Raw genomic sequence first — 922746 nt, 5'->3', positions numbered from 1 at the left:
GCTCAGTTGCGCAGCTGTAGCGTGTGCCTGCCGTAGATGAGCTGCTGCGCCATCGGCCGGCCGATGAAGCGCTCCGGGAAGATCGGCGACAGGCCGCTGACCTGATCCAGCCGCGCCAACTGGTCGTCGCTGAACACGATCTCCAGCGCGCCGAAGTTGTCCTCGGCCTGCTGCAGCGTGCGTGCGCCCATCACCGGCGAGACCACCGCCGGGTTGCGCAAGGTCCAGGCCAGCGCAACTTGCGCGCGCGAGGCGCCCAGTTCCTCGGCGACCGCACCGACCACATCGGCGATCTCCAGCGAGCGTGCGTTGAGATGCCCGGTCGAGGCGATCACGCCCTTGCGGCTGGTCGAGACCTCTGCCGCGTTGTCGTCGGAGAGATCGGCGCGGCTGTATTTGCCGGTCAGGATGCCGCCGCCCAGCGGCGACCAGGGCAATACGCCCAGGCCCAGTTCGCGTGCCATCGGCAGCAATTCGTGTTCGACGCTGCGTTCGACCAGGCTGTATTCGATCTGCAGCGCCACCAGCGGCGACCAGCCACGCAGATCGGCCAATGTCTGCAACTGCGCCACGCGCCAGGCCGGGGTGTTGCAGATGCCGAGGTAGAGCACCTTGCCCGACTGCACCAGATGCTCCAGCCCGCGCATCACTTCCTCCGGCGAGGTGGTGAAATCCCAGGCGTGCAGATACAGCAGGTCGATGCGGTCGGTGTCGAGCTGGCGCAGGCTGGTCTCGACCGAGCGGATCAGGTTGAGGCGATGATTTCCGCCGGAATTGATGTTGTCCGCATCGCGCGCCATGGTGAACTTGGTCGCCAGCACGAAGCGCTCGCGGCGGTCCTTGATCAGCGTGCCGAGGATGCGCTCGGCGCCGCCGTTGGTGTAGTTGACCGCGGTGTCGATGAAATTGCCGCCGCGGTCTGCATAGGCATCGAAGATGCGCCTGGCTTCGCCCGCATCCGCGCCCCAGCCCCAGGCTTCGCCGAAGGTCATGGTGCCCAGCGACAGCGGCGAGACGCGCAGCCCGGAGCGGCCAAGCAGGCGATAGTGGTCCAGCGACAGTGTCTGACTCATGCGGTGTGTCTCCCGATAGTGGCGTTTGTGCGTCGTGCAATGCACTGTGCCGCGGGCCGCCGGGTCGGCGTGAGCCCGGTGATCCGGCATCCTTGCCCGATCCTCCGGATCGTCAACGCAGCATCGTCACGCAGCCGCAGCCGCAGCCGCAGGCATGCATCGCAGCGTTCGATGCGATGTGCGTGGGGCGCTGCCGCGTCGATCGCAGGGCGCCAACGAACACGCACGTAGCGGGCGCAGATGCGCCTTTCCGGGGTGGCGATTGAGCGACCAAGATGCTGATATCCGCGACTGCGCTGCAGGGCCCTTGCCCGCCCACCCTCGCGGGACACGCCGCAAGTACGTCCGTGTAGGCTCTGGCGCGGCATCCATGCCGCTCAAGGTCCCGCGACGGTGAGCGGGCAAGGACCAGTCGAGATGGTCGGTGCGTATGGTTTTTTAAGCAAAGCAACCGACTAACTTTCTGTTGCGATGTCCTTGCCGGTTGCGGGACCGTGTGGCGGCATGGATGCCGCCACCGAGCCTCCATGGATGGATTCACGGCGTGTCCCGCAACCGTTGAGGGCACCGCGCCCTCGACGCTGTCAGTTGGCTGCAGGGCCCTTGCCCGCCCACCATCGCGGGACACGCCGCAAGTACGTCCCTGTAGGCTCCGGCGCGGCATCCATGCCGCTCAGGGTCCCGCGACGGTGAGCGGGCAAGGACCAGTCGAGATGGTCGGTGTGCATGGTTTTCAATAAAGCAGCCAGCAACCTATCTGGTGCGGCGTCCTCGCCGGTCGCGGACCGTGTGGCGGCATGGATGCCGCCACCGAGCCTCCATGGATGGATTCACGGCGTGTCACGCAACCGTTGAGGGCACCGCGCACTCGACTAACGTGGCTGCTGACTGCATCTAAACGGCGCTACGACTCGACATCCAGGCGCAGCAGCACGCTTGCGCGGGCGTATCGGTCGCGCGCTGCTGGCAATTACGCCACGCCATCAGAAATCCAGCGAATACCCCAGCGTAATGGTGCGGCCACGCCCGGCGAAGTAGCGCAGCGGTTCGACCAGGGCCGCTTGCGAGTAGTAGGTGATGTACTGCTTGTCGAACAGGTTGGACACGCCCATGCGCACTGCGCCACGCGGCAACGCGTAATTGAACGTCGCATCCACCAGCGTGTAGCCGCTGAAGCGCTTGTCGGCCTCGTCGAAGGACTGGCTGAAGGCATGCTGGGCCTGCACGAACGAGGAGAGCCTCGGCGTCCACTGCGCCGACCACGAGGCAATCACGCGGTTGGGCGCCACGTTGAGCCCGTCCAGGCGTGCGTCCAGCTGCCCGTCGTTGTCGCTGTCGTAGCGGCCACGGGTGTAGGCGTAGGACAGGCGCAGCCGATGCGCCGCATCCAGGCGATAGCCCAGGCTGGCGTCCACGCCCTGCACGCGGGTCTTTTCGCGGCTCATCATGAAGGCGCCGTTGATCGGCACCACGCGCGTGCCCAGGTCCGAGTTGGACTGGAAGTAGCTCAGGTCCGCATCGAAGGCGCCACGCGTGAGGCGGGTGCCCGCTTCCACGCTCTTGGTCAGGATCGGCTCCAGCGTGCTCAGGCTGGCAACGCGTGTGCCCGGCGTGTTGATCGCGCGCAGCACGCGGCCCACGTCCGGCATGCCGAAACCTTCGGAATAGCTGGTGAAAAAGCTCACACCCTCGACCGGCGTGTAGACCAGGCCGGCGTTGTAGAGGGTCTGGTTGAAGTCGAGCGTGCCGCCTTCGACAGCGACGCGGTTGTAGCGCCACAGCGTCTGGTAGCTGTCGATCTTCAACTCGGCTTCTTCGCGGCGCACGCCGGCATGCAGAGTCAGCTCGGGCAGCAGTTTGTATTCGCCCTGCACAAACAGCGACAGGTTGCGGTAGTCCGATTCGGGCACATAGGTACGCCCGGTGCCGTAGAGATCCTGCTTGCCGGTGTCGGCCAGCAGGTCGACGCCGCCGGTGAGCTTGAGCCGGTTGTCGAGCAGGTCGTCCCTGGTCAGGCTGATCTTGCTGCCCCACTTGGAAGCGACCGAACGCGATTGGTCGTACAAGCTGCCGACCGGTGCAATGCGCGGGTCCTGGAACGTGGACGAGTTGTCGGCGCCGAACAGCCCTTCGAACTCCTGGTTGAACACCATCGCGCTCAGCTGCATGCCGGCCAGATCGTCGTGGGTGTACGACAGGCTGGACGTCAGCACATCGTTCCAGGGCGCGGTGCCTTGCGGGGTGCCGCGCACCGAGGTGGTGGGCAGGCCCTGCGCACGGTTGCCGGCGATGCCGATGTAGTCGTTGTCGTTCTTGATGCGGTAGCGGTTGACGCTGACGCTCAGGCGCTGCGCATCGGTGAGCGCGTAGCCGAGCTTGGCCAGCACGTCGTAGCTCTTGGACGTCATCAGGTCGCCCTGGGTGTTGTCGGCGCCGATCGGCCGGCCCTGTCCGTCCACATACAGGCCCTGGTCGCTGTAGCTGGCCGAGAACAGGTAATCGAGCTTGTCCGCGCGGCCATCCACACGGTAACGCGTCTCGCCGCTGGTGGTTTCCGCACGCGTCTCGGACGTGGGCGCGGTGGCCTGCACGTCGATGTGCTGATTCAGCGAGCCGTCCTGCGGGCGCCGGGTGATGATGTTGATGGTGCCGCCGGTGGCACCCAGCCCGTTGATGGCATTGGCGCCCTGGATGACTTCGATGCGCTCGACCATCGCATAGTCGATGGTGTGCGCTTCGCGCCCGGTGGGGCGGATCGGATTGGACTGCGGCACGCCGTCGATCAGGATCAACGGCGTGCGCCCGCGCAGGGTTTCGCCGCTGCCGTTCATCTTGCCGCGGCTGGGCGTGTACGAGGGAATCAGGTTGGCGAGCACATCGGACGAATTGCTGGAGATCGTCAACTGCTGCTGGATCTGCGCCTTGTCGATGATCAGCACCGTCTGCGGCGACTCGGCCACGGTCATGTTGGAGCGCGAGGCGGCCACCACCACGGTGTCGAGCGTGTCGGTGACGTCCGATTGGGCCGAAGCGGTGGCGGAGGCGAACAGGCAGAGGGTGGCAACGAACGGCATGCCGGCCGATCCATGGGCGGAAAGCTTCATCGAGTAAGAACTCCAGGGCGCTGACGGAGCACGCGGCATGCTCCGCTAGGCAAAGTCAAATGGGAATCGTTCTCGATAGTGTAGCAGGTGCAGTCGCCCGGGTGCCGGGCACGCTACCGGCGGGTGCGCGAGTGCCGGCGTCGCGCCGACCTCCATGCGATGCTCAGCGGCGATCGTGCAGATCCGCACGCTGCGTTGGCATCGCACGTTTACCCAGTGCGTGCTGCAGCGGGAGATGGGCGCCCACGCCCACCGACATGGTGTGGCGCCGGCAATGCACTAGCGGAGCGGATCGAGACGATGCTTGCCGCCGGACTGGCGGTTGCCCGCATCGCGACCGGGATCAGGGCCTGGCCCTGTAGACGACGATGCCCTGCGTGCGGGCGACGTACTCCATGAACGGCGAGTCCACGACCTTTTCGTTTTCCGGGCGCGATGAGGCATTGCGCAACACCGGGCCCCGGTCGGTCATGACGAAGATGCCGACATGGCTGACATCCAGCCCGGGCGCCGGCGAGTACCTGCCCACATAGTCGCCGGTGCGCAGTTGCCGGACCACCGTGCTGTCCACATCGGCGGCGGGGATGTAGGTGATGGACCGCTGCACCAGCGGCAATCCGGGCAGATAGTTGCTGCCGTCGGCCTTGAGGTTGAGTGTCTTGTCCACGCGCACGGCCCTGGGGCTGAGCGTTGCGGTGATGTCGTCGGCAAGTGGGTAGGAACGTGCGACCCAGTCCGAAAAGAAGTGCTTGCGCGAGGTGAAGCCGATGACGCCATCGACGTAGCGGGTGAGGACCACGCGATCGACGAAATCCTGCTGCGAATGGGCGTGGCGCGCCGCTTCGACATAGTCCAGGTAGGTGAAGCAATCCAGGCCCCTGAAGTCGATGATCAGCCGCTCCGGCACGGTGGCCGAGCCCTGCAGCATGTTGGCCTGATACGGCGTGCCGAGAAATTCCGCCGAGAGCAGCTTGATCAGATGCCCCGGACTCAGGCCGCGATGCGTGGATGCCTGGTGCAGCACGCGGTCCAGGGTCTGCAAGGTGTACGGGTCCATGTCAGCGCGCACCGGGCCGGAGGGCGGCACGGTCGCCGATGGCGTGGACGCCTGCACGGGCATATCCGCCGCGCAACCTGCGGCGAGCAACGCGGTCAACATCACGGAGGCAGGCCTGAACATGAGGGCTCCACAAGTTTCCGGGGGAGAAACATCGGCAGGTGAGCTGTGCACGATGCAGACGTGGGCAGCAATGGACACACGCACTGTAGCGCCATCGCCAACGCGCGCTTGAGGCAGCACGCACTTCGGTACGCTGAAACGATCCGGCGAAACTCGCCAGACCGCGCAGGGCCAGGAAATCGCCGCATGGGACGCGTGCAGCACGGCGCGCCATCATTCGGCCTTTCGCGGCAAGCAGGCCGGAAGCGTCGCGACACGCCCAACGCAGCCCGTTGTTGCCTGTCGATGCTGCGCGACGGCGCAGCTCACCCGCGCCGCAACAGCATCTGCGTCATCAGGGCACGCAGCGCCGGCGGCCGCACCGGCTTGGCCAGGAACCCCCAGTCCAGGTCGAGCGCATGTTCACGCAGCGCCGGGTCGGGTTCGGCGGTGACCAGGATGACGCGCGGTTCGCGTTGCCAGCGCGCCACCAATTGCGGCAGCAATATCGGGCCGTAGTGCTCGCCCATGCGCACGTCCAGCAACAGCAGCTCCGGCACCTCGTCGGCGTTGGCGGCGGCCAATGCCTCGTCGGGGCCGCCGGCAAAGTCCACGCGGCATTCCCAGCGTTGCAGCAGCGCGCGGCTGGCCTCGCACACGCGCGGGTCATCGTCCACGCACCACACGCGGCAGCCGTGCAGGATCGGGTCATTGGCGGTTTCAGCGCTGGCGATGGGCGGTGGCAACTGCCTGGCGATGGAGGCGCGCTCGCCCAGCGGCACGGTCACCGAAAACACACTGCCGCTGCCCAGGGTGGAACGCAGGCTGATGCGGTGGCCGAGCAGGCGGCCGATGCGCTCGACGATCGCCAGGCCCAGACCGGCGCCGCGGTCGTTGGCCACGCCGTCGTCCAGGCGCCGGAATTCTTCGAAGATCTCGTCCTGCAAGGCCTCGGGAATGCCGGGCCCCTGGTCATGCACTTCGATGCGCAGCCAGCCGCCGCGACGACGGCAGCCGATCAGCACGCGCCCACGCGGCGTGTAGCGGATGGCGTTGGACAGGAAGTTCTGCAGGATGCGCCGCAGCAGGTTCTCGTCGCTCAACACCACCGCCGAGGTGGGCACCCAGTCCAGCACCAGGCCGCGGTCTTCGGCAAGGATGCCGAACTCGCGGGCCAGGGTTTCCAGCAGCGGGGCGATGGCGAAGTCGCGCACCCGGGTCTTCAGGCTGCCGGCCTCCAGCCGCGAGATGTCCAGCAGGCTGTTGAGGATGGCGTCCTGCGCGGCGAGCGCGCCTTCGATGTTGTCGACCACGCGCGCGCTGCCGGCCTCGCGCACCTGCCCGCGCAGCACCGAGACGAACATGCGTGCGGCGTTGAGCGGTTGCAGCAGGTCGTGCACGGCCGAGGCGACGAAGCGGGTCTTGTAGCGGTTGGCGCTCTCGGCCTCGCGCTTGGCCGCGGCCAGGTCGCGGGTCCGTTCGGCCACGCGGTGTTCCAGCGCATCGGCCAGCGAGCGCAGTTCGCGCGCGGCGTTCTTGTAGCTGGTGATGTCGGCATAGCTGGTGACGAATCCGCCATCGGGCAGCGGATTGCCGCGGATTTCCAGCACCGTGCCGTCTTCCTTCTCGCTCTCGCGCATATGCGGCTTGCCGCTGCGCAAATGGTTCAGGCGGCGCTCGATCGCCGCTTCGATCGGCCCCGGTCCGAGCAGGCCGCGGCGTGCGTTGAAGCGGAACAGGTCTTCGATCGGGCGGCCGATCTTGAGCAGTTCCGGCGGGAAGCGGAACAGTTCCACATAGCGCGAATTCCACGCCACCAGCTTGAGCGCCTCGTCGATCACCACCACGCCCTGCGGCAGGTGTTCCAGGCTGCGGCTCAGGCCGGCATTGGCCTGTTGCGCGGCGGTGACCACGCCATCCTGCGCGGTCCGCAGCTCTTCGGCATGTTGTTGCAGCAGCGTTTCCAGCTCGTGCCGGCTGCGCTGGCGCAGGGCGGACAGGCGCCGCCGCTGCTGCACGAACAACCACAGCAAGGCCAGCGCCAACCATGCACCGGCGGCGGCGATCGCAGCGGCGCGACCGGCCGCCGCGCTGGCGCGGGTATCGTGCAGCAGATGCAGGCGCCAGCCGCTTTCGGGCACCTCCAGGGTCTGCCACAGCACCGGGCCGGCGAGCGGTGGGTCGCTGACCTCGGCCAGCACGCCACCGTTGCCGGTCTGCTCGATCAGCCGGCGCCGCAGCGGCAGCAGGCCCTGATCGGCGTATTGGCGGGTGCTGCGCAATTCGCTGCGGTCGCGCAGGCTCAGCGGCGCCAGCATGCGGTAGCGCCACTGCGGGCGGCTGGCCAGGAACACCACCTGGTGCGCGTCGGAGGCCAGCACGATGTCCGGGGTCTGCAGCCACTCGCGTTCCAGCGCGGCCAGCGCGATCTTGATCACCACCACGCCCTGCACCTGGCCGCCGGCGTCGACGATGGCCTGCGACAGGAAGTAACCCGGCTCGCTGGTGGTCATGCCGATGCCGTAGAAACTGCCGCTGCCGTTGGACAATGCCTGCTGGTAATACGGGCGGAAGGCGTAGTCCACGCCCACGTTGCTGCGCGCCCCGCGCCAGTTGCTGGCAGCCAGTGCCAGGCCGTCGCGGTTGATGAGCGTCAGCGTGGAGGACTGGGTGACGTTGTTGGCGCGCTCGAGTTTGCGATTGAGCCGTTCCACCTGCGCGGCTGATAACGGCCCGGAGACGGCCGCGCGCAGTTCCGGGTCCAGCGCCAGGATCTGCGGCAGGGTGCGATAGCGATCGACGCGTTGCTGCAGGGCCTGCGCATACAGGCGCAGCTGACGCCGCACGGTGGCGCTTTCCTCGTGCAGGGCGTTCTGTTCGACAAAGTGCCCGGCCGCCAGCATGGCCACCAGCATGCCGCCCAGCACGATGGTCAGGGTGAGCAGCAGACGGCGGCGTTGCGAGGCGTACATGCCGACAAGTATGGCGGTGCGCCGCTGCATCGTGCAGCTATCGGCACCGGGCCTGCGCCAGGCGCCGACACCGCCGCAGCCAAACGCATGCGGCCGCATCCCCGAAAGGAGGCGGCCGCAGGGGCACGTGCGCTGGTGTGGGTTGCCGCCTTGGCGCGTCGAAGCGAAGGCAGCGCGCGGCCGACCAGGCCCGGGTTAGCTGTGCGCCATCACGCTCAGAACTGCACCTGCGCGCGCAGCTCCATCACGTGCGGGGTTTCATGCACGCCGTTGCGCGTGGCATCCACCCAGCTGTAGTTGGCCTGGAACTTGAAGTGGCTGGTGAGGTACCAGTTGGCGCCGATGGTGGTGTCGTGCTGGCGGCCGCCGCTGACGCGGTTGTCTTCCAGGTCCAGGCGGCTGTAGCGGGCGGTCAGCTCGACCGCGCCGTAGTCGTGCGCCGGCTTGATGTTGCCCGGTACGCCGCCGGCATAGCTGCGCGACTCGCCGGTCAGCGTCCAGGTGCCATAGAGGTACTGGCCCTGCGCGATGTAATGCGGCTGGTTGTCGTTACGTGCCACCTCGGCGCGCAGAGCTTCGCTCTGCAGCGAGAACGGGCCGTGGATCCACACCGCTTCCACGCCGGCGCGGATCACATGGTCCACGTCGAGAATGGTGCCGGTGTCGATCAGGCGCACGTCGGTCAGGCCGGCTTCCGGGCGGGCACGCAGGCGCACGCGCGGGCTGAACGACACGCCGCGGCCGTCGCTGAAGCCACGCGGGTTTTCCACCGAGCCGGCCAGGCCCAGGTGCAGCACATTGCCTTCGGCCTTGAACGGGGTCCAGGCGGCATGCACGGCCTGGGTGGTGCCCGGGTTGTCGCCCTGCAGATCCTTGCCGCCGTACGCGCCGGCCTGCAGCAGATACTGCTGGCGCTCCAGCGTCCATTCCACGCCGGTACGACGGCCCTGGAACACCGCCTGGACCGGCAGGCCCAGTTCCATGAAGCTGCCCGCACGCGAGCTCTGCACCGCTTCCAGGCCCACCGGCACCTTCATGTAGCCCAGCCGCACGCGACCGTAATCCTGGCCGAACACGGCCTTGGTCTCGACGCGGAAGAACACGTCCAGCCACAGCTTGGCTTCGAAGTCGAAATACACCATGGCGTCGTAGACGCCCTTCTTCTTGAGGGTGGCGCCGAACTCCTTGCGGCGGAAGTCGGTGCGGTCTTCCAGGCGATCGTCGCCGGAGAAGTTGTTGTCGTCGTAGGCGTAGTTGCCGGTCAGGCCGAGCTCGGTGCCATCACCGAAGGTGTACTTGGTGGGCCAGTTTTCCAGCGAGGTGGCCGCATTGGCGGCTGCGGGCGCGGCGGCGATGGCCAACGCGAGAACGAGCGGATTGAGGCGCATAGGTGTGGTCTTCGGCAAGGAGAAAGGGCCGGGCGTCCTGCCATGGCGGTCGCACTGAACAGCTTCAGCAAGCGCGCAGGTTCCGGACGGCCAACGACACAACAATCGGTGTCTGCGTTAAATGGGATTAACGGCCGGTGGCGACGCCGCTGAAGTGTAAGGCGACGTTCAGCCCGGCGACAGTGCGTAGTACCAATGGGCTATCGGCCCGGGCTGCGACGTACGGCCAGAATGCCCGCACCGGGTGCCTGCTCAGGCCCCCTCTATGTTCCCTCGGAGTGGTGTCATGCACATCAGCAAGCCTGCCGGCCCCTTGCCGGCGCCCGTCCCCTTTTACCGTCAGCTGTATTTCCAGGTGGTGGTGGCGATCGTCCTGGGTGCCCTGCTGGGCCACTTCGAGCCGGCCTTCGCCGAAAGCCTCAAGCCGCTGGGTGATGCCTTCATCAAGCTGGTGAAGATGATCATCGCCCCGGTGATCTTCCTGACCATCGTCACCGGCATCGCCGGTATGACCCACCTCAAGACGGTGGGCCGGGTCTTCGCCAAGTCGATGACCTACTTCCTGTTCTTCTCTACGTTGGCGTTGATCGTGGGCATGATCGTGGCGCACGTGGTGCAGCCCGGCGCCGGCATGAACATCAATCCGGCCGAGCTGGACCAGAGCGCGGTCAACACCTACGTGCAGAAGTCCCACGAGCTGAGCCTGGTCGGCTTCCTGATGGACATCATCCCGGCCACGCTGGTCAGCGCGTTCGTCGATGGCAACATCCTGCAGGTGCTGTTCGTGGCGGTGCTGTTCGGGATCGCGCTGGCCCTGGTCGGCGAGCGTGGCCAGCCGGTGCTGAGCTTCCTGGAAGCGCTGACCGCGCCGGTGTTCCGCCTGGTGCACATGCTGATGAAGGCCGCGCCGATCGGTGCATTCGGTGCGATCGCCTTCACCATCGGCAAGTACGGGGTGGAATCGCTGGTCAACCTGGCCTGGCTGGTGGGCTCGTTTTACCTGACCTCGCTGTTCTTCGTGCTGGTGATCCTGGGCATCGTCTGCCGTCTGTGCGGCTTTTCGGTGCTCAAGCTGATCCGCTATCTCAAGGCCGAGTTGCTGCTGGTGCTGGGCACCTCTTCATCGGAGTCGGCGCTGCCATCGCTGATGGAGAAGATGGAAAAGGCCGGCTGCGAGAAGTCGGTGGTGGGCCTGGTGGTGCCGACCGGCTACTCGTTCAATCTGGATGGCACCAACATCTACATGACCCTGGCCGCCTTGTTCATCGCCCAGGCCACCAACGTGGACCTGACCCTGGGCCAGCAGATCACCCTGCTGGCGGTGGCGATGCTCAGCTCCAAGGGTGCGGCCGGCGTGACCGGCGCCGGCTTCATCACCCTGGCCGCCACGCTGTCGGTGGTGCCGGACGTGCCGGTGGCCGGCATGGCGCTGATCCTGGGCGTGGACCGCTTCATGAGCGAGTGCCGCTCGCTGACCAACTTCATCGGCAACGCGGTCGCCACGGTGGTGGTGTCGCGCTGGGAAAATGCGCTGGACCGCGATCAGCTCAAGCTGGTGCTGGATGGCGGCTCGCCGCCGCTGCAGGCACCGGTGGCCTCGACCGACGTCGTCGCCCCGATCAGCGCGCGCTGATGCTTCCTACGGCCCTGCATTCCGTCGGCGCTGCCGGCGGGATGCAGGGCCGTTTCCACATCCAGCCAGCACTGGCCGCAATGCATGCCGCGTTGTGGCATGCGATCTTCCTGCCGCCGCGACAGCTGCGCGACAGGCCCATGTTCAGGCAGGGGGGTAGAATTCAGCCCTCCTGCGCCTTCGAGACCCACAACGCCGATGTCCAACGACGACTTCAAACAGGCCGCCCTCGACTACCACCGCCAGCAGCCGGCCGGCAAGATCAAGGTCACCGCGACCAAGCCGATGCTGACCCAGCGCGACCTGTCGCTGGCGTATTCGCCGGGCGTGGCCTTCGCCTGCGAGGCGATCGTCGAAGAACCCACCCAGGCCAGCGAGCTGACCGCGCGCGGCAATCTGGTGGCGGTGATCACCAACGGCACCGCGGTGCTGGGCCTGGGCAACATCGGCCCGCTGGCGTCCAAGCCGGTGATGGAAGGCAAGGGCGTGCTGTTCCAGAAGTTCGCCGGCATCGACGTGTTCGACATCGAGATCAACGAGAACGACCCGGACAAGCTGGTCGACATCATCGCCAGTCTGGAGCCGACCTTCGGCGGCATCAACCTGGAAGACATCAAGGCGCCGGAGTGCTTCATCGTCGAGCGCAAGCTGCGCGAGCGCATGAACATCCCGGTGTTCCATGACGACCAGCACGGCACCGCGATCATCGTCGGCGCCGCCGTGCTCAACGCGCTGGTAGTCACCGGCAAGAAGATCGAAGAGGTCAAGCTGGCCACCACCGGCATGGGCGCGGCCGGCATCTCCTGCGTCAACATGCTGGTCTCTCTGGGCCTGAAGCCGGAGAACATCCTGGCGCTGGACCGCGATGGCGTGATCCACACCGGCCGCACCGACCTGGACCCGGACAAGCAGCGCTACGCGCGCGACACCGACAAGCGCACCCTGGCCGAGATCGTCGAGGGCGCGGACATCTTCCTGGGCCTGTCGGCGGCCGGCATCCTCAAGCCGGAAATGGTCGCCACGATGGCGCGCCAGCCGGTGATCTTCGCGCTGGCCAATCCCAACCCGGAAATCACCCCGGAAGCGGCCAAGGCGGTGCGCCCGGACTGCATCATCGGCACCGGCCGCTCGGACTACCCGAACCAGATCAATAACGTGCTGTGCTTCCCGTACCTGTTCCGCGGTGCGCTGGACGTGGGCGCCACCGGCATCAACGAAGAAATGAAGATCGCCTGCGTCAAGGCGATCGCGGCGATGGCACGGCGCGAGGCCTCCGACCTGGGCGCGGCCTACGGCGGCGAAACCCCGAGTTTCGGCCCGGAATACCTGATTCCGCGTCCGCTGGACCCGCGCCTGCTGGTGGAGCTGTCGTCCGCCGTTGCGCAGGCGGCGATGGATTCGGGCGTGGCCACGCGCCCGATCGCCGACATGGAGGCCTACCGCGACAAGCTCGGCCAGTTCGTCTACCGCACCAGCCTGATGATGAAGCCGGTCTACGACCGTGCGCGCGCCGACAAGCAGCGCGTGGTGTATGCCGAAGGCGAAGAGGAAGTGGTGCTGCGCGCGGTGCAGAACGTGGTCGACGAAGGCCTGGCCTTCCCGATCCTGATCGGCCGCCCGGACGTGATCGAAGCGCGTATCGAACGCATGGGCCTGCGCCTGACCGCCGGTGTGGATTTCGAGATCACCAACATCCTCGACGATCCCCGCTTCAACGAATACTGGCAGTACTACCACGCGCTCACCGAGCGTCGCGGCGTGACCGTCACTGCCGCCAAGGAGCTGATGCGCTCGCGTCCGACCCTGATCGCCGCGGTGATGGTGGCGCGTGGCGAAGCCGATGCGATGCTGTCCGGCGTGGTCGGCCGCTTCCACAAGAAGCTGGGCTACGCACGCAGCGTTATTCCGCTGGAACCGCGGGTGAGCTCCACCTCGGCGATGACCGGCGTGATCAACCAGCTGGGCGTGTTCTTCTTCCTGGACACGCATGTGCAGGAAGACCCGACCGTGGAGCAGGTGGTCGAAGCGACGCTGCAGGCCGCGTACCGCCTGAAGCTGTTCGGCATCGAACCCAACATCGCGCTGCTGTCGCACTCCAACTTCGGCAGCCACGACTCGCGCGATGCGCTGAAGATGCGCCAGGTGCGCGAGGCCCTGCTCAAGCGCAAGCCCGAGCTCAACATCGATGGCGAAATGCAGGGCGACACCGCCTGGGACGAAGCACTGCGCAAGCAGATCATGCCCAACAGCACGCTCAAGGGCCGCGCCAACCTGTTCGTGCTGCCGAACCTGGAAGCGGCCAACATCGCCTACAACCTGGTGCGCGTGTTCACCGACGGCGTGGCGATCGGCCCGATCCTGATGGGCATCTCCAAGCCGGTGCACATCCTCACCACCAGCGCCACTTCGCGCCGGGTGATGAACATGACCGCGATCGCGGCGGTGGATGCGCAGATCCGCCGGCAGCGCGATGCCGAGAAGAACGCCAGCGAAAAAAGTAGCGGTTGAGATCCCCCCACCGGGAAGACATCAAAGACCGATCCGCGAGCGGCACCAGACGCACCGCGCCAAGCCCCTCTCCTCCCGGGGCGACAAGGCACTGCTTGCGCGCCACTGGCACGCGTGCCTTGAAGCGCCCGCGCCGCAAGCGCGGGCCGGGGCGCGGAGCGGGGGTTGGGGCGAGGGTACGGCTCACCAGCGCTGCTGACATCGCGGTGGGACCTCGCTCCGGCAGCACCCGTGCGAATCCGTCGATTGCGTGAGCGGGTGCCTGCATCCTGCAGTCGCCTGCCTGCAGAAAGCAGCATAATCAGCGCTGCGAGACCGGCGCCTCAACGCACCGCAGGTTCCGCCCCCAGCAACTCGATCTCCGCCAGCTGCACTTTCGCGGGCGCACTGAATCGCAGCCGATACTCGGTATACGCACCAGGTGTGGCAATACGAAACGGCCGCGTCTGCAACGGCCAGTCGAACGCTTCCTCAAGGCGCTGATCGACCACCGTCCACGCACCATCGGCCGTACGCGCTTCCAACGTCCAGCCACTGGCCGCAATGGCCGCGTTGCCGTTGGTCAGTGTGTAGAGCGTGGGCGTGCCGCGCGCCATGCCACTGAGCGTCAGCGTCGATGTCGATGCAACTGCAGCGACGGTTCCCGCATCGTCGTCATGCAGGGCAGCGACCTCGCCACCATCGGCCAGCGTGATGCGCGCCGTGTCTCCGAGCACATCACGTAACGGGGCAGGGCGCTTGCCCGCAGGGGTCAGCGACGGTGGCGCATCGTTCGGCCCGGTGCCCCAGCGCGAGGGCGCAGGCCCCATCACGAAGTCCAGCGTCGCCCCCCTGGCGATGTCCGCATGCGGCAACCATGTCTTGCGCCAGGGCTTTCCGTTGACCTTGAGCGATTGCACGTACACGTTCTGCGGCGAATTCTGCGGTGCATTGACCGTCAGCGTCCCGCCATCGGGCAACCGCACGCTGGCATGCTTGAACAGCGGTGAGCCGATCACGTATTCCGGCGCACCCATGCGCAACGGATACAGGCCCAGTGCCGCGAACAGATACCACGCCGACATTTCGCCGTTGTCCTCATCACCGGGATAGCCCTGGCCGATCTCGCTGCCCAGGTACAGGCGTGCCAGGATCTGGCGGGTAATGCGTTGCGTCTTCCACGGCTGCCCGGCGTACAGATACATCCACGGGATATGGTGGGCGGTCTGGTTGCTGTGCGCATACATGCCCATCCGCACATCGCGCGCTTCGGTCATCTCGTGAATGGTGTTGCCGTAGGAGCCGGCGAACCTGGCCTCGGCGGTCTCGGGGGTGGCAAAGAACGTATCCAGTTTCGCTGCCAGGCCCACGCGTCCTCCATACAACGCCGCCAGGCCTTCACCGTCGTGCGGTGCGGTGAATGCAAACGTCCAGCCGCTGGACTCGGTGTAATCGTGGCCCCACACGCGCGGGTCGTACCGTGCCGCGTCCACGCGCCAGTGGCCGTTCGGTGTGCGGCCCTGGAAAAAACCGATCGCCGGATCGAACAACGCCGAATAGCCCGCCGCGCGCTGACGAAAATAAAGTGCCTCGGTCGTGTAACGCTCGCGCGCCGTGGCCGTCTTTGCCTGTCCGGCCAGCGCATCGGCCATGTTGGCGATACCGAAATCGTTGAGCGCGCCCTCCATCGACCACGACATGCCTTCGTGCGTATCGGTATCGGCATAACCGCGAAAGGTCGAACGCGCCATGCCCTTGCGGCCGACGTGCCTGTCGGGCGCCACCACGGTGGCGTTCTTGCGCGCGGCAACGTATGCCTCGGCCGGATCGAAGCCCTGCACGCCCTTGCGCCAGGCATCGGCAAACGCCACGTCGGAACTGGTGCCGACCATCAGATCGGCATAGCCGGGCGACGACCAGCGCGCCACCCAGCCGCCCGCGCGCGACTGCTCCAGAAAGCCTTGCACCAGCGCGCCGGCAGCGTCGGGGGCGAACAAGGCATACGCCGGCCACGCAGTGCGGAAGGTGTCCCACAAGCCGTTGTTGACGTAGACCCGGCCATCGCGGATCGGCGCGAAACTGCGCACCGCGCTGCCGTCGATGTTGTCGTCCGACCAGCTGCTCTGGCTGGCGTAACGCCAGTCCGGGGCACTGGCGCTGCCGACATTCTCATGGCCGGAGTTGGGATACAGGTGCAGCCGGTACAGGTTGGAATACAGCGTGGTCTTCTGCTCGGCGGTGGCGTCGGGCACCTCCAGGCGCCCCAGCAACGCATCCCAGGCGTCCTGCGCCCGCGCGGCGACTTGCTCGAATGTTGTCTGTGGTGCGATTTCCAGTGCCAGGTTGTGCCTGGCCTGCTCGAGCGAGATCAGCGAGGTGGCGATGCGCATCTGCACTTGCCGGGTGCTGCCGGCAGCGAACTTGATCCAGCCGGTGGGCCGGCCGGTGTCGCTCAGGCCGCTGGTTTCCCACGGCGTATCGAAGCTGGCATGGACATACATGCGCGTGGCGCCGGTCGACAGCCCGCTACGCACATCGGTGTAGCCGGAGAGTGTCTGTGTCGCCGCATCCAGCCGCAGCCCGCCGCGCGCGTCCACATTGTCGAACACCAGATTGGCATCGCCCTGCGCCGGGAAGCGAAAGCGGAACAACGCGGCATGGTCGGTCGGCGCAATCTCGGCCTGGATCCCGTTGTCCAGCTGCACCGCGTAGCGATAAGGGCGCGCAGTTTCATTGGTGTGCGAAAACGCCAGCGCACGCTGTCGGCGATCGGCTGGCGGCACGCCGGCCGCCAGCGACGGCATCACCTGAAAGGTCTGGCGGTCGCCCATCCACGGGCTGGGCTGATGGCTGAGCGACAACGCCTGCAGGCGCGGGCGATTGTCCGCATCGTTGTGTTCGTTCCAGCGATACAGCCAGGTCAGCGTGCCCGCATCGGTCACCGGCGTCCAGAAGTTGAAGCCATGCGGCACCGCGGTTGCCGGGAAATTGTTGCCGCGCGAGAACGTGCCATTGGACTGCGTGCCGCGCGTGGTCAGCACCCAATCCGACGGACGCGTTGCCGGCGTGAGCGGTACCACGGCAATGGCGATATCGTCGATCCAGCCGGCACCGGGCGCGCCTGCCGGCGGTGCAACTTCCAGCTCGATCGCACGCACATGGCGCCCACGCAGACCGGCCACGTCACCCAGCCGCACCGCCTTGCGCGCCCATTGCTGCGGATACAGCGTCTTCGACTCGCCTTGCGCCCGCGCACCGAGCGCGACGCCATGTTGATCCCGCGCAGCACTGGCCGACACGCGTGTGCCGTCGTCCAGCAGCAGGTCCAGCGACACATAGGTCGATGCCACATGCTCGCCACCCAGGCTCTCGGGCAATACCAGCCAGGACAGCGTGGTATCGGCACCGATCGGGATATCGCCGGTCAACAAGGTGCGCCGCCCACCTGCGCCACGACTGTCGTACCGCAGGGCATGCGCACCGCTGTAGCCGGCGTTCGGCTTGGCCGCATACGGCGCGGCCGGACCGGTGCCGATGGCAATCTGCACATCGCCCGCCGCCGCGCTCACCGGCAACGGCTGGCCGGCTTCGAACGAGGTCGACAACCCGGTCGCCGCACTCACCGATAACGGCGCAGCGACGCCCAGGGCAACGACCAGCCGGAACCACAGGTCACGCGGATGCAGCAACACAACAGACGAGGTCACGTGGCGATGTCTCCTTGGGTGCGATGCTGCAGGGCAGGTCCGGCCTGCCGAGGCAGGCGAGCCGGGCACGCGCACGCCGGGGCGGTGCGCCATTGTCCGGCGATGATAAGCGCGATGTCCGGGTGTGGCTGCCTGGCGCTGCCGGCCCAGCAAGGGCCAGGCCAGCCGGGGCTGCCGCATCGCTCCCCGACGCTGGCGGCGCCCGGGCGGCTGTTGAGAGCATCACCACCCGAACCGGTATGGCCGGTCAATGGGCCGATCACCACGCAGGCTGCTAGAATCCGCGCTCTGCCTTGTCTCTACGATCGTGCCGCCATGAGCCAGACCGCCACCGCGCCCGCCAATGCCGAATCGCGCTACACCGTGCATCGCGGCGATCTGCCGCTGAGCTGCCCGACGCCGCAGATGGCGTTGTGGAACTCGCATCCGCGCGTGTATCTGCCGATCGAAGACGAGCCCAACTGCGAAGCCAAGTGCCCGTATTGCGGCGCGCTGTTCGTGCTCGCCGACTGATCCTGGCCGGATGCACCGCCTGACCGTGGTGCAACTGCTGCCGGCGCTGCAGTCCGGCGGCGTCGAGCGCTCCACCCTGGAAATCGCCGCTGCGCTGGTGCGCGCCGGCCACCGCGCGGTGGTGGTCTCGGCCGGCGGCCGCCTGGTCCAGCCGCTGCTGGAGGCGGGCGGCGAACATCTCACCCTGGATATCGGACGCAAGTCGTTGCTGACCTTGCGTCACGTGGTCGGCCTGCGCCGGCTGTTCGCCGAACTGGGGGCCGACATCGTGCATGCACGTTCGCGCCTGCCGGCCTGGCTGGGCTGGTACGCGTTGCGCGGCATGCCGCAGGCCACCCGGCCGCGCTTCGTCACCACCGTGCACGGGCTCAACTCGCCCAGCCGCTACAGCGCGGTGATGACCTATGGCGAGCGGGTGATCTGCGTCTCGCAGACGGTGCGCGAGTACGTGTGCACGCACTATCCGCAGACCGACACCGCGCGCCTGCGCACGATCCCGCGCGGCGTCGATATCGCCCAGTTTCCGCGTCGCCCGCAGCCGGACCGCCGCGCGCGCAGCTGGGCACAGACCGTGCTGCCCGGCTTGCCGGCCGATGCACCACTGCTGCTGCTGCCCGGGCGCGGCACGCGCCTGAAAGGGCACGCCGACGGCCTGCAATTGCTCGCCGACGTGCGCGCTGCCGGCGTGCCGGCCTGGTTGTGGCTGCCGGGTGCACGCGAGCCGGGCCGTGATGCCTATCTGCGCGAGCTGGAAGCAGAGGCCGCCAGACTGGGCGTGGCCGATGCGGTCGCCTTCACCGAACCCACCGCACGCATCGCCGAGGCCTATGCCGCCAGCGATCTGGTGCTGCAGCTGTCGCGCAAGCCCGAGGCCTTCGGCCGCACCGTGGTGGAGGCCCTGTCGGTGGGCCGGCCAGTGCTGGGTTGGGCGCACGGCGGCGTCGGCGAGCTGCTGGCCGAGTTGCAACCCGGCGGCGCTGTGCCGGCCTTCGATGCCCATGCCTTGCGCACCCAGGCGCTGCAGTTGCTACGGCAGGCGCCGACACCGCCCGCCGTGCTCCCCTATACGTTGCAGGCCATGCAAGCGGCCACCCTGAAGGTCTATGACGAACTCCGCCGCTGAGGCCATCCCACCCGCGTCCGCGCTGACCCCCGACGCCGGTCGCTGGGCGCCGCTGTGGGTGCTCCTGTTCGTGGCGCTATGGCCCACGCCCGGGCTGGCCGAGACGGTGTTGTCGCTGGGCGCGCTGTTTGCGGCCTACCGCCTGCTGCATGCGCGGTTCCGTGGCGGCACCCGGCTGCTCAGTGGTGCGGCCTGGGCGCTGACCAGCGTGCTGTTCTTCGCGTACTGGTTGCCGCAGATGCTGTCGGCGTTCGATGCGGTGGACGTGGGGCGCGCGCTGCGCAAGTCGGCCACCGATCTGCGCTATCTGCCGTTCATGTGGTTGTGCGCGATCGCGGTGGCCAATGCGCAGCGGCGTCGGCGCACCTTCACCGGCCTGGCGGTGATCGGCGGGGTGTGGACACTGGATGCGCTGCTGCAGGCCGTGTTCGGCAGCAGCCCGTTGTTCTTCGGCCTGGATCAGATCAAACAGCTGATCAGCGGGCATGGTCTGTGCACGCCGCAGGAGCTGGCCCTGGTCGACCGCCTCAGCGGCGTGCTGGGGCCGTGCAATCTCAAGTTCGGTCAGACGCTTGCGAGCCTGTCGCCCTTCCTGCTGCTGGCACTGGGGCGGCGCAATGCCTGGGCCTGGGCGGGCGCTGCGGCGGCGGTCGGCGTGGTGCTGGTGCTGGCGGGGTCGCGGGCCTCGTGGATCACCTACGGCGTGATCGTGCTGCTGTCCGGCTGGCAGTTGCTGGGTGGCCGCCGCCTGCTTGCGGTGGCGGTGGTTGGCGCGCTGCTGGCGGCCGGCGTGGTAGCGGTGGCGCCGCAGGCGCGCGAGCGGATCCAGCGCACCGCGCTGGCCTTCAGCGATGACCAGCAGGGCGTCGACCAGGCCTTGTCCGGGCGTGCGCAGATCTGGGGCGCAGCGCTGTGCATGATCCACGCGCATCCACTCAATGGGGTGGGCGCCCGCGGCTTCCGGCAGGCGTATCCGGCCTGCAATCCGGCACCCGCGCAGGCGCCGGCCTGGGGCGATGGGCCGGCCTTCCATGCGCACCAGATCGTGCTGGAAATCCTGGCCGAAACCGGGGTGATCGGGTTGCTGCTGTGGCTGGCCGGTGCGGCGCAGGCCTGGCGCGCGTGGCGCTATTCCAGCCTGGCCGCGCGCGAGCAGGCACGCCCGGCGATGATCGCACTGGTGGCCACGGTGTTCCCGCTCAACACGCATCTGGCGTTCTATTCCAGCTTCTGGGGCGGGCTGAGCCTGATGCTGGCCGGCCTGTATGCCGGTGCCTTGCTCAACGACGACGCAGATCAGCCGCCGCCGCGCTGATTCTCCCTGCATCTTGCGGTGCTGCGGCGGCAGGCGCCGCCTGCATCCAGATACGCGATATCAACGATAAAAATCGCTGCGCCCACCCGGTTGGCGTTTGAAGCGCCGATGGATCCACAGGTACTGGTCCGGCGCCTCGCGCACCATGTCCTCGATCGCCGCATTGACCTGCGTGGTATCGGCGATCACATCGTCGGAAGGGATGTCTGCCAGCGGCGGTGCGATCTTGAGGAGGTAGCGGCCCCCTTCGCGCCGGTGGAAGTACGGCACCACCGCGCAACCGGTCAGCCGCGCCAGCTGGTGGGTGGCGGTGATGGTGGAGGCCGGATGCCCGAAGAACGGCACGAACACGGTGTCCTTGCCGCGCATGTCCTGATCCGGCGCGTACCACAGGAAACCGCCGCGCTTGAGGTGCTTGATGGTGGCGCGCAGATCCTCGTTGGCGAACATGTGCGTGGCATAGCGCAGTCGCCCGCGCTTGACCGCCCACTCGAACACCGGGTTGCGATGCCTGCGGTACATGCCGGCCAGCGGCACGTAATCGCATAGCAGCCGCCCGCACATCTCCAGCGTCATGAAGTGGCCGGACACCAGCAACACGCCGCGTTTTTGTTCCTGCAGGCGCTGCAGGTGTTCCAGCCCTTCGACCTGCACGCCCGGGCGGATCGCATCGATGCTGCCCCACCAGGCGCGCGCGAATTCGAACAGGCCCACGCCCAGCGCATCGAAACTGTCGCGCAACAGCCGCGCCCGCCAGGCATCGTCCTGTTCGGGAAAACACAGCTTGAGGTTGACCTCGGCAGCGCGCCGACGCGTGCCGGCCAGGCGCATCGCGATCCAGCCCACGCCACGCCCCAGCGCACGCTGCAGCATCCAGGGCAGGCGTCCGGCGATCACCATGACGGCAAGGGCCAGGTACATCGGCCAGTGCCTGGGATTGCGCAGGGAAGGGCGGACAGCGACGTTGGCGGGCTCGGACATGGGCCAATTCTAAGGGATCATGCGCGCGCGGCAGCGTGTACATGCGCACGCCGCAACGCTCCCGTATCCTGCACCGATGCGGAAAGACCCGATCGAATGGCTGTTGCGCGGACTGTACTCGGCGCTGTTGTACCTGTTGCTGCCGGTGACGGTGTACCACCTGGTGTGGCGCGGTTTTCGCGTCCGCGAATACTTCAACCGCTGGAACGAGCGCTATGCCTCCTACACGCACGCCTGCGGTCGCCCGCGCGTGTGGGTGCATGCGGTGTCGGTGGGCGAGGTCAATGCCGCCGCGCCGCTGGTCAACGCCTTGCGTGCGCAGCGCCCGGATATCCGTTGGGTCATCACCACCATCACCCCCACCGGCTCCGAGCGCGTGCGCGCGGTCTGGGGCGATGCGGTGGACCACGTGTATCTGCCCTACGACGTGCCCGGCAGCGTCGGTCGCTTCCTGGAGCATTTCCGCCCGCGCCTGGCGTTGATCCTGGAAACCGAGCTGTGGCCGAACATGTTGTTCGGCTGCCGCGACCGCGGGATTCCGGTGTACATCCTCAACGCGCGGCTGTCGGCGCGCTCGCTGCGTGGCTATCGCCTGCTGGCACCGTTGATCAGCCGCGCGCTGCGCACCGTCACTTGCGTAGCGGCACAGTCGCACGACGATGCCGAACGCTTCGTCACGCTGGGTGCGCGGCCCGACCAGGTGATCGCGCTGGGCAATCTCAAATTCGATATCGCCGCGCCTGCGCAGCTGCAGGCCCTGGTCACGCAGTTCCACACGCACGTGCCGGCCTCGCGGCCGGTGTGGATTGCCGCCAGCACGCACGAAGGCGAGGAGGCGGCCGTGGCTGACATCCATGCGCGCCTGCTGCTGCAGTTTCCGGATCTGCTGATGTTATGGGCGCCGCGCCACCCCGAGCGCTTTCCCAAGGTCGAGGCCGTGGCGCGCGAGCGTGGCTGGGCCGTGTCCACGCGTAAAAGCCAGCAATGGCCGCAGGCGCGCGACAAGGTGTTTGTCATCGATACCCTGGGCGAGCTGATGAGTTTCTACGCCTGTGCACAGGTCGCCTTCGTCGGCGGCAGTCTGCAGCCGATCGGCGGGCACAACCTGCTCGAGCCGGCGGCAGTCGGCACGCCGGCCGTCACCGGCCCGCATCTGCACAATTTCTCGGAGATTTCGCGGCGCATGCGCGAGGCCGAGGCGGTGACCATCTGCGAAGATGCCGACAGCGTGTACCACGATCTGGCGCGCCTGCTCGGCGACCCTGTCCAGCGTGAAGCGATGGCCGCGGCAGGGCTGGCACTGGTCGCCAACGGCAAGGGCGCGGTGGCGAGGACGCTGGTGCAGATCGCGCCGCACCTGCCGCCGGTGGTGAGCGAGGGTGCCGTGTCCTGAGAATGTGGTTATACGATATCAGCCTGGCTGGCAGCAACTGCCGGTGCAACATCCACAGAGTAAACGAAGCAAATAGGGGCAGCATTTCCGCGTTGTTCTGGGCTAGGCCGTGATTGCGGACCTTGGCGTAGCTCAACTGGCGCTTTGATCACTCGAAATGGGTGCTCCGCCATCGCGCGAACGTGACTTTGAGTTTTTCAAGCGCTGTTCTCGAGCACGCTCACTCTTGTTGTCGATGTTTGAATCGTCGATTCTGGCGACGATGAAGAATGCAGCCCAGCAGTCCTACCGTTTTTCGTATTTTACGCACCCGTGTGTAGTCGCTTTCGCTGAACACTGGTCTCTTTGCCATGCATCACCATGGCATCGGTAACATCAGTAGCTGGGCAACGGACGTGGTGCACCGCCCCGGACGACTCCTCCATGCCGATAGACCGCTTCCCAAGCGAAAATTCTTGGAAGCAATCGCTGCAGTCGCCGGCGCATGCGATCCAGTGTAGTGCATTGAATGCCGCGCGTAGTGCTTGCTCGGGCTGCGGTACCTGTGCATCCATTAGTGTTAAAAAGAGCCGCAAGGAATAAATTTCAGTCAGAGATATCTGTCGGATATGATCATGGATGCTTTGTCCAGATAGGTTGGTCTGACAGTAGTGAAGTTAGTATATTGCTTTATGGTGTTGTTGTGACATTTCCCGGGCAGCGTTTACCTTGTCACTACCGAGTGCGTTTTTTAGGTGGCGGAGGTTCGGTATTCTGGGCCGGTGTGCTCAAGCAGAACGCGGGTTGATCAGACATCATTTTCCCGCGTTCTGCCGTTCGTGGCACGTAGGTTATGGGGACGCGCAGATTGTGTAGATATTTATGATCGTCGGTCCGTTTACATAACCGTAGGTGCGCCAACCATTGCCGTTCGGGTAGCTTCCTACCGGTGAAAACCGACCCGCATTCATGACCACCTGTCTGGTGTTTATGTTGTTGTTCTCTGGCAATCCTCCAACAAATTGGACGCTGTTCGGATCGCCAGTATTCCACCCACCAGAGATGGGGGTGAAACCACCAGGGCACTGTGGAGTGGCATCGACGGTCTGGGCGCCTGATGAGCTCGTATGTGCTTCCACTACAGTCTGGTAAGTAGCGGCTTGGACAGATGAAACGGCTAGCAATGAGACTGCAGCAAAAAACGGCAAAAGCAGGGTCTTCATAACAGCTCCATATTATCGGGAGATGCCGGGATGATATTACTCAGAGTTCCGCAGGTAAGCGGCCCTCTTCACCACGTCCGGTAGATGTAGGCTCGCACTTAAATGGAATGTTCTATGTAGGTTTGTGCCGAGGTGTGGTGTCAGATTTCCCCTAGGTGTTGATTGGTGCTAGCTATTTCGGGGGGGGGTATATAAAGATTAAGTGAAAAATTCGTTTTATGCTAAAAAATATATTTCGATTGCGAACAATTGCATGTTCCGATGAGTGACCGGAAGGCTAGTAGCTCCTGACCATTCTATAATCGTAATTTTCTACCTATGGTCTCTCACAATAACTAGACATACATGGAAGTCAGTTTTCGTCAGACTACGCTTTGGGACAGGTATCGAGAATTTCGCGCATAAAAAAGGCGGGCTTGCGCCCGCCTTTTCAGTCACATGTCGGCTTGCGTTACTGCAGCGAGCCACTGCCCTGCAGCTTGGACTCGGCATCCTGCGACAGCAGCCGGTTCACATCCTGCAGGTCGGTGATGTTGAGCTTGCCGATCGCCTGGCCCAGCAGCAGGCGGTTCTGCAGGAAGGTGTAGCGCGACTGTGCATAGTTCAGCTGCGCCTGGAACAGGGTGCGCTGGTTCTGTACCACGTCCAGCACGGTGCGCGTGCCGACTTCCAGGCCGACCTGCGAGGCGTCGTATGCGGCCTGGGCGGAGACCACGGCCAAGCGACGGGCTTCCACTTCGCTGATGCCGGCAACCACGGTCTGGTAGGCATTGCGCGTATTGCGGTCCAGCGCGCGCTTCTGCTGCTCGTAGGTGTCCTGCTGGATATCGCGGCGTGACAACGCCTGGCGCACGGCCGACTGGGTGGCACCGCCGGCAAAGATCGGAATCGACAGCGTAAGGCCGATCGAATCGGTGTCGATATCGCGACCCTGCGTGGTGAAGTTGCCCGCGGCCTGGTCAGCCGCCGCCTGGCCGCCCCAGCTATTGCTGCGGCCGACATTGGCGCCGAGGTTCAAGGTCGGGTAATGGCCCGCACGTGCGGCATTGACCTGCGCCTCGGCCGCGCTGACCTGCAACTGCTGCGACTTCAGCGCCGGGTTGTCGGCGATGGCAGTGGCCACCAACTGATCGACATTGCTGTACGCCGCCGGGACTTCGGGGCGGAAGTCTTCGGGAAGTGCGCGCAAGGACGTGACCGGCTGGCCGGTGAGTTCGGTCAAGGCCTGGTAGTAATCCTTCAAGGTGTTGCGCGCATTGATCGTGTCGGCACGCGCCTGGTCGTACTGGGCGCGCGCTTCATGCACGTCGGTGATCGGGGCCAAGCCCACTTCCAGCCGCTTGTCGGCGTAATCGAACTGCTTCTTGGCGGCCGCTTCGTTGGTCTCTGCCGCCGCCAGCGATTCGATGCCGACCAGGACCTGGAAATATGCCGCCGAGGTGCGGGTGATCAGGTCGTTGTTGGCCGATTCCAATGTGAAGTCGGCTGCCTTTGCCACTTCGCGCTGCGCACGCAGATTGGCGAACTGCGCCCAGTTGAAGATGGTCTGGCTGCCCTGGATCGAATACTGGCGCTGCTTGGTGGTCGAGCGCCCCTCGTTGAGGTTGTCGATGGTATCCAGCTTGCGATGTGCCTGGGTGTACCCGGCGGTGCCGTCCAACTGCGGCAACAACGCCGCACGCGCCTGCACTTCGCCCTCCCGATTGACCAGGCGGGTGGACTCGGCCACTGCCAGCTGCGGATCGCCGTTGCGGGCCATTTCGTAGACCTGCAGCAGATCGGTGGCGTTCGCGGCCATCGGAGACAGGGCGGCGGCCAGCGCCAGGACGAGGGATCGGCGGATCATCGGGGAAGCTTCCTTGGGAATCAGAATTGGAATCGGGGCGTCGGTGCGGCGCCCTGGAGATGGGCGAGGTCGGTTTCGAACAACGATTCGATGCGCGGAGCGTTGACGTCGCCACGGACCAGGACCGCTTCCATCACCGGTTCGTGACCGCGGACCACGAACAGGCGCCCGTTCGGCCGCAGCCATTGCAGCCATTGCGTCGGCAGCGTATCGACCGCGCCGGTCACGCAGATGGCATCGAAGCGGCGCTCGCTCTGCCAGCCGAACACGTCGGCGGTTTCGATCCGCACGTTGCTGCCCAGGCCGCTGCTGTCCAGATTGGCGCGGGCAGCGGCGGCCAGGGCCGGATCGATCTCCAGGCTCAGCACTTCGCGGGCCAGCGCGGCCAGGCAGGCGGTGGAAAACCCGCTGCCGGTGCCGATTTCCAGCACGTCTTCGCCCGGCTGCAGGTCCAGTGCCTGCAACATGCGGCCTTCCACTACCGGCTTCATCATCTTGTGGCCGGCCGACAGCGGGATTTCCACATCGACATAGGCCAGGGTCTTGTAGGCCTCGGGCACGAAGGCCTCGCGCGGCAGGCGCGCCAGCACGTCGAGCACACGCAGGTCCAGCACGTCCCACGGCCGGATCTGCTGTTCGACCATCTTTTCGCGGGCCTGGGAGAAATCGATCGTCATGGTGCGGTTATCCAACGCGGTGGGGCAGGCATTTTACCGGTGCACGGGGCAACTGGCGCATCTAGCATCGCTGCGCGCCGGCAAACGACGCAGTGCCGGAAGTCATCGCCACCAAAGGCCGGGGGCGGTCAGCGCGGCGCATACGCCCTCAAGAAGAAATCCACACTGGCCTGCAAGTGCTCGTCCACCTGCGCGCGGGTGGGCTGGCCGTGCAGGCCGCACATCATCAGCGCATACAGCTCGCCCTTGAGCAGGCAGAAGAACTGGGACGCGGCGCGTGCCACATCGTCGATCTTCAGCTGCCCGTCGGCCACGCGTGCGGACAGGAAATCGGCCAGCGCCCGTTGGGTTCGCTTGGGGCCGGCATCCCAGAACATCTCGCGTACATGCACGTCGCCCGTACCGGGCGCCATCATCATGCGGTGGGTGGCAATGGCCGACTCGGTGCTGACCATGGCGAAGAAGGCATCGGCGATTTCGATCAGCTGATCGCGCAGCGCGCCCTCGGGAGCATGATCGAACAGGTCGTCCGGCATCATATGCTGGCATTGCGCACGGATCGCCTCGGAAAACAGGCTCTCCTTGTCGCCAAAATGGCTATAGACGGTGAGCTTGGACACGCCCGCCTGGGCGGCGATGCCATCCATGCTGACCCCGGCATACCCCTGCTCCATGAACATGGTGCGGGCAGCGCCAAGAATGGCGGCGCGTTTCCCAAGATCCTTGGGCCGTCCGGGGCCGTTGCTCCTGGCCTTGGACTTGAGGGGGGGCGAGCTGGACATGCTGCCAATACTAGACCATCGGGTTCTATATTTATACTCGCTGCCGGTGGAATGCAGGCAAGCGCTCAGGAACGGCCGCGCCCAGGCGTTAGCTGCGCACCAGCTTGGTTATGGCCGGTAATTGTTTCGGCTGAATGCCTCCCGGTGTCATGGTGCATCCCATCGGTGTGGGGAATCCACCTAGCGCGTTGAAAAACCCCCGGTGATAGATTGGCTAACGGTCTGTCGGCGCACGTCGGCAGCCCCTTTGGCCAGCACAACGAGGGGATGGGGAGCGTGGACAGGGTCGGGGCGCATGCGCAGACGGGCTGCGTCCGCAGCACATGCGTGCGGCGGACCGGGCTGCTGTGGCGATGGGCATTGCTGGCCTGCGTGCTGTTCGGCGTCTGGCCGGCCGGCGCCCAGCCGCCGACCCATACCGCGTACCACACCGTCACGCGCTGGAGCATGGACGACGGCCTGCCGCACAATCTGGTGCATGCAGTGGCGCAGGGCGCCGATGGCCTGATCTGGCTGGGCACCTGGGAAGGTGTGGCGCGCTTCAACGGCCGCGACTTCACCGTGTATGACCGTCAGAACACACCGGGCGTCGAGCTGGGGGGCGTGTTCGTGGTGACACGCGACAGCGCTGGCGGGATGTTGTTCGGCACCGCCTTCGATGGGGTCTACCACTACCAGGATGGCCACTGGCAGCAGCTGGGCGATGCTTCGGCGCGGCACCTGGCAGTCAGTGCACTGCTGCGCTGCGCCGATGGCGCATTGTGGGTGGGCACGCCGCAGACGCTATACCGCATCGAGCCGGACGGGCGGGTGGTGGACGTCGGGCGCCAGGCCGGCCTGCCGCGCGCGCGCATCACCGCGCTGGCGGCCGATGCCGATGGCGATTTATGGGTAGGCACCGAAGTCGGGCTCTATCGTCTGCCCCGCGATGGCATTGTGGCCGAGGCCTGGGGCAAGGCACATGGCATGCGCGCCGCACCGGTGCGACGGCTGGCCAGCGATCGTCAGGGCGGCCTGCTGGTCGCTGGCGACGACGGCGTGTGGTGGTGGAGCCGCGGTGGCGGACTGCAGCGTTTCCGGCAAGGCCAGCGGGTGGATGCATTGCTGCTGGATCGGCGCGGGCATCTGTGGATGAGCCTGCCATCGGGCACGCTGGTGGTGCATGGCGGCGCGGGTACGCCGGACGAACAGATCGCCATTTCGGGCGTCGCCAGCCCGGCGTTGCTGGAAGACGCCGAGGGCCTGATCTGGGTCGGCAGCACGCACGGCCTGTTCCGCATCGCCGAAGGCGCCGCGCATGGCGTCACCCACGAAGACGGCCTGGCCTCGGACTACGTGCGCACGGTGTTGCAGACCGGCAACGGCACCGTGTGGGTGGGCAGCGCGGTGGGCCTGGACCGCTGGCACAACAACCGGATCAGCCGCGTGTCGGTGGTGCCGAACGAGGGCGGCCGCGTGCTGGAGCAATCGGTGCTGGCCCTGGCCGATGCCGGCGATGGCGGCGTCTGGGCCGGCACGTACAGCCAGGGTGTGGTGCGCCTGGATGCGCAAGGGCGCGTGCTGGCACGCATTGGTGCGGCCGACGGCCTGCCGTCGCTGTCGGTACGCGCGGTGTTGCCCGATGGCCAGACGCTGTGGATCGGCACCACCGCCGGGCTGGTGCGCTGGCGCGATGGCAAGGCACGCCGCTTCACCGCCGCCGACGGCGTACCCGATGGCTCGGTGCAGGTGCTGTATCGCGATACGCAGGGCAATGTGTGGATCGGCACCGATCGCGGCATGACCGCGCTGTCGGCAAATGGCAGTACGCGCGCATGGCTGGGCGAGCAGGATTTCCCCGGGCAGAACGCGTTCGACTTCCTGCGCGATACCAATGGCGACCTGTGGATCGCCAGCGATCGCGGCCTGCTGCGCCTGAGTGGAGAGACCTTCCGCGTCTACGACCACCGGGTCGGGCTGCCGCGCGACAAGGTGTTCCGGGTGATCGACGACGGCCGGGGTTATTTCTGGTTGTCGAGCAACCACGGTGTGTTCCGCATCGCGCGCAGCGACTTCGACCAGCTCGATGCCGGCACGCGCGAGCAGTTGAGTGTGGAGGTGGTGGATCGCAGCGACGGCATGCCCGGCAATCAGGGCAATGGCAGCAGCGCGCCGGCCGGCTGGATGACCCAGTCCGGGCAGTTGCTGTTTCCTACCGCTGCGGGCCTGGGCGTGATCGATCCGGCGCGCGTGGGCACCCTGCAAGGCCATCGCGTGCCGATCGTGTTCGAGCGGCTGCTGGTCGACGGCACGGTGCAGCCGCTCAATGGCTTGCATCGCTTCGGCGCAGAGACCCGGCGCATCGCCATTGTCTATGCGGGGCTGAATTATCGTGGCCCGGACAAGGTGCGCTACCGCTACCGGCTGGAAGGCTTCGACCCGGACTGGGTGGACGCCGACAGCGCCAGCGAAGCGGTCTACACCAATCTGCCGCCGGGCCGTTTCCGTTTCCGCGTCCAGGCGATGTCGCTGCCGGTGGACTGGCGGCAGACCGCGCTGGTGGGCGAATCCAGCCTGGTGATCGCACTGGCGCCGCCGTGGTGGCGGCGTGGCGAAGTGATCGCCCTGGGCATCCTCGGACTGGGCAGCCTGATCTACGGGCTCTATCTGTGGCGCACCGCCAGCTACCGCCGTCGTCAGCGCCAACTCAATACGGTGATCGACGCACGCACCCGTGAGTTGAGCGACAAGAACCTCGCGCTGCAGCAGGCCAGCCAGGAGCGCGAAGCCCTGATGCGCCAGCTCGAATACCGCGCCAGCCACGACGTGCTGACCGCCTTGCCGAATCGGCGCGAGGCCGAGCGCGTCCTGCAGCAATGGTTCGATGATGCGCGCGCCGGTGGCCCTTCATTGGCTTTGGTGCTGATGGATATCGACCATTTCAAGCGCATCAACGACGAGTACGGCCATGAGGTCGGCGATGCGGTGCTGCGCGCGATCGGCGAAGCATTCAATGAGCAGGATCAGGCGCAGTGCTTCGCCGCGCGCCACGGTGGCGAAGAGTTTCTGCTCGCGGCAGTGGGGGTGGACGTTGCACAGGCACGCGCGCTGTTCGAGCGCATGCGCCAGCGGCTGGCGGCGATCGGCATCGAGACGCAGGGCACGACGGTGCGCTGCACCGCCAGCATGGGCATGGCGATGAGCGATGAAGCACCGAGCCGCCGCGAACTGCTGGCACTGGCAGACCGCCGCCTGTACCAGGCCAAGCGGCTGGGGCGCGACCGCTTGGTGGATCAGTAAGCCTGTCGCGTTGCCAGGGGCATGGCGCTGCCGCGCTTACTCCTGCAACTGGTCCGCCTGCGCGTTCAACAAGGCAACAAACGCCTGCGCGGCGCGCGACAAGGTGCGCCCGCCATGGGTCACGCAGCCCAGCTTGCGTGACAGCATCACGTCGGCCAGCGGCAGCGCCACGATCTGGTGATCGATCATGCGTTCCGGCAATACGCTCCACGCAAGGCCGACCGACACCAGCATCTTGATCGTCTCCAGATAGTTGGTGGTCATGCGCAGGCTCGGCACCAGCCCATGCCCAGCGAACAGACCGGCGACGATGCGATGGGTGAACGTGCCCGGATCCGGCAGCACCGCCGGATGCGCCACCACATCCTCCAGCGACACCGCGCGCAATGCGGCAAGCGGGTGATCGGGCGCCACCACGAACTGCAGGCGGTCATGCCAGATCGGTTGCGCGCGCAGCGGCGCACGCGTGTCCGGTGCCAGCGTGGTGACCGCCAGCTCCACCTCGCCGCGCAGCACCGCGGCATAGGCCAGCTCCGAATCCAGGAACTGGATGTCCAGCGCTGCGTGAGGATGCTCCGCGGCGAAACGGCGCAGCAGGGCGGGCAGGCGATGCAGGCCGACATGATGGCTGGTGGCCAGGCTCAGCCGCCCGCCGACCGCCGCGCCAAGATGCTCCAGCACGCGGCGGGTGTCCTGCAGCTCGGCCAGGATGCGTTGCGCACGCGGCAGCAAGGCCTGGCCGGCCTCGGTCAGCACCACCTGGCGGCCCAGGCGGTCGAACAATCGCGCCGACAACTGCCCTTCCAACAAGGCGATGCGTTTGCTCACCGCCGGCTGGGTGAGGTGCAGGGCCTCGCCGGCGGCTGAAAAGCTGCCGCTTTCGGCAATCGCCACGAAGGCGCTGAGGCTTGCCAGGTCCATTGCCATTCCCAAATTTCATTTGTTGAATAAACAATATGAATTTGCGTTATCGAAGGCAAGCTCCTAGCATCGAACGCAGCCAGGTGGGCACTCCCACCATCCGCCAACCGGATCGCCGCAATGACTGCCAAGACGCTGTACGACAAGCTGTGGGACCTGCACGAGGTCACGCGCCGCGACGATGGTTCGTCGCTGATCTACATCGATCGCCACATCCTGCATGAAGTGACCTCGCCGCAAGCGTTCGAAGGCCTGCGCCTGGCCGGGCGCAAGCCGTGGCGCATCGACGCCAACATCGCCACGCCCGACCACAACGTGCCGACCACCCGTGCCGAGCGCCAGGGCGGGCTGGAGTCGATCTCCGACGAAGTCTCGCGGCTGCAGGTGCAGACGCTGGACGAGAACTGCGACGATTTCGGCATCCTCGAGTTCAAGATGAACGATGCGCGCCAGGGCATCGTGCATGTGGTCGGCCCCGAGCAGGGCGCCACCCTGCCGGGCATGACCGTGGTCTGCGGCGATTCGCACACCTCCACGCATGGCGCGTTCGGCGCGCTGGCGCACGGCATCGGCACTTCCGAGGTCGAGCATGTGCTGGCCACGCAATGCCTGATCGCCAAGAAGATGAAGAACATGCAGGTGCGGGTGGAGGGTACGCTGCCGTTCGGGGTGACTGCCAAGGACATCGTGCTGGCGGTGATCGGCAGGATCGGCACCGCCGGCGGCAATGGCCATGCGCTGGAATTTGCCGGCAGCGCGATCCGCGCCCTGTCGATGGAAGGGCGCATGACCATCTGCAACATGTCCATCGAAGCCGGTGCGCGCGTGGGCATGGTGGCGGTGGACGAAAAGACCATTGCCTACGTGCAGGGCCGCCCGTTCGCGCCCAGGGGCGCCGACTGGGAGGCGGCGGTCGCGCTGTGGCGCACGCTGGTTTCCGATGCGGACGCGCACTTCGACACCGTGGTGGAGCTGCGTGCCGAAGACATCAAGCCGCAGGTCAGCTGGGGCACCTCGCCGGAAATGGTGCTGGCGGTCGACCAGCAGGTGCCGGACCCGGCAACCGAACAGGATCCGACCCGGCGCGACTCGATCGAGCGCGCGCTGAAATACATGGGCTTGCGGGCAAACCAGCCGATCACCGAGATCCGCCTGGATCGCGTGTTCATCGGCTCGTGCACCAACTCACGCATCGAGGATCTGCGCGCGGCCGCTGCGGTGGCCCGGGGGCGCAAGGTCGCTGCCACCATCAAGCAGGCGTTGGTGGTCCCGGGCTCGGGCCTGGTCAAGGCACAGGCCGAAGCCGAAGGCCTGGACAAGGTGTTCCTGGACGCCGGCTTCGAATGGCGCGAGCCGGGGTGCTCGATGTGCCTGGCGATGAACCCGGACAAGCTGGGCAGCGGCGAACACTGCGCCTCCACCTCCAACCGCAACTTCGAAGGCCGCCAGGGCGCCGGCGGCCGCACCCACTTGGTCAGCCCGGCCATGGCCGCAGCAGCGGCGGTCAGCGGGCATTTTGTTGATGTGCGTGCGTTGCAGGGAATCGAGAATCGGGAATAGAGAATCGCAACGTCCGTCCCGTCTCCGCTCTGCCAATTCCCCATTCTCTACTCCCAATTCCCGGCCTTTCAATGACCCCTTTCACCCAACACACCGGACTGGTGGCGCCGCTGGATCGCGCCAACGTCGATACCGACCAGATCATTCCCAAGCAATTCCTCAAGTCGATCAAGCGCACCGGCTTCGGGCCGAACCTGTTCGACGAATGGCGCTACCTGGACGTCGGCGAGCCTGGCCGCGACAACAGCCAGCGCCCGCTCAACCCGGAGTTCGTGCTCAATTTCCCGCGCTACCAGGGCGCCAGCGTCCTGCTGGCACGCGAGAACTTCGGCTGCGGTTCCTCGCGCGAACACGCGCCGTGGGCGCTGGACGAATACGGCTTCCGCGCGGTGATCGCGCCCAGCTTTGCCGACATCTTCTTCAACAACAGTTTCAAGAACGGCCTGCTGCCGATCGTGCTGGCCGAAGCAGAAGTGGACGCCCTGTTCGCGCAATGCCTGGCCACCGAGGGCTACCGACTCACCGTGGATCTGGCCGCACAGCGCGTGCGCCGCCCCGATGGCGTGGAATACGGCTTCGAGATCGATGCGTTCCGCAAGCACTGCCTGCTCAACGGGCTGGACGACATCGGTCTGACCCTGCAGGACGCCGATGCGATCGGCCGCTTCGAGCAAGGGCATCGCGCGCGTCAACCGTGGCTGTTCGGCGCGCTGCAGTAATTCCGCCGGCACGTACCGACGACCCGGTTGCGTCAGTACGTGCTGCGCTGTGTTTGATTTCACTGACGAGGATTGCATGAGCAAGCAGATTCTGATTCTTCCCGGCGACGGCATTGGCCCGGAGATCATGGCCGAAGCGGTCAAGGTGCTGACGCGCATCGATGCGCAGCATGGGCTGGGTGTCAGCCTGGTATATGACGAACTGGGCGGTGCGGCCTACGACAAGTACGGCAGCCCGCTGGCCGACGAAACGCTGGAGCGCGCACGCGCCGCCGACGCGGTGCTGCTGGGTGCGGTCGGTGGGCCGCAATGGGACACCATCGATCCATCGCTGCGCCCGGAGCGCGGCCTGCTCAAGATCCGCTCGCAGCTCGGGTTGTTCGCCAACCTGCGTCCGGCGCTGCTGTATCCGCAGCTGGCCGATGCCTCCACGCTCAAGCCTGAGGTAGTGTCGGGGCTGGATCTGTTGATCCTGCGCGAGCTCACCGGCGGCATCTATTTCGGTCAGCCGCGTGGCACGCGCACGCTGGAAAATGGCGAGCGTCAGGCCTACGACACGCTGCCCTACAGCGAAAGCGAGATCCGCCGCATCGCCAAGGCCGGCTTCGAGATGGCACGCCTGCGCGGCAAGAAGCTGTGCTCGGTCGACAAGGCCAACGTCCTGGCATCGAGCCAGCTGTGGCGCGCGGTCGTCGAAGAGGTGGCCAAGGACTATCCGGACATTGCGCTGTCGCACATGTACGTGGACAACGCGGCGATGCAGTTGGTGCGTGCGCCCAAGCAGTTCGATGTGATCGTGACCGACAACATGTTCGGCGACATCCTGTCCGATCAGGCGTCGATGCTCACCGGCTCGATCGGCATGCTGCCTTCGGCCTCGCTGGATGCCAACAACAAGGGCATGTACGAGCCATGTCATGGCTCCGCGCCGGACATCGCAGGCAAGGGCATTGCCAATCCGTTGGCCACCATCCTGTCGGTGGCAATGATGTTGCGCTACACCTTCACGCAATCGGCTGCGGCGGATGCCATCGAGGAAGCGGTCGGCAAGGTGCTCGACCAGGGCCTGCGCACCGCCGATATCTGGTCGGAAGGCACGACCAAGGTCGGCACCGTGGCAATGGGGGACGCAGTGGTGGCCGCGCTGTAACAGCGCCCGCATTCCTGAAGCGTTGTGGTGCGCAGGAGTGGCCGGCATGCGGGTGTTGGTCAGTAGCGCGATGCCGCATCCCGGTCCTCAGCTGGCGACAGCAATTGGTGGTGCTTGCGCGCGTGCCGGCGTGGGACCTTGAGCGGCATGGATGCCGCGCCAGAGCCTACAAGGACGTACTTGCGGCGTGTCCCACGCCGGTACGTGTGCAAGCGCCCGCAGGAGACCGGAGCACTCGCATGGAACGCCAGATGTCATACACAATGCCGGTCGGTGTGCGGAGTTGGTCGGCGGCGCGGCGCCGCATCCAGTGTCGGGACACGCCGTGAATCCATCCCTGGAGGCTCGGTGGCGGCATCCATGCCGCCACACGGTCCCGCCCCCGGACGCGACACCACGCTCCCAATATTGCCGCCTCTGATCGGCAAGCAATGCTTTTAAGTTCGCGTGGAACGCCAGATGTCGTGCGCAAGATTGATCGGTAAGCGGAGTTGGTCGGCGGCGCGGCGCCGCATCCGGTGTCGGGACACGCCGTAAATCCGTCCCTGGAGGCTCGGTGGCGGCATCCATGCCGCCACACGGTCCCGCCCCCGGAAGCGACACCACGCTTGCACCATTGCTATCGCTGATCGGCAAGCAATGCTTCAAGCACGTGTTGATGCCTGCAGACTTCCCAGCCGATGTAATCGGCAAGCCATCTATCTGCTCACGTCGCCAGGATGGACGCTCCGAAGGACCTCCAGCTCAACATGCCCTCTGCATTTCTTTCCGCAACCGATAGCAATTGGTGGTGCTTGCGCGGGTGCCGGTGTGGGACCTTGAGCGGCATGGATGCCGCGCCAGAGCCTACATGGACGTACTTGCGGCGTGTCCCACGCCGGTACACGTGCAAGCGCCCGCAGCAGACCGAAGCATTCGCACAAAACCGGCAGATCTCGTGTGCGAGGTTGTTCTGTGTCGGTACGAGTGCACGCGCCCGCAGCAGCCCGACGCACTTGCAAGAAAGTTGGAACACCAAAACCAAAACGGCCAGCAGATCACGCTGCCGGCCGTCAGGTCTTCATCGTCTAGCAAACTACCGTTATTACGCCACCGCAGCCGTCTTGCCCGCGACCACGCCGCGCTCGCGCTGACGCAACAGGCGGTTGGCCACATCCAGCCAGGCCAGTGCGCTGGCTTCGATGATGTCCTTGCTGGTGCCGGTGCCTTCGTATTCCACGCCGTCGTGGCGCACGCTCAGGCTGGCTTCGCCACGTGCGTCCGCGCCGATGCCCACGCTGTGCACCTGGTAGCTGTCCAGCTCCAGCTTCACACCGGTGGCCGAGGCCAACGCGCCGAATAGCGCGTCCACCGGACCATTGCCCTGCGCGGTTTCGGCCACGCGGTTGCCTTCCGGATCGGACAATTCCACCAGCGCATTGGCACGGCTGCCGACATCGCTGATGGTCATCGACGCCAGCCGGTACCCTTCCTGCACGGTGGCGTCCTGCATCAATGCCTGCAGGTCCGCGTCGGTGACCACGCGCTGCTTTTCGCACAGTGCCTTGAACTGCTCGAAGACCAGTTTGACCTCTTCTTCCTCCAGCAGATATCCCAGGGCACGCAGGCGCTGCTCCACTGCCGCGCGGCCGCTGTGGCGGCCCAGCACCATCTGCGAGGACTCCCAGCCCACGTCTTCCGGGCGCATGATTTCGTAGGTGCCGCGATGGCGCAGCATGCCGTGCTGGTGGATGCCCGACTCGTGCGCGAACGCATTGCCGCCCACCACCGCCTTATTGCGCTGCACCGGCATGCCGACCAGGCGTTGCAGCAACTGCGAGGTGGAGACGATGCGTGGCGTGTTGATGTCGGTATCGATGTTGTAGAACGCACCGCGCACCTTCAGTGCCATGGTGATTTCTTCCAGCGCACAATTGCCGGCGCGCTCGCCGATGCCGTTGATGGTGCATTCGACCTGGCGTGCACCGCCTTCGATCGCCGCCAGCGAATTGGCCACCGCCAGGCCCAGATCGTTGTGGCAGTGCGCACTGAAGATGACCCTGTCGGCACCTTCCACGCTGGCGATCAGGCGCGAGAACATGCCGCGGATTTCTTCCGGCGTGGTAAAGCCCACGGTGTCCGGCAGATTGATCGTGGTGGCACCGGCGGCGATCGCCACGCGCGCGACCTCGGCCAGGAAATCCTCCTCGGTGCGGGTGGCGTCCTCGGCGGAGAACTCGACATCGTCGATATAGCCGCGCGCCAGCGTCACATGCCTGTGCACCGATTCCAGCACCTGCTCGCGGCTCATGCGCAGCTTGTGCTCGCGATGCAGCGGGCTGGTGGACAGGAAGACATGCAGGCGCGGATTGGCGGCCGCTTCCAGTGCACGTGCGGAAGTTTCGATATCGGCCTGCAGGCAGCGCGACAGCACCGCCAGTGTGGGGCGACGCAACTCGCGGCCGATCATCGCCACCGCCTCGCGGTCGGAATGCGAACTGGCCGGGAAACCGGTTTCGATGATGTCCACGCCGAGCTCGTCCAGCGCGCGCGCCATCACCAGCTTTTGCTGGGGCGTCATGCTGCAGCCGGGGGATTGCTCGCCGTCGCGCAGGGTGGTGTCGAAAATTCGGATACGCGGGGTCTGGTTGGATACGGTCGTGTTCACCAGGATGACTCCTCTACGGCGATGGCGGTGACAGGCGTTGAAGCGACTGCGGATGGGCGGGAAAGGACGGATGTTTCGGGAAGTGACTTGGCGCTGCGTTCGTTGCGCAGCCGCTCGGTATTGCGACGACGCGGCTTGCGTGGCGGCCGCGGCCGCACCTCGGACAAGAGTGTGGCCAGAACAGTTGCGTCGATATTACCGCCAGAGACCACCGCGCACTTGCGTTTGCCTGAAACGCGACGACCGGCGGCCAGTGCCAGCGCGCCAGCGCCCTCGGCGATGACGTGTTCCTCCAGCGCCAGGCGCACCAGGGTCTCGCGCAATTCGGCCTCGCGCACGATCACCACATCGTCAAGCAGGCTCGAGCACAGACGGCGGGTCAGAAAGCCGGGAATCTTGACCTTCACGCCATCGGCCAGCGTGGGGACCGGAGTGATTTCGCGGAAGTCGCCGCGCACGGCACGGGCCATCGAATCGACGCCCTCCACCTGCGCGCCGACGATGCGCACGCCTTGGGATTTCAGTGCCAGAGCCACCCCGGAGGCCAGCCCGCCGCCGCCAATCGGCACGATCACCACGTCAGGGGCATGCGCAGCCAGTTCGATGCCGACCGTGCCTTGCCCGGCGATCACGTCCGGGTCGTCGAAGGCGGACAGAAAGCGATAGCCGTTCTGCTCGGCCAGCTCACGCGCGAACGCAAACGCTTCGTCGTAGCTGTTGCCATGCTGGCGGACGGTGGCGCCCCAGTGGGCGACGCCGGCAATCTTGGTCTGCGGCGCGCCGTAGGGCATCACCGTGATGGCCTGCACGCCCAGCCGGTACGCCGACCAAGCCACGCCCTGCGCATGGTTGCCGGCCGATGCGCAGATCACCGGGCGCTCGTCGCCGCGTTCCAGGCCCGCCAGCAACGCGTTCAATGCGCCGCGCACCTTGTAGGAGCCGGTGCGCTGCAGGTTTTCCAGCTTCAACCACACACCGAAGCGCTCGGCGTAATGCAGCGGCGTGGGCGATAGGTACTTGCGCAGACGTGCCTGTGCGGCCAACACGTCGGCTACGCTGACGGCCACGTCGCCTACGTCTGGCTCCTGCGAGGAGGGGCGGCCGGAATCAGGCATTGCGGCACGCGCACGGCCGATCCGGAAGAAGACACCTCCGGATGGCGATTTGCTGGTCGCGCGAGGTCTGGGCGTTCATGCCGCAACCTCGACCGAGTCCAGCGCGGTGATCACCACCGACTCGCAGTCGTACACTTTTTCCAGCTGCAGGCGCAGCGTCTCCGGCGGGCGCGTGCTGTCCACGTCCAGTTGCAGATGCCAGCGGCCGGCATCGTCCGGTGCGCAGGCGCCCTGGATGGCGCAGGGGCGAAAGCCGCGTCGCTCGGTCATGCCGAGCACGCGCACCAGGGCGCCTTCGGCCGGCGTCAGCACCAGATCAAGCCGGTAACGCATGCGATGTCTCCTTGGCCGCGTGTGCGGGATTGCTGTCCAGCATGGTGCTGTTGGCGTTGTTGGGCGGCACCAGTGGCCACACGTTGGCGCGTGCGTCGATGGCCACGTGCAGCAGGCCGGGGCCGGGTTGTGCCAGCAGCTCGGCCAGCGCCGCGTCCACGTCGCCGCGCGCGATGATGCGCTTGGCGGGGATGCCGAAGACCTGCGCCAACGCCGCAAAATCCGGATTGTCGGACAGGTCGATTTCGCTGTAGCGCTCGGCAAAGAAAAGCTCCTGCCACTGCCGCACCATGCCCAGCGAACTGTTGTCCAGCAGCACGATCTTCACCGGCAGCTTGCAGCGCGCGATCGTCACCAGCTCCTGCACGTTCATCATGAAGCTGCCGTCACCGGATACCAGCACCACGGTGCGGTCGGGGCAGGCGAACTGCGCGCCCATCGCCGCAGGCAGGCCGAAGCCCATCGTGCCGAGCGCGCCGCTGGTGAGGTGGTTGCGCGGATCGTTGAAGCGGCAATGCTGGGCCACCCACATCTGATGCTGGCCCACGTCGCAGGCGATGATGGTGTCGGCCGGGGCCACTTCGCTCAGGCGCTTGAGCAACGCCGGCGCGTAGATATCGGTACCGGGCGCGTCGTAGCGCGCGCCGAATTTCTCGCGGTTGGCAAAGCAGCGCGTGCGCCACGCCTGGCAATTGCCGCGTGCCGCGCTCAGCGCTTTCAGGCTGGTCGCCACATCGCCGGGCACGGCGATGTCGGCCGTGCGCAGCTTGGAAATTTCATAGGCGTCGGCATCCAGGTGGATGACGCGTGCGAAGGGTGCGAATTCGCTCAGCTTGCCAGTGGCACGGTCGTCGAAGCGCGCGCCGACAACGACCAGCAGATCGCATTCCTGGATCGCCATATTGGCCGCGCGCGTGCCATGCATGCCCAGCATGCCCAGATAGTCCGGATGCGCATGCGGCAACGCGCCCAGGCCGCGCAAGGTCAGCGCGGTGGGGATGCCGGTGGCTTCGACAAAGCGCCGGAACGCCTCCACCGCGCCGGCCAGCGCGATCCCGCCACCGCCGTACACCACCGGGCGTTCGGCGCTCGCGATGGCCGCCAGCGCTTCGGCCAATTTCGCATCTTCCGGGGCCAGAGGCGGCAGCACTGCCGCCGGCACATGATCGGGCAGATGCGATGCATCGGCGATCTGCACGTCCTTGGGCAGGTCGATCAGCACCGGCCCGGGACGCCCCTCGCGCGCGATGCGGAACGCTTCGCGCACCATGCCCGGAAGATCCTCCACGCGCCGCACCAGGAAGCTGTGCTTGACGATCGGCATGGTCATGCCGAACACATCCAGTTCCTGGAACGCATCGGTGCCCAGCAGCGGCGTGGCGACCTGGCCGGTCAGGCACACCATCGGGACCGAATCGAGCATCGCATCGGCGATGCCGGTGACCAGATTGGACGCGCCCGGGCCGGAGGTGGCCACGCACACGCCGACCCGGCCGCTGGCACGGGCGTAGCCGTTGGCGGCCAGGGCGGCGCCCTGTTCGTGACGGACCAGGATGTGCTTGAGCCTGGAATCCACCAGGGCGTCGTAGAACGGCATGATGGTGCCGCCCGGATAACCGAACAGCGTTTCCACGCCTTCGGCTTCCAGGGCCTGCGTCAGCCAGCGCGCGCCGTTGCGGGGCGTGCTGTGTGCGGAGGTGTTCATGCGTTGCGGACCTTCGGTGTTAGCGGTGGGGGTGCGGCGGCATTACGCCGCTTGTTGATTCGCGGGTGCGGCGGCGGCTTGTTGCTGCCCGTTGAGCCACACCATCTTGGCGCGCAGCTTCTTGCCCACTTCCTCGATCGGGTGCTCCAGATCGGCCTGCTTGAACTTGGTGTAGTTCGGCAGGCCCGCTTCGTATTCGGCCACCCAGTTCTTGGTGAAGGTGCCGTTCTGGATGTCGGTCAGCACGTCCTTCATGCGCGCCTTGGTGCTGGCGTCGATCACGCGCGGGCCGCTGACATAGTCACCGTATTGCGCCGTTTCGGACACGAATTCCAGCATGCGGGTGATGCCGCCTTCGTAAAACAGGTCCACGATCAACTTCAGTTCGTGCAGCACTTCGTAATACGCGATCTCCGGCTGGTAACCGGCTTCCACCAATACTTCGAAACCGGCCTGCACCAGCGACGAGGCGCCGCCGCACAGCACTGCCTGCTCGCCGAACAGATCGGTCTCGGTCTCTTCCTTGAAGGTGGTCTTGATGATGTTGGCACGCGCCCCGCCCAGGCCGCCGGCATAGGTCAGCGCGAACTGCTCGGCCTTGCCGCTGGTGTCCTGGTAGACCGCGTAGATGCACGGCACGCCGCGACCGATTTCATACTCGCGACGTACCAGCGCACCCGGGCCCTTCGGCGCGACCAGCACCACGTCCAGGTCGGCGCGCGGGGTGATCATGTCGAAATGCACGTTCAGGCCATGCGCGAACAGCAGGCAGGCGCCCTGTTTCATGTTCGGGGCGATGACCTCCTCGTAGAGCTTCTTCTGCACCATGTCCGGGGTCAGGATCGCGACCAGGTCGGCACTCTTCACCGCCTCGGCTGGCGCCACCACGGTGAAGCCGTCGGCCTGGGCCTTGGATTCGGTCGGCCCACCTGCACGCAGGCCGACAGTGACGTCGAAGCCGGAATCGCGCAAGTTCAGCGCATGTGCGCGGCCCTGGCTGCCGTAGCCGATGATCGCGATTTTCGGTTGGGTGTCGTTGCTCATGGAGTAGTCCTTGCGGGGTTTGGCAGTGGGAAAGAAATCAGCCGGCAGTGCAGACACTGGCCGGCCAGGCAAAATGGGGATGGACGATGGCACTGCGCATGCACGCGCAAGCACCAGCGCGCCGGTGGGCACGCGTGATGGGCATTGCGGCGATGGTAGTGATGTCGTTCATGTCATTCGAAACTTTTGGTGGTCCCTGAAACGCGAAACCCCGCGCCGTTGCCGGTGCGGGGTCTGATCGAAGCCTTGTGTGTCTGTTGCCTACACGAAGTCCCGTCCCGCACCGGTTGGCGAGGTAATAAGTACGAGCACGAGAAGCGACGCTGCCGACGCGCCGATGGGCGTGGACACTGGGGCGTTCGAGGTGGTGTGGCGGTGCGGCATGAGACCGAGATAACCATCGCTGCTGGTGGGGTGTCAACCCTTGCGCGTGAAACGGCCGCGTCAATGGGCGCTGTGTCGCGCAAAACCGCGTGGCAGCAGCATGGTTGCTGTTGAAACCGGATCGGTACGGGCCAGCGGCAGGCGCTACGCGTCACCAAATGCGCGGCATTTGTGCTGACAGGCAGTGCGTGCCGAACGATGTGGCCCCACCCGCTGGTATGGTTGACCGCTCACATGTGGTGTTTCGGGGATCGTCTGTCATGCGTCGCGTACCTGTGTTGTTGGTGTCTGCCTTGGCGCTGCTTGCGCCACCTCTGAGTGCTGCCGACCGGATCACCGGGCAGCCGTTTGCCACCCGCTCGGAAGTCATCGCCCCGCACGCAATGGCGGCGACCTCGCAGCCGTTGGCCACCCAGATCGCGCTAGATGTGATGAAGGGCGGCGGCTCGGCGGTGGATGCGGCGATCGCCGCCAATGCCGCGCTGGGGCTGATGGAGCCGACCGGCAACGGCGTGGGCGGGGATCTGTTCGCCATCGTCTGGGACCCCAGGACCAGCAAGCTCTACGGCTACAACGGCTCGGGCCGCTCGCCGAAGTCGCTGACCCTGGCCGAGTTCCAGCGCCGTGGGTTGAAGGACATTCCGCCGACCGGCCCGTTGCCGGTGTCGGTGCCGGGCGCGGTGGATGGCTGGTTCGCGTTGAATGAGCGCTTCGGGCGCAAGCCGATGGCGCAGAACCTGGCCCCGGCCATCCGTTATGCCCGCGAAGGCCATCCGGTGGCCGAAACCATCGCCTATTACTGGGACCGCTCGGTGCCGCGCCTGTCGCAGTACCCCGGCTTCAAGGAGCAGTTCACCATCGACGGCCATGCCCCGCGCAAGGGCGAGCTGTGGAAGAATCCCAACCTGGCCAACACCTTGCAGCAGATCGCCGACGGCGGCCGCGATGCGTTCTACAAGGGCGATATCGCCCGCACCATCGGCGCCTATTTCAAGGCCAATGGCGGCTACCTGAGCTACGAGGATCTGGCCATCCACACCGGCGAGTGGGTGGAGCCGGTGTCCACCAACTACCGTGGCGTTGATGTCTGGGAGTTGCCGCCCAACAGCCAGGGCATTGCCGCGCTGCAGATGCTCAACATCCTGGAGGGCTACGACTTCTCCAAGATCCCGTACGGCTCGGCCGAGCACGTGCACCTGTTCACCGAAGCCAAGAAGCTGGCCTTCGCCGACCGCGCGCGTTTCTATGCCGACCCGGCGTTCCAGCCGGCGCCGCTGGCCAGGTTGATCTCCAAGGATTACGCCGCGCAGCGTCGCGCGCTGATCTCCATGGACAAGGCGCTCAAGGAGGTGCAGCCGGGCACGCCCAAGCAGCTGGAAGAAGGCGACACCATCTACATGACCGTGGCCGATGCCGACGGCATGATGGTGTCGTTGATCCAGTCCAATTACCGCGGCATGGGCAGCGGCATGGCCCCGCCGGGGCTGGGCTTCATCCTGCAGGACCGTGGCGAGATGTTCGTGCTGAAGAAGGATCACCCCAACGGCTACGCGCCGGGCAAGCGGCCGTTCCAGACCATCATTCCCGCCTTCGTCACCAAGGACGGCAAGCCGTGGCTGAGCTTCGGGGTGATGGGCGGGGCGATGCAGCCGCAGGGCCACGTGCAGATCGTGATGAACCTGGTGGACTTCCACATGAATCTGCAGGAAGCCGGTGACGCGCCGCGCATCCAGCACGAAGGCTCCACCGAGCCGACCGGCCAGGCCACCGCGATGAGCGATGGCGGTGAGGTCAATCTGGAAACCGGCTTCTCCTACGACACCATTCGCGCGCTGATGCGCAAGGGCCACCGGGTGATCTTTGCCGATGGCCCGTATGGCGGATATCAGGCGATCGCGCGTGATCCGGCCAGCGGGGTGTATTACGGCGCCTCGGAAAGCCGCAAGGACGGGCAAGCCGCCGGTTACTGAGCAGGCGCCTGCGGATGCATGGCGCCGCTCAATTGCAGCTGCGGCGCGCCGCTAATGATGGTGATGGATTAGGAACGCCCATGAGCTCGATGCAAAAGCCCGGTCCGCCGTCGCAAACGCAGGCGGCGCTGCTCCCCGATGCACCGGTCGCGCTGCTGCGGCTATCGGCCGAGGCCTGCGTAGTGGCCTGCAACCGCGCAGGCCTGGACGTCCTGGGCAAGACCGCCAGCGAGCTGCAGGGCGCGCCGGTGTCGGTGGTGTGGGGATTGAGTGCAGCCGATCTGGCCGGCGAAGACGGCGTATGGGCCGCCCCCGGCGACGACCCGGCCCGGCGCGTGCGCTATGTGCGCGACCGCGAGCACGGGGGCTGGATGCTGTCGCTGCCGCATGTGGAAACCGCGATCCTGCTGCGCGAAGCCACCCGCCTGGCCGAAGACAGCCGGCCGGTGCCGATCTCGCCGCTGCTGCAGCCATTGGTGGCGCGCCTGCAGGCCGAACATGAAGACCGCACCGTACTCGAGCGCACCGCCCAGGCACTGGCCGGGTGCGAGCTGGAGCTGTTGCTGCCGCCCGGTCTGTCCGAGACCGACATGGGGCGCCGGCTGCAGGCCGGCTTCGGCAATCTGGCCGAAGCGATCCGCCAGGCAGTGGCGTTGTCGGTGCAGATCGCTGCCGAAGTGCCGCCGCTGGTGGCCGAAAACGACGAGATGGTACGTCAGTCGCAGGCGCAGACCGACGCGCTGGATGGCGCGCGCACCGCGGTGGAGCGCCTTGCTGCGAGCCTGCAGGACGTCAATGCCGATCTGGCGCAGGTGATTGCGCTGGCCGCCAGCGCCGACGACAGCGCACGTCAGGGCGTCGCTGCCGCACATGCGCTGGGCCAGGCCATGCACGAGGTGGAACGTCGCGCGGCGCGTGCCGGCGAGGTCATCGAAGTCATCGACTCGGTGGCGTTCCAGACCAATATCCTGTCGATCAACGCCAGCATCGAAGCGGCGCACGCCGGCGATGCCGGGCGCGGCTTTGCGGTGGTCGCCACCGAGATCCGCCGCCTGGCCGAACGGGCCGCAGCTGCAGCGCGCGACGTGCGCGCGATCCTGGCCGAAACCAGCGCCGCGGTGGGCGAGGGCGCGGCCTCGGCGCGCGGCACCGAAGCGGTGCTCGATGGCATCACCCGCGTGCTCGGCCAGGCCAGCAGCGCGATGACCACGGTGGCCGGGCGGATCCAGGCGCAGGACGGCGAGATTCGCGGCATCGAACGTGCCGTCGATGGCGTGGTGGCGCTGGGGCGCAGCAACCTGCAGCATGCCGCGCATGTGGCCGAACGCAGCGAGGCGCTGGAGCGCGGCACCGAGACGCTGCGCGACTGCGTGGGCCTGTTCCGTCTGCCGGCCGATCCGCTGGCAGTTCCCCGCCACGCGCGCGTCAAGGAACTCGCCGTGGCCGCCGCCGCTCGCATCGGCACCGCCCTGGCGCAGGCCATCGCACGCGGCCAGATCGACGAAGCGGCGCTGTTCGCACGCACCTACACGCCGATTGCCGGCGTGGAGCCCGCCAAGTTCAGCACCGACTTCGATGCGCTTTGCGACGCGGTGTTGCCTGCCTTGCAGGAGCCGCTGCTGGATGCGCATCCCTGGATCGTGTTCGCGATCTGCGCCAATCCCGATGGTTATGTGCCCACGCACAACCTTCGCTTCACCCAGCCGCTGACCGGCGATCCCAAGCGCGATCTGGTCGGCAACCGCACCAAGCGCAAGTTCACCGACCGTGTCGGCCGCAGCGTGGGCGCGCACACCGACCCGTACCGCCTGCAGGTCTACCGCCGCGACACCGGCCAGATCATGTTCGACCTGTCGGTGCCGATCTACGTCGGCCGCAGGCACTGGGGCGGTTTGCGGGTGGGCTATACGCTGGACTAGCGCGCCGCGTCACTGCGGCGCGGCGGATACGGCACTGGACGTCGCCGTCGCAGTGTCGCCACCCAACTGCTCGGCAAGAAAACGTTCCAGGGTGCGATAGAACGTGATCTGGTTGGCCTCCTTGTAGAAACCGTGTCCCTCCTTGGGAACGGACATCCATTGCGGCGCGTTGCCGCTGCGCGTCAATGCCGCGCGCAGGCTCTTGGCCTGTGCGAAGGGAGCTCGCTCGTCCTCTTCGCCGTGCACGAGCAGCACCGGCACCTTGATGCGATCAGCCAGCATCACCGGGGAGTGCGCCGCCAGTTCAGCCGTATCACGGCCAATGGCGCGCTCCAGATAATTCAGCCCGTAGTCGCTGCGATTGATGTCGCCCTTGCTGTACATCATCTGCAGGTCGTAGATGCCGGCCACGCCCACCGCGCAGCGGAACAACTCCGGCGCCTTGACCTGCACCATCATGGCGGCATACGCGCCGAAGCTGGCGCCATAGCTGCAGATACGCGTCTGATCGGCGAGTCCCTGGCCCACTGCCCAGCGAACGCCGTCGACCAGATCGTCCTGGATACGCTCGCCCCATTGGCGATACCCGGCGCGCTCGAACCGGTTGCCACGCCCCAGGCCGCCGCGGTAATTGACCTGCAGCACCAGATAGCCGCGGCTGGCCAGGAACTGGGCGTCGGTATCGAAGGCCCAGCCATCGCCATCTGCATGCGGGCCACCGTGCGGCAGCAGGATCATCGGCAGCCGTTCACCGCGTGCGGCGGTGCCGGGGACGGTGAGCACGCCGTCCAGGATCAACCCGTCGCTGGCCTGAAACGTCACCATGCGCCGCTCGTTCATCTGCGCCGCCGGCAATGCACTGCGTGCCTTGATGACAAGTTTCAGCGTGTTGCTCGGCCGGTCGAAGATGTACCAGGCACCTGCATCGCGGTCGCTATAGGCCCGTAGCAGCAGGCCGCTGCCGTCCTCGGTGAAATTGACGAAGTCCACGTACTGGCCGGCCAGGGTCTGGCTCAGGCTCCGGTGCAGTTGCGCTTCGGCAGTGTCCTGCTCGAAATAGCGCAGCGTCGGCCGCCCTGGTCCAAGTCGTGCAGCAAATGGCGTCTGCGGCGCCGGACCCCACTGCAGATCGTCCACGCTGTAGAACGGGTCCGACGCGAGCACGCTGCGCTGCTGGCCGTCGGGATCGCTGGCCACCAGGACTGCAGGGCCACCGGCCTCGCTATACCAGCCGTAGACGCGGCCAGGCTGCCGTGCAAATGCGATCGGTCGCCAGTTGGCCTGGACCTGGGACATCGGCGACCAGCCATTACCCGATCGGCGGAACAGCAACGGGTTATCGTTGTCGTCGGTGCCGTACGCGTATTGCGCCACACCATCGTGGTCGAGCACGAAGCGCAGATCGGGGACGTCGACGTCTGCCATCAGGCGATGGGTAGTGGTGCTGGCGTCGACGTCGTAGAGCATCGAGTGGCGCGAGTCCAGCGACAGGCGTCGCATGTAGAAGTGCCCGTTGCGGCGACTCGGCAGGCCCTCGATATAGCCGAACCCGCGCTCCAGCCCCGCGTTGCGGGTGCTTTGCAGGTAGCCGTACACATAGCGCTGATTGCTGCCATCCAGATCGGTGGCGATGATTTCGCCCATCGGCATGGGCTCTTCCAGCGAGCCGAGTTTGCGCCCCTTGCCGATCACCAGCCGGCGGTCGCTGACCCAGGCAATGCGCACCGGCAATTCATAGCGCGGCAGGCGCAGCATCGTGGTGGACTGCATGCCGGCAATGCGGTAGACCACCAGCGCGTAGTTGCCATCGCCCAGATCCGCGCTGACCGCCAGATGCTTCCCATCGGGCGACATCGCCGGCGAGGAGATCGGGCCGGATTCGACGAAGGCCTCTACAGGCGGCGGGGACGCGGCCTGCGCAGTCCCTGAAAAAAAACCCATCAGCAGCATCGCTGCCCAGCCAAACCGGTGCATCCCTTGCATCTGCGTCGTCCATTCCCCTGTTTCACAGAAAGATAACGAACCGGCGATAGCTGTGGCAAGTGGATAAAAAAAAGCCGCCGAAGATCGGCGGCAGGGAGAGAGAGCAGGTTTCTTGTTGTGGTGACTGCAGGCTAGCGGTGTGATGTGCCGTGGAAATGTCCGTGCATGGCACCACCGCGCTGCTGCGTGCCAGGTCGCCGGTGACGTGGCAGTCCTGGCACGTGGACAACGACTTCCCCAAAGTGGTCGTTGTGACAACCGGCGTGTCCAGGCAGCGGACCGGCGGGTCATGGGTGCGATCAGAAGCGCTGGGCGTCTACGTGTGGCTGCAGCATCCCGGGATGGCCCAGGCCGAATCGAACGCGTTGGCAGACGCGCCGTTCGCGAGTGCGCGTCCTGTTGCAGTGCGAGGTGTGCAGCGCGAGGAAGCTCCTGCAGTGCTTCAGTGCCGCTGCGCGTGTGCTGCCGACCTGCGCTGCCATACACGGACAGGCTGTCGCTGCCGAAGGTGACAACGCAGCGTTGGTCATCGCCAGGCGAGCGCGGCCGCTGCACGCAACGGCCTACACCAGGCGTGCATCTCATCGCCGAGCGCGGTGCCGACAGCTGGCGACATTTTTTAGCCGCGCAGGGTGCGATGTGGTTTAATCGCCGCCGAAGTGGGGGTACCGCAGTGCGCTGCGGTTGAGATAGTCCCTTCGAACCTGATCCGGCTGATACCGGCGTAGGGAAGCTTCGTTAGATGCGATGGTCCGTGCCGTGCACGGGCGCATCGCCATTGAGCGCCGCCGCTTCGTCCGCCTGCGACTCCTTCGCAGAGCCAGCGCCGTGGGTGCTGGTTTTCCAGCACACAGGACGAACGCCATGAATGCCGCGCCTACCGTTTTGCAGCAACAAGCCCAGTCGCTGTCCGAGGCTGTGACCCAGCCGATTCCAGGGTCCCGCAAGATCTTCGTGCAGGGCTCGCGCGCCGATCTGCAGGTGCCGATGCGCGAGATCGCATTGACCCGCACCCCCACCTTGTTCGGCGGTGAGGACAATGCGCCGCTCAGTGTCTATGACACCTCCGGGCCATATACCGACCCGCACGCGGCGATCGATCTTGCCGCCGGTCTGGCGCCGCTGCGCGCGCGCTGGATTGCCGAGCGCGACGATACCGTGGCGCTGGACGGCCTGAGTTCCAGCTTCGGCCGCGGCCGCGAGCACGATGCGCGCCTGGATGCCGTGCGTTTTCCTGCGCGGCGCCTGCCGTGCGTGGCACGCGATGGTGCCAATGTCACCCAGATGCATTACGCGCGGCGCGGCATCATCACCCCGGAAATGGAGTTCGTGGCGATTCGCGAAAACCAGCGCCTGGAGGCGGTGACCGACGCGATCCTGTGCAAGCAGCATCCGGGCGAGGCCTTCGGCGCTGCGATCCAGCACCGCATCACGCCGGAATTCGTCCGCGAGGAAATCGCCCGCGGCCGCGCAATCCTGCCCAACAACATCAATCACCCGGAAAGCGAGCCGATGATCATCGGTCGCAATTTCCTGACCAAGATCAACGCCAACATCGGCAACAGCGCGGTGTCGTCCGGTATTGCAGAAGAGGTCGAAAAGCTGGTGTGGTCGATCCGCTGGGGCGGCGACACGGTGATGGACCTGTCCACCGGCAAGCACATCCACGAGACCCGCGAATGGATCATCCGCAACTCGCCGGTGCCGATCGGCACGGTGCCGATCTATCAGGCGCTGGAAAAGGTCGACGGGCGCGCAGAAGAGCTGACCTGGGAGATCTTCCGCGACACCCTGATCGAACAGGCCGAGCAGGGCGTGGACTACTTCACCATTCATGCCGGTGTGCTGCTGCGCTATGTGCCGCTGACTGCCAAGCGGGTCACCGGCATCGTCTCGCGCGGCGGGTCGATCCTGGCCAAGTGGTGCCTGGCCCACCACAAGGAAAACTTTCTCTACACGCATTTCGAAGACATCTGCCAGATCATGAAGGCCTATGACGTGGCGTTTTCGCTGGGCGATGGCTTACGCCCGGGCTGCATTGCCGATGCCAACGACGCAGCACAGTTCGGCGAGCTGGAAACGCTGGGCGAGCTGACCAGGATCGCCTGGAAGCACGATGTGCAGACCATGATCGAAGGCCCGGGGCATGTGCCGATGCAGTTGATCAAGGAAAACATGGACAAGCAGCTGCGCGAATGCGGCGAGGCGCCGTTCTACACGCTGGGGCCGCTGACCACCGATATCGCGCCCGGCTACGACCACATCACCAGCGCGATCGGCGCGGCGATGATTGGCTGGTTCGGCACCGCGATGCTTTGCTATGTCACGCCCAAGGAGCATCTGGGCCTGCCCAACCGGCAGGACGTACGCGACGGCATCATGGCCTACAAGATCGCCGCGCATGCCGCGGACCTGGCCAAGGGCCATCCCGGTGCGCAGGTGCGCGACAACGCCTTGAGCAAGGCGCGTTTCGAATTCCGTTGGGATGACCAGTTCCATCTCGGGCTGGATCCGGAAAAGGCCAAGGAGTTCCACGACGAAACCCTGCCCAAGGACGCGCACAAGCTGGCGCACTTCTGCTCGATGTGCGGGCCGCATTTCTGCTCGATGAAGATCACCCAGGACGTGCGCGATTACGCAGCCGAGCACGGTATGGGCGAAGCGCATGCCTTGTCGGCGGGAATGGAGGAAAAGTCGGCGCAGTTCCTGGCGCAGGGTGCGCAGGTGTATCGCGCCACCTGACACGCGCCAGCGATGTTGCGTTGCAGCGGGCCGGTAGTTCGCTTAAGAAAAATTCAGCTTCGGCTTAGGCAGATCGCAGCGTGGTGCGCAAGTGCCGCGCTGCGACTGCATTGCAAGCGGTTACAGCCGGCAAGCATTTCAGCGCATTTTTCTGAATCGCAGATAAAAAAATCGCGCCAGAGGCGCGAAGGGGACATCGTAATTATTTGAATTCGTCGGCGAGAGAGAGAGAGCCTGACGTCGCCACCTGTCGTAGGGAAGCAACGGGGCATAGAGTAAAATTTGCACCAAATGGATGCATGACACAGTTGGTTGTGGTCCTTTGCTGAATTTGGCGCTTCGCGCGAAGTGTGTGATGCGTTCTTTGTGGTCCTTGCATGCCGGTGCGTGTTCTTGCCGATGAGTGTTCCTCCCGCTAATGCGATGCCATCGGGCCGGTTGCGTGTCGGCCAGTGCGTGGTCGATGTTGCCTCGCGCGAAGTGCATGCGCCCGGCGCCAGGCGCGCCGCGCGTCTGGCGCCGAAATCCCTGGCGGTGTTGCTGACGCTGGCGCGGCAGCCGGGCCAGGTGGTGACTCGCGAGCAGTTGTTGGCCGAGGTCTGGCCCGACACCTTGCCGACCAACGACGTGGTGACCCAGGCGGTCACGCAATTGCGCAAGGCGTTGGCCAGCAATGGCAGCCAGCGCTTCGAGCATATCGAGACCATCGCCAAGACCGGCTATCGCCTGCTGGCGCCGGTGGCGTGGGAGCAACGCTCGGACAGCTCCGCCGATACCGTCGCGGGCCCATCGGTGGCAACGGTATCGAGCACGGCACTTGAGGATCGCGATCCCACGGCCGACGTCGCGGCCGCTGCCGCCCTGGAGCGTGACGCGGCAAACCGGCAGCCGCTGCCGTTGGTTCGGCCCCCACCGGCGGCCGCGCAGCGGCGCCGCTGGATGGCACTGGCGGTGGCCGGCGTGACCTTGCTGGTGGTGCTGGGGCTGGCGGCACGGACGCTGTGGATGCGTGCGCCAGCCAGCGATACCGCCGCGGCCTCGGCAGTGCTGGGCAGCCCCAAGCGCCCGTATCAGATCATCACTGCAGGCGGCGGTTTCGATCTCACGCCCAGCCTGTCGCCGGACGGGGCGATGGTGGCCTACGCCTCGCTGACCAGCGATCGCGCAGGCACCTCGATCCTGGTCAAGACCACCAACAACGCCTATCCGCGCGTGCTCGATACGCCGACGGCCGGCATCTCCGATCGGCTGCCGGCCTGGTCGCCGGACGGGCGCGAGATCGCCTTCTCGCGGCAGGCGCCCGATGGCGGCTGCCGCGTCATGATTGCCGCCGCCAGCGGCCCGGCTGCCGCACGCGAGGTGGCGCGCTGCGACGGCGCGGACATGCTGAGTTTCAGTTGGTCGCCAGACGGCCGTGCGTTGCTGTTCGGCAGCATGACCGGCGCGCACGGGGCGCCGCACATGCGGCGGCTGGATCTGGAAACCGGTCAATGGCAGCCGCTGAGCTACAGCGCGCAGCCGAGCGACTTCGACTACACGCCGCGCTATTCGCCGGACGGCCACTGGATCGTGTTTCTGCGCAATCCGCAGCTTGGCGACCTGTGGCGCATTCCGGCAAGCGGCGGAACCGCCGAACGGCTGACCCATGACAACGCGGATGTCCGCGGCTGGAGCTGGTTGCCCGACGGCAGCGGCCTGATCTTCGGGCGTCGGGTGGACAGCGAGGCGCGGCTCTACCGGCTCGATCTGGTCGACCGCAGCCTGCATGACCTTGGTGTGGACGATGCGCAGGCGCCGGATGTGGCGCATGGCCATCTGGTGTTCGTGCAGCGTAAACCGCAATTTGGCGTGTATCAGGTCATTCACGACCCCATGAATGGCGGCTACATCCGCCGCCGGCTGTTTCCCTCGAGCGGGCGCGACGACCAGCCGATGATCGCGCCGGACGGGCACCAGCTGATCTTTGCCTCCAACCGCTCCGGTGCGTACGGCCTGTGGTGGGGCGATGTCGGCAAACCTGGCTCGGTGCGCCTGATCGAAGGCCTGCGGCCGGATGCGCGGCAGGCCGCCGACTGGTCGGCCGATTCGCAACGCGTGCTGGTTAGCGGCAGCGATGCGCAAGGGCATGCGGCCTTGTTCGAAGTGACCCCAGGCACGGGCAGGGTGCTGCGGCTGCCGGTGCCGCAGGCGCGACCGTTGCAGGCGATCCATCTTCCCGATCCCGACCGGTTGCTGGTCGTGGCTGCAGCGGATGACGGGCGCACCTTTGCCACGCTTTACGACAGACGCAGCTCTCCCTGGCGCGCGCTGGCGTCGCTGCAGGACGTTTCGCAGTTGCGGCTGGATCGCGTCAGTGGCCAGGTATTGCTGACGCGCCTGACCGGCGGCGGGTTATGGCAGGTCGCCCCGTCGCTGGCGGCCGACACCTTGCAGCAAGTCGATCCGCAGCAGCCATCGCGCTGGCGTTACCGCAGCTGGGCGCCCGGTGCGCGAGGCCAGTTGCATTACCTGTCGTCCACCGACACCTGTGCCACCCACGACAGCGACCTGCGCGCCGGTGCCGGGCGGTGCCTGGATGCGGCCAAGTACACCACCATCAACGGCTTCAGCGTGGATCAGCGCAGCGGCGCGCTGTATGTGGCATTGGCGGAAGAAGACGGCAGTTCGATCGCCTTCATGCCGTTGCCGGAACGCCTGGCGACGCCCCTGGGCGTGGTATCCAACCTGTTGATCGTGCTGAGAAAAATCGCCTCGTAAGTTCTTCGGAAAGACTTCGTCGCAATTTCGGCAGACCTTCGTCGGAACTTCCTGACTCACGCCAGATTCGGCAAAACACTACGCCCTCTTTTGTACAGGGGGCTGCCACCATGCAACAGGTCATCACCGCAGATCGCGGGCTCGCACTCTCACTGGACGGCACCAGCGAGCCGACGTCGACGACCTGTCTGGCCGTCTCGCGCCTGGGCAGTATCCGTACTGCCGCCGCCACCTTCACGCTGTGGGTGCAGTTGCGCGGCCGCGCCTGGGTGGAGTCCAAGGAAGGGCGTTTCCGTCTGCGCGCCGGCGACTGGATCGCCTTCGACAAGGAATCGCATCCCACCGTGCAGGCCGACCGCAGCGCGCTCTGTGTCGGCGTCAGCCTCGATGGCGACAGCCTGCAATCCCTGGCCGAACTGACCGACGCCACGTTGTATCCGGGGCGCAGCCAGCTGTCACGCGGCGATCTGCGGATTGCACTGCGCTTGTGGCGCAACGCGGCCGCACAAAGCGGCAGTGCCTCGGCACGCCCCTTGTTGCTGCATCTGGCCGCGATGCAGCGCGACTTCATCGCGCAGGAGCAGCGCTGCCCGGGCCGTTCGCGCAGCCGTCGCCGTCAGGTGTTCGGTCGCATGCAACGCGCCCGTCTGTATCTGGAAGGCAACAGTGACCGCGTGGTGCGCATCGCCGAGCTGGCGCAGCTGACCAACTTCTCCAGCTGGTATGTGTCCAAGACGTTCCAGAGCCTGTACGAGGAAAGCCCGCAGGCCCTGTCGGCACGTCTGCGCCTGGAGCGCGCCTCCGATCTGCTGCGCGATACCTCGATGATGATCGGTGAGGTTGCGGCCGCAAGCGGCTTCGACAATTGCTGCAGCTTCGCGCGTGCGTTTCGTGCGCGTTTCGGAGTCTCCGCATCGCATTACCGGGACCAAACGACAAATCCGCCAGATTCGGCAAAGCCACGGAACGTGACGCGCAAAGCGACGATGTTCACGCAATCGTAATTTGCACAGGGGCGCTTAACGCGCCACTAACGAACCCTGGAGAGATTGATGAACCTTCGCACCTCCGCAGTGCGGCTGGGCCTGTTGCCCGCCGGTATTGCGATCGCGTTGACGCCGGCTTTTGCCGCCAATGCACAAGAGCAGTCCGCCCCGTCGACCACGACGCTGGACCGCATCGAAATCACCGGCTCGCGCATCCGCTCGGTCGACGTCGAAACCGCACAGCCGGTGTTCACCGTCTCCCAGCAGGACATCCAGAAGTCGGGCCTGGTCAGCGTTGGTGACATCCTGCAGAACCTGTCGATTGCCGGTACGCAGTCCTACAGCAAGGCTGCAGTGCTGACGTCCGATTCGGAGCAGGGCGGACAGTACGTCAATCTGTACAACCTGAATGAAAACCGCACCCTGGTATTGGTGAACGGCAAGCGTTGGACCAGCAGCCTGAACGGCCTGACCGACATGTCCACCATTCCCAGCTCGCTGATCGAGCGCATCGAAGTCCTCAAGGACGGCGCCTCGGCGATCTACGGCTCAGACGCCGTGGCCGGTGTGGTCAACATCATCCTGCGCCAGAACTACGACGGTGCCGAAGCGTCGGCCTACTTCGGCCAGAACGGCCGTGGCGACGGTTCCAAGGAGCAGTACTCCTTCACCGCCGGCACCACCACCGACCGCTCCTCCCTGGTGTTCGGTGCCAACTACACCAACGAAGATCCGGTGTGGGCCAAGGATCGCGCGCTGACCCGTTACTCGGCCGGCCCGAACCATATCGAAGACAGCCTGAGCGCGACCGGTCCGTGGGGCCGCTTCACCGCCAATGGCGACACCTACATCCTCAACCACACCGGTTCGTTCGACGGCCGTGGCGTGGGCGCCGATTCGCGCAACATCGCCAACTACCACAACGACATCACCACCGACGATTACTACAACTCCGTCGACCAGATGATGTTGCAGCAGTCCAGCCGCAACAAGTCGATCTTCACCACCGGCAGCTACAACATCACCGACAGCATCACCTTCAAGTCGACGGCGATGTACTCCGAGCGCGACTCGAACCGTCAGATTGCCGGCTACCCGCTGCAGGCTTCTTCGCAGCCGCAGTTCCCGGTAGCGATCAGCGGTGCCAGCTACTACAACCCGATCGGCCAGGACATCAACAGCTGGTTCCGTCGTACGGTTGAACTGCCCCGCACCACCGAAAGCAACGTCAAGACCCTGCACTTCGATGCGGCGCTGGAAGGCGTGTTCGACGTTGGCAGCCACGGCTGGAACTGGGACGTGGGCTTCAACTACAACAAGTACGATGTGACGCAGGTTTCGCGCGGCAACATCAACCTGCTGGCGCTGCAGAAGGCACTGGGCCCGTCGTTCCTCAATGCGCAGGGTCAGGTGCAGTGCGGTACCGCAGCGGCCCCGATCGCGCTGGGTACCAGCAATGCGCTGGGCCAGTGCACCCCGTTCAACATCCTGGGCGGCCCGTCGGCCTCCACTCCCAACGCGCTGCAGTACATCAATGCGCTGGGTCAGTCCACGCAGCAGAGCCTGAGCAAGCAGTGGACCGCCAACGTCACCGGCGGCCTGTTCGACCTGCCGGCTGGTGAACTGGGCTTCGCCGCAGGCGTCGAACACCGCGAAATCAGCGGTTACGACTATCCGGATCAGCTGTCCAGCGCCGGTTACACCACCGACCTGGCTGCACAGGCAACCGAAGGTCGCTACCAGACCAACGAAGCCTACCTGGAGCTGTTGATCCCGGTGTTGAAGGATCTGCCGGGCGCCAAGGAACTGTCGTTCGACGTGGCCGCGCGTTACAGCAACTACAGCCGCTTCGGCGACACCACCAACAGCAAGTTCAGCTTCACCTGGAAGCCGATCGACGACCTGCTGGTGCGTGGTACCTACGGCACCGGTTTCCGTGCGCCGACGCTGTCGGACACCTTCGGCGGCGGTTCGCAGACGTTCGATACCTTCACCGATCCGTGCGATGCGACCTTTGGCTCGCTGGGCAATGCAGGCGTGGCAGCACGCTGCGCCGGGGAAGGCCTGCCGGCAGGTTTCCGTCAGACCGATACCGCGGGCAACCCGGTGACGCGTCGCGATGTGCAGGGCAACGCGCCGTTCAACTCGGGCGTGGGTAACGACGAGCTCGAGCCGGAATACAGCATCACCCGCACCGTGGGCATGGTGTACAGCCCGCATTGGGTGCAGGGCCTGGACTTCTCGCTGGACTGGTACCGCATTTCGATCTCCAACATCATTACGTCGCTGACGGCCAATGATGTGTTGAACAACTGCTACCTCAACAGCCTGGCCAGCTACTGTGCCGACTACGGCCGCGATGCGGTCACCGGCCAGGTCACCACGCTGAGCCGCGGCAACGTCAACCTGGGTCGTCTGGAAACCGAAGGCTACAACTTCGGCGTGCGTTACCGCATGCCCGAAACCGCCTACGGCAAGTTCGCCGTCAACCTGGACACCAACTACCTGGCGACCTACAAGTCGCAGGCCGAAGCAGGCGCCGAATGGGCCAACTCGGCTGGCTACTGGAACTTCCCGCGCGTGCGTGCCACCTTGGGTCTGGACTGGTCGCTGGGTGCATTGTCGGCCAACTGGAACCTGCGCTACTACGGCGGTTTCCGTGATTACTGCTGGGATGCAGCCGCAGGCATCGAGTGCAACAACCCGAACTACCAGACGCCGAATCCGGGCTGGGCCGGTGGCACCGGTTCCAACAAGAAGGGCTCGATCTCCTACCAGGACGTCTCGGTTACCTGGCAGGCTCCGTGGGATGGCAGCGTGACCGTTGGTGCCCGCAACATCTGGAACAAGCAGCCGCCGATCACCTACTCGATCACCAACAGCAGCACCGCTGCGATCGATCCGATGCTCGACTACGACCGCTTCCTGTTTGTGCAGTACAACCAGCGCTTCTGATCATCGAAGTGTCGTAAAGAAAAAACGGGCCGAAAGGCCCGTTTTTTTTGTTTCCGGAGATCGAGTAAGGAACAAGGCCTGGCAAACATTATTGCTGTCATGTGCGTTGTGTCCCTGCTTGCCTGATCAGCTGCTGCGCGCGCTGGGATGACAAGCGTGCTTGATGGTTTGCTGCACGTCGCCGCGCGCGTCATGTTGCGATATCTGTGCAGATCGCAAGCGCCGCGATGCGTGCGCAGACAAATCGCATTGCGCCATGTCTGCGTGGGCGTTTCGCAAACGCCAAAGAAAAAGGCGCGACCACGTCGCGCCTTTCCTGTTGCATCAACCTGGTGCTGCTCTCAGGCCTCGGCAAGCCCCAGCAAGGTATCGGCCTGTTCGCGCCAGGCCGGCAGGCGGGTGAGCACGCCGACCTTGGACAGGTACTCTTCGTCCACGGTTTCGCCGCTGGCCAATGCGGTCGCCACATGCACCGCGCCGGTCACCCAGAAACTGCGCAGGCTGGAGCGCTGCGGGTGGCGATGGAAGGCCACCGCTTCGATGATCGGCATCGGCAGGCCCCACAGGCCGAGCAGGTACGCGCCGGCCTCGGTGTGGCCCAGGCGATCGTCACCGCCTTCCAGCGCCGGTTCGCGCTCGTCGCGCACACCGGGCAGCAGTAGGCCGATGTCAGCCAGCAGCGCGGCGGTGGAGCCGAGTTCTGCGCTGGTCGGCGGCAACACCTTGGCCGCCAGGCGCGAAGAGAGCAGGGCGCGGCGCTGCATCGCGTTGCGCTCGGCCGGGGTCAGGGTCTGCACCGAGAACACTTCGCTGGCCAGGACCAGGTCGCGCAGCGTGGCCACGCCCAGGCGGGTCACTGCCGTGCGCAGATCGGTGATGCTGCGGCCGCCGGAGAAGAAGGCCGAATTGCACAGCTGCAGTACCTTGGCCGCAATCGCCGGATCGCCGGCGATCAGCTTGGCGATATCGGCCGCATCGGTGCCTTCGTCCTCTTCCAGGGCATGCATCAGGCTCAGATACAGGTGCGGTGGCGACGGCAGTTTTTCGATCCGGCCGATCGCAGCGCGCAGACGCGGATTGCTGAGCAGATCGCGCAGTTCTTCCAGGCTGGTGATGGCTTCAAGCAGGACTTCCGGGGCCAGCGGCATCGGCAGGAAGCGGTGCGCCACGCCAATGATGCGCGCCGGCGGCGTGCGCTGGCCATCCCGGGCATCGATCAAGGCGATGCGGATGGTGTCCGGCCGCAGTGTACGGATCTGCCCCAGCAGCGTGGCGGAAGTAAGATCGGGCAAGACGGGGGCGACGATGACCGCATCGAACGGCGACAACGCAGCCGCTTCAATGGCCGAATTACCATCGGCCACCTGCTGCACCTGCCATTGATCACCCAGATCAGCGACGTAGTCGCTCAGTTCGGACGGAAGACTGGCTTCGTCCCCAACAAACAGAATACGCAAGACACTTCCCCAAGAGTCACCGGTGGCAGACACCGGCCAAACGCTGTCGGCAATGTACCCAATCTGCCGCTGGCGGTCACCGGGATCACGCCAAAAGCGTGATCCCGATCGCCCCGCGGTTGCGGGGCTGCATCACGGTCGTTGAATCAGGGTGCGTCGGAATTATAGCGTTCCACCGACTCCACCAGGATGCGCTTGGCCTCGGCCGCGCCGCCCCAACCATCCAGCTTGACCCACTTGCCCTTCTCCAAGTCCTTGTAATGCTCGAAGAAATGACCGATGCGCTCCATCCAGTGGCTGGACACCTGGTCGATATCCTCGATATGCGCGTAGCCGGAGAAGATCTTCTCGATCGGCACCGCCAGGATCTTCTCGTCGCTACCGGCCTCATCGCTCATGCGCAGCACGCCGACCGGACGGCAACGCACCACCGAGCCGGGCACCAACGGCAGCGGCAGCACCACCAGCACGTCGGCCGGGTCGCCGTCGCCACACAGGGTGTTGGGCACATAGCCGTAGTTGCAGGGGTAACGCATCGGGGTGGACAGGATGCGGTCGACGAAGATCGCGCCGCTGGCCTTGTCCACTTCGTACTTGACCGGCTCCGAATCCTTTGGAATTTCGATGACGACGTTGATTTCTTCCGGCAGATTCTTGCCGGAGGTGACCAGTTCAAGACCCATGCGCGTAACTCCCGAGACGTCATCTAGTGTGTGGAGCGCGATTCTACGCGTTCGGCTGTTGCGGTGCAGCGACACTGAATGGGCAATGTTCTGACCGCCACATGCGGCATAGCCCGCATTCATCCCGGGGAGCTCTCCGATCCACGCGGCGCGCGGCGCGGCGCACGCTGCAGGCTCCTCCACTGCTCGGGAACTGCCATGTTCAAGCTCGTGCGTTTGCTTGTTGTGCTGCTGCTCTGCGGTGCCGCCCAGCTCGCTGGTGCGGCGACGCCTGCGTCACCGCCGGTCTTCGTCGACGCGGTTGACTGGCCCGCCAACGGCGAGGGCTGGGAGGCCTTTGTCGATCTGGAACAGCGCCTGGAGCACGACTTCGACCAGATCTGCGGCGATACCTTTTGCGGCGGCGAATTCAGCGACTACCAGCCGCTGCGCTTCCGTTGCTCGGTGCATCGGGTGAGCGGGGTGGTGCGCAGCTGCATCTGGACCTTCGGCGCCAGCGAGGTCAGCGTCGACCCCCAAAGCGGGTATCTGCGCTCGGACAGCCGGGTCTGGCGCTGCACGGCGCCACTGAAGGCCGGGACGCGCCTGGACGAGATGTATCGCACCCTGTCGGTGAATAATCCGCTGTTCGAGCCACTGCCCGGCGGCGCGCCGCCGATCTATGACGGCCTGATCGGTTGCCTTTGAGTACATGCCGCACCGCAGGCTGTTGCGCTGCGGGCTGCCTGGTGCAGTGACTGCGTCCGGGCAGCACCGGGGCAGGCGCGGCTTTGGCGATCGAGCTATGCAGCACGCCAACATCGCACGCGGCAGGCCAATGGGCTTGTCCGCGGTGGTCAGGTAAGCACCGCAGGCAGTCGTCGGGCCTGGCGTGGCGTAGGGACCCGGGGCGTGCGTTGGCACGTTCCGGGTCCCGCCCCGTCACCTTCGGTCAGCCCGCGGCTTGCGGCACGTCGCCCTCAAAGCAGCGGTACCAGCAGCAAGGCCACGATGTTGATGATCTTGATCAGCGGATTGATCGCCGGCCCGGCGGTGTCCTTGTACGGGTCGCCTACCGTGTCGCCGGTGATGGCGGCCTTGTGCGCCTCGCTGCCCTTGCCGCCGAAGTGGCCGTCTTCGATGTACTTTTTGGCGTTGTCCCAGGCTCCGCCGCCGGTGGTCATCGAAATCGCCAGGAACAGGCCGGTCACGATCGTGCCAATCAACAATCCGCCCAGTGCCCGTGGCCCCAGCAGTAGCCCGACCACCACCGGTACCACCACCGGCAGTAGCGAGGGCAGGATCATTTCGCGGATCGCCGAGCGGGTCAGCATGTCGACCGCGCGGTCGTATTGGGGCCTGGCGGTGCCGGCCATGATCCCGGGGATCTCGCGGAACTGGCGACGCACTTCTTCCACCACCGCGCCTGCCGCGCGTCCCACTGCTTCCATCGCCATCGCACCGAACAGATACGGGATCAAGCCGCCGATCAACAAACCGATGATCACGGTGTGGTCGGACAGGTCGAAGGCGAATACCTGGCCGGGATTGGCCGCCTGCAGGTTGTGCGTGTAGTCGGCAAACAGCACCAGCGCGGCCAGCGCGGCCGAGCCGATCGCATAGCCCTTGGTGACCGCCTTGGTGGTGTTTCCCACCGCATCCAGCGGATCGGTGATGTTGCGTACTTCCGGCGGCAACTCGGCCATTTCGGCGATGCCGCCGGCGTTGTCGGTAATCGGCCCGTACGCATCCAGCGCCACGATCATGCCGGCCATCGACAGCATTGCAGTCGCTGCGGTCGCGATGCCGTACAAGCCGCCAAAATGAAACGCGCCCCAGATTGCCGCGCACACCGCAATGACCGGCAACGCAGTGGATTTCATCGAGACGCCAAGCCCGGCAATGATGTTGGTGCCGTGGCCGGTGGTGCTTGCTGCGGCAACGTGCTGCACCGGCTTGTACTGGGTGCCGGTGTAGTACTCGGTGATCCAGACGATCAGGCCGGTGAGCACCAGGCCGATCAAGGCGCACGCATACAACGCGGTGGCGCCATGCGTGTTGTCGCGCATCAGCGACTGGGTGATCGGCCAGTAGGCCAGTGCGGCCAGCACGCCGGAGACGATCACGCCCTTGTAGAGCGCGCCCATGATCGAGCCGCCTGCTTTGACCTTGACGAGCGAGGCGCCCACGATCGAAGCGATGATGGAGACACCACCCAGCACCAGCGGGTACAGCACCGCCTGCGGCCCTGTTTCGGCCAGCGTCAGGCTGCCCAGCAGCATCGTGGCGATCACGGTGACTGCATAGGTTTCGAACAGATCCGCCGCCATGCCGGCGCAGTCGCCGACATTGTCGCCCACGTTGTCGGCGATCACCGCCGGGTTGCGTGGATCGTCCTCGGGGATACCGGCTTCCACCTTGCCCACCAGGTCCGCGCCCACGTCCGCACCCTTGGTGAAAATACCGCCACCCAGGCGCGCGAAGATCGAAATCAGCGACGAGCCGAATGCCAGCCCCACCAGCGCATGCAGGTTGCGCTCCAGCGGCAGTCCCACCGCTTGCAACAGCGCGTAGTAACCGGCGACACCGAGCAATCCCAGGCCGACCACCAGCATGCCGGTGATGGCACCGCCACGGAACGCCACATCCATCGCAGGGCCGATGCCATGCCGCGCGGCCTCGGCCGTACGGACGTTGGCACGGACCGACACGTTCATGCCGATATAGCCGGCCAGCCCCGACAGCACCGCGCCGATCGCAAACCCGACGGCGGTGGACCAGCTTAGAAACAGCCCGACCAGGACGAACAGCACGCCGCCGGCAATCGAAATGGTGAGGTATTGCCGATTGAGATACGCGCGTGCGCCTTCCTGGATTGCGGCGGCGATCTCCTGCATGCGTGCATTGCCGCTCGGCTGCGCGATCACCCAGCGTGCCGACATACCGCCATAGACGATTGCCAGGACTGCACAGCCCAGCGCAAGTAGTAACCCGTAGTGTTCCAGCATGACCCCTCCCAGAGAATGGATGTCGTCCGGTCGGACGAACCAAGGGCGATGCACGCAGCGAGTGGAGTGGCGAATACGGACTCGACGGCCATGGGGACCGTAATGCGCGTCGCGATGTTCAGGTGGCCGGATTGCGGGCGAGTATGCGCCGCGGCTTGCGCCGCTGCCACCACTGCGGCTTTGGCGCGTCGTTCAGTTGCGGCATGACAGCCTGCGGCCAACGTGATCGAGCCGATCCAGGAGTGACGATGTCGAACCATGCCGCAAAATATGCCGTGACGATCGCTGCAGTCTTGCTCAGCGCCCAAGCGCTCGCTGCCGAACCGACGCCGGAATTGAAGCAGCGTCCAGCCGGCACCGCGCAAGCGGTCGGCGCCGTGCACACCCTGCGCCAGATTCCCGAGGCCTGCGCGCGCCTGGAAGGCGTGTTCACCGGCAATGCCGCGCAGCCGTATACGTTGTCGGTGGTGCGCAGCAGTCCCACCTGCCAGCCGCGTGCACGCTTCGTGGATTTCGCCAAGGCCGCGCCCAGCGTCGCGTCTGGCTGGATCTTCAACGATGTGATCCGCGTCCCCAGCGCAGCCTGCCCCGCGCAGCAGGCGGTGGTGCGCGTCTGGCGCAAGCCGGTGGAGGCCAAGCCGCAGCTCGATGGCCAAGGCCAGTCGCGCATCTACCTGGAGGATGCGAAGCAACAGGCCGCTGCAGGAAAGATCCCGCAGGTGCCGATGTTTGCTGCGCAGCAGACGATGGAAGGCAAGGCCTGTCAATAGGCGCTGCGAGGAGGCCTGCTTCACAGCCGTCAGGTGGATGCGGCTGGTGTTCGCGAGTCGCAGACATAACTTGCATGCCCAGTACCCGCCATACGCATTCACCTGGCAGATGCCTGTCGCTTTTGTCAGCCGCTTACAATTAATAGGTGCCGCTGACGCCGCAGGCGTGCGCACCTGTCATCTGCTGCGACATCCGGGAAACGGGGTTTTCGTTTCCCAAGGCCTGACGCACGGATGAAATTAATGTAAATATTACCTTACTATTTAAGAATATGCGCAAAGGCCAATTTCTTTGTAAACTGGTTCAGAGTAGGCTGTATAAACAGTTTTACATTCTGCTTCTGGTGTGAATTTTCATGGTGCGTCCTTTCTGGCTAACAAAGTCACCTTGAACAACTGCTTGCGCAAATCTTCCTTGAATTGACTTGGGTCTGAGTGGCCCGAGTCGGGGTAGTTGCTCATCTCATCTTCGGGATACCCACCTGACCAGAAATAGGTCGTAGCCGGAATGCCGCTCCATAATTTATCTTTGTATAAGCCTGGCTGAAACCTGGTTTCTTCGTGTTTCCCGGTAGCCTTTAACGAAACATCTATGCTGGTGAGTTCCCATCGGCAGACTCCCTTGACATAGTAGTCCGCATCATCCATGCCATCGGCGTAGATCGTCGTGACGTATGTGGATGCATAGCGCTTCTCAAGGTGGATGGGGATGCCATCCTCATCAGGCTTGCTCCCCACACCAGCGATGGGCTCGATTGGCGTGCATTGCTTGTGGTTGGTCATCTGGTAAAGCCGTACCCGAGATCCAGTCAAGCGGCCCTGGCGCATCTTCATTTTCAAAGTGATGCGATACGCCTGCGTCGGATGCGGGGTTTTTCGGTAGACCGGATCGCTGGTCGTCGCGTCAGTTTTTGACGATGCACACATTGCGCGATAGAAGATACGCAGCTTTGACACGCATTTGGGGGCGCTACTTTTGACGCTACGCTAGCTCGATAACACGAGTTTGGAAGTTCGTAAGAGTTCAAGAGCCGGATTATCGGTTAAACTGCCAAGCTGAAACCAACGCTGACGCGCGATTGCCCGGTGGCGATGCGGTAGTCCAGAATCAGGATCCAGAGCGTGGTTACCGTCAGCGCAATCGTGCTGACCCATTTCATGGCACGGCTCATCAACTCCAGGCCGCCTGTCTCAGAGCTGGCGCAGGGATTAAAGCCAGTACCTGCAGTGGTTGCTTGCATACGCATCGTGCGCTCTGCTGCAAGGACAATAGTTCTCAGAGTACACGCGCAGGCGAGAGCTGGGAAATCTCCTGCGATCGCTGCGTATCCAAAGCCTGTGACTGGCGCAAACTTTCCTGCACAGGTGGTACTTCGGCTGCCAGATCGATCTTGGCCCGGAAGCCCGGCGTGTTACCGACGATCCAGGCATTGCCGTCTTGCACCGTCACGCTGCGCAGCTGGTCGACGTTGACGATGCCTGCGCGCTTGGCTTCCACAGTGGCATGCAGGGCTACGGCGTCGGACGTGCCTTGTGGCAACTTGCTGTGGATGGAACGGTACAACGGATCATTGGACAGAGCCGGCGCGCCCGGATCTACGCAGCGCTCGGGAGTAGTGCCGAGCGGCAGCTTCCAGCCAGGGGCTACATAGACTGGCTTGTCTTCGCGCTCCATGCGCTGCTGCGTTTCCCTCCAACGCTCGGCTGCCATCTCCGCTGCACCGGCACCGGGGGCCAGCGTGCCGCGCAGGTGATTGATGCCATCGACCACGCTCATGGACTGCAGGTGGCGCGATGCCAGAGTCAGGCCGCTCCGCAGCAGTGCCACATCAGCACGGTACTTGTCGATCATCGGCGCATATTGCTGCGCCAACTGCAGAGATTTGGGATCTTCCAGCACCGAGCGATCCGGATTGCCTTTGCAATCCACCGGGAGGAAGTTATGGATGCGGTGTGAGTCACCGAGCGGGATGGCTACAGCTGGATTTCGCGCATCCAACACGCCATGGGTATTTTCGTAGCCAGCCTTTTCCAGCAAGGCGATCTCTCGGGACGAGGCATAGACCCTCACCTGACCGTAGTGCTTGCTTGCAGCACTGACTGCATCGCCAGCCATCACATGATTGAATACATCGGTGCCGCCTTCGGGGATGCGCCGGTCTAGGCTGACGGCGCCGTAGGCGTTGAAGGTCTCGCCCTTTAGGCCGTAGTGATGTGCCGTGACCTGCGCCAAGTCGCCGCCAAGCGAGTGGCCGGTGACGGTGACTGCCGGGGCCGCTCCATCCTTGCCTATTTTTTGCGCATAAGCGAACGCGTGTTGTGTCAGTTCAAGCGCATCCTCCACCTGGCGGTTATGACGTGCTGCAACCATGCCACCATCCGCGTGGGCACCATCTTGTTTTGGTTGACGCTCGAATTCTGTTCCTCGATGAGCAACGATGATTTCGTTTGTGTCGATCCGTTGATAAATGATGCCCTGGTAGCCGGATGCGCTATCGGCATACTCCAGGCGGCGATAAGAAATTCCGCCAATATCTACTGGGCTGCTGTTTGCTCCGACTTCCTTGGGGCGGTCGTAAACATCCTTCGAAAGCGCTGCATATTGCTGGCTTGTGAGGCTCATAACTGAACCCTCTCTGCAGTCAAGGTGACTTTGAAGATGTTGTTTCGCGCGTCATCATTGAATTGATCGACAGAAAGTCGACCGCCATCCGGGAAGTTTTCCATATCTTCCTTGGGGTAACGACCTTTCCAGAAATAGGTGATCTTGGGTGCTGAGCTATGAATCTCGCTCTTAAAGAGGACTGGCTGAAATCGTGTTTCCTCTTTCTTTCCAGTGGCTTTCAATGAGATGCCAACTCCATTGAGTTCAAATACGCACATGCCCTTGCCGTAGTAGTCTGCATCGACCATGCCATCGGCATAGATCGTCGCCACATAGGTGGATGCATCACGCTTCTCGAAGTGTATGGGAATTGCATCCTCTTTTTGCTTTGTCGACATGCCCAGCGAACGATCAAAAGGCGTGCAGGCATCGCGGTTGGTCATTTCGTAAAACGCCGTGCCTGAGATCCAGTCAAAGGGCCCTGGCGCATCTTCAATCATCATGGTGATGCGATACGCCTGCACTGGATGCGGGTTCTTCTGATAGACCGGATCGGTGTCGACGTTGTAGGGAGACGAAGGTTCGCCGGGGGCATTCATGGGCTTGCATCCTGCAAAAAAGAAGGGCACGAGGAGGAAAGCAAAGCGGCCGATAATTTTGGGGGTCATGGAGATGCTTCTGCTGCATGCGGACATTGCGCAATGAAGATACGCAGTTTAGACGCGAATTCGGAGATCCGCGCCAATGCTGGCATCGCGCCAGCGCGCCAATCCGATGTGACAGGGTCAGCAGAGGCTCAAAAGCCAAGCCGTCGATCAACGCATTACAGACGAACTGGTCATGCCTTGCAAAGCGACAAAGCCATGGATACACCAGTCACCAATTATTATGCAGTAAGCGGTTGGTTTCTTCGGGTGGCTTGCTGGCCGTACATACATCAGTGCATGGCGACTGGAAGCCAATAATAGATTTATACTCCCGCATGCAAAAGGTGCAACAATCGTTGTTGCAGTATGGGCCACTCATAACGAGCGCCATACATTTGGACTCAGAAGTGAGTGGTTGCGAAATGGTGCAAAAATTTTCCTAATAGTTATGTTTTAATTGCAATTATTTATTGTAGCGTCCTGTAATCAATATTGTTTGAAAATAGGCTCCGAACATTCTTTGTAGATGACCTTGCAATCATCACCGGAATTTCTTTTTTGGCAGAGACTTAGCGCATCTCTGCTCGCTATCTCGATGGATGGCCCGTTTGAAGAAGCTCGTTCAATGCGGCCTAGTCTGCTTGGTTCAGCAACCGCTGCGCATTGGTTTTTATAGGAGTGAATTATATAACATTTATTATTGCTGGTGTTTTGGCAATTTCCGATTGCTTCTTGCTCTGCTTCTGATTTTTTTAGTCGCCCTGTAGACACACCCAAATCGTCTGCTCCGTCGCTTGCAATTGCCCCCCATGTCTTTATCCATTTCCCGCTAGGACGTGCTTCCTGCTGAACTGAATTTCCTTGCATCGGTGCGCACCCAACAGCACCTTGTCCGCCGATTTGATATTGCCCTGGAGGACAACCCTGAGCAATAGCGATTGTTGGAAGAAATAAGAGGAAAAAAATAGCGGAAAAAGAAATCTCATGGCAATGTCGCCTGTAAGTATTAAAAAAAGCCATTTTTTATGTCGAGATTCGATCAGGTACTCAGATCATCATTCCTGACCAGCTTGTCCGCGTGATCCGGCTGGTTGCGTCAGTTGGGCTGGTGCCGTCTGGGTTACTCTGGTCGCCTGAGAGTGGAGCGATGAATTAGTCGCTGCTGACCTTTCTTCGCTCTTCGCTACCTGCTGTGGTATATACGACCCAGCCGGCTGCCCCTGGGGGCCTGGCGCTGCTGTGTTGTTGAACGCGGAGTAGGCCATGAACGTGCCCATATTGCCCTGCCATAGGGCGGCGGCGATGGTGGGGACGGTGACGATGAGCATGGTCATGATCAGGCCGATGCCGCCTTGCTGCAGGGCCTGGCTGGACAAGCCTTCGGCATCGCCGAATTTTATGAACTTGACCGCCCAGTAGGCCGCGGCCACCTTCGCGGTGAACTTAAGCACCATGGCCGTGACCACCGACAGCATAGCCATCGAGAACAAGGTGCCGATGAGGTAGAACAGCCACTTCTTGAACAGGTCCTTGGTCTGGTCGAAGACCAGCGCCAGGATGAAGATCGGCCCGACGCCGATCAAGAAGGCCATGGTGAACTTGAACAGCAGCAGCATCGCGCCAGCGGCCATCGGTGGGCTAGCGGTGCCGAAGCCCGCCAGCATCACGGCCCTGCCTTTTTTCTCCAGCATCTCCGGCTCGCTGGCATCCACCCGGACGGCATCCAGCGCCGCCAAGGCGATCTGGGTGTAGACCAGGTTGTCGTCGATGGCATCCTCAGCGGTGCTGTCGTCGTCACCGGTGAACAGACCGTGGATTTCCTTGTCCAGGTTCTGGGTCATCGTCTGGTGCAGCATGGCCCCGTTGGCCCCGACCACCGAGGCCACGCTGATGATGATGGCGACCTTGGCCGCCTTGATCATGATGGCCATCGCACTCTCGCGCGATTGCCCGGTGGCGATGCGGTAGCCCAGAATCAGGATCCAGAGCGTGGTTACCGTCAGCGCGATCGTGCTGACCCACTTCATCGCCCGCCCCATCAGCTCAAGGCTGCACTTTTCAGATCTAGAGCCGGACGAAAAGCAGGCTAGTGCGGTGACGGCTTGCATACGCATCGCGCTCCCTGCTGCAAGGACAATGGTTCTCAGAGTACACGTGCAGGCGAGGGCTGGGCCATCTCCTGGGATCGCTGGCTGTCTAGCGCCTGTGACTGGCGCAGACTTTCCTGCACGGGCGGTACCTCGGCTGCCAGATCGACCTTGGCCCGGAAGCCCGGCGTGTTGCCAACGATCCAGGCATTGCCGTCTTGCACCGTCACGCTGCGCAGCTGGTTAACGTCGACGATGCCAGCGCGTTTGGCTTCCACGGTGGCATGCATGGCCACGGCATCGGAGGTGCCTTGGGGCAGTTTGCTGTGGATGGACCGGTAGAGCGAATCGTTCGACATGGAGTCCGCGCCCGGTTCAGCGCAATGCTTGGGAGTGGCACCTACGGGCAACTTCCAGCCAGGCGGCACATAGACCGGCGCGTCTTCGCGCTGCATGCGCTGTTGGGTTTCCTTCCAGCGCTCCGCTGCCATCTCTGCCGCGCCGCACCGGGAGCCAGCGTGCCGCGCACGTAGTCGATGCCGTCAACAAGGTGCATCGACTGCATGGTGCGTGCGCCCAGGGTCAGGCTTGTGCGCATCAGTGCCACATCGCCGCGGTACTTGTCGATCATCGGCCCGTATTGCTGCGCCAGCTGCTGCGATTAGGGATCTTCCAGCACCGAGCGATCCGACTTGCCGTCGCCATCGACGGGGAGGAAGTTATGCATCCTATGCGAGTCGCCAAGCGGTTTGGCGACCGCCGGATTGCGGTCATCCAACAGGCTGCGGTCATTGGCGTAACCGGCCTTCTGCAAGGTAGCGACTTCTTGTGGCGTGGCGTAGATCTTGACCTGACCATAATGCTTGCTGGCAGCACTGACTGCATCGCCAGCCATCACGTGGTTGATCACATCATGGCCGCCCTCTGGGATACGGCGATCAAGGCTGACCGCGCCATAGGCGTTAAAGGTCTCGCCCTTGAGGTCATAGTGATGAGCGGTAACTTGGGCCAAGTCGCCACCAAGGGAGTGGCCGGTGACGGTGACGTCAACCACCTCGCCGTCCTTATCGAGTTTTTGTGCATAGACCAATGCATGCTTGGTCAACTCAAGTGCTTCGGCTGCCTGGCGGTTGTGACGGATGGCGACCATGCCGCCATCGGTGTGGACACCATCTTGCTTGAGCTCCCGCTCAGTCTCGGTGCCGCGGTGAGCGACAATTATTTCGTTTGTATCAACGCGCTGATAAATGATGCCTTGGTAACCCGAGGGGCTATCGAAGTATTCCATACGGCGATAAGAAATGCCACCAATATTTTCAGGTGTGCTGTTAGGCCCCGTCTCCCTTGGTGGCTTATAGACATCGTCCGAGAGCGCTGCATACTGCTGGCTTGTTATGCTCATGGCGTTGCCTTTCTCGTGCTCAATGTCACCCTAAAGATGTTTTTTCTTGCGCTATCATTAAATTGATCTTCTGCAAGACGCCCACCATCGGGAAAGTTGTCAACATCTTCTTTGGGGTAACGGCCTTTCCAGAAATAAGTAATCTTGGGGGTTGAACTGTAAATTTCGTTCTTGAGTAAAACTGGCTGAAACCGTGTTTCCTCGTTTTTCCCGGTCGCCTTTAGCGAGATGCCAACCCCATTTAGCTCAAATGTGCACACGCCTTTGCCATAATAGTCCGCATCAACCATGCCATCGGCATATATCACCCCAGTATATGTGGATGCATCTAGCTTCTCAAAGTGAATAGGTATTCCATCCTCATCAGACTTGCTCCACACACCAGCAATGGGCTCGATAGGCGTGCATTGCTTGTGGTTGGTCATTTGGTAGAAAGCTGTGCCCGAGATCCACTCGAACGGCCCTGCCGCATCTTCGATCGTCAAAGTAATGCGATATGCCTGAGTAGGATGCGGATTCTTCTGATAGATCGGATCGGAGCGACTGCGCGTTGTGTCAGCTTGTGGGGATGGGGCATCCATGGGCTTGCATCCTGCAAAGAAGAATAGCAGGAGGAAGAAAGCAAAACGGCCGACGATCTTGGGAGTCATTGAAGATGCTTCTGCTGACTGCAGGCATTGCGTGCTAGAAGATGCATGGCTTTGACGCGCAAGGGATGCTTCTGACGCTGCGCTGACTCGATAACACGATTTTGGAGGATCCGCAGCAGTCGAGAACTGGCTTATCAGTTCATAGGAGATAGGTTTAATAAGATTTAAATATTGGCTCTGAGCAAGCTGTGTAAATTACTTTGCATTGGCTTGCTGGATTTCTTCTTTCACATGCGTTTTGCGCCGAAGCTGAGGCTTGCTCGATCGTCTGGTCGGTAAAGAATTGTACATTCCCGACTAAGTTTGGTTTGCCGTTAATCTGTGGCTCCCCAATAGCTATACATTGGTTTCTGTACGTCAGTCCAATTTTGCAATCTTTTTCGCCGTGCTTTGCGCAGCGAGCTAGAGCATCGCTTTCAGCTTCCTTCTTGGATAATTTTCCAGTGGTTACGCCGAGATTTCTTTCTAAGCCAAGTGACCCTATTGCAACGGACCCCCAAGTCTTTATCCACTTGCCAAGCGGGCGGGGCTCGGTTGTGTTTTGAGTATTCCCTCCGGGGATAGGCGCGCACGCAGCAACGCCTTGTCCACCGATAGGGTATTGGCCAGGAGGGCAGCCTTGCTCTGCTTGAGCAGTCGCGGAAAAAAGAAATGATAAAAAAACTAGAAAGATCGAAATTCTCATAGTCTGTTAGACCCGTGCTAGTCAGCTAACATTAGTATCTTTGGTGCCTGCTAAACCGCGGTATCCAACCTGTGGAGAAGGTGTATTCTGTTCTGGAATTCGCGCAGCATTTGCATTAGTTCCGTTCGCGCCATTGAACTCGCTGGATTGCCTAGTGCTATCTCTGCCAACTTGCTGCGGCATATACGACCCAGCGGGCTGGCCCTGAGGTCCCGGGGCTGCTGTGTTGTTGAATGCAGTGTAGGACAGGAGCGTGCCCATATTGCCCTGCCATAGCGCGGCGGCGATGGTGGGGACGGTGATGATGAGCATGGTCATGATCAGGCCGATGCCGCCCTGCTGCAGGGCCTGGCTGGAGAGGCCTTCGGCACTGGCCAGAGGAATGAACTTGACCACCCAGTAGGCGGCGGCGACCTTGGCGGTGAACTTAAGCACCATGGCCGTCACGACCGACAGCATTGACATTGAGAACAACGTACCGATGACGTAGAACAGCCACTTCTTGAACAGGTCCTTGGTCTGGTCGAAGATCAGCGCCAGGATGAAGATCGGTCCGATGCCGATCAAGAAAGCCATGGTGAACTTGAACAGCAACAACATCGCGCCGGCGGCCATCGGTGGGCTGGCGGTGCCGAAGCCTGCCATCAGCATGGCGCGACCTTTTTTCTCGAGCACTTCCGGCTGGGCCGGATCTACGCGCACCGCATCCAGTGTGGCCATTGCGACCTGCGTGTACGCCAAGTTCTCGTCGATGGCATCGGCGGCAGTGCCCTCATCGCCGGTGAACAGGCGGTGGATTTCCTTGTCCAGGTTCTGGGTCATGGTCTGGTGCAGCATGGCGCCGTTGACCCCGAGGGCCGAGGCAATGCTGATGATGACCGCGACCTTGGCGGCTTTGACCATGGTGGCCATCGCACTCTCGCGCGACTGCCCGGTGGCGATGCGGTAACCCAGAATCAGGATCCACAGCGTGGTCACTGTCAGCGCGATCGTGCTGACCCACTTCATGGCCCGTTTCATCAGTTCAAGGCCGAAATCCTGGATTTCCCGGTTGAAGTAATCGTTGACCAGTTTGAAGAAGACGAAGTCGCCGAGCGTGGCGTCCACCAGGGGCTGCAACCAGCGCGTCCCACGCGGCGCGCACCGAGCTGCCGTAACAGTCGGCAACTGGGCAGTCATCGGTGTGATCCGCTCGATCATGGCCTTACATTACACGTGCAGGCGATTGCTGAGTCATGTCCGCCTGCGATCGCTGCGCGTCCAGTGCGCGCGAGTTTTGCAGGCTCTCCTGCAGCGGCGGCACGTCAGCCGACAGGTCCACTTTGGCCCGGAATCCCGGCGTGTTGCCGATGATCCAGGCATTGCCGTCCTGCACGGTGACGCTACGCAGCTGGCCGACGTCGAGGATGCCAGCGCGTTTGGCCTCGACGGTGGCGTACATGGCCTCTGCCGGCGAAGTGCCGGCGGGGAGCTTGCTGTGGATGGCTTGGTAAAGAGGATCGTTGGGTATCGATGCGGGCGTGGGCTCAACGCAGCGCTCAGGCGACCTGCCTAACAGCATCTTCCAACCTGGCGGGAAATACATCGGTGCGTGCTCGGTTTGCATCCGCTCTTGCAGCTCCTTCCAACGCGCCGCTGCTATCTCCGTATGTCCGGCGCCCGGTGCCAGCGTGCCGCGCATGTAATTAATGCCATCGGCCAGGGTCATCGCCTGCATGCTACGTGCACCGAGAGTGGCGCCAAGTCGCATCGACCCAACATCGTCGCGATACTTGTCGATCAAAGGTGCATATTGCTGGGCCAACTGCTGCGCTTCGGGGTGTTCTAGTACCGATCGATCCGGCTTACCATCACCATCGACCGGCAGGAAATTGTGGATGCGGTGCGATTCGCCGAGCGGAATGGCCACAAGAGGATTACGCGCGTCCAGCACGCTGCGGGTGTTGTTGTAACCGGCCTGTTCCAGCAAAGCGATCTCCTGCGGCGTGGCATAGAGCTTCACTTGGCCGTAATGTCTGCTGGCGGCACTGACCGCATCGCCGGCCATCACGTGATTGATGACATCGGTGCCGCCTTCGGGAATGCGCCGGTCCAAGCTGACCGCGCCGTAGGCGTTGAAAGTCTCGCCCTTGATGCCGAAGTGGTGTGCGCTCACCTGCGCAAGGTTGCCGCCGAGGGAGTGGCCAGTAACGGTGACTACCGGTGTATGCTCGTCACGCTTGCCTCGCCGCTCAGCTATCTCCATTGCATGTCGGGTGAGTTCAATTGCATCAGCAGCTTGGTTATTGTGACGAGTTGCAACCATGCCACCATCTGCGTAGGCGCCATCTTGTTTGGGTTGACGATCAAATTCGGTGCCGCGATGGGCGACGACAATTTCACCTGTATCTAGCCGCTGATAGATGGTTCCCTGATAGCCGGACGGAGTATCAACGTATTCGAGCCGCTTATAGGGAACGCCGCCGATATTTGCGGTTCGACTATTTTCGCCCGTTTCATCTGGCTTTTTATAAACATCACTTGCCAGCGCAGCATATTGTTGTGCGGTCAGAGTCATAGTGCGTCCTTTCTGGCTATCAAAGTCACTTTGAACAACTGCTTGCGCAAATCTTCCTTGAATTGACTTGGGTCTGAGTGGCCGGAGTCGGGGTAGTCGCTCATCTCATCTTCGGGATACCCACCTGACCAGAAATAGGTCGTAGCCGGAATGCCGCTCCATAATTTATCTTTGTATAAGCCTGGCTGAAACCTGGTTTCTTCGTGTCTCCCGGTAGCCTTTAACGAAACATCTATGCTAGTGAGTTCCCATCGGCAGACTCCCTTGGCATAGTAGTCTGCATCAATCATGCCATCGGCATAGATCGTCGCGACGTAAATGGAGGCATCGCGCTTCTCAAAGTGAATGGGGATGCCATCTTCATCAGGCTTGTTCCACACCCCGGCAATGGGCTCAATTGGAGTACATTGCTTGTGGTTAGTCATCTGGTAGAAGGCCGTACCTGAGATCCATTCAAACGGCCCCGGCGCATCCTCGATGGTCATCGTTATTCGGTACGCTTGCGTCGGATTCGGATTCTTGCGATAGACAGGTTCGCCGTCGACGGGCGTCGCGTCGGTTTCGTGTTTCTCAGAAGCAGCGTTCATGGGATTGCACCCTGCCAGGAACGTGAGGAAAAGGTAGCCCAAAATCTTGATCTTCAGATAGCTGTTCATGTCACCATTGTGCACCGTGCAGACCGCTCGGCAACGGTGATCCCATCACCCAGCTGACGAGCACTACGGTTGATGTTAGGGCTGCGCAATACCCTGCAATGTGTAGGAAGCCGAAAATCAGCCCGAACTCCGGGAGTTGCATCACTAGATGGCATCGCCAAGGGGTGTATGCCGCGCCAACGGTTAATAGGAGCATCAACGCGTTGTTGAAACTTGTATTGTGCAACTGTCGTAATTCCGCAGTCTGTTTATCCTGATTTGCGAAGGTTTTGTGCAATCTACGCCGTCAGCAGTAGTGCAACGGCAATGTGCATCGCCGCCCCCCACTCTGGCTCCAGAGTGTGCGAGCACAAGAAAGTGGGTAAACGTTGTGCGTGAGCTAAGGCAAGAAGGCTGGCAGTGAGCGTGAGCGTTAAGACAACGACGATTGGGAGATTGCGCAGGCTCTCGGCTGACCGATACCAAATCAGCATTATGGAGGAAGAGTGTTCTACCACTGCATCGCTCCTATGAAGTGCGAGTTATCTGCTGCGCGGCACCTAAAGCATCCTGCGGCACAACCACGGTGGCATGCGATAAGGCGACCCGTGCAAAAATCTATGCGAATGCTGCATTGAATAAAGTAGGGTTTTGTGAAGCTAGGGGCAGCCAATAACGAGTCGGAGCATAAAGACGCAGAGCGTAAACGGATCATTGTTGTAGCAAGAAATGATCTCATGGTGACCGCCGGTCTATGCTGGAGACTGGGGCGTTAAGGCCCGCAGTAATGGATTTATAATTAATCTAAAGTTCTTTGGGGTCGCCTACTATCAACTCCTTTAGATTGTAATCCTTGCTTCGAAATCAGAAAGATGGCGTCAGTTTGCTTGATAAATTTAGTGTGATATAGCTAATATTTTTTAAAGACCGGTTCTGAGCATTCCTGATAAATAACCTTGCACTGCATGCCAGGATTCCTTTTTTCGCACTGATGTAAAGCATCTTCGGATGCTTTTGCTTTAGTTGATCTTCCTATAAATTGAACTAACCCATCAGGATTTGGTTTTCCATCAAGTTGTGGTTCACTTATAGCTGCACATTGATTCTGATAAGTTAGCGTGACACGGCAGTTTTTTGCCCCAAGCTTCGCGCAACGTTCTAAAGACTGTTGTTTGGCTTCCGACTCTGATAACGCCCCTGTCGGCACTCCATAATAGGGAGTGGAATCAATAGTGCCAAGAGCAATCGCTCCCCAAGTTTTAATCCACTTACCAAGCGGGCGTGGTTCCTGAGGCATGGCGGAGCCTGATTGCGGCATGGGTGCGCATGCGACGGCTCCTTGGCCGCCAATTGGATATTGTCCAGCCGGACAGCCTTGCGCCCGGGAAGTTATGGGGAAAAATAAAATCAGGAAAGCCAATAGGGCGAAAATCCTCATGACCGCCTTGCCCGTAAATTTTGATGAAAAAATTTAGATGTGCAATGTGTCAATGAATGCTCTGAGCGACACTTCGTCCCGTTTGTCCGAGTGAGTCGGCCGGTGAGGATACTTGAGGCGGCATCCCGCCCATGTTGCGCTTAAAAGCTCTCAAAAACTGGTTCGGTACACGCTGTATATATTGTCTTGCACTGGCTGCCGGAATTTGATTTTTTGCAAAACGAAATCGCATTTTTACTTGCGACCTCAATTGATGGGCCGGCTGCAAAGCCCCTTATAATAGATCCCCGAAGCTCGGGTTCAGCGATTGCTGCACACCGGTTTTCATAAACATAAAGGACGTTGCATTTTTTCTTGCTTGCTTCTTCGCACTTTTCCAGCGCATCTTGTTGAGCTTCAGATTTTTTGAAATTTCCAGTAGATACGCCTAAGTTCTCATTGCCGTCACCGGCAATTGCACCCCAAGTTTTGATCCATTTGCCGCTAGGACGTGGGTCCCGTTGAATTGGGGCTCCTTGAGGGATAGGTGCGCATGCGACAGCCCCTTGGCCTCCAATTTGATATTGCCCAACTGGACAGCCTTGGGCAAGTACGTCACCGGAAACAAAAAAAAATGAAAAAATAAGAATGGCCGCGGGGTTTCTGGTCATTGTGGCCGTCACAACAGGTGAGTTTTTGATCTTGCAAAAAAGACTAAGCATCTTGCTGCCCAGCTTGTCCGCGTGAGCCGGTTGGCTGTGATAATTGCATAGGTGTTGCACCAGTAATTTTAGATGTCGCATGCGAGGTGTTGCCTGCGCCTCCGCTTTGCGGTTGCTCGCTGCCCTTAGCCACCTGCTGCGGCATATACGACCCAGCCGGCTGTCCCTGCGGTCCAGGGCTTGCTGCAGTCCCAAACGCCGAGTAGGCCATGAACGTGCCCATATTGCCCTGCCATAGCGCGGCGGCGATGGTGGGGACGGTGATGATGAGCATGGTCATGATCAGGCCGATGCCGCCTTGCTGCAGGGCCTGGCTGGACAAGCCTTCGGCATCGCCGAATTTAATGAACTTGACAGCCCAGTAGGCCGCGGCCACCTTGGCGGTGAACTTGAGCACCATGGCCGTGACCACCGACAGCATAGCCATCGAAAACAAGGTGCCGATGAGGTAGAACAGCCACTTCTTGAACAGGTCCTTGGTCTGGTCGAAAACCAACGCCAGGATAAAGATCGGCCCGACGCCGATCAAGAAGGCCATGGTGAACTTGAACAGCAACAACATCGCGCCGGCGGCCATCGGTGGGCTGGCGGTGCCAAAGCCCGCCAACATCACGGCCCTGCCTTTTTTCTCCAGCATCTCCGGCTCGCTGGCATCTACCCGGACTGCATCCAGCGCCGCCAAGGCGAGCTGGGTGTAGGCCAGGTTATCGTCGATAGCGTCCTCAGCGGTGCTGTCGTCGTCACCGGTGAACAGACCGTGGATTTCCTTGTCCAAGTTTTGGGTCATGGTCTTGTGCAGCATGGCTCCATTGGCCCCGACTGCCGAGGCCACGCTGATGATGATGGCGACCTTGGCGGCCTTGACCATGGTGGCCATCGCACTCTCGCGCGATTGCCCGGTGGCGATGCGGTAGCCCAGAATCAGGATCCAGAGCGTGGTTACCGTCAGCGCGATCGTGCTGACCCACTTCATGGTCTCCTTCATCAAATCGAGGCCGAAGGTCTGGATTTCCTGGTTGAAATAATCGCTGACCAGTTTGAAGAAAACGAAGTCGCCAAGGTTGGCGTCCGCCAGCGGCTGCAACCAGTTCATCCCGCCCTGAAAAAAAACGTCCATTGCTGTCTGCCTATGTACCGTGATGAGGCTTTGGTTGCCTGCTAATTCATTTACTTGGACAGCGCAATCTTTAACGCAGCTGCCTGGATGACCTGCCCGAGGATGTCGTTCTTGTCACCTTCCAGCGCGCGCTTGGCCAGCAGGCTCTGGTCATCCTTGAGGCCTGCAATGTAGATGTCATAGGCCTTCATCCTGGCTTCCCAGTGGGTGAGCTCCATCGCGTTGCGTGCCGCATAACGCCGAATTTCGTTGTCGTTCGCAGCGAGCGCACCCTCCTTGTCTCCCACCTTATCGCGCTGGCGTTGCACACGTTCGAAGTCTCTGGAACGTTCCACCAGGCGCTGGATCATCAAAATCGCCTCGTTGTACTGCGAGTTTTGTGCTACCACAATTTGCTTGCAAATTTCGTTTTGCGTTTTCTGCAAATTGTTGCCAGTAAGCGAATCCAGTGAAATCGGTGCCATTTTTTCAAAAAGACCGGCAATGCCGGAAGCTCCGGGACAATAGGCGTCCAGCCCATGATTCAAATTGCGCGTGACAAATTTGTTTTCCAGTCCAGGCTCATTGAACTGCAGACGCTGCCACTTGATGAGCTGCTGCTGATAATGCTGCAGCTGTTGTTGATACTGCTTGGCCGTGTCGGTCCATCGCTTGGCCTGTTCCGCATATTCCGCGATATCCTTCGACTCTCCCGTCGGGTTAATGACGACTACTTGCGCGTTGGCGGGCCCTACGCACAGCCCAATGGTTAGCAGCAGGCCGGCGGCAAGGCGGGAAATCGGATGGCGGGGGCGGCGGGAACGTGCGGTCATGGCGAGTCTCGTCGATCTTTACGGTATAGATAGTTGGCAGGAGCAGTGCAGCGGGGACAAAAGTGAAGGCCGCTTGCTTGGTCAGCCAGCAGCGCTGGCGTTATAAATCATCGGCTCGTCGCGACTGAGTGAGGCCGCTTCTTTCGGCGCGCAGGCACCTGCGACAGGGGCTGCCGCCTCGGGGTGTTGGAGAGGATTGCCTGCTGAAGCCATTATCCCTATGCGCGATGAGGCAGGTTTGGTGCGAACTGTGGCACACACTTAACCAAAATTCTACTAATGAGGTCAGGCTGTACTCCTGGGGGGAGCCGTCCGGGCGCGGCCCGGCTTGCTCTGCCCGTTTGTGTAGGAAAATCCCTACAGTCGATCGCGGCATTTGCCTGCGTGGCCCTTTCCTTTGCCAGCCCCGGTCAGTAGGCAGCGGGTGCGGCACGGACTCAGCCGGATCGGACGGCAAGCCACACACGCCCTTGGCTTCAACAGCCGGAGTCGGTTGCACCCCTGCGCCGCCGAAGCGCCAGCGGTGCCGCGGGCGCCCGGGCTGGAGGCTATGCTCCCCCTGTCAGCCCTCCCACACCGGCAATTTCTTCGCCACCGCCACATTCTTCAGCGCCACATACTTCGGCAGGCCGTCGCTGCCGTAGGCCAGCGGCGCCTCGCCCTTGATCAGCGGGGCGAAGTAGCGGCGCGCCTTATCGGTGATGCCGAAGCCGTCCTTGCGCAGGAAGCTGGGCGGCATCTTCTTTTCGTGGTTGGCCACCTTGTGCAGCGGGGCGGGCACGATCTTCCAGCGGTACGGCGTGTCGCTGACGCGTTCGATCACCGGGATCACCGCGTTCATGCCCTTGAGGGCGTATTGCACCGCCGCCTTGCCCACGGCCTGGGCCTGTTCCCAGTCGGTCTTTGACGCCAGGTGGCGTGCGGAACGCTGCAGGTAATCGGGCAGCGTCCAGTGCACCTTGTAGCCGAGTTCCTGCTTGACCTGCGCTGCCAGGAACGAGGCCACGCCGCCGAGTTGCGCATGGCCGAACGAGTCGGTCGCGCCGCCGGCATCGGCGACGAAACGGCCCTGCGCGTCCTGGATGCCTTCGCTGGCCACGACCACGCACCAGCCGACTTTTTCCACTACCTGCTTGACCTTGGCCAGAAACACCGCCTGGTCGTAGGCACGCTCGGGCAGCAGGATGATCTGCGGTGCATCGTCCGGGCCCTGGCCGGCCAGGCCTGCGGCAGCAGCGAGCCAGCCGGCGTGGCGGCCCATCGCCTCATAGATGAAGACCTTGGTGGAGGTGTCGGCCATGGCGGCGACATCCAGTGCGGCCTCGCGGACCGACACCGCGGTGTACTTGGCCGCCGAGCCGAAGCCGGGGCAGGTGTCGGTCACCGCCAGATCGTTGTCGATGGTCTTGGGCACGCCGATGCAGTGCAGCGGGTAACCATAGGCCTTGGCCAGCTGCGAGACCTTCCACGCGGTGTCGGCCGAGTCGTTGCCGCCGTTGTAGAGGAACCAGCGCACGTCGTGCGCGCGCAGCACCTCGAGCAGGCGCTCGTATTTGGCACTGTCTTCTTCCAGCGACTTGAGCTTGTAGCGGCACGAGCCGAACGCGCCGCCCGGAGTCTGCGCCAGTGCGGCGATCGTGGCGGCGGACTCCTTCGAGGTGTCGATCAGCTCCTCGCGCAAGGCGCCCAGGATGCCGTTGCGTGCGGCCAGTACCTTGACCTTGCGTGCGCGCGCCTCGGTGATCACACCGGCGGCGGTGGCGTTGATGACGGCAGTGACGCCGCCGGATTGGGCGTACAGCAAGTTGCCAGTGGACATAGGGGACGGGCTCCTTACATGGGCGATGGCGCAGGGGACAGTGCCGGGACATTCCCCGGATGCGGTAAGCTGCACGACCATACGGTCAGCGCTGGCGAAGACCTGAGTCTAACGCCGCCAACCGCAACGCGTTTTTATTCGAAAGTGGAGTCCACTGATGCGATTGGTTCTGTTGGGACCGCCCGGTTCGGGCAAGGGCACCCAGGCGACACGTCTCAAAGACAAGTTTGGGATCCCGCATATTTCCACCGGCGATCTGCTGCGTGCCGAAGTGGCCGCCGGCTCACCGCTGGGCCTGAAGGCCAAGGAAGTGATGGCACGCGGCGATCTGGTTTCCGACGAGATCCTGCTCGGCATGCTGGAGGCGCGGCTTGGTCAGGCCGATGTCGCCAAGGGCTTCATTCTCGACGGCTATCCGCGCAACGTGGCGCAGGCCAATGCGCTGGACGACCTGCTCGGCAAGATCGGTCAGCCGCTGGATGCGGTGGTGCAGCTGGATGTGGCCAGCGAATTGCTGGTCGAGCGCATTGCCGGCCGCGCCAAGGCCGAGGGCCGCGAGGACGACAATCCCGAGTCGGTGCGCAAGCGCCTGCAGGTCTATACCGATTCCACGGCGCCGGTGATCGGTTTCTACGAACAGCGCGGCAAGCTGGCACGCGTGGACGGGGTGGGCACGCTGGATGAAGTGCTGGAGCGTATCGGCACCGCGCTCGGTCGCTGAGCCGGGGTGGATGGGCCGGGCAGTACGCCTGGCCCGCACAGATGCGCTGGCGGCCGGCGTGGCGTCACAACCCATTGATTGCGCAAAAGAAAAACCCCGGGCGTACAAGACGACCGGGGCAGAATAACGCCAGTAATGAGCTTGCTCAGAGCCCCACAGCATGAGCTCCCTGGGGATTTGGCCTCTTGGGGAGTAGGACCAAAGGGGTGCTGCGACTGGCGTTCAGCATAGTGATGGATGTGACGCAGTTCTCATATCGGGAAATTCCTGACAGTGCGGTAGGGGTTTCCTGACAACACGGTCGGCGGTTGCGTGGAATGTCCCGCAACTCCGGCGATCGGCGACAATGCGGCCCATGACCAAACTCCACATCCTCGGCATTGCCGGGACCTTCATGGGCGGTGTCGCCGCCCTTGCGCGCGAACTGGGCTGGCAGGTAGAGGGCAGTGACCAGGCCATCTATCCGCCGATGTCCACCCAGCTGGAAACCCTTGGCATCGCGCTGGCACAAGGCTACGCGCCGTCCAATATCTCGGCAGATGCAAGCGATGTCGTCATCGGCAATGCCTTGTCGCGCGGCAACCCGGCAGTGGAAGCGGTGCTCGACGCGGGCCGTCGCTATAGCTCCGGTGCGCAGTGGCTGGCCGAGCAGGTGTTGCCGGGCCGCGACACCCTGGCCGTTGCCGGCACCCACGGCAAGACCACCACCACCACCATCCTGAGCTATCTGCTGGACGCCGCCGGGCGCGCACCGGGTTTTCTGATCGGTGGCGTGGCCGAAGACTTCGGCGTATCGGCGCGGCTGGGCCAGGGGCGCGAGTTCGTGGTGGAAGCCGACGAATACGACACCGCCTTCTTCGACAAGCGCAGCAAGTTCGTGCACTACCGGCCGCTGGTGGCGATCCTCAACAACCTCGAGTACGACCACGCCGATATCTTTCCGGACGTGGCCGCGATCCAGCGCCAGTTCCATCATCTGGTGCGCACGGTGCCGGCGCGCGGGCGGCTGATCGTCAACGGCGAGGATGCGCGCCTGGCCGAGGTGCTGGCGATGGGCTGCTGGACGCCGGTGGAACGCTTCGGTTTCGATGCGGCGCTCGACTGGAGCGCACGCTTGATCGCCGCCGACGGCAGCGCGTTCGCGGTGCTGCAGCGTGGGGTGGAGATCGGCCAGGTGCAGTGGCCGCTGGTCGGGCGGCATAACGTGCTCAATGGGTTGGCAGCACTGGCGGCCGTGCATGCGGTGGGCGTGGATCCGGCAACGGTGATGCCGGCGCTGGCGCGCTTTCAGAGCGTCAAGCGGCGGTTGGAGCTGCTGGGGCAGGCAGGCGACATCACCGTATACGACGACTTCGCCCATCACCCCACCGCGATTGCGACCACCTTGCAGGGCCTGCGTGCGAAGGTCGGCGCGGCGCGCGTGCTGGTGGCGATGGAGCCGCGCAGTAATTCGATGCGGGCGGGCGCGCATGCGCAGGCGTTGGCGCCGTCGTTGCGCGATGCCGATGCGGTGGTGTTCCTGCATCGGCCCGAACTGGCCTGGGATGCCGCACCGATCATCGCGCAGGTGCGCGGTGATGCGCATGTGGCGCATGACGTGGAAGCACTGCTGCAGACCCTGGGCGAGATTGCGCAGCCGGGCGACCATGTGGTGTTCATGTCCAATGGCGGTTTCGATGGCGCGCCGCGTCGCTTTCTGGCGCAATTGTCCCGATGACCGACCTCACGACCACCGCCGACACCAGCGCCCTGCCATTGTTTCCGTTGCACAGCGTGCTGTTGCCGGGTGCGGCGATGGGCCTGCGCGTGTTCGAGCGCCGCTACCTGGATCTGGTGCGCGAGAGCGGCCGCACGGGCAGCAGCTTCGGTGTGTGCCTGATCCTGGATGGCACCGAGGTCGGCGTGCCGGCAACGCCGGCTGCATTCGGCACCGAAGTGCGTATCGAGGATTTCGATGTCGGCGCCGACGGCGTGCTGGTGTTGCGCCTGCGCGGCACGCGTCGCTTTCACGTACGGCGTTCGCGCATCCGCGACAATGGGTTGGTGGTCGGCGAGGTGAGCTGGTGCGAACCCGACAGCGACGACGAATTGCGCCCCGAGCATGGCCTGCTGGCAACCGTGCTCGAGCGCCTGCTCGAACAGGTCGGTGGCGAATTTGCCTCCGCCGGGCCTGAGCTGCTGGACCAGGCGGCATGGGTCGGCTGGCGGCTGGCCGAACTGCTGCCATTGACCGAGCAGAAGCGTCTGTCGCTGTTGCAGCAGGACGATCCGCACCGGCGCCTGGACCAGTTGCTCGCCTGGATGCCGTGACACTAAGACAACGGCGCGCGTGACCCATCACCGCGCTTGCACCCTTGCAACGGCACACTCGCCACGCTTGAGTGCGCTCCCGATGGCATCCCTGCAGTGGATGCGCGCATTGGCGTCACTCGTTATCGATCCACGGAGTGTGCCTTGATCATCGATGTCAAACCGCGTGTGGCGGATGTATTCAGTCAGGTCTGGCGGACCCTGGCGGTGTTGTTCGTATGGGACGTGTTGATCACGATCATCTACTACGTGCTGCCGTTCCGCGCGCCTGCATTGCCGTTGACCATCTTCGGTTCGGCCCTGGCGTTGTTCCTGGGCTTTCGTGCCAACTCGACCTATCAGCGCTGGTGGGAAGGGCGGGTGCTGTGGGGCCAGATGATCAATGCATCGCGCAATCTGGTGCGTTTGAGCATCAGCATCCTGTCCGCGCCGGAAGCGGCAGCGCTGGGCCGCAGCATTGCGTTGCGCCAGATCGCCTACGTCAATGCGTTGCGGTGCCAGCTACGGCGGCTCCCGGTGGCGATGGCGCTGGAGCCGCGCCTGCAGGCCGACGAAGTGGCCGCGGTGATCACGCGCACCAATGTCGCCAACGGCCTGCTCGACGCCACCGGACGCAACGTCGAGCAGGCACGTCGCGATGGCTGGATCGACAGCATTCAACAAGCCAGTGTCGAGCGCATCCTGGTGGATATCGCCAACGCGCAGGGCGGCATGGAGCGCCTGAAGAATACGCCGTTGCCGTATCAATACCGGTTCTATCCGAACCTGTTTACCCGGCTGTTCTGCGTCCTGCTGCCGATCGGCCTGGTGGAGACGCTGCAATACGCAACGCCGGTGGGGTCGACCGTGGCCGGCCTGATGTTCCTGGCGGTGCTCAAGATCGGCGACGAACTGGTCGACCCGTTCGCCAATACCATCCACGATCTGCCGCTGGACAGCATGTGCCGCACGGTGGAAATCGACGCGTTGCAGGCAATCGGCGAACAGGCGCCGGAACCGATGCAGCCGGTGGATGGCGTGTTGTGGTGAGTGCATCGCGCCTCGACCAATGCGGCTTGTGCGTATCCAAGCGGCGCTGAAGCGCACGCTTTCAGGTAATCGAACGGTGCGGATGCGTCGGTTGTAGAGCGGCTGACCTGCGGCTTGGCTGCAGGGGCCCTTTGCCCGCCTACCAGCGCGGGACATGCTGCAAGTAGCTCTTGTCTACAGTACTGCAGCGCGGTCGCTGGCCGATCGCGGCTGTAGCCCGATCGATCAACGGCGCTGGTGTGACGACGCCGATGCCGCCGGGTCGGATGCGGTGGTTTCCGGCTGCGGTGCAGCGTTGTCCTTGTCCTCCGGCCGCAACGCATTTCCCGACCTGCTGTCGATCAGGATCACGGGCACCTGCGAGCGTCGACGTTGTTCCAGGCGATGCGGCAGGGGGGCCAGTGCCTGGCGCAACGCGCTCAGTGCCGGGTCGACCCCGCGCAGCGGATACCACAGGCCGATCAGGCTGAAGTGCCGGCTGTAGCGCAGGGTCTGGGTGCTGCCCACCCACAAGGGTTGGGCGCCGGGCTGCAGGCGCGCGGCCGCCGGCCACAGGCGCAACACATGCACATGGCCGGGCGCCGCGTGGCGCACCATCAGCAGGGCTTCGACCTGCGTGTCCAGCGTGGCCGGCAGAATCGGCACCTCGTCCGGGCGGCCGCTGACATCCAGCAGGTGCAGCGCCTGTTCCCAGCCGGCCTGCGGTTGCACCCGCCAGCCGCGTGCTTCCAGCTGGCGCTGCAGCGGTGCCAGCGGGCCGGCTAGCTGCACGTCCAGCGGCCAGCGCTGGTCGTCGTCGAATTCATTGCGGCGTGCGGGCAGCAGGCGCCACTGGCCGTTCCACCAGTCATTGGCGGGCAATTCCATCAGCAACGGCGGCGGCGGTTCGAACTTGGCCAGTTTGGTGTCCAGATTGCGCGGCGCGAACACGATCGCGCAGGTCAGGAACACACCGTAGAAGATCCACGAGACCGGCTTGACCCAGAACGCGCGGGTGGCTCGGCGGCGATAGGCGATGCCCAGCACCAGCAGCCAGAAGATGCCGAACAGCATGCCGCCGACCACGTCGCTGAGCCAGTGTGCGCCCAGGTACAGGCGCGCAAACCCGATCAGCGACACCATTGCGCCACTGACCAGATACGGCCACACCCGGCGCCGGCCCGGCAGCTCGCGCGCGATCAGCAGCGCGAAGAAACCAAAGCCGATCGTGGCCATGGTGACCGCCACCGACGGAAACCCGAAACCGCTGCTGGCCGCCGGCGGGCGCACCACCTGCACGGTGGCGCCCAGCAACTGGGTCAACGCCAGGCCGAAGGCCAGCGCGATCACCCAATGCGTCACCGCCATCCAGCGGCGCCGCCAGGCCAGGTAGCCCATCGCCGCCGCGATCGCCGGCAGCAGCACCTGCCAGTCGCCCAGCGAGGCCAGCGCCACCATCGGGTAGTCGGCCAGCGGGTTGCGCAGCGCCAGCATCAGATCGTGCACGGCCAGGTCCACGCGCAGCGGCTCGCCATGCGCCAGCACCACCATCAGCAACACGAACCAGCCCCAGCCCAGCAGCAACAGCATCAACGCCATCATCGCCAGCGGCACCGACTCGCGGCGGCGCGGGTCGAACACGCTCACCGACCAGTTGCCCAGGACCGGATGCCGATGCGACCACTCCAGCAGCCGCGCCAGCAGGGCATCCAGATGGCCGGCCGACCAGCGGTAGGAGTACAGCACCATCGCCCAGGCCAGGCCGATCACTGCAGCCAGCAAGGTGACCACCACGAACAGGCGGCCGGCCACCGCGGCCACCGCGTCGTAGGCAGTGCCCAGCACCCAGCCGGGCACCAGGAACAGCAGCGCCCACGAGATGCAGGCCAGGCCGCTGGCGACCAGATAGCGCTTGAACGGCATGTGCGACATGCCGGCGATGGCCGGCACGAACGGCCGCACCGCGCCCACGTAACGGGCGATCAGGATGCTCTTGAAGGCATTGCGCCGAAACAGCAGCTCGCCACGCTCCAGCAACTGCGGATAGCGGCGGAACGGCCAGTAGGTGTGCAACTGGTGACCCCACCGGTGGCCGACCCAGAAGCTCAGCGTATCGCCGGCGAAGGCGCCAAGGGCGGCGCAGGCCACCGCATACGGCCCGTTGATCTGGCCCAGCCCGATCAGCACGCCGATGGCGAACAGCAACGGCAGCGCCGGCACGATGGCGCCGAGCACGATCACCGCATCGGAAAATGCGATGGCAAAGATCGCCACGCCAGCCAGGGTGGGGTGGTGTCCGATCCACTCCAGCGTGGCGTCGATCCATGAATTCATCCCACGATTATAGGTGGGCATGGCGACGAGGTGACTTCGCCGTCATCACATCGGCCCGGCCGCTTCACCTCAGGTTGCGAGCGGGCAAGACCGCAGGGGCAACGCGCGCTGTGGCGGTGCGGGCGCCCCGCCTACAATGGGGGATGAGTGACGATCCCGCCGCCAATCTGCCGCTGAAGTCCGATACCTTCGGGCGCATCCTGTTGATCCGCGAGGCCGACCGCCTGTTCGTGCGGCGCGACCTGAGCGTGGCGCCGTGGCTGTTGCGCGGAGTGGCCTGGTGGCTGGCGCGGCGCGAAGCGTTGGCCCTGCGCCAGCTGGATGGCTTGCCACGCACGCCGCGGCTGTTGCGCTGGGACGGGCGCCATCTGGATCGCAGCTATCTGGCCGGCGATGCGATGTACCGGCGCCCGCCGCGTGGCGATCTGGCCTACTTCCGCTGCGCGCGCAGGTTGTTGCAGCAGTTGCATCGGCGCGGCGTGGCGCATAACGATCTGGCCAAGGAGGCAAACTGGCTGGTGCAGGACGACGGCAGCCCGGCGGTGATCGATTTCCAGCTGGCGGTACGCGGCAATCCCCGTGCGCGCTGGATGCGCCTGCTTGCCCGCGAAGACCTGCGCCACCTGCTCAAGCACAAGCGCATGTATTGCCCGGCCGCGATCACCCCGGTGGAACGCCGCGTGCTCAAGCGCACCTCCTGGGTACGCAAGCTGTGGTTTGCCACCGGCAAACCGATCTATCGCTTCGTGACCCGCCGCGTGCTGCACTGGGAAGACAACGAGGGGCAGGGGCCGAAGCCCTGAAGTGCCGGGACTCGGGAATCGGGAGTAGGGAATCGGTAGGGCGCATCGCGGCAGCTGATCGTGCGTCGGCTGCTGGACGTACAAGGCGCTAAGATTTTGCGATCCCCCATTCTCGACTCCCGATTCCCATGACCCTAAACGGCAAAACCCTCTTCATCACCGGTGCCTCGCGCGGGATTGGCTTGGCGATTGCGTTGCGGGCGGCGCGGGATGGGGCCAATGTGGCGATTGCGGCCAAATCGGCGGTGGCCAATCCCAAGTTGCCCGGCACCATCCATAGCGCGGCCGCGGCGGTGACGGCGGCCGGTGGGCAGGCGCTGGCACTCAAATGCGATATCCGCGACGACGACCAGGTGCGTGCGGCCGTGGCCGCCACGGTCGATGCCTTCGGCGGTATCGACATCCTGGTCAACAATGCCAGTGCGATCTGGTTGCGTGGTGCGTTGGACACGCCGATGAAGCGCTTCGATCTGATGCAGCAGGTCAACGCACGCGGCAGTTTTCTGTGCGCACAGGCGTGCCTGCCGCATCTGTTGCAGGCGCCCAATCCGCACATCCTCACGCTGGCGCCGCCGCCGTCCTTGAACCCGGCGTGGTGGGGCGCGCATACCGGCTACACCCTGGCAAAGATGGGCATGAGCCTGGTGACCCTGGGGCTGGCAGCCGAGTTCGGCCCGCAAGGCGTGGCGATCAATGCGCTGTGGCCGCGCACCGTGATCGCCACCGATGCGATCAACATGATCGACGGCGTGGACGCGGCCGCGTGTCGCCGGCCGGAGATCATGGCCGACGCGGCGCATGCAGTGCTGACGCGCAAGGCGGCTGGATTCCATGGCCAGTTCCTGATCGACGACGATGTCCTGGCCCAGGCCGGCATCACCGACCTGAGTGGTTATGCGGTCGACCCGTCGCGTGCGCTGTTGCCGGATCTGTTTCTCGACTGAGCGCGGCCAACATCGCGGCCCGCGCTCGTAGGCGGGAGACGGAGCGCGACCGGGCCTCGACGCGCGCAGCTGCCGCGCTTCAAGGCGTGGGTGCGGCCCACCAGCAGTCGCGCCGTGGAGGCCTGGCTGCGGCCGGACCTGGGGCGAGCACACCCAGTTCACAGTCGGGTTTGCTATCGTGTGTAGTTGAAAACGTTTCCAACAAGGATGTACCGCGCGTGTCTCCGAAGTTTCGTGTGCTTGTTCTGGCGGTCTGCGTGTCCGCCCTGGTGGCCGCCTGTGGCGGCAAGTCGCAGCAGCCTGCAACCGGTGCCGACAGTGCCGATACCAAAACGACGGGAAGACAGCTGGATTCCCTGCAAGGCGTGACCGCCAAGCTCGGCGCCTATATCGACTGCTTCAACCGCGTCAACGCGAAGGTGCACGCCGGCGCCAGGTACTACACCGGCTGGATGCAGGACCCGTTCGCCGGCCCGACCGGTGACGAATCCGGCATGACCGGCCCGTACGATATCGACGATGGCGACATGCAGCAGTGCGACGCACCGGTCAGCGCGGCCGCTGCGGCGAAGCCAGCGCTGCCGGCGCTGGACAAGGCAGCAGGCGACTATCGCGCGGCATTGAAGGCACTGCAGCCGATCAGTCACGCAGTGGCCGATTACTACACCCGCCAGGATTACGAGGACGATCAGTTTGCCAAGGGCAAGCAGCTGCACCCGCAGCTGATGGAGGCACTGTCCACCTACGCCGATGCCAGCACCGCCTTCAGCGCCGAACTGGACGTGCAAAACGACGCGGCGCAACGCGAAAAACTCAAGACGCTGGAGCAGGGCGAAGGCCGCACACGCGAGTACTACCGGCTGGCGATGATGCTCGACGCCAAGCAGATCGCCGATGCACTGGAAGAGGAGCAGTTCGACGTGGCGCGTGCCAACGCGCTGCTGGACGGCTTCAACCGTCTCTCCGATGAAGCGCACGCCAAGGTGGCCGACCAGGAGCCGGGCAAGCTGGACTGGAACAGCTTTGAAACCGCTGCAGAAACCTTCCGCAGACAAGCCAAGGCGCGGGTGAAGCGCGTGGTCGAAAAAACGCCTTACAGCAAGATGGAGCAGGGCTGGCTGGATAGCCCCTCGCTGGCGCCCGAAGGCTCGCCGCGCAAGTTACTCAACACCTACAACGCGCTGGTGTTCCAAAGCAATCGTCAGTAATCACTGCTGTTTCCAGCCATCGCGCGCGTGCCGGGCGACCGGCTGCGCCGGATGCCTTTCGGCCGCACGCTGCGGCGCCACCTTCTTCAACCTATCAATGGAACGCCAGATGACCCATCAACTTCGTTATGCGCCGCTCGCCGCGGCGATCGCGTTCGCCGCACTGCTTGCCGGTTGCCAGAAAAACGCGCCCGCCGCCGCAGTGGAAGGCGCCGACAAGATCAATGCCTACATCACGTGCTTCAACGGTGTCGAGCAGCCGATCCATGAGAGCTACCAGCAATACATCGGCTGGATGCAGGACCCCGAGGCCGGCCCGACCGGCAAGGAGAGCGATATCCATGCACCGGGCACGGTGCTGTCGCATCACGTGGACGAATGCGGGGCGCCGATGACCGCGGCACTGGCGCAAACGCCCGCCAACCCCCAGCTCGATCCGGTGGCCAAGACCTATCAGGAACGCTTCACCACGCTCAACGAGCGTATCGGCGAAGCGGTGCGCTACTACGACCGCGAGGATTATCTGCGCGATGACGGCAAGGGCATGAAGGCGCTGCACGCGCCGTTGATGCAGGCCTATCACGCGTTCTTCGAGGCCGGCGAAGCCATGAATGCCGCACTCGAACGCAACGAAGACATGCGTCGCCAGGCGCAGATCGATGCGATCGAAAAGGAAGAGGGCCGCAGTGCCTCCTGGTATCACCTGAAGATCATCGGCGAAGGCAAGCAGCTGGTGCAGGTGCTCGACAGCGACACGCCGGATCTTGCCGCAGCGCAATCCCAGCTCGCACGCTACCAGGGCATTCTGGAAGAGGCACAGAAGGCCAAGGTCGGCCAGGGCGATGCGATGTGGGGCCACATGGAACGTTCTGCCGACAAGCTGGCGCGCGAGTCGGGACGACTGGTCGAGCGTATCCGCACCAAGACACCATTGAACAAGAGCGAGCAGATGCTGCTGGAAAGTGGCTCGCTCCCACCGGGCGGCACGCGCCAGGCCGTGCTGGCCAGCTACAACGATCTGATCGACATGAGCAATCGCATGTCGCATTGATGCTGCGCATTCATCTGTGGCGCGTTGCGTAAGCGCATCGAGCAGATGATTGTGCAAGCCTCAAAGATGCTGAAATCCTGACCTTCAGCGTTGTTAGATGGTCTCAAGCAAAAATGGTCGAGGGCGCGGTGCCCTCACCGCCTGCGGGACACGCCGTGAACCCGTCCCTGGGGCTCGGTGGCGGCATCCATGCCGCCACACGGTCCCGCAACCGGCGAGGACACTGCACCTGGAAGTTTCAAGGTTGCTTCATTGAAAGCCTGCTCATTGCTCGGCTTGTCTTGGATTACTAATTAGGCGTGCTCTTATGGAAGCGCGCACGTCATGCTCTGCTTGCACCCGCACACCGATCGTCTCGACCGGTCCTTGCCCGCTCACCGTCGCGGGACCCTGAGCGGCAGGGATGCCGCGCCAGAGCCTCCATGGACGTACTTGCGGCGTGTCCCGCGATGGTGGGCGGGCAAGGGCCTGCAGCAAAGTCGCAGATCATCGGCGCTACAGCTGATCTACAAGGCTGTCTATCAGCTGCTCTATCCGCGGCCACTGATCGGTGGCCGCAGTGGTCGCGTCAAGTCCGCAGCACCGCGTCAGCCGTTGGAACTCTCCGGTAGCGGCTCCGCACATTGCCGGCAATAACGTGCATCCGGCGCGTGGCCTTCCAGCCCGCACCGCGGGCAGTTGCGGGTATCGCGCTTGCCGGCGTGGCCGCCTTCGCGCAGCGTGCTGGCCAGTTCGGCGGTGTAGATGCCGGTGGGCACGGCGATGATGCTGTAGCCGATCAGGATCAGGGCCGAGGTGACGAAGCGGCCCAGCGTGGTCTGCGGCACCAGGTCGCCGAAGCCCACCGTGGCCATGGTCACGATGGCCCAGTACATGCTGGTCGGAATGCTGGTGAACCCATGTTGCGGGCCTTCGATCACATACATCGTGGCGCCGGCAATCACGGTGATGGTGAGCACGCTGAACAGGAACACCAGCACCTTGCGCCGGCTGCGCCAGAGCGCGTCCACCAGTTGCCCGCTTTCCTCGATGTAGCGGGTGAGCTTGAGGATGCGGAACAGGCGCAGGATGCGCAGCACGCGTACCACCAGCAGCGTCTGCGCACCCGGCACGAAGAACGACAGATAGCTGGGCAGGATCGACAGCAGATCGATCACGCCCCACACGCTGAGCGCGTAATGCAGCGGGCGCCGCACCACCGCCAGGCGCAACCCGTATTCGACCGTGAACAGGACCGTGAACGCCCATTCCAGCGGCACCAGCCAGTGCGCCGAATGCGAATGGATGCGCGGCACGCTGTCGATCATGATCACCATCACGCTGGTGAGGATCGCCACCACCAGCATCAGGTCGAAATTGCGCGACGGACGGGTGTCGTGCCGGTAGATGATGTCGAACCATTGCCGGCGCCAGCCGTGGTCGGTGGCGGGAGTGAGCTGGGGATCGGAGAAAGGGCGCATCCGCGCATTGTGCCGCAGGCCGGCGAATGCGCGAGAATGCGCGTTCTCCCTCCGCTTCTGCGACCCACCATCATGAGCACCGCTGCCGATTCGCCCCTGTCCCTCGCGCATTACTACCTGCCGGTGTACCGCCCGCGCCAGGTGGTGCTGGAGCGTGGCCAGGGCAGTCGCGTGTGGGACGACCAGGGCCGCGAGTATGTGGATCTGTCCGCCGGCATCGCGGTCAACGGGCTGGGGCACAACGATCCGGATCTGATGGCCGCGCTGACCGAACAGGCCGGCAAGCTGTGGCACACCAGCAACGTGTTCTTCAGCGCACCGCCGCTGCAGCTGGCCGAAGAGCTGGTGACCGCTTCGCGCTTCGCGCACAAGGTGTTCCTGTGCAACTCGGGGACCGAGGCCAACGAGGCGGCGATCAAGCTGGTACGCAAGTGGGCCAGCAGTCACGGCCGCGCGGCCGACAAGCGCGTCATCGTGACCTTCCGCGGCAGCTTCCACGGGCGCACCCTGGCTGCGGTCACCGCGACCGCGCAGCCCAAGTACCAGGAAGGCTACGAGCCGCTGCCCGGCGGGTTTCGCTATGTGGACTTCAACGACGTGGCGGCGCTGGAGGCGGCCATGGCCTCGGGCGATGTGGCCGCGGTGATGGTCGAGCCGATCCAGGGCGAGGGTGGGGTGATGCCGGCCGCGCCGGGTTTCCTGAGCCGCGTGCGCGCGCTGTGCGACCAGCACGATGCGCTGCTGGTGCTGGACGAGATCCAGTGCGGCATGGGCCGTACCGGCACGCTGTTCGCGCATTGGCAGGAGCAGGTGACGCCGGACATCGTGACGCTGGCCAAGGCGCTGGGTGGCGGCTTCCCGATCGGCGCAATGCTGGCCGGCCCGAAGGTGGCCGAGATCATGCAGTTCGGCGCGCATGGCACCACCTTCGGCGGTAATCCGCTGGCCGCGGCGGTGGCGCGGGTTGCGCTGCGCAAGCTGGCTTCGCCGCAGATCGCCGAGAATGTGGAGCGTCAGTCGGCGGCGCTGCGTGCCGGCCTGGAGGCGCTCAACGCCGAGTTCGGCCTGTTCACGCAGATCCGCGGACGCGGCCTGATGCTGGGCGCGGTACTTGCGCCGGCGCATGCCGGGCAGGCCGGCGCGATCCTGGATTTCGCCGCCAACCATGGCGTGTTGCTGTTGCAGGCGGGGCCGGATGTGCTGCGCTTCGTGCCGGCACTGAATCTGACCGATGCCGAGTTGGCCGATGGCCTGGCGCGCCTGCGCCTGGCCGTTGCCGAGTACGCCGCGCAGAAGTGATCGACCTCTGCGCTTCCTTGCGCCATCGCGACCGGCGCTGTGCCGGCGAGCGCGGTTGGGGAGGAGGCGCAGGTCGTTGTGTTTCCCGATTTGCGCCAGGCCCTGTCAGGGCACGTGGCGTTGTTGCCGCAGGTACCTGCGCGGCTGTTGCAGGATCTGCATGAAGACCGCGTTGCGTAGCTGATGCGGATTGCGTAGCGCGCGATGCAGCCCTCTTGCGGCAGCGATTGGATAACGGCGGGGGGCATGGAGGTTTGGGTTTTATCGCTCTACCGTACCCTCACCCCAACCCCTCTCCCGACGGGAGAGGGGCTCGCTTCTGCGTTCGCCGTTAACCCGACACCGACTCAAGGCGCCAACGCTGTCCCTGACCGTGGACGCCGACGCGTTCAATGCTGCGAGCAGCGTCTTGCGTCACCCCGAGAGAGTGACAGGTGTTCCGCGATGCTCAACGATTCCCCAATCCCCAATCCCCAATCCCCAATCCCCAATCCCCAATCCCCGATTCCCGATTCCCGATTCCCGATTCCCCAATCCCGGCCCTTCACCCCAGCCCATACCGCTTCAACACCCGCCGCAAGCCGCGCGCATCGCGCACCGTGTCCGCATGCAGGCCGGCGGCACGCGCGCCGCGCACGTTGACGAACAGGTCGTCGACAAACAACGTGCGTGACGCGGCCGCATCGAGCCGGGCGAGCGCGCGCTGATACACCGGCAGCTCCGGCTTGCGGCCGCCGAGGGCGCCGCTGCACAGCACGCGGTCCTGCAATAGCGGAAACAGCGCTGGCACGATCCGCTTGATCGCTTCCGCCATCAACGGCCCGTTGTTGGTGAGCACCGCCACCGCGGTCGTTGCCGACACCGCCAGTACCTGCGCCACTACCGCCGGCTCGGCGCGGCATGCCGCCACGCGCGCATCGATCCAGGTGGCGCGATCGATCACGCAGCCAAGCCCCTCGCCGAGCTGCGCCAGATAGGCCGACGTGTCGATCACGCCGGCATCGTAGGCGCGCTCCAGGCCCTGCTCGAACAAGACCTGTTGCACACGTTGCGGCGTGCATCCCGCCGCACTGGCAAGCGCAGCCAGACGACGCGGCCGCGAATAGCTGGCCAGCACGCCGTCGAAATCGAGCAGTAACAGGGACGGTGCGGCAGGCGGCATGGGTGGACTCGGGATGCGGCTGCGCAGCGTTGTCGATTCGGCGCGGCATGGCAAGTGCGCAAGACCTGGTATGTCCGGATGCCGGCAGGTGGGTGGGGACAGTCCCTATTCAGATCGTTGAATCCGGCAGCTACCTACCCACCCGCGCCGCCCCTACCCTCCGGGCGGCGCGTACAGCGGAACTGTGCTGGGTATGGTCGATGCATGCCGCATCCGCGGTGTCAGCCGGTCTTGGGGAGCGGGCCCGGTCACTCAGCACGTCACACCATCCAGGGGGTCGATTGCATGCGCAAGCGCTTGAACACCGATCAACTGGCGGCGTCGGTTGCCGCCATTCTCACCACTGCCACGCGTGGTCGCACGCTGGCTTCGATGACCTTGGTGCTGGCAGGCGCCCACAGCCTGCCGGTCCTGGCACAGGAAGCACGCACGCTGGACGCGGTCAGCGTGGTCGGCACCGGCTCCACGCGCACCACCGCCTCCATCTCCGTCGACGACATCCAGGCACAGGTGCCCGGCGTGGCACCGCAGCAGCTACTGGCGAGCCTGCCGGGCGTGAATGTCCAGACCACCGTTCCGTTCGGGCTGTACGAGTTCGGCGACTCGATGACCATCCGCGGCTTTTCCGCCAACCAGATTGGCGTGACCCTGGACGGCATCCCGATCGAAACCTTCGACACCCGCGAAGGCGGCCCGATCACCCGTTACGTGTCCAGCGAGAACCTGCTCGACGTCACCGTGTCGGCCGGCTCCGGCGATGTCACCCAGCCTTCGTACCACGCACTGGGCGGCGCGATCCGTTACACCAGCCTGCCACCGAAGGGCGGCGACAGCTGGAGCGGCAACCTCACCCAGACCATCGGCTCGGACGATTTGGTGCGCAGCTTCGTGCGCCTGGATACGCCGGATTGGTGGGACGGCGGCCCCAGCGCGTATCTGTCTGCCTCGCGCACGCAGGGCGGGGTGTGGGACATGGAGCCGGCCACGCAGAAGAGCGATCACTTCGAAGCCAAGATCCGCCAGGCCTGGGACGTGGGCAGCCTGACCCTGGGCTGGATCTACAACAACCGCAAGGACTACGACGTGCAGTCGTACAAATCCGACGGGTCGGTGTCGTGGGATCTGCATGAACGCATCACCGGCAATCCGGAAGTGGATGCCGAGCATTACAGTGAATGGCAGAACGGCCGCCGCGATTCGCTGCTCAGCCTGCACGGTGATTTCCTGTTCAACGATGCGATCGGTGTCACCTTCACCGGCTACTACGAAAACAAGCATGGTTATGGCGTCGGCGGCACGCCACCGAGCACGGCCACCGGCCTGTACAACGACGCCATCGCCGGCACGCCGGGTCGCACCGATATCGCCATCAACGACCCGCAGATCGTCGATGCCAACGGCAATGTCATCCGCGTCGGTGCGATGACCCGGCGCGAGGAAATCATGGGCGGGGATCGCTACGGCGTAACCAGTGCAGTGTCATGGGAGACCGAGCACAACAAGCTCGAAGTCGGCGCGTGGTACGAAAACTACGATTTCGATCAGGTGCGCCCGCTGTACAACCTGGACCCGGCCACCGGCGCGCTGCTGAAGGGCTCGCTGCCGATCGTGGTCTATTACGACAATCACTTCTCCACCGAGGTGAAGCAGCTTTACATCAAGGACACGCTGCGCCTGCTCGATGACCGGCTCACCATGGAATTCGGCGCCAAGGGGCTGGATGTCAAACGCGATTACAACGGCATCGCCAATCTCGATGATTTCAATGTCAGCGTGCGCCGCGACGTCACCATCAAGAACAGCGACTGGTTCCAGCCCCAGGTCGGCGCCAGCTTCCAGCTTGCCGAGGGCGTGCAGGTGTTCGCCAACTACGCGGAAAACTTCAGCTCGGCACCACGGCTGGCGCTGACCTCGGGGGCATTCAATCCGGATATCGCCCCGGAGGAATCCACCAATATCGATATCGGCATCCGCGCCGAATCCAGCCAGTGGAGCGGCTACATCGCCGCCTACAAGATCGATTACGAGAACCGCATCATCGCGCTGACCGACCCGGACCCGCTGGTGGTTGCGCCCACCGTCTACGCCAACGTCGGCGACGTGCAGACCTACGGGGCGGAAGTGTCCGGCATGTGGAAGCCGGCACCGGGATGGCGATTGGGGGCATCGCTGACCTGGAACAAGTCCGAGTTCCAGGACAACTATTTCGGCCCGGTCAGCGGCAGCCTGGTGCAGGTGGAAGGCAACGACGTGCCGGACTCGCCCAAGGTGATGTTCAGCCTCAACGGCGGTTGGGAGGGCGAGCATTTCTTCGCCAACCTCGACACCAAATATACCGGCAAGCGCTACGGCGACACGCTCAATACCGACCAGGTCGATGCCACCTTCATCGTCAACGGCAGCGTCGGCTATCAGGGCGAGGATGCCGGGTTTCTGGCCGGTGGGCGGCTGCAGTTGTCGGTCTACAACCTGTTCGACAAGGACGATGCGATCGGCGCGGTGTTCCCGAACGAAAGTTCCGGTTCGTACCAGTTGATCGCACCGCGCCAGCTGTTCGCCAGCCTGGCCTACAAATTCTGAGGCAGTGATGCGGCCGGCAGCGTTGCCGGCCGCGCCATCGGTGGTGTCCGTCGGACTCGATCCATGACATGCAAGGACTAAGCGTTGATGCAAGGCAATCATTCTGGGGCGATGACACGGCGGCAACTGCTGGCGCGCATCGGCATGACCGCTGGCGGCGCGATGATGTATCAGGCGATGAGCAGCCTGGGCATGGCGGCCGAATCCGATTTCAAGGGACCGTTGCAGCTGGATGGCGACCCGAAGGGCGCCTCGGTGCTGATCCTGGGGGCGGGGCTGGCCGGCATGGCGGCGGCCTTCGAACTGCGCAAGGCGGGGTACCGCGTGCAGTTGCTGGAATACAACGACCGCCCCGGCGGGCGTAACTGGACGCTGCGCGGCGGCGACCGCTACACCGAACTCGGCGGGGCGATGCAACATTGCCAGTTCGACGACGGGCTGTACCTCAATCCGGGGCCGTGGCGCATTCCGCATCACCACAAGGCGGTGCTGGGTTACTGCAAGCAATTCGGTGTGGCCCTGGAGGCATTCAACCAGGTCAACTACAACGCGCTGTTGCACAGCCAGCATGGCTTCGGCGGCAAACCGCAGCGCTTTCGCGCCATCGATGCCGATTACAAGGGGCACGTGTCCGAGTTGCTGGCCAAGTGCACCCAGCAGCAGGCGCTGGACACCACCGTGAGCCGCGAAGACCAGGAAGTGCTGCTGGAATCCCTGCGTACCTGGGGCGCGCTCGACCACAAGTTCGGCTACGTCAAGGGCAAGGACAGCAGCGAGCGGCGCGGTTTTGCGCGTTATCCCGGTGGCGGCCTGTCGGGCAAGCCCGAGTTCTCCGATCCCTTCAGCGTGCAGGACGTGCTGCACTCGCGTCTGTGGACCACGCTGGCGGCCGGCAACAACTACGAAATGCAGACCACCATGTTCCAGCCGGTGGGCGGCATGGACCAGATCGGCAAGGCATTCGCGTCCCGGCTCGGCGATGCCATCACCTACAACGCCAAGGTCACCAGGATCGATCAGGATGGCAACGGTGTGCGCGTGTCCTGGCAGGACGCCGCGCACGGCGGCGAAGAACGCATCGCCAGCGCCGATTGGTGTATCTGCACGATTCCGTTGTCGGTGCTCAGCCGCATTCCGGTCACCGCCAGTGACGCGATGACCACCGCGATCGGCCAGGTGCCGTATGCGGCATCGGTGAAAGTGGGCCTGCAATTCAAGCGCCGCTTCTGGGAAGAGGACGAGGCCATCTACGGCGGCATCAGCTACACCGATCTGCCGATCACCCTGATCAGCTATCCCAGCACCAACTATCACAGCCCCGGCAAGGGCGTGCTGCTCGGTGCGTATGTGTGGGGACTGGATGCTTACCAGTTCACCTCGATGTCCCCGGAGCAGCGCGTGCGCAAGACGGTCGAATACGGCACGCAGCTGCATCCGCAGTATCCGCGCGAGTTCGAGAACGGCATTTCGGTCGGCTGGCACCGCGTGCCGTTCACGCACGGCTGCTTCGGCATGTGGAGCGAGCAGGCGCGTGCCGAACACTACACGCCGCTGTGCCAGATCGACGGGCGCCTGGCGCTGGCCGGTGAACACGTCTCCTATATCCCGGCCTGGCAGGAAGGCGCGATCTTGTCCGCGCACGACGTCGTGGGCCGTCTGCATCGCAAAGTGCTGGCCGGAGGAGGTCGCGCATGAGCCTGTTATCACGGTTGGCCGCGGCCAGCTTTGTCGTTGCGATGGCTGCGTTGCTGGTGCCGCCAGGCACATACGACGCGCGGGCGCAGAGCTCCGATGCCACTCAGCTGTTTCCGCAGCAGGGCTTTGCCAAGGCATCCGGCCAGGACGTCTATCAGGCGATCTGCCAGGGCTGCCACATGCCGGGCGGGCGCGGTGCGCAGGGCGCGGGCGAATATCCCGCGCTTGCCGGCAACCCCAAGCTGGCCGCCGGCCCCTACGTCACCATGATGGTGCTCGACGGCCATGCGGGCATGCCCGGCTTCGGCGCGATGCTCAACGACCGCCAGGTGGCCGAGGTGGTGAGTTATGTGCGCACGCACTTCGGCAACGATCACGCCGAGCGCGTCACCGTCGACGACGTCAAATTGCTGCGCCACTGATTCTCCCTTTCTTTCTCATGCAAGGAGTTGCCATGTTCCGTCCAGTGACCACCGTTCTCACTGCTGCCCTGCTGTGGTCTGCAGGCCTCGCCGCTGCGCATGCGGCCGACGTGGTCCGCCACAAGATACCCAACAGCGATTTTCCCATTGCTGCTGCCGTGGAGATTCCCGCCGGCAAGGCCACCGTCTACGTCAGTGGCAAGGTGCCGGCGGTGGTGGATGCCAGTGCGCCCAAGGACTCGATCGCCGCCTATGGCGACACCAAGGCGCAGACGGTGAGCGTGTTGAACCAGATCAAGCAGCAACTCGCGGCGCTCGGCCTGGGCATGGGCGATGTGGTGAAGATGCAGGTGTTTCTGGTCGGTGATCCGGCCATGGGCGGCAAGATGGATTTCAACGGTTTCATGGAAGGTTACCGCCAGTTCTTCGGCACCAAGGAGCAGCCCAATCTGCCGGCGCGCTCGGCCTTCCAGATCGCCGCGCTCGGCAATCCGTTATATCGGGTGGAAATCGAAGTGGTCGCCGTTCGTCCTTGAATCCGTGCTGTCGTCCTGCTGGAGGTTGTCATGAAAACTGCTCTTTCGCGCCGCATGTTTCTCCGCGACTCCGCGCTGTTTGCCGGCGCCGCCGGTGCGAGTGCGCTGCCGCTGCTGGCCGGTGCCGCCGAACGCTCCGCCGCGATCGCGCCAACAGCGGCCGGTGCGTTGTCGCCGGTGATGATCGGCTCCAACGAGTTTCCCGATGGCCCGTCGGCGGCCGCGGTCAAGGCCATCGCGCAGATCGCACCGCAAGGCGGACGCTACCTGCGCGATGTGCAGATGGAGCTGATGGATACCCTGGCCGCCGAGCTCAAGCTGCCGGTCAACCACCTGATGGCCTACGCCGGTTCCACCGAACCGCTGGACTACACGATGCTGGCGTTCACCTCGCCCAGCGCCGCGCTCGTCACCGCCGATCCCACCTACGAATCCGGTTGGCGCGCCGCTACCCGCAACGGCGCAAAACTGATCAAGGTGCCGTTGCGCAAGGACTTCTCGCACGATGTGCAGGCGATGTGCGCCGCCGACGCCAGCCCCGGCGTGATCTACATCTGCAATCCCAACAACCCCACCGGCTCGGTCACCGCGCGCAAGGACCTGGACTATGCACTGGCGCACAAGCCCAAGGGCAGCGTGCTGGTGGTCGACGAGGCCTATATCCACTTTGCGCAGAGCACCAGCAGCGTGGTCGACATGGCTGCCGCGGGCGAAGACGTGGTGGTGCTGCGCACCTTCTCCAAACTCTACGGCATGGCCGGCATCCGCCTGGGCTACGCGGCCGCACGCCCGGACCTGCTGGCCAAGCTGATGTTCTACAGCGTCAACAGCCTGCCGGTGACCGCGGCTGCCGCAGGCCTGGCCAGCCTGCGCGATCCCGCACTGGTGCCGCAGCGGCGCGCACGCACCGCGGCCACACGCAAGGACGTAATGGCGTTTCTCGCCAAGCAGGGCTATGCCTGCACCACCTCGGAGAGCAACTGCTTCATGGTCGACGTGAAGCGGCCGGCCGCCGGCTTCAAGGACGACATGGCCACCCATGGCGTGTTCATCGGACGCAGCTGGCCGGTGTGGCCGACCTGGTCGCGGATCACTGTCGGCACCGATGCGGAGATGGCGCGCTTCAAGCAGGCCTTCGTGCAGGTGATTGCCGGCAAGCGCGGCCCGCTGCCGCTGCCGGAGGCCACGGCCGATGTACATGATCCGATGGATGCTTTTTTCCGCTACGCATGAGGCGTTACTCTGGCAACATCGGCGCATGCAGATGCGCTGGTGTGACCAGGCGCGCTGGGCGTCGCGCATCCCTTATTGCAGGAGTGTTCCTTTGAAAGTGTTTTCGACAGTTGCCGTGATTGGATTGGTGCTGCTGGCACCGTCGGCATGGGCGCGCACCTGCGCCGTCACCATCACCGGCAACGACCAGATGAAGTTCGACCAGAGCGCGATCAAGCTGGCACCCGACTGCACGCAGGTGGACCTGACGCTCAAGCACTCCGGCAAGATGGCCGCCACGGTGATGGGCCACAACTGGGTGCTGACCAAGTCCGCCGACTTCCAGGCAGTGGCCAATGCCGGCGTGCGCTCCACCATCGCCGACAGTTATCTGCCCAAGTCCGACGCGCGCGTGATCGCACACACCAAGGTCATCGGCGGCGGCGAGAGCACCACGGTGAGCTTTGCTACCAGCAAGTTGAGCAAGGGCGGCGACTACACCTTCTTCTGCTCGTTCCCCGGCCACTGGGCGATGATGAAGGGCACGCTGAGTTTCGGGTGAGGCATCAGCTGCCGCAGGCGCGTGGCCGCGGCAGGAGCGATAGGCGAGGGAGCTGGCACGCGGTCACGCCGCGTGCTCCAAGCAATCGTGAGCGGAGCGGACGGCAGCGCCAGCGACCGTCGTAGACGGTGCGCGGAGAACTGCGCGTAAAGGAAGGCGCGCTGTTGTGGCAGGCTCCATGTGTTGTCGTGACCGGGCCGTTTCTGGATGCCGAGATAGACCAGCTTGCCGCCGCGTGCAGGTGTCATCACCGCCTCCGGCCGCCCGAAGTGGCGTCTTGCCGCGCGTCAGCGCCGTAGCTGGAGGTCAGCCCGGCACCGTTTCCGAATTGCCTGGTGGATCGGCTGCGCGCAACAACCCGCGTTGCAAGGCCTGCGCCAACGCGCTTTCGCGGCTGCGTGCATCCAGCTTGCGATAGAGATTCTTCAAATGGAACTTGACGGTGTTTTCCGACAGATGCAAACAACGTGCGATCTGCTTGTTGGAATACCCGCGTGCCAGTTGCGCAAGCACTTCCAGCTCGCGTTCGCTGAAGATGTCGCCGGCCGGGTCTTCGTCGCCGCTGAGGCGTTCGAGCAGGGCCTGGATGGTGAGTGCGCGGGTGGTGCCGCCGACGGTATGCGGGTCGTGCTGGCGCAGCGAGCGCAGCATCGCCTTGGCCGGCAGTCCAAGTTCGACGATCGCCTGCCAGCTTTGCGTCAGTGCCACATGGTCGAGCGCGCTATACAGGTGCGGTAGCGCCGCGACCAGTTCGCCGCGTTGCTGCAGCACCAGGGCGATACGCGCGCGGGTGCGCGCGAGGTGGCACAGGTTGTCGTTGGCCAGACAGGCCTGTTCGATCTGGCCCAGGATGGTCAGCGCGGCGCTGCTGCGTCCGGCCAGCCGATGCCAGCGTGCCAGCGCAAAGCCCATCGCCGCGCGGTCGCGCCAGCGGTGGGGCGATCGCAGCGTATGCGCCAATCCGGATTCGCCGCCGGTGCGTGCGATCAGCACATCGATGGCGGCATTGCCCGGATGCTCCAGCAACAGCATCAAACGCCATGCTGCAGCTAGTTCCGACAGGCGCGTCAGCTTGCGCCCGTGCGCGATCTGCTCGACGTGTTCGAGCAGCGCCAAGGCACTACGCCCGCTGTGGTCGCGCACACGCTCCAATCCCAGCGCGGTGTCGTAGGCGGCGGCCAGCACGTCCATGCCGCCATCGTGCTGTTCCAGCAATTCCAGTGCCGGATGCAGCAGGTCGGCCGCGTCGTCGTGGTGGCCGCGTTCGTAATGCAGTTGTGCGAGCAGGCACTGGCCGGCGGCCTCCAGCACGCGATCCAGCTGCGGGGAGCGGGCGCACCAGTTCAGGGCCTGCCGGTAACAGGCTTCGGCGTCACCGAGCTGTCCGCGATAGAAAAAACTCTGGCCCAGCGCCAGCAGCGCCTGGCCCGCGCCTGGTTCGCTGCCGCCGCGCTGCATCGCATCGCGTGCGTTCAGTGCGTAGCGTTCGGCAGTTGCAAAGGCACCCTGCGCAATGGCGGTGGTGGCACAGATGCACAGCAGCATGCCGCGGCCCAGGTGGTCGTCCTCGTCCAGCGCGGAGGCTTGCGCGGCGATCTGGGTCAGACCATGCGGATTGCCGCAGATCTCGTCGAGGCGATCGCGCAACAGCGCCACCACCACCGTGTAGTCGCGTTGCAGGGGCTCGCGCAGCGCAGCCGGAAAGTCGCGGAAGCGTTCCAGCAGCAGGCGCGCATGGCTGAATTCGCCGAGCTTCGCGTGCAGATGTGCCTGGGTGAGATTCAGCGCCGGGGTGTCGCGGATGGTGCGGTGTTCGAAATGCCGCAGCAGTGCGCGTACCGCGTGCGTGCCGTGGGTCAGCACTAGTTGCCAGGTACCGGCGCGCGCGATGTAGCTGGCGGCCAGGTCGCCGCAATCGGCACGCGATGCGTGCCGCACCGCTTCGGCCAGGTACCGATGATCGCCAAACCAGCGTGCGGCCCGTTGATGCAGTTGCGTGGCCTGGCCAGGATGTTCGCGATCGAGCAGTTGCTGCAGGAAGTCGGCAAACAAGGGGTGATAGCGGAACCACTCGCGCTCGCCATCCATGGGCACCAGCAGGCCGTGGAAATGTTCCAGGCGCGCCAGCAGCCGGCCGCTGTCGTCGCACTGACGCACCGCATCGGCCAGCGCTGCGTTGACGCGCTCCAGGGGGCTGGTCCGCAACAGCAGGTCGCGCGTGTCGGCATCCAGGTCGTTGACCACCTGTTCGGCCAGATACGCGGCAATCTGCGCGCTGCGGCCGGAGAAGCGCGCGGCCACCTCCTGTTGACGCTGCGCGCCGCCTTCCAGCCACAAGCGCGCCAGATGCAGCGCCACCGGCCAGCCTTCGGTGTAGCGCAGCAATTCGTCCACGACCGGCGCCGGCACCTGGGGGCCCAGCAACGCCTGCGCTTCGGGCTCATCCAGTGCCAGCTGCGCGCTGCCGAGACGGCTGAGCTGCGCCTGCAGATCCAGCCGCGCCAGCGGCAGTGCCGGTACGCGCCGGGTCGCCAGCAACAGGTGCAGACGTCCGCCGCCGTGTTCGACCAGGCGCAGCACCAGCTCGTCGACGATGCCGCTGCCGAGCCGGTCGTAATCGTCGAGGATCATGCTGATGCGCCGGGGCGCCGTGCGTAGCGCGCGGAGCAGCACCGTCACCGCCTCGCGTGGATCCTGGTCGCGGTTGTGCAGCACCGCCGCACACAGTGCCGGATCGGCGCCTGCGTGCTGGAGCGCCAACGCCAGGTGGCCAAGGAAGCGCGCGGCATCGGTGTCCTCTTCGTCCAGCGACAGCCAGGCCACGGCGTGGTCGCGCGCGCGCAGCTGCGCATGCCACTGCGCCAGCAGTGTGGTCTTGCCGAATCCGGGCGGCGCCAGCAGCAGGGTGAGCGGCCGGGCTTGCGCCTGATCCAGCGCCGCCAGCAAGGTGCTGCGCACCACCGCTCCGGGACGCGGCAGCGGCGGCTCCAGCTTGCTGGCGAGCAGCCAATCGGGAACAGCGGAATCGCGCGGCGGTGAGGGGCGCGGCGTGAGCAACGCAACAGGCTTGAGCATGAGGCGAGGGCGGCCCTGGCAAGCGTCGGCAGCGCGCCGGCTCGACACGCTGCAGATCGTGATGAAACAGCGGCGATGCACAGGCGTCACCGTGACCGGCGACAACGTCCATCGGCTGCTTCGAGGGTCCCCACCCATGCCCGTCCATGGACACCTTTCAGAAAGGTATGACAGCCACAAGACAAAAGCAAAGCCTGTCGCTACGCCGCCGCCTGAATGGAGCCTGCGGTGGCGCAGGGTGTGCGCCACCGCTAGGAACGGCCGGGCCCGTCTGGACGCCATCGAGCCGGCTGCAGCGCCGGCGCCGCGCCTGTTCAGCGTCGGCGGGGGCCTAAAGAGCGTCTCAGGCCCGCACCGATGCCCGGCGTCTTGCGCGGCCAGCGTCACCAGCAGCCACCGCGACGCAGGCGATGACACCTCACTTTCAACGCACCACAAAGGTCAGCGTTGCCGGGCCCGTCGCCGGCAACGCAACGCCTGGATGCCTCAGTGCGCCACTTCCGCAAACGCCTCGCGCGCGGCGGCCAGCGTGGCATCGATCACCGCCGCATCGTGCGCGCTGGACATGAAGCCGGCCTCGTACGCCGACGGCGCCAGATACACGCCCCGCTGCAGCATCGCGTGGAAGAAACGGTTGAAGGTGGTGATGTCGCAGGCGGTGGCTTGCGCGTAGCTCTCCACGATGTCGTCGGTGAAGAACAAGCCGAACATGCCGCCGACCTGGTTGGTGGTGACGGCAACGCCGGCGGCGCGCGCGGCATCTTCCAGTCCCTCGCACAACACGCTGGTGGCCTCGCTCAGGCGGGCGTGGAAGCCCGGCTCCTGCACCAGCTCCAGCATCGCCAGGCCGGCCGCCATCGCCACCGGGTTACCCGACAAGGTGCCGGCCTGGTAGATCGGGCCGGCCGGCGCGATCTGCTCCATCAAGTCGCGCCGGCCACCGTAGGCGCCCACCGGCATGCCGCCGCCGATGATCTTGCCGAAGGTGCTCAGGTCCGGGGTCACTCCGTAGTGCGCCTGCGCACCGCCCAGCGCGACGCGGAAACCGGTCATCACCTCGTCGAAGATCAGCAGCGCGCCGTGCCGCGTGCACAGCGTGCGCAGGTGCTGCAGGTAACCGGCCTGCGGCGGAATGCAGTTGGCGTTGCCGACCACCGGCTCGATGATCACCGCGGCCACGTCGGCGCCGATCTCGTCGAACATGGCGGTGGCGCCTTCGAAGTCGTTGAAGGAGAGGGTGGCGGTCAGCTCGCTCAGGCCGGGTGGCACGCCCGGCGAGGTCGGTACGCCCAGGGTCAGCATGCCGCTGCCGGCCTTGACCAGGAACGAGTCGCCATGGCCGTGATAACAGCCTTCGAACTTGATGATGCGGCTGCGCCCGGTGGCGCCGCGTGCCAGGCGCACCGCCGACAGCGTGGCTTCGGTGCCGGAATTGACCATGCGCACCATCTCGCAGGACGGCACCAGCCGATGGATCGTCTCGGCCATGGTGACCTCGGCCGCACACGGCGCGCCGAACGACAGGCCATCGCGGATCGCGCGCTCCACCGCTTCGCGCACCGCGGGGTGATTGTGGCCGGCAATCATCGGCCCCCACGAGCCCACGTAATCGATATAGCGGTTGTCGTCCACGTCATACAGATACGGGCCATCGGCGCGTGCCACGAAGAACGGCTCGCCGCCGACCGACTTGAATGCACGCACCGGTGAGTTGACGCCGCCGGGCAGCAGCGTCTGCGCCTGGGCGAACAGGGCGTGGGAGCGGGTGTGGTTCATGCGCGCAGATCCTTGAGTGGTACCGATTGGGGGCGGCGCTGCCCGACTGCGGGCGGCGCACCCGCCATTGTCAGGCTTGCGGCCCCCGTCCGCCTACCCACCAGATGCCTGCCTACCCGTCGGAGCGCACGGGTAGGGCGATCCGGCTGCCTATGATCGAACGCAAGGGTATCGACGGTTTGGCATGAGCAAATGACCGGTGGTCATTGGTCTGCTGCGGCAGATGTTCAGAGAGTGTGATTCCGGTAGCCATTGGCGCCGTTCATTTTTGTCGCGTTGCCGACAGTTCCAGACTTGGGGAGAAAACATGAACCGTAGTATCCAGAAGCGTGCCTTGGCGTTGGCGCTGGTCGTGGCCATGGGGAGCGTCCACGCGCAGTCCACCAGCGGCAGCATCGTCGGCAGTGTGGGACAGAGCAGCGGCACCAGCGTGCTGGTGGAAAACAACAGCGGTTTTAGCCGCGAAGTGCCGGTGGATGCACGCGGCCGGTACACCGCCGGCAATCTGCCGCTGGGCACCTACAAGGTCACGGTCAAGCGCGATGGCGCGGTGGTGGAAACCCGCGAAAACGTCGCGATCACCGTCGGCGCCAACACCGACGTCTCGTTCGCTGCCGCTTCGGGGAGCGGCATGCAGACCCTGGACAGCGTCACCGTCACCGCCGCGGGCCTGACCACCATCGACGTCAGCAGCGTGGACACCCGCACCGTGGTCACCGCCGAGCAGCTGCAGCAGCTGCCGCTGGGCCGCACTGCCGAGGCAATCGCGCTGCTGGCACCGGGCGTGGTGGTCAACAGCGGCGGCTTCGACAATGGCCCGCTCGGTGGCTCGCTGCCCAGCTTCGGCGGCTCGGCCGCCAGCGAAAACGCCTATTACCTCAATGGTTTCAACACCACCACCATCAGCAACAACCTGGGTGGTCTGACCCTGCCGTACGGCGCCATCGACCAGCAGGAAATCTTCACCGGCGGCTATGGCGCGCAGTACGGCCGCGCCAATGGCGGCGTGATCAACCAGATCGGCAAGCGCGGCACCAACGAGTGGAAATTTGGCGCGGCGGTGATCTGGGAACCCAATGGCCTGCGTGCCAATCAGCGCGATATCTACTGGCGCCCGGACAGCCAGGGCAGCGCGATCAACAACGCCGCCTACCGCTATGCGCGCGCGGCCAATGGCCTGTACCAGCCGGCCAGCGAGGCCGAAGCCAATCAGACCACCTACAGCGCCTATGTCGGCGGGCCGATCATCCAGGACAAGCTGTTCTTCTTCCTGGCTGCCGAGCAGGTGGATTCGGACGGCGTACGCGTCGGCACCAATCGCGACACCGACAACGGACGCACCGGCGGCCTCACCGATTACGACTACAAGCAGAAACGCTGGTACGCCAAGGTGGACTGGAACATCACCGACAACCACCTGATCGAGGTGACCGGCGCCAGCGACGAGGCGGAGACCAACGGGTCGATCTACCGCTACGACTATGTCAATCGCCAGCGCGGCAGCTATTTCACCGACGAATCCACCTGGAAGACCGGCCCGACCTTGTTCACCGGCAAGTACACCGGCTATCTCAGCGACAACCTCACCGTGACCGCGCTGTACGGCAAGATGAAGACGCCCGACGAGCTGACGCCCTTCAACTACGACGCGGCCGGCGGCCCGGTCATCAACAGCGCTGCGTTGCAGAATCCGGCCTACACCGGCGGCACCCCGCGCATCGGCAATCAGCTGGTCACCTCGGTCAGTTCACCGGACCGCGAATACAAGAAAGACAATCAGCGCCTGAATCTGGAATGGCGTATCGGCCACCACACGCTCAACTTCGGTATCGACAACCAGAAGTCCGAAGGTATCGATGTGGGTTCGGTGCTGTCCGGCCCCGGCTTTGCGTGGACCTACGGCCAGACCAACGATCCCAATGGCGTGCGGACGGGCGGACTGGTCAGTCAGTCGGCCAACGAAGCCGGCGGCATCGGCGCGCCGAGCCCGGGCCTGGTCGATCCGGTCAATGGGTCCAGCGGCTACTACGTGGTGCGCAACATCAACACCAGCCTGTACTCCTACGAGGCCAAGCAGCGCGCCTACTACATCGAAGACAAGTGGCAGGTCACCGACAACCTGTTGTTGAGCATCGGCCTGCGCAAGGACGAATTCACCAACTACACCCCGTTCGGCGACCCGTACATCGAAGTGGATAACGCCTGGGCGCCACGCCTGGGCTTCAGCTGGGACGTCAACGGCGATTCCAGCCTGAAGGTGTTCGGCAACCTCGGCCGCTATTACCTTGGCCTGCCGCTGTCGGCAGTAAGCCTGTTCACCCCGGCCACCACCACCGATACCTACTTCACCTACAGCGGCATCAATGCCGATGGCACGCCGGTTCTGGCGCAGCAGCTGGGGTCGGCGGTGTCGGCCAACTCGCGCTTCGGCCGCATCGCCGATGTGCGCACTGCAGTGGTCAAGGACATCGAGGGCGAGAACCAGGACGAAGTCATCCTCGGTTTCACCAAGCAGCTGGAGACCGGCTGGGTGCTGGGCGTGCGCGGCACGCATCGCCGCCTCAATGCGGGTATCGACGATCAGAACTACGACGTCTCCAATACCGCATTGATCGCCGCTGCGGCCGCGCAGGGCGTGACCATCGATTTCTCGCAGGTTGCCGGCGCATCGCTGATCAATCCCGGCCAGACCAATACCTGGGGCGTGATCGGCACCGATGGCCAGTTCCATGAGGTATCGGTGAGCCGCGAAGCGGCGGGTTTCCCGAAGTTCAAGCGCAACTACTCGGCAGTCGAGTTCAACCTGGAACGTCCGTTCGACGGCAAGTGGTACGCCAAGGTCAACTACGTCTGGTCGCATAGCTACGGCACCACCGAGGGCCAGGTGCGTTCGGACCTGTGGCGCACCGGTGGCGCCTTGGGCAGCTACCAGGGCCAGGCCTCGGTCTCCACCACGCAGAGCTGGGACCACGCGGCGCTGATGGAACACTTCAACGGCGATCAGTCCAACGATCACCGCCATCAGCTCAAGTTGTTCGGCTTCTACCAGTTCACTCCGCAATGGGGTGCGTCGGCCAACTTCAGCCTGATCTCCGGCGCACCGCACAATTGCCTGGGCAACTACTACGGCGACAACTACACCGGCACCGATCCGGCCGGCTATGGCGGCAGCGCGATCACCGGCGGTCCTTACCACTACTGCTACAACCCGGAAACCGGCACCGGCGTGGCTTCGCCTCCCGGCTCGCAGGGACGGCTGGGCTGGATCGCGCAGCTCGACATGGGCGTGACCTACAAGCCGGCATTCGCCGCCGGCAAGCTGGCACTGCGTTTCGACGTGTTCAACATCACCAACGAGCAGACCGCAACCAACATCTATCCGTTCTCGCAGTTGCCCGACAACACCACCAACCCGCTCTGGGACCAGGTCGTGGCCTATCAGGCACCGCGCTCGGGCCGGGTGACATTGAGCTACGACTTCTGATCGAGGCAGGTAATAAGGTTAGCGCCGGCAGCGACGCGTGATGGCACGCGTCGCTGCCTTGTTTTTGGTGTTTGGGTGCTGGCGCTCAAGCCGCTTCAGTCATCTGACGTACGACGCGCGGCAGGTGTAGAGCGGTTGATCTGCGGCTTGGCTGCAGGGGCCTTGCCCGCCCACCGTCGCGGGACACGCTGCAAGTACGTCCCTGTAAGCTCTTACGCGGCATCCATGCCGCGTAAGGTCCCGCGACGGTGGGCGGGCAAGGACCTGTCGAGATGGTCGGTGTGCGTGGTCAAGAGCGGAGCATGACGTGCGCTGGTCGTATCACGTTGCCTCAGGAAATCCCGCATCGCAGTTCCAGCGGCATGCAGGCTTTCCACAAGCGCACTCCGAGTTTCTCACTCAACGCAGGTCTCGCAACACCCAGGGGTTGCCTGACCACCGACCAATTGCCTGGTGCGGTGTCCTCGCCGATTGCGGAACTCTGGCGGCCTGGATGCCGCCACGCAGCCTCCAGGGACGGATGCACGGCGCGTCCCGCGAGCGGTGAGGGCACCGCGAACACGACGCTGCGAGTTGGCTGCACGGCCCTTGCCCGCCCACCATCGCGGGACGCGCCGCAAGTACGTCCATGTAGGCTCCGGCGCGGCATCCATGCCGCTCAGGGTCCCGCGACGGTGAGCGGGCAAGGACCAATCGAGATGGTCGGTGTGCACGGTAAGAGCGGTGCTGGATGCGCCTCGTTGGATCGTGGAGCAACGGCTTCACGTCTTAATGCATACCGCACGAGAGACAGCTTTTCACAAGAGCGCCGACCAACTGTCTGGTGCGGTGTCCTCACCGATTGCGGGACTCTTGGCGGCATGGATGCCGCCATGGAGCCTCCAGGGACGGATGCACGGCGTGTCCCGCGAGCGGTGAGGGCGCCGCGCACTCGACGCACTCAGCTTGTGACTGCATCTGATAAACGACGCTTCGACTCGAATCTCGGTTTCTGGTGTCTTCGCGTGCGCGTGTCGCCGGTAACCTCTGTTATCTGTTGTCTGTTACCTGCCAGCCGCGCTACCGTGCAAACCCGGCCCGATAGGCCTGTACTGCCGCGAGCGGATCCGGCGCGGCATAGACGCCGCTGACCACCGCAATCAACTCGGCGCCCGCAGCCACCAACGCGGGCACCTGCGCAGCCGCGATGCCGCCAATCGCCACCCGTGGCACTCCCAGCGCTCCAGCTTGCTGTAGCAACGCAGGCGTTGCGCGACGTGTGGTCACCTTGGTGGTGGTGGGGAAGAACGCACCGAAGGCCACGTAGCTGGCACCGGCCGCGACCGCTGCGTACGCACGCGCGATCTCGTCATAGCACGACACTCCGATGATGGCCTGTTCGCCCAACAGCGCACGCGCGGCCGCCACCTCGCCATCGTCTTCACCCAGGTGCACGCCCTGCGCGCCCACCTGCAATGCCAGCTGCGCATCGTCGTTGATGATCAACGGCACGGCGTGCGCGGCGCAGGCCTCGTGCAGCGCACTGGCCTGCTCCAGGCGCAGCGCCGCGGTGGCCTGCTTGTTGCGGTACTGCAGCCAGGCGACAGCGGGCAGCAGCGGCAAAGTGCGCGCGATCAGGCGCGCAGTGTCGGGCTCGTCGGGTGTGATGAGGTAGACGCCGCGGGCGTTGTGCAGGTCGGGCATGGAAGCGCTTCCGGAAGCGGTGGGTGGGATGGGACAATGCAGTCCCACCGTTGCGTGACCGCGATTATCCGATGAGCGAGACATCCACGACCACCTACCGCACCTGGATGTGCGTCGTCTGCGGGTTTCTTTACCACGAGGCCGACGGCATCCCCGAAGAAGGCATCGCCCCGGGCACCGCCTGGCAGGACGTTCCCGACACCTGGACCTGCCCCGATTGCGGCGTGACCAAGGACGATTTCGAGATGGTCGAGATCGACTGAGGCGCTGCCCGTTCGGCTGGATTGGTGCGTTTTGCGCGCCACAACATCGCCTGCTTCCATTCGGGCGGGCGCTGATGACGACGCGGCAAGCTGTGGTTTCAGTGCGCGCGCGCGCGCTGACTGCTCAGTTCGACCAGGTGCTCATGCAGATTGGTCGCATCCTGCGCGCCGGGATTGAGCTGCAGGTAGCGCGACAGATCGTGGCGTGCGCCGTTGCGGTGGCCCAGATGCAGATAGGCCATGCCGCGATCGCGTAACGCCTCGGGCTGGTCCGGCACCAGCTTCAGGATGCGGTCGGCGCTGCGCGCGGCGCGGTCCCAGTGCTCGGCATCGGCGTAGACGCCGTGCAGATTGCGCAGGATGCGGATCAGGATCGCACGGTGCGGCGCGGGGTCGAGGATCTGCGCCAGGGCGCGGTCGTCGGGAATCTCGCCCCCCAGATGTGGGCGCGCACGCTCGCGCAGCTCGTCCACGCCCAGCGGGCGGCCGCCGTTGAACGGGTCCATGACCAGCACGCCGTCGTCCACCGGCAAACGCACCAGGAAATGCCCGGGAAACGACACGCCCGCCAGCGGAATGCCCAACCGGCGCGCGACTTCGATCTGCACCATCGCCAGCGAGATCGGGTTGCCCAGGCGGCGCTCGAAGACCTGGTTGAGGTAGCTGTTGCGCGGGTCGTAGTACTCGTCGTGATTGCCCGAATAGCCCAGCTCGTCGAACAGATAACGATTGACCGCGGCCATCTTCAACGGCCATAGGTCGATCGCCTCCACCTCGCGGCGCAGATGCTCGACGTGGCTTTGCACCAGCGTGTCGTACAGCTCGGCGTCCAGCTGCGGATACTCGTCGCGCGCGATCAGCAGCGCGGTGGACATCAACGGCACTGCGTCGTCGTCCAGGCTGGCGAGTGCGGTCCAATGGGGAAGTGGGAGCATGTCGACCATGCTGCCAAGAGTGTCGGCAACTGGCGCGTGGTTCAAGTCCGGTACTTCCTGACAGCAAGGGCCTGCGGTGTGAGATTTACTTGAGCTTTGGGATGTCCGGGCTCAGGGTCAATGTGGCGCCGTCCTGCAGGTTGATCCTGGCGGCCTGGCCGGCGTTGAGTTCCAGCACGTAACGGGCCGGGCGCTTGCTGGGGTAGGGCGGGCAGGCATCGCCGGCCGAGCAGGGCGGCACGTCGCGCTGCTGCGAGACCAGCCGGCGCTCATCGTCGAAATACAGGATGTCCAGCGCGATCTTGGTGTTCTTCATCCAGTACGCCAGCGGTTCTTGGCGGTCGTGGACGAACAGCATGCCGTGATCGTCCGCCATCGCATCGCGAAACATCAGGCCCTTGGCGCGATCGGCATCGTTCTGCGCCAGCTCCACCTGGTAGCGGGTACCGGCCAATTCCACCCAGCTGCCGCCGCTGCTGGCGCAGCCGCCGAGCAGGATCAAGGACGCAAGGGCGAGGAGGCGAAGACGGCGCATACGGCATACCAGCGGGCGGGGATGCCGCACCATCTGCCAAGCGGGCGCGTGCGTCAAGCGGCTGTGGCGCGTTGAGCGGATCATTGCGTGCAATCAGGGCCCGCTCGCCATTACTTCGCAATTCGGGCCGGAAATGCGTGTGCGCGTGGCCGTGTGCGATCGCTCAGATCACCCGTGGCGGCTCGCCGCCGACGATCACCACATCGGCCGGGCGACGCGCGAACAGGCCCACGCAGACCACGCCGGGGATCTGGTTCACGCTACGCTCCAGCGCCACCGGGTCGGTGATCTGCAGGTTGTGCACGTCCAGCACCACGTTGCCGTTATCGGTGACCACGCCATCGCGCCATACCGGCTGGCCGCCGGTGAGCGCCAGGATCTGCCGGGCCACCAGGCTGCGTGCCATCGGAATCACTTCCACCGGCAGCGGAAACTTGCCCAGCACCGGCACCTGCTTGCTCGGGTCGACGATGCAGATGAAGCGTTCGCTGGCCTCGGCGATGATCTTCTCGCGCGTCAACGCAGCGCCGCCGCCCTTGATCAGGCAGCGGTTCGGGTCGCACTCGTCGGCGCCATCCACATACAGCGACAGATTGCCGGTGTGGTTGAGGTCCAGCACCTCGATGCCATGGCGCCGGAGTTGCGCGCTGCTCTGCTCGGAGCTGGACACCGCACCCTTGATGCGATGGCTGATGCGGCCCAGGGCATCGATGAAGTAGGCCACCGTCGAGCCGGTACCGACGCCGACGATCATGCCGTCTTCCACGTAATCGATCGCTTTTTCGGCGGCCAGGCGTTTTGCTTCGGACATGGGTAAGAGCTCGGGATTAGTGATTGGGGATTCGGGATTCGTCAAAGCGGTGCAACGCGGGCGGGCAGTGGGCCAATCCCAATCCCCGAATCCCGGCTATTCCATCGCCAGCAGCAATTTCCACTGCGCGGCGGTCACCGGCAGGATCGACAGGCGGTTGCCGCGGGCGATCAGCGGGAAGCCTTCACCCAGCGCATCGGCCTGCTGCTTGATCTCGTCCAGTGCGATCGTGCGCTTGAGTTTGCGTTCGAAGGCCACGTCCACCAGCATCCAGCGCGGATCTTCGCGGGTGGCCTTGGGGTCGTGGTAGTCGGACTTGGGATCGAACTGGGCCTCGTCCGGATACGCGTCGCTGGAGACCTTGGCGATGCCCACGATGCCCGGCACCTTGCAGTTGGAGTGGTAGAAGAACACTCCGTCGCCGACATGCATGCCGTCGCGCATGAAGTTGCGTGCCTGGTAATTGCGCACGCCGTTCCACGGCTCGGTGCCGACACGCTCCAGATCATCGATGGAAAACGTGTCCGGCTCGGACTTCATCAACCAGTAGCGCTTGCGGGCAGTCATACGGAAACGGCGTCGTCCTTCAGGAAGGTGGCGTGTTCGGTGCAGATCGCATCCACTGCCACGTCCCAGGATTCGGTGGGCAAGGTGGGCAACTGCTGCGCGGCGAAGCCGGCGCCGACCAGCCAGGGCGGCGGCGTCTGGCGATGCCGGAACGCGAAGCTGCGATCATACCAGCTGCCCCCCATGCCCAGCCGCCTGCACTGCGCATCGAAACCGGTCAACGGCGTGACCACCAGCGCCATTTCCTCGGCTGCCAGCAGGTCGGCGCGTTCCACGTCCGGTTCGGGGATGCCGTAGCGATTGCTGACCAGGCCCTGGCCCGGCCGCCACGGCGCAAAGCGCAACACGCGCCCGTCCAGCACCGGCAGGCAGTAACGCACGCCGGCCGGCAGACTCAGTTGCCAACGGTGCAGCGCGATTTCGCCATCCATCGCCCAGTACCCGGCCACCGCACCGGTCTGCGGCGCAAACGGCAGCGCCAGCAGGCGCTCGGCCAGCGCATCGGCGGCTGCCAGTCGCTGCGTCGCCGGCAGGCTGCGGCGCAGCGCGCGCAACTGCTGGCGCAAGGCGTCTCGGTCGTCGGTCATGGTGTCTCGCAGCGATAGGCGGGCCGGTATTGTCGATGGCGTGGCTGCGCCTGCCTAGTGCGTGTGTATCGGCGGATTTCCAGCTCCTGCACGGCTCTGGCCTGTCGCTGAGCGCATGCGCGTGAAGCGGTGGCCGGGTTGCGCGTCGCGCATGCGCGCATCATGTCCGGGCGCAGTGATCGCAGCAGTGGCGCAGCCACGCTGCGTGCACATGCCGGATGTTTCAGGCACACAAAAAGAAACGGCGCCCGAAGGCGCCGTTTCAGATTTGCATTCTCCGCCGTGAACGATGCGGGCGAAACGACCTTGAACCCGGGGTTCAAGTGGGGACGTTGTGAGGCCATCGGGCTTCCCGCTACAAGGCGGACTTGCACTCCCGGCTTCGTCGCGCCCCCGTGGTCGTAATTAAGGGACAAGGCGAATGTTTTGCACGCTGTCGTTTACAGCAGAGAACGCAGGTGAAGTATAGACCTCTGCTGCGCGATGGCTAGCCCATTCGTCGGCCGGCGCAATTGAAAGTTCATATTTGCGACGACAGTGCGAACCGCACCTCAACGCGGTGTGTCGGAGACACTGTCCAGGCGGCGATTCAAGCTGTCCAGCGTATTGGCCAATTCACGGTCGTAGAGCGCTTGCTGATCGCGCAGCTGTTGCAATTCGTGCGCCAGATTGAGTGCGGCCAACACCGCCACACGATCTACCGCCGCCATGCGATTGCTGCCACGAATCTCGCGCATGCGCAGATCCAGCAGGCGCGCCGCGGCGGTGAGGCTCTCGCGTTCCTCGGCAGTGACGCCAACCGTGTATTCACGATCCAGGATGTGCACGCTGACCGGCTCGTTGGTGCTCACGTGTGCTGCTCCAGGGATTTCAGGCGGACGATCATGGCTTCCACGCGCGAGCGCGCCTGCTCGTTCTTGGTCAGCAGCTGCGCGCGCTCGCCGATCAGCTGTTCCTGCTGATGGCGCAGGCTGCGGTTCTCGTCGGTCAACCGCTGGCTACGCTCGACCAGGGCCTCCACACGGGCGGCAAGTGCGCGGATCTGGGCGAGGGCAGCGGCGTTGTCCATCTGCTCACGATAGGGGCGCGCGCGCGCGCCGGTCAAGCGCCCGGTTGCCGCCCGCTCACCTGCCGTCGGGCCAATCCCGACAAGGGCTGCCATGGGCCTCGCCCCAGCCGGCGTCATGTGCGTGGAACGCTACATGGAACGTACCGCTGGCGGCCGATGCAGGGTGCCTTGATACACTGGGGAGTCACATCGCCGGCGCCCGTGCCGGTACCTTCCGTTCTCAGCCTGGATGACCCGATGGATCTGCCCGATGTAACCGCCGTGCAAAACGAAAGTCGCCAGCTGGAGCTGGCTTCCTCCGCAGCGGAGTTGCATGGTGGATTGTGCGGGTGGCTTTCCGGCGGGGGTGCCGACAGCGGCGACTGGCTGGCGCGCATCCTGGCCGACACCGCGCAGGTGGCGCCCAGGCAGGGCGGGGCGCTGGACCAGATGCGTCAGGCCACGGTGGCGCAGCTGGAAGACCGCGACTTCGCCTTCGAGCTGCTGTTGATCGACGACGGCGCACCGCTGGCGGCGCGCACCGATGCCTTGTTCGACTGGTGTCGCGCCTTTCTGGGCGGCTTCGGCCTGGCGGCGCAGCAGCGCCCGGCACTGACCGAAGAGGGGGAGGAGGCGCTGCAGGACCTGGCGCGGCTGGCGCAGGCGTCCAGCGACGATTTCGATGCGGCCGATGAGGACGACACCGCCCTGGCCGAGATCGAAGAGTTCGTGCGCGTGGCGGTGCTGTTGCTGCATGGCGACTGCGTGATGGGGCCGCGCTTCCGCCAACGGTTGAACTGACCGCGTCTGCGCCATGAAGAAGCTCACCGGGATCGGCGCGGCCGAGTACGCGCGTCGGCGCAAGCAGCTGATGCAGATGGCCGGCGATCAGGCCATCTTGATCCTGCCGGCCGCACCCGAGCGGGTGCGCAGCCACGACACCCACTACCCGTACCGGCAGGATTCGGATTTCTGGTACCTGAGCGGCTTTCCCGAGCCGGAGGCGGTGCTGGTGCTGGTGCCGGGCCGCAAGCATGGCGAGGCGATCCTGTTCTGCCGCGAGCGCGATGCCGAGCGCGAAGCCTGGGATGGCCCGCGCGAGGGCCAGGAAGGCGCGGTGGAGCGCTACGGCATGGACGATGCGTATCCCATCGACGATGTCGACGAGATCCTGCCGGGCCTGCTGGAGGGGCGCAGCCGCGTCTATTACCACTTCGGGCGCGACGTGGATTTCGATCTCAAGCTGATCGGCTGGCTCAAGCGCGTGCGCGAGCAGGTGCGCCACGGCGCGCAGCCGCCGCACGAATTCCTCGAGCTCGGGCATCTGCTGCACGAGCAGCGGCTGTTCAAGTCGCGCGACGAGATCGCGTTGATGCAACACGCTGCCGACATCAGCGTGCGCGCCCATCGCGCCGCCATGCGGATGGCGCGGCCGGGCATGCATGAGTACGAACTGCAGGCCGAGGTGGAGCGCGCGTTTCGCGCCGCCGATGCGTGGCCGGCGTATGGCAGCATCGTCGGCACCGGCAGCAATGCCTGCGTGCTGCATTACCGCGCCAACAATGCGCGCAGCCGCGATGGCGAGCTGGTGCTGATCGATGCCGGTGCCGAATACCGCGGCTACGCGGCCGATATCACCCGCACCTTCCCGGTCAACGGCCGTTTCACCCCCGCGCAACGCGCGCTGCATGATCTGGTCGGCGCGGCGCAGGCTGCCGCACTTGCACAGGCGCGCCCCGGCGTGGCCTACGAAGCCGGGCATCTGGCCGCGGTGCAGACCCTGACCGAAGGACTGCTGCAGCTGGGCCTGCTCAAGGGCAAGCTGGAGCGCAACATCGCCGATGGCCATTACAAACGCTTCTATCGCCACAAGACCGGCCACTGGCTGGGGCTGGATGTGCACGATGTGGGTGACTACCGGCTGGCCGGCGACTCGCGTCTGCTCGAGCCCGGCATGGTGTTCACCATCGAGCCGGGCCTCTATATCTCCGCCGACGACACCACGGTGGAGGCCAGGTGGCGCGGCATCGGCATCCGCACCGAAGACAATGTACTGATCACCGCCGAGGGTCATCGGGTGCTGACCGATGCCTTGGCACGCAGCGCCGAGGAGATCGAAGCGGAGATGGCGGATCGCGACGCGTTGGGCGCAGGGCGCGGCAACGCCGATGGTGAGCGGACCTGACGCGCATCGTTGCATTGCGCTGCAATGCAACGCGCGCACTACAGGTGGTGTTCCGATTGCCCGGCGCGTGCGATTGCGCCGGCGTTGTTGTCGCTCAAGTCACGCTCTGCCCGGCGCCGCACAGGCATGCTGCGCCGGGCCGTCTGTTGCAAGGCCGTGCTATTGACTGAGCTGCGGCGTCTGGGTGCGCTCGGGCTGCTGGACCTGCTCGCTCGATGCGGAAAGCTGCTGCGCGCGCGCGAACGACTGTTCTTCCGGCGTGCGCAATGCCTGCTCGGTCTTCATGTGCGCGCGCAGATGCGCCGGGTTGGCCGGATCGCCCTGCACCACGAAGACGTTTTCGCCGCCGTGCACGCCGCGGTGGTTGGCCTCGCTCATCAGCACGTGGTCCACGCGCGACAGGCCGCCTTCCTTGGCCAGCGGCAGCAGCGCTGCGCTGAGCCGGTCACTGGTCTGGTCGGGTGCGCGTCCATGTGCCGCATCGATTGCATGCACGCCGCGCTGGATCTGCTGGTACATCGGGTGGTCGGGATGCGAGGGTTGACGTGGATCGTGCATGGCAATGCTCCGTGCTGTGCAAAATGACTCAGGGGGCGGCAAACACCGGGCGGGTCAGGTTTTCAGCGGCGCCATCGGTGCATACCACCTCGTCTTCGATGCGGATGCCGCCGTAGGGTGTGAACTGCGCAACGCGTGCCCAGTCGATGCTGGCGGCGTGGCCGTTTTTCTTCACTTCGTCCAGCAGCATGTCGATGAAGTACACGCCCGGTTCGATGGTGACCACCATGCCCGGTTCCAGCACGCGGGTCAGGCGCAGATACGGGTGGCCGTCCGGGCGTTCGATGCGCCCACCGCGGTCACTGGCCGCAAAACCGGCCACGTCATGCACCTGCAGGCCGATCAGATGGCCCAGGCCGTGCGGGAAGAACGCGGCGCTGACGCCGGTGGCGAGCGCAGCTTCCGGCGACACGGTGAGGATGCCGAAGTCCTTGAGGATGCCCATCAAAGCCAGGTGCGCATCCACATGCAGTTGCCTGTAATCCACCCCGGCGCGCACGTTCTGGCCCATACGGATCTGCGCGGCATCGACCGCATCGATCAGCGCCTGGAATTCGCTGCCGGGGTCGGCGGCATAGGTGCGGGTGATGTCGCTGGCATAGCCGTAGGCCGACGCGCCGGCATCGATCAGGAAGCTGCGCAGCGGCTGCGGCGGCTGCTGGCCGAGCTCGGTGTAGTGCAGCACTGCACCGTGTTCGTTGAGCGCGATGATGTTGCCGTACGGCAGCTCGGTGGCGTCCTGGCCGACGGCGGCGCAATAGGCCATGTGGATGCCGAATTCGCTTTGGCCGGCGCGGAAGGCCGCTTCGGCCGCGCGATGGCCGCGTACCGCCAGTTGCTGGGCGATGCGCAGCAAGGCCAGTTCGTAGGGCGTCTTGAAGGCGCGCTGGTAGTCCAGGTAATCGAGCACCGGCTGCGGATTGTTCGGCACATAGGCACCGAGCGCGCTCTGCGCCTCGCCCAGGATGGCGCAACGTTCGATCTGCCTGGGCAGCAGCGCCACTGCCTGGTCCGGGGTGCGGATGATGTGGATGTCGCAATGTTCGACCCACCAGCCACTGGGGGCGTCGGGCACCACATGCCAATAGTCCAATGGCTGGCAGAAGATCAGCGTCGGGCGCTTGCCCGGGGTGTAGACCAGCCAGCTGTCGGGCACCCGCGTCAGCGGCACCCAGGCCTTGAACTGCGGATTGACCGCGTACGGGTAATCGCGGTCGTCGAACACCTGGTAATGCAGGCTGCCGCTGGGCACGACCAGGTGGTCGAAGCCGCCGCGTTGCAGCGCCTCGTCGGCGCGCGCGGTCAGCGTGCGCAGGTGGTCGGAATACAGGTGGCTCAAGGACGGCTGGGGCATGCGGGACTCGATCGGCAATGCAAAGACAGGGCGCGATTTTGCCGTAATCGTGGTGATGCTGTCCTTCAGCCCAGCATGTGTTCTTCGGCGATCCAGGCGCGCAGGCGTTGGCGATGCGGCTCGGACACGGTCAGGAAGCGGAAGCCGGCCCAGGCCTGTCCGGGTGCGTGCGCGGCTTCGGTCCACAACAGGTGCACGCCGACGTCGATCTCGGTGGCGCGGCCGATGCGCTCGGGCAGGCTGAAGCGCAACTGATACAGGGCATCGTCCTGCAGCGGAACCGAGGCCAGCAGCAGCATGCCGGTCTCCGAGACATTGCCCACCCGGCCGATCTGCGCCTCGCTGAGCATGTCGGTCACCGGTACCAGGTCGGACGGCTGGCGGCGCGGTGCGCGGCGGGTGTCCTGGATCATCGGGTGGCCTCGGCAGCGGGCGCCTGGCCGGCCAGGCTGCGCAGCGTGCGCACGGTGGCGTGCCAGGCGCGGTCGATCAGGCGCGATTTCTCTTCGACCAGCAGGCGTGCCTGGCCACCAGCCATCAGCCGCGACAGGCCATCGAGCGAGTGCTCGCCGACCTTCTGTCCGCGCTGATTGACGAACAGCGCGTTGTCGGTCATCGGGCTATACCAGGACAGCCGTTGCCGGCGCAGGTCGCCCTGCTGGTTGATGACGAATTCGAACCAGCTGCCGAACGGCAGGCTGCGCAGCTGCACGTAGCACGCCTCCTCGGCTGGCGAACGCGCGGTGGCGATATCCCTGCGCGGCGCACTGTCGCCCTGGTCACCCAGCCGCGTGCGCGTCTTGAGCCTGGCGGTGAGTTCGGTGCGCGAGGTCATCTCGTCCTCGCCACCGGGCGTGGACAGGCGCCGCGCGATCGCCGCCGCTTCATCGTGGTGGTAGCCGACCTGCAGCAGCGCGGTGTCGATCTCGGTGCCGAGCGCGATGTCGGCGGGTTGCCCCTTGCTGCGGCAGGTGACTTCGGCAATGCGGGCGGTCAGCGCCTGACGCTCGTCCCATTCGGGCGACTGCTCGCCCTGGCGCAGCAGCGTCAGCGTCAGCACGTCCGACCAGGCCTGACGCAGCAGCGCCTGCACGAAGCGCGGCGGGGCGCTCTGCTCGCACAGTTGCTCGATGCGCGCCTCGGCCTGCTGCTTGGCCGACTCCAGCCGCTCCTTGCCGCGCGCCGCATCCACATGGCGCCGCTCGGCGACCTCGGCCTTGCGGGCCAGCGTGCGCAGATGCGTCTGGATCTCGTCGTTGGCCGCGGCGAACACGGCCTCGTCGCCCTGATAGTCGGTGACGATCCTGTCCACCGCACTGCCCAGCTTGTGCAGCAGCTGCGGGTCGACATCGTCCTCGCCCAGCCAGACCGCGCCGGACTCGGCCACGGTGTTGAGCAATTCGCGCACCGGGTGCTGGTCGCGCACGAAGAAATGCGTATCGGCCAACGCCGCGCGCACCACCGGGACCTGCAATTTGGCGAGCAGGGCCTGCGCCGGGGTCTGCGGGCGGACCTCGCGTTGCATCTGCGCGTAGAGCAGGCCGAGCAGATCGAAGGTGTCGGTGTCCTGCGGCGACAGCGCAGCCTCGGGGCCGTGTTGGGCCCGCAGCAACGCCAGCACCTGGCGCTGCACCGCATCGATGCCGGCAGGCTGCGGCGATGCCGCTGCCTGGGCCGCCAGCGCGCCCTGCAGGCTGGCCAGTGCGTCGCCGAGGGCGGCTTTGGGCACGGCCGAGGAGGCACGCTGGGCCGATGCTTTCTCAGGTGTTGCCTGCGTGCCTGTCGCAGGTGCTGCGCCGTTCTGTGCAGCGTCTTGAGTCGCCGCTGCGCCGACCTCGCCGGCCGCCTGCGACTGCCGCGCCGACGCCATCAGGCCGCCCAGCGCCAGCACTGCATCGCTCAGTGCAGGTGTCGCCTGCTCACCGTAGGTGGCCGTTGCCAGTGTCATCGGAACAGCGGGCGGATCCAGCAAGGCGCTCTGCCACGGCGTCGGTGCGGACTGCCCGCTCCAGCCGGTTGCAGGTCGCCCGCTGCGCGGCGGCATCGCGCGCCCACTGGTGGCCGCAGCATCCTTCGCTGCGCTGGCTGATGCAGGCGCGGCGCGCCGGGTCTGCACCTGGGTGGGTTTGACCAGATACGGGTGATAGATCAGTCCCGGCAGGATGCCTTCCTGCGCCAGTGCGCCGTTGGCACGCTCGTACAGATCGTTCAAACGCTCGATCACCTGACGCTCGAACACGCGGTAGAGCGTCAGCTGCCCATCCAGGCTCAATCCCAACGTTTGGCCGCACTGGCGCAGCACGCGGCACACGGCGTACGGGCCCAGCGGCACGGCTTCCAGTTCGAATTCGGGCACCGCGCCGATTACTGCCAATCGCTGTGCCAGCAATTGCAGCGCATCGGTGCGGCGGGAGGTCTCGCGGCGGGCAATCTCGCTGAGCACGATATCGCGGTCGATATCGGTGTCTTCCACCAGGGTGAGCATCTGCGGATGCGCTTGCGCTGATGCGTCGGCTGCCGGCGTCAGCGACGGGCGATCGCGCAGCGTGGCCAGGTCCTGCGCCAGCTGCTGCAGGAACGCCTGCGGAAACAGATCGATGTGATCGCGCAGGCCGCGCATCTGCGCATAGGCTTCGGCCTGGATCTGGCTGCTGCGTGCATGCTCGGCCTGATGCAGCAGCTCACGTTCCAGCTCCACGACGGTCAGCCGCAGCGGCCCGCTGAGCGCCTGCACGCAGTGCGCGTGCAGCGCGGCAAGCAGGTGCCGCCCGCGCACGGAAACCGGCGCATCGGCGATCGGGCCGCTGGGCGTGTGCTGCAGGGAAAAGGCGGGAGTGGACATCCGTGAAGGCGGGCTCGGTGCGAGGCGTGCGTTATGTAGCATGTTTTCCCATCGGTCAGCGACCGCGCGGCCGCGAGACGTGCCTGGCAAGATCCGGTCGCCACTCTGACGCGGACGGCGCGCATGGCACGACTCGCTGGATCTGCGCGCCAGTGCCGTCGCGTGCGCTACCGATCATGGCGCGGCGTGCTGACTGCTGTGCCGCGCCGCGATCGCCGCGATCAGGCAAGAAACAGCTCGACCACGTCATTGGTGAAGCGGCGGCCCAGCTCGGTCGGCACCACGCGTCCGTCCTGCGCGGTCATCCAGCCTTGCGCAATCGCGCGCGCCACCGGCAGCTCGATGACCGACGCCGCCAGCCCGGTGGAGACTTCGAAGTCGCGCAGCGCGAAGCCCTCGTGCAGGCGCAACAGGTTGAGCATGTATTCGAACGGCAGCCGCTCGCGCGGCACGATCTCGTCGCCGCCAATCGATGCCGTGCTGCCGGCGCTGGCCAGGTAACTCTGCGGGTGCTTGTGCTTCCAGCGTCGCAACACATGCTGTTCGGCACCGGAGCTGATCTTGCCGTGCGCGCCGGCGCCGATGCCCAGATAATCGCCGAAGCGCCAGTAATTGAGGTTGTGCGCGCACTGCCGCCCGGGCCTGGCGTAGGCGCTCACCTCATACTGCGCATAGCCGGCCTCGGCCAGCAGGCGCTGGCAATGTTCCTGGATATCCCAGGCCGCATCGTCGTCGGGAATGCCCTTGGGCGGCCGCGCGAAGAACACCGTGTTCGGCTCCAGCGTGAGCTGGTAATGCGACAGATGGGTGGGCTGCAACGCGAACGCGCGTTCGAGATCGCGCTCGGCCTGCGCCAGGGTCTGCTCGGGCAATGCATACATCAGGTCGATGTTGAAATTGTCGTAGCCGGCATCCTGCGCCAGCGTGATTGCACGCTCGGCCTGGGCACTGTCGTGGATGCGGCCGAGCCGCTGCAGCGCCACGTCGTCGAAGGTCTGCACACCGAAGCTCAGGCGGTTCACCCCGGCGGCCCGATAGCCATCGAAGCGGCCATGCTCGGCGGTGCCTGGATTGGTTTCCAGGGTGATTTCCAGATTCGGTGCAAAGCGCAGCCGCGCGGCGGCGGCCTGCAGGAAGCGGTCGATCGCCTCGGGCGGGAACAGGCTCGGGGTGCCGCCGCCGAAGAACACCGAATGCACCACGCGCCCCCACACCAGCGGCAGGTCCGCATCCAGGTCGCGGATCAACGCATCCACATAGTCTTCGAACGGCAGCACGCCCTTGGCCGCATGCGAATTGAAGTCGCAGTACGGGCACTTGCGCACGCACCAGGGCAGGTGCACGTACAGCGACAGCGGCGGTGGAATCAGGTCGGGCACTGCATCAGGCCATGGTTCACAGCGACAGGGCGTGCAGCTTGTGCTGCAACGTGGCCAATGCCACCGCACGGTGACTCAGCCGGTTCTTCAACGCGGTATCCATTTCCGCAGCGGTCAGGCCATGCACCGGATCCAGAAACACCGGGTTGTAGCCGAAGCCGCCCGTGCCGCGCGGTTCGGTGGTGATCACCCCTTCCCAGCTGCCTTCGGCGATCAGCGGTTGCGGATCTTCCGGGTGACGCAGCAGCACGATCACCGCGTAGAACCGCGCGCTGCGGCGCTCGGCCGGCACCTCACGCAGGGCATCGAGCAACTTGGCGTTGTTGGCCTGTGCATCGGTCGGGCTGCCGGCGTAGCGCGCGCTGTACAGGCCGGGTGCGCCGCCGAGCGCATCGACGATCAGGCCGGAGTCGTCGGCCAGGGCGGGCAGGCCGGTGACCACGCTGGCATGGCGCGCCTTGATCAAGGCGTTCTCGACGAAGGTCAGGCCGGTTTCCGGCACGTCCTCCACACCGAGCTCGCCTTGCGCCACGATGCGCAGCGGCAGGTCGGCGAGCATGGCGCGCAGTTCTTCCAGCTTGCCGGCGTTGCCGCTGGCCAGGACCAGGTGTTTCATTGCTTGGGCTCCAGCAGGTCCCACTTGGTGCCGTACAGGTCGCGGAATACCACGACCGTGCCGTACGGTTCCTCGCGCGGGGTTTCCAGGAATTCCACGCCGAACGCCTGCATTGCCGCGTGGTCGCGCCAGAAGTCGTCGGTGTAGAGAAAATGATCCACCCGCCCACCGGTCTGGTCGCCGATGCGCGCGCGCTGGGCGTCGTCGCCCGGCCGCGCGAGCAGCAGCGCGGCCTCCTGTGCGCCGCCCGGGCCGATCACCACCCAGCGCTTGCCATCGTCCAGCGGGCGGTCCTGCAGCACCTGGAAACCCAGCGCGCCGGTGTACCAGGCGATGGCCGCATCGTAGTCGGCGACCAGCAAGGTGGTCAGGGCAATGCGTCGACTCATCCGGCCAGCGCAGCGCGTTGCAGGGCGAACAGCTCGCTCATGCCTTGTTCGGCGAGGGCGAGCAGCGCGTTGAGTTCGTCGCGGCGGAAGGCGTGGCCTTCGGCGGTGCCCTGCAGCTCGATGAAGCCGCCGCCGTCGTTCATCACCACATTCATGTCGGTGTCGCAGTCGCTGTCTTCGGGGTAATCCAGATCCAGCACCGGCTCGCCCCGATAGATGCCCACCGACACCGCGGCCACGGCGCCGATCAGCGGATGCTTCTTGATGTCGCCGCGCTTGAGCAGCAGGTTCACCGCATCGGCCAGCGCCACGTAGGCGCCGGTGATCGCGGCGGTGCGGGTGCCGCCATCGGCCTGCAGCACGTCGCAGTCCAGGGTGATGGTGCGTTCGCCCAGGGCATTGCGATCCACGCAGGCGCGCAGTGCGCGGCCGATCAGGCGCTGGATTTCCAGCGTGCGCCCGCCCTGCTTGCCGCGCGCGGCTTCGCGATCGGACCGGGTGTGGGTGGAGCGCGGCAGCATGCCGTATTCGGCGGTCACCCAGCCTTCGCCCTTGCCGCGCAGGAACCCCGGCACGCGGTTTTCCACGCTGGCGGTGCACAGCACGCGGGTGTCGCCGAAGCTGACCAGCACCGAGCCTTCGGCGTGACGGGTGAAGGCGCGTTCGATGCGCACCGGGCGCAGCTGGTCGGCCGTGCGGCCGCTGGGACGGGAAAAGGTCATGCGATGAGTCCGGAAGTCGGGAGGTGGGTCTGGGGCGGCGCGTGGCGGGGCGGTCAGCCAGCGCGGGCCGCTAGGGTACCATTCGCGCTTTGAAGGTACGGGACTGACGATGATTCGAAGCATGACCGCGTTTGCGGGTGGCGAACGCATCACGCCCTGGGGCACGCTCGGTTGCGAGCTGCGCTCGGTCAACCATCGGTTTCTGGAAGTGGGCGTGCGCCTGCCCGAAGAACTGCGTGCGCTGGAGCCGCTGCTGCGCGAGCGCGTGGCGGCGAAAAACAGCCGCGGCAAACTGGATCTTGCGCTGCGCCTGCGCGCGCCGGACAACGCGCAGACCCTGGCCGTCAACGAATCGCTGCTGCAGGAGCTGGGCGCCCTGGCCACCCGCCTTGACGGGATGTTCCCCAAGCTGCAGGTGGGTTTCACCGATCTGCTGCAGCTGCCCGGCGTGCTGCAGGTGCAGGACGTGGACGCACCGGCGTTGCAGGCCCAGGCCCTGGCATTGCTGGACGAGGTGGTGGACAGTTTCGTGGCCGCGCGCGAGCGCGAAGGCGGCAAGCTGGCCGATGCGATCAGCGAGCGGGTCGATGCGATCGAACGCATCGCCGCCGAGGTACGCACGCTGATTCCCGTCATCCGCGAAGGTCAGCGCGCCAAGCTGGCCGCACGCCTGGCCGATCTGCCGCATCCGGTGGACCCGGGCCGCGCCGAACAGGAACTGGTGCTGTGGCTGCAGAAGCTGGACGTGGACGAAGAGCTCGACCGCCTGTCCAGCCACATCGCCGAGATCCGCCGCGTGCTCCGGCAGCGCGAGCCGGTCGGCCGCCGCCTGGATTTCCTGCTGCAGGAATTCAACCGCGAAGCCAATACGCTCGGCTCCAAGTCGGTGGACAGCCGCACCTCCAACGCCGCCGTGGATCTGAAGGTGCTGATCGACCAGATCCGCGAGCAGGTGCAGAACATCGAGTAGCCGGGAGTGGTGATTGGGGATTCGGGATTGGTCGAGGGCCATCCCGGGTTTCAGCGGGGCGCGGCCAATACCGGTAGCATATCGACCCCGGTGGTACCGGTCCGCAGCCCGTTTGCGAATCCCGACTCCCCAAGCCCGAATCCCTGACCCTATGCGCGGCACTCTCTATATCGTTGCGGCCCCTTCCGGCGCCGGCAAGAGCAGCATCGTCAACGCCACCCTGGCGCGTGATCCCAAGATCGCCTTGTCGATCTCGTTCACCTCGCGCGCGCCGCGGCCGGGCGAGCGGCATGCCGAGCACTACCATTTCGTCTCCGCCGACGAGTTCCAGGGCATGATCGAGGCGGGCGACTTCTTCGAGTATGCGCTGGTGCACGGCGACTGGAAGGGCACCGCGCGCCAATCGGTGGAGCCCCAGCTGGCCGCCGGGCACGACGTGCTGCTGGAGATCGACTGGCAGGGCGCGCGCCAGGTGCGCCAGAAGGTGCCCGACGCGGTCAGCGTGTTCATCCTGCCGCCATCGCGCCAGGCGCTGGACGAGCGCATGCGCAAGCGCGGCCAGGACAGCGAGGACGTGATGGCGCAGCGCCTGGCTGCCGCCCGCGAAGAGATGCTGCACTTCGAGGAATTCGATTACGTCATCATCAACGAGACGTTCGAGACGGCTGTCTCGGAGATGTGTGCGATCTTCACCGCCAGCCGGCTGCGCCGGCAGGCGCAGCAACAGCGGCATGCGGAGCTGATCCGGGCCCTGCTGGACTGAGCGGCTCAAACCCCTGATTCCAAAGGAAACTGAATAGGCCCAGGTTGCCGTGACGGCGGCCGGGGCGTACACTCCGCCCCCTTTCCCTCATTCGATGCGCGGCCGTTGCTGGTCGCCGGGAGCCCGCATGGCCCGCATTACCGTAGAAGATTGCCTGGAAGTCGTGAACAACCGTTTCGAACTGGTCATGATGGCGTCCAAGCGCGCCCGTCAGCTCGCCAACGGCGTGCAGCCGTTGATTGAAAATGCCGACGCCAGCGACAAGCCCACCGTGATGGCACTGCGCGAAATCGCCGCACGCCGGATCGACAACGCACTGATCGACGAGGTCGAGAAGGCCGAGCGCGAGCGTGCCGAGCGCGAAGCGCTGGAATGGGCCGCTGCCGAAGTCGTCGCCGACGAAGACATGTCCAAGAACGACGATTGATCGTCCGCATCGCTGCGATCGATCTGAACAGCCCGCCACGTGCGGGCTGTTTCCGTTTCAGGCCCGCGTTGCAGCGTGCAGCGTGCAAACGTTTGCCGTGACTGCGTTGCTGGCATAGTCTTCCGGCATGAACCCAGGCCCCACTGCCCAGGCGACCGTCGTGACGTCTCCGTCTTCCGACCAGGCCATCCCCGACTACGTCCTGCACCTCGAACGCGCGGCCAGCTACCTTCCCAAGGAGCAGCTGCCGATCCTGCGCCGTGCCTGGGAAGTGGGCGCCAGCGCGCATGCCGGCCAGACCCGCAAGTCGGGCGAGCCCTACATCACCCATCCGGTCGCGGTGGCCGGCGTGCTCGCCGAGCTCGGCCTGGACATGGAATCGCTGATCGCCGCGATCCTGCACGACACCATCGAAGACACCCCGCTGACCCGCGAAGAGCTGGCCTCGGAATTCGGCGAGGCGGTGGCCGAGCTGGTCGATGGCGTCACCAAGCTGGACAAGCTCAAGTTCCGCGACCGCCAGGAAGCGGCGGCGGAAAGCTTCCGCAAGATGCTGCTGGCGATGTCGCGCGACCTGCGCGTGATCATGATCAAGCTGGCCGACCGTCTGCACAACATGCGCACCCTGGGCGCGCAGAGCAGCGAAGCGCGCGGCCGCATCGCGCGCGAAACGCTGGAGATCTACGCGCCGATCGCCCAGCGCCTGGGCATGAGCCTGATCAAGTCCGAGCTGCAGAACCTGGGCTTCCGCGCGCTGTATCCGTGGCGTCACGCCATCATCGAAAAACATATCCGCAGCCAGCCGGTGGTGCGGCGCGAATCGATGGCGCAGGTGGAGGTGCAGCTGTCGCAGCGGCTGGCCAAGGAAGGGCTGGAACATCGCCTGGTCAGCCGCATCAAGACGCCCTGGAGCATCTATTCCAAGATGCACGAAGAGAACAAGTCCTTCGACCAGGTGATGGATGTGTTCGGCTTCCGCCTGGTGGTGCGCTCGGTGGCCGACTGCTATCACGCGCTGGGCGCGGTGCATGCCACCTTCAAGCCGCTGGACGGGCGCTTCCGCGATTTCATTGCCATTCCCAAGGCCAACGGCTATCAGTCGCTGCACACCGTGTTGTTCGGCCCGTATGGCTCGCCGATCGAGGTGCAGATCCGCACCGAGGAGATGGACCTGATTGCCGAACGCGGCGTGGCCGCGCACTGGACCTACAAGGTCGGCTCGGCCTCGCCCAACAGCGCGCAGAGCCGTGCGCACGACTGGATCGTGGAGCTGATCGATTCGCAGCGCGCGGCAGGCTCGTCGCTGGAGTTCCTGGATAACGTCAAGGTCGACCTGTTCCCGGACGAGGTCTACCTGTTCACGCCCAAGGGCAAGATCCTGGCGTTGCCGCGCAACTCCACCGCGCTGGATTTCGCCTATGCGGTGCACACCGACGTGGGCAACCGCGCGGTCGCCTCGCGGGTGGACAAGAAACTGGTGCCGCTGCGTACCAAGTTGGTCAGCGGCCAGGCGGTGGAGATCATCACCGCGCGCTCGGCCACGCCCAAGCCGCAGTGGCTGGAGTTCGTGGTCAGCAGCAAGGCGCGTACCGCGATCCGCCACCAGCTCAAGCAACTCGAACACGAAGATGCCGTGCAGCTCGGCCACCGCATGCTCGATCGCGCGCTGGAAGCGATGGACAGCTCGCTGGAACGCTTGCCCAAGGGGCGCCTGGATGCCTTCCTTACCGAGCATCGCTATCCACGTCTGGAAGCGCTGCTGGCCGATGTGGCGCTGGGCAACTGGATGCCGACCCAGGCCGCGCAGGCGCTGATGGCCTACGCCGAATTGCGCGGTGGCGGCCACTCCAAGCATTCGCACGAAAAGATCCTGATCGACGGCAGCGAGCGTGGCGTGATCAGCTTCGCCAACTGTTGCCAGCCGATTCCCGGCGACGAAATCATGGGCTACCACACCGCCGGCAAGGGCATCGTGGTGCACCGCCTGGATTGCCCGAACCTGGCCGAGCTGCGCAAGTCGCCCGAGCGCTGGGTGCCGATCGACTGGGATTCCAGCGTCAGTGGCGACTACGACACCGCCCTGATCGTCGAGGTGGAAAACCGCACCGGCGTGCTGGCCCAGCTGGCCGCGGCGATCGCGCAAAGCCAGTCCAATATCGAGCGGGTGGATTACCTGGACCGCGACTTCAACGCCGCGGTGCTGCGCTTCAACATCCAGGTGCGCGACCGCCGCCATCTGGCCGAGGTGATGCGCCGGCTGCGGCGGCTGCATGTGGTGCAGAGCGTGGGGCGGCAGTAAGGATTCCATATCCTGCCGACAGGCAACACCGAGGCCGCGCCAGGGAAGGGCGTGCGTTGAGAGTCGACCCCCTCACGTCTGGTGCGACAGCACGTCGCATGCGTCGTACGCGTGCATGGTCCAGCTCCACGCCGCCATTGCCGCGCAATCTGTCTGACACGGCAGCACGGTGTCCAGCGAGCTTTGCAAGACGCGTCGCAACAAGATCGTGCGCAACAGTCGAGCAAATCCGCACAAACGCCTAAACTGCTGCACACACCTTTGCAGTGGAGTTCCCATGTCCCAGATCATCCATACCGATCAGGCGCCTGCCGCCATCGGTCCGTATTCCCAGGCCGTGCGCGCCGGCAACACCGTGTATTTCTCCGGCCAGATCCCGCTGGACCCGGCCACCGGCGAGATCGTGCCCGGCGACATCGGCGCGCAGGCACGCCGCGCGTTCGACAACCTCAAGGCGGTTGCGGAAGCGGCCGGTGGCTCGCTCGACAGGATCGTGCGACTGGGCCTGTACCTCACCGATCTGGGCCAGTTCGCCGCCGTCAATGCGGTGATGCAGGAGTATTTCCAGGCGCCGTTCCCCGCGCGTTCGACCATCGAGGTCTCCGGCCTGCCCAAGGGCGCCGCCTTCGAGGTCGATGCGGTGATGGTGCTCGACTGATCCAGCTCGGCTGACCCGAGCGCCCTGCCGTGCCGCGCGCAGCGACCCTCACCCCGCGCCTGGCCGTCGCAGGCCAGGCCTCGCTTGCCAGCCTGCCCGGCGTCGGCCCGAAAGTGGCCGAGAAATTTGCTGCGCGCGGCATCTTGACGCTGCAGGATCTGTGGCTGCATCTGCCCTTGCGCTACGAGGACCGCACGCGGCTGACCACGATCGCGCAGTTGCAGAGCGGTGTGCCGGCGCAGATCGAGGGGCGCGTGGACGCGGTGGAGCGCGGCTTCCGCTTTCGCCCGGTGTTGCGCGTGGCGGTCTCGGACGAGTCGCACGGCAGCGTGGTGCTGCGCTTCTTCCATTTCCGCGCCGCGCAGGTGGCGCAGTTCGCACCGGGCACGCGGTTGCGGGTGTTCGGCACGCCCAAGCCGGGACAGAATGGCTGGGAAATCGTGCATCCCAGCTACCGTGTGCTGGCACCTGGCGAGGATGCCGTGCTGGGTGACAGCCTGGACCCGGTCTATCCGGTCCTGGAAGGCGTGGGCCCGGCCACGCTGCGCAAGCTCATCGGCCAGGCGCTGGAGCGGTTGCCGGAAGAGGCCGCGCTGGAACTGCTGCCGCCGCACTGGTTGCAGGACCAACAACTGCCCTCGCTGCGCGCCGCGCTGCTGACCATGCATCGCCCGCCGGTGAACACCGACCCGCAGCAACTGCTCGCCGGTGGGCATCCGGCCCAGCAGCGTCTGGCGATCGAAGAACTGCTGGCGCATCAGCTCAGCCTGCGCCGCCAGCGCATCGCCCTGCAACGCTTCCGCGCGCCGCTGCTGCCGGGCAACGGCACCCTGGTGCAGCAACTGCGTGCGGCATTGCCGTTCCAGCTCACCGGCGCGCAGCAGCGCGTGTTCGCACAGATTGCCCGCGACCTGGCCAAGCCATCGCCGATGCTGCGGCTGGTGCAGGGCGATGTCGGCAGCGGCAAGACCGTGGTTGCGGCATTGGCGGCGATGCTGGCGGTGGAGCAGGGCAAGCAGGTCGCACTGGCCGCGCCGACCGAGCTGCTGGCCGAGCAGCACCTCACCAATCTGCGTGGCTGGCTGGAACCGCTGGGCGTGCGCATCGTCTGGCTGGCCGGCAAGGTCACCGGCAAGGCGCGCGCCGCGGCGATGGCCGAGGTGGCCTCCGGCCAGGCGCAGGTGGTGGTCGGCACGCATGCGCTGATGCAGGAGGCGGTGGTCTTCCACGATCTGGCGTTGGCCATCATCGACGAGCAGCACCGCTTCGGCGTGCATCAGCGCCTGGCCTTGCGCGACAAGGGGGCCGCTGCCGGCAGCGTGCCGCATCAGTTGGTGATGACCGCCACGCCGATTCCGCGCACCCTGGCGATGTCCACCTATGCGGACCTGGATGTTTCGGCGATCGACGAACTCCCGCCCGGGCGCACGCCGGTGCAGACCATCGTGCTCAGTGCCGAGCGTCGGCCGGAGCTGGTCGAGCGCATCCGCGCCGCCTGCGCCGAAGGGCGTCAGGCCTACTGGGTCTGCACCCTGATCGAAGAAAGCGAGGAGCCCGGCAAGGGCGCGCCCAGCGGCCCGCCAAGGATCGAAGCGCAGGCGGCTGAGGTCACCTTCCAAGCCCTGTCCGCGCAATTGCCCGGGGTGCGTGTGGCGCTGGTGCACGGGCGCATGAAAGCGGCCGAAAAACAGAAAGCCATGCTGGATTTCAAGCAGGGCCGCACCGACCTGCTGGTCGCCACCACGGTGATCGAGGTCGGCGTGGACGTGCCCAACGCCTCGCTGATGATCATCGAAAACGCCGAGCGCCTGGGCCTGGCGCAGTTGCACCAGTTGCGCGGCCGGGTCGGGCGCGGCGCGGCCGCGTCCAGTTGTGTGCTGCTGTATCAGGCGCCGCTATCGATGATGGCGCGGCAACGCCTGGAAACCATGCGCCAGACCAACGACGGCTTCGTGATCGCGGAAAAGGATCTGGAGCTGCGCGGCCCCGGCGAATTGCTGGGCACCCGCCAGACCGGCCTGGCCAGCTTCCGCATCGCCGATCTCACCCGCGATGCCGGGTTGCTGCCGCGCGTGCAGGTGCTTGCCGAGCGGCTGCTGGCCGACGCGCCGGAGATTGCCGACCGTGTGGTCGCGCGCTGGATCGGCAGCGCGGTGCGCTACGCCGCGGCTTGAGCGGCGGGGATTGGGGAATCGGGAATCGGGAATCGTAAAGGCAAGGCTGCTGCCGCCTTGGCGTCCCGGTGATTCGCGCGCCTCGCTGATCCTTGCGAAGATGCGGCGACGAATCCCGAATCCCGAATCCCGAATCCCGAATCTCCAATCCCATGACCAAAAAGATACCGCTGCTGATCGACACCGACCCGGGCGTGGACGACGCGCTGGCCTTGCTGATGGCCTTCAACGACCCCCGGCATGAGGTCGTTGGCCTGACCATCGCCGCCGCCAACGTCGGCCTGGAGCACACCGTGCGCAATGCCTTGAAGGTCTGCGAGATTGCCGGGCGTGAGGATGTGCCGGTCTACGCAGGCTGCCCGCAGCCGCTGCTGCACCCGTCGGTGGACGCGGCGCATGTGCATGGCATCGACGGTTTCGGCGATGTCGGCCTGGCGCCGGCCAGGCGTACTGCCGAGACCGAGCACGCCGCGCTGGCCATCCTGCGCCTGTCGCACGAATACGCTGGCGAGCTGCTGCTGGTGGCACTCGGTCCGCTGACCAATCTGGCGCTGGCGCTGACGCTGGATCCGACCCTGCCGCAGCGGGTGGCGCGGCTGGTGGTGATGGGCGGGGCGCTGACCGGGCACGGCAACATCACCGCGGCGGCCGAATTCAACATCGGCTTCGACCCGGAAGCGGCGCACATCGTGTTCCGCGGCTTTCCACAGTTCGACGTGGCCGACTGGGAAGCCACCATCGCCCACGGCCTGCTGCATCGCGATGTCGAGCAATGGCTGGCGGCCGACTCGGCGCAGGCGCGGTTCTACGAGGAAATCTCGCGCAAGACCCGCCTGTGGTCCGAAGACAGCCGCGGCGAGTACTGGTACGCCGCCGATGCACTGGCGATGGCGTTCGCGCTGCACCCGGAAGGCGCCCAGCGGCTGGAGCAGCGTCCGGTCCATATCGAGTTGACCGGTACGCATACCCGCGGGATGACCCTGGTGGACTGGAACCGGCAGGGTGGCGCGCCCGACAATGCCAACCTGCTGCTGGAGTACGACCGCCGGCAGTTCTACGGTCTGGTCGGGGCGGCGCTGGCGGCGGGTTAGGGTGATCTTGCGCCGGGCGTCTGGAGGCCGCTATAATGCCCGGCTTATCCAGGCAGCCCGGCGCCAAGTCCATGAAAGATAACGTTCATCCCAGCTACAACGACGTCGTCTTCCACGACGTGACGTCCGATTTCAAGATTCTGACCCGTTCCACCATGAGCTCGAAAGAGACCGTGAAGTGGGAAGACGGCCAGGAATACCCGCTGATCAAGGTGGATATCTCCTCGGCATCGCACCCGTTCTATACCGGCAAGCACAAGGTGATCGACACCGGCGGCCGGATCGACAAGTTCCAGAAGCGCTACGCGCGCTGAGCTTGCAGGACGGGCTGTACCGGCAGCGGCCGCGCATTGCGCGGCCGTTGTTTTTTGGGGCCTTGGCAACTTCGTTTTCACGCCTTCGGGAGGGGCGTCTACGACTTCTGTCCAAGCGACGGCCAAAATGCTGCTGTGCGATAATGACGTGATCCGGGGCGATGCCCTGGACTTCCATCACGTGCCTGCCCATCCGGTGACAGGCGCCTTCCACTGAAGGAGCGTACACAGTGTCCGATCTTGATCAGGTCACGCTCAACGCCGGCGACAAGTCGGTCGTTCTGCCGGTTCTCAAGCCCACGCTTGGCAATGATTGCGTCGATATCTCAAAGCTGACCAAAGAAACCGGTCTGTTCACCTACGACTCGGGCTTCACCGCCACCGCCAGCTGCAAGTCGGCCATCACCTACATCGATGGCGACAACGGCGTGTTGCTGTATCGCGGCTACCCGATCGAACAGTTGGCCGAGAAGTCCAGCTTCCTCGAAGTCTCGTACCTGCTGATGAACGGCGAGCTGCCGACCGCGGACGAGTTCAAGAAGTTCGACCACGAAGTGACGCATCACACGATGATGCACGAGTCGCTGAAGAACTTCCTCGGTGGTTTCCGCCATGACGCCCATCCGATGGCCATGCTGGCCGGTTCGGTCGCCTCGTTGTCGGCGTTCTATCACGACACCCTGGACCTCAACGATCCGGAGCAGCGCCGTCAGGCCGCCATCCGTCTGATCGCCAAGGTGCCGACCCTGGCTGCTGCCGCGTACCGCTATTCGATCGGCTGGCCGATCCGCTACCCGCGCAACAACCTCAACTACGTCGACCGCTTCCTGCACATGATGTTCGAAGTGCCGAGCGAGCCGCTGGAGATCAATCCGGTGGTGGCCAAGGCGCTGGATCTGCTGTTCATCCTGCATGCCGATCACGAGCAGAACGCCTCGACCTCGACCGTGCGCCTGGTTGGTTCGACCGGTGCCAATCCGTACGCCTCGGTCGCAGCGGGCATCACCGCGCTGTGGGGCCCGGCACACGGCGGCGCCAACGAAGCCGTGCTGAAGATGCTGGAAGAGATCGGCACCGCCGACAACGTCGAGTCCGCCGTGGCCAAGGCCAAGGACAAGAATTCCTCGTTCCGTCTGATGGGCTTCGGTCACCGCGTCTACAAGAACTTCGACCCGCGCGCCAAGATCATCCGCGAGATGACCCACAAGGTGCTGGGCGAGCTGGGCGTCAACGATCCGCTGCTGGAAGTGGCGTTGAAGCTGGAAGAAGCCGCGCTGAAGGACGACTATTTCGTGCAGCGCAAGCTGTACCCGAACGTCGACTTCTATTCCGGCCTGATCTACAAGGCGCTGAATATTCCGGTGGAGATGTTCACCGTGATGTTCGCCATTGCACGCACCGCCGGCTGGGTGTCGCATTGGCTGGAGCAGCAGGTCGACCCGGAAATGAAGATCGGCCGTCCGCGCCAGATCTACACCGGCTACGACAAGCGCGATTACACCGACAGCGCCAAGCGCTAAACGCTTGCGGTTGTCTGCTTGAACGAACGCCCCGCATTGCGGGGCGTTTGCTTTTTACTGGGCGGGCGTCATGCCCACGGTCGCGCGTAATGGCGTATGGCGATCAGCGCGCGTGTTGCGGGGCGTGGCCACCGTCGTCTTCTGCCAACAGCTGACGCAGCTGGGCGGCCGAGGCGCGCTGCATCGGCTTTTCGTCCAGCTGCGACAATGGCGCCTGGCGCAGGGCGTCGTACGGCAGCACCGTCAGGTCGAAGGTCAGTTCCTCGGCACTGAACAACCAGACCGGAAACTCGCCAGTCCGCTCGCGGTCCAGGCGCAGCCGGCGCGTCCGCAATTCGGCAGGAATGCGGTGTTCTTCCAGAAACCGCTGCACGGCATCGGCATCGTCGCTGTGCAGCTGCAACTGCACCGGCGCATTGGCGTCGGCCGTGCCATCGAGCACCGGGCCGGCCAGGCGCGGCTGGAACGGGCCGAGAAACTCCAGCGCGCGCAAGGCCGCTTCGCGGCGCTGGCGCAAGCGCAGCCCGTGCTCCGGTCCGGCGAACAGGCGTTGGTGCTCGCGCAGGGCGTCTTCGATCTCGCGATTGCGCGGCAGCGATGCGTCGTCGTGGATGCCCAGCCGGCTGGCCGCCTTGAGCTTGGCCTGATGAAAATCGCGGATGCCGCCTTCGGCCATCAACCGGGCTGCTTCGTGCGCCAGGCGGTGGCGCCGTTCTCGGGTTCGCGTATCGGCGTGTTCGCGCGCGTGATGCATGACCGGGCTCCCCTCATGAACCTGGTTCGACTCTACAACAGCGGCATGACGGTGTGGCGAAGGTCACAGGGCGCAGGCCCGATGGACCGTGCTCGATGACCGCAAGCACGCGCTGGCATGCGTTGCACCATCGCTGCCGCTACGTGCCGAGCCCGGGGAATCGGCCGGCCTGCGCCGTTCCGATTCCCCATTCCCGAATCCCGAATCCCGGCACTCAGAAAATATCGAACGCCTTCTCGTCCTGCTGCTCCTGCAGGCCGTAGTCGTAATCCTGCAGGCGATCCAGGTCCTCGTTCTTCACCCATTCCACCGCGCCATTGATGGTGGCCTGGGTCATGCCGTCGGGCGGGTCGTTGGCGGCGATCGGCTTGTCCTTCAGGGCCACGCGCATGTACTCGATCCAGATCGGCAATGCAGCCTTGCCGCCGTATTCGCGATAGCCGAGCGAGCGGAAGTCGTCGCGGCCCACCCACACCGTGGTGGCATAGGGACCGCCGAAGCCTGAGAACCAGGCATCACGGTGATCGTTGGTCGAGCCGGTCTTGCCGCCGACGTCCTCGCGCCCCAGCACCTTGGCCGCGGTACCGGTGCCGCGCTGGACCACGTCGCGCATCATCGACACCAGCTGGTAGGCAGTACGTTCGTCGATGGCGCGCGGTGCGATCTTGGTTTCGGCAGTGGCTGCCGGGGCGGCCTCCGCCGGCGTGGCCGTGGTCGGCTCGATCGACTTGGGCAGCGCAGGGGCGCCGAAGTTGAAACCGTCCACCACCTGGCTCACCGGTGCGACATTGCCGCCCTGCAACGCGCAGGTACGGCAGGCCACCGCCGGCACTTCCTTGAAGACGACATTGCCGTCGCGGTCCTTGACCTCGTCCACGATCCAGGTGTCCACGCGCGAGCCGCCGTTGGCGAACACCGCATAGCCACGCGCGACCGACAATGGCGTCAGCGACGCGGTACCCAGTGACATCGACAGGTTGGGCGGCAGCTCGGCCTCCTGGAAGCCGAACTGGCTGATGTATTTACGTGCGAAATCGACGCTGATCGCGTCCAGCAGGCGTACCGACACCAGGTTGCGCGATTGCACCAACGCCTCGCGCAGCCGCATCGGGCCGCGGAAACCGCCGCCGTCGTTCTGCGGCGACCAGGTCTTGCCGCGGCGGTCGCGGAACACCACCGGGGCATCGAGCACGATCGAGGCGGGGTTGAAGCCCTTTTCGAACGCAGCCGCATAGACGAACGGCTTGAAGCTGGAGCCCGGCTGGCGGCGTGCCTGGGTGGCACGGTTGAACTTGTTGCCGGCGAAGCTGAAACCGCCGACCAGCGCGCGCAGCGCGCCGCTGTTGGCATCCAGCGACACCAGCGCGGCCTGGCCGCGCGGCAATTGGTCGATGATCCATTCGCCGTCTTTTTCGCCGGCGCGGATGCGGGTCAGGTCGCCGCGCGTCAGCAACTTGGCCGGGGTCTTGTTGGTCCAGCGGCTGGCGCTGGCCGGCAGGGTCAGCTCGGTCTTGTCACTCTGCACGACGGTCACGCCGCCGTCGGCATTGGTGCGCGCCACGATCACCGCGCGCAGGCCGCCCTGGGTGAACACGCCGGACAGATGCTTGGCCAGGGCCGCTGCATCCGCGTCGGCGGGGACATCGAAATGCTGCTCCACGCCATGCCAGCCATGCCGGTGGTCGTACAGGCGCAGGCCATCGGCAACCGCTGCATCGGCGCCGGTCTGCAGCGTGGCATCGATGGTGGTGGTGACGTGGTAACCCTTGTTGAGCACATCGCCGCCGTACTTGGCGATCATTTCCTGGCGCACCAGCTCGGCCACATACGGGGCGTAGACCTCGACCGGCGGCTCATGCGGCTTGGCGTGCATCGGCACCGCCTTGGCCGCATCGGCTTCGGCCTGGCTGACAAAGCCCAGGTCGGCCATGCGTTGCAGCACGTAGTAATCGCGACGTTCCTGGGCACGCTCCGGATTGCTGATCGGGTTGCCGCTGGACGGGAACTTGGGGATGCCGGCCAGCGAGGCCATCTCGTCCAGGCTCAGTTCGCTCATCTTCTTGCCGTAGTAGTACTCGGCCGCAGCACCCACGCCGTAGGCGCGGTTGCCGAAGAAACTCTTGTTGAGATACAGCTCGAAAATCTCGTCCTTGCTCAGCTCACTTTCGATCTTGCGTGCCAGCAGGATCTCGGCCAGCTTGCGGGTGTAGCTGTACTCGGAACTGAGGAAGAATTGCCGCGCCACCTGCTGGGTGATGGTCGAACCACCCGGCACCCGCTTGGCGTCGGTGCTGGCCAGCAGCCACACCGCGCGGGCGATGCCCTTGTAATCCACGCCGCCGTGCTCGTAGAAGCGCGCATCCTCGGTGGCCAGGAAGGCCTGCTTCAGGCGCAGCGGCACGTCCTTCATCTGGATGGGATAGCGCCGGGTCTCGCCATAGACGGCCATCAGGCGGCCATCGCTGGAGTAGACATACATCGGCTCCTGCAGTTCGACCTGCTTGAGCGACTGCACGTCCGGCAGCTTGGAGGAAACGGCGTAATACAGGCCGCCGGCAGCAATAGCGCCAAGCAGGGCGAGCACCACGAACGCGGCCAGGATCCAGCCCAGCCAACGACGAATACGGGGCATGTTGAGAGAGATTCCGATTGCAGATTTCTTGGTCACAGAGTATAGATGACGCCGGGTTTGGCTGGGGCCGAACTCTGGGGATCGCAGCAGACAGCACTGGGGTCACGGTCGCGGGGCCATTGCCTCGCGCGTGAAGGGCTTGTCTACTGTTAAAATTTGATTATTAATACGAGGGCGCAGACTGCGTCCAAGTGCCCATCGGCAGGGGAGTTTCCGTGGGGCTTCTACCCAAGAGTCAGTCGCCACTTATTGGTGTCGATATCAGTTCCACTGCGGTCAAGCTCCTGCAGCTGTCGCGCAGCGGGAATCGTTTCCGCGTGGAACATTACGCCGTAGAGCCGTTGCCGCCGAATGCGGTCGTGGAAAAGAACATCGTCGAAGTCGAGGCGGTGGGCGAGGCCATCCGCCGCGCCATCAACCGTTCCGGCAGCAAGGCCAAGAATGCAGCAGCCGCGGTGGCCGGGTCGGCGGTGATCACCAAGCTGATCCCGATGCCGGCCGATCTGGATGACAGCGATCTGGAAGCGCAGGTCGAACTGGAAGCCACCAATTACATCCCGTACCCGATCGAGGAAGTGAATCTCGACTTCGAGGTGCTCGGCCCGATGCCCAACAGCCCGGACATGGTCCAGGTGCTGCTGGCGGCCTCGCGTTCGGAGAACGTGGAACTGCGCCAGTCTGCGCTGGAACTGGGTGGCCTGACCGCCAAGGTCATGGACGTGGAGGCCTTCGCGGTCGAGAACGCCTTTGCCCTGGTCGCCAGCGAGCTGCCGGTGGCTGCCGATGCGGTGGTGGCGCTGGTGGACATCGGCGCGACCATGACCACGTTGAGCGTGCTGCGCGCCGGTCGCAGCCTGTATAGCCGCGAGCAGGTCTTCGGCGGCAAGCAGCTCACCGACGAGGTGATGCGCCGGTACGGGCTGACCTACGAAGAAGCCGGTCTGGCCAAGCGTCAGGGCGGTTTGCCGGAAAGCTACGAGGTCGAAGTGCTGGAGCCGTTCAAGGAGGCGACGGTGCAGCAGATCAGCCGTTTGCTGCAGTTCTTCTACGCAGGCAGCGAATTCAATCGCGTCGACTGCATCGTGCTGGCCGGTGGTTGCGCGGCGCTGTCGCGCCTGCCGGAAATGGTGGAAGAGCAGCTCGGCGTGACCACCGTGGTCGCCAACCCGCTTGCGCAGATGACGCTGGGCCCAAAGGTCCAGGCCCATGCGCTGGCGCTGGATGCACCTGCATTGATGATTGCCACCGGCCTGGCCCTGAGGAGCTTTGACTGATGGCAAGAATCAATCTATTGCCCTGGCGCGCCGAGCGCCGGAAGGCGCGCGAGCGCGAGTTCTATTCGATGCTGGGCTTCGCCGCGCTGGGCGGAGTGCTGCTGTCTGCACTGATCTGGTTCTACTACGACGCGCAGATCAGCGGCCAGACCGAGCGCAATGCGTTCCTGACCACCGAAATCGACAAGGTTAAGGCGCAGAACGAAGAGATCAAGGAGCTCGACAAGAAGAAGGACCGTCTGCTCGCCCGCAAGAAGGTGATCGAGGAACTGCAGGCCAATCGCTCGCAGATGGTGCACCTGTTCGACTCGCTGGTGCGCACCATTCCCGATGGCGTGGCCTTGACCAACATCAAGCAGGACGGCGACATCCTCACCCTGGAAGGTCGCTCGCAGTCCAATGCGCGCGTCAGTGCCTACATGCGCAACCTGGAAGGCTCGGGCTGGATGACCAATCCGGACCTGTCGATCATCGAGGCCAAGAGCCAGGACAAGACCGGGCAGCCTGCCGCATCTGCGGCGGACACCACGGCGCTGCCATACGTATTCACGCTCAAGGTCAAGCTGGCCAATCCGAACGAGGCTGACAAGAACGGCACCGCACCGGTCGACGCGCAAGCGCCGGGCGCAACGCCGGCCGTGACCGCACCTGCGGGCGCGCCCGCGGCGACACCTGCAGCGCCTGCACCTGCCACGCCGCCGGCCGCTGCGCCTGTGCAGCCAGCGCCGGTGCCAGCCAATCGGCCGCAGGAGGGGGCGGCGTCATGAGTAAGAAAGCATTCAAGCTCAGCGATCTGGATTTCAACAACATCGGCGGCTGGCCGCAGCAGGCACGCATCGTGTTCTGCGTGGTGGTCGGCCTGTTCATCATGGTGCTGGCCTGGTTCCTGCTGATCAGCGGCAAGCGCGATGAACTCGAAAGCCTGGAAGGCACCGAAACGCAGCTGCGCACCGAGTTCGAGACCCAGCAGGGCCGTGCGGTGAATCTGGAGCCGCTCAAGCAGCAGCTCGCGCAGATGGAGCAGGTGCTGCAGCAGATGCTGCGCCAGCTGCCCAGCAAGACCGAAATGCCGGATCTGATCATCGACATCTCGCAGACCGCGTTGTCCAGCGGCCTGTCCAACGAGTTGTTCCAGCCGGGCCCGGAGTCGCCGAAGGAGTTCTACGCCGAAAAGCCGATCGCCTTGCGCATGGTGGGCAGTTACCACCAGTTCGGTGCCTTCGTCAGCGGCGTGGCGTCGCTGCCGCGCGTGGTGATCCTGACCATGCACGACATCAACCTCAAGCCGAAGGATCCCAAGGCCGGCATCACGCCGCGCGGGGCGCTGGAACTGTCCGGCACGGTCAAGACCTATCGTTATCTGGACGATGAGGAAATGGCCGAGCAGGAGAAGGCGGCGGCCGACGCTGCGAAGAAGGGCGGCCAATGACCATGAGACTGCTCAAGATCCTGTCCTGCGTGGCGCTAATGGCTGTATTGCCGGCGTGTACGCGCGGTGTGACCAGCACCCCGGGCGATGCGCCGAATCTGGAAGCCTGGGTTGCCGAGGTGCGCGCACGTCCGGCGCCGCCGTTGGAGCCATTGCCGGTGATGCAGCAGTTCGAGACGTTCGAATATGCGGCCCAGTCGATGCGCGACCCGTTCAGCGATGCCTGGGTCAGTGCCGAAGGCGGCAATGGCACGCGTCCGGATCCGAACCGGCGCAAGGAGCCGCTGGAAGCCTATCCGCTCGACGCCCTCGACATGGTGGGGACCATTGGTGGCGGCGCGGGCCTGGTCGCCCTGGTCATGGCACCGGACAAGGTGACCTACCGGGTACGGCCGGGTGTGTATCTGGGACAGAGCGATGGCCGGGTCACCGGGGTCTACGAAGACCGCATCGAGCTGATTGAACTTGTGCCGGACGGTGCGGGTGGATGGCTTGAACGGCCGGCCGCGCTCGCGCTGGATGATCAATAAAGTGATAGGGGATAGCACGATGACGTTTTCCAATGCCCAGCGGCTGCGTCCGGTTCGACGCCACGTGGCACTTCGGGCCTGCGCGTTGGGGTTCGCGCTGGCGCTGGCGAGTGGTGGCGCGGTCGCGGCGGCGGCACTGAAGCAGCCCGCGCAGGATCCGGCCAAGACCGCTCCGGCGAGCCTGGCGGTGTCCAAGATCGATTTCAAACGGGGCGAGGATGGCACGGGTCGTCTGATCCTGCAGTTCGACGGCCAGGGCGCCAGCCCGGACCTGCGTACGCAGGGCGACAACGTGCTGGTCGACATCAGCAACGCGCGGTTGCCCGCCGAACTGCAGCGCCCGCTCAACGTCACCGACTTCGCAACGCCGGTGCAACGTGTCGAGGTCAAGCCGTCCGGCTCAGGTTCGCAGCTGGTGCTGTCGACCAAAGGCGCGTTCGATTCGCTGGCCTACCAGACCGGCAACGAATACGTGGTCGAAATCACTCCGCGCAAGGGCCAGCCCGCGGTCGGTGGCGTCAGCGCCGCAGCCGTCACCCAGGCAGCGGCGCAGATCGCCGCGCGCGGTTACAGCGGCCGCCCGGTGACGTTCAACTTCCAGGACGTGCCGGTACGCACCGTGCTGCAGCTGATCGCCGAGGAGTCCAACCTCAACATCGTCGCCTCCGACACCGTGCAGGGCAATGTCACCCTGCGGCTGATGAACGTGCCGTGGGACCAGGCGCTGGACATCGTGCTGCGCGCCAAGGGCCTGGACAAGCGCCGCGACGGCGGCGTGGTGTGGGTCGCCCCGCAGCCGGAGCTGGCCAAGTTCGAGCAGGACAAGGAAGACGCCCGCATCGCGATCGAGAATCGCGAGGATCTGATCACCGATTACGTGCAGATCAACTATCACAACGCAGCGGTGATCTTCAAGGCGCTGACGGAGGCCAAGGGGATTGGTGGCGGTGGTGGCGGTCAGGGCGGTGGTCAAGGTGGGCAAGGTGGCCAGCAGGACAACGGATTCCTGTCGCCTCGCGGTCGCCTGGTTGCCGATGAGCGCACCAACACGTTGATGATCAGCGATATTCCGAAGAAGGTCGCGCAGATGCGCGAGCTGATCTCGCATATCGATCGCCCCGTGGATCAGGTATTGATCGAAAGCCGCATCGTGATCGCGACCGATACATTTGCCCGTGACTTGGGGGCGCGCTTTGGTGTCTCCGGAGCAACTAGTCGGGGTATATTGAGTGGCTCGCTCGAGAGTAATGTCAATTACAGCAATACATTAAATCAACGTAATAATGAGCTTAATAATTCCCGGACGCCCGCTACGCCCAACGGTACGAGTAGCACGCTGCCAACTTTCTTGTTCCCGTCGGGGCTGAATATCGATCTTGGAGCTGGCGGCTTTACGAACAGTGGTGCGGCTGGGCTCGCCTATACCCTGCTTGGTTCCAACTTCAACCTGGATATCGAGCTGTCGGCGATGCAGGAAGAAGGCCGGGGCGAAGTCGTTTCCAATCCGCGCATCGTGACTGCCAATCAGCGTGAAGGCGTCATCAAGCAGGGCCGCGAGATCGGTTACGTCACAATCAGCGGCGCGGGTGTTGCAGGCGGTGGGTCACAGGCTAACGTCCAGTTCAAGGAGGTCTTGCTCGAGCTGAAAGTGACGCCGACCATTACCAACGACAATCGTGTCTTCCTCAATATGAACGTCAAGAAGGACGAAGTCGCCCGTTTCATTACCTTGCCGCAGTACGGCACCGTGCCGGAAATCAATCGTCGTGAAGTCAATACGGCGGTTCTGGTGGCAGATGGTGAAACGGTGGTGATCGGTGGCGTGTACGAATTTACTGATCGGGAAAGCGTTTCGAAGGTGCCGTTCCTGGGAGACATCCCGTTCCTGGGCAATCTGTTCAAGAAGCGCGGGCGTAGCAAGGAGAAAGCCGAGCTACTGGTCTTCGTAACTCCCAAGGTATTGCGGGTTGCAAACGCAGCGCGGTAAACGGGCTCGATACGATGGAGACAAGGGAGGCCGCGAAAGCGGCCTTCTTCCTTTTATCATGCGTGCTCCGGATCAAATGGGTGGAGAAACCCCGTCCCTCCCCAAATGGAAGGCTTGCGGAGTGCCGCAGGAGCCGGCCATCTGCGGTGTGCCCGGCAGCATGACCCTGGTCACTCACTGAACATCTTCCTGGCCTGCAGTGAACCAATCGCGCTCGAATCGGTCACACTGGGCCTATGAACGCACCGCCGCTCTTGCCCCCCGAAGCCGCTGCCGCGCCCGCCGAGGACCGGTTGCATCGTCAATTCACCTTGCTGCGCGAGTCGCTGACGCAGCGCATCGTGGGCCAGTCTGCGCTGGTCGAGCGCTTGCTGATCGCCTTGCTGGCCGATGGCCATTTGCTGGTCGAGGGCGCACCGGGTCTGGCCAAGACCACCGCGATCCGTGCGCTGGCCTCGCGGCTGGAAGCCGATTTTGCGCGGGTGCAGTTCACCCCAGATCTGCTGCCTTCTGATCTGACCGGCACCGAGATCTGGCGGCCGCAGGATAGCCGGTTCGAGTTCATGCCCGGGCCGATCTTCCATCCCATCCTGCTGGCCGACGAGATCAATCGAGCACCGGCCAAGGTGCAGTCGGCGCTGCTGGAAGCGATGGGCGAGCGCCAGGTTACCGTCGGGCGGCACACCTATGCGCTGCCGCAGCTGTTCCTGGTGATGGCAACGCAGAACCCGATCGAGCAGGAGGGCACCTTCCCGTTGCCCGAGGCGCAGCTGGATCGCTTCCTGATGCATGTCCGTATCGGCTATCCACAGGCCGATGCCGAGGCCGAGATCCTGCGTCTGGCACGTGAAGCCGCACGCGATACCCTGGAAAAGCACGAAACGGTGCCCGACAAGATCCCGCTGGAAGATGTCTTTGCCGCGCGGCGTGTCGTGCTGGACGTGCATCTGGCTCCGCAGCTGGAGCGCTACCTGATCGAGATCGTGCTCGCGTCGCGCGATGCCCAGCGCTACGACCCGGCATTGGCGCGGCGGATCGCCTGGGGCGCGAGCCCGCGTGGGTCGATCGCGCTGGAGCGCTGCGCACGTGCGCGTGCATGGCTGGCCGGGCGCGACTACGTGACCCCGGACGATATCCGCGCAATCGCCCCGGACGTGCTGCGTCATCGCGTGCTGCCCAGCTACGAGGCCACTGCCGAAGGCTGGGATGGCGAACGCCTGGTCGCCGCCCTGCTGGAAAAGATTCCGCTGCCCTGATCGGGTAGCGTGTCGCTGAGGTATGCCGTCCTCTGACCAGAATCCGATGTCTTCGATGCCGTCTTCTTCCCCTGTCACCGCGCCGTCGTCGATCGCCGGCGATGGACTGCGGCCGACGCTGGCGGAGTTGATCGCGCTGCGCGGCACCACGATCCATCGCGGGCAGCCAGGGCGTGGCCGCCATGGACTGGTCGGGCCGGTGCCCGCGGCAACGCGCGGGCGCGGGATGGAATACGCCGAGTCGCGCGAGTACGTGGCGGGTGACGATGCGCGGCATATCGACTGGCGCGTCACTGCGCGTACCGGGCGTGCGCATACGAAATTGTTTCAGGCCGAGCGCGAACGCTTGAGTCTGATTGTGGCCGATACCTCGCCGGCACTCTTCTTCGGCACGCGGGTGCGCTACAAATCGGTGCAGGCCGCACGTGCCGGTGCGGTTGCGGCGTGGCTGGCGCAGCGGCAGGGCGACCGCATCGCCGTCCTGCGCGGCACTGCCAGCGAGGCGCCGATTGCGCCGCGCTCGGGGCAACGCGGCGTATTGCCGGTACTGGATGCCTTGGCGCGCTGGTATGCGCAGCCGCCGTCCGGCGACGCGGGCCTGGAGGTGGCACTGGACCACGCCGCGCGGCTACTGCGCCCGGGCGCGCGGCTGACCGTGCTGGCCGATGCGCGCAGCGCCAGCAGGATTTCTGCCACGCGCTGGTCGGGGCTGGCCCTGCATCACGAGGTGGTGGTGATCGTGCTGGTCGACCCCCTGGAGCTGGCGCCACCGGCCCGCGCACTGAGCTTCGATGTGCGCGGCGAGCGTATTGCGATCGATCTGTCCTCGCAGGCCGGACGGGCGCGTTGGCAGGCCGAATTCGTGGCGCCGCTGGAGCAGTTGACCTCGGTCTTGCAGGCACGCGGCGTGCGCCTGCATCGCCTGTCCACCGACGATGCCAGCGATGCCTGGCTGGGCGGCGGCGCTGCCGCGCGGAGCCTGTGACGATGGCACCGCAATCGCTGCCGCTGCGCGATGTCCATCTGCCGCCGTCACCGTCGTGGTGGCCGCTGGCGCCGGGCTGGTGGCTGGTGATTACGGCGGTGGTGCTGGTGCTGGTGCTTGGCACGGTCGGCTGGTGGTGGTGGCGCCGCCGTCAGCGGCAGCGTCTGTGGCTGGCGGCATTCGATGCCGAACTGCAGCGCGCAACAACTCCCGCACAGCGCCTGGCAGCGTTGTCGATATTGCTGCGTCGCGCAGCGCGCAGCGTCGATGCGCAGGCAGACCGCCTGCAGGGCGAGGCATGGCTGCAGTTTCTGGATGGGCGCAAAAGTAAGACGCGGGCCTTTTCGCAGGGACCGGGTCGCGCGCTGCTGGACGGTGGTTTTCAACGTACGCCGACGGTGATCGATCTGGATACGGTGCAGGCACTGGCACGGCAGCGCTTTCTGGGTTTGATGCGAGGCCGGCGATGAACTGGCTGCAGTGGTCGCAATGGCAGGATGCGCTGGCGCACTGCGCATGGCCGTGGGCATGGTGGTTGATGCCGCTGCCGTTGCTGATGTGGTTCTGGCCGCAGCGCCGCGCCGATACGGCGGCACTGCGCGTGCCTTACGCCGACCAATTGCAGGCGGTTGCGCAGGCTAAGAGTGCACCGGTGCTGCGGGTGCCGCGCTGGCTGGCGTGGCTGGGCTGGTTCTTCCTGTGCGCTGCGCTGGCGCGCCCGCAACAATTGGGCGATGTGATCCAGCCGCCGCGCGAGGCACGCCAGATGATGCTGGCGGTGGATCTGTCCGGCAGCATGAGCGAGCCGGACATGGTGCTCGGCGGCAAGGTGGTGGACCGCCTGACCGCCGCCAAGGCGGTGTTGTCGGACTTTCTGGATCGTCGCGATGGCGACCGGGTCGGTCTGCTGGTATTTGGTCAGCGGGCGTACGCGTTGACGCCGTTGACCGCCGACCTGACCTCCGTGCGCGACCAGCTGGCCGACAGCGTGGTGGGATTGGCCGGGCGCGAAACGGCGATCGGCGATGCGATCGCGTTGTCGGTCAAACGGCTGCGCGAGCAGAAGCAGGGCCAGCGCGTGGTGGTGTTGCTCACCGATGGTGTCAACACCGCAGGCGTGCTCAATCCGCTCAAGGCCGCCGAGCTTGCCAAGGCCCAGGGCGTGCGGGTGCACACGATTGCCTTTGGCGGCAATGGCGGCTATTCGTTGTTCGGTGTGCCGATTCCCGCCACGGGCAACGACGATATCGACGAAGACGGCTTGCGTAAGATCGCCGCGCAAACCGGTGGGCGCTTCTTCCGTGCGCGCGATACCGAAGAGCTGGCCGGCATCTATGCCGAGCTGGATCGGCTGGAACCGGTCAAGGCGCTCGGCCCGTCGGTGCAGCCGCGTGTGGAACGTTACTACTGGCCGTTGGGCGCTGCGATCGTGATCGCGCTGCTGGCCTACGTGTTGCCGCGGAGATGGCGATGAACGCGCTGACCGAACTGGCTGGCTGGCTGCAGTCGCTGCATCTGTTGCGCCCGCGTCTGCTCTGGGCGCTGCTGGCGATCGTGCCGGCGGCGGTGCTGTGGCAGCTGCGTCGACGCGATGCCGATGTCTGGCGGCAAAGTGTGGATGCACACCTGCTGCCGACCCTGCTGGTGTCCGGCAGCCGGCGTGGATGGCTGGGATTCGTGCTGGCTGCGCTGACCTATACGCTGGCGGTGCTGGCGATGACCGGGCCGAGCTGGCGGCAGACCGAGCGGCCGGTGTATCACTCCAGCATGCCGTTGGTGGTGGCGCTGGACCTGTCGTCCAGCATCACTGCCAACGATCTGCCGCCCTCACGCCTGCTGCAGGCGCGTGCCAAGTTGGCCACGTTGTTGCGCAAGCGGGCCGGTGGCGAAGTCGCACTGCTGGTCTATGCGGGCGAGAGCTTCACCGTTGCACCGTTGACCGATGACACGGCCAACGTGGCGTTGTTCCTGGATGCGCTGTCGCCATCGGTGATGCCGGTGGACGGCAAGCGCGCCGATGCGGCGATCGATGCGGCCACGCAGTTGCTGCTGCAGGCCGGCTTCAAGCAAGGCGAGATCCTGCTGGTCAGCGACAGTGCCGACCGTGCGGCCTCGAGTTCTGCGCGGCTGGCGCGCTCGCGTGGATTCAGCGTGTCTGCGCTCGGCGTGGGGAGCGAGCGCGGCGCCGCCTATCGCACCATCACGGGTGAGATTGCGCAGACACGGCTGGATGAGGGCAGCCTGCGCGACCTTGCCGGGCAGGGCGGTGGTCGCTATGCGCGTATCACTACCGACGATGCGGACCTGCGTGCGCTGGGCGTGCTCGATCCGGCGCAACAGCCGCTGGCCGATGAAACCGCCGAATCCACTGGCGGCAAGACCTGGCTGGATGAAGGTTACTGGCTGCTGCTGCCGGTGATGCTGCTGACACTGCTGGCGTTCCGGCGGCGTGCGGTTGTGGCGGTCCTGGCCCTGGTGTGCGTGTTGCCGCTGGCCCAGCCCGCACATGCTGCCGACGGCACCTTGTGGCAGCGCGCCGACCAGGTGCAGCAGCAACGCCTGGATGCCGGCGTGCAGGCCTATCGCAAGGGCGATTTCGCCGCGGCACAAAAAGCCTTCGAAAATGTGCCCACCGATGAGGGGCTGTACAACCTCGGCAATGCGCTGGCCAGGCAGGGCCAGTACGACGAAGCGATTGCGGCTTACGATCGCGCGCTCAAGCAACACCCAGATCAGCCCGACGCCATCGCCAATCGTGCGGCGGTGGATGCGGCGCGCAAGCGTCAGCAGCAGAACAACAAGGATGGGAAAGACCAGGACGGCAAGGGCCAGTCCAAGGACCAGAAGCAGGCTGACAAGAACAGCGCCGGCCAGAATCAGTCCGGGAAGAACGCGCAGGACGACTCGACGCCTGGCCAGGACGGTCAAGGCAAGCAGGATTCGCAAGGCAAGCAGGATGGCAAGGAGCAGCCGTCTGCGCAGACGCCGCAGGACGCAGCCTCGCAGAACCAGCAGTCCAAAAACGGCCAGGGCGAGCAGAGCAAGCAGGACGCAGCGCCACAATCGGCCGACTCCAAGGCGCAGCAGCAGGCCGACGCCGCGCAGCGGCAAAAGATGCAGCAGGCGATGGCGCAGGCCGGTGACAAGAGCGCCGATGCGGACGGCAAGCAGGCCGCCGCAGCGGCGGCGGACGAGACGCCGGAGCAACGCGAACAGCGCCAGGCGGTGGATGCCTGGCTGCGGCGGGTGCCGGATGATCCGGGCAGTTTGTTGCGCACCAAATTCAGGCTGGAACACGAACGCAGGCAACGGGACGGACGATGATCGGCACACACCATTTGCGCCGCGCGGCGATCGGCATGTTGACCGGCGTGATGCTGCTCACCTGTGCACCGGTGGGCGCCGTCACGCGCGCGTGGCTGGACCGCGACAGCGCCAATGCCGGCGACGTGGTGATGTTGAACATCGAAACCGATCAACGCGGTGTCGATCCGGATTACACGCCCTTGCGCAACGAGTTCACCCTGGGGGCCAAGAGCGCCAACCAGCAGATGCAGGTGACCAACGGGTCGGTGACGGTGCGCGCACTGTTCGGTGTGGTGCTGACGCCGCGCAAGAGCGGCGAGCTGATCGTGCCGGCGATCCGCGTCGGTAACGAGCGCACCGAACCGTTGCGGTTGCAGGTGGGCGCTTCGGCAAGCGATGCCGGCAGCAGCGCGCCCGGCGCAGCAGCTGCGGCGCAAGGCAATGAGGATGCGTTTGTCCAGACGCAGGTGGACGATCCGCAGCCCTATGTGCAGCAAAGTGTGGGCGTGGTGGTGCGGCTCTATTTCGCCACGCAGCTGGCGTCCGGCGAGCTGGATCTGGAAGCGCCCGATGGTGCATCGCTGCAGCGCATCGGCGATGACGTCAGTTCGGTCAAGGTGCTCAATAATCGTCAATACAACGTGGTCGAACGACGTTACCTGCTGGTGCCCGAGCGCAGCGGCCGCCTGGTGTTGCCGTCGGCGCGCTTCAACGGTCGTTCGGTCGGGGGCTTCTTCGACGATTACTTCGGTCGCGGCAATGGCGAGCTGAGCGCGCGTAGCGCCAGCATCCCGCTGCAGGTCCGTGCACAACCGGCCAATGCGCCGCAGCCGTGGTTGCCGTTGCGCAGCCTGCAGCTGCGGTATACGACCACGCCGCAGCGCGCCACCGCCGGCGAAGCGGCGCAGATCGTGGTGGAGGCCAGCGCGCGCGGCGCCACCCAGGCGCAGTTCCCCGATTTGCCGACCCCGAGCGTGCCCGACGCGCAGGTGTTTGCCGAGCCGGCGCAGTACGAAGAACGCTTCGTGGATGGCTCGCCGCAGCTGCGGCTGACCCGTCGCTATTCGATCGTGCCCAACCGCGCCGGTCCGCTGATGGTGCCCGGCTTGCAGGTAGCATGGTGGGATGTGGGCGCGGCGGCGGCCAAGACGGCCTCGCTGCCAGATCTGACGCTGGATGTAGCGGCTGGTACCGGTGCGTTTGCGGCGCCGGCACCCGCGCCGGCAGCCAGTCCGTCACCGGGTAACCCGGCGACCACGCCTGCGGCCAGCACGCTGAGTCTGCAGCAACCGGCGGCCACGCAACGGCCGTGGGGCTGGATCGCTGCGGCGATGGGCTTTGCGCTGCTGTGGATTGCCACCCTGGTGTGGGCCTTGTCACGGCGTCGCGGCGGTTCGCACGGGGTGCCGGTGCTCAATGCCGGCGATGCAGCCGCGCCCGGCCGGCGTGTGACCCACGGTGTGGCCGAATTGCGACGCGCGCTCGACACCGGCGGCATGGACGATGTGGCCGCGGTGCTATGTGGCATGGCCGGCGTTGCCGACATCGACAGCGTGCTGGCCGCATTGAGCGACCCGGCGCAGCGCGCGGCGGTGGCGCAGATGCAGCGCGCCCGCTGGGGCGGCGATGGTGACGTGGGCAGTGCACGTTCGGCATTGCGTGAGGCCTTCGCCAAGGGGCCGCGTTGGCGGCACGCCACGGCTGCGGAGCCGGAGGTATTGGCGCCGCTGTATCCGCCTGCGCCTTGATCGGTGTCGCTGCATCGGCAGCGGTGGACAGGTCCTGGATAGCCGGCGTGCTGCGCCTCGTTTTGACGCGCTGACTGCGGGTGCTGCTGGTTCTTTAAGCTGTGCTACTTAAAGAAAGGCGTTTTTCAAGGCAAGGCGTTTGGTCTGCGGCGTGGTGCAGGGGCCCTTGCCCGCCCACCATCGCGGGACACGCCGCAAGTACGTCCTTGTAAGCTCTTACGCGGCATCCATGCCGCGTAAGGTCCCGCGACGGTGGGCGGGCAAGGACCTGTCGAGTTGGTCGGTGTGCATGGAAGAGCGGTGCTGGATGCACCTCGTTCGACATGAAGCGTCGACACCACGTCCGATGCTTGCCGCACGACAGACAGCTTTTTAGATGAGCCCCGACCAATTGTCTGGTGAGGGCACCGCGCCCTCGACGCTGCGAGTTGGCTGCGGGGCCCTTGCCCGCCCACCATCGCGGGACACGCTGCTAGTACGTCCATGTAGGCTCTTACGCGGCATCCATGCCGCGTAAGGTCCCGCGACGGTGGGCGGGCAAGGACCAATCGAGATGGTCGGTGTGCGCAGTTACAAGCAAGGCATGGCTTTCGCTGTTCGAATCACGTTGCGTCCGACCAGTTCCCCGCGCAAGCCGAGCAACAGGCAGGCTTTCGACAAGAGATATGGAAATGTCTCGTCTGCCGCTGCAAGCCGAGCGAAACGCTTTCAATAAAGCAGCCGACTAACGTCCTGGTGCGGTGTCCTCGCCGGTTGCGGGACCGTGTAGCGGCATGGATGCCGCCACCGAGCCCCCAGGGACGGGTTCACGGCGTGTCACGCAAGCGGTGAGGGCACCGCGCCCTCGACTCACCGGGCTTTTGATTCACGCATCCGGTCGCGACTAGATGACGGCCTGGGTCGATGGATTCGTTGCTTTACGCGTCGTATCCCGATGAGGCCTGGGCACTGCGGATAGAGCACTTGCAGCGCGGCTGATCCGCGGGCTGGTCGCAGGGGCCTCGCCCGCTCCAACGGCTGCATCACCGGATGTCGTGAGGAATACCTACCCTCGGGCGGGCGCATGGCGGCCGGCCGGGTAGGTGGCCGCGTCGATGGCGTTTGTTAAGCTCCGGGGCTTGTGTCCAGATCAAGGCCCGACCAGATGACTGCATCCCCCGCCGCACGCCGCCCGGGCCTGCCCCTGCATTGGAAGATGGGCATTGGCTTCGCCGTCGGTCTGCTGCTGGGTCTGGCTGTCTACTACCTGGCCGGCAGCGATGCCGACTGGGTGCGCGTGGTCACCAAATACGTCACCACGCCGTTCTCGCAGATCTTCCTCAATCTGATCTTCATGCTGATCGTGCCGCTGCTGTTCTCGGCATTGGTGATGGGCATTTCCGAAATGGGTGACATCCGTGCGCTCGGGCGTGTGGGTTGGCGCACCCTGGGCTACACCGTCGTGCTGTCCGGCGTGGCGGTGTTGCTGGGGCTGGTGCTGGTGAATGTGCTCAAGCCTGGTGCCGGCGTGGACCCGCAGCTGGCCAACCAGTTGATCCAGCAGAACGCCGAGCGTACCCGCGAGATCATCTCCAGCTCCGGCACCCAGCCGCAGGGCATGGACATGCTGTTGTCGATCGTGCCCAGCAACGTCATCGCGGCAGCGTCCAGCAACGGTGCGATCCTGTCGCTGATGTTCTTTGCGGTGATGTTCGGCGTGGGCATGGTGCTGACCGCCGACGAAAAGGTGGCCACGCTCAAGCGCGGCATCGAGGGCATCTTCGAAATCTCGATGACCCTGATCGGCCTGGTGATCCGGCTGGCGCCGTATGCGGTGGCCTGTTTCATGTTCAATCTGGCCGCGCTGTTCGGCTTCGATCTGCTGATCCGCCTGGGCGCTTATGTAGGCGTGGTGGTGCTGGCGCTGGGCCTGCACATGGTGGTGAGTTACGGGCTGGCGGTGAAGTTTGCCGGGCGTTCGCCGATCGGCTTCTTCAGGCAGACCCAGGAGGCAACGATGATGGCCTTCTCCACCGCCTCCAGCAACGCCACCCTGCCGACCGCCCTGCGTGTGGCCGACGAGATGGGCCTGCCGCCGCGGGTGTCGCGTTTCGTGCTGACCGTGGGCGCCACCGCCAACCAGAACGGCACCGCCTTGTTCGAAGGGGTGACGGTGATCTTCCTGGCGCAGTTCTTCAACGTGGACCTGAGCATCGGCCAGCAGTTCATGGTGATGCTGGTCTGCATCCTGGGTGGCATCGGCACCGCCGGCGTGCCGTCCGGCTCGCTGCCGGTAGTGGCGCTGATCTGCGCGATGGTCGGGGTCAACCCGGTCGGCATCGGCATGATCCTGGGCGTCAATCATTTCCTGGACATGTGCCGGACGGCGCTGAACGTGACCGGCGATCTGGCGCTGACGACCCTGGTTGCCAAGGGCGAGGAATAGGGAATTGGGAATCGGGAATGGGTAAAGCGGGCTGTTGCGATCGGTACGTGCAATGGGGTGGTCATGCAGCACCGGGGCAGGGATTGCGGTGTTGGCATCAGCAGCAAACCTGCAGCGCTGCATCCCATTCCCCATTCCCGACTCCCCATTCCCCTAACGCGCTCTGTGGGAGAATAAGTGTCTCCGCTTCCAGCGGTGTTCCCCTCCGCTTCCATAGACGCCCATGACCCAGCCCACCCGCCGCCAGCTGGCCAACGCCATCCGTTTTCTCGCCGCCGATGCGGTCGAAGCCGCCAAATCCGGCCATCCCGGCATGCCGATGGGCATGGCCGATATTGCCGAAGTGCTGTGGAACGATTTCTTCCGGCACAACCCGAACAACCCGCAGTGGTTCAACCGCGACCGTTTCGTGCTGTCCAACGGCCACGGCTCGATGCTGCAGTACGCGCTGCTGCACCTGTCCGGCTACGACCTGCCGATCGAGCAGCTCAAGCAGTTCCGCCAGCTGCACAGCAAAACCGCCGGCCATCCCGAGCGCAGCGAAACCCCCGGGGTGGAGACCACCACCGGTCCGCTCGGGCAGGGCTTTGCCAATGCGGTCGGGTTCGCGCTGGCCGAAAAGTTGCTGGCGCAGCGCTACAACCGCCCGGAGCTGGAAATCGTCGACCACCGCACCTGGGTGTTCATGGGCGATGGCTGCATGATGGAAGGCATTTCCCACGAAGCCGCCTCGCTGGCCGGCACCTGGGGCCTGGGCAAGCTGGTCGCGTTCTGGGACAACAACCAGATCTCCATCGACGGCAACACCGCCGGCTGGTTCAGCGACAATACCCCGGAGCGTTTCGAGGCCTATGGCTGGCATGTGATCCGCGATGTGGACGGACATGACGCCGAGAAGATCAAGGCCGCCATCGAGACTGCGCTGGACAATACCGACAAGCCCACGCTGATCTGCTGCCGCACCAAGATCGGCTTCGGCGCGCCGAGCAAGGCCGGCAAGGAATCCTCGCATGGCGCACCGCTGGGCAAGGAAGAACTCGAGGGTGCACGCAAGGCGCTGGAATGGCCGTACGGCCCGTTCGAGATTCCCGAGGAGATCTATGCTGGCTGGCGTGCCAACGGCACCGGCACGCTGCGTCAGGCCGAGTGGGAGCAGCTGTTCGACAAGTACGGCAAGCAGTATGCGGCCGAAGCTGCCGAGCTGACCCGCCGCTCGCATGGCGAGCTGCCGGCCGACTTCATTGCCCAGGCCGATGCCTATATCGCCAAGGCGCAGCAGGACGGCCAGACCATCGCCTCGCGCAAGGCCTCGCAGCTGGCGATCGAAGCGTTCGCGCCGTTGCTGCCGGAACTGATCGGCGGCTCGGCCGATCTCGCGCATTCCAACCTGACCTTGTGGAAGGCCAGCAAGTCGGTGGCCACCGATGACCCGAATGCCAACTACGTCTACTACGGCGTGCGCGAGTTCGGCATGACCGCCATCGCCAACGGCCTGGCGCTGCACGGCGGCTTCATTCCGTTCGACGCCACCTTCCTGGTGTTCAGCGATTACGCCCGCAACGGCGTGCGCATGAGTGCGCTGAATCCGGCCCACGCCATCCATGTGTACACGCACGACTCGATCGGCCTGGGCGAAGACGGCCCGACCCATCAGCCGGTGGAACACCTGGCCTCGCTGCGCTACATCCCCAACAACGATGTGTGGCGCCCGGGCGATGCGGTGGAGTCGGCGGTGAGCTGGAAGGCCGCCATCACCCGCAAGGACGGCCCGAGCTGCCTGGTGTTCAGCCGCCAGAACCTGCAGCACCAGCCGCGCAGCGACGAGCAGCTCAAGCTGATCGAACGCGGTGGCTATGTGCTGGCCGAGGCCGAAGGCGGCGTGCCGGACGTGATCCTGATCGCCACCGGGTCGGAAGTCGGGTTGGCGGTGGAAGCCAAGCAGACCCTGGACGCGGCCGGCCTGAAGACGCGCGTGGTGTCGATGCCGTCGACCGATGTGTTCGATCGCCAGGATGCGGCCTATCGCGAGTCGGTGCTGCCGAATGCGGTGCGCAAGCGCGTGGCGGTGGAAGCGGGCGTGACCGGCTTCTGGCGCAAGTACGTGGGCCTGGATGGCGACGTGGTCGGCATCGATACCTTCGGCGCCTCGGCGCCGGCGGACCAGCTGTACGCGTACTTCAAGATCACCGCCGAGCATGTGGTTGCGGCGGCCAAGGCGCTGTAAGGCCTTGCGTGTTGCCTGAAAAAAGCCGGCGAAAGCCGGCTTTTTTTGTTGGGCTCGTGCGCGAAGGGGGGCATCGTGCAGCGGACCATTGCACGCGTCAGTGCGTCGTTGGCCAGCGCTGATGCGCGGATCCTTGTCAGCGCCTGTAACTGCGCATCCCGCATCGGCGGATCGGATCGTGCCCGGTGCGTGGTAGCGCGGGGTTGCCTGCTGGGCAGACAGTCCATCGAAACGGGCCGTGCTGCTCTCCTTGGGACGGCCGGATCGGGTCCGCGCTGGTGGATCGCTATGGCGATGGCGGACGGCGGGGATGCAGATCGATCTGCGGGCCCCACAGCCAGGTAGCGCTCGCTTGTGTCAAGCGGATGCTAAAAAAATGTCAATCCGGCTGTTTAAAATGTGAATCATTCCCATTAAAATGGCGCGCTGCCGGAGGTCCGGCACAGCGTTCCTCCCCCCCTATTGCCGGCGCGGCGTCTTCGCAGCGCGTGGTCTGACCCGTCTGTGTTGGAGTCCCCGATGATCCGTAGTACCGAATTGCGTCTTGCTTCCGTGGGCGCGCGTCGCCATGTCCTGCCGCGCGCGCTGCTGGCCGCGCTGTGCACCATGGCCGCCGGCCAGGTGCTGGCCGAGACGCCTGCTGCCGCACCCGATGCCGAGGTCACCACGCTGGACCGGCTGATCGTGCAGGGGGAACAGGCCAAGGGCTACACGGTGGAGAAAACCACCGCCGGCACGCGCATGGACCTGTCGTTGCGGGAGATTCCGCAGTCGGTGACCGTGATCACCCGCGACCGCATGGACGACCAGAACCTGCAGAGCATCACCGACGTGCTCAACAACGTCACCGGCATCTCGGTGGCGCAGAGCGACAGCGAGCGGCTGGAGTTCTACGCACGCGGCTTCTACATCGACAACTACCAGTTCGACGGCATCCCGGCCTACATGGAGCAGGCCTGGAGCTACGGTGACTCGGCGCTGGACGTGGCGCTGTACGACCGCGTCGAAGTGGTGCGTGGCGCCACCGGCCTGCTCACCGGCTCGGGCAATCCGTCGGCCTCGATCAACCTGGTGCGCAAGCATGCGCTCAGCCGCGACTTCACGGGCACCGTGTCGGTGGGTGGCGGCGATTTCAACAAGACCCGTAGCGTGGCCGATGTCACCGTTCCGCTCAGCCCCAGCGGCAACGTGCGCGCACGGGTGATCGGCGTGTACCAGGACGGCGAGTCGGACATGGACCGCTACAACCTGCGCAAGAAGATCGGCTCGGCCATCATCGACGCCGACCTCACCGACAGCACCTTGCTGAGCGTGGGTTACGAGTACCAGAAAAAGGAATCGGACGATGTCACCTGGGGCGGCTTCCCGCTGTTCTACAGCGATGGCACCCGCACGAGCTACGATCGTTCGTTCAACCCGGCAGCCGACTGGACGTTCTGGGACACGCGCCTGCAGCGCACCTTCGCCAGCCTGCAGCAGAGCTTCGACAACGGTTGGACCCTCAAGGCCAATCTGAGCCACGAGAACACCGAAGCGGCCAATCACCTGTTCTATCCGTTCTATACGATCTTCGGGTTCGACCGTGCCACCGGCGGCGGCGTGGTGCCGTACTCGGGCAACTACCTGACCGAGCGCAAGGCCGATGGTGCCGATGTCTATGCCGAAGGCCCGTTCCAGCTGTTCGGCCGCGAGCATCAGCTGGTCGCCGGCGCCAGCTACAACCGCCGCGAGTACGTCAATAACGGCACCTTCGATTTCCCGGCGGCACTTGACAGCTACTTCGGCTGGACCGGCGCGTACCCGGAACCCAACTGGAGCCCACGCACGGTGCAGAGCGACGGCACCATCAAGCAGAAGGCCGCCTATGTGGCTGCACGCTTCTCGCTGGCCGATCCGCTGACGCTGCTGGTGGGTGCGCGCTATACCGATTGGCAGATCGATGGCCGCAACTTCGATTCGACCACGCAACGCCTTGTGCCGTTCTCCGACACCCAGACTGAAGTCACCCCGTACGCCGGCCTGGTCTACGATATCAACGACGTGTGGTCGACCTACGTCAGCTACACCGAAATCTTCAACCCGCAGACGCTGCGCGATGCCAATGGCGGCTACCTGGATCCGTTGAGCGGCAAGGGCTACGAGGCCGGCGTCAAGGCCGCGTGGTTCGACGACAGGCTCAATGCCTCGCTGGCGATGTTCCGCATCGAGCAGGACAACCTGGGCGTGGCCACCGGCGGCTTCGTGCCCGGTAGCAGTGAATCGGCGTACCAGGCCGCCAACGGCGTGGTCAGCGAAGGCTTCGATTTCGAGGTGTCCGGGCGGGTGACCGAGAGCTGGAACACCACCTTCGGCGCCTCGCACTACACCGCACGCGATGACAACGGCACCTCGATCAACACGCATCTGCCGCGCACCACCCTCAAGCTGTTCAACAGCTACACCCCGCAGGGTGCGTGGAGCGATCTGACCGTGGGCGGCGGCGTCAACTGGCAGAACCGCTCGTACTACGTGGACCCGGCCTATGGCACCTTCCAGCAAGGCGCCTACGCACTGGTCAGCGCCTTCGCGCGCTACCGGCTGTCGCCGCAGTTCTCGGTGCAGCTCAACGTCGACAACCTGCTCGACAAGCGCTACTACGCGCAGTTCAACGGTGGCTATGGCGCATGGGGCGCATCGCGCAACGGCATGCTGACCTTCAACTACACGTTCTGACCGCTGACCAGGCCGGGCGCGCTTTCAGCGCCTGGCCTGCCACTGCAACGATGCAGGCACCTCGCAACAGGTGCCTGTTTTCTTGTCTGTAGCCTGCGGGCCGATCCTAGGTCTGTTGCGCGTATTGCACTGCTTGCGCTGCATGCCGGAACTGGTGTGCTTCAGTGGAATCGATCTGGTGCACAAGGCGCTGATGGCCTGTCCCGCCAGCGTTGGCGTGCTGCAGGGCCGCTTCCGCACGCGCATGCGCGCCGACGTGCCGGCAATCGCATCCACGGCGGGCTAGGGCTGCAACGGCTCCAGATGCGGCGCCATCACCTCTGCAACCCAGTCCATGAACGCACGCACGCGTTGCGGCAGGTGGCGACGCTGCGCGTAGAGCAGCGTGACCGGCATCGGTTCCGGTGCAAGGTCGGCAAGCACTTCGATCAGTGCGCCGCTGTCCAGATACGGACGCAGCGGGCTGGCCGGCGCCTGGATGATGCCCAGGCCCGCCAATGCCGCAGCGAGATAGGCATCGCCGTTGTTGACCGTGACCGGCCCGCGCATCGGCAGCAGCTGGTAGGCGTGTCCGTCGTGGTACTCGAAGCCGGGCGAGCGCTGGCCCAGTGTCGGCACATAATGCACCAGGTCGTGGTGTGCCAGATCGTCCAGGCGCTGCGGCATGCCCCGTTGTGCGAGATAGCCGGCACTGGCGCAGCTAATGATGCGAAACGCACCGAGCGGCCGCGCGACCAGGTTGGTGTCTTCGAGCGTGCCTACGCGCACCACGCAATCGAAGCCTTCGCGCACCACATCCACGCGCCGGTCGGTGCCGCTGATTTCCACTTCCAGCTGCGGGTGCTGCGCCAGGAACCCGGGCAATGCGGGAATCACGAATGTGCGCGCGATGCCGGAGGACATATCCACCCGCAAGCGCCCACGCAGCTGGCTGCGTTCGCGCTGAAACATGCTCTGCAACTCGTCCATGTCGTCGAGCAGGTCGCGGCTGCGCTGGTAGAACGCGGTGCCGTCGCCGGTGAGTTGCACGCGGCGCGTCGTGCGATGCAGGAGTTGCGTGCCGAGCGAGGCTTCGAGCCGCTGTATGGCGGTGGAGACGCTGGCTTTGGGTAGCCCCAGCGTGTCGGCGGCACGCGTAAAGCTGCCGAGCTCAGCCACGCGCAGGAAGGCGCGCAGCGACTCCAGGGTGTCCATCGATTGGTCGAGGTTCTTGAACGGTGCAATCAGGTTGGACCGATTTATGCGGTGCGGCAAGCGCAATAGTCTTGGCACGGTCAGGCAGTGTCACGCCCGTCTCGCGGTCACGGCTGGTGTGTTGATCGCTCCACATCGCATGCAACACGCACCGGAGTCCATCCATGTCGACCACCACACCGATCACCCTGATTACCGGCGGCAGCCGCGGCCTGGGCCGCAATGCCGCGCTTGCGCTCGCTGCAGACGGCAGCGATATCGTGCTGACCTACCGCAGCCAGGCAGATGAGGCGGCTGCGGTGGTCGCGCAGATCCACCAGCTCGGCCGCCGCGCGCAGGCATTGCCGCTGGATGTTGCCGACACTGCGTCGTTTGCGGCATTCGCCGCGCAGTTGAAGCAGGTGCTGGCCGGTTGGGACCGCACGCAGTTCGATGCGCTGGTCAACAACGCGGGCGCCGGGTTGCATGCGGCCATCGCCGACACCACGCAGGCGCAGTTCGACGCACTGGTCAACCTCCATCTCAAGGGGCCGTATTTCCTGACCCAGGCGCTGTTGCCGCTGATCGCCGATGGCGGACGCATCCTCAATGTGTCCAGTGGCCTGGCACGCTTCGCGCTGCCCGGTGCATCGGCTTACGCGATGATGAAAGGCGGCGTGGAAGTGTTCACCCGTTATCTGGCCAAGGAACTGGGGGCGCGTGGCATTCGTGCCAATACGCTGGCGCCGGGCGCGATCGAAACGGACTTCAACGGCGGGACCGTGCGCGATAACGCCCAGGTCAACGCGATGGTGTCGTCGGTCACGGCGCTGGGACGGCCAGGACTGCCGGACGATATCGGGCCGGTGGTTGCTGCGTTACTTGCGCCGGGGACGGGGTGGATCAATGCGCAGCGCATCGAGGTATCGGGCGGGATGTTGATCTAAATGCGAAGGCCTGCGCATCACGCGCAGGCCTGTGTCTGCATCGCCACGTCGTGCGTCACTGCAGGGGTTGATCGCCATGCAACACGGGATAGGGATTCAAGACCTCTCCCTTCCACCATTGTTTTTCCGGTCCCAGGCGATGGATCTCGAAGTGCAGATGCGGCGCGGCGGGATCGGCATTGCCGGTGCTGCCGACGTAGCCGATGATCTGGCCGCGCTTGATCGACTGCTTTTCTGCCAGGCCGTCGGCATAGCGCTCCAGGTGCGCATAGTAGTAGCAGTACGTCCCGGCCGGGTCGAATTGATAAATGGTCAGGCCGCCGCGTTCGCTGTTGAACAGCTTCTCGACCGTACCGTCTGCCACCGCAATCACCGGCGTGCCGGTCGGCGCAAGAATGTCGATGGCATCGTGCACGCGGCCTTCGCTGCGTGCGTCAGTAAACGTATTCTGCAGTTGGCCGCTGCTGATGCCTTGCACCGGAATCAGCAGGCCACTGCCTGCACTTGCAGCGTCAGGCGAGGGTGCGGATGCCGCCACGGTTGGTGCGTCTGCAGCACCTGCCGTTCCGGTGGAGGGCGACGCGGCAACGGCGGGAGCAGCGGCAGCCGGAGCAGCAGCGGAGGATGCCGCCGGCCCGGCGCCTGCCGTTTGGGCCTGCGCTGCCACCGCAGACGCAGTGGCAGAAGTGGGTGCCACCGCCGCCTGCGGGGCCTCGCGTTCCAGCCACCAATAACCGGCCGCACCGAGCAAGACGCCCACCACCAGCATCATCAGCAGTTTCATGCTTACTCCTGCATCACCACCGGCATGGACGGGCCAACCACGCTGGCCAGGTTGACCACGTCCCAGTTGGTCAGGCGCACGCAGCCATGCGATTCGGTCTTGCCGACATGGCCCGGTTCCGGCGTGCCATGCAGGCCGTAATGCGGTTTGGACAGATCGATCCACACGCGGCCGACCGGATTGTTCGGGCCGGACGGCAGGGTAGCCTTCTGGTCCCCCTTCTTCGCGTCCCAGAACAGCTTGGGGTTGTACTTGAACACCGGATCGCGCGCGACGCCCAGCACCTTCCAGCGGCCGATCGGCAGCGGATCGTGCTTGCTGCCGGAAGACACCGGGAACTGCGCATACACCTTGCCGTCGGCATCGAACAGGCGCAGCGTCGATTCGGACTTGTCGACCACCAGCTTGGCCGGCTTGGCCAACGGCGGGACACCGTCGATGTTCGGCACCTGGATCACGCCGCCGGCCTTGTTCAAGTCCACGCCGGGGTTGAGTTGGCGCAGCAGCTCCGGCGCGGCATGGAACCGTTCGCCCAGCGCCTCGTCCACAGAGGTATAGCCCAGTGACGTCAGCTTGGCCTGTTCGGCCGGTCCCTTCGGAATCGGCTGGAACGGCCCGGCCACATCGGCATCGGTGAGCGTGTATTGCACCAGCGCCGGCGTGCTGTCGGCCTGCAAGGCCTGCCAGGTGGCGTCATCCAGCTCGCCGGTCACCTTGATCTTGTGCGCAGCCTGAAATCCCGACACGGCGCGCTGTTGATTGGAGCCACGCTCGCCATCGATCTGTCCCGGCGAGAAATGCGCACGATCCAGCAACACCTGCGCATGCAGGTCCGAGCGCGGACCAGTCGGCACGACGGTCGCAGCGGGCGTTGCTGCCGCAGCAGGTGCGGCGGCGGGCTGCGGCGCTTGCGCCAGTGCGGACAGGGAGGTGCCCAGAGCAAGGGCGAGCAAGCAGGCGCGAGCGTGGATGCGTGGTGGCATGAGCAGGTCCGAAAGAGGCATGTGCGCACCTTGCCCGAGCCGCCTGCGTGGTCTGTGTGAAATGGCTGCACCGGGACTGACTGACGACGCGGTCTCGATGCGAATCGTGCGTGGATATCTGTGATTTCTCTTCCGCGCAGCTGTCGATGCGATGTGTCCGCCTGGCTGGGTTTCTCCCCGGCGATGGCGTGCGTCGTGCACGATGCAGCAATCGATCGCCCGGGTGTCAGTCAGGCGATCGATTCGAGAGCAAGTGCAAACCCGGTCCCTGCAGCGGCAGACATCGCGCCGCAGCTGCCTGCCGATCCGCCGTCAGTAGGTGTAGCCCAAGGTCAGCATGTACACCCGCCCGGTCTGCACATAGGCGCCGTCGGCACCGGGGTCATAGGCCATGTAGCGCTTGGACCTGCCCTGGGTTTCGTAGAACGTGGCGGCATTGAGCAGGTTCTTGGCCGACACCCCCACATCGACGTGGTGCGGCAGATGATAGGTCGCAGTGAAGTCCAGCGATTTGACCGGTTGCAGGTAATAGTTGAGCCGGTCGCTGGTCAGCCCAAGCAATTGCAGGCCGGTGTAGTTGTAGCTCAGGTCGGTGCGCAGATGCGTATCGTCGTAGAACAGATCCAGGTTGTAGATGCGCTCGGGTGCACGCGGCAGCCAGGTCTTTTCCGGTTGATCGCTGCGTTTGCTGTCCGCCTGGCTGTGCTGCAGCGTGAGGTTGGCGCTGACGCCAACGTTGCTCCACAGTCCCGGCAAATCCTGCAAGCGTTTGTTCGCTGCCAGCTCCAGTCCGTAGATGGTTGCGGTGCCGCCGTTCTGCGGCATGGTCACCGGCACGCCGTTTTCGAAGGTGGTGCCGGTCGGTACCAGCCCGCCCAGCGTGTTGTCGTTGCTGGTGGCCGATTGCGAGGTGTAGATGAAGCCAGTGATGCGCTTGTAATAGGTCGATGCGCTGAGCACACCGCCGCTGTGGTCGTAGAATTCGGCAGAGAGATCGGCGTTGTCGGCCTTGCTCGGATGCAGGTCGGGATTGGGCTTGGAGATGCCCACCACCTGCTGGGTGTCGTCGATGGTGTACACCGTTTCGCCGGAAATCAGGCCGAATGCCGGGCGGCTGAAACTGCGGCGCAACGAGGCGCGGTAGACGGTGAGATCATCCGGGCGATAGTTGACGCTGATGCCCGGCAACACCTGTCCGTAGGTGCTGCCGGTGCCGACGAAGCTGCCGGTGCTGCCGTCGCCGCTGGACTGCCACGATTGTGCCGAATAGCGTGTCAGCTCGTAGCGCACGCCGGGCAGCACGCTCACCGAGCCAATATGCAGCGCGGCCATCGCATAACCGGAATAGATCGCCTCGGTGCTGGAGGTGGTGTTGGCGTTGTAGTCGTTGGCGGTATAGACACCGGCGCCGTTGGGATCGTTGACGTATTTGTAGGGCAGTGCCTGCGCGAGCATCCAGTTGCGGTCCAGCAGCTTGAACGGGCCGGCGTAGCGGCCATCGAAGGCGTTGTAGGTGACGCGGCCCGGGATCGCGCTCAGCGCTGGCCCGCCGGCGGTGGGGAAGGCGTAGTTGGGACCACCAAAGTAAGGCCCGTTGGTGACGAAGTTGCCGTCCTTGTGGAAGAACGGGTGATCGTAGGCGCCGCGATCGGAGTGGTCGGCAGACAGGCCGAGCTTGACGCTGTCCAGCACATCGCCATCGACCTGGTAGGTGATATCGGTGTGCGCGTTGATGCGGTTGTCGTGGCTGCCGGCGTCATGCCCCTGCACCTTCCACAACAACGAGGAATCCAGGTTGTAGAAGAAGTCCTGCAGGGCGGGCGTGCTCGGCGCGATGTTGGGATAGCGCGGGTTACTGAGATCGAAGGCGAAGCTGCCGGGCGTAAAGCCATACAGGCTGGCCGACACGTAGTCCGGGCGGCTGCGGGTGCCGCGACCGACCGAGCTGCCGTAGTCGAAGCGCAAGCGCTCCAGCGTGGTCTGGCCTCCCAGCTGCAGCGTCGCCAGTTTTTCGTCGATATCGTGCGTGTTGAAATAGCCGCCGCGCACCGCGGTGGGCTGGTTGCGATAGGTTTCCAGGCGCGCGCTGGATTGGTCCTGTTGTCCGGTGACGCCGTAGCTGCCGTAGACGGCACGCGCATACAGCGCGCTGTTGTCGCCTTGCCAATCCAGCGAGAGGTTGCTGCCGTAGCGCTCGATCTGGCTGGTGTAGAGGCTGTACTTGTAGCGGGTGCTGATCAACGGCCCGACATCGCGCAGGTCGGTTGCAGTGGCCAATGCGGGATCGGCCGGCACGTATTTGCTGTTGGGCGCCGGCGCCTGCGCCATGTTGTTGTTCTTGCCGTAATACGCCGATGCGTAGAGGCCGAAGGCATGGCCATCGCCGAATTTCCAGGCCAGCTCCTGCTGGAAGGTGCCGCCGGTGTGCTTGCCGCCCAGCTTCGAAGCCAGCGCGTTGAACTGGCCCTGCGCGGTGCCCTTGGCGTAGAGATCCTGGCCGAAGTCGAAGGCATTGGGCGTGCGCATGTCGATCGCGCCGCCGATCGAATCGCCGGGCATGTCGGGCGTGGGGGATTTGGACACCTGCACCGACTGGATGCCGAACGGCGCCAGCATGTTCAAGGAGATCGCACGGGTCGACGAATCGGTTTCCGGCATGCCGAAGCCGTTGAGCGTGTAGGCGTTGTAGCTGGCGTCCATGCCGCGAATGCTGACGTAGGCGTTTTCGCCGGTGGTGGCCTGGCCCAGATGCATGTCGCTGTATGCCGACAGGCCCGGCATGTGCGAGACCACATCGGCGATGCCGCCCGAGGGGATCGCATCGATCTGCTGCTTGCTCATCACGCTGTTGACGCTGCTGGACAGGCGCTGTTCGTTGAGCGATCCCGGTGTGGCGGCGTGCTTGGCCTGCACGTTCACCGAATCCAGCGTAGTGGTGGCAGGCTCCGGCGTCTCGGCAAACGCAGGGGCGGACAGCGCCAGCGCGATGGCGCAGGTCAGGCGATGGATGGTGCGGGGGGGCTGCATGCAGTTGGCTCGCGTGGTTGGAGAACGTGGGGTGCCCGGCCCTCGTGACGCGGGTACGGGCGTGCGTCGCCGACGCCTTCCTTTGCGACAGCGCTGTGCTTGGGGCCGGGATTGCGACGACGATCGCGATCGCGACTCAATGCCTGAGGTCGACGCCCGTGCAGTGCGCCTGCGCCAGCTGCGGATTGCAGCGTGCGACGGCATCGCCGTCGAAACGCACCACATAACCGTTGCCGGCCGGCTCGTGTGCGGGGAAGTCGGTGCTGAGCAACTGCGCGCCACTGGCCAGCATGCGGTCGCGGCGGGTGGTGTCGTGTCGCAGCGCTTCCTTCAGGTCTGCGTCGGTCCGCGTGCGTACCAGATAGCCGGCTTTCACCAGCTGGGTGATCGTCTCGGCGGGGCCGTCGTTGAGTTCGGTGAACGCGGCATCGTCTTGGCCAGGCACGGCATTGGTGAAGCACACACGCCCGCGCAGCGACGGGTGCCCGGGCAGGTAGCTGGCACCGGCCGCACGTTGATCCAGCAGGAACACCACCTTGCCGCGCGCCTGGTCCAACGCCGGCCAGCCGTGCGCACGCACCGCGGCGTCGAGCGTGGCTGCGCTGCCACGCACCTGATCGGGGCTGAGGTACTCGCCGGGTCGAAACACCGAACGCAGTTCGGCATCCAATGCATCCATCGCCGCCGCATCGAACGGCTCCGGCTGCACGGTCGGAAAGGCCAGTTGCATCGGCGCCTGCTTGGTTTCCAGCAGGATGAAGATCGGCACATGCCCGGGATGCTGCGTCGACCACGCGCGCACTTCCTGCAGGCAGGCGATCAAGGGCTGGCAGGTACTGCGCTGGTCCACATCCTGCACATGCATGACCTTGAAGCCCGGTTTGTCCATGACCCCGGCGGGTGCGCTTGGCGCTGCGGGCGGCAAGCCGGCCTTGGCAACCTGCGCGACGATGGCCGGGTGCGCGTAGCGGCCGCCGTTGGCGTCGGCGAAGACATCCAGTTCGAGTTGCCGGACGCCATCGTCCAGTTGTTGGGTCAGCGGCGGATGGCGGTAATCCAGCGCCGCGAACAGCTCCGGACTCAGTTGTTGCAGCAGCGTCGCCTCGCTGGGGGCGAAGCCGGCGTGGTAGCTGTTATGGCTGCCGATATATTGCAGGTCGGTAAGGCGGGGAGCGGCATGCGCGGCCACGCCGGCCATCAGCAGCAGGCCAAGGCATGCTGCGCTGCGTGTGCTGCTTCGCTTCGCGCGCGATGGCTTCGTTCTGCGGTCATTGCGTGGATTCAACGCCGAAACAGCGGGGAGCAAGCGCATGCAGCCAGGCCGGAAAGAAGGTATCCGCCATCATCGCGGCCAAATCTGACGCAAGGCTTTCCGCCGTGTTGCCGTCGTGCGTCATATTGCGGAAAACGCGCCATGGCCTCGCGTCTCGCGACACGGACGGCTCAGTGCACTGCGGTTTTCCGCAAGGCATATGCCAGCAGCCGTGCCTGCACGCGCTCGGCACTGCTGCGTGGTGCATCCAGTGCCATCCGCTGCAGAGCGGCGGCACCGCTTGCATCGCCGGTATCGCGTGACAGCAGTGCGCGGCAGAGGGTCATCAGCTTGGCGCTGTTGCCGGCCGTTGCGCGTTTGAGCCAGGTCAGGGCGCGCAGCACGCGCTGCTCGACCTCGCTGAAGTCGCTGCCGAGCGGGTAGTCGGGCAGGCTGCCATCGCGACGGAACGGCGCCAGCGCCTGTTCCAGCGCCTGCGGTGTGTTGCGTCGTGCACGCGCAGGCAATGCAGGGTCGCCACGTAGCTTGCGCGATGCCTTGGCGCTCGCCAGCAATGCGTCCTGAAAGCGTGCATCGCAGATGCCGGCCATCGCCAGTACGCAGTCCTGGTCGGTCTGGTGGCGCAGGTCGGCGATGCCGTACTCGGTGATGTACAGGTCGCGCAGATGGCGCGGGATGGTGGTGTGCCCGTAGTTCCAGCGCACATTGCTCGCTGCGTGCGCACCGGCATCGCGCGTGGCCCGCAGCATCAACGCGCTGCGCGCCTGCGGCAACGCATGCGCCATCGCCACGAAGTTGTATTGGCCGCCGACACCGGAGACCACACGGCCATCTTCCAGCCCGTCGGACACCGCCGCGCCGAGCGCGGTGGCCATCATGCAGGAGTTGAAGAAGCGCGCATCGCGGCGTTGCAGGCGCTCCAGCGTTTCATTGCCGCCATACAGCTGGTTGATCTGGCTGATGCGGCGCATGCCGATGGCATCGCGCGTGTCCGCATCCAGATCGCGCAGCCAGCGGTAGAAATCCGGCGAGCCGAGATAGAACGCGCCGTGCAGAAACTCGCCTTCGCGTGCCAGGCGCGCGTGATCGGCCGCGTCGGCGCCACCGTCGGCGATGCGCTGCATCAGCGGCAGATCATCGTGCACCTTGCGGCGGATCACGCCGCAGTCCACCAGCTGCTTGAAACCTTCATTCAGCATTTCGCTGCAGCCATACAGGCCGGTCTCGAACGGCGCCAGGCCACCGCTGGCGCGCACGGCAGGGTGTTGTTCCAGTTCCGGGTCCAGCGCATGCAGCACACGCCGATAGGTGGCGTTGTCGGTGTGTCGCAAGACCAAGGCATGGCTCAGCGCATCGGCCAGGGTGCCGATGCCGATCTGCAAGGTGCCGCCATCGCGGACCAGCGTGCTGGCATACAGACCGATGGCGTAATCGACGCTGTTCACCGGTTGCCTGGGCAGGCCGAACAGGCGCGGCGACGGACCGGGCAGGTCGATGACCAGGTCGAAGAAGGCCTCCTCCACCGCCGCGGTGCCACCGATCCACGGCAGTTGCGTGTCCACTTCCGCCACCAGCATGGGGCGCGGCAGGCCAAGTGCCTGCACCGCATCCAGCGTGTCCTGGGTGATGTCGTTGTTGCACGACAACGACAGCCGCGTGCCGCCCGGTTCGCGCGCCACTTTCTGCACGATCAGGTTCGGTGCGCGCTGCGCCACTGCGGCAGCAGCGTGGGTGTAGTTGAGACTGGTGTAGTCGGCCTGCGCCTGGGTGGAGTGCAGCAGCCCGCCGGACTGCATGTAGAACTCTTCCACCTGCACATGCGCCGGCAGTGCATCGCGCAGCATGTCATCGACATAGGCAAGACGCGGGAAATCCTCGCCGAAATGGCGCGCGATGAACGGGGCCGCAAAGCGCGCCTCCAGCCCCGTGCCCGGCTTGGGCGGGTTGAGCGACAACGCGGTATACAGCGCCAGTGGCCGCGTGGGTGTGTGCTTGAGCTGCGCATATAGCGCGTTCAATAGCCGGTGCGGCTTGCCGATGCCCAGCGGCGCGCCGACACGCAGCGGGCCGTCGAGGCGTTGCAGGATGTGCGCAACAGCGCTGGGCAGGTCGGTCAGGTGGTCAGTCATCGGTGCAGGGTAGCCGAGGCGATGGCGGGGTGGTTACCCGGGCTGCCGACAAGACCGGGTTGATGCACCCGTTGCCGCAACGCTGTTGGGACGGGCTTGACAGGTCAAAGTTTTACATGCGTAATCGATAAAAATTACGGATGTAATCGCATGCCAATCAGCGAAGCCGAAGCAATTGTGATGCAGGTGCTCTGGGATGCGGCGCCGCGCAGCGCCGACGACGTGGTCGCCGCGCTGGCTGCCCACAGCAACTGGGCCGAGCCGACGGTGAAAACCCTGCTCAACCGCCTGCTTGGCAAGGGCGCCATCCGCGCGGTGAAAGAAGGGCGGCGCTATCTCTACTCGCCGGTGCTGGCGCGCGAGCAGTGGGTGCAGCAACAGAGCGAGGGGTTGCTGCAACGCCTGTTCGGTGGGCGGGTGGCGCCACTGGTGGCGCATTTCAGCGAGCGCGGAAAACTCAGCGCGTCCGATATCGCGGAGCTGAAACAACTGATCAAGGAGCTGGACGATGAACCCTGAGGCCTGGGTCCTGGTGTCGCGCGCAACGCTGTACATCACCGTCGCGCTGCTGGTCTGCCTGTTCCTGCGTCGCCCGCTGCGCAAGCTGTCGGGTGCCACCGCGGCGTATGCGATCTGGTCCTGCGTCCCGCTGGCCCTGGTGGCGGCCGTGTTGCCAGGCCCGTCTCTCGGCGTGGCGGTGCCGAGGTTACCGGCGCTGACTGCCCTGCCGGCGCTCTCCAGCGTGCAGGGCCAAGGCCAGGCGTGGGCAAGCTGGCTGGCGGCAGCGTGGCTGGGCGGCGCGGTGGTGATGGCGTTCGGAGTGTGGACGCGGCAACGGCGCTTCCTGCGCCGCCTGGGTCCGTTGCACCGGCTCGACCACCGGCTCTGGTCGGCCACGCACGATGTCGGCCTTCCTGCATCGCTGGGACTCTGGCGTCCGCGCATCGTGGTACCGGCGGATTTCAGCGTGCGCTACAACGCCGATGAGCGTGCGCTGATCCTGGCGCATGAGCGCATGCATCTGCGGCGCGGCGATCTGCATGCGAATCTGCTGGCAGCGCTGATGCTCTGCATCGGCTGGTTCAACCCGCTGATGCATCTGGCCTGGCGTGCGTTCCGGCTGGACCAGGAGCTGGCCTGCGATGCGGCCGTGCTGGCGCAACATCCGGGCAAGCGCCGCAGTTACGCCACCGCCATGCTCAAGACCCAGCTTGATGCCGGTTGCACGCAACTGGCCTGTCATTGGGCTGCGTCGCCTCCGTTGGCGCAACGGATCGCGGCACTGCGCGGTTTACCCGCAGCTGCCGGGCATGCGCACTGGCGCGTGGTGATGGTGCTGCTGCTGGCGGCGACGATCAGCACCGCTGCCTGGGCCGTGCAGCCGGCGCGCATTGCGTTGCCGGCACAGCCGGCGCTGGCGGCGGGCAACGCGGTGGATTTTTCCACGATGCAACCGCCGAGGTATCCGGCAGCCGCGGTCGACAAGGGCATCGAAGGTTTTGTCGAACTGCAGATCCAGGTCAGCCCGGGCGGCATACCGGAGCAGATTGCCGTCGTGCAGAGCAGCCCGGCCGGCGTGTTCGATCAAGCGGTGCTGGAGGCAGCGCGTCATTGGCGGCTGACACCTGCGTCTGCACATGGCAGGGCGATTGCTTCCACGGTGCGCGTGCCGGTGAAGTTCGAACTGGATGCGCCGGAGCAAACGTCCACGGCTGCCGATGCCGGCGCAGCGCGCCCGGATGCACCAGCGTCCAGCCGTCTTGCCGGTTGTGCCTCGGCAGGCTGCGCAATGCAGGAGAAGCCGTGATGCGATTTACTCCGATATGCACTGCAGCCCTGGCGCTGTCGCTCGGCGCATGTGCAACGCAGGGCGTGCAGGAACAGCAGCGCAGCCAGCGCGAAGATTCGGTGGACCAGCGCATGCTGAGCGCGCAGTCGGGCGGTGAAGGCGGTGGCTCCATCCGGTCTTACACACTGGCGCCGGCACAGCGTTTCCGGATGCCGCGCGCACTGCGCAGCGATGCGCCGGTGCTGCCGGCCGACTCGCCACGGCAGACACTGCCGCCGACCACCGTATGCGCGCATGTGATCCTGGCCGCCGACGGCGCGGTGCAGCGCGTCGATCCCATGTCCGATCGCGACGAATGCGCGGCCGGTCTGCTGCCGGACAACGCCGATTTGCTGCAGGCGGTGCGTACCACGGTGCAGCAGTGGCGGTTCGTGCCGGCCGCACTGTGCACGTTTGCCGCAGGCGTGGCGCAGCCGGCGGCGCTGGACGACTGCAGCGGCGCGATCAGCGAGGAACCGGTACCGGTGACGCTGTCGTTCGCGTTCACCTTCGAAGTACGGCAGGGCAAGGTCAGCGTGCGGCAGGGCAAGGTGGCGCAATGAGCATGCGCATCGCTGTCATCAGAGCATTTCAGGTGCGAACAGGCGCCGCCGCGAGACTTCTTTGCCGGACAGCATGAAGCGGCCATCGCCGCGGTAATGCACCGTCCTGGGCAGCGCGGGCCGCCTGGCCACCTGCGCGCTCACCACTTCCCAGACGAAGAGGGCGTGGCGGTTGATCTGCCGCCCGTCGTGCAGGCGGCATTCGAAACTGGCGTAGCACTCGGCGATGGCTGGCGCCGCGACCTGTTGGCCGGGGACGGCAGTCAGCCCGAAGTGGTCGAACTTGTCGATCTGGGCACCGCTGCTGTTGCCAATGCCGATCACGGTGTCGAGCAGCTCGGCGGTCGGCAGATTGATCACGCATTGTTTGCTGCGCCGGACCAGTTCGAAACTGTGGTTGCCGGGAGCGATGCAGCAGGCAATCAGCGAGGGCGAAAACTCCAGCACCATATGCCAGCCCATGGTCATGATGTCGCGTTGGCCCTTGTGGGCCGAGCTCACCAGCACCACCGGCCCGGGTTCGAGGAAGCGGCGCACCTGCTCCACCGGGAATGCATGTTTCCGATACTGTTTCATGGACACACCAGCTGATTGGATGTGGCGATCGACGGTGCCGATGCGCTCATTCCAGCACATGCACGCTATCGGCGATGCGCTGCACTTCATCGGGATTGTGGCTGACGTACAACATCGGCAGGCGGATCTCGTCGCGCACGCGCTGCAGGTAGGGAATCAGTTCTTCGCGGCGCGCCTGATCCAGCGCCGACAAGGGCTCGTCGAACAGCAGGATCGCCGGTTGCGACAACAAGGCGCGGCCGATCGCCACACGCTGCGCTTCGCCCCCGGAGAGGTTGCGCGGCCGGCGTTGCAGCAAGGGCGCGATACCCAGCAGTGCCACCACGTCGTCGAAGCCGAATGGCGCCGCGCCTCGGGCGTGCCGGCCATAACGCAGGTTGCGGCGCACATCCAGATGCGGAAACAGCCGCGCATCCTGAAACACGTAGCCGATCCTGCGCTTGTGCGTGGGCAGGTCCACGCCTTGCCGGGCGTCGTACAGGCAGCGCCCGTCGATGCGGATATGCCCGGCCTGCGGCCGCACCAGCCCGGCGATTGCGTTGAGCACCGTGCTCTTGCCCGCGCCGGAGGGGCCGACCAGGGCCACCACACGGGCCTGGTCCTGGATGTGGACATGCCGTTGGAAATTGCCGCGCTGCAGGTGCAGGTCGATATCGAGCATCAGCCGTCCTCGCGTGGATGCGGTCTGCGCACCAGCCACTCGGACAGCAGCAGCGCCGCCAGCGAGATCGCCAACGCAACGCCGGCCAGCCGCCACACGCCCGATTCCATGCCCGGCACCTGCATCAGCCCGTAGATGGCCGACGACAAGGTCTGGGTTTCGCCAGGAATATTGGACACGAAGGTGATGGTCGCGCCGAATTCGCCCAAGGCCTTGGCGAACGCCAGCACCGTGCCGGCCACCAGGCCAGGCCAGGCCAGCGGCAAGGTGATGCTGAAGAACACCCGCCACGGGCCCGCGCCGAGCGTGGCGGCGGCCGCTTCCAGGCGACGATCGGTCGCTTCGATGGACAAGCGGATCGCGCGCACCATCAACGGGAACCCCATCACCGCGCATGCCAGCGCCGCACCGGTCCAGCGGAATGCGAACTGGATGCCGAGGTGCTCCAGCAGCCAGCTGCCGACCGGCCCCTGCGTGCCCAGCACCACCAGCAGCGCGTAACCGGTCACCACCGGTGGCATCACCAGCGGCAAATGCAGCAGGGCATCCAGCAGCGCCTTGCCCGGGAAGCGCCGCCGCGCCAGCAGCCAGCCACAGGCGATGCCTGGCGGCAGGCTGGCGATGGCTGCAACGATGGCGACCTTGAGACTCAGGCCGATCGCGGTCAGCTCCTGCGGGGTGAACATCGACAACGGCGCGCCTCAATCCTGCAACGAAAAACCACGGCGCACGAAGATCGCCCCGGCCGGCTTGCTGCCCAGCCACTGCACGAACGCGGCGGTGCCGGCATTGCTGCTGTTCTTCAACGCGGCAACCGGATACACGATGGCCTCGTGGCTATCGTCGGGGAAGGTGGCAACCACGCGGACCTTGGGGTCGGCGCGTGCATCCGAGCCGTACACGATGCCCAGCGGCGCCTCCCCGCGCGAGACCAGCATCAACGCGGCGCGCACGCTTTCCGACTCGGCCAGGCGATTGCTCACGCCGTCCCAGTGGCCGAGCTTGCGCAGCGCTGCGGCGGCATACTTGCCCGCCGGCACGCTGTTGGTCTGGCCCACCGCCAGCCGACCGCGCTCGCCGAGCGCCCTGGCAATTGCGCCCGGCTGGCGCGGATCCACGCGCAGCCTGCTGCTGGCCGGGGCGATCAACACCAGGGTATTGCCGAGCAGGTTGTGACGCTGCGCCGGCAGCACCAGGCCGCGCTGCTGCAGATAGTCCATCCATTCCAGGTCGGCCGAAAAGAACACGTCTGCCGGTGCGCCTTGCTCGATCTGGCGTGCCAGTGCAGAGCTGGCGGCGTAGGAGACGCGCACGGGCGTGCCGGTCGCCTTCTGGTAGGCGGCCGCGGCCTCGTCCATGGATTCCTTCAGGCTTGCCGCAGCAAACACCGTCACCGGCGCGGTCTGCGCCGTGGCCAGGACGGGCAGGGCAAGCATCAGCACGCAGAACGCGCGCTGCCAAAAACCGATCGTGCGCATGGGGGGCTCCAGCAGGGTCAGGCACCGATCATAGCGGCTGCGCGCGATGCGCCGCGTGGCGGCCACGCTGACGCGTCAGCGAACCACCCCGTCACAGCGGCCGGCCTGTAGATTGGTCTGCAATGCCGGCCGGATCAGCCTGGGCTCGGGCAGCGTGGCATCGCGTGCCTGGCGCTGCGCCACGAACGCATCGACCTCCACGCCATCGCGCACATGGATATTGCTGCGCCGCTGTTCGCCGATGCTGGTCTGGTAGGCCACGTCGCGGCCGCCCGGGCCGTAGTCATGGCAGACGAACACGCGCGTGTCCTCCGGCAGCGCGTACATGCGCTGGATCGAGGCAAACAGTTGCCGTGCATCGCCACCGGGGAAATCGCAGCGCGCGGTGCCGGCGTCGGGCATGAACAACGAATCGCCGGGGAACAGCGCATCGCCGATCAGATACGCGATGCTGTCGCTGGTATGCCCGGGCACCGCGATGACACGCACCTGCAGCCTGCCCAGGGCGAAGCGCTCGTCATCGGCGAACAGGTGATCGAACTGCGAGCCATCGGCACGGAAGTCCTCCGGCAGCGCATAGCGTGGCGCGAGCGTCTGCTGCACGTCCCGGATGCCGTCGCCGATGCCGATGCGTGCCTGCGGCCAGTGCTGTTTCAGCCACTGCGCGGCAGACAGGTGATCGGCATGCGCATGGGTTTCCAGCAGCCACTGCACCTGCCAGCCACGGTGGGCGATGGCATCGACGATCGCCTGCGCGGCGCGCGTGCCGACCGCGCCGCTGTCGGCCGCATAGTCCAGCGCCGGGTCGATCACCGCTGCCGCCCCGGTCGCCGCGTCGGCGGCCACATAGGTGAAGGTGTTGCTGTCGGCGTGGAAGAACGCAAGCACCTCGGGCTGCATCGGCGTCTCCATCTCAGGGCGCGGCCAGCGCCGCATTGAGCACGGCGGCCAGTCGGTCGCCAGCCTCGCGCAATTGGGTCTCGGCAAGCGGACGATAGGTCGCGATGTAGTCGTCCGGCAACACGTGCTTGTCCGGATAGACGCCGGGCGTGATCGCGATCCTGCAGGAGGCCTGCGCCCAGGCCGCGGCCGGGGGTGGCAGCACCGGCGATGTTGCCGCGGTCGCCGGCAACGCCAGCAGGCGTTGCAGATACGCGTCGTCATCAAGCTGGCGGTCGTTGAGCATGCCGCTGTCCCACAGCGCATGCAGGTTGCTGCCCTTGCCAGCGACCTGCAGCTGGAATGCATTGCCGCCCTTGTCGTGCGCGTAGCCGGCATGCATCGGCTGGTGGATGTCGCCGACAAAATGCACCACGAACTTCAGGGCCTGCCGACGCACGTCCAGGGGCTGGCTGCGATCGGCAAGCAGCGCGGTCTGCCGATCCAGCGCGGCGATCACGCAGTTGCCGTCCGGGCAGTCGCGCGGCGGCTCGTACGTACAGTCGTGCTCGCCGAGATTGACGTAATGCCACGGGCCGGAGCGCTTGCCCAGGTCCGGATCGTGCTCGCGCAATTCGTCGGCCCAGGTGGCGACACCGGCCAGTGTCGGATTGGCGTCGCCTTTCAGCAATTGCGCCACTTGTGCCCGCGCCTGCGGGCTCAGTTCGGTCTCGGCAATGCGCGCCACCAGGCGGTGGCCCTGCGGCCCCCAGGCGAAGGCGCTGATGGGCTGGAGGGCCGCGACAACGGTTGCGGCAAGAAGGAGGAGGCGAGGGGAGAAGGTCTTCATCCGGCAATTGTACGCATCGGTCCGGGACGGTTTGATGGCCGTCCCGGTCCGACCACAGCCACGGCTCAGCGCGGCGTCTGCGGCAGGCTTAGAAATAGACCAGGTACGACACGCCATAGGTCAGCGGATCGATCCGCGCCTTGCCCAGCCGGCTGCCATTGAAATCGACATTGCTGCGCGAATCGGTCCAGCGCGCATCCACCCGCAGGCCGCTGCGCTCGTTGAAGATGTAGTCCACACCGATATGTGCAGTGGCGCCCACCGAGTCGTCGAAGCGCAGATCGCCGTTGCCGAAGGCGTCATCGACGTCCTCGCCGACAAACGTGGTGTAGTTGATGCCGACACCCACGAACGGAGACACCGTGCCGTAGCCGTTGATGTGGTACTGCAACAGCACGCTCGGTGGTACCGACCAATAGCTGCCCACCTTGCCGACGCCCTCAAGCTCCAGATCGTGCTTACCCGCCACCGCGGCATGCACCTCGATACCGAGATTGTTGCGCAGGAAGTATTCGTAGGTGAACGACAGCGTCGGGGCGCCCTTGATCTCGGCACGCGTGCCGCCGAAGCTGCCGCTGTCGGACTTGGGCGAGACATAGCCGGCGCCGTAGCCCGTGGTCCAGTGGCCGGCCGATTGTGCAAGGGCGGGTGCGGCCGAGGCGGCCAGTGCGATGGCGAGGGCGGTACGGATCAGCATGCTCATGGAATCCCCGGATAGGTCGGACAGGCGGTCGACGTGGCCAACCTGTCCGCAACTCCGGCGGTGGATTCACGTCCCTGGACGCCAAGTGTGCCAGAGATGCATCACGCACGCTGCCGGGCTCAGAAGCGGTGCACGTAGGCCAGGCCGTAGACCAGCGGGTCGATGTTGACCGTGCCGATGCGGCTGCCGTCGAGGCGCGCTTCGGTATCGATGTCGATCCAGCGCAGGTTCACCCGCAGCGCGCCGCGCTCGCTGAGCTTGTAGTCCACGCCTGCGTGCAGGGCCAGGCCCCAGGAGTCGTCCAGTTCCAGCTCGCTGCCGGCCAGCGCGCCACGCGTGTCGGTGCTGAAGAAACGGGTGTAGTTGATGCCCGCGCCAACGAACGGCGAGAGCTTGCCCTGGCTGTTGAAGTGGTACTGCAGCGAAATCACCGGCGGCAGATGCTTGGTGCTGGCGACACGTCCCAGACCGCGCAGCGCGATGTCGTGCTCGAACGGCAGCGCAGCCAGTACTTCGATGCCCAGGTTGTCGGCAATGAAGTATTCCGCAGTGAAGGTGGGCTTGATGTCCTTGCCGACGTCCGCTTCGAGCGTACCGCCGACCAGGCGGCCGTTATCGGATTTGGGCGCGACCTGGTGGGCACCGACGGCAACGGTCCAGTCGCCTTTGGATTGAGCCAGTGCGGGGACGCTGGCGAAGGCGGCGGCCAGGCCGGCGAGCAGAAGGGTAGAGCGCATGCGCATGGAAATTCCCGTTGTGTGCAGAGGATGGAAGAAGTCTTGGGGCTTTGCCCGATGGATGCCTTGATCCTGATCAATCGCTGCGCGCGCTGCCGCGACAGGTCATGCGCGGAGGTGAGCAGGGACCGGCACCGGCAGCAGCGATCTGCGCCGTGCCGGTGATCGCACCGGCGCATCGCTTCTGCGCTGCGATGCCAGGCGCCTGACGCCAGCGGCGGCGGGGAAGGAACTCCGACGCCTGCATGCGCGGGGGAGCCGGCAGCGAGCGGATGGCGGCAGGGATCGCGCACTTATCTGGCCTTGGCGAGCTTGGGCGCATCCACTTCCGGCATCGCCGAGCTGTGGTGGTTGATGATCAGCCACTTGTCGTCGCGCTTTTCGTACACGAAGGTGTAACGCGCCTGCACCTTGCTCTTCTTGCCGTCCTTGTCGGTCAGCGTGAAGGTATAGACGCCGGCATCCACTGCGCTGTCGTCATCGAGCACGCGCACGGTGCGGTAGTTGACGACGCCCTGCGGCTTCTTGGTCAGGAACATCGCGAAGTATTTTTCGATCTGCGCACGCGAGGCGCGCACCTCGTTGGAGACGGTCGGCAACAACACACCGTCTGGCGCGTACAGATCGGCCACTTTGTGCGGGTTGCCGGTGGCCAGTGCCGCGTTCCAGGTGTCGAACAGCGCAGCGACTTCGCGCGCTTCGCCATCGGTGGGCAAGGTGGCCTTGTCGGTGTAGTGCATCACGCCGCCAGCCAGCGCCGGGGTGGCGGCCAGTGCCAGGACCAGGGAGAGAAAGGTGCGACGCATGGGGGAATCTCCGTTGTGATGGATGGCTGCCTCAGCAGGCACGGCCAGTATCGAAATCCACGGAGCGCCGAAATGCTGCTGTTCGGCATATGCATCGATACGCCTTTCAGCGTATCGACGTAGAACTTAAGTAATTGAAATAATTTGGATATATCGAAAATAAGGCGTGTTTTCGATTGCCGCGTCCGTGCCGCACCTCAGATCGTCGCGGGCCCTCAAGTCAGGCAGGCGTCAGCCCATGCCGCATCGTGCTTGCAGCGCCGAACTCATCACCTTGTCGATTGACGGCACCCGCACAGCGTGCCCACCTTTCGATTCCCGATTCCCGATTCCCGATTCCCGATTCCCCAATCCCCAATCCCCACCCCGCATGCACCACGGCACAACGCCCTGGCGCCACATGCCGCAGCGCTGGCTGCAGCACGGCTGCGCGAGTGCGACGCTGCTAGAATGGCGGTCCCTTTCCATCCGCCGCGCCATCGCGGCCGCAGGAGCTAGTGAACATGGCAATCAAGGTTGGCATCAACGGATTCGGTCGCATCGGCCGCAACGTGCTGCGCTCTGCGGTGCAGAACTTCGCCAATGACATCGAGATCGTGGCCATCAATGACCTGCTCGAGCCCGATTACCTCGCCTACATGCTGCAGTACGACTCGGTGCATGGCCGCTTCAAGGCCGATGTGTCGGTCGACGGCAACACGCTGATCGTCAACGGCAACAAGATCCGCCTGACGCAGGAGCGCGACCCGGCCAACCTCAAGTGGGATGCGGTCGGTGCCGACGTGGTGATCGAGTCCACCGGCCTGTTCCTGACCAAGGAAACCGCGCAGAAGCACATCGACGCCGGCGCCAAGAAGGTGATCCTGTCGGCACCGTCCAAGGACGACACGCCGATGTTCGTGTTCGGCGTCAACGACAAGACCTACAACGGCGAAGCGATCGTCTCCAACGCCTCGTGCACCACCAACTGCCTGGCGCCGCTGGCCAAGGTGATCAACGACAAGTGGGGCATCAAGCGCGGCCTGATGACCACCGTGCACGCGGCCACCGCGACGCAGAAGACCGTGGACGGCCCGTCGAACAAGGATTGGCGCGGCGGGCGCGGCATCCTGGAGAACATCATTCCGTCCTCCACCGGTGCCGCCAAGGCCGTGGGCGTGGTGATTCCCGAGCTCAACAAGAAGCTGACCGGCATGAGCTTCCGCGTGCCGACCTCGGACGTGTCGGTGGTCGACCTCACCGTCGAGCTGGAAAAGCCGGCCACCTACGCCGAGATCTGTGCCGAAGTGAAGGCGCAGAGCGAAGGCGCCTTGAAGGGCGTGCTGGGTTACACCGAAGACAAGGTCGTGGCCACCGACTTCCGCGGCGAAACCTGCACCTCGGTGTTCGACGCCGACGCCGGCATCGCGCTGGATTCGACCTTCGTCAAGCTGGTGTCCTGGTACGACAACGAGTGGGGCTATTCCAACAAGTGCCTGGAAATGGTGCGGGTTGTCGCGAAGTAATCCTTGCGCCTAGGCGACGAGTGAAGGCCCCGGCATGCCGGGGCCTTTCGTTTTGTATGTGCCGGAACGTGACGTGTGCTGATGCCGTCACCGCGTCGTCGGCAGTACGAGAAGTGGACTTTGCGAGGCCCACGTGCGCTAATTTGCGGGCACGGCGGTCGTTCCCGTGTCGTGTACGAAGGATCGGGGAACTCCATGGATCGAGAGAACAAAACTCATGAGTAAATTTCTGGCGGGCGTATTGGCGCTCGGTGTGGTGATTGCGGTGTCGGCTCCGTCGACCACTTGGGCCGCGAAAAAGCAGACCGGTACGCCGGCCTGGATGAATGCCGATGGCGAGGTGATCAAGTCGGCCGATGTCGAGGCGGGCTATGGCGAAACGGTCAAGGGCATCAACGATTACGAAGGCGAGATCACCGGCAAGCCGGCGCCTGACAGCAAGTTCACCCAGCTGAAGATCGGCATGCCGATGAAGCAGGTCACCGACCTGATTGGTCAGCCCAACGATCAGGGTTCCTACGTGACCGGCAAGGCGTTCATCCCGTTCTTCTTCGGCGGCGACCGCTACCGGTATGAGATGGCCTACAAGGGCCAGGGGCGTCTGGTGTTCGCTGGCAAGTCGATGGACACCGGCGGCAACCTGATCTGGATCATCCATAACAAGAACGACAGCGGCTACCGCGAATGATGTTCAAACGCCCGGTTCTACCGGGCGTTTTTCTTGGGGGCATGTCCATGCATGTAGCCATTGCGTGCCGGTGCCCCTGGCGGCATCACGTCGCTGCGCTTCAGCCAGTGATTGGCTGCCCAGACGCGCCCTGAGCCTGTATGGTTCGCGCATTCGGCCGGATGCCGACTCAGGGGTTATGCGTTGGAAACGATGATCGTGTCGGTGGTGCTGTTGCTGCTTGCGGTGCCGGTAGGGTTGGTGATCGCCCTGGTGTGGATCGCCGGCCTGCGGCGGCGCGTGGATGCGCTGGAACAGCGGCTTGCGCAATGGCAGGCCAGCGGCGCAGGCGGCGCGGACGCGGCGGCGGTGCACAGCCCAATGCAGTCGCCAGTCGGTACATGGGGGGCGCGGGAGGCGTCCGACCTCGGCCTGTCTGGGTCTGGCGCCCCTGAGCGGCCTGCCGCCGCAGATGTGCATGCTGCGCCGTCGCCGGTCGCGCCGATGCCGAGACCGATGCCGCCATCATTGCCCGCACAGGTGCCCGCATCTGCTACGGCGCGCAGCGCAGTCCAAGCACCGCCCCTGGCCGCTGCACCTGCGGAATTCGAGCAGCAAGCGTACGACGTCCCGTCCGGACCAGGCCCGCTGGCGCGCGCGGCCAGCGCGGTGAAGCGCTGGTTCACCGAAGGCAACGTGCCGGTCAAGGTCGGCATGCTGGTGTTGCTGGCCGGCGTGGCGTCGCTGTTGAAGTACGCCAGCGACCAGGGCTGGATGCGCATGCCGATCGAGCTGCGGCTGGCCGGCATCAGTGTGCTGGCGCTCGCCGGCCTGGTGCTGGGCTGGAAGCAGCGGCTGCAGCGGCCCGGCTTTGCGTTGGCGTTGCAGGGCGGGGCCATCGGCGGCTTGCTGCTGACGGTGTTTGCCGCGTTCAAGTTGTACGGGCTGCTCGGCGCAGGCCTGGCGATGGGCATCAGCGTGGTGCTGATTGCGGGCATGTGCGTGCTGGCGGTGGTGCAGGATTCGCGCACGCTGGCGGTGCTGGGGGTGCTGGCCGGCTTCCTTGCGCCGATCTGGCTGTCCACCGGCAGCGGCAATCATGTCGCGCTGTTTGCGTATTACGCGGTGCTCAACGCCGGCATCGTGGCGATCGCCTGGACGCGTCCGTGGCGGGTGCTGAACCTGCTCGGATTCGCCTTCACCTTCGGCATCGGCACGCTGTGGGGCGCGCTGCAATACACCCCGGCGAAATTTGCCACCACCGAGCCGTTCCTGCTGCTGTTCTTCGCCATGTATGTGGCAATCCCGTTCCTGCATGCGCGGCGTGGCGATGGCAGTGCGGGCAAGCTGATCGACGGCAGCCTGTTGTTCGGCACCCCGCTGGTGGCCTTCGCGTTGCAGGCACGCCTGCTGGATGGTGAACGCCTGCCGTTGGCGCTGTGCGCGTTGGCGGTGGCTGCGCTGTACGCGGGTCTGGCCCGCTGGTTGCTGCGGCGTGCCTCCACGCGTCTGCTGGGCCAGGCGCACGCGATGCTGGCGGTCGGTTTTGCCACCCTGGCCGTGCCGCTGGCACTGTCGGCGCGTGCCACCGCCAGCGTCTTTGCGCTGGAGGGTGTCGGTCTGCTGTGGCTGGGGCTGCGGCAACGGCGTCGGATCTCGCAGTTCAGCGGGGTGGCATTGCAGTTGCTGGCAGCGGTGGGTGTCGCCTTCGGTGTGGATGCCTGGCGTTACGACGCGGTGGCGGTGGCCAACGCCACCTGCATGAGCACTCTGCTGCTTGCACTGGCTGGCTGGGCCAGTGCCTGGTTCCTGCGCGATGCAGGGCAGCCGCGCCGCGCGCTGGTGGCGTATCTGTGGGGGCTGGGCTGGTGGACGCTGTGCGGCGTGCACGAGATCCTGCGCTTTGCCGGCGATCTGCGCAGCGAGCCGGATCTGCTGCTGGGTTTTGTCGCGCTCACCGTGTGGCTGGCCGCCGAGGTGCATCGGCGTCGCCCGGCAACGGCGCTGGTGTGGACGGCGATGGCCGGGCTGGCGCTGGCTGCGCCGTTGGCGCTGTGGCAATGCCATGCGCATACGCAACCGTTCGCGCATTGGGGGGCGCTGGCCTGGCTGGCGTTTGCCGTGGCAGGCACGCGCGCGCTGTGGTGCCTACGCAGGCAGCACGGCGCAGGCGCCGTGGCCGCGCAGTTCATCTGGTGGCTGCTGTGGCCGTTGGTGGTGTCGCTGGGCGTGGCCTGGCTGGCCGACACCTTCATGCTCGCACATGGCTGGCGTTGCGCCTTGCTGGCCGCGCCTTGGCTGATCGTGGCGGCAGTGGGGCTGTTGCGCTGGCCGTGGCTGGCGTGGCCGCAGGGTGCCGGTTTCGATCGGGCACGCAATGCCTTGCTGGGCTGTGTGTTCGCGGTGCTGGGCATCGGCTGGTTGATCGTGCTGCTGGACCCGGTGAGCGCGGCGCCATTGCCGTGGCTGCCCTTGCTCAATCCGGCCGAGCTGGCGCAACTGGCGGTGCTGGCCCTGCTGGCGCGGTGGGCGTGGTCTGCGCAGGCGCCGTTGGTCGTGCAACGGTGGCGGGTGACCGCGCTGGGTGTCCTGGGCTGGGCCCTGGTCACCGGCAGCACCCTGCACAGCGTGCATCACTGGGGTGGCGTGGCATGGGACGCCGGGTTGATCGGCGCGACCCTGTCGCAGACCAGCCTGACCATCGTGTGGAGCGTGCTGGGCGTGCTGGGCTGGGTGATCGGCTCGCGGCGCGGTCAGCGTGGGCTGTGGCTGGGCGGTGCGTTGTTGATGGGCCTGGTGCTGGCCAAGCTGGTGCTGGTCGACCGCCAGCATCTGGGCAATCTGCTTGGCATCGGCTCGTTCATGGCCTATGGCCTGTTGTGCACCGTGGTGGGCTACCTGGCACCGGCGCCGCCGCGCCAGCCGGTGGCCGACGCGCAGGCCGTCGGAGACGATGGCGTCGACAAGGAACAGGCATGAAATCGAGGCAATGGGGATGGCTGTTGCTGGTGCCGCTGATGGCGCAGGCGGCCGATGTGCGCCAGGACTATCGGCAACAGTGGCCGCTGCAGGTGGCCGGCTCGGACGCCGGCCTGTATCAGCTGCGCTTGAACGCAGCGATCTATCGCAGCGCACAGGACGCAGGGCTGCGCGATGTCACGGTGATCGATGCGCGTGGCGAGGAGATGCCGGCCGCGCTCTTGCCGGTGGATGCCGCGCCGGCTGCCGCGCCGCGTCGACAACGCCTGCCCGTGTTTGCGCTGCCGGCCGGTGCAGCACCTGCCAACGGCGATCTGCAGCTGATCGCCGAACGCGATGCCAGTGGCGCGGTGCGGCGGCTGGAAGGCCGTTTTGCCACCGGCGCCGCTGCAGGTGCCGGTGGCAGCTGGTTGATCGATGCCAGCGCATTGGGTGATCGTCCGCGTGCGCTGTGGCTGTACTGGGACGGCAACACGCCGGTGCAGGCGCGGCTGCGTGTGGAAGGCAGCGACGATCTGCGCGACTGGCACCTGCTCGCCGCAGATGCCACCGTGATGGCGCTGGACAACCAGGCGCAGCGTCTGCAGCAGCGCCGCATCGCGTTGGACGCGGGCGCGCGCTATCTGCGCATCGTGCCGGTGTCCGGCGAGTTGCCGGCCTTGCGCGCGGTCGATGCGGAACTGGACGGCGTCGCTGCGCCGCTGCAATCGCAGTGGCTGGAGTTGCCGGGCACCGCACAGGACAAGGCGGTGCTGTATGCCTTGCCCGGGCGCTTTCCGGTCACCCAGGTCGATGTCAGCGGCGGTCAGGCCGAGGCGGTCGAATGGATCGCGGAAAGCCGTGATGCCGATGACGCGCCGTGGCTGCGCCGCGCCGGGCCGTGGTTGGCGTATCGACTCGGTGCCGGCAACGCCGCCGCGTCCCCGCCGCAACAGCTGTCGGCCCCGGTGCGTGATCGCCAATGGCGCTTGCTCGCCGCACAAGGCCGCAGCACCGCGAGGCCGACGCTACGCGTGGGCTACCAGCCGGAGCGGATGATGTTCCTCGCCCAGGGGCAGCCGCCGTATGCCGTGGTCGCGGGCAGCGCGCGCGTGCAACGCGGAGACGCGCCACTGGCCTCGATGCTGCAGGCGCTGCGTCGCGAACGCGGCGCGCAGTGGCAACCGGCGCCTGCCAGCATCGCCGCGCAGGCGCAGCCGCTGGCCGGCGATGCCGCACTGCAGCCGGCCGCCACGCCGCGCGACTGGAAGCGTTGGTTGCTATGGGGGCTGCTGATCGGCGGCGCCGTGCTGGTCGGTGGTTTCGCCGTGAGTCTGCTGCGCAGCCCGGCGGCCAATCGCAGCCCCTGACGACCCGCGCGCCGCACGGCGGTTTGCCGCTGCGGCGCGAAGGTCCGACAATGGGCATCCCCCGTCGCCAAGGCAGCCGCATTGCCCGTCGTCCTCGACCGACCATCCCCCGCATCGCCAGCCGTATGGGCGGCGATATGCGCGGCAGGCAAGCTGAAATCTCCGCGACCTGCACGCGGGCGCAACGCCAGCGTGCAACGGCTGCCCCACGCCATCCATCCGCGCAGCGCCCAGACATCGGCGCCACGTGTACCGGCTGCTTTTTCGATTCCCGAATCCCGATTTCCGAATCCCCATTCCCCAGACCTAGCGAGCTGACCCCATGTCCATCGTCCGCATGACCGACCTCGATCTCTCCGGCAAGCGCGTGCTGATCCGCCAGGATCTCAACGTGCCGATCGACAACGGCCAGATCACCTCCGAGCAGCGCATCACCGCGTCGGTGCCCACCATCCAGCTGGCGCTGGAAAAGGGCGCCGCGGTGATGGTCACCTCGCACCTGGGCCGCCCCAAGGAAGGCAGCTGGACCGAGGAGGATTCGCTGGCGCCGGTGGCCGCGCGCCTGACCGCGCTGCTGGGCGTGGACGTGCCGCTGGTGCGCGACTGGGTCGATGGCGTGGAGGTGGCGCCGGGCCAGGTGGTGCTGCTGGAAAACTGCCGCATGAACGTCGGCGAGGGCAAGGACGACGAAACCCTGGCGCGCAAGTACGCCGCGCTGTGCGATGTGTTCGTCATGGACGCCTTCGGCACCGCGCATCGCGCACAGGCCTCCACCCATGGCGTGATCCGCTTCGCGCCGGTGGCTGCCGGTGGGCCGCTGTTGATGGCCGAACTCGATGCGCTGGCCAAGGCACTGGACAATCCGGCCAAGCCGCTGCTGGCGATCGTGGCCGGCAGCAAGGTGTCCACCAAGCTGGAGTTGCTGTCCAACCTGGTCAACAAGGTCGACCAGCTGATCGTCGGCGGCGGCATCGCCAACACCTTCATCGCCGCGGCCGGGCATGCGGTGGGCAAGTCCCTGAGCGAGCCGGACCTGATTCCCACCGCCAACCAGATCGTCGCCGATGCCAAGCTGCGCGGCGCGGAGATTCCGTTGCCCACCGACGTGGTCGTCGCCAAGCAGTTCCTGCCCGATGCCGAGGCGACGGTGAAGGCGCTCGATGCGGTGGAGGCCGACGATCTGATCCTGGACATCGGCCCGCAGACCGCCACGCGCTACGCCGAGCTGATCGCCAGTGCCGGCACCGTGGTGTGGAACGGGCCGGTCGGCGTGTTCGAGTTCGAGCCCTTCAGCCACGGCACCGAAACCCTGGCGCGTGCGATCGCCAGCTCCAAGGCGTTCTCGATCGCCGGTGGCGGCGACACCCTGGCCGCGGTGGACAAGTACGACATCGCCAAGGACGTCACCTACATCTCCACCGGCGGCGGCGCGTTCCTGGAATTCCTGGAAGGCAAGACCCTGCCGGCGGTGGCGGCACTCGAGGCGCGCGGCAAGTGAGTGCAGCCACGCTGTTCTTCGATCTGGACGGCACCCTGGTCGATTCGGAGCCGGGCATCGTCGCCAGCATCGTGCATGCCTTCGACGCGGTGGGCCAGCCGCGACCCTCGCCGCAAACCCTGCGCGCGTGGATCGGCCCGCCGCTGCGCGACAGCTTCACCGACTGTTTTCCCGATGACCCGGCGCTGGTGCAGCGCACACTGGCAGCGTATCGCCAGCGTTACGACGCGGTGGGCTGGACCGAACTGAGCGTGTTCGACGGTATCGGTGCAGTCGTCATGGACCTGCAGCGCGCCGGTCATCGCCTGGCGGTGGTGACCTCGAAGAACGAGCGTTACGCGCGCCGCATCGTCGAGCATCTGCCGTTCGGTGCGTGCTTCGAGAACGTGATCGGGGCCAGCGAAGACGGCGAGCGCCGTTTCAAGCCGGACCTGATTGCCGAAGCCTTGCGACGCCTGGACATTGCCAAGACCGGCTGCGTGATGATCGGCGACCGCCGGATGGATATCGATGGCGCCAACCATCACGGCATCCATAGCATCGGCGTGTTGTGGGGCTTCGGCGACGAAGCCGAGCTGCGGGGCGCAGGTGCGGGCGCGATCGCACACACCCCTGCCGAGTTGCGCGCCCTGATCGATGGACAGGACTGACGGACCACGCAGCCGCGCACATTGCCAGGCGAGCGCGGCCGGCGCTCGCCTGGGCGTGGCCGCATGCGCAGGCGGCGAGGGGCGCGCAGCGTCGGCGCCCCGGCGTCCGCTCGCTGTCGTCTGCTGACCGCTGCGAACCGTGGGACCTTCACCGCTGCCGCGTTAGGGTGGCAGCCCACAGCAACAACCCGCCGCGCGCCCAGCGCGCTGCGGAAAGCGTACGTACTGTCCCGCACTGTCTACAGGACATGCCGGAATGCGAGGGTGGCTATGCCGCAATGCCATCCTCGGTAGGTGACGCGTGTGTTAAGTTTCGCGGCTTTTACAGGGAGGCCATCATGAAAGAACGTCAACGCCGCACCAAGATCCTTGCCACGCTCGGACCGGCGACGGATCCGCCCGGTGTGCTGGAGGCCTTGTTCAAGGCCGGCGTCAACGTGGTGCGCCTCAACTTCAGCCACGGCGACCCGTCCGGCCAGGCCAAGCGCGCTGCCGAAGTGCGCGCCGCGGCCGTCCGCGTCGGTGCCGAAGTCGGCATCCTGGCCGACCTGCCGGGCCCGAAGATCCGCGTCGAACGTTTTGCCGAAGGCAAGATCAAGCTGGCCACCGGCGAGCGTTTCGACCTGGTGGCCGACCCCAATGCGCCCGCGGGCGACCAGCACCAGGTTGGCGTCAGCTACCTCGGCCTGCCGCAGGACGTGGCCGCCGGCGACGTCCTGCTGCTGGACGATGGCCTGGTGCAGCTGCAGGTGACCGAGGTGCAGGGTCAGCGCATCGTCACCACCGTGCTCAACGATGGCGTGCTGTCCGATCGCAAGGGCCTGAACAAGCAGGGCGGCGGCCTGTCGCTGGGCGCGCTGACCGAGCGCGACAAGGAACTGATCGGCATCGTCGCCAAGATCGGCGTGGACTTCATCGCGGTGTCGTTCTGCCGCAACGCCGAGGACATGAACGATGCGCGCCGTATCGCGCGTCAGCATGGCTGCGATGCCGCGCTGGTGTCCAAGATCGAGCGCACCGAAGCGATCGAGAACCTGGTCGAGATCGTCGAAGCCTCCGACGTGGTGATGGTGGCGCGTGGCGATCTGGGCGTGGAAATCGGCGATGCCGAATTGCCGGGCCTGCAGAAGAAGATCATCCGCGAATCGCTGGCGCAGAACAAAGTGGTGATCACCGCCACGCAGATGCTGCAGTCGATGGTGGAAAGCCCGATCCCGACCCGCGCCGAAGTGCTCGACGTGGCCAATGCGGTCATCGACGGCACCGACGCGGTGATGCTCTCGGCCGAGACCGCAGCCGGCGCCTACCCGGTGCGTGCGGTGGAAGCGATGGCACGCATCTGTCTGGGTGCCGAGCGCCAGTTCGAGTTCGACACCGACTTCGAAGCGGCGCAACGCAACCTGCAGCGCGCCGACCAGGCGATCGCAATGGCGACCATGTTCCTGTCCGAGCACATCGGTCTGGCCGGCGTGGTTGCGTTGACCGAGTCCGGCGGCACGCCGCGTTACCTGTCGCGCTTCCGTTCCAACATGCCGATCTACGCCTTCACCCGTCACGATGGCGCACGCCGCCACATGGCGATGATGCGTGGCGTGTTCCCGATCAGCTTCGACAGCCGCGGCCTGACCCCGCGCGAAGCCGCACGTGCGGCGATCCGCCTGCTGGTGGAGAACGAGCGCATGGGACCGGGCGACCGCGTGGTGTTCACCAGCGGCGAGCACATGGAAACCCATGGCGCCACCAACACGCTGCGCCTGCTGGAAGTGGGCGAGGACGGCCGCGCCAGCGGCCTGGGCGAGCTGTAACGCCTGGCCTGAGCCGCGCGTGCGTCGCAGGTCGATGCACGCGCTGGCCCACCATCGTTGCCTGCAAATACAGCGGCGGCCTGCGGGTCGCCGTTGTGCTGTGCGGGACATGGTCTGCGGTGCGTGATGCGCCTGCAGGCGCGCTTAGCGCGAGGCACGCGCGTCACGCTGCGAGCAGCGGCACACATCCTGTCATGCAGCACATGTGTAATCGGTTGCAGACATTCCGTGAAGGAATGTATACGACTTTCGTCGCTATACTTTCCTTCTCCCCCGCAGCTGCCACAGGAACTACATGAGCATCGAACAGCTTGCCGAAACCGCCCAGGCCATGGTCGCCCCGGGCAAGGGCATCATCGCCATCGACGAATCGACCAGCACGATCGCCAAGCGTTTTGCCAGCGTCGGCATCGAGAACATCGAAGAAAACCGTCGCGCCTATCGCGAACTGCTGCTGACCACGCCCAAGCTGAGCGACTACATCTCCGGCGCCATCCTGTTCGACGAGACCATCCGTCAGAAGACCAAGGACGGCGTGCCGTTCGCCGAGTACATGACCGCCCATGGCATCATCCCGGGCATCAAGGTCGACAAGGGTGCGCAGCCGCTGGCCGGCATGCCGGGCGAGCTGGTCACCGAAGGCCTGGACGGCCTGCGCGCGCGTCTGGAGGAGTACTACACGCTGGGCGCACGCTTCGCCAAGTGGCGTGCGGTCATCAACATCGGCGAAGACATCCCCTCCGGCACCTGCATCGAGGCCAACTCGCATGCGCTGGCGCGTTACGCCGCGCTGTGCCAGGAGCAGGGCCTGGTGCCGATGGTCGAGCCGGAAGTGATCATGGACGGCAACCACGACATCGAGACCTGCTACGAAGTCACCGAAGCCACGCTGCGTTCGCTGTTCGGCGCACTGTATGAGCAGAATGTCGTGCTCGAAGGCACCATCCTGAAGGCCTCGATGGTCATCTCCGGCAAGGGCTGCGAAGAGCAGGCCAGCGTGGAGGAAGTGGCCGAGTCCACCGTGATGTGCCTGAAGTCGACCGTGCCGGCGATCCTGCCGGGCATCGTGTTCCTGTCCGGCGGCCAGACCGACGAGCAGTCCACCGCCCACCTCAACGAGATGCACCAGCTCGGCAACCTGCCGTGGCCGCTGAGCTTCTCGTATGGCCGTGCGATGCAGCAGGCTGCGCTGAAGCTGTGGGCCAAGGACATGACCGGCAACGTTGCCAAGGCGCAGCAGATCATCTATGAGCGCGCCAAGGAAAACGGCCTGGCCGCACTGGGCAAGTGGAAGGGTTGATCGCCGTGTCGGCCGCCTTGCGGCCGGATCGAACGTAGCAAAGAGAACGCCGGCAGCGATGCCGGCGTTTTCGTTTGCGTGGACCGCGCTGCGCCTGCGTACCTGCCCAAATGCAACGAGCGCCTCGCGGCGCTCGTCATCCCTACCTTCTGCATCCCGAGCGTCAGGCGGCAGCGGTTTCCTGCGCGGCCAGGGCTTGCTGGTAGGCCTTGAACGTCGCTTCGTTATAGGCCACCAGCACGATGTGCTTGGGCACCTTGTGCGAGCGCTGCCAGTCGCGGGTTTCGGTCACGGCGATGCGTGCGGCCTGGTACAGCGGATAGCCGTAGATCCCGCAGCTGATGGCCGGGAACGCGATCGAGTGCAGCATCATCTGCTCGGCCAGTTTCAACGATTGCCAGTAGCAGTTGGCCAGTTGTTCCGGTTCGTTGTGCTTGCCATCGCGCCAGACCGGGCCGACGGTATGAAAGACATGCCGCGCCTTGAGGTCGAACCCGTCGGTGATGCGGATTTCGCCGGTGGGGCAGCGCACGCCCGGACGCACCTGCGGCAACGCTTCGCAGGCCTGCAGCAGGCGCGGGCCGGCTGCGCGATGGATGGCGCCATCCACGCCGCCACCGCCCAGCAATGATTCGTTGGCGGCGTTGACGATGACGTCAACGTCGAGTTCGGTGATGTCGCCTTGCCAGACTTCGATCTTCATAGCGCGATAATTATGGGATTTGCATGAGGAACGCGTGATGGGGCGCGCGTTGCGGAACGGGCACGCTATCGCCCATTCATCTCACCTGCTGCGATTGCCGGAAACGGCTGTGGCGGTTGCGCTAACGGAGGCTTGAGAACACCCCGATGCGATCGATCGGCTCAATCGCCGGCCAGCCGTATCACCGACGCTCGGGCACCTACGGCCTGCGCCGCACGCGCGCACAACAGGCGCTGTAGTGGCGGCTGAATTCGTCACCCAGACGCGCTTCTTCAACGGAATCGCATACCGCAGAAGGTCAGGGGCGATGCCCGGGTGGACCCACAAGCAAACAGGCCGCGCTATGGGCGCGGCCTGTGCGTGCAAATCGACGACGTGATCGATCAAGGCAGACCGGCCAGCCAATCGTCGTCGGAACCTTCGTTGATGTCGGCAAACAGCGGCGTGGAGAAATAGCGCTCGCCGGTATCGGGCAGCATCGCCAGCACCACTGCGCCGGGCGCCGCGCCTTCGGCCACGCGCAATGCGGTGGCGACAGTGGCGCCGCCGGAGATGCCGGTGAAGATGCCTTCTTCGGCGGCCAGGCGGCGCGCCACGGTGATCGCGTCGGTGTCTTCCACGCTCAGCACGTCGTGGGCGACCTCGCGGTTGAGCACTTCCGGCACGAAGTCCGGGGTCCAGCCCTGGATCTTGTGCGGCTTCCAGTCCTGGCCCTGCAACAGCGCAGCGCCAGCCGGCTCGGTGGCGGTGATGCGTACTTCCGGGCGGGCCACGCGCAGCACTTCGCCCACGCCGGTGAGCGTGCCACCGGTGCCCCAGCCGGTGACGAAATGGTCCAGCCGGAGCCCGGCGAAGTCGCGCAGGATTTCCGCGGCGGTGGTGTTGCGGTGGTAGGCCGGATTGGCCGGGTTGGCGAACTGGCTGGCCAGGAACCAGCCATGCTGCTCGGCCAGTTCCCTGGCCTTGCGCACCATGCCGCTGCCGCGCTCGGCCGCCGGGGTCAGGATCACCTTGGCGCCATAGGCGCGCATCAGCTTGCGGCGTTCGATGGAGAAGGTTTCCACCATCGTGGCGACGAACTTGTAGCCGCGCGCGGCGGCCACCATCGCCAGCGCCACGCCGGTATTGCCGGAGGTGGCCTCGACGATGGTGTCGCCGGGCTTGAGCAGGCCGCGCTGTTCGGCATCGAGGATGATCGCCAGCGCCAGGCGGTCCTTGACCGAGCCGCCCGGATTGAACGACTCGACCTTGACGTACAAGGTCACGTGTTCCGGAGCGAGGCGATGGAGTTTGACCACCGGGGTACGGCCGATGGTGTCGAGGATGTTGTCGTACAGGGCCATGGGGTCTCCGTCGGAATCAGGCTGCGTGGGCGAGTGTGGGCGCGTCGGGCGTTGCGATGGGTGAGTGCGGGGACGGGGGCGCGCTCAACGGCGCGGCGCCGAACCAGTGCAGGCTGGCGGCCAGCCCGGCGACCTCGCCCAGGATCAGCAGGGCTGGCGCACGCACCGCGTGCTGCTGCGCGGTGGCGGCCAGGCCGGCGAGCGTGCCGGTGATCACGCGTTGCTGCGGGCGCGAGCCGTTTTCCACCAGCGCGAACGGAGTGGTCGGCGCGCGACCTGCCTGCAGCAGGCGCTGCTGGATGCTCTCCAGGCCGGCCACGCCCATGTAGAAGGCCAGGGTCTGGCGTTCCTGGCCAAGCGCCTGCCAGTCCAGTGTGTCGAGCGAATCCTTGCAGTGCGCGGTGATCAGCCGCAGCGATTGGGCATGGTCGCGATGGGTGAGCGGAATGCCGGCGTAGGCGGCGCAGGCGACCGCGGCGGTGATGCCGGGGATGACCTGGAAGCCGATGCCGTGCGCGCGCAGGAATTCCAGCTCTTCGCCGCCGCGGCCGAACACGAACGGGTCCCCGCCCTTCAGCCGCACCACGCGGCGCCCGGCGCGCGCGTGCTCGCGCATCAGTGCATGGATCTGTTCCTGGCGCGTGCTGTGGCCCTGGGCGGCCTTGCCGACTTCCACGCGCAGGGCGTCGCGCCGGGCCAGTTGCAGGATCTGTGGGCTGACCAGGCGATCGTAGAGCAGCACATCGGCCTGGCGCAGCGCACGCAGGGCATGCCGGGTGAGCAGGCCGGGGTCGCCGGGGCCGGCACCGACCAGGGTCACGCTGCCGGGGGAAAGCTGGCCGACCCTGGTGCGGGGCGCCGGCGACCGCGCAGGTTGGGCGTCCGAAGCGGCGGGTGCGGCGTCGTGGGTGAGCAGGCGCCGCGCGCTGGCCGCGGCGCGCAGCGCGTCGTTGAGGTCGGGCGCAGTGCTGGCGGCGATGGTGAGCCAGACCGGTTGATCGGGCAGGTCCAGCCAGGCCGGCTCGAACCGTCCCACCAGCCAGCGCAGCCGCCCGGCCTGCGCCCAGGCGCGCAGCTGCGGGCTGAGTTCCGGTGCGCCCACCAGCGGCAGTGCGCCGGCCTGCAGCAACGCGGCGGTGGCGTGCTCGGCCTCGGCGCCGCCGCCGATCACCAGGACGGCACGGCCACGCAGGTCGGCAAGAAGCGGGAACACAGAGGGCACGGACAGCGCATCGAGAGGGGAGGGCCAGACCGTAACGCCGGCATATAGCCGTCGGAAATGACTTCATACACCCTGAAAATAGCGTTCGGTTATAAGCTGGCCTGCAGAACTCCTCTACAGTCGAGTTCCTCGTGGCGCCTCGCGCTTTTTTGGATATAAGCCCATGACGCTGACCCAACTTCGTTATCTGGTCGCCATCGCCGATGCCGAGCTCAACATCACGCTCGCGGCCGCGCGCGTGCATGCGACCCAGCCCGGTCTGTCCAAGCAGCTCAAGCAGCTGGAGGACGAGCTGGGCTTTCTGCTGTTCGTGCGCAAGGGGCGTAGCCTGGATGCGGTGACACCGGCCGGCGTGGAAGTGATCGAGCGCGCGCGCTCGGTGCTGTCGGAAGCCAACAACATCCGCACCTATGCGGCCAACCAGCGCCGCGAGAGCCAGGGCCAGCTGACCCTGACCACCACCCATACCCAGGCGCGCTTCGTGCTGCCGCCGGCGGTGGCGCAGATCAAGCACGCCTATCCGCAGGTCAGCGTGCATCTGCAGCAGGCCGCCGAAAGCGCGGCGCTGGACCTGCTCAGCCAGGGCGATGCGGATATCGCGGTGGTCAGCACCGCCGGTGGCGAACCGAGCGCCGGCATCGCGGTGCCGCTGTATCGCTGGCGTCGGCTGGTGATCGTGCCGCGCGGCCATCCACTGGACCAGGCACGTGCCGCGCCGGACATGCAGGCCCTGTCTCAGCACCCGTTGATCAGCTACGAATCCTCCACGCGGCCCGGCTCCTCGCTGCAGCGCGCGTTCGCGCAGGTCGGGCTGGAGCCGAGCATCGCGCTGACCGCGCTGGATGCGGACCTGATCAAGACCTATGTGCGCGCCGGCCTCGGCGTTGGCCTGGTGGCGGAGATGGCGGTCAGCGCCAGCGACGAGGACCTGCGCGCCTGGCCGGCACCGGCGCCGATCGCCGAGTGCATCGCCTGGGCGGTGCTGCCGCGCGACCGCGTGCTGCGCGACTACGCGTTGGACCTGGTGCATGTGCTGGCGCCGCAGATCGACAAGCGCGACCTGCGCCGCGTGCTGGACGGCAACCAGGCCCCGGCCTGGCCATTGCCGCCGACCTGGGAATCCCTGACCCAGACCATTACCAGCTGAAACGCCTGTCGAAGATTGCAGCGCGCATCGACCACGCTTGCTCACGACGTCTGCGGGGTTTGCGAGAGGGCTTCGTCACTGAGGGGCGCTTGCGCGCGTACCGGCATGGGACACGCCGCAAGTACGTCCATGTAGGCTCTGGCGCGGCATCCATGCCGCTCAAGGTCCCACACCGGCACGCGCGCAAGCACCACCGATTGGTGTCGGTGGCTGCAGGAGAAGCGAAAGCATTGCTTGCCTATCAGCGGACGTGAGGAGTGAAGGTGCCGCGCTCGGCCATTCCCGCACCCACCTCTGCACGGTCTTGTGCGAATACTTCGGTCACTGAAAGGCGCTTGCGCGCGTACCGGCATGGGACACGCCGCAAGTACGTCCATGTAGGCTCTGGCGCGGCATCCATGCCGCTCAAGGTCCCACACCGGCACGCGCGCAAGCACCACCGGGTGTTGTCGATGGCTGCAGGTAAAGCAGGGGCATTGCCTGCCAGTCAGCTGCGGTGACGAGTTGAGGCGTGATGCCGCGTCCGGTTGCGCCACCGCGCATCGATCGCCCCCGCAGGCGATGGCTGCCGGTGTTGGTTGCGGGCGCTTGCGCGCGTACTGGCATGGGACACGCCGCAAGTACGTCCATGTAGCAACTGTGCAACTGCGTCACGCTGGCTGTCAGTGTTCGGAATCGATGGCGACAGTTCGTACACTGCGGTCTGCATGCAGGGTGTACCGACCCGGTTCACTGCACGTGCTCCCCGTTCGCCACTGTGAGGCGCTGAAACCGATGACCGAGCCCCTGCGTCCACCACTGAGCCGGCTGTGGTTACCCGATCAGGATGGCGGCATGGCGTTGCAGCTGTCGGCAAGCATCGAGGGACGCGAGCATGCGGTACTGACGGTATTGGCTGATGCCCGGGACGAGTCGCTCTGGGTGGCAGTGCAGGCCGATGGCACCCAGGTGCAGATTCCGCTGGCGGTGTTGCGCCAGTTGCTGGAGGTTGCGGCAGACGAGGTGCATTCGGCGGACTGGTTCGCACGCCAGGATGCGGCCGATTCGGAGGATTGAGACGGTCGACGGTAATCGGCGAAAGCCATCGCAATGCTGCGCCGCAGCGCCCGCTTTCCGGAAAAACCATCGTGTTATCAATGGCCTGGCCAATCACCTGCGCTGACTGGAATGCATGCTGTCAGTGATTCTCCCTACAGGTGTCAGGGTGGCCGCGGCGGTGTGGTCTGGCCGCATCAAGTTGGACGCTGCGCTGTCGTAAATCCTTGTAGCAACCATGACGCGACACGCTCGAACGTCTAGGGGTGGACGGCGCAGGACCGGCGATGCGGGACATCGCATGGCCGGTCTGTTTGTCGGTGTCGTCAAGCGGTTGCCAGCGCTGTCGCAACACCGTTGCGCGAGGCTGCGCACGGGAACGACCGGCGCACCCGGGTCCCTGGGGAGAGACCTGGCGTGCTTGGCGGCGGAGTCGGGTCGGGAGCCCGGGTCCGCCTTTTTTTTGCGCTATCGACCGGAGCGTGCCGGTCTGCGCAGCGCTGGCAAGCCAGCGCTATCTGCTGCGCGGTGGCGGCGGTCTGGCGCGGCGCTGCCGAGCGCCGTTGTCAGGCCAGCGGGATGCGCACCGAAAAGCAGGTGCCGCCGCTTGGGCGGGGGCGCACATCCACTTCGCAGCCCAGGGTTTCGGCGGTGCGGTGCACGATCCACAGGCCGATGCCCAGCCCGTCGCTGCGCGGGTCGGCCTGGCGGAAGGCCTGGAACACCTGTTCGGGGTGGTCCAGGTTCAGGCCGATGCCGCTGTCGATGATTTCCACCACCGCATGGCCGGGGCGCCGCCGGACGCCGACCAGCACGCGCCCGCGTTCGGTGTACTTGACCGCATTGCCGATCAGGTTGCCGAGCAAGGTGGTCAGCAGCGTGGGATGGCTGCGCACGCGTAGCGAGGTGGGTACATGGCGCAAGGCCAGGCACTTGTCGATCGCCGGTTGCCGCCACACGCCCAGCACCGCATGCAGTACATCTTCCAGTGCCAGCGGCTGCAGATCCGGCGAGGCGGTCTCGCTGGCGGCGGCCAGGGTGGCCAGCTCGTCGAGGTTGCGTGCCACCAGATTGATCGCATCGCGCGCGGTGACCAGGGTCGGGATGGAATCGACGTTGGCATGCCGGCGCATCTTGTCGATGGCATAGGCGGCGGTACGCAGCGGGGTCTTCAGGTCGTGCCCGGCGATGGCCATCAGGCGACTGCGGTAGCGGTCGGACTCTTCGGCCACCTGCAGCGCGCGGCGCAGCTCCAGCTGCGCCATGGTCTGGCGCGCCAGTGCGCGCAGCGCATCGACCTGTTCGTCGCTGAGTTGGCGCGGCTGCCGGTCGAGCACGCAGACCGTGCCCAGCGGGAGGCCTTCGCTGGTCTTGAGCACGGCACCGGCATAGAAATGCAGCGGTGCCTCGCCGGTCACCAGCGGATTGCGTGCGAAGCGCACATCCTGGCGAGTGTCCGGCACCACCAGCACGTCGCTGTCGAGCAACGCATGCGCACACATCGACTTGAACAGCGGTGTTTCGCGCTCGCCCATGCCGATTTCGCTCTTGAACCACTGCCGGTCGGCATCCACCAGGCTGATCAGCGCGATCGGGGTCTGGCAGATGATCGAGGCCAGCCTGGTGATGTCTTCGAACGCGGCCTCGCGCGGCGTGTCGAGAATGCCGTAGCTGCGCAGCGCCTGCAGGCGCAATGCCTCGCTCGGCGGCTTGGCAGCGCAGGGAAGGGGCTCGGCCGCTTGATCGGACAGGACGGTGCTCATGCGCGCGCAGGATGACTGGAGTGATGTACAAGCATAGGGCATGCCAGGGCCGGCCACGTAGGCGCTGTCATGTCCACTGCCGGAACTGTGACTACCGGCCTCGACAACCGCCGTGCATGGTCTTCCACGGTTGCCCCTGTGTGTCGGCGCGGTTCGGGGGCGGACGTGGACTCCGCCACCGGCCCTTGTGGTGGGCAGGGTGAGCGGTGCCGACGGGTGCGACATGCGGTCGCGCACCGGCCGCCACCATCGCCCCCGCGGCATGTGGCGGCTTACACTCGCGCAATGCCCTCGCTCCGTCGCCACCCCTGCCTGCATCTGCTTGCCTGTCTGGCAGTGCTGCTGATGCTGGTGGCGCCGCTGATCAGCCGCTGGAGCCAGGCGCCGTCGGTCGAGCCGATGTGCATGAGCGGGCCGGTGCTGGACGCGGGCGGTTCGCTGCATGCGGATCATCAGGCCCTGCCGGCACAGGCAGCCGCGCATCAGCATCCCACCGCTGCATCGCCAGACAAGCCGCACACCGGCGAACACGCCACCACCCACGGCGAAGCCTGCGATTACTGCGTGCTGGCCGCGCGCCTGCTGCCGTGGCTGGCGCTGTTGGTGTTGTCCCTGCTGCACCGGCTGCCGGCGCCAGCGCCGGTGCACCGGCAGGCACGCCCGGCAACGATGGTGCGTTGGGCCGCACTCGGGGCACGTGGGCCGCCGTTGCACGCGTGAGTCTGGCCCCATTGCGGGCGTCCGCTGCGGTGGATCGATTGCGTGCCCGATCGTCTGGCACGCCTGCACGCAGCTGCACGGACGCCCCGTCTTCCTGAAGTGATGCCTGTGCCCGCCGTCATGCCGCGGCGCACGGCAGTGTTGCCGTGCCGGCACGGCAAAGGGGTGGTCATGTGGTTGCGATTATTGAAAACGCTGTGGTGCGCGCCATCGCTGGCGCTGGTGTGTGGGTCTGCCTGCGATGCGCAGGCGCAGGATGCGGCATTGACCCTGGGCAAGGTGCAGGTGAACGCGCAGCCGCAGCGCAGCCCGAGCGCGGCACGCGTGCTGAGTTCGGTGGATGTGATCGGAGGCGAGCTGCTGCATGATCAACACGTCGACTACAGCTGGGAGCTGCTGATGCGTGCGCCCGGCGTGCAGGTCACCCAGTTCCGCATGGGCACCGACGCGGGGCGGTTCTCGTTCCGCGGCTTCAATGGCGAGGGGCGGATCAATGCGGTGAAGCTGCTGATCGACGGCATCCCCAGCAACGACAACGCCGGCGGCATGCCGTATCTGGATGCCGTATTCCCGCAGGACATCAGCGCGATCGAGATCGTGCGCGGTACCAACGATGCGCGCTACGGTCTGCATGCGATCGCCGGCAGTGTGGATGTGCTGACCCGTACCGGCGGCAACGATGGCCGGCTGAGCGTGACGGCCGGCAGTTTCGGTGCGCGCGAGGTGCAGCTGGGCAAGGGTTTCGAACAGGGCGCGTGGAGCCAGAACTATGTGCTGGCCTGGCGCGACTCCGATGGCTATCGCGAGCATGCCGACGCGCGCAAACGCAGCGTGGCCGGCAAGTGGTTCTATACCGACCCCGGTGGCGCATTCCGTGCCGGGCTCACCACGCGGTACTACGACAATCATGCGCTGGAGGCGGGTTATCTGGATGCAGCCACTGCGCGTGCGGCGCCACGCAGTTCGCCGGGCTATGCGCAGGACGATCGCAGCGAACGCCAGCTGCGGCAGACCGCGTTGCATGCGGACGGCACACTGGGTGCCGCTGCGCAGTGGAGCGCCAAGGCCTACCAGAACGACTACCGCAATCGGCGTTGGGTGCGCTTTTCCGCCGCCGGCCTGCAGCAGGAACGCGATACCGACGAAACCCACCGCGGCCTGCTGTTGCGCGGCAACTGGCAGCCGGATTGGGGCGCGCTGGCGGCCAATCTCGAAGCCGGCGTGGACGCGCAATGGCAGGACAATCAGTCGCAGCGTTACCGCACCGTGGCACGGGTGCGGGGTGCGCAACTGCGTGACTGGGAGTACACCCTGCGCACGCGCGGCGCCTATGTGCAGGCGGTGCTGACGCCGATCGAGCGGCTGCAGCTGGTGCCCGGCTATCGCATCGACCGCGTCGCTGGGCAGCTGCACGATGTGCGTGCCGGTATTTACGCACCGACCTACGACTACGGCACCATCAAACAGCCCAAGTTCAGTGCCAGCTACCGGTTGGCCGGGCAGAGCAGCGCGTACGCCAACTGGGGGCGGACGTTCCAGATCGGCAGCGGCGATGGTGCGTACCGGCGCCAGCCCGGCAATCTGGGCCCGTCGATCAACGACGGTTGGGAAGCCGGCTTCAAGTTCGCGCCATCGGCGGTGATGGACGGCCGCCTGGCGTATTGGGAGCAACGCGCCTCCGGCGAAGTGGCCACCATTCTGGGTGTCAATGGCGTGGCCGGTGCCGGCGATGTGGCCAATGTCGGGCGCACGCTGCGCCGCGGCTGGGATGCGCAACTGAACCTGCAGCCGGCCGAACACTGGCGGGCCTGGATGTCGTATGCGCGGCAAAAGGCCAGCATCGCCACGCCCGACCCGAGTGCGCCGGCCACGCGCGGCAAGGAGATCGAGAACGTGCCGCACTGGCTGGCCACCGCCGGGCTGGAGTGGCAGCTCACTGCGGCCCTGCAGCTGAGCGCCTGGGGCACTGCGCAGGGCGATTATTATCTGGAGCGCAGCAATACGCTGGGCCGCACCGGTGGTTACGCCCTGCTCAATCTGGGCGCGCGCTGGAATGTGGATGCGCACAATGCGCTCAGCCTGCAGTTGCGCAATGTCACCGATCGCGCCTACGTCTACGCGTGGTACGACACAGGCAGTTCCGGCTATTCGCCTGGCGATGGACGTGCGCTGTCGCTGTCGTGGGACTGGAGCTTCTGATGCGCGCGATCATGGTCGATGACAGCGTCACCGAACCGCGCCGGGATGGCCGCTGGCGCTTCTATCGCGCGGTGTGGCGCTGGCATTTCTATGCCGGCTTGCTGGTGTTGCCCTTCATCGTCTGGCTGGCGCTGACCGGTGCGGCGTTTCTGTACCAGGATGCGATCGACCGCAGCGTGCACCACGGCTTGAAGGTCGTGCCGGTAGGCGAGGCGCGGGTGCCTGCGCAACGCCTGGTCGATGTGGCGCAGCGCAGGTATGGCGGCACCCTGTTTCGTTACACCACGCCCAGCCGCGCCGATGCCAGCGCCGAGATCGGACTGGTCGATACGCACGGTGCGCGGCAGGTGGTGTATGTCGACCCCTACCGCGCACGCGTGCTTGGCACGCTGCCCGAGCATGGCACGCTGGGCTGGACGATTCGCCGGCTGCACAGTCTCGCCCTGGTCGGGCCGTCCGCGCGCGGGTTGATCGAAATGGCGGCCGGCTGGGCGATCGTGCTGGTGCTCACCGGCGTGTATCTGTGGTGGCCGCGTGGGCGCCGCGGTGGGGTGGTCAGCGTACGCGGCAAGCCCGCGCAACGGCTGTTCTGGCGCGATCTGCATGCGGTCACCGGCGCGGGCGTCGGTGCTGTGTTGCTGTTCCTGGCACTGACCGGGATGCCATGGTCGTGGCTGTGGGGCGCGCAGGTCAATCGCTGGGTCAACGGGCAGGACTTCGGCTACCCGGCCGGTCTGCGGGTGCAGCAGCCGATGTCGCAACAGCGCTTGTCCGAGACGACCGATCCGGCGTGGTCGTTGCGGCAGGCGCGCGTGCCGGAATCTGTGGTGCCTGGGCGTGGAGCCGTGGGGGTGGATGAGGGTCTGCATGACGGGCGGGCGGGTGTGACGCTGGCGGATGCGGAACACACGGAACACACGGAACAGCCAAGCCCGTCAGAACACGCGGTGCAGTCGGAACATGCCGCCCACGGCGGCACCGGTCATGTCGCAGCGCCGGGGGACGGTGCAATCGGGCTGGATGCGGCGATGGCGAGCTTCGACGCACTCGGCATCGTGCCGGGCTACAGCGTCTCGCCGCCACATGGTGCCGCCGGCGTGTACACCGCTTCGGTGTATCCGGCCGACCTGCAGCATCAGCGCGTGATCCATCTGGATCAGTACAGCGGCGCGGTGCTGCTGGACATGCGCTATCGCGATTACGGGCCGGTCGGACGCGCGCTGGAATGGGGCATCAACGTGCATCTGGGTCAGCAATACGGCACGGCCAATCAGCTGATCCTGTTGCTGGCGTGCGCGGCCATCGTGCTGCTGTGCGTGAGCGCGGCGGTGATGTGGTGGAAACGTCGCCCGGTCGGCGGCCTGGGCGTGCCGCCGTTGCCGGCAGATCCGCGCACGCTGCGCGGTCTGCTGGTGCTGCTGGCGATCTGCGGGCTGATCTTCCCGCTGGTCGGGGCGTCGTTGGTGCTGATGTGGTTGCTGGATCGCTACTGGATGCAGCGCAACCAGGCGCGTGTTCCCGTGCCATGAGCACGTGTGCGTCACCTCGATGCGCTGTGGACTCGCCGAGGCAGGGACGCGCTCGGCGGTGGGTGCATCGGCAAACTCGACGCATGGTGGTGCATGCAAGCTTCGTAACGAGCGCGCGATGCGTGGTGCTCAGATGTCCTCGTGGATGCCGCACTCGCGCTTCAGCCCGAAGAAGCGCGTGTCTTCTTCGCGCATGCCCGGTTCCCAGCGGCGCGTGGTGTGGAAGTCGCCGATGGACACGTAGCCTTGTTCCCACAGCGGGTGATACGGCAGGTCGTGCGCCTGCAGGTACTGCCACACGTCGCGGTCGGTCCAGTCGGCAATCGGGCTGACCTTGTAGCGCTCGCCACGCTTTTGCACGATCGGCGTCTGTGCACGTCCGCCGGACTGGCTGCGGCGCAGGCCGGTGAACCAGGTGCCCACGTTGAGCTCGTCCAAGGCGCGGCGCATCGGCTCGACCTTGCGCAGGTTGTTGTACTGATCGATGCCGACCATGCCCTGTTCCCACAGGCGGCCGTGGCGCGCCTCCATCCAGGCACGGCTGACCAGCGGGCGATAGACCTTGAGGTTGAGGTTGAGCCGGTCGGCCAGCGCGTCGGCAAACCGGTAGGTTTCCGGGAACAGGTAGCCGGTATCGACCAGGATCACCGGAATGTCCGGGCGCTGCCGGGTGAGCAGGTGCAAGGTGACCGCCGACTGGGCGCCAAAACTGGACGACAGCGCGGCCTCCTGCGGGCCGTGCTGCAGTGCCCAGGCCACGCGCTCGTCGGCGTGCAGGCCCTCCAGCTGCGCGTTGAGCGCGTCCAGGTCGTCCAGCGCGGATGCAGTGATCGATGCAGCGGGCAGCGCGGTCATGCGAGCAGTTCCAGGTCGAGGTGACGGTGTGTGGGGTAGGGCGGCAGCGCGATTAGGCCGCTGCGGTGCAGGAAGTCGCCAAAGCCTTCGTCACCGGCCTGGTCGCGTTCGGTTGCATAACGCGCCAGCAGCGGCTCGAGCGCGGCGAGGATGTCCGCTTCGGTGATGTTTTCGCGGTACAGCGTGTTCAGGCGCTGGCCGCGGCGATCGCCGCCCAGCATCAGGTTGTAGCGGCCCGGTGCCTTTCCCACCAGCGCGATCTCGGCCAGATACGGGCGCGAGCAGCCATTCGGGCAGCCGGACAGGCGCAGCACGATCGGGGTGTCGGCCAGTCCGTGCTGTTCCAGCACCGGCTGCAACGCCGCGCTGAAGTCGGGCAGGTAACGTTCGGCCTCGGCCATCGCCAGGCCGCAGGTCGGCAGCGCCACGCAGGCCATTGCGCCACGTGCCAGCGCGGTGGGCGCGCGATTGCCGGCATCCAGGCCGTATTGGGCGACCAGGGCATCGATGCGTGCGCGCTCGCTGGCCAGCACCCCGGCGATGACCAGGTTCTGGTTGGGCGTCATGCGGAACTGGCCGACGTTCAATTGCGCAATCGCCCGCAGGCCGCTCAGATGTGCGGCGGTGTCGGTATCGGCGATGCGCCCGGCCGGCAAAGCCAGGGTCAGATGCGACAGGCCGTCGTCGCCCTCGACCCAGCCGTAGCGGTCACCGTTGTGCTCGAACGCGAACGGCCTGGCAGCTTGCAGCGCAACGCCGGCACGGCGTTCGATCTCGGCCACGATGATGTCCAGGCCATGATCGTCGATGGTGTACTTGAAGCGCGCGCGCTTGCGCACCGCACGGTTGCCGAAGTCGCGCTGGGTGGTGACCACGGCGGTGGCCACCTCCAGCAACTGGTCGCGGGTGACAAACCCGATGACATTGGCCACGCGCGGCCAGGTTTCCGCATCGCCGTGGCTGGCGCCCATGCCGCCGCCGATGCTGACGTTGTAGCCGAGCAACTCGCCCTCGCGCAGGATCGCGATGAAGCCCAGATCGTTGGCGAACACGTCCACATCGTTGAGCGGCGGCGCGGCGAAACCGATCTTGAACTTGCGCGGCAGATAACGGTCGCCGTAGATCGGCTCTTCTTCGCTGCCGGAGCCGGACACGCGCTCTTCGTCCAGCCAGATCTCGTAATACGCCCGGGTATTGGGCAACAGATGCTCGGACACCCGCGCGGCATCGGCATACAGCGTGGCATGCGCCTGCGACAGCAGTGGATTGGCGGCGACCTGCACGTTGCGATTGACATCGCCGCAGGCGGCCAGCGTGTCGATCAAGGTGGCATTGATCGCCTGCATGGTCGCCTTGAGTTCGCGCTTGATCACACCATGGAACTGGAATGCCTGGCGCGTGGTGATGCGCAGCGAATGATTGGCGTACCGCGTGGCGATGTCATCCAGCGCCAGCCATTGCGTGGGCGAGATCACCCCGCCCGGCGTACGCGTGCGGATCATGAACTGATACGCCGGTTCGAGCTTTTGCCGACGCCGCTCATCGCGGATATCGCGATCGTCCTGCTGGTAGCTGCCGTGGTACTTGATCAGGGTCTGATCGTCCTCGCGCAACGCCCCGGTCACCGCATCGGCCAGGCTCTGTTCCAGCGACCCGCGCAGACGGCGACTTTCGGATTTGATGTCTTCGACGGAGTGAGTCATGGGAATCGGGAGTCGGGAATGGGGAATCGTAAGAAGCGGCTTGGCATGCCGGGAGAATTCAGTTGCGGGCTGTACCGATTCCCGATTCCCCACTCCCGATTCCCGGCCCTAATAGACATCACGCGCATACCGCCCCTCCACCTGCAGCTGGGTGAGATACGCCGCGGCGGCTTCCGCATCCAGGGCGCCGTGGGTGGCGACGATGTCGAGCAGGGCGGCGTGCACATCCTTGCCCATGCCGATGGCGCCGCAGACGTACAGGTGCGCGCCGCCCTGCAGCCAGGCATAGACCTCGGCGCCGCGCGCGCGCAGGCGATGCTGCACGTAGATCTTTTCCGCCTGGTCGCGCGAGAACGCGACTTCCAGCGCGTGCAGTTCGCCGCGCTGCAAGGCCTGCTGCCATTCGGCCTGATAGAGGAAATCGGTATTGAAATGCTGGGCGCCGAAGAACAGCCAGTTGCGGCCCTTGGCGCCGGTTTCGGCGCGTTCCTGCACGAAGCCACGGAACGGCGCCACGCCGGTGCCCGGGCCGATCATCAGGATGTCGCGATCGGTATCGGCCGGCACCCGGAAGCGCGCGTTCGGCTCGATATAGACCGGCGCGGTGTCGCCTTCGCGCAGTGCGGCAAGAAAGCCGCTGGCCGAGCCCAGGTGCGCATGCCCGTGCGCCTGGTAGGTGAGTTCGTCCACCACCAGGTGCACTTCCTCGCCCACGCGCTTGCGGCTGGAGGCGATCGAGTACAGGCGCGGGGTGAGCGGACGCAGCGCGGCCAGTAGGCCGGCATGGTCCCAATCCGCCGGCCAGCGTCGCAGCACGTCGATCAGCTGGTGATCGGCGAGTAGTGACGCCAGGCCGGCGGTCTGGGTCGGGGTGAGCAGCGCCTGCAGCTCGTCGGCGCGTGCACGCTCGGCATGGGCGGCCAGCAGCGGCCGCGACAGCTTGGTCAGTTCGCGCCGGGTGGCCAGCCACTCGTGCAGGGCCAGCGTCTCTTCGCCGACGGTGACCGCGGCATGACCATCCAGGCGCAGCGTCTGCAGCACCGCATCCACCAGCGCGGGCGGATTGCGATGGCGGATGCCCAGCGCATCGCCGGGCTCGTAGCTCAGCCCGCTGCCTTCCAGCGAAAATTCCAGATGGCGCACGCGCTTGCTCGGCACGGCATAGACGCGGAACTGCGGGCCCTTGAAGTCGCGCCCGCTGATGATCTGGTTGGCCAGCAATTCGGCAGGGAAGGGTTGCTGATGCGACCACACCGGCGCGGCCGCGCTGCTGCGCAACGGCGTGATGGTGGCCGACGGCGGGCCGCTCTTGAGCTGTTCGCGTGCGTGCTTGAGCGCTTGTGCGCGCCAGGGCGCAGCGACGCTGTCGATATCCAGATCGGCTTCGCCGCGTGGCTGCACGCGGCTGCCGCCAAGTTCGGCCAGACGGTCGTCGATGCGGCGGGCGATGCCGCAGAATTCCGCGTAACTGGAATCGCCCAAGCCCAGCACCGCGTACCTGAGCTCGGGCAGCTTGGGCGCGCGGCGGCTGGCCAGGAATTCCACCAGCCCGATCGCATCGTCCGGCGGGTCGCCCTCGCCCTGGGTGCTGATGACCACGTAGAGCAGCCGTTCGCTGGCCAGCTCGCGGGTGGGGTACTGGTCGGCGCGCAGCAGGCGCACGCTCAGGCCGGCGGCCTCGGCCTCGGCTACCAGCTGCTCGGCTTCCCGGCGGGCATTGCCTGTCTGGCTGCCGTACAGCACGGTCAGGCGCTGGCTCTCCTGCGCCGGCGCATGCGGCTGGCCGCCCGGCAGCACCGCCAGCGAGCGCGGCGGCTGGCCCTGCGCCAGCCCGGCGGTATAGCCGGACAGCCACCACAGCGACGCGGCATCCAGGCCGTCGACCAACCGTTCCAGCAGCGCCTTGCGCTCGTCGGGCAAGGGGCTGGGCGGTAGCGCGGAACTGGCGGCGGTCATTCGGATCCAGGGCGGTTGATGAGACCAGCGATGTTAGGGATGCGTTGCCGCGGCCAGAAAGGATGAGCCGTTATCGCGTTATGCCGGCCGCTTATTTGGGTGCGGGCGGCCGGCGCCACACACTGCGGCGCCTTGCCCTACCATCGGCTGGTCTGCCCCGCCGACGCCCACGACACCCCGATGACCCTGTTGCCCCTGTCACACCTGGATCGGCTCGAGGCCGAAAGCATCCATATCCTGCGCGAGGTCGCCGCCGAATTCCGGGCCCCGGTGATGCTGTATTCGGTGGGCAAGGACAGCTCGGTGCTGCTGCACCTGCTGCTCAAGGCCTTCGCGCCGTCGCCGCCACCGATCCCGCTGCTGCATGTGGACACGCGCTGGAAGTTCGGCGAGATGATCGCTTTCCGCGACCGCCGCGCGGCCGAGACCGGCGTGGACCTGCGCGTGCACATCAATCCCGACGGTATCGCCCAGGACGTCGGCCCGATCAGCCACGGTGCGGCGGTACATACCGACATCATGAAGACCCAGGGCCTGAAGCAGGCGCTGGAGCAGGGCGGTTTCGATGCGGCGATCGGCGGGGCGCGCCGCGACGAGGAGAAATCGCGCGCCAAGGAGCGCGTGTTCTCGTTCCGCAATACGCGGCATCGCTGGGACCCCAAGAATCAGCGCCCGGAGCTATGGAACCTGTACAACGCGCGCACCAGGCCCGGCGAAAGCGTGCGCGTGTTTCCGCTGTCCAACTGGACCGAGCTGGATATCTGGCTGTACATCTATCGCGAGGCGATCCCGGTGGTGCCGCTGTACTTCGCCGCGCCGCGCCCGGTGGTGGAGCGCGACGGCGCCTGGATCATGGTCGACGACGACCGCCTGCCGTTGCACCCGGGCGAGACGCCGCAACTGCGCTCGGTGCGTTTCCGTACGCTGGGCTGCTATCCGCTGACCGGCGCGATCGAATCGACCGCAGACACGCTGGAAGCGGTAATCGCCGAAATGCTGGTCAGCACCAGCTCCGAACGCCAGGGCCGCATGATCGACCATGCGCCAGGTGCGTCGATGGAGCAGAAGAAGCTTGAGGGGTATTTTTGATGGGCAGGGAATCGGGATTGGGGAATGGGGATTCGCAACAGCAGTTTGCTGCAGACGTTACGACGGAGGAGGACGCCTTTGCGATTCCCGATTCCCGAATCCCGATTCCCGGCGCCATCGGCGCCTACCTGCATCAACACGAATCCAAGCCGCTGCTGCGCTTCATCACCTGCGGCAGCGTGGACGATGGCAAGAGCACGCTGATCGGGCGGTTGCTGTACGACAGCAAGCGCCTGTTCGACGATCAGCTTGCCGCGCTGCAGAGCGATAGCCGCCGGCATGGCACGCAGGGCGAGGGTATCGACTATGCGTTGTTGATGGACGGGCTGGCCGCCGAGCGCGAGCAGGGCATCACCATCGACGTGGCGTATCGCTATTTCGATACCGACCGGCGCAAGTTCATCGTCGCCGACTGCCCCGGGCACGAGCAGTACACGCGCAACATGGCCACCGGTGCCTCCACCGCCGATGTGGCGGTGGTGCTGGTGGATGCGCGCAAGGGGCTGCTGGCGCAGACGCGCCGGCACAGCTACATCGTGTCGTTGCTGGGCATCGGCCACGTGGTGCTGGCGGTCAACAAGATGGACCTGGTGGACTACGACGCGCAGGTGTTTGCCGACATTGCCGAGGGCTATCGCGCGCTGGCCGCACAGTTGGGCATTGCCGATGTGCAATGCATTCCGTTGTCGGCACTGGCTGGCGACAACCTGTCCAGCCCATCGACGCGGATGCCCTGGTACCGCGGTCCGCATCTGCTGCAGCATCTCGACACCGTGCACGTGCAGACGCCGGAAGCCGGCAGCGGCTTCCGGCTGCCGGTGCAGTGGGTCAATCGTCCCCACCAGCACTTTCGTGGCTATGCCGGCACCATCGCGGCCGGGCAGGTGCGCGTGGGCGATGCCGTGGTGGTGGTGCCGTCCGGGCGCCGCACGCAGGTGGCTTCGGTGCTGGATGCCAACGGCGAGGTGGCCAGCGCACGCGCCGGCCAGGCGGTCACGTTGACCTTGCGCGAGGAGATCGACATCAGCCGCGGCGACATCATCGCCGCCGTCGACGACCCGCCGGAAGTAGCCGACCAGTTCGCCGCGCATCTGCTGTGGATGGACGATGCCGCCTTGCTGCCGGGCCGCCCGTACTGGCTCAAGATCGGCACGCGTAACGTCACCGCGAGCATCAGCGAGATCAAGCACAAGGTCGATGTGAACACGCAGGAGCGGCTGGCCGCCAAGCGGCTGGAGCTCAATGAAGTGGGCTACTGCAATCTGGCCCTGGACGAGCCGATCGCGTTCTCGCCGTATGCGCGCAACCGCGTGCTGGGCGGCTTCATCCTGATCGACCGGCAGAGCAATGCCACCGTGGCCGCCGGCACGCTGGAGTTCGCGCTGCGCCGCGCCGGCAACGTGCACTGGCAGCATCTGGACGTGGATCGCGCCGCGCGTGCGCGCATCAAGGGCCAGGCGCCGCGCGTGCTGTGGTTCACCGGCTTGTCGGGCGCGGGCAAATCCACGGTCGCCAACCTGGTCGACAAGCGCCTGCATGCGCTGGGCTATCACACCTTCATCCTGGACGGCGACAACGTGCGCCACGGGCTCAACCGCGACCTGGGCTTCACCGACGAAGACCGGGTGGAAAACATCCGCCGCGTGGCCGAGGTGGCGCGGCTGATGGCCGATGCCGGCCTGATCGTGCTGGTGAGCTTCATCTCGCCGTTCCGTGCCGAGCGGCAACTGGCGCGCGAGCGGTTCGACGACGGGGAATTTGTCGAAGTGTTCGTGGACGTGCCGCTGGCGGTCGCCGAGGCGCGCGATGTGAAGGGGCTGTACCGCAAGGCACGGGCCGGGCAGATTCCCAACTTCACCGGCATCGATTCGCCCTACGAGGCACCGGAGGCGCCGGAGATCCATCTTCACGCCGATGGTGAGAACGTGGAGGCGCTGGCGCGCCATGTGCTCGAGTTCCTCGACTTGGAACGCTGACCAGCGCATCGCGCCGACGACAGCAAGGGTCTTTGGTCATGGTGCAAAGCACGCCCTTTCTGTCAACTCCATGGCGGCTAGGTCGTTAAACTTTCGACGTACCCCGCCAGGATGTTCTGATGCTTGTTCGACCCAGCGCGCGTTTCGGCGCAGCGCTCTTGTTGGCCGTCACGCTGGCCGGTTGCAGCCGTCAGGCCGCCGCGCCGGCCGCCGCCAAACCCATCCCGGTCTCTGTGCAGGCGGTGACCACCCAGCCCTGGAACTCGACCGTGCAGTCGATCGCCACCGTGCGTGCGCGCGAATCGGTGGCGCTGACCGCCGCAGTGAGCGATGTGGTGGAGCAGGTCAACTTCGACAGTGGCGACGAGGTCAAGGCCGGGCAGCTGCTGCTGCGGCTGCGCGGCAACTCGCAGCAGGCGGCGCTGACCGCGGCCCAGGCCACCTTCGAGGAAACCGACCAGCTGTACCGGCGCCAGTTGAGCCTGGTTGGCCAGCAGCTGGTGGCCAAGTCCACTGTCGATACGCAACGCGCGCTGCGCGATGCCGCGCAGGCGCGCGTGCAGCAGATGCGCGCGGAGATCACCGACCGCGAGGTGCGTGCGCCGTTCTCCGGCGTGCTCGGCATCCGCCAGATCAGCCCGGGCTCGTTGATCACCTCCAGCACGGTGATCGCCACGCTGGACGATGTGGCGCGCATGTACGTGGACTTCCAGGTACCGGAATCGCAGTTCGGGCTGGTGCAGCTCGGCAATACCGTCAACGGCACCGCGGCGGCGTACCCGGGCGAGCAGTTCGAAGGCGTGGTGGCGGCGATCGATTCGCGTATCGACGAGACCACCCGTTCGGTGACGGTGCGGGCGGATTTCCCCAACGGCGATCGCCGGCTGCGCCCGGGCATGTTGCTGGATGTGCGGCTGTTCCAGCCGGCGCGGCAGGCGGTGGTGATCCCGGAGATCGCGGTGGTGCAGGTGGGGCGCGAGTCCTACGTGTTCCGGGTCAAGCCCGACAGCAGCGTGGAGCGCGCCGACGTGCGCCTGGGCGAGCGCCGCGACGGCAAGGTGGAAATTCTCGACGGGGTCAAGGCCGGTGAGCGCATCGTGGTGGACGGCACCGGCAAGCTGCGTCCGGGGCTGAAGGTGGTCGACCAGGCCGCACCCGTGCCCGCATCGACACCGGCAGCGGCGCGCCCGCAGGCAGCCCGATGAAGCTCTCCGACCTGTCCATTACCCGCCCGGTGATGGCGGTGGTGATGAGCCTGCTGCTGATCGTGCTGGGGGTGATGTCCTTCACCCGGCTCACCTTGCGCGAGTTGCCGGCGATCGACCCGCCGATCGTGTCGGTGGATGTGGAATACACCGGCGCGTCGGCGGCGGTGGTGGAAAGCCGCATCACCCAGGTGCTGGAAGACGCGCTGGCCGGCATCGAAGGCATCGAGACCATCGAGGCGCGCAGCCGCAATGGCTCGTCCGACATCAGTATCGAATTCGTGCAGTCGCGCGATGTGGAAGCGGCCGCCAACGACGTGCGCGATGCGGTCAGCCGCGTCTCCGATCGCATGCCCGACCAGGCGCGCCCGCCGGAGATTTCCAAGGTCGAGGCCGACGCCGACCCCATCCTGTGGCTCAACATGAGCTCCAGCACGATGGACACGCTGCAGCTGTCCGACTACGCCGAGCGCTACGTAGTGGACCGTTTCTCCAGCCTGGACGGCGTGGCGCAGGTGCGTATCGGCGGGCGCCAGCGCTATGCGATGCGGATCTGGCTGGACCGCGATCAACTGGCCGCGCGCGAACTCACCGTGGCCGATGTGGAAGCGGCGCTGCAGAACGAGAACGTGGAGCTGCCGGCCGGCAGCATCGAATCGGCGCAGCGCGATTTCACCCTGCGCGTGGAGCGCAGTTATCTCAAGCCCGAGGACTTTGCCAAGCTGCCGCTCGGCAAGGGCGAGGGCGGCTATGTGGTGCGCCTGGGCGACGTGGCCAGGGTGGAGCTGACCTCGGCCGAGCGCCGCGCCTACTTCCAGAGCAACGGCGTGCCCAATGTGGGCCTGGGCATCGTGCGCAACTCCACCGCCAACGCGCTGGACGTTGCACGCGAGGCACGCGCGCAGGCCGACGAGGTACAGAAGTCGCTGCCGCAGGGCACCAACATCTTTGTCGCCTTCGACACCACGACGTTTATCGACGCGGCGGTGGAGCGCGTGTACCACACGCTGATCGAAGCGGTGGTGCTGGTGCTGGTGGTGATCTGGGTGTTCCTCGGCAGCGCACGTGCGGCGCTGATTCCGGCGGTGACGGTGCCGGTGTGTCTGATCGCCGCGTTCATCGCGCTGTACGCGTTCGATTTTTCGATCAACCTGCTGACCTTGCTCGCGCTGGTGCTGTGTATCGGCCTGGTGGTGGACGATGCGATCGTGGTGGTGGAAAACATCCAGCGCCGCATCGACCTGGGCGAGCCGCCGCTGGTGGCCGCCAGGCGCGGTACCGGGCAGGTTGCCTTCGCGGTGATTGCCACCACCGCGGTGCTGGTGGCGGTGTTCCTGCCGGTGGGCTTTCTGGAAGGCAATACCGGGCGCCTGTTCCGCGAGCTGGCGGTGGCATTGGCAGCGGCGGTGGCGATCTCGGCCTTCGTGGCGCTGACGCTGACGCCGATGATGTCGTCCAAGCTGTTGCGCTCGCATGGGCAGGCCAAACCCAATCGCTTCCATCGCTGGTTCGATGGCCGCATGCAGGCGGTGTCCGGCGCGTACGGGCGCTCGCTGGAGCGGCATGTGCATCGCACCTGGATCTTCGCGCTGCTGATGCTGTTGGCGCTGGGGGCCAGCGCGTGGTTGATGGGGAGGATTCCTTCCGAGCTGGCACCGGCCGAGGATCGCGGCAACTTCCAGATCATGATCGACGGGCCCGAGGGCGCGGGCTTCGATTACACCGTGGGGCAGATGCATCAGGTCGAGGCGATCCTCGGCCCCTACGTGGGGCCGGACAAGCCGATCGTGCGCGCCAATCCGCGCGTGCCCGGCGGCTTTGGCAGCAGCGAGGAGATGCACACCGGCCGGGTCAGCGTGTTCCTGCAGGACTGGGAAAAACGCACGCGCCCGACCACCGAAGTGGCCGACGAACTGCAGCAGAAACTCAATGTGCTCAGCGGCGTGCGCGCACGCACGCAGGTCAGCGGCGGCCTGGTGCGCAGCCGCGGGCAGCCGTTCCAGCTGGTGCTGGGCGGGCCGGATTATGCGGAGATCGCGCAGTGGCGCGACCGCATCCTGCAGCGCATGGAAGCCAATCCCGGCTTGGTCGGCCCGGACTCGGACTACAAGGAAACCCGCCCGCAGATGCGCGTGAACATCGACCGCCTGCGTGCAGCCGACCTGGGCGTGCCGGTGACCGCGATCGGTGGCGCGCTGGAAGCGATGATGGGCTCGCGCCGCGTCACCACGTTCGTGGACAACGGCGAGGAGTACGACGTGATGCTGCAGGCCGGGCGCGAGGGCCGCATGGCGCCGGAAGACCTCACCGCCATCCGCGTGCGCTCCACGCGTGGCGAGCTGATTCCGCTGTCCAACCTGGTCACGCTCAGCGAAGTGGCCGAGGCCGGTACCCTCAATCGCTTCAACCGCCTGCGTGCGATCACCATCAGTGCCGGCCTGGCGCCGGGCTACCCGCTCGGCGAGGCGATTGCCTGGGCGCAGCAGGCCGCGCGCGAGGAACTGCCCGAGTATGCGCAGGTGGACTGGAAGGGCGAATCGCGCGAGTACCAGCAATCCGGCAGCGCGGTATTGCTGACCTTCGGCATGGCCCTGCTGGTGGTGTACCTGGTGCTGGCCGCGCAGTTCGAGAGCTTCGCCCATCCGCTGGTGATCATGCTCACCGTGCCGCTGGCGGTGCTCGGCGCGCTGGTCGGCCTGTGGCTCACCGGCGGCACGCTCAACCTGTTCAGCCAGATCGGCATCGTGATGCTGGTGGGCCTGGCGGCCAAGAACGGCATCCTGATCGTGGAATTCGCCAATCAGTTGCGCGACGAAGGCCGCAGCGTGCACGCGGCGATCGTGGAATCGGCATCGGTGCGCCTGCGTCCGATCCTGATGACCTCGATCGCCACCGTGGTCGGCGCGATTCCGCTGGTGGTGGCCGGCGGGCCTGGCTCGGCCAGCCGCGCCACGATCGGCGTGGTGGTGATCTTCGGCGTGTCGCTGTCCACGTTGCTGTCGCTGTACGTGGTGCCGGCGTTCTACAGCCTGATCGCGCCATTCACCAAGTCGCCCGAAGCGGTGGCGCGCGAGCTGGAAACCCTGGAGGCGCAGACGCCGTCTGTAGGCGGGCACGCCTGAGCACGGCAGGCTGCTGACGGGCCGCAGTGCCATGCCCGTGCCTGCCGTGTGGGTGTCTGCGCAGCCGCCGCGTCGTTGCGCAATGACTAAGGTCACATGACAGTCATGCCCGGCTATGGTCGACTCCTGCGGTTATCCTGATCGGAATCGCCAATGCGTCGTCTTGCCTGCCTGCTTGCTCCCTCTCTCCTTGCGCTGTGCTGCGGCACCGTGCTGGCGCAGTCCTCCGGCGAGCCGGTCCCCAATGGCCGCCTGCCGACCTGGGCGGTGCCCGAGCGCTACAGCCTGGCGTTCAAGATCGACCCGGACCAAGCCGAGTTCAGCGGCCGCACCAGCATCCGCGTGCAGCTCAAGCAGGCCTCCGACCATCTCTGGCTGCACGGCAAGGAGTTGAAGGTCAGCAAGGCCACGGTCCAGCCGGCCAAGGGCAAGGCGCTGACCGCACGTTACGTGCAAGCCGATGCGCAGACCGGCGTGGTGCGCCTGGATTTCGGCCGCACGCTGCAGCCGCAGACGCTTACCGTGGACATCGTCTACAGCGCGCCGCTCAACCAGCAGCTGCAGGGCCTGTATCAGGTGAAGTACCAGGGCCAGGCCTATGCGATGACGCAGATGGAGCCGATCAGCGCGCGCTATGCGTTCCCCGGTTTCGACGAGCCGGCGTTCAAGACCCCGTTCGACCTCAGCCTGACCGTGCCCACCGACGACCAGGCGCTGGCCAACACCATCGCCACCTCGACCAAGCCGGCCGGCAAAGGCTGGAAGACGGTGAGCTTCGCCCCGACCGTGCCGCTGCCGACCTACCTGGTCGCCTACGCCGCCGGCCCGTGGGACGTGGTGGACGTGCCGGCCATGCCGGCCACCCCGCAGCGCCCCAATCCGACCCCGTTGCGCGGCATTGCCGCCAAGGGCCAGGGTCCGCGCATCACCTCGGCGCTGGACCAGACCCCGGCGATCATCGCCGCGCTGGAGGACTACTATGCCTTCGGGTATCCGTTCGACAAGCTCGATCTGGTCGCCGCCCCGGACTTCAGCGCCGGTGCGATGGAAAACCCCGGGTTTGTCACCTTCCGCGACTGGCTGCTGCTGCTGGACAAGGACTCGCCGGCAGAGAACGTGCAGCGCTCCTTCAACACCAATGCCCATGAGCTGGCCCACCAGTGGACCGGCGACGCCGTCACCATGGAATGGTGGGACGACCTGTGGTTGAACGAGGCGTTCGCCACCTGGATGCAGCAGAAGATCACCATGCAGCTGCACCCGGAATACCGCGCCAATCTGGACCGCATCGCCGGCGCCCAGCATGCGATGGACAACGACAGCCTGGTCAGCGCGCGCAAGATCCGCCAGCCGATCACCGGCAACGGCGATATCGAAACCGCCTTCGACGGCATCACCTACCAGAAGGGTGCGGCGGTGCTGGCGATGTTCGAAGCCTTCGTCGGCGAAGATGTGTTCCGCGAAGGCATGCGCGCCTACATCGCCAAGCATAAATTCGGCAACGCCACCGCCGACGATCTGGTCGATGCGATCGCCGCCGCCGCCGGCAAGGGCGAAGAGTTCAAGGCCGCATTCCGCAGCTTCCTCAATCAGCCGGGCGTGCCGTATCTGCAGACCCAGCTCGCCAGCGAAGGCGGCAAGACCGTGGTCAGGCTGCAGCAGCAACGCTACCTGCCGCTGGGCTCCACCGGCGCGGCCGCGCAGCAATGGGGCGTGCCGGTGTGCATCAAGTACGGCAAGGGCAAGGACCAGGTCGGTACCGCCTGCCAGATGCTCGACGGCGCCAGCGGCAGCATCGTGCTGGACGGCGCCGGCAAGAACACCTGGGTGTTCCCGAATGCGCGTGGCGCCGGCTATTACCGCTTCAGCCTGCCCAAGAAGCAGCTGGCCGCACTGGGCAAGCAGGTCGGCCAGCTCGACGACAACGAACAGCTGGCCTATGCCGATGCGATCGATGCGGCCTACCGCCATGGCGATGCCGACAGCGACGCGGTGCTGGCAGCGCTCAAGCAATTGGCGCCGTCCGCGTCGGCCGATGTGTCCACCGCGCTGCTGAACCGCTTCGTGTGGATCTGGCGCTACCAGGCCACCAGCGAGGCCCAGCGCGGCGCATTGCGCAAGGTGGCCGAACAGGCCTATCTGCCGCGTCTGCGCCAGCTGGGTTACACGCGGCGTAGCGGTGAATCGATCGACGACACCAGCTTGCGTTCGGCGTTGGCCGGCCTGTTCGCGCTGCGCCTGCAGAACGCGGAGGTGCGCCAGGCACTGCTCGCGCAGGGCGATGCGGTACTGGCTGGCGGCAACGGCGCACTGGACTTCTCCAAGGCCAATCCGGATCTGCTCGGTACCGCGCTGGCAGTGACCGCGCAGGAGCGCGGCGCACCGGCGGTACAGAGCCTGATCGATGCGCTGCGCACGCACGCCGACCCGGCGCAGCGCAACGCCATGATCGCCGCCCTGGGCGCGGTGCAGGACCCGGCGCTACTCACCCAGGTGCGTGATTTCGCGCTGACCGATGCGATCAAGGTGGGCGAGATGAAGAGCCTGCTGACGCGCGGCCACAGTTACCAGACCTCGCACGATTCGATGTGGCCGTGGTTCACCGCCAACTTCGACCGCATCGTGCAGCGCAGCGGCTCGTTCGATGGCGGCGGGTTGCCGGCGCTGGGCGCGTCCGGTGGCTGCAGCGTGGAAGAAGCCGACCGCCTGGATGCGTTCTTCAAACCGCGCCTGGCCACGCTCAGCGGTGCCGACCGTGGCATGGCCCAGACCGGCGAGACCATCCGCCTGTGCGCCGCGCTCAAGCAGGCGCAGACCGCCAGGCGCTGAGTCGCCGGCTTGCGGCCGGGGTGCGCAGTATCGACGGTGTCGATGCTGCGCGATCCGGAGCGGAAAACGAAACGACTGCGCTCATCGTCAGGCGCGCAGCCGGTGCCTGGAATCGGCATGTGCCACGCGTACACTCCGGTTCCGGGCGCGCCTTCCGTATCCACCTGGCGACTGCCCGTTACGTTTTGTCAGCCACTCCAGGGACGAAGCGATGGACGAATCATTGATGCTGCACGGAGAGGGCTTCGTGCTGCGCCGCTGGCGCCAGGACGACCTGGGCGCCTTGTTGCTGCACGCCAACGACCCCTTGGTGCCGCGCGGATTGAGTGATCGGTTTCCGCATCCGTATACGCGCGCCGACGGCGAGGCGTTCCTGGCCGGACGCGTGGTCGATCTGCAACACCCGGTGCTGGCCATCGAGATCGACGGCCAGGCCTGCGGCACGATCGCGCTGCGTCCAGGGCAGGGCGAGCGGCGCTTTTCGGCCGAGCTGGGCTACTGGATCGGCAGCGCGTACTGGGGCCGTGGCTGGATGACGCGCATCGTGGCCACTTATGTGGCCTGGGCGATGCAGGCCCTGCCGCTACATCGCGTCCAGGCCACCGTGCTCGACACCAATCCGGCATCGGCCAGGGTGCTGCTGCGCAACGGCTTTGTCGAAGAAGGCGTCAGCCGCTGCGCGATCATGAAGCCGGATGGATTGCACGATTTGCGCGTGTTCGCGCGGGTGGGGCGGCCGGCCGCGCTGGTGTGAGCCGCGTCTGCGTGCCACGGCGAACGCATCGGCCGAGCGGGTCTGCGCGCTGCTGATTCGCGCAGATCCATCACCGACAGTGGTGCCGATCCCGGGCGTGTTCTGCACGGCGTCGAGGTCACCCTGCCTCGCGCCTTGCGGGGCCTCGAACGCCATGCTTCCGCTGCCGCGTGTACGGCTGGCTATGCCAGTGGCTTACCATCGTCGCCATGCGTTTGCACCGCCGGCTGCATCGGCGTGCAGATGACCAACACCGCTGGGTGGTGGAAGGGCGATACGGTGCCTGCAGACCCGGCAAGCAACACGAACCTTGGATACGACGATGACACAGCATGATGGACGGGGCGCACGACCGCCGCGCGATGGCGGCAGCTCCGGTGCCGCGCACAATCCCTGGGGCCGCGCCGCGCCGCGCACACCTGCAGGCCGCCCGCCGGCACAGCAGGCAGCAGCGGCCGACACGCCTGCCGTCACTGCGTCGTCCGGTAGCAATGCGCGCGAGCTGCGGCTGTACGGCATCAACGCCGTGCAGGCGGTGTTCAAGGCGCGCCCGGAGGCGGTGCGCAAGCTGTATCTGAGCCAGGCGCGCATTCCGCAGTTTAAGGCCTTGCTGGCCTGGTGCGTGTCCCAGCGCATCGGCTACCGCGTGGTCGAGGAGGCCGATCTCAGCAAGCTCGCCGCCAGCACGCACCACGAAGGCGTGGTGGCCGATGTGCTGCGCGTCGCCCCGCAGCCGTTGCAGGACTGGCTGGCTGCATTGCCGGCCGGGCCGGTGCTGGCACTGTGGCTGGATGGCGTGGGCAACCCGCACAACTTCGGCGCGATTTTGCGCTCGTCCGCGCACTTCGGGGTGGCCGGCCTGTTGCTGCCTGCCGGCGCCACGCTGGGGCTGTCCGGTGCAGCCGCGCGCGTGGCCGAAGGTGGCGCCGAGGCGGTGCCGCTGGTGCAGCTGCCCGAGACGGCAACGGCGATGGCGCAGCTGCGTCAGGCCGGTTTTGCGGTGGCCGCCACGCTGGTGGAAGGCGGCCAGGACGTGTTCGCCGCTGCGCTGCCGCAGCGGCTGGTGTATGTGATGGGCGCGGAGAGCGAGGGCATGGACCGTCAGTTCGCGCGCGATTGCGACCTGCAGTTGTCGATCCGCGGCAGCGGCAAGGTCGAAAGCCTCAACGTGGCCTCGGCCACCGCGGTGTTCCAGGCCGCCTGGCGTGCCCGTGCGATGGGCGGAACGCCGTGATGCGCCTGTCTGCCTGGCTGCTTGCCACCGCCTGCGCAGCGAGCGCCGGCGCTCACGCCGCCGCCGCGTCCACGCCTGCCACGCCGCCACAGGTGCGTACCGATCACGGTGTGGTGCGCGGGCAATGGCAGGACGACGGCAGTGCGGTGTTTCGCGCGATTCCGTTTGCCGCCCCGCCATTGGGCGCATTGCGCTGGCAGCCGCCGCAACCGGCGGCGGCCTGGTCGGAGGTGCGCGATGCCACCCAGGCCGCCACCCCATGCGTGCAACCGGCGCTGGGCTGGAACAATGCGATGGCCAGGCGCGGCAGCGAAGACTGTCTCTACGTCGAGGTGCAGACGCCAACGCTGCAGCCGGCCAAGCCGCTGCCGGTGTTCGTGTGGATTCACGGCGGCGCCAATGTGGCCGGCGGCGCCGACGGCCACCTGCCGACCAACCTGGTCGCGCAGGGCATGCTGGTGGTGACGCTGCAGTACCGGCTCGGCGCGCTCGGCTTCCTGTCGCTGCCGGAACTGCGCGATGGCGATAACCAAGCCGCCGGCAACTACGCCCTGCTCGATCAGATCGCCGCACTGCAGTGGGTGCGCGACAACATCGCGCAATTCGGTGGCGATCCTGCGCGGGTCACCATCGCCGGGCAGTCGGCCGGCGGCCAGGACGTGGGCTTACTGATGCTCAGCCCGCTGGCACGTGGCCTGTTCTCGGCGGCGATCGAGCAGAGCGGCACTGCCGGGTTCGGATTGCCGGCACGTTCGCTGGAGGACAATCGCGCGCTGGGCGTGGAGATCGCCAGGCGCGCAGGCATCGAGGATGCTGCGACACGCCTGGCACAGTTGCGTGCGTTGCCGGTGGAGCAGGTGATCAAGGCCGGGCAGGGCGTCGACGTGCCGGCACTGGATGACGATGGCTACATCTGGCTGCAGGCGGTCGTCGATGGACGCGTGCTGCCACGTGCGCCGGCCGCGTTGCTGGCGGAGGGCGCACAGGCCAGGGTGCCGCTGTTGATCGGCTACGTGGTGCAGGAGCTGGAATACGGTGGCAAACAGGGCGCGCAGGCGCGGCTGCGGCGCGACTATCCGGCGCAGGCCGATGCGGTGCTGCAGGCGCAGCGCACGCATGCGGCGCAGCGTGCGGCGCGTCAGGGCGATGCGGCGATGCAGCTGTCCACCGACCTGACCTTCCGTTGCCCGGCGGTGACCGTTGCCCAGCATCAGGCCGCACTCGGCGTGCCGGTGTGGCATTACGTGTTCGATACCGCCGCACCGGGCGGGCAGGTCACGCACAGCGCCGAGCTGCCGTTCCTGTTCAAGGACCTGCCGATCGGCCAGCCGCCGGTGAGCCTGCAACGCTATTGGGCCGCGTTCGTGCAGCGTGGCAATCCGAATGCCACGGGCTTGCCGGCCTGGCCTGCGTTCGCACCCGGGCATGCGGCGTTGCAGTTCGACGCCAGTGGCGTGCACGCGCTCAAGGACGCGCGCCCGGACGTGTGCGCAGGCGTGGACCTGCCGTAATCGATCGCGCGTACCGAAGCGGTACGCGCGATCGACTCAAGCCAACTCAACTCAGCTCAACGTGCGCTGCCCGGACCGCAGAAGTAGAAACCGCCGTTGCGCATTTCCGCCGACAGGCCGGTGCGGGTGACGCCGGAGTCAATGCATACGGATACCCGTAACCGGCCATCGCCAACGTATGGCAGCACGGCTGCGCCACGCTCACCGACGACAGCCGCTGCACGGGATGGAGTAACCATGCCTCACCGACGCCGCGACCGGGTGGCATCCGCCTGCCTTGGGGCGATCAGCATGGCTGTTCTTACTTTTTCTGCAGTCGCACGGCAGCCCCGCCGTTTGCAGCCAATGGCAGCTGCAGGCTGTCGGTGGAGGTGAGCTGGCGCGTGTCGATGCGTACGTCCGTCGGGGCCTGGCCATCGGCGTAGATGGTGGCGGTCCAGCGGCCCTTGCCCAGGAACGTCAACGGCAACGTCAGCATGCGCGCCTGCTCGTTGGTCATCGCACCTACGTACCAGTCCTTGCCGCTGCGCCGCGCCAGTGCAATGTGCTCGCCGATGGCGCCGTCGAGTGCGCGTGTCTCATCCCAGCTTGCCGGCACATCGCGCAGGAACTGCGCGGCCGGCACGTTTTCGTACTGCTCCGGGCTGTCGGCGACCACCGCAAATGGGCTTTCGTAGACCACATACATCGCCAGTTGCTGCGCGCGGGTGGTCATCACCTGCGGCGCGATGTGCTGCATCCTGAATTCGGCCGGGCGCACATTGCGGAAGCCGCCCGGGGTGTAATCCATCGGGCCGAGCAACATGCGCGTAAACGGCAGCGTGAGGTTGTGGGTCGCGGTGATGCGCGTGGTCCACTTGTTGTACTCGGCGCCGAGCACGCCTTCCTGCGTGAGGTAATTGGGGTAGGTGCGGGTCAGGCCGGTCGGGTGATAGGCGCCATGCAGGTCCACCAGCAGTTTGTGTTCGGCAGCCTTGGCTAGCAGGCGATGGTAGAAGTCCACCATCTGCTGGTCGTCGCGGTCCATGAAGTCGACCTTGATACCCTTGATGCCGAGCTGCTGATACCAGGCGAGTGCCTCGTCCATGTGCGCATCGAGCGCGCGCCAATGCGCCCATAGCCACAGCCCGACATCGCGCTGCCGTGCGTAAGCCACCAGGCCCGGCAGGTCGAGCTGCTCCACCGGCCGGCGGATATCGGCATCGACGTTGTACTGGCCATCGCCGGTGCTGCCGACATACCAGCCGTCGTCGATCAGCATGTACTGCAGCTTCAATTGCTGCGCGTGATCGATATAGCGCTCGATCGTGGCGGTATTCATGCCCGGCTGCGCCACGCCGCCGGCCAGCCCGCCGGACCACCAGTCCCATGCCGATTTGCCCGCGCGCACCCAGCTCGCATCGAAGGCAGGCGGCGGGTTCAGCGCGGAAATCAGGGTGGACTCGATCAGGCTGGCCGGGCTGTCGCCGAGCATGATCACCCGCCATGGCGTGGCGAAATCCTGGCCTTTGGCATCGACGCTGACCGCCAGCGTGGGGTCGTCCAGGCGTGGCGATAATTTCGCCGCTACGCCCAGGCTGCCGTCCTCGCGGCCGGTGAGATACAGGCCGGCATAGTCGCGCAGGTTTGCCTCGGCAATCGCCAGCGTGGTGCCGCCGGCATCGGTCTGGCAGACCAGCGGCAACTCGAGCAGATTGTGCGGGCGCAATCTGGATGCGGCGATCGCATCGTATTCGCCCTCGTGGCTTGTTCCAAAGCGCCCCAGGTTCAAGGTCCAGCATGCGTAATCGCTGGGGAATGCAAAGCCGGTGAGTTCGTTGCGAATCCGCACCTCACCGGCGTCGGGCAGCACATAACGCAGCGCAACGCCGTCGTCGTAGGCACGCAATTCCACCGTCAGGCGTCGCTGTTTGGGGTCTGACAACTGCACGCGCAATTGACGATAGTGATCGCGCGCCTGACGTGTCTTGCCCACGGGCAATTCGAATCGGCTGTCATGCGTTTCGGTCGTGCTGCCCTGCAGCGTCATCGCCTTGCCGAGGGTGTTGGCCCGGCCCAGGTCCAGCCCGAGCGGCGCGTCGTCGAGCACAACTTTGTTGCGATACAGCACGCGATAGCTCGGCACGCCGCCCTCGCGTAGCGTGAATTCCACCTGCGTACGTGCGTCGGGCGATTGCACCTGCAGGCGCTGCGCGGATGCAGGCAACGCGATCGAATACAGCAACGCGCACGCCGCCGGTACTGCGGACTGGATCAGGTTTCGCATGAGTCCCTCCTCCTGGGAGCGCCAACCCTAACGCAGAACGGTTGTCGTCGATATCCAGCTGGGGTAACGTTACCTCGCACCATGGCCGCTGAAACAGGGGCGGCAGCCACGGGCGGCATCACGGCAGAGGCAATGGCAAAGCGGCTACGCGTCGTTTTGGCAGTTGCGTTGTCGCGATGTGTACCGTTGCTTGGCAGTAGAGCTTGGGAGAGGCCTCTAATGCTGATGGTTCGCAAGGCGTTCCGCCGTGGAGCGCTGTGGGTGGTATGTGGTTGCATGGCTTGGGCTGCAGTGGAGGCTGCGCCCGTCGATGTGCGATCGACCGGTCCCTACGATGTCCGCGTACTGGCGGGCGGGATGGGGTTGTCCAAGAAGCTTGCCGCCGATGCGCCGTTGCTGGCTGCCGACGCAGACTGGAGCGTGTCCGGCTGGGTGCGTCCCTCGCGCGCGAATGCAGGCCCGGCATTGATCGCCGGTCTGGGCGATGCGAAATCGGCCGGGCGTTACTTCGCAATCGACAACGGCAGGCTCGCCTTCGTGCAGGGCGCAGATACGGTGTTGCGCAGCAAGCAGGCGCTGCCTGCGGGGACCTGGACGCAGGTGGCTGCGGTGGCGAAAGCGGGGCGGTTGACGCTGTACGCCAATGGCCGTCAGGTCGCCAGCGGTGCGGTACGCCAGAGCGCGGTCGCGCCCGTGCTGATGTTTGGTCCGCGCGAGCAGCCCGCCGCCTATACGCAGCACTTCGGTGGCGAGATTGCCGGTTTCCTCGCGCACGCCGCTGCACTGGAGGCGCCGGCCATCGCGCAGCTTGCGGCCAGGGCGCCGGATCAGGCCTTGCAGCGTTTCGAAGACGCCTCGCCGGCCTGGCAGGTCCAGGTCAGGCAGATGGCTGGCCAGGTCGCACCGCAGCCGCCGGCAACGCTGCCGCGCAGTGCGGCAGCCTTCTCTGCGCCGGTCGCCAAGCCGGTACAACCGACGCCCGCGTTGCAGCCGCTGGATGCGGCGGCATGGCGGGTCGGTGCGTGGGAACTGGCTGCTGCGCCGGAGCTGGGGCAGGCCACGGGCGCCAGCCTGTCGCGCGGTGATGACAGCGGCGGTGCCGCGGCCTGGCACGCGGCCACCGTGCCGGGCACGGTGCTCACCACGCTGGTCGATCGGGGCGTGTATCCGGATCCGGATATCGGTCTCAACAACATGGCCATTCCCGAATTGCTGAGCCGGCAGGACTGGTGGTACCGCAGCCGATTCGATCTGCCTGCTGCAGCCCAGGGCAAGCGGCTGGAACTGCTGTTCAACGGCATCAACTATGCGGGCGAGGTCTGGGTCAACGGTACGCGGGTCGGGCGTACGCGCGGTGCGTTCGCACGCGGGCGCTTCGATGTCAGCAAGCAGCTCAAGGCTGGCCGCAACATCATCGCAGTGCGTGTCTCGCCGCCGCCGCATCCTGGCATCGCGCACGAGCAATCGATGACCGCAGGCGTGGGCGAGAATGGCGGTGTGCAGGCGCTGGATGGGCCGACCTTCATCGCCAGCGAAGGCTGGGACTGGATTCCGGCGGTACGCGATCGCAATGCCGGGCTGTGGCAGGACGTGCAGTTGCACGCCACCGGGCCGCTGGCGCTTGGCGACACCCGGGTGGTGACGACGCGGCTGGCCCCGGATCACCGGCGTGCCGAGCTTGAAATCAGCGTGCCATTGCGCAACGACAGTGCCGCGGCGGTGCAGGGCACCCTGCAACTGGCCATCGGCGATGTGCGCATCCAGCGGCAGGTCAACGTGCCGGCCGGTGGTACCACGCTCACGCTCAGCGCCGCCGATACGCCGCAGCTGGTCATCGCCAATCCGCGCCTGTGGTGGCCCAACGGTTATGGCGAGCCTGCGTTGTATACCCTGCAGGCCAGCGTCGAGGTGGCCGGTACACCGTCGGATACGCAGCAGCTGCGCTTTGGTATTCGCGAAGTTGGTTACGAACTGTCGCTGTTTGACCAGGACGGCGCGCTGCGCCGCGTGCTGGTTGATTTCAACAAGGCACGTCAGCGTGGTGAACGCATTGTCGATGCCCGCCACAGTGCGATCCGCCCCGTGCCCGGAGGCGATGCGCAATCGTTCTATCCCGGCGCGCAGGCATCGCCGGCGGTCACGCCGCTGAGTGACGATGCGCTGGCACCTTACCTGGCCATCCGCATCAATGGCGTACGCATTGCCGTCAAGGGCGGCAACTGGGGCATGGACGACTGGCGCAAGCGCGTCTCGCGCGAGCGGCTGGAGCCGTACTTCCGCCTGCAGCGCGATGCGCATTTCAATGTGGTGCGCAACTGGGTGGGGCAGAACACCGAAGCCAGCTTCTTCGAGCTGGCCGACGAATACGGCATGCTGGTGCTCAACGACTTCTGGCAGTCCACCCAGAACTACAACATGGAGCCGGCCGATGCGGCGCTGTTCCTGGACAATGCCGCCGAGGTGATCAAGCGCTTCCGCAACCATCCGTCCATCGTGTTGTGGTTCGGCCGCAACGAAGGCGTGCCCGCACCCATCCTCAACGAAGGCCTGGATGCGCTGGTGGCCGAGCTCGATGGCACGCGCTGGTACACCGGCAGTTCCAACCAGGTCAATCTGCAGGGCAGCGGCCCGTACAACTACCGGGAGCCGGTGGGGTACTTCAACGCCTTGGCACAGGGCTTTTCGGTGGAAGTGGGCACGCCGTCGTTCTCCACCCTGGAGTCGTTCAAGGCCTCCGTCCCGGCGGCGCAGGACCAGTGGCCGATCAGCGATGCCTGGGCCTATCACGACTGGCACCAGTCCGGTAACGGCGACACCGCCAGCTTCATGCGTTCGCTCACCGACAAGCTTGGTGCGCCCACCAGCCTGGAAGATTTTGAGCGCAAGGCGCAATTGCTCAACTACGACACCCATCGCGCCATCTTCGAAGGCTTCAACGCGCAGCTGTGGACCAAGAACAGCGGGCGCCTGCTGTGGATGAGCCATCCGGCCTGGCCCAGCAACATGTGGCAGATCTACAGCCACGACTACGACACCCATGCGGCCTATTACGGTGTGCGCAATGCGGCAGAGATGCTGCATGTGCAGATGAACCTGCCCGGCCACGACGTGGTGGTGGTCAACAATGCCAGCGACCCGGTGCGCGGCCTGCGCGTGCGTGCAGAGGTCTACAGCAGCGATGGCGCATTGCTGCAGCAGCGCGAACAGGCCGTGGACGCCGCGCCCGTTGCGGTCTCGGCACCGGTGCTGCAACTGGCGCCGTTGCTCAAGGACACCAACGGGCTGGGCTTTGTGCGGCTGCAATTGCTCGATCGCGATGCGGTCGTGCGTTCGCGCAATTTCTACTGGGTGGCGCGCGATGCGGCAGCCATGCGTGGCCTGGATGCGCTGGCGGCAGTGCCGGTGCAGCTCAGCACGCAACTGCAGGAGGGTGCCGAGCCGGTGCTGCGCGCCACCGTGCGCAATGCTTCGCAGCAGGTTGCGCTCAACACCAAGCTGACCCTGGTGGACGCGCAGGGCCAACGCATCCTGCCGGCGTACTACAGCGACAACTACCTCAGCCTGGTGCCGGGCGAGCAGCGCGAGGTCGAGATTCGCGGCCCGTCCGCGGCGAGCCTGCGCAATGCCACGCTGCAGGTGCGCGGCTGGAATGTCGAACCATCAACAGGCGTCGCCAGCGGGCTTCCGTAGCGGCGCCGACAGGTTGCCACGCCGTGTCCGCACGGCGGTCGCACTGATGCGCCGATCGCGCGTCAGCCAATACCGCATTGCCGTTGCTGCAATGCCATTCGAAACGGTCGTGGATTGTCGTCATCCCTGGGAGGGGACCATGAACAAGCTGCATGCGAACACCCGCCACACCCCATTGGTCGCCGCACTGGCGGCTGCACTCACCCTGCTGGCCGGCAGCGCAAACGCACAGGACGCCAGCGCTGCCGCCGGGGTCACCGACCTGGACAAGGTCATGGTCAAGGGCGTGCGCGGCGCGCAGGCCGAGGCCATCGAGAACAAGCGCACCGCCGCGCAAATCATCGACTCGATCTCTGCAGAGGACATCGGCAAATTGCCCGATGTCACCATCACCGATTCGCTGCAACGCGTGCCCGGCGTGCAGATCCGGCGTTCGGCCGGCGAGGGCTCGCAGCTCAATATCCGCGGCATGCCGCAGGTGCAGACCACCATGAACGGCGAGTTGTACCTGAGCGCCGGTGGCGGCGACCAGTACGGCCAACCGAACATCGGCCGCGCGCAGCCGGATTTCGTCGACATCCCGCCGACGCTGTTCAGCGGCGTGGACGTGATCAAATCGCCGACCGCCGCGGACCTGGATGGTGGCATCAGCGGTACGGTCTCGCTCAAGACACGGCGCCCGTTCGACCTGCCCGAAGGCTGGACCTTCAGCGGCCAGGCCGAAGGCTCCTACGGCGACCGCGTGCAGGAACTCAACGAGCTGTACTCGGGCCTGGCCAGTTTCCGCACCGAGCGTTGGGGCGCGTTGCTGGCGGTGTCGTACTCCGATGCCACGCTGGAAAACAAGCATCCCAGCGTGTATTCCAATGGCGCGCAGAAATCCACCGAGCAGAACGTGGGCTTCGATTTCAACGGCGACGGGCGCATCGGCAGCAATACCGATCCGTCCAACCTGCCGCGCGACTACTTCTACAACTGGGTCGCCACCGAGCTGGACAACCGCAGCACCGACCGCCAGCGCACCGGCATCAACGGCTCGTTCCAGTTCAACATCAACGATTCGTGGACGGTGCTGGCCGATGCGGCCTACACCAAGCTCGAAGACCAGGACACCTCGGTCGCCGCGCAGCTGCACACCGGTTGGGCCACCAACCAGTTGCAGCCCGGATCGGTGGTCGATTCCAATGGCGTGCTGGAATACGGCCAGTTCCGCTACAACCGCTTCCAGGCCCACTCGATGGCCGGCGTTGCCGACTCGGACGCGCTCAACACCAATCTGGAACTGCGCTTCGACGATGGTGGCCCCTTCCGTGCCTCGTTCCGCTGGGTGCATGGCGATGCGCAGCGCACCTACGACGAAGCGCGTGCCGATGCGGTGGTGACGCGTGGCGACCAGATCACCCGCGCCGGCGGGGTGACGCAATGGGCCAACGCCAATGGCCTGCCGACGGTGGATGCCTCGGTGGATTTCCGTGGCACCTATCCGGCGGTCAACCTCGGCACCGATGTGTCCAACCCGGACAACTGGCAGCTGATGTCGACCTGGGCGCAGGGCAACAAGATCGAAGCGACGATGGACGCGTTCCGCGCCGATGGCACCTTCGAGTTCGACGAGGGTGTGGTGCGCGGCTTCCAGTTCGGCATCCGTTACGGTGAGCGCGAGGTCAAGCTGGACACCTATCGCTACCTGTCGCCGGTGTCGACCAGCTGTGCCGATCCGAACCGCTCGCTGTACTACTTCAAGGATCCGCTGATCGTGGACACCTGCAGCGGCGTCTCCGAAGCGCGCCTGCTGCCGTTCAATTCGATCCCCGGTTACTGGGCCTACTTCAACGACTTCGATCCGCTCAGGGTCACCGGCCTGGGCAGCCAGGGCCTGCCGGCGATCAACCCGCAGGTCATGAAGGACCCGGTGGGCTACCTCAACAGCCTGTACCCGGGCAACGTGGCCTACCAGCAGGCCGCCGATTCCTACAAGGTCACCGAAAAGAGCACCGCGGCGTACTTCCTGGCAAACCTGGAAGGCGGCACCGGCAGCGCGGTGCCGTGGACGGCCAACATCGGCGCGCGCATCGTGCAGACCAAGCTGGCGATCGACCAGTACCTGAGCAGCGGCAACGTGTTCATCGGCAACGTTGAATGGAACGGTGTCAGCCCGGCGATCGGCACCAATCGCCTGAACCGTCAGTACACCGACGTGCTGCCCACCGCCAACCTGTCGCTGGACATCACCGACGCGCAGAAGCTGCGCTTTGCCTACAACAAGGCGGTGGCGCGCCAGGACCTGCCCGATCTCGGGCGCGGGCTGGTGAGCTTCTACGCGGTCAATGGCACGCCGCCGCGCAATCCTGCGTTGCCCTCGGATGCGGTGCTGTTCCTCAATGGCCGCTCCGGTAACCCGGATCTCGATCCGTATCGCGCCACCAACTACAACGCCTCGTGGGAATGGTATTTCTCCGACGCGTCGCTGGTCAGCGTGGGTGCGTTCCTGATCGACGTGAAGTCGTTCCCCACCACGGTGACCAACATCGAATTGTTGCCCGACGCCGATGGCGTGGCGCGGCTGGGTGGCCCGGTGGAGCGCATCGTCAATGGCGGCGGCGGCAAGATCAAGGGCTTTGAAGTCGGCTATCAACAGGCCTTCGACTTCCTGCCCGGCTGGTTGAGTGGCTTCGGTACCAACATCAACTACACCTTCTCCGATGCCGACACCGACAACACCGATATCCAAGGCAATACGTTGCCGATCGGCGACAATTCCAAGCACCAGGCCAACGCGGTGCTGTGGTACCAGAAGGACAAGTTGCAGGCACGCGTAGCCTACAACTGGCGCAGCAAGCGTTTCAGCCAGGTCAACAGCGGTGCGTGGGGCGACGAGCTGGCGATCTGGAACGACGACGTCGGCTATCTCGATGCGTCCTTCAGCTACGACGTCAACGACCACCTGACCCTGTACGCCCAGGCGACCAACCTGACCGGCGAAAGCGAGCGGCGCTACGCGCAGTGGACCAACCACTACTACGACCAGAACATCTTCGAGCGTCGTTACTACGCCGGCCTGCGTCTGCGCTTCTGATCCGGCTGTGCGTTGTGCGACATGGCGCACCCCCACGCCGTGTCGCACATGTTTCGCTGTTGTCACTCCCCAAGCGGTCATTGCGCTTTCTTCCCGTCGCCGTTGATTGCGGCGCTGCAGTACGCCTGACGGCAACGTCAGGCACCCTCCCATTCGGCCGCATCGTCGGGAAGCGATGTGGCCGTTTTTTGTGTGTGATGGCGCAGGCGTTACACGATGCCGATCGATGCAGCACTTACCGCGCCGGCGGCCCGGCCGTCGAGCCGCGCTTGACCACGGTGTACTTCATCACCTGGTGCACGCCCGCTGCGGTTTGGCCCTTGCGTCGCTGGCGGATCGCATCGGCCAGCAACGACACCGCGGCGCGGCCCATCGCAGTGACCGGTTGATGCACGGTGGTGAGTTCGGGCCAGATGGTGGTGGCCACCGGGGTGTCGTCGAAGCCGGCGACCGAGACATCTTCGGGTACGCGCAAGCCCAGGCCGTGCGCGACCGCAACGGCCGCAGCCGCCATATCGTCGTTGCTGCAGAAGATGGCGGTGGGCGGTTGCGCCTGCGCGAGCAGGCTGCGCGCGGCGAGCAGGCCGGAGCGATAGGTGAACAGACCCTCTGCCATCAATTCCTCGGCCACGGGCAGGCCAGCGGCCTGCAGGCTGTCGAGATAGCCATTGGCACGCAACGCGCTTGGCGTGTGCTTGGGGTCGCCCTTGATCAATGCGATGCGGCGATGGCCCAGTTCAACCAGGTGGTCGACGATGGCGCGCGCGGCCTGGTAATCGTCGATGCGCACCGAGCTGATCTGCGCCATCGGTGCGCCGCTCGCCACCGCCACGACCGGGATGCCGCGTGCATCGAGTTCGGCGATGGTCTGGCGCGAATCGCATAACGGGGGCGGCAGGATCACGCCGTCCACGCCGGCTGCCAGCAAGCGTTCGGTGGCGGCACGCTGGCTGCGGATGGCACCGCATTTTTCCACCAGCACCTGGCTGCCATTGAGGCTGCTTTGCTCGAGCAGGCCGAGCATGAATTGATTGAGGTAGGCCGCGCTGGGATTGCTGTACAGCACGCCGATGCGCAACAGGCCGCTGGTGCGCAACGAACGGCCTGCCAGATTGGGCCGGTACCCCAATGCCTGCACCGAGGCTTCCACGCGCACGCGCATGTCCTCGCCGACATGCGGGTGACGGTTGATGACGCGCGAGGCCGTCATCGGCGAGACCCCGGCGTGCTTGGCGACATCCAGCAAGGTTGCTGCGTTGTTGGCACTGCGTTGGCGCTTGGCCGCCATTGTGTGTGCTCGTCCTGGAGTGGAAGCGAAGGGGCAGCAGGTAGCGCGAGGCCTGCAGCAACCGCGAGTGCCTGGCCGCTGGCACCCGCTGTCGATGGAGGTATCGGCACAGGCAACGGGCAGCATGCGCGTCATCCGTGCCGCTCGCCCTCACCAAAGACACCTGCGACGTCTTCCGTCGCAGTTACTCGCTCGGCGGTTGCACGCTTTTCGCGCGACTGCCGAAATCGCCATCGGCCTCGGCCGCCAGGTATGCAAATACCGTGTAGGCCGCCACGTTCTGCGCCAGCGCCTTGGGGTCGATCTTGTCCAGGGTGTCGTCGGCGGTGTGGTGCAGGTCGAAGTAGTCGGTGCCGTCCTGCGCCAGCCATGCCCATGCGCCGCCCTTGGCGGAAATCGGCCCGACATCCGGGCCGGGGCCGCCCTTGTCCGGCACATACGCGATGCCCAACGGCGCGAGCACCTCGGCAATCTGTTTGGTCGCGGCGCGCGAGTCTTCCGGTGCCGCCGAGCCGGTGTTGAACGCATAGATGCGCCCGGCACCGAAGTCGCTCTCTGCGCCGATCTGGTGCAGCGCCATGTCCTTGGCATCCTTGCCGTGCGCGGCCGCATACGCCTTGCCGCCGTACAGGCCCTGCTCCTCGTTGGCGAAGGCCACCACGCGAATCGTGCGCTTGGGCGCCTGCTTGAGTTGGCCGATCAGGTGGCCCGCGGCCATGGTGATCGCCACGCCGGCGCCATCGTCGATCGCGCCGGTGCCCAGATCCCAGGAATCCAGGTGCCCGCCGATCACCACCACTTCCTTGGGCTTGCTGCGTCCGGTGATTTCGCCGATCACGTTGTACGAAGTCGCCGTGCCATCCCAGCCGCAATCCAGTGCCAGCCGCACACGCGTGCTGCCCAGCGCGGCCAGGCGCGCGAGCTGGTTGGCATCGGGCACCGACAACGCCGCTGCCGGTACCGGAGTCAGGCCTTCGTCGAAGCGGGTGATGCCGGTATGCGGCACACGGTGCGAGTCGGTGCCGGCCGAGCGCATCACGAAGCCGATCGCGCCCTTGCGGATCGCCTCCGACGGGCCCTTGCTGCGCACCGCGCCGCCATTGCCGTAATCCTTGCCGTCGCGCGCCTTGGTCATCTGGTAATCGACGAATGCGATCTTGCCGGCCAGCGAGCCGGCCGGTGCGGCCTGCAGTGCGGCCAGGTTGTCGAAGCGCACCACCTCGCCCTCGACGGTGCCACCCGGGCTGCCGCCCAGGGCGGTGATGTGCAGGGGCTGCGCATGCGCGCCGATCACCGCGGCCTGTTCGCTGCGCCGCTGCCACTTGGGAAAGCGCACCGGCTCGGTCCACACCTTGTCGAAGCCCAGTGACTGGAACTTGGCCTTGGCCCAGGCCACCGCGCGCGGATCGGCCTCGCCACCGGCAATGCGCGGGCCCACTTCGGTGGTCAACGATTCCACCACCGCAAAGCCGGTGTCGTCGGCCAAGGCCTGCTCGCGCAGCTGCGCGGCGGTGCGCAGTGCGCTATCGGCGATGGTGGTCTGTGCGGCGAGCGCGGGTGCGCAAGCGAGTAGGGCAGAGATGGCAACAGCGAGGCGACGCATGCAGGGCGGCTCCAACGACAAGGGGGACCCCGAGCTTATCAGCGCGAGGTCCCCCGTCTGCGTGCGAAAGGTCATCCTCCTGCGCGACGTTGCGCAATGGATGTGCCCGCTTACGGCACGCCTGGTGTCTTCAGCGTGTCGTTCTTCAACGAATCGCGGATCTCGCGCAGCAACAGCACTTCTTCGCTCGGGCCCTTGGGGGCGTCCGGCTTGCGGTGGGTCAGGCGGTTGATCAACTTGACCACCATGAAGATCGCGAAGGCGATGATCACGAACTGCACGACGGTGTTGATGAAATCGCCGTAGCCGATGGCCACCGCCGGAATTTCCTTGCCGGTGGCGTCGACGCCGGCAGGCTTGAGCACCCAGGCCAGGCGTGAGAAATCCACGTTGCCGATGGCCCAGCCGATCGGCGGCATGATGATCTTTTCCACCAGCGCGGTGACGATCTTGCCGAACGCTGCACCGATAACCACACCGACCGCCAGGTCGATGACATTGCCACGCATCGCGAATTGCTTGAATTCGCTGACCATTCCCATAGCGCACTCCAGATGCGGTCGCGGACCAACTGCCGCGGCGTGATCGTAGCGGGCGGCGTGTCAGCCCGCGATGATGCCGTGGCGCTCGGCGACGTTTTCCAGGCGTGCACTGAACTGATCGCCCGGCAGCAGCGGGCCGACACCGGCCGGCGTGCCCATGAAGATCAGATCGCCCGCGCGCAACGCATAGAGTTTGGAGAGCTCATGCAGGATTTCCGGCACGTTCCAGATCATCTGGTCCAGCAACGACTGCTGACGCACCTGGCCGTTGACCTCCAGCGACAGGTTCAAGGCCTCCAGCGCACCCACTTCGCCGGCATGTACCAGCTCGCTGATCGGCGCGGAGTGATCGAAGCCCTTGGCGATGTCCCACGGCAGGCCCTTGGCCTTGGCGGCGGCCTGCAGATCGCGTCGGGTCAGGTCCAGGCCCACGCCGTAGCCATAGATCAGCGCCTCTGCCTGATCCACCGGCAACTCGCCGGCCGGCGCATCGCTGCCCAGCGCCACCACCAGCTCCACTTCGTGGTGCAGTTCTTTGGTGCCGGGTGGGTACGGAATGTGGTCGCCATGGCCGACCACGATTGCATCGGCAGGCTTCATGAAAAAGGTCGGCTGGCCACGCTCGGCCTTGGACGCAGGCGCAGTGGCACCCATCTCGCGCGCGTGATCGGCGAAGTTGCGGCCGACGCAGTAGATGCGGTGCACCGGAAAGTTGCCGCCACCAACCACCGGAATGCGCGGGACGTCGGCGGCGGGAATCACATCGTGGGTCATGCACGCATCCTTGGGGAACGGGCAGCTGAGTCTAGCCGTTTGGCCGTGCATGACGGAACCGCCGTGCTGCGCGTTGAGTGCATCGCGCCGCCTGGCCGGCAGTGCGTGCGATCACGGTCTGCGTCGGCGCAGGCAAAAGCACGCATGCCGGTCAGGCCATGCGCGCAGTGATATCAGGATTCAATGCCCACCGCGCCGGATGGCGGTGGCGTGGTGCTTCAGTGCGACAACGGCAGTGCGGGCTTGCGCACCACGCGGTACTCGGCTTCGACCACGCGTGTCTGTTGCGGCGCGCGACGGTTCGACTTGCTCAGCAGCTTCCAGGCGATGCCGCCCAGGATCATCGCCGCGCCCACGAACACGCTGAAGAAGATCAGCACGGCAAGGATGACCAGACCGGCCAGGCCGGCGGCAACGCGCACCAGCGGGTGACGTGGCTTGCGCGGGGCAAACAGGTGGTGGAGGTTGCCGAATTGGAAGAGACGTGCAGGCATGGCGGTGGGCTGCCGGGCAGGAAACAGGCCCGCAGTATCGTTGCGGTTTCATGTCATTGAGTGAAAACTTCGTTAAACAATGGCCTGTTTTGTTAAGTCCATCACATCCAGTGGGCTAGATGCAGGGGCGTCCGGTCGGCAGGAATGCGCATTCGTGAGCGCAGTAGACGCATGCGTGGCGGCATCGCATGGCGTCGGCGCGATGCAGGCGCGTGCCACAATCGCAGTCCGTTCTCCCACAGCAGACCGCATGTCTTCGCCATCGCCCACCACGCTTGCCGACCTGGCGCAGATTCCCGATGCCGGATTTCTGGAAGTCGAAGCGGTGTGGGACGGCGGCGCGGAGTCGCTGGTGCTGTATCGCGATGGTGCACAGGTACGCGCCTGGTTGAACGTCTGCCCGCATGCCGGCAGGCGGCTGGATTGGGCACCCGGCCAGTTCCTCAAGACCAAGGAAGGCCACCTGGTCTGCGCGGCACACGGCGCGGCGTTCGAGCTCAGTGGCGGCGAATGCATCAGCGGGCCGTGCCGCGGTCAATCGCTGCTGGCGGTGCCGGTACGCATCGAGGGGACGCAGGTGGTCCTTGGCTAGGTTGCCGCTCTAAGGCCGCGTCACACGATCCAGCACAACGTCCGCGTGCCGAGGCTGGAGCAAAGCGCGGCTGGCAGGACATCGCCAGCAGTCGTCGGCCAGCTTCAAGCAGCAGGTGGCGCCGTCGCCGCGTCTCGTGTCTGGCGATCGGGCGTGCAATGCGCCTGACGGCGCACCATCGATGATCGATCCATCTGCGCGCATATCTGCAGCGATCGCCGTCGCCGGCCACGACGCCGATTCAGCGCGCTGCCCACCAGAACATCAGGTTGATCATCGAGACCATGACCACGACGTAGATCAGCGACAGCGGTGCGCCCACGCGCCACAGCTCGCGTGGCTGATAGTTGGCCGGGCCGGCCACCATCGAGATCACCGGGTTGGAGGCGGTCATCAGATTGTTGGACGCCGACAACGCCACGATCAGCGCAAACGCGGTCGGGTTGCCGTTGGCCGCCAGTGCCAGATTGACCGCGATCGGCACCATCACGATGGTGGCGCCGACATGGCTGATCACCAGTGAAAACGCGGTGGTCAGCAGCGCCAGGCTGATTTCCAGCGCCCACACCGGAATGCCCTCGGGCAGGCGGTCGATGGTGTGGCCGGCCACCCAGGCCGCGGTGCCGCTGCTGTCCATTGCCCAGCCCAGTGGAATCAGGCCGGCCATCATGAAGATGGTCTTCCAGTTGATCGAGGCGTAGGCCTCGTCCATGCGCAACACGCCGCTCACCAGCATGCAGGCCACGCCGGTCATCAAGGTCAGCGCCACCGGCAGCCGCGAGGTCAGCGCGATCAGGATGGTGAAGGCAAAGATCGCCATGGCGATCTTGAACTTGTGCGGGCGCTGCTCGCCTTTGGGGAAGTCGGTCACCGGCACGAAGTCGCGGCTTTCCGCCGCCTGCGCCAGGTCCTGCCAGATGCTGTGGAACACCAGCATGTCGCCGCCACGCAGCGGCACGTTGCGTACGTCCTCGCGGATCACCTGCTTGTCGCGGTTGATCGCCAGCAGGCTGATGCCGCTCTGCTTGCGCAGGCGCAACTCGGCGGCGGTCTTGCCGATCAGCCGCGAGTTGGGCGGAATCAATGCTTCGGAAATGCCGGCCAGGCTGGGATTGAACAGATCGCCCAGGTTGCGCAGGCGCGAGGACATGCGCAGGAAGTGGTTCTGCGCAAAGTCGGTCACTTCCTGGCGCGGCCCCATCGCCCCGAGCACGCTGCCGACCCAGATGCGCATGTCCGCCGGCGGCGCCAGGCGGGTGTCGTTGCCGGTCTTCAAGGCGAGCAGCAAGGGCGCGTCGTGCAGCGCCTCGGCCTCGCCCAGGGTCATGCCGACCAGCGGGCTTTCGGCGCTGACGGTGAGCTCGAACACGTCGCCGTCGATGCCGTAGGTCTTGGCGAAATAGCTCTCGGTGCGCGAGGGCGTGACGCCTTCGTTGATCAGGCGTTCTTCCTCGATCAGCTTGCGGTCGCCGTAGAAACGGAAGTACAGCAATGCGGCGATCAGCAAGGCCACGCCGATCGGCAGCGGCGCGAACATCGTCAACGGCTCGATGCTGGCCATGCCCGAGGGCAGGTTGTTGTTGGCCGACACCAGCAGGTCGTTGAGCAGGATCAGCGGCGAATTACCCACCATGGTCAGCGCGCCGCCCATCACGATGGCCGCGGCGATCGGTAGCAGCATGCGTTGCAGGGTCAGCCCGGTGCGCGCGGCCAGCCGCGAGGCGACCGGCAGGTACAAGGCCATCACCGACGGGTTCTGCATGAAGGACGAGTTCAGGCCGGAGATGGCCAGCGTCATCATCATCAGACGTTGTTCGCTGCCGTGCGAGCGCCGCAGCAACCAGGTCGCCAGGCGATTCAACGCACCGGTGCGCTCCAGCCCCGCACCGAGGATGGTGGTGGCGATGATGCTCATCACCGCGTTACCGGAAAAACCACCAAACAGTTCTTCCGGCGCCACCAGCCCGGTGACGCCCAGCACCACCAGCACGATCAACGCCACCACATCGGCGCGAATGCGCTCGAACAGGAACATCGCCATCGTGAAACCGACCAGCCCGAGGACGAGCTTCATATCGTTGGTCAGTGTCAGCGCGGTATCCATTAGGGGCCGGGAATGGGGAGTCGGGAATAGGGAATTGGCAGAGCGGGAAAGCGCTGACGCTGTGAGTTATCCGGGGGGCATCGCCGTTTGCTCCTGCGATTCCCGATTCCCGATTTCCGAATCCCGGTCATACAGCAAATCCCACACGCCGTGGCCGAGCTTCTGGCCGCGGGTTTCGAAGTGGGTCTGCGGGCGCCAGGCGGGGCGTTCGACGTGGCCGCGCGGGCCGGCGCGATTGACCAGGCCCGGTGTGGCGTCGAGCACGTCCCACATCTGTTCGGCGTAATCGGCCCAGTCGGTGGCCGCGTGCAGGCGGCCACCATGGCGCAGCTTGCGCACCACCAGCGCCGCGAACGCCGGCTGGATCAGGCGGCGCTTGTTGTGGCGCTTCTTGTGCCATGGGTCGGGGAAGTAGATGCGCACCTCGTCCAGCGCGCCATCGGCGATCTCGTGCTCGAGCACTTCCACCGCATCGTGGTGGTACAGGCGCACATGCGTGCTGCCGTCATCGTCCAGCGCATTGAGCAGGCGACCGACGCCAGGCGCATGCACCTCGATGCCGATGTAGTCGCGGCTGGGGTCCTGCTGGGCGGCAAAGCGCAATGCCGCCCCGTTGCCAAACCCGATCTCCAGCACCTTGGGCGCGGGACGGCCGAACGCCGCATCCAGATCACGCGGCGTGCCGCTGTAGTCCAGGCCGAAGCGTGGCCACAGCTCGTCGAACGCGCGCTGCTGCGCCGGGGTAAAGCGGCCCTGGCGCAGCACGAAGCTGCGCACCTGCCGGCGGCCCTCTTCGATGGTGAAGGGCTTGGGCGGCATCTTGGCGCCGTCGCTGGTGAAAGGATCAGTCATGAATTAGATCACATCAGAAAACAAAGCCCCTCTCCCTTTGGGAAAGGGGTTGGGGTGAGGTAAGGGCGTGAGGGGGCACTCGCAGCAATGCGCGATCTGGCAACGGCCACATCCGGCACCTCACACCGCCAAGCATTGCGCATCGACTGCAATGTCAACGCAGCACACCCACTCATCCAATCACGCCATCCACCGGGCTGGACGCCGAGGCATACCGCTTGCGCGGAATTCGCCCGGCCAGGAAGGCCTCGCGTCCGGCCTCGATCGCCTTGCGCATCGCGCTGGCCATCAGGATCGGATCACGCGCACCGGCGATGGCGGTATTCATCAATACACCGTCGCAGCCCAGCTCCATCGCGATCGCCGCATCCGATGCCGTGCCCACGCCGGCGTCGACGACGATCGGCACCTTGGCGTTTTCGATGATTTCCAGCAGGTTGTACTTGTTCTGGATGCCCAGCCCGGAGCCGATCGGCGCGGCCAGCGGCATCACCGCCACGCAGCCGATCTCCTCCAGGCGCTTGGCCAGGATCGGATCGTCGGAGGTATAGACCATGACGTCGAAGCCGTCGGCGACCAGCTGCTCGGCGGCCTTGAGCGTCTGCACCACGTCCGGATACAGCGTGCGCTCGTCGCCGAGCACCTCCAGCTTGGTCAGGTTGTGGCCGTCCAGCAGTTCGCGCGCCAGCCGGCAGGTGCGGACCGCATCTTCAGCGGTGTAGCAGCCGGCGGTGTTGGGCAGCAGCGTGTAGCGGTCCGGCGGCAGCACATCGAGCAGGCTGGGCGCGTTCGGGTCCTGGCCGATGTTCACCCGGCGAATCGCCACGGTGACGATCTGCGCGGCGGCCGCTTCGGTGGCCAGGCGGGTTTCGTCCAGATTCTTGAACTTGCCGGTGCCGGTCAGCAGGCGCGAACGGTAGGGCTTGCCGGCGATGATCAGCGCATCAGAGGGGGCGGTATTGGTCATCAGGCAATTATCACCGATCGCGCGCAGCTGCGCCGGCCTGCGCGCCGCATCAGCCGCCGCCCAATGCGTGCACGATCTCCACCACATCGCCGGCACGCAAACGGTGCGTGGCATGCCGCCCGCGCGACACGATTTCGCCATTGACCTCCACCGCCACGCGCCGCTGTGCAAGACCTTCCTGCTCCAGCAGGGTTGCCAGCAGCAAGTCGTCGGGAATGTCGCGCGGGGTGCCGTTGAGTTGAATGTTCATGTCATCATTGTGGCATCGCGTGCCGTCAGGGCGCGCGTTTTTGCGTTATGCGGCAATGCAGCGTGAGCGCGGGCGGCGAGGGTGAAACCATGAGCCATGCGCCGGCGTACGTCAGCAGGTCCGGTCCAGTTCCACACTACCTTGAGCAGGCACTTCCATGGCTTCAACTCTTCGCCCGATCCGTTCCCTGATGGCCGTGGCCATCGCCATTGCGGCCACCCCGGCCATGGCCGCGTCTGCCTTCGACCAGACCGTGTTCTTCGGTGACAGCCTCACCGACAGCGGCTACTACAACCCGTTGCTGCCGGCCGCCTCGCGCGCAGTCACCGGCAAGTTCACCACCAACCCGGGCTGGGTCTGGGCCGAATACGTCGCCGACCATTACGGCACCAATGCAGCGCCCAACGGCAACGGCCAGACCGGCGACAACTACGCTGCCGGCGGCGCGCGCATCCAGGCCAATTCGACCAGCGTGCTCGGCGCCGCGCCGTCGGTGACCAGCCAGGTCAACACCTACCTGAGCGCCAACGGCGGCCAGGCCAATCCGAACGCGCTCTACACCGTGTGGGGCGGTGCCAACGATCTGCTCGCCGCTGCAGCCGCGCCGGCCCAGGCGCAGGCCATCATCGGCAATGCGGTCACCGCGCAGGTCGGGGCGGTCGGCGCCTTGCAGGCGGCCGGCGCGCGCTACGTGATGGTGCCGACCATTCCGGACGTGGGCATCACCCCGCGCTTCCGCGCCGGCGGTGCCGCCGCGATGGCGCAGGGCACTGCGGCGGCAACCGCCTACAACACCGCGCTGTTCAATGGCCTGCGCTCGGCCGGCCTGCGCGTGATCCCGGTCGATACCTTCCACATCCTGCAGGAAGTGGTCGCCGATCCGGGCACCTACGGCTTCAGCAACGTCACCAGCACCGCCTGCAACCCGGCCGTGCCGCTGCCGGCGTGCAACCCGACCAGCCTGGTCGCCGCCAACGCGCCCAACACCTATGTGTTCGCCGATGGCATCCATCCGACCACCGCCACCCACCAGATCCTGGGCCAGTACGCCATTTCGCTGCTGGAAGCGCCGCGCCTGCAGCAGGTGCTGACGCATTCGGCGCAGGCGGTCGGCCGCGCGCGCGCCGACCAGGTGGCCTGGCATCTGGACGGCAAGCCGGACGCCGATGGCCTGCGTTGGTGGGGCAGTGTGCGTGGCGACATGCAGCGCTACGACCACGCCGATCTGTACGACGGCGTGGCCCCGGCCGGCCTGTTCGGCGTGGACTGGACTGCCGGCGATCTCGTGTTCGGCGGCTTTGCCGGCTTCGGCAGCATGGATGCCGACTTCGGCAACCGCAACGGCAGCTTCAAGCAGGACGACACCACGCTGGGCGGCTTCTTCGGCTGGTACACCGGCCCGGTCTGGGTCAATGCCCAGGTCAGCTACAGCTGGCTCAGCTACGACGTCGACCGCGAAGTGCAGCTCGGGCCAGCCACGCGCGTGCACAGCGGCTCGCCGGACGGCAGCAACCTCACCGCCGCGGTCAACGCCGGCTATTCGCTGGGCGAAGGCAACGTCAAGTACGGCCCGGTAGTCGGCCTGACCTGGCAGAAGCTCAAGCTCGACGGCTACACCGAGGGCAACGCAAGCTCCACCGCATTGGGCTACGCCGATCAGGACATCGATTCGATGGTCGGCCGCATCGGCTTCCAGGTGCGCCTGGACGGTGCAATGGTCAAGCCGTACCTGCAGGCAACCTACGACCACGAGTTCAAGGACGGCACCGACGCCAGCGCCTGGCTGCAGTCGATGCCGGAAGTGGGCATGTACACCGTCCCGGGCCAGAACTTCGACCGCAACTATGCGACCGTCGTGCTGGGCGCCCGCACCGGCCTGTGGGGCCTGCAGAGCAATATCGGCCTGAGCACCACCACCGCACAGCGCAGCGCCCGCGATGCGACGCTGTTCGTGAACTTCAGCGGCAATTTCTGATCCGCGCCGCACAGCTGTAGCTGTCCACGCGGTGGATCTGCAAGACACGAGGGCCGGGCAACCGGCCCTCGTCACGTCTGCGCATTGCGCCCGACACCCGCACCCGCCTACACTCTCGCAACGCCACGCGGGCGTAGCTCAATGGTAGAGCTGTAGCTTCCCAAGCTACTGACGTGGGTTCGATTCCCATCGCCCGCTCCAGAGCTTCCGCCAGGTCTCTAAGTGTCTGACTTGGCTGGATATTTCGGCCGATTGATGATTCCGAGCGATGCCCCCTTGAGGTATCAATAGAGGGATCAATCCTGCCCACGCCGCTGATGATGTCGCGCTCGGTCGGCCCGCATGCCATCTATCCAGCATCGGTTGCGGTGTGCCACGCGGCATGCAGGCAAGCGTCCTGACGTTTTCTTGGCGGCCTTTCTGTCGCAGGTCGTGCGGGATACGCAGGTGCTGCTCCACGCTGCGCGATGAGTTGGCCGTTGCCAGGTGGCGTGTCAGGCGCTGTGTTCCTGGCTGCTCATGGGACGATCAAAGATCTACCAGAAGCCAAGGACTTTCCACCAGGTGCTGCCGACGAGAGCGAAGATGAGAAGCTCAAGCAGGCACATGATCAGTCCGATCCTCCACCAGGCGCCCAGGCTGACGTAGCCGCTGCCGAAAATGATGGGTGAGGTTCCCGTGGCATAGTGCGTCAGTGTCATCATGATCGCCGAAGACGCGGTCATCATGAGCATGAAGGGGATGACGTAATCCGGCGGTATGAGCAGTGCACCCACGCCCAGGAACGCAAGCAGCATCGCACTGATGTGGGCGGTGGTGCTCGCGAACAGATAATGGGAAAAGACAAAGGCCAGGACGAGCACGCAGGCGATGGCTTTCCATCCCATTCCACTCGCGATGATGGCGCCCTTCATGGCCTCGGTGAACCAGCCAACCACGCCCAGCTTGTTGAGCTGTTCGGCCATCATCACCAGCGCGCCAAACCACACCAGCGTGTCCCACGCACTTTTCTCGGAAAGCACGTCGTCCCAGTCCAGCGTGCCGGTGATGATCAGCGTAAACAAGCCAACGAATGCCACGACTGTGGGATCCAGGGTCCATGAGGGGCCGAGAATCATGGCGGGCACGTTCGCCCAAAGGACCAACAGCAAACCAAAGGTCCCGATCATCACTTTTTCTTTCGCCGTCAGCGGCCCCATCGCCTTCAATTCGGTCTTGGCGAAATCAACCGCGTTAGGGGTGGCCTTCAACTCCGGAGGAGACAGCAGATAGATGGCCAGAGGCATGACGATCAAACAGGCCAGCCCCGGTAGAAGCATGCAGAGCGCCCAGGTCGTCCAGGACAGGTGCAGCTGTTGGTTCGTCGCTTTGGCCACATAATCGACCACCAGCGGATTGGGTGCTGTGGCGGTGAGGAACATTGCCGATGTGATGGGATTGGCGTGGTAGTTCACCAATGCCAGGTAGGTCCCGACCTTGCCTTGCGTGCCTTTGGCCGGGTCGGAATCGAACGAGTTGGCAATAGACCTCATGATGGGGTGAACAATGCCCCCGCCACGCGCGGTATTGCTGGGGGTGAAGGGGGCGAGCAGGAGCTCGCAGATCGTCAGGCCGTAGCCGATGCCCAGCGTCCGTTTGCCCAGGAGCGCGATGAACACCATGCCGATACGGTTCCCCAGGCCCGTCTTCTTCAGGCCACGGGAAATCAGGATCGCAACCACGATCAGCCAGATGAGCGGGCTCGAGAAGCTGCTGAGCGCATCAGTGATCGCACCCTTGGAGCTGGTTGACGTGACTTGGGAAAGCGCGACGATGACGATGGCCATCATCGCCATCACCCCGATGGGCATGACCTTGAGGATGATCGCGATGATGGTGGTCAGGAAGATGGCGACCAGCCCCCAGGCCTTGGGCGTCAGGCCTTCAGGACACGGGAGCAAGAGCAATGCGATAAGCACGGCCGTTGTCACCAGGGCCTGAGGCAGTTTGAACGGCACGGCTTGATTGAAATACTTGAATGCTGCTTTGACGCGACCTGACATGCGGGGCCCTCTTTTATGACTGTTCAACAAGCGGAGAACGCTTGAGGCGATTTGCCGCGGTTCCAGTCATCAAGGCTTGGCGCGTGGGCTTTCCCCAAAGTGATGCATGAGCTCGGCGTGCGTTTGCGCATAGGCAGCGTCCGTGAGAGACGTTGCCATGGGCGAATTCGCGGCAGTTTTCGCAACTTCGGCCTTCGCCCTGTCCTGGTCTTCGCTTCGCAGCGCCAGGTCAGCCAAAACGGCGACGTGAGTTGGCTGGACCTCGACGAAGCCGCCCGACACATAGAGCTGGAAAGGCGGCTCGCCCGTTTCCGGATAAATGAGGATCATGCCTTCGCGCAGCGTGCTCAGCATTGGTGTATGTCGTGCCATCACGCCAAATCGGCCCCGTTCTCCAGGAAGACTGACCTCCCGAGCGCGTCCCTCCCACTGGGCTCCCGTGAGGCTCACGACAGTCAGCCCGAAGGTCTGCTGCGCATTGGCGATGAAGTCGGGTCTGGGATGGGCAGACGTGTGTGCGTGCATGTCGTATCCGCCTGAAGCCTTGCTCGAAGAAGCCTCACTGCGTTGCGCAGCGCCGGTAACGACTGCTGATTTTTCACCAGGCCTCATGTCCACACTCCTTGAAAAATATGACGCTGTTGCCCCCACAACAGCTTTTCTTTCTCGCCATCACGGCGCGACTTCGGCACCGAAAAGCAACGCCAGCCGGTGCCACCTCGGGTCTCATGATGCATTGCACCATACACGCCTGCCTTGATTTCGATCAACTCGGATCGAACGGCCTCTGGGGCAAGCTGGGATGCTGGTATGTGCCGGAGCAAACCGAATTGATTCGGGCATCGTCACGCAAAAAATGTCAGTCAAGGATGCGGAGAGCTGATGCTTATTTACCGGTCGTTTCTGACGTTGGGTCCTGGGCATCCAGGTGCATGGCGTGCAGCCTGCTGAAAAGCGCTCGCGCCACGGAAAAATTGATTGAACTCAAAAGGGGCTTTGAGGTGACGGCGTTTGGATTCACTCCAACGCTTGCCTTCTAAGAAGTCGTTCAGATCGCTCCCCTTCTTGGCGCAGGTGTGACGGTCTACAAGGGGCTCAAAATGACCGACACCAAGCCTGGAGACTGGATCGTCATCTCTCCGGCATCGGCGGGCTGGGTCATATGGCCGTGCAATACGCCAAGGCGATGTGACTCACTGTGGCAGCGGTCGATGTGGACGACGCCAAGCTGGATCTCGCCGGGCGACCGGGCGCCACTGTGGCGGTCAATGCGAAGAAGGAGGGCTCAACGGCGTGACCGTGCGGGGATTGATCGTCGGCAGTCGTTTGGGTCTGCAAGAGTCGCTGAACTTCGCAGGGCAAGGCAAGGTGGCCGCGACGGTCCAGACCGACCGGCTCGAAAACATCAACGAGGTGTTTACCCGCATGCACCAAGGCGCCATCGAAGGTCGCGTGGTGTTGAGTTTCGCGGATTGAGCAAGCTGTGGGGGCGTCGCCCTAGGATGAGGGCACGCACAGCTGGGCCGTTTTTGGGGATGCAACGCGTTGCATAGCAGCAGCGCGGTTCGTTTTACTCGCATTCGTCCCCTGCGCCAGACCGTGCTGCCCACGACGAGTTGACCGGGCGCTTCGCGGTTTGACCGCTGCCGACGCCGAACCTGCCGCTGAGCCCGCTGTGGTCAGCCGGCGCAGCGACGCAGCGGCATTGTGGTGGTCTGAGCCTTGCACGTCGTGCGGGTGCGTTAGCGCGATGGGTTGTGGGTGTCGTTGCCCCTGCCTGCAGAAATCAATGCACGCGCACGATCCGAAAGAGGGCAGCCACGCTGGTGGAGCAAGTGGATGGCCTCCCTGGTCCGTCGCAGCAGCCCTGTGTTCGCAATGAAGGTGGTCTTCGATCCGTGGAACGCAAGCACGATGTTCTCGGTTCCTTGGGTCTTCCGGTAGTCGACCAAGGCAACATCTGCGTAAGGCCGAGTACGGGTCCGCAAGACGCGGTACTCCACACGCTCTGCATGAAGAATCAACGTGGGGTTGAGGCTGTTGTGCGCCCACGCAATCCAGGGCAGGAATGTGAACCCCGCAAACGCGGCCTCCAATGTGACGACGACAGATGTCTCCACCGAAATCTCCTTGCGCAGGACTACCTGTCTGACCCCGATCGTCGTCATTGTGACCTGTACCGACTGTGCTTGCGTCAACCGGCCCGGCGTCTAATTCACTCGGGCCATGGCCATGGGCCGTGAGCAAGGTGACGCAGGCGTTTCCTTGCTGTTCCCATCACGCATCCCGTGCAAAAAGATCGTGTCGGCTGCCGATCCACCAGGCAGTCCTTGAGAGCACCTTATCCACGCATCGGGAGAGCCATATGCGCCGTATCCTGTCCGCAGCACTGCTCGGATTGTTGGTAGGTCACGCACACGCGCAGCAAGGGGACGGTACCGACGTGCCGGCGCAGGTGCACACATTCAAGCCGGACAAGGTGGACGCCAGTCCTGGTCAGATGGCTGGGTTGAAAGTTCCGGCAGGCTTTCAGATCAAGCCGCTCGCAACCGGGCTGAAGAATGCCCGCATCATCGCCGTGGCGCCGGGCGGCAACATCTACGTGTCCCGGCGTGATCAGGGCGACGTCCTGCTGCTGAAAGACGCCAACGACGATGGCAAGCTCGACGCACCTGCCAAGGTGGTGGCCAACCGATCCGGAGCGCATGGCCTGGCGGTTCGCGATGGCCAGCTCTACCTGGTCACGGTCAAGGAGCTGTTCGTCGCCCCGATTCTGAAAGACGGAACCCTGGGACCACTCAGGTTGCTGGTGGGCGATCTACCGGACGGTGGGCAGCACCCGAACCGTACGATGGCATTCGGCCCGGACGGCATGCTGTATCTGAGCGTCGGCTCGACCTGCAATGCGTGCAACGAGACCAACCCCGAGCACGCGACGATGCTGCGCGTGTCGCCCGATGGGAAGTCACGCACCATCTTTGCCAGTGGCCTGCGCAACACCATCGGCTTCGATTGGGACCCTGCGACCGGCGAGTTCTGGGGCATGGACCAGGGCATGGATTTCCTGGGCGATGAGGTCCAGCCGGAGGAGCTCAACCACATCGTCAAGGGCAAGCTTTATGGCTGGCCCCACATCTGGGGCAAGGACGGGGTCAACCCGCAGAGCACGCCGCAGGGCGAGATGACCAAGCAGCAGTGGGCCGCGATCAGCGAACCGATGGTCCTGGGCTACACGGCTCACGCCGCGGCCATGCAGTTCCACTTCTACCGGGGCGCATCCTTCCCGGCCGATTACAAGGGCGATGCCTTCATCACCTTCCGTGGGTCGTGGAATCGCAAGCCGGCGTCCGGCTACGAAGTGGTGCGGCTGAAGTTCGAAAACGGCAAGCCAGTCGCTTTCGAGCCATTCGTGACCGGTTTCCTGACCGAGGGCGGCACGAAACACTTTGCGCGGCCCGTGGGCCTGGCGGAGACGGCCAACGGCGCGCTTTTGGTCTCGGACGATGCCAATGGCGTCATCTACCGCATCTCCGCCACGGGCGCACCGGCCCGCGCTGCGGCAGCAGGGCAACCCAGCGCAGCACCAGCGGCATCGCTCGAGAAACAGGTCAACCAGGGCAATGGGGTGCCGCTCGCCCTGGCTCGTCCCGAGACCAACGGCAAGGGAACGCTCACTGTGACTGCGCCCGCGTTTGCCAGCGGCACTACGATGGACAAGCGCTTCAGCGATTACGCCGATGGCGTCTCGCCGGCGCTGTCATGGAAAGCGGTTGCCAAGGCCACCTCCTACGTCGTGATCATGGAAGACCCCGATGCCAGGCCCATCACGCCATTCGTCCATTGGGTGGCCTGGAACATTCCCGCCAAGGTCACCCAGCTGCCCGAGGGCGTGCAGGAGCAGATGCGTCTGACTGAGCCCGACGGCGTGCTGCAGGGGGCAACGAGCCGTGGTTCGGTTGGCTACTACGGGCCGCACCCGCCGGTGGGCGATCCGCCGCATCACTATCACTTCCAGGTCCTGGCGCTGGACACCATGCTGGACGTCAAGCCGGGTGCGACCCGGGACGAGGTGCTTGCCGCTGCGTCGGGCCATGTTCTGGCGAAAGGCGAAACGTTGGGGACCTACGCCCAGACCGTCGCCCCGCCGAAGTAATCGCGCCGGAAACCGCGAGTTGATCGCATTGCCATCCCTGTCGTAGATGGGGCTTTCCATTCTTCGATTCGCGGACGTAGCGGGCGCTGGAGGCGCCCGCACGGCTGGAGATCGTGATCTTTCAACAGAGATCGGTGTTTGCCACCTGCGTTTGCTTTGCAGCGACACTGCCGGGGGTGTCGGCATTTGTTGTATCCAATACACCGACCCGGCTGCGGGACCGCCTGACCTTTGTCGCGCCAAGCCATGCCCGCCTATGGGCCAGCAGCTAGTGCTGGACGTGGCCCGTTGAGCGCGCAGACTTCCGCATTCTCCTGGGCGGCTGGACTGGTGGCCAAGCGCTTGGGTCACCCCTGCTCCGTCAGGGAGGGGTAGTGACCTTCGTGGCATGTGCGCCGAAAACGCCAACATGCGGTGCCAAGACCAGGCTCAAGCGCCGCCGACATTCTCGAAAGGCAAGTGCGGACGCAGGCATGTCGCATGAATCAAAAATTTTTGCTTGCGCATCCCAAGCTGCCAGCAGCACTTCCAGGTCATTTATCAGTGTTTGCATTTATGCCCTTTGATGCACAGACGGTAGCCCCGCACCTCATCTGACCCTGAGGAGCGAGCCTACCTGGCCACTATGTCGGTGCTGTTAAGCCCGCTTAGGGGCAACTTATAGCGGACTCGGAAATGCAGGACAAGCGTTTGCCACCGTCTGCTGCTGTGCAATGCCGGGGCGAATCAGAACCCCGGTGGGCCCAGAAAATCTGGGCCCACCTAGATTGACTCAGAACTCCTGCCAGCCTGCGCCGTCAGTGGAGCTGATGGCTTCCAGTTTGCGCGGTGCACGGTGCGGGACAATTTTTGCGGGTGTCTTCACAGGCGTTGGCGTCCTGTTGCTGTCTGAGCCAGCAATGGCTGACGAGGCAGGAGCCGCGCGGACCGCAACGTTGTCCTTGTCGATCTTGAACACCGCCACGGCGTCGGTCAGCTGCGTGGCCTGTTCTTCCATCGCGCGGGCTGCAGCGGTCGCCTCCTCGACCAGTGTGGCGTTCTGCTGGGTCGCTTCATCCATCTGCGTCACGGTGGTGTTGACCTGCTCGATGCCGGCCGACTGTTCCTGCGAGGCTGCAGAGATTTCGCCCATGATGTCGGTCACGCGCTGCACGCTGGCGACCACTTCGGTCATCGTGGTTCCGGCGCTGCGCACCAGGGCCGAGCCTTCCACGACGCGCTGCACCGAGTCGTCGATCAGGTCCTTGATCTCCTTGGCTGCGCCAGATGAGCGCTGGGCCAGGGTGCGCACTTCCGAGGCCACCACCGCGAAGCCGCGGCCTTGCTCGCCGGCCCGCGCCGCTTCCACGGCGGCATTCAATGCCAGGATGTTGGTCTGGAACGCGATACCGTCGATGACCGAGATGATGTCGGCGATCTTCTTGGACGACGCCTCGATACCACTCATGGTTGCGACCACCTGGCCGACGACTTCGCCGCCCTGGGATGCCACGCCTGCGGCGCCAATCGCCAGCTGGTTGGCCTGGCGCGCATGTTCGGCGTTCTGGCGCACGGTGGAGGTGAGTTCTTCCATCGAGGCAGCGGTTTCTTCCAGGTTGGCCGCCTGTTGTTCGGTGCGCTGGGACAGGTCCTGGTTGCCTGCCGCAATCTCGCTGGCTGCCGAATTGATGGACACCGCCGACTGCTGGATGCGTCCGACAATCTCTGCAAGCTGTGCAGCAGTGGTATTGGCATCGTCGCGCATCTGCGCGAAGACGCCCTTGAACTCACCGGTCATGCGGGCTGTTAGGTCGCCTGCGGCGATGGACTGCAGCAGCGAGGACAGGGATTGCAGGTTGCTGTCCGCGGTGGCCATGAGCAGGTTGAGGCTCTCGACCATGATGCGGAAGTCGTACTGGAACCGTTCCGCATCGCCGCGTGCGGTGAAGTCGCCATTGGCAGCAGCTTGTGCCAACTGCTTGATTTCCAGGTTCATGGCAGACAGGTTGGTCTTGACCTCATTCATGGTCTGCGTCAGCACGGCTTTTTCGCCAGGCAACTGCTCCATGTCTTCACTCAGGTCGCCAATGGCATAGCGGCCCATGATGCGTGCGAGGTTGGACTGCACGCGGAGGTGGGAGGCAACCAGGGCGTTGGTGTCCTCGGCCATCCGGCCGTAGTCGCCGGGCAGTGCGCTGGCATCCATCAGAAAGCTGATCTGGCCTTCGTCATGGCGCCTGGCCATGTCTGACTGGGCCGCCATCAGGCTGCGGATTTGCGTTTGCATGACCTGCATTGCCTGAAGCAAACGCCCTGGTTCGTCCCGAGCCTTGGTTTGCGCGTTGCTGGTCAGATCCCCTTGCGCAATGGCATTGGCGACCTGTGTTGCACGGGCCAGGGGCGTGGTGAGGCTGCGGGTAATGATCCAGCCCAGCAAAGCGCTTGCGATCAGGACAACGGCGCCACCGGTAATGAGCATGGCCCGTCCGCCTGCAATGGCGGCCAGTGCTTCCGCGTACGCATCCTTGGTGTTGTTGTTCTGGCGTGACACCAACTCCCGCAGTGTTTTCTGCCAGAGCAGGACGGCGGGTCTTCCCTTCTCGCTCAGCAGGGTTTGTGCTCCCATGCGGTCCCCTTCGGCGCACAGGGCCATCACCTGATCAGTGAAGCTGCGAGCGATGGTGCGGCGTTCGTCCAGGGCGACTCTGACGCGGCGGCCGCCTTCAGACAAGGAAAGGCTGTCCAGGGCTCTGAGCTTTTCGCGTAGCCCGTTGTAGCGGGCCCGTTCGTCACTGATGGTCTTGACAGCCTCTTTGTTGAGCGCATCGCTGGTGACCATTGCATAGGTCCCGAGCGCTACCAGGATCGATGAGTTGGCGTCCAGCATTTCATTGGCGACCTGGATCTTCGCCATCCGGTCTTGAACGATCGAGTCCAACTGGTGTTTGGAAACCGACATCGTCCACAGGCCTGCTGCAACAAGCATGGCAGAAAGAAGAATCAGGACGCCGAATGCGGCGCCCAGGCGCTTACCAACGCCGTGCCTTTGAAGAAATTCCATCTCGTAAACCTTCGGAGCTGTGCAAAAGCGCACACACACTTAGCGGCCTCTACCGCAAGGAATGAAGAAAAGGCATACATGTATATTCAAGCTCTACACAAACGGCATGCTTTTTGCGGCACTTGTCACCTTATGCCGTCGGAGCTTGCCGCAATCCCCGTGAGGTCATTTCGGGGCGGATGTGGGTGAGTTACTTACACAGCGTAGGGGGCGCCGAGCATGGGGGCGACAGGCCGGGGTCGGTACCTGCTTCGCCATTTCCTTCCCCATGGTCAGGACGCTCCTGATTGAGCGGGGGCGCGGCGATGGGCATAGTGCCTGGCACGTCGAGCGAGCACCATGACCACCACGCACCCTCAACTTATAGGCGCACTTCTCAAGGGCATCCGACGCGCCGAATCCGCGCGCGCAGCCTCTATTGCGTATTGCGCCGGATTGGCCGGGCAGATGCGCTTTGACTACGGCACGCCGGACGATGCGGGCAAGGTGCTGGAGATGTTCGCGCTGGATTCCGAGCAGATCCGCGAGCTGGGGCTGGTGGGCGTGGAAGAACTGGGCGAGGCGGTCTGCCATGCGTGGTCCATCAACGCCGGCGAGCTGGATCGGGTGGTTCAGTGGTTTTCGGCGCCCAGGGTCGAGTTCGTCGGCAAGCACTGCCGCGAGCTGATCCGGGCCGGGCGCATCGGGCCGGTGCTGACCATGGCCCGCGAGCACGCCTTGCTGCGCCATCGCTGAGCGCCGCCAGACTCGGGCGCGCCCGGCCGCTTTACGCTAGCCGGCGCAACAGCAATACTCGCTGACCCTTCCAACCTCAGTTTTGCCAATGCGCCAGGTTCCGCCCGCTTCATCCGCCGCCGCCGCCAAAGCCCAATTGCTGGAAGAGCTGCGCAAGCTCGAGCAGGAAGAAGCCCAGCTTAAGTACGCCCAGACGCTGGAAGCCTTCGACCAGGTGGTCGAGGTGCTGACCCAGTTCGGCAGCCGCTTCAATGCCAAGCAGAAGTCCCAGATCGCGTCGCTGGCAATGACCGGCAAGTCCAAGGGGCCGTTGTCGTCCATGGGCGAGGTCGTCGCCAAGTACTGGATTCCGCATTCCGGCGAGACCTGGTCCGGGCGTGGCCGCACACCGCGCGCGTTCAAGGCATGGGAAGGCACCAGCTCCTACAAGGAATGGAAGGCCAACCATCCGGACAAGCGATTCCCGTTGTATCCGGGCTGAGTTCTTGAAGAGTCAAGGGCTGGCCGCACGCGCGCGTGTCGCCTGGCGATTACGGCCTTCCTGCACCTTGGTTTTATCGCTGTAAGTGCCGCGCTGCATTGCAGGCGTTGCCGGATCGTGCAATCCAGGCTGGCAGTGATCACGCTTGCCGATGTCGCCGTGATCCAGGCCATAGGTGTCATCGATACCGCCTTAAAGAGCGCTTTCGCCAGCAAAGCAATCGGAGCTTGATCTGCGATCGCGCCGTCGTCAGGCGCGCTGCTGTTTGCCCCGCGCTTGACGCGCAGCTGGGTGTCAGCGGCAGAGTGGTAACCGCACACGAAAACAGCAGCGGTGGTTACCGACCGGCAGTGCAGATCCGGTTCAAACCGGAGCATCCATTTCCTGTGTCGACGCAATAAAAAACGCGCGGCCTGCCGGAGTTCCGGCAGACCGCGCGTATGGTTTATCGCATCAGGGTTACTGGTCGTTCTTGCACTCGAATACCGACACGCTGCGCGGCGGGGCCAGGAATTCGCTGGCGCCTGCCGGCATCATGTCCACTTCCAGGGCTTCGTCGGTCGAGAGCACCAGCTTCCAATGCACCGGTTCGTCGGTCGAGGGCAGGGTGAAGGTGACGCCTTCGTGGTAGGCATTGATGACGATCAGCAAGGTGGCGTCGTTGGCCAGTTCCTTGACGCCGGAGGTCTGTGCCTTGCCTTCAAGCAGCAGTCCCACCGAGCGCGCGCCGGCGTCGGTCCAGTGCGCGTCGTCCATCTCGGTCCCGCCCGGATTGAGCCAGGTGAGATCGCGCAGGCCCGCTTCTTCGTTGTACTGGCCGTTGAGGAAGCGGCCGCGCGACAGGATCGGATAGCGCTTGCGCAACTGCGTCAGCGCCTTGACGAAGTCGGTCAGGCGGCCATCGGTCGGGTCGTTTTCCCAGTCCAGCCAGGTGATCTCGTTGTCTTGGCAATAGGTATTGTTGTTGCCGCCCTGCGACTGCGCACGCTCGTCGCCGGCGAGCATCATCGGCGTGCCTTGCGAAAGCAGCAGCGTGGCGAGCAGGTTCTTCATCTGCCGCTCGCGGATCTGCAGCACGTCCGCATTCTCGGTGTCGCCTTCCTCCCCGTAGTTGCAGGAGCCATCGTTGGACGAGCCGTCGCGGTTGTCCTCGCCGTTGGCCATGTTGTGCTTTTCGTTGTAGCTCACCAGGTCACGCAGGGTGAATCCATCGTGCGCGGTGATGAAGTTGACCGACGCCCACGGGCGGCGACCGCGACGATCGAACAGGTCTGCCGAGCCGGTGAAGCGGGTGGCGAACTCGGCCAGCTTGCCGTCCTCGCCCTTCCAGAACTCGCGCGCATTGTCGCGGAACTTGTCGTTCCATTCCGACCAGCCCGGCGGGAAGTGACCGACCTGGTAGCCACCGGGGCCGCAGTCCCAGGGCTCGGCGATCAACTTGACCTCCGACAGCAGCGGGTCCTGGTTGCATGCATCCAGGAAGCCGCCGCGCTGGTCGAAGCCGCTGGGCTCGCGTCCCAGGATCGTGGCCAGATCGAAGCGGAAGCCGTCCACGTGCATCTCGCTGGCCCAGTAGCGCAGCGAATCGTTGACGAACTGGATCACCCGCGAGTTGCTCAGATTGAGCGTATTACCGGTGCCGGTGTCGTTGATGTAGTAACGCTTGTCTTCAGCAAGGCGATAGTAGCTGGCGTTGTCGATGCCCTTGAACGACAGCGTCGGACCCAGCTCGCTGCCTTCGGCGGTGTGGTTGTAGACCACGTCCAGGATCACTTCCAGGCCCTGCTTGTGCATGGCCTTGACCATGTCGCGGAATTCATCGCGATGCCCGCTGGACAGGTAACGCGACTTCAGCGCGAAGAAGCCGATGGTGTTGTAGCCCCAGTAATTGCGCAGGTCCTTGTCCAGCAGATGCTGGTCGTCCAGATACGCATGCACCGGCAACAGTTCGACCGCGGTGATGCCCAGGTCCTTGATGTATTGCAGGACCTGCGGCTGTGCCAGGCCGGCAAAGGTGCCACGCACGGCTTCCGGTACCTGCGGGTTGCGCATGGTGTAACCACGCACGTGGGTCTCGTAGATCACCGTCTCGTTCCACGGCGTCAGCAGGCGCGCGTCGTCTTCCCAGTCGTAGGTGTCTTCGACCACCACGCACTTGGGCATGAACGGCGCACTATCGCGCTCGTCGAAGCTCAGGTCGCCGTCCGGGTGGCCCACGGTGTAACCGTAGAGTTCGTCCGCCCAGATCAGGTCGCCATCCATCTCGCGTGCGTACGGGTCCATCAACAGCTTGTTGTGGTTGAAGCGGTGGCCTTCGGTGGGTTCATACGGGCCATGCACGCGGTAGCCGTAGCGCTGTCCGGGTTTGACGTCGGGCAGGTAGCCGTGCCAGATCTCGTTGGTGTATTCCGGAAGGTCCACCCGCACTTCGGTGCCCTGTTCGTCGAACAGGCACAATTCCACGCGGGTGGCATGCGCGGAAAACAGTGCAAAATTGGTGCCCTTGCCATCGAAGACGGCGCCGCGCGGAAACGGGCGTCCTTGGCGGATGCGGGAGGGGTTGGCGTAAGCCGCGCTTGCTGGACGTCGCATTGAGAGTCTCGGGTGCGCCGGCATGCCGGCATTGAGGGGACTCAAGCATTGCGTGGGCAGCTGTGCAAACTGCGTCACGACGGCAGGGGGGCGGCGTGAGGGCGGTTGTCGCGGGGCGTTGCCGCCGATTATTTTCTGACCGCAGTGACGGAAAAACAGGGCGCACGGCCGCGGGGATCTGACATGTACGCATCGCGCGGGTCGGCTGCGTTGTCTATGCGGCTGTCGCCAGACAAACCCTCTCTGTGCATCACCGGTGTCATGCGCGCGCGCTTGAGCGCCGCGCAGCCGCCCTGCTAGCATCCAGGCCGTCGGAGTCATGCAACGCATGCAGTGTGACAGCTGCCTTGCTGCGTCGCTTCCGCCTCCCATTCTCGGGGCCGTCGCACACCCGTCGAACGCAGCATGCAGGGCAGGGACGCTGCCCGCCCGTGCAATCGACCGGCAGACCTGCGGACTTGGGTCACTCCGTCATCAGACTCCGACCATGTCCAGGCCGCGCCGTACCCCTGCTGCGATGAAAATCGCCATCCTTTCCCGCAACAGCAAGCTGTACTCGACCCGGCGGCTCATCGAGGCCGGGCGCAAGCGTGGCCACACCGTGCGCATCCTCGACCCGCTGCGCTGCTACATGCGCATCGCCGCCGACGGCTTCAGCCTGCACTACAAGGGCAAGCCGATCACCGGGTTCGACGCGGTGATCCCGCGCATCGGCGCCTCGGTCACCCGCTATGCCACCGCGGTGTTGCGCCAGCTTGAATTCATGGGCACCTATACGCCCAACCCCTCCGATGCCATCCTGCGCTCACGCGACAAGCTGCGCGCGCATCAGTTGCTGGCCGCGCAAGGCATCGACATGCCGGTGACCGTGTTCGGCGACAACCCCGACGACACCCAGGACCTGCTGTCGATGCTCGGCCCGCCGCCGCATGTGGTGAAGTTGAACGAGGGCGCACAGGGCGCCGGGGTGATCCTCACCGAGAAGGCCAGCGCCTCGCGTGGCGTGGTCGAGGCGCTGCGCGGGCTCTACGCCAATTTCATCGTGCAGGAGTTCATCGGCGAGGCCGAGGGCGCGGACCTGCGCTGCTTCGTGGTCGGTGACCGGGTCGTTGCCGCCATGCGCCGGCAGGCGGCCGAGGGCGACTTCCGTTCCAACCTGCATCTGGGCGGCAGCGCCGCGGTGGCCCAGGCCACCGAGCAGGAACAGGAAGTCGCGGTACGCTCGGCGCGCGCGCTGGGCCTGGCCGTGGCGGGCGTGGACCTGATCCGTTCCACGCGCGGGCCGCTGGTGCTCGAGGTTAATTCGACCCCCGGACTGGAGGGCGTGGAAGGGGTCTGCGAGGTGGACGTGGCGGCGGCGATCATCCAGCACCTGGAGCAGTCGATCCGCTGATCGGGCTACCCGCGTCGTTATCGAAAATTTAACGAAAATCTAATCCTTTCCTCGCTAGCCTCACCCGACCGTAGCTCCGCTCTCGGCAGTGACGGTGATCGGGATGAACTTTTGGCCCAAGTGCGTTGTCGCACTTGGGCCTTTTTATGTGGCGGCTTGCTGCCCCCAGGCTTCGCGTCTACATTCGCTGATGTTAAATCGCTCAGGCACACAAGGAGGCGTCGGCATGGCAAGGCAACGCGGCATTGGAAGGCTGCTCATCGTGATCGGTCTGCTGACCGGCCCTGCCTGCGCAGTGGCGGCCGATATCGACATGCCGTCCAGGCCGCCGGTGCAGCAGGTGCCTAGCGATCTGCATAAGGGCCAGACGCACTCCGGGATCAGTCAGGATGAGCACGTTAAGGTGACAGCGGCACCCGAGCGCATCGCGGCCGCGTCTGAGGCACAGCCGGGTGTCATCGCGCTGCTGCCCGAGCAGCGCGCAGGCTCGCATAACGACCAGGAGCTCATCACCCAGATTTTGACCATGGCAGGCGAAGATGGTCGGCCAACCGCCGGCGCGCGCGTGCACTTGGTTCGCAGATCAGTACCGGGCAGTGTCTGACCGCCGCCGAGTGCGGCCATCAAACGACTATAAGCCAACACGAAATTTCTCGGCGCCAGCGCTAAAAACAGTTTAACGAATGAGGTTCCAGTGCGAATTCTAGTAATCGAAGACAACAGCGATATCGCCGCCAATCTGGGCGACTATCTCGAAGACCGCGGCCACACGGTGGATTTTGCTGCCGATGGCGTGACCGGGCTGCATCTGGCCGTGGTGCATGAGTTCGACGCCATCGTGCTCGATCTCAACCTGCCCGGCATGGATGGCATCGAAGTGTGCCGCAAGCTGCGCAACGAAGCGCGCAAGCAGACCCCGGTGCTGATGCTCACCGCGCGCGATTCGCTGGACAACAAGCTGGCTGGTTTCGACTCCGGTGCAGACGACTACCTGATCAAGCCGTTTGCATTGCAGGAAGTGGAAGTGCGGCTCAATGCGCTGTCGCGTCGCGGCAAGGGCGTGCACACCCGCGTGCTGGAAACCGGCGACCTGGAATACAACCTGGATACGCTGGAAGTGCGTCGCCGCGGCAAGCTGCTGCAGCTCAACCCCACCGCGTTGAAGATCCTGCAGTCGCTGATGGAGGCCTCGCCGGCCGTGGTCACCCGCCAGGAGCTGGAAACCCGCGTCTGGGGCGAGGAGCTGCCGGATTCGGATTCGCTGCGCGTGCATATCCACGGCCTGCGCGCGGTGGTCGACAAGCCGTTCGACGTACCGATGATCCAGACCCGTCACGGCATCGGCTACCGCATCGCCTCGCCCGATGCCTGAAAGCAATAACGGCGCGCGGCCGGCGCGCAAGCGCGGCCGTTACCGGCGGCGTCTGCGCAGCCGCATCATCCTGTCGTTCGTGTTGTTGGGCTTCTGCCTGACCACGCTGTTCGCTTTCGCCACCAACTGGGCACGTTCGCGCGTGGAAAACCAGTTGGTCGAAGACGTGATGAACCGCAACATCGACGCCTTCGCGCAGCGCTTCTACTCAGACCCGCTGCGCAACCCCGATCTGCCGGTGCAGCAGATGCGCGGGCGCGTGGTCAAGAGCGACAAGTTCGACGCGCTGCGGCTGGAACAGCCGGAGTGGTATCAGCTGCCCGACGGCATCCACACCATCTCCGGCGTGGACGACAGCGGCAACGCGTATTCGTACAAGCTGGCGGTGCGCAAGACGCCGAGCGAGTGGTTCTTCCTCGCCTACGACATGACCCAGACGCTCAAGGGCGAGATCCAGCTCAAGCGCACGCTGATGCTCTCGGTGCTGGTGTTCAGCGGCTTTTCGCTGTTGATCGGCTGGTGGTCTGCATCCAAGGTGATGCGCCCGGTGTCGGACCTGGCCGCGCGCCTGCGTGCCTACCGCGGCGGCACCAGCGAGCCCAAGCCGCTGGCCGCGCACTTCCCGGACGACGAAGTGGGCCAGCTGGCCGAAGCGCTGGACGATTACTCGGCCCGCCTCACCGAAGTGGTACAGCGCGACCGCGAATTCAACGCCGATGTCAGCCACGAACTGCGCACCCCGCTGGCGGTGATTCGCGGCGCCACCGAACTGCTGCTCACCAAGCCCAATCTCGACGAGAAGATGCTGCAGCGCCTGCAACGCATCCAGCGCGCCGAACTGCAGTGCAGCGATTTGATCGGCTCGTTGCTGCTGCTCTCGCGCAACGAACGCGGGCAGGGCAGCAGCAATGTCGCCAAGGTGGCCGAACAACTGATCGACGCGCACCGCGCCCAGCTCGGCGGCAAACCGCTGGAGCTGCTGCTGGAAGGTGAGCGTGACCTGGTCATCGACGCGCCCGAATCCGCTCTGTCGGTGGCGCTGGGCAACCTGATCGGCAATGCGGTCAAGTACACCCAGGACGGCCAGGTGCGCGTGCGCGTGCTCGCCGATGCGGTGGAAGTGATCGACTCCGGCCCCGGCCTGAGCGAGGAAGACGCAGCCAAGCTGTTCCAGCGCGGCTACCGCGGCACCCACGCCGGCCATTCGCAAGGCGGCGGCATCGGCCTGTCGATCGTCAGCCGCCTCTGTGACCTTTACGGCTGGCGCGTCAGCGTGCGCCCAGGCCAGCAGCGCGGCGTCATCGCAACACTCGCCTTCCACCGCTAACTACCCCCCCGCACCTCCGTAGGAGCGCACCCGGGCGCGACGGCCTTACCCATAGCGCCCTCCCACTGCAGCGCCTCCAGCTAACAGCCGCAGCCCCAAAACCCCTCAGCGCTCCACCACCGTCACCACCAACTCGCCCGCACGCGCAGTGATCTGCAGCTTGCACCCAACCGCAAACCCCAACTGCTCCAGCCACAGCCCGCGTAGGCGTACGCTCGGGATGCGCTGGCTATGTGGCCGGCCCGGCTCCGCATCGTAGAACGCATAGCCTACCGTGCAGCGCGTGGGCATGCGTGCCTTGCGCGGTGGCCGCGGCGGCAGATCGTCCACGCGGGGCCTGTGGCGACGGTCAAAGGCGAGGTTGTCCACGTCGAGCGTGGGCGAGGGCACCAGCCGCATGGGCTGCGTGTCCTTTACCGGCGTGGCTGCTCGCTTGGCGGAAGCGGTGCACTTGACGTTCGGTTTGGACCGCATGGAGCTTGGAGAATTCGTTCGGCTCATCTCCTCACCTCCGCCAGCATCACGGAGCGACGACGCCCATCAACCTGCGAGATCGATACATTTGCCATGACAACGCCTCCTTCGAAGAACAGGCACCGTCGCCGGCCGGCGACGGGATGTCGGGAGGTTAGAAACCGTGCATAGTCGGCGGGCGTATTCCTCCCGAAGGAGTGTTGTATTAGCCGCCCTCCCGACGCAGGCATCGCGTCGGCTTGTACCTGCAGGCAGGCACAAAAAACCCACCGGTTTGACGGAGGTGGGTACCGCTATGCACGGAGTTTCTACGCTCCTTGAGGCGGAGATTGCTACTGGTTGTTTGCAATGTCAATGCAGCAACTAAATGCGGTCGGTGTCAGGGCGTTGATTGGCTTCGACTGCGTCAAGCTGCCTGGGAGACATGCCACGCATGCCGGAGGAGCGGTGCGCGGAGGAAACGAACGCCATGCAGCGTGTGCCAATGAAATCGCCGCCGATCATGGCAGCCGGCTGACCGTGGGAGCATCGTGGGTGCCTGGCCGTGGACGTCAGCGCCCGATGCGATGCGTTTGTGGCATTGCCCTGTAGGTCGCATCCAGCCGTTGCGCTTGTTGCGCCAACTCGTCTGTGTTGCCTTCGTTGCTGACGATGTCATCGGCAATCGCCAAGCGTTGTGCGCGGGATGCCTGCGCGGCAATCATCTGATCGGCAAGTGTTGCGGTAATCCCGTCGCGTTGCATCAGGCGAGCATGCTGAAGCGACACCGGCACATCGACGACAACAATGCGGTCCAGCCAGGCATAGGTCGCTCGTCCGCCCGCTTCGGTCAGCAGGGGGATGGCGACGACCGTATAAGGGCCCAAGGCTGCCAGCGCGGCGCGCTGCAGTTCTGCGCGAATGGCCGGATGGGTGATCGCTTCCAGCGCCTTCCGTTGGGCCGGATCGGCGAAGACGATCTTGCGCAGCGCTTGGCGGTCCATTGTTCCATCCGGTAACAGAATCTCGCGGCCGAACTGCTCTGTAATGGCGTCGAGAATGGGGCCAGGCGCCACGACCTGGCGCGCAACGAAATCCGCATCAATGACCGGCACACCCAGCTTCTCGAACTCGGCGGCCAGGGCACTCTTGCCGGAGGCGATGCCACCGGTGAGGCCGACGATGAAGTCGCTCATCGCCGTGCCCGGGTCAACGCAGGCCTGCGAAGTGCAGGTAGCCGTCTACCAGATCGTTGCCCCAGAAGAACACCACCCAGCCGGCGATGGCCAGGTAGGGGCCGAACGGGATCGGCGTGGCGCGGTCGCGGCCCTTGGCCACCAGCCAGATCGAACCGAGGATGGCGCCGACCAGCGAGGAGATCAGGATGATCGGCAGGATGCCTTTCAGCCCGCACCACGCGCCGAGCGCAGCCAGCAACTTGAAGTCGCCGTGGCCCATGCCTTCCTTGCCGGTGAGCTGCTTGAACAGCCACCACACCGTCCACAGCGAGACATAGCCCACCGCCGCGCCCAGCAGGGCGGGCTTGGCCGGCATGTAGAGGTTGTCCATCGAGCCGACCAGGCCCAGCCACATCAGCGGCAGGGTCAGCTGATCCGGCAGCAGCTTGTGGCGCAGGTCGATGCCGGACATCGCCACCAGGAAGCAGCTCAGCACGATCGCGCCGAAGCCCTGCCAGCCGAAGCCGAAGCGCCAGACGCTGGCCACGCACAGGATCGAGGTCAGCAACTCCACCAGCGGGTACTGGAGGGAGATCGGCTTGCCGCTGTAACGCGACTTGCCGCGCAGCATCAGCCAGCTGAAGAGCGGGATGTTCTCCCACCACTTGAGCTTGTCGCCGGTGACCGGGTCGTGCGAGGGCTCCACCACGATCCCCGGCGGCGGCGGCTCGTAGATGTCCGGCAGCTCCAGGATCTCGCGCGCATCGCGCCGCCACTGCCACTCCATACGCTTGGGCAAGCGCAGGATCACCACGTTCAGGAAGCTGCCGATCAGCAGTCCCAGTCCGGCCGCGGCAGGAAAGCCGAGACCAGGATGCTGGTCGAGAAATGCCATTACGTCTTAACCCACCACTGCGCCAAGTTTGAAGATCGGAAGATACATGCCGATGACCATGCCGCCTACGATGGTGCCGATGAACACCATGATCAGCGGCTCCAACAGGCTGCTGAGCGCGTCCACGGCGTTGTTGACTTCCTGCTCGAAGTAGTCGGCCACCTTGAACAGCATGGTATCCAGGGCGCCTGCCTCTTCGCCGATCGCGGTCATCTGCACCACCATGTGAGGAAACAGATTCACTTGTTTCATCGCCATGTTGACCGGGTAGCCGACTGACACATCGTCCCGCATCCTGAAAACGGCCTCTTCATACACCTTGTTGCCAGTGGCGCCAGCTACGATCCCGAGTGCCTCCACCAGAGGAACGCCTGCCTTGAATGTCACTGCAGTCGTCCGTGCAAAGCGCGCAATTGCACTGTTGTGCATGATCTGTCCAATCACGGGGACCTTGAGGATCAATCGATCGAGTCCATGCTGCATCCGTGGAGAACGTTTGTAAGCGAAGATGAATCCGACGATAGATCCAACTGTCACCAACAACATCAACCACCAATAGCTGACCATGAAGCGCGAGGCGTTGACGAGGAGCTGAGTGAATGCCGGTAGTTCAGCACCGAAATTCTTGAATACCTCTTCGAACTGAGGGACCACGAAAATAAGCAAAATCGCACTCACAATGACTGCCACGGCAACCACCATGGCAGGGTAGAACATTGCCTTTTTGATCTTGCCCTTGAGGGCTTCGATGTTTTCTTTGTACGTGGCGACCGTATCTAGGACAGTCTCCAGCACACCGGCACCTTCACCCGCGCGGACAAGGTTGCGGTAGAGCTCGTCAAACTGGACGGGGTGTTTGCTGATGGACTCGTAGAGCGAGGATCCCCCCTCGATGTCTGTCCTGACCTGGCCGACCATCTTCTTCATGCGTGGGTTCTTGTGTCCCTCGCCGATGATCTCCAGAGAACTGACGATAGGTACGCCCGACTTCATCATCGTCGCCATCTGGCGGCTGAAGAACGCGATGTCTTTGGCGGTAATCTTCTTGCCTGCCGCTCCAAACAGGGGCTTCGGCTTTTGCTTCACCATGCTGGGCACTATGCCCTGACGGCGCAACTCTGCTCGCAACATATTGGCGTTGCGGGCTGTCTGCTCTCCCTTCATCTTCACGCCACGCTTGTCAGCCCCTTCCCAAACAAAGGTCTGCAGCATGCTGGTGTTCCGGTCGACCGGTTGCTTCTTGATGGCGCTACGCGCGACTGACATGTTGAGCTCCCCATCCAGCCATCCCCAGGCCGGCCTTTGCATTGATGTTAGCGTGTTTGGCTGATGAGGACATCCTGTGATTTACTGGACGCTCATTGACCTATGGGGGGGCGCTTGGTGGTCGAAATGTGACCTGCCGCGTCACATGGCCTGCTCCGTCGCAGTTGCAAAAAAGTGTGCTTCCATCTGTGGAAGTGCCTGGCATCATCTGGTCCGGGGAACGAAACGAGCTGGTCATTGATGGTTGGCATACAACCTGCATGTATCAATTCGCACAACACGCCCTGCCTGGATGCGCTGAGTGTCCAGGCCGGAGATTTCGGCAATTTCATAAACCTCTAGGGGATGTACTCATGAAGAAGCAGCAAGGTTTTACCCTTATCGAACTGATGATCGTAGTCGCGATCATTGCCATCCTGGCAGCCATTGCTCTGCCGGCGTATCAGGACTACCTGGTCAAGTCGCGTGTGTCGGAAGTCGTGCTAGCTGCCTCGTCGGCTCGCACCACTGTCTCCGAGGCTGCCGCTTCTGACACCGGCGCAAACATGCCGGCGACTGTTAATATCGAGTCGCAGTCCTCCAAATACGTATCGGGCGTTGCGTATGCACAGAGCGGCGCTAGTGGCGTGATCACCGCAACTGCAAAGGATTTGGGCGGTAGCACTCCCACTGGCACGATTACGCTTACCGGCACCAAGGGTGCTAACGGCCAGGTCAGTTGGGTGTGCAGCGGCTCCATCGCCGCCAAGTACCGCCCATCTACCTGCCAGTAATTCGGCCGGCGTGATACGCCAAGTCTTGTAGTCGAGCCCCGCTTCTGCGGGGCTCGCTTTTTCTGGATATGGAATCGGTACATGCTGACGTTGCGCAGGATTGCGCCCTGGTGCTTTGCACTGATTTTGATCGTCTATCTCAGACCGTACACCGGAATCCGCCACGATGCTACGCTCTATCTGGCACAAGCTTTGCGCCTGATAGAGCCGGATATCTTCAACCGTGACCTATTCTTTGTCGCGGGTAGCCAAGCCAGCTTCACCCTATTTCCACAGCTGCTGGCGCTGCTGTTGGCCCATCTAGAGCCGGGCGAGGTCTTCCTGGCGCTGACCTTTGTCAGTCGCTTGCTCTTCTACGCTGCCAGCGCCTGGTGTGTCCATGTGTTGTTCCCGGTGCGCTGGCGCTGGCCCGCACTGTTGGCGTTGATCGTCATGCCCACCGGCTATGGTGCATTCAGCATGTTTTCGTATGCGGAGCCTTTCCTGACCGCGCGGCCTGTTGCCGAAGCCCTATGCCTGCTGGCCATTGCGGCGTTGGTGCGCAATCGGATGGCTTGGGCAGTTGCCTTGTTCGCTGTTGCGGGGTTGCTGCATCCCCTGCCGGCCATCGTTGCTGTGCTGGTCGCTTGGTGTTGGCTCGTTTTGGGCGACCGCCGCTGGCTGTGGTCATTGCTGCTGGTAGTGCCTGTGCTGGTCCTGGCAGCATTGAAGGTCGGGCCCCTGGCTGGCGTGTTGCTGGTGATGGACACGCAATGGCGCAGCATGATCGATGATGTGGGCGACCAGGTGTTTCTGGGCGCCTGGACGCCGCGCGACTGGTGCATCGTGCTGGCGGATGTCTATTTGCTGAGCCTGCTGGCCCAGTGGAGCGGCCCTAACACGATATTGGGCAGGCTGGCCAAGGCAGTACTGCTCGCCACCGTACTCGGCTTGGGCCTGAGCTTCCTGCTGGCTGATGTGTTGAGGTTGATCCTGCCCATCGGCCTCCAGCTATGGCGCGTGCTGTGGATCGTGCATTGGTTGGCGGCGGCGTCTATCCCGTTCCTGGTCTGGGATCAGTGGCAGCGGGGTGGACGCCTCTGGATTGCTCCTTTGCTGGTGGTCACCATTGCCGTAATCGGTGCCAGCGTGCCACGCAGCACGCTGCCATGGGCGGTGCTGGGACTGATCCCGCTGCATATGGTCTGGCCGCATGTGGCTGATCGGGTGAGCCCTCCTATTTGCCGCCTACTGCTGGCAGGATTGAGTGTGGCGATGGTCGTGGCCACAGCGCGCTACCAGTTGCAGATGTGGACGGTGTACGAAATGACCGGGCGCAATCCGGAAGTGGTCCGCCAGGACGTGATGATCTTCGCCTACCCGCTGATCTGCGGCGGGTTGGTCGCGTTGGCCGTCTGGGGTTACCGCAGCAGCGGGCCGAAGGGGCAGGCGCTGATCGGTGTGCTCTCATTAGCTGCCTTGGTAGGTGCGTTGAGCGTGTGGGATTCGCGCAGCCCGTGGACCCGGGTCCAGGAGTCCGCTTATGGCACAACGGTGTTCAGTGAAAACATCCCGCGTAATGCCAGCGTGTTCTGGGTCGCCAACGATGCCTCCCCGCGTGCGGCTTGGCTGGTATTGCGGCGTGCCAATTACTACAGCCCACAGCAGCTGTCCGGGCAGATGTTCAACCGGCAGACGGCACTGCTGGGTAGACAGTTGAGCGCCCAAGTAGAACCGGTGACGCTGCAGGCTGCAATCTGCGAGGTGATGGCGAACGTGCAGGTGGACGCCGAACCTTGCAGGATCAGCGAGGTGGGTCTGGAGCAAATGTGCACGCACCATGGTGACCTGGTGCCGCCTGATTACTTCGTGTTGCCGTTCGACCAGGAAAAGCATGTGCGCAGCAGGTGGCAGGTGCGTCACCCGGGGACAGGAGAAACGATTACTACCGAGTACCTGTACAAGTGCTCAGACTGGGTGCCGCCGCCGGCGAGGGGCGCACAAGCATGAACGAACCATCTGCAGTGGAAGTCGCCGCACCCTCCACGGCCCGGCGCGACTGGGCCTCAGAAGGCGGAGGCTATCTGCTGGCTTCGGCCGTGGCGTTGCTGGTTGATCTGGGTACTTTTGGCCTGTTCGCCAGATGGGGGTGGGGCTGGTACGGTGCTGCCACCGCTGGCTTCCTGGTAGGTAGCGTGGTGGCCTACGTAATCAGCGTGCGTTGGGTGTTCGCTACGCGCAGCCTCCATTCGCGCTCAGCAGAACTGGCAGCTTTTGTGCTTATCGGTTGTTCCGGCTTGCTTGTGGTTCAGGGGATAATGTGGCTGAGCATTGAATGGCTTGGTATGCCGGGGAGCATTGCCAGGTTGATTGCGGTGGGTTTTTCATTCACCTCCAACTTTGTACTGCGGAAATTGATTCTGTTCCGGCCGCGCGCGCGTGGCCGGTCCATTGGGGAAGGGAAGTAGCATGAGTAAGCATGTAGTGATCATCGGCGCCGGGCCCGCAGGGCTGACGGCAGCGCTGGAACTGGTGGGACAGCCTGGCGTGCAGGTGACGGTGCTGGAGGCCGATGACTGTGTCGGCGGAATTTCACGAACGGTCAACCACAACGGCAACCGCATCGACATCGGCGGGCACCGTTTCTTCTCTAAATCGGACTGGGTGATGCAGTGGTGGGCCAATCTGATGCCCATCGAACACTCGGGTGATGTTCCTTTGAATCTACGTTACCAGGGCCAGGCGCGCGATGGCCTGCCGGACGGTGCCGCCGTGGCCGATGGGGCCAAGCCGACTGCCATGCTGGTACGCAACCGCCTGTCACGAATCTACTTCAACCGACGGCTCTTTTCGTATCCGTTGAAGTTGAACGTGGACAGCTTCCGCAAGCTGGGCGTAGGCAAGTCCGTGTTGTTTGGCTTCAGCTACTTGCGTGCGCAGGTCAGCAAAATCGAGCCTGAGGTGAGTTTGGAGGATTTCCTGGTCAACCGCTTCGGCCAGCGCCTATACGGCCAGTTTTTCAAGGAATACACCGAGAAGGTATGGGGTGTGCCTTGCAATCATATCAGCGCCGAATGGGGCGCGCAGCGCATCAAGAGCTTGTCGGTCACCAAGGCGGTGTTGCATGCACTGAGAGGCATGTTGGGCCTGAATGGAAAGGTGGCGCAGACTTCGCTGATCGAAAATTTTTTATACCCCAAGCATGGACCCGGTGAAATGTGGGAGACCGCTGCGCAGTTGTTCAAAGCGCGAGGTGGCACCCTGCTGATGAAGCACGAGGCTGTGGGCCTTGCCGTGGATGCTGGGCAAGTGCGCAACGTGACAGTGCAAAACGAGGCGGGTGAGGCCTTCAAATTGGATTGCAGCCACGTGGTGTCGACGATGCCTATGCGTGACTTGGTGGCTGCCTCGCGGCAGAGCTGGGGCGAGGACATTATAGCCATCGCGGACAACCTGCAGTACCGCGACTTCATCACCGTTGGCCTGCTATATCGGGCCAGCGAGTTGCCGCGTGCGTTGGGTGACAACTGGATATACATCCAGGAGCCAGGCGTTAACGTGGGGCGCGTACAGATTTTCAATAACTGGAGTCCGCACATGGTCAAGGACGCGTCCATGGTGTGGATGGGCTTAGAGTTCTTCTGTCGCGAGACCGACGATCTCTGGAAGATGCCAGATGCCGACCTGCAGCAGTTGGCGCAGCGCGAGATGCTGCAGATCGGGCTGGTTTCCGCCGCTGCTGCGCAGGATGCGGTAGTGATTCGGGTGCCCAAAGCCTACCCAGGTTACTTCGGCGAATCATATGCACGCTTCGACCAATTGCGTACGGCGTTGGACGCGGTGTCCAACCTGTTTCTGGTGGGGCGCAACGGCATGCATCGCTATAACAACCAGGACCATTCGATGCTGACGGCCAAAGAAGCGGCCGAGCAGATCCTGACCGGCAATGTGGATAAGAGCCGCCTGTGGTCGATCAACGTGGACGATGAGTACCACGAAGAAGCCAAGGCCTGAGCATGCCCCAGCCCTGAGCTTGTCCACGCTTTGTGCCTGGGATGGTGGGGAGCGCCGGAGTGTTGTGATGTTTGATCGGACGTGGAGTCAGTTAAATGTGGAACATCCTTGTCTGTGGAGGGGCGGGGTATATCGGCAGCCATATGTCGCAGTGGCTGGCCGAACAAGGACATGCGGTGACGGTGCTGGACAATCTGTCCACCGGCCACCGCCAAGCAGTGAAATGGGGTGAGTTCTTCCAGGCAGACTTGCTGGATGAAGTGTCTCTAGCGCGTGCCTTCGACAAGCGCCGCTATGACGTGGTGATGCATTTTGCGGCGACCTCGCTGGTAGCCGCATCGGTGGGTGATCCGTTTCCTACCTATCAGAACAACGTGACTGGCACGCTAAACCTGTTGGCGCAGATGCGCCGCCGAGGCGTGGAAAAATTGGTGTTCTCTTCCACTGCGGCGGTGTTCGGGCAGTCGCCGGTGGCGCTGATCGATGAGCACCAACCAATGCACCCGATCACCCCTTATGGTGCCAGCAAGCTGATGGTCGAACGTATCCTGGTAGATGCGTGGGCGGCCTATGGCTTGTCTTCGGTAGTACTTCGCTACTTCAATGCTGCTGGTGCCCTTGCGGAACATGGCATTGGCGAGGCGCATGCGTGCGAAACCCACCTGATTCCGAATGCGCTGAGGGCGGCGGCCGGGCAAGCGCCCCCGCTAAAAGTGTATGGCGCAGACTATCCCACGGCCGACGGCACCTGCATCCGCGATTATGTCCACGTGCAGGATCTCGCAAAAGCTCACGCGCTGGCTGTTTCTTTACTGGAATGCAGTCCAGGGGCACACGACTTCAACCTAGGCAGTGAACAGGGTTATTCGGTCATGGACGTCGTCGCTGCTGCGGAACAGGTGGTCGGTCGGTCCGTGCCTTTCAAACTGGTTGGGAGGCGTCCGGGAGACCCGGCACGTTTGGTGGCCTCCAGTACCAAGGCACGGCAAGTGCTGGGTTGGGAGCGGAGCTGGCAAGATATGTCCGCGATCATTGATAGTGCCTGGCGCTGGCACCGGACGCAGCCGTTTTGAAAGCAGTGAACGGTTTACCAAAGCATGCGTTCACTTGAGTTGCGCAGTTAGTATGTCGAATCGAAATTACAACACGGCGGCCGCCTTGGGCGATACGTCGGGCTCAATAGGGGAACCGCATGAACGCCGTTAACACAGCTAACCTCGTCGGCATTACCGGCCTTGCCCGTCGCCTAGTCCAGGACGGCGCGCTGGATGAAGCTGCAGCCCGCGATGCCATGGCAAAAGCGGCTGCAGCCAGGCAGCCACTGCCAATCTGGCTTACTCAGAACAAGGTCGTCGGTGCTGCGCAACTGGCTGCCGCTAACGCAGTCGAGTTCGGCATGCCATTGATGGACGTGTCGGTATTCGACGCCAGCCAGAGCGCCGTCAAGCTGGTCAGCGAGGAATTGCTTCAGAAGTACCAGGTGCTGCCATTGTTCAGGCGCGGTAACCGGTTGTTCGTTGGGGTGAGTGACCCGACTCAGACACGTCCGTTGGACGACATCAAGTTCCATACCAATCTGGTGGTCGAGCCTATCCTGGTCGACGAGGACCAGATTCGTCGCACCTTGGAGCAGTGGCAGGCCAGCAATGCGTCGCTTGGCTCATCGCTCGGTGACGACGATGACGACATGGGGGATTTGGACGTGTCGGCCGGGGACGAGGACATGGGCGCCGGCGGGGATGCCGGGGTCGATGCCAAGGGCGACGACACGCCGGTGGTGAAATTCGTCAACAAGGTGCTGGTGGATGCGATCCGGCGGGGAGCCTCCGACATCCATTTCGAGCCCTATGAAGACGACTATCGGGTGCGCTTGCGCATCGACGGCCTGCTGAAGAATGTGGCCAAGGCGCCGGTGAAGCTGAGCCAGCGCATCGCGGCGCGCCTGAAGGTGATGTCGCAGCTGGATATCGCCGAAAAGCGGGTGCCGCAGGACGGGCGCATCAAGCTCAACCTGTCCAAGACCAAGCAGATCGACTTCCGTGTCAGCACCTTGCCGACCCTGTTCGGCGAGAAGGTGGTGCTGCGTATCCTGGACGGCAGCGCGGCCAAGCTGGGTATCGAGAAGCTGGGCTACGAGGCGGACCAGCAGAAGCTGTTCCTGGAGGCGATCCACAAGCCCTACGGCATGGTGCTGGTGACCGGGCCGACCGGTTCGGGCAAGACGGTGTCGCTGTACACGGCGCTGGGCATCCTCAACGACGAGACGCGCAACATCTCCACTGCCGAGGACCCGGTCGAAATCCGCCTGCCTGGCGTCAACCAGGTGCAGCAGAACAACAAGCGCGGCATGACGTTTGCGGCGGCGTTGCGCTCGTTCCTGCGCCAGGACCCTGACATCATCATGGTCGGCGAAATCCGCGACCTGGAAACGGCCGAGATTGCGATCAAGGCCGCGCAGACCGGTCACATGGTGCTGTCCACGCTGCACACCAACGATGCGCCGCAGACCATCGCGCGTTTGATGAACATGGGTATTGCGCCGTACAACATCACCTCATCGGTGACGTTGGTGATTGCGCAGCGTCTGGCGCGACGGTTGTGCAACAACTGCAAGCGCAGATCGAGCCTGCCCGAGCATGCATTGCTGGCGGAGGGGTTCACTGCAGAGCAGCTCGCTGCCGGTATCGAGCTGTACGAGGCAGTCGGTTGCGACGAGTGCACCGAAGGCTACAAGGGCCGTACCGGTATCTACCAGGTGATGCCGATGACCGACGAGATTGGCGCGATCGTGCTGGAAGGCGGCAACGCGATGCAGATCGCCGAGGCCGCGCAGAAGATCGGCATCCGCGACCTGCGCCAGTCTGCGCTGGTCAAGGCCGCGCACGGGGTGACCAGCCTGGCCGAGATCAATCGGGTAACCAAGGACTGAGGGTCGGGAATCGGGAATCGGGATTGGGGAATCGGAGAAGCTGGTTACAGCGGTAATCCTTTTCCCCCCCAAGCTTTTGCTCGACGGTTTTGAGACTGGGCAAAGTTGCGAAGGCCAAAAAAACGGCGCTTCCTCGTAAGAGGAGCGCCGTTTTTTATTGTGAGAACAGCATCAAGCCATGAATGCCGTCTTCAATGCTCAAGAAGACATAGAGGTCAGAACGGAGCATTCAGGACGAGCGAACGCAGCGAACTCGCTTTTACGATTCCCCAATCCCGATTCCCCAATCCCGGCTTCTCTACTCCATCCCCAACTTCTTCAACTTGTAGCGCAACGCCCGAAACGTGATGCCCAGCTGCGCGGCGGTCTTGGTCTTGTTCCAGCGGTTTTCTTCCAGCGCCTTCTGGATCGCGGCGCGTTCCAGTTGCTCGATGTAGGAGGGCAGGGCGGCCGAGGCGGGGTCGATGTCGACCACGGCTTCGCGCGGTTCTACCGCGGCGCTGCCGGGGGTGGCGGCCAGGCGATGGCCGCCGTGGGCGGGCAGGCGCAGGTCGGTGGCGCTGATCTGGTCGTCTTCGGCCAGGGCCAGGGCGCGTTCGAGGATGTTTTCCAGCTCGCGCACGTTGCCCGGGAAGCCGTACCGGTCCAGCGCATCGAGCGCGGACTGGGTCAGTAGCGGTATCGGGCGGCCATGGCTGTGCGCCAGGCGCGCGATGATCGCCGCGGCCAGCTGCGGCAGGTCGCCGCCGCGTTCGCGCAGCGGCGGCACGCGCAGTTCGATCACGTTGATGCGGTAGTACAGGTCGTGGCGGAAACGGCCGTCGGAGACCAGGTCGCCCAGGTTCTTGTGCGTGGCCGAGAGGATGCGCACGTCCACCAGCGACTCGCTGGAGGCACCGACCGGGCGCACCGATTTTTCCTGGATTGCACGCAGCAGCTTGACCTGCATCTGCAGCGGCAGCTCGGCTACTTCGTCCAGGAACAGCGTGCCGCCATGCGCGGCCTGGAACAGGCCGGGCTTGTCGGCATGCGCGCCGGTGAAGCTGCCCTTCTTGTGGCCGAAGAACTCGCTTTCCATCAGTTCGGCGGGGATGGCGCCGCAGTTGACCGGCACGAACGGACCGGCCGCGCGGGCGCCCTGTTCGTGGATGGTGCGGGCGACCAGCTCCTTGCCCACGCCCGATTCGCCGACGATGTAGACCGGCGCCTGGCTACGCGCCACCTTGCCGATGGTGGCGCGCAAGCTTTCCATCGCGCTGGAATCGCCGAGCAGGCGGCTGGCCTGTTCCGGCGGCGGCGCCGGCGGAGCGGGGCGGTCGCGGTTGTTCAATTCCAGTGCGTGCTTGACCAGGCCACGCAGCACGCTGATGTCCACCGGCTTGCTGACGAAGTCGAAGGCGCCGGCCTTCAAGGCCTCCACCGCCAGGTCCATGCTTCCGAACGCGGTGATCATCGCCACCGGGGTCTGCGGATAGTGCTTGGCGATTTCGGTGACCAGTTCGATGCCGTTGCCGTCGGGCAACCGCATGTCGGTCAGGCACAGGTCGTAGGGATTGTTGGCCAGCAGCTCGCGCGCTTCGGCCAGGTTGGCGGCGGTGCTGATGCGCAGGCCCATCCGGCCCAGGGTGAGAACAAGCAGTTCGCGAATGTCACGCTCGTCATCGACAACCAGGGCACTTTTCGGTTCGTTCATGTGGCGCACGATAGCCCAGGGCGATGACAGTCGACAATTGCCGGCCGAGTGCGGGCCTAACGATTCACATGATCAAACAACGGGCGCGGCGGGACGCACGAAGCGTAGCGGCTGGCCGCAGATACACGAATGCAGCGCCGTTGCAGGCAGATGCGCCATGGGCTTGCTGCAGGCGTGACGCAACGATCCCGCTCATTTCCCGAGCAGGCTGTTGGGCCCCTGCAACAGGATCCGGAAACAGGCGCCGCCACCCGGCACCGACACATAGTCCAGTTGCGCCTGGTTGGCGCGGCACAGCTCCTGGGCGATGTACAGGCCGAGCCCGGTACCGTGCTCGGAGGTGGTGTAGAACGGGCGGAACAGCTGTGCGGCCACCGTCTCCGGGATGCCCGGGCCGCGGTCGATGACGTCGATCACCGCCATGCGCTCCAGGCGTTCGACGCGCAGCTTCACCCGCGCCGGCTCGTCCATCACCCGGCCGTACTTGAGTGCGTTGTGGACCAGCGCGGTCAGGATCTGGTGCAAATGCTTGGGGTCGACCAGGGCATGCACGGACGCGCCTTGAATGCTCGCTTCCAGGATGTCGGTTTCCATCGACAGAGTCTGCCGGTACTCGATCACGAAGCGGCGCACGAACGCGGCCAAGTCCAGGTTGTCGGGGTTGGCGCGTTCGCGGCGGGCCAGCGCAAGCACGCTTTCGACGATGCCGTTGGTGCGCTGGCATTGCTGGTGGATGATCTGCAGCAGGCGGCGGTCGGCATCGCCGATGTCCGGGGATTCTTCCAGCAATTGCGAGGCGTAGCTGATCGCCGCCAGCGGGTTGCGGATCTCGTGCGCCAGGCTGGCCGAAAAGCGCCCCATCGCCGACAGGGTGAGCGATTCGGCGCGCCGCGACACCACGCTGGCATCGTCCAGGAACACCAGCACCAGGTCGCTGTCGGCGAGCAGGCGCACAAAGCGCGGCTGGACTTCCGGGCGGTCGGCGCCCAGTTGCAGCGGGGCTTCTTCCTGGCGCCAGCCGCTGCGCCAGCGCTGCAGGCGGCGCGCCAGCTCCGGGGTGAGCGCGGCCAGCGACAGGTCGACCGGGGCGTTGCGCTGGTCGCCATCGCCGAGCAGCGCCAGCGCCGCCTCGTTGGCCAGGGTGATGCGGTTGTGCGTATCGACCACCAGCACGCCGGTGCGCATGCGGCGGATGATCAGCTCGTTGATTTCGTAGAGATTGGCGACCTGCGCACCGCGCTCCTCGGCCAGCACCTGATTGCGGCGCGCCCGCGAGGCGATCTGTTCGCAGATGAAGGCGACTGCGACATAGCTGGTGGCGAACATCGCCAGTTCGGCGATCGGGCGGGTGGCGCCGCCGCCTTCCAGCACGGTCCACAGGTATTCCAACACGGTGGCGGCGCTGGCGAGCACGGCAATGCTCATGCCATAGCGCAGGCGCAGCAGGATCGAGGCGGCGGCGACATTGAACAGCAGCATCATCGCGATGCCGGCGCTGGCGCCGGGCAGCGCATGCGTGGCAAGGGTCGCGGCGAGGATGTCGGCGATCACCGCGCACAGCACGGTGGCGGTCAGGCGGCGCTCGTTGCGTCCCCGGAACAGCAGCGGGATGGCCATCGCCAGGTAGCCGATCGCCACACCGGCCGCCAGGCGCGGGTAGCGGGGCTCGGGGATCGCGTCGGACAGGGGGCTGAACACCAGTGCGGCGATCAGCCCGGCCACCAGCACCCGGTACAGCGAAAAGAAGTACAGCTCGCGCTGTGGCGCGGACTGGATCCGGTCGATAAGCGATGGGCTGGATGGCAAACCGATTCCCCGCGGGCGCAAGCGGCGAGTATAGGCAGGTGCGCGGCCCACGCAGCGCTTGCGCACAGTGCCGGGCTGGACGCAAGCGGCGGGGCACTCGGGCCGACTTTTGCGCCGCACGGCGTGGTCGGCCACAATAGGCGGCCCGTTCGCGTCTCTTGACGTGCCGCCCTGGCGGTCTGCGTTGCACGCAGCGGTCGTTTCCTTTTCCCACGGTGACGCATGAATTTCCACGAATACCAGTCAAAACAGCTGCTTGCCGAGTACGGCATCCCCGTTCCGGCCGGCAAGGTCGCGGCGACCCCGGACGAAGCGGTTGAAGTCGCCAATTCCCTGGGCAAGGGCCCCTGGATGGTGAAGGCGCAGATCCACGCGGGCGGTCGCGGTAAGGCTGGCGGCGTCAAGTTCTGCAAGACCACCGACGACGTGAAGGCCGCAGCGGCCAAGATGCTCGGCACCAAGATGTCCACCTACCAGACCGCCGGCGTCGAGCTGCCGATCAACTTGGTGCTGGTGACCACCGCCGGCGAGATCGTCAAGGAGCTGTACCTGTCGATCCTGGTCGACCGCGGCACCAAGACCATCACCTACATCGCCTCCAGCGAGGGTGGCGTGGAGATCGAGCAGGTCGCCGCCGAGACGCCGGAGCTGATCCACTCGCTCAACGTCGATTTTGTCGAAGGCGTGCAGGGCTACCACGGCCGCGATTTCGGCTTCAAGCTCGGCCTGACCGCCAAGCAGGCCGGCCAGTTCGCCAGCATCATGGTGAACCTGTATCGCCTGTTCAACGAAAAGGACCTGGCGCTGGTTGAAATCAACCCGCTGGCCATCCTGGACGATGGCAACCTGTACGCGCTGGACGGCAAGTTCGACAGCGACGACAACGCCGCGTTCCGTCAGAAGCAGCTGGTCGCCATGCGCGACAAGACGCAGGAAGACGAGACCGAAGTGACTGCGTCGGAGCTGGACATCAACTACGTCACCATGGACGGCAACATCGGTTGCATGGTCAACGGCGCCGGCCTGGCCATGGCCACCATGGACGTGATCAAGCTCAACGGCGGCGAGCCGGCGAACTTCCTGGACGTGGGCGGCGGTGCCAACAAGCAGCGCGTCATCGAGGCATTCAAGCTGATCCTGTCCTCGGACAAGGTCGAAGGCATCTTCGTCAACATCTTCGGCGGCATCGTCCGCTGCGACATGATTGCCGAGGGCATCATCGCGGCGGTCAAGGAAGTGGGCGTCAAGGTTCCGGTCGTGGTGCGCCTGGAAGGCACCAACGTGGAAGAAGGCAAGCAGCTGCTGCGCGACAGCGGCATGGCCATCATCCCGGCCGACAACATCAACGACGGTGCCAAGAAGGTCGTCGAAGCTGTCAAGAACGCCGCCTGATTCACGACACCGAAGGAACTATCCATGTCCGTTTTGATTAACAAGAACACCAAGGTGATCGTGCAGGGCTTCACCGGCCAGCAGGGCACCTTCCACGCCACTCAGATGATCGAGTACGGCACCCAGGTCGTCGGCGGCGTGACGCCGGGCAAGGGCGGCACCACGCATATCGACCTGCCGGTGTTCAACACCGTGGCCGACGCCGTCAAGGCCACCGGCGCAGACGCGTCGGTGATCTACGTGCCGCCGCCGTACGCGGCCGATGCGATCCTGGAAGCGGCTGCGGCCGGCATCAAGGTCATCGTCTGCATCACCGAAGGCATCCCGGTGCTGGACATGCTGCGCGTCAAGAACGTGCTGACCCGCTCGCATCCGGACACCGTGCTGATCGGGCCGAACTGCCCCGGCGTGATCACCCCGGGCGAGTGCAAGATCGGCATCATGCCGGGCCACATCCACAAGCCCGGCAAGATCGGCATCGTGTCGCGTTCGGGCACGCTGACCTATGAAGCGGTCAAGCAGACCACCGAAGTGGGCCTGGGCCAGAGCACCTGTATCGGTATCGGTGGTGATCCGATCAACGGCCTGAACTTCGTCGACTGCCTCAAGCTGTTCAACGAAGACCCGCAGACCGAAGGCATCATCATGGTCGGCGAAATCGGTGGCGACGCCGAGGAAGCTGGCGCCGAGTACATCAAGCAGTTCGTGAAGAAGCCGGTCGTCGGCTTCATCGCCGGTGCCTCGGCTCCGGCCGGCAAGCGCATGGGCCACGCCGGTGCGATCGCATCGGGCGGCAAGGGCACTGCCGAAGGCAAGTTCGCGGCGATGGAAGCCGCTGGCGTCAAGACCGTCCGTTCGCCGGGCGATCTGGGTGCGGCGATTGCTGCGCTGGTGAAGTAAGCACGCCGCGCGCGCAAGCGTGTGAGCGTCAGAGAGGCCGCCTTCGGGCGGCCTTTTTTGTGGGTGTTTGGAAGCATGCCCTCATCCGCCCTTCGGGCACCTTCTCCCGCAGGCGGGAGAAGGGAGCAACAGCAACAGCAAGAGCAACAGCAACAGCAGGAGCAAGAGCAGGAGTAAGAGCAGGAGTAAGAGCAGGAGCAGGAGTAAGAGCAGGAGCAAGAGCAGGAGCAAGAGCAAGAGCAGGAGCAAGAGCAAGAGCAAGAGCAAGAGCAAGAGCAAGAGCAGGAGCAGGAGCAGGAGCAAGAGCAGGAGCAAGAGCAGGAGCAAGAGCAGGAGCAGGAGCAGGAGCAGGAGCAGGAGCAGGAGCAGGAGCAAGAGCCCGATCATGTTCTCAAGCACGCTAGGTGTGTCGTTCTCCGGCAAATCGACGGAGCACACCGAGGTCAGGCAAATGCCGCTGCCCAAGCCCCCGCCGGCAGCGACATCCCCTCTCCCGCCTGCGGGAGAGGGGTAGGGGTGAGGGCGCTTCCCGCGCGGCGATCTCCCACGCCAAAGCGCCATCGACACCGATGGCGCCACCCGGGCGGAACCGGTCACCGTGGCCATCCTCCTTCCGAGAATGTCGATGCACCACGCCGCCAAGACCGGATTCGCCAAGCGCCTGCGTCGTGAGATGACCGCCGCCGAGCGCGCGCTTTGGTATCGGTTGCGAGATCGGCGTCTGCTCGGCTTCAAATTCCGGCGTCAGGTCCCCATCGGGCCCTACATCGTCGATTTCGTCTGCCTCGCCCGGGCGTTGATCGTCGAAATCGACGGTAGCCAGCACCTGCTGCCGGGTGCGGATGCCACGCGCGATGCTTTCCTGCGCCGCGAGGGCTTCCAGGTGCTGCGCTTCTGGAATAATGCGGTGCTGGCGAGTGGCGACGACGTCTGCGAGATGATCGCGCGAGGTCTGCTTGCGGCTCGTTCTCCCTTTCCGCTTCCGTGCTTCGGAAAACACACGCACAAGGCCGTTGACATGTCCCAGACGCTCCGCATTGCCATGGCGCAGTTCGACTTTCCGGTCGGTGCCGTGGCGCGCAATACCGATCGCATCATCGACTTCATCGCGGCAGCGCGCGATGAGTTCGATGCGGACATCGTGCTGTTTCCCGAGCTGGCGATCAGCGGTTACCCGCCGGAAGATCTGCTGCTGCGGCCCGGTTTTCTGGCCCATTGCGAGGAAGCGCTGGCGCGCATCGCCGCCAGCACGCGCGGGGTCGTGGCGGTGGTCGGCTGGCCGCAGAGTGCCGGCAGCGTGGTCTACAACGCCGCCAGCGTGTTGCGCGACGGGCGCATCGAAGCGACGTACCGCAAGCGCGAGCTGCCCAATTACGCGGTATTCGACGAGCGCCGCTATTTCGACGTGGACCCGGATGGCGATAACTGCGTGGTCACGGTCAAGGGCGTGCAGGTGGGCGTGGTGATCTGCGAGGACCTGTGGTTTGTCGAGCCGTTGGCCAGGACCGTGCAGGCCGGCGCCGAGCTGGTGCTGGTGCCCAACGCCTCGCCCTACGAGCGCGGCAAGCATGCGCAGCGCGATGCCTTGCTGGCCGAGCGCACCCGCGAGAGCGGGGCGGCGATTGCCTATCTCAACGTGGTCGGCGGGCAGGATGCGCTGGTGTTCGACGGCGCCTCGGTGGTGGCCGATGGCGACGGCACCGTGCATCCGGCCGCCGCCGCGTTCGTCGATCAGTGGCTGGTGGTGGACTACGCCGCCGGCGAGCGCAGCTTCACTCCGGTGGTGTGGGTGGACGACGGCGACGAAAGCATGGATGCGCTGGCTTGGCGCGCCGTGGTGCGCGGGCTGCAGGACTACTGCCGCAAGAACGGTTTCAGCAAGGTGTGGCTGGGCCTGTCCGGCGGCATCGATTCGGCGCTGGTGCTGGCGATGGCGGTCGACGCGCTGGGCGGCGACAACGTCACCGCGGTGCGGCTGCCGTCGCGCTACACGGCCAATCTGTCCAACGACCTGGCCGACGAGCAATGCCGCGCGCTGGGCGTCAAGCTGGAAACCATCGCGATCGAGCCGGCGTTTGAAGGCCTGCTCGCCGCGCTGGGGCCGATGTTCGAAGGCACCCAGCCGGACATCACCGAAGAGAACCTGCAGTCGCGCAGCCGCGGGGTGATCCTGATGGCGCTGTCCAACAAGTTCGGCGGGCTGTTGCTGACCACCGGCAACAAGAGCGAATACGCGGTGGGGTACGCCACCATCTACGGCGACATGTGCGGCGGCTACGCCCCGCTCAAGGACCTGTACAAGACAGAAGTGTTCGGCCTGGCCAAGTGGCGCAATACCGTGGGCGGGGCGCCGGTGATTCCGCCGGCAGTGATTTCGCGCCCGCCCTCGGCCGAGTTGCGCGACAACCAGACCGACCAGGATTCGCTGCCGCCCTACGATGTGCTGGACGGGATCCTGTATCGCTACGTCGACCAGGAACAGTCGCGCGACGACATCGTCGCGGCCGGCTACGCCGCCGATACGGTGGAACACGTGCTGCGGCTGGTACGGCTCAACGAATGGAAGCGCCACCAGGCCGCGCCCGGGCCGAAGGTGTCGCGGCGCGCGTTCGGTCGCGAGCGGCGTTACCCGATCACCAATGGGTATTCTGGCCAGTAGCCCGATTGGCTATTGCGGTCGGTCGTCCGGCGCATTGGCCACCGCTGCGGCGGCCGGCGCCTGGGCGAAGCGGGTGAGCAGGTCCAGGGTCGGCTTGGGCCGCGTCAGGTCGTACATCAGGCCGAAATGGCCTTCGGCGCCCTCGATGCTGGTCTGGTCCAGCAATTCGTAGACGTTCACCTCGGACACCACGTCGGCGTAGTTGTCGCGCACGTTGCGCAGCAGGTGCGCCAGGCTGTCGTAGCAGCCGCGGTCGCCTTCCGCACCGCCGGTGGTGTTGCCGGTGTAGATCTCCGCACAGTTCAGCTCGTTGAAGAACACCGGCGTCTTGTAGGTCTGCGCGGCGGTGCGCAGCTGGCCCAGATACAACGTGCTCCAGTAGCCGGCGTCCTGGTGGAAGGCGTAGTAGTGGAAGCTGATGTGGTCGAAGTTGAAGCCGGCCGCCTTGGCCTTGGCCAGGAACCACAGCGAGCCATTGCGGTCACCCGGGCAGCGTGCGTTGGCGCTGCGGTCGTCGCTGTTGCAGGCGGTGATGTTGATGGTGAAGCGCAGGCCGGCGCCCAGTTCGTTGGAAGCCTGGCGCATGCCCAGGTACATCGTGGTCATCGCCGCGATGCGGGCATCGGCCTCGGCGCGCACCAGATCCTGTTCGTTGCCGATCTCCCAGACCTTGATGTCGGCCGCATAGCGACGCGCCAGCTGGTAACCGATCTCGCGCGACATCGGGTACACCATCGGGCGCAGCGTGATGCCGTACTTGCGCGCCAGCGGGACCAGCGCATCCAGCGTGGCGTAATCGCGCGGGTCCACATCGAAGCGGTAGCTGCGCAGATTGCGCGCGGCCAGCAGCTTGAAGCGGGCCTCGGCCTGGGCGATCGGGTAGGCGGAGCGGCTGTCGTGGGCGTTGACGCCGTAGACGATGGGAGCCGCGCTGGCGGTGGTGGTCATTGCCGCCAGCAGCAGGCCAAGCATGAACGGGACGATGCAGCGGGACATGCGGCCTCCTGGCGGGCGTCAGCGGGAATGATCTTGCCGAGGCCGAGTATAGGCAGCGCGCAGGCGCGGTTCGGTGACCTGGTGCCAGGTCTGGCGAGGTGAACGCAAGCGCGCTCGGCGGCGCGAGGACGCGTGGTGTGCAAGCGTGCACGTCCGTAGTGCGGGACGATCGATCTGTCGCTTGATCGGGCCTGGCTGTCGTCAGGCACGGCAGGCGCCTGCAACACTCAGTCGCGCCGCTGCCACCGGCATTGCGGCAGCGGCATTGCCGCAATAAGAAAAGGGGCCTTGCGGCCCCTTCTCATCACACCGGCGGCTGATCGCTCAGTCGCGGCTCATCTGTGCATTGCGCTGACCGGTGGCGGCGGACTTCTCGCCGGCGAACGGGTTGAGCTTGCGGATGGCCCACGGGTACTTCGGCCAATTGCCGGTCAGCCACGGATGCTGCGGGCTGTTGAGCTCCAGCACGCGGCGGGCATCGGCGGCCAGGGTCTTGTTGCCCAGGTGGGTGTAGGCCTCGGCCAGCACCGCCACCGCGTCGTATTGATAGGCGCTCTGCGGATAGGTTTCCAGCAGGTAGTTGGCGCGACCGGCCGCCGACACCCAGGCATTGCGACGCAGGTAGTACAGCGCGTTGTCCAGTTCGTGCTGGGCGAACACGTCGCGCAGCTCGATCATGCGCTTGCGCGCATCCGGCGCGTAGCGGCTGTTCGGGTAGCGGTCGGTCACGGTGTTGAAGTCGTTGTAGGCCTGCTGCGGCGAGGACAGGTCGCGGCGGCTCGGGTCCAGCGACCAGACGCGGCGCAGGAACACCGTGTCGCGGTTGCTGTTGGCCAGCCCGCGCAGGTAATAAAGGTACGAGATGTTGCGATGGGTCGGGTAGGTCCGGATGAAGCGGTCGACGCTGGACACGGTGTCGTCGTGCTTGCCGGCCTTGTACTGGGCGTAGGCGGTTTCGATCATCGCCTGCTCGGTGTACGGGCCGTACGGGTACTGGGCGATCAGGCGCTTGTAGCTGGCTTCGGCGCCGGCCCAGTTGCCTTTCTCCATCAGGTCGTGGCCCTTGCCATAGAGCTGCTCGACCGGCATGCCCTCGTCGGGATTCTTGTCCTTGGCGCCGCGGTGGCAGCCGGTGACGACGAACGCCATGACCAGCATGAGGGCAATCAGGCGCGCAGGCGCGGAAAACGTGGACCGTCGGATCATGGGTCTGGGCAGGACGCATCAGGAAAACGAGAGCGCGATGATAGCCTAGTGGCCTGTCCGGCGACTGACTCCCGCCGCCCGGACCCCCAAATTTCCGCTTTTGCCTGAGTGCCTGTGTCCATGTCCGACTCATCTGCCGACCCCCTCGACCCGTCCATCCGCCAGGCCATCGTGCCCGACAACGCCGCAGGACGCCGTTTCGACGCGGTGCTGGCCGAGCTGTTTCCCGAATTCTCGCGTTCGCGCCTGTCGGAGTGGATCAAGTCCGGCGATGCGCTGCTGAACGGGGAAATGGCGCGCCCGCGCGACACCTTGCGCGGCGGCGAGAGCGTGCAGGTGCAGGTGGTGCTGGAAACCCAGACCCATGCCGCGCCGCAGGACATCCCGCTGAGCGTGCTGTACGAAGACGAGCAGGTGCTGGTGATCGACAAGCCGGCCGGGCTGGTGGTCCACCCGGGTGCCGGCAACCCGGACGGCACCCTGGTCAACGCCTTGCTGTTCCGCGACCCGGCGCTGGCGGCGGTGCCGCGCGCCGGCGTGGTGCACCGGCTGGACAAGGACACCAGCGGGGTGATGGTGGTGGCGCGCACCGTGCAGGCGCAGACCGCGCTGGTGGAACAGCTGTCCGCACGCGATGTGCACCGCCAGTACCTGGCGGTGGTGGTGGGCGCGCTGGTCTCCGGCGGCACCGCCAATGCGCCGATCGACCGCCATCCGCGCGATCGGCTGAAGATGGCGGTACGCGACGACGGCCGCGATGCGGTCACCCACTACCGCCTGCGCGAGCGCTTCCGCGCGCATACCGCGCTGGAATGCCGGCTGGAAACCGGGCGCACCCACCAGATCCGCGTGCACATGGCGCACCTGAAGTCGCCGATCGTCGGCGACCCGCTGTACGGCGGCGCGCTGAAGCTGCCCAAGGGCGCCAGCGACGAACTGGTGCACGAGCTGCGTACCTTCAAGCGCCAGGCATTGCATGCCGAAACCCTGGAGTTCCTGCACCCGGTCAGCGGCGAGCCGGTGCGCGCCAGCGCGCCGGTGCCGGCGGACCTGCAGCGGCTGATGACCGCGCTGCGCGAAGACAGCGCACGCGCCGCCGAGCTGGCACGCCGCTGAGATGGCCGCCGCCGCGCCCTTCGTGCTGCCGGCCGACTGGCCGGCGCCGCCGCGCATCCATGCGCTGACCACGCTGCGCTACGGCCTGGGCGGCTCGCTGACGCCGTTCGACACGCTTAACCTCGGCAACCGCAACAGTGCCGAGGGCGACGTGCCGGAGCAGGTGGAACGCAACCGGGCGCTGCTGGTCGAGGCGTTGGCACTGCCCGGCACCCCGCAGTGGCTGCGTCAGGTGCATGGGGTGGAGGTGCTGCGCGTCGATGCGCCCGCGCCTGCGCCCGGCGAGTGGGTGCGTGCCGCAGGCACTGTCGCCCCAACAGCGCAGGAACCGGTTGCCGACGCAGCGGTGACCGCGGTGCCCGGCGTGGTGCTTGCGATCCTCACCGCCGACTGCCTGCCGGTCGTGCTCGCGGCCAGGGATGGCAGCGAAGTGGCCGCCGCGCATGCCGGCTGGCGCGGCCTGGCCGACGGCATGCTGGAGCGCAGCGTGGCGGCGATGCGCACGCCGCCACAGCAGGTGAGGGCCTGGCTGGGGCCGGCAGCGGGGCCGCAGGTGTATGAAATCGGCGAAGACGTGTTCAACGCCTTCGTCGCGCACGATGCGCAGGCACGCGCCGCGTTCGTCGCGACCCGCCCGGGGCATTGGCGGGTGGATCTGTATGCATTGGCGCGTCAGCGCCTGCAGCGTGTCGGTGTGCCGGCCAGCGCCATCCACGGCGGCGGGCTGTGCACCATTTCCGAGCCGCAACGCTTCTTCTCGCATCGTCGCGACCGCCGTAGCGGACGCATGGCCACGCTGGCCTGGATCGCGCCCTGAGCATGCCGTTGTTCGTGCTGGGGCCGGACGCGTTCGTGCAGCTGCCTGCGCCGGAGCAGCACGCGCGGTTTCTGGACTAGCGCCGCAGCCCGATGTGGGGGCGCACATGGGCGCGATGGGCTTACTGGTAATGCTTCGTCGCGCCCGGGTGCGCTCCTACGACTGCGCGCTGATTTCTATGATGGCTTGTTGATACGGAGGGTTGTTCGGCCGCGTGCGTTGGATCTGTGGTGGCGGACAGGCATGCCTGCTCGGTGTAGGAGCGCACCTGGGCGCGATGGGGCGTTACCGGGAAAGCCTTATCGCGCCCAGGTGCGCTCCTACGGTGATTCCGTGCCGGCGGCTTACGCTGCGGCGTTTCCGAAATCTGCGCGCACTACCTTCGGGTTGCCGCCGTGCGCAGGCTGCAGGCGGAAGATCGACACCGCATCGGCCAGGTCCACGGCCTGTTCTTCCAGACTGCGCGCGGCGGCGGTGGCTTCTTCCACCAATGCCGCGTTGCGCTGTGTGACTTCGTCCAGTTGCGCGACGGTGCGGTTGACCTGTTCGATGCCGCTGGATTGCTCGGCGCTGGCGGCGGTGATCTCGCTCATGATGTCGGTGACGTGTTTGACCGAGCCGACGATCTCGCGCATGGTCGCACCGGCGCGGTGCACCAGGCCCGAGCCGAGTTCGACCTTGTCGGTGGAGTCGGCAATCAGCGTCTTGATCTCCTTGGCCGCATCGGCCGAGCGCCGCGCCAGGGCGCGCACCTCCGAGGCGACCACCGCGAAGCCGCGGCCCTGCTCGCCAGCGCGTGCGGCTTCCACCGCGGCGTTGAGCGCCAGGATATTGGTCTGGAAGGCGATGCCGTCGATGACGCCGATGATCTCGCCGATCTTGCGCGAGGCGGTGCTGATCTGGCCCATGGTGGACACCACAGCGTCCATCACCTGGCCGCCGTTCTGCGCCACTTCGCCGGTGCCCACCACCAGCCGGTTGGCCTGCAGCGCGCTGTCGGCGTTCTGCTTCACGGTGGAAGTGAGTTCCTCCATGGAGCTGGCGGTTTCTTCCAGATTGGCGGCCTGCTGCTCGGTGCGCTCGGACAGGTCGGTGTTGCCGGCGGCGATTTCCATCGCCGCGCGGCGGATCGTGTCCGATGCGATCTGGATACCGCCGATGATCTCGGTCAGCCGGGTCACGGTCTGGTTGGTGTCGTCGCGCAGGCGCGCAAAGATGCCGTGCGCATCGCCGTCCACGCGCTGGGTGAGGTCGCCGTCGGCCAGGGCACCGATCACGCGCGCCAACGCGGCCAGGTGGGTTTCCACCGAGTCGTAGATGCGGTTGATGCCCTGGGCCAGCGACAGCAGCACGCCGTCCATGCCGTCGATCTGCATGCGCCGGCTGAAATCGCCGGCGGCGGCGGCATCGATGATCTGGATCAGCGTCTGCTCGGCGTTGACCTGCGCGGTGACGTCCACCCACTGTGCGATGGTGCCCAGCCTGGCGCCGTCGGCGGCGATGATCGGGCTGTAGACGAAGTCGATCTGGCGGCCGAAGAACGGCGCGCGCACCGCCTTGGAGGCGGTCAATGCGCGCATGCGGTCGATCGCGGCCTGGCTGTCCGGATAGATGTCGCCGATGCTGCCGCCGACGAACCCTTCGGCATGGAAGCCGGGGCGGAAGCTCTGCACATCCGGCTCGATCAGCTTGAGCATCGCCAGCAGCTTGCGGTTGGCAAACAGCACCTGGCCATCGTCGTCGGCGATGCGGATCATGGTGTCCAGGTCGTCCAGCGCCTTGATCACGAACTGGCCGTGGCGCAGGCCCTGTTCCATCACATCCAGGCGGATGGCCAGCTTGTCCTGGGTCGCCTGCAGCGCATGCAGCAACGGCGCGAGCTCGCCGGCGGCGTTGCGCAGATCCAGGCGCTGGAAGTGCCCGTCACCGATGGCCGTCACCGTGCCGACGGCCTGTTGCAGTTGCGCGACGTTGCGGCGGCGCGACCACCACCACAGCCCCGCACTTGCCGCGCCCAGCACCAGCAGCGCCGGCAGCAGGCGCGTCAACCCGGCCCAGGCGCCGCCGGGCAACAACATGGCCGCATGGAGCGTGAGCAGGGCCAGCAGCCCGAACTGTGCAGCCGCAGGCAGCCATGTGGCCCTGGTGAGACGCGCAAGGCTCCGGCCGGAAGGCGGGCGGGAGACGGCAGTGGCATCGAATGAGGGCGACATAGGCTGAGTCCAACGGAGTGATTCGGAGTGGGGAGCGCTGTCCTGCACTGCATGGGCTGCTATGGGGTATCGGCGGCCGAGCCCGAATCATGACGGCGTGAAATTGCCGTTCGTCGGAATCTGTCGGCCGTACCCCTGAAAACCCCGATGTGGTTGATTTGGAAGCGGTTTCAGTGCCGCCCGGTACACCGCAGAGCCGTGAGGTGTCACTAGACACCTGCCTCCAAATTGTAAATTCCACGTGAAATATTGATGGCTGCCGTCAACACTTCGTAGACCCGGCCTCCACGCCATTTGATCGCGTGCCTGTGACCAAGACTGGCCGCAGCGCCACGCCACGAATACACATCAAGGCGCGGGAATCGGGAATCGGGAATGGAGAATCGGGAATCGGGAATCGGGAATCGGGAATCGGGAAATAGGGAGTCGGATGCCCTACAGACCCAGATCAGCGAAACGCCACGAATAGACATCGAAGAGCGGGAATGGAGAATCGGGGAATCAGGCGACCCACAGGCCCAGCCCAGCCCAAACAGCGACAGGAAGACGCTTTTCCCGATTCCCGATTCCCGATTCCCGATTCCCGATTCCCCAATCCCCAAAAAAAAACCGGCCATCTCACGATGGCCGGTCTATCGATACCTAACTAGCTGACGCTACACCGGCTTACTTCGCCGGCTTGGCGCCTGCCTCGTCCGGCAGCGCCCAGGCGATCACGCTGTCGCCCGACTTGGTTTCCATGCGGTCGTGTCCGCCCACCGCGGCCACGATGTACTGCTTGCCGTCGATGGTGTAGCTCAGCGGCGCGGCCTGCGGGCCAGCCGGCACGCGGGTCTCCCAGACCTGCTTGCCGGTGCGGGTGTCGAAGCCGCGCATGAAATCATCCAGGGATGCGCCGATGAAGGTCACGCCGCCAGCGGTGGCCAGCGAGCCGCTGTTGTTGGGCGTGCCGATCTCGAACTTTGTCTTGGACGGGATGCCCATCGGGCCCTGGTCGTAACCGGTGCCCAGCGGACGGCGCCAGATCACCTGCTGGGTGCGCAGGTCCACGCCGGAGATGTAGCCCCACGGCGGTGCCACGCACGGCGTGTTGAGCGGCGACATCCACGGCTCCTTGCGGGCGCCGTAGGCCAGACCCTTCTGCGCCATGTAGCCGGGCGTCTTGCTCTTGCCGTCGAACACCGATACCACGCCCAGCTCATTCATCTTTTCGCGGGTGTAGACCTGCAGGGTGTAGGGCAGGCGATTGCTGTTCATCACCATGATGCCGCGCTGCAGATCGACCGAGACGCCGCCCCAGTTGATGCCGCCGTGGTTGCCGGTGAAGGCCAGCGAGCCTTGCAGGGTCGGCGGGGTGAACATGCCTTCGTAGCGCAGCTGCTTGAACTGGATGCGGCAGGCCAGCTGGTCGAACGGGGTCATGCCCCAGGCATCGGATTCGATAATGGTCTCGTAGTCACGGCTCGGCGCGCCCACGGTATTGGGCATGCCCGGCGAGATCGGCTGCGTGGCCGCGGTCCAGTCGCCGTGATCGGTGCCCTGCGGCACGGCGATCTGCTTGACCGGCATGAGCGGTGCACCGGTGGCGCGGTCCAGCACGAACACCTGGCCGGACTTGGTGGCCTGGATCACCGCCGGGCGGGTACCGCCACCGGCCACCGGCCAATCGACCAGGTTCGGCTGCGGGCCGATGTCGTAATCCCACAGGTCGTGGTTGACGGTGCGGAAGTGCCAACGCTCCTTGCCGGTGGCCGCATCCACCGCAACCAGCGAAGCGGTGTATTCCTCATCCTGCGGGGTGCGGCCCTTGCCGAAGAAATCACCCGAGGCATTGCCGGTCGGCAGATACACCAGGCCCAGCTCGTCGTCGGCGGACATCAGCGACCACACGTTCGGGGTCGAACGGGTGTAGGTCTGCCCGGCCGGCGGCTCGGCGGTAATCGCCGGGTTGCCCAGGTCCCAGGCCCAGCGCAGCTGGCCGGTGAGCGCATCGAAGCCGCGCACCACGCCCGACGGCGCATCGCCTTCCTGGCCGTCGCGGACCTGGCCGGTGGGCTGGATCACCACGCCGCGCATCACCACCGGCGGCGAGGTCGGGCCGACGAAGCCCGGCTTGGTGTTGCCGGTGCCGGCGTTGAGATCGACAAAGCCGTTGGTGCCGAAGCTGGTGCACAGCTTGCCGGTCTGCGCGTCCAGCGCGCCGAGGCGGCCATCGACCATCGGCCAGAAGATCCGCGTCGGGCACTCGGCGGTGCCTTGCGGCGCCTGGTAGTACGACACGCCGCGGCAGGTGGTGGCGGCAACGCCGGCCATCGCCTTCGGATTGGTCTGCGGGTCGAAGCGCCAGCGCTCCTTGCCGTTGGCCGCCTCCACCGCGATCACCTTTTGGGTCGGGGTGCAGATGTAGAGCAGGTCGCCGACCTTGAGCGGGGTGTTCTGGAAGGCGTAGCCCAGCTTGGAGCCGGCCGGCTTCAGGTCGCCGGTATGGAACTCCCAGGCCACCTTCAGATCCTTGGCGTTTTCCGGGGTGATCTGCGCGCCGGGGGTGTAATGGTTGGACAGGTTGGAGCCGGCATACGCGGTCCAGTTGCTGGCATCGTGATTGGCCGCGACGTTGCCGTCCGGGCTGGGCACGTTGCCGCGGCTGAAGGGCGTTGCGTTCTCGGCCGGCAGCGTGGAGGCATCGGCCAGTTCGACATTGCGCGGTGCCAGCAACGGCCACAGGATCAGCGTCGCACCCAGGATCGGCAGCACGCCGGTCACCAGCACATAGCCAAGCCCCGACAACGGCTGCATGCGGCGACGGGCCACGCCCCAGAACGGCAGCAGCACCAGCCCCAGCACCGATAGCCAGGCCAGACGCGGGACCAGACCCCAGCCATCCAGGCCCACTTCCCACAGCGCCCAGGCGATGGTGGCCGCCAGGGTTGCACCAAACAGCCACAGGCCGGCACGCTTGCCCAGTGCCAGCAACACGCCGGCCAGGAACAGGCCGATGCCCGCCAGCAGGTAATACCAGGAACCACCGACGGCGACCAGGCGGCCGCCCTCGTAGGCAAGCACCGCACCGAGCACGGCGATCACCACGGCATAGACCACCAGCAACCAGGTGCCTAGTCCACGTTTTGAGGATTGATCAGTCATTTTGAGATGTCAGGAAGGACCCAGGCACCGGCAGGCGATGGCGAGTCGTGGAGGGAGAAAGATCACAGGCTGGCGAAGGGCGGCCCGTGTTCTAACTAAAACGTCCTAAACAAGAACGTCCGGATATGAACGCGCAGCCCCTCCCAGGTTCTCAGCGCTACTCATGTGAATATTTTAGACCGCAACGACGCTCGTGTCCGTGACGGAATGGGAACCAGTGTTCAGACCGTGCATCGCAGCGCGGGAAGTGCTTAAAACCGCAGGGATGGAGAGTGCCGGTGATCTCAGGCGGTTCTGGTGGCATTGGCGCGTGGCGACAAAATGCGTCATCCGGCTGTAACTCTAATTTGTTATTGACGCAAACGATGAGGCGGGATTCGGCATTCGGGAATGGCGAGTCGTGCATGCCGGGATTTTCGACTCAGGAATCTTCCACTTGCACCGGCAGACGTATTCTCATCACCCTTCAGGCACTTTCTCCCGATGCAAGAAAAAAGGCGCCGGCAGTGCGCGGCGCCTGAGTGTGCTGGTCGCGGTGTGCGCGGGTCGCGTGTTGCTGGTAACGCGCAAATCCCGAGTCAGATATCGGCCAGCGCCTGCAAATACCGCTGGCGCCAGTGGTTGATGTTGTTCTTGCGCAGATGATCCATCATCGCCCGCCAGCGCTCGATGCGCGTTGCCAACGGCATGCTTGCGGCGGTGGCGATCGCATCGGCCACGCCGTCGAGATCGTGCGGATTGACCAGCAACGCTTCCTTCATTTCATCGGCGGCACCGGCCAGCAACGAAAGCACCAGCACGCCGGGATCCTGCGGATCCTGCGCTGCGACAAATTCCTTGGCGACCAGATTCATGCCATCGCGCAGCGGCGTGACCAGACCGACCGAGGCGGCGCGATAGAAACCGGTCAAGGTCGCATGGCTGAAGTTCTGATTGACGTAGCGTAGCGGCGTCCAATCCGGCTCGGCATGCCCGCCGTTGATATGGCCTGCGATCTGCTCCAGTTGCCCGCGCAACCGGCGATATTCGTTGACATCGCCGCGCGACACCGGCGCGATCTGCAGGTAGGTCAGGCTGCCGGACTGCTCCGGGTAGCGCTCCAGATAGCGTTCGAACCCCTGGAAGCGTTCCGGCAGGCCTTTGGAATAATCCAGCCGGTCCACGCCGATCGCCAGTTGCCGGCCGCGCAGGCTTTCGCGCAGGTCGCGCACGGCCTGCTTGCCGACCGAGGCCTTGGCCTGGTTGGCGATCAACTCAGTATCGATCCCGATCGGGAAGGCCGCGGCACTGAAGCGACGCCCGCCCGGGCCCTCGACGATGTCGCCGTCCAGGATGCGGCCGCCGCCGAACAGGCGCACATAGGCCTTGAAGCGCTCGGCGTCGCGCTGGGTCTGGAAGCCGACCAGATCGTAGGCGTAGAACGTGCTGAACAGGCGCGCGTGATCGGGCATCGCCTGCATCAGGTCGGCCGAGGGCATCGGCACGTGCAGGAAGAAGCCCATCTTGCAGCCCACCCCCAGCTCGCGCAGCATCGCGCCCAGCGGGATCATGTGGTAATCGTGGATCCACAAGGTGTCGCTGTCCTTCAACAACGGCGCCAGCTTTTCGGCGAACAGCCGATTGACCCGCATATAGCCTTCGCGGGTGGCGCGGTCGTAGTCGACCAGGTCCAGGCGGAAGTGCAGCAGCGGCCACAGCGTGCGATTGGCAAAGCCGTTGTAGTACGAATCGATGTCACGCTTGTTGAGGTCCATGGTGACGAACTTGATGTCGCCCTCGGTCTGCTCGTGCATGCCGCCGCTGTCGCCGCGCACGGTCTTGCCGCTCCAGCCGAACCACACGCCGCCGCGCTCCTTGAGCGCCGCCAACAAGCCCACCGCCAGGCCGCCGGCACGGTTTTCGCCGGGCACCGCGACGCGGTTGGATACCACCACCAAACGACTCATGACGCCTCCTGCCAGCTGCGCGACAAGCGCATCGCTGCGATGATCAAGCCCACATGCGAATAGGTCTGGGGGAAATTCCCCCAGGCTTCGCCGTCTTCGAACGATAGATCCTCGGACAGCAAGCCGAGGTGATTGCGGCGCGAGAGGATGCGCTCGAACAATTCACGCGCCTCCTCCTTGCGACCGATTGCGGCCAGCGCGTCGATGTACCAGAACGTGCAGATGGTGAAGCTGGTTTCCGGCTCACCGAAGTCATCCGGTGCGATGTAGCGGTACAACGCATCGCCATGCTTGAGTACGCGTCCGACGGCTTCGACCGTGCGCACGAAGCGGCTGTCGTCGTTGGCGACGATGCCGATATCGGCCAGCAGCAACAGCGATGCATCCAGGCGATGACCGCCCAGCGTATCGGTGAAATGACCGCGTTCCTCGCTCCACGCCTCGCTCAGCACGCGTGCGCGGATGGTGTCGGCGCGCTCGCGCCAGTACACGCTGCGCTCGGGCAGCACCAGCCGGTCGGCGATCTTGGACAGCCGGTCGCAGGCAGCCCAGCACATCGCAGCGGTGTAGGTATGCACTTCGGCGCGGCCGCGGAATTCCCACAGGCCGGCGTCGGGTACGTCATGCAGCGCGAACGCGCGCTCACCCAGCGGCTCCAGGCGGCGGAAGGTATCCGCATCGCCCTGATCCTTCAGGCGCAGATCGAAGAACAGCTGCGTGGATGCCAGCACCACGCTGCCATAGACGTCGTGCTGCTGCTGGATCCAGGCCAGGTTGCCGCGCCGTACCGGGCCCATGCCGCGATAGCCGTCCATCGTCTCGACTTCGTGCTCTTCCAGCTGCGATTCGAAACCGACGCCGTACAGCGGCTGCAGCGTGCCGTCGGCGGTGGCGATGTTGAAGATGTAACCGATGAACTGCTCCATCGTGCGCGTGGCGCCCAAGCGATTGAGGGCACGCACCACGAACGCAGCATCGCGCAGCCAGCAGTAACGGTAATCCCAGTTGCGCGGGGTGTTGGGCGCTTCCGGGATCGAGGTGGTCATCGCCGCGATGATCGCGCCGCTGTCCTCGTACTGGCACAGCTTGAGCGTGATCGCACTGCGGATCACCGCTTCCTGCCAGTCCAGGGGAATCGACAGGTAGCGCACCCATTCGCGCCAGTATTCCTCGGTGCGTTCCTGCGCTTCCTGCACATAACCGGTGAGCGAGCGGGTCAGCGATTCGTCCACGCCCAGCACCAGGTTGACCGGGTGGCTGAGCACGAACGGCAGGCCGTCGCGCACGAAGCGGACCGGCACATCGGTGGTCAGGCGCAGGGTGAACTCGGGAAGCACCCAGCGGATGTGGTTGCTGCCCCAGGTGGTCTCCGGGCTGCGGCCACCCCAGTCGGCCAGCGGGCGTGCGCGCACGATGATGCGCGGGTTGCCGGCCAGCGGGCGGATCTGCCGGATGATGCTGACGGGCCGATAGAAGCGCCCGTTGTTGCGCCAGCGCGGCGCGAAGTCGATGACTTCCACTTCGCCGCCGTGGCTGTCGCGCAGCACGGTGCGCAGCACGGCGGTATTGGGCAGGTAATGCTGCTCACTGCTGGCGAAATCTTCCAGCTCCACCGCGAAGTCGCCGCCTTCGCCCTTGGGCGAGAGCAGCGAACAGAATGCCGGGTCGCCGTCGAAGGCTGGCAGGCAACTCCACACCACACGTGCCTGCCGATCGACCAATGCCCCAAAGCTGCAGTTGCCGATGACGCCCAGATCCAGGTTTGGCTCGGTCATGGAGTGCGAACGATCCTTTTGAAGAGAAGAGGGAAGCGCGCCGCGCTCACGCCTGGCGCGCGTTGCGTTGCAGCCACGCATGCACGTCGGCGGTACCGTCGACGCGGAAGCGCGCGCTGGTCTGGGCGCGATCGCCGACCAGCACGCTCCAGCCGCCGAGACGATTGGCCGCTTCGAAGCCGAATTCGTCGGTGAGGTCATCGCCGACGAACACCGGCGTGCGGCCGGCAAATGCGCCGTGCTGCATCAGCTGTTCGACCGCCAGCCCCTTGTTGCTGCCTTCGGGCACGAATTCGACCACATGGTCGCCCGGTTGCAGGCGATAGCCGGAAAGCTGGGCGATTTCCTGCTGCGCGAAGGCGAGCACCTCGGGGCCGGCGAGCGGTTGCGCGCGCCAATGCAGCGCGACGCTGACGCCCTTGTCTTCGACCAGCACACCAGGGTGCCGGTGCGTGAGTGCGGCGGCGCGTTGGTGCAGGCCATGCAGCCACTCGGAGGTGTCCTGCGGCATTGCCGCGCGCGCAGCGATGTCGCTGCGAAGTTCGTGTCCGTGCAGGCCGGCGGCCGGGAGCAGCAGCGGCGCGAACAAGGCGTCCAGCTGCGACAGCGGTCGTCCGCTGACCAGTGCCACTGCGCCATGCAGGCGCTCGCTCAGCTGGCCGATGGCCGCGCGGACCTCGGGCAGGAGCCGCACAGCCTCGGGGCTGTCGGCAAAGTCGATGAGGGTACCGTCCACGTCCAGAAACAATGCACAGGCATCGTCCAGCAATGGCGGCGACGGAAGGGGGGAGTGCACGTCTGCCATCGCGCTAGTGTGCGCAAAGCGATGTGATATTCAGGTTATGCAACAGCGGGGATTGGGGATTCGGGAGTGGGGATTGGCGCCTAGTCGCCCTTGCCAATCCCCCAATCCCGGCGTCAGAAGGTGTAGCGCACCCGTCCATACCAGTACGCGCCATTGCTGCCGATCGGCGAGAGCACGTCGTAGGGCAGGTTGCCGAAGTAGGCGATGTCGTCGATGGAACGGTCCGAGTAATTGTCGAGGATGTTCTGGCCACCGATCGCCAGCGTCCATTGCGCGCCCAGGTGGTACTCGGCTTCCAGGTCCAGCTGCCACTCCGCGCCGTAGGTCTGGCGTGGCACGAAGCCGCCGCCGAAGTCGAACACGCGCGTCGCACTGCCGTAGCGGTTGACGCGGGTCTGCAGGTTCCAGTGCTCGTTGTTCCAGTTGGCGGCCAGCGCGGCGCGTGTGCGCGGCGCCGCATCGGTGAGCGTGTTGCTCTCTTCGATGCCGAACAGCACGTAGTCCGGGTCCAGCGCGAGCAGCTGCGCCGGGGTGCCGATGACGTTCTTCAACTCGGTCTTGGCGTAGCTGTAGGTACCGGTCAGCAGCAGGTCGCCGCCGAAGGCGTACTGGCGCCAGTTGCCGACCAGCTCGGCGCCGCGGGTGCGGGTGTCGGCGGCGTTGAGGAAGTAGCTGGCGCTCTGCACACCGCTGACGCCGAAGTTCTGCTGCACGAAGTCCGTCAGCGCAGTGCCGGTGATGTCTTCGGACAGCGCGATGCGGTCGTCGATGTCGATCTGGAAGAAGTCCAGCGACAGGTCGAAGTGATCGCCCAGCTGGCTGGTGAAGCCCAGGCTGTAGTTGAGCGATTTTTCCGGCTTCAGGTCGGTGGCGCCGAGCGCGCGGGCGATCGGGTTGTAGACCGACAGCAGGCGGCCCTGGGTCAGGCGACCGGCCGCGTCATAACCGGTGGACGTGGCTTCGTAGCCGATCTGGCTGAGCGAGGGTGCACGCACGTTGTTGGAGACCGCCCCGCGCAGCGCGAATGCCGGGGCGAACGCATAACGCGCGGCCAGCTTGCCGGTCCACTGGCTGCCGAAATCCTGGTAATGCTCGTAGCGGCCGGCCAGGTCGGTGGAGAACTTGTCGCCGAACTGGCTGGACACGTTGGCATAGGCGCTGGCCACGTTGCGCGACAGGTCGGCCTCGTCCTGCGGGCTCAGGCCGCCGCCGGCCTGCGAGCCGGTGGGGCGATCGGTGAACGGGCCGGCCGCATAGCTGGCCGGGTCGCCGGCGTGGGTGCGGTATTGCTCGCGGCGGAACTCGGCGCCGGTGCCGAAGGTATGGGTGGCGCCGGCCGCATCGAACACCCGGGTCAGATCCAGGTTGGCCACGGTCTGCGCAAAGGCGAAATCGCCGGTCTTGAAGCGCGTGGTGCTGCCGGGGCCGAGCGAGGCGTTGAGCGAATTGCGCAGCCGGTAGGTGAAGTCGTTGCGGCCGTAGTTGACGCTGGCGTCGTAGTCCCAGTCGCCGAGCTGCCCACGGGCGCCGGCGACGATCTGCAGATCGCGATTCTCGCCTTCGGAAATCGGACGGTAGCCGTTGGGGTAGATCTCGCGCCAGTTGGCGCTGCCATCCGGGTAACGGAAGTAGTTGGCGCCTTCGGTGTCGCGCTGGTTGTAGGTGCCGAAGGCGTAGAACTCGCCGTTGGCGCTGAAGGGGACCTTGGTGTTGAGCCAGGCGTTCAGGCCCTTGGTGGCGCCATCGCCGAGCACGTAGTTGCGCCGGCCAGCCAGGGCCAGGTTGGCCGGGGTCTGTTCTTCGAACGGTGGAATCTGGTCGAAGCCGGCGCGATTGGTCGCTTCGCGATTCTTCAGCTCCAGGCCGACCTTGAAGAAGCCGCCGTCATCGCCGAGCAGCGTGCCGACCTTGGCGCTGGCGTAGCTGGTCTGGCCATCGGTGACACGGCGGTTGATCGGCTCCACATCGGTGTTGTAGGCGCCGAAGCTGGCTTCCAGCTCGCCGCGCTCGGGGTTGTCGTCCAGGATCACGTTGATGACGCCGGCGATGGCGTCAGAGCCGTATTGCGCGCCGGCACCGTCGCGCAGCACTTCGATGCGCTTGATCGCATTGATCGGGATGGAATTGAAATCCACCGGCGTGGTGCCCTTGCCGATCTTGCTGTCGGTATTGACCAGCGCCGAGGTATGCCGGCGCTTGCCGTTGACCAGCACCAGCACCTGGTCGGGCGAGAGGCCGCGCAGCTGCGCGGCGCGGATATGGTCGGCGCCGCCGGAGTTGGACTGGCGCGGGAAGTTGAACGAGGGCAGCAATGCCTGCAGCGCGCTACCGAGCTCGCCATTGACCACGCCGGCCTTGCGGATGTCCTCGGCCGTGAGCACGTCCACCGGGACGGTCGATTCCAGCACGGTGCGGTCGCTGGCGCGGGTGCCGGTGACGATCACGGTGTCCAGCGTGGTGGCGCCGGGGGCGGCCTGCTGGGCCTGTGCATTGGCGCTCAACGCGGCCGCGACGGCCAGGCCGATGGCCGAAAGGGTGGGGCGGGTCATGTCTCTCTCCTGCAACAGCAACTGCGAACGCGCCGCGCGGTCGGCATCCGGCCGGGCAGGGCGCAAAGGGGTTCGGATCGTCCACATTCATCCGGATAGAGAGATATTATCGCGTTGTTCAGGCGCGTGCGAGATGGCACAGTGCGCGCACGCCGGCATCAGCTGATGCCGGCCCTGCATGAGCCTGCCCCCGATCCGTCGTAACCGTACCCGTTGTGGAGAAGTCGATGAAGTTGCTGCCGTCCTGCCTGCTTGCCGCCACGCTGGCGCTGTCCGCCTGCGCCACCACCCCCGGCGGCGCGCCGGGGTCGACCACTGCCAGCCTGCAAGGCGATGCGGCGCGGCCGGCGACGGCGCACGGTTGGGTGCGCAGCGAGCTGTACTTCGGTGTGGGCGAGGAGACCGGCCCGGCCGATCGCCCGCAGACCCGCACCATCGACGACACGCAATGGCGCGCGTTCCTGGACAAGGAAGTGACCCCGCGCTTCCCGGACGGGCTGACCGTGTTCGATGCCTACGGCCAGTGGCTGTTTCGCGGTGCCAAGGAGCCGAACCGGCTGGGCACCAAGGTGCTGGTGATCCTGCACGAGGACACCCCGCAGCGGCGCAACGACATCGAGGCGATCCGCCTGGCCTGGAAGCAGGCCACCGGGCACCAGTCGGTGCTGTGGTCGCGGCAGGCGGTGGAGGTGTCGTTCTGAGTGGCGCCGCTTGGCGCGGCCGCCGTACCTGCGGTGCGACCGCGGCGTGGGCAGCGGCACCGGCGAGTGCTGCGCGTGCGGTGCAATGATGCGCCGCATCCGTGCCTTTACAGCGGGCAGGTTCGTGCTGGGCGAGCTGCCAGACCGGGTGACCATGCGCCTTGAGGATCTGCGCCGGCTGCGTGTGCGCGCTGCCGACGTGTGGCTGTCGACGGCGCTCTTCGGCCTGTCGTTCGCGGCGATGGCACGCGACACCAGCGTGCAGGTGACGATCGATGCGTACACGCATGCCACCGCCACGCTGGTCGGCGAAGGCCTGCATGTGGTGTTCACTCCGGGCGGCAAGGAGCAATGGCTCGACGCGAATGTGGACGACGGCGAAGGCGGTGCCGGCGTGGACAGCGACGACTACAACTTCGACGGACACCCGGATCTTGCGGTGTCGGCGATGCTCGGCCAGGTCAACGAAGCGGTGCTGGTATTTGTATTCGATCCGGCGCAACGGCGCTTTCGTGCGCTGACCGCGCCCACGCGCCCGGCGGTGCAGTGCGAAGGCTTCTTCAACCTGACGCCCGACAAGTCGGACCGCAGCGTGACCAGCTCCTGCCGCAGCGGGCCGATGTGGTATGCCGACGTGTATCGCTACGCGGCCGATGGGCGCCTGTATGTGGCCACGACGCAGCAGCCGATCGCCTCGCCCGACATCCAGACCTTGCTGGATCCAGGCAGCGACGATGGCATGCCGCTGTCGGTATGGCCGCGCTATGACGCGCGTGGCGTGCGGGTGTCCAGCGCAATCGGCACCACGCTGGACGCGCCGATGCCGGTGCAGTTGCACGTGCAGGTGGCGCGGCTGCCGCTGTACGCCACACCTTCGGCGACCAGCACCAAGCGCTATCTGGTGCAGGGCGATCGGGCCGATGCGCTGGATGTCAGCGCCGACGCCACGCGTGTGCAGGTGCGCTATCGCAGTGCCAACCGCGGCGATATCGTTGGCTGGATCGAGGTCGAGGCGGCGATGAAGTAGCGTGTGTCGCTACCTCAAGGCCGCCGCGCACAGGGCTGGCAGGCGCAGTCGCGGCGACACGCTCTGATCCACCGTGGCGCTGTCGCGCGCGATGAGCAGCGGCTACCATCGGCCGATCCCCACGCTTCCTGGCTCCCATGTCGGCCCCTTCCTCGCGTACTGCGGCATCGCCGCGCTGGTTCGTCGCCGGCGACCTCAATGGCTTCTTCGGCCTGGTCGTCGACAATCTCTCCATCCTCGGTTTCATTGCGATGGCACTGGTCGGGATGTTCCAGTTCCCGGCCGAGGTGGTGTTCGGGCGCATGTTTCCCGGCACCGCGTTTGGCGTGCTGGTGGGCAACCTGCTCTACACCTTGATGGCGCGGCGGCTGGCCGCACGCAGCGGGCGCGACGATGTCACTGCAATGCCGCTGGGCCTGGATGCGCCGACCAGCATCGGCATGGCGCTGTTGGTGCTGGGCCCGGCGTTCGTCGGCTTCAAGGCGCAGGGGCTGGACCCGCAGGCGGCCGCCATCGCCACCTGGAAACTCGGCATGGCCTCGCTGGTGGTGATGGGCCTGCTCAAGCTGGTGCTGTCGTTCGTCGGCGAGGCGGTCACGCGCGCGCTGCCGCGTGCGGCCTTGCTCGGTTCGATCGCCGGCATCGCGCTGGTGCTGATGGGCCTGTTGCCGCTGCTGGAAACCCTGCGTTCGCCGGTGGCCGGCTTCGTCACCCTGGGCCTGCTGTTGTACGTGCTGCTGGCCAAGGGCCGGCTGCCGACCAAGTTGCCCGGCGTGCTGGTGGCGTTCGTGATCGGCACTGCGTTGTATTACGGGCTGGGCCTGGCAGGCCTGGGTGCGCCGGGCTTTGCCGTGCCTGCGTTCACGCCGCCGAAGATCGTGTTGCCGTTACCGAACCTGGGCTTCATCGACGGCCTGCCGGCCACCGTGGCGTATCTGCCGTTGCTGCTGCCGTTCGGCCTGTTGATGGTGGTGGGCGGCATCAATGTCAGCGAGAGCGCACGCGCCGCAGGCGATGACTACCGCACCCGCGACATCCTGCTGGTGGAAGCCTTGGCCACGCTGGTCGCCGGCGTCTGCGGCGGGGTGGCGCAGACCACGCCGTACATCGGCCAGCCGGCCTACAAGCACATGGGCGCGCGCTCCGGTTACACGCTGCTGACCGGCCTGTTCGTCGGCATCGGCGGCATGCTCGGTGTGATCTCCGGGTTGGTGCAGTGGCTGCCCTTGGCGGTGCTGGCACCGATCATCGTGTACGTGTCGATCGACATCACCACGCAGGCGTTCCAGGCCACGCCCAGGCAACATGCCGGCGCGATGGTGCTTGGCTTTCTGCCGTCGGTGGCGTACCTGCTGACCATCAAGGCGCCGGGCTGGATCCCGCCGGAGCAGCTGGTCGCACTCACCACCAAGCTCGATGGGCACGGCCTGCCGGAGCTGGCGGTGATCTTCGCGCTGGGTAACGGCTTCATCATCACCGCAATGCTGTGGATCGCCACGGTGGTGGCGATGATCGATGGCCGGCTGCGCCGCGGCGCGGTGTTCCTGCTGGTGGCCGCCGGGCTGACGCTGTTCGGCCTGATCCATTCGGTGGACCCGCGCGGCGGCATCTATCTGCCATGGTCGCTGCACGGCCTGGCGCGCGCGATCAGCTGGCAGTTCGTCGGTGCCTATGTCGCGCTGGCGGTGACCCTGCTGCTGCTCTCGTTGTTGCCTGCACGCAAGGACACGGTGCAATGATGTCCCGCTCAGGTGTATTGCGCGTGCTCATCGGTGGCGCCCTGTTGCTTGGCACCGGCGGCGCCTGGGCGACGTCGTTCGATTGCAAGCAGGCAGGTACAGCGGTCGAGAAACGGCTGTGCGCGGTGCCGGCGCTGGGCACGCTGGACGATCAGATCGACGCGTCCTATCGGGCGCTGGTGGACACCACGCCGCGGCACGCGGTCGCTGGCGTGCGGGATCAGCAGCGCGCCTGGTTGCGGCAGCGCAATGCCTGCGCGCAGGACGCCAAGCTGGACGGCTGCCTGCAACGCACATTGAAGGCCAGGGCCGATGCGTTGGCCAAGGCGCTCGTTGCGCAGCAGCAGGCACTGGACCGCATCATCGCCGCGATTCCTGCCGCGCCTGCCGACGCCACGCGCCAGTTGCAGGGCTACGACACGCCGCTGGCCTCGGCGTGGCTGGCCTATCTGCATCAGTTCGTTCCGGCCGCGGGGGTGGATGCGGCGCTGGCGGATGCGCGGTTTGAAAGCGCACGCAAGGCGCTGCGCAAGGTCGACGACTTTGCCGCATCCCTGCTCGACGACGTGGAGGGCGTGCCTGCCATGCAGCCGCAGGAACGTATCCTGACGTTGTTGCGGATGTGGATCGAGCGCGACGACCGCGATCAGCGCCCGTACGTGCATTGCTTCATCTTCGCTACAGTGGGGGAGCCAGCATATGAGGCGTTCGGCTCGCTGTATGGCTCCACCCGCGACGGGTTCGCGCCCATCTGCGAGCCGCCGGGCGGCCTGTTTGCATTGGCCAGCTGGAAGCAGCTGGATGCCGGCTTCGACGGGTTGATCCAGGCCCTGGGCAAGGACGCAGGCACCATTCGCTACGCCAGTTACGCGGAGTGGAAAATCATCGCGCTACGCGCGTCGGTGTCGCCGTTGCTATACCTGACCCCGGCACTGCGCAAGCGCTACGGCGACGATCCGGACAAGGCGATTGCCGCCTGGACCGGGGAAGACAGCGATTGGCCGGCGGCACAGCGCAAGGCTGTGCGCGCGTTGCTACCGAAGGTGCGCGCCGACACTGCCGCATGGCTGGTGCGCGAGAAGCGCCTGCCTGCGAAGCAGGCCGAGCAGGCGGCCGCCGCAATCGTGGCGGCCTGGGTGAATGCGCGGCTGGATTTCGGAGGCTGAGAGCGGTGCGCACGCCTGCTCGCGGATTTCAGGCGGGCGGTGGCGTCGCTTGATGCGGCAACGCCGGTCGTCCTGGGCCGAGACCAGGCGATGTGAATGAGCCAGAGCCAAGCTAACGCCAAAGGCAAAGCATGCGATCTGGGGCTTGGCTGCAGGGCCCTTGCCCGCCCACCATCGCGGGACACGCCGCAAGTACGTCCTTGTAGGCTCCGGCGCGGCATCCATGCCGCTCAGGGTCCCGCGACGGTGAGCGGGCAAGGACCAGTCGAGAGGGTCGGTGTGCATGGAAGAGCAGTGCTGGATGCGTCTTGTTCGATCATGAAGCGTCGGCTCCACGTCCAATGCGCGCCGCACGACAGACAGCTTTCAGATGAGCGCCGACCAACTGTCTGGTGCGGTGTCCTTGCCGGTTGCGGGACCGTGTGGCGGCATGGATGCCGCCACTGAGCCCCCACCGCCAGGGACGGATTCACGGCGTGCCCTGCAAGCGGTGACGGCGCCGCGCCCTCGATTCAGTGCTTGATCGCAGCATCGCTGCACATCGATGGAACCACCGCGATCTGGCATGGTCACACCCTGGATGGTGTCGATGTAAGGAGTTCCATGATGCAATCCAAGTCTTCGCGTTGGCCGTGGCTGCTGGCGGTGCCGGTGGTGGCCGGCGCTGCCTGGTGGCTGTTCAGCGGGTCACCCACTGCGCCGGGCGCCTTGCCAGCGCCGATCAGCCAGACCGCCAGCGCCGTGGCAGCGGCGGTGACCCCGTCGCCGCCGGTGCCGGCGGGGCCGCGCCATCCGGTGCAGCAGCCCTCGGCCGATGCCGCCGACGCGGCGATCCCTGCGCTGGGTCAGAGCGATGCGGCAGCGTGGGAGGCCTTGCTGGCGTTGGTGCAGGACGACGGTGCATTGTCGATCGTGTTGCGCAAGCACTTGATCGAACGGATTGTGGTGATGATCGACAATCTCACCCAGCCCAGCATCAGCCGTCGCGCCTCGGTGCTGCAGCCGGTGGCAGGTGAATTTTTGGTGTCCGATGCCACCGGAAGTGAGGTGATCGACCAGGCCAATGCGGCGCGTTATGCGCCGTACGTTGCGGCGTTCACCCAGGTGGATGCGCAGGCGCTGGTGCGCAGTTATGTACGTTTCTATCCGTTGTTGCAGCAGGCGTATGCCGACCTGGGCGCGCCGGACCGTTACTTCAACGATCGCGTGATCGACGTGATCGATCATTTGCTGCGCACGCCCGACCCGGCACAGCCGATCAGGGTGCAACGCGACGAGCGTGGCCGTTATCGGTTTGTCGATCCGGCGTTGGAGTCGCTGTCGGTCGGTCAAAAGGCGCTGCTGCGGCTGGGGCCGGCGCAGGCGGCTGCCGTGAAGGCGCAGTTGCAGCGGATCCGCACGGCGTTGCTGCAGGGACGTTGAAGCAGCGTGTGGTGGCGCGAGGATAAGGCCGCCCGGTGCGGCCTTGCATGCATGGTTGCAGCTTCGCGCCACATTCCGGCATGAAGCAACGCAGGTGGGCGGCACGCGCTACGCCACGTGCCGCCACTGCTTACGCCGCATCCAGTTCCGGATAGTGGCGGAAGATGCCATTGGTATTGAACGCCACGCGTCGGTCGGATGCGAGATAGGCCGCGATGCGCGGGCGCGCGGCCACGCGTTGCTGCAAGGCCTTCAGGCCGGGAAGATCGGCCGATAGTGTCTTCATGCGCTTGGGGAACATGTACTCCAGTCCGCTGACCAACTGGAACAGCGACAGGTCCACGTACGAGTGCGTGCCCAGCACATGGGTGCCGCCGGCCTGTTGCAGCACCTGCTCGAAATAGCCCAGGAACTTGGGCAGGCGGTTGTCGCGCAGGTCCTTGGCGCGCTTGGCCGCCTCGGCTTTCTGATCTTCGTAATACAGGCCGGTGGCGATCGGATGATGGCTGTCGTGCACCTCGGCCACCAGATCGGCGATGGTCAGCTGCAACTGCAATGCCTGGATGCGCTGCGCGTCCGAGTCGGGTACCAGCTGCAGTTGTGGCCCGATGACATGCAGGATGGCCGCGACCTGCGCAACCACCGTATCGCCAGCCTTGAGGAAGGGCGGCGCAAACGGCTGCGCGCCGGCCTGGTTGCCTTCCAAAAAGGCATTCATCACCTCATCGCCTTCCACGCGCGCCACGTCGGTATAGTCGGCACCGGCATCTTCCAGTGCGAGGCGGACGAATTCGCCGCGGCCCTGCAGGCCGGTCCAGTAGTAGAGCTGGTAGTGCATGTGCTGCTCCGCGATTGACAACGCTACACCATAGAAACCGCGCGGCTAGGCGGGCGTGAGCGAGGCGTCAGCGGGCTGTGACCCGATATCATCGTGCGGTTGTGCCAGCAGCCAGGCCAGCTTGCGCGCGCGCGGTTGTTGCTTGAGCTGCCACTCCGCGCGCGAGGCGGCGGCGCGGTCCGCATATGGATGGCTGGCAAGCAGTTCCAGCGGCGGATGTGCACGTGTATAGCGCGCGCCGGTGCCACGCAGGTGTGCCTGAAAGCGCCGCTCCAGATCATTGGTGATGCCGGCGTAATAACTGCCGTTGCGGCACAGCAGCAGGTAGAGGTGCCAGGGCTTGGGTGCATCCATGTGCCCATTATCGCCATTGGCCGGGTGTCGTGCAGCGAGGGTCTTGGCGCGCGCCGGGCATGGATGACCGGCACGCTGCGACGCGTGAGTGAATAACCATCTGAACATTGGTTATTTGACGCTTGAGCCAGCTGCAAACAGCATGCGCTACCGCATTGCAGCGCCGTTTTGGCTTGCGCTGCGCAAGGGTCGCCGTGCACAGCGCTCGCCGACTCGCAGTTCCCCACGCTGCTGCAAGACAGCCGACGCCACGAAAGGACGTACATGCCCGCGCGACACCGGACCCCTGCAAGGATCCTCGCTGCTTCGAGATGGTTGGCCAGGCCGCAGGTGTTGGCGTGGAGTCTGGCGTGGGCGGTTACGCCGGTGCTGGCCGATGAAGTGGGCGAGGCTGCCGCAACGCCGGAGCGCGCCGCGCAGACACTGGGTGCGGTCACCGTGACCGCCACGCGCCGCGAAACCACCCTGCAGCAGGTGCCGGTGGCGGTATCGGTGGTCCAGGGCGAGACGCTTGAGCGCGAAAACCGCAACAGCGTGGCCGACCTGCCGGCGCTGGTGCCCAGCCTGACCTTCCGCACTGGTGCCTCCAACAAGGACACCTCGTTGTTCCTGCGTGGCGTGGGCACCATTTCCACCTCGCCGGGCGTCGAGCCCAGCGTGGCCACGGTGATCGACGGGGTGGTGCTGGGGCGTCCAGGCCAGGCCACGCTGGACCTGCTCGATGTCGAGCGCATCGAAGTCCTGCGCGGGCCGCAGGGCACCTTGTTCGGCAAGAACGCCTCGGCCGGCGTGCTCAATATCGTCAGCAAGCCGGCGCCGGAACTGTTCGGCGGCTATGTCGATTATTCGCACTTCGGTGGCGGCGACGAAGACCGCGTGCGTGCCAGTGTTGGCGGCACGCTGGTGCCGGAGCTGCTCAAGGCCAGCGTGTCGGCGTTGTGGGCCGAGTACGGCGGCAATGTGCGCAACGCGGCCAACGGCCAGACCGTCAACGGCTACCGACGCTCCGGCGCGCGGCTGCGGCTGGACCTGACCCCGACCCCCGGCTTGAACGCGACGCTGCTCGCCGACTACCTGCAATCGCACAGCGATGCGCCCAGCGGGGTGGTGGTTGCCAGTACGCGTGCGGACTTCGCCGCAGCGCTGGCACCGGTCATCGCCAGCGCCGACAACCGGCAGATCAACAGCGATTACCGCACGTCTCTGGACGACATCAACAAGGGCGCCTCGCTGCAGCTGGACCAGCAACTCGGCGATGCGCTGCTGACCTCGATCAGCGCGTGGCGGCAATGGGACAACACCCAGTTCCAGGATGGCGATCGCACCGCGCAACGCAGCGCGGCGTTTCCGTCCTCGCACGACCGTGGTGACCTGGGCTACACGCAGTATTCGCAGGAAGTGCGCATCCAGACCCCGCGCGATCGTGCGGTGGAGGCGGTCGCCGGGCTGTATTACCTGCATGCGCGCGATGACGAAACCTACCGCCGCACGGTGACGACGCCCACCGCCAGCAACGTGGGCGTGGCCGATTACGCCACCCGCGCGGAAACCTATGCCGCCTTCGGCGAGGCCACCTGGCATTGGCGCCCGGATCTGCGTGCGCTATTGGGCGCGCGCTTCACCCGCGACACGCTCGACTACCGGCATCAGCGCGTGTCCAGCTCGGCAACCGCAGTCACCGGCATCCAGCCGTCCACCGCAAGCAGCGGCAGCACCGCGGAAAACGGGGTGTCGGGCCGTACCGGCCTGCAATACGACGTCGATGCGCGGACCACCGGCTACCTCACCTATTCGCGCGGCTACAAGGGCCCGGCCTACAACGTGTTCTTCAACATGCAGCCGCGCGATACGCCGGCGCTCAAGCCGGAGACCTCCAACGCCTGGGAACTCGGCCTGAAGGCGCGTGCGTTGGACGATCGCCTCAGTGCGAACGTCGCGCTGTTCCATACCGAATACGCCAACTACCAGGCCAACTTCTTCGATACCGTGGCCGGGCAGGTGGTGACGCGCCTGATCAACGCCGGGCAGGTGCGCACGCGGGGTCTGGAGCTGGATCTGGAGTATCGGCCCACCGAGCGGCTCAGCCTGGCCGGCTCGCTGGCCTACACGCAGGCGCGCATCCAGCGCTTCGCCTGTCCCGCCGCCGCCGCGGCCAACTGCAATGTCGACGGCCGGCCGTTGCCGTTTTCGCCTGACTGGAAGGGCAATCTGCGCGCCGGCTACCGGGTGCCGCTGCGCGGCAGCCTGGCGTTGGAAGTCAACGGCGACGTGAGCTGGCAGGACAGCGTGCAGTACGACCTCAGCCAGACCCCGCAGACCGTCCAGGGCCCGTATGCGATCTGGAACGCCAGCATCGCGCTGGCCGACGATGCGCATGGCTGGCGGGTGGCGGTGCTCGGCCGCAATCTCGGCGACCGCACGTACGCGCCATTGTTGGCCAATGCCACCGGCAACGTGTACCGGCTGGTGCCGCGTGACGACCAGCGTTATGTCGGGCTGCAATTGCACAAGGATTTTTGACGATGTTTGTGATGTGTTTCGAGAGTGATCCGAGCCATGCAGGCGCGACGCACGGTGGACTGCGATGAGCGCCGCACGACAGCTCTCGCTCGGGGCGTTCCTGATGGCCACCGGCCATCACGTGGCCGCGTGGCGGCACCCGCAGGCCAGTGCCGATCCGCTGGTGTTCGATCACTATCGTGAGATGGTGCGCATCGCCGAGGCCGCCCGGTTCGATGCGGTGTTCGTCGCCGACAGCCTGGCTGCGGCCGGTGGGCCGGTGGCATCGCGGATGGCGCGCTCCAGCCTGTTCGAGCCGCTCACGCTGCTGAGCGCGTTGGCGGTGGTGAGCGAGCGTATCGGCCTGATTGCCACCATGACCACCAGCTACAACGAGCCGTACCACGTGGCGCGCAAGTTCGCCTCGCTGGACCATCTGTCCGGTGGGCGTGCCGGCTGGAACCTGGTTACTTCCGATGCCGCCGACGAAGCATTGAACTTCAACCGCGACGCGCATTATGTGCATGCCGAGCGCTATGCGCGGGCGCGCGAATTCCAGCAGGTGGTCGCGGGGCTGTGGGACAGCTGGGACGACGATGCCTTCATCGCCGATACCGCCGCCGGCGTGCACTACGATCCGGCGCGGCTGCATGTGCTGGATCATCGCGGCACGCACTTCCAGGTCCGCGGCCCGCTCAACATCGCGCGTGCGCCCCAGGGGCATCCGGTGCTGGTGCAGGCCGGCTCGTCCGAGCCCGGGCGCGCGCTGGCGGCGGAAACGGCCGAGGTAGTGTTCACCGCGCAATCGTCGCTGGCCAAGGCGCAGGCGTTCTATGCCAACATCAAGGGGCGGCTGGAACAGTTCGGGCGTTCGCGCGATGCGTTGAAGGTGATGCCGGGTGTGTTCATCGTGGTCGGGCAGAGCCAGGCCGAGGCGCAGGAAAAATTCGAGCAGTTCCAGGCGCTGGTGGAGCCGGAGGTCGGCATCGCGCTGCTGTCGCGCATGCTGGGCAATTTCGACCTGTCCGGCTATCCGCCCGATGGCCCGTTGCCGGAGTTGCCGCTCACCGAAACCGGGCAACGCAGTCGCCAGCAGTTGTTCACCGAGCTGGCCGGACAGGAGCAACTGAGCATTGCCCAGCTCGGCCGGCGCATCGCAGGCGGGCGCGGGCATTACAGCCTGATCGGCACGCCCACGCAGATTGCCGACGAGCTGCAGGCCTGGTTCGAGCAGGGCGCCGCCGACGGCTTCAACGTGCTGGTACCCCATCTGCCCGGCGGCCTGGCCGATGTGGCCACGCACGTGGTGCCCGAGCTGCAGCGGCGTGGACTGTTCCGGCGTGAATATGCCGGGCGCACCTTGCGCGATCATCTGGGGCTGGCACGCCCCGTCAATCGCTTCAGCGCACGCTGACTCACCGGATACCCTGATGACCTATCTCGCACATCCCGATCGTTACGACCGTATCGCCTACCGCCGTGTCGGCCGCAGCGGTCTTGTCCTGCCTGCGCTGTCGCTGGGCCTGTGGCACAACTTCGGCGACAGCACGCCGATCGACACGCAGCGCGCATTGCTGCGTACCGCCTTCGACCTGGGCATTACCCATTTCGATCTGGCCAACAACTACGGCCCGCCGTATGGCAGCGCGGAAATCAACTTTGGCCGCCTGCTGCGTGAGGACTTCAGGCCGTATCGCGATGAATTGATCCTCTCCACCAAGGCCGGCTGGGACATGTGGCCGGGCCCGTACGGGCAGGGCGGCAGTTCGCGCAAGTACCTGCTGTCCAGCCTGGACCAGAGCCTGCAACGCCTGGGCGTGGACTACGTGGACATCTTCTACTCGCACCGCTTCGATGCGGACACGCCGCTGGAAGAGACCGCCGGTGCACTGGCCAGCGCGGTGCAGCAGGGCAAGGCGCTGTATGTGGGCGTGTCGTCGTATTCGGCGGCGCGCACGCGCGAAATCGCCGCGTTGTTGCGCGAGTGGAAGGTGCCGTTGTTGATCCATCAGCCGGCCTACAACCTGTTCAATCGCTGGGCCGAGCACGAATTGTTCGACGCAACCGAGGAGGTCGGCGCCGGGGTGATCGCCTTCACGCCGCTGGCGCAGGGCCTGTTGACCGGCAAGTACCTCAATGGCGTCCCCGGCGATGCGCGGGTGAACCGGCCTGGTGGCGACTCGCTGCGGCCGGAACATCTGTCCGAGGACAACCTGCGACGCGCACGCGGGCTGGAGGCGATCGCGCAGCGGCGTGGACAGAGTCTGGCGCAGCTGGCCTTGGCCTGGGTGCTGCGCGACCGGCGGGTGAGCTCGGCATTGCTGGGTGTCAGCCGACCGGAGCAGTTGATCGAAAACGTCGCGGCCTTGCAGACGCCCGAGTTCAGTGCGGAAGAGCTGGCCGAGATCGATCGCTTTGCGGTCGAGGGGGGCGTGAACCTCTGGGAAAAACCGTCCACCGACTGGCAATGAGGAACACGCCGATGCGCTACCGTTTTTTGTTTGCTGCGTTGCTGTTGTGCGGCATCGCGTGGCTGCAACCCGCAACGGCCGCCGAGCCGGCGCAGCTGCGTATCGGCTATCAGAAAGCGGTATCCAGCCTGGTGCTGGCCAAACAGCATCGGTTGCTGGAGCAGCGCTTCCCGCGCACCAAAATCAGCTGGGTGGAGTTCCCGGCCGGCCCGCAGCTGCTGGAAGCCTTGAACGTGGGCAGCATCGACCTGGGCGGTGCGGGTGACATTCCGCCGCTGTTCGCGCAGGCCGCCGGTGCCGACCTGCTGTACGTGGGCTGGGTGCCGCCCACGCCCAAGGCCGAGACCATCCTGGTGCCGGCCAGCAGCTCGCTGCGGCGGGTGGCCGACCTCAAGGGCAAGCGGGTTGCCTTCCAGAAGGGCTCCAGCGCGCACAACCTGCTGCTGCGCCTGTTGGCCAAGTCCGGCCTGGGCATGCGCGACATCACGCCGTTGTATCTGTCGCCGGCCAATGCACGTGCGGCGTTCGCCGCCGGGCAGGTGGATGCCTGGGCGATCTGGGACCCGTGGTATTCGGCACTGACGCTGGAGGGCAGCGCACGCCTGCTCGCCAACGGCGAAGGGCTGGGGCTGACCGGCGGGTTCTTCCTGTCCTCGCGCCGTTACGCCACCGCCTGGGGCCCGTTCGTGCAGCAGGTGATGGTGCAGCTCAACCAGGCCGATGGCTTGCTGGAGCGCGACCGCGCCGGCAGCATCAAGGTGCTGGCGCAGGTCAGCGGGCTGTCGCCCGCGGTGGTCGAGCGCACGCTGACGCACCGCCCGCCGGCCAGCGTGCAGCCGCTCAGCGCCGAGGTCGTCAAGGCGCAGCAGGCCACAGCCGATCTGTTCTACGCGCAGCGCCTGTTGCCCAAACGCGTGCTGGTGGCGCCGGCGGTATGGCGTGCGCCCGCGGCGGCGGCCGCGCAAACGGCGGGCAAGCCGGCGGGGGGCAAGTGATGCGCGCAAGCCGCAGCACACGCGCAGGTGCGGACGCGTGCCGGACATCGGCAACGGGCAGATGCGCGCCGTCGCGTCGAGGCCCTGCCACCACACCACGGTTGCGCGATGCGTAGCCGCCTGCAGCGTCTGGGCAATGCACTGGTGCCCTGGGTGTTGCCGCTGGCCTTGCTGGTGGCCTGGCAGGTCGCGGCCTCCGGCGGCTGGTTGCCGCAGCGCATCCTGCCTGCGCCGGACGCGGTGCTGCGCGCGGCAGTCACCTTGGTGCGCAGTGGCGAGTTGTGGCAACACCTGGCGATCAGCAGCTGGCGGGCGGCCGTGGGCCTGGCCATCGGCGGCGGCATCGGCTTTGCGCTGGGCCTGCTGACCGGCGTGTCGCGGGTGGCCGAGCGCCTGCTCGACAGCAGCCTGCAGATGCTGCGCAACGTGCCGCATCTGGCGCTGATTCCGCTGGTGATCCTGTGGTTCGGCATCGACGAGGGCGCCAAGCTGTTCCTGGTGGCATTGGGCACGTTCTTCCCGATCTACCTCAACACCTACCACGGCATCCGCAGCGTGGACCCGGCCTTGATCGAGATGGCGCGCAATTACGGCTTGCGCGGGCCGCAGCTGTTCGTCGATGTGTTGTTGCCCGGCGCATTGCCGTCGATCCTGGTCGGCTTGCGCTTTGCGTTGGGGCTGATGTGGCTGACGCTGATCGTGGCCGAAACCATTTCCGCAAGTTCCGGTATCGGCTATCTGGCGACCAACGCGCGCGAGTTTCTGCAGACCGACATCGTGGTGGTCGCCATCGTGTTGTATGCACTGCTCGGCAAGCTGGCCGATCTGGCCGCACGCGGACTGGAAGCCTGGTGGCTGGGCTGGCATCCGGCGCAGCAACAACGTGCGGAGCTGCGCCGATGAGCGCGACCGAGACCGGCCTGCCGCTGCACTTGCGCGGCATCGGCAAGCGCTACGGCGACAGCGCCGTGTTGCGCGACATCGACCTGGACGTCGCACCTGGCGCATGTGTGGCGGTGGTCGGGCGCAGCGGCTGCGGCAAGAGCACCTTGCTGCGGGTGATCGCCGGGCTGGAGACGGCCGAGACCGGCACCGTCGACAGCGGTCATGCCGCGCTGGCGGCGCAGCGCGACGCGGTGCGGCTGATGTTCCAGGACGCGCGGCTGCTGCCGTGGAAGCGCGTGATCGACAACGTGGCGCTGGGCCTGGGGCGTGCCGGGCGTGCGCAGGCACAGGTGGCGCTGGACGCGGTGGGGCTGGGCTCGCGTGGCGGCGACTGGCCGGCGACGCTGTCCGGCGGCCAGCGCCAGCGCGTGGCCCTGGCGCGTGCGCTGGTGCATCGGCCGCGGCTGTTGTTGCTGGACGAACCGCTGGGCGCGCTGGATGCGTTGACGCGCATCGAGATGCAGCAGCTGATCGTACAGTTGTGGCGGCAGCATGGCTTCACCCTGGTGCTGGTGACCCACGACGTGGCCGAGGCCAGTGCGCTGGCCGATCGCATCGTGCTGATCGAACACGGCCAGGTCGGCCTGGATCTGCCGGTGCCGGTCCCGCATCCGCGTGCACCCGGCGCGCCGGCCCTGGCGGCAATCCAGGCGCAGGTGCTGGCGCGCCTGCTGCGGACGCCGGACGTGGTGGCGCCAGCGGGCGCGGAGACTCCTGCTGTGGAGCGGGAGGGTGCCATGCCTGCACCTTTGTCTCTCCGGCGGATCATCTGACGGTTTGCCGGTGGGCCTGGGTCGCTCAGGCCACTGTGCGAGCCCGTAGCGCGCAGCCCATCCCATGGATATGAGCCGGTCCTGGTGCCCGCATCGGCGCCTGCGCAGCCGCCACACCTTGAAACCCCGCACAGCAGCCGCATCTGCACGGTATCGTCGGCGTTGCCGGCCACCAGTTCAGAGGATTCTCCCCATGCGGATGGACAAGCTCACCTCGCGGTTCCAGCAGGCGCTGGCCGACGCGCAGTCGCTGGCCGTGGGCCGCGACCACAACATCATCGAGCCGGTGCACGTGCTGGCCGCCCTGCTCGACCAGAGCGGCGGCAGCACGCGCCCGCTGCTGTCGCAGGCCGGCGTCAACGTGCCGCTGCTGCGGGAGCGGCTGGGCGAGGCGCTGGACACGCTGCCCAAGGTCTCCGGGCAGGAAGGCAACCTGTCGATCGGCAACGATCTCAACCGCCTGCTCAACCAGACCGACAAGCTGTCCCAGCAACATGGCGATGCGTTCATCGCCAGCGAGTGGTTCGTGCTGGCCGCCGCCGACGATGCCAGCCCGCTGGGCGTGGCGCTGCGCGCGGCCGGTGGCGACAAGAAGAAGATCGAAGCGGCCATCGACAAGCTGCGCGGCGGCGAAACCGTGCAGTCGGAAAACGCCGAGGAACAACGCCAGGCGCTGGAAAAATACACCATCGACCTGACTGCGCGTGCGGAGAGCGGCAAGCTCGATCCGGTGATCGGCCGCGACGAAGAGATCCGCCGCACCATCCAGGTGTTGCAGCGGCGCACCAAGAACAACCCGGTGCTGATCGGCGAACCGGGCGTGGGCAAGACCGCCATTGTCGAGGGCCTGGCCCAGCGCATCATCAACGGCGAAGTGCCCGAAGGCCTGCGCGGCAAGCGCGTGCTGTCGCTGGACATGGGCGCGTTGATTGCCGGCGCCAAGTTCCGCGGCGAGTTCGAAGAACGCCTGAAGGCGGTGCTCAGCGATCTGTCCAAGAACGAGGGCCAGATCATCCTGTTCATCGACGAGCTGCACACCATGGTCGGCGCCGGCAAGGCCGATGGCGCGATGGACGCCGGCAACATGCTCAAGCCGGCGCTGGCGCGTGGCGAGCTGCACTGCATCGGTGCCACCACGCTGGACGAATACCGCAAGTACATCGAGAAGGACGCCGCGCTGGAGCGACGCTTCCAGAAGGTGTTCGTGGGCGAGCCGACGGTGGAGGACACCATCGCGATCCTGCGCGGCTTGAAGGAACGCTACGCGGTGCATCACGGCGTGGAAATCACCGACCCGGCCATCGTCGCCGCCGCCACCCTGTCCAACCGCTACATCACCGACCGCCAGTTGCCGGACAAGGCCATCGACCTGATGGACGAGGCGGCTTCGCGTATCCGCATGGAGATCGACTCCAAGCCGGAAGAACTCGACCGCCTGGAGCGCCGCCTGATCCAGCTCAAGATCCAGCGCGAGATGCTGAAGAAGGAAAAGGACGACGCCTCGCGTCAGCGCCTGGCCGATCTGGAAACCGACATCGACAAGCTCGAGCGCGAGTTCTACGACCTCAACGAGTTGTGGAAGTCGGAAAAGGCCGCGTTGCAGGGCACCACCAAGGTCAAGGAGCAGATCGAGCACGCCAAGCTGGAACTGGAAGCGGCGCAACGGCGCCAGGACTACGCCAAGATGAGCGAGATCCAGTACGGCGTGCTGCCGCAGCTGGAAAAGCAGATGGCGCTGGCCAACGAGGTCGAACACCACGACTTCAAGCTGGTGCAGGACCGCGTCACCGCCGAGGAAATCGCCGAGGTGGTGTCGCGCTGGACCGGGATCCCGGTCAACAAGATGCTCGAAGGCGAGCGCGACAAACTGCTGCGCATGGAAGAGGAACTGCACCAGCGCGTGGTCGGGCAGAACGAGGCGATCAAGGTCGTCTCCGACGCGGTGCGGCGTTCGCGCGCCGGCCTGTCCGATCCCAACCGCCCGAGCGGCTCGTTCCTGTTCCTGGGCCCGACCGGCGTGGGCAAGACCGAGTTGTGCAAGGCGCTGGCGGACTTCCTGTTCGACAGCACCGAGGCAATGATCCGCATCGACATGAGCGAGTTCATGGAGAAGCATTCGGTGTCGCGCTTGATCGGTGCGCCCCCGGGCTACGTGGGCTACGAGGAAGGCGGCTACCTCACCGAGGCGGTGCGTCGGCGTCCGTATTCGCTGATCCTGCTGGACGAGGTGGAAAAGGCGCATGCCGATGTCTTCAACATCCTGCTGCAGGTGCTCGACGACGGCCGCCTCACCGATGGCCAGGGCCGCACGGTGGACTTCCGCAACACCGTCATCGTGATGACCTCCAACCTGGGCTCGCACCAGATCCAGGAACTGTCCGGCGACGGCAGCGCCGAGGCCTACACGCAGATGAAGGCGGCGGTGATGGGCGTGGTGCAGGCGCATTTCCGCCCGGAGTTCATCAACCGGCTGGACGACATCGTGGTGTTCCATCCGCTGGACAAGGCGCAGATCAAGTCGATCGCGCGCATCCAGTTGCATGGGCTGGAAAAACGCCTGTCCGAGCGCGGCCTCAAGCTGGACCTGGACGATGCGGCGCTGGAATTGCTGGGCAATGTCGGTTTCGACCCGGTGTATGGCGCCCGCCCGCTCAAGCGCGCGATCCAGTCGCAGGTGGAAAACCCGCTGGCGCAGCAGATCCTGTCGGGCCAGTACCTCGGTGGCGACACCGTGCAAGTGCGCGCTGAAGGCGGGCGGCTGGCTTTTACCAAGGGCTGAGGCGCAGCACCGGTTATGCGCGCGCACGCGCAGGGCAGGCATCTGGAGTTCGGTAAGGCTTGATTGGAGGGCGAGTCGTCCCGCAGGATGCGGGGGCGGCTCGCCTGCGGCATGCGGGTCGCTTTGGCGCCTAGTGAATAGCCGCGCTCTGCTCCCGTCGAACACCTCATCTGGCAAGGAACTTCAGATGCGTCTTGCGTATGTTTCGATCTATGTCGGCGTCGCCTTGGGATTAACAGGTGCCCTGCACGCAGCGGAAGTGCCGGATATTTTCGCCGCGCTCAAGGCTTACGAGGCGGAGGACTACGCGGGTTGTGCCCAGGTGATGGCCGCACTGCAGCGCTCCTCCGGCGAACTGCCGCAAAATGGCGAACTCCTGCGCGCGGAGTGTCTGGCGGCAGCGAAACAGACCGACGAGGCGATACGCTATCTCGAGGAGGAAATTCCACGGGGGCGAATCTCCATCGAGGATCTGCGCAGCAAGGACCGGCCGGGCCTGAATCGGCTGCGAAAGACGGATGGGTGGCCTGCGCTGCTGGCTAAGGCCGAACGCATCAGTGCGCAGCAGCAGACGGCGTTGAATCCGCAATTGCGGCAGGAACTGCTTGCGCGCGTAGAGAAGGATCAGCATGCGCAAAATGCAGCAATCACCGCTGGAGGCAAGCCAGCCGACTGGGCATCGATCGTGCCGGTGATGCGCGAAAACACCGAATGGCTCAAGCAGGTCGTCGCGACGCAGGGATGGCCAGGACGGCGCCTGGTGGGCGAAGACGGCGCAAATGCAGCATGGACCCTGATACAGCATGCCGACGCCGATCCGGCGTTTCAGGCGCAGGCTCTGGCCCTGATGGAAGCGGCGCTTGCCAGGCACGATGTGGCGCCCGACGATGTTGCGCTGCTCACCGATCGTGTCCTGCGTGCGCAAGGGAAGCCTCAGCGCTACGGCACCCAATTCGTGACCGATCCCGATGGCAGTAAGTCGTTGGCGCCTACCGAGGACCTGGCAGGTCTGGATGCGCGGCGTCGCCGCATGGGGTTACCTCCAATGGACCAGTACAAGCGGATGTTGGAAGACGTCTACCATCGGCCGGTGCACTGATTGTTGGTGGTGAGAGCGGCGTCGCCTGCGTGCGCGGCATGCAGGCGGGTTTGCTGAAGGACCTGACCGCTGGCGATGTCGTCATAGCCGGCTGTCATGAGGTGCGGGTCGGCGGCCGGGTATCGTCGGGCTCCTTGTCCAGCAGCGAGCCGCGCCATGACCGATCCGCAGTGGAAGCCCGAAACCATCGCCGTGCACGGCGGCTATACGCCCGATCCCACCACGCGGGCGGTGGCGGTGCCGATCTACCAGACCGTCGCCTACGCATTCGACGATACCCAGCATGGCGCGGACCTGTTCGACCTCAAGGTGCAGGGCAATATCTATAGCCGCATCATGAATCCGACCAACGACGTGCTGGAGCAGCGCGTGGCTGCGCTGGAAGGCGGCATTGGCGCGTTGGCACTGGCGTCGGGGCAGGCCGCGGTGACCTATGCGATCCAGACCATTGCCGAGGCCGGCGACAACATCGTCTCTTCCAGTGCGTTGTATGGCGGCACCTACAATCTGTTCGCGCATACCTTGCCGCAGTTCGGCATCGGCACGCGCTTTGCCGACTATCGCGATCCGCAGGCGTTTGCCGGCTTGATCGACGAACGCACCAAGGCGGTGTTCGTCGAGTCGATCGGCAACCCGCGCGGCAACATCACCGATATCGAGGCGGTGGCGGCAGTGGCGCACGCGCACGGCGTGCCGCTGATCGTGGACAACACCGTGGCCACGCCGTCGCTGCTGCGCCCGATCGAGTTCGGTGCCGACATCGTGGTGCATTCGCTGACCAAGTATCTGGGCGGCCATGGCAACAGCATCGGCGGGGCGATCGTGGACAGCGGGCGCTTTCCGTGGGCGGAGCACAAGCAGCGGTTTCCACGCCTCAACGAGCCGGACGTGAGCTATCACGGCGTGGTGTACACCGAAGCGCTGGGCGATGCCGCCTACATCGGCCGTGCGCGCGTGGTGCCGCTGCGCAATACCGGCGCGGCGTTGTCGCCGTTCAATGCGTTCCTGATCCTGCAAGGCATCGAAACGCTGCCGCTACGGATGGAGCGCATCAACGCCAACACGCTGGCAATAGCAACCTATCTGCAGCAGCACGCGCGGGTTGCCTGGGTCAATTACGCCGCGCTGCCGGATCATCCGGAGCATGCATTGGCGCAGAAGTATCTGGGCGGGCATGGCTCGGGCGTGCTGACCTTCGGCCTGCCCGGTGGGCGCGCGGCAGGCGCGCGTTTTCTGGATGCGCTGCAGTTGTTCACGCGGCTGGTGAACATCGGCGATGCGAAGTCGCTGGCCACGCATCCGGCATCGACCACGCACCGTCAGCTGGGCCCGGCCGAACTTGAGCATGCCGGGGTCAGCGAAGACACGGTGCGGTTATCGATCGGGATCGAGCATATCGACGATCTGCTGGCCGATCTGGAGCAGGCGCTGCAGGGGGCGTGAGGTTGATAGCCGTTACCTGAGCAGGAGTGCGCGAAGGAACGAGCTAGCCGGAGACGGCTAGCCCCCGCTCCCGTCGGGGGCGAGGAGGCATAGCTGGCGCGCCATGGGCGCGCGTGCCTTGGAGCGCCCGCGCCGCAAGCGCGGGCCGGGGCGCGCTTGCGGGGGTTGGGGTGAGGTACGGGTTCTCCGGGCACCGCCAAGCACGCTGTCTTTCTCGGGCTTCGGTAGGGGCGGCAGCGCGGCCGGGGACTGGCTCCTCGGCTCGGTCAGACATCCTGTCTGACTCGCCGCCGCGGCACATCCGTGTGCCGCTCTCCGCCAATCCCCGGCCACGCTGCCGCCTCGGCACGTCGCTTCCATGCCCTGGAAACCTTGAACAAGCCGGCAACGCGTGATTTGAAGCTCCCGTTACTGTTGGGCACCAATGCACGGGTTGCGCGCCAGCTTCACCTGCGCTTTGGTGCGCCCGCGCTGCCGCCTCGGCGCGTTGCTTCCATGCCCTGGGGAATTCCAGCACCCCACCGACGCGTGGCTGGATTTGGGGCGTGCCGACGCGCGGCGCCTGGCCGGTTGCCAGAGCGCGCCGGTGCCCCTGGCCAATCCTGCTACCATGCGCGCCCCTGAGGTGACTGCCGCGGTTGCGGTTGTTTAAACGGGAATCCGGTGCGTAGATCGCCTTGGCGAGCTGCAATGCCGGAGCTGCCCCCGCAACGGTGGGCGAGGTCATATGCCGCAACACGCCACTGTGCAGTCGCATGGGAAGGCGCGGCATCGGAGGCGCAGGCTTCCACTCGCGAGCCCGGAGACCGGCCTGAGGGATTGAACCGGCACGCGGTGGGCGTGGCCTTGCTCGTCTGGCGCTGCGCGTTGGACGCTTGGCCCGTTGCTGCCTGCCGCCCCATTGCCCCCGCGCGGGTAGGCGCGGTTCCAGGAGCAGCAGTCGATGTCCGTTTCTTCCGTTTTGGCGCGTCGTGCGGTGCTGGCCGCAGGGCTGTCGCTGTGCGTGGCCCACCTGGCCCACGCCGAGGCTGCCATCGATCTCGACCAGGTCGTGGTCACCGCCTCGCGCACTGCGCAGACCCAGGACCAGACGCTGGCGCCGGTCACGGTGATCGACCGCGCGCAGATCGAGCGTCGCCAGGTCAATTCACTGCAGGACCTGCTGCGTGGCGAGGCCGGCGTGGCGCTGGCCAACAACGGCGGCCCGGGCAAGCCGACCTCGCTGTTCCTGCGCGGCACCGAATCCGACCAGGTGGTGGTGTTGATCGATGGCGTGCGCATCGGCTCGGCCACCTCGGGCGGCGCGGCGTTGCAGGACGTGCCGATCGAGCAGATCGAGCGCATCGAAATCGTGCGCGGCCCGTTCTCCAGCCTGTACGGTTCCGAGGCGCTGGGCGGGGTGATCCAGATCTTTACCCGCCGCCCGCAAGGCCGCTTCGTGCCGACCTTCAGCGCGGCGGCCGGCAGCGACAACGCGCGCCGCTACAGCGCGGGCGTGGCCGGGCGCAGTGAAGGCGATCTGAGCGAAAGCGGTGGCTGGTACTCGGCCAACGCGGTGCATGACGAAACCGATGGCATCAACGCGTATCTGGACACCAGCTCCAGCGACTACGATCCGGATCGCGATGGCTACCGCAACGATTCGTTGAGCGTGCAGGGCGGCTGGCGCTTCAATCGCCAGTGGGATGCCGACGTGCACGGCCTGCGCGCGCAGAGCCGCAACGAATACGACGGCTCGGCCTTCGGCGGCAACCTGTCCAAGGGCGTGCAGCAGGCGGTCGGTGGCCGCGTGCGTTACGCGCCTACCGATGCGGTCAAGCTCACCGCCAGCGTCGGCAGCAGTTCCGACTTCAGCGATGCGTATTACGACGGTGCGTATGTGTCCACCTATGACACCAGCCGCAAGCAGGGCGCGTTGCAGGCCGATATCGCTGCCGGTGCGGGCCTGTTCACGGTCGGCTTCGATTGGCAGCGCGATGCCATCGCCAGCAGCGACACGTACAATGCTGACAGCCGCATCGACCGCGCCGCATTCGCGCAGTGGCAGCAAAGTTTCGGTGCGCAGTCGGTGCAGGCCAGCCTGCGTCGCAACGACAACAGCCAGTTCGGCGGCAAGACCACCGGCAGCCTGCTGTGGGGCTGGGATGTTGCCGAGCATCTGCGCCTGACCGCCAGCTACGGCACCGCGTTCAAGGCGCCGACCTTCAACGAGTTGTACTACCCCGATTTCGGCAATCCGTTGCTGGGGCCGGAAACCTCCCGAAGCGCCGAGCTCGGCCTGCGCGGCAGCTACGACTGGGGCACCTGGACGCTGCGCGCGTTCCAGACCCGCATCGACGACCTGATCGCCTACGACGCGGCGCTGGTGGATGCGGCGCATCCGTTCGGGCAGCCGAACAACATCGACCGGGCGCGCATCCGCGGCGTGGAAGCCGGCTACGACACCGAGCTGGCCGGCTGGACCGTGCGCAGCGCCTTGACCTGGCTGCAGCCGGAAGCCGATGGCGGCATCAATCAAGGCAACTGGCTGCCGCGGCGTGCGCGGCAGAGCGGGCGCATCGATGCGGACCGCAGCGTCGGGGCATTCGGCGTCGGCGCGAGCCTGTTCGGCTCCGGCAAGCGGTTCGACGATCTGGCCAACACCGAGCGCCTGGCCGGTTACGGCTTGCTGGATCTGCGCGTGAGCTATGCAGTGACTGCCGACTGGAAGGTCTCGCTCACTGCCAACAATGTGTTCGACCGCCAGTACGAAACCGCACGCTGGTATGCGCAGCCGGGGCGCAATTATCTGCTGACCCTGCGGTATCAAGCCGCGCAGTAAGCGCGGCTGGTGCACCGGCGATGGCCGCTGAGCGGCCTCGCGCGCCGGGCACCGACGCGGGTCCTGGAAGACACGCAGTGGCAGATTCGGGCGCAGGCGCGAGCCCTGCTCGCCACCCTGCCGCAACTGTCGTGGCAGCTCATGCCGGTCAGCAACCGGGTGGGGCAGGGCAGCGTGCCGGTGGGCGAACTGACGCGTCGATTTGTCGATCAGGCCGGCCGGCTGCACCAGGCATTGGCGCTACAGTGCGAGCCTGTGGTGCTGGTGGTGGCAGGTTGCCGATGGTTCTGAAGGGAGAGGTGGTGTGACAAGCGATTGGATCCATGGTGCCTGCGCGGTGCCGGACGCGCGCGTGCGCGCGGCTGCGCTGGCGCGGCAGGAACAACTGACCAAGCCGCCCGGCGCGCTGGGCCGGCTGGAACAGCTGGCGGTGCAACTGGCGGCCTGGCAGCGCAACGAACACCCCACCGTGCAGCGGGTCTGGATCGCGGTATATGCCGCCGACCACGGGGTCGCCGCAGAAGGCGTGTCTGCGTTTCCGCAGGCGGTCACCGGCGAGATGGTGCGTAATTTCGCCCGGGGTGGCGCCGCCATCGCGGTGCTGGCGCGCGAACTCGGTGCACGCCTGGAAGTGGTGAACCTGGGCGTGGTCAACGACCCGGGCGAGTTGCCGCGGGTGCGGCGTGCCTGGATCGCGCCAGCCAGCGCCAACATCTGCGAGCAGCCGGCGATGACCTCCACCCAGTTGCGCGATGCACTGGCCGCAGGCGCCGAAAGCGTTGCGCAGGCAAGAAGTTGCGACACGCAGCTGTTTGTCGGTGGCGAAATGGGCATCGGCAACACCACCTCGGCCGCGGCACTGGGCTGCGCGCTGCTGTCGCAGTTTCCGCAGGCGATGGCCGGTGCCGGTACCGGGCTGGATGCCGAGGGCATCGCCCACAAGGCCACCGTGATCACCCGTGCGCTGGCCCTGCATGCCGATGCCTCCACCGCGCTGGAGCGGCTGCGCCGGTTGGGCGGCTTCGAGATCGCCGCGTTGGTCGGCGCCTACATCGCCGCGGCGCAGGCCGGGATTCCGGTGCTGGTGGATGGCTTCATCAGCACCGCCGCAGCGCTGGTCGCCACCCATCTCAATGGCGGCGTGCGCGAATGGCTGCTGTTCGGGCATCGCTCGCAGGAGCGCGGCCATGCCGCCTTGCTGCGCGCACTCGACGCCGAACCGCTGCTGCAGCTGGATCTACGCCTGGGCGAGGCCAGCGGCGCAGCGGTGGCGATTCCGCTGTTGCGCCATGCCTGCGCCTTGCACAACGGCATGGCGACCTTTGCCGAAGCCGGCGTGTCCGACGCATGAGTGCGTAGATCGGCGTGCTGCGCGACGGCGACACCGGTCAGCGCAGCGACCGTGGCCAGCTCGACGACCCGCTCGCTGCACCGGGCTGGCAGCAGCTGCGCGCGGCCACCGCCGACCGCGCATGGGGCGCGGTGGTCGCCTCGACGCTGCAGCGCTGTGCCTTGTTCGTCATCGAGTTGGCAACTGCGCGTGCGCTGCCGCTGCATCAGGATCCGCGGTTGCGCGGATACCCCTCAGCCGTTGGCAGGGCGTGCCGGTGGCCGAGATTGACCGCGCCGACAGCGCCACGCTGGGGCGCTTCCGGGCCCTGGCGCCGTAAGCGAGCTGAGCATACGGGGTGTTCCTGGCGGGGCCGCACCGCCTATCGACGGTGACGTGCATCCGGCGCACGCGCCGCAGCCAGGCCGTTCAACGTGGACGCCTGCGGCGCGTTGTCTGCGCCCGGGGCGCCACCGCCACTGCGCAAGATCGGGACCGCAGGCGGTGCCGATCTGCGCGATGCTGGGGCCGCCCATCAGGAACCGCCCATGCCAGCAGCCACCTCGGTCGTCTTCAACCGCCAGCGCAGCGTCGAGCGCGTCGTCGCCCATCTGCAGGCCAGCATCCGCGCCGGCGAACCGCTGCCGGACCTGGCCGCACTGGCGGCAGTGGCGCAGCAATCGCCGCATCATTTTCATCGGGTCTATCGCGCACTGGCCGGCGAAACCCTGGGGCAGACCATCGCGCGGCTGCGCCTGAGTCATGCGCTGCATCTGCTGGGCGAGCAGGCGACATCGGTCACCGAGGTGGCGCTGGCGGTGGGCTATCACACCCCGCAGGCGCTGGCACGCGCGTTTCGCACCGTGCTGCAGGCCAGCCCGAGCAGCTTGCGCAACGCGCCCGCCGTGCGCGCGCAGAAACTGCAGCAGCTGGCCAGGCCCTCGGTGCCGCCGCAGGTGTCCGGCGCGCCCCTGCAGGTGCTGGTGCAGGTGCTCGATCCGCTGGAAGTGGTGGTGCTGCGCCAGCGTGGCGCCTTCGACGAGCTGGACCGTGGCTTCGGCCGCATCGCGGCCTGGGCCGAGCGCGCCGGTGCGATCGCGCAACTGCAGTCCTTGATCGGCCTGCCGCTGAGCGACCACCGCGACATGCCGGCGCATCGGCACCTGTTCGAATGCGGCATGGCCTTCGACGCCGCCCTGGCACCGCCCGCGCCGCTGCAACTGCGCCGGCTCGACGGCGGCACGCATGCGGTGTTGCGACACATCGGTGCGTATGCCGGTATCGAAGACGCACTGGACCTTCTGCTCGCGCAATGGTTACCACACAGCGGCTACGTCCTGCGCGCCGCGCCGCTGCATTACCTCTACCTTGACGACCCGGAAGCAGTGGCAGAGGCAGCGTTGCGTGCAGATATCCGCGTGCCGGTCCAGCCTTCGACCGACGCCGTTGCCGCCGCCTGAGCCGCCACCGGCAGGAACACCATCTGCGGCGGCGGATGCATCAGGAACTGCTGGTGCGAAATATTCCAGGCATATGCGCCGGCCAGCGGGAAGGCCAGGCAGTCGCCCGGTGCCAGCGCGGCGACGTGCTGGTTGCGCGCCAGCACGTCCTTCGGCGTGCACAGCTGCCCGACCAGGGTGACCGGGGTGTCGCGCAGCACCGGGGCATGCGCGCCACGCAGCACACGGAACGGGTGATCGTGCCCCTGCGCGGCCGGGGTGCGGAAGTGATGGGTGCCGCCGCGGGCGATCGCAAACCATGCTCCGTGGCTGCGCTTGAGGTCCAGCACGTCCATCAGGTACCAGCCGCAGCTGGCGCTGACATAGCGGCCGGGCTCCAACCGCAGGCGCAGCGCCTGGGCGTGTTCACGCAGCAAGCCAGGCAGGCCGGCGCAGAAGCCGGCCCAGTCGAACGACGATTCCGGCGCCAGATAATCCACCCCGAAGCCGCCGCCGGCATTCACCCGCAACGGGCCGAGCCCATAGCGTTGCCGCCACTGCTGCACGGTGCGCAGGTAGGCGGCGATCAGATGCAGCTGCGCGCCGGCGTCGCGCTGGTGCGACATCAGGTGGAAATGGAAGCCCTCCAGCCGCAGCGAGGGGCTGGCCCGCAGGCGTTGCATCGCCGCATCCAGATCGTCCGGGTCCAGGCCAAACGGCGAGGGCTGCCCGCCCATCATCAGGCGCGTGCTCTGCGCACCGGGCACGGCGATGTTCATGCGCAGGAATACCGGCACGCAGCGGCCGGCCTGCGCCGCGATCGCGGCCAGGCGTTCCAGTTCGCCCAGGCTTTCCACATGCACGGTGCAGTCGGGCAGTGCGGCGGCCTGGGCCAGTTCGGCATCGAGCTTGCCCGGGCCGCCGAACAACAACGCAGCCCTGGGCTGTTGCCGATGCAGCCAGGCCAGTTCGCCGCCGGAGGCCGCCTCGAAGCCATCCACGTGCGGGGCGAGCGTTTGCAGGATTGGTGGCTCTGCATTGGCCTTGGCCGCGTAGAACAGCTCGCACGCTTCGGGCAGCTGCGCGCGCATCCACGCCGCATGCGCATCCAGAGCGCCCAGGTCGTAGACGTAGGCGCACAGCGGGCCATCGCTTTGGTCGCGGATGCCCGGCAATGCCTGCATCACTGCGTCACCATCGATGCGCAGGCTCATGCCGCCACCCGCCGTGTCGCCGCGCTGCGTGGAATCGGGTTGGGCAGCGCGGTGTAGTCGGATTGGCGGTCGGCGCGTTGCCACAGCCGCGTGCCCAGGTTGTTCTTGCCGGGCAGCGGCGCGCCCTCGAGCAGGCCCTGTAGTGCGGCCTGCGCGCCATGGCGCTGCTGCCAGCGCGCGGCGAGCTCGCCCACGCACTGCCACAGGCGCGCGTCCAGCACGGCATCGCCTTCGCTCAGGTGGAAGATCGCCTCGGCCAGATTGTTGACCAGCGCGCAGTACGCCACGCGATTCCAGCCCTGTTCCGGCGTGTAGTACAGCGATTGCCGCGCGCGTTCGCCCACGCCCTGCAAGCGCGTGGCGGGCCAGTGGTGCGCGAGCAGCTTGGTGCCTTCGAGGTCGCGGATCCACACCCGCGTCGGCCAGCCGTCGGCAAACCCGATCACGGTGTTCTGCAGATGCGGTTCCAGCGCAATGCCGTGCTGGAACAGCGCGCTCCATACGCCATCCAGCAGCAGGCCGGCATAGGCGCGGAACCACAGCAGCGTGGCGGTGTGGCGATCCAGCTGCGCGCCACCCAATGCCTGCAGCCTGGACGCACACACGCTGTTGCCCTGCGCATCGCAGGTGAACAAGGCTGCGGCCACCTGCGGCTGCCACCGCGCCCGCTGCGCGGCAGTCAGGGTCTGCCGATACAGGATGCCGAAGCTCTCTGACAGGCCACGCGCCGCCAACGGGTCGGCATCGTGCAGGGCGGGATCGATCTGGGCGATCTCCAGCGAGGTCGCCGCAGGCTCCAGCATCACGTCGAAGCCCGGCACCTGCGCTGCCAACGCACGCCAGCTCGGCGCCAGCAGCTCGGTCAGCGCGACCGCACTTTCCAGCTCGTACCAGGCGTTCTTGCGCACGCAGTTGGTCAAGCGCACATGCACCGAGCATTTGAGGAAATAGTCCAGCTCCGGGTGATACAGCGTGCGCACCGACGAGGTGGGCCGCAGGGCATCGCCCAGCGCACCGACCGGCGTGATCAGGCCGCGCCCCTGCAGGGTGCGCAGCAACGGATCGTCGAGCAGGCGCTGCGCTTCCCACGGGTGGCAGGGATACAGGTCGTCGTCGCCGGAGAGCTGGCGCAGGCTCGCACGCACATCGCGGCCCTGCATGCGCAGCAGCCGTGGGTCGATGCGGAACCAGAACAGCTGGAACGCGGCGCGCGCTTCCGGCGCGCAGGCCAGCACCTGCGCCAGGTCGACGCCTTCGCGGCTCTTGGGCGTGGGATGCAGGGCATGCCCCCACAGCATCGATTGTTCGGCGTCGATCATCGCCTCGCCGGTCGGCGCGGTGCGGTGCGCCTGTCTCAATAACGCAGCGGTGACCGCCACGCTGTTGGCGCTTTGCGCGAGCAGTTCCGGATTGACCGCCTGCGCGCTGCCCAGCGCCTGCAGCAGGCAGCGCGCCAGGGCATGCGCGTCCAGGCTCTGCCATGGTTGGCCGGCGCCCTTGAGGAACGGCGTGGAGGCAAAGCGGCAGCGGCCCAGGCGATCGGCGTAGGCAATGCGCACGCACAGCACACCGGCATCGCCCAGATCGATCCGCAGCCAGCGCTGCTCGGCCACGCGCGGGCCGGGCCGATCCAGGCCGCGGTAATCGAAGTCCACGACGCGTTGCGGAATCGCGAACTCGCGCAGGTAGCAGTTCAACCAGCAACTGCAGGCCTGCGCGTCGGCCATGCTGTCGTACCAGGGGTCATGCATCGTGTGCGGCGACATCGGTCGATCTCCTCGAAGGGAAGCGCACCAGGACGGTGAGCGCAGCGGCCGCCGCAGCCAGCGCGGCAGCCAGGAAGGGGGTGGCGGGGCCGGCCGCCTGGGTCAGCGCGCCGGCAGCGGCACCGGCAAACACGCCGGCCCATTTGCCGCAGGCGTCGAAGCGGCCGAACAGGCGCCCGGCGCCATGCCCGCTGGCGACCTGCGCCAGGCGGCGGTTGAGCCCGCGCAGGCCGAACAACATGCCCAGGCCGAACAACAGCCGCGCCGCTGCCAATGCGACGGCGTCGTGCAACAGCGCCTGCCACAGGCAGGCCACCGCAAACAGCACCAGGCCGGGCACCAGCCAGGCGTCGCCATCGCCGCGCCGCCACCACGGCAGCACCACCAGGTAGACCAGGTGCGGCAGGCTGTAGAGCAGGCCGGCCAGCGCGTCGTGGCCGGCGCCGCGCGCCAGCGCATACGGGATGAAGTAGGGGAAGGTCACCACCATCGCGAAGCAGAACAGGAACTGCGCGACCAGCAACGCAGGCCACAGGGCGCTGGCCGTCGTGGCGGTCCGTGCTGACGCCGACAGCGACGCTGCAGCGTCTGCGGAACGCGTGGACTGCGCAGTGGACGCTGCCGGCCGCGCCGCAGGCCGGTCGGCCGGCAGGCGCCAGGTCAGCGCGAACGCCAGCAGCGGCAGCAGCGCAAGCGCGCGATACAGCGACTGCGCCGGGCCAAGCGCCACTGCCAGGCCCAGCAACGCCGGCGCGCTGACCATCGCCAGGCGTGCCGAGTACTGCGTCCAGTCGAGCGCGCGCGCCAGCGGGCCGGCCTGCGGCTGGCTGGCCAGGTACGCATTGGCCGCCGCCAGCGAGCCGCCGCAGGTGCCTTGCACGATCAGGCCGATCACCAGCCAGCTCAGCGACGGCGCGAAGCCGGCGATCGCAAAGCCCAGCGCCAGGCCCAGCTGCGCACGCAGCAACGAACGCTTGCGTCCATAGCGGTCGGCCAGGCGCCCCCAGGTGCCGGCCGTCAACGCAGTGCACAGCGTCGGCAACACGTACAGCACGCCGCTCCAGCCAACCGCCGCCGAAGGCGCCAGCTCGGCCAGCACCTGCGGCAGAAACAGCGGCATGCCCAATGCGGTGAAGGCGGCCAGGTAATGCGCCGCCAGCACCGGGCCCAGGATGCGCTTCATCGCTGGGCACCCGCCTGCCGACGCGGCCTCTGCTGCGCGCCAGCGAAGGCGTCGCCGAAGGGGTTGGGCGCGCTATCGCCGTAGAACTTGTTGATGTCGCTCGCACCGGTGAGCTGTTTGCTGAGCAGGCTGCCGGCGCTGAGCAGGTACTTTACCGGCAGCCGCGGTGCGGCCAGCATGCGGCGTGCGGGGCCGGTGTCGATGCCGTCGCGGTCCAGCTGCGCCAGCGTCGCTGCGAACTGCGTCTGCAGCTGCGCATACAGCGGCGCGCGCAACGCGGGCTGCCATTCGGCCAGACCTTCCAGCACCGCCTGCAGGTCCAGTTGCAGCACGATGGTGCAGAACATCTGCGCCAGGGCGTGCGGGTCGTCTACCGCGATGCGCGCATCGTGCAGCGCGCCCAACGTATCCAGATCCGGCAGCTGTGTGCGCAACTGCGGCAGCGCGATGCGGGCGGCGTCGTTGTCCTTCATCAGCAGCCGCGTCGCCTGGCCATCGGCGTAGACCAGCACGCTGTTCTGCTGATTGGCTTCCAGCGCGATGCCGTAGCGCAGCCACAGGCGCAGATGCACCGCCAGCATCAGCTCGGTGTACTCGCGCCACCAGCCGAGCACATCGCCCTGTGCAAAGCGCTCGGCCAGATGGATCGCCATCGGCCGGCCATCGGGCAACCGCGCGCACAGCGCGGCCACCGGTACCAACGTAGTGGCGTCCAGCGGTGGGTAACGCCGCAGCAGATAGGCCAGATGACGGGTCTGTCCCACGTGCCCGCCATGCGATTCGTCCACGAACACGCAGCGGCCGCGCAACGCCGGATCCCGCGCATCGATGCGGCGCAGTGCGCGCTCCAGCCAGTGGCCGTCGTACAGCGTGGAGGGTTTGATCAGGCGCAGATTGAGCGCGCCCAGCGTGCGCATCGGAATCGGCAGCTTGAGATGCAGCTGCGGATGCTGCAGCGGCACCAGCGTGCGGACCGACAGGGTGGGGCGTACCTCCAGCCATGCCTGCGGCGCCCGCAACGTGCCTGGCGGCAGTGCAAACCCGTCCTGCTCCAGCCGCGCCCACACCAGCGGATGCACCGGCCAGGCAACGTGCGTGTCGGCCAGCGCGGGCGGCAGGCCCAACGTGGCGAAGTCCGGCCACAACTCGGCCGGCGCGGCGCCGGTGCAGCTGACCTGCGCCCGCGGAATCGCCAGCCAGCGCAGCGCGAAGCTGGGCGCGAACTCGGGCGCGTAATCGCGCAGTTCCGAGGCCTCCAGCCCGGCCTTGGCACGTGCGGTCGGATAGAACGGATGGTCGCGGTAGCTGGCCAGTTGATCGCAGCGATACGCACGCTCGGCTGCATCCGGATGCTGCAATGCGTTGAGCAACGCAGGTGCCTGGGCATCGAAGGCCTGGCGCGCCAGGCCCAGGTGGGCGGCGGCGCACTCGGCTTCTTCGGCATAGGCGCGATGCAGCTGTTGCGTCTCCACGTCCAGTTGCGCGCTGATGCGCTGCAGCCAGGCCTGCGCACCGCGTTCGACATGCGCGCCATCGGCGCCCTGCACGATCCAGCTGTCGCCGCAGGCACCGATGTCCTGCAGATAGCCCTGCCGATGGATCGGCAACCACAGCGTGCCAGCGGGCAGGTGTGCGATGCGCCACCAGCCCTCCACCGGGCTGGGGTCGGTCCATGCCGCCAGCACGCTTGCCTCGGGTGTGGCGGCGCTGCCGCGCGAGGCGATCCCGCGCAGGTCCTCGCGCAGGCAGGCATCGATGATGCGGGTGGCGATGTAGCGCTGGTCGGCGGCGCTGCTCATGCGCGCAGCTCCGCGCCATCGATCCGCCACTGCAGTCCCGCTTCGGCATGCACCACCGCCTGTTGCAGCGCCTGTGCATCGCTGGCCACGGCGCTCAGCACACCCAGGTAATCCTTGTTGGAATGGCTCAGGCGGATGCGCTCGCCGGGCGCACGCATGCGCCGGTAGTGCACGTCGCTGTGCGCATCGTGGTGGCGGCGGTCTTCGCTGGCGGTCACCAGCTCGCCGTCCTGCTCGGCCACGTAGTAACGCAACAAGGCATGGGCGCGATCGCAGCGCAGCTGCGGCAGCGGCAGGCCCAGATGCGGCGCCAGCGCGGCGGTGAACCACTGCCTGCCGAACATGTCGTCGAGCAGGAACTCGCGGCGGTCGCCGATGCTGCGGTAGTTGATCTCCACCAGCACCGGGCCGTCATTGGTGAGGATGAATTCGCTATGGCACAACCCGAAGCCGACCCCGAAGCTGCGCAGCTGTTGCAGCGCCTGCGCAATCACCGGCGTGTCCACGCGGGCATCCCACTGCGCCTCGCATTCCACGAAATGCGGCGGCGGCGACAGCCGCACCTGGAAGCCGCCCAGCGCCTGCAGGGTGCGGCCGTCGCCCAGCGTTTCCAGCGTGAACAGCGCCCCTTCCAGCATGCCTTCCAGCAGCACGGTGCGCTGCGGATGGCGCTGCCACACATCGTCCAGATAGGCCTGCAACTGTGCGGCGTCTGCGCAGTGGCGCACATCCACACTGGCCACGCCCTCGCGCGGCTTGGCCACCACCGGCCACGGAATGCCGGCCGGCAACGCCGTACCCGGCGCCAGCGTGCAGAACCACGGTGATGGCAGTCCATGCGCGCGCAGGCGCTGACGCATCGCCGCCTTGTTCTTGGCCGCGTAACAGACCTGCCAGTCCTTGCCGGGCAGGCCAAGACCCGCTGCGACCAGCGCCGTGCTGGTCTGCAGATGATCGCTGTTGCTGAACACTGCGCGCGGTGACACATCGGCGTCGTGCAACGCATCCAGCACGCCGAGCGGGTTGAACACATCGCATTCGATCACCCGCTGCGGCGCATGCGCGGGGTGCTCGCGGAAATGGCTCAGGTGATCGAGCCGGTGGTCGGTCAGCAGCCAGACCGGCAGGCCGAGCGCGTGCGCGGCCGGCAGGAAGCCTTCGGTGATGGCCGGATGGCAGACATGGGTGAGGATCACCAACGGTGCAGCGGATGTCGCAGTCATGGCAGCTCTCGTTCAACAGGACGGTGGAAAAACCGGTACTGAAACGGGCTGCCTGGCGCCGCGATGGCGGTGGGTGGCCTGCGATACGGCGATCGCATGCCGCATGCTGCGGCAGGGAGACGTGCCTCATGCACGCCGTGTTGTCTGCGGCGCGCGCCAGCGCGAGCGCCGTTGCCGTCAGCCGACCGACGCCCCTGTACGTCGGTCGCGACGGCATGTGCCGGGTCGAAGGCCTAAAACGTGTATTCCAGCCCGGCGGTGACGGTGCGCGACGGTGCGGCCTGGCGGCCCCACGGGCTGGTATCCACACCGCGGAACCAGTACTGCCGATCGAACAGGTTGTTGATCGCCAGCGACGCGCTGAATTTCTGTCCATCGCGTTCGAACAGGGTATGGCTCACCTGCGTGTTCCATACCCAGTACGAGGGCAGCTCGCCGACCGAGGCGATGGCGTTCTCCTGCACGGTGTTGGCGGCATCGCTGTAGGCCTTGCTGAAGTAGTAGCTCGACAGTGCGACAGTGGTGTGACCGAGCGTGTAGTTGCCGCCCAGGGTGATCTGGTTGCGCGAGGTATAGGGCACGCGCAGCCCGCGGAACGCGCCCGACTCCTGGCTGGCATCCAGATACGCATAACCGGCGTTGAGGGTGAGCGCACGCAGGTTTTGCGGGCTCCATTGCAGTTCCAGCTCGCCGCCCTGATGGCGGGTCTTGCCGAGGTTGCGGAACACGCGCGTGGTGTTGTCCAGCTGGATCTGCTGATCGAAGTCGATCAGATACGCACCGAGCTGGATGCGGGTGCGGTCGTTGGGCTGATAGCGCGTGCCGGCTTCGTAGTTCCACGCCAGTTCGGCATCCAGGTTGTTGCCGAAGATGATCTGGGTGACCTGCGGCGCGCGCAGCGAACGTTGCCCGTCCGCATAGAAGAACCACTGTGCGTTGGCCTGGAAACCCAGCGTCAGACCTGGCAGGACATCGCGGGTCTGGTTGCGCGTGCGCAGGCCGGTGGCGCGATTGAAGTAGCGCGAATCCAGCCGCTCATAGCGCAGGCCCGGGGTGATGGTCAGGCGTTCGTCGGGCAGGGTGATCGCGTTGCTGACGTAGGCGGCCAGGGCGCGGTCTTCGAACTGCCAGTCACGCACGCTGGTGAACAGGCCATCGCGCAGGCGCAGATTGCCGACCAAAAAATCGATGTCCTCGTGCACCGCACGCACGCCGGCAGTCCATTGCTGGCGCACGCCACCGGCCTCGCCCATGGTCCAGCTCAGGCGCGGCTCGCTGCCGGCCACGCGGAAGTCGCGCGGTGCGGTCTGGCGCAGTTGCGGCGGCAGGTCCGAACGCCAGGTTTCGGTGGCGGCCTGGCGCATGCCGACAATGAAGTTGCGACTGCTGCGCGCGCTGAAGTTGGTCCAGGACAACCGCACATCCTGCAGCGGCCCCCAGTCTCCAAGCAGCTGCTCATAGCTCAGCGACGCACGCGTGGTACGCCCGTTGAAGCTGTCCAATGGGCGCGTGGACTGGCGCGGATCGCGCCGGTAATCGTCCGGGCTGAGTGCGCCGGCCAGGTCCATGTCCACCAGATAGCGCTGCACGCTGGCCTTGAGCAACTTGGTGTCGTCCAGCCACCACTCCGCGCGCACGCGCAGATTGCTGATGTCGGTATCGCTGTGTGCGCGCCAGTACTCGCCGTAGGTGCGATTGGCATCGACCTGCAGGCCGAAATTGTCGCTGAGGTAGCCGCCGCTGCTGAGCGCGCTGTCCTGCAGGAACTGGCCCTGGCCGCCGGCGGTGACCTTGTGCGCCAGCGTGGTGCTCCACTGGCTGGGGATCTCCTTGCTGACCAGGTTGATCACGCCGCCCACGTTGTTCGGCCCGTACTGCACGGCCGCGCCACCGCGCACGATATCGATGCGGTCGATCTGATTCAGCCCCACCGGGAACAACGACAGGCTGGTCTGCCCGTACGGCGCCAGTGCCAGCGGAATGCCGTCTTCCAGCACCTGCACACGCCCGCTGCGGCTCTCGTACAGGCCGCGCAGCATCAGCTGCGGCAACGCGCCGGTGCCGGTCTCGTCGAAGATCTTGATGCCCGGCACGCGCTGCAGTGCATCGTCCAGCGAGCGGTTGCCGCCATTGCGCAGTTGTTCGCGGTCGATCACCTGCCGGCTGCCAGCATAGCGCTGCACGTCGTCGGGCCTGGAGCGCCCGAGCAGGCTGCCTTGCACCTGGATCGTGTCCAGCGCGCGGAGCGGCGGTTGCGCATCGGTGGCCGCCGCATCCGGCGACTCGACGGCAACTGCCAACTGCGGCAGGGGCAACGTGGCTGCAGCGATGGCGATGGTCAGTGCGTGGAAACGGAACGTCGACATCTACGGCGTACTCCTGCGGGCGGGTGGTGGAGTGGGTGCGGCGAAGGTGGCCAGGTGAGTGCGCAGGGCGCGTTGAACCAGCGCGCGGTCTTCGCCGGCAAGCAGCCAGCGCAGGTCCGGTTGTTGCAGCCAGTGCGCGCGCTGCGCATCGGTGCGCGGATTGGGGCAGAACGGCACGTCGGCCGCAACGCAGTGCGCATGCAGTTGCAGCAGCAGCGCCCACACCCGTGGATGGGTCGGCTGCGGGCCCAGGCCCAGATCCAGCGCAAGATCCAGTGCGCCCTCCATCACCACTGCCACGCCGGGCACGGCCAGCATCTCCGGTAGCGCCGCAATGCCGGCGGCACTTTCGATCATCGGCACGATGCGGATGCCGTCATTGGCCTGCGCGATGTAGGTGGGCAGGTCGACAGTGCCGAAGCCGGTGACACGCCCGCCGGTGATGCCGCGCCGGCCCAGCGGCGGAAACCGCGCCGCGGCGATGGCATCAGCCAGTTGCGTGGCCGATTCGGCGCGCGGAATCACGATTCCGCGCGCGCCGGCATCCAGCACCCGGCCGATCAGTTTTTCGTCCACTTCCGGCACCCGCACCCAGGCCTCGCAGCCGGACAGCTCGCAGGCGCGGATGGCGTGTTCCAGGTCGTCCGGCGCGCGCAGCACGTGCTCCAGATCGAGCACCACAAAGCCGTAGCCGATGCGGCCCAGCAGCTCGCACAACTGCACGCTCGGCACTGCGTTGAGAACGCCAACCGCAAACGTCATGGATGAGGCCGCCAATGGAACGGGCGCTCATCCTGCTCCGGATGGGAATGATTATCAAGTGGATTTGAGGGGCAGTTTTCGGTGCCCTGGTCGCAGTTTTATCAATGCAGGCGTGCGAGCCGTTCCGCACTGAAGCACCTGCACGCCACAAGAAAAGACCCGCAGGCGCTGCCGGCGGGTCTTCGTTTTCGTGCGGCGCTGCGTGGTCCCGCGCGCGATTACGAGGCCGGCACCCGCAATGCCCGATACGGCGGGGTGGACATCACCATCTCGGCCAGCGAGTAGGCCAGTTCGCGTTCGGCCAGCACGGCGCCGTCGGCGCCATGTTCGAGCAGGTGCTTGACCTCGGTATCGCTGTGCGCGCGTGCCAGCAGCGTCAGCGACGGGTTGATCGCGCGCAGTTTGGCCAGCGCCTCGCCGGCTTCCAGCGGCTGCGGAATCGCCAGAATCGCGATCTTGGCATGCTCCGGGCGGGCTTCGGCCAGCACGCGGTCGGCCGCCGCACTGCCGCGGATGCCGGGAATGCCGGCCGCATGCGCCTTGGCCACGTGATCGCCGTTGTCGTCGATCACCAGCACCGGCACGCCGCGGCTGCGCAGCAACTGCGCCAGCGCACTGCCCACGCGCCCATAGCCGATGACGATCGCATGGCCGTCCAGCGGCAGCGGCGGGCCGGGCGGCAGCTCCGGCTCTACCTTGGCCGGGGCGTCCTGCGCCTGCCTGGCCTGCCAGCGGTCCAGCCACGAGAACAGGAACGGGTTGGCGATGATCGACAGCAGCGCACCGGCCAGGATCAGGTCGCGCCCGGTTTCCGGCAGGATGGCCAACTGCACGCCCAGCCCGGCCAGGATGAAGGAGAACTCGCCGATCTGCGCCAGGCTGGTGGAAATGGTCAGCGCCGTCCCGGTGGGATGGCCGAACGCACGCACGATCACGAACGCGGCCAGCGACTTGCCCAGGGTCACGGTCAGGAACGTGGCCAGCACCTGCCACGGATGCTCCACCAGGATCATCGGGTCGAACAGCATGCCCACCGAGACGAAGAACAACACCGCGAATGCATCGCGCAACGGCAGCGAATCGCTGGCGGCCTTGTGGCTGAGCTCGGATTCCTTCAGCAACATGCCGGCGAAGAACGCGCCCAGCGCGAACGACACCCCGAACAGCGTGGCCGACAGGAACGCCACGCCGAGCGCGATGCCGAGCACGGCCAGGGTGAACAACTCGCGCGAGCCGGTGGCGGCGACCTTTTCCAGCGACCACGGAATCACCCGGCGGCCGACCACCAGCATCACCGCCACGAACGCCACCATCTTGAACAGCGTCAGGCCGAGCGCGGCCAGCAGCGAGGTGGATTCGCCGTCATGCGCCGCTGCCGGCGCGCCGCCGCCCAGCACCTCGGCCAGGGCCGGCAACATCACCAGCGCGATCACCATCACCAGGTCTTCGACGATCAGCCAGCCCACCGCAATGCGGCCGCGCTGGGTTTCCAGCAGGCGGCGTTCTTCCAGTGCGCGCAGCAGCACCACGGTACTGGCCACCGACAGCGCCAGGCCGAACACCAGGCCATGCATCAACGGCCAGCCCATGCTCCAGGCCAGTGCCCAGCCGAGTAGCGTGGCGACCACGATCTGCGCCAACGCGCCCGGAATCGCGATCCATTTCACTTCCATCAGGTCGTCGAGCGAGAAGTGCAGGCCCACACCGAACATCAGCAGCATCACGCCCAGCTCGGACAGCTGGTTGGCCATCGTCTGGTCGGCCACGAAGCCGGGCGTGAATGGCCCGACGCAGACGCCGGCCAGCAGATAGCCGACCAGCGGCGAGAGTTTCACTTTCTGTGCGAGCGTGCCCAGCACGAAAGCGACCGCGAGGCCGACGGCGATGATGTCGATGAGGCTGGTGTCGTGATGCATTCCAATCCGTTGTGAGAGTGTCCGAGAGAGCGTCGCGGGCGCGACCAGCCAACGGCACTGCGCCGGGCACCGCCTGCGGGCATTGCGTGGTCATGGCTGGAGTCCGGCGCGGGGGAACAGGACCGCGTTGCTGGTCCGGTTGGCCGGACGCCCATAGTACACAGCGCTTGATTAACGTGATGCGACACGCAGCGCATGCACGCACGCGGACGCATGCATCGGACCTCCGCGCGCATGGCGCCCTGCGCGCGCTGGCGCAGGCTGCGATGCACGGCGCATGCCCGGCACGCCGATTCAACATAGACGACACCGCTTCGCCCCTGCGCAAGGCCGCTGCGCGGTGGCGGCCGACAATCGGAGCCCCCAGTGGAGTGCCTGCGTTGTCCGGCAGGCCCACGCCCTCATCGCCCCTGTTGCGGGCGATGCCCTACGAGCCAGGCCATGCATCTCAGCGATTTCGCAACACCCCAATTCCGGCACGATCCCTATCCGACCTACGCACGGCTGCGTGACGAAGGGCCGCTGGTGCAGGTGGCGGACGGGCGGCTGATGTCCGGCCGCTACGCGGTGGTCGATCGGCTGCTCGGCGATCGCCGGCTCGGCCGCGATTACCTGCAAAGCATTCGGTTGCGTTACGGCGGGGCGGCGGTGCACCTGCCGCTGTTTCAGGGCATGAGCCGCATGTTCCTGCTGCTCAACCCGCCGCTGCACACCCAGTTGCGTGGATTGATGACACAGGCCTTCGGTGCGCGGCAGATGGAGTCCATGCGCCAGGTGGCCGGCGATATCGCCGCCGGGTTGATCGACGCTTTCCAGGCAAACGGCCACTGCGATCTGCTGACCGAGTTCGCGTTCCCGCTGCCGATCGCCATCATCTGCCGGATGCTGGACATCGATGCGGCCGATGCCACCGCGCTGAGTCATGCGACCAGTGCCCTGGCAAAGGTCTTCGATCCGATGATGACGGCCGAAGAACTGCAGGCGACCAGTGTTGCCTACGACCAGCTGGCAGCGTATTTCCACGACGTGATCGCGCAACGCCGCAGCGATGGCGGCGACGATCTGATCACGCGCTTCATCCAGGCCGAGGACAACGGCCGCCGCCTGAGCGATGAGGAGATCGTCTCCAACGTGATCCTGCTGTTCTTTGCCGGCCACGAAACCACCTCCAACATGATCTGCAATGCGCTGGTCGCCCTGCATCGGCACCCGCAGCAATTGCGCCTGCTGCAGGACACCCCGAGCCTGCTGCCCAATGCAGTGCTCGAGTGCATGCGTTACGACAGCTCGGTGCAGATCGCAACGCGCACGGCCTTGCAGGAGTTCGAGATCGAGGGCGTGGCGGTTCCGCAAGGCGCCATGCTCTACCTGATGCTGGGCGCGGCCAATCACGACAGCCTGCAGTTCACCGACCCGCAGGTGCTGGATATCCGCCGGCAGCAGGGCCGCGCGCTGTCCTTCGGCGGCGGCATCCACCATTGCCTGGGCAACCGGCTGGCCCTGATCGAGATGGAGGCCGCGCTGGCCTGCCTGCTGGACCGTCTGCCGGCGCTGCGGCTGGAGCAGCGCGACACGCTGAGCTGGAACGACCGCGCCAACCTGCGCGGTGTCGACGCGCTGCTCGCCTCCTGGTGAGGTCACCGGCCCACAGCAGCCAACAAACCCTCCCACACGCTGCACGGATGGCGGCAACGCGTTGACCACGCCCGCCGACGCACGGTGGGCCATCACTATGGCGTTCAACGGGACAGACACCATTGCGGTAGATGGCACAGCCGCTGCACGCATGTTGCGATGGCCACAACGACAAACACCGCCGAGCGATCGGCGGTGTTTGCGTGAGAGATGCGCTGATCGAAACGTTCGATCAGCACGTTGCGATCGAGCGTGGCGACCTAGAACCGATAGGTGACCCGGCCGTACCAGTAACGCCCGTTGAAACCGAACGGTGACAGCGACGAATACTGCAGGCCGCCGGCGCGGTCGTCGTAGCCGGTGGTCAGCTGCGCCTTGGTCGGGTACTGGTTGGTGAGGTTGTCCGCGCCCACGGTGAAGGTGAACGCGTTCCAGGTCTGGCTGGCGGCCAGGTTCAACAGCCAGCGCGCATCGTAGGTCTGGTCCTGGCTGCCATCGGCCGGGTCGCTGATGCGCTTGATCGATCCGTAGCGGGTGGCGTTGAAGTTCAGCGCAAAGCCGCCCAGCGTCCAGTCTGCCGCGGCCATGTACTTGGTACGCGGGGTGGCATCGGTGAGCAGGCCCTGGCTGGCCCGCCCGAAGTTGGGGTTGGACAGTTCCAGGATCGTGGTCTTGTTGTAGTTGGCACTGGCACTGAGGTTGAGCTTGCCGTAGCTGCCCAGGTCGGCGAGATAGCTGTTGATCCAGTCCACGCCACGGGTGCGGCTGGTGGCGCCGTTGACGAAGAACTGCACCGCGGCCACCTGGCCGATCGGCTGCGCCAGCTGCAGCTGGTCCGAGTACAGGATCTGGTCCCAGATGCGGATCTGGTAGACGTCCAGGCTGGAGGTGAAGTTGGCCGTCGGCTGCCACACGCCGCCCAGGCCGTAGTTGGTGGACTTCTCCGGGCTCAGCGGGCCGGCGCCCAGCGCCACCGCGACCGGGTCGGAGGTGCGGTAGGTGCCGACCTGCACCAGCTCGCCGTTCTGGATCAAGGTCACCACCGAGGCATAGTTCTGCTGGGCCAGCGACGGCGCGCGGAAGCCGTTGGAGATGGTGCCGCGCAGCGAGAAGGTATCGCTGAAGGCGTAGCGCGCCGATAGCTTGCCCGAGCGCGTGGAGCCGGCGTCGCTGTAGTTTTCGTAACGCCCGGCGATGCCGCCGGACAGCTTGTCGGTGATGTCCGCTTCCAGGTTGGCGTAGACCGCGTTGCTGTGGCGGCCGAACTTGCCGGCCACCGACGGCTCAAGCCCGGAGAACACCTGGGCGCCGCCCGGATATGGGGCACCGTCGTCGGGATTGATGGTGTTGGGATCGAAGAAGTACGACGCCGGCGAGCCGGCGGTGATCTGGTAGCGGTCCTGGCGATGCTCGGCGCCGAAGGCCACATTGACCGGATACGCCAGGCCCCAGTCGAAGGACTTGTTGACGTCCAGGTTGATCGTGCCCTGTTCGGTTTCGAAGCCGCCGGAATTGAAGTTGGTCGGCGAGCTGCCGGTGGTGTAGTACAGGTTGGTATTGATGCTGTTGAGGATGTTGAAGTTCATGTCGTTCTTGCCGTAGGTGGCCGACATGTCCCAATTCCAGTCGCTCTCGGTGCTGCCCTTCAGGCCCAGCACCGCCGAGCGGTCATTGGTGGGATTGTAGATCTGCGGCAGGAAGCCGTTCGGGTAGATCGCCTGCACGTTGCGCGCGGTGTTTTCAGCTGCGCGGTAGTAACCGTTGGAGGTGACTTCGCGCCGGCTCATGCTGAGGTGGCCGTACAGCTCCAGGTTCGGCGAGAACGCATAGCCGAAGGCGGCCAGCCCCTGGTAGAACGTGGAGGCCGGGTCGCCGTGGCGCTGGTAGGGCACACCGCCCGGGTTGGGCGTGCCCGGCACGGTGGTGGCGCGGTTGGTGTTTTCGCCGCGGTTGGTGCTCATGGTGTTCTGGTAGTTCCAGGACAGCCGCACCCAGCCCGGAGCGGTATCGCCGCCGCTGCCGCCGAAGGGCAGGCCGACCGAGCCGTCGATGCCGTTCTGCTCGCCATCGCCCTTGTCCATGATGCCGCCATTGATCGACACGCTATTGCTGCCGGTATCGGCGCCATGCTTGAGCACGATATTGACCACGCCGGCGATGGCATCGGAGCCGTACTGGGCCGAGGCGCCGTCGCGCAGCACCTCGATGCGCGCGATGGCCGACATCGGCAGCGAGTTCAGATCGGCCGGCGCCGAACCGCGCCCGACGTAGGGGTTGTAGTTGATCAGCGAGGAGGTGTGATAGCGCTTGCCGTCGACCAGCACCAGCACCGCATCCGGCGACAGCCCGCGCAGCGTGGCCGGCCGCGCGGCATCGTTGCCGTCGGAGATCGCCGGGCGCGGGAAGTTCAGCGAGGGCAGCAGCTTGCCCAGCGCGGTGGCGATGTCGGTCGCGCCGGTGGCCTGCAGCGACTGCTCGGTGATGATGTCGATCGGCGATTCGGATTCGGCCACGGTGCGGTCGCTGACGCGCGTGCCGGTGACGATCAGCGTATCCAGGGTTTTCTGCGGCTGGGCAGGCTGCGATTGCGCACTGGCGGCAAACGTACAGACGGTGAGCGCGACCGAGATCGCAAGCGAGAGTGCGTTGGAGGTGTGCATGGGAATGGAGACTCAAGGGGGATGATGGACGCAGCACTGCGCTGCGTGTGGTGCGGGGGAAGAGGACGGCGGACTGCGTGATCCGTGTCGCCTGCACGCAGCGCGTGTGCGCTGGCGGGATGGCGGGCACGGCAAGGACAACGGACTGCGACGCAGCGTCTGCTGCGTGGCGCATCCTTGCGAAATGAGGGGGAACTCGCCCTGTCGCGACAATCGGAAAGGGCGAGCGATGCTGCGGGCGTGCCGCCTGGTCTCAGCGACGTGGGGCGCGGCGATCGAGGTGCCGGTCGTTGCCGACCGGAACGTGGCGATTTACCACTTGTAGCTCACGTTGGCATACACCAGCGCGCCGTTGAAACCGAACGGCGAGGCGCTGCTGTACGGCAGGTAGGTGCGCGTGCCCAGGCCGGCTTCCTGGCGGTCGGGATATTCGTTGAGCACGTTGTCGCCGCCGATGGTGAAGTTCCAGTCGTTCAACTTGTAGGACGCGGCCAGGTCCAGCGTCCACTTGGCCGCATAGGTCTGGTCGCTGCCGGCGTTGGTGCCGAAGGTGCTGAACTCGCCCCAGCGCGTGGCGGTGCCGGTGAACGACCAGTTGCCCGGCGACCAGGTGCCGCCCAGGAAGAACTTGTCGCGCGGCGTGCCTTCGGTGATGCGGCCCAGTTCGGCGCGGCCGATGCGCACCGCGCCCGGATCGATCGCTTCCAGCGCTGCCGGGTTGTCGGCGATCCGTTCCACGTCGGTCTTGTTGTAGTTGTAGCCGGAGGTCAGCTCCGCGCTGCCGCCGTCCAGGTTCCAGCGATAGGTGCCGACCGCATCCACGCCCTGGGTCTTGGTGTCCACCGCGTTGGTGAAGTAGCGCCCGCCACCGATGCCCGGGAAGCCATTGGCCTGCAGGTAGTTGCGCGCCGCATTGGAGGTGAGGTTTTCCGACAGCACGATGCGGTCATCGATCTCGATGCGATACGCATCGACCGTGATGTACAGGTTTTCGATCGGCTGCAGCACCACGCCAAGCCCGTAGTTCTTGGATTCCTCGGCCTTCAACGGCTCGGCGCCCAGTGCAATGGCGGCCGGGTTGTCGGTACGGAAGGTGCCGATCTCGAACGGGATCGCGGTGACCGTGCCGTTGGGCTGGGCCACGTTGAGGAACTGGGTGGCGATCGACTGGAAGTTCTGTTGCTGCAACGACGGCGCGCGGAAACCGGTGGAGGCGGTGGCACGCACTGCGATCTTGTCGGTGAACGCATAGCGCAGCGACAGCTTGCCGGTGGCGGTATCGCCGAAGTCGCTGTACTTCTCGTAGCGCCCGGCCAGACCGGCGGAGAACTTGTCGGTCAGATCCGCTTCCAGGTCCACATAGGCCGAGTGGCTGTTGCGGTTGTAGTAGCCGGCGTCGGAGAGCTTGAAGCCCGGGAACACCTGTGCGCCCGGGATCAACGCGCCATTGGCCGAGGGAATGCCACCGTTGGCCGAGGACGCCGCATCGCCGGGCGACTGGTTGAACTTCTCGCCGCGCCATTCCGCACCGAAGGCCAGGGTGACCGGATACGCCAGGCCCCAGTCCAGGGTCTTGGTGAAGTCGGCATTGAGCACGTTCTGGGTCACTTCCAGCGTGCCGGCATGGAAGTTGGTCGGGCTGGCCAGCCCCAGGCTGTTGTTCAAGCTGTTGCGTACATCGAAGGTGAGATTGTTCTGGCCGTAGTTGTAGCTCAGATCGATGTTCAGGCCGCCTTCGGTGGAGGTCTTCAAGCCACCGACCCACGACACGTCCTTGCTGACGTTGTAGATCTGCGGCAGGAAGCCGTCCGGGTAGATTTCCGGGCGGTTGCGGTTGTCGCCGGCAAAGCGGAAGTAGCCGTTGGACAGCACCTCGCGGCGGCTGACCATGCCGAACGAGTAGAAGGTCAGGTAATCGGTGGGGCTGTATTCGCCATTGAACGAGATGGCGCCCTGGTCGATGTCCGGGTCGCCGTAACGCTGCTCCACGCGGCCCTGGAAGGGCAGTGCGCGGTTGGTCTGGTCCGAGTGCCCGGCCTGCGCGGCCAGGTGCACCTTGCCGGTGCCGGCGAAGCTGAAACCGGCATCGCCGGACAATTGATACTGCTCGCCGTCGCCGGCGCTGTACTTGCCGTAGCGGCCATTGACGCTGCCGCCTTCGCCGCTGCCCTTGAGCACGATGTTGATCACGCCGGCGATGGCGTCGGAGCCGTACTGCGCCGACGCGCCGTCGCGCAGCACTTCGATGCGCTCCACCGCAGCGATCGGAATGGTATTGAGGTCGGCCGGCGACGAACCACGGCCCTGGGTGTCGTTGAGGTTGATCAACGCGGTGCTGTGGTAGCGCTTGCCGTTGACCAGCACCAGCACCTGGTCGGGTGACAGGCCGCGCAGCTGCGCCGGGCGCACTGCATCCGAGCCGTCGGAGATGGCCGGGCGGGGGAAATTCAACGAGGGGATCGCGCGTGACAGCGCGGTCGCCAGCTCGGTGGTGCCGGTCGATTCCAGCGCCTGCGGCGAGATGATGTCGATCGGCGATGCCGATTCGGCCACTGTGCGATCGGCCACGCGCGTGCCGGTCACGATCAGGGTATCGAGGGTTTTCTGGGTGGGAGCTTGTGACTGCGCGACTGCGCTTGAAGCGGAAAACGACAGTGCAAGAACAACGGCAACTGCGAGTGGACTGGTCTTGCAATTCATGCGGTGACAACTCCGAGTGGGGAACGGATGCATCGCAGGGGCCCCCTTCCCGGGCCGCGTCCGTTGCGGCAGCTGCGGTGCGTTTCCAACCATTGACCACGCATAATCGCATGTCAAATTTTGGTTATGTTGCGCTTGCAACCGTCATCGCAAATATGCTTATGAAAACGTTGCCAGCTTGCACCAGAGTGATGCGTCGCTTGCACCCGACCTGCTGCTGCACGGGTTTTTTTGCACCATCATGGACATCGATAGCAGTTATGAAACTTCTGCATCAGAACGTGATTTGCACCGCATCGGCGCTGCGTTGCGCAGGACCATGGAACACCGCTTCGATGTTGTTGCCATCTGGATCCAGGGCAAACGCTGCGTAATAACTCGGGTGATACGGGCGCACGCCTGGTGCGCCGTTGTCGCGGCCGCCGTGGGCGAGGGCGGCCTGATGGAACGCATGCACCATGGCGACATCGTGCGCCTGGAAGGCCAGATGGTGGCGGCCGGTGAGTACGCCTTGCGCCACCGTGTGGCGATCGGACACGAACAGCTCGTCGGCCCAGAAAAATCCCTCGCCTTCGCCACCGATCGGAATGCCCAGCACATCGAGCACGGCCTGGTAGAAACGTCGGCTCGCCGCCAGGTCGTGGACGACCAGATGCAGGTGGTCGATCAGACGGCCGCGTGAGAGTTGCGCTGCGTCCATGGCGGGTACTCCATCAAGGTGAAGCGCGTTGATACCACTGCGGCCGCCGGTGGTTCTTCACGGCGCATCGATGCCCGCATGCGGATGGCATGCATCAGGAACGCCGCAAGCACACCGGGCAAAAACGCACACGCCCCGGGCAAGCCGGGGCGTGTGGTCGAGCGTCAGGATGCAATCGTGCAGCGCGCCTGGGCACTAAATGCCGGGCAACACCGCAGGCTAGGCCGCCAGGTTACCAGCGATAGTTGATGCGGCCGTACACGTAGGCACCATTGAAGCCGAACGGCGACAGATTGCTGTACGGGAACTGCCCGCTGGTGGAGTTGGCGAAATTGTTCTCGTCCGGGTATTCGTCCAGCAGGTTGTCCGCACCCAGGGTCAGCGTCCAGCGATCGATCTTGTAGCTGGCCGAGGCATCCACCACCCACTTGGCGCCGAAGGTCTGGTCGTTGATCGCCGCTGCCGGACGCGTGCTGTACTTGCCATAGCGCGTGGCACCCAGTGCCAGCGTCCAGTGCTCCAGGTTCCAACTGCCGTTGACCAGGAACTTGTCGCGCGGGAAGCCTTCTTCGATGCGGCCGCGTTCGGTGCGGTCGATGCGCTCCAGGCTCAGCCCGTTGGCCGACAACGCGGCCGGATTGGCCGCGACACTGCGCACCTCGGTCTCCGAATAGTTGTAGCCGGCGGTCAGGTCCACGCTGCTGGCGGCCAGCTGCCAGCGGTAGCTGCCGACCACGTCCACACCGCGCGTGCGCGTGTCCACCGCGTTGGTGAAGTAGCGCCCGCCGTTGATGCCGAAGATGCCCTGCGCTTCGAGCAGGTTGCGCACGCCGGTGCCGGTGAGGTTGGACGACAGCACGATGCGGTCGTCCACGTCGATCTGGTACGCATCCACGGTGAGGTAGAGCGCATCGGTCGGCTGCAGCACCAGGCCCAGGCTGTAGGACAGCGAGGTCTCGGCATCCAGCGGCTCGGACCCCAGCGCACGCGCGACGGTGCTGTCGGCCGGGAAGGTGCGGATCTCGAACGGGTTCGGATTGCCGGCCAGGAAGGTGGTGCTGGTGGACTGGAAATACTGCTGCGCCAGCGACGGCGCGCGGAAGCCCGACGCCACCGTGCCGCGCAGCGCGACCCTGTCGGTGAACGCATAGCGGCCGGACAACTTGCCCGAGGCCTGGCTGCCGAAATCGTTGAAGTCTTCGTAGCGGCCGGCCAGGCCGGCGGAGAACTTGTCGGTGAAATCGGCTTCCAGATCCGCATACAGCGCGTAGCTGTCACGCGAATACTGCCCGGACACGCTCGGCGCAAACCCGCCGAAACCCTGCGCGCCACCGGCCAGCGTGCCGGCCTGGAAATACGAGCCCACTTCGCCCGGCGACTGGTTCCACTTCTCGTTGCGGTATTCGGCGCCGAAGGCCACCGTCACCGGATACGCCAGGCCCCAGTCGAAGCCGCGCTTGACGTCCAGGTTGACGATGTTCTGCGTGGTCTCCAGCGCGCCATCGTAGAAGGAGGTGGGCGAGGTCGGCCCCAGGCTCACGTTGAGCGTGTTGCGGGTGTGGAAATCGATCTTGTTGTAGCCGTAGTTGTAGCTGGCATCCCAGTCCCAACCGCTGGCCGTGGACCCGCGTACGCCGGCCACCAGCGAGCGGTCCTTGGCGTAGGTCTGGATTTCCGGCAGGAAGCCCTGCGGATAGACCGACAGGATGTTCTGGGTGCTGCCCGGCGCGCGGAAGAACGCGAACGAGGTGATGTCGCGGTTGCTGGCGGTGGCAAAGGCGTAACCGGTGATGCTGTCGCTGAAGGCGAACTCGGTATTGGCCGACACCGCCTGCGCGTTGACGTCCGGGTCGCCGATCTTGAACGCCTTCTGGCCCACCGCCGGCTGCGAGGCGCTGGGGGCGCCGGCATAGCCGCGCGCACGGTCGGTGGGGTCCTGCTGGTTGAGCTGGGCGGCCACATGCAGCCAGCCGCGCTCGTTGCCGTACGCCACGCCGGTGTCGCCGGACAGCTCGTAGTTGCTGCCGTCGCCGGCCGAGTACTGGCCGAAGCCGGCCTGCAGGCTGCCGCCCTTCTCCGCGCCCTTGAGCACGATGTTGACCACACCGGCAATGGCATCGGAGCCGTATTGTGCTGAGGCGCCGTCGCGCAGCACTTCCACGCGCGCGATCGCCGCCACCGGAATGGTGTTCAGATCCACCGCCGCGGCGCCACGGCCGATGGTGCCGTTGAGGTTGAGCAGCGAGGAGGTGTGGCGGCGCTTGCCGTTGACCAGCACCAGCACCTGGTCCGGCGACAGGCCGCGCAGCTGTGCGGGGCGGATCGCGCTGGTGCCGTCGCTCAGCGCCGGGCGCGGAAAGTTCAGCGACGGCAGCGCGCGGGCCAGTGCGGTGGCCAGCTCCGAGGTGCCGGTGGCCTGCAGCGACTCGGCGCTGATGATGTCGATCGGCGATTGCGACTCGGCCACGGTCCGGTCGGACACCCGGGTACCGGTGACGATGACGGTGTCCAGCGTGTTGGCGGGCGCGCTGGCCGGCGTGGCGCTCTGGGCAAAGGCGGGGGAGGCGAGCAGCGCCGCAACCACGGCGGTTGCGAGCGAGGACAGCGGGTAATTCATGACAACTCCGAACGGGGGTCCAGGCAGGACCAGCAAGGCTGGGCGGGGTCTGGTCGCGGCGACGCGAAGGAACGACGGCCAGCCCGAAGGCGCTAATTATTCGTTAACGCTAGAATGGCGTCGCAGGAGTGCTGCTCATCTGCTCATTCCTTTTCGTTCTATCGGACTGTCCATCAATGATTTCCCTGCGCAACTTCTCCATGCGACGCGGCGAGCGTCTGCTGTTGTCCAACGTCGACCTGACCATGCATGCCGGCTACCGCGTCGGTGTGGTGGGCCGTAATGGCACCGGCAAGTCGAGCCTGTTCGCCGCGGTCAAGGGCGAGCTGGAGGCGGACAAGGGCGATGTCGACCTGCCCGGCAAGGTGCGCACCGCCAGCGTCTCGCAGGAAACCCCGTCGCTGCCCGATCCGGCGCTGTCGTTCGTGCTGGGCGGCGACATCGAGGTCTCCGCGATCCTGCAGGAAGAGGCCGCGGCCACCGCGCGCGAGGACTGGGAAGCGGTGGCCAATGCGCACCAGAAGATGGCCGAACTCGGCGCCTACGATGCCGAGGCGCGCGCCGGCAAGCTGCTGCACGGCCTGGGCTTCCCGGCCGACACCCATCACCGCGCGGTGTCCTCGTTCTCCGGCGGCTGGCGCGTGCGCCTGAACCTGGCGCGCGCGCTGATGATGCCCAGCGACCTGCTGCTGCTGGACGAACCGACCAACCACCTGGACATGGACGCGGTGCTGTGGCTGGAGCAATGGCTGCTCAAGTACCCGGGCACCTTGCTGCTGATTTCGCATGACCGCGAGTTTCTCGACAACGTGGCCACCCACACCCTGCACCTGCACGGCGGCACCGCCAAGCTGTACGTCGGCGGCTACACCGATTTCGAGCGCCAGCGCATCGAGCACCTGCGCCAGCAGCAGATCGCCCACGACAAGGAACAGGCCGAGCGCGCGCATCTGCAGAGTTTCATCGACCGCTTCAAGGCGCAGGCCAGCAAGGCCACCCAGGCGCAGAGCCGCATGAAGCGCCTGGCCAAGATGGCCGGCACCGAAGCGGTCCGCGCCGAGCGCGAGTTCCGCATCCAGTTCGCCCAGCCCAATCGGCTGCCGTTTTCGCTGATCCGGTTGAATCATGCGGCTTGCGGGTATGCGGCTGCGCCGCGGGAGCCGGGAATCGGGAATGGGGAATCGCAAAAGCTGGGGTCCAGCGATGCGATTACCGTGTTGCACGATGTCGGGTTCGGGCTGGAGGCGGGTGACCGGATCGGGTTGCTGGGGCCCAATGGTGCGGGTAAGTCCACGCTGGTGAAGACGTTGGTGGGCGAGCTTGCGCCGCTGTCGGGCGAGCGCAGTGCGCATCCGGACCTGCGGATCGGCTACTTCGCCCAGCACACGGTGGAGTCGCTGCACGAGGGGCAGTCGCCGATGGATCACTTCCGCGAGCTGTCGCCGGATGGCGCCAACCAGGCATTTCGCGACTTCCTGGGCAAATGGAATTTCGCCGGCGACCGCGCCTTCGAAGTGGTGGATGGGTTCTCCGGCGGCGAGCGCGCGCGTCTGGCGCTGGCGCTGATCGCCTGGCAGCAGCCGAACGTGCTGCTGCTGGACGAACCGACCAACCATCTGGACCTGGAAATGCGCGAAGCGCTGGCCGAAGCGCTGAGCGACTTCGAAGGCGCCATCGTGATGGTCTCGCATGACCGCCATCTGATCGGCCTGGTCTGCGACAGTTTCTGGCGCGTGGCCGATGGCGTGGTCGAACCGTTCGCTGGCGATCTGGACGAATACGCCGCCTGGCTGCGCAGCCGCCCGGCCGCCCAGGGCACCAAGCAGAAGATGGCCGAAGTGGCGCCGACACCGCCACCGCCGACCAAGCCGCTGCCGCCGAAGAAGGCCGTCAACCCGCACAAGCTGGCCAGCGCCGAAAAGCGCGTCGGCGAACTGGAAGCGGCGTTGGCGGCGCTGGACCGCGAGCTCGCCAACCCGGGCAACTATGCCGACAGCGAGAAGATGGCGGTGCTGGGCCGCGACCGCGAGGCCACCGCACAGCAACTGGTGGCTGCGGAAGCGGCGTGGATGGAGCTGATCGAGGGGGTGTAGCAGCGGTCGCGGTGATGGTGCCTGTTGATCGCTGGTGCATGGAGGGCGAAGGTGATGGAAGTAGGCTTCGCGCCCGTGCCCTCATCCGGCGCTACGCACCACCTTCTCCCAGCGGAAGAAGGGAGCAAGCCGCCGCTCTGGTGATTAAGCCCCTCTCCCTGCGGGAGAGGGGTTGGGGTGAGGGTACGACACGACGGAAGACAGCCATCTCGATGGAAGGGCTGGGTGAGGTGCGGCGCAGCCATCTCACGAGAAAGGCTGTGTCGCGTGCACGCAGGCCATCACCACGGGGGTGCATCCAACCTCACCCCGGCGTTTGCTCCACCAACAACCACGCAAGAAACCTCCGCCCAGCCTCGCTCTCCGCCCGCGAGCGCAGCCGCGTCAGCCAATAACGTCCAGCGTCGATCTGGATCGGAAACGGGCACACCAGGCGCCCGGCATCCAGGTCCTGGCGAAACATCGGCAGCGGCAGTAACGCCACGCCGATACCGGCCGCCGCGGCGCTGGCCAGGGTCAACGAGGAATCGAACATCGCCCCGCGTGCGGCGACTTCGGCCACACCCGCGGCACGAAACCACTGCGGCCACTCATCCAGACGGTACGATCGCAATAACGGCAGCTGCACCAGATCTGTCGGCGTGCGCAACCCACGTGCCATGGTCGGCGCACACACCGGCGCGAACGGCGCCTCCATCAACGCCTCGGCAATCTGCCCCTGCCAGTCGCCATCACCAAACCGGATCGCCAGATCCAGGCCTTCGCCGGCCAGGTCGACGCGGTTGTTGTGAGTCGACAGGCGCAGCTCGATCTCCGGATGCGCCGCATGAAAGGCATCCACGCGCGGCAGCAGCCAGCCAGTGGCGAAGGTGCCCACCACGCCGACGCTGAGCACCTCGCGATAGCGGCCATCGGCAAAGCGCTCCAGGGTGGCGGCAATGCGATCGAAGGCCTCGGCCAGCACCGGCGCCAGCGCCGCGCCCTCGTCGGTGAGTGCCACCCCGCGCGGTAGCCGATGGAACAGGCTGCTGCCCAGCTGTTGCTCCAGCGCCTTGATCTGGTGGCTGAGTGCGGCCTGGCTGACGCACAGCTCGCTCGCCGCACGGGTCAGGTTCTGGTGGCGTGCGGCGGCCTCGAAGGCGCGCAAGGCGTTGAGCGGGAGGCGAGGGCGAGGCATGCGCAGAGATTAGTTCAATTCATGCCAGGGATCGAAACATCGCGATACTCCGGCGGCCGCGCCGGGCCGATACTGCGGGCTCTGATCGGGAGGCTGGTCCATGTTGAAGCGTCGACAATTCCTGTGCGCAACCGGCGCGGGTGTGCTGCTTGCAGCGTCCAGGCCCCTACGGGCCGTCAGTCTGGTGGCGTCTGCGGCGGTTGAGTTGCGAGAGGCATGGGCCGGGATCGAACGCAGGAGCGGCGGCCGCCTGGGCATCTGCCTGCTCGACAGCGCCACCGGCAGGCGCATCGGCCAGCGTGAGGACGAGCGCTTCCCGCTGTGCAGCACCTTCAAATTTGTATTGGCTGCGGCGGTGCTGCAGCGGGTGGACAAGGGCGAGCTGACCCTGGCGAAACGGGTGAAGATCCGCGCCGCCGACATGCTTGAACATGCCCCGGTCACCGAGCGCCATGTCGGCGGGTCGCTGAGCGTGGCCGAGCTGTGTCGGGCCACGATGATCCATAGCGACAACCCGGCCGCCAACCTGCTGTTTCCGCTGGTGGGCGAGCCGGCCGGACTGACCGCCTTCCTGCGTGGCATCGGCGATGCGCACACGCGCAGCGACCGCCACGAGCCGGAGATGAACCGGTTCGCCCCGGGCGACCCGCGCGACACCACCACCCCGGCGGCAATGGCCGCCACCTTGCGCACCCTGCTGCTGGGCAACGCGCTGCAGCCGGCCTCGCGCAAGCAGTTGACCGACTGGATGATCGACAACCGCACCGGCGATACCTGCCTGCGCGCCGGCCTGCCGCGCGGCTGGAGGATCGGCGACAAGACCGGCAGCAACGGCAGCGACACCCGCAACGACATCGCCATCCTGTGGCAGCCAGGACGCCAGGCGCCGCTGCTGCTGACCGCCTATCTCAATGGCGCAACGGTCGATGCTGCCGCACGCGATGCAGCGCTCAAGGCTGTTGCGGCCGCGGTCGCGATGACGGGCGCGGGGTTCACCGACGACGCGTTCCAGCGCGAGTGGCGCGCGCTGACAGAGGTCGCGCCGCGCTGAGTTTTCTCAGCCCGGCGCGCCGATCACCAGCGGCTCGTCCTGCTGCAGCCGCGCCGGCCCGCCCATGGCCGGGTCGCTGACGCTGTCTGCGCCGGTTTCGATGCGCCCGGCAAGCCGCTGCGCTGCGCCGTCGTGCGTCACCCACAGGTCGTACCAGCCGCCGGTTGCTGCTGCCTGCCAGCGGCGTTGTTCGGTTGCGCCGGGTGCAATGCGCAGGCGTTCGTGCGGTTGCGCGGCTGCATACGCGCCCGGCTGCAGCTCCACCTGCACCGCAGTGCTTCCGGCATTGCGCAGCGATAAGGACACGGCCGCGCGATCGTTCGCATCCTGGGTGATCTCGGCCACCAGTAACGGTGCGCCCGGATCTCCGCAATAGTGACGATGGAAGCCATTGGGGCCGATCAACCACAGGTCGTAACGGCCATCGCCGGTGGCCCACGTGCCATCCACTGCCGCGCCGTTCCCCACCGTATAACGACGCGGAATTGCGGCAAGATCGAGGCGGTCGTAGACGTGCAGGACCACCGCTGCGCCAGCATTGGACATGCGCAGCTTCACCTCGCCACGCTCAGGCAGATAAGCCAGTTCCACGCTGGGGCGATACGGCAGCGCCCGCGAACGGCGGGTACCGAACGGCTGCTGCGGCGATTGCAACGTGGCCGGCAACGGCGGCAGTGCGTGTTCGCGCAGGGCTGCCGCGCGCGCTGCGGTAGCGCTGACATCGGGCAACGCCGCGACGAAGGGGCGCGCATCGGCATTGCGGAAGTCGAATGCACCGGTGAGGTCACCACACACTGCGCGCCGCCAGGGTGTGATCTCCGGTGCGGGCACGCCGAAGCGGCGTTCCAGCAGCCGCAATACCGAGGTGTGGTCGTACACCTGCGAATCCACCCAGCCGCCGCGGCTCCACGGCGAGATCACGTACAGCGGCACGCGCGGGCCCAGGCCATAGGGACGGCCGCGCAGCTCGGGCAGATCCACTTTCTGTTCGCCCGGTGCCGGGTGGCGATGGTAGTCGTCGTCGGTGGCGATGCTCGATGCGCCGGCAAGGCCGCCGGCCGCGCGCGGGTCCGGCGACGGTGGCGCCGGCGGCGGCATGTGATCGAAGAAGCCGTCGTTCTCGTCGAACATCAACAGCAGTGCGGTGCGGCTCCACACCTGCGGATCGGCGGTCAGCGCATCCAGCACACGCGCGGTATAGGCCGCGCCCTGCGCAGGACTTGACGGATCCGGATGCTCGCTGCCGGCTGCATCGGCGATGACGAAACTCACCGATGGCAGACGCCCGCCCAGCACGTCGGCGCGCAGCTGCTCGACACCGCGTGTGCTGACGCCACGCGCGCGCAACTGCGCATCGTGCCCGGGTGCAGCAGTGAAGGCCTGCCGGAACGGCGCAAAGCCGGCCAGCGGGTTGTCGGTGAAGTTGTCGCGCATGTCCTGATAGATCTGCCAGGACACACCCGCTTTCTGAAGATGTTCAACGTAGGTCGTCCAGCGATACGGCTCGGCGAAGCCACCCAGTTCCGGGAAATTGTCGTGCGAGTTGCCGATCACTGGCCCGCCGGCGCGCGCCTGCGGGTCGTTGCCGCCGCTCCACAGGAACACGCGATTGGAATTGGTGCCGGTCTGGATCGAGGCGTGGTACGCATCGCAAATGGTGAAGGCGTCGGCGAGCGCGTACTGGAACGGAATATCCGCGCGCCGGTAATAGCCCAGCGCGTGGTCGTGCTTGGCCGCGGCCCAGTGCCCGAGCCGGCCGTGATCCCAGGCGCGTTGCGCATCCACCCAGCTATGCGGCGTGCCTTGCACGCGCATGAAGCCGAATTGCGCTGCGGTATCCAGCGCAAACGGCGTCAGCCATTGGCGGCCGTCTTCGCTGGGTTGCAGCCACACCGTGCGCGCGGGCGCGCCCGGCAGCGGCGGCGCGGGAATGGGGAAACGATCGCCGAACCCGCGCACGCCGGGCAGGGCGCCGAAGTAATGATCGAAGGCGCGGTTTTCCTGCATCAGGATCACCACATGCTGCAGATCTTCCAGCGTGCCGGTGCGGCGATCCGGCGCGATGGCGGCGGCCCGCGCGATGCTGGGCGGCAGCAGCGCGGCGGCGGCGCCGGCAAGCCCGGTCTGCAGAACGCGGCGGCGGGGAAGGTCGATCATCGTGTCACCTTGTTGGCGCGCCAATCCTGTCGGCGCTGGAGCGGGCCGAGCGTACCCAACGCGTCAGCGCGTGTGTTGGCGCGTGCGTGCACTACCGCCAATGCCGTCCCCTTTGCAGTTGCGCAGGAGGCAATGCAGGGAGCGGATCGGGTGGCGTGCCTGTGACCCGATCCGCTCCCCATCACTGGAAATCCTATCGCCTGCCGGGCAGCGGTGCGCCCTCTACGCTAGAGATCCAGCGTCACGGTCAGCCCGACCGTGCGCGGCGCGCCGATGAACGCGCTGTCGCTGCCGTCCACGCCTTCTAGGTAGCGCTTGTCGGTGAGGTTGCTGACGTTGAGCGCCAGCTGCAGGCCCTTGAGCTGCGACGACAGCTGCGACAGCTCTACGCCCAGGTTGGCATCGAAGGTGGTCACGCCATCGAGTGCTGCGCGGTTGGAGGCGTCCAGGTAGCGCTTGCCCAGGTAGCGCCCGGACACACCGAAGCGCCACGCCTGGCCGCGCCAGTCCGCCGACACCACCAAGGTGTTGCGCGGTTGGCCGATCACCTGCGCACCGGGGGTGATCTCCAGCGCGGTGTCGCGCGCGGCATCGCCGCTGCCCAGGTAATCGGCCTTGTTGTAGGTATAGGCACCGTTGATGCGCCAGCCGTTGTCCCAGCCATAGCCGAGCGCCGCTTCCACGCCGCGCGCATGCACGCCGCCAAAGTTCTCGTACACGCCATCGGTTTCGCCCAGGTAGTCGATGCCGGTGACGAAGTTGGCCGGCACATAGACGATGCGGTTGTCGAAGCGGATGTCGTACAGCGTAACGCTGCCGGTCAACGGCCAGCGGCTCAGGCGCAGGCCGAGTTCGACGTTGTCGGCGGTTTCCGGTTGCACCCGGCTCAGCGCGACCGGGTCGGTTTCGCCCAGCACGCCGGAGGGAATCGCGGCGAAGTTCTGCGAATACCCGGCAAAGGCTTCCAGGCCCGGCACCGGGGTGGTCCAGGTCAGGCCGGCCGACAGCAGCGGGTCCGAATGCGAATCCGACTCCACATGCTGCGCATCGCCGATGCGGCGGTCGCGGGTCTGGTCGACGAAGAACTGCTTGACGCCCACACGCCAGGCAAAGGCGCCGTAGCGCATCACGTCCTCGACGTAATACATCTGCTCGTCGGTCTGGTAGTCATCCTTGAACTGCACCCAGTACGGCTGATGATCGAAGCCGATGTTGGTGCCGACGTTGAGCAGGCGATGCCAGTCGCGGGTGACGCTACGGTCGTAACGTTCCAGCCACGCACCGGCGCGCACGGTGTTGTCGATGGCGCCCAGATCCGCGCGCCATTCCACGTCGGCCATCGCGCCGGCGCGGTGGTTGTCGTAGTGGCTGTGGCGATACGACTGCACCGGCACCGAACCGGCCGGATAGCAGGCCGGGTTGGATTCGGCCGGCAGCGCATCGCTGCCGGCGCAACCGGCCAGCATCGTCGCGGCCGCGCCGCCGGGCGTGAGGTAATACAGCTTGCCCAGGTCGCTGCCGGCATACACGGTGTTGCCGCCACGCGCTTCGGATTCCGCTGCGCCGGCGCCGTCGTTGGTGACATCCACCAGATACGGCGGAATCCAGTCGCCACGGCCCTGCATGCGGTGCGCGTAGCCGGTCAGCGTGGTCTTGAAGCCATTGCCGCCATCGAAGGCGCCGCGCAGATAGCCAAAGGTGTTCTTGCGCAACGCGCGCGAGCCGGAGCGATAGTTCTGGTCCAGGTACGGAATGCCGGTGAGCGTGCCGGTCAGCAGGTCGTGCTCGGGGTCGCGCGCGAACTGTTCGGGCGTCACGCTGGTGTATTCGGATTCGTCGGCATCGTCGTAGGACGCATAGCCGCTGAGCGTCCACTTGTCCAACACGCTGACGAACTTGCCGGCCAGGTGGTCGCGGCGGGTGTGGCCGCTGCCGTCGATCCAGTCGTCGTTGCGTGCCGACGAGCCGCTGACCCAGGCGCGCGTGTTGCCGCCGAGCAGGCCGCTGTCGTAGCGCGCGTAATACTTGCGCGCCTGGTTGTCGCCGATGCCGCCGATCACGCGCACGCGCTGCTCTTCCAGCGGATCGCCAGTGAGGTAGTTCAAGGTGCCGCCCAGCGCTTCGTTGGAGCGCGAGGCGATATCGGCGGTGCCCTGGCTGACTTCCACCGTTTCCAGGTCCGGCAGGTCGATGAAGCGGTTGGCCTTGGAGCCGCCGCCATAGGCCGAACCGCCGTTGGGCACGCCATCGATGGTGGTGCCGATCTGCTGGGTATCGCGATTGCTGACGAAGCCGCGCATGCTGATCTGGGTGCCCCAATCCGACGAGCCGAAGGCATCGGCCTCGGTCACCACCACGCCGGGCAGTTCGTTGAGCGCATCGTTGACGCTGCCCAGCACGAACTGGCGGTCCAGCATTTCCTTGCTGACATCGGTCTTGGAATACGTCATCGCCTGGCCGACCACCTGCACCTGATCCAGCGTGGACACCTGCTCGCCAGCGCTGCCCGGTTCGGCCGCGGACGGGCCAGTCGCTGCGCCATCGGGGGCTTGCTGTGCGTAGGCGGGCAGGGTGAGCGGAACCAGCAACAAGGCGAGCGTGGCCGGACGGCGCACGCGCGAGGAGGACGTCGAATCCATTGCAATCCAACAAGCGGGGAGGTCCGCAAAGACTGCCGCGCTTGCATTGCGTGATGATGACCGCGCAAAAGGTGCGGTCGGGATCACTTGATGGTTCTACTACGCCCTGCCGCAAGAACGATTGCGGGCTAGCGCCGTCTGCCTACTTTCGCGTTGGGTCGTTGAACGTTACCTCCGGAGCTGCGTGTCATACCGTGGGCTACTCATTCCAAGACAGGCGATGCGAGTCCTCGCGTCGTTGGAGGGTTGGTCAAGTGCTTGGGTCAAAAGCTCAGATCGTCGAGGGCGCGGCGCCCTCACCGCTTGCGGGACACGCCGTGAACCCATCCCTGGGGGCTCGGTGGCGGCATCCATGCCGCCACACGGTCCCGCAACCGGCAAGGACGCCGCACCAGACAGTTGGTCGGCGCTCATTGGAAAGCCGTCTGTCGTGCGATGTGCATCAGACCTGGAACCGCTGCTACGTGATTCAACAAGGCACACCCAGCACTGCTCTTCCCATGCACACCGACCATCTCGATAGGTCCTTGCCCGCTCACCGTCGCGGGACCTTACGCGGCATGGATGCCGCGTAAGAGCCTCCATGGATGGATTCACGGCGTGTCCCGCGATGGTGGGCGGGCAAGGACCCTGCAGCCAAGCCGCAGATCATCGGCTCTACAGCAGATCTACACGGCCTTCTATCAGCTGCTCTGTCGTGCGGCGTGTCCCGCGACCGTGGGCGGGCAAGGGCCCCGCGGCCAAGCCGCAGACCATCGGCTCTACAGATGATCTACACGGCCTTCTATCAGCTGCTCTGTCTTGCGGCGTGTCCCGCGACCGTGGGCGGGCAAGGACCCCGCAGCCAAGCCGCAGATCATCGGCTCTGCGACCGATACCCGCGAAACAGGGGCGTTAGCCGCTCCTGGTGTGCGGCGGTGCTTCGGCCTGCTGCGTCTCCGGCATCAACTCCAACGCCGATGGGGTGGTGCGCAGCATCGGGCGGAAGGAGATTGGGTGGATGCGGCGGCGCGTGAAGCGCAGCAGGCGTGCCAGGGTAAATCCGGCCAGTGCCAGCAGCATCACCGCGAAATAGACCGGGAGTGCGGCAGGGCCGAATTTCTGCATCGCGCCACCGGCCAGGGCCGGACCGATCGCCGCGCCCACGCCATGTACCAACAGCAGGCTGCTGCAGCCGGAGAGCAGATCTTCGCGCGGCAGGTAATCGAGCATGTGTGCCACCGCGAACGGATACAGCGAGAACGCCAACCCGCCGTACACGAAGAACAGCACGAACAACAGTTGCGTCTGTGCCTGCACCATCGGCACTGCGGCGGCGATCGCGATGCCGGCCGCCAGCATGCTGATCGTGACCAGGCCGATGCGCCGGTCATGGCCATCGCTGATGCGCCCGATCGGCCACTGCAGCACTGCACCGCCGATGATGGCGGTGAGCATGAACATTGCCACGCCGTCGGCATCCAGCCCGATGCGGTCGGCGTACACCGGCAACAAGCCCCAGAACGCCCCCATCGCCAGGCCCGACAATCCCGCGCCGATGGTCGCCACCGGGGCCAACGCGTACAGCGTCTTGAGGCGCAGGCGCGACACGTGCGGCACCTCGGGCGGAATCAGGCGCGTGGTCATCACCGGCATCACTGCCGCGCAGATCAGGATCGCCGTCAGCGTGAACATCGCCGGTGCGCCCGCATCGCCTGCGGTGAGCAGGATCTGGCCCAGCGCCAATGCCGACAGATTGATCGCCATGTACACCGAAAACACCCGGCTGCGCCGGCGCGCGTCCGGCTCGGCGTTGAGCCAGCTCTCGATCACCGTGTACAGGCCGACCAGCGCCGCGCCGGTGACCAGCCGCAGCAATCCCCAACCCCAGGCGTTCAACCAGATCGGATGCAGCAGCACCGCGATCGCCGCCAGCGCTGCGTAGAACGCGAATGCGCGGATATGCCCGATGCGCCGAATCAGCGGCGGTGCGAAGAAGGTGCCGAGAAAGAAGCCGGCGAAATACCCTGACATGATCAGGCCGAGCGCACGCGCATCGAAACCGGCCTGGCCACCGCGCACGGCAAGCAGGGTGCCGAGCAGCCCGCTGCCGGTCAGCAGCAGGGCAACGCCCAGCAGTAAGGCAGTCAGCCGCAACATGGATGCGGTCCTCGTGGGGGAAGAGGCGCGTCGATCACCTCTTGGAGTGTAGCAGCCCGTGTCGCGCGGCTTGACCGAAGCCAGCTGGCTTTCGGCGTTCGATACCAAGTGGTTGGCTGTAGTTCGGCGCGAAGCCTGGATGGTTGACGTTCCGGATGACGGCCCCACCTGCCTGCGCAGTTCGCACGGTCACGCCGCCCCATCACTCGGTGCCCAGGCCGGTGACCGTCGGCATGCGCGCGCACGCCTTGCAGTCTGCCGACGGAGCCGCGATGCCGGGCGCCCATCGGGCGCACGGGCGGGCGCGCAGCGATCACCGGTCGATGTCTCTCGCCGGCAACGCGTGCGCGTATGGTCAAGCGCAGATGCACCACTGCACCTGCCTGCCCGCATCCGTCTAGAATCTGCGCCCCTGCATCGTCTTCAGCTGATCCTGCCATGCCCATCTACGGTTTCCAGTGCACCACCTGCGGCCACGCCTTCGACCGCCTGCAGAAGATGGCCGACCCCGATCCGCAGACCTGTCCGGCCTGCGCGGCGGCCACGATCAAGCGCCAGATCACCGCGCCGTCGTTCCGGCTGTCCGGTAGCGGCTGGTACGAGACCGATTTCAAGTCGGCGGGCGAGAAGAAGAAAAACCTCAGCGAGAGCAGTAGCGCCGGTGGCGATGCCAAGCCGGCCGCCGCCGCCGAGAGCAAGCCCGCGGCAAAGTCCGCGGCCGACCCTGCCTGAGCCGGGTCAGCGCGCCGCAACGACGGGCGGTGCCGGGCAGCGGCTGGCAGTGCTGAAGCCGCACCCCCCTGTCCCGACCCGTAAGCGGCGCGCGTACCTGCTGCCTCAACGTGCCTCGAAGCGCGCCCGGCAGCCATCGTTGACCCACAGCGTCGCGCGGCGGTCGTCGTACCCCCAACTGCGGCCTTCTTCACAACGGGTGTCGGACAGCTGGCGGGTCAGCACCGGGCGGCCATAGCGGCCATCCCAGCCGCAGGTGCGCAGGCGGCGGTCGTCACTGGCGCAGGTGATGGCGTAATCGTTGCGCGGGCGGTCGTCGCGGCCACCGTCGCCGCCGTCACCCCGGTCCCAGCCGCCACCGCGGGCCTGCGCAAACTCGCCCCGGCAGCCGTCGTCCACCCAGATCCGGCCCCCGTCCTGGCGCCAGTTGCGGCCTTCCACGCAGGGCGTGTTGGACAGTTGGCGCACCAGCATCGCGCGGCGCCAGCCGGTGTCGCAGATCTTCTGGCGCTGGTCGTTGCTCTCGCAGCGCACCGTACCGGCGACCCCGCCACCGCCGGGGCCAGTGTTGCCGCCCCAGCCGCCGCCGCCGTTGCGACCATCGACAAAGCGCCCACGGCAGCCATTGTCGACCCAGACCCGGCCGCGGTCGCTGCCCCAGTTGCGGCCTTCGATGCAGCGGGTGCCGGAGATGTTTTCGACCAGCACCGCGCGGCCGCGGAACGGCGTATCGCACTCACGGCGACGGTTGTCGTTGCTGGAGCAGGTGATGCTGGGGCCGTTCCAGCCACGGTCCTGCGCGGCGACAGGCGCGCTGGTCAGCAGGCCGGTCAGGGTGATCAGGCCGAAGCCGGAGAGCAGCAGGGCGGTGCGCAGCATCGTGTCGTCCTTGGTGCGGAAGGGTCTGGCGCCTATTCAGCCGGGCGCTGACTTAAGCGGCCATGAGCGCCTGCGCATTTGCTCCTGTCGCCCGCCGGCCCCAGAATATCCGGCTCTCCGGCGCCGTCCTGCGTCGGGTTTTCAGCGGAGCTTTCGATGCGTACCCACTTCTGCGGCCTGGTCGATGAGACCTTGATCGGCCAAACCGTCACTCTCGCCGGCTGGACCGACGTGGCCCGCAACCTGGGCGGGGTGTGCTTCATCGACCTGCGTGACCACGAAGGCATCGTGCAGGTGACGGTGGAGCCGGTGGCCGGCGACGACGCCAGCGCCGAGCTGTTCAAGGTGGCCGCCAGCCTCGGTTACGAGGACGTGCTGCAGGTCGAAGGCGTGGTGCGTGCGCGTCATGCGGTCAACGACAAGCTGCGCACCGGCAAGGTGGAAGTGATCGCCACCCGCATCAGCATCCTCAACAAGGCTGCGCCGCTGCCGTTCCATGCGCATGAAAACCCGGGCGAGGAAACCCGCCTGAAGTACCGTTACCTGGATTTGCGCCGTCCGGAAATGCAGCGCATGCAGCGCACCCGCATCAAGCTGGTGCAGGCGCTGCGCCGGCACCTGGACGCACGCGATTTCCAGGACATCGAAACCCCGATCCTGACCAAGGCCACCCCGGAAGGCGCACGCGACTTCCTGGTGCCGGCGCGCATGCATCCAGGCGAGTTCTATGCGTTGCCGCAGAGCCCGCAGCTGTTCAAGCAGATCCTGATGGTGGCCGGCTTCGACCGCTACTACCAGATCGCACGCTGCTTCCGCGACGAAGCGCTGCGCGCCGACCGGCAGCTGGAATTCACCCAGCTGGACATGGAATTTGCCTTCGTGCGCGAGCGCGACGTGCAGGATTTCGTCGAAGACATGATCCGCGCCATCTTCGCCGAAGTGGTGGAGGTCGAGCTGGCCGCGCAGTTCCCGCGCATGACCTGGGCCGAGGCGATGCGTCGCTATGGTTCGGACAAGCCGGACCTGCGCATCGGGCTGGAGCTGGTCGACGTGGCCGAGCTGGTCAAGGCCAGCGAGTTCCCGGTGTTCACCGCCGCCGCCAATGACGCCGACGGCCGCGTGGCCGCGCTGCGCATCCCCGGTGGCGCCACGCTGAGTCGCAAGCAGATCGACGACTACGCCGCGCACGCCGCCAAGTACGGCGCCAAGGGCCTGGCCTACATCAAGCTGTCGGAGACCGGCGAGGTCAGCTCGCCGATCGCCAAGTTCTTCGGCGAAGAGGCCTTCGCTGCGCTGCTCAAGCACGTCGGTGCGGCCAATGGCGACATCGTGTTCTTCGGTGCCGGCCGCTACAACACCGTGTCCGACTTCATGGGCGCACTGCGCCTGAAGGCCGGCAAGGAGTTCAATCTGGTCGCCGATGGCTGGGCGCCGCTGTGGGTCACCGATTTCCCGATGTTCGAATGGGACGAGGAGGCGCAGCGCTACGTGGCCCTGCATCACCCCTTCACCGCGCCGGCGGTGGACGACATCGCCGACCTGCGCGCCAACGCCCGCACCGCGGTCTCGCGTGGTTACGACATGGTGCTCAACGGCAACGAGATCGGCGGCGGTTCGATCCGTATCCACCGCCCGGACATGCAGAGCGCGGTGTTCGAGCTGCTCGGCATCGGCGCCGAGGAGGCGCGTGCCAAATTCGGCTTCCTGCTCGATGCGCTGAACTACGGCGCCCCGCCACACGGCGGCATCGCCTTCGGCATCGACCGCATCGCTGCATTGATGGCCGGCACCGACTCGATCCGCGACGTCATCCCGTTCCCCAAGACCACCGGCGCGCAGGACCTGATGACCGACGCCCCGTCGCCGATCGCCGCCGATCAGCTGGCCGAAGTGCACGTGCAGGTACGCCCCAAGCAGGCCTGACCTGCACCACACGGCCACGCCAGCGCGTGGCCGTGCAGCTGATACGCCGCGCCCCCAGCGTGTCGCATGCGTAGATGCGGTGGCGCGCTGCACATCTGCCGAACTGGCGGTGTCCTCAGCCGAGGCGCGCCCTGCCGCAACCGCGACGCAGGGCCGCGCTCCTCGCGCGCCCTCGACAATCCACTGCGAGCGGTCCGCACACGCGCGCCCCGGAAACGCGGATCCCGGATGCTTTCCCGCTTCCCGCTTCCCGCTTCCCGCTTCCCGCTTCCTGCTTCCCGCTTCCCCATTCCCCATTCCCCATTCCCCATTCCCCGCTTGCGGCAACGAAGCCGCATGCGCGAAGCTGCCACGTCCCCCCGGCATGAGACGCCCGCATGACCCGCATCCGCCGCGCCACACCGGACGATGCCGAAGCCTTGTCGCTGCTGGCCGCGCAGACCTTCACCGAAACCTTCGGGCATCTGTACCCGCCAGAGGATCTGCACGGCTTTCTGCAGGAGACCTACGCGGTCGAGCGCGCACGCATCGTGCTGGCGCATCCGGACTATGCGATCTGGCTGCTGGAGATGGACAACCTGCTGGTCGGCCACGCCGCCGCCGGCCCCTGTGGGCTGCCGCACCAGGACGTGCGTCCCGGCGACGGTGAGCTCAAGCGGCTGTATCTGTTGAAGGACTACCAGAACAGTGGCTGGGGCAGCCGCCTGTTCGAGACCACGCTGGAATGGCTGGAGCGCGACGGCCCGCGCACGCTGTGGATCGGCGTGTGGTCGGAGAATTTCGGCGCACAACGCTTCTACGCCCGCTACGGTTTCGAAAAGGTGGGCGAGTACGATTTCCCGGTCGGCAAGATCCTCGACCGCGAATTCATCCTGCGCCGCAATCCGCGCATTGCGGCCGACTGAGCGGCACGCCGATGCCAGCGGGTGCGCGACGTGCGACCGCAACCGCCGACGTGCTGCTGGTGCACGGCGTCTGGAATACCGCGCATTGGCTGTTGCCGCTCGCGCGTCGGCTGCGTGCCGAGGGCCTGGCGCCGGCGCTGTTCGGCTACGCCAGCGTGCTCGGCGGTCCGGCGCAGGCGGTGCCGCGGCTGATCGAACGCCTGCAGGCGACCGGCGCGCAGTGGCTGGTCTGTCACAGCCTGGGCGGGCTGGTGGCGCTGCAGGCGCTGCGCGCCGCGCCCGCATTGCCGGTGCGCCGGGTGGTCTGCCTGGGCTCGCCGTTGTGCGGCAGCGCCGCCGCGCGCGGCCTGGCCCGGCGCGGCGGGCGCTGGGCGCTGGGGCGCAGCGCGGCCTTGCTGCAGCACGGTGTCGCGCACTGGGAGGGCGAGGCGGAGATCGGCCAGGTCGCCGGCACCGTCGCGCGCGGGGTGGGGCGCTGGCTGGCGCCGCTGGACGGCGGCTCGGACGGCACCGTGGCGCTGGCTGAAACCCGCCTGCCGGGGCTGCGCGACCATTGCGTGGTGCAGGCCAGCCACAGCGGTCTGTTGCGCTCGCCCGAGGCCGCGCAGCAGGTGCTGCGCTTCCTGCGCCACGGCCGGTTCGGCCACTGAACGCCGCCGCCCCGGTGCGGGCGAGCAATCAGGTAAAATTCGCGCCCTGTCATTCAAGCCAGTCTGGAACCACCCATGGGTAGAGGCCCCTCCATCGAAGGCCGCAAGAACGCCTCCGACGCCAAACGCGGCAAGATGTTCACCAAGATCATTCGCGAGATCAGCGTCGCCGCGCGCGGCGGCGGTGGCGACCCGTCCAACAATCCGCGCCTGCGCGTGGCGGTGGACAAGGGTCTGTCGGCGAACATGTCCAAGGACGTGATCGAGCGCGCCATCAAGAAAGCCACCGGCGAGCTGGAAGGCGTGGAATACGAGGAAGTGCGCTACGAGGGCTACGCCCCCGGCGGCGTGGCGGTGATCGTGGACTGCCTGACCGACAACCGCGTGCGCGCGGTGGCCGACGTGCGCCATGCCTTCAGCAAGTGCGGCGGCAACATGGGCACCGACGGCTCGGTGGCCTTCATGTTCAAGCGCCTGGGCGTGCTGAGCTTTGCCGCCGGCACCGACGAAGACACCCTCACCGACGCGGCCATCGAAGCCGGCGCCGACGACGTGGTGGTCTATCCGGAAGACGGCGCCATCGACGTACTGACCGCCCCGGAGGCCTTCGCCCAGGTCAAGCAGGCGCTGACCGCCGCCGGCCTGGAGCCGGCCCACGCCGAAATCACCTTCCGCGCCGAAAACGACATCGCCGTCGACGGCGACACCGCCGTGCAGGTCCGCAAGCTGCTCGACATGCTCGAAGACCTGGACGACGTCCAGGACGTGTATTCGAACGTCGATCAGTCGAGTCTCGGCGCTTGAAGCGCCGGGAATCGGGAATGGAGAATCGGGAGTTGAAACAGCTGCATCCTGCATTGCCCGGCAGCGTCGGGCATGCCAGGAGGCTGCTTTACCCATTCCCGATTCCCGACTCCCCATTCCCGGCCGCGCGATGACCCGCATCCTGGGCATCGACCCCGGCTCGCAGCGGACCGGGCTCGGCATCATCGACGTCGATGAGAGCGGTCGCAGCCGGCATGTCTATCATGCGCCGCTGGTGCTGCTGGGCGAGGGCGACTTCGCCCAGCGGCTCAAGCGCCTGCTGCACGGGCTGGGCGAGGTGATCGAGACCTACCGGCCGCAGGAAGTGGCGATCGAGAAGGTGTTCATGGGCAAGAGTGCCGATTCCGCGCTCAAGCTCGGCCACGCGCGCGGGGCGGCGATCTGCGCGGTGGTGCTGCGCGACCTGCCGGTGCACGAGTACGCTGCCACCGAGATCAAGCTGGCGCTGGTCGGCAAGGGCGGGGCGGACAAGGTGCAGGTCCAGCACATGGTCGGCATCATGCTCAACCTGAAAGGCAAGCTGCAGGCCGACGCCGCCGACGCACTGGCGGTCGCCATCACCCACGCCCATGTGCGCGCCACCGCGCAGCGCCTGGGCGTCAATACCCAACAGGCCTGGAGCCGCAAGAAATGAGAATCGGGATTCGGGAGTCGGGAATCGGGAATTGCAACAGCAGAGTCCAGAGCAGCGCGCGCTCTTACGATTCTCCATTCCCGATTCCCCAATCCCGGCACCGCCAAGGCGGTGCCCAATGATCGGCCGCCTGCGCGGGATCCTGGCCTACAAGCAGCCGCCGTGGCTGGTGATCGACGTGGGCGGGGTGGGCTACGAGCTGGAGGCGCCGATGAGCACCTTCTACGACCTGCCCGATGTCGGCCGCGACGTGATCCTGTTCACCCACTACGCGCAGAAGGAAGACAGCGTGTCGCTGTACGGATTCCTGCGCGAAGGCGAGCGCAGGCTGTTCCGCGACGTGCAGAAGGTCACCGGCATCGGCGCCAAGATCGCGCTGGCGGTGCTGTCCGGGGTCAGCGTGGACGAGTTCGCCCGCCTGATCACCAGCGGCGACATCACCGCGCTGACGCGCATCCCCGGCATCGGCAAGAAGACCGCCGAGCGTATGGTGGTGGAGCTGCGCGACCGCGCCGCCGACTTCAGCAGCGGTGCGCCGATCACCGGCCAGCTCGGCCCGGATGCGGTGTCCGAAGCCACGGTGGCGTTGCAGCAACTGGGTTACAAGCCGGCCGAGGCCGCACGCATGGCACGCGAGGCCGGGGCAGAAGGCGACGAAGTCGCCACGGTCATTCGCAAGGCCCTCCAGGCTGCGCTCCGCTAGGCTGCGCTGTCTTCCTCTCCTTCACGCCACTTGGCGATACCCTGCCCACTTCATGTCCCAGACCCCCACTTCCGCAGCTGGCCACGGCCATGCGCCTGCCAATAGCCATATGGCCTTGGTCATCGGCGCCATCGGCGTCGTCTTCGGCGATATCGGCACCAGTCCGCTGTACACCCTCAAGGAGGCGTTCTCGCCGCACTACGGGCTGACCAGCGATCACGACACCGTGCTGGGCGTGCTGTCACTGGCGTTCTGGGCGCTGATGGTCACGGTGACGCTCAAGTACGTGACCATCATCATGCGCGCCGACAACGAGGGCGAGGGCGGCATCATGGCCTTGATGGCGCTGACCCAGCGCACCATGCGCAACGGCTCGCGCTCGGCGTACGTGGTCGGCATCCTCGGCATCTTCGGCGCCTCGCTGTTCTTCGGCGATGGCGTGATCACCCCGGCCATCTCGGTGATGGGCGCGGTGGAAGGCCTGGAAATCGCCGCGCCCAGCCTGCATCCCTTCATCGTGCCGATCACCGTGATCGTGCTGCTGGTGGTGTTCATGGTGCAGCGCTTCGGCACCGAAAAGGTCGGCAAGGTGTTCGGGCCGATCACCTGCCTGTGGTTCCTGTCGCTGGGGGCGATCGGCGCCTGGAACATCATCGATGCGCCGGAAGTGCTGAAGGCCTTCAATCCGTGGTGGGCGATCCGCTTCTTCATGGAGCATGGCTGGCACGGGGTGTTCATTCTCGGCGCGGTGGTGCTGGCGGTGACCGGCGGCGAGGCGCTGTACGCGGACATGGGCCACTTCGGTGCCAAGCCGATCCGCCACGGCTGGTATTTCTTCGTGCTGCCGATGCTGCTGCTCAATTACCTGGGGCAGGGCGCGCTGGTGCTCAATCACCCCTCCGCGCTGAAGAACCCGTTCTTCGAAGCGGTGCCGGGCTGGGCGCTGTATCCGATGATCATCCTGGCCACGCTGGCGGCGGTGATCGCGTCGCAGGCGGTCATCACCGGCGCCTATTCGGTGGCGCGCCAGGCGATGCAGCTGGGCTACATCCCGCGCATGCTGATCAAGCACACCTCGCGCACCACCATCGGCCAGATCTACGTGCCCGGCATCAACTGGCTGTTGATGGTGATGGTGATCGCGCTGGTGCTGATCTTCCGCAGTTCCACCAATCTGGCGGTGGCCTACGGCATCTCGGTGTCGATGACCATGCTGATCGACACCCTGCTGCTGGCGCTGGTAGCGCGCTCGCTGTGGCCGCGCTGGCGCAACTGGGTGCTGCCGCTGTGCGTGGTGTTCTTCTTCATCGAGCTGGCCTTCGTCATCGCCAATGGTGCCAAGCTGTTGCAGGGTGCCTGGTTCCCGCTGGCGCTGGGGATTGTGGTGTTCACCCTGATGCGCACCTGGCGCCGCGGCCGCGCGTTGCTGCGCGAGGAAATCCGCAAGGACGGCATCCGCATCGACAGCTTCCTGCCGGGCCTGATGCTGGCCCCGCCGGCGCGCGTGCCGGGCATGGCGGTGTTCCTCACCGCCGACCCGATGGTCGTGCCGCATGCGCTGATGCACAACCTCAAGCACAACAAGGTGCTGCACGAGCGCAACATCTTCCTCAACGTCGATACCTTGCCGATCCCGTACGCGCCGGCCGACAAGCGCCTGCAGATCGAATCGATCGGCGACGAGTTCTACCGCGTCTATGTGCGCTTCGGCTTCATGGAGACGCCGGACGTGCCGCTGGCACTGATGCGCTCCTGCGACCAGGGCGGCATCCATTTCGACCCGATGGACACCACCTTCTTCGCCAGCCGCGAGACCATCGTGGCCAGCGCCAACCGCGGCATGCCGATCTGGCGCGACAAGCTGTTCGCGCTGATGCATCGCAACGCCGCCCCGGCCACCGGCTTCTTCCGCATCCCCGGCAACCGCCTGGTCGAGCTGGGCGCCCAGGTCGAGATCTGAGGCCGCGACCGCGTCGCGGCCTTTGGAATCGGGAGAGGGGAATGGGTAATAGGAAGAGCAACGGCCTGCGCCGGCCCGAGACACTCGGCGGCGGCTGAAAAGGGCACCAGCGGTGCCGGTAACCGCTACTATTGTCCGCTCAATTCCCCATTCTCGATTCCCCATTCCCGGCTTTTCAATGGACCGCATCATCGCCAGCAGTGCCACCCGCGAAGACGATGCCGCCGATGCGAGCATCCGGCCCAAGCGCCTGGCCGACTATCTCGGCCAGCAGCCGGTGCGCGAGCAGATGGAGATCTACATCGAAGCGGCCAGGGCGCGCGGCGAGGCGATGGACCATGTGCTGATCTTCGGCCCGCCCGGCCTGGGCAAGACCACGCTCAGCCATGTCATCGCCAACGAGCTGGGCGTGAACCTGCGCTCGACCTCCGGCCCGGTGATCGAAAAGGCCGGCGACCTGGCCGCGCTGCTGACCAATCTGCAGCCGCACGACGTGCTGTTCATCGACGAGATCCATCGCCTCTCGCCGGTGGTGGAAGAAGTGCTGTACCCGGCGATGGAAGATTTCCAGATCGACATCATGATCGGCGACGGCCCGGCCGCGCGCTCGATCAAGATCGACCTGCCGCCGTTCACCCTGATCGGCGCCACCACCCGTGCCGGCCTGCTGACCGCGCCGCTGCGCGACCGCTTCGGCATCGTGCAGCGGCTGGAGTTCTATTCGCCGCAGGAACTGACCCGAATCGTGATTCGCTCGGCGGCGATCCTGGGCATCGACTGCACGCCCGAAGGCGCGGCCGAGATCGCCCGCCGCGCGCGCGGCACCCCGCGTATCGCCAACCGGCTGCTGCGGCGGGTGCGCGACTTTGCCCAGGTCAAGGCCGCCGGGCATATCGATCTGCCGGTGGCGCAGGCGGCGATGCAGATGCTCAAGGTCGACCCGGAAGGCTTCGACGAGCTCGACCGGCGCATGCTGCGGGTGATCGTCGAACACTTCGACGGCGGTCCGGTCGGCGTGGAATCGCTGGCCGCCTCGCTGTCGGAGGAGCGCGGCACGCTGGAAGACGTGATCGAGCCCTATCTGATCCAGCAGGGCTTTCTGATCCGCACCGCGCGCGGCCGCATGGTCACCACCAAGGCCTATCTGCACCTGGGCCTGAAGCCGCCGCGCGATCGCGCCCCGGGCATCGGCGAGCCGGGAGAGCTGTTCTGATGGTGCTCCGTTTGTCGCTCGCCCGGCCCGTCTCGACCAACCCTCCGTGCCCATGACCGCCGACGCCCGATTCCCGTCTCCCGATTTTCCGCCAGTATTCAGTTGGCCGACACGCGTGTACTGGGAAGATACCGACGCCGGCGGGGTGGTCTACCATGCGCGCTACGTCGCCTTCATGGAGCGTGCGCGCACCGAATGGATGCGCGCGGCCGGTTACGGGCAGGAACGCCTGCGCCAGCAGCACGAGCTGGTGTTTGCGGTTCGCTCGATGCAACTGGATTTCCTCAAGCCGGCCCGGCTCGACGATGCGCTGTCAGTGTCGGCAGTGTTGCTGCGATGCAGGCGGGCCAGCCTGCTGTTTGCGCAGTCGGTACGTCGCGAGGGCGAAGTGCTGCTGACCGCCGAGGTGCGCATTGCCGCACTCGGCACCAGCGACTTCCGCCCGCGCGGGATGGACGATGCGCTGTATGACGTGTTGAAAGCTCTAGAAACCCCAGAATCCGATTACTGAGGAACAAACGGATGTCGATTGCATTGCTCCTGGCCCTGCAGGACACGGTAGTGGAAGCACTACCGCAGGACGTTGCCGCCGCTGCGGCACAGACCGCCAGCGTGGCGCACAACAGCAGCATCAACTATGTCGATCTGATCCTGCGGGCGAGTATCCCGGTCAAGATCATCGTGCTGCTGCTGCTGATCGGCTCGTTCATCAGCTGGGTGATCATCTTCCGCAAGGCGCGCGCCTTCAAGCAGGCCAACCGCGAGGCGGACGAGTTCGAAAACCGCTTCTGGTCCGGCGCCGATCTGGCCAAGCTCTACGCATCTGCCACCGACCGCAACCGCACCGTCGGCGGCCTGGAGTCGATGTTCGAGAGCGGCTTCCGCGAGTTCTCGCGGCTGCGTGACCGCCGCCGGCTGGATGGGCGGGTGCAGCTGGAAGGCGCGCAGCGTGCCATGCGCACCGCCTTCACCCGCGAAGTCGACCAGCTCGAGCGCAATCTCGAATTGCTGGCCAACATCGGCTCCACCGCGCCGTACGTCGGCCTGGTCGGTACCGTGTTCGGCATCATGGTGACCATGCACGACATGGTCAGCAGCGGCGAGCAGGCCGGTATCGCGGCCGTGGCGCCGGGTATTTCCGAAGCCCTGTTCGCCACCGCCATTGGCCTGTTCGTGGCAATTCCCGCGGTGTGGGCCTACAACCGCTTCACCACCCGCGTGGAACGGCTGTCGGTGCGCTACGAGACCTTCGCCGACGAGTTCAGCTCGATCCTGCAGCGCCAGGCCGGCGCGGACGAGTGATGCGCGCGCCCTGCGACAGCCGGCAGGTAGGCCAATCCCCTGCCATGGCCCGCACACCCCGGTGCGCGGACGTGGCCGGTGTGGCAGCCGCTCATGCCCGATTCCCGCTGCGCAGGGAGTGGGCAGGCCAGCCACGCGCGACAGCTCGCACCCGCGTGTGCGAGGGATTGGATGGGCGAGTCCGCCGCAAGAGCCCGCACATCCATGTGCGGGGGATCAATAGGAACGTTCCGCGATGATTTCCGGTATTTCCCGCCGTAAGAAGCGCAAGCTCAAATCCGACATCAACGTCGTGCCGTACATCGACGTGATGCTGGTGCTGCTGATCATCTTCATGGTGACCGCACCGCTGCTGACCCTGAGCACCGACGTGAACCTGCCGAGCTCGCGCGCCAAGGCGCTGGAGAGCAAGCAGGATCCGGTCGTGGTGGTGGTCGCTGCCGACGGCCAGCTTGCCCTGCAGCTGCCCAAGGGCAAGCCGCAGGCCATGGACGTGGCCGCGCTGCAGGCGCAGTTGGCTGCCATCGTGGCGCAGGACAAGGACGCGCGCGTCGTGGTGGCCGGCGATCGCGCCGCGCCATATCAAAAGATCATGGACGCCATCGACGTGCTCAAGCAGGCCAAGGTCGAGAAGGTCGGCCTGATCTCCGACTCCGGCGGCACTGCAGGCAGCGATGCACGCTGACGCACTCCCCACCCAGACCGCACGCGAGGATGGCTGGCTGCGACCGGTCATGCTTGCCCTGGTCGTGCACGTGCTGGTCGCGCTGGTGTTCATTGCCGGCTGGCTGTGGTCGCCCGAACGCTCGGTCGAGCCGGCGGCGGGCGATCCCAGCATGGAAGCCTCGCTGGACGTGTCCGCGGCCGAAGCACGCGTCGCGCGCCAGGCGCTGAAGGCCACGCCGGTGGAGGCACCGCCACCGCCCGCGCCGCTGCCCGAGCCCGCGCCGGAAGATACCGTGCCGCCGCCGCAGCCGATTCCCGAGCCGCGTCCGCAGGATGCGCCCACGCCGCAACAGGCGCAGGCACAGGAGCGCGTGGCGCAACCCGACAAGGTCGACCAGGACCGTGTCGATGCGCTGGCACTGTCGGCGGAAAAGGCCAAGCAGGAGCAGGAAGCCAAGCGCCGCCAGGAGCAGATCGACCTGACCGAGCGCAAGCGACAGGAAGAGGCCGAGCAGAAACTGCGCCTGGCCAAGCAGCAGGAAGAAGCCGACGCCAAGAAGAAGCAGGCCGCCGCGCAACAGGCTGCCGCCGATGCCGAGCGCGAGAAGAAGATCGCCGAGATCCGCCGCCAGCGCGAGCAGGCCACCAAGGAGGCCGCGCTGGCCGAGCAGAAGCTGCGCCAGGTCGCCGCCGCGCGCGCGCAGCAGGCCTCGTCGGCTGCCGCCGCCAGCGCGCAACCGACCGCAGGGCAGGGCGGCACCAGCACCGATCTATCGGCCAAGTACGCCGCGGCGATCCAGCAGAAGGTGCTGGCTCAGTGGGTGCGCCCGCCGTCGGTGCCGCCGGGCCAGAAGTGCACCATCAACATCCGCCAGTTGCCCGGCGGCAGCGTGATGGAAGCCAAGGTGGCGCCCGGCTGCCCGTACGACGAGGCCGGCCAGCGCTCGATCGAGGCCGCGGTGCTGAGCGCCCAGCCATTGCCGTATCGCGGATTCGAGTCGGTCTTCCAGCGCAACCTGACGTTTGTGTTCACCGCCCAGGACCAGTAAGCACAGGTCACGGGTGGCCGGGGCGCGGCAGCACTGCCTGCGCTGCGCCTCGGCGGGGAAGCGGTAGCGATCCACTGCCTGGTGCAGGTCTGCCGGGCAACCGAGCGGGGCGCGCCGCCGCAAGCCCGCTCGCTCTAGACTCACGCAAGCGCCTGCTGGTGGACCACTCGCTCCGTTTTCACGCTGTCTCGTTCACGATTGCGAGTATGTTCACTCGCTGATTGGTATCCCTTGCACACTTTTCCTGCCCGATCCGAGCCGTCCATGAAAAAACCGCTGCGTTGGCTAGCTGCCTTGACCGCCCTGTTGTTGCCGCTGAGCGCACTTGCGCAACAGCAAGGGCTCACCATCGATATCGTGGGCGGTAGCGCCTCGGCGACACCGATCACCGTCGTGCCCATGCCGTACCAAGGTTCCGGTACTGCGCCACAGACCGATGTGTCTGCCGTCGTCGGCGCCGATCTGGACCGCTCCGGCCAGTTCCGCACGCTGCCGGTTGCGCAGATCGTCGAAAAGCCGACCCGTGGCACCGAGGTGCAGTTCCAGACCTGGCGCACGCTCAAGCAGAACTACATCGTGGTCGGCCGCGTCATGGACGCCGGCGAAGGCGCCTACCGCGTGGAGTACGAACTGTTCGACGTGGCCAAGGGCGAGCGCCTGCTTGGCCTGGCGATGACTGCGCGCGCCAACGCGATGCGCGATGTCTCGCACCAGATGGCCGATGCGATCTACGAGAAGATCACCGGCGTGCGCGGCGCGTTCTGGACCCGGATTGCCTACGTGACCGCCAGCGGCAAGGGTGGCGCGATGCGCTATGCATTGATGGTGGCCGATTCGGATGGCTACAACCCGCAGACCATCGTGCGTTCGGCCGAGCCGCTGCTGTCGCCGAACTGGAGCCCGGACGGCAAGAAGCTGGCCTATGTGAGCTTCGAGCGCGGCAATTCCTCGATCTACCTGCAGGACATCGCCACCGGCGCGCGTGAACTGGTGTCCAGCTTCCGCGGCATCAACGGTGCGCCGTCGTTCTCGCCGGACGGGCGTCGCCTGGCGCTGGCACTGTCGCGCAGCGGCAACCCGGAAATCTACGTGATGGACCTGGGCAGCAAGCAGCTGACCCAGCTGACCAACCACTTCGGCATCGACACCGAGCCGACCTGGGCGCCGGATGGTGGCAGCATCTACTTCACCTCCGATCGCGGCGGTCGTCCGCAGATCTATCAGGTCTCTGCCAGCGGCGGCAGCGCCAACCGCGTGACCTTCCAGGGCAACTACAACGCCACCGCCAGCGTGTCCTTCGATGGCAAGAAGATCGCCGTGGCGCAGGGCAGCGGCAATAGCTACCGCATCGCCATGATGGATCGCAGCCTGGGTTCGCCGAGCTGGAGCACGCTGTCGCCGGGGTCGCTGGACGAGTCGCCGAGCTTCGCGCCGAACGCCAGCATGGTGCTGTACGCCGCACGTGAGGGTGGTCGTGGCGTGCTCTACGCCGTCTCCGCCGACGCTCGCGTCCGCCAGCGTCTGGTCCTGGCCGATGGCGATGTGAGAGAACCCGCATGGGGGCCTTACCGAACCGCGCATTAATGTTAATATTTCGCTGCGTTAAACCACTCATTGGCCCAGAGCCTCCATAGGTATCCCATGAACAAGTCCACCCGCGTCTTGCTTGTCTCCCTGTTGTCCGTTGCCGTGCTGGCCGGTTGTTCGAAGAAGGTGAAGGAAACTCCGCCTCCTGCGACTGACACCACCGCTGGTTCCTCCGTTCCCACCGGCCCGTCCACCTCTGGCCTGTATGGCCCGGGCGACCTGGATACCGATGCCTGCCTGCGCCAGCGCGTTGTCTACTTCGATCTGGATCAGGACTCCCTGAAGCCGGAATTCCAGGCCATCATGGCGTGCCACGCCAAGTACCTGCGTGACCGTCCGTCCTCGCGCATCACCCTGCAGGGCAATGCCGACGAGCGCGGTTCGCGCGAGTACAACATGGGTCTGGGCGAGCGTCGCGGCAATGCCGTGTCGTCCTCGTTGCAGGCTGCCGGCGGTTCCGCCAGCCAGCTGACCGTGGTCAGCTACGGCGAAGAGCGTCCGGTCTGCACCGAAACCAGCGAAAGCTGCTGGTCGCAGAACCGTCGCGTTGAAATCGTGTACACGGCTCAGTAAGAAGCGATGCGCTTTCGAGTGACATCCCTGTTCGTCGCGGCGGCCCTTGTGGTCGCCGCGCCGGCGCACGCGCAGCGAGCCAGTCTCGCTGATCGTGTTGCCGTGCTTGAGCAGCAGCAGGCCAACAGCCAGGCCAACAACGATCTTCTCAATCAGCTGCAGCAGGCGCGTTCGGACCTGCAGGGCTTGCGAGCGACCGTGGAGCAGCTGCAGCACGACAACGAACAACTCAAGCAGCAGTCCAAGGACCAGTATCTGGATCTGGACGGACGCCTGAACCGGCTGGAAGGGGCAGGTGGCGCAACGCCGCCATTGCCATCGCCCACCGGCAGCGTCACACCGGCCCCGGCTCCTGCCGCGCGGCCTGCAGCGGCGGCAACTTCCGAGAAGCCGCCCAGCGTGCATGGCGACCCAGGCACGATGGCCGTCAGCAACGACGAACGCACTGCCTACAATGTCGCCTTCGATGCATTGAAGAACGGCAAGTACGACGATGCCTCGCAGTTGTTTTTGAGCTTTCTCGAGCTCTATCCCAATGGCGTCTACACCCCCAATGCCTTGTACTGGTTGGGCGAAAGCTATTACGCCACCCGAAATTTCCAGCTGGCCGAGGCGCAGTTCCGCGATCTGGTCAGCCGCTATCCCACGCATGACAAGGCCTCTGGCGGCCTGTTGAAGCTTGGCCTGTCGCAGTATGGCGAAGGCAAGAACGACGAAGCCCAGCAGACCTTGCAGCAGGTCGCAACGCAGTATCCCGGCTCCGACGCAGCGCGCGTGGCCCAGGAGCGTCTGCAGTCCATCCGTCTCGGCCAGCAACTGCGCTGAGCCCCCGCGTTTGCGCCTTCGGGCGTGGCGCATACTTTGCCCATGAACGCCGCCGCCGTCCCCAGCGAGATCGTCCAGTCGCCGTTGCCGCGATTGAAGATCACCGAAATCTTCCTGTCCCTGCAAGGCGAAGCCGAGGCCGCCGGCTGGCCGACTGTGTTCGTGCGTCTGACCGGTTGCCCGCTACGCTGCCACTACTGCGATACCGCCTACGCCTTCCACGGCGGTGAATGGCACGACATCGACGCGATCGTCGCCGAAGTTGCCGGCCATGGCGTGCGCCATGTCTGCGTGACCGGTGGCGAGCCGCTGGCGCAGAAGCGCTGCCTGGTGCTGCTGCAGAAACTGTGCGATGCCGGCTTCGATGTCTCGCTGGAGACGTCCGGCGCGCTGGACGTGTCGGCGGTCGATCCGCGTGTCTCGCGCGTGGTCGACATCAAGACCCCTGCGTCCGGCGAGCAAGCGCGCAATCGCTGGGAAAATCTGCCGCTGCTGACCGCACGCGACCAGATCAAGTTCGTGATCTGCAGCCGCGCCGATTACGAATGGGCGCGCGAGATCGTCGCGACCCATGCGCTGGACCGCCGCTGCACGGTGTGGTTTTCGCCCAGCAAGAGCGAAGTGACGCCGCGGCAGCTGGCCGACTGGATCGTGGCCGATCGTCTGCCGGTGCGCTTCCAGATGCAGCTGCACAAGCTGCTGTGGAACGACGAACCCGGGCGCTAGGCCCGAGCGCTAAGCTGAGCGATAGAGCGACTGCGCTCACCCAAAAAAGGGCGGGCGCGGCCGGGTGCCTGCAATCGGCATGTGCCAGGCATCCACTGCGGTTGCTGGCATGCCGTCCGCACCCGCCTGCCGACCACCCGCGACGCTTCGTTGGCCGCGCCCGGTCCCGGGTGCAAGGCGCTGCCTGCCAGGAGGCAGCCCCTGCGTCTACGCAGCGATCCTGTTCAATTCTTCGACGGCATCGGCCGGCAGTTTCAGTTCCGCTGCGAACAGATTGGCGCGCAGGTGCGCCACCGACGAGGTTCCCGGAATCAGCAGGATGTTGGGCGAGCGCTGCAGCAACCAGGCCAGCGCCACCTGCATCGGGGTTGCGGCCAGGCGCCCGGCAACAGCGGCGAGCGTGGACGATTGCAACGGCGAGAAGCCGCCGAGCGGGAAGAACGGCACGTAGGCGATGCCGTCGCGCGCGAGCGCGTCGATGAGGGCGTCGTCGTGCCGATGCGCGATGTTGTACATGTTCTGCACGCAGACGATGTCGGTCATGGCGCGTGCCTCGGCCACCTGCGTTGCGGTGACGTTGCTGATGCCGATGTGCCGCACCAGGCCATCGCGCTGCAGCGCGATCAAGGTCTCCAGCTGTTCGGCAATCGAGCCTTCCGCCGGTTCCTGCGTCTTGAACATCACGCGCAGGTTGACCACCTCCAGCGTTTCCAGCCCCAGATTACGCAGATTGTCGTGCACCGCCTCGACCAGTTGCTGTGGCGAGAAGGCCGGCAGCCAGGAACCATCCGCGCCGCGGGCGGCGCCGATCTTGGTGACGAGGGTCAGCGCCTGCGGGTAGGGATGCAGTGCCTCGCGGATCAGTTGATTGGTGGTGTGCGGCCCGTAGAAATCGCTGGTGTCGATATGGTTGACGCCGTGCGCCATCGCGTCGCGCAGCACCGCCAACGCGCCTTCGCGATCCTTGGGCGGGCCGAACACGCCGGGCCCCGCGAGCTGCATCGCGCCGTAGCCGATGCGGGTGACGCTGCGATCTCCAAGAAGAAACGTGCCGGCTTTTTCGATGTTGCTCATGGCGGTGCGCTCGCGTGTCGTTGAGCCAACAACGATAGGAAACGTGGCGCGGCATGTGAATTCGCATTTGCTGCGGCGCCGGTTCGCTCCCGCCGAGGCGTGTGACATATGGGCGCAGCTGCATCGGCCCAGCCGATCGTCCAGCGGGATGTGCCGAAGTTTCAGCTTTTGCTGGCGCGGCGGGCAGTGCTTTCGCCGCGTTGCGTCGCAACCGTCGCGTCGTCGCGGCGGTGTGTCTTTGCGTTGACAGGCGCCAAGCGGCGGAGCGAGTATTCCAGCGTCGCCGCCCATTCGGCGACCGGGATTGGCGTCCCGAACCAAAAGGCGCACCAGCGCCCATCGATCGATGCACGGCGCTTTTTTACCGCCCGCATCACTGTGGGCGCATGCCGGCCAGCTCTATGGCGGGCGGTGCGCGGGGGCCGCAAGGCCCACCGGTTCCTTTTGGCCGGCACGCCAACCGCGTACCGTCCGCCACCCCGATTGGCGTCTGGGTGGCGGATTCCAAAACACAAAAGGAATCCAGCATGTCTTACGACACCCATGAAATGCCCGCATCTGCTGCGCGCCAGATCGTCCACCATTTCGATCCGGCCGCCAACGCATTCGAATGGAACCGTGCAGCCTCTTTCAACCTGACGCCGCGCGGCGAAGGCCCCAGCACACCCGTTCACCCGCTTACGTCGGCCTATCGTCATCTGGTTGCGGTGATCGTTGGCGTCGATGGCCCCTCGGAGATGCAGCGATGAGCGCCAACAGGCAATTCCGCGTCTGTGAGGGTGTGGTTCTCAGCGTCGAGGCGATGCAGGGCTATGTGCTGGCGATGCTGCATTCCGACGCGCGGCCCGATGCGTCGCCTGTCCTGATCGCCTGCGAAGCCACTGGCTTTGATGAGGTCTTGCCGGGCAGCGATGCGCAGAGCGTCGTGCTGGGCCGCCTGCATGTCTGCATGCGTGTGGACGCGGCGGTGGACGTGCTCACGTGGCTGCGCAAGCAGGCGCGCGCCGTCGGGGCCGCGCGACGAACGCGGCGCGTGCAATCGCGTGTCCAGAAGACGCGAGCCAGGTGATCAGCGGGAGCGACACGGCCGCCAGCGCCGGGCCCGGGACCTGACGGCCGGCGCAGCGTGATCGGGCGGGAGGTGCCGGCTTGGGCGCCGCCGCGCGCGCTGCGATAGGCGCTGCACCCCATCCAACCGCGTGGCCGTGCAGCACGTTCCATGGCTGCGCAGTTGCCGGTGGATTGTCCGCAGGCACAAAAAAAGCGCCCTGGGCGCCCTTCACGTCGTTGATCTGATTGGTGGGCCGTGATGGATTCGAACCATCGACCAAAAGATTAAAAGTCTTCTGCTCTACCGACTGAGCTAACGGCCCACTGTCCCGGCAGCGCGCCGGGGTGCGCATTCTACCCTACACCGGCGTCAAGGCGAAATGGCGTAGTGGGTGGGGTCCGGGACGCCGGCGTCGGCGAAACCGGCCGCGCGCAGGCGGCAGGCGTCGCAGTGGCCGCAGGCGCCTCCGTCGGCGTCGGCGCGGTAGCAGGACACGGTCAGGCCGAAGTCCACGCCCAGGCGCACGCCTTCACGCACGATGTCGGCCTTGCTGAGAAACTGCAGCGGTGCATGCACGCGCAGGCCGGCGCCTTCCACGCCGGCCTTGGTGGCCAGGTTGGCCAGCACTTCGAAGGCGCGCACGAATTCGGGCCGGCAGTCCGGGTAACCGGAATAATCGACCGCGTTGACGCCGCAGAACAGGTCGTTGGCGCCGATTACCTCGGCCCAGCCCAGCGCCAGCGACAGCATGATGGTGTTGCGCGCCGGCACGTAGGTGACCGGAATGCCGTCGCCACCGGCGTCAGGCACGTCGATGTCGTCGGTGAGCGCCGAGCCGCCGATGCTGCGCAGGTCCACGTCCACCACCTTGTGCGCGATCACCCCCTGCGCCGCGGCCACGCGCGCGGCGGCGTCCAGCTCGGAGGTATGGCGCTGGCCGTAGCGCACGCTCAGGGCATGCACGGCAAACCCCTGCTCCTGCGCAAGCGCGATGACGGCAGCGGAATCCATGCCCCCGGACAACAGAACAACGGCTTTTTTCATGACGGATCGGCAATCACAACGGAATAGGCGGAAAGGCTAGCAGGCTCGGCGTGGCACGGCGACCCGGTCGTCGCTGCGGCGGCAGCGCGATGCCGGGCAACGCGGCTGTGCCAAGCGCGCGCGGGCAGGGTAGCGACCGTATCTGCACGTCAATTTGGTGCGACATCCTGCCAGCAGTTGCGCGCCTCGGGCTTCGGAGGTGCCTGCCCGCTTTGCGTGCGGCACGGCCGGTCTCAGCGCAGGCTCGCGGCCGCCGCCTTGCGCAAGGCCTGGCCAAGTTGCTGCAGGGCGCGCGAGCGCACTGCCGCGCACTGCCAGTACAGCGGCACATCGAGCCAACGTGTCGGGTCGATGATGACTACCTGCCTGTCGCGCACGGCGGGGGTGACCATCGATTCCGGCGCCAGGCACCAGCCGAGTCCGCGTGCGGCAGCTTCGACAAAGCCGGTCGAGGTTGGCAGGTAGTGGATCGGCGGCGCCATCTGGACGCGGGTGATGCGGCGGACGAAGCGGGTTTGCAGCGTGTCCTTTCGGTTGAACACCAGCATCGGGGCGCGCGCGAGAGCCGCTGCACTCAAGCCCTGCGTGAAGTGCGTCGCAACGAATGCGGCCGATGCGATGGCGTGATAACGCATCACTCCCAGCGCTTGCACGTTGCAGCCCTGCAACGGCTTGCGCTCGGCAGTGACGGCGCCGAGCACCGCGCCCGATCGCAACAACTCCAGGGTGTGGTCCTGGTCGTCCATCTGCACATCGAACAGAAAACCATGTGCGCGATGCAGCGCCGACAAGGCCGCCAGGAACCAGGTCTGCAGCGAGTCGTCATTGACGGCGATGGCCAGCGTGCGCGGATGCCCGGCGCTGCTGTCGCCGGGAAGGAAATCGGCAATCGCTTCGGACTCCAGTACTTGCATCGGCTTCACGCGGCGCAGCAGGCGCTCGCCGGCCGGAGTAGGGCGGCAGGGAGCCTTGCGGATCACCAGTACCTGGCCGAGCCGGTCTTCCAATGCCTTGACCCGCTGCGAAATTGCCGACGGCGTCACCGACAGCCGCCGCGCAGCGGCGTCGAAGCTGCCTTCCTCGAGAACGGCAGCGAATGCAGCCAGTTGCGGGTGCAGCAGATCCATGACGTTCGGCGGGATTAGAAGTTCTAAGCAGGATACAGAAAATTTAGTTTTCCTAATTGCAGCGGAACGCCCAGCATTGGCGCCTGTGATCCGGGAGGTGTTCGTGTTACTTCAAGCCGCAATCTCTGGCTTCATCGCCAGCGCAGGTCTCATCATTGCAATCGGTGCGCAGAATGCATTTGTGCTGCGGCAGGGACTGCAGCGCCAGCATGTCGGTCTGGTGGTGGCGATCTGCGCGTTCGGTGACATCGCGCTGATCGTGCTGGGCGTGGCCGGGATCGGCGTGCTGGTAACGCAATGGCCGGAGTTGTTGCAGGGACTTCGCTATGCGGGAGCTGCATTTCTCGCGGCATATGGCGCGCTGGCTGCACGCAGGGCCTGGCGTGGCACCAGCGCACTGGCGCCGGCGCAGACCGGCGCGCAACGCTGGCAGCGCGCCATGCTGGCGTGCCTGGCCTTTACCTTTCTCAACCCGCACGTCTATCTGGACACGATGCTGCTGCTCGGCAGTCTGGCCGCGCGTTACCCGGTTCCGTTGCGCTGGGCGTTCGCGTCGGGCGCGTGCCTGGCCAGCATCACGTGGTTTTCCGGGCTGGGCTATGGCGCGCGTCTGTTGCAGCCGGCCTTTCGCGATCCGCGCGCATGGCGTGTGCTGGATGCGGCGATCGCGGGATTCATGCTGGTGCTGTGTGGATTGTTGCTGCTGCCCTCGCAGGCGCTACCCTGAGGCCTCACCGTCCCGGAGCTAGTGTCATGTCGCCGCTGCATGTCTCCACCGATCCATCCGCGCTCGATATCGCGCTGATCCATCGCTACCTGGCGCAGCACACCAGCTGGGCCAGGGACATCCCGCTTGCGGTGGTACAGCGCTCCATCGCCAATTCGCTGTGTTTTGGCGGGTTCTGGGAGGGCAGGCAGGTCGCCTTTGCGCGCGTGGTTTCCGACTACGCAACCGTTGCGTACCTGGGCGATGTGTTCGTGTTGCCCGAGCACCGGGGCAAGGGCTATAGCAAACAATTGATGGACGCGGTCATGGCGCACCCCGATCTGCAGGGGCTGCGCCGTTTCAGCCTGGCAACCAGCGATGCGCACGGCCTTTATGCACGCTACGGCTTCACCCCGCCGCTGTCTCCGCAGTCGCTGATGGAGCGCTATTTTCCCGGGCTCTATACGCGCTAGCGTTGTCGTGCCTTCTGCCGCGCGCCGCACCGGCATGGTGCGGCGCGCGGCAGAAGGGCGCCTCAAGGTGCTACCGCGTTGCGTGAGGCGAGCCGCGCAATGCGACCGACCTCGCCATGGTGCAGTGCCGACTGCCGGCTCAGGCGTGGCGGGCCTTGCTCAGCAGCTGTGCGACCGGTGCCGCTGCGTGCTGCCGCGTCTGCCGTGCGTCGATCTTGAAGATCGCCACCGCATCGGTGAGCTGCACCGCCTGCTCTTCCATCGCACGCGCGGCAGCAGTGGCTTCTTCCACCAGTGCGGCGTTCTGCTGCGTGGTTTCGTCCATATGCGTGATGGTCTGGTTGACCTGCTCGATGCCGGCCGACTGCTCCTGGGAGGCTGCAGAAATCTCGCCCATGATGTCGGTGACACGTTGCACGCTGGCCACTACCTCGCCCATGGTCTCGCCGGCGCTGTGCACCAATGCCGAGCCCTCGGCCACGCGTTGCACCGAGTCGTCGATGAGGTCCTTGATCTCCTTGGCGGCGCCGGAGGAACGCTGCGCGAGCGTGCGTACCTCCGAGGCCACCACGGCAAAGCCGCGCCCCTGTTCGCCGGCACGTGCGGCTTCCACTGCCGCGTTCAAGGCCAGGATATTGGTCTGGAAGGCGATGCCGTCGATGACGCTGATGATGTCGGCGATCTTCCTGGACGAGGCCTCGATACCGCTCATGGTGTCCACGACCTTGCCGACCACTTCGCCCCCTTGCGAGGCAACGCGTGCGGCGCCGATCGCCAGCTGATTGGCCTGGCGTGCGCTTTCGGCATTCTGCCTGACGGTGGAGGTGAGTTCTTCCATCGATGCTGCGGTTTCTTCGAGATTGGCCGCCTGCTGTTCGGTCCGTTGCGACAGGTCCTGGTTGCCGGCGGCGATTTCGCTGGCCGCGGAGTTGATCGACACGGCCGATTGCTGGATGTTGCCGACGATCTGCGCCAGCTGGTTGGCCGTGGCGTTGGCGTCATCGCGCATCTGTGCGAAGACACCGCGGAATTCACCACTCATGCGTGCGGTGAGGTCACCTGCGGCGATGGACTGCAGCAACGACGACAGCGACTGCAGGTTGCCGTCGGCCGTGGACATCAGGTGGTTGAGGCTTTCGACCATGATGCGGAAGTCGAACTGGAAATGCTCGGCATCGCCGCGCGCGCTGAAGTCGCCATTGGCCGCGGCCTGGGCGAGATGCTTGATCTGGTGATTCATCGCCGACAGGTTGAGCTTGACCTGCGACATGGTGTCGCTGAAAACGGCCTTTTCGCCGGGCAGCGGCTGCATGTCTTCGGAGAGTTCGCCAACGGCATACCGCCCCATGATGCGTGCCAGATCGGTCTGCACTGCCACGTGCGAGGCAACCAGCAGGTTGGTGTCGTTGGCCATGCGCCCGTAGTCGCCCGGGAAGGCCGCCGCATCGATGCGGAAGCTGATCTGGCCGTTGTCGTGATGCCTGGCCATGTCGGTTTGCGCGGTGATCAGGTTACGCAGCTGCAGCTGCATCTTGTCCATGGCCTTTAGCAGGCGGCCGGTTTCGTCGTTGGCGCTGGTGTGCACATCGTTGTGCAGGTTGCCGGCTGCAATGGCCTCTGCAGTGCGTGTGGCCTGGCTGAGCGGCTGGGTCAGGCTGCGGGTGATCAACCAGGCCAGCAGTGCACTGATGGCCAGCGCGGTGATGCCGCCACTGGCCAGGATGACCTTGCCACGATGCATCGAGGCAACGGCGGTTTGATAGGCTTCCTTGCTGAGCCGGCGCTCCAGCTCGGCATTGGCGCGGATGGCCGCCTGCTGTGCGTCCATCGCCACGGCGGCGTCGCCCTGCAGCAAATCCTGCGCTTGCTGGTTCTGGTCGTGAATGCCGTACTGGAGAATCTGGTTGTTGAACTTCACCGACACGTCGCGCTTTTCCTGCAGCAGCTGGAGCGCGTTCTTTTCAGGGGCGCTGCTCGGCAAGGCCGTCAGTGCGTCATGCGCCTCCTTGTAGCGTGCACGGTTTTTTTCGATCATCTCCATGCTGCGGCGGTTGGCGGCATCGCCGGACACCATCACGATGTCGCGCAGGCCGATCGCCACATTGGTATTGGCGTCGAGCATTTCCGAGGACAGCTGGATCTTCTCCATGTTGCTGTTGACGATGGTATCCAGCTCGAAACGGGCGTTGGACATGGTGACCAGGCCGGTCGCAACAAGCAGGCCCGACAATAGGATCAAGATGCCAAAGGCCATGCCCAGGCGACGGCCGACATTGAGGCGTTGCAGATATGTATTCATTACCGCATCCAGGTAGTGCAGCTGAGGGGCTCGATGAATGGGTCATCCACCAGAGCGTCTTGCCCAGCTAACGGCCGAATCGCGACGAGCTAAAGGTACGTATCTGAAATGACTTAGATTGAATTCATCGTGCGGAAGAAATTTCCCGACAGCCGTCCGCAGCGGCCTGACACCCGTGCATGCACTGCGTGTTTGTGGCGTCTATCGCTGGATCGAAGCATGCCAACCGCAGAACGATTTTCCGACGTTTCGCCGACATGTGGCGACCCCCTGGAGCGCAGCGGATGCTTTGACAGGATCGCATCCGCTATGCATCGCAATACCTGCAATCCGCTTGTCTTTGGTAAGCGCCGGTGCTCGTGCAGCGGCGTGTTCCGGCGATGCGATCTACTCTGATGCCATGCGACACGGGCCTTGCCACGTGCACCTTGCAAGCCGGCATGGCCGGCTGCTGAATCGGCGCCGCGCATCGCGCGCGTGGCGTCGCGCGCATGGCGGCACTGTGGCTCTTGCGCTCAACCTTCCAGCGCAGCGAGTACCTCGGCATGAAGCTGCTCGGCGCCGCTTTCGGTATTGAAGCGTGCAAAGATTTCCTCGCCGGAGAGCAGGCCGACCCGGACCGAGTGGCAATACGATCCGAAGTTTTCGCCTGCGTTGAAGGGATCGCTGATGACGGAGATGTGGTTGAGGCGGACCCGGGTGCTGCCAAACTTGATGAACATCTGCAATCTCCTGTGTGAGCGCCCAGTTTCCCACTTTGTCGGGCAGCGCAGAAGCCGGCCTCACGCATCCGTCGACCCAGCACGTACACTGCCGTCCCCTGAAGCCGAGCCCGCCCGATGTCCGATCCGATCCGTCTCGATAAATGCGTGGCCGCGCGGTTTGGCTGCTCGCGTGGAGAGGCGCAGCAGTACATCGAAGGTGGCTGGGTCAGTGTGGACGGGGCCGTGGTCGAAGAGCCGCAAGCCTTGGCGACCGCGGCGCAGGTGACGCTGGCGGAAAACGCCGTGCTCGAACCTGCCGAGCCTGCCACGCTGCTGCTGCACAAACCGGCAGGCATGTGCGCCGAGGCGGCGCTGGCACTGGCCACCGTGGAAACGCGCAGCGCCCTGGACCAGCTCGAGATGCGTGTGCTCAAGCGGCACTTCCTGCGTCTGCAGGCGCCGCTGCCGTTGGAGGAAGCGGCGAGCGGTTTGCTGGTACTGAGCCAGGATGGCCGCGTCCTGCGCAGGCTCAGCGCCGACGCCACCTCCATCGAACAGGAATTCCTGGTGGAGGTGCGCGGGGAGCTGCGCCCATATGGCATGGCGCGGCTTGCGCATGGCTTGGTGTATCAGCAGCGCAGCCTGTCGCCGTGCAAGGTGAGCTGGCAGAACGAGGAGCGTCTGCGCTTTGCGATCAAGCACGTGCAACCCGGCCAGCTGCGTTACATGTGCGGTGAGGTCGGGCTGGAGGTGGTCAGCATCCGGCGCCTGCGCGTGGGCCGCGTGTCGCTGGGCAAGCTGGCCATCGGCCAATGGCGCTATCTGCCGACAGGCGAGCGTTTCTGACGGGCAGCACGTGTTGGATGCGCGTGGCTGCCATGCGGCGGCATGCCGCTGCTGCCGACATGTATGCAGCAAGCATTGCGTAACCGCACCATGGCGGTGTCACTGCCCGGCGCTGTTATTCAGGCCATTGCGGCATTGATGCGCTGTCAGGCCCGCACGTAAACGTAGCGACCGTGCCGGGCAATAGCGACGCGCGTCGGCCGAATCTTGCGCGCTCGGCAATGCACTGCGATTGCGCGGTGAGCGCAAGCTGCGTTGCGCATCCCGATGCCGGGGTCGCCTGGTTCGTGGCTTACTTCTTGTTGCGTTTTTTCTTGGCGCGCGTCACCAGCCAGAACACAACGGCAATCACGCCGACGACCAGAATGATGAAGGCCGGTGACAGAAACGAATTGTCGCCCATGGGGATTTCCTGAAATCTTCGCAGCCGAGTGCTGCACTGACGTCAGCCTAGCGAGCGGCCTGCTTGATGGCGTGAAATACGCTGCAGCGGCCGCGCGCAACCGCGCCGCGTCGCCTGGCCCCGCAAGCGCGCGACGGCTGCAAGCGCGTTCGCGTGTACCTGCGTGCCGACACAGCGGCTGCAATACAGGCGCGACCGAGCACGTGTTCGCCTGCCGGCGGCAAGCTGACAGGCTGCAGCCGGAAGCGCAGGAACAGCAGCGACCAGCCACCTGCTAGGGAGAGGCTGGCAACCAATGCATCCGACGGCGTCGCGCAAGCTCTGCCAAGGCGGATATCGGCACGGATCCAGCTGCAGGTTCGGGAATCTCGTAACGTCCGCTGGAGCGCAGGCGCAGTGGTCGCATGCCTATCAGATGGTTCGACGGCGCACTCGAGCGAGCCGCTGTGCGTGCGCACGACTGACTTCTTCGTCTGAAAGGCGCGCGCATCCACGCTGGTGGACGACCAACCACGACCCAGGCGCGTCACGCGATGCCGGCGATGTTCCGGCGGGGGGCGTGCTCAGCGCCTCGCGAGTTGAACGGCCCAACAGGCCTCGCGTCCGGTGGCTGCAGTTTAAATGGGGCGTGCGGCACGTAAATCGGGACTGCGCCGACAGCGTGTCGGGTCATCCCCGACGATCGTCAAGCCGTCGGGCTGCGCTCGTCCCCGAGCGCAGCCATGTCAGGTCAGGGGAAGGTTGCGCTGCAGCGGAAGCCGGCGCAGTCGATCTGCACCGTACTGCCGCCACTGCAGGCGGCGGTGAAACGCGTGGCGCTGTGTGCCTGCACCGTGCCGCAATTCAGGCCGCTGCTGATGCCCTGGGCGCGTGTGCTGGCCGATTCGGTGGACATCGCCGGGCCTGCGGGCGCAACCGTGGCTGCGGCCTTGCTGGCCGGTGCTGCTGTGCCTGCCTGCACAGGCGGGGCGACCTCGCCTGCCAGCGGCAGCGTGACGGCTTCGCCGGGTCCACTTTCGGTGCCGGAGGCGGTTGCCGCGACGTGTGCGTTGTCGCCCTGTAACGGCTGGCCGCGGTCCTCGCGGTGGCGGTCGAAGCTCAGCGTCTGTCCGAATACCAGCTGGATCCAGCTCGGGTAGGTGTAGCCGGTGCCCTTGCTGTGATCGACAATGGCGCCGATCGCGCCGCCGATCAGGATGTTGCCCCAGATCCCGATGTTGGCGCGCGAGATGGAGCGACCGGCGGCATTGCGCTGACCGGGCAGCACGCAGCTGACTTCCAGGTCGCGCGAGGACCGGCGTACCTGCACGGTCTGCCCGGACTTCAGGGTGAAGCGTCCCTTGTCGTTGCTGAGGGCGCAGTCGGCGCCAGCGATGAGGTGCCCATCGGCGGTCTTGGTATCCACTCGGATGGGCTGGGTCGCGTCGTTCATGACCGTCGCGCAACCGCTCAACGCAGCCATGGCCATGGCTGCGGTCACTAGGTGTTTCATGTTGTCCCCTGGCGTAAGGCATGGTCGGGCCAGGCGGGCATGGCGCCGCGTCCCTGGCACAACCGTGTCGTGATCAATCCCCGTTGCCGACGCATCGCGTCGGCCGCCACTTCATACCGGGATTGTGGGTCGCCGTCCAGTCGCGACCCTCTACGTCAGGCGACCGGAGTGGGAAGTATCCGGTGCTTGGCCATCACGCTGCGGATCGCGCTCAGCAATTGCTCGGGGGTATAGGGTTTCTCGAGGAAGGCCACGCCGTCCGGCAGGATCTCTTCCACATACTCCACCGCCAGCCCGGAGGTGAGCAGCACGGGCAGGTTGTAGGGGGCGTGCGCAGTCTTGAGCGCCAGATCCACGCCGGTCAGGCCACCCGGAAAATGGATGTCGGAAAACAGCACATCGACGCGCGGGTCGCTTTCGATCAGGGCCAGGGCCTCTTCGACCGAGCCGGCGCTGCGGCAGGTAAAACCATAGCTTTCCAGCACAAGGCAGCTGAGTTGTCGGGTGCCATCGCCGTCTTCGACGACGAATACAACTGGCCGTTCCTTGTTCTGTGACATGAGCACGTCTCGTAAGGCAGGCCACATTCTCAGCGATGCGGCAGTGAACCCTCTGTCAACGCAGACGGAGCCGTACGGTTACCAGCCGAACGGGCCAGGACCATAGCCGCCGGGGCCGTAGCGCGGCCCGAACAGCGGGCCTTCGCCGCGCCCGACACTGATGCTGACGCCGATCTGATGCGCTTTGCCGTCATCGTCGTAATAGGTCTTGCAGGAGTTCAGGTTGACCGCCTGCCAGTTGCTGTTGCCGCCGCGGTTGGAGTAGCCCATGCCGGTTTCGACCGCGCCATGCAGCTTGCCCTGGCATTGTTCGGCGCGTTCGGCCGCAAGCGAGGCCGCGCTGGGGCGGGTCAGCGCGGGCTTGGGGCCGCTCTTGTCGCCGTAGAAGGTGCCCGGCGGGTCGGTGCTGTACGCGGGGTCGGAGCGGTACTGCACCGGGGCTTGCGGAACGCTCAGGTCCAGCGACTGCGCCGCCCCCGGCTCGGCGCTGCGCTCGCCGGCCTGGGCGAGCGCGCTGCCGGCGGCAAACAGAGTGGCCAGGAGAAGCAGGCTGCGTTTCATCGGATGGACTCTACCAAGAGGGACTGACAGCGCGTGCCAGATCGCCTTGTGAAACTAGCAACGGCTGATTGAATGCGCGCTGTCGATTGCGCGGATTTTTATGCCGGCCCGTCACCGCGATGGCACACGCTGCTGCATCAGCCCTGCTCGCGCACGATCTCGATCAGCTGCGCCCCATAGCGGGCGAGTTTGCCGCCGCCGATACCGCCGACACGCGAGAGTGCGTCGATGCTGGTGGGCCGCTGTTCGGCGATATTGCGCAGCGTGCTGTCGTGGAAGATCACGAAGGCCGGCACGTTCTGCTCCTTGGCCAGCTCCGCGCGCAGGCCGCGCAGGGCGTTGAACAGCACCAGGTCCTGCGGCTGCACCGGCAGGCCGGTGCGTTGCGCGCTGCGCTCGCGCCCGGCAGCCGGGTTCTCGCGGCGCATCATCACCTGGCGCTCGCCCTTGAGCACCTGGCGGCTGGCGTCGGTCAGGCGCAGGCCACCATGGCCCTCGCTGTCGACCTCCAGCAGGCTGGCCGCCACCAGCTGGCGGAACACCCCGCGCCAGGTGCGCTCGTCCAGGTCGCGGCCGATGCCGTAGGTGCTCAGCTGGTCGTGGCCGAGCTGCTTGATGCGCTCGTTCTCGCTGCCGCGCAGGATGTCGATCAGGTGGCCGACACCGAAGCGTTGCCCGCTGCGGTACACGCAGCTGAGCGCCTTCTGCGAGGCCACCGTGGCGTCCCACGCGGCGGCGGGCGTCAGGCAGTTGTCGCAGTTGCCACAGGGCTTGGGATAGGTCTCGCCGAAGCCGGCCAGCAACACCTGGCGGCGGCATTGCATCGATTCGCAGTAGCCGAGCAGGTGATCGAGCTTGGCGCGCTCCAGCCGCTTGCGCTCCTCGGCTGCTTCGCCCTGTTCGATCATCTGCTTGAGCAGCACCACATCGCCCAGGCCGTAGCAGAGCCAGGCCTCGGCCGGGTCGCCATCGCGGCCGGCGCGGCCGGTTTCCTGGTAATAGCCTTCCAGCGACTTGGGCAGATCCACATGCGCCACGAAGCGCACGTCGGGCTTGTCGATGCCCATGCCGAAGGCGATCGTGGCGGCCATGATGATGCCGTCCTCGCGCAGGAAGCGGCGCTGGTTTTCCGCACGCACCTCGGCCGGCAGGCCGGCGTGGTAGGGCAGGGCGTTGAAGCCTTGCGAGCACAGATACTGCGCGGTCTCTTCGACCTTGCGCCGCGACATCGCATAGACGATGCCGGCCGAGCCGCGGTGACGGCCCAGGAACTCCTGCAGCTGCTTGCGCGCGTTGTCCTTCTGCACCACGGTGTAGCGGATATTGGGGCGGTCGAAGGAGCTGACGAAGTGGCGCGCGTCGACCAGATCCAGGCGTTCGGCGATCTCGCGCTGGGTCGGCGGGTCGGCGGTGGCGGTCAAGGCCATGCGCGGGATATGCGGCCAGCGTTCGTGCAAGACGGTGAGCTGGCGGTACTCGGGGCGGAAGTCGTGGCCCCATTGCGAAACGCAATGCGCCTCGTCGATGGCAAACAGCGCGATGCGGCTGCGTTCCAGCAGGGACAGGAAGCGCTGGGTCAGCAGGCGCTCCGGCGCGACGTAGAGCAGGTCAAGGTCGCCGGACAGCAACGCACGTTCGACCCGCTGGGCGTTTTCCGCGTCCAGCGTGGAATTGAGGAATTCGGCGCGCACGCCGAGCTGGCGCAAGGCCTCGACCTGGTCCTGCATCAGTGCGATCAGCGGCGAGACCACAATGCCGATACCGTCGCGCAGCAGCGCCGGCACCTGGTAGCACAGCGACTTGCCGCCGCCGGTGGGCATCAGCACCAGGGCATCGTTGCCTGCCGCGACGTGTTCGACAATGGCTTGCTGTGGGCCGCGGAAGTCGTCGTAACCGAAGACGCGGCTGAGCAGTTCGTGGGCGGGGGAAGACATCGGCCTAGGATACCGCGCGGGTCAAGCCCTGGCCGGTGTCAGGCGGGCGGTGTTGCGCGACGGTGCGTCGGGGATTGCCGCGATGTGAATGCCGGGGGACATGTTTCGCGACGCGGAGAGGGCCGCAACCCGCCGAGTCAGGGCGCGCCGAAGGCGCGGGGTGTGGCCGGCGATGGAGCAGGGGCCCAAGGTTCCGGCGCAGCGAAACCTTGGGCACACCCGCAGGGGCGAGGCCCAGGGGTTACTGCAGCAGCGAGCGCAGCATCCAGGCGTACTTCTCGTGGGTCTGCAGGCGCTGGGTCAGCAGGTCCACGGTCGGGTCGTCGCCGGCGTCGTCGGCGGTGCCCAGCACCTTGCGCGCGGTGCGGCAGACCGCTTCGTTGCCGCTGACCAGCTGGCGCACCATTTCACGCCAGTCGGCACTGTCGCTCAGCCCCTGTTCTTCCGGGATCGAGGTCAGGGCGACGAACTCGCTGTAGGAGCCCGGTGCGTTGTAGCCCAGGGCTCGGATGCGCTCGGCCACTTCGTCCAGCGCCGCCCACTGCTCGGTGTACTGGGTCTCGAACATGGTGTGCAGCGAGTTGAACATCGACCCGGTGACATTCCAGTGGAAGTTGTGGGTCTTCAGGTACAGGGTGAAGGCGTCAGCCATGTAGCGGGCCAGACCGTCGGAGATCTGCTTGCGATCACCGTCCTTGATCCCGATATCGATGTGTGGTGCCGATGCTGCGGCGACCGGCAGTGCGTCCAATGCTTCATTGATGACGACGGGCTTGTTGGCGTTCTTTTTCTTGGACATGGGAATGGTCCTCCTGAGGAAACAGATATCGGGTCACAATAGACAGGCTAAAGGATCCGCTGTCATTCAATCTTTCACATTTTTCGATCAATGAGCGCTATCGACACCGACCTTGCCAACACCTTGCGTGAGCGCCGCCGCGCCGTCGATGGCGCGATGAGCCGCGACCGTGGCCGGTTGCTCGGTCTATGGTCGCGCTGGCAGGGCAAGCCCGGCAACCCGCAGGTGCGCGAGGCCTTCGAGCAGGCGCTGGCAGCGTCGCAGGCGCAACGCCAGGCGCGTGCCGAGCAGCAGCCGGCCATCACGTTGGACGAGCAACTGCCGATCGCGCGCGAGGCCGAGCGCATCATCGCGCTGATCCGCGACCATCAGGTCGTCGTCATCGCCGGCGAGACCGGCTCGGGCAAGACCACCCAGCTGCCCAAGCTGTGTCTGGCGGCCGGGCGCGGCGCGGCCGGCATGATCGGCTGCACCCAGCCACGCCGGATCGCCGCGCGGGCGGTGGCCGCGCGCGTGGCCGAGGAGCTGAAGACGCCGCTGGGCACCACGGTGGGTTTCCAGGTGCGCTTTACCGACCGGGTCGGCGAGCAGTCGCGGATCAAGTTCATGACCGACGGCATCCTGCTGGCCGAGATCGCCAGCGACCGCTGGTTGTCGGCCTACGACACCATCATCGTGGACGAGGCGCACGAGCGCAGCCTCAACATCGATTTCCTGCTCGGCTATCTCAAGCAGTTGCTGCACAAGCGCTCCGATCTGAAGTTGATCGTCACCTCGGCCACCATCGACACCGAGCGCTTCGCCCGGCATTTCGACAACGCGCCGGTGATCGACGTGGAAGGCCGGACCTTCCCGGTCGAGGTGCGCTACCGGCCGCTCGAGGGCGAGGCCGACGACGGCGGCGACGGCGAGCGTGGCAATGGCCGCGATGGCGAGCGCACCGTCAACGATGCGATCGTGGCGGCGATCGACGAGATCACCCGCATCGATCCGCGTGGCGACGTGCTGATGTTCCTGCCCGGCGAGCGCGAGATCCGCGATGCGCACCAGGCGCTGGAACGGCGCAAGTACCGCGAAACTGAAGTGGTGCCGCTGTACGCGCGGCTGTCGGCGGCCGACCAGGACCGCGTGTTCAACCCGGGGCCGCGCCGGCGCCTGGTGCTGGCCACCAACGTGGCCGAAACCTCGCTGACGGTGCCGCGCATCCGGTATGTGGTGGATCCGGGCTTTGCGCGGATCAAGCGCTACAGCCCGCGCCAGAAGCTGGACCGCCTGCATATCGAGCCGATCTCGCAGGCCAGCGCCAACCAGCGCATGGGCCGCTGCGGCCGCATTGCCGAAGGCATCTGCTACCGCCTGTATGCCGAAGCGGATTTTGCCGCGCGGCCGGCATTCACCGACCCGGAAATCCGCCGCTCGTCCTTGTCGGGCGTGATCCTGCGCATGCTGCAACTGGGGCTGGGGCGGATCGAGGAGTTCCCGTTCCTGGAAGCGCCGGACGAACGCGCAGTCGCCGACGGCTGGCAGCAGTTGCTGGAGCTGGGCGCGATCGATGCCAATCGGCGCCCCACCGCCATCGGCCGGCAGATGGCGCGCCTGCCGGTGGACGTCAAGCTGGCGCGCATGCTGGTGGCTGCGCAACAGCACGGCTGCCTGCGCGAGATGATCATCATCGCCGCGTTCCTGGGTATCCAGGATCCGCGCGAGCGCCCGCCCGAAGCACGCGAGGCGGCCGACCACGCGCACGCGCTGTTTGCCGATGCACGCTCTGAATTCGTCGGCATCCTGCGGTTGTGGGAGGCGTACCGACAGGTGCACGAGGACCTCACCCAGTCCAAGTTGCGCGATTGGTGCAACCGGCATTTCCTCGGGTTCCTGCGCATGCGCGAATGGCGTGAGCTGCATCGGCAGCTGCGCCTGTTGTGCGAAGAGCTGGGGTGGAGCGAGGAGCCGGCCGCTGCGATGTTGGCGCCATTGCTGGCAGGTGCCAGCGCGCCTGCGCGCGAGGACGGGCACAACGCCAACCGGCCGACGCGCGGGCAGTTGCATCGCGCTGCGCGGCTGGCGCGTGAAGGCAAGCCGGATCCGAATGCGCCACCTGCGCAAGCCACGTCCGCCGCAGCCGGCAAGCAGGCCGACCTTGCCGAGGCCTCGGCGCGCATCAGCGAGCGCGAACGCGCGGCGGCGTATCAGGCCCTGCATCGTGCGCTGTTGGCCGGCCTGCCCACGCAGATCGGCCATCGCACCGAAAAAGGCGATTTTCTCGCCGCGCGGCAGCGCCGGTTCGTGCCGTTTCCCGGCTCGGCACTGGCACGCAAGCCGCCGCCGTGGATGCTGGCCGCCACGCTGCTGGATACGCAAAAAGTCTGGGGCATGACCAATGCCGCGATCGAGCCGGACTGGGCGATCGCCGAGCTGGGGCATCTGCTGGCACGCAAGCATTTCGACCCGCATTGGTCGCGTGCGCAGGGGCAGGTGGTGGCATCCGAGCAGATCAGCCTGTTCGGCCTGGTGCTGGCGCCGAAAAAGCCGGTCCATTTCGGCAAGATCGATCCGGCCGGCGCACACGACCTGTTCGTGCGCCAGGGCCTGGTCACCGGCGAGATCAATACGCGTGCGGCGTTCATCGCCGACAACCTCAAGGTGCTGGAGCAGGCGCGCGAGGAAGAAGCCAAGCTGCGCCGGGCCGGCATCGTCGCCGACGAAGACTGGCAGGCGCGCTGGTACCTGGATCGCATCCCGGCCGAGCTGCACTCGGCCAGCGGGCTGGATGCATGGTGGAAGACCTTGCCGCCGGACAAGCGCCGCAGCCTGCACTGGACGTTGAACGACCTGTTGCCCGGCGAAGGCAGCGAGGCCGACCGGTTTCCCAAGTATTTCCCGCTGGGCGATGCGCGGCTGCCCTTGCATTACCGCTTCGAGCCGGGCGCCATCGATGACGGGGTGACGCTGGATGTGCCGCTGCACCTGCTCAATGCGCTGGATCCGGCGCGGCTGTCGTGGCTGGCGCCGGGCTTCGTTGCCGACAAGGCATCGGCCTTGATCCGCAGCCTGCCCAAGGCGCAACGGCGCAACTATGTGCCGGCGCCGGATTTCGGGCGCGCGTTCTACGAGGCCTACAGCATTGCCTCGGCCGACGCTATCCGTGGCGAGCTGGCGCGCTTCCTGACCAAGGCCACCGGCACGCAGGTGGCGGCGCTGGATTTCGACGAAGAGTCGCTGGACACGCATCTGCTGATGAACCTGCGCCTGCGCGATGACGACGGCAAGGTACTGGCCGAGTCACGCGACCTGGACGGATTGCGCGCACGCTTTGGCGAGCGTGCCGGCCAGGCCTTCGCCGCACGTGCGGGGCGCGCGCTGGCGGCCGAGGGCTTGCGCGATTTTCCGTCCACGCCGATTCCCGAGCAGGTGGCCGGCGAGGCCGGCGTGCCGGCGTATCCGGCGCTGGTGGACCAGGGCGAAGACGCGGCGCTGCGCATTTTCGCCGACCGCAACGAAGCGGCGCAGGCGCATCCGCGCGGCGTGCGCCGGCTGCTGGAAATCGCGCTGGCCGACAAGATCAAGCAGGCGCGCAAGCAATTGCCGGTGTCGCCCAAGACCGGCCTGCTGTACGCGGCGATCGAATCGCAGGAGCGGCTGCGCGGCGATCTGGTCGATGCCGCGCTCAACGCGGTGCTGGCCGATGGCCTGGGCGCGATACGCGACCCCGGTGCCTTTGCGCAGCGCCGCGACGAGGCCGGCAAGCGCCTGTTCGGCGAGGCGATGGAACGGCTGACGCTGGCCGAAAGCATCCTTGGCGCCGTGGCCGAACTCAAGCCGCTGCTGGAGGCGCCGTTGATGGGCTGGGCGCGCGGCAACCTGGACGATATGGAGCAACAGCTGCGCGCGCTGGTGCATGCCGGCTTCCTGCGCGAAACACCGGCCGAGGCACTGGCCAGTTATCCGCGCTATCTCAAGGCGATGATCCTGCGGACCGAGCGTGCCAAACGCGATCCGGCCCGCGACCAGGCGCGCATGCTCGAACTCAAGCCGTTCGTGGATGCATTGGACCAGGCGGCCGCGCGTGGGTTGCAGCAACGCGATGAATGGCAGTCGCTACGCTGGGACCTGGAGGAATTGCGTGTGTCGGTCTTTGCGCAGGAGCTGGGCGCCAGGTCGGGCGTATCGGCGAAGAAGTTGTCGCAGCGGGTGGCGGCGTTGCGCAGTTGAGTGGTGCTGGATGCACTGGTGACGACGGCTTGCCGTCCTCACCGGCGCGCTGCATCAGCGCAGGTCCTGCCATCAACGGGTTGCTCATGCCGCGCGCTGCGCTTGAAGCCACTAACGAAACATAGCGGCCAGTGGTCGGCTGGGCGTGGACGGCGCGCCCGGAACCGGCCTGCACGAGGTGTACGTGCCGATTCTGAGCACGGGCCGCGCCCGCATGGCGGTGAGCGCAGCCGTTTTGCCAGCCGCTGCTAGAACTTCATGTGCAGGCTCGCCATATAGCGGCGCCCGCTTCTGTAGCGACCGGCCAGGTGGTCGGTGTCGCCGAGATACTGCAGGTATTGCTCGTCCAGCAGGTTCTGCGCGTCGATCTGCAACGACCAGTTCGGACTGAACGCATAGCCGATGCTCGCGCCGAGTTCGGCATAGTCGTCCACGCTTGCCGGCGCGGCGCCGGCCACGTAACCGCCGGCCAGGTAGCTGTCGCGCCAGTTGTAGGTCAGCCGCGCGTTGAGCGGGCCCTTTTCGTAGTACGGGCTGACTGCCACGCTGTTGCGCGACTGGTAGGGCAGCGCGTCGCCGGTGTTGTTCTGCCCATTGGCGTAGGTGTAGTTGGCGGTCAGGCCAAAGCCGCTGTCGCCGAACGGCTGCTGGAATGCGATGTTGAAGCCCTTGACCTTGCCATCGCCGGCGTTGCGTGGCCGCTGGATGCTGTAATCGCAGTAGCCATCGGCGGTGCAACCGTTGCTGCCGAGCAACTGCGCCCAGCTTTGCGGCGCGGTATCGCGTAGCGCGTTGTACTGGCGTTCCACGCTGGCGCTGGTATCGATGTAGTTGTCGATCTTCTTGTAGAACAGCGACCACGCCACCACCGACTGCTGGGCAAAGTAATACTCGGCCGACAGGTTGAAGTTCCAGGATTCGTACGGAGACAGCTCGGCATTGCCGCCGCTGCCGGTCAACGTGGTGTCGTTGAGGAAGGTGTTGTTGACCATCTGGTTGTACGGCGCCCAGGCGATCACCTTGGCCGCGGCAAACCGGAACACCCAATCGTCGGCGGCCTCGTAGGCCAGCGTGAGCGAGGGCAGCAGGAAATCCTCCTTGCGCGTGCGGGTCTGCCACAGGCTGTCGGCGTTCTGCAGGGTGGGCGTGCCGCTGTAGACGAAGCCGCTGCCCTCGGTTTTCGAATCGACATAACGCAGCCCGAGATTGCCGCGCAGGCCGCCGCCGGAGAAATTCAGCTGGGCATAGGCGGCGTTGTTGGTCTGCTGCAGCGCCCAGGTGTTGTTGAGGTAGCTGGCCGGGTCTGGCGCGCCGTAGTCGACCGGGCTGTTGCGGATCCAGTCCAGCACGTTGTTGCGGCCTGCCTGCACATGCCGGCCGTGGTCGGGATGGAACTCCTGCAGGTCGGTGAGCCCGATGGTGCCCACATCGGCCAGCGTGCCCGGCGTCACGCCGCCATAGACGTTGAGCTCGAAGCGCTCCTCGTGCTTGCCATGACGCACGCCCAGCAGCAGTTGATTGAACACGCTGTCGAACTGCAGATTCAGGTCGAGCTGGCCGTAGGTGTCCTTGCTTTCGGTGGAAAAGATGCCGTTATTGCCGAACCAGCCGCCGGCCGAGCCCCAGTTGGCCGGATCGCGCGCGCGCGCCGGGTCGTCGAAGCGGATGCCGCGCCGCGTGTCCCAGCTGAAGCCGCCGTTGTAGAACGGCTCGATGAAGTACTGCGACAGGTCCTTGTTCTCGGATCTGCTTTGGCCCAGCTGCCCATTCACTCCCCAGCCATCACCGCGGAATGCGCCGCGCAGGTCCAGGCCCTTGGTGGTGACTTCCGATTCGCGCACGTTGTTGTCGTAGATCACGGTGCCGCCGAGCGGGTCGGCATTGGCACCGGAATGCCCGCTGGTCACCACGCCGTTGCGCAGGCCGCCGAGTTGATCCACTGCCGCCACGGTGCCGGCATTCCAGGTCAGGAAGCTGTACATCGACTGGTTGTAGTTGTCGAAGTTCTCGTTGATGTACAGGCCGCTGAGGTTGAATTCCAAGGCCTCGCTGGGCTTGAGCTGCAGGTTGACCACGGCGCTGTCGCGCTCGCGATCCTGCTGGAACCAGGCCGCGTTGATCGAGTTGGGCACGTCCGCATCGGCGGGCACGCCGGCTGCGGCATTGGCAAATGTGCTGGCCGGCGCATAGCCGAACACTTCCATGCCGCGGCGATCGACGCGCTCTTCGTAATGCTGCGCCGATACCGCGATGCCAAAGGTGTCGGCCGCGTTTTTCCAGCTATACAGCAGCGCGGCATTCGGTTTTCCTTCGCTGGCCTGTGCGCTGTAGCTGTAGCCGATGGATGCGGCCACCTCGTTGACGTCCAGGTCCAGCGGTTGCCGGGTGTGCATCAACACGGTGCCGCCCAGGCTGCCTTCGGTCAGGCGCGCTTCGGAGGATTTAAGGATTTCCGCGCGGCCCAGGATCTGCGGCGCCAGCAAGGTGTAGTCGAATCCGCGGCTGGGTTGCTCGCCGTAGAGCCAGATCGCCTGTGCCACCGGGTGGCCGTCCAGGAAGGACAGATTGAGGCTTGGGTCGGTGCCGTCGATGCTGACGCGCTCGCCCTGGCCAAAGCGCCGGTCCAGGGTGACGCCGGGAATCTGCGACAGCGCCTCGGCCACGTTGGTGCTTGGAAACTTGCCGATGTCTTCGGCGGTGATCGCTTCGGAAATGCCGGCGTTGTTGCGTTTGGTGTCGAGCGACTTTTCCAGGCTGGCACGGATGCCGACCACCTGCACGGCGTCCAGGTCGGTGGCCTGGCGGTCGAGCGCGTCCTGGGCTTGCGCAGCGAATGCCAGCGACAACGCGATCGCGCTGGACAGCAGGGTGATGCTGTATTTCATGATGTCTCTCCTCATCACGCACAGGGAAGGACGGCGGGCTGCTGCTCGCCGGATGCGGGGTCTTGCAGACGCGCGCTCGGGACCGAGCGCGTGGTGGATCGCTTACGACAGGTCAGCGTGCTGTTGCAGATACCAGTTGGCCGCGCCAAGCACGCCCAGTTGCCCGTGCTCGACCAGCTTGACCGGGATGCGTTCGAGCACCGCGCGCATGCGGCCCTTGGCCAGAAAACGTTCGCGGAAAGCGCTGTTCTGCAGGAACGGCCCGATCGTCGGCAAGAAGCCGCCGGCCAGATAGATGCCGCCGGCCGCGCCGTAGGCCAGCGCCATGTCGCCGACCGCGCTACCCAGCACGGCGCAGAAGATCTGCAGGCACTCGCGTGCCAGCGCATCGTCTTCGTGCAGCGCGGCATGCGTGATCGCGGCCGGCAGCCGATGGCGCGGGGTGGCGCCATGCAGTTCGCACGCGGCGTTGTACAGGTGCAGCAGGCCGGGCCCGGACAGCACATGTTCGAGTGGCAGATAGCGCTCGCCACGCAGCAGGATCCGCAGCACCTGCAGTTCCATCTCGTCGTTGCTGGCCAGGGCGACCTGGCCGGCTTCGGTGGCGAGCACGATCGCCCGCGGCCTGGCATCGATCCAGACCGCCGCACCCAGCCCGGTGCCGGGGCCGACCACCAGGATCGGGCCGGTGGCGCGCGCATGCCGCGGGGTCGGCCCGCTCAGTTGCAGCGCGGCGCGTTGCTCCATCAAAGGGGCGGCGTAGGCCACCGCTTCGAAATCGTTGACCAGGTGCACGCGGGGCACGGCGAGCGCGGCACGCATGCGGCCAGGCGAAATCGTCCACGGCAGGTTGTTGCTGATGAAGCTGCCATCGTCCAGTGCGACCCCGGCACTGGCGATCACCACGGCTTCGACGTCGCGTCGTTGCTGAAGGAAGTCGGCAAGGATGGCGTCCAGACTGGCGTGTTCGGCGCAGCGGTAGGTGCGGTAATGCGCCAGCTCGGCTGCAGCGTTGTCCGCCTGCGCGATGTGGCCGACCCGCACATGCGTACCACCGACGTCGGCCGCGATGAAGCCGGTGGCAACCGGTGCGGTGGGCAGGCCGGTAGCGAGAGCAGAACGCGAAGTCGCAGCCACGTGCAGTCCTTTGGGTTCGTCCGGTCGGCCAATGCGATCGGCGAGTAGCGGCCTGTGTAGAAGTTGGTGACAACGATGTCAATGGTTCAGTCGGGTTGGATCGATCTTGTTGGCAGGCTCAAGTGCAGGATCGCCCGATTCAGCGCTGTCTGCGCGGAGGTGATTGCGCAGTGCGGAAGGCGCGCATCGGCCACTGCTGGCCTGCGACGGTGGCGCTTGTCGCCATCCGGGGACTGGACCATCGTGACATCGACATCGACATCGACATCGACATCGACATTCGATACCGACAGCCTGGTTGTCAGCTGTCGGCGGAGTCGCCCAGTCGGCGCGCGGCTGCCGTAGAGGCAGCGCCCGGCAAGGTGCTGCAGGCCGCGCCGTCGGTGGGTGGTGCCTGCGTCGGGTACTGCTGCTTGCCGAGCACATAGGTCTGGCTGGTGGCGACGAAGCCGTCCGCGTAGGTGGCCTCGACGAAGTACGCGCTCCAGCCGGCTTCGGGCATCCGTACCGGTACCGACACGGTGTTGCCGCGTGCCGGCGTGATCGGCGTGGCGCTGTAGCGAATGCCGCAGGCATGGCGGAAGTCGCGCGCCACCGGGTTGCTCGCCTGCCACAGGCGCAACTGCACAGGGCGCTCGGAGGAGTGGAAGCGGAGCTGCGGGTGTTCGCCTGCGCGCAGCGAATCGCGCACCTTTGGCAGCGCGCGTTGCTGCTGCAGCCGGGTCACGAAGGGCACCAGGCTGTCGACGATGAAGGCGCGGATGCCGTTATGCGCGCTGTTGGGCACCATGCGCAGCGCCTTGCTGCCGGGCAGCGCGTTGTAGAAGAACTGCGTGTTGTCCGGCAGGAAAAAATCGTCGCCACTGGCATTGACGATGTACTTGGGCACGGCCAGGCGTTTGCGCTGCGGCGTGTGCAGATAATGCAGCGGGTCCTGCAGTTGCACCAGTTGCGCAAAGGCCGGCGTGTGCAGCTGCGAGGTGATGCCCTGCCTGGCGTAGGCATTGAATGCGATCGGCCAGTTGCCGCCATAGCTCCGGTACATGTGCTCGAGCACTGCCGGCATGTTGAGGATGTCGATCACCAGCGGCACCACGGCCTCCACGCGCGCGTCGGCGATGGTGGCATGCCAGCTCGCCCAGCCACGCTTGGAGGCGCCGGCGAGGATGAAGCGATGAATCTGCAACGGCGCCAACTCGCGTTCGGCCAGGCTCATGGTGCGCGCGATGGCGGCGGCCATCGGCACATGCAGCGGCAGGGTCTTGCGTTGCTGCGGCGATGCCAGGAACAGCGACCAGCTGTAGGCGACGCTGTCGTCCTCGCGGCGCGGCGTGCCGTCGTTGCGATAGGTCAGCGCCTGGCTGGGGATATCGCCGAGCGCGATCACCACGGTGCGGCTGCGCTTTGCCAGCGCCGCCAGGGCCTCGGGCGACAATTCGCTGGGCGGCTGCGGCGCGCCGCCATCGGCTGGATGACGGGTGCCATTGGTGGAGAGCAACAGTGCACGCGTCGGCAGCGCATCCGTGGGGACATAGATCGCGACATCGTGTTGCCAGCTGGCCGGCTGCACCAGGGCCTCGGGCGACCATTGCTGCGAGGTCAGCAGGTAATCGCGCCGCTCGACGCCGGCCACCGTGCTGGTGGCCACACGCCGGTAGACCAGCGGCTGGCGTTCGATGGCATCGTGATAGCACACCAGCGCCTGGTCGATGCCGACCTCGGGCGCGTCGGCGCACTGCTGCGCTGACAGGGCGGCTGCAGTGGCCGCGCCTGCAGGCGCAGCACCTGCGAACCAGCCCAGCGACGCCAGCAACACCAGGCTGCAACGTGTCATCGACCGCATGCATGTTCTCCCAGTGGCGTGGGTGCGCCAGTCCCGCTGGCGGGCTGCGCGGTGCCCGGTTGGGCTTACTTGATCCGGCGGACCTTGGCCTGGGTGTTGTAGCCCTCGATCTGCAGATACCACACGCCGACCAGACCCGGCTTGATCTTGACCTTGGGCGCGGTCTTGCGCACGCCCGACAACGTGGCGGCGTCGGTCTGCTCCCAGTCCTGGCCATTGGCGAGCGTGTAGACGCGCCCGGTCGAAAAACCCTTGAACTCGCCAACGATGTTGCTCTCGATCGGCTCCTTGCTGCCGAAATCGAAGAAGCCGCGGTTCTTGACGATCACTTCCTGGCGGCCGGCTTCCTTGGCCTGTTCGACCACGACCGCAGCTTCCTTGGCGACCTTGCCCTGCAGCCAGTCGTTGAGCGCGGCCAGTTCGCCGGCATCGAGCTTGTCCAGGCCGGCGGCCTTGAACTGTTCGGCGCTCATCTGCGACTGCAGGTCGCCCTGCACCGCGCGCTGTGCCAGGGCCGGGGTGGCGTTCAGGGCAAGGGTCAGGCAGACCAGCAAGGGAATGCGGCGCGCGAGCGACATGGAAGCCATCCAGAAGACGAAGAGGCCGCTAGTGTAGACGCTGGAGCGCAGCGTGCAGCCTGAGACCACAGGTGCTGATGTGTGCGGGACAGCCCCGAGCCGCCTCGCACAGCGTGGAGACACCACCAGGGTGTGGGGCGCTCCGCCACCGGCGACGTAAGGTCTACGCGGGCACTTTCGCACGCTCGGGACGGCGGTAAACAAACTCCGGTGCCGGCGCTGCAGCTTCGCGTTCGGCGGTGGCGCGCACCTCGGCATGCCGCGGCGAGCGTTCGCAGACCGGGTCCAGCGTGGCGGCATCGCCACTGAGCGCCAGCGCCTGGCAGCGGCAGCCGCCCCAGTCGATCTCGCGCTTGGGGCAGCCCTGGCAGACCTCGGGCATCCACGCGGTGCCGCGGAAGCGCACGAAGGCCTCGCCGTTGTTCCAGATGTCGGCCAGCGAACGCTCGCGCAGGTTGTCAAAGCGCATGCCGTCGATGGTTTCGGCTGCGTGGCAGGGCAGCACGTCGCCGCGCGGGGAGATGTTGACGAAGCGCTGGCCCCAGCCGCCCATGCACGGCTTGGGCTGGCGGGCGTAGTAATCGGGGGTGACGAAGTCGATCGCCAGGCGGTCGCCGAGCTCGCGGCGGGCGGTTTCCACCGCATCAATCGTGGCCATCAGCTGCGCGCGGCTGGGCATCAGCGCGGCGCGATTGCGCAGGCCCCAGCCGTAGTACTGGGTGTGCGCCACTTCGATGCGTTCGGCCTGCCACTCCAGCGCCAGCGCGATCATGCCGGGCACGCGCTCGGCGTTATGGCGATGCAAGACCGCATTGAGCGTCAGCGGCAGGCCGCGCGCACGTACGGCGGCGGCAAACGCGCGCTTCTTCGCCAGGCTGTTGCGATAGCCGGCGATACGGTCGGCACCGGCCGGGTCGACATCCTGCACGCTCAGCTGCACATGCTCCAGTCCGGCCGCCTGCAGCTGGTCCAGCATCGGCTCGCCGCCGGCTACGCCGGAGGTGATCAGGTTGCTGTACAGCCCGAGCGCGCGTGCGTGCGCCACCAGCTCGGGCAAGTCCTTGCGCAGCATCGGTTCGCCACCGGAAAAATGCGCCTGCAGCACGCCCATGTCGGCAGCCTGCTGCAGCAGCGAGCGCCAGCCGGCAGTATCCATTTCCTCGCGCAGCGCCGCCAATGCGATCGGGTTGGAGCAATACGGGCAGGCCAACGGGCAGCGATGGGTCAGCTCCAGCAGCACCGACAGGGGTGGCGGGGCGATGGTCATAGCCGCAGCAGACGCTTTTGATGCAGCGTGTTGGTGAGTTCGATCACATCGACTTCGATATCGGCCGCGTCGGCGTCGAATTCGCCCGCCAGTTCCTGCGCGATCTGCGCCAGCGAGCGCGCACCGTCGTAGCGCTGCGCCACCACCAGTGCGATCTCGTCCAGCTCGACCACCCGTTCCGGCGCCAGCAGCACCCATTGGTCGCGCGCGCGGTCGTGCTGCAGGCGCACGCCTGCGCGCAGGGCCGGCTGGCTGTCGCGGGTGATGCTGCTCACGCCGCTGCCCGGCTGGCGTCGCGGTCGGGCACGAATGCATCCGGCCACACGATGCCCGGGGCGACGTAGGCCACGTGCAATGCGTCCAGCTGCGCCCACAGCACCGAGCACTTGAAGTGCAGCGCGGCCTTGACCAGCTCCTGTTTCTCGACGGTATCGGCGTGCTGCTTGACGTAGTCCAGCGCAAAATCCGAATCGCGTGGCGCCTCGGTCAGGCGATGCTCGAAATAGGCCAGCGCTTCGGGCGAAACGAAGTCGTAATGCTTGAGCATGCCGGCCACGCGCCGGCCGATGATGTTGGGAGCGAACAGCTCGGTCAGCGAGGAGGCGATTGCCTCGAGCAGGCTTTTTTCGCGCACGAACTGCAGATAGGCCTGCACCGCGAACCGGGTGCCGGGCAGCAGCGCACGGCCGGATTCCACCAGCGTGCGGTCCAGGCCGAGCGCGTCGGTCAGGTGCAGCCAACGGGCAATGCCGCCATCGCCGGGGCTGTTGCCGTCGTGATCGAGGATGCGTTGTCGCCAGATCCGCCGCAACGCCGGGTCCTCCATGCGCGCCAGGATCGCGGCGTCCTTCAATGGAATGCAGCGCTGGTATTCGAAGCGGTTCAGCGCCCAGGCCTGGACCTGGCCGCGATCGAGCTTGCCCTCGTGCAGCAGCGCGTGGAAAGGATGCTGGTCGTGATACAGGCGGGCGCCGATGGCGCGCAGGTCCGCCTCCAGCTGGTCCGGGGTGAGCAGGGTGGTCACAGGGTGATCTCCAGGCCGTCGTAGGCGACGTCCCAGCCGCTGGCACGCGCACTGGCGTACTCCGGCGAGTGGATGTCGAGCACGGGATTGGTGGTGTTGAGATGGATGAAGATCTTGCGCGCCACCTCCAGCGGGGCAAACGCGGCAATGGTGCCGTCGGGGCCGTCGATGCTCATGTGGCCCATGCGCTGGCCGGTCTTCTGGCTGATGCCCAGTTGCACCATCTCGTCGTCGCGCCACAGCGTGCCGTCGAAAAACACCAGCTCGGCGCCTTGCAGGCGCACGCGCAAGGCATCGGTCATCGCCGCGCAGCCGGGGATGTAGTGCACGCGGTGCTGGCCATCGTCGATGGTCAGCCCGAGGGTTTCTTCATTGGAGCCGGCCAGGTCGCCGCCGCTGCGCGATTCCATGAACAACGGCACCTTGCCGGGCACCGAGAAGGGCGTCAGCTGCAGGCCCAGCAGCGATAGTGGCGTCTCCAGCGCAAACGGCTGGCGCTGCACGTAAGCCGGATTGACTGCATCGAAGATGGGGTTCTGCGACAGCAGGTCCAGCACGCGGCGGCTGGCATGCAGCGAGAACGCCTGGCTCTCGCGCATCGACAGCAGCCCGGCGATATGGTCGATCTCGCCGCTGGTCAGCAACACCGCTTCGATCGGTGAATGCCGCAGACCGCGTTGCGGCCAGAGCGCGGGCGTTGCGAGGAGTTGTTGACGGAAATCGGGTGAGGCGTTGATCAGGACCCAACGTTGGCCATCGGCGCTGACGGCGATGCTGGCCTGGGTACGACGTTGGGCACCGTCGGCTTGTTGCCATGCCCGCCGGCTGGCGGGTGTGTGGCAATTCCACTGCGGGTGCCCACCGCCGGCCGCCGATCCCAGAACGATGATGCGCATGGAGAACTGTTACCTATCTGCCGGCAATCGCCGGTCATGCATCGGGAGGAAGGGCGGCAGGTGCGCTCAGAATTCGCCGGAGACGTAGCAGTTGATCTCGGCGCCACAGTTGACTTCACGAACGACAGGCTTCTTCCAGGTCTTCATCGGCTACCTCGCAGTTGGTTGGAATGACGTGGCCGCGGCAGGACGCAGCGGCAACGCCAATGGAGGATAGGCAGGCGGTCTGGGCGAGTTGTAAAAAGCATGTAAAAAGCCGATTGACCGTGCTGATCGGCTTGCGGCGCTGCAGCAATCCCGGCCCGCAGCGGTTGCGAATCAAGACCTTGGCGGGTGAACCGACCATAAGCGCAGGCGCGTGCCGTTGCGCCGACCACGGCGCACTGCGCGTTGTGGAGAAGGTGACGCGCACGTTACCGTAGCTGTCAGCCCCTTGTTGTTGCCGATCGCCGTGTCCACCGCTGTGACCAGTTCCTCTTTCGAGCGCCTGCATGCCTTGCTGCAGCGTCCTGCCCTCGCATCGATCGCGCCAGACCTGCGTGACGCGCTGGCGCAGGCCTGGCAGCAGCTGCCAGCGCCGAGCGAGGACGTGCCCTGGGCGCTGCTCGCCGACACGCTGGACGCGTTGGGGTTGCTGGCGGCCGACGAGGCGACCCTGATTGCGGCACTGTTGTTCGACCTGCCGGCGCTACGCGGCGCGATCGCCGGCCTGCCGTGGCAACCGGCCGAGCGCCGTGTGGCGGTGGAAGGACTGCTGGACGGGCTGGATGCGGCCGACCAGGTCTGGGCCCTGCACGCCGGTCGCGAGGCCGGGCGCAACAGCGAAGGCCTGCGGCGGCTGTTGCTGTCCATCATCCACGACCTGCGGGTGGTGCCGATCCTGCTGGCACGGCAGTTGGCGCGCATGCGCGTGGCCGACCGCCTGAGCGAAGAGCAGCGCCGTGCACTGGCCCAGCTCACCCGTGACATCCATGCGCCGCTGGCCAACCGGCTGGGCATCTGGCAGGTGAAATGGGAGCTGGAGGACCTGGCGTTCCGGCACCTGGAGCCGGACACCTACCGCCGCATCGCCCGCGAAGTGGACGAAACCCGCGTGGCGCGCGAGCGCTATCTGGATGCGGTCAAGCGCACCTTGTCGACGACGCTGGCGCAGCAGGGCCTGCGCGCGGACGTGAGCGGGCGGCCGAAGCACATCTACAGCATCTGGCGGAAAATGCAGAAAAAGCGGCTGTCCTTCGACCAGCTGTACGACATCCGCGCGGTCCGGGTGATGGTCGACGACGTGGCCGCCTGCTATGCCGCCCTGGGGGCGGTGCACTCGCTGTGGGCACCGGTGCCGAGCGAGTTCGACGATTACATCGCCCGGCCCAAGGCCAACGACTACCGCTCGCTGCATACCGCGGTGGTCGGCCCGGAAGGGCGCACCATCGAAGTCCAGATCCGCACCCACGAGATGCACGCGCAGGCCGAGCTTGGCGTGGCCGCGCACTGGAAATACAAGGAAGGCGGCAAGGGCGGCGAAAAAGCCTTCGACCGCAAGATCCTGTGGATGCGCCAGTTGCTGGAGCAGGTGCAGGAAGGCGACCACGGCGAACTGGCCGGTGCGCTGGACGCCGAGCTGATCGAAGACCGCGTGTATGCACTGACCCCCAAGGGCGAGGTCATCGACCTGCCGCAAGGCGCCACGCCGCTGGATTTCGCCTATCACGTGCACACCATGGTCGGGCATCGCTGCCGCGGCGCGCGCGTCAACGACCGCATCGTGCCGCTGACCTACCGGCTGCGCAGCGGCGACCGGGTGGAGATCATGACCGCCAAGGAGGCCGACCCACGCCGCGACTGGTTGCTGGCGTCCAATGGCTTTCTGGCCAGCGGGCGCTCGCGCGACAAGGTGCGCGCGTGGTTCCACAAGCTCGACCGCGCGCGCAACGTACAGGCCGGCAAGGACCTGCTCGATCGCGAGCTCAAGCGGCTGGGCCTGCAGCATGCCGACCTGGGCGTGGCCACGCGCAAGTTCCACGCCGAGAATGTCGACGATCTGTACATCCAGGTGGCGCTGGGCGATACCGGGCCCAACCAGGTCAGCCGCGCCCTGCTGGAGGCCGAACGGGCCGCCTCGCAGCCCGCGGTCCCGGCGCCACCGCGGCCCACCGCGCGCCGCGAGGGCTTGGGTAAATCCAAGTTCACCGTGCAGGGCGTGGGCAATCTGCTGGTGCAGCTGGCGCGCTGCTGCCAGCCGGTGGCGGGCGAGCCGATCGCCGGCTATCTGACCCGCGGCCGCGGCATCACCGTGCACCGCACCGATTGCGCGGCACTGTCGCGTCTGGCCGCGGCGCATCCGCAGCGGGTGTTACCGGTGGAGTGGGGCCAGGCCGGCAGCGGCTACGAGGTGGATGTACAGGTGCGCGCGGTCGACCGCCGCTGGCTGCTCAAGGACATCACCAACCTGATCGCGCAAGAGGACGCGCACGTGCTGGAAATCAACAGCGACAACGTGCGCGACACCGGCAGGGCGCAACTGCGCCTGCGCCTGAAGGTCAGCGACTACGACCAGCTGTCCAGCTTGCTTGGCAAGCTGGACGCGCTGCCCGGCGTCAACGAGGTGCGGCGACTCGGTTGAGTGCGCCGTCGCTCGCCGGCGCCAATCGCTTTGGAACAGACCGCACCCACAGCAAGCGAGGTGTGCCTGCCTGACGATTCCCGATTCCCGATTCCCGATTCCCGATTCCCCCAAGCCCACATCGTCTTCGCAGCAGACAGCTACCATGACCCGGTGAACGCGTCCCCCTCAGGTCGCGCCAAGGACGGACGCCACCGCATGTTCCCGCTTCCGCGCTGGGCCCGATCGCCCCGCCTCTGGGCGCCATTGCGCAGCCGCGCGCTATGGCGCGTGGTGCTGGTGCTGTGCGCCTGCCTGTTGCTGGCCACGGTCGTGCTGCGCAAGCCGCTGGCCGATTGGCTATGGCCGGACACGCGCATCCAGCAACTGCTGCAGCGCGGCGATGCGGCGCTGTCACGCGGCCACCTCAGTGCGGCCGACGGCAACGGCGCGCGTGAATTGTTCGCGGCCGCGCTTGCCCTGGACAGCGACCGTGGCGAGGCCCGCGCCGGCCTGGCGCGCACCGGTGCCGCCGCCGTGGTGCAGGCACGTGCGGCGGTCGCAGCCGGGGACGCCGCCGCTGCACAACGTGCGTTGACGCTGGCGAACGCGCTGGAGGTGCCGCAGGCGCAGACCGCCCCGGTCGCGCTGCGCCTGCGCGCGCTGCAGGCGCGTCGGGCCGGCCTGGATGCCTTGTTCGCCCAGGCGGTGTCCGCGCAACAACAAGGGCGCCTGGATGGCAGCCCGGACAGCGCGCTGCCGTTGTACCAGCGCATCCTGACCCTGGCGCCGGACCGTACCGATGCGCTGGAAGGGCGCGAGGACGCATTGACCGATCTGCTGGCGCAGGCCCGCCACGCCCTGACGCGCGATGCGCTCGGCGATGCGGCGCTGTTGCTGGCCGCCGCCAAGCGCTATGACCCCGGGCATGCCGATGTCCCGCTGACCGAGGGCCACTACCACCGCGTGCTGGAACAGCGCCGTCAGCGCGCCGAGGGCCTGTTGCGGCGTGGTCGCCTGGCACCGGCCGCACGCGATTTCAACGCAGTGCTGGCGGCCGAGCCGGAGGATGCGGCCGCCCGGCGTGGGCTTGAGCGGGTGGCCGGCGAATATGCCGCGCAAGCCGGCCGGCAGGCGGCGGACTTCCAGTTCGACGCGGCGCTGAAGTCGCTGCAGGAAGCGAAAGCCTTGCTGCAGGGCGCTGCGTCGATCGCCCAGGCCGAGCAGGCCATTGCGCGTGCACGCGATGCACAGCGCAGCCCCGAAACCGGGTTGTCGCGCGGTACCCGCGAGCGCCGCCTGCGCGCGCTGCTGCAGCGGGTCACGGATGCCGAAGCGCGACAGCAGTGGATGACGCCTCCCGGCGCCAGTGCCTACGACGCGGTGCGTGCGGCGCAGGCGCTGGCACCGCGCGATCCACGCGTGCTGCTGGCCGCCGCTCGTGTGGTGCCGGCCAGTCAGCGCTGCTTCGAGGACGAGCTGCGCAACAACCGCCTGCGTGCCGCGCGCGGCTGTCTGGATGCCTGGCAGGCGCTGATGCCCGGTGACGATGCGCTGGCCGGCGCGCGTCGCCGGCTTGCGCAGCGCTGGGTCGCGGTGGGCAGCGAACGCCTGGGACAGGAGGACGCTGCCTTCGCACGGCGCGCGCAGGACGAGGCGCACCAGCTGGATCCGGAGCTGCCGGAATTGGCCGAGTTCACACGCCGGGTCAAGGCGGTGGCGGAGCAGCGCTGACGCCGCGGCGGCCTGCGGCGGCGCCCTGCACGCCCTGCCCGACCCCCCGGCGGGCACTCACCCGGCAATAAACAGCTCGCGCACCGTGCCGCGTGCCGCGTCCAGCGAAAAATGCCGGGCCACGTTATGCAAGCCGTTGTCGGCCAGGCGCTGCCACAGCGCCGCATCGCGATACAGGCGCACGATTGCATCGGCGAACGCGTCGGCGTCGTCGGCCACGCAGACGTCCTGGCCGTCGCGCAGATGCATGCCTTCCACCGCGCAGGTGGTGCCGACCACCGGCTGCCCATGCGCCATGCTCAGATTGATCTTGCCCTTGACGCCGGCGCCGAAGCGCAGCGGCGCCACCGCGATGCGTGCGGTCTCCATGAACGGCAGCAGATCCGGCACATGCCCGTGCAATTGCACGCCGGGGCATTCGTCGGCCAGCAGTCTCAATGCCTCCGGCATGTCCGCGCCGATGCAATGGAAGATCACCTCCGGCAGCTGCGCGCGCACCTGCGGAAAGATCGCGCTGATGAACCACTGCACCGCATCCACATTCGGGGAATGCCGGAAGCCGCCGACGAACACCAGGTCGCGGCGTTGCTCGAAGCGGTGACCGCTGCCGGCCACCTCATGCAGATTGGAGAGCAGGGCGGTGCGGATCTGCGGTGCGTCCGCCTGCAGTTGCGCCTGTTCGGCCGCCGAGACCAGCAGCGTGACGTCGGTGGCGGCCATGATCTCCAGTTCGCGCCGGCGGGTGCGTTCTGCCGCGCGCAACAGGTTGGCATCGCCGGCCAGCTCGGCCCCGCGGCGCTCGCGCAGGTAATGCAGGTCGACGGTGTCGAACAGCGTGCGCGCCTGCGGGGCATAGCGTCTGAGCAGCGGCAGGCAGGCGTGCGCAACGTGGTGACGCACCAGCAGCACCACGGCAAACCGCGCGCCGTGCGTGCGCAGCCAGCTGCCGATGCCCTCGAGAAACGGCGCGTACCAGACTTCCACGCCCAGTTGCTGCAGTGCCTGCGTGTGCCGTCCGGCGTGTTCGCGGCGGGTCGGCACGAACACCACGTGCGCGCCTTCTTCGCACAGCAGGCGGATCAGATTGAACTGCCGCAACGAGCCGGAGTCGCGATCCGGCTGCGGCACGCATTCGTCCAGGATCAGCACCTGGCGCTGACCACGATGCAGCAGCGCAGGTCCGGGAACCGTGCCGACCGGCAACTGCGTTGCCAGCGCCTGCTGCCACTTGTCGGCGAACACGCCTTGATTGCGCACCTGATACGCCTTCACCCCGGTACGGGTGTCGGTGCCATTGCTGGTGCCCTCGTCATGCACCACCACGCTGGCCGGCTGCACCAGCACCCGGTAGCCGGCCGCACGCACCGCAAAGGCCAGGTCGGTGTCCTCGTAGTACGCCGGCATGTAGCGGCGATCCAGCCCGCCCAGCGTCTGCAACAACGCGCGTGGCAACGCGATCGCCGCACCGGAGCAATAGTCCATCGCACGCACATAGGCGTAGCGCGGGTCGTCGGCCGATTCGAAACGGCCATAACTCCACGCGCTGCCATCGGCGAAAACCACGCCGCCGGATTCCTGCAGGCGTCCATCCGGGTACACCAGCTGCGCGCCGACCAGGCCGGCGGTGGGGTGCTGGGCAAAGGTGTCGATCAGCCGATCCAGCCAGCCGGGCTGCGGGATGGTGTCGTTGTTGAGCAGCACCACGTAGTCACCGCGTGCCAGTGCGATGCCGTCGTTGCAGGAGGCAATGAAACCGCCATTGCTGACGCGCCGGTGGTAATGCAGGCCTTGCACCTGCGGCAGCTGCGTCTGCGTGGCATCGCTGCTGCCGTCGTCCACGACGATGATCTCCACCTCCAGCAACGGCGGATGCGCCGCCAGTGCGCGCAGGCACGCCAGCGTGTGGGCGATGTGGTTGTAGACCGGAATCACCAGCGTCACGCGCGGGACGGCGCTGTGCGGAACGGCAAACGCGGCAAATGGCGCAGCGTCCGGCAACCACAACGGCGTGCCGAGCGCCGCCGGCGGCGCCTGCGTATGCACGCGAATGCGCTGCCAGGTGGCGCGCCAGCCGCGCGTGCGCATGCTTGCCACGCTGCGGTGGATCAGCCCGAGCACGCGATTGAACAGATAGCGTGCATCGGCCAGGGACATCGACATTCCGTTGGAACTCCAGACATGGCGTGACGAAGAAAACCCGGCGGGCAGTCGTCGGTGGGCAAGGACCGCGCTAGGCAGGCGCAGGGTACGAAGGGTAACCGCAGATGCAAAGCACGGTCCGTGTCCGCCTGTCGGCAGGCGTCGCAGGTTTTGTTAGCCGCTCTTAAGTCAAAGGGTCCGGCTGACCACAACCACGACAGCGCTGCGCTAGACTCGCCGGACTCTACATTCTCGCATCCCTGTGCCCCGACGCCACGACAACGACGCTCCCGACGATTTCGAGGACGATTCCACCGAGCAAGGCTCCCGCTGGCAACGCAGGCTGATTGTCTGGGCCTTTGCGGCATTCGCGCTGGCGCTCGGTTTCCTGATTCCCTATACGGTGTATCTGAACAAGCAGGTCACCCAGCGTTTCGGCGAGCTGCGCTGGCAGATTCCGACCCGCGTGTACGGGCGGCCGTTGGTGCTGGCGCCAGGCAATGCGCTGGATGCGGCCACCCTGAAGACCGAGCTGGACGCAGCCTCCTACCGCGACGACGGGCAGGCCAAGCTGGCCGGCACCTACCAGCAGGACGGCAGCCGCTTCACCATCGCCAGCCGCGGCTATGTCGATGTGGACGGGCGCGTGCCTGCGCGGCGGGTTGAGGTCAGCCTCTCCGGTGGGCGCGTGGCCAGCCTACGCGACGCCGGCGACCGCAAGGCGCTCAAGAGTGCGCGGCTGGATCCGGCGCGCATCGCCACGCTGTACGGGCAGAAGCAGGAAGAACGCCGCCTGGTGCGCATGGAAGAAGTGCCCGAGCTGCTGGTCACCGGCCTGCAGGCGGTCGAGGACCGCGACTTCAACAGCCACCACGGCATCGACCTGAGCGGCATGGTGCGCGCGGCCTGGATCATGGCGCGCTCCGGCGGCCAGGTCCGCCAGGGCGCCAGCACCCTGACCCAGCAGCTGGCACGCAGCGGCCTGCTCGGCATCGGCAAGGAACAGACCCTCACCCGCAAGTTCAACGAGATCCTGTACGCGGTGATCATGGAGGCGCGTTACGACAAGCGCACCATCCTGGAGGCCTATCTCAACCAGGTCTACCTGGGCCAGCGCGGCGGGCAGGCGATCCACGGCGTGTCCTCGGGCGCGGAGCTGTGGTTCGGCCGCGAGCTCAATTCGATGACCACCGAGCAGATCGCCTTGCTGATCGGGCTGGTCAAGGGGCCGTCCTACTACGACCCGCGGCGTAACCCGGAGCGGGCGCTGGATCGGCGCAATTTCGTGCTGGGCAAGCTGCACGAAAACAACCTGATCGACGCGGCCGAATACAAGCGCGCACTGGCCGCGCCGCTGGGCGTGCCCACCGAGCCCGGCCTGGTCGCGGCCAATCGCTTCCCGGCCTATGTGGACCTGGTGCGGCGCCAGCTGGCGCACGACTACCCGGAAGGCGTGCTGCAGGGCGCCGGCATGAGCGTGCTGACCGGCATGTCGCCGTCCGCGCAGGCGTATGCCGAAGGCGCGGTGACCGGCACCATCAAGCGGCTGGACAACAAGAAGCGCCCACCGCTGCAGGCCGGCCTGGTGCTGACCGACGTGCATAACGGCGATGTGCTGGCGGTGGTCGGCAGCCGCGATGTGGCCAAGCCGGGCTTCAACCGCGCGGTCGAAGCGCAGCGGCAGGTCGGCTCGTTGCTCAAGCCGTTCGTGTACCTGCTGGCGCTGGCCTCGCCGGACCGCTGGGCGCTGTCCAGCTGGGTCGACGATGCGCCGGTGACGGTGCAGCTCAGCCGCGGCAAGACCTGGTCGCCGGGCAATTCCGACAACCGCAGCCACGGCACGGTGCGGTTGATCGATGCGCTGGCCCATTCCTACAACCAGGCCACGGTGCGCGTGGGCATGCAGGTCGGCCCGGAGCGCATCGCCCAGCTGATCCAGGTCCTGGCCGGCATCAAGGCCGATACCAATCCGTCGTTGATCCTCGGTGCGACCGACCAGAGCCCGTACGGCATGGCGCAGCTGTACCAGTTCCTGGCTGCCGGCGGCGAGATCCAGCCACTGCATGCGGTGCGCGGCGTGCTCGATCCGCAGGGCAAGCTGCTCAAGCGCTACGACAAGACCCCGGCGCCGGCGCAGGAGGGCGATTCGGTGGCGGCCAACCTGATCAGCATCGCGCTGCAGCAGGTGGTCAGCGGCGGCACCGCACGGCAGTTGCTGGGCGATGGCCTGGGGCGGCTGTCGCCGGCCGGCAAGACCGGTACCTCCAACGACGGCCGCGACAGCTGGTACGCCGGCTACACCGGCGACCACCTGGCGGTGATCTGGATGGGCAATGACCAGAACGAGCAGACCGGCCTGTACGGCGCCACCGGCGCGATGCGGGTGTGGTCGAGCATCTTCGCGCGGCTGCCGAGTGCGCCGTTGAAGGTCAGCGGGAAGGGCCTGGACTGGCAGTGGGTGGATGCGGCCGGCACCGGCGTCACCGATGCTGGCTGCCCGGGCGCGCGCCAGTTCCCGTTCGTGGTCGGCTTCACGCCGGCCTACGCCCCCTGTGCCGGCAATGCACCGTCGATCGAAGGCGTGCCCGGCGACGCAGCCGCGCCGGCCGAGCAATCCAGCGGTGGTGGCTGGCGTCGCTTCTTCGGTCTGGAAAAGAAGCCGGAAGACCCCGCGCCGGCGCCCGCCGCGGCTCCACCTGCACATTGACTGGAGTGACCTGATGAACCGACTGCACCGTTTGCTTGCCCTTGCTGGCGTGTCTGCCGCACTGACCGCCTGCGTCAGCGCGCCGCCGCCGCCGCCGCCGACCCCGGTGGACCCGACCACGCCGACACAGCGGCTGTTGCTGATCGAACGCGAGGCCGGCGTCGACGACACCGAACTGTCGGTGCAGCCATTGCGCGACCCGCAGGTGGACGATCTGCGCGAGACCGCCAAGAGCAAGCGTCAGTCCGGTGATCTGGCCGGCGCGGCGGCGGCGCTGGATCAGGCCGTGGGCCTGGTCTCCGGTGATCCGGCCATCCTGCAGGAGCGTGCCGAAGTGGCGGTGCTGCAGGCCGATTGGCCCGCCGCCGAGCGGTTTGCCAAGCAGGCCATCGAGCTGGGCTCCAAGACCGGGCCGCTGTGCCGTCGGCATTGGGCCACCATCGAACAGTCGCGGCTTGCGCGCGGCGAGAAGGAAAACGCCGCCTCGGCCAAGTCGCAGATTGCCGGCTGCACGGTGCCAGGCGTGAAGCGCTACTAAGCACGCAGCGATGCCGGTTGCGCTTGCCGCAAGGCGAGCGCGGCGGCGTGTGCTGCAGCCGGTGTCGCGCGCGCAGCCGTGCGACGCGCCATTGTCGCCTGCACCGCCGCCAGCGGCGTCGTGCAGTGCGGCGTGCGGCATATGCCAGCTGCGGGGGGGCGGTTGCCGTCGCCGGCCCGCAGGCGCAACCCACCCGGCATCACCGCGCACGCGCTAGGCTGTCGCGCTTGCCCCAGCTTTTGGTCCCATGTCCCAACTTGCCACTGCCAGCATCGAGGCGCTCAGCGAGGGCGGGGCGCTTGCGCGTCAGCTCGATGCGTTCGCGCCGCGTGCTGCGCAATTACGCCTGACCGGCGCCATTGCCGAGGCGTTCGAGGCGCGCGATGTGCTGTTGGCCGAGGCCGGCACCGGCACCGGCAAGACCTACGCCTATCTGGTGCCGGCGCTGCTGTCGGGGCTGAAGACCATCGTGTCGACAGGCACGCGCGCGCTGCAGGACCAGTTGTTCCATCGCGACCTGCCACGCGTGCGCGCCGCGCTCGGCATCGGCCTGCGCAGCGCGCTGCTGAAGGGCCGCGCGAACTACCTGTGCAAGTACCGCACCCAGCAGGCGCGCGGCGAACCGCGCTTTGCCACGCCCGAGCAGGTCTCGCAGTTCCAGCGCATCGTGGCCTGGAGCGGGCGCACCCAGTTCGGCGACATGGCAGAGCTGGAAGCCTTGCCGGACGACTCGCCACTGCTGCCGCTGGTGACCTCCACCGTCGACAACTGCCTGGGCACCGAATGCCCGTTCTACGGTGAATGCTTCGTGGTGCAGGCGCGCCAGCGCGCGCAGGCGGCCGATCTGGTGGTGGTCAACCACCATCTGCTGCTGGCCGATCTGGCGCTCAAGCAGGAAGGCTTCGGCGAGATCCTGCCCGGCGCGCAGGCCTTCGTCATCGACGAGGCGCACCAGCTGCCGGAACTGGCGGCGAACTTCTTCGGCGAAAGTTTCGGCATGCGGCCGTGGCAGGAGCTGGCGCGCGATTGCATGGTCGAAGCGCGCCTGGTTGCCGGTGCGCAGGCCAGCCTGCAGGAACCGATCCTGGCCCTGGACGAGGCCTTGCGCGGCCTGCGTGCGGGCATGGAAGGCCTGCCCTCGCGCGGCACGCAATGGCGCGCGCTGGCCAGGCCGCAGGTGCGCGAAGGCTTCGATGCGGTGCTGTCGTCGCTGGCGCGCCTGGGCGAGGCCTTGCTGCCGCTGCGCGAGGCCTCGCCCGGCTTCGATGGCTGTTCTGCGCGCGCGCAGGAAGCGCTGGCACGGCTGTCGCGTTGGCTGGGCGAAGACGCGCCGGTGCCGGATTTCGACCAGGAGCTGCCGGACACCATCGACAACGACGTGCTGTGGTACGAACTCAGCCCGCGCGGGTTCCGCTGCCAGCGCACGCCGCTGGACGTGTCCGGCCCGCTGCGCGAGCACCGCGAGAAATCCCATGCGGCCTGGGTATTCACCTCAGCCACGCTGGCGGTGGGCGGCGAGTTCGACCACATCGCGCAGCGCCTGGGCCTGAGCGATCCGGTGACCTTGTTGCAGCCCAGTCCCTTCGACTGGGCGCGCCAGGCGTTGTGCTATCTGCCGCCGAACCTGCCCGATCCGGCAGCACGTGGATTCGGCACCGCGCTGATCGCGGCGCTGACACCGGTGCTGGAGGCCTCCAACGGCCGCGCCTTCCTGTTGTTCGCCTCGCACCGCGCGCTGCGCGAAGCGGCCGAGGCCTTGCGCGGTGCACCGTGGCCACTGTTCGTGCAGGGCGAAGCGCCGCGTGCCACCTTGCTGCAGCGTTTCCGCACGTCCGGCAACGGCGTGCTGCTGGGGTCGGCCAGCTTCCGCGAGGGCGTGGATGTGGTTGGCGATGCCCTGAGTGTGGTGGTGATCGACAAGCTGCCGTTCGCCGCGCCCGACGACCCGGTGTTCGAAGCGCGCCTGGATGCGATCCGCCGCGACGGCGGCAACCCGTTCCGCGACGAACAGCTGCCGCAGGCGGTGATCGCGCTCAAGCAGGGCGTGGGCCGGCTGATCCGCAGCGAGACCGATCGCGGCGTGCTGGTGCTGTGCGACCCACGGCTGGTGAACAAGGGCTACGGCCGCACCTTCATGACGTCGCTGCCGCCGTTTGCGCGCACCCGCGAGATCGGCGATGTGCGCGCGTTCTTTGGCGTCGCCGAGCCGGTGGGCGACAATGGCGTGCTCGCGCTGCCGTTCGGCGACGCCTGAGCGTCCCCTTCCTGCCTGCGGTCCTGCCATGAAAGTCCTCGCGTTCGAGACCTCCACCGAAGCCTGTTCCGTCGCGCTGCACATCGACGGCCGCGTGCTCGAACGCTTCGAACTGGCGCCGCGTCGGCATGCCGAACTGGCGCTGCCGTGGGCCGAACACCTGCTCGCCGAGGCCGGGATCACGCGCCGCCAGCTCGATGCGATCGCGGTCGGCCGTGGCCCGGGCGCGTTCACCGGCGTGCGCCTGGCCATCGGCATCGCGCAAGGCATCGCGCTGGGCCTGGACCTGCCGGTGCTGGCGGTGTCCACGCTGCAGGTACTGGCCTTGCGCGCGCCCGCCGAGGCGAGGCAGGTGCTGGCCTGCATCGATGCGCGCATGGGCGAGGTGTATGCCGGCGTCTTCGCGCGCGATGGCGACACACTGCAGGAGCTGGCAGCGGAAGTGGTGTGCGCACCGCAGGCCTGCGTCGTGCCGGACACGCTGCACCGCTTTGCCGGTGTCGGCAGCGGGTTCGCCGCTGCCGATGCAGTGCTGCAACAGCGGTTCGCAACGCAGCTGACCAGCATTGATGCCGCCGCGTTGCCGCATGCGGCCGACCTGCTCACGCTGGCCGTGCCGGCGCTGCTGCGCGGCGAAGGCGTGGCGCCGGAGCGGGTGGAACCGGCGTACCTGCGCGACAACGTGGCGCTGACCCTGCTCGAGCAGCAGGCCGCACGCGCAGCCAAGGCCGCTGGCGCCGCGCCATGACCGACGCGTTGCAGCGTGCACGTTTCCGCGGTTGCCTGCTGGGCCTGGCGGTGGGCGATGCGCTCGGCACCACGCTGGAATTCTGCGCGCCGGGCAGCTTCACGCCGATCGACGACATGCGCGGCGGCGGCCCGTTCGCACTGCGCGCCGGGCAGTGGACCGACGACACCTCGATGGCCCTGTGCCTGGCGCACAGCCTGCTGTATCGGCAAGGCTTCGACGCCGCCGACCAGATGAACCGCTATTGCAACTGGTACCAGCACGGTTACCTCAGCAGTACCGGCGCCTGCTTCGATATCGGCGCGACCGTGCGGCAGGCGCTGGAGCGCTATCTCGATGGCGGGCCGGCCTTCAGCGGCAGCACCGATCCGCGCTCGGCCGGCAATGGCTCGCTGATGCGGCTGGCGCCGGTGGCGATGTATTACGCGCACCGCCCCGCCGAGCTGGGCGAGCGCGCCGCCGACAGCTCGCGCACCACGCATGCCGCTGACGAAGCGCTGGATGCCTGCCGGCTGTTCGCCTTCCAGTTGCGTGCCGCGCTGCTCGGCAGCCAACGCCAGCAGGTGTTGCAGGCCCGCTGCGAAGGGCTGTCGACACCGGCGCTGCGTGCGTTGTCGGTGCGCGACCATCGGGCGGTTCCCGCCGCCGGGATCCGCGGCACCGGCTACGTGGTCGATGCGCTGTCGGCGGCGCTCTGGTGCTTCGCCACCACCGACACGTTCGCCGATGCGGTGCTGCGTGCGGCCAACCTGGGCGACGATGCCGACACCACCGCGGCCATCTGCGGTCAGCTGGCCGGTGCGTTCCATGGCATCGAGGCAATTCCCGCCGCCTGGCGCGCGCGCGTGCAGGATGCCGACGCCATCATCGACCTGGCCGATCAGCTCTACGCAGCGGCGCAGGTCACCTGAGCTGCACGCACCGCACGCGTCAACGCCGTCTGCCGGGCAGGCATGCCGCAGAAGGACGCGTCCTGGTCGGACGCGCGACAGCTCAACGATCGTCGTGCAGCTCGCCGCCAGGCAGGAACAGCCAGGTGCGGGTGACCTGCAGGATATCCACGTCGTCCTTGGTCCTGGGCAACGGCGGGAACGGCTGTGCCAGCTGCACCACCCGCAGCGCTGCCGCATCCAGGGTCGGGGTGCCGCTGGAGATCAGCACGCGGCTGCTTTCCACGCTGCCGTCGCGGCGCACGCCCACGCTGATCACCACCTTGCCGCCGAGCCGGCGCCGGCGCGCCTCGTCCGGATAGTTGAGGTTGCCGACGCGCTCGGCGCGATCCACCCAGGCACGCAGGTAGTTGGCGTAGGCGTATTCGCGGGTACTGGCCGAGACGAACTTGCGGTTGGGGCGCTTGGCGTATTGCTCCGAGCGCAGATGCACCTCGGCGGCGAGCCGGGCCATTTCCGCGTCGCGTTGCACGCGTTGCGCATCGGTGGGCGAGAGCGGGTCGGTCTGCGGGTTCGGCTGCGCGGTGGGCACGGTCTGCTCGCCGCGGCGACTGGTGACCACGCGGGTCTGGGTCGGGTCCGGCGCCTGCACCGTGGTCGCGCGCTGCGCCTGCGGTGCCAGCCCGCTGCGGTCCTGCGGCACCACGCCGGGCTGGCTGTCGCGCGGGCGTTGCGCGGTGGCGTGATCGCCGCCGCCCTGCTGGTTGGCCTGGGCCAGGAAATCGGCCTGCCTGGGTGTCAGCGGGGTGCTGGTCTGGCTGAAGATCACATCCAGCGTCGGCACCAATGGTGCGTCCTCGCTGACCGCAAACCCCACGCCCAGGATCAGCGCGCCGTGCAGCAGCAGCGAGATCACCAGCGTCGCGGTCAGCCGGCGACGCTCGTCCACGGCAGCCGGCTGTGCCGCGGCCGCGCTCATTGCGCCGCGCCGGCCTCGATCGCGTCGAACAGCAGCCCGGCGATGTTCAGGCCGAACTGCGCATCCAGCTCGCGCACGCAGGTGGGGCTGGTGACGTTGACTTCGGTCAGGTAATCGCCGATCACGTCCAGGCCGACGAAGCGCATGCCGCGGCGGCGCATTTCCGGGCCCACCTGCGCGGCGATCCAGCGGTCGCGCTCGGACAGCGGCCGGCCTTCGCCGCGCCCGCCGGCGGCCAGGTTGCCGCGGAATTCGTCGCCTTGCGGAATGCGGGCCAGGCAGTAGTCCACCGGCTCGCCATCGACCAGCAGGATGCGCTTGTCGCCGGCGGTGATGTCGGGGATGAAGCGCTGCGCCAGGGTCAGCTTGCGATTGCCGTCGGTCAGCGTTTCCAGGATCACGTTGAGATTGGGGTCGCCGGTACCGCTACGGAAGATCGAGCGCCCGCCCATGCCGTCCAGCGGCTTGAGCACGGCCTGGCCGTGTTCGAGCACGAAGGCCTTCAATGCCGCCGCATCGCGGCTGACCAGGGTCGGCGGGCAGCACTGCGGAAACAGCAGCGCGGCCAGCTTCTCGTTGTAGTCGCGCAGGCCCTGCGGGTCGTTGACCACCTGCGCGCCGGCGCGCTGGGCCACGCTCAGTACCTGGGTGTCGTAGATGAACTCCGCATCCACCGGCGGGTCCTTGCGCATCAGCACCACCTGGCCGGGACCGAATGCCAGCTCGGCGAACTCGCCCAGGGTGAACCAGCCGGTCGTGTCCTCGCGCACGCTCAGCGGCGCGACCTGCGCCACCGCGCGTCCCTCGCGCAAGCTGAGTCCGCCGGGGCGCACATACTGCAGGCGGTGACCACGCCGCTGCGCTTCCAGCAACATGGCGAAGGTGGTGTCTTTGGCGATCTTGATGGAGGCGATGGGATCCATCACCACGACGACGTCGAGCGACATGGGCAGCTAAACCTTTAGAACAGGCTGCCGATGGTAACTTCAAGCGGTGGGCGATGGCGCGCCCGGCCGGTCGTGGATGCGCGACTTGCCGGCCGACCCGCAGCCGTCCACAGTCGGAACGTCCGCCTGGCGGGCCCCCGGCAACGCACCCTTGACAGTCAATGCGGGTCTTGGGATATACATGTCGTTTCGCAGCGACGCCGGAAGGGAAGAAGCGTCGCGCGTCCGGGGATATTTGCATGACTGAAAACATGGCTGCGGGTGGGGAACTCGCAGGACTGAAGGTGATGGTGATCGATGATTCGAAGACCATTCGCCGCACCGCCGAAACGCTGCTGAAGCGGGAAGGCTGTGAAGTAGTGACGGCGACCGATGGTTTCGAGGCACTGGCCAAGATTGCCGACCAGCAACCTCAGATCATTTTTGTCGACATCATGATGCCGCGCCTGGATGGGTACCAGACGTGCGCGTTGATCAAGGGCAACCAGCTCTTCAAGTCGACGCCGGTGATCATGCTGTCGTCCAAGGACGGCCTGTTCGACAAGGCACGCGGCCGCATCGTCGGCTCCGAGCAATATCTGACCAAGCCGTTCACACGTGAAGAACTACTGAGCGCGATTCGCACGTACGTCCACGCCTGACCAGGGGGAAAGGCAACATGGCTCGAATTATATTGATCGAGGACTCGCCCACCGACAGGGCAGTCTTCAGTCAATGGCTGGAAAAAGCAGGCCATACGGTCGTCGCCACCGACAATGCCGAGGAGGGACTTGCGCTGATTCGCAGCCAGGCGCCCGATCTGGTGCTGATGGACGTGGTGCTGCCCGGCATGAGTGGCTTCCAGGCAACGCGTGCATTGGCGCGCGACCAGGCCACCAAGGACATCCCGGTGCTGCTGGTCAGCACCAAGGGCATGGAAACCGACAAGGCCTGGGGGTTGCGACAAGGTGCCAGCGACTACATCGTCAAGCCGCCGCGCGAAGACGACCTGATCGCCCGCATCAAACAACTGGTGCGTTGATGCGTTCTCCATTCGACATTCTCGAAGACTACGAGCGTCGTAGCCTTGCGCACGCCACGCCGCTGCCGGAACGCCAGTTCTCGGCCGATATCTGGCGCGGCGTCGGTTATCGCGTCGGTACCCGGCGGCTGGTCTCGGATTTCCGCGAAGTCGCGGAAATCGTGCCGATGCCGCCGGTCACGCCGGTGCCGGGCGCCCAGCCCTGGCTGCTGGGCGTGGGCAACCTGCGCGGCAACCTGTTCCCGGTGATCGATCTGAAGCAGTTCCTGGAGGGCCGGCGGACGGTGCTGCAGGAAGGCCAGCGCGTGCTGATCATGCGCCAGAGCGGCGGCGACGTCGCGCTGACCATCGACGAGCTGTACGGCCAGCGCAGCTTCGAGCAGGCCCAGGCGGTCGAACCCGGCGAGCTGGCACAAGGCCGCTACGCCCACTTCATCGACCGTGCCTTCCGCAACGAGACGCAGGACTGGGGTGTGTTCTCCCTGGCGTTGCTGTCGCGCACCCCTGAATTCCGGCAGGCCGCGGCCTAAGCCGCGACCCCGCCACGTCATACAGATCGAGGTCGAACCATGAGTACCGCCCCGGACGCCCGCAAGACCAACAAGCTCGGCAGCGTCAGCACCAGCTTCTGGCTTGGTTTGCTGGTGTTGTCGATGATCGTGTTCGGCGCCAATACCGGTGTCGCCACCTGGCAGGGCAGTCGCCTGGCCGGTGCCGGTACCGGTGCGGCCGATCTGCAGGTGCTGTCGCAGCAGCTGGCCAACCAGGGCCGCGAAGCGGTGTCCGGCGACCCGAAGGCGTTTGCCGCGTTCAAGGAGACCAAGGGCCGCATCGACAGCACGGTCAGCGAACTGGATGGCCGCTACGGCAAGGAAGGCTCGGTCGCCAGCGCGATGGCCCAGCTCAAGGCGACCTGGGTGCCGCTGAGCAAGAACGCCGACCAGATCATCGCCAGCGAACCGGCGGTGCTCGGCCTGTCCGGCAACGCCGAACGCTTCTCCGGCAGCGTGCCGCAGTTGCAGGCGCAGTTGAACGAAGTGGTGCGCGCGATGACGGTCAGCGGCGCGCCCGCGGCACAGATCTACAACACGCTGCAGCAGGTCGTGGTCGCCGGCACCATGGCGCGCCGGGTGACCGAAATGCGCGCCGGTGGCGCCAATGCCGCCGCCTCCGGCGATGCGCTGGCGCGCGACGCGGTGGTGTTCACGCAGATGCTCGAAGGCCTGCGCGCAGGCAACGACGAGCTGGGCATCGCCGCGGTGCGCAACCCGGCCGCGCTGTCGGCGCTGGAGCAGTCGCAGGCGCAGTGGGCGACGATGAAGAAGGACGTCGACGCCATCCTGGCCAGCTCGCGTAACCTGTTCGCCGCGCAGTCCTCGGCCGCCGCGCTGACCGCCGGCTCGAACAAGATGCTCGACGACAGCAAGAAGCTGTTCGATGCGTTCTCGGCATTCGGCTCGGTGCGCGACACGCGCCTGTTTCCGAACTTCTGGCTGGGCGTGGTGTCCGGCCTGCTGGCGTTGCTGGCCATCATCGGTTTCGTCTGGAGCTCGGTGCGGGTGCGCTCGCGCGAGCAGGACGTGCGTTACCAGGCGCAGGTGGAATTCAACAGCCGCAACCAGCAGGCGATCATGCGGCTGCTGGACGAAATCAGCTCGCTCGGTGAGGGCGACCTGACGGTCAAGGCCTCGGTGACCGAGGACATGACCGGCGCGATTGCAGACGCCATCAACTACGCCGTGGACGAGTTGCGCCACCTGGTGACCACCATCAACGACACCTCGGCCAAGGTCGCCGTGTCGACCCAGGAAACCCAGGCCACGGCGATGCAGCTGGCCGACGCGGCGGGACAGCAGGCCAACCAGATCACCACCGCCTCCGAGCGCATCAGCGAAATCGCCGCCAGCATCGAACAGGTCTCGCGCAACTCCACCGAGTCGGCCGAAGTGGCGCAGCGCTCTGTGGTGATCGCCGCCGAGGGTGCCGGGGTGGTGCGCGAGACGATCCAGGGCATGGACCAGATCCGCGACCAGATCCAGGAAACCTCCAAGCGCATCAAGCGCCTGGGCGAATCCTCGCAGGAGATCGGCTCGATCGTGGAACTGATCAACGACATTTCCGAGCAGACCAACATCCTGGCGCTCAACGCCGCGGTGCAGGCCGCCTCGGCGGGCGAGGCCGGCCGCGGTTTCGCGGTGGTGGCCGACGAAGTGCAGCGCCTGGCCGAACGCACCTCCGGCGCGACCCGGCGGATCGAAGGCCTGGTGCAGACCATTCAGGCCGATACCAACGAGGCGGTCAGCTCGATGGAGCAGACCACCTCCGAAGTGGTGTCCGGTGCACGCCTGGCCGAAGACGCCGGCACCGCGCTGACCGAAATCGAGCGCGTGTCCAACGCCTTGAACAACCTGATCAAGAACATCTCCATCGCCGCGCACCAGCAGTCGGCCGCAGCGACGGACATCACGCAGACCATGGGCGTGATCCGTCAGATCACCAGCCAGACGTCGCAGGGTGCGGAACAGACGGCCGAGTCGATCGGCAACCTGGCTCAGCTCGCTGCCGATCTGCGCCGTTCGGTCGCCGACTTCAAACTGCCGGCGTGAGCACGACGCGGAACGGGAAAGGATCAGCAGATGGCGCGTAGTCGCATGACGTCGATGCAGGAACAGACCGGTGGCCGCCCTGGCGGTACCCCGGCCGTAGGCAGGGGGCTGCAATGAGTGCGCTTCGCGATGCGATGAGTCACGCCGCGCTGGGCTGGGTCAAGCCGGAGCTGGACGAAACCTTGCGCCAGGCGCGCAACGAGATCGAGTACTTTGCCGAAGAACCGTCCGACACCAGTCGGATGCGCTTCTGCGCCGGCTATCTGCACCAGGTGCAGGGCACCTTGCGCATGGTCGAGTTGTACGCCCCGGCGATGGTGGCCGAAGAGCTGGAGCTGCTGGCCCAGGCCGTGCAGGTCGGCGAGGTGGCCGACCGCGACGAAGCCTGCGCCATGCTGATGCGCGGCACCGTGCTGCTGCCCGATTACCTGGAGCGCCTGCAGAACGGTCACCGCGATATCCCGATCGTGCTGCTGCCGCTGCTCAACGAGATCCGCGCCACCCGTGGCGAGCCGGGCCTCAGCGAGAGCGTGCTGTTTGCCTTCGATCCGCAGGCCGGCGTCGCCACCGAGGCCGAGCTGGACCATGCCCGCGGCAGTCTGAGCGGACGCAATCGCGAGTTGCTCGACACCGTCGGCAACGCGGTCAAGGAGGAATTGCTGCGCGTCAAGGATGCGCTGGACTTGCACCTGCGCACCGGCGGCGAGATCGCCGAACTGCAGACCCAGGTCAAGGATCTGGGCAGCGTCGCCGACACGCTGGGCATGATGGGCCTGGGCGTGGCGCGCAACGTGGTCGTGCAGCAGCGCGATGCGCTGGCGCGCGTGGTCGACGGCCAGGTGCAGATGGACGAAGGCGTGCTGCTGGACATCGCCGGCGCGCTGCTCTATGTCGATGCCTCGCTGGATGACCAGGTCGCCAGCCTCGGCGCCGATGTGGGCGACGGCAACGAAGCCAGCAACAGCGCCACGTCGTCGGAAGTGCGGCGCACGGTGGACGTGCTGGCGCAGGAGGCGATCGCCAATTTCGGTGCGGCGCGCGAGCATTTCGTCGCCTTCATCGAGACCAACTGGGACCACGCGCGCCTGACCGATGTGCCGCATCTGCTCGGCGAAGTCGGCGGTGCCCTGCGCATCCTCGAACTGCCACAGGCGGCCGACTATCTGGAAGGCGTGCGCCGCTATGTCGACCTGGAACTGATCGGCAAGCAGCGCGTGCCCAGCGGTCGCCAGCTGGACACCCTGGCCGACGCGATGGCCAGCCTGGAGTACTACCTGGAAGCCCTGCGCGAGCGCCGTCCCGGCCGCGAAGAGATCCTGGACATCACCCGCAACAGCCTGGAGACGCTGCGCTACTGGCCGCTGCCCTCGGGCCAGCCGTCCGACCTGCCGGTCGGTGCCGACCAGCCGGGCCACGTGGCCGAGCCGCAGCCACCGGCCGCATCGCTCGCACAGCAAGCCGGTGCCCCGGCGGCGGCCAACGACGCCGCACCGACGCCGTCGCTGGAATGGGCCAACGAAACCGTGGTCGAGGCGCCGTTTGCCGCCAGCGTGGTGCACGACACCGGCGCTGCCGCCACCGATACGGTGTTCTCGTTCGACCCGGTCGCCGCCGAGGAAACCGTCTCCGGCCAGGCGCACGTGCCGTTTACGGTGGCACCGCTGGACCTGTCCGACGATGGCGCGCAGGCGCCCGGCGACTGGCAGCTGGAAACCACCGAGCAGGCCGCACCGATCGCCACGTCCGTGTTCGACCCGGTGTCGGCCGAGCAGGACGGCAGCGTGTCGGCCGATGCCGCGCAGGTCAGCTACACCGTGGACCTGAGTGCGCTGGAGCAGGACGACAGCGCCACGCCGGCGGTAGCCGAACCGGCGCCGCTGCAGATCGAGCAGATCGCGTTGCCGGGCGATGCCGACCAGACCGAGGCACCGCTGGATTTCATCGCGCAGGCCGGAAACGGCCGCGCGCAGACCAGCATCGACGATGCGTTCTCGCCGCCACCGTTTCCGCCCGTCGCGCCGCAGGAGCCGGCCGACCCGTTCGTCGAATCCGTGCCCGAACCGCAGCCGGCCCCGGCCGACGACGCCGCCGGGCAGGGCACCGCGCGCGTGCAGCAGGCGGTTGTCAGCGAGTTCGAACTGGACGCCGCATCGACGGCGTTCCTGGCCCAGCTCGACGCAGCCGCCGCGCAGTTCGAGGTGGAGCGTCCGCAGGCAGCGCAGGCGCCCGATGCCGACGCCCAGGCTGCGAAGGCAGCGCCCGGGCCGGCCATGAGCGAACCGCTCCAGGCCGGTGCTGGTGCCGAGGCCGGCATCTTCGGCGGCTTTGGCGACAGCGATATCGACGACGATATCCGCGACGTGTTCCTGGAGGAATTCGACGAAGAACTGGTCAACCTTGGCCAACTGCTACCGGTATGGCGTGCCGCGCCGCATAGCCAGGACAACCTGCGCCCGATCCGCCGCGTCTTCCACACCTTGAAGGGCAGCGGCCGTCTGGTTGGTGCGCACGTGCTCGGCGAGTTCAGCTGGAAGATCGAGAGCATGCTCAATCGCGTGCTCGACAATTCGCGGCCGGCCAGCCCGGCGGTGGTGGCGATGGTCGAGCTGGCCTACGAGGTGCTGCCGCAGTTCAACGCCGCCTTGCGCGACCAGGGCCGCATCAGCGCCGACCTGCCGGCCATCCAGGCAGTTGCCGAGCGCGTGGCCGCAGGCGAAGAGGCCTATTACGTGGCCGCACCGGCGATGCCGGTGGCGGCGGAGCTCGCCTTCGTTCCGGCAGCGGCGGGCATGTTCGCTGCGAGCGGCGGCACACCGGCGTCGGTGGACAGCGTGCTGCGCGAGATCCTGGAAGCCGAAGTCGCCACCCATCTGGACACCGTCAACGCGTGGCTGCAGGCTTGCCAGGCCGAGCCGCAGTTGGCGAGCGAAGAATTGCTGCGCGCCGTGCACACCATGAGTGGCGCGTTTGCGATGACCGACGTGCCGGAAATCACGCTGGTGACCACGCCGGCGGAGAGCTATGTCAAGCGTCTGCTCGCCGCCTCGCTCACCCCGTCGCAGGAGGGCATCGACGCCATTGCCGCAACGGCGGCGGCAATCGCCACCACCGTGACCGCCCTGCGCGCCGATGCGCCGTTGATTCCGTCGTTTGCGCCGTTGACCGAGCGCCTGCGCGCGCTGGTGGAGACGCTGCCGGAAGCGCAGTGGCCACCGCAGGCGTTCCTGGACGAGCTGGAGGATCTGGAGGCGCCGGGCGAGACGGCCGTCGGCAGCGAATCGGCGGTCGAGCTGACCGGTGCGCAGGACCTGTCGCCGTATCTGGACGCCAGTGCACTGCCGTCGGATGCGACCGATACCGGCGCGCCCGTGCATGCCGCCGATGACGCGGCGCAGGATGCCGCAGCGCCCGCCGACGCCGACGCAGCGATTGCGGTGGACGAACTGGCCGAGGCCGAGGCCGAAGACACCTCGGCGCTTGCGCTGGAAGCACCGGCACCACACGACGAGGCGCAAGCGGCTGACGTTGCTGCGCCGGAGCAGGAGCAGGGCGCCGATTCGCTCGAGGCCGCGCAGGCGGCGGCCGCGGATGCGCGCACATCCGAGGCGGTCACCGGGCAGGCCGTCGACGCGTTGCACGGCGATGCTGTCCAGCACCAGCACACAGGCGACGCCGAAGCCGCGTCGCCTGGCACCGATGCGCACGACACGCCGGCCGATGAGCCGGTAGTCGACGCCGATGCCTGGGATGCGACCGGACTGCAGCAGGCCGGCGGTGTCGATGCGGTGTCGCACGAGCCAGCAGGCGACGTGCCCGGAGCAAGCGAGCACGTGGCCGTGGACGAGCTGTCCGACGCGGAAGCCGCATTGGGTGAGACGCAGACGCTCGCCACGCCGGACGCCGGGCAGGTCGATGCCGAGCGCGCAGACGCCGGGCAGCAGTGGCCGGGCGAGCACGCGGCCGTGCACGACCAGCAGGATCAGTACGACGGCAACGTCACCGCACATGCCGAGGCAGGGGCGGGTGATGGCGTAGCGTCCACCGACGACGCGCCTGTCGAGACCATCGAAGCATTGGAAGCGGTGCGCGCGCAGGCCCCGTTGGCCGACCAGACGCATGCGGAGACGAACGAAGACTGGACGCCGGACACCGCGGCGCCGGATGGCGGATCGACCGAGCAGGGCGACCATGCTTCCGCGCCGCACGAGGATGACGCCGCCGCGCAGGCCCAACACGCGCAGCTGCCTGTCGACGAGGCAGCGCAGCACGACGCTGCCGTGTTGCCGCACGCTGCCGACGCGCACGTTGGCGGACAGCAGCAGGTGGAAGACACTGCGCGGTCGGGCGAGCAGGCGTCTGCCGGACAGCACGCCCCGTTGGACGAGCCGGTGTACCTGCAGGAACCTGCGCATGCGTACGAGCCGGCGCAGTCGGAAGCGCACGTCGATTCGGGTGAGCAGGAGCGCGTGGACGGACAAGCGCATGCGCATGCCGATGAAATCGAGCACGTTGCAGAAGAGGATGACGCTGCGGCAGCGCAGCAGACGGCAGAGGCAGAGCAGACTGCAGAAGCAGAACAGTCCGCAGACGCAGACCACGCTGCAGACGTACAGCAGGCTGCCGAAGCGCTACCCGAACACACCATCGAGTCGGTGCAGGCCTTCGAGATGGCGCAGGTCGCCGACCAGGTCGAAGAGACCGGCGATCCGCAATCGGAAACTGCACCGGAGCTGCAGTCGGACCTCGTTGCTGATGCGGATGCGGATGCGCAAGCCGATGCCGATGCGGAGGTCCACGCGCAGCATCCAGACGCAGACGCAGACGCAGACGCAGACGCAACACTCGGCGCGACTACCGCAACCGATCCTGCCGAGCATCACGAACACGTCGAGCAAGTTGAAGGCGTTGGGCAAACCGAACACGTCGAATACGTCGAGCATCTGGAGCCCGGCGAACCCGGCGACTCCCCAAGCGAACCCGAAGACGCCGCAGCCGTGGCCTTCAGCGCGCCGGTGGAAGACGCCGCGGCGGCCGAGACCACCGCCAACGCTGTGGGCGCAGCCTTCGATACCGGCCCGCTCAACTTCGACCAGCTCGATGGCGAACTGGTCGACATCTTCGTCGAGGAAGGCCGCGACCTGCTGGACCATTGCGATGGTCTGATCGCCCGCATGCGCGAAGTGCCGGAAGACCGCGAGGTCCTCAACGGACTGCAGCGCGACCTGCACACGCTCAAGGGCGGCGCGCGCATGGCCGGCATCAATGCCATCGGCGATCTCGGCCATGCGATCGAGTCGCTGCTCGAAGCAGTGGCGGCCAACCGGACCGACATCGACCGCGACGACGTGCGCCTGTTCGAGCGCGGCTTCGATCGCCTGCATCAGCTGTTGACCCGCACCGGCATGCACCGCGCCGTGGCGATGCCGACTGATCTGGTGGACGCCTTCGAAACCCGCACCCGTGGCCGCAATGCCGCAGAGCCCAGCGACGCCGATGTGCGCGCGATCGCCAGGGCATCGGTGGAGCCGGCACCGCTGTCGGCGCCGGTGCCGGTCGAGGGCCAGAGCGAGGACGACTTCCTGCCGCGCGTGCAGCAGGAGCAGGTGCGCGTGCGTGCCGACCTGCTCGACCGCCTGGTCAACCACGCCGGCGAAGTGGCGATCTACCGTTCGCGGCTGGAACAGCAGATGGGCGCCTTCCGCGGCGCCATGGGCGAACTGGATCGCACCAACGCCCGTCTGCGCGACCAGCTGCGGCGTCTGGATCTGGAAACCGAAGCACAGATCGTGGCGCGCTATCAGCGTGAGCAGGACCAGGGCGACCGCACCTTCGATCCGCTGGAACTGGACCGCTTCTCCACCCTGCAGCAGCTCAGCCGCGCGCTGAACGAATCGGCCGCAGACTTGGGCGGTCTGCAGGGCGTGCTGGAAGATCTCTCGCGTCAATACGACGGCCTGCTGCAACAGCAGTCGCGCGTCAGCTCCGAGCTGCAGGACGGCCTGATGCGCGCGCGCATGGTGCCGTTCGACGGTCTGGTGCCGCGCCTGCGTCGGGTGGTCCGCCAGGCCGCGACCGATACCGGCAAGCAGGTGCATCTGCTGCTGGAAGGCACCCAGGGCGAACTGGATCGCAACGTGCTCGATCGCATGGTCGCGCCGCTGGAACACATGCTGCGCAACTCGGTGGCGCATGGCCTGGAAGCGCCGGAGCAACGGCGCGACGCAGGCAAGCCGGAAGAGGGCAGCATCGCGATCCGCCTGCGCCGCGAAGGCTCGGAAATCGTGCTGGAAGTGGCCGACGACGGCGCCGGGCTGGATCGCGAGGCGATCCGTCGCCGCGGCGAGCAGCGCGGCCTGATCGAACCCGGCCAGGAGCTCAGCGAGGCCGAGCTGGACGGGCTGATCTTCGCCTCCGGCTTCAGCACCTCCGAGCAGGTCAGCCAGCTGGCCGGCCGTGGCGTGGGCATGGACGTGGTGCGCAACGAAGTGCGTCAGCTCGGCGGCTCGGTGGACATCCACTCGGTGCGCGGCCAGGGCGTGACCTTCACCTTGCGCCTGCCGCAGACGCTGGCGGTCACCCAGGCGGTGTTCGTGCGCATCGGCGACACCACCTTTGCGGTGCCGGTGGGGTCGGTCAGCGGTATCGGCCGCATCTCGCGCAGCCGTTACGAGTCGGGCGAGGGTGGCTACCACTACGCCGGCGAAGAGTACGTGCTGCACGATCTCGGCTCGCTGGTCGGCCAGGCCGCCGCGCGTGCTGATGGCCAGGCGCAGGTGCCGTTGCTGCTGGTGCGCGCGGGCGACCTGCGTGCGGCGGTGGCGATCGACCAGGTACTGGGCAACCGCGAAATCGTGGTCAAGCCGGTGGGCCTGCAGATCGCCTCGGTACCGGGCATCTACGGTGCCACCATCACCGGCGATGGCCGCGTGGTGGTGATCCTGGACGTGGCCCCGCTGGTGCGTCGCTATCTCAGCCAGCCGGCGCGTCCGGCGCCGGAAACCCCGGCCGAATCGCAGCGCCAGGTGCCGTTGGTGATGGTGGTGGACGATTCGCTGACCATGCGCAAGGTCACCAGCCGCGTGCTGGAACGCCACAATCTGGATGTGACCACCGCACGCGATGGTGTCGAGGCACTGGAACTGCTCCAGGAGCGCGTGCCCGACCTGATGCTGCTGGACATCGAAATGCCGCGCATGGACGGCTACGAGCTGGCGACCGCGATGCGGGCCGACCCGCGCTTCAAGGCGGTGCCGATCGTGATGATCACCTCGCGCAGCGGCGAGAAGCATCGCCAGCGCGCCTTCGAGATCGGCGTGCAGCGTTACCTGGGCAAGCCTTACCAGGAGTTGGATCTGATGCGAAACGTGTATGACCTGCTGGGGATCGCCCGTGTCCGAGACTAATGGCGCAATGGGAACTCCGGTCGCCCTGCTGGGCCGGCCCGGGCAGGCGCGCGAGCGCCTGCGTGAAGCGCTCGGCCTGGCCGGCGCCCACGTAGTGCTGGAAGACGAGCCGGCGGCGGTGGACGTACAAATGCTGCGCGATGCCGAGCCGGTGGCGGTGCTGGTTGCGCTGGAGCCGTCGATCGAAGACGCGCTCGAAGCCCTGGAGCCGGCCTTCAACATGCCCGGCGTCACGGTGATCTTCGACGAGGCCGAGCTGACCGTGCGCCGCGAGGGCTGGGAAGCGCAGCGCTGGGTGCGCCATCTGGCCGCCAAGCTGCATGGCCATGCCGACGTATTGCCGCCAGGCACCGAGAGCGAGCCGTCGCTGCATCCGGAACCGGGCCTGGAACTGGCGCCGCGGCAGCACTCGGACCTGCAGCTGGACCAACACCTGCAGGCAGCTGCGCACGCGTTCGACAGCGTGCCCGGCGATGCCTTGTTCGCGCGTGGCGCGGGCACGTCCGAGGCCGCAGCGGCGGCGGACAAACCGGCCCTGACGCTGGGCGATTCCAGCACCTGGGGCCTGGTCGACGAGGTCGCGGTGGTGGTGCGCCCGCGCGCCGAATTGAACATAGATGCGCTGTCGACCGGCGGGCTGTCGCTGGTGGAGCTGGATCAGGTCGGTACGACCACCGGTGCGGTGCTGGTGCTGGCCGGCATCGGCGGCCCGGATGCGATCCGCCGCCTGCTGTCCGCGCTGCCGCCGGAGTTTCCGCGCGCCGTGCTGGTGCGCATGACCCTGGATGGCGGCCAGTACGGCAACCTGGTGCGGCAGATGGGACGCGTGTCGGCGTTGCCGGTCGACCTGGGCGAAGCCGGCCAGGTGATTACGCCGGGCAGGGTCTATGTGCTGTCCGACGATATCGGCGTGCAGCACCATGACGGCGCGCTGGCATTCGTCGCGCAGGCCGATCCGGCCGGACTGGTGGCCGCGTTGCCGCCGGCCGACAGTGCGGTGCTGATGCTCAGCGGCGCCAACGAGGCGCTGGTCGAGCCAGCGCTGGCGCTGGCCGAGCAGGGCGGCTGGCTGGCGGGTCAATCCGCCGACGGCTGCTACGACCCGGCCGCGGCGGCACGTCTGGCGCGCCAGGGCATTCTGACCGGCGACCCTGCGCAGTTGGCGCGGGCGTTGGCACAGCGCTGGCCGGCGTAAGCCGGGCGCTTCCTCTCAAGATCGGAACAGGTGCGATGAGCTACGCCAACAATGACGAAATCCGCGGCGTCCTGATCCAGGCCGGTAGCGAGCGCGTGCTGCTGCCCAACGCCACGGTGGCCGAGGTGATGTCGCGGGTGGCGGTCGAGCCGATGGCGGAGATGCCGCGCTGGGTGGTCGGGCGCATCGACTGGTATGGCTGGAAGGTGCCGCTGCTGTCGTTCGCGCGTCTGAGCGGCATGGGCGACGAGCCGACCGCGGTCAACAACAAGGTGATCGTGCTCAAGGCCTTGGGCGGCAATCCGGCGCTGCCGTACTTCGCCTTGCTCACCGCTTCGTTCCCGCAGCTGATCTCGGTGCCGCGCGATGGCCTGCTGGCCGATGCGTCCGAAGATGCGCTGCCCGACGGCGTGCACATGCGCGTGCTGCTGGGCGAGCAGAGCGCATTGCTGCCGAACCTGGACGCGATCGAAGCGCAGCTTGCGCAGGCGCTGGCGGCGCTTGCCGCGTAACACGCCGCTACCGGACGACGACACTGCCGGCTTGCCGGCGATGTCGCGATGAAGGGCGGGATGGGCGCAGCAACGGCCAGGCGGGCATTGCCGTTGCTGGGTGCAATGGGTGCCGGCATGGCCGATGCCTGAGATCTCTTGCTGCCTGTGGGCGGCCGTTAGCGGGGGCGTGATCTGTATGCGTCAGCCTGATCCACACAGCACGCATGCCGCGCGCACGGCGCGACCGCGGCCGTGACGAGCCTTCCCGTCTTCGCACCCGTCCAGCACGCCGACGGTGTGATGCTGTGCGATCTGGCCGTCGTCGATCCGGCGGCGATGGCCGACTACCACAGCCGTAATCGCGCGCATCTGGCCGCTGCGATGCCGCTGCGGCCGCCGGCCTTCTACACCACCGACGGCTGGCGTCGGCTGAGCATCGCCTACCGCACCGCAGTGCCCGGCGAGCGCGAATTGCAACTGGTGTTGCTGCGCGAGGCGCAGGTGATCGGCACGGTCGGCCTCACCCAGATCCAGCGCGGTGCCTTCCAGGGCTGTCATCTGGGTTACGGCCTGGATGCGCAGCAGCAGGGGCGCGGCTTGATCCAGTGGGCGGCCACGCAGGGCATCGCATTTGCGTTCGGCCCGCTTGGCCTGCACCGGGTGATGGCGCAATACGTCCCCGACAATCTGCGCAGTGCGCGCGTGCTGCAACGGCTGGGCTTTCAGATCGAAGGCTATGCGCGCCGTTATCTGCAATTGAACGGCGTCTGGCGCGACCATGTGTTGACCAGCAGGTTGCGCGATGACGCTGACGCCTGTGGCGGGTGAGTCTTTTCGCCCCTGATCGTGGGGGCGGCCCGGCTGCGGCGCGCATGCAGCAGGCCCGACGCAGCGCTGGTTGTGCGCGGATCCGCAGCCGACAGCGCCGCAAGGCGGTTTATCCGCGCGCGGCGCTGCCGCATGATGCAAGGCTGTCGCCGCGCAGTGCGGCTGCCTGTTTTCTTCCTGCATGGAGTTCGCCCGGATGATCCAACGTCGTCACTTCCTCAAGAGCGCCACGCTTGGTGCGATCGCTTCCGGCCTGGCCGGGTGGGGCGCGCGTGCGCAGGCGGCCGTCGGTGCCGGCACGGGCGGACGCGTTGCCGCGCTGCCGCCCGGCGCGGCGCGGGTGATTTCCACCTGGGATTTCGGCATTGCCGCCAACCAGGCAGCCTGGAACATCCTCGGCAATGGCGGTATCGCACTGGATGCGGTGGAAGCGGGCGTGCGCGTGCCCGAAGCGGACCCGAGCAATCCCACGGTCGGCCTGGGCGGCTATCCGGACCGCGACGGGCGGGTGACGCTGGACGCCTGCATCATGGATCACCTGGGCAATTGCGGCGCGGTGGCATCGCTGGAAGACGTGGTGCACGCGATCTCGGTGGCACGCGCGGTGATGGAAAAGACCCCGCATGTGATGCTGGTTGGCGATGGCGCGCGGCAGTTCGCGCTGGAACAGGGCTTTCCGCAGACCAAGCTGCTCACGCCCAGCTCCGAAGCGGCGTGGAAAGAGTGGTTGAAGACCTCCAAGTATTCGCCGGAAGCCAATATCGAAAACCGCGCCTGGCGTGATGCCAAGCTTCCGGGCGGCAAGGACAACCACGACACCATCGGCATGCTGGCGCTGGATGCGCACGGCAACCTGTCCGGCGCGTGCACCACCAGCGGCATGGCGTGGAAGATGCACGGCCGGGTCGGCGACAGCCCGATCATCGGTGCAGGCCTGTACGTGGACAACGAGGTGGGCGGCGCGACCTCGACCGGCGTCGGCGAAGAGGTGATCCGCAATGTCGGCAGTTTCGCAGTGGTGGAAATGATGCGCCAGGGCAAGTCGCCGGCCGATGCCTGCCGCGAGGTGGTGATGCGGCTGATCCGGCGCAAGCCCGAACTCACCCGCACCTTGCAGGTCGGATTTCTGGCGATGAACAAGCGCGGCGAGGTGGGGGCGTTCGCGATCCAGAAGGGTTTCAGTTATGCGGTCTGCGATGCGCAGCGGCAGGACCTGCTGGTGCCCGGCGAAAGCCACTACACCACCGAGCCTGCGGCATGAGCGTGTCGGGGCTGGAGGTGGCCGCCGATTCGGTGGGTTCGGCATTGGCGGCGCAGGAAGGTGGTGCGATGCGGGTCGAGCTCTGCGGCGGCCTGGACGGCGGCGGGCTGACGCCCTCGTTCGGCACGCTGGCGGTGGTGCGTGAGCGGTTGCAGATTCCGCTGTATGTGTTGATCCGTCCGCGCGTGGGCGATTTCGTCTTCGATGCGGCGGAGGTCGAGGTGATGCGGCGCGATGTGGAGCAGTGCGTGCGGCTGGGCTGCGATGGCGTGGTGTTGGGCGCGCTGGATCCGCATGGGCAGGTCGACATGGGCACGATGCGGGTGTTGATCGCTGCGGCCGGGTCGCTGGGTGTGACCTTCCACCGTGCGATCGACGTCAGCGCCGATCCGGCGCGTGCGCTGGAAGATGCGATCGCGCTGGGGTGCGAGCGCGTGCTGACCTCCGGTGCGCGTGCGAGCGCGCTGGAAGGGATCGACACCATCGCAGCGCTGGTGCAGCAGGCGGGCGACCGTATCAGCATCATGCCGGGTGCGGGCGTGTCCGAAAGCAACGTGCTTGCGCTCCGTAACGGCACGGGAGCGCGCGAGTTCCATGCCTCCTCACGCGGGCCGGTTGCGGCGCAGGTGCATGCGCCGCATGCGTACATCTCCGACCTGGGTGGCGATTACCAGCGTACCGATGTGGCGCGCGTGCGGCGGATTGTGGGGTTGTTGCAGGAGCTGTGAGGCGCTGTGTCCCGATGGTGGAGCATGTGATCCGCGACCTCTTTGCACGCTGTGGCTGGCAATTCCAGGTGAAGTGAAGACGTGGCATGGGATCTGTAGTTTGGCTGCCAGGTCCTCGACCAATCAGGCTTTGTTGCGTTGAAACGGCGGCAACGCTCAGGAGCATGTTGTGTTGAGCTCAGACGGGGCACTGTGGAAGAAGCGAACGCAACGCGTTTGATCTGCTGCTTCGTTGCAGGGCCCTCGCCCGCCCACCATCGCGGGACACGCCGCAAGTACGTCCATGTAGGCTCCGGCGCGGCATCCATGCCGCTCAGGGTCCCGCGACGGTGAGCGGGCAAGGACCGGTCGGAATGGTCGGTGTGCGTGGACAAGCGCAGGAGCGGCGGTCGGCGAGTTGCTTGTGCAGTTCCATCAGTGCACGACCAACGTAGGAGGCGCGATGTCCTTGCCGGTTCCGGGACCCTTGGCGGCATGGATGCCGCCGCAGAGCCTCCAGGGACGGATTCACGGCGTGTCCCGTATGTGATGAGGGCGCCGTGCCCTCGACCGTTCGATCTACTGCGCACTTTCCGGCAATGACTGCGGCGATCTCGTGTCATCTGCCTCGTTGCCAAGGCGTGTCGGATCCAGGACGACATGCTTGATGCGTTGGCGCTTCCAGGTGTAGCTGATATGGACCAGCCCATCGCGGGTCTGGATCACCGCCGGATAGGAGAACTCGTCCTTTGCGCTGTGTTCCAGCGTGAGGGCGCGTTGCCAGTGCACGCCATCGGCTGATAGCGCCACCGCAAGCGTGCCGCGACCGTCCCACCAGTGCTTGCCGGCGATGCCGGGGTTGTAGACCAGCAGGGCGCGGCCGTCGCGCAGCATCACCGCGTCGGTGCCGGCGTTGGGATTCTCCACGGCCAGCAACTGCATCGGTTGCCAGTGCAGGCTGCCGTCATTGGAGAACGTACTGAACACCTTGTCCTGCTGGCTGCGCCCGAGCACCTGTACGCGCCCGTCCGCATGTAGCAGGACGCTGGGCTGGATCGCGCCGATCACCGCCGGATCATTGAGCGGCATGCCGCGTTGCCAATGCGCGCCGTCGTCGTCGCTCCATTCCAGATGCGCGCGCCAGCCACGGTCTTCGCTGCTGCTGGGCGAAAGGATGCGTCCGTTCGGTAATTGCACCGGCTTGTTCTTGATCGGGCCGAGGATGCCGTCGGGCAGGCGCTGCGGTGGCGACCAGTGCGCACCGTCATCATCCGAGGTAATGCGCAGGCCCCACCACTGCCGTGGATTGGGGCCGAGCTTGTAGTACAGCTGCACCGGGCCGGCGCTGGACTGGAACAGCACCGGATTCCAGGCCGGCAGTGCGGCGCCATCCGCGCCGGCATGCGCGCCGTCGGCGAGGCGTCGCGGCGGCTGCCATTGCCGCACGCCGCGCTGCGCGAGCCAGACACCGACATCGGCCGCTCCCTCGTGCGTGCCGCCGAACCAGGCGGCCAGCAGCGTGCCGGCGCGGGTTTCCAGAAGCGTGGAGGCGTGCGCCTGTGACGTCGGTGCGGGGTCGGCGATGAACTCGCTGAGCACAATGGGCGAGGGCGGCGGCATGCGCGGTTCGGCGTGGACGGCGAAGGCGGCAAGGCTTGCGACCAGGCAGGTCGACAGACGTGACGGATGCATCGTGGTCCAGTCCTGTGCGGATTTTAAAGATACCTATTTATCATCTATTAAATACCATATGCTCTGGTCATCCCAGGCGGCCGTGGTCGCCGACCACTGCGAGGACCCGCGATGTCATCACACCCGCTCTCCCCGTTGCGCTGGCTGGCCGCCCTCGGCCTGACCGCGCTGACCCTGCCCACCGCCATCGCGCAGAACTTTGCCGAGGTCAAACCTTCGCCGCAGCAGGTGGCCTGGCAGGATCTGGAATTCGGCGTGATCGTGCACTTCAATCCCAATACCTGGCTGGACCAGGAGTGGGGTGACGGGACCGCCAGCGCAAAGACCTTCAACCCGACCAATGTAGACCCAGGGCAATGGGCGCGCGCGGCCAAGTCGGCCGGTGCGAAGTACGTGATCCTGGTGGCCAAGCACCACGACGGGTTTGCGCTGTGGCCCACCGCCGAGAGCAACTATTCGGTCAAGAACAGTCCGTGGATGGGCGGCAAGGGCGACCTGGTCAAGCTCACCAGCGATGCGGTGCGCAAGGAAGGCATGGGCTTTGGCGTGTACCTGTCACCGTGGGATCGCCACGAGCCCAAATATGCCGATTCCAAGGCCTACGACAAGTTCTACGCTGCGCAGTTGGTGGAGCTGGCCTCGCATTACGGCCCGATCACCGAATGGTGGCTGGACGGCGCCGGCAGCGCCGGTCATGTGTACAACTTCGACAAGTACATGGAAGAACTGCGCACCTACCAGGCCAACGCGATGGTGTTTGCCGACACCGCCTTGTTCGAGTACGGCGACGTGCGCTGGGTGGGCAACGAGGCCGGCTTCATCGAAGGCGAAAACTGGAACGTGATTGATCGCCACGGCTACCTGCGCTGGCGCCCGGTGGAAGTGGATACGCCGCTGCACAAGCTGCAGTGGTTCTGGCATCCCAACAGCGACCAGACACTCAAGAGTGTCGATGAGCTGGTGGAGATCTGGGAAAAGAGCGTCGGCCTGGGCGGTCAGCTGGTGCTGGGTCTCGCGCCGGACAAGCGCGGCCTGTTGCCGGAAGCCGATGTTGCACGCCTGCAGGAACTTGGCCAGGCGCTGCAGGCGCGCTACGGCGCAGACAGGAATCTGGTGGCCGGCAACATCAGGAAGACCGACGGCATCGACGCGGCAGTGGACGGCGATCGCGAGACGTTCTGGAGTGCGCCGGCCGGTTCGCATAGCGCGGTGCTGGAGCTGCAGTTCAAGCAGCCGGTGACCTTCGACAGTGCGCTGAGCATGGAGTGGATCAACGACGGCCAGCTGGTGCAGAAATACGCGGTGGAAGCCTGGCAGGACGGCAAGTGGGTGCCGCTGGCGAAGGCGCAGGCGATCGGGCGGATGAAGATCGATCACTTCGCGCCGGTGACCGCATCGCGGGTGCGCCTGAATATCCAGTCCAGTGCGGATGCGGTGCATATCCGCGAGTTCCAGTTGTTCAATACCGGCAAGGGTGCGGCGACGCGCTGAGCGCGGTTGATCAGGTTGTAGGCGCTGGGCAAAACGTGCCGATGGCCCGGACCGGCTCCCGACCGGGAGCCGGTTGGCGATGCGTTGACAGGTGGCATCGCACAGCGGTTGCGCGCAGCCACGGTGCGCCGGCGACGCAGATTGCGCACTGGTGTCGCAAGGACTCAGTCGTACGCGCGCAGGCGGTTATCGAGATGACACGCTGTGCAGTGTCTGCATGGGCGACGTGCAGCGCTCGATGCATTCACGTGATCCGGGCAGCTGGCAACGCAGACACGCTGTCGCCGGCGCGCGGCTGGGCTCAGGCGGCGCTGTCGTCGCGTTCCTGTGGCGGCAGCAGGATCTGCGGCTGCCTGGCCGAGTGGGTCTGGCTCAGGAAGGTCATCAGGTGCGCCGCTTCGGTGCTGCCGATCGGCTGGCCGGGGGCGGGCTTGCTGTGGACGTGTTCGGCAAAGGCGTGCTGGGTCTGCTCCGGAACCGCGGAGACAGGGTCTTGCGTAACGGTGGACGACGACATGAAACGCTCCTGGAACTCACGAACTGACCGTCGCCCGATGGAACGACGGGAATGCGCCACTGCCTTCCACAACGGCGTGAGCCGGTGATCTTGCCTGGAATGCGATCAGTCCGATACCGCACAGGTAGCAGACCCTATGCGGGCAGTTGACCTCCAGATAGCGGCGGGCGCGCGGTAGTCTGAAGGCCGGCCAGCCCCAGGAGCGCCAGGCGGGTTGCCTGGCGGTTGGTTTGGCCCATCGGCGGACACGCACAGGCGGCTTGCGGTTGCCAAGCCGGCGGGTGCGCGAGCGTCAGCCGCCGGCCATCCGTCTGCCCCCTACTCCTTCGGCGTGATCCACACCTGCTGCTGCAGGCCGCGCACGCCGGGCTTGGCGGTGCTGTCCAGGTCGAACACCACCACGGTGTTGTCGCCCTTGCGCTGGAACGGGGCCGGGAAATACAACGCCCGCTGCGGGCCGATGGCCCAGTGGCGGCCCAGGTTGACGCCGTTGGCCCAGGTCACGCCCTTGCCGAAGGCGCGCATGTCCAGGTAGGTGTCGGCCGGTGTGCCGATGCGCAGCGTGCCGCGATGGAAGGCGGGGCCTGCGACGGCGGTGCGGGTCCAGCCGCGGATGCTGTCGGGCGAGCGCATCGGCAACGGGAAGGCCTGCCAGCCGGTGAGCTGCCGGTTGTCCAGCAGCACCGGGTCGACCAGCCCGGCGCGGCCGTCGGCCATGCGCGGGCCGTAGTTGATGCGGCCGCTGTTTTCGACCAGGACATCCAGTGTGTGCTGGCCTGCAGGAATATCCACATCGGTGGAGACCTGCTGCAGCCGGCGTTCGACACTGCCGACCGGCTTCTGATCGACGTACACCCGCGCGACATCGCGCACCTCGCCCAGGTACAGCGGCCCCTTGCGCGGGCCGGTGACGGTGGTGCGGTAGAGGATGTAGCCGTAGTCCTGGCCGAAGTGCTCCATCGGCTGCGGGGTGTCGATGGCGATCGGTGCGGGCAGGTTGTCCCACAGCGAGGCGGATTCGCGCAGCGGCGTTTCCGGCAGGGCCGCCGTGTCGATCGGTGCCGGCAGCGCCGGCGGCTGCACGCCGGTGACCCGGGCGATGGCATCGCGCATCAGCGCGAACTTGGGCGTGGGATGACCGGCTTCGTCCAGGATGGCGTCGTAGTCGTAGCTGGTGGTCTGCGGGGCGTAATGGTCGCTGGGGTTGCCCTGGAAATTGGCACCATTCATGAAGCCGAAACTGGTGCCGCCGATGAACATGTAGAGATTGGCCGAGTGGCCCTGGCGCAGGATCCACTCCAGCTCTTCGGTCTGTTGCTTGGCATCGGTGCTGGCGTGCGGCTTGCCCCAATGGTCGAACCAGCCGGCCCAGTATTCGCCGACCATGCGCGGTTGCCCGGGGCGGAACTTGATCAGCTTGTCGAACGCACTCTTGGCCTCGCCGGGGGCGAAGTTCACCACCGCCAGGGTGTCCGGCAAGGTGCCGTTGGCGAGCATGTCAGCGCCATCGGAGGTGAACAGCAAGGCGTCGTCGAAGCCGGCCTTGACGTACATGGCGCGGTTGTCGGCCATGTAGGCATGGTCGTCGTCGTAGGAGCCGTACTCGTTCTCGACCTGCACGGCGATGATCGGCCCACCGTTGTGGTTGAGCAACGGACGCACCTGTTGGGACACCGCATCCAGGTAGGCCTGGCTGGCGGCCAGAAAACGCGGGTCGCGGCTGCGCACGCGGATGTTGTCCTTGCCGAACAACCAGGCCGGGTAGCCGCCGGCTTCCCACTCGGCACAGGTGTAGGGGCCGGGACGCAGGATCACGTTGAGGCCTTGTGCGGCCGCTTCGCGCACGAACGCGGCCACGTCGTTGTTGCCGGAAAAATCGAACCGGCCTTGCTGCGGTTCGACCAGGTTCCAGAACACGTAGGTCTCCACCGTGTTCAGGCCCAGGGCGCGCGCCTTCTGCAGGCGGTCCTTCCAGTAGGCGCGCGGGATGCGCTGGAAATGGATGGCGCCGGAGAGCAGTTGATACGGCTTGCCGTCGCGCACGAACTGCGTGCCTTGCGTGCCGAAGCTGGGCCAGGTGTCGGCGTGGGTGTCTGCGGCATTGGCGGCGGCGGGAAGTGCCAGAGCGAGGGCGAGGACGAGGGGGCTGAGGGTGCTACGCAACATGGGCGATTCCCGGCGGTGACGAGTGACTGGTGACGATGGGGGTGGATTGGTTTTTGCGTGAGGCCGCTTGCGTGTTGGCCCTCATCCGCCCTTCGGGCACCTTCTCCCGCTTGCGGGAGAAGGAAAAGGCAAGCCTCCCGCTTGCGGGAGAAGGAAAAGCAAGCCTCCCGCTCGCGGGAGAAGGAAAGGCAAGCCTCTCGCTTGCGGGAGAAGGAAAAGGCAAGCCTCCCGCTTGCGGGAGAAGGAAAAAGCAAGCTTCCCGCTTGCGGGAGAAGGAAATACAAACCTCCCGCTGCGGGAAAGGGAAGGGCGGCCTCCCATTGCGATTGGCGCGATGCCGGGCACGTACGCTATGCGAACGACGGCGGTAGATCCTCCTTGTTCGCGCCGAAGGCTGGATTCGGCTTGGCGCCCATCGTGAATTCCAGCGTGCCGCCGGCGGCCAGATCGGCATGCCGCATCCAGCTGCGGTTGATCGGTTTGCCGTTCCAGGTCAGCGACTGCACATAGACGTTCTGCGCGCTGTTGTTGTTGGCCACGATGCGCAGCGTGCGGCCGTTGCCGACATCCAGTTCTGCGCGCTTGAACAGCGGGCTGCCGAGGACGTAGTTGCCGCTGACCGGGTCCACCGCGTACAGCCCGAGCGCGCTGAGCACGAACCAGGCGCTCATCTGCCCGCAATCCTCGTTGCCGGACAGGCCATTGCGCGCATCGTGGTACTGCTCGCGCAGCAGCCGGCGCACCATGGCCTGGGTCTTGTACGGCTGGCCCGCGTAGGCGAACAGATAGGCCACGTGATGGCTGGGCTCATTGCCGTGCGCGTACTGGCCGACCAGGCCGTCGATATCCGGTGGCGCATCGGCCGGCAGCTCGGAGCTGGTGGAAAACAGTTCGTCGAGCTTGGCCACGAAGCCGTCGCGGCCACCGTACAGGTCCATGTAACCGTACAGGTCGTGCTGGTTGAGGAAGGTGGCCTGCCAGGCGTTGGACTCGGTGAAGTCGCGCCATTTGCTGATGTGGCCCATGCCGCGCGGGTCGAACGGGGTGGCCCAGCTGCCGTCTTCCAGCCGCGCCTGCACGAAGCCGCTGTCGCGATTGAACACGTTGCGGTAGTTGCGCGAGCGCTCGCGCAGTGCGCGTGCATCGTCAATGGCACCAGCGGCCTGTGCCAGGTGCGCGCAGGCCCAGTCGTCATAGGCGTATTCCAGCGTGCGGCTGACCGCTTCGTCCACCTTGTCGGCGGGGATGTAACCGAGTTTGCGGTAGTCCGCCAGGCCGTGGGTGGTGTCGTCCATCGCGCGCTTGCGGTACGCCGGCCAGGCGGCTGTGTAGTCGATGCCGGTGAAGCCCTTGGCATGCGCTTCGGCCAGCACCACTGCGGAGTGGTAGCCGATCATGCAGCCGGTTTCCACGCCCTGCAGCGGCCAGATGCCCACGCCGTCCGGGCATTCGTTGGCGCCGCGCACCAGGCATTGCACCAGGTCCGGCACGCGCTCGGGTTGCACCAGGGTGAGCAGCGGGTGCGCGGCGCGGTAGGTGTCCCACAGCGAATAGGTGCTGTAGTTGTGATAGCCCTTGGGGGCGGTGTGGATCTGCAGGTCCATGCCGCGGTAACGGCCATCCACATCGCTGAAGAGGGTGGGGGCGAGCAGGCTGTGATACAGGCCGGTGTAGAAGATGCGGCGTTGCGCATCGTCATCGCTGTCGATGCGCACGCGTGCCAGTTCCTTCTCCCAGGCGGCCACGGCCTGCGCATGCACGCGGGCGAAGTCGAAATCGGGCAGCTCGGCATCCAGGTTGGCCAGCGCATTGTCGGCGCTGACGGCGGAGATGCCGACCTTGACCAGCAGCGGTGCGTCGGATGCATCGGGAAAGTGCAACGCGGCCTTGAGGTGGCTACCGTCGCGGCTGCGCGTGCCGGCAGGCAGCGCTTGATCTTCGTCGTACAGCTGCACGCTGGCGAACGGCCGCGACAGCCGCAGGGCAAAGTAGATGTAGCGCCCCTTGGCCCACTGGTGGACGCGGCGCCCGCCTGTGATGGTCTGTGCATCGACCACGCGCAGCTGCGCATCGCTCACGCGGGTGGGGATGCCGGGCTTGTCCTGCATGCCGTGGCACAGGTCCAGCAGCACGTGCGCCGGCTTGCCCTTGGGGAAGTGGTAACGGTGCAGGCCGGCGCGCGTGGTGGCGGTGAGCTCGGCATGCACGCCGCTGTCCTTGAGCCGCACGCGGTAGTAGCCGGGCGAGGCGGCTTCATCGCTGTGGTCGTAGCGCGAGCGGTAGCCGCTGTCCGGCGCATCGAGTGTGCCCGGCACCAGCTTGACCTCGCCGGTGGCCGGCACCAGCAGGACGTCCAGCATGTCGCCGATGCCGGTGCCGGACAGATGCGTGTGCGAAAAGCCCATGATCGAGCCGTCGGACTCGTGGTAGCCGGAGCACGAATCCCAGACCGCGTTGTAGGTGTCCGGGCTCAGCTGCACCATGCCGAACGGCAGCGTCGCACCGGGAAAGGTGTGGCCATGGCCGCCGGTGCCGATGAACACATCGACATGGCGCGTGAGCTCGGCGCGGGCGCGCGCATCGGCCGGCAGTGCGTAGTTGCCGGCGCGTGCGCGGGCAAGCCCGGGCAGGCCGGTGCTGCCGAACAGGGCTGCTGCGATGGCGCCTTGAAGAAAACCGCGTCGTGTTGCCATGGTGTGGTCTCTGAATTTGCGGGCCGATGCCGGGGCACCCTCATCCGCCCGTCGGGCACCTTCTCCCGGCGGGAAAAGGGAACATCAAGCGCTGCGCCGTTTGCCCGGGATGGCAGCTCGCGCGCTTCGAACCATCAGCTGCTGCGCAGCAGCTGGGGTTTGCGTCGGTGCAGGTCGATGATCAGTTCGCCGAACAAGGTGTTGGCCCAGGCGAACCAGTCGCGGGTGAAGGTGCTCGGGTTGTCCTTGTCGAAGGCTTCGTGCATGAAGCCGGTGCCGGCATGGGTGGTCTTCAGCCACTGCAGGCATTGGCGCAACTGTGCATCGTCGTCGCTGACCAGCGCGTACTGGATGATCGACATCGGCCAGATCGTGCCCATGCCGCTGTGCGGGCTACCGACGCCTTCGGCCGCACGGCCGCGCGAGAAGTACGGATTGCGTTCGCTCCAGGCCAGCTGGCGGGTGCGCAGGAACACCGGGTCGGCGCGGTCGCAGCAGCCCAGGTAGGCCAGGCTGAGCAGGCCGGGGGCGTTGGCGTCGTCGATGAACAACTGGTTGCCGTAACCGTCCACTTCGAACGCCCAGTACGCCTGGCCGTCGCTGTCGCGCAGTTGGCCGAACTGGCGCGTTGCCGTTTCCACTTCATCGGCCAGCGCGGTGCAGTCGGCGGCGAACGCGGCATCGCGGTGCAAGGCCGTGCTCATCGTGGCCAGCTGCCGCAGCGAGGCCACCGCGAACAGATTGGCCGGCACGAACAGCGGATACACGCAGGCATCGTCGGAGGGGCGGAACATCGAGTGGATCATGCCGTTGGGCCGGGTCGGCTGGCCGTAGCCTTCCAGCACCAGCGTCTCGGTCGCCAGCGGCGAGGGCCGCTGGAACACGTACGGGCCGCGGTTGTCCTTGCGCTGCTGCTCGCGGAAGGTCCTGACCACCACGTGCATTGCCGCGCGCCAGTCGTCGTCGAACGGGGCGGCATCGCCGGTGGCGCGCCAGTATTCGTGCGCGATGCGGATCGGGTAGCACAGCGAATCGACTTCCCACTTGCGCTCGCCCACGCCGGGCTTCATCTCGGTGATGTCGTTGAGCGACCACTTCAGGCGTTGGGTCTGGCCATCGGGCAGGAAGGCGTTGGCATACGGGTCGAGCCGGATGCAGGCGGCCTGGCGCTGGATCAGGCCATGGAACATGCGCCGCAACGCAGGATCGCGCCTGGCCAGCGGCACGTACGGATGCACCTGGGCGGAGGAGTCGCGCAGCCACATCGCGTGGATGTCGCCGGTGATGACGAAGGTGTCCGGCTTGCCGTTGCGGGTGCCGGTTTCCACCGTGGTGTCCAGCGTGTTGGGGTAGCAGTTCTCGAACAGCCAGGCCAGCTCGGGATCGGCAATGCGCGCCTTGATCTGCACGATCTGCTGCTCGACCGCCTTGCTGACGAAGCGACGCTGCGCCTTGGGTGGGCGCTTGCTGACGAAGGTGCCGGCGGCCGTGGAGGTGCCGGCGGCGAAGGCGGGCAGTGCGCCGGCCAGCAAGCCGGCGCCCGCGCTGGCGCCGAGCAGCTGAAGGATGTCGCGGCGGGTGTGCATGAGCTGGAACTCCCTGGATTTCAGCAAGCGGTCGACGCAGCGGACATCGTTCCATCGGCGGCATCACGTGCCCGGCCGATGATGAGACCTATGCATGACCAATTCCCGATGACCATACAACGTGTGCGCCGAATGTGCATAGTGCGTCCGCACAATCCGGCGCCGTATGCCTGGCCTGCGGCAATGGTGGTGGTGGCTGGTCCACGTCCATTGCGGTCGTACGACATCGCCTGGCTGCCGTGCAACCACGGTCATCGCGGTGGAAACGTGCGGCGGGATCGGCAGGCCGGCACGGCGCCGACCGGCCTGGTAGCGGAGCCGGCGCGTGCCGCCTCGCCTGATCTCGGGCAATGTCGCCGACCGCAACGTCCTTCCGCTGCCCCATGCAACAGGCGCCGGCCTTCACAGCCGACGCCGTTGCCTGCCGCACCCCCACCGCTCATTTCGGCAATGGCGAACGCCCCGAGATCGAAAACGCTGCCGCCTCGCCGACCGCGCCGGTACCGGGTTGGCCGCCGCCGACAAACAGCGTGTAATCGCCGGCTTCCACCGCACGCTGCCCGCTGCGATCCACATCGCTCAGGGCGCGCGCATCGAGGGTGAAGGTGAGCGTGCGCTGCTCACCCGGCTGCAGGTGCACACGCTGGAAGCCGACCAGGCTTCGCAACGGCGACTGCGGGCCCTGCGGATATTGCAGATACACCTGCGCCACCTCATCGCCGGCGCGCGTGCCGGTGTTGCGCACGGTGGTGGTCACCTGCAACGGACTGCCAGCTTGCAGGGTTGCAGTGGACAGCTGCGGCGCGCTGTAGGCAAAGCTGGTGTAGCTCAAGCCATAGCCGAACGGAAACAGCGGCTCGCCCTTGAAGTAGCGGTAGGTGCGGCCCTTCATGGCGTAGCTGACGTAGGGCGGCAGGTCCTTGGTGGAGCGATAGAAGGTCACCGGCAGGCGCCCGCCGGGGGTGTCGTCGCCGGCCAGCATGCGTGCGATCGCGGTGCCGCCGGACTGGCCCGGGTACCACGCCGCCACGATCGCATCGGCATGGGCCTTGGCCCAGTTCAATGCCACCGCGCTGCCGCTCATCAGCACCACCACCAGCGGCTTGCCGGAGGCCTTGGCGCGTTCGAGCAGCGCCTGCTGCGGGGCGGGCAAGGCGATGTCGTTGCGGTCGCCGCCATCGAAGCCAGGCACGTCGATGCGCAGTTCCTCGCCTTCCACATCCGGCGACAGGCCGACGAAAGCCACTACCGCATCGGCCTGCGCCACCGCCTGCTCGGCTTCGGCCAGTTGCGCCGCCGCCGGTGCCAGCCACTCCAGGCGCAGGCCCTGGTCCTGGCCGCGGTGCTCCATTTCCAGACGGATCCTGCGCGGGCGGGTGTCGTCGAAGTGCAGCACGGTTTCCACACTGCGGCCATCGGCGTTGTGCATGCCGGCCGGCACGTGCTTGTCTTCGGCATTGCCGGCGACCACCAGCTTGTCGTCGATGTACAGCCGCACCGGATCGTGGCCGGCGCAATCGAAGCAGCGCGCCACCCGCACCGCCAGCGTGTAGTCGCCCGCGCTCGGCGGCAGCAGCTCGCCGCTCCAGCGCACCGCATAGCGATCGGCCGGCACGCCCTTGGCGGGTGTGACCTGGTCCCAGTTGAAACTCACCACACGGTCCTGCCGCACCACGCGCGCAGCACCGGTCATCTCGACGTTGTCGAAATATTCGCCACGCAATCCCGGCTTGCCGTCGCTGCGCAGCGCGGTTTCCGGAATCATGCCCGGCACGCCGGCGGCCAACGGTGCACCTTGCGCATAGCTCACCTGCTGCGTGCCGAAGCGCTGGCGCAGGCCGAGCAAGGGCGTCACCGGCTCGGAGGAGGTGCCCTGATAGTTGGCTTCCAGCGCCGCCAGGGCATCGGCGTTCGGGCCGATCACCGCCAGCCGCGTGCCGGGTTTCAGCGGCAGCGTGCCGGCATCGTTCTTGAGCAATACGATCGATTCGGCGGCAGCCTGCAGCGCCAACGCGCGGTTGGTCGCGTTGTCGATGTCCTTGGCGCCGAGCCTGGTATACGGATCCTTGCGCGGCGCTTCCAGTTCGCCCAGGCGATAGCGCGCCGCGAACAGGCGCACCAATGACTGGTCGAGCAGGGCTTCGTCCACTTCGCCACGTGCGATGGCCGTGCCCAGGGCGCGATACGCGTAGCCGCAGTTGAGATCATGCCCGGCCTTGAGCGATGCGGCCGAGGAGCCGGCATTGTCCGGGCGGAAGTAATGGAACTGGGTCATGTCGTCCACCGCATCGCAGTCGGACACCACGAAGCCCTTGAAGCCCCAGTCACCACGTACGCGGCCGTTGAGCAGCCAGTCGGCGGCGCAGGCCGGCGTGCCGTGTAGCGAGTTGTATGCGCACATCACCGAGCCGGCCTGGCCGTCGATCAAGGCGGCGCGGAAGGCGGGCGTGTAGGTCGCCTCCACATCGCGCGGCGACACGTCCACGTCGAAGCTGTGCCGGCCCGGCTCCGGGCCGCTGTGCACGGCGATGTGCTTGGGCGTGGCGATGGTGCGCGGGTGATTGAGGTCCTCGCCCTGCAACCCGCGAATGAAGCCCACCGCCAGTTGCCCGGTGAGGAAGGGATCCTCGCCGTAGGTTTCCATGCCACGGCCCCAGCGCGGGTCGCGGAAGATATTGATGTTGGGCGACCAGATGGTCAGGCCCGCGTAGCGCTTGTGGTCCTTGCCCGGGCCGCCGGCCTGGTTGAACTTGGCGCGCGCCTCGGTCGACACCACCGTGCCCACCTGCTGCATCAACGCGGTATTCCAGCTGGCGGCCAGGCCGATCGCCTGCGGAAACACCGTGGCGTAGCCATTGCGCGCGATGCCGTGCAGGCCTTCGCTCCACCATTCGTAGGCGGGGATGCCCAGGCGCGGAATCGCCGGCGCGTCGTTCATCGCCTGCGCGACCTTTTCCTCGCGGCTCATCTGCGCCACCAGCGCGGCGGCGCGCTGCTCCGGCGTGCTGCTGCGGTCGGCGGGCGCGGCGTGCGCGATGCAGGGCAGGCCCAGGCTCAGCCCCAGTGCCATGGCAAGACGCGATACAAACACGGATGACATCGATTCACTCCTGCGCAGCGGCGAGATTCGCCCGGCGTCGTTCTGGTGTTGCCGCAGGGGCTGCGGCGGGTTGAGGATCTGGCGTGGCGGCGTCATGCGCGCCATCGCCCGTGGTGGATGTTGCTGTTACCGCGGCGGGCCCTCATCCGCCCCTGCGGGGCACCTTCTCCCGCCTGCGGGAGAAGGACAGCCAACGCGGGACGAGGCCGGGCGAGGAAGGAGATGGACGCGCCTTGTGGGAGGGCACGCACGGCAGGAGATCACGTCGTTTTCCTAAGCTGGATGCGATGCAAGGGTGCGAAGAGTGCGTATGACAGGAAACCAAATCTGCAAGAGACGCCATGCGCGCGAAACGCATTCGCGGAACAAGCGCATGCATGGGCGGAGATCGCGTCCTTCTCCCGCCTGGCGGGGAGACGCCATGCGCGCGAAACGCATGCGCGGAACAAGCGCATGCATGAGCGGACAGCGAGTCCCTCTCCCGCCGGGCGGGAGACGCCATACGCGCGAAACGCATGCGCGGAACAAGCGCATGCACGAGCGGACAGCCAGTCCTTCTTCCGCCGGGCGGGGGGCGCCCTACGCGTGAGATGCAGACGCGGACCAAGCGCATGCATGGACGGAGGTCGCGTCCTTCTCCCGCCTGGCGGGAGAAGGTGCCCGAAGGGCGGATGAGGGCCAGCTCGCCGCTCATTTCGCCGCCGCTGCCTCCGGCGGTTCCGGCGGCGCGCCTGCCAGCGTCGATGCCAGGTCGCGCACCTGCAACGCAGACTGCACCTGCGCCATCGGCAGCTTGCTGGACACGTGCAGCGTCAGCGGTTCGCCCGGCAGCAGGTCGAAGGCATTATCGGCCACACTGACGTCCAGGTCGCCGAACGACAGCCACACCTCGCGCGCCAGCGTGTCGCTGGACAGCGTCAACGCATAGCCATCGCCATCGGCGCGCCACTGGCTGTCGATCTTCGCGGTCGGCAAGGCCAGCTGCTTGGCCGGCGCGAAGAACACCACTTCGCGCGACAGCAGCTTGGCGCCATCGAACAATTCGAACACCGCGTAAGTGCGCTTGGGATCGGCACTGCCCAGCAATTGCTTGTCGCTGAAGTTGCCCACCTGCAGGCTGCTGAGCGGCTTGACGGTGGCCTTTTCCTCGCGCTTGCTCAGCAGCTTGCCGTCCATGCCCATTACCCGCATGCGCCAGCGGGCCGCCAGCGGAGTGGTGCGGTCGGACACCAGCGACACCTCGGTCTGGCCCTTGTCGTTACGCAATGCGGCGATCAGCTCCGGCGCATAGAAGCGGCGGGCGTGGTACTGCAGCGCCTTCCAGCGGCCGTAGTAGTCCACGCTGGACCACGACGCACCCGGCCACACATCGTTGAGCTGCCAGTACAACGAGCCCATCGACTGCGGGCGCGCGGCGCGCAGATGCGAGGCGGCCAGGTTGATGCCCTCGGCCTGCATCAGCTGGCTCAGGTAGACGAAGCTCTCGAAATCCTTGGGCTCGCCGAATTCGCGACGGATGTACAGCATCAGCCGCTTGTTGCCGTTGCCCTTGTCGAACTTCTGATGCACGCGCATCACCGGCGATTCCGGGTCCATGTCGCCGGGTTCGGCGAAGGCACGCACGGTGCGCATGTCCGGGAACGACTGCAGGCCGTACTCGGACATGAAACGCGGGGTGACATTGAGATATTCGGTCACCGGCAGCGCGGGGCCGCCCCAGACCTTCCAGTAATGCATGTCGCCATCGGTGGCCTGGTCGGCGGCGCCATCGAAGTTGGTGCCCGGCGAGGTGGACCAGTACGGCACGTCGCTGTCGTAGGTGGCCACCACCTCGCGGAACACGGTGCCGAACAAGGTGGTCATGCCGCGCTCGATGCGGCTGCGTTCTTCCGGGTCCACCGACTGCTTGAACTTGACCCGGTCGCCCCAGTTTTCCCAGCCGGTCTGCACTTCGTTGTTGCCGCACCACAGTACGATGCTGGGATGGTCGCGCAGGCGCTTGACCTGTTCAATTGCTTCTTGCCGGGTGTTCTCGCGGAACTCCACGTCGTACGGCGGCACTGCGCCGCCGAACATGAAGTCCTGCCAGATCATGATGCCCAGTTCGTCGGCCACCTCGTAGAAACGGTCGTCCTGGTAATGCCCGCCGCCCCACATGCGCAGCATGTTCATGTTGGCATCGCGCGCATCCTGCAAGGTGCTGCGCATGCGCTCGGCAGTAACGCGCGCGGGGAAGGCATCCAGCGGGATCAGGTTGGCGCCCTTGGCGAAGATCGGGATGCCGTTGATCACGATCTCCATGCTCTTGCCCCAGGTGTCCTTTTCGCGGCGCAGCTCCACCGAGCGCAGGCCGGTGACGCGCTTGATCTGCTGGCTGTCGCCATCGGCGTCGCGCACGCTGGCCACGAAGGTGTAGCGGTCCTGCGCGCCGTAGCCGGCCGGAAACCAGCGCTTGGGCTTGGCGATACGCACCGGCAGATCGATGCGGTTCTGGCCCGGGTCGACCACCGCGTCCTGGGTGAACTGGCCGACCTTCTGGCCATCCGGTCCCAGCACGTCCAGCGTCACCTGCACCGGCCCGCTGCGGCCGGCCTGCAGTTCCAGCTGCGCCTGCAATTGCGCGCTGTCGGCGTCGACGCGTTGCTGGGCGATATGCAGCCCGTCCACGCGCACCGCATCCCAGGCTTCCACGCGCACATCCTTCCAGATGCCGGCGTTGACCATGCGCGGGCCCCAGTCCCAGCCGTAGCTATACGGCGCCTTGCGCACGTAGGTGGAGCTGTGGCGCGATTCGGGCTCGTCGCCGAAGGCGGAATCGTAGGCGCCCGGCAGCGCGTACGGCTGCTTGGCCAGCCACGGCTGGATCTTCTTGATCGGCGAGAACAGCTTGACCTCGAGCACGTTGTCGCCGCGCTTGAGCAGGGGTTTGGCATCCACGCGCCACTGCCGGAACATGTTGTCGGCGCTGAGCAGCGGCTTGCCGTTGAGGGTGACCTCGGCAAAGGTGTCCAGGCCGTCGAACACCAGCTCGACATGCGCGCGCTTGAGCGTAGCCGCATCCACGTTGAAGCGGGTCTGGTATTGCCAGTCGCTCAGGCCCGCCCACTGGATCTTGCCCTCGTTGTCGCGATAGAACGGGTCCGGCACGATCTTGGCGGCGATCAGATCGGTCTGCACCGCGCCCGGCACCTGCGCAGGCAGCCAGGCCGCCGCTTTCGGATACGTCCTGGCCTGTTCCTGGCCCGGCACCAACCGCACCTGCCAGCCGCTGTCCAGGGGCGTTGCCGTGGGCGGAGCCGCCCAGGCCTGCGAGATGGCAAAGGCCAGGGCTAGCCCGAGGCGGGCGGGGGCAGGAATGCAACGATGGCGGGACAGGGGCATGGGTGACTCTCCTTGGATGGATCAGCGCGTGGCGGCGGGGGGCGCCTGCGCGGTGGTTTCAATCAACTGGACGGCGCCGATGGCATACAACGGGCCGCGAATCGGCGCGGTGAAGCGCAGGCACAGATCGTGGATGCCGGCGCGTGCAGGCAGTGCGGTTTCCAGCGTGAACTGTTCGCCCAGCGCGGCGCTGTTGGGCAATTGCACGCTGGCGACCAGCTCGCCCTCGCAGCCCAGGCGCACTTCCAGCTCGCCGCGGCGCGTCTTGGCTGGGTACTGCACCACCTTGGATTGCTCGTGGGCCAGGCCGAAGTTGTTCGGCAGGCGTGCAGCCTCGATGCGGATCGCGCCGATGCCATCCAGGCGCGCCTGCGGATAGAGACGGCAGGCATGGAACAGGTCGACGTTGTAGACCGGCGTGTCGGCGCCGGTCATCTCCGGCAACAACGGCAGGCGCAGGCCGAGCGCACCGGTGTCCACGCAATCGCGCAGGCCCTGGGTGTCCACGCGCAACAGACCGGCACGCTCGAACGTGCGGCTGCGCGTGGCCGCCAGCGCGGTGCCGCCGGCATCGAAGGCGGTGGCCTTGACCGTGGTCGGCAGCTGGATCGTGAACGGCGCCTCGTAGCGCGGCGATGCCGGCGTGGGATCGCTGCCGTCGGTGGTGTAGTGCAGCGTGCCCGCACCGGCCTGGGTGCCGAGTGCCACCTTGGCCGGGCCACCGGCCAGCACCGGGTTGGGGCCGCCTTCCAATGCGATATCGGCGGCGAAGGCGCCGTCGCTGTAGTCGATGCCCAACGCTTTATAGCGCTGCAGCTGGGCCGGCATGCGCGCCAGGAAATCCTTCCAGTTGCGCGCAGCCGCAGGCGACCAGGTGACGTCGGCCACCGCGGACAGCCGCGGGAACAGCGCATGGTCGATATGCCACCTGGATGGAATGTATTCGGACCACAATGCGCCCTGCGCGCCGAGGACATGCGTGGCCTGCTCGGCAGTCAGTGTGCTCGGCACCGGGTCGAAGGCGTAGACCTTGGACAACGGCAGCACGGTCAGGCGGCCGTTGGGCTCGTCGCTGCGGGTGGTCTGCAGGTTGTCCAGATACAGCCAGTCGCCCGGCGCAAGCACCACGTCGTGGCCTTGCTTGGCCGCAGTGACCGCACCCTCGATGCCACGCCACGACATCACCGACGCACTCGCCGGCACGCCGCCTTCCAGAATTTCATCCCAGCCGATCATGCGCCGGCCGTGACTGGTGAGGTAAGCCGCAAGCTGTTCGTTGAACCAGCCCTGCATCGCATGCGCGTCCCTGACCCCCAGCTTGCGCATCTGCGCGCGTACCGCAGGCGAGGCTTCCCATTGATCCTTGACCGCCTCGTCGCCACCGATGTGGATATACGCCGACGGGAACAGGGTTAGCACCTCGTCCAGCACGTTGGTGATGAAGCGCAGGCTGCGTTCGCTGGTGTTGAACAGGTACGGATTGACGCCCCAGTCCACGCCGACCTGGGTGCGCTGGCCGGGCACGCCGACGTCTTCCGGATACGCTGCCACCGCCGCCTGCGCGTGTCCTGGCATGTCCAGCTCCGGCAGCACGGTGATGTGCAGGCGTGCCGCGTAGGCGACGATCTCGCTGATCTGCTGCTGCGTATAGAAACCGCCATAGCGCTCCGGCGTGCCGTGCCGGCCGGCGCCGGGCGGGGTGCGCCAGGCGCCCACCTCGGTGAGCTTGGGATAGCGCTTGATCTCGATGCGCCAGCCCTGGTCGTCGGTGAGGTGCCAGTGCAGCACATTGAGCTTGTGCGCGGCCATTGCATCGAGCACATGCTTGACCGTGGCTACGTCGTGGAAGTGGCGGGCCACATCCAGATGCTGGCCGCGCCAGCCGAAACGCGGCCAGTCGCGGATCGCCACCGCCGGCACGGCGACATCGCCCTTGCGCGCGTCCGGCGTCATCAGTTGCCAGGCGCTGATCGCGCCATAGAACAGGCCCGCGCCATCGCGCGCGGCGATGCGGATGCCGTTGCCATCCACGTCCAGGCTATAGCCTTCCTTGTGCGCCACCGGCGCCTGCGGTGTGCGCTCCAGACGGATGCTGTGTGGCGACGCCGTGGTTTCGGTGCGTACTTCCAGGGTCAGGCCACGGGTGCGTTGCAACAGGCTGGCCAGTGACTCGGCGCTGCGGCGCACCTCGGCATTGCCGGTGGGGATGGAGATCACCGTGCCGGTGCCGACGCGGAAGCTGCCATTGCCGCGCCTGGCTTCGGCCGGGGCGGGAATCAGCGGCAGCGGTGCGGTGGTCGCAGGCAATGTCGAGGTGGTGCGGGGATGGTCCGCAGCGGGCGCGGTCGCCGTCTGGCGCTGGCCACACCCTGCCAACAGCATCGCCGCAAACGTCACTGCAAGCAGGCGCCAGGAACGTGGCCGCGCTGACAGCGGGCGCGACGACACGCCGCCCGGCAACGGCCGCTTGGAGAATGGTGAGCGCAGGTTCGGTGCGGCGTTCGACATCATGCAATCACATCCCGGTGTGGCGGGGGAGACACGGCAGCCACGCACAGTAGCAAAGCCATGCCGGATGACGCAGGGACTGGCGCACGCTTCGTCGGGGTGCGTGCGCTGTTTTGCAGGAACCACGCATCGGTGTGGTTCGCTGCAGGACGGGCGCGGGGAGTATGCACATCGGCTTGCCGTGGACGCATTCCGATGCGGACACCGCCCGCGCCCGCCAGGCACTGCAGCAGTGCGATGGCGCGTTTAGCGCTGCGCAGTCGGCAACTCGTCCCACACCTTCGGGTCTTCGGCGCCCAGCACCCAGCAGCTGAAACCTTCCAGGCCGTACTGCTTGACTAGGTCGTAGCGTGCCTTGAAGCTGCGTGCGTCCGGGCGGAACACCCACTCGCGCATGTCGTCGCGGTAGAAGTAGAACCACGATTCCTGCTCGACCGGATCCCACTGCACGGTGGCGTTCTGTTCGATCGCCAGCGGGAAGGATTCGTCGGCATCGATATACGTGGCCGAAATATTCGACGCTTCGGTGCCGTCTTCCTTGACCGGATTACCGGTGTACCAGCGGTAGCCGTAGGTGGCGATGCCAAGCGAGAGCTTGTCCTTCGGCACCTGGGTGATGGCGTAGTCCAGATGCTTCTTCATCCACACCATGCCGTCGACCGGGCCCGGCGTGGTCCAGCGGGTGTGCTGGTCGTAGGTCATGATGCTGACCAGATCCGCGGCCTGGCCCAGCGCCTTCAGGTCGTATGCGCCGCGCCAGTATTCCCACATCCACTTGGAGAACTGGCCACCTTCGGCATGGCCCGGTGCGTTGGGCACCACCGCCACCGACATCTTGAAGCCGGCCTTGTGCAGTGCATCGGCGGTCTGCTTGACCATCAGCGTATAGGCGTCGCGGTCGGTCCAGGCGATGTTCTCGAAGTCGAACTGGAAGCCGTAGTACTTGTGCTGCTTGCCGTGGATCAGCAGCGATTCGATCATGCGCTTCTTGGCGGCTTCGTCGTGCATCAGCTTGTGGAAGCCGTCGCGGCCGGTGGTCATCGACAGGATCGGCATCACCCGCAGATTCTTCTGCTTGGCGATGTCGTACAGGTACATGTTGGGCGTGCCGTTGACTAGGCCGTTCTGGTCCACGCCATACCAGGTCGGTACCACCACATCGATCTTGTCGACATTGGCCAGGAACGAGTTGGTCGATTTCTGCGTGTTCATCAGATAGAACAACGCGGTGGGGGTTTTCGCCAAGGCCGGCGCGCAGACCAGCGCCAGCGCCAGCAGGATCCAGGTCAATCGCTTGCTCATGAAAACAGCATCCGTCAGGGAGTGGAGGAAGAAGAAAGATCGATGCGGAACACGTACGCGCTCTCGCCGACCGGCTTGGCCGGCAATTTCAAATGCAGGCCGTCGGCGCGTTGTTCGAACGGTATCTTTTTGCCGTTGGCCAGCAGCGTCACGCCGCGCACGCCATCGGCCGGAGTGAGCGAGCGGATCACCGCCTGACCACCGGCCGGCCAGCCGAGCTCGATCGCATACAGCGCGCCATCACGTGTGGTGAAGCGGAAATCTTCGGCGGTGTAGGGCTTGGTCTTGACGTCCTGGAAGGTGCCGCCAACCACTTCGGTCGGGCCTTCGCCGTACACGCGCCAAGGCTTGCTGTCGTAGATCGCGCCGCCGTTGGTCTTGAGCCACTTGCCGATCGCCAGCAGGATGCCGCGCTCGGTATCGGGGATCGAGCCATCGGCCCGCGGGCCGATGTTGAGCATCAGGTTGCCGTTCTTGGCCACCACGTCGGCCAGCATGTGGATGATGAAGGTCGGCGACTTGTAGGTGTCGTTCTCGATGTAGCCCCACGACGCATTGCTGACCGAGGTATCGGTCTGCCAGTGGGTGGGATGGATGCCGGTGAGCTGGCCGCGCTCGATGTCCAGTGTGCCGGCGCCTTCCGGGAAGGCGCCGAGCTTGTAGTTCACCACCACGCCGCGATCGGCCTCGGTGCGTGCCGCGCCCTGGTTGTAGTAATAGGCCAGCATGGTCGGCAGGCTGCTGCGGAAGGTGGGGTGGGCAATCCACCAGTCGAAATAGATCAGGTCCGGCTGATAGGTATCGATCAGCTCGGTGGTGCGCGCCAGCCAGTCATCCAGCCAGGCCTGCGACACCGGCGTCCAGTCGTTGGCCACATCGGCATCGTCCTTGCCCGGCAGGCGCACCTGCGCCGGGCCGTACAGCGCGGCATAGCGCGGGTCGTTGACGTCCGAGTCGAAGGTGCGCCCGCCGTCGAAGAACCAGTTGTGCTCGGCGCGGTGCGAGGACAGGCCGAAGTGCAGCCCCTGCGCGCGGATCGACCTGGACAACTCGCCCAGCAGATCGCGTTTTGGCCCCATCTTGACCGCGGTCCAGTCCGACAACTTGGAGTCGTACAGTGCAAAGCCGTCATGGTGCTCGGCCACCGGCACCACATAGCGGGCGCCGGAGTCACGGAACAGCTTGGCCCAGCCATTGGGGTCGAACTTGGGCGCGGTGAACTTTGGAATCAGATCCTTGTAGCCGGAGCTCGCCTGCGGCCCGTAGGTCGCCACGTGATGGGCGAACTCCTTGGAGCCTTGCAGATACATGTTGCGCGAATACCACTCGCTGCCGAACGCCGGCACCGAGAACACGCCCCAGTGGATGAAGATGCCGAACTTGGCGTTGTCGTACCACGCCGGCGACTGATAGGCCTTCAGTGCCGCCCAGTCGGGGCGAAAGGGCCCCTTGCGCGCGCCCTGTTCGGCTTCGCGTACCAGCCGTTCGCGCTCGGGTGCGTACTTGGCGGTGGCATTGAGCCACTGCTGGTCGATCTGTTCCGGGCTGAGCGTGGTGGCGGTCGGCGCGGTGGGCGATTGCGCGTGCAACGACAGCACCGGGCAGGCCACCAGCAGAGCGAGCGCGAGCGCACGACTCCTGGGTACAGCTCCGGCGTGGCGGCGGGATGGAGCCGCAAACACGCGGCTATCGGTCGTCATGGGAACTGCACTCCTGTTGAGCAAGACGCGCCGGCAGTGCTGCAGCCGTGCGTGGATGGCAAAAGCGGGACTGGCCATGCTCCCTCAGCGGCGAAGGGGCGTGGCCAGTACCACTATTTGGTGCATGCAACGACCTGCCGCTGCAGCGCGCAGGGCAAGTCCAAAAAAAGCGCGCCACCGTGGAGGGGCGGTGGCGCGCCGGTGCTACATCAGAACTTGAAGTTCAGCTGGGCCTGATAACCGCGGCCGTTCTTGTAGAACGCCGTGGGGGTATCGCGGGTGTTGCTGAAGAGACGGTAGGTAGAGTCGAGCAGGTTGGTGGCGCCGAAAGTGATGCCCATATAGTCGGTGATCTGGTACGAGGCGGTCAGGTCCAGCTGCTTGTAGGCATCTGCAAAATCTTCCGACGACAAGCGTCCGATCTGGGTGAAGTACTTGGAGCGGTAGCTGTAGTTCACGCGTACCGTCCAATCGCCATGTTCCCAGTACGGGATCACGTTGTAGGTGTCGCGTGACAGGTAGGGCAGGTTCAAGCCCGAGCTGGAATCGGATTCGGCGAACGTGTAGTTGGCCTGCAAGCCAAAGCCCAGACCGAAGGTCTGCTGATAATTGACCGCCACACCCTTGACCTTGGCGTCGGAGACGTTGATCGGCGAGGTCACCAGATACAGCCCGGACTCACCGCTGACCGGGTCGGTGAGCTGGCGCACGCTGGTGGTGTTGACAATGTAAGAGCTGATGTCGCGATAGAACACTTCGCCGGACAGCATGCTGGACGGTGCGAAATACCATTCGGCCGCCAGGTCATAGTTGGTGGATTCGTACGGCTTCAGATCCGGATTGCCGCCACCAGCGGTCAGGTTGCCATTGTTGCTGTTGATGCTGAACGTACCGGCCAGGTCACCATAGCGAGGACGTGCAATGACCTTGGCTGCGGAGAAGCGAAGTACAGCGTCGTCGGTGATGTCGTATGCCAAGTTAAAGCTCGGCAGCGCCTTGCGATAATCGTTGGTTTCGGCCACACGGTCGTAGTTCGTGCCACCATCGGCGGTCTGCCAGTACAGCGATTTGTCGGTGGTATCGACCAAGCGGACGCCTACGTTACCGCGCCATTTGCCGGTTTCGTAGTTCAACTGGGTGTAGAAATTCTGCGTGATCTCCTTCACGTCGAAGGACGAGCCGAAGTCGGTGCGGAACGGTCCTTGCGGCTGTGAAAGCAGATAGCTGCGCACAGCGCCCAGATTCGCAGTGGACCAAGTTGTCAGGTCACCACTGGCACCCAGTCCGTCATACAGGCTGCTCGGCGTGCTGCCAGGGCTGAATTGCGTCAGCGAGACCGGATCGGTCGTATTGATGCGATTGCTGCGTGCTGCCACGCCATTGTTGTGATTGATGTACTTGTAGCCGAACTGCAGCTTGGTGAACGGGCCCCATTCCAGATCGCGCGCAGCGTCCCACTGGAAATATTTTTCTTCGTCTGTGCTCTGTTGATACAGGATGCCGCCGGCCTGTACTGCGTTGCCATCCTGCGAGCCCGCAGGAAGCCCGGCCGGCGAGCCAGCCAGTGTCCAGTTCGCAACCCCTCCGTTCTCGTAGTTGACGGCCGTACTGTTGCCATTGTAGGCAAAGTTGTAGCCCCCCTCCTGTAGCAGGAACTTCATCAGGTATTCGGGGTTCTTGCCGCCGGTCGCCTTGGTGTCGCCGACCTGGGTGGTGAACACCCACTTTTCACCCGACCAGTCGTGGCGCAGGTTCAAGCTCTTGGTAGTAACGGTGCTTTCGCGGTAGTTTGCGTCCAACTGTGCATACGGCTGGGCGAGCCCGCCATCGGATACGGTTGCCGAGGTGATGACGCCGTTCTGGACATTGGCCTGCGTCACCAGCCTCAGGTTGTTGATGCTCTCTCCGGAGCCATCAGCAGCAGGCGATCCGCATGCCGGACACATGTAGCGTGACTGGCTGAAGTTGTTGTACTTGCCCTTGATGTACAGGCCGGTCAGGTTGAATTCGTTCTGTTCGTTGGGCTTCCACTGCAACGCACCCTGCAGGCCGCTGCGCTCGCGGGTCTGCTGGAAGAACGCGCTGTTGATGCCGGCGGGCACGCGGGCGGTAGCCACATCGCTGCCGTCGCCGGTGATGGTGGCGCTGGCCGGAATGCCTTCGCCGGTGGTGTAGCCGAAGTATTCGATACCGGCACGCGCCAGGTCCTGCTTGTCATGCGTGGCGGAGATCAACGCGCCGAAGGTCTCGTCGTCGTTCTTCCAGCTCCACAGCGCCGAGCCGCGCGGATTGCCTTCTTCCGAACGGTCGTTGTAGTTGTAGCCGACCGAGCCGCGGATGGTGTTCTTGGGCAGGTCCAGCGGCTTGCGGGTGTGCACGATCACGGTGCCGCCGATCGAGCCTTCGTCGATGCGCGCTTCCGGGGTCTTGTAGACCTCCATCAGGCCGATGATTTCCGGCGACAGCAGGGTGTAGTTGAAGGTACGGCCGCTGGTGTCGGTCGGGTTGCCGCCCCAGTCGCCCGAGGCGATGGTCTGGCCATTGAGCAGCACGCGGTTCAAGGCCGGGTCGGTGCCGTTGATGCTGACCTTCTCGCCTTCGCCGAACTGGCGATCGACGCTGATGCCCGGCAGGTGCGACAGCGATTCGGCGGCGTTGATGTCCGGGAACTTGCCGATGTCTTCGGCGCTGATCGCATCGACGATCGAGTTGGCCGAGCGCTTGACCGACTGGCTCTTCTCCAGCGATGCGCGGTAGCCGGTGACGGTGATGGTGTCCAGCTCAGTGGTCGCCGACGGTGTGGCGGCAGGAGCCTGTTGGTCTTGTCCGGCAGCCATTGCAGAGCCGGAGCAGTACAGAGCGGCGGTGATACAGAGTGCTAACGTCGTGGTGCGGCTGTGCATGGCTAAACCTCGTTGGTTAGTGCTGTGAGCGCGCCGCCTCTGGAAGGCGTCACGCGCTCGGCGTGGCCGGCAAAACAACACGCCCTGACCGATCGCGGTGACCGCACTGGCGCGCACCATGAGAGGCGGGTCCAGGTGATTCGCGTGGTAGAGGAGGTGTCCCCCGTGTGGTGAAGCGGTGGAGCGGATGCGACTTCAGCGAGCGAACATCGGGTGATGTCCCACTCACGAATCTGGAATGCGCCGACGAGGGAGTCGCCCGTTCTTGAGTACCGAACAGTCCATGGCCCCTCCTGCCAGAACCCCGATTTGGATCGAGTCTCGCGTAGCGTTGACAGCGTTGTCAACACATCGTCACAGATCTCTGAAGCTGCTGCGATTGCGCTGCAATGCAGCATTTCCCGGCGATGCCGCGCAGGGTGCCGCCGCGACCGCGCAGCGCAGCAATGCTGTGCCTGCGGCGCGATCGGCTGTTTCTATGGGGATTGGCGCATAGCCCGATACGTTGTCTCGATTTGTGCTGAAATCGTTGCCCGGGGTGCGGATTTTCAGTGGATGATGAAATTGGCGGCATCCTGTTCAAATCGTGATCGCCACGGTTGCGTTACAAGGCGATTACTGACAACGTTGTCTATCTGTGACCGTTCGTCGGATAACGGAAGATGACGCCAGCCCGCGACCACTTATCAGGAGAATGCGTGAGCGCAAGCAGTCCAATGGAAGCGGTGGCCTTTCCACGCCCCGAAACCTTCGTTGCCGCAGACGTTGGCGGGACGCATGTACGCCTGGCGCTGGTGTGCGAAGGCGTCGATCCACGCCAACCGGTCACGGTGCTGGACTATCGCAAGTACCGATGCGCCGATTATCCGGGCCTGGCCGAGATCATGGCCGCGTTCTTTGCGGAGCTGGGCTGCGCACCGGTGATGCGCGGCGTCATCGCCAGTGCCGGTTATGCGCTGGAAGACGGCAGCGTGATCACCGCCAATTTGCCGTGGGTACTGTCGCCGGAGCAGATCCGTCGCCAGCTCGGCATGCAGGCGTTGCATCTGGTCAACGATTTCGAAGCGGTGGCGCATGCGGCCAACTACATGACCGGCAATCAGGTCATGCAGTTGTCCGGCCCGCCGCAGGGCGCGCCGGGTCCGGCGCTGATACTCGGCCCCGGCACCGGCCTGGGCGCGGCGTTGTGGATTCCCAATGGCGCCAACCCGGTGGTGTTGCCGACCGAGGCCGGCCACGCCGCGCTTGCGGCAGCCAGCGATCTGGAAGTGGCCCTGCTGCAGGAGCTGCGTCGCACGCGCACGCACGTGGCCACCGAGCATCTGCTGTCCGGCCCGGGCCTGTTGAATCTCTACACCGCCCTGGCCGCGCTGCGTGGCGTGCCGGTGGTGCACGCCAGCCCGGCCGACGTCACCGCCGCGGCACTGGCTGGCGAGGACATGCTGGCACGCGACGCGCTACAGGCGTTTTGCGGCTTCATGGGAAGCGTGGTCGGCGACATGATGTTGCTCTACGGCGTGCGCAGCGGCGTCTATCTGGCGGGTGGCTTCCTGCCGCAGATCGCCGCGTTCGTGGCCGCAAGCGATTTCGTCGCACGTCTGCTCGACAAGGGCCCATTGCGTCCGGCGCTGGAGCAGGTGCCGGTCAGCATCGTCGAGCACGGCCAGCTCGGTGTGATCGGTGCGGCCAGCTGGTTCCTGCAGCACGGCCGCTGAGTCCTGCGCATCGCCAGGTGCAGCAAGCCGGCTGCACCGAACCGATCAACTCCGCATTCCCGTAGGAGCGCACCCGGGCGCGACGAGGCATGCCCGATAACGCCCCATCGCGCCCGGGTGCGCTGCTACGAGTCAACGGGGGTGCCGGACCGGCACGCGGTGGACGGGGCCTTCAAGACAAGCACGCAGTGGAGGCGGCAATGTCGATCAACTCAGCATTCCCGTAGGAGCGCACCCGGGCGCGACGAGGCATTCCCGATAACGCCCCGTCGCGCCCAGGTGCGCTCCTACGAGTCAACGGGGTGACCGGACCGGCACGCGGTGGACGGGCCTTCAAGACAAGCACGCGGTGGAGGCGGCAATGTCGATCAACTCCGCATTCCCGTAGGAGCGCACCCGGGCGCGACGAAGCGTGCCCGATAACGCCCGGTCGCGCCCAGGTGCGCTCCTACGACGACACCGCGCTATAGATCCCCGAACCGCGACTGCAGCGCCGCAATCGCCGCCAGCCCCGCGGTTTCGGTGCGCAAGATGCGCGGTCCCAGTTGCAGGCCGCTGAAACCGGCCTCGGCGAGGGTCGTGCGATCGCGCGGCGACCAGCCGCCTTCCGGGCCGATCGCCACGATCACATGCGGTTGCGCACCCAGCGCCAGGCTGCCCAGGCGATGCTCGCCGTGCGGGTCCAGCGTCAGCCGTAGCGCCTGCGGGTCGCTGGCTCGGGCCGCCTCCTGCAGGCCGTGCGGCGCCGCGATCGTGGGAACGCGTGCACGCCCGGATTGTTCGCAGGCCGACACCACCACGCTGCGCCAATGCGCCAGGCGTTTTTCCATGCGCGCCGGGTCCAGCTTGACCTCGGTGCGCTCGGCGTTGACCGGCACCACCGCCGTCACCCCCAGCTCGGTGGCCTTCTGCAGGATCAGGTCCATCTTCTCGCCGCGCGCGATGCCCTGGATCAGGGTGATCGACAACGGCGATTCGTTGCACAGCGGCTCGACCCGGTCCACCACTGCGCGCGCCTCGCGTTTGCCGGCCAGGGTGATGCGCGCGTGGTAGTCGCTGCCGTCGCCGTTGAACAGGACGCAGGCATCGCCCTCGCGCAGCCGCAGCACGCGCAGCAGGTGATTGGCCGAGGCTTCCGGCAGCGTCAGCTCCTGGTCGCAGTGCAGCGGCAGTGCCACATGGGAACGGGTCAGGCGCATGCAACGGCCTCCTCGATGGCGTGGCGGGTGGTCGCCGCCAACAGCGCAAGTTGCGCGTCGTCCACGCAGTACGGCGGCATCCAGTACAGCACGTCGCCGAGTGGGCGCAGCACCACGCCCTTGTCCAGTGCGGCGCGATAGGCCTTCAGGCCTACCCGTGCCGCAGACGGGAACGGCATGCGCTTGTCGCCGCCCTGCGTGAGCTCGAAGGCCACGATCATGCCGGCCTGGCGCACGTCCGCCACCGCCGGGTGTTCGCCGATCTGCGCCGCAAGCGCGCTCATGTGCGCGGCGGTGCGCTGGTTGCGTGCAATCACGTCGTCGTCTGCAAAGATCTGCAGGGTCGCCAACGCGGCCGCGCACGCCAGCGGATTGCCGGTGTAGCTATGCGAATGCAGGAACGCGCGCTCGCGCGAGTCGTCCAGGAATGCGTCGTACAACTGCTGCGTGGCCAGTACCGCCGACAACGGCAGGAATCCGCCGGTCAGTCCCTTGGACAGGCACAACAGGTCGGGCATGACCCCGGCCTGTTCGCAGGCGAACAGGCTGCCGGTGCGGCCGAAGCCGGTGGCGATCTCGTCGGCGATCAGGAACGCGCCATGCGCATCGCACAGTTCGCGCGCACGGCGCAGGTAGGCCGGGTGATACATGCGCATGCCGCCTGCGCACTGCACGCGCGGCTCCAGGATCAGTGCGCAGATTTCCTCGGGCGATCGTTCGAACACCGCCTGCAGTGCGTCGGCTGCCTGCAGTGCGTAGTCCTCCGCGCTCCGCCCAGGTTCGGCCAGGTAGGCATCGGGCGAGGGCGCAAAGATCGATTCCAGCAGCAACGGCGCATACACGCGCCGATACAACGGAATGTCGCCGACCGACAGCGCGCCGATGGTCTCGCCGTGGTAGCCGTTTTCCAGCGCGACGAAACGCGTGCGGCGATGCTCGCCGCGGTTGTGGAAATAATGGAAGGCCATCTTCAAGGCCACTTCCACGCCGGCCGAGCCGTTGTCGGCATAGAACACCTTGGACAGCGGCGCGCGGCCGGCCTGGCGCGGCGCGATCGCCAGCAGGCGCTCGGCCAGCTGCACGGCGGGCGCATGGGTGAAGCCCGCCAGCATCACCTGCTCCAGTTCGCCAGCCTGGCGCGCGATGGCCGCGCCGATGCGCGGCTCGCTATGGCCGAACAGGTTGGTCCACCAACTGCTGACCGCGTCCAGGTAGTGGCGACCGTCGTGGCCGATCAGCCACGCACCATCGCCACGCGCGATCGGCACCAGTGGCAGTGTGTGCGGGTGTTCGCGCATCTGCGTGCAGGGGTGCCACAGCACCTGAAGATCGCGTTGTCGCCAATGTTCGTCAGCTTGGGAGGCTGCCGGGTCTGCTAGGATTTCGGGTTCATGAACATGTCGATGCATACGCCTATTCTATCGGTCGGCTTCGCCGCTGCGTGCTGCGCATGAGCCCGCGCCTGCCGACCATCCACAAGATCACCGATCTGGGTGACGGGCCGTTCCGTCGCCAGCAGCTGGATCTGGAGTTTTCCAACGGCGAGCGTCGCCTCTACGAGCGCCAACTCAGCCAGGGCCATGGCGCGGTGGTGGTGGTGCCGATGCTGGATGCGCAGACCGTGTTGCTGGTGCGCGAGTACGCCGCCGGCGTGCATCGCTACGAGCTGGGCCTGGTCAAGGGCCGCATCGATGCCGGCGAAACGCCGGAGCAGGCCGCCGACCGCGAACTCAAGGAAGAAGCCGGCTATGGCGCGCGCCAGGTGCAGGTGTTGCGCGCAATGACGCTCGCTCCTACTTATATGAGTCACCAATCCTGGTTGGTGCTGGCGCGCGACCTCTATCCCGAGCGCCTGGTCGGCGACGAGCCGGAAGAGATGGAAGTGGTGCCCTGGCCGATCGCCCGTCTGGACGACTTGATGCTGCGCGACGATTTTTCCGAAGGCCGCTCGCTGGCCGCCTTGTTCATTGCGCGCGAGTGGCTGGAGCGCAACCCATGATCCGCATCCCGATGGAACTGCGCGAAACCGTGATCGCCATTGCCCGCGAGGCGGGGGCGGCGATCATGGATGTCTATGCGCAGGATTTCGCGGTGGAGCTCAAGGACGACGCCAGCCCGTTGACCCAGGCCGACCTGGCCGCCAATCGTGTCATCGTCGACGGCTTGCGCCGGGTCACCCCGGATGTGCCGGTGCTGTCGGAAGAATCCGCGCACGTGGCCTGGGAAGACCGGCAGTTCTGGACCAGCTACTGGCTGGTCGATCCGCTCGACGGGACCCGCGAGTTCGTCAAGCGCAACGGCGAGTTCAGTGTCAACATCGCACTGATCCACATGGGCGCGCCGGTGCTCGGCGTGGTGCAGGCGCCGGTCGATGGCCGTGTCTGGTATGCCGCCCGGGGCGAGAACGCCTACCGCCGCGATGGCGATCGCGACGAGATGCTGCATACGCGCACGCCGGCGGCCACGCCGCTGCGGGTCGCCGCCAGTCGCTCGCATCGCGACGCGCGCACCGCCGCCGCGCTGGAGCGCATGGGCCAGATCGACGTGGTCGCGCAAGGGTCGTCGTTGAAGTTCTGCCGCATCGCCGAGGGCGACCTGGACGTGTATCCGCGCTTCGGCCCCACCTCCGAGTGGGACACCGCGGCCGGCCAGTGCGTGCTGCATGCCGCCGGCGGTGTGCTGCTGGCCGGCGGCACCGGCAAACCGTTCCGTTACAACCGCCGCGACACCTTGCTCAATGGCGATTTCATCGCGCTGGGCGATCCCAATCTGCCGTGGCGCAGCTGGCTGGTGTGAGCAGCGCTGGCGGCCTGCGCGCTCGCCGGATGGCTCCGGTGGCGGCGCGTAGTGCCGACGCCGTCATGTCCAGCGCAGTGCTTCCCCATCGCCTGCCATCAGCTGCTACGGCACGTGCCGGCGGCATCGCCTTGGCACGCCACTCAGCTGCACCACACCTATCAGGAAGACACCATGTCCGAGTCCCCGCCGACCGGCGACATCCAGCGCCTGCTGCAACTGATGGCGCGTCTGCGCGATCCTGAGCATGGCTGCCCGTGGGATGTGGAGCAGACCTTCGCCAGCATCGCCCCGTACACCATCGAGGAAGCCTACGAAGTCGCCGACGCCATCGACCGTAACGACCTTGCGGGTCTGCGCGACGAGTTGGGCGACCTGCTGCTGCAAGTAGTCTTCCATTCGCAGATGGCCGCCGAGCAGGGCGCATTCGGATTCGCCGAGGTGGTCGCCACGCTCAGCGACAAGCTGGTGCGCCGCCATCCGCATGTCTTCGCCGAGCAGCGCGCCGACGACGCGCAGGCGGTGAGCGCCAACTGGGAGCAGATCAAGCGTGCCGAACGTCGCGCAGCGGGCCATCAGGACGACTCCGCACTCGCCGGCATCGCACGCGGCCTGCCGGAGTGGCAGCGCTCCACCAAGCTGCAATCGCGCGCGGCGCGGGTCGGCTTCGATTGGCCCGATCCGGCACCGGTGCTGGAAAAATTGCAGGAAGAAATCGAAGAGCTGCGCGTGGAGTTTGCCCGTGGTCCGGTCGCCGACAACCAGGCACGGCTGGAAGACGAACTCGGCGATGTGTTGTTCGTCTGCGCCAACCTGGCGCGCCATGCCAAGGTCGACGTGGGGGCGGCGCTGCGGCATGCCAATCTCAAGTTCGAGCGCCGCTTCCGCGCCATGGAGGCGCAGGCACAGGCGGATGGCACCGCGCTGGCCGCGCTATCGCTGCACGAGCAGGAAGCGCTGTGGCAACAGGTCAAGCGCGGCGAGCGCGGCAGCGCTCCATCCACTCCCGACCAACCGGGCGCCGGGCCGCCTGTCACTGCCACGCCGGTGCGCAGCGGTCGGGCACCCGACCTCTCGGCGCAGCAACAGGCCGATGTCGACACGCAAGGCCTGGACAGGTCAGGCCGCGCGTGAATTTCTCACCGACCACGCTGGTGCTGTTTGCCGCCACCGCGGTGGCGGAGCTGGTCGGTTGCTACCTTCCTTATCTGTGGCTGCGCAAAGGCGGCAGCATCTGGTTGCTGCTGCCGACGGCGTTGAGCCTGGCCATCTTCGTCTGGTTGTTGAGCCTGCATCCCGATGCCAGTGGGCGGGTGTACGCCGCCTATGGCGGGGTCTATATCGCCAGCGCACTGCTGTGGCTGTGGTGGGTGGACGGAGTGACGCCGACGCGTTGGGATCTGCTGGGCGCCGCCTGCTGCCTGCTTGGCATGGCGATCATCATGTTCTCGCCGCGCAGCGCCTGAGCGCGCACGCGCGCCGGCGTCTGCGCGGCGCAAACCACGGCTGCCTGCTCGGTGCGGTGGGACGCAATGAAGACCAGGTGCCCGGGGCGGCGAGCCACCGCGGCACTTGCGTGGCCGCGACCGTAGACGCCGACGGTCGCGCGCGACGGACAGGCAGGCAGGCGGACAACTGCTTCATCGCACGCAATAGGTGGAGGCGTTCAAGGCGTTGGCCACCGCGGCCAACCGACAGGGCGCGGCCGCGTACTGTCGCGCGCTGCGCCGTTCCCCCAAGCGCGGCCGGGCGGCGATAATGGACCTCTTTCCCTTGGACCGGTGCGCATGACCCAGAAGACCATCCTCAACGACACCCATCGTGCGCTTGGCGCCAAGATGGTCGACTTCGGCGGTTGGGACATGCCGATCCACTACGGCTCGCAGCTGGACGAGCATCACCAGGTGCGTCGCGACGCCGGCATGTTCGACGTCAGCCACATGACCGTGGTCGACCTGCACGGTCCACGCGTGCGCGCGTTCCTGCGCTACCTGCTCGCCAACTCGGTGGACAAGCTCAAGGTCTCCGGCAAGGCGCTGTACACCTGCATGCTCAATCCGCAGGGCGGGGTGATCGACGACCTGATCGTCTACTTCCTGCGCGAGGACTTCTTCCGCCTGGTGGTCAACGCCGCCACCCGCGAAAAGGACCTGCAATGGATCGGCGAGCAGGCTGCCCGCTTCGAGGTGCGTGTGGAAGAGCGCGGCGACTTTGCGATGATCGCCGTGCAAGGCCCCAACGCGCGCGCCAAGGTGATCGAACTGGTGGATCCGGCCGATACCGCAGCGGCCAGCAAGCTCGGCCGTTTCGCAGCGCTGCAGACGCGCTCGCGCGAGGGCGTGGAGCTGTTCCTGGCGCGTACCGGCTACACCGGCGAAGACGGTTTCGAAATCGTGTTGCCGCAGGAGGCCGCGGTGGGGTTCTGGAACGCCCTGCTTGCACAGGGCGTCAAGCCGGCCGGCCTGGGCGCGCGCGATACCTTGCGCCTGGAAGCCGGCATGAATCTCTACGGCCAGGACATGGACGACACGGTCAGTCCATACGAGGCAGCGCTGGCCTGGACGATCGCCCTGGACGAAGGCCGCGACTTCGTCGGTCGCGCCGTGCTCGAGTCGCAGAAAGCGCAGGGCGCACCGCGTCAGCTGATCGGTGTGGTGATGGATGAGAAGGGCGTGCTGCGGCATGGCCAGACCGTGCTCAGTGCCAGCGGCGAGGGCGAGATCCTGTCCGGCACGTTCTCGCCCACCCTCGGCAAGGCGATCGCATTCGCGCGCGTGCCGGCCGGCAGCATCGACGACTTGCGTGTGGACATCCGTGGCAAGCAGGTGCCGTTGCGCGCGGTGAAGTTTCCGTTCGTGCGCGACGGCCAGGCGCAGCCCGGCGTCCTTGGCGAGTGAGTCAAACGCTGCCGGGCAGGTCAACGTCCGGCAGCGTGCAGCATCCATCGCCGCCAATCGGCCGGCACGCGCGTGCACCTGTGTTGTCGTGCGGTCTAAACTAGCCACCTGTCCCCAACCCATCAGTTTCCCCGGAGCACACCCATGAGCGAGATCCCTGGCGACCTCAAGTTCCTCAAATCCCACGAGTGGGCCCGCGTCGAAAGCAGCGGCCGCGTGACTGTCGGCATCTCCGACCATGCGCAGGGCTTGCTGGGCGACTTGGTCTACGTCGAACTTCCGGGCGTCGGCGACACCGTGCAGGTCGGCAACGGCGCGGCGGTGGTGGAGTCGGTCAAGGCCGCCTCGGACGTCTACAGCCCGGTCAGCGGTACCGTCGTCGAGGTCAACAGCGCACTCACCGACAAGCCGGAAACCATCAACGAGGACGCCTACGGCGATGGCTGGATCTTCGTGGTCGAACTCGACGACAAGGAAGAGCTCAACGATCTGCTGTCGCCGGACGACTACGCCGAGCTGCTGGAAGACGACGCGCACTGACCTCGCTTCGCACGTCGCACCAAAAAATCCGGATGGCCGCTCGTTGGAGCGGCCATTTTTTTTGCCTGCGCGGCGGTGGCAGCACGCCGTCCCCGCCTGGCGATGGCGTGCGCGTTGCCGATCGGCGTGCAACCGGCCAGCGACGGCCGTCGATCGCAGTCCAGGTGTTTGTCGATGTTCGACAACGACGACCTCGCCGGGAACATGCGCACGCCACATCGTCGAGCACGACGCGACTGTCGCGGTGTCGGATTTCTGGCGTGAGCCAGTCGTGAGGAGAGGGCGTGCAGCCGGTGAAAAACGGTTGCCGCATCGCGTGCATCCAACCTCGGACACGGTGTGCAACGCATGCCGTTGGCAGCGCATGCCGATGCACATACGGGGCGAGAACTGCGCAAGAAGTTTGCGCATTTCTGCTTGTGCGACGCCTTGAGCAAGGTTGGCGGATAAAAAATTTTCAGCTGGCGGACAGGCGGCGCACGCTGCGGCGACCACGCCTGCGCCGCGACGTCGGTGCAGTGGGGAGCATCGCGCTTGTTTGCCTCGCTAAAAAAAAACAGCACAAAAGAAGTGCTTTTTTGAAAACGTTGTTGCACCACTGCATGCGAAGGGCAGCTGCGCGTGCCATCGCGCGGCGTCTTGGGACCACCTCCACAGGACACATCGCCACCAGGTGTCGAAAAAAAAATGCAAAAGAGTGTTGACAGTAAAAAAAAGCGTGATTAGGTTTCGCCCAGCAGACGTTGCTGCGAAAGAGAGTGAGCAGAATCGACATCAAGCCGACACGCTTGTTCCCGATGTCCACCAAAGCGTTATCCACGGTGGAGTTGGGTCCGCTTCTCTCCAAGAAAGCAGCAGTCGCTCCGATCACGCACCCGCGTCGCTGTCTGATGCGGGTGTTTCTGTATCCGTCCCGTCGCGCATTACCTGCGGACGGTTCCCGACGACGGCGTGCCGTTGCGGGGTTTGCTTCAACTGGGCGTTTCACCTCCATAGTTCACTGACGAGGAGCCAATTACATGGCCACTGCAAAAGCTGCGAAGAAGAAACCCACTGCCAAGAAGGCAGTGAAGAAGACTGCCGCCAAGAAGGCAGTCAAGAAGGTCGCCAAAAAGGCAACCGCCAAGAAGGCAGTGAAGAAGACTGCTGCCAAGAAGGCCGTCAAGAAGACTGCAAAGAAGGCAACCGCCAAGAAGGCAGTGAAGAAGACTGCAAAGAAGGCAACCAAGAAGACTGCCGCCAAGAAGGCAGTGAAGAAGACTGCAAAGAAGGCGACCAAGAAGACCGCCGCCAAGAAGGCCGTCAAGAAGACCGCCAAGAAGGCAGTCAAGAAGACCGCGAAGAAGGCAGTTGCCAAGAAGGCGACCAAGAAGTCCGCCACCAAGAAGACTGCCGCCAAGAAGCCTGCTGTGAAGAAGGTCGCCAAGAAGAAGCCGGCCGTTCGCAAGAAGAAGGCCGCTCCGGTCGCGCTGCCCGCAACCCCGGCGCCGCTGATCTGATCTGCAGTACCCGATCGCCGTAGACATCGAGCTCTCTCCCCGACGCCCAGCGGGGAGGGAGCTTTTTTATTGGCTCGCCCACGGCGGCCATGATCCGGTGAATGCCGATCGCGCGCAGACAGTCGCAGTCCATCGCCATCCGGTACCAGGGTGACCTACTCGGGCCGCGTGGCACGACATAACGCCAGCAGGCCTGGACAACCGTCGCGCGGTGGCGCAAACGCATTGCGATCGCCACCCAGCGCATCGCGCGCTGCTTGGCGGGATGTCAGGCCGGGTAACTGTGCCTATCGCCGCACCGGCGCCAATGGCCGTTCGCCACTCGCCACTCGCTTTCCCGGGTCCAGTGCTGCTGGTGGACTCGGCTGCTGCGCCGCCCACGCAACGGGCCATCGTCTGTCCCGACCGGTAGTGCCGCCATCGCTTGGTGTCGCGCTGATGTGTCGGTCAGTGCGAAGCGGGAGAGATGCACTCGGTCGCATCGCGCGGAAGGTGAGTTGTCCGCTCGCTTCTTGGCTAGCTCCTTTGCGCGCACGCGACAAGGTTGTCCAGGCATGCGTTGGCCATGACCGGTAGCGCATGGCGATGGAGCGATGTCCAGCCTGCCGGCCACTGATGTCGAAACACTCGACCCGGTCCCGCTGCGGGCCAGAAACAACACAGGCGGCCGAAGCCGCCTGTGTGCGAGAGCGCAGCAAGCTCCGCTTAGCGCGGCGATGCCACCGACTTGCCGGACGAGGCACCCTTGCCGGCAGGATCGGGACGCTCGGCCAGCATGTTCTCGCTACCGAAGTCGCCATCCACGTCGATGTCCAGCCAACGCTTGGCAGGTAGGCCCAGCGCACGGTCCAGGATGGTCGGCAACATGCCGGAGGGCAGGCCGCTCTCGCCGTTCCACATGATCGCGATGCCGAGATCGCGCTCGGGCAGCAGCGCGACCAGGCCGCGATAGCCCTGCACCGCGCCGGCATGGAAGACGACCTGGTGGCCGGCGTAGTCGAACACGCGCCAGCCCAGCGCGTAGCTGGCAGCGTCCACACGCTCGTGGCGCCAACCCGAGCGCATCTCCCCTGGCGTGGAGATCAGCGGCGCGTGCAGCGTCGCTAGCAGCGGCGCAGGCAGCACGTCGGTGCGGTGGCCGGTGTGCGCGAGCAGCCACTGCGCCATATCGCTGGCGCTGGCATTGACGCCGGCAGCGGGAGCAAGACGGTAGTAGGTCGGCTTGGGCGTCAGCGACACCCAGCCGTTGCGGCTGCGCACGTGCGGGCGCGCCCAGCGCGGGCTGGCCTGGATACCGGCCAGTCCCATGCTCGCATCGTTCATGCCCAGCGGCTTGAAGATGCGGCGCTCCACCGACTGCTCGTAGAAGCTGCCCGATGCAGCGAACACCACATCCCCGACCAGGCTGAAGGCCACGTTCTGGTATGCATAGCAATCGCCCGGGGCGCAGCGCAGCGGCGCGGCGGCCAGCTTGTGGCTGAGCGAGTAGTAGTCGACGTTGGATTCGATATCGTTGTCGTAGGCATTGCGGGTCAGGCCGACGCGGTGGCTGAGCACCTCGGCGACAGTGAGTTGCCGGGTGGCGACGTTATTGCTGAGCTGGAAGCCGGGCACGTAGTCCACCACCTTGCTGTCCCAACGCAGCACGCCGTCGTTGACCAGCAACCCGGCCATGGTGCCGGCAAACGCCTTGGACAGCGACGCAAGACGGAACACGGTGTGGGCATCGACCGGCTGCGGGTGATTGACGTCGGTGACGCCGTAGCCGCGCGCGCTGAGCACCTTGCCGCCCTGCACGATGGCCATCGCCATGCCGGGCAGGCGATTGCCGTAGGTCAACTGGTTGGCCATCGATTCGAACGCGGCCACGTCGAAACCGGCCGCCGGGGCAAGCACCTGGCTGGCCGGGAGCGATGCACGGTATTGCAGCGGAGCGGTGGGCGACTGCACGATGGCGGCCGGCTGCAGCGCAGAGGCAGCGGGCGCGGGTGTCTGTGCGGTGGAAGAGAGAGCCAGAGGCAATAACGCCCCGAGCAGCCCGATGGCCAACGGTCGGAACCGTCGGCGCCTGCGCATTTGAGTCATGGTTGTCCCGCCTGTTCCGCTGCCTCCGATGATTCTAGCGCCGCGCTTCGCAATAGCACAAACTGCCGGAAGATGAATGGGCATCATATTGATCCTATTGACGATTTTAGGTTCATAAATCGGCCTGCGCGGCGCCTTTCCAGCGCCACTGGGAGCCCGTGCGGAAGCAAATGCAAGCAGCGTGCCTGCTCCAGCCGCGATCGATTTGCTGCGTCCTGCCCGCTGCCGCTGGTGATGCAGCGCGGCATCGGCTAACTTGCGCGCTTGTTTCGCGGGGTGCTGCCGCTGCCATGTCCTTGCTGTCGCGCCCGTTGATGCGAGCGAGCTTCACTCTATGACCAGCCCATCTTCGCCGCGCTCGGCGGCTGGCCGTTTGAACGCGGCGCTGCGCAGCTCGCCGCCGCTGGCATGGTCGTTCCTGTACTTCTTCTGCCTGCTCAGCGGCTACTACGTGCTGCGCCCGGTGCGCGAGGCGATGAGCGCGTCGGCGGATGTGGAAGCGATCTTCCCCACCGGCATGATCGCCTTCTTCGCCGCGCACGGCATGCCGCTCAAGGACTTCACCCTGCAGGTGCTGTTCACCTGCACCTTCCTGATCATGGTGCTGCTGCAGCCGGTCTACGGCGCGCTGGTCAGCCGCTATCCGCGCCGGGTGTTCCTGCCGGCGGTCTATGGCTTCTTCATCGCGACCCTGCTGCTGTTCTATGTGTTGTTCGACAGTGGCGTGCCCGGGCGCGGCATGGCGTTCTTCTTGTGGGTGACCGTCTTCAACCTGTTTGCGGTGGCGGTGTTCTGGAGCTTCATGGCCGACGTCTTCAGCAATGCCGAAGCGCGCAGCTACTACGGTTATATCGGTGCGGCCGGCACACTGGGTGCGTTTCTCGGGCCGATCCTCACCCGCACCCTGGTCGAACGCATCGGCATCGCGCATCTGATGCTGGTGTCGGCCGGCTTTCTGGCGGTGTGCGTGGTCTGCGTGCTGCGCCTGCGCTTGTGGGCGGTTGCGCGCGAGCAGCAGCGACAGCTGGGCTCCGGCGAAGTGCCCATGGGCGGCGATGTGCTGGGCGGGCTCAAGTTGATCGTGCGCGAGCCGTTGCTGCGCTGGCTGGCCTTCATGGTGTTGTTCGGTGTGGGCGTCGGCACCTTGCTCTACAACGAGCAGGCGGCGCTGGTACGGCGGCTTTACAGCGACGCGGCGGCGGCCACCGCCTATTACGCGAGCATCGACCTGGCAATCAATGCGCTTACCCTGGTGCTGCAGCTGTTGGTGACGCGCGCGCTGTTGTCGCGTTTCGGCATCGCGCCGGCACTGCTGATTCCGGGCGTGGCGATCACGCTGGGCTATGCCGTGCTGACGGCCTCGCCGTTGCCGATGATGCTTGCGATCGTGCAGGTGATCACCCGCTCCAGCGAGTTTGCCCTCGCCAAGCCGGCGCGCGAGACCTTGTACACGCGGGTGGATCGGCAGTGGCGCTACAAGGCCGGTGCGGCGATCGACACCGTGATCTACCGCGGTGGCGATCTCACCTTCGTCTGGGTGCACAAGCTGGTGTCGGCCTTCGGCTCCAGCGCAGTGTTCGGTGTCGGCCTGCTGGTGGCCTCGTGCATGACCCTGGGCGCGTTCGGCCTGCTGCGCGAGGCGCGCAAACTGCCCGCAGAGCGCGATGCGGAGACTGGCAATCAGGTCTCCGACTAGGAGCGGTCAACACGCGGCCTGGCTGCGGGGCCCTTGCCCGCCCACCCTCGCGGGACACGCCGCAAGTACGTCCTTGTAGGCTCTTACGCGGCATCCATGCCGCGTAAGGTCCCGCGACGGTGGGCGGGCAAGGACCGGTCGAGATGGTCGGTGCGCACAGGCAAGCAGGGCATGAACGGCGTGTCCCGCAACCGGAGAGGGCACTGCGTGCTCGGCTGACTGAGCTTTTGACCTTGGCGGTGGGCTGCACCTAAGCGATGCCGCTGTTTGGAACTAGCCGCGTTTGTCTTTGGGCGAGCGTGGCGAGCAGATAGATCAGGTGTAGAGCGCTTGATCTGCACCTTGGCTGCAGCACTTGTGCCCGCGCAACAACCATCGCAGGACACGCCGCCGATGTCCGCAGTCGCGACGCTCGGATCATGCATGCAGGTCCTGCACATCCCCCGTCTCTTGCCGGCGCGTCGGGTTCCGCCGCCTGTTCCGAGTAGCAGGGCCGCAAACGCAGCTATGCTGGCCGCCACATCCACCATGCCGGTCTGCCATGTCCCTGTTCGCCATCGTCGCTGGTCTGTGTGTCGCTCTGCTGCACGTCTACATCATGGTGTTGGAGATGGTGCTGTGGACGCGGCCGCTGGGCCTGAAGACCTTTCGTAATACCTTCGAGAAGGCACAGGCCACGCGCGTGCTGGCAGCCAACCAGGGGCTGTACAACGGCTTCCTGGCTGCGGGACTGTTCTGGGGTGCGTTGCAGGCCCGGGCCGATGTGCTTGGCTTCTTTCTGGGCTGTGTCGTCGTGGCAGGCTGCTACGGCGCCTACAGCGTCAACCGTCGCATCTTCGTCGTGCAGGCGTTGCCCGCGCTGATTGCCCTGGCCTTGCTGTGGTTGCCGCGCTGAGGCGGCGTCCCCGCCTTCTGTAGGAGCGGACCTGGCCGCGATGAGGCATTACCGGTGACGCCCCGTCGCGGCCAGGTCCGCTCCTACCTTAGCGGCAGGCTGGCATTGCAGCTGCGGTGAAATCGCCGAAGACCACGGCGACAGGCAGGCAGCCGCGAGATGGTCGGTCTCCACACCAGCCGGTCTCCACACACGACGACGGCGGGCCGAAGCCCGCCGTTGTCTGCTGTCACCTTGCCCTGCGCCTTACGCTGCTTCGCGCGGTTGCTGGGCCTGCGGCTTGTCGTAGTAGCTGGCCGCCCGCAACTCGTGCGGCTCGAAGTCGTCCACGGTAATGGTGTCCATCATCATCTCGCGCAACTCTTCCAGCTGCCTGCGCTCGTCGCCGGTGATCACGCCTTCGGCCACCGCCTCGTCCAGCTGTGCGGTGAAACCCAGCGCTTCGATGCCCTTGGTCTTGAGCGCCTTGAGGAACTTGCGCTCCACCGGCTCGGCCAGCACGGCCTTGGCCAGATAGCTGGCGATACGCCCGCCCGGATTGTTGGCACAGGGGGTCAGGAACACGCCCTGGGCCAGGCGGTCGCGCGCTTCGTTCGGCGTCATCAGGATCGATGCCACGCGGTGCCCCAGGCGGTCGCCCGGCGCTTCGGCACGACGGCCCAGCGGGAAGATCAGCAGCCACATCAACCAGCCCACCGGCCGGATCGGGAAGTTGCGCAGCGCCGCCGACAGCGCGGTTTCGATCTTGTGCACGCTGTCATGGAACGCCCATGCCAGCAGCGGCTGATCGGTCGCCGGCGCGCCTTCGTCGTGATAGCGCTTGAGCATCGCGCTGGTCAGGTAGATGTGGCTCAGCACATCGCCCAGCCGGCCGGACAGCGATTCCTTAAACTTGAGCTTGCCGCCGAGCATCAGCATCGACACGTCGGCCATCAACGCCAGGTTGGCGGAATAACGATCCAGCTTGCGGAAGAAGCGACGCGTGTACGCATCGCCCGGCGCTGCACCGATGCGTGCGCCGGTCAGCCCGAACCAGAACGAACGCACCGCGTTGGAGATACCGAAGCGGATATGCCCGAACAGGCTCTGGTCGAACGCTTCCAGGCCACGGCGCGTATCCGGGTCCTGCGCCGCCTGCATTTCCTTCATCACCCACGGATGGCACAGGATCGCGCCCTGGCCGAAGATCAGCAGGCTGCGGGTCATGATGTTGGCGCCTTCCACGGTCACGCCGATCGGCGCCGCCTGCCAGGCACGGCCGGCGAAGTTGCGCGGCCCCAGGATGATGCCCTTGCCGCCGATCACATCCATCATGTCGCTGACCACTTCGCGGCCCATGGTGGTGCAGTGGTACTTGGCGATCGCCGACGGCACCGACGGCACATCGCCACGGTCCACCGCCGCGGCAGTGGCCTGCGACAACGCACTGATCGCATACGCCTTGCCACCGATCCGTGCGAGCGCTTCTTCCACGCCCTCGAAGCGGCCGATCGACAGACCGAACTGCTTGCGAATGCGCGCATACGCACCGGTGACCACCGCGGCGTACTTGCCGCCACCGCTGGCCGTTGAGGGCAGGGTGATCGAGCGGCCCACTGCCAGGCACTCGTTGAGCATGTTCCAGCCCTTGCCGACCATTTCCACGCCGCCAATCAACTGGCTCAGCGGGATGAACACTTCCTCGCCATGGATCGGGCCGTTCTGGAACGGCGAATTGAGCGGGAAATGGCGACGGCCGATTTCCACGCCAGGGGTCTCGCGCGGCAGCAGCGCCAGGGTGATGCCGATGTCCTTCTTGTCGCCGATCAGGCCATCCGGATCGTAGGCGCGGAACGCCAGGCCGATCAGCGAGGCGACCGGCGCCAGGGTGATGTAGCGCTTGTCGAAGGTGAGCTTGACGCCGAGCACGTTGGCGCCGTTCCACTCGCCCTTGCAGACGATGCCGTAGTCGGGGATCGAGGTCGCATCGGAGCCGGCGAACGGGCCGGTCAGGCCGAAGCACGGCACCTCGGCACCTACCGCCAGACGCGGCAGGTAATAGTCCTTCTGTTCCGGCGTGCCGTAATGCAGCAGCAGCTCACCCGGCCCGAGCGAGTTGGGCACGCCGACGGTGGAGCTGACCACGCTGGAGATCGAGGACAGCTTCTGGATCACCTTGTGATGCGCCAGCGCACTGAAGCCCAGGCCGCCGTACTGCTTGGGAATGATCATGCCGAAGAACTTGTTCTTCTTGATGTACTCCCACAGCTCCGGCGGTAGGTCGGCGTGGACATGGGTGATCTCCCAGTCGTTGACCATCTTGCACAGCTCTTCGACCGGGCCGTCCAGGAATGCCTGCTCTTCGGCGGTCAATTGCGGCTTGGGGTAGTTGAGCAGCTTCTGCCAATCCGGGTCGCCGGTGAACAGCTCGCCTTCAAAGCCCACCGAGCCGGTTTCCAGTGCGATGCGTTCGGTCTGCGACAACGGCGGCAGTACCTTGCGGAAGAAGCCCATCAGCGGCGTGGTCAGCAGCGGCTTGCGCAGGAACGGCAACAGCACCGGCGCGGAGACCAGCACCACCAGCACGGCAGCGACGATGGTCGCGGTGAGATTGGCTCCCAGCAACCAGCAGGCCACCAGCACACAGGCGCTCAACGCAACCCAGGTGGCAAGGCGCATGCGGTGATAGGCAGCGATGCCCGCCGCCAGGATGACGAAGAGAAACGGTGCAACGATGCTCATGGTCTTGCTCCAGTGACATGCTCGGTAATGTTGGACGCTGCGATGGTGCCAACCGGGGGCAGTGCGTCCAGATAATGCAACACGGTTGCGGTAAACGTGGTGTTGTCGTCGCCGGCCAGCATGTGCGTGGCATCGGGCAAATGCACGTGCTGCGCATGCGGCGCGATCGACAGGAATTCGCTGATGGTGTCCGGCGTGACCAGATCGCTGCGCCCGCCGCTGATCAGCAAGAGCGGGCAACGCACCTGCGCGGCGGCGTCCAGCAAGGTCTGCTGCTGTGCGTGCGGGTCCTGACCTGCCAGCTCATCGACCAGCCGCGGATCCCAATGCCAGTGCCACCTGTTGTCCGCCCGCTGCCTCAGCAAGGCCTGCAGCTGCTCGGCCGTCTTGCGCGGGCGTTGCGGCAGATACGCGGCAATTGCGTCGGCAGCGGCATCCAGCGATGCGAAACCCTCCGGATGCGCGGTCATGAAACGCAGGATGCGCTCCACGCCTGCGGTATCCCAGCGCGGCGTGATGTCGACCAAGACGATCGCGCGAAACAGGCCGGGCCAGCGCGCCTCCGCAAGTAGGCCGAACAGGCCGCCCATCGATGCGGCGACCAGCACCGGCGGCGCGGCCTGCTCGCCCGCCAGCACAATCAAGTCGTCGGTAAATTGCGTTGCCGAGTAGGGCAGGCCCACGCCGTTGAAGCCGGAGTCGCCATGACCGCGCGCGTCGTAGGCCAGCGCCCGGTAGCCAGCGTCGGCCAGTCGAGCCGCAGTGCTTTCCCAGGCGTACCGGGTCTGTCCAAACCCATGTGCCAGCAGCACCGTCGCTGCATTGCCCGCGCCTCGCTCCGACACCGCAAGCGAGGTATCGCCAGCATTGATGCGAATGCTGGACGTACTATGGGCAAGGCTAGAAGGAGAGGAAACCATACCTCATGGTATGGACCTGCCCAGGCTACTGTCAATACTGCCTAGTATGGACGGTTAAGCCATTGAATCGTGGCAGTTGTGTGTCCGTTATGTGATGCATACTGCAACTGACGCAAGCGTATGGTTAAATCGCGTCAATGAATGACATCCCCGACCCGAGCCTCACCACGCCCCGCGCCACGTCCGGTCGCGGCAACCGCCTCAGTGCGGACGATTGGGCGCAGGCCGCACTGGACCTGATCGCCGAACAAGGCGTGGGCGCCGTCGCAGTGGAGCCGCTGGCACGCCGTCTCGGCGTGACCAAGGGCAGCTTCTATTGGCACTTCCCCTCCCGCGATGCCTTGCTGCAGGCGGCGCTCGAACGCTGGGAGATCTTCGAACAGAAGGAGGTGTTCGGCAGCCTGGAAGACGTGCCGGACCCCAGCGCACGCTTGCGCGCGCTGTTCCAGCTGGTCGCGCACGAAGTCAAACCGCATGTCATCTACAGCGAACTGCTCAAGGCACTCGACCACCCGGCCGTGCGTCCGGTCATCGACCGCGTCTCGCAGCGCCGTCTCGACTACCTGATCGCCTCGTTCCGCCAAGCCGGCCTGAGCCGCACCGACGCCCAACACCGTGCGCGCCTGGCCTACGCCGCCTACGTCGGTTTCCTGCAACTCTCGCTGCAGTTGCAGCAGCCCAAGCAAGCCCGCGAAGACTTCGAAGCCTACGTCGAGCATGTGATCCAGACGTTGATTCCGGGCTAGGTTTCAGGCGTCAGGCATACGTCGATGTCTGATCGTTGAGCAAAGAAAAACCGCGACTCTTTCGAGCCGCGGTTTTTGGTTACGCATTACATGAGCAGCCGATTATCAGAACTTCTGGGTGTAACGCATGTAGTAGAAGCGACCCGGGATTTCGTACTGCGAGTCAAAGCTGTTGGCAAATGCCGTTGCCGACTGCGGCGGATCACGATCAAAGGCATTGTTCACACCCACAGTGACGCGGGCATTCCAGGGTGCTTTCCAGTAGGCGCTGATGTCTGTATAGGTGACACTCGGCACATGGTTACGCGGAGCAGCTCCCGCACTGGTAACGCGATCGGCATCAGAGCAGAGCAGGCCGATATTGGTCGGGTTGGCCAAGTTGGCACCAGTACAGTTTTCGACCTGCGAGCTGTAATAACGCATTGCAACCGAGCTGCCGACGTCGCCCAATTCCCAATTGGCCATCAGGTTAGAACGCAAGCGCCAATTGTTGTCTCGCGCCGAGCCACCGCGATACAAACCCACACGCTCTTCGGGGTCCTGCAAAGGCTTGTCAACGGTGAACTTGGTCAAATAGGTTGAGTCCCAAACAAAGCTGAAGCTTCCCCACGCGGTTTCCGGCAAGCGATAGCCGAACGTGAAGTCAAAACCTTCGGCTTCGATGCTGGCAATGTTGCGAGGAACGGCAAGCATGTTCGAAATTTCACCGGTGCTTTCGCGGGTGATCAACGCACAGGTCGACTGGATGCCAGCGACATAGCAGCTGTCCAGCAATTCCTGGGCAGTCTGGGTATCGATCGCATTTTCAATCTTGACGGTCCACCAGTCGACTGCGATGTCCAGACCCGTCACGAAGCCTGGGCTGTAAACGAAGCCGAGCGTTTTGGATGTGGAGGTCTCAGGTCCGAGGGCCTCGCTGCCGCCTACGGTGGTGCGGATCTGCGAATTTGCCTGAGCATAAGGGGTTACACCTGCGCAGGAGCCCGGAATTGCACCGTTGACGCTACCATCGGTGTACGAGCCGGCGCACGGATCGCGAACGTCTTCAAAGGTGTCACTCACGCCCGAGAACAGTTCGCTGATGGACGGCGCCCGGAACCCTTCCGACCAGTTACCACGGATCATCAAGTCAGTGATGGGCTTCCAGCGAAAACCAAACTTGCTGTTGGTCGTATCGCCGAAGTTGCTGTACTTGGAGTAACGCGTAGCCAGACTGAAATCGAGCAGCTGGGCGCCCGGCAAATCTGCCAACAGCGGCACTGCCAACTCGAGATAAGCTTCGTCCAAGTCGTACCCGCCACTGGTTGCGGTACGGGCATTGCCGGTTGTGTCACCGGAGTTGATCAACGCATCCGGATCGTCAAAACCGGATTCTTCCCGATGTTCAACGCCCAGCGAGAAGGCGAACGCACCTCCCTGCATATCGAACAGCTCGCCACCGATGCTGCCGTAGTAGCTCTTCTGCTCATAGCCGTAGACGTCATGTGCCTTGAAGCCAGCATAGTCAATCATCTCAGGCGTCATCGAACCGGCGCCGCCCAGCAGATTCAGCGGGACGCAGCCATCAATCGTCGAGGCAGCCGTACCGCAACGGGCCACACCGGTTGCATCGACAAAGGACGGACCCAGCGCACTCCGCAGAGCAGAAATGTTGAAGAAGCCAGTCGTGATGTCGGTCTGGTCATTCTTGCCGTAAAACATGCCCGCTTCCCAATTGAAGAAGCGGCTGCCAACTTCGAAGTCACCTTCGAAAGCGCCGTTAAAACCGTACGTTTTGACGTTCTGCGAGTAGATGCGGCCACCGGTCTCGTTTGCACGATACTGGATGTAGTCGATGTCACGGCCGAAGTTGTTATAGATGTTGTCGGCATCGATGACGATGTTGGCACCGTTGGTACCTGGGGCAGCGCGACCCAGCACGATCGGCATTGCCGCCAGGACCTGGGACGACTCGCGTTCGTTGTAGGTAACTGTCGTCTTGAAGCGCACGTTATCGGTGATGCTCAAACCTGCATCAGCGAAAACGGACTTACGCTCCTGAGGAGTTACCAGGTAGTTGGTCGGAGCGAAGTTGTAGCTGTCCGCTGCCGTATACGGCCGGGTAGTGGTACCACCGTTGCCAGTCACAAAGTAGCCAGGCGCGCCATTCAGCCGCGTCGCACCATTGCTGGTGGCGCCGGTGGGGCCAAACACTGCAAAGCGACCGCTTGGAGTGGTTGAGCTGTTGCCGGTACCAGGAACAGCACCAAACACTGGAACGGCAGAGATTTCGCGGTCACCCGCCCAAACGGGCTCTTCCTTTACATAACCCACGCCCAAGGTCGCGTGCCAACGATCGCCAGCCGAGCCAATTGTAAAATCATAGGACTCGCGGCTGCCGTCGCCTTTGTCGTACTGACCGTAGTAGGCGTTCGCTTCCGCGCCATCGAAGTTCTGACGCAGAATGATATTGACCACACCGGCGATAGCATCAGAGCCGTAGATCGTGGAAGCGCCATCCTTCAGGACTTCGATGCGCTCGACGGCAGCAGTCGGAATCGTGTTGAGATCGACCGCGCCGCCCAGGCCGGTGCCGCCGACCCAGCGACGACCGTTGACCAGCACCAGGGTGCGGTTGGAGCCGAGGTTACGCAGGTTGACGCGGGTCTCACCGTTACCACCATTGTTGACGTTGGTGTTGAGTGCCGAGCCATTGGTGCTGATGTTCTGAATCACATCGCCGATCGAGGTCAAACCCTGCGATTCGATCTGCTGACGGCTCATGCTGAAGACCGGCTGCGATGTTTCCACGTCGGCGCGCTTGATGCGCGAACCGGTGACCTCGATCTTGTCGAGGTTGGTGGTGCCGCCGGCTTCCTGGGCGATGGCGGTACCGGTACCGCCGACGCCCACGACAAGCGCGAGGACGACTGCATCGCGCAGCTTGTTGGACTTGCAATTCATTAGCTCTCTCTCCAAGTGATCTTGGGTACTGCCAAGGGTTGTTTGCCTGTCGGGGGGTCCGAAGAAGCGGATCCAAAACGTCAGGGTGAACCGATGGTATATGCGTTATGCGAGAAATTAAAGTCCCGTTAACGAAAAAGAAGAAAGGCGTGAAAGGCGGCGTGGGGCCCATGGCCAGAACGAAAAACGCCACCGGCTGCGGGCCGATGGCGTCACTTTAAATCATTTAAAATCAATGGCTTAGAGGTCTTGCTCGTACCGAACGTACGGAATCGTACCGTCGCTGTTGCTTTCGTTGCTCGGCGCAAACGGGTTCTTGCCACGGGAAATCACGTTCTCGGCGCCGACCGTCAACTGGCCGCTCCAGGGGGTACGCCAGGTCAGGCCCAGGCCCAGACCTTCCCACTTTTCCGGCTGGCCGGGAACATCGACGACGCGGCCGATGACGTTGGCGCTGAAGGCGCCGTAGCCGCCACCGACGCTCAGGGTCTTGCTGTCCCACTGGTCGGCGATCGCCGGCGAAACGTCGGCCAGCGGCACCAGGCGCGCGCGCGCATAGGTCCCGCCGATCGAGACGAAGCCTTCGCGGCCAATGTTCTTCTGCCCGAATACGGTCAGGTCGTTCTGTTCGACGCGGGTCAGCGGTGCCTTGCCGGCGCCGATCAACCAGGCCGGCAGGGTGTCGCGGCCAGTGCCGGCGGTGACGCCGGCGCGGGCGCCAGCGCGGTTGAAGCCCAGCGTGGCCGAGACGCGGCGCGATGCTGCGGCGCTGTCTTCCTCGTCGTCGCCGATGCCTGCAAGCAGACAGTGGCTGGCGAGTCCGTTGATGTTGGTGCCGCGGCTGCTGTTGCAGATCAGGCCCAGCGAATCGCCGGAGGTCAGGCCGAAGGCCGCGTCCAGCGAGTTGCGACCGAAGTGCCAGCGTGCGCCAGCCTTCTGCTCGCCAGTGGGCTCCAGGTACAGAAAGGCTTCGACCTTTCCGCTCCCCTTGTTCCACACCGGCAGGATGGTGCTCTCGCGCAACTGCTGGGATGCCGACTGCGCGTGCGCACCCGTGGCTGCCGCGAGGGCAACCAGCAAAGCGAGCGGAAGGCGAAGAAGGTGTCGCATACCAGAGTTCAGACCCAGGGGCAGTTGTTAAGTTCCCGAGAGCGGGCAATCAGAATCCTAGGGCGTTTATGATTATTTAACAAGTAGCCGCGTTCCCCGGAATGCAGCACCAACGCTATCTATTGCAACCTTTCCGGCGCGTCCAATGACGGCTGCGCCCCGCTGAAAAGTACGTCCAGCGCGGTCAACGGAAAGTGATACTCACGCCCGCAGAACTCGCAGCGGACCTCGACCTCGCCGGTCGCCTCGGCAGCGGCACGCGCCTCGTCTTCGCCCAGCGATTGCAGCATCGAGGCGACCCGCTCGCGCGAGCAGGAGCAGCCGAAGCTGAGTGGCTTGCTGCCCAGCAACTGGGTGTCTTCCTCGTGGAACAACCGGTGCAGCAGGTCCTCGCTGGCGACCGAGAGCAGTTCCGGTGCGCCCAGGGTGTCGAACAGGGCGCCGATGCGGGTCCAGCCATCGTTGTCGCCTTCGTCGCCAGGCAACTTTTGCAGCAACAGGCCGGCGGCCTGGTCCGGGCCTGCGGCCAGCAGCAACCGGGTCGGCAGCTGCTCGGACTGATGGAAATAGGTTTCGAAGGCTTCGGCCAGGTCCGGCGCCTGCATGCCGACCAGGCTCTGGTAGCGCTGTGGTTCACGCGGGTCCAGGCCGGGGTTCTCGATGGTGATCGCCAGCAGCGCGGCCTCGCCCAGTTCGCGCAGGTCGGCGGGCGCATCCGCACCGTCGGCCAGCTGCACGATGCCGCGCAAGGTGCCGGCTGCAGTGCATTCGGCGAACAGGGTGCGCAGGGTCTGGTTGCCGCGCAGTTGCACCGACAGGCGCCCGTCGACCTTGGTGTGTCCGGTGAACAAGGCTGAGGCCACCGCTGCCTCGCCGAGCAACTGGCGGGCGGCGGGCGGGTAGTCGGCCGCCCCCTGGATGTCGTGCCAGGCCTGGGTCAGGCGCACATGGACGCCGCGCACGCCAGCGGCAGGCAGCAGGAAACGGGAAAGCTGATCGTGATCGGTCATGGGGACATCGGACGTAAGGGACGCCGGTTGCCGGATAATGCAACGAGCATCGGAATGAAAGGTCGTAGCGAACAATGGGGACGGATGCATTGGATGGCAAGCAGGTGGCGCCAGCGCGGCGCGCGGGGCGCTGGCTGCGTTGGCTGTTGGCGGCCCCGCTGCTGTTCGCTGCCGCGAGCGTGCTGCAGGTGCTGGTGCTGCGGGTGATCGATCCGCCGGTCAGCAGCATGATGGTGGGGCGCTATCTGGAAGCCTGGGGCGAGGGCGACTGGCGTTTTTCGCTGCACCAGCAATGGCGCGACTACGACAGGATCGCCGCCAGCCTGCCGATTTCGGTGGTGGCTGCGGAGGATCAGCAGTTTCCGCTGCATCACGGCTTCGATCTGCAGGCGATCGAAAAGGCGCGCGACCACAATGCGCGCGGCGGACGCGTGCGCGGGGCCAGCACGATCAGCCAGCAGGTCGCCAAGAACGTGTTCCTGTGGCAGGGCCGCAGTTGGCTGCGCAAGGGCCTGGAGGCCTGGTACACGGTGCTGATCGAGTTGTTGTGGCCGAAGCAGCGCATTCTGGAGATGTATCTCAACGTGGCCGAGTTCGGCGACGGGGTGTACGGCGCGCAGGCCGCTGCCCGGCAGTTCTGGGGCAAGGATGCGGCGGGGCTGTCGCCGGGCGAATCGGCGCGTCTGGCAGCGGTCCTGCCTTCGCCACGCCGCTATGACGCACGTCGTCCCGGCGCCTATGTGCAACGGCGGACGGCGTGGATCCAGCGGCAGGCGCGCCAGCTGGGCGGCCCCGCGTATCTGCAGGCGCCATGAGCATGCAGACGTCCGGCCCCGCCCAGCTGCCGTTGGCAGCAGACCGCCTGACGGTGGTGATTGCGGCCTATAACGAGGAGACCAGCATTCCGCAGCTGCACCCGCGCCTGTGCGCAGTGCTGGCGGGCTTGCACGGCGTGCAGACGCATGTGCTGTATGTCGATGATGGCAGCAGCGACGGCACCTGGAGCGTGTTGCAGGGGCTTGCCGATGCCGACCCGCAGGTGAGCGCGGTGCGGCTGTCGCGTAATTTCGGCAAGGAAGTGGCCATTTCTGCCGGCCTGGACCATGTGTTGCCCGGTGCGGTGGTGCTGCTCGATGCCGATGGACAGGACCCGCCGGAGCTGATTCCCGAATTCGTCGCGCTGTGGCGCGCCGGTTACGACAACATCTTCGGCACGCGGATTTTTCGCGAGGGCGAGAGCTGGTTGAAGCGCAGCGCGGCGCATGCGTTCTATCGGGTGATCCGGCAGTTGTCGCGCACGCCGATTCCCGCCGATACCGGGGATTTCAGACTGCTGTCGCCGCGGGTGGTGGAGGCCTTACAGCAGCTGCGCGAGCGCCACCGTTTCATGAAGGGGCTGTTTGGCTGGGTCGGGTTTCGCCAGGTGGCGCTGCCGTATCGGCGTGCGCCGCGGCTGTCGGGGCGCAGCAAGTTCACGGTGTGGCGGCTGTGGAACTTCGCGCTGGATGGCATCACCAGTTTTTCCACCGTGCCACTGCGCGCGGCGACCTATCTGGGCTTGCTTACCGCGCTGGTGGCATTCCTGTTTGGCGGCTGGGTGGTGATCAAGGCGGCGCTGATGGGCGACCCGGTGGCCGGCTGGCCGACCATGATGTCGGTGATCCTGTTCCTTGGCGGCATCCAGCTGATTGCCCTGGGCCTGATCGGCGAATACCTGGGCCGGTTGTATGACGAGGCCAAGCAGCGTCCGCTGTACCTGGTCGATACCCACCGCGGCGTGGTGGGAGTAGTCTGCGACCACCAGACCAAGCGCGGAGCGGGCCATGCAGACCGTACGACAGCTATTGGGGACCAAACAGGTTGAGGTATTCGCCGTGGCGGCAGACGCTGCAGTGATCGAGGCGATCCGGATGATGGCCGAGAAAGGCATCGGCGCGGTATTGGTGATGGACGGACCACGGCTGGTCGGCATCGTGTCCGAGCGCGATTACGCGCGCAAGGTGGTGTTGCGCGACCGCGCTTCATCGACCACCAGCGTTGCCGAGATCATGAGCACCCAGGTGGTGACGGTGTCGCCGTCGGACACGGTGGAGCGCTGCATGCAGTTGATGACCGACGGACGCTTTCGGCATCTGCCGGTGCTGGACGGGGGGCGCGTGCAGGGCGTGATTTCCATCGGCGATCTGGTCAAGGCGGTGATTGAGCGCCAGCAGCACGATATCGATCAATTGCAGCGTTACATCGCCAGCTAGAGCCGTGCCGGCTGGGTCCCCTGCGTCTTGCCTTGGACAACTGCTGCCCGACATCCCTTGAGGAGTGTGGCGGGCAAAAAGATCGGCTTTAGGGCGCTTGATGTGCAGCCTGCTGCAGGGCCCTTGCCCGCCCACCATCGCAGGACACGCCGCAAGTACGTCCTTGTAGGCTCTTACGCGGCATCCATGCCGCGTAAGGTCCCGCGACGGTGAGCGGGCAAGGACCTATCGAGATGGTCGGTGCGCATGGGTAAGAGCAGTGCGGGATGGACCCTGTTCGCTCATGACGTATCGGCTCCACGTCTGATGCACACCGCACTACAGACAGCTTTTCACAAGAGCGCCGACCAACTGTCTGGTGCGGTGTCCTTGCCGGTTGCAGGACCGTATAGCGGCAGGGATGCCGCCACCGAGCTTCCAAGGACGAATTCACGGCGCGTCCTGCGAGCGGTGAGGTGCCGCGCACGACTCACCGAGCGTTTGCCTGAGCATCCTGACTGCAAGAACCGATGACGCTGTTCGCCATCGCTGCGTGTGTCTGTTGTGAAGTGCACCCGTCAAAGAAAGTGCATACGCTCAACACGTAGCCACCATCGCTGCAGCGTTTGGCAGATTTGCTGGTCGCCCAAGGTCTTGCCGCGAGCTTACTTCGCGAACTTGCCACCGCAGTCGCTGTCCTTGCCGGGACCCGGTTCGAAGGTCGCGAGCAAGGCGGCGGGCGGGGCGATCATGCCCAGGCCGACTGCAAGCGCGCCACGCAGGCCCAACGCCTTGAAGTCGGGACGGAAGGTCGGGTCCTTGAAGCTGCCGCCGATCCGCAACGGCGAGCGCAGGCTCAGGATGCTGCGGTCTTTCGGGCGCGGGCGCAGCAGCAGGTCCAGCGTCTCGTCCTTCAAGCTGATGCTGCCTTCGCCAACGATGATGGTGTCGGTGCTGTCGAAGGCCAGCGCACGCGATTGCATCAGGCCGTCCTGCACCCCGAAGTCGCCGAAGATGCAGCGCACCGGAATCTGACGGTCCTTGGTGACCAGATATTTCAGCGACTCGGCGATATCCAGCCCGGCCAGTTCCATGATCAGGTTGCCGACATGCCCACGGCCCATGCCGACGCCGATTGTGCCGTCGGCGGTACCGAGCATCGCGCCGATCGAGTTGCCGCGGCCACGCAGATCGAACTCGCCGCCGATGGCACCCGAGGCCTGCTTGGCAAGCGTCGTGTCGGGGAACAGCTGATCCAGCCGGATGCCGCGAAGGCCGGCCTTGAGCTGCGTGGTGATCACCTCGTTGCGCGCATCCATGCGGATGGTGGAGCGGATGTCGCCGCCCGCAACGCCGAAGTTGAGCGGATCCAGCTGCAGCAGACCGTCCTTCAAGGTCAGTGAGGCGTCCATGTCGTCCAGCGGCCACGACGGCGCATTGATGCGCTGCGCGCGCCAGCGCACCTGCGCATCCATCGCACGCAGCTTGGACAGGTCATAAGGCGTGCTGGGCAGCACGCGGGCGCTGGCTGCGAGTTGTGCGGCCTGCTTTTTCTGTTCGGCGTTTGCCGACTCGTTCGCGCCGGTCTTCGGCGGTGCGCCGACAAAGCCTGCCAGGTCGTCGAAATCCAGGCGTTTGGACGCCAGATCCGCACGCAGGAACGGACGCTTGTTGCGCAGGTCCACTTCCGCGGCACCTGACAGATCGCTATCGCCGGCGGTGCCGGTGAACTTTTCGTAGCGCCAGAGCTGGCCGTTGCGGCGCAGATGACCATCGAGCTTGTACGGCGGCGTCGACGGCATGGCTACGCCGGTCAGCGGATACAGATCCTGCATGTCCTGACCGCTGAGTGCCATTTGCAGATCGAAGACCTGGAACTGGAACGGGTTGGTCAAGGTGCCGCGCACGTGCGTGCGGGTGGCGCCGGCGCTGCCGCGCAGATCGATACGGAACGGATGCTCGCTCTGACTCAGCTCCAGCGGCGAGGCGGTGTTGCCCTTGAGCGTGAAGGGATAGCCCTTCCAGCGGCCCTTGCCATCGATGCCGATGGGCGCCGCACGCTGGTCGCTGCTCGGCGGGGCGAGGCTGTTGATTGCCACGTCCACATCCGAGCGATTGGCTGCATCGATGTATTGCAGGCGCCCGTTGTTCACCAGCAGGCGGCCAAGGCGCGGCATGGTGCCATCGCCATCGTCCTGATCGAAGACCCAGTTGCCGGGATGGGTGTCGTCGCCGGCTTCCAGCAGGACGGCCGGGTGATCCAGACGGATTTCCGGCAGACGCAGCTTGCCGCGCAGCAGCGGCCACAACTCGACATCGATCTCGGCCGAGTTGAGCTCGGCCATCGGCCCGCGCTTTGACCATGCCGCATTGGCCAGGCTAAGCCGATTGCCGCGCACCGTGGTCGTGCGGCCCAGCTTCACATCCAGATAGCCGAGGTGGAATTCGCGACCGGTCTTGGCACTGACCAGGCGCTCGACCGGGCCACGCAGCCAGTTCCACTGGAACAGCAGCACGAAGACCACCACGATGGCGGCGACGATGGCGAACCCGGCCAGCCAGCGTCGACGACGTGGCGTGGCGGAAGGAGATGCAGCTGAGGTGTCGGTCACGTTGTTCACGCGGGCCATGGTTGGCGATGGCTCGTGCACGGCGCGCGAACGCGCCGCAGATGGTGCCTCACATGACCTGCGCAATCACCGCAACGAAGTGGCAAGCGCTGCCGGCCAGCACGAACAGGTGCCAGATTGCATGGAAATAGCGCTGGGTGTCGCGCTGGTAGAAATACGTGCCCAGCGTATAGAAGAGTCCGCCGGCCAGCAGCCAGCACAGAGACCAGGTATCGACCGAGCGCAGTAAGGGCTGGATTGCCACGACGATCAGCCAGCCCATCGCCAGATACAGCACCGTCGACAACAGGCGGAAACGACCGGTGAAGAACAGCTTGAAGATCACCCCGGCGGCGGCAATCGTCCAGATCGCGGCAAACAATCCCCAGCCCCAGGAGTCACGCAGATTGATCAGCGTGAACGGGGTATAGGTCCCGGCGATCAACAGATAGATCGCGCAGTGATCGAGCACCTGCAGGCGGGCCTTGGCGCCCGGATGCGGAATGGCATGAAAGAGCGTGGAGGCGACGTACAGCAGTACCAGGGTGGCGCTGAAGACGATGGAGGTGGCCAGTTGCCAGCCATCGCCATAGATGGCGGCCAGCGTGATCAGCACCGAGCCGCCAGCCAATGCAGCAATGGCACCCAGGCCGTGGGTCACGGCGCTGGCTATCTCGTCGCGCAGGTCGGTCGAGGGGGAGGCGTCTGCGTTCATGCCAAAAAGGTACCGCAATTGCGAGCAATTCGCATCGCCGGCAGGTGCGGTTGCGCGCCTTGGTTCAAGCCGCGGTCAATCGATCGCCCTGGCATGCGCATGCTCGCGCGTGGCAGAGAAACGTACGTCCGGCGCGCGTTCCTGCGCCAGCTGCAGGTTCACCCGCGTCGGGGCGAGATAGACCAGCTGGCCGGCGGCGTCGATGCCCAGATTGCCGGCATTTTTCTCGCGGAACTCTTCCAGCTTCCTGGCGTTGTCGCAATGCACCCAGCGCGCGGTGGTGACGCTCACCGGTTCGAAGATCGCATCCACGCCGTATTCGTCCTTGAGCCGGTAGGCCACCACGTCGAACTGCAGCACACCCACTGCGCCCAGGATCAGGTCGTTGCTCATCAACGGGCGGAAGAACTGCGTGGCGCCTTCTTCGGACAGCTGCGCCAGGCCCTTTTGCAACTGCTTGAGCTTGAGCGGGTCGCGCAGGCGTGCACGCCGGAACAGTTCCGGTGCGAAGTTGGGAATGCCGGTGAACGACAGCGATTCGCCTTCGGTGAACGTGTCGCCGATGGAGATGGTGCCGTGGTTGTGGATGCCGATGACATCGCCCGGCCAGGCTTCGGCGGCGATCTCGCGGTCGGAGGCCATGAAGGTCAGCGCATTGGCCAGCTTGACGTCCTTGCCGCTGCGCACGTGCAATGCCTTCATGCCGGCGGTGAACTTGCCCGAGCACACGCGCATGAAGGCCACGCGGTCGCGATGCTGCGGGTCCATGTTGGCCTGGATCTTGAAGACGAAGCCGCTGAGCTTGGCCTCGGTCGCCTCGACCCGGCGGCCGGTGGTGTCGCGTGCCTGCGGTGGCGGTGCGTGCTCGACGAAGAAATCCAGCAGTGGTTGCACGCCGAAGTTGTTGACGCCCGAGCCGAAGAACACCGGCGTCTGCTGGCCGGCGCGGTACGCCTGCAGGTCGAACGGATTGCTGGCGCCTTGCACCAGTTCCAGTTCGTCGCGCAGTTCGGCCAGCATCTGTGCGCCGATCTTTTCGGCCAGGCCCGGGGCATCCAGCGACGGGAAGATGGTCGAATCCTGGCGGGTGAAGTTGCGGCCCTGTTCGTACAGGTGCACCTCGCCGGTGATCAGGTGCACCACGCCCTTCAGGCGCTGGCCCATGCCGATCGGCCAGGTGACCGGGGCGCACTGGATGCCGAGCACGGTTTCGACTTCATCCAGCAGGTCGATCGGGTTCTTGCCCTCGCGATCGAGCTTGTTGATGAAGGTCATGATGGGGGTGTCACGCAGGCGGCAGACTTCCATCAGCTTGATGGTGCGTTCTTCCACGCCCTTGGCGACGTCGATGACCATCAGCGCCGAGTCCACGGCGGTCAGCACCCGGTAGGTGTCCTCGCCGAAGTCGGCGTGGCCGGGGGTGTCGAGCAGATTGACGATCTTGCCCTCGTACGGGAACTGCATCACCGAGGAGGTGACCGAGATACCGCGCTCCTTTTCCAGCGCCATCCAGTCCGAGGTGGCGTGACGGGCGGCCTTGCGGCCCTTGACCGAGCCGGCCATCTGGATCGCACCCCCGAACAGCAGCAGCTTTTCGGTCAGCGTGGTCTTGCCCGCATCGGGGTGGGAAATGATGGCGAAGGTGCGGCGGCGCGCGGCTTCGTTGGAGACGTCGGACATGGGCTGAGCGCGCCCGGTCGGACGCCTGCGGAAACTGAGGAAGCCGGTGATTATAGCGGCTTCGCCGCGGCGGGCCTCTGTGGCCCTGGCCTGGGCCTTGCCGGTCGGTAGCCCGGCGCTCGCCGGGCGGCCGTCACTCACGGTGCCGGCGAGGGGAACTGCAATTCGCCCTGGGGGCCCAGCATCCGGAACGGCAACGCGATCAGGCGCAGGTCCGCATTGCGCTGGAGCGCGAAATGCAGGTGCGGGGCGGTGCTGTAGCCGGTATTGCCAGAGGCGCCCAGGCGCTCGCCGGTGCGCACCACCTGGCCCGGGCGCACCGCCACGCCATCGGGCGCCAGATGGGCATAGATGGCCATGCTGCCGTCGGCATGCAGCACCCGCACCAGGTTGCCGCCGGCGGCGGCCTGGTCCTGCGGGCCGCCTTCGATGACATCCTGCCGCACCTCCATCACCACGCCCTCGCGCGCTGCCAGCACCGGCGTGCCCTGCGGCAATGCAAAGTCCACCGCATACCAGTTGGGCGCATCGGCATGGCTGAAGGCCCCGCCGAAGCCCTGGTCCACGCGTATCGGCGCATCGCGGAATGGGAGCCGGTAGCGCACCTGCTGCTGCGGGCGGGCCTGCGGATCGCCGGGCACCAGATCGAGCGTGAGTCCCAGGCCGGCCAGGCTGCGCTGGTTGCTGGCCGGATACAGCCGGGCGAGCAGCCGGCGCTCGTGTGCCGCCAGTTGCACCGTCAGCGGCAATGCCGGCACGGCGCGATAGTCCTCGCTGGGCGGTGCGCTCAGCTGCACCTGTGCGGGTCCGGCCAGCGGGTTGCTGACCCAGGCCAGGTAAGCCGGAGCCTGCCACTCCAGTTGCAGTGACGGGCCGATGTCTGCCGATGCAGCCGCAGTCTGCGCAGCTGCGACCGCTGGCGAGCTCGCAGGCGTGTTCGCGGCACCGGGCCAATGCCAGCGCAGCTGCGCGTTGGTCGGCGCGATACACGCCAGGGCCGCAATGATGAAAGACCGGGCGAGGGCGGTCGGGGTGCTGCGAGACACGTGGTGGGGCACGTGATCGGCTCAACTCAAGGGGCCTCAAGTATGCGGTCCATCACAGGCCGGAGTGGTATCGGATGAAAATATATCTTTCCATCCGCATGAAGAGATTGACATCGCAAAAAAGCGGTGGCATCTTGGCTCCACCATCGAGACCGGCGGAGGGACAGGCCCTTTGATGCCGGGGCAGCCAGCGGAGCGCGCAAGCGCCCGCGTTTGGTGCCAAATCCTGCGGGGACCACCGCGTCCGCCGAAAGATGGTTCGAATCGTGCCTTGCGCACGTCGAACGCGAGCTCCCGCGAAGCTCGATGGCCGATCCACCCCGGATACCGCCATGAGCCTCGTGAATACAGCATCGCCGTCCACACCCGATTACATCGATATACCCGCTGCCACTGATGACGGCGTGCTTGCCGTGCGCGGCGAACTGGTCATTGCCTTGCCGATGCGCCATGCCGGCATGCGCGAGCTGCGGCTGCGCTATGAACTGGTCGGCGCTGCCAGTGCACCGGTGGTGTTCGTGGCCGGCGGGATTTCCGCGCATCGCCATCTGGCCGCCAGCGGCCTGTTCCCCGAGAAGGGCTGGGTGGATGGCCTGGTCGGTACCGGCCGCGCGCTGGATCCGGCCTCGCGGCGCCTGTTGTCGTTCGATTTTCTCGGCGCCGACGGCACGCTGGATGCGCCGATCGATACCGCCGACCAGGCCGATGCGATCGCCGCGTTGCTGGATGCGCTGGGTATCGCGCGGTTGCACGGCTTCGTCGGCTACTCGTATGGCGCGCTGGTCGGCCTGCAGTTCGCCAGCCGCCATGCTGCCCGCGTCGGCACCCTGGTTGCGGTCAGTGGTGCGCATCGCGCGCATCCGTATGCCGCCGCCTGGCGCGCACTGCAGCGCCGTGCGGTGGCGCTGGGCCAGCTGCAATGTGCCGAAAATCATGGGCTGGCACTGGCACGGCAGTTCGCCATGCTCAGCTACCGCACCCCGGAAGAATTCAGCGAGCGCTTCGACGCGCCGCCGGAAGTGATCAACGGCCGCGTGCGCGTGGCCGCCGAAGACTACCTGGATGCCGCCGGCGCGCAGTACGTCGCGCGCACCCCGGTGACCGCCTACCTGCGGCTGTCCGAATCCATCGACCTGCATCGCATCGACCCGGCGCAGGTACGCGTGCCCACCGTCGTCGTTGCGGTGGAGGGCGACCGCCTGGTGCCGCTGGCCGACCTGGTCAGCCTGGTCGAAGGCCTGGGGCCGCGCGGCAGCCTGCGCGTATTGCGCTCGCCGTACGGCCACGACGCCTTCCTGAAAGAAATCGATCGCATCGACGCGATCCTCGCCACTGCCCTTCGCCCCACCGGAGAAACCGCATGAGCTTTCGTGACCCCGCCGACGCCCCCTGTACCGCCGCCACTGCCGCCGTCCGCGCCGGCATCGACCGCGACACTGCCTATGGCGCGGTGACGCCGCCGATCGTGCTGTCGTCGAATTTCTCCTTCGACGGTTTCGGCAACAAGCGCCAGTACGACTACACCCGCAGCGGCAACCCGACCCGTGACCTGCTCGGCGAAGCGCTGGCCGAGCTGGAAGGTGGCGCCGGCGGGGTGATCACCTCCACCGGCATGGGCGCGATCAACCTGGTGCTCAATGCGTTGCTGCAGCCGGGCGACACCCTGGTGGTGCCGCACGATGCCTACGGCGGCAGCTGGCGGCTGTTCAATGCGCTGGCCAAGAAGGGCCACTTCGCGCTGATCACCGCCGACCTCACCGACCCGCGTTCGCTGGCCGATGCATTGGCGCAGTCGCCCAGGCTGGTGCTGATCGAAACCCCGTCCAACCCGCTGTTGCGCATCACCGATCTGCGTTTTGTCATCGAGGCGGCAAAGAAGGCTGGTGCGCTGACCGTGGTGGACAACACCTTCCTGTCGCCGGCACTGCAGAAGCCGCTGGAGTTCGGCGCGGACCTGGTGCTGCACTCCACCACCAAGTACATCAACGGCCACAGCGATGTGGTGGGCGGTGCGGTGGTCGCGCGCGATGCCGAGCTTCACCAGCAGCTGGTGTGGTGGGCCAATGCGCTGGGCCTGACCGGGTCGCCGTTCGATGCCTTCCTCACCTTGCGCGGCCTGCGCACGCTGGATGCGCGCCTGCGCGTGCACCAGGAAAACGCCGACGCGATCGCCGAGCTGCTGGACGGCCATGCGGTGGTCAATCAGGTGTATTTCCCCGGCCTGGCTGCGCATCCGGGTCATGCGCTGGCCGCGCGCCAGCAGAAGGGCTTCGGCGCGATGATGAGTTTCGAGCTCGATGGTGGCGAAGCTGCGGTGCGCGCGTTCGTCGATGGCCTGCGCTACTTCACCCTGGCCGAGTCGCTGGGCGGTGTGGAAAGCCTGATCGCGCATCCGGCCTCGATGACGCATGCGGCGATGACCGCCGAAGCACGCGCTGCCGCCGGGATTTCCGATGGCCTGCTGCGGCTGTCGATCGGGATCGAATCGGCCGAGGATCTGTTGATCGACCTGCGCGCCGGCCTGGCGCGTGCCGAAGCGACGCTGACCACCGCAAGCCGCAAACAGGTCGACGCGTGAGCACCGTGCTGCCTGTTTCGCGCCGCGCTTCGGCGGCAGCGGTGACGCCGACACCACGGCTGGCCCTGCTGGGCACCGGGACGGTGGGGCGCGCGTTCGTGGCGCGCTACACCGCGCTGCAGGAGCGCCAGCTGCAGTTGCCGCGCTTCGACTGGCTGGCCAATTCGCGGATTGCCCACGATTGCGGCACCAGCGCCGCGCAGGCCTTGCAACAGGCAAACGCCGCGCCGCGTGGCCAGGCCGTGCTGCAACCCTGGGCAGAGACCACCGCCTTGCGTGCCGGCGATTTGCTGGTGGACGCGACCGCCAGCGATGTCGTTGCCGATTGGCACGTGGAATGGCTGCTGCGTGGCGTGCACGTGGTCACTGCCAACAAGCTGGGCCAGGGCACCGCGTTGTCGCGCGCGCAGGCCTTGCACGCGGCACGTCACGCCAGTGGTGCGCACTACGGCGACAGCGCCACCGTCGGGGCGGGGCTGCCGGTGTTGAGCAGCGTGCGCGCGCTGGTGGCGGGCGGCGACCATATCCATTCGATCGAAGGCGTGTTGTCCGGGTCGCTGGCCTGGCTGTTCCATCGCTACGACGGCAATGGTGCGTTTTCCGATTGCGTGCGTGAGGCGATGGCGGCCGGCTATACCGAGCCGGATCCGCGCATCGACCTGTCGGGCGAGGACGTGCGGCGTAAGTTGCTGATCCTGGCACGCGCGGCGGGCTGGCAGCTGGAAGCCGACCAGGTGCATGTGGAATCGCTGGTGCCCACGCGCATTGCGCGGCTGCCGCTTGACGCATTGGATGCGCAGCTGGACGCGCTGGATGAGGTCGTCGGCGCGCGCTGGCAGCAGGCGCGCGCTGCAGGACGCTGCCTGCGCTTTGTGGGCCGCGTGGATGCGCATGGCGCCAGCGTCGGCTTGCGCGAGCTGGCGCTGGATCACCCGCTCGCCGGTGGCGCCGGTACCGATAACCGTGTGGCCATCAGCAGTGATCGCTATCGCCAGCAGCCCCTGCTGATCCAGGGGCCGGGCGCGGGCGCGGAGGTGACTGCGGCGGCGTTGCTGGATGATGTGTTGCGGATTGTGGCCGGGTAGTAGGGAAAGAACGCGGACAGGCGCTGCCTTCGCCTGAGGGCCGCTGCCGGTGCGCGTGCAGTCGGTGGCATCATCGGCTGCACGGCTGGTCCGCTGTCCGTTCTATACGTTGCAAACGCATCGCAGCTGCAGCTCGCCCGTTCGCGGGCTGCAGCTTCACAGATGCGTTGGTCATGCCGATCGCTTTGCCGTCGGCACTGCTTACTGCGCAATCGCCTTCAGCAACGCGGCATTGAAACGTGTCGGGTCCTGCACCTGCGGCGAGTGGCCGAGGTCGGCGAACTCGACCAGCGTCGCGTTCGGGATCGCTTCCGCTGCCCGCTTGCCCAGCTTGGTGTAATCGCCAACCCGTGCCTTGACCTCGGGCGGCGCGGTGTCCTTGCCGATCGCGGTGCGGTCCTTGAGGCCGATGAACAAGGTGGTGGGCACGGCCAGCTTGGGCAGTTCGTAGACCACCGGTTGGTTGAACACCATGTCGTAGGTCAGCGCCTGGTTCCAGGCGACCGCCTGCCTGCCGTTGCCCAGCGACATGCCGGCCTGCATGCGCGCCCAGCGCTCGAACTCGGGCTTCCACTGGCCGGCGTAATAGACCTCCATCTGATACTTCTTGATGCGCTCGAAACTGATCTTCAGTTCGTTGTCGTACCACGCATCGACGCTGCGCCACGGAATGCCTTCGGCCTTCCAGTCTTCCAGGCCAATCGGGTCGACCAATGCCAGGTGCTCGGTGGCCTGCGGATACATCAGTGCATAGCGGATGGCGAGCATGCCGCCCATTGAATGACCGACCACCACGGCACGTTCGATGCCCAGCTTCTTCAGCAGTGCCTGCGTATTGTCGGCCAGCTGCGCGAAGGAAAACTGATAGGCGGCCGGTTTGCTGGATTTGCAGAAGCCGACCTGGTCCGGCGCGATGACGCGATAGCCGGCCTTGCTCAGTGCGGCAATGCTCTGCTCCCAGGTGGCGGCGCAGAAGTTCTTGCCGTGCAGCAGTACGGCGGTACGCCCGTTGGGCTTGCCGGTGGGCGCGACATCCAGGTATGCCATTTCCAGCGGCTGCTGTTGCGAGGTGAACGCGAAGGTCTTGACCGGGTAGGGGTAGTCGAAGCCCTCCAGGCGTGGGCCATAGCGGGTTTCCTGCGCCATCAGGGGGCCGCAGGCAAGGGCAAGGGCGAGAGTGCAGGCAAGCTGTCGCATCGCGATCTCCGTCGGAATCCAGCGTCAGACGGTACACGGGGAAATGTCGTGGGGACGTACAGCGTCGCTGCGCCGGGTGGACAGGCATGGCGCGGCCCAGGGCCGCGCCCGGCTCAGCATTCGATGACGTTCACCGCCAGCCCGCCGCGGCTGGTTTCCTTGTACTTGTCCTGCATGTCGCGGCCGGTGTCGCGCATGGTCTTGATGACCTTGTCCAGCGACACCTTGTGCTTGCCGTCGCCGCGCATGGCCATGCGGCTGGCGTTGATCGCCTTGACCGCGCCCATCGCGTTGCGTTCGATGCACGGGATCTGCACCAGGCCGCCGATCGGGTCGCAGGTCAGGCCCAGGTTGTGTTCCATCCCGATTTCCGCGGCATTCTCGATCTGCCCGGGGTTGCCGCCCAGCGCGGCGACCAGGCCACCGGCCGCCATCGAGCAGGCCACGCCCACTTCGCCCTGGCAGCCGACCTCGGCGCCGGAAATGGAGGCGTTCTCTTTGTAGAGAATGCCGATGGCCGCAGCGGTGAGCAGGAAGTCGAAGATGCGCTGCTCGGACGCGCCGGGGCAGAAACGGTCGAAGTAATGCAGCACCGCCGGGATGATGCCGGCCGCGCCGTTGGTGGGCGCGGTGACCACACGGCCACCAGCCGCGTTTTCTTCGTTGACGGCCAGGGCGTACAGGTTGACCCAGTCCAGCGTGGTCAGCGGATCGCGCATCGCCGCTTCCGGTTTGGAGGAGAGCTCGCGATACAGGGCCGGCGCGCGCCGCGAGACGTTCAGGCCGCCGGGCAGTGTGCCTTCCTGGCGGATGCCGCGCTCCACGCAGGACTGCATTGCCGCCCACAGCTCGCGCAGGCCGGCGCGAATCTCGTCCTCGCTGCGCCAGCTCTTTTCGTTTTCGAACATCAGCGCGGCGATGCTCAGGCCACTGCGCGCGCATTGCGCGAGCAGTTCGTCGCCACTGAGGAAGGGGTAGGGCAGCGGCGTTTCGTCGGCCACGATGCGGTCGTCGGCGGCATCGTCCTGGTTGACCACAAAACCGCCACCGACCGAGTAGTAATCGCGCGTGGCGATCACCGCCTCATCGGCGTCGTAGGCGGTAAAGCGCATGCCGTTGGTGTGGTACGGCAGCTTCTGCCGCTTGTTCATCGGCAGGTCGCGCTTTTCGTCGAAGGCGATGGCGTGCTGGCCCATCAGGCTGATGCGCTTGCTGGCGCGGATGCGCTCCAGCGTGGCCGGGATGATGTCCGGGTCGATCAGGTTGGGGCGGTGGCCCTCCAGGCCGAGCAGCACGGCCTTGTCGGTGCCATGGCCGCGGCCGGTCAGGGCCAGCGAGCCGAAGACTTCGGCGCGGATGCGCACCACATCGGGCAGGCGGCCGGCATCGAGCAGCCAGCGATGCACGAAGCGCTCGGCGGCGCGCATCGGCCCCACGGTGTGAGAGGAACTCGGACCGATGCCGATCTTGAACAGGTCGAACGTGCTGACAGCCATGCTTGCCGGAGAGGTGAGCGTAAAGGCGGCTATTCTAGTCGGTCGGCGATTGCGGCACGGCTGCAGCGCAGCATGAGACCTCCCGATGGCCTTGATCCTGTACCAGCGCGACGACTGCCACCTGTGCGACCAGGCCGTGGAAGTGCTGGCGCAGGCACGCGCTGGCGAGTTCAGCAGCGTCTTCATCGACGGCGATGCGGCGCTTGAGGCCGCTTATGGGGAGCGTGTGCCGGTGCTGTGCGATGCGGATGGGCGCGAGCTGGACTGGCTGTTCGACAGCCGGCGGTTGCGCGAGTGGCTGGATGCCGGCACGCGATGATGCGGCGTGCGCGCACTCGGCACGCGCCAGATGTGGATTCTGAGCGGCTGAAAACGACGTCGCGCCGGTCTGGTGCGGAGCGGATGATCTGGGCCTTCGCTGCAAGGCGGCCGATCTGCTGCTTGGCTGCCGGACCCTTGCCCGCCCACCATCGCGGGACACGCCGCAAGTACGTCCATGTAGGCTCTTACGCGGCATCCATGCCGCGTAAGAGCCCGCGACGGCGGGCGGACAAGGGCCAGTCGAGCTGGTCGGTGTGTATGGTTTTCAACAGAGCCATCGGCAAAGTTTCTGGTGCGGTGTCTTCGCCGGTTGCGGGACCGTGTGGCGGCACGGATGCCGCCACCGAGCCCAGGGACGGGTTCACGGCGTGTCCCGCGAGCGTTGAGGGCGCCGCGCCCTCGACCGATTTCGCCTGAACTTCGAGCTGTCGATGCTGTTCCGCGACCAGGCGGCCAAGGCTGAACTGGCCGGCTTCAGCGTTTGACCTTGGCTTTTGACTGCACCCAACAAGATGGGGCCAACAAACTCATTTTGTCGGCCGCCCGTTCAGCCGTACCCGGGGTGGATGCCGAGTCTAGCTGTCGCGCGGTGTCATCCAGCCGCCAGACATAAAAAAACGGCGGACCCGACGAGGTAGTCCGCCGTTCAATGGCCGCGTCCGGTTGCGGCCGGTGGCGTTACTTCGCCTTGAACACGACCTTGGTGCTGATCGCGGTTTCATTGGGGATGGTCTTGGTATCGGCCCAGTCGCCGCCGCCCACGCCGAAGTCCAGGCGCTTGACCGTCGCCTTGCCGGCCAGCACCGGCTGCGCGCCCGGGGTCCAGGTGAAGGTCAGCGTGACCGGCTTGCTGACGCCGCGCAGCTCCAGGGTGCCGTCGGCGGCGTACTGGTTGCCGCCGAGTGCGCGGAACTTGTCGGCGCGGTAGCGCGCGGTGGCGAACTTGGCGACGTTGAAGAAATCCGGGCCCTGCAGGGTCGAATCACGGTCGTTGTTGCCGCTGACGGCGCTGGCCAGCGGGATGCGCACATCGAGCTTGGCGCCGGCCAGGTTGGCCGGGTCGAAATGCAGCGTGGTGTCGAAACCGGGGAACTTGCCGGTGAAGACTTCGCCGTCGTACTTGCTGGCAAACACCAGCGACGAGCCGGGCGCCTGCACGTAGTCGGCAGCGAGGACCGGGGCGGCGGCGAACGTGGCCACCAGGGACGCGGCGACCAGCAGGGGAGAGGCGAACAACCTGGACGACATTGGGGAATCCTTTAAGTTTTGGAAGAGAGCCAACCGCGCGGCAGCATCCGCACCAGGGTGGCGTCACGCTGGAACAGGTGGTGGTAGAGCGCGGCGCCGGCATGCGCCAGCACCACGGCAATCAACAACCAGAAGCCCCACTCGTGGATGAAGTGCGCAATCGCGCGCAATTGTTCGTCCGGCGGGCTGAGCTTGGGGACGGCGAACAGGCCAAACCAGCGGAACGGGCGCAGGCCGCTGGTGGAGTCGTACAACCAGCCCGACAGCGGCATTGCGAAGATCATCGCGTACAGCAGCCAGTGGGTCAGCCCGGCGATGCGTTCCTGCCAGCGCGGGGTGCCGGCCACCGGCGGCGGCGCGCCCGCGTAGACGCGCCAGCCCAGCCGGACGACCACCAGTGCCAACACGGTCAGGCCCACCGATTTGTGCGCGGTGTAGACCCAGAAGTATTTCGGCGTCTTGGGCAATTCGCCCATGGTGAGGCCGACGATGCCCAGCACCAGGATCAGCAGTGCGATCAGCCAGTGCAGGGTCTGGCTGACACCGCCCCAACGTTCGACGTTCTTCAGGGTCATGCTCAGGATTCCGGGCTGGTGGCAGTGTCGGCGGCGGGTGCGTTTTGTGGCTGCGGCGCGTCGTCGTCGGCGCGGCCTTCGCGCACGGCTTCGGCTTCGATGCGCAGTTCCACCGTATCGCCGATCATCGATTTCCACGCGTCGATGCCGAACTCCGCACGGCTCAGCGTGGCCGTGGCCGAGAACCCGGCGGTGCGCCGGAACGGCGGCAGCGGATGGCGCTTGAGCGCATTGAGGGTGACATCCAGGGTGACCGGGCGGGTGACCCCGTGCAGGGTCAGATTGCCGGTGACCCTGGCGTGGTTCTGCCCGCTGGCTTCCACCTGCGTGGAGACGAAATGCGCGTCGGGAAACCGCTCGGCGTCGAGTAGGTTGCGTGCCAGCGTGGCCTCGTTCCACTTGGCATCGCCCAGGTCGGCGCGGTGCAGGGGCACGGTGACGTCCAGGCGCGCCGCAGCCCAGTCGTCCGGGTCGAACACCAGCGTGCCGCTGCTTCCGGAAACGGTGCCCAGTGCCTTGGAAAAGCCGGCGTGTTCGACCGCGAACAGCACCCGTGTGTGCACCGGATCCAGCGCGTAACGCACCGGCGCGGCGGTTGCGGCAAGGCTGGTCACGGCCAGGGCGGGAAGCAGCAACAGGCGGGCGAGGGTTGTCATGGGCGGATTCTAGACATATCCCGCTGCAGCGCGCTTGGCTTGCGCTCGCAACGATCCGTTGCGAGCATGCGGGCTGGACGTGGAAAGGATGCCCACATGCGTTACCTGTTGTTCGCGCTGCTTGCCGCCCTGACCGCACTCCCGGCACTGGCAGGCGTGCCGGCGATTCCGCGCTTCCGCATCGTCGGCGCTGCCGAGGGGCTGCCCTCGACCATGATCACCGCCATTGCGCAGGACCGCGCCGGCTATCTGTGGATGACCACCACCGACGGCTTGGTCCGGTACGACGGCGCAGAGTTCAAGGTCTGGCGAAACGACCCTGCCGATCGTTACTCGCTGCGAAGCAATATCTTGCAGGCGCTGTACATCGACAGTCAGGATCGGATCTGGCTGGCGTTGGGCGGCGCAGGCGTGGCGATGCTCAGTGCCGATCGGAGCAAGCTCACCGCGTATCTTCCCGACGACGTGCCTGAGCTGGCGCTGGGGGACGTCTACGCCATCGCCGGGCGCGGCGACGACGTCTGGTTTGGGTTGTCCACCGGCAACGTCTTGCGCCTGGATGCTGCGGGGCAATTCACCTCCTTCGACCTGTCGAAGATGGAGCAGCCGCTGCCGGCAAGTCCGGTGTATGCGCTTGCGCTGGACGATCGCGATCGGATGTGGATCGGCACACTGGGAGGATTGGCGTATTACGATGGTCTCGCATTGCACCGGGTGCGGCCGGACGGTGACGACAGCGGCATCACTGCATTGCAATGGGTGGGTCAGTGGCTGTGGGCCTCCATGGATACCGGGCTGCGCTACATGGACGCGTCCGGTGCGTGGCACACGCCCTCCTGGGCACCGATGTTCGCCGCCGGCAACCGGGCTTGGGCGGTGGCCGATGCCGGCGATGGGGAATTCTGGCTGGGCACCGAGCAAGGCCTGTGGCATACCCGCCCGGATCACCCGCCGACGCCGGTCAACAATGGCGATGCGCCGCTGGTCTCCAATCGCCACGTGACGACGATCTGGCGTAGCCCGCACGGAGGGATCTGGGTACCCTTGCATGGGCGCGGGCTGGCCTACTTGCGCGAAGACTGGCGCCGAACTGCCGCCTTCAAACAGATCAACGACCAGGGCAAGGGCATCGCATGCAGCCTTGCGCCAGCCAATCGATCTGGCGGGCTTTGGCAGTTCGACAGCAGTGGGCGGTTGCTGCGTTACGACACGTCTAACGGAGCACTCGTACAGACTGGTGTCCAGCATCCCGACCTGCGCGATTTGCAGATTGCAACGACCCTGGAGGACAGTCGGGGAAAGCTCTGGCTGGGCAATGAGGAGCACCACTTGTCGCGTCTGGACCTCGAAACGGGCGCTCTTGAGCACTTCAGCGGTGACGGGCCACCCGAGGCAGTTATCTGGTTGGGCGAATCTGGCGACGGCACGCTGTGGACTGCTTACGAGCAGGTGATCCAGCGGCGAAGTCCGGTGACCGGGCGCGTGATGGAGACGATTTCCCAGGCCGACCCGCATGGCTTGAAAGAGGTTATTCCCGGTCAGCTGAGCGTGGCACCGGATGGAAACGTGTGGCTGAGTGCCGTCGGCGGCCTGTACGTCTGGCAGTCCGAGTCACATCGGTTTGTATCGGTGCCCGGCCTGCAGATCGATCCGATCCAGCGCTTTGTCTTCGAGGATCAAAGTCACCTGTGGCTTTATCGCGCCGGCAGCATGGAGCGTTGGCAGAAAGACGGTGCCGCGTGGAAGCGGGTGCGCCGGATTCCTGCTGCCGAAGGGTTTCCGGCAATGGATGCCTATGGTCTTGAACTCGATGAGCTCGGACGCGTATGGATGTCCGGTCCGCGTGGCCTGTGGCGCATCGATGCACGCACATCGCGCGCCAAGATCCGCAGTTTCAATGCGCGCGACGGATTGACCAGCCAGGAGTTCAGTCGCCGCTGTCTGCTGATGGCACGTGACGGGGTGCTGGTCGGAGGAACTGCAGACGGCTACACGCTGCTGATCGATACAAAAGCACCAGATGTACCGTCATTCACACCACAGATGCGCCTGGAGGCGGTCAGCATCCAGCGTGCCGACCGCCGTCAGGCATTGCCGATCCTTGGTGGCTTTTCGCTTGCGCCGAGTGATCGCCAGTTGCGGATCAATATGCGGCTGCTCTCGTTTGTAGACCCGATGGCCAATCGGTACCGTACGCGGCTGTCGGGGTTTGATACCGAGTGGGTGGAACATGGTGCTGCGGGAATGCGCGAGTTCTCCTCGCTACCGCCAGGTAACTATGTCCTGGAGATGCAGGGGATCGATCCACTGGGAAATGCATCGCAGGTGCAATCGCTGCGGTTCTCGGTCAATCCACCATGGTGGCGCAGTGACGCAGGCATCGCGCTCATTTTCCTGCTCGTGCTGCTGCTGGGCGCATTGCTTGCGGCCGCCTATCGCCGCCGTGTGCGCATGCGCGCGCAATGGCAGCTGGCCCAGCACAAACGCGAGCTGGCCGAACAGGCTTCGTTGGCCAAGACGCGCTTTCTGGCGACCCTCGGGCATGAGGTGCGCACGCCGATGACCGGTGTGCTGGGCATGAGCGAGTTGCTGTTGCAGACGCCATTGGACGGACGTCAGCAGGGCTATGCCAGCGCGATCCAGTCGGCAGGCAAGCATCTGCTGCGGCTGGTCAACGATGCCCTGGATCTGGCGCGGATCGAGGCCGGCAAGCTGCCGCTGGATTATCGCGACTTCGACCTGCGTCAGCTGATCAGGCAGGTGGCCGAGCTGGTGCGCCCGAGCGCCGAGCAGAAGCAGTTGGCCTTCGCGTGCGAGCTGGATGACGCGCTGCCGCCGGCATTGCACGGCGATGCCAGCCGGGTGCAGCAGATCCTGCTCAACCTGTTGTTCAACGCGGTCAAGTTCACCGAGCGTGGCAGCGTCAGCCTGCGTGTGGCGGTGGCGCCGCAACGCCCCGGGCAAGGCATCCGGATCGAGGTGTGCGATACCGGTCCGGGCATGAGCGCAGAACAGCGCGGGCGCCTGTTCCAGCGCTTCGAGCAGGCCGAAGGCGCAGTGACGCTTGCCCGGCATGGCGGCAGCGGCCTGGGCCTGGCGATCTGCCGCGAACTGGCGGCGGCGATGGGCGGTGCGGTGACGGTCAGCAGTGAACTGGGGCAGGGCGCGTGCTTTGTGGTCGAGCTGCCGCTGCGCTGGGTGAGTGCGCTGCCCGCAGTGCCTGCGTCTGCCCGCGCAACCTCGCCGCAGGCCCAGGCGCCATTGCAGTTGCTGCTGATCGAAGACGACCCGACCGTGGCGCAGGTGATCGTTGGCCTGCTGCAGACCCGTGGCCACCAGGTCACCCATGTCCTGCATGGTCTGGCGGCGTTGGCCGAGCTGAGTACGCGCAGCTTCGACGCGGGCCTGTGCGACCTGGACCTGCCAGGCATCGACGGTGCGGCACTGGTGACGCAGTTGCGCGCGCGCGGCGTGCGCTTTCCGATCGTCGCAGTCACCGCACGCGCCGATGCCGACGCAGAGCCGCAGGCGATGGCTGCCGGTTGCAATGGCTTCCTGCGCAAGCCGGTCACCGGCGAGTTGCTGGCACAGGCACTGGCAGGTGTGCTGGCAGATGCCGCCGATGCGCACGCCGCCCGGCTGTCGGCTCACGGCGGCTAACGAAACGTGGCAAGCGCGCGGCAGCTGATTGGGGCCGGCGCGCCCAGCGCCGGAGCGTACAGGTGGCACACGCGGGTTCCGAGCACTGCCGCGGCCGCCTGGCGGCGCAGCGCTTGCGTCGGCCGCTCCGAGGTCATTCCGAGGCCACCTGCCGTGGAGCCGGAACGGTGCGGTCCCGTCAGGGAGTCCGCGCGGCCGCGCAGGCGGCGATGGGGAGGGCCGAGCATGGAGGACGTGCTGCTCTCGTCGCTTGCCCCGTCGCACCGTTGCTGCTTGGCGCGCATGCAGCAGCGGTAAACCAGATCGACCCCGTGCAGGTGCCGGTTCGGCCTCGGGGTGAAAACGGATGCGCGGCGTGGCAAGCTCGCTCGGGCTTGCTCGCACCGCGCGTGGCCCGCACTATGCGGCGACTTGTCGTGAAACCTGTCCAGTGCGCCTTTTTTTGTGTTTTTCCTATTGGTTGATCGCGGCAGCGTCGCTGTGTCTGTGCGCCACGCTGCAGCCTGCATGGGCGAGCTCGCGCGCGCTGCTGACGCCGGTCCCCAGCCAGATCACGGTTGCCGACGGGCTGCCCTCGGACACCGTCAGCGAGCTTGCCGAAGACCAGCAGGGCTATCTCTGGATCGCCAGCGATGACGGATTGGCCAGATTCGATGGGCGCAACTACCGCATCTGGCGGATGGAAGAAGGGCTGACCAGCAACGCGATCTGGACCATCTGCGTCGATCGCGACAATCGGGTGTGGATGGGTTTCGAGAACGGCGGTGCCGGTTTTCTGGAGCCCAAGACACGCGCGTTCAGGCGCTTGGAGAGCCCGCAGTTTCCGGAGCTGCGCGAGATCACGGTGTGGGCGCTGGCCCACACGCCAAACGGCGATGTCTGGCTTGGCACGGCCGCCCACGGGCTGTACCGGCGGCGTCCCGACGGCAGCATGCAGCGATTTTCCAACGTGCCCGGCGACCCGACCAGCCTGCCATCCGACAGCGTGATCGGGTTCGCGGTCGCGCCTGACGGAACCTTGTGGATCGGCACCCATGGCGGGCTGGCTCGCTGGGACGGCGCGCACTTCCGGCGGGTGCCGTTGCCGGGAACCACGCAGGCGGTCAATCGGCTGTACATGGAACGCAACGGCGGCACCTTGTGGGTATCGGATGTCGTCGGCGATGCGTTTGGTGTGGACGCCAATGGCCAGGCGCGGCCCCAGCCGTGGCAGAAGGCGGTGAGCAAGCGGCGGGTCATGGGTGTGCTGCTGCATGATCGCAACGGGCGCTATTGGCTGGACACCGACGGCGGCCTGGGCCTGTCTACCGCAGGAACCGACATCAGCAGCGTGCCGGTCTACAGCCTGTCGGCGCACGGCCTGGTCCGGCGGAACTGGATTGCGGCCTACGAGGATCGGGAGGGCGGGCTGTGGTTTGCAGCGCTCGAAGGCGGCCTGTGGCACCTGCCGCCGCATTGGGACACTTTTGCGGTCGTGGCCTCCCACGGCGGCGATCCACAGTCGCTGACCAACCCGTCCGTGCTGGCGACGGCGCCGTCGGCTGCGGGCGGCGTCTGGCTGGCCGGCTCACGGCACGTGCTGGAATATCTCGATACGGTGACCGGCCAACTGCAGACCCACCTGGCCAACATCGACGCCCGTCCGCCCGACTCCATGCTCGAAAGCCGGCGCGGCTTGGTCTGGATCGCCGTCGAAGGAACATTGATTCGCTATGACCCGCAGACCCGGCAAGCCAGACGCTGGCAGTTGCGTGAGGATGTCGAGCCCGATCCCGACGGTGCTGCGGACCGACCGGGCTGGATGGCGGAGGACGCGCAGGGCCGGCTGTGGGTGACGGTGCTGGAATACGGCCTGCAGATCCGCAACCAGGAGGGGCAACTGCTGCGGACCATCGTCCATGGCAGCCATGGACTGGAGCCATTGACCATCCTGGACATACGGCTTGGCCCCGATGGTCAGATATGGCTGAGCAATAACGCCGGTCTACGGCGCTGGGACCCCGCTGCCGACCGCTTCGTCCCCGTCGACGGCACGCCGTCCCTGCCGACGTACCTGTTCCGGCTTGGAGAGGGAGGCGTGGTCTGGACCGGCTTGGCTGGCGAGATCCGGCGCTATCTGTGGGACGGAAAGCGGCTCAAGCACCTGGATACGGTCGGAAAAGAGCAGGAGTTTCCGATGGTGGCGCCCAATGGCCTGGTGGTCGACGCCAGGGGCGTGGCCTGGGTGTCCAGCCAGCGCGGCCTGATCCGGATCGATCCCGGCAGCCGACTGGTGCGTGTGTATGGGGTGCACGACGGGCTCCCCAACCAGCAGCTGCAGATCAACACCCTGGTGCAGGCCGGCAGCGGGCGGGTCGTGGCTGCATCGCCCGACGGTGTCGTGGTGTTCGATCCGGCCACGATGCGCCCCAGCACACGCCGGCCGCCGTTGATCATCGAACGCGTGGGCTTGCGGCGCGGGGAGCGTGGCCTGGATATCACCGGGCAAGAGCCGCTGACGATGCAGGACGACGATCGCGACCTGCACATCGTCGCGCGCCTGCTCAGTCTGGCCGATTCGGAGTCCAACAGTTATCGCTTCCGGCTGAGTGGCTACGACCCGGACTGGATCGATGTCGGCCCCAGTGGCGAACGGCTGTTTTCGCGACTGCCCGCAGGGCATTACACGCTGGAAGTGCAGGGCCGCACCGCCGATGGAATCTGGTCGGCCAGCCAGACGCTGCGCTTCCAGGTATTGCCGCCGTGGTGGCTGGCGCCGTGGGGGCTGGTCCTGCTGGGCGTGCTCGCCCTGTGCATCGTTGCCGCGGCGGTGCTGTTGTATCGCCGCCGCCTGCGGCGCTTGAATGCCTGGCAACTGGCGGTGCACAAGCAGGAACTGGCCGAGCAGGCGTCGTTGGCCAAGACGCGTTTCCTGGCCACGCTCGGCCATGAGGTGCGTACGCCGATGACCGGTGTGCTGGGCATGAGCGAGCTGTTGCTCAAGACCTCGCTGGACAACAAGCAGCGCAGCTATACCGAATCGATCCGCCGCGCCGGCGCGCATCTGCTGCGCCTGGTCAACGATGCGCTGGACCTGGCGCGGATCGAATCCGGGCGCCTGGAACTGGACCTGGAGCCCTTCTCGGTACGCCAGCTGGTGGCCGAGGTGGAGGGCTTGATGGCACCGCTGGCGCAGGAACGCGGCCTGCGTTTCAGCCTGGAAGTGGGGCTGCTTGGCGACATCACCGCCAGCGGCGATGTCACCCGCATCCGCCAGATCCTGCTCAACCTGCTCAGCAATGCGATCAAGTTCACCGAGCGCGGGGTGGTGGGGCTCAAGCTGACCACGCTGGGGTCGTACCAGGGGCTGCGTTTCGAGGTGGCCGATACCGGGCCGGGCATCAACGCCGATCAGAAAGCACGCCTGTTCCAGCGCTTCGAACAAGGCGACGGCGCCAAGACCACCTCGCGCTACGGCGGCAGCGGTCTGGGCCTGGCCATCTGCCAGGAACTGGCGATGGCGATGGGCGGGCATATCGAGGTGATCAGCCGGTTGGGCGCCGGCACGCGCTTCGTGGTCGATCTGCCGCTGCGCTGGGTCGCTTCCAACGCCACGCTCGGCGGCGAGGTGGCACGCACCGGAGGCGCGGTCGCCCCGCAGCGCATTCTGCTGGTCGAAGACGACCCCACCATCGCCGAGGTCATCGTCGGCCTGCTGCGTTCGCAGGGGCACTCGGTGGTGCATGCACCGCACGGGCTGGCCGCGCTGACCGAAGCGGCCGACAACCCCTTCGACCTGGCCTTGCTGGACCTGGATCTTCCCGGGCTGGACGGCTTTGCGCTGGCGCGGCAGCTGCGCGTGTTCGGTTACGACATGCCGTTGATTGCGGTGACCGCACGCTCGGACGAAGAGGCCGAGCCCACCGCGCAGGACGCCGGCTTCGACAGTTTCCTGCGCAAGCCGCTGACCGGCGACATGCTGGCCGACACCATCGCCGAGGCGCTGCAGCGCGAACGCCCGCGTGATCAGATATAGCGCCATGTACCGCGGCCGGGATCGCACACGCCATTGACCCGCGCCGCGCTAGGCGATGTCGCCCAGCCATCGCTATTCGGCAACTTCCTCCACCTGCCTGGGATGCGGCCGCGTCTCGGCCAGTTGCCAGAAGATCAGCGTCGAGGACAAGGTGATGCCACCGACGCACAGAAAGGTCGCATGCAGCGCCGCCGTGGCGCCGTGGCTGTCGCCCAGATGCGTGTTGAAGGCGGCCAGCAGACTGCCCGCTGCCGCCGCGCCGAAACCGGTGGCCAGCATCATCACCATCGACAACAAGCTGTTGCCGGGGCTGGCCTGCTCGCGATCCAGGTCGCGCAGGGTGACGGTATTCATGACGGTGAACTGCAGCGAGTTCACCGCGCCAAAGCAGGCCAGCTGCAGCAGCCGCAGCCATAGCGGCTGGCCGACATCGACCAAGGCGAAACTGGCCATCGCCAGGCCCACCAGCACGGTATTGAGCATCAACACGCGGCGGTAGCCGAAGCGGCCGACCAGCTTCACGGCGGCCCGCTTGGCAGCCATGCCGGCCAGCGCCACCGGCACCATCATCAGCCCGGCATTCATCGGGCTCATGCCCAGGCCGACCTGCAGCAGCAGCGGAATCAGGAACGGCATCGAGCCACTGCCCACCCGCGCGAACAGGTTGCCCAGGATGCCGATGCGATAGCTGGCCACCTTGAACAAGGCCAGCGGAAACAATGCCGCCGGCGTACTGGCCGCATGCAGCCAGTAACCGGCCAGCGCAGCAAGCCCGCCGATTGCCAGCAGCATGACGAAGGCGTGGCGCAGGCCGAGTTCGGAGATGCCGTCCAACGCCAACGACAGTGCCACCATGCCGAACGCCAGCATCAGATAGCCGATCAGATCAAAGCGCTGGCGCGCATCGCCGTAGTGGTCGGGCATGATCTTCAGCGCGGCGACGAAACCGATCACGCCAATCGGCAGGTTGATCAGGAACACCCAATGCCAGGAGGCGACTTCGACCAGGTAGCCACCCAAGGTGGGGCCGATCAGCGGTCCGATCAGCGCCGGGATCGCGATGAAGCTCATTGCGCGCAGGAAGTCGGCGCGCGCCACGGTCTTGAGCACTGCCAGCCGGCCCACCGGCAGCAGCATCGCCCCACCGATGCCTTGCACCACGCGCGCGGCCACCAGTTGCGGCAGCTGTTGCGCGGCCGCGCATAGCAGCGAGCCCAGCGTAAACACGATGATCGCCGCCAGGAAGGTGCGCCGCGTGCCGAAGCGGTCGGCAATCCAGCCCGAGGCGGGGATGAACATCGCTACCGCCAACGCATAGCTGAAGACCACCGACTGCATCTGCAGCGGGCTTTCGTGCAGGCTGCGCGCCATCGACGGCAACGCCGTATTGACGATGGTCGCATCCAGCATCTGCATGAAGATCGCCAGCGACACCAGCCACAGCAGCGGCTTGATGGTGTCGTAGGCGCGCAAGGTGGGCACGGGCTGGGACATGAGCATCGCCATCGGGAAGACAGCGCATTATCCCTGCGCGCGCGTGCAGAACGTCGCAACACTATAGACGACGCCATTGCTTGAGCCCGTCGCAGCGTCGCATCGCCGCAGCGGCAACGAGTGAGACGCGCCGCACCCAATCCAATTGCGGACAAGCCCGATGCTACGAATCGTCGGGAACGGGCTGTGGCGGCGTGCTAATGCCAGATCTGGCTTGCACCAAGCGGTTGTTTTGCTGGCGAATCGTTTTGCGCCTGCCACCGTCCAGTCACCGCAAGCGAGCGTTGTCTCACATCAGGGTGGATCGACCGAGGGCGGGCGAGGGGAGCGTTCGTAGAAAAAGCGGAATGCACGCTTGGAGCTTTGCCGACGGTCTGGTCAGGGACGGCGCGACTTGGGTCTGGCCGCCTTCCGAGCGCGCCAGTAGATCAGGTCGAAAGCATCCATGGAAAAGCAAGTCTTTGATGTAGTGCAGCGCGCCTATTTCCCAGGCGATCCCTTGGAAAAAATGTTGGGAAAGATCGCTGCACAACTGTCGCAGGGCGCGATCACGAACGGCGCGGTATGTAAGTTTGTCGCGGTGGAGCATCACGGTCCACCGGGTCCGGTTCTGGCAGAAACCCAGCCCCCGCCCACGCAGTGTTTTCCCGTCCAGCACGGCCGGCAAGTGCTCGGCACACTGAATGTCACGCCGGCTCAAGAACGAATGACCCCGGAGGCGATGACGCTGTGCCAGCAGATCGCAAAGTATTGTGCGTACCTGATCAAGCGCGATGCCGCGCGGGCGTTCGCGCAAGACCGGTTTGGTCGCGCCCTGTCGATCGTGGGCGTGAGCGAAGAGGTCTTGACGATCGACGAATTTGTCGAGCACGCCGCATACAGTCGCTTGCCGGTCATCGTGCGCGGCGAGTTCGGAACCGAGAAGGAAAAGGTGGCCGTTTTGCTGCATGCAGCTGCACCCTGGCGGGAGGGGCCGTTCGTTGCGATCGACTGCGCCGCTCCCGGCGACGCACCGGCAGCATGGTTCGAGCGCGCAATGGCAGGAACGCTGTTCCTGCAGGGCGTGGACGAGCTCGACGACGCGCTACAGCGCCAGTTGGCCGGGCAGCTTTGTGGCCTCGGCGGGCCATGGTCCGCCGTGGACGGCGAGGACTCGCCACGCGTGGTCGCCTCCACGACCGCTGATCTGTCGCGCCGCGTACGTGCCGGACGCTTCTCGCGGGCGCTGCTGTCGCAACTGGATGTCCTGTCGATCGAACTTACCCCGTTGCGCAAGCGACGGACAGATATCGGCTTTCACGTCGAGCACGTGCTGGATCGGCATGGCCTGGATCACGGCCAGGTGGTCACCGAAGTGCTGATGGACGCCCTGATTTACTACCCTTGGCCGGAAAACCTCCAGGAGCTGGAGCGGGTGGTGCTGCGCCTGGCGGTCATGACCGCCTGCAGGCCGATCGGCAGCGCCGACATCCAGCGCCACGCACCGCGTCTGTTGGAAGGCCGGGTGCAGGGAGCGCAGCACGATGCATGCGCGACGATGTCGCAACCGGCCGATCTTCCGGCTGAGCCTACGCAGCCGGAAACGCCGGTCGACTGGATCGCCGGCCTTCCGCATCGCCCCGGCCAGCGTCTTGCCAGCCTGCACGACGCGCTGCGGCGCGCCCTGGTGCATCTGGGCGAGCACTATGCCGAGCCGCTGACCCTGGGCGATCTGGCCCGGCAGGCGCATGTCAGCCAGTCGCATCTGGGCTTTCTGTTCCGCGACGAACTCGGCACCCCGTTCAAACCGATGCTGCAGCAGCTACGGATCGAAAAGGCCAAGGAGCTTTTGCATCAGCAGCGCAGGCTGCGCATCACCGAAGTGGCGCTGAAGGTCGGTTTCGGCGACCTGAGCCATTTCGAAAAGAGCTTCCGACGGCTGGTTGGGGTGAGCCCGCGTGTGTTCCGTAACGCCGGTGCCCAAGTCGGTGCGTCACCGGTCTAGGCGTTAGGTAGCAGTGTCTTGATGGTTTCGTGCTGCTTGGACAGCAGATCACGCAGCACGAACTCTCCGATCAGCGCAGCAGCCGCCTTGCGCTGACCGTCGATGTCCAGCAGCGCCGCATATGCATTGCCCTGATCGGACGGGCTGGAATGGAAGGGTGCCTGCGCGGCAGTAGCCGTCGTGAGAGTCAGAAACGCGACAACCGTTTTTGCGAACGGCGGTTTCTTGTTTTTGACGAACACCACCAGCGTGCACTCGTAGCTAAGACCTCCCACCCGTGGCGTGTTGTGGGGTTGGGCCAGGACCTGGACATTCTCGCCGAGCCAGCGTCCGACTGCTTGCTCGAATGCGGCAATGTCCAGCCCACGTAGCTGTTTGTGGGTCACCCGTGCCACCGCCGCCATGTCCACGCCGGAAAAACGCAGTCGGTCGATCGCCAGATAAGGGCTCTGGCCGAGGATGCTCATCAACCGCAGATCATCGCTGAAAGCTGCCGAAAGCACGACCGGCGAGGTGAAGGACGCCGACATCAGCGTGAGCAGGGTGCCGGTGCCGTAGCGTGCGGCAAGGATGCGCGTGCGCGTTGTATCGGTCGGTTGCCCGTTGACGTAGTCCGGTGCGGCTCCCAACGTGCGCGCACGTACTGATGCCATTAACGCGTTCACCAGCGCGGTGGCGTCGTCGCCAGCTTGCCCGACGTGTCTGCCCGCCATTACATCGAGGACGTCTTGAAAATGCTGCAGCTGCGCTCTGGACGCGTACCAGGCGTGGATTGCGGCCACGCGTTCGCGTCGCTTGGCTTCCTTATGCGCGCCCAGTGCGAGCGGGTCGCTTGCGATCTCGCACAACATCAGCAGATTCTCGCGCAGATGATAATCCAGGTCCGGTAACGGCAATTGCCAACGCTCCTGCGTGCCACCAGCAGTTGCAATGGTCAGGTGTCCGTTTTCCATCTCCGACCAGATCGTGATCGCTTCGATCGTGTCGCGGCGCGGAAGGCTCACGTCGATCAATTCCATCAGTATGCCGCGTGGACTTGCCGGTTCCGTGACAATCCGGTCGACATAGGTTTCCATGAGGTTGGCGTGCCAGGTGTAACCCAGGCGATAGAGCACGAATGGCTTGATCCCGTCGTTCAGCACGATGCCTGGCGGGGATGGGGTATCGCGCTCCCCGATCTTGGCGATCTCCACACCGGTATAGGCGGACAGGCCGGCGCGGTCACGCTCGAAGACCCGGCGTAATGTCTGCGGCGCGTCACAGGTGACCAGACACCTCACGTCGACTGTGTTCGGACCCCATTGCGCACGTGGAATGGGGTAAAGCTGCTCCGACAGCGGAGATTCGGGGGCCGTCAGCAGACTGAGCTCGAAGGCGATGAGGACGCCGGCCTTCTTCATCTCATCGACGACGATGTCCTCAATTTCCGCATGCAGCGCATCCTGCACGGATGTGGGAAGCCAGGGGTCGATCGCGACCTGCGTGTCCCAATCCGAGCTTCCCGAATCGAACAGGTGCTGGTCCTGCCCTTGCAATAGGTCCATGCATGCTGTGAATGCATTGCCGCCCTTGATGTAGAAGCGTGCCAGCGGCTGGTCGTCGCGCAACATGAATCGCTCGCGCACCGCGATGCATAGACCCGCGATCCGATCCTGGATGGTGCCCAATGCCTGGATCACCGCAGAGCGCACGTTGGGATAGCGCGCCGCGTCGTTGATCCGTTTGGTCAACTCGCCGCTGATCGCACGGCGCAGTTGTTCTTGTTCGGGAGATTCCTTCATGGCGTGGTCTCGGCTCGCAAAGGGGAAGGGGGCGTTTGCTCAGGGAGCGCTTGGATCTGCGGCGTCGGAGTAAGTGAGGTCGATCTGCAGACCATCGCAGGGCGTTCCCGGCAGCGACAGCACCGCGTTCTGTTCGCACTGCCAGAGCGCGGCATGCGCATAACCGCAGCCGGCCGGATCGGATGCGGTCACCGTCTGGATGTCGCCGGCGTAGGTGTGGGTGTTGGCGTTGGCGACGCGCCAGGCCCAGACCTGCAGCGTCGGCCCCGGCGCGAGTGCGGCAACCAGGCTGGCGGCCAGTGCGTGCGAGCAATATAGGCCCGGTGCATAGCCGGCAGCGACCAGTGCCGCGATCCAGGCGCGGATGTAGGCGACTCCAGCGTCACTGGGTTCCCCGCCGTCTTCCCAGTCAAGATGGACCGTCGCACCAACGGGAAAGCCCTCTTGATCGGCCAGGAAAGCCGCGTTTGCGCCGTCTACGCTGCCCTGGTCTGCGGTCAAGGTATGCGAGCCCGGACCGGCGCTCTGTTGGCCAAGATAGATCGGCGCCAGCCCCCAGCCATTGGCGACCAACGTCGGTCGCCATCCCATCCATCCGGTATCCGCATGGCTGGGCGCAGGCGCCAGGTAATAGCCGCACCAGGCCAGCCCGGTCTGTGTCTTCAACCAGGCGAGCGCGGGCAGTCCCGGAAAGCGGTCGGTGTCAAAGCCGATGTGGAAAGTCATGGTGAAGCTCCGCGTATGGCGAGGGCTGGTGGAACGGGTAATCAAACAGTGACTTGCAGATGCATGGCGATCAGCGCGTACCAATCGATGGCATGGCGTCTGCTTGCCTGCCACCTTCTGTCATAACTGGTTGGGGTGGGCGAACCCGGATGGTCAATGCGTGCCTGGGCGTAAGCCGCGTTGCTTACAGCGGCCCGCGACAGGACTTGGTAGGTACCCAGATAGGCGCGCAGTTGCGATTTCTCGACGCGTTGCACGCCTTCGATTTCCCAATCGCAGACTGCGCTGCTGGTCGGTCGATTGCCGCTTGCGCGCGGAACAGTGGCCCGATTGATGGATGTCGCAATGTCATCCAGAGAAAGCCTGGTCGAGAAACACGCCAGCCAGAACGATTTGCGTTTCGGGTCGGTCAGTTGCACGGGCGGATCGCTCGGGAAGTCGCTCGAGTTGTCGAGCGAAAAACCGGTCTCCTCGGCAAACCCGCGCCGCGCCGCAGTCTCGGGAGATTCGCCGTCGTGGATGCCGCCACCGGGTAATGCCCATTGGCCTGCCTGATTGACGATGCTTGGTGGTTGGGCGGCTGCCCAGTCATCGAGCGCGGCCGCGATCGCCTCGGCCTGCGCGCGCGGGGTGTTCCATTGCAGGGGATTGCCGCCGGCAGCGGCGATGCTAGATGCGAGCGTGGCCGTATCGGCCTTGATGCACGGAGAAAACGGAATGGCCGGGCGGCGTGCAATCGTCACATCAATGAGATTCTGGACTGCGAACAGCGCGTTGTTGGCGATCACTTTCCCGTCGGGAGTGGCGATGCATGCGTTTCTTGCACGATCGAGTGCGCTTGCTGCGTCGGGAAAGACGGGTATCCCGTCGCACAAGACCCCGTTTGCCGCCTGGTATGCGTTACCTAGCCGAACCCGGGCAGTGTTCCAATCCTGCGCTGGATCCGCATTGGTCTGACATACCAGCGCAAGCGCTTCCATCGCCAGTACCGGCGCCGCGTATTCCGCCCACCACTGATTGAGTAGGCGTTTGCGTGCAATCAGATAATTGCCGCCCCCATCCGACACCGCCGCATAGACCTGTGGCATGCCATCAGCTCCGGTCCGGCGTCGATGGGGGCGATCCTTCCGGCGGCGGCGAGTCGGGTATGCCGGCGCTCATTGCCTGCTCGGTCTGCTGCTGCGCGGCGGCCACCGCCGCAGCGGCGGCCTGTTCGGCCTGCTGCAGTGCCTGGTTTGCGCTATCGATCGCCTGGTCATTGCCAGCTGCGGCGGTCGCGGCGGTTGCGGCCTGCATGGCCGCCCGTACTGCCCTATCGCTGGCCGCCATCGCCTGATCGATCTGGGCTTGCGCCGCTTTCAGTGCCGCTTCGATCTGCGAGGATCCTGACGATTGCGCAGTGGAGGCTGGTGTCTGGTTCGGGGGCGTGGGCTGGATATCGTCGGACATGCTGGTATCTCCTGAAGTGGACGCGGAATGGAGCGGGGTGACGGCATCGGCACGCGATGGCCGCATCGGCGCGGCGAGCGGTGCGGTTTCGGTTGGGCGCTGCGCTGCAAGCGCGCGCAGCCTCTCGCCCAGTGCGTGTTCGGCCTGCGCCATGCCCTGGCGTGCGGCCGCCAGGGCAGCGGCGCGACCTGCATGCACCGCTTCGCGGGCCGCGTCGGCGGCGCTGGTCGCAGGCGGGGGCGGTGCGCTCACTGCGTGGCCTCCGCATCCGTGTCTTGCGAGGTGGTGGGTGATGCAGGTGCGGCACCGAAGTCGCGGAGCGAGATGATGCCGCCGTTGACCTGCAGCAGTGCAGCCAGGGCGTCGTTGTGCATGGTGAACACGCAGCTGCTGCCATCCTGGCCCAGCACGCCACGGCTGGGCCGGTTGGCCGCCAGAAATGCCTGCGCAGACTGCAAATAGAGGCGGATCGCATCGCTGGCCGCCTGGTCGTCGCCGTCGCCTCGGTAGCGGGTGTGCTGGACGATCTGCTGGGCCGCCAGCGATAGCCGCGCGAAGCCGATCTGGCGACCGCGTGCCAGCCATTCGGCAACGCTGCGCTCGACTTCGTTGGGCGAAGGTAACCCCTGCACCTGTGGGCAATCCAGGGTGGTGAACAGCTGCGGCAGCAGCGTCTGCAGCGCCGAGGCCGCCGCATGCGCACGTTCGTCCTCAGCGGCGATGGTGGCGGTGCAGGCCAGGTAGAAGCGGTAGTAGTCGCAGAATTCCAGCGGCGTGCGCGCCTGCTCGATGGCGAATGCCGCCGCTTCCTGCTGCAGTGCCGGCGTCACGTTGTCCGGCGGCGCGTCGGCGGCCAGCTGGCGGAGTGCCAGGCTTTCTTCCATGTCCAACGACTGGAACACGCCGGCGCCATCGATCTTCAGCTGTGTCAGCAGGCTGCGGCCTGCGGCCAGGTCGCTTGCGGTGTACAAGGCGTTGTCGCGAAAGATCCGCTGCAGCTGCGCCTTGACCACCGAGCCAGTGTCTCCGGCTTCGGCCTGCGCCAGCGTGCCCAGGTCGGTCGAGCTCAAGGTCATTAGCTTGACCGGGCTGACCCTCAGCTCCAGCTGCGGCAGCAACGCCAGACGCGAGCCGTGCAGGCCTTGCTGCACCTCGTCGAGCAAGATGCTCTCGTCGGGAAAGTCGTAGCGCACACCGGGCGCCTGTATCGCCCATGCCAGCCACTGGGTGCCTCCATCGATGAAGGCCAGGCACTGCCTGCCCAGCGTCGAGAGCATCGTCGGCATCGAGATGAGGCGGCCTGCGATCGAAACGGACATTGCATGACTCCTTGTGGATTCAACCAGCGGGGAAATTCTTCAGCACCAGCCCGGCCGCCGAACCGATCCTGGCGAAGTCGTCGGTGGCGCCCTGCATCAGTGCCTGCGCCTGGTTAAGCGCGGTGACGTACTTCGCGTCGCCGGTGGCCAGGTACTGCGCCATCGCCACGCCGACGGCGGTGGTGGCGATCGTGGAGACGTTGCGTAGCGCGTCGGTGGCGTCCTGCACCGCAATGGCGGTGGACTGCGCCACCGATTGGTAGGCTTTGCCGGCTCCGCTGGTCAGCACGACCTGCGGGCTCATGGTCGCCAGCTGCACCTGGTTGATGACATCGATGACCTGCGCATTGACCTTTGTCGGTTCCATCTTGGTTCCCATGGAATGATCGGCCGCCTTTCAATGAGGCCTGGTGGTAGGGGGAGCTGACCTCATCTCTGCAGACGGCCTATGACTGAGCAGGCGGCGCGGGTGCAGGTGCAGGTGCAGAGCTAGATGCAGATGCAGGTGCAACAGGAGCAGCAGGTGCAGATGCAGCAGCGACAGGGGGTGTGCCTGTAGCTGCAGCTGCGGGTGAAGTTGCGGCTGCAGCAGCAAGAGCATCAGAAGTGGCAGCATGATCGAGGCCGGCACCGGAAGCGGGGGGAGTGGCGGGCAGGGGCGGCGGGACGCTCAGCGCATGCACTTCCATGAGGTCGGCGGTTGCGGTCGCGGCATCTGCCGAGGCGCCTTGTGCTTGCGTCTTCAGCACGTCGACGGCCACCTTGGCTTCGGCCGCGGCGGCGGCGATGAGCGCTGCAGGCGGGGGCGGTACGGGGGGAGGACCTGGCAATGGCGCGACCGTCGGCGGTGGTCCGGGTGGTGCAGGCGGTGGTGGCGGCGGAACCGGGAACGGTGCCGAGATCATCTTGGCGCAGGCGGCGGTGATCGCTGCTGCATTGATCATGCCGGCGCCTTGCTGCCGATTGACGGCGTTGTGCATTGCCATGCCCAGCGTCTCCAGCATCACGGCATCGAGCATGCCGAGCGCCTGCGCCGGTGCCTGACCGGTGGTCAGCGTCACGATGCTGCTCACCGCATCGACGATCTGGCTGTTCACGCTACTGTCGTCGATCATGACGAAGTCGCTCCCTTCTGGATGATTAAGGCAAGGATTTGAGTGAGAGCTGCATCGGCGAGCACCTGTCCGCGCTGCTGGTTGGCGACCGCGTTTTCCATTGCGAGCGCGATGGAATCCGACAGCGCTAGATAGGTCGCCCCCATCGCGAAGGCCGGCGCCTGGCCGATCGCCATCGCTGCACCTGTAGCGGCGGTACCGATCAGGCTGGCGACGCTTGCGACCTGCGCGCTCGGCTCCATGACGGGGCACTGGCATCAGTGTCCTAGGCCAACGACGGCCTGCGCTGTTCAACGCCAGCCGACGCGGAGAACAGCACGGTGTTCTGTGGTTCGTGTCTGCACGCGTACTGCAAGGCCACGCCATCGGGCACGCGTTCCAGGAATGCAAAATTGCCCTGCGGCACGTCGATCATGTTGCCCAGCTTCTGGCGATAGACCAACGGCTGCGCTCCGGGAATCACAGGCAGGATGCCGTCGAACTCGACGTTGATCACTGCCTTTTGATGCGGCGCGAATGTCGCCACGATGGTGCGGCCCCGGATCAGTCTGACGACGACATCCAGGGTGTTGGACGTAGGGATATGACGTAGTTGCAGCATGAGGCGTCCTTTCTCGATTCGGCCAGCGAACTGCGTGGTGGTTGCAAAGGCTTCGCGTATCGAACCAGGCGCCGCTCGTGCGGCAGCAGCGACGCCTGGTGGCCGATTAAGTCAACCCGGCGCTGAGGATTTCCCGGGTGGCGACACCATCGGACGCGGTATCGATCGAATACAGCGTGGACACGCCCTGAGTCGTCGACGCCTGCATCGTCACGTAGGACTGCTGCTGATTGTTGGTGGCGTTGTGGGCGGCGTTGGACAGCGCCTGGCTGGTGGCAACGAACAGGTTGCCCATTGCAATCGCCGGCGCATCGCCGAGGACCTTGGTGTTGACCTGGGAAACGGAATCGGTGATCTGGCTGTTGACGGCGGTCGGAAAGGCCATGGTGATAGCTCCTTGAGGTAGTGAAAGAACGAAGACGCTGCGGCGTTAGCGGTTAGCCGAACATCTTCTTGGTGGCGGCACCCGTGGCGCCGGTATCGAGCGAATACAGCAGCGAAACGCCCATGGTGGTTGCTGCCTGTGCGGTGACATACATCTGTTGTTGCGCGAGTGTTGCGTTGTGTGCCGCGTTCGCCAGCGCCTGCGCGGTGGCCTGGTACAGATTGCCCATGGCTGCGGCAGGGGAGCTTCCCAGTACCTGCAGGTTGGCCTGGGTGACCGAGTCGGTGATCTGGTCGTTGACGGCGGTGGGAAATGCCATTGGCGAATGTCCTTGGCGTTAGCCGGGCCGTCAGACGCCCAGGATCTGCTTGGTGACCACGCCGGTACTGGCGGTGTCGATCGAGTACAGGGTGGCCACGCCCATGGTGGTGGCCGATTGCGCAGTGACGTAGCTCTGCTGCTGCGCGTTGGTCGCGTTGTGGGCGGCATTGGCCAGCGCCTGCGCGGTGGCCTGATACAGGTTGCCCATGGCGATGGCGGGAGCGTCGCCCAGCACCTTGGTATTGACCTGGGTAACGGAATCGGTGATCTGGTTATTGACGGCGGTCGGAAATGCCATTTTCTTCTCCTAAAGATGTGAGTTAGCGCGACACGAGTCCGGGCACGCCGGTGCTTAGAATCTGCTTGGTGGCTACGCCGGTGGTGGCGGTGTCGATGGAGTAGAGCGTGGCCACGCCCATGGTGGTGGCCGACTGTGCGGTGACGTAGCTCTGCTGCTGTGCGTTGGTCGCGTTGTGGGCGGCATTGGCCAGCGCCTGCGCGGTGGCCTGGTACAGATTGCCCATGGCGATGGCCGGGGCGTCGCCCAGTACCTTGGTGTTGGCTTGGGTGACGGAGTCGGTGATCTGGTCGTTGACGGCGGTTGGAAATGCCATGCTTTTCTCCCTGTTTCTCGAATGAGTGGAGCGCTTGAAAAAACGTGACGATGTCGAGGTTCGGCAGGCGGCCTGCCTGTCCGGAGATGTGTTGCAGTGGCACCGCATCACCGTGGAGAAACAGTAAATCTCCTTGGTCCGGGAAAATTGGTTTAAACGACGGCAATGCCGGGCTTATCGACGTGAAACCCGATCCGCTTTAGAGTGGGATGCGATGTAAAGACGCGTTATGGAACGGCGTGCGGGGAATGTCGTGGTGAATCGCAAAGGCAGTTACAGAAGGACCATGCAGAACAGACGAGCACAGGCTGCTCCTGACACAAGCCAGGGAAGCTCGCGTCCGCTTGGCGATTCTTTTGCGGCTAGTTAATGGCCAGTCGCCACGCTATCGGTGCCCCACGAAACCCCAGTCCACGCGCTCCGATGATTAGCAGCGTTGCTGTTGAGCTCGGTGCGCATCAGGCGGGATTGGCGTCGGCAATGGACGCGCGCACTGTCACACATCATTGGTGTGGCCACATAACATTCAACGGAACCCGGCGGGAAAGCCGCGTCTGGAGCGCGTGCAAGCGCGATGCCGGTGAAGGCATGAAAGCTGGGCTTGCTGTCGCCGAAGAATGCCTTCGTCACCGCGCCGCATGCTTGGGGCGGCCTGTGACATCAGATCAGTACCGGCGGTGCTGTCCATCTATTGCCGATGCAGCCACCGCCCGTCATCACGCTCAGCGTGCAATCCCCGGGCGCGCGCGCTGAGCGGCGGTCGACAGCACACCGGTGCGCTGTCGACCCGTGCCTTGGATTACCGCTTGCTCAGCGTCTGCACCGCGTCCACCAGCACGCCCACGTGCTCCGGATTCATATCCGGCGACATGCCGTGGCCGAGGTTGAAGACATGGCCTTCGCGCGAGCCGCCATTGCCCTGGGCGTAGCTGTCCAGGGTCTTGCCGACTTCGGCGCGGATCGCCTCGGGCGAGCCGTACAGGGTGGCCGGGTCCAGGTTGCCCTGCAGCGCGACGCGGCCGCCGGCGCGCTGGGCGGCGTCGGCCAGCGCGATGGTCCAGTCCACGCCTACCGCTTCGGCGCCGCTGGCCGCCAGCTCGCTGACGTAGGCACCGTTGCCCTTGCCGAACAACACCAGCGGGGTGCGCTCGGCACCGTTGCCGCGTTCCAGCTCGCGCGCGATGCGGGTGAGATAGGGCAGCGAAAACTCGCGGTACATCGCCGGCGACAGCACGCCGCCCCAGGTGTCGAATACCTGCAGTGCCTGCGCGCCGGCCGCGCGTTGCGCCGACAGGTAGGCGATCACCGCATCGGTGACGGTACCGAGCAGGTGATGCAGCACCTCCGGCGCATTGAAGGCCATGGCCTTGATGCGCGCGTATTCCTTGCTGCCGCCGCCTTCGATCATGTAGCAGGCCAGCGTCCACGGGCTGCCGGAGAAGCCGATCAGCGGCACCGCGCCATCGAGCTCACTGCGGATCAGGCGCACCGCATCCATCACGTAACGCAGCTCGGTTTCCATGTCCGGTACGCCCAGCCGATGGATCGCGGCCGCATCGCGCACCGGGTGGCGGAACTTGGGGCCTTCGCCTTCGACGAAGTACAGCTCCAGGCCCATCGCATCGGGAATGGTCAGGATGTCGGAGAACAGGATCGCCGCGTCCAGCGGGAAGCGTTGCAGCGGTTGCAGCGTCACTTCGCAGGCGATCTCGGGGTTCTTGGCCATGCCCAGGAAACTGCCGGCGCGCGCGCGGGTGGCGCGGTATTCCGGCAGGTAGCGGCCGGCCTGGCGCATCAGCCAAACAGGGGTGCGGTCCACGGGCTGGCGGTTGAGGGCGCGCAGCAGGCGATCGTTCTTGAGCATGGGGAGAGATGTCCTCAAAGCGGCGCGTCGGCGCCGCCGGTGATGAGTTGGAAGCCGCGTTTGAGGTGGGTGTCGCGCGCCTTGTCGAAGGCCCGGTCCGCTTCGTCCTGCAGCAGGTATTGGTCGCGTCGCAACTGCGAGCGTCCACCGATCTCGCCGCTCTCGCGCAGCAGCTCCCAGCCGCCGAACAGATCCGGTTGCAGGGTCAGCTGGACGTAGCGAAGCGGCGCGTTGCCGCCAGGATCGTGTTGCAAGTGGATGCGCATGGCGCCGATTGTAGCCGGGCGGTGCTGAAGGCTGGGAGGCAGTGGACGCGCCGGGTCGCTCCAGGTGCGAAGGTCCAGCGGACAGCGGTGGCAACCGGCGCGGTCGCGGATGGGCGCTCCGCCTCGTCCGCGCAGGCGATCGGCAGGCAGGCACTGCGTAGGAGCGCACCTGGGCGCGATGGGGATTTATCGGGAAGGCCCCATCGCGCCCGGGGGCGCTCCTACGAAGAGCTGAAGGTGGGGCGGTCGACGGCAGCGGGGCGCGGCCATCCAGCGTTCCGTGCGTGCCCGGCCGGCCTCAGCCCGCCAGGATCTCCAGCACTGCTGCCTCGTCGACGTCGGGCACCACCTCGGCCTTGCCGATGCCGCGCCACAACACCAGCCGCAGGCGGCCGGCGATGTTCTTCTTGTCCAGCCGCATGCGCCCCAGCAGGGCCTGTGGCGACAGGCCGGCCGGAATGTCGGTGGGCAGGTCGAAGTCGCGCAGCAGGGCGCGCAGCGCCTCGGTGTCCTGTGCATCGCTCATGCCCAGCGCAGCCGACAGCCGCGCGGCCAGCACCATGCCCACCGCGACTGCTTCGCCATGGTTGAGGTTGTCGTTGCCGGGCGCGCCGTAACCTTGTTCGGTCTCGATCGCATGGCCGAAGGTGTGGCCCAGGTTGAGCAGCGCACGCTCGCCCTTTTCCAGCGGATCGCGCGCCACGATGTCGGCCTTGTGCTCGCAACTGCGTGCGATCGCCTGTGCGAGGGCGTCGGCATCGCCCTCCAGCAACGCCCGGCGTTCGGCATGCAGCCACTGGAAGAACAGCGGGTCGCGGATGGCGCCGTACTTGATCACCTCGGCCAGCCCGGCGCGCAGCTCGCGCGCGGGCAGGGTGTGCAAGGTGTCGGTATCGGCGATCACCGCGCGCGGCGGATGGAACGCGCCGACCAGGTTCTTGCCCTGCGGGATGTCCACCGCGGTCTTGCCGCCGACCGAGGAATCCACCATTGCCAGCAGGCTGGTGGGCAGTTGCACGCAGTCCACCCCGCGCATCCAGCAGGCCGCTGCGAACCCGGCCAGGTCGCCGACCACGCCGCCGCCAAGCGCGAACACGCAGGCGTCGCGGGTGGCGCCCAGTTCGGCCAACGCCGCGATCGCGGCACCGAAATTGTCCAGTGTCTTGGAGGCTTCGCCGGCGGCGATCACCAGCTCGCCCAGCTGCAGGTCCGGGCGCGCCTGCAACAGGGCCTTGCGCACCCCGGCGGCGTAATGCGGGGCCACCTGCGAGTCGCTGAGCAGCAGCACGTGGCGGCCGCGCACATGGCTGGCCAGGCGTGCGCCGTCGGCCAGCAGGCCGGGCGCGATGGTGATGGTGTACGGCTGCGCGCCGTCGACATCGACGCTGCGCGAAGAACGGGGGAGTGTCATGCGGGGGTACTCGACATGCGCCATTGCGCGGCCAGGCGCAGCACCAGCTGCGCGGTGGCCTCGGCGGGGGAGAAGTGATCGGTTTCCAGGCTGAGGTCGGCGACCTCCTGGTACAGCGGGGTGCGCTGCGCGGCCATCGCGTGCAGCACCTGCTCGCGGTCGGCGCGTTGCAACAGCGGCCGGTTGCGGTCGCGTGCCAGCCGGGTGAGCTGTGCCGGCACGCTGACGTGCAGGTACACCACGAACCCACGCGCGCGGATGCGCTGGCGGTTGAGCGGGTCCAGTACCGCGCCACCGCCCGTGGAAATCAGCTTGTTGTCCTGCTCCAGTAGCGTCTGCAGGGTCTGGACCTCGTGCTGCCGGAATCGCGCTTCGCCGTGCTGTTCGAAAATGGCCGGGATGCTGCTGCCGACCTGCTCGACGATGGCCTGATCCACATCGACGAACTCCAGCCCGAAGCGCTCGGCCAGGCGGCGGCCGATGCAGCTTTTTCCGGCGCCCATCGGGCCGACCATCACGAGATTGGGAGCGGGGTTCATGCGCAGGGATCGTAGCATTCAGGCCCGTGCATCGGGCCGGTCGGCATGGACTGAAACCATTTCCGCGGGCGAGCGTCGGCTGCGCGCCGCAGCTTCGACACCCCGCTAGGGGGAGATCGACCGCAGCCATGGCTGGCGATGGATCGGCGGCGCGCTCCGCGTGGCGAGCGCCTGGCGGCCAGGCGTCAGTGGCGCGAAGACGCCGGGAAACACGCCCCCGACGTGCCTTGCCGGGGTCGGCCGCAGCCCTGGCGGCGGGCAAGCCGCTGTCGGCTGCCGCGCATAGGCGAAGCAGGCGCGATGCGCCCACAATAGGCGCCAATCTTGCTGCCCTTGCACCGTCATGACCGATCTGTATGCAGAAGCCCTTGCCACCTTTACCGCGCTGTACGCCGAGGCGCACGCCGGCGCCGAGCTCGAAGCCAGCGCAATGACCGTGGCCACCGCCAGCGTCGAGGGCCGGCCGAGCGCACGCACCGTGTTGCTCAAGGCCTTCGATGCGCGCGGGTTCGTGTTCTACACCCATCTGGACAGCGCCAAGGGCCGCGACCTGCAGACCCATCCACAGGCCGCGCTGCTGTTCCTGTGGCGCAGCCTGCGCGAGGCCGGCATCCAGGTGCGCATCGAAGGCGGCGTGCAGTTGGTCGGTGCAGAGGAGGCCGATGCCTACTTCGCCTCGCGCCCGCGCATGAGCCAGATCGGTGCCTGGGCCTCGCTGCAGTCGCAGACGCTGGGCTCGCGCGAGGAGTTCGACGCGGCCATCGCCAAGGTGGAAGCCACCTTCGAAGGCCGCGAGGTGCCGCGCCCGGATGGCTGGGGCGGGTTCCGGGTGGTGCCGCAGGCGTTCGAGTTCTGGTACGGCGCCAAATTCCGCCTGCATGAGCGCTGGCGGTACGAGGCCGATGCGGCCAGCCACTGGAGCAAGCGGATGCTGTATCCGTGAGCACGCCGGCCGGGTGGCGGGTGCGCGCGGCGGTGGGCGCCGATGCGCAGGCCTTGCTGGCCTTGCGCCTGGCCTTGTGGCCCGATGCCGAGGACAGCGTTGCCGACGATGGCGTCGCCGAACTGCAGGCCGCGCTGGCGCGTGCAGACGCCAGCCATCTGCTGGTGGTGGACGATGCAGATGCGGCGCTCGGGTTTGCCGAGGTGTCGGTGCGCCACGACTATGTCAATGGCACCGAAAGCACGCCGGTGGGTTTTCTGGAAGGCTGGTATGTGAGTCCGGCCTGGCGCGGTCGCGGGTTCGGTCGCGCGCTGGTGGCGGCGGCAGTGGAGTGGACACGCGATCGGGGTTGCACGGAGCTGGCCTCCGATGCGCAGCTGGACGACGGCGGCGCCCAGGCGGCGCATGCGGCGTGCGGCTTCGAGCCAACTGAACGGGTGGTCTACTACCGCCTGCAGCTGGCCTGACCGGCTGACTTCCGGCCCTTTCTGCCGGTCGCGGACAGTCTGTAGTATGTCCGCCCATTGCACGCGTGTTGCTGCATCACCGCAGCGGCATCACCGCAGTTGCTTCACCACCGCCGCATGACCAAAGGACAGGACATCGTATGACGCAGTACACCACTGTCGAATTGCACGGCCTGCTGGCCGAGCGCTACCGCGACCAGCCGATCGAGGTCGAGCTGATCGATGGGCTGGAACCGGCCATCAACCTCACCCTGGCCGACCACGGCGACATGCAGATCCAGGTCGCCGCCTCCGGCTCGCAGGTGTTCGTTTCCACATTGCTGGCCAACGCGGACCAGGTCAGCGACCGCGCGGCCTTCAACGACGCCTGTCTGCGGCTCAACCCGCTCAATCCCTTGTCCAACCTGGGCCTGGTGCAGGTCGACGGCAAGGATAGCTACGTGGTCTTCGGCGAACTGTCGGCGTCGTCCACGCTGGACCAGATCGACGAGGAAATCCAGACCCTGGCGGCCAATACGCTGGATGCCGCCGAATCTCTCAAGCCGTTCTTTTCCTAAAGGCGTGTTGTCATGAGTATCTTTTCAAAGCTGATCACGCTGCTGCGTGGCACTGCACACGAAACCGGCCAGAAGGCGGTCGACGCCAACGCGCTGCGCATCCTGGACCAGGAAATGCGCGATGCCGGCGCCCAGCTCACGCGTTCGCGCGAAGAGCTAACCAAGCTGATGGCGCAGAGCAAACTCGCCCAGCAGAAGATCGACGCGCGCGCCGGCAAGATGGCCGAATACACGCGCTATATCGAAGGTGCGCTGGCCAAGGGCGACGAATCGCTGGCCCATGATGTGGCGACCAAACTGGCCGCGCTGGAAAGCGAGGATGCCGGCGACAAGGCCTCCAAGACATCGCTGGACCAGTCGGTGGTGACGCTCAAGGCCACCATTCAGAAGACCGAAAACCAGCTGCGCGGCATGCGCCAGCAGATCGACACGGTCAAGGCCACCGACGCAGTGCAGAAGGCGCAGGCGGCGATTGCCGCGCGCCATTCCGGCGCCAGCAGCAAGATGGGCTCGGCACTGGAATCGTTGGAGCGGATCAAGGCGCGTCAGGCCGAAACCTCCGCACGCATCGAATCGGCCGAAGAGCTGGAAGCATCCAGCGGCGATGGCGATCTGAACCGGCGTCTGGCCGCGGCCGGCCTGATGGAGGGCGAATCCAACGCCGCCGCGGTGCTGGCACGCTTCAAGAAGCCGGCCCAGCTCGGCCACGACAGCGCCGGCGGCAGCGCGCTGCTGATCGGCCAGGTGCGCGACGTGCAGCAGGTTCCGCGCAGCGACAGCTGACCGGCCGCACGGCACAGGACGCGCCATGATCATCGTCGGAAAGCTGTTGCGGGTGGTGCGGCGCCACGTGCGCCGCGTCAGCTGGGGCATGGTGGCGCTGGCATTGCTGGCGCACATGGGGCTGAGCTGGGTATTGCTGCTGCTGGCCGGCGAGCACACGCTCGTCGGCCTGGACGCGTTCCCGTACTACTACATGACCACGGCCACCACCATCGGCTATGGCGACCTGTCGCCGGGCTCGGTGGCCGGGCGCTACATCGCCGCGTTCGTGTTGATGCCGGGCGCAGTGGCACTGTTTGCCACGGTGCTGGCCAAGACCAGCGGCGTGCTCATCACCTTCTGGAGGCGCCACCACATGGGCAAGATGGCTTACGCCGATCTGCGCGGGCACACCATCCTGATCGGCTGGCAGGGCGCCGCGTCCACGCGCTTGCTGGAGCTGCTGCTGTCCGACACCGCCACCGACGACGAAGGTGTGGTGCTGATCGCCGAGGGCGTGGCCGAGAACCCGATGCCCGACCACATGCGCTTCATCGCCGCCGAGTCGTACACGCACACCGAGGTCTACCTGCGTGCGGGCATCGCGGGTGCGGCACGGGTGATCGTCAACCCGCCCTCGGACGACCAGACCCTGGCGGCGGTGTTCGCGCTGATGGCGCATGCGCCGCGTGCGCACATCGTGGCGCACTTCGCTTCGGCCAGCGCGGCGCGGCTGGTCGGTTGCCACTATCCGGCGATCGAATGCACACGGCCGATGACTGCCGAGATCCTGGCGCGCGCTGCGCAGGACCCGGGCAGCGCGGCGATCACCGCCGAGCTGCTGTCGGTGGACGATGGTCCGACCCAGTTCAGCCTGGCGGTTCCTGCGGATGTCGATCCGCTGGAGTACCGCGTGCTGGCCGCCGATTTCGGCCAGCGTGGCGCCCTGCTGCTGGGCCTGCGCGCGCCCGATGGCGCGCTGCGCTTGAACCCGCCCGCACACACCGCCGTGCCGGCCGGTGCCATGCTGTATTACCTGGCCGAGCAGCGCGTGCCCGTGTCTGCCATCGCATGGCAGGCCCTGCGCACTGCGGCCGTGTCCCGTTCCCCATCGCCACAAGGTGCATGACGATGAGTTTTTTCAGCAAGTTGTTCGGTCAACCACAACCGCCGCCGTTGCCCAGCTCCGGCACCGGCGCCATCGGTCACGCGTTGCCGCTGGGGCTGCGCGTGGGCGGGCAGCTGGAGATCGATACCACGTTGTACCGCATGGCACCGGAGGCCATGACCGCCGAGTTGCCGGGCGGGCATCAAGGCATTCCGTGCTACGGCCACGTCAATCTGGGCGATGGCTATTCCCTGCATCGGTTCTACCTGGACGATGACGCGTTCCTGCAGGTCACCACCGTGGGCGGCGATCTGGAGGCGATGAAGGCCTTCGTGTATTGCGAGACGGTCAATCCGCCCAGCAAGCAGGCGTTTCAGGAGTTCGTGATGCAGCATCCGCATCTGGGTGCGGCGCAGATCGACTACGCCGGCAAGCGCTGGCAACGCGCCACGCAGTCCACTGACGATACCGCGCGGATTCCGCCGATCGCCTACGACGAGGTGCTGTACCGCTATCAGCCGCCGCGCCGCGATGGCGATCTGACCCATTACGCCATGCTCTACAGCCGCGATGTGCCGGAGTTGCAGCGCGAGGAATTCCTGCTGGTCACCGGCGAGGATTCCGGCCCCAATGAATTCTGCGTCACCTATGCGGTCGGCATCAATGTCACCGTTGCCGATCTGGATATCACCTGAGCGTGCGCGCTCGTCCTCCACTTACCCTGGTCCTGTCATGAACCCGATCAACCTGCAGAGTTTTCTCGCGTTTCTTTCCTACTTCGGCACCGGCCTGGGCGTGTTGATCGTGGCGGTGGTGCTGGTGACCCTGGTCACCCCGCACAAGGACTTCACCCTGCTGCGGCAGGGCAACGTGGCGGCGGCCACCGCCCTGGCCGGCAACCTGATCGGTGTGGCATTGCCGCTGCATTCGGCCATCACCCACTCGGTGAGCCTGGTCGATGCGCTTATCTGGGGCGCGGTCGCCTGCGGCATCCAGATCGTGGCGTACCTGCTGGCCAACCTGGTGGCCGGGCGCATCTCGCGGCAGATCACCGACAACGTCACCGCCGCCGGCATCTTCTCGGCCGGCGTGTCGATCGCGGTCGGGCTGATCAATGCCGCGGCGATCACGCCGTAACGGAGGCAGGCATGAAGCGATCACGCAACCTCAAGCTCACCCTGATGGCCGCATTGCCGGCCGCCCTCGTCACCGGCTGCGGTTCCGAACCGGAGACCGGGGTGGTACTGCAGTCGGCCTCCGACTGCTACCAGATCAAGCAGGAACAGACCGACATCCAGCAATGCCTCAAGGCCTATGACGAGGCGGTGGCCAAGCATCAGCAGGCCGCGCCGCGCTTCAGTACGCGCTACGAGTGCGACGAGCAGTTCGGCAGTTGCACCGCGGTGCAGACGGCGCAGGGCCAGCAGAGCTGGATCCCGCCGATGGGCGGGTTCCTGCTGGGTTACGCGTTGGGCAACATGACCGGTGGTGGCGGTTACCGCTATGGCGGCGCGATGCCGCTGTACCGCGATTACCGCAGCGGCGGGTACTACAAGCCCAATGGCGATCTGGCCAGCAACCGCGTCGGCACCGTGCGCGGGCGCAGCGGCGCCATCGACATGCCGTCGCGGGCGATCACCGTGTCGCGCTCAGGTTTCGGCTCCAGTGCGGCAGCGCGCAGCTCGTTCGGCAGCGGCGGGCGCAGCTCCGGGTACGGCGGCTGACATGCAACGGATCGCAATCGCCGAGCGCCCGGACTGGCGCGAACAGGCCGAATCGCTCGGCTTCCATTTCCACACCATCGACGGCGAGCGCTACTGGGACGAAAGCGCGTACTACGCGTTTACGCTGCGGCAGATCGAGGACGACATCGAAGCGCCCACGCAGGAACTGCACGACATGGCGATGCAGTTGGTGGACGAGGTGGTGGGCTCGGAACAGCTGATGACGCAGCTGGCGATTCCGCCGTTCTACTGGGACTGGATCGCCAACTCGTGGAAGGACCGCGACCCGCATCTATACGGCCGCATGGACCTGGCCTATGCCGGCAACGGCCCGGCCAAGTTGTACGAGCTCAATTACGACACGCCGACCTCGCTGTACGAATCGGCGTATTTCCAGTGGCTGTGGCTGGAACAGCAGATTGCCGCCGGTGCGTTGCCCAAAGGCACCGATCAGTACAACCTGATCCAGGACCTGCTGTGCGAGACGCTGGGCGCGTTGGCGGCCGATGGCGCGCTCGGTGCGCAGATGCATTTTTCCGCGGTGCGCGATTCGCTGGAAGACCGCGCCACGGTGCGCTACCTGCGTGACTGCGCGCACCAGGTGGGCATCAGCACCGAGGAAGTGGCCATCGAGGACATCGGCCTGAGCGCCGATGGCTGGTTCACCGATGAGCAGGACCGGGTGATCCACACGCTGTTCAAGCTCTACCCGCTGGAATTCATGATGGAAGAACGCTTCGGGCCGGCATTGATTGCCAACCGTGTGCGCCTGATCGAGCCGGCATGGAAATCGGTGCTGAGCAACAAGGGCATCCTGCCGCTGTTGTGGGAGCGGCATCAGGGCCATCCCAATCTGCTGCCGGCGCGCTTTGCGCAAACCGGCCAGGCACCGACGGCAGGCTGGGTACGCAAGCCGCTGCTGTCGCGCGAGGGTGCCAATATTTCCCTGGTCAGCGCACAGGGCGACGCTGCGCAGACCGATGGCCCGTATGTGGATGGGCCGGCGATCCTGCAGGCGCACCATCCGTTGCCGGTATTCGATGGCCGGCACGCCCTGGTCGGCAGCTGGGTGGTGGCCGATCGTCCTGCCGGGCTGGGCATGCGCGACGACGATGGCCCGATCACCCGCGACACCTCGCGCTTCGTACCGCACGTGATCGTGGGCTGACGCAGCAAAGGGTGTGCGTCGCCACTGCGAGGTGGCGGTGCCGTGTGGCGCGATCGCCTTGCCTCGTGATGCGTGGGGTTGGTCTGGGGCGCAGCTGCGTTGGACGCCACGTGCGCGCTCTGTGGCGCAACTGCCGCTCCGCACCGCCTGACACAAGCCGCGATGGCACGCAAGCCCCGCGCGGCCTGCCGGGCAGCGCAGGTTTTCCACACCCCCTGTGGATGGAAGTTGCACAAGGTTGTGGACAAGTGGGCGCAGGCCCCGGCCTGCAACGCTGTCAAGATGGGTGGCGAAAAAATGACCAGTCATTCGCGGGCGTGGTGTTTCCCTCGCGATCGCAGCGATCGCAGCGATCCCGGCAGGATCGGCAAAGTCGCGTGCGCCCCGATCGCTGCGATGCGCTGGCCTGCAGTGCGCCCTGCCAACGCGCGGTGCTGAGCATGCGAATCGTGCAGGGCGCACGTGCGGTGCAGGCAAGGCGCGCGATACGCAGCGACCGACCGCGATGCGCCTGCGCTTGCGACCAGTGCGCGCCTGCGGCGACAGCTTGCGCACACCGCGCAGCCATCACACCCGCCGCGCCACGAAAAAGCCCGCCACGGCGAGCAGCCACGCCAGGGCGAACACGCTCAGGTACGCGGCCGAGGTCGCGGAGGCCAGCAGCGCGGCAAACAGCGCGCCGGCCAGCGCCAGCATGCCGGCCACCGCGATCGCCTCGCTCAACTGCAGCGCCGAACTGTTGGCGCCTTGCTGCGCCGGCGGCGACAGCGACAACGTCAACACCGACAGGCTCGGATACAGCAGGCCCATGCCCAGGCCGGTCAGCGCCCAGCCGGCAATCGCCACCGGCACCGGGATGACCGGCCACACCGCACCTGCGCTGATCACGATGCCCAGCGACATGAAGCACGCACCGGTCTTGAGCAGGCGTGGGCGCGACCAGCCGGCGCGGCTATGGCCCTGGTACCAGGAGCCACTGAACCAGCCCAGCGCACCGACGCTCAGCGCCACGCCGGCCAGCAGCGGCGACAGGCCACGTTCGCGCGACAGCAGCAACGGCAGGAACGCCTCGAACCCGAAGAAGGCCGCCGCTGCGATACCGCGCAGCGCGATCACGCTGGGCAGGCCACGCGCAATCCGCAGCGTGCCGGTCGGCAACAGCCGCCAGGCGCAGCACACGCTGAGCAGCAGTGCCGGCAGCATCGCCAGCAACGCGACCGGGCCGTGCAGCTGCCCGCCCAGATACACGCCGAGCACACCCAGGGCCGCACCGATCGCCCAGCGCAACTCAGAATGCGATGCGCCGGTGGTGTCGCTAGACCAGCTGCGCCCGCGGATCGCCGGCCACAGCATCAACCCGGCCGGGATCGCCAGCAGCGGCACCGACAGGAACACCCAGCGCCAGCCCACGTGCTGCACGATCAACCCGCTGATGCCCGGCCCGATCAACGAGGGCACCACCCAGCCGGCCGAAAACGCGGCGAACACGCGCGGCCGCAAGGCGTCCGGATACAGGCGCCCGACGATCACGTACAGCGCCACCGAATACGCGCCGGCGCCCAGGCCCTGCAGCAGGCGCCCGGCAATCAGCACGGGCATGCTCGGTGCCAGCCCTGCCACCAGCAGGCCGATCACAAAACACAGCAGGCCGTAAGCCAGTGCGCCGCCCGGGCCGCGACGGTCGCTCCAGCGCCCGGCAGCCGTCATGCCGACCACACTGGTCGCCAAGGTGCCGCCAAATGCCAGCGCGTACAGTGGCAAGCCGTTCAATGCGCGCGCAACGGTGGGCATGGCGGCGGCCACCGCCAGCGATTCGAAGGCGTTGAGCGACACCAGCGCCACCATGCCCAGCGTTGCCGCGCGATACGGAGCGGCCAGGATGGAGGTGGGGCGGGTGTCGCCAGGCGAGGCGGCGGATAGGGCGGTATCGGTAGTCATCGAACATCCAGGACGGCAGTGTGTAGAACCATGAGCACGGTGCTTGCACCGCTCGTGGCCGCGCAGCATCCTGCCTCAACCAAGGTTGAGGTCAAGGCAATGCAGCGTGAGTTGTCGGTGGGTGAGGTGGCCAGGCGTAGTGGCGTGGCGGTGTCGGCATTGCATTTTTACGAGCGCAAAGGCCTGATCCAAAGCCTGCGCACGGCAGGAAACCAGCGCCGCTATGCGCGCGATGTGCTGCGACGCATCGCCGTGATCCGCGTCGCGCAACGGCTCGGCGTGCCGTTGCAGCAGGTGCTGGACGCGTTCTCGGTGCTGCCGGACCAGCGCACGCCCACCCGCGCGGAATGGGCACGCATGTCGGCGCGTTGGCGTGGGCAGCTGGATGCGCGCATCGCCGAGCTGCAGGCCTTGCGCGACCAGCTCACCGACTGCATTGGCTGCGGCTGTCTGTCGCTGCGCCGCTGCCGGTTGAGCAATCCGGGCGACACGCTGGCCGAAGGTGGGGATGGTGCCTTGCGATTGTCGCGGCTTGCTGCCGACTGAGGAGGAGCGCGCCGGCTGCGCTGCCTGACGGCAGCGCGGGCGCGATCGGCATCTGCAGGCCATGCGCGGGCCGCAGCTGCTGCGCCGCTTGCATGCCCCGGGCGCGCCTGTCGCCGTCCCGGGTTACAGCCGCAACCGGGACCAATGGCAGTGCCGTGAGGGGCGAAGGCGACCGTAGGATGGGGGTTCCCTCCGCCGCAGGACCTTACGCATGTTCCCCACCTTGCGCCGATCGCTCGCCGTTGCGCTGTCGCTGGCGTGCATCACCGCCTACGCGCAGGCCGCGCCTGCAACCAACGCCACCGCGCCGGCGAGCACGTTCGATCCGCTGGCCCTGTTCGCACCGCTGCAACTGCCCGACGCACCCAACGCCTACCGCAGCGGCAGCGGCGTGCCCGGGCCGTTGTTCTGGCAGAACCGCGCCGACTACAGCCTCGACGCCAGCATCGACCCGGCAACGCACACGCTCACGGGCGAGGCGGCGATCCACTACACCAACCGCAGCCCGGACACGCTGGACGTGCTGTGGCTGCAGCTGGACCAGAACATCTACCGCGCCGATGCGCGTGCTGCCGCCAGCCGGCCGTCGCGCCGGACCCAGTTCACCGACGGCATGCAGATCGCCAGTGTCGAGATCGACGACGGCGGGCGTCGCCAGCCTGCGCACTTCGTCGTCGACGACACCCGCATGCGGGTGGACCTGCCGCAGCCGTTGGCGGGGCAGGGCAAGGCGCTGACCGTGCATATCCGCTACCGCTACACGATCCCGGGCACCTGGGGCGGGCGTACCGCGGTCAGTGCCAGCAAGCAGGGCGAGATCTACGAGATTGCGCAGTGGTATCCGCGCATGGCCGTCTACGACGATCTGCGCGGCTGGGACACGCAGCCGTACCTGGGCTCGGAGTTCTATCTGGAGTACGGCGACTTCGACTATGCGGTGACCGTGCCGGAGGGCTTCCTGGTGGCCGGCTCCGGCGCACTGACCAATCCGGCCGAGGTGCTCAGCCGCACCGAACAACAACGCCTGCAACAGGCGCGTGGCAGCGATCGCACGGTGCTGATCCGCACGCCCGAGGAAGTGGGCGCGCGCGCTGCCAGGCCGGCGGGGAGCAGCACGCGCACCTGGCGCTTCCATATGGACAACACCCGCGATGTGGCGTTTGCCGCCTCGCCTGCGTTTGTATGGGATGCCGCACGCATCAAGTTGCCGGGCGGCAAGCAGTCGCTGGCGATGTCGGTGTACCCGCTGGAAGGCGTGGGCGCGGACAAGTGGAACCGCTCCACCGAATACGTCAAAGGCGCGATCGAACATTTCTCGCAGTGGTACCCGTATCCGTGGCCGGCCGCGATCAACCTGGGAGGCTACGGCGCGGGCATGGAGTATCCCGGCATCGTCTTCGACGGCTTCGAAGATGGCGGCAAGGAGCTGTTCTGGATCACCGCGCACGAGATCGGCCACACCTGGTTCCCGATGATCGTCGGCTCCAATGAGCGCCGGCATGCGTTCATGGACGAAGGCTTCAATACCTTCATCGATGTCTATGCGTCCGATGCCTTCAACAAGGGCGAGTACGCACCCAAGCGCGACTCGGAATATGCGCCCAAGGGCGGCAACCCGGTCGATGAAATCCTGCCGTTGCTGGCCGATACCCGCGCGCCGACGTTGATGGACAATGCCGATTCCACCAGCGAGACCTACCGCCATCCACTGACCTATTTCAAGGGCGCATTGGGGCTGGTGCTGTTGCGCGAGCAGATCCTCGGGCCGGAACGCTTCGATCCGGCATTTCGCAAATACATCGCAACCTGGGCCTACAAGCACCCCACGCCATCGGATTTCTTCCGGCTGATGGAAAGCGAGAGTGGCGAAAATCTGGCCTGGTGGTGGCGCGGTTGGTATCTCAACAACTGGCAGCTGGATATGGGCATCAGCGAGGCCCATTACATCGATCACGATCCTGCCAAGGGCCTGCAACTCACGCTGCGCAGCAGCCAGAAACTGGTGATGCCGGTCACCGTGCGGGTGGATCTGGCCGACGGCAGCCATCTGGACCGTCGCGTGCCGGTGGAAACCTGGCTGCAGACCACCGCGCCCAAGCTGACGCTGCCGACCACGCAGAAAGTGCTGCATGTGACGCTGGATCCGGACCATGTATTGCCCGATGCCCAGCGTGGCGACAACCAGGTAAACACGATCGGCTAGCGGCTGCCGATGCATGCATCGGCGCTGCAATGGCGCAGCTGTTGCAGGCTTGCGGCACACCGTCTCACCGCCACCAACGGCGCAATCGATTGCAGCGATTGCGCCTTTTTTCGTGGCGGCGTGCGGCCCGATGTCATGCGCAGACGCGCCGCGATGCACGCGCATCGGCGCCAACTGCCAGGTGCACGCGTCGCCGAGCGCATCGCCACTGAAGACTGCCGCGTTGCGATCACCGCGACGCTTTGCGCAACGGTTCCATGCCGTGTCCGCGCTGCGCGGCAATGAGATGCGGCAAGGCCATTGCGGCGCAATTTTTGCGGTCGCCCTCTGGTAACGCTTACAGCCACGCTGCGTCTGCATCCGGGCTGCGGACTCAAGCGCGCGCGGTGTTTCGTGCCTGCGTGTGGCCTTGTGTGTTTGCTGCAACGCACGGTGACAAGCCCCGGCACGCGTGACTAGGCTGCGCCGCGTGTTAGCGCTATCAGTCCTGCATCGCGTGCTGGCACGGGGTTGCGCGCAGGGGCGCTCGATGGCACGCGGGGCGCAGGCGTACCGATTGGGAAGGCAGTCGCAGGTGCTGTACAGGTCGAGGCGCAGGCCGCGTTCGTCAGGAACGTGGCACGCACGGCTGGCATCAAGGGGGATCTGCCGGCGTTGGAGGCGGCGGATCGGATGAAGTGCTGCAGGCAGACAGGTCGTGTGCCGTCCAAGGTGCGTGGCCAGGCAAGCGCCGCGTCGCATTCCGCGACCACGGCCGTGGGTGTTGGACCAGACCCGAGGATAGATCGATGCGTCGTACGTTGAGCAATGTGAAGTCGAAGGCCATGTTCACCTTTGTCGGTGGCATCCTGGTGATCAATCCGGCCTTCGCGCAGGAGGCTCCTGCACAGCAGGTGTCGCCGCCGCAGTCCAGCGCACAAACCGCCACCACGCTTGATGCGGTCAATGTGACCGGCATCCGCAGCAGCCTGGACCAGTCGATGGGCATCAAGCGCGACGCTGCCGGCGTGGTGGATGCAATCAGCGCCGAAGACATCGGCAAATTTCCCGACACCAATCTGGCCGAGTCGCTGCAGCGCATCACCGGCATCTCGATCGAGCGCCGCGACGGCGAAGGCGCGCAGGTCACCGCACGCGGCTTTGGCCCGCAGTTCAATACGGTCACCCTCAACGGCCGCCTGATTCCCGGTGCCGATGCATTCGGCGCGCCTGGCCAGACCCCGATCGGGGGCGTGGATGTGGGCACGCGTGCGTTCAATTTCGCCCAGCTCGCCTCCGAGGCCATCACCGGGATCGAGGTCTACAAGACCAGCCGCGCCACCGCACCCAGCGGGGGGATCGGCGCCACCATCAACATCCAGACCGACAAGCCGTTCAACCATTCCGGCGTGGTGGCCAACGCCGGCGCCAAGATGGTGTCGGATCGTTCGCAGCCGTTCGGCGATTCGCTCACCCCCGAAGTCTCCGGCATCTTCAGCTACACCAATCCCGACAAGACCTTCGGTATCGGCTTGAGCGGCAGTTACCAGAAGCGCCACGGCGGCTCGGTGCAGGCCACCGAAAACACCTGGAACATCCAGCGCTGGACCGGCACCGATCCGGCCTTGCGTCCGGATGCGGTGGTGACCAACGCCCCGGCGATCGGCCAGTTGTACGGCATGCCCAACGACCTGCGCTATGCCTTCGCCGACTTCCAGCGCGAGCGCACCAACGGCCAGGCGGTGATGCAGTTCGCGCCCAGCGACAGCCTGACCCTGACCCTGGACTACACCTATTCGTCCAACGAGATCCGCGAAGAGCGCGGCGAGCAGGGCATCTGGCTGCAGCGCGCCAACAGCTTCACCGATCTGACCTTCGATACCGGCCAGGCGGTGGCCACCCCGGTGTACCTGCGCGATGTGCCCAACGGTGCCAAGGACTTCGGCATGGAGCAGCAGCGCAACGAGCAGAAGTACACGCTCGGCTCGCTCGGCTTCAATGCCGATTGGCAGGTGAACGACCGCTTCCAGCTGTCCTTCGATGCGCACAACTCCAAGACCAAGAGCCTGCCCAACGACCCGGTCACCGGCGGCAGCGCCACGTATTTCAGTTTCGCCGGCACCAACAACTGCAGCAACGGCCCGTCCTGCGGCGGCCAGTGGGGGCAGGAGCTGCGTTTCAATGGCGGGCTGCCGATCGGCGCGCGCACCTGGTACCCCACCGCGGCCGATTCGCTGGCCGGCACCAACGGCGTGCTCAACCCGGACTTCACCCCCGCCGAACTCGGCTCGCAGGTCCTGCGCATCTTCTATCAATCGCAGGTCACCGAGATCAAGGAAGGCCGCATGGACGGCACCTTCGACTTCGAGGACGGGCGCTTCCAGTTCGGCGTGAGTACCGCCAATACCACCATGAACCGGCTTACCAGCGACACCAACTCCACGCTGGGCGACTGGGGCGTGGCCAACGCCGGCAACGAGCCCGGCATGCAGGCGCTGCTGCGGCCGGTGAGCATCACCGGCATGTTCAAGGACTTCAACGCCAACGGTGCCGCGCCCAATGCATGGCGCGGCGATGCCGATCAGCTGGCGCTGTGGGGGGGCAGCCAGTACGGCGCCACGACCCGCTACAACCCGCAGTACAGCGCCGATAATCAGGTGGAAGAGAAGACCCGCGCCGCCTACGTGCAGCTGGAACTGAAGGGCGACATCTCCGGCATGACCACCAATACCCGGCTGGGCCTGCGCTACGAGCGTACCGATGTGGAATCCACCTCGCAGGTGGCCACGCCCACGGCGTTGCTGTGGCAGGCCAACAACGACTTCCAGCTGTTGCGTTCCACCGAGCAGCAGCCCTTCAGCGAAAAGACCAGCTACAACTACATCCTGCCCAATCTCGACTTCAGCATCGACATCTCCGATCAGCTGAAGGGGCGCGCCTCGTTCGGCCAGACCATCGCACGGGCGCCCTACAACAACCTGATCGCCGGCCCGACGCCGAATACGCCCAATGGCTCGATCCTGATCAATCCCTCCAACCGGGCCGGCGGCAGCGCGCAGAATCCGCAGCTGGATCCGCTGGAATCGGACAACCTCGACCTGGCGCTGGAGTGGTACTTCGCCGATGCCAGCTACGTGTCGGCCACGTTCTGGAACAAGCGCGTCAGCAACTTCATCGGCAATACGGTCTCGCGCGAATCCTTGTACGGGCTGAGCGATCCCACCTCCGGCCCGGATGCACAGTCAGCGCTGGCGTTCCTGCAGAGCGGCGCCTGCGCAGCGCAAGTGGGTGCCTCGGGCAACGACGTCGCCGCCGCGTGCTCGGCCAACGACACCTCGCTGTTTGCGGCGATGGCCTTGCTGCGCAACGCCGCGGCCACCGGCGGGCTGGCCGCCTACAACGGCAGCTCCGCGCAGAGCCTGGCACTGGAGAACGCCTACGACATCGTCGGCAATGCCTCCGACCCGTTGTATCAGTTCGATGTGTCGCGCCCGGTCAACCAGAACAAGGCCAATATCCACGGCTGGGAACTGGGCGGGCAGTACTTCTTCGACACCACCGGCTTCGGCATCTATGCCAACTACACCATTGTCGAAGGCGATGTGGGCTTCGACAATACCGTCATCGATCGCGACCAGTTCGCGCTGCTCGGCCTGAGCGACACCGCCAATGTGATGCTGATGTACGAAAAATACGGCTGGAGCGCGCGTCTGGCCTGGAACTGGCGCGACGAATACCTGATCGCCGCCAACCAGGACAATGCCAACCGCAATCCGTACTACGTCGAGGCCTACCAGCAGTGGGATCTCAGCGTCAGCTACAGCTTCAGCAAGCAGCTTTCCGTGGGCTTTGAGGCGATCAACCTGACCGGCGAAGACGTGCGTTGGCATGGGCGCTCGGACAAGCAGATCATCCGCCTGATCGACCAGCAGCCGCGCTACACGCTGGGTGTGCGTTACGCGTTCTGACAGGCCGGCTGCGCTCAGCTCTCCTCCCAGTGGGCGCAGCGACGCGGCTTGCGGCAGGGCTGGCTCCCATGCTGCTGTGCCGCTTGCCGGCCTGTCGCTTTTTGGCAATGCTCGCCACGGCAGGCGCGGCACCGGGCGGCGCGATCGACGCATTCCTCGTAATGCGGTGCTCCATCGCGGAGCACCGTGGGAGTTTCAGATGACGCGGTACGCAGTGCTCAACAACGTGGCGCATCACGATCTGCGCGTCATCCTGCGCTTTGGTGCCGAGTTCGGCGACGCGCTCGGCCTGGTGCCGGCCTTTGTCACCGAGTACGCCGAGCTGCAGCGCGAGTATCCGTTGTTCTTTCGCAAGGATGCTGCCGCCGGCGGCTACCAGTCGGTCGCGCTGCTGGGCTTTGCGCAGGACGAGAACCTGTTCCTGCAGGAGGGGCGCTGGGCAGCGAGCTATCTGCCGGGCATCGTGGCCAAGGGGCCATTTTTGATCGGCTTCCAGGAGCAGCGCATTGATGGCGTGTTGGCACAGGAGCCGGTGATCCATGTCGATCTGGAGCATCCACGCGTCAGCCGCCACGAAGGCGAGGCGGTGTTTCTGCCGCAGGGCGGCCACAGCCCGTATCTGGAGCATGTCATCGATGTGCTGCGCGGCATCCGCGACGGTGTGGATGCCGGCCAGGCGATGGCGGCCGCCTTCGACACCTTGGGGCTGATCCAGCCGGTGCAGCTGGATGTCACGCTGGATGCCACCCACGCCACCACGCTGGAAGGCCTGTTCGTCATCGACCGCGAGCGGCTTGCCGCACTCGATGCGTCGTCGCTGCAGCAATTGCACCGGGCCGGCCATCTGGAAGCTGCGTTCCTGATGCTGGCCTCGCTGCACAACGTGCGCCGGCTGATGGCCGAAAAGCAGCGCCGCCTGCAGCAGGTGCACGCTGCATCTGCGACCGCCGCATTCGCCTGAGCGCATGACGACCGGCGCAGCCATTTCCTCCATCGCGCCCATCGCCGAGCGCCGCGATTGCCATCCCGGCGCGCTGCCGCTTGCTGCGCTGTGCGAGGCGGCCGAGCCGGTGGTGCTGCGTGGCATCGCACGCGACTGGTCGCTGGTGCAGGCCGGGCTGCGCAGCGCCGACGAGGCGATGGCGCTGCTGCGCGCGCACGATGGCGGGCGCGCCTTGCAGTATTCCCATGGCGGCCCGGAGATCGCCAGCCGCCCGTTCTACAGCGACGATTGCAGCGCGCTGAATTTCGATGTGCAACGTGGCAGCCTGAGCAGCTTGCTGGAGGCGATCGTCACGCATCGCGATGACCCGCAGCCGCCCACCTACTACCTGGCGTCGTTGCCGATCGACGACAACCTGCCGGGCTTGCGCGCGGGCAATGATCTGGATGTGGTCGCCAGCGGCATCGCGGTGCAGCCGAGCATCTGGATCGGCAATCGCGTCATCGCCTCCTGCCATTACGATGTCCCCAACAACCTGGCGTGCTGCGCGGTGGGGCAACGTCGCTTCACGCTGTTTCCGCCCGCGCAGGTGGCCAACCTGTATCCAGGCCCGCTGGATCCCACGCCGGGCGGGCAGGTCGTCAGCATGGTGGATATCGCCAACCCGGATCTGCTGCGGTATCCACGCTTTGCCCAGGCGCTGGCGCAGGCACGCACCACCGTGCTGGAGCCGGGCGATGCCCTGTTCATTCCCGGCATGTGGTGGCATCACGTGCACTCGCTGCAGCCATTCAACGTGCTGGTCAACTACTGGTGGAACAGCGTGCCTGCGCACCTGCCGGCGCCGATGCCGGCGCTGTATCACGCGCTGTGGTCCATCCGCGACCGCCCGGCAGCGGAGAAAGCGGCGTGGCGCGCCCTGTTCGACTACTACGTGTTCGGGCCGGCCGAGCGCGCGGGCGAACACCTGCCCGAGCAGGCGCGGCATGCGTTGGGCCCGATCGACCCGATCCTCGCGCGACAGCTGCGTGCGATGTTGATCGGCAGGCTCAACCGCTGATGTGCGCGATCGGCGTCCAGGCGACTGGCCGGGCCACTGCGCAGCTGCGCCGTCCGGCGCAACCGGTGTGCGGCATCCGCATGGGCCACCCAGGCGAGCGGTCACTGCGTGGCTTCTGCGTCACCCACACGTTCGAGCACGATGCTGTGCCGGCCAACCGACATCCACCCCAAAGGAGCGCGCAGTGAGCCAGGCCCCGATTCGCAAGGTCGTCATTGCCGGTGGCGGCACCGCCGGCTGGATCGCCGCCTGCGCGCTGTCGCATCAGTTCCGCGACCTGCTGGAGATCACCCTGGTCGAGTCCGAGCAGATCGGCACCGTGGGCGTGGGCGAATCCACGGTGCCGCCGATCCGCAGCTTCCATCGCTTCCTGCAGATCGACGAGCAGGAATTCCTGCGCGCGGTGGCCGGCACCTTCAAGCTGTCGATCTCCTTCGAGCATTGGCGCCGCCAGGGCGAGCGCTACATCCATCCGTTCGGCATCACCGGGCAGAGCACGCTGGTGTGCGCCTTCCATCATCTATGGCTGGAAAGCCAGCGCCGCGGCATGCCGGGCAGCTTTGGCGATTACTGCCTGGAAACCGTGGCCTCGCGCGTGGACCGGTTCGCACTGCTGCGCGAGCCCGCGGTCAATTACGCCTATCACCTGGATGCCGCGCTGTATGCCAGGTTCCTGCGCACGCGCAGCGAGGCCTGCGGTGTCAGGCGCATGGAGGGCAGGATCCAGCAGGTGACGCTGCAACCGGACAGTGGCGATGTGGCCAGCCTGGTGCTGGAAGACGGGCAGGTGCTCGAGGGCGACCTGTTCATCGATTGCAGCGGCTTTCGCGGCCTGCTGATCGAACAGGCGCTGCACACCGGCTACGAAGACTGGAGCCACTGGTTGCCCTGCGATCGCGCCGTGGCGGTGCAGACCCAGGCGCTTGGCCCGCCGGTGCCGTACACCCGCGCCATCGCGCACGAGGCCGGATGGCGTTGGCAGATTCCATTGCAGCATCGTGTGGGAAACGGCCTGGTGTTTTCCAGCAAGCACCTGTCCGACGACGAAGCGCATGCCAGGCTGCTGCGCGATGTGGCCGCGCCTGCACTGAAGGATCCCTGGCTGGTGCCGTTCCGCACCGGACGCCGGCGCAAGGCCTGGAACCGGAACGTGGTGTCGCTGGGCCTGGCCAGCGGCTTCATCGAACCGCTGGAATCCACCAGCATCCATCTCACCATCGCCGCGGTGGTGCGGCTGATCACCCTGTTCCCGGCAGACGGCATCGCGCCCTCGCAGGTGGAGCTGTTCAACGACATCAGCCGCGCCGAGATGGAGCACGTGCGCGACTTCATCATCCTGCACTACCACGCCACCCAGCGCGACGAGCCGCTGTGGCGCCAGTGCCGCGCGATGGAGCTTCCCGCATCGCTCGCGCTGCGCCTGCGCGCCTGGCGCGAACGCGCACATGCCTGGCAAGCGGCCGATGAACTGTTCCGCGTGGACTCCTGGACCCACGTCTTGATGGGGCAGGGCATCGTGCCCGCGCAGCATCACCCGCTGGCGCGCGCGATGTCCGATCACGATCTGCGTCGCCTGCTCGACGGCATTGCCCAGCCGATCCGGCACGCGGTGGACCAGATGCCCCCGCAGCAGGCATTCATCGACGCGTATTGCAAGGCCGGGGAACGCGTGTGGGGCTTGCGCAGCCCGGGCGTGGCGTAGGCAGGCGACCAACCGCGATGCAGTGCCGCTTGGTGGTTCATATGCTGCCCGCACGACGTTTTCGATCTCGCATCGCTGATCACGCCGCGAGGGAGTGCCGTCAGCCGCAGGTGGGCCACGCTGGCAACAGCGCGCGGCCAGTCCATCACCACGGTGCCCAGCTGCTCGCCTACAACTGCATCAAATCCCTGCCGACCACAATCGGCCCGGCATAGTGCTTGCGCGCGCCCGCGCTCCACATGGCATCGGTGATCGTCGGGTCGCCGCCGGGCACGAAGTGATTGAGCACGAGCATCTTCGCATTGGCTGCCGCTGCGATCCTGCCGACGTCCTCGCTGGTGGAGTGGCTCTTGAGCAGATGGTCGAGCAAGGTCGGCGCGTTGTCGTTGGTCTTGAGCATCCTTTCCAGTGCGGGCAGGTACATCACCTCATGCACCAGGATGTCGGTGTCCTTCGCGAAGTCGGCCAGTGCGGGCAGGTAGCGCGTATCGCCGGAAAACACCACCGTGCGCTCGCGCGTGGCGAAGCGGTAGGCGAATGCGGGCTTGAGGGTGTAATGATCCACCAGCGTGGCGGTGACGGTGGCCTGGTCGTTCTGCAGCACCATGCCGGGCTGGTCGAACTCGTGTACCTGAATCAGCTGCCTGAACGGCGGGCGGCCTTCTTCGCGGATGCGCGCATCGATGTCGATGGCATTCATGTCGACAAACGCATCCACCATGCTGGCGATGCCGGGCGGCCCATACAGCCGCACCGGCGTCTGCAGCCCGCTCGCCCATGCCAGCCACACCACGTTGAGCAGATCGGCGTTGTGGTCGGAGTGGTGGTGGGTGAGAAAGATGTCGCGCAGCGCGGGCAAGCGGATGCCGGCTCTGGCCAGCTGCTGTGCAACGCCGTTGCCGCAGTCGATCAGATAGGGCTGCCCGTCGATGACCAGCGCATTGGCGGCTGCGGCGCGCAGCGGTGAGGGCGTGGGGCCGCCCTTGGTGCCGAGCAGGACCAGCACGCTGCCGTTGGCCGGGAAGGGCGCTGGCGATGCCGGGTCCGCTGCCGCAATGGCGTCCCTCGGCTCGCGCCGGAGTGCGGCACCCAGCGGGCTCGCCACGCCCAGCGTGCCCGCGGCCAGCGCGAGGCGCAGCAGCTGGCGGCGGGAAGTGCGTGGAGAAGATGCGGACATGACGGCTCCTGTCGAAGCATGGGGAGGATGTGCCAGGCGGCGCGCGGCGCTGCGTCAGACGATCGCGAGGTGGCCGGGCCTGCGACTGCGTCACGCAAATCCCGGCACGGATATCTGCGCGCCCGAAGACCGGAGCGCGGCAGCCGCGCCGTACGCTGCGGGCGGGGGAGCTGCGCTGGATCGGTCGCGCCGATCCATCCGCCGCGCTCGAACGGTGAGCTTGCCGCAATGGCCGTCAGAGCTTGTGCGCGATGAACTCGTTCAACGCAGGCGAACGATAGAACGCCATGCATTGCGCAAAGATCCTGTTGAACGGCCCGCGGCGCGCTTCGTCCTTCATCGGCACCTCGGCGCGATGGAAGTCCGCCGTCTGCTCGGCCACGAAGCGATGCAGCCGCTCGGTGGCGCCGACCTTGGCATTGTCGAGCGCATAGGTCGTCAGCAGATACGAGCGGTCGCGTAGCTGGTCGGAAGTGTACTTGCCGCTGCGTTCGTAGTTGTTGTCCAGGCACAGCTGAAGCGCGTATGCCTTGACGTCGTCGCGATTGGCTGGTGCGCCGGCTGCGTTGGCGGTGACCTGTAGCGACAAGGCCAGCAGTGCAGCTGCGGCAACGAGGTGAGGAGTGCGTTGAACGGGCATGCCGATCCAGGTGAAGGAGGATCTGCCAAGTCTGCATCATCCGCACGCTGCAGATGAAGTGCTGCAGGCGGCCCGACGCGCGTGTTCGATAATGTTCCCAGGGCGACGCAGCACCATCGAAGCACAAAGAACGGGGCAACTGGATCGATCCAGCAGGCAGGCCAAACAATCGACCGCATTCGGCGCAGGCCAGGCGTTGTCGCACGTGGCAGGCGAGACCCCGCCTGCCACGTGCATCACCCGCTTACTGGCCGAAGTAGGTGGAAATGCTGGAATACACGTCCGAGAAGCGCGAGTAGTAATCCGGATCGGTCTGCGCGGTGCAGTACGAGTAGCCGCCGTACAGGCCGCCGCGCAGCTGGTACGCGCCACCGCTGGCGACGGTGAACAGGCCCGAGCCGGACGAGCCGCCCTCGGTGACGCCATCGTTCCACACCACCCGATACAGCGGGCTCTTGCCGTCGATGCTGGTGCTCAAGCCATTGACGGTGCCCAGCGAGTACTTCTTGACGTCGCCGGAGGGGTGGTGGATGCCGACGATCGCCGTGCCGGTTGCGCCGATCGCGGCGCTGTTCCATGCCGCGTAGAACGCGCCGCTTGGCGGTGCGGTCTTCAGCTCCAGCAACGCGGTGTCACGCGTGGTGTTGGCGTGGCGCAGGAACGCACCGCCGGTCAAGGTGGTGGCCTGCGCGCTGGCGGTGTTGCCGTTGCAGCTGGCCGCATCGTAGAACCAGTACGTCTGCAGTGTGTTGGCGACGGTCTGCGTGCTGATGCAATGTGCCGCGGTCCAGAACAGGTTGCGCTTGGGCGAGTTGGTGTTGTTGAGCAGCGTGCCGGTGCACAGGAACGAGCCCTGGCTGGTGGTGAACACCATGCGCGCCACCGCCTTTGCGGCATTGGTGAAACCGGCGGTGGGATTGGCGCGGCAGACGACATCGTTCTGGCAGGAATCGCTCTCGCCGATGGCAATGGTCATCATGTCGCGTGGGCTGGCGGTGGGGCTGATGTCCAGATGCGACAGCTGCGGGATGCTCAGGCTGAAGTTCTCCGGATACTGGCCGGCCGGCAGCGACAGTTCCACCAGCAGGTTCTCGCCGCTGACGGTGGGCGACCAGCCGATCGCATCGCCGCTGGCGGCGAAGCTGGCACCGGATTGTTCGAACACCCGGCCGTCGTCGCCGGCAAAGCGCAGCGTCACCTTGGACGGATCACCCGGGGTGGCGCCGGCGCCACGCAGGATCAGCGATGCACGCAGTGAGGCCGCCTGCGCGGAGCCGACCTTCAGGGTCGCCACGCGCGAGCCATCCTTGGCCATCTGCCAGTCAAGCGTGGCCAGGTTGACCAGGGGCTTGGCGACCGTGCGCGAAAAACCGATCTGCAAGGGCTGCCCATGTTTGACCTGTGCGATGCGGCGCTCACGCACGCGACTGATCTCGGTACCGGTGGGCGCAGTGAGTTGCACCACACGCGTGGGCAGGATGCCGCCACGCAGACTTGCCGACTGCAATGTCGCCGCACCAAGTTTGGCCGCTTGCGGCGCGGTGTTCACCGGCGCTGCGTCCATTTCGGTCGGCGGCGCTGCCAGTGCGGAGCCGGAAACGGCGGAAAACAGCGCCAGGTACAACGCATTCTTGCGATTCATGGGTAGTCCTTCTCGTCAGGGAACGGCAGGCTGCGGCGGGGGCCACGTCCTGCGGGCGCCATCGTTGGCGCCGAACGAGACTAGCGAATGTTTAAAGCTGAATATGTGCTGAAAATCTCGTTCAGAGATTGGCAGTCCACAAAAAGATAATTGCGTTCTGCGTGCAGCTCCACGCGGGCACGCGCAGCCATCTTGCCTTGCACACGCGCGAGGCGCTGCAGCGCAAGCGCGCCTTAATCGTTTGCACCACGTACACCGCCATACAGGCAGCAACGCGATCGTGCACTGCATCTGCAGCGACGCCTGGATCGAGCCGTCAGGCGATACAGGCAGGCCGCATGCGGGAGGGCCTGCGGCCCTCTCCGCGCAGGCCTGAAGGTGGCGTGCGCTACCCGGATGTCGGCACGGGTAGTGCCTGTAGGCGAAGGCGCTGCAGGTTATTCCAGCGCGTCGCTGGCGCGGAAGTCGGTCGAGCGGCCGCTGGCCTTCAAGAACGCCAGGACCGCAAGGCCGATCACCATCCAGGCGGTACCGCCAAGTTGCGCATGCCGGTCGGCATTGATCAGCACGTAGGCCAGGATGAGGATGCCGATCAACGGCGTCGCAACATGCAACAGCAGGCTGCGGCCCCGTCCGCGAAAATGCCACAGCACCGCCACGTGCAACAGGATGAAGGCGGTCAGTGCGCCGACGTTGCACAGCGAGGACAGCAGCGCGATCTGTCCGACGAAGACTTCGCCCAGCACCATGCTCAAGCCTGCCACCAGCAGGATGGCGCGCTGCGGTACGCCGGTGCGTGGATGGATGTAGCGCAGGAAGGCGGGCAGCTGGCGGTCGCGTGCCATGGCGAACAGCAGCCGCGAGGTGGCGGCCTGCGCCACCAGTGAATTGGCGATCGCCGCACTGATTGCCACCGTGAGCGCAATGACGACCTGCAACCACGGCCCGGCGATCAGGCGCCCGATCTCGAAGAAGGCATCGTTGGAGGCCTGCGCGCTGGGATAGCGTTGCAGGGTGGGTTGCAGCAGCGCGGCCAGCCAGGTCTGCAGCACGAACAGGCCGGCCACCAGCAACAGCGCCAGCAGGGTTGCCCGGCCGACCACGCGGTTGCCGCCACGGGCCTCTTCCGACAGCGTGGAGATCGCATCGAAGCCCAGGAACGACACCACCGCCACCGACAAGGCGCTGAAGATCAGCTGCGGCGAAAAGGCCTGCGGGTTGTAGAAGGGGCGCAGGCTCCACTGCGCACCATTGACGCCATGCTGGATCGCCAGGCTGGCCAGCACCACGAACACCACCAGTACCACCAGCTGCGCGTAGAGGAAGACGCGATTGGCACGCGCGGTGGTTTCGATGCCGCGCAGGTTGACCAGCGTGTTGAGCACCACGAAGAAGGCGATCCACGCCGGCTGCGGCACCGCCGGCAGCACGTTGTGCATGGCGTTGGCGCCGACCACGTAGAGCAGCGTGGGCACCAGCAGATAATCCAGCAGGATCGCCCAGCCGGCGAGAAAGCCCATGCCGCTGCTCAGGCCGCGGCCCACATATGCATACACCGAGCCGGCCACCGGAAACGCCTGCGACATCTGCTGGTAGCTCAATGCGGTGAACAGCATCGCCACGAAGCCGACCAGGTAGGTCAGCGGCACCATCCCGGCGCTGATGTCGAACACGCCGCCGAAAATGGAAAACGGCGCGGTCGGTACCATGGACACCAGACCGTAGATCAGCAGGTCCTTGAGCGTGAGCTGCCGCTTGAGTTCCTGGGTGTAGCCAAAGCGTTCCAGCGCAGCCGCGTCGTCGCGGCGGGGTGTGTCGGTCATGCACGTGTCCGCTGAAAGGAGTGCCGGGTCGCGACGCAGACGCGGTAGAGCGTCTGAACGGCGATGCTGCAGTGCAACTGCCGGCCTGGCATTGTGACCATAATGTGGCCGCCAAGCCCATCCATTGGTAAAAATGCTAGGTTTTCAATGCTGGATGCGCTCCAGCGGCATACGTCGACACCGAAGGACCCACCATGTTCGACACTCTGGCCAGCCTGGGCCGCGATCTGCAGGCGCTGCACACGCTCAATGCCTGCCTGGATCGGGTGTTTGCCGATGTCTGCGGACTGGGCTTCCAGTCGTTGGTCTACGACTACGCACCGGTCCCGCTGAGTCTGGAAGGTGCCTTGATCACGCCGTCGGTCTTCATGCAGCGCAACGCGCCAGGCGATATGCAGCACGTCTGGTGCGAGCACGGGTATTACCAACATGACCCGGTTCAGCAGCGTGCCACGCGGCGTACCACGCCATTCGTGTGGTCCTATCGCAACGATGGCGACATGGAGGGCGTGGAATACGTCGGCAGCCAGCATCGGCAGGTCACGCGCTATCTGTGCGATAGCGGCATGGGAACCGGTGTCACCGTGCCGTTGCATCTGCCTGGCGGCGCGTTTGCGACATTCAGTGCCGCAGTGGACGCCGTCGCGGCCGAGGCGCCACGGCTGGCCGAAGCGCAGCTGTCGCCCTTCCTGCTGCTGGCGCATGCCTTTCAGGCACGTGCGCAGGAGTTGCTCGATCCGCAGGAACGCCGCTGCCACCACATTGCATTGACCCGCCGCGAGCGCGAATGCCTGCAGTACTCGGCCAGGGGGCTGACAGCCAAGAGCATCGCCGCTGCGCTCAACCGTTCCACCGCCACGGTGAACCTGCATCTGAACTCGGCAGCACGCAAGCTGGGTGCGCGCAATCGCGTCGAGGCCGTGGTGCGTGGCATGCATTACCGGTTGCTGGAGCCGTAGGCGCGTCTGGTTCGGCGGCTGCGCCGACGCCTCAGCGATAGGCGACAGACGATAGCGAGTTCGCGCTGGCCAAGACCTGCGAGTGGCGCGTGCCATCGCGGTGCTGGTCGATGGCATCCGGGCCACCAACGGCATGCGCAGCTGGATCGCATCGCCTTGGTCGGGCGTCTGTCCCCGCAAGCAGCGCGAACCTGGGAGTTTTGCCAGTTAACGCGCGGCGGTTCGCCCGCTAGGCTCGGCGCTCATTCTTGCCGTCAGCAGGCGTAGGTCATGCAGTCCACCGAGGGTTACGTCCAATTCCATGGGTACCGCACCTGGTACCGCATCACCGGCGACCTGCGCAGCGACGCCTGCCCGCTGATCGTGCTGCACGGCGGCCCCGGCTGCACCCATGACTACGTGGACAGCTTCAAGGACCTGGCCGCCAACGGCCGCGCGGTGATCCATTACGACCAGCTCGGCAACGGCAAGTCCACCCATCTGCCCGATGCCGACCCCGGCTTCTGGACGGTGGGGCTGTTTCTGGACGAGTTGCAGGCCTTGATCACGCAGTTGGGGCTGTCGCAGTACGCGTTGCTGGGGCAGTCCTGGGGAGGGATGCTGGCCGCCGAGCATGCGGTGCGCCGGCCGGCCGGCCTGCGTGCGTTGGTGATTGCCAACTCGCCGGCGTCGATGGGCCTGTGGCGCGCTGCCGCGCTACGGCTGCGCGCGCGCCTGCCCGAGGACATCCAGGCGGTGCTGGATGCGCACGAAGCGGCCGGCACCCTGGACGCCCCGGCCTATCGCGCTGCAAGTCAGGTGTTCTACGCCCAGCACGTCTGCCGCGTGCTGCCGTGGCCTGCCGACGTGGCGCGCACCTTCGCCGCCATCGATGCCGACCCGACCGTGTACCACGCCATGAATGGTCCGACCGAATTCCACGTGGTCGGCAGCCTGCGCAACTGGAGCATCATCGAGCGCCTGCATCGCATCAGCGTGCCTACGCTGGTGCTGTCGGGCAAGTACGACGAAGCCACGCCGGAAACGGTGGAGCCGTACGCGCGTCTGATCCCGGACGCGCGGTGGCATGTGTTCGCCAATTCCAGCCATATGCCGCATGTGGAAGAGCGCCCGGCGTGCATGCGCCTGGTCGGCAACTTCCTCGACGACCACACGCCATGGCCCGGTGCGGAACTGGCGCATGCGTCCACGCTGGCCAGCCGCGCGGTGTGAGCCGGTGGGGCGGGGCGCGTGAGTCCACGCGATCCCGAGCGTGCCCGGCCTGCCGGGCGCTGCTGCGGTGCGTCTCGATGCAGCCTGCGCTGCGGCCTGCGCATCGCAAGCGTCGGTGTGGCAACGTTTTAAGAGTCGCCGTCTTGGGACACGCAGATGCGCCGCAACGGCGTGTCGCTACCTCCACGCATCCACTGCTGGTCACCACGCTGCGGTCGGACATTCCCTCACGCACCACGTGGTCGCGCTGAAGTGGCCTGACCTTGCCGATAGACTTGTCATGGCGCCAGCGCTCGCCCACTGTCGCGAGTGATCCAAAGCGCAATCACGCCTCGTCTTCAGCACAGCGCATGTAATGCCGCGCAAACCGCGCGCCGGTGCGATGGCACTGCTGCTACGCACCACTACCTCTGACGACTCACAGCACGCGGTCGTGTGCAGCTACCACCGCGTCGCGTCCGGTAAATGCATGTGGATTCTTGGAAAGCGCATTTGCCACTAGCAACTGCGGTCGAAAGCGCGCGTGAGCAAACCAGCATCAGTCTGCGTTTGCATGCATGGAAAACACATCTGCCTACATAAGAAAACAGCGCGCACGACACAGCGGTGTCCTGTCCCGGGTGTCTTCCGCTGTCTCTTTTGCATGTCCTGCCAGAAGAACACCGTGGTGCGTCAAAGTTTCAGTGATGGATAATTGTTTTATGTTTTAAATCGCGCGAAGAATGCGGCCCCCACGCACCGCTTTGCTGTTGTCGTCGCTACGGCGCAGGCAGCACGCATCGCTTTTCCACTTCTTTGGGAGAGGCTGCATGATGATCAAGACATTCCATGGCGCACTGGCGCTTGCACTGTCCGCTTGCGCTGCGGGCGCCATTGCCGGCCCGGTCGGGTACGGTGCCGCCACCACCGGCGGCGGCAACAAGACACCGGTCAACGTGGCCACCTTCGAGGCGATGCAGGCGGCCATCGACAGTTACTCCGGCAGCGGCGGGTTGGTGCTCAACTACACCGGCAAGTTCGACTTCAGCACCATCAAGGACGTCTGCGCCCAGTGGAAGTTGCCGGCCAAGACGGTGCAGATCAAGAACAAGAGCAACATCACCGTCAAGGGTGCCAACGGCTCGTCGGCCAACTTCGGGCTATGGGTGGTGGGCAATTCCAGCAACGTCATCATCCAGAACATGACCATCGGCCTGCTGCAGGGCGGCGAGGATGCCGACTCGATTTCACTGGAAGGCAATTCCAGCGGCTCGCCGTCCAACATCTGGGTGGACCACAACACCGTGTTCGCCTCGTTGACCAAGTGCTCGGGTGCCGGCGATGCGTCTTTCGACGGCGGCATCGACATGAAGAAGGGTACCCATCACGTCACCGTGTCCTACAACCACGTCTACAACTATCAAAAGGTCGCGCTCAACGGATACAGCGACAGCGACACCAAGAACTCGGCCGCACGCACCACCTATCACCACAACCGCTTCGAGAACGTCGAATCGCGCGTGCCGCTGCAACGTCGCGGGCTGAGCCACATCTACAACAACTACTTCAACAACGTCACCACCTCGGGCATCAACGTGCGCATGGGCGGGGTGGCCAAGATCGAGTCCAACTACTTCGAGAACATCAAGAACCCGGTGACCTCGCGCGACAGCAGCGAGATCGGCTACTGGGACCTGATCAACAACTACGTCGGCAGCGGCATCACCTGGAGCACCCCGGACGGCAGCAAGCCTTACGCCAACGCCACCAACTGGATCACCACCAAGGTGTTCCCCGAACCGCTGGGCTACACCTACAGCATCACCCCGGCCGCACAGGTCAAGGCCAAGGTGATCGCCACCGCCGGCGCGGGCACCAACCTGGCCGAGTAAGCGGCAACGGCCTGCGCGCGCACCGATCCCCGGCATGTCCGGGGATTTTTGTCGGTGCGAGGCAGCAGGTTCGCGCATCGCCGGTTGCGGCCAGCCACGGTGGTCACTGGTGGTTGCGCACCGGGAGGCCGTGGTCCCCGTGCGGTGGATGCGGGCAAGAGCGCTTCCGGGCTGAGCGACTCCCGCTCCCGGGCCGGCGTCAAGAGGCGCGGCAGGCGCCGCGACGCGGTATCGTGTCGCGATCCCATCCATCCAAGCCCGTCCATGCCGCTTCCGACCGATCCCGTTGCTGAGCACGCTCCGTCCGCCACGCCCGCGTTGCGCCATGCGCTGAAACCGCGGCAGTTGATGATGATGGGCCTGGGCACGGCGATCGGCGCCGGGCTGTTTCTGGGCTCGGGCGTGGGGATCCATGCGGCGGGGCCGGCAGTGCTGGTGTCCTATCTGATCGCCGGAGCGCTGGTGATCATCGTGATGAACGCGCTGGGCGAAATGGCGGCCTCCAAGCCGGCCAGCGGGGCGTTCTCGGTGTACGCAGCCGATGCGATGGGCCCGACCGCCGGTGCGACAGTGGGCTGGTTGTGGTGGCTGCAGATCGTGGTGGTGATCGCCGCCGAAGCGGTCGGCGCGGCGGGCCTGCTCGCCTCGGTCTGGCCGGCGTTGTCGGTGCCGTTGCTGGCAGTGGTGTTCATGGCCACCTTCACCGCGATCAACCTGCTGGGCGTGCGCAATTTCGGCGAGTTCGAATTCTGGTTCGCCATCCTCAAGGTCGTGGCGATCGTGGTGTTCCTGCTGATCGGCGTGGCCCTGCTGGCCGGCTGGTTGCCCGGCGTGGTGTCGCCGGGGCTGTCCAACTTCACCCAGAACGGCGGGTTCGCGCCGAAGGGATTGGCCGGCATCGGCTCGGCGTTGCTGGTGGTGGTGTTCGCCTTCGGCGGCACCGAAATCGTGGCGGTGGCCGCTGCGGAAACCGCCGACCCGGGCCGCAGCCTGGCACGCACGATTCGCACCGTGGCCTGGCGCATCCTGGTGTTCTATATCGGCTCGATCAGCGTGATCGTGGCGGTGGTGCCGTGGACCAGCGCAGCGCTCAGCTCGCCGTTCGCTGCGGTGCTGGAGGTGGCGCGCATTCCCGGCGCGGCCACCGCCATCACCCTGGTCGCCGTGGTGGCCTTGCTGTCGGCGCTCAACGCCAACTTGTATGGCGCCTCGCGGATGATCTTCTCGCTGGCGCAGCGCGGCGAAGCGCCGCGGGTGCTTGGCAGGACCAGCGGCGAGCAGGTGCCGCTGGTGGCGGTGATCGCCAGCGTGCTGTTCGGGTTTGCCGCCGCCGCGCTGGAACTGCTGTACCCCAACAAGGTGTTGCCGATGCTGCTCAACATCGTCGGTGCCACCTGCCTGCTGGTGTGGACGATCTCGCTGCTGTCGCAGCTGATCCTGCGCGCACGCGCCGACCGCGCCGGCGTCGTGTTGCCGTTCCGCATGCGGGGTTACCCGTTTCTGACCCTGCTGGCCCTGGCGATCCTGGCGGTGATCTTCGTGCTGCTGGCGTCGTCGGTGGACACCCGCGCGCAGTTCCTGTCGATGGTCGGTCTGACTGTCTTCATCGCCGTGGTCAGCGAGCTTGCCCGGCGGACGCGCGGCGCCGCCTAGCATGCCGCAGCGCCTTGAACGCGTACCATCTGGCAGCAGGACAGGCGCGACGGTTTGACGCAGATGCGACCCCGTGTCGCATCGGGAACCCGCTCGAGCGTCCCTATCATGATGCGGTAGCGTAGGAGGTCGCGATCGGCCACCGCAGCGAGTCTCGGCGATCGATCTGCACCCGGTGCGCTGCGGTTTCCCCATTTTCCTGGAGGACTCTCCATGGATGCCTTGCTGTTATCGCGGATCCAGTTCGGATTCGTCATCGCATTCCACGTGCTGTTTCCCGCATTCACCATCGGGCTGTCCAGCCTGCTGGCATTTCTCGAATGGCGCTGGCTGCGCACCCGGCTGCCGGTGTGGCGCGAGCTGTATTTCTTCTGGCAGAAGATCTTCGCCGTGTCCTTCGGCATGGGCGTGGTCAGCGGCATCGTGATGGCCTTCCAGTTCGGCGCCAACTGGCCGGAGCTGAGCCGGATCGCCGGCAGCGTGATCGGCCCGTTGTTGAGCTACGAAGTACTGACCGCGTTCTTCCTCGAGGCCAGTTTCCTGGGCGTGATGATGTTCGGCTGGGGGCGCATCTCCGAGCGCCTGCATTTCCTGGCGACCTGCATGGTGGCGCTGGGCACGCTGTTTTCCACGTTCTGGATCCTGTCGTCCAACAGCTGGCTGCAGACCCCGGCCGGCTATGAGGTGGTCGACGGCATCGTGCATCCGGTGGCGTGGCTGAAGATCATCTTCAACCCCTCGTTCCCGTACCGGCTTGCGCACATGGCGCTGGGCTCGTTCATCACCACCTGCTTCGTGGTCGGCGCGGTGGGGGCGTGGTATCTGCATCGCGGCGTGCATCGCGAGGCGGGGCTGCGCATGCTCAAGCTGGCAGTGGCCTTCGCGGCGATCACCGTGCCGCTGCAGATCTTCGTCGGCGACATGCATGGCCTGAACACGCTCGAGCACCAGCCGATGAAGATCGCGGCGATGGAAGCGCACTGGCATGACGAGGGCCAGGACAAGGGCTTCCCGCTGGTACTGTTCGCCTTGCCCAACGCGCAGGCCGAGCGCAACGATTACGAGGTGGCGATCCCGCGCCTGGGCAGCCTGATCCTGACCCACAGTCTGGAAGGCAGCATCAAGCCGTTGACCTCGGTGCCGGCCGCCGATCGCCCGCCGGTGATGCCGGTGTTCTTCGCCTTCCGCATCATGGTCGGGCTGGGCTCGTTGATGCTGCTGGTGGCCTGGGTCTCGGCGTTCGCCTGGTGGCGCGGCAAGTTATTGCAGTGGCGCTGGCTGCTGGCGGCCTGGCGCTGGATGCTGCCCAGTGGCTTCATCGCGCTGGTCTCGGGCTGGTTCGTCACCGAGATGGGGCGGCAGCCGTATGTGGTGTACGGGCTGTTGCGCACTGCCGATGCGGTGGGCCCGCAGTCGACGCTGATGACCGCGATCTCGCTGGCGGTGTACGTGCTCGGCTATGCCTTCGTGTTCGGCTGGGGCATCTGGTACCTGGTCAAGATCGGCAAGATCGGCCCGACCCCGCATGACGCGCCGCAGCTGGACCACGGCGAGCACACGCCGGCACGGCCGCTGTCGGCGGCCGATGAACCGATCGACGGAGCCGCATGATGGACATGAGCAGCGTATTGCCGGTGGCGTGGTTTGCGGTGATCGGCTTCGGGGTGCTGATGTACGTGGTGCTGGATGGCTTCGTGCTCGGCATCGGCATCCTGGCGCCGTTCCGCAAGGACGAGGCGCAGCTGGACCTGATGATGAACACCGCCGCGCCGATCTGGGACGGCAACGAGACCTGGCTGGTGCTGGGCGGGGCAGGGCTGCTGGCAGCGTTTCCCAAGGCGTATGCGGTGATCCTGTCGGCGCTGTACCTGCCGGTGTTGCTGATGGTGATGGCGCTGGTGTTCCGCGGCGTGGCATTCGAGTTCCGCTTCAAGGCGCATCGCTCGCGGCGGCTGTGGAGCAATGCCTTCGCTGCCGGCTCGATCCTGGCGACATTTGCGCAGGGCGTGATCCTGGGCGCGCTGGTGCAGGGCCTGCCGATCGAAAACGACCGCTATGTCGGCGGCATCTGGGGCTGGTTCAGTCCCTTCGCGATGCTGACCGGCGCCGCACTGGTGTTCGGCTACGCCTTGCTCGGCAGCACCTGGCTGATCCTCAAGACCGAAGGCCACGTGCAACAGCTCGCGCGCCAGCTGAGCCGGCCATTGACGATCAGCGTGTTGATCTTCATCGGCCTGGTCAGCGCGTGGCTGCCATCGCTGCAGTCGCATGTGATGGACCGCTGGTTCAGCGATGCCCATTACCTGTGGCTGATGCCGGTGCCGGTGCTGGTCGCCCTGGTGGGGTTCGCGCTCTGGCGTTCCACCGACGCGGGGCGGCCGGATATGCCGCCGTTCCTGTTGGCGATGGGCCTGTTCGTGCTCGGCTTTCTCGGCCTGGTGCTGGGCATGTGGCCGTATCTGGTGCCGCCGGTCTACACGATCTGGCAGGCCGCCGCGCCGCCGTCTTCGCAGTTGTTCGCGTTGATCGGCCTGGTGGTGCTGCTGCCGCTGATCCTGGGGTATACGGTGTGGTCGTACCGCGTGTTCCGCGGCAAGATCACTGCGGATACCGGGTACCACCATTGAGCGGGTGCAGACCGCATCGACGCGATGCGCCGCCCGCTCAACGCAGGCGCTGCCTGAACATCCATTCCCACATCGCCGGGTCTGCGTAGGTCGCGTCCCAGGCATTGTGGTTGCCGTCCGGATATTCGCTGTAGCGGACGTTGGCGCCGATGCCCTTGGCGGCGCGGTACAGCGCACGGTCGTCATGCGGTGGCACCGAGTCGTCCTTGGCGCCATGGAACATCCAGATCGGCACGTGCCTGAGCTGGGTGACCGCAGCGGTGTACGGGTCGGCTTCCTTGGCCACCAGGCTGACGTACAGCGTACGACGCTCGTCGCGCGGCGCCTTGAGTGCGCCGCAGATCGGCACGATCGCGGCAAACCGCTGCGGCTGCATCAGCCCGATTTCCCAGGCGCCATAGCCGCCCATCGAGATGCCAGTGAGATAGGTGCGCTGCGGGTCGGCACCGAATTCGGCACTGGCCGCATCCAGCGCGGCGATCGCCATGCGTGCATTGATGCCCAGCCACTCCTCGTCGTCGGGCACCTGCGGCAGCACCACCAGGGCAGGGAACTCGGCGGTGTGTGCGCTCAGGTAGGGACCAACGCCGACCTCGGCCTGATCGCGTCCGTTGTCGCCGCGTTCGCCCGAGCCATGCAGGAACAGCACGATCGGGCGCGGTTGCGGCGCCGTGGAGGCCGGTACGAACACCTGATAGCGGTAGAGCCGTCCTTCCAGCTCCAGCGTGCGGGTGACGAAATGGCCGCGGCGTCCGTCGTGGTGGCGCTCAGCCATGCTGGAACAGCCGGCCAGGACCAGCGCCACAATCGCAAGAACAAGACAACGACGGATCACGCAGACCTCCTGACAAATGACAGACCAGCAGTATCGCCGCATGCAGGTGTGCTGGCATGTCGCGCTGCGGCGATTTTTGCCGACTCTTCATCCGATCCTTGCCGCTGTATGCCCGGCACGACGTTCTGCGCAAGCACCGGATACGGCAGCTACGGCAGCAGGATCAGCGTCGCCAGGCCGAGGAAGCTCAGGAAGCCCATCACGTCGGTCAGCGTGGTCAGGATCACGCCACCGGCCAATGCCGGGTCGAAGCCCAGCCGCTTCAGCGTCACCGGGACCAGTACCCCGCCGAAGGCGGCGGTGAGCATGTTCAAGGTCAGCGCGGTGCCGATCACCAGCGACAGCATCGGCTGGCGGAACCACGCCAGCACGATCAGCCCCAGCCCGATCCCCAGCACCATGCCGTTGATCAGCGCGACGGTGAGTTCCTTCTTCAGCAAGGTCATCACGTTGGAGGAGCCGATCTGGCCCAGCGCCAGGCCGCGGACCATCAGCGCCAGCACCTGGGTGCCGGCGTTGCCGCCCATGCCGGCAACGATCGGCATCAGCGCCGCCAGGGCCACCAGTTTGGCGATGGTGCCTTCGAATTCGCTGACGACGCTGGAGGCCAGGAACGCCGTGCACAGGTTGATGCCCAGCCAGATCAGGCGGCGGCGGAATGCGCGCCGCGCCGGGCTGAACATGTCCTCGTCCTCGTCCAGGCCGGCCGCGCTCATGGCCTGGTGCTCGGCCTGTTCGCGGATGATGTCGACCACGTCGTCGATGGTGATGCGGCCGAGCAGGATGTTGTTGTCGTCCACCACCGGTGCGGAGATCCAGTCATGGTCGGAGAAGCGCCGTGCGACCTCGTCGGAGCCATCGCCCACGTCGATCGCCGGTTGTTCGTCGTCGATCAGGCGATTGACCGGCGTGCTGTCCTCGTGCGTGACCAGCGCGGCCAGCGACACCCGGCCCAGATACTGATGGCGTCGGCTCACCACGTACAGGTGATCGGTGTGATCAGGCAGCTCGCCGCGCAGGCGCAGATAGCGCAGCACCACATCGACATTGACGTCGGCGCGCACCGTCACCACGTCCGGATTCATCAGGCGGCCGGCGGTGTCCTCCGGATACGACAGCACCTGCTCGAGCCGCTCGCGGTTCTCGCGGTCCATCGACTTGAGCACTTCGTCGATGACGGTGTCGGGCAGGTCTTCGACCAGGTTGGCCAGATCGTCGATGTCGAGGTCTTCGACCGCGGCGACGATCTCGTCGGTGTCCATATCGGCCAGCAGGCTTTCGCGCACTTCATCGCCGACATGCAACAGCACTTCGCCGTCGTCCTCCGGGTCGACCAGGCCCCACACCACTTCGCGCTTGCCGGGCGGCAGCGACTCCAGCAGGTTGCCGATCTCCGCCGGCGCCAGTGTATTGACCAGCCGGCGTACCGGGCCCAGGCGTCCGCTATCCAGCGCATCGGACAGCAATCGCAGCTGTCGCGCGGTCTTGTCGTGGCGGACGGCTTCGGCCATGCGCGGCTCCCTGCAAGAGTGGACACGTCCCGATGGAAGACGCGGTGCTGAGTCAGCACGGCATTATCGCTTGCGCATGGTGACGAAACATACAGTGCGAAGGGCAACGCGCAGGAACATCCCCTGCGCGATGACGCAATCGCTCAGCGCATCAGGCCCTGCGCGACGTTGGCCAGCCACTTTTCGATCCCCTTGCGGTCGCGCGCGCGCAGCAGTTTTTCGCCATGCACGCGCAACTCGCCCAGGTGGATGTCCCGCACCGCACGGCGTACCTCCAGCAGCGTGGCCGGATGCAGGCTGAACTCGGTGAGCCCCAGGGCCAGCAACATCGGGACGAAGCGCGGGTCGCCGGCGATCTCGCCGCACACCGCCACCGGCTTGCCGAACGCGCGCCCGGTGGCGATCACCTGCGCGATCAGGCGCAGCACCGCCGGATGCAGCGGCGAGTACAACTCGCCCAATGCCTCGTTGTTGCGGTCCACCGCCAGCAGGTACTGCACCAGATCGTTGGTGCCGATCGACAGGAAATCGATATCGTCGATAAAGCAGTCCAGCGCCAGCGCCGCAGCCGGCACTTCGATCATTGCGCCGAGCGGAATGTGCTCGGCGATCTCGTGGCCTTGCTCGCGCAATTGCGCGGCCAGCTTCTTGATCTGCCGGCGCAGCAGCTGGACTTCCTCGCGGCCGCTGACCATCGGCACCAGGATGCGCACCGGCCCGTAGCCGGAGGCGCGCAGGATCGCGCGCAACTGCGCTTGCGCCACCGCAGGCCGGGCCAGCGACAACCGCACCCCGCGCAGACCCAGCGCCGGGTTGTCTTCGTCGCTCAAGGTCAGGCCGGTGCGGTCGGCCTTGTCGGCGCCCAGGTCCAGGGTGCGGATGGTGACCGGTCGCCCGCTCATGCCCAGCACGGTGTCGCGGTAGGTGTGGAACTGTTCCTCTTCGTCCGGCAGCTCGTTGCGCTGCAGGAACAGGAATTCGGTGCGATACAGGCCAAGGCCGCTGGCGCCGAGTGCGTGCGCCTTCGCCACGTCCTCCAGCGATTCGGCATTGGCCAGCAGCGTGATATCGACGTTGTCGCGCGTGCGCGTGGGCTTGGAGCGCAGCCGGCCCAGTTCGCGCTGTTCCTTGGCCAGCGCGCGCAGGCGCTCGCTGTAGTCGCGCAGGTGCTCGGGCTTGGGATCGACGATCACCTGGCCGGAACCGGCATCGACGATCAATACATCGCCATCGTCGATCCGCTGCACCGCATCGCTTACCCCCACCACCAGCGGCAGGTGCAGGCTGCGCGCCAGGATCGCGCTATGCGACAACGCGCTGCCGGCGGTGGTGACGATGCCGACCACCCCTTGCGCCTGCAACTGCGCCAGCTCCGAGGGTGCGACGTTGTCGCAGACCAGGATCTCGCCGGCCACGCCCTTGAGGTCGGGCGCGCGCTTGTGCAGGAACGCGTGGATGCGGCCGATGACGTGATCCAGGTCGTCCATGCGGCTCTTGAGGTAGGCGTCCTCCATGCCGTCGAACACCGCTGCCAGCCGGTCGCGCTGCACGCGCAAGGCGTAGTCGGCGCTGTAGCGGTGGGTGCGGATCAACTCGTCCAGGCCCTGCAGCAGCTCCGGGTCGTCGAGCAGCAGCGCATGCAGTTCGAGGAATTCGCCGACTTCGCGCGCAAGCGCGCCATGCAGGCGGTCGCGCAGCTGCTGCATCTCGGTGCGTGCCGCCTCGATCGCCAGATGCAGGCGCTGCAGCTGCGTTTCCACCTGGCTGGCGGGCACGCGTTGTTCGGCCACTTCCAGCGTGTGGCTCTGGCGTACGCGCGCGCGTCCGAGTGCGTTGCCGCGCGAGGCGGCGTGTCCACGCAGACGCAGGCTCATGTGCGCCCCTGGCGCGGCCGCGCCCTGTCGGTCAGCCCCGCACCGACCCCGCGCATGCTCAGCTGTCCTCGTCGAAACGACGCTCGAACAGGTCCACCAGCGCCTGCAGGGCCTGCGCTTCGTCTTCGCCATCCAGCCGCACCACCACGCTGGTGCCTTGGCCTGCGGCCAGCAGCATCACGCCCATGATGCTCTTGGCGTTCACCTCGCGGCCCTTGGCCGCCAGCGTGGCGTTGCTGCGGTAGGACGACAGCGTCTGCACCAGCTTGGCGGTTGCCCGCGCATGCAGTCCGAGTCGATTGGAAACTATGAGTTCGCGTTCAAGCATCGTCGATGATCGCTCCGTTGCGGGTGCCTGCCGCCGCGGTGGCGGGCAGCTCCTGCAATCCTTGTTCGGGGTAGTTCATCACCCGCAGCAGCATCGGCAGGCTGAGCGCGGACACCCGGCGAACCGGCGTGCCGAGCTTTGCCAACCGGCTGGCGAGATTGCTGGGGCTGGCGCCGTACAGGTCGGTCATGACCAGCACGCCGTCGCCGCTGTCGACCCGTCGCATCGCCGACGAGGCCTGGGGCAGCAAGGCGTCCAGGTCTGCATCGAGCGGCACGTCGAACGCTTCGGTCTTCAGCGGCAACTGCCGCAACAGCCCCGTCGCCACGTTCAACAACGCCGCGCCGATGCCGGGATGAGTAATGAGGAGAATGCCACAGGCCATGCCGAAACGTTAACAGGTCGGCATGACCGCGCGATAGCGTCTGCCGGCACCGATGTGTTGCGAAATGAATAGCCGTTTAGGACCGCCGCACCGTGACGCGCACGAAGCCTGCAACACATGCGTTGCCGCCGGCACGGCAATGATCCGTGACGTCGCCAGTCTCCCGATGCGTCCCGCATCACAAGCGAGCGCTGCAGTCAGTAGGCGGGAAGGCAACGCATGATCAAAACGCGCTGATGAAATGCACCGATGACACGCGTTCTTGCAGACCGCATGACACCGCTCTGACGATTCCCCAATCCCCAATCCCCAATCCCCAATCCCCAATCCCGACCCTTCAATCCTGCTCGCGATGAAACGTCGCCACTTCCGGCCAGCCCTGCTCGCGCGCATGCCGCGCCATGCGCTCGGCCAGATACACCGAGCGATGCTTGCCGCCGGTGCAGCCGAAGGCGATGGTGACGTAGCTGCGGGTGTCGTTGCGCAGCCGCGGCAGCCAGGTATCGAGCAGGTCCACGATCTGCGCGCTGTAGCGCACCACGTCCGGTTCCTTGTCCAGATAGTCGCGCACGCCGGCATCGCGGCCGGTCAGCGGGCGCAGCTCCGGGTCCCAATGCGGGTTGGGCAAGACGCGCGCATCGAACACGAAGTCGGCCTCGGCCGGCACGCCACGCTTGTAGGCGAACGATTCGAACAGCAGCGACAGCCGGTCGCTGGTGCCGAGCGCGAACTCGGTGACCACCCGGCGACGCAGCTGGTGCACGTTGAGCGCGCTGGTGTCGATGATGGCATCGGCCTGCGCGCGCAGCGGTTCGGTCAGCTGCCGCTCGCGGGTGATCGCTTCCGGCAAGGCCAGGCCGAGATGGCTGAGCGGATGGCGGCGGCGGGTATCGGCGTAGCGCTTGATCAGCGCCTCGTCGCTGGCCTCGAAAAACAGCAGCCGTGCCTCGATGCCGTATTCCTGCGCGGCCTGGCGCCATTGCGCCAGCTGGGTCAGGTCGCTGCGGCTGCGCACATCGATGCCCACCGCCAGGCGCTGGTCGCCGAGCGGGTTGCCACGCAGGCGGCTCTTGACGAAGTCCGGCAGCAGTTCGACCGGCAGATTGTCCGAGCAGTAGTAGTCCAGGTCCTCGAAGGTCTTCAACGCGACCGATTTGCCCGAGCCGGACAGCCCGCTCACGATCATCAACGTGGAGGGCGCGGTACTCATGGCGTGCGTCGCTCCAGCAGGTTGCTGTGGCGGGCGATGAACATCGCCGCCGGGTCGATGCCCTTGGTGCGCAGGATATGCAGCCGCGTGGCCGCCTCGGTCAGCACCGCCAGGTTGCGGCCGGGCATCACCGGCAGGGTGATCAGCGGCACGTCCAGGTCCAGCACATGCCGGCTGCCGGAATCGCCGGTCAGGCGTTCGTAGCCGGACGGGGTGGGCTCGGTCATCGGGCGGGTCAGGTGCACGATCAGGCGCAGGTACTTGTTCTTCTTCACCGCGGTGTCGCCGAACATGTCGCGCACGTTCAACACGCCCAGGCCACGCACTTCCAGCAGGTCCTGCAGCAGTTCCGGGCAGGTGCCGTCGAGCACGTCGGGCGCGATCTGGGTGAACTCCGGTGCGTCGTCGGCCACCAGGCGGTGACCGCGGCTGAGCAGTTCCAGCGCCAGCTCGCTCTTGCCCGAGCCGGCCTCGCCGGTGATCAGCACGCCGATCGAATAGATCTCCATGAACACGCCGTGCAGCGTGACCCGCGGCGCCAGCGTGCGCGCCAGGTGGTAGGAGAGGTGATTGAGCAGTTCGTGGCCGCGCTTGGGCGAGATCCACAGCGGCGTGTTGGATTCGTCGGCGGCTGCGCGCAGGTCTTCCGGGCAGGACTGGTTCTTGCTGATCGCCAGCGCCAGCGGCTGTACCTGGATGATCTTCTCGATGGTCTCCCAGCGTTGCCGCGCATCCAGCGAATCCAGCCAGGCCAGCTCTTCGGTACCAAGGATCTGCACCTTGTTGGGATAGATCACGTTGAGGTAGCCGGCCAGCGACGGGCGGCGCGCATTGTTGCTGCCGGCCTCGATCTCGCGATGCTCGCCCTTCTGGCCGGCGACCCAGCGCAGCGCCAGCTTGTCGCGCTGCTGGTCGAACAGTTCGCGTGCGGTGATGCTGGTATTCATGCGGCGCTGGCCTGTGGTGGCGGTGCGTCGGTGAGCAGCGCCATCAAGGCGTCGGCGTTGGGGGCGGCACGCAACTGCTGACGAAACTCCGCATCGGAAAACCGTTCGGCCAGCTCCGACAGCAGCATCAGGTGCTGGTGGGTGTAGTGCGCAGGCACCGCCATCGCGAAGATCAGGTCCACCGGCTCATCGCTACCGAAGGCCACCGGCGTGTCCAGCCGCAGCAGTGCGCCCCGTGGCTCGGTGAGATTGGGGCAGCGCCCATGCGGAATGGCGATGCCGTGGCCGATGGCGGTGCTGCCCAGGGCCTCGCGCTCGCACAGGTTGGCGTAGAGCTCGTCGGCGCCGGCCTGGCGGCAGGACAGCAGGTCGGCGGCGGTATGCAGGACGGTGTCGCGATCGGCGGCCGGCGACACCACGGTGCGCACGGCCGCCATCAGATCGGTTAAAGGCATGAGGGCATCAAGCGGGAAGCGTCATGCGGGATTGTCGCGCACCTCGCGTGCATGGTGGTTACATTTCTTTTCCTTGTGCTTGAGCACCAGGCGGTCGAGCTTGTCGACCAGCAGGTCGATGGCCGCGTACATGGTGGAGCCGCTGGCATCTGCGTGCAGGGTACGACCGGGAAGGTTGACGGTGGCGACCACGTGATGGTCTGGCTTGCGAACGGCCAGCTGGGTCCGGACTTCACAGTGCTGGTCGAAATGGCGCTGCAGTCGCTGCAGCTTGCTTGCCACGTACTCCCGCAGCGCGGGGGTCACTTCAAGCTGGTGGCCATACGTCTCGATACGCATCGGATACCTCCATTGGTCGGGTGGGCCAATGAACCGTTCCGGTGATCCGACGAACCCGGCGCAGGCCGGCGTTGCGGTGGGTGCAACGTCAGGCGATACGGACGCGTTCGTGGGAGGCGGAAATGTTCATGGCCTCACGATACTTCGCAACGGTGCGCCGCGCCACTGGTACACCGGAGGTTTTCAGCAGGTCGGCCAACTTGGCGTCCGACAGCGGCTTGCGCGGGTTTTCCGCCTCGATCAGGCGCCGGATCATGGCCTGGATGGCGGTGCTGGAGGCCTCGCCGCCGCTGTCGGTGTCGATGCCGGAGGCGAAGAACGAGCGTAGCGCGATGGTCCCGCGCGGGGTGCGCACGTACTTGCGGGCGATCGCGCGGGAAATGGTGGATTCGTGCAGGCCGAGCTCGCCGGCGATCTCGCGCAGGGTCAATGGGCGCAAGGCCTGCGCGCCGAATTCCAGGAACCCGGCCTGGTGCTGCAGCAGGCAGCGCACCACCCGCAGCAGGGTCTCGCCGCGCGCTTCCAGGCTCTTGAGCAGCCAGCGCGCCTCCTGCAGCTGGCCGCGCAGATAGCCGGCGTCGGATTCGCCGCAGCTGCGGATCAGGTTCTCGTAGCCGCGGTGGATGGTGACCTTGGGCTGGGCGCGACCGGCCAGCGAGGCCCGCCACACGCCACGCTGGCGCCAGATCACGCAGTCCGGCACCACATAGGTGTCCTGCGACAGGTCGCCGATCTGCTTGCCCGGACGCGGATCCAGCGAGCGCACCAACTGGACCGCCTGGTCGACATCGGCGGTGGAGCGCTTGAGTTCGTGCGCCAGACCGGCCACGCCGCTGCGCGGCAGGCGCTCCAGCGGGCCGGCGACGATCTGCAGCGCCAGTTCGCGCCCCTGGGTGGCCGGGTCGAGCACGGCCAGCTGCAGTGCCAGGCATTCGCCCAGGGTGCGCGCACCCACGCCGACCGGGTCGAAGCGCTGGATCTGGTGCAGCACGGTGAGCACGTCGGCCTCGTCCACCGCCGCCCCCAGCGCCAGCGTTTCCAGGATGGCCGACAGCGGTTCGCGCAGGTAGCCGTCTTCGTCCAGCGCATCGATCAGCATCGCGCCGATCTGGCGGTCGCGCGGCGACAGCGGCGACAGGTGCAGCTGCCACAGCAGGTGGTCGGCCAGCGTTTCGGCTTCGGCCACGCGCTCGGCGGCATCGCCGGACTCGTCATCGTCGAAGCTGCCGCCGCTGCCCGAACCTGTCCACTGCAGCTCGTCCTGCGACCAGTCGTCGTCGCGCTCGGCCGGCGCCGGTTCTTCGCGCGGGGTGTCGTCGGTGGAGGCGGCCGACGATGCTTCCACCGGAAGCGCGTTGGCCGCATGCGCGGCTTCGTCGGCCCATTCCAGCAGCGGATTGGTCTCCACCGCTTCGGCGATTTCCAGTTCCAGCTCGGTGGTGGACATCTGCAATAGCTTGATCGCCTGACGCAACTGCGGCGTCATGACCAACTGCTGTCCTAGCGATGTCTGGAGCCGGGCTTTCATGCGGGCACTGACTGGGAAAATCGATGGCGCGGCGACGCGCTCAAAGGCGGAAAGTTTCCCCCAGATACACGCGACGGACGTCGGGATTGGCTAGCAGCGCATCTGGTGCCCCCTGCGCCAGTACGCCCCCCTCGGCGAGAATATACGCGCGATCGCAGATTCCCAAGGTTTCGCGCACGTTGTGATCGGTGATCAGCACGCCGATGCCGCGTTCCTTGAGGTGGATGATGATGCGCTGGATCTCGCCGACCGAAATCGGGTCGACGCCGGCGAAGGGTTCGTCGAGCAGCATCATGCGCGGCTTGGCCGCCAGCGCGCGCGCGATCTCGCACCGCCGCCGCTCGCCGCCGGACAGGCTGGCGCCCAGCTGGTCGGCCACGTGGGTGATCTGCAATTCTTCCAGCAGCGAGACCAGTTCCTTCTCGCGACCGGCGCCATCCAGCTCTTCGCGCAGTTCCAGCACCAGGCGGATGTTGTCGGCCACGGTGAGCTTGCGGAAGATCGAGGGCTCCTGCGGCAGATAGCCGACGCCAAGCTTGGCGCGGGCGTACATCGGCTCGGCGGTGAGGTCGCGGCCGTCCAGCTCGATCCGTCCGGCATCGGCCTCGACCAGGCCCACGATCATGTAGAAGCAGGTGGTCTTGCCGGCGCCGTTGGGGCCGAGCAGGCCGACCACTTCGCCGGCCTCGAGTGTGAGGCCGAATTCCTTGACCACTTCGCGCTGCTTGTACTTCTTGCGCAGACCGGTGGCGACCAGCATTACTTCTTCCCCTGCGGCTTGGCCGCGGGCTTGGCGGCCGGCGTTGCGGCCGCCGGCGCCGCGGTCTTCGGCTGGATGATGGTGCGCACGCGGCTGCCGTCGCCGCCGCTCTGCATGTTGCCGGTCTTGGTGTTGTAGACCATGCGCTGGCCGGCGTTGGTGCCCTTGGGCGAGTCGACCTTGTAGTTGCCGGTCAGCACGATGACTTCGTTGGCAACCTGGTACTCGATGTTGTCGGCCTGGCCGTTCATCATCGCGCCGTCGTCCATCTGCTGCTTCAGCGTGGCCTGCTTGCCGGTCAGCACGACGCGGTCGGTCTGACCATTCTTCTGGAAGATGTCGGCGGTGTCGGCGTGGATTTCCAGCGTGCCCTGGGTGATCACCACATTGCCGCTGAAACGGCACTTGCCACTGTCGTCGAGCATGTTGCAGTCGTTGGCATTGGAGTCGATCGCCATCGGCTGATTGCGGTCGCTGGTCTTGGCCATCGCAAGGGCAGGCAGCAGCAGCGCGGCAAACGCCAGCTTAGCGGGCAGCATTCGGTTCATAACGGGTCTTGACCTGGGAAAGGAGCTTGTACTGGCGTGATTTGAGATCGGCCTCGAAGCCGACCCCGCTCTGCATGATACCCGGCCGGCTCATGCTCACCGGGGCAGCGGTCTTGGCGAGATTCTGCTGCGGGAACACGTCCAGGCTCTGGGTACGGAACGTGGTCGGCGGGGTTGCGCCGCCGGTGGGGCTGTCGCCCTCGACATCGCCGCGCAGGCGCAGCTCGTCGCCCTTGGGGCTGATCCAGCCGGTCTTGGAGCGCAGCGTCCACGGTTGATTGGTGTTGTCGGGCAACAGGAACACCGGGGTGGTGACCTCGGAGGTGCGATCGGCGCGGTTGCGATGCATCTCCGGCGCGCGCAGCGTCATCGATTCCTTGCCGGTTTCCTTGTCCAGCGCAATCAGTTCGAAATCGCGCAGCACGTAGTCCGCGCGCGAATCGTCCACCGCCGCCGCAACCGGGCGCGCGCGCTGCTGCCAGGCCGACCAGCCGGAGACCACCGCAGCGGCCAGCAACACCACGCCCAGGGTGGTGCGCCAGTTCCAGCTCATGCGGAAAACCTTTCGATGATGCCCTCGATCTGGCCTTGCGCGGCCAGCACCACGTCGCAGACCTCGCGCGCGGCACCTTCGCCGCCACGTGCCCGGGTATGCCACTGCACGCGCTCGGCGATCCACGGGTGCGCGTTGGCGGGTGCGACCGGCAGGCCGACCGCCAGCAGGGCCGGCAGGTCGGGCAGGTCGTCGCCCATGAACAGCACTTGGTCCAGCGACAGACCGTGCTCCTGGCACAAAGCCAGCACGGCCAGGCGCTTGTTCTTGACCCCGATCTGCACGTGCAGGCCCAGATCCTGGCCGCGCTTTTCCGCCGACAGGCTGGCGCGGGCAGTGATCAGCGCGACATGGATGCCGGCATGGTCGAGCTGCTTGAGCCCCTGGCCGTCGAGCACATTGAAGGACTTGCTCTCGTTGCCGGCATGGTCGTAGTACAGGCGGCCATCGGTCAGGGTGCCGTCGACGTCGAAACAGGCCAGGCGGATACGCGCGGCGCGGTCGGTGATGTCGGCGGGCAGGTGCTGCAGAGGGGAATAGGGCATCGGCACGGATCGGTGAGAACGGGGTTCCAACGGTAGAAAACTGAACCTGTTAAACCACTTTGGCGCGCAACAGGTCGTGAATGTTCAATGCGCCGACCGCGCGCTGCTGCGCATCGACCACGATCAAGCCGTTGATCTTGTAATCCTCCATCAGCCGCGCTGCTTCGGCGGCCAGCTGGTCGGCGCCGATGGTGCGCGGGTTGCGCGTCATCACCTGGGCAATGCCGGCGCTGCGCACGTCGATGTCGCTGTCCAGCGCGCGGCGCAGGTCGCCGTCGGTGAACAGGCCGATCAGGCGGTCCTGGCCATCGACCACCGCGGTCATGCCCAGGCGCTTGCGGCTCATTTCCATCAACGCCTCGCTCAGGCTGGCGTCTTCGCGCACGCGCGGCAGGTCCTCGCCGCTGTGCATCACGTCGGTGATGTGCAGCAGCAGGCGCCGGCCCAGGCTGCCGGCCGGATGCGAGCGCGCGAAGTCGTCGGCGGTGAAGCCGCGCGCGTCCAGCAGCGCCACCGCCAGCGCGTCGCCCATTGCCAGCGAGGCGGTGGTGCTGGAAGTGGGCGCCAGATGCAGCGGGCAGGCTTCGGCGGACACGCTCACATCCAGGTGCACGTCGGCGGCCTGGGCCAGCGACGAGCTCGGGCGCCCGGTCATGGCAATGATCGGGTTGCCCTGGCGCTTGAGCACCGGCAACAGCATGCGCACCTCGTCCGATTCGCCCGAATAGGACAGCGCCAGCACGATGTCGGCCTCGGTGATCATGCCCAGGTCGCCGTGCCCGGCCTCGCCCGGATGGACAAAGAACGCCGGCGTGCCGGTGGAGGCCAGGGTGGCGGCGATCTTGCGCGCGATATGCCCGGACTTGCCCATGCCGGTGGCCACCACGCGCCCGCGCGAGGCCAGCACCAGCCGGCAGGCCGCGGCGAAGTCGCTGCCGATCCGCGCGCCCACGCCGGCCAGCGCCTCGCGCTCGATCTCCAGCACGCGCTGGCCGCTGGCGACCAGGCTGGCGTCGCTGACGGTGGCGGAGGGCAGGTGCGAGACGGCCATGCGGGACTCGGGTGAAGAGTAGAATGTGCGCTCATTTTATGAGGAAACGCCCTGTGGACGCCGAAACCATCCGTAAACTCATCGAATCCGGCTTGCCCGAAGCCCGCGTCGAGGTGCACGGCGACGACGGCGTGCACTTCGAGGCGACCGTGATCAGCCCCGCATTCGCCGGCAAGGCGCCATTGGCGCGCCATCGCATGGTCTACGCGACCCTGGGCGAGCTGATGGGCGGGGCGATCCACGCGCTGCAGCTCAAGACGCTGACCCCCGACGAAGGCTGAGCGTCAGTCGATCCTGGCCGATCGGGCTGCGCCCCCGCCCGACTGCCAAGTGCCGGCCGACTCCTGGCGACCCCTTACATTTCCCCCGACGTCCCTTTTCGGATTCCCCAAGCTCCCATGGCAAAAATCGTAGTGACCGGCGGCCAAGCGCTGCATGGTGAAGTCAATATTTCCGGCGCCAAGAACGCGGTGCTGCCGATCCTGTGCGCGACCCTGCTGGCCGATGCGCCGGTGGAGATCAGCAACGTGCCGCACCTGCACGACGTGATCACCACGGTGAAGCTGCTCAGCGAGCTGGGCGCCGAGGTGACCATCGACGAAGGCACGCTGGCCAAGGGGCGCTCGATCCTGGTCGACCCGCGCTCGGTCACCCACCAGGTCGCGCCCTATGAGCTGGTCAAGACCATGCGCGCCTCGATCCTGGTGCTGGGCCCGCTGCTGGCGCGCTACGGCACCGCCGAAGTGTCGCTGCCCGGCGGCTGCGCGATCGGCTCACGCCCGGTCGACCAGCACATCAAGGGCCTGCAGGCGCTGGGTGCGGAGATCAGCGTGGAAAACGGCTACATCAAGGCCACCAGCAATGGGCGCCTGAAGGGTGGTCGCTACGTGTTCGACATGGTCAGCGTCACCGGCACCGAGAACGTGCTGATGGCGGCCGTGCTGGCCGACGGCACCACCGTGCTGGAAAACGCGGCTATGGAGCCGGAAGTCACCGACCTGGCCGACTGCCTGATCGCGCTCGGTGCGCAGATCGAGGGCGCCGGCACGCCGCGCATCGTGGTGCAGGGCGTCGAGCGCCTGGGCGGCGGGCACCATGCGGTGCTGCCGGATCGTATCGAGACCGGCACCTTCCTGGTCGCCGCGGCGATGACCGGCGGCAGCGTCACCGTGCGGCGTGCCCGTCCGGACACCCTGGACGCGGTGCTGGACAAGCTCACCGAAGCCGGCGCGACCATCACCACCACCGCCGACAGCATCACGCTGGACATGCACGGCAAGCGCCCGCGCGCGGTCAACCTGACCACCGCGCCGTACCCGGCGTTTCCCACCGACATGCAGGCGCAATTCATGGCGCTCAACTGCGTGGCCGATGGCGTGGGCGTGATCAACGAAACCATCTTCGAAAACCGCTTCATGCACGTCAACGAGCTGCTGCGCCTGGGCGCGGACATCCAGGTCGAAGGCCACACCGCGATCGTGCGCGGTGCCGAGCGCCTCAGCGGCGCGCCGGTGATGGCGACCGACCTGCGCGCCTCGGCGTCGTTGATCCTGGCCGGCCTGGTGGCCGACGGCGACACCAGCATCGACCGCATCTACCACCTGGACCGTGGCTACGAAAACATCGAGGAGAAGCTGGGGGCGCTGGGCGCGACCATCCGGCGCAGCGCATGATCCTGCGCGGGCGGTTCACCACCCGGCGCAAGATCCTGCTCGGCGTGATCGTGCTGATCCTGGCGTGGCTGGCCTACGCCTGGTCGGTCGGCATGGCGATCACCCAGGGCGTCGAGTTCAAGGACATGGACTGGAACAACGACGGTACTGCCAGCCGCGACGAGATCGCGCAGTCGTTCTATGCGGTGGCGGTGAAGAAGACTGTCGAAGGCAAGCGCCATTGCGACCTGTTCTACTGGCGCAAGAATGACCAGCAGATTCGCGTGGACTGCCGCACGGTGTTCAGCACCGGCGACGACAAGGCTGCGGCAAAGCCCTGAGGGGTGAGCGTGTCTCTGCCTGCTGCGGAGATTCCGCACCGCGCCTGATCGAAATGAAGAGCCCGGCTGGCAGCCGGGCTTTTTATTGCAGTCGGAGGGCAGCTGCCGAGCAGCTCCCACGACCTGGTAGGAGCGTGCCTGCGCGCGACGGCGCACGACCGATAACGCCCCGTCGCGCGCGGGCACGCTCCTACCAGGCGCGCCTGGCGCTCAGCGCAACGCCTTGATGGTCAGGTCCAGCGCGTCCTGGCCCTTTTCCTTCTGCAGCAGGCGCGCCGGCACCGGCAGGTCCTTGACTACCCAGGCAATCAATTCCTTGTCACCGTCCACGCGCGACACCTTGGTCGCCTGCTCCTGCTTGCCGTTGACGGTGATGGTTTCCTTGCCGACCACCTTGTAGCTCATCGGCTTGATGCGGCCTTCGTCGACCATGCGGTAGTTCAGCGGCTTGCCAGCGGCCAGGTCGCGGGTGATCGCCAGGTTGATCAGCAGGGCATCCATGTCGCCGGGCTGCAACTTCACCGGGCCCCGGCGGTCCGGCTTGATGTCGCCGCCCCAGGTCGCCTGGCTGGTCTTCCAGTCGTAGTTGGCCGTGACGTTGCGGCGCTTGACCATCATCGACGAGGTGTCGTTGCTGCTGACCGGGCGCAGCTGGCCGTTGCTCTCTTCGAACACCGTGCTCTGGGTCAGGTTGGCCAGCTGGTTCTGGATGGTGAGCGTATAGCGCCACTGGTTGGCGCCGGCGGCTGCCAGGGTCATGGTGCCGTTGGCCTGCATGCCCATGTAGTTGGCCGAATAATCGGCCTGGAACGGCTGCATGGCGAACGCGGGCAGGCTGGCTACGGCCAGTGCGGCAGCGGCAATCAGCGAACAGGTGCGGGAAATGGTGTGCATGGGTCAGGCTCCTTGATATTCGACCAGGCGTAGATCGACCTGATCCTCACCTTTGTCACGTTGCAGGATGCGCACCGGCGTGGGAACCCCGTTGGCGATCCAGAGGATGGTTTCGTTGTCGCCGCTGTTGACGCGGTACACGCGCAACGCGTCGTAGCTCAGGTCGCCGACCTGCACCACCTCGGTGGCATCGGCGACCTTGTAGTCGTATTTGCGCACCCGGCCGACATCCACGTAGCGATAGCTCAGGCTGCGTCCGGGTTGCGCGTCGCGCATCAGCGACAGGTTCAGCGACAGCGCGCTCTGGTCGCCGCGCTGCAGCGGAATCGGCTGCTGGCGCTCCTTCTTCAGATCGCCGTCCCACTGGGCGCTGGCGGTCTGCCAGTTGTACACGCCGGTGACCTTCTTGCCGAAGAACATCGCCTTGCGCACCGTGCTCTGGCTCAATGGCACATAGATGTCACCATCAACGCGGAACACCGTGCTCTGTTCCAGGTTCAGACCGAGAATGCTGGCAAAGCCCTTGCGGCCGCGTACCGACATGTCGATGCGCCACTGGCTGCCTTCGCCGTTGCTGACCTGCATGGTGGCATCGCCGGCTTCCTTGCCGCGGTAGAACGCCTGGTACGTGGCCACGAAGGGCTGCAGTGGCGGCGGCGTCCAGCTGCTGGCAGGCAGGGCGGCTGCAGATGCAGGCGCCGTCGGCGGCGCCGCGACCGGAGCGGCGGCAGCTGGCGCAGGCACGGCTGCCTGTTGCGCATGGCCGGCACCGGCCGGAACAAGCAGGACGGCGGTCAACAGCGCGGTGGCGATCGGGAGGGGTTTCATGCGCTGAGAGCGAGGCACGGGGCCGCCAGGATGTCCGAGACAGGATGAGGAGGGCGTATCCGCATTCAGGCGAGCGCGGTGTCAGCGGACTCTAGTCGCAATGGCGTAAACAGGCACTGACCGTCGATGTGGACGCCATCGCCACGTACATCCACGCGCCCGCTGGCAAGCAGGTCCAGCGTGGCCAGCAGCAGCGGATGTTCGCGCGCCAGCACGCGCGCGGCCAGCTGCTCGGCGCTGTCGTCGGGCAGTACCGGTACGCGCGCCTGCGCGATCACCGTGCCGGCATCCAGTTCCGGCACCACCAGATGCACGCTGGCGCCATGTTCGGCGTCGCCGGCTTCCAGTGCGCGGGCGTGGGTGTGCAGGCCGCGGTACTTGGGCAGCAGCGAGGGGTGGATATTGAGCATGCGCCCGGCAAAGCGACGCACCAGCGGCTCGCCGAGGATGCGCATGTAGCCGGCGCAGATCACCCAGTCCGGCCGCGCGGCGGCGATCGCATCGCCCAGCGCGGCGTCGAAGGCGGCACGGTCGGCGAAGTCGCGCGGGCTGGCGCTCCAGCGCAGTGCCTCATCGACCTTGTGCAGGGCCGGCGCCCGTGGGCGATCGGAAAACACGCCCACGACCTCGGCCGGCAGCCGGCCGCTGGCGATGGCATCGAGGATGGCCTGCAGGTTGCTGCCGCGGCCGGAGGCCAGCACGGCCAGGCGCAGGCTCATGCGGTGGGATTCGCTGATGTCATGGGGCAGTGCGCGTCACGCTGCAGTGGCGGTGGGAGCGAACAAGGCCTTGACCTGCGGGCGCAGCAGCACCACCAGCGTAAACACGCCGACGACGGTGCCGAACGGCATGAAGGAGCAGGAAATGCCGGCCACGATCAGGCACAGCAGGTGCCGTCTGCGCTGGGCAATGCAGCGGCCGGCGTAGGTCATGAACGCTGCCAGCGTCAGGCCGCAGACAATGAACACACCTGCGAACACCACGAAGAACCAGCCGAACAATCGCGGATCCATCGGTGGTGCATCCGTGCTGGTCTGTGTCATGGGCAGGTGCCCGGTGACGATCGCAATGCCCATGAACAGGTGGATCAACGGGAAAAGCGAAAACAGCGCGGTGATGGCGGCCAGCACATAGTGAAAGATCGACAGCAGTTTCAGGTGCTGGAGATCGTCAGCGCTGGCCGGTGCCGGCAGTGCGTGTGGGGCAGCGTCCATGCAGGTCTCCTCGGTCAACCGATCCGCACGCGTTCATCGCCCTGCGCCGGCACCACCTGGCCGATGCGCCAGTGCGCCAGCGACTGCGCCTCCAGTGCCTGTTCCAGCGCGGCGGCCTGCTCGGGTGCGGCGACCAGCACGAAGCCGATGCCGCAGTTGAAGGTGCGCCACATTTCCGCATCGGCCACCGCGCCTTCGCGCTGCAGCCAGGCGAACACCGGCGGCAGCGCCCAGGCGGAGGCGTCGATGTCCAGGCCCAGACCGTCGGGGATCACCCGGATGATGTTTTCGGTCAGCCCGCCGCCGGTGATGTGGGCCATGGCGTGGATGCTGTCGCCATGCGACTTGAGCAGCGCCAGGATCGGCTTGACGTACAGCGCGGTCGGCGCCATCAGCGCGTCGATCAGCTTGACACCGTCGTCCAGCACCAACTCGGCCGGGGCGCCGGCACGCTCGTAGATCCTGCGGATCAGCGAGTAGCCATTGGAATGCGGGCCGGACGAGGCGATGCCGATCAGCACGTCGCCGGCGCGCACCTGCGCGCCGTCCAGCAGCTGCGATTTTTCCACCGCCCCGACGGTGAAGCCGGCCAGGTCGTACTCGCCCGGCGGATACATGTCGGGCATCTCGGCGGTTTCGCCGCCGATCAGGGCGCAGCCGGACAGCTCGCAGCCGCGCGCGATGCCGCCGACCACCGCCGCAGCGGTCTCCACGTCCAGCTTGCCGGTGGCGAAATAATCCAGGAAGAACAACGGCTCGGCGCCCTGCACCAGCACGTCGTTGACGCACATGCCGACCAGGTCGATGCCGATGGTGTCGTGCCGGCCCAGCTGCTGCGCCAGCTTGAGCTTGGTGCCGACGCCATCGGTGCCGGATACCAGCACCGGCTCCCGGTACTTGCCGGACAGGTCGAACAAGGCGCCAAACCCGCCCAGGCCACCCATCACCTCCGGCCGGAAGCTGCGCTTGACCAGCGGCTTGATGCGTTCGACCAACGCATTGCCGGCGTCGATGTCGACACCTGCCTCACGGTAGGTCATGGGCGAGGGATTGGAAGGCGTTGGGCTGGTCACGGGCGGGGAGGGCTCGGCTGTAAAGGCGGCGATTTTAGCAGCCACGTTGGCGCTGGCGTCCCATTCGGGCAACAATTCACCCGGATACGCTTACGTCATGGAACCGTCGATGCGCCGCAGTCTCGCTTTCTTTCTCGCCCTCGTGGTCGCCATGCCTCTCGCGCCAGCCTTTGCGCAGGCCGATCTACGCACCGAAGGCGACGTCGCCAAGGCGCAAAGCGCCTATGAGGCCGAAGTGCCGGTCAACAGCCAGAGCGAGTCCGATCGCCCCGGCGCGCTGGCGCGCGCGCTCGGCGCGGTGCTGGGCAAGGTCTCCGGCGACCGCGGGGTGATGAGCCGCCCAGGCGTCTCGCAGGCACTGCGCGGCGCGCCGGGCTATGTCGAAAACTACGATTACCGTCAGGACCAGGGCACCTCGCGCACCGGGGCGCCGACCTTCCGCACCGTGCTTGTGGCGCGCTTCCGGCAGTCCGACGTGGATGGCCTGATCGCCGCACTGGGGCTGCCGGTGTGGCCGCTGCCGCGGCCCAAGCCGGTGTTGTGGCTGGCCATCGACGACGGCAGCGGCCCGCGCCTGGTCGGCGTGGCGCAGGCCAATGCCGCGCGCAGCGTGCTGGACCGGGCAATCGAGCGCGGCTACCGGCTCGGCCTGCCCGGCGGTGCCGCCGCCGAGCAGGTGCTGGCCGGCGCGATCTGGCGCAAGGATACCGCCGCGGTGGCGCGCGCATCGGCCAAGTACAGCCCGCCGATGCAGTTGATCGGCAAGCTCTACCGCAATGACGCCGGCTGGACCGCCGACTGGGTCTTCGTCGACAACGGCAACGTGCTGTCCAGCTGGACCAGCAGCGACGGCGATGCGCGTCGTGCGATGGCCGCCGGTGCCGATGGCGCGGCCGATGCCCTGGTCAAGCGTTACGCCAAGCGCGTGGATTCGGGTGTGCCCGGTGTCTACCGCGCGGTGATCACCGGGATCGGCAGCGCCGACGACTATCTGCGCGTCTCCGCCGCGCTGCAGGGCGTGTCGGTGGTGCGCAGCATCCGCCCGGTCAGCGCCAACGGCGACCGCATGGAAGTGGATCTGGAATTGCTCACGGGCATTTCCGGCCTCAACCGTATGCTCGGCGACAACAGCCCGTTGGTACCCGTGTCGGTGCCGACCGAGGGCCCGATCATTCTCGAAAACGAGCACGCCGAGTACCGCCTGAAATGACCTTGACTCCCGAAGCCGAAATCGCCCTGTTTCTGCGTCGCCTGAAATGGGTGGCGGTGACTGTCGGCGTGTTGTGGGTGGTCTCGCTGCTGTCGCCGATCCTGACGCCGTTCGTGCTGGCGTTGCTGCTGGCCTGGCTGGGCGATCCGCTGGTGGATCGCATCGAACGCGCCGGCCGCTCGCGCAACATCGCGGTGGTGTTGGTGTTCGTGCTGGCCCTGCTGCTGTTCGTGCTGGCGCTCATGATTCTGGTGCCGATGATCGAGCGCCAGATCATGACCCTGATCGACGCGCTGCCGCAGATGCGGACCTGGGCGATCAGTACCGCCATTCCGTGGCTGGAAGCCAAGACCGGCGTGGAACTGATGGGCTGGCTGGACCCGGAGCGCCTGATCGACTGGATCCGCAGTCACTGGGAACAGGCCGGCGGCGCCGCCAAGACCTTCTTCGGCTACGTGCAGCGTTCCGGCTTTGCAATGGTGACCTGGGTGATCAACCTGGCGTTGCTGCCGATCCTGGCGTTCTACTTCCTGCGCGACTGGGATCGCCTGGTCGAGCGGGTGGCCGCGGTCATTCCGCGTGCCTATATCGGTACCGTGAGCCGGCTCGCACTGGAATCCAATGACGTGCTAGGCGGCTTCATCCGCGGCCAGTTCCTGGTGATGCTGGCGCTGGGGGCGATCTACGCCGCCGGGCTGTCCATCATCGGGCTCAATCTGGGTCTGTTGATCGGAATCATCGCCGGCTTCATCAGCTTCATTCCGTATCTGGGCGCCACCACCGGCATCGTGCTCGCCCTGCTGGCGGCCGTGGTGCAGGCGCAGGGCTTCGACCTGAAGTTGCTGATCGGCGTCGGCGTGGTGTTCACCGTCGGCCAGTTGCTGGAAAGCTATGTGCTGACGCCGCGCATCGTCGGCGACAAGATCGGCCTGCATCCGGTCGCGGTGATCTTTGCGGTGATGGCGGGCGGCCAGTTGTTCGGCTTTCTCGGCATGCTGCTGGCACTGCCGGTGGCGGCGGTGGCCAATGTGCTGCTGCGCTATGCGCATGAGCAATACACGCGCAGCGATCTGTATGCGGGCGAGCGCGCCGGCATCGTGCTGCAGTCCACGCCCGAGCGCAGCGTGATCATCGACCCAAGCAAGGACACGGATCGCTCGTGAGTGTTCCGCAGTTGCCACTGGCGTTGCGTGCGCCGCCCGATCAGCGATTCGATAGTTACATCGCCGCGCCTGATGGCCTGCTGTCGCAGCTGCAGGCATTGGCGGCCGGGCAGGTGAGCGACTGGCTGTATCTGTCCGGCCCCGCCGGCACCGGCAAGACGCATCTGGCGTTGTCGTTGTGCGCGGCCGCCGAACAGGCCGGGCGTGCCCCGGCGTACCTGCCCCTGCACGCGGCCACTGGCCGGTTGCGCGATGCGCTCGAGGCGCTGGAAGGGCGCAGCCTGGTCGCATTGGACGGTGTGGAAAGCATTGCCGGGCAGCGCGACGACGAAGTGGCGCTGTTCGATTTCCACAACCGCGCGCGCGCTGCCGGCACCACCTTGCTGTACACCGCGCGGCAGATGCCCGATGGCCTGGCCTTGGTGTTGCCGGACCTGCGCTCGCGGCTGTCGCAGTGCATCCGCATCAGCCCGCCGGTGCTCGACGATGCCGGGCGCGCGGCCGTATTACGCGATCGTGCGCAACGGCGCGGGCTGGCGCTGGACGAGGCAGCAATCGACTGGCTGCTGACCCATAGCGAACGCGAACTGGCCGGACTGGTGGCATTGCTGGACCGGCTGGATCGCGAATCGCTGGCTGCCAAGCGCCGCATCACCGTGCCGTTCCTGCGGCGGGTGCTGGAGGATCGCGGCTCTTAGAGCGGCTGACAGAATTACCACGCTCGCTATTAGGCGAGGCGCAAGCTGCTTTGCGCTTTCCCTTAGCACATCTAACGCAGTGTCCAGGGACCTGAGGCACAACGCCTAAATTCATAGCGCGGATGGTCTGTGGTTCTGTTGCAAGGCCCTTGCCCGCCCACCATCGCGGGACACGCCGCAAGTACGTCCATGTAGGCTCCGGCGCGGCATCCATGCCGCTCAGGGTCCCGCCACGGCGGGCGGGCAAGGACCCGTCGAGAGGGTCGATGTGCAGGGCTTCCAATAAACAATCAGCGCACTGTCTGGTGCGCCGAGGGCGCCGCGCCTTCGGCGCTGCGAGTTTGCTGCGCGGTCCTTGCCCGCCCACCGTCGCAGGACACGCCGCAAGTACGTCCTTGTAGGCTCCGGCGCGGCATCCATGCCGCTCAAGGTCCCGCAACGATGAGCGGGCAAGGACCCGTCGAGAGGGGCGATGTGCAGGGCTTCCAGTAACAATCAGCGCACTGTCTGGTGCGGTGGGGGCGCCGCGCCCTCGGCGCTGCGAGTTTGCTGCGCGGCCCTTGCCCGCCCACCATCGCGGGACACGCCGCAAGTACGTCCATGTAGGCTCCGGCGCGGCATCCATGCCGCTCAGGGTCCCGCGACGGTGAGCGGGCAAGGACCCGTCGAGAGGGTTGGTGCGCATGGATAACAGCAGGAGCGGCGCGCATCGGGTTGGATGCAAGGACCATCGAGATGGTTGGTGTGCGTGGTGCAAGCAACGCACGATGCGCGGCTGCGGGTTGCAGCGCTTGGTTGCGGTCAGCCACCGTCGCGCAGCAATTGGGCATCCAGCTCTGCCAATCGCTGCGGCGTGCCGACATCGGTCCAGCGTCCGGCATGGTGGATGCCATCGATCAGCCCTGCCGCCATCTGCGCACGCAGGATTGGCGCCAGCGCAAACCGTGGTGCCGCGCCGCTGGGCTCCGGCAGCTGGCCGATGACCGATGGCCAGTCGCGCAGCAGCGCCGGTCGATACATGCCGATGCCGGAATAGGTGAGCGTTGCCGGCAGGTCCTCGCGCACCTTGCCATCGGCATCCAACGCAAAGTCTGCGCGCGCTGCATAGGCGGGGCGGTCGACCAGCACCAGCTGCGCCAGGCCCGCCGGCGCGGCCGACAGCCGCGCGAAATCGAAATCGGTCCAGATGTCGCCGTTGACCAGCAGGAACGGCGCATCGCCCAGCAACGGCAATGCATGCAGCATGCCGCCGCCGGTTTCCAGCGGGGTGGCGCCCTCGAAGGAATACGTCAGCCGCAGCCCGAACGCGCTGCCATCGCCCAGTACCTGCGGAAATTGGTCGGCCAGCCACGAGGTATTGATCACCACCTCGTCCACGCCCAGTGCGGCCAGCTTGCGCAGATGCCAGACGATCAGCGGTGTGCCGCCGACCGACAGCAGCGGCTTGGGCGTGCGCTCGGTCAATGGACGCATGCGCTCGCCAAACCCGGCCGCAAAGATCAGCGCCTTCATGCGCCGGCCTCTGCGGAGCGTGCCGCCAGGGCAGGTTTGACCAGCTTTTCCAGCAGGCCAACCAGCGGCGCAAGGTCGGGATGACGCGGCAACACCTCGTCCAGATAGGCGATGAAACGCGGCACGTTATCCAGATACCAATGCTTGCCGTCGCGATGGCTCAGGCGCGAGAAGATGCCGAGATTCTTCAGGTGCCGCTGCACGCCCATCCAGTCCGCATCGCGCAGGAATTGCGCCAGCGGCGGCACCGGCAATCCGGCCGCTGCCGCACGTGCGTGGTAGCGCTCCAGCCAGCCATCCACGCGCGCCAGCGGCCAGCTCACCGAGGTGTCCTTGAACAGGCTGATCGGGTCGTAGGCGATCGGGCCGATCACGCAATCCTGGAAATCCAGCACCGCCAGCCCGTCGCCGACCGGCATCAGATTGCGCGGCATGAAATCGCGATGGGTGAACACGCGCGGCTGCGCCAGTGCGTTGTCCATCAAACGGCGCTGCACCAACTGCAGTTGCTCGGCCTGGCCGCAGTCCAGCTGCAAGCCGAGGTGGCGGCCGAGGAACCATTCTTCGAACAGGCCGGCATCGCGTTGCAGCAGCGCCTCGCCGAACTCGCCACTGTCGGCAGGTGGCGGAATGCGCTGCAGCAGCAATAACTGAGTTATCCCAGCATCCAGCAACGCGTCGGCATTGGCGTCGGTCAGCACCTGCGCCAGGGTCGGCACGCCCAGGTCTTCCAGCAGCAGGAAGCCGGTTTCAAGATCCTGCGCAAGCACCTGCGGCACCCGCACGCCGTGCGCGCCGAGCAGGGCGTGCATGCGCAACCAGGGCGCCACATTTTCCAGTGCAGGTGGCGCATCCATCAGGATGTGGTCCACGCCGCGTCCCTGGGTACGCCAGTAGCTGCGGAATCCCGCATCGACCGAGGCACGTTGCAGCGTGACCTCAGGGTCGTTCAACGCATGCTGCGCCCATTGCAGGCGGAGCGCAGCGCGCGCGGTATCTGGAGTCAACGATGACGTCATGGGTGAATGCTGTGTCGTGAAGTGAGGCGCAGCCTGGTCGAAAACGACGCAGGTTCGATCAACGCTTGCTGCCGCTGAACAGCCGCAGCAGTGCCAGGATTGCGATCGCACCCAGCAACGCACCGAGGAAACCGGCCGGTTCGCCGGCGTGGTACCAGCCCATGTAGCGGCCGAACCAGCTGGCGACCAGTGCACCGGCGATGCCCAGCACGATGGTCAGCAGGCAGCCCAGGCGCTGCGTGCCAGGGGTGATGAAACGGGCCAGCAGCCCGACCACGAAGCCGACCAGAATGATGTAAAGCCAGCTGTCGCTACCGAAGAGAGTGTTCATCGCAGGCACTGAGGGGAGGGGATCGGCAGACTAGCATTCGCCGCCGCCGCGACCACGTGTGCCGCGCTGGCTGTCGCCATGGCGTTGGGGCTGCATCCATGCGCGCGCCGCAGCGCATGGCGAGGCGCTGGGCCGCCCCGACATGCGCGGGGCGGCCCAGGCATCAATCAGCAGCAGCCATGCCCGCCGTGACGGGTGCCGCTGTCGGCCGCCACCGGCGAGCCGCTGGTCTCGCCGCGCAGGCAGGCGGCGTGATGTTCGGCAATCACCTTGGACACGCAGGCCGTCACCCGCTTGCCCATCGGGATGTGCAGGAACTCGTTCGGGCCATGCGCATTGGAATGCGGGCCGAGCACGCCGGTGATCATGAACTGCGCGCCGGGGAACTTCTCGCCCAGCATGCCCATGAACGGGATCGAGCCGCCTTCGCCCATGTACATCGCCGGCTTGTCGAAGAACGCCAGGCTGGCGTCGTCGATGGCCTTTTCCAGCCACGGCGCCATCGCCGGCGCATTCCAGCCGGACGAGGCCTTTTCCAGCTCCAGCGTTACCTGGGCGCCATTGGGCGGATCGCGCAGCAGCGCTTCCTTGAGCAGTTCGCCACAGGCCTTGCCGTCGGCGGTCGGCGGCAGCCGCAGCGACAGCTTCACTGCAGTCTGCGGACGCAGCACGTTGCCGGCCGACGCCAGCGGCGGCATGCCGTCCACACCGGTGATCGACAGCGCCGGGCGCCAGGTGCGGTTCAACACCAGCTCGGTGAGGTCGTCATGCATCGGCACCAGGCCCTCGACCATCGGGAACTTGTCGAAGATGGCGGTATCCAGCGTCGCCGCCGCGGCCTTGGCCTGCGCCAGCCGTTCGGCCGGCACTTCCACGTGCAGTCCGTCCAGCAGGATGCGGCCGCTGGCTTCGTCCTCGATCCGCGACAGCAACTGGCGCAGCAGGCGGAAGCTGGACGGCACCACGCCGGAGGCATCGCCCGAATGCACGCCTTCCTCCAGTACCTTCACGCTCAGGTTGCCGCCGGTCAGCCCGCGCAGCGAGGTGGTGCACCACAGTTGCTCATAGTTGCCGCAGCCCGAATCCAGGCACACCACCAGCGACGGCTTGCCGATGCGTGCGGCCAGATGATCGACATAGGCCGGCAGGTCGTAGCTGCCGGATTCCTCGCAGGCTTCGATCAGCACCACGCAGCGCGCATGCGGCAGGCCCTGGGTACGCAGCGCCAGCACCGCCGCCAGCGAACCGAAAATTGCATAGCCATCGTCGGCGCCGCCGCGCCCGTACAGCTTGTCGTCGCGCAGCACCGGCTCCCACGGACCGAGGTCGGCATCCCAGCCGGTCATTTCCGGCTGCTTGTCCAGGTGGCCGTACAGCAGCACGGTGTCGTCGCCCGATTCGGTGCCGGTGGCCGGAATCTCGATGAAGATCAGCGGCGTGCGGCCTTCCAGGCGCACCACCTCGACCTGCATGCCGTCGATCGCCTGCGCGCGCGCCCAGGTTTCCATCAGGGTGACGGCCTGCTCCATGTAGCCGTGCGCGACCCAGTCGGCGTCGAACATCGGCGATTTATTGGGAATGCGGATGTAATCGACCAATTGCGGGACGATCTCGCGGTCCCAGGTGTCGCTGATGAATTGGTCGATCTTGGCGCTGTCCATGGAGGCTCCGAATACGTGGCGTAACGGCACATTCTACGCCCGTGCCTCGGGGTAGGTATTTCCCTACAAGCCGGCGCGCAGTTCACCGGCTGTGTGAAAAGTTCGTTGGCGATAGGATTGCTGCATGTGGCGCGGGACACTGGCTCCGCTGGCAGGAATGCTGGCTAGGACCATCACCCAAGCCACAAGGAGCGTTGCAATGAGGTCATTTACCGTAGTCCTGAAGTCCCTGCTACTGGCGTTGCTGTTGTCCTCGAATGCGTATGCACTCGACAAGGTCGATATCAACACCGCGTCTGCTGAGGAATTGGACAAGGTGCTGACGAATGTCGGGCGATCAAAAGCCGAGGCAATCGTCGAGCACCGTCAGGCAAACGGTCCCTTCAAAAGTGCCGAGGAACTGGCACTGGTCAAGGGCATCGGACTCAAGACGGTCGAACGGAATCGCGACCTGATCGAAGTAGGAGCCACGATGGCTCCCGCCAAGAAGGCTGCCAAGGGGGCGGCGGTGAAACCGGTGGGACGGCGTTAAGGGGAAAGGATCCGAGATACGGTTCGACGCGAGGATGCGTGGCCGCAACCTAACTGGACAGGATGTCCGGGGGATGGCTGGAAGCCGACAAGGACGTGGAATCGCCCGGTGTTGCACTTGGATGTGCAGCCGGGCGTTTTTCGTTGTGGGGACTCGGCGCGGATTGGCTGGCGCGCGTGGCCATTCCGGGGATGCCGGTGGTGCGGCGGAAATGAGTGGTGCAGTGGGCCACTCGTAGCGCTCTGCTCCTGGCGTTAGGCCCACTCCGCTGGTCAACCGTCAGCCTGTGGCATACGTTTCAACTGCAGGCTTCCGTCTGCTCAGCGGCATCTTGCAGGTGATTGCTGGTTGCCAGCACGTGCCCAGCATTATTGGTTGATGGTATTGCCCGCATCTGTCGCGGAGCCCGGTCGATACGCTGGCGCGCCGAGCCGGGGGAAGACGGACCACCGCAGCGCTTCAGGCACAATGCACCGATGCAGCCCACAGACCTGAGCAGCCGGGTGATTCCGGCCACTGACTACCGCCGCGAGCGGTGGCGCAATCAATTGGGCTGGACGCGCGAGATCCTGTGCCTCGGCGATGCCGACGCGTGGGCGCTACGCCTGTCGATCGCCGAGATCGAACAGGATGCGGTGTTTTCCGCATTCCCAGGCATCGATCGCGAGCTGGTGCTGTTGCATGGCAATGGCATGCGGCTGCAGTTTGGTGATGCTGGCTGCGACAGAAGTGCAGGTGGAAGTGCAGGTGCAGGTGCAGGTGCAGGTGCAGGCATTGGTACTCCTACTCCTACTGCTACTGCTACTCCTATTGCGACTGGCGGCGACACTGGCGGCAAAAACGATAGCGGCAGCGACAATGAGGGCGGTGGCGCTGGGCGTGGCGGCCATGATGCTGGAGGCGATGGTGGCATCGGTGCTGCTGGCGGCAATCATCGCAGCTGGACATTGCTGCCGCCGTACCAGCGCGTCAGATTCGCAGGCGAAGAAAGGGTACATGCGACGCTGCTCGACGGGCCGACCCAGGATTTCAATCTGATGTGGCGGCGCGATCTGCTGCAGACCCAACTGCTGCATCGGCCGGTGGTCGGCACCATGCTGTTTTTCGCCGATCCGGGCAGCGCCTGGGCGATTCATCTGCTCGCAGGCCAGGCCAGCTTTGGACGCGACAGCGGCTTGCCACCGTTGGCTGCCGGCGATACCGCATGGCTGAGTGCCTCCACGCGCACCCGCTATGTGCTCGATGGTGGCGGCGAGTTGCTGGCGATCCGGGTGAGTCCGGTCTAGGGCGTTTCACTTATGCGGTGAGCGCACAGCCACCGCAGGCATCGATGATGCGGATTGCAGCAACGGGCGCGCTGGCCTGGCTGCCAGGTCGTCGCTGCGTTGATCGCTGTTGGCAGCGCTACACCCGAGGGTTCAATACACGTCGCGGCGATAGCGGCCGTTGCGTAGCAGTTCCTGTCTGACCTCGGCACCGAGAATGGCATCCAGGGTCCGGTCAAGCTCCGGTGCCATGCCGCGCAGGCTGCCGCAAACGTAGATGCAGGCGCCTTGATCAATCCAATGACGCAAGCGGTCGGCGGCTGCGGCCAGTGCGTGTTGGACATAATGCGGTGGCTGTTGCCGATCGCGCGAGTAGACAAGTTCCAGGCGTTCGATCCAGCCATCCTGCTGCCACTGCTGCAGCTCGTCGGCGTACAGCGCGTCGTGCGCGGCATTGCGTTCGCCGAACAGCAGCCAGTTACGACGTGCGCCGGTCGCGATGCGTGCACGCAGATGCGCGCGCAGACCGGCGATGCCGGTGCCGTTGCCGATCAGCAGCATCGGCTGCTCGGGTGCGGGCGGGTGGAAGCCGGGGTTGCTGCGCAGGCGCAGCGCGATGGCTGCGCCGATCGGTGCATGGACGCAGAGCCACCCGCTACCCAGGCCCAGGCTGCCGTCGGCGTGCCGGTGCTCGCGCACCAGCAGTTCGGCATGGCCTTCCTCGGGAATGGAGGCAAGCGAGTAGTCGCGATGGGGCAGGGCGGCCAGGCGGCGCACCATTGCTTCTGCGTCCATTGCTGAGCTCAGGCCTGTCCTTGTAGCTATGCCTGCAGCCGCCTCTGTATTCGTACCCACACCTGGGCCACTTTCGCCTCCGGCTTCTGCTTCTGCATCGGGACTGGCACCGGCACCCACATCGATACCGAGAGCGGCATCGGCATCGACGGGAAGTTGCGCGCCGCCGAGCCAGTCGCGCAGGGGGCGGCCGTCGATATGCTGCGCGCCATCGCGTTGGTTGCGCTGCAGCCAGGACTCCACCGCGTCCGGTGTGTTACGCGGTGCAATCTCCGCGATGTCGCCTGCGCTCCAGTGCGGCAACGCGCCATCGCATGGCACCAGGCGCAGCCGGTAAATCGGTGCGCCCGCGCTGCCGGGATTGACGTGGATGCGCTGGCATAGCTGCCAGGCGGTGTAGGTCGGCAGGCTCCAGTCCGATTGCGTCGCGAGGGCGGGCGCCAGTTCCGCCAGACGGCGTTGCCAGTGCTGCAGTGCGTTCGGGTCGGCGTTATCGACCTCGATGCGCTCGAACAGGCGCGTGGCGCCGCGCGCCTGCAGGCGATCGTCGAGGCGCCGGCCGAACGCGCAGAAGTGCGCATAACCACGGTCGCCCAGGGCCAGGACCGCGTACTGCACGGCAGTCAGATCCTGCGCGTCGTCGGCAAGCCAACTGCGCTCGGCCGACTGCGCGTGGTCGGGTGCATCGCCTTCGCCGGTGGTGCTGACGATGCACAACAGCCGCGGCACGCGTGCGATTTGATCGCGATCGACGGCCTCGATCGGCAGCGCATGCGCGCCGACGCCTGCCGATCGCAGCGCGGCAACGCTGCGTTGCGCCAGTTCGCGCGCGAATCCGGTCTGGCTTGCCCAGACGATCAACACACCGCTGGCGTCTGCGCGTTGTGCGCCAACACGCGTGCGCGCACGCAGCAGCACGGCCGTGCACAGGCCCAGATACAGCGCCAGGCCGAGAGCCGCCAGTTGCCAGCGCTGCGGCGTGGGTGCACTCCACCATGTGCCGTCATGCAAGCCGCCCAGCCAGCCGACGACGCCGGCAAGCGCCAGCAGAACCAGCCCATTGCCCAGCCACACGCGTGAGGTGGCGCTGCTCATGACGCGGACAGGTGGCGTTCGAACGCCGGGCTCATGGATTCGAGCAGAATGCCGTCCTTGCGCACCAGAAATCGCACGGCCAGGTCCGCCTTGCGTGCATGGGCAAGACCGACAGCGACGCCGAGCACGGTCATCGCGGTGGCCCAGGCATCGGCCTGCATCGCATCGGGAGCCAGTACGGTGACCGCCGCGGGGGCATGCGGAACGGGCGTGCCGCTGCGTGGGTCGAAGGTATGTGTATAGCGCGTGCCATCGGCATCGAAGCGGTGCCAGCGATCGCCGGAGGTGGCCACTGCCAGCCCCTCCAGTGCCAGCACGCGTGCCGGCAGCGCGGTGCCGGCATCTTCGTCGGGGGCCGATTCGACCAGCACGCGCCATACGCTGCCATCGGGCTTGCGCCCGTAGCCGAACAATTCGCCGCCGACCTCGATCAAGGCACTGTCGATCCCCGACTGCAGCAAGGCGCGATGCACGTAGTCCACACCAAACCCTTTGGCGATGCCGGACAGATCCAGTGCCGCTGCGCCCGGCTGCAGCACGCGCCTGCCATCCAGCTGCAGGCGCTGCCAGCCGCAGCGCAGGCTGGCCAATGCGATCGCCTCCGCTGTCGGCACCCGCTGACGCCCGCCGGCAGCGCCGAAACCCCATAGCTCGACCATCGGGCCGACGGTGGGATCGAAGGCGCTATCGCTGGCCTGTGCAATCTCGAGTGCGGCGCTCAGCACCGCGTGGAATTCGTCGGGCAGGCGGTGCCAGCTGCCTGGCGGTGCGCGGTTGTAACGGCTGATATCCGAATCGGCTTCCCAGGTGCTCATCTGCGCAACCACGCGGTCCAGTGCGGCCTGGATGCTCGCATGCAAGGGGTGCAGATCGCGTCCGCGCGGCGCCACCAGCTTCACGCTCCAGGTGGTGCCCATGCTGCGGCCGCCGAGCGTGGCAATGGCGTGGTCGGAGGAAGACGGTACGGGCATGGACGGATCGTATGAAGATGGGGCGGCAGGATGCACGCTGTGCGCGCTCCTGCCGCGTGCCGGCAGATTACTGCGGCAGCACTTCCAGCGTGGCGACATAGCCCAGGCGGCGCTGCTTGGCCTGCGGGAGGGAGGTTTTCTTGTCTTCGGTGGTGGTTTCCAGCCAGTACATACCGGCCTCCGGCCAGGTCACGCTGAAGCCGCCCTTGGCATCGGTGGTGAGCTTGATCTCGTTCTGCGCATCGCGATAGCGGGTACCGCCGCGCACGATCTCGATCTCCAGCCCGGCCGCCGGCTTGCCGTCCAGTTGCAGCGTGAACTGCGCCGCCTCGCCGGCGACCAGATCGTTGGGATGGGTCACCGGCACCAGCTCGATGCCCTTGCCGCTGGGCTTGAACACGGTGGTGGTCGGCGCGCCGCGGGTGACGAAGGTTTCCACGCGATTGAAGGACTGCGAGACCTGCAGGTCCTGCGCGTTCTTCGGCACCTCGGTGGCGAAGCGGGCTTCGTCGCCGCGCCAGCGCTTGGGCTTGCCGTCTTCCTTCCAGCTGGCGAACAGGCCGGCGTTGACGATGCTCAGCTTGTAGGTGCCGGGTTGGGTGAGCTGCAGGTCGAACACGCTGCGGTACTTGCCGGTGGCCGGATTTTCCGGCGTGAGCGCGCTGCCATCGGGTGCGGTGATGCTCAGCTTGTCCAGGCGCAGCGGCACGTGGTTGAAGTAGAACAGGTCGTTGGAGACCGCCGCATCCACGGTGATCCATGGGGCCTCACCGGCGATGACGGTCTGCGACGGCAGCAACCAGGCCTTGTGGGCGAGTGCGCTGACCGGCAGTGCGGCGAGCAGGGCGACCAGGACGAGCGAACGTTGCATGACAACTCCTTGAAGGACGATAAGGGCGGTGGGCACGTGTCTGATCAGCGCGCGTCGCTGCGCTGGCTGGATGCGTGGGACAAAAAAGCGGGAGACGATCTGCTGAAGCGGCTGCAGCGGGCGCCAGCGGGGCAGGGACGCAAGCGGCCCGCGCCACCGGCCGACGCCAGGTGTCACGGTTTGGCGACCAGGCTGACGGCGCCCAGTTCGCTGCTGCCGCTGGCCTTGGCGCTCTGCGGCGCCTTTGCCGGCCAGCTGAAAGGCACCTTGACCAGCTCGCGGCCGCCGACCTCGCGCGCGGCTTCCACCACCAGCGTGTACTGGCCGGCCGGCAGCGACTTCAACGTGCCCTTGGTGTCGGAGAACGACAGCGCATGCGCGCCGGCCGGGCGGGTGGGGCCGGTGACGCCGTCGACCGGCACCTCCAGGGTGCGCCCGCTCTTGCGCCACCACTGGCGCAGGTCCGGCAGCCACTTGGTGCCGTGGCCTTCGGCGGTGTCCTTGGATTGATACCAGACCGCCAGGTTGGCGGCGACCTTCTGGTCCGCGCCTTCCAGCCAGATCGCCACATACGGGCGGTGGTACTCGGCGACGTTGAGCTTGGGGATCTCGACGTTGATGTCGAGCGTGGCCGCGTATGCCGGCATGGCGAGCAGGCCGCTCAGGGCAATGGTCAGGGTGGCGCGCATGATCGTCTCCGGTAGAAAGGTCAGTGGATCAACAGCAGGGCGAGCAGCAACGGAACCAGCAGGCCCAGGCCGACCAGCGGCCAGGTCATGCGGCGCTGGCGCGCATGCAGATGCAGCAGGAACAGCCCGGTGATGCAGAACACCATGCAGGCGATGGCGAACACGTCGATGAACCAGCCCCAGGCCGGCCCTGCGTTACGGCCCTTGTGCAGGTCGTTGAGATAGGCGATGGCGCCGCGCCCGGTACGCTCGTATTCGATCGCGCCGGTGTTGCGATCCAGGCTCAGCCACGCATCGCCGCCGGGGCGCGGCAGCGCCAGGTACACCTCGTCGGCCGACCATTCGCCGTTGCGCGTGCCGATGCTGATCTCCAGCTCGCGCCCCAGCCAGTGCGCCACGCGTGGCGGCAGCGGGGCGTCGCCATCTTCGCGGGTGCCCAGGGACTTGAGCAGTGCCGGCGGCAGCGTGAGCGTGCGGTGTTCGGTCGAGGGGCTGGCTTCGATGCGCGCGGCGTGATTCAAGGTCAGCCCGGTGATGGTGAACAGCAGCATGCCGATCAGGCACAGCGCCGAACTGATCCAGTGCCATTGATGCAGCATGCGCAGCCAGAAGCCGCGGCGTTGCTGCGTGCTGGCCAGGGTGTCATTGGAAGTGGCCATGCCGCTCAGGCCACGTCCGCTGCCGGCGACGGCTGCAACTGCGATTGCCGCGCGGTCACTTCGCTCAGCAACGCGCGCAGACGTGGGTGCGTTGCACCCGCCAGCAACGGCGTGAGCTGTTGCAGGAAGCCGGCATGCCCGCCGGCGATCGCACGGCGCATCCAGCGCTCGGCCTGATCGAGGTCGCCGGCATCCGCGAGCAAGGTGGCGTAACTGGCCTGGCCGCGAAAATCGCCTGCTTCCGCAGAGCGGCGATACCAGTGGCGCGCAGCGATCGGATCCGCGGTGCAGGCCAGGCCCTGGTCGAGATAGCGCGCCACAAAGTTCATCGACTTGGCGTGCCCGCGTTCGGCGGCCGTGCGGTACAGCGCCAGCGCCTGGGCGTGGTCCTGTGGCACGCCACGCCCGGAGCCGTACAGATGCGCAAGGTTGTACATGCCCCAATCCAGGCCATGCTCGGCGGCGCGGCGATACCACAGCGCCGCCAGCACCTCGTTGCACGCGGTGCCGAAGCCCAGTTCATGGCAACGCCCCAACTGGTTCATCGCTTCCGCATGCCCGGCATTGGCGGCCACCTCGTACCACAGCATGGCCATGGCCGGATCGGCGGGGATGCCGCGGCCCTCGGCGTAGAGCTGCGCGAGCAGCAGTTGCGCCGCCAGATCCTGGCGCTCGGCGGCCTTGCGCAGCCATGCGATCGCGTGATCGGGGTGGGTGCGCAGCAGGTCGATCAACTGCGTGGGGTCCAGTGCGGGCTCAGACATCGGCCCATTGCCGCAACAGGTTGTGGTACACGCCGGTGAGCTGGATCAGCGACGGATGGCCGGGGGTGTCCTGGGTCAGTCGCCGGATGGACACATCCAGTTCGAACAGCAGGCGCCGCTGCGCATCGTCGCGCAACATGCTTTGCGTCCAGAAGAAACACGCCACACGGGCGCCGCCGGTCACCGGCATCACCCGATGCAGGCTGGTGCCGGGATAGATCACCAGGTGCCCGGCCGGCAGCTTCACCGACTGCGTGCCGTAGGTGTCTTCGATCACCAGCTCGCCGCCGTCGTAGCTGTCCGGGTCGCTGAGAAACAAGGTGGCGGAGACATCGGTGCGGATGGGATCTGCGCCGCCGCGACTGCGGTCGTAACGGATCGCGTTGTCGACGTGATACCCGAACGACTGCCCGCCGCTGTAGCGGTTGAACAGCGGCGGATAGATGCGCCGCGGCAACACCGCCGAAAAGAACGTGCTGTTGCGCGCGAGCGCCTCGAGCACCAGTGCGCCGGCCTCGCGTGCCACCGCGGCGTCCTCGGGCAACTGCGCGTTGTCCTTGGCCTGCGCGGACTGATGGCCGGCAGTGATGCGGCCGTCCGCCCAGTCGGCTGCGTCCAGCCGTGCCCGCAACTCGCCGAGTTGTGCGGGGGTGAGGACATCGGGAATGGGCAGCAACATGGGCAGATCTCCACGCTGCCCGCACCGTGCGGGCGGCGTGCCGGAGGCTTAGAAACTAAACGTGGCGCTCAACACCGCCGAGCGGCCTTCGCCAGGAATTGCCCAGCCATTGCCCGCCGTGACAGTCCCTGCGGCGTTGACGGTGAGGTTGTTGCGCACGCTGGTGTAGTACTCCTCGTCGAACAGGTTGTTGACGTTCAACTGCAGGCTGAGCCAGTCGTTGACGCGCAGGCCGACCATCGCGCGGTGCACCCAGTAGTCATCGGTCTTGATGTAGGCGGCCGCCGAGGAATTATTCGGATAGAAACCGCCCTGGTAGGTGACGCCGTAGCCGAAGGTCCACTGGTTGAGCGTGTAGGTGGTCCAGATGTTGCCGGCATTGCGCGGGGTCTGCACCAGCTCGCGTCCGGCCACCGGGTCGCCGGTGAGGCTCTCGGTGCGGTTGGACACGCTCTGCAGCACTTCGCTGTCCAGGAAGGTGTAGTTGGCGAAGATCGACCAGCGCTCGGTCAGGTAACCGGCGGCGCCAAGCGCGACGCCGTCCACGCGCGCCTTGCCGTCCAGCACCTGCTCGGGAATCAGCGGGTCGCCGCTGTTGACCTTGTAGTTTTCGCGCTCATTGCGGAACACCGCAGCGGTCAGTGCCAGGCGCTGGTCCAGCACGTCCCACTTGCCGCCCAGTTCGATGTTGACCGCCGTCTCCGGCTCGACATTGCAGTTGGCGCCGGCGGTGGCAGTGGCGATCGGCGTGCACGAGCCGTTGACCGAGGCCTTGGAGGGCGTCTTGCTGTTGGCGTAGGACAGGTACAGGCTGGCGTTCTCGGCCGGCTTGAAGACCAGGCCGGCGCGATACGAGAACAGGTCCTCTTCGCTGCCGGCCGGGAAGCCCGGGCTCACACCGGTGACGTTGCCGGCGGCGTTGACGGTATAGGTGGTGCTGTCGCCTTCGTTGTGCTCGTAGCGGCCGCCCAGGTTGAGCATCCATTGCTCGTTGAACTGCAAGGTATCGAACAGGTACACCGCCTGATTGGTCAGGCTGCCCTTGCTGCGCCCGGTGCGGAAATAGTTCTGCGGGCCGGTCCAGACGTTGTAGGGATTGTCGAAGGACTGCAGCGGATAGGTGATGCCGGTGGTGGAGCCATCGGCATTGCGGAAGGTGGTGCCGCTGTCGAGTTCGAAGTCTTCCTTGCTGAAGGCCACGCCAGCGACCACGCGGTGCTCGATGGCGCCGGTGTGCAAGGTGGCGGTCAGGTCGGTCTGGCTGTGCGCGATGAAGTTCTCCGTCTCGCGCACCAGGCCGCGCGGGCCGCTGTTCGGATTCCAGCTGGCCGCCGGCTGGCCGGCGCAGGCGCGGCCGGTGTACGGATCGGTGCCGTCGGGCAGGCACCAGGTGCCCTGCAGCGCGGTGGCGTTGGTGGTCTGGTCGACCCGCTGCACGCGCGCCAGGCTGCGCAGCTTGACGTTGTCGTTGAAGTCCATTTCCAGCACGCCGGTCAGCATGTCCACGTCGATGTCCTGACGCGAGGTGTTGCGGTAGCCGAAGAAGGTTTCCGGGTCCACGCCCGGCAGCGGACCGTCGTTGAACGGGCTGAGCGCGAACGGCACGCCGTACTGCGGCAGGTTGTTGTCGTGCTGGTGCAGGTAGCTCAGGGTGAAGCGGGTATCCGAGCCCAGGCCGAAGGCCACCGACGGCGCAAAGCCCCAGCGATGCCGGAATTCCTCATCGCGCCCCGGCACGTCCTGGGTGTGGCCCATCGCGTTCAGGCGCACGGCGGTGCCGTTGTCGAAATCGTAATTGCTGTCGGCGGTCAGCCGGCCATAGCGGTCGCTGCCGCCACCGACCACGACGTTGGTGAAGTCGCCCTGGCCGGCGGTCTTGGTCACCAGATTGATGTTGCCACCGACCGAACCGGCGCCGGACATGGCCGAGTTGGCGCCGTTGATCAGCTCCACCGCTTCCAGGTTGAAGGTGTCGCTGCGGCTGTACTGCGCGCTGTCGCGCACGCCATCGGTGGTGATGTCGCTGCTGGCGGTGAAGCCGCGCAGGTTGATGCTGTCGCCATAGCCGCCGCCGCCTTCGCCCGCGCCGAAGGTGATGCCGGGCAGGGTGCTCAGCACGTCGCGCAGCGACAGCAGGTTCTGCTGGTCCATGGTCTGCTTGGTGACCACGGTGATCGTCTGCGGCGTGTCGCGCAGCACCTCGGTGTACTTGGGCGAGGACGGCTTTTGCGCACGTTCCTGCTGCACCCGGATGGCGTCCAGATCGACCGCGCCCGGAGGCGCCGGCGCATCGCCGGGCTGGGCGAAGGCAGGAGCGGACAGCGTCAGCAGCACGGCCGAGGTGAGCGGGGAAATCCTGGGAGTCATGAGGCGTCTCGAAGAGGAAAGCGAGGCTCCGGCCTGGCGATGGCTCGGCGGATGCGGGATGGGAAGGCAGGTCGGCGAGCGCGCCCGCTAGCCCGAGGCGGCCAGTCGGCCCGACCAGTGTCCGGACACACGCAAGCGCTGCGCAGCCAGGCGCATGCGGGGCAAGGTCAGGAAAAACGTGTCGAGCAGGGCTGGGCGCATGGGATCGCAGGGCAGGCCAGTTGTTAAGAAGGCCTGAAGGGCTGAGATCTTAAATGCAAATCATTCTTCTTTGCAATCTTTCTTGGTGCCTGCCAGGCGAAGGGGCAACCGCGACGCCTGAGGCATCAGGCAGCTGCAGTCCCAAGGCAGAGATGCGTGGGAGATGCGCGTATCTGCGCTTGCTCGCCGGCCCAACAGCCGCGCTCCAGCCGGCCGTGCTCGCTGACATGGCAGGGGGGTGTTCCCATGCAGGGCGCGGAGCCGCGGACTCCGGGTGCGCATGCAGGACAGCGACCCACTGCAGATCAGCGCCGTGCGTGGCCTCCACTTACGGCTGCCGTATCTCGCGCGCGGATGCGGCCGCGGTCAGCGGTCGTCGCGGGTCCAGATGCCGCCGTGTTCGCGCTTGACCGGGAACTTGGGCACCGCGGTGTAGGCCGGTGCGCACAGCGGGCGGCCGTCGCGGATGTCGAAGCGGGCGCTGTGCAGCAGGCACTCGATGCTGCCTTCTACGGGGTCGAACGTGCCCGGCGACAATTCATAGTCTTCATGGCTGCAGCGGTCTTCCAGCGCGTACAGCTCGCCGTCGAGGTTGAAGATCACGATCGGGGCATCGGTTACCTCGTCCCAGACGGTCTGCAGCTCGCCGGGCAGCAGCGCCTCGCTGGCGCAGACAAAGGTCCAGGTGTCGCTCACAGCGCTGGGCCGCCGAGCGGTTTTTCCAGCACCTCGAAGCGCAGGTCCTGGCGCAGCGGCACGCCGAAACGCGCGTCGCCATACGGGAACGGCTTGGTGATGCCGGTGCGGCGGTAGCCGCGTCGCTCATAGAACGCGATCAGCTCGGCGCGAATGTCGATCACCGTCATGCGCATTACCGGCAGCTGCCACTCGCTGTGGGCGATACGCTCGGCCTCGGCCAGCAGCGTCTTGCCCAGCCCGCTGCCCTGCAGCGCGGGGTCGACCGCAAACATGCCGAAGTAGCCGGCACCCTGGTCGTCGGCGATATGCGCACAGGCCAGCAGGCGCCTGTCCTGTTCGACCAGCAGCACCAGGCTGCGATCGCGCAGCAGGTCCTCGCGCAGGACTGCAGGATCGATCCGCGCGCCGTCGAGAAAGTCGGCCTCGGTGGTCCAGCCCACCCGGCTGACATCACCGCGATAGGCCGAGGTCACCAGTGACACGAGGGCGTCGATATCGTCGACGGTGGCGGTACGGAAGGTGGTGGTCTGCATGGGAGCAGTTTAATCGGGAATCGGGAATCGGGAATCGGGAATCGGGAATCGGGAATCGGGAATCGGGAATCGGGAATCGGGAAAAGCGTTGCGCCGCTCGATGAGCTATTCCACGTGTCGAACCGCATCAGTCTGCGGGAGAGCCGTATTGTCGATTCTCCATTCCCGATTCCCGATTCCAATCAACCCAGCAGGCGACGCACCTTCACCAGCGCAGCAACGAAGCGCTCGATCTCGTCGTGCGTGTTGTAGAACGCCAGCGAGGCGCGGCAGGTGGCGGCGACGCCGTAGTACTGCAGCAGCGGGTGCGCGCAGTGCTGGCCCGAGCGCACCGCGACGCCTTCCAGGTCGAGCAGGGTGGCCAGGTCGTGGGCATGCGCGCCTTCGATCAGGAACGACACCACCGCGGCCTTGTCCGGCGTGGTGCCGAAGATGCGCAGGCCGTCGATGCGCTGCAGCTCCTCGGTGAAGTGCGCCAGCAGCTCGGCCTCGCGCGCTTCCACATGCGCCAGGCCGACCGACTCCAGGTAATCGACCGCGGAGCCCAGGCCGATGAATCCGGCGATGTTGGGCGTGCCGGCTTCGAACTTGTGCGGGGCATCATTGAACACCGTGCCCTCGAAACTCACTTCCTTGATCATCTCGCCGCCGCCCAGGAACGGCGGCATCGCCTGCAGGTGTTCGCGACGCGCCCACAGTGCGCCGGTACCGGTGGGCCCGCACATCTTGTGGCCGGTGATGGCGTAGAAATCGCAGCCGATGCCGGCCACGTCGATACGCCGATGCGGCGCCGCCTGCGAGCCATCCACCACGGTGACGATGCCGCGCTTGCGCGCCTCGCGGCAGATCTCGCGCACCGGATTGACCGTGCCCAGCACATTGGACACATGCGTGATCGCCAGCAGCTTGACCTGCGGCGTCATCGCCTTGCGCAAGGCATCCAGATCCAGCGCACCGTCCGGGGTGATCTCGGCCACGCGAATGGTGGCGCCGGTGCGTTGCGCCACCAGCTGCCACGGCACGATGTTGGCGTGGTGCTCCATGCGCGAGATCAGGATCACATCGCCGGCGCCCAGGCGCGGCAGTGCCCAGGAATAAGCGACCAGATTGATCGCAAAGGTCGTGCCGCTGCACAGCACCAGTTCGTCGGCGCGTACGTTGAGAAAGCGTGCCAGCTTGCTGCGCGCGCCTTCGAAGGCATCGGTGGCCTCGGTGCCCAGCGCATGCACTGCGCGGCTCACATTGGCGTTCTGGCGACGGTAGAACTCGTCGGTCGCGGCGATGACCTGCAGCGGCTTCTGCCCGGTGTTGGCGTTGTCGAAATAGATCAGCGGCTTGCCATGCACCTGCCGCATCAGCAACGGGAAATCCGAGCGCACGCGCTCCCAGTCCGGCGCGGCGAGGTGCGTGGTGGCGGGCGCGTTCATGCCACGCCTGCCGAGGTCAGTGCGCGATCCAACTGCAGCGCCAGCACCGCGCCCAGCGCGCTGGGCAGCATGCGCAGCGGCTCGTGGCAGAACGCGGCGCTCAGCAAGCGCTGCGCCTCGGCCTGCGGCAGGCCGCGCGAGCGCAGATAGAACAGGGCACTGTCGTCGAGCTGGCCGACGGTGGCGCCATGCGCGGCCTGCACTTCCTCGGCATCGATCACCAGCACCGGCTGGGTATCGATCTCGGCATTGGCCGACAGCAGCAGGTTCTTGTTCGACAGCCGCGCGTCGGTGCCGTCGGCGCCGGGACGGATGTTGATGCCGCCGTGGAAGACCACCCGGCTGCGATCGGCGCCCACGCCGCGCCAGACCAGCTCGCAGCTGGTGTCGCGGGCGATGTGCGCGATACCCAGGCGTGTATCGACATGGCGGCGGCCGTTGCCGAGCAGCACGCCATTGGCGGTGAGCTGGGCGTTGTTGCCTTCCAGGCGCACGTTGAGCTCGTGGCGCGACAGGTTGGAACCCAGTTCCAGATCCACACGCTGGTAGCGCGCATTGCGCGCCAGCACCGCGTCGGTGCGCAACAGCGACGTTGCGTGCGCACTGTCGGCCTGCACGCGCGCATGCGACAGCACCGCATCCTGGGCCAGATGGACATGCATCAGGCTGTTGTGAAGATGCGCGGCATCGCCGACATGCAGGTGATGCTCGACCACGTTCAGCGCCGCGCCGGCGCGCAGTTCGATCAGGTGACGGTGATGCCAGGACAGGTCGTGCTCGCCGGCCACGCCGATGAAGACCAGGTGCAGCGGCGCCTCGATCTGCGCGCCGCCCTGCACGCGCACCAGCACGCCTTCGTCGGCAAGCGCGGCATTGAGGCGCGCGAAGATTTCGTCGCGTCCCTCGAAACGGCGGCCAAGCAACTGCTGCGCGTCGTCGCCTGCGGCCAGCGACGCGGACAAGGTATCCAGCTGTACGCCGTCCGGCAGCGTCGACAGGTCGCTCAGTGCGTCGGACGGGCGGCCATTGACGAACACCAGCCGCGGCGACGGGATCTCGTCCAGCAACGCGGCGTCGATCAACGTCGGCACCAGCGGCGCGGGCTGGAAGCTGCGCCGCTCCAGCTGCCGCAGCGAGGTGTATTTCCAGGCTTCGGCGCGCGGGCCGGGCAGGCCGGTCTGCAGCGCGGCATCGAGCTCGGCGCGGCGAGCGTCGTTGCCGCTGAAGCCACGGGCGAGGGATTCCAGCAGGGCGCTCATCAGGCAGCCGCCTCGGGCACCACGCGGTCCTTGAGGAAGTGGTAGCCGTGCTTTTCAAGCTCCAGCGCCAGTTCCGGGCCGCCGCTCTGCACGATGCGGCCTTCGGCCAGGACATGCACCACGTCCGGGGTGATGTAGTCGAGCAGGCGCTGATAGTGGGTGATCACCAGAAACGAACGCTCCGGCGAGCGCAGCGCGTTGACGCCATCAGCCACGCTCTTGAGCGCGTCGATGTCCAGGCCCGAATCGGTCTCGTCCAGGATGGCGAGCTTGGGTTCGAGCACGGCCAGCTGGAAGATTTCGTTGCGCTTCTTCTCGCCACCGGAGAACCCTTCGTTGACGCCACGGTGCAGCAGCTCGTCCTTCAGATGCAGCACGGCCAGTTTCTGCCGCACCAGCTTGAGGAACTGCATCGAGTCCAGCTCGTCCTCGCCACGCGCCTTGCGCTGTGCATTGAGTGCCGCGCGCAGGAAGTAGGTGTTGTTGACGCCGGGGATTTCCACCGGGTACTGGAAGGCCAGGAACAGACCGGCCGCCGCGCGTTCTTCCGGCGGCAGCTCGAGCAGGTCCTTGCCTTCGAACTGCACGCTGCCGGCGCTGACCTCATAGCCGTCGCGCCCGGCCAGCACATTGCCCAGCGTGGACTTGCCGGCGCCGTTGGGCCCCATGATGGCGTGCACCTGGCCCGGCTGGATGTCCAGCGACAGGCCCTTGAGGATGTCTTTGCCGGCGATGCTGGCGTGGAGGTTGTTGATCGTAAGCATGGGAATAGGGAATCGAGAATAGGGAATGGGTAATGCGAGACGTTGGCGCGGCAAGGAGCAGGAAAGAGAACCAATACCGATTCTCCATTCCCCACTCCCCATTCCGTCGGCGTCAGCCGACGCTGCCTTCCAGCGAGACTTCCAGCAGCTTCTTGGCTTCCACCGCGAACTCCATCGGCAGCTCGCGGAACACCTGCTTGCAGAAGCCGTCGACGATCAGCGACACCGCGTCTTCCTGGCTGATGCCGCGCGCGCGGCAATAGAACAGCTGGTCGTCGCTGATCTTGGAGGTGGTGGCCTCGTGCTCGACGGTGGCGCCGGGGTTCTTCACCTCGATGTAGGGGAAGGTATGTGCGCCGCACTGCTTGCCGATCAACAACGAATCGCACTGGGTGTAATTGCGCGCGCCATCGGCATTGCGGTCCACCTTGACCAGGCCGCGATAGGTGTTCTGCCCGCGCCCGGCGCTGATGCCCTTGCTGACGATCTTGCTCTTGGTGCGCTTGCCGATGTGGATCATCTTGGTGCCGGTATCGGCCTGCTGACGGTGATGGGTCAGCGCCACCGAATGGAACTCGCCGACCGAATCGTCGCCGAGCAGCACGCAGGAGGGATACTTCCAGGTGATCGCCGAACCGGTTTCGACCTGGGTCCAGGTGACCTTGCTGCGCGCGCCGCGGCACTCGGCACGCTTGGTGACGAAGTTGTAGATGCCGCCACGGCCTTCCTCGTCGCCTGGATACCAGTTCTGCACAGTCGAATACTTGATCTCGGCATCTTCCAGCGTCACCAGCTCGACCACCGCCGCGTGCAACTGGTTCTCATCGCGCATCGGCGCGGTGCAGCCTTCCAGATACGACACATAGGCCTTGTCCTCGCACACGATCAAGGTGCGTTCGAACTGCCCGGTGTGGCCGGCGTTGATGCGGAAATAGGTGCTCAGTTCCATCGGGCAGCGCACGCCCTTCGGGATGAACACGAAGCTGCCATCGGAGAACACCGCCGAGTTGAGCGCGGCGAAATAGTTGTCGCCGACCGGCACCACGCTGCCCAGATACTGCTTAACGATCTCCGGGTGTTCCTTGATGGCCTCGGACATCGAGCAGAAGATCACGCCCTTTTCGGCCAGTTCCTTGCGGAACGTGGTGCCGACCGAGACCGAGTCGAACACCGCATCCACTGCCACGCCGGCCAGCCGGGCGCGCTCGTGCAACGGCACGCCGAGCTTGTCGTAGGTGTCGAGCAGTTCCTTGGGCACGTCGTCCAGAGAGGCGTACTTCGGGCCCTTGGGCGCGGAGTAATAGCTCAATGCCTGGAAATCGATCGGCGAAACCTTCAATTTCGCCCATTCCGGCATCGGCATCTTCAGCCAGTGCCGATACGCCTCAAGACGCCAGTCGGTCATCCATTGCGGCTCGTCTTTCTTGGCCGACAACGCACGGATGACGTCCTCGTCCAGGCCGGGCGGGAGCGAGTCCGATTCGATGTCGGTGATGAAGCCGGCGTCATAGCGTCGGCCCAACCGTTCGATAATTTCGGCATTCTGCGGGGGTGCAAGTTCGGTGGCCATCGGGCTGCCTACAGGGTCAGGTGGTCGCGACGCGTGCGGCGATGGAACGCCGACGGCCGTCGCCAGGGAGAGAGAGGGGCTGCAACATCTGGGCGAGCGTGACGCGACGCAATGCATCGCCAACCACGTCGTTGATCAGGCGCCAGTTGGAGCGCACCCCGCATGTCTGCGCGATGCCGCACTGGCTGTGGTCCTGGCTGCATTCGGTGATCGCCAGCGGGCCTTCCATCGCCTCGACGATCTCCACCAGCGTGATCTCGCTGGCCGCGCGCGCCAGGCGGTAGCCGCCATGCACGCCGCGCAGCCCTTCGACCAGGCCCGCCTGCGACAGCGGCTTGAGGATCTTGCTCACGGTCGGCGGTTCCAGGCCGGCCTGCTCGGCCAGTTCGCTGGCGCTGAGCACCTGCCCGCAGCGCGCTGCCAGGACGGTCAACACGACGGTGGCGTAATCGGTGAGTTTGGTGACGCGCAACATGAGAAGGCGATAACCTTAAAGCGGACCGAAATTGTACTCTTTCCGGCCGGGCAGGGCCAACAGCCCGGTTCAGCCGCCGGCAAGCGTGCGCCGTTGCGAGCGATGGTGCGCTTGTGCTTGGCGCATCGTCGCACTGCAGTCACAATGAGCGGCCCCATCACTGGACCCCTTCATGTCGCGCAAAGTTGCCGCCCGCAAGTCACGTATCCACGGCAATGGCATGTTCGCCCTCGCCGCGCTCCGCAAAGGCGAGCGCATCATCCAGTACAAGGGGCGTTTGCGCACGCACGCGGAAGTGGATGCCGATGACACCGGCGATGTCGAAAGCGGGCATACCTTCCTGTTCACGCTCAGCGACGACTACGTGCTGGATGCCAACTACGAGGGCAATGTCGCGCGCTGGATCAACCACAGCTGCAATCCCAATTGCGAAGCGGTGATCGAAGAGGCCGAAGGCGACGACCGTAGCAAGGACAAGATCTTCATCGAGGCCAAACGCGCGATCAAGGCCGGCGAAGAGCTTACCTACAATTACGGCATCACGTTGGCCGAGCGGCATACGCCGCGTCTGAAGAAGATCTGGGCATGCCGCTGCGGGTCCAAGAACTGCACCGGCACCATGCTGCAGCCCAAGCGCTGAGTACGCGCGTGCGGCTGCCCGCACTGACGCGGCGCACACATCGGTTCACTCACGTGCAACAGCTGCACGACTAGCGTGCGGGCTTCTTTTCAGCAAGGAGTCCCCCATGTCTTATTCGCTCTCCGGCAAGACCATCGCCGTGCTGGCCACCGACGGCTTCGAACAGTCCGAACTGACTGAGCCCAAACGCCTGCTGGAATCCTGGGGTGCCAAGGTCGATGTGATCGCGCCCGGTGACGCCGCGCAGATTCGCGCCTGGGACAAGACCGACTGGGGCGATTCGGTGCCGGTGGACCAGCGGCTGGACCAGGCCAAGGTCGACACCTACGATGCGCTGGTGCTGCCGGGCGGTGTGCTCAACCCCGACACCTTGCGCGGCGACGCCAAGGCGATCGCATTCATCCAGGCCTTTGCCAGCGCAGACAAGCCGGTTGCCGCGATCTGCCACGGCCCGTGGCTGCTGGTGGAAAGCGATCTGGTGCGCGATCGCGACGTCACCTCGTGGTCGTCGGTCAAGACCGACCTGCGCAATGCCGGCGCACGCTGGCAGGATGCAGAGGTCGTTGTCGACGGGGCGCTGATCACCAGCCGCAAGCCAGACGATATCCCGGCCTTCACCGCCGCGGTGGCCAAGGCCCTGGCGGCCTGATCGCGTCGTTGCAATGGTGACGGCATGAAAGCAAAGGCCCGGCGTGGTGGCGCCGGGCCTTTGTCTTGTTCAAATAATGGTTCGCATGAGTTGGCGCAACGGCATGACGGCGTACGTCCATGCTGCGTCGCGACCGGTGCGAGGGCCTATTTCCCGGACAGTGCGGCTGCCGGCACCAGTTGCTCGATGTTTTGGTTGAAATTGACCGCGACGCGGCCGTTCTGGATGCCGACCGATTCCACCTGCACATTGCCCATCACCGCCGCGATGGCCGGGTCGATGCGATAGATCGGCTCCTTGCGCGCATAATCGGCCAGCCAGGCATTGAGCAGCTGGCGGGTGCTTTGGTCGAGTCGTGCGCCAGCGTTGGCCGGGCGGAAGTCATCGATGGTGGGTTGATCCAGGTAAAAGCCCTGCTTGGCGGTGTCGTAGCGCAGTGCGCTGGTCAAGGTCACATTGCCGACCGGTGCGGGCGCGCCGCCGGCAGTGGCCAGCGCCAGATCGAATACCATCTTGAGCCGGTCGCCCGGCGGCAGCGACAGCGCCGGATTGCTGACCGTCATCTCGACCAGGCCGCCCAACGCATCATGCGTCTGCGGGAAGCGGCCACCCAGGAACTGCTGCAGGTCGCTGCCCTGCACGCTGATCTGGTGCCCCTGGATCTGCGGCGTCGCCCACGCGCCGGTCGTCGGTAGCGCCAGAGCCAGGGCAAGCAGGGATCCGGCAAGCGAACGCAGTTTCATCGGGTGACTCCGGCAACAGGTGGAGATCACCTTAGTCGGTGCCGGTGAACCGTGGGTTAGCGCAACACCGGATGCAGGGTGGCCGAATAGATCTCCCACTCGTCGCTGCCGCTGCGCGGCTGCAGCCGGTAAGCGCCGGCCAGGCGTTGGGTGCCGGCCTCGGTGCGCACGATCAGCCGCACCGGCACTTCGATCAGGCGCGTGGGCTGCGCGTGGTCCAGTGCGATGGGCGGGTCGTTGTCGATGCGCATCGACTGGATGTTGGTGATGCTGCGCAGCGCCGCATCGTCCGGTACCGGCGCAGGGCGACCACCGCTCCACAGTGCATCGGCATCGCCACGTGCCGCGCCGGGCAAGGCGCCCAGATACCGCTGCACGGTTGCGCTTGCTTTGGCGAAGCTGGCGCGCGTGGCGGCATCGTCAAGGCTGGCATCGGTTGCGGGTCGTGCGGGCGCATCGACCTCGGTGGCGACTCCTGGCGTCTTGGTCGCCGCCATGACTTGCGAGGACGCTGCCGCGGCGGTTTCTTCGTCAGCGCTGCGATGACAACTGCAACCGGCGATGGCCGCTGCAAACATGACGATCCCCAACCCACGCATGGCGCATCTCCCGTCCCCGATGTGCGCAGTGTAGCGATCACCGCGGCGTCGGTCTCAGCTGCCGGGAGCCGGCTGCACGCGCTGCAGGCGCTCCAGCAACAACTGCAGTTTTGGCCGCAAGGCCTCCAGCGCATCGCTTGGCTGCGCGCGCGGGCGGGCGGCCAGGTCTTCCAGCAGCTGCGAACCGACGGTCAGTGCGGCACATTCGTCGCTGCTCAGATCGCGTCGCAGGTGCAGTTCCTCGAGCAACCGCATCCAGTCGGCACGCGAGCGCTGTTCGAATTCGATGGTGCAGCGATCGCTGCAGGGGCGGCCATCGCTCTCGATGGGCGTGACCGTAATGCGATAGCGTTTTCGGGACATGGAAAGGGCGTCGTTCCTTGGGCTGACTCCACCATAGGCGCAGCCAGCAACGGCCTCGATAGCGCGGGCCATGACGCAGTGTTCCAGCATGCTCACTGTGCCGGCTGTGGCACGGGTTTGCGCAGCAGCGGCAGCGGATCGTACGCACCGTTGCGCCCATAGACACCATAGTGCAGATGCGGCGGCGTGCCGCGCGCGTTGCCGGTGGTGCCGACCATGCCGAGCCGTGTGCCGGGCTCGACGACATCGCCAACGGCCAGGCCGGCGGCCCAATCGTCCAGGTGCGCATAGTAATGGCGTTCCATCGCCGGCCCGAGCACCCAGACCTGTTTGCCGCCCAGGCCTTGATCGCGGATGGCACTGACCACCCCGCGCGTTGCGGACAGCACCGGCGTGCCGCGCAGCGCGAAGATATCCACGCCGGCATGGCGTCGGTCGCGACCGCGCGGTGCGCCGAAGGTATCGGCGATGCGGCGCGCCTGCACCCCTTCGACCGGTACCGATAACTGCGCCGGTGGCGGCATGCGCGACAGCTCCCAGCTGGTGCGCAGTTGTTCGGCAATCGGCAATTGCCATGCCCAGCGCGCCGCCACACCCAGGACGCACAACAGCGCAATGGACACCAGCAGGCGGCGCAGGCGACGTGCAGGGCTGCGGGCTGCCGACGGCATCGGTGTGGATGGGCGGGGAGACGATGGATCGGTCACATGCACCTGCTGCGTTGCGAATCAGCGTGCAGGGTAGGCAAGTGCCGATGAGCGGCATGTGGGTGGTGACGCGGGCGGTCACGCGCGCAAAAAAAAGACGGCCCGCAGGCCGCCTTCGTGGCACCGGAGGCATGCTCGATTAGAGCGCGGCGTCCTTCAACTTCTTCAACAGGCGCGCCTTGACCTTGAAGCTGGCCGGCTTCGCTGCAAAGGTCTGCTCTTCCTTGGTGAACGGGTTGATGCCCTTGCGCTTCGGCTTGGCCGGCACGTGGACGCTGGTCAGCTTCAGCATGCCCGGCAGGGTGAACGAGCCGGCGCCCTTCTTGTTCAGCGAAGAATGGGCGGCCGTTTCCAGCGACGCCAGAACGGCGCGGACGTCCTTCGGAGCCAGCTGGGTGGATTCGGCAATGTGCGCGACCAGGCCGGTCTTGCTCAGCGCTTCCTTGATCGGCTTCGGCGCAGCGGACTTGGCAGCAGCGGCCTTGGCCGGCTTTGCGGTCTTGGTCGCGGCGACCTTTTTCACTGCCTTCTTGGGGGCAGCCTTCTTAGCGGCGGTTTTTGCCATGAGTTATGTGTTCCGTGATCGTTGGTGGTGTTGGGTCTGCCGACCCGGTCGGCAACGCGAAATGTAGGGCAACTGCTGCGCGCCGCCAATAGGCAAACGATGAAACAACCGAAAAAAAGCGTCTTTTGACGGGGATTCGTTCACCGCTGGCAGAAAACCCCCGCCAAAGCGCTGTCGAAGCGGCTGCAATGCGCATGGCGATGCGGTGTCTGGCGCACAGCAGCAGGTCCTTTGCGCGAAGGCATGTGTGCTTTTTTGCAGCGCGCTCGGTGCCGAGCGTCGCTCACGGTGTGCTGCCGGCGGTGGCGTTCGCTGCCGCGATCAGCGTTGCTGCGTGGCTACGCCTTGCAGGAGACGTCTGGCGTTGCCGGCGGTTGGTACGCGTACCCGAGGCCTTGTTCGATCCGTCGACCCGCTGCGTTCGCGCTGTTGCTGCCATGTGCGCCAGTCACGTGCGCCGGGTTTTTTCCTGCACCTGGCAGGCGCCGATGCGCGACGCGTCGTGACGGTTCCACCGCACAGTCGCCTTGGCACTCCCGCGCGCGGCACGGCCGGCCGCTGCGAGACATTCCTGCTTTGGATGATGTCCCGTCACCGGTCGACTAATCATTGGCCGCCGACAAGCTGCGGCCGCGTTCGGTCGCTGCGGCAATCGCCTGGGCGGTGAGCGCTTCGAACTGGCCGGCCTGAAAAGTCTCGATTGCCGCCTGCGTGGTGCCGTTGGGCGAGGTCACCCGGCGGCGGAGCAGCTCCGGTGCTTCGCCCGATTCGGTCAGCATGCGCGAGGCACCGAGCAGGGTCTGCAGCACCAGTGTGCGTGCGGTCTCGGCTGGCAGGCCTTGCGCACGCGCGGCGGCTTCCATCGCTTCGGCCAGCAGGAACACATAGGCCGGACCGCTGCCGGAGACCGCCGTCACCGCGTCCATCTGCGCTTCGTCGTCGATCCAGACGGTGACACCGGCGCTCTCCAGCAAGCCGGTTGCCTGCGCGCGTTGCTCGTCGGACACGCGGGAATTGGCATACAGCCCGGTGACGCCGGCACCGAGCAGCGCGGGCGTATTGGGCATCGCGCGCACCACCGCAAGGTTGCCGCCGGACCAGCGCTCCAGCTGCGGCGCGGTGATGCCGGCGGCGATGGACAGCAGCAACGGCTGTTGCGCCTGCGCAAGATCGGCCAGCTGCGCGCATACCGCCGGCAGCACCTGAGGCTTGACCGCCAGCACCCAGACGGCTGCGCCCTCCACCGCGCTGCGTGCCTGCTCCACGGCATGCACGCCGAAATCGCGCGCCAGCGCATCGCGCAGTTCGGCCACCGGCTCGGCGACGCGGATGCTGGCAGCGGGGACGCCTTGCCGGATCAGCCCGGCAATCAGGCTGCGCGCCATGTTGCCGCCACCGACGAACGCGGTGAGCGCAGCGGCAGCAGGCGAGGGCGCGGGGGCGGAGGGCAGAGTCATTGCGACACCTTAAATAAGAGGAAGCAGGATAAGAGGGCGCAGCGACGCTGCGCGCGGCTGACCGGAAAGCATGCTCAGGACGCTGCGGCAGCCGATGCCGCGCGTTCGCCGAACAAGGCAGTTCCCACCCGCACCATGGTCGCGCCAGCTGCGATCGCTTCGGCAAAATCCGAACTCATGCCCATCGACAAGGTATCCACCTGCGGATACCGGCGCTTGAGGCCTTCGAACAGGTTCTGCATGCGGGTAAACGCCGCCATGCGGCGCGCCTGCTCGGGAAACGGCGCGGGGATCGCCATCAGGCCGCGCAATTGCAGCTGCGGTTGCAGCGCGATGGCCGCGGCCAGGCCGTCGACCGCCTCCGGCGCGCAGCCGTGCTTGCTGTCCTCGTCGTCGATATTGACCTGGATCAGCACATTCAACGGGGCGCGATCGGCCGGCCGGTGCCTGGCCAGCGGCGCGATCAGCTTGGCGCGGTCCACGGTCTGCACCCAGTCGAACCACTGGCTGGCCAGTTCGGCCTTGTTGGATTGCAGGTGGCCGATCAGGTGCCACTCCAGGCCCAGCGCCTGCAGTTGGGCGATCTTGGTTTGCGCTTCCTGCACGTAGTTTTCGCCGAACGCCCGCTGGCCCTGCGCCGCCAGCGCGGCAACCGCATCCGCCGGCCGGGTCTTGGACACTGCCAGCAGGCGCACATCGGCGCACGCGTGCCGAGCCGCGGCGGCGTGGATGGCATCGAGAATCTGCTGCAGCGACGAAGCCGGCACGTGGCAATCCAGGCGGGAAAGGAACGCTATAGTGCCGCCCCCGGCAGCGTCCTTCCAGCCGGCTTGCCGAATCGGGCCGGCCAAGGACGCTGCACCGGCGCGCGGCGGTGCCGGGACCGGCCGCAGGCGTGGCGAGCCGGCAGTCGATGCCCGAGCCGGACCAGGCAAGGAGCGTGCCCGCACCGCAGCCCCAAACCAACGCCTTCAGGCCCGCCCGATGGTGCCGGCCTGAACCGGCCGCGCGCCGCTTCCCGCCGGCAGCCAGAACGCTATACTGCCGCTTGGGGAGTAACTTCCAATCGCAGCCTAGGGGAAAAGCAGCGCATGGATATCGCTGAACTATTGGCGTTTTCTGTCAAGAACAAGGCATCGGACCTGCATCTGTCGGCTGGCTTGCCGCCGATGATCCGTGTCGATGGCGATGTCCGTCGCATCAATATTCCGGCCCTGGACCACAAGCAGGTGCACGCGCTGGTCTACGACATCATGTCGGACAAGCAGCGTCGCGATTACGAGGAATTCCTCGAGGTCGACTTCTCGTTCGAGATCACGTCGCTGGCGCGCTTCCGCGTCAATGCCTTCAACCAGAACCGCGGCGCCGGTGCGGTGTTCCGTACCATTCCGTCCGAAGTGCTGACGCTGGAGGACCTGGGCTGCCCGCCGATCTTCCGCCAGCTGATCGACCAGCCGCAGGGCCTGATCCTGGTCACCGGCCCGACCGGTTCGGGCAAGTCGACCACGCTCGCCGGCATGATCGACTACATCAACAAGAACGAATACGGCCACATCCTCACCGTCGAGGATCCGATCGAATTCGTGCATACCTCGCAGAAGTGCCTGATCAACCAGCGCGAAGTGCACCGCGACACGCACGGCTTCAACGAGGCGCTGCGCTCGGCGCTGCGCGAAGACCCGGACATCATCCTGGTCGGCGAATTGCGCGACCTGGAAACCATCCGCCTGGCGTTGACCGCCGCCGAAACCGGCCACCTGGTGTTCGGCACCCTGCACACCAGCTCGGCGGCCAAGACCATCGACCGCATCATCGACGTGTTCCCGGCCGGCGAAAAGCCGATGGTGCGCTCGATGCTGTCCGAATCGCTGCGTGCGGTGATTTCGCAGGCGTTGCTCAAGAAAGTGGGCGGCGGGCGCACCGCCGCCTGGGAAATCATGGTCGGCACCCCGGCCATCCGTAACCTGATCCGCGAGGACAAGGTGGCGCAGATGTACTCCTCGATCCAGACCGGCCAGCAATACGGCATGCAGACGCTGGACCAGCATCTGCAGGACCTGGTCAAGCGCAGCCTGATCACGCGCAACCAGGCACGCGAATACGCCAAGGACAAGCGGATATTCGAGTGATTCGGGAATAGGGAGTCGGGAATGGGGAATCGCAACAGCAGGTTTCCTGACCGGTCCCGGCTCCCGGTTGCTGGCTTTCCCGATTCCCGATTCTCGATTTCCCATTCCCGGCTCCGAAGGAGCACGCCATGAGCACCATCGACTTCACCTCCTTCCTCAAGCTGATGGCGCACCAGAAGGCGTCGGATCTGTTCATCACCTCGGGGATGCCGCCGGCGATCAAGGTGCACGGCAAGATCAGTCCGATCACCCAGACGCCGCTGACCGCGCAACAGAGTCGCGACCTGGTGCTGAACGTGATGACGCCGTCGCAGCGCGAAGAATTCGAAAAGACCCACGAGTGCAATTTCGCCATCGGCGTGTCCGGGGTCGGGCGCTTTCGCGTGAGCTGCTTCTACCAGCGCAACCAGGTCGGCATGGTGCTGCGCCGGATCGAAACGCGCATTCCCACAGTGGAGGAGTTGAGCCTGCCGCCGGTGATCAAGACGCTGGCGATGACCAAGCGCGGGATCATCATCTTCGTCGGCGCCACCGGTACCGGTAAATCGACCTCGCTGGCGGCGATGATCGGTTACCGCAACCAGAATTCCACCGGGCACATCATCACCATCGAAGACCCGATCGAATTCGTGCACAAGCACGAGGGCTGCATCATCACCCAGCGCGAAGTCGGCATCGATACCGACAGCTGGGAGAACGCGCTGAAAAACACCCTGCGCCAGGCGCCGGACGTGATCATGATCGGCGAGGTGCGCACCCGCGAGGGCATGGATCACGCCGTGGCCTTTGCCGAAACCGGCCACCTGGTGCTGTGCACCCTGCACGCCAACAACGCCAACCAGGCGATGGATCGCATCATCAACTTCTTCCCGGAAGACCGGCGCAACCAGCTGTTGATGGATCTGTCGCTCAATCTCAAGGGCGTGGTCGCGCAGCAGCTGATTCCGACCCCGGATGGTCGCGGCCGGCGTGTGGCGATGGAGATCATGCTGGGCACGCCGCTGGTGCAGGACTACATCCGCGACGGCGAGATCCACAAGCTCAAGGAGATCATGAAGGAGTCCACCAACCTGGGCATGCGCACCTTCGATCAGAGCCTGTTCGAGCTGTACCAGGCCGGCGAAATCAGCTACGAAGACGCGCTGCGCTACGCCGACTCGCAGAACGAGGTGCGCCTGCGCATCAAGCTCTCGCAGGGCGGCGACGCCAAGACCCTGGCCCAGGGACTGGATGGCGTGGAGATCGCCGAGGTTCGTTGAGCAATTGCAGGCGTGCTGCCGTGGCCGGTGTGCGGGGCATGCGCGGAAGCAGGATGGCCTGCGCCGGGCGCGGCGTGTTGCTGACTGCAGCTGTCCGGTGCGCGATGCCAGCGGCGGATGGCGCCGCAGCGACACGGGCGCAGCGGAAGGCGCGGACGGTGTGATGTTTCAGATGTAACCAGGTGCGCCGATAGTGTCTAATATCCGCACCCCACCGCAGTGCCCAGCCCGTGAGCCTTCCCGATTCCGATCTCCGTCCGGAGCAAGAGCCGTTGCCCGACGACGGCACAGTGATGACGTCCGGTCCGTTGACGCCGCCACCGGATTCGGCCGGTACCAGCGCCGATGACCACGCGTATCACCACTCGGTGGCCGAGGATGCGCAAGGCATGGTGCTGGCGACGTTGGTGGCATCGCTGGGGCTGGCGATCTTTGCCAAGGGCGGCCTGATGATCGGTGGCATGGCCGGGGTGGCGTTCCTGCTGCACTACGCGTTGCACTGGAATTTCGGCCTGGTGTTCGTGCTGGTCAATCTGCCGTTCTATTGGTTGAGCGTGCGCCGCATGGGCTGGGAATTCACCTTGAAGACCTTCGCTGCGGTGGGCGCCTGCGGGGCCTTGACCGACCTGCTGCCTCGTTGGGCCGACTATGCGCACATGAGCACATTGTTTGCCGCAGTGGTGGGCGGTGCGTTGGCCGGGCTGGGCATTCTGTTCTTCATTCGCCACCGCGGCAGCCTCGGCGGCATCGGCATCCTGGCGGTGTATCTGCAGCGCGAGCGTGGCTGGAGTGCGGGCAAGGTGCAGATGAGTTTCGATGCGATACTCATGCTAGTCGCGTTCTTCGTGCTGACGCCGGACAAGGTACTGTATTCGGCCATTGGCGCGCTGATGCTGAGCCTGGTGCTGATGTTCAACCACCGGCCGCACCGCTACATGGGCGTGTGAGCGCGCAGCGGAATTACACGACCTCCTCGCGCGCCGGGCAGTCTGTGGGCAGGTCCAGTCGCTGCATCAGGCCGCGCGCATCGAACGGTGCGTGCACCTTCATGTCGTTGTCGAAATAGCAGTACACGTCGGGCCGCGCGCGCTTGCTGGCACGCGGCCCGACACGCTGCGCATCGGAGGGCTCACCGCCTGCTGCCCAGGCCGCGATCCGCTCGCCCCAGCGGTCCAGAGCGTGGTCGCTGTAGCCGCTGGCATACAGTTGCGCGTCGCCATGCAGCCGCAGGTAGACAAAGTCGGCAGTGACATCCTCCAGGTACGGAAACTTGCCTGCAGTGTCGGCCACCACCACGCCCACCTTGTGCTTGCGCAGCAGCTTCATGCAGGACGGGTCGCAGAAGCTGGAATGGCGCATTTCCAGCGCATGCCGTAGCGGGCGCTTGCGATCGACGCTCAAGGCCGTGCGCCCCTGCATCAAGGTGGTGTCGCGTTTGCGCGCCAGGGTGAGTGCCGCCTCGGTGTCGTGCGGCAGGTTGGAGAGAAATGCATCCAGCACCGCTGCGTCAAAGCGCAGGCTTGGCGGCAATTGCCACAGGATCGGCCCTAGCTTTGGCCCCAGCCGCAGTACGCCGGATGCAAAGAAGTTGGCCAGCGCCTGTTCGCAATCGCGCAGCCGCTTCATATGCGTGACAAACCGCGGTCCTTTGACCGCGAAGACGAAGTCGTCCGGCGTCTCGTCATGCCAGCTCTGGTAGCTCTCCGGCCGCTGCAGCGAATAGAACGAGCCATTGATTTCCACGCTGGGAAAACAGCGCCCGGCGTAGGCCAACTCGCGCCGCTGGGCCAGGCCAGTCGGGTAGAACGTGCCGCGCCAGCGTGCATAACGCCAGCCTGAAATGCCGATGCGGATGCTCATGTGCCGACCATGCCGCGACGGGTGTGCAGTGATCGTGGATGCTGCGGCAAGGCCGCGTCATCTAGTGCGCCGCGTGCGTGCGAGTGGATAAGCGGGACGGCATTGTCGAAACGATCGCGCCGCTGCAAGGCGGGCGCGGCCGGTGCGCGGAGTAGGCATGGAGCGCGCCCCGGTACCCGCCTGGTGCGCAATCACTGTCTGGCTGTACCTGTGGGCGTGGGCGGCTGCGCGGAAGCCATCGTTATGACCCGCAGCACTGTGATTTGGGTAAATAGACCGGTGCCGCCCACATAGGCGTCATCCAGCAGATCGCGTTGGCCGTCCTCGTCCAGGTCGATCAGGGTGTAGTGGTGGCTGCGGTTCTCGGAGAGATCGTCTGCTTCGCTGGTGGTGCGCGCGCGGTAGGCTTGCAGCGCGTGCCACTCGGCATCGGTGACGCCGGCCGGCTGCGTGGGTGACACCGCCTCGGATGGGTCTTCCGCCGGATCCGGGCTCGCAATGTCGAAGCTTTGCCCGCTGGTAGCGGCGTAGCGTTTCATCACGGTGTCGATGGGCGTGGGGTCGCTGGCCGGCACGGCGACAATGTCACGGCGCAACTGGTCCAGCACCTGCGTCAGCGAAAGCCCAGGCACCTTGTGCGCGTCTGCCTGCGGCACTGCCGCGGCGAAGGCAATCAGCAACCCGCCAATGCTCAGCGAGCAGCGCAGGCGAGAGGTGTGATGCGGTGTGGCCGCGGCACGGAGTGCTGGCGCCTCGCACGCGGCACGCAGGGTGTCGCTCACGCGCTGCGCATCCAGGGCGGCGACAGTGCCTGAATGTCCGCAAATACCGGGCACTCGGGATGGTGCGCGCCGGGCAGGTAGCCCAGGCTCATCAGGAATTCGCCAGTGATCTCGCCGCCGGTGAAGCGGAAGGTCTTCTTGAACAGCTTGACCCAGGCGGCTTTGTCGAGCGGGTGCTGCGCGTCCAGCCATTGCGCGAAGCTGCCGTGCGTGGCGCGCAGCTGCTGGATGACCTGCGCGTTGTGGATGGCCGCCAGCACCTTCAGCCGGTTGCGGATGATGCCGGCATCGCCGAGCAGCCGTGCGATGTCGCTCTCGCCATAGGCCGCCACCGTGTCCACGTCGAAGCCGCCGTAGGCGCGCTGGAAGTTGCCGCGCTTGCGCAGGATGGTTTCCCAGCTCAGCCCGGCCTGATTGATCTCCAGCACCAGGCGCTCGAACAGCTCGGACTCCTCGCGTTGCGGAAAGCCGTACTCGTGATCATGGTAATGGCCGTGGACCGGATGGCCTGGGGCGATGCTGCAGTAGCCGCTCATGAGATGCCTGTTGTTGATGGACCGGTTGTAGGTGGACCGGCTGTGAGTGGACCAAGGGCCGGCGCTGTGGCCGGGAATCCGATGCACGGCCACAGCGACCGAACAGCGACGCGTGGGTGGATAGATCGACTGCCGTACCGGAGCAGATCGATCGCGGTAAGGCACAGCCTGTAGGGCCGCTGCGCAGCCGCCAGCAATCTGAATGGGCCGGTCTTGCCTGCCGGACCATCGGTGGCGTCTGCAAGGTCCAAGTTCATCGTCACATCGGTAGTCCAATGACGTCCGCGTACAGCAAGTATGGCAGCGGCTCTGCGCGCGGCGAAGCGAACGGCTAGAATGCGGCCATGTCCGTTTTGCCCACGCCTCTGGCCAACCAACTGCTGATCGCGCTTCCGGCGCTGTCCGATCCCACCTTTTCGCGTAGCGTCGCGCTGATCTGCCAGCACGACGAGAACGGCGCCATGGGCGTACTGGTCAACCGGCCCTCCGAGTACACCCTGGGCGAGGTCCTGTCGCAGATGGGCATCGACACCGTCGACGACCACCTGCGTGAGCAGGTCGTGCTCAGCGGCGGGCCGGTGCACCCGGAACGCGGTTTCGTCATCCACGACGATGCGCGCAACTGGGATTCCAGCCTGGAAGTGGGGCAGGGCGTGTACCTGACCACCTCGCGCGACATCCTCGAAGCCATGGCGGCCGGCGAAGGCCCGCGCAATGCGCTGGTGGCGCTGGGCTGTGCCGGCTGGGGCGCGGGGCAACTGGAATTCGAACTGGGCGAGAACAGCTGGCTGACCGCGCCGTCGGATGCCAATGTGCTGTTCGCCACCGCGCTGGAAGATCGCTGGCAGACCGCTGCCGGGCGCATCGGCGTGGATCTGTTCCGGCTGACGGATTATTCCGGGCATGCCTGAGGCGGGCGCGATCCGCCCCGATGGCACGGTGCTGGGCTTCGACGTGGGGTCGCGCCGGATCGGCGTGGCGGTCGGTACCGCATTGGGCGCCGGTGCGCGTGCAGTGGCGGTCATTCCTGTGCATGCGAATGGCCCGGACTGGGTCGCGCTGGACCGCGTGCACAAGGAATGGCGCCCCGACGGCCTGGTGGTCGGCGACCCGCTGACCCTGGACGACAAGGATCAACCCGCACGCAAGCGCGCACATGCCTTTGCCCGCCAACTGCGCGAGCGCTATGCGCTGCCGGTGGTACTGATCGACGAGCGCTCCAGTTCGGTCGAAGCCGCGCAGCGCTTCGCGCGCGAGCGCGCCGACGGGCGCAAGCGCCGCCGCGATGCCGAGGCGCTGGACGCGATGGCGGCCGCGGTGATCGTCGAACGCTGGTTGGCCGCGCCCGACCAAGCCACCCTTCTTCCCTGACACTCCCGACCTGCGATGACCACCATGCAACTCGATTCGGACGGACGCCTGCGCCACCTGCTCACCCTGGAAGGACTGCCGCGCACCACGCTGCTGCAACTGCTCGATCGTGCCGGCCAGATCCGCGACGCGGCTGTGGGGCGCGTGGGCAAGCGCAGCGTGCTCGCCGGCACCGCGGTGTGCACGCTGTTCTTTGAACCGTCCACGCGTACACGCAGCTCGTTCCACCTGGCTGCGCAGCGGCTGGGCGCGGATGTACTCAATTTCGATGCCTCGACCTCCTCGACCCGCAAGGGCGAGACCGCGCGCGACACCTTGAAGAACCTCGAGGCGATGGGCGTGCGCGGCTTTGTGGTGCGCCATCCCGACGACGGTGCGGTGGAAGCGCTGGCCGCAGCCGCAGGCGAGGGCACCGCGCTGATCAATGCCGGTGACGGCCGCAGTGCGCATCCCACCCAGGGCCTGCTCGACATGCTCACCCTGCGCCAGGCCAAGGGCACCGATTTTTCCAAGCTCAAGGTGGTGATTGTCGGCGACGTGAAGCACTCACGCGTGGCGCGCTCGGACCTGCATGCACTGCGCACGCTGGGTGCCGGCGAGATCCGCGTCTGCGGGCCGGCCAGCCTGCTGCCCGACGACGACATGCTGGACGGTTGCGTGGTCGGCCAGGACTTCGACGCCATGCTGGACGGTGCCGACGCCTTGATGATGCTGCGCCTGCAGCGCGAGCGCATGGAAGAAGGCCTGGTGCCGTCGCTGGAGCAGTATCACGCCGACTACGGACTCACCCGCGAGCGCCTGGCACGCGCCGGCCGTGATGCCGCCGTGCTGCATCCGGGCCCGATCAACCGCGGTGTGGAAATCACCGACGAAGTCGCCGACGGCGCGCAATCGTGCGTGCTGCGCCAGGTCGCCAACGGCGTGGCGGTACGCATGGCCGTACTGGAAACCCTGCTAGGTTGAGCCAGCCCGGCGACGCGACCGCGCATCCACAATGCGGTCGCGGCCGCCGCCGGCCGAGCGTCTTCGCGCAGACGCTCGCAAAGCCCTTGCCATCAGAACGCGCACGCGGCCTGCTCTTACGATTCCCGATTCCCGATTCCCGATTCCCGACTCCCGACTCCCGACTCCCGAATCCCGAATCCCGGCACCACGCCATAACATCCACTCGCCTATCGTGACCGCTCCTTTCATCGCAGGAGATCGCAATGGGTATTTCACGTCACGCCACCGCTCACTGGGAAGGCGACCTCAAGACCGGCAAGGGCCAGCTCAGCACACCGCAGAGCGGGCTGATGGACAAGACCCGCTACGCCTTCAGCAGCCGCTTCGGCGACGAGAAGGGCACCAACCCGGAAGAACTGATCGCCGCCGCGCATGCCGGCTGCTTCACCATGGCGCTGTCCGCTCAGCTGAGCGAAGCAGGCTTTCCGCCGATCTCGCTGGACACGCGTGCAGACGTGGACCTGTCGATGGAAGGCGGCCCGCAGCTGTCGCAGATCCGCCTCAAGCTCACCGCCGTGGTGCCGGGGATCGACGAAGCCAAGTTCCGCGAGCTGGCCGACACCGCCAAGAAGAACTGCCCGGTGTCCAAGGCGCTGAGCGCGGTGCCGATCAGCCTGGAAAGCGAGTTTTCCAACCAGGCGTGATCCCTGTGCGTGCGCCGGCGATGGTGGCCGGCGTACGCAGCTGGCGGCGACCTGAATAGGGCTTTGCAGGGGCGGTTCGGTTCAGGGCGGTTTCACTGGCGCAGGCCGAGCATCGGCTGCGTGTCCTCCCTGTGAAGCTGCTGCAATGAAAACTCTCGTGCTTGGTGCTCTGGTGGTGGGTCTGGCCGTTGCAGGCAATGCAACCGCGCAGCGCTATGACGGCGGCTACAACGGACGTGGCAACTACGAGGATGGTCGCTACGAATACGCGCGGGTGGTGCGCGTAGACCCGATCATCGTGACCGATACGTACAACGAGCGCAGCAGCGAACGCTGCTACAACCGCCCGGCCGACGGCTACTACACCAGCAACGATGGTTACTACCGCGATGGTGGCAGCTACGGCCAGGCCGGCGTGTCCAATCGCGGGGTGGCCAGCGTGATCGGCGGAATCGCCGGTGCGGTGCTCGGCAGCCAGGTCGGTGGCGGCAATGGCCGTCTGGTCGGTACCGCCGTCGGCACCATGGCCGGTGTCGCGGCAGGCCGTTCGATCTACGAAGCCAATAACCGCAACTACCAGGGCAATGTCAGCGTCTGCGAGCCGGTGTCCTACCGCCGCGAACGCGATCGTGTCGATGGCTACGACGTGACGTACGAATACGCGGGCCGCACCTATCACACGCGTAGCGACTACAACCCGGGCGATCGCATCCGCGTGCGCGTGGACGTGCGTCCCGACTGAGCGCCGCGGCATCGCGCCGTGCTCGGGCGATCTCTATCAGCCGCTTGAATGACGAAAACGCTGTGGGAGTCCACAGCGTTTTTCGTTTCGACCCAGGCGCGCGTCAGCCGCAGGATCAGGCGGCGATCACGCCCAATCCAGCGTGCCGCGAATCACCGTCTGCACCTGGCCGCCCGACCACACGTCACCATTGGCATCGATGCGCAATTCCAGCAGGGCGTCGAAGCCGATCTCGCGGCCCTGGCTGACCACATACCGGCGTTCCTTGCCGGGCAATGCGTTGCGACTGTCCAGCCAGGCGGCAAGCACCGCATTGGCCGCGCCGGAGGCGGCATCTTCGAAGCGCCGGCCATTGCCGACGAAGGCGCGCACCGCCAGATCGTAGGCGCCGGGCGCTGCGGCGCCGGCATAGGCGAACACGCCCATGCTGCCGGTGGATTCGGCCAGCGCGGCGATCGCCTCCCAATCAGGCTGCAGGCCGCGCAGTGCCGCTTCGCTGGCCAGTTCCACCACCCACCAGGTGCGGCCGCCGTCCATCAGCGCGGGCGGCAGCCCGCCGAGGGGCCAGCCGCGCAATGCATCGCGCAGGCGCGGGTCGTCGGCCTGCACCTTCTCGGCCACGCGCGCGCGCGGGGTGCGGATGGCGATGCTGCGGTGACCTGCGATCTGCTCCACGCGCAGCGGCAACTGGCCGGCGATGCCGTCCTGGATCAGCACGCCGTCGTCGGGCGCGGCCAGGCCGGCCTCCAGCACCGCATGTGCGGTGCCCACGCTGGGGTGGCCGGCAAACGGCACTTCCTTTTGTGGCGAAAACATCCGCAGCCGATAACTGCTGTGCGCGTCCGGCGCCGCAAACACGAAGGTGGTTTCCGGCAGCTTGGTCCAGCGTGCGATGGCCTGCATCGCGGCATCGTCCAGGCCTTCGGCATCCAGCACCACTGCCAGCGGGTTGCCGCTGCCGGGGCGGGCGGAGAACACATCCAGTTGCAGGAAGCGGCGGGTGGTCATGGTGGCGGATCCGCGAACAGGGCGCGGCAGCTTACCAATCGATGCGGCCTTCGATCACTTGCCTGGTCGTTCCGCCGATCCAGACCTCGCCTTGGTGATCCACCTCCACGTGGACGCGGCCGTCGCGGCCGACCTCGCGGCCCTGGCTGGCGACATAGCGCGACGCCTCGCCCGGCACGCGTCCCTGGCCGTGCAGGCGCGCGGCAATGCAGGCGTTGGCGCTACCGGTGACCGGATCTTCCGCAATGCCGTCGCCGGGGCAGAAGGCGCGTACCACCAGGTCCGCGTCGCCATTGGCCTGCGGCGCGTAGATGGCCAGGCCGGTGGCCGCGCTGGCCTGGGTCAGGCGGGTGATGGCGGCCAGATCGGGCAGCGCCTCGCGTACCGCCTGCGCGTCGGCCAGTTCCAGCAGCCACCAGCCGGGGCCGTTGTTCCAGAGGGTGGCCGGGTGGTCGGCCACGCGCAGACCCGCGCAGGCATCGCGTAACGCCGCGGCATGGATCGCGCCGGTCTCGATCGCTTGCGCACGCGGTGCCTGCAGCCGCACCAGCAGGGCGCCATGCCGGTCGATCACCTGCACCGGCAGCACGCCCGCCGCACATTGCTGGCGCATCCGGCCGTCCGGCTTGAACGCCACCAGCCCGTGGGTTGCCGCCGCCCATGCGGCGCCGACGCTGGGGTGGCCGGCAAACGGCAACTCGGCGCGCGGGGTGAAGATGCGGATGTGGTAATCCGCATCGGGCGCGCTGACCGGCAGGAAAAAAATCGTCTCCGACAGGTTCAGCCACGCGGCGATCTGCTGCATCTGCTCCGACGACAACGCCTGCGCGTTGAGCACCACGCCCAACGGATTGCCGTTGCCGTGCTGGCCGCCGAAGACATCCAGTTGCAGGTAGCGGTGCTTGCTCATGGGGCATGGATCTCGGTCGATGGAAGGCGCGTGGATGGTTGCAGCGCAAACCGTTGCGGTGATGGAAGCGGCCGCCGGCAGGCTGTGACCGCACGCGGGGTCATGCGGGCGACATTGGCAGTAGAATCGGAGGTTCCGCCCGGCGTACCGGGCGTTTTCCCCCTCATCCTAAACGCCTATCTCCATGTCAGCTCCCCACTCTACCGATCGTTGGATCGTCCTCAAGTTCGGCGGCACCTCGGTGTCGCGTCGTCATCGCTGGGACACGATTGGAAAACTGGCGGGCAAACGGGCCGAGGAAACCGGTGGCCGTGTGCTGGTGGTGGTGTCTGCATTGTCGGGCGTGACCAACGAACTCACCGCGATCGCCGATGGCGCCGCCGACAGCGCGCAGCGCGTGGCCGCGCTGGAGCAGCGTCACCGCCAGTTCCTGGCCGAGCTGGAGCTGGATGCCGATGCGGTGCTGGGCGAGCGCCTGGCCGCCTTGCATGCCTTGGTCGGCGACGCGCGCGCGGCCGCGCGCACGCTGGACTGGCAGGCCGAGGTGCTGGGGCAGGGCGAGTTGCTGTCTTCCACCATCGGTGCGGCGTACCTGCATGCCAGTGGCCTGGACATGGGCTGGCTGGATGCGCGCCAGTGGCTGTCGGCGCTGCCGCCGCAGCCCAATCAGAGCGAATGGTCCAAGCGCCTGTCGGTGTCCTGCCAATGGCAGTCCGACGCCCACTGGCGCGCGCGTTTCGATGCGCAGCCCACCCGCCTGTTGATCACCCAGGGCTTCATTTCGCGGCACGCCGATGGCGGCACCGCGATCCTGGGGCGTGGCGGTTCGGATACCTCGGCGGCGTATTTCGGTGCGCTGCTCGGCGCCAGCCGCGTGGAAATCTGGACCGACGTGCCCGGCATGTTCAGCGCCAATCCCAAGGAAGTGCCGGACGCGCGGCTGCTGACCCGCCTGGACTATTACGAAGCGCAGGAAATCGCCACCACCGGCGCCAAGGTGCTGCACCCGCGCTCGATCAAGCCATGCCGCGATTCCGGCGTGCCGATGGCGATCCTGGATACCGAGCGCCCCGATCTGCCGGGCACCAGCATCGACGGCAATGCCGAGCCGGTGCCGGGCGTCAAGGCGATCAGCCGGCGCAACGGCATCGTGCTGGTGTCGATGGAAGGCATCGGCATGTGGCAGCAGGTGGGCTTCCTGGCCGATGTGTTTACGCTGTTCAAGAAGCACGGCCTGTCGGTGGACCTGATCGGTTCGGCCGAGACCAATGTCACCGTGTCGCTGGACCCGTCCGAGAACCTGGTCAACACCGATGTGCTGGCAGCGTTGTCGGCCGATCTGTCGCAGATCTGCAAGGTCAAGATCATCGTGCCGTGTGCGGCGATCACCCTGGTCGGGCGCGGCATGCGCTCGCTGCTGCACAAGCTCTCCGACGTGTGGGCCACGTTCGGGCAGGAGCGCGTGCACATGATCTCGCAGTCGTCCAACGACCTGAATCTGACCTTCGTCATCGACGAAGCCGATGCCGATGGCCTGCTGCCGATCCTGCATGCGGAACTGATCGACAGCGGCGCGATGCCGGTGAGCGAAGGCGAGGTGTTCGGGCCGCGCTGGCGCGAGATCATCGGCTCGGTGCGCCCGCGGCCCACGCCGTGGTGGCATGCCGAGCGCGCGCACCTGCTGACACTGTCCAAGGCCGGCACGCCGCGTTACGTCTATCACCTGCCCACGGTGCGGGCGCGGGCGCAGGCGCTGGCGCAGATCGCGGCGGTGGATCAGCGTTATTACGCAATCAAGGCCAATGCGCATCCGGCGATCCTGATGGCGCTGGAACAGGCCGGGTTCGGCCTGGAATGCGTCTCGCACGGCGAGCTGCGCCGCGTGTTCGACACCTTGCCCGAGCTGTCGCCGCGGCGCGTGCTGTTCACGCCGAGCTTCGCGCCCAAGGCCGAATACGAAGCGGGATTTGCGCTGGGCGTGACCGTCACCGTGGACAACGTCGAAGCATTGCGGCGCTGGCCGGAGGTGTTCCGCGGCCGCAACGTGTGGCTGCGCATCGACCTGGGTCACGGCGACGGGCACCACGAGAAGGTCAACACCGGCGGCAAGGCGTCCAAGTTCGGCTTGTCGTCCACGCGCGTGGATGAGTTCGTGGAGGTGGCGCGCACGCTCGAGGTCACCATCACCGGCGTGCATGCGCACCTGGGCAGTGGCGTGGAGACCGGCGAACACTGGCGGATGATGTACGACGAACTGGCCGGCTTTGCGCGCCGCATCGGCACGGTGGAGACCATCGACATCGGTGGCGGCCTGCCGATTCCCTACAGCGCCGAGGACGAGCCGTTCGACCTGGAGGTGTGGGCCAAGGGCCTGGCCGAGGTCAAGGCGGTGCATCCGGGCTATCGCCTGGCGATCGAGCCGGGCCGCTACCTGGTGGCCGAAGCCGGCGTGCTGCTGGCGCAGGTGACCCAGGTGATCGAAAAGGATGGCGTGCAGCGCGTGGGCCTGGATGCGGGCATGAACACGCTGATCCGCCCGGCCTTGTACGACGCCTGGCACGACATCGAGAACCTCAGCCAGCTCGATGCGCCGGCCGATGGCAGCTTCGATATCGTCGGGCCGATCTGCGAATCCTCCGACGTGTTCGGCAAGCGCCGTCGTCTGCCTGCCGCCACCGCACCGGGCGATGTGATGCTGGTGGCTGATGCCGGTGCCTACGGCTACTCGATGGCCAGCACTTACAACCAGCGCGAATTGCCGCGCGAAGAGGTGATCGATGCGCCCGCAGGCTGAGTTCGTTGCGCTCAGTACGCTGGCCGGTGGCGGTGCGATCGTGTTCGCCACCGCGCTCCAGCAACTGAGCCTGGGCATGCCGTGGAGCGACACCTTCAAATGGGCGCTGCCCGCGTTGGTCGCCGCCGGTATCGGCGCATGGCTGGCCGGGCGTTGGCAACATCGACGCGATGCGCGGGCTCCGGCGCGCCGCAGTGGCGGGATGGCGGTGCGCACGGTGCTGTTGAGCGCGCTGAGTTATGTGCCGGTGGTGGCGCTGTATCTCGCAGTCGCCTTCGCGGTGTCCGGCGATGCGACAGCCGCACGCCTGGATGTGCTGGTGCTGGCGGTGCTGTTCGGTTGCCTGCCGCTGCTGTGGGCCGTGGTGCCGTTTTCCATGATTGAATATGTCCTGTGCCGGCGTTATCTGCGTCGCGTACGTGTTCCTGCAGGTAGTCCATGAGCGCTTTCGACAAACACCAGATCTCCACCTTCCGTTTCGTGCGTTGCGCACTCGACGCACAGACCGGCGTGGCGACGCTGGTGTATGCCTTCGACCAAGGGCCGGAACTGGTCGAGACCGTCGCGGTGCCGGGTGCACCCTTTGCGCTGGACGGCGCGCATGCCGCTGCGGTGCAACAGGCGCTGCGCCTGCTGCACCTCATCGCCGGCGTCAGCTATTTCAAGGCGGCGGTACCGCCGACCATCCAGATCGACGATTACGCCATCGACGCGGACACCGCCGCGCTGGTGGAAAGCGTCTACCTGCACGGCCTGGGCGAGTTCGCCTACCGCAATGGCTTGAACCTGCACGGCAGGATCCGCTTCCCGGTGGCCGCACCGGCAACTGCCGACGCGCCAGCGCTGGGCCTGCGTGAGCATGCGTTGGTGGCGATCGGCGGCGGCAAGGATTCGCTGGTCAGCATCGAAGCCCTGCGGCATGCCGGCATCGACCAGACGGTGAGCTGGATCGGCGGCTCGCAGCTGATCCGTGCCTGCGCCGAGCGCACCGGTCTGCCGGTGCTCAATATCGGCCGCGTGCTGGCGCCGGAATTGTTCGAGCTCAATCGCCAGGGCGCGTGGAACGGGCATATCCCGGTCACCGCGGTGAACTCGGCCATCCTGGTGCTGTCCGCCTTGCTCAATGGCGTGGACCAGGTGGTGTTTTCCAACGAGCGTTCGGCCAGTTACGGCAGCCAGATTCCCGGCACCGGCGAGGTCAATCACCAGTGGTCCAAGGGCTGGGCGTTCGAGCAGGCATTCGGCGACTACGTGCAGCGGCATGTGGCGGCCGACCTGCGCTATTACTCGTTGCTGCGGCCGTTGTCGGAGCTGGCGGTGGCGCGCCAGTTCGCCAAGACCGACCACTACGACGCGCATTTTTCCAGCTGCAACCGCAACTTCCACATCATGGGCGAGCGCCCGGTGCATCGCTGGTGCGGGGTCTGCCCGAAGTGCCATTTCGTGTTCCTGGCGTTGGCACCGTTCATGCCCAAGACGCGCCTGGTCAACATCTTCGGGCGCAATCTGCTCGACGATGCAAGCCAGGCCGGCGGCTACGATGCGCTGCTGGAATTCCAGGACCACAAGCCGTTCGAATGCGTGGGCGAAGGCCGCGAATCGCGCGCGGCAATGGCGGCGCTGGCCGGCCGTGCCGAATGGAAGGAAGACGCGCTGGTGCTGCGTTTCATCCGCGAGATCCAGCCGCAGCTGGACCAGCAGGAATTGCAGCTGGAGCCGTTGCTGGCCATCGACGGCGAGCACCGGATTCCGTCGGCGCTGTGGGAGCGCGTGCGTGCGAATTTCGCAGCTTGAGGGCAAGGCGGTTGCGTTATGGGGTTGGGGGCGCGAAGGACGCGCCGCGTATCGCGCCTTGCGCGCCGCGTTGCCGACGCAAACGCTGACGGTGTTCTGCAACGCCGACGAAGCGCGCGAGCTCGAGACGCTGGCCGATGCTGCGTTGCATGTGGAAACCGAGGCCAGCGCGCAGGCGCTGGGCCGGTTCGAGGTGGTGGTGAAATCGCCCGGCATCAGCCCGTATCGCCCCGAGGCGCATACCGCGGCAACCGTGCACGGCACGCAGTTCATCGGCGGCACCGCGTTGTGGTTTGCCGAGCATGCGCAGCCAGATGGCGTGGTGCCGGGCGCCATCTGCGTCACCGGCACCAAAGGCAAGAGCACCACCACCGCGCTGCTGGCGCATCTGCTGCGTGCGGCCGGCCATCGCACTGCGCTGGTCGGCAACATCGGCCAGCCCTTGCTGGAAGTGCTGGCACCGCAACCGCCGCCGACATATTGGGCGATCGAGTTGTCCAGCTACCAGACCGGCGAGGTGGGGCGCAGCGGCGCGCGTCCGGAATTGGCGCTGGTGCTGAACCTGTTTCCCGAGCATCTGGACTGGCATGGCGACGAGGCGCGCTATGTGCGCGACAAGCTGGCGCTGGTCACCGAAGGCCGCCCGCGCATTGCCTTGCTCAATGCCGCCGATCCGCATCTGACCCAGTTGCAGTTGCCCGACAGCCAGGTGCGTTGGTTCAACCATCCCGATGGCTGGCACCTGCGCGGCGATGTGGTGTATCGCGGCGAGCAGCCGGTGTTCGACACCACCAACGTGCCGCTGCCCGGCGAACACAATCGGCGCAACCTATGCGCGGTGCTGGCAGCGGTGGAAGCCCTGGGGCTGGACGCTGCGGCGCTGGCACCGGCCGCAGCGAGCTTCCGCCCGTTGCCAAACCGCCTGCAGCTGCTCGGCAGCGTGGACGGCATCAGCTACGTCAACGACTCGATCAGCACCACGCCGCATGCGTCACTTGCGGCGCTGGCCTGCTTTGCGCAGCGTCGTGTGGCCTTGCTGGTGGGTGGGCACGATCGTGGGCTGGACTGGCAGGAGTTTGCCGCGCAGATGGCGCAGAAAGCGCCGCTGGAAATCGTCACCATGGGGGCGAACGGGCCGCGGATCCATGCGTTGCTGGCCCCGCTGGCCGAGAGCGGCCGCTTCGGCCTGCATGCGGCCGCCGACCTGGAACATGCCGTGCGGCTGGCAAGCGAGGCGCTGGGCGAGCAGGGCGGTGTGGTGCTGCTGTCGCCGGGGGCGCCCAGCTTCGGCGCGTACAGCGACTACGTCGCGCGCGGCCGCCATTTTGCGCAGCTGACCGGGTTCGACCCGGCGATGATCAGCGCGATTCCGGGCCTGGGCGTGCAGTAGCGCTGCAATGACCGCGCCGGTCGATGGCGGTCATTCGCCTCGAGTTTTCGATCGCGGCTGCAGGCCGCCGACGCAACCGCTCTGCCGTCGCGGGCGATGACCCGGCCTGCACGGCAACAGCGCCTACACTCGCCGGACCTTCCCGGGAGCAGGCACATGCACAAGCAATGGAGATGGCGTGGCGTTGGGGTGTTCGGTGTCCTGGCGTCGCTGGCGTTGCCCGCCGCCGCTGCGATGCAGGCCAAGCCGCTGGAATGGACGATCGGCAAGGACACCTTCAGCGGCGTGCTGGTCTACGACGATGCCGGTGCCGCCAGGCGCCCAGGCCTGGTGATGGTGCCGAACTGGCGCGGGGTCAACGATTCGGCAGTCACCAAGGCCAGGCAACTGGCCGGCGACGACTACGTGGTGCTGGTTGCCGACGTCTACGGCAAGGGCAGGCGTCCGGCCAACGACAGCGAGGCCGGGCAGTTTGCCGGTGCGCTGAAGAAGGACCCGCAGACGCTGCGCGCCCGCGCGCTGAAAGCAGTGGACGTGCTCAAGGCGCAGGCCGGCAAGGCACCGCTGGATGCATCGCGGATCGGTGCGGTGGGCTTCTGCTTCGGCGGCACCACGGTGCTGGAACTGGTGCGCGCGGGCGCCCAGCTGGCCGGTGTGGTCAGCCTGCACGGCGGTATCGCCACACCCAGCCCGGCGGCCGCCGGTTCGGCCAGGACACCGCTGCTGGTGCTCAACGGCGCCGACGACAAGAGCGTGACCAAGGCGGACATCGCCGCGTTCGAAACCGAGATGACTGCTGCCGGCGCGGACTGGCAGTTCGTCAACTTCAGTGGGGCCGTGCATTGCTTTGCCGAAGCCGATGCCAACAGCCCGCCAGGCTGCCTGTACAACCCGCGTGCGGCGACGCGCGCATACCGCATGCTGGGCGACTTCTTCGATGAGCGGTTTGGTCGATAGCAGCGAGTGGTGATTCGGGATTCGGGATTCGCAACAGCGTGGTCCCGTTCTTCGAATCTTCCTGTGAGCCAGTGCTCAGGGCTTTGGGCTGAGCGTCGTTGCGCCATCGCATGCCGGGAGTCGTAAAAGCACAAGCAAGCCGCTTTTGCGAATCCCCAATCCCAAATGCCCACTTCCGTCCGGGGCGTCCAGCCCCGGATCAGTGCGTACGTTCGACCGCGTAGCGAGCCAGGCCGCGCAATGCGGCGACCGCCGGGCTGGCGGGCAGGGTGTCCAGCGCCTGTTCGGCGGCGGCTGCGTATTCGGCGGCGCGCTGGCGGCTGTAGTCCAGTCCGCCGGTGGCGTGGATGGCGGCCAATACTTCCGGCATCGCGGCTGCATCGCCTTGTTCGACGATCTGGCGCAGCCGCTCCCGGGTGCCCGCATCCGAGTGCGCCATGGCGTGGATCAGCGGCAGGGTCGCCTTGCCTTCGGCCAGGTCGTCGCCGAGGTTCTTGCCCAGGTCGGCTGCGTCGGCAGCGTAGTCGAGTACGTCATCGGCAATCTGGAAGGCAAAGCCCAACTGCATGCCGTAGTCGTACAGGCGCTGCTGCACCTGCGCGTCCGCGCCCGAGGCCAGCGCACCCAGGCGGGTGCCGGCGGCGAACAGCACCGCGGTCTTGCGCTCGATCACGCGCAGGTAGGCGGCTTCGTCGGTGTCGGGGTTGTGCACGTGCAGCAGCTGCAGTACCTCGCCCTCGGCAATGCGGTTGGTGGTGTCGGCCAGGATCTGCATGACTTCCATGCGATCCAGCTCCACCATCAACTGGAAGCTGCGCGAATACAGGAAGTCGCCGACCAGCACGCTGGGTGCATTGCCCCACAGCGCATTGGCGGTGCTGCGCCCGCGGCGCAGGTCCGACTCGTCCACCACGTCGTCATGCAACAAGGTGGAGGTGTGGATGAACTCGATGATCGCCGCCAGCTGGTGGTGCTCCGGGCCGGAGCCGCCAGCGGCGTGACCGGCCAGCATCACCAGCATCGGACGCAGGCGTTTGCCGCCGGCGGAGATGATGTGATCGGCGATCTGGTTGATCAGCACGACGTCCGAGGCCAGGCGGCGGCGGATCAGCGCGTCGACCGCGGCCATGTCGGGCGCGGCGAGGGACTGGATCTGGGGCAGGCCCAGGACGGTGGGGAGGTCTTCGGCGATGGTCATGCGCAGGCGTTCGTGATGTGCGCCGATTATAGGTGTCTGGGCCAGATCCGTCCCGTCGGCCGTGTCCGGAGGTCTTCACGGCAGCCGCAAACCCTTGCGGCGTCAGCGCCGGGCAGGTTCGGGAGTGCCCGGATTCCGACCTGCCGGCGCGGCATTCCCCGGCCCGGCGCTGCGGGGACCTACAGGCACCGGGGCAGGGCAGGTGCGGTAACATTGGCACCAAGACATTCACCGCCGCGCCGCATCGGCGCCGGCGCACCATCTCGGAAGCATCTATGGCCCGCGGCATCAACAAAGTCATCCTCGTCGGCAACCTCGGCAACGATCCCGACACCAAGTACACCCAGGCCGGCATGGCGATCACGCGCGTGAGTCTGGCCACCACCAGCATGCGCAAGGACCGCGAGGGCAACAACCAGGAGCGCACCGAGTGGCACCGCGTGGTGTTCTTCGGCAAGCTGGGCGAGATCGCCGGCGAGTACCTGCGCAAGGGTTCGCAGGTGTACGTCGAAGGCGAGCTGCGCTACGACAAGTACACCGGCCAGGACGGCGTGGAGAAGTACAGCACCGACATCGTCGCCAACGAGATGCAGATGCTCGGCGGCCGTGGCGAAGGCGGTGGTGGTGGTGGTGCTGGCATGGGCGGCGATCGCCCGCAGCGCAGCCAGGCGCCGCGCCAGCAGCAAGGCGGCGGTGGTCAGGGCGGCGGTCAGGACTATGCCCCGCGTCGTCAGCAGCCCGCCCAGCAGCAGTCGGCACCGCCGATGGACGATTTTGCCGACGACGATATCCCGTTCTGATCGGTAGCCAGCCTGTTTGTCATTCCGGAAGGCCCGCCTTGTGCGGGCCTTCTGCGTGCTGGCCATTGGCGGCATCGCTGCACGCCGGCGGTTCCAAAGGGGCTGCACGCGCAGGCTGACCTGGCCGGTACGACGGCACCGCTGACCAATCTCGACCAGGCATGGCTGACACCCTCTCGCAAGCAATCGCCAGGCGGGTGCAAGCGCCGCGCAGCAGGGGTATGTGCGCCTGGCACCTGCCGATTCCGAGACGCGCCCATCCGGCGTAGCGCGCAGTGGTGTTGTCCGCTGCGCTAGGCCGACGTCCGGTTCCGCCCATTCTGCTTGGCGCGATACAGCGCCGAATCGGCGTCATGCACGAAGGCATCCGGGCTGAGTGGCACTTCGCCCGGTTCGAACGTCGCTGCGCCGACGCTGACGGTGACGTGCGCGCTGGTCGGGCTGGACATGTGCATCAGGCCGAGCGCGGCGACGGCGCTGCGGATTGCATCGGCCAGTCGCAACGCGCCGGCAGCATCTGTCTGCGGCAGGATCATGCCGAACTCTTCGCCGCCGTAACGCGCGGCAATGTCTTCGCTGCGCCGTGAGCAGCCGGCGATTGCGCCCGCGATCAGGCGCAGGCAGGCGTCGCCATTCACATGGCCGTAGGTGTCGTTGTAGAGCTTGAAATGATCGACATCGATCATCAGTACCGACAATGGCGCTTGTCGATGCACCGCCTGCTGCAAGGCGCGCGAGAGCCGGTGATCGAATGCACGCCGGTTGGCAATGCCGGTGAGCGCATCTATCCAGGCTTCGGAGCTGAGTTTTTCCTCGTTGCGGTGCATGCGGCGCAATTGCAGATCCAGCCATATGCCCACCCCCAGCAGCAGCACGCATCCCAAGGTGGCGATCATGATCCGCTGGCGCGCGGATTGGCGCCAATTGGCCAATGCGTCATCGACCGAGACGCCGGTCAAGACGGTCAGTGGATACGCCTGCGCCGGCGCGAAACTGGAAATACGCTCCACGCCGTCGATCGGCGAACGATAGGTCGCAGTGCCGTGCCTGCGGGCGCGCATGGTGACGTAGATCGAGGTGCCGGCGATCGAGGTGCCGATCACGCCCGGTTTGTCGGGCCGGCGCACCAGCACGATGCCATCGTCGTTGGTCATGCCGATGGTGCCGTTCGGGCCGACCTCGAAGCTGCTGTAGTAGTTCTGGAAATACTTCAGTTGCAGCGTGACCAGGACAACGCCTGCAAATTCGCCGCCGGGCGTGTTGAGGCGCCGGCTCAACGTGAGCACCCAGCTACCATCGGAGCGGCTCTGGACCGGTGGCCCGACCAGCGACAGGGCGTCGCGATGGTCGCGGTGATATTTGAAATAGGCACGATCGGCGTTGTTGTGTGTCCTGGGCGTGCTGCTCAGTGACGAACTCATCCAGGTGCCATCGGCCGCATAGATGAAGATGCCGTGCAACCGGTCCGAGCGACGCGCCTCATGTACCAGAAAGTCATGCATGACCAGTCGCGCACTGGCCGAGCCCTGGTCGTGCTCCACCCGCGACACCAACCCGGACAGCACGGCATCGGCAATGGTCATGGTGTCGCTGGCATGCTGCGCCAGCGAATTGGCGAGATTCAACGACTGCGCTTCGGCGGCATGCAGCGCGCTGGTGCGCTCGTCATGGATGGACCAGTACTCCGAACCAAGCAGCAGCAGGCACGAAATGCTCAGCACAAAGTGCAACGCGATGCGTTGTGCACGTTGCCGCCGTCGCTTGCTGGTCGATGTCACGGAAGGTACCTGTCTGGACAGCAGGAAGTTGCAATTGCCATGCCAGCCTAGCCGTTGGCGCCGCGTGGAATCGCTTGCACCGCGTCGTGGAATGCAGATCTGTGATTGATGCCTCATGCGCTGCGGGAACGCTCAGCTGGCGTGCAACCGCGCCGCTGTCCAGCCTGCTGTTGTCACCGTGCTCGACGATGCGACGAAACACGGCAGCCGACAGCAGCGCCAAAAGCCAGCTCGACTGCATGCGGCTAACGCCCGGCGTGTTATCCCGAACGCCGATCACAACAGGGAGTGCCGTATGCGCGCCATTCGTTTAGCTCATCCTGCAAGTTTGAACGCATTACATGCCGTTGCGCTGCCAGACCCCGGGCAGCCGGCACGCGGTCAGATCAGAGTGCGGCTGCACGCAAGCTCGCTGAATTTCCACGACCTTGGCGTGGTGTCGGGGCAGGCACCGACCGCTGATGGCCGCATCCCCATGTCCGACGGCGCCGGTGTGGTCGAGGCCGTCGGGCCGGAGGTGGATGAGTTCGCCGTCGGCGACCATGTGGTATCCACCTTCTTTCCCGACTGGCTGGATGGCGAGCCGCTACGTGCCGGTTTTGCCACCACGCCTGGCGATGGCGTGGACGGGTATGCGCGTTCTGCAGTCGTGGCCGCGGCGCACGCGTTCACGCATGCGCCGGCCGGCTACAGCCATGCCGAAGCAGCCACCTTGACCACGGCCGGCGTCACGGCATGGCGCGCCCTGGTGGTCAATGGCGGACTCAAGGCCGGCGATAGCGTGCTGGTGCTCGGTACCGGCGGTGTGTCGATCTTTGCATTGCAGTTTGCCAAGGCGATGGGGGCCACCGTCATTGCGACATCGTCGTCCGACGAAAAACTGGCCAAGGCGCGCGCGCTGGGTGCAGACCACGTGATCAACTATCGGCAGCATGCCGAGTGGTCGGCGCAGGTGCGGGAGATCACCAACGGACGCGGCGTGGATCACGTGGTCGAGGTCGGTGGGCCGGGCACGTTGGCGCAATCGATCCGTGCTGGACGGGTGGGCGGGCATATCGCCTTGATCGGCGTGTTGACCGGTGCCGCCGGTCCGGTGCCGACCGCAGAAATGATGGTCCGGCAGCAGCGCCTGCAAGGGCTGGTGGTCGGCAGCCGCACGCATCAGCAGCAACTGGTGCGTGCGCTGGACGCCTTGCCGCTGCGGCCGGTGATCGATCGCGCCTTCGCGCTGGACGAGATCGCCGACGCGTTCGCGTTGCAGCAGGCAGGCGGCCACCTGGGAAAGATCGTGCTGGAGTTCTAGGAGCAGTTGCAGACTGCCGCGCTTGCCACCGGGCGGGCGCGGCCGCTGCGCCGAGTCGGCATGTACCACGCCCAGACGCCAGGGCCTGCACGCTGTCCATGCGCGCCTGGCAACTGCACGCGACGCGCGGGTTGCCGCTGCAGTTGATCGTTCGCATCCGGATGTTCTCTCCCTGGATGTTCTCTACACAGTGCGCCCGGCTGCGCCAGACGCTCATGATGAAGCGGAAAATGACGGAGCGCGCGTCGCGTAGAGGCTCTGATCGTCGTCGCCCACGCAGCTGGCAGCGATGCGGGCATCCCTTCCAGCATGTCGAGAAAACATCTTGCATCACCGCAAGCGCTGCGACGCGCTGTCCACACACACACGCGCTGTCGGTGCGCCTTGATCGATGCGCAGGCCGGCGCGCACCGCATGCCAACAATGATGAGCGTGTTTCATAGGCACATGCCGTCCATGCCGCCAATGCCCGCCTGCAGCGGCTCTAGAATCAAGGCATACCGCCGATTCACACCCGCACACACGCGCTGCATGCTCACGCGCTTGTGACCGGCCGCGCTGCACATTATTTAAGAACTGTATAAGCCAGCATTGTTGGAGATGCCAGCCATGAGAGATATCAAGATGACCCGTCGCGAGGTACTGATCGCTGGCACGGCGTCGGCAGCCAGCGTTGCCGCAACCCAATCGATGGCTGCAACTGCCGCCACTGCGATGTCGCAGCGGCAGGCAGTCGAGCCTGCCAATGCATCGAGCCAGGTTGCGTTCGAAGTCAACGGCAAGCCGGTGACGCTGACCCTGGACAATCGCACCACCTTGCTGGATGCCCTGCGCGAACACCTGCAGCTGACCGGCACCAAGAAAGGCTGCGACCACGGCCAGTGCGGTGCCTGCACCGTGATCGTCGATGGGCAGCGGATGAATTCCTGCCTGTCGCTGGCGGTGATGCACCAGGGCGGCAAGATCACCACCATCGAAGGCCTTGGCACGCCGGACAAGCTGCATCCGATGCAGGCGGCCTTCGTCAAGCACGATGGATACCAGTGCGGCTATTGCACGCCCGGGCAGATCTGTTCGGCAGTGGCGGTGCTGGACGAGGTCAAGCGCGGCATTCCCAGCCACGTCACCGAAGATCTCACCGGCAAGACTCGGCTCACCACGCCGGAATTGCAGGAGCGGATGAGTGGCAACATCTGCCGCTGCGGCGCGTATTCCAACATCGTCGATGCGATCAACGACGTTGCCGGAGAGCGCGCATGAAGGCGTTTAGCTACGAGCGCGCGACCTCGCCCGCCGATGCAGCGGCCAAGGCGGCGCGTCAGCCGGGTGCCAAATTCATCGCAGGCGGCACCAACCTGCTCGATCTGATGAAGCTGCAGATCGAAACGCCTTCGCACCTGATCGACGTCAACGGGCTGAGCCTGGACACCATCGAGGAAACGCCGGACGGCGGCCTGCGCATCGGTGCGCTGGTGCGCAATACCGAGCTGGCAGCAGACGCCCGCGTGCGTCGCGATTACGCCGTGCTGTCGCGCGCGTTGCTGGCAGGTGCCTCGGGGCAGTTGCGCAACCGCGCCACCACGGCGGGCAACCTGTTGCAACGTACGCGTTGCCCGTATTTCTACGACACCAATCAGCCGTGCAACAAGCGCCTGCCGGGCAGCGGGTGCGCGGCCATCGGCGGCTTCAACCGGCAGTTGGCGGTGATCGGCGTGAGCGAAGAATGCATCGCCACCCATCCCAGCGATATGGCCATTGCGATGCGCGTCCTCGATGCGGTTGTCGAGACCGTGCGCCCGGATGGACAGACGCGTGCGGTGCCGCTGTCCGAGTTCTATCGTGCGCCCGGCAAGACGCCGCACCTGGAAACCGTCCTGGAACGCGGCGAACTGATCACCGCGGTAAGTCTGCCCAAGCCGCTCGGCGGCACGCATGTCTACCGCAAGGTGCGCGACCGCGCCTCGTATGCATTTGCCCTGGTGTCGGTTGCGGCGGTCGTGCAACGCGATGGCAGCGTCCGTGTCGGCGTTGGCGGTGTCGCCCACAAGCCGTGGCGCAGCGAGGCGGCCGAAGCGCAGTCGCGCCAGGGCGCGCGTGCGATTGCCTCCGTGCTGCTCGACGGCGCACAACCCACCGAACACAACGCCTTCAAGCTGCCGCTGGTTGAGCGCACCTTGACCGCGATCCTGGCCGACACGAGGGCCTGATATGAAATTCGACACTCCCGCCAGTACCAACCCCATCGACCAGCTCAAGGTCGTCGGCAAGCCGGTCGATCGTATCGACGGTCCGCTCAAGACCACCGGGCAGGCGCCGTATGCCTACGAGCATCACGACCTGCCTGGACGTGCCGCCTACGGCCATGTCGTCGGTGCCGGCATCTCCAAGGGCAGCATCCGCAGCATCGATCTGAGCGCTGCGCGCAATGCGCCAGGCGTGCTCGGCATCGTCACCGCGCAGAATGCAGGCAAGCTGCAGAAAGGCAAATACAACACCGCCAAGTTGCTGGGCGGCCCGGAGATCCAGCATTACCACCAGGCCATTGCGGTGGTGGTGGCCGAGACCTTCGAGCAGGCACGCGCCGCAGGCCAGCTGATCAAGGTCGACTACGGCCGCCATGTCGGTGCCTACGATCTGGAGAAGGCACGCGATGGCGCCAAGGTCACCAAGGAGGGCGGGGCGCCGAACAGCGCAGTCGGCAATTTCGATAGCGCCTTCGCGGCAGCCCCGGTGCAACTGGATGCCGAATACACCACGCCGGACCATTCGCACGCGATGATGGAGCCGCACGCATCGATCGCCATGTGGGAGGGCGACAAGCTCAGCGTGTGGACCTCCAATCAGATGATCGACTGGAGCACGGGCGATCTGGCCAGGACGCTCGGTATCCCGCGCGAAAACGTGCGTCTGATGTCGCCGTATATCGGTGGCGGTTTCGGCGGCAAGCTCTTCCTGCGTGCCGATGCGGTGCTGGCCTCGCTGGCCGCACGCCAGGTCGGACGCCCGGTCAAGGTGATGTTGCCGCGGCCGCTGATCTTCAACAACACCACGCATCGCCCGGCCACCGTGCAGCGCATCCGTATCGGCGCACAGCGCGATGGCAAGATCTCCGCGATTGCGCATGAGAGCTGGTCCGGCGACCTGCCCGAGGGCGGGCCCGAGATTGCGGCCGCGCAGACGCAGTTGCTGTATGCCGGTGCCAACCGCCTGGTTGCCACACGCCTGGCCGTGCTCGATCTGCCCGAAGGCAATGCGATGCGTGCGCCTGGCGAAGCGCCAGGATTGATGGCGCTGGAAGTGGCCATGGACGAAATGGCCGAGAAGCTGGACATGGATCCGGTCAAGTTCCGGATCGTCAACGATACCCAGGTGGATCCGGAAAACCCGCAGCGCCCGTTCTCGCAGCGTCAGTTGGTCAAGTGCCTGGAAGATGGCGCAAAGCGTTTCGACTGGTCCAAGCGCAAGGCCAAGCCGGCCAGCAACCGCGATGGGCGCTGGTTGGTCGGCATGGGCGTGGCGGCAGCGTTCCGCAATGCGCCGGTGATGACCTCCGGCGCGCGCATGCGCCTGGAGCAGGGCGGTCGCGTGGTGGTGGAAACCGACATGACCGATATCGGCACCGGCTCCTACACCATCATTGCGCAGACCGCCGCAGAAATGATGGGCGTGCCGCTTGACTGGGTGGATGTGCGGCTGGGCGATTCCAGTTTTCCTGCCTCGGCTGGCTCCGGTGGGCAGTGGGGTGCGAACAGCTCCACTGCCGGTGTCTACGCTGCGGCGGTGAAGCTGCGCGAGGCCGTCGCCAAGCAGCTGGGGCTGGACCCGGCCAAGGCCGAATTTGCCGACAGCCATGTGCGTGCTGGCGGCAAGCGCATTGCGCTGGGTGATGCGGCGGCCAATGGCGCGTTGGTGGTGGAGGACAAGATCGAGTTCGGGGACCTCTCCAAGACGCATCAGCTGTCGACCTTTGGCGCGCACTTCGTCGAAGTCGGCGTGGATATCGCCACTGCCGAGGTGCGCATCCGCCGCATGCTCGCGGTGTGCGCGGCTGGACGCATCCTCAATCCCAAGTCTGCACGTAGCCAGGTCATCGGCGGCATGACGATGGGCGCGGGCGCGGCCCTGATGGAAGAGTTGGCGGTCGACAAGCGGCTGGGCTTTTTCGTCAATCACGATCTGGCCGGTTACGAAGTGCCGGTGCATGCAGACATCCCGCACCAGGAAGTGATCTTTCTCGAGGAGAGCGACCCGATGTCGTCGCCGATGAAGGCCAAGGGTGTCGGCGAGCTGGGCATCTGCGGCGTGGCCGCGGCAATCGCCAATGCGGTCTACAACGCTACCGGTGTGCGCGTCCGTGAGTACCCGGTGACGCTGGACAAGCTGCTTCCGCATCTGCCCGAGCTGTTGCGCGCGTGAGTGCGATGGTGGCCCCGGTCACGCATGCGGCGCCTGCCGAGCCGGCGTGGCCGGCATGGCCAAGCTACGCGTTGCACGATGACCTGCTGCCGACGCTCAGCGCCTGGCATCGGGCGGGCCAGCGCGTGGCCATCGCCACGCTGATCGACGTGCAAGGCTCCTCGCCGCGACCGTTGGGCAGCGAGATGGCCATCAGTGCCGATGGGCGGGTGGCCGGCTACGTCTCGGGCGGGTGCGTGGAGGCGGCAGTGGCGCACGAAGCCATCGCCGCCTTGCGTGACGGCACCCCGCGCTGGCTGGACTACGGCGAAGGCAGCCAAGTGTTGGATATCCAGCTCAGCTGCGGTGGCCGTATCGGCGTGCTGGTCTGGCCGGTACAGGATCTTGGCGAGCATCTGGCACGCTGGCGCAACGCGCGCCAGCATCGTCGCCCGTTTCATGTTGCGCTGGATCGGACCACCGGTGCGGTCCGTTACCCGGTGAGCACGCAGGATCTGCGTCCCGACGAATTCCTGCGCACGCATCGCCCCCCGCTGCGGCTGGTGCTGGTCGGTGCCGATCCTGCGCTGCTGGTGCTGGTGTCACTTGCCAGCCAGATGGGCATCGAGGTACGCGTGTTGCGGCCGCATGGTCCCGGCGAACCGCCGCCCGGACTGGCTGCTGACCATTACGATCGCCGTGCCTTGGGCGAGGCCTTGCAGGATCTGCATCTGGATGCGGACACCGCGCTGTACAGCCTTGCGCACGACGGCGACAGCGATCTGCAGGTCGCCTGTCGTGGACTTGCCTCCGGGGTCGCCTGCATCGGCATCCTGGGCAGTCGCCAGAAGCGTGAGGCACGCCTGCAGGCACTACGTGCGCTCGGGTATGACGATGCCGCCCTGGCCAGATTGCGGCTGCCGGCGGGCTGGCGCATGGGGCACTCCTCACCGCACACGATTGCATTGGGCATCATTGCCGAAGCCACCCAGGCGGTGGCCGATGGGCAGGCCGCCACACTGGCCGGCTGAGGCTGTTGTGGTCAGGCGAGTGGGCAGCAAGGCGCAATCGCGTATCTGCATTGACTTCGATCTGCGGTGGGCCATCGCGTTGGTGTGTTGCTTGTCGCCGAGGTTTTTTTGCTGCGGTGCGGCGTCGTGGAAAGCGGATGGTTGGTAGGCCTTTGGGTATGTCTCTACTGCATGCCTTTCGCGGCCGCGATTAACTGCCTCATCCCGCGCTGACTGTTACGCGCTGCGATGTTTATCGTAGCGCTGCCGTGGCCTTGTCTCCCCAATCGTTGAGCTGACATCGCAATGCGATACCCGCCACGCCATTGGTCGGGTGCAGGCGGCGCCATCCAGCGCGAGCCGGAGACTGCGCTGCATTTAGTCACTCCGCGCGCACAGTTGAATCTCTACGCTGGCGCATCTCCAAAACCACGCCACGTCGCCATGACCGAACTACATGATCACGATGACGACGTCGCTTGCGACGCAGCTCGATTGCCGCCGCCCGTCATTGCCGGCCCTTTATCCGCGACTTTGCGCGATGCCGGTTTTGACTGGTCTCCAATGCCGCCGGCATCGCGCCATCGTTCGCCTCGTGCGATGGCAGTTGACGCATGAGCAGCGATCACGTCGCGCTGCTGCTCGCCGCAGGTGCAGGACGCCGGCTGGGGCGTTCCAAACAATTGTTGCTGCGCGACGGTGAACCGTTGTTGCGGCGTTTTGCACGCATCGCCTTGCAGACGGCGCCACGCCGCTGCGTGGTGGTGCTGGGCGCCGATGCCGACGCGCTGAGCGATGTCCTGCAGGGACTGCAGGTGGAGGTGTTGCGCCACGCCGACTGGGCCGCCGGCATGGGCTCCAGCCTGGCGGCGCTGCGCCAGCATGTGCAGGACGATACCTCGCTGCGGCGCAGCCTGATCCTGGGGTGCGATCAGCCTGCGCTGGATGCGCCGCATCTGCGCGCCTTGCTCGAAGAGGCCGACCGTGCCGCCTCCGGGTGCGCCACCAGCGGGTATGCCGGTGTGCGCGGCATTCCCGCAGTGGTCACGCACGCGGCCTGGGCCGACGTGCCGCTGCAGGGCGACAGCGGCCTGCGTGGCTTGTTCGCCGGCCTGGACGTGCAGACCTTGGGCTGCGTCAGCGCCCCGGCGCTTGCGCTGGACGTGGACACGCCCGCCGATCTGCTCGCAGCGCAACAACGTGGCTGGGTGGATGCGGATTGAGACACCGTGACGGGTGCAGCTGCGCGCTATCCGGCAGCCTGGCGGCAGAGCTGCATCAGGACCACAGCACGATCGCTTCCCTGATCACCAGGACATAGCCCACCACCATCGCGGTCTTGACCGGAAACTCGAACTTCCTGAGCAGATGCATGCGACTCCTCCCCCGAGGCATTTTTACGAGCGACCAATTCCCTCGCGCCGTCTGCGCCCGTTGACGGCCACTTGCGACGTCGGTTCGCCGCTCGAGCGCGAATCTAACGCCCGCCCTGATCGGTGTCACGTAGGAATTTTCCTACCTTCATGCCAGTGTCCGCCCGACGGTATTGGCATAAGCGAAGAAGCATTCTTGCTATGCCGGACGCGGGGCCCCTGGCCACTCTCCCGCGGCCCCTTGAGTAAGGGCGCGCCGGCATCCCCGGCAGGACCATGGCCCCCCCAGCGCCGGTGCGCTGCGCCTCCCCGCGCTGCCCACCTCAATCGTTCGATCGCTGCATCTACCGGCCGGAGGCCCTGATGGACGAGTCCCGCTATGTTGTCCGTATTCATCCCGAACAGGGCGGTTGGTGGGTCACCCGGCCGCAATGGTCGCCGCTGCGTTATCTGCGCGAGCAGGGCGCACTGGAAAATGCCGAATTGATGGCCAAGCTGCACTGCCTGACCACCGGTCAGCCCAGCGGCGTGGTGTTGCATACCGCCGAAGGCGATCGCGTGGTGCGTCGCTACGGCTGACCGGGCCGGCACCCTGCAAGCAGGGGAAAGGCGGCGCTGACCGTCCGCCCGGGCAGGCGGGGGCGATCGCGCGCACCCGGCAACCTGCGGTTGCGTAAATCCGGCCACTTTGTAGGCACCCCGTGGTTGCGAGGATGGCCAGTCGACTGGATGCACGCGATCGGCCATTCTTGCTGGGATCCGCACGTTGGCGGCTCCCAGTCGAGAGTGTCGCCCCAGTGAACGTTGCCGGTTCTGCCTTGATCCAAAACGATATCGTCGTCTTCGGCCTGATCGCCGCCACCTTGGGCGCGGTGTTCTGGACCTCCTCGCGCGAGCAGGGGCCGTGGCGCCGCTTCTACGCCGTCGTCCCGGCGCTGCTGCTGTGTTACCTGTTGCCAGGCATCTACAACACCGTTGGCCTGATCGACGGTGCCAATACCCGCCTGTACAACCCGATCGCGCGCGACGTGCTGCTGCCGGCCGCGCTGGTCCTGCTCACCTTGAGCGTCGACCTGCGCGCCATCCTGGGGCTGGGGCCCAAGCTGGTCGCCATGTACCTGGGCGCATCGCTGAGCATCATGCTCGGGGCGGTGGTGGCGTTCTGGGTGATGGGCTGGCTGCATCCGGCCACGGTGGCCGGCGATACCTGGGCCGGCATGGCCGCGCTGGCGGGCAGCTGGATCGGCGGCGGGGCCAACATGCTGGCGATGCGCGAGGTCTTCAACGTGGACGCCACCACGTTCGGGCAGTTTGCGGTGGTGGATGTGGGCGTCGGTTATGTGTGGATGGCGGCGCTGATCTTCCTGGCCGGGCGCGCACGCAGCATCGATGCGCGCAGCGGAGCCGATACCCGCGCGCTGGACGCCCTGCAGGCGCGCATGGCGCAGTTTCAGGCCGAACACGCGCGCATTCCCAGCCTGGCCGATCTGATGGTGATCGTGGCGGTGGCGTTCGGCGGGGTCGGGCTGGCGCATGCGCTGGCCACGCCGCTGGCCGCCTGGTGCAAGGCCAACCTGCGCTGGTCCAGCCAGTTCAGCCTGGACACGCCGTTCGTCTGGGTGGTGGTGCTGGCGACCAGCATCGGCTTGCTGCTGAGCTTCACCCGCGCACGGACGCTGGAAGGCGCTGGCGCGTCCAGGATCGGCTCGCTGCTGCTGTACTTCCTGATCGCCTGTATCGGCATGCAGATGGATCTGCTGGCGTTGCTGGACCGGCCATGGCTGTTCCTGCTCGGGCTGATCTGGATCGCGGTGCATATCGGGTTGCTATGGGGCCTGGGCCGCCTGTTGCGGGTGCCGTTCTTTTATTTCGCGATCGGCTCGCAATCCAATATCGGTGGACCGGCCTCGGCGCCGGTGGTGGCCGCCGCGTTCCACCCGGCCCTGGCGCCGGTCGGCGTGCTGCTGGGCACGATGGGCTACGCCACCGGCACGTATCTGGCCTATCTGGTCGGTATCACCCTGCGGGCGATGGCAGGCGCGGGCTGACCGGGCCTGCCGCTGCCTGGCGCGCCGTCGGACCGTGTTGCCGGGCGCGCGCGGGCGTTGCCACGCCTCTGCCGCAGTGTCGGATGCACCCGCTGCCTCCATGCGACAACCGTTCGCCAAGGGGGGGCGGCCACATCGAGTCGGGCACCGGCCGCGCCGGTGCCCGACCACGATTACTGCTGAAGACCGCGGCGCTGCGCTTCCTGCTGCGTGCTCTGCTGCGACTGCTGCTGGTTGTGCTGCTGCAGCTGATCGACATTGCCGTGCGCCGGCTCGTTGGCTGCCGAGGCGGTCTGCACATGGCTGCGCAGATGCGCCGGGTCGTCCATCCGGCCCTGCACCGCAATCAGGCTGTCGCCATCGCGGTTGGGCACCAGGTGGTCGATCCGCTGCAGACCGTCGCTGCTGGCACGCGCGGCCACGCTGGCGGCGGTATTGAGAAACGCGGTGTCGTCGCGCAGGCCCAGGCGCTCGCGCTGGCCGTCCAGCCGCACCACCGCATCGTTGAACAACTGGCTGCCGGTACCTTGCGCCTGCCCGGGCGATTGCATGTCCTGCGCCTTCATCACCGAGTCCATGCCGTGCAGGTCCAGGCGGTGCTTCAGCATCATGCCCGGCACCAGGCGTTGCCCGAACGACAACGGGTCCGGTTCCGGCAGCTCGATCTGATGGCCGGCCGCATTGGGCATCGCCCATTTCAGCGGGATGCTGTCTTCCTGCAGGTGGGTGAGGATCTCGTTGCGGACGTGGTAGCCGCGGATCAACTCGCTGCTGGCGTAGTCCTTGGCCGCCGAGGCATCCAGGCCCTGACGTTCCAGCGTGCGGTCGTTGACGCCGGCGGCGTTGTAGGTCACGGCGGGGATGTCGTTGACCATCGCCGATGCCGCCGCCAGACCGCCACCGAGCGAGTGTCCGGAGATCACCACCTGGTCGCCGAACGCCTGCCTGGCCTGGCTGCCGAGCTGGATCGCGGACGCGTACTGCGCGTCGTCGAAGCCCAGGCCCTGGCCGAGGTTGTGCTTCCAGTCCTTGCCTTCGTCGGTGCCGCAGAAGCCGAGCACCACCTGGCCCTGGTCGTTGCGGTAGAACGCGGCATCGAAACCGCTCTTGGCGTCGTGCAGCAGGCCGGGGTCGATACCGGCACGCTGCAGCGTGCTGTCGTCCATGCGCGTCCAGCCGTTGGGCAGGGGCGCGAAGGTTTCAGCGCTGCCTTCGCGTCGCTGCGAGGCAGTGGCGTAGAGGTCTTGCAGCACCGCCGGAAACTGGCGGTCTTCCGGCTGCGGTTGCTGTCCACGCATCGACTCTGCGAATGGGGTGGACGAGTGAGTGGAATCTGACGGGCTCATGCGCGGCTCCTTGCGTTCGTCGTGCGAAAAGCCCGCTTAGCGGCTGCTTTCCACGGGAATGTTGTGGGCGCTCAACCATGCGCGCACGTCCGCCCTGACCTGCTGGCCGGCGGCATTGAGCAGGCGATCCGGGGTGGTGAAGAAATACGCCTGGAAGGTTTTCTGTTGCGCGTTGCGCAGCGTCGGATCCACGCCGGCCTTGAGCAATTGCAGCACTGCCGGACTCGCCGCGCCGCTTTGGGCGGCCAGGTGCAGCACACTGTTGCCGGTGTTGTCGACGCGCTGCAGATCGGCGCCGGCGTCGATCAACAACGCGATCTGCGCATCGCGCTTGCTCTGCACGGCGCGGAACAACGGTGTCCAGCCTGCGCGTGCGCTGACCACGTCGATCGGCGCCTTGTGCTGCAGCAGGATCTTCAGGTACTCCGCGTCCTGCGCCATGGCGGCCATGTGCACGACCGTTTCCTGGTCCATGCCCGGCAACGACGGGTCTGCGCCTGCATCGAGCAATGCGGCCAGGGCGCGGGGTTGTTCATTCCAGATCGCCCACTCGAGCAGGGTGACGTTCTGATCGCCGTGTGCGGCGAGGTCGACTGTCGGTGCGAGTGCGCCGATTCGGGCGACGTCACCGTGCGCAATGGCGTTGGCGATATCGCTCAGGCCGGGGTCGCGGAAGGCGACGGTGTGGTCGTGCAGCGTAGCTGACATGGTGGTTTGCTCCTTGGCACCGGGCGAGGCGGTGCATGAGACCGCGAAAAACGAGGTCGCAAGAACGAGCAGGGTGGGGAATCGCGGTTGCATCGAAATCTCCTTCTCCTGATCGCATTCCTGGTGGCACTGCGGTGTGTCCTTCCGCAGCCGGGCCGATCCTACCAGCTGCCCAAACGACGCGCGGTAAGATTTCGTGACATGCGCCGGCGCCTGGGTGTCGGCCGTTGAGGCCGCTCGCCGTGGTGGTGTCTGCATGGGGCCGATGCACCACGATGGGCTTCACACGCGGATGCAATCTACAACAGCCAACGGTCACAACGCGGCCGGCATAATGGTGCTTTGCGAACAGATGGGTGCAATGGTCTACGAATTACTGATCAGCGACTGCGATGGCGTGCTTGTCGACAGCGAGATACTGGCCGACCGGGTGATGCGCGAGGCGCTGGCGGCCTTCGTGCCGGCCGAGGCGTTGGAGCATTTGCTCGGGACAACGTTCGGGCAGACCACGCGTGAGGTATTGCTGCGCGTACAGGAACACTTTGCCGTGCAGCTGCCGGAGACCTTGCTGGCCCAGATCCAGGCGCGTAGCGAAGCCTTGATCAAGGCCGAGGTGCAGCCGATCGCCGGCGTGCGCGACGCATTGGAACAGATACCGTTGCCGCTGGCGGTGGCCTCCAACAGCCGCCGCCACAATGTGATCGCCTCGGTCGAACGGGTGGGGCTCACCGCACGTGCGGCGGGGCATGTCTTCGCTGCCGATATGGTGGAGCGTCCCAAGCCGGCGCCTGATGTCTATCTACTGGCTGCACGCACCCTGGGCGTTGCGCCGGAGCGCTGCCTGGTGATCGAAGACAGCCCCACCGGTGCGACTGCCGCATTGGCGGCCGGCATGCAGGTGCTGGGTTTTACCGGGGCCAGCCATATCCCGCAGGGGCATGCCGACACCTTGCGTCGGCTTGGCGTGCTGGCGGTGTTCGACGATATGCGCGATTTACCGGCGTTGTTCGAGCGGCTCACGCAACAACGCGCTGGCTGAGCGCTGCTGACAAGACCTGTTGAATGCGGTGTCGATGGCGGCGAAGTGGCAGCCAGCTCGTTCTTCAACCGCAGTCGGCCAGATCGTGCAATCGACTTGCGATAACAGAGCTGTCGAGCCGTAGCGTGGTTTGAGTGCAGTCAAACGCTCAGGTCAAAGTCCAGGTCAACAGCTCGGTGAGTCGAGGGCGCGGTGTCCTCACCGCTCGCGGGACACGCCGCAAGTACGTCCATGTAGGTTCGGTGGCGGCATCCATGCCGCCACACGGTCCCGCAACCGGCGAGGACACCGCACCAGACGTTGGTCGGTGGTCAGGTGAAACCTACTTGTTGCCAGACCTGCGGTGGGGCGCTGAGAAAAAGTCGTAGGGTGCTTGTTCAAAGCTTGCCTGTCGCTCGAACTGCAATGAGTATTTTCAGGCGCAACATGATCCAAGCAATGTAGGTCATGCCCTAGCTCGCAACCATGCACGCCGACCCTCTTGACTGGCCCTTGCCCGCCCACCGTAGCGGGACCTTGAGCGGCATGGATGCCGCACCAGAGCCTACAAGGACGTACTTGCGGCGTGTCCCGCGATGGTTGGCGGGCAAGGGCCCTGCAGCCAGGCCGCAGATCACCCGCCCTACAACTGATCCATCGGCAAGGCCGTCCATCGGCCGCCCCCGCCTTGCGGCGTGTCCCGCAGCGGCGGGCGGGCAAGCGCCCTGCAGCCAGGCCGCAGATCACTCGCCCTACAACTGATCCATCGGCAAGGCCATCCATCGGCCGCCCGTGCTTGCGGTGTGTCCGCGCTGATGAGTGCGAGAGGACTCCCTGCGGCCAACCCAAGCCATCAACGCAGCAGGGCGCGATTCGCATCGCGCCCTGCTGCATTCCGACTCGCCACCTGCCCGGTCATCCGGTCAGCAGCAGCGAAACCCGCTCTTGCCGCCGTAACGCGCGTCCTGGCGCTCGCGGAAGAAGGTGGGGTAGTCCATTACCGGCTTGTCGGGGTGTTTTTCCAGCATGTGGCGCACGTAGTTGTCGTAATCGGGAATGCCGCAGCACAGGCGGGCGGTCTGTATCAGGCGCCGCCAGATGCGGCGATGCACCTGGTACTGGCTGGCAAGAACGAGTTGGGTGCCCATTACAGGTCCGCCATCTGGTGTGGCTGCAAGGCCACGTACGGGGTTTCGCGATCACTGCGCTGCGGATTGCGGCGCGCAATCACGATCGTCCTGACCGCGTAGACCAGGATCGATCCCACCACGAACAGGAACAGCACCGTCAGCCCGGTGTTGACGTAGGCATTGGTGACGATCTGCTGCATCTGCGCCACCGTCTTGGCCGGCGCGGTGATGGTGTTGCCGGCGATGGCGTCCTGGTACTTGTGCGCCTGCGCCAGGAAGCCCTGCGCCGGGTTGCTGTCGAAGATCTTGATCAGCCCCGCATACGTGGTGCAGATCAGCAGCCACAACGCCGGCACCAGCGTGACCCAGGCGTAGCGGTCGCGCTTCATCTTGAACAGCACCACCGTGCCCAGCATCAGCGCGATCCCGGCCAGCATCTGGTTGGAGATGCCGAACAACGGCCACAGGGTCTGGATGCCGCCGAACGGATCGATCACGCCGGTGTAGAGCAGATAGCCCCACAGCGCCACGCAGCCGGCCGTGGCAATGATGTTGGCGGTCCACGATTCGGTCTTCTTCAGCGCCGGGATGAAGTTGCCCAGCAGATCCTGCAGCATGAAGCGGCCCGCACGTGTGCCGGCATCCACTGCGGTCAGGATGAACAGCGCTTCGAACAGGATCGCGAAGTGGTACCAGAACGCCATGGTGTCTTCGCCCGGCAGCAGATGGTGCAGGATCTGCGCGATGCCCACCGCCAGGGTGGGCGCACCACCGGCGCGTGCCAGGATGCTGTGCTCGCCGATGTCGCGTGCCGTGGCTTCCAGCACCTCGGGCGTGATCGCAAAGCCCCACTCGGACACCTTGGCCGCAACGGCCACCGTGTCGCTGCCGACCAGCGAGGCCGGGCTGTTCATGGCGAAGTAGATGCCCGGCTCGATGATCGATGCGGCCACCAGCGCCATCACCGCCACGAACGATTCCATCAGCATGCCGCCGTAGCCGATGTAGCGCATGTGGCCTTCGTTGGCGAGCAGCTTGGGCGTGGTACCCGAGGCGATCAACGCGTGGAAGCCGGAGACCGCGCCGCAGGCGATGGTGATGAACAGGAACGGGAAGATGCCGCCTTTCCACACCGGGCCGTCGCCGGTGGACGCGAACTGGGTCAGCGCCGGCATCTTCAGGTCCGGCATGACCACCACAATGCCGATCGCCAGCGCCAGGATCGTGCCGATCTTGAGGAAGGTGGACAGGTAATCGCGCGGTGCCAGCAACAGCCACACCGGCAACACCGACGCGACGAAACCGTAGCCGATCAGCATCCAGGTGATCTGCTTGGCGGTGAAGGTGAATGCCGGGCCCCAGCTCGGATCCGCTGCGACCTTGCCGCCCAGCCAGATCGCGCCCAGCAGCAGGATCAGGCCGACCACCGAGATCTCGCCGATCTTGCCGACCCGGATGTAGCGCATGTACACGCCCATCATCAGCGCGATCGGCATCGTGGCGATGACGGTGAACATGCCCCACGGGCTCTCAGCCAGCGCCTTGACCACCACCATCGCCAGCACCGCCAGGATGATGATCATGATCAGGAAGGCGCCGAACAAGGCGATGGTGCCGGGCACCTGGCCCATTTCCTCGCGCACCAGATCGCCCAGCGAGCGGCCGTTGCGGCGGCTGGACAGGAACAGCACCACGAAGTCCTGTACCGCGCCGGCAAACACCACGCCGACCACCAGCCACAGCAGGCCGGGCAGGTAGCCCATCTGTGCGGCGAGCACCGGGCCGACCAGGGGCCCGGCGCCGGCGATCGCGGCGAAATGGTGGCCGAACAGCACGTGCTTGTTGGTGGGCACGTAGTCCAGGCCGTCGTTGTTGGCCACCGCCGGCGTGGCGCGGGTCACGTCCAGCTGCATCACCTTGTCGGCGATGAACAGGCTGTAGAAGCGGTAGGCGATCAGATAGATCGACACCGCCGCCACCACGATCCATAGCGCATTGATGTGCTCGCCACGCCGCAGCGCCACGGTACCCAGACAGAACGCGGCCAGCAGCGCCAGCGCGCCCCAGGCCAGCTTCGAGAACCCTTTCATGCATGCCCCTCAGGAACGATTCGCCCAAGGGTCTCCCCGTGCCAGGCTGCGGTCAATGGCAGCGTTCCGCGGCAGGGTAAAACTTTGGTCGTAGAGTATTCGGGTACACGATGCGCTAGCGCCCGCCATACGAAGCCGACGATTGGAACGATCGGTTGCAGCGGCCGTGGTTGGGCGTTGCAGCAGGCGCACCCATCATTGGTGCACCGACCCACTGCACAGGGATCACGCAATGATCACCCCCACCACGACAGCGGCGCATGTGCTGCGCACCATCCGCGGCATGCCGACCTCCGACGGCGCCGGCGTCAAGCTGACCCGCGTCATCGGCACCCAGCAGCTGCCGGATCTGGACCCATTTCTGATGCTCGACGAGTTCGGCACCGAAAAGGCCGAGGACTACATCGGCGGTTTCCCAAGCCACCCGCATCGCGGCTTCGAGACGGTGACCTACATGCTGGACGGGCGCATGCGTCACAAGGACAACCACGGCAACGAAGGCCTGCTGACCCCGGGCAGCGTGCAGTGGATGACCGCCGGCCGCGGGTTGATCCATTCGGAAATGCCGGAGCAGGAATCCGGGCGCATGCGCGGCTTCCAGCTGTGGGTGAACCTGCCGGCGCGCGACAAGATGACCGACCCCAGGTATCAGGAGTACGCACCGGACAGCATCCCGGTCGCGCAGCCGGCGCCCGGTGTCACGGTCAAGGTGATCGCCGGAGCCGTGGGCCAGGTGCGCGGCCCGATCGTGCAACCGGCCACCGAGCCGGTGTACCTGGATATCGCACTGGCACCGGAGGCGTCCTGGGACTATGTGCTGCCCAGCGGCCACAACACGTTTGCCTACGCCTTTGAAGGTGCGGTGACGGTGGGCGAGGGCGATGCCGCGCGTGCGCTGCCGGCGCAGGAACTGGCGGTGCTGGGCGGCGGCGAGCGCCTGACGCTACGGGCCGGTGCCGACGGCGCGCAGCTGATCCTGGTGGCGGGCCGCCCGCTCAACGAGCCGGTGATGCGGCACGGCCCGTTCGTGATGAACACCAAGCAGGAATTGATGCAGGCTTTCGTCGATTTCCAGGAAGGCCGGTTTTAGCCGGCCGCTCGCGCCACGCGTACGAGAGCGGCGTGAGTAACCGCCTGCTGGAGGTGGCCGACATCTGCCCGCTCCATCGGCTGCGCACCGACGAGGTGCGCGCCGATACGGCAACTACGGGGTGACGGCGACGCGTCGGGGGTGGCAGCAGGCATGTGAAAGCGCAGACGCGCCGGGCATGCAACGGCGTGTACGCAGCTGGCGCGCGCCGGGCCGCATCAGGTCGGCATGACCTGGCGCTTCACTGCCGGTTGCGTCAGCGCTGCAAGGCCAGGCTGGCGGGCTGCAGATCCATGTTCTGCACCAGCGATTGCATCGAGGCCAGCTCCTCGGTGCTGGCGCCGTCGATCCAGAGCTGTGCATAGCGTTTCTTGCCCAGTTCGACCACGGTGACGCGGCGCGATTCCATGCCCGGCAGCTCGCGGCCGCCCAGGTCGAGCTTGTACCAGTAAAAGTCTTCCTGCTGGATCTGGCCCTTCTCCGCGCGGCGGTCACGCGCCAGCGTCATCGCCGGGTCGCGCGTGGTCAGCATTACGCCGATCACCTGGCGACCGTCTGCAGTCATGGCCTTGCAGAACAGATAGTCCGCACCTGAAAGCTCGCTCCACTGCAGCCCGGAGGCTGGCGGCAACGGTGGGCAGACCGGTGAGGTTTGGGCGTGAACGGTGGCGGCGGCCAACAGCAGGCTCAGGCCGACAAGGCAGGATGCGGACTTCATTCAAGTGTTCCCCGGCGTTGGATGTCTGCGCAGGGACAGCGTTGTTGACCGTGTCGCGGCATCAGCCCGTGCGCTCCCCGCCCGGCTGTGCCCGCACGCAACCTGTCCCCAACCTATGTCGACATCACTACCACAGGTGGGGCTGCAAGCTCAAGCGCAATTCGCAGGTTGGGCTGCAATTGGTCGTGCGCGCGGGCACTCCCGTTGCGAGACCTGGGTGGGCTGCGCGGCACTGCCGGGCTGCCGGCTGCGGTCAGGGGTAGTTGACCGGCTTGGGCGCCGGGGTTTGCGGCAGCGGAATGAATTCCTTGTCGTCGCCGGGAATGCGGCCGAAGCGGCCGGCCTGCCAATCGTCCTTGGCCTGCTCGATGCGCTCCCTGGAACTGGAGACGAAGTTCCACCACAGGTGGCGCGGCCCATCCAGCGGCTCGCCGCCGAGCAGCATCGCCTTGAGCGGCGTCCTGGCGCGCAGGCGCCCGCGGCTGCCGGGCGAGGGTACGATCAGGTGGCGCGCGGGCACGTCGGTGCCGTCCAGCTGCGCCTCGCCTTCCAGGATGTAGAGCGCACGTTCGGCGTGGCCGGTGTCCAGGTCGATCTCCGCCTCCGGCTGCAGATCCAGCGCGACGTTGAGCGTGCCGCTGAACACCTGTACCGGCGATTCCTCGCCGTACGCGCGGCCGGCGATCACGCGTAGCCAGACACCAGCGCGGCGCTGCTGCGGCAGGCTGGCGGCGGCGTGGTGATGGAAGGCCGGCGCGGTCTCTTCGGCCGAGCGCGGCAGCGCGATCCAGGTCTGCATGCCGTGCAGCGCATGCGTGCGGGCGCGCTCGGGCGCCGGCGTGCGCTCGGAATGGGCGATACCGCGGCCGGCGGTCATCCAGTTGACGTCGCCGGGGCGGATCACCTGGTCCGAGCCCAGGCTGTCGCGGTGGCCGATCTCGCCGGACCACAGGAAGGTCACCGTGGCCAGGCCGATATGCGGATGCGGGCGCACGTCGATGCCGTGATCCGGCTCCAGCACTGCCGGGCCCATATGGTCGACGAACACGAATGGGCCGACGCTGCGCGCCTGCAGCGTGGGCACGGCGCGGCGCACTTCCAGCCCGCCGATGTCATGCACGCGGGGAGCGATCAAGGTGGTCATGGCGGCGGCTCTGATCAAGTCGAATGGACACCAGCTTTGCATGTGCGCGCGCGGCCTGGCGAGCGCTTCACCAAGACGGATCGTCCCGGAGACAGTCGCTGCGCGGCGTGCTGGCGGCCAGAACGAACGTGCCGAGATGGGCGGTTGCAGACGACAGAGGCAGGCACGCGCACGGTTGATCGTGATTGGCCGCCGCGCGCTAGAACAGCTGTCCGGAGGCGGCGCTGTGCAGGGCGATTTCGCCGCGCCGCGAGGCCAGCCGATCGGCCAGGCGCGTGGGCTCGGGCAGGCGATAGGCGCGCAGGGTGCGCAGCGTCCAGTCGAGCGCGCCCTGCATCGAGACGCGGTGGCCAGGCGAGACGATCAGCGGATTGCAGCGTGGCTTGCTGCGCAGCGCCCAGCCGATCTGCGTGCCACCCAGCAGGATCGGGCTGTGGTCGCCGCGCTCGGGCCCCGGCGCGACGAAGCTGCCCGCCAGGCGTTGCTTGGCCACGCCGATGCTGGGCAGGCCGGTCACCACGCCAAAGTGCGCAGCGATGCCGAGCTTGCGCGGATGCGCGATGCCCTGGCCGTCGATGAAGACCAGATCCGGCGGGTGCGACAACAGTGCCAGCGCCTGCAACAAGGCCGGCAGCTCACGAAAGCTGAGCAGGCCCGGCACGTACGGCATCGACGTGGGCACGTGCGCGACGTGCGTTTCCAGCGGCATCAGCGTGTCTGCATCCAGCAGCACCGCTGCCGCGCGCGTGGTCCGGCCGTCGTCTTCGAAGCCGACGTCGAAGCCGGCGAGCAGTTGCGGTGTTGCGCCGAGCTGGTCCTGCAGCACCACGCGGTGTGCCAGTTGCTGTTGCAACTGTCGCGCCTGGATGACGCTGCCATCCCAACCGGCAAAGACGGGATCGATCGTTTGCATGGCCCCAGCATCGCGCGCTGGCCGTGGCGGTCTCGTGCACGCCTGCGATGCGCTGGCTGCCGTTACAATCGCAGGCTGATCGGCCCCCAATCGGAGAACCGTAGTGACCCGCAAACTCGTACTGCTGCGCCATGGCCAGAGCCAATGGAACCTGGACAACCGTTTCACCGGCTGGGTGGATGTGGAACTCACCGAGCAAGGCCGCCAGGAAGCCGCTGCGGCCGGCAAGCTGATGAAGGACGAAGGGCTGCAGTTCGATGTGGCGCACACCTCGGTGCTCAAGCGCGCCATCCATACGCTGCAGGGTGCGTTGAAGGAACTGGACCAGGACTGGTTGCCGGTGTCCAAGAGCTGGCGCCTCAACGAGCGCCACTACGGTGGCCTGCAGGGGCTGGACAAGGCCGAGACGGCAGCCAAGCACGGCGAAGAACAGGTCAAGATCTGGCGCCGTTCCTACGACATTCCGCCGCCGGCGATGGACGTCGACGATCCGGGGCATCCGTGTCACGACCGTCGCTACGCCACGCTGGATCGCAATGCATTGCCGGGTACCGAGTCGCTGGCGACCACGCTGGTGCGCGTGCTGCCGTACTGGCACGACGCGATCGCACCACAGTTGAAGGCTGGGCAGACCGTGCTGGTGACCGCGCACGGCAACTCGCTGCGTGCGCTGTACAAATACCTCAACGCGGTGTCCAACGAGCAGATCCTGGAGCTCAACATCCCGACCGGCATCCCGTTGCTGTTCGAGCTGGACGACACCCTGCAGGTGCAAAGCTTCCGCTACCTGGGCGACCCGGAAGCGGCCAAGCGCGCCGCCGACGCGGTGGCCAATCAGGGCAAGGCAAAATAATCGCCGCATCCGCTGGCCACGCTGCGTGCATGGCGCGCAGCGTGGCGTGGAGTTTGCGGCGCGCGCTCGACTGACGCGTGCGGATTTGACACGCATGCGCGCCTGTTGGTGGATCGGGCAGGTGCGCATGCGCGGGTTCTTGCAGGTGAGACATGATGTCCAGCAAGCGGAAAAGGCAACAGATGAGTGCCACCTACTGCCGCGCGTATCTGGTGACGTTGGGGCTGCTGTTGGGCGGTGGCGGCGCTGCGTTCGCGTTGCTGGCCCGGGGCAGTGTGTCCGGTTCGGCGCTGGGCCTGGCGCTGCTGGTCGGCATCGTGGGTGTGGCGCTGCTGGCGTTCGGTTTCTGGGGGCCGTCGCGACGGATGGAATCCTGGGCGGAGGCGGCGTCCGGGCATGAGGTCGCGCTGGTGCTAATGGTGCTGGCGTATCCGGTGTACCTGGTGATGGCACCGCTGTACGCGCGCAAATGACCGCAGTCGATGGCGCTGCTGCTGCGCCGGATTGCCGGGGTGGTTTCCGCGGCGGCAACAGCGGTGGCATGTGCCCAGGCCACACGTAGCGCGTTGTGGGACGTGTGCTCTTCGATAGGGCGCGGCAGCGGGCGTCAGGACGTTGCGGTGCCGTTGCAATGATGACGTGGTTGGTGCGTCTGCGCTGATTGCCTACTTTTTTGACTGCGCATGGCGCGGTCGCATGCCTTGGAGAATGGAAAGATGTTGAGCAAATTCGCGCCACTGTCGCTTGCGGTGGCCATCGCGGTGACGCTCTCGGCGTGTGGCCGCTCCGAGGACACCGCCAGGCCGGCACCGGCCGCACCGCCGGCCGCGCCGACCAGGGTCGATGTGTCCAAGCTCGATGCGCCGATCGTGGCCTTCGGAGTCAACGACCTGGATCCGGCCATCAACGCGTGCCAGGACCTCAACGGCTTCGTCAACGCCAAGTGGCTCAAGGCCAACCCGGTGCCGTCGGACCGCACCAGCTGGGGCAGTTTCGAGGTGCTGGCCGAGCGTTCGCTGACCATCCAGCACGCGTTGGTGGAGCAACTGGCGCGCGGCAACCTGTCGGCCGGCTCGGTGGACGCCAAGATCGCCGACCTGTGGCGCACCGGCTCGGACGAAGCGGCGATCGACAAGGCCGGCATCACGCCGCTGCAGCCGCAGCTCAAGGCGATCGAGGCGCTGACCGATGCGCCGTCCATCGCCGCGTGGTTGCGCGACAGCTATGCCAAGGGCCAGGGCTTCCTGTTCTCGTTCGGCGCCAATGCCGACTACAAGCATTCCGAACAGATGATCGCCTACGCAGGCCAGGGCGGTCTGGGCTTGCCCGAGAAGGGCTATTACACCGATCCGGCGCAGGCCAGGATCCGTGAGCAGTACGTGGCCTACATCGCGCGCGTGCTGGAGTTGTCCGGCATTCCCGCCGCGCAGGCGGCCACGCAGGCCAAGGCGGTGATGGCGTTCGAAACCCGCCTGGCCGCCGCCTCGCTGTCGCGCATCGAACTGCGCGACCCGGCCAAGCGCTACAACCCGGTCGATGTGGCCGGTGCCAACGCGGTGACACCGCATTTCGACTGGCAGGCGTTCTTCAGCGCACTCAAGGTGCCGGCAGGGACGTTCTCGCTGAGCCAGCCGGGTTACTTCGCCGAACTCGATGCGATGCTGGCCGATACGCCGGTGGAAACCTGGAAGGCCTACCTGCGTTTCCACAGTGTGGACGAGGCGGCACCGTATCTGGCCAAGCCGTTCGAGCAGGCCAACTTCGATTTCTATGCCAAGACGCTGCGTGGCCAGCAGGACATGCTGCCGCGCTGGAAGCGCACCTTGAATGCGGTCAACGAGGCGATGGGCGAGGCACTGGGCCAGCTGTACGTGCAGTCCGCATTCCCGGCCGAGTCCAAGCAGCAGATGCAGCAGCTGGTGCAGAACCTCTCGGTGGCGCTCAAGGCGCGGCTGGAACAGCTCGACTGGATGAGCGCGGAAACCAAGCAGCGCGCGCTGGAGAAGTGGGCCAGTTTCACGCCCAAGATCGGCTACCCGGATCAGTGGCGCGACTGGTCGGGCCTGGAGACCCGGGGTGACGGATTCCTGGCCAACATGCAGGCCGCGCAGGCATTCAACTATCGTTACATGCTGGACAAGATCGGCAAGCCGGTCGACAAGCGCGAGTGGCATATGACCCCGCAGACGGTCAATGCGTACTACAACGCCACCCGCAACGAGATCGTGTTCCCGGCGGCAATCCTGCAGCCGCCGTTCTTCGACCCCAAGGCCGACCCGGCATTGAATTACGGCGGGATCGGCGCGGTCATCGGGCACGAGATGATGCATGGCTACGACGACTCGGGCAGCCAGTTCGATGCCAAGGGCAACTTCGATACCTGGTGGACCGATGCGGACCGCACGCTGTTCACCCAGCGCACCGACCAGCTGGTGGCGCAGTTCGACGGCTATGAGGCGATTCCTGGCGTCAACGTCAAAGGCAAGCTGACCCTGGGCGAGAACATCGGCGATCTCGGTGGCCTGACCGTGGCCTATGACGCGCTGCAGATGGCATTGAAGGAACAGCCCGGCGCCAACAAGGACATCGACGGTTATACGCAGGACCAGCGCTTCTTCATGAACTGGGCCACGGTGTGGCGCCGCAACTTCACCGACGGCGAATTGCGCGTGCGCCTGAACACCGACCCGCATGCGCCGGCCAATTTCCGCGCCAATGGTGCGCCGTCGAACATGCCGGCATTTGCGCAGGCGTTCCAGTGCAAGCCGGGCGATGCGATGGTGCGTGGCGACAAGGATCGCGTTGCGATCTGGTAAGCGGCATCGCATCCGGCGCGGACTGTTGCGACAGTCCGCGCCGGGAAACCCGCTGTTTTTGCGCGTTTGTCGAGCTCGCTTGTGCGCTTGCGTCTGCACATCGACATGCAGGTGCAGCATCTAGACTGCCGCGCTCTGCAACACGGGGGCGGCAGTGGCGAGGCGAAAAATCATCAAATGGGTGGGCATCGGTGCACTGGCGCTCCTGCTGGGCAGCGTGCTGTCGCTGTACGGCTACGGACGCTTTGCCGATCGTCAGCGTGGTGCGGTGAGCCACGCGCTGCCTGCCACGGCGATCGCCACGTCGATCGATCGGGTGGTCGCGCCGCTGCAGCAGGCACATGCCGGTCAGACCGGCATGGTGATCCTGCCCGACAATGTCGATGCGTTCGCGGTGCGTGCGCTCACCGCGCGTGCGGCCGGGCGCAGCCTGGATCTGCAGTACTACATCTGGCATGCCGACTTCACCGGCAACCTGCTGCACAACGAACTGCTGCATGCGGCCGATCGCGGCGTGCGCGTGCGCCTGCTGCTGGACGACATGAACATCCATGGCAGCGATTCGGTGCTGGCGGCGCTGGACAGCCACCCGATGATCGAGATCCGTCTGTTCAATCCCACCCGTGCGCGCGAAGGCACGCTGATGCGCGGGGTGGAGATGGTGCTGCGCATGTTCAGCATCAACCGGCGCATGCACAACAAGGCCTGGATTGCCGATGGCCGGATGGCGGTGGTGGGTGGCCGCAATGTGGGCGATGAATACTTCGATGCGGCGCGCGACACCAATTTCATGGACATGGACGCGGCACTGATGGGGCCGGCCGTGGGCCAGGCCGAGCAGGTCTTCGATGCGTACTGGAACAGCCCCAATGCCCTGCCGCTGGCTGCGCTGGTGACCGCCAAGCCGCAGGCGCTGGATGCCTTGCGCGGCAGCCTGGATGCGGGCCTGGAGTCGGCACGCGCGCATCCGTATGTGCAGCGGCTGCGCCAGTCGCCCAGCGTGCAGGCGTTGACGCAGGGCCAGCGCCAGGTGCAGTGGCTGGACCAGGCGCGCATCGTTTCCGACCCGCCGGAAAAGGCCGAGGGCGCACCGCCGCAGGCGGACTGGATGACGCCGGTGTTGATCGGCGAAATGGCGCATGCGCAGCGCGAACTGAAGGTGATCTCGCCGTACTTCGTGCCGGGCGAGGACGGCATGCGCTGGATCGGCGCATTGCGTCGGCGCAACGTGCGCGTGAGCGTGTTGACCAACTCGCTGGCAGCAAACGATGTGGTTGCCGTCCACAGCGGCTATGCCGATTACCGGGTGCCCCTGCTCATGCAAGGCGTGCGCCTGCACGAGCTCAAGCCGATGGGCAAGCCGGACGGCAGCCTGTTCGGCTCCAGCGGTGCCAGCCTGCACACCAAGGCGTTCGTGGTGGACGACAGCAGCGGCTTCATCGGCTCGTTCAATCTGGATCCGCGCTCGATGAACCTCAATACCGAGATGGGCCTGCTGTTCAACGACCGCGCAGTAGCCGCGCAGCTGGAGCAGGTCTACAACCGCAAGATCGGCGCGCCGGTGAGTTACCGCGTGACCCTGGAGCAGGGCGAGTTGCGCTGGCACGACGATGCGGCGCAGCCGCCCGAGGTGTGGTCGCAAGAGCCGGCCGCGAGCGTGTGGCGGCGTGGCGCGGCAGCGGTGATGGGCTGGTTGCCGCTGGAGTCGCAGTTGTAATTGCGCCGTTTGCGCGTGCGGCGCGCTACTGCAGCTGCGTCACGATCTCGCGCGCCATCGCGCCCAGCGGCAGGATGCGGTCGGCGCCGCCGCGTTTGATCGCTTCCTTGGGCATGCCGAACACGATGCTGGTTTGTTCGTCCTGCGCCACCGTGCGCGCGCCGGCCTGGCGCATTTCCAGCAGCCCGGCAGCGCCGTCGTCGCCCATGCCGGTCATGATGATGCCCAGCGCATTGCTGCCGGCCGCACGCGCGGCCGAGCGGAACAGCACATCCACCGACGGACGGTGCCGGTTGACCGGCGGGCCTTCCATCACTTCGACAAAATATTGCGCGCCACTGCGGCGCAGCAGCAGATGCTTGCCGCCAGGCGCGATCAGCGCGCGGCCCGGCATCACCCGGTCGTTGTTGGCGGCTTCTTTCACTGCGATCTGGCACAAGCCATTCAGGCGCGCGGCGAAGGCGGCGGTGAATTTCTCCGGCATGTGCTGCACGATCACGATGCCGGGGCAGACGCGCGGCAACGCGGTCAATACTTCCTCAAGCGCCTGGGTGCCCCCGGTGGAGGTGCCGATGGCGACGATGCGCTCGGTGGTCTGCGCCAGCGCGCGCCCGCTTTGCGCCGGCAGGATCACATCGGCGGTGTGCTTGACCTCCGCTTCCAGCGGCGCTGCGGCAACCCGCGCGGCCAGCCGCTTGACGTTGGCGCGTGCGGCGCTGCGCACGGTATTGACCAGTTCGTCGGCCGAGTCGGTGAGGAACTGCTTCAGCCCCAGGCGCGGTTTGGTCACCACGGCCACCGCACCGGCGGCCAGGGCATCCATGGTGACGCGTGCGCCTTTTTCGGTGAGCGTGGAACAGATCACCACCGGGGTGGGGCGTTCGCTCATGATCTTGCGCAGGAAGGTGATGCCGTCCATGCGCGGCATTTCCACATCCAGCACGATCACGTCCGGCCATTGCTTGCGCATCTTCTCGATCGCCAGCAGCGGGTCGGCCGCGGTGGCGATGACCTCGATGTCGGGCGCGTCGTTGAGCACGCCCACCAGCACCTGGCGCACCACCGCCGAGTCGTCGACGACCATGGCCTTGATGGCATCGGTGCGGGCAATGGGGCTGGCGGCAGGGCGGTTGAAGGCGGTCGACACGGCGGATCCTTGGCTCAGGCCTTGCGGAAGATCGAGGGTGCCACCTGGACCAGATCGATGTCGAGTTCGCTCAGGCTCTCCGAATGACCGATGCAGAAATAGCCGCCCGATTTGAGGTTGGACAGCACACGCAGGATGACCTCGCGCTTGGTCTGGCCATTGAAATAGATCATCACATTGCGCAGGAAGATCGCATCGAAGCTGCCCAGCATCGGCAAGGCCGTATTGAGGTTGGCATGCACGAACCTGACCCGGTCGCGCAGGCGCCGTTCCACCAGCAAGGTGCCGTCGTATTCGCCCTGGCCACGCAGGCAATAGCGCTTGAGATAGGGCTGCGGAATGCCGTCGATGCGCTGCAGGGCGTAATGCCCGGTGCGCGCCTTGGCCAGCACGCGGGTGCTGATGTCGCTGCCGACCACTTCGAACGGCCGTCCCTGCAAGCTGTCGTCCAGCACCATCGCCATGCTGTAGGCCTCTTCGCCGCTGGAGCTGGCCGCGCTCCAGCAGCGGAACGGCAGGCCGCCGCGATGTTCGCCGGCCAGCTTGCGCAGCAGCTCGAAGTGCTTGGGCTCGCGGAAGAAGTAGGTTTCGTTGGTGGTCAGCAGGTCGATCGCGGTCTGGATCTCGGCGCGGTCCTGGCGGCTTTCCAGCAACTGCAGGTACTGCGTGTAGGTGCTGAACTGGTGTTCGCGCAGGCGCTTGCCCAGCCGGCCGCACAACATGGCTTTCTTGCCGGTGGAAATGCTGATGCCCGCCGCTTCGAAGATGAAGCGCTGGAAGCGGCCGAACTCCTGTTCGGTGATGGCGGTGGCTGTGCTCATGGTCAGGCGACATCCGCATCGCTGGGCAGTGCGTTGCCGCACAGGCGTGCGATGCGCACGGCGTGTTCGCGCCACCATTCCGACAGCATCGGCCCGGGCATCGGCGAGCCCATCAGGTAGCCCTGTGCCAGATCGCAGCCCAGCTCGCGCAGCAGGCGCCAGTCCTCCGGCGTTTCCACCCCTTCGGCCACGGCGGTGAGTTCGAGCCGGTGGGCCAGTTCCAGCGTGGATTCGAGCACGGTGCGCTGACTGCGGCTGCGATGTGCGGCATGCACGAAGCTGCGATCCAATTTGAGTTCGGTGAAGGGAATGCTGGCCAGGCGCTGCAGCGAGGAAAACCCCGTGCCGTAGTCGTCGATCGACAGGCCGAAGCCGTGCAGGCGCAGGCGCGCCAGCATGCTCAAGGCATTGGCCGGCTCCACGATGGCGCTTTCGGTGAGTTCCAGCACCAGATCGGCAGGGCTCAGGCCGTTGTCGCCCAGCTTGCCGCACAGCTGTTCGAGAAAGCCCTGCTCGCCGAGCAGGTTGGGCGACAGGTTCAGCGCCAGGCTCAGCTCCAGGCCTTCTGCGCGCCAGTCCACCAGTTGCGCGACCGCCATGTCGATCACCTGCTGGGTCAGGGCATGGATCAGGCCCTCGCGTTCGGCCAGCGGAATGAAGCGGTCCGGCCCGATCATGTCGCCTTGCGGGCGGCGCCAGCGGGCGAGCGCTTCCACGCCGCGCAGGCGACCATCCTTCAGATCGAGCTTGGGCTGGTAGGCCACGCGGATTTCGCCGCGGCGCATGGCCCGGTCCAGCCGCGAGGCAGCCGCGCCGCCGCTGGACATCAGCGGCGAGATCGCCGCCTGGGCAAACGCGGGCGCGTTCGTGGCCAGTCCCGGCTCGCACTCAAGCACGTTGGCCAGGTCCTGCAGATGCATCGGCTTTTCGATGCCGCCGAGCACGCGCACGCCGGCGCTGCGGCTGAGCTGCATCACCGCATCGATCAGGGCGCCGCCGCGCTGCGAGACCACCACCACCGGCACGCTGTACTTGCCGCGTGCCAGCGCATCCAGCAGCTGCACGCCATCCATGCCCGGCATTTCCAGATCGATCAGCAGCAGCGATGGGGCCACTGCACTGCTCAGCCAGGCCAGCGCGGCGTGGCCGTCGACTGCGCCGTCGACGGCGACGGCGCCGAGCTGGCGGCACAGCGCCATCGCGTGTTCGCGCTGGACCACGCTGTCGTCGACGACCAGTACCGGGCCGTCCAGCGCGCAGCTGCAGGAGAGAAGGGTGGGGCGCATGGGAGTCCTTGCGTGCAGGCTGGACATGTCAGGCTGCCAGGTCGGCGACAGGCAGCTGGGCGAGTGCGTCGTTGCCCAGCACCGCGTCGGCGTCGAGCAGGATCACGAAGCGCTCGCCGATCCTGGCCATCGCATGGATGCATTCGCGTGCGATGCCGGCGCCAAAACTGGGCGCGTCGGCAATCGCATCGGGCGCGATTTCCAGCACCTCGCTCACCGCATCCACCAACAGGCCGAGCACCTGATGCGTATGGCCATGGGCGATCTCCACGATCACGATGCAGCTGCGCTTGGTGATCGCGCTGGCGTTGCGGCCGAAGCGCTGCTGCAGATCCACCACCGGCACCACCGCGCCGCGCAGGTTGATCACCCCGCGCAGGGCCGGCGGCATCATCGGCACGTCGGTCGGCATGCGGTATTCGATGATTTCCTTGATGCCGAGGATGCCCAGGCCGAACATTTCCGTGCCCAGCACAAAGGTCAGGTATTGCTGCGGCGCCGTCGATGGCGGCGCGACGGCGGTTGGCATGGTGCTGGCTGCGCTGTGCGGTTGCATCGTCGTGTCCTCAGAAGCTGGCGAACTGCGATTCGTCGATCGCATCGGCGGTGGCTGCCACCGCGCTGAACTGGCGCACGTTGCTGCGACGCGGCGGCGCGCTGATTGCGGTGCTGCTGCCGTGCGGTGCGATCCGGCGCGGGCCCGGCTTGTTGCTGGGCGATGCCGCCGCGCGCGCGCCATTGCCGAGCCGGAAGAAGCCCATCAACTGCTGCAGTTGTTCGGCCTGCGCGCTCATTTCTTCCGAGGTGGCGGCCAGTTCTTCGGCATTGGCGGCGGCCGACTGCGTGGTCTGGTTCAACTGGCCGACGGCGGTGTTGATCTGGCTGACGCCGGCGGTCTGTTCTTCGGAAGCCGCGGCGATTTCCTGCACCAGGTCGGAGGTGCGGCGGATCGAGGGCACCATCTCGCCGAGCACGCGGCCGGCGCTTTCGGCCAGGTCCACGCTGGAGCCGGCCACCTCGCCGATCTCCTGCGCGGCGATCTGGCTGCGCTCGGCCAGCTTGCGCACTTCCGCCGCCACCACCGCAAAGCCCTTGCCATGTTCGCCGGCACGCGCGGCCTCGATGGCGGCATTGAGCGCCAGCAGGTTGGTCTGGTAGGCGATGTCGTCGATGATGCCGATCTTCCTGGCGATGTCCTTCATCGCCACCACGGTGGCGCGCACGGTGTCGCCGCCATCGGCCGCCTCGCTGGCAGCCTTGGCGGCCATGCTGTCGGTGACGCGCGCGTTCTCGGTGTTCTGCGCGATGGAGGCGGTCATCTGTTCCAGCGAGGCGCTGGTCTCTTCCACCCCGGCCGCCTGTTCGCTGGCGGCCTGCGCCAGCGCCTGTGCGGTGGCACTGACCTGTTCGGAGGCGCTGGCCAGGTTCTCGGCGTTGCGGTTGACCTCATCGACGATCTCGGTCAGCCGGCTCATGGTGGTGTTGACGTAGCGCTGCATGTCGGCGAAGGCGCCTTCGTAGCGGCCTTCCACGGTGTGGGTGAGGTCACCGTCGGCCATCGCGCCCATCACCTGGATCACCTCGGAAATGCTGCGCAGGTTGCCGCGCGCACGCTCCACGGTGTCGTTGATGAAGGCCTTCTTGCCCGGCAGCTGCGCCAGCGGTGCCTCGAAGTTGCCGCGGCCGAATTCGGCCACCACGCCCATTGCCAGCTTCTTGACCGCGATATGCGCGCCCACCATCTGGTTGATGCCGGTGGCCATGCTGCGGAAATCGCCGTCGAAACCGCTGCTGTCGATGACCACGTCGATATCGCCGGCTTCGTGTTCGGCCGACATGTGGTTGATCTCGCGGATCAGGCCGGTGAGGTTGCCGCGCACCTGTTCCAGGGTCTCGTTGATGAAGCGCTTCTTGCCCGGCAGCAACGGCAGCTGCGCGGTGAAGTTGCCGCGGCCGAACTCGGCCACGCAGGCGATGGCCTGTTTCTTGACCGCGATGTGGCTGCCCACCATTGCATTGATGCCTTCGGCCATGCGGCGGAAATCGCCGGTGAAACGTTGCGTGTCGATGACCACGTCGATATCGCCGGCCTCGTGCTCGGCCGCCATGTGGTTGACCTCGGCGACCATGCCGGTGAGGTTGCCGCGGATCTGCTCGACGATCTCGTTGATGAGGGCCTTCTTGCCCGGCAGGCGTTCCAGCTCGGCGGAGAAGTTGCCGCGGCCGAACTCGGCCACGCAGGCCATGAGCTGCTTCTCGATCGCGATATGGTTGGCGACCAGGCGGTTGATGCCTTCGCCGGTGGTGCGGAAATCGCCGGCGAAGCGTGCCACGTCGATGCGCGCGTCGATCTCGCCGGCGTCGTGTTCCTGCCAGACGCGGTTGATCTCCTCGTTGACGTGGGCGATGTTGCCTTGCACCTTGCGCAGTGCACGCAGCACCTCGCAGGCCTGCTCGTCGCGCAGCTGCGGCAGGGCGACGGCGAAGTTGCCACGCGCGAATGCATCCAGCGTGGTGGTGGCAAGCTCCAGCGAGCCGGTCGCGATGCGGATCGCATGGAGCAGCAACGCACCGCTGACGAGTGCGGCCAGGACGCTGGCGGCGAGCAGGGCGCCGTGCGACAGCGTCAGCGCAAAGCCGGCGACCACCACCACGACAGGCAAGGCAAGGGCGAGGGCGGCGGTGAACCACAACTGCGTGGCGATCGGGAGACGGTGTGACATGGCGGCAGCTTCCTGGGGTCAGGGAACAACGAACGAGGCGGTGATGTGGGGAGTGCTTGTGTGGTGACTCAGGCCGCCAGGGCGTCCTGGTTTGGATGCAATTGCTGCAGCAGGCTGGGTACGTCGAGAATCAGCGCGACATCGCCGCTGCCCAGGATGCTCGAACCGCTGATGCCCTTGACCTGTGCGAAGACCCTGGACAACGGCTTGATCACGGTCTGCCATTCGCCCAGCAAGGTGTCCACGACCAGCCCGAAACGCTGCGCGCCCTGGCGGATCACCACGATGCTCTCGCGCGCAGGCGTCCTGCCGCCGAGCGCGAACAGCTCGCGCAGGCGTACATACGGCAGCACGCTGCCACGCAGGTCGATGTAGTCGCTGCTGTAGTCGGGCGTGAATTCCACGCATTCCTCCACCACGTCCAGCGGCACCACGAACACCGATTTACCGACGCCGACCTGGAAGCCGTTGATGATGGCCAGCGTCAGCGGCAGCCGCACCGATATGGTGGTGCCCAGGCCTGCGGTGCTGTCGATCTCCACGGTGCCGCGCAGCGCGGTGATGTTGCGCTTGACCACGTCCATGCCCACGCCGCGGCCGGACAGGTTGGTGACCTTTTCGGCGGTGGAAAAGCCCGGCTCGAAGATCATCGCGAACACCTCGCGGTCGCTGAGCTGGCGGCCCGGCTCGATCAGGCCGCGTTCCAGCGCCTTGGCCAGGATGCGGTCGCGATTCAGGCCGCCACCGTCGTCGGTGATCTGGATGACGATGCTGCCGGAGTCGTGATAGGCATTCAGGCCCACGGTGCCGCGTGCGGGCTTGCCGCGTGCCACGCGCACCTCCGCCGGTTCGATGCCGTGATCCATGGCGTTGCGCACCAGATGGGTGAGCGGGTCGCCGATCTTTTCCACCACCGACTTGTCCAGTTCGGTGTCTTCGCCGGCCACGACCAACGCGATGTCCTTGCCGAGTTCGCGCGCCACGTCGTGCACCACGCGCTGGAAGCGGCTGAAGGTGCCGCCGATCTTGACCATGCGCAGTTGCAGGGCGCTTTCGCGCACCTCTTCCACCAGGCCGGCCAGGATCGAGGCCGATTCCAGCAACTGTGCATCGCCGGTGCGCTGCGCGTTGGCATTGGTGCCGGCCACCGCGATGATGAGTTCGCCCACCAGGTCGATCATGCGATCGAGCTTGTCGGCGTCCACGCGGATCGAGCGCGCGTCGGCGTTGCGTGCGCCGGTGTCCTGCTGCGGGCGTGCCGACGCTGCGGCCGGCACGCCCGCCAGCACGCCGCTAACCGGCGCGGCCGCAGCCATGACCGGCTCGTCTGCAAGCACGGCACTGGCGTCCATCGGTGCCGGTACCGAGATGATCTCCAGGTCGCAGTCCTCGCGTACGAACTCGAACACGTCCTCGATCGCGGCACGGTCGGCATCGCTGCGCAGCAGGATCCGGAAGCCCAGGTAATTGGCTTCCGGATCCAGCGCTTCGAAGCTCGGCAGCCCGCTGACATCGGTATTGATCGACTCGACCGAGCCCAGCCCGCGCAGGTTGCGAATCAGCTTGAGTGGCGAATTGCCGTAGCGCAGCGCATCGGCGAACAATTTCAGCGTGATGCGCCAGTAACCGCTCTGTTTCTCCGGGGTGTTGTGCTGGACGGCCGTGGCAGTGACACCGCAGGCGCTGACCTGCAGGTAGGTCTGCAGTTGCGCCAGCAGGGGCTCGGCCTCTGCAGTCAGGGCGTCGGCATCGGCGTGAGCCGGATCGGCCGCAGTTTCCACCAGGGCGTGGATGTGGTCGCAGCACACCAGCAGCAGCGCGATCAGTTCCGAGCTCAGCGTCAGTGCATCGTCGCGCAACAGGTCCAGCACGCTTTCCACGACGTGGGTGAAACCGACCAGCTGCGGCAGATCGAACAATCCACCCGAGCCCTTGATGGTGTGCGCCGCACGGAAGATCGCATTGACCGCATCCGGCGAGGACTCGCCACGCTCGGCTTCGAGCAGGTGACGTTCCATGTCTTCGAGCAGGTCCCGGCTTTCGGCCAGGAAGGTCTGCATCAGCTGGTTCATGTCCATGCGTGTCGCCGGTCCCTTAGTGAATGCGTTCGCCGAGACCCGCAACCGCATGCGGGTACAGCGCTTCGAGCAGGCCGAGCAGTTCGATCACATCGACCACCGCGCGGCTGGAATCGGTCAGCGAGAACGGCCGGCCGTCGGCCTGGATCGCCTGCTTGGTCGCCAGCAGCAACTGCAGGCCGGTGGTGTCGATCTCGCTGACCGCCCCCAGGTCCAGATGCAGCCCGCCCGGATGCAGCAAGGCCGGCTGCAGCAGCGGCTTGAGTTCGGCAGCGCGACGGATGGTCATCTCGCCTTCCAGGGCAAGCGTCAGCGGCGCGGGTAGATCGGACAGTGGCGTGTTCATTGATGCCTCAAGCGATGCGATGGCGCACGGTTGCGTGCCATGACGCGGAAGAAGGTCGTCCGGCGTGGGCTTGCGTGGGCAGTGCTGCACACGGGGATCACACCGGTCCATGCAGGTATCGGCGCGTGACAGGAATATTTAGGCCAAATTCAGTGCAGTGACGAATTTGAGAAGGCCATCACTGCCTGGGCATTAATTGCTCAGCTTTGTCGCAAGCAGGCTCAGGACACCAATGTCCTGGACAGTCCCGCAGGACAGATAGCCGCATTCCCGCCGACTTCTTGAGTGCCTGCGGCGTGAGCTGGTGCACGGCGGCTGCAGCAAAGACGCCCCAGACAGGTCGCCTGCCTCCTGCACCGGCAGCGCAAGGGGCATGGCTTTAGCGGAACTGCCGCATTGGATCGGCGGCACTGTGCGCAGTGCCTGCAACGCGGTCGGCGCGTGCTGGCGTCATCAGGCCGGGCGCGGCGCCCAAGGCAGGCGCAGCCGACCGCAGCGCGGTCTCATCTTGGCGCCAGCATCGTCAGCAGGCCGCGCGCGGCGTTGAAGCGGTCCGCGCCTTCCGGCAGCGGCAGCTTGATGCGCAGCTTGTCCGGGCCGTCCATCGTGTAGATCTTCGGCTGCTTCTGGATCATCTGGATCACCGCCACCGGGTCGATCGCCGGTTTTGCCTCGAAGACCAGGCGACCGCCGTTTTCGCCCAGGTCCAGCTTGCGCACGCCCAGCGCATTGGCCTGCAGCTTGAGCTCGGCAATGGCGAACAGGTGCTTGACCGGGTCCGGCAGCAGGCCGAAGCGGTCGATCATCTCCACCTGCAATTCGCGCAATGCATCGGCATCGCGTGCGCTGGAGATGCGCTTGTACAGCGTCAGCCGCGTATGCACGTCCGGCAGGTAATCCTCGGGAATCAGCGAGGCCACATGCAGCTCGACTTCGGCGCCGCGGACTTCCTCGCCGGCATCCAGATCCGGCAGCTTGCCCTGGCGAATGCTGCGTACCGCGCGTTCCAGCAGCTCGGTGTACAGGCTGAAACCGACCTCGGCCATCTGCCCGCTCTGGTCCTCGCCCAGCAGCTCGCCGGCGCCGCGGATTTCCAGATCGTGCGTGGCCAGGGTGAAGCCGGCGCCGAGCTCGTCCATGGAGGCGATCGCTTCCAGGCGTTTGGCCGCATCGGAGGTCATCGAGCGCCGGTCCGGCACCACCAGATACGCGTAGGCGCGGTGATGCGAGCGGCCGACGCGGCCGCGCAGCTGGTGCAGCTGGGCCAGGCCGAAGCGGTCGGCGCGGTTGATGATGATGGTGTTGGCGTTGGGAATGTCGATGCCCGACTCGATGATTGTGGTCGACAGCAACACGTTGAAGCGCTGCTTCTGAAAATCCAGCATCACCCGCTCCAGCTCGCGCTCGGGCATCTGCCCGTGGGCGATGCCGATGCGCGCTTCCGGCACCAGTTCGGACAGCTCGCGCTGCATGCGCACGATGCTTTCCACATCGTTGTGCAGGAAGTACAGCTGCCCGCCGCGACTGAGCTCGCGCTGGAAGGCCTCGCGCAGCAGCGCGTTGTCCCAGGCAGTGATGAAGGTCTGCACCGCCAGCCGGTTCGGTGGCGGGGTGGCGATGATCGACAGGTCGCGCAGCCCGGCCATGGCCATGTTGAGCGTGCGCGGGATGGGGGTTGCGGTGAGCGTGAGCAGATGCACGTTGGCGCGCATCGCCTTGAGTGCTTCTTTTTGCCGCACGCCGAAGCGCTGCTCTTCGTCGACCACGACCAGGCCCAGGTCCTTGAACTTGACGTCCGGCTGCAGCAGCCGGTGCGTGCCGATGATCACGTCGATCTCGCCGCTGGCCACCTTCTCCAGCTCGGCCTTGATTTCCTTGGTGCTCTTGAAGCGCGACAGCACTTCCACCTTCATCGGGTAGTCGGCGAAGCGGTCGCGGAAATTGCGGTAATGCTGCTCGGCCAGCAGCGTTGTCGGCACCAGCACGGCAACCTGCTTGCCGGCGCTGGCGGCGGCAAACGCGGCGCGCACCGCGACCTCGGTCTTGCCGAAGCCGACATCGCCGCAGACCACGCGGTCCATCGGCTGGCTGCTGCCCAGGTCGCGCAGGGTCGCATCGATGGCCGCCAGCTGGTCGCCGGTTTCCTCGAACGGAAAGCCGGCCGCGAACGGCTCGTACATCGTCCGGTCCACCTGCAAGGCCAGCCCGGCGCGTGCGCGCCGGCGCGCCTGGATCTCCAGCAATTCGGCCGCCACGTCGCGGACCTTTTCGGCCGCCTTGCGCTTGGCCTTGGTCCATTGCTCGCCGCCCAGCGAATGCAGCGGCGCGGTCTCGGCCGAGGCGCCGGAATAGCGGCTGATCAGATGCAGCTGCGCCACCGGCACGTACAGGCGGTCGCCCTTGGCGTATTCGATTTCCAGGAACTCGCCGGGCATGCCACCGGCATCGAGCACGATCAGCCCGCGGTAGCGGCCCACACCGTGGTCTTCGTGCACGATCGGCGCGCCTTCGGACAGCTCGCCCAGGTCGCGGATGATCGCTTCCGGTTCGCGCCCGACCCGGCGGCTGCGCCGCGGCTGGTTGGCGCGCTCGGGAAACAGCTGGCGCTCGGTCAGGACCGCAATCTGCGGGGTATCCAGCGCAAAGCCGTCTTCCAGCGGCGCCACGGTGATACCGAAGCGCAGCTTGGTGGCAGCCAGGAAGGCGGGCAGGTCGGCAACGACCTCCGGCTTCAGCTGCGCGGCGGCCAGCACTTCCATCAAGGCCTCACGACGGCCGGCGGTATCGGCGGCTACCAGCACGCGGCCGGGGTAATGGCCCAGGAACGAGGACAGCGCCTGGCCGGCCGGCGCGTCCTTTGCCGCCACCGGCAGCGGCGGCAAGGGCTGGTCGCCCAGCGCGGCGGCCTCGTCGATGCGCGGATGATCGCTGGCCCAGACTTCGATGCGCGCCAGCTTGTTGAGCCGCTCGCGCAAGGCGTCCGGCGATTGATACAGCTCGTCCGGCGTCAGCAGCGGGCGTTCCACGTCGTGGCGGCGCTGTTCGTAGCGGTCCTGTGCCTGCGCCCAGAACGTGTCGGCCGCATTGGAGACACCGGTGGCGACCAGCGGCAACACGCGCTTGTCCAGATAATCGAACAAGGTGGCGGTCTTGCTGAAGAACATCGGCAGGTAATACTCGACGCCCGAAGGCGCCAGACCCGATTTCAGGTCCTGGTACAGCGCGCTGCGCCGGGTGTCCACGTCGAAACGCTCGCGCAGGCAGGCCAGCACGCGCTCCACGCTGGCATCGTCCATCGGCACTTCGCGGCCGGGCAGCAGCTTGACGGCCTCGACCTTGTCCAGCGAGCGCTGCGATTCCGGGTCGAAGGCGCGGATGGAGTCGATATCCTCGTCCAGCAGCTCGATCCGCAATGGCGTGGCTTCGCCCATCGGAAACACGTCGAGCAAGCCGCCGCGCACCGCGAAATCGCCCGGGTCCATCACCTGCGGCACATTGCGGTAGCCGGCGCTTTCCAGCCGGCGTTTTTCCGCATCCAGATCCAGCCGCTGGCCGACCTTCAGATCGAAACTGCCGCCGACGATATAGCTCAGCGGTGCCAGCTGCTGCATCAGCGTCTGCACCGGCACGATCACCACCCCACGGGTCAGCGCGGGCAGCCGATGCAGCGCCGCCAGGCGCTGGCTGATGATTTCCGGGTGCGGGCTGAACTGGTCGTAGGGCAGGGTCTCCCAATCGGGAAACGGCACCACCGGCAACGTGGCGTGCTCGCCGAGCAAGGCGTGCAGATCCGCCTCGATCTGATGCGCGCTCTGGTTGTCGCGTGCGATCACCAGCAGCGGGCCGGCATGCGCCTCGGCGGCGCGTGCGATCGACCAGGCCAGCGCAGTCGGCGAAGACGGAGCGCGCCAATAGGCGCGGAGCTGGCCGGACTTGGGCAGCGGCGGAGAGGGGAAGGTGGTTGGCGACGGCATCAGCCGGCAATTTTATCAGAGCACCCACCACGCCCGGTCCATCCGGTGTGAAAGCCGGCCTCGGCCCGCCTGCGCAGAAGCGCGCTGCACGGTCCTGCCTTAGCTATCGACTTGCTCGTACCGGGCACCGCCTGGGCCAGCACGCCGGTGGACCAGTTGCAGTCGTAAGCGCAGTCAAAAGCCCAATCAAAAACCCAGTCGGTCGAGGGTGCGGTGCCCTCACCGCTTGCGGGACACGCCGTGAACCCATCCCTGGGGGCTCGGTGGCGGCATCCATGCCGCCACACGGTCCCGCAATCGGTGAGGGCACCGCACCAGACAGTTGGTCGGTTGTTTGAAAAGCTGGTCCGCTGCCCTGGCTTTCTTGCGGAACGAGCGGACACGTCCTTGCCCGAGCAGGGCACCGTGCCTGCTCGCAATGTGCCGACCGACCATCCCGACAGGTCCTTGCCCGCTCACCGTCGCGGGACCTTACGCGGCATGGATGCCGCGTAAGAGCCTACAGGGACGTACTTGCGGCGTGTCCTGCGATGGTGGGCGGGCAAGGGCCCTGCAGCTAAGTGACAGATCAACAATCAAAGCCGGGTGAGTCGAGGGTGCGGCGTCCTCACCGCTCGCGGGACACGCCGTGAATCCGTCCATGGAGGCTCGGTGGCGGCATCCATGCCGCCACACGGTCCCGCAACCGGCGAGGGCATTGGCTGGTTGGTTGCTTAAAAGGCGTATCCGTTGATCGGTCAGCGTTAGGGGACGCTTCCTTGTCGGAACAGCAGACCACGGTGCCTGCTCTTACCAAACACACCGGCCATCTCGACAGGTCCTTGCCCGCTCACCGTCGCGGGACCTTACGCGGCATGGATGCCGCGTAAGAGCCTACAAGGACGTACTTGCGGCGTGTCCTGCGATGGTGGGCGGGCAAGGGCCCTGCAGCCAAGTCGCAGACCAACCGCCCAAGCCGCTTCACGAATCCCGGATCCCGAATCCCAGCCCCTCAGGCATCCAGCTCCAGCACCATGCGCACCAACTCCGGCGAATCCGGGTGCGGCTGCGGCTTGAAGCCCAGCGATTCGGCCAACTGCAGCATCGGCACATTGCTTTGCAGCACGTCGCCGAACAGGCAATCCAGGTATTTGCGCCGTGCCCACTTGACCAGCTTGCGCATCAGCTGCCGTCCCAGGCCCTGGCCGGCGACGAAGCTGCTGACCAGGATGGTGTACTCGGCCTGGCGGGTGCCCGGCACCAGCGCCGCACGCGCCACCGCGCCCACCAGGGCTTCACCCGGCGGCAGCTGCTCGGCGGCCACCAGCACGATTTCGCTCTTGGGATTGGGATGGGTCAGGCGCTGCACCATCTCCGGGGTGATTTCGGCGGAAGAGCGCACGAACCGCGCGCGGATTTCCTCCGGTCCCAACAGGCTGAAAGCGCCCTGCAGCGGCGGACCGTCCTCGGGACGGATCGGGCGGAGCAGAAGCGTGCGGCCATTGGGCAGACTGAAGTTTTCATGCCAGGGAGGCATGCGATTGCGAATGGCCATGACCGGTGTTCCTTAAAGATCGGAAGATTCTGGCACCCGCCCAGCGCACAACCGTGAATGAATCCGGTGCGCCGCTGGGGGCCGTCAGGGGGTGGCAGTGCTTCCCTCATCACTGTACCGAGCGATACCGTGATCCAGTCGTGAGTATGCGGCCGCGTTTGCCAGCGCGAGGAGGCGTCTGGCGCCGGCGAATCAGGCGTCCTGGCGCAGCCACTCCAGCCGGGTCGAAGCACCGGCCTCGCCGAGATGCTGCTTCAGCACCGGCAGCGCGGGCGCCAGCATCTGGTCGAACTGCCACGGCGCATTGACGATCAACAGCCCGCTGCCGGTCAGGCGCAGCGGCGAGTCGTCCGGGCGCACCTGCAGCTCGGCCACCAGCACCGACTTGGCCGGCAGCGTGGCAGCCTTGCGCATGAAGGGCTGCAGGCTGCGGCGCAGCTTGATCGGGTACCACACCATGCAGATCGCCTGCGGCCAGCGCGCCAGGGTCTCGCGCACGCTGTGGATGACCTGCGGGTACTCGGCATCCTGCGATTCGTACGGCGGGTCGATCAGCACCAGCCCGCGGCCGATCCTGGTCTCGCCCGCGCGTGGCGGCACGAAGGCGCGAATCGCCTCGTAGCCATCGCCGGCATGCACGCGCACGCGGCTGTCCCTGGCGAACAGGCGCTTGAGCGCCTCGGCCTCTTCCGGCTGCAATTCGCAGAACGCCATGCGGTCCTGCTCGCGCAGTGCCTGCGCCGCCAGCAGCGGCGAACCGGGATAGTGGTTGATCTGGATGCCGGCGGTGGCGCGCGCCGGCTTCTGGCCGGGCGTGGCCGGGCGGGCGATAGTCTGATTGTCGGCCTGCACCGCGCGCAGATAGCGTTCCACCACCTCGGGCAGGGTCGACTCGGCCATCAGCCGCATCACCCCGGCATCGGCCTCGTTGGTCTTGCGGCTCTCTTCGCCGCCGAGCTGGTAGCGCCCGCGTCCGGCGTGGGTGTCGAGCACGAAGAACGGCGTGTCCTTGCGCTTGAGGGTGTCGATCAGCGCCAGCAAGGCGATGTGCTTGAGCACGTCGGCATGGTTGCCGGCATGGAAGGCGTGGCGATAGTTCATCGCGGCAGTGTACGGGCCGCGCCAGCATGCGGCTATGCTGCGCGCCATGTCCGAGTCCCCCGCCCGCGTGCTTGTCGTCGAAGACGAAGCCGCCATTGCCGATACCGTGCTGTACGCGCTGCGCAGCGAAGGCTATGCGCCCGAGCATTGCCTGCTGGGCCGCGACGCGTTGGCGCGGCTGCGTGCCGACCCGGCCGATGTGGTGGTGCTGGACGTGGGCCTGCCGGACATCAACGGCTTCGAGGTGTGCCGCACGCTGCGCGGTTTCAGCGATGTGCCGGTGATCTTCCTGACCGCGCGCAATGACGAGATCGACCGCGTGCTCGGCCTGGAACTGGGCGCCGACGACTACATGGCCAAGCCGTTCTCCCCGCGCGAGCTGGTGGCGCGGGTGCGCGCACGGCTGCGTCGACGCAACCAGGCCGCCGTGGCGGAGCCGGGCTGGCAGCCGCATGGCGCGTTTGCGATCGATCGCGAGGGCAGCCGCATCCGCTACGGCGATGCGCTGCTGCCGCTGACCCGCTACGAGTACGCGCTGCTGTCGGCGCTGTTGCAGCGCCCCGGTGCGATCCTGAGCCGCGCGCAGCTGATGGACCGCGGCTGGGACGCCAGCGCCGACAGCGCCGACCGCACCGTCGATACCCATATCAAGACGCTGCGCGGCAAGCTGCGCCAGGCCGGCGTACCGGCCGACCCGATCCGCACCCATCGTGGCCTCGGCTACGCGCTGGAGCTGTAGCCATGGGCGAGTGCAGGCGTGCTGTTATGCAGGCAGGGGCCTGAGATGCGGCTCGGTCTCAAGCTGTTCCTGGGCTTCTTTCTGATCGTCGGGCTGGCCGCGTTCTTCGTGATGCGGGTGTTCGTCAACGAGGTCAAGCCGGGCGTGCGCCAGGCGATGGAATCCACGCTGGTGGACGCGGCCAACGTACTGGCGGAAATGGCCAGCGGCGAGCTGGCTGCCGGCAGCATCGCCAGCGGCAGCTTTGCGCGCAACGTGGCGCAGGCGCAGCGGCGCGACCCCAAGGCCTGGGTGTGGCGGTTCCGCAAGAACGATGTGGCCTACCGCGTCACCGTGACCGACGCGCGCGGGGTGGTGGTATTCGATTCGCTGGGCCGTGACGTGGGCCGCGACAACTCGCGCTGGAACGATGTCTATCGCACCTTGCGCGGCGAGTACGGCGCGCGTTCCAGCCCCGAGGTCGATGGCGACCCGACCGCCACGGTGATGCATGTGGCCGCACCGATCTATGCGCCGAATGACCCGGGCACGTTGATCGGCGTGCTGACGCTGGCGCAGCCCAATCGCAGCATCGATCCGTTCATCGAGGCCAGCCAACGCAACATCCTGCAGCGCGGGGCCTGGCTGATCGGCATTTCCGCGCTGATCGGCATCGGGATGACCTGGTGGCTGATGCGCGGGATCGGCCGGCTCAATCGCTACGCACAGGCGGTGAGCGCGGGCCTTCCGGTGCCGCCGCCAAAACCGCGCGGCGATGAAATCGGCGACCTTGGCCAGGCGCTGGAACGCATGCGGCGCAAGCTTGAAGGCAAGGCCTACGTGGAGCAGTACGTGCAGTCGCTGACGCACGAGATGAAGAGCCCGCTGGCGGCGATCCGCGGGGCGTCCGAACTGTTGAGCGAGCCACTGCCGGAAGCCGATCGCCAGCACTTCGTCGCCAGCATCCGCGCCCAGGAGCTGCGCCTGACCGAAACCATCGACAAGCTGCTGGCGCTGGCCGAGGTGGAGCAGCACGGCTGGTTGCAGACGCGCGAGCGCGTCGCGGTGGCCGGCCTGCTGCAGGCGGCAATGGACGCCGTGCTGCCGCGCGCGGCAGCGGCCGGCGTGCGGCTGGACAGCGATGCCGGCTCCGACACGGCGCACGGGCAGTATGTGCTGGGCGATGGGTTCCTGCTGCGCCAGGCGCTGATCAACCTGCTGGAAAACGCCATCGCGTTTTCACCGCAGGGCAGCACCATCCAGTTGCGTGCGCAGGTGCTGAAGGGGCAGGTGCAGCTGGTGGTGCAGGACCGCGGCAGCGGCGTGCCGGACTACGCACTGGAACGGGTGTTCGAGCGGTTCTATTCGCTGGCCCGCCCGCAGACCGGACAACGCAGTTCCGGCCTCGGCCTGCCGTTCGTACGCGAAGTCGCGCGCCTGCACGGCGGCGAGGCGACACTGGACAATCGGGACGGTGGCGGTGCGATCGCGACCCTGCGCCTGCCCATCGGCTAGGCGCGGCTGACAAACCGTAGCGAGCAGTCGTCAGGTGGGTGCGGACGGCGCGGAGCAACCGGAGTGGACCAGTGGTACGCGAAGATTCCGCGCGCCGTCCGCGCCCGCCCGGCGGCTACGCAGTAGGCAGCTCTGGACCGCATTGCATGCCAGATGTGCACAGGCCGGAGCCGATGGCGCCCGCATCGCGGTGCACTGAAGCGGCATGCGCCAGGGCACATGCCGCCTCCGTGTCGGCCGCGCATCACGGTGCGCAGCCGCTGTGTGCTAGTGCACCACGTCGGCCACCATGACGTCCTTGGCGACCACCGACCAGGACAGCTTGCCAAAGCCCTTGTTGCCCCATTCGGTGCCCCAGCTGTTTTCGACGATCAGCCCGTCGCTGTCGTACCCCAGCGCGACCACCGCGTGCCCGCCCAGGATCGGCGTCTTGATGTCGTAGTCGACCTGGTTCTTCGGCGTGAGGTCTTCAAACCCCTGGCGGACATAGAAGCCGATGACCACCGGCGTGGACGAGGCCAGCGCGAGTTTGATCTGTTCAATCAGGGCCCGCCCGCCATTGCCGTCGCCCGAGTACAGCACGGTGTACTTGCGGTACGGCGTGGGGTTCTTGGCAGCGTTGGCGCGGTCGGCTGCGGTGGGCGGATTCTTCCAGTTGTAGTTGCCCCACGAGTAATGCTGCTCGGTATCGATGCCCTGCGCCAGCGCGACGTCCAGCGGCGCTTCCAGCGTGGAGCCATCATCGACGCCGTTGTTGACCTGGCTGTAGAGATACATCGGGGCGAAGCGGGTTTGCGCCTGCTTGCTGGCGTTGGCGTACCAACCGGTCAGGGTGTGGGCGGTTGCCCATGACGCACATGATCCCACCTGGCCCTGGTCGCCTGGCGCGATGGCCCAGGCAGTCAGGTCCACCGTGGCGGGCAGGGGTCTGGCGGCGCTGGCAATGCCGAACAAGGGCGTGACCGGCTGCATCAATGACGAGGGTTTCAGACCCATCCCGTGCATTGCCGCCTGTGCGGCGGCGGAGGACAGGCTCAGGGCAGCGAGCAGGCAGAGGCTGAGTGAACGTTGCTTGTTCATGGAAGGCAAACTCCAGGCGAAAGAGGAATGCAATGGTGCGCACTTCTGGAACCACGGCCGGCAGGCGGGCATACGCGTGCGACACCGCCGATGCGGCGCGCAAGTTGAAGGAGGACGCGGCGAAACGACGGCACTGGAACGCCGTGATCAATACAGACTCGAAAAAAGCGATGGCCCCGTGATGCGCAACTGCACGCGCATCGTTGCGCCTGGCGGCCAGGCGCGCGCCGGTGATGCGAAACCTTGGCGATGCAACGGAAGCACGTCCTGGGCCTTGGTTGCAGTTTTGCAGGGCGAACACTGCATTTCCTAACTGGGTCACAGTGCCGGTCGCCGATCCTGCCGATCGCCCACTTCACATTCGCTTCAAATTCGCCTCAAACCCCCGACACCGGCGCATCGCACCCTGGCCACCTCCCCGAATGAGGATGGTCGATGAAATCCCTGAAACTGTTGTTGCGCTTCGCCACCATTGGCGGATTGATCCTGTTGCTGCTGATTCCGTTGCTGTTGATCCGCGGCACCGTGCAGGACCGTGCGCGTTACCGCGACGAAGCGGTGGAGCGGGTGGCGCAGAGCAAGGCCGGCGAGCAGCAGTTCATCGCGCCGGTGCGGGTGCTGCCGTTTACCGAGGATGTGCAGGTCACCGAGCCCGACGAGCAGGGCAATCCGCGCAAGGTCTGGCGCAAGCGCGACGGCCAGTTGCTGCAGACCCCGCGCACGCTCAGCCTGAGCGGCGAGTTGACCCCGTCCGAGCGCAGGATCGGCCTGTTCCGTGTGCAGGTGTATGCGTGGAAGGCAAGGCTCAAGGCCGAGTTCGAGCCGTTCGCGTATCCGGCCGTGGACGGTCGTCGCTATGGCCAGCCGCATCTGGCGGTGGGTATTTCCGATGTGCGTGGCCTGGTCGGCACGCCGAGCCTGCGCGTGGACGGGCGCACACTGCCGCTGGAGAGCGGGGCAGGCGGCCTGGCGGCGCGCTCGGCCGGTATCCACGCCGATCTGCAGCCGCTGGGCGATGCGCTGGCCGGCACACTGGGCGAGGGCAATCTGGTGGAGATGTCCTTCGTGCTGGACGGCACCCGCAGCCTGGCGATCGCGCCGATTGCCGACAACAACGACATCGCGCTGCGCTCGGCCTGGCCGCATCCGCTGTTCGGCGGGCGCTTCCTGCCCAATGCGCCGACCATCGGTGCGCGTGGTTTCGATGCGAGCTGGTCGTTGTCCTCGCTGGCCACCGGTGCGCAGACCCAGCTGCAGTCCAGCCAGTCATCGCTGGATACGCTGCAAGTGCAGCTGGTCGACCCGGTGGACGTGTACACCCAGGCCGACCGGGCCAGCAAGTACGGCATCCTGTTCGTGGTGCTGACCTTCGTGGCGTTCGTGTTGTTCGAGCTGATCAAGCGTCTGCCGATCCATCCCCTGCAGTATCTGCTGGTGGGGCTGGCGCTGGCGATCTTCTTCCTGTTGCTGCTGAGCCTTTCCGAGCACATCGCGTTCTGGCAGGCGTACCTGGTGTCGGCCGCGGCGTGTATTGGCCTGCAGTTCTTCTACCTGTCCGGGGTGTTGCGCAGCTGGGCGCGCGCAGCCGGGTTCTCGGTGCTGCTCACTGCGTTGTACGGGGTGCTCTACAGCCTGTTGATCTCCGAAGACAACGCGCTGCTGATGGGATCGCTGCTGCTGTTCGGCATCCTGGCCAGCATCATGTGGGTGACCCGCAAGCTCGATTGGTACGAGCTTGGCAACAGCCTGCGCTGAGGCCGGCATGTTCGCTCACGCACGGCTGTACCGGCGGGCGCAGCGCTTGCTGCCCGCCGGGATTGACACGGTGGCGCTGCTTCCCGCAGCGCTGCCGCAGGCCTGGGAAGCTTCGCCGTTGTCGGCCTTGCCCTTGCACCGCGACGGACGCCGCGGGGTGATCGGCCTGCGCCTGCATCCAGGCACCGCGCAGGCACTGCGCCTGGATGGCAGCCGATTCCTGCAGGCGGCACAGCGGCAGGACGTGCCGGCAGACAGCGCGCTTCAGCGTTGCTACGGGCCATGGCAGCGGTTGAGCAACGGCAGCTACTGGGCGCGCAGCACCGATGCACTGCGCGGCGTGCTGCTGGCCAGCGAGGAGGCGGCGGTGTGGTTGTTGTGGCAGCAGCCGGTGGCCCCGGCCGCGGTCAACGGCCGCTGGCTGCGCTGACCCACGGCAGCGCCGCGGCGCCAGGCTGGCTTACCATGGCCGGCATGAGCGGCTCCTCCCTGATCGTCGAAACGGTGCGCGGCACGCAGGTGCTGCCGCATCTGGCTGCGGTGGCGCAACTGCGCATCGCGGTGTTCCGCGCCTGGCCGTACCTGTATGACGGCGATGCCGATTACGAACGCGGCTACCTGGCCGCGTATGCGGCCTCGCCGGACAGCGTGTTCGTGCTGGCACGCGATGGCGATGCGGTGATCGGCGCCTCCACCGGGCTGCCGCTGCTCGACGACAGCGACGCCTTCCATGCGCCGTTCCGCGCGGCCGGCATCGATCCGGCCAGCGTGTTCTATTTCGGCGAATCGGTGCTGCTGCCGGCGTATCGCGGCCAGGGGATCGGCCACGCTTTCTTCGACCGGCGCGAGGCGCATGCGCGTGCACTGGGGCGCTTCGCGCTCACCGCGTTCTGCTCGGTGGAACGCGCGCAAGACGATCCGCGCAAGCCTGCCGACTACCGACCCAACGATGTGTTCTGGCGCAAGCGCGGCTATGCACCGCAAGCGGACATGCGCGTGCAGCTGGCGTGGGCGGAGTTGCAACACGGCGAGATCGACCACAGTCTGCGGGTGTGGACGCGGGCATTGCCGCCGTGACCGATTCGCTTCCTACGTCATCGATCCATCGCAACCAGGCCGCCAGATGAAAATTGCCGTCGCCAAATATCCGATCGGCAAACCCGCCGACTTCGCCGCCTTTGCCGCAGGCCAGTCCGCGCTGGTGGGCGAGGCGGCCGCCGCCGGCGCGCGCCTGCTGGTGCTGCCGGAATACCTGTCGCTGGAGTTGGGCGCGACATTCGGTACGCAGATTTCTGCCGGGTTGCCGGAGTCGCTGGCGGCGATCCAGGCGCTGCGTGCGCCGTGGCTGGAGCTGTTTGCCGGCCTGGCGCGCCGGCATCAGCTGCATCTGGTTGCCGGCAGCTTCCTGCTGGACCTGGGCCAGGGCCGTTACCGCAACCGCAGCGACTGGTTCACGCCCGACGGCCGGCACGGCTGGCAGGACAAGCTGCAGCTGACCGGCTTCGAAAAGGCTACCGGGCTGATCGAGCCTGGCGATGCGGTGAAGGTGTTCGAGCTGGATGGCGTGCGTGCAGCGATCGCGATCTGCTACGACAGCGAGTTCCCGCTGCCGGTGCGCGCGCAGTACGAGGCCGGCGCGCGGCTGCTGATCGTGCCCAGCTGCACCGACACCGCCGCCGGCGCGATGCGGGTGCGCGTCGGCTGCCTGGCGCGCGCGCTGGAAAACCGCATATTCGTCGCGCAATCGGTCACGGCCGGGCAAGCGCCGTGGAGCCCGGCGCTGGACGTCAATACCGGCGAAGCGGCGGTGTTCGCCCCGATGGATGTCGGCTTCCCGGCCGACGGCGTGCTGGCGCAGACCCAGGGCAGTACCGTGTGGGCGTATGCGGAGCTGGATTTCGCCGCCTTCGAGGCCAGCCGCGCGCAGGCCCAGGTCGCCAACGACCGCGATTGGGTCGGTCAATCGGGCGCTCACCTCGCGCGTGCCACGCTGGCCTCCTTCGACTGACGCGCGCGGCCATCCAGCCACTGCGGCGTGCATCGCCGCGCGAGCGCCGCCGTTGCCCGTGACCGGCACGCGTACGCTTCGAGCGTTCTGCGCTATTCCCTGATTCGTCACCCGCACCGCCCACCAGGTTCCCATGGCCAAGAAAACCCTGATTCCACACAGCGTCCGTCTCGAGTTCGCGCCCGGCGCGCTGGTGCACAGCAATCTGTCCGGCGCGGCGTTTACCGACGACTGGCTGTGGGTGGCCGGCGACGAGGCCTGCGCGGTGGATCGCCTGCGCAGGCTCGAGCCCGTGCAGCGCGAGACGCTGCGCTTCGGCCAGGGGCAGAGCTTTGCGCTGGCCGAGCTGCTGGACCTGCCGGGCGAGGCGGCCGAGGAGGCGGATCTGGAAGGCATGGCGCTCTCGGACGGCTACCTGTGGGTGGTCGGCTCGCATGGGCTCAAGCGCAAGAACGCCAAGCGCAATCGCGACGATGCCGACAACGCCAAACGCCTGACCAAGCTCAAGCTCGACGCCAACCGCCGCCTGCTGGCCTGCCTGCCGATCGAGCGCGATGCCGACGGCACCCCGCGCCTGGTGCGCCAAGCCGCCGATGGCCGTCGCGCGCTGCGGCTCAAGGGCGATGCCAAACACAACCAACTCACCGAGCTGCTGGCCGACGATCCGCATTTTGGCCCGTTCATGAAGATTCCCGGCAAGGACAACGGCTTCGACATCGAAGGCATCGTGGTGGACGGCGAGCGCCTGCTGCTGGGCCTGCGCGGGCCGGTGCTGCGCGGCTGGTCGGCGCTGCTGGAGATCCGCGTCCAGGCGCATGGCGACCACCTGCGGCTGGCGCCGCTGGACGAGGACGGCACGCTGCTGCGCAAGCACTTCCTGCAATTGGGCGGGCTGGGCATCCGCGACCTGCACTATTCCGGCGACGACCTGTACCTGCTGGCCGGCCCGACCATGGTGTTGAATGGCGAAATCCGCCTGTTCAAATGGCCGGACGCACGTACCGTGCTGGCTGCCAACCAGGCACCGGTGCGCTTTCAGCACGAGTTGCTGGAATCGGCGGTGTTGCCGCACGGCACCGACAGCGACCGCGCCGAGGCGATCTGCAATCTTCCCGGGCACCTGGCCGGCGACACGCCCAGCTGGCTGGTGCTGTACGACGCGCCAGGCCGGGCGCGCAGCGGCGGCGATGACGTGGTCTACGGCGACCTGTTGCGCAACCGCTGAGCCGCGTGCGGGCAGGTCCGTGCTGGTCAAGGTAAAATCGGCCGATCCCCGTTTCGCCGAGCGCTCCATGACCTGCCGCACCCGCTTTGCCCCCAGCCCCACCGGTTACCTGCACATCGGCGGCGCCCGCACCGCGCTGTATTGCTGGCTGGAGGCGCGCCGTCGCGGCGGGCAGTTCGTGCTGCGCATCGAAGACACCGACCGTGAGCGCAGCACCCAGGCCGCGATCGACGCCATCCTGGAGGCGATGGACTGGCTGGGCCTGGACTATGACGAAGGCCCGATCTACCAGACCCAGCGCGTGGCCCGCTACCAGGAGGTGGCCGAGCAACTGCTGGCGCAGGGCAAGGCCTATTACGCCTACGAAACCCGCGAAGAACTCGACGCCATGCGCGAGGCCGCCATGGCCCGGCAGGAAAAGCCGCGCTACAACGGCGCCGCCCGCGAGCAGAACCTGCCGTACCGCGACGACCCCAACCGGGTCATCCGCTTCAAGAACCCGGTCGGCGGCACGGTGGTGTTCGACGACCTGATCAAGGGCGTCATCGAGATTGCCAACAGCGAGCTCGACGACATGGTGATCTTCCGCCCGGACGGCTTCCCCACCTACAACTTCGCGGTGGTGGTGGACGATTGGGACATGGGCATCACCGAGGTGATCCGCGGCGATGACCACATCAACAATACCCCGCGCCAGATCAACATCTATGAGGCGCTGGGTGCACCGGTGCCGAAGTTCGCGCACATGCCGATGATCCTGGACGAGCAGGGCGCCAAGCTGTCCAAGCGCACCGGCGCGGCCGACGTGATGCAGTACAAGGACGCCGGCTACCTGCCGCATGCGCTGATCAACTACCTGGCACGTCTGGGTTGGTCGCACGGCGACCAGGAGTTGTTCAGCCGGCAGGAATTGCTCGACCTGTTCGACGTCAAGGACGTCAATTCCAAGGCCGCGCGCCTGGACATGGCCAAGCTGGGCTGGGTCAACCAGCATTACCTCAAGACCGACGACCCGGCCAGCATCGCCCCGCAGCTGGAATACCAGCTCGCCCGGCTCGGCATCGATGTGGCCGCCGGCCCGGCCGCCGCCGACGTGGTGGTGGCACTGCGCGAGCGCGTGCAGACCTTGAAGGACATGGCCGAAAAAGCCGTGGTCTGGTACCAGCCGCTGGAAACCTACGACGAGGCGGCGGTGATGAAGCACCTCAAGCTGGGCGCGGAAGTGCCGCTGGGCAAGGCGCGCGAACTGCTGGCGGCACAGAGCGAATGGAGCGTGGAGACCGTCTCGGCCGCGCTGCACGACGCGGCCGCCGCGCTGGAGCTGGGCATGGGCAAGGTGGCCCAGCCGCTGCGCGTGGCCATCACCGGCACCCAGGTCAGCCCGGACATTTCGCAGACCGTGTACCTGGCCGGACGCGAGGGCGCCTTGAAACGCATCGATGCCGCACTCATCAAGATAGGGGCGGGCTGACCGCCGGAGCCTGTATGACCAAGCATACGCACACCCAGACGCACGATCAGGAACATGCCTGCACAGCCCCGCATCACCATGTCGACGATGCCAACGGCTTCGTACGCGCAGTGGAGCGTGCCTGCAGCGAGCGCGGCCTGCGGCTGACGCCGATCCGCGCCAATGTGCTGCGGCTGATTGCCGACGCCGGCAAGCCGGTCAAGGCCTACGAGTTGCTGGACTGGGTGCGCGAAGGCAAGGGCGTCGGTGCCGACGCCCCGCCCACGGTGTACCGCGCGCTGGATTTCCTGATGGCCAACGGCTTCGTGCACAAGCTCGAATCGGTCAATGCCTTCGTCGCCTGCCACCACCCCAACAGCGCCCAGCACTCGGTGCCGTTCCTGATCTGCGACCGCTGCCACAGCGCGGTGGAGCTGGAAGACCGCGAAGTGGTGGCGCAACTGGAAGCGCGCGCCAAGGCGCTGGGTTTCCAGCCGCAGGCGCAGACCCTGGAAGTGCATGGCCTGTGCGCCAAGTGCGCGGTGGCCGAGTAAGGATCGCCAGCCAAAACGCAAGGCGGTTCACTTAGAGCGGCTGACAAAACCCGACGTGCGAGTGCCATGCGCGCGCATCAGCGAGGTCGCTAGCGACGCATCGCTTAACCCAAGGTATCAGACACCACCGCGCATCACGCCGCGGCGTCGGTCTTGCTGCCATAGCCCGCCAGAAACAGGGCGACCGCGCGCTGCGTCGCCTCGCGCAGATACGCGGGCGAGGGGTTCTTGAGTGCGCCGAACAGGCAGGGCATCAGGGTTTCCGCCTCCAGCAGCCCGCCGAACTGCCTGGCCGCGATCAGGACGTCGGCGCAGCGGATCACGCCGCGATCCATCTGCGTCTGCAGATAGTCGGCCATGCGCTGCACACCTTCTTCCGGGCCGGAATTGAAGAACAACGCGCCCACGTCCGACCGCCCCGACACGCCGATGATGGTCTGCCAGATGGTGATCGAGCTGGGCGCGCACAGGAAGCTGAGGATGTCCTCGCCGAAGCGCTGCAGGGTCTCGGCGACCGGGCCGTTGCTCTGCGAAAGCGCGTCCAGCAGCGGGTCGATGTAGCGGTCGGACATGTCCTTGGCAAACGCCACAAACAGCTCATCCTTGGACGGGAAATAGCCGTAGAGCGTGCGCTTGGAGCCGCCGACGCGGGCGGCGATCTGCGACATCGAGGCGCCTTCGAAGCCCAGTTCGAGGAACACCTCGCTGGCCGCCTGCACGATGGCGTCGCGTTTTCCTTCGGTTCTGACCCGCATCAACTGACTCCCTTGGGCAGTTAAGTATACCGACTGGGCAGGAATGCTTGACGTCCACGGATGCGCTCATTAGGATACCGAACCGTACCGTTTAGATTTAACCATCCTGCGTTCCGTCGGAGACCTCCAGTGCGTCCTCATGCTTCGTTTCGCCTGCCCCTGCTTGCTGCTGCCGTTGCAGCTACCCTCCTGCTCAGTGCCTGCGGCAGCCCGCCGGGCGGACCGCCGCCGGCGGAGGGCATGCCCGAAATGGGCGTGCTGACCGTCAGGCCGCAGCCGGTGACCCTGACCACCGAGCTCCCCGGGCGCACGGTTCCCTACCTGATCGCCGAAGTTCGCCCACAGGTGGGCGGCATCGTGCAGTCGCGCCAGTTCACCGAGGGCGGCGACGTCAAGGCCGGGCAGACGCTGTACCAGATCGATCCGGCGACCTACCGCGCCAGCTATGCCAGCGCCCAGGCCACCCTGGCCAAGGCGCAGGCCAACCTGCGCACCGCCAGGCTCAAGGCCGAGCGTTACACCGAACTGGTGCAGATCAAGGCGATCAGCCAGCAGGACGGCGACGACACCGCCGCTGCACTGGGCCAGGCCGAGGCCGACGTGGCGGCCGGCAAGGCCAGCGTGGAAACCGCGCGCATCAACCTGGCCTTCGCGCGCCTGGACGCGCCGATCTCCGGCCGCATCGGCCGCTCCAGCGTCACCCCGGGCGCCTTGGTGACCGCCAACCAGGCCACCGCGTTGACCACCATCCAGCAACTGGACCCGATCTACATCGACGTCACCCAGCCCAGCGCGGCCTTGCTACGCCTGAAGCAGGCGATGGCGCGCGGCGAGCTGGAGAAGGCCGGCGACGATGCGGCCAAGGTGTCGCTGCTGCTGGAAGACGGCAGCACCTATCCGCTGCAGGGCCACCTGGCGTTTTCCGATGTCACCGTCGACCAGAACACCGGCTCGATCACCCTGCGCGCGGTGTTCCCGAACCCGAATGCGGAGTTGTTGCCGGGCATGTATGTGCGCGCGGTGCTGCAGGAGGGCATCAAGGAGCAGGGCGTGCTGGTGCCGCAGCAGGCGGTCTCGCGCAATGGCGCCGGCAAGCCGACCGCGTTCGTGGTCGGTGCCGATCACAAGCTGCAACTGCGCGTACTGGACACCGACCGCGAAGTCGGCGACCAGTGGCTGGTGCGCAGCGGCCTGAAGGCCGGCGAGCAACTGGTGGTCGAAGGCGTCTCGCGCGCCCGCGACGGCATCGAGGTCAAGACCGTGCCGTGGCAGCCCAAGGGCAAGCCTGCCGCCGGTGCTGGCAATGCTGCCGGCACGCCTTCCGCCCCGACCGCACCGCGTGCGGCCAACTGAGGCGGGATCACACGTCATGGCACGCTTCTTCATCGATCGTCCGATCTTCGCCTGGGTGTTGGCCATCATCGTGATGCTGGCCGGCATCCTGTCCATCGCCACCTTGCCGATTGCGCAATACCCCAGCATCGCGCCGCCCGCCGTCGCCATCACCGCCAACTATCCGGGCGCCTCGGCGCAGACCCTGGAAGACACCGTCACCCAGGTCATCGAGCAGAAGATGAAGGGGCTGGACCACCTCAGCTACATGGCCTCCACCAGCGAATCCAGCGGTGCGGTGACCATCACGCTGACCTTCGACAACGGCACCGACCCGGACACCGCGCAGGTGCAGGTGCAGAACAAGTTGTCGCTGGCCACGCCGTTGTTGCCGCAGGAAGTGCAGCAGCAGGGCGTGACGGTGACCAAGTCGGCCACCAACTTCCTCAACGTGCTGGCCTTCACTTCCGAAGACGGCAGCATGAGCGATTCGGACCTGTCCGATTACGTGGCTGCCAACGTGCAGGAAACCATCAGCCGCGTCGAAGGCGTGGGCGACACCACCTTGTTCGGCTCGCAGTACGCGATGCGGGTATGGATGGACCCGAACAAGTTGAACAACTTCAGCCTGACCCCGGTGGATGTGCGCACCGCGATCCAGGCGCAGAACGCGCAGGTGTCGGCCGGCCAGCTGGGCGCGTTGCCGGCGGTGCCCAACCAGCAGCTCAATGCCACCATCACCGCGCAGACCCGGCTGAAGACCGCCGGGGAGTTCGAGAACATCCTGCTGCGCACGCAGTCCGATGGCTCGCAGGTGCGCCTGCGCGATGTGGCACGCATCGAACTGGGCAGCGAGAGCTACAACACGGTGGGCCGCTACAACGGCAAGCCGGCAGCCGGTCTGGCGATCAAGCTGGCCACCGGCGCCAATGCGCTGGATACGGTGCGCGCGATCGACAAGAGCCTGGAAGAGCAGGAGAAATTCTTCCCGCCCGGCATGAAGGTGCAAAAGCCGTACGACACCACGCCGTTCGTGCGCATCTCCATCGAGCAGGTGGTGCATACGCTGATCGAAGCGGTGGTGCTGGTGTTTCTGGTGATGTACCTGTTCCTGCAGAATTTCCGCGCGACCTTGATTCCGACCATCGCGGTGCCGGTGGTGTTGCTCGGCACCTTCGGCGTGCTGGCGGCGTTCGGTTTCACCATCAACACGCTGACCATGTTCGCGATGGTGCTGGCGATCGGCCTGCTGGTGGACGATGCCATCGTGGTGGTGGAAAACGTCGAACGCGTGATGGGCGAGGAGCAGTTGTCGCCCAGGGACGCCACGCGCAAGTCGATGGACCAGATCTCCGGCGCGCTGGTCGGCGTGGCTCTGGTACTGGCCGCGGTGTTCGTGCCGATGGCGTTCTTCGGCGGTTCCACCGGTGTGATCTACCGGCAGTTCTCGATCACGATTGTTTCTGCCATGACCTTGTCGGTGCTGGTGGCGATGATCCTGACCCCGGCCCTGTGCGCCACCTTGCTCAAGCCGGTGGAGAAGGGCCATGGTCTGGCGACCACCGGCTTCTTCGGCTGGTTCAACCGCCTGTTCGATCGCGGCAACACCGGCTACCAGGGCGTGGTGCGGCACATGCTGGGCAAGGGCTGGCGCTACATGCTGGCCTATGCGGTGTTGCTGGCGCTGGTGGTGTTCGGCTTCATGAAGCTGCCGGTGGGCTTCCTGCCGGACGAGGACCAGGGCACGCTGTTCGTGCTGGTGCAGTTGCCGCCCGGTGCCACCGATGCGCGCACCGGCGAGGTGCTCAAGCAGGTGGAGCATCACTTCCTGGTCGATCAGAAGGACTCGGTTGCCGGCATCTTTGCCGTCTCCGGTTTCAGCTTTGCCGGTACCGGCCAGAACGTGGGCTTTGCCTTCGTCAAGTTGCGGCCGTGGGACGAGCGCACCGGCAAGGGCCAGAGCGTCACCGACGTGGCGGGCAAGGCCGGTGCGTTCTTCAGCACCCTTCGCGATGCCAAGGTGTTTGCGTTCGCACCGCCGGCGGTGTCGGAGCTGGGCAATGCGACCGGCTTCGACCTGATGCTGCAGGACCGCGCCAACCTCGGCCACGCCGCCTTGATGCAGGCACGCGATCAACTGCTGGCCGAGCTGTCGCAGGACAAGCGGCTGGTGGCGGTGCGCCCGAACGGGCAGGAGGACACGCCCGAGTTCAAGCTGGAGATCGATTCGCACAAGGCGCAGGCCATGGGCGTGTCGATCGCCGATATCAACAACACCTTCTCCAGCGCCTGGGGCAGCACCTACGTCAACGACTTCATCGACAAGGGCCGCGTCAAGAAGGTGATGCTGCAGGCCGATGCGGCGTACCGCATGAATCCGCAGGACATCGACCGCTGGTTCGTGCGCAACAGCGCCGGCACGATGGTGCCGTTCAACGCCTTCGCCACTGCCAGCTGGCAATCGGGCTCGCCGCGGTTGGAGCGTTACAACAGCGTGCCGTCGGTGGAGATCCTGGGCATGGCGATGCCCGGTGCGGCCTCCAGCGGCGAGGCGATGCAGATCGTGGAAGCGGCGGCGGCCAAGTTGCCGCCGGGCATCGGCTACGAGTGGACCGGGTTGTCGCGGCAGGAGAAATCCTCGACCGGCCAGACCGGCTTGTTGTACGGGTTATCGATCCTGATCGTGTTCCTGTGTCTGGCCGCGTTGTACGAAAGCTGGGCGATTCCGTTCTCGGTGATCCTGGTGGTGCCGCTGGGCGTGTTCGGCACGCTGCTGGGCGCGATGCTGACCTGGAAAATGAACGATGTGTACTTCCAGGTAGGCCTGCTCACCACGATTGGTCTTGCATCGAAAAACGCGATCCTGATCGTGGAATTTGCCAAGGAACTGCACGAAAGCGGCAAGAGCCTGGTCGCAGCGGCACTGGAAGCGGCGCGCATGCGCCTGCGGCCGATCCTGATGACATCGCTGGCCTTCATCCTGGGCGTGGTGCCGCTGGTGCTCGGCAGTGGTGCCGGTGCAGGCGCACAGCACGCCTTGGGCACTGCGGTGATCGGCGGCATGTTGTCCGGCACGATCCTGGCGATCTTCTTCGTGCCGTTGTTCTTCGTGCTGATCAGCGGCGTGTTCAAGCGCCGCGCACAGCCCACTTCGCCCGCACCGCAACCGGCAGGACACTGAGATGACACCGATCCGCATGACATTGACCGCGATGGCGGTGGCCGGCGTGCTGTCCGGATGCACCCTGATGCCGCGCTATGCACGGCCCGACGCACCGGTGCCCGAGCGTTTTGCCGGCACCGAGCTCTCGACGGCATCCGACGCCGCCGCTGCCGCCAGCCCCGATCCGGCGGTCGATATCGCCAACATCGGCTGGCGGCAGGTGTTCACCGACCCGGCGCTACAGCAGGTGATCGCGCTGGCATTGGAGAACAATCGCGACCTGCGCGTGGCCGCGCTCAACATCGAGGTGGCACGTGCGCAGTACCGGGTGGAGCGCGCTGCGCTGCTGCCCGCCGTGCAGGGCACCGGCACCGCCAATAACGCGCGCACGCCGTCGGAGCTGACCATTCCAGGCCAGCCGCAGGTGTTCCGGACCTACAGCGCCAACATCGGCGTCAGTGCGTACGAGCTGGATCTGTTCGGGCGTGTGCGCAGCCTCAAGGAACAGGCGCTGCAACAGTTCCTGTCCACCGCCGAGGCACGCCGCAGCGCCCATATCAGCCTGGTGGCCGAAGTGGCCACCGCCTATCTGACGCTGGCGGCCGATCAGCAGTTGCTGCAGCTGGCGCAGTCCACCTTGAGCAGCCAGGGCGACAGTTATCGCCTGCAGCAACGCAGTTTCGAGCTGGGTGTGGCTTCGCAGCTCACCTTGCGCCAGGCGCAGACCACGGTGGAAACCGCGCGCGTGGACGTGGAGCGCTATACCGCGCAGGTGGCGCAGGACCGCAACGCCCTGGTGCTGCTGGTCGGCACGCAGCTGCCGGCGGAGCTGTTGCCGCGGGCCTTGCCCGACGGCGCCAGCGTGGACGGCAACGTGCTGGCCAGCGTGCCGGCCGGCTTGCCGTCGCAGTTGCTGCAGCGTCGCCCGGACATCCTGGAGGCCGAGCGCAACCTGCGTGCGGCCAATGCCAACATCGGAGCGGCGCGCGCGGCGTTCTTCCCTAGCATCAGCCTGACCGCATCGACCGGCTCGTCCAGCAGTAGCCTGTCCAACCTGTTCGATTCCGGCACCCGCGCCTGGAGCTTCGTGCCCACGCTGACGCTGCCGATCTTCAACGCCGGGCGTAACCGCGCCAACCTGGACATGGCCAAGGCCAACCGCGACATCGAGGTGGCGCAATACGAAAAGGCGATCCAGAGCGCGTTCCGCGAGGTTTCCGATGCGCTCGCGCAACGCGAGACCCTGGGCCGGCAATTGCAGGCGCAACAGGCCCTGGTCGATGCCACCGCCGACAGCTACCGGCTGTCGCAGGCGCGCTTCGAACGCGGCGTGGACAGCTACCTGCAGGCGCTGGATGCGCAGCGCTCGCTGTACAGCGCGCAGCAGAGCTTGATCACCACGCAGCTGTCGCGCTTCACCAATCTGGCGACGTTCTACAAGGCGATGGGTGGTGGTTGGCTGCAATCGGCCGAGCCGGCGGTGGCGACGACTGCGACGGGGCAGCCACGTGGATGACGCCGCTGCCGAACCGCCAGCACCCAGGCATGCACCGCACGACAAACGTGGTGCGATTCTGCGCGCGGCAGGCGAGCTGTTTCCACGCCAGGGCTTCGACAGGACCAGCATGGACAGCATCGCCGAGCGCGCAATGGTGTCCAAGGCCACGGTGTATGCGCATTTCGCCTCCAAGGAGGTGCTGTTCCGCACCACATTGGAGGCGCTGGCGCACCAATCGCCCAATCCCTGGGAGGCGCTGTTGAACATGCGCGGGCCGTTGCCTGTGCGTCTGCTCGCCATCGCCGATGCGGTCGTGCGCATGGCGGCCAGCAATGCACTGGGCGATGCCGCGTATGGACTGGTGCGGCCGCCGGCACTGCCCGGCCAGATGCGCGAGGAGATGTGGACGCTGGGCTTCGAACGCTACGACACCACGATGCGTGCGGTGCTGGCGCGCGAAGTGGAGCAGGGCAGCCTGGTCATCGACAATCTGCCGGATGCCTCGGTGCATTTCTTCGGATTGATGACCGGAATGCCGGCCAATGCGGCGCTGCGTGGCGACCCATTGCAGGCACCGGCCGCCACGCCGCACGCGTATGTTGCCAGTGCGGTGGCGCTGTTCCTGCGCGCGTATCGGCCGCAATCGCCAGCGGTGACGACGGCAGGCAAGCGCGAGGTGCCGAGCGGGTTCTAGCGGCGGGGGCAGGCAGCGTGATGGATGGGGGGCGGTGGTGTCCGCGCTGGGCCTGGGCTGCATGGGCCTGAGTTATGGCTTCGGGCCGGCGACCGCGCGCAAGGTGTTCGCTCTGCACTTTCCCGGCACCACCAAGCGGCATCGCCTGGAAGAAAATCTGGGCGGCGCCGCATTGACCTTGAACAGCGAGGATCTTGCGCGCATCCAGCAGGCGCTGGATGCGGTGGTGATTGTCGGCGGGCGTTACAGCCCGGAGCGACAGAAGCAAATAACCCCAGCGATCAACTCGCCCAACCGACGCTGTTGTAGGAGCGTGCCCGCGCGCGATGGGGCTTTACCGATAAGCCCCGTCGCGCGCAGGCACGCTCCTACACGAGCATTCCAACGCACCAGAGCGTGCCGCAGTACGTCGGTCACCAGCCTCAAACCTGCCGCCAACCGGCGCTGTTGTAGGAGCGTGCCCGCGCGCGATGCAGCTTTACCGATAAGGCCTCGTCGCGCGCAGGCACGCTCCTACACAGACGCGTCAGCGCGCCGGATCGTGCCGCAGTGCGTCGATCACGACCTTGAGTGTGCTCGAGGTTTGGCGGCGGCTGGGGTAATAGGCGTAATAGCCGTCGAATGGGGCGCACCAGTCCTCCAGTACGCGGCGTAGCCGGCCGGCGGCGAGGTGCTCCAGCACCATGGTTTCCGGCAAGAACGCGAGTCCGCCGCCGGCCAGTGCGGCACGCAGCACCGCGCTGCTGCCGTTGAAGGTCCATTGCCCGTCCACGCGGACCTTGACCTCGTGCCCGTCCTTTTCGAAGTCCCAGACCAGCAAGCCGCCGTGGGTGGGCAGGCGCAGGCCGATGCAGTTGTGCCTGGCCAGGTCGGCCGGGACAGCAGGGATGGTGTGGTGCACGAAGTAGCCCGGCACCGCCACCACCGCCATGCGTTGCATCGGGCTGATCGGCACCGCGACCATGTCCTTGGCGACCTGATCGCCCAGCCGGATGCCGATGTCGTAGCGCTGGGCAACGATATCGGCCAGCCCGTAATCGACGGTGATCTCGATCCTGAGGTCAGGATAGTCGGGCAGCACCTGCGACAACGCTGGCCAGATGTAGGCGTCGGCGGCGTGGCCGGTAGTGGTGATACGGATGGTGCCGGCCGGCGTGTCGCGGAAGTTGGTGAGCGCGGACAGTTCGTGGTCGATCTCCTGCAGCCGCGGAGCCACGGTGTCGAACAGGCGTGCGCCGGCTTCGGTCATCGACACGCTGCGCGTGGTGCGGGTCAACAGGCGGATGCCCAGACGTGCTTCCAGTGCGCGCACGGTATGGCTCAGCGCCGATTGCGAGACGCCAAGCTGCGCGGCGGCGCGGGTGAAGCTGCCTTCGCGCGCCACGGCGACGAAGGCCTGCAGATCGTTGAGGTTTTCCCGCGCCATTGGTTGCGAATGCCGACTCCACCGCATGCCATTCATGCGGCTGCATCATGCGCGATGGTGCGTGATGGCTCCACACCCGGCGGGTCATGGCCGCATTGATGCGCTGTGTTTCTAGGTGCATGCGCTGCTGCCTGGGTAATGCCGGTGCGCCTGCACGCTACAGTGCAGTCACTTGAATCGAGGAGCACGGCCATGAATCTGTTTGCAACTGCGATGTCGCTGTCGATGATGGCTGCCGTCACGCCCGCAGGTGAAGAGCGACACGCGATCAGGGTGAGCAAGGCCGGCGGCGCCGCATCTGCAGCCGGCCCGGCCGACTATTTCACCGGCACCGTGCGCATCGATGCGCCTTTCCAGGCCGATGCGCCGGCGCGGGTGGGCGGTGCCACCGTCACCTTCGAGCCGGGCGCGCGCACCGCCTGGCACACCCATCCGTTGGGGCAGACGCTGATCGTCACCGCCGGCGCCGGGCGTGTGCAGGAATGGGGCAAGCCGGCGCAGCAGATCCGCCCGGGCGACATCGTGTGGATTCCGCCGGGCGTCAAGCACTGGCACGGCGCCAACGCGACCGTGGCGATGTCGCACATCGCCATCGCCGAGGCGCAGGATGGCTCGCCGGTGACCTGGCTGGAGCAGGTCAGCGAGGCGCAGTACGCGGCCGAGTGACACGGTGCTCAACGATGACCTGGTGCGGTCTGCCGCGTCATCGCCGGTGATACATGTCGCTTAGTGCGGGCGCGTGACTGCGCTCCACTGCGCGCGGACAGGCTTACGCCGCTTGTGTCGCAGCCTGTGCCCCGGCACGCAACCGTTGTGCGTCACGTGCGGGCGGCGCGCCGAGAATGCGCGCGTAGTCGCGACTGAATTGCGAGGCGCTCTCGTAGCCGACGCGGAAGCCGGCATCAGCGGCATTCAGCGCTTCGGCCAGCATCAGCCGGCGCGCTTCGTGCACGCGCAGATGCGAGCGATATTCCAGCGGCGTCATCGAGGTGACCGCCTTGAAATGCGCATGAAAAGTGGAACGGCTCATTGCCGACAGATCGGCAATCTGCTCGATGCGGAAGCGCTGTGCGTAATGCTCGCGCAGCCAGACAATGGCTTTGGAAATCTGGTTGAGTCGGCTGTCGGCGATGGCCATCTGGCGCACCACCGCATTGGCCGGATCGGCCATCAGGCGATAGAGCACTTCGCGCAGCACCAGCGGTGCCAGCGCGGCGATCTCCTGCGGTTGATCGAGCAGACGCGCCAGCCGCACTGCAGCGTCCTGCAATGGCGGCGTGCTGTGGTTGAGCAACAACCCGGCCTGCGCCGCATCGCGCTGCGGCTCGACCAGCTCCGGGTGGCTGACGGCCAGGTCGCTCAGCACGGCGGTGTCCAGATCCAGGCAGAAACACAGATACGGCTGCGCGGCGCTGGCCTCGATCACCGAACCGACGATCGGCAGATCCACCGACGCCACCAGATACATCTGCGGGTGATAGAGATACGCCGCCGCACCCAGCATCGCCTGCTTGCGGCCTTGCGCCACCAGGCACAGCATCGGCGTATAGACGGTGGGCACCGACACGGTTGGCGAGGCGCTGCGCATGATCTGCAGCCCGGCAATCCGGGTGGCGTGCATGCCATCGCCAGGGGCGTGGCGCAGCAGGATGTCGGTCATCTCGGTCAAGGCGGACATGCAGGACTCGGCAGTGGCACCAGGCGGCCTGGCCGCGATGCCGTCGATCGTACAAGACCGGATGTCATGGAGCCGGCAGGTCCGCAGCAGCGGCAGGCCACGGCAGCGCCGGTTGGCGCCGACACGTGCGTTCAGGCGCTTGCGCGCCCAGCGCCTCAACACGACAGGCCCGGCATGATCTGATAGGGCGCTCACGCGCGCGCCGTATCATGGGCGTCTGTTTCCGTGATCGCCTCGCCCATGCCCGCAAAACGTTCGACCATCCCCGCACCGACGCGCCCCGCCGACTGGAAGGCGCTCGAGGCCGCCGCCACGGCCGAACTTGCGCGTCGCACAGCGCAAGCGCATCAGCAGATCCTGGGATTGTTGAACACGCATGGGCATCTGCTCAGCGAGGCGCAGCGGCGCGGCTTGCACAAGCGCTTGGTGCGTGCGGGGGGCTAGGAGCGGCGACAAAACTCTATGTCGGCAGCGGCGACGTGTTGGTCACGCGCGCCTTGTTGAGCGGTGAGTCGAATGCGCGGTGCCCTCGCCACCTGCGGGACACGCCGTGAATCCGTCCCTGGAGGCTCCTGGGCGGCATCCATGCCGCCGAGGGTCCCGGAAGTGACGAGGGCACCGCACCAGAAAGTTGGTCGGTTATCGCACCAAAGGCCACTTGTCGTCGGATGTGCATCAAATGTTGCGACGTTGAGCCGGCGCATCAGTATCGGACAGCCTGATTTTCGAACAACGCGCGTCGTGCACTGCTTGCACCTGCACACCGACCATCCCGACAGGTCCTTGCCCGCCTACCGTGGCGGGACCGTGAGCGGCATGGATGCCGCGCCAGAACCTGCACGGACGTACTTGCGGCGTGTCCTGCGATGGTGGGCGGGCGAGGGCCATGCAGTGAAGCCACAGATCACCCGCTCTACAGCTGATCCATCCGCAAAGCCGTAGATTGGGTGCTCTCCAAGACGTCACGTCGCAGCCACGCATCGCTCCGCGTCCAGCCAGCACTGGCCGACGCAAGCACCAAACTTGCGTTCAACCGACGCGCTCCCAGGGCGGCACTTCGCCCAGGCGTTCCAGCAGAAACTCCACGAATGCGCGCACGCGCGGTGGCTGCAGCTGGCGGGCCGGCATCACCGCGTTGATCTGCGTGGTCGGTGGCGGGTAGTCGGGGAGGACCTCGACCAACCGGCCGTCGCGCAGTTCCTCGGCAATGTGCCAGTACGAATGCAACGCGATCCCCTGGCCGGCGACGGCCGCGTCGCGGATCAACTCACCGAAATTGCTTTCGAAGCGGCTTTGCATGCGCACGCGTACCAGGCCGCCCTCCGGCGTTTGCAACCGCCACACGTCCTGGCGGCCGTCGCGGCCCATCAGCAGCACGCCGGCGTGCCCGGCCAGGTCGTCCGGCGTGCGCGGGGTGCCATGGCGCTTCAGGTAATCGGGCGAGGCGGCGAGGGTGCGGCGGTTGTCGGCGATGCGCCGCGCCACCAGCCCGGAGTCGTCCAGCGGGCCGATGCGGATCGCCAGATCGAAGCCTTGCCTGACCAGGTCCACCAGGTCGTCGCTCAGATGCGCGCTGATGTGCACGCGCGGATGCCGGGCCTGGAATTCCGGCAGCAGCGGCGACACGTATTGCCGCCCGAACGAGGCCGACAGGGTCATGCGCAGGATGCCGCCGACCGCGTGTGCGCTCTCGCGCAGGTCGTCGGCCAGCGCGTCCAGATCCTGCACCAGTACGCGGCCGCGCTCGGCCAGGCGCTGGCCCTCGGGTGTGGGGTGCAGCCGGCGCGTGGTCCGGTGCAGCAGGCGCACGCCCAGCTCGCGTTCCAGCCGCTTCAGGCGCTGGCTGGCGACCGCCAGCGACAGGTCCAGGCTGCGCGCACCGGCGGTGATCGAGCCGGAATCGAGCACGCGCAGGAACAGCGCGATGTCGCCGAGGCGGTCCATGCGATTCTCAATGATTTGTTGATAGTGAATCAGGATAGCAGGGGTTTTTGTTTAGGACGCCGGAGCGCAGGCTGTGGGTCGTCTTCCCTGGTCCCTGCCCATGTCCGCTTCCGTGCGTTCTTCCCGCTTTCCGCCAGCGCTGCTGGCGCTGACCATCGGTGCCTTCGGCATCGGCACCACCGAGTTCGTGATCATGGGCCTGCTGCAGCAGGTGGCCACCGACCTGGGCGTGTCGCTCAGCGCCGCCGGCCTGCTGATCAGCGGCTATGCGCTGGGTGTGTTCGTCGGGGCGCCGGTGCTGACGCTGGCCAGTGCGCGCTTGCCGCGCAAGGCGGTGCTGGTCGGGTTGATGGCGATCTTCACCCTGGGCAACGTGGCCTGCGCGCTGGCGCCGGACTACACCAGCCTGATGGTCGCGCGCGTGCTGACCTCGCTGGCGCACGGCACCTTCTTCGGCGTGGGCGCGGTGGTGGCGACCTCGCTGGTCCCGGCCGAGCGCCGCGCCTCGGCAATCTCGCTGATGTTTGCCGGGCTGACCGTGGCCACCCTGCTGGGGGTGCCGGCCGGCGCCTGGCTGGGCCTGCAGCTGGGCTGGCGGGCGACGTTCTGGGCGGTTGCGAGCGTCGGCGTGCTGGCCACGGCCGCGGTGGCGCTGTGGGTGCCGGCGAACGCAGGCGCAGCCGCAGCGGTGTCATGGCGGCAGGAAGTGGCGGTGCTGGGGCGCGGGCAGGTGGTGCTGGCGCTGGCGATGACGGTGGTGGGCTATGCCGGCGTGTTCGCGGTGTTCACCTATATCCAGCCGTTGCTGGTGGAGGTGACCGGTTTTGCGCAGACCGCGGTGTCGCCGGTGTTGCTGGTCTTCGGTGTCGGCATGATCGTCGGCAATCTGCTGGGAGGGCGCCTGGCCGACCGGCGCCCCACCGCCGCCTTGCTGGGCAGCCTGGGGGCATTGGTGGTGGTGCTCGCTGCGATGGGCCTGGTCCTGCACAACAAGACCGCGATGGTGGTGTTCGTCGGGCTGCTGGGCGTGGCCGCCTTCGCCACCGTGGCGCCGCTGCAACTGCGCGTGCTCGAGCATGCGCGTGGTGCCGGCCAGAACCTGGCCTCCAGTCTCAATATCGCCGCGTTCAATCTGGGCAATGCCGTGGGCGCCTGGCTGGGCGGTGTGGTGATCGCCACCCATGCCGGCCTGGTTGCCACGCCGTGGGTTGCCGCGTTGTTGAGCGCGATGGGCCTGGGGATCGCGTTGTGGAGCGTGCAGCTGCAACGCCGGCGTGCCGCTGCGCCGCGCGTCTGCGTACAGGCGGGTTGATTCGGTCCTGCGGGCGCAGCGCGCAGTACTTGCGCAACCGGCAGACCTGCGCGATCGGCGCCATCGGCGCAGGTCGCCGGCGAGCGGACCGTCGCGGCTGGCGTCGCGCAGTGGCCGATCCTCCGGCACTGCGCGTGGATTTTCTTTCGATTTCAGGGAGCAGTGCGATGGATACACGTTTTCTCGGCCGGTCCGGTTTCAAGGTGCCGGTGCTCGGTCTGGGTGCCGGTACCTTTGGCGGCAAGGGGCCGCTGTTTTCTGCCTGGGGCGATACCGATGTGGCGCAGGCGCAGCGCATGATCGATCTGTGCCTGGAGGCGGGCCTGAACCTGTTCGACACCGCCGATGTGTATTCGGACGGTGCCTCCGAAGAGATTCTCGGCCAGGCGCTGCAGGGGCGCCGCGATCAGGTGATCCTGTCGACCAAGACCGGCCTGCGCCTGGGCGATGGGCCCAACGATGCCGGAGCATCGCGCTTTCGCCTGTTGCGTGCGGTGGATGCCTCGTTGCGGCGCCTGCGCACCGACCATATCGATCTGCTGCAGCTGCATGCCTTCGATGCGATGACCCCGATGGAGGAAACCCTGTCCACGCTGGATGAGCTGGTGCGTGCAGGAAAGGTGCGGTATCTGGGCGCGTCGAACTACGCCGGCTGGCAGTTGATGAAGTCGTTGGCGGTGGCGGACGCGCATGGCTGGAGCCGCTTCGTGGCCAACCAGACCTACTACTCGCTGGCCGGGCGCGACTACGAATGGGAGCTGATGCCGCTGGGCATCGACCAGGGCGTGGGCGCAGTGGTGTGGAGTCCGCTGGGGTGGGGCCGCCTGACCGGCAAGCTGCGGCGCGGCCAACCGCTGCCGGACACCAGCCGCCTGCATACGACGGCCGCCGCGGGCCCGGCGATCAGCGATGAGCGCCTGTTCGACATTGTCGATGTGCTGGACGCCATTGCCGAGGAGACCGGGCGCAGCGTGCCGCAGATCGCCATCAACTGGCTGCTGCAGCGGCCCACCGTCAGCACGGTGCTGATCGGCGCGCGCGACGAAACCCAGCTGCGCCAGAACCTGGGTGCGGTGGGCTGGTCGCTGACGGCCGAGCAGCGCACGCGCCTGGAGGCGGTGAGCGCGGTGGAGCCGCCGTATCCGTACTACCCGTACTGGCGCGGGCATTTTGCAGAGCGCAGCCCGCTGCCGGTATAGGCATGGTGGCCGCCCGCGTGCCGCCGGCAGACGCCAGCACCACGCGCGGGCTGGTGGGCGCACGCTGCGGCGTGGGCAGCGACAGGTGCACGCCTTCTGCGCGGATCACCAGCGATACGCCACCGACATCTGGTATTGCCGCCCGGCAATCGGCCGGCCCATGAACACGCCGCCGGTGGCCGCACCGGGCACGCGCACATTGCCTTCGGTCAGCCCCAGCGTATCGGTGACGTTGCTGCCTCTGGCGGTCACTTCCCAATGCTCGCCCACATGCAGGTTGGCGCCGATATCCACCATGTCGTAGGACGGCAGGCGCTGGCTGTTGGCCAGGTCGGCGAAGCGATCGCCGATGTAGGAGTAGGTGGCGAACAGCTTGAGGTCGCCGAACGGCAGCATCCAGTAGTAGCTGGGCGTCACGCGGAACTGCCGCTTGGGCTGGCGCATCACCTGGTTGCCGGTGAACTCGCGGTAGTTGCGGTATTTCGCATCCAGCCACACCCCGGTGCCGGCCAGCTCGAAGCCGCCGAACGGGCGGATGGCGCCTTCCACCTCCAGGCCGCGCGCGCGCGAATCCCCAACGGTGGTGAAGTTCTCGCCATTGGCCAAAAACGCCTGGAATGGCGAATTCTTGAAGGTGTTGTAGAACGCGGTCAGATACAGGTCGTAGCTGCTGGCGCCGGACTTGAGCCCGAGTTCGTACTGATCCACGTCCTGCACGCGATTCTGGCCATCGCGCAGATTGTCGAAGCCGGGAAACTTTACCCCCGAGTTGACGCGCGCGAACAGGCTGTTGCTGTCGTTGAGCTTGAAGTTCAGGCCCGCCGTCCACGAGAACGCCTCGTCGTCCTGGTCGATGCGGCGCGTGCTGGCCAGCGCCAGCGAGGTGGCGTTGTCGTACAGCGTGGCCGGGTTGCCGTCCAGGTCCACCGTGGCGGTGTCGTGCACGTCACCGGTGACGCTCTGGCGCTCGTAGCGTGCGCCCAGGTCCAGACGCAGCTGGTCGTTGATTTCCCATTCGTCGGCGACGAAGGCGGCAATGTTCTCGCCGTCGTAGTTGGCGCGCAGGTTGAAGAACGCAGTGCTGGTGAAGCCCTGCCGCGTGGCCTGGCGCCCGTCAGCCAGATCCACGTCGATGCGGCGCGCGTTGTTCTGCGCGGTGAGCAACATGGTGTTGCCCAGGTACCAGGTATCCGCAGAGGAATACCTGGCGTAGTACGTGCCTACGGTGAGCGTATTGCCGGCAAACAGTTCGCGGCTCAGGCGCAGGTCGTTGGTGACCGAGTTCAGGCGCTTGTCCACCGACCACCAGCCGGCTTCCAGCACCTGCTGGTTCGGATCCACCGCGCCGCCGCCGTTGGTGAAGCGGCCGCTGCCAGCGCTGCCATAGCCGGCGATGAAGTCGCCCAGCCGCTGCGGTGCATCCCCGGTGAACAGGGCATAGGTCGGCGCACTGCCGCTCATCACATTGAAGCGGTCGGCGATGGTCCAGTCGCCGCGCTCCCAGTTCAATTCGCCGCCGAACACATCGATGTTGACGCCGCGCCCATCGGCCAGATCGCGCTGGATGGTCTGCCCGTTCGGCCCGACCAGCAGATCGACATTGCGGAAGTCGCGGCCGAGCAGGGTGCCGGTCTGCGCATTCAAGCCGGGGAAACTGGACAGGTCGTTGCCGTTGTTGCGCGACAGCAGCGGAATGGCGGTGTAGAAGGCGTTGTTGTCGTCGGTATGCCGCGCGTAGAACGCCACCTCGCCGCTGTCCCAGCGCTTGCTCAGCGTGGCGCTGAACTGGCCGCCCTTGTCGGCGGCGAACTGCGGGTCGCGCACGCCATCGGTTTCGCGGAAGAACCCTCCCACGCTGTAGTACCAGCCATTGCCCATCGGCCCGCTGTTGAACACATCGATGCGGCGCAGGGCGTTGTTGCCGCCGGTCAGGCGCACGCTGCCTTCCGGTTCGTCCTGGCCTTTTTTCTGGATGAAATTGACCGTCAGCCCCGGCTGCCCGTTGGAGAAGATCGGGCTGGAACCGCCACGCAACACCTCCATGCGCTCGACCGTGTCGTCGACACGGAACAGCGTGGAATTTTCCAGAAACGACAGGCTTGGCGGCGGAAACAGCGGCGAGCCATCCAGTTGCATGGTCACGAACGGCGCATCGCCTTCGGACGGCATGCCGCGCACGAAGATGTTGGCACCGGTGCCGCCACCGCTGGGCTCGGCCCATACGCCCGGCACGATCTTCAACAGGTCCGCGGTGCTCTGCGGGACGGCCTGCTGAATCTGCTCCGGGCTGGCGGTGGTGATCGAAAAGCTGGCATCGCGCTTGGCCAGGCCCTTGAAGCGCGCGGTGCCGCTGACGATCACCGCATCCAGCGTGGTGGCGTCCTGTTGTGGCGGTGCCGCAGGCGCGGTTTGCGCGTAGGCGACAGGGCTGAGCAGGGCGATGATGGTCAATGACAGGGCGTGGCGGGACAGGGACGAGGTCATGCGTGCTCTCCTTCAATCGCAGCGATCGACGCAAGCCCCGCAAAACACGGGCGGGCGCCGGAAAGGTGATGTGCCGCACAGGAGCGCGCCGGAACGACAACGCGCGCATGCAGTGCGTGCTGCCGTTCTAATGGAAGCCGGGGCAAAAGCTGTTGTGCGCCGCATCAGCGGCAGACCGCGATGGCGGGCTGGTCGGCAGCCAGGCAACGCAGGTGCCGGCCCTGCGCAGCGGTGCACGGACCGGGAAAGAAGGCGTCCTGCCCGATCGCAACCGGTGCCAAGCGCATCACGTCCCGTCTGCACATGCAGCTGTTTTCTGCCGTGCGACCACCAGCCGGCTGCGCAAGCTGACACATGACGAGGCCGCCCGAAGGCGGCCTCGCTTATGACGGCGGGAGAGAGGTACCGTCAGAAGAACATGCGCACGCCGAACGAGGCGCTGCGGCCGGGAAGCATCACATCGTCCTTGAGGAAGGAGGTGTGCACGCGTGCGTCCTGGTTGGTCAGGTTGTTGCCGTCCAGGAACACTTCCCACGCATTGCTGCCGCGGTCCACGTGGTAGGCCAGATGCGCATCGACGAACGTGTAGCCGTCGGTCGGGGTTTCGTTCACTGCCACCTTGTCCTGCTTCATGGTGCGGGTGGCACCGAGCGAGGCGCGCCATGCATCGGCATTCCAGCGCATCTGCGCGCCGACACGGCCCGGGGCGATGCGCGGCAGGTTGCCGCCATCCTTCAGGCGCGCACGCACGGTGTCGCCGAACACGCGCAGGTCCCACGCGCCAGTGTCGTTGTCGGCCAGATGGAAGGTGGCCTCGCCCTCGAAACCGTGGAAGACCGCATCGTTCTGCGTCCACTGGCGGATCGGCAGGAAGTCGTTGTCCTCTTCGTTGAACCACTGGCCGCCGGTATCGACGATGTAGACGAAGTCGTTGTAGCGGTTGTAGTACGCGGCGATCTTGGCATCGACCCAGGTGTTCTGGAAGTTCAGCCCCAGCTCGGCCTGGTTGGCCTTCTCGGTCTTCAGGTCCGCATCGCCGATCTCGTAGGCGAGGGTGGCGATATGCGGGCCGTTGGCGAACAGCTCCTCCTCGGCCGGCGCGCGCTCGGCATGGTCGAGGTTGGCGGTCAGGCGCCACTGTTCGTTGAAGCGGAAACCGCCGCTGGCCGAGAAGCTGGTCGGGGTGAAGTCGCGGTCCACGCCGATGTCGGTCCGGTACTTGACCTTGTCCACGCGCGCGCCGATTTCGGCGGTGACGCGGTCCCAGCTGTTGCGAGCAACGCCGAACACGCCCAGCGAGCGGGTGTCGGTCTTGGGGACGAAGGATTCTTCGCCCACTGCCTGGAAGGTGGTGTCGCTGCCCTGCAGGCCGAATGCGGTCTGCCAGCCGCCGCCGAAGGTGAAGGAGGCCTCCACGCGGCCTTCGTTGGCGCGCTTGGTGAACACGGTGCCGACTTCTTCGCCTTCGAATTCGGTATGCGCGTAATCGGTATGACCGAAGCTGTAGCGCAGCGCGCTGCCTTCGCCCCAGGGATCGGTCAGCCCGCCCTTGAGGTCGTAGCGGTCCTGCTGCAGCTTCAACGACACCCCGCGCTCGCCGATCGACAGATCGCCCGGCTCGCCGGGGTTGCCGTAGTTGTCGCGGAAGCGCGAGGCCGACAGGCCGACGAAGCCCCAGTCGCCGGACAGCGAGGCGCCGACCGAGCCGACCTTGGAGTCGATCCAGGAATTGGCCTGGCGTCCTTGCGGGGTGTCGTAATCGTTCTGGTTGCGGTACACGCCGTCGGCATGGATCGACAGCCCGCTGCCGTTGCCGGCATCGACGCGGAACATGTCGGTGTTGCCGTCCTTGTCGCCGCCGTCGAAGCGCACTTCGGCGCGGCCGCTGAAGCCGTCCACCGGGGTTTCGGCAATGCGTCCGTCGACCACGTTGACCACGCCGCCGATCGCGCCGGAGCCGTACAGCAGCGTGGACGGACCCTTGAGCACTTCGATCTGGTTGGCCAGGAACGGCTCGATCGCCGGCGAGTGATCCTGGCTGACCGTGGACACGTCCTGGGTGGACAGGCCGTCGCGCAGCACCGCCACGCGCGGGCCGTCCAGGCCACGGATGATCGGCCGGCCGACGCCGGGGCCGAAGTTGGAACTCTGCACGCCGGGCAGGCTGGCCACGGTTTCGCCCAGGCTGGAACTGCGCACTTCGTCCAGGCGCTCGCCGGCCAGCACTTCGACCGGGCGGCTCAGCTCGCCGGCCGCATCGCGCAGCGGGCTGGCGGTGACGACGACCTTGTCCAGGTCCTTGATGTGGCGGCCACTGGAAGCGGTGGCGTCGTGGCGCGTGTCCGAGCTGGGCGGGGTCTGCGGGTCGGCAACCGCCGGCGCGTCCGCGGCCATGGCCAGGGCGGGCGTCAGCAGGCTGGTCAGGGCCAGTGAAAGGGTGGAGCGACGAAGCGAGAAAACGGGGCGAGGGTGCATGGCGGGCCGGACTCTGTGGTTGTTACTTTATATCAACGATAAGGCGCAGCTTGGCCACTGCGCCGACGGCGGGACCCGCTCAGCTGCGCGATGCAGTGGTGCGGGCCTGGAACAAGGAAGATGTTATATTATTCCACATCGCCGCGAGCCCCTGCTGGAAGTCATGCCTCTACCGTCTCTTCGCCATGTGCTCGACCGCTTCGGTGCGACCGGTTCGCTGCTGTGCGCCGTGCATTGCGCGGTGCTGCCGCTGGTGCTGGCCCTGGCCCCGTCCCTGGGCCTGTCGTTCTGGCTGGGCGACGGGGTCGAACGGGCCATCGTGGTGTTCGTGACGCTGCTGGGCCTGTTCAGCCTGGTGCTGGGCTATCGCCGGCACAAGGCGCTGCATGCACTGGCGCTGCTGCTGCCGGGCCTGTTGTTGCTGTGGGCCGGCCTGCTGTACGACCCGCTGCATCACGCGGTGCTGCCACATGCCGTGGTGATGACGCTCGGCGGCGCGCTGGTCGGCATCGCCCACCTGGTCAACCTGCGTCTGAATCACGGGCACGCCCACGTCCACGACGCCAGCTGCGTCCACTAGCCCGGGCTGCGCGGGCAGGGGCCTACGTGGTAGGCTTGCCGGCCTTGCGCGAGGGCGCCGCCGGCGTAAACCTCGCCAGACCCGTGTTCAGCGCGGGGATTTTGTATTCAGTATTCACATTCAGGAGTCGACGAACATGGGTAAGGGTGACCGCAAGACCGCCAAGGGCAAGCGCTACAATTCCAGCTACGGCAATTCGCGTTCGCACGCGGTGAGCAAGGTCGTCGTGGGTGCAGCTGCCCCGGTTGCCAAGAAGGGCGTGGTCAAGGCGCCGGCCAAGAAGGCTGTCGCCAAGAAGACCGTTGCCAAGGCCGGCTGATCCCTAGCCCGCTTCGCGACACCAGAACGCGGCGCTTGCGCCGCGTTTTTTTATGTCCCGCATCGACGCCGCTGGTTTAGTGCGGCGCTGCCGCAGCCTGCGGTGGGCGTGTCGGCGTCGGTGCCAACAGCTGTTCGGCCAGGCCGCGATAGATCGGCGTCCTGCACACCAGCCCGGACATGGCACGCGCAATCAGCACGGTGGCCAGGATCGGCAGCAGCATCTGGCTGGTGTCGGTCAGTTCCAGCGAGATCACCGCCGAGGTCAACGGCGCCTGGGTCACGCCGGTCAGATACGCGCACATGCCCAGCAGCACGAAGGTGCGCGGGTCCACGCCCGGCATCAGCACCGACAGGTTGTGGCCGATGCCGGCACCCACCGCCAGCGCCGGCGAGAACAGCCCGCCCGGAATGCCGGCCAGGTACGAGACCAGGTTGGCCAGCAGCTTCATCAGCCCGAATTCGTGTCCGACCACCGCGTGGCCCTGCACCAGGCTGCGCGCCTGCTCGTAGCCGGTGCCGAACGCGCCCTGCCCGAACACCAGCGCCAGGCCAACCAGGGCCACGCCGCACAGCGCGGCCAGCAGCACCGGATGGCGCTGACGCAGCGTTGCCAGCCAGCGTGGCTTGCCGCCGACGCTGGCCAGCACCAGGCGCGCGAAGATGCCGCCGAGCAGGCCGGCCACGCAGCCGCAGAGCGCGATCGCCAGCCAGGCCTGGCCCAGCGGCAAGGCCACCGCCACCTTGCCGAAGTAGGTGTAGTTGCCCAACAGGCCCAGCGACACCACGCCGCCGACGATCACCGCGGTCAGCAGGGTGCCGGAGAAGCGGTGTTCGAAGCGCCCGCTCAATTCCTCGATCGCAAACACCACCCCGGCCAGCGGCGTGTTGAACGCCGCGGCGATACCGGCAGCGCCGCCCGCCAGCAGGAAATGCGAGAGCTCGCGCGGGTCGTGGAACCCGAACCAGCGCCCGAACACATGCATCAGGCTGGCGCCGACATGCACGGTGGGGCCTTCGCGGCCGACCGAGGCGCCACCGAGCAGCGACAAGGTGGTCAGGGCAAGCTTGCCGATCGACACCCGCAGCGACAGATTGCTCTGGCGGAATGCCGCGTCGTCATGTTCAAGCGCCGCGATGACCTGCGGAATGCCGCTGCCACGCGTGGGCCGCATCGCGCCGGAGGTGAGCCAGGCCAGCAGGGCGAAGATGCCCGGCGTCAACAGCAGCGCCCACCAGATCGAATGCGCGGTGATGCGCTGGAACACCTGGAAGGCGGCGTCGCTGGCCTTGGCGAACACGATCGCCACCAGCGCCACTGCAATGGCGCCACCCCACAGTGCGGCGCGGCGACGCCAGCCTTCGCTGGACAACAACGGCCGCAGCCGATGCCGGCGCGGCGAGGGATCAGGAGCAGACATGGCGCCATTGTCGCATCGACGCAGCGCGGCCGCGACGCGTCACTCAGCGCGTATCGGCCGGCGGCACGCGCAAGGCCGGCAGCAGCGTGGCGGGATTGCCATCGTTGGGCGCGGCAGGAATGCCCAGCAATCGTGTCATCAGCGCATACACATCGACGTTGTCGAAGCCCGGCAAGGTCTTGCCCTGCGCCAGATCCGGGCCCTGCGCCAGGAACACCGCGCGCATCGACGGCAGCGCCGGATCGAAGCCGTGCGAGCCGCGCATCTGATCGCGCGGGCGCCTGGCCAGCTTGTCCGGGAACAGTGCATCCCAGCCTTCGTGCATCTGGCACACGATCGGCGGAATGCGCGGATGGGTGCCGTAGTGCCAGCGTGCGGGCAGCGCCGTCTTGCGCCAGCAGTCGTACTGCGCATGCGCGCCGAGCAGGCCGGCTTCGGCGCGGGCCTGCTGTCCCGGCAATGGCGCAAAGCCGATCACCTGCCCCTCGGTCACGGCGGTGGCGATATCTGGCCGCACCATGTCCTGCACGCTGATCGCCTGCCCGGGCGGCACCTCGGCCATGCCGTGGTCGGACACCACGACGATGTTGGTGCGCTCGCGCGTGCCGTCGCGCTGCATGCCGGCCAGCAGCCGGCCGATCGCGCCATCCACCGCACGCACGCTGTCGGCGTATTGGCGTGATTCCGGGCCGTGGTCGTGGCCGGCTTCGTCCACGTGTTCGAAATACAGCGTGACCAGGCGATTGCGGTCCGCGCCGGAGGCGGCCAGCCAGCCCCGCACTTCGTCCACGCGCGCGTCCAGGCTGGTGCCTTCTTCGTAATGGCGCCAACGCGTGGGGCGCACACCGCCGATCGCCGCCTCGCTGCCCGGCCACGACCAGGTCGCGGCATGCAGGCCGTGCGTCTCCGCGCCCACCCACAGCGGCTCGCCGCCCCACCAGCGCGCATCGCCGACCGCGTCCTGCTTGCTCAACCAGAAGCCGCCCAGCGTCGCATCGCGCATGCTGTTGTGCACGATGCCGTGGTGGTCCGGTCGCAGGCCGGTGACCAGCGTGTAGTGATTGGGAAAGGTCAGCGACGGGTACGACGGCGTCATCCAGCGCGCACGCACGCCGTCGTGCGCCAGCTGCGACAGATGCGGTGTGATGCCGCGATCGAGCATGTCCGCGCGCAGCCCGTCGATGGAGATCAGCAGCACGCTGTGCGCTGAATCGCTGTGCGGTGCGTTTGCCGACGCGGGCGCCGCCGGGGCGGGCGCTTGCGTCCTGCGCGAAGGGGCGTGGGAACTGCAGGCCGCGAGCAGTGCAAGCGCGGCAAACACAAGACGTCGATCGATCATCGCGCCAGTTTACGGCGTCGCAATGACGTCGCGAAGTCAGCGCGTGCCAGCGATGGAGGTTGCGGCGAACAGATCGTCGGCCGCCGCGCTCCGGCGCGGTGACCAGCCCTCCAGCTGCAACAGTGCCTGCTTGGTCGGCAGGCCGCCGCCGAAGCCGGTCAGCGCACCATTGGCGCCGATCACGCGATGGCAGGGCAGCACGATCGGGAGTGGATTGCGCCCATTGGCGGCGCCGACCGCGCGGCTGGCGGCCGGGCGTCCCACCGCGTGCGCGAGTTGCGCATAGCTCCAGGTCTGCCCGAACGGAATCTGCGCCAGCGTGTGCCAGACCTGCAGCTGGAACGGCGTGCCGGTCGGTGCCAATGGCAGGTCGAAGCTGCGCCGCCCGCCATGCAGGTAATCGAGCAATTGCTCGCGCGCCTCGCGCACCAGCGGCGCATCCGGGGCATGCTGCCAGCGCGCGCGGCCGATCGCGTCGTAGCGGTTCTGCGCGAACAGGATGTGGTGCACGCCGGCAGCATCGGCGGCCACGCTGAGTGCGCCGATCGGCGAGGGAAAGGTGTCGTACTGCAGTGTGCTCATGAACGGGGGTCCTTGCGATCGACAGCGAGATGCCAAAGGTGCAACACGGCGTAGGCGCGCCAGGGTCGCCAGGCCTGCGAGCGCGCTTCGGTGGCACGCTCGCTCAGGCGCTCGGGGGTGCCGAGCACCTGCTGCAGGATCAGGTCGCCGGCCGGAAACGCATCCGGATGCGAGAGCGCGCGCATGGCGATGTAGTGCGCAGTCCACGGCCCGATGCCGGGCAAGGCCGTGCAGGCGGCGACGAATTCGGGCAGGCGCTGGCCGGCGCCGAAATGCAGCCGCCCTTGCGCACACGCCGAGGCCAGCGCACGCAACGTGGCGGCGCGAGCACGCGGCAGGCCGAGTTGCTCCAGCGGCGCCTCGGCCAGCTGTGCCGGAGTCGGAAAGATGCGGTCCAGGCCGGGCGGCATCTCCCCGTGATGGCCGCCATGCCGATCGACCAGCCGCGCGGCCAGCGTCGCCGCGCCGGCCACGCTGATCTGCTGGCCCAGCACGGCGCGCACGGCCACTTCGAAGCCGTCCCAGCCACCCGGTACGCGCAGGCCGGGGCGGCGCGCGATCGCCTCGGCCAGCAGCGGCTCGGCCGCCAGCGTGGCGTGCACCGCCTGCAGGTCTGCATCCAGATCAAACAGCCGGCGCACCCGCCGCACGATCTGCGGGATCTGGCGCGGGTCGGTCGCGCCGATGCGCAGCAGCAACTCCGCACGCTGCGGCGCCGCGCTGACCTCGATCAGCGTCGCGTTGCCCGGGGTGCCGATCACGCGCCGGTAGCCGCTGGCGTCGACCTGCTCGATACCGGGAATCGCGCGGCGCTGCAGAAACGCCAGCATTGCCGGCAGGTCCAGCGGCGGGCGATAGCCCAGGCGCAGGGTCAACGCACCACCCGGAACCTCGGCACGCTGCTTGCGCAGCGCCGATGGCGGCATCCCGCAGCCTTCCAGGAAGGCTGCATTGAAGCGACGCAGGCTGTTGAAGCCGGCCGCCAATGCGACCTCGGTCACCGGCAATGCGGTCTCGGTCAGCAGCTGCTTGGCCAGCAGCAGCCGGCGCGTGCCGTGCACCTGGATCGGGGTGGCACCGAGCTGCTGCACGAACTGCCGCTGCAGCTGGCGTGCGCTCAGGCCCACCGCGTCGGCCAGGGTCTGCACCGGCTGCTCCTGCAGTGCACCGTCGGCAATCATCGCCAGTGCGCGTTGCACGCTCTCTTCGCCCAGGTGCTGCTGCGCCTGCGGCGACAGCTCGGGGCGGCAGCGCAGGCACGGCCGGTAGCCGGCGGCACTGGCGGCCGCCGCGCTGGGGTAATAGCTGATGTTGCCCGGCTTGGGCGGCGGTGCCGGGCACACCGGGCGGCAGTAGATGCCGGTGCTGCGCACCGCGGTGAAGAACAGCCCGTCGAAGCGCGCATCGCGCGCCAGGCGGGCGCGGTCGCATTGGAGTCGGTCGGGCGTGGCGGTCTGCATGGCGCCAGTCTATGCGCTCACTCCAGCCGCGGCTGGCCGTTTTCGGACAGGGTTGCACCGCGCCTGTGTGTTCATGGCAGGGTCAAACGGTGGGCCCGTTCAGCCATAGACTGAGGGTGATCTCCGTCGCGGTCTGTTGCCTGACATCATGCTGAAACTGCTCTGCCTGTCCCTTTCCTGCCTGCTGGCGCTGGTGGCCTGCGACCGCACCGGTACCTCGGCCGATGCCGCCGCCACGCAACAGGGCGGCGCGGGGCAGGGCGATGGCGACCACATGGTGTCGGTGGACACGCCCGAGCCGGCAGCGCCGCCGCCGCGGCCGCGTGCACAGGCCGGCGAAGCCGGCTGGCCGCAGGCGGAGCTGGACGCGGGCAAGGCCTGGATCAGTTGCGCCACCGATTACAGCAGCGAAGCCGGCGATGGCACGCTGCTGCCCGCGCTGGACCGCGCCAGCGTGGAGGCGGCGCTGGCGCCGTGTCGCGACACCGGCCTGCTGCGGGTGCGCTACGCCGGCAAGATCAACGCCGGCTTTGCTGCGTTGGTGTGGCGGCTGGCCGCGGTGGCCGAGCAACTGCGGCTGCCGCATCGCATCCTGGACCTAGATTCCAGCGGCGGGCAGGTGGAAGCGGCGATTCGCGCCGGCGATGTCATCGGCGAATCCAACTGGACCATCTGGGTGCGCGAAGGCTCGATCTGCCACAGCGCCTGCGTGTTCGTGCTGGCGGCCGGCGACAACCGCCTGGTGGCTGGCAAGGTCGGCATCCACCGCATGATGCGGATCAGTTCCAAGGCCACCTCGCGCGCGGAACTCAATCGCGAATTGCGCGAGGTCTACGGCAACGTCAAGGATTATCTGGAGCGCAACGGCGTGGCGGTGGCGGTAGCCGACCTGATGATGACCGTGCCCAACCGCAGCCTGCGCCTGCTGACGATGGACGAGTTGCGCGAGTACGGGCTGGATGGCACCAACGCGGTACAGGACGACCTGGAGCGCATCCGCCAGATGCGCAAGTGCGGCGATGCCTTCGTGCGGCGCAAGGACGCGTTCCTGGTTGCCTTCGACCAGAAGTGCAAGGGCGAGGGCGCCGATCTGGAGGCGGTCAACGCCTGCGGCCTGGCCTTGAAGCAGCGCTTCGGCTTCCCGGATGCGGCCTGCCCGGAAGAAAGCCCGCTGGCCGAAACCGATGCCGCCGCGCTGCCGGCCGCCGCCGCACCGGACGCCGCGGCGGCGGCCGATGCAGCGCCGGCCGCATCGACCGCACCGCCAACCCTGGCACCGGACGCGGCACCGGATGCGGCGGCCGCCGAGCCCGCGCCGGGCCCCGCCCAGGGCGACGGCTGAGCTTCACGCGCACCGCACTGCCGGCTGCCTATGGTCGCGGCATATCACGGAGCCGGGGGCGCCATGCTCGGGAAGACAAAAGGTGTTGCGCTGGCGTATCTGCCATCGGCGTTGCTGGTGCTGGCCGGATTCGGCGTGGCCGAGCTCCTGCAGGTGATTGCTGCGGCCAGCCGGGTGCAGTGGCCGGCCACGCTGGCAGTGTGGCTGAGCCTGGTGGCGCTGATCGCGGCCATCGCCCGCGCGCTGTGGATCAGCTGGCGGCTATGGCGGCCGCGCGGCGTCGCGGCGGTTCCGCCCGGCGGCGAAGTCTGATGTTGCCAGGGCCGGCACGGATTGCCCGCACCCGGCTCCTGCGATCGTCGCGCACTCACCGCTTCAGGCAGCGCAGGTCTTAAACTGCCGCACCCGCCACGCGCCCGCGTCGGCTCCCATTCGTTCGCTCCGTACAAGGTCAATCTGCCCAATGTTCCGTCCTCGTCTGCTTGCCGCGCTGCTGTTGGCTCCCTCGCTGGTCCTGGCCCAACAGCCGCAGACCGCTGCACGTCCGGCTGCCGCTGCGTCGACGGCGGCGCCCGCGGTCAACCCGGCGCAGCAGGCGCAGCTGGTCAAACAGAACACCGAGATGACCCAGGCGGCATTGCGGGTGGCGCAGATGGTCGATGCCAACCAGGTGGCCTCGCTATGGGATGGCGCCTCCAGCGTCGCCAAGACCGCGGTCAAGCGCGATGCCTTCGTGAGCCAGATCGGTGCCGAACGTGCGCGCCTGGGGGCGGTGGTCGGACGCGGGCAGGGCTCGGTGACGCGGGTCAAATACGCCGCCGGCGCGCAGGTGCCCGAAGGCCTGTACGTCAACGTCAGCTTCCCGACCCGCTTTGCCAAGGCCCAGCAGCCGGTGCGCGAGCTGGTGTCGTTCCGCCTGGACGAGGACAAGACCTGGCGGCTTGCCGGGTACAGCCTGCGCGCGTCGATCAAGTGATCTTGCAGCGCATCGGGAGACCCGCGTGGAACTGACCATCGAACTACAGATGCTGGGCTGGGCCATGGTGCTCGGCCTGGTGCAACTGCTGGCCGCCTCGGCCAGCATGACCGCCCAGCGCGGGACCAAGTGGAATGCCAGCGCACGCGATGGCGACGCCAAGCCGTTGACCGGCATTGCGGCGCGGCTGGATCGCGCATTCCGCAACTATCTGGAGACCTTCCCGATCTTCGCGGCCGCCGTCCTGGCGGTGAGCGTTGCCGGCCGTACCAGTGCAGACACCGCGCTGGGCGTGCAGCTGTACCTGTGGGCGCGCGTGGCCTATGTGCCGGCGTATGCGGCGGGGATTCCCTACCTGCGCAGCGCAATCTGGGTGGTGTCGTTCTGGGGCATCGTCAAACTGGTGCGGGCGTTGCTGGGCTGGTGACGCAGGCCGGGCTGCGTGCGCGCAGCCGGTGGCACAGTGACCGAGAAAACGCAGCAATAAGTCGCGCGCCCGCGACTGTTCGGTTGCTGCTTGATCCTGATCAAGTCCGGACAGCACCACTGCCGTAAACTGAGAGCCGCTACCAAGACGGCTGCGCCCACCGCCAGGCGTGCGTGCTCGACGCTGCATGTGCCACGCATGCATGCCGATTGCGCTGCACCGACCGCATCCACCTGACCACGGCACGCAAGGTCTTGTTAGCTCCTCTGGGTCTCGGTGGTAAAGGAGCGCGGCATGCAATCGGTGGATATCGCAGTCATTGGTGCCGGGCCGGTCGGCCTGAGTTTTGCGCGGTCGTTGGCCGGTAGTGGCCTGTCGGTGCTGGTGGTCGACCAGCAGCCACGCGCGCAGCTGGCCGAGCCGGCCTTCGACGGACGCGAAATCGCGCTGACCCATGCCTCGCGTGCATTGCTGGAGCAACTGGGCATCTGGCCGCAATTTCCCGCCGATGCGATCTCGCCGCTGCGCGACGCCCGCGTCATGGACGGACATTCGCACTTCGCGCTGACCTTCGCCGCCTCCGCGCGTGGTGCCGGCGATCTGGGCTGGCTGGTGCCCAATCATCTGATCCGTCGCGCGGCCTGGCAGGCGGTGCAGGCACAAGCTGCGTTGGAGATGCGCTGCTCTTGCACGCTGCAGGCCGTGCAGCAGCAGCGCGACCGCGTGGTGCTGCAGTTATCCGATGGGGAAACGGTGTCAGCGCGCCTGCTGGTGGCGGCCGACAGCCGTTTTTCCAGCACCCGGCGCCTGCTCGGCATCGGCGCGCAGCTGCGTGATTTCGGCAAGACCATGCTGGTGTGCCGGATGCGGCATGCGCTGCCGCACGGGCATGCTGCCTGGGAGTGGTTTGGCTACGGCAAGACGCTGGCGTTGTTGCCGCTGCAGGGCAATCGCGCCGGTGCGGTGCTGACCCTGCCACCGCGACAGGTGGAGGCCTTGCTGGCGATGGATGCGGCGGACTTCAGTGCGGCGGTGACCGAGGCGTTCGAGCATCGGCTCGGGCCGATGCAGCAGGACGGCAGCCGGCATGCGTATCCGCTGGTGGCGGCCTATGCGCAACGCTTGATCGCCGAGCGTGCCGCGCTGCTCGGCGATGCGGCGGTGGGCATGCACCCGGTCACCGCGCATGGCTTCAATTTTGGATTGCAGAGCCAGGCGCGCCTGGCCGAGCGTGTGCGCGCCGCTGCCGCCGCCGGGCGCGACATCGGGGATGCGGCCCTGCTGCAGGGGTATGAGCGGGCGCACCGGCTGGCGACGCGGCCGCTGTATGAAGCGACCAATGCATTGGCTGCACTGTATACCGACGACCGCGCGCCGGCCCGCCTGCTACGACGTGGTGCCTTGCGTGCGGCGCATGCGGTGGCGCCCTTCAAGCAGGCGATTGCAGCGCATCTGACCCAGCGCAGCGTTTGACGTATCGAAGTGGGAGCAGGGAGGCGCAGTGCGTGCAGCGCTGCGCTGTGGTCCTCATGCGCAGTGGCCTGCAACGGTGTTCGACGCGCGGGCGGGCAATGCGGTCATCCGCTCGCTTGCAGGTGTTCTTGTGGCAATCGGGCGGGCTCGGTCAGCTCGGCTGTCATCAGTGCTGTCATCAGGCGCGCCGCAGTCAGGACGCGGCCATCAGGACGCGGCCATCAGGCCGGCGCATCGACCCGCGCAAGAATCGCATCGATCGCGGTGCGCGCATCGCCGCTGCGCAAGGCGTCTTCCAGCAGTGGAATCACCCAGGCGCAGCCGGCCTTGGTCACGTCTGCGCGCCAGCCGCCGGGCCAGCCTTCCAGTTCGTGCAAGGCCAGCATGCTGCAACCGCCGCGCTCGGCGTGACCGCCACGGATCGACTGCTCGAACCAGAACGGCGTGTCCGACTCGACGTCGATCGAAAAGATGTAGACATCGTGGTCCGGATCGTCCGCCGAGGGCGCGTTGTTGCGCCAGCTGACCTGCACCACGCTCATTCTGCCGGCTCCGCATCGGGGTCCAGCGCCAGCACGCGGATCTCCACATCGTCCAGTTGCACGCACTGGCCGGGGCGGATCTTGGCGGTCTTGCGCAGTTCCTGCACGCCATCGACGCTGACCGCGCCACTGGCGACGATCGCCTTGCCCTGCCCACCGCTGTCGGCAATACCGGCCAGCTTGAGCAGCTGGTTGAGTTCGATGTACTCGCCGTCCAGGTCGAATTCCAGAAATTGCATGGTGTGCTCGGTGACAGGAAGACGGCGATTATCTGCCTGTCGCAGCCGACAACACCACCGTGCCGAATGCAGCCCCGGCAGGTGGAGTCGGTGCAGCAGCGCTACGCCGGCGTCGCGGTGCGGCGTCGGCAAGCTTATTCGCGTCGAAAGCGTGCAATCTCGTCCAGCATGCTTTCGGCGCGCACGATGCCGGGCCCGGCATGCGCGTTGTCGATGCGCTCCAGCCACGGATGGCGTTTGCGCTGCAGCCGTCGATAGCCGAGCCAGGTGCCGATGCCGCCGAGCATGCCCACCAGCAGATTGAGCAGCAGCCAGTCGTGCGGCAGGGTCAGGCCGGTCAGTGCGCGCCAGCCGGCGTCCGCCACGGCCACCCACAGCACCCAGAACGCCGCGCCCAGCCACGGGGCCACCCGCGTGCGCCAGCGCCGCAAATGCGCGAGCGCGCGCTGCGTCGGCAGCAGCGGTCCGGCAAAGTCCAGTTGCGCCAGCAGCTGCAGCTGCCGTAGTGCGGAGATCGCCAGCGCAATGCTCCACAGCTGCAGCAGCACGCCGCCGATGATCGCCGCAACCTGATCGGTGTGGGCAAGCCAGCTGCGCGCGATCACGATGTGCAGCGCCACGGCGCACAGCAATTGCGCCGATTGGCTCAGCCACAGCGGGCGCAGGCTGGTGCGCGCCGCATGGCCACGCACCTGGCCGAGGATGTGGCTGATCTGCGTGCCGTGCTGATCCAGGCGGTGTTCCATCGCGTGCCAGGCGCGTTGCATGTCGTCGAGTTCCATCGAATGTTCCTTGGGCGAAGTGGGGTGGTCAGAGTTCGGCGCGGATGCGCGCCTTGAGGCGGCTGAGTTTCGTGGCGACATTGGTCTCGCTGATGCCGAGCACCTCGCCGATCTCGCGGTAGTTGTGCTGGTCCAGGTACAGCAGCATCAAGGCGCGTTCCAGCGGTGGCAGGTGGGCGATGAAGCCGTGGAGTGCGGCGACCTGCTGCGCGTGTGCCGGGTCGCGCGCCAGCGGGTCGGCGATGCTGTCGGCCACCGCCTCCAGAGGGAGCGGGTCCTGCGGCGCGCGGCTGCGACCGCGCAGATCGCTGATCGCCACGTTCAAGGCAATGCGATACATCCAGGTGGAAAAGCGCCGGCCGGCGTCATAGCCGGGGAACGCGCGCCATAACTGCACGGTGATGTCTTGCGCCAGCTCGGCGCGGTCGTCCGGGTTCCAGCAATAGTTGGCCGCGACCTTCAGGACGATGCCCCGGTGCTGCTGCAGCAACGCGTTGAAGCGGGTGTGCAGGTCTGTTTCCAGGGACATGGCTCCGGCCGGGTGGGGGAATGACAAGGGTCGAGGAGATGATTCGCCGCAGCGGGCGAATCCTCACAAGCTGAACGGACTGTCACGGAAATTTCGACAGCGGGGGGGCTGAGGGCGCACACTATGCTGCTTTGCGCCTGCCGGCTCCGTGCGGCGCCTCCGGAGTTACCCAATGACCCAAGAATCTCCCGCGCCGCTGCTGTTTGCAGACCTCGGCCTCTCAGACGCTGTGATGAAGGCGGTTGCCGCCGTCGGCTACGAGTCGCCGTCGCCGATCCAGGCCGCCACCATTCCCGCGCTGCTGGCCGGCCGCGACGTGCTCGGCCAGGCGCAGACCGGCACCGGCAAGACCGCCGCGTTCGCGCTGCCGGTGCTGTCCAACGCCGACCTCAACCAACTCAAGCCGCAGGCGCTGGTGCTGGCCCCGACCCGCGAGCTGGCCATCCAGGTCGCCGAGGCGTTCCAGAAATATGCCGAAGCCATTCCCGGCTTCCGCGTGCTGCCGGTCTACGGCGGCCAGCCCTACGCGCAGCAGCTGAGCGCGCTCAAGCGCGGCGTGCATGTGGTGGTCGGCACTCCCGGCCGGGTGATCGATCACCTGGATCGCGGCACGCTGGACCTGTCCCAGCTCAAGACGCTGGTGCTGGACGAAGCCGACGAAATGCTGCGCATGGGCTTCATCGACGACGTCGAAGCGGTGCTGAAGAAGTTGCCGGAGAAACGCCAGGTGGCGCTGTTCTCGGCAACCATGCCGCCGGCGATCCGCCGCATCGCGCAGACCTATCTGAAAGACCCGGCCGAAGTCACCATCGCGGCCAAGACCACCACCTCGGCCAATATCCGCCAGCGCTACTGGTGGGTGAGCGGCCTGCACAAGCTGGACGCGCTGACCCGCATCCTGGAAGTCGAGCCGTTCGACGGCATGATCATCTTCGCCCGCACCAAGGCCGCCACCGAAGAGCTGGCGCAGAAGCTGCAGGCACGCGGCATGGCCGCGGCGGCCATCAACGGCGACATGCAGCAGGCCGCCCGCGAGAAGACCATTGCCCAGCTCAAGGACGGCAAGCTCGACATCCTGGTCGCCACCGACGTGGCCGCGCGCGGCCTGGACGTGGAGCGCGTCAGCCATGTGCTGAACTACGACATCCCGTACGACACCGAAAGCTACGTGCACCGCATCGGCCGTACCGGCCGTGCCGGCCGCAATGGCGACGCGATCCTGTTCGTCACCCCGCGCGAGAAGGGCATGCTGCGTTCGATCGAGCGCGCCACCCGCCAGCCGATCGAAGAGATGCAGCTGCCGAGCGTGGATGCGGTCAACGACACCCGCGTGGCACGGTTCATGACCCGCATCACCGAGACCCTGGCCGGCGGCCAGATCGAGATGTATCGCGATCTGCTGCAGCGCTACGAGAGCGAGAACAACGTGCCGGCGATCGATATCGCCGCGGCGATGGCCAAGCTGCTGCAGGGTGATGCGCCCTTCCTGCTGACCCCGCCGGTGCGTGGCGCACGCGAGGAGTTCGCCCCGCGCGAGCGCAATGATCGCGGTGATCGCGGCGACCGTGGCGAGCGTCCGCGCTTCGAGCCGAAGTTCGAGCGTGGCCCGCGTGCCGATGGTGAGCGCGCGGCACGCCCGCCGCGTGCGGAACGTCCGGCCTTCGCCGATGATGGCGCCGGTGCCGAGCGTCCGCGCCGCGACCCGGTTGCCCCGCGTGGCGAGCCGGAGTTCGGCATGGAGAGCTACCGCATCGAAGTGGGCCACACCCACGGCGTGAAGCCGGCCAATATCGTCGGCGCGATCGCCAACGAAGCCGGCCTGGAAAGCCGCTACATCGGCCGTATCGACATCCAGGACGACTATTCGATCCTGGACCTGCCGGCCGACATGCCGCGCGAGCTGCTGACGCACCTGAAGAAGGTGTGGGTGTCCGGCCAGCAGCTCAACATGCGCAAGCTGGAAGACGGCGAGGCGGCTGCAGCGCCGTCCAGGCCGCGCTTCCCGCGCGGCGGCAAGCCGTCCGGCCGCCCGAATGGCCCGAACCGTCCGATGGACCGTGCCGGCGCGCCGCATCGCAAGGGCCCGCCCAAGCCCCGCGGCGAGTAAGCGCCGCTGAGGACCCGGCAGCGTTCGGCGGTCCTGCCGACGCTGCGGGGCGCCGTGGTCGTTATGTTGGTTGATGCATATCGGACTGCAGGCGTCACGCGCCGACGTCTCGGGGATTGCCGGCAGCGTCCTGCCGGCCAGGCGAAGTGCCTGCGTCGACCGTGGTCAAGCAGGCGCTGCCATACAGACTGCGCCATTGCGGCCGCTACTGCCTTCAGGCGCCCACTGGGCGCCTGAATCGCATGGGGCGGCGGCAGGGTTCGAGGGTGACAATGGCGCAGATGGCGGGCGGTACCGGCGGTAGGCAGACCATGCATCTGATGCGCGGCTGGCTGACGCTTCCCTTGGCCTTGTTGATCGGCATGGCCATCAGCATGGCGGTGCTCTCTGCGCTGATGATCGAGATCCAGTCCGGAGCGACGGCCTGGATCGTCGGCCAGAGCCACTGGTCCAATGCCCAGCAGGAGTCGGTGTACTGGCTGGAGCGCTACCTGGGGAGCGGCGATCCGGCCGACCTGCAGGCCGCCTGCCGCGCGCTGGAAGTGCCGCTCGGCGACCGCGCGGCCCGCGAGGCGGTCGAGCAACCGGTGATCGACTGGAGCGCGGTCCATGCCGGGCTGGCGGCCGGCCGCAATGCCCCTGAGGACATGCCGCAAATGGTGCGGCTGTATCGCTACGGCCATGTCTTTCCGTATCTGGGCGACGCCATCGCGATGTGGAAACACACCGATGCCGACCTGTTGCAGCTGAGCGCGCTGGGCGACCGGGCCGCCTCGGTGCAGGCCGCCAGCCGCCCGGATCCGCGCGCGCTGCAGGCCCTGCGCGATGAGCTGCATCTGCTCGATGGCCGCATGCGCAGCGATACGGCGCAGTTCCAGGCGCTGCTGATCCGCTGCGCGCGGCTGCTGCACGACATGATGGTGATCAGCAGCCTGGCGACCTTGCTGCTGGTGCTGACCACCTGCGTGCTGGCGATGCGCCGCATCGGCGATTACCTGCTCTCGCACGAAGGCCGCTTTCGCACCGCGTTCCAACAGGCGGCGCTGGGCATGGTCAAGTTCGACCTGCGCGGCCGCGTGCTCGATGCCAATGCCTCGATGGCCAACATCCTGCGCTACCGGCCCGAAGAGCTGCAGGCCTGCACGCTGGCCGAGGTGATGCATCCGGACGACATCGCGCTGGACAGCCGCGGCCTGGTCGACTGGCCGGCCCTGCTGCAGTCCGGCGAGCGACGCTTCCTGCGCGCCGATGGCGGGGTGATGTGGGGGCGCTGGAGTGCCTCGCTGGTGGAACCCGGCCCGGAAGAGCCGACCCTGGTGCTGGCGGTGATCGAGGATGTCTCGCACGCACACGAGCTGGCCGACGAAGTCGCCTTCCATGCGCGCCACGATGCCCTGACCGGCCTGATCAACCGCCGCGAGATCGAACGCCGGCTGCTGCGCCTGATCGAGCCGCCGCAATCGCCGCAGCTCCGCCATGCGCTGTGCTTCGTCGACCTGGATCACTTCAAGCTGGTCAACGACACCTTCGGGCATGCGGTGGGCGACAAGTTCCTGTGCCACTTCGCCGATGTGATCACCATGCAGCTGCGCCCCGGCGACTGGCTGGGGCGGCTGGGTGGCGACGAGTTCGCGATCCTGCTGGCCAATACCGACCTGGCGCAGGCGCAAATCGTGCTCGAGCGCATGCACGCGGTACTGGGTCAGCCGTGGAGCCACCAGGGCGGGCGGCCGCTGACGCCCGGTTGCAGCTTCGGCGTGGTGGAAATCCGCCAGGGCGCCAGCGACGTCAATGCCTTGATGACCGCCGCCGACCTGGCCTGTTACGCAGCCAAGGAAGAGGGGCGCAACCGGATTCGCTGTTTCGGCGAAAACGATCTGGCGCTGGCGCGGCGCCGCCACGACGGCGGCTGGATCAGCGCGGTGCAGCAGGCCATCGCCGAGGACCGCCTGCTGCTGTATGCGCAGAAGATCCAGGTATTGCGCGATCCGGGACGCCTGCAGTACGAAGTGCTGGTGCGCATGCGCGCGGGTGACGGGCGGGTGCTGAGTCCGGGCGAATTCCTGCCTGCAGTGGAACGCTACGGCCTGGGGCGCATGGTCGACGTGCATGTGCTGGAAACGCTGTGCGCGCAGCTGGCGGCCAATCCGCTGCACCTGGCTAATCTGGATCTGTGCCACGTCAACCTGTCTGCGCAGTCGATCGCGCAAGCGGATTTTCTCGATTTCGTGTGCGCCCTGTTCGAGCGCTATCCGAGCCTGGTGCCCAAGCTGTGCATGGAGATCACCGAGACCGCCGTCATCGGCGACCTGGAGCATGCGCGGCGCTTCGTGCAGAGCGTGCGCGCGCGCGGCTGCCATGTGGCGCTGGACGATTTCGGCAGCGGCCTGGCCTCGTTCGGCTATCTCAAGCAATTCACCGTGGATGTCCTCAAGATCGATTGCGGCTTCGTACGCAACTACGCACACGACGCGGTGGACCGTGCGGCGGTGCATTCGATCGCGCAGGTGGGCCTGGCGCTGGGCATCGAAGTGGTGGCCGAGGGCGTGGAGTCGGAGGCGGACATTCCCGGCCTGCACGAGGCCGGAGTGGGCCAGGTGCAGGGTTTCAGCCTGCATCGTCCATGCCCGCTCGACGAGTTGCTGCACGCCGGGCAGCCGCTGCTGGCGGTGTCCTGATCGCACGTGGGTGCACGCGGGGCGCTGCAAATCGCCGATAATCGGCCGATGACGACCCGACTCAACAAATACATCGCCGAAACCGGCTTCTGCTCCCGCCGCGAGGCCGATCGCCTGATCGGCGAACGCCGGGTCACCGTCAATGGCGTGGCCGCCGGCACCGGTGCGGTGGTGGGCGAGGACGACACCGTGCTGGTGGACGGCCAGCCACTGCGCACGCGCGCCGCCAGCAAGCCCGGTGGGCGCAAGCATGTCTACATCGCGCTCAACAAGCCGGTGGGCATCACCTGCACCACCGAAAGTTCGGTCAAGGGCAACATCGTCGAATTCGTCGGCCACGAGCAGCGCATCTTTCCGGTCGGCCGGCTCGACAAGGAGTCCGAGGGGCTGATCCTGATGACCAGCAACGGCAACATCGTCAACGAGATCCTGCGCGCGGAAAATCGCCACCAGAAGGAATATCTGGTGGCGGTCAACAAGCCGGTCACCGACGAATTCCTGCGTGGCATGGCGCGCGGTGTGCGCATCCACAACGAGACCACGTTGCCGTGCCGCACCGCGCGCATCGCCAAGTTCGGCTTCCGCATCGTGCTGGAGCAGGGCCTGAACCGGCAGATCCGCCTGATGTCTGCCGAATTCGGCTACCGCGTGACCCAGCTGCGCCGTGTGCGCATCGACAACATCAAGCTGGCCGCGCTCAAGCCCGGGCAGTGGCGCAACCTCAGTGATGCGGAATTGCGCGGATTGCTGCCGCAACGCACCGATTGGTGATGGGGCCCGGCGCGATCGGCCGCACATAGCGGCACGGTGCGCCGGCTGCGCATGTGCAGCCCGATGGCCGCGCATGACCGGCTCGGTCATACTTGCGCCGCTGACAGCCAGCTGGGGGAGCAGGCAGCGTGATCAAACCGACATTGCCGGACAACGAAGCCGAACGACTGGCCGCGCTGCGTCAGTACGAGGTGCTGGATTCGCCGCCCGAGCGTGCCTTCGACGACCTCACCATGATCGCGTCCACGTTGTGCCAGACGCAGATGGCGGCGGTGGTGCTGGTGGACGAGCAGCGGCAATGGTTCAAGTCCGCACATGGTGCGCCGCGTAGCGAAGCGTCGCGCGATATCTCGTTCTGCGCGCATGCGATCCTGCGCCCGGACGAAGTGATGATGGTCGACGACACCTTGCTCGACCCGCGCTTCCACGACAATCCGATGGTGACCGGCAGCTCTGCGGTGCGCTTCTATGCCGGCGCGCCGTTGGTGACCAGCGGCGGCATGGCACTGGGCTCGCTCTGCGTGTTCGACCAGACCCCGGCGCATCTGCGCGAAGAGCAGCGGCAGGCGCTGCAGGCATTGTCGCGGCAGGCCGCACATCTGCTGGAACTGCGCCTGGCCGGCAAGCGCCTGCGCCAGCAACTGCATGAGCGCCAATGGTACGAACAGCAGCTGGCCGGTTACTACGCGCCAATGGATGCGTTGAACGCCGATCTGGTCGAGCAGACCCGCACCGATCCGCTGACCGGCCTGCCCAATCGACGTGCGTTTGCGGCAGCCCTGGGCGTGGCCATGGAACAGACGCGTGCGGCGGGCCAGCCGTTATCGGTGGCGTTGCTGGACGTGGACCACTTCAAGACCGTCAACGACGTGCACGGGCACGATCAGGGCGATGTGGTGCTGCGCGAGCTGTCGGCGTTGCTGCGCGCGCATGTGGCCGGTGCCGGCACCATCGCGCGTTACGGTGGCGAGGAATTCGTGCTGCTGCTGCCCGATGTGGATCTGCTGCAGGCACGCGTGCAGTGCGAGTACCTGCGCCAGAGCGTGGCAGTGATGACGATCGCGCTGCCGGTGACGGTGAGTATCGGCGTGGCCACGCTGCATCCGCAGGAAAGCGCGGACGCGGTGATCAAGCGCGCCGACCAGGCCCTGTATGCGGCCAAGCGGGGCGGGCGCGACCAGGTGGTGGCGTTGGGGTAGGGTTGTCCGCACGCGAGTGCGTCATCGATAGGGCCGGTCGCGGCCTGGGCCGCTCCTACGACGACGGTTGTTGCTTGTGCGGTGCAGTCAGTCGACGATGTTCTTCGCTTCGGCGGTGCCGAGCAGTTCCGGATGCACGATCGTGCGTCGGCGTTCCAGCACCGGATGCAGGAACACCGCGCCGAGAATGATCGCCACGCCGAGATAGAACTGCACGGTCAACTCGCGTTGCTCGCCGAGCAGGGCGATCGCCAGCACGATGGCGTAGACCGGTTCGAGATTGGTCACCAGCTGCACCGAATAGGCGCTGAGATGGCGCAGCGCCACCAGCGCCAGCGCAAACGGCAGCAGGGTGCAGGCCAGCGACAGCACCAGCAGCAGGATGCCGTCGTGCAGGCCGGGAACGATCAGCAGATCGCCATGCAGCGACGGCAGCACCAACGGCATGGCCGGTGCCAGCACGGTCAAGGTCAGCGTGCCGGCACCGAGTTCCAGTGCGGTGACGGTGAGCGGGTCGGCATGCGCGACCATGCGCTTGTTGAGCGAGCCGAACAGGCCCACGAACACCGCAGAAATCGCGCCGACCACCACGCCGGCACGCATGCCATCGGGCACCCCGCCGACCACCAGGGCCACCCCGGGCAGCACCGCCAGGCCGAACAGCAATTCGCGCGGGCGGAAGGGGCGCTGCGTCACCCATGGCTCGATCACTGCAGTGAACACCGGCGCCAGCGCGGTGCAGGTCGCCGCCACCGAAGCATTGGCCAGCTTGATCGCGCCGTAGAAGGTCAGCCAGTGCAGGGCCACCAACGCGCCGATGCCGCAATAGCCCAGCACCACGCGCGCGGACAGGCCGCGCAGCCCGCGCCATACCCGCGGCAACAGCGCCAGTGCCACCACCACGATCAACATGCGCCACCACACCAACGGCAACGCCGGCAGCGTGATCAGCTTGCCCAGGATCGCGGTGATGCCCCAGAGCAGGACGCAGAAATGGATTTGCAGTTGCGCCTTGCGCAGGTCGGTCATGGCCATGCGCCATTGTCGCGCAAGACGCGCCGCAACGCCGCTGCCTAGCGCGTCCCCAACGCCTGCAGCAATGCCATTGCCGCCGCCGGATTGCGCTCCTTGGCGGCGCTGATGAAAAACACGAACACCTCGCGCGGTGTGGGGGCGACCTGCGTCGCCGCTGCGACATGCGGCAGGTCCTCCGGGTCCTCGCCGCGCCGCCAGGCCTGGATGCGCTCGGCCCAGCGCGCCAGTGCCGGCGCAGGGTAACCGGCATGCAGGCGCGCCTGGCTGCGCATCAGGCGCGCATAGACGAAGTCGGTGGACAGATCAGCAAAGGACGGATGCGCGTCCGAGTCGGTGAATACCGTGGCCACCCCATGCCGGCGCACCAGTGCCAGCAGCGAGGCATCCACCGCGTCGTGGTCGCGGATTTCCAGCACATGGCGCAGCACGCGCTTGCCAGCGCGCTTGGGCAGCAACGACAGAAACGCGTCCAGGTCGTCGGCCTGCAGCCGGTGCCCCTGTTCAAACTGCCACACCAGCGGCCCCAGCGTGTCGCCGAGCTCGACAATGCCGCCGATGAAGTCGTCCACCTGCGCCTGGGTGCCGGCCAGTTTGCGCGACTGGGTGATGCGGCGCGGTGCCTTGGCCGAGAACACGAACCCGGGTGGCACCTGCTCGCGCCACTTCGCGTAGGTCGCCGGCTTCTGTGCCCCGTAGTAGGTGCCGTTGATCTCGATGGCGGTGAGGTGGCGGCTTGCGTATTCCAGCTCGCGGCGTTGTACCAGCCCTTCCGGATAGAACATCCCCGCCCGCCACGGCGCATACACCCAGCCGCCGATACCGACGTGGATGCCATCGAGCGCGGGCGGGGTGGCGGCGAACAGATCGGTCATGAGGGATTCCACGTTGGCGTGAGCGCGTGCCTGGCATGTCCGGTGCACGCACCTGTGGCAGGCCGCCCCGATGATAGCCCCGCCGGCTTCGCCGTGACGCCCCGCGGTTGCCGCAGCGTCCGCGCGCACGCCCAGGCAGGCGCGGCCGTTGCCCGGGACCATCTGCAGGCAAGGGATGGATAGCGATCCAGGCGCAGCCAGCCAAGCGGCGCGGCGATCGGCGGCCTCCTCGGCGGCTTACGCGGACGCGGCCATGCCGCTACCATCGCAGCTCGCCACTTCCGGACCGCAGCGATGACCTGGACCACGCCCGATCTGTGTGACCGCTTTCCCGAGGTGAGCATCGCCGAACCGGTGTTCCGCTCCTATGGCGCACGTGCGGCATTCTCCGGGCCGATCGTCACCGTGCGCTGTTTCGAGGACAACTCGCGCGTGCGCGAACTGGCCGCCACGCCCGGCGACGGACGGGTGCTGGTGGTGGACGGGCAGGGCTCGTTGAAACATGCGCTGCTCGGCGACCAGATCGCCGCACAGGCGCTCGCCAATGGCTGGGCCGGCGTGTTGATCCACGGCTGCGTGCGCGATGTGGAGATCCTGGCCACGCTGCCGCTGGGCGTGCTGGCGCTGGGCGCCTGCCCGCGCCGCACCGAGCGGCGCGATCTGGGCGATGTGGATGTGCCGGTGAATTTTGCCGGCGTGGCCTTCGTGCCCGGCCATTGGCTGTATGCCGATGGCAACGGCGTGTTGGTGGCACCGCTGCCGCTGTCGCTGGACAGTGCGGGCGGATCGATCTGAGCGACATGCGAGGACCTGGGATAGTGACCGTGAACCGATGGCTGAGTGGAGGCGTGCTGATGCTGGCAAGCGTGGTGGCGACGACGCAGGCGGCCGAGCTTCCCGCCGGCATGCAGCAGTTCGACGCGCAGATGGAGCGCGTGCGCGAGCAGTTCGATGTGCCCGGCATTGCGGTGGCCATCGTCAAGAATGGGCAGGTGGTGCTGGAGCGCGGCTACGGCGTGCGCGAGATCGGCAAGCCTGCGCCGGTGCAGGCCGATACGCTGTTCGCGATCGCTTCCAACACCAAGGCCTTCACTGCCGCGTCGCTGTCGATCCTGGCCGACGAGGGCAAGCTCTCGCTCGATGACAAGGTCGTCGATCACCTGCCGTGGTTCCGCATGTCCGACCCGTACGTCAGTGGCGAGATGCGCCTGCGCGATCTGCTCGCGCACCGCAGCGGCCTGAGCCTGGGCGCGGGCGACCTGCTGTTCTGGCCGACCACCAGCTACAGCACCGACGAGGTGGTGCAGCGCCTGTCCAAGGTGCCGTTGAAGGGCGGTTTCCGCGATCGCTACGCCTACGACAACATCTTGTACGCGGTGGCGCAGAAGGTGATCGAGCAGGTCTCCGGGCAGAGCTATGCGGCGTTCCTGCAGCAACGCATCTTCGCCCCGGTCGGCATGCGCGGCACGCGCTTCAATGCCGACCATCTGCAGCCGGGCGACAACGCGGCGGTGGGCCATGCCAAATACGACTTCACCGAGCTGCGCACCGTCGCGCCACTGACCTGGTCCAACAATTCCGGTGCCGGCGGCATCTATGCCAGCGCGCACGACATGGCGCTGTGGATGAAGGTGCAACTGGCCGGCGGCGTGCTGCCGGATGGCAGCCGGCTGTTCAGTGCCAGGCGGCAGCAGGACATGTGGTCGATGATCACGCCGATCGCGATTGCCGAACCGGCCGTGCCGGAGCTGGCGGCAGCACGGCCCAATTTTTCCGGCTACGGCGAAGGCTGGAGCCTGAGCGATTACCGCGGCCATCGGCTGGTCTGGCATACCGGCGGCTGGCCGGGCATGGTGTCGCGGCTGACGCTGGTGCCCGACCAGCAACTGGGCGTGGTGGTGTTGACCAACCAGGAAGTCGGCGCGGCCTTCAATGCAGTGACCCTGCAGGTGCTGGATGCGTTCCTGCAGGTGCCGGCCACCGATTGGACCGCCGCCTATGCCAAGGCCGTGGCCAAGGCCGATGGCGATGCGGACACCAGCTGGAAGAAGCATCTGGACGCACGTGCAGCGCGCTCCACGCCGTCGCTGCCGTTACGCAGCTATGCGGCGACCTATCGCGACCCGTGGTACGGCGATGTGGTGATCCGTCAGGACGGCAAGCGCCTGCGTCTGCAGTTTTCCAGGACCGCGCAATTGATCGGCACGCTGGAGCATTGGCAGCACGACAGCTTCATCGTGCGCTGGGACGACCGCTCCCTGAATGCCGATGCCTTCGTCAATTTCGCGCTGACCCCGGATGGCGCGGTGCGCGAGATGCGGATGGAGGCGGTGTCGCCGCTGACCGATTTCAGCTTCGATTTCCAGGATCTGGTGTTGACGCCGGTGGCGGCAGCGCAGCCGACGCAGAAGTGATGCCTCGCTGATCCTTGCGGCGGCCATCGCCACTGCACCGAGCGTGCGGTGGCCGGCCGCCTGTGCTGCAGCGTCGGCGCCGTGCGCACCGATGGCCTGGCGGTGGGGCACCATCGGCGCCGCAGCCGCACACACCGCGCATGGGCCGATCAGTGCGGACGCGTGCAACCGGGCTCGGCGCATCGGCCACGTGTCGTCCGGGCCAACCGTGATGGTGACTCCAGCCTCGCTCCGCCAAGGCCTGCGTGCCAGCCGCACGATGGCTATCGCCCACCGACACGGCTCGTTATGATCCGCGCACTTCTCAGGGATGTCGCCGAACGCATGACCACTCCGCAGATGTCGGTGTACTTCTTCCTGCAGGCCGCCGCGATCCTGCTGGTCTGTCGTCTGGTGGGGCTGCTGGCCAGGCGGATCGGCCAGCCGCAGGTGGTGGGCGAGATGATCGCCGGGGTGATGCTGGGGCCGTCGCTGTTCGGCGTGCTGGCACCTGCGACGCAGGCAGCCTTGTTTCCCAGGCAGACCATGGATGTGTTGTACGTGTTCGCGCAGTTCGGCGTGGGCCTGTACATGTTCCTGGTCGGTACCGACTTCCGCGGGGACCATTTCCGCGCGCGCTATCGCAGTGCGATGAGCGTGTCGATGGCGGGCATCGCGGTGCCGTTCGCGTTGGCCTTTGCCCTGTGCCCGTGGTTGATCAACGTCGGCGGCCTGTTTTCGGAAAAGGCCAAGTTGATGGAGGCCTCGCTGTTCCTGGGGGCGGCCATCGCGATCACCGCGTTCCCGATGCTGGCGCGCATCATCCACGAGCGCGGTCTGACCAATAGCCCGTTGGGCACGCTGGCACTGACTGCAGGTGCGTTCGACGATGCGGCGGCGTGGTGCATTCTTGCCGTGGTCCTGGCCAGCTTCGGCGGCAGTTGGGGTAGTGCCTATCTGGCCATCGGCGGCGGGGTGGCCTATGCATTGTTCATGATCTTTGTCGGCCGGCATCTGCTGCGCCGCCTGGACGCCTACGTGGTGCCGAACCAGCCGCTCGGCAACGGTGTGCTCGCGGTGGTGTTGATGCTGTTCTGCCTCAGCGCGTGGGCAATGGATGCGATCGGCATCCACGCCGTGTTTGGCGGCTTCCTGCTGGGCGTCTGCCTGCCCAGGGGGGCGTTGACCGAAAAACTGCGCGAGATGCTGCAGCCGTTCGTGGTGGTATTGCTGCTGCCGCTGTTCTTCACCTATTCCGGCCTCAAGACCCAGCTCAGCGTGCTGCTGCAGCCGCAGATCATGCTGGCAGGCGTGGCGATCCTGGCCGCATCGTTCATCGGCAAGGGCGTGGCCTGCTGGGCGGCGGCGCGTGCCACCGGCGAGAACAACCGCGATGCGATGGCGATCGGCTCGCTGATGAATGCACGTGGCCTGATGGAGCTGATCATCATCAATATCGGCCTGCAGGCCGGGGTGATCGAACAAGGCCTGTTCTCGGTGCTGGTGCTGATGGCGATCCTCTCGACCCTGATGGCCACGCCGCTGTTCAACTGGATCATGCGGCGCCATCGCAACGTGACCGATGCGGTGCCGAGCCTGCAGCAGCGCTGAGGCGCTGCCATCGATTCCACCGATGCGGGCACGCGCTGCTGTCGTCTGCCGCCTGCGCCGCTGTGGTGGTCGCATCCAGGCGCCCCGATGCCTGCTGCGATACACGGCGCCCCGCGCGCTGGCGTCGCGCGGCGTCGCGCGGCTTGCGGGCATCCGTGCAGCATCCCGGCACCGTGCGGCGGCGGAGTCACCATCCCGGCGTGTGTGGCCGGTCCGTTGCAGGTGCGTGCGCGCGCCTGCAGGACCGATAGCGGCAGGGTGCAGCTTGCGGCACCGGCGGCGCAGCGATGCAGCCAGTGGCGCGGCGCTGCATACTTGCAGCGCAAACAGGTAGCCAAGACACGATGAGCAAGGCCAAGAAGAAAGCTGCACAGCAGGCGGTGCCCGCGCCTGCGCCGGTGTATCAGCTGCATGTTTCGCTGGTGGAGAGCGCGCCGTTGATCTGGCGCCGCGTGCTGGTGGCGGGGGCGCTGCGCCTGGCCACGCTGCATCGCGTGCTGCAACCGGTGATGGGCTGGCACGGCGCGCATCCGTACGAATTCGACCTGGGCGGCGGCCGCTATGGCGAGTCCGGGCTGGACGTGCCGGACCGCTCGCGGCTCAAGCACGCCGCGCGCGTCACCGTCGAAAGCGCAGTGGGCGAGCTGGAGCGCTTCGACTATTTCTATGGTGCCGGCGCCGGCTGGCAGCACCGCGTCCAGGTCGAGGCGATCCTGCCGCCGGATGCGGGCTTGCGTGTGGCCCGTTGCGTGGACGGCGCCAACGCCTGCCCGCCGGAAAACAGCGAAGGGATCGACCACTACCAGGCATTGCTGCAGATCATCGCCGACCCGGATCATGCCCAGCATGTGCAGGAACTGGCCACTCTGGGCGGGCGCCTGGAGCCGGGCCATTTCGATCCGGCCGAGGTCAACCGCCTGCTCGCGCGTGTTCGTGAGTGAGCGTCGCTGCGCAGGACGTTGGCCAGCGTGATCCCGACGCGCGCTGGTCAGCACGGTGCAGCCACCGGCTGACACCCCATGACCTGTGGTGGTCACCGGGCCATGCCTGGCGCAGGCAGCCGCAAGCGATGCAAGGGAGCCGGTTGTCCGGCGCATGCAGCGCATGCCTGGCTTGCGTCTGTGGATGCAGGCGCCGGCACCGGCGCCACTGCAGCTTGACGCGCGATCAGCTAGCCTGAGCCCCGTTTTTCCCGAAAGTGTCTGCGATGTTTCGCTGGTTCGAATCCCTGATCGATGTCTTCCCGCCCATCGAGCGGGACATGCCGCCACGTAGCGTGTGGCGGTTCTACCTGCATTACCTGCGTCCGTTGTGGCCGATCCTGCTGGCCACGCTGATCGCCGGATTGTTGCTGGCCCTGGTGGAAGTGGCGATGTTCGACTTCCTCGGGCGCATCGTCGACATGCTGGCCGAGCGACCGGGAGCGGACTTCTTTCGCCGGCATGCCGGCGAGTTGACCTGGATGGCAGCGATCACGCTGGTGGCACGGCCATTGTTCACCGGCCTGCACAACCTGTTGGTCAACCAGGCGATCGTGCCGGGGCTGAGCAACCGCTCGCGCTGGCTGATGCACAACTACGTGGTGCGGCAGAGCCTGGGCTTCTTCAACAACGATTTCGCCGGCCGGATCGCCAACCGGGTGATGCAGACCGGGACCTCGCTGCGCGAATCGGCGGTGCAGATGGTCGATGCGCTCTGGTACATCGTGGTCTACACCGGCAGCGCGCTGTGGTTGTTTGCGCAGGCCGACCCGTGGCTGATGCTGCCGCTGCTGATCTGGCTGGTGGTGTACGTCGCGTTGATGGCGTTCTTCGTGCCGCGCATGAAGGCGCGCGCGTGGATCGCATCGGATGCGCGCTCCAAGGCCACCGGGCGCATCGTCGACGGCTACACCAATATCTCCACGTTGAAGCTGTTTGCCCACGCCGGCCGCGAACAGGCCTATGTGCGCGATGCGATCGACGAGCTGGCGGTGAAACATCGCGGGCAGACCCGCGTGACCACCACCATGGATACCGCCATTGCGGTGGCCAACGGCTTTCTGATCGTCGGTACGTGCGGGCTGGCGTTGTGGCTGTGGAGCCGCGGCCAGATCAGCGTGGGCGCGATCACGCTGGCGACCGGCCTGGTGATCCGCATCCACAACATGTCCGGCTGGATCATGTGGACGGTCAACGGCATCTTCGAAGACATCGGCAGCGTGCAGGACGGCATGCAGACCATCTCGCAGCCGGTGCTGGTGCAGGACGCGCCCGGCGCAGTGCCGCTGCAGGTGACCCAGGGCCAGGTGCAGTTCGAGCACATCCATTTCCATTACGGCAAGCGCGGCGGGGTGATCGCCGGGCTGGATCTGCAGGTGCGTGCCGGCGAGAAGATCGGCCTGGTCGGCCCATCGGGCGCGGGCAAGTCGACCCTGGTCAACGTGTTGCTGCGTCTGTACGACCTGGAGCAGGGACGCATCCTCATCGACGGGCAGGACATCGCCCAGGTCACCCAGGAAAGCCTGCGCGGGCAGATCGGCCTGGTGACCCAGGACACCTCGCTATTGCACCGTTCGATCCGCGACAACCTGCTGTATGGCCGGCCGCAGGCCAGCGACGCGCAGATGCTGGAAGCGGTGCGCAAGGCGCGCGCGGAAAGCTTCATCGACACGCTGGTCGATGGCGAAGGCCGGCGCGGATACGATGCGTACGTGGGCGAGCGCGGGGTCAAGCTGTCGGGTGGTCAACGGCAGCGCATCGCCATCGCGCGGGTGCTGCTGAAGGATGCGCCGATCCTGATCCTGGACGAGGCCACCTCGGCGCTGGATTCGGAAGTGGAAGCGGCGATCCAGGACAGCCTGGACGCATTGATGGGCAACAAGACCGTCATCGCGATCGCGCACCGCCTGTCCACCATCGCGCGCATGGACCGGCTGGTGGTGATGGACGCCGGACGCATCGTCGAGACCGGCACGCATGCGCAGCTGATCGCGCAGGGCGGGCTGTACGCACGCCTGTGGGCGCGGCAAACCGGCGGGTTCGTTGCGGCCGATGGGTGATGTGGTTGTCGAGTGGGTGGCGGAAATGTGCAGCCACGGCAGCGACGGCACTGGCAAACCCCTCTCCTGCGGGGCGCCAAGGCACGGCCTGCGCGCCACTGGCGCGCGTGGCCTGGAGCGCCCGCGCTGCAAGCGCGGGCCGGGGCTCGGAGCGGGGGGTGGGGTGAGGGTACGGGCGAAGCCATTCGCCAGGTGGGCTGCACGAGGCTTCGCGCGCGCCCTCATCCGCCCCTGCGGGGCACCTTCTCCCGCGTGCGGGAGAAGGGACATGCATGAGCGCCGCAGTAACCGCTCTTCCTTGTGCGGGAGAAGCATCGGTCACTCGATCGGCTGATCCAGCATCAGCTCGCGTGCAAAGCGCACCGGCGGGGCGCCGTAGGACAGCATCTGGTCGTGGTATGCCTTCAGGTTGAACTTGTCGCCCAGCTTGTCCTGCACCGCTTTGCGCGTGTCCAGATGTTCCTGCACGCCGACGAAGTAGGTCGGCAGCTGCGCCGACGACAGTTGCGCGCGCACCCACTTGCCCGAGGCTTCGCTCTCCTGCTGGAAGGTGTCGTGGGTCATCAGGTGCATCGCCTTGTCGCGCTCCCAGCCGTCCACATGCACGCCCTGGTCGAGGATGGCGTTGGCGATGGTGCGCAGGTAGAACTTGAGCTGCACCAGGTGGAACAGTGGGTCGTTATCCAGATAGCCCTGTTCCTGCATCATGCGCTCGGTGTACACCGCCCAGCCTTCGGCGAACATGCCCGAGCGCAGCACCGCGCGCAGCGTGGAGGGGAACTTGGCCGAATGCCAGCCTTCCAGGTAATGGCCCGGGGTGCCTTCGTGGATGCTGAGCAGATGGATCATGCGGCTGTTGTATTCGCGCAGGAACGAATCGACCTGCTGGTCGTTCCAGTCGTCGGGAATCGGCGAGACCGCATAGAAGGTCTTGAGATTCTTGTCGAGCGGGCCGGGCGAATCGCAGTACGCCACCGCCACGCCGCGCTGGAATTCCGGCATCAGGATGATGTCCACCGGCGAATCGGGCAGCGTCATCAGATCCTTCTGGCGCACGAACTCGGTGGACTGCGCCAGTGCGGCCTTGGCCTCGTCCACCACCTTGTCGCGTGCCGGCTTGTCGGCATAGGCCAGTTCCAGCGCCGCCTCGATCGCGGCCTGCTGCTGGTCGTCGGTTGGCGAGGCGGGCAGCTTCGGTGCGCCCGGCTTGTCCTTGAGCACGGTGCGCGCAATGCCGTACATCTCGCTGCGCACGCGCTTGAGCTCGGACTCGGCGCGCTGCTTGATCTCGCCGCGCGACAGCGACGACAGCAGCGCAAATTTCAGCTTCTGATCGTAGAGTTGCGCACCGACGCGGAAATCGCCCTTGGCATTGGGCACCAGCACGGTCTCCAGCCAGGTCTGCTGCTCGGCCACGGCCTTGCGCAGAGCGTCGATGGCGGCCTGCGCGCGGGCCGCTTCGATCGGGCCGAGCTGGCCGATGTTGGGCGCGATGAAGGTGTCGACGATGCTGAGGATGCCCTTGTTCTGCTTGGCCACCGTTTCGGCATGGATCTTCGGCACGCGGGCCGGGTCCAGGTTTTCGCGCGCCTGCGCAAAGATGCCGGGAATCTTCTCCATGCGCTGCGTGGCCGAGGTCAGGCGCTCGGACAGCGGCGCGAAGTCGCGTGCCATCAGGCCATACAGCGCGCTGCCGGCCAGGCCGTTGTAGACCTGCGGGTCCCAGGCCCAGCTCTGCAGCACCTCGGTGTTCCAGATTTCCGATTGCAGCTGGTTGCGCAAGATGGCTGCATCGACCTGGTTCTCGCGCGACAGCTTGGCCACTTCGATGGCATCCAGGTCCGACAGCAATGCCTTGCCGGCATCCAGGCTGCGCTGGCGGCCGGCGCTGCTCAGATCGTCGATCTGCGTGTCGAAGCGGTGATCGCCGGTCTGGGTGGCGGTGACCGGCGACAGCTGCATCCAGGTGTCGAGCGCGCGCTTGGACAGCGCCGCAAAGCGGGCATCCGGCGTCTGCGCATCCTGGGCGCTGGCATCAGGGGTGCCGGCGCGCGGCGATTGGGGCTGTTGCTGGCAGGCGCCGAGGCCGGCGAGCAGGGCGAGGACGAGCAGACGTTGACGCATGGTGGATCCCGATGGAAGCAATCGGCCAGCATAGGCATGTGCGCGCTTGTCCGCATCCGCCATTGGTTTAGAGTGGCCGCTTCCAAGGAGGATCACCATGCACCACGCCGGTAGCTGTCATTGCGGACGCAGCGCGTTCGAGCTGGAAACCGATGCGCCGATCACCGGGGCGTACCACGGCAATGGCCCGTTGGGCCGTGGCCATGGCGGCCTGCCGTGGTCCGGCACGCGCAGGCAATCACGCCTGCAGGGCGAGCCCCATGCGCTGGGGGCCTGGCGCATCGACCGGCAGCGGATCGAGCATCCCCACTGCCGGCAGTGGGGTAGTGCGCCCATCAGCGCGGGGATGCGTCCCGGTGCCGGCGAGCCCGCCCTGGTGGTCAAGCTGCGCTGCGTGCCGGAGCTGGCCGCGCCGAGCATGCATGCGGTCGCCGGAGCCGGCCGATGAGGCGCGCGATGCAGCGGTATGCGGCCGGGTTGCTGCTGGGCTGGGCGCTGAGCGGATGTTCCAGGCAGCCGGCAGAGCTGGCGGAAGACGGCGGCGCTGCGGCACCGGCACCGCCGGCCGCGCAAGGCAACGCGCTGGCGTATGAGCACGATGTGCGGATCGAGTTGCCGGCCGATCAGATCGGCCAACGCATCGTGGCGGTTCGCACTGCCTGCCAGTCGGCGCAATTTGGTGACTGCGCGCTGCTGGCGGTCGAGCAGACCGGTGGCCGCGACCCCAGTGGTAGCGTCAGCGTGCGTGTGGTGCCCGACGGCATCGAGCCGCTGGTGCAACTGGCCGGCCAGCATGGCGATGTCGCCGCGCGCAGCACGCGCGCCGAGGATCTGGCGCAGCAGATCGCCGACACCGGTCTGGCACAGGCGCGCCTGCAGAAAGAACACGCACGCCTGCTCGAGCTGCAGCAACGCCGCGACCTGGCCGTGACCGATCTGCTGGCCTTGTCCAAGCGGCTGGCCGAGATCGAAGCCGAGGCGCAACAGGCCCAGCAGGACGCCGCGCAGCAGCAACGCCGCGTGCGCACCCAGCTGCTGACGCTCAATTTCCGTGGGACCGGGGGCGAGCAGGGCAGGGGCGAAATCGCCGAGGCGGCCGCCGGGTTCGGCCAGGTCTTCGCATCCAGCGTGGCGTTCGTGATCCGCGCAGTGGCGGCGTTGCTGCCGGTGGCGGTGGTGGGGCTAATCGTCGGCTGGCTGCTGCTGCAGGCGTGGCGCTGGCGCGCGCGGCGGCGCCGAATGTCCTGATCGGCCGCGCGGCTGGCCGGCGATGCCGCACCAGCCGCGCATGTGTTGGAGACGCGCTTGTTTCAGACAGTGACGCGAGGCGTTGCGCGCTCGCAGGTCACGCGCGGTGACGCCGTTCGTCTGCGATGGTTGCGCAGCGCCTCGGTGCACCATCGCCACACGCCGACTGCGCGCAAGGGCGGCGCACGCGGTACGACGCCCGCTCAGCCTTCGTCGAATTCGTATTCGACAAACACATCCAGCCGCAGCGCCAGTTCCTGCACGGCGTCGCGCACCTTCTGCGCGGTGGCTTCGTTGCCGGCTTCCACTTCGAATTCGTGGCTGCCCGGACCTTCGTCGTCGGACAGGCCGGCCGAGCTGGAATCGTCGTCGTCCAGGTGCGGCATCAGATCATCGACTTCTTCCACGTGCTCGATGCCTTCGATGCTCTGCAGCAGGTTGGCGATGGCACGCGCGTCGTCGTCGGTGCCGGTGATACGCATGCGAAGAGTGGGCATGGGAACGTCCTAGGGATTGGGGAGCTAAAGCCTAGGCACCGGCAGGACAAAACGAGGTGATGGTGTACGGCACTCGCGGCCTGCGCTCATTCACATCGGGCGGGTCGGCCGTCTGACGTCGGGCCGCTGCCCGACATGCAGCAAAGGCTGGACTGCCGCACGCAACATCGCCGGCAGGATGTAGTGACGATGCAGGCGATGGATCGCAGCCATGTGCAGGTGGCCGAACCGGTTGCGGCAGCTGACCTGCGTGGCCATCGTCAGCACGATCGTGTGCGCGTCCACGCGGCGCAGCGCGGAAGCTGACGCATGCGCCCGCTCCAGTCACTCGTGCGCCGAGGCCTTGCGCGATCGCCGACGCACACGTGGCGCACTCGCCGTCTCGCGCGCCGGCAACGCCACCAGCTCCGCCGGCAGCGCCGGCATCGGGGTGCGCTCGTCCAGGGCCTCGCGCTTGAGCCAGTCGATAAACGCCATTGCCGCAGGTCCAGGCACGCGATGGCTGGGATGCACGATGTAGTAGGCGTAGCGCGCCTTGAGGGTGGGGCCGGGCAGGCGCACCAGCTCGTAGCGCTGCAGATACGGTTGGGCGATGTGCTTGCGTGCCAGGACCGCGCCCAGGCCATAGACCGCCGCGCGCATGGCGTCGGTGCTGTCGTTGAAGGTGTGCATCGGCGGCAGCGTGGTGCCGCGCACCTGCGCGGCACGGAACCAGTCACGCCATCCCTGTGGCGACATGTCGCTCAGCAGCGGCAATTGTGCGATCTGCGCCGGCGTGCGCAGCGCGGCGACCTCCGGCAGCGACGGCGACGCCACCGGAAACAGTTCGTCGTCCATCAGATGATGCGAGGTCAATCCGGGCCAGGCGCCCTGGCCATAGCGGATGCCCAGGTCGGGGCCGCCTTCCTCGAAGCGCGAAAATGCCGCGTCCGACTGCAGGTCCATGCGGATATGCGGGTGCGCGCGACAGAAGCGCGGCAGCCGCGGCAACAGCCAGCAGTACGACAGCGAGCGCAGGGTGGTCACACGCAACGGGATGGCGTCTTCGCGCGGATGCAGGTTGCCGGCCACCGAGGCGATGTCGGCCAGCGCAGCGGTGGCCGCATCGGCCAATTGGCGCCCCTCCGCGGTGAGCTTGACCCCGCGCGGCAGGCGCTGGAACAGGGTCACGCCCAGCAGCGCTTCGAGCTTGCGCACGTGATGGCTGACCGCGCTGGCGGTCAGATGCAGTTCTTCGGCGGCATGCGCGAAGTTCTGGTGGCGCGCGGCGGCGGCGAACACGCCCAGCGCGGGCAACAGGGTGGGGCGCAGGTTCATCGAGGCATGAGTGAGATTTGTGGCTCGCCTCGATACTACGCGCTTGTCGCGCCTGCGGCTGCAACCGATGCTGCAGTACCCCATCGCGATGATCGTGCCATGTCCGTCTGTCTGCCTGATGTTGTCCTCTGCGGTTCCAGCACATCACGGCAGCCTGCTCAGGTGGGGCGATGAGCGCGCAACCGGCGCCGCAGCCGGGCGTTGCCACACGCGAATGGCGCACCCCGCTAGAGCTGGGGTTTCTCGGCATCGTCTGGGGCTGCTCGTTCCTGTTCATGCGCGTGGCCGCACCCAAGTTCGGCACCGTGGCGCTGGTGGAAATCCGCCTGGCGCTCGGGGCGTTGGTGCTGTTGCCGTTCCTGTGGCTGGCGCGGGCGCGGTTCCCGCTGCATCGCTGGCCGATGCTGGCGGCGATCGGCGTGCTCAATTCCGCGTTGCCGTTCCTGCTGTTCGCCTGGGGCGCGCAACACGCGCCGGCCGCGATCGGTGCGATCTGCAATGCGATGACGGTATTGTTCACCGCCTTGATCGCCTTCCTGTTCTTCGGCGAGAAGATCGGCACGCGGCGTGCGCTGGCCCTGCTGGTCGGCTTCATCGGCGTGCTGGTGCTGGCCACCGGCAAGTCGGCCGGGTTGAGCGTGGGCCCGGCGGCCCTGGCGGGTGCCACCGCGTCGCTGCTGTATGGCATCGGCTACAACCTGGTGAAGCGCCACATGGGCGACTTGCCGCCGGCCGCATCGGCCGCGTCCACGCTGGGCTGCAGTGCGCTGCTGCTGGCGCCGCTGGCCTGGTTGCAGTGGCCGACCACGCCGGTGCCGGCCGTGGCCTGGGCCTGCGCCACCGCGCTGGGCGTGGTGTGCACCGGATTGGCGTTCCTGATGTATTACCGCCTGATCCAGCGCATCGGCCCGGCACGCGCCTCCACGGTGACCTACCTGGTACCGGTGTTCGGCGCATTGCTGGCCTGGTCGCTGCTGGGCGAGCCGTTGACCTGGACCATGCTGGTGGCCGCGGTGCTGATCCTGGGCAGCGTCGCCTTCAGCCAGCGCGCCCGCTGAAAACAAGCGCGCCCGCTTTTACGAATCCCGAATCCCGATCCCGAACTAGCCAGCAGGCGGCGCCCGCACCGGCAACGGTACATTGCACAGATCGATATGCCCGGCCGGGCGCTTGTAGAAGTCGTCCCTGCGATTGCGGCGTGCTTCGACTACATCGCGGAAGGTCTGGCTGTCGGTGCGCAGCAACTGCAGTGGCGTGCGTTCGGGCATGGGCACCTCGCTGGCCAGGCGAATGGCACGGATCGGCGAGCGCTGCGCGGGGTCTTCGTAGAAACCCATCGGGTCCGGCCCGCGCGGGATCACGCTGAGCAACTCCATGCCCTTGACCACGCGGCCGACCACGGTGATGTTGCGGTCCAGCTGGCGCGGCGACTGCCCGGTGACCACATACAGCTCGGCGCCGATGCTGCTGTCTTCGTCGTTGTTGCGGCCGGCGCCCAGGGTGCCGTAGCAGTGCGCCAGCCAGGTCTTGCCGCTGGCGCTGTCGCGCCCGACCGGGAAGCCGTCGACAAAGCCCACCTGCGCCGCCCAGCCATCGCTGTCGGGCAGGCGCTGGAAGTCCAGGCCTTGCGAGGTGCGTTCGAATTCGGCCGGCAGGTGCGTCTTGGCCGAGCCCAGCGACCTGGCCTTGGCCGGCGTCTCGCCATCCGGGTCGCCGAACTGCACCACGAAGTTGTCCTGCGAGCGATAGATGCTGAGACCGTCCCAGAAGCGTTCGTGCGCCAGCGTGCGGATGTTGCCCACGTGCGCGGGCGCGAACTGCGGCGCCAGCTCGATGATCACCCGTCCGCCATCCAGTTCCAGGTACAGCGTGCGCTCGGGGTCGAGCACGCGCCATGCGCTGGCCGGCGAGGCGTCCAGGATCTGTTGCGGGCTGCGATAGGCCGCGTTGGCGGCAGCGGGTAACACCAGGGCAAGCAGGCAGGCGGAAGCAACAGTGCGCAGCAGCATGAAGGCAGCCAGTCGGGAAGAAGCCTGATTCTTGACCAATGCGCGCAGGGGCGCAAAGTGCGGGTTCGCAACGCGCGCCATCGACGACGTATGCGCCGTGAATGCCGGCCGACCCATGCCTGCCCAAAGGAGTCGGTCGGTGCCCAGCATGCGCCCGCGCTGCAATCGCGCGCCGGTCTGCCGGTCAGCGCGCCGGCTTGCGTTTGACGTAGAGCTGCTTGCGCACGCGTGCCACCACCTCGCCATCGCGGTTGTGCACGCTGTTTTCGAACCAACGCAGGTACTTCTCACCGGTGGCGGTGGCATCGCGCAACTCGCCCAGCACACTATCGTCGATGACGAAATCCGCGCTCACCGTGCCGCGCCCGGGTTTGACGAACTCGATGCTGCCGGCCTTGTCCCACACGTAGTAGTCGCGCCCCAGGTTCTGCATGGTCAGCAGCATCCAGAACGGGTCGGTCATCGCGAACAGGCTGCCGCCGAAATGGGTGCCGACGTAATTGCGATTCCACGGCCGCTGGCGCAACTCGACGCGGGCATGGCGATAGTCGGCCGACAACGCGGTGACGTGGATCCCGGCAAACAGGTACGGCGGCCACAGGTTGATACCGAGCTTGAACAGGGAAGCACGCATGCGGCCAGGGTCCATGGCGGGGGCGGACCCGCAGCATACCATTCGCATGCGTATGGAGCTTGTGTCGGTGATGGCAGCGCCCGGCCGGTCTGCAGACCGGGCGCCGTGGTGCCGGCGGCGCCTAGAACACCAGCGACGACATCTTGCGGCGGTAGCGGCCGACCAGGTCTTCGTCTTCGATCACCCGGAACGCATCGATCAGGCTACGCCGCGGCAGGTTGTCGTCGAAGCCGCGGTCCTGCCGCAGCATGTCCAGGAACTGCTCCAGCGCGGCTTCGTCATTGCCGTCGAGCAGGTGGCGCACGCCAAGCAGATGGCGCGCGCGCAGGTCGGCGCCGTTGGCGGCGACGGCGGCCTGCAGGGTGTCGGCGTCCGGCGCGTCCTTGAGCACATTGGCAAAGCCCAGCCGTGCCTTGGCGCGCACCGCACGGTCGTCGGTGGCCAGGTTGGCGGGCAGGGCGTCGATCAACTGCTCGGCCTCGGCGGTGTCGCCGGTCTTCAGCAGCGCCAGCGCCAGATCCAGCTTGAGCTCGTCCTTGTCCGGCTCGGCGGCGATCGCCTCGCGCAGCGCGGCAACCTGGTCCTGCGGCTCGAGCGGGGCCGGCGGCAGGTCTTCCACCACCTGCGCCTCGGCCGGCAGCACGCCGTGCTGGGTGAGGAAGTCGCGCACCTGGCCTTCCGGCATCGCACCCGGGAAGCCGTCGACCAGCTCGCCGCCCTTGACCAGGAACACCGTCGGCACCGAGCGGATCTGGAACGCGGCGGCGATCTGCTGCTCCTTGTCCACATCGACCTTGGCCAGCTCGAAGGCGCCGTTGTAGTCGGCGGCGAGCTTTTCCAGGATCGGCGTCAACGACTTGCAGGGGCCGCACCAGGTGGCCCAGAAGTCCACCAGTACCGGTGTCGTCAACGATTTCTGCAGGACCTCGGTCTCGAAGGTGTCGGTGGTGGCATCGAATACGTGCGGCTTGTCGGACATGGGCTTCCAGAAGTGATTGCGGCAACAGTGGGAGGTAATGGTGGCAAACCGGGCCGACACAAGGCTGGCGGTGGCCAGGCGTGCCGGCGCGCGGTCGGCCGCCATGCTGCCGGCCGTCATGCCGGCAGGGGTTCACGCCAGGCGCGCCCGGCACGACAATGCCGCGTCCTGGCGGCGCAGCCTGCGCCCGGCGTTGGAGCAAGGCAATGACACGCATCGATGGCACCCAGCGCTACCTGGGCCTGGTCGCGGCAACCGTGTTCGTGCTGGCGGTGGCCGGCTTCGGCGTGGCGCTGCCCGGTTACCTGCAGGCCAGCCATCCGGTGGCCTTACTCGGTGCCAATGGGGTGCCGCATGCGTTGGGCTTCAACCTGCTGGCGTTCGTGCTGGTCGGCGCGCTCGGCATGGCCACCGGGGTCAGCCTGCTGGCGCGCATGCCGGCCAGGTCCAGTTGGAGCCTGCGGGTGGGCGGGCAGTTGATCGTGCTGGCCGGGCTGGCCTTTGTCGGCATGGGTGCGCTGCCGCTGGATCCCGCCGATCTGGACGGGCGCGCCAGCCAGGCCCATGCCACGGCCTGGCTGCTGTGGGCGGTGGCCTTCGTGCCCGGCATGCTGTTGCTCGCCGCCGCGCTGCTCAACCAATCCAATACCCGCGTCCTGGCGTGGCTGAGCCTGGCGGCGGGGCTGCTGGTGGCGGTGCTGGCGTTCGGCCCGCCGGGCCTGCTGCGGCAGGCGATCGCCCAGCGCCTGGCGTTCCTGGCCTGGGTCGGCTGGCTGGCCGTGGCGGCCTGGCGCTGGCCGGCCAGAGCCGCCGGCTGAGGCGAGCGTTTGGAGCACCTGCTGCACTGCGGTACCCTGTGCCGCTTTGCACCGCCCGAGCATCCGCTCCCAATGTCCACCGTCGAACCGAACGCCTACGACCCGCAGCAGGTCGAAACCTCCGCCCAGCAGTTCTGGGATGCCACCCGCGCCTTCCAGGTCGACGAAACTTCGGACAAACCGAAGTTCTATTGCCTGTCGATGCTGCCGTACCCGTCCGGTGCGCTGCACATGGGCCATGTGCGCAACTACACCATCTCCGATGTGGTCAGCCGCTACAAGCGCATGACCGGCCACAACGTGCTGCAGCCGATGGGCTGGGATGCGTTCGGATTGCCGGCGGAAAACGCGGCGATCAAGAACAAGACCGCGCCGGCCAAGTGGACCTACGCCAACATCGACCACATGCGCGGCCAGCTCAAGTCGCTGGGCTACGCAATCGACTGGTCGCGCGAGTTCGCCACCTGCACGCCCGAGTACTACGTGCACGAGCAGCGCATGTTCACCCGGCTGATGCGCAAGGGCCTGGCCTACCGGCGCAACGCGGTGGTGAACTGGGACCCGATCGACCAGACCGTGCTGGCCAACGAGCAGGTCATCGACGGCCGCGGCTGGCGCTCCGGCGCGCTGGTGGAAAAACGCGAGATTCCGCAGTGGTTCCTGCGCATCACCGATTACGCGCAGGAGCTGCTCGACGGCCTGGACCAGCTGGAGGGCTGGCCGGACTCGGTCAAGACCATGCAGCGCAACTGGATCGGCCGCTCGGAAGGGCTGGAGATCCAGTTCGACGTGCGCGACACCGACGGCACCGCGCTGGATCCGCTGCGCGTGTTCACCACCCGCCCGGACACGCTGATGGGCGTGACCTTCGTGTCGATCGCCGCCGAGCATCCGCTGGCGTTGCATGCGGCCAGGTCCAATCCGGAACTGGCGGCGCTGCTGGAAACGCTCAAGCACGGCGGCGTCTCCGAAGCCGAGCTGGAAACCCAGGAAAAACGCGGCATGGCCACGGGCCTGACCGCGGTGCATCCGATCAGCGGCGAGCAGGTGCCGGTGTGGGTGGCCAACTTCGTGCTGATGGGCTACGGCACCGGCGCGGTGATGGCGGTACCGGGCCACGACCAGCGCGATTTCGAGTTCGCCAACAAGTACGCGCTGCCGATCGTGCAGGTGGTCAAGCTGCGCGAGCCGCGCAACGAAGAAGAGCAAACCTGGGATGCCACCCAGTGGCGCGACTGGTACACCGACAAGAGCCGCCCGCTGGAGCTGATCAATTCGGCCGAGTTCGACGGCCTGGATTTCGGCGGCGCCTTCGAGGCATTGGCCGAGCGCTTCGAGCGCAAGGGCCAGGGCCAGCGTCGGGTCAACTACCGCCTGCGCGACTGGGGCGTGAGCCGCCAGCGCTACTGGGGCTGCCCGATTCCGGTGATCTATTGCGCCAAGTGCGGCGCAGTGCCGGTGCCGGAAGACCAGTTGCCGGTGGTGCTGCCGGAGAACGTGGAATTTTCCGGCACCGGGTCGCCGATCAAGACCGACCCGACCTGGCGCCAGACCACCTGCCCGGACTGTGGCGGCCCGGCCGAGCGCGAGACCGACACCTTCGACACCTTCATGGAGTCGAGCTGGTACGTGGCGCGCTACACCAGCCCCAACGCGCGCGACATGGTCGATCGCCGTGCCAACTACTGGATGCCGGCCGACCTGTACGTGGGCGGCATCGAGCACGCGATCCTGCACCTGATGTACTTCCGCTTCTATCACAAGCTCATGCGCGACGCGCGGCTGGTGGACAGCGACGAGCCGGTGACCAACCTGCTCACCCAGGGCATGGTCATCGCCGACACCTTCTACCGCGATGCCGACAATGGCGGCAAGGACTGGATCAATCCGGCCGACGTGGAGATCCAGCGCGACGAGCGCGGCCGCGTCACCGGCGCGGTACTAATCGCCGACGGCCAGCCGGTGCACATCGGCGGCACCGAGAAGATGTCCAAGTCCAAGAACAACGGCGTGGACCCGCAGTCGATGGTGGCCAAGTACGGCGCCGACACCGTGCGGCTGTTCTCGATGTTCGCCGCACCGCCGGAGCAGTCGCTGGAATGGAACGAGGCCGGCGTCGATGGCATGGCGCGCTTCATGCGCCGGCTGTGGGTGCAGGTGCACAAGCATGTGGGCGAGGGTGCCGCCGCTGCACTGGATGCCGCCGCGCTGAACGCCGAGCAGAAGGCGATCCGCCGCAAGACCCACGAAACCATCGGCAAGGTGGACGACGACTACGGCCGCCGCCACAGCTTCAACACCGCCATTGCCGCGGTGATGGAACTGTCCAACGCGCTGGCCAAGTTCGACGATGCCAGCGCGCAGGGGCGTGCAGTGCGCCAGGAAGCCCTGGAAGCGATGGTGCTGCTGCTCAACCCGATCACCCCGCACGCCAGCCACGCCCTGTGGCAGGTGCTGGGCCGCGACGAGACGCTGCTGGAAGATGTCGCGTTTCCGCAGGTCGATGCCGCCGCGCTGGTGCGCGACGCGCTGACCCTGGCGGTGCAGATCAACGGCAAGCTGCGCGGTACCATCGAGGTCGCTGCCGATGCCGGACGTGAGCAGATCGAAGCGCTGGCCCAGGCCGAGCCGAACGCGGCCAAGTTCCTGGAAGGGCTGAGCGTGCGCAAGATCATCATCGTGCCGGGCAAGATCGTGAATATCGTGGCGGGTTGATCCTCGCTGATCGGCTAGGTCGCCATTGCCGGTTCGGGCAGTGTCCCGGAGCGGCGTGGCGACGCGGTGCGAGGTCGCTGCGGCGATGTCGGCAGCGTGTTGCACTGGCGCGTGCTGTTGCGCGGGTCGGGGTGCTGCAGGGGGTCTGTGCGATTGACTGCACTGGTGCGTTGCGACGCATGGGTGATGTTTCCGCGATGGTTCCTGGTCCTTCATTTCAGTCGCGCTTGGCGATGTGCAGGCGAGATTGCCGGGGTGGCTCCTGGTCATTCACTGCACCGGCGCGTGGCAACGCGTTTTTCATTCCTGGGCGCGGCGTTTTTTCGCCGCGCCCTCTCAAGCCCCGTTCACGCGGTGTCGGGCAGGCTAGCCGCCTGTTGCCGCCGCCGGGGCGCTCATCCAGACTGTGCCCATGATTCGATTCCCTACTGCCTTCGCTGCGTCCCTCGTGCTCGTCTCGAGCCTCACCGCCTGCGGCTTCCATCTGCGCAACTCGCTGGCGCTGCCGCCGGATACGCCCGCGGTAAAGGTGCAGTCCGCGGTGCAGTACAGCGAGCTGGCCAAGCTGCTGCGGCGTGGCCTCAAGGCTGCCGGCGCCACCCTGGCCGACGAAGATGCCAAGACCGGCTTCGCGCAGGTGCAGGTGTTGTCCGAGCGTTGGGGCGATCTGCCGATCGCCATCGACAGCCAGGGCCGTGCGCAGGAATACAGCCTGCGCTACGCCGCCATCTTCACCGTCACCACCGCCAACGGCTCGGTGCTGGTGCCGCAGCAGGTCATCGAGCTGTCGCGCGACTACGTGTCGCCACCGGTGGACGCCACCGGTACCGCGACCGAGCGCGAGATCCTCGCCGACGAATTGCGCAAGGACATGTCCGCCTCGATCCTGCGCCGTATCGACAGCGTGGTGCGCGCCCGCGTGCAGCGTGGCGAAAGCCTGGAAAGCACGCCGAGCGCGCCGCTGCCGCCGGCCGCCACGCCGCCCGTGCAGCCGTCCACGCCGGAATCGAGCGTGCCGGCGTCGCTGCCGCCAGCGTCCTCGTCCAATAACTGAGCAGCCGGTGATCAGCCCGTCCGCGCATCTGCCGGGCAGCCGCGCCCGGTGTCCGGAACTGGCGTGCGCCAGGCGCATGTCGCACTTGCCGCGCGCTGACCATGCCGCGACGGCCGCCGCCGACGCGGTCTTGTCGGTAACGGTCCAGTCGCGCGTGTTCTCGTAGTCATGGAACTTCCGTAGTCATGGAACTTCGTCCAGAACAGCTGGCCGGCCAGTCCAACCAGCCGTTGCAGCCGGTGTACCTGATCGCCGGCCCGGAAACCTTGCGGGTGCTGGAAGCGGCCGATGCGGTGCGCGCACAGGCGCGTGCCGAAGGCATCAGCGAGCGCGAGGTCTTCGATGCCGACGGGCGGGAGTTCGACTGGAACCAGCTGGATGCGACCTTCAATGCGCCCAGCCTGTTCAGTCCGCGCCGGCTGGTGGAAGTGCGCCTGCCCAGCGGCAAGCCGGGCAAGGACGGCGCCGAGGTCATCACCCGCTTCTGCGCCAACCCGCCGCCGGATGTGGTGCTGTTGATCACCGCCAACGACTGGAGCAAGGCGCACCAGGGCAAGTGGGCCGACGCGGTCGGCCGCATCGGCACCATTGCGGTGGCCTGGGCGATCAAGCCGCACGAGCTCTCCGACTGGATCGAGCGCCGCCTGCGCAGCCACGGCCTGCGTGCGGACGCTGCCGCCGTGCAGGGCCTGAGCGAGCGGGTGGAAGGCAACCTGCTGGCCGCTGCACAGGAAATCGACAAGCTGGTGCTGCTGGCCGATGGCAAGGTGCTGGACCTGGAGGCGATGGAATCGCTGGTCGCCGATGCCGCGCGCTACGACGTGTTCCGCCTGGCCGAAACCACGTTTTCCGGGCAACCGGCTGCAGTGATCCGCATGCTGGCCGGCCTGCGCGCCGAAGGCGAGGCGGTGGCCGCACTGATGCCGATCCTGATCAAGGAACTGCTGCGTACTGCGGCCCTGGCCAAAGTGCAGGCCAACGGCGGCAACCTCGCTGCCGAAATGAAGGCGCAGGGCCTGTGGGAATCGCGCCAGGCGCCGTTCAAGCGCGCGCTGCAGCGGCACCCCGAGCCACGTCGCTGGGAGCGCTTCGTCGCCGAAGCCTCGCGGGTCGACCGCATGGCCAAGGGCCGCGCCGACGGCGACCCCTGGGTCGGCCTGGAACGCCTGCTGGTGGCCGTGGCCGAAGCCCGCGCGGTGAGATTGCTGGTGTGAACGCCGGCGATGCCGCCCCCGGAGACCGCGCCTGCGTCGAGGATGCGCGCCCCGTCTGCCCACGCAGCGCACCCCCCGGCCAGGCCACAGCTGCGGCCACCCCCGGCAGCGCGGCCCACACCTCGCCGCCTACCAACGCCCACCCGGCAGCGCCGAACCCGCGCTCTTCCGATTCTCCAATCCCGACTCCCGACTCCCGGCTCCACCTCTACTACGGCGGCACCTTCGATCCAATCCACCTGGGCCACCTCGCCATCGCCTGCGCCGCGCGCGACGAGCTGGGCGCGCGGGTGCATCTGGTACCGGCCGCCGACCCACCGCACCGCCCCGCGCCCGGCGCCACCGCTGCGCAGCGCGCCCGCATGCTGGAGCTGGCGCTGGCCGACACGCCAGGGCTGGTGCTGGACACCCGCGAACTGCGCCGCGCCGGCCAGGGGGGCGCGCCGTCCTACACCGTCGATACCTTGCGCGAACTACGCGTCGAACTCGGCCCCACGACACCGATCGCCTGGCTGCTCGGTGCCGATGCCTTCGTCGGGCTGGGCAGCTGGCATCACTGGCAGGCCTTGTTCGAACTGGCGCATTTCGTCGTTGCCGAGCGTCCAGGCGCACCGCTGGATCTGGACCAGGCGCCGCAGCTTGCCCAGGCGGTGCAGGGCAGGTGGACTGCCAGCGCCAGCGAATTGGGCACTGCCCCGGCCGGCCGCCTGTGGCGGTTGCATCAGCCGTTGCGCGGCGAATCGGCCAGCGCCGTGCGCGCGCGCATCGCCGGCGGCGGCGACTGGCAGGCGCTGCTGCCGGCATCGGTGGCGGCATTTATCGCGCACGAAGGCCTCTATGGCTGCGCCCCGCCGACTCGCTGAACACGCAGCCGGCCGGACCGGCCTATAATTCACGCCAATTCCATCGAGTTACCCGCTTTGACCACCCAAGCCCAAGTCATCAAGACCTCCATCCCGAATCCGCCGCCGTCCGTGCCGGCCCTGCTGGCCACCGTGCGCGAGGCCGTGGAGGAGCTGAAAGCCAAGGACGTGGTCGAGATCGATGTGCGCGGCAAGTCCAGCGTCTGCGATTACATGGTGGTCGCCTCGGGTACCTCGACCCGCCATGTGAAGTCGATCGCCGAAGAAGTGGTCAAGTTCGCCAAGCGGCTGGACGTCATGCCGCTGGGCGTGGAAGGCGAGCGCGAGGCCGAGTGGGTCTTGGTGGACCTGGGCGATGTGGTGGTGCATGTGATGCTGCCGCGCGTGCGTGAGTTCTATGCACTGGAGCGCCTGTGGACAGTGGGCGACCAGCGTCCGGACGACGCGGGCGCCGACCCCGAAGAGTGAGTGGGCCGGGCATGCCGCGCAATGCCCGACCCCCGACCGATGCGCCTGCCGCGCAGGCGCTGCAACAGCTGCGCAGCCAGGCCGGGCAACCGTCCGGCGCGCCGCTGTCGCCGGCACGCAAGCGCTTCGACCGCCTGCTGCGCGACCTGGAACGGCATCGCGCCGACCTGCAGGCCTGGCACCTCGCGCGTTCGCAATGGCGCGAGCGTTACCACACCCAATTGCAGCCCTTGCTCGACCAGCGCCGTGCGGCCGACATTGCGCTGGTCGAAGCGCTCGACCGCGCGCATGCCACGGTCAAGCTGGGCAAGGCCGATCGCGCCTTCCTGTCCGAGTTGCTGTGCGACGTCGCCGCCCCGCTGATCGAGGCCGGCCACGAGGCACTACGCCCGATTTACGATCGCCACAGCGCCGTCGGCTACGACCGGGAAGTGGCCGAATCCGATGCGCTGATGAAGCAGATCCTCGGCCAGGCCTACGGACTGGGTGCCGACGAGCTGGATGGTATCGAGTCGCCCGAGGAGCTCTACGAGCGCGTCAGCGAGCGTCTGCAGCAGGAGCGCGCGCAACACCAGCAACGCGGTACGCAGCGGCGCAAGCGTGCCGAGAAGCAGGCGGTGGGGGAGAATGCCGAGCCGCCGCCGGTGCGCGAGCTGTATCGCAAGCTGGCCGGCAATCTGCATCCGGACCGCGCCAGGGACGCCGACGACCACGCCGCGCGTACCATCCTGATGCAGCGGCTCAACGCCGCCTACAAGGCCGGCGATCTGCTGGGCCTGCTCGAACTGCAGGCCGAGATCGGCCTGATGGACGCACGGGGCGTGGACGCGATGAGCGCCGCGCGCCTGCAGGACTACAACCGCGAACTGGACCGGCAGTGCAGGCAGTTGCAGCAGCAGCTGCAGCAGCAATCGGACGAGTTTTGCGCCGAATACGGGCTGGAGCTGGCAGCGCGACCCAGGCCCGAGCGACTGGGCCGGTTGATGGCCCAGCTCAAGCGCGAGCTCGAGGACGAGCTGATGGAGGCGCGCAGGGGCCTGCGCGAGCTGGAAGATCCGCAATCGCTCAAGCGCTGGTTGAAGCTGCAGCGCGCCATGTCCGACGCGCCCGACGCGCCCTGGTTCTGATCCCGGTCTTTATGGTGGTTGGCGGCTTGCACACCCGCCATCGCGCGCGCGCATGCGGCGCGCAGCCTTGGCTGGACACGCTGCCCGCCCTGCAATCGGGACGCGTGCATGCGTGGCGTTGTGCCGGCGGCCGGAGCGACGCTGCCGAACGGAGGCCGGTCCGTTCGGCAGCGCTGGCCGTTGCCCTATGCCTAAGACAGCCAGCTCAGGGCCACAGGCTTACAACGGCCCGCGCTCCCACGGCCCGGTGATCGCCAGCGTGATGCCAGGCGTCTGGATGTTGACGAACAAGGTGCGCGCCAGCGGGTCCCAGCAGGCGCCGCAGAACTCGGTATCGCGGTAATCGCCTTCAGCGATGGTCTTGCCGGCATCGGCGATCTGCTGCGAGGTGAGCTGCACGTTGTTCTTGGCCAGGTAGAACGATTCGCCGCCGCGGGTCAGCCCGAGCAGCCGCGCGCCGGGGCCGTAGTCGTCCGGGCTCTCGCCGCCGTCTTCGCACAGCACCACGCCGCCGCGCGCGCTGACGGTGACGTTGTCCGGGTTGTGCGCGGCCAGCTGATTGCCGCTGACGAACAGTGCACTCAGGCGCTGGGTGAACAGGTCCAGCACCCACACCGCACCATTGCCGTAACCGCGCCGGCCCTGCGCATCCACGCCGGTGCTGGTGTCGACGATGAAGAGTTTGCCGTAGCTGTACCAGATGCCTTCGCCGCGGCTCATACGTAGCGCCCCGTCTGCCCAGGCCTGCGCAAACGGTCCGCTCAGGGTGTCGTTGGCGCCGATGTCGGCAAAACCGGCGGGCGCGGCGATGCTGTCCAGATCCGGTTCGTCGATATCCACCCATTCCAGCTGGAACTGCTGGCCGATGCTGGCGACGGTGAGGTCGGCGTTGCGACGTCCGCGCACGCGCGCGGCCTGCAGGCGGCCGCCGTTTTCCAGCGAGCCATTCCGCCCACGGCGGTCATTGGGAATGAAGCGATACAGGCCGGCCTTGTTGCGGTCGTCCTCGGTGAGATAGACGATGCCGGTGCGCGGATCGATCGCCACCGCCTCATGGCTGAAGCGGCCCAGTCCGACCAGCGGCCGGCCGGTGGTGCGCTGGCTGTCCGGGTCCACTTCAAACACGTAGCCGTGCTTGCGGCCGGTGCTGGACACCGCATTGGTCTTGATCTCTTCGCAGCTCAGCCAGGTGCCCCATGGCGTCGGGCCGCCGGCGCAGTTGACCAGCGTACCGCCCAGGCTCGGCTCCAGGCTGCCCCAGCCGCGGCGGCCGTAACTCAGGGTGGTGGTGCCGCCGCCGGCCAGCTGGGTGCCGCTGACGAGGCCGGTGTCGTACATCGCCGGTGCGCGGAACGGCGTGGCCGCACCGCGTTCGTGGTTGCGGATCAGCACGTATTCCAGGCCGCGCAGCGGATCGCTGCCCGGGCGCCAGTCCGGCCGACGCAGGCCGACCACGGCCATGCCGTCATGGCGGTCGGGGCAGGGCTGCCCATCGTCCATGCGATCGCCGCTCCAGCCGAACGAGCGGTAGCTGAAACCGCGCGGCAACTGCAGTAACGGCAGCCCGGTGCTCTGGTCGGCGACCGGCGCGAGCGGGCCATAGCGGCTGGGCACCGGTGCCAGTTGCAGCGGCGGCGAGGCGCTGTTGGCGGCCTGGGCCTGGCGCGATTGCAGCGCGCTCAAACTGCCAAGCGCACCGGCGGCCATCACGGCAGCGCTGCCCTTGAGCACCTGGCGGCGGGCGGGATCGAAAATCGGCATCGAACGACTCCTGCGGGCTGGGTAGTGCGCCGACGCTAGAAGCCCGCTGTAACCGCACCATGACACCGGCGTGATCGCCCCGGTTCCGATGCCCAAGCTGTGACGCGGATATCATGTGGTCATGAAATGCCGACTTATCGCTACCGGCGAGCGTGCACCGGCCTGGGTGGCGCAGGGCTTTGCCGAATACCAGAAACGTCTTTCGCACTGGATGCCGCTGGAGCTGGTGGAGATCGAACCCGGCCTGCGCGGCAAGGGCCGCGACGCGCAACGCGCGATCGACGACGAAGGCCGCCGCGTGCTTGCCGCGTTGCCGAAGAACGCCTACGTGGTCGCGCTCGACATCCCGGGCCGCCCGCTCAGTTCGGAACAGCTGGCCCAGCGCATGGAGCACTGGCGCGGGCAGGGCCGGGATCTGGCGTTCCTGATCGGCGGCCCCGAAGGTCACGCCGCCGAGGTGCTGAAAACCGCCAGCGAAAGCTGGTCGATCGGCCCGCTGACCCTGCCGCACATGCTGGTGCGCCTGATCGTCGCCGAGCAGCTGTACCGCGCTGCAGCGATGCTGGCCAATCATCCGTATCACCGCGCGTAAGCGGCATGCGCGATGGCGGTAATCCGCGCGTATCCGCTGCGCTTTCGAGATGGATGTGCGGCAAGTAGCCGGGCGCACCCTGAACCCGATCCGCGAAACCGCACGTCGTCGTGTGCACGCAAGGCGCACTGCAACGATGCGCATGCAATAGCTGAAACCGTGGCCTTGCAGCAGCCGGCTGCGCAACGCCAGACCGTGCGGCGACCGGGCATCCGAGTCGCCGCAGGTAATGACGCATCAGTTCAACGAAAAGCTCACCGGCACCAGGCCATACGCCTGCACGGCCTGGCCGTTCTGCATCGCCGGCTGGAAGCGCCAGCTGCGCAGCACCTGGCTGCGTGCGGCCAGGTCCAGTGCACGATGACCGCTGCTGGTCTGCACGCTCACCTCGGCCGGGCGGCCATCGGTGCCGACCAGCACGCGCAGCAGTACCGTGCCCTGCTGCCCGGCACGCAAGGCCGCCACCGGGTAACTGGGCGCCGGCGAGCTCAGGTAGTGCAGCTGGCCTGCCTCGACCGGGCCGCTGGGTGCGGCAATCGCCGGCGCGCTGTCGGTGACTGCGTCCGTGACTGCAGGTAAGGCGACCGCTGCGTCTTCGACCACGGCCGGCTGACTGATCACCGGGGTCTGCACCGGCACCGGGACCGTGGTCGGCGGTGTGTGCGGCACCTTCGGCGTGAACTCCCGCTTGACCTTGATCACCGGCGGTGGTGGCGTCGCGATGGTGACGGGCATGACCCAGCGTTCCTTCGGTGCGGGCGGCTGCGGAACCGTCCGGTACGAGAGCGGAATCAACAACAGCCCGCCGGCCAGCAGATGCAGGGCCACCGCCGTGCTCATCGCCAGGACGCGCGAGCTGTCGATGCCTGTGGATCGGGAAGAAACCTGGGATTGCGTGCGAACCATCATCCACCTCCTCAACGGAACTGCGGAAAGGACCAGCGCGACCCGGACGCACGACACCATCCGGTAGCGTAGGTTTACCGCGCCCTTTGCACGGGCACAAGTGATTTCGAAGCGCCGGAGGTCGGCTGGCTGATTCGCCCGGTTGCCGCGATCCGCACAGATAAGTCGGCGCCGCAGGCTCGTGCGGTTCGAAGGACCGGTGGCATCGCAAGGCCAGGTACCGGAACTTGCGGCGTGCCCCAAAAAAAACTGCCCTCGAGGAGGGCAGTCTTGAAATCACACCGAACGCGATCGCGGCTGGATCAACGACCCAGCTCGAAGGTCACGTCCAGGTTGATCGACAAGGTGCTCTCGCCCGGGGCGACCTGGGTGTCCATCTCGGCCTTGGCCGAGCGCATCGAGGCGGCCATCATCATCGGGCGCAAGCCGCCGCCGCGGCCTTCGGAGATGCTGACGATGCGGCGCACCTTCAGGCCCAGCGACTTGGCGTAGGTGTCGGCGCGGGCCTGGGCCTTCTTCAGGGCGGCCACGCGCGCTTCGTCATAGGCGGGCTCGGGCTGGTCGACCGAGAAGCTGGGGCCGTTGATGTCGTTGGCGCCCTGGGCGACCAGTGCGTCCAGGACCTTGCCCAGCCGCGAGATGTCGCGGACCTTGAGGCTGACGGTGTTGCTGGCCTGGTAGCCGTTGATCCTGGGCGCCTCGTTCTCCTTGTAGGTGTACTGCGGGCTGAGGTTGATGCCGGTGGTCTGCACGTCCTTGTCGGCGATGCCGGCGGCCTTGATCGCGGCCATGACCTTGCTCATCTGCTCGGCGTTCTGGCGCATGGCGGCGTTGCCGTCGGCGGCCTGGGTGACCACGCCGGCCGACAGCGTGGCGATGTCCGGGATGCGCTTGGCCTCCGCCTCGGCCGACACGTTGAGCAGGGTGCCATCGTTGGGAATGGTGTAGCTCGGAGTGGTCTGGGCGTGGGCGGTCATGGCGGTTCCGGCAGCGATGGACAGGGCCAGCAACAACGGTTTGAGGGTGGTACGCATGAGATCTCCTGGTCTGTAAGGGAAGCGTGTTGCGGGTTCGATGAACATGTTGTGAGTCGAACGCGACCACTGCCGCCCGGATCGGCAAGCGGGCGAGGAGGAGCAACAGGTATGCTGGACGGATGCTCTATCTCGCCTCCCGGTCGCCGCGCCGACAAGAACTGCTGCAACGCTTGGATGTGCCTTTCCAGACCCTGCAACTGGACGTGCCCGAACTGCGCGCCGCCGACGAATCGCCTGCGCAGTACGTGCAGCGCGTTGCGCTGGACAAGGCGCGTGCCGGCCTGGCGCAGGTGCAGGCCGGCGACCCCGCTGCGATCGTGCTCGGCTCCGATACCGAAGTGGTGCTGGGCGAGCGGGTGTTCGGCAAGCCGGCCGATGCGGACGATGCGATCGCCATGCTGAGCCTGCTGTCCGGGCGTACCCACCAGGTACTCACGGCCGTGGTTCTAGTCTGCGCACAACGCGCGCCGGTGCAGGCCCTGGTGGTGTCGGAGGTGACCTTCGCGCCACTCGATGCCGCGCAGATCGCCGCCTATGTGGCGTGCGGCGAGCCGATGGGCAAGGCCGGCGCGTATGCGATCCAAGGCCGCGCCGAACGTTTCATCAGCCATCTGTCCGGCAGCTATTCCGGCGTGATGGGATTGCCGCTGTTTCACACCTCGCAGTTGCTCACAGCCCTCGGAGCGCATTGATGTCGGAAGAGATCCTGGTCAACGTCACCCCGCGCGAAACCCGCGTCGCGGTGATCGAGAACGGCATGCTGCAGGAGCTGCATATCGAGCGCGGCTGGCGCCGGGGCGTGGTCGGCAACATCTACAAGGGCAAGGTGCAGCGGGTGATGCCGGGCATGCAGGCGGCCTTTGTCGAGCTGGGGCTGGAGCGCGCCGCGTTCCTGCATGCCAACGACGTGGTGCGTCCGGCGCCGGCGCCGGCCAGCGTGGTCGATACCGAGGAGACACCGATCCCGCCACCGCCGGCCGCCTCGGTGCCGATCGTGGAGCTGCTGCGCGACGGCCAGGACATCGTGGTGCAGGTGGTCAAGGACCCGATCGGCACCAAGGGCGCGCGGCTGACCACCCAGATCAGCATCCCCTCGCGCTACCTGGTACTGCTGCCGCAGTCCAAGATCGTCGGGGTGTCGGCGCGGATCGAGGACGAGGCCGAGCGGCTGCGCCTGAAGACCATCGTCAGCGAGGTTTCGGCCCAGCACGGCGGTTTCGGCTACATCATCCGCACCAATGCCGAAGGGCAGCCGGCCGAGGCGCTGGCCGAGGACATCGCCTACCTGTCGCGGGTCTGGAACGTGGTCGAGCGGCGCGGTCGCGAAGCACCGCCGTGCAGCATCATCTACGAAGACCTGAGCCTGCCGTTGCGTGCGGTGCGCGACCTGATCCGCCGCGACGTGGAAAAGGTCAAGGTCGACTCCAACGAGACCTTCGTGCAGCTGCAGGCCTTCGTTGCCAAGTACATGCCGGTGCTGGCCGAGCGGCTGGAGCTGTACACCGGCGACCGGCCGATCTTCGACCTGTACGGGGTCGAGGACGAGATCGGGCGCGCGTTGAACAAGCAGGTACCGCTGAAGTCCGGCGGTTATCTGGTGATCGATCAGACCGAGGCGATGACCACCATCGACGTCAACACCGGTTCGTTCGTCGGCCAGCGCAATCTCGAGGAAACCGTGTTCCGCACCAACCTGGAAGCCGCGCAGGCGGTGGCGCGGCAGCTGCGGCTGCGCAACTTGGGCGGGATCATCATCATCGACTTCATCGACATGGACGATGCCGAGCATCGCCGTCAGGTGCTGCGCACGCTGGAAAAGGCGCTGGCGCGCGATCATGCCAAGACCACCGTGTACGAATTCTCGCCGCTGGGCCTGGTCGAGATGACCCGCAAGCGCACCGTCGAGAGCCTGGAACGGCAGCTGTCGGAAACCTGCGGCCAGTGCAGCGGGCGCGGCACCATCAAGACCGCCGAGACGGTGACCTACGAGATCTTTCGCGAGATCACCCGCGCAGTACGCCAGTTCGATGCCGCGCGGCTGCTGGTGATCGCCTCCTCGAAAGTCGTCGCCCGCATCACCGACGAAGAGTCGGCCGCGGTGGCCGAGCTGGAGGAATTCCTCGGCAAGAGCATCCGCTTCCAGTCCGACGACCAGTATCTGCAGGAGCAGTTCGATGTGGTGCTGCTGTGAGGCCGGGATTGGGGAGTCGGGATTCGGGATTGGTCAAAGCCGGCTCTGGTAGCGTGGCTTGCTCCGATAATGGCGCTTGACGGCACCGTGCGCGGCTTTGCTTTAACCAATCCCCAATCTCCAATACCCAATCCCCGCCCCTGATGCCCACCCCGCTGCGCCGCCGTCTCCGTCTGTTTCGCCGCTATGCGATCACCGCCACTGCGCTTGCGCTGGTGGCGATCGCGTTGCTGGTGGGTGCGGCCAGCCAGGCGTTGCCGTTGGCCGAGCAGCGGCCGCAGCAGATCGCCGCGTGGCTGAGCCAGCGCGCTGGCCAGCCGATCGGCTTTGATCGTCTGCAGACCGAATGGACCCGGCGCGGTCCGCTGCTGCGGCTGGAAGGCCTGCGGATCGGCCCGCATGGCGAGGTGCGGGTCGGCCAGGCCGAAATCCTGCTGGCGATGTATGCCGGCCTGTTGCCCGGCCACTCGCTGACCGAGGTGCGTCTGCGCGGTCTGGCGCTGACGCTGCAACGTAGCGACGATGGCGTGTGGTCAGTGCAGGGCTTGCCGGCCGGGCGGCGTTCGGACCCGTTGGAGGCGCTGCGTCGCCTCGGCGAGATCCAGGTGGCCGAGGCGCGCCTGCGGGTGGCCGCGCCGTCGATCGGCGTGGACACCACGCTGCCGCGTATCGACCTGCGCCTGCGCGTCAACGGCTCGACCGTGAACGTCGGCAGCCACGCCTGGATCGACCTGCAGCGCGCACCGCTGACCACGGTGATCGCGTTCGACCGCGACAGCGGCGACGGCAGCGCGTATGCGCAAGCCGACCCGGCCGATCTGGCCGCCTGGGCGGCGTTGCTGCAGTTCGGCGGCATGCACGTGGACGGCGGCGGCGGACGCCTGCAGGCCTGGGCGCAGCTGCGCGCGCGCCGCATCAGCGCGGTCACCGTGAATGCGGATCTGCGGCAGCTGCGCTTGTCCGGCGCAGCGTTGCCCGGGGAGACCGCGCGCCGCACGCTGCTATGGGAGCGGCTGCAGGCGCGCGCGCGCTGGCAGACCATCGACGGCGGTTGGCGGCTGGATGCGCCGCTGCTGCGGCTGGGCGCGGCGGCCAGGCCGCAGCGGCTGGACGGGTTGAGCGTTGCCGGCGGGCGGCGTTATGCAGTGGTGGGCAAACAGCTCGATGTTTCCGGCCTGATCGCGGCGGCGGCATTGAGCGAGCAACTGTCGCCTGGCTTGCGGCGCTGGCTGAGCCTGTCCCGACCACAGTTGCGCCTGGCCGATCTGCAGATTGCAGGCGAGCAGGGCGGCGCGGTGCGGGCCCAGGGCCGGATCGAGGAGCTGGGCTTCCTGCCGGTGGGCAGCGCGCCGGGCATCAGCGGTCTGCGTGGCCGGATCGATGGCGACGCGCAGGCGATTGCGCTCGATCCCGCCCCCGATGCCACGCTGCGCTTCGACTGGCCGGCCGGTTTCGGGGTGGTGCACGAGCTGCAGCTGGCCGGCAGCATCGTGGGCTGGCGCGACGGTGCCGGCTGGCAGGTTGCCACGCCGGCGTTGCGCGTACAGGCCAGGGACTACGGCGCCAACGTGCGCGGCGGGCTGTGGTTCCAGAACGATGGCAGCCGCCCGCGCATCCAGCTGGCCACGCAGCTGGACGATGTCGCCCTGCCGGTGGCGCGCAAGTTCTGGATCCGCTCCAAGATGAGCAAGGCGGCCATCGACTGGCTGGACACGGCGGTGGCCGGTGGCGTGATCACCGGCGGCACCGGCCTGGTCAGCGGCGATCTGGACGACTGGCCGTTCGACAACAACGATGGCCGTTTCGAGGCGTTCGGGCAGATCCGCGACGGCGTGATCCCGTTCAATCCGGACTGGCCGGCGATGGAGCAGGTGCAGGCCGACCTGCGCTTCCTCGGCAACGGCTTTTCCCTGCAGGGCAGGGGCGCGCTGGCCGGTGCGCCGATCGCGCGCCTGGAGGCCGGGATTCCCAGCTTCGCCACGTCCGAACTCTACGTGCGCGCCTCCACCCAGGCCGACGCCGCGCAGCTGTTGGGCATGCTGCGCAAGAGCCCGCTGGAGCAGCGCTACGGCGACACCTTGCGCAATCTGGCGGTGTCCGGCCCGGCCGCGGTGAGCTTCGATTTGCTGCGTCCCCTGCGCACCCACGGCACCGGCGGCCACCTGCAGGGCACGGTCGCGCTGCAGGGCGCCAAGCTGGCCGATGCACGCTGGAACCTGGCCTTCGACCAGGTCAGCGGGCATGCCGAGTACCGCGACACCGGCTTTGCCGCCGAGCGCCTGAGCGTGCAGCACCAGGGCCGCAGCGGCGAGTTGTCCCTGCGCGCCGGTGGCTTCGTGCAGGACCCCGCGCAGGCATTCGAGGCGCGCTTCGGCGCCACCCTGGACGCCAAGGAACTGTTTGACCGTGCGCCGCAGATGGAATGGCTGCGTCCCTACGTGCATGGCAGCGCACCCTGGCAGGTGGGCGTGGACGTACCGCTGCCGACCCCCGGCCAAGCGGACCCGCAGGCGCTGCTGACGCTGCGCTCGGAGCTGGTCGGCACCACCCTGGACCTGCCTGCGCCGCTGGACAAGGCGGCCACGCAGCCGCTGGATACGCAGGTCAAGGTGGCCTTGCCGGTGGGCGATGGCGACATCGACGTGGCCTTCGGCAAGTTGGTCGCGCTCAAGGCCAGCAGCCAGGGCAACCAGACCGGCGTGCGCGTGGTGATGGGCACCGACACGGTCAGCGAGCGTCCGCCGGCCAACGGCCTGGTGGTCACCGGCCGTACCGCCTCGCTGGATGCGATCGACTGGATCAGCCTGGCGCGCGGCAGCAGCGCGCCGGACACGCCGCCGCTGCCGGGCCAGCCGGCAACGCCGAAGACGGACGCGGTGCCGCTGCAGCAGGTGGATGTGCAGGCCGACAGGTTGCTGATGATCGGCGGCGTGTTTCCGCAGACGCGCCTGCGCCTGCGGCCGACCCGCGATGCGGTGGCGGTGACCCTGGACGGCCCGTCGCTGGCCGGCCAGCTCAGCGTGCCCAATGCCGATGGCGCCGCCGTGCAAGGCAAGCTGAGCACGGTGCACTGGCAGCCGGTGGCCGCACCGCCCGAACCGGCCGTGCCCGAGCCGGGCGACCCGCTGGCCGGTGCGTTGCCGGAGCCGGCCCGCCGTGCGGTGGCCGAGTTCGACCCGGTCTCGATCCCGCCGCTGTCGCTGGACATCGACGACCTGCAGGTCGGCAAGATGACCCTGGGCGCGGCCACCCTGCGCAGCAGCCGGTTGACCGACGGCATGCAGGTGGACCAGCTGCAACTGCGCTCCAACGACCAGAACATCGGCCTGACCGGCGCCTGGCGCGGCAAGGGCGATTCCGCCAGCACCCGGCTGTCGGCGCGGGTGGACAGCCGCAATCTCGGCAACCTGCTGCAGAACCTCACCCTGGGCGGCCAGCTGCGCGGCGGCGAAGGCCAGCTGGAACTCAACGCCGGCTGGCAGGGCTCGCCGACCGGGTTTGCGCTCGGTTCGCTGGATGGCAATCTCAAGATCGAGGTGCGCAACGGCCAGCTGCTGGAAGTGGAGCCCGGCGCCGGCCGCGTGCTCGGCCTGCTCAGCGTGGCGCAGCTGCCGCGCCGGCTGATGTTCGACTTCCGCGATTTCTTCTCCAAGGGGCTGGCCTTCAACAAGCTGGAGGGCCAGGTGCGCTTCGGCGAAGGCTTCGCGCGCACCGATGCGATCCGCATCGAAGGCCCGGCCGCCGACATCGCCATCCGTGGGCAGACCGACCTGCGCGCGCAGACCTTCGACCAGACCGTGGACGTGAACCCCAAGGCCGGCAACCTGCTCACCGTGGTGGGCGCGGTGGCCGGTGGCCCGGTCGGTGCGGCGGTGGGCGCGGCTGCCAATGCGGTGCTCGGCAAACCGCTGGGCGCGATCGGCGCCAAGACCTATCACGTCACCGGGCCGTGGAAGGATCCGCAGGTGGACGTGGTGGAGCGCGACGTGCGCGAGCGTGCGCCCGGCAAGCCGCCTGCAACGGGCGCGCCATCGGCGACGCCAGGCACGCCCGGTCGGTCGCCCCGCTGACGCGCGCAATGGCGCACTTCCGGGTGCGGTGTTGCCGCGCGTGGGCTGCCGGGCCTTGCGGCCAGTCGATCGGATGCAGCGCAGGCCCGCTGGAAAGCCGCGCCAGGTCTCCTGTACTCAGTCGAGCGGACTGTCGCCGTCGCTGTCGGCGCGTACGAACATCGGCAGGCGCAGGCGCGAACGGTGGCCCTGCACCGGCGCCTGATCGGCACCGGCGACGCCACGGAAATAGCCGCGTTGCCATTTCTCGCGCGCGGCGGCCGACTGCGCATCCGGCAGTTCCTGCAGAAACTGCGTGCGGCTCTGAGTCCAGTCGGCATGCTGCTGCGCCAGTTGCGGCGCCTCGGACAAGAGTTTCCACTGCGGCTGCACCTGTTCGATCAGCTGGCGCGGCAGCGGGAACAGATGGCAGAACGGCTCGCCGGCCGCAAAGCGCACCTGCCCGGGCCGGGTGAACTTCCAGTTCATGGTGAAGGTGTACGGGCTCCAGTCGGTTTCGACCAGCCCGCTCAGCGCGCCGATGCCGTCCTTGGGCCGGTTCAACGGCCCGGTGACGAACAGATCCATGCCGGTATCGGTACGAAACAGGCAGGGCACGTGGAAGGTCAGCACGCCGTAGCCGAAATGGCTGATCGCCGGTGCCGCGGTGCCTGCATCGGCACTGATCCGGATCGCGTCCAGGCCATCGCAGCCGTCCCAGCTGGCCTCGAACCCGGCCTGGCACAGCAGCTCCCAGCCATGCGCATTGGCGATCGCCAGCGGCAGGCAGCGGTAGGCATAGCGCTGGTCGGTGGCGTCCATCCAGTCGCGCTCGTGCGGGGCGGGGCGGATGTCCAGTGTATGGCCATCCAGGACGTGGGCAATGAGCTTCATGCGCGGGCGTCGGCGTGGCGATGGGCCCGCGATGATAGCCGCGCGGCATGTTCAGCCGGACGACTTGTCTCCCTGGCGCGCGGGCCCCATCCTGACTGCATGACCGATAACGCTCTCACTCTGGCCGAAACCCGGCTGCTGCTTCCTTCCGGCCTGGACACCGGCCATCTCGACCGCACCTTCGGCGCCCTGCTGGGCCCGGGCATCGACTTCGGCGACCTGTACTTCCAGCATTCGCGACGCGAGAGCTGGAGCGTGGAAGACGGCATCGTCAAGGACGGTGCGCATTCCATCGAACAAGGCGTGGGCGTGCGCGCGATTGCCGGAGAGAAGACCGGCTTCGCCTATTCCGACGATATCCAGCGCGACGCCCTGCTGGAGGCGGCGCAATCGGCACGCGCGATCTCGCGCGAGGGCGGTGCGCAATCCACCCGCTCACTGGTGCGTGGCAATGGCCGCGCGCTGTACCCGGCCACCGACCCGATCGACGACATGGACAGCGCGACCAAGGTCGAGTTGTTGCGGCGTATCGACCAGTACGTGCGCGCGGCCGACCCGCGCGTCAAGCAGGTGATGGTGAGCCTGTCCGGCGGTGTGGACACGGTGCTGATCGCGCGCAGCGACGGCGTGCTGGCCGCCGACGTGCGCCCGCTGGTGCGCTTGAACGTGCAGGTGATCGTTGAACAGGGCGGACGCCGCGAGTCCGGCTACTCCGGCGGCGGCGGCCGTTACGGCTATGCCGACCTGTTCGCCGACGGCCGCCCGGAAGGCTTCGCCCGCGAAGCGCTGCGCCAGGCGCTGGTCAACCTGGAGGCGATTCCCGCACCGGCCGGCGTGATGCCGGTGGTGCTCGGCCCGGGCTGGCCCGGCGTGCTGCTGCACGAGGCGGTGGGGCATGGCCTGGAAGGCGACTTCAATCGCAAGGGCACCAGCGTCTACGCCGGCCGTATCGGCGAGCGCGTGGCCTCGCCGGGCGTGACCATCGTCGATGACGGCACCCTGGACGGCCGGCGCGGCTCGCTCAATATCGATGACGAAGGTACGTCCACCCAGTGCACCACGCTGATCGAGGACGGCGTGCTGGTCGGCTACATGCAGGACACCCACAACGCGCGCCTGATGGGCGTGGCGCCGACCGGCAACGGCCGTCGCGAATCGTTCGCGCACCTGACCATGCCACGCATGACCAACACCTACATGCGCGCCGGCGAGCACGATCCGCAGGAGATGATCCGCTCGGTGAAAAAGGGCATCTACGCGGTCAACTTCGGTGGCGGCCAAGTCGACATCACCAGCGGCAAGTACGTGTTCTCGGCCACCGAGGCCTACCTGATCGAAGACGGCAAGGTCACCGCGCCGGTGAAGGGCGCCACGCTGATCGGCAACGGCCCGGAGACCATGCAGAAGGTGCGCATGATCGGCAATGACCTGGCGCTGGACGAAGGCGTGGGCGTGTGCGGCAAGGACGGGCAGAGCGTGCCGGTCGGCGTCGGCCAGCCGTCGCTATTGATCGACGGCATCACCGTTGGCGGAACGCAGGCCTGAGATGCGGGGATTCGGGAATCGGGATTCGGGAATCGCAACGGCAGGAGCGGGATATCGCGTTTTTGAGCCTTGCGCCGCGTCGGTCTTGATGCCGCGAATCGGGATAAGAGCATCGGGAAGCGCAGCGGTAGAGGCGCGCAGCGTCTTCGGCGCGCAGGTGTCGCCGACCCAGGTTGCCGATGTTGGAAGCATGCTGCCGCGGTTGGCTGCGGCGGAGGCGCTCGTTGAGCAGTTGCGCGAATGCGGCCGCCAGGTCCTATTCGTCGTCTTCCAGATCCTGATCGTCTTCCAATCCCGAATCCCCACTTCCCACTCCGTGCTCCTGAGACAACTCGCGCAATACCTGGAACAGCTCGCGGTAGGCGCGCGGCGGCTTGTTCTTGGCGCGCTCGTGGATGGCGTTGCGCACCAGTTGACGCAGTTGCTGGCGGTCGGCCGCCGGGTAGGCTTCCAGCAGTTCGGCCAGCGCCACGTCGCCTTCGGCGAGCAGGCGTTCGCGCCAGCGCTCGACGCGGTGGATCGCGGCCACTTCGCGGCGCGCCGTGTCGCTGTTGGCATCCAGCGCATCGCGGATCGCGGCCAGCGTTTCGTCGTCCTCGCGGCGCATGTGCTTGGCCAGAAACGCCAGCTGCCGCTTGTGCGCGATATGCGAGGTGATGCGCTTGCTCTCTTCGATATGCGGGATCAGCGATTCGGGCACCGGCAACTTGGCCAGCTGCGCCGGGGTCAGCGCCACCAGCTTTTCGCCCAGGTCGAAAATTTCCAGCGCCTCGCGCCGCTGCTGGCTACGGCTGGCGCCGCGAAATTCACCGGTTTCTTCATCGCGTCCGCGCATTGCAATCCATCCAGAACAAGAAGTTATTCATCATCAGACAAGCCCGGCCATGGATCGCCGGGCTCTTGCGGAAGGACCCGCAATCAGGTCACTCGCACCATGAGACTAGGATAAAGCATTGAACGCACTCTCCTCCGAAACACCTGTCCACGACGACAGCCTGCAGCGCCTGGACGCGCTCACCGATATCGCCCAGCGCCTGCTTGAGCGCGCGCGTGCGGCCGGCGCCACCCAGGCCGAAGTGAGCTGCAGCGAAGAGCGCGGCCTGGACGTCAATGTGCGCCTGGGCGATGTGGAGACGGTGGAATCCACCCGCGACCGCGGCATCGCGGTCACCGTGTACTTCGGCAAGCGCAAGGGCAGCGCCAGCACTGCCGATCTGCAGGATTCCAGCCTGGAATCGACCGTCGCGCAGGCCTGCGCGATCGCCCGCTACACCGAAGACGACGTTGCCGCCGGCCTGGCCGACCCGGAGCTGATGGCGCGCGACTTCCCCGAGCTGGACAGCTGGCACCCCTGGGCGCTGGACGCCGACACCGCGGTGGACCTGGCGCTGGCCTGCGAGAGCGCCGGGCGCGATGCCGACGCGCGGATCAGCAACTCCGATGGCGCCTCGGCCAGCACCGGGCTGAGCCTGTCGGTCTACGCCAACTCGCATGGCTTCGTCGGCCGCGAGCGCGGCACCCATCATTCGATCAGCTGCGCCTTGATCGCCGGCCAGGGCGACGGCATGCAGCGCGATGGCTGGTACAGCAGCGCGCTGGCGCGCGAAGACCTGGAGGCGCCGGAAGCGATCGGCCGCCACGCCGCCGAACGCACCCTGGCGCGGCTGCAGCCACGCTCGCTGCCGACCGGCCAGCTGCCGGTGCTGTTTGCGCCGGAAGTGGCGCGCTCGCTGGTCGGGCACCTGCTCGGCGCGGTCTCCGGCGGCGCGCTGTATCGCCGCGCCAGCTTCCTGCTCGACAGTGTCGGCAGCAAGCTGTTCCCGGACTGGTTCAATATCGAAGAGCTGCCGCACCTGCGGCGCGGCCTGCGCTCGGCCGCCTTCGACGGCGAAGGCGTGGCGACCCGGCGTTCGGCATTGATCAGCGACGGCGTGCTGCAGCGCTATGTGCTGGGCAGCTACTCGGCGCGCAAGCTGGGCCTGCAGACCACCGCCAATGCCGGCGGCGTGCACAACCTGCAGGTCACCGCCAATGCCGGCGATCTGGCGTCGATGATCGCCGGCATGTCGCGCGGCCTGCTGGTCACCGAGCTGATGGGCAACGGGGTCAATCCGGTGACCGGCGACTATTCGCGCGGCGCCGGTGGCTTCTGGATCGAGAACGGCGCGATCGCCTATCCCGTCGACGGACTGACCATCGCCGGTAATCTGCGCGAGATGTTCGCCGGCATCGAAGCGGTCGGCAACGACGTCGATCCGCGCTCGCACGTCAAGATCGGTTCGGTGTTGCTCAACCGCATGACGGTGGCAGGCGACAGCTGAGCGCGGCTGACCAGGCTGCTGCGCCCCTCACCCGGCGCGGCGCGTCTTGCCGCCGTGCCTGGCGGCAGCCGGCATGCGCCGCAGAGACCATGTCTTCCCGCACTGGTGGCTGGCTGAATCGTTGCTATAGTCCGCCGCACCACAACCATGCATGGGGAGACATGATGAGCGAATTCGAGTCGCACGCCGCACCGCCGCCGCCGCCGATCGGCAGCAGCACGCCGTCGGAGGAGCGCACCCTGGCACTGGCCGCGCATCTGCTCGGCATCCTGACCTCCTTCATCGGCGCATTGGTGATCTGGCTGGTCAGCAAGGACGCCAGCCCGTCCAAGCCGTTCGCCACCGACCAGGCCAAGGAAGCATTGAATTTCCAGATCACCGTGATCATTGCCTATGTGGCTGCGGTGATCCTGACCATCGTGTCGTTCGGCATCCTGTTCTTCGTGCCGACGCTGGTATGGATCGCCAATCTGGTGTTCTGCATCCTGGCCGCGGTCAAGGCCAACAACGGCGAGCATTACCGTTATCCGTTCACGCTGCGCCTGATCAAGTAATCCGGCGCAATGGCAATGCCACAGGCCCGGCAGCGATGCCGGGCCTGTGTTGTTTCAGGCGATGCCGCGATCAGTTCTGCGCCGGGGTGTTCTCGGCGAAGTACTCGTGGCTGTCGGCATTGGTGATCGCCTGGGCCGGGTTGCTGATCGCCAGGTTGCGCGCACCGGACTGGCCATACACGCGGTCCTGGGTGCCGGCCACCGCGGTGAAGTGGCTCATCTCGTGCACCAGCGTACCGGCCTTGGAGTCGGTGCCTTGGGTCGGCGCGCTCCAAAACGCGTTGCAGACGTAGATCTCGTACGGCGCATTGGCGTAGACGTACGCGTAGGCGCTGTCGGTGCAATCGCAGTTGATGGTGATCTGGCCGTTGTTCTGGTCCAGCGCGTTGTCGATGTTGACGAAGTTCGAGCTAACCCGGCTGTAGCGCGAGGCGTTGTAGGCGCCGAACCAGGTGGTGTAGCGCGCGCCGGTGCTGCCGGCATTGAGGTAGTTGCGCGCGTTCTGCGAGTAGGCGCGGGCCGCCGTGACCGCGCTGCCGGCCTGGCTGGTGCGGGTGGTGCTGCAGTTCAGGTAATTGACGCCGTTGACCACGGCGGTCGGACCGATCGCCATCCGGCGCTGTACACCGCGGTTGACGCCGTCCAGCCACACCGTCAATGGCGCGCTGCCGGCCACCGCGGGCTTGCCATCGGCGGTCTTCAGCAGGCTGCCATCGGCCAGCGAGGCGTACTGCAGCGGCGAGCTGACCCGGATGGTGTAGTTGCCGCTGGTGGACAGGTCGTAGGCGGCAGCCAGGTCGACCACGCCCTGCACGGTCTGGCCCGGCTTGAGGATGGTGAAGTCGGCCGCCTTGGGCAGGCCGCGCTTGACCAGGCGTCCGGTATAGGTCACCGGCGCGCCATCGCGGCTCACTTCCAGGATGCCGTTGTCCAGCGATTGCAGCGGCAGCTGGTAGGTCGGTACGCGGGCGATCTGGCTGCCGTTATTGGTGACGGTCACTGCGATCTTGCCCTGGTGTCGCCCGGCCTGATCGGCGACCGGCGCCAGTTCGATGGTCAATGGGACCGGTCCGCGCACGGACTGTGCCTGCGCCGAACCGAGCACGCCAACAACGGCCAACGTACCTGCTGCAAACGATGCGAGAAAAACGTTCTTCACCAGTGACTCTCCATGTGGTCGGGGGATGTCCGCGGACGCGGGCAAGTCAACCTAGGCAGAGCGAGCAGACGCAACAAGAGAACCGATTGATGCTGTTTTTGGCCTACTGGTGATCATGAAACGACAAAAGCGGACACCGATGGCGACAATTCACCCGAAAATTGCGTGGCCACCCACACTTTTCGGCCAATTTCTGAAAATGCGCGTGTGAAAACGTATGGAAAGAGAATTTACGTTCTGTGACGCAGCACATTGCCTGCGAGGCGGTGCGCGACAAAAACGCACCGTGCGCTGGCGCACGGTGTGCGCAAGGAGCGGTGTGACCGCTTGATCGGCGCAGGTAGTGAGGTGGGACGGGGGCGGTGCACGTCCACCCGGCGTGCCGGGGAGGGTGGCCAGGCCACCGGTTGCTCTAGTGCGCGCGGTCCACCGCAAACCGGCCCAGCGTCGCCAGCGTGTCGCCGGGCGCGCCGTAGGGTTGAAGGATGTCGTGCATGCGGGTGGCCAGTTCGGCCAGCTTGGCCTTGGCGCCGTCCATCCCGAGCAGGGCGGGATAGGTGGATTTGGCTTGCGCGGCGTCCTTGCCGGCGGTCTTGCCCAGTTGCGCCGAGCTCGATTCCACGTCCAGGATGTCGTCGCGGACCTGGAACGCCAGCCCCAGCGCGTCGGCAAACGCATCCAGGCGCTGCTGATCGCTGGCTGTGGCAGCACCGGTGAGCGCGCCCATGTGCACGGCCGCGCGGATCAGCGCGCCGGTCTTGAGTGCGTGCATGCGCTCGAGGTCGCGCAACGATTGCAGCTGGCCGGTGGCATCGATATCCAGCGCCTGGCCGCCGCACATGCCGGCAGCGCCCGCGGCGGTGGCCAGGCTCTGCAGCCAGCCGACCCGCAGTTCCGCACTGACCGGGGCCGCAGCCAGCAGCTCGAACGCACGCGTCTGCAACGCATCGCCGGCCAGGATCGCAGTGGCTTCGTCGAAGGCGATATGCACGGTGGGTTGGCCGCGGCGCAGGGCGTCGTCGTCCATTGCCGGCAAGTCGTCGTGCACCAGCGAATAGGCGTGGATCAGTTCCACCGCCACGGCGGGCGTGTCCAGGCTGTCCTCGTCGGCGCCGAACAGCGCGCCGGTTGCATACACCAGCAACGGGCGCATGCGCTTGCCGCCGCCCAGCACCGCGTGCCGCATCGCCGCGTGCAGCCGTTGCGGCGCCAGCGCCGGAGTGGGCAGGCAGGCTTCCAGCCGGCGTTCGGTACGGCCGATCCAGTGGTCAAACAACGCCGAACTCACTCAGCCGCCGTCCTGCGATGGCGGTTCGAAGGCTTCGGCCAGATCGGGGCGCGCGGGGTCGGTCAGCAAGCGCACGCGCAGTTCGGCCTGTTCCAGTGCCTGCTGGCAGTCGCGGTACAGCCCGATGCCGCGCTCGTAGGCCGTGAGCGATTGCTCCAGGCTCTGGTCGCCGACTTCCATCTTCTGCACCAGTTGCTCGAGTTCTTCCAGCGACTGTTCGAAGCGGGCGACCGGGGAGGTTTCATTCAAGGATTTTTTGACCATCGCCAAAGTGTGCGGCGCGCAGGCAGGCGGGTCAATTCGCATTGGCGTGGTCGCGCCAGTGCAAGGACGCGCCGTTGGCCTGCAGCCAGTGGCTCAATGCCGCCGAGAGGATGCGGTCGCCGGCTGCCAGCACCTGGCCATCGGCCCACAGGATCGGCAGGCGCGCGCGTTGCCAGGGCGGTAGATCCAGCGCCTGCAGTAGGTGCTTGAGCCGATGCGAATGCGCGCGCTGCGGCAGCACGATGCGTTCGCCACCCTGGCGTGCGCGCACCAGCAGCGGTTGCGCGAAGCGCAGGCCGGCGGCGCCATGCAACTGCAGGCAGGCGCCATCCGGCAGTGGCAGCGGGCTTGCGCCATCCCAGCACGCCTGCCACGACGCCGGCCAGGCGGCATGCGGATGCAGCAGGTACAAGCACTGGCGCCAGCGCCGCACCTGCACCTGTTGCCAGGCAAAGCAGGCTTGCCGATCCGGCGCGTCGTCGTCGATCTCCTGTTCCAGTGCGGCCACGCCCTGCGCAGGCAGCGGTGGCGCCTGCGCTGCAGCCACCCAGGCGCGCAGCAGCCGCGGCCGACGTGCGGCCGGCTGTGCACGCAGGATCCGCAGATCCAGCGCGCCAATGGTGGTCAGCAGGCCGGGCAGTTGCGCGCTGTCCTCCTGCAGCAGCAGGTCGCTGGCATCGGCGCTCAAGCGCGCGCTGCGCGCCAGTGCCTCGGCAGCCTGCGGCCAACGTTGCTGCAGCACGGGCATCAGCTGGGTGCGCAGAAAGTTGCGGTCGTGGCGGGCATCGGCATTGCTGGGGTCTTCGATCCATCGCAGGCCCTGTGCCTGCGCATAGGCCAGCACCGCGGCGCGCGCGTGCTCCAGCAAGGGACGCCACAGCATGCCGGCCGCGAATGGACGCTGCGCGCGCATCGCGGCCAACCCGTCCGGGCCGGAAGCGCGCAATGCGCGCAGCAGGAAGGTTTCGGCCTGATCGTCGCGATGATGCGCCAGGGCCAGCCATTCGCCGGGCGCCAGTGCCTCGGCAAACGCAGCGTGGCGTGCCTGGCGTGCCGCCGCTTCCAGGCCCAGGCCGCTGTCGCGCGCGACCTGCACGCGCGCGATCTGCAGGGGGACCTGCAGGGCATCGCACTGGCGCTGGCAGTGCGCGGCCCAGGCATCGGCATCGGCGTGCAGGCCATGATGCACATGCACCGCACGCACCCCCATCTGGCGATAACGCGACGTTGTTGCCAGCAGATGCAGCAGCACGCTCGAATCCATGCCGCCGCTGTAGGCGACCAGGACCGGGCCGGGCGGTGGTGCCGGTGGCAGCAATCCGGTCATCGATGCAGGTGGCTTGCTGCGACGCTGCATCCGGGTGCGAGCGGCGACGACTGAGTCGCCGCTGCCGCCCGCGCTGCGCGCAGCCGGCGCATCAGCGCTTGGCCGCGGTCTCGAACGTGGCAGACTGCGGCAACGTCACCGGCACGCCGGCGCTGTCGCAGGTGCCGGCCTTGCACAGGCGCTCGCGCAGGCGCGGGGTGGCCTGGACGATGACGTGGTAGATCACGTTCTCCTCCAGCGTGCCGCGGAAGGCCGCGCTGCCCGGGCCGGTGGCCCAGATGCCGACGTCTTCGCCGCCATGGCTTTCGGACTTGGTCGGCACCAGCGATTCCTGCATGTAGCTGGGCGCCTCGGTGTCGACGTGGGTCAGGTCCGGGCGGCCGGCGGCCGGCTCGCTGCTGCTGGGTTCGTGCGGGTACTTCTTGGCGCCGGCCGGCTGCGCGTTGCTGGCGCCGGTGTAGCCGGGGCCGTTGGCGTAGCTCAGCGTGGTGTAGGGCTGGCCGGCCAGGTCGGTGGCCAGTTGGGTGCGGTCGCCTTCTTCGCCGCCGGTGCCGCGCACCTTGCCCAGGATCGGGTTGCCGCGCACCGGGTAGCCGACGAAGTTGAGCGTATGCGAATGGTCGGCGGTGACGATGATCAGTGTGTCCGGCGGCGCGGTCTGCACGGCGGCGCGCACCGCATCGGACAGCGACACGGTCTCATCGAGCGCGCGGTAGGCATTGCCGGCGTGGTTGGCGTGATCGATACGGCCGCCTTCGACCATCAGCACGAAGCCGTTCGGGTCGCGCGACAGCGACTGGATCGCGGTGCGGGTCATCTCGGTCAGGCTGGGCTCGCCCTGCGCGGTGCGATTGCGGTCGTGGTCGAACTGCATGTGATCCGGCTCGAACAGGCCCAGCAGCGCGGGCGCGCCGGAGGCCGCCTGCAACTGTTGCTCGTTCCAGACATAGGCGCCCTGCGGGTGCGCCTGTTTCCATTCGGCGATCAGGTCGCGGCCGTCCAGGCGCAGGCCGACCTTGTCGTCGTACTCCGGATCGCGTTCCTGCACGGTCTGGAACTGGCTGCGTCCGCCACCCAGCACCACCTGCGGGCCACGCCCAAAGCGCGCGCTGGAAAGCAACTGCTGGGCAATATCCTGGCAGCCGGCGGTGCGGGCGGACTCGGGCAGGTCGGTATCGTTTTCCCAGTTGCGGTCCGGCGAATGCGCATAGGTCGCCGCCGGGGTGGCGTGGGTGAGCCGGGTGGTGGTGACGATGCCGGTGGCCATGCCGGCGCTGTCGGCCAGCTGCAGCCAGCTGAGCAGACCCTTGCCCAGGCTGTCGGCGCAGTCGCTGCGGTTGCCGCTGCTGACGCCGATCGCGCCCATGTGCGTTTTCACCCCGGTGGTGATCGCGGTCATGGTGCCGGCCGAATCCGGCGTCTGCGAATCGGTGTTGTAGGTCTTGCTGAAGGCGGTGGCCGGGAATTGCTCCCACGACAGCAGGTTCTCCTCGCCCGGCCCGCCCTTGCGCTGGCCATCCAGGATGCGCGCTGCCGCCACCGTGGTCAGGCTCATGCCGTCGCCCAGGAACAGGATCACGTTGCGCGCGCGCCCGGCCATCGCGCCATTGCCGGCCGCGCGCGCCGCGCCCGAGCGGTACCACCATTGCGGCGTCTCGCCGGCCGGATGCGCCACCTGCGGCACCTCCACGCGCACGGCGGCAGGCGCGGATGCGCTGGTGCCGGCGCTGGAGGCGCAAGCGGCGACACACACGGTGGTCAGGGCGGCGAGGGCAGGCAGGCGGTAACGCATCGGCATCGAACTCGTGGCTGAATCGGCGCCTATTATGCCGGCATGCCTGGTGTCACACAGATGACACGCCGCTGTTCCAGTCGTGGCCTCGCGGGCGGCGCGGGCCTGGGCTATGGTGCATGCACTCTCCCCCCGGATGACTCGACGCATGACATTGGTCTCGGCCTGGTTGCGCATTCCGTTCTGGCAACGCGTGGTGGCCGGCTTCGTGCTCGGCGCGCTGGCTGGCTGGGCCATGGGCCCGGCGGCCGATGTGTGGTTCGGCCCGCTCGGTGACCTGTATGTCACCCTGATCAAGATGATCGCCATCCCGCTGGTGTTCTTTGCGGTGATCAATGCGATCTCCTCGCTGCACGGGCAAAAATCCGTGGCCGCGCTCGGCGGGCGCACCTTCCTGTGGTTCGTCATCACCGCGGCGTTGGCGGTGGGTGTGGGCCTGGCGGTGGGCACGCTGATGCAGCCCGGCGCCGGCCATTTCAGCCTGAGCGTGGATTCGGCCTGGAAACCGCGCGATGTCCCTAGCCCGATCAAGGTGCTGCTGGACGTGGTGCCGTCCAATCCGTTCTTTGCGCTGACCGGCATCGGCACCAAGACCAATGCAGCCGGCGAAACGGTGCTGGCGGCCGGGCGCGGATCGATCCTGCCGGTGATCTTCTTCGCTGCACTGCTGGGCTTTGCGATGGTCAAGCTCGGCGAGCGCGTGGCCGAGGCACGCAAGCTCACCGCGCAATTGAGCGACATCATGATCCAGGTCACCCGCTTCGTGCTGGAGATGACCCCGTTGGGCACCTTCGGGCTGATCGCCAGCCTGGTCGGCAGCTACGGTTTCGAGAAGCTGCTGCCGTTCGGCAATTTCGTGCTGGCGCTGTATGTGGCCTGCGCGATCCATATCGTGGTGGTCTACAGCAGCCTGTTGTTGCTGCACGGACTGAATCCGTGGAAGTTCTTCCGCGGCGCCGCGCCGGGCATGCAGGTGGCGTTCGTCAGTTCGTCGAGCTTTGCCGCGATGCCGGTGGCGATGCGTTCGATCACGCATAACCTGGGTGTCAGCAAGGACTATGCAGCCTTCGCGGTCCCGCTGGGTGCCAGCATCAAGATGGATGGCTGCGGCGCGATCTTTCCGGCCTTGTGTGCGGTGTTCATCGCGCAATACACCGGCGTGCCGCTGACCGCAAACCAGTACTTCGTGGTGTTGATTGCCTCGGTGCTCGGCAGCTTCGGCACGGCCGGCGTACCCGGCACCGCGGTGATCATGGCCACGGTGGTGCTCAGTGCGGCCAACCTGCCGCTGGAAGTGATCGGTTACCTGTACGCCATCGACCGCATCCTCGACATGATGCGCACCATGACCAACGTGACCGGGCAGATGCTGGTGCCGGTGCTGGTGGCCAAGGAGACCGGCCTGCTCGACAAGGCGGTCTACGAATCGGCATCGACCAACGTGGGGCTGGAAGATCCACTGGCCGATCGCGCTCCGACGCAGCGCTGAGCGCCAGCGATGCGCGCCGGGTCTCCCACACTGCGCGATCGCCTGCAGCAGGTGCCTGAGCTGCACAGCGTCGACGGCGTGTTCGTGCAGCGGTCGTTGCCCGACGACCCGTTCGAGCAGCAGTATCTGGACGTCCGGCGCAAGGAAGGCCGGCTCTACACCGATGCACAGGTACGCAGCCTGCCGCGCCCCGGCGGCAAGCTCGGCGCCAGTCTGGAATGGCAGGTGCGTGCGCTGTCCAGCGCGTTGCTGGTCCAGCACCTGCGTGCGCAGGCAGGCGAGGGCGCCATTGCCGAACTGGGCTGCGGCAACGGCTGGTTGTCGCAGTTGCTGGCGCAGTCGCTGCAGCGCGATGTCTGCGGCATCGACGTCAACCGCACCGAACTGGCCCAGGCCGCGCGCGTGTTCGGCCACGACCAGCGCCTGAGTTTCATCGCCGCCGACATCCAGACCCTGGCCCTGCCGCGCGATCTCTTCGACCTCATCGTGATCCCGGCCTGCATCCAGTATTTCGCCGACCCCGCGGCATTGGTCATCCGCCTGCTCGCCCAACTGCGCGACGGCGGCGAGCTGCATATCCTCGACAGCCCGCTGTATGCGGATGCGCACGCCGCCGATGCAAGCGCGGCGCGCAGCCTGCGCTACTTCACCGAGCTGGGTGTTCCGGCGCTGGCCGCGCACTACCACCAGCACACCTACGCCAGCTTCGACCGCTTTGCGGTGCAGCGCCTGTTCGACCCGCGACGCCCGAGCGCGCGCCTGCGGCGGATGCTCAAGCTGCGGCAGCCGCATTTTCCCTGGTTGTGTCTGCGCAAACAGGACAACCTGGACGCGCTACGTCCTGGGTGAAGCAACCGCGCTGCCGGACCATGCATCGGGTGTTTGGGTCGTGCGCACCGGCGTCCCACCCGCATGGCACACTGCCAGCTCATCCATTGACGAGGGCGGGCGGTGATTGGCCAACAGCGTGATCTGACATTTCGTTTTCTGGCCGAGCCCAGTGACGTCAATTTCGGCGGCAAGGTGCATGGCGGCGTGGTGATGAAGTGGATCGACCAGGTCGGCTTTGCCGCGGCCAGTGGCTGGAGCGGGCACTACTGCGTCACCGTGGCGGTGGGCGGCATTCGCTTCGTGGCGCCGGTGCGGATCGGGGATCTGGTCGCGGTATCAGCCAAGCTGGTCTACACCGGCCGCACCAGCATGCACTTTGCCATCGACGTGCGTGCACGCAGCCCGATGGGTGGCGACTCGCGGCTATGCACGCATTGCATCATCGTGTTCGTGGCGATGGACCCGGACGGCATCACCCCGGTGGCAGTGCCGTCCTGGCAGCCGGGTACCCCGGAGGACCAGCGCCTGGCCGAATACGCGCTCAAGGTAATGGAGCTGAGTAAAGGCATCGAGGACACCATGGCGCATTACCAGGCCGACACCTCGCGGTAACCTGCGGCGCGCGCTGCGCTGCGCCGTTGGCCCCGCCATGCGCGAGGTGCGACAGGCAGCCTGATGCTCGCTGCCTGCCACTTGGCACGGCGATGGATGCCACCCGCTGTCATGCAGCGGTCATGGGGCCTACGGGACGCCCACGCGCGACGACGACGCAGCAAAAAGGCCGCGGGATCGCCGCGGCCTCTGTCATGCAATCGACGCAGTGTCCACCAGTGGGTCAGAGCACCCGGCGTGCCTGGATGAACTTCTCGCTCCAATAGCCGCTGGCCAGCGAATCCACCCGCACGTCCTTGCCGCGGCTGGGCGCATGCAGGAACTTGCCATCGCCGACCACCAGACCCACATGGTCGATGCGGCCGCGCCTGCCGAAGAACACCAGATCGCCGGCCTTGAGCGCGTTGGGGTCCTTGATCAGCTCGGCAGACTCGTCGCGTGCGATGTCGCGCGAGACGCGCGGCAGGTCGATGCCCAGGGCGGTCTTGAACACATAGCCGACCAGGCCGCTGCAGTCGAACCCTTCGGTGGACTCGCCGCCCCAGACGTACGGGGTGCCCAGCAGGGCCATGGCGCGTTGCAGGATCACCTGGACACGGCTGTCGGCCACGGCGTTCTGCGCGGCGTTGGCCGCACTCTGGGACACGTCGTAGTTGGCCAGCAGGCGGCTGAGGTCACCGGCGAACATCGCCGAACGGTCCATCAGCGGAATGGCGTCGTTGGCGGCCAGATGCGGAAGCAGGGCGGCCAGTGTTGCGGTGGCAGCGGCGTCGGCGCGGCTGCGGGTTGCGGCTTTCTCGGCGGCGACGGTGCTGTCCGGCGGGGCCGCCTGCGGAGCGGATGCGGTGCCGTTGGCGGTCTGTGCCAGGGCGGGAAGGGCTGCGAGCCAAAGAGCGGTGGCGCATAGCAGGCGGAGCGGTTTCCGGGGCGGAAGCGGTGCGGCGCCAGTGATGATCTGTTCGTCGTTCGTCACGCGGGAATCACAATTCTGCTGTCGATGCGGGATGATGCCTTGGTGAAAGAATCGTTACGTTCAAAAAAGGTTAAATTTCCGTTTTATGAAATGTGATGCGCGTCACATATCAGGGCAAAACCCGCTTTGAGCCTGAATAATGGTCACGCCAGTAGGCGCCATCCAGGAAATCCAAGCGGACGGTACCGCCGGTGGTGGGGGCGTGCACGAAGCGGCCTTCACCGACATAAATGCCGACGTGGGTCACGTTGCCGCTGGAGCCGAAAAACACCAGATCGCCGGTGGTCAGTTTCTCCTGCGGGATGCGGGGTCCCTGCACCGCGGCCAGTTCACGCGAGGTGCGTGGCAGCGCCAGCGCCAGCACGTCCTTGTAGACATAGGTGACCAGCCCGCTGCAGTCGAAGCCGGTTTCCGGCGTATTGCCGCCAAAGCGGTACGGCGTGCCGACCAGGCCCAGCGCACGCATCAGGATGTTGTTGGCGGCGGCCGGGTTCGACGGCGGCACCTGCGGCCAGACCCGCGGTGCCGCCGGCTTGGTGGCGGCCGGTCGGCGAACCGGCGCCTGTGCGCAACCGCCCAGCAGCACGAGCAGGCCCAGCAACGAACTGGCCACCACGCGGCGGGCGCGGGCGGCGAAAACTGGCGTGATATGCATGGAGCCGGGATAATGGGCGGTTCGAAAGGTCGCCATGATGGCGGCGCACCCGGCGGCCGACAAGCCGTCCTCCACCGTCTGCCACCGGGCAGCCTATCCAGAGCCAGGCATGAAGATCGAAAAAGACAGCGTCGTCCGCTTCCACTACACCGTTTCCGAGCTCGGCCAGGAGCCGATCGAGAGCTCCAAGGAGCGTGACCCGTTGGCGATCATGATCGGCCACGGCAACATCATTCCGGGCCTGGAAGCGGCCATGATGGACAAGGAGGCCGGCGAGAGCTTCGGCGTGGACGTCAAGGCCACCGAAGCGTATGGCGAATACCGCGAAGGCCTGAGCCAGCGCGTGCCCAAGAAGCACTTCGGCGCCACCAAGCTGGTACCCGGCACCCAGGTGGTGCTGCAGACCAACTTCGGCCCGCGCGCGGTGACGGTGCAGAAGGTCGGCATGAGCGTGGTCGACGTCGATCTCAATCACCCGATGGCGGGCAAGGACCTGCACTTCGACGTGGAGATCATCGAAGTGCGTGAAGCCACCCAGGAAGAGCGCGACCACGGGCATGTGCATGGCGAAGGCGGCCATCACCACTGAGCGCAGCCGTTATACGGTCTGTGAAGCGGGCGGGCCGATGCGGGCAATCGGCAACATCGGCATGCCCCGCGTGGTGATGCCGATTCGCCCGCGCCGGTCGTGTTCGCCCGGCCAGCGTTCGCTGGATGTGTTTCTGCGGCCCGCCATCTCGGCGGGCTGCTTGCATGGTGCGCGCCGCGATCGCCGCGCCGTGCTGTCCGGGCCGCGATGAGCCCGCGCGATCTTCTGCTGCCCGTTGCAACCAGCGAGCGCATGGTGGTGCTGGATGTGCTGCGCGGTTTCGCGCTGCTGGGCATCCTGCTGATGAATATCGAAGCCTTCGTCGGTCCGCTCGATCTGGCGATCACCGGCGTGGAGCCGCATTGGCATGGTGCCGACCGGGTTGCCGATGCGCTGGTGTACCTGTTCGTGCAGGGCAAGTTCTACACGCTGTTCTCGCTGCTGTTCGGCATGGGGTTTGCGGTGATGGCGCAGCGCGCCGCGCAGGCCGGGCGCGGGTTGGTCGGCCCTTATCTGCGTCGCACCGGTACGCTGCTGGCGATCGGGCTGGCGCATGCGCTGCTGCTGTGGTCCGGCGATATTCTGGTGACCTACGCCTTGCTCGCCTTGCTGCTGCTGGCCACGCGCGCGGTGCCGACGGTGACGCTGCCGTGGTTTGCCGTGCTGGTCTACTGCTGCGCGCCCGGGTTGATGTTGCTGTACGGCGTCGCGGGCACGTTGACGCAGCTCGACCCGGCATCTGCAGTGGAATGGAAGGCCGCAGTGGCCGACGCAGCGCAACAGGCGGCAGCCAACGTGCAGGCGCAGCGCGCCGCCTTCGGTGGCGGCAACTATGCGCAGGCCACGCTGCAGCGCTGGCATGACCTGCAGCAGGCACTGACCGGGCTGAGCATCAACGGCCCGGCGATGCTTGGCATGTTCCTGCTGGGCAGCTGGTTCGTGCGCAGTGGTGCAATCGCCGCGCCCGAGCGCTTTCCGCGCCTGTTCCGGGGCTTGCGCTACGGCGCGCTGCCGCTCGGGCTGGGCGTGATGGGGGTGAGTTACGCGCTGGAGCCGTGGATCGATCCGGCGCGCCTGGATCTGCGCCTGTCGGGTGCCTTCGCGCTGGCGCTGATTGCCGGCCCGCTGATGAGCCTGGGCTATGCGGCGTGGGTGGTACGCCTGGCGCCGCGCCTGGCATGGCTGGCGCCCGCCGGACGCATGGCGCTGACCAACTACCTGATGCAGTCGTTGGTGTGCACGTGGATCTTCTACGGTTACGGGCTTGGCTACTTCGAACAGCTGCCGCGCGTATGGCAACTGCCGTTCGCTCTGGTGCTGTTTGCGCTGCAGGTGGTGCTGAGCCAGCTGTGGCTGCGCTGGTTCCGCTTCGGGCCGGTGGAATGGCTATGGCGCAGCGTGACCTATCTGCGCGTGCCGCCGATGCGTCGCAGCAGTGCGCGCGTGGGGTAGTGCGCACATGAGCGGTGCGCCTGTCGATGTGGTGGTGGTCGGTGCCGGCGCCATCGGCCTGGCGACCGCGCTGGCCCTGGTCGAGGCGGGGCGGCAGGTGCACGTGCTCGATGCCGGTGCGGTGGGTGCGGCAACTTCGTACGGCAACTGCGGCACCATCACGCCGAGCCATGCGCCGCCGCTGGCAGCACCGGGCATGATCGCGCAGGCGCTGAAGTGGATGCTGACGCCGGACGCGCCGCTGTATATCCGGCCACGCCTGGATCCGGCGCTGTGGCACTGGTTGCTGCGGTTTGCGCAGCGCTGCAATACGCGTCACTGGCAGGCCAGCGCGCAGGCGCGCGCGGCGTTGCTGGGCGATGCGCGACACCGCTTCGATGACTGGGTCGAGCGCTATGCACTGGACTGCGAATTTCGCAGCGATGGGCTGGACTACGTGTTCGGCGACGCGCGCCGCTTTGCGCAGTATCGCCACGAGTGCGGCGTGCTTGCACAGTGGGGCATCCAGGCCGAGATCATCGAGGGCGCCGACTATCTGCGCCAGGACCCGGCATTTCGCGCAGGCATTGCCGGTGCGATCCATTTCCCCGGCGATGCGCATCTGCGTCCGGAGCGCTACACCGCAGAACTGGCAAGGGTGCTGCGTGCGCGCGGTGCGGTGATCCAGGCGCAGTGCCGCGTCGATGCGGTGGTGCCGGACGCACGCGGCGCGTGCGTGCACACCGAGCGCGGGAGATTGCAGGCGCGCGAGGTGGTCATCGCAACCGGCCCGTGGTCGCCGGTGCTGGCGGCGCAGCTGGGGCTGCGCTTGCCGGTGCAGGCCGGCAAGGGCTATTCGATCACCTATACCGCCCCGGCATTGATGCCGCGCCGCCCGGTGGTGCTGAAGGACCGTTGGGTGTTCGTGGTGCCGTGGCGCGATCGGCTGCGTATCGGCAGCACGATGGAATTCTCCGGACGCGACACCCGCCTCAACCCCACGCGCCTGGCGGCGCTGGAGCGCGCAGCGGCCGATTATCTGCATGCGCCGGCCGGCCCGGCCGTGATCGAGCGTTGGTATGGATGGCGGCCGATGACCTGGGACGACGTGCCGGTGCTGGGGCCGGTGCCGGGGCGTCCTCACGTCTGGCTCGCAGCCGGGCATGGCATGCTCGGCATCAGCATGAGCACTGCAAGCGGACAACTGATGGCCGACCTGATCACGGGCCGCGCACCTGCGCTGGACCCGCATCCTTACCGGGCGGAGCGATTCGCGTGAGTGCCCGTTACGACTACGACGTGGTGATCCTGGGCGGCGGCTCCGGTGGATTGGCCGCTGCGTTTCGCGCGGCCAGGCACGGTGCACGCGTGGCAGTGATGGAGCCGAACGAATTAGGTGGCACCTGCGTCAATCTCGGCTGCGTGCCGAAGAAGGCGATGTGGCTGGCGGCCGATCTGGCCGGCAAGATCGAGCTGGCCGGGGCGCTGGGTTTCGATGTGTCGCGACCGACATTGGCCTGGCAGGAACTGGTCACGCACCGGCAGGGCTACATCAACAACATCCACGCCAGTTATCGGCGTCGGCTCAACGAAGATGGCGTGGTCATGATTCCGCAGCGCGGCGTGCTGCAGGATCGCCATACCATCATGGGCGGCGATGGCGTGCCCGTCACTGCCGAGCACATCGTGATCGCAACCGGTGCGCATCCGCTGCGGCCGGACATCGACGGTGCCGAGCACGGTGAGGTGTCCGACGATTTCTTCAATCTCTGTCATGCGCCTGCGCAGGTGGCGATCGTCGGCGGCGGCTATATCGCGGTGGAGATTGCCGGCCTGCTGCAGGCGCTGGGCAGTCGCGTGCATCTGTTCGTACAGGGCGATCGCTTGCTGGAGCGCTTCGATGCCGAGCTGACCCTGCAACTGGCCGACAACCTGCGGCACCTGGGCGTGCGCCTGCATTTCGGTTTTTCCACCACCGGCCTGGAACGCGATGCACACGGCAAGCTGCGCGTGCACGGCCATCCCGCGCACCCCAGCGAGCAGGGCAACGACGTCTTCGACCAAGTGTTTTTCGCCACCGGCCGACGCGCCAACACAGCGGGGCTGGGTCTGGAAGCGGTCGGCGTACGCCTGGGCGACAAGGGCGAGGTGGTGGTGGACGAAGGGCAGACCACCAGCGTGCCGAACATCCATGCCATCGGCGATGTCGGCGGCAAGGTCGGGCTGACGCCGGTAGCGATCGCGGCCGGTCGCAAGTTGATGGACCGCCTGTTCGGCAGGCAGCCGGATGCACGCATGGACTACGAAGGCGTGCCGAGCGTGGTGTTCTCGCATCCGCCGCTCGGGCAGGTCGGACTGACCGAGGAGCAGGCGCGCGCGCGGCACGGCAGTGCGGTACGCATCTACCGCAGCAACTTCCGTCCGATGTTGCATGCGCTGGCCGACGCGCCGCAGCGCAGCCTGTTCAAGCTGGTCTGCGTGGGCGAAGAAGAGCGCGTGGTCGGCGTGCATCTGCTGGGCGAAAGCGCTGACGAAATGCTGCAGGGGTTCGCGGTGGCCGTAAAGATGGGCGCGACCAAGCGCGACTTCGACGAGACCGTGGCAATCCATCCCACTTCGTCGGAAGAGATCGTGTTAATGCACTGATGCACTGTGCATCGATGCGGCTGTTGTGGCCGGACCAACGAGGGCATCAGTCCCTTGCCGGTACTGACGTCGGCCCCTGCGTTACACAACGTGTGGCAGCCCCGCGCAACACCGCACGCTAGTTCTGCACCCGACGTAAGTGTGCTTGACGCAGGCCAGGGCCCTGCGAGCGAACAGATCAAAGCCCCTCCCCTCGGGAGAGGGGTTGGGGTGAGGGTCCGGCACAATCGGCGCGTCAATCAACTGCCGATCTGCCGTCCACAGCCGGTCATGCCTCATCGCTGGCATCCTTGCGCGATGTCCAAGCCCCGCAAACCAGTGACGCTTCCCCCTGCCGGCCCACCTGCGCGCGCCGCCTCCCACGGCGCCGCGCTCTCCAGCGAACAGGCGCGACTGCGCATCCTGGCCGCGATTCGCGCAATTCCTTCCGGCCAGGTCGCAGGCTATGGCGAGGTCGCACTGCGCGCCGGCCTGCCCGGGCGGGCGCGGCTGGTGGCCCGCGTGCTCAGCGGCAATGACGATCCGCACCTGCCCTGGCACCGGGTGCTGCGCAGCGATGGCCGGATCGCATTGCCGGACGGTTCGTCCGGCTACCGCGAGCAATGTCGGCGGCTGCGTGCCGAAGGCGTGGCGGTCGAGCAGGGCCGGGTGCGCCGCACCAGTGCCGCGCAGCGGCTGGATGCCGCCGTGTGGGGACCTTCATAAGCCTGACGTTATGATGGTTGGCATTCCGAAGGATGCCGTCATGCCCCAACTGCCGCCCGTCACCAAAGCGTTGTTGATCGCCAATATTGGCTTGTTCCTGCTGCAATGGGCACTGGGCGACCTGGGCGCCGGCGTGCTGCCCTCCGATGCGGCGCTGTCGTCGCTGATGCTGTGGCCGATCTCCAACGGCTTCGATGCGTTCTCGCCCGGCGCCAGCTTCATGCCGTGGCAGTTGCTGACCTATGCGTTCCTGCATGGCGGGTTCAACCATCTGTTCTTCAACATGCTGGCACTTTTCATGTTCGGTGCGGCACTGGAGCAGACCTGGGGCCAGAAGCGCTTTCTGACCTACTACCTGGTGTGCGTGGCCGGTGCCGGCGTGTGCCAATTGCTGATGGCCTGGTTCACCCAGAGCGGGGCGCCGGTGGTAGGTGCGTCAGGCGGTGTGTTCGGCCTGTTGCTGGCCTACGGGATGCTGTTTCCGAATCAGCGGGTGATGTTGCTGTTTCCGCCGATCCCGATGAAGGCGCGCACCTTCGTGATCGTGTTCGGTGCGATCGAGCTGTTCCTGGGCGCAACCGGCTGGCAGCCGGGCGTGGCCCACTTCGCGCATCTGGGCGGCATGCTGTTCGGCTGGCTGATGATCCGTTACTGGCGCGGGCAGTCGCCGTTTGGCGGCAGCGGCGGCAGGAAGGGTGGTGGCAAGGGGCGCAAGCCGCCGCTGCGCGTGGTGCGCTGAGGTCCGGCAGCGCATCGCCTCGTAGGAGCGGACCTGGCCGCGACGGCGGTTTATCGGTAAAGCCTTGTCGCGGCCAGGTCCGCTCCTACGACCAGGGTGTTTCAGGCTGGTAGGCAGATCGATAAACGCCGGAGACAAAAAAAGAGCGCGGATTCCGCGCTCTTTTTCATTGCCTGCCACCGTGTATTGATGGCCAGTGATGTCCTGGCGCCTGAATCAGCGCCAGATCTTCAACTGCTCGGCATCCACGCGCTGCATCGGCTGGCCGGCCTTGCAGCTGAACGCCGCACCGAACTCGGGCAGGTTGGACAGCGGGCCGTTGGTGCGCCACTGGCCCGGTGCACGGATGTCGGCGCTGGCGCGCTGCACCGCTTCGTTTGGCGACAGCTGCTGGGCCCACAAGCCGGCCCAGGCGGTGAAGAAGGCCTGCTTGTCGGCCTCGGTGGCGGCGGGCTGTGCCTTGCTGAAGGCCTGCCAGGCCAGTTCGATACCGGCCAGATCGGCCAGGTTTTCTTCGGCGGTCTGCGCGCCGTTGACCTTGACGTTGGGCACGCCCGGATACGGGTAGGCGCCAAACTGCTCGGCCACCTTGCCGGTCAGCAGGGTCCAGCTGGTCTTTTCGGCCGGCGTCCACCAGCTGCGCAATTCGCCCTTGGCATCCACCAGCGAACCCTTGGCGTCAATGGCACGGGTGATTTCGTGGGCGACCAGCGCGCCGTAGGCGCCGTACTGCGCGGCCGGCGTACTGCCGGCGGTGAGCACCGGCGGCTGCAGCACGGCGGCAGTGATGATCAGGCGGTTCTGCGCGATGTCGTAGGCCACTGCCGGCTGCTGCGGCAGCACATCCCAACGACGGTCGGCGTTGCCCTTGCCGATGCGCTTCATCTCCTCGCGGTGGCGCCAGGTCGAGGCGATCAGCATGTTGCCGCCGAAGCTGCCGCGGCCCATCGGCTGCACGGTGTAATCCAGATCGCGACGCGGCGCGCCGACTTCGATCTTCATCGCCGCCAGCTTGGCCTTGGCTTCGGCCACTACCTCACCGTTGCCCCAGCCGGTGCGCTCCAGCGCGGCCAGCTGTGCGTCGCGCATCTGGTCGGCGATGGCTTCGGCCTGGCGGCGCGTGTCGCTGCTCAGATAGCGCGCCACATATTCGCGGCCGAGCATCGGGCCGGCGGCGATGTTGATCGCGTCCAGCACCTGCTGCCAGCGCTGCGGCGGCAGGGCATCGCCACGCAGCAGACGGCCGCGGAACTGGTACTCGGCATCGTGGAAGCTCTTGGACAGGTACGGAGCCATCGCATCGCCCACGCGCCAGCGCAGATAGGCCTTCCACTGTTCCGGCTTGATGCTGACGATCATGCTGTCGAGCTGCTTGAACATGGCCGGGTCGGCCATCGACACCAGGTCGTCCTTGACGCCCTGCGCTTCCAGGAAGTCGGCCAGGCGCAGGTTCTTGTACTGCTTGGTCAGCTCCTTGGTGGCGATCGGGGCGTAGTTGTTGAACGGGTTGTTGATGCCCTGCACCGACTGCGCGCTGCGTGCCAGCGCGGTCTCGATCTGCAGCACCGAGGCGGCATCGGCGTCGAGCTTGTCGGCGGCGGTGCCGGTGAGCGCCAGGATCTGCTTGACGTAGGCGCGGTAGCGGCCCATCAGCGCCTGGGTGTCGGCATCGGTGCGGGTGTAGAAGGCCGGATCGGGCAGGCCCATGCCGCCCTGCATGAAGTAGCCGATGTGGCGGTCGAGCGCCTTCAGGTCCACGTCCGGGCCGAAGTTGAAGCCGACCGGGATGCCGACCTGGTGCAGTGCGGCGATGGAAGCGGGCACATCCTTGGCCTTCTTGATCGCATCGATGCGCGACAGCAAGGGGGCGATCGGATTGGAGCCGTCTTTTTCCACGGCGGCCTCATCCAGGCCGCTGGCCCAGAAGTCGCCGAGCAGTTTCTGCACGTTGCCCTGCGGCGCCTTCATCGACGCATCCAGCAAGTCGCGTTGCTGCTGCAGCGCGCGCTCGGACAACTGGCCCAGTGCGGTGACGGCACCCGCCTGCGGCATCGGGTTGGCCTTCAGCCAGCCGGCGTTGGCGTAATCGTAGAAGTTGGTGCAGGCCGCCGAGACGGCCGGGGCCTTGGGGGCAGCCTTCTTCTTGCGAGCGGCGTCGGCGTCGGGGGCGGACAGCAGCGTGATCAGGCTGAAGCCAAGAGCGAGGGCAAGCGGACGAATGGTGGGCATCGAGAAGACGGGTGGCCAGATTGAAGTCGGCGGAGTTTAGCAAGGCTGCGTGCTGCGCAGGCATGTGCCCGCTGCCGTTCGTCTCCGCTACTGGGCGTTTGCGTGAACGCGACAGGCCCGCGTGTGCGGGCCTGTGCGGTCGGTGGTGGGTAGGTGGAAGCGCTTGCAGCCGGTTACCAGATCACCACGCGGTCCTTGTCCGGGCGCACCATCGCATCGCCGGGCTTGCAGGCGAAGGCGTGGGCAAACTGCGGCATGTTGGACGGCGAGGCGTTCGCGCGCAGGTTGTCGGGGGCATGCAGGTTGCTTGCCAGATCGACCAGTTGCTGCTTCTCACGCATCTGCCCGCGCCAGCTGAGCGCAAACCCCAGGAAAAAGCGTTGATCCGGGGTGTAGCCATCGATGGCGGCTGCCCGCTCGGGATGCGCCCGCAATGCCGCCTGTAGCGCGTCGTAGGCGACATTGGTGCCGCCCAGATCGGCGATGTTTTCGCCAAGGGTGAGCTTGCCATTGACGTGCAGGTCGGGGTGGTCGGGCAGTGGAGCGTAGGCATCGAACTGTCGAACCAGGGCATCGGCCCGCTGCTCGAATACCTTGCGATCCTGTGGCGTCCACCAGTTCACGTTGTTGCCCGCACCATCGAACTGGCTGCCCTGGTCGTCGAAGCCGTGCATGGCTTCATGCCCGATCGTTGCACCGATACCGCCATAGTTGAGGGCATCGTCGGCCTTGGGGTCGAAGAACGGTGGCTGCAGGATGCCTGCCGGGAAGTTGATGGAGTTGGCGCTGGGGTCGTAGTAGGCGTTGACGGTCTGCGGGGTCATCGCCCAACGGGTGCGGTCGGTCGGCTTGCCGATCTGGGCGATGTCGTAGCGATAGTTGAATGTGGCCGCCGCCTGCAGATTGCGGTGGTACGCGCCGGGAACGATCTCCAGCCCGGACCAGTCGCGCCAGGTATCGGGGTAGCCGATCTTCGGCTGGAAGGTTTGCCACTTGGCCAGCGCCTTGGCCTTGGTCTGCGCACTCATCCAGTCGACCTGTTCGATACGCACCTTGAGCGCAGCGCGAATGTTGTCCACCAGCTCGCTGGCGCGCTGCTTGGCTTCGGGGGTGAACATCCTGGCCACATACAGCTGGCCCAGGCCTTCGCCCATGCTGGTATTGACCCTGCGCAGCACGCGCTTCCAGCGGGGTTCCTGTTCCGGTTGCCCGTGCAGCGTCTTGCCGTAGAACGCAAAGTTGTTGTCGGCGAAGGGCTTGCTGAGGTCGCCGGATGCATCGTCGATGGTATGGAAGCGCAGGTAGGCCTGCCACTGCGCGATCGGAGCGCTGGCGAGCTGACGGTCGAACTCTGCGAAGAAGCGCGGATGCGACAGCGAGAAGCCGGACCCTGCGTCCACGCCCTGGGCGGCGAAGAAGCGCGTCCAGGAGAAGTGCGGCGTCAGTTTGTCCGCTTCGGCCAGGCTGACGAAGTGATACTGATTCTGCGGTTGACGTGCCTCGACCCGGCTCAACGTAGCAGCCGCCAGGCGCGTTTCCAGCGCAAGCACATCGTTGGCTTGCGCACGCGCTGGGTCTTTGGCAATGCCGGTGAGTTCGAGCGACTTGGCGATGTAGTCCAGATACGCCGCACGGATGGGCGCGTACTCGGCGGCGCTGTAGTACTCCTTGGTCGGCAAACCCAGGCCGCCCTCGGTGGCGAAGGCGATCTGCATGTCCGCCGTGTGGAAATCGGCGCCGGCGCCGAAGTAGAAGACCTGCGCGTCGCCCTCTGCGTAGCGGCCGGTGATGTAATCGGCGACCTGCCTGCCGGAGGTCAGCGCGGCGATGGCTTCCAGTTGCCGACGGATCGGTTGGTCACCCGCAGCCTCGATCGCGGCCTCGTCCATGCCCGACGCATACAGCATGCCGATCTTGCGGGCCACCGGATCGGCCTGTGCGCCTGCGTGCTTAGCTGCGGCTTCAGCGATCTCACGCTGCACGAGTTCGCTTTGTTCAGTCAGGATGTCGCTGACGCCCCAACTGGTGCGATCTGCCGGTATCGGGTTGGCCTTGCGCCATTTTTCGTTGACGAAGTTGTCCAGGTCCTGGCATGCGCTTGTTGTCGGATCCAGTTCGCCGATGTCCAGCGCCGACTTGGATGGGGCGAGGGTCGCCGCAGGCGCCAGCGCGTCCGGCGTCTTCGTGGCGCTGCCGTCGTCGGATGCGCGCTTGCAGCCGGCCAGTGCGATCAGCAGGCTAAGGGCGAGTGTCGAGGTCTTGATGGCGGACATGGCGGAAATGGGCAGGAAGGAGCGCCGAGGATAGGCGGGCGCTGCCGTGCCGGCACGCAGGCTTGAGCTTTATTGAGACTTGTTTTGAAGGCGACGAGGGGTGGGGCACCGATGCCCGATGGCATGGCCTGAAAAAGGAACAAGAATGCGCCGTGGCAGGCCGCCTAAGGGTGTAAATGGCAAGGGGAGACGCAAAGAGAGGCGGCCTGCGTAAGTTGCGCCACCTGCAGCAAGCCGTGTCCGATGCGCGATGCCCGTCTTGAATTTGCCACCTGCAGGCGTAGCGCGCGATCTTGGCGGCATCGCGCTCCACTGCCGCAAAACAAAGGGGCGACGATCTCTCGATCGCCGCCCCCGTTGTTTGCAGCTACCGTGCAATTACCAGATCACCACCTGCTTGTCGCCCTGGCGCACCATCGGATCGCCGGCCTTGCACGAGAACGCGGCTGCAAACGCCGGCATGTTCGACGGCGCGCCGATGGCGCGGAAGTTGGCCGGTGCATGCGGATCGGTCTTCAGGCGCACCACCAGTTCTTCCGGAGTGAAGTTGCGGCGCCACACCGTGGCCCAGTTGAGGAAGAAGCGCTGGTCACGGGTGATGCCGTCGGTCTTGGGATCGTCCTTGCCGGCGGTGGCGGTCTTCATCGCGTCGTAGGCGGTGTTGAGGCCGCCCAGGTCGGCGATGTTTTCGCCCAGGGTCAGGTCGCCCTTGACCTTGTCGCCGGCCGGGGTGCGGTAGCCGTCGAACTGCGCGACCAGCTTGCCGGTGCGCGCCTTGAACGCGTCCAGGTCCTTCTGCGTCCACCAGCCCGGATCGGCGATGAAGTTGCCGTCGGCACCGAAGCGGCTGCCCTGGTCGTCGTAGCCGTGGGTCATCTCATGCCCGATCACCGCACCGATGCCGCCGTAGTTCATTTCCTCCGGCGCATTCGGGTCGAAGAACGGCGGCTGCAGGATCGCGGCCGGGAACACGATCTCGTTCTGCAGCGGGTTGTAGTAGGCGTTGACCGTCTGCGGGCTCATCCCCCATTCGGTCTTGTCCACCGGCTTGCCGATCTTGGACAGGTTCCACTTGTAGTTGTACTCGGACGCGGCCATCACGTTGCCCAGGTAGCTGTCGCGGCTGGTGGTCAAGCCGTTCCACTCGCGCCACTTTTCCGGGTAGCCGATCTTGGGCGTGAAGCTCTCCCACTTGGCGATCGCCTTGGTCTTGGTCTCCGGGCTCATCCAGTCCAGCTTTTCGATGCGGGCCTTCAGCGCAGTGCGCAGATTGGTCACCAGGGTTTCCATCTTGGCCTTGGAATCGGCCGGGAAGGCGACCTTGACGTACATCTGGCCCAGCGCTTCGCCGGTCTGGCTGTTGATGGTGGCCAGCACGCGCTTCCAGCGCGGCTTGATTTGCTTCTGTCCGCGCAGGGTCTGGTTGTAGAACGCGAAGTTCTCATCGACGAACGGCTGGCTCAGGAACGGCGAGGCGCCATCGACGGTGTGGAAGCGCAGGTAGGCACGCCAGATCGCCGGATCGGTGTCGGCGATCATCTTGCTCACTTCCTGGTGGAAGGCCGGGATCGCCAGCGAGAACATCTCCGGCGTGGGGACGCCCTGCGACTTGAAGAACTCCGTCCACGACCAGTTGGGCGTCAGCTTGTCGGCATCGGCCGGCGAGATCGGGTTGTAGGCCAGTGACGCATCGCGCGACATCTGGGTGCTGGTCTTGGAGACCTTGGCCAGACGGGTTTCGAACGCGACCACCTGCTTGGCCTGCGCGGCGGCATCGGCCGCGGCCACGCCGGACAGTTCCAGCACCTTGGCCACGTGCGCCTGGTAGGCCTCCAGCTTGGCCTTGTTGGCGGCGCTGGTGTAGTACTCCGGGTCCGGCAGGCCCAGGCCACCCTGCATGGCATAGGCGATGTTCTGGCTGGACTTCTTGAAATCCGCCTCGGCGCCGAAGCCGAACAGCTCGTTGTTGCCCTTGGCCGCGCTGCTGCGCAGATAGTCGACCAGCTTGGCCTGGTCGCTGATGGCGTCGATCGCGGCCAGTTCCGGCTTCAGCGGCTCGATGCCCTGGGCATTGATCTTGGCCTCGTCCATGCCGGTGGACCACAGGTCGCCGACGATCTTTTCCACGCCGGTGGCGCCGGTGTCGGCTGCGGCCTGTTCGACCAGCTGCTGCTGGATCGCATTGGAGCGCTCGTCGAGCATCTCGAACGCGCCCCAGCTGGTGCGATCGCCCGGCACCGGGTTGGCGGCCAAAAACTTGGCGTTGGCGTAGGCATTCAAATCCGTGCAGGCATTGCCGTTGGGGTCCAGATCGGCGGCGGTGAACTGGTTCACGGCCGGCAGCTTGCTCTGGTCCAGGGTCAGGGTCTTGGGTGCAGCGGGGGTGGTTGCGGCGGTATTGGCCGCGGGCGCGGCCGGCGCGGCGTCTTCGGATTTCTTGCAACCGCTCAAGGCGGCGGCCACGGCCAGGGACAAGGTCAACAAATGAGGTGTACGAATCACAAAGGGCTCCAGGAGCAGATGTGGGACGCCCCGTCGCCGGGGCTGTGGCCGGCACTCTACGCCTCGCCAGCCGGATGGCATGGTGTCGAAGGTCATGGGTGCGGCGTGTGTAGAGGGGCGGGAGGCGGGCTCCGACGCAGCTGCAGTAGGGGACGCACTAAAAAAAACGGCCCCTTTCGGGGCCGTGGAGAAGTGCGTGTTCTAGTTCTGAACGCTGCGCTTAAAAGTCATAAGCCGCAGAGAGACGGACGAAGCGCGGTGGGTTGAAGTAGGTGCCCATGCCATAGGTGTTGGACACCGTGTAACGGTCGTCCCCGTACACCGCTTCCGTACGTGTGGCATCGCGGTCGTTGAGTACGTTGAAGACCTGCAGCCCGATGGCGAGCTTGTGATCGGCAAACGACGGGCGATAGGTCACGCCCAGATCCAGATTCGTCAGCCAAGGCGTGCGGCCTGCGTCGCCCGGACGAGAAGGAGAACCGGCGCAATAGTGGTAAGCCGACTCATAGCCAATCGGATCCTGCTCGCCCTCGCCGAAATAGCCCAGGCACGATTTTGGTGTGCCGGACAACACGCGCAGCGTGGCAGATGCCATCCATTCCGGTGTGAACTGATAGGCACCGAATGCCTTGAACTGATGGCGGCGATCATTGGCCAGACTTCCACCTGCGTAGTACATCAGCTCTGCCGAGTCCCAGTCCTGCGTCTTGGAAACGTCAGCCTGTCCCAGATCGGATTTCACCTGGCCTTCGGTGTTGCCGTACAGATGCGACCAGGTGTAATCGACGCGGCCGAACCACTTTTCGTCGAACGGATGTTCCAGGAACAAGTCGACCGACACGTAGTTACGCTTGGCACCGCTGGTGAATCCCCAATCCTCCTGAGACATACGCACCTGCGTGCGGCCCGAGCCGTCGACATTGGCCAAGTTGTAGGTGTTGGTTTCGCCAGGGTTGAACATCACGCAGCCAGGAATGGCAACGGACGAGGAATCGATACCACTGGCCTCGAGCTTATCGGCTATCCGGCCTGTATCGCAGACGTCATCGATCGCGGTCTGCAGCTTGCGATAGGTCACCTTTGCACCCGAGTTCCACTTCTCGCCAAGCGTCTTCTCAAAGCCCATCAGGAACTCATCCTGGTACTGAGACTTCAAGTCGCTCGGTGCGAACGAATTCGGGTCGGGCGTCTGGCCGTATTCACCATTCGAAGAGACCGGGCCCGGGCCCAACGCCCTCAAGCCAGTCGGCTCTCCATTTGCGTCCAGCCCGCTGTAGGCGAAGTATTCATCGGTATAGGTGGAAGCAGATGCACCGCGCACCGCAACGCTATTGGGCAGTGCCAGATAGTAGCGTCCCAGGTTGGCGTACAGCTTCAGCGACGAATCGCCGAAGACGTCCCAGCTCACGCCCAAACGTGGTGCCCACTGGTCGCCGCTGTCGACATAGGGAGCGCCTGCGCTGTTGAAGTTGGTGAACTTGTCGTTACGGATGCCAAGCAACACCAGCCACTTGTCGGTGACTTGCCAGCGATCTTCCAGGTAATACGCCTTCTGCTCGACTGCCATGCTTGTTGTCGTGGTGAAAATGCGGCGCTGCGCGTAGTAGCCATTGCCGCCGGACGGGCCGACACCCAGGCTCGGGCGGATGTCGATCGCAGGGTTGGACTGACGCGCGAACAGCCACTGGTATCCCGGCCCGGTCGTCTGAACGCCTTCATTGGACGCATTGAAATACATGTTGTCCACGCCGGCGGTCAGGTCGTGGTCACCAAGCCGGTATTCGAGTTCGAGGCGCAGGCTGCGGGTCTTGTTCTGGGGACGATCTGCCTTGGTGCGGTTACTCGCCTGATCGTTGGTGATCGGCGTACCACCGGTCAGCGCAGGATCCTGGTTAGTAACATTCTGCAGGTAAGGAAGATTGGAGACGTACGGATTGCCCTGCAGATTGTCTTGACGGCTACGGCCCCATGTGGCGTTCAAGGTCAAGTCGTCGGTGAGATAGCCGGTGTATTTGAAGATGTCGTACCGGTCCTTGATCTTGTAGGTATCAGCGAACGTGCCGCTGCGACCACCACCGGTTAATGTGTCGTAATCGAAATCGGTGTAATACCCAGCGCGACGATCAGTGCTTTCAATACGGGTGTATTCCACAATGTTGCTGTCGTTGATATTCCAGTCAATCTTGCCGTAAAACTTTGGCGCGCTATAGGCATAGTTGTTCCGTCCCAGGACACTTGCCGCGCTGGAGTTGGTGGAAACGCCATCGGTCTTGTCCGACTCGCCCGCCACGAAAACAAACAGCTTGTCTTCGATCAATGGGCCGCCCGCATACGCGCTATAGACCGTGCGAGTCGCTGCGTCGTCCTTGCGGCTGCGATACAGTGTGCCGGGTTGATCCGGATTGGTGTATTCAAATCCATCTGGCAAGGTGTTGTTGGGGAAGCGCACGTTCTCGGGCGAACTTGCGAGCGACTTGGGTTCCCAGACTGCCTGAGCACCGAAATGCCATTCGTTGGTACCGCGCTTGCCGACCTGATTGATCACGCCGCCGGTCGAGCGACCGTAACGCGCGCTGTAGCCGCCGGTGTAGGTCTCCTGCTGGTCGATCGCGCCATACGGCAAGCTCACGCCACCGAGGTTGCTAAGCGGGTTGCTGACGTTGAATCCGTTGATGTAGTAAGCATTTTCAGTGACGCCGGCGCCGCCGAACGAAACGACCGAGCGTGAGCCGTTGTCGAATGCGCCACTGCCCGCCACGGCACCCGGTGCCAGCAAGGCAATTGCTTCCGCGCTACGGCCAAGGGGCAGGATCGCAAGCTGCTGGGAGGTGATCACCGATCGCGAACTGGTCGAGCTGACATCAATCTTCGGTGCATTGGCCGCGGTGACGGTGATCGCGCCCAGCGTGGTTGCATCGGCATTACTGCCAGCGCTTGCGCCAGCGAACGAAACCTCGGTACCCGAACCGACGCGTAGTTGCACGTTCTTGCGCGTATCGACGACCTGATCGCCACGCTTCAAGGTGACGGTGTAGGCGCCGACCGGCAGCGAGCCGAGGTTGTAACGGCCGTTTGCGTCTACGGTGATGGTGCGGCTCAGCCCGGTGTCGCTCTGAACGACAATCGTGCTGCCGGCTTCGGAGGGAGCGCTGCCGTAGATGCTGCCGGTGGTGCTCTGCGCGTAGACCGCGCCATTGGTTAGGCAAGCACTGAGCACGACGGCGAGAGCGGTGCGCTTGATGACTTGGCGACGAAACTGATTGCTCATTCCTGACCTTTCAACTGGGAGTGCGGATAAGGGACGGTCATCGGAGAGTCAGATGGCCTTAACCCGAACGTAATGAATGTCTGCGCTGCAGCGCAAGCAATCGACATGATTTGTTAATAAAATATCGTCAATCCGCATCGAAAGTGAGTAATTCGGCACAATTCCAGGCGCTGCGACACACAGAAACAAACAACCTCAACAACGCTTTTTAACTAGTAGTTACATTCGATACAGATAAGCCAGGCCTGAAGTCAGGAAGCTGTCGCGACTATGGCGAGCAGGCCTGCGGCGGTAGGCATCACGGCCGCGCTCGCCACGTGGCAAAAAGAAACCCCGGCAAGCGGGGCGTCTTTTCAAGCGTCATTCCCGGGTTAGAACCGCACCGTTGTCCCCAGATAGAAGAACCGTCCGACGTTGTCGTACAGCGCAGAGGTGAAGTCCGAGCCAAAGTAGTTACGCGGCGGATCCTTGTCGAAGGCGTTGTCGATGCCGAGGTAGACGTCGATCTTCGAGCCGGGAAACTGATAGCCGAACTGGAAGTTGTGATAGGTGTACGAGCCGTTCCTGATCGGGCTGGCCGAGCCCGGATTGCTGTTGTAGCTTTCCGGTGTCACGCGCAGGTTGCCGTCCACGTAGTTCATGTCCCACGAAGCGCGCCATTCATTCCAGTTGTACTTGGTCTGGAACTGCGCGCGCCAGCGCGGGTCGGTCACGTAGGTCACGTACTCGTCGTACTCGGCCGGGAAGTCCTGGAACACCCATTCGCGCGACTGGATCAGGCGCGTACCGACCAGGCGCAGCACGGTGTTGCCTTCGCCGAGCTGGAAGCGGTAGTCCATTTCCAGATCCACGCCCACACGCCGCGAGCGTGACAGGTTTTCATTGAGCGCCTGCCAGCCGATGATGCTGTGCTCTGGATAGATGCGGCCCTGCGGGTCGGTGAATCCACCCAGCGGGGCGCGCTGCACGAAGCCGCAGAAGCTGTTGTCGATGCCACCTGGATTGTCCACGCAACGCGTGGCATTGGTCTCTGCGGTCACGGTGCCGATCGCGTCCTGCAGGTCGATGCGCCAGTAGTCGATCGACATGCCGAAGCCTTCGAAGAACTCCGGTTGCCACACCAGGCCATAGGACAGGCTGCGCGCGCGCTCCGGCTTCAGCTCCGGGTTGCCGCCGCTGACGCCGGGGCGGGTGGAGGTGAAGGTGTCGATCCAGCCCACCGGCACGCCCAGCGCGCTGCAGTTGGCCTGGCGCAATGCCACGTCGCCCGCGGTGCCCGGGCGGTTGGTGTTGGTCGGCAGGTAGTTGCAGGGATCGTTGATGGTCGCGAAGTTCTCGCTCTGCGAGTCGTACAGCTCGCCGATGCTGGGCGCGCGCACTGCCTGTGCCAGCGTGCCGCGCAGACGCAGCGAGGGGATGATGGTCCAGTCCAGGCCGACGTTCCAGGTCTTGGTCGAGCCGATGCTGTCGTAGTCCGAATAGCGGCCTGCCACGTCCAGCGCCAACCGGTCCACGCCCGGCAGGCCGGCGAGCAACGGAATGGTGCTCTCGACGAAGATTTCCTTGACGGTGTACTCGCCACCGCTATTGGGGATGGCGTTGAGGAAGGTCGCGCCCGAGGCCGCCAGCGGATCAGTGATTTCCTCGCTCTGCTCCTTGCGGTACTCCACGCCGCCGGCAAACCCGATGTCGCCGGCCGGCAGCGACAGCAGGTTGCTGTTGGCCACCGATGCGCTGAACACGGTCTGCTGGATCTTGGCCTGCGAGCGCGCGGTGGTGTTGAACCACGCCGCTGCTTCCGGGGTCACCGCGCCGTTGCCGAACACACTGAACGGCACGCAGCCCTCGCGCGCCAGGGCCGAATAGACACGGTTGGTGTGGGGGTTGATCGCGCCCGGATCCAGCGTGGTGCGGCAGACGATGTTGCCGCCAGCATCGCGTGCGGCGTCGATACCGGCTTGCCAGCGCTCATTGATGCGGTTGTTGAGGTTCAGGCGGTCGACCGTGGTCTTGCCGTAGTTGGCAGACACGTCGTAGCTCCAGTTGTCAGTGAAATTGCCTTCGGCGCCGAGCACTGCGCGGTAGGTCTTGCGCTCGATGTTCTCGCCGCGGCGGCCGGCATCGACGTTGAAGCGGTTCATCAGGATCTGGGTGGCACCGCGCGAATCCATCAGCGCACCGAGTTCGGGGCTGACATACGGATTCTGGCGACGCACGCGCAGCGAGCTGTCGAATGCCGGCTGGCCGAAGAATTCCGAATCGGTCTCGCTGTACTTGCCCTCGAAGAACAGGCGATGGTTCGCGCTGATCTCGAAGTTGATCATGGTATTGACGCTCTTGCGATCGAAGCCGGGCTGCAGGTCGGCAACCGCATTCAGATCGACGAAATCGCAATCCACGCACGAGGTATTGCTGACCACCGGGCCGTTGTAGCGATTGCGGCGGAAGCTGCCGTCCTGGTTGAACAGGTAGCGGTTGCCATAGCTGGCCGGGTTGCGGAAATCGAAGGTGCCCAGGTTGAAGGTGCCGCCGTAGGACGTGGAATGATTGCCGCCCGGGCCGCTGAGCACATTCTGCGGATTGCGTTCGCTCGGCGGTTGGCTTGGGTCGAACGCGGGGTTCGGAACCGACACCAGATATTCGCGGCCGATGGCGCGGTTGCCGCGACCGAAGCGGTCCTGCTTGCTGTATTCGCCGGACACCGCGATGTTGCCGCGGCCGTCCGCAAAGTCGGTGCCTGCCGAGAAGCTGGCGAAGGAGCGGTTGTAGTTGCCCTCGTCGGCCAGGCCGGTCTGCGCACGCGTCTCGAAACCGGTGAAGTTCTTCTTGAGGATGAAGTTGACCACGCCGGCCACCGCGTCGGCGCCATACACGGCCGAGGCGCCACCGGTGATGACTTCCACGCGTTCGACCCATTCCACCGGAATGGTGTTGACGTCCACCGCGGTCGAGCCCGGGCTCGAACCAACATGGCGGCGGCCGTTGACCAGTACCAATGTGCGGTCCACGCCCATGCCGCGCAGGTCGAGCAGGCCCAGCCCGGCGGTGCCGATGAAGCGGGTGGAGTTGCCCAGCGTGTAGCTCGGTGCCAGCGCGGGCATGCGCGCCATCAGATCGCTGATGGTGGTCGCGCCGGTGGCGCGGATTTCCTCGGCGCTGATCGCAGTGACCGGCGAGGGCGTGACAAAGCCGGTACGCGCGATGCGCGAGCCGGTGACGGTGACCTTGTCCAGATCGGTGGTGCCGGGCGCGACTCCGCTTTCCGACTGCGCGGCGGCGTGGCCGGCAGAAGCGGCCAGCACGGCAAACAACGCGGTGCTCAAACTATGACGCTGGGTGTGTTGCGGAAGACGACTCGACATGACCTTGCGGATTCCTCGCTGGGATTTGGCGAAACAGTCGCGCTCGCTGAGCGTTGGCTGAATTTGAATTCGAACGTAACAATTCCTTAATCATGTGTCCACATTTGTGAAATTTGTCATTGGTCGACACGTGCATGAGTCCGCGGCGCGCCTGGCTGCTGACGGCTTGCAACGCGTCTGCCTGTGGCCGGACTGGGTAAACTGACGCCCTTTCCAGCGCTGCGGCTGGCGATGCAGCCATCGCTGCGGCGCCAGCACGAGCAATCAGGCAGACAATGACGACGATGGTGCAACGCGCTTCAAGCAAGGCGATCGATCTCTCCCGGAGCGCAGGCGCATGACCGGCGAACGCAGAATCCCCGCGCATGCGGTGCAGGGCGCGTTGGCGCCGCATCCGCGGATCCGCAATGTGATCGCGGTCGGCTCCGGCAAGGGCGGGGTGGGCAAATCCACCACGGCGGTGAATCTGGCGCTGGCCTTGCGTCAGCAGGGCGCACGCGTGGGCGTGCTGGATGCGGATATCTATGGGCCGAGCGTGCCGGCGATGCTGGGCCTGAGCGGGCGGCCGGACAGCCCGGACAACAAGTCGATCGAGCCGTTGCGCGCGTTCGGCATCGAGGCGATGTCGATCGGCTTGCTGGTCGACCAGGACGCGCCAATGATCTGGCGCGGGCCGATGGCAACCTCGGCGCTGACCCAGCTGTTCAACGACACACTGTGGGACGACCTGGATTACCTGCTGATCGACCTGCCGCCGGGCACCGGCGACATCCAGCTGACCTTGTCGCAGAAGATCCCGGTGGCCGGTGCGGTGATCGTCACCACGCCGCAGGACATCGCCACGCTGGACGCGCGCAAGGCCTTGAAGATGTTCGAAAAGGTCGAGGTGCCGGTGCTTGGCATCGTCGAGAACATGGCGGTGCATACCTGCTCCAGCTGTGGTCACCGCGAGCACCTGTTCGGCGAAGGCGGTGGCGAGCGCATGGCCGCGCAGTACGGTGTGCCCTTGCTCGGGTCGTTGCCATTGGCGATTGCGATCCGCGAGCAGGGCGATGCCGGCCAGCCGATCGTGGTGGCCGCGCCGGAGTCGGCGGCAGCGCGGGCCTATCTGGCTGCCGCCGCGCGGCTTTCCGAGGAGCTGGGCAAGCGTCCGCGCGCCAGCATCCCGATTTCGGCGTCGTTGCTGTAGTGCGCAGGCCGGCCGCTGGTGCCGGCCGCTTGCTAGAATTCGCTGCCTTTCGCGCGGGCCGCTCGGCCTGCCGCCTTCCGTCTTCAAGGAACACCGCATGAGCATCAAGAGCGACCGCTGGATCAAGCGCATGGCCGAACAGCACGCGATGATCGAGCCGTTCGAGCCCGGGCAGATCAAGCACGATGCCGCCGGCCAGCGCATCGTCAGCTTCGGCACCTCCAGCTACGGGTACGACGTGCGCTGCTCGCGCGAGTTCAAGATCTTCACCAACATCAACTCGACGATCGTCGACCCCAAGCACTTCGACCCGGGCAGCTTTGTCGATATCGAATCGGATGTGTGCATCATCCCGCCGAACAGCTTTGCGCTGGCGCGGACGGTGGAATACTTCCGCATCCCGCGCGACACCCTGGTGGTGTGCCTGGGCAAGAGCACCTATGCGCGTTGCGGCATCATCGTCAACGTGACCCCGCTGGAGCCGGAGTGGGAAGGCCACGTCACGCTGGAATTCAGCAACACCACGCCACTGCCTGCGCGCATCTACGCCAACGAAGGCGTGGCGCAGATGCTGTTCTTCCAGTCCGACGAGGTCTGCGAGACCTCGTACAAGGACCGCGGCGGCAAGTATCAGGGCCAGACCGGCGTGACCCTGCCGCGCACCTGATGCAGTGGTGCGGCCGCGGCCTTCAGCAGGTCGCGGTGGCCCGCTCGCGGTAGCGCAGCAGTTGGCGCACGCCGGCGGCGATCAGCAGTGCAGGCCACCAGGTCGACACCAGGTTGCCCAGGTCGATACGGGCCAGCCCGAGGTTGTCCAGCAGAAACAGCGTGCCCAGCGTGATCAGGAACAGGGCGGGAATCAGGCGATAGTGCATGGCAATGTCCTCGGTAGGTGTGCGCCCATGCTGCGCGCAACACGCCCACCGATCAGGTGCCGGAAGTCAACACGTGTGGATGACAAACGTCATGTCGGCAAAGCCGAGAGGTAGCCAGGGGCACAGGCTGGCGAATCAGCGGCCAGACGGCGCCAGCGCGCAATCGGGCTGTCTCTTGGAAGACACCAAAGCAAACCAGGGAATCAACAGCGCCTGAAGCCCACTCTCACGATTCCCCAATCCCGATTCCCGATTTCCGACTACTTGCCGCGCCCAAACAACATCCCCACACCGCAGGCAACCAACGCCGCCGGCCACCAGGTGGCGATCAGCCGGCCAAGACTGACATTGGTCCAGCCCAGGTTGTTGGCCAGGAACAGCAGGCCGACGAGGATCAGGATCAGTGCGGCGACGACATTGGATTTCATGCGGGAAGGTGGTTGTGAGGCGGGCGCCTATCGTAGCCGCTGCGCCCATGCAGCGACACGCTGCTGCAGCGTATCGGGGTCGAAGCGCTGCGCGCTGCCGCTACCCCAGACCGGGCCGGGCCAGGCCGCATCGCCCGGATGCCGGCCGACCAGGTGCACATGCAACTGCTGCACGATGTTGCCCAGCGCGCCGATATTGAGCTTGGCGACCCCGGGCTCGACCCGCAGCAACTGCGAGAGCTGATTGATCTCGGCCAGCAACAGGCGCTGCTGGCCGCCATCCAGATCGATCCACTCGCTGGCATCGGCCACCCGCGGCACCAGCAGCAGCCATGGGAAGCGGCTGTCGTCCATCAGCCGCACCTGCGACAGCGGTCCGTCGGCGACGAACACGCTGTCGGCGGCCAGCCGCGCATCGAGCTGGAAGCCGCTCGCCTCGGACATGCCTGCTGCAACCTCGCTCATCCCAGATGCGCTTCGAAGAAGCCCAGGGTGCGTTGCAGCGCACGCTCGGCGCTGTCGGCGTCGTAGTGGTTCGGGTCGATGCTGCGGTTGAAGGCGTGGCCGGTGGGATACACGAAGGTCTCCATCTGCGGCAGCTTCTCGCGGTGGGCCTGGATCGCCTCGGGCGGAATGCTGCTGTCCTGCTCACCGAAGTGGAACATCACCGGTGCGGTCGGGGTTTCGTCCAGCAGCTGGGTATTGCGGCCGCCGTAATAGCTCACCGAGGGCAGCCCCAGGCGGATCGCCGACAGCAGCGCCACCGAGCCGCCCCAGCAATAGCCCACGGTGCCGACCTTGCCGGCGCGGCTGAGCAGGGTGGCAGCGGATTTGACCACCTCCACCGCGCGCTCCAGGCCGACCGCATTGGCCAGTGCCAGGCCGCGCTGCAGGCTCTCCTGGTCGTAGGGCAGTTGTACGTCCTTCTCTTCCAGGTCGAAGAAGGCCGGCGCCAGCACTTCGTAGCCGCGCGCGGCGTAGTCGTCGGCCACCGCGCGGATATGTTCGTTGACGCCGAAGATTTCCTGGATCACCACCAGGCCGCCGCGCGGGCTGGAGGTCGGGGTGGCGTGCCAGGCGGCGACCTGGCCGTCGGGGGTGTCGAGCGTGGTCCAGTGACCCATGGGAACTCCTGCTGCGGTAAGGGGGAAGGCGCGCATTATCGACCGGATCGGCGGCGCTGCAGGTGAGGGACTCGCTAAGATGAGATTGCTTGCCCGGCGCGCGGTTCAGAGCGCTGCCCGTGCGCCGCTATAATTGCTCCACTCAGGCCCCAGGCCGCTCCGTTCCCAGGCTCCTGCTTCCATGTCCCAGCTGAACCCCAAAGTCGGCTTCGTCAGCCTTGGCTGCCCGAAGGCGCTCGTCGACTCCGAACGCATCCTCACCCAGCTGCGCGTGGAGGGCTACGACATCGTGCCCAGCTACGACGCTGCCGACGTGGTGGTGGTCAACACCTGCGGTTTTATCGATTCGGCGGTGACCGAGTCGCTGGACGCGATCGGCGAGGCGATGAACGCCAACGGCAAGGTGATCGTCACCGGCTGCCTGGGCAAGCGCCCGGAGCAAATTCGCGAGGCCTACCCGCAGGTGCTGGCAGTGTCCGGCCCGCAGGACTACCAGAGCGTGATGGAGGCGGTGCATGCCGCATTGCCGCCGCGCCACGACCCGTTCGTGGATCTGGTGCCCGACTACGGCATCAAGCTGACCCCGCGCCATTACGCGTATCTCAAGATTTCCGAAGGCTGCAATCACCGTTGCAGCTTCTGCATCATCCCGTCCATGCGCGGCGACCTGGCCTCGCGTCCTGTGGATGAGGTCCTGCGCGAAGCCGAGCGGCTGGTGCGCGGCGGGGTCAAGGAATTGCTGGTGGTCTCGCAGGACACCTCTGCCTACGGGGTGGATCTGAAGTATGCCGAGCGCCCGTGGCGCGACCGCATGTACCAGACCCGCATGAAGGCGCTGTGCGAAGGCTTGTCGGAACTGGGCGTGTGGACGCGCCTGCATTACGTGTATCCGTACCCGCACGTGGACGATGTGATTCCGCTGATGGCCGAAGGCAAGCTGCTGCCGTATCTGGACATCCCGTTCCAACACGCCAGCCCGCGCATCCTCAAGCTGATGAAGCGCCCGGGCGCGGTGGAAAAAACCCTGGAGCGCGTGCAGCGCTGGAAGGCGATGTGCCCGGAGATCACGGTGCGCTCCACCTTCATCGTCGGCTTCCCCGGCGAGACCGATGCCGAGTTCGAATCCCTGCTCGACTTCCTGGATCAGGCCCAGCTGGATCGCGTCGGTGCGTTCGCCTATTCCCCGGTGGAAGGCGCCAGCGCCAACGCGCTGCCGGATCAGGTGCCGGAAGAGCTCAAGCAGGAGCGCCTGGCGCGCTTCATGGCCCGGCAGGCGGAAATTTCTGCCGCGCGGCTGGAGGCGAAGATCGGCAGCGTGCAGCAATGCCTGGTCGACCTGATCGAAGACGATATCGCGGTGGCGCGCTCGCGCGCGGACGCACCGGAGATCGATGGCCTGGTACATATCCAGAACGGCGGCGAGCGCGGCTTGAAGGTCGGCGATCTGGTCGATGTGGAGATCACCGACAGCGACGAGCACGATCTGTTCGGCGATGCATTGCCGGCCAATGTCGCAATCCAGCAGGGACGCGCGTTGAATCTGCAGATGGTGTAACTGGGCGCTGGTCCTTGCACATCTGTCCGTAGGAGCGCACTTGTGCGCGATGGGGCCTTATCGATGACGCCCCATCGCGCACAAGTGCGCTCCTACACGCAGGTCAGCAGAGTGCGATCACTTGCCTACTGAGTGGCGTAATCCACCGACACCACCACGAAGCTGTGCTTGCCCGACGGCAACTGCGCTTCGAACTCGTCGTCCACGCGTTTTTTCAGCAGCGCGCGTGCCAAGGGCGAGTCGATGCTGATCCAGCCGCGCCCGGCGTCGGTTTCGTCAGGGCCGACAATGCGGTAGCGCAGCAGCTCGCCGCTGTCGGCATCTTCCAGCTCCACCTGCGCCCCGAAGAACACTGCCTGCGGGTCGGTGGGGGCGGTATCCACCACGCGCAACGCTTCCAGCCGTTTGCTCAGATAACGCACGCGGCGGTCGATCTCGCCGAGCTGTTTCTTGCGATAGGTGTACTCGGCGTTCTCCGAGCGGTCGCCTTCGGCCGCGGCGGCGGCCAGCGCACGCACCACCTCCGGCCGACGCACGCGCCAGAGCTCTTCCAGCTCGGCCTTGAGCCGGGCATGGCCGTCGGGCGTGATCAGTGCGGTGCTTTTTTCGGCGGGCGGGCGCCAGCGGCTCATGGGCGGGTGTGTCGGACGGCAGGGCCGCGATGCTAGCGCGCATGGCCGGCTTGCGCATCTGCCGCGGCACGGCGAAGCTTTGCGCACCTCGGACACGGACGTTGTCATGCTGTTGATGCCGCTGCACAAGCCCTGGTCACGCCAGAACATTCCCTGGGTGACCCTGCTGCTGGTGCTGATCAATGTGGTGGTCTACCTGGGCTATCAGCGCAAGGACGATGCGCTGGTCGAAAACGCGGTGCGCTATTACGTCGAATCCGGTCTGGGTGCACTGGAGGCGCAAGCGCACCTGCGTTACCTGGAGCAGAGCAACGACGCCAAGCTGCGCGCAGCGCGCCGGGCCAGGCTGGACAGCGTGCCGGCGCGCCAACGCCTTGCGTATCTGGCGCACCTGACGATGCACGACGTGGCCTTCGCACAGGCGTTGCGCAGCGGCGCATTGTTCGAGGACCAGGCGCGCTTGAGCGAATGGCGCATATTGCGCGCCCCCTACGATGCACGCCTGTCCAGGGTGTTCACGCTGCGGCATCTGCAGCGCAGCTCCGAGTGGTCTCCCGCGAGGATGCTGACGGCCACCTTCCTGCATGGCAGCTTCGATCATTTGCTGGGCAACATGCTGTTTCTGCTGGCGCTGGGCACCTTGCTGGAAGGGGCGATCGGCAGCGGCTGGTTCTTGCTGCTGTATCTGCTCGGCGGGTTCGGCGCCAGCGCGGCCAGCCTGTGGTGGCGCTGGGGAGCGCCGGGCGGTGGCCTGGGCGCCTCCGGTGCGATCGCCGCCTTGATGGGCGCGTTCTGCGTGGTCTGGGGCCGGCGCAAGGTGCGCTTCTTCTACTGGTTCTTCGTGGTATTCGACTACGTGCGCGGTCCGGCGATCCTGCTGCTGCCGCTGTGGCTGGGTTGGGAGCTGTACAGCCTGTTCTGGAACGACAACGGCGACGTCGCCTTCGAGGCACATGCCGGTGGCCTGATCAGTGGCGCGTTGCTCGGCGTCGCGTTGGTGCTGCTGCGGCGCACGCGTGAGTCCTTTATGGAGGAGAACGAGGCAGTGCTGGTGGACGATCGCTGGGAGCGCGCGCAGCGACATCTGGGACGCATGGAAAACGCGGAAGCCGAGCGCCTGCTGGCGGAGCTTGCCAGCGAGCAGCCGCATCGTCTGGACGTGGCGCTCGCGCGCTACCGCACCGCGCGCAATGCCGGTCGCAGCCAGGACAGCGTGCGGCATGCGCAGACGCTATTGCAGCTGCACACCCATCACGCCGAACAGACGCGCAACCAGCTGACGGTGGCTGCCGAACTGAGCAAGGCCGGGATCGACTACGCGCCATCGGCCCGCATGGCGCTGATCGCCACCTGCCTGCGCAATGGACTGCTGGCCGATGCCGAACGTCTGTTGAAGGAGGTTGGGCTGGATGTGCCGCGCGACGAGCTGGCGCAGCACTGGTTCGTGCTGGCCTTGCGACACGGCGAGTTGCAGGACGGCGCGCAGCGTACGCGCTTGCTGCGTCAGCTGCTGGAGCAGTTCCCCGAGCAGGCACAGGCCAGCAAGGCGCGCTTTTTGCTCGAAAACGGATGAGTGGTTTCTGCGCGATCCGTGTTGCCAACGCAAGCGGTGAGGGCACCGCGCGCTCGACTCACCGAGCTTTTGACCTGGCATTTGACTGCACTTGAAGGACACTGCTACGCGAGGTCCGGGTTGCTGTTGTGTCTTCTGCCTCGAGCAGAATTATCTAGCGCGGATGGATGAGTTGCAGAGCGGTGGATCTGCAGCCTGGCTGCAGGGCCCTTACCCGCCCACCATCGCAGGACACGCCGCAAGTACGTCCATGTAGGCTCTTGCGCGGCATCCATGCCGCGTAAGGTCCCGCGACGGTGGGCGGGCAAGGACCAGTCGAGATGGTCGGTCTGTAGGGCTGCGAGCAGTACACGTCGCGCGACGGACCGATGGTGGAGCATCTGATATGCGCCTTAAAAAGCTTTGTTGGCTGCTCAGGCTGGCTGGATCGCCACTGCTTTCAACACGGCTTCCAGCTTCGCGCGCAGTGCATCATCGTCGCAGTGAGCCAGTGCGTCTTGCAGTACCTCGCGCGCCTGCTCGTCGCGGCCGAACCGTTCGGCCAGCAGCAGGCCCGCGTCCAGTGACCAGGCCGGCATCATCCGATCGCGCGGCCATGCGGCGATGGCCGCAAGCAGTCCATCGGTCGCCAGCTGGAACTGCCCGGCCATCTTCGCGCGCTCGGCCAGCAAGGTGGCTTGCTCAGGCGTCAGCGGGGTAAACGTGGAGTCGCCATCCAGCGCTTCGCGCTGCAACCCGAGCGCGCGACGCTCCTGTCTTTCCTGCAGCAGACGATTGATGTACTGGCGGGTGTGCTCGCGCAGTTCGTCGTTGCGACGGTGTTGACGCAGCAGGCGCTGATACAGCTCGTGCACCGCCAGGCTCACCGCACGCGAACGCACCGCCGCGCGCAGTGTCTGGAATGCTTCGTCGGAATGGCCATCGCGCACGTACTGTTCTGCTTCGTCGAGCAGGCGCTGATCCGGGTCTTCGCGCTCGGACGCCGCGCCGCCGCTGGGAACGTAGCCCAGTTCTTCGTGGTACTGGTACACCAGATAACCCATCAGGTGGAAGCTGGCGAACAGGCTCCAGATCGAGGCGATCACGATCGTCGCCTCGCGCACGATCGGCGGCAGAGACTTCACCGCGATGAAGATCGCTGCGGTAGCGCTGCCCTGGATCACGTACAGCAAACCGTATGCGGCCAGATACGGCCAGCCGATGCGCAGAGCCATGTCGATCGACACGGCCGGGTTGAGGGCGCGGCGCAGGCTGCCGTCGATGGCCAGCGCAATCATCATGCCCGGCAGCAGCAACTGCACCACCAGGTACGCGATGGTCAGGCCGGGCTTGCCCGCCAGCACGCCTGCCGCACCGATGACGATGCCCAGCGCAAACGCCAGCAGGATCAGCCGCAGCACCGCGCTGTCGAAGCTGTTGTAGCCCAGCCGCGGAGCATCGGCTTGCCCGTCGGCGGTATGGCGCAGGATGTCGAAGGCATAGGTGTAGGTGGCCATGCCCAGCACGCCGGCAATCACCAGTTTCAGGATGCCCGGCAGCACCAGCAGCGCGCTGCACAGCGTCAGTGCAATCAATGCGTACAGCGCCGAGCCGCGCAGCGGATAGCTGGCGATGGCAGGAATGCGGGTCCAGAACGGTGCCGGCGCGGTCTGCGCGGCCACCTTGCGTGCGCGAAAACGGTCTTCCATGACGCTCCCCAGGCGTGTGATGTGAACGGATTGTGCGGTGGCGCGTGCCGTCGCGCAATTGGGGCAGGGCGAATCAACTGAGTCTGGAATGGCCATTGCTTGGCGGCATGTCGCCGTCACGGTCTGGATATTTGCTGGCCCGGCCGGGCGGGTGTCAGCGCCGGCATTGCATCGGGGCGCGTCAGGTCTCCGATGGCATGATGCGTGTATCGACAGGCCGCCGATGCACTATGTGCGTCATTGCCTGACGCGCCGACTGAGCGGTAGGTAACATGGTGGCCCGCCGCAATCCTTGCGGCCCATACGAGCGACCGGGCGCGCCGCGTCCCGGCACTGCCATCGCTCGCATCACCAGGAGTGTCGCTTGAATCCATCCGCCACCGGCAACCCGCAGGTCCGCATTCGCAGCATCGATGTGCTCTCGGACAATTGGTACGTGCTGCGCAAGGTCACGTTCGATTTTCAGCGCAAGAACGGCCGCTGGCAGACCCTGTCGCGCGAGGCCTACGATCGTGGCAATGGCGCCACCATCCTGCTGTATAGCCGTGCCAGGCAGACGGTGATGCTCACCCGCCAGTTCCGTTTGCCGACGCTGCTCAACGGCAACCCCGACGGCATGCTGATCGAAGCCTGCGCCGGGTTGCTGGATCAGGACGATGCGCTGACCTGCATCCGCAAGGAAACCGAAGAGGAAACCGGCTACCGGATCGACAACGTGCGCAAGGTGTTCGAGGCGTTCATGAGCCCGGGCTCGGTCACTGAACGTCTGTATTTCTTTGTCGGCGAATACTTCGACGGCGACAAGGTCGGCGAGGGCGGCGGGCTCGAAGAAGACGGCGAGGAGATCGAGGTGCTGGAACTGTCCCTCGACTCCGCGCTGGCGATGATCGCTACCGGCGAGATCGCCGATGCCAAGACCATCATGTTGCTGCAATACGCCAAGTTGCATGGTGTGCTGGGCTAAGCAGTGAGCATCGTTAGTGTGGATCGCTGGCAGCTTTTCAGCTGCCGGCAGCGAAGGAATGCTGCAGTCAGCGAATGCGTTTAAGTTGCTTATCGACGTATTCGGATGCTCCACCGCTCTCACAGTCGGACCCGTCCTGCGATAGCAAGCTGGCAACCTTGAGTTTGGGGTCGCCATTTGCGTCGATGCGAAAGCCATAGAGTGGATAAGAGGAAATCGTGCGCTTTGGATCCGGTTCTCTTTCCAGCACAAGACAGCTACCCGCTATCTCGTCGATCCACCAGGTGCTGCGCAGTGTCACGGTACGCTTGCGATAGTCCGGGTCCCGCCCGGACAGGCACGTGTACTTTAGGGTGTAGCGGTGGCTGTCCTGGTCACCTTTGATTGCCTCTAACCGCAAATCTGCAATAGCGGTGGGGCAGTCGAGTCGATCCACTGCGACCTGCAGCCTGCCTACATAATGTCCGGCGAGAAGATGTTGGCGGCGTAATGGCCATTGGATCGGGCCATAGTTGGAACCCGGTGTGTAGTCGTAGTCAGGATTGTGTTGCTGTGTCTGTGCGACGCTCGGGGTGGCAGCCAGGACAATCACTGCAACCCCGCCGAAATGGGGCCATGTCTTGCGCATAGCGTTCGTCCTTGTTGTTTGTCACTGCGATCAGCGCTTCCCACCGAAGATGCTGCCGAAGATACCGCGCACGATTTGCTGGCCGATCTTGTTGCCGATCGTACGCGAGGTCTGCTTGGCCATCGTCTCAAGCATGCCCTGGCGGCGGCTGGTGCCGAACACCGCGTCCTTGACCGCCTTGCCGAAGCCGCTGTCTTGCGCGTCGTCATCCGCGCTGGTGCGCGCCGCCGGTGCGGCGTTATGTTCGGCGACCTGCTCGACGCGGCGCGCCAGCAGCTCGGCGGCCGATTCACGGTTGATTGCGGTGTCGTAGCGGGTGCCGACCGGGCTGGCGGCGCGCACCTGCGCGCGCTCGGTCTCGCTGATGGCACCCATGCGGCAGCGTGGCGGGGCGATCAAGGTCTGCTGCACCGGTGCCGGCACGCCCTTGCCGTGCAGTGGCGACACCAGTGCCTCGCCGGTGCCGAGGCTGGAGATCGCCGTGGCCACATCGAGCCTGGGATTGGCCACGAAGGTCTGCGCCGCGGTCCTGACCGCCTTCTGGTCGCGCGGGGTGAACGCGCGCAAGGCATGCTGCACGCGATTACCCAATTGGCCGAGGATGTTGTCCGGAATGTCGTCGGGAAACTGCGAGCAGACATACACGCCCACGCCCTTTGAGCGGATCAGCCGGACCACCTGCTCGATCCGCTGCACCAGTGCGGCCGGCGCGTCGTCGAACAGCAGATGCGCTTCGTCGAACACGAACACCAGCTTGGGGTGTTCCAGGTCGCCCACCTCGGGCAAACGTTCGAACAGCTCCGACAACAGCCACAGCAGGAAGGTGGAATACAGCTTCGGCTTGAGGACCAGTTGGTTGGCCGCCAAGATGCCGATCACGCCGCGGCCGTCCGGCGCCACGCGCATCAGGTCGGCCAGCTCCAGCGCCGGCTCGCCGAAGAAGTGCTCGCCGCCGTCCTGCGCCAGCCGCAGCAGGGCGCGCTGGATCGCGGCCACCGACTGGCTGGAGACCAGACCATAACTGGTGGACAGTTCCTTGCGCTCCTGGACCACCAGTGCGAGCAGTGCGCGCAGGTCGTCCAGGTCCAGCAACAGCAGGCCACGGTCGTCGGCCAGCTTGAACACGATGTCGAGCACGCCGGACTGGGTGTCGTTGAGTTCCAGGATGCGCGCCAGCAGGGTAGGGCCCATCTCGCTGACGGTGGTGCGCACCGGATGGCCGAGCTGGCCGTACAGGTCCCAGAACACCACCGGGCTGGCGGCCGGCGCGTAGTCGGCGATGCCGATCTCCGTGGCGCGCTGCAGCACGCCGGCGGCGCCATCGCCGGCCATCGCCAGGCCGGCGACATCACCTTTCACGTCGGCCAGGAACACCGGTACGCCCAGGCGCGAGAAGCCTTCGGCCAGGGTCATCAGGGTCACGGTCTTGCCGGTGCCGGTGGCGCCGGCCACCAGCCCGTGGCGGTTACCGAAGCGTCCTTCCAGCACGACCGGGATGTCGTCGGTGACGCCTTTGCCGAGCAGGAACGAGGCCATTGCGCAGGTCCGGTGGGAAAAGCCGGATTCTAGCGGGCAACGTGGCTGGCCAAATCGCGCGGGGGCGACCCCGTACTTTGGTCGGCCGGTCCGCTGCCAATCGCCAGCCGGCAGTTCGACGCCGCCGCCGGTTTGACAGACGCTGACCGCCAGTGGCTGCGGGCATTCCACGCGCCGGGCGCAACGGCCAAGCTAACGGCCCACTGACCCTGCTGCCCACGCCGCCTTGCCCCGGTGTTGCCCCGGCGGCTACCCTGCCTGCCTTTCCGCTGTACTGCCTACGATGCCGCTCGCTCATTTTGGTTTGCGCCCATGGCCGGTTCTGGTCGTGGTGGCGCTGATGTCTGTCGTCCCCGCTGCCCACGCCATTTCCAAACGCGACACGGAGAAGGCGGCCGTGCTCGATGCCCGCATGGCCGCCGCCGAAAAGCGTTATCGCGATGCGCTGGTGCTGGTGAACAACTCCGACCCCAAGGGCACTGCCGAAGGCGATGCCGCGCTGGAAGACATGGAAGACGTCATCGACGCCTGCATCAAGCAGCGCGGCTGCCTGGTCGCCAATCAGCTGGCCACCTACAAGCGCCTGCTGAAGGCGCGCGCCGATGCCGAGGCCCCGGCCGCCGAGGATCCGGAAGACGACGACACGCTGCTGCAGGCCGACCCGGACCACCTCGGCCCGGCGGCCAACGGCGTGCCCGAGGCGGCGCGTGCGGCCACGTTGCTCAACGACCAGCGCCACGATTTCGACAAGATGGTGCAGTACAACCCCGCGGTGCAGGCCGGCATCCGCCGCTGGCTCACCGACATGCGCCCGGCGCTGCTGACCAGCTACGAGAACTACAGCAACCTGCGCGGGGTGATGTGGCCGGAATGGCAGAAACGCGGCCTGCCCGAGGCGCTGCTGTTCGGCATCATGGCCAAGGAATCCAACGGCAAGGTGCACGCCAGCTCGCGCGCCGGTGCGGCTGGGTTGATGCAGTTCATGCCCGCCACCGGGCGTCGCTTCGGGCTGGGCCCGGACGGCACCGGCTTCGACACGCGCTTTGATGCACGCAGCGCCGCCGAGGCCAGCGCTGCCTACCTCAACGAGCGCATGGCCGGGCTCAACCGCAACATCGAACTGGCGCTGGCCGCCTATAACGGCGGCGAAGGCCGCGCCGCGCGCGTGTTCACGCAGAGCGGCGGGCGCGGGTTCTGGGAGCAGGACGTCTACAACCAGTTCCCGGCCGAAACCAAGGACTACGTGCCGATGGTGATCGCGGCGGCCTGGATCTTCCTGCACCCGCGCCAGTATGGCGTGGACTTCGCCAAGCTCGACGCGCAGCCGGCCACGCTGAAGCTGGCCAAGTCCACCACCATCTACGAGCTCACCATCTGCCTGGGCAGCATGGGTACGCGCGACGGCTACATGCGCGCACTGCGCAACCTCAACCCGCGCTACGAATCTGATGGCTGGATCCCGGCCGGCACCGTCATCAACGCCACCAACCGCATCGCCAGCCTGTACACGCGCTACTGCGTCAGCGGCCCGCGCGCGGACCTGGCGCGCACCCTGATCACCGCCGACCTCAACAGCGCGATCGTGCGCAGCAGCGGCGCTCCGGAGTACGTGCCGAGCGTGGCGGTGGGCGATGTCAGCCCGATGGCTGGCGTGCCGACCACCGTGGCCACCGGCCAGCCGGCGATCGCCAAGCCCAAGGCCAGGCAGGCGCGCAGCTACACTATCGCCAGGGGCGACACGCTTGGCCGCGTCGCGCAGAAATACCAGTGCGAAATCAAGGAACTGGCCAAGGCCAATGGCCTGAAGGCGCCGTCGTACGCGCTCAAGCCGGGGCAAAGCATCAAGCTGGCCGGTTGCGATCGCTGACAAGCGCGTGCAGTGCCACGTCGGTTAGAGCATCGGTCAACTGCTTCGGCGAGCGGCGCCGAGCCGCGCTCCGTTAGAAGCGGTAGGGCGCCCCGTAGGAGCGGACCTGGCCGCGACGAAGCAGTCCGGGTAGTTCCAGCGCAGGCAAGGCAGTTCCGAATCGGAGGCCGGAGTCAGGAAGGCGCAAGCCCCCAGCCTCACTGCGAATGCCACGTCGCGGTCGGGCCCGCTCCTACAACCGCATCGTTCTTGTTGGGAGCCGGAGTGGGCATCGGTCTTGTAGCGAGCGAGCCTGGCGGCGATGACACCGTCACGGCGGCGTTTCGCCGCGGACCCATGCTCCTGTATCGGAGTAGACCATCGAGCTGACCAGCGGCGATCGTCGGCCAGCGCAGGCAAGCCTACCGCATCGGGCCACTGCGCCGGGCTGCGCCCTTGTAGGAGCGGACCTGGCCGCGACGAAGCAGTCCGGGCAGTTCCAGCGTGGGCGAGGATGCTCTACATCGGAGGCTGGGAGGGCAACATGCGCCTGCGCATCGAACTTCGTCGAGAAAGCCCTGTCGCGGTCAGGCCCGCTCCTACGAGGGCGTCGCTGTTGCATCACTTGCAACCGAAGCGGGCAATCGCAGGCGCGCGGCGGTGATCAGCCCACCTGGCGACGTGCGAGCGCTTGCCCCAGGCGAACCGCCGTCTCTGCAGCAAGTCCGCCTTCGAGCTTGGCGACACCTGGCGGCAGCAGCACGATCACGGTCGAGCCGTAGTTGAAGCGCGCCATCTCCGCAAACCGCTCCAGCACGATGCCCTTGCCGCGATAATCGGTGCGCGTGATGCGATCGCCATAACGCGGGATCTCCACGCCGCTCCACACCGTTTCCACGCCCGACACCAGCAGCGCACCCACCATCACCGAGGCCATCGGGCCGAAGTCGGTGTCGAAGTGGCAGACCAGGCGCTCGTTGCGCGCGAACAGCCGCGGCACATTGCGCACCGCATCCGGTCCCACGCTGAACAGGCGGCCGGGCACATGCACGGTTTCGCGCAGGGTACCGGTCCACGGCATATGCACGCGGTGGTAGTCCTTGGGCGAGAGATAGACGGTGGCAAACAGGCCATCGGTGAACGGCTGCGCGGCTTCGGCGTCGCCGAGCAATTCGGCGGCAGTGAACGACTGCCCCTTGGCCTGGAAGATGCGGCCGTTCTCGATCGGGCCGAGCTGGCTGATGCGGCCGTCGGCAGGCATCAGCAGCGCCGCAGGGTCGGCATCGGGCACGCGTGCGCCCGGCTTCAACGCGCGGGTGAAAAATGCATTGAAGGTGGGATAGGCGCGCGGGTCCGGCTCCAGTGCTTCGCTCAGGTCCACGCCGAACTTGCGCGTGATCGTGTCGATCAACCACTGCTTGGTGGATGGCGTGTCGGAATAGGCCAGCGCGCGCGCCAGCGAGGACAGCAACCGGTGCGGCAGCACGTAGGTCAGGGAAGTGACGAGACTCACGGAGCGGTTACCTTGGTCAGTTGCTGGAGGTCGGCGGCGATCGCCTTGGGGTCGAGCGGGGGACGGATCAGCCCGGCCAGGCGGCCCTGCGGGTCGAGCACGGCGATGCCGGCGGAGTGATCCATGCTGTAGTCGTTGGGATTGTCCGCAAAGCCCTTGCCCGGGACCTTCTGGAACACGAAGCCCAGCGCGGTGGCAAAGCGCTGCAGCGCCGGTACGTCGGCGGTGGCGGCCAGGGTGTCCTTGTGGAAGGCATGCGCGTAGTCGCCTAGGCGTGCCGGCGGATCGCGCTGCGGGTCCACCGACACGAACAGCACGCGCGGGCGCAGGCCATCGGGGATGGTTTCCCATTGCTGTTGCGCCACCGCCAGGTCCGTCAGCGTGGTCGGGCAGACATCCGGGCAGAAGGTGAAACCCAAAAACACCAGCGTCCAATGTCCCTTCAGCTCGCCGGGCACCAGCTGGGTGCCGTCGGACTGGCGCAGGCTGAACTGCGGCAGGGTGCGTGGCTGCGGATAGAAGGTGATGGTCCGGGTGGGCGGCCACGGCGAGCTGGGCGCGGCGCCGAGGAACTTCTGGCCCAGCAACAGCCCCAGGCCGGCGGCCAGCGCCACCAGCAGCACGATGCCGGTATTGCGATTGAACATGGCGGTTTCCAGTGCAACGGACGCTCATGATACCGATCCGACCTCTATAATCGGGGGCCGATTCCTCTTTAGTTGTTGCCATGACTGCCGCCGCGGCCGACGAACTGCACACCATCATCGACCTGATCCGCTACGGCACCAGCCGTTTCAATGCAGCCGGTCTGACTTTCGGCCATAGCTACGACAATGCGCTGGACGAGGCCACCCAGCTGGTCCTGCACAGCCTGCACCTGCCGCACGACCTGGGCCCGGCCTATGGCCAGGCGCGCCTGCTGCGTTCGGAAAAGGAGCAGGTGCTGGGCTTGTTCGAGCGCCGCATCAACGAGCGCGTGCCGGCGGCGTACCTGACCGGCGAGGCCTGGTTCGCCGGGCTCAGTTTCAAGAGCGATGCGCGCGCGCTGGTGCCGCGGTCGCCGATCGCCGAGTTGATCGAAGCCGGCTTCGAACCCTGGCTGGGCGGCCGCGAAGTCACCCGCGCGCTGGATCTGTGCACCGGGTCGGGCTGTATCGCCATCGCCATGGGCCACTACAACCCGCAGTGGGACGTGGACGGCGTGGACATCAGCGACGACGCGCTGGCACTGGCCGCCGAAAACAAGGCGCGCCTGCATGCCGACAACGTCACCCTGCTCAAGTCGGACCTGTTCGCCGGGCTGGGCGGCCGCCAGTACGACCTGATCGTCACCAATCCGCCGTATGTCACCAACGACGAAACCGACGCGCTGCCGCAGGAGTATTCCTACGAGCCGGAGCTGGGGTTGCGCGCGGGCGACGATGGCCTGGACCTGGTGCTGAAGATCCTGCGCGATGCGCCGCAGCACCTCAGCGAGGACGGTCTGCTGATCTGTGAAGTGGGCGAGTCCGAGCAGCATCTGATCAAGCTGCTGCCGGAAGTGGATCTGGCCTGGGTCGAGTTCAAGGTCGGGCAGATGGGCATCTTCGCGGTCGAATGCCGCGAACTGATCGCGCACGGCGCGCGCATCGCCGAGCTGGCCAGTGCGCGCTGAGTCCACAACGCGGCCGCAGCTGGGCGATCTGCTGTTGCTGCTGCCGGTGTCCATCTTCGGCGTCGGCATTCCGCTCAGTTTGATCGACGTGGTGTACCGCCTGTTCGACCCGATGTACGGCGGTCCCTTGCCACAGCGCTTGTTGAGGGCGGGGGCGGAGATCGGCTTCGGCCTGATGGCGTTTTTCGGCCTGGTGTCGGCGTGGATCGTGGTGGTCAGTTCGGATGCGGCCTTGCGTGCGCATCGGCGCCGCACGCTCATTGTTGCACTCGGCCTGCTGGTCGGAACTGGCGTTGCGCTGCACCTGCTCGCCGATTGGCTGCTGAGTGGGCGCATTAAGCTGGATGTCTTTGCGCTGGTGTTCAGCGGCCTGTTGGCGGTGGCACCGATGCTGGTGGCGGCACGTCACCTGCCGCGCATCCTGCGCGCCACGCCACCTGCTGCAATGTTGAGAGGATGCCGTCATGGGCAGTAACAGTTTCGGCCGCCTGTTGACGGTCACCACCTTCGGCGAGTCGCACGGGCCGGCGATCGGCTGCGTGGTCGACGGTTGCCCGCCGGGCCTGGAGATCGCGCCGGAAGAATTCACCCACGATCTGCAGCGGCGTGCATCCGGTAAGAGCCGGCATACCTCGGCGCGCCGCGAAGCCGACGAGATCGAGATCCTGTCCGGCGTCTATGAAGGCCGGACCACCGGCACGCCGATCGGCCTGCTGATCCGCAACACCGATCAGCGCAGCAAGGACTACAGCAACATCGCCCAGCAGTTCCGCCCCGGGCACGCGGACTACAGCTATTGGCAGAAGTACGGCATCCGCGATCCGCGCGGCGGTGGGCGCTCGTCCGCGCGCGAGACCACCATGCGCGTGGCCGCCGGGGTGATCGCCAAGAAGTGGCTCAGGCAGCGCCATGGCGTGCTGGTGCGCGGGTTCCTGTCGCAGCTGGGCGAGATCCGCCCGACCGGTTTCGACTGGAATGCGGTCGAGGACAATCCGTTCTTCTGGCCGCATGCCGATCAGGTGCCGGAGCTGGAAACCTACATGGACGCGCTGCGCAAGTCCGGCGATTCGGTCGGTGCGCGCGTGGACGTGGTGGCCGGCGGCGTGCCGGCGGGCTGGGGCGAGCCGATCTACGGCAAGCTCGATGCCGAACTGGCCGCCGCCCTGATGAGCATCAACGCGGTCAAGGGCGTGGAGATCGGCGACGGCTTCGCCAGCGCCGCGCAGAAGGGCACCGAGCACCGCGACCTGATCACCCCGGAAGGCTTCCTCAGCAATCATGCCGGCGGCATCCTGGGCGGCATTTCCACCGGCCAGGCGATCACCGCCTCGATGGTGCTCAAGCCGACCTCCAGCCTGCGCCTGCCCGGCGCGACCGTGGATGCGGATGGCGCCGTGGTCGATGTGATCACCACCGGCCGCCACGACCCCTGCGTCGGCATCCGCGCCACCCCGATCGCCGAGGCGATGATGGCATTGGTGCTGATGGACCAGGCCTTGCGTCATCGCGCCCAGTGCGGCGATGTCGGCGAGGTGGCGCCACGTATTCCTGGTCAGGTCGATGTCTGAAGCAACGCGCCCGAAGGTGTGGGTCAGCCAGCCGCTGTTCGACGATGTCGTCGCGCAGCTGGGCGAGCATTTCGAGCTGACCACCACCGAGCGCGTCACTGCCTATTCGCCGGCCGACCTGGCCGCGCGGCTGGCATCGCTGGACGGTGCCTTGATCACCCTCAACGAGCGTATCGGCGCGGCGGAAATCGGCTCCGCGCGGCGGCTGCGTGCGATCGCCAATGTCGGGGTGGGCTACAACAACCTGGATCTGGACGCGCTCAGTGCAGCCGGCATCCTGGCCAGCAACACGCCGGATGTACTGACCGAGACCACGGCCGATCTCGGCTTTGCAGTCCTGATGGCCACTGCGCGCCGCATCACCGAAGCCGAGCGCTGGTTGCGCGACGGGCAGTGGGGGCAGTGGTCGTTCAAGACCATGCTCGGCGCCGATATCCACGGCAGCACGCTGGGCATCCTGGGCATGGGCCGGATCGGGCAGGGCATCGCCCGCCGTGGCGCGCACGGCTTTGGCATGCGCGTGCTGTATCACAACCGCAGCCAGCTGCCGGCCGCCACCGAACAGGCGCTCGGCGCGCGGTACGTGGACTTCGACACGCTGCTGGCGCAGTCCGATCACCTGGTCCTGGTGCTGCCGTACACCAAGGAGTCGCATCACATCATCGATGCCGCCGCGCTGGGCAAGATGCGCGCGAGCGCCACGCTGGTGAACATCGCGCGCGGTGGCCTGGTCGATGAAATCGCGCTGGCCGATGCGCTCGCCAATGGGCGCCTGGCCGCTGCCGGCCTGGATGTCTATGAAGGCGAACCTGCGGTCCGTCCTGAACTGCTGGCCCTGCACAACGTCGTGCTCACCCCGCATATCGGCAGTGCCAGCCTGGCCACGCGCCGCGCAATGGTGCAGCTGGCGGTGGACAACCTGATTGCCGCGCTGGGCAAAGGCCCCAATGCCGGCCATCCGCCGAGCGCGCTGAATGCCGATGCGGTGGCCGCTGCCAAACAGGCCGGCGTGCGCGATGGCGAAGCGACCAACACCGGCGCCGGCAAAACCACCACGACCAAACGATAGGGAACCTCCGCGGCCAGCTTTGGAGGTTCCCCGAACCCACTGCGCAAGCGCGTTCCCCTCTTTCCCCATTCGATAAAGACAATCTCATGAGCAACGAAAACCGTCGTTTCAACGTCGCGGTCGTGGGCGCCACCGGCGCTGTCGGCGAGACCATGCTGAGCATCCTGGCCGAGCGCAACTTCCCGGTCGCCACCCTGTACGCGCTGGCCTCGGCACGCTCGGCCGGCGGGCAGGTCGAGTTCAATGGCGGCAAGGTCGATGTGCTGGATCTGGCCGACTTCGACCCCACCGGCGTGGACATCGCGCTGTTTTCCGCGGGCGGCAGCGTGTCCAAGGAGTACGGCCCCAAGTTCGCCGCCGCCGGCGCGGTGGTGATCGATAATTCCTCCGCGTTCCGTTACGACGACGACGTGCCGCTGGTGGTCTCGGAGGTCAATCCCGAAGCGCTGAAGCAGCGCCCGCGCGGCATCGTCGCCAACCCCAATTGCTCGACCATGCAGATGCTGGTCGCGCTCGGCCCGATCCACCGCAAGTACGGCATCGAACGCATCAATGTGGCGACCTACCAGTCGGTCTCCGGCGGCGGGCGTTCGGCGATGGAAGAGCTGGGCAAGCAGACCAGCGAGCTGCTGAGCTTCCAGCAGATCGACCCGCAGCGTTTCCCGGTGCAGATCGCCTTCAACCTGATTCCGCACATCGACGACTTCCAGGACAACGGCTACACCAAGGAAGAGATGAAGCTGGTCTGGGAGACGCGCAAGATCCTGGGCGATGACTCCATCCAGGTGAACCCCACCGCCGTGCGCGTGCCGGTGTTCTACGGGCACTCCGAAGCGGTGGCGATCGAAACCCGCGACAAGATCACCGTCGACGATGCGCGCGCGCTGCTGTCCGCATCGCCCGGCGTGGAAGTGGTGGACGAGCGCAAGCCTGGCGGCTACCCGACGCCGGTCACGCACGCGTCCGGCAAGGACGCGGTGTTCGTCGGCCGCATCCGTGAGGATCTGTCGCATCCGCGCGGCCTGAACCTGTGGATCGTCTCGGACAACATCCGCAAGGGCGCCGCCCTCAACGCCGTGCAGCTGGCCGAGCTGGTCGCCCAGGAAGGCTGACCACGGGTAGCCCGTAGGAGCGCGCTGGCGCGCGATGAAGCTGTCCCGGTGAAGCCTCATCGCGCACAAGTGCGCTCCTGCCAACGCGCTGCCGATGGCCTGCTGCATGGATGTCGCATCGCGGTATCGCCACGGCATGCGCGCTCTGCGCGGGGGGCGCCGACTTTTTCGCCCATGCAGCGGCTATATTGATGCCCATGAAACATAGGGGCGGGGGCGCGATGCGTCCGATACAAGGGATAGGTGCGCTGCTGCTGATGGCCTGCAGCGGCGCTGCGATGGCGTTGGGCCTGGGCGATATCCGGGTGCTGTCCCGGCCGGGGCAGCCATTGGTGGCCGAGATTCCGGTCATCTCCAACGAGCCGGGCGAACTCGACAACGCACGCGTGGCGCTGGCATCGGCCACCACGTTTGCACGGGTCGGCCTGGAGCGCCCGCAGGGCCTGGTCAGCAACCTGCAGTTCCAGTTCGCGCAGGACGCGCGCGGGCGTGCGGTGATCCGCGTGACCAGCAGCCAGGCGGTGGACCAGCCGGCGATCAACTTCCTGATCGAGGTGGAGTGGGGCCAGGGCCGGCTGGTGCGCGAGTATTCCGCACTGGTCGATGCGCCCAATACCGCGGCTGCGATCGCCGGGCCTGCCATCGAGGCGCCGCGCGCCGGGGCCAGCAATGCCATCGCACGTGAGCCGGCCGCCGCGCCCGCAGCCGTTGCCGGACGCGCCGGGCAGGCTGCCGACGCAGTGGCGCCCGGCACACGTTCCAGCACGCGCGCTGCCGCGCCGGCGCCGGCCGGCGATGCGCTGCCGGCGGTGCGCTCGGGCCAGACCTTGTCCGAAATCGCTGCCGCCGTGGCCCGTTCCAACGGGCATTCGCTCGACCAGACCATGCTGGCGTTGCTGCGCACCAACCCGGATGCCTTCATCGACGGCAACATCAATCGCTTGAAGCAGGGTGCAGTGCTGCGCACCCCGCAGGAAGACGCGCTGGCGCAGGTCGGCGCTGCCGAGGCGACGGTGATGGTGCGCGAGCAGGCCGCGCAGTGGCGACAGGCGCGCGCAGCGATTCCGCAGCCGGCCGAAGCCGGTGCTGCCGCAGCAACGCCGGCACCTGCCGCAGCTGTCGCGACGCCGGCAGGTGCCGGCGCGCGGCTCGAGATCGCCCCGGCAGTGGCGAGTCAGACCAACCAGGCCGGCGCCACGTCCGGCACCAGTGCCGAAGGCGAGGGCGACATGGCGGCCAACCAACAGTTGCAACAGGCCAGGGAAGACATCGCCACCCGCGATGCGGAATTGCAGGATCTGCGCACCCGCGTGGCCGATCTGGAAAAGCTCAAGCAGCAACAGCAAGCCTTGATCGCAATGAAGGACACCGACCTGGCGGCCGCGCAGAAGCGCTTGTCCGAAACGCCGGCCGCGGCGCAGCAGGGTGGCGGTTTTCCACTGTGGTTGATCGGCGGGCTGGTGTTGATCGTCGCGGCGGTCGTCGCCTGGCTGGCGGCACGCCGGCGCAAGCCCTCGCCGCTGCCGCCGTTGCCGCAGCGTCAGTTCGACATCGTGCCTGCCGGCGCCGCGGCAGACGCCGTGGCGCTGCAGGACGATGCACAGGCCACCGTGCCCAGCGAGCACGATGTGCTGCATGAAACCGAATTCGAGCAGGCCGACCTGCGCGAAGACGAGCGCGCCTACCAGGCGCAGCAGCCGCTGTCCGATGTGTTGCGTCGCGAACCGCTGCTGTCCGAGCCTGTCGCAGCGCCGTCGGTGGTTGCCAGCGAGGATTGGCGCTCGCTGCGTGCGACGCCGCCAGCGCCTCCGGTGGTGCAGCCGGAGTTCGCTGCGCCTGAGGAACCGGTGCCGGAGCAGGTGAGGTCCGCGCCTGCGGAGCTTCCGTACGGCCAGCCGCAGGACGTAGACGCCACGCGCGCCGGCAACGATCGCGCGCCGGGCGTGCCGCTTGCCTCGGTCGCCACGCAGGACAGCCCGGAGATCGACCCGGTGCCTATCGCCCCGGCCGCTGCGCCCAGCGCGGTGAGCACCAGGGGGTTCGTCTCTGCAGGCCGCGATCGTCTGGAACTGGCCGTGGCCTACATGGATCTTGGCGACACGGACACCGCGCGTGGCTTGTTGCTGGAGGTGGCTGCAACCGGCGATGAGGCCACCCGCGCCGAAGCCGCCGAACTGCTGGAGCGGCTGGCATGAGCCCGGCGCTGGACAGCCTGGCCGCCGCACAAGCCGCCGCACGCGAGCGCCGTATCGATTACGTGGAATTTGCCTCGCTCGATCTGGATGCCAGCCGCGCGTTTTTCGAAACCGTGTTCGGCTGGCAGTTTCAGGCCTATGGTCCGGATTATCTGGCCTTCAATGACGGTCGTCTGGACGGTGGTTTCTATCGCGCCACTGCGGCAGCGTCGGCAGATGCGGGTCCGCTGATCGTGCTGTATGCCGACGCGCTGGAGCCCATGGGCGAGCGCGTACGCGCTGCCGGTGGCGAGATCGTCAAGCCGGTGTTCGGTTTTCCCGGCGGCAGCCGGTTTCATTTCCGCGAGCCGGGCGGTAACACGCTGGCGGTGTGGTCCGAGCGCGCCGTCGGCTAGTCCGCGCACGCTCCATCGATTCGACAACAGGCAGGTTCCGATGCGTTACGCGCTGGGCGTGGAGTACGACGGCAGCGAGTTCCAGGGCTGGCAGCAGTTGGGTGAGCAGGGTGGGCCGAGCGTGCAGGCCAGCCTGCAGGCGGCGCTGTCCTCGGTGGCCGATGCCCCGGTACAGGTGGTATGCGCAGGCCGCACCGATGCCGGCGTGCATGGCGAGTGCCAGGTGGTGCATTTCGACAGCGATGCGCACCGCGCGCCGCGTGGCTGGATGCTGGGCACCACCGCGCGCCTGCCGCCCTCGATCGCGGTGCGCTGGTGCGTGCCGGCGGCCGCCGACTTCCACGCGCGGTTTTCCGCGCGCGCGCGCCGTTACCGGTATCGCCTGCTCAACCGGCAGATACGCCCGGCGCTGTATCGCCAGACCTTGAGCTGGGAACGCCGCCCGCTGGATGCCGATGCCATGCACGCGGCCGCGCAGGCGTTATTGGGCGAGAACGACTTCAGCGCATTCCGCAGCGTGCAATGCCAGGCCTTGCACGCACGCCGCAACCTGCAGGCCATCAGCGTGCAACGCATCGGCGAGGTGGTGGAGGTGCAGGTCCAGGCCAATGCATTCCTTCATCACATGGTGCGGAATATTGTTGGCTCGCTGATCCTGATCGGAACCGGGGAACAACCGGGCGACTGGATCGCGACGTTGCTGGCCGGTCGCGACCGCACGGTGGCCGGGCCGACAGCGCCGCCACAAGGTCTGGTCTTCATCGGGCCGTTGTATCCCGCAGAGTGGCATCTGCCCGCTGAGGTAACCCAATGAATCGATCGCTGTACCGCACCCGTATCAAGTTCTGTGGCATGACCCGCGCCGGTGATATTCGACTGGCCGGCGAGCTGGGTGTGGACGCGGTGGGGTTCATTTTTGCGCATGGCAGCCCGCGCCGCGTGGCGCCGGCCGAGGCGCGCGCAATGCGCCAGGCCACCGCGCCGATGGTCGATGTGGTGGCCTTGTTCCGCAACAATTCCAAGGAAGAAGTGCGCGAAGTGGTGCGTACCGTGCGCCCGACCTTGCTGCAGTTTCATGGCGAGGAAGACGACGCGTTCTGCCGCAGCTTCAACCTGCCGTATCTCAAGGCCATACCGATGGGCAGCACCGGCATGAACGGCGAGGACGCCAACGCGCGGACCTTGCAGCTTGCCTATCCCAATACCGCCGGTTTCCTGTTCGACAGCCATGCGCCCGGCGCCGGTGGCGGTACCGGCAAGACCTTCGATTGGTCGCGGCTGCCGACCGGCCTGCATCGTCCGTTTCTGCTGGCGGGCGGCATCACCGCCGACAACGTGTTCGATGCGATCGTGGCGACGCTGCCGTGGGGCGTGGACGTGTCCAGCGGCGTGGAGCTGGCGCCGGGGATCAAGGACGGCCACATGATGCGCAAGTTCGTCGAAGAAGTGCGCCGGGCCGATTGCCACGAGATGGGGTGAGTTGGGGAATCGGGAATCGGGATTGGGGAATCGGGATTGGGGAATTGGGGCAGGCAGTCTCCTTCGTGGGTTTGATTGCTCTTGAGGTCTTCGATTTCCCGGTGATTGCTTGGCCGCTTGTTTCGTCGGTCGGGACGATTTGAGAGTTCCGATTAGGCGCTTGAGGCATCCGTGGTGTGCTGTTGATCCTCTGAAAGTGCGTGACGTAACCAACCAGCGAGCTGTTCGATGCGCGGATCGGGGTTGCGCCTTGCGGCGCACAGCACCCAGCGGCCGCGCGTTGGCGTAAAGCCCCAGGGCGCCAGCAGGCGCCCGGCGGCCAGGTCGGCGGCAACCAGCGGTTGCGGTGCGATCGCCACGCCCAGGCCGGCCGCGGCCGCCTCCAGCAGATAGACCAGATGTTCGAATTCGGTGCCGAAGCCCAGCGCCTCGGGTGCCAGGCCGTAGCGTTGCGCCCATTCCGGCCAGGCCTGCGGGCGCGAGCGGGTATGCAGCAAGGCGTGGTCGAGCAGGGCGGTCGCCGCGCTGCCATCGAGCCGGGTGGCCGATGCCAGCTGCGGGCTCAGCACCGGGCCGATCCACTCCACGCCCAGCTCGTGCACCTGCCACTCGCCTGGCCACGGCGGGGTGTCCAGCAGCAAGGCCGCATCCAGGCCATCCAGGTCCGGACCGGGCGCCTGTTCATTGGCCGACAAATGCAGGCGCAGCTGCGGCAGATCCCGCTGCAGCCTGCCCAGCCGCGGGATGACCCAGCGCGCGAGCAGGCTGCCGGAGCAGCCCAGCACCAGCGGCGCCTCGCTGGTGGGGCGCCGCAACGCTGCCCAGGTGTCGCCGATCAGCGCAAAGCCTTCGCCGGTGGCATCACGCAGCCTGGCGCCGGCAGGCGTGAGCACCAGGCCGCGGCCCTGGCGGGTGAACAGCGCCGTGCCCAGCGCCTGTTCCAGCGAGCGCACGTGCCGGCTGATGGCGCCATGGGTCACGTGCAGCTCCTGCGCGGCCCGGCTGACGCTCTGCAGACGTGCGGCGGATTCGAACGCGCGCAGCGCTGCCAGCGGCGGAAGCAGTGTGCTCATATGTGAGTCCAGATCACAGGTTGCGGCAATCTTATCGATTTATCGCACGCCGTGGCTGCGCTACAGTAATGCCTCATGTACGACCGCATCGCTGCAGAGGATTCCCATGTCGGTCCAGCCCATCAGTGACTTTTACGCCTATCCGGACGCTGCCGGCCATTTCGGCAAGTTCGGTGGCCGGTTTGTCGCCGAGACCTTGATCGGCCCCTTGCAGGAGCTGTCTGCCGCCTACGACCAGGCGCGCCAGGATCCGGCCTTCATTGCCGAATACGACAAGGATCTCAAGCACTACGTCGGCCGGCCCAGCCCGATCTATCACGCCGAGCGCCTGAGCCGCGAAGTGGGCGGCGCGCAGATCCTGCTCAAGCGCGAAGACCTCAACCACACCGGCGCGCACAAGATCAACAACACCATCGGCCAGGCCTTGCTGGCCAGCCGCATGGGCAAGACCCGCATCATTGCCGAGACCGGCGCCGGCCAGCATGGCGTGGCCAGCGCCACGGTGGCCGCGCGGCTGGGCCTGGAATGTGTGGTCTACATGGGTGCCACCGACATCGAGCGGCAGAAGATCAACGTCTACCGCATGAAGCTGCTCGGTGCGACCGTGATACCGGTGACCTCCGGCTCGGCCACGCTCAAGGACGCGCTCAACGAAGCGATGCGCGACTGGGTCACCAACGTGCAGGACACCTTCTACATCATCGGCACCGTGGCCGGCCCGGATCCGTATCCGCGCATGGTGCGCGACTTCAACGCGATTGTCGGCCGCGAAGCGCGCGCGCAGATGCTGGAAGATTTCGGCCGCCTGCCGGATGCGCTCAGCGCCTGCGTCGGCGGCGGCAGCAATGCGATCGGCCTGTTCCATGCCTTCCTCAACGACCCAGGTGTCAAGATCTACGGCGCCGAAGCGGCCGGCGACGGCATCGCAACCGGCCGTCATGCGGCGTCGATCGCGGCCGGGCGCCCCGGCGTCCTGCACGGCAATCGCACCTATGTGATCTGCGACGACGATGGCCAGATCACCGAAACCCATTCGATTTCTGCCGGCCTGGATTACCCGGGCGTGGGCCCGGAGCATTCGTTCCTGTCCGACAGCGGGCGTGCGGTCTACCAGGGCATCACCGACGACGAAGCGATGGCCGCCTTCCATCTGCTGGCGCATACCGAAGGCATCCTGGCCGCACTCGAATCCAGCCATGCAGTGGCGCAGTCGATCAAGCTCGCGCGCGAGATGCCCAAGGACGCGCTGATCCTGTGCAACCTGTCCGGCAGGGGCGACAAGGACGTGCACACCATCGCCGCACGCGAAGGTGTGCAGGTCTGATGCCGCTGCGGCGCGTCACCGTGACCGCGCTAGCCGACCAGCCAGGCGAACAGGACCTGCTGTTCGCCTGGCTCGACCGCTGGGCGCCGCAGATCCGCACATGTTCGGAAAACAGCGGCTGCGGCTGCTGCCTGGACAGTTTCGACCTTGAGGTCGAGGCCCAGGCATTGACCGAATTGCCGGCCACGATGTACCAGGACATCCATTGAGGCGGTCGCACCGCCTCTAACAATTGCAAGGTCTTTCAATGCGTCGTATCGACGAAACCTTCCAGCGTCTGCGTGCCGATGGCCGCAAGGCGCTCATCCCCTTCATCACCGCCGGCGATCCGTCGCTGGAAGCCACCGTGCCGGTGATGCATGCGCTGGTGCGCGCCGGTGCCGATGTCATCGAACTCGGCGTGCCGTTTTCCGACCCGATGGCCGACGGCCCCACCATCCAGCGCAGCTCCGAGCGCGCGCTGGGCCGTGGTGCCGGCCTGGCCTATGTGCTGGAAGCGGTGCACGAGTTCCGCCGTGAGGACGCCACCACGCCGGTGGTGCTGATGGGCTACCTCAACCCGATCGAGATCCACGGCCCCCGGCGCTTCGCCGAAGCCGCCGTCGCTGCCGGCGTGGATGGCCTGCTCCTGGTCGATCTGCCGCCCGAAGAGGCGGATGAGACCCGCGCGATCTTCACCGAGGTCGGCCTGGCGCTGATTGCGCTGGCGTCGCCGACCACCAGCGAGCAGCGCCTGGACATGCTGTGCAGCAGCGCCCAGGGCTATCTGTACTACGTCAGCTTCGCCGGCGTCACCGGCGCCTCGAACCTGCTCGACACCCATGCCGCCAGCGACCGCCTGCGCCAGCTGCGCCGGCGTGCCGGCGCCCCGGTGGTGGCCGGTTTCGGCATCAAGGACGCCGCCAGCGCCGCCGCCATGGCCGTCGACGCCGACGGCGTGGTGGTCGGCAGCGCGCTGGTCGCCGCGCTGGCCGAAGCCACCGATGTCCGCAGTGCCCGCGAACGCGCCGAGGCTTTCCTGGCCCCGCTGCGGCAGGCGCTCGACCAGGCCTGACACCACAGCCTCTCTGCGCCTGCGGGCGAGAAGGGTACACCCGGCGCGCCACCGGCACGCCAGCCTTGGGGCCGCCGCGCGGCAAGCGCGGGCCGGGCCACCCGGGCCCGCATTTAGCCTGCGCGCTACCTCGGCTTTCCCGCAGCGCGTTAGACTGTCGCCCCTCTGCGGCCCACATGGCCGCCCTGCATGGATTGTCATACACGCATGAGCTGGCTCAGCAAATTGATGCCCTCCGGCATCCGCACCGAGAACACCCCGGCCAAGAAGCGCAGCGTCCCCGAGGGGCTGTGGGAGAAGTGCAGCAACTGCGGCAGCGCGCTGTACGGCCCCGAGCTCGAGGAGAACCTCGAGGTGTGTCCGAAGTGCGACCACCACATGGCGATCCGCGCGCGTGCGCGCCTGAACTCGCTGTTCGATCCCGACACCGCGACCACCGAGATCGCCGCCCAGCTGGGCCCGGTCGACGTGCTCAAGTTCAAGGACCAGAAGCGCTATGGCGAGCGCATCAAGGCCAGCCAGAAGAGCAGCGGCGAGTACGACGCGCTGATCGCCATGCGCGGCACGCTCAAGGGCAACCCGCTGGTCGCCGCCGCATTCGACTTCGCCTTCATGGGCGGCTCGATGGGCTCGGTGGTCGGCGAGCGCTTCGCGCGTGCGGCCGAAGTGGCGCTGGAAGTCGGCTGCCCGTTCGTGTGCTTCTCCGCCAGCGGCGGGGCGCGCATGCAGGAAGGCCTGTTCTCGCTGATGCAGATGGCCAAGACCTCCGCGGCACTCGGGCGCCTGCGGGAAGCCGGCCTGCCGTACATCTCGGTGCTGACCCATCCCACCACCGGTGGCGTGTCGGCCTCGTTCGCGATGCTGGGCGACATCAATATCGCCGAGCCGCATGCGTTGATCGGCTTCGCCGGCCCGCGCGTGATCGAGCAGACCGTGCGCGAGACCCTGCCGGAAGGCTTCCAGCGGTCGGAGTTCCTGCTCGACCACGGCGCCATCGACCAGATCTGCGACCGCCGCGACATGCGCGACCGCATCGCCGATCTGACCGCGATGATGATGCGTCAGCCGCATCCGCAGGACGCGGCCGCATGAGGCCAGTGGTTGCGCGCTGGCGCGACACCGTCGCACGCGCCGCTGCGCGTGCGTCCACCCGTAGGCAGGAACACCGCAACGCATGAGCAGTCGCAAGTATTTTGGAACCGACGGCATCCGTGGCCGGGTCGGGCAGGGCGTGATCTCGGCCGATTTCGTGCTGCGGCTGGGCAATGCGCTCGGTCGGGTGCTGACCCAGGGCCGCAGCAAGCGTCCGCTGGTGCTGATCGGCAAGGACACGCGGATTTCCGGTTACATGTTCGAAGCCGCATTGGAAGCCGGCCTGGTCGCCGCCGGCGCCGACGTGCAGCTGATCGGCCCGATGCCGACCCCGGCCATCGCCTTCCTGACCAATACGCTGCGCGCCGATGCCGGCGTGGTGATCAGCGCCTCGCACAATCCGCATTACGACAACGGCATCAAGTTCTTCTCCGCCGAAGGCGAGAAGCTCGACGACGCCACCGAAGCGGCGATCGAGGCCGCGCTGGACGAGCCGTTCCACACCGTGGAATCGGAGCGCCTGGGCAAGGCGATCCGCACCCGTGATGCGATCGGCCGTTACATCGAATTCTGCAAGGCCAGCGTGGCGCGCGGGTTCACCCTGCACGGCCTGAAGATGGTGCTGGACTGCGCGCACGGGGCGACCTATCACATTGCGCCGATGCTGTTCCGCGAGCTGGGTGCGGACGTGGTCGTCATCGGCGCCGCGCCCGACGGGCTCAATATCAATGCCGGTGTCGGCTCCACCCATATCGACAATCTCGCCGCCAAGGTGCGCGAGAGCGGCGCGCAGCTGGGCATCGCCTTCGACGGCGATGGCGACCGCGTGCTGATGGCCGACGACCAGGGCAACCCGGTCGATGGCGACGACCTGCTCTACCTGCTCGCGTGCTCCTGGCAGGCCAGCGGCCGGCTCACCGGCACCGTGGTCGGCACCTTGATGACCAACTACGGCCTGGAACAGGCGCTGGCTGCACGGAGCATCCCGTTCCAGCGCGCCAAGGTCGGCGACCGCTATGTGCACCAGGCGCTGGTCGAAGGCGGCGGCACGCTGGGTGGCGAAACCTCCGGCCATCTGCTGTGCCTGGATCGCGCCACCACCGGCGATGGCATCGTCAGTGCGCTGCAGGTGCTCGAGGCCCTGGGCCGCGATGGGCAGAGCCTGCGCCAGGCCCTGAGCAGCCTGAGCAAGGTGCCGCAGAAGACCGTCAACGTGCGGCTGGATGGCGGGGCGGCCAAGGCGATCGTGGAGGCCGCCGGCGTGCAGCAGGCACTGCAGCAGGCGCAGGCCGCCGTGCATGGCCGGGGACGTGCGTTCCTGCGTCCGTCCGGCACCGAGCCGGTGGTGCGCGTGACCGTGGAAGCCGACGACGCCGGCCTGATGCAGGACACGCTCGACCGTCTCTCCGGGGCCGTGCGTGACGCGGCGTGAGTCGCTGATCATTGCTGTGTGCGTGGTCTTTGCCAAGGCCGCGACGTTCTACCTGTTGTATCGCCTGCTGTCCTGAGCGGCAGGCCTTCCTTTCGACTTCCCGACTTCAACTGCAGATATCCGTATGAGCGCCCGCATCCCGACCCTGGACATCACCCGTTTCGACAGCGACCGCGACGCTTTCGTCGCCGAGCTCGGCGCGGCCTATCGGCAGTGGGGCTTTGCCGGCATCCGCAACCACGGCATCGCGCAGGCCGACATCGACGCGGCGTACGAGGTGTTCAAGGCGTTCTTTGCGCTGCCCGAAGAGGTCAAGCGTCGCTACCACGTGGAAGGCAGCGGCGGTGCGCGCGGCTATACCGCGTTCGGCGTGGAAACCGCCAAGGATTCCAAGCATTTCGATCTGAAGGAGTTCTGGCATATCGGCCGCGAAATCCCGGACGATTCGCCTTACCGCGCGGTGATGGCGCCGAATCTGTGGCCGGAAGAGGTGCCCGGGTTCCGTGAGCGCGGCTATCGCCTGTACCAGCAGCTGGATCACCTGGGCTCACGCGTGCTGTCGGCATTGGCGCTGCATATCGGCCTGCCGCAGGAGTATTTCGTCGACAAGACCAACAACGGCAACTCGATCCTGCGGCCGATCCACTACCCGCCGATCACCAGCGACGACATTCCCAACGTGCGTGCCGGCGCGCATGGCGACATCAATTTCATCACCTTGCTGGTCGGTGCCAGCGCGGCCGGGCTGGAAGTGCGCTCCAACGATGGCGAGTGGGTGCCATTCACTGCCGACGCCGACACCATCGTGGTCAACATCGGCGACATGCTGCAACGCCTGACCAACCACGTGTATCCGTCCACCATCCATCGCGTGGTCAATCCGCCGGGCGAGCAGGCACGCAAGCCGCGCTATTCGGTGCCGTTCTTCCTGCATCCCAATCCGGATTTCCTGATCGACGTGCTGCCGTCGTGCATCACCGCCGACAATCCGAGCAGGTATCCCGAGCCGATCACCGCGCACGGGTTTCTGGAAGAGCGTCTGCGCGAAATCAAGTTGAAGTAGGCCGTTCGCGGCCAGGACGCGCAGGCGATCGCTGCGCTCGCAGCATCGGCAATGACCGCCGGCACAGTTTGATTCATGAAAGCGTGCTCGCGTCCGATTAAAGCTTGCATTCACCTGAGCCGATAACCCAGTCTGATCGCTAGCGCGACGTCGGACTCGCCTGGCGCCCGCTGCTGAGTGCACTAGCTTGGGGGGCGCATGCGGATGCAGTGGTTCAAACGGATCGGCCCGGTTTGCGGGGTGCTGGCGTACTGCGCCGCAAGCTGCGCATTGGCAACGCCGCTCAGCGTGACCGTCGTCGATGCCAACGGCATGCTGGTCGATGCGGTGGTGAGCCTGGAGCCGGCACGTCCGGTTGCCGCCGGCGCGCCCCGGACCGTGGAGATGGACCAGGTCAATTCGCAGTTCGTGCCCGCCGTGCTGGCGGTGCGCACCGGCACCCTGGTGCGGTTTCCCAACAACGACCAGATTCGCCATCAGGTCTATTCGTTCTCCCCCGCCAAGCGCTTCGAATTGCCGCTGTTCCAGGGCAGCACCGCCGCACCGGTGCGCTTCGACCAGGCCGGTCTGGTGACGGTGGGCTGCAATATCCACGACTGGATGCTGGGCTATATCCTGGTGGTGGACACGCCGTATTTCGGCAAGACCGGCAGCGACGGCCGCGTGCAGCTGGATGCGCCGGCAGGCAACTACACGCTTCGGGTCTGGCATCCACGCATCAAGGGCGCCGCGCTCACCGAGCCGGTGGCACTTGCGCGCCAGGCCATGCAACGGCGCGTGACCCTGCAGACCACCGGCGCCGCGCCCGTGGTCGCGCCACCGGATGCGCGCGTGCGCGCGCTGCAGGACAAGTTCCGTCGCGCCGACCCGAAGACGCCGAAGCCATGAAGGCCATGCGCCTGCATACCCGGATCGCGGCCTTGTTGGTGCTGGTCGTGCTCGCCACGCAGGCACTGACCTTCATTGCGGTGCAGGTCGCCACCGAGCGCAGCGTCAAGGCGCAACTGGGCGAAGAACTGCAGATCGGCGAACGCGTCTGGCAACGCATCAATCTGCGCCGCGACGAGCAACTGATGCAGTCGGCCTCGGTGCTGGCCGACGACTTCGGCTTTCGCGCGGCCGTGGCCAGTGGCGATGTGCCGACCATGCAATCGGCATTGCGCAATCACGCTGCGCGCATGTCGGCGCAGACCGCGCTGCTGTTGTCCCCGGACGGGGAGTTTCTGACCGGGCTCGCCGACCTGCCGCAAGCCGAACAGCTGCGCGCCGTGCAGACCCTGTTGCAGCAGGCGCAGCGCGATGGGCGTGCGGTCGGCGTGGTGGCCTTGGACAGCCGCATCGTGCGGCTGGCGGTGGTGCAGGTGCTGGCACCGAGCCGGGTGGGCTGGATCGCGATCGGCAATGAATCCGGCGACGGCCTGGCGCAGGATTTCCGTTCCACCACCGGGCTGGATGCGACCTTCTTCACCGATGGCCCGCCGGTGCGCGTGCTGGCCTCCACCCTGGAGCCGGCCGCGCGTGCAGAGTTCGCGCAGCAGTTGCCGGCCGCCGAACGCGCGCAGGGCGCAGCGGTCGCCTTGACCCTGGCCCAGTCGCGCTACCTGGTCAAACTGCAGTCGATCCAGGGCGACAGCCATGTGCGGGTTGCGCTGCAGGCCTCGCTGGATCGCGCGGTGGCGCCCTATCGCGTGCTCAAGTTGCGCATCCTGCTGCTGGCGGGTCTGGCCACGGCTGCGGCGCTGGGCGTGGCGATCTTCCTGGCGCGCAGCGTCAGCAGGCCGGTCGCGCAGCTGGTACAGGCCGCACGGCGCATCCAGCGCGGCGATTACCACACCGCGGTCGAAGTGCCATCCGGGCGCGAACTGGCCGAGTTGGCCGACAGCTTCGGGCGCATGCAGCAGCAGATTGCCAGTCGCGAGCAGCACATCCTGCATCAGGCGCGCCACGATGCCTTGACCGGTCTGCCCAATCGCATCTGCTTGCTGGAGCGGCTGAAGGACGTGGTGGAGCAGGCCGTGGCGTCCGGCGGCACCGCCGCGGTGCTGATCCTGGATCTGGAACGCTTCAAGGAACTCAACGACAGCCTGGGCCACGATTTCGCCGACCAGGTCCTGGTCGAGGTGGGCCGCCGTCTTGCCGACGTGGTGCAGGAACCCAATCTGGTCGGGCGGCTGGGTAGCGACGAATTCATGGTGGTGGTGGCGCAGACCGACGCCGCCACCGTGCAACAGGATGCACAGCGCTTGCTGCTGCAGCTGCGCCGCCCGCTGGCGCTGCCGCAGGCGCGGATCCAGCTGGAAGCCAGCATCGGCATCGCCCTGATCCCCGAACACGGCGCCGACCCGGACACCTTGCTGCGGCGCGCCGACATTGCCCGTCGCCAGGGCGGCAATGTCACCACCATCGGTGCCAGCGTGTATCGCCTGGGCCAGGACGAGCAGCATCTGCGCCGGCTGCGCCTGACCGGCGATCTGCGCCAGGCCGTCGGAGGCAACGAGCTGACCCTGCGCTTTCAGCCCAAGATCTGCCTGCGCAACGATCGCGTCGAGCAGGTGGAGGTGCTGGTGCGCTGGCACCATCCGGTGCTCGGGGCGATCGGCCCGGACGAATTCATTCCACTGGCCGAGCACTCCGGCGTGATCCACCCCTTGACCCGCTTCGTGCTGGACGAGGCGCTGCGCTGCCAGGCGCAGTGGCGCCGGCAGGGCCTGGAGCTGGGCATGGCAATCAATCTTTCCGCGCTGGACCTGTCCGACCCCGGCTTGCCGGATTACGTACGTGGCCGTCTGGAGCATCACGCGGTGCCGGCGCAGTCGGTCACGCTGGAGCTGACCGAAAGCGCCTTGATGCGCGATGTCGAATCCGCGCTGCACATGCTGCATCAGCTGCGCAGCGTCGGCGTGCGGCTGTCCATCGACGACTTCGGCACCGGCTATTCCTCGTTGGCGCAGCTCAAGCGCATGCCGGTGGACGAATTGAAGATCGACAAGAGCTTCGTCATGCAGCTGGCCGAAGGCACGGACGATGCGTTCATCGTGCGCAGCACCATCGATCTCGGGCATAACCTGGGCTTGAGCGTGATCGCCGAAGGCGTGGAAAACGCCACGTCCCTGGGGCTGCTGCGCGGTTACGGCTGCGACATGGTGCAAGGCTATCTGTACGCGCCGCCGTTGGAAGAGGTGCCGCTGGTCGCCTGGTGCCTGCGCCAACTCGATACGACGCCGGCAGCGCAGGCAGGAGTGCATCGATGACCAGGTGGCGGCGCACGCTGCTGGCTGCGGCACTGGCCGGGCTGGCCATCGCGCCCGCGTCGGTGATCGCGGGTGATGGGCGTCTGCTCGCCACCGGCGGCGTGTCGATGATCGAAGGCAGCAGCGGGGGCGGCATCGTGCCGTGGGCCACGCTGTCGGGCTACGGCACCCGCGACGAACTCGGCACCGTCCTGTTTGCCACGCACGTGGACAGCGGCGATTACCGGCTCGACGTGCAGGGTGCCGCGCTGACGGTCGGCAACCGGCTGGAACTGTCGCTGGCGCGGCAGCGGCTGGATCTGGGCGCCCTGCAGGACCGGCTGGGCCTGCCATGGAATGCGCTCGGCCAGGACGTGTTCGGCGCCAAGCTGCGGGTCTATGGCGATCTGGTCTACGGGCATGCGCCACAGGTCAGTGTGGGCGTGCAGTACAAACGCCTGCGCGATGGCACGCTGCCGCTGGCGATCGGCGCGCGCGACGATCACGGCACCGATGTGTATGTCAGCGCCAGCCGTTTGTTGCTGCAGGGCGCGGGCGGCTACCAGTTGCTGCTCAACGGCACGCTGCGCGCAACCCGCGCCAATCAGACCGGCTTGCTCGGTTTCGGCGGCGATCGTCGCAACAGCTATCGGCTGGTCGGCGAGGCCAGCGCCGCCGTCGTGCTGTCGCCAGCATGGGTGGTCGGCGTGGAGTACCGCGACAAACCCGATAACCTCGGCTTCGCCCGCGAGCAGGCATGGGCCGATGGATTCGTGGCCTGGTTTCCCAGCAAGCATGTGTCCCTGACCGCGGCATGGGCCGAGCTTGGCGACATCGCCACGCTCGCCGACCAGCGCGGCCTCTATCTATCCCTGCAGGTGGCGTTGTGATGAATCGACGGCTGCGCTGGTCCTTGCTGGGCGTGCTGGCGCTGATGGGCGCCTGCGCCACCACGCAACCGCGCCCCACGCTCTATGACGAACTCGGCGGACAGGCCGGCATCGAGGCGCTGGTGGAAACCATGCTGTCGCGCATCGCCGACGATCCACGCATCGTCGACACCTTCGCGCGCGTCAACATCGTGATGCTCAACGAGCGGCTGGTGCAGAAGTTCTGCCATGTCGCCGATGGCCCGTGCCCGGATACCGCCAAGTCGATGCAGCAGGCGCACGCGCACCTGGTCATTCGCGAAGGCGACTTCAACGCGCTGGTGGAGGACCTGAACTGGGCGATGGATCAGCGCAGGATTCCACGCCGCACGCAGAACCGGTTGCTGGCACGGCTGGCGGCCATGCATGGCGACATCGTCAATCACTGACGGCATCACACACCGGCCGCGCGTAGCGCTGGACGCGACGCCGCAGCGGATGTGCAGCCGCCTCACCGCAACGGCCGTACCCGATGCGATCCGCGCGCCATCACGCGCAATGCAAGCGCATGCGGCAACACGCGCAACACCGCACCGACCAGGCGATAGCGCCAGCCCGGCACGGCCAGCACCTGGCCACGTTCTAGTGCGGCAATGCCGTACTCGGCCACGTCGTCGGCTTGCAGCCAGGCCCAGCGGGGCAGGGTGGACATCGCCTCGCGGGTGCCGGTGACATCGTGAAATTCCGACCAGGCAAAGCCGGGGCACAGCGCGCAGACCTTGACCGCGCAGTCGGCATTTTCCAGCGACAGCGATTCGCTGAAGCGCAGCAGGAAACTCTTGCTGGCCGCGTACAGCGTCTGCCCATCGGCACCCGGCGTCAGTGCGGCGAACGAGGCCACGTTGAGGATGCGGCCCTGGCCGCTGGCACGAATCATCGGCAACAACCGCCAGGTTAGCTCGCATACCGCGGCCACCATCACCTGCAGGAAGCGTGCATGCGTGGCCCAGTCGTTGCGCAGATAGCGGTCCGGCACGCCGTAGCCGGCATTGTTGACCAGGGTGCCCACCGTCCAGCCATTGCGCTGGATCTGCGCAACCAGTGCTTCGGCCGCGTCGGCATCGCCCAGATCGGCCGGCAGGACTTCGACCTGCACCAACGGCCGCAACTCCTCGGCCAACGCCTGCAGCCGATCCACCCGGCGCGCGGTCAGGATCAGCGGCACGCCGCGCCTTGCGTAAGCGCGCGCAATCTCGCGGCCGATGCCGCTGGAGGCGCCGGTGACCAATGCAAAGACAGGCGAAACGGACATGACAGGTTCCTGTTGAAGGAGGGAGGAGACAGGCAATGGACAGAAGTGTGCCGGCTGCCGACAGGGCATGGGCTATTCTGTCGCCTGTCTTCCACTCAGGAACCTGCGCCTGATGCGTCGAAAGATCGTTGCCGGAAATTGGAAGCTGCATGGCAGCCGCGCCTTCGCCACCGAACTGGTGGCCCGGATCGCCGCGCACATGCCCCTGGAGGGTGTCGATGTCGTCATCCTGCCGCCCCTGCCTTACCTCGGCGATCTGATCGAGGATTTCGAGGAGCACCACCTGTGTTTCGGTGCCCAGGACGTCAGCAGTAACGAGAAGGGCGCCTATACCGGTGAAGTCTCGGCCACCATGCTGGTCGATGTCGGCGCCGAATACGGGCTGGTCGGCCATTCCGAACGGCGTCAGTACCATCGTGAGAGCAGCGAGCTGGTGGCGCGCAAATTCGCCGCCGCCGTGCACGCCGGGCTGATCCCGGTGCTGTGCGTGGGCGAGTCGCTGGAACAGCGTGAAGCCAAGCAGACCGAAGCGGTGCTGCGCGCCCAGCTCGAACCGGTGCTGGCGCTGGTGGGCAGCGCAGGCTTTGCCCGTGCCGTGCTCGCCTACGAGCCGATCTGGGCCATCGGCACCGGTCGCACCGCCAGCCCGGCGCAGGCGCAGGCGGTCCATGCCTTCCTGCGTGGCGAAGTCGCGAAGGCGGATGCTAGAATCGCCGATTCTCTGTCCATCCTGTACGGGGGCAGTGTCAAGCCCGATAACGCCGGCGAGCTGTTTGCGCAGCCCGACGTCGATGGCGGGCTGGTCGGAGGCGCCTCGCTGGTCGCCGAGGATTTCCTGGCCATCGCCCGTGCGGCGGCCGCTTGTTAACCCATTAAGTTTTGTCCGGGGACGGATTTCGAAATGCTGATGTTGATCCTCAATGTGGTCTACGTGCTGGTCGCGCTGGCGATGATTGCGCTGATCCTGATGCAGCGCGGTGCGGGTGCGGCAGTTGGTTCCGGCTTCGGTGCCGGCGCCTCGGGCACCGTGTTCGGCTCGCAGGGCGCGTCGAACTTTCTGTCCAAGTCGACCAAGTGGCTGGCGGTGGTGTTCTTCAGCATCAGTCTGTTCATGGCGTGGTACGCCACCCACGGCGCACGCCCGACCGACCAGAACCTGGGTGTGATGTCGCAGTCGGCCACCCCGGCGCCTGCCGCCGCAGGCGAGCTGACTCAGCCGTTGCCGCAGGCACCGGCCGCCGGCGCAGTTCCGACCGCCCCGTCGCAGCCGGCGCCTGCCGCTACTCCAGCTACGGCGCCTGCGCAGTCCGCACCGGTGCAGCAAGCGCCTGCGGCACGCGAAGAAAACGCTTCAGAACCAGCACAAAAACGCTGAAGCCGGTTACAATACGCTGCGCACTGGGATGCCCAGCGGCGCAACGTATGCCCAGGTGGCGGAATTGGTAGACGCACTACCTTGAGGTGGTAGCGACTTAGGTCGTAGGGGTTCGAGTCCCCTCTTGGGCACCATTGTTTGGCTGCAGTTCCTGCGCATTGCCTGTCGCGCGCGGGGTCTGCCTATACCCCATGCCGGCACGCGGCGCGTGCGGGCAGAGGCAAGAGAGAATCGCTGTGCTGGCCGAATATTTGCCGAGTCTGCTGTTTCTGATCGTCGCCACCGGTATCGGCATCGTGCTGATGCTGATCGGTCGATTCCTCGCACCGCGTACCCCGGATGCGCGCAAGCTCTCGCCTTACGAGTGCGGCTTCGAAGCCTTCGAAGACGCGCGCATGAAGTTCGACGTGCGCTACTACCTGATCGCGATCCAGTTCATCGTGTTCGATCTGGAAATCATCTTCATCGTGCCGTGGACACAGGTGTTCATGGAGATCGGCGCACGTTCGCTGGTCACCATGGGCCTGTTCGTCGGCATGTTGTTCCTCGGCTTTATCTACGTGTGGAAGAAGGGAGCGCTGGAATGGGAGTGATTCAGACCCTGGATCGTCTGATGACCAACCCGATGCCGGAAGGCCGGGTGGAAGACATCCTGCGCCCGGAAGGCGAAAACCCGCTGCTCGAGAAGGGCTACGTGACCACCAGTGTCGATGCGCTGCTGAACTGGGCGCGCACCGGCTCGATGTGGCCGATGACCTTCGGTTTGGCCTGCTGCGCGGTCGAGATGATGCATGCCGGTGCGGCGCGCCTGGATCTGGACCGCTACGGCGTGGTGTTCCGTCCGTCGCCGCGCCAGTCCGACGTGATGATCGTGGCCGGCACGCTGGTCAACAAGATGGCCCCGGCGCTGCGCAAGGTCTACGACCAGATGCCGGATCCGAAGTGGGTCATCTCGATGGGTAGCTGCGCCAATGGCGGCGGCTACTATCATTATTCGTATTCGGTGGTGCGCGGTTGCGATCGCATCGTGCCGGTGGACATCTACGTCCCCGGTTGCCCGCCGACCGCCGAGGCGCTGGTTTACGGCATCCTGCAGCTGCAGAAGAAGATCTGGCGTACCCAGACCATCGCGCGCTGACACCCGTCTTCTTCTACTGAGAGCAGCCAAGCCCCCATGGCAGAGCAAGCATCCTCCTTCACTGACCGACTTGCGGCACGTTTCGCCGGTGCGCAGATCGCCGTGGCATTGCCGCGCGGCGAAGTGACGCTGGAAGTCGCTGCGGCCGATTGGCACGCCACCTGCCTGGCCCTGCGCGACGAGCTCGGTTTCGAGCAGCTGAGCGATCTGTGCGGCGTCGATTACCTGGGCTACGGCAGCGACGAGTGGGATACCGCCGACGTGTCGTCGCAGGGCTTCAGCCGCGGCGTCGAAGGCAAGGCCGTCGGCCGTTTCGCCTGGGGTGAATTTCCCAGCCAGGAAAGTTCCGACGGCGCACGTCCGCAGCACATGCCCAAGCAGCGTTTTGCGGTGGTGGCGCAGCTGATCTCCTACCAGCACAACCAGCGTCTGCGCGTGCGTTGCTACGCACCGGACGAGCAGGTGCCGGTGGTGGCATCGCTGACCGACATCTGGCCTGGCGTGAACTGGTTCGAGCGCGAAGCCTTCGACCTGTTCGGCATCGTCTTCGACGGCCACCCGGACCTGCGCCGCATCCTGACCGACTACGGATTTGTCGGCCATCCGTTCCGCAAGGATTTCCCGCTGATCGGCAACGTGGAAGTGCGTTACGACGACGAGCGCAAGCGTGTCGTGTACGAGCCGGTGACCTCGGTCGAGCCGCGCGTCGGTGTGCCGCGCGTGATCCGCGACGATGCCCGTTATGAGACTGCCGCTGGTGAAGTGGGCAAGTCGGAGACCGCCAAGTGAGTGAGTTCCGCCAGGCAACCGATGCCTTCGCGAGCAATCCTGTCGAAAGCAAGCAGGAAATCCGCAACTACACGATGAACTTCGGCCCGCAGCATCCTGCGGCGCACGGCGTGCTGCGCCTGATCCTGGAAATGGACGGCGAGACCGTGGTGCGTGCCGATCCGCATATCGGCCTGCTGCACCGTGGCACCGAGAAGCTGGCCGAGTCCAAGCCGTTCAACCAGTCGGTTCCGTACATGGACCGACTGGATTACGTGTCGATGATGTGCAACGAGCACGCCTATGTGCGTGCGATCGAATCCTTGATGGGGATCGAGGTGCCCGAGCGCGCGCACTACATCCGCACCATGTTCGACGAGATCACCCGCATCAAGAACCACCTGATGTGGGTGGGGTCCAACGCGCTCGATCTAGGCGCGATGGCGGTGATGCTGTATGCGTTCCGCGAGCGCGAAGAATTGATGGACGTCTACGAGGCGGTCAGTGGCGCGCGCATGCACGCTGCCTACTACCGTCCCGGTGGCGTGTATCGCGATCTGCCCGATCGCATGCCCAAGTACAAGGAATCCCGCTGGCACAAAGGCGGGGCACTGAAGAAGCTCAATGCAGCGCGCGAAGGCTCGATGCTGGACTTCCTCGAGGATTTCACCAATACGTTCCCGTCGCGTGTGGACGAGTACGAGACGCTGCTGACCGACAACCGGATCTGGAAGCAGCGTACCGTCGACGTCGGCATCATCAGCCCCGACCTGGCGCGTGCCTGGGGCATGACCGGTCCGATGCTGCGTGGCTCGGGTATCGAGTGGGACCTGCGCAAGAAGCAGCCCTACGCCAAGTACGACGCGGTGGAGTTCGACGTGCCGGTCGGCACCAACGGCGATTGCTATGACCGCTATCTGGTGCGCGTGGCCGAGATGCGCGAATCCAACCGCATCATCAAGCAGTGCGTGAAGTGGCTGAAGGCCAATCCGGGCCCGGTCATGGTCACCAATTTCAAGGTCGCTCCGCCAAGCCGCGAAGGCATGAAGGACGATATGGAAGCGCTGATCCATCACTTCAAGCTGTTCAGTGAAGGCTACTGCGTGCCAGCCGGCGAAACCTACTGCGCGGTGGAAGCGCCCAAGGGCGAGTTCGGCTGCTACCTGATGTCCGATGGCGCCAACAAGCCGTTCCGCGTGCACCTGCGCGCACCGGGCTTTGCGCATCTGTCGTCCATGGACGCGGTGGTGCGTGGCTATCTGCTGGCCGACGTCGTGGCGATGATCGGTACTTACGATTTGGTTTTCGGTGAGGTTGACCGATGAAGGCGACGGGTAATTTCGAAGCGGCGCGCGACGTCGATCCGCAGGTGGTGCTGAGCGACAAGACGCGCGCGCACATCGATCATTGGTTGAGCAAGTTCCCGCCCGATCGCAAGCGTTCGGCCGTGCTGCAGGGCCTGCATGCTGCGCAGGAGCAGAACCAGGGCTGGCTGACCGACGAGCTGATCGTGGGCGTGGCCAAGTATCTCGACCTGCCGCCGGTGTGGGCCTATGAGGTCGCCAGCTTCTACTCGATGTTCGAGACCGAAAAGGTCGGCCGCCACAACGTGGCGTTCTGCACCAACATCAGCTGCTGGCTCAATGGCGCCGAAGATCTGCTGGCGCATGCGGAAAAGAAGCTGGGTTGCAAGCTGGGGCAGTCGACGGCCGATGGCCGCGTCTACCTCAAGCGCGAAGAAGAGTGCCTGGCGGCCTGCTCCGCGGCGCCGATGATGGTCATCAATGGCCATTACCACGAGCACCTGACGAAAGAGAAGGTCGACGCGCTGCTGGACGGGCTGGAGTAAGACATGGCACATCATCACGCACCCTCAGGCCCGGTCGGTCCGGCGCCGTTGCCGCATCAGGTCGTCTACACGACGCTGCACTACGACACCCCGTGGTCGTACGAGAGCTATCTGAAGACTGGTGGCTACGCCGCGCTGCGCAAGATCCTCGAAGAGAAGATCGCGCCGGCCGACGTCATCGAGATGGTCAAGGCGTCCAACCTGCGCGGCCGTGGCGGCGCGGGCTTCCCGACCGGCCTGAAGTGGTCGTTCATGCCCAAGGGCACGATGCAGAAGTACATCCTGTGCAACTCGGACGAATCCGAGCCGGGCACCTGCAAGGACCGCGACATCCTGCGCTACAACCCGCACTCGGTGGTGGAGGGCATGGCGATCGCCTGCTACGCCACCGGCTCGACCGTGGGCTACAACTACCTGCGCGGCGAGTTCCACCATGAGCCGTTCGAAAACTTCGAGCTGGCACTGGCCGACGCGTATGCCAACGGCTGGCTGGGCAAGAACATCCTCGGCAGCGGCGTGGATATCGATATCTACGGTGCGCTGGGTGCCGGCGCATACATCTGCGGCGAAGAAACCGCATTGATGGAATCGCTGGAAGGCAAGAAGGGCCAGCCGCGCTACAAGCCGCCGTTCCCGGCGAACTTCGGCCTGTACGGCAAGCCGACCACCATCAACAATACCGAGACCTATGCGTCGGTGCCGGCGATCATTCGCAACGGCCCGGAGTGGTTTCTCGGCTTGAGCAAGACCAAGAACGGCGGCCCGAAGATCTTCTCGGTGTCCGGCTGCGTGCAGAAGGGCGGCAATTTTGAAGTGCCGCTCGGCACCACCTTCGACGAACTGCTGGAAATGGCCGGCGGCCTGCGTCCGGGCCGCAAGCTCAAGGGCGTGGTGCCTGGCGGCGTGTCGATGCCGGTGCTGAAGGCCGACCAGGTTGCCGGGCTGCAGATGGACTACGACACCTTGCGTGCACTGGGCACCGGCCTGGGTTCCGGCGCGATCGTGGTGCTGGATGACAGCGTCTGCTGCGTACGCTTTGCCTGCCGCATCTCGCAGTTCTTCCACAAGGAATCCTGCGGCCAGTGCACCCCGTGCCGCGAAGGCACCGGCTGGATGCATCGGGTGCTGGAGCGCATCGTCGCCGGCAAAGCCACGATGGAAGACCTGCACCAGCTGCGCACGGTTGCCGGCCAGATCGAAGGACACACCATCTGTGCCTTCGGCGAAGCGGCGGCGTGGCCGATTCAGGGCTTCCTGCGCCAGTTCTGGGACGAGTTCGAGTACTACATCGTCAACGGTCGTTCGATCGTCGACACGCACGTCGGAGTGGCCGCATGAGCGCCCAACCAGTGAACCCGAACGTGCCACCGGACCATGTCACCGTCGAGATCGACGGGCAATCCCTGGTGGTGCCGAAGGGCTCGATGATCATCCAGGCGGCCGACAAGGCCGGCATCCCGATCCCGCGCTTCTGCTACCACGAGAAGCTGCCGATCGCCGCGAACTGCCGCATGTGCCTGGTGGACGTCGAAAAATCCCCGAAGCCGTCGCCTGCCTGCGCCACGCCGGTGATGGACGGCATGAAGGTCACCACGCGTAGCGAGAAGGCGCTGAAATACCAGCGCAGCGTGATGGAATTCCTGCTGATCAATCACCCGCTGGACTGCCCGATCTGCGATCAGGGCGGCGAGTGCGAGCTGCAGGACGTCTCGCTCGGCTACGGCCGTTCGGTCAGCCGCTTCAACGAACGCAAGCGCGTGGTGCCGGACGAGGACATCGGTCCGCTGGTCGCCACCGAAATGACCCGCTGCATCCAGTGCACCCGTTGCGTGCGTTTCACCGCGGACATCGCCGGCACCTACGAGCTGGGTGGCATGTATCGCGGCGAGAACCTGCAGATCGGCACCTACGACGGCAAGCCGCTAACCACCGAGATTTCCGGCAACGTCATCGACGTGTGCCCGGTCGGCGCGCTGACCAACAAGGTGTTCCAGTTCCGTGCGCGTCCTTGGGAACTGATGGCGCGCGAGTCGCTCGGCTATCACGATGCGATGGGCTCGAACCTGTTCCTGCACGTGCGTCGCGGCGAAGTGCTGCGCACCGTGCCGCGCGAGAACGAGGCGGTCAACGAGTGCTGGCTGTCCGACCGCGACCGTTATTCGCATCAGGGCCTGTACGCCGAAGACCGCGCGGTCAAGCCGCTGAAGAAGGTCAACGGGCAGTGGACCGAAGTGAGCTGGACCGAAGGTCTGGCTGCCGCGACGCAGATCCTGCGTGACAACGCCGGCGATCAGCTCGGTGTGCTGGTGCATCCGTCCACCTCCAACGAGGAGGGCGCGTTGCTCGCACGTCTTGCCGAAGGCTTGAACAGCGGCAATCTGGATCACCGCCTGCTCAATCGCGATTTTTCCGACGCTGCGGTGGCCGAGCCGTTTGCCACGCCGCTGGCCGAGATCGAGCACGCCGATGTGGTGGTGCTGTTCGGCACCAACGTGCGTCACGAGTTGCCGTTGCTGCATGCGCGCCTGCGCAAGGCCAGCATCCAGAACGGGACGAAGATCCATTCGGTCAATCCGGTCGATTTCGATTTCGCCTTCACCCAGGCAAGCCGTGCGGTCGTTGCGCCGTCGCAGCTGGCTGGCGCGTTGGACGATGCGGCATTGCGCGATGCGGTCAAGGGCGCCACGCGCGCGGTGATCGTGGTCGGCGCACTGGCTGAAAATCATCCGCAGGCTGCTTCGTTGCGTGCTGCCGCACGCGATTTCGCCGCTGCAACCGGTGCCTCGCTGTGCCGGATCCCGCAGGGTGCCAACGCTGTCGGTCTGGTTGCGCAAGGTGTGTTGCCGACCGCGCGCGATGTCGCCGGCATGCTGGCGCAGCCGCGTCAGGCCTATGTGTTGTATGGCATCGAGCCGGGCCTGGATTTCGCCGATGCCGCCGCTGCACGCAGCGCGCTGGCGGGTGCCAAGGTAGTCGCGTTCAGCCAGTTCGCCTGCGCCTCGACGCGCGACGTGGCCGACGTGATCCTGCCGATCGGTGCACTGCCGGAAATCGACGCATCGCTGACCAATCTGGATGGCCGCGTGCAGACCGCACGTGCCGCCGGTCGCCTGCCGGTCGAAGCGCGCGAGGGTTGGCGCGTATTGCGTGCGCTTGGCGGCGAGCTGGGTCTGGCCGGGTTCGAATTCATCGATCTGGTCGGCCTGCGTGCCGGCATGCAGAACCGTCGCGTCAGTCCCGCCGCCTCGGCGCAGCCGGCTGTTAGCGGTGACGGGCTGGAGGTTGCCGCCACCGCTGCGATCTATCGCACCGATGCGGTGGTGCGTCGCGCCGCTGCGCTGCAGTCGCATCCGCTCAATCTCGCCCCGTGTGTGGCGATGCACCCGGAGCAGGCCGCGCAGTTGCAGGTCGGCGCCGGTCAGATGGTCAAGGTCGGCACCGATGCCGGTAAGGCAACGTTGCCGGTGGTGCTGGACAAGCGCGTCGCACCGGGCACGGTGTGGATCGAATCCGGCCATGGCGCAACCGCGCCGCTCGGTGCCGGTCGTGTAACGGTGGTGGCTGCATGAACGAATTGCTGTTGAACCTGGTCGATCCCTTGCACCAGTGGTTTGTCGGCCTGGGCGATGGCGGCATCGTGCTGTGGACCGTATTGAAGATCCTGCTGATCGCCGTGCCGGTGATCGTGTCGGTGGCCTTCTACGTGGTCTGGGAGCGCAAGCTGATCGGCTGGATGCATGTGCGTCACGGGCCGATGTATGTGGGTATGGGCATCTTCCAGGCCTTCGCCGACGTGTTCAAGCTGCTGTTCAAGGAGATCCTGCAGCCGAGCAGCTCGCACAAGGCGATGTTCATCATCGCGCCGCTGCTGACACTGGCACCGGCCTTCGCCGCCTGGTCGGTGGTGCCGTTCGATGCGCAGCTGGTGCTGTCCAATGCCAACGTCGGCCTGCTTTACCTGCTGGCGATGACCTCGTTGGGCGTGTACGGCATCATCCTGGCCGGCTGGGCATCCAACTCCAAGTACGCGTTCCTGGGCGCGATGCGCTCGGCCGCGCAGGTGGTCAGCTACGAAATCGCGATGGGTTTTGCGCTGGTCGGCGTGATGATTGCCTCCGGTAGCGTCAACCTGAGCCAGATCGTATTCGCGCAGGCCGGCAACTCCGGCTTCTTCGACTGGTTCCTGATTCCGCTGTTCCCGTTGTTCATCGTGTACTGGGTGTCGGGCGTTGCCGAAACCAACCGTGCGCCGTTCGACGTGGTGGAAGGTGAGTCGGAAATCGTTGCCGGCCACATGGTGGAGTATTCGGGCGGTGCGTTCGCACTGTTCTTCCTGGCCGAGTACGCCAACATGATCCTGGTCAGCTTCCTGATCTCGATCTTCTTCCTCGGCGGTTGGCTGAGCCCGATCCAGGGTTGGGTCAACGCGGATATCTCGCCGTGGATCGACTGGTTGTGGAAGGGTGGTTGGCCATGGCTGCTGATGAAGGTGTTCTTCTTCGCCAGCGCCTACATCTGGTTCCGTGCCAGCTTCCCGCGCTACCGCTACGACCAGATCATGCGTCTGGGCTGGAAGGTGTTCATTCCGCTCACGATCGTGTGGATCGCAGTGACGGCGTTGATGGTGTTTTACGGCGTGATCCAGAAGGGCGTGTAACCGATGAACAAGATCACCCATTACTTCAAGAGCCTGCTCCTGCTCGAACTGCTAGGCGGCTTGTGGCTGACGTTGAAATACACGTTCAAGCCCAAGTACACCGTGCTGTATCCGATGGAGAAGTTCCCGCAGTCGCCGCGTTTCCGTGGCCTGCACGCGCTGCGTCGCTATCCCAACGGCGAAGAGCGCTGCATCGCCTGCAAGCTGTGCGAAGCGGTGTGCCCGGCACTGGCGATCACCATCGACTCGGCCAAGCGCGAGGACGGCTCGCGCCGCACCACGCGCTACGACATCGACCTGTTCAAGTGCATCTTCTGCGGCTTCTGCGAGGAAAGCTGCCCGGTGGACTCGATCGTCGAGACGCACATCCTCGAGTACCACTTCGAGAAGCGTGGCGAGAACATTGTCAACAAGCCGCAGCTGCTGGCCATCGGAGACCGGTTCGAAACCGAGATCGCCGAGCGTCGCGCTGCCGATGCCGCCTTCCGTTGAGGTCATGATGGACTGGGTCACTATTGCTTTTTACGCCTTCTCCGCCGTCGCGGTCGTGTCCGCCGGTGCGGTGATCAGCGTGCGCAACCCGGTGTACGCCGTGTTGTGCCTGATCCTCACCTTCTTCTCGATGGCATGCATCTGGTTGCTGGTCGGCGCCGAATTCCTCGGCGTGACGCTGGTGCTGGTCTATGTCGGCGCGGTGATGGTGCTGTTCCTGTTCGTGGTGATGATGCTGGACATCGACACCAGCCGCCTGCGCGAAGGCTGGGTCAAGTACATGCCGGTCGGCGTCATCGTGGCGGTTGCCATGCTGGTGCAGATGGTCACCCTGATCGGCGTCAAGGCACGCAGTGCCGCGCCGTTCCCGGCCGACAATGCCGCTGCGCAGGCAGCCGATGTGTCGAACCTGACCTGGCTGGCCAAGACCCTCTACACCCAGTTCCTGCTGCCGTTCGAGTTCGCCGCGGTGATCCTGACCGTGGCCGTGGTGGCTGCCGTGATGCTGACCCTGCGCAAGCGCACCGGCATCAAGCATCAGAACGCTGGCGAGCAGTCGCGGGTGAAGGCGGGCGACCGTCTGCGCATGGTCAAAATGGCGGTTGAAAAGCCGGTACAGGTCGCGCCGACGCTCGATGCGACCGACGGACAGGAGGCGAAGTCTTGATTACCTTGGGCCACCTGCTTGGACTGGGCGCGGTGCTGTTCTGCATCTCGCTGGCCGGCATCTTCCTCAACCGCAAGAACGTCATCGTGTTGCTGATGTCGATCGAGCTGATGCTGCTGTCGGTCAACGTCAACTTCATTGCGTTTTCGCGCGAGCTTGGCGACCCCGCCGGTCAGTTGTTCGTGTTCTTCATCCTGACCGTTGCCGCCGCGGAGGCTGCGATCGGCCTTGCGATCCTGGTGACTCTGTTCCGCACGCGCCGCACGATCAATGTGGCCGAAGTCGATACGTTGAAGGGCTGACCTGTAGATGGAAATCACTCTCTCCAAGAGTCTGTTGATTGCGGTGGTGCTTGCACCGCTGGTCGGCAGCATCATCGCCGGCCTGTTCGGTCGCCAGGTAGGGCGCAAGGGCGCGCAGTACGTCACCATCCTGGGTGTGGCGGTCAGCTGCGTGCTGTCGTGCCTGACGCTGTATCAACTGGTGGAGCAGGGCGCCAGCCCGTTCAACCAGAACCTGTACACCTTCTTCGATGTCGGTAACTACTCCGCCCATGTGGGCTTCATGGTCGATCGCCTGACCGCGATGATGATGGTCGTGGTGACCTTCGTGTCGCTGCTGGTGCACATCTACACCATCGGCTACATGGAAGAAGACCCGGGTTACCAGCGCTTCTTCAGCTATATCTCGTTGTTCACCTTCTCCATGCTCACGCTGGTGATGAGCAACAACTTCCTGCAGCTGTTCTTCGGCTGGGAAGCGGTGGGCCTGGTGTCGTATCTGCTGATCGGCTTCTGGTTCAAGCGCCCGACCGCGGTGTTCGCCAACATGAAGGCGTTCCTGGTCAATCGCGTGGGCGACTTCGGTTTCATTCTCGGCATCGCCGGCGTGCTGCTGTGGTTCGGCTCGCTGGACTACTCCACCGTGTTCGCCAACGCGACCACCATGGCCGGCGCCAAGGTGCAGCTGTTCGCGGGCCACGAATGGAGCGTGATGACGCTGATCTGCATCTGCCTGTTCATCGGTGCGATGGGCAAGTCGGCGCAGGTGCCGCTGCACGTCTGGCTGCCGGACTCGATGGAAGGACCGACGCCGATTTCGGCACTGATCCATGCCGCGACGATGGTGACTGCCGGCATCTTCATGGTCGCGCGCATGTCGCCGCTGTTCGAGCTGTCGGAAACCGCGCTGAACTTCATCCTGTTCATCGGTGCGACCACGGCCTTCTTCACCGGCCTGATCGGCATCGTGCAGAACGACATCAAGCGCGTGGTCGCGTATTCGACGCTGTCCCAGCTCGGCTACATGACCGTGGCGCTGGGCGTGTCGGCCTATTCGGCGGCCGTGTTCCACCTGATGACGCATGCCTTCTTCAAGGCGCTGCTGTTCCTGGCGGCCGGCTCGGTCATCATCGGCATGCACCACGAGCAGGACATGCGCAAGATGGGCGGCCTGCGCAAGTACATGAAGGTGACTTACTGGACCAGCGTGATCGGTACCCTGGCGCTGGTGGGTACGCCGTTCTTCTCCGGCTTCTATTCCAAGGACACCATCATCGAGGCAGCGGCCCACCACGCCCACGAGTCGCATAGCTGGATCGCGACCTATGGTTACTGGGCGGTGCTCGGCGGCGTGCTGGTGACCAGTTTCTACAGCTTCCGCCTGCTGTTCCTGACCTTCCACGGCAAGGAGCGCTTCCGCGATGCCCATTCGCACGATGCGCATGCACACCACGACAGCGCGCACACCGATGCCGAGGCGCAGGTCCACGCGCACGACAGTCATGCGCACGACGCACATGCACACGATACGCACGGCCACGATGACCACGGTCATGGTCACCATGGTGCCCACGAGCCGCACGAATCCAAGTGGGTGGTGACGCTGCCGTTGATCCTGCTGGCGATCCCGTCGGTGGCGATCGGCTTCTTCACCATCGGCCCGATGCTGTTCGGCACCGACTGGCAGGGCCACCACGCCGCACATGCGATGAAGGGGCAGGCAGTGTCGTTCTTCACCGGCATCGTCGACTTCTACGATCCGGCGCGCGACACCGTTGGCGCGCTGGCCGAAGAGTTCCATGGCCCGGTCGCCTTCGCGTTGCACGGCATGATGGCGGCACCATTCTTCCTGACGGTCGCCGGCCTGTTGCTGGCTGCGCTGTTCTACCTGTGGAAGCCGGAACTGGCGACCAAGTCGCGCAAGGCGTTCGCGCCGGTCGTGTGGCTGCTGGAAAACAAGTACGGCTTCGACAAGCTCTGGATCAATGGCTTCGCCGGTGGTGGCGTGGCTCTTGGCAAGGCGTCACGTGCCATCGATACCCATGTGGTCGACGGTGTCGTCGTCAATGGTTCTGCCCGACTGATCGACCTGGCTGCAAATCTGCTGCGTCGCACGCAATCCGGTTTCCTCTATCACTACGCCTTCGCAATGATCATCGGTTTGATCGCCTTGTTGGCGGTACTGATGCATTTCTGGCGTTGACCTGTACGGAATAAGAAAACGTGTCGAACTGGCCTTTACTGTCTATCTTGATCTGGCTGCCGATTATCGGTGGCGCCTTGATCCTCGCGTTGCGCAACGCCGAGACTGCCCGCTGGGCGTCCCTGGCGGTGGCGGTGGCGACCTTTGTGCTGAGTCTGCCGCTGCTGGGCTACGACACGGCCAATGACGCCATGCAGTTCATCGAACTGCATGCCTGGATCCCGGCCTACAACATCGGCTACAACCTGGGCGTGGACGGCATCGCGGTCGCGTTGATTGTGCTGACCACGCTGGTGACGGTGCTGGCCCTGATCGGTGCCTGGCGCTCGATCGACAAGCGCGTCAATCAGTACGTCGCTGCCTTCCTGATCCTGGAAGGCGTCACGGTCGGCATCTTTGCCGCGACTGACGCGATGCTGTTCTATGTCTTCTTCGAAGCCATGCTGATCCCGATGTTCCTGATCATCGGCGTCTGGGGCGGTCCGCGGCGCATCTACGCGGCGATGAAGTTCTTCCTGTACACCTTCCTCGGCTCGGTGCTGATGCTGGTGGGCCTGGTCTACCTGTACCTGAAGGGCGGCAGCTTCCAGCTGGCCGACCTCTACGCGCTGCAGCTGACCGCCAAGGAACAGACCTGGATCTTCTTCGCCTTCCTGATCGCGTTTGCGGTCAAGGTGCCGATGTTCCCGGTGCACACCTGGCTGCCGGATGCGCACGTGGAGGCTCCCACCGCCGGCTCGGTGATCCTGGCTGCGATCGCGTTGAAGATCGGTGGCTACGGCTTCCTGCGCTTCAATCTGCCGATCGTGCCGGATGCGAGCCATGAGTTCGCCTGGCTGGTCATTACGCTGTCGCTGATCGCGGTCGTCTACGTCGGCCTGGTGGCCCTGGTGCAGGACGACATGAAGAAGCTGGTGGCGTATTCGTCCATCGCGCACATGGGCTTTGTCACCCTCGGCACCTTCATCGCGTTCACCCTGGTGCGCGAGTACGGCAGCACCGACGCTGCCCGTCTGGGCCTGCAGGGCGCGATGGTGCAGATGATTTCGCACGGCTTCGTGTCCGGCGCGATGTTCTCCTGCATCGGCGTGCTCTACGACCGCATGCATACCCGCCGCATCGCCGATTACGGCGGCGTGGTCAATGTGATGCCGTGGTTCGCCACGTTCTCCATGCTGTTCTTCATGGCCAATGCCGGCCTGCCGGGTACCAGTGGCTTCGTCGGCGAGTTCATGGTGATCCTGGCCAGCTTCCAGAAGCATCCGCTGGTGGCCTTCGCTGCCGCCACCACGCTGGTGATCACTGCCGCCTACACGCTGTGGCTCTACAAGCGCGTGTTCTTTGGCGAGGTGGCCAACGCCCACGTGGCCGAGCTGAAGGACATCAATGGCCGTGAGGCATTCGTGCTGGGGGTGTTCGCCGTTGGCGTACTGGCCCTGGGCCTGTATCCGAAGCCGTTGACCGATCTGATGGAACCATCGATCGCCAAGCTGGCTACCCAGATTGCCGCGACCAAGCTGTAACAGCTTGCCGTACGTTTTGATTTCCAGGATTTGATGATGACCACGCCAACGCTCGCGCCGTTGACCACCGCTGACCTGGCTCCGCTTGTTCCGGAGCTGGTGCTGATCGGCGGCGCCTTTGCACTGCTGATGCTCGACCTGTTCGTGAGCCAGCGGAACAAGGTCTGGACCCACCTGTTCTCCGTTGCCGTGCTTGCCGTGGTGTTCGCGCTGTTGGCGACCGGCACGGGCGGGCAGGGCGAGATCTTCCACGGCATGTTCGTGCGCGACACCGCGGCCGACGTGATGAAGACGGTGATCGTGCTGGTCAGTGGTCTGAGCCTGGTGTACGGCTGGACATACCTGCGCGAGCGCAATCTCTATCAGGGCGAGATCCCGGTGCTGGTGTTGTTCGCCAGCGCCGGCATGATGCTGCTGACCTCGGCGGGCAGCCTGCTGATGGTGTACCTGGGCCTGGAGCTGCTCGCGCTGTGCTCGTATGCGCTGGTCGCCTCCAATCGCGACAACGGCCTGGCCACCGAAGCGGCGATGAAGTATTTCGTGCTCGGCTCGCTGGCCTCGGGCCTGCTGCTGTACGGCATGTCGCTGGTCTACGGCGCCACCGGCACGCTCAGCCTGAGCGGCATCCACGACGCGATCGAAGGTTCCAGCGAGCGCACCCTGCTGCTGACCGGCACCATCTTCATGATCGCCGGTGTGGCATTCAAGCTGGGCGCCGCGCCGTTCCACATGTGGTTGCCCGACGTGTACCAGGGCGCGCCCGCACCGATCGCCTTGTTCATCAGCTCCGCGCCCAAGCTCGCCGCCTTCGGCATGGCCTACCGTCTGCTTGAAGTCGGCATGGGCCCGCTGTCGCCGCAGTGGCATCTGTTGATCGGCGGCCTGTCGGCGGTGTCGCTGGTGATCGGCAACCTGATGGCAATTGCGCAGAGCAACCTCAAGCGCATGCTGGCGTACTCGACCGTCTCGCACATCGGCTTCCTGCTGATGGGCGTGGCCGGTGGCGGCGAGGAAGGCTATGCCGCGGCAATGTTCTACGCGGTGAGCTACACCATCATGTCCACCGCCGCGTTCGGCGCGATCATCGCGTTGTCGCGCAATGGCTTCGAAGCCGAGAACATCGACGACTTCAAGGGACTCAACGCGCGCAATCCGTGGATGGCCGGCCTGGTGCTGTGCATCATGGCTTCGCTTGCGGGTATCCCGCCGTTCCTGGGTTTCTGGACCAAGCTGGCGGTGCTGGGGGCTGCGGTCAACGGCGACATGCTGTGGCTGGCCCTGGTCGGCGTGCTCTGTGCAGTGATCGGCGCCTTCTATTATCTGCGTGTCATCAAGGTCATGTACTTCGACGAGCCGGTGGGCGAGCCGTTGCCCGCCAACAATGATCGTGTGCTCGGCACCGTGCTCGGGGTCAACGCGCTCGCATTGCTCGCACTTGGCCTGGCCTGGAGCCCGATCATGGTGTGGTGCCAGCGTGCGTTTGCGGGCCTTGCCTAAGTCACGCATGCCTGCATGACGTCACGGCGCGTGCCTCACACGCGCAGTCGATGGATGACTGCAATAAAGTCGTGATTGTTGTTTCGTTTTTGTTGCAATGCGGTTATCATTTGCCGCGACGTTGAAGACCCCAGGTTTTCAATCGATGAAAAACTAGGGCTTGCAATTGCCGCTCAAGTTCTTCATAATTCCGCTTCTGCTGCGGGGTGGAGCAGTCTGGCAGCTCGTCGGGCTCATAACCCGAAGGTCGCAGGTTCAAATCCTGCCCCCGCTACCAAGTTTTGAAGTGCTGCTTTAATGCAATGCCTTAGGGCAGTACTTCAGCTTCTTGGATCGCAAAGACGCATGTTCCCGTCTTTGCGCCGACCCTGAGAGGTCGGGCTTTTTTCACGCAAGGGGCCCATCGGGCCCCTTGTTTTTTCCGGAACCGGAAAGTTTGCTGCCGGTTGCCGGGGTTCTACTGGCAATCATCTGATCAGGGCAGTCTGTGAGCGAAAAAGCGACCGAAATCGCGAATCTGCTGAGTCCAACGGTTGAGTCCCTGGGCTTGGAACTGCTGGGTGTGGAATATCTTCCCGCTCCAGGTGGCGCCACATTGCGCCTGTACATCGATGTGCCGCTGGCCGAACAGCCCGAGCGTGTGATCAACGTCGATGACTGCGAGCGCGTGAGCCGTGAAGTGTCGGCCCAGCTCGACGTCGAAGATCCCATCACCGGCAACTACACGCTTGAGGTGTCTTCGCCGGGTGTGGACCGTCCGTTGTTCACGCTGGAGCAGTTCGGCCGTCACGCCGGCGAGTCCGCCAAGATCGTGTTGAAGCTGGCGCAGGATGGTCGGCGCCGCTTCCAGGGCCAGATCGTGCGGATCGAGTCCGAAGCAGAGGCGGTGGTGTTCGCCATCGACGGCAAGGACGTGCAGATCGGCTTCGACAACATCGACAAGGCGCGCATTGTGCCGGATTGGGTCGCTCTGGGCCTGGCCCCGCAAAAACCGAACAAGCCCGGCCCGAAGAAACCCGGGCACGAGAAGAAGAAACCATCCAACGAGTCGGCGGCTGGCAAGCCGCGCGCGGAGTGACGAAATGAGCAAGGAACTTTTGCTGGTAGTGGATGCGGTGGCCAACGAAAAGGGCGTGCCGCGCGAAGTGATCTTCGATGCGATCGAGGCCGCGTTGGCTTCCGCAGCGAAGAAGCGCTATCCCGACCAGGACGTGCTGACGCGCGTGACCATCGACCACAAGGACGGTAACTACGAAACCTATCGCCGCTGGGAAGTGGTTGCCGACGATGTGGTGATGGAATCCCCGGATCGCCAGGTGCGCCTGATGGATGCCGTCGACGAGGCTGATGGTGTCGATGTGGGCGACTACATCGAAGAACAGATCGAAAACCCGGACTTCGGCCGCATTGCCGCGCAGGCTGCCAAGCAGGTGATCGTGCAGCGTGTGCGCGAAGCCGAGCGTCAGCAGGTGGTCGATGCCTGGAAGGACCGCGTCGGCGAGTTGATCACCGGTGTGGTCAAGCGCGCCGAGCGCGGCAATATCTTTGTTGATCTGGGCGGCAATGCCGAAGCCTTCATTCCCAAGGACAAGGGCATTCCGCGCGACGTGCTGCGCCCGGGCGACCGCGTACGCGGCTATCTGGCCGAAGTGCGTTCCGAGCCGCGCGGCCCGCAGCTGTTCATCAGCCGCGCCGCGCCGGAATTCATGATCGAGCTGTTCAAGCTCGAAGTGCCGGAAGTGGGCCAGGGCCTGGTCGAGATCAAGGCCTGCGCCCGCGATCCGGGCGATCGCGCCAAGATCGCAGTGATCGCGCACGACACCCGCACCGATCCGATCGGCGCGTGCATCGGTATGCGTGGTTCACGCGTGCAGGCAGTGTCCAACGAGCTCAATGGCGAGCGCGTGGACATCGTGTTGTGGAACGAGAACCCGGCCAACTTCGTCATCAATGCGATGGCGCCGGCAGAAGTGCAGTCGATCATCGTCGATGAAGACAAGCACTCGATGGATCTGGCCGTGGCGGAAGACCGCCTGGCCCAGGCGATCGGCAAGGGCGGCCAGAACGTGCGTCTGGCCAGCCGCCTGACCGGTTGGCAGCTCAACGTGATGACCGCCGACCAGGTGGCCGCCAAGTCCGAAGCCGAACAGACCTCCGCGCGTCAGTTGTTCATGGATCGCCTGGAAGTGGACGAGGAAATCGCAGCGATCCTGGTGACCGAGGGCTTCAATACGGTCGAGGAAATCGCCTACGTGCCGGTCGGCGAGTTGCTGGCGGTGGAAGGCTTCGACGAAGACATCGTCGAAGAGTTGCGCGCCCGTGCCCGCGATGCGTTGCTCAACGCCGCCCTGGCAGAAGAAGAAGGCCTGGAAGGAACTCAGCCCACCGAGGACCTGCTGGCGCTGGAGGGGATGGACGAGGAAACGGCCTTTGCTCTGGCCGAGCACGGCGTGCGCACCAGCGAGGACTTGTCCGACCTGGCAGCGGACGAGATCGTCGACTTCGGCATCGAGGGCTTGACCCAGGAGCGCGCCGCGGCGCTGATCCTGGCGGCCCGCGCCGAGGAGATCGCCCGTTTGGAGCGCGGCGAATGAGCCGGCAATGAACCGCGCCCTGACCCCATCAGGGCTTAGAATCAGCGTTTCCCTTGCTCTGGGCGAGGGGGCGCCAACCAGATCATAGGATCCGAATGTCGCAGCAAACCACCATCCGCAAGCTTGCCGAACTGGTCAATACGCCGGTCGATAAACTGCTGGTTCAACTGGCCGAGGCCGGAATGAAGTTCAGCGGTCCCGACCAGGTCGTGACCAGCACCGAGAAGATGAAACTGCTTGGCTTCCTGCGCCGCACGCATGGCAAGGCCGACACGCCCGCCGAAGCGGCGAGCGAAGCAGCCAAGAAGATCACGCTCAACCGGCGCAAGCTGCAGGAAGTCACGGTCAGCGCCGGCCGCACCAAGACCACGGTCAACGTGGAAGTGCGGCAGAAGCGCACCTACGTGAAGTCCGAAAACGAAGGCGGCCGCCCGGCGCCGATGACGCCGGACGAGGAGCGCGCCGACATCCTGGCCAAGCTCGCCGCTTCGCGTCAGCGCAATCTCGACGAGCAGCAGGCGCTGGCCGAAAGCGATCGTCTGCGCGATGAAGCGATTCAGCGCAAGCGGGAAGAAGAGCAGGCCGCCAAGGACCGTGCAGAAGCCGAGCGCAAGGCTGCCGAGGAAGCCGCTGCGGCTGCCAGTGCGCCGGCCCCGGTTGCTGCTGCGCCGACGCCGTCGGCGCCTGCCGCGCGTGCACCGTCTTCGCCGTCGTCGGCACCGCGTCCGGCCCGTCCGGCTGGCGCGTCGCCGGCATCGCGCCCGGCCACGCCGGCGCGCCCGGACGATCGCTCCAATGCGGCCAAGCACAAGACGCGCGGTTCGCACGTCATGGTGGCCGGTGTCGAAGACGACGATGCGACCAAGCGTTTCGCCGGGCAGTTGCATCTGTCTGCGGCTGATCGTGCGCGTCGTTCCAATGTGCGCGGCAAGCCGACCGGTCGTCCCGGTTCGTCGTCCTCGCGCCGTGGCAACGACAACGGCCGCGGCGGCAACCAGGGCAACAGCGGTCCGCACGGGTTCGAGCGTCCGACCGCACCGGTGGTGCGCGAAGTGGCGATCGGCGACACCATCACCGTGGCCGACCTGGCGCAGAAGCTCGCGCTCAAGGGCGGCGACGTGGTCAAGGCGCTGTTCAAGATGGGCGTCATGGCGACCATCACCCAGAGCATCGACCATGACACCGCCGCGCTGGTGACCGAAGAGCTCGGCCACAAGGCCGTGCGTGCCGACAATGCCGACTTCGAGGATGCGCTGCTGGCGCATGCCGAGGATGCGCAGGGCGAGACCACCTCGCGTCCGCCGGTAGTGACCATCATGGGTCACGTCGATCACGGCAAGACCTCGTTGCTGGATTACATCCGTCGCACCAAGATTGCCTCGGGCGAAGCCGGCGGCATCACCCAGCACATCGGTGCGTACCACGTCGAAACCGGCCGTGGCGTCATCAGCTTCCTGGATACGCCCGGCCATGCTGCGTTTACCTCGATGCGTGCCCGTGGCGCCAAGATCACCGACATCGTGGTGCTGGTGGTCGCGGCCGATGACGGCGTGATGCCGCAGACCAAGGAAGCGGTGGCGCATGCCAAGGCGGCGGGCGTTCCGTTGATCGTGGCGGTCAACAAGATCGACAAGGCCGGCGCGGATCCGCTGCGGGTCAAGAATGAATTGCTGGCTGAAAACGTGGTGGCCGAAGAGTTCGGCGGCGATACCCAGTTCATCGAGGTGTCGGCCAAGCTCGGTACCGGTGTGGACACGTTGCTGGACGCGATTTCGCTGCAGGCCGAAGTGCTGGAACTCAAGGCGGTGGCCGAAGGCCGCGCCAGCGGTACCGTCATCGAGTCCTCGCTGGACAAGGGCCGTGGCCCGGTCGCGACGGTGCTGGTGCAGCAGGGCGCGCTGAAGCGTGGCGATTACCTGGTGTGCGGTATCCAGTACGGCCGCGTGCGTGCGCTGTTCGACGAGACCGGCCACCAGCCGGCCTCGGCCGGCCCATCGATTCCGGTGCAGGTGCTCGGCCTGTCCGGCGTGCCGGAAGCCGGTGATGATTTCGTGGTCGTCGACGACGAGCGTCTGGCCAAGGACGTGGCGCAGCAGCGCGAAACCAAGCGCCGCGAGTCGCGCCTGGTCGCCTCGGCCAGCAACCGCATGGAAGACATCCTGGCCCAGATGGGCAAGGGTGAAGGCCAGCAGGTGCTGAACCTGGTGATCAAGGCCGACGTGCAGGGTTCGGTGGAAGCGCTCAAGCAGTCGCTGGTGGCATTGTCCAATGACGACATCCGTATCAACGTGATCCACTCCGGCGTGGGCGGCATCACCGAGTCCGATGCGAATTCGGCGGCGGCTTCCAAGGCCACGATCATCGGCTTCAACGTGCGTGCCGATGCCTCGGCGCGCAAGATCGTCGAGTCCAACGGCATCGATCTGCGTTACTTCTCGATCATCTATGACGTGATCGACCAGGTGAAGCAGGTGGCGTCCGGTCTGCTCGGCGTGGAAATCCGCGAAGAGATCATCGGTATCGCGCAGGTCCGCGACGTGTTCCGCAGCTCCAAGTTCGGTGCGGTTGCAGGCTGCATGATCATCGAAGGCGTGGTGAAGCGCAGCAAGCCGATCCGCGTGCTCCGCGACAGCGTCGTGGTGTTCGAGGGTGAGCTGGAATCGTTGCGCCGCTTCAAGGAAAACGTCGAGGAAGTGCGCAACGGTACCGAATGCGGTATCGGCGTGAAGGCCTACAACGACGTCAAGGCCGGCGATCAGATCGAGTGCTTCGAGCGTATCGAAGTCGCCCGCACGCTGTAACGGTTGCCGGGGCCTGCGGGCCCCGGACTCCGTCGAGCGGAGTCGTTCTGCAACGCAAGTTCTGCAAGGCGAGGGCGGCATGGCCGCCCGCGTCCGTTTTTGGCTTCGGTGCCAACTGGCCCTCCGAATCAACCAGGTCCACGACCATGCCAACCAAATCATTCCATCGCACCGATCGCGTTTCGGCGCAGGTGCGCCGCGACCTCGGCACGATCGTGCACGCGGCCGTGCGCGACCACGGCCTGCCGTCGGTCAGCGTGTCCGACGTCGAAATCAGCCGCGACCTGGCGCATGCCAAGGTGTTCGTCACCGCGCTGCAGCAGGAGCGCTCGGCCGAAGCGGTCAAGGGGCTCAAGGAAATCGCCGGTCAGCTGCGCACGCAGCTGGCACGCGCGATGAAGCTGCGGCATGTGCCCGAGCTGCATTTCCATTACGACGATTCGGTCGACCGCGGCGAGCGCATCGACAACCTGCTGCGTGACCTGGACGATGTCGGCCCCGAGGCCGCGTCCAGCGACGAGGACGCCGAGCAGCGCTGAGCGCTGCCGGCCGGCCGCCTGTTGACCAGCGGCCCTGATTTCAACGGGCGCGCACGGTGCCCGATTCGAGCACTGATCTCTTGAAACCCCGCATCGTCTATCGCCCGTTGCACGGCATCCTGTTGCTCGACAAGCCGGCTGGAGTCAGCTCCAACACGGCCTTGCAGTCCGCGCGTCGCTTGTTGCGTGCCGAAAAGGGCGGCCACACCGGCAGCCTGGACCCGCTGGCCACCGGCCTGCTGCCGCTGTGTCTGGGCGAGGCGACCAAGATTGCCGGCCTCCTGCTCGGTTCTGCCAAGGCCTACGATGCCAAGGTCGTGCTGGGTGTCACCACCGATACCGACGATGCCGATGGTCAGGTCCTGCGCGAGCGTGCAGTGCCCGCACTGGACGAAGACGCGCTGCGTGCAGCGCTGATGCCCTTCATCGGGCGCATCCGCCAACAGGCGCCGATCTATTCCGCGCTCAAGCAGGGCGGCGAGCCGCTGTACGCCAAGGCGCGCCGTGGCGAGGCAATCGAGGCGCCGGTGCGCGAGGTCGAGGTGCAGGCGATCGACGTGATCGGCTACGCCGCGCCGCGGCTGCAACTGCGCGTGACCTGCGGATCGGGCACCTATATCCGCAGCCTGGCGCGCGATCTGGGCGAAGTGCTCGGCTGCGGTGCGCATATCGCCTCGCTGCGCCGGCTCTGGGTCGAGCCGTTTCGCACGCCGCAGATGATCACGCTGGAGGCGCTGTCGGCTGCCCTGGAAGCGGGCACCGACGCACAGGACCTGCTGCTGCCGATCGAGGCCGGACTGGCCGATTTTGCGCGGATCGTGCTCGATGCCGCGCACGCGGCACGTTTTCGCATGGGCCAGCGTCTGCGCGATGCGGCATTTCCGACCGGCCAGGTGGCGGTGTTCGGACCCGACGGAACCCCCTCCGGGCTAGGCCTGGTGGACGCGGAGGGGCGCTTGTCGCCGCAGCGATTGTTCAATGGACTGAACGAAGTGGCGTCTTGTTAAGGTTTAGTCAACTTGTTCCCGGGGCCGCACGACGTTACAATTTTGCGGCCCCGATCGGGGCACCTCAGCGCCAAGCGCGCTCATCCCAAGCAAACGGCGAGTCCGGCGGTGCGTCATGCACGTTCCTGTCGACCACGCATCTATCGAGTAAACATCATGTCCGTCGACACCCAGAAAGTTATTGAAGACAACAAGCGCAGCGCCCAGGACACCGGTTCGCCGGAAGTGCAGGTCGCCCTGCTGACCGCGCGCATCGAGCTGCTGACTGGCCACTTCAAGACCCACAAGAAGGATCACCACAGCCGTCGTGGCCTGCTGCAGATGGTCAACCGCCGCCGCAGCCTGCTCGACTACCTGAAGAAGAAGGACAACGAGCGTTACAAGTCCTTGATCGAGAAGCTCGGCCTGCGCCGCTAATCGAGTCCTACCGCCGCGGCGCAGCGATGCGCCGCGGCTTTGTTTTGGTCATTCGCATTACGTTATCTGCAGCATGCAGTTCATGGGCCGGAGCCTCCCGGCCGCCCGTTCTCGGCATGGGTCGACGACGGTCCAACGAAGACAGCAACACCTAAGGGAAAAAACCTCCGTGGCAAAAATCACCAAAACCTTCCAGTACGGCAAGCACACCGTCACCCTGGAGACGGGCGAAATCGCTCGCCAGGCAGGCGGCGCCGTCATCGTCAAGTTCGACGACACCGTACTGCTGGTCACCGCCGTCGCCGCCAAGAGTGCGCGCGAAGGGCAGGACTTCTTTCCTCTGACGGTCGATTATCAGGAGAAGTTCTACGCCGGCGGCCGCATCCCGGGCGGCTTCTTCAAGCGCGAAGGACGTGCGACCGAGAAGGAAACGTTGATCTCGCGCCTGATCGATCGCCCGATCCGTCCGCTGTTCCCGGAGGACTACAAGAACGAAGTGCAGATCATCGCCACCGTGATGTCGATGAACCCGGACATCGACGGCGATATCGCCGCGCTGATCGGCGCATCGGCCGCGCTGTCGCTGGCCGGCACCCCGTTCAACGGCCCGATCGCTGCGGCGAAGGTCGGCTACAAGAATGGCGAATACATCCTCAACCCGACCGTGACCGAGCTGAAGGATTCGCAGCTGGAGCTGGTCGTGGCCGGTACCGCCAACGCGGTGCTGATGGTCGAGTCCGAAGCCGAGCTGCTGTCGGAAGAAGTGATGCTGGGCGCGGTGACGTTCGGCCATCGCGAGATGCAGAAGGTCATCAACATCATCAACGAGCTGACCGTCGAAGCCGGCACCAAGCCGTCCGACTGGGTGGCTCCGGCCAAGAATGACGGCATGATCGCCGCGCTGAAGGAAGCGGTGGGCGATCAGCTCGCGTCGGCATTCCAGGTGCGCGACAAGCTGCAGCGCCGTGATGCGATTTCGGCGATCAAGAAGGACGTGCTGGGTGCGCTGGCACCGCGCGCCACCGTCGAAGGCTGGGCTGCCGGTGATCTGTCCAAGGAGTTCGGCGAGCTGGAATACCAGACCATGCGTGGCTCGGTGCTGAGCACCAAGGTGCGCATCGACGGCCGTGCACTGGATACCGTGCGTCCGATCAGCGCCAAGGCGGGCGTGCTGCCGCGTACCCATGGCTCGGCGCTGTTCACCCGCGGTGAGACCCAGGCGATCGTGATCACCACGCTCGGCACCGCACGCGACGGTCAGGTCATCGACGCCGTCTCGGGCGAGTACAAGGAAAACTTCCTGTTCCATTACAACTTCCCTCCGTATTCGGTGGGCGAGTGCGGTCGTTTCGGTGCGCCGAAGCGTCGCGAGATCGGCCACGGCCGTCTGGCCAAGCGCGGCGTGCTGGCCGTGATGCCGAGCCTGGAAGAATTCCCGTACACCATCCGCGTGGTCTCGGAAATCACCGAGTCCAACGGTTCGTCCTCGATGGCCTCGGTCTGCGGCAGCTCGCTGGCGCTGATGGATGCCGGCGTGCCGATCAAGGCGCCGGTCGCGGGTATCGCGATGGGTCTGGTCAAGGAAGGCAACGACTTCGTCGTGCTGTCGGACATCCTGGGTGACGAAGATCACCTCGGCGACATGGACTTCAAGGTGGCCGGTACTGCCGAAGGCGTGTCCGCGCTGCAGATGGACATCAAGATCGAAGGCATCACCGAAGAGATCATGAAGCAGGCATTGCAGCAGGCCAAGGCCGGCCGTCTGCACATCCTCGGCGAGATGGCGCACGCCCTGACCACCCCGCGTCAGGAACTGAGCGATTACGCCCCGCGCCTGCTGACCATCAAGATCCACCCGGACAAGATCCGCGAAGTGATCGGCAAGGGTGGCTCGACCATCCAGGCCATCACCAAGGAAACCGGCACGCAGATCGATATCCAGGACGACGGCACGATCATCATCGCGTCGGTCAATGCCATCGCTGCGCAGGCTGCGAAGTCGCGCATCGAGCAGATCACCTCGGACGTGGAGCCGGGCCGCATCTACGAAGGCAAGGTCGCCAAGATCATGGACTTCGGTGCATTCGTCACCATCCTGCCGGGCAAGGACGGCCTGGTGCACGTCTCGCAGATTTCCAGCGAGCGCGTGGAGAAGGTCGGCGACAAGCTGAAGGAAGGCGATCTGGTCCGCGTCAAGGTGCTGGAAGTGGACAAGCAGGGCCGTATCCGTCTGTCGATCAAGGCAGTGGAAGAAGGCGAAGGCCTGCCGGCATCGGCCGAGTAATCGCCACGGTTTGGCGCGTTACGAAAAGCGGGCTTCGGCCCGCTTTTTTATTGGGTGTTTAGGGCAATCGCCGGTGCCTTGATCCTTCTCCTGCGGGAGAAGGTGCCCCGCAGGGGCGGATGAGGGTGCGGGCGAAGCCTGGTGTGGTCGAACCTTGGCCAGGGCTTCGCTTCCGTACCCTCACCCCAGCCCCTCTCCCGACGGGAGAGGGGCTTCGAGCCTTGCTTACCCGGGCTGCTGGGTCGGCGCGGGCTGTGTTTCCGGACGCGGTGGCACGACGCGTGGAAAACCCGGCGGCATCGTTGCGGGCAAGGTGGTTGGCGAAGGCAGTGGCTGGACCGGCGGAGGCGCGGTCATCACCGCATCCGGGCGCAGCTTCAACAGGGCCGCCCAGTCGCGTCGATTGAAATCGCAGAGTTCTTCGTGTGCCGGCGTGCACTCGCTGGCGATGCCCAGGCCGTCCTCGCTCTGGTCCTGGCTGCCGTCAGACCGCGGTGCCGGCAATACCACGCGGCCGGCGCGGTCCAGCGGCATCTTGCGCATCATCACCGTGTTGAACACATTGCCGCCGATCAGGTACAGGGTGCGATCGCCACCGACGTTGGCGGCGATCACCACGTCGCAATGCGATTGCCACGGCATCGGCGAGCTGCCGCCAAGCCCGGCCCTGAGGCCGGCGTAGCCCAGCGCGACACTGCGCCCGCGCAACAGGCACAGCAGATCGCCGGGAGCGGGCTTCTCCACTGCCGGGTCGGTGAACTGGTAGGGCCCACTGGCGCCATCGTTGTAGGCGCTGCGGATGTAATCCAGATGGCGTGCAGAGCGATGGAAGCCGCTCAGGCCGGCCTGTGTCATCACCCAGGAGATGAAGGCAGCCGACCACGGGTTGTCGACCAGGAACGCACGGCAATCGCTGGCGGTGTAGCGCGTGCCATCCAGTGCCGCGCAGCTCGACGCGCCCGGGCGGCCGCCCATCGATGCGAGCGTGCCGCTGTCGCGCCAATAGCCTGCCACGCGTTGCCACGCGACCACGCCATGGTCGGCGAGATAGCCTGATTCGGCTTCGGTCACGCCCAGGCTGGCCAGACGCCCCTTGGCATCGATAAACGGGCGTTGCCACAAGCGATGCTCGTTGCAGGCATTGCGCACGATGGCGATTGCAGCAGGGCTGGTGCCGAAGCGTGGCGGCACGTCGCAGACTTCCGCGGCGGCCGCGGTGCCGCCCCATGCGGCCAACACCAGACAGAGCCACGGCCAAGGTTTTACAGTCATCGCAGATCCTGCACAGAACAATCGCAGCAGGCTGACAGAGCCGGCTGCGGGCACGCGTGAAATCAGTGCGGCGGCGGGCCGAGTTTGAGCGACAGATCGACGGCGTGCACGTGCTTGGTAAGCCCGCCGATGGAGATGCAATCCACGCCATCGGCCGCAATGGCGGCAATGCCGGCCAGATCCACGCTGCCGGAGACTTCCAGCGGAATGCGTTGGTCGCGCGGCAGGGCGGCAACGATGCGCACCGCCTCGCGCCGCAGTGCCGGGTCGAAATCGTCGATCAGGATGCGCGTACACCCGACCTGCAAGGCCTCGCGCAGCTGCTCCAGGGTTTCCACCTCCACCACCAGCGGCAACTGTGGTTGCTGCGCACGTGCGGCATGCACGGCGGCGCTCAAGGAGCCGGCGGCGCGGATATGGTTTTCCTTGAGCATCACCGTGTCGAACAGCCCGATGCGGTGATTGTCGCCGCCACCGCAACGCACGGCGTATTTCTGCGCGGCGCGCAGGCCCGGCAGCGTCTTGCGCGTATCCAGGATGCGCGTGCCGGTGCCGGCCACGGCAGCGACGTATGCAGCGGTGGTGGTGGCGGCAGCCGACAGCGTCTGCAGGAAGTTGAGCGAGGTGCGCTCGGCACTGACCAGGCTGCGGCTGCGGCCATGCAGCAGCGCCAGCACCGTGCCGGCGGCAACGTGCTGGCCTTCGTGTACCTGCCAGTCGATACGCACCTGCGGATCGAGTGCGCGGTGCGTGGCGTCGAACCAGGGCCGCCCGGCGATCACGGCATCCTGCTTGCACAGCAGGTACGCGCTGTCTGGCTGATCGGGCAACAACGCCGCAGTCACATCGCCGCTGCCGATGTCCTCGGCCAGCGCGCGCGCCACATCGGCATCCACCAGCGCGGCCGGCGGCGCCTCCGGCACGGCCGTGCTTGCGGAAGACGTCACTTTTCGGGGAAGTCGGCGATCTGCGCTGTGCCGATCGCTTCTTCGGCCAGCAGCACCGGAATGCCGTCGTCGACGCGGAAGACCTGCTTGCGGTCGCGTGTGATCAGCGCCTCGCGCAGCGGCTGTGTCTGCGCCGTGCCGTCGGCACGCTGCAGGGTTCCGCCGGCGATGGCGGTATTGAGTGCCTCCAGGCCCTTGCCGTCGAGCAGCGAGAGCGGCTGGCGGGTGTCGGGCGAGCACAGCAGGTCGAGCAGTTTGCGATCCATCGAAGTCTTGTCTTGCGTGGAAGATGGCTAGAATACGTCTTTACCGCAGGGCAGGGCCATGACCTCCAACCACTCCGCGCCGCTGGTCGGCATCGTGATGGGTTCCCGTTCCGATTGGGAAACCATGCAACACGCAGCTCAGAAGCTCGATGCGCTGGGCGTGCCGTACGAAGTCAAGGTGGTCTCGGCGCACCGCACACCGGACGTGTTGTTCAGCTATGCAGAGCAGGCGGGCGACCGCGGCCTGCGCGCGATCATCGCCGGCGCCGGTGGCGCAGCGCACCTGCCCGGCATGCTGGCGGCCAAGACGGCGGTGCCGGTGCTCGGTGTGCCGGTGCAGTCCAAGGCGCTCAACGGCATGGATTCGCTGCTGTCGATCGTGCAGATGCCGGCCGGGATTCCGGTGGCGACGTTTGCGATCGGCAACGCCGGCGCGGCCAATGCGGCCTTGTTCGCCGCTGCGATGCTGGCGCCGGAGCAGGCGCAGATCGGTCAGGCACTGGCGCAGTTTCGCGCCAGGCAGACCGACGATGTCATGGCCAGCGACGACCCGCGCCAATGACCACGGTTGGCATTCTGGGTGGCGGCCAGTTGGCCCGCATGCTGGTACTGGCCGGCGCGCCGCTGGGCTTGCGGTTTGCGGTGTTCGACCCGGCCGCCGATGGCTGCGCAGGGCAGGTGGCGCCGCTGCAGGCAGGCGCCTTCGACGACACCGCCGCGCTTGCCGCATTCGCCGCACACGTGGATGTGATCACCTTCGATTTCGAAAACGTGCCGGCTGCCAGCGCGCAGCAATTGGCCGCGCAGGTGCCGGTGTTTCCCAGTGCTGCCGCGTTGGCGGTGGCGCAGGACCGGCTCAGCGAAAAGACCCTGTTCCGCGAGCTCGGCATTCCGGTGCCCGCGTTCGCCGCCATCGACGACCGTGCGGGACTGGATGCCGCGTTGGCCCGTATCGGCACGCCGTGCGTGCTCAAGACGCGCCGCTTCGGTTACGACGGCAAGGGCCAGTTCCGCATCAAGACGGCGGCCGATGCCGATGCCGCGTGGGACGCGCTCGGCGCGCAGGCCGCCAAGGTCGGCCTGATCGTGGAAGCCTTCGTACCGTTCGAGCGCGAGGTCAGCGTGGTGGCCGTGCGTGGGCGCGATGGCGAGTTCCGTGCCTGGCCGCTGACCGAAAACTGGCATGTGGACGGTGTGCTCTCGGCCAGTCTTGCGCCGGCGCATGTGGATGCCGGGTTGCAGGCGGTGGCAGAGGCGCATGCGCGCGCGATCGCCGAGCGCGTGGACTACGTGGGCGTCTTCGCGCTCGAGCTGTTCGTGCGCGATGGCCAACTGCTCGCCAACGAGATGGCGCCGCGCGTGCACAACTCCGGGCACTGGACCATCGAAGGTGCCGAGACCTCGCAGTTCGAAAATCACGTGCGTGCGGTGCTCGGTTTGCCGCTCGGCAGCACCGCGATGCGTGGACATGCCTGCATGCTCAACTGGCTGGGTGCGATGCCGGATGCTGCCGCATTCCTGGCGGTGCCCGGTGGGCACTGGCACGACTACGGCAAGCAATCGCGCGGGGGCCGCAAGGTCGGCCATGCCACGCTGCGCGCCGAGACGCCGCAGGCGCTTGCGCAGGCAGTGGGCGACGCAGGCACCGTGCTGCGGCGTGAGGCACAGGTCGGTCCGGTGCTTGCGCGCTTGAGCGAAGGGTCATTCGCAGAATGAGCGTTGGCGCCGCTACGACCCGGCGCACGCGCAGGGTCGCAGCGGAGCTGGACCGCGGTGCGCGATGCCGCCGGGTGCGCCGTCGCAACCAGTCAATTGGACGTTGACCTGTTGCAACCGCGCAAGCGGCTAGCCCAGCCGGCTGGCCACGAAGTCCCAGTTGATCAGCTTCCAGAATGCGTCCAGGTATTGCGCGCGGTCCTGCCGGTAGTCCAGGTAGTACGCATGCTCCCAGAGGTCGCAGGCGAGCAACGGCGTGTCCGGGCCGGTGAGCGGCGTTGAGGCATTCGGCGTGGCGACGATCGCCAAGGTGCCATCCGGCCGCTGCACCAGCCACACCCAGCCCGAGCCGAAGGTGCCCAGGGCGACGCGGTTGAATTCCTGCCTGAAGTGCACGAAGTCGCCGAATGATTTGGCAATGCGGTCGGCCAGCCGGCCCAGCGGCTCGCCGCCGCCACGTGGGCGCAGGCACTGCCAGTAGAACGTGTGGTTCCACACCTGCGCAGCCAGATGGAACAGCGTGCCCTGCGCCTGCGCGATGATGTCTTCCAGCGTCAGCTCGGCGAACTCGCTGCCTTCGATGCGTGCATTGAGCCGATCGACCTCGCTGCGGTAACAGACGCCGTGGTGCGCCTCCAGGGTGGCGGCGGAAAGATGCGGCTCCAGAGCGGCGCGGGAGTAGGGCAGTGCAAGGTGTTCGATCGGCATGATGGCAAGGGCAGCGAAGGGAGTACGGCGACAGGTCGCGCCGAGGGCTTACAATGCGCGCCTTTGCGGAAGTCTATCCGACCCGGCGGTCGGGCCTGCCGCTCCCAGTCAGGAGAGTCCAATGCCGGTGATGGAACGGATCCAGGCCGAAGTCGAACAACACCCGATCGTGCTGTTCATGAAAGGCACCCCGCAATTTCCGATGTGCGGTTTTTCCAGCCGCGCCGTGCAGGCTCTGGTCGCTGCCGGCGCCGATCAGTTGCGCACGGTCAACGTGCTCGAAGAGCCCGAAGTACGCGCCAATCTGCCACGCTATTCCAACTGGCCGACCTTCCCGCAATTGTTCATCCACGGCGAGTTGATCGGCGGTTGCGACATCACGCTGGAACTGTTCGAGGCCGGCGAGCTCAAGCGCATTGTCAGCGAGGCCTACCAGCCGTGAGCCTGGCGCAGGCCCAGCCCGACGCGCCGGCGCTTGCCGGGCGCGTGGTGCTGATCTCCGGCGCAGCGGGCGGTCTTGGCGCAGCCGCTGCGCAGGCATGCGCAGCGGCCGATGCGACCGTGGTGCTGCTGGGCCGCAAGCTGCGCCCGCTGGAGCGCGTCTATGACGCCGTTGCCAAGCTCGGCCCGGAGCCGTTGTTGTATCCGCTGGATCTGGCCGGCGCCACGCCGGACGACTACGCCGCGCTGGCGCAACGGCTGCAATCCGAGCTGGGTGGCTTGCACGGCCTGCTGCACTGCGCTGCCGACTTCGCCGGCCTGACCCCGGCCGAACTTGCGGCACCTGCCGACTTCGCACGCAACCTGCATGTCAATCTCACTGCGCGCGCCTGGTTGACCCAGGCCTGCCTGCCGCTGTTGCGGCAGCAAGCCGATGCGGCGGTGGTCTTCGTCGTCGACGACCCTGCACGCGTTGGCCAGGCCTATTGGGGCGCCTATGGCGCTGCCCAGCATGCGCAGCGTGGCCTGCTCGCCAGCCTGCATCACGAAACCGTCGCCGGCCCGGTCCGCATCAGCGGACTGCAGCCCGGCCCGATGCGCACCGCCTTGCGCGCGCGCGCCTTTACCCATCAGGAAGACAGCGACGCGGTGGACCCCGCGCGCTATGCGTCCGCCTGCGTCACCTTGTTGTCCATGGCAGGTGCTTCGCACCGCGGTGCGATCTGGAGCCCTTCCGCATGACCATTCTTTCGGCGGCGCTGCTGCTGTTCCTGATCCTCGACCCGCTGGGCAACATCCCGGTGTTTCTCAGCGTGCTCAAGCCGCTGCCACCGAAGCGGCAGCGCTTCGTGCTCGCGCGCGAGTTGCTGATCGCCTTGTGCGTGCTGATGGCGTTTCTGTGGGGCGGCAAGTACGCGCTGGAGCTGATGCACCTGCGCCAGGAATCGGTGGCGATCGCCGGCGGCATCGTGCTGTTCCTGATCGGCATCCGCATGATCTTCCCGCGTCCGGAAGGCCTGATGGGCGAGATCCCCGATGGCGAGCCCTTCATCGTGCCGCTGGCGATCCCGCTGGTGGCCGGCCCGTCCGGGATGGCGGCGGTGATGCTGATGGGCAGCAACGAACCCACCCGGCTGTGGGATTGGAGCCTGGCCTTGATGATCGCCTGGATCGGCGCTTCGTCGATCCTGGCCTCCGCACCGTTGTTGTACAAATTGCTCGGTCATCGCGCACTGACCGCGATCGAGCGCCTGATGGGCATGTTGCTGGTGGCCATTTCGGTGCAGATGTTCCTGGATGGCCTGGGGACGTACTTCAAGCTGCCGGTATCGATCTGAGCCGGTCGGTGATAGGTGGGCAGGGGAGTGGAGCGATCTGTGACACTGCCTACTGAGAATCTGAAGCCACGCCACTGACGCGTAGCGGTGCAAGCCGCTGGCGGCGCCGGGGTGCCTCTGTAACAAGGGTCTTCGACAGCCCTTGCCGCGCTTTCGGGCCAAATGAGCCCTGTTTTCGATAAAACGGCTCAATAGCGCGACACCGGTCGCAGATGCCGCGCGACGTTGCGCAAGCTGGTGTTTACGCCTTCACATGCGAAGTTCATGTTGCACTGCGCGAACTTTGTCACGCCGCCGTCACAATCAGGCCTTAGCGTGTTAATCTGTTGTTAACCGTTGCGGCAGCAACCGCCGCGCGGCGAGGGACCCCAGATCATCGGCAGCCCACCCCCGGGAACGGTTGGGCTGACTGCGCCTTTTTGTCACTGCCCAACCTGTATCGAGGCTACCGAAATGACCCACCCCCGTTGTCTTCGCATGTCCAAGCTGACGCTTGGCCTTGTTGCCGCGCTCGCCGCCGCCCCCGTGTTCGCTCAGAGCACCTCTGCCGGCGTCGCTGGCCTGGTTACCAGCAGCGGCGGTCAGCCGGTGCCGAATGCCGAAGTGACGATCACCCACGTCGAATCGGGAACCGTCAGCCGCGCCACCACCGATGCCAGTGGACGCTACAACGCGCGCGGCCTGCGTGTGGGCGGGCCGTATACCATCACCATCACCAAGTCGGGTGAAGGGACGAAGACGGAAGAGGGCGTGTACCTGAACCTCAATCAGGTCAATAGCGTCGACGCATCCCTGGGCGGTGACGTGACCACGCTGGGCGCGGTGCAGGCCATCGGCGGCGATTACGGCTCGGCGCTGTTCAGTGCGAACAAGATGGGCACCGGTACCAATGTGACCCGCGAGCAGATCGAATCGCTGCCCTCGATCAACCGTAACCTGCAGGACTACGTACGTCTGGATCCGCGCGTGGCGCAGACCGACAAGGCGCGTAATGAAATTTCCGTGGGCGGCCAGAATCCGCGCTTCAACCTGATCCGTGTCGACGGTATCAGCACCAACGACGCGTTCGGCCTGGAATCCAACGGCTTGCCGACGCCGCGCCAGCCGTTCTCGATGGATGTCATCGACGAAATCTCCGTCGACGTCGCCAACTACGACGTCACCATCACCGGCGCCACCGGCGGCGTGATCAATGCGGTCACCAAGTCCGGTACCAACGAGTTCCACGGTTCGGTGTACGGCACCTACCGTGAGAACGATTGGTCGGGCAAGAACCAGAACGATATCCGCCCGCAGCTGTTCGATAACGAAACCACCTACGGCCTGACCCTGGGCGGCCCGGTCATCAAGGACAAGCTGTTCTTCTTCGCCAACTACGAAAAGTACAAGGGCAAGGGCGTGTTCACCGGAGCCTCCGGCTACGGCCCGATCGGTTCTGGCGCGAGCAACATCGTGCAGATCCCGCAGGCGGACATCGATCGGATCATCGACATCTCACGTAACGTCTACGGGTTTGACCCGGGAACCCTGGCGCTGCCAGCGCTGGATTCGGATTCGGAAGAAAAGGGCTTCAAGCTTGACTGGAACATCTCCGACAAGCATCGCGCCTCGTTCCGTTATGGCGAGAGCGAGCAGAGCACTGCCAACCTCAACGGTTTCGGCAATCAGGCGCTGTCGCTGAATTCGTATCACTACGTGCGCGACTTCAGCCTCAAGACCTATACGGCCCAGTTGTTCAGCGATTGGACCGACACCTTCTCGACCGAAGCCAAGGTGTCTTACCGCGACTACTCGGCAGTGCGTACTGCTGCATCGCAGCTGCCGGCCGTTGCTGTGCGGATCAATAACAACACCGTCAACCTGGGCACCGAGCAGAGCACCCAGGCCAACGAACTGCGAACCGAAACCTGGAACGCCTTCTTTGCCGGCACGTTGTTCTTGAACGATCACACCGTCAAGTTCGGCTTCGACTACGAAGACAACGATCTGTTCAACCTGTTCGGCCAGCGCGTCTTCGGTTCCTACACGTTCAACTCGATTGCCGACTACGCTGCCAATCGCCCGCTGAACTATCGTTATTCGCGCTCCAACAGCGGCAACATCGACGACATCGCGGCCAACTGGGGCATGCGCAATGTCGGCGTGTTCTTGCAGGACACCTGGGCCGTCAATAACAACCTGACGCTGACGTTCGGTGTGCGTTATGACGAGCCGATGGTCAAGAACAGCCCGGCCTACAATGCAACCGCATCGACGCTGTTCGGTTTCCGCAACGACCAGACCATCGACGGCAACGGATTGTTCGAGCCGCGCTTCGGTTTCAACTACACCTTCGACAGCGATCGCCCCACCCAGTTGCGCGGCGGCGTGGGCCTGTTCCAGGGGGCCGCGGCAACCGTGTGGTTGTCCAACCCGTACTCCAACACCGGCCTGGCGTACACCGATTACAACTTCTCCAGCCAGACACTGGTGAACACCAATGGCATTCGTTTCACGCCTGACATCAATAACCAGCCGATCGGTAATGGTTCGTTGAATGGCGCTACGCAGTCCGTCGATTTCGTCGACAGCAAGCTGGGTCAGCCGTCGGTATGGAAGGCCAACCTGGCATTCGATACCGAGCTGCCCTGGTACGGCATCGTGGCATCTGCCGAGGCGGTGGTGACCAAGGTCAACGAGGCGATCTACTACCAGCAGCTCAATCTGGGCAATACCAGCCGCGTGGGTCAGGATGGTCGTAACCTGTACTGGAATACTGCAGGCTTGAATCCGGCCTGCTGGCTGGACGACGGCCGTAATCCGACCGGTGCAGGCGCCCCGGCTGCTTGTGTGCGTGGCACTGCATCCGTGGTCGATGCGCGCGGCTCGCGCGATGGGCGCTTCAACGATGCCATCATCGCCCGTCCAACCGATAAGGGCGGCAGCGAGAGCTTCACCGTCGGCCTGAACAAACCCTTCAATGGCGGCGACTGGTCGTGGGGCTTGTACTACACCTACACCGACGCCGACGAAGTCAGCGGCCTGACCAGTTCGACCTCGGGTTCGCAGCTGGGCAACAATGCTGTCTTCCAGGCCAACGAAAATGTTGCCTCGACCGCTGCGTACGAAGTGAAGAACAGCATCCTCGGCACCTTGAACTGGAAGCATGCGTTCTTCGGCGACTACGAGACCAAGTTGGGCCTGATCTACCAAGGCCGCAATGGTCGCCCGTATAGCTATGCGTTCGACAACGACGCTAATGGCGACGGCCGCCTGAACGACCTGTTGTATATTCCGGCCGGCCGCGGCGATGTGCTGTTCGGTACCGCTCGAGAAGAACAGGCGTTCTGGAACTACATCGAAGGCAACGAGTATCTGGCTGCCCGCCGTGGTCAGGTGGCCGAGCGCAACGGCGCGCGCAACTCCTGGATCAACCAGTTCGACCTGCACATCGAGCAGGAGATCCCCGGCTTCTTCAAGGACAACAAGGCCTCTCTCTGGCTTGACGTCATGAACGTCGGCAACCTGCTGAACAAGAAGTGGGGCCGTGTCGAAGAGTACGGCTTCCCGGGCATGCGTGGTGTCGTGGAATACGGTGGTGTCGATGCGGCCAGCGGCAAGTACGTGTACCGCTTCAATACCCCGGACCAGTCCACGGTCTACGACGATCGCGGCATCTCCCGCTGGGCGCTGCAGCTGGGCTTCCGTTACCAGTTCTAAAGCTGGCTAGCGTGTCGAAGCTTGCAAAAACGGCCGGGTTCTCCCGGCCGTTTTCTTTTGTGCGGGTGAGTACGCTAAAGTTCTGAGATACGACAGGAGCAAGCTATGGAACTCAGCAGTACGGCAGCACGGGCGCTGCCGGTGGTGGATGCGCGGATCTATCCGCGTGGTGGCCTGGACGTATTGTCCAAGGCGGAAGTGGCGCGTCTACGCGACGCCTCCAGCGGCGGCATGCACGAGCTGTTGCGCCGTTGCGCGCTGGCCGTGCTCACCAGCGGCAGCGCGTCGGACGACCCGCGCGCCGCGCGCGACCTGTATCCGGATTTCGATATCCAGGTGAACCAGCAGGACCGTGGCATCCGTATCGATCTGAGCAACGCACCGGCGATGGCCTTTGTCGATGGCGAGATCATCCGCGGCGTGGCCGAGCTGCTGTTCGCCGTGGTGCGCGACCTGGCCTACATGGCGATCGAGCTGGAAGCCCAGCGCGGGGATCTTGATACCAGCGAAGGCATCACCAACGCCGTGTTCGGCCAGCTGCGCAACGCGCGCATCCTGCAGCCGTCGGACCCGAACCTGGTCGTGTGCTGGGGCGGCCATTCCATCTCGCGCGACGAATACCTCTACACCAAGCAGGTGGGCTACGAGCTGGGGCTGCGTGGCCTGGACATCTGCACCGGCTGCGGGCCGGGCGCGATGAAGGGCCCGATGAAGGGCGCCACCATCGCGCACGCCAAGCAGCGCAAGCATCACACGCGCTACATCGGCGTGACTGAGCCGGGCATCATCGCCGCCGAGTCGCCGAATCCGATCGTCAACCACCTGGTGATCATGCCGGACATCGAAAAGCGCCTTGAAGCCTTCGTCCGCATCGGACACGGCATCCTGGTGTTTCCGGGGGGCGTCGGCACGGCCGAGGAAATCCTCTACCTGCTCGGCATCCTGCTGCGCGAAGAGAACGCCGACCTGCCGTTCCCGCTGATCCTGACCGGCCCGACCATTGCCGCGCCGTATTTCGAGCAGATCGACCGCTTCATCCGGCTCACCCTGGGCGAAGCTGTCGCTTCCCGCTATGAGATCATCGTCGGCGACCCAGTCGCCGTGGCGCGTCGCATGGCCGAAGGCATCCACCAGGTACGCGCGCACCGCAAGGAACAGAAGGATTCGTACTACTTCAACTGGTCCGTGCACATCCCGCTCGAGTACCAGCAGCCGTTCGAACCCAGCCACGAGGCCATGGCCGCCCTCGACCTGCATCACGGCCGCCCAGCGCCCGCGCTGGCCGCCGACCTGCGCCGTGCCTTCTCCGGTATCGTCGCCGGCAACGTGAAGGAAGACGGCATGCGCCGCATCGAGGAATTCGGCCCCTTCGAGATCAATGGCGACCCGGACATCATGCAGGCCCTGGACGAACTGCTGCGCGGCTTCGTCGAACAGCGCCGGATGAAGATTTCGGGCGATTACCGGCCTTGTTATCGGGTAGTGACCTAAGGCCTTCTGGATGTAGACCACCATTCTGGAGAAGGGAAAAGCCGGGCTGGGTACGAATCCTAGGCCCGGTTCGTCCCCCACGCGCACGCCGACAACCCTAAAACGACCGCTTGTCCCCCCACTGCTTGTTCTTGAGGGGGTCGTCGAAGCATCTTGGTCAGGTCACGCTGGGGAGCGTCCAATGTCTTTTCGCCGATCTACCGGCTTCACACTTGTGGAATTGATCATTGCGATCGCCGTGTTGGCGATTTTGCTTACGATCGCGCTTCCAAGCTTTCGTGGAGTAATACGCTCCAATCGCGTAGCCAGTAGCGCCAATGAGACCCTCGGGCTGCTGTCTCTCGCGCGCAGTGAGGCGATACGCAATCGCCGAGGTGGTGGGGTTTGCGGTAGCGCATCGGGGACCGCATGCGACAACAACTGGGGGAGCGGGATGCTGGCTTGGGCGGATACCGACGGAGATGGAGCCTTCAAGGGTGGCGACACCGTCTTGCGTTTCGTCTCAATTGACCCGTCGCTAAGCAATTCCGGTCCGTCCGGCGCAACGATTGCATTCGATGGACGCGGGCGCAGGGTCGCGTCGACAAATCAACAGATTACGTTGCAACCGATGACCTGCGATGGGCAGGCGCTGCGGCGCACCTTGTTCGTCAATGCCGCCGGCCAGATCACGTCTCAGAAGAGCTCCTGTCAATGATGCGTCTCCGTCCCTTCGTTTCGCCCTCTCGCGCCAAGGGATTCAGTCTGCTTGAGGTGCTGGTCGCCATCGTCGTACTGGCATTTGGCTTGCTTGGCTTTGCGCTGTTGCAGACGGCCAATGTGCGGTTCGTACAGAGTTCCAACTACCGCACCCAGGCAACCAACCTGGCGTATGACCTGATGGACCAGATGCGAAGTAATCGCTTCCAGTCTGCCTGGTATACCGATGCCACCTTTGCCGCAAATAGCGTGACCGCGGCCAGTTGCAGCCGACCTCTCGGAAGCGTGGCCATCGCTGACAATATCGCGCGCTGGAAATGCCAGGTCGTGCGCGCATTGGGCGAAGATGCCAGCGCAACCGTTCTCAATAACAACGGCCAGGTCACCGTTGGCATTAGTTGGGGAGACCAGCGCTGGGACGCCAATAATCCCAACGCCCAGACCACCTTTACCCTGGTATCGCAGCTATGACGCGGCGGCCTTCTTCCAAGCGTGTCGCTGCGGGCATCAGCCTGATAGAGATGATGATCGCCATGGTGATCGGCCTTGTGCTGATGCTGGGAGTCATCCAGGTCTTTTCTGCCTCGCGTACTGCATCGATGCTGGCTGAAGGCAGTGCGCGCGCACAGGAAAACGGACGTTTCGCCATGGATTTCCTCCAGCGCGACATTCGCATGGCCGGGCATTTCGGTTGCGTCAACGACCAGGCGCATTTTGTGCGCGGGGAGGGCGACCCGGTGGTCACTACCGGCGCGGCCAGCGGCTCGGGTCATCCGCTGGATTTCAGCATCAGCGTGCAAGGCTACGAGGCACCTAATACGACGCCTCCCGGCAGCCTGAAGCTTGGAGATAACTGGGCAGTACCAGCGAATCTGCCAGCATCGATCACCAAGCTCAATCCGCGCGGCGGCAGCGATATCCTGGTTCTGCGTTTCCTTGCTCCGGAAGGCGTGCCAATCACAACGTTGACCACAGGCAGCAACAGCGTCGTGGGCTTCAATGCCTCGGCCGGATTGCGTTTGACAGAGGGGGGGCAGGCGGCTCCGAGCCTGTTCGGGGTTGCGGACTGCGCCCATGCCACGGTGTTTAAGGGTACCTATGCCAGCGGCCAAGTCACTGCCACAGGAACCAATCTGTCCAATTACTCCACCCGTCCCAGCGGCCAGGCAATGCTCTATCGCGCCGAATCGCTGGTTTACTACGTCGGTACATCGACGACCTCGGGCGAGCCTGCGCTGATGCGTGCACGGTCCAATGGTGTCGACGACTATGGCACGCCGGAAGAGTTGGTCGAAGGGATCGAGAACATGCAGCTGCTGTTCGGTCTCGATCAGACCGTGAACATGTCCAATACCTCGCCCCCGTTGGGAAACATCAGCACCCAGGCGATCGCGAGCGACGTATCCACTGCGGTCGATGCCACAGCTGCTGGCCAGTGGAGACGGGTCGGGCAAGTTCAAGTTGGCATCCTAGCGCGCAGTCCCGCACCTTCCACAGCCGAACGCCCGGCAACTGCGTTGAATTATCCCAGTGCATTGGGCGTTTCGTTTGCGCCGCCCGCCCAGACGGATGGCCGCTACCGAATGACCTACGAATCCACGATCGCCTTGCGCAATCGTCTGTTTGGGAATTGATCAATGAATGCAGTCGCTCGCCGCCGCCCAATGCCATCCCGTCCTCGGGGGGCCGTGCTCTATGTTGCCTTGATCATGTTGATCCTGCTGGCGCTGATCGGGATCGCCGGCATGCAAGTGGCAGGCATGCAGGAAAAAATGGCGTCCAATTATCTGGTGACCAATATCGCCTTTCAGAATGCCGAGGGCGTGACGCGCAGGAGCGAGCGGGCGATTGAGGCCATCGCCAATCGCAAGAGTGCTCCCAGCGACGCAACGGTTGCGGACACTGAAATCCAGCAGAACTGCGATACAGCATTCGATCCGATGGCTTGGGCACGTAATAAGGCCGTGTCGGTCAACCAAGCGGTTAATGTGCGTCGCATCGACTCGTGCATCATCGGGGGGGGGTCGCTCGCGATGGGCGATCCGGTCGACCCGGTGACTCCGGTCTATCAAATCACCACCTTCGCCAACGATGCTACGACGGATGCATCTTCGTCGGCGGCGATCGATTCCATCTTCAAGCTCTGAGGCCGTGAGCATGTCTCGTCGCACCGTTCGAACCGCTATCGCCTCCGCCATAGTCCTGATCGCGATGAGCGGTTACTTTGTATACAACCTGATCGCGGCGCAGGGTCAGGAAAAGTTGGCACAGGGTCCACTTAATAATGGCAGTCCGGTCCCGCCGGCATTTATTATGACGGTGGATGATTCGAACTCAATGACGTTTGAGCGCATTTTCAAAGGCGGTGATGGGCGACTGCAATGGAATAGTGTCAATTCCAGCTTCTTTAATGCCGATGGAAGTTTTTTTAATAATGGTTCCGACTGTAATGGTTTTGTCGACTGTTACGTGTATTTATTTCCTTTTCCTTCGTATAATTCGTCATATAGTCCGGGCGTGGCTCTTCCGCCGATTGATCAATTTGGTTTCGCAAGATCGCCAGCATATAACGCAAATTATTTCGATCCGAATATCAAATACGATCCATGGAGTCTATCCAAAGGCGATGAAGTTAATAAGGGCTTATGGCCGCAGGCCGATTTCGACAGTGCTCGAGCGGATTCGCGTGACCCTGATGTTTATTGGGACGACGGCACGATAAACATGAGTCGCTACGGCACTGCGGTTAATCTTGGGGTAAGTAGAGAGGTTAATGGTGATAGTTCATTTCGATTTTTAATTGGAATGACGATTCCTTCTGGGACGCGCTATCGCACGGGCGGTAATGCTAGGGCGTGCAGTACCAACAACTCGAATGGCCTGCCGGGCACGAATGGACTTTGGTCCACTCTTGGCTTTAATGCCCAGGTGGCTGCAACTTGTTCGGTGCAAATCTCCTACGTCCCTGCAACATTCTATTTGCCTGCGGCCGCTCCGGCGCCCACGGGATACCTGACTAGCGACACCAATCGGCCGATTATCGTAAATGCATGCGGCCCGGGCTGCAATATGCGACGATATCAAATACTTCGCTCCAATTATTCCGCTGCTAATACGTCTGCTTATAATAATGCGAGGCAAAATTTTGCTAATTGGTTTCAATACCATCGGAACCGTATTCTCTCGATCATTGGCTCAGAGTCGCGGGCATTGACCGGTATTGAAAATATGCGGGTCGGTTATTTCACAATCAATAATTTGGCTCAGCCGACCATGTATGATGTCACGAACGATGATTCGCGTGAGGCTTTATTTCAGCAAATTTATCGTCTCAGGCCGAGTGGTGGCACGCCAAATCGGGCGGCCATCGATTATTTGGGTCAACAATTTAGGCGGACGGGGGACGGAGCTCCGGTGGTGCGTGCATGTCAGAAGAATGGCGGCATGCTATTTACTGATGGGTACACGACTAGGAATAATTCGGTCACTGGCTATGGCAATGCCGATTCCACTGGTACGGTAGACTTCCCCATCGTGCCGTTCGCTGATAGTTACAGCGATACAATCGCTGACATCGCTGCGAGCTATTATTCAGGGGCTTCTACGCCACTGGTGACAGGGCCGGGCTTCCCGGCTGGGCGGGTGCCTGTGGACGAAAAGTGCGCTACGCTCGCCAAGACATCTGCGGATTGGAAGCGTTTGGACTGCCAGAAAGATCTGCACATGAACTTCTATGCGATCACTTTAGGTGCGCAGGGGAATATCTATGAGGTCAATCAACCAGCGACAGATGACCCCTACGCCAATGCCCCCAACTGGACTGGCAATGGCAATCCGGTAACCGCTGACGATGGTCGTGTCATTGACGAACTGTGGCACGCCACGATCAATAGTCGTGGTCAGTTTATCAACGCCAAGAGCCCTGATGAAGTGACCAGCGCCATGCGCCGCGTGTTGTCGGCTGCCAGTGCACCCAACTCGCCGTCTGGCACCCTGGCGCTGACAGGTGCGCGTATCGGTGCAGGCTCGTTGACCGTCACTCCTGAGTACCAGATCAGGAATAATGGCACAGATTGGTCCAGTACGCTGAAGGCCAATCAGGTTTCGGTCGATCCGGATACGCGCGAGGCACGCTTTACGCCTCTCTGGGAGGCGTCTGCGCAGATACCAGCCGCCAATACGCGAAATGTATATTTCAATGATGGCAGTAACGTGCGAAAGCTCGATGGCACGACTGTCAGTTTAAGCGGCCTATGCGGTCTGCCTGCGACGTTGTATCCGGCGCAGTCGCTCTGCTCGGAGTCAGATCTGACCAGTCTTGGCGCAACTGCTGCGACCGCGGCCAACTATCTGCTAGGCGACCGCAGCGGCGAAGTTCAGCAGGGTGGCAAGCTACGCGATCGGAGTACTGTGCTCGGCGATATCGTCAATTCCACACCGGTTATCAGTGCCCCGGTCGATGACTACGGATATCGTGGCCTGGGCGGCACGCTTGGGACTAGCTATGCCAACTACCTAAATAGCAAGCGCAACAGGGGCTATATGGTGTATGCAGGAGCCAACGACGGCATGCTGCATGCTGTCGATGGCGGCATCGACAGCACTGGTGCCGTCACCGGAGGTGGTGGTCGGGAGCGCTTTGCTTATGTGCCGGCAACCTCCTATGGCCATATGGGGAATTTGTTGCTACCGTACCAGACCATTAAGTCATCTACGGTGCCCAGTTTTGAGCATCGTTATTTTGTCGATGGTCCGCTTGCCGTAGGAGATACCTACTACAACAATGCCTGGCAGACGACGCTGGTCGGCACCACGGGAGCGGGAGGTCGGGGTGTCTTCGCACTTGACGTTACCAATCCCGCAAGCTTCGGTGCCGGTAGTCGCCTCTGGGAGATCAACGATCTTGCTGGCGATGCCGCTGTGCGCGGGAACATCGGGCATGTGCTCGGCAAGCCCGTCATCGTCCCGGTGCGCGCGTCCAATGGGACGGTCAGCTGGAAGGCGATCTTTGGTAATGGTTACGCTAGCGCCACTGGGAAGGCGGTATTGTTCGTTGTCGATATCGGAACAGCCACCACACCGACGATTCGGATGATCGAGGCAACTGAGTCGGGAACCTCAATCAGTGGCAATAACGGGCTAGGCAATATTATCGTACTGGATCGCATCGACAATCTGACAATCGATCCGACGACCAATAAGCCAGCTCGCACGCGTGATGGATATGCCGATACTGTCTATGCGGCCGATCTCCGCGGCGCAATCTGGAAGTTCGATCTCACTTCGACCGCAACCTCAGTAACCGTTCCCGCGTTCACGACCGGGATCTATTCCGAGGGTGGTCTAAACTACCGTCAGCCAATAACTGGTGGGCTGCAGGCCGCTTCCGGCGAGAATGGAGGGGTGCTGGTTTTGTTCGGCACGGGGAGTTTCTCGTTTAGTAAAGACAATCTGGCAAGCTCCTCGCTGCAGACGCAAAGCTTGTATGGCTTCACCGATCAGGTCGATGGAGTGGTTTCCTCAACTCTCACAAGGGCGAACCTGACTCCGTATTCGGTCAGCATTGGCGCCTCCAGTACCACTCGATCCCTGCAGCAAGGGACTGGTCCCGCTCTGGCACTAGGCTGGTACGTGGATCTGCCCGCCGGTGAGCGATTTGTGGGTTATCCGGAACTCGTGTCGGGAATCTTGTTCATGCCCACTTATTCGCCGCTCGCGATCAGCAGCGGGTGCAGCACCGATGGTGTGAACTGGTTGTTCGGACTGAATCCACGGACGGGTAGGGGTGCCCTATCTGGTGTGCGAATGGGTGGCATCGGTGGCTCCACGCTTGCCACCGATTCGGCTGGAATCTCGCTCAATACCGGCGGCAATGCGCCGGTTAAAGACGTGGGCGTGTCAGTCGTGCCCAGGCTCGAGCCCAAGGTCAATCCCAAGGATGGTTCTGCGGCACCCACCGTGCCTGCAGGATCGGGCTGCTGGATGATCGTCAGCGTGGCTGGCGCCCCGCCCATGTATGTCCCTTATCCTTGCGGCCGCCAGTCCTGGCGCCAGCTTCAGTAACGGAGATTGTCAATGCCCTTAGACCTATCGCGGTCCCTGTCCACGCAACTTCGTCAGCGTGCTGGTGCCGGTGGTTTCACCTTGATCGAGTTGATGATCGTCGTCGCGATCGTCGGCATCCTGGCTGCCGTCGCCTATCCTTCCTATGCCGATCATGTTCGCAAGTCTCGCCGAGCGCAGGCCAAGGCCGATCTGGTCGAATACTCGCAGTTGCTGGAACGCTCGCATACGACCAACAACACCTATGCCAATTTCAAGTTCGGGAACGGCTCGACGACCGTCCAGTCGCCGCGCGAAGGTGGTACGGCGCAATACAACATTACGCTCGCGACTACGCAGTCGACCTTTACCTTGACTGCTGCGCCCCAGGGCAATCAGGCCAAGGACAAGTGCGGCACGCTGACGTTGAATCAGGCAGGGGTGAAGACGCCGAGTGCAACTACCACTCCAGGCTGCTGGTAGCTTCGTTACGAGGTGTTGCGCTGCTGCAAAGTTGCCTATAGAATACGCCTCCCCGCCCGAATAGCTCAGCCGGTTAGAGCACTTGACTGTTAATCAGGGGGTCGTTGGTTCGAGTCCAACTTCGGGCGCCAAGATGTTTAAGAGGCCGCGACTAGTCGCGGCCTCTTTGTTTTTGCAGTGGCTCACCGGCCGGGGCAGTCAGTTGGTTGCCTGTAGCGGACAGAGCGCGTACGCCCTGAGTTGTTGACGATGACATCCGCCAGGCGTTGCGCGCCCGTGCAGAGGCTGATCGTGATGTTGGTGCCGCTATTGCGGCCGTTCGGAAGAAATCGGATAAGCGATCGGCCGATCGTTCCAGTGATGCTGATGTTGTCGCTCGCAGCATACTGCTCGACCCGCAGGATCGAGCCGGCGTCCGCAGGCTGCCCACTACGCGCTGGATCTTTGAAAAGAATCCATCCCCGGCTCCAGTCCCTGTCTGGTCGGCAATTCGCGCCGTCAACGGATGGGCAGACGCTAACCGGCAGGCGATGCGTGATGGCCATGCTTCTGGCCATCGCCAGATGTACGGTGAGCACGTGAACCCGTGCCTGTGCTCGCTGCCATTCGATCAAAGCATTGAAGCTAGGCAGGCCGATGGCCGCCATGATTCCGATGATCGCCATCACGATCACTAGCTGTACTGCCGTGTACCCTTCTGCGCACGAACGAATCACTGCTTCACCGTCCTGCTCCCTGGCTCGGAGCAAGCAGTGTCTACGGCGTCTATTGCCCAGGTAAGGCCGGCTCTCAGTGATGAGGTGTCGGACTTTTACCGAAAGTTGCCTCCGCCGTTCGTGCAGTCCTCCCCCGAGATCCGCTCCATGACCGACCGTTTTCAGCTCGTATCCCCGTACTCCCCAGCCGGCGATCAGCCTGCCGCCATCGACAAGCTGGTCGCCAGCTTCGAGGCCGGCTTGGCCAAGCAGACCCTGTTGGGCGTGACCGGCTCCGGCAAGACCTACACCATTGCCAACGTGATCCAGCAGGTGCAGAAGCCCACACTGGTGATGGCGCCGAACAAGACGCTGGCAGCGCAGCTGTATGGCGAGTTCAAGTCGTTCTTTCCGCACAACGCGGTGGAGTACTTCGTCAGCTACTACGACTACTACCAGCCCGAGGCCTATGTGCCGTCGTCGGACACCTTCATCGAGAAGGACAGTTCGATCAACGAGCACATCGAGCAGATGCGTCTGTCGGCGACCAAGACCCTGCTGTCGCGTCGCGATTCGCTGGTGGTGGCCACGGTGTCGGCGATCTATGGCCTGGGTGCGCCGGAAGACTATCTGTCGCTGCGCCTGATCCTGTCGGTGGGCGAGCACATCGACCAACGCCAGTTGATCCGCCATCTCACCGACCTGCAGTACACCCGCAATGAATTCGAACTGACCCGCGGCGCGTTCCGCGTGCGTGGCGAAGTGCTGGACGTGTTCCCGGCCGAATCCGACACCGAAGCGCTGCGGATCGAGTTGTTCGATGGCGACATCGAGCGGCTGACCCTGTTCGATCCGTTGACCGGCGAAACGCTGCGCAAGCTGCAGCGCTACACCGTGTACCCCAAGACGCACTACGCGACCACGCGCGAGCGCACGCTGAGTGCGGTGGATACGATCAAGGAGGAATTGAAGGAGCGCTTGGAGCAGCTGTACTCGCAGAACAAGCTGGTCGAAGCGCAGCGCCTGGCGCAGCGCACCCAGTTCGATCTGGAGATGATGGCCGAAGTGGGCTTCTGCAACGGTATCGAAAACTATTCGCGGCATCTGACCGGCAAGGCACCCGGCGAGCCACCGCCGACCTTGTTCGACTATTTGCCGCCGGACGCGCTACTGGTCATCGACGAGTCGCATGTGACCATTCCGCAGATCGGCGCGATGTACAAGGGCGATCGCTCGCGCAAGGAGACGCTGGTGGAATTCGGTTTCCGTCTGCCGTCGGCGCTGGACAACCGGCCGCTGCGTTTCGAGGAATGGGAGGCGCGCTCGCCGCGCAGCATCTATGTGTCGGCCACGCCGGGGCCCTACGAGCTGCGTGAGTCCGCCGGCGAGATCACCGAGCTGGTGGTGCGCCCGACCGGGCTGATCGATCCGGTGGTCGAAATTCGCCCGGTCGGAACGCAGGTGGACGACCTGATGTCCGAAATCCACGAGCGCATCAAGCTTGGCGACCGTGTGCTGGTGACGACGCTGACCAAGCGCATGTCCGAGAACCTCACCGAGTACCTCGGCGAGCATGGCATCCGCGTACGCTATCTGCATTCGGATATCGACACCGTGGAGCGCGTGGAGATCATCCGCGACCTGCGCCTGGGCAAGTTCGACGTGCTGGTCGGCATCAATCTGTTGCGCGAAGGTCTGGATATGCCGGAAGTGTCGTTGGTGGCGATCCTGGACGCGGACAAGGAAGGCTTCCTGCGTTCGACCGGTTCGTTGATTCAGACCATTGGCCGCGCCGCGCGTAACCTGCGCGGCAAGGCCATTCTGTATGCCGACAAGATGACGCGCTCGATGCAGGCCGCGATCGACGAAACCGATCGTCGCCGCGAGAAGCAGGTTGAGTACAACCTGGAACATGGCATCACGCCCAAGTCGGTGGCGCGTCCGATCTCCGACATCATGGAAGGTGCGCGCGAGGATGCCGCCGAGAAGAAGGCAGGCAAGGGACGCTCGAAGTCGCGTCAGGTGGCGGAGGAAATGCCCGATTACCGCGCGATGGGGCCTGCCCAGATTGCCGGCAAGCTCAAGAGCCTGGAGCAGCAGATGTACCAGCACGCCAAGGACCTGGAGTTCGAGGCGGCCGCGCAGATTCGCGACCAGATCCAGAAACTGAAAGCTGCCAGTCTGGCGTAGGGCAGGGCGACAGCATCGCAGTTCGGATGCAGGGAGGGCTTGTGGCGATCCAAACCCTGCGCTAGAATGCGCGCCCTGCACAGCGCAATGCTGATGCAGGAAACGGGCGGTTAGCTCAGCGGTAGAGCACTACCTTGACATGGTAGGGGTCACAGGTTCGAACCCTGTACCGCCCACCACTCCAAGTCCAGGCGGCATGGCGACTTGAGTGGCTTCAACATCGGCAGCGACTGCTGCCGCGGATCCCAGGTTGGCTCATGCATTTGCGCTCGCAGCGTCCGTGCGTCCTTTGCCAGGTCTTCGACGATCGCTTTCGCTTCCATCCTTGGCGTCGCCCAATCGTGTTGAATCGAACCTCGTGCAGCGGCTAGGCGTCACGGACGGCTGCACGCCGGCCTGGCAGGGCGGGCGCTTTTGCGTTCCATGCGTCGAGTGTCCTGGGGGCAGGCTCGGGTCGCTGTTCAACGTTGTTTCGTCGCGGCGCTGGGCACCGCATCCATAGCTGGGCACCTCATCCACAAGGGGAGTTGTCACCGCCAGGCATGCGCGTGGCTTTGAAAGCACTTCAAGTGTCAATCGAATTCCTCCAGCACTGACGCATCCCGATCCTCGCCTTGCGTCGAAAGCAGGCGCTGTTGAGCCGGCTTCGCCGAAACCGCTTTCTCCATCACACGTCTTGCTTTAGCATCGCCTCCGCGCTGACGAAAAGGAAGGCTGGCGATGGATGAGTATCAGCACACCGTGCTGACCAGGGGCGGGTACCGTGTCGTGGCAATCACCCGGGAGGATACTTACGCGCCTGACGCTGTGGTTGCCTATGCCGTTGTGACGGATGCCGGAACCCGGATCACGCCGGACCTCTCTCTGGATCAAGCCAGAATCTGGATCGACTCGCTCGTCGAGAGCGAGAGCGGCGGACGCAGGGCGGATCTGGTCGATCACAAGCCCGTCGTCCGTCGCTAATTGCCGTTGAGAAGTAAGCCAAGGAGTAGGGGCGCGTGTCCAAAGCCAAACTGATTGCAGTCGCCACCCTGGTGACATTGCTTGTTGGATATTTCCTGTCCGGGTATCTGACGCTTCTGTTATTGCGGCTCGATACCGGGCTGTACGCCTGGGATACCTACTACCGCTACGTCAAGGCGCTGGGCTTGCCGGAAGTGGCGCCTTACGCAACCAAGATCAAGATGTCCGGCATTCTCGGCTTTGGTCTGCCCGGGATCATCTGGGCCATCACGGTCGTGCTCCTGGTCAAGCCGAAGGCACGGGCGCTGCATGGCGATGCGCGCTTTGCCGGAGCGGCAGACCTTTCCAAGCACGGCCTTTTCAAGCCTAGTGGTAACGGCATCGTCGTCGGCAAGTTCAACGGCAAGCTTGTACGGCTGAGCGGGCAACAGTTCGTGATCCTCGCTGCGCCAACGCGTTCCGGCAAGGGCGTCGGCGTGGTCATTCCCAACCTGCTGGAGTACCAGGAATCGGTCGTGGTCCTGGACATCAAGCAGGAGAACTTCGACCTCACCAGTGGCTGGCGCGCCAGTCAGGGGCATGAGGTGTTCCTCTTCAATCCTTTTGCCGAAGACCGTCGTACGCATCGGTGGAATCCGCTGACCTATGTGTCCAGCGACCCCGCCTTTCGTGTGTCGGATCTGATGAGCATCGCCGCGATGCTGTATCCGGACGGGTCGGATGACCAGAAATTCTGGGTCAGTCAGGCGCGTAATGCCTTCATGGCGTTCGCCCTGTATCTGTTCGAAAACCAGGACGAGGAGTTGTCGCTCGGCTTCCCGGGTGGGGCAGGGGCTCCCACGCTTGGCGGCATCTACCGCCTGTCGTCGGGAGATGGCACAGACCTCAAGAAGTACCTCAAGTCGCTGTCCGAGCGCAGGTTCCTCAGCAGCAATGCACGCTCGGCATTTGCCAACATGCTGTCACAGGCCGATGAGACCTTCGCGTCCATCATGGGCACCCTGAAAGAGCCGCTCAACGCATGGATCAACCCGGTCCTGGATGCGGCAACCAGCGCGGACGACTTCCTGCTCACCGACCTGCGCAAGAAGAAGATGACGATCTACATCGGCATCCAGCCCAACAAGCTGGCCGAAAGCCGGCTCATCATCAACTTGCTCTTCAGCCAGATCATCAACCTCAACACGCGCGAGCTGCCGAAGTCCAATCCAGAGCTGAAATACCAATGCCTGCTGTTGATGGACGAATTCACCTCGATCGGCAAGGTCGACATCATCGCCACTGCGGTTGCCTACATGGCGGGCTACAACCTTCGTTTGCTGCCCATCATCCAGAGCATGGCGCAGCTGGACGCGACCTACGGCAAGGATCTGTCGCGCACCATCATCACCAACCATGCGCTGCAGATCCTGTATGCGCCGCGCGAGCAGCAGGATGCGAACGACTACTCCGAGATGTTGGGCTACACCACCATCAAGAAAAAGAACGTCACCCGCGGCAGGGAGACTACCCGTAGCGTTTCGGAGGAGCGGCGGGCCCTGATGCTTCCGCAGGAACTCAAGGCAATGGGCAACGAGAAAGAGGTCTTCCTGTACGAGGGCATCCCGCACCCGGTGAAGTGCGACAAGATCCGCTACTACGAAGATCGCTATTTCACCGCACGACTGTTGCCCAGGACGGATGTGAAAACGCTTTCCATAAAAGTGTGATTTTGGTCACGAAATGGATGGGGCGACATGCCGGCGATTCTTGACTCATGCGTACGTTGAGGGCAAAGTTACCCAGAATTTGCGCAATGTTGATTTTTTGTTAAAGGGGGGCGGCGCCAGACGGGGCCGCACAGGAGTAAGGCTATGGATGGTTCTGCAGTGTATTCATTTTTTTCGTTGACGCGCATGTGCGGTGCCGGCTGGCCTGTTTCGGCTGGCTCGGATGGATATGTGCGCCCGCAAGTTGCATCGAAGGCAAATTCCCTCCGCCACCTGACGGTGAGCGGGGCCGTCGTGCTGTTCGCCGTAAGCACGAAATCTCATGAGTTGGAGAAGTCAGAGTGAATCCGATGTGTGTGCCCAAGCTGTCGCTGGTCTTGGTGGTCGCTGCGTTGGTCAGCGCGTGCGCGACCAAGCCTGCTCCCGATTTTGGTGGACGTTGGAAGCACGTCAATCACTTTGACGAAGCGCCCACTGAGATTCCGCTTTACACCTCCTATACGTATCAGGCCACGCCGATGGACGGCACGCTGAAGACGATGCTGGAACGGTGGGCTGCGGATTCCAACATGCAGCTGTCCTACAACCTGCCTTCGGATTACACCCTGATCGCTCCGGTTTCCAATATCAGCACCACCAGCGTGCAGCAAGCCGCAACCGAGCTGAGCGCGGTGTACGCGGCGCAAGGGGTATCGGTCTCGGTCTCCGCCAACAAGCTGTTGGTACAGCCGGTGCCGGTGTCGTCTGGAGCCAAACTCTAAGAGCTGACTGCTGATCCGATGCTCTCCAGCATTCGGTCGGCGAGTCGGCTCAAGCCTCCCATGCGTCCGTGCTCTTCGCGGCGATAGTTTCAGGCCTGACAAGGCCCTACGGTGACGGATCTATACATGTTGCGTAAGAAGGTCAGTGAAAAGGACGGATCTGCCCAGGTTGGTGCGGCCGTCCAGAAAGCGGTGAACTACGAGGTCAACATTGCCGATCTCGCACGCCGCAGCGAAAAGCGCGCATGGATGGTGGCGACCGTTTCCATGCTCATTACCGTCATGACGGCCGGCGGTTACTACTACATGTTGCCGCTGAAGGAGAAGGTGCCGTACCTGGTAATGGCTGACGCGTATTCTGGCACCAGCACCATTGCCAAGCTCGAAGCGAATTATGGCGGACGCACCATCAGCACCAGCGAGGCATTGGCGCGTAGCAATATCGCGCGTTTCATCCTGGCCCGTGAGTCATTCGATGCGTCTACGATCGGTGATCGTGACTGGAATACGGTTGCTGCGATGGCGGCAACGAATGTGCTTGCCGAGTATCGCGCACTGCACGCCGGTAATAATCCAACGAGGCCTTTCAATACCTATGGAAGGCTGCGTGCAATCCGCATCAATATTCTCAGCATCACCCTTATCGGTGGCAAAGGTAAGCCGTATACGGGTGCGACGGTGCGTTTTCAGCGGAATGTTTACGATAAGACATCTACTGTAACTACGCTTCTGGACAACAAGATTGCGACTATGGGGTTCGCTTACCAGGATAACCTGCAGATGAGTGATAGCCTTAGGGTGGAAAATCCCCTTGGTTTCCGGGTGACCGATTATCGTGTCGATAACGATTACTCGGCCTTGCCTGCCGCGCCGTCCGCGATCAGCACGCAGGCGCAAGCTGCACCACAGGCCGCAGCTTATCAACAGCCGATGACTCCTGGCATGGTTGATCCGAATGCCGCTGGCGCTGCAACGCCAGCTAGTGTCCCGGCGCAGCAGGGCATGCAGGCGGCTCCTGGTAGCGTTCCAGTGCAACAGCAGCCCGGATATCCTGGCCAGGCACAGCCTCAGCCGGCCGGCCAAACTCAAGCTCAGCCCACGATCCAACCCCAAGGGATGCCGAACAATGTCAATGGAGCAAGCGGTCGATGAAACCCTCTAACCCTTACAGGGCGGCATTGGCTGCAGTGTTGCCACTTGCATTGTGCGCATTCTCGGCTGCAGCTCAGGTCGTACAAGAATACGAATATGCACCCGACCGTATCTATCAGGTGCGTACCGGACTGGGCATCACCACCCAGATCGAACTCAGTCCCAATGAAAAGATTCTCGACTACAGCACCGGTTTCACCGGAGGCTGGGAGCTGACACGTCGTGAAAACGTCTTTTATCTGAAGCCCAAGAACGTCGACGTCGATACGAATATGATGATTCGTACGGCTACGCATTCTTATATCCTCGAGCTCAAGGTTGTTGCGACCGATTGGCAACGCCTCGAGCAGGCCAAACAGGCCGGCGTACAATACAAAGTGGTATTCAGTTACCCCAAGGATACGAGCTTCAACAATGTCGAGGATGCAGCTGCCGCTAAGGATGGTCCTCTGTTGAATGCGAAGATTCTCAAGGATCGTCGCTACTATTACGACTATGACTTTGCTACGCGAAGCAAAAAGTCCTGGTTGATTCCGAGCCGAGTCTATGACGACGGTAAGTTCACTTATATCAATATGGATTTAACGCGATTTCCCACAGGTAATTTCCCGGCGGTATTTGCTCGTGAGAAAGAGCATAGCGAGGACTTTCTCGTGAATACGACCGTTGAGGGTAATACCTTGATCGTTCATGGAACCTACCCCTTTCTGGTAGTTCGTCATGGCGATAATGTCGTCGGTCTGCGAAGGAACAAGCAAAAGTGAACTCCAACATTCCAAACAGCCCTGATGAGCGCTCCCGGGACAACCGATCGGATGAGCCCGTAACGAACGAGTACGACGAGCGCAGTAATCCGTACTTTGCACGCCAGCAGGCGGCTGCGGAGCCGGATCTGGATTCGACTGAGCCTGTGTTGCGGTCCAGCGACATCAAACGGTTGAACCGGAAGGCGCTGGTTTTTCTCGCACTGGTTGCCGGCCTGTTACTTTTGGCTATTTTCTGGTTGGCAAAGCAGGGCTCTGACGATTCTGCACCGGTGAAGCCGCGTGCCGAGACGGTTGTCGCGCCTGCACTTCCGCAAAATATGACCTCACCCGTCGAGACGGCTCCGGTGCCTCTTGCGCAACAACCGAGTTTGCCGCCGCTGCCGCCGATGCCTATCGACGAAAACGACAGCATGCCAGCCGAAGCTCCAGAGCGTCCGCGCGCTCCGACCTTGCTGGAACGACGCATTCTGGCCGAGCAGTCCGCTGCAGCCGGCGGCAATGCTTCGGGCACTCCCGGGATGTCGGGTCAGACTGGCGCACAGCCTGGAGCTCAAGAGGATGAGCAGGTGACGCTGGCCAAGCCGATCAGCAATCCTGACGGTTTGCTCGTGCGCGGTACCTATATCCGTTGCATTCTGGAAACGCGGATCATTTCCGACTTTGGCGGCTATACGTCCTGTATCGTTACCGAACCGGTTTATTCGATCAATGGGCACAATCTGCTGTTGCCGAAGGGTTCGAAGATGCTGGGTCAGTATGGTGCAGGCGAACCCACGACCCGGCGCCTGCAGGTCGTCTGGGATCGCGTGACTACTCCAACCGGGCTCGATGTCACTCTGGTCGGCCCGGGTATCGACACGCTCGGCAGTGCTGGTCATCCTGGCCAGTATGACGCTCACTGGGGCAACAAGATCGCTTCGGCGTTGTTCATCAGCCTTTTAAGCGATGCTTTCAAGTACGCGGCCGCGGAGTACGGTCCGGAGACGACCACCATCGGTGTGGGTTCCGGTGTCATCACGCAGCAGCCGTTCGAGAGCAACACCGCCCAAAGCGTGCAGCAACTTGCGCAACAGGCGGTAGAGAAATCCGGGCGTCGCCCTGCAACGCTGACGATCAATCAAGGAACGGTCCTGAACGTTTACGTTGCAAAAGACGTCGATTTTTCGGCGGTGCTGCCCAAGTGAGCGCGACGACCGCCATGACGATTGACGATTCTCCGACGGCGCGGATCTCGAATGATTTCCTGGATTACCAGTACTCCGTACTGGGGATCCTGGACTATTTGAATTCGCCCGAGGTCACGGAAATCTGCATCAATCGTCCCGGTGAGCTATACCTGGAGACAATCAATGGCTGGCAACGCATGGATGTGCCGTCGCTGACCTTTGATCGGGCCCGGCAGTTCTGTACGGCGGTCGTCAACGAAAGCAACACCGGGCAGCGCATCACTGACGCCGATCCGGTGGTCTCTCTGACCTTCCCGACGGGCCAGCGTGCGCAGTTCGTCATTCCGCCTGCCTGCGATGCCGGCAAGGTCTCGATCACGATTCGCCTGCCCTCCAAACACACCAAGACCCTCGAGCAGTACACAAGCGACGGGTTTTTTGACCAGGTACTCGAGCAGGCTGCCGATGTCAGCGATCACGACCGTGAACTGCTCGAGTTGCGTCGCAACAAGGAGTACTCCGAGTTCTTCAAGAAAGCGGTGCTTTACAAGAAGAATGTGGTGGTCGCCGGTGCAACCGGTAGTGGCAAGACCACCTTCATGAAGGCGCTGGTCAATCACATTCCGAACGAGGAGCGCCTGGTCACCATTGAAGACGCCCGCGAGCTATTCATCAGTCAGCCCAATTCGGTGCACCTTTTGTATTCGAAAGGTGGCCAAAGTGCGAGTAATGTGACTGCCAAGAGTTGTATGGAAGCCTGCCTGCGCATGAAGCCGGATCGGATCATCCTGGCCGAGTTGCGTGGCGATGAATCGTTTTATTTCATCCGTAACTGTGCATCCGGCCATCCTGGTTCGATCACCAGTTGCCATGCCGGCAGCGTCGAGCAGACGTGGGACCAGCTGGCGCTCATGGTGAAAGCGTCCAACGAAGGCTCCGGGCTGGAATTCGAGGTGATCAAACGGCTGCTGCGTATGACCATCGATATCGTGGTGCACATCAAGGCGCACGCCGGGCGCCGCTTTATTACCGGAATCGATTTCGATCCGGCAAGAACTCTGCGTGGCGGCTGACGGCCGCCAATGATTGACGTCGATCCAGTTTCAAGGAGACCGTTATGCTGCCTGGCATGGAATTGATGGGCTGTACTGGACTTGCCGTCCCAGGCGAGGTCATGCAGCACGTCGTTCGCGTGGAGTCTTCGCGCAATCCGTACGCCATCGGCGTAGTCGGTGGCCGGCTGGCACGCGAACCGCGTGGGCTCGAAGAAGCGGTAGCCACGGCCAAGATGCTGGAACAGAAGGGCTACAATTTCTCCCTGGGGCTTGGTCAGGTCAATCGCTACAACCTGCAGAAGTACGGGCTGACCAGTTATGAGATGGCCTTTGCCAAGTGTCCCAACCTGGTCGCTGCATCCAGGATCCTGGCCGAGTGCCACTCGCGATCCGGTGCCAATTGGGGCAAGTCGTTCAGTTGTTATTACTCGGGCAACTTCGAAACCGGCTTCAAGCATGGTTATGTCCAGAAGATCTATGCCTCCATTCGTCAGTCGGTGGCATCTTCGGGGGCCGAGCCGATCACCGTGATTCCGAACCGCCCGATCAAGGTCCGTGTCGAAAAACCCTTGCGTCAGGCAGCCGCCGAGCTGGCTGATGCGATCGTTGCACGTCGGATTCAGGATCTCGCAAATCCCGGGCGCACAGAAGCTTCACAGCAGGGCCCTATGATTGCATCGCCCACGCCGACACAACTGCCATCGCCCCACGTATCCCAGGCCAGCACAGCCGACGACGGACTATATGTGGTCAAGGCAACCGGACAGGGGCGGGGTGTTGCCCTACCTGCCGGCGTGCAACAAGCCCCAACCGTAATGAACCAAGCGCCAGCCAGCATGGCACCGGCGCAACCGATGCCTGCGACACAGCAAAAAGATGCCGCATTCGTTTTTTAACCAGGAAGGAAAACCTGCCAAGGATTGGCTATTAGACCCCCCCTGTTCCCCAAGGAGATTGATATGAAGTTTGAAATTAACAAGAAGACGGCCGCTGACGCCAAGATGATCGGAACCCAGGCCCTGAAAGCGCTGGCATTCACTTCCTTGCTCCTAGTTGCGGGTGGGGCCTCCGCAGAAGGCGGTCTCGGAGAAACCGGCGATAAGATGTGTGGCTTCCTTGAAAACGTCAATGGTCTGTTGAACATGGGCTCAGCGCTTGTTGTCACGATTGCAGTGATTATTGCCGGCTACCAAATTGCGTTTGCTCACAAGCGAATTTCTGAAGTTTCTCCGATTTTGATCGGTGGTGTCCTGATTGGCGCTGCTGCCCAGATCGCCAACATGGTGATTGGCAAGGAAGGTGGTGGCCAGGATTGCAACACTGCGTCGATGACGCTGCTGCAAATCACTCAGTACTATGCATAAAGACGTTCTCTTCCGTGGGTGTACGCGTCCGGCGATGTTCCTGGGAGTGCCTTATATCCCGTTTTTCATCGGAGCCGGCAGTGGCCTGCTGCTGGGGATGTATTTCGATCTTTGGTATCTGTTGACAATTCCAGTCATTATTTTTGCCCTGCAGCAAGTGGCCAAGCGAGACGAGATGATCTTCAGGCTGTTGGGACTACGGTGGTTGTTTCGTATGCGTGTGCGAAATGCCCAGCGTTACTCGGGAATGTGGGTGTTCAGTCCCAATGAGTATCGAAAGAACCCCGCTGGAAAACGTCAGTAAGCAAGTAGGCCGCTAACCAACCCCACGCCCGCAAGTCGCGTGGGGTTGGCGCTTTGCACGACTGCATCATCAGATGCTTCCTCTTAAATTGGTAAGGCCATGTTCAGCCCAGATAGTCCGATCAGCGAATTCGTCTCCGTTTCGACGCACGTAGCACCGTCCGTTCTAAAAACGACCGGCGGTGACTATCTGTTGATCTGGCATCTTGCGGGCCTGCCCTTCGTTGGACGTGACGAGTTTGAGCTGGAGCAGCGGCACAATACGTTCAACCGTCTTGTACAGACCCTGCGCGCGCCGGATTTCGCAAACGTTGCGTTCTGGGCACATGATGTTCGACGTCGTCGCAAGATCAGCAATTCCGGCCGTTTCAAGCAAGCGTTCAATCAGTCGCTGTCCAATGAGTATTACTCAACGCTGTCCTCCCAGAAAATCATGCAGAATGAATTGTATTTCAGCATGATTTACCGCCCGGTGGTTACCGGGCGTCGGTTGGTCGAGAAATCCAGCGATCCTGCCAGAATTCGGGTCGAAGAAGAGCAGGCGATTGCGAAGGTGATCGAGCTGGCGACTAACGTGGAAGCGGTGCTAAAAGACTATTCGCCCTATAGACTTGGAATGTACGAGGCAAAGAATGGAATCGTTTTCTCCGAAACGCTGGAGTTCCTTGGCTATCTATTGAATCGGATCGACGAGCCGGTTCCGGTACTGCAGGCGCCGGTTCCGGCGTACCTGCCCGTCAGTAAGCACATGTTCGCCAACAAGACCGGTGACTTTGTCATCCGCACGCCTGATGGCATCAATCATTTCGGGGCTATCCTAAATGTCAAGGAATACGCCGACGGGACCTATCCCGGCATACTCAATGGCTTGAAGTATCTAGATTTTGAATATGTGGTCACTCACTCATTCAGCCCTGTCGGTCGCCATGACGCACTGAAAGTGCTGGAGCGTACCAAGGGCATGATGATTTCATCGGGCGACAAATCCTCCAGCCAGATCCGCGATCTGGATCTGGCAATGGATGACGTGGCCTCGGGTAACTTCGTGCTGGGCGAATATCACTTCACCATTGCGGTGTACGCTGACAGCCAGGAAAAACTCGCCCGGCAAATCGCGACCACGCGTGCAGAGCTCTCCAATGCGGGCTTCGTGTCGTCCAAGGAAGACTTGGCAATTGCCTCGTCGTTCTACGCGCAGCTGCCGGGCAACTGGCGCTTCCGTACGCGTATTGCCAATCTGAGTTCGCTCAACTTCCTGGGCCTGTCGCCGCTGCACAATTTTGCCCAAGGCAAGCTGCACAACAATCCGTGGGGCGATTGCGTCACCACGCTGCAGACCACCAATGGTCAACCGTATTACTTCAACTTCCATGCCACGCACCCGGCCGAGAATTCCTTGGGAGAGAAGGCGATCGGCAACACCATGGTGATCGGCAAGTCCGGTACCGGTAAGACGGCGCTGATCAACTTCCTGTTGAGCCAGGTGCAGAAGTTCGACCCGGTCCCGACGATCTTCTTTTTCGACAAGGATCGCGGCGCGGAGATCTTCGTGCGCGCTTGCGGCGGTAACTATCTGGCGCTGGAAAACGGCGCGCCGACTGGCTTCAATCCGTTCCAGTGCGAACGCAACGAGGCCAACACGCAATTCCTGGCCGAGCTGATCAAGGTGCTAGGCGGCAAGACCGAGTACAGCGCACGCGAGGAAGAAGATATCTATCGCGCGGTGGAAGGTATGCTGGATACACCGATGCATCTGCGCAGCATGAGCAACTTCCGCAAGAGCCTGCCCAACATGGGCGACGATGGGCTGTATGCACGCCTGCGCCGCTGGACTGCCGGCAATTCATTGGGCTGGGTATTCGACAACCCGGTGGACACCGTCGACCTGACGCGCGCATCGATCATTGGTTTCGACTACACCGATGTGATCGATAACGCCGAAGTGCGCGTGCCGGTGATCAACTATTTGCTGCATCGCTTGGAAGCGCTGATCGACGGGCGTCCATTGATCTATGTCATGGACGAGTTCTGGAAGATCCTGGACGGCAAGGGTGGGCTGAAGGAATTCGCCAAGAACAAGCAGAAGACGATCCGTAAGCAGAACGGTCTGGGCATCTTCGCCACGCAGAGCCCGGAAGACGCACTGGCGAGCGACATCGCAGCCGCGTTGATCGAACAGACGGCAACCATGGTCCTGCTGCCCAATCCCAGCGCCAGCCGCGACGACTATATGGAAGGGCTCAAGCTCACTGACGCCGAGTATCAGGTGGTGGTGTCGCTGGACGAACGCTCGCGCTGCTTCCTGGTCAAGCAAGGCCATGCCTCGGCGGTGTGCCAGCTCAACCTGCGTGGGATGGATGATGCCCTTTCAGTGATTTCATCCTCAACCGACAACATCGAAATCATGCATCAAATTTTGTCGCGGAAAGCCGACAAGCTGGGTGTAAGCGTAGACCAGCTGACGCCAGAGCAGTGGCTGGAAGACTTTTATGCGAACCGAAAGGGCTCAGGTAAACGCAAGCGTGCCAAAGACGACGACCTTGAGGATCACGCATAAGCTCGAGCCGGTATGCGCAATGTGTCTAAAACCCGTCGCAGATTAACGGACGGGTGATGCATCGGTTGCTGGCAGCCTCGAAACAGGTCGCTTTTGGTGTCAATCAGCCGCCAGTTTCATTTGCAGAACAGAAATTTTTACATGCAACGCTTCGATGCGCTTGGGTCTGACGTCTTTTGCATGTCATGCCAGCATGGTGACTAGTGAGATGCTGCGAATCGTAATGTAGCTTTTTGAGCGATCGAGGCCTTGCTGCCTAGCGACATGAATACGTATGCACAAATGCGCCGTACGCTGCGGGCGCCGCTACCCTAACTGCCTTGGCTGGGCGCATGTTCTGGCGCCTGCAATGGCCCGGGAGGGGCGTACATGTCGCAGACATCATGGTGGCGCGGGGCCGTCATCTATCAGATTTATCCACGCAGTTTTCTGGATTCCAATGGCGATGGGGTGGGCGATTTGCCCGGCATCATCGCCAAACTCGACTACATCGCCGGGTTGGGCGTGGATGCGATCTGGATTTCGCCGTTCTTCAAGTCGCCGATGGCCGATTTCGGCTACGACATCGCGGACTATCGTGCGGTGGATCCGCTGTTCGGGACGCTGGACGATTTCGATCGGCTGCTCGACAAGGCGCATGGCCTCGGCTTGAAGGTGATGATCGACCAGGTGTTGAGCCACACCTCGATCGCGCATGCGTGGTTCCAGGAGAGCCGGCAGGACCGGACCAACGCAAAGGCGGATTGGTACGTGTGGGCCGATCCGCGTGAGGACGGGACGCCGCCGAACAATTGGTTGTCGCTGTTCGGTGGGGGTGCATGGCAATGGGAGCCGCGGCGCGAACAGTACTACCTGCACAACTTCCTCGTCGACCAGCCGGACCTCAATTTCCATAACGCCGAGGTGCAGCAGGCGACGCTGGATAACGTCCGCTTCTGGCTGGATCGCGGCGTGGATGGGTTCCGCCTGGATGCGATCAACTTCTGCTTCCACGATGCGCAGCTGCGCGACAATCCGGCCAAGCCGGCCGACAAGCGGGTGGGTCGTGGGTTCAGCGCCGACAATCCGTACGCGTATCAGTACCACTACTTCAACAATACCCAGCCGGAAAATCTGGCCTTCCTGGAGCGCCTGCGCGGGCTGCTGGATGTCTATCCGCATGCCGTGAGTCTTGGCGAGATCTCGTCGGAAGACTCGTTGGCGACCACTGCCGAGTACACCTCTCATGGCCGCCTGCATATGGGCTACAGCTTCGAGCTGCTGGTGCAGGACTACAGCGCGGCCTATATCCGCGAGACGGTGAGCCGGCTCGAAGCCACGATGCTGGAGGGCTGGCCGTGCTGGGCCATTTCCAACCACGATGTGGTGCGCGCGGTGACGCGTTGGGGCGGGGTAGATGCGTCGCCGGCATTCGCGCGGATGGTGGTGGCGATGCTGTGTTCGCTGCGCGGGTCGATCTGCCTGTACCAGGGTGAGGAGCTGGGCCTGGGTGAGGCGGAGGTGGCGTACGAGGACCTGCGCGATCCGTACGGCATCACCTTCTGGCCAACCTTCAAGGGGCGCGATGGCTGCCGCACGCCGATGCCGTGGACGGACGCGCCGTCGGCAGGCTTCAGCAGCGGCAAACCGTGGCTGCCGCTGGTTGAGGAGCATCGTGCGAATGCGGTGAGTGTGCAGCAGGACGATCCGTTGTCCGTGCTCAGCGCGGTGCGCCAGTTCCTGGCGTGGCGCAAGGGCGAGCCTGCGTTGCGCGAGGGTGCGATCACGTTCTACGACACCGCCGAGCCTGTGTTGATGTTCCGGCGCGAGCATGCCGGCCGGGTGATGTTGCTGGCATTCAATCTGTCGGCGCACAGGGCCGAACTTGGGCTTCCGGCTGGCGCGTGGAGGCAAGTCGATGTGCCGGGCGTGGAGCGCGGAGCCATCGAACATGGCCACCTGCGCCTGGCCGGGCATGCGGTGGTGTGCGCGATCGAAGGTGGCTGATGTGGCATCGTGACCGGTAGCTGTGGTTGCGTGATCGCCTTCTACGTAGCGAGGCATACCTGAAGGGATGCCTCGCTTTTCTTTACCTCGGAGTTCCTTGGTTCGCTGGCTACCTGCAGTGCGACGCGGGCTGCGCGAGCCTTTCATGGATCCCCTTGCTGCTGTTCGGACGCGGCACGCGGTGATGCCTTGCATACGTCCGGGATGTCCGACTGGTAGGTACAGATCGATGGTGATCGACTGCGAGGATGGATGTGTTGCGGGCGGCCTTGGTGCTATCGCGATGCCCCAGGCCGATGCCGTGCGAATAGCGCTGCTTTTACATCCGGTAATGCCTTGATCGGCGGTTGATCTTGGGCGTTTTTTAGAAGTGGATACAGAGTGGATACAGATTCGGGTAAAGAAACCTGGAAAAAGAAACCCGCCGACCTCACGTCGGCGGGTTTCTTTTGATTGATGGCGCCAGGCCGGTCAAAAAGGTGATCGTTGTTTATTGCTCAGCAGCGCCGCCTCCTGAGTGACGGCCCATGGAGCAACGCTGGGCACTGCGTGGGTGCACGCTGCGCTTGCGCCGTACCCTCACCCCAACCCCTCTCCCAGTGGGAGAGGGGCTTTGGTGCTCCTGGTGCAGAGGGCTGGCGCCGTGGGCGGTCAGCTCACTGGCACGCAGGGAACGCTGCAGCCACAGGCAACTAGTCAGCTACAGGCAGTGAGTCAGCTACAGATAATGATGCAGCCTCAAGTAACGCTGTAGCTAGGGGCCACGATAGCCACAAGTGACGCTGCAGCCACAGGTGACGTTACGGCTACCGGCACGATGTAGCCACAACTAACGACGTAGCCAATCAGTGCATCGCTTGCAGCTCACATCCCGTCAAAACTTGTAGTTGACGCCCAGCACGAAGGTGCGGCCCCATTCGATGTATTCCAGTGGACGGTCCTTGGTTTCGGCGTAGGTGCGGTAAGGCGAGTTGCTGAGGTTGCTGGCCTGCAGCAGCAGGGTCAGGCCAGCGAGATCGCTGCTGTCGCTGAAGCTGTAGCTGATCTGCGCGTCGGTGATGTTTTCGCCGACTACGTAGCGCAGCGTGCGGTTGCCGTTGAAGTTGCCGATCTCGCCGATGAAGTCCGAGCGCCGACGCTGGCTGACACGTGCCTCGAAACCTTTGTGCTCGTAGTAGGCGGTGAGGTTGTAGACGCGTTCGGACAGGCCGGGCAGGCTGATCTCGCCGTCACCGACGCTGGAAGCACTTTCCGGGTCGCGGATCTTGACGTCGCTGTCGTTGAAGGTGGCGCTGGCCTGGATGCCGAAACCTTCCAAGGGAGCGAAGACCAGATCCAGCGGCAGCGAAGCAGTGAGTTCGACGCCGCGCAGCGTGCCGCCCTTGCCGTTGAACGGAGCGCTGAAGGTGCCGGTGGTCAATACCGGCGCCGAGCCCGGCGGCGGCACGTAGCCGGCGACCAATGCGGAAAAATCGTAGTTGTCGCGGCTCTGGGTGTAGATGTAGCTCTTCAGGTCCTTGTAGAAGAACGCTGCGGCCACGTAGGCGCGCTCGGCAAAATATTTTTCGTAGGAAAGATCGATGGCGTTCGCGCGCCAGGGATCGAGCATCGGGTTACCGCCGCTGGCACCGGGGCGGCCGGTGGAGGTGTCGACACCGAATTCCAGCGAGGCGCGCAGCTGATCCACGCGCGGACGTGCAACCTGCTTTGCCATTGCAAAACGCAAGGTCTGCTCGTACGGGAACTGGAACGCAAGGTTTAGGCTGGGCAACCAGTCGCGGTAGGTCTTGCCGTCGTCGATCGGGCGCACTTCGCTGCCCACCGGCTGCGACGCGTCCCAATAGCTCGCGCGCGAGGACTGATCGGCGCTCTGCAACTGCACGCCGAGATTGCCGCGCACGCCCACATCGCCCCATTCGGTATCGAGATTGGCACGCACCCAGGCGGTGGTGATCTTCTCTTCGACCGTCCAGGCCTTGGATACCAGGAACGAGGCGTCGTCGCTGGGGTTGAACAGCATGTAGCGCGAGACTACCGCCGGCACGTTCCAGGCGGGCAGGGAGCCGATTCCGGCAAAGCCCAGATTGACAGGCGCGTACTGCAGGTCCGGCGCGATGGTGGATTCGCCCTGCGCGCCGAGGGTGATGTTGCCTTCGGGCTGGGTCTTCTGCTTTTCGCGGTTGGCGTAGTTGACGCCCACATCCAGATCCGAGAACCAGCTCAACGCGTCGGGCATCGAGAAGCTGGCCTGCAGGCGTGCGCCCTTGAGCACATCCTCCACGCGCGGCACCTTGCCGTAGCCGGAACCATAGATGGTGTTGGTCAGGAACAGCGCGTCGGGACTGGAATAATTCATGCCCGGCGCCAGCTGCGAGAAACCGTTGCCGACGACAGACACACCCACGGTGTCCAGCTGCGGCATGGGCGCACGTTGGAGATTGTTCTCCAGGTTCAATTCATCGCGGGTGGCCTTGGAGTAGTTCAGGTCGGCGACGAGCTTGACGGCGCCGGCGGAGATCTCGTTGTTCCAGCCAAACGCGTCGATGGTGTCTTCGCGCTTGTTGTACATGCCGCGGACCAGTGGGTAGACGCCGCTGGCGGTGCCGCCGACGAAGCTGTTGCTGTCGTTGACGCGCACGTTGCTGATGTTCAAGCCCGGCGTATAGCCACCGTTGTAGTTGCTCAGGTTGAGCTCGAACTGGTTGGCAGTGTCGATCTGCTCGGCTTCGGTATGGAAGGCGTCGAGCGTGCTGGTCCAAGCGTTGGACGGGCGGTACTGCAACGTGGCCATGACGCCGTCGCGCTTCTGGTTGCCGGTGCGGCGCAATGCCTTGATGCCGTCGGAAAAGTACACGCCATCGGCCACGCCGGGGCGCGGGCGCTGTGCATTGACCGGTTGCCAGGGCTCGTACAGGCCCACCTGGTTTTCCTGGATCGGCATGTCGGTGTGGGCGTAGCCGATGGTCAGGCCGATGGTACGGTCGGCGAACTGGTCGATGTAACTGATATTGAAGCGGTTGCCGTACGGATCGACGTTGGCGGCCTTGCCCAACGAATTGCGTTGGTAACGGCCACCGATGGCGATCACCCGCTCGTTGTAGCTGAGCGGGCGTGCGGTCTGCATGTCGACGGTGCCGGACAAGCCCTGGCCGACCAGGCCGGCATCGGGCGTCTTGTAGACGGTGACGCCGCTGACCAGTTCGGACGGGTATTGGTCGAATTCCACGCTGCGGTTGTCACCGGTGCTGACCACTTCGCGGCCGTTGAGCAGGGTGGTGGAAAAATCCGGCGACAGCCCGCGCACACTGATCACCTGCGCGCGACCGGCGACACGCTGTGCAGCCAGGCCAGGCAGGCGCGCCAGCGATTCGGCGATGCTCACGTCCGGCAGGCGGCCGATGTCTTCGGCGGAAATGGCTTCCACGATCGAGGTGGAATCCCGCTTGACCGAGATGGCGCCCTCGATCGCGCGGCGCAGGCCGGTGACCTGGACCTTGTCCAGCTCGGTCACCGCGCCGGCGGTGTTTTCGGAAGCAGTTTGTTCGGTGTCGGTTGCTTGCGCCGGCGCCGCCGATTGTGCGGCCGCCAACGTCGGTGCCATGGCAACGGCCAGGGCGATACTCAGCGCGGAGCGCTTGTGCTTCAACATTTTCCCCTCCCAGGTACATGTTGGTCTTTGATTTTTCGATCCGGCAGACGCCTGGATGCATTGCATCGCGCGCCACCACGGGCATCACGACTGCGACGTATGGTAGACACGGCACCTGCACGCAAACGGGCACTGCATACGTATTCAACCCGGCTGATTGCGCTGAAATCGATTCCACGCAAGCTCCGCCGCAGCGCGGTACGAGGTGCGCCCGGCGTGAGGCAACGTCATTGCGCGATCCGCAGCGGCTGCAGTGCCGCTGCGTAATGCAATCATCGGTCGCGTTGAAGGCCGCCTCGGCAAGCCGTTGCGACCAAGTCAGCGCTTCCCGTCCATCGGCACGAAGCGAATCGCCTGCCCACCGCCTGGCGCAAGACGCAGTTCCAGCGTGTCAAAGCTGCTGACCTGGCGTTGTTCGCGCACGAAGGCGAACGGGTTGCCGACATAGTCCGCATCGTCATCGTCGCGGTAGATCTGCGCGGTATATCGCACGCCGGGCTCAAGAAATCCGAGCGGCACCTGCAGCAGCCGGCCATGCTCGTCGGTGATGCTGCCCAGGAACCAGTCACGGCTATGCCGGTCCTTGCGGGCGATGGTGACGTAGTCGCCGACTTCGCCATTCAAGGCACGGGTCTGGTCCCAATCCACCGCCACGTCCTCGATGAAGCGGAAGGCGTCACGGTGCTGCAGATAATGCTCGGGAAGATCGGCGGCCATCTGGATCGGGCTGTAAAGCGTCACGTAAAGCGCCAGCTGGCGCGCGAGCGTGCTGGGAATCGCCTGGCCGTCGCGGCCTTTCAGGCTGACGATGCCCGGCGTGTAATCCATCGGCCCGGCGAGCAGGCGGGTGAACACCAGGTTGACCTCGTGCTCGGGCGGATTCGGTGGCTGGCCCCAGGCGTTGTACTCCATGCCACGCGCGCCTTCGCGCGAGATCCAGTTGGGATAGGTGCGGCGCAGGCCGGTGTCCTTGATCGGCTCGTGCGCATTGACGGCGATATGCCGCTCGGCAGCCTCGCGTACCACGCGCAGATGATGGCGCGCCATCCATTGGCCGTCGTGCCATTCGCGCAGCGGCGCACCGCCTGCCGGGTTGCGGCGTTCCACCTGGCCGTCGTCGCAGACATAGCCGGTCTTGACCGAGTCCACGCCGAAGCGGGCGTACAGGTCCATCGCTTCGGCGATCTGGTCTTCGTAATGATCCACTGCGCACCCCGTTTCATGATGGCCGATCAGATGCACGCCCTTGCCGGCGGCGTAGTTGCTCAGTGCGGGCAGGTCGAAATCTGGCGTTGGCCGGGTGAAATCGAAACTGCCGCCGTTGCCGAACCATTCGCCGTTCCAGCCCGGATTCCAGCCTTCCACCAGCACGCCACGAAAGCCGTGCGCCGCGGCAAAATCGATGTAGCGCCTGGTGTCGGCGGTGGTGGCGCCGTGGGTCGGCCCGGTTGCCCAGGTCTGCTGGTTGAGATGCATGGCCCACCACACCCCGACATACTTGGACGGCTTGACCCAGCTCACGTCGCCCAGGGCGTTGGGCGCGTTGAGGTTGAGGATCAGGTTGGATTCCACCAGGCCGGTGGCCTGGTCGGCGATCTGCAGCGTGCGCCACGGCGTGTCGAAGGGCAGCGTGCGCCGCACCTTCCAGCCTTCGGCAGCGGGTGACAATTGCGCGCGCAGGCGCCGACCTTCGGTACGGCGCAGCCACATGCCGGCGTAATCGACCAGCGCCGCTTCATGCAGCGCGACGTGCAGCCCGCTCTCGGTACGCAAGGTGAGTGGCGTATGCGCCAGCGCGACCTGGTTCAACGGCGTGCGCTGATACAGGTATTCGTAGTGGATCGGCTCGCCTGCAGGAATCCACCACGCTTCGGACGGCTGCGCGATGGCGAATTCGGTGATTTCCTCGTCGATGATGGCTTCGCGTAATCCCGCTTGTTCGGGGAAGTGATAGCGCAGGCCGATGCCATCGTCGTACACGCGCAAGATCACATCGAAGCGGCGTTGCGCGCCGCTGCGCTCGCCCAGGCTGACGCTTAATTCGTTGTAGTGGTTGCGCACCAGGCGCGTCTCGCCCCAGGGTTGTTCCCAGGTGTCGTCATGATGCTGGCGCGCCTGCGAGAGGACGACCAGGCCGCGGTCCAGCCGGCCGTTGCGTAACTGGAAGCCCAGGCGCGAGCGCTCCAGCACCGGCTGGCCCAGGCGTTGCACGTGGTAGTAGGGTGTGCCGCCATCCACTTCCAGCGTGACCTGCAGGATCTTGCCAGGCGAATCCGCGCTGATGGCGATGCGCTCGGCCTGCGCGATGCCGGCAAGGCTGCCGAGCAGCAGCAGGGTAAGCAGGCGCGCACTGCTTGCGGCGCTCGATGTCGAACGCACGCGACGTGAAGACAGCGGCATATCCCCTCCCAAGGCGGCCATTGCGTCAGTGGCGACTATGCAATGACGCGGCGTGGATGGGCCATGCTGCACTGCGGCCAATGCCATGAATACGTATGCAGTGGTGCCGAACCCCGGGGTGCGCGTCTACCATGGCGCCACGGCACCTGGGAGGGTCCGCGCCCGTGGCACGCCAGTGCCGCGCACTACAACGCGTGCAACGAGGGAGGGAGGCCGACGGTGCAAGCCGTCTCGCCGCGTCGATGCTGAAGATGATCTGCATGGCTGCAACGCTGGGTGTTGCGGCAAGCTCGCCGGTATTGGCCGACGAGCTGGAATTCCAGGGCCGCCGCGCGCAGGCGCAGGCGCTCGAAGACGGTGGGTTCGTGCTGCGCTGGCCGCAGGGCGAGCGTCGTATCGGGCCGCAACCGATGCGTACGCACACTGCCAGTCCATTGTTCGATGCCTTGTTTGCCCTGGCCCAGCAGGAAATGGCCGACGACCGCGTCGATGCGATCCGCGATCCAGCCTTCAATGACGGCAAGCCGGTGGCATGCGCGTGTTTCGAAACCGGTGAGCGCTGGCCTTACGTATGGACGCGCGATGTCAGCTTCGCCGCCGATCTGGCGTTGGCGCGGCTGGAGCCGGAGCGTACGCGCAATGCGCTGCGCTTCAAGCTGTCGGCGGCGCGCGATGGGCAGACGCCGGGATTGTTCGTTGCGCAGGACACCGGCTCCGGTGGCAGCTGGCCGATCAGCAGCGACCGTGTGGTGTGGTTCCTCGCCGCGCGTGGCCTGCTGGACGATCAGCCATTCGCTGAAGAGGTCTGGCGTGCATTACAGGACACCATCGCGCAAGACCGTGCCGCGGTATTCGATGCGCAGATCGGGCTCTACCGTGGCGAAACCTCGTTCCTGGATTGGCGCGAGCAGACCTATCCGGAGTGGACGCGCCAGGATGTGCGCTTCATTGCCGAGTCCTTCGCCCTGTCCACCAATGTGCTGCACTACCAGGCCCTGCGCCTGGCCGAGCAGCTGGCGCGCCAGCATGGCGATGCGCGTGCGTCCAGGTACGCCCAGTGGGCCGATGCGCTGCGTCAGGCCATCGCCACGCGCTTCTGGGATGCGCCCAGCAATCAGTATGTGAGCTATCTGGGCAATGCGGCGCATCCGGTGCGCTATGCCAAGGTCGATCTGCTCGGCGTGTCGCTTGGCGTGCTGGCCGAGGTGTTTCCGAAGGAGCGTGCGCGTGCCGCGCTGCGCGGGTATCCGCTGGTTGCCGGCGGCAGCCCGGTGGTGTGGCCGCAGGACGCCGAACAGCCGATTTATCACAATCGCGCCGTCTGGCCCTTCGTCAGCGCGTATGCGTTGCGCGCCGCACGCCAGCTGGACGACGCGCCGCGCATTGCGCTGGAGCTGCAGTCGTTGATGCGCGGCAGCGCGCTGGCTGGCTCCAACATGGAAAACTACGAGATGCAGAGCCTGGCGGTGCATGTGGAGGAGGGGCCCCGCAGTGGCCCGGTGGTGAATTCGCCGCGCCAGTTGTGGTCGGTTGCCGGCTATCTCTCCGCGGTGCTGGAAGGCGTGTTCGGCATTGGTGCCGATGGCAGTGTGACGCCGAAACTGCCGCGTACGTTGGTGCCGTTGTTGTTTGGCGATCGCCAGCAGATCGTGCTTGAACAGAGTGCCCGGCGGTATGTGCTGCAGCGGCCGACGGCGAGTGCGGGTGAGTTGCTGGTGGCGGGGAAGGTCGAGCAACAAGGCCAGACCACGTTGGTGCATCTGATCGGTCGCAAGGCCGATACCACCGCCCCGCCGCAGCCAGGCCAGGTGTTCGCACCCAGCACGCCGGAGGCGCCCGTCGCGCAACGGCAGGGCGACGGCCACCGCATCGTGATTCCGGCTGGGACGACGCTGTACATGGATGGGCATGCGTTGGACGCCACGCAGCACTTAGACCTGCGCGAGGACGGCCGGCTGCACGTGCTCAGCCTGACCCGCCGCGCCGATGGCCTGGAGTCGCTGCACAGTCCCGCGTTGACGCTCGGCCCGTTGCAGGAGGTCGCGGGAAGCGAGGCCTGGGTTTGGACTGCCACGCGCACGGGCCAGCATCGCGTATCGCTGCGTTATCGCAACCCCAACGGGCCGATCAATACCGGCGTCACTGCGGCGGTCAAGCGGCTGCTGCTGGAATGCCCGGGGCAGGCGACGCAGTCGCAGGTCGTGGTGATGCCGCATAGCGTGGGCGAGCAGCTGTCCACGCAGGTCAGCTTCACTGTGGTAGACGGGCAGCAGTGCAGGTTCCGGCTGGAAAACGGCTTCAACATGAGCGCGCTCGCGCATTTTGCGCAGTACAACGGCGGCCGCGGTGGTCGCGATGGCGTGGTCAACACCGCGCAGGTGAGCGCGCTGCTGGTCGGCCCCGCAGCGAGCACGGAGGCTGCGCAATGACCGCCAAGCCACGCCTGAGTTTCTGGCAGATCTGGAACATGTGTTTCGGCTTTCTCGGTATCCAGTTCGGCTTCGCGCTGCAGAACGCCAACGCCAGCCGCATCTTCCAGACCCTGGGGGCGCAGGTCGACGATGTGCCCGGTCTGTGGATCGCCGCACCGCTCACCGGTCTGATCGTGCAGCCCATCATCGGCTACCTGTCCGACCGCACCTGGACGCCATGGGGGCGCCGACGTCCGTATTTCATGGTCGGCGCGGTATTCACCACACTGGCCTTGCTGGTGATGCCCAACGCGCCGATGCTGTGGATTGCCGCCGGCACGTTGTGGGTGCTGGATGCATCGATCAACATCTCGATGGAGCCATTCCGCGCCCTGGTCGGCGATCAACTGCCACCGGCGCAGCGGCCCACCGGCTATGCGATGCAGAGCTTCTTCATCGGGGTCGGCGCGATTGTGGCGAGTTTCCTGCCATGGTTGCTCACGCATTGGGGCGTGGCCAATACCGCGCCGCCGGGGCAGTTGCCCGACAGCGTGCGCTACGCCTTCTACCTCGGTGCCGCGGTGCTGTTCCTGTCGATCAGCTGGACGGTGCTGCGCACGCGCGAATACAGCCCGCAGCAGCTGGCCGGTTTCGACGATGCGCATCCGCCTGTAGCGGCTGCAGCGATCGCCGGCACCTTGCCGCCGCAATGTGCGAGTGCGCTCTGGTGCGGCATCGGTGTGCTGCTCGCCGCTGCGATCGCCTGGCAGCACGGCGACCGCATGCTCTACGTGCTGGCCGGCCTGTGCATCGCCTACGGTGCGCTGCTTGCGTTGGCGCGCGTGCTGCCATCGACCGGCATGCTGGTGGCGATCGTGCAGGACGTGCGCAGCATGCCGCTGACGATGCGACGCCTGGCCTGGGTGCAGTTCTTCTCCTGGTTCGCGCTGTTTGCGATGTGGATCTACACCACCGCGGCGGTTACCCAGGTGCACTTCGGTGCCAGGGACACCGCATCGGCAGCCTACAACGAAGGCGCGAACTGGGTGGGCGTGTTGTTTGGCGCCTACAACGGATTTGCGGCGTTGGCGGCATTGGTCATTCCACTGCTGGTGCGTGCGATCGGCCTGCGCTGGAGTCATCTGTGCAACCTGTGGCTGGGTGCGGCCGGGCTGTTGTCGATGCTGGTGATCCGCGACCCGCAGTGGCTGCTGCTGTCGATGCTGGGTGTCGGCTTTGCCTGGGCCTCGATCCTGTCGCTGCCCTATGCCTTGCTGTCCGACAGCGTGCCCGCCGCCAAGATGGGCGTGTACATGGGCATCTTCAATTTTTTCATCGTGATTCCGCAGCTGGTCGCGGCCAGCGCACTGGGCTTCGTGCTGCGCGTCTGGCTGGGCGGTCAGCCGATCCATGCGCTGGCCATCGGTGGCGCCAGTTTGCTCATTGCCGGTGTGTGCGTGGTGCGGGTTCCAATGGCCTCGGGAGGGCAGTGATGCGGCATGTGATGATGGCTGGATTGATCGTATCTGCAGGGGCGGCGAGCGCGGCGGCTGCACCCGGCGATTACTACGGCACGCTGGAACCGTTCGCTGCCGACGCGGTGTATTTCGTGGTGACCGACCGTTTCGTCAATGGCGACCCCGGCAACGACCAGCGCGACCAGGGCGGTGCGCATCGCACGTTCGATGTGCCGACGCCTTGCGCAGATGGAGTCGGCGACAACATCGGTTACCTGGGGGGCGACTTCAAGGGCATCGTCGAACATGCCGACTACATCCGCGACATGGGCTTTGGCGCGGTATGGATCACGCCGATTGTCGACAATCCGGATGAGGCCTTCACCGGCGGCAAGCCGATCAGCTGCGGCAGTACGCTCAGCGACCACGGCAAGACCGGCTATCACGGCTACTGGGGCGTGAATTTCTACAAGCTCGACGAGCATCTGCCCAGTCCCGGCCTGGACTTTGCCGGCTTCACCCGCGCCATGCATGCCAACCGCTTGAAGGTGGTGCTGGATATCGTGGGCAATCACGGCTCGCCGGCCTATAGCATGCCGGTGGCGCAGCCGGGCTTCGGCAAGTTGTACGACGCCGATGGCCGCCTGGTCGCCGATCACCAGAATCTGCCGCCGGCGCAGCTGGATCCGCAGCACATTCCGCTGCACGCGTTCTACAACACCGGCGGCGGGCTGGCCGAGCTGTCCGATCTCAACGAAAACAATCCCGCCGTGCTCGATTATCTGGCCGGCGCGTACCTGCAGTGGATGGAGCAGGGCGCCGACGCGTTTCGTATCGACACCATCGGCTGGATGCCCGACCGTTTCTGGCATGCCTTCGTTGCGCGCATCCGCGAAAAACGTCCGGGGTTCTTCATGTTCGGCGAAGCCTTTGATTACGACGCCAACAAGATTGCCGGGCATACCTGGGCGCGCAATGCCGGCGTCAGCGTGCTGGATTTCCCATTGAAGCAGCAACTGTCCGCTGTCTTCGGGCATGAGCAGGCCGGGTTCGAGAAGCTCGCCGCGCCGCTGTTTTTGCGTCGGGGGCCGTATGCCAACCCGTACGAGCTGATGAGTTTCTACGACAATCACGACATGGCGCGCCTGGATGCCAGCGACACCGGCTTCATCGACGCGCACAACTGGCTGTTTACCGCGCGCGGCATCCCGGTGATCTATTACGGCTCGGAAACCGGCTTCATGCGCAGGCGCGCCGAACATGCAGGCAACCGCAATTACTTCGGTGCCGAGCGCATCCGCACTGCACCGCACAGCCCGATTTTCGGCCCGTTGCAGCAGATCGCGCGGCTGCGTCGCGATACGCCGGCATTGCAGCGCGGGGTACAGGTGGATGTGCTGCTACGCGGGGATCAGGCGGCGTTCTTGCGGGTCTATCAGCATGCGGGCGCCAACCAGACGGCGTTGGTGCTGCTCAACAAGGGCGACGCAGCGGCGACCATCGCAGTGACGCGTTTTCTGCAGCCCGGCACCTGGCGCGATGCGGTGAGCGGCGAGCAGGTGCAGGTGCAACGTCGGCTACTGGCCGCGGTGCCCGCGCACGGCGTGCGCGTGCTGCTCTCGGATGCGCCGGTCACCGATCCGGCCTTGCGCAAGCAGCTCGATGCGCAGATGGCCGAGCAAGCCGCGCGCGACGCCCGCAACAGGTAGGAGCGCACCCGGGCGCGACAGGGCTTGCCGGGAATGCTCCGTCGCGCCCTGGTGCGCTCCTACGAAGCATTCGATGGCCGCGACCAGACTCGCAGCCCGCCACGCACGCATGGGCGTATCTTCTTTTGCATACGCCGATCAACGAACAAGCTGCGCGCGACCCGCGCACCCGATAGGAGCTCGCGGGTCGCGCGCTGGGGCGTTACCGGTGGTGCTCCATCGCGCGCCAGCGCGCTCCTACACAGGGTTCGGTGGGCCGCGATCCATCCTGCAGCCAGCCATGCATGCTCTAACGATTCCCGATCCCGATCCCGATTCCGATCCCAATTCCCAATTCCCAATTCCCAATTCCCGACGCTCAGCGTCCAGCAACTCCGCTGGCCGTCTGTGCGCACACCACATCGCCGGGCTCCGTTGCCGGCGACGGCGTCCAGCCCAACGGCGGTTGCAGCCCACTGCTACGCGAGGAATCACGCACTGCCAGCTTCACCGGAATCGTGCGGCTTTGCGCCGCTTCGCCGCGGATCAGTGCCACCAGGCTTTCCACCAGCAGCGTGCCGGCCTGCTTGGTGTCCTGCTGCACCGTCGACAACGCCGGCGCCACCGACGCCGCCAGGGCGATATCGTCGAAGCCGCTCACCGCGACATCCTGCGGCACCCGCAAGCCGCGCTCGCGCAAGGCGCGCATGGCGCCGATCGCAATCAGGTCGCTGGCCGCACACACCGCATCGAAGGCCAGGCCACTGTCGAGCAGCGCCAGGCACGCGGCATGGCCGGACGACTCGGTGGTGATCGCGTCGAACTGCAGCGCGCGATCGGCTACCAACGCCTGTTGCTTCAGCGCAGCCACGCAGCCGCGGTAGCGCTCTTCGAACTCGGGGTAATGATTGGACGCGTGGCCGAGAAAGGCGATGCGGCGGCAGCCCTGCGCGAGCAGATGCGCGGTGATGTCCAGCCCGCCCTGATAGTTGTCGCTGCCGATCGAAATGCCCGGCTGCCCCGGCAGCGCCGCGCCCCAGCGGACGAAATGCGTGCCTTGCTCGACCAGCAGCTGCAGCCGCTGGCGCGACTGCTGGTAGTCGCCGTAGCCGAGCAGGATGATGCCGTCGGCCTTGTTGCTGTCTTCGTAATCGGCCTGCCAGTCCTTGGACAGCTGCTGGAACGACACCAGCAGGTCGTAGCCCTGCAGCGCGCAGGCGCGGGTGATCGAGCCCAGCATCGAATGGAAGAACGGGTTGATCAGCGAATCGTCGGCGGTGGGGTCTTCGAAGAACAGCAGCGCCAGCGTGCCCGCATTGCGCAGCCGTAGCGACGAGGCGTTCTTGTCGACCTTGTAGTTCAACTCGTTGGCGATGCGCAGGATGCGCTTGCGGGTTTCTTCGTTGACCATCGGGCTGCCGCGCAGTGCGCGCGACACGGTCGGCTGCGACACGCCGGCCAGGTAGGCGATATCCAGCGAGGTGGCTTTACCCTTGATGGTCATGGTCGGTACTGGCAGCACAGGTGGCCGGCATCATGCCACGCGCCCGCCGGCCCGGTGCCGGCATGCGCAACGGCGGGCTGATTGGTTTACCATTCTCCTCAAGACCCCTTGCGAGAAGGTGGCCCGCGCCCCGCGCCGGCCCAGCGTGCGACATGAGCACTACCACCGCCCACCGCTGATCCCGGCCGCGCCAGTTGGCAAGGCGCCTGCACGGCGTTGTTTCTGCACCACCTCTCGCCACCCCTTTATCCGAGCCTGTCCTGCAACGGGCAGATCTCCCTTGCAGCCATCGCGCTGCAGCCAGCCCAGACCTCATTCTTGCCCATGATCAACATCACGCTCCCCGACGGCAGCCGCCGCGAATTCGAATCCCCCGTCTCGGTGATGCAGGTCGCCCAGTCGATCGGCGCCGGTTTGGCCAAGGCGACCATCGCCGGCCAGGTCGACGGCCAGCTGGTGGATGCCAGCGACGTCATCGACCACGATGCCAGCCTGCGCATCATCACCGCCAAGGACCCCGAAGGCGTGGAGATCATCCGCCACTCCTGCGCGCATCTGGTCGGGCATGCGGTCAAGCAGCTGTACCCGGAGGTCAAGATGGTGATCGGCCCGGTCATCGCCGAAGGCTTCTACTACGACATCTACAGCGAGCGCCCGTTCACGCCCGAAGACATGGCCGCGATCGAGCAGCGCATGCAGGAGCTGATCGCACAGGACTACGAGGTGATCAAGAGGGTCACCCCGCGCGCCGAGGTGATCGAAGTGTTCACCCAGCGCGGCGAGGAGTACAAGCTGCGCCTGATCGAGGACATGTCCGCTGACATCACCGCGATGGGCCTGTACTACCACCAGGAATACGTGGACATGTGCCGCGGCCCGCACGTACCCAACACGCGCTTCCTCAAGGCCTTCAAGCTGACCCGCATTTCCGGCGCCTACTGGCGTGGCGATGCCAAGAACGAGCAGCTGCAGCGCATCTACGGCACCGCCTGGGCCGACAAGAAGCAGCTGGACGCCTACATCCTGCGCATGGAGGAAGCCGACAAGCGCGACCATCGCCGCATCGGCAAGCAGCAGGACCTGTTCCATCTGCAGGAAGAGGCGCCCGGCCTGGTGTTCTGGCATCCCAAGGGCTGGTCGCTGTGGCAGGTGGTCGAGCAGTACATGCGCAAGGTCTACCGCGACAGCGGCTACGGCGAGGTGCGCTGCCCGCAGATCCTGGACGTGTCGCTGTGGCAGAAGTCCGGCCACTGGGACAACTACCAGGATGCGATGTTCTTCACCGAGTCGGAAAAGCGTACCTACGCGGTCAAGCCGATGAACTGCCCCGGCCACGTGCAGGTGTTCAACCAGGGCCTGCACAGCTACCGCGACCTGCCGATCCGCTACGGCGAGTTCGGCGCCTGTCACCGCAACGAGCCGTCCGGCGCGCTGCACGGCATCCTGCGCGTGCGCGGTTTCACCCAGGACGACGGGCACGTGTTCTGCCTGGAATCGCAGATCGAAGCCGAAGTCACCGCCTTCCATCAGCAGGCGCTGGCGGTCTACACCGCGTTCGGCTTCGAGGACATCGAGATCAAGATCGCGCTGCGCCCGGAAAAGCGCCTGGGCGACGACGAGACCTGGGACAAGGCCGAAGCCGCGCTGCGCAGCGCGCTGGGCGTGTGCGGGGTGGAGTGGCAGGAGCTGCCGGGCGAGGGCGCCTTCTACGGTCCCAAGATCGAGTACCACCTCAAGGACGCCATCGGGCGCACCTGGCAGCTGGGCACCATGCAGGTCGATTTCATGATGCCGGGCCGCCTCGGCGCCGAGTACGTGGACGAGCACAGCCAGAAGAAGCATCCGGTCATGCTGCACCGGGCGATCGTCGGTTCGATGGAGCGTTTCATCGGTATTCTGATCGAACACCACGCCGGCGCCTTCCCCTCCTGGCTCGCTCCGGTCCAGGTCGTTGTCGCAAATATCACCGATGCACAGGCAGACTATGTCGACTCGGTTCGGAAAACCCTTGCAAATCAAGGCTTCCGTGTGAACGCCGATTTGCGTAACGAGAAGATCGGTTATAAGATTCGCGAGCATACGCTGCAACGCGTGCCTTATCTCCTCGTCGTCGGTGACCGCGAGAAGGAAAACGGTGCCGTCGCCGTGCGGACTCGTTCGGGAGAGGATCTCGGGACCATGACGGTCTCGGCCTTCATCGAGCGTCTGCAGGCAGAGCAGGCAGCGTGAGCCAACCCCGGCCGGTCTGGATGATCCGGATGCGCCGGTTCGATTCCCCTGGGAGATTGCAATATCAGTACCCCTGACAACAAACAGAACCGCAAGAACCAAGAAATCCGTGTGCCGCGCGTCCGCGTGATCGGCAGTGACGGTGAGATGGTCGGCGTGTTGTCGCGCGACGAAGCGCTCGCCAAGGCCGAGGAAGAAGGCCTGGATCTGGTTGAAATCCAGCCGCAGGCCGATCCGCCGGTCTGCAAGATCATGGATTTCGGCAAGTTCAAGTTCGAGCAGCAGAAAAAGGCCAACGAGGCCAAGAAGAAGACCAAGCAGGTCGAGATCAAGGAACTCAAGTTCCGTCCGGTCACGGACGAGGGCGACTACCAGATCAAGCTGCGCAACATGCGCCGCTTCCTGGAAGAGGGCGACAAGGTCAAGGTCAATATCCGCTTCCGTGGCCGTGAAATGAGCCATCAGGAGCTGGGGCGCGAGATGGCGTCGCGGATCGAGGCCGACCTGGGCGACGATATCGTCATCGAGTCGCGCCCGCGCCTGGAAGGGCGCCAGATGGTCATGATGATCGCGCCGAAGAAGAAGATCTGATCCCGCGCTGGGACGGGCCCGGTAGGGCCCGCCTGGCCGGTGACGGCATCCATTTGCAAGAATTCCCGGCAACGGGTAGACTGCGCGGCCCGGTTTTGCCGGGGCGCCGCGCAAGCGGCACAGGACCTGTCCGGATCGTGTTCGATCAAGGACTTACAAGCAGGCAAGGGCATGGATGGAAAGCGTGGTCGCAAGACTGCCGCCCGGGTCAGTGACAAAACACCATCAAGGACATTGCAATGCCCAAGATCAAGACCAACCGGGCGGCGGCCAAGCGTTTCCGCAAGACCGCCTCCGGCAAGTACAAGTGCGGCCACGCAAACCGTAGCCATATCCTCACGAAGAAAGCGACCAAGCGGAAGCGCAACCTGCGGCAGACGAATCACGTCCGTGCCGAGGACGCAGGCCGTCTTGACCGTATGCTTCCCTACCTCTGAGGACTGAACCATGGCACGAGTAAAGCGTGGTGTGCAGGCGCGCCGCCGCCACAAGAAAATTCTGACCCTGGCGAAGGGCTACTATAATGCCCGTCGCAAGGTTTTCCGCGTCGCCAAGCAGGCGGTCATCAAGGCGCAGCAGTACGCCTATATCGGCCGTAAGCAGAAGAAGCGCGTGTTCCGTTCGTTGTGGATCACCCGCATCAACGCGGCTGCCCGCATCAATGGCCTGAGCTACAGCCGTTTCATGAACGGCCTGCTGAAGGCTGGTATCACCCTGGACCGTAAGGTGCTGGCCGATATCGCCGTGCACGACGCCGCCGGCTTTGCCGCGCTGGCTGAGAAGGCCAAGGGCGCGCTGGCGGCGTAAATGCAGGTCCCTCTGCAAGAGCCCGCACATCCATGTGCGGACTTTTGAAAGGGTAGTTTCTTGCCGGGGTTTGCGCATTCGTGTGCAGGCCTCCGGCGAGGGCAAGCAGATATGCAGGGGGAAGGGCGCGAGTCCTTCCCCTTTTGCGTTTTAGATGGCCGGCATCGTTGAGTGGATGCCGGCCAGGACGCGATTTGAGTGGCAATGCATTCCGGTGCATCCGGAAACACCGTTCGGCTGAGCAGTTGAGGCGCGAGTGCAATGAGTGAGATTCAATCCCTGACCGAGCGTGCGCTGGCCGATGTCGCCGCCGCGCAGACGCCGGACCAACTGGAAGCCCTGCGCGTCGCATTGCTGGGCAAGAGCGGCAGCATCACCGCCCAGCTCAAGCAGCTCGGCACGCTGCCAGCCGATCAGCGCAAAGCCGCTGGCGAAGCGATCAACCTGGCGCGCGATGCGCTGACCGCTGCACTGTCCGAGCGCAAGCACGCGCTGGAAAACGCCGCACTGGACGCGCGTCTGGCCGGGGAGCGGATCGATGTGACCTTGCCAGGGCGTCGCGGTGAACGGGGCGGATTGCACCCGGTCACGCGCACGCTCGAGCGCATCGTCGAGATCTTTGCGCGCCTGGGCTATGAGTTGTCCGATGGTCCGGAGATCGAGGACGACTGGCACAACTTCGAAGCCCTGAACTTTCCGCCGCACCATCCGGCGCGCGCGATGCACGACACGTTCTATTTCGGCGATGGCCGCCTGTTGCGCACCCACACCTCCGGTGTGCAGGTGCGCTACATGGATGCACACACACCGCCGCTGCGCATGATCGCGGCCGGCAAGGTGTACCGCTCCGACTCGGACCAGACCCACTCGCCGATGTTCCATCAGGTCGAAGGCCTGCTGGTGGACGAGCATTCCACCTTCGCCGATCTCAAGGGCACCTTGTCCGAGTTCGTGCGGGCGTTCTTCGAGCGCGACTTCGAAATGCGCTTCCGCCCCAGCTATTTCCCGTTCGTGGAACCGGGCGCGGAAGTGGATATCGCCTGGCAGCAGCCGGACGGCAGCACGCGCTGGCTGGAAGTGCTCGGCTGCGGCATGGTGCACCCGAACGTGCTGCGCAGCGTCGGCATCGACCCGGAGCGCTACACCGGCTTCGCGTTCGGCCTGGGCGTGGAGCGCTTTGCGATGCTGCGCTACGGCGTCAACGACCTGCGCGCGTTCTTCGAAAACGATGTGCGTTTTCTCCGGCAGTTTGCTTGACGGCCGGGAATCGGGAATTGGGAATGGGGAATCGCAACAGCCACGCGCTCTGCAGGTCCCATTCCGAAGGCCCGGCGCCCTTGCCTTTGCGATTCCCCATTCTCCATTCCCGATTCCCGGCTCCTCATGAAATTCTCTGAAAATTGGCTGCGCAGCCACGTTCCCATCCAGGCGAGCCGCGACGAGCTTGCCGCGACGCTGACGGCGATCGGTCTGGAGGTCGAAGAGGTCACGCCGTTGGGCCAGGCGCTGGGGCAGGTGGTGGTGGCGCGTATCGTCGAGGCGGTACGTCATCCGGAAGCCGACCGTCTGCAGGTCTGCAGCGTCGACGCAGGGCAGGGCGAGCTGCTGCAGATCGTGTGTGGCGCGCCCAACGCGCGTGCAGGTCTGGTGGCGCCGTTGGCGCTGGTCGGTGCAAAGATCGGCGAACTGACCATCACCGCGGCCAAGCTGCGCGGGGTCGCGTCCAACGGCATGCTGTGCTCGGCCAAGGAGCTGGGTCTGGACAGCGATGCGTCCGGTCTGTTCGAGCTGCCGGACGATGCGCCGGTGGGCCAAGCCCTGGCCGAGTATCTGGGGCTGCCCGATGCCAGCATCGAGATCAAGCTCACGCCCAATCGTGCCGATTGCTTCAGCGTGCGCGGTATCGCCTTCGACGTGGCGGCGGCATGCGCCAGCGAAGTGGTGGCCTTCGATGCCGGTGTCGTGGCGCCGGTGTCCACGCGCACGCTGGCGGTGGAGTTGCTTGCCGGTAGCGAGGCGCCGCGCTACTGCGGACGCGTGATCGAAGGCATCGACCCGGCCGCGAAAACGCCGGTGTGGCTGGCCGAGCGGCTGCGCCGCAGCGGCGTGCGTCCGGTCTCGCTGCTGGTGGATATCACCCAATACGTGATGCTGGAGCTTGGCCAGCCGATGCATGCGTTCGATCTGGATACGCTGCAGGGCCCGATCGGTGTGCGCCGATCGCGCGGCGGCGAGCAGCTGGCGTTGCTGGATGGGCGGCAGGTCACGCTGGACGACAGTTTCCTGACCATCACCGATGCCGATCGCCCGGTGGCATTGGCCGGCCTGATGGGTGGGCTGGACACGCGCGTCACCGAGACCACACGCAACGTGTTCCTGGAGTCGGCGTATTTCGACCCGGCCGCGATCATGGGCCGTGGCCGCAAGTTCGGGCTGCATACCGATGCCGGTCATCGCTTCGAGCGTGGTGTGGATCCGGCGCTGCCGCCGCAGGCGATCGAAGTGGCGACGCGGCTGGTGCTGGAGCTGGCCGGTGGCACGCCGGGCCCGGTGGTGCATGCGCAACTGCCGCAGCATCTGCCGCAGCCGGCGCGGATCCTGCTGCGGCGTGCGCGGATCGCGCGCGTCCTCGGTATCCGGATCGACGATGCCGAGGTCGTGCGCATTCTGGGCGCGCTCGGCATGCAGCTGGAGGCGGTAGCCGAAGGCTGGCAGGTGATGGCGCCGAGCCGTCGCTTCGATATCGCCATCGAAGAGGATCTGATCGAAGAGCTGGCGCGTATCCACGGTTACGACCGCGTGCCGACCACGCTGCCGGGCGGGGCAAGCCGGATTGCGATGCCGAGCGAAACCCAGCTCGATGAGCTCAGCGTGCGCCGCCAGCTGGTGGCGCGCGAGCTGCAGGAAACCATCAACTACGCCTTTGTCGATGCCACCTTGCTGGAGCGCTGGCAGCTGACCGACGGCCTGGTGCCGCTGGCCAATCCGCTCAGTGCCGAGCTTGCGATCATGCGTCCGCGCCTGCTGCCGGGCCTGGTGGCGACGCTGGGCCGCAACGCCGCCCGCCAGGCCGGCCGCGTGCGCCTGTTCGAGCTGGGCAAGGTGTTCGCTGCCGCCTCCGAGGCTGGCGCTGCCCCGCAGGAGTCGCAGCATGTCGCCGCGGCCGTGTGTGGCGATGCCCTGGCGCTGCAGTGGGGCGAGCCGGCGCGCAAGGTGGACTTCCACGATCTGAAGGGCGACCTGATGGCGCTGGCGGCGGCCAGCGGCGCGGTGCTGGACTTCCAGCCCTCCGCCCAGCCCTTCGGGCATCCGGGGCGCTCGGCCGACATCCATCGCGACGGCGTTTGCATCGGCTGGATCGGGCAGGTGCATCCGCGCCTGGCCAAGGCCTTGGACATCGACGTGGATGTGGTCGCGTTCGAGCTGCAACTGACCGCGTTGGTCCAACGCGCGCTGCCGCGTGCCGGTGAACTGTCGCGGTTCCCTTCGGTTCGTCGCGACCTGGCCTTCCTGGTGCCGGAAGAGGTGAGCTGGGCGGCGCTGTCGGCCAGCGTGCGCACCACGGTCGGGCCGTTGTTGCGCGAGGTGCAGCTGTTCGACCGCTATGTCGGGCAGGGGGTCGAGCCAGGTTTCAAGAGTCTGGCTATGGGCTTGATTTTGCAGGATAACTCGCGCACTCTCACCGACCGGGACGTCGACGCAGTCGTTGCCGATGTGGTGGCCGTGATCGAGCGCGAGCACCGCGCCCGGATCCGGAGTTGAGGCGGTAACCAGGGGATTGGCATGGCATTGACGAAAGCGGAGATGGCCGAACGTCTGTTCGACGAGGTCGGTCTGAACAAGCGCGAGGCAAAGGAATTTGTCGACGCGTTCTTCGATGTGCTGCGCGATGCGCTGGAGCAGGGCCGTCAGGTGAAGCTGTCCGGTTTCGGCAACTTCGATCTGCGGCGCAAGAATCAACGGCCCGGTCGCAATCCCAAGACCGGTGAGGAAATTCCGATCTCGGCGCGCACGGTGGTGACTTTCCGTCCGGGCCAGAAGCTCAAGGAGCGGGTGGAGGCTTATGCTGGATCCGGGCAGTAATCGCGAACTACCGCCAATTCCGGCCAAGCGCTACTTCACCATCGGCGAAGTCAGCGAGCTGTGCGACGTCAAGCCGCATGTGCTGCGCTATTGGGAAACCGAATTTCCGAGCCTGGAACCGGTCAAGCGGCGCGGCAACCGGCGCTACTACCAGCGCCACGACGTGCTGATGGTGCGCCAGATCCGCGGCCTGCTGTACGAGCAGGGCTACACCATCGGTGGCGCACGTCTGCGTCTGGAAGGCGATGGCGCCAAAAGCGAGTCGGCACTGAGCAACCAGATCATCAAGCAGGTGCGCATGGAACTGGAAGAGGTTCTGCAACTGCTGCGCCGCTAGGAAAACGTTTCACAAAGCCGCTATAATCGCAGGCCGCCCTCGTGGCGGATGCAACATCTTCGGGGTATAGCGCAGCCTGGTAGCGCACTAGTCTGGGGGACTAGTGGTCGTCGGTTCGAATCCGGCTACCCCGACCAAACACAGAGCCCATGTCTTTACGGACATGGGCTTTTTGTTGCGCCGCAACATGCGATCGGCGGCGTGTCATGCGGGTGACACGATATGCATATCGGCATAGTGCAGAGCAGCATGAAAGCACTGGTCGCGTCCGTTTCATCGCGGTCCCGCTCGCATGGACCTGGGTCACGGAATGTGGCTAAGTGTCCGAAAATGCTCCGAATCAGTCGCGCTGGATTAGTACGTGGATCACGTTTTGTTAACGGTGTAACGACGAACTTGAATCAATAGGCCAACGCCGTCAAAAAAATGGCGAGCAGCGTCTTGCGATGCCTTGGTTCTATGCCATAGTGCACTGCAACACGTCACACCTGTCGTGATCCCGAGCGTCTTGGGATGAATTTCTCTGTCGTACGTTCTTGCTGGCGTGTTAGCCGGTCGAATGCTGCGCGAGGTCCTGTCCCACCCAACCGAGGCAGCCAGCCACACGCATGAAAAAACTGATCGGACGATTCTGCCAAGGCCTCAGCCTGGCGTTGATCTGCTCGATGGCACTGGGCGCATGCAGCACCGGTCCGAAGATGGCGGACTCCCTGCCGCTTCCGGATCCGCTCGCAATGTCGGCAGTGCAACCGGAGTATCGACTCGCCCCAGGCGACCTGTTGTTGTTCAAGGTGTTCCAGGTCGATGACCTGGAGCGGCAGGTCCGCATCGATCAGAACGGCCACATCTCGCTGCCGCTGATCGGCGACGTCAAGGCGGCCGGCCTGGGCGTCGGCGAGCTGGAAAAGCTGGTGGCAGACCGCTACGCCGCCGGATACCTGCAGCAGCCGCAGGTGTCGGTGTTCGTGCAGGAGTCCAATGGTCGCCGGGTGACGGTGACCGGTGCGGTCGACGAGCCGGGGATCTATCCGGTGATCGGCGCCAACCTGACCCTGCAGCAGGCCATTGCGCAGGCCAAGGGTGTCAGCACGGTGGCCAGCCGCGGCAACGTCATCGTGTTCCGCACCGTCAACGGGCAAAAGATGATCGCCAGATTCGATCTGACCCAGATCGAGAAGGGGGCCAACCCGGACCCTGAGATCTACGGCGGCGACATCGTTGTGGTGTATCGCTCGGACGCACGCGTCTGGCTGCGCACCATGCTGGAACTGACCCCCCTTGTGATGGTGTGGCGCGCTTACCGATGAGTATGAATTCAGACAATCGTTCCTCCCCGTCTCATCGTCATGGGCATCTTGAGCTGGCCGACGTTGGCTTGCTCGACTACTGGCGCGCGCTGGTGTCGCAGCGCTGGTTGATCATCCTGATCACCGTCGCGGCCGTGGCGCTGGCCTTTGGCGTCACCATGCTGATGCCGGAAAAATACCGCGCCACCAGCACGCTGCAGATCGAGCGTGATTCGCTCAACGTGGTGAACGTCGACAACCTGATGCCGGTGGAGTCGCCGCAGGATCGCGATTTCTACCAGACCCAGTACCAGCTGCTGCAGAGCCGTTCGCTGGCCCGTGCGGTGATCCGCGAGGCCAGGCTCGACCAGGAGCCGGCGTTCAAGCAGCAGGTCGACGAGGCGCTGGAAAAGGCCGCTGCCAAGAATCCGGAAGCCGGCAAGTCGGTCGACTCGCGCCAGGCCATCATCGAGCGCAGCCTGACCGATACGCTGCTGGCCGGGCTGGTGGTCGAGCCGATCCTCAATTCGCGCTTGGTCTACGTCAATTACGATTCGCCGGACCCGGTATTGGCGGCCAAGATCGCCAATACCTACACCAAGGTCTTCATCGTCAGCACGCAGGAACGCCGCATCAAGGCGTCTTCGTTTGCGACCAAGTTCCTGGCCGAGCGTCTGGAGCAGTTGCGCGACAAGGTGGAGGACTCGGAAAAGAATCTGGTCACCTATTCCACCGACGAGCAGATCGTGTCGGTGGGCGATGACAAGCCATCGCTTCCTGCCCAGAACCTGAGCGACCTCAACGCGATGCTGGCATCGGCGCAGGACACCCGCATCAAGGCCGAGGCAGCCTGGCGTCAGGTCAGCAGCGGCGATGCGATGTCGCTGCCGCAGGTGCTGAGCAACCCGCTGATCCAGAGCCTGCGCGGCGAGCAGATCCGCCTGAACACCGAGTATCAGCAGAAGCTGTCGACCTTCAAGCCGGACTATCCGGAAATGCAGCGCCTGAAGGCGCAGATCGAAGAGTCGCGCCGCCAGATCAATGGCGAGGTCATCAATATCCGCCAGTCGCTCAAGGCGACCTACGACGCGTCGGTGCACCAGGAGCAATTGCTCAACCAGCGCATCGCCGGATTGCGGAACGATGAGCTGGACCTGCAGAGCCGCAGCATCCGCTACAACATGCTCAAGCGCGACGTCGATACCAACCGCCAGCTCTACGATGCGCTCCTGCAGCGCTACAAGGAGATCGGTGTGGCGAGCAACGTCGGCGCCAACAACGTGACCATCATCGACACCGCAGACGTGCCTACGTCTAAGACTTCGCCGAAACTCAAATTGAACCTCGCCTTGGGCTTCATCTTTGGCGTATTTCTGGGCGTGGCTGTGGCTCTGGTGCGCTACTTCCTGCGAGGCACGCCAGCGCAGGCGCGGTTGGACTGACATCGTGGTGTTGCACAACGATGGGTTAATTGAAGTGACAACTGATTCAGCGTGGAAAAGGTTGGATCCCGTATGTTTCGGGCTCCTTCGTTTGAAAGTTTGTCTCTGTTGAAACAAAGGGCTGTCGTGCGATCTGGGGTCGGTAGGTATTACCGCGGTGATCGCTCGACGGAGATGATTGAAAGCTCGCGTGCGATTCGTATGTTCCCCCGCATGCACCGTATCGAGTTTGGAGGACATCCCCATGCTTTTGGCAGACTTGAGTAGCGCGACTTACACGACATCCTCGCCGCGATTGTTGTCCAAGTATTCGGCTGCAGCCGACCTGGTCCTGCGTGTCTTCGACCTCACCATGGTCGTGGCTTCCGGGCTGATCGCCTATCGCATCGTCTTCGGTTCCTGGGTGCCTGCGGCACCGTACCGGGTCGCCATCGCCACCACGCTGCTGTATTCGGTGATCTGCTTTGCGCTGTTCCCGCTGTATCGCAGCTGGCGCGGTCGCGGGCTGTTGAGCGAGCTGATGGTGCTGGGCGGCGCGTTCGGCGGCGTGTTCGCGCTGTTCGCGGTGCACGCACTGATCGTGCAGGTCGGCGAGCAGGTGTCGCGCGGCTGGATCGGCCTGTGGTTCGTCGGTGGCCTGGCCTCGCTGGTGGCGGCCCGCACGGTGCTGCGCGGCTTCCTCAATCACCTGCGTACCCAGGGTGTAGACGTGCAGCGGGTGGTGGTGGTGGGTCTGCGCCATCCGGTGATGAAGATCAACCACTACCTCAGCCGCAATCCCTGGGTCGGCATGAACCTGGTCGGCTATTTCCGCACGCCGTACGACATCGCGGTGACCGAGCAACGTCAGTCGCTGCCGTGCCTGGGCGATCCGGATGCGCTGATCGAGTATCTGCAGGACAACCAGGTCGAGCAGGTGTGGATCTCGCTGCCACTGGGCGAGCGTGACCACATCAAGCAGCTGCTGCAGCGCCTGGATCGCTATCCGATCAACGTGAAGCTGGTGCCGGATCTGTTCGACTTCGGCCTGTTGAACCAGTCTGGCGAGCAGATCGGCAATGTGCCGGTGATCAACCTGCGCCAGGGTGGTGTGGACCGCGACAACTACTTCGTGGTCGCCAAGGCACTGCAGGACAAGATCCTGGCCGTGATCGCGCTGATGGGCCTGTGGCCGCTGATGGCGGCGATTGCGGTCGGTGTGAAGATGAGTTCGCCGGGTCCGGTGTTCTTCCGCCAGCGTCGTCACGGCCTGGGCGGTCGCGAGTTCTACATGTTCAAGTTCCGCTCGATGCGTGTGCATGACGATCATGGCACCACCATCCAGCAGGCGACCAAGAACGACAGCCGCATCACCCGGTTCGGTGCGTTCCTGCGCCGGAGCAGCCTGGACGAGTTGCCGCAGATCTTCAACGTGCTCGGTGGCAGCATGTCGATCGTGGGTCCGCGTCCGCACGCGGCGCAACACAACACCCATTACGAAAAGCTGATCAATCACTACATGCAGCGCCATTACGTCAAGCCGGGCATCACCGGTTGGGCGCAGGTCAATGGATTCCGTGGCGAAACCCCGGAGCTGCGCACGATGAAAAAGCGCATCCAGTACGATCTGGACTACATCCGTCGCTGGTCGCTGTGGCTGGATATCCGCATCATCGTGCTGACCGCAGTACGTGTGCTCGGACAGAAGACCGCGTACTGATGATGGCGGGGAGTGTGCGACCTGGCGCGCCGAGCGCCGCGGGCGGCTGCATTGCAGCCGCCCCTTTCAAGCAGGCGTCTGCATGCTGATCCGAATGAGCGACGAGGCCCGCGTTCGCTGGCACAACCTGCTGATTGAACTGACGCTGCTGGTCGGCGTCGGTTACAACCTGGTGCTGGCGCTGATCAATGCGAACGTGTTCACCGTGCGTCCGGTGATCACCTACGCGGTCGAGTTCATGGTCTATGCCGCGTGTTTCCTGCTCGGCCTGGGCTCGATGAGCCGCAAGCGCATCGCCTTGATCATCAGCGGCCTTGGGCTGATCGTCACCTTGATGTTCGTGCGCTTCCTGGTGAACTGGCAGGTCGATCCGAAGTTCTTCCGCGACGCGCTGGTGGTGTTTGCGTTCGTGGTGCTTGGTTCGGCCTATACCGGGTCGGTGCCCAAGCTGTTCGTGCGCATGACCATCATCGTGTCGTTGGTCGCGGCGTTCGAGTTGGCGACGCCCAGTGTCTACGGCGATCTGGTCAACCCGAAGAGCTTCTTCGTCAACGCGCGCGGCATGAGCGCGGAGGGGTTCTGGAACGAAGACAGCAACCTGTTCGTCAGCGCCACGCGACCGGGCGAGCGCAACTTCCTGCCCGGTTCCAATCTTCCCCGCGCCTCCTCGATGTTCATCGAGCCGGTGACCATGGGCAATTACATCTGCTTCTTTACCGCGATCGTGCTGGTGTTCTGGCGCTGGATGCGGCCGGCGATGCTACTCCTGTCGGTCGGCCTGATCGGCTTCATGATCGTGGCCTCCGATGGGCGGCTTGCGGCGGGCACCTGCGTGCTGATGGTGCTGCTGTCGCCGCTGCTGAAACGCCTGGATCAACGCCTGGCCTTCCTGATTTTCCTGATCGTGATCATGACCGCATGGTTGCTGGTGTGGATCACCGGGATCACTGCCTATCAGGACAACACGATGGGCCGGGTCTTCTTCACCGTCAATTCGATGAATAACCTGTCCTTCAACTCATGGATGGGCCTGGATTTTGCGCAGGCGTACCGCTACTTCGACAGCGGCATCGCCTACTTCATCGCATCCCAGTCGATCGTCGGCGTGCTTGCGTTCCTGCTGTCGTATTCGTTCCTGTTGTTGATGCCGAGCAAGGAAGGGCAGCTGTTCAAGAACCTGGCGATCTTTGCGTTCGCGCTGAGCTTGCTGGTGTCCAACGGTTACTTCTCGATCAAGACCTCGGCATTGTGGTGGTTCGTGTGCGGCTGCCTGTGGCACATGCGGCCGACCTGGTCTGCTGCAAGCATTGCGCAGCAGACCAGCCAGGATCCGTCCGACGATGAGGCACGATTGCCACTGCCCGCGGGAGGCGCACGATGAGTGTGGCGGCAACGCACGCACCGCAGCCGGTTGCATCGGCGGCCGGCGTGCACGTTGCCAACGGCGGGCGCAGCCGCGACCCGCGCATTGATGCCACCAAGGCCCTGGCGATTCTTCTGGTGGTGTTCTGCCACGCCAAGGGCGTGCCGCATGCGATGACGCTGTTTGCCTACAGCTTTCATGTGCCGCTGTTCTTCATGGTGTCCGGCTGGCTGGCGTCCGGCTATGCGTCGCGGACCACCGGGTTGGCGCAGACGATCAGCAAGCAGGCGCGCGGCCTGCTGCTGCCGTATGTGACGTTCTATCTGCTCGGTTACGCCTACTGGTTGCTGACGCGCAATATCGGCGAGAAGGCGGCGCGGTGGGGCAGCCATCCGTGGTGGGAGCCGATCGTGGCGATGTTCACCGGTATTGGCCCCGATCTGTACGTGCAGCCTCCGCTGTGGTTCCTGCCGGTGATGCTGGTGACGGTGCTCAGCTATTTCGTGCTGCGCCGCTGGATGCCGCCGGTGCTGATCGCGGTGGCGTCGCTGCCCCTGGCCTGGTGCTGGATGGGCTGGTTTCCGGGCCAGCAGCTGCGACTTTTTTTCGGCCTGGACGTACTACCGGTGTCGCTGTGCTTCTACGCGCTGGGCGCCTTGCTGGTCCACATTTCCGCACGTCTTCCGACTTCCTTGCCGGTGAGCGCGCTGGTCACGCTGCTGCTGGCCTTGCCGGTGGCCTGGCTGGCCGATCGCAATGGCCGGATCGACGTCAACATGCTGGAATTCGGCCGCAACCACGCCGGGTTCATGCTCGGTGCGGTGCTCGGTTCATTGATGGTGATCTGCGCGGCACGGCTGGTGCAGGGCTGGGCCTGGATACAGTGGATCGGCCGCAATACCTTGCTGATCCTGTGCACCCACATGCTGGTGTTCTTCGTGCTTTCCGGTGTCGCAGCGTTGGCCGGCGGATTCGGTGCCTCGCGCCCCGGGCTGGGCTGGGCAGTGTTCGTGACGGTGTTTGCGTTGCTTGCGAGCGTGCCGCTGCGTTGGGTGCTGATGCGTTTTGCGCCGTGGACCCTGGGTGCCCGCCCGGTGGCGGCATGACCACCGCACCGTATTCCAGCCCGGCCGGGCACGGCGACCTGGCGGCCAAGGCTGCGCCAGCGCCTGCATTGACCCGCGATTGGCAGATCGATGCAGCAAAGGCACTGGCCATCGTGCTGGTGGTGTTGGGACATGCCAACGGCATGCCGGCCGCCTACAAACTGTTTGCCTACAGTTTTCATGTCCCGCTGTTTTTCGTGCTGTCCGGCTGGGTCGGCGAGCGCTTCGGCCACCGCGCGATGACGGTGGCGACGATCAGGAAATTGGCGCGCACGTTGCTGGTTCCCTACCTTGCGTTTTTCCTGGTGGCCTACGCCTGCTGGTTGCTGATGGGAGTGACCAGCCGCGCGCCGCATCCATCGCATGTGCTGCCGTGGTGGGATCCGTTCATCGGTCTGTTCTGGGCCAACGGCACGCGCCTGTACGTGCTGCCGGCGTTGTGGTTCCTGCCGGCCTTGTTCGTCACTACGCTGGCCTACATCGCCTTGCGCACGCGCCTGACGACGGCCGCCCTGGCTGCGACCAGTCTGCTGCTCGCATTGGCATGGGCGGGCTGGTTTCCGTCATTGCATCTGCGGCTCCCGTTCGCGCTGGATGTGGTGCCCGTTGCGCTGTTCTTCATCGCCGTGGGCGGATGGCTGTCGCGCCATGCCGATGCACTGCGCGCGCTCGGGGCCGCGGTCTGGGCATTGGCTCTGCCGGTGCTGGCGGCAGCGTGGTGGTGGCTGGCCGGATGGAACGGGCAGGTGGACGTGAACAATCTGCAGTTCGGGCATTCCGCTGCGGTGTTCCTGCTGGTCAGCCTGCTGGGTACTGCAATGACCTTGTGTGTGGCCTACTTCGTTCGGCAGTGGCGGTGGCTGCAGTGGATCGGCGGCAATACCCTGCTGATCCTGTGCACGCACACATTGGTGTTTCTGGTGCTCACCAGTGTGGTGGCACGAACGGGCGTGATCGCACCTGGCACGATCGGCACCCCGGCCTGGGCAATGGGCCTGAGTGCGTTCGCTATCGTTGCCAGCGTGCCGATGCGCGCGGTGCTGGTGCGCATTGCGCCGTGGATGTTGGGATTGAAACGTAAATGACGAGCTTCCAGAATGATTGGCCGAACATGCAGATGTCTCTGCGTCGCTGGCACAGGAGATTGGCGTAATGAAAGTGGTGCATGTCGTCCGCCAATTCCACCCTTCGATCGGAGGCATGGAAGAAGTCGTTCTCAATGTGGCCCGTCAGCATCAGGCCACCAGCGCCGATACGGTGGAGATCGTGACCCTGGATCGGGTGTTTACCGATCCGGGTGCGCAGCTTGCGGCGCAGGAGACGCATCAGGGCTTGCCGATCCGGCGCATCGGGTATCGCGGCTCCTCGCGTTATCCGTTGGCGCCGTCGGTGCTGGACGCGATCCGCTCGGCCGACCTGGTCCACCTGCATGGCATCGATTTTTTCTACGACTATCTGGCACTGACCAAGCCGCTGCATGGCAAGCCGATGGTGGTGTCCACGCACGGCGGCTTTTTCCATACCGCATATGCCTCGCGGATGAAGCAGCTATGGTTTCAGACGCTCACCCGCACCTCGGCACTGGCATATGCGCGGGTGATCGCCACCAGCGAGAACGACGGCGAGCTCTTCGCCAAGGTGGTGTCGCCGGCACGTCTGCGGGTGATCGAAAACGGCGTGGACGTGGAGAAATACGCAGGGCAGGGCGCAGCAACGCCGGGGCGGACCATGATGTATTTCGGCCGCTGGTCGGTGAACAAGGGCCTGATCGAAACCCTGGAGCTGCTGCAGGCGGCGCTGCAGCGCGATCCGCAGTGGCGGTTGATCATCGCCGGGCGCGAATACGATCTGAACGAGGCCGACCTGCGCAAGGCGATCGCCGAGCGGGGCCTGCAGGACAAGGTGCAGCTCAGCATGTCGCCCTCGCAGGAGCAGCTGCGCAGCCTGATGAAGCAGGCGCAGTTCTTCGTCTGCCTGTCGCGCCACGAAGGCTTCGGCATCGCCGCGGTCGAGGCGATGAGTGCAGGCCTGATTCCCATCCTCAGCGACATCCCGCCGTTCGTGCGCCTTGCCAGCGAATCGGGGCAGGGCGTGATCGTCAACCGCGACAGGATCGATGCGGCCGCAGACCAGGTGCAGGCGCTTGCGCTGCAGGCGGACGTGGATTTCGACGCGCGTCGTGCAGCGTCCATGGCCTACGTGGGCCGCTACGACTGGAAGCATGTGGTCGGGCGCTACGTCGATGAATACCACACCGCGTTGGGCACCCGTCGTCCGCAGGAGGCAGTGCGATGAGCGCGCCTGCATCGGCAGCGACTGCGCGGGCGGCCGCGCAGCCACAGGTCACCGTGCTGTTCTCTACCGAAAAGCCCAATGCCAGCACCAACCCGTATCTGACCCAGCTGTACGCGTCGCTGCCCGATGCAGTGCAGCCGCGCTTCTTTTCGATGCGCGATGCGCTGTTGTCGCGCTACGACGTGCTGCATCTGCATTGGCCCGAATACCTGCTGCGCCATCCCAGTTCTGTCGGCACCCTGGCCAAGCAGATGTGTGCGGCGCTGTTGCTGCTCAAGCTGCAGCTGACCGGCACGCCGGTAGTGCGCACCCTGCACAATCTGGCGCCGCACGAGGATCGGGGCTGGCGCGAACGCGGCCTGTTACGCTGGATCGATCGGCTGACGCGTCGCTGGATCCGTATCAACGCAACCACGCCGCCGCGACCGCCGTTCACCGACACCATCCTGCACGGCCATTATCGCGAGTGGTTTGCACAGATGCCGCAGGGCACGCCGGTGCCGGGGCGGCTGCTGCACTTCGGCCTGATTCGCCCGTACAAGGGGGTGGAGACGCTGCTGGAGGTGATGCGTCAGGTCGATGATCCGCGCCTGAAGCTGCGTATCGTCGGCAACCCGGCCACGCCGCAGATGCGCAGCCTGGTGGAGGAGGCCTGCGCGCAGGATCCGCGCATCAGCGCCTTGCTGGCGTATGTCGAAGAGCCGGTGCTGGCACGCGAGGTCAGCGAGGCCGAGCTGGTGGTGTTGCCGTATCGGCAGATGCACAACTCCGGCACCTTGTTGCTGGCGCTGTCGCTGGTACGCCCGGTGCTGGCGCCTTGGAGCGAATCCAATGCGGCGATCGCCGAAGAAGTCGGCCCGGGCTGGGTCTTTCTTTACGAGGGCGAATTCGATGCGGCATTGCTGACCGGCATGCTGGACAAGGTACGCGCCGCGCCACGCGGTGCGGCGCCGGATCTATCGCAACGCGACTGGCCACGGATCGGGCAGCTGCACTACCGCACTTACCTGGAAGCGCTCGGCAAGGATGGAGACGCCGCGCTGTGACCGCAGAGATCCCGACGATGAATCCCCCCACGCCGCCGCCACAGCGCAGCCTCGGGTCGCGCGCGGCCGGTGGCGCAGCGGTGACCATGATCGGCCAGTCGGCCAAGATGGTCGTGCAGTTCGGCGGCATCATCCTGCTGGCGCGTCTGCTGACGCCTTACGACTACGGCCTGATGGCGATGGTCACCGCCATCGTCGGTGCGGCCGAGATCCTGCGCGATTTCGGCCTGTCTGCCGCTGCCGTGCAGGCCAAGCATGTCAGCCGCGAGCAACGCGACAACCTGTTCTGGATCAACAGCGGCATCGGCTTGTCGCTGTCGGTGGTGGTGTACGCCTCCGCCCATGTGATTGCCAACTTCTACAAAGAACCGGCGCTGGTGACGATTTCCCAGGCGCTGGCGGTGACCTTCCTGATCAACGGCATGACCACGCAGTACCGCGCGCATTTGAGCCGCGGATTGCGGTTTGGCCAGGTTGCGCTCAGCGATGTGGGGTCGCAGGTGCTGGGCCTGGGTGCGGCCGTCGCTGCTGCCTTGCTGGGTTGGGGATACTGGGCGCTGGTGGTGCAGCAGGTGGTGCAGGCGGTGGTCAATCTGGTCATCGCCGCCAGCTGCGCGCGCTGGTTGCCGGGCGGCTATCAGCGCTCGGCGCCGATGCGTGACTTCATGAGCTTCGGCTGGAACCTGATGGCCGCACAGCTGCTGGGCTATGCCAGCCGCAACGTCGGCCAGGTCATCATCGGTTGGCGTACCGGCCCGGACGCACTGGGCCTGTACAACCGCGCGTTCCAGTTGCTGATGATGCCGCTGAACCAGATCAACGCGCCTGCCACCAGCGTGGCGTTGCCGGTGCTGTCGCAGCTGCAGGACGACCGCGAACGCTTCAGCGCCTTCCTGCTGCGCGGGCAGACGGTGATGGTGCATCTGATCGTGGCGCTGTTCGCCTTCGCCTGTGCGCTGGCCATGCCGCTGATCGTGCTGGTGCTCGGCGAGCAGTGGCGCGAGGCCGTGCCCCTGTTTCAGGTGCTGACGCTGGGCGGTATCTTCCAGACCGCGTCCTATGCGACCTACTGGGTGTTCCTTGCCAGGGGCCTGATGCGCGCGCAGTTGCTGTTCTCGCTGGCGAGCCGCATCGTGCTGATCGGCTGCATCTTCGTCGGCTCGCGCTGGGGCGCGATGGGCGTGGCAATCGGCTATTCGTTCGGTCTGCTGGTGACCTGGCCGTTGTCGCTGGTCTGGGTCGGCAAGATCTCCGACGCGCCGGTGGGCGCGCTGTTCACCAATGCGGTGCGCGCGATGACTGCGTATGGCGTGGCGGGGGGATGCGCGTATTACGCCTCCATCACCGTCGGTGGCCCGCTATGGCAGCAACTGGCCGTCGGTGCGGCCACGATGGCGGCGGTCTGCCTGCTGGCGTTGGCGATCTGGCCGGCATTCCGTCGCGACGTGGTTGCCATCCTCAATATCCGCAAGTTGCTGAAGCAGGCCAAGGCACGCCAATGAGATCGACGTTGCCTTCGCCTGCGTTCGTGCATGCTTTCCCCCACTCATTCATAGGACACGGCCCATGAGCGATACACCCGCCGCCGCTTCCGGCATTCGCCGGCCTTGCTATCTGGTCTTGTCCGCCCACGATTACCGCACGCCACGACGCGCCAATATCCATTTCATCACCGATCAGCTCGCGCTACGCGGCACCACGCGGTTTTTCTCGCTGCGCTATAGCCGGCTGTCGCGCATGAAGGGCGATATGCGGCTGCCGCTGGACGACACCGCAAATACCGTGGTCTCGCACAAGGGCGTGGAATGCTATCTGTGGCGCACGACGGTGCATCCGTTCAACACGCGCCGCGCCTGGCTGCGCGCTGTCGAAGATGCGATGTTCCGGTGGTATGCAGCGCACCCGCCGCGCCAGTTGCTGGACTGGATGCGCGAGGCGGACGTGATCGTGTTCGAAAGCGGTATCGCAGTGGCCTTCATCGAGCTGGCCAAGCGTGTCAA

Annotated in this window: 740 protein-coding genes, 7 tRNA genes, 4 other RNA genes, 9 pseudogenes and 3 riboswitches (1 of these 763 cut by a window edge); of the genes and pseudogenes, 418 read left to right on the top strand and 342 right to left on the bottom strand. The window is 66.0% G+C overall.

The features are described from left to right. Positions 1 to 2: 2 nt before the first annotated feature. The 5 genes from H7A87_RS16020 to H7A87_RS16000 all read right to left on the bottom strand — a co-directional run bounded on the left by H7A87_RS16020 (position 3) and on the right by H7A87_RS16000 (position 9696). Positions 3 to 1073: an aldo/keto reductase gene (locus H7A87_RS16020; protein ID WP_119127372.1), complete on the bottom strand. Its 1071-nt coding sequence runs from the start codon at positions 1071 to 1073 to the stop codon at positions 3 to 5. Between the two features lie 983 nt (positions 1074 to 2056). Then, positions 2057 to 4177, bottom strand: coding sequence for a TonB-dependent receptor (locus H7A87_RS16015; RefSeq protein ID WP_232087866.1), 2121 nt, complete (start codon positions 4175 to 4177; stop codon positions 2057 to 2059). Positions 4178 to 4520: 343 nt separating this feature from the next. Continuing rightward, on the bottom strand, positions 4521 to 5297 hold the full coding sequence (locus tag H7A87_RS16010) for a DUF1460 domain-containing protein (RefSeq protein ID WP_232087982.1): 777 nt from the start codon (positions 5295 to 5297) through the stop codon (positions 4521 to 4523). Positions 5298 to 5662: 365 nt separating this feature from the next. Then, complete coding sequence (locus tag H7A87_RS16005; RefSeq protein ID WP_119127969.1) at positions 5663 to 8308, bottom strand: PAS-domain containing protein; 2646 nt, start codon at positions 8306 to 8308, stop codon at positions 5663 to 5665. Positions 8309 to 8523: 215 nt separating this feature from the next. Beyond that, on the bottom strand, positions 8524 to 9696 hold the full coding sequence (locus tag H7A87_RS16000; protein ID WP_104584013.1) for a porin: 1173 nt from the start codon (positions 9694 to 9696) through the stop codon (positions 8524 to 8526). 286 nt (positions 9697 to 9982) lie between these two features. Between H7A87_RS16000 and H7A87_RS15995 the strand changes: the two genes are divergently transcribed. Together H7A87_RS15995 and H7A87_RS15990 are read left to right on the top strand one after the other, a co-directional pair. Continuing rightward, on the top strand, positions 9983 to 11329 hold the full coding sequence (locus tag H7A87_RS15995; RefSeq protein WP_104584014.1) for a dicarboxylate/amino acid:cation symporter: 1347 nt from the start codon (positions 9983 to 9985) through the stop codon (positions 11327 to 11329). A 198-nt stretch (positions 11330 to 11527) separates the two neighbouring features. Further along, a complete protein-coding gene (locus H7A87_RS15990; RefSeq protein ID WP_119127378.1) occupies positions 11528 to 13837 on the top strand; it encodes an NADP-dependent malic enzyme in 2310 nt (769 codons plus the stop codon). A 323-nt stretch (positions 13838 to 14160) separates the two neighbouring features. Here the strand turns inward: H7A87_RS15990 and H7A87_RS15985 are convergent, their stop codons facing one another. After that, entirely contained in the window at positions 14161 to 17523 is a 3363-nt protein-coding gene (locus H7A87_RS15985) for a GH92 family glycosyl hydrolase (RefSeq protein WP_119127382.1), read from the bottom strand. Positions 17524 to 17838: 315 nt separating this feature from the next. Here H7A87_RS15985 and H7A87_RS15980 point away from each other — a divergent pair, with 315 nt between their 5' ends. The 3 genes from H7A87_RS15980 to H7A87_RS15970 are packed head-to-tail and all read left to right on the top strand — an operon-like array spanning position 17839 to position 20474. Next, positions 17839 to 18036 (top strand): zinc-finger domain-containing protein, encoded by a 198-nt coding sequence (locus tag H7A87_RS15980; RefSeq protein WP_006451050.1) that lies wholly within the window; start codon positions 17839 to 17841, stop codon positions 18034 to 18036. A 10-nt stretch (positions 18037 to 18046) separates the two neighbouring features. Further along, positions 18047 to 19159, top strand: a complete 1113-nt coding sequence (locus H7A87_RS15975; RefSeq protein ID WP_119127384.1) for a glycosyltransferase — start codon at positions 18047 to 18049, stop codon at positions 19157 to 19159. Continuing rightward, a complete protein-coding gene (locus H7A87_RS15970) occupies positions 19140 to 20474 on the top strand; it encodes an O-antigen ligase (protein WP_104648811.1) in 1335 nt (444 codons plus the stop codon). Before H7A87_RS15975 ends, H7A87_RS15970 begins: the two co-directional genes overlap by 20 nt. Positions 20475 to 20534: 60 nt before the next feature. On the opposite strand, the gene H7A87_RS15965 is transcribed toward H7A87_RS15970, so the two are convergent. Continuing rightward, positions 20535 to 21455 carry an LpxL/LpxP family Kdo(2)-lipid IV(A) lauroyl/palmitoleoyl acyltransferase gene (locus H7A87_RS15965; RefSeq protein ID WP_104584018.1) on the bottom strand — a complete coding sequence of 307 codons (921 nt, stop codon included), beginning with the start codon at positions 21453 to 21455 and terminating at the stop codon, positions 20535 to 20537. A 76-nt stretch (positions 21456 to 21531) separates the two neighbouring features. Between H7A87_RS15965 and waaA the strand changes: the two genes are divergently transcribed. Next, positions 21532 to 22848 (top strand): lipid IV(A) 3-deoxy-D-manno-octulosonic acid transferase, encoded by a 1317-nt coding sequence (gene waaA, locus H7A87_RS15960; protein WP_119127386.1) that lies wholly within the window; start codon positions 21532 to 21534, stop codon positions 22846 to 22848. Positions 22849 to 23678: 830 nt separating this feature from the next. On the opposite strand, the gene H7A87_RS15955 is transcribed toward waaA, so the two are convergent. The 4 genes from H7A87_RS15955 to H7A87_RS15940 all read right to left on the bottom strand — a co-directional run bounded on the left by H7A87_RS15955 (position 23679) and on the right by H7A87_RS15940 (position 27355). Next, positions 23679 to 24050, bottom strand: a complete 372-nt coding sequence (locus H7A87_RS15955) for a hypothetical protein (RefSeq protein ID WP_147421056.1) — start codon at positions 24048 to 24050, stop codon at positions 23679 to 23681. Between the two features lie 451 nt (positions 24051 to 24501). Beyond that, entirely contained in the window at positions 24502 to 25896 is a 1395-nt protein-coding gene (locus H7A87_RS15950) for a TolC family outer membrane protein (RefSeq protein ID WP_119127388.1), read from the bottom strand. Positions 25897 to 25916: 20 nt separating this feature from the next. Then, positions 25917 to 26573 carry a protein-L-isoaspartate O-methyltransferase gene (locus H7A87_RS15945; RefSeq protein WP_119127390.1) on the bottom strand — a complete coding sequence of 219 codons (657 nt, stop codon included), beginning with the start codon at positions 26571 to 26573 and terminating at the stop codon, positions 25917 to 25919. 128 nt (positions 26574 to 26701) lie between these two features. Further along, positions 26702 to 27355, bottom strand: coding sequence for a TetR/AcrR family transcriptional regulator (locus tag H7A87_RS15940; protein WP_104584022.1), 654 nt, complete (start codon positions 27353 to 27355; stop codon positions 26702 to 26704). A 267-nt stretch (positions 27356 to 27622) separates the two neighbouring features. On the opposite strand from H7A87_RS15940, the gene H7A87_RS15935 reads away from it, so the two are divergent. Continuing rightward, positions 27623 to 30634, top strand: coding sequence for a ligand-binding sensor domain-containing diguanylate cyclase (locus tag H7A87_RS15935; protein ID WP_180497040.1), 3012 nt, complete (start codon positions 27623 to 27625; stop codon positions 30632 to 30634). 36 nt (positions 30635 to 30670) lie between these two features. Here H7A87_RS15935 and H7A87_RS15930 read toward each other — a convergent pair whose 3' ends face one another. Continuing rightward, on the bottom strand, positions 30671 to 31555 hold the full coding sequence (locus H7A87_RS15930; protein ID WP_119127392.1) for a LysR family transcriptional regulator: 885 nt from the start codon (positions 31553 to 31555) through the stop codon (positions 30671 to 30673). Positions 31556 to 31675: 120 nt separating this feature from the next. Here H7A87_RS15930 and leuC point away from each other — a divergent pair, with 120 nt between their 5' ends. The 3 genes from leuC (at position 31676) to leuB (ending at position 34984) form a co-directional block, all read left to right on the top strand. Further along, positions 31676 to 33115 carry a 3-isopropylmalate dehydratase large subunit gene (leuC, locus tag H7A87_RS15925; RefSeq protein WP_115677369.1) on the top strand — a complete coding sequence of 480 codons (1440 nt, stop codon included), beginning with the start codon at positions 31676 to 31678 and terminating at the stop codon, positions 33113 to 33115. A gap of 71 nt (positions 33116 to 33186) precedes the next feature. After that, complete coding sequence (gene leuD / locus H7A87_RS15920; protein ID WP_104584025.1) at positions 33187 to 33834, top strand: 3-isopropylmalate dehydratase small subunit; 648 nt, start codon at positions 33187 to 33189, stop codon at positions 33832 to 33834. A 76-nt stretch (positions 33835 to 33910) separates the two neighbouring features. Further along, positions 33911 to 34984 carry a 3-isopropylmalate dehydrogenase gene (gene leuB / locus H7A87_RS15915; protein ID WP_119127393.1) on the top strand — a complete coding sequence of 358 codons (1074 nt, stop codon included), beginning with the start codon at positions 33911 to 33913 and terminating at the stop codon, positions 34982 to 34984. Positions 34985 to 36068: 1084 nt separating this feature from the next. On the opposite strand, the gene H7A87_RS15910 is transcribed toward leuB, so the two are convergent. The 5 genes from H7A87_RS15910 to ilvC form a co-directional block, all read right to left on the bottom strand. Next, positions 36069 to 37631, bottom strand: coding sequence for a 2-isopropylmalate synthase (locus H7A87_RS15910; RefSeq protein WP_119127399.1), 1563 nt, complete (start codon positions 37629 to 37631; stop codon positions 36069 to 36071). Next, a complete protein-coding gene (locus tag H7A87_RS15905; RefSeq protein WP_119127401.1) occupies positions 37628 to 38746 on the bottom strand; it encodes a threonine dehydratase in 1119 nt (372 codons plus the stop codon). Before H7A87_RS15905 ends, H7A87_RS15910 begins: the two co-directional genes overlap by 4 nt. 75 nt (positions 38747 to 38821) lie before the next feature. Then, the gene (locus tag H7A87_RS15900) at positions 38822 to 39079 is read right to left on the bottom strand and encodes an ACT domain-containing protein (protein WP_104584030.1); all 258 of its coding nucleotides are present in this window, start codon (positions 39077 to 39079) and stop codon (positions 38822 to 38824) included. Next, positions 39063 to 40784 (bottom strand): acetolactate synthase 2 catalytic subunit, encoded by a 1722-nt coding sequence (gene ilvG / locus H7A87_RS15895; RefSeq protein WP_119127403.1) that lies wholly within the window; start codon positions 40782 to 40784, stop codon positions 39063 to 39065. The genes H7A87_RS15900 and ilvG overlap by 17 nt, the downstream gene beginning before the upstream one ends. A 42-nt stretch (positions 40785 to 40826) precedes the next feature. Beyond that, the gene (gene ilvC, locus H7A87_RS15890) at positions 40827 to 41828 is read right to left on the bottom strand and encodes a ketol-acid reductoisomerase (protein ID WP_024940100.1); all 1002 of its coding nucleotides are present in this window, start codon (positions 41826 to 41828) and stop codon (positions 40827 to 40829) included. A 644-nt stretch (positions 41829 to 42472) separates the two neighbouring features. On the opposite strand from ilvC, the gene ggt reads away from it, so the two are divergent. Together ggt and H7A87_RS15880 are read left to right on the top strand one after the other, a co-directional pair. Continuing rightward, on the top strand, positions 42473 to 44182 hold the full coding sequence (gene ggt / locus H7A87_RS15885) for a gamma-glutamyltransferase (RefSeq protein ID WP_119127405.1): 1710 nt from the start codon (positions 42473 to 42475) through the stop codon (positions 44180 to 44182). Positions 44183 to 44262: 80 nt separating this feature from the next. Further along, positions 44263 to 46101: a methyl-accepting chemotaxis protein gene (locus H7A87_RS15880; protein ID WP_180496761.1), complete on the top strand. Its 1839-nt coding sequence runs from the start codon at positions 44263 to 44265 to the stop codon at positions 46099 to 46101. A 9-nt stretch (positions 46102 to 46110) separates the two neighbouring features. On the opposite strand, the gene H7A87_RS15875 is transcribed toward H7A87_RS15880, so the two are convergent. Continuing rightward, positions 46111 to 48051, bottom strand: coding sequence for a prolyl oligopeptidase family serine peptidase (locus H7A87_RS15875; RefSeq protein ID WP_232087981.1), 1941 nt, complete (start codon positions 48049 to 48051; stop codon positions 46111 to 46113). Between the two features lie 684 nt (positions 48052 to 48735). Further along, positions 48736 to 48833, top strand: a riboswitch (TPP riboswitch). Between the two features lie 115 nt (positions 48834 to 48948). Here H7A87_RS15875 and thiC point away from each other — a divergent pair. From thiC to H7A87_RS15855, 4 genes are all read left to right on the top strand, one after another. Beyond that, entirely contained in the window at positions 48949 to 50826 is a 1878-nt protein-coding gene (gene thiC / locus H7A87_RS15870; protein WP_119127409.1) for a phosphomethylpyrimidine synthase ThiC, read from the top strand. Positions 50827 to 51249: 423 nt separating this feature from the next. Then, the gene (locus H7A87_RS15865; protein ID WP_119127411.1) at positions 51250 to 53583 is read left to right on the top strand and encodes a winged helix-turn-helix domain-containing protein; all 2334 of its coding nucleotides are present in this window, start codon (positions 51250 to 51252) and stop codon (positions 53581 to 53583) included. A 110-nt stretch (positions 53584 to 53693) separates the two neighbouring features. Continuing rightward, positions 53694 to 54587 (top strand): helix-turn-helix domain-containing protein, encoded by an 894-nt coding sequence (locus tag H7A87_RS15860; RefSeq protein WP_104584037.1) that lies wholly within the window; start codon positions 53694 to 53696, stop codon positions 54585 to 54587. A gap of 48 nt (positions 54588 to 54635) precedes the next feature. After that, entirely contained in the window at positions 54636 to 57524 is a 2889-nt protein-coding gene (locus H7A87_RS15855) for a TonB-dependent receptor (protein WP_164741120.1), read from the top strand. Positions 57525 to 57865: 341 nt separating this feature from the next. On the opposite strand, the gene H7A87_RS15850 is transcribed toward H7A87_RS15855, so the two are convergent. Both H7A87_RS15850 and ppa read right to left on the bottom strand, forming a co-directional pair. Then, positions 57866 to 59014 (bottom strand): HDOD domain-containing protein, encoded by a 1149-nt coding sequence (locus tag H7A87_RS15850; RefSeq protein ID WP_164739760.1) that lies wholly within the window; start codon positions 59012 to 59014, stop codon positions 57866 to 57868. Between the two features lie 113 nt (positions 59015 to 59127). Continuing rightward, positions 59128 to 59664, bottom strand: a complete 537-nt coding sequence (ppa, locus tag H7A87_RS15845; RefSeq protein WP_002804918.1) for an inorganic diphosphatase — start codon at positions 59662 to 59664, stop codon at positions 59128 to 59130. Positions 59665 to 59862: 198 nt separating this feature from the next. Here ppa and H7A87_RS15840 point away from each other — a divergent pair, with 198 nt between their 5' ends. After that, positions 59863 to 60351 (top strand): hypothetical protein, encoded by a 489-nt coding sequence (locus H7A87_RS15840; protein ID WP_119127413.1) that lies wholly within the window; start codon positions 59863 to 59865, stop codon positions 60349 to 60351. A gap of 272 nt (positions 60352 to 60623) precedes the next feature. On the opposite strand, the gene H7A87_RS15835 is transcribed toward H7A87_RS15840, so the two are convergent. After that, positions 60624 to 62651, bottom strand: coding sequence for a sodium-translocating pyrophosphatase (locus H7A87_RS15835; RefSeq protein WP_119127415.1), 2028 nt, complete (start codon positions 62649 to 62651; stop codon positions 60624 to 60626). 248 nt (positions 62652 to 62899) lie between these two features. Between H7A87_RS15835 and H7A87_RS15830 the strand changes: the two genes are divergently transcribed. After that, a complete protein-coding gene (locus H7A87_RS15830; protein WP_119127417.1) occupies positions 62900 to 63421 on the top strand; it encodes a hypothetical protein in 522 nt (173 codons plus the stop codon). Between the two features lie 354 nt (positions 63422 to 63775). Here the strand turns inward: H7A87_RS15830 and H7A87_RS15825 are convergent. The 17 genes and pseudogenes from H7A87_RS15825 to H7A87_RS15745 all read right to left on the bottom strand — a co-directional run bounded on the left by H7A87_RS15825 (position 63776) and on the right by H7A87_RS15745 (position 80576). Next, positions 63776 to 64348 (bottom strand): annotated as a pseudogene (locus H7A87_RS15825) (hypothetical protein). Between the two features lie 140 nt (positions 64349 to 64488). Next, a pseudogene (locus H7A87_RS15820) lies at positions 64489 to 64605 on the bottom strand (Type IV secretion system protein virB6); the annotation flags it as partial. 92 nt (positions 64606 to 64697) lie between these two features. Next, positions 64698 to 66044: a hypothetical protein gene (locus tag H7A87_RS15815; protein WP_119127420.1), complete on the bottom strand. Its 1347-nt coding sequence runs from the start codon at positions 66042 to 66044 to the stop codon at positions 64698 to 64700. Further along, positions 66041 to 66625 carry a hypothetical protein gene (locus H7A87_RS15810; RefSeq protein ID WP_119127975.1) on the bottom strand — a complete coding sequence of 195 codons (585 nt, stop codon included), beginning with the start codon at positions 66623 to 66625 and terminating at the stop codon, positions 66041 to 66043. The genes H7A87_RS15815 and H7A87_RS15810 overlap by 4 nt, the downstream gene beginning before the upstream one ends. Positions 66626 to 67159: 534 nt before the next feature. After that, positions 67160 to 67693 (bottom strand): DUF4189 domain-containing protein, encoded by a 534-nt coding sequence (locus H7A87_RS15805; RefSeq protein ID WP_119127422.1) that lies wholly within the window; start codon positions 67691 to 67693, stop codon positions 67160 to 67162. 35 nt (positions 67694 to 67728) lie between these two features. Next, positions 67729 to 68781: a type IV secretion system protein gene (locus H7A87_RS15800; protein ID WP_232087863.1), complete on the bottom strand. Its 1053-nt coding sequence runs from the start codon at positions 68779 to 68781 to the stop codon at positions 67729 to 67731. Between the two features lie 35 nt (positions 68782 to 68816). Further along, a pseudogene (locus H7A87_RS15795) lies at positions 68817 to 70162 on the bottom strand (hypothetical protein). Beyond that, a complete protein-coding gene (locus H7A87_RS15790) occupies positions 70159 to 70812 on the bottom strand; it encodes a hypothetical protein (RefSeq protein WP_180496759.1) in 654 nt (217 codons plus the stop codon). Before H7A87_RS15790 ends, H7A87_RS15795 begins: the two are co-directional and overlap by 4 nt. Before the next feature lie 154 nt (positions 70813 to 70966). Then, positions 70967 to 71497: a DUF4189 domain-containing protein gene (locus H7A87_RS15785; protein ID WP_119127426.1), complete on the bottom strand. Its 531-nt coding sequence runs from the start codon at positions 71495 to 71497 to the stop codon at positions 70967 to 70969. A 21-nt stretch (positions 71498 to 71518) separates the two neighbouring features. After that, on the bottom strand, positions 71519 to 72676 hold the full coding sequence (locus H7A87_RS15780) for a type IV secretion system protein (RefSeq protein ID WP_119127979.1): 1158 nt from the start codon (positions 72674 to 72676) through the stop codon (positions 71519 to 71521). A 25-nt stretch (positions 72677 to 72701) separates the two neighbouring features. Beyond that, positions 72702 to 74054 carry a DUF6792 domain-containing protein gene (locus tag H7A87_RS15775; RefSeq protein WP_119127428.1) on the bottom strand — a complete coding sequence of 451 codons (1353 nt, stop codon included), beginning with the start codon at positions 74052 to 74054 and terminating at the stop codon, positions 72702 to 72704. Beyond that, on the bottom strand, positions 74051 to 74710 hold the full coding sequence (locus tag H7A87_RS15770; protein WP_115678056.1) for a hypothetical protein: 660 nt from the start codon (positions 74708 to 74710) through the stop codon (positions 74051 to 74053). The genes H7A87_RS15775 and H7A87_RS15770 overlap by 4 nt, the downstream gene beginning before the upstream one ends. A gap of 889 nt (positions 74711 to 75599) precedes the next feature. Further along, positions 75600 to 76127, bottom strand: coding sequence for a DUF4189 domain-containing protein (locus H7A87_RS15765; RefSeq protein WP_119127430.1), 528 nt, complete (start codon positions 76125 to 76127; stop codon positions 75600 to 75602). A gap of 140 nt (positions 76128 to 76267) precedes the next feature. After that, entirely contained in the window at positions 76268 to 76777 is a 510-nt protein-coding gene (locus H7A87_RS15760) for a DUF4189 domain-containing protein (RefSeq protein WP_119127432.1), read from the bottom strand. Between the two features lie 43 nt (positions 76778 to 76820). Continuing rightward, positions 76821 to 77945, bottom strand: a complete 1125-nt coding sequence (locus tag H7A87_RS15755) for a type IV secretion system protein (RefSeq protein ID WP_119127434.1) — start codon at positions 77943 to 77945, stop codon at positions 76821 to 76823. Positions 77946 to 77995: 50 nt separating this feature from the next. Beyond that, positions 77996 to 78757 (bottom strand): hypothetical protein, encoded by a 762-nt coding sequence (locus H7A87_RS15750; protein WP_119127436.1) that lies wholly within the window; start codon positions 78755 to 78757, stop codon positions 77996 to 77998. 562 nt (positions 78758 to 79319) lie between these two features. Then, on the bottom strand, positions 79320 to 80576 hold the full coding sequence (locus H7A87_RS15745; protein ID WP_119127438.1) for a 6-phosphofructokinase: 1257 nt from the start codon (positions 80574 to 80576) through the stop codon (positions 79320 to 79322). A gap of 157 nt (positions 80577 to 80733) precedes the next feature. Here H7A87_RS15745 and H7A87_RS15740 point away from each other — a divergent pair, with 157 nt between their 5' ends. The 4 genes from H7A87_RS15740 (at position 80734) to H7A87_RS15725 (ending at position 84636) form a co-directional block, all read left to right on the top strand. Next, positions 80734 to 81297 (top strand): adenylate kinase, encoded by a 564-nt coding sequence (locus H7A87_RS15740; protein WP_104648828.1) that lies wholly within the window; start codon positions 80734 to 80736, stop codon positions 81295 to 81297. Positions 81298 to 81643: 346 nt separating this feature from the next. Beyond that, entirely contained in the window at positions 81644 to 83014 is a 1371-nt protein-coding gene (mpl, locus tag H7A87_RS15735; RefSeq protein WP_180496755.1) for a UDP-N-acetylmuramate:L-alanyl-gamma-D-glutamyl-meso-diaminopimelate ligase, read from the top strand. Further along, the gene (locus tag H7A87_RS15730; RefSeq protein WP_119127440.1) at positions 83011 to 83607 is read left to right on the top strand and encodes an LON peptidase substrate-binding domain-containing protein; all 597 of its coding nucleotides are present in this window, start codon (positions 83011 to 83013) and stop codon (positions 83605 to 83607) included. Before mpl ends, H7A87_RS15730 begins: the two co-directional genes overlap by 4 nt. A gap of 144 nt (positions 83608 to 83751) precedes the next feature. Continuing rightward, a complete protein-coding gene (locus H7A87_RS15725) occupies positions 83752 to 84636 on the top strand; it encodes a bestrophin family ion channel (RefSeq protein ID WP_104584046.1) in 885 nt (294 codons plus the stop codon). A 225-nt stretch (positions 84637 to 84861) separates the two neighbouring features. On the opposite strand, the gene H7A87_RS15720 is transcribed toward H7A87_RS15725, so the two are convergent. Beyond that, positions 84862 to 86949 (bottom strand): bifunctional DedA family/phosphatase PAP2 family protein, encoded by a 2088-nt coding sequence (locus H7A87_RS15720; RefSeq protein ID WP_119127442.1) that lies wholly within the window; start codon positions 86947 to 86949, stop codon positions 84862 to 84864. 143 nt (positions 86950 to 87092) lie between these two features. Between H7A87_RS15720 and H7A87_RS15715 the strand changes: the two genes are divergently transcribed. The 4 genes from H7A87_RS15715 (at position 87093) to H7A87_RS15700 (ending at position 90955) form a co-directional block, all read left to right on the top strand. Then, entirely contained in the window at positions 87093 to 87752 is a 660-nt protein-coding gene (locus H7A87_RS15715; RefSeq protein WP_119127444.1) for a serine/threonine-protein kinase, read from the top strand. Between the two features lie 128 nt (positions 87753 to 87880). Further along, complete coding sequence (locus H7A87_RS15710) at positions 87881 to 88696, top strand: NAD(P)-dependent oxidoreductase (protein WP_104584049.1); 816 nt, start codon at positions 87881 to 87883, stop codon at positions 88694 to 88696. Positions 88697 to 88914: 218 nt separating this feature from the next. Further along, positions 88915 to 89904, top strand: coding sequence for a YiiG family protein (locus H7A87_RS15705; protein WP_119127446.1), 990 nt, complete (start codon positions 88915 to 88917; stop codon positions 89902 to 89904). A gap of 109 nt (positions 89905 to 90013) precedes the next feature. Beyond that, the gene (locus tag H7A87_RS15700) at positions 90014 to 90955 is read left to right on the top strand and encodes a YiiG family protein (protein WP_232087862.1); all 942 of its coding nucleotides are present in this window, start codon (positions 90014 to 90016) and stop codon (positions 90953 to 90955) included. 587 nt (positions 90956 to 91542) lie between these two features. On the opposite strand, the gene H7A87_RS15695 is transcribed toward H7A87_RS15700, so the two are convergent. Then, positions 91543 to 92415, bottom strand: coding sequence for an ion transporter (locus tag H7A87_RS15695; RefSeq protein WP_104584053.1), 873 nt, complete (start codon positions 92413 to 92415; stop codon positions 91543 to 91545). A gap of 72 nt (positions 92416 to 92487) precedes the next feature. Between H7A87_RS15695 and H7A87_RS15690 the strand changes: the two genes are divergently transcribed. After that, entirely contained in the window at positions 92488 to 93714 is a 1227-nt protein-coding gene (locus H7A87_RS15690) for an acetylornithine transaminase (RefSeq protein WP_119127448.1), read from the top strand. 544 nt (positions 93715 to 94258) lie between these two features. Here the strand turns inward: H7A87_RS15690 and H7A87_RS15685 are convergent. After that, entirely contained in the window at positions 94259 to 94876 is a 618-nt protein-coding gene (locus tag H7A87_RS15685) for an HAD-IA family hydrolase (RefSeq protein ID WP_119127450.1), read from the bottom strand. A 297-nt stretch (positions 94877 to 95173) separates the two neighbouring features. Between H7A87_RS15685 and H7A87_RS15680 the strand changes: the two genes are divergently transcribed. From H7A87_RS15680 to azu, 6 genes are all read left to right on the top strand, one after another. Beyond that, positions 95174 to 97456, top strand: a complete 2283-nt coding sequence (locus H7A87_RS15680; RefSeq protein ID WP_180497039.1) for a TonB-dependent receptor — start codon at positions 95174 to 95176, stop codon at positions 97454 to 97456. Positions 97457 to 97543: 87 nt separating this feature from the next. Then, entirely contained in the window at positions 97544 to 99151 is a 1608-nt protein-coding gene (locus tag H7A87_RS15675; protein ID WP_180496753.1) for a flavin monoamine oxidase family protein, read from the top strand. Then, complete coding sequence (locus tag H7A87_RS15670) at positions 99148 to 99573, top strand: cytochrome c (RefSeq protein WP_104584058.1); 426 nt, start codon at positions 99148 to 99150, stop codon at positions 99571 to 99573. The genes H7A87_RS15675 and H7A87_RS15670 overlap by 4 nt, the downstream gene beginning before the upstream one ends. 32 nt (positions 99574 to 99605) lie before the next feature. Further along, on the top strand, positions 99606 to 100109 hold the full coding sequence (locus tag H7A87_RS15665; protein WP_119127456.1) for a RidA family protein: 504 nt from the start codon (positions 99606 to 99608) through the stop codon (positions 100107 to 100109). A gap of 30 nt (positions 100110 to 100139) precedes the next feature. Beyond that, a complete protein-coding gene (locus tag H7A87_RS15660; protein ID WP_119127458.1) occupies positions 100140 to 101342 on the top strand; it encodes a pyridoxal phosphate-dependent aminotransferase in 1203 nt (400 codons plus the stop codon). A 91-nt stretch (positions 101343 to 101433) separates the two neighbouring features. After that, entirely contained in the window at positions 101434 to 101883 is a 450-nt protein-coding gene (azu, locus tag H7A87_RS15655; RefSeq protein WP_119127460.1) for an azurin, read from the top strand. A gap of 306 nt (positions 101884 to 102189) precedes the next feature. On the opposite strand, the gene H7A87_RS15650 is transcribed toward azu, so the two are convergent. Continuing rightward, positions 102190 to 104958: a LuxR C-terminal-related transcriptional regulator gene (locus H7A87_RS15650; RefSeq protein WP_119127462.1), complete on the bottom strand. Its 2769-nt coding sequence runs from the start codon at positions 104956 to 104958 to the stop codon at positions 102190 to 102192. Positions 104959 to 105444: 486 nt separating this feature from the next. Further along, the gene (gene hemL / locus H7A87_RS15645) at positions 105445 to 106734 is read right to left on the bottom strand and encodes a glutamate-1-semialdehyde 2,1-aminomutase (RefSeq protein ID WP_104584063.1); all 1290 of its coding nucleotides are present in this window, start codon (positions 106732 to 106734) and stop codon (positions 105445 to 105447) included. Between the two features lie 307 nt (positions 106735 to 107041). Here hemL and H7A87_RS15640 point away from each other — a divergent pair, with 307 nt between their 5' ends. Then, positions 107042 to 110218, top strand: coding sequence for a TonB-dependent receptor plug domain-containing protein (locus H7A87_RS15640; protein ID WP_180496751.1), 3177 nt, complete (start codon positions 107042 to 107044; stop codon positions 110216 to 110218). A 1059-nt stretch (positions 110219 to 111277) separates the two neighbouring features. On the opposite strand, the gene thiE is transcribed toward H7A87_RS15640, so the two are convergent. Continuing rightward, positions 111278 to 111901, bottom strand: a complete 624-nt coding sequence (thiE, locus tag H7A87_RS15635) for a thiamine phosphate synthase (protein ID WP_016903553.1) — start codon at positions 111899 to 111901, stop codon at positions 111278 to 111280. A gap of 23 nt (positions 111902 to 111924) precedes the next feature. Between thiE and H7A87_RS15630 the strand changes: the two genes are divergently transcribed. Then, positions 111925 to 112164: a rubredoxin gene (locus H7A87_RS15630; protein ID WP_047124717.1), complete on the top strand. Its 240-nt coding sequence runs from the start codon at positions 111925 to 111927 to the stop codon at positions 112162 to 112164. A 98-nt stretch (positions 112165 to 112262) separates the two neighbouring features. Here H7A87_RS15630 and H7A87_RS15625 read toward each other — a convergent pair whose 3' ends face one another. The 8 genes from H7A87_RS15625 to H7A87_RS15590 form a co-directional block, all read right to left on the bottom strand. Continuing rightward, entirely contained in the window at positions 112263 to 113144 is an 882-nt protein-coding gene (locus H7A87_RS15625) for a SirB1 family protein (protein WP_104584728.1), read from the bottom strand. Positions 113145 to 113184: 40 nt separating this feature from the next. Continuing rightward, positions 113185 to 113634: a DUF192 domain-containing protein gene (locus H7A87_RS15620; protein ID WP_026064588.1), complete on the bottom strand. Its 450-nt coding sequence runs from the start codon at positions 113632 to 113634 to the stop codon at positions 113185 to 113187. A gap of 163 nt (positions 113635 to 113797) precedes the next feature. Next, positions 113798 to 114445, bottom strand: coding sequence for a ribose-5-phosphate isomerase RpiA (gene rpiA, locus H7A87_RS15615; protein ID WP_104648848.1), 648 nt, complete (start codon positions 114443 to 114445; stop codon positions 113798 to 113800). A gap of 96 nt (positions 114446 to 114541) precedes the next feature. Beyond that, the gene (locus tag H7A87_RS15610; RefSeq protein ID WP_180496749.1) at positions 114542 to 115012 is read right to left on the bottom strand and encodes an EVE domain-containing protein; all 471 of its coding nucleotides are present in this window, start codon (positions 115010 to 115012) and stop codon (positions 114542 to 114544) included. Further along, the gene (locus H7A87_RS15605) at positions 115009 to 115599 is read right to left on the bottom strand and encodes a 5-formyltetrahydrofolate cyclo-ligase (protein ID WP_119127466.1); all 591 of its coding nucleotides are present in this window, start codon (positions 115597 to 115599) and stop codon (positions 115009 to 115011) included. Before H7A87_RS15605 ends, H7A87_RS15610 begins: the two co-directional genes overlap by 4 nt. Before the next feature lie 270 nt (positions 115600 to 115869). Beyond that, positions 115870 to 116054: non-coding RNA, 6S RNA (ssrS, locus tag H7A87_RS15600), on the bottom strand. Between the two features lie 96 nt (positions 116055 to 116150). Then, a complete protein-coding gene (locus tag H7A87_RS15595) occupies positions 116151 to 116450 on the bottom strand; it encodes a cell division protein ZapA (RefSeq protein WP_119127467.1) in 300 nt (99 codons plus the stop codon). Beyond that, a complete protein-coding gene (locus H7A87_RS15590) occupies positions 116447 to 116668 on the bottom strand; it encodes a TIGR02449 family protein (protein ID WP_024938110.1) in 222 nt (73 codons plus the stop codon). The genes H7A87_RS15595 and H7A87_RS15590 overlap by 4 nt, the downstream gene beginning before the upstream one ends. Before the next feature lie 237 nt (positions 116669 to 116905). Here H7A87_RS15590 and H7A87_RS15585 point away from each other — a divergent pair, with 237 nt between their 5' ends. Together H7A87_RS15585 and H7A87_RS15580 are read left to right on the top strand one after the other, a co-directional pair. After that, positions 116906 to 117448 carry a YecA family protein gene (locus H7A87_RS15585; protein WP_024938111.1) on the top strand — a complete coding sequence of 181 codons (543 nt, stop codon included), beginning with the start codon at positions 116906 to 116908 and terminating at the stop codon, positions 117446 to 117448. Positions 117449 to 117461: 13 nt separating this feature from the next. Beyond that, positions 117462 to 118832, top strand: a complete 1371-nt coding sequence (locus H7A87_RS15580; RefSeq protein WP_119127469.1) for an aminopeptidase P N-terminal domain-containing protein — start codon at positions 117462 to 117464, stop codon at positions 118830 to 118832. Between the two features lie 159 nt (positions 118833 to 118991). Here H7A87_RS15580 and H7A87_RS15575 read toward each other — a convergent pair whose 3' ends face one another. The 8 genes from H7A87_RS15575 to rph all read right to left on the bottom strand — a co-directional run bounded on the left by H7A87_RS15575 (position 118992) and on the right by rph (position 126692). Further along, positions 118992 to 119390, bottom strand: coding sequence for an XVIPCD domain-containing protein (locus tag H7A87_RS15575; protein WP_115677336.1), 399 nt, complete (start codon positions 119388 to 119390; stop codon positions 118992 to 118994). A gap of 28 nt (positions 119391 to 119418) precedes the next feature. After that, positions 119419 to 120744, bottom strand: a complete 1326-nt coding sequence (gene pepQ / locus H7A87_RS15570) for a Xaa-Pro dipeptidase (protein WP_119127471.1) — start codon at positions 120742 to 120744, stop codon at positions 119419 to 119421. Between the two features lie 65 nt (positions 120745 to 120809). Further along, the gene (locus H7A87_RS15565; RefSeq protein ID WP_119127473.1) at positions 120810 to 121157 is read right to left on the bottom strand and encodes a PilZ domain-containing protein; all 348 of its coding nucleotides are present in this window, start codon (positions 121155 to 121157) and stop codon (positions 120810 to 120812) included. After that, positions 121154 to 123586 carry a DUF1631 domain-containing protein gene (locus H7A87_RS15560; RefSeq protein WP_119127475.1) on the bottom strand — a complete coding sequence of 811 codons (2433 nt, stop codon included), beginning with the start codon at positions 123584 to 123586 and terminating at the stop codon, positions 121154 to 121156. The genes H7A87_RS15565 and H7A87_RS15560 overlap by 4 nt, the downstream gene beginning before the upstream one ends. A 221-nt stretch (positions 123587 to 123807) precedes the next feature. After that, on the bottom strand, positions 123808 to 124965 hold the full coding sequence (gene hemW / locus H7A87_RS15555; RefSeq protein ID WP_119127477.1) for a radical SAM family heme chaperone HemW: 1158 nt from the start codon (positions 124963 to 124965) through the stop codon (positions 123808 to 123810). 16 nt (positions 124966 to 124981) lie between these two features. Further along, positions 124982 to 125581, bottom strand: a complete 600-nt coding sequence (gene rdgB / locus H7A87_RS15550) for an RdgB/HAM1 family non-canonical purine NTP pyrophosphatase (RefSeq protein WP_180496747.1) — start codon at positions 125579 to 125581, stop codon at positions 124982 to 124984. Next, entirely contained in the window at positions 125578 to 125970 is a 393-nt protein-coding gene (locus tag H7A87_RS15545; RefSeq protein ID WP_115677332.1) for a VOC family protein, read from the bottom strand. The genes rdgB and H7A87_RS15545 overlap by 4 nt, the downstream gene beginning before the upstream one ends. Then, the gene (rph, locus tag H7A87_RS15540) at positions 125967 to 126692 is read right to left on the bottom strand and encodes a ribonuclease PH (RefSeq protein ID WP_024938119.1); all 726 of its coding nucleotides are present in this window, start codon (positions 126690 to 126692) and stop codon (positions 125967 to 125969) included. The genes H7A87_RS15545 and rph overlap by 4 nt, the downstream gene beginning before the upstream one ends. Before the next feature lie 109 nt (positions 126693 to 126801). Between rph and H7A87_RS15535 the strand changes: the two genes are divergently transcribed. The 9 genes from H7A87_RS15535 (at position 126802) to H7A87_RS15495 (ending at position 136908) form a co-directional block, all read left to right on the top strand. Continuing rightward, positions 126802 to 127662, top strand: a complete 861-nt coding sequence (locus tag H7A87_RS15535) for a YicC/YloC family endoribonuclease (protein WP_024938120.1) — start codon at positions 126802 to 126804, stop codon at positions 127660 to 127662. Positions 127663 to 127813: 151 nt separating this feature from the next. After that, complete coding sequence (gene gmk, locus H7A87_RS15530) at positions 127814 to 128425, top strand: guanylate kinase (protein ID WP_104584754.1); 612 nt, start codon at positions 127814 to 127816, stop codon at positions 128423 to 128425. Positions 128426 to 128552: 127 nt separating this feature from the next. Next, positions 128553 to 128852 (top strand): DNA-directed RNA polymerase subunit omega, encoded by a 300-nt coding sequence (gene rpoZ / locus H7A87_RS15525; protein ID WP_002812428.1) that lies wholly within the window; start codon positions 128553 to 128555, stop codon positions 128850 to 128852. A 127-nt stretch (positions 128853 to 128979) separates the two neighbouring features. Next, positions 128980 to 131151: a bifunctional (p)ppGpp synthetase/guanosine-3',5'-bis(diphosphate) 3'-pyrophosphohydrolase gene (locus H7A87_RS15520; RefSeq protein WP_104584756.1), complete on the top strand. Its 2172-nt coding sequence runs from the start codon at positions 128980 to 128982 to the stop codon at positions 131149 to 131151. Between the two features lie 277 nt (positions 131152 to 131428). Further along, positions 131429 to 131809 (top strand): RidA family protein, encoded by a 381-nt coding sequence (locus H7A87_RS15515; RefSeq protein WP_119127479.1) that lies wholly within the window; start codon positions 131429 to 131431, stop codon positions 131807 to 131809. 29 nt (positions 131810 to 131838) lie between these two features. Then, positions 131839 to 133983: an ATP-dependent DNA helicase RecG gene (gene recG / locus H7A87_RS15510; RefSeq protein ID WP_104584758.1), complete on the top strand. Its 2145-nt coding sequence runs from the start codon at positions 131839 to 131841 to the stop codon at positions 133981 to 133983. A gap of 152 nt (positions 133984 to 134135) precedes the next feature. Further along, on the top strand, positions 134136 to 135074 hold the full coding sequence (locus H7A87_RS15505) for a nucleoside hydrolase (RefSeq protein WP_119127481.1): 939 nt from the start codon (positions 134136 to 134138) through the stop codon (positions 135072 to 135074). Positions 135075 to 135145: 71 nt separating this feature from the next. After that, a complete protein-coding gene (locus H7A87_RS15500) occupies positions 135146 to 135388 on the top strand; it encodes a type B 50S ribosomal protein L31 (RefSeq protein WP_024938126.1) in 243 nt (80 codons plus the stop codon). A gap of 230 nt (positions 135389 to 135618) precedes the next feature. Continuing rightward, entirely contained in the window at positions 135619 to 136908 is a 1290-nt protein-coding gene (locus tag H7A87_RS15495; RefSeq protein ID WP_039409911.1) for a citrate synthase, read from the top strand. 103 nt (positions 136909 to 137011) lie between these two features. Here H7A87_RS15495 and H7A87_RS15490 read toward each other — a convergent pair whose 3' ends face one another. After that, complete coding sequence (locus H7A87_RS15490) at positions 137012 to 137584, bottom strand: hypothetical protein (RefSeq protein WP_232087861.1); 573 nt, start codon at positions 137582 to 137584, stop codon at positions 137012 to 137014. Between H7A87_RS15490 and H7A87_RS20865 the strand changes: the two genes are divergently transcribed. Next, complete coding sequence (locus tag H7A87_RS20865; RefSeq protein WP_232087860.1) at positions 137555 to 137761, top strand: hypothetical protein; 207 nt, start codon at positions 137555 to 137557, stop codon at positions 137759 to 137761. The genes H7A87_RS15490 and H7A87_RS20865 overlap by 30 nt on opposite strands. Positions 137762 to 137876: 115 nt before the next feature. Here the strand turns inward: H7A87_RS20865 and H7A87_RS15485 are convergent, their stop codons facing one another. Continuing rightward, positions 137877 to 140294 carry a penicillin-binding protein 1A gene (locus tag H7A87_RS15485; RefSeq protein WP_119127485.1) on the bottom strand — a complete coding sequence of 806 codons (2418 nt, stop codon included), beginning with the start codon at positions 140292 to 140294 and terminating at the stop codon, positions 137877 to 137879. Between the two features lie 215 nt (positions 140295 to 140509). Between H7A87_RS15485 and H7A87_RS15480 the strand changes: the two genes are divergently transcribed. The 14 genes from H7A87_RS15480 to fhuE all read left to right on the top strand — a co-directional run bounded on the left by H7A87_RS15480 (position 140510) and on the right by fhuE (position 160170). Beyond that, positions 140510 to 141568, top strand: a complete 1059-nt coding sequence (locus tag H7A87_RS15480) for a pilus assembly protein PilM (protein ID WP_104584767.1) — start codon at positions 140510 to 140512, stop codon at positions 141566 to 141568. After that, entirely contained in the window at positions 141568 to 142335 is a 768-nt protein-coding gene (locus H7A87_RS15475; RefSeq protein WP_119127487.1) for a PilN domain-containing protein, read from the top strand. Before H7A87_RS15480 ends, H7A87_RS15475 begins: the two co-directional genes overlap by 1 nt. Next, positions 142332 to 142997, top strand: a complete 666-nt coding sequence (locus H7A87_RS15470) for a type 4a pilus biogenesis protein PilO (protein ID WP_104584775.1) — start codon at positions 142332 to 142334, stop codon at positions 142995 to 142997. Before H7A87_RS15475 ends, H7A87_RS15470 begins: the two co-directional genes overlap by 4 nt. After that, a complete protein-coding gene (locus H7A87_RS15465) occupies positions 142994 to 143527 on the top strand; it encodes a pilus assembly protein PilP (protein ID WP_104584778.1) in 534 nt (177 codons plus the stop codon). The genes H7A87_RS15470 and H7A87_RS15465 overlap by 4 nt, the downstream gene beginning before the upstream one ends. Before the next feature lie 19 nt (positions 143528 to 143546). Next, positions 143547 to 145514, top strand: a complete 1968-nt coding sequence (locus H7A87_RS15460) for a type IV pilus secretin PilQ family protein (RefSeq protein ID WP_119127489.1) — start codon at positions 143547 to 143549, stop codon at positions 145512 to 145514. Positions 145515 to 145750: 236 nt separating this feature from the next. Continuing rightward, a complete protein-coding gene (locus H7A87_RS15455) occupies positions 145751 to 146770 on the top strand; it encodes a MoxR family ATPase (protein WP_104584784.1) in 1020 nt (339 codons plus the stop codon). 22 nt (positions 146771 to 146792) lie between these two features. Then, positions 146793 to 147755 (top strand): DUF58 domain-containing protein, encoded by a 963-nt coding sequence (locus H7A87_RS15450; protein WP_180496743.1) that lies wholly within the window; start codon positions 146793 to 146795, stop codon positions 147753 to 147755. A gap of 2 nt (positions 147756 to 147757) precedes the next feature. Next, a complete protein-coding gene (locus H7A87_RS15445) occupies positions 147758 to 148225 on the top strand; it encodes a DUF4381 domain-containing protein (protein ID WP_119127493.1) in 468 nt (155 codons plus the stop codon). Further along, positions 148222 to 149229, top strand: coding sequence for a VWA domain-containing protein (locus tag H7A87_RS15440; RefSeq protein ID WP_119127495.1), 1008 nt, complete (start codon positions 148222 to 148224; stop codon positions 149227 to 149229). Before H7A87_RS15445 ends, H7A87_RS15440 begins: the two co-directional genes overlap by 4 nt. After that, positions 149226 to 151079 (top strand): tetratricopeptide repeat protein, encoded by a 1854-nt coding sequence (locus H7A87_RS15435; RefSeq protein WP_180496741.1) that lies wholly within the window; start codon positions 149226 to 149228, stop codon positions 151077 to 151079. Before H7A87_RS15440 ends, H7A87_RS15435 begins: the two co-directional genes overlap by 4 nt. Next, positions 151076 to 152809, top strand: a complete 1734-nt coding sequence (locus H7A87_RS15430) for a BatD family protein (protein ID WP_119127499.1) — start codon at positions 151076 to 151078, stop codon at positions 152807 to 152809. Before H7A87_RS15435 ends, H7A87_RS15430 begins: the two co-directional genes overlap by 4 nt. 1144 nt (positions 152810 to 153953) lie before the next feature. Continuing rightward, entirely contained in the window at positions 153954 to 155234 is a 1281-nt protein-coding gene (locus H7A87_RS15425; protein ID WP_102253528.1) for a dicarboxylate/amino acid:cation symporter, read from the top strand. Positions 155235 to 155457: 223 nt separating this feature from the next. Further along, a complete protein-coding gene (tkt, locus tag H7A87_RS15420; RefSeq protein WP_119127501.1) occupies positions 155458 to 157458 on the top strand; it encodes a transketolase in 2001 nt (666 codons plus the stop codon). Between the two features lie 519 nt (positions 157459 to 157977). Further along, positions 157978 to 160170, top strand: coding sequence for a ferric-rhodotorulic acid/ferric-coprogen receptor FhuE (fhuE, locus tag H7A87_RS15415; protein ID WP_119127503.1), 2193 nt, complete (start codon positions 157978 to 157980; stop codon positions 160168 to 160170). Positions 160171 to 160452: 282 nt separating this feature from the next. Here fhuE and H7A87_RS15410 read toward each other — a convergent pair whose 3' ends face one another. Next, positions 160453 to 161430 (bottom strand): LysR family transcriptional regulator, encoded by a 978-nt coding sequence (locus H7A87_RS15410; RefSeq protein ID WP_180497038.1) that lies wholly within the window; start codon positions 161428 to 161430, stop codon positions 160453 to 160455. A 98-nt stretch (positions 161431 to 161528) separates the two neighbouring features. Here H7A87_RS15410 and H7A87_RS15405 point away from each other — a divergent pair, with 98 nt between their 5' ends. Then, positions 161529 to 162290, top strand: a complete 762-nt coding sequence (locus H7A87_RS15405) for an SDR family oxidoreductase (RefSeq protein ID WP_119127505.1) — start codon at positions 161529 to 161531, stop codon at positions 162288 to 162290. A gap of 55 nt (positions 162291 to 162345) precedes the next feature. Here H7A87_RS15405 and H7A87_RS15400 read toward each other — a convergent pair whose 3' ends face one another. The 5 genes from H7A87_RS15400 to H7A87_RS15380 all read right to left on the bottom strand — a co-directional run bounded on the left by H7A87_RS15400 (position 162346) and on the right by H7A87_RS15380 (position 170486). Continuing rightward, positions 162346 to 163074, bottom strand: coding sequence for a M23 family metallopeptidase (locus tag H7A87_RS15400; RefSeq protein WP_119127507.1), 729 nt, complete (start codon positions 163072 to 163074; stop codon positions 162346 to 162348). Positions 163075 to 163076: 2 nt separating this feature from the next. Further along, complete coding sequence (locus H7A87_RS15395; RefSeq protein WP_180497037.1) at positions 163077 to 164000, bottom strand: L,D-transpeptidase; 924 nt, start codon at positions 163998 to 164000, stop codon at positions 163077 to 163079. Positions 164001 to 164369: 369 nt separating this feature from the next. Further along, positions 164370 to 167084, bottom strand: a complete 2715-nt coding sequence (locus H7A87_RS15390) for a TonB-dependent receptor (protein WP_119127510.1) — start codon at positions 167082 to 167084, stop codon at positions 164370 to 164372. Positions 167085 to 167220: 136 nt separating this feature from the next. After that, positions 167221 to 168396 carry a phosphatidylinositol-specific phospholipase C1-like protein gene (locus H7A87_RS15385; RefSeq protein ID WP_119127512.1) on the bottom strand — a complete coding sequence of 392 codons (1176 nt, stop codon included), beginning with the start codon at positions 168394 to 168396 and terminating at the stop codon, positions 167221 to 167223. A gap of 131 nt (positions 168397 to 168527) precedes the next feature. Continuing rightward, positions 168528 to 170486, bottom strand: coding sequence for an acetyl-CoA hydrolase/transferase C-terminal domain-containing protein (locus H7A87_RS15380; protein WP_180496739.1), 1959 nt, complete (start codon positions 170484 to 170486; stop codon positions 168528 to 168530). Between the two features lie 150 nt (positions 170487 to 170636). On the opposite strand from H7A87_RS15380, the gene H7A87_RS15375 reads away from it, so the two are divergent. The 3 genes from H7A87_RS15375 to H7A87_RS15365 are packed head-to-tail and all read left to right on the top strand — an operon-like array spanning position 170637 to position 172877. Further along, a complete protein-coding gene (locus H7A87_RS15375) occupies positions 170637 to 171005 on the top strand; it encodes a BlaI/MecI/CopY family transcriptional regulator (RefSeq protein ID WP_180496737.1) in 369 nt (122 codons plus the stop codon). Continuing rightward, entirely contained in the window at positions 170995 to 172293 is a 1299-nt protein-coding gene (locus tag H7A87_RS15370) for a TonB family protein (protein ID WP_119127516.1), read from the top strand. Before H7A87_RS15375 ends, H7A87_RS15370 begins: the two co-directional genes overlap by 11 nt. Next, complete coding sequence (locus H7A87_RS15365; RefSeq protein WP_119127518.1) at positions 172293 to 172877, top strand: hypothetical protein; 585 nt, start codon at positions 172293 to 172295, stop codon at positions 172875 to 172877. The genes H7A87_RS15370 and H7A87_RS15365 overlap by 1 nt, the downstream gene beginning before the upstream one ends. A gap of 18 nt (positions 172878 to 172895) precedes the next feature. Here H7A87_RS15365 and H7A87_RS15360 read toward each other — a convergent pair whose 3' ends face one another. The 9 genes from H7A87_RS15360 to H7A87_RS15320 form a co-directional block, all read right to left on the bottom strand. Beyond that, positions 172896 to 173453 (bottom strand): flavin reductase family protein, encoded by a 558-nt coding sequence (locus H7A87_RS15360; RefSeq protein ID WP_119127520.1) that lies wholly within the window; start codon positions 173451 to 173453, stop codon positions 172896 to 172898. A gap of 46 nt (positions 173454 to 173499) precedes the next feature. After that, entirely contained in the window at positions 173500 to 174114 is a 615-nt protein-coding gene (modC, locus tag H7A87_RS15355; RefSeq protein WP_115677306.1) for a molybdenum ABC transporter ATP-binding protein, read from the bottom strand. Continuing rightward, on the bottom strand, positions 174114 to 174800 hold the full coding sequence (modB, locus tag H7A87_RS15350; RefSeq protein ID WP_180497036.1) for a molybdate ABC transporter permease subunit: 687 nt from the start codon (positions 174798 to 174800) through the stop codon (positions 174114 to 174116). The genes modC and modB overlap by 1 nt, the downstream gene beginning before the upstream one ends. Before the next feature lie 15 nt (positions 174801 to 174815). Continuing rightward, entirely contained in the window at positions 174816 to 175592 is a 777-nt protein-coding gene (gene modA / locus H7A87_RS15345) for a molybdate ABC transporter substrate-binding protein (protein WP_115677399.1), read from the bottom strand. Positions 175593 to 175667: 75 nt separating this feature from the next. After that, positions 175668 to 176492: an MBL fold metallo-hydrolase gene (locus H7A87_RS15340; protein WP_119127986.1), complete on the bottom strand. Its 825-nt coding sequence runs from the start codon at positions 176490 to 176492 to the stop codon at positions 175668 to 175670. Positions 176493 to 176505: 13 nt separating this feature from the next. Then, positions 176506 to 177438 (bottom strand): S1/P1 nuclease, encoded by a 933-nt coding sequence (locus H7A87_RS15335; protein WP_232087859.1) that lies wholly within the window; start codon positions 177436 to 177438, stop codon positions 176506 to 176508. Continuing rightward, positions 177410 to 178024, bottom strand: coding sequence for an OmpW family outer membrane protein (locus tag H7A87_RS15330; RefSeq protein ID WP_104584833.1), 615 nt, complete (start codon positions 178022 to 178024; stop codon positions 177410 to 177412). The genes H7A87_RS15335 and H7A87_RS15330 overlap by 29 nt, the downstream gene beginning before the upstream one ends. 119 nt (positions 178025 to 178143) lie before the next feature. Continuing rightward, complete coding sequence (locus tag H7A87_RS15325) at positions 178144 to 178767, bottom strand: OmpW family outer membrane protein (protein ID WP_119127524.1); 624 nt, start codon at positions 178765 to 178767, stop codon at positions 178144 to 178146. Positions 178768 to 179054: 287 nt separating this feature from the next. Beyond that, positions 179055 to 179567, bottom strand: a complete 513-nt coding sequence (locus H7A87_RS15320) for an SgcJ/EcaC family oxidoreductase (RefSeq protein ID WP_115677302.1) — start codon at positions 179565 to 179567, stop codon at positions 179055 to 179057. A 503-nt stretch (positions 179568 to 180070) separates the two neighbouring features. Here H7A87_RS15320 and gap point away from each other — a divergent pair. From gap to H7A87_RS15280, 8 genes are all read left to right on the top strand, one after another. Continuing rightward, entirely contained in the window at positions 180071 to 181072 is a 1002-nt protein-coding gene (gene gap, locus H7A87_RS15315) for a type I glyceraldehyde-3-phosphate dehydrogenase (protein ID WP_104648883.1), read from the top strand. 217 nt (positions 181073 to 181289) lie between these two features. Beyond that, complete coding sequence (locus H7A87_RS15310; RefSeq protein ID WP_115677300.1) at positions 181290 to 181760, top strand: hypothetical protein; 471 nt, start codon at positions 181290 to 181292, stop codon at positions 181758 to 181760. 183 nt (positions 181761 to 181943) lie between these two features. Continuing rightward, a complete protein-coding gene (locus tag H7A87_RS15305) occupies positions 181944 to 184718 on the top strand; it encodes a DUF2339 domain-containing protein (RefSeq protein WP_119127526.1) in 2775 nt (924 codons plus the stop codon). After that, complete coding sequence (locus H7A87_RS15300) at positions 184715 to 186067, top strand: DUF3999 domain-containing protein (RefSeq protein ID WP_119127528.1); 1353 nt, start codon at positions 184715 to 184717, stop codon at positions 186065 to 186067. Before H7A87_RS15305 ends, H7A87_RS15300 begins: the two co-directional genes overlap by 4 nt. Before the next feature lie 322 nt (positions 186068 to 186389). Next, positions 186390 to 187565: a phosphoglycerate kinase gene (locus tag H7A87_RS15295; protein ID WP_119127530.1), complete on the top strand. Its 1176-nt coding sequence runs from the start codon at positions 186390 to 186392 to the stop codon at positions 187563 to 187565. Beyond that, complete coding sequence (locus H7A87_RS15290; protein ID WP_104648885.1) at positions 187562 to 188215, top strand: HAD family hydrolase; 654 nt, start codon at positions 187562 to 187564, stop codon at positions 188213 to 188215. The genes H7A87_RS15295 and H7A87_RS15290 overlap by 4 nt, the downstream gene beginning before the upstream one ends. A gap of 338 nt (positions 188216 to 188553) precedes the next feature. Next, the gene (gene pyk, locus H7A87_RS15285) at positions 188554 to 190020 is read left to right on the top strand and encodes a pyruvate kinase (protein ID WP_119127532.1); all 1467 of its coding nucleotides are present in this window, start codon (positions 188554 to 188556) and stop codon (positions 190018 to 190020) included. Between the two features lie 295 nt (positions 190021 to 190315). After that, positions 190316 to 191320, top strand: coding sequence for a class I fructose-bisphosphate aldolase (locus tag H7A87_RS15280; protein WP_104583694.1), 1005 nt, complete (start codon positions 190316 to 190318; stop codon positions 191318 to 191320). A 163-nt stretch (positions 191321 to 191483) separates the two neighbouring features. On the opposite strand, the gene H7A87_RS15275 is transcribed toward H7A87_RS15280, so the two are convergent. From H7A87_RS15275 to cobA, 3 genes are all read right to left on the bottom strand, one after another. Further along, the gene (locus tag H7A87_RS15275; protein WP_024938170.1) at positions 191484 to 192023 is read right to left on the bottom strand and encodes an O-acetyl-ADP-ribose deacetylase; all 540 of its coding nucleotides are present in this window, start codon (positions 192021 to 192023) and stop codon (positions 191484 to 191486) included. Between the two features lie 383 nt (positions 192024 to 192406). Next, positions 192407 to 193366, bottom strand: a complete 960-nt coding sequence (gene cysK / locus H7A87_RS15270; protein WP_119127536.1) for a cysteine synthase A — start codon at positions 193364 to 193366, stop codon at positions 192407 to 192409. Positions 193367 to 193382: 16 nt separating this feature from the next. Next, a complete protein-coding gene (gene cobA / locus H7A87_RS15265; protein ID WP_119127538.1) occupies positions 193383 to 194588 on the bottom strand; it encodes a uroporphyrinogen-III C-methyltransferase in 1206 nt (401 codons plus the stop codon). A gap of 163 nt (positions 194589 to 194751) precedes the next feature. On the opposite strand from cobA, the gene H7A87_RS15260 reads away from it, so the two are divergent. Both H7A87_RS15260 and H7A87_RS15255 read left to right on the top strand, forming a co-directional pair. Then, entirely contained in the window at positions 194752 to 195735 is a 984-nt protein-coding gene (locus H7A87_RS15260; RefSeq protein WP_104583691.1) for a LysR family transcriptional regulator, read from the top strand. A gap of 774 nt (positions 195736 to 196509) precedes the next feature. Then, positions 196510 to 196791, top strand: a complete 282-nt coding sequence (locus H7A87_RS15255) for a hypothetical protein (RefSeq protein ID WP_104648890.1) — start codon at positions 196510 to 196512, stop codon at positions 196789 to 196791. 545 nt (positions 196792 to 197336) lie between these two features. Here H7A87_RS15255 and H7A87_RS15250 read toward each other — a convergent pair. Beyond that, positions 197337 to 198533, bottom strand: coding sequence for a GAF domain-containing sensor histidine kinase (locus H7A87_RS15250; protein WP_104583689.1), 1197 nt, complete (start codon positions 198531 to 198533; stop codon positions 197337 to 197339). A 285-nt stretch (positions 198534 to 198818) separates the two neighbouring features. Here H7A87_RS15250 and H7A87_RS15245 point away from each other — a divergent pair, with 285 nt between their 5' ends. The 3 genes from H7A87_RS15245 to H7A87_RS15235 all read left to right on the top strand — a co-directional run bounded on the left by H7A87_RS15245 (position 198819) and on the right by H7A87_RS15235 (position 202981). Beyond that, positions 198819 to 199253: a DUF2946 family protein gene (locus H7A87_RS15245; protein WP_119127539.1), complete on the top strand. Its 435-nt coding sequence runs from the start codon at positions 198819 to 198821 to the stop codon at positions 199251 to 199253. A gap of 195 nt (positions 199254 to 199448) precedes the next feature. After that, positions 199449 to 201452: a TonB-dependent receptor gene (locus H7A87_RS15240; protein ID WP_180497035.1), complete on the top strand. Its 2004-nt coding sequence runs from the start codon at positions 199449 to 199451 to the stop codon at positions 201450 to 201452. Next, on the top strand, positions 201452 to 202981 hold the full coding sequence (locus H7A87_RS15235; protein WP_119127543.1) for a PepSY domain-containing protein: 1530 nt from the start codon (positions 201452 to 201454) through the stop codon (positions 202979 to 202981). Before H7A87_RS15240 ends, H7A87_RS15235 begins: the two co-directional genes overlap by 1 nt. 129 nt (positions 202982 to 203110) lie before the next feature. Here H7A87_RS15235 and H7A87_RS15230 read toward each other — a convergent pair whose 3' ends face one another. The 3 genes from H7A87_RS15230 to H7A87_RS15220 all read right to left on the bottom strand — a co-directional run bounded on the left by H7A87_RS15230 (position 203111) and on the right by H7A87_RS15220 (position 207495). Continuing rightward, entirely contained in the window at positions 203111 to 203836 is a 726-nt protein-coding gene (locus H7A87_RS15230; RefSeq protein ID WP_115677290.1) for a phosphoadenylyl-sulfate reductase, read from the bottom strand. Further along, positions 203833 to 205539 carry an assimilatory sulfite reductase (NADPH) hemoprotein subunit gene (gene cysI, locus H7A87_RS15225; protein ID WP_119127545.1) on the bottom strand — a complete coding sequence of 569 codons (1707 nt, stop codon included), beginning with the start codon at positions 205537 to 205539 and terminating at the stop codon, positions 203833 to 203835. The genes H7A87_RS15230 and cysI overlap by 4 nt, the downstream gene beginning before the upstream one ends. Before the next feature lie 108 nt (positions 205540 to 205647). After that, positions 205648 to 207495 (bottom strand): assimilatory sulfite reductase (NADPH) flavoprotein subunit, encoded by a 1848-nt coding sequence (locus H7A87_RS15220; RefSeq protein ID WP_119127547.1) that lies wholly within the window; start codon positions 207493 to 207495, stop codon positions 205648 to 205650. Between the two features lie 180 nt (positions 207496 to 207675). Here H7A87_RS15220 and cysD point away from each other — a divergent pair, with 180 nt between their 5' ends. The 9 genes from cysD to H7A87_RS15175 all read left to right on the top strand — a co-directional run bounded on the left by cysD (position 207676) and on the right by H7A87_RS15175 (position 221215). Then, positions 207676 to 208584 (top strand): sulfate adenylyltransferase subunit CysD, encoded by a 909-nt coding sequence (gene cysD, locus H7A87_RS15215; protein WP_119127548.1) that lies wholly within the window; start codon positions 207676 to 207678, stop codon positions 208582 to 208584. After that, positions 208584 to 210560: a sulfate adenylyltransferase subunit CysN gene (gene cysN, locus H7A87_RS15210; protein WP_119127550.1), complete on the top strand. Its 1977-nt coding sequence runs from the start codon at positions 208584 to 208586 to the stop codon at positions 210558 to 210560. The genes cysD and cysN overlap by 1 nt, the downstream gene beginning before the upstream one ends. Before the next feature lie 119 nt (positions 210561 to 210679). Next, positions 210680 to 211765 carry an efflux RND transporter periplasmic adaptor subunit gene (locus H7A87_RS15205; RefSeq protein WP_104583681.1) on the top strand — a complete coding sequence of 362 codons (1086 nt, stop codon included), beginning with the start codon at positions 210680 to 210682 and terminating at the stop codon, positions 211763 to 211765. Then, entirely contained in the window at positions 211762 to 214887 is a 3126-nt protein-coding gene (locus H7A87_RS15200; RefSeq protein WP_104583680.1) for an efflux RND transporter permease subunit, read from the top strand. Before H7A87_RS15205 ends, H7A87_RS15200 begins: the two co-directional genes overlap by 4 nt. Before the next feature lie 153 nt (positions 214888 to 215040). Further along, a complete protein-coding gene (locus H7A87_RS15195; protein WP_119127552.1) occupies positions 215041 to 217716 on the top strand; it encodes a M1 family metallopeptidase in 2676 nt (891 codons plus the stop codon). Positions 217717 to 217833: 117 nt separating this feature from the next. Then, a non-coding RNA gene (locus tag H7A87_RS15190) (sX9 sRNA) lies at positions 217834 to 217910 on the top strand. 17 nt (positions 217911 to 217927) lie between these two features. Further along, the gene (locus H7A87_RS15185) at positions 217928 to 218470 is read left to right on the top strand and encodes a GNAT family N-acetyltransferase (RefSeq protein WP_119127554.1); all 543 of its coding nucleotides are present in this window, start codon (positions 217928 to 217930) and stop codon (positions 218468 to 218470) included. 322 nt (positions 218471 to 218792) lie between these two features. Continuing rightward, on the top strand, positions 218793 to 219704 hold the full coding sequence (locus H7A87_RS15180) for a TrmH family RNA methyltransferase (protein ID WP_119127555.1): 912 nt from the start codon (positions 218793 to 218795) through the stop codon (positions 219702 to 219704). Then, positions 219701 to 221215, top strand: a complete 1515-nt coding sequence (locus tag H7A87_RS15175) for a carboxylesterase family protein (protein WP_180496735.1) — start codon at positions 219701 to 219703, stop codon at positions 221213 to 221215. The genes H7A87_RS15180 and H7A87_RS15175 overlap by 4 nt, the downstream gene beginning before the upstream one ends. A 301-nt stretch (positions 221216 to 221516) precedes the next feature. On the opposite strand, the gene H7A87_RS15170 is transcribed toward H7A87_RS15175, so the two are convergent. Continuing rightward, positions 221517 to 223481: a glycoside hydrolase family 97 protein gene (locus H7A87_RS15170; RefSeq protein ID WP_119127558.1), complete on the bottom strand. Its 1965-nt coding sequence runs from the start codon at positions 223479 to 223481 to the stop codon at positions 221517 to 221519. Positions 223482 to 223700: 219 nt separating this feature from the next. On the opposite strand from H7A87_RS15170, the gene H7A87_RS15165 reads away from it, so the two are divergent. Both H7A87_RS15165 and H7A87_RS15160 read left to right on the top strand, forming a co-directional pair. Then, entirely contained in the window at positions 223701 to 227171 is a 3471-nt protein-coding gene (locus tag H7A87_RS15165; RefSeq protein WP_119127560.1) for a LamG-like jellyroll fold domain-containing protein, read from the top strand. Between the two features lie 139 nt (positions 227172 to 227310). Next, the gene (locus tag H7A87_RS15160; protein WP_119127561.1) at positions 227311 to 230247 is read left to right on the top strand and encodes a TonB-dependent receptor; all 2937 of its coding nucleotides are present in this window, start codon (positions 227311 to 227313) and stop codon (positions 230245 to 230247) included. Positions 230248 to 230482: 235 nt separating this feature from the next. On the opposite strand, the gene H7A87_RS15155 is transcribed toward H7A87_RS15160, so the two are convergent. The 5 genes from H7A87_RS15155 to H7A87_RS15135 form a co-directional block, all read right to left on the bottom strand. Continuing rightward, positions 230483 to 231535, bottom strand: coding sequence for a LacI family DNA-binding transcriptional regulator (locus tag H7A87_RS15155; protein WP_119127563.1), 1053 nt, complete (start codon positions 231533 to 231535; stop codon positions 230483 to 230485). A gap of 184 nt (positions 231536 to 231719) precedes the next feature. After that, positions 231720 to 233138 carry a M20/M25/M40 family metallo-hydrolase gene (locus tag H7A87_RS15150; protein WP_115677277.1) on the bottom strand — a complete coding sequence of 473 codons (1419 nt, stop codon included), beginning with the start codon at positions 233136 to 233138 and terminating at the stop codon, positions 231720 to 231722. Positions 233139 to 233248: 110 nt separating this feature from the next. Then, entirely contained in the window at positions 233249 to 233680 is a 432-nt protein-coding gene (mscL, locus tag H7A87_RS15145) for a large-conductance mechanosensitive channel protein MscL (protein ID WP_024940317.1), read from the bottom strand. A gap of 60 nt (positions 233681 to 233740) precedes the next feature. Further along, entirely contained in the window at positions 233741 to 234454 is a 714-nt protein-coding gene (locus H7A87_RS15140) for a fumarylacetoacetate hydrolase family protein (RefSeq protein WP_119127564.1), read from the bottom strand. Positions 234455 to 234672: 218 nt separating this feature from the next. Beyond that, complete coding sequence (locus tag H7A87_RS15135) at positions 234673 to 234948, bottom strand: hypothetical protein (RefSeq protein ID WP_104583668.1); 276 nt, start codon at positions 234946 to 234948, stop codon at positions 234673 to 234675. A gap of 250 nt (positions 234949 to 235198) precedes the next feature. On the opposite strand from H7A87_RS15135, the gene H7A87_RS15130 reads away from it, so the two are divergent. Beyond that, a complete protein-coding gene (locus tag H7A87_RS15130) occupies positions 235199 to 235540 on the top strand; it encodes a Rieske (2Fe-2S) protein (protein WP_104583667.1) in 342 nt (113 codons plus the stop codon). A 241-nt stretch (positions 235541 to 235781) separates the two neighbouring features. Here H7A87_RS15130 and H7A87_RS15125 read toward each other — a convergent pair whose 3' ends face one another. From H7A87_RS15125 to thiS, 4 genes are all read right to left on the bottom strand, one after another. Beyond that, positions 235782 to 237644 (bottom strand): SLC13 family permease, encoded by a 1863-nt coding sequence (locus tag H7A87_RS15125; protein WP_104583666.1) that lies wholly within the window; start codon positions 237642 to 237644, stop codon positions 235782 to 235784. A gap of 66 nt (positions 237645 to 237710) precedes the next feature. Beyond that, a complete protein-coding gene (gene trmB, locus H7A87_RS15120; RefSeq protein ID WP_119127565.1) occupies positions 237711 to 238496 on the bottom strand; it encodes a tRNA (guanosine(46)-N7)-methyltransferase TrmB in 786 nt (261 codons plus the stop codon). A 172-nt stretch (positions 238497 to 238668) separates the two neighbouring features. Beyond that, complete coding sequence (locus tag H7A87_RS15115) at positions 238669 to 239463, bottom strand: thiazole synthase (RefSeq protein ID WP_119127567.1); 795 nt, start codon at positions 239461 to 239463, stop codon at positions 238669 to 238671. A 49-nt stretch (positions 239464 to 239512) separates the two neighbouring features. Beyond that, a complete protein-coding gene (gene thiS, locus H7A87_RS15110) occupies positions 239513 to 239713 on the bottom strand; it encodes a sulfur carrier protein ThiS (RefSeq protein ID WP_104583664.1) in 201 nt (66 codons plus the stop codon). Between the two features lie 190 nt (positions 239714 to 239903). Here thiS and H7A87_RS15105 point away from each other — a divergent pair, with 190 nt between their 5' ends. Together H7A87_RS15105 and H7A87_RS15100 are read left to right on the top strand one after the other, a co-directional pair. After that, entirely contained in the window at positions 239904 to 241688 is a 1785-nt protein-coding gene (locus H7A87_RS15105) for an autotransporter domain-containing protein (RefSeq protein ID WP_119127568.1), read from the top strand. 127 nt (positions 241689 to 241815) lie between these two features. Beyond that, positions 241816 to 241889, top strand: a tRNA-Gly gene (locus H7A87_RS15100). A 335-nt stretch (positions 241890 to 242224) separates the two neighbouring features. On the opposite strand, the gene H7A87_RS15095 is transcribed toward H7A87_RS15100, so the two are convergent. Both H7A87_RS15095 and atpC read right to left on the bottom strand, forming a co-directional pair. Beyond that, the gene (locus H7A87_RS15095) at positions 242225 to 243730 is read right to left on the bottom strand and encodes a DASS family sodium-coupled anion symporter (protein WP_119127570.1); all 1506 of its coding nucleotides are present in this window, start codon (positions 243728 to 243730) and stop codon (positions 242225 to 242227) included. Between the two features lie 69 nt (positions 243731 to 243799). Next, positions 243800 to 244342, bottom strand: coding sequence for an ATP synthase F1 subunit epsilon (gene atpC / locus H7A87_RS15090; protein WP_228960267.1), 543 nt, complete (start codon positions 244340 to 244342; stop codon positions 243800 to 243802). A 20-nt stretch (positions 244343 to 244362) separates the two neighbouring features. Here atpC and H7A87_RS15085 point away from each other — a divergent pair, with 20 nt between their 5' ends. Next, a complete protein-coding gene (locus H7A87_RS15085) occupies positions 244363 to 244770 on the top strand; it encodes a hypothetical protein (RefSeq protein ID WP_147421060.1) in 408 nt (135 codons plus the stop codon). 6 nt (positions 244771 to 244776) lie between these two features. Then, a pseudogene (locus tag H7A87_RS15080) lies at positions 244777 to 245206 on the top strand (zinc-binding dehydrogenase); the annotation flags it as partial. 266 nt (positions 245207 to 245472) lie between these two features. On the opposite strand, the gene H7A87_RS15075 reads toward H7A87_RS15080, so the two are convergent. Continuing rightward, a complete protein-coding gene (locus tag H7A87_RS15075; RefSeq protein WP_119127571.1) occupies positions 245473 to 245898 on the bottom strand; it encodes a hypothetical protein in 426 nt (141 codons plus the stop codon). Between the two features lie 197 nt (positions 245899 to 246095). On the opposite strand from H7A87_RS15075, the gene H7A87_RS15070 reads away from it, so the two are divergent. After that, positions 246096 to 247883 (top strand): YbhB/YbcL family Raf kinase inhibitor-like protein, encoded by a 1788-nt coding sequence (locus H7A87_RS15070; RefSeq protein WP_119127572.1) that lies wholly within the window; start codon positions 246096 to 246098, stop codon positions 247881 to 247883. 772 nt (positions 247884 to 248655) lie between these two features. Here the strand turns inward: H7A87_RS15070 and H7A87_RS15065 are convergent. Then, positions 248656 to 250923, bottom strand: a complete 2268-nt coding sequence (locus H7A87_RS15065) for a methyl-accepting chemotaxis protein (protein WP_119127574.1) — start codon at positions 250921 to 250923, stop codon at positions 248656 to 248658. Positions 250924 to 251262: 339 nt separating this feature from the next. Between H7A87_RS15065 and H7A87_RS15060 the strand changes: the two genes are divergently transcribed. Both H7A87_RS15060 and H7A87_RS15055 read left to right on the top strand, forming a co-directional pair. Continuing rightward, a complete protein-coding gene (locus tag H7A87_RS15060) occupies positions 251263 to 251658 on the top strand; it encodes a hypothetical protein (protein ID WP_119127575.1) in 396 nt (131 codons plus the stop codon). Positions 251659 to 251746: 88 nt separating this feature from the next. Beyond that, positions 251747 to 252139 carry an H-NS family nucleoid-associated regulatory protein gene (locus H7A87_RS15055; protein WP_119127576.1) on the top strand — a complete coding sequence of 131 codons (393 nt, stop codon included), beginning with the start codon at positions 251747 to 251749 and terminating at the stop codon, positions 252137 to 252139. Positions 252140 to 252598: 459 nt separating this feature from the next. Here the strand turns inward: H7A87_RS15055 and glgX are convergent, their stop codons facing one another. Continuing rightward, positions 252599 to 254731 carry a glycogen debranching protein GlgX gene (gene glgX, locus H7A87_RS15050; protein ID WP_119127578.1) on the bottom strand — a complete coding sequence of 711 codons (2133 nt, stop codon included), beginning with the start codon at positions 254729 to 254731 and terminating at the stop codon, positions 252599 to 252601. Between the two features lie 487 nt (positions 254732 to 255218). Here glgX and rimK point away from each other — a divergent pair, with 487 nt between their 5' ends. The 4 genes from rimK (at position 255219) to H7A87_RS15030 (ending at position 258823) form a co-directional block, all read left to right on the top strand. Beyond that, a complete protein-coding gene (rimK, locus tag H7A87_RS15045; protein ID WP_166763129.1) occupies positions 255219 to 256124 on the top strand; it encodes a 30S ribosomal protein S6--L-glutamate ligase in 906 nt (301 codons plus the stop codon). A gap of 226 nt (positions 256125 to 256350) precedes the next feature. Then, positions 256351 to 256728, top strand: a complete 378-nt coding sequence (locus tag H7A87_RS15040) for a hypothetical protein (RefSeq protein WP_232087858.1) — start codon at positions 256351 to 256353, stop codon at positions 256726 to 256728. Between the two features lie 90 nt (positions 256729 to 256818). Beyond that, positions 256819 to 257496 carry a response regulator transcription factor gene (locus H7A87_RS15035; RefSeq protein ID WP_006448355.1) on the top strand — a complete coding sequence of 226 codons (678 nt, stop codon included), beginning with the start codon at positions 256819 to 256821 and terminating at the stop codon, positions 257494 to 257496. After that, positions 257489 to 258823, top strand: a complete 1335-nt coding sequence (locus H7A87_RS15030; RefSeq protein WP_164739182.1) for a HAMP domain-containing sensor histidine kinase — start codon at positions 257489 to 257491, stop codon at positions 258821 to 258823. The genes H7A87_RS15035 and H7A87_RS15030 overlap by 8 nt, the downstream gene beginning before the upstream one ends. Positions 258824 to 258928: 105 nt before the next feature. Here H7A87_RS15030 and H7A87_RS15025 read toward each other — a convergent pair whose 3' ends face one another. The 4 genes from H7A87_RS15025 to H7A87_RS15010 form a co-directional block, all read right to left on the bottom strand. Then, entirely contained in the window at positions 258929 to 259324 is a 396-nt protein-coding gene (locus H7A87_RS15025; protein ID WP_119127579.1) for a SymE family type I addiction module toxin, read from the bottom strand. A gap of 524 nt (positions 259325 to 259848) precedes the next feature. Beyond that, positions 259849 to 260472, bottom strand: a complete 624-nt coding sequence (gene coaE, locus H7A87_RS15020) for a dephospho-CoA kinase (RefSeq protein ID WP_119127580.1) — start codon at positions 260470 to 260472, stop codon at positions 259849 to 259851. Between the two features lie 13 nt (positions 260473 to 260485). Further along, positions 260486 to 261349, bottom strand: a complete 864-nt coding sequence (locus tag H7A87_RS15015; protein WP_002812278.1) for an A24 family peptidase — start codon at positions 261347 to 261349, stop codon at positions 260486 to 260488. 6 nt (positions 261350 to 261355) lie between these two features. Next, a complete protein-coding gene (locus H7A87_RS15010; RefSeq protein ID WP_119127987.1) occupies positions 261356 to 262615 on the bottom strand; it encodes a type II secretion system F family protein in 1260 nt (419 codons plus the stop codon). Positions 262616 to 262968: 353 nt separating this feature from the next. On the opposite strand from H7A87_RS15010, the gene H7A87_RS15005 reads away from it, so the two are divergent. From H7A87_RS15005 to pilB, 6 genes are all read left to right on the top strand, one after another. Beyond that, entirely contained in the window at positions 262969 to 263388 is a 420-nt protein-coding gene (locus tag H7A87_RS15005; RefSeq protein WP_119127582.1) for a pilin, read from the top strand. An 81-nt stretch (positions 263389 to 263469) separates the two neighbouring features. Beyond that, positions 263470 to 265377, top strand: coding sequence for a hypothetical protein (locus H7A87_RS15000; protein ID WP_119127584.1), 1908 nt, complete (start codon positions 263470 to 263472; stop codon positions 265375 to 265377). Continuing rightward, positions 265374 to 265835, top strand: coding sequence for a GtrA family protein (locus H7A87_RS14995; protein WP_147421061.1), 462 nt, complete (start codon positions 265374 to 265376; stop codon positions 265833 to 265835). Before H7A87_RS15000 ends, H7A87_RS14995 begins: the two co-directional genes overlap by 4 nt. A 1-nt stretch (position 265836) precedes the next feature. Next, on the top strand, positions 265837 to 267381 hold the full coding sequence (locus H7A87_RS14990) for an NAD(P)/FAD-dependent oxidoreductase (RefSeq protein WP_119127587.1): 1545 nt from the start codon (positions 265837 to 265839) through the stop codon (positions 267379 to 267381). A gap of 95 nt (positions 267382 to 267476) precedes the next feature. Next, the gene (galE, locus tag H7A87_RS14985; protein WP_119127589.1) at positions 267477 to 268454 is read left to right on the top strand and encodes a UDP-glucose 4-epimerase GalE; all 978 of its coding nucleotides are present in this window, start codon (positions 267477 to 267479) and stop codon (positions 268452 to 268454) included. Positions 268455 to 268573: 119 nt separating this feature from the next. After that, positions 268574 to 270310, top strand: a complete 1737-nt coding sequence (gene pilB, locus H7A87_RS14980; RefSeq protein WP_119127591.1) for a type IV-A pilus assembly ATPase PilB — start codon at positions 268574 to 268576, stop codon at positions 270308 to 270310. Between the two features lie 298 nt (positions 270311 to 270608). On the opposite strand, the gene H7A87_RS14975 is transcribed toward pilB, so the two are convergent. Both H7A87_RS14975 and H7A87_RS14970 read right to left on the bottom strand, forming a co-directional pair. Beyond that, on the bottom strand, positions 270609 to 272003 hold the full coding sequence (locus H7A87_RS14975) for a sigma-54 dependent transcriptional regulator (RefSeq protein WP_180496733.1): 1395 nt from the start codon (positions 272001 to 272003) through the stop codon (positions 270609 to 270611). 192 nt (positions 272004 to 272195) lie between these two features. Next, positions 272196 to 273809, bottom strand: a complete 1614-nt coding sequence (locus H7A87_RS14970; RefSeq protein WP_104544483.1) for a HAMP domain-containing sensor histidine kinase — start codon at positions 273807 to 273809, stop codon at positions 272196 to 272198. Between the two features lie 222 nt (positions 273810 to 274031). Here H7A87_RS14970 and sucC point away from each other — a divergent pair, with 222 nt between their 5' ends. Both sucC and sucD read left to right on the top strand, forming a co-directional pair. Next, positions 274032 to 275201, top strand: coding sequence for an ADP-forming succinate--CoA ligase subunit beta (sucC, locus tag H7A87_RS14965; protein WP_016901264.1), 1170 nt, complete (start codon positions 274032 to 274034; stop codon positions 275199 to 275201). A 24-nt stretch (positions 275202 to 275225) separates the two neighbouring features. Continuing rightward, positions 275226 to 276101, top strand: a complete 876-nt coding sequence (gene sucD, locus H7A87_RS14960; RefSeq protein WP_047124757.1) for a succinate--CoA ligase subunit alpha — start codon at positions 275226 to 275228, stop codon at positions 276099 to 276101. Positions 276102 to 276182: 81 nt separating this feature from the next. Here the strand turns inward: sucD and H7A87_RS14955 are convergent, their stop codons facing one another. Beyond that, positions 276183 to 276500, bottom strand: coding sequence for a hypothetical protein (locus H7A87_RS14955; RefSeq protein WP_147421062.1), 318 nt, complete (start codon positions 276498 to 276500; stop codon positions 276183 to 276185). A gap of 226 nt (positions 276501 to 276726) precedes the next feature. Here H7A87_RS14955 and H7A87_RS20720 point away from each other — a divergent pair. Beyond that, positions 276727 to 277086 (top strand): annotated as a pseudogene (locus tag H7A87_RS20720) (DUF559 domain-containing protein); the annotation flags it as partial. Positions 277087 to 277119: 33 nt separating this feature from the next. Further along, the gene (locus H7A87_RS14950; protein WP_166763409.1) at positions 277120 to 278760 is read left to right on the top strand and encodes an NAD+ synthase; all 1641 of its coding nucleotides are present in this window, start codon (positions 277120 to 277122) and stop codon (positions 278758 to 278760) included. A gap of 9 nt (positions 278761 to 278769) precedes the next feature. On the opposite strand, the gene H7A87_RS14945 is transcribed toward H7A87_RS14950, so the two are convergent. Then, positions 278770 to 279756, bottom strand: coding sequence for a hypothetical protein (locus H7A87_RS14945; protein ID WP_119127597.1), 987 nt, complete (start codon positions 279754 to 279756; stop codon positions 278770 to 278772). A gap of 324 nt (positions 279757 to 280080) precedes the next feature. Next, a complete protein-coding gene (locus H7A87_RS14940; protein WP_104583641.1) occupies positions 280081 to 280962 on the bottom strand; it encodes an outer membrane protein assembly factor BamD in 882 nt (293 codons plus the stop codon). Between the two features lie 120 nt (positions 280963 to 281082). Between H7A87_RS14940 and rluD the strand changes: the two genes are divergently transcribed. Further along, positions 281083 to 282078, top strand: coding sequence for a 23S rRNA pseudouridine(1911/1915/1917) synthase RluD (gene rluD / locus H7A87_RS14935; RefSeq protein WP_119127599.1), 996 nt, complete (start codon positions 281083 to 281085; stop codon positions 282076 to 282078). Position 282079: 1 nt separating this feature from the next. After that, on the top strand, positions 282080 to 282895 hold the full coding sequence (pgeF, locus tag H7A87_RS14930; protein WP_119127601.1) for a peptidoglycan editing factor PgeF: 816 nt from the start codon (positions 282080 to 282082) through the stop codon (positions 282893 to 282895). Positions 282896 to 283239: 344 nt separating this feature from the next. On the opposite strand, the gene H7A87_RS14925 is transcribed toward pgeF, so the two are convergent. The 6 genes from H7A87_RS14925 to H7A87_RS14900 form a co-directional block, all read right to left on the bottom strand. Beyond that, positions 283240 to 285108: a methyl-accepting chemotaxis protein gene (locus H7A87_RS14925; RefSeq protein ID WP_119127602.1), complete on the bottom strand. Its 1869-nt coding sequence runs from the start codon at positions 285106 to 285108 to the stop codon at positions 283240 to 283242. Positions 285109 to 285774: 666 nt separating this feature from the next. Next, a complete protein-coding gene (locus H7A87_RS14920; RefSeq protein ID WP_180497034.1) occupies positions 285775 to 288213 on the bottom strand; it encodes a glucose/quinate/shikimate family membrane-bound PQQ-dependent dehydrogenase in 2439 nt (812 codons plus the stop codon). A 617-nt stretch (positions 288214 to 288830) separates the two neighbouring features. Further along, positions 288831 to 290198: an alpha,alpha-trehalose-phosphate synthase (UDP-forming) gene (otsA, locus tag H7A87_RS14915; RefSeq protein WP_104583636.1), complete on the bottom strand. Its 1368-nt coding sequence runs from the start codon at positions 290196 to 290198 to the stop codon at positions 288831 to 288833. Continuing rightward, positions 290195 to 291973, bottom strand: a complete 1779-nt coding sequence (locus tag H7A87_RS14910) for a glycoside hydrolase family 15 protein (protein WP_104583635.1) — start codon at positions 291971 to 291973, stop codon at positions 290195 to 290197. The genes otsA and H7A87_RS14910 overlap by 4 nt, the downstream gene beginning before the upstream one ends. 46 nt (positions 291974 to 292019) lie before the next feature. Further along, a complete protein-coding gene (gene otsB, locus H7A87_RS14905) occupies positions 292020 to 292778 on the bottom strand; it encodes a trehalose-phosphatase (protein ID WP_119127608.1) in 759 nt (252 codons plus the stop codon). 113 nt (positions 292779 to 292891) lie between these two features. Next, complete coding sequence (locus H7A87_RS14900) at positions 292892 to 295327, bottom strand: TonB-dependent receptor (protein ID WP_119127989.1); 2436 nt, start codon at positions 295325 to 295327, stop codon at positions 292892 to 292894. A 227-nt stretch (positions 295328 to 295554) separates the two neighbouring features. Here H7A87_RS14900 and H7A87_RS14895 point away from each other — a divergent pair, with 227 nt between their 5' ends. The 5 genes from H7A87_RS14895 to H7A87_RS14875 all read left to right on the top strand — a co-directional run bounded on the left by H7A87_RS14895 (position 295555) and on the right by H7A87_RS14875 (position 301382). After that, positions 295555 to 296028 (top strand): DUF3574 domain-containing protein, encoded by a 474-nt coding sequence (locus tag H7A87_RS14895; RefSeq protein WP_104650216.1) that lies wholly within the window; start codon positions 295555 to 295557, stop codon positions 296026 to 296028. 154 nt (positions 296029 to 296182) lie between these two features. Continuing rightward, a complete protein-coding gene (locus tag H7A87_RS14890) occupies positions 296183 to 297055 on the top strand; it encodes a hypothetical protein (RefSeq protein ID WP_232087980.1) in 873 nt (290 codons plus the stop codon). A 137-nt stretch (positions 297056 to 297192) separates the two neighbouring features. Then, entirely contained in the window at positions 297193 to 298794 is a 1602-nt protein-coding gene (locus H7A87_RS14885) for a hypothetical protein (RefSeq protein WP_119127612.1), read from the top strand. Then, positions 298794 to 299960: a lysozyme inhibitor LprI family protein gene (locus tag H7A87_RS14880; protein ID WP_119127613.1), complete on the top strand. Its 1167-nt coding sequence runs from the start codon at positions 298794 to 298796 to the stop codon at positions 299958 to 299960. Before H7A87_RS14885 ends, H7A87_RS14880 begins: the two co-directional genes overlap by 1 nt. Positions 299961 to 300566: 606 nt before the next feature. Further along, positions 300567 to 301382, top strand: coding sequence for a DUF3014 domain-containing protein (locus tag H7A87_RS14875; protein WP_119127991.1), 816 nt, complete (start codon positions 300567 to 300569; stop codon positions 301380 to 301382). A gap of 130 nt (positions 301383 to 301512) precedes the next feature. Here the strand turns inward: H7A87_RS14875 and H7A87_RS14870 are convergent, their stop codons facing one another. Both H7A87_RS14870 and H7A87_RS14865 read right to left on the bottom strand, forming a co-directional pair. Then, the gene (locus tag H7A87_RS14870) at positions 301513 to 302220 is read right to left on the bottom strand and encodes a glutathione S-transferase (protein WP_119127615.1); all 708 of its coding nucleotides are present in this window, start codon (positions 302218 to 302220) and stop codon (positions 301513 to 301515) included. Between the two features lie 45 nt (positions 302221 to 302265). Next, entirely contained in the window at positions 302266 to 302574 is a 309-nt protein-coding gene (locus H7A87_RS14865) for a GIY-YIG nuclease family protein (protein WP_119127616.1), read from the bottom strand. Positions 302575 to 302838: 264 nt separating this feature from the next. On the opposite strand from H7A87_RS14865, the gene H7A87_RS14860 reads away from it, so the two are divergent. The 14 genes and pseudogenes from H7A87_RS14860 to H7A87_RS14795 all read left to right on the top strand — a co-directional run bounded on the left by H7A87_RS14860 (position 302839) and on the right by H7A87_RS14795 (position 321189). After that, complete coding sequence (locus H7A87_RS14860; protein ID WP_232087857.1) at positions 302839 to 305094, top strand: TonB-dependent receptor; 2256 nt, start codon at positions 302839 to 302841, stop codon at positions 305092 to 305094. Positions 305095 to 305158: 64 nt separating this feature from the next. Next, on the top strand, positions 305159 to 306487 hold the full coding sequence (locus H7A87_RS14855) for an LLM class flavin-dependent oxidoreductase (protein ID WP_119127618.1): 1329 nt from the start codon (positions 305159 to 305161) through the stop codon (positions 306485 to 306487). A gap of 16 nt (positions 306488 to 306503) precedes the next feature. After that, positions 306504 to 307544 carry an L-glyceraldehyde 3-phosphate reductase gene (gene mgrA / locus H7A87_RS14850; RefSeq protein ID WP_119127620.1) on the top strand — a complete coding sequence of 347 codons (1041 nt, stop codon included), beginning with the start codon at positions 306504 to 306506 and terminating at the stop codon, positions 307542 to 307544. Positions 307545 to 307555: 11 nt separating this feature from the next. Continuing rightward, a complete protein-coding gene (locus tag H7A87_RS14845; RefSeq protein WP_119127622.1) occupies positions 307556 to 308539 on the top strand; it encodes an aliphatic sulfonate ABC transporter substrate-binding protein in 984 nt (327 codons plus the stop codon). A gap of 108 nt (positions 308540 to 308647) precedes the next feature. Beyond that, positions 308648 to 309442 carry an aliphatic sulfonate ABC transporter permease SsuC gene (gene ssuC / locus H7A87_RS14840; RefSeq protein WP_104650225.1) on the top strand — a complete coding sequence of 265 codons (795 nt, stop codon included), beginning with the start codon at positions 308648 to 308650 and terminating at the stop codon, positions 309440 to 309442. After that, on the top strand, positions 309439 to 310257 hold the full coding sequence (locus H7A87_RS14835; protein ID WP_119127624.1) for an ATP-binding cassette domain-containing protein: 819 nt from the start codon (positions 309439 to 309441) through the stop codon (positions 310255 to 310257). Before ssuC ends, H7A87_RS14835 begins: the two co-directional genes overlap by 4 nt. 193 nt (positions 310258 to 310450) lie before the next feature. Then, positions 310451 to 313036, top strand: a complete 2586-nt coding sequence (clpB, locus tag H7A87_RS14830) for an ATP-dependent chaperone ClpB (protein WP_119127626.1) — start codon at positions 310451 to 310453, stop codon at positions 313034 to 313036. Between the two features lie 187 nt (positions 313037 to 313223). Further along, the gene (locus H7A87_RS14825) at positions 313224 to 314135 is read left to right on the top strand and encodes a DUF6624 domain-containing protein (protein ID WP_119127628.1); all 912 of its coding nucleotides are present in this window, start codon (positions 313224 to 313226) and stop codon (positions 314133 to 314135) included. Positions 314136 to 314291: 156 nt separating this feature from the next. Continuing rightward, positions 314292 to 315578: an aminotransferase class I/II-fold pyridoxal phosphate-dependent enzyme gene (locus H7A87_RS14820; RefSeq protein ID WP_119127632.1), complete on the top strand. Its 1287-nt coding sequence runs from the start codon at positions 314292 to 314294 to the stop codon at positions 315576 to 315578. Positions 315579 to 316184: 606 nt separating this feature from the next. Further along, positions 316185 to 316408: riboswitch (cobalamin riboswitch) on the top strand. A 113-nt stretch (positions 316409 to 316521) separates the two neighbouring features. Further along, entirely contained in the window at positions 316522 to 318399 is a 1878-nt protein-coding gene (gene btuB / locus H7A87_RS14815) for a TonB-dependent vitamin B12 receptor (protein WP_119127634.1), read from the top strand. 84 nt (positions 318400 to 318483) lie between these two features. Further along, positions 318484 to 318707, top strand: a pseudogene (locus H7A87_RS14810) (bifunctional adenosylcobinamide kinase/adenosylcobinamide-phosphate guanylyltransferase); the annotation flags it as partial. Further along, positions 318704 to 319750 (top strand): nicotinate-nucleotide--dimethylbenzimidazole phosphoribosyltransferase, encoded by a 1047-nt coding sequence (gene cobT, locus H7A87_RS14805; RefSeq protein ID WP_119127637.1) that lies wholly within the window; start codon positions 318704 to 318706, stop codon positions 319748 to 319750. The pseudogene H7A87_RS14810 and the gene cobT, both read left to right, overlap by 4 nt. An 8-nt stretch (positions 319751 to 319758) precedes the next feature. Then, positions 319759 to 320057, top strand: a pseudogene (locus tag H7A87_RS14800) (histidine phosphatase family protein); the annotation flags it as partial. A gap of 220 nt (positions 320058 to 320277) precedes the next feature. Further along, a complete protein-coding gene (locus H7A87_RS14795) occupies positions 320278 to 321189 on the top strand; it encodes a GyrI-like domain-containing protein (protein WP_232087856.1) in 912 nt (303 codons plus the stop codon). Here the strand turns inward: H7A87_RS14795 and H7A87_RS14790 are convergent. The 8 genes from H7A87_RS14790 to ybaL form a co-directional block, all read right to left on the bottom strand. Beyond that, a complete protein-coding gene (locus H7A87_RS14790; RefSeq protein ID WP_119127639.1) occupies positions 321093 to 322382 on the bottom strand; it encodes a type III PLP-dependent enzyme in 1290 nt (429 codons plus the stop codon). The genes H7A87_RS14795 and H7A87_RS14790 overlap by 97 nt on opposite strands. After that, positions 322379 to 324148: an IucA/IucC family protein gene (locus H7A87_RS14785; RefSeq protein WP_119127640.1), complete on the bottom strand. Its 1770-nt coding sequence runs from the start codon at positions 324146 to 324148 to the stop codon at positions 322379 to 322381. The genes H7A87_RS14790 and H7A87_RS14785 overlap by 4 nt, the downstream gene beginning before the upstream one ends. After that, positions 324126 to 325331 (bottom strand): MFS transporter, encoded by a 1206-nt coding sequence (locus H7A87_RS14780; protein WP_119127642.1) that lies wholly within the window; start codon positions 325329 to 325331, stop codon positions 324126 to 324128. The genes H7A87_RS14785 and H7A87_RS14780 overlap by 23 nt, the downstream gene beginning before the upstream one ends. Continuing rightward, entirely contained in the window at positions 325328 to 327130 is a 1803-nt protein-coding gene (locus tag H7A87_RS14775) for an IucA/IucC family protein (protein WP_119127644.1), read from the bottom strand. The genes H7A87_RS14780 and H7A87_RS14775 overlap by 4 nt, the downstream gene beginning before the upstream one ends. Beyond that, positions 327127 to 328353, bottom strand: a complete 1227-nt coding sequence (locus H7A87_RS14770) for a siderophore biosynthesis protein PvsA (protein WP_119127646.1) — start codon at positions 328351 to 328353, stop codon at positions 327127 to 327129. The genes H7A87_RS14775 and H7A87_RS14770 overlap by 4 nt, the downstream gene beginning before the upstream one ends. A gap of 233 nt (positions 328354 to 328586) precedes the next feature. Beyond that, positions 328587 to 330719 (bottom strand): TonB-dependent siderophore receptor, encoded by a 2133-nt coding sequence (locus tag H7A87_RS14765; protein WP_119127648.1) that lies wholly within the window; start codon positions 330717 to 330719, stop codon positions 328587 to 328589. Next, positions 330720 to 331481 carry an aldolase/citrate lyase family protein gene (locus tag H7A87_RS14760; protein WP_119127650.1) on the bottom strand — a complete coding sequence of 254 codons (762 nt, stop codon included), beginning with the start codon at positions 331479 to 331481 and terminating at the stop codon, positions 330720 to 330722. A 218-nt stretch (positions 331482 to 331699) separates the two neighbouring features. Next, positions 331700 to 333397: a YbaL family putative K(+) efflux transporter gene (ybaL, locus tag H7A87_RS14755; protein ID WP_104650239.1), complete on the bottom strand. Its 1698-nt coding sequence runs from the start codon at positions 333395 to 333397 to the stop codon at positions 331700 to 331702. Positions 333398 to 333838: 441 nt separating this feature from the next. Here ybaL and H7A87_RS14750 point away from each other — a divergent pair, with 441 nt between their 5' ends. Continuing rightward, on the top strand, positions 333839 to 335032 hold the full coding sequence (locus H7A87_RS14750) for a cytochrome P450 (RefSeq protein ID WP_119127652.1): 1194 nt from the start codon (positions 333839 to 333841) through the stop codon (positions 335030 to 335032). A 104-nt stretch (positions 335033 to 335136) separates the two neighbouring features. Here H7A87_RS14750 and H7A87_RS20930 read toward each other — a convergent pair whose 3' ends face one another. The 5 genes from H7A87_RS20930 to H7A87_RS14730 all read right to left on the bottom strand — a co-directional run bounded on the left by H7A87_RS20930 (position 335137) and on the right by H7A87_RS14730 (position 343709). Continuing rightward, positions 335137 to 335271 carry a hypothetical protein gene (locus H7A87_RS20930; RefSeq protein WP_255437892.1) on the bottom strand — a complete coding sequence of 45 codons (135 nt, stop codon included), beginning with the start codon at positions 335269 to 335271 and terminating at the stop codon, positions 335137 to 335139. A gap of 21 nt (positions 335272 to 335292) precedes the next feature. Beyond that, positions 335293 to 337692, bottom strand: coding sequence for a TonB-dependent receptor (locus H7A87_RS14745; protein WP_119127654.1), 2400 nt, complete (start codon positions 337690 to 337692; stop codon positions 335293 to 335295). 312 nt (positions 337693 to 338004) lie between these two features. Further along, the gene (locus H7A87_RS14740) at positions 338005 to 340392 is read right to left on the bottom strand and encodes a TonB-dependent receptor (protein WP_104650241.1); all 2388 of its coding nucleotides are present in this window, start codon (positions 340390 to 340392) and stop codon (positions 338005 to 338007) included. Positions 340393 to 340666: 274 nt separating this feature from the next. Further along, positions 340667 to 341092, bottom strand: a complete 426-nt coding sequence (locus tag H7A87_RS14735; protein ID WP_164739746.1) for a VOC family protein — start codon at positions 341090 to 341092, stop codon at positions 340667 to 340669. 232 nt (positions 341093 to 341324) lie between these two features. Then, on the bottom strand, positions 341325 to 343709 hold the full coding sequence (locus H7A87_RS14730; protein ID WP_119127655.1) for a TonB-dependent receptor: 2385 nt from the start codon (positions 343707 to 343709) through the stop codon (positions 341325 to 341327). Between the two features lie 176 nt (positions 343710 to 343885). Here H7A87_RS14730 and H7A87_RS14725 point away from each other — a divergent pair, with 176 nt between their 5' ends. Continuing rightward, positions 343886 to 345802 (top strand): ABC-F family ATP-binding cassette domain-containing protein, encoded by a 1917-nt coding sequence (locus H7A87_RS14725; RefSeq protein WP_119127657.1) that lies wholly within the window; start codon positions 343886 to 343888, stop codon positions 345800 to 345802. A 304-nt stretch (positions 345803 to 346106) separates the two neighbouring features. Here H7A87_RS14725 and ampR read toward each other — a convergent pair whose 3' ends face one another. Beyond that, positions 346107 to 346979, bottom strand: coding sequence for a LysR family transcriptional regulator AmpR (gene ampR / locus H7A87_RS14720; protein WP_119127659.1), 873 nt, complete (start codon positions 346977 to 346979; stop codon positions 346107 to 346109). Positions 346980 to 347079: 100 nt separating this feature from the next. Between ampR and bla the strand changes: the two genes are divergently transcribed. Beyond that, positions 347080 to 348030, top strand: a complete 951-nt coding sequence (gene bla / locus H7A87_RS14715) for a class A beta-lactamase (protein ID WP_119127661.1) — start codon at positions 347080 to 347082, stop codon at positions 348028 to 348030. Between the two features lie 6 nt (positions 348031 to 348036). Here bla and H7A87_RS14710 read toward each other — a convergent pair whose 3' ends face one another. The 3 genes from H7A87_RS14710 to H7A87_RS14700 form a co-directional block, all read right to left on the bottom strand. Further along, positions 348037 to 350187 (bottom strand): phospholipase C, phosphocholine-specific, encoded by a 2151-nt coding sequence (locus H7A87_RS14710; RefSeq protein ID WP_119127663.1) that lies wholly within the window; start codon positions 350185 to 350187, stop codon positions 348037 to 348039. Positions 350188 to 350414: 227 nt separating this feature from the next. Then, entirely contained in the window at positions 350415 to 352826 is a 2412-nt protein-coding gene (locus H7A87_RS14705) for a TonB-dependent receptor (protein WP_119127664.1), read from the bottom strand. An 894-nt stretch (positions 352827 to 353720) separates the two neighbouring features. Continuing rightward, the gene (locus H7A87_RS14700; protein WP_104649771.1) at positions 353721 to 354965 is read right to left on the bottom strand and encodes an MFS transporter; all 1245 of its coding nucleotides are present in this window, start codon (positions 354963 to 354965) and stop codon (positions 353721 to 353723) included. A gap of 438 nt (positions 354966 to 355403) precedes the next feature. Here H7A87_RS14700 and H7A87_RS14695 point away from each other — a divergent pair, with 438 nt between their 5' ends. Then, the gene (locus tag H7A87_RS14695; RefSeq protein WP_119127666.1) at positions 355404 to 355697 is read left to right on the top strand and encodes a zinc ribbon domain-containing protein; all 294 of its coding nucleotides are present in this window, start codon (positions 355404 to 355406) and stop codon (positions 355695 to 355697) included. A gap of 105 nt (positions 355698 to 355802) precedes the next feature. On the opposite strand, the gene H7A87_RS14690 is transcribed toward H7A87_RS14695, so the two are convergent. Further along, a complete protein-coding gene (locus tag H7A87_RS14690) occupies positions 355803 to 356576 on the bottom strand; it encodes a DUF3011 domain-containing protein (protein ID WP_104649772.1) in 774 nt (257 codons plus the stop codon). A gap of 156 nt (positions 356577 to 356732) precedes the next feature. Here H7A87_RS14690 and aspS point away from each other — a divergent pair, with 156 nt between their 5' ends. The 16 genes from aspS (at position 356733) to queE (ending at position 372117) form a co-directional block, all read left to right on the top strand. Then, positions 356733 to 358499, top strand: coding sequence for an aspartate--tRNA ligase (gene aspS, locus H7A87_RS14685; RefSeq protein WP_119127668.1), 1767 nt, complete (start codon positions 356733 to 356735; stop codon positions 358497 to 358499). A 377-nt stretch (positions 358500 to 358876) separates the two neighbouring features. Further along, positions 358877 to 359404 (top strand): N-acetyltransferase, encoded by a 528-nt coding sequence (locus H7A87_RS14680; protein WP_104584710.1) that lies wholly within the window; start codon positions 358877 to 358879, stop codon positions 359402 to 359404. 11 nt (positions 359405 to 359415) lie between these two features. Then, a complete protein-coding gene (locus H7A87_RS14675; RefSeq protein ID WP_180496727.1) occupies positions 359416 to 360054 on the top strand; it encodes an alpha/beta hydrolase in 639 nt (212 codons plus the stop codon). A 75-nt stretch (positions 360055 to 360129) separates the two neighbouring features. Further along, the gene (locus H7A87_RS14670; RefSeq protein ID WP_104584708.1) at positions 360130 to 360858 is read left to right on the top strand and encodes a YebC/PmpR family DNA-binding transcriptional regulator; all 729 of its coding nucleotides are present in this window, start codon (positions 360130 to 360132) and stop codon (positions 360856 to 360858) included. Between the two features lie 130 nt (positions 360859 to 360988). Then, positions 360989 to 361513: a crossover junction endodeoxyribonuclease RuvC gene (gene ruvC / locus H7A87_RS14665; RefSeq protein ID WP_016904120.1), complete on the top strand. Its 525-nt coding sequence runs from the start codon at positions 360989 to 360991 to the stop codon at positions 361511 to 361513. 118 nt (positions 361514 to 361631) lie between these two features. Further along, entirely contained in the window at positions 361632 to 362216 is a 585-nt protein-coding gene (ruvA, locus tag H7A87_RS14660; protein WP_023904818.1) for a Holliday junction branch migration protein RuvA, read from the top strand. Between the two features lie 52 nt (positions 362217 to 362268). After that, the gene (locus tag H7A87_RS14655) at positions 362269 to 364176 is read left to right on the top strand and encodes a potassium transporter Kup (protein WP_104648242.1); all 1908 of its coding nucleotides are present in this window, start codon (positions 362269 to 362271) and stop codon (positions 364174 to 364176) included. Between the two features lie 178 nt (positions 364177 to 364354). After that, the gene (gene ruvB, locus H7A87_RS14650) at positions 364355 to 365389 is read left to right on the top strand and encodes a Holliday junction branch migration DNA helicase RuvB (RefSeq protein WP_104648241.1); all 1035 of its coding nucleotides are present in this window, start codon (positions 364355 to 364357) and stop codon (positions 365387 to 365389) included. A 52-nt stretch (positions 365390 to 365441) separates the two neighbouring features. Then, positions 365442 to 365900, top strand: a complete 459-nt coding sequence (ybgC, locus tag H7A87_RS14645; RefSeq protein WP_104584702.1) for a tol-pal system-associated acyl-CoA thioesterase — start codon at positions 365442 to 365444, stop codon at positions 365898 to 365900. A gap of 11 nt (positions 365901 to 365911) precedes the next feature. Continuing rightward, positions 365912 to 366691 (top strand): protein TolQ, encoded by a 780-nt coding sequence (gene tolQ / locus H7A87_RS14640; RefSeq protein ID WP_016904125.1) that lies wholly within the window; start codon positions 365912 to 365914, stop codon positions 366689 to 366691. A gap of 235 nt (positions 366692 to 366926) precedes the next feature. Then, positions 366927 to 367376 carry a protein TolR gene (tolR, locus tag H7A87_RS14635; protein WP_016904126.1) on the top strand — a complete coding sequence of 150 codons (450 nt, stop codon included), beginning with the start codon at positions 366927 to 366929 and terminating at the stop codon, positions 367374 to 367376. Beyond that, on the top strand, positions 367366 to 368406 hold the full coding sequence (tolA, locus tag H7A87_RS14630; RefSeq protein WP_104584700.1) for a cell envelope integrity protein TolA: 1041 nt from the start codon (positions 367366 to 367368) through the stop codon (positions 368404 to 368406). Before tolR ends, tolA begins: the two co-directional genes overlap by 11 nt. Positions 368407 to 368670: 264 nt before the next feature. Further along, positions 368671 to 369990 (top strand): Tol-Pal system beta propeller repeat protein TolB, encoded by a 1320-nt coding sequence (gene tolB, locus H7A87_RS14625; RefSeq protein ID WP_104584698.1) that lies wholly within the window; start codon positions 368671 to 368673, stop codon positions 369988 to 369990. Positions 369991 to 370047: 57 nt separating this feature from the next. Then, the gene (gene pal / locus H7A87_RS14620) at positions 370048 to 370566 is read left to right on the top strand and encodes a peptidoglycan-associated lipoprotein Pal (RefSeq protein WP_016904129.1); all 519 of its coding nucleotides are present in this window, start codon (positions 370048 to 370050) and stop codon (positions 370564 to 370566) included. A gap of 6 nt (positions 370567 to 370572) precedes the next feature. Further along, positions 370573 to 371391 carry a tol-pal system protein YbgF gene (gene ybgF / locus H7A87_RS14615; RefSeq protein ID WP_104584696.1) on the top strand — a complete coding sequence of 273 codons (819 nt, stop codon included), beginning with the start codon at positions 370573 to 370575 and terminating at the stop codon, positions 371389 to 371391. 42 nt (positions 371392 to 371433) lie between these two features. Then, positions 371434 to 372117: a 7-carboxy-7-deazaguanine synthase QueE gene (gene queE, locus H7A87_RS14610; RefSeq protein WP_119127672.1), complete on the top strand. Its 684-nt coding sequence runs from the start codon at positions 371434 to 371436 to the stop codon at positions 372115 to 372117. Between the two features lie 207 nt (positions 372118 to 372324). On the opposite strand, the gene H7A87_RS14605 is transcribed toward queE, so the two are convergent. Further along, positions 372325 to 373191: an aldo/keto reductase family oxidoreductase gene (locus H7A87_RS14605; RefSeq protein WP_119127674.1), complete on the bottom strand. Its 867-nt coding sequence runs from the start codon at positions 373189 to 373191 to the stop codon at positions 372325 to 372327. Positions 373192 to 373718: 527 nt separating this feature from the next. Here H7A87_RS14605 and H7A87_RS14600 point away from each other — a divergent pair. After that, positions 373719 to 373940: a hypothetical protein gene (locus H7A87_RS14600; RefSeq protein WP_147421063.1), complete on the top strand. Its 222-nt coding sequence runs from the start codon at positions 373719 to 373721 to the stop codon at positions 373938 to 373940. Continuing rightward, positions 373937 to 374260, top strand: a complete 324-nt coding sequence (locus H7A87_RS14595; protein WP_180496724.1) for a hypothetical protein — start codon at positions 373937 to 373939, stop codon at positions 374258 to 374260. Before H7A87_RS14600 ends, H7A87_RS14595 begins: the two co-directional genes overlap by 4 nt. Positions 374261 to 374488: 228 nt before the next feature. Here H7A87_RS14595 and H7A87_RS14590 read toward each other — a convergent pair. The 3 genes from H7A87_RS14590 to H7A87_RS14580 form a co-directional block, all read right to left on the bottom strand. Then, a tRNA-Lys gene (locus H7A87_RS14590) sits at positions 374489 to 374564 on the bottom strand. Positions 374565 to 374611: 47 nt separating this feature from the next. After that, the gene (gene queC, locus H7A87_RS14585) at positions 374612 to 375286 is read right to left on the bottom strand and encodes a 7-cyano-7-deazaguanine synthase QueC (RefSeq protein WP_119127678.1); all 675 of its coding nucleotides are present in this window, start codon (positions 375284 to 375286) and stop codon (positions 374612 to 374614) included. Positions 375287 to 375519: 233 nt separating this feature from the next. After that, entirely contained in the window at positions 375520 to 376413 is an 894-nt protein-coding gene (locus H7A87_RS14580) for a LysR family transcriptional regulator ArgP (protein WP_115677215.1), read from the bottom strand. Positions 376414 to 376516: 103 nt separating this feature from the next. Here H7A87_RS14580 and H7A87_RS14575 point away from each other — a divergent pair, with 103 nt between their 5' ends. Both H7A87_RS14575 and H7A87_RS14570 read left to right on the top strand, forming a co-directional pair. After that, positions 376517 to 377140, top strand: a complete 624-nt coding sequence (locus tag H7A87_RS14575) for a LysE/ArgO family amino acid transporter (protein WP_119127997.1) — start codon at positions 376517 to 376519, stop codon at positions 377138 to 377140. 26 nt (positions 377141 to 377166) lie between these two features. Further along, complete coding sequence (locus H7A87_RS14570) at positions 377167 to 377592, top strand: GNAT family N-acetyltransferase (protein WP_115677214.1); 426 nt, start codon at positions 377167 to 377169, stop codon at positions 377590 to 377592. Between the two features lie 139 nt (positions 377593 to 377731). Here H7A87_RS14570 and H7A87_RS14565 read toward each other — a convergent pair whose 3' ends face one another. Both H7A87_RS14565 and H7A87_RS14560 read right to left on the bottom strand, forming a co-directional pair. Next, complete coding sequence (locus H7A87_RS14565) at positions 377732 to 379891, bottom strand: methyl-accepting chemotaxis protein (protein ID WP_115677213.1); 2160 nt, start codon at positions 379889 to 379891, stop codon at positions 377732 to 377734. Between the two features lie 515 nt (positions 379892 to 380406). Next, positions 380407 to 380613 carry a hypothetical protein gene (locus H7A87_RS14560; protein WP_104584680.1) on the bottom strand — a complete coding sequence of 69 codons (207 nt, stop codon included), beginning with the start codon at positions 380611 to 380613 and terminating at the stop codon, positions 380407 to 380409. A gap of 117 nt (positions 380614 to 380730) precedes the next feature. On the opposite strand from H7A87_RS14560, the gene H7A87_RS14555 reads away from it, so the two are divergent. Next, on the top strand, positions 380731 to 381441 hold the full coding sequence (locus H7A87_RS14555) for an rRNA pseudouridine synthase (protein WP_119127680.1): 711 nt from the start codon (positions 380731 to 380733) through the stop codon (positions 381439 to 381441). A 1133-nt stretch (positions 381442 to 382574) separates the two neighbouring features. On the opposite strand, the gene H7A87_RS14550 is transcribed toward H7A87_RS14555, so the two are convergent. From H7A87_RS14550 to H7A87_RS14530, 5 genes are all read right to left on the bottom strand, one after another. Beyond that, positions 382575 to 383276: a hypothetical protein gene (locus H7A87_RS14550; protein ID WP_232087855.1), complete on the bottom strand. Its 702-nt coding sequence runs from the start codon at positions 383274 to 383276 to the stop codon at positions 382575 to 382577. A gap of 215 nt (positions 383277 to 383491) precedes the next feature. After that, positions 383492 to 383896 (bottom strand): response regulator, encoded by a 405-nt coding sequence (locus H7A87_RS14545; RefSeq protein WP_104584674.1) that lies wholly within the window; start codon positions 383894 to 383896, stop codon positions 383492 to 383494. Positions 383897 to 383974: 78 nt separating this feature from the next. Further along, on the bottom strand, positions 383975 to 384457 hold the full coding sequence (locus H7A87_RS14540; protein WP_119127682.1) for a hypothetical protein: 483 nt from the start codon (positions 384455 to 384457) through the stop codon (positions 383975 to 383977). A gap of 137 nt (positions 384458 to 384594) precedes the next feature. Continuing rightward, the gene (recQ, locus tag H7A87_RS14535) at positions 384595 to 386391 is read right to left on the bottom strand and encodes a DNA helicase RecQ (RefSeq protein ID WP_024939934.1); all 1797 of its coding nucleotides are present in this window, start codon (positions 386389 to 386391) and stop codon (positions 384595 to 384597) included. Positions 386392 to 386632: 241 nt separating this feature from the next. Next, positions 386633 to 387190, bottom strand: coding sequence for a Dps family protein (locus H7A87_RS14530; RefSeq protein WP_102580821.1), 558 nt, complete (start codon positions 387188 to 387190; stop codon positions 386633 to 386635). 90 nt (positions 387191 to 387280) lie between these two features. Here H7A87_RS14530 and hrpA point away from each other — a divergent pair, with 90 nt between their 5' ends. After that, the gene (hrpA, locus tag H7A87_RS14525; protein WP_119127684.1) at positions 387281 to 391402 is read left to right on the top strand and encodes an ATP-dependent RNA helicase HrpA; all 4122 of its coding nucleotides are present in this window, start codon (positions 387281 to 387283) and stop codon (positions 391400 to 391402) included. A gap of 109 nt (positions 391403 to 391511) precedes the next feature. Here the strand turns inward: hrpA and H7A87_RS14520 are convergent. From H7A87_RS14520 to H7A87_RS14475, 11 genes are all read right to left on the bottom strand, one after another. Continuing rightward, positions 391512 to 391588, bottom strand: a non-coding RNA gene (locus H7A87_RS14520) — sX9 sRNA. Positions 391589 to 391650: 62 nt separating this feature from the next. Further along, the gene (locus tag H7A87_RS14515; protein ID WP_119127686.1) at positions 391651 to 394287 is read right to left on the bottom strand and encodes a TonB-dependent receptor; all 2637 of its coding nucleotides are present in this window, start codon (positions 394285 to 394287) and stop codon (positions 391651 to 391653) included. A gap of 102 nt (positions 394288 to 394389) precedes the next feature. Further along, complete coding sequence (locus H7A87_RS14510) at positions 394390 to 395424, bottom strand: glucokinase family protein (RefSeq protein WP_119127688.1); 1035 nt, start codon at positions 395422 to 395424, stop codon at positions 394390 to 394392. Positions 395425 to 395725: 301 nt separating this feature from the next. Next, positions 395726 to 397267 (bottom strand): PhoPQ-activated protein PqaA family protein, encoded by a 1542-nt coding sequence (locus H7A87_RS14505; protein ID WP_119127690.1) that lies wholly within the window; start codon positions 397265 to 397267, stop codon positions 395726 to 395728. Positions 397268 to 397332: 65 nt separating this feature from the next. Further along, positions 397333 to 397845 carry a hypothetical protein gene (locus tag H7A87_RS14500; RefSeq protein WP_104584661.1) on the bottom strand — a complete coding sequence of 171 codons (513 nt, stop codon included), beginning with the start codon at positions 397843 to 397845 and terminating at the stop codon, positions 397333 to 397335. A 163-nt stretch (positions 397846 to 398008) separates the two neighbouring features. Then, entirely contained in the window at positions 398009 to 399112 is a 1104-nt protein-coding gene (pqqE, locus tag H7A87_RS14495; RefSeq protein ID WP_184650167.1) for a pyrroloquinoline quinone biosynthesis protein PqqE, read from the bottom strand. Further along, complete coding sequence (gene pqqD, locus H7A87_RS20860; protein WP_115677205.1) at positions 399109 to 399387, bottom strand: pyrroloquinoline quinone biosynthesis peptide chaperone PqqD; 279 nt, start codon at positions 399385 to 399387, stop codon at positions 399109 to 399111. The genes pqqE and pqqD overlap by 4 nt, the downstream gene beginning before the upstream one ends. Then, a complete protein-coding gene (gene pqqC / locus H7A87_RS14490) occupies positions 399384 to 400136 on the bottom strand; it encodes a pyrroloquinoline-quinone synthase PqqC (RefSeq protein WP_119127694.1) in 753 nt (250 codons plus the stop codon). The genes pqqD and pqqC overlap by 4 nt, the downstream gene beginning before the upstream one ends. Beyond that, the gene (gene pqqB, locus H7A87_RS14485; protein ID WP_119127696.1) at positions 400133 to 401032 is read right to left on the bottom strand and encodes a pyrroloquinoline quinone biosynthesis protein PqqB; all 900 of its coding nucleotides are present in this window, start codon (positions 401030 to 401032) and stop codon (positions 400133 to 400135) included. Before pqqB ends, pqqC begins: the two co-directional genes overlap by 4 nt. Before the next feature lie 66 nt (positions 401033 to 401098). Next, positions 401099 to 401179 carry a pyrroloquinoline quinone precursor peptide PqqA gene (gene pqqA, locus H7A87_RS14480; RefSeq protein ID WP_002812057.1) on the bottom strand — a complete coding sequence of 27 codons (81 nt, stop codon included), beginning with the start codon at positions 401177 to 401179 and terminating at the stop codon, positions 401099 to 401101. Next, positions 401148 to 401525, bottom strand: a complete 378-nt coding sequence (locus tag H7A87_RS14475; protein WP_147295459.1) for a hypothetical protein — start codon at positions 401523 to 401525, stop codon at positions 401148 to 401150. The genes pqqA and H7A87_RS14475 overlap by 32 nt, the downstream gene beginning before the upstream one ends. Between H7A87_RS14475 and H7A87_RS14470 the strand changes: the two genes are divergently transcribed. Beyond that, the gene (locus H7A87_RS14470; protein WP_180497033.1) at positions 401469 to 403652 is read left to right on the top strand and encodes a bifunctional (p)ppGpp synthetase/guanosine-3',5'-bis(diphosphate) 3'-pyrophosphohydrolase; all 2184 of its coding nucleotides are present in this window, start codon (positions 401469 to 401471) and stop codon (positions 403650 to 403652) included. The genes H7A87_RS14475 and H7A87_RS14470 overlap by 57 nt on opposite strands. Before the next feature lie 198 nt (positions 403653 to 403850). Then, positions 403851 to 405365: a hypothetical protein gene (locus tag H7A87_RS14465; RefSeq protein ID WP_180496722.1), complete on the top strand. Its 1515-nt coding sequence runs from the start codon at positions 403851 to 403853 to the stop codon at positions 405363 to 405365. Positions 405366 to 405422: 57 nt separating this feature from the next. Here the strand turns inward: H7A87_RS14465 and H7A87_RS14460 are convergent, their stop codons facing one another. After that, positions 405423 to 407525 carry a glycosyltransferase gene (locus H7A87_RS14460; RefSeq protein ID WP_180496720.1) on the bottom strand — a complete coding sequence of 701 codons (2103 nt, stop codon included), beginning with the start codon at positions 407523 to 407525 and terminating at the stop codon, positions 405423 to 405425. Between the two features lie 241 nt (positions 407526 to 407766). Between H7A87_RS14460 and mrcB the strand changes: the two genes are divergently transcribed. The 5 genes from mrcB to H7A87_RS14435 all read left to right on the top strand — a co-directional run bounded on the left by mrcB (position 407767) and on the right by H7A87_RS14435 (position 414662). Next, positions 407767 to 410211, top strand: a complete 2445-nt coding sequence (mrcB, locus tag H7A87_RS14455) for a penicillin-binding protein 1B (protein ID WP_119127698.1) — start codon at positions 407767 to 407769, stop codon at positions 410209 to 410211. 13 nt (positions 410212 to 410224) lie between these two features. Beyond that, on the top strand, positions 410225 to 410749 hold the full coding sequence (locus H7A87_RS14450; RefSeq protein ID WP_104584642.1) for a hypothetical protein: 525 nt from the start codon (positions 410225 to 410227) through the stop codon (positions 410747 to 410749). Positions 410750 to 410996: 247 nt separating this feature from the next. Further along, positions 410997 to 413003 carry an ATP-dependent DNA helicase gene (locus H7A87_RS14445; protein ID WP_119127700.1) on the top strand — a complete coding sequence of 669 codons (2007 nt, stop codon included), beginning with the start codon at positions 410997 to 410999 and terminating at the stop codon, positions 413001 to 413003. A 28-nt stretch (positions 413004 to 413031) separates the two neighbouring features. Next, positions 413032 to 413751, top strand: a complete 720-nt coding sequence (tsaB, locus tag H7A87_RS14440; protein ID WP_119127702.1) for a tRNA (adenosine(37)-N6)-threonylcarbamoyltransferase complex dimerization subunit type 1 TsaB — start codon at positions 413032 to 413034, stop codon at positions 413749 to 413751. Further along, positions 413748 to 414662 (top strand): ADP-ribosylglycohydrolase family protein, encoded by a 915-nt coding sequence (locus H7A87_RS14435; protein WP_115677714.1) that lies wholly within the window; start codon positions 413748 to 413750, stop codon positions 414660 to 414662. Before tsaB ends, H7A87_RS14435 begins: the two co-directional genes overlap by 4 nt. Positions 414663 to 414744: 82 nt before the next feature. On the opposite strand, the gene H7A87_RS14430 is transcribed toward H7A87_RS14435, so the two are convergent. Then, positions 414745 to 415620 (bottom strand): energy transducer TonB, encoded by an 876-nt coding sequence (locus H7A87_RS14430; protein ID WP_104584634.1) that lies wholly within the window; start codon positions 415618 to 415620, stop codon positions 414745 to 414747. After that, positions 415617 to 416567, bottom strand: coding sequence for a glutathione synthase (gene gshB, locus H7A87_RS14425; RefSeq protein ID WP_104584632.1), 951 nt, complete (start codon positions 416565 to 416567; stop codon positions 415617 to 415619). Before gshB ends, H7A87_RS14430 begins: the two co-directional genes overlap by 4 nt. A 239-nt stretch (positions 416568 to 416806) precedes the next feature. On the opposite strand from gshB, the gene pilG reads away from it, so the two are divergent. From pilG to H7A87_RS14375, 10 genes are all read left to right on the top strand, one after another. After that, complete coding sequence (pilG, locus tag H7A87_RS14420) at positions 416807 to 417208, top strand: twitching motility response regulator PilG (protein WP_104562659.1); 402 nt, start codon at positions 416807 to 416809, stop codon at positions 417206 to 417208. A 17-nt stretch (positions 417209 to 417225) separates the two neighbouring features. Continuing rightward, positions 417226 to 417588, top strand: coding sequence for a response regulator (locus tag H7A87_RS14415; RefSeq protein WP_024940328.1), 363 nt, complete (start codon positions 417226 to 417228; stop codon positions 417586 to 417588). Continuing rightward, the gene (locus tag H7A87_RS14410; RefSeq protein WP_014508568.1) at positions 417588 to 418118 is read left to right on the top strand and encodes a chemotaxis protein CheW; all 531 of its coding nucleotides are present in this window, start codon (positions 417588 to 417590) and stop codon (positions 418116 to 418118) included. The genes H7A87_RS14415 and H7A87_RS14410 overlap by 1 nt, the downstream gene beginning before the upstream one ends. A gap of 39 nt (positions 418119 to 418157) precedes the next feature. Then, positions 418158 to 420194 carry a methyl-accepting chemotaxis protein gene (locus H7A87_RS14405; RefSeq protein ID WP_119127704.1) on the top strand — a complete coding sequence of 679 codons (2037 nt, stop codon included), beginning with the start codon at positions 418158 to 418160 and terminating at the stop codon, positions 420192 to 420194. 113 nt (positions 420195 to 420307) lie between these two features. Continuing rightward, positions 420308 to 427597, top strand: coding sequence for an Hpt domain-containing protein (locus tag H7A87_RS14400; protein WP_119127706.1), 7290 nt, complete (start codon positions 420308 to 420310; stop codon positions 427595 to 427597). A 7-nt stretch (positions 427598 to 427604) separates the two neighbouring features. Beyond that, positions 427605 to 428792 (top strand): chemotaxis protein CheB, encoded by a 1188-nt coding sequence (locus H7A87_RS14395; RefSeq protein WP_119127708.1) that lies wholly within the window; start codon positions 427605 to 427607, stop codon positions 428790 to 428792. 35 nt (positions 428793 to 428827) lie between these two features. Then, entirely contained in the window at positions 428828 to 429304 is a 477-nt protein-coding gene (locus H7A87_RS14390; protein ID WP_119127710.1) for a chemotaxis protein CheW, read from the top strand. A 282-nt stretch (positions 429305 to 429586) separates the two neighbouring features. Then, a complete protein-coding gene (locus tag H7A87_RS14385) occupies positions 429587 to 430114 on the top strand; it encodes a GNAT family N-acetyltransferase (RefSeq protein ID WP_115677709.1) in 528 nt (175 codons plus the stop codon). Between the two features lie 196 nt (positions 430115 to 430310). Further along, positions 430311 to 431375: a N(4)-(beta-N-acetylglucosaminyl)-L-asparaginase gene (locus H7A87_RS14380; protein ID WP_119128003.1), complete on the top strand. Its 1065-nt coding sequence runs from the start codon at positions 430311 to 430313 to the stop codon at positions 431373 to 431375. Beyond that, positions 431372 to 432103, top strand: a complete 732-nt coding sequence (locus H7A87_RS14375) for a copper homeostasis protein CutC (RefSeq protein ID WP_104584622.1) — start codon at positions 431372 to 431374, stop codon at positions 432101 to 432103. The genes H7A87_RS14380 and H7A87_RS14375 overlap by 4 nt, the downstream gene beginning before the upstream one ends. 558 nt (positions 432104 to 432661) lie before the next feature. Here H7A87_RS14375 and H7A87_RS14370 read toward each other — a convergent pair. Then, a complete protein-coding gene (locus H7A87_RS14370) occupies positions 432662 to 433774 on the bottom strand; it encodes a sialidase family protein (RefSeq protein WP_119127714.1) in 1113 nt (370 codons plus the stop codon). Positions 433775 to 433885: 111 nt separating this feature from the next. On the opposite strand from H7A87_RS14370, the gene H7A87_RS14365 reads away from it, so the two are divergent. Then, positions 433886 to 435265: an alpha-L-fucosidase gene (locus H7A87_RS14365; RefSeq protein ID WP_119127716.1), complete on the top strand. Its 1380-nt coding sequence runs from the start codon at positions 433886 to 433888 to the stop codon at positions 435263 to 435265. 301 nt (positions 435266 to 435566) lie between these two features. On the opposite strand, the gene H7A87_RS14360 is transcribed toward H7A87_RS14365, so the two are convergent. The 10 genes from H7A87_RS14360 to H7A87_RS14315 all read right to left on the bottom strand — a co-directional run bounded on the left by H7A87_RS14360 (position 435567) and on the right by H7A87_RS14315 (position 457121). After that, the gene (locus H7A87_RS14360) at positions 435567 to 435782 is read right to left on the bottom strand and encodes a hypothetical protein (protein WP_104648211.1); all 216 of its coding nucleotides are present in this window, start codon (positions 435780 to 435782) and stop codon (positions 435567 to 435569) included. A gap of 318 nt (positions 435783 to 436100) precedes the next feature. Further along, positions 436101 to 437948 carry a beta-galactosidase family protein gene (locus H7A87_RS14355; RefSeq protein ID WP_119127718.1) on the bottom strand — a complete coding sequence of 616 codons (1848 nt, stop codon included), beginning with the start codon at positions 437946 to 437948 and terminating at the stop codon, positions 436101 to 436103. Between the two features lie 350 nt (positions 437949 to 438298). Then, positions 438299 to 440641 (bottom strand): GH92 family glycosyl hydrolase, encoded by a 2343-nt coding sequence (locus H7A87_RS14350; RefSeq protein ID WP_119127720.1) that lies wholly within the window; start codon positions 440639 to 440641, stop codon positions 438299 to 438301. Positions 440642 to 440775: 134 nt separating this feature from the next. Then, positions 440776 to 442227 (bottom strand): glycoside hydrolase family 125 protein, encoded by a 1452-nt coding sequence (locus tag H7A87_RS14345; protein WP_119127722.1) that lies wholly within the window; start codon positions 442225 to 442227, stop codon positions 440776 to 440778. A 439-nt stretch (positions 442228 to 442666) separates the two neighbouring features. After that, entirely contained in the window at positions 442667 to 445327 is a 2661-nt protein-coding gene (locus tag H7A87_RS14340; protein WP_119128005.1) for a glycoside hydrolase family 3 C-terminal domain-containing protein, read from the bottom strand. Positions 445328 to 446017: 690 nt separating this feature from the next. Then, complete coding sequence (locus H7A87_RS14335) at positions 446018 to 448708, bottom strand: glycoside hydrolase family 2 protein (RefSeq protein WP_180496718.1); 2691 nt, start codon at positions 448706 to 448708, stop codon at positions 446018 to 446020. A 21-nt stretch (positions 448709 to 448729) separates the two neighbouring features. Next, entirely contained in the window at positions 448730 to 451216 is a 2487-nt protein-coding gene (locus tag H7A87_RS14330; protein WP_321186766.1) for a family 20 glycosylhydrolase, read from the bottom strand. Positions 451217 to 451462: 246 nt separating this feature from the next. Then, positions 451463 to 452518 (bottom strand): glycosyl hydrolase family 18 protein, encoded by a 1056-nt coding sequence (locus H7A87_RS14325; protein ID WP_039516090.1) that lies wholly within the window; start codon positions 452516 to 452518, stop codon positions 451463 to 451465. Between the two features lie 14 nt (positions 452519 to 452532). Next, a complete protein-coding gene (locus H7A87_RS14320) occupies positions 452533 to 454218 on the bottom strand; it encodes an alpha-L-fucosidase (RefSeq protein ID WP_119127724.1) in 1686 nt (561 codons plus the stop codon). A 209-nt stretch (positions 454219 to 454427) separates the two neighbouring features. Next, entirely contained in the window at positions 454428 to 457121 is a 2694-nt protein-coding gene (locus tag H7A87_RS14315) for a TonB-dependent receptor (RefSeq protein ID WP_119127726.1), read from the bottom strand. A 716-nt stretch (positions 457122 to 457837) separates the two neighbouring features. Between H7A87_RS14315 and H7A87_RS14310 the strand changes: the two genes are divergently transcribed. Continuing rightward, complete coding sequence (locus H7A87_RS14310) at positions 457838 to 458836, top strand: glucokinase family protein (protein WP_180497031.1); 999 nt, start codon at positions 457838 to 457840, stop codon at positions 458834 to 458836. A 464-nt stretch (positions 458837 to 459300) separates the two neighbouring features. Here H7A87_RS14310 and H7A87_RS14305 read toward each other — a convergent pair whose 3' ends face one another. Then, positions 459301 to 460035: a 16S rRNA (uracil(1498)-N(3))-methyltransferase gene (locus H7A87_RS14305; RefSeq protein ID WP_115677700.1), complete on the bottom strand. Its 735-nt coding sequence runs from the start codon at positions 460033 to 460035 to the stop codon at positions 459301 to 459303. Further along, positions 460026 to 461444 carry an adenosylmethionine--8-amino-7-oxononanoate transaminase gene (gene bioA / locus H7A87_RS14300; protein WP_119127729.1) on the bottom strand — a complete coding sequence of 473 codons (1419 nt, stop codon included), beginning with the start codon at positions 461442 to 461444 and terminating at the stop codon, positions 460026 to 460028. Before bioA ends, H7A87_RS14305 begins: the two co-directional genes overlap by 10 nt. A gap of 41 nt (positions 461445 to 461485) precedes the next feature. Here bioA and nudE point away from each other — a divergent pair, with 41 nt between their 5' ends. From nudE to H7A87_RS14265, 7 genes are all read left to right on the top strand, one after another. Beyond that, on the top strand, positions 461486 to 462034 hold the full coding sequence (gene nudE / locus H7A87_RS14295; protein WP_164739160.1) for an ADP compounds hydrolase NudE: 549 nt from the start codon (positions 461486 to 461488) through the stop codon (positions 462032 to 462034). Then, on the top strand, positions 462031 to 462831 hold the full coding sequence (cysQ, locus tag H7A87_RS14290; protein ID WP_104582985.1) for a 3'(2'),5'-bisphosphate nucleotidase CysQ: 801 nt from the start codon (positions 462031 to 462033) through the stop codon (positions 462829 to 462831). Before nudE ends, cysQ begins: the two co-directional genes overlap by 4 nt. Before the next feature lie 174 nt (positions 462832 to 463005). After that, a complete protein-coding gene (gene mazG / locus H7A87_RS14285; RefSeq protein WP_321186764.1) occupies positions 463006 to 463965 on the top strand; it encodes a nucleoside triphosphate pyrophosphohydrolase in 960 nt (319 codons plus the stop codon). After that, positions 463962 to 464297 (top strand): YnfA family protein, encoded by a 336-nt coding sequence (locus H7A87_RS14280; RefSeq protein WP_119127731.1) that lies wholly within the window; start codon positions 463962 to 463964, stop codon positions 464295 to 464297. Before mazG ends, H7A87_RS14280 begins: the two co-directional genes overlap by 4 nt. A 321-nt stretch (positions 464298 to 464618) precedes the next feature. After that, the gene (gcvT, locus tag H7A87_RS14275) at positions 464619 to 465728 is read left to right on the top strand and encodes a glycine cleavage system aminomethyltransferase GcvT (protein WP_104582987.1); all 1110 of its coding nucleotides are present in this window, start codon (positions 464619 to 464621) and stop codon (positions 465726 to 465728) included. A gap of 144 nt (positions 465729 to 465872) precedes the next feature. Beyond that, positions 465873 to 466268 (top strand): glycine cleavage system protein GcvH, encoded by a 396-nt coding sequence (gene gcvH / locus H7A87_RS14270; RefSeq protein ID WP_104533961.1) that lies wholly within the window; start codon positions 465873 to 465875, stop codon positions 466266 to 466268. Positions 466269 to 467287: 1019 nt separating this feature from the next. Beyond that, positions 467288 to 467767: a hypothetical protein gene (locus tag H7A87_RS14265; protein ID WP_039519650.1), complete on the top strand. Its 480-nt coding sequence runs from the start codon at positions 467288 to 467290 to the stop codon at positions 467765 to 467767. 705 nt (positions 467768 to 468472) lie between these two features. On the opposite strand, the gene H7A87_RS14260 is transcribed toward H7A87_RS14265, so the two are convergent. Next, positions 468473 to 469816, bottom strand: coding sequence for a serine hydrolase domain-containing protein (locus tag H7A87_RS14260; protein ID WP_180496716.1), 1344 nt, complete (start codon positions 469814 to 469816; stop codon positions 468473 to 468475). 370 nt (positions 469817 to 470186) lie between these two features. On the opposite strand from H7A87_RS14260, the gene H7A87_RS14255 reads away from it, so the two are divergent. Together H7A87_RS14255 and H7A87_RS14250 are read left to right on the top strand one after the other, a co-directional pair. Continuing rightward, positions 470187 to 471548: an MFS transporter gene (locus tag H7A87_RS14255; protein WP_119127735.1), complete on the top strand. Its 1362-nt coding sequence runs from the start codon at positions 470187 to 470189 to the stop codon at positions 471546 to 471548. Positions 471549 to 472089: 541 nt separating this feature from the next. Beyond that, complete coding sequence (locus H7A87_RS14250) at positions 472090 to 472443, top strand: DUF1304 domain-containing protein (protein ID WP_119127737.1); 354 nt, start codon at positions 472090 to 472092, stop codon at positions 472441 to 472443. A gap of 246 nt (positions 472444 to 472689) precedes the next feature. On the opposite strand, the gene H7A87_RS14245 is transcribed toward H7A87_RS14250, so the two are convergent. Both H7A87_RS14245 and H7A87_RS14240 read right to left on the bottom strand, forming a co-directional pair. Further along, positions 472690 to 475164: an acyl-CoA dehydrogenase gene (locus H7A87_RS14245; RefSeq protein ID WP_104582992.1), complete on the bottom strand. Its 2475-nt coding sequence runs from the start codon at positions 475162 to 475164 to the stop codon at positions 472690 to 472692. Beyond that, positions 475161 to 476084, bottom strand: a complete 924-nt coding sequence (locus H7A87_RS14240; RefSeq protein WP_180496714.1) for an alpha/beta hydrolase — start codon at positions 476082 to 476084, stop codon at positions 475161 to 475163. Before H7A87_RS14240 ends, H7A87_RS14245 begins: the two co-directional genes overlap by 4 nt. Positions 476085 to 476221: 137 nt before the next feature. Here H7A87_RS14240 and H7A87_RS14235 point away from each other — a divergent pair, with 137 nt between their 5' ends. After that, complete coding sequence (locus tag H7A87_RS14235) at positions 476222 to 476830, top strand: TetR/AcrR family transcriptional regulator (protein ID WP_104582993.1); 609 nt, start codon at positions 476222 to 476224, stop codon at positions 476828 to 476830. 105 nt (positions 476831 to 476935) lie between these two features. Here the strand turns inward: H7A87_RS14235 and H7A87_RS14230 are convergent, their stop codons facing one another. The 3 genes from H7A87_RS14230 to H7A87_RS14220 form a co-directional block, all read right to left on the bottom strand. After that, the gene (locus H7A87_RS14230) at positions 476936 to 479773 is read right to left on the bottom strand and encodes a TonB-dependent receptor (RefSeq protein WP_104648198.1); all 2838 of its coding nucleotides are present in this window, start codon (positions 479771 to 479773) and stop codon (positions 476936 to 476938) included. A 240-nt stretch (positions 479774 to 480013) separates the two neighbouring features. Further along, entirely contained in the window at positions 480014 to 480850 is an 837-nt protein-coding gene (locus H7A87_RS14225) for a hypothetical protein (protein WP_180497030.1), read from the bottom strand. Between the two features lie 152 nt (positions 480851 to 481002). Continuing rightward, complete coding sequence (locus H7A87_RS14220) at positions 481003 to 481893, bottom strand: Hsp33 family molecular chaperone HslO (protein WP_115677693.1); 891 nt, start codon at positions 481891 to 481893, stop codon at positions 481003 to 481005. Between the two features lie 74 nt (positions 481894 to 481967). Here H7A87_RS14220 and mtgA point away from each other — a divergent pair, with 74 nt between their 5' ends. The 3 genes from mtgA to H7A87_RS14205 are packed head-to-tail and all read left to right on the top strand — an operon-like array spanning position 481968 to position 484145. Then, positions 481968 to 482708 carry a monofunctional biosynthetic peptidoglycan transglycosylase gene (gene mtgA, locus H7A87_RS14215; RefSeq protein WP_119127739.1) on the top strand — a complete coding sequence of 247 codons (741 nt, stop codon included), beginning with the start codon at positions 481968 to 481970 and terminating at the stop codon, positions 482706 to 482708. Between the two features lie 2 nt (positions 482709 to 482710). After that, positions 482711 to 483757, top strand: coding sequence for a glycosyltransferase family 2 protein (locus tag H7A87_RS14210; RefSeq protein WP_119127740.1), 1047 nt, complete (start codon positions 482711 to 482713; stop codon positions 483755 to 483757). After that, the gene (locus H7A87_RS14205; protein WP_119127742.1) at positions 483717 to 484145 is read left to right on the top strand and encodes a CBS domain-containing protein; all 429 of its coding nucleotides are present in this window, start codon (positions 483717 to 483719) and stop codon (positions 484143 to 484145) included. The genes H7A87_RS14210 and H7A87_RS14205 overlap by 41 nt, the downstream gene beginning before the upstream one ends. A 644-nt stretch (positions 484146 to 484789) precedes the next feature. Here H7A87_RS14205 and H7A87_RS14200 read toward each other — a convergent pair. The 4 genes from H7A87_RS14200 to H7A87_RS14185 form a co-directional block, all read right to left on the bottom strand. Further along, complete coding sequence (locus H7A87_RS14200; RefSeq protein ID WP_119128009.1) at positions 484790 to 486745, bottom strand: AsmA family protein; 1956 nt, start codon at positions 486743 to 486745, stop codon at positions 484790 to 484792. 58 nt (positions 486746 to 486803) lie between these two features. Then, on the bottom strand, positions 486804 to 487448 hold the full coding sequence (locus H7A87_RS14195; RefSeq protein WP_115677689.1) for a hemolysin III family protein: 645 nt from the start codon (positions 487446 to 487448) through the stop codon (positions 486804 to 486806). Between the two features lie 75 nt (positions 487449 to 487523). After that, positions 487524 to 489128 (bottom strand): peptide chain release factor 3, encoded by a 1605-nt coding sequence (locus tag H7A87_RS14190; protein WP_104583001.1) that lies wholly within the window; start codon positions 489126 to 489128, stop codon positions 487524 to 487526. A 137-nt stretch (positions 489129 to 489265) separates the two neighbouring features. Next, complete coding sequence (locus H7A87_RS14185; RefSeq protein WP_119127744.1) at positions 489266 to 490186, bottom strand: M23 family metallopeptidase; 921 nt, start codon at positions 490184 to 490186, stop codon at positions 489266 to 489268. Positions 490187 to 490314: 128 nt separating this feature from the next. Next, positions 490315 to 490435, top strand: a riboswitch (SAM riboswitch). A gap of 71 nt (positions 490436 to 490506) precedes the next feature. On the opposite strand from H7A87_RS14185, the gene H7A87_RS14180 reads away from it, so the two are divergent. Genes H7A87_RS14180 through H7A87_RS14170 form a run of 3 tightly spaced genes read left to right on the top strand, consistent with a single transcriptional unit; the run spans position 490507 to position 493837 of the window. Then, a complete protein-coding gene (locus H7A87_RS14180; protein ID WP_119127746.1) occupies positions 490507 to 491538 on the top strand; it encodes a homoserine O-succinyltransferase in 1032 nt (343 codons plus the stop codon). Further along, positions 491535 to 492752, top strand: a complete 1218-nt coding sequence (locus H7A87_RS14175; protein ID WP_119127748.1) for an O-succinylhomoserine (thiol)-lyase — start codon at positions 491535 to 491537, stop codon at positions 492750 to 492752. The genes H7A87_RS14180 and H7A87_RS14175 overlap by 4 nt, the downstream gene beginning before the upstream one ends. After that, positions 492749 to 493837 (top strand): homoserine dehydrogenase, encoded by a 1089-nt coding sequence (locus H7A87_RS14170; protein ID WP_164740202.1) that lies wholly within the window; start codon positions 492749 to 492751, stop codon positions 493835 to 493837. Before H7A87_RS14175 ends, H7A87_RS14170 begins: the two co-directional genes overlap by 4 nt. Positions 493838 to 494038: 201 nt before the next feature. On the opposite strand, the gene H7A87_RS14165 is transcribed toward H7A87_RS14170, so the two are convergent. Then, a complete protein-coding gene (locus tag H7A87_RS14165) occupies positions 494039 to 495034 on the bottom strand; it encodes an alpha/beta hydrolase (protein WP_104583005.1) in 996 nt (331 codons plus the stop codon). A 113-nt stretch (positions 495035 to 495147) separates the two neighbouring features. Next, on the bottom strand, positions 495148 to 496530 hold the full coding sequence (locus H7A87_RS14160) for an L-serine ammonia-lyase (protein ID WP_119127750.1): 1383 nt from the start codon (positions 496528 to 496530) through the stop codon (positions 495148 to 495150). Between the two features lie 85 nt (positions 496531 to 496615). On the opposite strand from H7A87_RS14160, the gene H7A87_RS14155 reads away from it, so the two are divergent. Beyond that, positions 496616 to 496849: a glutaredoxin family protein gene (locus H7A87_RS14155; protein ID WP_119127752.1), complete on the top strand. Its 234-nt coding sequence runs from the start codon at positions 496616 to 496618 to the stop codon at positions 496847 to 496849. A gap of 680 nt (positions 496850 to 497529) precedes the next feature. Here the strand turns inward: H7A87_RS14155 and H7A87_RS14150 are convergent. From H7A87_RS14150 to H7A87_RS14140, 3 genes are read right to left on the bottom strand one after another with little or no spacing between them, the layout of a single operon-like run. After that, positions 497530 to 498099: a YceI family protein gene (locus H7A87_RS14150; protein ID WP_119127754.1), complete on the bottom strand. Its 570-nt coding sequence runs from the start codon at positions 498097 to 498099 to the stop codon at positions 497530 to 497532. A gap of 11 nt (positions 498100 to 498110) precedes the next feature. Next, positions 498111 to 498674 (bottom strand): cytochrome b, encoded by a 564-nt coding sequence (locus tag H7A87_RS14145; RefSeq protein ID WP_119127755.1) that lies wholly within the window; start codon positions 498672 to 498674, stop codon positions 498111 to 498113. A gap of 2 nt (positions 498675 to 498676) precedes the next feature. After that, positions 498677 to 499330, bottom strand: coding sequence for a YceI family protein (locus H7A87_RS14140; RefSeq protein WP_119127757.1), 654 nt, complete (start codon positions 499328 to 499330; stop codon positions 498677 to 498679). 96 nt (positions 499331 to 499426) lie between these two features. On the opposite strand from H7A87_RS14140, the gene H7A87_RS14135 reads away from it, so the two are divergent. Both H7A87_RS14135 and H7A87_RS14130 read left to right on the top strand, forming a co-directional pair. Next, positions 499427 to 502990, top strand: a complete 3564-nt coding sequence (locus H7A87_RS14135) for a hybrid sensor histidine kinase/response regulator (RefSeq protein ID WP_119127758.1) — start codon at positions 499427 to 499429, stop codon at positions 502988 to 502990. A gap of 430 nt (positions 502991 to 503420) precedes the next feature. Continuing rightward, on the top strand, positions 503421 to 507005 hold the full coding sequence (locus H7A87_RS14130; protein WP_119127760.1) for an ATP-binding protein: 3585 nt from the start codon (positions 503421 to 503423) through the stop codon (positions 507003 to 507005). Between the two features lie 72 nt (positions 507006 to 507077). On the opposite strand, the gene mdtD is transcribed toward H7A87_RS14130, so the two are convergent. Then, the gene (gene mdtD, locus H7A87_RS14125; protein WP_119128011.1) at positions 507078 to 508499 is read right to left on the bottom strand and encodes a multidrug transporter subunit MdtD; all 1422 of its coding nucleotides are present in this window, start codon (positions 508497 to 508499) and stop codon (positions 507078 to 507080) included. 445 nt (positions 508500 to 508944) lie between these two features. On the opposite strand from mdtD, the gene H7A87_RS14120 reads away from it, so the two are divergent. Next, positions 508945 to 510483, top strand: a complete 1539-nt coding sequence (locus tag H7A87_RS14120; protein ID WP_119127762.1) for an AraC family transcriptional regulator — start codon at positions 508945 to 508947, stop codon at positions 510481 to 510483. Here H7A87_RS14120 and H7A87_RS14115 read toward each other — a convergent pair. The 17 genes from H7A87_RS14115 to H7A87_RS14035 all read right to left on the bottom strand — a co-directional run bounded on the left by H7A87_RS14115 (position 510480) and on the right by H7A87_RS14035 (position 522874). Continuing rightward, positions 510480 to 512264, bottom strand: coding sequence for a hypothetical protein (locus H7A87_RS14115; protein WP_119127764.1), 1785 nt, complete (start codon positions 512262 to 512264; stop codon positions 510480 to 510482). The two genes, H7A87_RS14120 and H7A87_RS14115, sit on opposite strands and share 4 nt — an antisense overlap. Before the next feature lie 39 nt (positions 512265 to 512303). Beyond that, on the bottom strand, positions 512304 to 512990 hold the full coding sequence (locus H7A87_RS14110) for a glycoside hydrolase domain-containing protein (protein WP_119127766.1): 687 nt from the start codon (positions 512988 to 512990) through the stop codon (positions 512304 to 512306). 41 nt (positions 512991 to 513031) lie between these two features. After that, the gene (locus tag H7A87_RS14105) at positions 513032 to 514078 is read right to left on the bottom strand and encodes an NUDIX hydrolase (protein ID WP_211909933.1); all 1047 of its coding nucleotides are present in this window, start codon (positions 514076 to 514078) and stop codon (positions 513032 to 513034) included. Between the two features lie 4 nt (positions 514079 to 514082). Further along, the gene (locus tag H7A87_RS14100) at positions 514083 to 514691 is read right to left on the bottom strand and encodes a hypothetical protein (protein ID WP_119127768.1); all 609 of its coding nucleotides are present in this window, start codon (positions 514689 to 514691) and stop codon (positions 514083 to 514085) included. Beyond that, entirely contained in the window at positions 514688 to 515758 is a 1071-nt protein-coding gene (locus H7A87_RS14095; protein WP_119127770.1) for a hypothetical protein, read from the bottom strand. Before H7A87_RS14095 ends, H7A87_RS14100 begins: the two co-directional genes overlap by 4 nt. 19 nt (positions 515759 to 515777) lie before the next feature. Beyond that, positions 515778 to 516125, bottom strand: a complete 348-nt coding sequence (locus H7A87_RS14090) for a hypothetical protein (protein ID WP_119128015.1) — start codon at positions 516123 to 516125, stop codon at positions 515778 to 515780. A gap of 79 nt (positions 516126 to 516204) precedes the next feature. Further along, a complete protein-coding gene (locus H7A87_RS14085; RefSeq protein WP_119127771.1) occupies positions 516205 to 516873 on the bottom strand; it encodes a RebB family R body protein in 669 nt (222 codons plus the stop codon). Further along, on the bottom strand, positions 516870 to 517115 hold the full coding sequence (locus tag H7A87_RS14080; RefSeq protein WP_011051980.1) for a RebB family R body protein: 246 nt from the start codon (positions 517113 to 517115) through the stop codon (positions 516870 to 516872). Before H7A87_RS14080 ends, H7A87_RS14085 begins: the two co-directional genes overlap by 4 nt. Before the next feature lie 23 nt (positions 517116 to 517138). Continuing rightward, positions 517139 to 517474 (bottom strand): hypothetical protein, encoded by a 336-nt coding sequence (locus H7A87_RS14075; RefSeq protein WP_011051979.1) that lies wholly within the window; start codon positions 517472 to 517474, stop codon positions 517139 to 517141. Between the two features lie 106 nt (positions 517475 to 517580). Then, positions 517581 to 517859 carry a RebB family R body protein gene (locus H7A87_RS14070; protein WP_011051978.1) on the bottom strand — a complete coding sequence of 93 codons (279 nt, stop codon included), beginning with the start codon at positions 517857 to 517859 and terminating at the stop codon, positions 517581 to 517583. 52 nt (positions 517860 to 517911) lie between these two features. Next, on the bottom strand, positions 517912 to 518178 hold the full coding sequence (locus H7A87_RS14065) for a RebB family R body protein (RefSeq protein ID WP_011051977.1): 267 nt from the start codon (positions 518176 to 518178) through the stop codon (positions 517912 to 517914). 30 nt (positions 518179 to 518208) lie between these two features. Next, positions 518209 to 518478 carry a RebB family R body protein gene (locus tag H7A87_RS14060; protein ID WP_011051976.1) on the bottom strand — a complete coding sequence of 90 codons (270 nt, stop codon included), beginning with the start codon at positions 518476 to 518478 and terminating at the stop codon, positions 518209 to 518211. Between the two features lie 22 nt (positions 518479 to 518500). Continuing rightward, positions 518501 to 518794 (bottom strand): RebB family R body protein, encoded by a 294-nt coding sequence (locus H7A87_RS14055; RefSeq protein WP_011051975.1) that lies wholly within the window; start codon positions 518792 to 518794, stop codon positions 518501 to 518503. 799 nt (positions 518795 to 519593) lie between these two features. Next, positions 519594 to 520658, bottom strand: coding sequence for a uroporphyrinogen decarboxylase (gene hemE, locus H7A87_RS14050; protein ID WP_119127773.1), 1065 nt, complete (start codon positions 520656 to 520658; stop codon positions 519594 to 519596). A 14-nt stretch (positions 520659 to 520672) separates the two neighbouring features. After that, on the bottom strand, positions 520673 to 520924 hold the full coding sequence (locus tag H7A87_RS14045) for a WGR domain-containing protein (RefSeq protein ID WP_104533988.1): 252 nt from the start codon (positions 520922 to 520924) through the stop codon (positions 520673 to 520675). 298 nt (positions 520925 to 521222) lie between these two features. Then, the gene (gene aroB, locus H7A87_RS14040) at positions 521223 to 522335 is read right to left on the bottom strand and encodes a 3-dehydroquinate synthase (RefSeq protein WP_104583136.1); all 1113 of its coding nucleotides are present in this window, start codon (positions 522333 to 522335) and stop codon (positions 521223 to 521225) included. Further along, complete coding sequence (locus H7A87_RS14035) at positions 522332 to 522874, bottom strand: shikimate kinase (protein WP_047129095.1); 543 nt, start codon at positions 522872 to 522874, stop codon at positions 522332 to 522334. The genes aroB and H7A87_RS14035 overlap by 4 nt, the downstream gene beginning before the upstream one ends. A 343-nt stretch (positions 522875 to 523217) precedes the next feature. Here H7A87_RS14035 and pdxH point away from each other — a divergent pair, with 343 nt between their 5' ends. From pdxH to H7A87_RS13990, 9 genes are all read left to right on the top strand, one after another. After that, complete coding sequence (gene pdxH, locus H7A87_RS14030) at positions 523218 to 523817, top strand: pyridoxamine 5'-phosphate oxidase (RefSeq protein WP_119127774.1); 600 nt, start codon at positions 523218 to 523220, stop codon at positions 523815 to 523817. Next, a complete protein-coding gene (gene aac(6') / locus H7A87_RS14025; RefSeq protein WP_119127775.1) occupies positions 523814 to 524284 on the top strand; it encodes an aminoglycoside 6'-N-acetyltransferase in 471 nt (156 codons plus the stop codon). Before pdxH ends, aac(6') begins: the two co-directional genes overlap by 4 nt. Positions 524285 to 524424: 140 nt before the next feature. Next, entirely contained in the window at positions 524425 to 524841 is a 417-nt protein-coding gene (locus tag H7A87_RS14020; protein WP_005995044.1) for a YjfI family protein, read from the top strand. A gap of 12 nt (positions 524842 to 524853) precedes the next feature. Next, on the top strand, positions 524854 to 525624 hold the full coding sequence (locus tag H7A87_RS14015; RefSeq protein ID WP_119127777.1) for a PspA/IM30 family protein: 771 nt from the start codon (positions 524854 to 524856) through the stop codon (positions 525622 to 525624). 25 nt (positions 525625 to 525649) lie between these two features. Continuing rightward, positions 525650 to 526732, top strand: a complete 1083-nt coding sequence (locus tag H7A87_RS14010; protein ID WP_104583024.1) for an ion channel — start codon at positions 525650 to 525652, stop codon at positions 526730 to 526732. Beyond that, positions 526729 to 527406, top strand: coding sequence for a YjfK family protein (locus H7A87_RS14005; RefSeq protein ID WP_180496712.1), 678 nt, complete (start codon positions 526729 to 526731; stop codon positions 527404 to 527406). Before H7A87_RS14010 ends, H7A87_RS14005 begins: the two co-directional genes overlap by 4 nt. A 37-nt stretch (positions 527407 to 527443) precedes the next feature. Beyond that, entirely contained in the window at positions 527444 to 527848 is a 405-nt protein-coding gene (locus H7A87_RS14000) for a DUF350 domain-containing protein (RefSeq protein WP_047126964.1), read from the top strand. Between the two features lie 11 nt (positions 527849 to 527859). Beyond that, positions 527860 to 528435, top strand: a complete 576-nt coding sequence (locus H7A87_RS13995) for a DUF1190 domain-containing protein (RefSeq protein WP_104583026.1) — start codon at positions 527860 to 527862, stop codon at positions 528433 to 528435. A gap of 1 nt (position 528436) precedes the next feature. Beyond that, entirely contained in the window at positions 528437 to 529603 is a 1167-nt protein-coding gene (locus tag H7A87_RS13990; RefSeq protein ID WP_119127780.1) for a glutathionylspermidine synthase family protein, read from the top strand. Between the two features lie 567 nt (positions 529604 to 530170). Here the strand turns inward: H7A87_RS13990 and H7A87_RS13985 are convergent. Then, positions 530171 to 531541, bottom strand: a complete 1371-nt coding sequence (locus H7A87_RS13985) for an MFS transporter (RefSeq protein ID WP_119127783.1) — start codon at positions 531539 to 531541, stop codon at positions 530171 to 530173. Between the two features lie 99 nt (positions 531542 to 531640). On the opposite strand from H7A87_RS13985, the gene soxR reads away from it, so the two are divergent. The 6 genes from soxR (at position 531641) to H7A87_RS13955 (ending at position 541942) form a co-directional block, all read left to right on the top strand. Continuing rightward, complete coding sequence (soxR, locus tag H7A87_RS13980) at positions 531641 to 532087, top strand: redox-sensitive transcriptional activator SoxR (protein ID WP_104583137.1); 447 nt, start codon at positions 531641 to 531643, stop codon at positions 532085 to 532087. Positions 532088 to 532298: 211 nt separating this feature from the next. Next, entirely contained in the window at positions 532299 to 534290 is a 1992-nt protein-coding gene (locus H7A87_RS13975; RefSeq protein WP_180496710.1) for a M1 family metallopeptidase, read from the top strand. Between the two features lie 788 nt (positions 534291 to 535078). After that, positions 535079 to 538237: a TonB-dependent receptor gene (locus tag H7A87_RS13970; RefSeq protein WP_164739155.1), complete on the top strand. Its 3159-nt coding sequence runs from the start codon at positions 535079 to 535081 to the stop codon at positions 538235 to 538237. A 199-nt stretch (positions 538238 to 538436) separates the two neighbouring features. Then, the gene (locus tag H7A87_RS13965) at positions 538437 to 539198 is read left to right on the top strand and encodes a SapC family protein (RefSeq protein WP_119127784.1); all 762 of its coding nucleotides are present in this window, start codon (positions 538437 to 538439) and stop codon (positions 539196 to 539198) included. A 4-nt stretch (positions 539199 to 539202) separates the two neighbouring features. Beyond that, a complete protein-coding gene (locus H7A87_RS13960; protein WP_119127786.1) occupies positions 539203 to 540240 on the top strand; it encodes a cupin-like domain-containing protein in 1038 nt (345 codons plus the stop codon). Positions 540241 to 540424: 184 nt separating this feature from the next. After that, a complete protein-coding gene (locus tag H7A87_RS13955) occupies positions 540425 to 541942 on the top strand; it encodes a tryptophan halogenase family protein (RefSeq protein WP_119127787.1) in 1518 nt (505 codons plus the stop codon). Positions 541943 to 542111: 169 nt separating this feature from the next. On the opposite strand, the gene H7A87_RS13950 is transcribed toward H7A87_RS13955, so the two are convergent. From H7A87_RS13950 to H7A87_RS13935, 4 genes are all read right to left on the bottom strand, one after another. Continuing rightward, positions 542112 to 543119 (bottom strand): MBL fold metallo-hydrolase, encoded by a 1008-nt coding sequence (locus H7A87_RS13950; protein ID WP_119127788.1) that lies wholly within the window; start codon positions 543117 to 543119, stop codon positions 542112 to 542114. Between the two features lie 235 nt (positions 543120 to 543354). Then, the gene (locus H7A87_RS13945; protein WP_104583037.1) at positions 543355 to 543759 is read right to left on the bottom strand and encodes a hypothetical protein; all 405 of its coding nucleotides are present in this window, start codon (positions 543757 to 543759) and stop codon (positions 543355 to 543357) included. Positions 543760 to 544003: 244 nt separating this feature from the next. Beyond that, positions 544004 to 545401, bottom strand: a complete 1398-nt coding sequence (locus tag H7A87_RS13940) for a trypsin-like peptidase domain-containing protein (protein WP_119127790.1) — start codon at positions 545399 to 545401, stop codon at positions 544004 to 544006. Between the two features lie 437 nt (positions 545402 to 545838). Next, a complete protein-coding gene (locus H7A87_RS13935; RefSeq protein ID WP_119127791.1) occupies positions 545839 to 547224 on the bottom strand; it encodes an APC family permease in 1386 nt (461 codons plus the stop codon). Positions 547225 to 547418: 194 nt separating this feature from the next. Here H7A87_RS13935 and H7A87_RS13930 point away from each other — a divergent pair, with 194 nt between their 5' ends. The 6 genes from H7A87_RS13930 (at position 547419) to cydB (ending at position 555546) form a co-directional block, all read left to right on the top strand. Beyond that, positions 547419 to 548183, top strand: a complete 765-nt coding sequence (locus H7A87_RS13930; protein ID WP_104583040.1) for a LuxR family transcriptional regulator — start codon at positions 547419 to 547421, stop codon at positions 548181 to 548183. A gap of 270 nt (positions 548184 to 548453) precedes the next feature. Then, on the top strand, positions 548454 to 549395 hold the full coding sequence (locus H7A87_RS13925) for a proline iminopeptidase-family hydrolase (protein WP_104583041.1): 942 nt from the start codon (positions 548454 to 548456) through the stop codon (positions 549393 to 549395). A gap of 809 nt (positions 549396 to 550204) precedes the next feature. Further along, positions 550205 to 551266, top strand: coding sequence for a polysaccharide lyase family 1 protein (locus tag H7A87_RS13920; protein WP_104648161.1), 1062 nt, complete (start codon positions 550205 to 550207; stop codon positions 551264 to 551266). Between the two features lie 264 nt (positions 551267 to 551530). Then, positions 551531 to 552919, top strand: a complete 1389-nt coding sequence (locus H7A87_RS13915; RefSeq protein WP_115677660.1) for an amino acid permease — start codon at positions 551531 to 551533, stop codon at positions 552917 to 552919. A gap of 213 nt (positions 552920 to 553132) precedes the next feature. Beyond that, positions 553133 to 554530 (top strand): cytochrome ubiquinol oxidase subunit I, encoded by a 1398-nt coding sequence (locus H7A87_RS13910; RefSeq protein ID WP_104648159.1) that lies wholly within the window; start codon positions 553133 to 553135, stop codon positions 554528 to 554530. Next, positions 554530 to 555546 carry a cytochrome d ubiquinol oxidase subunit II gene (gene cydB, locus H7A87_RS13905; RefSeq protein ID WP_119127792.1) on the top strand — a complete coding sequence of 339 codons (1017 nt, stop codon included), beginning with the start codon at positions 554530 to 554532 and terminating at the stop codon, positions 555544 to 555546. The genes H7A87_RS13910 and cydB overlap by 1 nt, the downstream gene beginning before the upstream one ends. Before the next feature lie 37 nt (positions 555547 to 555583). On the opposite strand, the gene H7A87_RS13900 is transcribed toward cydB, so the two are convergent. From H7A87_RS13900 to H7A87_RS13830, 15 genes are all read right to left on the bottom strand, one after another. Further along, on the bottom strand, positions 555584 to 556423 hold the full coding sequence (locus tag H7A87_RS13900; protein WP_180496708.1) for a prolyl oligopeptidase family serine peptidase: 840 nt from the start codon (positions 556421 to 556423) through the stop codon (positions 555584 to 555586). 107 nt (positions 556424 to 556530) lie between these two features. Next, positions 556531 to 557892 carry a magnesium transporter gene (gene mgtE, locus H7A87_RS13895; RefSeq protein WP_104583046.1) on the bottom strand — a complete coding sequence of 454 codons (1362 nt, stop codon included), beginning with the start codon at positions 557890 to 557892 and terminating at the stop codon, positions 556531 to 556533. Between the two features lie 143 nt (positions 557893 to 558035). Then, the gene (gene ptsP / locus H7A87_RS13890) at positions 558036 to 559766 is read right to left on the bottom strand and encodes a phosphoenolpyruvate--protein phosphotransferase (RefSeq protein WP_119127794.1); all 1731 of its coding nucleotides are present in this window, start codon (positions 559764 to 559766) and stop codon (positions 558036 to 558038) included. Between the two features lie 58 nt (positions 559767 to 559824). After that, positions 559825 to 560094, bottom strand: coding sequence for an HPr family phosphocarrier protein (locus H7A87_RS13885; RefSeq protein ID WP_016904613.1), 270 nt, complete (start codon positions 560092 to 560094; stop codon positions 559825 to 559827). Further along, positions 560087 to 560479 (bottom strand): PTS sugar transporter subunit IIA, encoded by a 393-nt coding sequence (locus H7A87_RS13880; protein WP_016904612.1) that lies wholly within the window; start codon positions 560477 to 560479, stop codon positions 560087 to 560089. The genes H7A87_RS13885 and H7A87_RS13880 overlap by 8 nt, the downstream gene beginning before the upstream one ends. 337 nt (positions 560480 to 560816) lie before the next feature. Next, entirely contained in the window at positions 560817 to 561689 is an 873-nt protein-coding gene (gene rapZ / locus H7A87_RS13875; RefSeq protein WP_164739153.1) for an RNase adapter RapZ, read from the bottom strand. Continuing rightward, entirely contained in the window at positions 561686 to 562636 is a 951-nt protein-coding gene (hprK, locus tag H7A87_RS13870; RefSeq protein ID WP_016904610.1) for an HPr(Ser) kinase/phosphatase, read from the bottom strand. The genes rapZ and hprK overlap by 4 nt, the downstream gene beginning before the upstream one ends. Then, a complete protein-coding gene (locus tag H7A87_RS13865) occupies positions 562633 to 563091 on the bottom strand; it encodes a PTS sugar transporter subunit IIA (protein WP_104648158.1) in 459 nt (152 codons plus the stop codon). The genes hprK and H7A87_RS13865 overlap by 4 nt, the downstream gene beginning before the upstream one ends. A gap of 21 nt (positions 563092 to 563112) precedes the next feature. Further along, a complete protein-coding gene (gene raiA / locus H7A87_RS13860) occupies positions 563113 to 563430 on the bottom strand; it encodes a ribosome-associated translation inhibitor RaiA (RefSeq protein WP_005913379.1) in 318 nt (105 codons plus the stop codon). Between the two features lie 88 nt (positions 563431 to 563518). Then, positions 563519 to 564916 (bottom strand): RNA polymerase factor sigma-54, encoded by a 1398-nt coding sequence (locus tag H7A87_RS13855; protein ID WP_232087853.1) that lies wholly within the window; start codon positions 564914 to 564916, stop codon positions 563519 to 563521. 82 nt (positions 564917 to 564998) lie between these two features. Further along, positions 564999 to 565718, bottom strand: a complete 720-nt coding sequence (lptB, locus tag H7A87_RS13850; RefSeq protein WP_016904606.1) for an LPS export ABC transporter ATP-binding protein — start codon at positions 565716 to 565718, stop codon at positions 564999 to 565001. Next, complete coding sequence (gene lptA, locus H7A87_RS13845) at positions 565718 to 566266, bottom strand: lipopolysaccharide transport periplasmic protein LptA (protein WP_104583050.1); 549 nt, start codon at positions 566264 to 566266, stop codon at positions 565718 to 565720. Before lptA ends, lptB begins: the two co-directional genes overlap by 1 nt. After that, positions 566244 to 566819, bottom strand: a complete 576-nt coding sequence (lptC, locus tag H7A87_RS13840) for an LPS export ABC transporter periplasmic protein LptC (RefSeq protein ID WP_104583051.1) — start codon at positions 566817 to 566819, stop codon at positions 566244 to 566246. The genes lptA and lptC overlap by 23 nt, the downstream gene beginning before the upstream one ends. After that, a complete protein-coding gene (locus H7A87_RS13835) occupies positions 566816 to 567364 on the bottom strand; it encodes an HAD hydrolase family protein (protein WP_104583052.1) in 549 nt (182 codons plus the stop codon). Before H7A87_RS13835 ends, lptC begins: the two co-directional genes overlap by 4 nt. Before the next feature lie 49 nt (positions 567365 to 567413). Continuing rightward, positions 567414 to 568415 carry a KpsF/GutQ family sugar-phosphate isomerase gene (locus H7A87_RS13830; RefSeq protein WP_119127797.1) on the bottom strand — a complete coding sequence of 334 codons (1002 nt, stop codon included), beginning with the start codon at positions 568413 to 568415 and terminating at the stop codon, positions 567414 to 567416. A gap of 53 nt (positions 568416 to 568468) precedes the next feature. Here H7A87_RS13830 and H7A87_RS13825 point away from each other — a divergent pair, with 53 nt between their 5' ends. The 3 genes from H7A87_RS13825 (at position 568469) to H7A87_RS13815 (ending at position 570408) form a co-directional block, all read left to right on the top strand. Further along, complete coding sequence (locus H7A87_RS13825) at positions 568469 to 568696, top strand: BolA family protein (RefSeq protein WP_104543115.1); 228 nt, start codon at positions 568469 to 568471, stop codon at positions 568694 to 568696. A gap of 117 nt (positions 568697 to 568813) precedes the next feature. Next, the gene (gene murA / locus H7A87_RS13820) at positions 568814 to 570088 is read left to right on the top strand and encodes a UDP-N-acetylglucosamine 1-carboxyvinyltransferase (RefSeq protein WP_104583054.1); all 1275 of its coding nucleotides are present in this window, start codon (positions 568814 to 568816) and stop codon (positions 570086 to 570088) included. Further along, the gene (locus tag H7A87_RS13815) at positions 570085 to 570408 is read left to right on the top strand and encodes a hypothetical protein (RefSeq protein WP_104583055.1); all 324 of its coding nucleotides are present in this window, start codon (positions 570085 to 570087) and stop codon (positions 570406 to 570408) included. The genes murA and H7A87_RS13815 overlap by 4 nt, the downstream gene beginning before the upstream one ends. A gap of 210 nt (positions 570409 to 570618) precedes the next feature. Here H7A87_RS13815 and H7A87_RS13810 read toward each other — a convergent pair whose 3' ends face one another. The 5 genes from H7A87_RS13810 to purM all read right to left on the bottom strand — a co-directional run bounded on the left by H7A87_RS13810 (position 570619) and on the right by purM (position 574492). Further along, entirely contained in the window at positions 570619 to 571302 is a 684-nt protein-coding gene (locus H7A87_RS13810; protein ID WP_104648156.1) for a DUF3108 domain-containing protein, read from the bottom strand. Positions 571303 to 571305: 3 nt separating this feature from the next. Next, positions 571306 to 572130, bottom strand: coding sequence for a DUF3108 domain-containing protein (locus H7A87_RS13805; protein WP_119127798.1), 825 nt, complete (start codon positions 572128 to 572130; stop codon positions 571306 to 571308). A gap of 65 nt (positions 572131 to 572195) precedes the next feature. Further along, positions 572196 to 572849 (bottom strand): phosphoribosylglycinamide formyltransferase, encoded by a 654-nt coding sequence (gene purN, locus H7A87_RS13800; protein ID WP_119127800.1) that lies wholly within the window; start codon positions 572847 to 572849, stop codon positions 572196 to 572198. A gap of 36 nt (positions 572850 to 572885) precedes the next feature. Beyond that, positions 572886 to 573344: a hypothetical protein gene (locus H7A87_RS13795; RefSeq protein WP_119128020.1), complete on the bottom strand. Its 459-nt coding sequence runs from the start codon at positions 573342 to 573344 to the stop codon at positions 572886 to 572888. Between the two features lie 14 nt (positions 573345 to 573358). After that, positions 573359 to 574492, bottom strand: coding sequence for a phosphoribosylformylglycinamidine cyclo-ligase (gene purM / locus H7A87_RS13790; protein ID WP_180496706.1), 1134 nt, complete (start codon positions 574490 to 574492; stop codon positions 573359 to 573361). 22 nt (positions 574493 to 574514) lie between these two features. On the opposite strand from purM, the gene H7A87_RS13785 reads away from it, so the two are divergent. Genes H7A87_RS13785 through hda form a run of 3 tightly spaced genes read left to right on the top strand, consistent with a single transcriptional unit; the run spans position 574515 to position 577488 of the window. Continuing rightward, positions 574515 to 575627, top strand: a complete 1113-nt coding sequence (locus H7A87_RS13785; protein ID WP_164739151.1) for a DUF2066 domain-containing protein — start codon at positions 574515 to 574517, stop codon at positions 575625 to 575627. Next, positions 575624 to 576790, top strand: coding sequence for an AI-2E family transporter (locus H7A87_RS13780; RefSeq protein WP_104583061.1), 1167 nt, complete (start codon positions 575624 to 575626; stop codon positions 576788 to 576790). Before H7A87_RS13785 ends, H7A87_RS13780 begins: the two co-directional genes overlap by 4 nt. Further along, on the top strand, positions 576787 to 577488 hold the full coding sequence (hda, locus tag H7A87_RS13775) for a DnaA regulatory inactivator Hda (protein WP_119127802.1): 702 nt from the start codon (positions 576787 to 576789) through the stop codon (positions 577486 to 577488). Before H7A87_RS13780 ends, hda begins: the two co-directional genes overlap by 4 nt. 801 nt (positions 577489 to 578289) lie before the next feature. Here hda and murU read toward each other — a convergent pair. From murU to H7A87_RS13755, 4 genes are all read right to left on the bottom strand, one after another. Then, positions 578290 to 579000: an N-acetylmuramate alpha-1-phosphate uridylyltransferase MurU gene (gene murU / locus H7A87_RS13770; RefSeq protein WP_119127806.1), complete on the bottom strand. Its 711-nt coding sequence runs from the start codon at positions 578998 to 579000 to the stop codon at positions 578290 to 578292. Beyond that, positions 578997 to 580019, bottom strand: a complete 1023-nt coding sequence (locus H7A87_RS13765) for a phosphotransferase (RefSeq protein WP_119127808.1) — start codon at positions 580017 to 580019, stop codon at positions 578997 to 578999. The genes murU and H7A87_RS13765 overlap by 4 nt, the downstream gene beginning before the upstream one ends. A 58-nt stretch (positions 580020 to 580077) precedes the next feature. Further along, a complete protein-coding gene (locus tag H7A87_RS13760) occupies positions 580078 to 580350 on the bottom strand; it encodes a GlsB/YeaQ/YmgE family stress response membrane protein (RefSeq protein ID WP_104583065.1) in 273 nt (90 codons plus the stop codon). A 167-nt stretch (positions 580351 to 580517) separates the two neighbouring features. Then, positions 580518 to 582011, bottom strand: a complete 1494-nt coding sequence (locus tag H7A87_RS13755) for a M20 family metallopeptidase (protein WP_119127810.1) — start codon at positions 582009 to 582011, stop codon at positions 580518 to 580520. A 157-nt stretch (positions 582012 to 582168) separates the two neighbouring features. Between H7A87_RS13755 and H7A87_RS13750 the strand changes: the two genes are divergently transcribed. Beyond that, positions 582169 to 582543, top strand: coding sequence for a helix-hairpin-helix domain-containing protein (locus H7A87_RS13750; protein ID WP_321186573.1), 375 nt, complete (start codon positions 582169 to 582171; stop codon positions 582541 to 582543). 476 nt (positions 582544 to 583019) lie between these two features. Further along, complete coding sequence (locus H7A87_RS13745) at positions 583020 to 583829, top strand: HutD family protein (RefSeq protein WP_119127811.1); 810 nt, start codon at positions 583020 to 583022, stop codon at positions 583827 to 583829. Between the two features lie 132 nt (positions 583830 to 583961). Here the strand turns inward: H7A87_RS13745 and H7A87_RS13740 are convergent, their stop codons facing one another. From H7A87_RS13740 to H7A87_RS13670, 15 genes are all read right to left on the bottom strand, one after another. Continuing rightward, complete coding sequence (locus H7A87_RS13740) at positions 583962 to 585698, bottom strand: sulfite reductase flavoprotein subunit alpha (protein ID WP_119127813.1); 1737 nt, start codon at positions 585696 to 585698, stop codon at positions 583962 to 583964. Then, positions 585695 to 586669, bottom strand: a complete 975-nt coding sequence (locus tag H7A87_RS13735; protein ID WP_164739734.1) for an FAD:protein FMN transferase — start codon at positions 586667 to 586669, stop codon at positions 585695 to 585697. The genes H7A87_RS13740 and H7A87_RS13735 overlap by 4 nt, the downstream gene beginning before the upstream one ends. 67 nt (positions 586670 to 586736) lie before the next feature. Then, on the bottom strand, positions 586737 to 587540 hold the full coding sequence (locus H7A87_RS13730) for a DUF4198 domain-containing protein (RefSeq protein ID WP_104583070.1): 804 nt from the start codon (positions 587538 to 587540) through the stop codon (positions 586737 to 586739). A 173-nt stretch (positions 587541 to 587713) separates the two neighbouring features. Next, positions 587714 to 588229, bottom strand: coding sequence for a DUF2271 domain-containing protein (locus H7A87_RS13725; RefSeq protein ID WP_104583071.1), 516 nt, complete (start codon positions 588227 to 588229; stop codon positions 587714 to 587716). Positions 588230 to 588249: 20 nt separating this feature from the next. Beyond that, entirely contained in the window at positions 588250 to 588888 is a 639-nt protein-coding gene (locus tag H7A87_RS13720) for a PepSY-associated TM helix domain-containing protein (RefSeq protein ID WP_119127815.1), read from the bottom strand. A 5-nt stretch (positions 588889 to 588893) separates the two neighbouring features. Then, positions 588894 to 589652: a tetratricopeptide repeat protein gene (locus tag H7A87_RS13715; protein WP_119127816.1), complete on the bottom strand. Its 759-nt coding sequence runs from the start codon at positions 589650 to 589652 to the stop codon at positions 588894 to 588896. Next, entirely contained in the window at positions 589645 to 590331 is a 687-nt protein-coding gene (locus H7A87_RS13710; protein WP_119127818.1) for a Fe2+-dependent dioxygenase, read from the bottom strand. The genes H7A87_RS13715 and H7A87_RS13710 overlap by 8 nt, the downstream gene beginning before the upstream one ends. Positions 590332 to 590379: 48 nt before the next feature. Further along, complete coding sequence (locus H7A87_RS13705) at positions 590380 to 592698, bottom strand: TonB-dependent siderophore receptor (protein ID WP_119127820.1); 2319 nt, start codon at positions 592696 to 592698, stop codon at positions 590380 to 590382. Positions 592699 to 593265: 567 nt separating this feature from the next. Then, positions 593266 to 593595 (bottom strand): non-heme iron oxygenase ferredoxin subunit, encoded by a 330-nt coding sequence (locus H7A87_RS13700; protein WP_104583076.1) that lies wholly within the window; start codon positions 593593 to 593595, stop codon positions 593266 to 593268. Further along, a complete protein-coding gene (locus H7A87_RS13695) occupies positions 593592 to 594131 on the bottom strand; it encodes a GNAT family N-acetyltransferase (RefSeq protein WP_119127821.1) in 540 nt (179 codons plus the stop codon). The genes H7A87_RS13700 and H7A87_RS13695 overlap by 4 nt, the downstream gene beginning before the upstream one ends. A gap of 182 nt (positions 594132 to 594313) precedes the next feature. Further along, positions 594314 to 595558 (bottom strand): cysteine desulfurase, encoded by a 1245-nt coding sequence (locus H7A87_RS13690; protein ID WP_115677641.1) that lies wholly within the window; start codon positions 595556 to 595558, stop codon positions 594314 to 594316. Next, positions 595555 to 596817, bottom strand: a complete 1263-nt coding sequence (sufD, locus tag H7A87_RS13685; protein ID WP_119127823.1) for a Fe-S cluster assembly protein SufD — start codon at positions 596815 to 596817, stop codon at positions 595555 to 595557. The genes H7A87_RS13690 and sufD overlap by 4 nt, the downstream gene beginning before the upstream one ends. Then, positions 596817 to 597581 (bottom strand): Fe-S cluster assembly ATPase SufC, encoded by a 765-nt coding sequence (gene sufC / locus H7A87_RS13680; protein WP_054591439.1) that lies wholly within the window; start codon positions 597579 to 597581, stop codon positions 596817 to 596819. Before sufC ends, sufD begins: the two co-directional genes overlap by 1 nt. A gap of 112 nt (positions 597582 to 597693) precedes the next feature. Continuing rightward, positions 597694 to 599151, bottom strand: a complete 1458-nt coding sequence (gene sufB, locus H7A87_RS13675) for a Fe-S cluster assembly protein SufB (RefSeq protein ID WP_115047562.1) — start codon at positions 599149 to 599151, stop codon at positions 597694 to 597696. A 16-nt stretch (positions 599152 to 599167) separates the two neighbouring features. After that, positions 599168 to 599626, bottom strand: a complete 459-nt coding sequence (locus tag H7A87_RS13670; RefSeq protein WP_115677640.1) for an SUF system Fe-S cluster assembly regulator — start codon at positions 599624 to 599626, stop codon at positions 599168 to 599170. 172 nt (positions 599627 to 599798) lie between these two features. Between H7A87_RS13670 and H7A87_RS13665 the strand changes: the two genes are divergently transcribed. Together H7A87_RS13665 and H7A87_RS13660 are read left to right on the top strand one after the other, a co-directional pair. Further along, positions 599799 to 600266 (top strand): SET domain-containing protein-lysine N-methyltransferase, encoded by a 468-nt coding sequence (locus H7A87_RS13665; RefSeq protein ID WP_016902346.1) that lies wholly within the window; start codon positions 599799 to 599801, stop codon positions 600264 to 600266. A 106-nt stretch (positions 600267 to 600372) separates the two neighbouring features. After that, entirely contained in the window at positions 600373 to 600915 is a 543-nt protein-coding gene (locus H7A87_RS13660; protein ID WP_119127825.1) for a type 1 glutamine amidotransferase domain-containing protein, read from the top strand. Between the two features lie 146 nt (positions 600916 to 601061). On the opposite strand, the gene H7A87_RS13655 is transcribed toward H7A87_RS13660, so the two are convergent. The 7 genes from H7A87_RS13655 to H7A87_RS13625 all read right to left on the bottom strand — a co-directional run bounded on the left by H7A87_RS13655 (position 601062) and on the right by H7A87_RS13625 (position 606116). Next, on the bottom strand, positions 601062 to 601658 hold the full coding sequence (locus tag H7A87_RS13655) for a DUF1439 domain-containing protein (protein ID WP_119127827.1): 597 nt from the start codon (positions 601656 to 601658) through the stop codon (positions 601062 to 601064). Between the two features lie 56 nt (positions 601659 to 601714). Further along, complete coding sequence (locus tag H7A87_RS13650) at positions 601715 to 602035, bottom strand: hypothetical protein (RefSeq protein ID WP_119128024.1); 321 nt, start codon at positions 602033 to 602035, stop codon at positions 601715 to 601717. Positions 602036 to 602311: 276 nt separating this feature from the next. Continuing rightward, a complete protein-coding gene (locus H7A87_RS13645) occupies positions 602312 to 602620 on the bottom strand; it encodes a DUF3861 family protein (RefSeq protein ID WP_104583084.1) in 309 nt (102 codons plus the stop codon). Between the two features lie 92 nt (positions 602621 to 602712). Further along, a complete protein-coding gene (locus H7A87_RS13640; RefSeq protein ID WP_119127829.1) occupies positions 602713 to 603291 on the bottom strand; it encodes a M23 family metallopeptidase in 579 nt (192 codons plus the stop codon). Positions 603292 to 603466: 175 nt separating this feature from the next. Next, positions 603467 to 603892 (bottom strand): HU family DNA-binding protein, encoded by a 426-nt coding sequence (locus H7A87_RS13635; protein ID WP_104583086.1) that lies wholly within the window; start codon positions 603890 to 603892, stop codon positions 603467 to 603469. Positions 603893 to 604494: 602 nt separating this feature from the next. Continuing rightward, positions 604495 to 605349, bottom strand: a complete 855-nt coding sequence (gene proC, locus H7A87_RS13630; RefSeq protein ID WP_104583087.1) for a pyrroline-5-carboxylate reductase — start codon at positions 605347 to 605349, stop codon at positions 604495 to 604497. A gap of 74 nt (positions 605350 to 605423) precedes the next feature. Beyond that, a complete protein-coding gene (locus H7A87_RS13625; protein ID WP_119127830.1) occupies positions 605424 to 606116 on the bottom strand; it encodes a YggS family pyridoxal phosphate-dependent enzyme in 693 nt (230 codons plus the stop codon). A 324-nt stretch (positions 606117 to 606440) separates the two neighbouring features. Between H7A87_RS13625 and H7A87_RS13620 the strand changes: the two genes are divergently transcribed. From H7A87_RS13620 to H7A87_RS13610, 3 genes are all read left to right on the top strand, one after another. After that, complete coding sequence (locus tag H7A87_RS13620; protein ID WP_104583089.1) at positions 606441 to 607478, top strand: type IV pilus twitching motility protein PilT; 1038 nt, start codon at positions 606441 to 606443, stop codon at positions 607476 to 607478. Positions 607479 to 607606: 128 nt separating this feature from the next. Beyond that, the gene (locus H7A87_RS13615) at positions 607607 to 608737 is read left to right on the top strand and encodes a PilT/PilU family type 4a pilus ATPase (RefSeq protein ID WP_016902355.1); all 1131 of its coding nucleotides are present in this window, start codon (positions 607607 to 607609) and stop codon (positions 608735 to 608737) included. A 272-nt stretch (positions 608738 to 609009) separates the two neighbouring features. Next, positions 609010 to 609684, top strand: a complete 675-nt coding sequence (locus tag H7A87_RS13610) for a YitT family protein (protein WP_166765967.1) — start codon at positions 609010 to 609012, stop codon at positions 609682 to 609684. Between the two features lie 13 nt (positions 609685 to 609697). Here the strand turns inward: H7A87_RS13610 and H7A87_RS13605 are convergent, their stop codons facing one another. The 3 genes from H7A87_RS13605 to H7A87_RS13595 form a co-directional block, all read right to left on the bottom strand. Then, on the bottom strand, positions 609698 to 610597 hold the full coding sequence (locus tag H7A87_RS13605) for a DUF72 domain-containing protein (protein ID WP_119127832.1): 900 nt from the start codon (positions 610595 to 610597) through the stop codon (positions 609698 to 609700). 191 nt (positions 610598 to 610788) lie between these two features. Continuing rightward, entirely contained in the window at positions 610789 to 611379 is a 591-nt protein-coding gene (locus H7A87_RS13600; RefSeq protein ID WP_232087852.1) for a hypothetical protein, read from the bottom strand. Beyond that, the gene (locus H7A87_RS13595) at positions 611376 to 611915 is read right to left on the bottom strand and encodes a DNA-3-methyladenine glycosylase I (protein WP_119127834.1); all 540 of its coding nucleotides are present in this window, start codon (positions 611913 to 611915) and stop codon (positions 611376 to 611378) included. The genes H7A87_RS13600 and H7A87_RS13595 overlap by 4 nt, the downstream gene beginning before the upstream one ends. 344 nt (positions 611916 to 612259) lie before the next feature. Here H7A87_RS13595 and H7A87_RS13590 point away from each other — a divergent pair, with 344 nt between their 5' ends. The 5 genes from H7A87_RS13590 to H7A87_RS13570 all read left to right on the top strand — a co-directional run bounded on the left by H7A87_RS13590 (position 612260) and on the right by H7A87_RS13570 (position 615677). Beyond that, positions 612260 to 612826 (top strand): YqgE/AlgH family protein, encoded by a 567-nt coding sequence (locus tag H7A87_RS13590; protein ID WP_119127835.1) that lies wholly within the window; start codon positions 612260 to 612262, stop codon positions 612824 to 612826. After that, complete coding sequence (gene ruvX / locus H7A87_RS13585; RefSeq protein ID WP_104583092.1) at positions 612819 to 613286, top strand: Holliday junction resolvase RuvX; 468 nt, start codon at positions 612819 to 612821, stop codon at positions 613284 to 613286. Before H7A87_RS13590 ends, ruvX begins: the two co-directional genes overlap by 8 nt. 15 nt (positions 613287 to 613301) lie before the next feature. After that, on the top strand, positions 613302 to 614249 hold the full coding sequence (locus H7A87_RS13580; RefSeq protein ID WP_104583093.1) for an aspartate carbamoyltransferase catalytic subunit: 948 nt from the start codon (positions 613302 to 613304) through the stop codon (positions 614247 to 614249). Between the two features lie 245 nt (positions 614250 to 614494). Then, positions 614495 to 614935, top strand: a complete 441-nt coding sequence (locus H7A87_RS13575; protein ID WP_119127839.1) for an OsmC family protein — start codon at positions 614495 to 614497, stop codon at positions 614933 to 614935. A 145-nt stretch (positions 614936 to 615080) separates the two neighbouring features. Continuing rightward, positions 615081 to 615677 carry a glycine zipper 2TM domain-containing protein gene (locus H7A87_RS13570; RefSeq protein ID WP_164739147.1) on the top strand — a complete coding sequence of 199 codons (597 nt, stop codon included), beginning with the start codon at positions 615081 to 615083 and terminating at the stop codon, positions 615675 to 615677. A 126-nt stretch (positions 615678 to 615803) separates the two neighbouring features. Here H7A87_RS13570 and H7A87_RS13565 read toward each other — a convergent pair whose 3' ends face one another. Beyond that, entirely contained in the window at positions 615804 to 616685 is an 882-nt protein-coding gene (locus H7A87_RS13565; protein ID WP_104648122.1) for a PhzF family phenazine biosynthesis protein, read from the bottom strand. Positions 616686 to 616716: 31 nt separating this feature from the next. Beyond that, positions 616717 to 617595: a PhzF family phenazine biosynthesis protein gene (locus tag H7A87_RS13560; protein WP_119127841.1), complete on the bottom strand. Its 879-nt coding sequence runs from the start codon at positions 617593 to 617595 to the stop codon at positions 616717 to 616719. A 184-nt stretch (positions 617596 to 617779) separates the two neighbouring features. Here H7A87_RS13560 and H7A87_RS13555 point away from each other — a divergent pair, with 184 nt between their 5' ends. The 5 genes from H7A87_RS13555 (at position 617780) to H7A87_RS13535 (ending at position 624530) form a co-directional block, all read left to right on the top strand. Beyond that, positions 617780 to 620389, top strand: coding sequence for a bifunctional aspartate kinase/diaminopimelate decarboxylase (locus H7A87_RS13555; RefSeq protein ID WP_119127843.1), 2610 nt, complete (start codon positions 617780 to 617782; stop codon positions 620387 to 620389). Then, positions 620373 to 620831 (top strand): hypothetical protein, encoded by a 459-nt coding sequence (locus H7A87_RS13550; RefSeq protein WP_119127845.1) that lies wholly within the window; start codon positions 620373 to 620375, stop codon positions 620829 to 620831. The genes H7A87_RS13555 and H7A87_RS13550 overlap by 17 nt, the downstream gene beginning before the upstream one ends. Further along, positions 620828 to 622183, top strand: coding sequence for a UDP-N-acetyl-alpha-D-muramoyl-L-alanyl-L-glutamate epimerase (gene murL, locus H7A87_RS13545; RefSeq protein ID WP_119127846.1), 1356 nt, complete (start codon positions 620828 to 620830; stop codon positions 622181 to 622183). The genes H7A87_RS13550 and murL overlap by 4 nt, the downstream gene beginning before the upstream one ends. Then, positions 622164 to 623573: a UDP-N-acetylmuramoyl-L-alanine--D-glutamate ligase gene (murD, locus tag H7A87_RS13540; protein WP_119127848.1), complete on the top strand. Its 1410-nt coding sequence runs from the start codon at positions 622164 to 622166 to the stop codon at positions 623571 to 623573. The genes murL and murD overlap by 20 nt, the downstream gene beginning before the upstream one ends. A 156-nt stretch (positions 623574 to 623729) precedes the next feature. After that, the gene (locus tag H7A87_RS13535) at positions 623730 to 624530 is read left to right on the top strand and encodes a dienelactone hydrolase family protein (RefSeq protein ID WP_164739146.1); all 801 of its coding nucleotides are present in this window, start codon (positions 623730 to 623732) and stop codon (positions 624528 to 624530) included. 199 nt (positions 624531 to 624729) lie between these two features. Here the strand turns inward: H7A87_RS13535 and H7A87_RS13530 are convergent, their stop codons facing one another. Beyond that, positions 624730 to 625728 carry a polyprenyl synthetase family protein gene (locus tag H7A87_RS13530; protein ID WP_104648115.1) on the bottom strand — a complete coding sequence of 333 codons (999 nt, stop codon included), beginning with the start codon at positions 625726 to 625728 and terminating at the stop codon, positions 624730 to 624732. A 275-nt stretch (positions 625729 to 626003) separates the two neighbouring features. On the opposite strand from H7A87_RS13530, the gene H7A87_RS13525 reads away from it, so the two are divergent. Further along, a complete protein-coding gene (locus H7A87_RS13525) occupies positions 626004 to 626528 on the top strand; it encodes a single-stranded DNA-binding protein (protein ID WP_119127850.1) in 525 nt (174 codons plus the stop codon). Positions 626529 to 626821: 293 nt separating this feature from the next. Here H7A87_RS13525 and H7A87_RS13520 read toward each other — a convergent pair whose 3' ends face one another. After that, the gene (locus H7A87_RS13520; RefSeq protein WP_104583105.1) at positions 626822 to 628306 is read right to left on the bottom strand and encodes a sensor domain-containing diguanylate cyclase; all 1485 of its coding nucleotides are present in this window, start codon (positions 628304 to 628306) and stop codon (positions 626822 to 626824) included. A gap of 295 nt (positions 628307 to 628601) precedes the next feature. On the opposite strand from H7A87_RS13520, the gene H7A87_RS13515 reads away from it, so the two are divergent. The 8 genes from H7A87_RS13515 (at position 628602) to H7A87_RS13480 (ending at position 638435) form a co-directional block, all read left to right on the top strand. Further along, positions 628602 to 629609 (top strand): NAD(P)-dependent alcohol dehydrogenase, encoded by a 1008-nt coding sequence (locus tag H7A87_RS13515; RefSeq protein WP_119127852.1) that lies wholly within the window; start codon positions 628602 to 628604, stop codon positions 629607 to 629609. A 609-nt stretch (positions 629610 to 630218) separates the two neighbouring features. Then, the gene (gene paoA / locus H7A87_RS13510; protein WP_180496700.1) at positions 630219 to 630869 is read left to right on the top strand and encodes an aldehyde dehydrogenase iron-sulfur subunit PaoA; all 651 of its coding nucleotides are present in this window, start codon (positions 630219 to 630221) and stop codon (positions 630867 to 630869) included. Beyond that, on the top strand, positions 630866 to 631816 hold the full coding sequence (locus H7A87_RS13505; protein WP_104583108.1) for a xanthine dehydrogenase family protein subunit M: 951 nt from the start codon (positions 630866 to 630868) through the stop codon (positions 631814 to 631816). The genes paoA and H7A87_RS13505 overlap by 4 nt, the downstream gene beginning before the upstream one ends. A 1-nt stretch (position 631817) precedes the next feature. Next, positions 631818 to 634025, top strand: a complete 2208-nt coding sequence (gene paoC / locus H7A87_RS13500) for an aldehyde oxidoreductase molybdenum-binding subunit PaoC (protein ID WP_119127856.1) — start codon at positions 631818 to 631820, stop codon at positions 634023 to 634025. Then, positions 634022 to 635035 (top strand): XdhC family protein, encoded by a 1014-nt coding sequence (locus H7A87_RS13495; RefSeq protein ID WP_180496698.1) that lies wholly within the window; start codon positions 634022 to 634024, stop codon positions 635033 to 635035. The genes paoC and H7A87_RS13495 overlap by 4 nt, the downstream gene beginning before the upstream one ends. Before the next feature lie 593 nt (positions 635036 to 635628). Beyond that, on the top strand, positions 635629 to 636237 hold the full coding sequence (locus H7A87_RS13490) for a nucleotidyltransferase family protein (RefSeq protein WP_119127859.1): 609 nt from the start codon (positions 635629 to 635631) through the stop codon (positions 636235 to 636237). A 513-nt stretch (positions 636238 to 636750) separates the two neighbouring features. Next, positions 636751 to 636966, top strand: a complete 216-nt coding sequence (locus tag H7A87_RS13485; RefSeq protein WP_104583112.1) for a hypothetical protein — start codon at positions 636751 to 636753, stop codon at positions 636964 to 636966. A 218-nt stretch (positions 636967 to 637184) separates the two neighbouring features. Continuing rightward, on the top strand, positions 637185 to 638435 hold the full coding sequence (locus H7A87_RS13480; protein ID WP_104648107.1) for a DUF819 family protein: 1251 nt from the start codon (positions 637185 to 637187) through the stop codon (positions 638433 to 638435). A gap of 173 nt (positions 638436 to 638608) precedes the next feature. Here H7A87_RS13480 and H7A87_RS13475 read toward each other — a convergent pair whose 3' ends face one another. Then, a complete protein-coding gene (locus H7A87_RS13475; protein ID WP_119127861.1) occupies positions 638609 to 639781 on the bottom strand; it encodes an XVIPCD domain-containing protein in 1173 nt (390 codons plus the stop codon). Positions 639782 to 639817: 36 nt separating this feature from the next. Further along, a complete protein-coding gene (locus tag H7A87_RS13470; protein WP_164739169.1) occupies positions 639818 to 640582 on the bottom strand; it encodes an ankyrin repeat domain-containing protein in 765 nt (254 codons plus the stop codon). Positions 640583 to 640823: 241 nt separating this feature from the next. On the opposite strand from H7A87_RS13470, the gene H7A87_RS13465 reads away from it, so the two are divergent. Next, positions 640824 to 641528 carry an HAD family hydrolase gene (locus tag H7A87_RS13465; protein ID WP_180496696.1) on the top strand — a complete coding sequence of 235 codons (705 nt, stop codon included), beginning with the start codon at positions 640824 to 640826 and terminating at the stop codon, positions 641526 to 641528. 902 nt (positions 641529 to 642430) lie between these two features. Here the strand turns inward: H7A87_RS13465 and H7A87_RS13460 are convergent. Beyond that, on the bottom strand, positions 642431 to 642655 hold the full coding sequence (locus H7A87_RS13460) for a CstA-like transporter-associated (seleno)protein (RefSeq protein ID WP_016904074.1): 225 nt from the start codon (positions 642653 to 642655) through the stop codon (positions 642431 to 642433). After that, entirely contained in the window at positions 642655 to 644727 is a 2073-nt protein-coding gene (locus H7A87_RS13455; RefSeq protein ID WP_104648104.1) for a carbon starvation CstA family protein, read from the bottom strand. The genes H7A87_RS13460 and H7A87_RS13455 overlap by 1 nt, the downstream gene beginning before the upstream one ends. A 232-nt stretch (positions 644728 to 644959) precedes the next feature. Between H7A87_RS13455 and H7A87_RS13450 the strand changes: the two genes are divergently transcribed. Continuing rightward, the gene (locus tag H7A87_RS13450; RefSeq protein ID WP_119127868.1) at positions 644960 to 645817 is read left to right on the top strand and encodes a pirin family protein; all 858 of its coding nucleotides are present in this window, start codon (positions 644960 to 644962) and stop codon (positions 645815 to 645817) included. 256 nt (positions 645818 to 646073) lie between these two features. Here H7A87_RS13450 and H7A87_RS13445 read toward each other — a convergent pair whose 3' ends face one another. From H7A87_RS13445 to nfi, 3 genes are all read right to left on the bottom strand, one after another. After that, entirely contained in the window at positions 646074 to 646535 is a 462-nt protein-coding gene (locus H7A87_RS13445; protein ID WP_119127870.1) for a hypothetical protein, read from the bottom strand. A gap of 253 nt (positions 646536 to 646788) precedes the next feature. Next, positions 646789 to 647679, bottom strand: coding sequence for a pirin family protein (locus H7A87_RS13440; RefSeq protein WP_119127871.1), 891 nt, complete (start codon positions 647677 to 647679; stop codon positions 646789 to 646791). A gap of 199 nt (positions 647680 to 647878) precedes the next feature. Beyond that, positions 647879 to 648592, bottom strand: a complete 714-nt coding sequence (gene nfi / locus H7A87_RS13435) for a deoxyribonuclease V (RefSeq protein WP_119127873.1) — start codon at positions 648590 to 648592, stop codon at positions 647879 to 647881. A 103-nt stretch (positions 648593 to 648695) separates the two neighbouring features. Between nfi and gpmA the strand changes: the two genes are divergently transcribed. From gpmA to H7A87_RS13415, 4 genes are all read left to right on the top strand, one after another. Next, positions 648696 to 649445 (top strand): 2,3-diphosphoglycerate-dependent phosphoglycerate mutase, encoded by a 750-nt coding sequence (gene gpmA / locus H7A87_RS13430; RefSeq protein WP_119127875.1) that lies wholly within the window; start codon positions 648696 to 648698, stop codon positions 649443 to 649445. 155 nt (positions 649446 to 649600) lie between these two features. Next, positions 649601 to 649918: a hypothetical protein gene (locus tag H7A87_RS13425; RefSeq protein ID WP_104648276.1), complete on the top strand. Its 318-nt coding sequence runs from the start codon at positions 649601 to 649603 to the stop codon at positions 649916 to 649918. A 243-nt stretch (positions 649919 to 650161) separates the two neighbouring features. Next, a complete protein-coding gene (locus H7A87_RS13420) occupies positions 650162 to 652261 on the top strand; it encodes a M13-type metalloendopeptidase (protein ID WP_119128028.1) in 2100 nt (699 codons plus the stop codon). Positions 652262 to 652415: 154 nt separating this feature from the next. Beyond that, positions 652416 to 653978 (top strand): phospholipase D family protein, encoded by a 1563-nt coding sequence (locus H7A87_RS13415; RefSeq protein WP_119127877.1) that lies wholly within the window; start codon positions 652416 to 652418, stop codon positions 653976 to 653978. A gap of 25 nt (positions 653979 to 654003) precedes the next feature. Here the strand turns inward: H7A87_RS13415 and H7A87_RS13410 are convergent, their stop codons facing one another. From H7A87_RS13410 to rlmJ, 10 genes are all read right to left on the bottom strand, one after another. Then, positions 654004 to 655143 (bottom strand): chemotaxis response regulator protein-glutamate methylesterase, encoded by a 1140-nt coding sequence (locus tag H7A87_RS13410; RefSeq protein WP_180497028.1) that lies wholly within the window; start codon positions 655141 to 655143, stop codon positions 654004 to 654006. Next, on the bottom strand, positions 655140 to 655946 hold the full coding sequence (locus H7A87_RS13405; protein WP_119127880.1) for a protein-glutamate O-methyltransferase CheR: 807 nt from the start codon (positions 655944 to 655946) through the stop codon (positions 655140 to 655142). Before H7A87_RS13405 ends, H7A87_RS13410 begins: the two co-directional genes overlap by 4 nt. Before the next feature lie 2 nt (positions 655947 to 655948). Continuing rightward, positions 655949 to 657232, bottom strand: coding sequence for an EAL domain-containing response regulator (locus H7A87_RS13400; RefSeq protein ID WP_104648097.1), 1284 nt, complete (start codon positions 657230 to 657232; stop codon positions 655949 to 655951). A 28-nt stretch (positions 657233 to 657260) separates the two neighbouring features. Beyond that, entirely contained in the window at positions 657261 to 657761 is a 501-nt protein-coding gene (locus H7A87_RS13395; RefSeq protein ID WP_119128030.1) for a chemotaxis protein CheW, read from the bottom strand. A gap of 37 nt (positions 657762 to 657798) precedes the next feature. Then, positions 657799 to 659955, bottom strand: a complete 2157-nt coding sequence (locus H7A87_RS13390) for a methyl-accepting chemotaxis protein (protein ID WP_180496694.1) — start codon at positions 659953 to 659955, stop codon at positions 657799 to 657801. 68 nt (positions 659956 to 660023) lie between these two features. Then, positions 660024 to 662033 carry a chemotaxis protein CheA gene (locus H7A87_RS13385; RefSeq protein ID WP_119127881.1) on the bottom strand — a complete coding sequence of 670 codons (2010 nt, stop codon included), beginning with the start codon at positions 662031 to 662033 and terminating at the stop codon, positions 660024 to 660026. A 16-nt stretch (positions 662034 to 662049) separates the two neighbouring features. Continuing rightward, positions 662050 to 662379: an STAS domain-containing protein gene (locus tag H7A87_RS13380; RefSeq protein WP_104583126.1), complete on the bottom strand. Its 330-nt coding sequence runs from the start codon at positions 662377 to 662379 to the stop codon at positions 662050 to 662052. 503 nt (positions 662380 to 662882) lie between these two features. After that, entirely contained in the window at positions 662883 to 666353 is a 3471-nt protein-coding gene (gene mfd, locus H7A87_RS13375; RefSeq protein WP_119127883.1) for a transcription-repair coupling factor, read from the bottom strand. 991 nt (positions 666354 to 667344) lie between these two features. Then, the gene (locus H7A87_RS13370; RefSeq protein ID WP_024939889.1) at positions 667345 to 667887 is read right to left on the bottom strand and encodes a GNAT family N-acetyltransferase; all 543 of its coding nucleotides are present in this window, start codon (positions 667885 to 667887) and stop codon (positions 667345 to 667347) included. A gap of 192 nt (positions 667888 to 668079) precedes the next feature. Beyond that, positions 668080 to 668988, bottom strand: coding sequence for a 23S rRNA (adenine(2030)-N(6))-methyltransferase RlmJ (gene rlmJ / locus H7A87_RS13365; protein WP_119128033.1), 909 nt, complete (start codon positions 668986 to 668988; stop codon positions 668080 to 668082). 34 nt (positions 668989 to 669022) lie between these two features. Between rlmJ and creB the strand changes: the two genes are divergently transcribed. Further along, entirely contained in the window at positions 669023 to 669727 is a 705-nt protein-coding gene (gene creB, locus H7A87_RS13360; protein WP_180496692.1) for a two-component system response regulator CreB, read from the top strand. A 45-nt stretch (positions 669728 to 669772) separates the two neighbouring features. After that, a complete protein-coding gene (gene creC, locus H7A87_RS13355; RefSeq protein ID WP_119127888.1) occupies positions 669773 to 671221 on the top strand; it encodes a two-component system sensor histidine kinase CreC in 1449 nt (482 codons plus the stop codon). 4 nt (positions 671222 to 671225) lie between these two features. On the opposite strand, the gene H7A87_RS13350 is transcribed toward creC, so the two are convergent. After that, positions 671226 to 671301: non-coding RNA, sX9 sRNA (locus tag H7A87_RS13350), on the bottom strand. Between the two features lie 187 nt (positions 671302 to 671488). Next, positions 671489 to 672301 carry a C1 family peptidase gene (locus H7A87_RS13345; protein WP_119127890.1) on the bottom strand — a complete coding sequence of 271 codons (813 nt, stop codon included), beginning with the start codon at positions 672299 to 672301 and terminating at the stop codon, positions 671489 to 671491. On the opposite strand from H7A87_RS13345, the gene H7A87_RS13340 reads away from it, so the two are divergent. The 8 genes from H7A87_RS13340 (at position 672300) to H7A87_RS13305 (ending at position 679293) form a co-directional block, all read left to right on the top strand. Then, entirely contained in the window at positions 672300 to 672614 is a 315-nt protein-coding gene (locus H7A87_RS13340) for a hypothetical protein (RefSeq protein WP_147421068.1), read from the top strand. The genes H7A87_RS13345 and H7A87_RS13340 overlap by 2 nt on opposite strands. A 122-nt stretch (positions 672615 to 672736) precedes the next feature. After that, positions 672737 to 674056 carry a cell envelope integrity protein CreD gene (creD, locus tag H7A87_RS13335; RefSeq protein WP_119127892.1) on the top strand — a complete coding sequence of 440 codons (1320 nt, stop codon included), beginning with the start codon at positions 672737 to 672739 and terminating at the stop codon, positions 674054 to 674056. Positions 674057 to 674063: 7 nt separating this feature from the next. Further along, a complete protein-coding gene (locus H7A87_RS13330; RefSeq protein ID WP_119127894.1) occupies positions 674064 to 674486 on the top strand; it encodes a hypothetical protein in 423 nt (140 codons plus the stop codon). Beyond that, positions 674483 to 675133, top strand: a complete 651-nt coding sequence (locus H7A87_RS13325; RefSeq protein ID WP_180497027.1) for a GNAT family N-acetyltransferase — start codon at positions 674483 to 674485, stop codon at positions 675131 to 675133. Before H7A87_RS13330 ends, H7A87_RS13325 begins: the two co-directional genes overlap by 4 nt. Positions 675134 to 675179: 46 nt before the next feature. Continuing rightward, positions 675180 to 676064, top strand: coding sequence for a carbon-nitrogen hydrolase family protein (locus tag H7A87_RS13320; RefSeq protein ID WP_119127897.1), 885 nt, complete (start codon positions 675180 to 675182; stop codon positions 676062 to 676064). A gap of 133 nt (positions 676065 to 676197) precedes the next feature. Beyond that, positions 676198 to 677289, top strand: coding sequence for a DUF3616 domain-containing protein (locus H7A87_RS13315; protein WP_119127899.1), 1092 nt, complete (start codon positions 676198 to 676200; stop codon positions 677287 to 677289). 67 nt (positions 677290 to 677356) lie between these two features. Beyond that, positions 677357 to 678760, top strand: coding sequence for a glutamate--tRNA ligase (gltX, locus tag H7A87_RS13310; RefSeq protein WP_026064278.1), 1404 nt, complete (start codon positions 677357 to 677359; stop codon positions 678758 to 678760). A gap of 14 nt (positions 678761 to 678774) precedes the next feature. Then, complete coding sequence (locus H7A87_RS13305) at positions 678775 to 679293, top strand: transcriptional repressor (protein WP_016902320.1); 519 nt, start codon at positions 678775 to 678777, stop codon at positions 679291 to 679293. A 134-nt stretch (positions 679294 to 679427) separates the two neighbouring features. On the opposite strand, the gene H7A87_RS13300 is transcribed toward H7A87_RS13305, so the two are convergent. Beyond that, positions 679428 to 680048 carry a TetR/AcrR family transcriptional regulator gene (locus tag H7A87_RS13300; RefSeq protein WP_104581861.1) on the bottom strand — a complete coding sequence of 207 codons (621 nt, stop codon included), beginning with the start codon at positions 680046 to 680048 and terminating at the stop codon, positions 679428 to 679430. Between the two features lie 129 nt (positions 680049 to 680177). Here H7A87_RS13300 and H7A87_RS13295 point away from each other — a divergent pair, with 129 nt between their 5' ends. From H7A87_RS13295 to H7A87_RS21005, 5 genes and pseudogenes are all read left to right on the top strand, one after another. Further along, a complete protein-coding gene (locus tag H7A87_RS13295) occupies positions 680178 to 681401 on the top strand; it encodes an efflux RND transporter periplasmic adaptor subunit (RefSeq protein WP_104648088.1) in 1224 nt (407 codons plus the stop codon). A gap of 16 nt (positions 681402 to 681417) precedes the next feature. Next, the gene (locus tag H7A87_RS13290; protein WP_119127901.1) at positions 681418 to 684561 is read left to right on the top strand and encodes an efflux RND transporter permease subunit; all 3144 of its coding nucleotides are present in this window, start codon (positions 681418 to 681420) and stop codon (positions 684559 to 684561) included. A gap of 1 nt (position 684562) precedes the next feature. Then, positions 684563 to 686059 carry an efflux transporter outer membrane subunit gene (locus H7A87_RS13285; RefSeq protein WP_119127903.1) on the top strand — a complete coding sequence of 499 codons (1497 nt, stop codon included), beginning with the start codon at positions 684563 to 684565 and terminating at the stop codon, positions 686057 to 686059. Then, the gene (locus H7A87_RS13280; RefSeq protein ID WP_104581865.1) at positions 686052 to 686735 is read left to right on the top strand and encodes a TetR/AcrR family transcriptional regulator; all 684 of its coding nucleotides are present in this window, start codon (positions 686052 to 686054) and stop codon (positions 686733 to 686735) included. The genes H7A87_RS13285 and H7A87_RS13280 overlap by 8 nt, the downstream gene beginning before the upstream one ends. A gap of 121 nt (positions 686736 to 686856) precedes the next feature. Then, positions 686857 to 686994, top strand: a pseudogene (locus H7A87_RS21005) (aldo/keto reductase); the annotation flags it as partial. 267 nt (positions 686995 to 687261) lie between these two features. Here H7A87_RS21005 and H7A87_RS13275 read toward each other — a convergent pair. Continuing rightward, positions 687262 to 688161, bottom strand: a complete 900-nt coding sequence (locus H7A87_RS13275; RefSeq protein WP_119127904.1) for a LysR family transcriptional regulator — start codon at positions 688159 to 688161, stop codon at positions 687262 to 687264. Between the two features lie 192 nt (positions 688162 to 688353). Here H7A87_RS13275 and H7A87_RS13270 point away from each other — a divergent pair, with 192 nt between their 5' ends. After that, on the top strand, positions 688354 to 688827 hold the full coding sequence (locus H7A87_RS13270) for a cupin domain-containing protein (RefSeq protein ID WP_164739142.1): 474 nt from the start codon (positions 688354 to 688356) through the stop codon (positions 688825 to 688827). A 103-nt stretch (positions 688828 to 688930) separates the two neighbouring features. On the opposite strand, the gene H7A87_RS13265 is transcribed toward H7A87_RS13270, so the two are convergent. Further along, positions 688931 to 689839, bottom strand: coding sequence for an AraC family transcriptional regulator (locus H7A87_RS13265; RefSeq protein WP_043088272.1), 909 nt, complete (start codon positions 689837 to 689839; stop codon positions 688931 to 688933). A 240-nt stretch (positions 689840 to 690079) separates the two neighbouring features. On the opposite strand from H7A87_RS13265, the gene H7A87_RS13260 reads away from it, so the two are divergent. Continuing rightward, positions 690080 to 690283: a hypothetical protein gene (locus H7A87_RS13260; protein WP_115677603.1), complete on the top strand. Its 204-nt coding sequence runs from the start codon at positions 690080 to 690082 to the stop codon at positions 690281 to 690283. A 585-nt stretch (positions 690284 to 690868) separates the two neighbouring features. Here the strand turns inward: H7A87_RS13260 and H7A87_RS13255 are convergent. After that, the gene (locus tag H7A87_RS13255; protein ID WP_104648085.1) at positions 690869 to 691783 is read right to left on the bottom strand and encodes a LysR family transcriptional regulator; all 915 of its coding nucleotides are present in this window, start codon (positions 691781 to 691783) and stop codon (positions 690869 to 690871) included. Positions 691784 to 691883: 100 nt separating this feature from the next. Between H7A87_RS13255 and H7A87_RS13250 the strand changes: the two genes are divergently transcribed. Together H7A87_RS13250 and H7A87_RS13245 are read left to right on the top strand one after the other, a co-directional pair. Next, the gene (locus tag H7A87_RS13250) at positions 691884 to 693095 is read left to right on the top strand and encodes an MFS transporter (RefSeq protein WP_119127906.1); all 1212 of its coding nucleotides are present in this window, start codon (positions 691884 to 691886) and stop codon (positions 693093 to 693095) included. 167 nt (positions 693096 to 693262) lie between these two features. Further along, the gene (locus H7A87_RS13245; RefSeq protein WP_119127908.1) at positions 693263 to 694294 is read left to right on the top strand and encodes an aldo/keto reductase; all 1032 of its coding nucleotides are present in this window, start codon (positions 693263 to 693265) and stop codon (positions 694292 to 694294) included. A gap of 105 nt (positions 694295 to 694399) precedes the next feature. On the opposite strand, the gene H7A87_RS13240 is transcribed toward H7A87_RS13245, so the two are convergent. Then, positions 694400 to 696778, bottom strand: coding sequence for a TonB-dependent receptor (locus H7A87_RS13240; protein WP_119127910.1), 2379 nt, complete (start codon positions 696776 to 696778; stop codon positions 694400 to 694402). Between the two features lie 408 nt (positions 696779 to 697186). Then, positions 697187 to 699253: a TonB-dependent receptor gene (locus H7A87_RS13235; protein ID WP_119127911.1), complete on the bottom strand. Its 2067-nt coding sequence runs from the start codon at positions 699251 to 699253 to the stop codon at positions 697187 to 697189. Between the two features lie 163 nt (positions 699254 to 699416). On the opposite strand from H7A87_RS13235, the gene H7A87_RS13230 reads away from it, so the two are divergent. Both H7A87_RS13230 and H7A87_RS13225 read left to right on the top strand, forming a co-directional pair. Beyond that, positions 699417 to 699833, top strand: a complete 417-nt coding sequence (locus tag H7A87_RS13230; RefSeq protein ID WP_104581874.1) for a MerC domain-containing protein — start codon at positions 699417 to 699419, stop codon at positions 699831 to 699833. Positions 699834 to 699969: 136 nt separating this feature from the next. Further along, a complete protein-coding gene (locus H7A87_RS13225; RefSeq protein ID WP_016904806.1) occupies positions 699970 to 700152 on the top strand; it encodes a 30S ribosomal protein THX in 183 nt (60 codons plus the stop codon). Between the two features lie 124 nt (positions 700153 to 700276). Here H7A87_RS13225 and H7A87_RS13220 read toward each other — a convergent pair. The 4 genes and pseudogenes from H7A87_RS13220 to H7A87_RS13205 all read right to left on the bottom strand — a co-directional run. Next, a pseudogene (locus tag H7A87_RS13220) lies at positions 700277 to 701572 on the bottom strand (chloride channel protein); the annotation flags it as partial. Between the two features lie 43 nt (positions 701573 to 701615). Then, positions 701616 to 702911, bottom strand: coding sequence for an ectonucleotide pyrophosphatase/phosphodiesterase (locus H7A87_RS13215; protein ID WP_119127915.1), 1296 nt, complete (start codon positions 702909 to 702911; stop codon positions 701616 to 701618). A gap of 36 nt (positions 702912 to 702947) precedes the next feature. Continuing rightward, a complete protein-coding gene (locus H7A87_RS13210) occupies positions 702948 to 703493 on the bottom strand; it encodes a methylated-DNA--[protein]-cysteine S-methyltransferase (RefSeq protein ID WP_104581877.1) in 546 nt (181 codons plus the stop codon). Next, positions 703490 to 704953 (bottom strand): AlkA N-terminal domain-containing protein, encoded by a 1464-nt coding sequence (locus tag H7A87_RS13205; RefSeq protein WP_119127917.1) that lies wholly within the window; start codon positions 704951 to 704953, stop codon positions 703490 to 703492. Before H7A87_RS13205 ends, H7A87_RS13210 begins: the two co-directional genes overlap by 4 nt. Positions 704954 to 705101: 148 nt before the next feature. Between H7A87_RS13205 and H7A87_RS13200 the strand changes: the two genes are divergently transcribed. From H7A87_RS13200 to ubiM, 5 genes are all read left to right on the top strand, one after another. Next, entirely contained in the window at positions 705102 to 706295 is a 1194-nt protein-coding gene (locus tag H7A87_RS13200; protein ID WP_119127918.1) for a hypothetical protein, read from the top strand. A gap of 63 nt (positions 706296 to 706358) precedes the next feature. After that, positions 706359 to 706607 carry a hypothetical protein gene (locus tag H7A87_RS13195; RefSeq protein WP_104581880.1) on the top strand — a complete coding sequence of 83 codons (249 nt, stop codon included), beginning with the start codon at positions 706359 to 706361 and terminating at the stop codon, positions 706605 to 706607. Between the two features lie 151 nt (positions 706608 to 706758). Beyond that, entirely contained in the window at positions 706759 to 707271 is a 513-nt protein-coding gene (locus H7A87_RS13190; RefSeq protein ID WP_119127920.1) for a DUF4019 domain-containing protein, read from the top strand. A gap of 25 nt (positions 707272 to 707296) precedes the next feature. Then, positions 707297 to 707698 (top strand): MAPEG family protein, encoded by a 402-nt coding sequence (locus H7A87_RS13185; protein WP_104581882.1) that lies wholly within the window; start codon positions 707297 to 707299, stop codon positions 707696 to 707698. A 294-nt stretch (positions 707699 to 707992) separates the two neighbouring features. Beyond that, a complete protein-coding gene (gene ubiM, locus H7A87_RS13180) occupies positions 707993 to 709171 on the top strand; it encodes a 5-demethoxyubiquinol-8 5-hydroxylase UbiM (RefSeq protein WP_119127922.1) in 1179 nt (392 codons plus the stop codon). Positions 709172 to 709392: 221 nt separating this feature from the next. On the opposite strand, the gene H7A87_RS13175 is transcribed toward ubiM, so the two are convergent. The 4 genes from H7A87_RS13175 to H7A87_RS13160 all read right to left on the bottom strand — a co-directional run bounded on the left by H7A87_RS13175 (position 709393) and on the right by H7A87_RS13160 (position 711263). After that, the gene (locus H7A87_RS13175; RefSeq protein WP_180496690.1) at positions 709393 to 709713 is read right to left on the bottom strand and encodes a hypothetical protein; all 321 of its coding nucleotides are present in this window, start codon (positions 709711 to 709713) and stop codon (positions 709393 to 709395) included. After that, positions 709710 to 709952: an RNA-binding S4 domain-containing protein gene (locus H7A87_RS13170; protein ID WP_024939760.1), complete on the bottom strand. Its 243-nt coding sequence runs from the start codon at positions 709950 to 709952 to the stop codon at positions 709710 to 709712. The genes H7A87_RS13175 and H7A87_RS13170 overlap by 4 nt, the downstream gene beginning before the upstream one ends. 134 nt (positions 709953 to 710086) lie before the next feature. Further along, entirely contained in the window at positions 710087 to 710734 is a 648-nt protein-coding gene (locus tag H7A87_RS13165) for a hypothetical protein (protein ID WP_119127924.1), read from the bottom strand. Positions 710735 to 710762: 28 nt separating this feature from the next. Continuing rightward, a complete protein-coding gene (locus H7A87_RS13160) occupies positions 710763 to 711263 on the bottom strand; it encodes a sigma-70 family RNA polymerase sigma factor (RefSeq protein WP_119127926.1) in 501 nt (166 codons plus the stop codon). 172 nt (positions 711264 to 711435) lie between these two features. Here H7A87_RS13160 and H7A87_RS13155 point away from each other — a divergent pair, with 172 nt between their 5' ends. The 4 genes from H7A87_RS13155 to H7A87_RS13140 all read left to right on the top strand — a co-directional run bounded on the left by H7A87_RS13155 (position 711436) and on the right by H7A87_RS13140 (position 718018). Then, complete coding sequence (locus H7A87_RS13155; RefSeq protein ID WP_167766314.1) at positions 711436 to 713370, top strand: DEAD/DEAH box helicase; 1935 nt, start codon at positions 711436 to 711438, stop codon at positions 713368 to 713370. Between the two features lie 272 nt (positions 713371 to 713642). Then, on the top strand, positions 713643 to 716048 hold the full coding sequence (locus tag H7A87_RS13150; protein WP_180496687.1) for an EAL domain-containing protein: 2406 nt from the start codon (positions 713643 to 713645) through the stop codon (positions 716046 to 716048). Between the two features lie 48 nt (positions 716049 to 716096). Continuing rightward, positions 716097 to 716819: a pseudouridine synthase gene (locus H7A87_RS13145; RefSeq protein ID WP_016903964.1), complete on the top strand. Its 723-nt coding sequence runs from the start codon at positions 716097 to 716099 to the stop codon at positions 716817 to 716819. Positions 716820 to 716947: 128 nt separating this feature from the next. Then, a complete protein-coding gene (locus H7A87_RS13140) occupies positions 716948 to 718018 on the top strand; it encodes a sensor domain-containing diguanylate cyclase (RefSeq protein WP_119128479.1) in 1071 nt (356 codons plus the stop codon). A gap of 87 nt (positions 718019 to 718105) precedes the next feature. Here the strand turns inward: H7A87_RS13140 and H7A87_RS13135 are convergent, their stop codons facing one another. Together H7A87_RS13135 and H7A87_RS13130 are read right to left on the bottom strand one after the other, a co-directional pair. Then, positions 718106 to 719053: a DMT family transporter gene (locus H7A87_RS13135; RefSeq protein ID WP_119128480.1), complete on the bottom strand. Its 948-nt coding sequence runs from the start codon at positions 719051 to 719053 to the stop codon at positions 718106 to 718108. Between the two features lie 38 nt (positions 719054 to 719091). After that, positions 719092 to 719925, bottom strand: a complete 834-nt coding sequence (locus tag H7A87_RS13130; RefSeq protein WP_119128481.1) for a DUF72 domain-containing protein — start codon at positions 719923 to 719925, stop codon at positions 719092 to 719094. A 294-nt stretch (positions 719926 to 720219) separates the two neighbouring features. On the opposite strand from H7A87_RS13130, the gene rraA reads away from it, so the two are divergent. The 5 genes from rraA (at position 720220) to H7A87_RS13105 (ending at position 726969) form a co-directional block, all read left to right on the top strand. Beyond that, positions 720220 to 720720, top strand: coding sequence for a ribonuclease E activity regulator RraA (gene rraA, locus H7A87_RS13125; protein WP_119128482.1), 501 nt, complete (start codon positions 720220 to 720222; stop codon positions 720718 to 720720). Positions 720721 to 720743: 23 nt separating this feature from the next. Continuing rightward, positions 720744 to 722339 (top strand): serine hydrolase, encoded by a 1596-nt coding sequence (locus H7A87_RS13120; RefSeq protein WP_119128483.1) that lies wholly within the window; start codon positions 720744 to 720746, stop codon positions 722337 to 722339. Positions 722340 to 722663: 324 nt separating this feature from the next. After that, positions 722664 to 723929: a cation:proton antiporter gene (locus tag H7A87_RS13115; RefSeq protein WP_104582201.1), complete on the top strand. Its 1266-nt coding sequence runs from the start codon at positions 722664 to 722666 to the stop codon at positions 723927 to 723929. A gap of 344 nt (positions 723930 to 724273) precedes the next feature. Continuing rightward, on the top strand, positions 724274 to 724870 hold the full coding sequence (locus tag H7A87_RS13110) for a plasmid pRiA4b ORF-3 family protein (protein ID WP_104581894.1): 597 nt from the start codon (positions 724274 to 724276) through the stop codon (positions 724868 to 724870). A gap of 266 nt (positions 724871 to 725136) precedes the next feature. Continuing rightward, the gene (locus H7A87_RS13105; protein ID WP_119128484.1) at positions 725137 to 726969 is read left to right on the top strand and encodes an ABC transporter ATP-binding protein; all 1833 of its coding nucleotides are present in this window, start codon (positions 725137 to 725139) and stop codon (positions 726967 to 726969) included. Between the two features lie 318 nt (positions 726970 to 727287). Here the strand turns inward: H7A87_RS13105 and H7A87_RS13100 are convergent, their stop codons facing one another. Then, positions 727288 to 729093: a DUF885 domain-containing protein gene (locus H7A87_RS13100; protein ID WP_119128485.1), complete on the bottom strand. Its 1806-nt coding sequence runs from the start codon at positions 729091 to 729093 to the stop codon at positions 727288 to 727290. 97 nt (positions 729094 to 729190) lie between these two features. Between H7A87_RS13100 and H7A87_RS13095 the strand changes: the two genes are divergently transcribed. Further along, on the top strand, positions 729191 to 729541 hold the full coding sequence (locus tag H7A87_RS13095; RefSeq protein ID WP_180496685.1) for an aldehyde-activating protein: 351 nt from the start codon (positions 729191 to 729193) through the stop codon (positions 729539 to 729541). Continuing rightward, on the top strand, positions 729538 to 730341 hold the full coding sequence (locus H7A87_RS13090) for a DUF4349 domain-containing protein (RefSeq protein WP_119128486.1): 804 nt from the start codon (positions 729538 to 729540) through the stop codon (positions 730339 to 730341). Before H7A87_RS13095 ends, H7A87_RS13090 begins: the two co-directional genes overlap by 4 nt. 203 nt (positions 730342 to 730544) lie before the next feature. On the opposite strand, the gene H7A87_RS13085 is transcribed toward H7A87_RS13090, so the two are convergent. The 3 genes from H7A87_RS13085 to H7A87_RS13080 form a co-directional block, all read right to left on the bottom strand. Then, positions 730545 to 730838: a hypothetical protein gene (locus H7A87_RS13085; RefSeq protein ID WP_104581898.1), complete on the bottom strand. Its 294-nt coding sequence runs from the start codon at positions 730836 to 730838 to the stop codon at positions 730545 to 730547. Between the two features lie 90 nt (positions 730839 to 730928). Continuing rightward, the gene (locus H7A87_RS20855; RefSeq protein ID WP_232087979.1) at positions 730929 to 731162 is read right to left on the bottom strand and encodes a DUF2867 domain-containing protein; all 234 of its coding nucleotides are present in this window, start codon (positions 731160 to 731162) and stop codon (positions 730929 to 730931) included. Next, positions 731163 to 732155 (bottom strand): LysR substrate-binding domain-containing protein, encoded by a 993-nt coding sequence (locus H7A87_RS13080; protein WP_104581900.1) that lies wholly within the window; start codon positions 732153 to 732155, stop codon positions 731163 to 731165. Between the two features lie 170 nt (positions 732156 to 732325). Between H7A87_RS13080 and H7A87_RS13075 the strand changes: the two genes are divergently transcribed. Then, positions 732326 to 733213 carry a DMT family transporter gene (locus tag H7A87_RS13075; RefSeq protein ID WP_104581901.1) on the top strand — a complete coding sequence of 296 codons (888 nt, stop codon included), beginning with the start codon at positions 732326 to 732328 and terminating at the stop codon, positions 733211 to 733213. A 45-nt stretch (positions 733214 to 733258) separates the two neighbouring features. Here the strand turns inward: H7A87_RS13075 and H7A87_RS13070 are convergent, their stop codons facing one another. From H7A87_RS13070 to trxA, 3 genes are all read right to left on the bottom strand, one after another. Beyond that, complete coding sequence (locus H7A87_RS13070; protein WP_104582203.1) at positions 733259 to 734164, bottom strand: peptidylprolyl isomerase; 906 nt, start codon at positions 734162 to 734164, stop codon at positions 733259 to 733261. Positions 734165 to 734348: 184 nt separating this feature from the next. Then, positions 734349 to 734798, bottom strand: coding sequence for a DUF4442 domain-containing protein (locus H7A87_RS13065; protein WP_104582204.1), 450 nt, complete (start codon positions 734796 to 734798; stop codon positions 734349 to 734351). 121 nt (positions 734799 to 734919) lie between these two features. Further along, the gene (gene trxA, locus H7A87_RS13060) at positions 734920 to 735777 is read right to left on the bottom strand and encodes a thioredoxin (RefSeq protein WP_119128837.1); all 858 of its coding nucleotides are present in this window, start codon (positions 735775 to 735777) and stop codon (positions 734920 to 734922) included. 206 nt (positions 735778 to 735983) lie between these two features. Between trxA and H7A87_RS13055 the strand changes: the two genes are divergently transcribed. The 7 genes from H7A87_RS13055 to H7A87_RS13025 all read left to right on the top strand — a co-directional run bounded on the left by H7A87_RS13055 (position 735984) and on the right by H7A87_RS13025 (position 744036). Further along, a complete protein-coding gene (locus H7A87_RS13055) occupies positions 735984 to 736595 on the top strand; it encodes a DUF998 domain-containing protein (RefSeq protein WP_119128487.1) in 612 nt (203 codons plus the stop codon). Between the two features lie 72 nt (positions 736596 to 736667). After that, positions 736668 to 739310 carry a leucine--tRNA ligase gene (leuS, locus tag H7A87_RS13050; protein ID WP_104648059.1) on the top strand — a complete coding sequence of 881 codons (2643 nt, stop codon included), beginning with the start codon at positions 736668 to 736670 and terminating at the stop codon, positions 739308 to 739310. 412 nt (positions 739311 to 739722) lie between these two features. Next, positions 739723 to 740364 carry an LPS assembly lipoprotein LptE gene (gene lptE / locus H7A87_RS13045; protein ID WP_104648057.1) on the top strand — a complete coding sequence of 214 codons (642 nt, stop codon included), beginning with the start codon at positions 739723 to 739725 and terminating at the stop codon, positions 740362 to 740364. A 185-nt stretch (positions 740365 to 740549) separates the two neighbouring features. Further along, positions 740550 to 741578: a DNA polymerase III subunit delta gene (gene holA, locus H7A87_RS13040; RefSeq protein ID WP_119128489.1), complete on the top strand. Its 1029-nt coding sequence runs from the start codon at positions 740550 to 740552 to the stop codon at positions 741576 to 741578. 179 nt (positions 741579 to 741757) lie between these two features. Next, on the top strand, positions 741758 to 742441 hold the full coding sequence (nadD, locus tag H7A87_RS13035) for a nicotinate-nucleotide adenylyltransferase (RefSeq protein ID WP_232087978.1): 684 nt from the start codon (positions 741758 to 741760) through the stop codon (positions 742439 to 742441). 57 nt (positions 742442 to 742498) lie between these two features. Beyond that, positions 742499 to 742909 (top strand): ribosome silencing factor, encoded by a 411-nt coding sequence (rsfS, locus tag H7A87_RS13030; RefSeq protein ID WP_119128491.1) that lies wholly within the window; start codon positions 742499 to 742501, stop codon positions 742907 to 742909. An 11-nt stretch (positions 742910 to 742920) separates the two neighbouring features. Beyond that, the gene (locus H7A87_RS13025; protein WP_119128492.1) at positions 742921 to 744036 is read left to right on the top strand and encodes a J domain-containing protein; all 1116 of its coding nucleotides are present in this window, start codon (positions 742921 to 742923) and stop codon (positions 744034 to 744036) included. A 219-nt stretch (positions 744037 to 744255) separates the two neighbouring features. Here the strand turns inward: H7A87_RS13025 and H7A87_RS13020 are convergent, their stop codons facing one another. Next, positions 744256 to 745797, bottom strand: coding sequence for an alkaline phosphatase PhoX (locus H7A87_RS13020; RefSeq protein WP_119128493.1), 1542 nt, complete (start codon positions 745795 to 745797; stop codon positions 744256 to 744258). Positions 745798 to 745918: 121 nt separating this feature from the next. Here H7A87_RS13020 and rlmH point away from each other — a divergent pair, with 121 nt between their 5' ends. Further along, positions 745919 to 746389 carry a 23S rRNA (pseudouridine(1915)-N(3))-methyltransferase RlmH gene (gene rlmH / locus H7A87_RS13015; protein WP_016903756.1) on the top strand — a complete coding sequence of 157 codons (471 nt, stop codon included), beginning with the start codon at positions 745919 to 745921 and terminating at the stop codon, positions 746387 to 746389. Positions 746390 to 746626: 237 nt separating this feature from the next. Here rlmH and H7A87_RS13010 read toward each other — a convergent pair whose 3' ends face one another. After that, complete coding sequence (locus H7A87_RS13010) at positions 746627 to 747298, bottom strand: energy transducer TonB (protein ID WP_119128494.1); 672 nt, start codon at positions 747296 to 747298, stop codon at positions 746627 to 746629. Positions 747299 to 747597: 299 nt separating this feature from the next. Continuing rightward, a complete protein-coding gene (locus H7A87_RS13005) occupies positions 747598 to 748329 on the bottom strand; it encodes an SIMPL domain-containing protein (protein ID WP_119128495.1) in 732 nt (243 codons plus the stop codon). A gap of 122 nt (positions 748330 to 748451) precedes the next feature. Here H7A87_RS13005 and H7A87_RS13000 point away from each other — a divergent pair, with 122 nt between their 5' ends. The 3 genes from H7A87_RS13000 to H7A87_RS12990 all read left to right on the top strand — a co-directional run bounded on the left by H7A87_RS13000 (position 748452) and on the right by H7A87_RS12990 (position 754593). Continuing rightward, positions 748452 to 749024 (top strand): Maf-like protein, encoded by a 573-nt coding sequence (locus H7A87_RS13000; RefSeq protein ID WP_104581910.1) that lies wholly within the window; start codon positions 748452 to 748454, stop codon positions 749022 to 749024. Then, positions 749024 to 750523: a ribonuclease G gene (gene rng / locus H7A87_RS12995; RefSeq protein WP_104534149.1), complete on the top strand. Its 1500-nt coding sequence runs from the start codon at positions 749024 to 749026 to the stop codon at positions 750521 to 750523. The genes H7A87_RS13000 and rng overlap by 1 nt, the downstream gene beginning before the upstream one ends. A 143-nt stretch (positions 750524 to 750666) precedes the next feature. Continuing rightward, positions 750667 to 754593 (top strand): YhdP family protein, encoded by a 3927-nt coding sequence (locus H7A87_RS12990; protein WP_119128496.1) that lies wholly within the window; start codon positions 750667 to 750669, stop codon positions 754591 to 754593. A 117-nt stretch (positions 754594 to 754710) separates the two neighbouring features. Here the strand turns inward: H7A87_RS12990 and H7A87_RS12985 are convergent, their stop codons facing one another. Then, positions 754711 to 755466: a DUF6065 family protein gene (locus H7A87_RS12985; protein ID WP_119128497.1), complete on the bottom strand. Its 756-nt coding sequence runs from the start codon at positions 755464 to 755466 to the stop codon at positions 754711 to 754713. Between the two features lie 99 nt (positions 755467 to 755565). Here H7A87_RS12985 and tldD point away from each other — a divergent pair, with 99 nt between their 5' ends. Next, positions 755566 to 757011 carry a metalloprotease TldD gene (gene tldD / locus H7A87_RS12980; RefSeq protein WP_119128498.1) on the top strand — a complete coding sequence of 482 codons (1446 nt, stop codon included), beginning with the start codon at positions 755566 to 755568 and terminating at the stop codon, positions 757009 to 757011. Positions 757012 to 757267: 256 nt separating this feature from the next. Here tldD and yjgA read toward each other — a convergent pair whose 3' ends face one another. Further along, positions 757268 to 757846: a ribosome biogenesis factor YjgA gene (yjgA, locus tag H7A87_RS12975; protein ID WP_119128499.1), complete on the bottom strand. Its 579-nt coding sequence runs from the start codon at positions 757844 to 757846 to the stop codon at positions 757268 to 757270. A 118-nt stretch (positions 757847 to 757964) separates the two neighbouring features. On the opposite strand from yjgA, the gene pmbA reads away from it, so the two are divergent. Continuing rightward, a complete protein-coding gene (gene pmbA / locus H7A87_RS12970) occupies positions 757965 to 759332 on the top strand; it encodes a metalloprotease PmbA (protein WP_119128500.1) in 1368 nt (455 codons plus the stop codon). Positions 759333 to 759421: 89 nt separating this feature from the next. Further along, the gene (locus tag H7A87_RS12965; RefSeq protein ID WP_164739140.1) at positions 759422 to 759886 is read left to right on the top strand and encodes a DUF4870 domain-containing protein; all 465 of its coding nucleotides are present in this window, start codon (positions 759422 to 759424) and stop codon (positions 759884 to 759886) included. Between the two features lie 70 nt (positions 759887 to 759956). On the opposite strand, the gene H7A87_RS12960 is transcribed toward H7A87_RS12965, so the two are convergent. From H7A87_RS12960 to H7A87_RS12940, 5 genes are all read right to left on the bottom strand, one after another. Next, complete coding sequence (locus tag H7A87_RS12960) at positions 759957 to 761045, bottom strand: M35 family metallo-endopeptidase (RefSeq protein ID WP_104581915.1); 1089 nt, start codon at positions 761043 to 761045, stop codon at positions 759957 to 759959. A gap of 412 nt (positions 761046 to 761457) precedes the next feature. Next, positions 761458 to 762333, bottom strand: a complete 876-nt coding sequence (locus tag H7A87_RS12955; RefSeq protein WP_104648045.1) for a polyprenyl synthetase family protein — start codon at positions 762331 to 762333, stop codon at positions 761458 to 761460. Further along, positions 762334 to 762597 carry an exodeoxyribonuclease VII small subunit gene (locus H7A87_RS12950; protein ID WP_104581917.1) on the bottom strand — a complete coding sequence of 88 codons (264 nt, stop codon included), beginning with the start codon at positions 762595 to 762597 and terminating at the stop codon, positions 762334 to 762336. 31 nt (positions 762598 to 762628) lie between these two features. Beyond that, positions 762629 to 763924, bottom strand: a complete 1296-nt coding sequence (gene tilS / locus H7A87_RS12945; protein WP_119128501.1) for a tRNA lysidine(34) synthetase TilS — start codon at positions 763922 to 763924, stop codon at positions 762629 to 762631. Positions 763925 to 764015: 91 nt separating this feature from the next. Next, positions 764016 to 765722, bottom strand: coding sequence for an alkaline phosphatase (locus H7A87_RS12940; protein WP_119128502.1), 1707 nt, complete (start codon positions 765720 to 765722; stop codon positions 764016 to 764018). A gap of 142 nt (positions 765723 to 765864) precedes the next feature. Between H7A87_RS12940 and H7A87_RS12935 the strand changes: the two genes are divergently transcribed. From H7A87_RS12935 to H7A87_RS12925, 3 genes are all read left to right on the top strand, one after another. Continuing rightward, positions 765865 to 767205: a dicarboxylate/amino acid:cation symporter gene (locus H7A87_RS12935; protein ID WP_104581920.1), complete on the top strand. Its 1341-nt coding sequence runs from the start codon at positions 765865 to 765867 to the stop codon at positions 767203 to 767205. 9 nt (positions 767206 to 767214) lie between these two features. Continuing rightward, positions 767215 to 768054, top strand: coding sequence for a class I SAM-dependent methyltransferase (locus H7A87_RS12930; protein WP_180496683.1), 840 nt, complete (start codon positions 767215 to 767217; stop codon positions 768052 to 768054). A gap of 102 nt (positions 768055 to 768156) precedes the next feature. Beyond that, positions 768157 to 768648, top strand: a complete 492-nt coding sequence (locus H7A87_RS12925; RefSeq protein WP_104648042.1) for an acyl-CoA thioesterase — start codon at positions 768157 to 768159, stop codon at positions 768646 to 768648. A gap of 223 nt (positions 768649 to 768871) precedes the next feature. Here H7A87_RS12925 and H7A87_RS12920 read toward each other — a convergent pair whose 3' ends face one another. Both H7A87_RS12920 and H7A87_RS12915 read right to left on the bottom strand, forming a co-directional pair. Then, positions 768872 to 769621: a C40 family peptidase gene (locus tag H7A87_RS12920; RefSeq protein ID WP_119128503.1), complete on the bottom strand. Its 750-nt coding sequence runs from the start codon at positions 769619 to 769621 to the stop codon at positions 768872 to 768874. Positions 769622 to 769730: 109 nt separating this feature from the next. Next, on the bottom strand, positions 769731 to 770339 hold the full coding sequence (locus H7A87_RS12915) for a C40 family peptidase (RefSeq protein WP_180496681.1): 609 nt from the start codon (positions 770337 to 770339) through the stop codon (positions 769731 to 769733). A 46-nt stretch (positions 770340 to 770385) separates the two neighbouring features. On the opposite strand from H7A87_RS12915, the gene H7A87_RS12910 reads away from it, so the two are divergent. From H7A87_RS12910 to H7A87_RS12880, 7 genes are all read left to right on the top strand, one after another. Next, on the top strand, positions 770386 to 770865 hold the full coding sequence (locus H7A87_RS12910) for a peptidylprolyl isomerase (protein WP_115677565.1): 480 nt from the start codon (positions 770386 to 770388) through the stop codon (positions 770863 to 770865). Beyond that, positions 770840 to 771076: a hypothetical protein gene (locus tag H7A87_RS12905; RefSeq protein ID WP_119128504.1), complete on the top strand. Its 237-nt coding sequence runs from the start codon at positions 770840 to 770842 to the stop codon at positions 771074 to 771076. Before H7A87_RS12910 ends, H7A87_RS12905 begins: the two co-directional genes overlap by 26 nt. Continuing rightward, positions 771073 to 772317, top strand: a complete 1245-nt coding sequence (locus tag H7A87_RS12900) for a DUF418 domain-containing protein (protein WP_119128505.1) — start codon at positions 771073 to 771075, stop codon at positions 772315 to 772317. Before H7A87_RS12905 ends, H7A87_RS12900 begins: the two co-directional genes overlap by 4 nt. A gap of 7 nt (positions 772318 to 772324) precedes the next feature. Then, positions 772325 to 773575: an FAD-dependent oxidoreductase gene (locus tag H7A87_RS12895; protein ID WP_119128506.1), complete on the top strand. Its 1251-nt coding sequence runs from the start codon at positions 772325 to 772327 to the stop codon at positions 773573 to 773575. Next, a complete protein-coding gene (gene gorA / locus H7A87_RS12890) occupies positions 773572 to 774942 on the top strand; it encodes a glutathione-disulfide reductase (RefSeq protein ID WP_119128507.1) in 1371 nt (456 codons plus the stop codon). The genes H7A87_RS12895 and gorA overlap by 4 nt, the downstream gene beginning before the upstream one ends. Before the next feature lie 297 nt (positions 774943 to 775239). Next, a complete protein-coding gene (locus H7A87_RS12885) occupies positions 775240 to 775647 on the top strand; it encodes an MGMT family protein (RefSeq protein WP_119128508.1) in 408 nt (135 codons plus the stop codon). A gap of 40 nt (positions 775648 to 775687) precedes the next feature. After that, positions 775688 to 776386 carry a rhomboid family intramembrane serine protease gene (locus H7A87_RS12880; protein ID WP_026064941.1) on the top strand — a complete coding sequence of 233 codons (699 nt, stop codon included), beginning with the start codon at positions 775688 to 775690 and terminating at the stop codon, positions 776384 to 776386. A gap of 216 nt (positions 776387 to 776602) precedes the next feature. Here H7A87_RS12880 and H7A87_RS12875 read toward each other — a convergent pair whose 3' ends face one another. From H7A87_RS12875 to H7A87_RS12855, 5 genes are all read right to left on the bottom strand, one after another. After that, positions 776603 to 778615, bottom strand: coding sequence for a M13 family metallopeptidase (locus H7A87_RS12875; protein WP_119128509.1), 2013 nt, complete (start codon positions 778613 to 778615; stop codon positions 776603 to 776605). Positions 778616 to 778788: 173 nt separating this feature from the next. Continuing rightward, entirely contained in the window at positions 778789 to 780888 is a 2100-nt protein-coding gene (locus H7A87_RS12870; protein ID WP_119128510.1) for a M13 family metallopeptidase, read from the bottom strand. Positions 780889 to 781266: 378 nt separating this feature from the next. After that, positions 781267 to 783369: a M13-type metalloendopeptidase gene (locus H7A87_RS12865; protein WP_180497025.1), complete on the bottom strand. Its 2103-nt coding sequence runs from the start codon at positions 783367 to 783369 to the stop codon at positions 781267 to 781269. Positions 783370 to 783610: 241 nt separating this feature from the next. After that, positions 783611 to 786658 carry a TonB-dependent receptor gene (locus H7A87_RS12860; RefSeq protein WP_119128511.1) on the bottom strand — a complete coding sequence of 1016 codons (3048 nt, stop codon included), beginning with the start codon at positions 786656 to 786658 and terminating at the stop codon, positions 783611 to 783613. 371 nt (positions 786659 to 787029) lie between these two features. Continuing rightward, complete coding sequence (locus H7A87_RS12855; RefSeq protein WP_119128512.1) at positions 787030 to 790020, bottom strand: TonB-dependent receptor; 2991 nt, start codon at positions 790018 to 790020, stop codon at positions 787030 to 787032. Positions 790021 to 790357: 337 nt separating this feature from the next. On the opposite strand from H7A87_RS12855, the gene apbC reads away from it, so the two are divergent. Together apbC and dcd are read left to right on the top strand one after the other, a co-directional pair. Beyond that, the gene (apbC, locus tag H7A87_RS12850; protein WP_119128513.1) at positions 790358 to 791209 is read left to right on the top strand and encodes an iron-sulfur cluster carrier protein ApbC; all 852 of its coding nucleotides are present in this window, start codon (positions 790358 to 790360) and stop codon (positions 791207 to 791209) included. Between the two features lie 97 nt (positions 791210 to 791306). Then, positions 791307 to 791876 carry a dCTP deaminase gene (dcd, locus tag H7A87_RS12845; protein WP_010366727.1) on the top strand — a complete coding sequence of 190 codons (570 nt, stop codon included), beginning with the start codon at positions 791307 to 791309 and terminating at the stop codon, positions 791874 to 791876. A gap of 22 nt (positions 791877 to 791898) precedes the next feature. On the opposite strand, the gene H7A87_RS12840 is transcribed toward dcd, so the two are convergent. From H7A87_RS12840 to H7A87_RS12825, 4 genes are all read right to left on the bottom strand, one after another. Then, positions 791899 to 792084, bottom strand: a complete 186-nt coding sequence (locus H7A87_RS12840) for a DUF5668 domain-containing protein (protein WP_024939537.1) — start codon at positions 792082 to 792084, stop codon at positions 791899 to 791901. 260 nt (positions 792085 to 792344) lie between these two features. Continuing rightward, positions 792345 to 792512: a DUF5668 domain-containing protein gene (locus H7A87_RS12835; protein ID WP_006452352.1), complete on the bottom strand. Its 168-nt coding sequence runs from the start codon at positions 792510 to 792512 to the stop codon at positions 792345 to 792347. 27 nt (positions 792513 to 792539) lie between these two features. Continuing rightward, positions 792540 to 792977: an HIT family protein gene (locus tag H7A87_RS12830; protein ID WP_119128514.1), complete on the bottom strand. Its 438-nt coding sequence runs from the start codon at positions 792975 to 792977 to the stop codon at positions 792540 to 792542. After that, entirely contained in the window at positions 792974 to 793636 is a 663-nt protein-coding gene (locus tag H7A87_RS12825) for a dienelactone hydrolase family protein (RefSeq protein WP_104648033.1), read from the bottom strand. Before H7A87_RS12825 ends, H7A87_RS12830 begins: the two co-directional genes overlap by 4 nt. 181 nt (positions 793637 to 793817) lie before the next feature. On the opposite strand from H7A87_RS12825, the gene rimO reads away from it, so the two are divergent. Beyond that, positions 793818 to 795191: a 30S ribosomal protein S12 methylthiotransferase RimO gene (gene rimO / locus H7A87_RS12820; RefSeq protein WP_119128515.1), complete on the top strand. Its 1374-nt coding sequence runs from the start codon at positions 793818 to 793820 to the stop codon at positions 795189 to 795191. Positions 795192 to 795316: 125 nt separating this feature from the next. Here rimO and greB read toward each other — a convergent pair whose 3' ends face one another. Next, the gene (gene greB / locus H7A87_RS12815; RefSeq protein WP_119128516.1) at positions 795317 to 795823 is read right to left on the bottom strand and encodes a transcription elongation factor GreB; all 507 of its coding nucleotides are present in this window, start codon (positions 795821 to 795823) and stop codon (positions 795317 to 795319) included. Between the two features lie 106 nt (positions 795824 to 795929). Here greB and H7A87_RS12810 point away from each other — a divergent pair, with 106 nt between their 5' ends. Further along, positions 795930 to 797396: a rhomboid family intramembrane serine protease gene (locus H7A87_RS12810; protein WP_180496679.1), complete on the top strand. Its 1467-nt coding sequence runs from the start codon at positions 795930 to 795932 to the stop codon at positions 797394 to 797396. A gap of 413 nt (positions 797397 to 797809) precedes the next feature. On the opposite strand, the gene H7A87_RS12805 is transcribed toward H7A87_RS12810, so the two are convergent. Beyond that, the gene (locus tag H7A87_RS12805; RefSeq protein WP_164739841.1) at positions 797810 to 799084 is read right to left on the bottom strand and encodes a DUF4013 domain-containing protein; all 1275 of its coding nucleotides are present in this window, start codon (positions 799082 to 799084) and stop codon (positions 797810 to 797812) included. Between the two features lie 364 nt (positions 799085 to 799448). Here H7A87_RS12805 and nudK point away from each other — a divergent pair, with 364 nt between their 5' ends. Then, positions 799449 to 800048, top strand: a complete 600-nt coding sequence (gene nudK, locus H7A87_RS12800; RefSeq protein WP_119128519.1) for a GDP-mannose pyrophosphatase NudK — start codon at positions 799449 to 799451, stop codon at positions 800046 to 800048. Positions 800049 to 800115: 67 nt separating this feature from the next. On the opposite strand, the gene H7A87_RS12795 is transcribed toward nudK, so the two are convergent. Both H7A87_RS12795 and H7A87_RS12790 read right to left on the bottom strand, forming a co-directional pair. Beyond that, positions 800116 to 800640 (bottom strand): hypothetical protein, encoded by a 525-nt coding sequence (locus tag H7A87_RS12795; protein ID WP_104648260.1) that lies wholly within the window; start codon positions 800638 to 800640, stop codon positions 800116 to 800118. A gap of 66 nt (positions 800641 to 800706) precedes the next feature. Next, the gene (locus H7A87_RS12790; RefSeq protein WP_119128520.1) at positions 800707 to 802212 is read right to left on the bottom strand and encodes a helicase HerA-like domain-containing protein; all 1506 of its coding nucleotides are present in this window, start codon (positions 802210 to 802212) and stop codon (positions 800707 to 800709) included. Positions 802213 to 802495: 283 nt separating this feature from the next. On the opposite strand from H7A87_RS12790, the gene H7A87_RS12785 reads away from it, so the two are divergent. Next, the gene (locus H7A87_RS12785) at positions 802496 to 804079 is read left to right on the top strand and encodes a transglycosylase SLT domain-containing protein (protein ID WP_104581940.1); all 1584 of its coding nucleotides are present in this window, start codon (positions 802496 to 802498) and stop codon (positions 804077 to 804079) included. 643 nt (positions 804080 to 804722) lie between these two features. Here the strand turns inward: H7A87_RS12785 and asd are convergent. Together asd and H7A87_RS12775 are read right to left on the bottom strand one after the other, a co-directional pair. Continuing rightward, positions 804723 to 805571, bottom strand: a complete 849-nt coding sequence (gene asd, locus H7A87_RS12780; RefSeq protein WP_119128522.1) for an archaetidylserine decarboxylase — start codon at positions 805569 to 805571, stop codon at positions 804723 to 804725. Beyond that, positions 805568 to 806218: an SCO family protein gene (locus H7A87_RS12775; RefSeq protein WP_104648026.1), complete on the bottom strand. Its 651-nt coding sequence runs from the start codon at positions 806216 to 806218 to the stop codon at positions 805568 to 805570. Before H7A87_RS12775 ends, asd begins: the two co-directional genes overlap by 4 nt. A gap of 80 nt (positions 806219 to 806298) precedes the next feature. Here H7A87_RS12775 and prmB point away from each other — a divergent pair, with 80 nt between their 5' ends. From prmB to H7A87_RS12730, 9 genes are all read left to right on the top strand, one after another. Continuing rightward, complete coding sequence (gene prmB, locus H7A87_RS12770) at positions 806299 to 807225, top strand: 50S ribosomal protein L3 N(5)-glutamine methyltransferase (RefSeq protein WP_016903701.1); 927 nt, start codon at positions 806299 to 806301, stop codon at positions 807223 to 807225. Beyond that, a complete protein-coding gene (locus H7A87_RS12765; RefSeq protein ID WP_119128523.1) occupies positions 807215 to 807700 on the top strand; it encodes a hypothetical protein in 486 nt (161 codons plus the stop codon). The genes prmB and H7A87_RS12765 overlap by 11 nt, the downstream gene beginning before the upstream one ends. Then, a complete protein-coding gene (gene aroC / locus H7A87_RS12760; protein WP_119128524.1) occupies positions 807690 to 808793 on the top strand; it encodes a chorismate synthase in 1104 nt (367 codons plus the stop codon). Before H7A87_RS12765 ends, aroC begins: the two co-directional genes overlap by 11 nt. Continuing rightward, the gene (locus tag H7A87_RS12755) at positions 808786 to 809862 is read left to right on the top strand and encodes a D-glycerate dehydrogenase (RefSeq protein ID WP_119128525.1); all 1077 of its coding nucleotides are present in this window, start codon (positions 808786 to 808788) and stop codon (positions 809860 to 809862) included. The genes aroC and H7A87_RS12755 overlap by 8 nt, the downstream gene beginning before the upstream one ends. Positions 809863 to 809948: 86 nt before the next feature. Then, positions 809949 to 810974, top strand: coding sequence for an aspartate-semialdehyde dehydrogenase (locus H7A87_RS12750; RefSeq protein WP_016903697.1), 1026 nt, complete (start codon positions 809949 to 809951; stop codon positions 810972 to 810974). A 221-nt stretch (positions 810975 to 811195) separates the two neighbouring features. Further along, complete coding sequence (locus H7A87_RS12745; protein ID WP_180496671.1) at positions 811196 to 813169, top strand: FimV/HubP family polar landmark protein; 1974 nt, start codon at positions 811196 to 811198, stop codon at positions 813167 to 813169. Then, positions 813166 to 813564, top strand: a complete 399-nt coding sequence (locus tag H7A87_RS12740; protein WP_119128527.1) for a VOC family protein — start codon at positions 813166 to 813168, stop codon at positions 813562 to 813564. Before H7A87_RS12745 ends, H7A87_RS12740 begins: the two co-directional genes overlap by 4 nt. A 40-nt stretch (positions 813565 to 813604) precedes the next feature. Further along, positions 813605 to 814378: a tRNA pseudouridine(38-40) synthase TruA gene (gene truA / locus H7A87_RS12735; RefSeq protein WP_104581948.1), complete on the top strand. Its 774-nt coding sequence runs from the start codon at positions 813605 to 813607 to the stop codon at positions 814376 to 814378. Beyond that, a complete protein-coding gene (locus H7A87_RS12730; protein WP_104581949.1) occupies positions 814375 to 815043 on the top strand; it encodes a phosphoribosylanthranilate isomerase in 669 nt (222 codons plus the stop codon). Before truA ends, H7A87_RS12730 begins: the two co-directional genes overlap by 4 nt. A 152-nt stretch (positions 815044 to 815195) precedes the next feature. On the opposite strand, the gene H7A87_RS12725 is transcribed toward H7A87_RS12730, so the two are convergent. Continuing rightward, positions 815196 to 816116: a LysR family transcriptional regulator gene (locus tag H7A87_RS12725; protein ID WP_119128528.1), complete on the bottom strand. Its 921-nt coding sequence runs from the start codon at positions 816114 to 816116 to the stop codon at positions 815196 to 815198. 106 nt (positions 816117 to 816222) lie between these two features. On the opposite strand from H7A87_RS12725, the gene trpB reads away from it, so the two are divergent. The 10 genes from trpB to H7A87_RS12675 all read left to right on the top strand — a co-directional run bounded on the left by trpB (position 816223) and on the right by H7A87_RS12675 (position 826629). After that, positions 816223 to 817440 carry a tryptophan synthase subunit beta gene (gene trpB / locus H7A87_RS12720; RefSeq protein WP_119128529.1) on the top strand — a complete coding sequence of 406 codons (1218 nt, stop codon included), beginning with the start codon at positions 816223 to 816225 and terminating at the stop codon, positions 817438 to 817440. Next, entirely contained in the window at positions 817440 to 817649 is a 210-nt protein-coding gene (locus H7A87_RS12715; RefSeq protein ID WP_104581952.1) for a hypothetical protein, read from the top strand. The genes trpB and H7A87_RS12715 overlap by 1 nt, the downstream gene beginning before the upstream one ends. A gap of 38 nt (positions 817650 to 817687) precedes the next feature. Further along, positions 817688 to 818494 carry a tryptophan synthase subunit alpha gene (gene trpA / locus H7A87_RS12710; RefSeq protein ID WP_119128530.1) on the top strand — a complete coding sequence of 269 codons (807 nt, stop codon included), beginning with the start codon at positions 817688 to 817690 and terminating at the stop codon, positions 818492 to 818494. A 207-nt stretch (positions 818495 to 818701) separates the two neighbouring features. Further along, the gene (gene accD / locus H7A87_RS12705; protein ID WP_046343350.1) at positions 818702 to 819586 is read left to right on the top strand and encodes an acetyl-CoA carboxylase, carboxyltransferase subunit beta; all 885 of its coding nucleotides are present in this window, start codon (positions 818702 to 818704) and stop codon (positions 819584 to 819586) included. A gap of 82 nt (positions 819587 to 819668) precedes the next feature. Continuing rightward, on the top strand, positions 819669 to 821018 hold the full coding sequence (glmM, locus tag H7A87_RS12700) for a phosphoglucosamine mutase (RefSeq protein ID WP_119128531.1): 1350 nt from the start codon (positions 819669 to 819671) through the stop codon (positions 821016 to 821018). A gap of 124 nt (positions 821019 to 821142) precedes the next feature. Next, a complete protein-coding gene (locus tag H7A87_RS12695) occupies positions 821143 to 822081 on the top strand; it encodes a 2-oxoglutarate and iron-dependent oxygenase domain-containing protein (protein WP_104581955.1) in 939 nt (312 codons plus the stop codon). A 204-nt stretch (positions 822082 to 822285) separates the two neighbouring features. After that, positions 822286 to 822969 carry a methylamine utilization protein gene (locus H7A87_RS12690; RefSeq protein WP_104648017.1) on the top strand — a complete coding sequence of 228 codons (684 nt, stop codon included), beginning with the start codon at positions 822286 to 822288 and terminating at the stop codon, positions 822967 to 822969. Next, the gene (locus H7A87_RS12685) at positions 822966 to 825332 is read left to right on the top strand and encodes an EAL domain-containing protein (RefSeq protein WP_119128532.1); all 2367 of its coding nucleotides are present in this window, start codon (positions 822966 to 822968) and stop codon (positions 825330 to 825332) included. Before H7A87_RS12690 ends, H7A87_RS12685 begins: the two co-directional genes overlap by 4 nt. Next, the gene (locus tag H7A87_RS12680; protein WP_119128533.1) at positions 825329 to 826201 is read left to right on the top strand and encodes a DUF3034 family protein; all 873 of its coding nucleotides are present in this window, start codon (positions 825329 to 825331) and stop codon (positions 826199 to 826201) included. Before H7A87_RS12685 ends, H7A87_RS12680 begins: the two co-directional genes overlap by 4 nt. Further along, complete coding sequence (locus tag H7A87_RS12675) at positions 826201 to 826629, top strand: group 1 truncated hemoglobin (protein ID WP_104648014.1); 429 nt, start codon at positions 826201 to 826203, stop codon at positions 826627 to 826629. Before H7A87_RS12680 ends, H7A87_RS12675 begins: the two co-directional genes overlap by 1 nt. A gap of 62 nt (positions 826630 to 826691) precedes the next feature. On the opposite strand, the gene H7A87_RS12670 is transcribed toward H7A87_RS12675, so the two are convergent. Continuing rightward, positions 826692 to 827492, bottom strand: coding sequence for an SDR family oxidoreductase (locus H7A87_RS12670; protein WP_119128534.1), 801 nt, complete (start codon positions 827490 to 827492; stop codon positions 826692 to 826694). Positions 827493 to 827604: 112 nt separating this feature from the next. Between H7A87_RS12670 and tpiA the strand changes: the two genes are divergently transcribed. From tpiA to pnp, 25 genes are all read left to right on the top strand, one after another. Continuing rightward, positions 827605 to 828360: a triose-phosphate isomerase gene (gene tpiA, locus H7A87_RS12665; protein ID WP_119128535.1), complete on the top strand. Its 756-nt coding sequence runs from the start codon at positions 827605 to 827607 to the stop codon at positions 828358 to 828360. Between the two features lie 33 nt (positions 828361 to 828393). Next, positions 828394 to 828867: a preprotein translocase subunit SecG gene (secG, locus tag H7A87_RS12660; RefSeq protein WP_119128536.1), complete on the top strand. Its 474-nt coding sequence runs from the start codon at positions 828394 to 828396 to the stop codon at positions 828865 to 828867. A 49-nt stretch (positions 828868 to 828916) separates the two neighbouring features. Then, positions 828917 to 829001, top strand: a tRNA-Leu gene (locus tag H7A87_RS12655). Between the two features lie 102 nt (positions 829002 to 829103). Beyond that, positions 829104 to 829460, top strand: a complete 357-nt coding sequence (locus tag H7A87_RS12650) for an NADH-quinone oxidoreductase subunit A (protein ID WP_010371162.1) — start codon at positions 829104 to 829106, stop codon at positions 829458 to 829460. Continuing rightward, complete coding sequence (locus tag H7A87_RS12645) at positions 829451 to 830005, top strand: NADH-quinone oxidoreductase subunit B (RefSeq protein ID WP_016944318.1); 555 nt, start codon at positions 829451 to 829453, stop codon at positions 830003 to 830005. The genes H7A87_RS12650 and H7A87_RS12645 overlap by 10 nt, the downstream gene beginning before the upstream one ends. A 36-nt stretch (positions 830006 to 830041) precedes the next feature. Continuing rightward, on the top strand, positions 830042 to 830794 hold the full coding sequence (locus H7A87_RS12640) for an NADH-quinone oxidoreductase subunit C (RefSeq protein ID WP_104581963.1): 753 nt from the start codon (positions 830042 to 830044) through the stop codon (positions 830792 to 830794). Further along, a complete protein-coding gene (locus H7A87_RS12635) occupies positions 830791 to 832098 on the top strand; it encodes an NADH-quinone oxidoreductase subunit D (RefSeq protein ID WP_016902995.1) in 1308 nt (435 codons plus the stop codon). The genes H7A87_RS12640 and H7A87_RS12635 overlap by 4 nt, the downstream gene beginning before the upstream one ends. Beyond that, a complete protein-coding gene (nuoE, locus tag H7A87_RS12630; protein WP_016902996.1) occupies positions 832095 to 832622 on the top strand; it encodes an NADH-quinone oxidoreductase subunit NuoE in 528 nt (175 codons plus the stop codon). Before H7A87_RS12635 ends, nuoE begins: the two co-directional genes overlap by 4 nt. Positions 832623 to 832625: 3 nt before the next feature. Next, the gene (nuoF, locus tag H7A87_RS12625; protein WP_024937978.1) at positions 832626 to 833960 is read left to right on the top strand and encodes an NADH-quinone oxidoreductase subunit NuoF; all 1335 of its coding nucleotides are present in this window, start codon (positions 832626 to 832628) and stop codon (positions 833958 to 833960) included. Next, positions 833957 to 836191, top strand: a complete 2235-nt coding sequence (nuoG, locus tag H7A87_RS12620) for an NADH-quinone oxidoreductase subunit NuoG (RefSeq protein ID WP_119128537.1) — start codon at positions 833957 to 833959, stop codon at positions 836189 to 836191. The genes nuoF and nuoG overlap by 4 nt, the downstream gene beginning before the upstream one ends. After that, positions 836188 to 837279, top strand: a complete 1092-nt coding sequence (gene nuoH, locus H7A87_RS12615; RefSeq protein WP_104581965.1) for an NADH-quinone oxidoreductase subunit NuoH — start codon at positions 836188 to 836190, stop codon at positions 837277 to 837279. The genes nuoG and nuoH overlap by 4 nt, the downstream gene beginning before the upstream one ends. Positions 837280 to 837282: 3 nt before the next feature. After that, positions 837283 to 837771 (top strand): NADH-quinone oxidoreductase subunit NuoI, encoded by a 489-nt coding sequence (gene nuoI / locus H7A87_RS12610; RefSeq protein ID WP_002810206.1) that lies wholly within the window; start codon positions 837283 to 837285, stop codon positions 837769 to 837771. Positions 837772 to 837775: 4 nt separating this feature from the next. Next, complete coding sequence (locus tag H7A87_RS12605) at positions 837776 to 838438, top strand: NADH-quinone oxidoreductase subunit J (RefSeq protein WP_180497024.1); 663 nt, start codon at positions 837776 to 837778, stop codon at positions 838436 to 838438. Further along, a complete protein-coding gene (gene nuoK / locus H7A87_RS12600; protein ID WP_006450557.1) occupies positions 838435 to 838740 on the top strand; it encodes an NADH-quinone oxidoreductase subunit NuoK in 306 nt (101 codons plus the stop codon). Before H7A87_RS12605 ends, nuoK begins: the two co-directional genes overlap by 4 nt. A 7-nt stretch (positions 838741 to 838747) precedes the next feature. Beyond that, positions 838748 to 840922 (top strand): NADH-quinone oxidoreductase subunit L, encoded by a 2175-nt coding sequence (gene nuoL / locus H7A87_RS12595; protein ID WP_119128538.1) that lies wholly within the window; start codon positions 838748 to 838750, stop codon positions 840920 to 840922. Between the two features lie 20 nt (positions 840923 to 840942). Beyond that, complete coding sequence (locus H7A87_RS12590; RefSeq protein WP_104581967.1) at positions 840943 to 842445, top strand: NADH-quinone oxidoreductase subunit M; 1503 nt, start codon at positions 840943 to 840945, stop codon at positions 842443 to 842445. A 36-nt stretch (positions 842446 to 842481) separates the two neighbouring features. After that, the gene (gene nuoN / locus H7A87_RS12585) at positions 842482 to 843942 is read left to right on the top strand and encodes an NADH-quinone oxidoreductase subunit NuoN (protein WP_119128842.1); all 1461 of its coding nucleotides are present in this window, start codon (positions 842482 to 842484) and stop codon (positions 843940 to 843942) included. 200 nt (positions 843943 to 844142) lie between these two features. Continuing rightward, positions 844143 to 844219: transfer RNA gene (locus tag H7A87_RS12580), tRNA-Met, on the top strand. A 210-nt stretch (positions 844220 to 844429) separates the two neighbouring features. Then, complete coding sequence (rimP, locus tag H7A87_RS12575; protein ID WP_119128539.1) at positions 844430 to 845020, top strand: ribosome maturation factor RimP; 591 nt, start codon at positions 844430 to 844432, stop codon at positions 845018 to 845020. A 4-nt stretch (positions 845021 to 845024) separates the two neighbouring features. Next, the gene (gene nusA / locus H7A87_RS12570; protein ID WP_016903006.1) at positions 845025 to 846536 is read left to right on the top strand and encodes a transcription termination factor NusA; all 1512 of its coding nucleotides are present in this window, start codon (positions 845025 to 845027) and stop codon (positions 846534 to 846536) included. A 95-nt stretch (positions 846537 to 846631) separates the two neighbouring features. Then, complete coding sequence (gene infB / locus H7A87_RS12565; RefSeq protein WP_164739135.1) at positions 846632 to 849337, top strand: translation initiation factor IF-2; 2706 nt, start codon at positions 846632 to 846634, stop codon at positions 849335 to 849337. Between the two features lie 146 nt (positions 849338 to 849483). Continuing rightward, positions 849484 to 849876, top strand: coding sequence for a 30S ribosome-binding factor RbfA (gene rbfA / locus H7A87_RS12560; protein ID WP_024937968.1), 393 nt, complete (start codon positions 849484 to 849486; stop codon positions 849874 to 849876). 80 nt (positions 849877 to 849956) lie between these two features. Beyond that, complete coding sequence (truB, locus tag H7A87_RS12555; protein WP_119128540.1) at positions 849957 to 850883, top strand: tRNA pseudouridine(55) synthase TruB; 927 nt, start codon at positions 849957 to 849959, stop codon at positions 850881 to 850883. A 156-nt stretch (positions 850884 to 851039) separates the two neighbouring features. Further along, positions 851040 to 851300 (top strand): 30S ribosomal protein S15, encoded by a 261-nt coding sequence (gene rpsO, locus H7A87_RS12550; protein ID WP_003485583.1) that lies wholly within the window; start codon positions 851040 to 851042, stop codon positions 851298 to 851300. A gap of 169 nt (positions 851301 to 851469) precedes the next feature. Then, on the top strand, positions 851470 to 853584 hold the full coding sequence (gene pnp, locus H7A87_RS12545) for a polyribonucleotide nucleotidyltransferase (protein ID WP_104581972.1): 2115 nt from the start codon (positions 851470 to 851472) through the stop codon (positions 853582 to 853584). Between the two features lie 225 nt (positions 853585 to 853809). On the opposite strand, the gene H7A87_RS12540 is transcribed toward pnp, so the two are convergent. The 3 genes from H7A87_RS12540 to H7A87_RS12530 form a co-directional block, all read right to left on the bottom strand. Beyond that, positions 853810 to 854856: a DUF2272 domain-containing protein gene (locus tag H7A87_RS12540; protein ID WP_180496669.1), complete on the bottom strand. Its 1047-nt coding sequence runs from the start codon at positions 854854 to 854856 to the stop codon at positions 853810 to 853812. Between the two features lie 62 nt (positions 854857 to 854918). Continuing rightward, entirely contained in the window at positions 854919 to 855803 is an 885-nt protein-coding gene (nadC, locus tag H7A87_RS12535; RefSeq protein WP_180496667.1) for a carboxylating nicotinate-nucleotide diphosphorylase, read from the bottom strand. Continuing rightward, a complete protein-coding gene (locus H7A87_RS12530) occupies positions 855800 to 856069 on the bottom strand; it encodes a Trm112 family protein (RefSeq protein ID WP_104648003.1) in 270 nt (89 codons plus the stop codon). The genes nadC and H7A87_RS12530 overlap by 4 nt, the downstream gene beginning before the upstream one ends. A 58-nt stretch (positions 856070 to 856127) precedes the next feature. Between H7A87_RS12530 and purE the strand changes: the two genes are divergently transcribed. Both purE and H7A87_RS12520 read left to right on the top strand, forming a co-directional pair. Then, positions 856128 to 856631 (top strand): 5-(carboxyamino)imidazole ribonucleotide mutase, encoded by a 504-nt coding sequence (gene purE, locus H7A87_RS12525; RefSeq protein WP_104581975.1) that lies wholly within the window; start codon positions 856128 to 856130, stop codon positions 856629 to 856631. Continuing rightward, positions 856628 to 857785 (top strand): 5-(carboxyamino)imidazole ribonucleotide synthase, encoded by a 1158-nt coding sequence (locus H7A87_RS12520; protein ID WP_119128543.1) that lies wholly within the window; start codon positions 856628 to 856630, stop codon positions 857783 to 857785. Before purE ends, H7A87_RS12520 begins: the two co-directional genes overlap by 4 nt. Positions 857786 to 857914: 129 nt before the next feature. Here the strand turns inward: H7A87_RS12520 and H7A87_RS12515 are convergent, their stop codons facing one another. Then, positions 857915 to 858493: a Fe-Mn family superoxide dismutase gene (locus H7A87_RS12515; RefSeq protein WP_104581977.1), complete on the bottom strand. Its 579-nt coding sequence runs from the start codon at positions 858491 to 858493 to the stop codon at positions 857915 to 857917. 121 nt (positions 858494 to 858614) lie between these two features. Between H7A87_RS12515 and grxD the strand changes: the two genes are divergently transcribed. From grxD to H7A87_RS12455, 12 genes are all read left to right on the top strand, one after another. Further along, positions 858615 to 858935 (top strand): Grx4 family monothiol glutaredoxin, encoded by a 321-nt coding sequence (gene grxD, locus H7A87_RS12510; protein WP_006450539.1) that lies wholly within the window; start codon positions 858615 to 858617, stop codon positions 858933 to 858935. Next, entirely contained in the window at positions 858932 to 859675 is a 744-nt protein-coding gene (locus tag H7A87_RS12505; RefSeq protein WP_119128544.1) for an SDR family NAD(P)-dependent oxidoreductase, read from the top strand. The genes grxD and H7A87_RS12505 overlap by 4 nt, the downstream gene beginning before the upstream one ends. Further along, positions 859672 to 860271, top strand: a complete 600-nt coding sequence (locus H7A87_RS12500; RefSeq protein ID WP_064508074.1) for a YhgN family NAAT transporter — start codon at positions 859672 to 859674, stop codon at positions 860269 to 860271. The genes H7A87_RS12505 and H7A87_RS12500 overlap by 4 nt, the downstream gene beginning before the upstream one ends. Before the next feature lie 453 nt (positions 860272 to 860724). Further along, entirely contained in the window at positions 860725 to 863970 is a 3246-nt protein-coding gene (locus H7A87_RS12495) for a TonB-dependent receptor (protein ID WP_119128545.1), read from the top strand. A gap of 105 nt (positions 863971 to 864075) precedes the next feature. Then, positions 864076 to 865461 carry a nucleotide 5'-monophosphate nucleosidase PpnN gene (gene ppnN / locus H7A87_RS12490; protein WP_104647998.1) on the top strand — a complete coding sequence of 462 codons (1386 nt, stop codon included), beginning with the start codon at positions 864076 to 864078 and terminating at the stop codon, positions 865459 to 865461. Between the two features lie 181 nt (positions 865462 to 865642). Continuing rightward, the gene (locus H7A87_RS12485) at positions 865643 to 866158 is read left to right on the top strand and encodes a Tfp pilus assembly protein FimT/FimU (protein ID WP_119128546.1); all 516 of its coding nucleotides are present in this window, start codon (positions 865643 to 865645) and stop codon (positions 866156 to 866158) included. After that, entirely contained in the window at positions 866155 to 866631 is a 477-nt protein-coding gene (gene pilV, locus H7A87_RS12480; RefSeq protein ID WP_119128547.1) for a type IV pilus modification protein PilV, read from the top strand. The genes H7A87_RS12485 and pilV overlap by 4 nt, the downstream gene beginning before the upstream one ends. Continuing rightward, positions 866628 to 867794 (top strand): PilW family protein, encoded by a 1167-nt coding sequence (locus H7A87_RS12475; protein WP_115047010.1) that lies wholly within the window; start codon positions 866628 to 866630, stop codon positions 867792 to 867794. The genes pilV and H7A87_RS12475 overlap by 4 nt, the downstream gene beginning before the upstream one ends. A 3-nt stretch (positions 867795 to 867797) precedes the next feature. After that, positions 867798 to 868307 (top strand): PilX N-terminal domain-containing pilus assembly protein, encoded by a 510-nt coding sequence (locus H7A87_RS12470; protein WP_115047008.1) that lies wholly within the window; start codon positions 867798 to 867800, stop codon positions 868305 to 868307. Positions 868308 to 868317: 10 nt separating this feature from the next. Continuing rightward, positions 868318 to 872223, top strand: coding sequence for a PilC/PilY family type IV pilus protein (locus H7A87_RS12465; RefSeq protein ID WP_232087851.1), 3906 nt, complete (start codon positions 868318 to 868320; stop codon positions 872221 to 872223). A gap of 12 nt (positions 872224 to 872235) precedes the next feature. Further along, positions 872236 to 872685, top strand: coding sequence for a type IV pilin protein (locus tag H7A87_RS12460; protein WP_119128549.1), 450 nt, complete (start codon positions 872236 to 872238; stop codon positions 872683 to 872685). Positions 872686 to 872739: 54 nt separating this feature from the next. Then, positions 872740 to 872816, top strand: a tRNA-Asn gene (locus H7A87_RS12455). A 51-nt stretch (positions 872817 to 872867) separates the two neighbouring features. Here H7A87_RS12455 and H7A87_RS12450 read toward each other — a convergent pair. Then, a complete protein-coding gene (locus tag H7A87_RS12450) occupies positions 872868 to 873401 on the bottom strand; it encodes a GspH/FimT family pseudopilin (RefSeq protein ID WP_232087850.1) in 534 nt (177 codons plus the stop codon). Between the two features lie 147 nt (positions 873402 to 873548). On the opposite strand from H7A87_RS12450, the gene uvrB reads away from it, so the two are divergent. The 14 genes from uvrB (at position 873549) to H7A87_RS12380 (ending at position 889353) form a co-directional block, all read left to right on the top strand. Further along, the gene (gene uvrB, locus H7A87_RS12445) at positions 873549 to 875570 is read left to right on the top strand and encodes an excinuclease ABC subunit UvrB (protein ID WP_102253869.1); all 2022 of its coding nucleotides are present in this window, start codon (positions 873549 to 873551) and stop codon (positions 875568 to 875570) included. A gap of 104 nt (positions 875571 to 875674) precedes the next feature. After that, positions 875675 to 875749, top strand: a tRNA-Val gene (locus tag H7A87_RS12440). A gap of 541 nt (positions 875750 to 876290) precedes the next feature. Then, positions 876291 to 876533, top strand: coding sequence for a hypothetical protein (locus H7A87_RS12435; protein ID WP_119128550.1), 243 nt, complete (start codon positions 876291 to 876293; stop codon positions 876531 to 876533). A gap of 35 nt (positions 876534 to 876568) precedes the next feature. Next, positions 876569 to 878242 carry a type IV secretory system conjugative DNA transfer family protein gene (locus H7A87_RS12430; protein WP_119128551.1) on the top strand — a complete coding sequence of 558 codons (1674 nt, stop codon included), beginning with the start codon at positions 876569 to 876571 and terminating at the stop codon, positions 878240 to 878242. Positions 878243 to 878592: 350 nt separating this feature from the next. Further along, positions 878593 to 879003 carry a TcpQ domain-containing protein gene (locus H7A87_RS12425; protein ID WP_115677515.1) on the top strand — a complete coding sequence of 137 codons (411 nt, stop codon included), beginning with the start codon at positions 878593 to 878595 and terminating at the stop codon, positions 879001 to 879003. Between the two features lie 126 nt (positions 879004 to 879129). Continuing rightward, positions 879130 to 880155 (top strand): type IV secretion system protein, encoded by a 1026-nt coding sequence (locus H7A87_RS12420; RefSeq protein WP_164740953.1) that lies wholly within the window; start codon positions 879130 to 879132, stop codon positions 880153 to 880155. Further along, positions 880152 to 880919, top strand: a complete 768-nt coding sequence (locus H7A87_RS12415) for a TrbG/VirB9 family P-type conjugative transfer protein (protein ID WP_115677513.1) — start codon at positions 880152 to 880154, stop codon at positions 880917 to 880919. Before H7A87_RS12420 ends, H7A87_RS12415 begins: the two co-directional genes overlap by 4 nt. Next, on the top strand, positions 880916 to 882106 hold the full coding sequence (locus H7A87_RS12410) for a TrbI/VirB10 family protein (protein WP_115677512.1): 1191 nt from the start codon (positions 880916 to 880918) through the stop codon (positions 882104 to 882106). Before H7A87_RS12415 ends, H7A87_RS12410 begins: the two co-directional genes overlap by 4 nt. Positions 882107 to 882120: 14 nt before the next feature. Continuing rightward, positions 882121 to 883161 carry a P-type DNA transfer ATPase VirB11 gene (gene virB11 / locus H7A87_RS12405; RefSeq protein WP_164740954.1) on the top strand — a complete coding sequence of 347 codons (1041 nt, stop codon included), beginning with the start codon at positions 882121 to 882123 and terminating at the stop codon, positions 883159 to 883161. Positions 883162 to 883217: 56 nt separating this feature from the next. Then, positions 883218 to 884039 carry a lytic transglycosylase domain-containing protein gene (locus tag H7A87_RS12400; RefSeq protein WP_164740159.1) on the top strand — a complete coding sequence of 274 codons (822 nt, stop codon included), beginning with the start codon at positions 883218 to 883220 and terminating at the stop codon, positions 884037 to 884039. A 63-nt stretch (positions 884040 to 884102) separates the two neighbouring features. Next, positions 884103 to 884507 (top strand): TrbC/VirB2 family protein, encoded by a 405-nt coding sequence (locus tag H7A87_RS12395; protein ID WP_119128844.1) that lies wholly within the window; start codon positions 884103 to 884105, stop codon positions 884505 to 884507. Further along, a complete protein-coding gene (locus H7A87_RS12390; protein ID WP_119128555.1) occupies positions 884500 to 884811 on the top strand; it encodes a VirB3 family type IV secretion system protein in 312 nt (103 codons plus the stop codon). The genes H7A87_RS12395 and H7A87_RS12390 overlap by 8 nt, the downstream gene beginning before the upstream one ends. Before the next feature lie 99 nt (positions 884812 to 884910). Further along, a complete protein-coding gene (locus H7A87_RS12385; RefSeq protein ID WP_119128556.1) occupies positions 884911 to 887367 on the top strand; it encodes a VirB4 family type IV secretion/conjugal transfer ATPase in 2457 nt (818 codons plus the stop codon). A gap of 369 nt (positions 887368 to 887736) precedes the next feature. Further along, complete coding sequence (locus H7A87_RS12380) at positions 887737 to 889353, top strand: alpha-glucosidase (RefSeq protein WP_119128557.1); 1617 nt, start codon at positions 887737 to 887739, stop codon at positions 889351 to 889353. An 874-nt stretch (positions 889354 to 890227) separates the two neighbouring features. Here the strand turns inward: H7A87_RS12380 and H7A87_RS12375 are convergent. After that, the gene (locus tag H7A87_RS12375; RefSeq protein ID WP_180496665.1) at positions 890228 to 893002 is read right to left on the bottom strand and encodes a TonB-dependent receptor; all 2775 of its coding nucleotides are present in this window, start codon (positions 893000 to 893002) and stop codon (positions 890228 to 890230) included. A 318-nt stretch (positions 893003 to 893320) separates the two neighbouring features. Further along, positions 893321 to 895402, bottom strand: a complete 2082-nt coding sequence (locus H7A87_RS12370) for a glycoside hydrolase family 97 protein (protein WP_119128559.1) — start codon at positions 895400 to 895402, stop codon at positions 893321 to 893323. A 242-nt stretch (positions 895403 to 895644) separates the two neighbouring features. On the opposite strand from H7A87_RS12370, the gene H7A87_RS12365 reads away from it, so the two are divergent. From H7A87_RS12365 to H7A87_RS12355, 3 genes are read left to right on the top strand one after another with little or no spacing between them, the layout of a single operon-like run. After that, entirely contained in the window at positions 895645 to 897831 is a 2187-nt protein-coding gene (locus H7A87_RS12365; protein WP_119128560.1) for a Six-hairpin glycosidase-like protein, read from the top strand. Then, the gene (locus H7A87_RS12360) at positions 897828 to 899306 is read left to right on the top strand and encodes an MFS transporter (protein ID WP_119128561.1); all 1479 of its coding nucleotides are present in this window, start codon (positions 897828 to 897830) and stop codon (positions 899304 to 899306) included. Before H7A87_RS12365 ends, H7A87_RS12360 begins: the two co-directional genes overlap by 4 nt. An 11-nt stretch (positions 899307 to 899317) precedes the next feature. Further along, complete coding sequence (locus H7A87_RS12355) at positions 899318 to 900979, top strand: alpha-amylase family glycosyl hydrolase (protein WP_180497022.1); 1662 nt, start codon at positions 899318 to 899320, stop codon at positions 900977 to 900979. A gap of 358 nt (positions 900980 to 901337) precedes the next feature. Here the strand turns inward: H7A87_RS12355 and H7A87_RS12350 are convergent, their stop codons facing one another. Beyond that, the gene (locus tag H7A87_RS12350; RefSeq protein ID WP_119128562.1) at positions 901338 to 902462 is read right to left on the bottom strand and encodes a LacI family DNA-binding transcriptional regulator; all 1125 of its coding nucleotides are present in this window, start codon (positions 902460 to 902462) and stop codon (positions 901338 to 901340) included. A 324-nt stretch (positions 902463 to 902786) separates the two neighbouring features. Here H7A87_RS12350 and thrS point away from each other — a divergent pair, with 324 nt between their 5' ends. From thrS to H7A87_RS12255, 19 genes are all read left to right on the top strand, one after another. Further along, positions 902787 to 904691 carry a threonine--tRNA ligase gene (gene thrS, locus H7A87_RS12345; protein ID WP_119128563.1) on the top strand — a complete coding sequence of 635 codons (1905 nt, stop codon included), beginning with the start codon at positions 902787 to 902789 and terminating at the stop codon, positions 904689 to 904691. A gap of 63 nt (positions 904692 to 904754) precedes the next feature. Next, the gene (gene infC, locus H7A87_RS12340; protein ID WP_304941635.1) at positions 904755 to 905282 is read left to right on the top strand and encodes a translation initiation factor IF-3; all 528 of its coding nucleotides are present in this window, start codon (positions 904755 to 904757) and stop codon (positions 905280 to 905282) included. A gap of 239 nt (positions 905283 to 905521) precedes the next feature. Continuing rightward, positions 905522 to 905719: a 50S ribosomal protein L35 gene (gene rpmI, locus H7A87_RS12335; RefSeq protein ID WP_002811096.1), complete on the top strand. Its 198-nt coding sequence runs from the start codon at positions 905522 to 905524 to the stop codon at positions 905717 to 905719. A 10-nt stretch (positions 905720 to 905729) separates the two neighbouring features. Further along, positions 905730 to 906089 carry a 50S ribosomal protein L20 gene (gene rplT / locus H7A87_RS12330; protein WP_016903313.1) on the top strand — a complete coding sequence of 120 codons (360 nt, stop codon included), beginning with the start codon at positions 905730 to 905732 and terminating at the stop codon, positions 906087 to 906089. Positions 906090 to 906350: 261 nt separating this feature from the next. Next, positions 906351 to 907346 carry a phenylalanine--tRNA ligase subunit alpha gene (locus H7A87_RS12325; protein WP_104582008.1) on the top strand — a complete coding sequence of 332 codons (996 nt, stop codon included), beginning with the start codon at positions 906351 to 906353 and terminating at the stop codon, positions 907344 to 907346. A 126-nt stretch (positions 907347 to 907472) separates the two neighbouring features. After that, positions 907473 to 909851 carry a phenylalanine--tRNA ligase subunit beta gene (pheT, locus tag H7A87_RS12320; protein ID WP_119128564.1) on the top strand — a complete coding sequence of 793 codons (2379 nt, stop codon included), beginning with the start codon at positions 907473 to 907475 and terminating at the stop codon, positions 909849 to 909851. 21 nt (positions 909852 to 909872) lie between these two features. After that, positions 909873 to 910172: an integration host factor subunit alpha gene (locus tag H7A87_RS12315; protein ID WP_002811076.1), complete on the top strand. Its 300-nt coding sequence runs from the start codon at positions 909873 to 909875 to the stop codon at positions 910170 to 910172. Next, complete coding sequence (locus tag H7A87_RS12310; RefSeq protein ID WP_005995911.1) at positions 910153 to 910509, top strand: MerR family transcriptional regulator; 357 nt, start codon at positions 910153 to 910155, stop codon at positions 910507 to 910509. Before H7A87_RS12315 ends, H7A87_RS12310 begins: the two co-directional genes overlap by 20 nt. 60 nt (positions 910510 to 910569) lie before the next feature. Beyond that, positions 910570 to 910646, top strand: a tRNA-Pro gene (locus H7A87_RS12305). A 471-nt stretch (positions 910647 to 911117) separates the two neighbouring features. Further along, the gene (locus tag H7A87_RS12300) at positions 911118 to 911816 is read left to right on the top strand and encodes a polysaccharide biosynthesis/export family protein (protein WP_164739129.1); all 699 of its coding nucleotides are present in this window, start codon (positions 911118 to 911120) and stop codon (positions 911814 to 911816) included. Then, a complete protein-coding gene (locus H7A87_RS12295) occupies positions 911798 to 913237 on the top strand; it encodes a GumC family protein (protein WP_180496663.1) in 1440 nt (479 codons plus the stop codon). Before H7A87_RS12300 ends, H7A87_RS12295 begins: the two co-directional genes overlap by 19 nt. 244 nt (positions 913238 to 913481) lie before the next feature. Beyond that, positions 913482 to 914936 carry an undecaprenyl-phosphate glucose phosphotransferase gene (locus tag H7A87_RS12290; protein ID WP_104582011.1) on the top strand — a complete coding sequence of 485 codons (1455 nt, stop codon included), beginning with the start codon at positions 913482 to 913484 and terminating at the stop codon, positions 914934 to 914936. 94 nt (positions 914937 to 915030) lie between these two features. Beyond that, positions 915031 to 916317: a polysaccharide biosynthesis protein GumE gene (locus H7A87_RS12285; RefSeq protein WP_166765961.1), complete on the top strand. Its 1287-nt coding sequence runs from the start codon at positions 915031 to 915033 to the stop codon at positions 916315 to 916317. Then, positions 916314 to 917405: an acyltransferase family protein gene (locus H7A87_RS12280; RefSeq protein WP_119128566.1), complete on the top strand. Its 1092-nt coding sequence runs from the start codon at positions 916314 to 916316 to the stop codon at positions 917403 to 917405. Before H7A87_RS12285 ends, H7A87_RS12280 begins: the two co-directional genes overlap by 4 nt. Further along, on the top strand, positions 917402 to 918490 hold the full coding sequence (locus tag H7A87_RS12275) for an acyltransferase family protein (RefSeq protein WP_119128567.1): 1089 nt from the start codon (positions 917402 to 917404) through the stop codon (positions 918488 to 918490). Before H7A87_RS12280 ends, H7A87_RS12275 begins: the two co-directional genes overlap by 4 nt. Positions 918491 to 918557: 67 nt before the next feature. Continuing rightward, positions 918558 to 919700 (top strand): glycosyltransferase family 4 protein, encoded by a 1143-nt coding sequence (locus tag H7A87_RS12270; RefSeq protein ID WP_119128846.1) that lies wholly within the window; start codon positions 918558 to 918560, stop codon positions 919698 to 919700. Then, complete coding sequence (locus tag H7A87_RS12265; RefSeq protein ID WP_119128568.1) at positions 919697 to 920746, top strand: glycosyltransferase; 1050 nt, start codon at positions 919697 to 919699, stop codon at positions 920744 to 920746. Before H7A87_RS12270 ends, H7A87_RS12265 begins: the two co-directional genes overlap by 4 nt. 17 nt (positions 920747 to 920763) lie before the next feature. Beyond that, complete coding sequence (locus tag H7A87_RS12260) at positions 920764 to 922248, top strand: lipopolysaccharide biosynthesis protein (RefSeq protein ID WP_104582221.1); 1485 nt, start codon at positions 920764 to 920766, stop codon at positions 922246 to 922248. 64 nt (positions 922249 to 922312) lie between these two features. Continuing rightward, positions 922313 to 922746, top strand: partial view of a glycosyltransferase gene (locus H7A87_RS12255; RefSeq protein ID WP_119128569.1) — the start only. 766 nt of this gene lie beyond the right edge of the window; the window shows 434 of its 1200 coding nt (coding positions 1-434); it begins with the start codon at positions 922313 to 922315; its stop codon lies off the right edge, out of view.

Source organism: Xanthomonas sp. CPBF 426, assembly GCF_903989465.1.
Lineage (GTDB): Bacteria > Pseudomonadota > Gammaproteobacteria > Xanthomonadales > Xanthomonadaceae > Xanthomonas > Xanthomonas euroxanthea.
This window is presented reverse-complemented; position numbering and strand designations above follow the sequence as displayed.

Excerpts from the sequence above, each read along its gene's own strand:
- H7A87_RS16020 (WP_119127372.1), bottom strand. The coding sequence starts at position 1,073 with ATGAGTCAGACACTGTCGCTGGACCACTATCGCCTGCTTGGCCGCTCC.
- H7A87_RS16015 (WP_232087866.1), bottom strand. The coding sequence starts at position 4,177 with ATGAAGCTTTCCGCCCATGGATCGGCCGGCATGCCGTTCGTTGCCACC.
- H7A87_RS16010 (WP_232087982.1), bottom strand. The coding sequence starts at position 5,297 with ATGCCCGTGCAGGCGTCCACGCCATCGGCGACCGTGCCGCCCTCCGGC.
- H7A87_RS16005 (WP_119127969.1), bottom strand. The coding sequence starts at position 8,308 with ATGTACGCCTCGCAACGCCGCCGTCTGCTGCTCACCCTGACCATCGTG.
- H7A87_RS16000 (WP_104584013.1), bottom strand. The coding sequence starts at position 9,696 with ATGCGCCTCAATCCGCTCGTTCTCGCGTTGGCCATCGCCGCCGCGCCC.
- H7A87_RS15995 (WP_104584014.1), top strand. The coding sequence starts at position 9,983 with ATGCACATCAGCAAGCCTGCCGGCCCCTTGCCGGCGCCCGTCCCCTTT.
- H7A87_RS15990 (WP_119127378.1), top strand. The coding sequence starts at position 11,528 with ATGTCCAACGACGACTTCAAACAGGCCGCCCTCGACTACCACCGCCAG.
- H7A87_RS15980 (WP_006451050.1), top strand. The coding sequence starts at position 17,839 with ATGAGCCAGACCGCCACCGCGCCCGCCAATGCCGAATCGCGCTACACC.
- H7A87_RS15975 (WP_119127384.1), top strand. The coding sequence starts at position 18,047 with ATGCACCGCCTGACCGTGGTGCAACTGCTGCCGGCGCTGCAGTCCGGC.
- H7A87_RS15970 (WP_104648811.1), top strand. The coding sequence starts at position 19,140 with ATGACGAACTCCGCCGCTGAGGCCATCCCACCCGCGTCCGCGCTGACC.
- H7A87_RS15965 (WP_104584018.1), bottom strand. The coding sequence starts at position 21,455 with ATGTCCGAGCCCGCCAACGTCGCTGTCCGCCCTTCCCTGCGCAATCCC.
- waaA (WP_119127386.1), top strand. The coding sequence starts at position 21,532 with ATGCGGAAAGACCCGATCGAATGGCTGTTGCGCGGACTGTACTCGGCG.
- H7A87_RS15955 (WP_147421056.1), bottom strand. The coding sequence starts at position 24,050 with ATGAAGACCCTGCTTTTGCCGTTTTTTGCTGCAGTCTCATTGCTAGCC.
- H7A87_RS15950 (WP_119127388.1), bottom strand. The coding sequence starts at position 25,896 with ATGATCCGCCGATCCCTCGTCCTGGCGCTGGCCGCCGCCCTGTCTCCG.
- H7A87_RS15945 (WP_119127390.1), bottom strand. The coding sequence starts at position 26,573 with ATGACGATCGATTTCTCCCAGGCCCGCGAAAAGATGGTCGAACAGCAG.
- H7A87_RS15940 (WP_104584022.1), bottom strand. The coding sequence starts at position 27,355 with ATGTCCAGCTCGCCCCCCCTCAAGTCCAAGGCCAGGAGCAACGGCCCC.
- H7A87_RS15935 (WP_180497040.1), top strand. The coding sequence starts at position 27,623 with ATGGGGAGCGTGGACAGGGTCGGGGCGCATGCGCAGACGGGCTGCGTC.
- H7A87_RS15930 (WP_119127392.1), bottom strand. The coding sequence starts at position 31,555 with ATGGACCTGGCAAGCCTCAGCGCCTTCGTGGCGATTGCCGAAAGCGGC.
- leuC (WP_115677369.1), top strand. The coding sequence starts at position 31,676 with ATGACTGCCAAGACGCTGTACGACAAGCTGTGGGACCTGCACGAGGTC.
- leuD (WP_104584025.1), top strand. The coding sequence starts at position 33,187 with ATGACCCCTTTCACCCAACACACCGGACTGGTGGCGCCGCTGGATCGC.
- leuB (WP_119127393.1), top strand. The coding sequence starts at position 33,911 with ATGAGCAAGCAGATTCTGATTCTTCCCGGCGACGGCATTGGCCCGGAG.
- H7A87_RS15905 (WP_119127401.1), bottom strand. The coding sequence starts at position 38,746 with ATGCCTGATTCCGGCCGCCCCTCCTCGCAGGAGCCAGACGTAGGCGAC.
- H7A87_RS15900 (WP_104584030.1), bottom strand. The coding sequence starts at position 39,079 with ATGCGTTACCGGCTTGATCTGGTGCTGACGCCGGCCGAAGGCGCCCTG.
- ilvG (WP_119127403.1), bottom strand. The coding sequence starts at position 40,784 with ATGAACACCTCCGCACACAGCACGCCCCGCAACGGCGCGCGCTGGCTG.
- ilvC (WP_024940100.1), bottom strand. The coding sequence starts at position 41,828 with ATGAGCAACGACACCCAACCGAAAATCGCGATCATCGGCTACGGCAGC.
- ggt (WP_119127405.1), top strand. The coding sequence starts at position 42,473 with ATGCGTCGCGTACCTGTGTTGTTGGTGTCTGCCTTGGCGCTGCTTGCG.
- H7A87_RS15880 (WP_180496761.1), top strand. The coding sequence starts at position 44,263 with ATGAGCTCGATGCAAAAGCCCGGTCCGCCGTCGCAAACGCAGGCGGCG.
- H7A87_RS15875 (WP_232087981.1), bottom strand. The coding sequence starts at position 48,051 with ATGCTGCTGATGGGTTTTTTTTCAGGGACTGCGCAGGCCGCGTCCCCG.
- thiC (WP_119127409.1), top strand. The coding sequence starts at position 48,949 with ATGAATGCCGCGCCTACCGTTTTGCAGCAACAAGCCCAGTCGCTGTCC.
- H7A87_RS15865 (WP_119127411.1), top strand. The coding sequence starts at position 51,250 with ATGCCATCGGGCCGGTTGCGTGTCGGCCAGTGCGTGGTCGATGTTGCC.
- H7A87_RS15860 (WP_104584037.1), top strand. The coding sequence starts at position 53,694 with ATGCAACAGGTCATCACCGCAGATCGCGGGCTCGCACTCTCACTGGAC.
- H7A87_RS15855 (WP_164741120.1), top strand. The coding sequence starts at position 54,636 with ATGAACCTTCGCACCTCCGCAGTGCGGCTGGGCCTGTTGCCCGCCGGT.
- ppa (WP_002804918.1), bottom strand. The coding sequence starts at position 59,664 with ATGGGTCTTGAACTGGTCACCTCCGGCAAGAATCTGCCGGAAGAAATC.
- H7A87_RS15840 (WP_119127413.1), top strand. The coding sequence starts at position 59,863 with ATGTTCAAGCTCGTGCGTTTGCTTGTTGTGCTGCTGCTCTGCGGTGCC.
- H7A87_RS15835 (WP_119127415.1), bottom strand. The coding sequence starts at position 62,651 with ATGCTGGAACACTACGGGTTACTACTTGCGCTGGGCTGTGCAGTCCTG.
- H7A87_RS15830 (WP_119127417.1), top strand. The coding sequence starts at position 62,900 with ATGTCGAACCATGCCGCAAAATATGCCGTGACGATCGCTGCAGTCTTG.
- H7A87_RS15815 (WP_119127420.1), bottom strand. The coding sequence starts at position 66,044 with ATGAGCCTCACAAGCCAGCAATATGCAGCGCTTTCGAAGGATGTTTAC.
- H7A87_RS15810 (WP_119127975.1), bottom strand. The coding sequence starts at position 66,625 with ATGAATGCCCCCGGCGAACCTTCGTCTCCCTACAACGTCGACACCGAT.
- H7A87_RS15805 (WP_119127422.1), bottom strand. The coding sequence starts at position 67,693 with ATGGCTTTTTTTAATACTTACAGGCGACATTGCCATGAGATTTCTTTT.
- H7A87_RS15800 (WP_232087863.1), bottom strand. The coding sequence starts at position 68,781 with ATGCAAGCCGTCACCGCACTAGCCTGCTTTTCGTCCGGCTCTAGATCT.
- H7A87_RS15790 (WP_180496759.1), bottom strand. The coding sequence starts at position 70,812 with ATGACTCCCAAGATCGTCGGCCGTTTTGCTTTCTTCCTCCTGCTATTC.
- H7A87_RS15785 (WP_119127426.1), bottom strand. The coding sequence starts at position 71,497 with ATGAGAATTTCGATCTTTCTAGTTTTTTTATCATTTCTTTTTTCCGCG.
- H7A87_RS15780 (WP_119127979.1), bottom strand. The coding sequence starts at position 72,676 with ATGACTGCCCAGTTGCCGACTGTTACGGCAGCTCGGTGCGCGCCGCGT.
- H7A87_RS15775 (WP_119127428.1), bottom strand. The coding sequence starts at position 74,054 with ATGACTCTGACCGCACAACAATATGCTGCGCTGGCAAGTGATGTTTAT.
- H7A87_RS15770 (WP_115678056.1), bottom strand. The coding sequence starts at position 74,710 with ATGAACAGCTATCTGAAGATCAAGATTTTGGGCTACCTTTTCCTCACG.
- H7A87_RS15765 (WP_119127430.1), bottom strand. The coding sequence starts at position 76,127 with ATGAGGATTTTCGCCCTATTGGCTTTCCTGATTTTATTTTTCCCCATA.
- H7A87_RS15760 (WP_119127432.1), bottom strand. The coding sequence starts at position 76,777 with ATGACCAGAAACCCCGCGGCCATTCTTATTTTTTCATTTTTTTTTGTT.
- H7A87_RS15755 (WP_119127434.1), bottom strand. The coding sequence starts at position 77,945 with ATGGACGTTTTTTTTCAGGGCGGGATGAACTGGTTGCAGCCGCTGGCG.
- H7A87_RS15750 (WP_119127436.1), bottom strand. The coding sequence starts at position 78,757 with ATGACCGCACGTTCCCGCCGCCCCCGCCATCCGATTTCCCGCCTTGCC.
- H7A87_RS15745 (WP_119127438.1), bottom strand. The coding sequence starts at position 80,576 with ATGTCCACTGGCAACTTGCTGTACGCCCAATCCGGCGGCGTCACTGCC.
- H7A87_RS15740 (WP_104648828.1), top strand. The coding sequence starts at position 80,734 with ATGCGATTGGTTCTGTTGGGACCGCCCGGTTCGGGCAAGGGCACCCAG.
- mpl (WP_180496755.1), top strand. The coding sequence starts at position 81,644 with ATGCGGCCCATGACCAAACTCCACATCCTCGGCATTGCCGGGACCTTC.
- H7A87_RS15730 (WP_119127440.1), top strand. The coding sequence starts at position 83,011 with ATGACCGACCTCACGACCACCGCCGACACCAGCGCCCTGCCATTGTTT.
- H7A87_RS15720 (WP_119127442.1), bottom strand. The coding sequence starts at position 86,949 with ATGAATTCATGGATCGACGCCACGCTGGAGTGGATCGGACACCACCCC.
- H7A87_RS15715 (WP_119127444.1), top strand. The coding sequence starts at position 87,093 with ATGAGTGACGATCCCGCCGCCAATCTGCCGCTGAAGTCCGATACCTTC.
- H7A87_RS15710 (WP_104584049.1), top strand. The coding sequence starts at position 87,881 with ATGACCCTAAACGGCAAAACCCTCTTCATCACCGGTGCCTCGCGCGGG.
- H7A87_RS15700 (WP_232087862.1), top strand. The coding sequence starts at position 90,014 with ATGACCCATCAACTTCGTTATGCGCCGCTCGCCGCGGCGATCGCGTTC.
- H7A87_RS15695 (WP_104584053.1), bottom strand. The coding sequence starts at position 92,415 with ATGCGCCCTTTCTCCGATCCCCAGCTCACTCCCGCCACCGACCACGGC.
- H7A87_RS15690 (WP_119127448.1), top strand. The coding sequence starts at position 92,488 with ATGAGCACCGCTGCCGATTCGCCCCTGTCCCTCGCGCATTACTACCTG.
- H7A87_RS15685 (WP_119127450.1), bottom strand. The coding sequence starts at position 94,876 with ATGCCGCCTGCCGCACCGTCCCTGTTACTGCTCGATTTCGACGGCGTG.
- H7A87_RS15675 (WP_180496753.1), top strand. The coding sequence starts at position 97,544 with ATGCAAGGCAATCATTCTGGGGCGATGACACGGCGGCAACTGCTGGCG.
- H7A87_RS15670 (WP_104584058.1), top strand. The coding sequence starts at position 99,148 with ATGAGCCTGTTATCACGGTTGGCCGCGGCCAGCTTTGTCGTTGCGATG.
- H7A87_RS15665 (WP_119127456.1), top strand. The coding sequence starts at position 99,606 with ATGTTCCGTCCAGTGACCACCGTTCTCACTGCTGCCCTGCTGTGGTCT.
- H7A87_RS15660 (WP_119127458.1), top strand. The coding sequence starts at position 100,140 with ATGAAAACTGCTCTTTCGCGCCGCATGTTTCTCCGCGACTCCGCGCTG.
- H7A87_RS15650 (WP_119127462.1), bottom strand. The coding sequence starts at position 104,958 with ATGCTCAAGCCTGTTGCGTTGCTCACGCCGCGCCCCTCACCGCCGCGC.
- hemL (WP_104584063.1), bottom strand. The coding sequence starts at position 106,734 with ATGAACCACACCCGCTCCCACGCCCTGTTCGCCCAGGCGCAGACGCTG.
- H7A87_RS15640 (WP_180496751.1), top strand. The coding sequence starts at position 107,042 with ATGAACCGTAGTATCCAGAAGCGTGCCTTGGCGTTGGCGCTGGTCGTG.
- thiE (WP_016903553.1), bottom strand. The coding sequence starts at position 111,901 with ATGCCCGACCTGCACAACGCCCGCGGCGTCTACCTCATCACACCCGAC.
- H7A87_RS15620 (WP_026064588.1), bottom strand. The coding sequence starts at position 113,634 with ATGCGCCGTCTTCGCCTCCTCGCCCTTGCGTCCTTGATCCTGCTCGGC.
- rpiA (WP_104648848.1), bottom strand. The coding sequence starts at position 114,445 with ATGTCCGAAGCAAAACGCCTGGCCGCCGAAAAAGCGATCGATTACGTG.
- H7A87_RS15610 (WP_180496749.1), bottom strand. The coding sequence starts at position 115,012 with ATGACTGCCCGCAAGCGCTACTGGTTGATGAAGTCCGAGCCGGACACG.
- H7A87_RS15605 (WP_119127466.1), bottom strand. The coding sequence starts at position 115,599 with ATGACCGACGACCGAGACGCCTTGCGCCAGCAGTTGCGCGCGCTGCGC.
- H7A87_RS15590 (WP_024938110.1), bottom strand. The coding sequence starts at position 116,668 with ATGGACAACGCCGCTGCCCTCGCCCAGATCCGCGCACTTGCCGCCCGT.
- H7A87_RS15585 (WP_024938111.1), top strand. The coding sequence starts at position 116,906 with ATGGATCTGCCCGATGTAACCGCCGTGCAAAACGAAAGTCGCCAGCTG.
- H7A87_RS15580 (WP_119127469.1), top strand. The coding sequence starts at position 117,462 with ATGAAGAAGCTCACCGGGATCGGCGCGGCCGAGTACGCGCGTCGGCGC.
- H7A87_RS15575 (WP_115677336.1), bottom strand. The coding sequence starts at position 119,390 with ATGCACGATCCACGTCAACCCTCGCATCCCGACCACCCGATGTACCAG.
- pepQ (WP_119127471.1), bottom strand. The coding sequence starts at position 120,744 with ATGCCCCAGCCGTCCTTGAGCCACCTGTATTCCGACCACCTGCGCACG.
- H7A87_RS15565 (WP_119127473.1), bottom strand. The coding sequence starts at position 121,157 with ATGATCCAGGACACCCGCCGCGCACCGCGCCGCCAGCCGTCCGACCTG.
- H7A87_RS15560 (WP_119127475.1), bottom strand. The coding sequence starts at position 123,586 with ATGTCCACTCCCGCCTTTTCCCTGCAGCACACGCCCAGCGGCCCGATC.
- rdgB (WP_180496747.1), bottom strand. The coding sequence starts at position 125,581 with ATGAAACACCTGGTCCTGGCCAGCGGCAACGCCGGCAAGCTGGAAGAA.
- H7A87_RS15545 (WP_115677332.1), bottom strand. The coding sequence starts at position 125,970 with ATGAGTCGACGCATTGCCCTGACCACCTTGCTGGTCGCCGACTACGAT.
- rph (WP_024938119.1), bottom strand. The coding sequence starts at position 126,692 with ATGACCTTTTCCCGTCCCAGCGGCCGCACGGCCGACCAGCTGCGCCCG.
- H7A87_RS15535 (WP_024938120.1), top strand. The coding sequence starts at position 126,802 with ATGATTCGAAGCATGACCGCGTTTGCGGGTGGCGAACGCATCACGCCC.
- gmk (WP_104584754.1), top strand. The coding sequence starts at position 127,814 with ATGCGCGGCACTCTCTATATCGTTGCGGCCCCTTCCGGCGCCGGCAAG.
- rpoZ (WP_002812428.1), top strand. The coding sequence starts at position 128,553 with ATGGCCCGCATTACCGTAGAAGATTGCCTGGAAGTCGTGAACAACCGT.
- H7A87_RS15520 (WP_104584756.1), top strand. The coding sequence starts at position 128,980 with ATGAACCCAGGCCCCACTGCCCAGGCGACCGTCGTGACGTCTCCGTCT.
- H7A87_RS15515 (WP_119127479.1), top strand. The coding sequence starts at position 131,429 with ATGTCCCAGATCATCCATACCGATCAGGCGCCTGCCGCCATCGGTCCG.
- H7A87_RS15505 (WP_119127481.1), top strand. The coding sequence starts at position 134,136 with ATGACCAAAAAGATACCGCTGCTGATCGACACCGACCCGGGCGTGGAC.
- H7A87_RS15500 (WP_024938126.1), top strand. The coding sequence starts at position 135,146 with ATGAAAGATAACGTTCATCCCAGCTACAACGACGTCGTCTTCCACGAC.
- H7A87_RS20865 (WP_232087860.1), top strand. The coding sequence starts at position 137,555 with ATGAAAATCGCGGATGCCGCCTTCGGCCATCAACCGGGCTGCTTCGTG.
- H7A87_RS15490 (WP_232087861.1), bottom strand. The coding sequence starts at position 137,584 with ATGGCCGAAGGCGGCATCCGCGATTTTCATCAGGCCAAGCTCAAGGCG.
- H7A87_RS15485 (WP_119127485.1), bottom strand. The coding sequence starts at position 140,294 with ATGCCCCGTATTCGTCGTTGGCTGGGCTGGATCCTGGCCGCGTTCGTG.
- H7A87_RS15475 (WP_119127487.1), top strand. The coding sequence starts at position 141,568 with ATGGCAAGAATCAATCTATTGCCCTGGCGCGCCGAGCGCCGGAAGGCG.
- H7A87_RS15470 (WP_104584775.1), top strand. The coding sequence starts at position 142,332 with ATGAGTAAGAAAGCATTCAAGCTCAGCGATCTGGATTTCAACAACATC.
- H7A87_RS15465 (WP_104584778.1), top strand. The coding sequence starts at position 142,994 with ATGACCATGAGACTGCTCAAGATCCTGTCCTGCGTGGCGCTAATGGCT.
- H7A87_RS15460 (WP_119127489.1), top strand. The coding sequence starts at position 143,547 with ATGACGTTTTCCAATGCCCAGCGGCTGCGTCCGGTTCGACGCCACGTG.
- H7A87_RS15455 (WP_104584784.1), top strand. The coding sequence starts at position 145,751 with ATGAACGCACCGCCGCTCTTGCCCCCCGAAGCCGCTGCCGCGCCCGCC.
- H7A87_RS15450 (WP_180496743.1), top strand. The coding sequence starts at position 146,793 with ATGCCGTCCTCTGACCAGAATCCGATGTCTTCGATGCCGTCTTCTTCC.
- H7A87_RS15445 (WP_119127493.1), top strand. The coding sequence starts at position 147,758 with ATGGCACCGCAATCGCTGCCGCTGCGCGATGTCCATCTGCCGCCGTCA.
- H7A87_RS15440 (WP_119127495.1), top strand. The coding sequence starts at position 148,222 with ATGAACTGGCTGCAGTGGTCGCAATGGCAGGATGCGCTGGCGCACTGC.
- H7A87_RS15435 (WP_180496741.1), top strand. The coding sequence starts at position 149,226 with ATGAACGCGCTGACCGAACTGGCTGGCTGGCTGCAGTCGCTGCATCTG.
- H7A87_RS15430 (WP_119127499.1), top strand. The coding sequence starts at position 151,076 with ATGATCGGCACACACCATTTGCGCCGCGCGGCGATCGGCATGTTGACC.
- H7A87_RS15425 (WP_102253528.1), top strand. The coding sequence starts at position 153,954 with ATGACTGCATCCCCCGCCGCACGCCGCCCGGGCCTGCCCCTGCATTGG.
- tkt (WP_119127501.1), top strand. The coding sequence starts at position 155,458 with ATGACCCAGCCCACCCGCCGCCAGCTGGCCAACGCCATCCGTTTTCTC.
- fhuE (WP_119127503.1), top strand. The coding sequence starts at position 157,978 with ATGATCCGTAGTACCGAATTGCGTCTTGCTTCCGTGGGCGCGCGTCGC.
- H7A87_RS15405 (WP_119127505.1), top strand. The coding sequence starts at position 161,529 with ATGTCGACCACCACACCGATCACCCTGATTACCGGCGGCAGCCGCGGC.
- H7A87_RS15400 (WP_119127507.1), bottom strand. The coding sequence starts at position 163,074 with ATGAAACTGCTGATGATGCTGGTGGTGGGCGTCTTGCTCGGTGCGGCC.
- H7A87_RS15390 (WP_119127510.1), bottom strand. The coding sequence starts at position 167,084 with ATGCAGCCCCCCCGCACCATCCATCGCCTGACCTGCGCCATCGCGCTG.
- H7A87_RS15385 (WP_119127512.1), bottom strand. The coding sequence starts at position 168,396 with ATGCGCTTGCTCCCCGCTGTTTCGGCGTTGAATCCACGCAATGACCGC.
- H7A87_RS15380 (WP_180496739.1), bottom strand. The coding sequence starts at position 170,486 with ATGACTGACCACCTGACCGACCTGCCCAGCGCTGTTGCGCACATCCTG.
- H7A87_RS15375 (WP_180496737.1), top strand. The coding sequence starts at position 170,637 with ATGCCAATCAGCGAAGCCGAAGCAATTGTGATGCAGGTGCTCTGGGAT.
- H7A87_RS15370 (WP_119127516.1), top strand. The coding sequence starts at position 170,995 with ATGAACCCTGAGGCCTGGGTCCTGGTGTCGCGCGCAACGCTGTACATC.
- H7A87_RS15365 (WP_119127518.1), top strand. The coding sequence starts at position 172,293 with ATGCGATTTACTCCGATATGCACTGCAGCCCTGGCGCTGTCGCTCGGC.
- H7A87_RS15360 (WP_119127520.1), bottom strand. The coding sequence starts at position 173,453 with ATGAAACAGTATCGGAAACATGCATTCCCGGTGGAGCAGGTGCGCCGC.
- modC (WP_115677306.1), bottom strand. The coding sequence starts at position 174,114 with ATGCTCGATATCGACCTGCACCTGCAGCGCGGCAATTTCCAACGGCAT.
- modB (WP_180497036.1), bottom strand. The coding sequence starts at position 174,800 with ATGTTCACCCCGCAGGAGCTGACCGCGATCGGCCTGAGTCTCAAGGTC.
- modA (WP_115677399.1), bottom strand. The coding sequence starts at position 175,592 with ATGCGCACGATCGGTTTTTGGCAGCGCGCGTTCTGCGTGCTGATGCTT.
- H7A87_RS15340 (WP_119127986.1), bottom strand. The coding sequence starts at position 176,492 with ATGCAGCCCGAGGTGCTTGCGTTCTTCCACGCCGACAGCAACACCTTC.
- H7A87_RS15335 (WP_232087859.1), bottom strand. The coding sequence starts at position 177,438 with ATGGCGTGTCGTACCTGGTCTATTTCTAAGCCTGCCGCAGACGCCGCG.
- H7A87_RS15330 (WP_104584833.1), bottom strand. The coding sequence starts at position 178,024 with ATGAGCATGCTGATCCGTACCGCCCTCGCCATCGCACTGGCCGCCTCG.
- H7A87_RS15325 (WP_119127524.1), bottom strand. The coding sequence starts at position 178,767 with ATGCGCATGCGCTCTACCCTTCTGCTCGCCGGCCTGGCCGCCGCCTTC.
- H7A87_RS15320 (WP_115677302.1), bottom strand. The coding sequence starts at position 179,567 with ATGCGTCGCACCTTTCTCTCCCTGGTCCTGGCACTGGCCGCCACCCCG.
- gap (WP_104648883.1), top strand. The coding sequence starts at position 180,071 with ATGGCAATCAAGGTTGGCATCAACGGATTCGGTCGCATCGGCCGCAAC.
- H7A87_RS15310 (WP_115677300.1), top strand. The coding sequence starts at position 181,290 with ATGAGTAAATTTCTGGCGGGCGTATTGGCGCTCGGTGTGGTGATTGCG.
- H7A87_RS15300 (WP_119127528.1), top strand. The coding sequence starts at position 184,715 with ATGAAATCGAGGCAATGGGGATGGCTGTTGCTGGTGCCGCTGATGGCG.
- H7A87_RS15295 (WP_119127530.1), top strand. The coding sequence starts at position 186,390 with ATGTCCATCGTCCGCATGACCGACCTCGATCTCTCCGGCAAGCGCGTG.
- pyk (WP_119127532.1), top strand. The coding sequence starts at position 188,554 with ATGAAAGAACGTCAACGCCGCACCAAGATCCTTGCCACGCTCGGACCG.
- H7A87_RS15280 (WP_104583694.1), top strand. The coding sequence starts at position 190,316 with ATGAGCATCGAACAGCTTGCCGAAACCGCCCAGGCCATGGTCGCCCCG.
- H7A87_RS15275 (WP_024938170.1), bottom strand. The coding sequence starts at position 192,023 with ATGAAGATCGAAGTCTGGCAAGGCGACATCACCGAACTCGACGTTGAC.
- cysK (WP_119127536.1), bottom strand. The coding sequence starts at position 193,366 with ATGGCCCTGTACGACAACATCCTCGACACCATCGGCCGTACCCCGGTG.
- H7A87_RS15260 (WP_104583691.1), top strand. The coding sequence starts at position 194,752 with ATGACGCTGACCCAACTTCGTTATCTGGTCGCCATCGCCGATGCCGAG.
- H7A87_RS15255 (WP_104648890.1), top strand. The coding sequence starts at position 196,510 with ATGACCGAGCCCCTGCGTCCACCACTGAGCCGGCTGTGGTTACCCGAT.
- H7A87_RS15250 (WP_104583689.1), bottom strand. The coding sequence starts at position 198,533 with ATGAGCACCGTCCTGTCCGATCAAGCGGCCGAGCCCCTTCCCTGCGCT.
- H7A87_RS15245 (WP_119127539.1), top strand. The coding sequence starts at position 198,819 with ATGCCCTCGCTCCGTCGCCACCCCTGCCTGCATCTGCTTGCCTGTCTG.
- H7A87_RS15235 (WP_119127543.1), top strand. The coding sequence starts at position 201,452 with ATGCGCGCGATCATGGTCGATGACAGCGTCACCGAACCGCGCCGGGAT.
- H7A87_RS15230 (WP_115677290.1), bottom strand. The coding sequence starts at position 203,836 with ATGACCGCGCTGCCCGCTGCATCGATCACTGCATCCGCGCTGGACGAC.
- cysI (WP_119127545.1), bottom strand. The coding sequence starts at position 205,539 with ATGACTCACTCCGTCGAAGACATCAAATCCGAAAGTCGCCGTCTGCGC.
- H7A87_RS15220 (WP_119127547.1), bottom strand. The coding sequence starts at position 207,495 with ATGACCGCCGCCAGTTCCGCGCTACCGCCCAGCCCCTTGCCCGACGAG.
- cysD (WP_119127548.1), top strand. The coding sequence starts at position 207,676 with ATGACCCTGTTGCCCCTGTCACACCTGGATCGGCTCGAGGCCGAAAGC.
- cysN (WP_119127550.1), top strand. The coding sequence starts at position 208,584 with ATGGGCAGGGAATCGGGATTGGGGAATGGGGATTCGCAACAGCAGTTT.
- H7A87_RS15205 (WP_104583681.1), top strand. The coding sequence starts at position 210,680 with ATGCTTGTTCGACCCAGCGCGCGTTTCGGCGCAGCGCTCTTGTTGGCC.
- H7A87_RS15200 (WP_104583680.1), top strand. The coding sequence starts at position 211,762 with ATGAAGCTCTCCGACCTGTCCATTACCCGCCCGGTGATGGCGGTGGTG.
- H7A87_RS15195 (WP_119127552.1), top strand. The coding sequence starts at position 215,041 with ATGCGTCGTCTTGCCTGCCTGCTTGCTCCCTCTCTCCTTGCGCTGTGC.
- H7A87_RS15185 (WP_119127554.1), top strand. The coding sequence starts at position 217,928 with ATGGACGAATCATTGATGCTGCACGGAGAGGGCTTCGTGCTGCGCCGC.
- H7A87_RS15180 (WP_119127555.1), top strand. The coding sequence starts at position 218,793 with ATGACACAGCATGATGGACGGGGCGCACGACCGCCGCGCGATGGCGGC.
- H7A87_RS15170 (WP_119127558.1), bottom strand. The coding sequence starts at position 223,481 with ATGCGAAACCTGATCCAGTCCGCAGTACCGGCGGCGTGCGCGTTGCTG.
- H7A87_RS15165 (WP_119127560.1), top strand. The coding sequence starts at position 223,701 with ATGCTGATGGTTCGCAAGGCGTTCCGCCGTGGAGCGCTGTGGGTGGTA.
- H7A87_RS15160 (WP_119127561.1), top strand. The coding sequence starts at position 227,311 with ATGAACAAGCTGCATGCGAACACCCGCCACACCCCATTGGTCGCCGCA.
- H7A87_RS15155 (WP_119127563.1), bottom strand. The coding sequence starts at position 231,535 with ATGGCGGCCAAGCGCCAACGCAGTGCCAACAACGCAGCAACCTTGCTG.
- H7A87_RS15150 (WP_115677277.1), bottom strand. The coding sequence starts at position 233,138 with ATGCGTCGCCTCGCTGTTGCCATCTCTGCCCTACTCGCTTGCGCACCC.
- mscL (WP_024940317.1), bottom strand. The coding sequence starts at position 233,680 with ATGGGAATGGTCAGCGAATTCAAGCAATTCGCGATGCGTGGCAATGTC.
- H7A87_RS15140 (WP_119127564.1), bottom strand. The coding sequence starts at position 234,454 with ATGACCCACGATGTGATTCCCGCCGCCGACGTCCCGCGCATTCCGGTG.
- H7A87_RS15135 (WP_104583668.1), bottom strand. The coding sequence starts at position 234,948 with ATGCCTGCACGTCTCTTCCAATTCGGCAACCTCCACCACCTGTTTGCC.
- H7A87_RS15130 (WP_104583667.1), top strand. The coding sequence starts at position 235,199 with ATGTCTTCGCCATCGCCCACCACGCTTGCCGACCTGGCGCAGATTCCC.
- H7A87_RS15125 (WP_104583666.1), bottom strand. The coding sequence starts at position 237,644 with ATGGATACCGCGCTGACACTGACCAACGATATGAAGCTCGTCCTCGGG.
- trmB (WP_119127565.1), bottom strand. The coding sequence starts at position 238,496 with ATGACTGATCCTTTCACCAGCGACGGCGCCAAGATGCCGCCCAAGCCC.
- H7A87_RS15115 (WP_119127567.1), bottom strand. The coding sequence starts at position 239,463 with ATGACCAATACCGCCCCCTCTGATGCGCTGATCATCGCCGGCAAGCCC.
- thiS (WP_104583664.1), bottom strand. The coding sequence starts at position 239,713 with ATGAACATTCAACTCAACGGCACCCCGCGCGACATTCCCGACGACTTG.
- H7A87_RS15105 (WP_119127568.1), top strand. The coding sequence starts at position 239,904 with ATGGCCGTGGCCATCGCCATTGCGGCCACCCCGGCCATGGCCGCGTCT.
- H7A87_RS15095 (WP_119127570.1), bottom strand. The coding sequence starts at position 243,730 with ATGTCAGGTCGCGTCAAAGCAGCATTCAAGTATTTCAATCAAGCCGTG.
- atpC (WP_228960267.1), bottom strand. The coding sequence starts at position 244,342 with ATGAGGCCTGGTGAAAAATCAGCAGTCGTTACCGGCGCTGCGCAACGC.
- H7A87_RS15085 (WP_147421060.1), top strand. The coding sequence starts at position 244,363 with ATGACGCTGTTGCCCCCACAACAGCTTTTCTTTCTCGCCATCACGGCG.
- H7A87_RS15075 (WP_119127571.1), bottom strand. The coding sequence starts at position 245,898 with ATGACGACGATCGGGGTCAGACAGGTAGTCCTGCGCAAGGAGATTTCG.
- H7A87_RS15070 (WP_119127572.1), top strand. The coding sequence starts at position 246,096 with ATGCGCCGTATCCTGTCCGCAGCACTGCTCGGATTGTTGGTAGGTCAC.
- H7A87_RS15065 (WP_119127574.1), bottom strand. The coding sequence starts at position 250,923 with ATGGAATTTCTTCAAAGGCACGGCGTTGGTAAGCGCCTGGGCGCCGCA.
- H7A87_RS15060 (WP_119127575.1), top strand. The coding sequence starts at position 251,263 with ATGACCACCACGCACCCTCAACTTATAGGCGCACTTCTCAAGGGCATC.
- H7A87_RS15055 (WP_119127576.1), top strand. The coding sequence starts at position 251,747 with ATGCGCCAGGTTCCGCCCGCTTCATCCGCCGCCGCCGCCAAAGCCCAA.
- glgX (WP_119127578.1), bottom strand. The coding sequence starts at position 254,731 with ATGCGACGTCCAGCAAGCGCGGCTTACGCCAACCCCTCCCGCATCCGC.
- rimK (WP_166763129.1), top strand. The coding sequence starts at position 255,219 with ATGTCCAGGCCGCGCCGTACCCCTGCTGCGATGAAAATCGCCATCCTT.
- H7A87_RS15040 (WP_232087858.1), top strand. The coding sequence starts at position 256,351 with ATGGCAAGGCAACGCGGCATTGGAAGGCTGCTCATCGTGATCGGTCTG.
- H7A87_RS15030 (WP_164739182.1), top strand. The coding sequence starts at position 257,489 with ATGCCTGAAAGCAATAACGGCGCGCGGCCGGCGCGCAAGCGCGGCCGT.
- H7A87_RS15025 (WP_119127579.1), bottom strand. The coding sequence starts at position 259,324 with ATGAGCCGAACGAATTCTCCAAGCTCCATGCGGTCCAAACCGAACGTC.
- coaE (WP_119127580.1), bottom strand. The coding sequence starts at position 260,472 with ATGAGCGACTTCATCGTCGGCCTCACCGGTGGCATCGCCTCCGGCAAG.
- H7A87_RS15015 (WP_002812278.1), bottom strand. The coding sequence starts at position 261,349 with ATGGCATTTCTCGACCAGCATCCTGGTCTCGGCTTTCCTGCCGCGGCC.
- H7A87_RS15010 (WP_119127987.1), bottom strand. The coding sequence starts at position 262,615 with ATGTCAGTCGCGCGTAGCGCCATCAAGAAGCAACCGGTCGACCGGAAC.
- H7A87_RS15005 (WP_119127582.1), top strand. The coding sequence starts at position 262,969 with ATGAAGAAGCAGCAAGGTTTTACCCTTATCGAACTGATGATCGTAGTC.
- H7A87_RS15000 (WP_119127584.1), top strand. The coding sequence starts at position 263,470 with ATGCTGACGTTGCGCAGGATTGCGCCCTGGTGCTTTGCACTGATTTTG.
- H7A87_RS14995 (WP_147421061.1), top strand. The coding sequence starts at position 265,374 with ATGAACGAACCATCTGCAGTGGAAGTCGCCGCACCCTCCACGGCCCGG.
- H7A87_RS14990 (WP_119127587.1), top strand. The coding sequence starts at position 265,837 with ATGAGTAAGCATGTAGTGATCATCGGCGCCGGGCCCGCAGGGCTGACG.
- galE (WP_119127589.1), top strand. The coding sequence starts at position 267,477 with ATGTGGAACATCCTTGTCTGTGGAGGGGCGGGGTATATCGGCAGCCAT.
- pilB (WP_119127591.1), top strand. The coding sequence starts at position 268,574 with ATGAACGCCGTTAACACAGCTAACCTCGTCGGCATTACCGGCCTTGCC.
- H7A87_RS14975 (WP_180496733.1), bottom strand. The coding sequence starts at position 272,003 with ATGAACGAACCGAAAAGTGCCCTGGTTGTCGATGACGAGCGTGACATT.
- sucC (WP_016901264.1), top strand. The coding sequence starts at position 274,032 with ATGAATTTCCACGAATACCAGTCAAAACAGCTGCTTGCCGAGTACGGC.
- sucD (WP_047124757.1), top strand. The coding sequence starts at position 275,226 with ATGTCCGTTTTGATTAACAAGAACACCAAGGTGATCGTGCAGGGCTTC.
- H7A87_RS14950 (WP_166763409.1), top strand. The coding sequence starts at position 277,120 with ATGTCCCAGACGCTCCGCATTGCCATGGCGCAGTTCGACTTTCCGGTC.
- H7A87_RS14945 (WP_119127597.1), bottom strand. The coding sequence starts at position 279,756 with ATGTCCCGCTGCATCGTCCCGTTCATGCTTGGCCTGCTGCTGGCGGCA.
- H7A87_RS14940 (WP_104583641.1), bottom strand. The coding sequence starts at position 280,962 with ATGATCCGACGGTCCACGTTTTCCGCGCCTGCGCGCCTGATTGCCCTC.
- rluD (WP_119127599.1), top strand. The coding sequence starts at position 281,083 with ATGTCCGACTCATCTGCCGACCCCCTCGACCCGTCCATCCGCCAGGCC.
- pgeF (WP_119127601.1), top strand. The coding sequence starts at position 282,080 with ATGGCCGCCGCCGCGCCCTTCGTGCTGCCGGCCGACTGGCCGGCGCCG.
- H7A87_RS14925 (WP_119127602.1), bottom strand. The coding sequence starts at position 285,108 with ATGTCGCCCTCATTCGATGCCACTGCCGTCTCCCGCCCGCCTTCCGGC.
- otsA (WP_104583636.1), bottom strand. The coding sequence starts at position 290,198 with ATGAGTCGTTTGGTGGTGGTATCCAACCGCGTCGCGGTGCCCGGCGAA.
- H7A87_RS14910 (WP_104583635.1), bottom strand. The coding sequence starts at position 291,973 with ATGACCGAGCCAAACCTGGATCTGGGCGTCATCGGCAACTGCAGCTTT.
- otsB (WP_119127608.1), bottom strand. The coding sequence starts at position 292,778 with ATGGCAGACGTGCACTCCCCCCTTCCGTCGCCGCCATTGCTGGACGAT.
- H7A87_RS14900 (WP_119127989.1), bottom strand. The coding sequence starts at position 295,327 with ATGACCCGCCCCACCCTTTCGGCCATCGGCCTGGCCGTCGCGGCCGCG.
- H7A87_RS14895 (WP_104650216.1), top strand. The coding sequence starts at position 295,555 with ATGAAGTTGCTGCCGTCCTGCCTGCTTGCCGCCACGCTGGCGCTGTCC.
- H7A87_RS14890 (WP_232087980.1), top strand. The coding sequence starts at position 296,183 with ATGCGCCTTGAGGATCTGCGCCGGCTGCGTGTGCGCGCTGCCGACGTG.
- H7A87_RS14885 (WP_119127612.1), top strand. The coding sequence starts at position 297,193 with ATGTCGGCCCCTTCCTCGCGTACTGCGGCATCGCCGCGCTGGTTCGTC.
- H7A87_RS14880 (WP_119127613.1), top strand. The coding sequence starts at position 298,794 with ATGTCCCGCTCAGGTGTATTGCGCGTGCTCATCGGTGGCGCCCTGTTG.
- H7A87_RS14875 (WP_119127991.1), top strand. The coding sequence starts at position 300,567 with ATGCAATCCAAGTCTTCGCGTTGGCCGTGGCTGCTGGCGGTGCCGGTG.
- H7A87_RS14870 (WP_119127615.1), bottom strand. The coding sequence starts at position 302,220 with ATGCACTACCAGCTCTACTACTGGACCGGCCTGCAGGGCCGCGGCGAA.
- H7A87_RS14865 (WP_119127616.1), bottom strand. The coding sequence starts at position 302,574 with ATGGATGCACCCAAGCCCTGGCACCTCTACCTGCTGCTGTGCCGCAAC.
- H7A87_RS14860 (WP_232087857.1), top strand. The coding sequence starts at position 302,839 with ATGCCCGCGCGACACCGGACCCCTGCAAGGATCCTCGCTGCTTCGAGA.
- H7A87_RS14855 (WP_119127618.1), top strand. The coding sequence starts at position 305,159 with ATGAGCGCCGCACGACAGCTCTCGCTCGGGGCGTTCCTGATGGCCACC.
- mgrA (WP_119127620.1), top strand. The coding sequence starts at position 306,504 with ATGACCTATCTCGCACATCCCGATCGTTACGACCGTATCGCCTACCGC.
- H7A87_RS14845 (WP_119127622.1), top strand. The coding sequence starts at position 307,556 with ATGCGCTACCGTTTTTTGTTTGCTGCGTTGCTGTTGTGCGGCATCGCG.
- ssuC (WP_104650225.1), top strand. The coding sequence starts at position 308,648 with ATGCGTAGCCGCCTGCAGCGTCTGGGCAATGCACTGGTGCCCTGGGTG.
- H7A87_RS14835 (WP_119127624.1), top strand. The coding sequence starts at position 309,439 with ATGAGCGCGACCGAGACCGGCCTGCCGCTGCACTTGCGCGGCATCGGC.
- clpB (WP_119127626.1), top strand. The coding sequence starts at position 310,451 with ATGCGGATGGACAAGCTCACCTCGCGGTTCCAGCAGGCGCTGGCCGAC.
- H7A87_RS14825 (WP_119127628.1), top strand. The coding sequence starts at position 313,224 with ATGCGTCTTGCGTATGTTTCGATCTATGTCGGCGTCGCCTTGGGATTA.
- H7A87_RS14820 (WP_119127632.1), top strand. The coding sequence starts at position 314,292 with ATGACCGATCCGCAGTGGAAGCCCGAAACCATCGCCGTGCACGGCGGC.
- btuB (WP_119127634.1), top strand. The coding sequence starts at position 316,522 with ATGTCCGTTTCTTCCGTTTTGGCGCGTCGTGCGGTGCTGGCCGCAGGG.
- H7A87_RS14795 (WP_232087856.1), top strand. The coding sequence starts at position 320,278 with ATGCCAGCAGCCACCTCGGTCGTCTTCAACCGCCAGCGCAGCGTCGAG.
- H7A87_RS14790 (WP_119127639.1), bottom strand. The coding sequence starts at position 322,382 with ATGAGCCTGCGCATCGATGGTGACGCAGTGATGCAGGCATTGCCGGGC.
- H7A87_RS14785 (WP_119127640.1), bottom strand. The coding sequence starts at position 324,148 with ATGTCGCCGCACACGATGCATGACCCCTGGTACGACAGCATGGCCGAC.
- H7A87_RS14780 (WP_119127642.1), bottom strand. The coding sequence starts at position 325,331 with ATGAAGCGCATCCTGGGCCCGGTGCTGGCGGCGCATTACCTGGCCGCC.
- H7A87_RS14775 (WP_119127644.1), bottom strand. The coding sequence starts at position 327,130 with ATGAGCAGCGCCGCCGACCAGCGCTACATCGCCACCCGCATCATCGAT.
- H7A87_RS14770 (WP_119127646.1), bottom strand. The coding sequence starts at position 328,353 with ATGACTGCGACATCCGCTGCACCGTTGGTGATCCTCACCCATGTCTGC.
- H7A87_RS14765 (WP_119127648.1), bottom strand. The coding sequence starts at position 330,719 with ATGTCGACGTTCCGTTTCCACGCACTGACCATCGCCATCGCTGCAGCC.
- H7A87_RS14760 (WP_119127650.1), bottom strand. The coding sequence starts at position 331,481 with ATGACGTTTGCGGTTGGCGTTCTCAACGCAGTGCCGAGCGTGCAGTTG.
- ybaL (WP_104650239.1), bottom strand. The coding sequence starts at position 333,397 with ATGCATCACGACACCAGCCTCATCGACATCATCGCCGTCGGCCTCGCG.
- H7A87_RS14750 (WP_119127652.1), top strand. The coding sequence starts at position 333,839 with ATGCATCTCAGCGATTTCGCAACACCCCAATTCCGGCACGATCCCTAT.
- H7A87_RS14745 (WP_119127654.1), bottom strand. The coding sequence starts at position 337,692 with ATGCACACCTCCAACGCACTCTCGCTTGCGATCTCGGTCGCGCTCACC.
- H7A87_RS14740 (WP_104650241.1), bottom strand. The coding sequence starts at position 340,392 with ATGAATTGCAAGACCAGTCCACTCGCAGTTGCCGTTGTTCTTGCACTG.
- H7A87_RS14735 (WP_164739746.1), bottom strand. The coding sequence starts at position 341,092 with ATGGACGCAGCGCAACTCTCACGCGGCCGTCTGATCGACCACCTGCAT.
- H7A87_RS14730 (WP_119127655.1), bottom strand. The coding sequence starts at position 343,709 with ATGAATTACCCGCTGTCCTCGCTCGCAACCGCCGTGGTTGCGGCGCTG.
- H7A87_RS14725 (WP_119127657.1), top strand. The coding sequence starts at position 343,886 with ATGATTTCCCTGCGCAACTTCTCCATGCGACGCGGCGAGCGTCTGCTG.
- ampR (WP_119127659.1), bottom strand. The coding sequence starts at position 346,979 with ATGCCTCGCCCTCGCCTCCCGCTCAACGCCTTGCGCGCCTTCGAGGCC.
- bla (WP_119127661.1), top strand. The coding sequence starts at position 347,080 with ATGTTGAAGCGTCGACAATTCCTGTGCGCAACCGGCGCGGGTGTGCTG.
- H7A87_RS14710 (WP_119127663.1), bottom strand. The coding sequence starts at position 350,187 with ATGATCGACCTTCCCCGCCGCCGCGTTCTGCAGACCGGGCTTGCCGGC.
- H7A87_RS14705 (WP_119127664.1), bottom strand. The coding sequence starts at position 352,826 with ATGGATTCGACGTCCTCCTCGCGCGTGCGCCGTCCGGCCACGCTCGCC.
- H7A87_RS14700 (WP_104649771.1), bottom strand. The coding sequence starts at position 354,965 with ATGTTGCGGCTGACTGCCTTACTGCTGGGCGTTGCCCTGCTGCTGACC.
- H7A87_RS14695 (WP_119127666.1), top strand. The coding sequence starts at position 355,404 with ATGCCCATCTACGGTTTCCAGTGCACCACCTGCGGCCACGCCTTCGAC.
- H7A87_RS14690 (WP_104649772.1), bottom strand. The coding sequence starts at position 356,576 with ATGCTGCGCACCGCCCTGCTGCTCTCCGGCTTCGGCCTGATCACCCTG.
- aspS (WP_119127668.1), top strand. The coding sequence starts at position 356,733 with ATGCGTACCCACTTCTGCGGCCTGGTCGATGAGACCTTGATCGGCCAA.
- H7A87_RS14680 (WP_104584710.1), top strand. The coding sequence starts at position 358,877 with ATGACCCGCATCCGCCGCGCCACACCGGACGATGCCGAAGCCTTGTCG.
- H7A87_RS14675 (WP_180496727.1), top strand. The coding sequence starts at position 359,416 with ATGCCAGCGGGTGCGCGACGTGCGACCGCAACCGCCGACGTGCTGCTG.
- H7A87_RS14670 (WP_104584708.1), top strand. The coding sequence starts at position 360,130 with ATGGGTAGAGGCCCCTCCATCGAAGGCCGCAAGAACGCCTCCGACGCC.
- ruvC (WP_016904120.1), top strand. The coding sequence starts at position 360,989 with ATGACCCGCATCCTGGGCATCGACCCCGGCTCGCAGCGGACCGGGCTC.
- ruvA (WP_023904818.1), top strand. The coding sequence starts at position 361,632 with ATGATCGGCCGCCTGCGCGGGATCCTGGCCTACAAGCAGCCGCCGTGG.
- H7A87_RS14655 (WP_104648242.1), top strand. The coding sequence starts at position 362,269 with ATGTCCCAGACCCCCACTTCCGCAGCTGGCCACGGCCATGCGCCTGCC.
- ruvB (WP_104648241.1), top strand. The coding sequence starts at position 364,355 with ATGGACCGCATCATCGCCAGCAGTGCCACCCGCGAAGACGATGCCGCC.
- ybgC (WP_104584702.1), top strand. The coding sequence starts at position 365,442 with ATGACCGCCGACGCCCGATTCCCGTCTCCCGATTTTCCGCCAGTATTC.
- tolQ (WP_016904125.1), top strand. The coding sequence starts at position 365,912 with ATGTCGATTGCATTGCTCCTGGCCCTGCAGGACACGGTAGTGGAAGCA.
- tolR (WP_016904126.1), top strand. The coding sequence starts at position 366,927 with ATGATTTCCGGTATTTCCCGCCGTAAGAAGCGCAAGCTCAAATCCGAC.
- tolA (WP_104584700.1), top strand. The coding sequence starts at position 367,366 with ATGCACGCTGACGCACTCCCCACCCAGACCGCACGCGAGGATGGCTGG.
- tolB (WP_104584698.1), top strand. The coding sequence starts at position 368,671 with ATGAAAAAACCGCTGCGTTGGCTAGCTGCCTTGACCGCCCTGTTGTTG.
- pal (WP_016904129.1), top strand. The coding sequence starts at position 370,048 with ATGAACAAGTCCACCCGCGTCTTGCTTGTCTCCCTGTTGTCCGTTGCC.
- ybgF (WP_104584696.1), top strand. The coding sequence starts at position 370,573 with ATGCGCTTTCGAGTGACATCCCTGTTCGTCGCGGCGGCCCTTGTGGTC.
- queE (WP_119127672.1), top strand. The coding sequence starts at position 371,434 with ATGAACGCCGCCGCCGTCCCCAGCGAGATCGTCCAGTCGCCGTTGCCG.
- H7A87_RS14605 (WP_119127674.1), bottom strand. The coding sequence starts at position 373,191 with ATGAGCAACATCGAAAAAGCCGGCACGTTTCTTCTTGGAGATCGCAGC.
- H7A87_RS14600 (WP_147421063.1), top strand. The coding sequence starts at position 373,719 with ATGTCTTACGACACCCATGAAATGCCCGCATCTGCTGCGCGCCAGATC.
- H7A87_RS14595 (WP_180496724.1), top strand. The coding sequence starts at position 373,937 with ATGAGCGCCAACAGGCAATTCCGCGTCTGTGAGGGTGTGGTTCTCAGC.
- queC (WP_119127678.1), bottom strand. The coding sequence starts at position 375,286 with ATGAAAAAAGCCGTTGTTCTGTTGTCCGGGGGCATGGATTCCGCTGCC.
- H7A87_RS14580 (WP_115677215.1), bottom strand. The coding sequence starts at position 376,413 with ATGGATCTGCTGCACCCGCAACTGGCTGCATTCGCTGCCGTTCTCGAG.
- H7A87_RS14570 (WP_115677214.1), top strand. The coding sequence starts at position 377,167 with ATGTCGCCGCTGCATGTCTCCACCGATCCATCCGCGCTCGATATCGCG.
- H7A87_RS14565 (WP_115677213.1), bottom strand. The coding sequence starts at position 379,891 with ATGAATACATATCTGCAACGCCTCAATGTCGGCCGTCGCCTGGGCATG.
- H7A87_RS14560 (WP_104584680.1), bottom strand. The coding sequence starts at position 380,613 with ATGTTCATCAAGTTTGGCAGCACCCGGGTCCGCCTCAACCACATCTCC.
- H7A87_RS14555 (WP_119127680.1), top strand. The coding sequence starts at position 380,731 with ATGTCCGATCCGATCCGTCTCGATAAATGCGTGGCCGCGCGGTTTGGC.
- H7A87_RS14550 (WP_232087855.1), bottom strand. The coding sequence starts at position 383,276 with ATGAACGACGCGACCCAGCCCATCCGAGTGGATACCAAGACCGCCGAT.
- H7A87_RS14545 (WP_104584674.1), bottom strand. The coding sequence starts at position 383,896 with ATGTCACAGAACAAGGAACGGCCAGTTGTATTCGTCGTCGAAGACGGC.
- H7A87_RS14540 (WP_119127682.1), bottom strand. The coding sequence starts at position 384,457 with ATGAAACGCAGCCTGCTTCTCCTGGCCACTCTGTTTGCCGCCGGCAGC.
- recQ (WP_024939934.1), bottom strand. The coding sequence starts at position 386,391 with ATGTCTTCCCCCGCCCACGAACTGCTCAGCCGCGTCTTCGGTTACGAC.
- H7A87_RS14530 (WP_102580821.1), bottom strand. The coding sequence starts at position 387,190 with ATGTCCAAGAAAAAGAACGCCAACAAGCCCGTCGTCATCAATGAAGCA.
- hrpA (WP_119127684.1), top strand. The coding sequence starts at position 387,281 with ATGAGCGCTATCGACACCGACCTTGCCAACACCTTGCGTGAGCGCCGC.
- H7A87_RS14515 (WP_119127686.1), bottom strand. The coding sequence starts at position 394,287 with ATGAAATACAGCATCACCCTGCTGTCCAGCGCGATCGCGTTGTCGCTG.
- H7A87_RS14505 (WP_119127690.1), bottom strand. The coding sequence starts at position 397,267 with ATGCGGTCGATGACACGTTGCAGCCTGGTGTTGCTGGCGTCGCTGGGC.
- H7A87_RS14500 (WP_104584661.1), bottom strand. The coding sequence starts at position 397,845 with ATGTCGCTCGCGCGCCGCATTCCCTTGCTGGTCTGCCTGACCCTTGCC.
- pqqE (WP_184650167.1), bottom strand. The coding sequence starts at position 399,112 with ATGACCATCGCCCCGCCACCCCTGTCGGTGCTGCTGGAGCTGACCCAT.
- pqqB (WP_119127696.1), bottom strand. The coding sequence starts at position 401,032 with ATGCGCATCATCGTTCTGGGATCGGCGGCCGGCGGTGGGCACCCGCAG.
- pqqA (WP_002812057.1), bottom strand. The coding sequence starts at position 401,179 with ATGAAGACCTGGAAGAAGCCTGTCGTTCGTGAAGTCAACTGTGGCGCC.
- H7A87_RS14475 (WP_147295459.1), bottom strand. The coding sequence starts at position 401,525 with ATGCAGGCGCTCGAAAGAGGAACTGGTCACAGCGGTGGACACGGCGAT.
- H7A87_RS14465 (WP_180496722.1), top strand. The coding sequence starts at position 403,851 with ATGTTCCCGCTTCCGCGCTGGGCCCGATCGCCCCGCCTCTGGGCGCCA.
- H7A87_RS14460 (WP_180496720.1), bottom strand. The coding sequence starts at position 407,525 with ATGTCGATGTCCCTGGCCGATGCACGCTATCTGTTCAATCGCGTGCTC.
- H7A87_RS14450 (WP_104584642.1), top strand. The coding sequence starts at position 410,225 with ATGAACCGACTGCACCGTTTGCTTGCCCTTGCTGGCGTGTCTGCCGCA.
- H7A87_RS14445 (WP_119127700.1), top strand. The coding sequence starts at position 410,997 with ATGTCCCAACTTGCCACTGCCAGCATCGAGGCGCTCAGCGAGGGCGGG.
- tsaB (WP_119127702.1), top strand. The coding sequence starts at position 413,032 with ATGAAAGTCCTCGCGTTCGAGACCTCCACCGAAGCCTGTTCCGTCGCG.
- H7A87_RS14435 (WP_115677714.1), top strand. The coding sequence starts at position 413,748 with ATGACCGACGCGTTGCAGCGTGCACGTTTCCGCGGTTGCCTGCTGGGC.
- H7A87_RS14430 (WP_104584634.1), bottom strand. The coding sequence starts at position 415,620 with ATGAGCGCGGCCGCGGCACAGCCGGCTGCCGTGGACGAGCGTCGCCGG.
- gshB (WP_104584632.1), bottom strand. The coding sequence starts at position 416,567 with ATGTCGCTCGACGTCGTCGTGGTGATGGATCCCATCGCCTCCATCAAG.
- pilG (WP_104562659.1), top strand. The coding sequence starts at position 416,807 with ATGACTGAAAACATGGCTGCGGGTGGGGAACTCGCAGGACTGAAGGTG.
- H7A87_RS14415 (WP_024940328.1), top strand. The coding sequence starts at position 417,226 with ATGGCTCGAATTATATTGATCGAGGACTCGCCCACCGACAGGGCAGTC.
- H7A87_RS14410 (WP_014508568.1), top strand. The coding sequence starts at position 417,588 with ATGCGTTCTCCATTCGACATTCTCGAAGACTACGAGCGTCGTAGCCTT.
- H7A87_RS14405 (WP_119127704.1), top strand. The coding sequence starts at position 418,158 with ATGAGTACCGCCCCGGACGCCCGCAAGACCAACAAGCTCGGCAGCGTC.
- H7A87_RS14400 (WP_119127706.1), top strand. The coding sequence starts at position 420,308 with ATGAGTGCGCTTCGCGATGCGATGAGTCACGCCGCGCTGGGCTGGGTC.
- H7A87_RS14395 (WP_119127708.1), top strand. The coding sequence starts at position 427,605 with ATGGGAACTCCGGTCGCCCTGCTGGGCCGGCCCGGGCAGGCGCGCGAG.
- H7A87_RS14390 (WP_119127710.1), top strand. The coding sequence starts at position 428,828 with ATGAGCTACGCCAACAATGACGAAATCCGCGGCGTCCTGATCCAGGCC.
- H7A87_RS14385 (WP_115677709.1), top strand. The coding sequence starts at position 429,587 with ATGCTGTGCGATCTGGCCGTCGTCGATCCGGCGGCGATGGCCGACTAC.
- H7A87_RS14380 (WP_119128003.1), top strand. The coding sequence starts at position 430,311 with ATGATCCAACGTCGTCACTTCCTCAAGAGCGCCACGCTTGGTGCGATC.
- H7A87_RS14375 (WP_104584622.1), top strand. The coding sequence starts at position 431,372 with ATGAGCGTGTCGGGGCTGGAGGTGGCCGCCGATTCGGTGGGTTCGGCA.
- H7A87_RS14370 (WP_119127714.1), bottom strand. The coding sequence starts at position 433,774 with ATGCATCCGTCACGTCTGTCGACCTGCCTGGTCGCAAGCCTTGCCGCC.
- H7A87_RS14365 (WP_119127716.1), top strand. The coding sequence starts at position 433,886 with ATGTCATCACACCCGCTCTCCCCGTTGCGCTGGCTGGCCGCCCTCGGC.
- H7A87_RS14360 (WP_104648211.1), bottom strand. The coding sequence starts at position 435,782 with ATGTCGTCGTCCACCGTTACGCAAGACCCTGTCTCCGCGGTTCCGGAG.
- H7A87_RS14355 (WP_119127718.1), bottom strand. The coding sequence starts at position 437,948 with ATGTTGCGTAGCACCCTCAGCCCCCTCGTCCTCGCCCTCGCTCTGGCA.
- H7A87_RS14350 (WP_119127720.1), bottom strand. The coding sequence starts at position 440,641 with ATGGCAACACGACGCGGTTTTCTTCAAGGCGCCATCGCAGCAGCCCTG.
- H7A87_RS14345 (WP_119127722.1), bottom strand. The coding sequence starts at position 442,227 with ATGCACACCCGCCGCGACATCCTTCAGCTGCTCGGCGCCAGCGCGGGC.
- H7A87_RS14340 (WP_119128005.1), bottom strand. The coding sequence starts at position 445,327 with ATGTCATCCGTGTTTGTATCGCGTCTTGCCATGGCACTGGGGCTGAGC.
- H7A87_RS14335 (WP_180496718.1), bottom strand. The coding sequence starts at position 448,708 with ATGCCCCTGTCCCGCCATCGTTGCATTCCTGCCCCCGCCCGCCTCGGG.
- H7A87_RS14330 (WP_321186766.1), bottom strand. The coding sequence starts at position 451,216 with ATGTCGAACGCCGCACCGAACCTGCGCTCACCATTCTCCAAGCGGCCG.
- H7A87_RS14325 (WP_039516090.1), bottom strand. The coding sequence starts at position 452,518 with ATGAGCAAGCGATTGACCTGGATCCTGCTGGCGCTGGCGCTGGTCTGC.
- H7A87_RS14320 (WP_119127724.1), bottom strand. The coding sequence starts at position 454,218 with ATGACGACCGATAGCCGCGTGTTTGCGGCTCCATCCCGCCGCCACGCC.
- H7A87_RS14315 (WP_119127726.1), bottom strand. The coding sequence starts at position 457,121 with ATGCACAGCCGCACCACGACGTTAGCACTCTGTATCACCGCCGCTCTG.
- H7A87_RS14310 (WP_180497031.1), top strand. The coding sequence starts at position 457,838 with ATGGAAGCGGTGGCCTTTCCACGCCCCGAAACCTTCGTTGCCGCAGAC.
- H7A87_RS14305 (WP_115677700.1), bottom strand. The coding sequence starts at position 460,035 with ATGCGCCTGACCCGTTCCCATGTGGCACTGCCGCTGCACTGCGACCAG.
- bioA (WP_119127729.1), bottom strand. The coding sequence starts at position 461,444 with ATGCATCGACATGTTCATGAACCCGAAATCCTAGCAGACCCGGCAGCC.
- nudE (WP_164739160.1), top strand. The coding sequence starts at position 461,486 with ATGAGCCCGCGCCTGCCGACCATCCACAAGATCACCGATCTGGGTGAC.
- cysQ (WP_104582985.1), top strand. The coding sequence starts at position 462,031 with ATGATCCGCATCCCGATGGAACTGCGCGAAACCGTGATCGCCATTGCC.
- mazG (WP_321186764.1), top strand. The coding sequence starts at position 463,006 with ATGTCCGAGTCCCCGCCGACCGGCGACATCCAGCGCCTGCTGCAACTG.
- gcvT (WP_104582987.1), top strand. The coding sequence starts at position 464,619 with ATGACCCAGAAGACCATCCTCAACGACACCCATCGTGCGCTTGGCGCC.
- gcvH (WP_104533961.1), top strand. The coding sequence starts at position 465,873 with ATGAGCGAGATCCCTGGCGACCTCAAGTTCCTCAAATCCCACGAGTGG.
- H7A87_RS14265 (WP_039519650.1), top strand. The coding sequence starts at position 467,288 with ATGGCCACTGCAAAAGCTGCGAAGAAGAAACCCACTGCCAAGAAGGCA.
- H7A87_RS14255 (WP_119127735.1), top strand. The coding sequence starts at position 470,187 with ATGACCAGCCCATCTTCGCCGCGCTCGGCGGCTGGCCGTTTGAACGCG.
- H7A87_RS14250 (WP_119127737.1), top strand. The coding sequence starts at position 472,090 with ATGTCCCTGTTCGCCATCGTCGCTGGTCTGTGTGTCGCTCTGCTGCAC.
- H7A87_RS14245 (WP_104582992.1), bottom strand. The coding sequence starts at position 475,164 with ATGAGCATCGTTGCACCGTTTCTCTTCGTCATCCTGGCGGCGGGCATC.
- H7A87_RS14240 (WP_180496714.1), bottom strand. The coding sequence starts at position 476,084 with ATGGTTTCCTCTCCTTCTAGCCTTGCCCATAGTACGTCCAGCATTCGC.
- H7A87_RS14235 (WP_104582993.1), top strand. The coding sequence starts at position 476,222 with ATGAATGACATCCCCGACCCGAGCCTCACCACGCCCCGCGCCACGTCC.
- H7A87_RS14230 (WP_104648198.1), bottom strand. The coding sequence starts at position 479,773 with ATGAATTGCAAGTCCAACAAGCTGCGCGATGCAGTCGTCCTCGCGCTT.
- H7A87_RS14220 (WP_115677693.1), bottom strand. The coding sequence starts at position 481,893 with ATGACCGATCACGATCAGCTTTCCCGTTTCCTGCTGCCTGCCGCTGGC.
- mtgA (WP_119127739.1), top strand. The coding sequence starts at position 481,968 with ATGGGGACGGATGCATTGGATGGCAAGCAGGTGGCGCCAGCGCGGCGC.
- H7A87_RS14210 (WP_119127740.1), top strand. The coding sequence starts at position 482,711 with ATGCAGACGTCCGGCCCCGCCCAGCTGCCGTTGGCAGCAGACCGCCTG.
- H7A87_RS14205 (WP_119127742.1), top strand. The coding sequence starts at position 483,717 with ATGCAGACCGTACGACAGCTATTGGGGACCAAACAGGTTGAGGTATTC.
- H7A87_RS14195 (WP_115677689.1), bottom strand. The coding sequence starts at position 487,448 with ATGAACGCAGACGCCTCCCCCTCGACCGACCTGCGCGACGAGATAGCC.
- H7A87_RS14190 (WP_104583001.1), bottom strand. The coding sequence starts at position 489,128 with ATGTCCGACGTCTCCAACGAAGCCGCGCGCCGCCGCACCTTCGCCATC.
- H7A87_RS14180 (WP_119127746.1), top strand. The coding sequence starts at position 490,507 with ATGAGCCTCGTGAATACAGCATCGCCGTCCACACCCGATTACATCGAT.
- H7A87_RS14175 (WP_119127748.1), top strand. The coding sequence starts at position 491,535 with ATGAGCTTTCGTGACCCCGCCGACGCCCCCTGTACCGCCGCCACTGCC.
- H7A87_RS14165 (WP_104583005.1), bottom strand. The coding sequence starts at position 495,034 with ATGCGACAGCTTGCCTGCACTCTCGCCCTTGCCCTTGCCTGCGGCCCC.
- H7A87_RS14160 (WP_119127750.1), bottom strand. The coding sequence starts at position 496,530 with ATGGCTGTCAGCACGTTCGACCTGTTCAAGATCGGCATCGGTCCGAGT.
- H7A87_RS14155 (WP_119127752.1), top strand. The coding sequence starts at position 496,616 with ATGGCCTTGATCCTGTACCAGCGCGACGACTGCCACCTGTGCGACCAG.
- H7A87_RS14150 (WP_119127754.1), bottom strand. The coding sequence starts at position 498,099 with ATGTCGTCCAGGTTGTTCGCCTCTCCCCTGCTGGTCGCCGCGTCCCTG.
- H7A87_RS14145 (WP_119127755.1), bottom strand. The coding sequence starts at position 498,674 with ATGACCCTGAAGAACGTCGAACGTTGGGGCGGTGTCAGCCAGACCCTG.
- H7A87_RS14140 (WP_119127757.1), bottom strand. The coding sequence starts at position 499,330 with ATGACAACCCTCGCCCGCCTGTTGCTGCTTCCCGCCCTGGCCGTGACC.
- H7A87_RS14135 (WP_119127758.1), top strand. The coding sequence starts at position 499,427 with ATGCGTTACCTGTTGTTCGCGCTGCTTGCCGCCCTGACCGCACTCCCG.
- mdtD (WP_119128011.1), bottom strand. The coding sequence starts at position 508,499 with ATGTCCCAGCCCGTGCCCACCTTGCGCGCCTACGACACCATCAAGCCG.
- H7A87_RS14120 (WP_119127762.1), top strand. The coding sequence starts at position 508,945 with ATGGAAAAGCAAGTCTTTGATGTAGTGCAGCGCGCCTATTTCCCAGGC.
- H7A87_RS14115 (WP_119127764.1), bottom strand. The coding sequence starts at position 512,264 with ATGAAGGAATCTCCCGAACAAGAACAACTGCGCCGTGCGATCAGCGGC.
- H7A87_RS14110 (WP_119127766.1), bottom strand. The coding sequence starts at position 512,990 with ATGACTTTCCACATCGGCTTTGACACCGACCGCTTTCCGGGACTGCCC.
- H7A87_RS14105 (WP_211909933.1), bottom strand. The coding sequence starts at position 514,078 with ATGCCACAGGTCTATGCGGCGGTGTCGGATGGGGGCGGCAATTATCTG.
- H7A87_RS14095 (WP_119127770.1), bottom strand. The coding sequence starts at position 515,758 with ATGTCCGTTTCGATCGCAGGCCGCCTCATCTCGATGCCGACGATGCTC.
- H7A87_RS14090 (WP_119128015.1), bottom strand. The coding sequence starts at position 516,125 with ATGGAACCGACAAAGGTCAATGCGCAGGTCATCGATGTCATCAACCAG.
- H7A87_RS14085 (WP_119127771.1), bottom strand. The coding sequence starts at position 516,873 with ATGATCGACGACAGTAGCGTGAACAGCCAGATCGTCGATGCGGTGAGC.
- H7A87_RS14080 (WP_011051980.1), bottom strand. The coding sequence starts at position 517,115 with ATGGAGCCGAGCGCGCAGGTCGCAAGCGTCGCCAGCCTGATCGGTACC.
- H7A87_RS14075 (WP_011051979.1), bottom strand. The coding sequence starts at position 517,474 with ATGCTGCAACTACGTCATATCCCTACGTCCAACACCCTGGATGTCGTC.
- H7A87_RS14070 (WP_011051978.1), bottom strand. The coding sequence starts at position 517,859 with ATGGCCTTTCCGACCGCCGTCAACAGCCAGATCACCGATTCCGTTTCC.
- H7A87_RS14065 (WP_011051977.1), bottom strand. The coding sequence starts at position 518,178 with ATGGCATTTCCCACCGCCGTCAACGACCAGATCACCGACTCGGTCACC.
- H7A87_RS14060 (WP_011051976.1), bottom strand. The coding sequence starts at position 518,478 with ATGGCATTTCCGACCGCCGTCAATAACCAGATCACCGATTCCGTTACC.
- H7A87_RS14055 (WP_011051975.1), bottom strand. The coding sequence starts at position 518,794 with ATGGCATTTCCAACCGCCGTCAACGACCAGATCACCGACTCCGTCACC.
- hemE (WP_119127773.1), bottom strand. The coding sequence starts at position 520,658 with ATGCTCAAGAACGATCGCCTGCTGCGCGCCCTCAACCGCCAGCCCGTG.
- H7A87_RS14045 (WP_104533988.1), bottom strand. The coding sequence starts at position 520,924 with ATGCGCATCCACTTGCAACACGATCCTGGCGGCAACGCGCCGCTTCGC.
- aroB (WP_104583136.1), bottom strand. The coding sequence starts at position 522,335 with ATGACACTCCCCCGTTCTTCGCGCAGCGTCGATGTCGACGGCGCGCAG.
- H7A87_RS14035 (WP_047129095.1), bottom strand. The coding sequence starts at position 522,874 with ATGAACCCCGCTCCCAATCTCGTGATGGTCGGCCCGATGGGCGCCGGA.
- pdxH (WP_119127774.1), top strand. The coding sequence starts at position 523,218 with ATGACCGATCTGTATGCAGAAGCCCTTGCCACCTTTACCGCGCTGTAC.
- H7A87_RS14020 (WP_005995044.1), top strand. The coding sequence starts at position 524,425 with ATGACGCAGTACACCACTGTCGAATTGCACGGCCTGCTGGCCGAGCGC.
- H7A87_RS14015 (WP_119127777.1), top strand. The coding sequence starts at position 524,854 with ATGAGTATCTTTTCAAAGCTGATCACGCTGCTGCGTGGCACTGCACAC.
- H7A87_RS14010 (WP_104583024.1), top strand. The coding sequence starts at position 525,650 with ATGATCATCGTCGGAAAGCTGTTGCGGGTGGTGCGGCGCCACGTGCGC.
- H7A87_RS14005 (WP_180496712.1), top strand. The coding sequence starts at position 526,729 with ATGACGATGAGTTTTTTCAGCAAGTTGTTCGGTCAACCACAACCGCCG.
- H7A87_RS14000 (WP_047126964.1), top strand. The coding sequence starts at position 527,444 with ATGAACCCGATCAACCTGCAGAGTTTTCTCGCGTTTCTTTCCTACTTC.
- H7A87_RS13995 (WP_104583026.1), top strand. The coding sequence starts at position 527,860 with ATGAAGCGATCACGCAACCTCAAGCTCACCCTGATGGCCGCATTGCCG.
- H7A87_RS13990 (WP_119127780.1), top strand. The coding sequence starts at position 528,437 with ATGCAACGGATCGCAATCGCCGAGCGCCCGGACTGGCGCGAACAGGCC.
- H7A87_RS13985 (WP_119127783.1), bottom strand. The coding sequence starts at position 531,541 with ATGACTACCGATACCGCCCTATCCGCCGCCTCGCCTGGCGACACCCGC.
- soxR (WP_104583137.1), top strand. The coding sequence starts at position 531,641 with ATGCAGCGTGAGTTGTCGGTGGGTGAGGTGGCCAGGCGTAGTGGCGTG.
- H7A87_RS13975 (WP_180496710.1), top strand. The coding sequence starts at position 532,299 with ATGTTCCCCACCTTGCGCCGATCGCTCGCCGTTGCGCTGTCGCTGGCG.
- H7A87_RS13970 (WP_164739155.1), top strand. The coding sequence starts at position 535,079 with ATGCGTCGTACGTTGAGCAATGTGAAGTCGAAGGCCATGTTCACCTTT.
- H7A87_RS13965 (WP_119127784.1), top strand. The coding sequence starts at position 538,437 with ATGACGCGGTACGCAGTGCTCAACAACGTGGCGCATCACGATCTGCGC.
- H7A87_RS13960 (WP_119127786.1), top strand. The coding sequence starts at position 539,203 with ATGACGACCGGCGCAGCCATTTCCTCCATCGCGCCCATCGCCGAGCGC.
- H7A87_RS13950 (WP_119127788.1), bottom strand. The coding sequence starts at position 543,119 with ATGTCCGCATCTTCTCCACGCACTTCCCGCCGCCAGCTGCTGCGCCTC.
- H7A87_RS13945 (WP_104583037.1), bottom strand. The coding sequence starts at position 543,759 with ATGCCCGTTCAACGCACTCCTCACCTCGTTGCCGCAGCTGCACTGCTG.
- H7A87_RS13940 (WP_119127790.1), bottom strand. The coding sequence starts at position 545,401 with ATGAATCGCAAGAATGCGTTGTACCTGGCGCTGTTTTCCGCCGTTTCC.
- H7A87_RS13935 (WP_119127791.1), bottom strand. The coding sequence starts at position 547,224 with ATGACCGACACACCCCGCCGCGACGACGCGGCTGCGCTGGAACGCTTT.
- H7A87_RS13930 (WP_104583040.1), top strand. The coding sequence starts at position 547,419 with ATGTTCGACACTCTGGCCAGCCTGGGCCGCGATCTGCAGGCGCTGCAC.
- H7A87_RS13925 (WP_104583041.1), top strand. The coding sequence starts at position 548,454 with ATGCAGTCCACCGAGGGTTACGTCCAATTCCATGGGTACCGCACCTGG.
- H7A87_RS13920 (WP_104648161.1), top strand. The coding sequence starts at position 550,205 with ATGATGATCAAGACATTCCATGGCGCACTGGCGCTTGCACTGTCCGCT.
- H7A87_RS13915 (WP_115677660.1), top strand. The coding sequence starts at position 551,531 with ATGCCGCTTCCGACCGATCCCGTTGCTGAGCACGCTCCGTCCGCCACG.
- H7A87_RS13910 (WP_104648159.1), top strand. The coding sequence starts at position 553,133 with ATGGATGCCTTGCTGTTATCGCGGATCCAGTTCGGATTCGTCATCGCA.
- cydB (WP_119127792.1), top strand. The coding sequence starts at position 554,530 with ATGGACATGAGCAGCGTATTGCCGGTGGCGTGGTTTGCGGTGATCGGC.
- H7A87_RS13900 (WP_180496708.1), bottom strand. The coding sequence starts at position 556,423 with ATGCGGCGATACTGCTGGTCTGTCATTTGTCAGGAGGTCTGCGTGATC.
- mgtE (WP_104583046.1), bottom strand. The coding sequence starts at position 557,892 with ATGGCCGAAGCCGTCCGCCACGACAAGACCGCGCGACAGCTGCGATTG.
- ptsP (WP_119127794.1), bottom strand. The coding sequence starts at position 559,766 with ATGAGCCTGCGTCTGCGTGGACACGCCGCCTCGCGCGGCAACGCACTC.
- H7A87_RS13885 (WP_016904613.1), bottom strand. The coding sequence starts at position 560,094 with ATGCTTGAACGCGAACTCATAGTTTCCAATCGACTCGGACTGCATGCG.
- H7A87_RS13880 (WP_016904612.1), bottom strand. The coding sequence starts at position 560,479 with ATGGCCTGTGGCATTCTCCTCATTACTCATCCCGGCATCGGCGCGGCG.
- rapZ (WP_164739153.1), bottom strand. The coding sequence starts at position 561,689 with ATGAGTACCGCGCCCTCCACGTTGATGATCGTGAGCGGGCTGTCCGGC.
- hprK (WP_016904610.1), bottom strand. The coding sequence starts at position 562,636 with ATGAATACCAGCATCACCGCACGCGAACTGTTCGACCAGCAGCGCGAC.
- H7A87_RS13865 (WP_104648158.1), bottom strand. The coding sequence starts at position 563,091 with ATGCCTTTAACCGATCTGATGGCGGCCGTGCGCACCGTGGTGTCGCCG.
- raiA (WP_005913379.1), bottom strand. The coding sequence starts at position 563,430 with ATGCGTATCGAGACGTATGGCCACCAGCTTGAAGTGACCCCCGCGCTG.
- H7A87_RS13855 (WP_232087853.1), bottom strand. The coding sequence starts at position 564,916 with ATGACGCCGCAGTTGCGTCAGGCGATCAAGCTATTGCAGATGTCCACC.
- lptB (WP_016904606.1), bottom strand. The coding sequence starts at position 565,718 with ATGCTGGTCGCCACCGGTCTGCGCAAGAAGTACAAGCAGCGCGAAGTG.
- lptA (WP_104583050.1), bottom strand. The coding sequence starts at position 566,266 with ATGAACCGAATGCTGCCCGCTAAGCTGGCGTTTGCCGCGCTGCTGCTG.
- lptC (WP_104583051.1), bottom strand. The coding sequence starts at position 566,819 with ATGAGCTGGAACTGGCGCACCACCCTGGGCGTGGTGTTGCTGGCCGCT.
- H7A87_RS13835 (WP_104583052.1), bottom strand. The coding sequence starts at position 567,364 with ATGCCCTATTCCCCTCTGCAGCACCTGCCCGCCGACATCACCGACCGC.
- H7A87_RS13830 (WP_119127797.1), bottom strand. The coding sequence starts at position 568,415 with ATGGCCGTCTCGCACCTGCCCTCCGCCACCGTCAGCGACGCCAGCCTG.
- murA (WP_104583054.1), top strand. The coding sequence starts at position 568,814 with ATGGCAAAAATCGTAGTGACCGGCGGCCAAGCGCTGCATGGTGAAGTC.
- H7A87_RS13815 (WP_104583055.1), top strand. The coding sequence starts at position 570,085 with ATGATCCTGCGCGGGCGGTTCACCACCCGGCGCAAGATCCTGCTCGGC.
- H7A87_RS13810 (WP_104648156.1), bottom strand. The coding sequence starts at position 571,302 with ATGCACACCATTTCCCGCACCTGTTCGCTGATTGCCGCTGCCGCACTG.
- H7A87_RS13805 (WP_119127798.1), bottom strand. The coding sequence starts at position 572,130 with ATGAAACCCCTCCCGATCGCCACCGCGCTGTTGACCGCCGTCCTGCTT.
- purN (WP_119127800.1), bottom strand. The coding sequence starts at position 572,849 with ATGAGCCTGCGCCTGGCCGTGCTGGCCTCCGGCCGCGGCAGCAACCTG.
- H7A87_RS13795 (WP_119128020.1), bottom strand. The coding sequence starts at position 573,344 with ATGGACGCTGCCCCACACGCACTGCCGGCACCGGCCAGCGCTGACGAT.
- H7A87_RS13785 (WP_164739151.1), top strand. The coding sequence starts at position 574,515 with ATGGAACCGTCGATGCGCCGCAGTCTCGCTTTCTTTCTCGCCCTCGTG.
- H7A87_RS13780 (WP_104583061.1), top strand. The coding sequence starts at position 575,624 with ATGACCTTGACTCCCGAAGCCGAAATCGCCCTGTTTCTGCGTCGCCTG.
- murU (WP_119127806.1), bottom strand. The coding sequence starts at position 579,000 with ATGAAGGCGCTGATCTTTGCGGCCGGGTTTGGCGAGCGCATGCGTCCA.
- H7A87_RS13765 (WP_119127808.1), bottom strand. The coding sequence starts at position 580,019 with ATGACGTCATCGTTGACTCCAGATACCGCGCGCGCTGCGCTCCGCCTG.
- H7A87_RS13760 (WP_104583065.1), bottom strand. The coding sequence starts at position 580,350 with ATGAACACTCTCTTCGGTAGCGACAGCTGGCTTTACATCATTCTGGTC.
- H7A87_RS13755 (WP_119127810.1), bottom strand. The coding sequence starts at position 582,011 with ATGGACAGCGCCAAGATCGACCAATTCATCAGCGACACCTGGGACCGC.
- H7A87_RS13750 (WP_321186573.1), top strand. The coding sequence starts at position 582,169 with ATGCTGGCTAGGACCATCACCCAAGCCACAAGGAGCGTTGCAATGAGG.
- H7A87_RS13745 (WP_119127811.1), top strand. The coding sequence starts at position 583,020 with ATGCAGCCCACAGACCTGAGCAGCCGGGTGATTCCGGCCACTGACTAC.
- H7A87_RS13740 (WP_119127813.1), bottom strand. The coding sequence starts at position 585,698 with ATGAGCAGCGCCACCTCACGCGTGTGGCTGGGCAATGGGCTGGTTCTG.
- H7A87_RS13735 (WP_164739734.1), bottom strand. The coding sequence starts at position 586,669 with ATGCCCGTACCGTCTTCCTCCGACCACGCCATTGCCACGCTCGGCGGC.
- H7A87_RS13730 (WP_104583070.1), bottom strand. The coding sequence starts at position 587,540 with ATGCAACGTTCGCTCGTCCTGGTCGCCCTGCTCGCCGCACTGCCGGTC.
- H7A87_RS13725 (WP_104583071.1), bottom strand. The coding sequence starts at position 588,229 with ATGCGCGCCACCCTGACCATTGCCCTGAGCGGCCTGCTCGCCATGCCG.
- H7A87_RS13720 (WP_119127815.1), bottom strand. The coding sequence starts at position 588,888 with ATGGCCACTTCCAATGACACCCTGGCCAGCACGCAGCAACGCCGCGGC.
- H7A87_RS13715 (WP_119127816.1), bottom strand. The coding sequence starts at position 589,652 with ATGTCTGAGCCCGCACTGGACCCCACGCAGTTGATCGACCTGCTGCGC.
- H7A87_RS13710 (WP_119127818.1), bottom strand. The coding sequence starts at position 590,331 with ATGTTGCTGCCCATTCCCGATGTCCTCACCCCCGCACAACTCGGCGAG.
- H7A87_RS13705 (WP_119127820.1), bottom strand. The coding sequence starts at position 592,698 with ATGACTCCCAGGATTTCCCCGCTCACCTCGGCCGTGCTGCTGACGCTG.
- H7A87_RS13695 (WP_119127821.1), bottom strand. The coding sequence starts at position 594,131 with ATGCAGACCACCACCTTCCGTACCGCCACCGTCGACGATATCGACGCC.
- H7A87_RS13690 (WP_115677641.1), bottom strand. The coding sequence starts at position 595,558 with ATGAACGCGCCCGCCACCACGCACCTCGCCGCGCCGGACTGGGAGCGC.
- sufD (WP_119127823.1), bottom strand. The coding sequence starts at position 596,817 with ATGAGCGCCCTGCTGGAATCCCTCGCCCGTGGCTTCAGCGGCAACGAC.
- sufC (WP_054591439.1), bottom strand. The coding sequence starts at position 597,581 with ATGCTTACGATCAACAACCTCCACGCCAGCATCGCCGGCAAAGACATC.
- sufB (WP_115047562.1), bottom strand. The coding sequence starts at position 599,151 with ATGGCCACCGAACTTGCACCCCCGCAGAATGCCGAAATTATCGAACGG.
- H7A87_RS13670 (WP_115677640.1), bottom strand. The coding sequence starts at position 599,626 with ATGTTGCGCGTCACCAAACTCACCGATTACGCCACCGTCGTGTTGACC.
- H7A87_RS13665 (WP_016902346.1), top strand. The coding sequence starts at position 599,799 with ATGTCGCGCAAAGTTGCCGCCCGCAAGTCACGTATCCACGGCAATGGC.
- H7A87_RS13660 (WP_119127825.1), top strand. The coding sequence starts at position 600,373 with ATGTCTTATTCGCTCTCCGGCAAGACCATCGCCGTGCTGGCCACCGAC.
- H7A87_RS13655 (WP_119127827.1), bottom strand. The coding sequence starts at position 601,658 with ATGAAACTGCGTTCGCTTGCCGGATCCCTGCTTGCCCTGGCTCTGGCG.
- H7A87_RS13645 (WP_104583084.1), bottom strand. The coding sequence starts at position 602,620 with ATGTCCCGAAAACGCTATCGCATTACGGTCACGCCCATCGAGAGCGAT.
- H7A87_RS13640 (WP_119127829.1), bottom strand. The coding sequence starts at position 603,291 with ATGCCGTCGGCAGCCCGCAGCCCTGCACGTCGCCTGCGCCGCCTGCTG.
- H7A87_RS13635 (WP_104583086.1), bottom strand. The coding sequence starts at position 603,892 with ATGGCAAAAACCGCCGCTAAGAAGGCTGCCCCCAAGAAGGCAGTGAAA.
- proC (WP_104583087.1), bottom strand. The coding sequence starts at position 605,349 with ATGACTCTGCCCTCCGCCCCCGCGCCCTCGCCTGCTGCCGCTGCGCTC.
- H7A87_RS13620 (WP_104583089.1), top strand. The coding sequence starts at position 606,441 with ATGGATATCGCTGAACTATTGGCGTTTTCTGTCAAGAACAAGGCATCG.
- H7A87_RS13615 (WP_016902355.1), top strand. The coding sequence starts at position 607,607 with ATGAGCACCATCGACTTCACCTCCTTCCTCAAGCTGATGGCGCACCAG.
- H7A87_RS13605 (WP_119127832.1), bottom strand. The coding sequence starts at position 610,597 with ATGAGCATCCGCATCGGCATTTCAGGCTGGCGTTATGCACGCTGGCGC.
- H7A87_RS13595 (WP_119127834.1), bottom strand. The coding sequence starts at position 611,915 with ATGAGCGGCTACTGCAGCATCGCCCCAGGCCATCCGGTCCACGGCCAT.
- H7A87_RS13590 (WP_119127835.1), top strand. The coding sequence starts at position 612,260 with ATGTCCGTTTTGCCCACGCCTCTGGCCAACCAACTGCTGATCGCGCTT.
- ruvX (WP_104583092.1), top strand. The coding sequence starts at position 612,819 with ATGCCTGAGGCGGGCGCGATCCGCCCCGATGGCACGGTGCTGGGCTTC.
- H7A87_RS13580 (WP_104583093.1), top strand. The coding sequence starts at position 613,302 with ATGACCACCATGCAACTCGATTCGGACGGACGCCTGCGCCACCTGCTC.
- H7A87_RS13575 (WP_119127839.1), top strand. The coding sequence starts at position 614,495 with ATGGGTATTTCACGTCACGCCACCGCTCACTGGGAAGGCGACCTCAAG.
- H7A87_RS13570 (WP_164739147.1), top strand. The coding sequence starts at position 615,081 with ATGAAAACTCTCGTGCTTGGTGCTCTGGTGGTGGGTCTGGCCGTTGCA.
- H7A87_RS13565 (WP_104648122.1), bottom strand. The coding sequence starts at position 616,685 with ATGACCACCCGCCGCTTCCTGCAACTGGATGTGTTCTCCGCCCGCCCC.
- H7A87_RS13560 (WP_119127841.1), bottom strand. The coding sequence starts at position 617,595 with ATGAGCAAGCACCGCTACCTGCAACTGGATGTCTTCGGCGGCCAGCAC.
- H7A87_RS13555 (WP_119127843.1), top strand. The coding sequence starts at position 617,780 with ATGTCAGCTCCCCACTCTACCGATCGTTGGATCGTCCTCAAGTTCGGC.
- H7A87_RS13550 (WP_119127845.1), top strand. The coding sequence starts at position 620,373 with ATGCGCCCGCAGGCTGAGTTCGTTGCGCTCAGTACGCTGGCCGGTGGC.
- murL (WP_119127846.1), top strand. The coding sequence starts at position 620,828 with ATGAGCGCTTTCGACAAACACCAGATCTCCACCTTCCGTTTCGTGCGT.
- H7A87_RS13535 (WP_164739146.1), top strand. The coding sequence starts at position 623,730 with ATGCACAAGCAATGGAGATGGCGTGGCGTTGGGGTGTTCGGTGTCCTG.
- H7A87_RS13530 (WP_104648115.1), bottom strand. The coding sequence starts at position 625,728 with ATGACCATCGCCGAAGACCTCCCCACCGTCCTGGGCCTGCCCCAGATC.
- H7A87_RS13525 (WP_119127850.1), top strand. The coding sequence starts at position 626,004 with ATGGCCCGCGGCATCAACAAAGTCATCCTCGTCGGCAACCTCGGCAAC.
- H7A87_RS13515 (WP_119127852.1), top strand. The coding sequence starts at position 628,602 with ATGCGCGCCATTCGTTTAGCTCATCCTGCAAGTTTGAACGCATTACAT.
- paoA (WP_180496700.1), top strand. The coding sequence starts at position 630,219 with ATGAGAGATATCAAGATGACCCGTCGCGAGGTACTGATCGCTGGCACG.
- H7A87_RS13505 (WP_104583108.1), top strand. The coding sequence starts at position 630,866 with ATGAAGGCGTTTAGCTACGAGCGCGCGACCTCGCCCGCCGATGCAGCG.
- paoC (WP_119127856.1), top strand. The coding sequence starts at position 631,818 with ATGAAATTCGACACTCCCGCCAGTACCAACCCCATCGACCAGCTCAAG.
- H7A87_RS13490 (WP_119127859.1), top strand. The coding sequence starts at position 635,629 with ATGAGCAGCGATCACGTCGCGCTGCTGCTCGCCGCAGGTGCAGGACGC.
- H7A87_RS13485 (WP_104583112.1), top strand. The coding sequence starts at position 636,751 with ATGGACGAGTCCCGCTATGTTGTCCGTATTCATCCCGAACAGGGCGGT.
- H7A87_RS13475 (WP_119127861.1), bottom strand. The coding sequence starts at position 639,781 with ATGAGCCCGTCAGATTCCACTCACTCGTCCACCCCATTCGCAGAGTCG.
- H7A87_RS13470 (WP_164739169.1), bottom strand. The coding sequence starts at position 640,582 with ATGCAACCGCGATTCCCCACCCTGCTCGTTCTTGCGACCTCGTTTTTC.
- H7A87_RS13465 (WP_180496696.1), top strand. The coding sequence starts at position 640,824 with ATGGTGCTTTGCGAACAGATGGGTGCAATGGTCTACGAATTACTGATC.
- H7A87_RS13460 (WP_016904074.1), bottom strand. The coding sequence starts at position 642,655 with ATGGGCACCCAACTCGTTCTTGCCAGCCAGTACCAGGTGCATCGCCGC.
- H7A87_RS13455 (WP_104648104.1), bottom strand. The coding sequence starts at position 644,727 with ATGAAAGGGTTCTCGAAGCTGGCCTGGGGCGCGCTGGCGCTGCTGGCC.
- H7A87_RS13450 (WP_119127868.1), top strand. The coding sequence starts at position 644,960 with ATGATCACCCCCACCACGACAGCGGCGCATGTGCTGCGCACCATCCGC.
- H7A87_RS13445 (WP_119127870.1), bottom strand. The coding sequence starts at position 646,535 with ATGAAGTCCGCATCCTGCCTTGTCGGCCTGAGCCTGCTGTTGGCCGCC.
- H7A87_RS13440 (WP_119127871.1), bottom strand. The coding sequence starts at position 647,679 with ATGACCACCTTGATCGCTCCCCGCGTGCATGACATCGGCGGGCTGGAA.
- nfi (WP_119127873.1), bottom strand. The coding sequence starts at position 648,592 with ATGCAAACGATCGATCCCGTCTTTGCCGGTTGGGATGGCAGCGTCATC.
- H7A87_RS13425 (WP_104648276.1), top strand. The coding sequence starts at position 649,601 with ATGTCCAGCAAGCGGAAAAGGCAACAGATGAGTGCCACCTACTGCCGC.
- H7A87_RS13420 (WP_119128028.1), top strand. The coding sequence starts at position 650,162 with ATGTTGAGCAAATTCGCGCCACTGTCGCTTGCGGTGGCCATCGCGGTG.
- H7A87_RS13405 (WP_119127880.1), bottom strand. The coding sequence starts at position 655,946 with ATGAGCACAGCCACCGCCATCACCGAACAGGAGTTCGGCCGCTTCCAG.
- H7A87_RS13400 (WP_104648097.1), bottom strand. The coding sequence starts at position 657,232 with ATGCGCCCCACCCTTCTCTCCTGCAGCTGCGCGCTGGACGGCCCGGTA.
- H7A87_RS13395 (WP_119128030.1), bottom strand. The coding sequence starts at position 657,761 with ATGCCAACCGCCGTCGCGCCGCCATCGACGGCGCCGCAGCAATACCTG.
- H7A87_RS13390 (WP_180496694.1), bottom strand. The coding sequence starts at position 659,955 with ATGTCACACCGTCTCCCGATCGCCACGCAGTTGTGGTTCACCGCCGCC.
- H7A87_RS13385 (WP_119127881.1), bottom strand. The coding sequence starts at position 662,033 with ATGGACATGAACCAGCTGATGCAGACCTTCCTGGCCGAAAGCCGGGAC.
- H7A87_RS13380 (WP_104583126.1), bottom strand. The coding sequence starts at position 662,379 with ATGAACACGCCACTGTCCGATCTACCCGCGCCGCTGACGCTTGCCCTG.
- mfd (WP_119127883.1), bottom strand. The coding sequence starts at position 666,353 with ATGCCGTCGCCAACCACCTTCCCCTCTCCGCCGCTGCCCAAGTCCGGC.
- H7A87_RS13370 (WP_024939889.1), bottom strand. The coding sequence starts at position 667,887 with ATGGCCATTCGCAATCGCATGCCTCCCTGGCATGAAAACTTCAGTCTG.
- rlmJ (WP_119128033.1), bottom strand. The coding sequence starts at position 668,988 with ATGAACTATCGCCACGCCTTCCATGCCGGCAACCATGCCGACGTGCTC.
- creB (WP_180496692.1), top strand. The coding sequence starts at position 669,023 with ATGCTGCGCGCCATGTCCGAGTCCCCCGCCCGCGTGCTTGTCGTCGAA.
- creC (WP_119127888.1), top strand. The coding sequence starts at position 669,773 with ATGCGGCTCGGTCTCAAGCTGTTCCTGGGCTTCTTTCTGATCGTCGGG.
- H7A87_RS13340 (WP_147421068.1), top strand. The coding sequence starts at position 672,300 with ATGGAAGGCAAACTCCAGGCGAAAGAGGAATGCAATGGTGCGCACTTC.
- H7A87_RS13345 (WP_119127890.1), bottom strand. The coding sequence starts at position 672,301 with ATGAACAAGCAACGTTCACTCAGCCTCTGCCTGCTCGCTGCCCTGAGC.
- creD (WP_119127892.1), top strand. The coding sequence starts at position 672,737 with ATGAAATCCCTGAAACTGTTGTTGCGCTTCGCCACCATTGGCGGATTG.
- H7A87_RS13330 (WP_119127894.1), top strand. The coding sequence starts at position 674,064 with ATGTTCGCTCACGCACGGCTGTACCGGCGGGCGCAGCGCTTGCTGCCC.
- H7A87_RS13320 (WP_119127897.1), top strand. The coding sequence starts at position 675,180 with ATGAAAATTGCCGTCGCCAAATATCCGATCGGCAAACCCGCCGACTTC.
- H7A87_RS13315 (WP_119127899.1), top strand. The coding sequence starts at position 676,198 with ATGGCCAAGAAAACCCTGATTCCACACAGCGTCCGTCTCGAGTTCGCG.
- gltX (WP_026064278.1), top strand. The coding sequence starts at position 677,357 with ATGACCTGCCGCACCCGCTTTGCCCCCAGCCCCACCGGTTACCTGCAC.
- H7A87_RS13305 (WP_016902320.1), top strand. The coding sequence starts at position 678,775 with ATGACCAAGCATACGCACACCCAGACGCACGATCAGGAACATGCCTGC.
- H7A87_RS13300 (WP_104581861.1), bottom strand. The coding sequence starts at position 680,048 with ATGCGGGTCAGAACCGAAGGAAAACGCGACGCCATCGTGCAGGCGGCC.
- H7A87_RS13290 (WP_119127901.1), top strand. The coding sequence starts at position 681,418 with ATGGCACGCTTCTTCATCGATCGTCCGATCTTCGCCTGGGTGTTGGCC.
- H7A87_RS13285 (WP_119127903.1), top strand. The coding sequence starts at position 684,563 with ATGACACCGATCCGCATGACATTGACCGCGATGGCGGTGGCCGGCGTG.
- H7A87_RS13275 (WP_119127904.1), bottom strand. The coding sequence starts at position 688,161 with ATGGCGCGGGAAAACCTCAACGATCTGCAGGCCTTCGTCGCCGTGGCG.
- H7A87_RS13270 (WP_164739142.1), top strand. The coding sequence starts at position 688,354 with ATGAATCTGTTTGCAACTGCGATGTCGCTGTCGATGATGGCTGCCGTC.
- H7A87_RS13265 (WP_043088272.1), bottom strand. The coding sequence starts at position 689,839 with ATGTCCGCCTTGACCGAGATGACCGACATCCTGCTGCGCCACGCCCCT.
- H7A87_RS13260 (WP_115677603.1), top strand. The coding sequence starts at position 690,080 with ATGCCCGCAAAACGTTCGACCATCCCCGCACCGACGCGCCCCGCCGAC.
- H7A87_RS13255 (WP_104648085.1), bottom strand. The coding sequence starts at position 691,783 with ATGGACCGCCTCGGCGACATCGCGCTGTTCCTGCGCGTGCTCGATTCC.
- H7A87_RS13250 (WP_119127906.1), top strand. The coding sequence starts at position 691,884 with ATGTCCGCTTCCGTGCGTTCTTCCCGCTTTCCGCCAGCGCTGCTGGCG.
- H7A87_RS13245 (WP_119127908.1), top strand. The coding sequence starts at position 693,263 with ATGGATACACGTTTTCTCGGCCGGTCCGGTTTCAAGGTGCCGGTGCTC.
- H7A87_RS13240 (WP_119127910.1), bottom strand. The coding sequence starts at position 696,778 with ATGACCTCGTCCCTGTCCCGCCACGCCCTGTCATTGACCATCATCGCC.
- H7A87_RS13235 (WP_119127911.1), bottom strand. The coding sequence starts at position 699,253 with ATGCACCCTCGCCCCGTTTTCTCGCTTCGTCGCTCCACCCTTTCACTG.
- H7A87_RS13230 (WP_104581874.1), top strand. The coding sequence starts at position 699,417 with ATGCCTCTACCGTCTCTTCGCCATGTGCTCGACCGCTTCGGTGCGACC.
- H7A87_RS13225 (WP_016904806.1), top strand. The coding sequence starts at position 699,970 with ATGGGTAAGGGTGACCGCAAGACCGCCAAGGGCAAGCGCTACAATTCC.
- H7A87_RS13215 (WP_119127915.1), bottom strand. The coding sequence starts at position 702,911 with ATGATCGATCGACGTCTTGTGTTTGCCGCGCTTGCACTGCTCGCGGCC.
- H7A87_RS13210 (WP_104581877.1), bottom strand. The coding sequence starts at position 703,493 with ATGAGCACACTGCAGTACGACACCTTTCCCTCGCCGATCGGCGCACTC.
- H7A87_RS13205 (WP_119127917.1), bottom strand. The coding sequence starts at position 704,953 with ATGCAGACCGCCACGCCCGACCGACTCCAATGCGACCGCGCCCGCCTG.
- H7A87_RS13200 (WP_119127918.1), top strand. The coding sequence starts at position 705,102 with ATGCTGAAACTGCTCTGCCTGTCCCTTTCCTGCCTGCTGGCGCTGGTG.
- H7A87_RS13195 (WP_104581880.1), top strand. The coding sequence starts at position 706,359 with ATGCTCGGGAAGACAAAAGGTGTTGCGCTGGCGTATCTGCCATCGGCG.
- H7A87_RS13190 (WP_119127920.1), top strand. The coding sequence starts at position 706,759 with ATGTTCCGTCCTCGTCTGCTTGCCGCGCTGCTGTTGGCTCCCTCGCTG.
- ubiM (WP_119127922.1), top strand. The coding sequence starts at position 707,993 with ATGCAATCGGTGGATATCGCAGTCATTGGTGCCGGGCCGGTCGGCCTG.
- H7A87_RS13175 (WP_180496690.1), bottom strand. The coding sequence starts at position 709,713 with ATGAGCGTGGTGCAGGTCAGCTGGCGCAACAACGCGCCCTCGGCGGAC.
- H7A87_RS13170 (WP_024939760.1), bottom strand. The coding sequence starts at position 709,952 with ATGCAATTTCTGGAATTCGACCTGGACGGCGAGTACATCGAACTCAAC.
- H7A87_RS13165 (WP_119127924.1), bottom strand. The coding sequence starts at position 710,734 with ATGGAACTCGACGACATGCAACGCGCCTGGCACGCGATGGAACACCGC.
- H7A87_RS13160 (WP_119127926.1), bottom strand. The coding sequence starts at position 711,263 with ATGTCCCTGGAAACAGACCTGCACACCCGCTTCAACGCGTTGCTGCAG.
- H7A87_RS13155 (WP_167766314.1), top strand. The coding sequence starts at position 711,436 with ATGACCCAAGAATCTCCCGCGCCGCTGCTGTTTGCAGACCTCGGCCTC.
- H7A87_RS13150 (WP_180496687.1), top strand. The coding sequence starts at position 713,643 with ATGGCGCAGATGGCGGGCGGTACCGGCGGTAGGCAGACCATGCATCTG.
- H7A87_RS13145 (WP_016903964.1), top strand. The coding sequence starts at position 716,097 with ATGACGACCCGACTCAACAAATACATCGCCGAAACCGGCTTCTGCTCC.
- H7A87_RS13135 (WP_119128480.1), bottom strand. The coding sequence starts at position 719,053 with ATGGCCATGACCGACCTGCGCAAGGCGCAACTGCAAATCCATTTCTGC.
- H7A87_RS13130 (WP_119128481.1), bottom strand. The coding sequence starts at position 719,925 with ATGACCGATCTGTTCGCCGCCACCCCGCCCGCGCTCGATGGCATCCAC.
- rraA (WP_119128482.1), top strand. The coding sequence starts at position 720,220 with ATGACCTGGACCACGCCCGATCTGTGTGACCGCTTTCCCGAGGTGAGC.
- H7A87_RS13115 (WP_104582201.1), top strand. The coding sequence starts at position 722,664 with ATGACCACTCCGCAGATGTCGGTGTACTTCTTCCTGCAGGCCGCCGCG.
- H7A87_RS13110 (WP_104581894.1), top strand. The coding sequence starts at position 724,274 with ATGAGCAAGGCCAAGAAGAAAGCTGCACAGCAGGCGGTGCCCGCGCCT.
- H7A87_RS13105 (WP_119128484.1), top strand. The coding sequence starts at position 725,137 with ATGTTTCGCTGGTTCGAATCCCTGATCGATGTCTTCCCGCCCATCGAG.
- H7A87_RS13100 (WP_119128485.1), bottom strand. The coding sequence starts at position 729,093 with ATGCGTCAACGTCTGCTCGTCCTCGCCCTGCTCGCCGGCCTCGGCGCC.
- H7A87_RS13095 (WP_180496685.1), top strand. The coding sequence starts at position 729,191 with ATGCACCACGCCGGTAGCTGTCATTGCGGACGCAGCGCGTTCGAGCTG.
- H7A87_RS13090 (WP_119128486.1), top strand. The coding sequence starts at position 729,538 with ATGAGGCGCGCGATGCAGCGGTATGCGGCCGGGTTGCTGCTGGGCTGG.
- H7A87_RS13085 (WP_104581898.1), bottom strand. The coding sequence starts at position 730,838 with ATGCCCACTCTTCGCATGCGTATCACCGGCACCGACGACGACGCGCGT.
- H7A87_RS13080 (WP_104581900.1), bottom strand. The coding sequence starts at position 732,155 with ATGAACCTGCGCCCCACCCTGTTGCCCGCGCTGGGCGTGTTCGCCGCC.
- H7A87_RS13075 (WP_104581901.1), top strand. The coding sequence starts at position 732,326 with ATGAGCGCGCAACCGGCGCCGCAGCCGGGCGTTGCCACACGCGAATGG.
- H7A87_RS13070 (WP_104582203.1), bottom strand. The coding sequence starts at position 734,164 with ATGCTGCTGCGCACTGTTGCTTCCGCCTGCCTGCTTGCCCTGGTGTTA.
- H7A87_RS13065 (WP_104582204.1), bottom strand. The coding sequence starts at position 734,798 with ATGCGTGCTTCCCTGTTCAAGCTCGGTATCAACCTGTGGCCGCCGTAC.
- trxA (WP_119128837.1), bottom strand. The coding sequence starts at position 735,777 with ATGTCCGACAAGCCGCACGTATTCGATGCCACCACCGACACCTTCGAG.
- H7A87_RS13055 (WP_119128487.1), top strand. The coding sequence starts at position 735,984 with ATGACACGCATCGATGGCACCCAGCGCTACCTGGGCCTGGTCGCGGCA.
- leuS (WP_104648059.1), top strand. The coding sequence starts at position 736,668 with ATGTCCACCGTCGAACCGAACGCCTACGACCCGCAGCAGGTCGAAACC.
- lptE (WP_104648057.1), top strand. The coding sequence starts at position 739,723 with ATGATTCGATTCCCTACTGCCTTCGCTGCGTCCCTCGTGCTCGTCTCG.
- holA (WP_119128489.1), top strand. The coding sequence starts at position 740,550 with ATGGAACTTCGTCCAGAACAGCTGGCCGGCCAGTCCAACCAGCCGTTG.
- H7A87_RS13025 (WP_119128492.1), top strand. The coding sequence starts at position 742,921 with ATGCCGCGCAATGCCCGACCCCCGACCGATGCGCCTGCCGCGCAGGCG.
- H7A87_RS13020 (WP_119128493.1), bottom strand. The coding sequence starts at position 745,797 with ATGCCGATTTTCGATCCCGCCCGCCGCCAGGTGCTCAAGGGCAGCGCT.
- rlmH (WP_016903756.1), top strand. The coding sequence starts at position 745,919 with ATGAAATGCCGACTTATCGCTACCGGCGAGCGTGCACCGGCCTGGGTG.
- H7A87_RS13010 (WP_119128494.1), bottom strand. The coding sequence starts at position 747,298 with ATGATGGTTCGCACGCAATCCCAGGTTTCTTCCCGATCCACAGGCATC.
- H7A87_RS13005 (WP_119128495.1), bottom strand. The coding sequence starts at position 748,329 with ATGCGTACCACCCTCAAACCGTTGTTGCTGGCCCTGTCCATCGCTGCC.
- H7A87_RS13000 (WP_104581910.1), top strand. The coding sequence starts at position 748,452 with ATGCTCTATCTCGCCTCCCGGTCGCCGCGCCGACAAGAACTGCTGCAA.
- rng (WP_104534149.1), top strand. The coding sequence starts at position 749,024 with ATGTCGGAAGAGATCCTGGTCAACGTCACCCCGCGCGAAACCCGCGTC.
- H7A87_RS12990 (WP_119128496.1), top strand. The coding sequence starts at position 750,667 with ATGCCCACCCCGCTGCGCCGCCGTCTCCGTCTGTTTCGCCGCTATGCG.
- H7A87_RS12985 (WP_119128497.1), bottom strand. The coding sequence starts at position 755,466 with ATGAAGCTCATTGCCCACGTCCTGGATGGCCATACACTGGACATCCGC.
- tldD (WP_119128498.1), top strand. The coding sequence starts at position 755,566 with ATGACCGATAACGCTCTCACTCTGGCCGAAACCCGGCTGCTGCTTCCT.
- yjgA (WP_119128499.1), bottom strand. The coding sequence starts at position 757,846 with ATGCGCGGACGCGATGAAGAAACCGGTGAATTTCGCGGCGCCAGCCGT.
- H7A87_RS12965 (WP_164739140.1), top strand. The coding sequence starts at position 759,422 with ATGTCTTCCCGCACTGGTGGCTGGCTGAATCGTTGCTATAGTCCGCCG.
- H7A87_RS12950 (WP_104581917.1), bottom strand. The coding sequence starts at position 762,597 with ATGGTCAAAAAATCCTTGAATGAAACCTCCCCGGTCGCCCGCTTCGAA.
- tilS (WP_119128501.1), bottom strand. The coding sequence starts at position 763,924 with ATGACCGGATTGCTGCCACCGGCACCACCGCCCGGCCCGGTCCTGGTC.
- H7A87_RS12940 (WP_119128502.1), bottom strand. The coding sequence starts at position 765,722 with ATGCCGATGCGTTACCGCCTGCCTGCCCTCGCCGCCCTGACCACCGTG.
- H7A87_RS12935 (WP_104581920.1), top strand. The coding sequence starts at position 765,865 with ATGACATTGGTCTCGGCCTGGTTGCGCATTCCGTTCTGGCAACGCGTG.
- H7A87_RS12930 (WP_180496683.1), top strand. The coding sequence starts at position 767,215 with ATGCGCGCCGGGTCTCCCACACTGCGCGATCGCCTGCAGCAGGTGCCT.
- H7A87_RS12910 (WP_115677565.1), top strand. The coding sequence starts at position 770,386 with ATGAAGATCGAAAAAGACAGCGTCGTCCGCTTCCACTACACCGTTTCC.
- H7A87_RS12905 (WP_119128504.1), top strand. The coding sequence starts at position 770,840 with ATGGCGAAGGCGGCCATCACCACTGAGCGCAGCCGTTATACGGTCTGT.
- H7A87_RS12900 (WP_119128505.1), top strand. The coding sequence starts at position 771,073 with ATGAGCCCGCGCGATCTTCTGCTGCCCGTTGCAACCAGCGAGCGCATG.
- H7A87_RS12895 (WP_119128506.1), top strand. The coding sequence starts at position 772,325 with ATGAGCGGTGCGCCTGTCGATGTGGTGGTGGTCGGTGCCGGCGCCATC.
- H7A87_RS12885 (WP_119128508.1), top strand. The coding sequence starts at position 775,240 with ATGTCCAAGCCCCGCAAACCAGTGACGCTTCCCCCTGCCGGCCCACCT.
- H7A87_RS12880 (WP_026064941.1), top strand. The coding sequence starts at position 775,688 with ATGCCCCAACTGCCGCCCGTCACCAAAGCGTTGTTGATCGCCAATATT.
- H7A87_RS12875 (WP_119128509.1), bottom strand. The coding sequence starts at position 778,615 with ATGCCCACCATTCGTCCGCTTGCCCTCGCTCTTGGCTTCAGCCTGATC.
- H7A87_RS12870 (WP_119128510.1), bottom strand. The coding sequence starts at position 780,888 with ATGTCCGCCATCAAGACCTCGACACTCGCCCTTAGCCTGCTGATCGCA.
- H7A87_RS12860 (WP_119128511.1), bottom strand. The coding sequence starts at position 786,658 with ATGAGCAATCAGTTTCGTCGCCAAGTCATCAAGCGCACCGCTCTCGCC.
- H7A87_RS12855 (WP_119128512.1), bottom strand. The coding sequence starts at position 790,020 with ATGTCGAGTCGTCTTCCGCAACACACCCAGCGTCATAGTTTGAGCACC.
- apbC (WP_119128513.1), top strand. The coding sequence starts at position 790,358 with ATGACCGGCGAACGCAGAATCCCCGCGCATGCGGTGCAGGGCGCGTTG.
- dcd (WP_010366727.1), top strand. The coding sequence starts at position 791,307 with ATGAGCATCAAGAGCGACCGCTGGATCAAGCGCATGGCCGAACAGCAC.
- H7A87_RS12840 (WP_024939537.1), bottom strand. The coding sequence starts at position 792,084 with ATGCACTATCGCCTGATTCCCGCCCTGTTCCTGATCACGCTGGGCACG.
- H7A87_RS12835 (WP_006452352.1), bottom strand. The coding sequence starts at position 792,512 with ATGAAATCCAATGTCGTCGCCGCACTGATCCTGATCCTCGTCGGCCTG.
- H7A87_RS12830 (WP_119128514.1), bottom strand. The coding sequence starts at position 792,977 with ATGAGCGAGGTTGCAGCAGGCATGTCCGAGGCGAGCGGCTTCCAGCTC.
- H7A87_RS12825 (WP_104648033.1), bottom strand. The coding sequence starts at position 793,636 with ATGGGTCACTGGACCACGCTCGACACCCCCGACGGCCAGGTCGCCGCC.
- rimO (WP_119128515.1), top strand. The coding sequence starts at position 793,818 with ATGTCCCAGCTGAACCCCAAAGTCGGCTTCGTCAGCCTTGGCTGCCCG.
- greB (WP_119128516.1), bottom strand. The coding sequence starts at position 795,823 with ATGAGCCGCTGGCGCCCGCCCGCCGAAAAAAGCACCGCACTGATCACG.
- H7A87_RS12810 (WP_180496679.1), top strand. The coding sequence starts at position 795,930 with ATGCTGTTGATGCCGCTGCACAAGCCCTGGTCACGCCAGAACATTCCC.
- H7A87_RS12805 (WP_164739841.1), bottom strand. The coding sequence starts at position 799,084 with ATGGAAGACCGTTTTCGCGCACGCAAGGTGGCCGCGCAGACCGCGCCG.
- H7A87_RS12790 (WP_119128520.1), bottom strand. The coding sequence starts at position 802,212 with ATGGCCTCGTTCCTGCTCGGCAAAGGCGTCACCGACGACATCCCGGTC.
- H7A87_RS12785 (WP_104581940.1), top strand. The coding sequence starts at position 802,496 with ATGCCGCTCGCTCATTTTGGTTTGCGCCCATGGCCGGTTCTGGTCGTG.
- H7A87_RS12775 (WP_104648026.1), bottom strand. The coding sequence starts at position 806,218 with ATGTTCAATCGCAATACCGGCATCGTGCTGCTGGTGGCGCTGGCCGCC.
- prmB (WP_016903701.1), top strand. The coding sequence starts at position 806,299 with ATGACTGCCGCCGCGGCCGACGAACTGCACACCATCATCGACCTGATC.
- aroC (WP_119128524.1), top strand. The coding sequence starts at position 807,690 with ATGGGCAGTAACAGTTTCGGCCGCCTGTTGACGGTCACCACCTTCGGC.
- H7A87_RS12755 (WP_119128525.1), top strand. The coding sequence starts at position 808,786 with ATGTCTGAAGCAACGCGCCCGAAGGTGTGGGTCAGCCAGCCGCTGTTC.
- H7A87_RS12750 (WP_016903697.1), top strand. The coding sequence starts at position 809,949 with ATGAGCAACGAAAACCGTCGTTTCAACGTCGCGGTCGTGGGCGCCACC.
- H7A87_RS12745 (WP_180496671.1), top strand. The coding sequence starts at position 811,196 with ATGCGTCCGATACAAGGGATAGGTGCGCTGCTGCTGATGGCCTGCAGC.
- H7A87_RS12740 (WP_119128527.1), top strand. The coding sequence starts at position 813,166 with ATGAGCCCGGCGCTGGACAGCCTGGCCGCCGCACAAGCCGCCGCACGC.
- truA (WP_104581948.1), top strand. The coding sequence starts at position 813,605 with ATGCGTTACGCGCTGGGCGTGGAGTACGACGGCAGCGAGTTCCAGGGC.
- H7A87_RS12730 (WP_104581949.1), top strand. The coding sequence starts at position 814,375 with ATGAATCGATCGCTGTACCGCACCCGTATCAAGTTCTGTGGCATGACC.
- H7A87_RS12725 (WP_119128528.1), bottom strand. The coding sequence starts at position 816,116 with ATGAGCACACTGCTTCCGCCGCTGGCAGCGCTGCGCGCGTTCGAATCC.
- trpB (WP_119128529.1), top strand. The coding sequence starts at position 816,223 with ATGTCGGTCCAGCCCATCAGTGACTTTTACGCCTATCCGGACGCTGCC.
- H7A87_RS12715 (WP_104581952.1), top strand. The coding sequence starts at position 817,440 with ATGCCGCTGCGGCGCGTCACCGTGACCGCGCTAGCCGACCAGCCAGGC.
- trpA (WP_119128530.1), top strand. The coding sequence starts at position 817,688 with ATGCGTCGTATCGACGAAACCTTCCAGCGTCTGCGTGCCGATGGCCGC.
- accD (WP_046343350.1), top strand. The coding sequence starts at position 818,702 with ATGAGCTGGCTCAGCAAATTGATGCCCTCCGGCATCCGCACCGAGAAC.
- glmM (WP_119128531.1), top strand. The coding sequence starts at position 819,669 with ATGAGCAGTCGCAAGTATTTTGGAACCGACGGCATCCGTGGCCGGGTC.
- H7A87_RS12695 (WP_104581955.1), top strand. The coding sequence starts at position 821,143 with ATGAGCGCCCGCATCCCGACCCTGGACATCACCCGTTTCGACAGCGAC.
- H7A87_RS12690 (WP_104648017.1), top strand. The coding sequence starts at position 822,286 with ATGCAGTGGTTCAAACGGATCGGCCCGGTTTGCGGGGTGCTGGCGTAC.
- H7A87_RS12685 (WP_119128532.1), top strand. The coding sequence starts at position 822,966 with ATGAAGGCCATGCGCCTGCATACCCGGATCGCGGCCTTGTTGGTGCTG.
- H7A87_RS12680 (WP_119128533.1), top strand. The coding sequence starts at position 825,329 with ATGACCAGGTGGCGGCGCACGCTGCTGGCTGCGGCACTGGCCGGGCTG.
- H7A87_RS12675 (WP_104648014.1), top strand. The coding sequence starts at position 826,201 with ATGAATCGACGGCTGCGCTGGTCCTTGCTGGGCGTGCTGGCGCTGATG.
- H7A87_RS12670 (WP_119128534.1), bottom strand. The coding sequence starts at position 827,492 with ATGTCCGTTTCGCCTGTCTTTGCATTGGTCACCGGCGCCTCCAGCGGC.
- tpiA (WP_119128535.1), top strand. The coding sequence starts at position 827,605 with ATGCGTCGAAAGATCGTTGCCGGAAATTGGAAGCTGCATGGCAGCCGC.
- secG (WP_119128536.1), top strand. The coding sequence starts at position 828,394 with ATGCTGATGTTGATCCTCAATGTGGTCTACGTGCTGGTCGCGCTGGCG.
- H7A87_RS12645 (WP_016944318.1), top strand. The coding sequence starts at position 829,451 with ATGGGAGTGATTCAGACCCTGGATCGTCTGATGACCAACCCGATGCCG.
- H7A87_RS12640 (WP_104581963.1), top strand. The coding sequence starts at position 830,042 with ATGGCAGAGCAAGCATCCTCCTTCACTGACCGACTTGCGGCACGTTTC.
- nuoE (WP_016902996.1), top strand. The coding sequence starts at position 832,095 with ATGAAGGCGACGGGTAATTTCGAAGCGGCGCGCGACGTCGATCCGCAG.
- nuoF (WP_024937978.1), top strand. The coding sequence starts at position 832,626 with ATGGCACATCATCACGCACCCTCAGGCCCGGTCGGTCCGGCGCCGTTG.
- nuoG (WP_119128537.1), top strand. The coding sequence starts at position 833,957 with ATGAGCGCCCAACCAGTGAACCCGAACGTGCCACCGGACCATGTCACC.
- nuoH (WP_104581965.1), top strand. The coding sequence starts at position 836,188 with ATGAACGAATTGCTGTTGAACCTGGTCGATCCCTTGCACCAGTGGTTT.
- nuoI (WP_002810206.1), top strand. The coding sequence starts at position 837,283 with ATGAACAAGATCACCCATTACTTCAAGAGCCTGCTCCTGCTCGAACTG.
- H7A87_RS12605 (WP_180497024.1), top strand. The coding sequence starts at position 837,776 with ATGATGGACTGGGTCACTATTGCTTTTTACGCCTTCTCCGCCGTCGCG.
- nuoL (WP_119128538.1), top strand. The coding sequence starts at position 838,748 with ATGGAAATCACTCTCTCCAAGAGTCTGTTGATTGCGGTGGTGCTTGCA.
- nuoN (WP_119128842.1), top strand. The coding sequence starts at position 842,482 with ATGACCACGCCAACGCTCGCGCCGTTGACCACCGCTGACCTGGCTCCG.
- nusA (WP_016903006.1), top strand. The coding sequence starts at position 845,025 with ATGAGCAAGGAACTTTTGCTGGTAGTGGATGCGGTGGCCAACGAAAAG.
- infB (WP_164739135.1), top strand. The coding sequence starts at position 846,632 with ATGTCGCAGCAAACCACCATCCGCAAGCTTGCCGAACTGGTCAATACG.
- rbfA (WP_024937968.1), top strand. The coding sequence starts at position 849,484 with ATGCCAACCAAATCATTCCATCGCACCGATCGCGTTTCGGCGCAGGTG.
- rpsO (WP_003485583.1), top strand. The coding sequence starts at position 851,040 with ATGTCCGTCGACACCCAGAAAGTTATTGAAGACAACAAGCGCAGCGCC.
- H7A87_RS12540 (WP_180496669.1), bottom strand. The coding sequence starts at position 854,856 with ATGACTGTAAAACCTTGGCCGTGGCTCTGTCTGGTGTTGGCCGCATGG.
- H7A87_RS12530 (WP_104648003.1), bottom strand. The coding sequence starts at position 856,069 with ATGGATCGCAAACTGCTCGACCTGCTGTGCTCGCCCGACACCCGCCAG.
- purE (WP_104581975.1), top strand. The coding sequence starts at position 856,128 with ATGACCTCCAACCACTCCGCGCCGCTGGTCGGCATCGTGATGGGTTCC.
- H7A87_RS12520 (WP_119128543.1), top strand. The coding sequence starts at position 856,628 with ATGACCACGGTTGGCATTCTGGGTGGCGGCCAGTTGGCCCGCATGCTG.
- H7A87_RS12515 (WP_104581977.1), bottom strand. The coding sequence starts at position 858,493 with ATGCCGATCGAACACCTTGCACTGCCCTACTCCCGCGCCGCTCTGGAG.
- grxD (WP_006450539.1), top strand. The coding sequence starts at position 858,615 with ATGCCGGTGATGGAACGGATCCAGGCCGAAGTCGAACAACACCCGATC.
- H7A87_RS12500 (WP_064508074.1), top strand. The coding sequence starts at position 859,672 with ATGACCATTCTTTCGGCGGCGCTGCTGCTGTTCCTGATCCTCGACCCG.
- H7A87_RS12495 (WP_119128545.1), top strand. The coding sequence starts at position 860,725 with ATGACCCACCCCCGTTGTCTTCGCATGTCCAAGCTGACGCTTGGCCTT.
- ppnN (WP_104647998.1), top strand. The coding sequence starts at position 864,076 with ATGGAACTCAGCAGTACGGCAGCACGGGCGCTGCCGGTGGTGGATGCG.
- H7A87_RS12485 (WP_119128546.1), top strand. The coding sequence starts at position 865,643 with ATGTCTTTTCGCCGATCTACCGGCTTCACACTTGTGGAATTGATCATT.
- pilV (WP_119128547.1), top strand. The coding sequence starts at position 866,155 with ATGATGCGTCTCCGTCCCTTCGTTTCGCCCTCTCGCGCCAAGGGATTC.
- H7A87_RS12475 (WP_115047010.1), top strand. The coding sequence starts at position 866,628 with ATGACGCGGCGGCCTTCTTCCAAGCGTGTCGCTGCGGGCATCAGCCTG.
- H7A87_RS12470 (WP_115047008.1), top strand. The coding sequence starts at position 867,798 with ATGAATGCAGTCGCTCGCCGCCGCCCAATGCCATCCCGTCCTCGGGGG.
- H7A87_RS12465 (WP_232087851.1), top strand. The coding sequence starts at position 868,318 with ATGTCTCGTCGCACCGTTCGAACCGCTATCGCCTCCGCCATAGTCCTG.
- H7A87_RS12460 (WP_119128549.1), top strand. The coding sequence starts at position 872,236 with ATGCCCTTAGACCTATCGCGGTCCCTGTCCACGCAACTTCGTCAGCGT.
- uvrB (WP_102253869.1), top strand. The coding sequence starts at position 873,549 with ATGACCGACCGTTTTCAGCTCGTATCCCCGTACTCCCCAGCCGGCGAT.
- H7A87_RS12435 (WP_119128550.1), top strand. The coding sequence starts at position 876,291 with ATGGATGAGTATCAGCACACCGTGCTGACCAGGGGCGGGTACCGTGTC.
- H7A87_RS12425 (WP_115677515.1), top strand. The coding sequence starts at position 878,593 with ATGTGTGTGCCCAAGCTGTCGCTGGTCTTGGTGGTCGCTGCGTTGGTC.
- H7A87_RS12420 (WP_164740953.1), top strand. The coding sequence starts at position 879,130 with ATGTTGCGTAAGAAGGTCAGTGAAAAGGACGGATCTGCCCAGGTTGGT.
- H7A87_RS12415 (WP_115677513.1), top strand. The coding sequence starts at position 880,152 with ATGAAACCCTCTAACCCTTACAGGGCGGCATTGGCTGCAGTGTTGCCA.
- virB11 (WP_164740954.1), top strand. The coding sequence starts at position 882,121 with ATGACGATTGACGATTCTCCGACGGCGCGGATCTCGAATGATTTCCTG.
- H7A87_RS12400 (WP_164740159.1), top strand. The coding sequence starts at position 883,218 with ATGGAATTGATGGGCTGTACTGGACTTGCCGTCCCAGGCGAGGTCATG.
- H7A87_RS12395 (WP_119128844.1), top strand. The coding sequence starts at position 884,103 with ATGAAGTTTGAAATTAACAAGAAGACGGCCGCTGACGCCAAGATGATC.
- H7A87_RS12390 (WP_119128555.1), top strand. The coding sequence starts at position 884,500 with ATGCATAAAGACGTTCTCTTCCGTGGGTGTACGCGTCCGGCGATGTTC.
- H7A87_RS12385 (WP_119128556.1), top strand. The coding sequence starts at position 884,911 with ATGTTCAGCCCAGATAGTCCGATCAGCGAATTCGTCTCCGTTTCGACG.
- H7A87_RS12380 (WP_119128557.1), top strand. The coding sequence starts at position 887,737 with ATGTCGCAGACATCATGGTGGCGCGGGGCCGTCATCTATCAGATTTAT.
- H7A87_RS12375 (WP_180496665.1), bottom strand. The coding sequence starts at position 893,002 with ATGTTGAAGCACAAGCGCTCCGCGCTGAGTATCGCCCTGGCCGTTGCC.
- H7A87_RS12370 (WP_119128559.1), bottom strand. The coding sequence starts at position 895,402 with ATGCCGCTGTCTTCACGTCGCGTGCGTTCGACATCGAGCGCCGCAAGC.
- H7A87_RS12365 (WP_119128560.1), top strand. The coding sequence starts at position 895,645 with ATGCTGAAGATGATCTGCATGGCTGCAACGCTGGGTGTTGCGGCAAGC.
- H7A87_RS12360 (WP_119128561.1), top strand. The coding sequence starts at position 897,828 with ATGACCGCCAAGCCACGCCTGAGTTTCTGGCAGATCTGGAACATGTGT.
- H7A87_RS12355 (WP_180497022.1), top strand. The coding sequence starts at position 899,318 with ATGATGGCTGGATTGATCGTATCTGCAGGGGCGGCGAGCGCGGCGGCT.
- H7A87_RS12350 (WP_119128562.1), bottom strand. The coding sequence starts at position 902,462 with ATGACCATCAAGGGTAAAGCCACCTCGCTGGATATCGCCTACCTGGCC.
- thrS (WP_119128563.1), top strand. The coding sequence starts at position 902,787 with ATGATCAACATCACGCTCCCCGACGGCAGCCGCCGCGAATTCGAATCC.
- rpmI (WP_002811096.1), top strand. The coding sequence starts at position 905,522 with ATGCCCAAGATCAAGACCAACCGGGCGGCGGCCAAGCGTTTCCGCAAG.
- rplT (WP_016903313.1), top strand. The coding sequence starts at position 905,730 with ATGGCACGAGTAAAGCGTGGTGTGCAGGCGCGCCGCCGCCACAAGAAA.
- H7A87_RS12325 (WP_104582008.1), top strand. The coding sequence starts at position 906,351 with ATGAGTGAGATTCAATCCCTGACCGAGCGTGCGCTGGCCGATGTCGCC.
- pheT (WP_119128564.1), top strand. The coding sequence starts at position 907,473 with ATGAAATTCTCTGAAAATTGGCTGCGCAGCCACGTTCCCATCCAGGCG.
- H7A87_RS12315 (WP_002811076.1), top strand. The coding sequence starts at position 909,873 with ATGGCATTGACGAAAGCGGAGATGGCCGAACGTCTGTTCGACGAGGTC.
- H7A87_RS12310 (WP_005995911.1), top strand. The coding sequence starts at position 910,153 with ATGCTGGATCCGGGCAGTAATCGCGAACTACCGCCAATTCCGGCCAAG.
- H7A87_RS12300 (WP_164739129.1), top strand. The coding sequence starts at position 911,118 with ATGAAAAAACTGATCGGACGATTCTGCCAAGGCCTCAGCCTGGCGTTG.
- H7A87_RS12290 (WP_104582011.1), top strand. The coding sequence starts at position 913,482 with ATGCTTTTGGCAGACTTGAGTAGCGCGACTTACACGACATCCTCGCCG.
- H7A87_RS12285 (WP_166765961.1), top strand. The coding sequence starts at position 915,031 with ATGAGCGACGAGGCCCGCGTTCGCTGGCACAACCTGCTGATTGAACTG.
- H7A87_RS12280 (WP_119128566.1), top strand. The coding sequence starts at position 916,314 with ATGAGTGTGGCGGCAACGCACGCACCGCAGCCGGTTGCATCGGCGGCC.
- H7A87_RS12275 (WP_119128567.1), top strand. The coding sequence starts at position 917,402 with ATGACCACCGCACCGTATTCCAGCCCGGCCGGGCACGGCGACCTGGCG.
- H7A87_RS12270 (WP_119128846.1), top strand. The coding sequence starts at position 918,558 with ATGAAAGTGGTGCATGTCGTCCGCCAATTCCACCCTTCGATCGGAGGC.
- H7A87_RS12265 (WP_119128568.1), top strand. The coding sequence starts at position 919,697 with ATGAGCGCGCCTGCATCGGCAGCGACTGCGCGGGCGGCCGCGCAGCCA.
- H7A87_RS12260 (WP_104582221.1), top strand. The coding sequence starts at position 920,764 with ATGAATCCCCCCACGCCGCCGCCACAGCGCAGCCTCGGGTCGCGCGCG.